Below are 901,045 nucleotides of genomic sequence, written 5' to 3'. Positions count from 1 at the left end.
ATGCCGAACGGCTAACCAACGCTCGGCGCCGGGACACTGGCGCCGAGCTCCCCATCCACCACCAGCACGACCTTGCCGATCTGCCGGTTGGCATCGAGGATTTCGTGCGCCTCGCGTACCTGCTCGAACGGCAGCGCGGCGTGAAGGCGGGTCCGGATCCGTCCGTCCTCGAGCACTGGCCAGACCCGCTCCACCAGCTCCCGCGCCAGGCGGCTCTTGTAGGCCGTCGAGCGGGGCCGCAATGTCGAGCCCGCAACCACGAGATGCCGCCGCACCAACTGGCGGATGTTCACCTCGGCGGTCTCGCCCTGATGGCTGGCGATGAAAACCAGCCGGCCGCCGCGCTTCAGCAGATCGAGTTGAACCTGTGTGTTCGGCCCCGCCTGCCCATCGAGGATGACATCGACGCCTGCACCACCGGTCAACCCGCGGAGTTCCTCCGCCCAGGCACCTCGATAATCGAGTGCCGCCGCTGCGCCTGCCTCCAGGCAGACCTGCCGCTTCTCGTCGCTGCCGGCGGTGGCAAAGACCTTGGCGCTGCAGATGTGACGGGCGATCTGGATTGCCGCCAGTCCAACGCCGCTCGATCCGCCCTGCACCAGCAGCGTCTCGCCCTGGTCCAGTTGCGCCAGCCAAACGATGTTGCTCCAGGCGGTGCAGAACACTTCCGGCAGGGAGGCCGCCTCGATGAAGCTCAGCCCTCGCGGGACCAGCATGCACTGACCGGCCGGCACCACGGCGAACTCGGCATAACCGCCGCCATTCACCAGCGCGCAGACCGCGTCGCCAGGCGCGAGCCCATTGACCTCCGCTCCGACCGCCTCCACCACCCCGGCAACATCGAGCCCGAGGATCGGTGAGGCTTCTGGTGGTGGCGGATACAGCCCACGCCGCTGCTGTACGTCCGGCCGGTTCACCCCGGCAGCCACCACCCGCACCAGCACTTCGCCCGGCCTAGGCACCGGGCGCGGCGCCTCGCCGACCCTGAGCACTTCAGGGCCGCCGAAGCCATCCGTGGTGATGATGCGCATCTCAGGCGGCCAGGCCCACGAGCTTGGCCGGGTTGTGGGTGACCATGGTGCGCACGTCGTCCTCGCTGAATCCGAGCGCCAGGCACAGCTTGATCGCCTGCCGCATGCCCTCCACCGGCGTCGGATTGTCCACCTGACCGAGGTCGGAGCCGATCGAGGAAGCGGCCACGCCAGCAGCCTCGATGTGCTCCTTCAGCTCCTGCGGCGAATAGACGTTGAACCGGGAGTCCACATACATCGCCGCCGAGCACTCCACGATCACGCCGAGATTGGCGAAGTCGCGGATATCCTCATAGGTGAAGTGAAGCCCGTACATCGGGTGGTTGATGAGCAGCCGCTTGACCCCGCGCGCCCGCGCCTCGTCGAACAGCTTCCAGATCTCCCACACATGCAGGTGCCCCGACGACAGAATGACGTCGAACTCGGCAATCATGTCGAGGATGCGCTTCACCGGGTCGATGATGTTGCCGAGTTCGTCGACCACCGTCAGCAGCGGCGAACTGGCGAGCTTCACGTTGGACGCCAGCCTGGTCTTGCGATGCGAGCTGCGAATGTGGTTGGCCGACTGGGCCGTCGGCATCCAGATGAGCTTGGCGCCCATCTTGAGCTGCGCGTCGACCACATAAGGGTCGAAACCCCCGGTGGAGTTGTTGAGCACAAGGCCGCTGAACATCGAGAACTCGGGCTTCTGCAGCACGCGGTCCATCAACGGAATGAACGGCGCTACCGAATAGTGGTGGTCCTTGAACAGAACAGCGCGCATGCCCGCAGCCGCCGCCTCTTCCGCAGCTTCCAGATGGTCCAGTTGCCGCGGCATGGTCGAGGGACCGGAATGCACGTGGAGGTCGAGCGCTCCGCGCAGCAGGCGCGCAGCCACCGCCTCATCCACCCGGGCCATCAGGCGGCGCACCTCCTCGCGGTTGCGCTGTGACTGCTCTGCCTCGCCCATGGTCGTCTCCTGCTGATCTGCGTTCGGAGGTACGGTTGACGCCCATGCGTCTCAACCTATAGTCCCTCCCGTTTCGCAGCACGGAACCAACCGTGCGGCAGGGAGGACAGCGTGGGGATTCGATCGGTAGAGCGCGCCTTGCAGGTGCTGCTGGAGCTCAACCAGCAGCCGATCAACACGATCGCGCAGCTGCACGCCCGCACCGGACTGCCGAAGCCGACGCTGGTCCGTATCCTGAAGACGCTCGAGGAAGCAGGCTACGCCGAGAACGATGCGCGTCAGGGTGGTTACCAGGTCAGCGCCATGGTCACCTCGCTGAGCTCGGGGTACCACAAAGGGCCGCTGGTGGTCGAAGCCGGCCGCGCCTGGGCCATGGCCATCACCCGCAAGCACAAGTGGCCCATTGCCATTGCCCTGCCCGATTACGACAGCGTCGTGGTGCGCTTCAGCACCGTGCCCGACAGTCCGATTTCGCCCTTCCATAGCACGGTCAACCGGCGGCTGAAGCTGCTCACCCGCGGGCTGGGCCTTGGCTACATCGCATTCGTCGAACCCGAGGAACTGGACCTGATCCTCGACGTGTTGCGCCGCTCGGACGACGCCGAAGACGGTCTGAGCCATCATCCCGACGAGGTGAAGCGGCTGCTGGCGCAGATCCGCAAGGCCGGCTACGCCACCCGCTCGTCCATGGTGGAGCCACGCAATTCCAACACCATTGCCGTGCCGATCATCAGCCAGGAGGGGCGGGTCCTGGCCAGCCTGGGGCTCACCTATTTCACCTCCGCCTTCAGCTCCGAGCAGGAAGCGTGCTCGCGCTTCGCGCCGATCCTCAAGGATGCGGCCGCTGCCATTTCCGACGATCTCGGCAGGCTGTCGCGCGACATGTCGCTGGACGTGACCGAAGTCCAGGGCGAGTAGCGCTACGTTTTCCCTTCGCGAACCACATCCACCGTGAGGCTGCCCCTAGGCAGTGGCTTCAGCAGCTCTGGTTCCGGCCTGGTCAGGAACAACCACGCCGCCCATTCCTCGGGCCGCAGCACGCAGACCTGACGGTCATGGATCGGCGCCACGTCCGGCCCGGGCTCCGTCGTCAGCATGGTGAAGCTCAGCGCTCCGCTCTTGTCTTCGCTCCACAGTCCCGCGATCCCCATCACCGCCGAGTCCACCAGGGCAAAGCGGTGCTTGGTCTTGGGGTATTTGGTGCCGGTAAACTCGAAGAAGCCGGAGAGCACGACCACGCAGCGGCGAGAATCGGCGAAGCTGCGACCGTCGGATTTGAAGTTGAACACCGGCCCGGCTTTCGGGCGGGGCGGCGGAAAGCCGAAACGCATCGGCACCAGCTCGACGCCGTTGCCTCTTGCGCGCAGCACCGGCCCGGTGTCCCCGATGCGGATGTCGTCCGCGACGGTCAACGCTGGCTCGTCCTCCGCCGATCCGGCGAGTTCCAGCGCAGCCAGTGCCCGCAGGTATTCGGCGTATTTTACATGCTGTTCGTAGTCGTTGCACATGCCGGCAGCAAAGCACATTGGCGCATTGGGGCAAATCTTCTGATCACGGGCTCGTGGGAATTGCCTTGTTTCTGTCACGGTATGGTGTCATGTTCCCGGCATACGTTTCAGCCTAAGTCGGCTGGCTGCTGCCGGATGATCCGGTCCTTGGCTACCTGCTTCAATGCGAACGTTGACCCGCCTCATTTGAGGTAACTGCTCGTTCGCTACTGCATCGAGCCAACCAGGATACATCTCATGTCGACCTACAAAGGCGTTGTGAAGTTCTTCAACACCACCAAGGGTTTCGGCTTCATTCAGCCGGAGTCCGGTGGCAAGGACGCTTTCGTCCACATCTCCGCCGTTCAGCGTTCGGGCCTCGATGGCCTCTATGAGAACGACAAGGTCTCTTATGACCTCGAGACCGGCCGCGACGGCAAGGTTTCCGCGACCAACCTCGCGCTGCTCGACTAATCACCTGCAAAAGGTGAGCAATTTGAAAGGCCACCGCCCCGCGGTGGCCTTTCTTGTTTCTGGCTGCTAGTGTGGCTGCATGGAACCGAACAAGACTGCGCTCGAGCGCGCCTTCGAACTTGCCCGGTCGGGCCGTTTCAGCACCACCTATGCGGTCAAGTCCGCAGTTGGCGCCGAGGGATACTCCGTCAGCCAGATCACCGGTCGCACGCTCATGAAGCAGCTGCGCGAGATCATCCAGGCCAATCAGCCCAGCACCAAGCCGAACTGACACAAGCTTCGGTGTGAGTTTCAGGTGGCGGCTTCGCCGTCCGCCACCGCACGCTCATACGCCGCCTGCAGTTCTGACAACACGTCGCGCTGCGGGCGTGGTGCGCCCAGATGCAGGTGCCGCAACTCGTCCATGAACGCCTGCCACATCGCTGGTCCGCCCGCCTCCAGCGCGATGGCACGGGCAGCAAGCTCCTTGCTGACCGGACGGTATTTGACGCCCCACGCGCCGAGATGTGCGAAGATCGGCACCAACTCGATCGCCTGTTCCGTCAGGCTGTAGATGGTCCGCTGCTTGTGGTTGGGGTCAGGTGCGGCCGTCAGAAAACCCGTCTCCACGAGATGCTTTAGCCGCGCCGCCAGGATGTTGGTGGCGATGCCCTCCAGAGAATTGCCGTGCAGCTCTCGGTAGGTGCGGAAGTTGCCGAAAGTGATGTCTCGCAGCACCACCAGGCTCCAGCGATCCCCCAGCACCTCGACCGTCAGGTTGATCGGGCATCCTGATCTTTGCTCCACGTATCCGGCTCTCCTCTAGAGTGCTTGCACTTTACAAGCAGATAGCATCTGGGTAAACCGATTGCGTCACGCAAGCGGTGTGGCAGAAAATTTCTGCCGACTTGTCGATACTGACACAGGCTGTCCGTCGAGAGGGCAGATTGTCCCGGAGGAGTGAGGGAATGGAACGGCACTATGGTTGGGTGATCGTGGCCGCGGGAGCGGTGATCACCTGTGTGGCAATGGGGGCGATGTTCGCCCTCCCCGTCTATCTGCAGCCCATTGCCGATGAGGCCGGCTGGACGCGCGCCGGCATCTCGGGCGCGATGACCGTGGGCTTCATCGTCATGGGCGTGGCAGGTTTCCTGTGGGGCACGCTGACAGACCGGATCGGCGCGAAGCCGGTGATCCTGATCGCTGCGACCATGCTCGGCACCGGCCTGTTCATCGCCAGCCGCGCCACAGATCTGATCGTCTTCCAGTTTGCTTATGGCGGCCTCGTGGGCGCTGCGGGCGGCGCATTCTTCGCGCCGCTGATGGCGACGACGATTGCCTGGTTCGACAAGAACCGCAGCCTCGCCGTATCGCTGGTGTCCCTGGGCGGCGGCGTCGCCCCGATGGTGATCACGCCCCTCGCGACCGTCCTCATCCAGAGCTATGGCTGGCGCGACGCGATGATGATGACCGCCATCGTGGCGACTGCCCTTATCCTGCCGCTGAGCCTCTTGATCCGCCGCGCGCCGGCAGCACTGGCCAACGCCCCCGCGCAGTCCGACGACGTTGCGCCCGCCGATCCGGCGCCGACGGGCGTCGGCTCGGTGCTGCGCAAGCCGCAGTTCTTCATCCTTGCCGGGGTGTTCTTCCTCTGCTGCGGGGCCCATTCCGGCCCCATCTTCCACACCGTCAGCTATGCCATGCTCTGTGGTGCCTCGGCGCTTGCGGCGGCCAGCATCTACAGCGTGGAGGGACTGGCGGGGCTGTTCGGCCGGGTGATCTTCGGCGTGCTCGCCGACAAGGTCGGCGTCAAGCGCGTGATCATCGGCGGGCTCGTCCTGCAGGCGGTCGGCATCTACAGCTACATCTATGTCAGCGAACTGACCCAGTTCTACATGCTCGCCGTGGTGCTGGGCATGGCCTATGGCGGCGTCATGCCCCTCTATGCCGTGCTGGCGCGCGACTATTTCGGCCCGCAGGTGATGGGCACGGTGCTCGGTGGCATCACCATGACCTCGAGCATCGGCATGGCCTTCGGTCCCGTCGGCGGCGGCTGGCTGTTCGACACATTCGGCGACTACCACTGGCTCTATGTGGCTTCCGCAGCCATCGGGCTCGGTGCAGCCGTGCTGGCACTCGCCTTCCCACGGCCAGCCGCACCGCCCGAGGATGCGCGGCTGCAGCCGGCCTGATACAATTACCCTCTGCCGAGGCAGGAGCACCGCGATGCGCCCGTTCCACCAGATCCTGGCCAACAACCTCGTTGCCAACATCACCAATTTCACGGTGTGGTTCGCGATCACCTTCTGGATCTTTATCGAGACCCAGTCGGTGTTCGCGACCGGCATGGTGGCGGGCATCTATCTGGTGTTCACGGCCGGGTTCGGCATCTGGCTCGGCGCCATCGTCGACCATAATCCCAAGCGCCTGGCGATGCTGGGCTCGAGCGTGGTCTCCTTCGCCCTTTATGCGGCGTCGATGACCATGCTGCTGTTTGCGCCTGAGGGCGCCTTCACCGACCCGTACGGCCTCTATCTCTGGGCGTTCGTGCTGCTGGTGATGCTCGGCGTCATTGCCGGCAATATCCGCAGCATCGCCTTGCCCACACTGGTAACCATCCTGATACCCGAAGGCGAGCGCGACAAGGCCAACGGCCTGGTCGGCATGGTGAGCGGCATAGGCTTTCTCACCACCTCGGTGATCAGCGGCTTTCTCGTTGCCTGGGGCGGCATGCACGCCACCCTGCTCCTGGCGTTGGTGGCGACCGCCCTGGTGTTCCTGCACCTCGCCTTCGTCCACATCGACGAAGGCAGGCCGCAACCGGCAGAAGGCGAGAAGGCGGAGCCGAAGCGCGTGGACATCGCCGGCACGGTCCGCGTGATCGGCGCCGTGCCGGGGCTGTTCGCGCTGATCTTCTTTGCCACCTTCAACAACTTCCTCGGCGGCGTGTTCATGGCGCTGCTCGACGCCTACGGGTTGTCGCTGGTGTCGGTGGAAGTCTGGGGCCTGACCTTCGGCGTGCTCTCGACCGCCTTCATCCTCAGCGGCATCATCATCTCGCGCACAGGGCTCGGCAAGAACCCGCTGCGCACGCTGCTGCTGGTGAACGTCATCACCTGGTCGGTATGCTGTGTCTTCACCATCCAGCCCTCATTCTGGCTGCTGGCGGCCGGATGCTTCGTCTGGATGCTGCTCGGCCCCTATGCCGAGGCGGCCGAACACACGACGCTGCAGAAGGTGGTGCCGCTCGAACGCCAGGGCCGGGTGTTCGGCTTCGCCCAGTCAGTGGAGCAGGCCGCCTCGCCGCTTACCGCCTTCCTGATCGGGCCGCTGACCCAGTTCCTGGTGATCCCGTTCATGACCGACGGAGCCGGGGCCGACATGATCGGCGACTGGTTCGGCACCGGTCCGGACCGCGGCATCGCGCTGGTGTTCACCGTCGCCGGCCTGCTCGGGCTGATGGTGACGATCCTCGCCTTCAACTCCCGCTACTATCGCGAGCTCTCCGCCGCCTATGCCGGTGCCCCGGATGACGATGACGACAGCAGCGGCGCCACTGCGGCAGCCACGCCCGCCTGAGGCTCAGCGGGGCCGGACCAGCACCCTGCCCCGCACTTGGCCCGCCAGGATCCGCTCCGCCGCCGCCGGCAGTTCCCCGAGCCCGATCTCCTCGACCAGCGCACCATAGGCATCGAGGTCGAAGATCTCGGCGATCCGCTGCCACGCAGCAATCCGCGCCTCGTAGGGCTGCATGACGCTGTCGATGCCCACCAGCGTCACCGCCCGCAGGATGAACGGCAGCACATTGGTCTCGAGCCCGATGCCACCGGCATTGCCGATGGCGGCGACCACCCCGCCATACTGCATCTGCTTCAGCAGCTTGCCGAGCACGGCACCGCCGACATTGTCGATCGCCGCCGCCCAGCGTGCCGACTCGAGCGGTTTGTCCGGCTGCGCCAGGAAGTCGTCGCGCGACAGGATTTCGCTGGCCCCGAGCCGCCGCAGCGCCTCGCCATGCTCCGGCCGCCCCGACAGGGCCACCACGCGATAGCCGAGCCGCCCCAGCAGGCTGACCGCGATCGATCCCACCCCACCGGACGCACCGGTAACCAGCACGTCACCCTTGTCCGGCGTCACGCCCGCCCCTTCCAGCCGCTGCACCGCCAGCATCGCGGTCAGCCCGGCCGTTCCGACGACCATGGCGTCGCGCGTGGTGAGCCCCTGCGGCAGCGGCACGAGCCAGTCTGCCTTCACCCGCGCCCGCTCGGCGTACCCGCCCCAATGCGTTTCCCCGACGCGCCAGCCGGTCAGCACCACCGCGTCGCCGGCGGCATAGCGCCCGTCCGAGCTCTCCTGCACCGTGCCTGCGAAGTCGATGCCCGCCACATGCGGATAGGTCCGCACCAGCCCACCCTTGCCGGTGAGGCAGAGCCCGTCCTTGTAGTTGAGGCCGGCCCATTCGACATCGACCGTCACCTCCCCCTCTGGCAGGCGATCGTCCTCGATCTGCTCGACGGACGAGGCGACCGTGCCGGCTTCATCCCGGTCGGTGACGAGTGCGCGAAAGCTCATGCGAAATCCTCCTCTGACGAACCTGCCACGGCCACCCGTCGGCTGTCACGGTCCCGCAGACGATCTGGCGCGGCATGATCACGTCGCCACGCCCATTTACCCCGCGTCAACCATACGCGGTCAGCATCGGAGGCGCCGATAGCGGCTCGGAGAGTGAGACATGGAAGACCGGATCAAGGAACGCGCCTATCAGCTCTGGGAGGCCGATGGCCGCCCGGAAGGCACCGATCAGGTGTATTGGTTCAAGGCTGTCGCCGAACTGGCGGCGGACACGGCCAAGAGCCTGAAACCCGCCCGCAAGCGGCCGGCCCGCACCCGCAAGGCTGCCTGACAAAGCGACCCTCCGCCACGGCGGAGGGTGCCGCCTCTATCCCAGGGCGCGCGGCCAGTAGACGTCGCTGTTGAAGTCGCCCGGGATCGGCAGCAGCCGGCTGATCGCCTGTGCTGCAAACTCCACCTGCATTGCATAGTGGCGCACTTCGTCGGGCATCGGGCGCCCGGTGATGAACTCTCGAGTGCGCCATTCGTCGAGACGGACGGCCCTGAGGCGCCGCTGCGCCTCTGCCTCGACATCCTCGACCGACAACGACCTGGACATGTCGCGCAGGGCCGGCCTGGTCGGCTCGGTCCATTCCCTGCTGCCCTCGATCACGGCGAAACGCACTTTCTTCCCCTTGGTCCCATGTACGGCGCCTTCTGGTGCCGCGTGACTCAGATTGTCACCCAGGACTTAACGAAAGCGTAAGCTCTGGCTTTGGCAAGCCGCCGCCGGACTGCTATTCGATCACAAATGAGCATTCTCTATGTCATGGCCGCCGAGCCCGAATACGGCCCAGCGCTTCGCGCCCGCATCAGCCCTCTGATGTGCGGCATCGGCCCGGTGGAATCCGCCGTTGCCGTCACCCGCGAACTTGCCGATCGCCAGGCGCGCGGAGACTTCCCGGCACTGGTGGTCTCGCTCGGCTCCGCCGGATCGCGGACGCTGGTGCAGGCAGAGGTCTATCAGGCCAGCAGTGTCTCCTACCGCGACATGGATGCTTCCGCGCTCGGCTTTCCCAAGGGCGAGACGCCGATGTCGGGGCTGCCGGCGGTGCTGCCGTTGTCGCCGCACCTGCCAGGCGTGCAGCAGGCCCGGCTTTCCACCGGCGCCAATGTCGTGTCCGGCGCCGCCTATGACGCGGTCGATGCGGAGATGGTGGACATGGAAACCTTCGCGATCCTGCGCGCCTGTCAGGTATTCGGGGTGCCGCTGATTGCCCTGCGCGGCATCTCGGATGGCGCCGAGGAGCTGCAGAAGCTGTCCGACTGGACCCAATATCTGGGTGTGATCGACCAGAAGCTCGCAACCGTTGTCGATCAGATCGAGGCCGAGGTCGCCGCGGGGCGCCTGCCCTAGTCGGTGTTGCGGCTGTTGCGGCGGGAGCGCCGCCAGGTGCTCCATTTCCGGGTGCCGCGCAGCACCGAATTGTTCACCGGTCCCTGCAGGAATGGCAGATCCAGTGCCAGCAGGAGCAATCCGAGGGGAAGCATCCAGATTCCCAGCACGGGCAGGAAGCTGAAGATGCCGCCGAAGATCAGCAGAATGCCGAGCGGAATGCGGAACCAGCGGGAGCGGGGACGGCGCAGGTACTGAAGCCAGCGCGCCGCGAAGGGCACGCGCCGCTCGAGGCGGTTGAACAGTCGGTCGAGGCGGGCGCGGCTTTTGTCCACGGCGGTCTCCCTGCGATGAACGATGGACATGGGGGACAATGGCACGAAATCCAAGCCCTCTGCGCTCAATTCTTGTGGCGGAACCGGCGGTGCCGCAGGCGAGTTGACCGGCCATACACGGCATGAGGAGCGTCATCATGGCCCCCACCCACAAGGCCCTCAAGGTCATCGAGCATAGCCGCGAGCAAGCTGCGGACGTGCTGGGCGAACGTATTGCCCGCTTGCGCGAGGATGTCGGCGAACTCGCGCATGCTCTGCAGGACTATGGCAGCCATCGCTACGGAGACCTGCAGCACCATGCGTCGGCCTTGGTGCGCGATCTCGGCCGGCAACTGCCCGCCGCCACCGAAGAACTCGGCCGCCATGCCCGTTCCGCTGGCCGCGCCGTGCAGAGGGACCCGGTGCCGTTCCTGGTGGCGGTTGGCACTGTTGCATTGCTGTCGAGCCTGTTTCGGCGCAGCAGCCGCCGCTAACGGCTCGTTTACCTTCCGAGGCAAGCCGCCCTTAAGCCTGATGGTTCAAATTTGATCCGTATTGCATCACTGCAACGGATCATCCCATGCGCTCCAGCTCCCTCGCTCGCACGCTATGCCGATTCGCCGCCGTCGCTGTTACCACCGTATCACTGGGCGGCTGTAGCCTGTTCGGCATCAATTTCGGCATGGCGCAGCTCTCCGAGAAGGAGTGCATGATGCGCGCCATGTACTTTGAGTCCAATCGCTCTAGTGCCGAAGGCATGCTCGCCGTGGGCACGGTGGTGATGAACCGGGTCAACGACCCGCGCTATCCCAAGAGCGTCTGCGGCGTGGTGGGGCAGAAGAACCAGTTCGCGCAGGGTGTGCTCACCCGCAAAATGACCGACAGTGGCGCCGTTCTGGCGGCACAGGTCGCCGATCAGGTGCTGCGCGGCGCCCGCCATCCAGGCGTGCGTAACGCCCAGCACTTCCACACGGCCGGGCTCCGCTTCCCCTACAACAATATGTACTACGTGCTCGAGGCGGGCGGGAACGAGTTCTACGAAAAGCGCAGACCCGGCACGTTCTGACGATCCGGGCCCGCGCCGCTCAGACTAGAACTCTCCGCCAATATCGAAGTCGCCGCCGCCGAAGTCCATATCGTCACCACCGAAGTCTTCGGCTCCGGTGTCGGCAGGCTCTTCCGGCGGCAGTTCCGCGGCTTCCGCACCCCCGGTGAACATGCCTGCGATGGCGCTGCCGAGCAGCACGCCGCCGGTCACGCCAAGGGCGGTCTGCGCCGCTCCGGCAAGGAAGCCCCCGCCGCCTGTGCCATAGGGGCGGCGTTGTTCTTCGCCACGGTCCCAGGGCCCGCGACGTGCTGGTCGCTGCTCAGGCTCGTCGTCGCCGAACAGGCCGCCGAGAAATCCACCGCCGCGACTGCCGCGAGCCTCGAGCTCCTCGATTCGGCGGCGCGCATGGCGGAGCGCTTCCTCCTGCACGAGGATGGTCTGTGCCATGTAATAGGGCGCGGGCGGATACTGGCGCAGCCGCTCCTGGATCAGGGTCTCGGCGTCGCGATCGCGAGGGCCGCTGCGCCCGGCAACGTCCTCGATGCGGTCGAACAGGCCGTTGATGGCGTCGGAATCCTGCTGGTTGGCCATGTCGCACTCCCTTGCTGCACTAGGGGGAAATGGGCAGGCACGCAGCACGTTGCAACACATCAGCGGCTGGAATTGACCCGCAACACATAGCCGATCACCACCGCCACCGCCTCGTACAACTCGATGGGAATGGAGTCATCGAGCTCTATCCCGCTCAATGCTTCGGCCAACACAGGGTTGGTCTCGACAACCACCCCGTGTTCCTCGGCCAACGCCACGATGCGCTCGGCAAGCAGCCCCCTCCCCTTGGCAACCACGCGCGGTGCCTCGGTTGTGCCCTTCTCGTACTGCAGCGCAACGGCGAGCGCGCGTGGAGCCCGAGCGTCGTTCATCGCAGCGCATCCAGCAGGTGCTGACTTGGAGAGGAGGTCGGCGGCGGCGCGGGTTCGCCATGCCGGACCAGCAACGATCCAGGTTGGAGCCCCGCGGCAACGAGACCGGAACGGAGCAGTTCGATCTCCGCCTGCAGAGCCGCGGCAGTGGCTTCCTCGGTTGCCCACAGCATCACGCCGACATTGCCGGCCCGGAGCGACACCTGCGCCCCGACTTCGCCCATCGCGGGGAGGTTGATGGCGAACCGCATCTGCCATCCGCGCTCGGCCGGGCCGCCCTCCCGGCTCTCCGCCTCCTGGCGGATCTGCAGATGCAGCAGCGCCTGATAGCTCCCGACCATGACCGGCAGGTCGAGTGTCATGGCCGGCGCAGGTCGCCCATCCGCATCGGGAAGCGCAGCATGCTGATGAAGACGCAGTCGTGCTAGTGCCGCCTCGCTGCGATCGAGCGCCTGACGGCCGATCTCTTCGATGGAGGCCGCAGGATCGGGGGCAGCCGCGGGTTGCAGATCCGGCACTCGCGCGCGGGGCGTCATGCCGCGGACCGGTGGCGGCACAGGGGCCGCTGCCGCGATCGGTTGCTGGCTGGTTCCGAGCCATTTGCCGAGCGCGTCCCGCAGCGCCAGCAGGGCCATCTTGCCATCTGCGGCAGGTACGTTGGTCGCACCAGCAAGGCGAGCCTCCGAGAACACACCGGAGTTTGCCACGGCCTGCTTCAGTGCCGCACCGGTCAGGGTGGTGGCGCCACCGAACTCCATGCGGCTCGACAGCACCTGTTGCGCCGCCTTCATCACTGGTTCCGGCAGACCAGTGCGCACAACCAGCGCGGTCAGAGTGGCAGTCAGCGCCGTCGCCGCGCCTTGGCGGGGCAGCGCCGCCTGGACCATCTGGGCCAACGCCTGTTGCGGCGTGGTGGCCGCCGCGTTGACTGCTTGACTTGTGCTTGGCGGCGTCGCGGCAGGTGAGGAAGCAGTGGGGCTTGCAGGGGCGACCAACGATGGTGGCTGTCGGAGAGCCGTCGGCGAGGCTGGCAAGTTCGCAGCTGCCGGGGTCGGAGTGGTTCCGTTCGCGCTTGCAAGCACTGGAGCCTGAACCTGGCTCGTGGTCAGTGCCCTGGCCGCGGCACCTGCTGCGGTTGGCGCGACTGCACTCTGGGCTGCGGCACCCTTCGAGTCGGGGCTGACGGCCGTCGGCAACGGCCCCGCCGGCGCCTGTCCGGTTCCGGCGGGCACGCCCGCCACCTCGACACGCGTCGCCACAGGAGCAGCGACTTGGGGTGATACAGGTGCCGCAGCCGGGGCCAAAACGGCAGGAGCCTGGGTGGCAGGGGGCGGCAAGGGTTGTGAGGTCGGGCCCGAGGCCGGAGCAAGGGATGCGGCAGGCTGTGCGCCGGCGGTCGGTGCCGCCGTCCCAGCCGCGGCCGGCGGTGGTTGCACCGATAGCCGTATCTGCGGAGTAACCGCTTCTACCTTCAGCTTCAGAATGGCCCCGGCTTGGGCCGGTTCGGCGAGCAGAAGGTTCAGCAACTGGCCTTGGAGCTCGACCCGCATGGTGCCGCCGGTCCCCGGACCGACCACCTTGGCGTCGAGCACCTGTCCGGCCTGAAGTGCAAGTGCCAGCGAGGGCGGGTTGCGCAACAGCGTCGCTACCTGCGGCATGACCGGCATCTGCATCGAGATCGACATCCGCGGTCGGCTCCGGGCTTACCCGGTCAGCCTTGCGGTCGAATCGTTAACGATTGGTCACGACACGAACGGCAGCTGCCAGCCGAACACGTTGCTGAGGACGAACAGCGCGCTCCAGGCGAGCGCCAGCACCACGCCCCAGACGATCACCACCGCCACCACGGCAAGGATCATGCCGATGATGATCCACACGCCGTCGCGCTCGAGCACGCCGAGCGCCAGCACGCAGATTGTGAACGCCGGCAGCATGTTGCCGAGCGGGATCGGCAGGAACAGGATCACCGCCAGGATCAGGCATACCAGCCCGACCACATACTCCGCCGGTGGGCGCGCCAGTTGCTGCAGCCGTGGGCGCATCAGGCGCTCTGCCTTGGCGAGCCAGGGAGCGGCGAGGTCCACGACCTTTTCGAATTCGTGGCGCGACAGCGAGCGGTCGGTGATGACCCGCGGCAGCCACGGGCGCTGTCCGAGCATCAACTGAAACGACAGGAAGATCAGCGGCGCTCCGAGAACAGCGGAAACGCCCGGCGGCACCGGAATGGCATTCGGCACCGCGAAAATGAACATCAGCGCGCCGATCGCCCGATGTTCCATGGCGTGGAGCAGGTCTCCGATGGAGATCCGTTCGCGCGTCCCGTCTCTGGCAATCGCCCGCAGAATGGCCGACAGCCGGTCGGCGCCCTCGTCGGGAGCGACATGGTCGATATCGATTGCCGGATCGGTCTGCGCCATGTGCCCCCCATCGTTTCTCCCAAGGCTAGCGTCGGAGAGTTACACGCCCGTTATTGCCGCCGTATGTCGGTGTAGTCCTTGGTTGCCGGCCTGCCGCGGAAGGTCACCCAAAAGAAGTTGAGCGTATAAGTCGCTGCAGTCTTGAATACGCCTTCCTTTTCAAGCCTGCGGCCGGAGGTCTTCATCTTCAGCTTGAAGGTCCATTTGACTCCGCCGACCCTTGACAGCCGGACGGCAACATCGGTGTCTTCGCCGAAGAACTCGATGGAGCGATCGTACCCGCCGACATCGGCCCAAGCCTGACGCTTGAACACGAAATTGCCCCCCTGCACCACCGAGCCGACCCGGAGCACGTAGCGGTTCACCAGGTAGATCAGCTTGGTGAGGACGTAGAACGCCTCGACCAGGAAGCGATTCCAGCCGCTCAAATCATAGTAGATGTAGGGACCGGACAAACACACCAGGCCGCCGTCGCGCTCGAACTCGCTATAGACGGTATCGAGCCAGCCTTCCGGCACCATGGTGTCGGCGTCGATATTGGCGACGAGGTCGTACCCCGCGCTAGCGGCAAAGCCGGCGTCCCGTGCATTCACCAGGCCCTTCTTGGGCTCGTCCACCACCTCGACGCCGGGGAAGCTGCGCGCGATCTCGCCGGTGCGGTCCGAGGAAGCATTGTTGACGACGATGATCCCGGCGGGCCGCCCGCTGCGTGCGACCTCGGCCACGACGCTCTCGAGGCATTTGCCGATCAGGGCCTCCTCGTTATAGGCCGGAATGACGAATGCCAGTTTCATGCTGCCTCTTGGCGCCGGTCTCGATTCCTTCGGACATAGCCGTTGGCAGGATCGCCCGCAACTGCGGCTATGGAACGGGAGATTGACGCCGGGAGCGCTTCAGACGACGATCATGCCGCATTCAGACATCGTTCATGCACGTTCATCCAAGGATCACGTCATGACCACACTGCTGCGACATAGCTGGCCCGCACTCCTAGCCATCCTCTTGGCGCCGCTCGCCTTTTCGGCACACGCCATGGCCACCCAGGGAACTGCCGTCGACGTCGACCCGGACGCCCATGCCCGCGGCACCACCGGCCAACGCACCCTCGTCGTCGGCGCCGATATCACCGTCGGCGAGACGGTGATCACCGGTCCACAAGGCGTCGTGCAGCTGCTTTTCGACGACCAAACCCGCATCGTCGTCGGCCCCGGCAGCGCCCTTACCATCGAATCCTACCTGCTGGCCGGCCCCGGATCGGCAAGCAAATTCGCCGTCGACGCGCTGGGCGGAACCTTCCGGTTCCTCAGTGGAAACAGCCCGAAACCGGCCTATTCCATCACCTCGCCCACCGCCACCATCGCCATCCGCGGCACCAAATTCGACTTCGACGTGGACCGGAGCGAAACCCGCGTGATGCTCTACGAGGGCGCGGTCGAGCTCTGCTCGCGCTCGGGCGGATGCACCGAGCTGGTGAACCGCTGCGACATCGGCGTCGCCGCGTCAGCCGGCGCCGTACGGTTCGGCCCGCGAGATGCCGAGCGCGTGCCGATCAGCCTGAGGTTCCGCTACGCCCGTTTCCAGCAGCCGCTGCTGCCAGAGTTCCGAGTCGGCGGCACCGTCCGCTGCACGGAACCGGTCACGGAAGCCGGCGTTCCCGAAGCGGTCGGCACGGACGGCGTTCCCGGAGGGCGTCCGCCCCCTCCGCCGCCGGTTCGCCCACAAGGGCCGTAGGAGGCTGAATCCTGGACGCAAAGACGAGGGCTGAGGAGGCGGAATCCGGGCGCGTCGCCCGCCTGAGAAGCCAGCTCCGGGTGCTGTACCACGGACAATCGCCGGCGGCCCTGCGCTTCCAGAGCGCCGTGCTGCTGGTGGATCTCGCCATCATCGGCTTCTTCATCGCCAGTCCGTTGCTGCGCGATGCCAAGCACTTCCTGTGGATCGATCTGTCGATCGCAGCGCTGCTGACGCTCGACCTGGTTGCACGGGCCCTTGCGTCCAAGCACGTCTTGCGGTGGCTGCGCCAGCTTCCGGTGATCATCGACATCTTCATCCTGGCGACGCTGCTCGCCCCCGCCTGGTTCTTCAACTTCGGCTTCCTGCGCATCCTCAGGCTCTGGACGCTCACCCGCAGCAGCGTGTTCTGGCGCCCGTTCCTGAAGCGTGGCCTGGCGATCTATCGCGAACCGATTCAGGCCGTGATCAACCTGTTCGTGTTCCTGTTCGTCGTCACCGGCTTCGTCTACACCGCCTTCGCCGGCAACGGCCGAGGCGACATTCACGGCTATGTCGACGCTCTCTATTTCACCGTCACAACCGTGACCACTACGGGGTTCGGTGACATCATCCTGCCGGGCACCTTCGGCAAGCTGACCTCGATCGTCATCATGATCATCGGCATTTCGTTGTTCGTGCGCCTGGCGCAGGCGATCTTCCGCCCGGCGAAGGTCCACTTCCCCTGCCCCGAATGCGGCCTGCAGAAGCACGAGCCTGACGCCGTTCACTGCAAGGCCTGCGGCCATCTGCTCAACATCCCCGACTCGGGGAACCACTGACCGGCGCTACTTCGCCACAGCCAGTTTCACTCGGAAACAGGCGCCTGAAAGGGGGCTGGACACCAGGTCCAGCGAGCCGTTCATGCGCGCGACGATCTGGCGCGAGATCGCGAGCCCAAGCCCGGCCCCGGCCTGTTCCACCATGCCACGCTCGCCGCGGGCGAACTTTTCAAAGATCAGGTTGCGTTCGGTCTTCGGAATGCCGGGCCCGTTATCGGCAATGTCGACGACATAGTGGCCGGTGCGGATGGCGGAGTTCACGCGCATAACCGGCTTGTCTGCGTCATTGTATTTCACCGCGTTGGAGATGACGTTGATGAATACCTGGCAAAGCCTGTCGGCGTCGCCCTCGATGATCGTTGTGCCGGCGCGTTCGCCGAATTCGACGTGCATGCCGCGTTGCCGCAGCAGGGCTTCGCACACCGCCAGGGCCCGGTCCAAGGCCGCCTCCGCATCTACCGGAACGTTCTCCCAGCTACGCTCCCCCCGTTCCAGTGCCGACAGGTCCAGGATCTCGTCCAGCAATCGCGTCAGTCGCACGCTCTCCTGGTGAATGGTGCGGACGAAATGCGTGCGCTGGCGCTCCTCGATCTCCGTTCCATCCAGCAAGATCTCGGAAAACGAGCGGATCGAGGTCATGGGGGTGCGAACCTCGTGGCTCACCTGGCTCAGGAACTCGTCCTTCTGGCTATCGAGCTCCCGCAACTGGGCGTTCACCTCCTCGAGCTGCTGCGCTGTCGAGCGCAGTTCGGCCGAGGTTTTCTCGAGCTGCTGGGAATACTGGATTACCTGCTGGGTTTCGTCCGCCATCTGCATCATCTCTTCGAGCGAGACGGCGGTGCCGGAAACCACCTTGGACAGCATCACGTGGGCGGAAGCCGCGCCGATGGCGCCAGCAAGCTCTCGCTCGAGCCTGTCGATGAAATCCGGGGAGGGCTCGAGCATGTCTGGCTCCACCCCGAGGTCCCGCGCCTCGGCCTCGAAGAGCGCCACGGCCCGTCTTTCCCCGAGCACACGTTCGGCCACGAAATAGAGGTCGTTGGCGGTGGCAGATCCACGGACGAAGCTGCCTCGGGGGCCTCCGCGCCGGAAAACGTCGACAAAGACGCTGGCCTGTACCCGTTCTAGTGCCGACTGGCTGGTCAGCAGCGACATTGTGGTCAAGGTCAGGACATTGATCGTGAGGCTCCAGAACGCCGCGTGCGCCAGCGGGTCGAGGCCATCGAGTCCGAACATGGCTTCCGGGCGGAGCCAGGATATCCCCCAGGGCCCTTCACGCAGCAACGTGGCCACCTGGGGTGAAACCGACTCGAATGACGGCAGGAAGCTGCACCACACCCAGAAGGCAAAGCCGAGAGCAATGGCGCTGGTCGCCGCCTTGAGCGACGCCTCACGCCAAAACAGGGCCGCGATCACCGCCGGGAAAAACTGCGCGATCGCGGTGAAGGAGATAAGGCCGATCTGCGCCAGGCCATCCGAATCTCGAGCGAAGAAGAAGTAGGAGAGCCCAAGCGACAGGATCAGTACGATGGAAAAGCGGCGGGCCGTCAGCAGCACCCGCGTCATTCCCTGCCCCTCGCCTCCATCGCCTGAACCGAACCGCAGGATCAGGGGCATGATGATGTGGTTCGACACCATGATCGACAGGGCGATGGATTCGAGAATGATCATCGAGGTGGCGGATGAAAATCCGCCGATAAAGGCAAGCAGCGCCAGCAGATCCTGATCGAACGCCATGGGCAGGGTCAGGGCGAACATATCGGGATTGGACCCCGGTGGCATCGTCGTCAGCCCGATCACGGCGATGGGCAGGATGAAGATGCTCATCAGCAGCATGTAGGCGGGGAACGCCCAACTCGCGACGCGCAGGTGGCTTTCGTCCGAGTTCTCGACCACCGTTACCTGAAACTGCCGCGGCAGGCAGACGATGGCGGCCACCGACAGCAGCAGCGTCGTAAACCAGCGTGCATCGAAGGTCTGGTCGGAATTCACCTGCACGCCGACGGCGGCGGCCTGGCTGAATATCGCTTCGAAGCCACCGCCGACATAGACCACGAAGGCACCGACCGCGACCAGCGCGGCGAGTTTCACCACCGCCTCGAAGGCGATGGCGGCGACGACGCCGTGATGCTGTTCCTTGGCGTCGAGATGCCGCGTGCCGAACAGGATGGTGAAGAGCGCCATGCCCGCCGCAACACCCAGGGCCAGTGTACCGTCGTCGATGCCGGCAAGACTGCCGTGACCGAATTCCGAGGCGCCGGCTACGGCCTGGATGGACGAGGTCACGGCCTTGAGCTGCAGCGCGATGTAGGGGGCGATGCCGATAACGGCGATGCAGGTGACCAGCACCGCTAGCCGGCTGGACTTGCCGAAGCGGGAGGACAGCAGGTCGGCAACGGAGGTAATGCGCTGCAGGTGACTGATCCGCACGAGCCGCCGCAACAGGAACCACCAGCCGACAAAGACCAGCGTGGGTCCGAGATAGATGGTGAGGAACTCGAGTCCGCTACGCGCGGCATTCCCCACCGCGCCGTAGAAGGTCCAACTGGTGCAGTAGACGGAAATCGACAGCGTATAGACCGCTGGCGAGTGCAGGAACGACTTGGGGTTGGTTCGGGCGCGCCGGTCGCCGAAATAGGCCAACACAAACAACAGGCAGACATAGCCGATCGCGGTGGCAATGACGAAGTCCGCCGAGAGCATCAGCGCTCACTCTCCGGGGCTTCAGGGTCCGAGTCCGGGGGCACTGCGCGTGTCATCACCGCTGTGCCTACGATCAGCAGGAACCAGAGTCCAAAAAGGTAGAATACGATCAACGGCACACCGAAGACCGTCAGCGGCTGATTGAAGACGTACACCAGTGGCGGCAGCATGAGGGCTCCGCCCAGTGCCACCAACAGGAACATACCCCCGACGAGTTTACGTTGCGTCGGCATCGTCGCCCAGCAGGTGCCTGACAGCGCCCACGACCTCGGCATTGGCATAGGGCTTTGTGACGAAGCCATCCGCGCCCAGTTCCTCGGCCGTGCGTCGATCCTGCTGTTGGCCTTTGGCGGTCAGGATAAGAACCGGCAGGCTGCGTGTTGCCGTCTCGCTTCGCAATTGCTTCAGCACGTCGAACCCGCTGCGCCTGGGCAGCATGACGTCGAGCACGAGCATACGCGGCTGCAGCGTCCTGACAGCTTCGAGTGCTGCCTCGCCGTCGCTGACCGAGCTGATGGTCCAGCCGGCGCGCCTCAGAATGAAATCGAGCGATTCCAGGATGCTCGGCTCGTCCTCGGCGATGAGTATGTCGATTGCCAATTTCCCCCCTTGTCGCCCGCGGTCTCCCCTCCGCGAACACTTTTCAGTAAATCGCAATCAGGCAGGCTCGCCAAGTGGCCTCTCCGGCACCACCAGCGGACCGCGGAGCCCCGGGACGGTTCCCGCCGGGGACAACGCCTCTTCCTGTCGTGCCGGGCAGTCATGGCGGGTACAAAGCCGGCAACTCGGCCCCACCAGCACGTCGGCCTCCCGGTCCGCCAGATCGAGTCCGGCTCCGTAGACTGTTCGATCTGCGTGCAACACGTCGCAGGCCAGCATGACGGAGGACCAAACCATAGGTTCCTTGAAGGCGGCGGAACGCCGTTGCGCCGTGCGAGCAATGAACAGGTATCGCGACCCATCGGAAAAGCGCACCGCCTGCCGTACGATCATCTCGGGCTGCCTGAACGCACCGTAAATGGCCCACAACGGACAGGCATGGCCACTATTGGGGAGCAGCAGGCCGGGTAACGGGAAGTGTTTGGTCAATCGGCCGGCCGGGTCGGAGCGCAGAAATCCGAAAGGCACGCCCTCGGCACCGGGCCGTCTCAGCGTCACTAGCCGATGTGCGACCTGTTCGAAGCTCGCGCGATAGTCCTGCCGCAGATGGTCGATGTCATAGCGACACGACTCTGCATCGGACAGGAAGCTCTCATAGGGCAGCACGATTGCGCCGGCGAGATAAGAGCCGAGGGCGCGCGCCGCCAGCCGTCGTGCCGTTGGCGCCTGCAACTGAGAGGCGTCAAGCTCCTGATGGACCGCATCCTGCGCCGCGAGTTCGCCGAACAATCGCGCTAGCTGGAACTGACGGGTCGCAAGTGTCGTGGCGCCATGAAACCACATCGAGCGCGTGGCAGCATGGTAGTGATATTGCCCGGGGTAGCCCGGCACGGGAGCTGCACCGCCGATCCGGATATGAACGCCGAAGCGGGTGCTCAACTGGTCAGAGAGAGTGGCCACTCCGAATGAGCCGAACCGATCCAGTTCAGCACGGAGAATTTCGGCCACTGACTCCAGCCTGGGGAAGTAGTTCTGGCGTTCGATGATCAGATCATCGATCTCTCTGGCCGCCGATACGCCCCGCTGGTTCTGGCTGGACACGTCGAACTGGCCGATGAGGTTGCGCGCGACATCGGTCAGGGCCAGGGCCTCGCGGCCGATGGCGGCCACGAACCGGGCGCGTTCCTCCTCCCCCAGGTCCGGGACGTCGGCCAGGATTTCCGCACTGGAGCGGATTGCCGTGATCCCCGAAAGAACCTGGTGCAACAACTGGCTCAGCAGCGGGTCGGACCGTAGCCTGTCGGCAAAGGCGTCCGCGTTCGTCCGGGCAGCGGCATAGGCGCGGTGCAGCCTCGCCAGCGCTGCCGCGCTCGCCGGATACTGCGCCACCAACTCGCGTCTTTCGTCCGGCTGAAACGGCAGCGACTCAAGCATGGGATCAGCGAATGCTTCTTCGAGATCCTGCAGCAGTTTCTGCTCGGCGCGACCGGCGAGGTCGTCGATATCGATGTCAAGCTGGGCCGCGATGCGGTTGAGCAGGGCTCCGCCGACGTCCCGCTTGTTGTTCTCGATGAGGTTCAGATAGCTCGGGGAAATGCCAACCAGGCGAGCCAGGGCCGCTTGGGAAATCCGCAACGATTTCCGCCGGTTGCTGATGCGGAATCCGATGGGTGCACGCACGTGCCGCCCCTCCCCCTCTGCACCGGGAGTCAATGAGTTGACACTTCTACGGCGCTTTCAGCACAAGTATTTACAGAATTACGCTTGGATTACAACGACGTGTTGCGCCCCTTTGCAGGTCGGACTCATAATCGGCCAGCGGTGAGCCATTGGCTATGTACCAATTGCCCCGCGCCAAAGGAGGAAATCGATGACAGCTTTCAAGCGTGGCTTTAGCCGCCGCCGTGTGCTGCAGACCGGCATGGCCGGCATCCTGAGCACTGGCGTCGCGCCAATGATCTTCACCAAGGGCGCCTGGGCCCAGGAACAGGACTTCTGCAACAACCCCACCGGTGACACCGTCACCATCGGGCTGAACCTGCCCCTCACCGGTGCCTATGCCGAAGAAGGTGCCGACGAGCAAAAGGCCTATGAGCTGGCGATTGCCCACCTCAACGGTGAAGGTGATGGCGGCCTCATCAGCGTGATGACTCCTTCGGCGCTCAAGGGCAACGGCATCCTGGGCAAGCGCGTCACCTACGTGTCCTCGGACAGCCAGACCAAGTCCGACGTGGCCCGCGCCGGTGCTACCCGCATGATCGAGCGCGATGGTGCCATCATGATCACCGGCGGTTCGTCCTCGGGCGAAGCCATCGCCGTGCAGGGTCTGTGCCAGGAGATGGGCGTCATCTTCATGGCCGGCCTCACCCACTCGAACGACACGACCGGCAAGGACAAGCGTCGCTACGGCTTCCGGCACTTCTTCAACGCCTACCAGTCCGGCATCGCGCTCGGCCCGGTGCTTGGCCAGGAATACGGCAACGAACGCCGCGCCTACCACCTGACCGCCGATTACACCTGGGGCTGGACCCAGGAAGAATCGATGATCGCGGCCACCGAGGCTCTCGGCTGGGAAACCGTCGCGGCGGTGCGCACCCCACTCGGCTCCACCGACTATTCGCAGTACCTCACGCCGATCCTCAACTCCGGCGCGGACCTGCTGATCCTCAACCACTACGGCCTCGACATGGTGAACTCGCTGCCACAGGCCGTGCAGTTCGGCCTGCGTGACCGCGAAGCCAATGGCAAGCAGTTCGAGATCGTGACGCCGCTGATCTCGGAACTGATGGCCAAGGGCGCCGGCGAAGCGGTGCGCGGGGTCTTCGGCACCTCCAACTGGCACTGGAACCAGCAGGACGCGGGCTCCATCGCCTTCACCAAGTCGTTCGGTGCTGCCTATGGCTCGCCGCCGTCGCAGGCCGCCCACACCGCCTACGTCCAGATGCTGCTTTACGCGGATGCAGTGGAGCGCGCCGGCACCTTCTATCCGCCGGCGGTGATCGCGGCACTCGAAGGGCACGAGTTCGACGGCATGGGCAACGGCCCGACGCTGTACCGCGCCGAAGACCACCAGTGCATGAAGTCGGTTCTCGTGGTCCAGGGCAATGAGAGCCCGACCAGCGAGTTCGACGTCTTGAACGTGATCCAGGAAGTCGGTCGCGACGTCACGACCTATGACCCGACGATCTTCGGTGGCGAGCTCGGTCCGGCAGAGCCGGTTCCGCTCTGCGCCTGAGACAGCAGTCGGTCTCATCTGCAGTCGTCCTCGTCCGGCCACGCTGGGGCGATCCATGGCCATCAGGTCCGTGGATCACGAGGGGCAAGCGAAGTGCAGGACGAGTGCGAAGAGCCGGCGGCTTGCCGCCGGCTCCCTCTGATCGGAGCACGTCATGTTCGAAGTCATCTTTCTTCAATTCCTCAACGGGCTGGACAAGGGCGCCGCGTACGCGCTGATTGCCCTCGGCCTGACGCTGGTGTTCGGCACGCTCGGCGTCGTCAACTTCGCCCATGGCGCTCTGTTCATGCTCGGCGCCTTCTGCGCCGTGCTGGTGCGCCAGCTTCTCACCTTGGAAACGGTCACGATCGATCCGACCCAATTGTCGCCCTGGGGCGCACCACTCGAGGTGCGTGAACCGCTGGTGCAGGCCTGGCTCGGCGACTTTGGCGCCGTGCTGGTGAACTACTCGGTGCCGGTGGCCATCATCGTGACCATCCCGATCATGCTGGTGATCGGCATCGTGCTCGAGCGCGGCATCATCAAGCACTTCTACAAGCGCTCGCATGCCGAACAGATCCTGGTGACCTTTGGCCTCGCCATCGTGGCGCAGGAAGTGATCAAGGCCTTCTTCGGCCCCAATCCCATTCCGCAGCCAATGCCCACCGACCTGCGCGGTGCCGCCGATATCGGCGCCTGGCTCGGCATGCAGGCCAATGTCATCACCTACCCGATCTGGCGGCTGGTCTACTTCCTGTTCGCCGCCCTCGTGATCGGTGCCGTGTTCGCCTTCCTGCAGTTCACCACCTTCGGCATGGTGGTCCGCGCCGGCATGGCCGATCGCGAGACCGTCGGGCTGCTCGGCATCAACATCGACCGGCGCTTCACCATCGTGTTCGGGCTCGCCGCCGTCGTCGCCGGCATGGCGGGCGTCATGTACACGCCGATCCTGCCGCCCAACTACCACATCGGCATGGACTTCCTGGTCCTCAGCTTCGTGGTGGTCGTGGTCGGCGGCATGGGATCGCTGCCGGGCGCCGTAGCCGCCGGGTTCCTGCTCGGTATTCTGCAGTCCTTCGCCTCAATGAACCAGGTGAAGGCCGTCCTGCCCGGCATCGACCAGATCATCATCTACCTGGTTGCCGTGGTCATTCTACTCGTCCGCCCGCGTGGTCTCATGGGCCGCCGCGGTGTGATGGAGGCCTGATAAATGAACGTGATGCCCCGCAACGACCTCTTTCTCTTCCTCGGCTTCACCATCGTCGTGCTGGCGATGCCGATCTGGCTCGCGCCGTTCGGCGCCGCCTACCCCGACCTGCTGCAGCGCTTCATGATCTTCGGGCTCTTCGCCGTCGGCTTCAACATCCTGTTCGGGCTCACCGGCTATCTCAGCTTCGGCCACGCCGCGTTCTTCGGTGTGGGCTCCTATGCGGCGGTGTGGTCGTTCAAGCTGTTCACGCTCGACGCCCTGCCCGCCATGATCCTCGCGATCCTGGTGTCCGGCGTGTTCGCTCTGGTGATCGGCTATCTCAGCCTGCGGCGCTCCGGGATCTACTTCTCGATCCTCACCCTCGCCTTCGCGCAGATGAGCTACAATCTCGCCTACTCGGTACTGACACCGATCACCAATGGCGAAACGGGTCTTCAGCTCACCATCAGCGATCCGCGCCACTTGGACCGTCTGTTCGGCGAAGCCGCGCCCGGCCAGCCGGTCCCGACCCTGCTCGGGCAGTCGCTCGGCGGCTATGCCGGCTTCTACTTCTGCGCCGGTTTCCTGATCCTGGGCTTCTTCATCGCCCAGAGGATCAGCGGCTCGCCATTCGGCATGATGCTCAAAGGCATCAAGTCCAACCAGACGCGCATGAACTACACCGGCTTCAACACCAAGCCATACACGCTGGCAGCCTTCGTGATCTCGGGGATGTATGCGGGCCTCGCCGGCGCGCTCCTTGCCGTCACCGATCCGCTGGCCGGTGCCGAGCGCATGCAGTGGACCGCCTCGGGCGAGGTAGTGCTGATGACCATCCTGGGCGGCGTGGGAACGCTCGTCGGGCCGGTGATCGGCGCCTGGCTGATCAAGTATTTCGAGAACATCCTGTCGGCGCTCAACGACCAGGTCCTCGCCCGGTTCTACAGCTTCCTGCCGGAGGGATTTGCCGACACCATGGTCACCATCACCTCCAAGTTTGTGGGTGAGGGGTGGTTCCTGACCCTGGGGCTCGTGTTCGTCCTCGTCGTGGTGTTCCTGCCCGGCGGCATCATGGAAGGGGTGCGGCGCCTCTGGCACTGGGTGAACCGTCCCCGCGGGCCAAAGGGCACCGCCGCCGTCCGGACCCAACCCGCTGAGTGATGAGGCAGCCATGACCCAACCCAATATCGTCCTGCACGTCGCTGACGTTCACAAGCGGTTCGGAGGGCTCCACGCCCTCGCCGACATCGACCTCCAGATCGAGGCCGGCAAGACCCACGCCATCATCGGGCCGAACGGGGCCGGCAAGTCGACACTGCTCAACGTCATCATCGGCAAGCTCGCCCCCTCCAGCGGGCAGGTCGTGTTCGATGGGACTGTCCTGACCGGTCGCAAGCCGCACCAGATCAATCAGCTCGGCATTGCCCGAGTGTTCCAGACCCCGGAAATCTTCTCCGACCTGACGGTGCTGCAGAATGTGATGATCCCGGCACTGGCGAAGCGCGATGGCGCCTTCAAGCTCAACATGCTGCGCTCGCTGGAGAGCGAGACGGCCATCCGCCAGGAAGCCGAGGACATGCTCCAGGATGTGGGCCTGACCGGCCGCATAGCCAGCCATGCCGGCAGCCTCAGCCGAGGCGACAAGCGCCGCATGGAACTGGCTATGTGTCTGATCCAGCACCCTCGTCTGCTGCTGCTCGACGAACCGACAGCGGGAATGAGCCGGCACGACACCAACACCACCATCGAACTGCTCAAGAAGATCAAGGCGCGCGGGATGACCAAGGTCATCATCGAGCACGACATGCACGTCGTGTTCTCCCTCGCCGACAAGATTTCCGTGTTGGCCCAGGGCCGCATCATCGCAGATGGCACGCCCGATCAGGTCCGCGGCAATCCCAAGGTGCAGGAAGCGTATCTCGGAGGGGCCCACTGATGAGTGCAATCGCCATGCAGAACGACATCGTCAGCAGCAGCAAGGCCGCAGAGGTCGAGACCACGCGCCCCTTCCTCAGCGTCCGTGATCTGCACGCCTATTACGGCGAGAGCTATATCGTGCAGGGCGTGTCCCTGGACGTCCGCAAGGGCGAGATCCTGGCGCTGCTCGGCCGCAATGGTGCAGGCAAGACCTCGACCCTGCGTACGATCGCCCGCACCGACAACCCGCAGATGCGCCAGGGCGAGATCTGGCTCGACGGCCAAGCCATTCACCGCATGAAGAGCTTCGAGGCGGCGCGGGCGGGCATTCAGCTGGTGCCGGAGGATCGCCGCATCATTCAGGGGCTTACCGTCGAGGAGAACATAACCCTCGCCAAGGTCTCGCCTGGGAACGGCTGGAGCCTCGAGCAGATCTACGAGAGCTTCCCGCGCCTGGCAGAGCGGCGCAAGCAGGAGGGCGTGACTCTTTCGGGCGGCGAGCAGCAGATGCTGGCGATTGCCCGCGCTCTGGCGCGTGATCTCAAGCTGCTGTTGCTGGATGAACCTTACGAAGGTCTCGCCCCCGTGATCGTGCAGGAGATCGAACGCATCCTGCACTCGATCAAGCCGCTCGGCATCACCACGATCATCGTCGAGCAGAACGCCATCGCGGCCCTGAAGCTCGCCGACCGCGCCGTCATCCTCGACACGGGCGAAGTCGCCTTTACCGGCTCGGCCAAGGAAGTCCTCGACAACGCCGATCTGCGGCAAGAGTACCTGGCCATCTGAACCCCTGGACCTCTCGGTCCAAAGGCATTTCCGCCGATCTCACCCTCTCCCCAATGCCGAGAGGTCCAGGGTAATTCTTCCCATCCACAAAGGCATTCTGGCCCCGCCGGGGCCCTTCACCACCCTCGCCCCACCCTCGATGTCACCCCCCCGAAAGCGGGGGCCCATCTCGAGATGCCCCCACGGCCGCCAGGTGGTTGTACAAAACACCTCAGGCTGGATTCCCGCTTTCGCGGGAATGACACCGAGTTGTTTCGGGCTGGCATCCCAGACACCGCTCTCTCCTCCCCCTCCCCCGCGCGCGGGGCAAAGGTGGGGGGCCCCTCGCCCCTTCACCACCCTCTCCCCACCCCGGTGTCACCCCGGCCTCGAGCCGGGGGCCATCCCGAGATGCCCCAACAGCCGCCAGGTGGTTGTGCAAGCATCTCAGGCTGGATTCCCGCTTTCGCGGGAATGACACCGAGTGCGTTGCAAGGTCATGTGCAAGCCCCGCGCCGCCCCACCGTTGTCTTCCCACAAGGCGAGGTGGCGATGAACACAAGCCGGCCGGAGCCAAACCGCTTGGCAAAGTAGGGAGGTAGGGGCACCCTCAACCCTTCACCACCCTCTCCCCACCCCCGGTGTCACCCCGGCCTTGAGCCGGGGCCCATCCCGAGATCCCTCAACGGTCGCCAGGTGGTGGTGCAAGCACCTCAAGCTGGATTCCCGCTTTCGCGGGAATGACACCCGAGTGCTTCCTGGCTCGCACCGCTCTCTCCTCCCCCTCCCCCGCAAGCGGCGGAGGTAAGGTGGGGGGTTTGCGTCCACCACCCCCATCCCATCACCCCGCCATCACCGCTCCGAATCTCTCCGCCAGCGCGGCATAGAACGGCCCAAGGCCTGCATCGACGCCCTCCGCAACCGCGCGACACTCCGCCAGCCGGGCGGTCGCCAGATCCCCCCGGCGCAGGTCATCCAGCAATTGCCCGTGGCACTCCTGCAGCCGGCGGAAGGCCGCTCCCGCCGCCATCTCGGAAGTTCCCACCAGCAGGTATGTCTCCAGCGGCGCGCTGACGCCGCGCAGGGTGACCGGCCCACCGGGCAGCAAGGCGAGATCGCCGACCTCCGCGGCAACGGCAGCGGTCACCAGGATGTCATAGCCGACAACTTTGCTGGCGCCCTCCAGTCGGCTGGCCACGTTCACCGTGTCGCCGATGCAGGAGTAGTTGAACCGCTCTTCGAACCCGACATTGCCCACCAGGGCTGGACCGGTGGCAATGCCGATGCCGATCCCGACCGGGGTCGGCTCCCCCTGATTGTGACGTCGCAACGCCGCACGCATCTCAAGGGCAGCCAGGCAGGCGAGCCTCGGATGATCCGGAACGTCCGCAGGCGCATTCCAGAAGGCCATCACGGCATCACCCATGAACTTGTCGATGGTGCCCTGCCGGGAGAGGATGGCCGACCCCAGAACAGCAAAGAGTCGGTTGAGCGTGTCGACCAATGCTGCCGGCTCGGTGCGCTCGCTGAGGGCAGTGAAGTTCCGGACATCCGAGAACATCACGGTGATGTCCCGCAACTCGCCTCCCAGCCGCAGAAGTCTGCCGTCCGTTTCGATCCGCGACAGCAGCGATGGAGCGACGTAATGGGCGAAGGCCCCGCGGATCCTGCGCTTGTCAGCATCAACCACCGCGAACTGGAACAGGGCCATCGCGGCAAAAGTGATGATCAGTGCGAGCATGGGAAAGGTCGCATCCAGCAGGACCAGGTTGTTGGCAAACGACAGCCAACTGCTGGCGGCGATGGCCACGCCAACAGTCAATGCGAAGGCTGCCCCGGCGATCGCCCCCGCGACGGGCAAAAGCACGATGACCGCACCGCAGGCGGCCACAACCATGAGGATCTCGATTCCGGCAGTCCAGTCGGATCGATGCAGGAATGTGCTGCTCAGCATCTGCTCGATGGCCTGAGCGTGGATCAGCACTCCCGGAACGGCCTCGCCCAAGGCTCCAGCGCGGAGATCACCCAGACCAGCCGCGGTGGCGCCCACGAGGACGATGTGCCCAGCGATCCGCTCCTGCAGACCGGGCGCGCCTGCGAGCACTTGGTGCGTGGGAATCAGCAGGCTCTTGTCCGGCAGCCGATAGTAGAGCCAGAGATCGCCGCTGGGGCCGGTTGGAACATCGAACGCCCCTACCCTCAGCGATCCCAGATGTCCTTGAGAATCGACGTGCAGTACCAAGGTCGGCCCGCCCTGTGCCAGCCTCAGTGCTTCCACTGCCAGCGCCGCAGCGGGCTCCCCGTCGGCATCCCACAGCAGCGGCAGCCGCCGGGCCGTGCTGGCGCCGTCGCGGTCGAGATTGGCCACACCCCGTCCGGCTGCCGCTTCCCCCAGGACCGGTAATGGTGCGGCGACAGCGTCAAGCGGCGGCAGGGCGTCGACTCGGTCGCCTCCCACCATTGCGAACCCGCCCCGTCCCCGGGGCGGCGGATCACCACCCGGCGCGCGAGCCATCGCCAGAACGGTCGGCGCCTCCGCCAGCGCCCGGGCGAATTCGGTATCTCCGCCGCTGGGCTCAGCTTCTGGGAACAGCACGTCGTACACGACGACGGCCGCACCGAGGTCGAACAGAGTATCGGTCAGCTTCGCGAGGAGTTCGCGAGGCCATGGCCACTGGCCGAGTTGCGCCAGTGAAGGCTCGTCGATCGCGACGACGCGCAGGGGTAGTCCTGTGGGTGCGGAGCGTGGCTTGAGCTGCTGGTATAAGTCGAACGTGGCCTCGCGCAGCACCCGAACTGGGGTCGGGTCGGCCAGACGCACCACCAGCAGAGCGCAGACCACTAGGCCACCCATGAGCATGGCCGGTAGATGCCTGCTCCGCATTTACTTCGCGACCATCAGTGCTGCCGGAACCCCCCATGCCATTCCCGCACCCCCATCTGCGCAAAAGCTCTTGCCTTGCCGTGCGGTTAGCTTAGGAACCCACGAGAGGATTGAAAAGGCGCCAGTCGACGCCTCCGGGGGAGTACATGACCAAGAAGATTCGGTGGGGCATCATCGGGCCGGGCAGCATTGCGAAAGCATTCCGCGGCGGCGTTCTGGGTTCCGCGCATTGCGAGCTTGCCGCTGTCGCCACCCGCGACCCAGGCCGCGCCAGCTTGGCCGAGGACTTTCCTGGCGTCCGTGTCGTGCACGGCTACCAGACGCTGCTCGATGATCCGGAGATCGACGCCGTCTATATCGCCGTACCCCACACCGGTCATGCCGAATGGGCCATCAAGGCAGCCAAGGCCGGCAAGCACGTGCTGGTGGAAAAGCCGCTGGCGCTCTCGGCGCATGAGATCGGCGCCGTCTTCCACGCCCACCGCCAGGCCGGCACCTTCGCCGGCGAAGCGTTCATGTATCGCCTCCACCCGCAGACGGGCAAGCTGCTCGAGCTGATCCGCAGCGGCGCCATCGGCGAGGTGCGCATGATCCAGTCGAGCTTCGGCTTCCAGATGCCGCGCTTCATGCCGGAGCACCGCCTGTTCGCCTCGGAATTGGCTGGTGGCGGCATTCTCGATGTCGGTGGGTACCCGGTATCAATGGCGCGCCTGATCGCGGGCGCCGCAACGGGCCAGCCCTTCGCCGACCCGGTGAAGGTCCGGGGTACCGCCAAGCTCAACGCCGAAGGCACCGATGACTGGGCCGCGGCCGTGCTGACCTTCGAGAACGGGATCGTAGCGCAGGTCGCCTGCGCCGTGTTCGTCAATCTCGACAACGTCCTGCGCATCCACGGCTCCGAAGGCCGCATCGAAGTGCCGGACTTCTGGTTCGCCGGTGGCGACCGGACCAAAGGTCTCGGTCGCATCGACATCATCAAGGGCGGCAAGACCGAGACGATCAGCGTCGGCGAAGAGCGCCACGTCTACTCCTTCGAGGCCGACGCAGCGGCCGAGGCGATTCTGGCCGGTCGGCAGGAGTTCGCCGCTCCCGGCATGAGTTGGGCCGACAGCCTCGGCAATGCCCGCGTGCTCGATCTCTGGCGCAAGGATGCGGGCATCGAGTTCGTCGTCGAGACACCGGAACGGCGCACGCACACCATCGACAATCGCCCGCTGGGTGAGAACAAGGGCCCCATCGCCAAGCGGAGCGTGCCGCGGCTCGGCAAGCCGGCCTCCGTCGTCGCCCTCGGTTTCGAGGATTTCCGCACCTTCAGTTCCGGCGCCATCATGCTGGATGCCTTCTGGGAGCGCGGCGGCAATATATTCGACACCGCCTTCGTCTATGGCGCCGGCTACACCGAAACCCTGTTCGGCCACTGGCACCGCAGCCGCGGCACCCGCGACGGCGCCGTCGTGATCGGCAAGGGCGCGCATTCCCCGCTCTGCTACCCGGACGTCATCGGCAAGCAGTTGACCCAGTCACTGGACCGTCTGCAGACCGACTATGTCGACGTCTACTTCATGCACCGCGACAACCTCGACGTCCCGGTCGGCGAGTTCGTCGATGCCATGGATGCGGAGGTGAAAGCCGGCCGGATTCGCGGTCCCTTCGGCGGCAGCAACTGGACCCGCGAGCGCTTCGACGAGGCCATTGCCTATGCCGAGCGCACCGGCAAGACCAAGCCGATGGCGCTCAGCAACAACTTTGCCCTCGCCGAGATGCTGGAGCCGATCTGGGCCGGTTGCGTCACGGCCTCGACGCCGGACTTCAGGCAGTGGCTGATCGACCGGCAGGTGACCAACTTCTCCTGGTCGAGCCAGGGCCGCGGTTTCTTCACCGACCGTGCCGGTCGCGACAAGCGGGACAACGAAGAGCTCGTCCGTTGCTGGTACAACGAGCAGAACTTCGGCCGGCGCGACCGGGCCATTGAGCTGGCGCAGAAATTGGGCAAGAGCCCGATCCATGTCGCGCTCGCTTATGTGCTGGCGCAGCCCTTCCCCAGCATCCCGCTGATCGGGCCGCGCACCCTCGACGAGCTCGACGACAGCCTCAAGGCGCTCGACATCGCGCTCACGCCCGAGCAGCTTGCCTGGTTGGCTGGTTAAACGTCACGGAATCGCTGCGTTCCGTCGCTCACGGGTAACGGAACGCAACATAAAGCGCTGCAAAGCAGAGCCGGAAACTAGACCAGCCGGCTCTGCTCGATGGCCGCGGCGATGAAGCTGGCGAACAGCGGATGCGGCTCGAACGGCTTGGATTTCAGCTCCGGATGGAACTGCACGCCGATAAACCAGGGGTGGTCGGTGCGCTCCACGATCTCCGGCAACTTGCCGTCGGGCGACACGCCCGAGAACAATAAGCCGTTCTTTTCCAAGACCTTACGATAGTCCATGTTGACTTCGTAGCGGTGCCGGTGGCGCTCGGAAATGCGCGTCGAACCATAGATGTCCGCCACCCGCGACCCGCGGGTCAGTTGCGCCGGATAAGCCCCCAGCCGCATGGTGCCGCCCAGATCCCCCTCCGACCCGCGCACTTCCTTCTCGTTACCCTTCACCCACTCGGTCATCATCCCCACGATCGGCTCCTTGGTCGGTCCGAACTCGGTGGATGAGGCATTGCGGATACCGGCGGTGTTGCGGGCAGCCTCGATGCAGGCCATCTGCATGCCGAAGCAGATGCCGAAATAGGGCACGTCCTTGGTGCGGGCGAAGCGGGCCGCCTCGATCTTGCCCTGGGCTCCACGTTCGCCGAATCCGCCGGGCACGAGGATGCCGTGGACATGTTCGAGATAGGGCGCCGGATCGTCGCGCTCGAACACCTCGGAGTCGATCCACTGCAGGTTCACCTTCACCTTGTTGGCAATGCCGCCATGGGTCAGGGCTTCACTGAGGGATTTGTAGGCGTCCTTGAGGCCGGTGTACTTGCCGACGATGGCAATGTTGACCTCGCCCTCCGGATTGTGGAGCCGGCGGGAGACTTCTTCCCAGGCGGTCAGGTCCGGAGCGGGCGCATCGGTGATGCCGAAGGCGGCGAGGATCTCGCGGTCCAGGCCTTCCCGATGGTAGGCCACCGGCACGTCGTAGATGGAGCCGACGTCGAGACCCTGGATAACGGCGCTCTCGCGCACGTTGCAGAAAAGCGCCAGCTTCTTCTTGTCGCTTTCCGGGATCGGACGGTCGCAGCGCACCAGCAGCACGTCCGGCATGATGCCGATGGAGCGGAGTTCGGCCACCGAGTGCTGGGTCGGCTTGGTCTTCAACTCGCCCGCCGAGGGGATGTACGGCATCAGCGTGAGATGAAGATAGGCGGCGTGACCGCGCGGCAGGTCGTTGCCGAGTTGGCGGATGGCCTCGAAGAACGGCAGCCCCTCGATGTCGCCGACGGTGCCGCCGATCTCGACGAGGACGAAGTCGAACTCCTCGTTGCCGTCGAGCACGAAGTTCTTGATGGCGTCGGTGACGTGCGGGATCACCTGCACCGTCGCGCCGAGATACTCGCCCTTGCGTTCCTTGGCGAGGATGTCGGAGTAGATCCGGCCGGTGGTGATGTTGTCTTTCTTGTTGGCGGCGCGGCCGGTGAAGCGCTCGTAGTGACCGAGATCGAGGTCGGTCTCGGCGCCATCGTCGGTGACGAAGACCTCACCGTGCTGGGTGGGCGACATGGTGCCCGGGTCGACGTTGAGATAGGGGTCGAGCTTGCGAAGGCGGACCTTGTAGCCGCGCGCCTGGAGCACCGCGCCGAGTGCTGCCGAGGCGAGCCCCTTGCCCAAAGAAGAAACCACGCCACCGGTGATGAATACGTACCGAGCCATGGGCGCTCACCTTAATCATATCGTCTTCGATTCGGAGAGCCGCGAGCCGGCTTCTCACACAAAAGAAGAAGGGGATGTCGCCATCCCCTCCCCATCCGTCGCATCTCGCGCCGGTTAGTTCGTCGCCGGCGCAGCCGGCTGTTGCTCCGTCGGCGCGGGCGCCGCGGGAACGGGAAGGTCGCTGGCGCTGTCCGCCGCCGGAGCTGCAGCTTCGGGCGCAGCCGGACCCGCCGGAGTAGGTGCAGCCGGGGCCGTCGAGGGTGTCGGCGCGGCAGGGGCCGGAACCGGCAGGTCGGAGCTGCTGTCGCCCTGCAGGGCGTTCAGCGCGTCGAGAACCGTAGCCGGGGCTTCGCCGTCCTGCGTCTGCACTGCCCGATCCAGAATGGTCGAGGTGCTGCGGTCGAGCTCGCTCATGATGGTGAGGCCGATGGCGGTGGCAAAGAACAGGGCCGCCAGAATGGCCGTGGTGCGGGTGAGCAGGTTGGCCGAGCCACGGGCGGTCATGAAGCCGCCGCCACCGCCGCCGATGCCCAGCGCGCCGCCCTCGGAGCGCTGCAGCAGGATCACCGCGATCAGCGCCAGCACGATGAGCAGGTAGGCCACAATCAGGACGTTTGCCATCGGGTCCTTCGTATCGTCGTCAAGAGATGCGGCGTCATACACGCCTCAAGCGGCGAATGCCAGAGGCCGGGCGGAAAAACCGCCGAGCCTCCGGCCCGCTCGTTCAGACCGCCGAGATAATGGTGTAAAAGTCTTTTGCCAAGAGGCTGGCACCACCGACGAGACCACCATTGACGTTTTCCAGCGACAGGATCTCGCGGGCGTTCATCGGCTTCATCGACCCACCGTAGAGAATGCGCGTGGTCTGCCCAGGCTCGCCGAAGCGCTCCACCAGGTGCTGGCGAATGCTGGCATGCATCCTCGCGATTTCTTCATTGGTTGGCGTGCGGCCGGTGCCGATCGCCCAGACCGGCTCATAGGCCACGATCACCTCGTGTTGCCCCCCTGCATCTGGGATCGAGCCGGCAAGCTGCCGTGCAACGACGGATTCGGCTTCGCCGCTGTCCCGTTCGCTCTCTGTCTCGCCAACGCAGATGATGGGCTTGAGCCCTGCTCCCATCGCGGCTTCCGCCTTGGCACGCACGAGTTCATCCGTCTCGCCGTGCTGGGTGCGGCGCTCGGAGTGTCCGACGATGACGAACTGGGCGCCGGCATCGGCCAGCATGCCGGCCGAGATGTCGCCGGTGTGGGCGCCGGAGGCGGCCGGATGACAATCCTGGCCACCGGCGAGAATGCCGCTCGTGGCCCCGCTCGAAGCCACGGCGTGGAGAATGGTGGCAGGGGGACAGACAACGACCAGCGCACGCGGCGCCTCGCCCGTGGTCAGCAGACTCGCCAAGGCGGAGATTTCCTCGAGGGAGGCACGCAACCCGTTCATCTTCCAGTTCCCTGCGATGAGCGGCGAAATCGTGGTGGTCACTGTTTGCTCCTCTATACCTCTTGCACCGGCAACGGCTTTGCCATAACCCCGCAAGTCGACTTTGGCTATGCCGGACGTCCGCTGACGGACGACTGGGCGAAACTGGAACGTTGTCACATGCTCGATGGTTTGCGCGCGTTTGCAAAATCCTGGCCCGGCCGGATTATGGGCGCGTTGCTGCTGATCGGCCTCGCCGGCTTCGGCATCAACAATGTCATTCTGGGCTTCGGCAGCAATACCGTCGCGCGCGTCGGCAGCGAAGACATCACCGCCAACGAGTTCCTGCGCGCCTATCAGAGCCAGGTGAACCGCGTCGCGCAGCAGATCGGCTCGGTTCCTTCGCCTCAGGATGCGGTGAACTTCGGCATTCCGACCCTGACCCTGCAGCAACTGGCGCAGGACGCCGCGCTGGACCAATTGGCGACGCGTTTCGGGCTTGGCGTTTCGGAAGCAAAGCTCGCCGAGATGGTCCGCGAGGACCCCTCCTTCCGCGGCACGCTCGGCACGTTCGACCCGGCCTCGTTCGAACAGGTGCTGCGGGCGAGCGGCATCACCGAGGCGGAATATTTCGAAGACCAGACCGCAGCGGCACGCCGCCAGCAACTGGTATTGAGCCTGTTCGGCGAAGCCGGCCTGCCGGCGGCCGGCACCGAGCTGATCAATGCCTATGTGAACGACCAGCGCACGATCGAATATTTCGTGTTGAACGCCACCAGCCTGCCGAGCCCGCCGGAGCCAACTGAGGAAGAACTCGCTGCCTACCTCGCGGAGCACCAGGCCGAGTTCCGCACCGTCGAAACCCGCCAGACGCAGATGCTGGTGCTGTCGCCAACCACGTTGGCTGCCAGCAAGACCATCTCTGACGAGGCGATCGCCGCCGAGTATGAGCGCACCCGCGACAGCCTGACCCAGCCGGAGCGCCGCACCATCGAGCAGGTGGTGCTGAATGCCGACCAGGCCACTGCCTTCGAGGCTGGCCTGACCGCCGGCACACCGTTCGAGCAGCTTGTTGCCGAGGCAGGCCTGACACCCACCTCGCTGGGCACGCTGGCCCAGAGCCAGGTCACGGACCCTGCCCTGGCCGAGGCAGCCTTGGGCCTGGAACAAGGTCAGTTTACCGTCATCGAGGGCGTCGCCGGCCGCCGCGCCGTGCATGTATCGGCCATCGAGCCGGGCGGTACCCCATCGCTCGAAGAAGCGCGGGCCGAGATCGAGGAGCGGCTCGCGCTTGCCGAGGCGCGCAACGAAATCGCCGATATCCAGGATCAGGTGGAAGAACTGCGTGCCGCATTCCGGCCGCTGACCGAGATCGCCGAGCGCTTTGGGCTCGACCTCTACGAAGCGGGCGTCACCGCCGGCGGCAGCGAGCTGGAGATCATCCCCGGCATCAACCCCGAGGACCGCACCCGTCTGGCGCAGGCCATCTTTGCGGCGGAGCAGGGCGATCTGACGGCGGCCGTGCCGATGGCCGGCAACACCAATGTCTATTTCGAACTGAACGCCATCGAACCCGCGCGGGACCAAACGCTGGACGAAGTCCGCGACGACGTCGCGGCTGCCCTGATGACCGAGCGGACCAACAATGCCCTGCTGGACGCGGCTGAAGAGGCCGTCGCCGAGGTGCAGGGCGGGACGGCGCTGGCCGACGTTGCCGCCAGCTACAACACCTTCCCGCAACTGAGCACGCCGTTCACCCGCTTCGGTTCCTCCGACGGCACCATCGACGGCACGATCGCCTCCGCGGCGTTTGCCGGTGGGCCGGACCTGGTGGACACCGCCGTGGGCGAAGATGGCAGCGTGACCGTGTTCCAGGTCACCAGCGTCATTCCCGCCGATGCAACGCTCGAGCAGGAGGTCGTCGACGGCCTCGACCAGGAGGCCCAGATCGGGCTCTATGGCGAGTTCGTCGCCGGTGTCCGTGACGATGCCGGGCTGCGGATCAACCAGCAGGCGCTGAACGAGGCGCTTGCCATCACCGGCGCCACGCAGTAGCGCCCTCACCTCGAAAGAAGCCACCATGGCCGACGACGTCTTTCCGCGTTTTTCCGAGCAATACGATGCCGGGAAATCGCAGATCGTCTGGCGTCGCGTGGTGGCCGACCTCGAGACGCCGATCGGCACCTATCTCAAGCTCGCCAGCGGACGGAGCAACACCTTCCTGCTCGAATCCGTACAGGACGGAAGCACCCGCGGACGCTATTCGATCATCGGCCTCTTGCCGGACGTGATCCTGAAGGTCGAGCATGGCGAGGCGTCGATCAACCGCTCCGCGCAGATCCACCCGAACGCGTTCGAGCCGCTGGCGGAGAAGCCGCTCGACGCGCTACGGCTGCTGGTGGCCGAAAGCCAGATCGACATGCCCGCCGGCCTGCCGCCGCAATCCGCGGGCGTCTATGGCTTTCTCGGCTACGAAATGGTCCGCTACATGGAGGTGCTGCCCAACAGCAACCCCGACGAGCTCGGCCTTCCCGAAGCAACGCTGATCCGGCCGTCGCTGCTGGCGATCTTCGACACGGTCAAGGACGAACTCTATATCACCGCCCCGGTCTATGTCCGCGCCGGCGTCACCGCTCGGCAGGCCTATGAAGCAGCAGAGGCGCGCATGGACGAGGCCGTGGCGCGACTGAACCAGTCGTTGCCGGCCGCCCCTGCCCTGCCCGACCTCGAGACGCTGGCCGTCACCAGCAATACCAGCCGCGAGGCCTATTTCGGCATGGTGGCGCGGGCCAAGGAGTACATCGCCGCCGGCGACATCTTCCAGGTGGTTCTGAGCCAGCGCTTCGAGGCCGAGTTCAGCCTGCCCCCGACGGCGTTGTACCGCGCCCTGCGCCGGACCAACCCCAGCCCCTACATGTACTTCCTCGACTTCGGCGATTTCGCCGTCGCGGGGTCGAGCCCCGAAATCCTCGTACGGGTGCAGAACGGGCAAGTCACGATTCGACCGATCGCCGGCACCCGGAAACGCGGCTCCACCCCGACGCGCGACCAGGAACTGGCGGCGGAGCTGCTGAGCGACCCGAAGGAACTGGCGGAACATCTGATGCTGCTCGACCTCGGCCGCAATGACGTCGGCCGGGTGGCGAAGATCGGTTCGGTGAAGGTCACCGACAAGTTCTTCCTCGAATACTATTCGCACGTGATGCACATCGTCTCGAACGTGGTGGGCGAACTGGACCCGCAATACGACTTCGTCGATGCGCTGGCAGCAGGCTTTCCCGCGGGCACCGTGTCGGGCGCGCCGAAGGTGCGGGCGATGGAGATCATCGACGAGCTCGAGACCTCCCGCCGCGGCATCTACGGCGGCTGCGTGGGCTATTTCGGCGCAGACGGGACGATGGACACCTGCATCGTCTTGCGCACCGGCATCGTCAAGAACGGCAAGCTCTATGTGCAGGCCGGCGCCGGCATCGTCGCCGACAGCCAGCCCGAGCTCGAGCAGATGGAATGCGAGAACAAGGCGCGGGCCCTGTTCACGGCGGCCGAAGAAGCGCTACGCTATGCCGGCGAAGCGAGGATCGGGCAGTGAGCAGCTTTTCGGCATGGGGAGTGCGTGGGGGCACGCGGTTGGTGGGGCGATGGCGGAGCTGGTTCTGACCAACCGCCAGATCCATTCTGTTTGAGGCAGGCTCCAAATGACCAAGACCCTCGTCATCGATAATTACGACAGCTTCACCTACAATCTCGTCCACTTTCTGGGCGAACTCGGCGCCGACATCACCGTGCGCCGCAACAACAAAATCACGCCGGACGAAATTGCTGAGATGGCCCCTGAGGCCATTGTCCTGTCGCCCGGGCCATGCACGCCCAACGAAGCGGGGGTGTGCCTCGCCGTGATCGACCGGTTCAAAGGCGAGATTCCGATGCTGGGCGTGTGCCTGGGCCACCAGGCCATGGGCCAGGCGCTCGGCGGCGAAGTGATCCGGGCGCCGCACCTGGTGCACGGGAAGACCAGCCGCATCGAGCACACAGCCAAGGGCATCTTCCGCGGGCTGAACGCCGGCTTCGAGGCGACACGCTACCACTCGCTGATCGTCAGGGCAGAGACGCTGCCGGAGACGCTGGAGGTCACCGCTCGCACCGAGGACGGCCTGATCATGGGCATGCAGCACAAGACGCTGCCGGTTCACGGGGTGCAGTTCCACCCGGAGAGCATCGCCAGCGAGAACGGCCATGCGCTCTTGCAGAATTTCCTGAACCTCGCCAAGGAGTTCAACGGCAAGCGGGAGGCGGCGTGATGGACATCAAGCAGGCGCTGCACAAGGTCGCCGATCGGCGCGACCTCACCGGCGAAGAAATGCGCAGCGTGATGCGCAGCATCATGGCCGGCGAGGCAACCCCCGCCCAGATCGGCGCCTTTCTGATGGGCATGCGGATCAAGGGCGAGACGGTGGGCGAGATCGCCGCTGCCGTATCGATCCTGCGCGAGCAGATGGTGCCGGTCACCGCGCCGGAGAATGCCATCGACATCGTCGGCACCGGCGGCGACGGGGTCGGCAGCCTCAACATCTCCACGGCGACGGCGATCGTGGTGGCAGCGACCGGCGTGCCGGTGGCCAAGCACGGCAACAAGGCGCTGTCGTCTCGTTCGGGCTCGTCGCAGGCGCTGGAGGCGCTCGGGGTGAAACTGGACCTCACTCCGGCGGAGATCGGCGACACCATCGCGCAGGCGGGCATCGCCTTCATGTTCGCGCCACACCATCACCCGGCCATGCGGCATGTGGGGCCGGCGCGCACCGAAATGGGCGTGCGCACGCTGTTCAACCTGCTGGGACCGCAGGCAAATCCGGCGGGCGTGCGGCGCTACCTGCTTGGCGTCTATTCGCAGCAATGGGTGGAGCCCGTCGCCGCAGCGCTCCTGGCCAACCGCGCCATCAAGGCGTGGGTGGTCCATTCGAGCGAGGGGCTCGATGAGCTGTCGACCTCCGGCCCCAACTTCGTGGCGCAGATCATGAACGGGGATCTGCGCAGTTTCGAACTGCATCCGGAGCAGGTCGGGCTGAGGCTGACGGACCCCAAGGACCTGCTCGGCGGCGATCCGATGGAGAATGCTGCGGCAATCAATGCCTTGCTCGACGGAGCGCCGGGCGCCTATCGTGACACCGTGCTGCTCAACGCCGGCGCCGCCCTGTTCGTCGCCGACAAGGTGGAGAGCATCGAAGACGGCATTGCCCTGGCGCGCGGGATGATCGACAGCGGCAAAGCCAAGGCCACACTCGCCCGCCTGGTGGCGGTATCCAACGGACGAGCGGAATGACCGATATCCTCAAGCAGATCGAACTCTACAAGCGCGAGGAAATCGCAGCGGCCAAGGCCATGCGGCCCTGGGCCGAAGTCGTCGCCCAGGCGCACGACCAGACGCCCCCGCGTGGCTTCCTCAAGGCACTCAAGGCTAAGCGGGTGAGCGGGAACTATGCCCTGATTGCCGAGGTCAAGAAGGCAAGCCCGTCAAAGGGCTTGATCCGACCGGATTTCGATCCGGCAGCAATCGCCCGCGCCTACGAAATGGCGGGCGCCGCCTGCCTGTCAGTGCTGACCGACCGCCCGAGTTTCCAGGGATCGCCGAGCTATTTGATCGAAGCCCGAGCGGCGACGCAGTTGCCGGTGCTGCGCAAGGACTTCCTGTTCGAGACCTACCAGGTGGCCGAAGCGCGGGCCTGGGGGGCAGACTGCATCCTGATCATCCTCGCTGCGGTTGGCGACGACACTGCGCGATACCTGCTCGATGCGGCCGAGGAATGGGGCATGGACGCGCTGGTGGAAGTGCACGACCAGTTGGAACTGGACCGGGCACTGGCGCTCGACGCGGAGTTCATCGGCATCAACAACCGCAATCTCAGGACCTTCGAAACCACGCTCGATACCTCCATCAAGCTCGCCGTCGGCGTGCCGGAGGGCCGGATGCTGGTCAGCGAGAGCGGCATCGTCGACCACCAGCACCTGGTGAAGCTCGAGCGGGAGGCAGGTATCGGCACCTTCCTCGTCGGCGAGAGCCTGATGCGGCAGCAGGACGTAGTGGCCGCCACCCGGGCATTGCTGATGGGCGCGCCGGTCGCGGCCGACTGATGGCGAGCGGCCTCACCCATCTCGACGCCCGCGGCCAGGCACACATGGTCGACATCGGTGACAAGGCGGTTACGCGTCGCCGGGCGGTGGCCGAAGCCACGGTGCTCGCCACCAGGGAGACCATCACCGCACTGGTGGAAGGCAGCGGTAACAAGGGCGACGCGCTGGCGACGGCCCGCATCGCCGGGATCATGGCCGCCAAGAAGACATCGGAACTGATCCCGCTCTGCCATCCGCTCGCGCTCAGCAAGGTCACGATCGATATCGACCCGCTGGTTGACGGTTCCGGCCTGCATGTGACGGCCGGGGCGGAAACCACCGGCCAGACCGGGGTGGAGATGGAAGCCCTGACTGCGGCAAGCGTCGCCGCGCTGACGCTCTATGACATGGGCAAGGCCATGGACCGTGCCATGACCATCACCGACCTGCGGCTGGCGGAGAAATCCGGTGGCAAGTCGGGCGATTACCGGCGGACGCCGTGAGCCTCAAGCCAGTCGAAGACGCGATGGCGGCTATCCTGGCCCGCGTGCCGCCCGTCACGGCGGAGACGGTGCCGCTGTCCGAGGCGGCCGGTCGGGTGCTGGCGGCTCCGGTGAGTGCAAGCCACGACCAACCGCCATTCGACGCCTCGGCCATGGACGGATATGCCCTCCGCGCCGCTGATGCTGCGAATGGTGCGGCGTTGCGCGTGATCGGCATGTCGCAGGCGGGCGCCGGCTTCGAGGGCACGCTGGGTGCCGGCGAGGCGGTGCGCATCTTTACCGGAGCACCCGTGCCGGCCGGCGCAGATACCGTGATCATGCAGGAAGAGGCCGTCCGCGAGGGTGACCTGGTGCGGTTCACCGCGCCCATACGCCGTGGCCACAGCGTACGCCTACGGGGCAATGACTTCGCGGTCGGTAACGAACTGCTCGCACCGGGCACGCTGCTTGGGCCGCTGCAACTGACGGTTGCGGCTGCGGCGAATGCCGGAACGGTGTCCGTGGCCCGCCGGCCGTCCGTTGCCCTGCTCGCCACCGGGGACGAGCTGGTGCCGCCGGGCAGCCCGCTCGGACCGGACCAGATCGTTGCCTCCAACAGCGCCGGACTGCTGCCGCTGCTCTCGCCCTATGCCGAGCGGGTGATCGACCACGGCATCGCCCCGGACGACCGCCAGGAGCTGACATCGCGACTCGCCGCGATCCTAGCCGACCAGCCGGACCTGCTGGTGACCACCGGCGGCGCCAGCGTCGGCGAGCATGACCTGGTGCAGGATGTGCTGAAGGAGCTAGGCGTTACGCTCGACTTCTGGCGGATCAACATGCGGCCGGGCAAGCCGCTGATGTTCGGCATCCGCGGCAAGACCCTGATATTCGGGCTGCCGGGCAATCCCGTGTCGGCGATGGTGACGGCGCTGGTGTTCATCCGCCCTGCCCTGCGCCGCTGGCTGGGAGCCACCGAACCGGAAACCTGGCGGTTACCCCTCGCAGCTCCCACGCCAGCAAACACGGCACGCCGGCACTTCATGCGGGCGCGCTTGGTCCGGACGGAGGCGGGTTCGCAAGTATTGCCCATCCTTGAGACCGATAGTGGCCACACCTCGTCCATGGTTGCGGCCGACATGTTGATCGTTCAGCCGGAGAACGATCCGGGCCGTGCCGCAGGAGCCTTAGTAGAGGCCATCCCGATCTCAGGTTTCTAGTTCTGCATGCGGCTCTATTGCAGAACATAGGCGGAACACTTATAGTCGTTCCGTCTATGTTCCGATTCTCGCCGAAAGGGCCAGAATGCTCACGCGCAAGCAACACGAACTGCTGATGTTCATCCATGAGCGGATGAAGGAGAGTGGCATCCCGCCCTCCTTCGACGAGATGAAGGACGCGCTCGATCTCGCTTCCAAATCCGGCATTCATCGCCTGATCACGGCCCTCGAAGAGCGTGGCTTCATCCGGCGTCTTCCCAATCGGGCGCGGGCACTGGAAGTGATCAAGCTGCCGGACTCGATGAACCCGACCCTGGGCGGGCGCAAGGCGCGGTTCGAGCCGGCGGTGATCGAAGGCAATCTCGGCAAGGTAGCGGCGCCACCGGCGCGCGGCGAGGACTATGCCCGCCCGGTGTCCGTACCAGTGATGGGCCGTATCGCTGCCGGTACGCCGATCGAAGCCATCCAGACCCACTCGCACACCATCGCCGTGCCGCCCGAGATGTTGGGCGCGGGCGAGCACTTCGCCCTCGAAGTCCGCGGCGACTCGATGATCGACGCGGGCATCTTCGACGGCGACACCGTGCTGATCCGCAAGCAGGAGAGCGCCTCGACCGGCGAGATCGTCGTCGCCCTGGTCGATGACGAGGAAGCCACCCTCAAGCGACTGCGCCGCAAGGGCCAGACCATCGCCCTGGAAGCGGCCAATCCGGCCTACGAAACCCGCATCTTTCCGCCCGATCGGGTGAAGGTGCAGGGTCGTCTCGTCGGACTGATGCGCAAGTATTAGGACCCCGTGGCCTAGCAGCAGACGCAGAAGGTTTGCCAGGTGGTGTTGCGCCTGGCCGGAGCGAAGCGGGAGATCCTGGTCTTCCGTCATGCGCTTGCGGGCATGCAACTGGTCAAGGGGACGCTCGAGCCCGGTGAGACTCCCCTAGCTGGCGCTTTGCGGGAGCTGACCGAAGAAGCCGGGCTACTTGCCGATCCGGGAGCCGGTCCACAGTGGACGAGTGCAGCGCTCGCCGATGGGCAGATCTGGCATTTCGTACCGGTATCCATCAGCGGCGTTCCAGACCGGTTCGACTTCTTCACCGCCGACGATTGCGGCCATTTGTTCCGGTTCGGCTGGTGGACCCTTGGAAAAGAGCCAGGGCCGGAATGGCACGAGATCTTCGTGCGCGCCTTGCGCGAAATCCACCATCGACACGAAGCGGCGTGAAGCCTCTGCCGGTGCCTCCGTTGAGGTTGGCCGCGGAAGTGAAATCGAAATCGTTTGGCAAGCGTCAGCTCGTGTCCTGCTTGCCCCCGGCTCTGTGAGCCGCCCTGAATCTATCCCGTTTATCCCCGCCCCCTCACTCGTGCCCTATGCTCTCGCCGTCGCATCCTGAAGCGCGGTCATGACGAGTGGTCGGGATGCGGTGGCAGGTGGATCGGGGTCGCCCGATCCGAACCTCGCTTGTCTTGCCGTGGAATCCCAAGGGAAAGTCCGGGAACACGGCTGCACTGAATGGTGCTGCACCGCCCATTCAAGCCGCTCCATCAGTGCTGCGGCGCCCTGGCGGATCGGTCAGTCGGCTGAGCGACCAGGAATGGTCTCTGGGCAGGCAAGCGAAACAGGACCCCTGTCGCTCTGGCGAGGCACGATCCTCACTCTGTCTGCGCAACTCTCTCGAGGCAGTGCCTCGCCAGAGCCGCTTCGAATCAAAAAAGCCGGCCCCGATGATCGGGACCGGCCCACAGGTGCTGGCGCGCCGTCAGTGGTTGTCGCGCGGGACGCCGTTGGTCTGGGCGATGCGCTGGTAGTTCACCGCCGGCTTCAGCACGGCGCCGCTGCCGAGCTGGTCGACGAGGCCGCGCTGGATTTCCTGCCACGGGGTCTGGTGCTTCGGGAACTTGTAGCCGCCCTCGGCCTCGAGGTTGGCGCGGCGCTGCTGGATCTCGGCGTCGGAGATCAGGATGTTGGCCTCGCCCTTGTTGAGGTCGATGCGCACCCGGTCGCCGGTCTTGAGGATCGCGAGGTTGCCACCGGCCGCCGCTTCCGGAGAAGCGTTGAGAATGGAGGGTGAGCCGGAGGTGCCCGACTGGCGCCCGTCGCCGATGCACGGCAGCGAGTGGACGCCCTTCTTGATCAGGTAGTCGGGCGGCCGCATGTTCACCACCTCGGCCGCACCGGGATAGCCGATCGGGCCGGCGCCGCGCATGAACAGCATGGTGTATTCGTCGATGTCGAGCGAGGGATCATCGATGCGAGCGTGGTAGTCTTCTGGCCCGTCGAAGACCACCGCCTTGCCCTCGAACATGCCCGGGTGCTGCGGATCGCTGAGGTAGCGCTCGCGGAACTCGGGGGAGATCACGCTGGTCTTCATGATGGCGTTGTCGAACAGATTGCCACGCAGCACGATGAAGCCGGCTTCGGCCTTCAGCGGCTGATCGAACGGCCGGATCACCTTCTCGTCCTGGATCGGAGTATCGCGGCAGTTCTCGCCGATCGACTTGCCATTGACGGTGGGGGCGTTCTCGTGAATCAGCCCCTGCTTCATCAGCTCGTTGACCACCGCCGGCACGCCGCCGGCATGGTAGTAGTCCTCGCCGAGATACTCGCCGGCCGGCTGCAGGTTGACGAGAAGCGGCACGTGGTGCCCGTGCTGCTGCCATTCCTCGATATCGAGCTCGACGCCGATATGGCGGGCAATCGCATTGATGTGGATCGGCGCATTGGTCGAGCCGCCGATGGCCGAGTTCACCACGATGGCGTTGAGGAAGTTCTCCTTGGTCAGGATGTCCGAGGGCTTGAGGTCCTCGTGCACCATTTCCACGGCGCGCTTGCCGGTGCGGTACGCCATCTCCTGGCGGTCGCGATACGGCGCCGGAATGGCAGCCGAGCCCGGAAGCTGCATGCCCAGCGCCTCGGCCAGCGAATTCATCGTGGTTGCGGTGCCCATGGTGTTGCAGTAGCCCGTCGACGGAGCCGAGGAGGCCACGAGCTCGATGAACTTCGGGTAGTCGATCTCGCCGGCGGCGAGCATCTGGCGAGCCTTCCACACGATGGTGCCGGAGCCGGTGCGCTCACCCTTGTGCCAGCCGTTGAGCATCGGACCGACGGACAGGGCGATCGCCGGGATGTTCACGGTGGCCGCACCCATCAGCATCGCTGGAGTTGTCTTGTCGCAGCCGATGGTCAGCACCACGCCATCGAGCGGGTAGCCGTAGAGCACTTCCACCAGGCCGAGATAGGCGAGGTTGCGGTCGAGACCCGCGGTGGGCCGCTTGCCCGTCTCCTGGATCGGGTGGACGGGGAACTCGATGGCGATGCCGCCAGCTTCACGAATGCCCTCGCGCAGGCGCTCGGCCAGAACGATGTGATGACGGTTGCAGGGGCTGAGGTCGGAGCCGGTCTGGGCGATGCCGATGATCGGCTTGTCGGACTGCAACTCCTCGCGGGAGACGCCGAAATTCATGTAGCGCTCGAGATAAAGCGCGGTCATGTCCGGATTATCCGGATTGTCGAACCAAGCGCGCGAGCGCAGCTTCTTGGGGGCGGAGCCGCCGTTTCCAGCCGTCATGTGGTCAGATCCTCAACTGTTCGCCGCCGATCGAAGCGGGCGATTTGTGCCGTTCTAGCATGTCTGTGGGCACACGGAACGCCGTCTCTTGAAAAAATCATACAATTGAGCCAAGTGCGTGCAAGCACTGGTGGAAGCGGCGGCCAAGGGCTAGGCTTCGATGTACTTGGGCCGGTGCAGAGAGGGCGGAACAGTGACAAGTGGCGTCGAGTGGGTGGCCGTCGATTGGGGCACCTCCAATCTGCGGGCCTGGGGCATGGGCGCCGATGGCAACCCAGTGCTGGAGCGCTCCTCCCCCAAGGGCATGGGCAAGCTGCAGCGGCATGAGTTTGCAGGTGCGCTTACGGAACTGCTGGACGGCGTCGCTGCGGGACACGGGATGCCGGTGCTGATCTGCGGTATGGCCGGTGCGCGGCAGGGCTGGCTCGAAGCGCCATATCTCGAGGCGCCTGCGGACCTGCGCGGCCTCGTGCATAGCGCCGTGCGCCCCGAGATGCCGGATATGCGCTTTGCGCCGGCGATCCTCCCGGGAGTGTGCCAGAAGTCGGGTGGCGACAACGTCATGCGAGGCGAGGAAACCCAGCTCCTGGGGTTGGCCGTGCTCAAGCCCGGCTTCAGCGGCATGGTGTGCATGCCGGGCACGCATTCGAAATGGGCGCGGCTGAACGGCACGCGCGTGGAACATTTCTCGACCGCCATGACGGGCGAACTTTACGACGTGCTACGGAACCATTCGGTGCTGCGGCATTCGCTCAACGGAGTTCTGGACGGGCCGGGACGACTTGACGGCTTTCGCGCGGGCGCGGAAGCGGGGCTCGAAAGCCCGGACCAGTTGCTGGGCCGGCTGTTCGAGGTGCGGGCGGTGTCGCTGCTATCGGGCCGCGAACCGGACTGGTGCGCGGGCTTTCTATCCGGGCTGCTTATCGGCACCGAAATCGCCGGCAATCGCGCCCGCATCGGCGACCAGGCGGTGCCGCTGATCGGTTCATCAACGCTGTGCGAGCTCTATGCCAGCGTGCTGGACATGGCCGGCATCGAGTCCGAGATACATGATGCCACGGCAGTGGTGATCGCGGGTCTGGCCGCGGCACGCCGCTTGGGTGGCGAGGAGTAGAGCATGGAACACCGGCATCTGATTGCCATTCTGCGCGGGATCACGCCTGCGGAGACGCTGGACGTATGCGAGGCGCTGATCGAAGCGGGAATCACGCTGATCGAGGTGCCGCTCAACTCCCCGGACGCTGTGACCAGCATCGGCCAGGCCGTCGCGGCCTTCGGTGAGCGCGCGGAGATCGGCGCCGGAACTGTGTTGTCGGCCGAGGATGTCCGCGCGGTGGCGGCTGCGGGCGGGCAATTCATCGTCTCGCCGGACACCAACTCCGAGGTAATCGCGGAGACCCGCCGGCTCGGGCTCGCGTCGTACCCCGGCGTGTTCACGCCGAGCGATGCTTTCACCGCCATCCGCGCCGGAGCAACGGGGCTGAAGTTCTTCCCTGCCGAGGTGCTGGGGCCGAAGGGGATCAAGGCGATGAAGGCGGTACTGCCGCCAGCCGTCCCGCTCTATGCAGTGGGCGGTGCTGCGCCGGACAATTTCGCCGAGTACTTCGCCGCAGGTTGCGCCGGGTTCGGGCTCGGGACATTCCTCTACAAGCCGGGAACATCGGCGGCACAGGTTGCGGAACGGGCGGCAGCGGCGGTGGCCGCGTATGACGGGGGCAAGACGCAATGACTGACACGGCACACCTGCTGATCGACAGCCGGTGCGAACTGGGCGAAGGCCCGCTTTGGCACCCGCAGCGTCAGCAGCTGTTTTATTTCGACATCAACCGCCGGACGCTGTTTGCCGCAAGAGCCGGCGGTTCGGTGGAGGGCCGGTGGCCTTTGGAAGAGATGGCCAGCGCTGCGGCGGTGATCGACGAGCAGACGCTGATGCTCGCTACGGAAACGGGCCTGAAGCGCTTCGATCTCACCTCGCGGATGAGCGAAACCATCGTTGCCATCGAAGCGGACAAGCCTGGCACCAGAAGCAATGACGGCCGCTGCCATCCTTCGGGCGGGTACTGGATCGGGACCATCGGCAGGGACAGCGAAGAAGACCCGCAGGGGACGCTCTACCACTATCGTGCCGGGGAACTGACGGTGCTGAAGACGCCGGTTGCGATACCCAATGCGACCTGCTTCTCCCCGGACGGCGCCATCGCTTACTGGACCGACACGCCGACCAAGCGGATCCTAAAATGCCCGGTGGATCCGGCAACCGGCCTGCCAAATGGCGAGTGGTCGCTGTTTGTCGAAGTGCCAGAGGATGAGGGTTACCCGGACGGAGCGGTCGTCGACAGCGCCGGCTACCTGTGGAGCGCGCGTTGGGGTGGCCACCGCGTCGTACGGCATGCGCCAGACGGATCGGTCGACCGGGTGGTGCACGTGCCGGTGAGCCAAGTGAGTTGTCCGGCACTGGGCGGCCCAGAACTGAAGACGCTGTTCATCACCACGGCTACCAAGAACCTGTCTGCGGAGCAGCTGGCGTCAGAAAAGGTCGCCGGCGGGGTGTTCGCCATCGAGGTTGATGTCCCGGGGCAGCCCGAGCCCGTTTTCCAAGCCTAACGCGCGATGCGCCAAGGGCGATGCCCCGGCGGTATTGCTGTGACGATCTCGAACGCGCCTTGTGTGGCGTCCCAGCGCAGCCAGTGCATGCCGCCGGTGGCGAGATTGTCCGCGTCAATCACGTCGCCCGTGCACCACGAAGGCACCGAAAAGCGGGCGATCAACATGTCATGGCGGCCGCAATCCTCCGGCAGCGCGTCAACGCTGCGGGCAGCGGCGAGGCTAAACGGTCGGTTGCGGCGATGCAGCCGCTTATGTCGCAGTGGACGCCGCCAGCAGTGGCGGCGATCTCTTCCTGGTAGTGCTCGCTCCAGGCATCCACCGCGAAGCTGCCGGTGCGGCCTGTGACCATGCCGAGCCCGTCTTCGGTGCGCACGGCGACTGCCTGGGTGGTGTCGGCCACCAGAATATCGGGCCGGCCGGCGAAGCCGAAGAGCAGGAGCAATGGCAGGGCCGCGACTGGGCCGATCAATCGCCACAGGGTCGGGAAGAAGGCGAACCAGGCGAGCGCGGCCAGCGTGATCGCGAGCGCCCAGCCGGTGAGGAGGGGATTACCGGTCCAGCCTTCGCTCCAGCCGGCCACCAAGGCTGCGATGTCGAGCATCCGCTCGATGCCCCAGCCCATGATCTCGAGCGGCCAATGCTCCAGGGCCAATGGCATGGCAAGCACCGACACCACCGCGAACGGCATGATCACCAGCGACAACACCGGCAGCACCAAGATGTTGCCGACCACACTGAGCGGCGCCGTTTGCTGGAAGTGGTAGGCAGAGAAGACCAGGGTAGCCAGACCGGCGATGAAGCTGGTGATGGCCGCGTCCCGTAACGGCAGAGTTACCATCGACCATCGGCCCGGCGCCTCCGTTCGTGTTCGACGCGGCATCTCGTAGAAACCGATCAGGGCCACCACGGCCGCAAAACTCAACTGGAAGCTCGGGCGGAAAACGCTGGCCGGATCGAGGACGATGATCAGGATGGCGGCGATGGCGACGTTGCGCATGGTGAGCGCCTGACGGCCGGCGAGGACCGCACCAAACACCAGCGCCAGCATGATGGTGGAGCGAAGCGCCGGGACATTGTTGAGGCCGCCCGCGAGCAGCAGGTAGCCGACTGCGGCGAGTATCCCGGCCACAGCTGCGATGCGCTTGATAGGCAGGTGAACCGCTGCAGCCGGAATGGCAGCGAGCAGCAGGCGGATCAGGAAGTAGATGCCGCCGGCAACGATGGCGAGGTGAAGTCCGGAGATGGAGTAGATGTGGGCGAGACCGGCAGCCGCCATGACATCGCGCGTTTCGTCGGTGATGGCGCTCTGATCACCCATGATCATGGCGCGGGCGATCGCGCCGGCGTCGGCATCGAGAACGGCATCAATCCGGGCGCCGATAGCCAGCCGTAAGGACTCGGTGGCGCGCGTGGCATCCCAACCGGTGCCGCTTGCAACACGCTCGAAGAAGCCGCCTGTGACGGTGCCATAGGCACCGATGCCTGCGAAATAGGAGTGGAACTGCCCGTCGTAGGATCCGGGAAGAACAGGTCCGGGTATCGGCGCGAGGCGCAGAGTGGCGCGGATGGTGTCGCCGGGCGCCAGCGGGGGTTCGGGCGGAACCAGCAAGCGAGCCCGGCGGATGTCCACGGACCTGGTGTCGGCCTCCGGCTGAAGCGCGGAGACGACAATGCGGCGCTCTTCGGCGTTGGCGGAGATGACTTCGTCGACATGGGCGGTGAAGGTGCCGAAGGCAGGACGCTCCAGCATGGCGGTGCCGAACAGCGCGCCATGCAGTGGAAGCAGCGCCGCACCGAACCACGCAAAGCAGGCCAACACGGCAATGTGCACCAGGGCGCGATGTCTCAGCAGACCCGCTACCGACAACAGCAACATCATGCCGGCCATCAGTGCAGGCTGCATCGGTTCGCTGGGCAGGCCGGCATAGACAATAAGCCCGGCAACCATGGCAAAGGGAACAAGGACGAAGGTGCGGCGGGCCTCCAGGGCAAAGAGAATGGCACCGGACAAGCCACGGTGTCGGCTGGTGGCACCCGGCAGAACCGGCGCCTTGGCTAGTCGCTGCCACAGCCAAGCCGCTGCAGGAGCCATCAGCCCTGCCCATCCGCCGGCGCTAAGCGAACCCGCCCTCGGCACCAGCCCACCCCCTGCCCTTGCGCTCGTGCCTTCCTATGCTACACACGGCGACCCAAGTGTCCACGTTTTCCGCGGTTTTCATGCCCCAGGTCGTCACCCGTTTCGCCCCCTCGCCCACCGGCTACCTGCATATCGGTGGGGCCCGCACGGCCCTGTTCAGTTGGGCCTTCGCCAAGAACCAGGGCGGCAAGATGCTGCTGCGCATCGAAGACACCGATCGCGAGCGCTCCACGGAAGCCGCGGTCACGGCGCTGGTAGACGGACTCAAATGGTTGGGACTGGATTGGGACGGCGAGCCGATCTCACAGTTCGCGCGTGCCGGCCGGCACGCCGAGGTGGCGCATGAACTGGTGAAGAGCGGCAATGCCTATTATTGCTACTGCTCACCCGAGGAACTGGAGCAGATGCGCGAGGAGGCCCGGGCCGCCGGCAAGCCGCCGCGCTACAACGGGTACTGGCGCGACCGCGATCAGTCGGAGGCGCCTGAGGGCGTCAAGCCGGTGGTGCGGATCAAGGCGCCGCTCTCCGGCGAGATCGTAGTCAAGGATCACGTCCAGGGCGACGTGGTGTTCAAGGCCGAGAACCTCGACGACTTCATCATCCTGCGCTCGGATGGCACCCCGACCTACATGCATGCGGTGGTGGTGGACGACCACGACATGGGTGTGACTCACATCATCCGTGGTGACGACCACCTGACCAATGCCGCCCGCCAGATCGTGATCTACAACGCGATGGGTTGGACCGTGCCGGAGATGGCACACATCCCGCTGATCCATGGCCCTGACGGAGCCAAGCTCTCGAAGCGTCATGGGGCGCTCGGGGTGGAGGCGTACCGCCAAATGGGTTACCTGCCAGCGGCGTTGCGCAATTACCTGGCCCGGCTCGGCTGGAGCCACGGCGACGACGAGATCTTCTCGACCGAGCAGATGGTCGAGTGGTTCAGCCTCGAGGCGCTCAACAAAGGCGCGGCGCGGTTCGACTTCGTCAAGCTCGAGAACATCAACGGCCACTACATTCGCGAAGCCGACCCGGAGTACCTCTACCGCGTGATGATCGACACCGCGCGCGAGATCGGCCGCGAGGATGATACGAACGGCTTGGACGCCAACCACAACACGGTGTTGGCAGCCCTCCCGGAGTTGCAGCCGCGCGCCAAGACCGTGCTCGAGCTCATCGAACTGGCGCAGTTCATCTATGCCGCGCGCCCGATCACCATCGACACCGCTGCACAAGCGCTGCTGACTCCTGAGGCCAAGCAGTTGCTCGCGAGCGTTGCCGATACGCTAAGGGGCCTTGCCGATTGGACAGTACCGGAGATCGATGCGGCGATGCGGCAGTTGGCTGAAGCCAAGGGCCTGAAGCTCGGCAAAGTCGCCCAGCCGTTGCGCGCGGCGCTGACCGGACGCACCGTTTCGCCGGGTATTTTCGAGGTGATGGTGCTGATTGGCCGAGAGGAGAGCATGGCTCGACTCCAGGACCAGATCAGCGCCGGCTGATACTATCGGAGGGTAAGCTGTGCTTACCTATGCGTTTGCGTGGGGACAACAAAAGCTGATACCTCTCCGCCAGCAGAAATGCGCCGCTCGGGCCCTGCCCGCGGCGCCGCCTCCTGCGAAGACGCGGGGCCATCGAGGAGAGCCACATGACTGACAAAGTCGCCAAACTCGTCATCGGGGACCAGACCCACGAGTTCCCGGTGCTGTCCGGGACCGTCGGTCCGGACGTGCTGGACATCCGCTCGCTATACGCGAAGACCGGCATGTTCACCTACGACCCCGGTTTCACCTCAACGGCAGCGTGCGACAGCGCCATCACCTATATCGACGGGGACAAGGGCGAACTGCTGTATCGCGGCTATCCGATCGAGCAACTGGCTGAAAAGTCCAACTATCTCGAGGTCTGCTACCTGCTGCTCTATGGCGAGCTGCCGACCAAGACCCAGTTCGCCGAGTTCGAGAAGCTGGTGACGCGGCACACCATGGTGCATGAGCAGATGCACTATTTCTACCGCGGCTTCCGGCGCGACGCACACCCGATGGCGATCATGACCGGCGTGGTTGGTGCGCTTTCGGCGTTCTACCACGACTCCACCGACATCAATGATCCGCAGCAGCGCGAGATCGCTTCGATCCGCATGATTGCGAAGATGCCGACGATCGCGGCAATGGCCTACAAGTACTCGGTGGGCCAGCCCTTCGTCTATCCGAAGAACGACCTCGATTACGCGTCGAACTTCCTTCACATGTGCTTCTCGGTGCCGGCGGAAGACTACAAGGTCGATCCGCGCATCGCGCGCGCCATGGATCTTATCTTCACGCTGCATGCCGATCACGAGCAGAATGCGTCGACCTCGACGGTGCGCCTGTCCGGTTCGTCGGACGCGAACCCGTTCGCCTGTGTCGCGGCTGGCGTTGCCTGCCTCTGGGGCCCCGCACATGGCGGCGCCAACGAGGCGGCGCTCAACATGCTGCGCGAAATCGGCACGGTGGATCGCATCCCCGAGTTCATCGCCCGCGCGAAGGACAAGAACGATCCGTTCCGCCTCATGGGCTTCGGTCACCGCGTCTACAAGAACTTCGATCCGCGTGCCAAAGTCATGCAGCAGACCGCGAAGGAAGTTCTGTCGATCCTCGGTGTTGAGAACAACCCGACGCTACAGGTGGCGCAGGAACTCGAGCGTATTGCCCTGGAAGACCAGTATTTTATTGATCGCAAGCTTTATCCCAACGTCGACTTTTACTCCGGCGTTATCCTGGATGCGATCGGCTTTCCGACATCTATGTTCACCGTGCTCTTTGCCGTTGCTCGGACAGTTGGATGGATTTCGCAGTGGAAGGAAATGATCGGCGATCCCCAGAAGAAGATCGGTCGGCCGCGCCAGCTGTACAACGGCTCGCCCAACCGGGATTACGCGCCGCTGGAAAGCCGCTGAGATAGAAAAAAAGCCCCGCTTCGGCGGGGCTTTTCGTTAGCGACGGTGGGCGAGGATCCGGTCCGCGGGGTCGACGCGGGGTTCACCGGGAGCGCCCTGTTCCATCAGGGTGCGGATGCGGCGGAAGCCGTCGAGCTGAGCCGAAAGCGCAGCGGAATCGCCAAGGAGGCGTTGCGTTTCGTTACCCAGAGCGGCTGCATCGGGCACTATTTGCAGCACTTCCGGTACCAACGGGGCATCAAGGATGGCATTGGGGAGCGAAGCGTATTTAACCTGGTACTTGAACCAGCGTTTAGCTTGGCCCTTGTCGGCGACATAGGTGGTGACCATTGGCACGCCGGCGAGGGCGAGCTCGAGGGTCACGGTACCGGTGACTGCGACCGCGACGACGGCTTCGGCGAAGGCAGCCGCCTTGTCGGCTTCGCCAGTGACGATCTCGACGGGCACCTTCCACTCCCCGACCTCGTCACGCAGGCGATAGGCAAGACGCTGCGGGGTGGGCAGGCGGAAGCCGCTGACCCTTGGGTGGGCCGCCATGGATTCGGCGACCGCGCGCATCAAAGGCAAGTGGCGGCGCAACTCCCCTTCCCGGCTGCCTGGCAGCAGCAGCAATGGACCGCGCTCGGGAAGCATCTCTCGGAACGGCAGTCGTTCGAGGGCGGGGTGGCCAATATAATGGGTCTCAGGGCCACCGTGCTGGCGCATGACGGCGGGCTCGAAGGGCAGGACCGCCAGCACCTCGCTGATGTGGGGCTTGAGGGCCGCAGCCCGTTCGGGCTTCCAGGCCCAGACCGCGGGGGCCACGCATAGCAGAACCGGGATTTCCGGATTGCGGGCGTGGACCTGTTTTGCGACCAGGGCGGAGAAGACCTGCGCGTCGACCAGCACGACCACGTCGGGGCGCTGGCGGAGGATGGCCTGGGCGACCTGCCGGGTGCGCCAGAGCAGCTTTGGCAAGCGCGGCAGAACATCGGCCCAGCCCATGACCGAAAGCTCGTTCATGTCGAACTGGGTGCGGAGCCCCTGACCTGCCAGCGCGTCGCCGCCGACGCCGCTGATCTCGACTTCGGTGCGCTGGCGCAGGCGGTGCACGAGGTCAGCGGCGATCCGGTCGCCCGAAGGTTCTCCGGCGAGGACGTAGAGACGCAGTGGATCAGTCATGGCGCATGCCCAGTACACTGATGCCGAGCCGACCGGCCGTGGCCGCGACCTTGTCGCGCTCGATGACCAGGGTGGCACCAGCCTCAACGGCAATGGTGCCGATGCGGGCTCGGGCGGCGTTTTCGACCGTGCGGGGACCGATGGCGGGTAGATCGAGGAACATCGGCTGCTGCGGCTTCCGGCACTTCGCAAGAACCAGCGGCGAATTGCCGTCTGCAACAAGGCGGCGGAAGCGGAGCCACCGCACGCGACGGATCAGGGAATCGGTGCCGGCGATGTCTTCGACGGCTACCGTGCGGCGGCCGGCCACCACCACGGCCTGGCCGAGGTCCAGCGCCCCGACGTCACGGGCAAGGCGCAGGGCGTGGCGCGCAGAATCGAGTTGCACGGGGCCAAGCTCCGGACCACCGATGCGGCCCTCCGGCGCCAGCAGGTCGGGCGCGATCTCATGGACGCCCATCGGGGCAGCGCCAGTCATGTTCTCGAGTCGGGCCACGAGATCGGACAGGCTGGTGTCGCCGATGGAGGTGGCCACGGACGTGCCGCTGAAAAATCCGGCGAGGCTCTCGCGGGCGATATCGGACAGGCTAACCCCGCCGGCCATTACGAAGTGGGTCGCGCCGAAGCTACGGATCACCGCCACCGCTTCTTCGGGGCGCGACAGGCTGAAGGGAACGGGTTCGTATTCGGCGAGATCCCGGCGCGGATTGAGGCTCAGGACCTTGATCGGCCCGCGGGCGGCCGCTGCGCGTACCAAAGGCGGGACCAATCCGCCCGCGCCCACGATGAGCGCCAACCGCTCCGACACTTACTCGGTTTCCTGCGTGCTCCGGGGGAGCGTCAACGGCCGGTCACTCGAGGCCGAGATGAAGTTCACAACGTCCTGCACCAGCGGTGCGTCGGCGAACATCTGCGCAGCATCCTCGACCCGCTCGCGCAGGGTGCCTTCGGTGGCGAAGACCATGCGGTAGGCGGCACGAAGGGTGTGGATCGATTCGCGATCAAAACCACGGCGCTTGAGGCCGACGAGGTTGAGCCCGCCGAGACGGGCACGATTGCCGACCGCCACGCCGTAGGGAATGACGTCACCGTCGATCATGCTCTGGGCGCCGATGAAGGCATGCTTGCCGATGCGGACGAACTGGTGGACGGCACAAATGCCGCCGAAGGCGACATAGTCGCCGATGATCGAGTGGCCGGCGAGTCCGACATAGTTGGCGAGCACGACATTGTTGCCGACCTGGCAATCATGCGCCACGTGGGCACAGGCCATGATCAGGCAATCATTGCCGATGCGGGTGACCATGCCACCCCCTTCGGTGCCGGGATTGATGGTCACCGACTCGCGGATGGTGCAGCGCTCGCCGATGAATAGTTGCGAGGGCTCGCCGCGGTATTTCAGGTCCTGAGGCGGATGACCGATAGAGCTGAACGGAAAGATGCGGGTGCCGGCGCCAATCTCGGTAATGCCGGCGACGGTTACGTGCGAGACCAGTTGAACCTTGTCATGCAGGGTAACGTCGTCACCGACGATGCAGTAAGGCCCAATACTGACGTCGTTGCCAATCCGCGCCTTGGGGCTGACGATCGCGGTCGGATGGATGACCGCTCCGCTCACGAATCAGCCCCAACGATCATTGCCGTGATTTCGGCCTCGGCAATGACGGTGCCGTCGACGATCGCCTTCGCCTCGTAGCGGCCGACATTGCGCCGACGGTGGCTCTTGGCAATATGGAATTCGATGGTGTCGCCCGGCCCCGCAGGCTTGCGGAACTTCGCCTTGTCGACGCCGAGCATCAGCACGATGTTCTTCCGGCCACCATTGGAGTCGTGCTTGATGACGATCGCGCCGGCGGTCTGAGCCATGCCTTCGATGATCAGTACACCAGGAAAGATCGGGTTGCCCGGGAAGTGTCCCTGGAAGATCGGCTCGTTGTAGGTGACGTTCTTGATGCCGACGGCGGTTTCATCGCGGTCGATGCGCACGATCTTGTCGATCATCAGGAACGGATAGCGATGCGGGAGGGCCTCGAGAATCTCGGCCAGCGGCATGGCCGACAGTTCGGTTGTGGCTTGGGACTCGTCGGTCATCCCCGCTTCTCTCCCTTGGTCAGTTTTCTCAGCACGGCCAGTTCGCGCCAGAAGTCTCTTATATCCTGCGCCGGAGCACCGGCAAGCTTGGAGCCGGCAGGCCAATCCTTGGTAACGGCCGCGCGGCCATAGACCACGGAGCCGTCACCAATAGTCAGGTGGCCAGAGGTGCCGACGCCGCCGCCCAGCAATACGCCGTCACCCACAATAGTGGATCCGGAGAGACCGGTCATGGCAGCAACCAGGCAATTGCGGCCAAGGCGGCAGTTGTGGCCGATCTGGCAGAGGTTATCTATTTTGGTGCCCTCACCGATACAGGTATCGCCAAGGGCGCCACGGTCGATGGTGGTATTGGCACCGATCTCGACGCGATCCTGGATCAACACCCGGCCAAGCTGTGGCACTTTGCGGTTGGAGTGACCGTGGTCGAGCCAGCCGAAGCCCTCGCTGCCGATGCGAACGCCGGAGTGGACGGTGACGCCATTGCCAAGATGGGCGCACTCGATGGTGCAGTTGGCGGCAATGATGCAATTGCGCCCGATGGTGACACCGGGGCCGATGACGGTGTTGGCGCCGATCACGGTGCCGCGACCGATCTCGACGGCGGCACCCACCACAACATTGCTGCCGAGCGTGACGTCCCGCTCGAGAACAGGGGGACCGAGGTCCTCTCGTGCCGCGCTGATGATGTTGCGGGTGTTGTCCGGATAGAGCTGATCGAGCAGGTCGGCGAAGAGCACGTGCGGCTTGTCGCTGCTCACGGCCACCGTACCGACCGGAACGAGGTCGCGGAGAGCCGGTAGCACGATCACCACGCCGGCGGAAGTCGAACGCAGCTCTTCGACGTAATCCTGGTGCGCGGCCAGAGCCAACTCGGTGGGCCCGGCCAGATCGAGTTCTCCGGCGCCTTCGATCACGAGGTCCGGTTGGGCCACGACCTGGCGGAGGTCGTCGCGTCCCACTGCGGTCAGTAGATCGCCGAGAGCCGCCGGTCCGGCAAAGGAGTGGAATCGGGTGTCGACCATGACGTCCCTTCAACAGATCGGGCCGCGGCGCTACCGCCCCGCGGCCCGACTGAATGTTTCACGCTGACCGGACTAGAACAAGGTCTGCAGGGACAGCTGGAAGACCTGCGTCTGGTCGGCGGTCGACTGGTTCAGCACGTGGGCGAAGTCGCCACGCAGCGGGCCGAACGGGGAGTCCCAGATCAGGGACGCACCCACCGAGGACCGCCAGGGCTGGTCGGTCGAGCCGGTGTCGACGGCGTTGCCCGGACCACCGAGACGCGGCACGTTCACGCCATCCACCCAGCCGGCATCGGCCCAGATCGCGGCGCTGAGGCCGTAGTTCTCGGGAATGCCCGGCAGGGCGAACTCGATCTCGGCGGACAGGCCGGCATAGGCGGTCGCACCCAGATATTCGCCAGTGGTCAGGCGAGGCCCGAAGCGCTGGAAGCCGCGAACGAGCTGGGCACCGGGAGTGAACGCCTCGACACTGTGGACGCCAGCACCATCGAGCGAGTTGATGATGCCAGCCTGGCCGCGAACGCTGGCCACGATGCCGCTGTCTTCGAGCAGAGGCATGAAGTAGCGGGCGCGCGCTTCGGTGCGCAGCAGGTTGTGATCCCAACCGATATACTGCTGGGTGAACGTGGCGTAGAGCCCTTCCGTCGGCGACCGAACGTCATCGACGCCGTTCCAGGTCAGGGTGTAGCCGGCGAATGCCTTGCGGTACTCCTGCGCGTCATCCACAAGGTCGGAGAACGGCGTGTCGACGTCACGGATAACCTTGCGCTCGAGACCGGCAAACACGGTGGCCGCCAGGCTTTCCGTAATCGGAATGCCGGCACGAAGCTGGCCGCCGGTGGCGTCATAGCCGTAGAAGTTCGCCGAGGTCTCGTCATTGATGCGGTGGTACACATCGACGCCAGCGGACACCTTCATGCCCATGAAGCGGGGCTCGGTGAAGGAGAAGTCGAAGGTCCGACCGGACTGCGAGGCACCGATGGCAGCGCGCAGATACTGGCCACGACCGAGGAAGTTACGCTCGGTGAGCGACACTTCACCCAGGATACCGTCGGTGGTCGAGTAACCGGCGGTCGCGCCGTACTCACCCGTCGACTTCTCGGTGACGTTGATGTTGATCACGACCTTGTCGGGCGAAGAGCCGGGCGCGGTGGTGACTTCAACGGCGGAGAAGAAGTCGAGAGCCCGGATGGCGTTGCGGCCACGGACCACGAGCGAACGGTTGAAGGGGTCGCCTTCACCGAACTCCAGCTCGCGCCGGATCACGAAGTCGCGGGTCTTGACGTTGCCGGTGATGTTGATGCGCTCGACATAGATGCGGGCACCCTCGTCCACCAGGTAGGTGACGTTGAAGACACCGGTGGCCACGTCGCGATCGAGACGCGCACGCACATCAGCGAAGGAATAACCCTGCGAGGTGGCTTCGTAGGCCATGTCCTCGATGGTCGACTGCAGGTCGCTCACCGAGTAGCGGCTGCCCTGCCCCGTCTGAACGGTGCTGCGCAGCACGTCGGTATTGAGACCCGGAATGCTGGTCTCGATGGCAACATTGCCGAAGTCGTAGAACTGGCCTTCGTTGATGGTGAAGTTGACGTAGTACGAATTGGTGGCCGCATCGTACTCGGCAACGGACGTCACCTGCGCATCGGGATAGCCGCGGTCGGCATAGTAGAGGCGCACGCGCTCGCGATCGACGGCGAGCTTGCGCTCGTCATAGCTGTCGTCGCGGAACAGCCAGCTCAGAATGCCGGTTTCCTTGGTGAGCAGCACGCCCTTGAGGTTGCCGCTGCCGATGTTGTTGTTGCCGGTGAAATTGATGGCCTTCACGGCCGCGCGGTTGCCTTCGTTGATCTCGAAGACCACGCGGACACGCCCGTCAGCAGTCGCCTCGGTACGCGCAGTGACCGACACGCCCAAGAAGCCCTCGCGGACATAGGCCTGACGGATGCTTTCGACGTCAGCTGCGAGGCGCTGCTGGGTGAAGATGCCGGAGGCGGAAACATCCACCATGGTGAGCAGTTCGGCATCGGGGAAACGGCGGTTGCCCTCGAACAGCACCGAACCCACGAGCTGTTCCTGCGCAGCGACAGCAGAAACACCCAAAACTGGCACGGCCGAGCCGACCAGGGGTGCCGTGCCGAGAAGGGCAAGCGCGAGAACCGCGCTGCGCATCAGCTTGGTGAGATGGATCATATTGTTATTGCCTTCTCGCGACCAGCCGGAGGAATCGCACGCAGACGCTCCCCCAAGCGAACTCCATGGCACCGTTTTACCGCCTTTTTAACCACGGACAAGGCGGAAGCCCGGACGCGGTTAGCGAAAGCTTGGTGCCCTTGTAATCGTGCAACACCTTGCGAACCAAGGTTAACAGGGCGTTAACGCAGGATTCCGAAGTAGTCGAACACGGTGTCGTTGAAGAGCGTGAAGACCATCAGCGCCATGACGAGGGCAAAGCCGAAGCGGAAGCCCATCTCCTGTACGCGCATGCTCAGCGGTCGCCCCCGCAACGCTTCCACCAGATAGTACAGAAGATGGCCGCCGTCGAGCATGGGAACGGGCAGCAGGTTGAATATCCCAATGTTCAGCGACAGCAGCGCCGTGAGGTTGATGAGCGCGACGACGCCCAGAGTTGCCACCTCTCCTGACACACGCGCCACTTTTACGGGCCCGCCCAGCTGCTCCACATCCCCACGGCCAACGAAGAAATCGCCGATAAACTCGGCGGTGCGCTGGATGATGAAGCGAATCTCCTCGAAGGTCATTCCGACCGCTTCAACCGGGCCAGGACGGTAGAGGCTCACGTCGCTCTCGGACACGTCGCGGCTGACGCCGATGCGGCCGACTCGCTGCTCGTTGCCGAAGCGGTCCTCGATCACGGCGGCTTCCGGCGTCAGGGTCAGGGCCTGCTCCCTGCCGTCGCGCTCGAGGAGGATGTGGACCGAACGCTCGGGGGCGGTGGCGACGAGCCGCTGGAAATCCTCGAAGCCGCGGACCTCGTAGCCGTCGACGGCGAGGATGGTGTCGCCGCTTTCGAGGCCCGCCGACTCCGCTACGGAACCGGGCAGCACTTCCCCGATCACCGGGGCGATGGTGTAGCGGCCATAGCCGAGCAGCAGGGCGTAGAGGATGAGGAAGGTGAGGAGGACATTGGCCACGGGGCCGGCGATCACGATGGCGATGCGCTGCCAGACGGACTTGTTCACGAAAAGCCGCGGCGCCAGATCGGGATCGGCTTTGGCGACGAGTTCCTCGTCGACGCCGCCGCTCGCCGCATTCATGTCGCCGACGAAGCGGACATAGCCGCCGAGGGGAATGGCCGAAATTTTCCAGCGGGTGCCTTGTTTGTCGGTCCAGCCGACCAATTCGCGGCCGAAGCCGATGGAGAATGCTTCGATAGCGACGCCATTCCAGCGGGCGACGAGGTAGTGGCCCATCTCGTGCACGAAGACGATGACCGTCAGGACCGCAAGAAACGGCACCACATAGGACAGAAGCCAGAAGAGGAAATCGAACATGTCACCCCGATTCGGCAGCGGCCACGCGGGCGCCGACGCTCACCAGTAGAGCAGGCCCGGGGCGACGGAGTCGATGCCGCCGCGAGTCGCACCGATCAACAAGACGAGCAAAATGCCGAATGTAAGGCTATCGAGCCGATCCATGAGCCCGCCATGGCCGGGAATGATGTCGCCGCTGTCCTTGATGCGGAAGTGGCGCTTCACGGCGCTCTCGCCGAGATCGCCTAGCTGGCCGAGGATGCTGATGGCTGCGGAGAGAACGAGGCCGATCCACCAGGGAGAATCAGTGACGAACGTCCACACCAGCAGCCCCGCCCCGGTGCCGAGGGCGAGGCCACCGAGGGCGCCGGACCAGGTCTTGGAGGGCGAGATGTCGGGCGCGAGTTTCTCGCCGCCGATCTGACGGCCGGTGAAGAAGGCGGCGGAGTCGGTCATCCACACGACAGTGCCGAGATAGACACCGGCCCAGATGCCCTCGGTGGTGGTGCCGCGCATGGCCAGCGCTGCGATGATGATGGCGCCGAAGATGACGAGGCCGAGAACCCGCCACCAGGCGCCCTCCCCGCCGCTGACCAAGGCGACAGCGCAGGCGGCGGCGATCAGCACGATGCTGCCGAGCGGACCGGTTGCAGGATAGATCAGGCCGGAAAGCGCGACCAGCGCCACCAAAATCCAGGCCGGCACCGTCATGGGGGCGCGGGAGACCATGGTCTCCCATTCACGATAAGCACCGGCGAATACGGCGCCCACCACGGCGGCGAACATGTAGTTGCCGATGATCAGGGCGGTGGCGGTCAACGCGATCAGGACGGCGGCGGAAGCGAGTCGCGGCCCCAGGTCGGACCACAGATTGCGCTTGGGCGGCTCAACGGATGGGTTCAAGGCGCGACAGCCTTGATGCCGCCGAAGCGGCGGTCTCGCAGAGCGTAGGTCTCGAGCACGCGGCGGAAGCTCTGCTCGTCGAAATCCGGCCAGTGCTCGTCGACGAAGATCAATTCGGAATAGGCCGCCTGCCAGAGCAGGAAATTGGAAATGCGCTGCTCGCCGCTGGTGCGGATGATCACGTCGGGATCCGGGACACCGACAGTGTAAAGCTCGGCTGCCAGCCGAGCTTCGGTGATGTCATGGGGCGCAAGTTCGCCAGCCGCGACCTTGCGGGCGAGGCGTCGGGCCGCCTCGGCAATCTCTGCCTTGCCGCCATAGTTGAAGGCGACCAAGAGGACGAGGCCGGTGTTGCCGGCGGTCTTGGCTTCGACATCCTCGATCAGGCGGACGAGCGAAGGCTCGAGGCCCTCGCGGCTGCCGATGATCCGAACACAGACATTGTTACGGATCAGGCGCTGAAGGTCCGATGCAATAAATCGCCGCAACAGGGCGAAGATAAAGCTGATTTCTTCCGGCGGCCGGGTCCAGTTCTCCGAGGAGAAGCTAAACACGGTGAGATACTCGACGCCGTAGGTGATGCAGTGCTCGACCAGGCCGCGGAGCGCTTTCACACCCTCGACATGGCCCTCGGTGCGTCGCTTGCCCCGCGCCTGAGCCCAGCGGCCGTTGCCGTCCATGATGACGCCGAGATGCACCGGCACGCGCAACCGGGCAGGCTGCGCGACCGACGTCGAGATGGCGGTGTCGATGGACATGCGCTGCGCTCCCCGGCGCGCCATGCAGGTGGATCAGACCTGCATGATCTCCTGTTCCTTGCCGGCGACGACCTTGTCGATCTCGGCCACGGCTTCGTCGGTTGCCTTCTGCACCAGCTCGCTCTGCTTCTTGGCGTCGTCCTGGCTCAGATCACCGTCCTTTTCCGCCTTCTTCAGCGCATCCATGCCGTCACGGCGGATGTGGCGCACGGCAACGCGGGCCTGCTCGGCATAGTTGTGGGCGACCTTCACCAGTTCCTTGCGGCGCTGCTCGTTCAGCTCCGGTAGCGGAACACGAATGACCTGGCCCTCGCCCATCGGGTTGAGACCGAGGCCGCTATCACGGATGGCCTTTTCGACAGCGTTGGCCATGGAGCGATCCCACACCTGCACACTCAGCATGCGGGGCTCCGGCACGGTGACAGTCGCGACCTGGTTGAGCGGCATGCGCGAGCCATAGGCCTCCACGGTCACCGGCTCCAGCAGGCTGGCGCTGGCGCGCCCGGTCCGAAGGCCCGCCAGTTCGTCGCGTAGCGAGGCGATGGACTTCTGCATGCGGTTCTTGAGATCGGCGAGGTCATAGGTGGCCATTTTCTGGTCCTTCTGGGTCAGAGCGGCTTGCTCTTGCTTACTCGGGTTGAGCGGGCCGTGCCGGAGAGTACACCGGCAAGTCCAGCCGCATCGTTAAGTGCGTAAACGATTATCGGCATGCCGTTGTCGCGGGCAAGCGCAAAAGCCGCAGTATCCATGACCCGGAGGTCCTGGCCGATGACTTCGTCATAGGTGACGTGATCATAGCGGGTCGCGGCGGGATCCTTCATGGGATCGGCAGAATAGACACCATCCACCTTGGTGCCCTTGAGCACCACGTCGCATTCGAGTTCGATGGCGCGCAGGGTCGACGCCGTATCCGTAGTGAAGAACGGATTGCCGGTGCCGCCACCGAGCACCACGACATAGCCCTCTTCAAGCGAGGCCTTGGCCTCCCGGGCTGTGAAGGCGTCGGCCACGGACGGCATGGGAACGGCGCTATAAGGCTTGGATTTCACGCCCTGGCGGGAAATGGCGTTGCTGAGGGCCAGCGCGTTGATCATGGTGCCGAGCATGCCCATGGTGTCGGCAGTAACGCGATCGGTGCCATCGGCGGCGCCCGCCATGCCGCGGAAGATGTTGCCGCCGCCCACGACGATGGCGATCTCGACGCCGGTCTTGGCGACATCGGCGATCTGCTTGGCGACAGCCTGCAGAAATGGCGGCTCAATGCCGAAGGAATTATCACCCGCCAGCGCCTCCCCCGAAACCTTGAGCAGGATGCGTTTGTAGGCAGGCGCCATCGGCGGACCTCTTCGACTCTGGATACTTCAGGCTGAACGCCGACCGCACCGGCGCCAGGACGACATTAGGCGAGCGGCTTCCCGGGGGAAGTGCCAAGCCGGTCGGTTGGTTAGGAGGGGTTTTAGCGGCGATCCCGGCTAAATCAAGGCCCGCCCAAAAGGAAAGGGCGGACCTTTCGGCCCGCCCTTGGACTTACGCCTTGACGCCGGCAGTGGCGGCGACTTCAGCAGCGAAGTCGCTCTCGGCCTTCTCGATACCCTCGCCCAGAGCATAGCGGACGAACTTCGCCAGCTTCACCGGGGCGCCGACATCCTTCTCGGCCTTCTTGAGGGCGTCGCCGACCTTGGTCTCGCCGTCGATGACAAAGGTCTGCGCCAGGAGCGTGACTTCCTCGTAGTACTTGCGGATGCGGCCTTCGACCATCTTCTCGGCGATTTCGGCCGGCTTGCCGGATTCCTTCACCTGCTCGAGAATGATGGAGCGCTCGCGGGCAACCACGTCCTGATCCAGTTCCTCGGGCGTGATCGCCAGCGGGTTGGTGGCCGCGATGTGCATGGCGAGCTGCTTGCCGAGGGCCGAAAGCTGGGCCTTGTCACCGGTCGACTCGAGGGCGACCAGGATGCCGATCTTGCCGAGACCCGGCTTGACGGCATTGTGGACGTAGCTCTCGACGACGCCGTCGGTGACTTCGACCAGGGCCGTGCGGCGCAGGTTCATGTTCTCGCCGATCTTGGCGATAGCTTCGGTCAGCTCAGCGGAGACCGAGTGGCCGGAACCGGGGAACGGCATCTCACCGAGCTTCACCACGTCGCCATCGGCGTCCAGGGCGAGCTTGGCCACGCTACCGACGATATTCTGGAACTGCTCGTTGCGGGCCACGAAGTCGGTCTCGGAGTTGACCTCGACGACGGCGGCCTTGTTGCCAGCGGTGGCAACGCCGATCAGGCCTTCAGCGGCAACGCGGTCGGCCTTCTTGGCAGCCTTGGCAAGGCCACGGGTGCGCAGCCAATCGACCGCAGCATCCATGTCGCCATTGGTTTCGGCCAGGGCCTTCTTGCAGTCCATCATCCCGACGCCGGTCGAGTCGCGGAGCTGCTTGACCATTGCAGCAGTGATTTCCATGGGTTCACCTTTCCGCGGCCCCGCAGTGGGGACCGCCTGGATTCGATTCGATGCGGAAGTCCGTTACCGGACTTAGTTGACGGTTTCGTCGGCCGGCAGGTCTTCGGCCGGAGCTTCGGCAGCGGCGCCGAGATCCTGACCGAGAGCGCTCGAGGAGCGGCTGATGCCATCGAGAGCGGCGCGAGACACCAGCGAGACATAGAGCTCGAGGGCGCGGGACGCGTCGTCGTTGCCCGGGATCGCGTAATCAACGACGTCCGGATCGGAGTTGGTGTCCACAATGGCGACGACCGGAATGCCCAGACGACGGGCCTCCTTGATCGCGTTCGCTTCCTTGTTGGTGTCGATCACGAACAGCAGCGACGGCACGTTGCCCATGTCCTTGATGCCGCCGAGGTCGCGCTCGAGACGCTCCTGCTCGCGGGACATCATCAGGCGCTCCTTCTTGGTGCGGAGGCTACGCTCGTCGTCGCTCATCGACTCGAGCTCGCGCAGGCGGGCGATCGAGTTGGAAATGGTCTGCCAGTTGGTCAGCGTACCGCCGAGCCAGCGGGAGTTGACGTAGTACTGGGCGCACTGCTTGGCAGCATCGGCCACCAGCGGAGCGGCCTGGCGCTTGGTGCCGACGAACAGCACGCGGCCGCCATCGGCCACGGTGTCGGACACGAGCTGGAGGGCGCGGCTCAGGGCCGGCACCGTCTGCGACAGGTCGAGAATGTGAATGTCGTTGCGCACGCCGAAGATGTAGCGTTCCATCTTCGGGTTCCAGCGGTGCTTCTGGTGGCCGAAGTGGACGCCGGCTTCGAGAAGCTGACGCATGGAGAAATCGGGCAGAGCCATGATGGCTGCTCCTTGCTTTACCGGTTGAGACCTCCACGAAGCAGTGCGGCGGTTTCCCGCCACCGGATGGATGCCCTCGCGGGCGCCGGCTTCGTGTGTGAATTGCGCCGACCGCAGCCGGACGCGTGGGCGATATAGGGGATGACCGGGCCAAAAGCAAGAGACCGGCAGGGGTCGGCGGCTCACGGTGGCGCGTGGAGATCCTTCTCGAAGAACAGCAGGAACCCCTCGGACCCTTCCGGGGCATCATAATAGGCGGAGCGGCGCAGAAATCCGAACTTCTCATAGAGCGAGATCGCCGGCGCCTGATGGCGGCTGGTGTCGAGCCGCATGACGTCGTACCCGCTCGCCCGCGCCTCCTTGATCAGCCGTGTGGCCAGAGCCTTGCCAATTCCTCGGCCGTGGCACTCGGGCTCGATGAACATGCGCTTCATCTCGCAGACCCCCGGCTCCAGCGGCCGCATCGCGACGCACCCGACGGCCCTGTCGCCTTCCTTGGCCAGCAGCAGGCGACCGGTGGGAGGTGCATATCGTCCGGGAAGGCCGGCAAGTTCGGCATCGAAGGCGGCCGGATCGAAGTAGCGGTCGATCAGGTGACGGTCCTCCGCGCTCAACTCCCGTCCCCATTCGACAAGGGCCCGCATCAGTCGACGGGCGCTGTCGAAATCGGCGGATGAACTTGCCTCAACAATATTGGCCATTCTGTGCTCCGGGACAGGCTTTGCTTTGGGGCGGCAATCCTTGGATGAGCCCTGAACCGTAACGGCGCCGTGACGGGAACCAAAACGGTGCTGGCCTGTTGGCCTATCATAGACCCGTGCCGAGACACGGGGACAAGGGTGAAAGCCCCTGAGCGGGGGAGGATGGGCTACGGGCTCGCCTCTCCCGCGTTGTTTTGCGCGATTGTTCCGTGGCCGCGACCTCGTGGTTCGACAAGCTCACCATGAGGTCTATGAAAGATCTGCGCCCAGTGGGTCTGCAGTTCTCCCTTTCGATCACGAGAGTTAGTTCAGCCGCACATCCGTCACGCCTTCCAGCGCCTTGATGCCGCCGGCGATTTCGGCCGTGAGGCGGTAGGTGCCGGGGAGTTCGACCTCGTATTCGCGGGCGCCGTTGTCGCGGATGACGATGATGTTGACGACGCCTTCCCCGCCCCGCTTGAGCTGGGCACTGATGGAAGGCAGCGGGCGGGTGTCGCCCGCGAAGATGGTGAGGCGGCGGTCCACCTTTTCGGCGGCGCCGTCGATCGGCTGGGCGGAGTAGAGCCGGAGGCTGATGCCGTCGGGGCGTTCGTCGGCGCCAACCTGCAGGATGACCGACTTGCCCGGCTGCAGGACGGAGCCGAACTGCTCGATCTGTTCGCTGAAGGCCACCACCTCGAAGGTGCCGGACTGATCCGACAGGGTGAGGATCATCATCGGCGTGCCCTTGCGGGTGCGGCGGTCGTTGCGCGAGGCGATGGTGCCGGCAAGACGGCCCGCGGAGGCGCCGTCGCGCACGGCCCGCTCGAAATCGGCCCAACGCTGGACGCGCAGCTTGTCGAACAGGTCGGCATAGGCGTCGAGCGGATGGGCGGAGAGGTGGAAGCCAATGGCCGCGAGTTCGCGGTCGGCCTTTTCGGTCGAGGTCCACGCCGGGACACCGGCCGGCAAGCGCAGCGGCTCCGGTTCGCCGGTGTCGAACATGTTCCACTGGCCTTCATTGCGCTCGGTGGTGAGCGCCTGGGCCATGCTGATCACGGCGTCGATGGCGGCGAAGGCTACCTCGCGCCGTGGCGCCAGCGAGTCGAAGGCACCAGCGTTGACCAGCGTCTCCATGGTGCGCTTGTTGAGGACGCGCGGATCGACGCGGCGGGCGAAGTCGCCGAGATCCTTGAACGGCTGATCGCCGCGCACCTCCACGATGTGCTCGGCCATGGCACGACCGACGCCTTTCACCGCGGAGAGGCCGTAGTAGATCTTCTCGTCGCGGACGGTGAACACCACGCCCGACTTGTTGACGCAGGGAGCGACGACCTCGATGCCCTTCTTGGCAGCCTCGCGGCGGAAGTCGGAGAGCTTGTCGGTCTGCGCCATGTCGAGGGTCATCGAGGCGGCGTAGAATTCGTGCGGGTGGTGCCGCTTGAGATAGGCCGTCTGGTAGGACACCCAGGCATAGGCGGCGGCGTGGCTCTTGTTGAAGCCGTAGTTGGCGAATTTGGCCAGCAGGTCGAAGATCTCGTCGGCCAGCGTCTCCGAGACGTCGTTGCGCAGCGCACCCTCGCGGAAGCGGATGCGCTGGTTGTCCATCTCCGCCTTGATCTTCTTGCCCATGGCGCGGCGCAGCATGTCGGCTTCGCCGAGCGAGTAGCCGGACAGGAGCTGGGCGATCTGCATCACCTGCTCCTGGTAGACGATGATGCCATAGGTCTCGTCGAGCACGGTCGACAGCGCCGGATGGGGGTAGCTGACCTCCTCGGTACCGTGCTTGCGGTTGACGAAGCTCGGGATGTTGTCCATCGGGCCGGGCCGATAGAGCGCGTTCATGGCGATGAGGTCTTCGATACGGTCGGGCTTGAGATCCATCAGCGCCCGGCGCATGCCCGCCGATTCAAACTGGAAGATGCCGTAGGTGTCGCCCTGGGCGTAAAGCTTGTAGGTGTCGGCGTCGTCGATCGGGATGGCGTCGATGTCGAGCAGCGGCCCTTCGCGATTGGCGTTCACCATGTCGACGGCATAGCGGATGGTGGTGAGAGTCTTGAGCCCGAGGAAGTCGAACTTCACCAGGCCCGCCGGCTCGACCCACTTCAGGTTGTACTGCGTCACCGGCATGTCGGAGCGCGGATCGCGGTAGAGCGGGATCAGTTCTTCCAGCGGGCGGTCGCCGATGACGATGCCGGCGGCGTGGGTGGAGGCGTGGCGGAAGAGACCTTCCAATGCCTTGGCGATCTCCACCAACTGGCCGACGGTTTCGTCGTCTTCCGCCATCATGCGGAACTGCGGCACCTCGTTGAGGGTGCGCTCAATGGTCCAGGGGTCGGCAGGATTGGCGGGGACCATCTTGCAGATGCGGTCGACCTGACCGTAGGGCATTTGCAGCACGCGGCCGACGTCGCGCAGCACGGCGCGGGCCTGGAGCGTTCCGAAGGTGATGATCTGGGCGACCTGCTGGGAGCCGTATTTCTGCTGGACGTAGTTGATGACCTCCTCGCGGCGGTCCTGGCAGAAGTCGATGTCGAAGTCCGGCATCGACACGCGTTCCGGATTGAGGAAGCGCTCGAACAGCAGGTTGTAGCGGAGCGGATCGAGGTCGGTGATGGTGGTGGCGTAGGCCACCAGCGAGCCGGCACCGGAGCCGCGGCCCGGGCCGACGGGGATGCCGTGTCCCTTGGCCCACTGGATGAAGTCAGCCACGATCAGGAAGTAGCCCGGGAACTTCATCTTCTGGATGATGTCGAGTTCGAAGGCGAGGCGATCGCGATATTCCTGCTCGGTCTTGCCCGGGGCGATGCCGACGGTGGCAAGGCGCTTGTCGAGCCCCTCCTCCGCCATCCGGCGCAGGGCTGCGGCTTCCGCGGCGACGACTTCGTCCTCGGTGTCGTGGGAACCGGCGGCGAATTTGGGCAGGATGGGGCCGCGGGTGCGCGGCCGGAAGGACATGCGGCGGGCGATCTCGATCGTGTTGTCCAGCGCCTCGGGGAGGTCAGCGAACAGTTCGATCATCTCGGCGCGGGTCTTGAAGTAGTACTGGTCGTTGAGCTTGCGGCGCTCGGTCTGGGCGACGACGCTGCTGCCGGCGATGGCGAGCAGGGCGTCGTGGGCCTCGTACTGCTTGGGCGACTTGAAGTAGGGCTCGTTGGTGGCGACCAGCGGGATGCCCTTCCGGTAGGCATAATCGATCAGGCGCGGTTCGACCGACGCTTCCATCGGGCGACCATGGCGCTGGATCTCGATGTAGAAGCGGTCGCCGAAAAGATCGGCGAGGCGGTCGAGCCGGCGGATGGCGTTGGCGTCCTGCCCCTGGGCCAGCGGCATGTCGATGGCCCCTTCGGGACCACCGCTGAGGCAGACGATGTCGGCGAGCGAGTCGCGGGTCAGCCAGTCCAGGTTGGCACGGGCGAAGCCGTTCTCGCCTTCGAGATAGGCGCGGGAGACGAGGCGCGACAGATTGGCGAAGCCGGTGGCGGTCTGAGCCATGAGGACGACGCTGGACTTGCCGGCCCAGGCGATGTGGCCGCGTTCGCTGACGCGTTCCTCGGCGGCGGCGAAGTCGATCGGCAACTCGACGCCGATCAGCGGCTGAATGCCCTTCTTGGCCGCTTTCTCGGAGAATTCCAGCGCCCCGAACAGATTGCCGGTGTCGGCGATGCCGAGCGCCGGCTGATTGTCCTCCTGCGCCAGCTTGAGGATGGTTTCGAGCTGCAGGGCGCCTTCCAGAAGAGAGAAGGCGGAGTGGACGTGGAGGTGGATGAAGCCGGGGCCGGTGGTCATGAGCGACTCTCTACCACTCCCCTGCCCGGCTCCTCAAACTGTGGCTCCGTGTTCCCACAGCCGATCAGGCTGACAATGCTGCGAGCACGTCCATCCAGCCGATAGAGGCGACGGTGAAGGTGACGAGAGTGACGAAGGCGGCGAAGTCTTTGATGAATGCCAACATGTTGTCTGCTCCTGTGTTTCCGTATTGTTCTTTTACGTTCGCCCTTCGTTCTGGTCCACCGATTCCCCGCTATACTGCCCGCTGTTTGCCCCGAATGGTTAGCATATCGTTAGGGAAGCTTTCGCCTCGTTAATGATTGTGGGTGATGGCTTTCTTGAATGAGCCTTGCCGCTCCGGCGCGACTCGCCCGATTGTCGGACATCATGACCCCCGCTCCTCGCCTCAGTGTTGGCCTGCTGCTTACAGCTGCGGCGGGATTCGCCGATGCCATCGGCTTCATCGTGCTGGGCGGGCACTACGTGTCGTTCATGAGCGGCAACACCACGCAGTTGGGCGATGCGCTGGCCACCGGTGTGTGGCCGACGGTGATGCTGACTGCGGGTCTGGTGGTGCTGTTCTTTGCCGGCAGCTTCACCGGGTCGATGGTGGCGCTGCGAGCCGGGTCGCGCTGGGGTGCGGCAGCGGTGACGGCCATGGTGCTGGCGAGTTTCCTGGGGGCACTGGGGGTGGTGGCACTCGGGGCGCCGCCGCAAATGGGGATGGCTATCCTCGCGGGTGGAGCCGGCGCGCAGAATGCCATCCTGGCCTCGACCGGTTCGGTGCGGCTCGGCACCACTTTCGTCACCGGAACGCTGTTCACCGCCGGTCAGGACCTGGCGCGTGCCCTGCAAGGCGTGGCGCCGCCGTGGCGGTGGCTGCAGCATCTGCTGGTCTGGGCCTCGCTGATGGGCGGCGCGCTGGTGGGAGCGGTTGCCTATGGGCAATGGTCGATCTGGAGCCTGACCGTTCCGGCACTGCTCTATGCCGGGTTCACGATTGCCTTCCTCGTCCGTCCTCCAGCCCAGGTCATCCCGTAAGGTCCAATTGTATGCACGCCACGGACCGCGCGGATAAAGAAAAAGGCCGGGATCACTCCCGGTCTTTTTTTGGTTCAGTTCTTGTCGGCGGTTGCCTTGGGCTTTTTGGGCTTGGGCAGCGCCTTGGGCTTGGCCGGACGCGGCGGCACCGCGATCAGCTCGAGCTTGGCATCGGCACCCTCGCCCACAACGGCCACGGTGACCGTGCCGCCATTGACCAGTTCGCCGAACAGCACCTGATCGGCCAGCGGCTTCTTGACGTGCTCCTGGATCACACGGCCCAGCGGTCGCGCACCCATGCGTTCGTCATAGCCGTGCTCGACCAGCCAATCGGCAGCCTCCGGCGTGAGATTGATCGTGACGCCGCGTTCGGCCAGCTGGCCCTCGAGCTGCAGCACGAACTTCTCGACAACCCTAGCCACGACCTCGCGCGGCAGCGGCGCGAAGGAGATGATGGCATCGAGACGGTTGCGGAACTCGGGCGAGAAGGTGCGGTTGATTGCCTCTTCGTCGTCCCCCTGCTCGCGCTTGCGGCCGAAGCCGATGGGCGAACGGGCGAGTTCAGCCGCGCCGACATTGGACGTCATGATCAGGATCACGTTGCGGAAGTCGACCGACTTGCCGTTGTGGTCCGTGAGCTTGCCGTGATCCATGACCTGCAACAGGATGTTGTAGAGGTCCGGATGGGCCTTCTCGATCTCGTCCAGCAGCACCACGCAATGCGGATGCTGGTCGACACCGTCGGTCAACAGGCCGCCCTGGTCGAAGCCGACATAGCCCGGAGGGGCACCGATCAGCCGCGAGACTGTGTGGCGCTCCATGTATTCGGACATGTCGAACCGCAGCAGTTCCACGCCGAGCGTATCGGCGAGCTGCTTGGCCACCTCTGTCTTGCCGACGCCGGTCGGGCCGGTGAACAGATAGGAGCCGATGGGCTTTTCCGGTTCGCGCAGGCCGGCACGGGCCAGCTTGATCGCCGAGGACAGGGCGGTGATCGCCTGATCCTGGCCGAACACCACGGTCTTAAGGCTCTGCTCGAGGCTCGACAGCAGTTCGGCGTCGGACTTCGACACCGACTTCGGCGGGATGCGGGCGATCGAGGCGATGGTCGTCTCGATGTCCTCGACGTCGATGATCGTCTTGCGCTGATCCTCGGGGACCAGCATCTGCGAAGCGCCGGTTTCGTCGATCACGTCGATCGCCTTGTCGGGGAGCTTGCGATCCGAGATGTAGCGCGCGCTCAGTTCCACGGCCGCGGTCAGCGCCTCGTCGGTGTATTTGAGCTTGTGGAACTCCTCGAAGTACGGGCGCAGGCCCTTCACGATCTCGATGGCATCCGGGACGGTCGGCTCGTTGACGTCGATCTTCTGGAAGCGGCGGACCAGGGCCCGGTCCTTCTCGAAGAACTGGCGGTATTCCTTGTAGGTGGTCGAGCCGATGCAGCGGATCGCGCCGGAAGCCAGAGCCGGCTTCAGCAGGTTCGACGCATCGAGCGCGCCGCCCGAGGTGGCGCCGGCGCCGATCATGGTGTGGATCTCGTCGATGAAGAGCACCGCGTTGGGCATCTTCTCGAGTTCCTTCATGACCGCCTTGAGGCGCTCCTCGAAGTCGCCACGATAGCGCGTGCCGGCCAGCAGCGCGCCCATGTCGAGCGCATAGATGACGGCGTCGCGCAGGACTTCTGGCACCTCGCCCTCGACGATCTTGCGCGCAAGACCCTCGGCGATCGCGGTCTTGCCGACGCCAGCATCACCCACATAGATCGGGTTGTTCTTGGAGCGGCGGCACAGCACCTGGATGGTGCGGCGCAGTTCGGGGTCGCGGCCGATCAGCGGGTCGATCTTGCCCTGGCGCGCCTTGTCGTTGAGGTTGACGCAGAAATCGGCAAGAGCCGAGCTCTTCTTGGCCTCCCCGTTTTCGGCATGACCGCCTTCGCCGTCCTCGCTGCCACGCACCTTGCGCTCCTCGCTCGGGCCCGACTTGGTGATCCCGTGGGAAATGAAGTTGACGGCGTCCAGCCGGCTCATGTCCTGCTGTTCGAGGAAGTAGGCAGCGTGGCTCTCGCGCTCGGCGAAGATGGCCACCAGCACATTGGCGCCGGTAACCTCTTCGCGGCCCGAAGACTGCACGTGGATGACGGCGCGCTGGATAACGCGCTGGAAGGCGGCGGTGGGGCGCGCATCCTGCCCGTTGGGCACGATGAGGCTGTCGAGCTCTTCGTTGATGAAGTCCTCGAGGTCGCTCTTGAGCGCGTCGATGTCGACATCGCAGCCATTGAGTACGGCGATCGTCTCGCGGTCGTCGGTCAGCGCCAGCAGCAGATGCTCAAGGGTCGCGAACTCGTGGTTGCGCTCCCGCGCCAGGTTCATGGCCTGGTGCAGAGCTTTCTCGAGGCCGCGGGAAAATGAGGGCATGGGACGATCCTATTGCTTTTCCATCACGCATTGCAGCGGGTGCTGGTTCTTGCGTGCAGTGTCCATGACGCGGGTGACCTTGGTCTCGGCCACTTCGTATGGATAGACGCCGCACTCACCGACCCCCTTCTGGTGAACGTGCAGCATAATCCTGACGGCGTCCTCACGGGATTTGTTGAAGACGTCCTGCAGGATGAGAATGACGAACTCCATCGGCGTGTAGTCGTCATTGAGGAGCAGCACCCGATAGAGGTTCGGGCGCTTGGTCTTGGGACGGGTCTTGGTGACCGTTCCGCTTTCGGTGCCGCCCTTGCTTCCACCACCGTCGCCGTCATGTTCGGCCGGTCCGCCGCGGAGCGGCTCGCCTGCGAGGCGGGTCGCCGCAGCCTGCCTGATCGGGTCAAAGCGCTGGGCCGTCATCATTTCCGGAAGTCTGTCGCTAGGGGTACGAAACAGCATGGTGGACCCATTATGTAGGCAAAAAGGAAGCGGTGTTAAGGGCCCTTGGTTCCCGAAGGCGTGAGGGGATAGCGCGGGAGCGGGAACACGATCAGGCGACGCCACGGGGGCGGCGTGGTCGTCCACAGATGTGGGCTGCTTCGGCGGGACGTGCAAGGGCACCCGCCGGGTTTCGCCGTCGGTTGAGAGAGGAGCGGAGCCCCGAGGAGGTGGCGCCTCTGATTATTTAATTAGTGAGACGACATCGCCTCGGGGCGCCGGGATTTTAGAACGGGGCGCGACGACTCCATTCCGGACAGGGGGATGGAAGTGTTCCATCCTCGCCGGACCTGAGCGGACCACCCGCGAGCCCAGGGAAAGAGCGACCTCCCCCTGCCCGGCCGTCCTTCCGCCACTGGTCGCTGCAGGCCGCCCCGTGCGGAAGAGATGGGGGGAGTATGCACGAGGTGAAGGGGGTGGGGATTATTTCTGTGGGCGCATCCTTGCGCTGGGTCTTATTGGCGCGAGGATAGCCCGGCGCGGAGCCGCACAGCTCCGGCGCCGGGCGGCGGGCGGGCCTGGTGGGGATTGGCCATAAAGGCCGTAGCTTATCTTGCCCCCCGCTGCAGACCTTTCCGGCCATCCGAACGGTAGAGAGGCCTTTGACGGCCGCAAATAATCCAGGACGAACGGACAGCAAGCATGAGCATGAACTCCAACGATCCACGTTTCAACCACATCGTCGCTTTCGAGGTAAGCAAGGCCCATCTGGTGGTGCATACCCTGCCGGCCGACAGCCAGAAGATCATCCCGAACACCCCTATTCAGGTGCGCCGCCTACTCAGGGCAGAACAGCGCGTCAGCGCCAGGCTTGGCACCGGCCCCTTGCTGGTGGTGTGCGAGGCGACCGGCGGATATGAGCGCCATGTGCTGTCCGAGGCGGTCGCACTGGGTCTAGCCGTTCACCGGGCCCATGGCAGCCGTACTCGGCTCTTCGCTCGCTTCAACGGCAAGCTAGCCAAGACGGATGCGATCGATGCCCGCCTGATCGCCCGCTATGGTCTGACCCCCGGACTAGAACTTTACCAACCGCCCAGTCCCGAGCAAGCCGCCCTGCGTCAACTCCGCCGGCGCCGTGACGAGCTCGCCCAGATGCTGCGAATGGAGGCCAACCAACCCCAGCTTCTCACCGCGCCCCCGAGTGAACAACCTTCATAGCTTCGACACCTAGCCTCCCCCGCAGGCGGGGGAGAGCAATGGATTGCCGGGACAAGCCCGGCAATGACGAAGGACCGATATGGGAGTGACTCTCCGCGTCGTCATCACCGGGCTTGTCCCGGTGGTCCAGCGGGAACTCCCGGGGAGCACATCAGTAGCAGACAGGCACGGCGTCATTCCCGCGAAGGCGGGAATCCACTCTTTTGCCGAGCTCCTGGGAAGAATGGACCCCCGCCTTCGCGGGGATGGCAACGAGGGCGAGCCGAGCGAAACGCGACCCTACTCCGCCGCACGGCGCGAGAGCCAGCCCTGCATCTCGCGGATCTCGACTTCCTGGCTCGCGATGATTTCCTGCGCGAACATCAGGATCCAGGGGTCGGTGCTGTATTGCTGGGCGACGCGGGCCATTTCAACGGCGCCCTGGTGGTGGGGCACCATGGAGCAGACGAAGGCGGTTTCGAAGTCTTCGGCCGTCATGCCCAGCATCATGTCCGAGTGCATGGGCTCCATGGTCTGGATCAGGGCGGCATGGGATTCATCAGCGCCGATCGACATCATGTCCAGCTGCTCCTGCATGGAGCCGCCGCCGCCGTGGCCGGCATGAGCATCTGTCTGCGCGTCGCCGCAAATCTCCGGCAATGGAAAGCTCGCCACTTCACTGGCCGGCTGGTCGCGCACCAACAGGGCTCCACCGAAAGCCACCAGCAGCACCGCTGCGGTTCCCCACCGAATGACATCGACCATTGCACAATCCTTCCTGCTTTCCGTGTGCAGACCATGCCGCAACCGAAGCGGGAACAGCTTGATCTGAATCAAAGATGCACGCCGAATGCATGTTTATGTGGTTCGCAACTGCAGTCGAGCAGCCTTTGATGGAGCTAGAAGTGAGACCTCGGAAAGAGAGCCAGAACCGCAGGCGCAAGTGGGCGGGCCTTGGCATTTCCCTCGGAACCGTCGCGGCGAGCCTGCTCGCCACCACCCCCGCGCATGCACATGTGAAGTGGTTTGCCCCCTATGTGGTCGGCGCCGCGCCAGACCCGGTCAGCGAGACCTTGCTCAACGGCTGGTTCTGGCTCGGCATCGTGCTGGTGCTGGCGTTCTTCGCGGCTACCGTGCTGGTGGAACGGAGCGCCTTCGCTGCGCCCATCAACGGTGTGCTCGATCGCGCCAGTGCCCCGCTGTGGCGGCGTTCGGACGATTTCATGCGGGCGGTGATCGGCGCCTTCTTCGTCGCCATCTTTGCCGTGGGCGGGGTGTACCTCACACCTGACCTGCAGACTCCCAACGAATGGGTGTCGTGGCTGCAACTGCTGATCGGCATGCTGGTGTTCTCGCGCCGGACCATGCCGCTGGCGGCAGCCGGCATCATCGGACTGTGGGTCATCGCGCTTCGCGACTACGACTTCTTCCACCTGCTCGACTACCTGGCGCTGGGTGTTGGCGTCGCCGGCTATCTGGTGCTCGCGGCCGATCCGAACGGCAAGTGGTTCAAGCACCGGTTTGTGGTGCTGCGCTGGGGCGTTGCCATCGCGCTGATGTGGTCGAGCCTCGAAAAGTTCGCCTATGCCGAGTGGTTCTACCCGCTGGTCGAAGAACGCCCGTTCCTGACGTTCGGCATGCCGCGCGACGTGTTTATCCCGATGGCGGGCGTGGCGGAATTCACCATGGGCTTCGGCCTGCTCTGGACCGCGATGATCCGGCGGCTGTCGGCAGTGGCTCTGCTGATCATCTTCACCGCAGCGGTCTACCCGTTCGGCCGCATCGACCTCGTCGGCCACGCACTGATCATGGGCACGCTGTTCCTGATCGCTGCCGATCCGACACCGTCGGGCCCGGCCTTGAAGGGCACCATCCCCGCAGTCCTGGGGGTGCCGGTGGGCCTGCTCGCCGCCATGGTGGTGATCGCCGGCAGCTATTGGGGACTGCACGCGGTGTTCTACGACTACAACGAGCCCTCGATCACGGCTCCGGCCGGAGAACGGCTGACGCACATGCCGAATGCGGAACAGCCGCACGGCGTCGTGCCGGCTGCCCCCCAGCCCTGACCGCAGCGAGGCAGCCTCTCAGGGCTGCCTCCACCCCCGACCCGGCCATGCGCCTCACCCGCTTCAGCGACTATGCCCTGCGCCTCTTGATCTACGTGGCCTCCCGCCCCGATCAGCGCACCACCATCGCCGACGCCGCGGAGGCGTATGGCATCTCTCGCAACCACCTTATGAAAGTAGCGAACCGGCTCTCACAGGCTGGCTTGCTGAAGCCCAGCCGCGGCCGCACCGGTGGCCTGGCACTGGGCCGACCGGCAGCCGCCATCTCGCTCGGCGACGTGCTGCGGGCGACGGAGCCGGATTTCGCGCTGGTGGGCTGCATGGCGGGCGAGGGCTGCGCCGCCGCAGAATTCTGCCGGCTGCCACAAGCCTTCGATGTGGCTCTTGCAGCCTTCCTCGAGGCGGCCGACCGGCAATGCCTTGCGGACTTTCTGCTGCCACCGGAATTTGACCGACAACTCACCCCAACGTGACTTTCGCTCCACACCGTCGCCGAAATCGCTCGCATTTTACGGAATGGTAAGGCGCGGCCCCTAATCTCACCGAAGGTCGCGGAGGCCGGCAGCGGGGGCAGCCACGGACTCCAGCCATGTGTGTGTATCGTACCCCTTCGCAGAAGCGTCGGGCGAGTTGTTGGAGTACCGGGTGGCTTCCCAGGCGAAAACCCCCATGCGCGCTGTCGTTCTACGCGCCCTTGCCGCAATCATGGTCATTCTGGCTGTCGGCGCCCACACAGTGGCCCCGGCCCAGGCCATCGAAAATCTCCGCCGCTATGCCGGCATCGTGGTCGACGCCAAATCGGGCCAGGTGCTGTACGAGGAAAATGCCGACGGCAAACGCTATCCGGCGTCCGTCGCCAAGGTGATGACGCTCTACGTCCTGTTTCAGGAACTGAGCGCCGGCAATATCCGCCTCTCCACCGAAATGACCGTGTCGCGCCATGCGGCTGCGGCGGTGCCGACCAAGCTCGGCCTGCGCGCCGGATCGAAGATCACGGTGGAAGATGCCATCAAGTCGCTGGTGACGCTGTCGGCCAACGACATGGCCCGCGTGATCGCCGAGCATATCTCGGGCACGGAATCGAAGTTCGCCGAGCGGATGACCGCCACGGCGCGGGCGCTCGGCATGCGCAGCACCACTTATCGCAACGCCTCGGGCCTGCCGGATGGTGGCCAGGTGACGACGGTACGCGACCAGGCGATCCTCGGCATCGCCGTGTACCAGCACTTCCCGCAGTACTACGAGTACTTCCAGACCCGCAGCTTCAGCTATGGCCGCAAGACCTATGGCAACCACAACCGGGTGCTGGGCTATATGGGCGCCGTCGACGGCATCAAGACCGGCTACATCAACGCTGCCGGCTCCAACCTCTTGACCGCGGCCCGCAAGGATGGCCGGCACATCGTGGTGGTGGCGTTCGGGTTCAACTCCTCCGCATCGCGCGACGAGAAGGTGCGCCAGCTCGTGGCCTCCTATCTGCCCAAGGGCCGTCGCGGGGACTATCTGCGGACCGCCATGATCCCGGTGCCGGGCCGGCAGGGGAACATCCAGGTTGCGGTGGCGCAGCCGGCCAAACCTGTGCCGGTGGTGCCGATGCCGCTGCCCGGCTGGCGCCTGGCGCAGCTCGTCGCCGCCAACGGGGCACAGCCTCAGGTCGCCGTGGCCGCCGCCGCGCCGGTGCCTGCCCCTGCCCCTGCCCCGCAGCCGATGCCTGCGCCGGTGCAGCAGGCTGCCGTGGACGCCGCCAACACCCTTGCTGCGCCGACCCAGGCACAGCCGCTCTATCCGCAGTCGGACGTTATCGGCGCCTGGCTCAGCGAGTCCTACAATCTCGGTGCCCCGCCGACTGCCCTCGGCCAGACCACACCCTCGGCCCCACTCGACTTCGTGCCGCCGGTCGGGATCGACCCGCAGGTGTCCCATTCCGCCGCTGCTGCCGAGCCGATCACCGGCTGGGTTGTCCAGATCGGCGCCGGCCCGTCCGAAGAGAGCGCCCGCGGCATGCTCGCCGACGCCGCCAGCAAGGTCGGTACCCTTGGCGACTTCCGCTCGCATGTGGAGCGCTTCGAGAAGAACGGTCAGACTTTCTATCGCGCCCGCTTCGTCGGCTTCGGCGACCGCGACGATGCGACCGCGATGTGCAACCAGCTCAAGCAGCAGGATCTCGCCTGCCTGGCCATGCAGAGCTGATCGAAAGACCTTCCGGCCGAGGCCCCTGCCCCGGCCGGCGACTGCAAATTGGTGCGTGTGTCTGGAGTAGCCCAATGAGCGAACGCAGTGCGCTGAGCGACCTGGCCCATTTCGTCGGCCGGTCGGCCCTCGCCTCCGAAGACATGGCGGTGCGCAACCGCGCGCTTGCCGGAATGACCGGCCGCATGCTGCCCAAGCGGCGCAGCGTCGGCGACCTGCTCGGGGTGGTCCTTGCCCTTTCGGCCCGCACCCGGCGGATGGTGCAGGAGCCGGTCAGGATCGATCTCGACGTCTTTGCCCCCGGCGGCCGCCGGGCCATCCGGCTGACGATCGGCGAGCGCTGAGCCTCAGGCGGTCAGCCGCATCGGCTCGCGCGGCGCCAGCGGCAGGTTCAGGGCCGCCAGCAGGTTGCGGTACTCCTGGCGGGCGCTCGCGTGGGAAGCAGATTGGGCCTCGCCGGTCAGCTCTTCTTCCACCGGATCGAACACGGTCAGCCCCATCTGGAACAGCGAGCGGAAGATGACGCGCTCGGCGATGCCATCGGCCTGGCGGGCGCCAAAGCGGGTGGCGATGCTCTCCAGTGTCTGGTGCACCTGCCGCGAATTACGCGAGCCGAGCATCGAAATGCGGTTGCGCACCAGGACCCAGTCGATGGTCTGACCATCCACCGCCATGCGCTCCGAACGGGCCCGCTGCACCAGGCGGGCATAGTGGCTGGTCTCGATGAGATTGCCGGAATCGGCATCGATCCGCGCCAGCACGTTGAGGTCGATCAGGGAATCGTTGACCGGAGTCACCAGCGTATCGGCCAGCGAATGGGCGAGCCGGGTGAGATTGGTATCGAAGCCGGGCGTGTCGATGACGAGGAAATCGACACGGTCCTCCACCTCCCCTACGGCGCGGCGGAAGACGTCGAACTCGGCCCGGTGGTTCTCCTTGATGGAATCACCCCAGGCGGACGGTAGGTGGAAATGCGTCGGATTGGGCAGATTGAGACCGCGCTGCTGGCTGAACGACCGGCGGTTGCGGACATAGTGCGTGAAAGTCTGCTGCCGGCTGTCGACGTCGATGGTGGCAACACGATAGCCCGCGTACAGCAGGTATACGGCCAGGTGGAAGGCCGTGGTCGACTTGCCCGACCCGCCCTTCTCGTTTCCGACGACGATCACATGTGCTCCGTCGCGTGCCATTTCTTGCCCCCAAATCAACGCCCTGCGCGTGGCTGCTAGCAACGACGGCCGTGGTTAACAGCGTCTTAACAGGCGCGCCAGACCTGCACCATTTTGATTCAGATGAGGCCGAGGCGAGCGAGATCGGCGGCGATCTCCATGGAGTTGCCGTTCTCGTTGGCGCCGACGTCGGGCGGCGCATCCTCGGGGCGCAAATAGCGCCAGCCCTGGAAGGGACGTTTCGGATAAGGCACCGTGCGGATCAGGTCCGGCGCCATGATGATGTCGCAGTAGTCCTTGCCCTCGGCATCGGTGTAGGGCGCGAGGCGCAGGATCTGCTGCCGGCACAGGACCTGGCCGGCGATGACCCAGTAGATCGAGGAGACACCCTCCATCTCCTCACGCCGCTTCGGCATCATGCGGGTGCGGTGAACGTGGACGTCCTCACCGTAGTCGGCGCCCCACCAGTGGGCACGCTCGTTCCGGTAACTTTCCAGTTCCTCGAAGCTGGCAACACCAACGCACAGCTTGACCATGTGGATCATGCAAGGCTCCCGCGGGGCACGCGGCCCTGAATGACATCGATCTCGTCGTCGTCGACGATCCAGGGTTCCTTGAGCGCCTCCGCCAGCCACTCCTGGAAGGCAGGCAGGCCATAGATGGCCTCCACGTATTCGGCGAGGCGATCGGTAACCGGTAGGTCATAGGTGCGGATGCGGGTCGCCACGGGGGCGTACATGGCATCGGCGGCGGTGAAGGCGCCGAACAGGAACGGGCCGCCGGAGCGCTCGAGCATGCCGCCCCAGAGCGCTTCCAAGCGTTTCAGGTCGCGGGCGACGCTGTCGAGGTCGACCTTGCCAGGGTGCGAAGCGCGCAGGTTCATGGGGGCGTGGGTGCGCAGACCGCTAAAGCCGGCGTGCATCTCGGCGGCGGCAGCCCTGGCGCGGGCGCGATCGGCGCGGTCGACCGGCCAGATCGGCTTGTCGGGATAACGGTCGGCCAGATATTCGATGATGGCGATGGTTTCGGGAACAACGAGTTCGCCGTCGATCAGCACCGGCACCTTGCCGGTAGGCGACCGTTCCGCCAGGTTTTCGCGCCAACCGGGACCGGAGAGTGGCAGCACCTCATCGGTGAAGGGTATCTCGAAGTGACGCAGCACCAGCCATGGCCGGAGTGACCAGGTGGAGTAGTTGCGATTGCCGATCAACAGCTTCATCGTGAACATCATCCGGAAAGGGAAACACGAAGGGCGCCCAGTGGCTCGGGCGCCCTCCGGAATAGCAAGTTTGTGAAGAACTCTAGCGTCTAGACGCCAGCCACAACGGAAAACACCAGACCCATGGAGAGCAGGCAGACCGCAGTCCACTTGATTGCCTGCCACGGCATGGTTTTCGGTTGACTGCGCATTGATCGCTCCTTGTCAGCCGTTCACACCGGGGATTAAGGCGGTGTTACGCCGGACCCACCCGGTAGACGAAACGTTAACCGCCACGCAGATGTGTTGCAAGCGTCCGACTTGCAACACTCCACAGCGGCAAGAAGCGAAGAATGTGATCGATGGAACTGCCCGAAGCGCTGCGAGCAGCGGTTGACGAAGCGCTCGAGGGCGTGGCGCTGGCAGACCTGCAGCGGGCGGGTGCCGCGCTGTCGACCCGCTATCGGGCGGAAACGCGCGATGGGCGGTTTCACATCGGCGACGACCTGGCGGCGAAGGCGTATCTGGCAGCACGGCTACCGGCAACGTTCGCTGCGATTGCCGCCGCCATGACCCGACTCGCCGAAGTGCATGAGGGCTTCGCGCCGCGCACCCAGATCGACGTGGGCTCAGGACCAGGTTCAGCCCTATGGGCTGCTATGGAGCAGTGGCCATCGCTCGTCGCGGCCGAGCTGGTCGAGGGCAGCGGCGCCATTCGCGCTTGGGGCGAGCGACTGTCCCAACGGCTATCGATCGATGTGCGTTGGCGCGAGGCCGACGTAACAGCAGGGTTACCAGAGCTGAAAGCGGCGGATCTGGTCACACTGGCCTATGTGCTCGACGAACTCGAGCCGGAGCAGCGGACGAGGTTGGTCGACCGGCTGTGGGCTTTGACCCAGGACACGCTGCTGATCGTGGAACCGGGGACGCCGGCAGGCTGGGAGAGGATCCTTGCCGTGCGGCGGCAGTTGCTCGCGGCCGGCGCGAACATGGTGGCGCCCTGCCCTCACCACCTGGCCTGTCCGCTGGTGCCGCCGGACTGGTGCCATTTCGCCCAGCGCGTTGCGCGCTCGCGCATGCACCGGCTGAGCAAGGGCGGCGACGTGCCATGGGAAGACGAGAAATTTATCTATCTCGCGGTGTCGCGAGAGCCAGTGGAGCGTCCGTCGGCGCGGGTGATCGCGCCGCCGCAACAGGCGAGTGGACAGGTGGCGCTGAAGCTCTGCCAGGCGGGCGGCACGGCGGCGGTGACGCGGCTGAGCAAGCGGCACGGAGCGGAGTACAAGCGGGCGCGTCGGGCGGAGTGGGGTGATGCGATGTAGGGGTGGCGGACGCGCCGGTGCGGGCCGCAGGACCCCACCTCACCTCCCCCTGGGAGGGGGAGGTGGTCGAGAGATCGGGGCAGATCGAGAGATCATGCAGGCGGCAGACCACTCTGTCGCTGATTGCCAGGAGAATGGGCCCGACTGCGTCGGGCTTATTTTCGTGCCGGGTGAGTCAGAAAAGCCCGAACCACAGACCGGCGATGCCGAGGAAGGCGAAGAAGCCGACGATGTCGGTGATGGTGGTGACGAACACCGCCGAGGCGATCGCCGGGTCGGCCTTGAACTTGTCGAGCGCGAGCGGGATCAGGATGCCGGCCGTGCCGGCGACAATCATGTTGATGATCATCGCCAGCGCGATGACGATGCCGAGCGAGACGCTGTCGAAGCGGAGCCAGGTAACCACCCCGATCAGAATGGCGAAGATGATGCCGTTGGCGAAGCCGACGATCATTTCGCGGGTGATGAGGCGACGCAGGCGCGAGCCCTGGAGCTCGCGCATGGCGAGGGCCCGGACCGTCACCGTCATGGTCTGGGCCCCGGCATTGCCGCCCATGGAAGCGACGATGGGCATGAGCACGGCCAGGGCCACCATCTGGTCGATGGTCGCGCCGAACAGGCCGATCACATAGGACACGGCAACAGCGGTAACGAGGTTGACCGCCAGCCAGGGGGCGCGGCTGCGGACCGTCGAGATGGTGCTGTTGGAGATGTCCTCGTCGCCAATACCGGCGAGGAAGCGAATATCCTCCTCCGCCTCTTCCTGGATGACGTCGACGATGTCGTCGATGGTGAGAACGCCCACGAGGCGCCCGCTCTCGTCCACCACACCCACTTCCACGAGGTCGTAGCGCTCGAAGTCGCGGGCGGCTTCTTCCTGGTCCTCGGTGGCGTGGACGGTGACGAAATTGGTGTTCATCAGCGCTTCGATACGCGTGACGCGAGGCGAACGGAGGAACTTGTCGAGCGCGATGGTGCCGAGCACCTGGTAGGACGCGTCGACCACGTAGATCTGGTAGAAATCTTCCGGCAGGTCGGCTTCGGAGCGCAGATAGTCGATGGTCTGCCCGACCGTCCAGAAAGGCGGAATGGCGATGAAATCCGTCTGCATCCGCCGGCCGGCGGAGTCTTCGGGGAAATCGAGGCTGCGCTTGAGGCTCAGCCGTTCGAAGGTCGGCAGCTTGGCCAAGACCTCGTCCCGGTCGTGCTGCTCGAGGTCCTCCAGGATGAACACGGCGTCGTCGCTGTCGAGACTGGCAACGCCGCGGGCGATTTCGGCGTTGGGCAGCGCCTCCATGATCTCGGCGCGGATGCTGTCGTCGACTTCGGTGAGCGCCGAATAGTCGAACCGTTCACCGAGGAGCCGCACCAGCGCCAGGCGTTCATCGGAATTGAGTGCCTCGATGACATCGCCGATGTCGGCGAGGTGCAGCGGCTCCATGACCGCGGCGACGTCGTCGGCCCGACCCGCTGCCAGATAGGCACGCAATCGCTCGAGCCAGAACGGACTGATGCGGTCTTCGCTGTCGCGGAACACACTGCTGTCCACCCCGGCGACGGTGCCGGGACCGGTCTCGAAATCTGCACTCATCGGGAGCCCTTTTTGTGTCCTGAGGTTTCAGGGGCAAGGCAAGCTGTAGCCAATCGAATCGCGTTGCGCCAGACTGGCTTTACGCCTTTCGCAGCGGCAGGAGGTGACAATGAACGAAAAGAATGCGGACGCGGCCTTCGAGCGGGTGAAAAGGTTGTGCGCAGAGCGTCAACTGCCAGAGGTGGAGCACGCGACGAGCTACGGCACGCCGGCGCTCAAGGTGCACGATACCACCTTCGCCCGGCTGCTCGACGGATCGACGCTGGTGCTGCAGTGCCCCGAGGAGCAGAAGGCGCTGCTGCTGGAGATATCGCCGGACATCTACTTCGAAACCGACCACTATGTCGGCCATCCGGTGGTGCTGATCCGGCTTGATGCCATCGGCGATGAGGAACTGTCGCTCCGGCTCGAAGACGCCTGGCGCTTCAAGGCGCCGGAACGGCTGCGGGCGCAGCGGCCGACCGCGGGAGAGTAGCCCCGGAAACAACAAAGCCGCCCCGAAGGGCGGCTGTTGCCGTGTCACCGAAGTGACTGGTGCGGTCGAGAAGACTCGAACTTCCACGCCTCGCGGCACAGCGACCTCAACGCTGCGCGTCTACCAATTCCGCCACGACCGCACATGTGTGGTAGAAGCTTTGGCGCCGGGGCGCCGAAGCGAGTGGGGATGTAGCAAAGGTGTCGGCGGACCACAAGCGGGGAAATCGGGTTTCTTGCCAAGCCGTGGAAAACCTTGCGCGACACCAGCGCTCAGCCGCGGCGCAGCACCTTTTCGGTAACCTGCACGCGCAACTGCCCGTCGTCGACGGTGACCTCGCCCAGGGCGATCAGCGTGGAGTTCGCGTAAATGCGCATCGGATCGTGTTCGGTGGCGTCGAGTTCGATGACGGCACCGCGGCCCATGCGCAGCAAATGGTGAATAGGCATGGTCGTCGCGCCGAGCTCGACGGTCAGGTCCACTTCAATATTGTCGAGCGTGCTCATAAATAGGTCACATCAAGGCAGCGGCAGCGCCGCGGAGTCGTTCGGTTCAGGTAACTCTCCGGCAAGCATGGTTATGGAAGCGTTAACAGACAGTCAGAGCTGCGCCGGAGGCAAGCTGATGCGGGCCGATGGGGCGCCGGTCGAGTGGATCATTTCACCGGAGGCCGTGCCCTACCCTACGGCGCTCGCGGGGATGAAGGCGCGAGCAGCGGCGGTGGCCGCCGGCTCCGCGCCGGAGGCTGTGTGGTTGGTGGAGCACCCGCCGCTCTATACCGCCGGCACCTCGGCAGTGGCGGGGGATTTGATCGAGGCGCGGTTCCCCGTCTACGAGGCCGGGCGCGGCGGACAGTACACCTATCACGGCCCAGGTCAGCGGGTGGCCTATGTGATGCTGGACCTGACCCGGCGCGGGCGGGATATACGCTGCCTCGTCAACGGGCTCGAGGGTTGGGTGATCGACACGCTCGCGGCCCACAATATCGTCGGCGAGCGGCGCGAGGGCCGCGTCGGGGTGTGGGTGCGGCGGCCGGACAAGGGCGCCGGTCGCGAGGACAAGATCGCGGCGATCGGCGTGCGGGTTTCCAAATGGGTGACCTTCCACGGCATTTCGCTGAACGTGGCGCCGGATCTCAGCCACTATGCCGGAATCGTGCCCTGCGGCATCACCGATCAGGGGGTGACGAGCTTCGAGGATTTGGGACAGTTGGTGTCTATGGCGGAGGTGGATTCGGTGCTCCGCGCCGCGTTTGAACAGCGGTTCGGCGCCACGGTGGCGGGCAGTGAAGAGAGCCTTGTCAGCCCGGCGCTCGCCAGCCAAGTTGCATAAGACGGAATCGCCGGAGGACGAGATGACGCTGGACGACCTCAAACGCCTCTTCACCCGCCAGACGCTGTTTCGGCTCGATTCGATCCTGTCGCCGCGGCTGGTGCCGATCTTTTATGCGCTGGGGCTCGCCGGCATTCTGCTGTGGGCCGTGAGCCACTTGTTCTGGAGCTTCGGCTTCGGATTCGGCAACGGGCTGTGGGGGCTGCTGGAGATCCTCGTCTTCGGGCTGCTGGCCTTTGTTGGCCTGAGAATCCTCTGCGAGGCGCTGCTGGTGTGGTTCCGGGCGCAGGAGGCAACGGGTAATACCGCCGGCCGCGCGCGCTATTCGGCTTCGCTGCTGGATGAGGTGCGGGATGCGATCCGGGAACTCGCCGAGGAAGGCGAGGACGACACCGACTATGCCGAGGCGGACGAGTACTACACCCCGGCGACGGAGCCGGCGCCCTATGTGCCGCAGACGGACGCCGGCATTGAGCGGGAGCCGGCGACCAGGTCCGGCGAAGTATTCAAGCCGCGCCGGACCGCAAAGCGGACGCCGCCGCCCAAGGGTGTGACCTGAGCGGCGGCAGAATGACGGGTCAGCGGCGGTCGACGCTCCAGGCGCCGGGGCCGGCGAAGACCATGTAGCCGAACACGAAGCAGAACAGGATGGCGGCATCGCCCATATTGGCGACCGGCCAGAAGCCCATGGGCGCGTGACCCATGAAGTAGGCGACGGCCATGAAGCCGCAGAGCACGAAAGCGACCGGACGGGTCAGGAACCCGACCAGGATCAGCACGCCGCCAACCAGCTCGAGAATACCGGCGATCAGCATCAGGCCCTCGGTGGGGCCCATGGCGGGCACGGGCCAGCCGAACAGCTTCTGGGTACCGTGTTCGATGAACAGCAGCGCGGTGATGATGCGGAGAACGGCGAGGGCGTGGGGTGCGTAGGCGGAGAGTCGGTCGAACATGGCGGGCTCCTGAGGTTTGTTGACGCTGCGCCCCTCAACGGCGCACCGGACGCAACTTTTGATAAACCGAGGCCGATCCGCATAGCCGTTTATCGATGGACGCATTGTTCGCGGCTGCGCTCCGTTTCAAGAGTGCGTGTCCAGCGCGTGCAACAGGGCTGATGCGACCGCAATGGGAGGCAGTCACATTGCGGAACCGCCCCAGTATGATGTATGAGGCGGCATCTCTTTCCAGCCCCGGACCTATTTGCGCATGAGCCAGGCGCCCAAAATCGGCCTTGTCAGCCTCGGCTGCCCCAAGGCGCTCGTCGACAGCGAGCGGATCATGACCACGCTTCGGGCGCAGGGCTACTCGTTCAGCCGCAACTACGAGGGCGCGGACATCGTGCTCGTGAACACCTGCGGCTTTCTCGACAGCGCCAAGCAGGAGTCGCTGGAGGCGATCGGCGAGGCGCTGAACGAAAATGGCCGGGTGATCGTCACTGGCTGCCTCGGCATCGAGGAAGGCCTGATCCGCGAAACGCATCCCAGCGTGCTCGCCATCACCGGACCGCATCAGTACGAGAGCGTGGTGAGCGCGGTGCACGAACACCTGCCGCCGGTGCCGAACAAGTTCCTCGACCTGGTGCCGGAGAGCGGGCTGAAGCTGACGCCACGGCACTACGCGTATCTGAAGATTTCCGAGGGCTGCAACAACCGCTGCTCGTTCTGCATCATTCCGCAGATCCGCGGCGACCTGGCGTCTCGACCGGCCGGCGGCATCCTCGCCGAGGCAGAGGGCCTGGTGCGTTCGGGCGCCAAGGAACTGCTGGTGATCTCGCAGGACACCAGCGCCTACGGCCTCGATATCAAGTATGCCGAGTCGAACTACCGCGGCCGGCCGGTGAAGGCGAAGTTCTACGATCTCGCCAAGGAACTGGGGCAGTTCGGCGCCTGGGTGCGCCTGCACTACGTGTACCCCTACCCCCATGTCGACCAGATCATGGAACTGATGGCCGACGGGCTGGTACTGCCATATCTCGACATCCCGTTCCAGCACGCTTCACCCAAGGTGCTGAAGGCCATGCGTCGCCCGGCGCACCAGGAAAAGACGCTTAACCGCATCCTGAACTGGAAGCGTCAGGTGCCGGACCTTACGGTTCGCTCGAACTTCATCGTCGGCTTCCCGGGCGAAACGGAGGAAGACTTCGAGATGATGCTCGACTTCATCGAGGAAGCCGAGATCGACCGCGCCGGTTGCTTCAAGTACGAGCCGGTGACCGGGGCTCCTGCCAATGAACTCGAAGGCATCGTGCCCGACGAGGTGGCGCAGGAGCGTTGGGAGCAGTTGATGGAAGTGGCTCAGAACGTTTCTGCGGGCCAGCTCAGCAAGAAGGTCGGCCGGACCATCGACGTACTGGTCGATGACGTGCAGCCGGACAAGAACGTCGCCATCGCCCGCTCCAAGTGGGATGCGCCGGAGATCGACGGGCAGGTGATCGTCGCCAACGCAGACGGCATCAAGCCGGGCGACATGGTCAGCGTGACGGTGACCGGCAGCGACGAGTACGACCTGTTTGCTGAACCGGTGAAGGCCGTGCAGGCGGCCTGAGCCGCTCGCTGTCAGCGGGCGAATGCCTCGAACGGGTTGATCTCGGTCATCCGAACAATGGTGGATTGCTCCACACCCGCGTGCCGCAATGCCGGCAACAGGCTCGCCACCAGATGGGTGTAGGGCTGCGGCGTTCCCCCGCCTGGGAGCGCCGGGTCGAACCAGCCACGGTCGTGGCTGAGCAGCAGTTGCTCAGCCAGACCGGCTTCGATGGCCCGCCCTATCAGCGGCACCACCTCCGCATCCGGCTCACGCCCGACATGATCGTACTCGATCCAGGCTCCGCGCTGTGCAACTGCCTTGTGCAGTTCGAAATCGGGCTCGGCCTGGGTGTGGATGGAGATGAACCGGTCGGCGCGGTACCCCTCGCCTTCGATGATGTTGAGCTGGTCCATCACGACGCGGCCCCTGATGGTATGTGAGCCGATAACCGTACCTGTTGCCGCCGCCGCGCGCGCCGCAGCCCGCAGGATTCGCGTCTCCAGCGGGGTGATGCCGTCGTCTCCGGCGCTCAGCTTGATCCACCCCGCCACCACACCGGTATTTTCGATGCCTTCGGTGAGTTCGCGCAGCATCCAGCGCTCGAGTTCGGCCTCGCTCGCCTCACGGACCCAATCCGGTATCCAAGGCTCGCGATAGTTACCGGTAGGCACGACGATCGGGAACCCTGTCGCTCGTGATACAGCGAGGTCCAGATCAGCCCGGCGTCCCACGCCGCCGGTCGAGCATTCCACCAGCGCCGTTACCCCTTGCGCCTTGATTGCTTCGATCTCCGGCGCCATCAGCGCTACCACTTCAGCGGGGTTCGCTTCCGCATAACCGGGCTGGTCCGGGGTCCTCAGGTCAACGAACACGTGCTCATGAGGAAGGATGAGGCCCAGCTGATCTTTTCCAAAGGGGCCTAGAGTGGTCATCAACTGCTTCACGTGTTCCTCCTTGACGCGCGGCAAGGCCGCCTCACTAACTGACGCGGAAACGATATCGCGCTGAACTGCGGGCGGAAGCAACGCCTTTGCTGCCGACGCATGCGAGAGAAATTACTCATCCGGCCCGGTCATTTGACGCTTTACCGCGGGCTCGCCGGCGCCGCATGACGCTGGGCAGCGTCATTCTGACCCGGGTCCAACATGAACAAGCTTCTCGCCACTGCCGTCGCCCTTGTCGCGCTGGGCAGCGCCCCTGCCCTGGCGCAGCCGACCGATCTGCTGAATGCCTCCTACGACATTGCCCGTGAGCTGTTCGAGGCCGAGAACGCGGCGTTCGTGCCGGCCTATGCGGCCGCAGGTGGCACCACCGTGACCATCAACCAGTCGCATGCGGGTTCATCGGCCCAGGCTCGCGCCATTCTCGAAGGGCTGCAGGCGGACGTCGTGACCTTCAACCAGGTGCTCGATGTCGAGAGGCTGGTTGAGGGCGGCTTCGTGGGAGCGGACTGGGCGGAACAGTTCCCCAACAACGCCTCGCCGTTCTACTCGCTGCCGGCTTTCCTGGTGCGGGCGGGCAATCCGAAGGGCATCGAGGACTGGGGCGATCTCGCCGAAGACGGCGTGCAGGTGATCTTTCCCAACCCCAAGACGTCCGGTAATGGCCGCTACACCTATCTCGCCGCGCGCGCCTGGGCGAACGAGGAGTTCGCCGGCGACGAGGCACAGGTTGAGGCCTTCCTCACCAAACTGTTCGCGAACGTGCCGGTATTCGAGACGGGCGGTCGTGCGGCGACCACCGCCTTCACGGAGCGACAGCTCGGCGACGTGCTGGTGACGTTCGAGGCGGAAGTGCTGAGCGTGGTGGAGCAGCTTGGAGCCGACAAGTACGAGGCGGTGGTCCCTTCGGTGAGCCTGCTGTCGGAGTTCCCGGTGGCGATCGTCGACAAGGTCGCCGATGCTCGCGGCAGCCGCGAACTCGCCAAGGCCTATCTCGACTTCCTGTTCACCCCCGAAGGGCAGGAAATTGCGGCGCAGCGCTTCCACCGCCCCATCGACGAGGCCGTTGCAGCGGCACATGCCGAGAGCTTCCCTGAGGTGCGGCTGGTGAACGTGGACGAGGAATTCGGCGGCTGGGACGCGGTCAACAGCGAGCACTTCGCTGAAGGCGGCCTGCTCGACAACGTGTTCCTCAACCAGTGACAGACGCTGCGGTGACACGTGCCTCCGGCGCTGCCCAGGCAGCGCCGCGAGTTGCCGACCGGGGAAGGCGGCCGCGCAGCCGGCACCTCCTGCCCGGCTTCGGCGTCACCATGGGCGTGTCACTGTTCTACCTGGGGCTGATCATCATCCTGCCGTTGCTGGCGATGCTGCTCAAGGTCGGCGGCATGGGCTGGGAGGAGTTCTGGAGGATCGTCAGCTCCAACCGGGCGCTGGCGGCCTACCGGGTGACCTTCACGTCGGCGCTGGTCGCCACGGTGCTCAACGGCGTCATCGGGCTGCTGCTAGCCTGGGTGCTGACGCGCTATCGGTTCCCCGGGCGGCGGCTGCTCGACGCGCTGGTGGATCTGCCCTTTGCGTTGCCGACCGCCGTCGCTGGGCTGGTGCTGGTGACGCTGTTCGACGACAGCGGCTGGTATGGCGCTGTACTGACGCCGCTGGGGATCACCGTCAACTACACGCAGCTCGGCGTCATCGCCGCCATGACGTTCACCTCGATCCCCTTCGTGGTGCGGGCGGTGCAGCCGGTGCTGGAAGAGGTGGAGGTGGACCTCGAGAACGCCGCTCGCACGCTGGGCGCTTCACGCTGGCAGGTGTTCTCGCGGGTGATCTGGCCGACGATCCTCCCCGCCTTTCTCGGAGGCTGCGTGCTGTCGTTTTCACGGTCGCTCGGGGAATTCGGAGCGGTGGTGTTCATCGCCGGGAACTTGCCGGGAATGACCGAGATCGTGTCGCTGCTGATCTTCATCCGGCTCGAGGAATACAGCTACGAGGGCGCGGCAGCCCTGGCGTTCGTGCTGCTTTTTGTGGCCTTTCTGACGCTGCTGGCCACCAATGCCCTGGCAGCCTGGCAGGTACGCTATGCTGCACGACGCTGAGCGGCTGCCCCGCTCCGCGGGCGAGATCGCGCTGATCGCCGCCGCCTTCGTGCTGGCGGCGCTGACGCTTGCCGTGCCGCTGGCGGTGATCTTCAGCTTCGCCTTGCGCGAAGGCGTCGCCGCCTATTTCGCCAATATCCTGCAACCGACGACGCTGCATGCGATCATGCTGACGGTGGTGACGGCGCTGGTGGTGGTGCCGATCAACATGGCAGTCGGCGTGTGCCTGGCCTGGCTGGTCACACGCTTCCGCTTCCGCGGCCGTGAGACGCTGATCACCCTGATCGAACTGCCGGCATCGATGAGTCCGATCGTGGCCGGCGTGGTCTATCTCTTCCTTTATGGCGGACAGGGACTGCTCGGCCCCGCTTTGCAATCGTCCGGCATCCAGATCATGTTCACCCCGCTTGCGATCATCCTGGTGAGCCTGTTCGTCACTGCGCCATTCGTCGCGCGCGAGTTGATCCCGTTGATGCAGCAGCAAGGGACCGAGGACGAAGAGGCAGCGCTGTCGCTCGGGGCCAATGGCTGGCAGATGTTCTGGTACGTGACCCTGCCGAATATCCGCTGGGCGCTGGTCTATGGCGCAGTGCTCACCAATGCGCGGGTGATGGGCGAGTTTGGCGCCGTGTCGGTGGTCTCGGGTGCGATCCGCGGCCAGACCAACACCCTGCCGCTGCAAATCACCCAGTTGTTCAACGACTTCAATATCGCCGGCGCCTTCGCCGCAGCTTCGACGCTGGCGCTGATCGCGGTGATCACGCTGCTGGTCAAATCGGCGCTCGAAGCCGGACGGCACGCCTGAGCCCAAGCAAGATCGATGCGGAACCCTGTGACAGCGCGAGAATTGCTCTTGCCGCTGCGGTGTGGATGCGTTGAGTTGCCTCCCGCAGCCACGGGACCAAACTAGACCATGACACTGCAACAAATTCTGGCCTTTGGCGTGATCGGCGGCATGATGGTCGCCTTCATGTGGGGGCGTTGGCGCTACGACGTGGTGGCCGTTTGTGCCCTGCTCGCAGCACTGGCGCTGGGCCTGGTGCCGCCGGAAGCCGCCTTCTCCGGGTTTTCCGATGACATTGTCATCATCGTCGGCAGCGCTCTGGTGGTGAGCGCCGCCGTCTCCCGATCCGGCATCATGGAAATCGCGGTCCGCCGTTTCGCGCCGGGAATCAGCACACCGCGGGCACAGTTGATCCTGCTGGTCACAGTGGTGACGGTGCTGAGCGCGTTCGTGAAGAACATCGGCGCGCTCGCCATCATGATGCCGATCGCCTTCCAGATGGCACGGAAGTCCGGCGTATCGCCTTCGATGTTCCTGATGCCGATGGCCTTCGGGTCGCTGCTGGGTGGATTGATGACCCAGATCGGCACCTCGCCCAACATCATCGTGTCGCGAGTGCGCGAGGAGATGGTCGGCCAGCCCTTCGGCATGTTCGACTACACGCCCGTGGGTGCGGCGCTGTCGATCGTCGGCATTGGTTTTCTCGCGGTGTTCTACTGGCTCCTGCCGGAGCGCCGGCGCGAAGAAACCGGCATGGACAAGGCTATCGAGATCAAGAACTACACCACCGAGGCGCGGGTGGGTTCGGACTCGGCGGCTGTCGGCAAGTCCGTGGCGCAGATTCAGGCGGCCGGCGACGGAGCGGCGATGGTCACCCGGATCATGAGCGCCAACGGCAACACCCGTACGCCGCTGCCGGACGCCACCCTCAAGGCCGGCGACATCCTGCTGATCCAGGGGGAGCCGGATGCACTCGACAAGATGGTGTCGCAGTCGGGGCTGGTGTTCTCCGAGCGGCGCGGTGCGGCCACGCGGGACGCCGCGGACATCGGCATCATTGAGGCGGTGGTGGGCGAAAGCTCCGGGCTGATCGGCGCCAGCGCGCAGGAACTGACGCTGTTCGACCGCACAGGGCTGAACCTGTTGGCAATCAGCCGGCGGGGAGAGCGGCTGACGGAGCGGCTCGGCCAGATCCGATTTCAGAACGGCGACGTGATCCTGCTGCAGGGACACCTGAAGCGGCTGCCCGAACTGCTGCGGGAGTGGGATTGCCTGCCGCTGGTTGAGCGGGGGCTACGACTCGGCAGCGTGCGCAACGGATTGATCCCCCTAGGCATCCTGCTGGTGGCGATGGCAGCCACCGCCTTTGGCATAGTGCCGGTGGCGGCGGCGTTCTTTGCGGCGGCGGTGGCGATGGTGCTGACGCGCTCGGTGCCGCTGCGGGATGTGTATGCGCAGATCGATGCGCCCATCCTGATCATGCTGGCCTGCCTCATTCCGGTTTCCGATACCCTGAGGTCGACCGGGGGAACCGACGTCATTGCCGGCCTGCTGTCGCAGGTGGCGAGCATGATGCCAGCGTGGGGAGCCCTGGCGCTGATCATGATAGCTGCCATGGCGGTGACGCCATTTCTCAACAATGCCGCGACGGTGCTGGTGATGGCGCCGATCGCGGCCAGCTTTGCCTCGAGCCTGGGCTATGCACCGGAGGCGTTCCTTTTGGCGGTGGCGGTGGGGGCCGGCTGCGACTTCCTCACCCCGATCGGGCACCAGTGCAATACGCTGGTGATGGGACCAGGTGGCTACCGATTTGGCGACTACTGGAAACTGGGGGCGCCGCTGTCGCTGTTGGTGGTGCTCGTGGGGGTGCCGATGTTGATGCTCGTTTGGCCGTTCTAGGATGCACAGCCGACATATCATCCCCCTGCCCCGCCGCGACCCGCTGATCCTCGGGGAGCGCGCGCTGATCATGGGCATTCTCAACGTCACGCCAGACAGCTTCTCCGATGGCGGGCGGCATGCGGCGGTGGAGGCGGCCGTAGCGCATGCCCGGCAGATGGTGGCCGAGGGGGCAGACATCATCGATGTGGGCGGGGAGAGCACGCGGCCGGGTGCAGAGCCGGTGCCGGTGCAGGAGGAACTCGACCGGGTGATGCCGGTGATCGATGCACTGATGGCGGAGGGCATCGGGGTGCCGATCTCGATCGACACCATGAAACCGCTGGTGGCGGACCAGGCGATCCAGGCCGGTGCCTCGATCATCAACGATGTCACGGGGCTGCAGGGCGCGCCGGAGATGGCTGAGATTGCTGCGCTTTACGAGGTGCCGGTGGTGGCAATGCACTGGGACAGGGAGCGCGACCGGAGCGTGCCGATCGTCGAGGCGGTGCGGGTCTGGCTCGAGCGGAGCCGAGAGATTGCGGTGGCAGCGGGCGTGGCAGCGGACAGGCTGATCCTTGATCCGGGCTTCGGTTTTGCCAAGAACATGAACGAGAACTACGCGTTACTGAACGGACTGGACGCCTTCGCTGAGCAGCCGCTGCTGGTGGGGACATCGCGCAAATCGATGATCGGACGCCTGCTGAACGTGCCACCCGAGGAACGGGTGGCGGGAACCGTGGCGACCAGCGTGCTCGGCTACACAAAGGGCGGACACATCTTTCGGGTGCATGATGTGCGCGCCAATCGCGAGGCGCTGACAGTGGCGCAGGCGGCGTTGTACGGGCCGCCGCAGCAGGAGGAACTGCAACCATGAGCGATGCTTTCACCGGCGACCGCATCATCCTCAACGATCTTGGGTTTTTCGGCTATCACGGCGTGTTCCCCGAGGAGGAGCGGCTGGGGCAGCGCTTTTATGTCGACCTCGAACTGGGGATCGACCTGGCGCAGGCAGCGGCGACGGACGATCTGGCCGCCAGCGTCAACTACGGCAAGATCTACGAGGCAGTGGAGGCGGCGTTCACCGGCCGGCGGATGAAGCTGATCGAGGCGGTGGCGCATAATGTCGCCACGGCGCTGTTCGAGGCGTTCCCGCCGATCCGCTGGATCAAGGTGCGGGTGCGCAAGCCGGAGGCGCCGATCGCCATGGTGCGCGGCTATGCGGCGGTGGAACTGCACCGCGTGCGGGGCGAGGCGTGACGCATCAGGCTTGGCTCAGCCTCGGAGCCAATCTCGGCGATCCGCGGGCGCAACTGCGCGAGGCGGTGCGCCGGATCGAGGCGCATGAGCAGATCCGGGTGACGGCGCAATCGCAGCTGGTGATGACCACCGCCTGGGGGAAGACCGATCAGCCGGACTTCTGCAACATGGCCGTGGCGGTTGAGACGGAGTTGCAACCGCTGCCGTTGCTGGAGGCTCTGCTCGCCATCGAGCTGGAGATGGGCCGCCAGCGCATCGAGAAGTGGGGCCCGCGCGTCATCGACATCGACATCATCGCCTATGACCGGCTTGTGCTGCAAACCACCCGACTGACGCTGCCGCATCCGTTCGCGCACGAGCGCGCCTTCGTGCTGGAACCACTGGCGGAGATTGCGCCGGATGTGCGGGGCTGGGTGATCGAGATGGGGAAGCGCGGCTAGGATGGCGCCCTCACCCGTCTCGCGCTGACCGCGAACCACCCTCTCCTCATAGGGGCGACGGGAAGAAGGCGGAGGCTCCGCTCCTTAGGCGCGCAGCGCGTCCACCACCGCGACGGCCACGTCAAATTCCTCGCGGCGCTTGGCGCGGCGTTCCATCGCTTCTTCGTCGGCGCCCCATTGGGCGATCTGGTAGTCCTCGTCCAGATGTGCGGCGGTCCACACCTCTTCGGCGGAAAAGAGCTGGTGCAGGAATCCGATAGCGAGAAGGCCTGAGCCGGTGATTCCGGTTATGGAGACAAGTGCAGTGAGGGTCAGCAGATTTTCCTGCTCGATGGCTTGGGCAAGGCGATCCAGGGTGGGCTGCGGCTGCGGCTGGTGCAGGATGCCTACCGTGGGCTGGAAGCTGACGCCGAACTGGCGGGCGAGCTTGACCAGCGCATTGTCCCAGGTGACTTCCTGCTGGCTGACCAGCTCCTGCGGGCTGTCGGCGCGGTAGAGCAGGAGGTCGCCGGCCGCAAACTTCATGACCTCGGCGCGGAGCTCCGACACCAATTCTTCGCCGGATTCAACAGCGGCGTTGATGAGGCGCACCATCGGCATGGTGGCGGGGTCGATATGGGTGCCCTGGGCGGACCATTCGCTGGCCATTGCCTGGGCGATGGATACGGCGGGCACGACGATGGGGATCTTCTTGCCCGGCGTGCGGACCTGGCGGCCATCGAGCGTAACGGCAAAGCCGCCGTCGACCGGAGCGACCCCGACATCCTTGTAGAAGCGCTTGGGCAGCTCGACCTGATTGAGGTGCTGGGCGCGGCCATAGCCGTCGTCGCGATGGCGATGGGCTTCTTCGAGCTGGTCACGCATGGGTGTTCTCCGGTGAAGTCACGCGCCGTCCTCGGGGTCGCGGCTGACGTCGAAGCGATCGGCGTCGAAACCGAGCGCCTCGAAACTCTGCTGCATATGCGGCGGCAGCGGGGCAGAGACGTCGAGGCGGCGGCCGTCGCGCAGCGGCAGAGCGATGCGGCGGGCGTGGAGGTGCAGCCCCTGCCCCAACCCTTCGGCGGCCTGGTAGTTCTCGATGTTGAAGTAGCGCGGATCGTCGAGGATCGGAGTGCCGAGCTGGGCCATATGGACGCGCAACTGATGAGTGCGTCCGGTGACCGGCTTCAGCGTCACCCAGGCGAAGCGGCGGCTGGCCGTGTCGGTGGTGGAATAATAGCTCATCGAGTGGACGGCGCCGGGAGTGCCGTTGGGGACGACCACCATCTGCTCGCCATCGGTGGTGGCCCGCTTGGCGAGAAAGCAACTGATCTCGCCCTGGCGGGGGCTCGGATTGCCGGCGACCACCGCCCAGTAGATCTTGCGCGCGGAACGCGAGCGAAACACGGTGCCGAAGTGCGTGGCGGCCGGTCCGGTCTTGGCGACCACGAGCACGCCGGCGGTATCGCGGTCGAGACGGTGGACGAGGCGCGGGGCTTCCCCCTTCTTGTTGGGCAGGCTCTTCAGCATGCCGTCGATATGTCGCTTGGTGCCACTGCCGCCCTGGACGGCTAGGCCAGCGGGCTTGTTGAAGACGTAGAGCTCGTCGTCCTCGTAGAGGATCAGCGAGCGCAGGAAATCGGCGTCGGCGCTGCTGATGCGCTGCGGCTTGGGTGCGTCGGGATCATCTATCGGCGGGATGCGGACGGTCTGGCCGGCGGCGACGCGCGTGCTGGTTTCCACACGGCCCTTGTCGAGGCGAACCTCGCCGTTGCGGATCAGCTTCTGCAGGCGGCCGAAACCAAGATGGGGAAAATTGCGGGCGAACCAGCGGTCGAGGCGCATGCCATCCTCGTCCCGCTCCACCACTCTGTGCTGTACGCCACTCATAGGCCGCCTCGTGTCACCAGAAGGCCGAGATAGAGGCCAATCAGGCAAACCACAACCGACAAGAACACATAGGTGCCGGCCTCGATCCAGGCACCGCGCTCAATCAGTGTGATCGTATCGAGCGAGAAGCTCGAGAAGGTGGTGAAGCCGCCCAGGACGCCGACGGCAAGAAACAGGCGCAGTTCCTCCTGATGCGGCGGCAGGAGGCGCGCCAGCGTCCCCACGAACATACCCATCAGCAGGGAGCCGAGGACATTGACCAGCAGCGTTGCAAGCGGGAAGCCGCCGGACCACCAGCGGCCAAGGAGAAGCCCCATGCCGTGACGTGACATGGCGCCAAGGGCACCGCCGAGGCCGACAAGGAGAAAGGACTGCATGGCGTCGGTTTAGCGCAGCCGTCACCCGAAAGCCACGGCAGCGCGATGATTTTCGGTACGAGCAGGTGCGGGCGCAACCAAGTGCCGTCGGGGCAGCTTCAACGTTCAGCTTCCCATTTGTGACACCTCCATGCCCATTGCCCTTCGCTCGCTCGCTTTCTTGCCGATGCTCGTGCTCGCACTTGCCGGCTGCACCACAACCGGCGAGACCCGGACGTCGGCGGTGCCAGAACCGATTGCGGAAATCGCGGCGGTGCCGGGCGCAAGCCGGGCACCGATCGGCGCTTCCGAGGCGATGCCGATCCGCTACTGGGGCGATGAGCCGCTAAAGGAGGGGCAAAGCTTCGGCTTCACCGCGGGCGCAGATGGCTCGCTCGACTATCTCAGCCTTTCTGGCGGCGGCATCAACGGCGCCTATGGCGCAGGGTTTCTCGTGGGCTGGACCCAGAGTGGCAACCGGCCGGAATTCGAGGTGGTCACCGGCATCAGCGTCGGCGCCATGATCGCGCCGCTGGCGTTCCTCGGGCCTGCCTATGATGGACACCTGCAGGCGGTGTTCGGCACCCTGGCGGGCAGCAAGTCACCGAACCTCAACTTCGTCGCAGCCCTCTTCGGCAGCAGTTCGATAGCCAGCAACGCGCAGGTGCTGGGCGCCATTCGCAGCATCATCACCCCAGAGACGCTGACCGCTATCGGGCGGGAGCACGCCAAGGGAAGGCGGCTGCTGATCGGCACCACCAATCTCGATGCAGAGCGGCCGGTGATCTGGGACATCGGCGCGATTGCCGCGAGCCAAATTCCGGACCGGCTGGAGCTGGTGCAGAAGATCATTCTCGCCTCGACGGCGGTGCCCGGCGTCTATCCGCCGGTATTGATCGACGTCCGCGCGGCCGGGCTCGAGTTCGATGAACTGCATGTGGACGGTGGGGTAACCCAGCAGATCGTGCTGCTGCCGGATGGGCTACAATCGCTGCCGCGCAATGCCGACCTTTATGTGGTCTATAATGGCGCCATCGAACCCACCGCAAAGCCGGTCAATGTCTCCAGCCTGTCCATCCTGGAACGGGCCATTCCGACGCTGCTGAAGTATCGCGGGCGCAGCGACATCACCATTCTCACCAACGCCGTGGAACGAAGCGGCATCAGCTACCGGCTGACCGCCATTCCCGCCGACTTCCCGCCGCCCAAGGACCAGTTGTTCGGCGGGCAGGAATGGCTGTCGGCGCTGTATCAGTATGGAGTGGAGAGCGGCCAGGTGGGGGCTTGGCACCGGACGAATTGAGATCGGGCGGATCGGCTCCATCGTCCCCTCTCCCCTGAGGGGAGAGGGTGGGGGTGAGGGGTTCACCCTCTCAGCAGGAACCGCAGCACTGAACCCCTCACCCGCCGCTGCGCGGCGACCTCTCCCCTCAGGGGAGAGGTGAAGTCCGTGATCTGCACGCAGGCCCGATGAGACTGCCCTACTCCCCCCGCTTCGCCGCCCTCAGCCTTGAAAAGTACTCGACGCGCTTTTTCAGATCGCGCTCGAAACCGCGTTCCACGGGCTCGTAGAACTTCTGGCGGCCCAGCTTCTCCGGGAAATACTCCTGGCCGGAGAAGGCTTCTGGGGTGTCGTGGTCGTAGATGTAGCCGTCGCCATAGCCCTGCCCCTTCATCAGCTTGGTGGGGGCGTTGAGGATGGCCATTGGCGGCATGGGCGAGCCGGTGGACTTGGCAACGCTCATCGCCGCCTTGAAGGCGGTGTAAACCGCGTTCGACTTGGGGGCGAGCGCCAGGTAGACGACGACCTCGGCCAAAGCCAGCTCGCCTTCGGGAGAACCCAGCATCTGGTAGGCGTCGCGTCCGGCGATGGCGAGCGGCAGCGCCTGCGGGTCGGCCAGGCCGATATCTTCCGAGGCCATGCGGATCAACCGGCGGGCGAGGAACAACGGATCCTCCCCGGCATCGAGCATGCGGGCGAAGTAGTAGAGCGCCGCGTCCGGATCGGAGCCGCGGATGGTCTTGTGCAGCGCAGAGATCAGATTGTAGTGGCCGTCCTGCGCCTTGTCGTAGATCGGAGCACGGCGCTGCACGACAGTGAGCAGGCTCGCGGCATCCAGGGTCTCCTCGGCGCGGGCGGAGGCTAGGATTTCCTCAACAAGGCCGAGCAGCGCGCGACCATCGCCATCGGCGAGGGTCAGCAGGGTACGGCGTGCTTCCTCGTCGAGCGGCAAGGTGGCGCCGAGCAGGGTTTCGGCCCGGACGAGCAGTTGCTCGAGATCGTCCAGCGACAGCGACTCGAAGCGCAGCACCTGCGAGCGCGAGAGCAAAGCGGCGTTGAGCTCGAAGGACGGGTTCTCGGTGGTGGCGCCGACCAGCACGATGGTGCCGTCTTCCATCACCGGCAGGAAGCTGTCCTGCTGAGCACGGTTGAAGCGGTGGATTTCGTCGACGAACAGTAGGGTCCGGTGGCCGGAGAGGCGCTCGAAGCGGGCCTTCTCAAACACCTTCTTGAGGTCGGCGACCCCGGAGAAGATGGCTGATATCTGGACGAACTGGAAGTCGATCTCGTCGGCGAGGAGGCGCGCGACCGTGGTCTTGCCGGTACCGGGCGGACCCCAGAGGACCAGTGAGCCGAGTCGGCCGGAGGCGATCATGCGGCGCAGAGTGCCGTCGGGCCCGAGCAGGTGCTGCTGGCCAATGACCTCGTCGAGCGAGCGCGGCCGCAACTGGTCGGCCAGCGGGCGAGCCTTGTCGGTTTCAGCAGGGTCGGCGGCGAAGAGATCGGACATGAGGGCGGTTGTAGCGCGTCAGCGCGCGCGGATCGAGTGGGGGTGAGATAAGCCTCATCCGCCGTTCGGGCACCCTCGGGTCAAGCCCGAGGACAGGCTCTTCTCCCCGCAAAGGGAGAAGGGAGGTCGCGCGCGGGGAGCCCCGTAGGTCGCAGCCACGGCGTTACCGACCTCGTGGTTCGACAGGCTCACCATGAGGTCTAGGGGAGATTGGCGCTCGTCCTACCCGCTGACGATGCTCCGGGTAACGCGGCCGTCGCGCTGCAGGATGATCTGCCAGGTGCGGACGCGGTGGGAGGCGGTGGCGGCGAAGGTCTGGGCGGTGTCGGTGGCGACGTCGTTGAGCGACAGGATGACGTCTCCGACGCGCAGGCCCATTTGGTCGGCGGGGGAGCCGGGCTCGATGGCGGTGACCAGGACGCCGGTCGCGTCATAGGGGAGGTCCTGAGCCTCGGCCAGTGCCGGATCGAGTTGGCGCACGGTGGTGCCGGCGAAGCGGGTGTTGCCGGCGATGGTGGCGGTGGCGTCAGCCGCCGGGGCGGGCGCGGTTTCGACCGTGAGGTTCACGGTTTCGGTGACACCCTGGCGCTGCCGCTCGATCCGGGCGATCTCGCCGACACGGCGGGTGGCGAGACGGAAATTGAAGGCGTTGGGATCGGCGACCGGCGTGCCGTCGACGGAGAGGATGACGTCGCCCGGCTGGAACCCTGCGCGGGCGGCGGGGCCATCCGGGGCGATGTCGGTCACGAGGGCGCCGGTCGGTGCCGTCATGCCGAGGCTGGCGGCGATATCGGAATTGACCGCCTGCAGCTTGGCGCCGAACCAGGGGCGGACGATCTCGCCGCCGGTGACGCCCGCTTCGGCAACGACGCGCGCCATGTTGGCGGGGATGGCGAAGCCGATGCCGACCGAGCCGCCACTGCTGGAATAGATGGCGGTATTGATGCCGACGAGACGGCCATCGAGATCCACCAGCGCGCCACCGGAGTTGCCCGGATTGATGGCGGCATCGGTCTGGATGAAGAACTCGTAGTCGGACTTTTCGACGCCGGTGCGGGCCAGCGCCGAGACGATGCCGCTGGTGACGGTCTGGCCGACGCCGAAGGGATTGCCGATGGCGAGGACGAGGTCCCCGACGGCGAGGGCATCGGAGTCGGCGAACTGGATGGCGGGGAACGTGGTCTGGCCCGGATTGCGGACGCGGAGCACGGCGAGGTCGGTCTGGGCATCCTCGACCACGATCTCGACGTCGTATTCGCGGCCGTCGCTGAGGGCGATCCGTACTTCGGTGGCGCCTTCGATGACGTGTTGGTTGGTGAGGATCACGCCGGCGCCGTCGACGATCACGCCGGAGCCGAGCGAGCGGCTTTCGCGCGGGCGCGAGCGGAAGGTGTCGGGACCGAAGAAGCGGGAAAAGAACGGATCGTTGGCGAAGGGCGAGACGTATTGCTGCTCGATGCGGGTGGCATAGACGTTTACCACCGAGGGGGCGACTTCCCGCACCACGGGCGCGAAGCTGAGCTTGATCTGCTCCTGGCTGTCCGGCACCACGCGCGGCTCGGCGGGGGCCATGATCTGATCCTGCGCCTGGGCCAAAGGAGCCGGCGCATAGGACGAGATGGCGATGGTGCCGAGGGCGCCCAGAACAAGGATGGCGGCAGCGGCGAAGAACCAGGTACGGAGCGACATCTGAACCCTCCAGGGAACCCGTTGGAAACCCCGGGATTCTGTCATGAAAATGGCGCCTGCCGACGGCAGAGAAATGACGCCAAATATTCGTTTGCGCGAGGGGGGCGTCAGCCCTATATGCAGCGCTTTCCGTGAACCCCCACTCCAGCCCGAAAAGGCCAGTCGTCAATGACCACCGAGCCGAAGCACGTCCATCCGAACACGTCCGCGCTGATCGCGGCCGAGGGGCCGGATTACCCCGCCTTCCTGTTCTCGCAGCGGGAACTGCACAAGGCGGTGAAGGTGTTCAAGAAGGGCTTCGACGGCCTGCTCACCTATGCGGTGAAGTGCAACCCGTCCCCGCACGTGATCAAGCAGTTACACGAAGAGGGGCTGACGGCGTTCGACGTCGCCTCCAACCGCGAGATGGAGCTGGTGCGCGACTACGCTCCCGGCTCGGTCATGCACTACAACAACCCGATCAAGAACAAGCGCGAGATCGAGCGCGCCTATGAAGAGTTCGGGGTCCGCAGCTTCACCATCGACCACCCGCAGCAGCTCGACCAACTGGCCGCGGTGGTGTCGCCCAGCCGCGACATCGAGGTGACCACCCGCTTCAAGGCCGGCAAGGCGCTCAAGTCCTATGACTTCGGCATCAAGTTCGGCGTGATGGAACAGGGTGCGGCCGAGATCGTCACGGCGGTCGAGAAGATGGGTTATACGCCCAGCCTCTGTTTCCATGTCGGATCGCAGTGCGAGGATGCCTATGCCTATGAGCGGCACATCGCGGCGGCCGCACGGATCGTGGAAGAGGCCGGCATCGAGTTGAAGCGCCTCAACATCGGCGGCGGCTATCCGGCGCCCTACCCGACCAGCGAAGCGCCGCCCATGGACTACTATTTCGAGACCATCTCGGCAGCGGTGAAGGAGCATTTCGGCAAGAACCCGCCGGAGCTGATCATTGAGCCCGGCCGGGCGCTGGTGACCTCGTCGACCTCGCTGCTGCTGCGGGTGAAGCACCAGCGCGGCGGGCAATCGGTGTACCTCAACGACGGCGCCTATGGCGCGCTGATGGAGGTGAAGTTCATGCACTTCACTCCGCCGGTGCGGGTGTGGCGTGGACCGCGGCTGCACGACAACAATGGCGAGTTCTCCGAGTTCACCATCTGGGGCCCGACCTGCGACAGCTATGACGTGCTGCCGCAGGTGTTCACCCTGCCGGCCGACATCGATGAGGACGACTGGATCGAGTTCGGGCTGATGGGTGCTTACACCCAGGCATCGCTGACCCCGTTCAACGGCTTCGACCGCCGCGACCAGTACTGGGTGGACGAGATCTACACCGGCAAGGACCAGTCGCCGGCCGAGTGAGGCAGGCGAGATACGATGAGATGGCCGCTCCTCATGGGGCGGCCATTTTCGTTCGCGGCTCCGGTGGCCGCGCCCTCGTGGTTCGACAAGCTCACCATGAGGTCTATGCTACAACCGGTGAGCCGGTGGTCACATGCGACGTCCGGAGTTACACCGGTGTGCCGGCTTGCGGCGGCTTCCGTATACACTAGATAGTAGGTTACCGAACGTAACCTTTGGACATCGCGATGACCGACTATGGGCACGAGCTGCGCTTTGGCACCTTCATCACGCCGCAGGCGCGGCAGGCTGATGACGTGGTGGCGCTGGCGCAGCTGAGCGAGGCGGTGGGGCTGGACCTCGTCACCTTCCAGGACCATCCCTATCAGTCCAACTTTCTCGATACCTGGACGCTGCTGAGCTTCGTCGCCGCGCGCACGGAACGGGTGAAGCTGGCCGGCAATGTGCTGAACTTGCCGCTGAGACCACCGGCCGTGCTGGCTCGAGCCGCGGCAAGTCTCGACCTGCTGTCGCATGGCCGGTTCGAACTCGGGCTCGGCTCCGGCGCCTTCTGGGAAGGTATCGAGGCGATGGGTGGCACCAAGCTGACACCAGGCGAGGCCGTCGAGGCGCTCGAGGAAGCCATCGAGATCATCCGCGAAATCTGGGATGCCGGAGCGCCTGGCGGGGTGCGCGTCGATGGCAAGCACCACAAGGCAGTCGGAGCCCGTCGTGGGCCCCTGCCCCAGCACCGGATCGACATCTGGCTTGGCGCCTACAAGCCGCGCATGCTGCGGCTGGTGGGGCGCAAGGCGGACGGCTGGCTGCCCTCGATGAGCTACATCAAGGAGCCGACTATCGCCGAGTCGAACGCCATCATCGACGAGGCGGCGGAGAAAGCCGGGCGCAGCCCTCGGGAGATCCGGCGGCTCCTGAACCTGCTCGGCAGCCGACTGACCGATGCCGAGGATGCCCGGCTGCTCGCCGAGCAGGTTGCGGCGCTGACGCTGGAGCACGGGTTCTCGACCTTCATCCTGCCGGCGGATGCTCCGGAGCTGATCGAGACCTTCGGCAAGGAGGTCGCTCCCCGGGTGCGGGAGAAGGTGGCCAGTGGCCGCGTTGCGGCGGGCACCAGCACCGGAGCGGTGCGCAGCGCCGCGGCTTTGACGCTGCGGGCGCCCGGGATCGACTATGACCACGTGCCGCCGGCCCTGGCCGAGGTCGCTATCGAGCCGAGCGACCACGCATACCCGCAACACCGCTCCACCTACATCCATCGTGGCCAGCCCGGGCTGGTGCTGCGGCCGCGCAATGCCGCGGAAGTGGCGGAGGCGGTGACCTTCGCCGCCGCCCAGCAGGTGCCCATGGCGGTGCGGAGCGGCGGCCACGGAATTTCTGGCCGGGCCACCAATGACGGCGGCATCGTCATCGACGTCGGCCAGCTCAATTCGGTTGAACTGCTGGATCCGGTAACCGCCCGGTTCCGGGTTGGGCCCGGTGCCCGCTGGGGCGAAGTGGCCGCCGCGCTGGCGCCGCACGGCCTGGGCATGAGTTCGGGCGACTATGGTGATGTCGGCGTAGGGGGGCTGGCGACGGCCGGCGGGATCGGCTGGATCTCGCGCCAGCACGGGCTCACCATCGATCATGTGGTTGCCGCCGAGGTGGTGCTGGCGGATGGCCGACAGCTGCGTGCGGACGCGGAAAACAACTCCGACCTGTTCTGGGCGCTGCGAGGCGCCGGCGGCAATTTCGGCGTGGTCACGGCGCTGGAGCTCGAGGCCTATCCCGTCAGCAATGTGGTGTTCGCGCAGATCACCTACGACCTCAACGATGCCGAGCTGGTGATTCCGCGCTGGGCTGAGACGGTGATCGCGGCGCCACGAGCCCTGACGAGCTTCCTCACCATGGTGCCGGCGCGCAGTGGCAACCCTGCCTTCGGGCAGGCGATGATCGTCATCAACGATCCCGACCCATCGGTGGCCGAGCCGATGCTGCAGCCCTTCCTCGATGTCGGGCCGGTGCTCGGCAGCCGGGCGTATGTGATGCCCTATTCGGGGCTGATCCAGTCGCATTTCAGCGGCCACGACGGCGTCGACGGGCTGGTGTCGCACAGCGGGCTGCTGACAACCGTCACGCCGGAGATCGCCCGCGGCATGAGCGACATCCTCAAGGCCAAGGCGACCGACATGATGCAGCTTCGGGCGGTTGGCGGGGCGGTGAACGACGTAGCGCCGGATGCAACCGCCTATGCCCACCGGCACCAGAACTTCTGCCTCAATGCCGGTGGCTCCGGCTCGACTGCGAAGCGGCTGGAGTCGCTGTGGCCGGCGCTTGAAGCGCATCTGGACGGGCTCTATCTCAACTTCGAGACAGGCACCGAACGGTCACACCTGGAGCGAGCGTTCCCCGGCAAGACGCTGGAGCGGCTGCGGGTGCTGAAGGCGGAGTACGATCCGAAGGGGCTGTTCAACAGCAACTTCCCGATCCCGCCAGCGAAGGCTGTGGCAGCAGCGGAGTAAGGCTACTGCTTAGTTCGGCCTGACGACGCCAAGGGCAATGCTGCTCTCCGCCGCGGCGAGGATGGCTTCCTTGCTGCTGCGGAGGGGGCGGCCGAGCAGGGCTTCGCCTTTGGTGCGGTCGAAGTGCTTTTCGTTGCCGATGTCGTTGATGATCTGGCGGGTGGGCCCGCCAAACCGCGCCAGCACGCGGATGATCCAGTCGGGAACGATCTTCTGGGTGATCGTGCGGGAGGGGTACGCCTGGCGCAGGATCTGCCCCACCTCGGGAAACGGGGTGTAGTCGCCGGCGGCGAGATAGCGCTCGCCGATGCTGGCGTCGTTCTGGAGTGCCGCGACATGCATGGCAGCGACGTCGCGCACGTCGATGATGGAGAAGCCGTTGCTCGGCATGGCAGGAGTCTTGCCGTTGAGCAGGTCGGAGACCATCAGCAGCGAGATGCTGGCATCGTCGTCGAGCGCCGGACCGAGGATGGCGCCAGGGTGGATTGTGGTCAGGGCCATGTCGTTGGCGCGGGCGAAGGTCCAGGCGGCCTGCTCGGCGCGGGTCTTGCCGATGCAGTAGGCCCAGGTGAACCGCATGCGATCGAGCTGGGTGAAGTGCGTCTCGTCATAGACGCGGCGGCCGCGGTCATGACCGTGCCCATAAGCCACGGTGGCGATAGAGGAGGTCATCACCATGCGGCGGACGCCAGCCGCCTGAGCGTGGCGCAGCACCCGCTCGGTCCCTTCCACAGCCGGGCGGATGACCACATCGGCGTTCCGGGGTTCCTCGGCGAGGATCTGCGCCGCCACATGACACACGGCGTCGACGCCCGCCATGGCCTCCGGCCAGCCAAGGTCGTCCATGAGGTCGGTTTCGACGTGGGTGAACCGCGATAGGGCTTCACCGCCGACTTGGACGGCTATGGCAGCGTGGATCGCCGGCACCTTGTCCGGGCGACGCACCGTTCCACGAACCGAAAAACCCGCTCGCAGCAGCTCGATCACTGTCCACTTGCCCACGAAGCCGCTGGCGCCGGTCACGAGAATGGTGCCGCTGTCCATGATGTGCCCCCCTGCCCCGCTACAGATATGCCGCAGGTAGGATCAGTGCGACAAGCGCGACATCGACCCCGCTGACTCCGAACACAAAAAAAGCGGCCCCGGATTGCTCCGGAGCCGCTCGAAATCGGGTCGGACCGAACCGCTTACGCGGCTTCGTACTCGTCGTCCTCGCGGACCTGCACCGGGCCGGAGTCCTGGCCGCGGGCGTCTGGGTCGCGATCGACGAACTCGATCACGGCCATCGGGGCATTGTCGCCATAGCGGAAGCCGGCCTTGAGGATGCGGATGTAGCCGCCGTTGCGTTCCTTGTAGCGCGGGCCGAGCACGGCGAAGAGCTTCTGCACCTGGCCTTCATCGCGGATCTGGGCGATGGCCTGGCGGCGGGCATGCAGATCGCCACGCTTGCCGAGGGTGATCAGCTTTTCGACGATCGGACGCAGGTCCTTCGCCTTGGGCAGCGTGGTGACGATCTGTTCGTGCTTGATCAGCGCAGCGGACATGTTGGCAAACATGGCCTTGCGGTGGGAAGCGGTTCGGCTGAACTTGCGGCCTCGAGAAGCGTGGCGCATGGGTAACTCCTAAATCTTGGCAGCGCCGGGATCAGTAATGATCTTCGTAGCGCTTGGCGAGGTCATCGATGTTCTCGGGCGGCCAGTTCGGCACGTCCATCCCGAGATGAAGCCCCATCTGAGCCAGGACTTCCTTGATTTCGTTGAGCGACTTGCGGCCGAAGTTCGGAGTCCGCAGCATCTCGGCTTCCGTCTTCTGGATGAGGTCGCCGATGTAGACGATGTTGTCGTTCTTGAGGCAGTTGGCCGAGCGGACCGACAGCTCGAGCTCGTCGACCTTCTTGAGCAGCGCCGGGTTGAAGGCGAGTTCCGGAACGGAGTCCTGGGCCTTCTCCTTGGTGGGCTCTTCGAAGTTCACGAACACCGACAGCTGGTCCTGCAGGATGCGGGCGGCATAGGCCACGGCATCCTCCGGGCTGACGGCACCGTTGGTCTCGACCTGCAGGGTCAACTTGTCCTTGTCGAGCGATTCACCCGCGCGGGTGGCGTCGACCTTGTAGCTGACACGGCGAACCGGCGAGAACAGCGAGTCGACGGGGATGTAGCCGATCGGCGCATCCTCGGGACGGTTCTTCTCGGCCGGGACATAGCCCTTGCCGGTGTTGACGGTGAACTCGATGTTGATCTCGGCACCATCGTCGAGGTGGCAGATCACGAGTTCGGGGTTCAGCACTTCGATATCGCCGGTGACCTTGATGTCGCCGGCAGTAACCGCACCCGGCCCCTGCTTGGAGAGAGCAAGGCGCTTCGGGCCCTCGCCGCCCATCTTGAGCGCGATTTCCTTGACGTTGAGCACGAGGTCGGTGATGTCCTCGCGCACGCCGGGAAGCGAGGAGAACTCGTGCAGGATGCCTTCGATCTGGATAGCGGTAACCGCCGCGCCCTGGAGCGACGACAGCAGCACACGACGCAGGGCGTTCCCGAGGGTAAGCCCGTAACCGCGCTCAAGCGGCTCGGCAACCACCGACGCCACGCGCGCGTTATCGCTGTCCGAAACAATCTCCAGCTTGGTCGGCTTGATCAGTTCTTGCCAGTTCCTCTGGATCGTCACGGTTATTGTCCTTTCAAAATCGCGGCTCCAGTCAGAGCCGCACCCGCCGCAAAACGCAAAAGAGGACTCCCGGCAGCTCTGCCGGAAGCCCGTAATTCCGTCCGCTGTTTAGACGCGGCGCCGCTTGCGCGGGCGGCAGCCATTGTGCGGGATGGACGTGACGTCGCGGATCGACGTGACGTTGAAGCCGGCGGCCTGGAGGGCGCGCAGCGCCGATTCACGACCCGAACCGGGACCGCGAACTTCGACCTCGAGGGTCTTCATGCCGTGTTCCTGCGCCTTCTTGGCAGCATCTTCAGCGGCAACCTGGGCGGCATAGGGGGTCGACTTGCGCGAGCCCTTGAAGCCCATAACGCCCGACGAGGACCACGAAATCGTGTTGCCCTGCATGTCGGCGATGGTGATCATGGTGTTGTTGAAGGAGGCGTTGACGTGGGCAACACCGGAGGTGATGTTCTTGCGCTCCTTGCGACGGACGCGCGCGACTTCAGCTTTTGCCATTTAGGTCCTCTGGTCGATATCAACGCTGCCGTCAGCCATGTGGCCCCGGCAGCTACATCGCGGGCGGACCGGGGCACCCTGCCCCGCCGCCCGATCAAATAGGGCTCGCCCCAGGGGCGAACCGGCTCTTACTTCTTCTTGCCGGCGATCGGCTTGGCCGGACCCTTGCGGGTGCGGGCATTGGTGTGGGTGCGCTGACCACGGACCGGCAGGCCACGACGGTGGCGCAGGCCACGGTAGTTGCCGAGATCCATCAGCCGCTTGATGTTCATCGCCACGTTGCGGCGAAGATCACCTTCCACGACATAGTCACGGTCGATCGTCTCACGGATCTGAATGACTTCGGCGTCCGTCAGTTCGTTGACGCGGCGCTCGGCCGGGATGCCAACCTTTTCGCAGATATCCGAGGCGAACTTGTCGCCAATCCCGTGGATATACTGCAGCGCGATGACGACGCGCTTGTTTGTCGGGATATTGACGCCAGCAATACGTGCCACGTCTGCTCTCCTTCATTCACACGAGCCGTCACGGCTGGTGCCTTCAAACAACAAGGGACCGGACTTCGACCCCCAACTTCCTCGGAGAACCGAATCCAGCCCATTCATCCTATGAGACTGACGCGGTTCTTTAGTGGCTGGACTGGGCAGAGTCAACCGCCAAGTCAAGCCCAATTCAACTGGCAATGGCCGCCTTGATGGCAGTCGTCACCTGTTCCACCGGCGCCATGCCGTCGACGGTCTTCACCAACCCCTGGCGGGAGTAGTACTCGACCAGCGGCGCCGTGCTGCTTTCGTAGACTTCAAGGCGCTTGCGGATCACTTCCGGATTGTCGTCGGCGCGGTTGCTTTCGCGCGAACGCTGGATCACGCGGCGAACCAGCTCGTCGGCATCGGCCTTGAGTTCGATCACCGCGTCGAGGCGGATGCCCTTGTCGGCCAGCATCCCATCGAGGGCTTCCGCCTGCGCGATGGTGCGCGGGAAACCATCGAGGATGAAGCCGGGCTTGCAATCCTCGGCGTCGAGACGCTCGGACACGATGCCGTTGACGACAGCGTCGGAGACGAGGTCGCCACGATCCATGATCGCCTTGGCCTCGAGGCCCAGCGGGGTACCCGCCGCGATGGCAGCACGCAGGATGTCACCCGTGGACAGCTGCGGAATGCCGAAGTCTTCGACCAGGACCTTGGCCTGGGTACCCTTCCCCGCCCCCGGGGGTCCGAGCAGAATTAGCCTCATCGACGCTTGCCTCCTCCAAGACGGGACTTCTTGACCAGCCCTTCGTACTGCTGGGCGATCAGATGGCTCTGGATCTGGCTGATGGTGTCAAGCGTCACCGTCACCATGATCAGCAGCGAGGTACCGCCGATGAACTGGCTCACTGCCAACTGGCTGAACATCACTTCCGGGATCAGCGCCACCACCGTGAGGTAGATCGCGCCGACAACGGTGATGCGGGTCAGCACGTAGTCGATGTGCTGCGCTGTCCGCTCGCCGGGCCGGATGCCGGGGATGAAGCCGCCGGAGCGCTTCAGATTGTCGGCCGTCTCCGTCGGATTGAAGACGATGGCGGTGTAGAAGAAGGCGAAGAAGATGATGAAGGCAGCGAAGAGGATCAGATAGAGCGGCTGTCCGCGACCGAGCAGCGCCGTCGTCACCTGCAGCCACTGCGGAGCGTTCCCCTGAGCGGCGAAGGAGGCGATGGTGGCCGGCAGCAGCAGCAGCGACGAGCCGAAGATCACCGGGATAACGCCCGAGGTGTTGAGCTTGAGCGGCAGGTGCGAGGTATCTCCCTGGAACATCTTGTTGCCGACCTGGCGCTTCGGATACTGGATCAGCAGCCGGCGCTGGGCGCGTTCGAAGAACACGATCACCCCGATCACCACCAGGGCGATGACCGGCATGGCAACCGCGGCGATGCCCGGGATGGCTCCGGTACGGCTCAGCTCGAAGGTCTGCACGACGGTCGCCGGCAGGTTGGCGACGATACCGGCAAAGATGATCAGCGAGATACCGTTGCCGACGCCGCGGGCGGTGATCTGCTCGCCGAGCCACATCAGGAACATGGTGCCGCCGACCAGGGTGACGACGGTAGAAATGCGGAAGAACCAGCCCGGGTTGAGCACGACGCCCTGCGAGGCCTCGAGACCAACGGCAATGCCGTAGGCCTGCACGGCGCAGAACACCACGGTGAGGTAGCGGGTGTACTGGTTGATCTTGCGGCGGCCGGCCTCGCCACCTTCCTTGCGCAACGCTTCGAGGCGCGGCGAGGCGGTGGAGATCACCTGAATCACGATCGAGGCCGTGATGTAGGGGATGAGGTTCAGCGCGAAGATCGCCATGCGCTCGACAGCGCCACCAGCGAACATGTTGAACATGCCGATGATGCCCTGCTGCGACTGTTCAAAAGTCGCGCGGAAGGCGTCAGGGTCGATGCCGGGAACCGGAATGAAGGTGCCGAGGCGATAGACGAGCAGCGCGCCCAGCGTGAACAGAAGGCGCTGCTGGAGCACCTTCGCCTTCGAAAAGGTGGAGAAGTTTAGATTGCGGGCCAGCTGTTCGGCTGCGGACGCCATTATTCGCTCCCTGTGGCTACTAGGCCAGGTTGCGCCTGACGCGCGTTTTGGGGCCGGCCAGACTTGGCCCTGCCCCTCGCACGCGCGTCAAAACAGAACCGATGGCACCCGGCCGGCTGGTCGGGCGCCAGGGCCGAGGATTACTCGGCGCGCGCAGGCTTCTTCCACGGCGCCTTGGCCGGGATGATATCGAGCTTGCCACCGGCAGCTTCAATAGCCTCGGTCGCACCCTTGGTCGCATAGTCGACCTTGAAGGTGACCTTCTTGGCGGTGAAGCCGGTCGAACCGATCAGGCGGACGCCATCCCTGGCGCGACGCACGACACCGGCATTGATCAGCGCCTCGGCGTCGATCACGCCCTTGGCGTCGAGCTTGCCCGAGTCGATGTAGGCCTGGATGCGGTCGATACGGACTTCGTTGAAGTCCTTCGGGTTCAGCGCATTGAAGCCGCGCTTCGGCATGCGCATGTGGAGCGGCATCTGGCCGCCCTCGAAACCATTGATGGCGACGCCGGAGCGGGCCGTCTGGCCCTTGCCGCCGCGACCACCGGTCTTGCCGACGCCGGAGCCGATACCACGGCCGATACGGACGCGGGTCTTGTTGGCACCGGGATTGTCGCGAAGTTCGTTCAAACGGGTCATTTGAGGACCTTCCTTACTCGCCGACGACGCGGACGAGGTGCGGGATCTTGTTGATCATGCCGCGAACTTCGGGCGTATCAACCAGCTCACGCTGCTTGTTCATCTTGTTGAGCCCGAGCCCGATCAGGGTCGCGCGCTGGCTCTTCTCGCGGCGGATCGGCGAACCCACCTGCACAACGGTAATGGTCTTGGCGTTTGCCATCGTTCTTCTCCGTCTCCGGATCAGGCCTCGGCAGCCGCAGTCTCGCCACGGCGAGCCTGCAGTTCCGAAACCTTGATGCCGCGGCGAGCGGCGACCGAGCGGGGGCTATCGACGCGCTTGAGCGCATCGAAGGTGGCCCGCACCATGTTGTAGGGGTTCGCAGTGCCCTGCGACTTGGCGACGATGTCGTTGATCCCGAGGGTCTCGAACACGGCGCGCATCGGGCCACCGGCGATGATGCCGGTACCCGGCACGGCGGCACGCAGGATCACCTTGCCGGCACCATGACGGCCGGTCACGTCGTGATGCAGGGTGCGGGCGTCGCGCAGCGGCACGCGGATCATCTGGCGCTTGGCCTGCTCGGTGGCCTTGCGGATGGCTTCCGGCACTTCACGCGCCTTGCCATGACCGAAGCCCACGCGGCCCTTCTGGTCGCCGACCACGACGAGGGCAGCGAAGCCGAAGCGACGGCCACCCTTCACCACCTTGGCCACACGGTTGATGTGGACCAGGCGATCGACGAACTCGCTTTCGCGTTCCTGAACGTCTCTGCTCATAATGTTTCTTCCTCGCCGTGGTTAGAACTGCAGACCGCCTTCACGGGCGGCGTCTGCAAGGGCCTTAACACGGCCATGATAGAGATAGGACCCGCGATCGAAGACCACTTCCGAGACGCCGGCCTTGGTGCCGCGCTCGGCGATCAGCTTGCCGATCTGAGCTGCGGCTTCGGCAGTGGCACCGTTTTTGACGGAGCCCTTGACGTCCTTGTCGAGGGTCGAAGCGGCGGCCAGGGTACGGCCGTTCGCGTCGTCGATGATCTGGGCGTAGATGTTCTTGTCCGAACGGAAGACCGACAGACGCGGGCGACCGAAGGCACGAGCCTTGAGCGCCTTGCGGACACGGGCCTTGCGGCGGGCCGCTCCCTTTGCACTGATTGCCATTGCAAGCGCTCCTTACTTCTTCTTGCCTTCTTTGCGGAACACGAACTCGTTCGCGTACCGCACACCCTTGCCCTTGTAGGGCTCGGGCGGACGCCAGCCACGGATATTGGCGGCGACCTGACCGACCTGCTGCTTGTCGATGCCGGTGACGACGATCTCGGTGGGAGCCGGAACCGCCAGGGTGATGCCCTGGGGAGCCTCATAGACCACGTCATGGCTGAAGCCGAGCGAGAGCTTTACGTCCTTGCCCTGCATCGCGGCGCGGTAACCCACGCCCTGGATGGCCAGCCGCTTCTCGAAACCAGCCGAGACACCGGTGACCATGTTCTGGATCAGTGCACGGGTGGTGCCCCAGGCGGCGCGCGCCTCACGGGTATCGTTGGCCGGCGAGACGACGAGACCTTCCTCGGTCTGTTCAGCCTTCACGATATCCATGAGCTGCAGGCTCAGTTCGCCCTTCGGGCCCTTGGCGGTGACGGTACGACCATTGATCGTAACCGTAACGCCGCTTACCGGTGCAACCGGCTTCTTGCCAGTACGTGACATGTTCTAGTCCTTGAGTAATCGTCTTACCGCGTCCTGCCCTCGGGCTTAGAAGACGCGGCAGAGTACCTCGCCACCAACATTGGCAGCCCGAGCTTCGTGGTCGGCCATCACACCCTTGGGGGTGGAGAGGATCGACACGCCGAGGCCGTTGGCCACCTGCGGAATCGTCTTGACCGATGCATACACGCGACGGCCGGGACGCGATACGCGTTCGATCGTGCGGATGACCGGATCGTTCTCGGAGTACTTGAGTTCGATCTCGTACTCGGAGGCGCCGTTCTCGAACTTCACCTCGGAATAACCGCGGATGAAGCCCTCGGACTGCAGCACGTCCAGAACGCGGCCGCGCAGGGTCGAAGCCGGCGTGGTCACGGAGGTCTTGCGACGCATCTGGGCGTTGCGGATGCGAGTCAGCATATCGCCGATGGGATCAGAAAAGCTCATTCTTTTCGCTCCTTACCAGCTCGACTTGACCAGGCCCGGGATGAGGCCGAGATTGCCCAGCTGACGCAGGGCGATACGGCTCATCTTGAGCTTGCGGTAGTAGCCGCGGGGACGACCCGAGACTTCACAACGGTTGCGCACGCGCACCTTGGCCGAGTTGCGGGGCATCTCGGCGAGCTTGAGCGTGGCGGCGAAGCGCTGGTCGATCGGGATCGACTGATCCTTGATGATCGCCTTCAGCTTGGTGCGCTTGGCAGCGGCCTGAGTGGAGAGCTCAAGGCGCTTCTTGTTCTTTTCGATGGAGCTGGTCTTTGCCATGTCCTGATCCTTTATCCCTTCCCTGCCCGCTTACTGGCGGAACGGGAAGTTGAAAGCCTTGAGCAGCGCACGCGCCTCATCATCGGTGCGGGCAGTCGTCGCGATGACGATGTCCATGCCCCAGACCTGATCAATCTGATCGTAGTTGATCTCGGGGAAGATGATGTGCTCCTTGATGCCCATGGCGTAGTTGCCACGGCCGTCGAAGGCGTTCGGGTTGAGCCCACGGAAATCGCGGACACGCGGCAGCGCAATGTTCACCAGACGGTCGAGGAACTCGTACATCCGGGTCTTGCGCAGGGTCACCTTCACACCGAGCGGCATGTCTTCGCGGACCTTGAAGCCGGCGATGGACTTGCGAGCGTGAGTGATAACCGGCTTCTGGCCCGCGATCTTCTCCAGCTCGGCGGCAGCGGAACGAACCTTCTTGGTGTCGTTCACGGCCTCGCCAACACCCATGTTCAGCACGATCTTGTCGAGCCGCGGGAGTTCCATGACGTTCTTGTAGCCGAACTGCTCGCGCAGAGAGGCCTTGATGGTGTTGTCGTACTCGGCCCGGAGGCGCGGCACGTATGCGGTAGCGGTCTCAGCCATCGATCGCATCTCCGGTAGTCTTGGCGACGCGGGTCTTCACGCCGTCCTTGATCTGGAAACCGACGCGGGTCGGCTTGCCATTGGCATCGGCGACCGCCAGGTTCGACAGATGGATCGGGGCTTCCTTGGTGTAGATGCCGGCGTCGGTCGAAGCGGTCTGCTTGGTGTGACGACGGACCAGGTTGATGCCCTGGACGGTCGCACGGTTCTCGGTCGGGAACACCTGCAGGACCTGGCCAGTCTTGCCCTTGTCCTTGCCGGCGAGGACGACGACCTTGTCGCCCTTCTTGATCTTGGCGGCCATTACAGCACCTCGGGAGCGAGGGAGATGATCTTCATGTGGTTCTTGGCGCGGAGTTCGCGCGGAACCGGTCCGAAGATACGGGTGCCGATCGGTTCCTTCTGATTGTTGATCAGAACCGCGGCGTTCTTGTCGAAGCGGATGACGGTGCCATCGGGGCGACGGATGTCGAACGCGGTGCGAACCACCACGGCCTTCATTACCTGGCCCTTCTTCACGCGACCGCGCGGAATAGCGTCCTTGACCGAAACGACGATGATGTCGCCGACCGAGGCGTATTTGCGGTGCGAGCCGCCCAGCACCTTGATGCACATGACACGACGAGCGCCGGAGTTGTCCGCGACGTCGAGATTGGACTGCATCTGGATCATGACTGGATGCCTTCTCGTTAACCGGCTCCACCGTCACCCGGCGCGCCGACCTATACCTATTGTTCTCTTACGCAGACGTTGCCGTCGCCGCATTGTCCTGAACGAGCGTCCAGCGCTTGTTCTTGGAAATCGGCGCAGTTTCCTGGATCCACACCGTATCCCCGACCTTGGCGACGTTGTTCTCGTCGTGGGCGTGGTACTTCTTGGAACGGCGGACCGTCTTCTTCAGAAGCGGGTGGGTGAAACGGCGCTCGACGCGGACCACGACGGTCTTGTCATTGGCGTCGGAGACGACAGTCCCCTGCAAAACGCGCTTTGGCATGGGTGCGAATCCTTACTTAGCTGCGTTCTTCTCGGCCAGGATCGTCTTGATCCGCGCGATATCGCGGCGGACCTCACGAACCCGGGCGGGCTTTTCCAGCTGCTGGGTAGCGCGCTGGAAACGCAGGTTGAACTGTTCCTTCTTGAGGTCGACGAGCTGAGCTTTCAGTTCGTCTGCGGTCTTGGCCCGCACATCACTGCTTTTCATGCTCGTTGTCCTTAGTCGGCGATGCGGGTGACAACCCGCGTGGTTACCGGAAGCTTCATGGCGCCGAGGCGCAGGGCTTCCTTGGCGACGTCCTCGGGGACGCCGTCGATCTCGAACATGATGCGGCCCGGCTTGACGCGAGCAGCCCACAGTTCGACGGAACCCTTACCCTTACCCATACGGACTTCGGTCGGCTTCTTGGAAACCGGCAGGTCCGGGAAGATACGGATCCAGACGCGACCCTGACGCTTCATCTCACGAGTGATCGCGCGACGGGCGGCTTCGATCTGGCGGGCGGTGACGCGCTCCGGCTCGGTGGCCTTCAGGGCGTACTGGCCGAATGCCAGGGTGGTGCCACCCTTGGCGGTACCATGGATGCGGCCCTTGTGAGCCTTGCGGAACTTTGTTCTCTTCGGTTGCAGCATAGTGAACTGACCTCAGTTATGCGCGTTCGCGGTCACGGTCACCGCGCTCACGGCGCGGCTCGCGATCCCGGTCACCGCGCTGGCCCTGACCATCACCCTCGACGGCACGGCGCTCATGGGCGGTCGGATCATGCTCGAGCACTTCGCCCTTGAAGATCCAGACCTTGATGCCGATCACGCCATAGGTGGTCTCGGCCTCGGCCACGCCGTAGTCGATGTCGGCACGCAGAGTGTGCAGCGGCACGCGGCCTTCGCGGTACCACTCGGTGCGGGCGATGTCGGCACCGCCGAGGCGGCCGCCAACGTTCACGCGGATGCCGCCGGCACCCATGCGGATGGCGGTCTGCACGGCGCGCTTCATCGCACGACGGAAGGCCACGCGGCGTTCCAGCTGCTGGGCGATGCCCTGGGCAACCAGCGTCGCGTCGGTCTCGGGCTTGCGCACTTCAACGATGTTGATGTGCACTTCGCTGTCGGTGAACTTCTTCACCTTGGCGCGGATCTTGTCGATGTCAGCGCCCTTCTTGCCGATCACGATGCCCGGGCGGGCAGTGTGGATCGACACGCGGCACTTGCGGTGCGGACGCTCGATGACGATCTTGGAAACCGCGGCGGCCTTCAGGTCCTCGAGAAGGGTCTCGCGGATCTTCAGGTCTTCCTGCAGCAGCGAGCCGTACTCGCCCTTGTTGGCGAACCAGCGGCTGTCCCAGGTGCGGTTGATGCCGAGGCGGAAGCCGATCGGATTAATCTTCTGGCCCATTATGCGGCCTCCTCAACTTGCCGGACAACGATCGTCAGGTGCGAGAAGGGCTTCTCGATCCGGGACGACCGGCCGCGGCCACGAGCGGTGAAGCGCTTCATGACCAGCGAATTGCCTACATAGGCTTCGGCAACGACGAGGGCGTCGGTGTCGAGACCATGGTTGTTCTCGGCGTTGGCGATGGCGCTCTCGAGCACCTTCTTGACCTGGCCGGAGATGCGCTTGTGGCTGAATTCGAGTTCGGCCAGAGCCTTCTCGACCTTCTTGCCACGGATCAACTGAGCGACGAGGTTCAGCTTCTGAGGGCTGATGCGCAGCATGCGCAGAACAGCCTTGGCCTCGTTGTCCTTGAGAGCGCGCGCAGTTTTTGGCTTGCCCATCTCTTACTTCCTCTTGGCCTTCTTGTCAGCCGCGTGACCGTAGTAGGTCCGGGTCGGCGCGAACTCGCCAAACTTGTGGCCGATCATGTCCTCGGTGACGTTCACCGGGATGTGCTTCTGGCCGTTGTGGACGCCGAAGGTGATGCCCACGAACTGCGGCAGGATGGTCGAGCGGCGGCTCCAGATCTTGACCACATCGTTGCGGCCGGACGACTGGGCCTTCTCGGCCTTCTTCAGCAGATAGCCGTCGACGAACGGCCCCTTCCAAACTGAACGGGTCATGGCTTACCTGCCCTTCTTCACGTGACGGCTGCGAACGATGAACTTGTCCGTCGCCTTGTTGCTGCGAGTCCGCTTGCCCTTGGTCGGCTTGCCCCACGGGGTCACCGGGTGACGGCCACCAGAGGTACGGCCTTCACCACCACCATGCGGGTGATCGACCGGGTTCATGGTCACACCGCGGTTGACCGGCTTCTTGCCGAGCCAGCGGTTGCGACCGGCCTTGCCGATCGAGGTGTTGGCGTGGTCCTGGTTCGAGACCGAGCCGACAGTGGCGAGGCACGAACCATGGACACGGCGCTGCTCGCCCGAGTTGAGGCGCAGGACCGCCCAGCCGGCATCGCGGCCGACATACTGGGCGTAGGCACCGGCAGAACGGGCGACCTGAGCGCCCTTGCGGGGCTTCAGTTCGATGTTGTGCACGATGGTGCCGACCGGCATGCGCTCGAGCGGCATGGTGTTGCCCGGCTTCACGTCGACGGCGGACAGGGACGAAACGACCTTGTCACCGGCGGCGAGACGCTGCGGCGCCACGATGTAGCTCAGCTCACCGTCTTCGTACTTGATCAGCGCGATCCAGGCGGTGCGGTTCGGGTCATACTCGAGCCGCTCGACGGTCGCGACCTGGTCGAACCGGGTGCGCTTGAAGTCGATCATGCGGTAGGTGCGCTTGTGACCACCACCACGATGATAGACGGTGATGCGGCCACGGTTGTTGCGACCGCCGCTCTTGGTGAGGCCTTCGGTCAGGGACTTGACCGGGGCGCCCTTCCACAGCTCGGACCGATCGGTCGTAATCAGGGTACGACGGCCTTCCGAGGTGGGGTTGTAAGTCTTGAGAGCCATTTTCCTGTCTCTATCCCCTTAGAGGCCGGTCGAAATGTCGATCGACTGACCATCGACCAGCGTCACGACTGCCTTCTTGACGTCGTTGCGATTGCCGAGCCGGCCGCGGAACCGCTTCACCTTGCCCTTGCGGACCAGGGTGTTGACGGCCTTGACCTTGACCGAGAACAGCTGCTCGACGGCAGCCTTGATCTCGGGCTTGCTGGCATCGATCGCCACGTCGAAGACAACCTGGTTGGCTTCCGACGCCATCGTCGACTTCTCAGTCACGACGGGGTTGCGGATGATGTCGTAGGCGGCAAGCTTGTTCATGCGAACCTCGCTTCCAGCGCTTCCAGCGCTGCCTTGGTCAGGACGAGCTTGTCGCGCTTGAGGATCGAGACAACGTTGATCCCCTGCACCGGCAGCACGTCGATATGCGGGATGTTGCGAGCCGCCAGAGCAAAGTTCTGGTCGACGGTCGCACCATCGATGATCAGCGCGTTGGCCCATTCGAGCTTGCCGAAGGTGGTGCGCAGAGCCGCAGTCTTGGCTTCGGCCTGGGCGACGCTGTCGACGACGATCAGCGAACCGGCGCGGGCCTTGGACGACAGGGCGTGCTTCAGAGCGAGAGCGCGAACCTTCTTGGGCAGGTCGATGGCGTGCGAGCGCGGGGTCGGACCGAATGCACGGCCACCACCACGGAACTGCGGCGCCTTGCGGTCGCCGTGACGCGCGCCGCCCGAGCCCTTCTGCTTCACGAACTTCTTGCCGGTGCGAGCACCTTCAGAGCGGTTCTTGACGTCGTGGGTGCCGGCCATGGCCTTGAGCTGCTGGTAGCGAACCATGCGGTGCAGGATGTCCGGGCGGACTTCCAGACCGAACACGGCGTCAGCGAGCTCAACCTTGCCAGCGGACTTGCCGTCGAGGGTTGTGACGTTGAGTTCCATTTACTTACCTTCCCCCGCGGCTTCGGCGGCGGCAGCGAACGAGCCCGGGAACTGGGCGTTCTGCGGGGCCGGCTTCTTGACCGCGTCCTTGATCTGGATCCAGGCACCCTTGGCACCCGGAACCGAACCCTGGACCATGATCAGGCCACGCTCCACATCGGTGCGCACGACCTTGAGGTTCTGCGTGGTGATGCGACGGTCACCCATGTGGCCGGGCATCTTCTTGTTCTTGAAGGTCTTGCCGGGGTCCTGACGACCACCGGTCGAACCGATCGAGCGGTGCGACACGGACACGCCGTGCGACGCACGCAAGCCGCCGAAGTTCCAGCGCTTCATGCCGCCGGCAAAGCCCTTACCGATCGAGGTGCCGGTGACGTCCACCAGCTGGCCTTCGACGAAATGGTCGGCACGGAAGGTGGCGCCCACTTCGATAAGGTTGTCGGCGTCGACGCGGAATTCGACCACGTGGCGCTTGGGCTCGACCTTGGCAACGGCGAACTGGCCGCGCTCTGCCTTGGTGACATTCTTGGCCTTAGCCGCGCCGGCACCCAGCTGCACCGCAGTGTAGCCGTCCTTGTCGGCGGTCCGCTGGCCCACCACCTGGCAGTTCTGCAGGCTCAGCACCGTCACGGGGACGTTGGTGCCGTCCTCCATGAAGATGCGGGTCATGCCCAGCTTCTGTGCGATCAATCCAGAACGCATCGGTTGTTACCTTCTATTTGGCGCCGTACCGGGTCATGGTTTCAGAGGACCCTTTGTGCGGTAGGCGCGGAAACTGAATTCCTAGAGCTTGATTTCGACGTCGACGCCGGCGGCGAGATCGAGCTTCATAAGTGCATCGACCGTCTGAGGAGTGGGATCCACGATGTCCAGGAGACGCTTGTGGGTCCGGATCTCGAACTGCTCACGCGACTTCTTGTCGATGTGCGGCGAGCGGTTGACGGTGAATTTGTCGATGCGGGTCGGCAGCGGGATAGGCCCGCGGACCTGTGCACCCGTACGCTTGGCGGTGTTGACGATCTCGCGGGTCGAGTTGTCCAGCACGCGATGGTCAAACGCCTTGAGGCGGATGCGGATGTTCTGACCGTTCATCTTCTCAAATCCTGACGAAAAAGGATCGCGGCGCGCGTTCATCCGCGCGCCGCGAATGTCTCAGAGAGGCTTACTTCAGGATCTTCGCGACGACGCCGGCGCCGACGGTGCGGCCACCTTCACGGATAGCGAAGCGGAGCTTCTCTTCCATGGCGATCGGAACGATGAGCTGAACGTTCATGTTGATGTTGTCGCCCGGCATCACCATTTCCGTGCCTTCCGGCAGGGTCACGATGCCCGTCACGTCAGTCGTACGGAAGTAGAACTGCGGACGGTAGTTGCCGAAGAACGGAGTGTGACGGCCGCCTTCTTCCTTGGTCAGGATGTAGGCTTCAGCCACGAACTCGGTGTGCGGGGTCACGGAACCGGGCTTGCAGAGAACCTGGCCGCGCTCCACGCCGGTACGATCGATACCGCGGATCAGGGCACCGATGTTGTCGCCGGCCTGGCCCTGGTCGAGCAGCTTGCGGAACATCTCGACGCCAGTGACGGTGGTCTTCTGGGTGTCCTTGATACCGACGATCTCGACTTCTTCACCAACCTTGATGATGCCGCGCTCGACACGACCGGTCACCACGGTGCCACGGCCCGAGATCGAGAACACGTCTTCGATCGGCATCAGGAACGGCTGGTCAACCGGACGCTCCGGCTGCGGAATGTAGGAGTCCACAGCTTCCATCAGCTTCAGAACGGCGTCGTGGCCGAGTTCCTTGCTGGAGTCTTCCAGGGCGGCCAGGGCCGAACCACGGATGACCGGGATGTCGTCGCCGGGGAACTCGTACGAGGACAGCAGTTCGCGGACTTCGAGCTCAACCAGCTCGAGCAGTTCCGGATCGTCGACCATGTCGCACTTGTTCAGGAACACCACCAGGGCCGGCACACCGACCTGACGGGCGAGCAGAATGTGCTCGCGGGTCTGCGGCATCGGGCCGTCGGCAGCCGACACGACCAGGATCGCGCCGTCCATCTGGGCGGCACCGGTGATCATGTTCTTCACATAGTCAGCGTGGCCGGGGCAGTCGACGTGAGCGTAGTGACGGTTGGCCGTCTCGTACTCGACGTGCGAGGTGTTGATGGTGATGCCGCGCGCCTTCTCTTCCGGCGCGTTGTCGATCTGCGAGTAATCGCGGAACGCAGCGCCGCCAGTCTCGGCGAGGACCTTGGTGATCGCCGCGGTCAGCGACGTCTTGCCGTGGTCAACGTGACCGATGGTGCCGATGTTGCAGTGAGGCTTGTTGCGGGCAAACTTTTCCTTAGCCATCGCTTGTCTCCGTAATCGTCAGCCCTGAGGCCAACATATCGTTGCAGTTTCTAGTTAGGCGTACTTGGCCTGGACTTCGTCGGCGACCGCCTGCGGAACCTGTTCGTAGTGGTCGAACGTCATCGTGTACTGGGCACGACCCTGGCTCATCGAGCGCAGCGAGTTCACGTAACCGAACATGTTGGCAAGCGGCACAAACGCGTTCACGACCTGGACCACACCACGGCTTTCAGTGCCCTGGATCTGCCCACGACGCGAATTCAGGTCGCCGATGACGTCGCCCATGTAGTCTTCTGGCGTGACAACTTCAACCTTCATGATCGGCTCGAGGATCTTCGGGCCGGCTTCACGCAGGGCTTCACGGAAGCCCGCACGACCGGCGATTTCGAAGGCCAGCACCGAGGAGTCCACGTCGTGGTAGGCACCATCGACGAGGGTCACCTTCACGTCCACGACCGGGAAGCCGATCAGCGGGCCTGCGCCCATGACCGAATCCACGCCCTTCTGGACGCCCGGGATGTATTCCTTCGGCACCGCGCCGCCAACGATGGCGTTGACGAACTCGAGGCCCTTGCCGGGTTCGCCGGGCTCGACCACGATCTTGATGCGGGCGAACTGACCCGAACCACCGGACTGCTTCTTGTGGGTGTAGTCCTTCTCGGTCTTGCGGGTGATCGTCTCGCGATAGGCCACCTGCGGCTGACCGATATTGGCCTCGACCTTGAACTCGCGACGCATGCGGTCGACGATGATGTCGAGGTGAAGTTCACCCATGCCCGAGATGATGGTCTGGCCGGATTCCTCGTCGGTCTTGACGCGGAAGGACGGATCTTCGGCAGCCAGGCGGTTCAGGGCGAGGCCCATCTTTTCCTGGTCGGCCTTGGACTTCGGCTCGACGGAGATGTCGATAACCGGCTCCGGGAAGATCATGCGCTCGAGAATCACCTGCGAGTTGGACGGCGCCAGGGTGTCACCCGTGGTGGTGTCCTTCAGGCCAACGATGGCGACGATGTCGCCGGCGTAGGCTTCGGTGATCTGCTCGCGGCTGTTCGAGTGCATCTGGAACATGCGGCCAACGCGCTCGCGCTTGCCCTTCACGGTGTTTTCCAGCTGCACGCCGGCCTCGAGGTGACCCGAGTAGATGCGGCAGAAGGTCAGCGTGCCCATGTGCGGGTCGTTGGCGATCTTGAAGGCCAGCATCGACAGCGGCTCGTTGTCGTCGGCATGACGCTCGATCGGCTCTTCGGTCTTGGCATCGATGCCCTTGATCGAAGGAATGTCGACCGGGGACGGCAGGAAGTCGATCACACCGTCCAGCAGCGGCTGCACGCCCTTGTTCTTGAAGGCAGAGCCCGCATAGACAAGGAAGAACTTGGTGTCGAGCACGCCACGGCGCAGCAGGCGACGGATGGTGGCGTTGTCCGGCATCTCGCCGTTCAGATACGCTTCCATCGCATCGTCATCGAGTTCGACGGCGGCCTCGATCATGGACTCGCGGTACTTCGCTGCCTTTTCCTTGAGGTCATCCGGGATCTCGACCACATCCCACTGGGCGCCGAGTTCTTCGTTGCGCCAGATCAGAGCATTCATCTCGATCAGGTCGACGACACCGCGGAAGTCGGTCTCGGCACCTACCGGCAGCTGGACCGGGATGCCCTTGGCGCCCAGGCGGGTGCCGATCATCTCGACGCAGCGGTAGAAGTCCGCACCGACCTTGTCCATCTTGTTGACGAAGATGAGACGCGGAACGTGGTACTTGTCGGCCTGACGCCAGACGGTTTCGGTCTGCGGCTCGACACCGGCATTGGCATCGAGCAGAGCCACGGCACCGTCGAGCACGCGCAGCGAACGCTCGACTTCGATGGTGAAGTCCACGTGGCCGGGGGTGTCGATGATGTTGAAGCGGTGCTGCACGCCATCGCGCGACTTCCACGAGGTGGTGGTCGCAGCCGAGGTGATGGTGATGCCGCGTTCCTGCTCCTGCTCCATCCAGTCCATGGTCGAAGCACCATCGTGGGTCTCGCCCATCTTATGGTTCTTGCCGGTGTAGTAGAGGATGCGCTCGGTCGTGGTCGTCTTGCCGGCATCGATGTGGGCCATGATGCCGAAGTTGCGATACAGATGGATCGGGGTCTCGCGTGCCATAGGGCGCTCCTACTACCAGCGGTAGTGCGAGAAGGCACGGTTGGCGTCAGCCATACGGTGCGTATCTTCGCGTTTCTTGACGGCCTGGCCACGGCCATTCAGGGCATCCATGAGCTCGCCCGAAAGGCGCTCACGCATGGTGTTCTCGCCGCGCTTGCGGGCGGCATCGATCAGCCAGCGGACGGCCAGGGCCTGCTGACGGTCAGCACGAACCTCGACCGGCACCTGGTAGGTGGCACCGCCGACGCGGCGCGAGCGCACTTCCACGGCCGGACGGATGTTGTCCAGGGCAGTGTGGAAGACGGTGATCGGGTCCTGCTTGGTCTTGGCTTGGACGATATCGAAGGCGCCGTAGACGATCGACTCGGCGGCCGACTTCTTGCCGTCCTTCATCAGGGAGTTCATGAACTTCGTGACGACGATATCACCGAACTTGGGATCCGGGATGACGTCACGCTTTTCTGCGCGGTGGCGACGGGACATGACTCAATATCTCCTTACTTCGGACGCTTCGCGCCGTAGAGCGAACGGCGCTGCTTGCGGTCCTTCACGCTCTGCGTGTCGAGCACGCCGCGCAGGATGTGGTAGCGAACGCCCGGCAGATCGCGGACACGGCCACCGCGGATGAGCACCACGGAGTGCTCCTGCAGGTTGTGGCCTTCGCCCGGGATGTAGGAGATCACTTCGCGCTGGTTGGTCAGGCGGACCTTGGCAACCTTACGCAGAGCCGAGTTCGGCTTCTTCGGGGTCGTCGTGTATACGCGAGAGCAAACGCCGCGCTTCTGCGGGTTCGCTTCCATGGCCGGAACCTTGTTCCGCTTTGGCTTGCTGGCGCGTGGTTTGCGGATCAGCTGATTAATGGTGGGCATTGCGCTCTTTCCATCGTCCAAATTCAACGGTCAACACACAAGCAAACCAAAACGGCGCTCACCCGATTCCATACCGGAACCGGCAGCGCCCCCGAACGCAGCGGACCACCACCTAAACGGCAGCAGTCATGCCCCATGGATTTGCTTCGTCTTGTTACCCGACAGTGTGTTTGACCGTCCTGTATTCCCGCGCTAGGTGGCAGGGACACTCGTGACGATCACGACCGACCGCTAAGGTAGGCGCTTCCTATAACTGAAGAGTCGCCCCGTCAAGGATTCTTTCGCGGAAAACCGCGGCAACGCTGGGGTGCGAGGCTGCTATGCATTAACGAGGCCTTTATCGTGCCACGGAGCTCATCCGACACGTGCATCGGGCGGGAGAGGCCGCAAGGGCCCCTCCCCCTTGCTGCCGCTACTCGGCTTCAAGGAAGTCGACGACGTCGAGCAGGATAAACTCGTTGTCGTCGGCACGGCCGGCCTCGCGTCCGGTCGAGCCGGGGAAGTTGTTGTCGTTGGCGACCACAATGGTGGCCTCGTCGACTCGATCCACGTCCTCGATGGTGACGAACGGGAAGGTGAAGACGCCGTCTACCGAGCCGCGGGGGCGACGCCATCGGGGTCCTGGATGTTCATCAGGTCGATATAGGCAATCTTGCGCAGAACCCCCTGCCCGTCCGCGTCGGCGAGATCGACGAGGTAGATGCGCTTGAACGCGGCGGCGCCCTCGCGGCCATCATCGCCTTCGCCATTGTCGCGTTCGATGATCAGGGCTCGGGTGCCCTCGATGATGTTGAAGTCACCGATGGCGTGGCTGGCGTCCTCCAGCGGGTAGTAGCGGATGGTGTCGCTCCAGTTGGCGTCGGCGACGTTGAACTCCAAGAGCCGCAGGACCGGCTTGCCGTCGATGGTCTCGAGGGTCGCTGCTTCCTCATCGAAGAACGGCTTTTCCAGTAGCGGGTACAGCGTCGTGCCGTCCTCCGAGACTGCCATGCCCTCGTAGCCGCCGGACCGTCCCGTGTTGATGCCGGTGACCGTAGCCCCTGCTCCAGGCTGGGCGGTGAATTGATTGTCCGGTGATTTGTAGTCGATGCCTCCGGGATTGGTCTTGACCACCTGCTGCACGACACCATCAGCGTTGACCTCGATCAGCCACGGGCCGAACTCATCGCCGATCCAGAAGTGGTCACCGACCGGCTGGATGGACTCCGGGTCGAAGTCGGCGCCGGTAAGGTAGCGGCTCTCCGAATGTTCGGTGACGATGGGGAACGGCACCACCCGATCGGGATCGCTGAGAAAGGTGGTCTTCTCGATGGCGACCGTGCCGGTCTCCCAGTCCATCCTGAGGATATTGAACATCAGCATGGCATCGGCCGAGTTGGCCTTGTTGCCGAAGCCGTTGTCGGTGAGCAGCAGGAAACGATCGCCGCCGAGCGAGCGAATGCCGCTCATGCCCTGTAGCGGCTGCCCGGGAAACGGCATGGCGATGCCCGAAGCCGGGTTCGCCCAACCATAGGGTGTCTCCACCCGCGTGCCGGAAGTGAAACGACCAGCCATCCCAAGGCTGACAGGGGCATCGGCCGGGGCAGGCAGGAAAGTCTGCGCCGGCAGTTGGGCGTGGGCCTTGAGCACGGCGTCGTACTGCTGGGCTTGCTGAGCCTGGGCAACGGTCGACAGGGCCAGCACGCTGGCGGCGGCAAGCAGAACCTCGTTCGGCATGAAAGGACGCTCCGAGTTGTATCTGGAGCTCATGCCTAGCGTCGGGGCGATGTCATTCAGATCACAGGCAGGCAACGGCCCCGTGACAATCCACTGGAGCCGGAAGGCACAGGAAGCCAAAAAGAAAGGGGCCCCGCAGGGCCCCTCTCCAAATTCATGGATCAGATCGATTATTCGGCGGCAGGCGCCGGGATCTGAGCGGTGTTGGCGATACGCCGGCGCTCTTCCAGGATCAGGTCGTCGCGCTTGGCAGCGATCTGCTTGGCCTTGGTGTGACCGGCACCGGTACCCGCCGGGATCAGGCGGCCGACGATGACGTTCTCCTTGAGGCCTTCCAGCAGGTCGGCCTTGCCGGAAACCGCCGCCTCGGTGAGGACGCGGGTGGTTTCCTGGAACGAGGCGGCCGAGATGAAGGACCGGGTCTGCAGCGACGCCTTGGTGATGCCGAGCAGCACCGGGTTGGCCGTTGCAGGCTTCTTGCCATCTGCGACCAGAGCATCGTTGAGCTCATCGAAGTCGAGGCGGTCGAGCTGCTCATCCTTGAGCAGACCGGAGTCACCCGGTTCGACGATCTCGACCTTCTGCAGCATCTGGCGAACGATCACCTCGATGTGCTTGTCGTTGATGAGCACGCCCTGGAGCCGGTAGACTTCCTGGATCTCGTTGACGAGGTAGCGCGCAAGCTCTTCCACGCCCTTGATCGCCAGGATGTCGTGCGGTGCCGGGTTGCCGTCGAGGATGTACTCACCTTTTTCGATGGCATCGCCTTCCTGGAGGTGGAACGGCTTGCCCTTCGGGATCAGGTACTCGACCGGATCAACACCTTCCTGAGCGGGCTCGATGATGACGCGACGCTTGTTCTTGTAGTCCCGGCCGAAGCGGATGGTGCCATCGATCTCGGCGATGATGGCGTGATCCTTCGGACGACGAGCCTCGAACAGCTCGGCCACACGCGGCAGACCACCGGTGATGTCCTTGGTCTTGGCCGATTCCAGCGGAATACGGGCCAGGACGTCACCCGGGGCAACCTTCTCACCCGGCTCCACGGCGATAACCGCGTCCACCGACAGCAGGTAGCGGGCATCGCCACCACGCTCGGCCTTAGCCACCTGGCCGCCGCGAGCAATCGCGAGAGCAGGCTTGAGGCCTTCGCCACGCTGGCTCGAACGCCAGTCGATAACGACGCGCTTGGTGAAGCCGGTCGCCTCGTCGGTGTTCTCGGCAACCGAGGCACCGTCGACGAGATCCTCGAACACCACCTCGCCCTCGACTTCGGCGAGGATCGGACGGGTGTAGGGGTCCCATTCGGCGAGACGCTGGCCACGACGGACCTGGTCGCCTTCCTTGACGAGCAGCTTGGAGCCGTAGGTCACCTTGTGGGTGGCGCGTTCCTTGCCGTCGGCATCGAGAATGGCGAGCGACACGTTGCGGGCCATCACCACCTGGCGGCCGCCCTCGATCGTAGCGAGGCTCGGGTTGCGGACGGCAATGGTGCCTTCCGCGCCGGCCTCGAGGAACGAGGAGTCGACCACCTGCGCCGTGCCACCGATGTGGAACGTACGCATGGTGAGCTGGGTGCCGGGTTCACCGATCGACTGAGCCGCGATGACGCCGACAGCTTCACCGATATTCACCGGCGTACCGCGAGCCAGGTCGCGACCATAGCAGGCGGCGCAACAGCCCTGGCGCATCTCGCAGACCAGCGGCGAGCGGATGCGGACAGTCTGGATGCGGGCCTCCTCGATGACGTCGACGTGACGTTCTTCGAGCAGGGTGCCCTTCGGCGCGACGAGGTCGCCCGTGATCGGGTGGAACACGTCGTCGGCGGTGGTACGGCCAAGGATGCGCTGGCCCAGCGAGGCCACGACCTGGCCGGCATCGACGATGGCTTCCATGGTCAGGCCGCGATCGGTGCCGCAGTCTTCGGCAACGATGATGGCGTCCTGCGCCACGTCCACGAGACGACGGGTGAGGTAACCCGAGTTCGCCGTCTTCAGCGCGGTGTCGGCCAGACCCTTGCGGGCACCGTGGGTGGAGTTGAAGTACTCCAGCACGTTCAGGCCTTCCTTGAAGTTGGCGGTGATCGGGGTCTCGATGATCGAGCCGTCCGGACGCGCCATCAGACCGCGCATACCGGCAAGCTGCTTCATCTGCGCCGGCGAACCGCGCGCACCCGAGTGGCTCATCATGTAGACGGAGTTGATGGGCTTCTGCCGCTTGGTCTCGTCGTCGAACTGAACCGTCGCGATGCCCTTCATCATCTCCTCGGCGACCTTGTCACCGCACTTCGCCCAGGCATCGACAACCTTGTTGTACTTCTCGCCCTGGGTGATGAGGCCGTCGTTGTACTGCTGCTCGAACTCCTCGACCTGCTTACGGGTCGCCTCGACGATGTCGTACTTCGACTGCGGGATGACCATGTCGTCCTTGCCGAACGAGATGCCGGCATCGCAGGCGTTCTTGAAGCCGAGCTGCATGACGCGGTCACAGAAGATGACCGTCTCCTTCTGACCGCAACCGCGATACACGGTGTCGATCATCTTGGAGATCATCTTCTTGGTCATGAGCTGGTTGGCGACCGAGAACGGAACCGCAGGGTTCTGCGGCAGGATCTGGCCGATCAGCATGCGGCCCGGGGTCGTCTCCACGATCTCGGTGGACTTGGTGCCATCGGCGTTCCAGGACGGAACGCGCGCCTTGATCTTGGTGTGGAGGGTGACGACCTTGTTGTCGAGCGCGTGCTCGAGTTCGGCGTAGGAGCCGAACGCCATGCCTTCACCCGGCTCGCCTTCGTTCATCAGCGACAGGTAGTAGAGGCCCAGCACGATGTCCTGCGACGGCACGATAATCGGCTGACCATTGGCCGGGTGCAGGATGTTGTTGGTCGACATCATCAGCACGCGCGCTTCCAGCTGCGCTTCGAGCGACAGCGGGACGTGCACGGCCATCTGGTCGCCGTCGAAGTCGGCGTTGAAGGCCGAGCAGACGAGCGGGTGCAGACGGATGGCCTTGCCTTCGATCAGGATCGGCTCGAACGCCTGGATGCCGAGGCGGTGCAGCGTCGGTGCGCGGTTGAGCAGCACCGGGTGCTCCCGGATAACCTCGTCGAGGATATCCCAGACCTCCGGCTTTTCCTTCTCCACCAGCTTCTTGGCCTGCTTCACGGTGGAAGACAGACCCTTGGCTTCCAGCCGCGAGTAGATGAACGGCTTGAACAGCTCGAGCGCCATCTTCTTGGGCAGGCCGCACTGGTGCAGCTTGAGGTTCGGACCGACGGTGATCACCGAACGACCGGAATAGTCGACGCGCTTGCCGAGCAGGTTCTGGCGGAACCGGCCCTGCTTGCCCTTGAGCATGTCGGACAGCGACTTCAGCGGACGCTTGTTGGCACCGGTGATGGTGCGGCCACGGCGGCCGTTGTCGAACAGCGCGTCGACGGCTTCCTGCAGCATGCGCTTTTCGTTGCGGATGATGATATCCGGCGCACGCAGCTCAATCAGGCGCTTCAGGCGGTTGTTGCGGTTGATGACGCGACGGTAGAGGTCGTTCAGGTCCGAGGTGGCGAAACGGCCGCCATCCAGCGGAACGAGCGGACGCAGCTCCGGCGGGATCACCGGAACGACGGTCATGATCATCCATTCGGGCTTGTTGCCCGAGACGATGAACTGCTCAACGATCTTGAGGCGCTTGGCGAGCTTCTTGGGCTTCAGCTCGGTGGTGGCCTCGGCGATCTCGACGCGCAGGTCGGCCGCGATCTTTTCGAGGTCGAGGCTCATCAGCATGTCGCGGATGGCTTCGGCACCGATCTTGGCGGTGAAGCTGTCAGCGCCGTACTCGTCCTGGGCGTCGAGGTACTGCTCTTCGGTCATCAGCTCGTTCTGGGTGAACGGCGTCAGGCCCGGATCAAGAACGACGTAGTTCTCGAAGTAGAGGATGCGCTCGATATCCTTCAGCGTCATGTCGAGCAGCAGGGCGATGCGGCTCGGCAGCGACTTCAGGAACCAGATGTGGGCGACGGGAGCGGCGAGCTCGATATGGCCCATGCGCTCACGGCGGACGCGCGACAGCGTGACTTCGACGCCGCACTTCTCGCAGATGACGCCCTTGAACTTCATGCGCTTGTACTTGCCGCACAAGCACTCGTAGTCCTTCACCGGGCCAAAGATGCGCGCGCAGAACAGACCATCGCGTTCTGGCTTGAACGTACGATAGTTGATGGTCTCGGGCTTCTTGATCTCACCGTAGGACCAGGAAAGGATCTTCTCCGGCGAGGCGATGGAGATCTTCATCTGGTCGAAGGTCTGCACCGGGACGGCCGGGTTGAACGGGTCCATGACGTGGGAATGATGGTTCATCAATCTCTCCTCGTGCCGTTCAGAATTCGGGGATGAACGAATTCTGAACGGACGTTGAATGGGGTTGGAAGTGCCGGATTATTCCGCCGCTTCCTGAGGAGGCGCGAGCTCCGGAGCCTCGGAGTCCGGCTCGGGGATTTCGCGGTTCTCGAGCTCGACATTGAGCCCGAGCGACCGGATTTCCTTGACCAGGACGTTGAAGCTTTCCGGGATACCCGCTTCGAAGGTGTCGTCGCCGCGGACGATCGCCTCGTAGACCTTGGTACGGCCCGCCACGTCGTCCGACTTGATGGTGAGCATTTCCTGCAGCGTATAGGCAGCGCCATACGCTTCCAGGGCCCACACCTCCATCTCGCCGAAGCGCTGACCGCCGAACTGAGCCTTGCCGCCCAGCGGCTGCTGGGTAACCAGGGAGTACGGACCGATCGAACGGGCGTGGATCTTGTTGTCCACCAGGTGGTCCAGCTTGAGCATGTAGATGTAGCCAACCGTCACCGGACGGTCGAACTGCTCGCCGGTACGGCCGTCATAGACGGTCGACTGGCCCGAGGCATTGAGCCCGGCACGCTCGAGCAGATCCACGATGTCGGCTTCCTTGGCGCCGTCGAAGACCGGAGTCGCGATCGGCACACCCTTGGACAGGTGCTCGCCGAGGCGGATCAGGCCGTCGTCGTCCAGCTCGGTGATCGAGCTGTCGTTGGCATAGAGAGCCTTGACCTCGGTGCGCAGTGGGTTGAGGTCGCCGGACTGGTGGTAGGCACGCACCATCTGGTCGATCTTCTTGCCCATGCCGGCACAGGCCCAACCCAGATGGGTCTCGAGGATCTGGCCGACATTCATGCGCGAGGGCACGCCGAGCGGGTTCAGCACGATGTCAACATGAGTACCGTCTTCGAGGTACGGCATGTCTTCGATCGGCACGATGCGCGACACCACACCCTTGTTGCCGTGACGGCCGGCCATCTTGTCGCCCGGCTGGATCTTGCGCTTGGTGGCGATGAAGACCTTGACCATCTTCATCACGCCCGGGGGCAGTTCATCGCCGCGCTGGAGCTTGTCCACCTTGTCGATGAAGCGCTGTTCGAGGAGCTTGCGGCTTTCCTCGTACTGGGCGTGCAGGGCTTCCATTTCGGCCATGACCTTGTCGTCTTCGACCGCGAACTGCCACCACTTGGAGCGGGGCTGCCCGTCGAACACGGAGTCATTGAGCTTGGTGCCGACGACATAGCCCTTCGGACCTGCGGTTGCGGTCTTGCCGAACAGCATTTCCTTCAGGCGCGCATAGACGTTGCGGTCGAGGATCGACTGCTCGTCGTCACGGTCCTTGGCGAGACGCTCGATTTCCTCGCGCTCGATAGCCATGGCGCGCTCGTCCTTGTCGATGCCGTGGCGGTTGAACACGCGCACTTCAACAACAGTACCAGCATCGCCCGGCGGCACGCGGAGCGAGGTGTCACGAACGTCCGAGGCCTTCTCGCCGAAGATGGCGCGGAGGAGCTTTTCTTCCGGCGTCATCGGCGACTCGCCCTTGGGCGTGATCTTGCCCACGAGGATGTCGCCCGGCTGCACTTCGGCACCGATATGCACGATACCGGCTTCGTCGAGGTTCTTCAGCGCTTCTTCCGAAACGTTCGGAATGTCGCGGGTGATTTCCTCGGGGCCGAGCTTGGTATCGCGGGCCATGACTTCGTATTCCTCGATGTGGATCGAGGTGAAGACGTCCTGCATGGCGATCTTCTCGCTGAGCAGGATGGAGTCTTCGAAGTTGTAGCCGTTCCAGGGCATGAAGGCGACGAGCACGTTGCGGCCGAGGGCGAGATCGCCCAGTTCGGTCGACGGGCCGTCGGCGATGATGTCACCGGCGTTGACGTGGTCGCCGACAACCACCAGCGGGCGCTGGTTGATGCAGGTCGACTGGTTCGAACGCTGGAACTTCATCAGGTTGTAGATGTCCACGCCCGACTTCGACGCGTCGGTCTCTTCCGTCGCGCGAATAACGATACGGGTGGCGTCCACCTGGTCGACGATGCCCTTGCGCTTGGCGACGATTGCGGCGCCGGAGTCACGGGCCACGACCGACTCCATGCCGGTGCCGACATAGGGTGCTTCCGCACGCAGCAGGGGCACGGCCTGGCGCTGCATGTTGGAGCCCATGAGAGCACGGTTGGCGTCGTCGTTCTCGAGGAACGGGATCAGCGAGGCGGCAACCGACACCATCTGCTTGGGGGAAACGTCCATCAGGTCGACGTTTTCCTTGGGCGTCAGGCCGTTGTCGCCGGCATGACGGGCGACAACGAGGTCATCGACCAGTTCGCCGTTCTCGTTGAACTGCACGTTGGCCTGGGCGACGTAGTGCTTCGCCTCTTCCATGGCGGAGAGGTAGACCACCTCGTCAGTCAGCTTGCCGTCCACGATCTTGCGGTACGGAGTCTCGATGAAGCCGTACTTGTTGACGCGGGCGAAGGTCGACAGCGAGTTGATCAGACCGATGTTCGGGCCTTCCGGCGTCTCGATCGGGCAGATACGGCCGTAGTGCGTCGGGTGCACGTCGCGGACTTCGAAGCCGGCTCGCTCGCGGGTGAGACCGCCCGGGCCAAGAGCCGACAGGCGGCGCTTGTGGGTGATCTCGGAGAGCGGGTTGGTCTGGTCCATGAACTGCGACAGCTGGCTGGAACCGAAAAACTCGCGCACGGCGGCGGCCGCCGGCTTGGCGTTGATCAGGTCCTGCGGCATGACCGTGTCGATCTCGACCGAGCTCATGCGCTCCTTGATTGCGCGCTCCATGCGGAGCAGGCCAAGGCGGTAGGAGTTCTCCATGAGTTCACCGACCGAGCGAACGCGGCGGTTGCCCAGATTGTCGATGTCGTCGATCTCGCCGCGGCCGTCGCGCAGATCGACGAGAGTGCGGACCACCTCGACGATGTCTTCCTTGCGCAGGGTGCGGACGGTGTCCGGAGCATCGAGCTCGAGACGCATGTTCATCTTCACGCGACCCACGGCCGACAGGTCGTAGCGCTCGGAGTCGAAGAACAGCGACTGGAACATCGCCTCGGCCGTTTCCACGGTCGGCGGCTCGCCCGGACGCATCACGCGGTAGATGTCGAAGAGCGCGTCCTCGCGGGACTCGTTCTTGTCGACCGCCAGCGTGTTGCGGATGTACGGGCCAATGGTGACGTGGTCGATGTCGAGGATCGGCAGCTCGTCGAAGCCGAGCTCGACCAGCTTGGTCAGCAGCTTCTCGTCGAGTTCGTCGCCAGCCTCGGCATAGATCTCGCCGGTCTTGAGGTTCACCAGGTCCTCGGCGATGTAGGAGCCGTAGAGGTCCTCATCGACCGCGAGCAGGTGGGTCAGGCCGTTCTCGGCCAGCTTCTTGGCCTGGCGGGCCGACAGCTTCTTGCCGCCCTCATGGACGACGTCGCCGGTCGTGGCGTCGACGAGATCGTGGCTCGGCTTGGCGCCCTTCCACTTCTCGGCGTCGTAGGGGACGCGCCAGCCCTTCTCGGTCTTTTCGTACTTAAGGGTGGTGTAATAGGTCGACAGGATCTCCTCGGCATCCATGCCGAGAGCCTTGAGCAGCGAGGTCACCGGGATCTTGCGACGACGGTCGATGCGCGCATAGACGATGTCCTTGGCGTCGAACTCGATGTCGAGCCAGGAGCCGCGGTACGGAATGATACGGCCGGCGAACAGGAGCTTGCCCGAGGAGTGGGTCTTGCCCTTGTCGTGGTCGAAGAACACGCCCGGCGAACGGTGCATCTGGGAGACGATGACGCGCTCGGTGCCGTTGACGATGAAGGTGCCGTTCGACGTCATGAAGGGCATGTCGCCCATGTAGACGTCCTGTTCCTTGATGTCCTTGACGGAACGGGCGCCGGTTTCCTCGTCGACTTCGAACACGATCAGCCGCAGCGTCACCTTGAGCGGGGCAGCGAACGTGATGTCGCGCGCACGGCACTCGTCGATGTCGTACTTGGGCTGCTCGAATTCGTACTTCACAAATTCGAGAGAAGCGGTGTTGGAGAAGTCGGTGATCGGAAATACCGAGCGGAAGACGGACTGCAGACCTTCGTCCGGGCGTCCACCCTTGGGTTCTTCCACCATGAGGAACTGATCGTAGGAGGCCTTTTGCACCTCGATCAGATTGGGCATCTCCGTGACTTCGCGAATGGAACCGAAGGACTTGCGAACCTTGCGGCGGCCGTTGAACGTGGTAGCCATTAGGGCTCCTCTAATTTCAGCGATTGTCTCGGAGGCAGATATCCAAAGACCCGACAATCAGCCGTCGGAGCTCGGGATATATGCCCGGTAGTCTCTAGCTCTGGGATGTTCTTGTGACTTCGCCCGAACTGGGGAGACGAAATCGGCCGGTTCGACCTCAGCGTTCCGGACTCTCCTGGTTCGTCAAGCTCACCATGAGGTCCGCGGGCTTCAGTGCGCCGGCGACATCCTTGTAATCTTCGTGTTTTCCGCAAATTGGCCGCGGACCCATCCAATCGGTCGCGGCGAATCACCCCTGACGGAGTGAAGTAGCGAAATGGCACTTAACGCGCCATTTCGCAAATATTGTGGCAGAGCCAAGCTTACTTGAGCTCGACCTTGGCGCCAGCGGCTTCCAGCTTCTTCTGGATGTCTTCGGCTTCAGCCTTGGACACGCCTTCCTTGACGGCCTTCGGAGCACCTTCGACCAGGGCCTTGGCTTCGCCGAGGCCGAGGCCGGTGATGCCACGGACTTCCTTGATGACGTTGATCTTGTTGTCGCCGAAGGAGGCGAGGATCACGTCGAATTCAGTCTTTTCTTCAGCGGCCGGAGCAGCGGCACCGGCAGCACCGCCAGCAGCGGCAACAGCAACCGGAGCAGCGGCGGAAACGCCCCACTTCTCTTCGAGCATCTTGGAGAGCTCGGAAGCCTCCAGGACGGTCAGGGCGGACAGGTCATCTACGAGCTTGGCGAGATCAGCAGCCATTTTGTTCTCTCTATATAGGGTTGGGTTCGAATAGTTGAAGGGGCCTTACGCCGCTTCGCTCTTTTCTGCGTGAGCCGACAGGACGCGGGCGATACCTGCACCCGGTTCCTTGACGATGCGGGCGATCTGGGCCGCGGGCTGCACGAGCAGGCCGGCCAGCTTGGCACGCAGTTCGTCGAGCGACGGCATCGTGGCCAGCGTCTTGACGCCTTCGGCGTCGAGTGCGGTTGCGCCCATGGCACCGCCGAGAACCACGAACTTCTGGTTCTTCTCGGCGAAGGCGGCTGCGATTTTCGGCGCAACCACTGGATCATCCGCATACGCAATGACCGTCGGACCCCTGAACAGGTCCGCGATGTCGGCGACTTCGGTCTGCTTCAGAGCGAGCTTGGCAAGACGGTTCTTGGCGACCTTGACCTGTCCGCCAGCCTTCTTGACCTGCACGCGCAGGTCGGTGAAGGCAGCGACGGAGAGGCCGGAGTTCTGGGCAACGACGATCGAGCCAGCGCCGCCGAGGGCAGCCTGGAGCGATGAGACGAGCTCAGCCTTTTCCGCTCTTTCCAATCTAGTCTCCTAGAGTAGATTCCTCGGCGAGAGCCTTGGAACCATTGGCAAATGCCTTGTTCCGGAGAACCGGAACGCGGCGGTGATGTGCCTGCCAACCAAGCGCTCGAAAGCAACTGGTCTAGGTTCGAACCTTCCCCTGCCGTTGCCGGCAGAATTGGGTCTTCACCCCGTCTGTGCTGGCGCCCTTGAGGCATTAAGCCAACCCGGATGGTTGGCACCGGCAGTCTCGGACAGGACTTGCGCCACCGGCCGGAGCCGGTGACGACCCGGGAGCCGAGGCCCCCGGAATTCGGTGTTACAGAGCCGTGTTCGGCTCGACGTGCACGCCCGGGCCCATGGTGGAGCTCACGGCAACGCGCTTGACGTAGGTGCCCTTGGCACCAGCCGGCTTGGACTTCTGCACGGCGTCGGTGAACGCCTTGATGTTCTGCAGCAGCGCTTCCTCGGAGAAGGAAACCTTGCCGACACCGGCGTGGATGATGCCGGCCTTCTCGACGCGGTACTCAACGGCGCCGCCCTTGGCAGCCTCGACGGCGCCCTTAACGTCCATAGTCACGGTGCCGACCTTGGGGTTCGGCATCAGGTTGCGCGGGCCGAGGATCTTACCGAGACGGCCGACCAGCGGCATCATGTCCGGAGTGGCGATGCAACGATCGAAGTTGATGTTGCCGCCCTGGATCTGCTCGAGCAGGTCTTCCGCACCCACCACGTCGGCGCCAGCGGCCTTGGCCTCGTCGGCCTTGCCGCCACGGGCGAACACGGCGACGCGAACGGTCTTGCCGGTGCCGTTGGGCAGGTTGACCACGCCGCGGACCATCTGGTCGGCGTGACGCGGGTCGACGCCGAGGTTCATGGCGATCTCGACCGACTCGTCGAACTTGGCCGAGGCGCGGGCCTTGACCATCTTCACGGCTTCTTCGAGCGGATAGAGCTTGTTGCGGTCAATGCCCTCGCGGGAGGAAGCGACGCGCTTTGCGATCTTTGCCATGTTCTATCAGCCCTCGACCTGGATGCCCATGGAACGGGCGGAGCCGGCGATCATCGACACGGCGGCGTCGACGCTGTCGGCGTTGAGATCCTTCATCTTCTTCTCGGCGATATCACGCAGTTGAGCCTGGGTGATGGTGCCGGCCGATTCCTTGCCCGGCAGCTTGGAGCCGGACTTGAGGTTGACGGCCTTCTTGATGAAGTAGGTCACCGGCGGCTGCTTCATCTCGAAGGTGAAGCTCTTGTCGGCATAGGCGGTGATGACGACGGGGATGGGCGAGCCCTTCTCCATCTCCTGCGTGGCCGCGTTGAAGGCCTTGCAGAATTCCATGATGTTCAGACCGCGCTGGCCGAGGGCCGGACCGATCGGGGGCGACGGGGTGGCGGAGCCAGCCGGCACCTGCAGCTTTACGTAGCCAACGATTTTCTTTGCCATTTTTCGTCCTTTCTACGCCTGCCGGAGCAGGCTGTTGACGCCGTGGTGCGGGACTGACGGGTGCCTGGCGAGCGCCCTGCCCTCCCACGGGTTTCCAGCCGAAGCTGGGTGATCAGACCTTTTCGACCTGACCGTATTCGAGCTCCACCGGAGTGGGCCGCCCGAAAATCGAAACCTCGACCTTGAGGCGCGAGCGCTCGTGGTCGACTTCCTCGACGACGCCGCTGAAGCTGGCGAAGGGACCGTCCGACACGCGGACGTTCTCGCCGACCTCGAAGCTGATCGAGGGCTTGGGATGATCCACGCCCTCCTGCACCTGCTGCAGGATGGCCTGGGCCTCACTCTCGCTGATCGGCATGGGCCGATCGCCGGAGCCGAGGAAGCCCGTGACCTTGGGCGTGTTCTTGATGAGGTGGAAGGCCTCGTCGGTCATGTCCATCTTCACCAGCACATAGCCGGGGAAGAACTTGCGCTCGGTGTCGACCTTGCGACCCCGGCGGACCTCGACGACCTTCTCGGTCGGCACGATCACGTCCTCGAACAGATGCTCGAGCTTCTTCTGCGCAACCTTCTGACGGATATCCTCCGCCACCTTGCGCTCGAAATTCGAGTAAGCCTGAACGATGTACCAGCGCTTGGCCATGCCGCCTCGCCGCTCCCAATAAAACGTTGTCTGATCCGGCTAGCGGATCGAAAGCATAAGCTGGACCAGCCAGGAAATGACTTGGTCCGCTACGAGAAAGAAGAGGCTCGCCAGCGCGACGAGGATCAGGACCATCACGGTCGAGACCAGCACCTCGTTGCGCGTCGGCCAGGTGACCTTGGAGACTTCCTGCCGCACCTGCTGCAGGAACGTGACGGGGTTCGTACGGGCCATTGCGACTCAACTCTTCGAATTTTGGTCAAAGACCAAAGGCCGCGCAGGAACCCCGCACGGCCGGAGTTGGCTATCTAGTGAAAAGCGCGAGCGAATGCAACTGCCTCACGTTTCCTTTTTGGGGTGAGGCAGAATCACTCAGGTGCGGAGCAAGTGTTAACGTTTTGCAAACACTTCTTCATTTTGCCCTTGCAAGCGCTCTCGAGATGCACTTTGATCCAATTGCGACCAAAAGGTGGCAGCGGGAGGGCTGCGATCATGGGTATTGGCGAGACGACGTTCGACGTGACGTCCTGCGAACTCCGATATTTCGGGCCGCACAAGACCATAAATGGGCGCATCACCGGAGTTGTCCGTGTCGGCGTCGAGGAGCGCTTCATGGGCAATGTGTCGCGCTACAACCTCGACCTCAAGGTCAAGGCCGATGTGGGCCATAAGCCCTTCAACGAAGTCCGCACGGCGCTGCTCGCCCATGCGGCGCACCAGCTCAACCGGCTCAAGGCACGGCACACTGAGAAATTTGCAATCGCAGCCGAGTAGCGGCGAGTTCATTTGCTTTGTGGAAGAGTTCTGCCATGCTGCAGAGCATGAAGCGCTTTCTCGTTGCCACTGCGATCCTGCTGGCGGGCACCACCATGGTCGCTGCCGCCTGCCCTGCCCCGCTCGCGGGCACGACGCCCGAAGTGCTGGCAGCAAACCAGCAGCGGCCGATCTGCCTGCAGCGCGAACTCGAAGCCGACGCCGCCTATCGCGCGCAGGACGCCCGGTTGCGCGCCCTGCAGCAGCAGTTGGCCACTCAAGACCTTCAGCGCCGCTTCGACCGATTGCCGAGATACGAGCCGCCCAGGTTCTAGGCTCCGCCCTCGCGCAGACACGGTCGATCTGAAAGGGGGAGTTCAGATGCAGGTCAATGTCTTCATCTCGGAGGTCAAGCAGGACGGGCTTGCCCCCACCATCGTGGTGCTGCCATCCGGGCCTCAGGCTGCCATCCCCAAACACCTGCAGCACATGGAGTGGCGCTACTTCGCCACGGTGGAATCCGGCGACAAGATTACCGGCGCACCGGCCGGCGAGGTGGAAGCGGCGCTGGCGCGAGACGGGTATATGGTGGTTGAGGGGAAGAAGTCCTCGCCCGCCAGCTAACGCCTGACCCAAGAGCCCTCCCCATCATCCTGGTTTCGAGCTCGGCACCAAACAGGTCCGGATGCGTTCGAGCGGGATGGAGGTGTCGCCATGACCAACACCAAGATCACGACCGGCAACAACGATCGTCCCAAGAACGAAACCATCGCCCAGACCGGCGACGGCATCCCGGACGACAGCAGTGCGCCCGTGGACGTGGACGATGCAGAGGTGGAGCGTGTCCGCCAAAAGCTCGAAGGCGATGGACGCGAGAAGCTGATGCAGGAGGTTGAGGAGGACATAGAGCTGCCGCAGAAGGGGTCCGCCTAGAGCACGGGCCTCCTGGCACGTCCGCAACGAAACTGCGGACCCGTAGCTATCTCGGTCCTATTGCAGCTTCTCCAGTTGCGCTGCGATGGTTTGGCCGATCAGGTCGAGTTCGTTCAGCGCGATCTCGATGCCGCGGCTGAGGTCGCCGGAGCGGTCCGGCACGGCGGTCGCTGCCTCGATCAATCCATCACGTTCTGCACAAACCGCCTCGAGGGCTTTGTTCGCCCAGGCGATCCGTTCCTCGTCCCGCTCCCCGGTGAGCTGCCGCTGGCTGGCGGCGGCCACGAGGCCAGCGGTTTCGGCGTTCCACGTCGCAATCGCCTGCCGCACCAATTCAAAACGCATCTGCAGCTCATCTTCGGTCATCGGCGCACCTCCGCAACAGGAACGGCGCCGCTCGAAGACGGTTCAGTGCATTCGCATCATGATCGGAGAAGGCGTTGAGGAAGCGAACTCTACGTCAACGCGGACGGCTGGCAGGGGCTGGGGGACTCGAACCCACGACCCTCGGTTTTGGAGACCGATGCTCTACCAACTGAGCTAAACCCCTAGAGCCGTGCCCCGTACGTAATGGGAAAGCGTGGACTGCGCAAGGGGTCACGACCACAGGTGTGGGACAAGCGGAATGACCATGGCGGCGAGGCCGAGGCAGGCCAGTCCGAAGGCGTAGGAGCGCCACGGCGACAGGCCGCGCATATAGCAGAAGATGTGGGCCACACGGCCAAGGAGGAATACCCACGCACCGAGCAGCGACAACCAGCCCTGCTCGCCCAGAATCAGCGACAGCAGCGCCAGGGTGAGGAAGACTGGCAGCGTCTCGTGCAGGTTGGCGAGCGCCCTTTGTGCGCGTCCGAGTTCGCGGCTCGGGGGTGGGAGGTCGTCGCGCGGCCCCATCTGGTTCGCTGAGCCGACCTGCTTTGACAGGTACATGCCCGGAAGCAGCGCCTGCACAAAGGTCAGGAGCAGCATGAGAAAGATCGGCAGGAGCATAAGGAACTTCCGGTTCGAGAACTCGAAGAACGCCGCACCAATCCTGTCGTTGCAGGACCGAGAGGACGATGGACAAACTTCGCTGCCCGGTCGTAAATGATCAGGCGAGATACTGGAAGCTCTGGCGGGCCGTTCAATTGTTCAGTGGGACCCACCGGTCCCCGAAAGGATGACGATGCGCCTGATCCCTGCCCTGCTGTTGCTGGCTGTGACGCCGAGCCTGGCCCTTGCCCATGCCGGCCATGTGCCGGCGGACGGATTCGCCTATGGCTTCGGCCACCCGCTGGGCGGCATCGATCATGTGCTGGCCATGGTGGTGGTCGGCGTCTTCGCCTTCGTGCTGGGCGGCCGGGCGCTCTGGGCGGTGCCACTGGCCTTTGTCGGCATGATGGCCGGCGGATTTCTGCTCGGAGCCGCGCAGATCCAGCTGCCGCTGGTGGAACTTGGCATTGCTGTCTCGAGTATCGTCATCGGCGCCGCCGCAGCCACCGGACGCCCGCTGCCCGTCGCCGCCGCAGCGGCGCTGGTGGGTGTCTTCGCTGTGTTCCACGGTCACGCCCATGGCACCGAGATGCCGGCCGACATGGCAGGCCTAACCTATGCCGCCGGCTTCATGGCCGCGACAGCGCTGCTGCACCTCGCGGGGATTGCCGGCAGCCTGGGTGTGGCACAGGTGCTCGGGCGCCACGGCCGGGTTGCGGCCCGTCTGGCGGGTGGCCTGTTCGCCCTCGGTGGCCTTGGTGTGCTTGCCGGCTGGATGTGATCGGCAGTTCTGAAATTGATTCCGCGGCTTGCCGTAAGCCGCGGACAGCGCTTGTTCTTCCCCTGTCTGGTCGCTGCGGCAGTATGCCGGCTGTCCGTCTCCCTGTTCCGGGCTAGTATCAGCATGACGGAACCTGCAGGAGGGCGGCATGGACTTCGGCATGACGGCGGAGATGCTTGCGCGCATCCAGTTCGCGTTCACCGTTTCCTTCCATTTCATCTTCCCGGCGTTCTCCATCGGCACCGCCAGCTATTTGATGGTGCTGAACGGCTTGTGGCTGTGGAAGCGTGACCCGGCCTATCTGCGCCTGTTCGAATACTGGAAGACCATCTTCGCGGTAACCTTCGGCATGGGCGTCGTGTCGGGCATCGTAATGAGCTACCAGTTCGGCACCAACTGGAGCGTCTTCTCGGATCGTGCCGGGGCGGTGATCGGGCCGCTGATGGGCTACGAAGTGCTGACCGCCTTCTTCCTCGAGGCGGGCTTCCTCGGCATTGCCCTCTTTGGCCGCAAGCGCGTTGGCGACGCACTGCACATGGTGGCGGTGGCCGCGGTGGCGATCGGCACGCTGATCTCGGCGACCTGGATCACCTCGGCGAATAGCTGGATGCACACCCCGGCCGGTTACTCGGTGGACGAGATTGGCCGCTTCATCCCCGAGGACTGGTGGGCGATCATCTTCAACCCGTCCTTCCCGTACCGACTGACCCATACGGTGCTGGCCGCCTTCCTCACCACCGCCTTCGCGGTCGGCGCAGTAGGCGCCTGGCACCTGCTCCAGGACAAGTCCAACCGGCAGGCGCGGATCATGTTCTCGATGGCGATGTGGATGGCGGCGATCGTCACGCCGATCCAGATTTTGGTCGGCGACCAGCACGGGCTCAACACGCTCGAGCACCAGCCCGCCAAGATCGCGGCCATGGAAGGGCACTACGAGAGCCATCCCGATGGCGCCCCGCTGGTGCTGTTCGGTGTGCCCAACGAGGCCGAGCAACGGCTCGACTATGCGGTGGAGATTCCGAAGCTTGGATCGCTGATCCTCATGCATGACCCGAACGCGCCGCTCGACGGGCTCGATGCCTTTCCCGAGGACGAACGGCCACCGGTGGTGATCCCGTTCTACGCCTTCCGGATCATGGTCGGCATAGGCTTTGCCATGCTGGGGCTGGGCCTGTGGTCGCTTTGGGCGCGCTGGCGCGGCAATATCTACAGCAACCCCTGGCTGCATCGGGCTGCGATCGTGATGGGGCCTTCCGGCTTCGTGGCGGTGCTCGCCGGCTGGTACACCACCGAAGTCGGCCGGCAGCCCTACACCGTCTACGGCCTGATGCGAACGGCAGAGAGCCTGTCGCCGGTGGAGGCACCGGCGGTGGGCGCCTCGCTGGTGGCGTTCGTGGTGGTCTACTTCCTCGTGTTCGGCGCGGGCGTGTTCTACCTGTTCCGGCTGTTCCGCCGGCCTCCGATCCTCGAAGAGGATCACGAACTCGACAAGGGACCGCACCGCGCCGCCGGCATCACGCCCGGCCCGGCCCAGGAAGAGCCGATCCGCGAGGGAGGCAGCCATGCCGTTTGACTTGCCGACGATCTGGGCGGCGATCATCGCCTTTGCGGTGCTGGCCTATGTGGTGCTGGACGGGTTCGATCTTGGCGTCGGCATCCTGTTCCCGCTGTTCCCCCACCGGCACGACCGGGATGTGATGACCAACTCGGTGGCGCCGGTATGGGACGGTAACGAGACCTGGCTGGTGCTGGGCGGTGGGGGGCTGATGGCAGTCTTCCCGCTCGCCTATGCCACGGTGCTGCCGGCGCTCTATATCCCCATCATCCTGATGCTGCTGGGCCTGATCTTCCGCGGCGTGGCCTTCGAGTTCCGCTGGCGGACGCAACGCGGTTCCGGCTGGTGGGACCACGGGTTCTGGATCGGGTCCACCATCGCCGCCTTCATGCAGGGTATCGCGCTGGGCGCGCTGGTGCAGGGCATCCAGGTGGCCGATCGCGAATATGCCGGCGGCTGGTGGGACTGGCTGACCCCGTTCTCGATCGTCACCGGCGTTGCCGTGGTGGTGGGCTACGCGCTGCTCGGTGCCACGTGGCTGAACCTCAAGACCACGGGCGACCTGCAGCACCGCGCCCGTCGCATCTCGATGCTCGCCGGTGTCGGCACCATCGTGCTGATCGGCATCGTGTCGCTGTGGAGCCCGTTCATCGACGAGGTGTATTTCGAGCGCTGGTTCGGCTGGCCCACCGCCTTCTTCTCGGCCTTCGTGCCGACGCTGATCGCCCTCTGTGCGCTGGCACTTTGGCACGGGCTGACCACGGACAAGCACTTGCAGCCGTTCCTTGCCGCCCTTGGCCTGTTCGTGCTGAGCTTTGCGGGGCTCGGGATCAGCTTCTATCCCTATATCGTGCCCGGCGCGCTCACCATCCACGAGGCAGCAGCGCCGGAATCGTCACTGATCTTCCTACTGGTGGGCGCGGCGGTGCTGATCCCGATCATCCTCGCCTATACCGGCTACGCCTACTGGGTGTTTCGCGGCAAGATCGACCCGGAAGAGGGCTACCACTGATGCCGGCTGGCCTGCAGCGGCTGATCTGGTTCGTCGCCCTCTGGATCGGCGGCGTCGCTGCCGTCGTGCTGGTTGGGCTGTTCGTGCGGATGTTTCTCGGCCAGTGACCGCGCAGGTCAGACCGCCACGGCGGCAAGGGCGCGGCGCAGGTCATTCTGGCTGAACGGCTTCGACAATCGCGGCAGGCCGGGATCATTGCCCGAGGGCAGCTCGGCGTAGCCGGTCGCCAGCACGATCGGCAGATCGGGCCAGCGGCTGCGGATTTCGCTGGCGAGCTGCGCGCCGGTCATTTGCGGCATGGCGTGGTCCGTGATCACCAGGTCGACTTGCGGGTCGGTCAGGAGCAGGTCCAGCGCCTCGCGGCCGGAATAGGCCTCGCGCACGGTGTGGCCGAGGTCTTCCAGCATGGCCGTGGTGTTCATTAGCACGAGAGCGTCGTCGTCGACGGCAAGGATACGCAAGGGTCTAGCCTCGGCGGAGTCTTCAACAGGTGAGTGTGTGGCGGCAGTAGCCAGCAAAGTCCCGGCGTTTCCGTCGACGGCAGGTAGCCAGATTTCGGCAGTGGTGCCCTCGCCTTTGCGGCTCTTCAGCACCAGCGTGCCGCCCGACTGGGTGGCAAGGCCATGCACCATCGAGAGACCAAGGCCCGTACCCTTGCCGACGCCTTTCGTGGTGTAGAAGGGCTCGGCCGCGCGTCTCAGGGTGATTTCGTCCATGCCCTCGCCGGTATCGGCGATGCTCAGGCGCAGGTAGTTGCCTGCCGCAAGCCCGTGCCGCGGAACCGGCAGCAACTCCGCACGGCCGGTGATGGTGATCCGCCCCTCCCCGTGCATGGCGTCCCGGGCATTCACCGCCAGGTTCAGCAGCGCGGATTCGAGCTGATTGGCGTCGGTCTGGATCAGCGGGAGGTCGGCCGGCAGGTCGACCTCGATGCTGATCATCGGGCCGAGCGAGCGCTCGAGAAGTTCACGCATGCCGGCTACGAGGGCGGTCACGTAGATGCGTTCGGCCTGCAGGTTCTGCCGGCGGGCGAAGGCCAGCATGCGGCGGGTGAGCGAGGCGCCACGGTTGGCCCCTTCCACCGCATTGTCGACGAGCTTCACCAGCGCCGGATCATCGCCGATCCGCTTGCGCAGCAGCTCGAGGCTGCCGAGCACGGCGCTCAGCAGGTTGTTGAAGTCGTGGGCGACGCCGCCGGTGAGATTGCCGATGGCCTCCATCTTCTGGCTCTGCTGCAGCCGTTCGCTGGTTTCCGCCAGGGCCGCCGTGCGCTCGGCCAGCCGGGCTTCGAGCAGAGCTTCAGCGTTTTTCTGGTCGTGGACATCGACATTGGTGCCCACCCAGCGCACGATCTTGCCGAATTCGTCCCTGAGGGGCACGGCGCGGGCGAGATGCCATCGCCACTCGCCATCACGGCGACGCATGCGGGATTCGTTCTGGAAGGGTGCGCCGCTCGCCAGCGACTCCTGCCAGGACAGCACGGCAGCGGCCACATCTTCCGGATGAAGCATGTGGCTCCAAGAATGACCGTCCAATTCACCCGGTCGGGCGCCGCTATAGGCGTAGACCCGGTCGTTGAACCAGTCGAGCAGGCCGTCCGGGCGGGCCGTCCACACATGGCTCGGCAGCACCTGGGCGAGCGTGCGAAACTGGGCGTCGTTCTCGCGGGCTGCCGCCTCGGAGCGCACCCGCTCGATATGGGCCCAGCTGCGTTCTGTGACCTCGCTCAAGATGCCGAGTTCGCGCTCGGTCCATTGGTGCGGGCCCTTGTGGTGAATGGCCATGAGGGCGGTGAGCCGTCCCTCCTTCACCAATGGCATGCAGATGGTGGAGCCGATGCCGATGGACTGGAACGTCGCCGCCTCTTCCGGTGCCAGCTCCTTGAGGTTGTCGTTGATGACCAGCGGCTTGCCGGCCCGGAGATTGACGACCGCAAGCCGACCGAACGCCGCCAGGCTGTAGTAACCACGGATCGATTGCGACCCCGGTACGCTCCAGTCGCCGCGGATGGTGAAGTGATCCTCATCCGGCTCCATATCGGCATAGGCGCAATTCGACACGCCGAGATAGGTGCCCAGCATGCGGGTGGTGGTGGCCAGGATTTCGTCTGCGTCGGCCAGATTGGCGGTCTGCTTGCCGAGCAGGTCGAGGAAGCGCAGGCGTTCCTCGTTCTGGCGCAGCTCGGCCTCGGCCCGGCGGCGCTCAACGGCGGTGCGGGTGCGATCCGCGATCTCGCGGATGAACACCAGCTCGTCCTCGCTCCACCCGCGGGGCTCGGCGTGGTTGAGGTACAGCAGGGCCACGAAGCCCCCCTGCTCCGTCACCGGCATGTTGACGAAAGACTGGGCGCTGATGCCCTTGAGGTTGTCGGCGGTGTCGCGGGTGCGCGGATCCTCGTAGGCGTTCTCGACCACGACCGTCTCGCCGCGCTTGAGTTCGTCGATGTAGCTGCCGTAGTCGCGGAAGTGCAGCAGACCGGCAAGGCTGCGGATGCCCGGGGCGTTCCAGTCCCGATCGATGCTGATGGTTTCGGCGGCCTTGTCGATGGTCCCGTAGCCGACGCGGCTGACCCCCAATTCGCGCCCGAGCAGTTCACTGGCGGCGTAGGCAAGGTCATCCGGATCGGCGATGTCGCGGATGCGGTCGCCGAGCTCCGCCAGGGCGGCCGTGCGGCGCTGGGCGGTATGGGCTGCGGTGACGTCGTAGCCTTCGCAAAACACGCCGGTAACTTGGCCGGCATCGTCGTAGAGCGGCGCGTAGACGAAGGTCAGATAGCGCAACACCGGGCACGCTTCGGGCGAAGTCTGGAACTCCACCGGGGTGGCGTTGAACTCGCGCGTGCGGCCAGTGGTGTAGACCTCGTCCAGCGCCTCGAAGAACCCCTGCCCTGCGATCGAGGGGAAAGCCTCGCGCATCGTGCGTCCGACCCAGTCGCCGGAGTTGAAGACTTCCCGGTGCGCATCGTTGACGAACTCGACGACGTGATCCGGCCCCCGCATGATGACGATGAATCCGGGTGCCTGTTCGAACAGCCTCCGCTGTCGCTGTTGCTGCAGCGCGCGCTGCTCATTGGCACGGTGGCGCTCGGTGACGTCGGCGGCCGAGCCGAACCACTCCACGACCTCACCTTGCGGGCCCAGCAAGGGCACCGCTGTCGATTCCAGCCAGCGGACACCACCAGTGGGGCTGGCAATGCGGTGTTCGCTATGAAAGGGCGTCCGGGCTCGGACCGCTGCCTCTATGGCGGCGCGGACGGGGTTCTGATCTTCCGGCAGCACCAGGGCTTCGATCCAGTTGCGTGCCGGTAGCGCCAGGGGCGGAAGGACTCCGCGGCCCTCGATCTGGAGCAGTTCGCTCCAATCGGCGCTCATGCGATAGGTGATGCTCGAGGTGGCGGTGGTCAGGGCGCGGAAGCGTTCCTCGCTTCGGGCCAGTTGCTGGTGAACGCGGACAAGTTCCGTGGTCTCCACCACCATGGCGATGACGCCGATCGGCTCGCCGGACTCGCCGAGCACCGGCGAATAATCGAGGTCCATGAAGACCTGTTCCGGCTCGCCAGAGCGGTGCAGCGTGAGTTCCTGCCCCTTGTAGGAGAGCCTGCCGCCGGCAAGGCACACCTTCATGAAGTGGTCGCTGAATTCGGCGAGCTCCGGCCAGCCTTCCCGAACGGCGGAACCCAGCAGATGCGGATGACGGCTGCCAGCGATAGCGGCATAGGCATCATTGTAGATCATGATGCCGCCTTCACCCCAGAGGGTGGCGATGGGCAGGTTTGAGCGAAGGATCAGGCCAACGGTGGTGCGGATGGAAATGGGCCAGGAGCCGATCGGCCCCAGCGGTGTGGCCGACCAGTCGAAATCCCGAATAAGCTCGGCCATCTTGCCGCCGTTCGTCAGAAAATCGGCGGTCGCTATCAAGCCGTCTGCCCCTGCATGCAATGCACAACGCCCCTCGACGCGCACCAACGCAGCAACGTTGATTTGGTTGCTCAGCTCATGAAGCTTGGACGATCTTCACGCATTGAGGCGTACCGATGTCGAGGCGGTGGCCGGTGTCCGTCAACTGGCCGCTTTCGCCATCCCGCGACAGGATGGCGACCGAGTTGCTGTGCTGGTTGGCGACCAGCACGTGCTTACCGCCCGGCGTGAGGCAGAAGTCCCGCGGCCAGGCGCCGCCGCAGCCTGCAACCTGGACGCGCTCCAGCCGGCTGCCGTCGGAATTGACCTCGAACACGCTGATGCAGTCTACGCCGCGCGTCGAGGCATAGAGAAAACGGGCGTCCGAGGAGAGCTGGATCGCTGCGCCATAAGCGGCCGCGCCGGGCTCGAGGTTCTCCAGGGTGCCGACATCGGAGTGATGCCGCAGGATACTGCCGTCCCATTCGAGGACGCTGATGAACGGCACCAGCTCGTTGAGAACGTAGATGAAGCGGCCACCGGGGTGGCCGACCACGTGGCGCGGGCCGTGCCCAGCGGGCAACCGCACGCGCTGCACTTCACGCGCAGGATCGGCAGCGTCGTAGGCGAAGACGCAATCAAGCCCGAGGTCGGTCACCAGAACCAGTCTGCCATCAAGCGTCAGCGAAACGCAGTGGGCGTGGCTGCGATCTCGGGGTTCGTGGCCGGCCTCCGGCTTGTGCGGCGCGCTGGCAAACGGAGCATCGATGCTGCCATCCGCACTCAGCGGATAGAAACAGACCGCCTGATCGGGTCCGCCATCCTCGTGGCTGTAGTTGGCAACGCCGAGCCGGTGACCCGGCAGCAGCGCCACATGGCAGCTGGCGCGACCACGGGTGGGCTGCCTGTTGAGGTAGGTCAGAGCACCGGAGGTCCAGTCGATGCCGTACGCGCTGACCGTACACTCGAGCCATGAGCCGACTTCGTTGACGGCGTAGAGAGCGCCACCCGGCTGATCGATGGCAATATAGCTTGGGTTATCGGCACCCGCTTCGGCATGCAGCAGGCGCAGGTCCGCCGTACCCTCGTCGTAGGAGAAGACCTGCAGTCCTCCGCCTTCCCGAATTTCGGTATCGGTGCGGTTCTGTGAGCCGACGAAGACGAACAGGGACATGAGAACTCCGACTGTGGACTGACGCCATAACCTTTTGCGCGAGTCCGGCTCGACGCGCCAGACAAACCACTCTGGCGCAACCTTTTTGGTGGCGGGCGGTTTCGTGATCGGGGAGTTCCACGCGAGGAGGGAGAAGTCCGATGCGTCTTGCCGCCGTTTCCGCCCTTGCCATAGTCAGCGTGTTTGGCGTTGCCGCCATCGCACAGGACAGTGGCGCAGAAGCCGATACCGCCGCCCCGGTAGACGAGCTTCACCAGTTGGCCAACGAACTGTTCGAGCCCATTCCATCCATGGTGCCGGCGGTCGAGGGCAATGCCGTCACCCGCGAGAAAGTGGAACTGGGGCGGATGCTGTGGTTCGATCCGCGGCTGTCCGCCAGTGGCGTTCTCAGCTGCAACTCATGCCACAACCTGGCAATGGGCGGGGACGACAATCTCGAGACCTCTATCGGCCACGGCTGGCAGCGGGGTCCGCGCAACTCGCCGACCGTGTTCAATGCCGTGTTCAACGTTGCGCAGTTCTGGGATGGCCGCGCCGAGGACCTGCGTACCCAGGCGACGGGGCCGATCCAGGCTGCAGTCGAAATGGCAGCGACTCCAGAGCTGGTGCTCTCGGTGCTGAACAGCATGCCCGAATACCAGGAACGCTTCGCCCTCGCCTTCCCCGGGGAAGACGAGCCACTCACCTTCGACAATGTTGCGCGCGCGATCGAGGCCTTCGAAGCGACCTTGATCACGCCGGCCTCCCGCTTCGACCAGTATCTGGAAGGCAATCTCAACATTCTCTCGGACGAGGAGAAGGAGGGCCTGCAACTGTTCATCGACACCGGTTGCGCCGGCTGTCATGCCGGGGTGAACCTCGGCGGGCAGGACTACTTCCCGTTCGGCGTGGTGGAACGCCCGGGTAGCGAAATCCTGCCGCCCAACGACAAGGGTCGCTTCGCGGTGACGCAGACGGCGAGCGACGAATACGTCTTCCGCGCCGTGCCGTTGCGCAATGTCGAACTGACTGCCCCCTACTTCCACAGCGGCAAGGTGTGGGACCTGGAGCAGGCCGTCGCCATTATGGGCGTCAGCCAGCTGGGCGCCGACCTGAGCGAGGAAGAAGTCCAGGCGATTTCCGCTTTCCTGCGGACCCTGACCGGCGAGCAGCCCTCCGTGGAGTTGCCGATCCTGCCGGTCAGCACCCCCGAGACCCCGCAACCATCCCCGCAGGTGAAGAACTCGCTGGAGCCGGAAGACGCGGTTCAGGACCAGACCTCCGTCCGCTAGTTCCCCGCCATTCCGGTCTGCCGCGGAGCGCGAGCATCATGTTCGCGCTCCGCTTTTTCATGCGCCGAAACTGCCTTCGTTCGGCAGCTCCGCTTCGCGGAGTGGCTGCTACGCAGGCTCAGGCAGCAGGCTCGCCCTGCGATGCCGAGTTCGCGAGCGAAGGAAAAGACGACCATGAACATCAGCGCTGATCGCCTGGCTCTGACCCAGGAGCTCCACGCTCTGCTGATCGACTACTGGCATGACGTCGACACCAATTGGGGCCGAGGCGCACCGGAGTACTACACCCCCGACGGCGCTTTCGTCGGCCCGGCCGCCAGCTATATCGGGCGCGAGAAGATCCGCGCCTTCTACAAGTGGCGCGAGGACCGTGGTGACCGCACGGTCGTTCACGGCGTGCAGAACTTCCGCGCCGATTTCGACGGCAGCCCCGACAAGGCCACCGCGCGGTGGTTCATGATGCTTTACGCTGCCGACGGCAAGCCAGTGCTGCCCACGCACCCGCCCATCCAGATTGCGCTGGTGACGGATCGCATGATCAAGACCGCCGAGGGCTGGAAGGTGACGGAGCGCAAGTTCGACATCTGGTTCGAGGGCGGCACCCCAGCGACCAACCCCAAGCTCGACGAGGAGTGAGCGGAAACCGGCCTAGAGGCTGACGTCGTACTCACGCTGGAGACCGGCATCGAGGTGCGGACGGGTGCTGATGAAGGCCAGCGCGTGTTCGATGTTGAGCCGGGTTTCGATCAGAGGCTCGAGCACGGTTTCGCGCACCGCGCTCAGCGGAACCGAGGAGGTGAAGAAGCTCACCGACATCACGGCCGCCACAGAGTCCCCGTCAAGGATGGGCACGCCGAACGTCGTCATGCGCGTCGGTTCTGTCCCCGGATCGCGAGTGGCGAAGCCGCTCTGGCGGATGCGGCCGAGCAGCCCGCGATACTCATCTTCCGCAACCTGGTTGAAGTCGTCGCCGAGCCGTCGGCGCAGCAACGCGATCTGACGATCGCGCTCTTCATCGGGGCAGAAAGCCATGTAGACCCGGCCCATGGCCGAGCGCAAAAGGTCGGGGCGTTTGCCAAGAACGGTGTTGGTGTGCACCACCGGACTGATGGTTCCGGTCCAGTAGCGGATCTCGATCTCGTCGCCGTCGATCTCGCCGAGTCCGATCGGCCACTTGATCTTGCGCGTGAGCCCCACCGCGAGCGGTCGCGCGACCTCGATCACCCGAGAAATGCCGCTGTACCCGGCAGACAGTTCCGCCACCTTGCCGGTGACACGGTAGCCGCCGCACATGTTATCGCGGACCACGTAACCCTCATGCATCAGTGTCTCGAGCATGCGCACGATGGTGGGGCGCGGGATGCCGGTTTCGCGGTGAATGGAATTGATGGTGGCGATCGCCGTGGAATTGACCGCCTTCAGCACGTGCAGCGCCCGAAGCACCGCCATCACGGGCGGGTAGGAGCGGTCGGTCGGGTTGGTGTGGCCCCGGCGGGAGTTGGTGCGCACATGCACGTTGCTGGTGGTCGCGCTGGCGGGTTCGGTGGCCTCGGAAACAGGTGCTCCGCCCCACTCCTCCACCGTGCGTTCCATGGTCTCTCCCCAGCGACCGGCCGAGGCCGGTCTTGTTGCTCTCCCGATAGTGGGCACGAAAGCACACGCCTCCGGCCGCAACAAGCAAAACGGGCAGAGCCCCAACGCAATTTCGTGGTCCGAAATCGGGGTGGGCGGCCGATGCGGGCCTGCGGACCGCCGCGTAGGACCGTGCCCCAGACACACAAATGGGAGAAACCGTCCATGAGCCAACCTGCCTGCCGGCTGGCAACGCGGTCCGTCTTTTCGCAGCAGGAGCCGCAGCTCACGAGCCCGGACGGACTGGCGCGAAGCTGGATCACCCGCGGCGGGAACTTCGCGATATGCTACTCCGAAGTCGAACCCGGAGCCGTGCTGGCGCGGGAGAATGACGCCGAGGAGTACATGCTGATCATCCCGCCGAACTCGGCGGCTGTGACAGTGGAAGCCGGAAGCGAGGTCGTCATGGTGAGGCCCGACTCGCTGACCATCATCCCGCCAGGACAAAGCCGCATCAGGGTCTCGACCGGCGGACGCCTGGTGCGGGTGTTCTCCAAAGCGGCGACGGACATCCTGGACCTTGCGGTGAACAGCGATGTCTATGCAGATGGGGCACCGGAACTCGCTCCACCCACCCTCGGCCCGGAGCCGAAGGGTGGCTACAAGATCCGCTACTACCCACTGGCGCAGTATCTCGACCCGGACGGCGACCGCATCCAGCCGCGCTGCTTCCAATCCACCAACCTGATGGTCAACCTGTTCCGCCACTTCCACACGAGACGCGACACCAAGGGCCTCAGCCCGCACTGGCACGACGATTTCGAGCAGGGCTCGCTCTGCCTCGACGGGAACTGGATCCACCATCTGCGTTACACCTGGGGCGCCGATCTCGGCGAGTGGGTGCCGGACGATCATTCCGTGACCCCGACGCCGTCCATCATGGTGATCCCGGCGCGCGTCATCCACACCAGCCGCGATGTCGGCGAGGATGGGCCGGAGAGTTCGCTCTATGACATCTTCTGCCCGCCCCGGGCCGATTTCGCGGCCAAGCCCGGCTTCGTGCTCAACGCCGATGACTACCCACCGCCAGCCGATATCGCAGCACAGCCGGCCAAGACCGGCGGTACGCTGCTGAACTGGCAGAAGCCCGGCTGAGCCGGGCCTCGCTTCTGCATCAGAACTCCACCCGGTCCTGGCCCTTGAGCTGCAGCAGCTCACGGGCTTCGTCGGGCGTCGCCACATCATAGCCGAGCGACTCGACGAGCTGACGGGCAAGCCGCACCTGCTCGGCGTTGGAGGTGGCGAGCTTTCCCGGCCCGAGCCAGAGCGAGTCTTCGAGACCCACCCGCAGATTACCGCCGAGCAGCACCGACTGCGTGGCAATGTTCATCTGGTTGCGCCCTGCCCCCAGCACCGACCAGTGGTAGCGGTCACCGAACAGGCGGTCGGCGGTGCGCCGCATGTGCATGACGTCTTCCGGGTGGGCGCCGATGCCGCCCAGGATGCCGAACACGCTCTGGATGAAGATCGGCGGCTTCAGCAGGTGGCGCTCGAGGAAATGGGCGCAGGTGTAGAGATGGCCGATGTCGTAGCACTCGATCTCGAACCGCGTGCCGTTCTCGGCACAGCGGGACAGGATGGTTTCGATATCGCCGAAGGTGTTGCGGAAGATGCGGTCGCGCGAGCCTTCAAGATACGGCCGCTCCCACGCATGCCGGAAAGTGTCGAAGCGCGTCAGCATCGGGTAGAGCCCGAAGTTCATCGAGCCCATGTTGAGCGAGGCCAGCTCCGGCTTGAAGGTCGCGACCGGGCGGAGGCGCTCCTCCACCGTCATGGTGGCGGCGCCGCCGGTGGTGAGGTTGAGGACACAATCCGAGCGCTGCTTGATGCGCGGCAGCACCGCCCCGAACAGCTCGGTCGACTGGCTCGGCTCACCCGTTTCAGGGTGGCGCACATGCAGGTGAACAACCGCTGCTCCCGCGTCCGCTGCTCCCACTACCGCCTCCACGATCTCGTCCGGCGTGACCGGCAGATGCGGTGACATGGACGGCGTGTGGATCGAGCCGGTCACGGCGCAGGTGATGATGATCTTCCGCTTGCTGGCCACTGAATTTGCTCCCTTCGGCAAGTCGCTGGTGCGCAGCAGTAGCGGAGCGGCTGGGAGACCCTTCGGAGCCAGCCAAGTGCTTTCGGCGGGTGAAATTCTTGCCGGCAGTGCATCCGAGCCATCGCGGAATCCCTAGCGTAGGTTGAACCAGCGCGGCGCCGCCGCACCAAATCGAGTCTGCCCAGGAGGATCCATGCAGGACGTCGTCATAGTCACCGGCGCAAGCAGCGGCATCGGCGCGGCTACCGCCCGACTGCTGGGTGCAGCGGGCGCCCATGTGGTGGTAAACTACAAGAGCTCCCGCGAGCTGGCGGAAGGAGTGGCCGCCGATGTCGAGGCGGCCGGCGGCAAGGCCATCGTCGTCGGCGCGGACATGGGCACGGAAGCGGATATCCTGCGGCTGTTCGACGAGACCGACCGGGCTTTCGGCCCCATCACCGGGCTTGTCAACAATGCCGGCATCAACGGCCCCTCGCACCGATCGGCGGACAACTACGACTTCGACGAGGCCATGAGCATCTACGCCGTCAACACGGTGGGCGTGCTGATCGCCTGCCGCGAGGGCATCAAGCGGATGTCGACCAAGTTCGGCGGCAAGGGCGGCAGCATCGTCAATGTGTCTTCGATCGGCGCGCTGACGGGATCGCCTGGGCGCTTCATCCACTATGCCGGCTCGAAAGCGGCCGTGGACACGATCAGCAAGGGCCTGGCGGTGGAAGTGGCTCGCGACGGAGTGCGGGTGAACTCCGTCCGCCCCGGCATGATCGACACGCCGATCCACGCCAAGGCCGGCCAGGCCGACCGGGTGAAGGAGTTTGCCGCCAAGAACCCGCTGGGCCGCGCCGGCCAGCCGGAAGAGGTGGCCGAAGCCATCGTCTGGCTGCTGTCCGACAAGGCGTCGCTGGTCACCGGAGCGGTGCTCGACGTGATGGGCGCCCAGCGATAGCGGCTGATCGGGCGGTTTTCATTGACCGAAACTGACAGGCCCCAGCATGGGCCGCGCCGACGAACTCGACTAGCAATTCGGACCGGAGATGCGGCGAAGGGACAGCAGCAGAGCTGCGCCGCAACCGAAAGGGAGGACTGGATGAATACGACCGAACACGGATTACGGCCGAGCGGCCGGAGCAGTGCCTGGCGGCTGGGAGCGGCGGCGATCGTCGCTGCGGGCCTTGGCTTGAGCCCGGCGATCACATTGGCGCAGGATTATCCCGACCGGCCGATCACCGCCATCGTGCCGTTCGGCGCCGGCGGCGGTGCCGACACGCAGACCCGCATCTGGGGCGAGGCGATGGCGGACCTGACCGGCCAGCGGATCATCGTCGAGAACGTCCCCGGCTCCGCCGGCGTGGCCGGAACCAAGCAGGGCATCAATGCCCAGCCAGACGGCTACACCGTGGTGATGGGCGCCGCGTCCACCATCGCCATCAACCCGGTCAGCAACCCGGCGGCCGACTACTATCCCCCTCGGGATCTGCGGCCCGTCGCCGTCATCGGCTACACGCCTTACGTGATGGTTGTCGCCAACAATCTCGGCGTGAAGACGCTGCCGGAGCTGATCGCATACGGTGAGGCGAACGAGGGTGCCCTGACCTATGCCGGCTGGACCGCTGTGGGCGAGTATGCCCGCAGGGGGCTCGAGCTGCGGACCGGTCTTTCCATGACCCCTGTGCCCTATCCCGGCGCGACCGAAGCCATGACGGACGTTATCGCCGGCCGTGTTTCGGCCAGCATTCTCGACATCTCCAGTGCGCTGCCCTTCATCCGCTCGGGCAGCGTGACGCCGATCGTCATGACGGGACCAGACCGGTCGCCGGCCCTGCCGGATGTGGGAACGGTGGTTGATGCCGGAGTCGAGAATTATGTGATCGACTCCTGGATCGCCCTGTTCGTGCCGAGGGAAACGCCCGACGACATCGTCGCGTACCTCAACGAAAAGACGCGGGAAGCGCTGAAGACCCAGCCGGTGGTTGATCGCTACTCCGAGCTCGAGATCGAGATGCGCGACTATGATGTGGACCAGACAGCCGCATTCATGGCGAGCCAGATCGATGCCTGGGCGTCACTGATCCAGGAGACAGGCCCGACGCAGTAGGCTGCGAAGTGATAGCCGGGGCGCAGGTCCCGGCTGTCTGCTGCACGTGCGGCGCAAGACGGGTTCGGGGCAGAAGGGAATCGGTGTGACACACCAAGCGTTGGAGCAAGGGACGCGGACGCTCGTTCCACCCTATGCACGTGTAGAGGTGATTGGCGGTGCGGTCATGATCGCCATCGCTGCCCTCATCTGGTTCGGAGCGATCAGCCTGGCAGTGGGGACGCTGCCGAGCTTTGGGCCAGGAGCCCTGCCGCGGGTCTTGGCGCTGCTGCTGGCGCTGGGTGGCGCTGGCGTTCTGGTGCGAGGACTCACCGCTCCCGAGGCTGCCCTCGAGCGCTTCGACATTGTCCTGCAGCCGACGCTGATCGTTGCCGTCGCCATCGTGATCTTCGCTCTCTTCATCCGGGGCGGGGATTTCGGTCTGCTGACCACGCCTCAGCTCGGGCTCTGCGTGGTGGGACCGGTGACGGTGTTCATCGCCGGGTGCGCCGCCCCACAGGTGAACCTGCGTGAGCTTTTGATCCTCGCCTTCGGGCTGACGGCCCTGATGCTGCTGGTGTTCCCCGATCTGCTGCGGCTCAGCATTCCCCCGTTTCCGGTGGGAGTGCAGCAGGCGCTGCAGCCACTGGGGCGGGATACCGCGGTACGGATTGCATATGGCCTCTATGGTGCCATCGCGGCTGGACTGCTCCTACTGTTCCGGACCCGCGGGAAGGACGGCGCATGACCGATCTGGTGCAGCACCTCCTGCTCGGCTTCTCGGTCGTCCTGTCCGTCGAGAACATCTTTCTCTGCCTCGTCGGGTGCCTCGTGGGCACCCTGATCGGCGTGCTTCCGGGCATCGGGCCACTGGCGACCATCGCCATCCTGATGCCGCTCACCTACGGCGCCGACCCCACTGGTGCCATCATCATGCTGGCGGGCATATACTACGGCGCCCAGTATGGCGGCTCGACTACGGCCATCCTGGTCAACATGCCCGGCGAGTCCTCGTCGGTGGTGACGGCCCTGGACGGCCACGCCATGGCGCGGCAGGGCCGGGCCGGCAAGGCACTCGGCATCGCGGCCATCGCCTCGTTCATCGCCGGCAGCTTTGCGACCCTGGTTGTCGCGGCCCTCGCCATCCCGCTGTCGCGGCTGGCGCTGGGACTGACCGCGGGCAACTACTTCGCGCTGATGGTGTTGGGATTGACGCTTGCGATCGTGCTCGGCAGCGGTTCGCTGCTGAAGTCCTTCTGCATGCTGATGATCGGCGTCACCATGGCGCTCGTGGGGGCCGACCAGATCACCGGAGAAGCGCGCCTGACCTTCGGCAGCGGCGTGCTCTATGACGGCTTCGACATCGCTGTCGTCGCCATGGGCCTGTTCGGCATCGCCGAAATCCTGCGCAACCTCGAGCGGCCCGAACAACGCCCGTTCGTCGACACGGTGGCCGGGGACCTCCTGCCGAACCGTCAGGACATGCGTGAGTCCGGCGGCGCAATCACCCGCGGATCGCTGCTCGGCGCCATTATCGGGATCATCCCCGGCAACGGGGCGACGCTGTCCTCCTTTGCCTCCTATGTGCTGGAGAAGCGGGTGTCCCGACGGCCGGAAACCTTCGGCAAGGGCGCCATCCAGGGTGTGGCCGGGCCGGAGGCCGCCAACAACGCCGCTGCACAGACGACCTTCGTGCCGCTGCTGACGCTGGGGCTGCCCTCGACGGCGACCATGGCTCTGGTGGGTGGGGCGATGACCCTTCATGGGGTCGTGCCGGGCCCGCAGGTGATCCAGATGCACCCGGAGCTGTTCTGGGGCGTGGTCAGTTCGATGTGGATCGGCAATCTGATGCTGGTGATCATCAACTTGCCGCTGATCGGGGTGTGGGTGAAGTTCCTCAAGGTCCCCTACCACCTCCTCTTTCCCACGATCATCCTGCTCTGCTGCGTGGGCATCTACTCCGTGAACTCGCGGCCAACGGACGTGTTGATGGTCGCCGCCTTCGGTGTGGTGGGCTACCTCATCTTCAAGCTGAAGTTCGACCCCACGCCCCTGCTGCTCGGACTGGTGCTCGGGGGCATGCTGGAGGATTCGCTGCGCCGCGGGCTGATCCTGAGCCGCGGCAGCTTCTGGGTGTTCGTCAGTGAACCGCTGACGCTGTTGCTGCTCGGGCTCGCCGCCATCATCGTCGTCTCTTCCCTGATGCCGACGATCCGGCGCAGCCGCGTGGTTCTGGCCGAAGATGTCTAGGAAAGTCGGCCATGGCCCTGATTGACCATGCGACGCTGGAGCGGCTGGCGCTGAGGGCGTTGTGGCGCGCCGGCGTGCCAGAGGCACATGCGAGCACCCAGGCAAGCGTGTTGCTGGAAGCGGATCTGCGCGGCATCCACTCGCACGGATTGATGCGGCTCGAGCGCATCGTTGCCCGCATCGGAAACCGGGTTGCCGACCCCCTCGCCACGGGGCTTCATGATTGGCAGGGCAGTGCGTTCCTGGCCGTTGACGGTCAAGGCGGTCTCGGCCCCGTGGTCGCCCGAGCGGCGCTCGAGGCGCTCACGAGGCGTGTCGAGGCGACTGGCATCGCTCTCGCTGCCATCCGGAACTCCAACCATGTCGGCATGCTCGGCTGGTATGTGGAACACCTGGCTGAGCAGGGCTACTCGACGATCGCGCTGACCATCAGCGAGGCCCTGGTGCATCCCTGGGGCGCGCGGCGAGCGATGATCGGAACCAATCCGATCGCTATCGGCGTCCCGACCGGATCGGGCGTGTTCGTGATGGACACGGCCACCAGCGTTACCTCCATGGGCGAAATCCACGACCACGCCCACCGCAAGGCGCGGCTGCCGGAAGGCTGGGCGCTGGATGCCGATGGAGAGCCAACCACGGACCCTGAAGCGGCGAAGAGTGGTGCCATCGCTCCCTTCGGCGAGGTCAAGGGCTAGGTGCTCGGGCTGGCGCTGGAACTGCTGGTGGGAAGCCTCGCCGGGGCCGCCCTCGGGCGCGAGGTCAGAGGCACACTCGATGACACCGAGATCTGCAACAAGGGCGACGTCTTCATCGTCATCAAAGGCCCCGATCGCGACCTCGAAGGCTATCTCAGCGCCATCCGTGCCATGGAGCCGGCGCCCGGCTTCGAGCGGGTGCTGATCCCCGGAGAACGCGCCCGCGCCTGCCGTGAGTTGCGGCTCCGCGAGGGCGTGCCGATCGCCGACACCGTGTGGCAGACTCTGCAGCGGCTCGCCGGCTAGACCATCAGGAGAAATTTGCGTGTCATTGTTCGGAACATTGCGCCTGCCGCGCAATCTGGTTTTCGGCGCCGGGCAGCGGCATAGCCTGCCGCGTTTCGCCGTTCCGCTTGGGCGGCGGGCTCTGGTGATCACGGACGCGCGGCTCGCCGCCGACACCATGTTCGCCGAACTGGTGGACGGGCTGACCGCGGCCGGGCTGCAGGTCCGTATCTTCGATGGCGTGCTGCCCGAACTTCCGCTCGAGTGTCTGGCCGATGCGGTGGAGACCGGCCGCGCCTTCGGGGCTGACCTGGTGATCGGCATCGGCGGCGGCAGTTGCATGGACGCGGCCAAGGTCGCAGCACTGTTGCTGACCCATGGTGGCAAGGCCGCCGACTACTATGGCGAATTCCGTGTGCCCGGACCGGTGTTGCCGCTGATCCTGGTGCCGACGACCTCCGGCACCGGCTCCGAGGTCACGCCGGTGGCGGTGGTGGCCGATCCGGACCGGGCGCTGAAGGTCGGCATCGCCAGCCCGCACCTGATCAGCCACACTGCCATCTGCGACCCTGAACTGACCTATTCCTGCCCGCCGGGACTGACGGCGGTGTCCGGCGCCGATGCGCTCACCCATGCCATCGAGGCCTTCACCACGGCGCGTCGGCAGCCAAGCGCCGATCTCGTCCACGAGCACGTCTTCCTCGGCAAGAATGCCCTGAGCGACCACCACGCGCTGCTGGCAATCGGCCACATCGCCGGCAACCTCAAGCGGGCGTGCGACAATGGCGATGACATCGAAGCGCGGGCGGCCGTAATGCTTGGCGCCACGACGGCTGGCATCGCCTTCGGCACCGCGGGAACCGCCCTCGCGCATGCGGTGCAATACCCGGTCGGCGCGCTGACGCACACGCCCCATGGTGCGGGCGTCGCAGTGCTGCTGCCCTATGTGATGCGCTTCAACAGCGGCTGGTGCGCGCCCGAACTGGCCGAGATCGGCACGGCCATGGGGCTGGCGCGCAATGGCAACCAGCTGCAACAGGCGGCGGCCGCGATCGAAGCCGTGGAGGCGCTGTTCAGCTCGGTGGGCATTCCCCGCACGCTTGCGGAACTCGGGGTCGAGGAGCGGCAGCTCGAGCAGATCGCCGCGGATTCCATGGGCATCACGCGGCTGGTGAAGAACAATCCCCGACCTGTCGATCCCGCCTCGATGCTCGAGCTGGTTCGAGCCGCCTTCACCGGCGAGCAGATGCCGGTGCTCGGCTAAGCGCCAAGAATCTGCCGCCAGCCTCCGCCGGCACGGGTCTGCAGCCGGGCGGCGGCAAGGCTGGCATCTGCCTCGAGCAGGCGCAGCTCCGGTCCCAAGCTGGCGCGGATGCTGGCGAGAATGGCCGGGTGCAGGCGCAGCACTCCGCCGATGAAGCCGACCGGCCGCTCCCCGACACGGGCGGCCAAGGCCTTGGCCAGCAACGCCAATTCGGTACCCGCCTGCTCCAGGATCGCGATTGCGGCAGCATGCCCCTCCGCGGCCGCCCGCGCCACAGCGGTGGCCAGGGTGCCGATGCGGCCCCGGTCGCCGGCATAGACGAAGCTTCGGACATCCTGCCAATCCGCGCCGCCGATAGCGTCCAGCAGGTGCCGGGCGAGCGGCTCGACGTCGACGAAGGAGCCGGTGTGATCCAGGCAGCGGTAGATGCGGTCGAGGGCGCGGAGGGCGATCCAGCTGCCGGAGCCGGCGTCGTCGATGAGGATGCCGCGGCCGCCGACACGGATAAGGGCGGATTCGGACCAGTGGAGGCCGATGGAGCCGGTGCCGGCGGAGACGAGATGGCCTTCGCCCGGCGCGAAATTCGCCAGGTACGCCAAGGAGATATCGTCGGTGAAGAGAATCGACGCTGCGTCCAGGCGAAGGGTTTCGGCGGCGAGGTGGCGGAGGTCGGCGGCGGCGGGGGTGCCGTAGCCGGTGAGGCCGGCGGTCAGGCTGACAGGCTTCAGGTTGGCGGAAGCGAGTTCGGTAGCAATGTTCTCCAAGACCTTGGCGAATTTGAGCTTTTCTGCCGGATTGAAGACGTGACCGGAGGCGCCGGAGCCGCTGCCGGTGCGCAGGACGGTGCCGTCGGGGGCACAGGCGGTCCAGCGCGAGGCGGTGCCGCCGACATCGAGGCCGAGGTGTATTTCTGCAGTCATTCGGGCACGATCCGCTTGCGTTCCGTTACCATCAGCGGGGGACCTTGAGAACTTTCACGGCGGATTCGCTGCGATGGATGTAATCGTGGGCATCCGACTGCCGACCGAGCAGCAGGAGGAAGAGCATGTCGGTCAGCATGAGCTGAGCGTCGCGCGAGGTGATGGCGGAGGAGCGGACCCGTTCCTCGTCGGCGACGGTGAACAATTCGATGTCGGCGAGTTCGCGCAGCGGGTTAGGCTGCAGGCCGGTGACGGAAATCACCTTCGCACCCCGCTCACGCGCCAGTTCGGCGACGCGCAGTGTTTCGACGCTGCGGCCGGAATGGGAGAGCGCCAGAATCACGTCGGCGGTGCCGAGCGTCGCGGCATTGGAGATCTGGATGTGGGTGTCGCTGTCGAGCAGCACGACCCGGCCAAGCTTCAGCAGCTTGAACGAAAAGTCCTTGGCGACCAGGGACGAAGCCCCTACCCCGGCCAGTTGCACCCGGTGGGCGGCGGTGAGCGCATCGAGGGCGGCATCCATGCGCTCCTGGGAGTTGGCGGCGGCGGTCTCGCGCATGGCGAGGAGCTTGCTGCCGATCAGCTTCTGCACCAGCGTGGGGTAGCTTTCGCCGGTCTCGATGGTGCCGTGGATGACGCCGGCGGGCGAGTGCCCCTCGAGCGTCTTGGCGCGGTTCACCGCCAGCTTGAGCTGCTGATAGCCCGGGAAACCGAGCTTCTGGCTGAACTTGACGACGCTGGACTGGCTGCGGCCGGTGGCCTCGGCGAGCGCGGCGGAGGACAGGGTGAGCATGCGCTCGGGATGCTCGATGATGAACTGGGCGATCTGCTGATCCGCCGCCGTCATCGTCTCCATCTGCGCCGCCAGCAGCTTCAGCACCGACATGGCTCACCTCCCCCGTTCACAGTGGAATACAAAATTCCAAGCTGCGTTGACACTAGGAATATTCACTCCTAGCATCCCGTTCACTCCCGAGTGAAGGCTTATGGCAACCAGCACCCTGATCGCCGAACTGGAACACCTCGTCTCCGAGGCGCGCAATCCCCGCACGGTCGAGATCGACCTGATGTCCACCGCCGAGATCCTGGCGGCCATGAACGCCGAAGATGCAGGCGTTGCCGAGGCGGTGCGGAAGGTGCTGCCCGAGATCGCGCAGGCGGTCGACGGCATTGTCGCGGCGTTCAAGGCGGGGGGGCGGCTGATCTATATCGGCGCGGGCACCAGCGGCCGACTCGGCGTGCTCGACGCATCGGAATGCCCGCCGACCTTCGGGGTGCCCGAAGGCATGGTGGTCGGCCTGATCGCCGGCGGCGACCGGGCGCTCCGGCACCCGATCGAAGGCGCCGAGGACGATCCGTCGCAAGGGCGCGGGGACCTCGAAAAGGTCGGGACCTCGGCCAAGGACGTGGTGGTGGGAATCGCCGTCAGCGGCCGCACCCCTTATGTGATCGGCGCGCTCGAATATGCCCGCGAGATCGGTGCCATGACGGTGGCGCTCTCCTGCAACCCTGGTTCTGCGATCGCCAAGCTGGCGGACGTCGCCATCTCGCCGGTCGTGGGTCCCGAGGCACTCACCGGCTCGACCCGGCTCAAGTCGGGCACGGCACAGAAGCTGGTGCTCAACATGCTGACCACGGCCAGCATGATCCGGATCGGCAAGAGCTACGAGAACCTGATGGTGGACGTTTCCGTCAGCAACCAGAAGCTGATGGCTCGAGCCATTCGCATCCTGGTTGAAGTGACGGGCTGCTCGCCCGAAGGGGCGCGGGAATACCTTGCGGCCAGCAACAACAACGTCAAGCTGGCCATCCTGATGGCGCTGACGGGCATGAATGCAGCCGACGCAGAAGTGGCGCTGGCACAGGCGGACGGGTTCCTCCGCCGGGCCGCGGGGCTGAAACCCCGCGCCGCGGGTTGAGGGCTGAGCCATGGACCTGCTCGTCAATCTCTATAGCCGCAAGCTCGAAGAGCTGCGCCAGCGCGCCGAAGGTGTCGAGGCGGTGATCCGCACGGCGCTGCCGCCCGAGCAGCACATCATCAAGGACTGGGTGCGCACCCATTTCAGTGAATACTGGGTGAGCGAAGTCAGCGCGGCGATGGGGCACCAGCCACCCGGCTGCCTGATCGCCACCGTGGACGGGGCGCTGGTGGGTTTTGCCTGCTGGGACGCGACGGCCCGTGGCTTTTTCGGCCCAACCGGGGTCAGCGAGGACCAGCGCGGCAAGGGCATCGGCGTCGCGCTGTTCTACCATGCGCTCGCCGCGATGAAGGCGCATGGCTATGCCTATGCGATCATCGGTTCGGCCGGGCCGGTGGACTTCTATGCCAAGGCTGCAGGCGCCATGCCGATCCCGTCGGACAATGAAGACATCTATCAGGGCCTGCTGCGCCTGAAGCCGAAGGCGGAGGGCTGACCCATGCCGTCCACCACGCCGCTCGCGCTGTTTGTGGGCATGCCTGGCTACGAACTCTCGGCCGACGAAATCGCCTTTTTCCGCGAGGCGAACCCGTTCGGGCTGTTCCTGTTCAAGCGCAATCTCGACAAGCCCGAGCAGATCCGGCGGCTGTGCGCGCAGTTCCGCGAGGCGGTGGGGCGCGAGGATGCGCCGGTCTATATCGACCAGGAAGGCGGCCGCGTGCAGCGGCTCGACAACGGCAACTGGCCGCTGTTCCGGAGCCTCGGCAGCTTCGGCGCCCTCGCCCGCAAGGATCTCGAGGCCGGCAAGCACGCGCTGCGCCAGTCGACGCTGGCCATGGGCTCGATGATGGCCGAGCTCGGGATCGGCAGCGGCACGACGCCGGTGGTCGACCTGGCGCGCAAGGGCACGCATGACGTGATCGGCCAGCGGGCCTTTGGCGACGACCCCGAACTGGTGGCCGAACTCGGCCGCGTGGTGGTCGAGGCGATGCTGGAGGTCGGCGAGATGCCGATCATCAAGCACATCCCCGGTTATGGACGGGTGACGGTGGACCCCCATTTCGACTGCCCGGTGGTGGATGCAGAGGTGGACGACCTCATGGGCACGGACTTCCGCCCGTTCATCGCGCTCAAGGATGCGCCCTGGGCCATGGTCGCGCACCTGATCTTCACCCGCATCGATACCGAGCGGCCGGCCTCGGTGTCGCCGCTGGTGTGCCAGTTGATTCGACAGCAGCTCGGCTATGATGGCGTGCTGATCACCGACTGCCTCACCATGGAGGCACTCAAGGGAAGCTGGCCGGAGCGCGTGCGTGCCGCGCTCGATGCCGGCTACGACATTGCCCTGCACAGCCAGGGCGATCTTGCCGCCAGCGAGGCGGCGGCGAAGGCGGCGGGACCGCTGACCGACGACAGCCTCGCACGCATCAACCGCGCCCAAACGAGGCTCGGGAACAAGCGCGTGGATGTCCTGGCACTCCACGCCGAGGTGGAACGCATTTTTTCGGAGCACGGCCTCGCCTGAGGCGGCCGCACAGAGGAGACAGAGAACAATGATCAGAACATCGCTGCTGACGGCCGCCGCCGTCGGTCTTCTGGCATCGGTCGCGATGCCGGCCAGCGCACAGGACAGCGGCAACGTGCTGACCCTGGCTTCCGAGCAGGTCACCACCTTCGTGCGCAACTTCAACCCGTTCAGCCAGACCTCGGCCCGCTACACCACGCTCGACTTCATGTACGAGCCGCTGGTGGTGTTCAACCGCCTCAAGGCCAACGAGCCGAACTACCGCCTGGCCGAGAGCTACGAACTGGCCGACGACCTCAAGTCGATCACCTTCACCCTGCGTGAGGGCCTGAAGTGGTCCGACGGCGAGGCGTTCACCGCCAACGACGTGATCTTCACCTACGACTACATCAAGCAGTTCCCGGCCCTGGACTTCATCTCCATCACGCCGCAGCTCGCTTCGGTGGAGAAGCTCGATGAGCGCACGGTGCGCTTCAACCTCAACGAGCCAAACTCGCTGATCGCCAACACCATTGTCGGCATGCCGATCGTGCCGGAGCACATCTGGTCCGAGGTCGAGGATCCGGTGACCTTCGCCAACGAGAACCCGGTCGGCTCCGGCCCGATGACCGAGATCACCCGCTTCACCCCGCAGGTCTATGAGCAGTGCCGCAACCCGCACTACTGGGATGCGGAGAACCTCGAGGTCGACTGCCTGCGCATGCCGCAGCTCGCCGACAACCCGCAGGTGCTCGCCGCGCTGGCCGAAGGAAGCCTCGACTGGGGCACCAGCTTCATCCCCGACATCGACAACACCTTCGTCGCCAAGGACCCGGAGCACCACCACTACTGGTTCACGCCGTCGAGCCTGGTGTCGCTGCAGATGTCGCAGATTTCGCCCGACGAGAACGCCCGCAAGGCCTTCAACGACGTGAATTTCCGCCGCGCCATCAGCATGCTGGTCGACCGGCAGACCATCGTCGACATCGCCGGCTACGGCTATCCGCTGGTCAATGAGGACCCGTCGGGTCTGGGCGAGCTCTATGCCTCGTTCGCCAATCCGGAAGTCGAGACGCAGTTCGGCCAGTATGGCCGCTTCGACCTCGAAGCCGGCATCGCGCTCCTGGAAGAGTCCGGCTATGTCGACGCCGATGGCGATGGCTTCCGCGACAATCCGGACGGCACGCCGATCGAACTCGACTTCAAGGTTCCCAATGGCTGGACCGACTGGATCGATGCGGTCCAGATCGCGATGGAAACCCTGACGGAAGCCGGCATCAACGTCTCGATGTCGACGCCGGAAGCCGCGGTGTGGACCTCGGACCTCATCGCCGGCAATTTCGAGCTGACGCTCAACGCCCTCGCGGCAGCGGCCGACCCGTACCTGCCCTATATCCGCTCGTTCAACCCCGAAGACTTCGGCAAGAGCCGCTTCACTGCCCCGCATTGGGAGAACGCCGAAGTGGTCGAACTGCTGGGCCAGTACACCCAGATCAAGGATCCGGCCGAGCAGAAGGCGATCATGGACCAGGTGCAACTGTTGGTCGCGGAGGCTCTGCCGATCATCCCGCTCTACAACAGCCCGGCCTTCTACCAGTACAACACCACCCGTTGGACCGGCTGGGCCGATGCCGAGAACCCGAAATACTCCCCGGTGGTCTCGGTCACCAACCCGGCACGCCTGTTGCAGTTGCTCGACCTCGAGCCTGTGACGGAGTGACCCAGAGTTTGGCGGGAGCGAGCCCTTGCGCTCCCGCCAGACGCGACTACCGATGACGTAGCTCATTCCGGCGTCAGCCCCGCGCAGGCGGGAATCCACTCTTGGAACGCTCCGGCAAGAATGGATCCCCGCCTGCGCGGGGATGACGCGGGTGGTGATCGCCGCGAAGGAGAAAAAAGCAAAAATGGCCTTTCTGCTCCGGCGGCTGGCGTTCTACCTGGCAGCGTTCCTGGCTGCCGCCACCATCAATTTCTTCCTGCCGCGGCTGATGCCGGGCGATCCGATCCAGATCATGTTCGCCAGCGCCGGTTCGGAGCTGTCGCTCGAGAACCTCAATGCGCTGAAGCTCACCTTCGGCTTCATCGATGCGCCGCTGCATGAGCAATACCTGGCCTATATGCAGAGCGTGTTCACCGGCGACCTCGGCCGCTCGATCAAGTATTTCCCACTGCCGGTCACCGAACTGCTCGCACGCGCGCTGGTGTGGACGCTGGGGCTGGTGGGGATCGCCACGCTGGTCAGCTTCACCCTCGGCACGTTGATGGGCATCATGGCGGCCTGGCGGCGCGGCACGCTGTTCGACTCGATCGTGTCGATGTCGGCGATCTTCTCGAGCTCGGTGCCGGCGGTCGTCGTATCGCTGCTGGTGCTGTTCGTGTTCGGCTACACGCTGCGCTGGTTCCCCAACGGCTATGCCGCCGACCCCATGCTCGATCCGGCGTTTAGCTGGCCGTACATTTCGAGCGTCATCTACCATGGCACCCTGCCGATGCTGACGATGGTGATCGTCCTCACCGGCGGGTTCGCGGTGACCATGCGCAACAACATGATCAACCTGCTTGGCGAGGACTACATCGTCATGGGCCGCGCCAAGGGGCTCTCCGACACGCTGGTGATGCTGTGGTACGCGGCGCGCAATGCGCTGTTGCCGACGATCTCGAGCCTCGCCATCGCCATCGGCACGGTGCTCGGCGGCTCGCTGGTGACCGAGGTGGTGTTCAACTATCCCGGGCTCGGCAACACGCTCTACCAGGCGATCCTGGCGCGTGACTATCCGGTGATCCAGGGGCAGTTGCTGATCATGACCGCTGCGATGCTGGTCTCCAATTTCATTGTCGATCTGAGCTATGTGCTGCTCGATCCGCGGCTGAAGAGGGCCTGACCCATGGCGCTTCTCAAGCAGCTTCTGCACAACCGCAAGGCGGTGGTGGGCCTCGCCATCCTGACGCTGATCGTGCTGGTGGCGATCTTCGCGCCGTTCCTGACCGAATACAGCCCGGTACGCCGGGTCGGCCGGCCACACCAGACCCCCTCGTGGGAGCACTGGCTGGGCACCACGCGGCTCGGGCACGACGTGTTCTCGCGGCTGGTGCATGGCGCGCGGGTGTCGCTGGCGGTCGGCTTCGGCGCCGGGCTGATGATCACGATCATCGGCACGGTGCTGGGCATCATTGCCGGCTACAAGGGCGGCGTCGTCGACGAGGTCATCAACTTCTTCACCAACATGGTGCTGGTGGTGCCGAACCTGCCGCTGCTGCTGGTGCTGGCGGCGTTCATCGGCCAGGCGAGCCCGCTGGTGATCGCCGTGATCCTGGGGCTCACCTCCTGGGCCTGGGGCGTGCGGGTGACGCGCGCCGAGACGCTGTCGATCCGGCAGCGGGATTTCGTCAAATCAGCGGAGATGCTGGGCGAGCCGGGATGGCGGATCATGGCGCTGGAGATCTTCCCGAACCTGATCTCCATTGTCGGCATCAACTTCATCGGCAGCGTCATCTTCGCGGTGATCACCGAGGCGACGCTGGAGTTCCTGGGGCTCGGCGACCCCAACACGGTGTCGTGGGGGATCATGCTCTACAATGCGCAGAACGCCTCGGCGCTGTCGGTCGGCGCGTGGTGGGACCTGTTGGCGCCGTGCTTTGCGCTGGCACTGCTGGGCCTCGGGTTGGCGCTGATCAACTTCGCCATCGACGAGATCGCCAATCCGCGGCTCAGGACCGGCGGCATGCTGAACCGGTGGACGCGGATGGTGCGGCTCGGGGAGGGCAAGCTATGAGCGAACCGGTTCTGTCCGTCCGCAACCTCAGCATCGACTATGTGGGCGCCGAGGGCGACTTCCATGCCGTCAAGGATGTGAGCTTCGACATCGCGCCGGGCGAGTTCTTCGGGCTCGCGGGGGAGTCGGGGTGCGGGAAATCCACCATTGCCTTTGCCGTGAGCCGGCTGCATCGGCCCCCTGCCCTGATCCGCACCGGCAGCCGGATTCTGGTGGGCGGGCGCGACGTGCTGGCGCTCGAGGACGAGGCGCTGCGCCGCTTCCGCTGGAGCGAGGTGGCGATGGTGTTCCAGAGCGCGATGAACTCGCTGAACCCGGTGCTGACCGTGGAGGCGCAGTTCTACGACGTGCTCCATGCTCATACCGGCGCGAGCCGGGCGGAGGCGCGGGAGCGGGCGGCGGAGCTGCTGAAGCTGGTCGATATCTCGCCGGAGCGGCTGAGTGCCTACCCGCACCAGATGTCGGGCGGGATGCGGCAGCGCACGGTGATCGCCATGTGCCTCGCGCTCAACCCGAAGCTGCTGATCATGGACGAGCCGACCACGGCGCTCGATGTGGTGGTGCAGCGCGAAATTTTGCAGCGGATCGACGTGTTGCGGAAGCAGCTCGGCTTCTCGGTGCTGTTCATCACCCACGATCTCGGCCTGATGGTGCAGGTCAGCGACCGCATCGGCATCATGCTCGAAGGCGAGCTGGTGGAGGTAAACGACGCCCAGACCATCTACCGGGCCCCGCAGCACCCCTATACCAAGCGGCTGTGGGCCTCGATGCCGCGGCTGCATGGCGAGCAGATCAGCGCAGGAGCCGAAGCATGAGCGGCGCGTCACCCATTCTCGCGCTCGAACGGGTGTCGAAGGTGTTCGGCCGCGGCGACAGTGCCGTCTATGCGGCGCGATCGGTGTCGTTCGGACTTCATGCCGGGCGGACGCTGGCGCTGGTGGGGGAGTCCGGCTCGGGCAAGACCACGGCGGCGCGGCTGATCATGCGCGAATACACGCCTGACGACGGGCAGATCCTGTTCCGCGGCGAACCGCTGGGCAAGGCGGGTCGCAAGGCACTGAAGGCCTACCGTTCCGCCGTGCAGATGGTGTTCCAGGATCCGTTCTCGTCACTGAACCCGGCCCACACCATCCGCTACCACCTGGAGCGGCCGCTGCGGCTGCACCAGCCGGAGTTGAGCGGGCCGGGGCGAAAGGCGGCGGTGGAGGAGTTGCTGGCGCGGGTGAAGCTCGATCCGAAGCTGGTGATGCCGAAATTCCCGCACGAGTTGTCGGGCGGGCAGCGGCAGCGCATCAGCATCGCGCGGGCGCTGGCCGTCAATCCGCAGGTGATCGTCGCCGACGAGCCGACCTCGATGCTCGACGTGTCGGTGCGGCTCGGCATTCTCAACCTGCTCAACGCAATGAAGGCCGAGGAGCAGTTGGCGCTGCTCTACATCACCCACGACATCGCCACGGCACGCTACGTCGCCGAGGACATCATGGTGATGTATGCCGGCCAGATCGTTGAATGGGGTGCCACCGACAGCGTGCTCGGCAACCCCCAGCACCCCTATACGCGGCTGCTGCTGGCGGCGGTGCCGGACCCCGACCGCCGCTTCGACCAGTCCGCTCCGGACGAGTTGAGCCAGGTGGACGACATTCGCCGCCGCTCGGCGCTGCCGCAGGACGAGACGCGGCAGTTCGGCGACAACCACTTCGTGCGAGTGCTGGCGGAGTAGACTTCCTTTCAGTGAATGGACCACCGGAACAAGCCCGGTGGTGACAGAGGAAGCCAGGATTCTCGGCTTCAGCCCGCCACCCGTCCGCCCGTCAGTGGGTGCGGGGCGCCGGTGGTGGTGGGGAAGCTGATCGGCAGGCAGCGCAGGACGCGGGCGGCGAGGAAGGCGAAGCATTCGGCTTCGATGGCGTCGCCGCGCCAGCCTACGGCCTCCGCCGGAACCGCGTCGACACCGGCACGCTCGTTCAGCATGCGCATGATCGCCGGATTGTGCCGGCCACCACCACAGACGATCAGGCGGTTCGGCCGCTCGGGCAAGAGGTCGAGCCCGCAGCCGACGGCGGCGGCGGTGAAGGCGGTGAGGGTCGCAGCGCCGGTGGTGAGGTCCAGGCCATCGGCCATGGCAGCAGTGAAGTCGAAGCGGTCGAGCGATTTCGGCCAGGGCGCCATGAGATAGCGATGCTCGAGGAGTTCGGTCAGCCGCGCCTCGTCCACCGTGCCGCTTAGTGCCAGGGCGCCGTCGCGATCCATATCGCCGGCCCCCATTGCCTTGACGAAGTCGTTGATGGGCGCGTTGGCCGGGCCGGTGTCAAAGGCGACCAGACGGTCGGCGCCATCCCACCAGGTGACGTTGGCAACGCCGCCGAGATTAAGCACGGCAGTTTCGCCGCGCGCGCCGAGGCCGCGGAGCAGGGCCTGATGGTAGATGGCGGCAAGGGGAGCGCCCTGCCCTCCGGCGCGCACATCGGCGGTGCGGAAGTCATAGGCGACGCGAACGCCGAGCAGTTGGTGCATCAATCCGCCATCGCCGAGCTGGCGGGTGTCGCCCTGGCGCTCGGCGGTCGGAGCGCGGTGGAGCACGGACTGACCGTGGAAACCGACGACGCCAATCTCCGATAGCCGCATGCCGCGGCCCTCGACGAAGCGGCGGACGGCATCGGCCTGGGCGCGGGTGAGCGCCGCTTCGGCCTCGGCGAAGATCGCTGGCTCGGGCCCGTCGAAGTTCCAGGTGCGGGCGGCGGCAAGGGTCGCCTCCAGCACGGAGCGCAGATCCTCGCCATAGGGCATCAGCTCGTAGGGGCCGAACTGCTCCACCGTTTCGCCGTCGGTCTTGAGCAGGGCCACGTCGACAAAGCCGTCAAGGGCGGTGCCGGTCATCAGGCCGACGGCCCAGATCGGTTCCATAGTGAGCCTCAGTGCTGGTTGATGCGGTCGCCGACCGCGCGGCGCAGCGCGAAGATGCCGCTGTCGAAATGTCGGGTGGGATGGACGCGGTTGGTCAGCAGCGTCCAGGCGCGGCCACGGGCGAAGTCGATCCAGAGGCCGGTGCCGGTGAAGCCGGTATGGCCGATGGTCTCGGGTGAGCACAGCTCCCCTCCCGACCAGCCTTCATAGGGCCGCTCCCAGCCATGGGTGCGGCGCGCCGAAAGCGGCGTGCGCATCAGTTCGACGGCGGATGGGGAAACCGTGGTGCCGGCGAGCACGCCATGGGCGAAGCCCAGGACCGAGGAGACGGTGCCGAACAGGCCGGCATGGCCGGAGCCTTCGAGCGCAGCGCAGTTCTCGTCATGTACCTCACCGACAAGAACCCGGCCGCGCCACGGGCAGTGTTCCGTGGCGGCCGAGGAGGACGGATCGGCAGACCAGGCGAAGCCCGCACCCGGGTCGATGGCCCGAATGGTCTGGCCTTCGAGCCGCTCGATGGCGATGCCGAGCAGGATGAAGTTGATGTCGGAATAGACTGCGGGCCCGGCTTCCCAATCGCGCTGCAGCACGAAATGGCGCAGCAGGTTCGGGTCGGTGCCGTAGGTATAGAGCGGAAACACGCCCGGGAACGGCGTCTGGTGGCCAAGGCACTGGCGGAAGGTGATCTTGCGCTGCCAGTTGTCCGGATTGTACTGCACGAAATCGGGGATGGCGCTGGTGAGCGGTGCATCGAGATCGAGCTTGCCCTGTTCGGCCAGCGCCAGGATGCGGGGCATGGTGAACAGCACCTTGGTGAGCGAGGCGAGATCGAACCAGGTGCCCTCCTCCATCGGCCAGCGATGCGGCACCGTCTGCGCCGCGCCGGCCACGCGAACCGCGCGGTTTCCGGCAGCATCGACGACACCCAACACACCACCGGGAATTCGGCCGGCACTGATCGCGGCGTCCACCAGCTCGAAGGCGTAGTCGAGGGCAGTATCGAGACTCATGCCGACTCTCTTTCGGGCACACTGACAGACACCGCCGTCATAGCCCAATCCGGTGCTGGCGCATACGACAAGGGGCCCGAACGGGCCCCTTGTGCAGTTGCTGAAGGACGAAACTAGAAGTCCATGCCACCGCCCGGCATGGCCGGCGCGGCCTCCTTCTTGGGCTTTTCCACCACAATGGCTTCGGTGGTGATCAGCAGCGAGGACACCGAGGCGGCGTCCTCGAGCGCGGTGCGCACCACCTTGGCCGGGTCGATCACGCCGGCCGACACCAGGTCCTGGTACTCGCCGGTGGCGGCGTTGTAGCCCCAGTTGTACTCGTCCTTCTCCAGGAGCTTGCCGGTGATGATCGAGCCATCGGCACCGGCATTGACGGCGATCTGCTTGGCCGGCGCCTGAATGGCGCGGCGGACGATGTCGATACCGGCCTGCTGGTCCTGGTTGGCGCCCTGAAGGCCTTCGAGGGCCTTGAGCGAGCGGAGCAGCGCCACGCCGCCGCCCGGCAGGATGCCCTCTTCAACGGCGGCGCGGGTGGCATGAAGGGCGTCGTCGACGCGGTCCTTCTTCTCCTTCACCTCGATTTCGGTGGCACCACCAACGCGGATCACGGCAACACCGCCGGCGAGCTTGGCCAGGCGCTCCTGCAGCTTCTCGCGATCGTAGTCGGAGGTGGTGTCCTCGATCTGCGCCTTGATCTGGTTGACGCGGCCCTGGATGTCTTCCTTGGAGCCGGCACCGTTGACGATGGTGGTGTTCTCCTTCTCGATCACCACCTTCTTGGCGGTGCCGAGCATGTTGAGCGTCACGTTCTCGAGCTTGATGCCCAACTCTTCGGAGATGACGTTGCCGCCGGTGAGGATGGCGATGTCTTCCAACATGGCCTTGCGGCGGTCGCCGAAGCCCGGCGCCTTGACGGCCGCGACCTTGAGGCCGCCGCGCAGGCGGTTGACGACCAGAGTCGCGAGCGCCTCGCCTTCCACATCTTCGGCCACGATCAGCAGCGGCTTGCCCGACTGAACAACCGATTCAAGAACGGGCAGCAAGGCCTGGAGATTGGAGAGCTTTTTCTCGTGGAGCAGGATGTAGGGGTCTTCGAGTTCGACCCGCATCTTCTCGGAGTTGGTGACGAAATAGGGCGAGAGATAGCCCCGGTCGAACTGCATGCCCTCGACCACTTCGAGTTCGGTCTCGGCCGTCTTGGCTTCTTCGACGGTGATCACGCCGTCATTGCCGACCTTCTCCATCGCCTCGGCGAGGAACCGGCCGATTTCGGCATCGCCGTTGGCCGAAATGGTGCCCACCTGGGCGATCTCGCTGTTGGCGGTGACCTTCTTGGCGTGGCTCTTGAGGTCTTCGACCACCTTGTTCACCGCAAGGTCGATGCCGCGCTTGAGGTCCATCGGGTTCATGCCGGCGGCAACCGCCTTGGCGCCTTCCTTGACGATGGCCTGGGCCAGCACGGTTGCGGTGGTGGTGCCATCGCCGGCCAGATCATTGGTCTTGGAGGCGACTTCGCGCACCAGTTGTGCGCCCATGTTCTCGAACTTGTCTTCGAGTTCGACTTCCTTGGCGACGCTCACGCCATCCTTGGTGATGCGCGGTGCCCCGAAGGATTTTTCGATGACCACGTTGCGGCCCTTGGGACCGAGGGTCACCTTGACCGCATTCGCAAGCGTGTCCACGCCGCGCAGCATCTTTTCGCGCGCATCGGCCGAGAACTTGACTTCCTTGGCAGCCATTTTCTGCTTTCTGCTCCCTAACGAATGACTGTGACTCAGGCGGCCTTTCGGGCCGGTTCGGCAGCCTCGATGATGCCGAGGATGTCGCTTTCCTTCATGATCAGCAGGTCTTCGCCATCGAGGCGCACCTCGGTGCCGCTCCACTTGCCGAAGAGCACGCGGTCACCGACCTTGACGTCCAGGGCGACGATCTCGCCCTTTTCGTTGCGGGCGCCGGCGCCGACGGCGACGACTTCGCCTTCAGACGGCTTTTCCTTGGCAGTGTCGGGGATGATGATGCCGCCGGCGGACTTCTGATCGGCCTCGATACGGCGAACGACCACACGGTCGTGCAGGGGACGAAGTCCCATGGTCCAACCTCCACATAGAGACAATGACGGAGCTTCCCCCGGCATCCCCGGGAGGAAGCGATCATCAACTTAGGAGGGGCAAAAGCCGGTTCAAGAGGTGCAGTGCGAAAATTTTGGCACTCCCTGAATGGGAGTGCTGATTTGTGTCAAGCACCTGTTTGTGCTCGCCTATTCGGGAGTGAACCAGCAAGGGACTCCCTGTCATGACCGATCGTGCCTTTCTCAAGCAGATGGCGGGCTATGGCCTCACCACGGCGCAGATCCACTACCATCTGCCGGACCAGCCGTCGCTGCTGCAACTGTTCGTCTGGCAGGAATACGACCTCGCACCGCAGTTTCCAGAGTTGAAGGCGTTCCTCGATTTCTGGTCGCGCGAGATCGAGGGCAAGCTCCATTCGGTGACGGTGGCCCATGCCGGGCTGATCCGCCCGGCCGAGTTCCGCAACGCCGCGGGTCTGGTAACCCTGCACTAGCCTGCAGCGGCAAGGCGCTTGGCTGCGGTCGCCGAAGCAGGAGCGGGGCCGGAGGATTGCCGCTCGATCAGGTGGCCGCAGAGCATCACGCGAACCGGCACGCTGGGGTTGATGCGCTGGTGGATGCGATCATCGAGCACGCGCGCCAGCCCGGCGCCGATCTCCTGACCCTGTGTTTTCACCGTGGTGAGGTTGGGGGTGATCTGGGTGGCGGCGGAGAAGTCGCCGAAGCCGATCACCGTGGCATCGTGCGGGATCTTGTAGCCCATGCCCATCAGTTCGGACATGGCGGTCAGGGCCAGCCCGTCATGGGCGCAGAAGAAGGCTGTGGGATTGAAGCCTTCGTCCAGCAGCTCGCGGAAGCAGCCCATGAACATCTTCTCGGAATCGAAGGTGAGCTGGCGCAGCTCGACGTCGGGGTGCTGCTCCACCACCTCGCGCAGCCCGTAGAGGCGCTCGACGCGACCGCGGTAATTGGCCGAGCCCTGCACATAGGCGATGCGACGATGGCCGAGCCCGATCAGATAATTGGCGACGGCGGCGCCGGATTCGTGGTCGGTACCGTGCACCATGTCGAAGCGCTCGAGCGGGTCGATCCAGCCATTGAGCGACAGCGGAATACCGAGTTCCTTGATCCGGTACTTGCTCTCCTTGAGGTGCGGCCCCACCATCGACACGCCGGCGCAGGTGCGGGCAAACGCCTCCACCTCGTCCGGCAGGTGTGTCCAGATCATGCGGGCCTGGTAGCCGCGGCGGGCGGCCTCGCTCTGGAAGCCTGACTGTACCAGCACCTGGAGTTCCGAGTTCACGAGGTCGGTATCGTGGAAGACGATGCCGAGCACGTTGGGGGTGCTGTCCTGCACCGGCCGCAGATAGCCGAGATCAGCCGCAACCGACTGCACCAGACGCCGCGTCTCTTCGCTGACCCCGCTCTTGCCGGACAGCGCCCGCGAAACGGCAAATTTCGACAGCCCGGTTTTCTCGGCGATGGTGGCTAGTGTGACGCGCGTCAATTGCAGTCCCCCGTTTAGCGGCTGCTGATAGTGCCTCCGTCAGAATAACACAACCTAACGTTGCTCTCGCGGCTGGTTATGGTTGCTGTCGTTCGATGATGAGAACGTCACGAGGAGCGACGGTGAAGTTGCCGCTGTTAGGTTCGAAGTTGACCGGCCAGTACACAGTACCGGCGGTTACTCGTTCGCCATCGACATCAACTGAGACCGTTGCAGTCTCTCGCGTGGGATTGAGGAGCCACAGCACCTGACGGTTGCCATCTTGGTGTAGGCGGGCCTGCAGGCGGTTGTCGGAGAGCGTCACGCGCGGCTTGCGGCCGGCCCAGTCGAGCACACCGGCAAAGTAGGCAAGGTTGTTGGCTTCGCTCCTGGTGAAATAGCCGACGCCCGGATGCGTGCCGACCAGCAGGGTGCGACCCTGCCCGAACTCGTGTTCCACCACGGCCGTCCTGCCGTCGCTGAAGGCGCCAAGCGCCTTGCCGCCGGCAAGAAGCGTATAGGACTGCAGGAACCCGCCGCCGCGGACCGGCTGGCCGCGGAAGTCGAAGCTGATGCGGTCACCGATGTCCGGCATGAACTCGACCTCGTCCTCCCGCACGCCGAAGACGGCATCGAGGCCATGGTTCGGCTGCACCGTGCCGACCTTGCCGCGATCGCCGAAATAGCCCGGGGTCGCCTCGGAGATCAGTGTGCCCCCCTGCTCCACCCAAGCCCGCAGCGCTGCGGCGGTCTGGCTGGTCATCGAGATCGGGTATGGCGCGTAGAGGACGTCGTAGCCGGCGATATCGTCGATGTGGACCCAGTCGGCCTGCACGCCATTGTCGAAGAAGCCGCGATAGGCACCCCACATCGCTTGCCGGTAGGTTTCGGGAGAGTGCTTGTGGCTAAGGAGGTAATCCCAGGCCTGCGCTTCGGGGATCACGAGGAGGCCGATGTCGCCCTTGACTGGGCGGGCGGAGAACAGTCGTTGCTGCTCGGGGGCATTGGCCCATTTGGCGAGGTCGCTGGCCATGTCGGAGCGCGGGGTGCGGCTGCCGTCCATGCCGTAGGAGCCGAAGGCGCCGAACAGGGGGCCGTCGAGCAGCGGCCGGTAGCGCAGGTTCAGCACACCGGTGGCGCCGGCGGCGAACGACGTCATGGTGAGCAGGCGGATGTCCTCCGGCTCCATGACGCGCGCATCTTCCTTGTCGCGGCCGAGCACCTGCGGCTGCATCCACAGCGGCCCGCCGGGCCGCTCGGCGTGCCACCATTTCTTGCCGCGGGCAGCGGCCCGGGTGAGGTCGGGGCCGAAGAAGTTCTGCCAGGGCTTGAAGCCGCGGCGGCCGGGTACCCAGGTGAGGCCGTAGAGTTCCACCTTGGAGGCGGCGAGCCAGTCGTCGGAGCCGTTGGAGGCCATGTTGGGGATGGCCCCGCCGACGCCGTGGGCGGCGATCAGGCAGTCCTGGTCGACGGCGCGGATGGTGTCGATGCGCCACTGCATCTGGTCGTAGTAATTGGCCTTCTTGAACTCGAGCCAGTCGAGGTTCTGCGGATAGGCGGCGACTTCGCGCGGGGCCTGGATGTCGTCCCACTCGGCGTGGGAATAGCGGTACCAGGCCTCTGCCAGGGCATCGAGCGTGCCGTATTTCCCCTGCAGCCAGCGGCGGAAATCGGCCTGCATCCACTCGGAATAGTCGACATCGGCCGAGTAGTTGACCTCGTTCCAGACGTCGTAGCCGAGGAGCCCCGGATGGCCCTTGTAGCGGGTGGCGAGCGCGGTGAGGAAGGCGCCCGCTGCCTCCTTCACCTCGGGGCAGTTCATGGTCAGCGAGCCGGCGCCACCGCCATTATGGGCAAAGCCGCCCACGGCCGCGCTGACGCCCATGATCGGCTCGAGTTCGCGGCCGTCCGCCCGGATCACGCGGGCATGGCCAAACTTGCGCCACGCCCAGTCGGGCACGGTGTGGGTGAGTTCGGCGATGACGGTCTTGATGCCGTTTTTGGCGGCGAGGTCCATCTGCCTATCATAATCATCCCAATCGTAGACGCCCGGGCGGCGCTCGATGGCCGACCACATGAACCAGTGCCGGAAGACGTTGAGCCCGTCCTGGGAGGCGACGCCATAGTCGCGCTCCCAATCCTCCCGCGGCGGGTTGGACTTGCGGAAATAGACGGCACCGAACGGGGTTTGCGGCAGCTTGTCGAGCGGCATTGCGGGTAGTCTCCGGACAACAGGAAGCCGGGCGGCGCCGAGCCGACGCCGCGGGAGCTCCCTCGATGGGTAATCAGGTCAGTCGGCGCTGGCGCCGGCCATGGTTTCAAGCGTGCGGATCAGGGCGGAATGGTCCTTGTCGCCATCCCCGAGCGCCAGGGCTGCGTTCATCAACTGCGCGGTGGCGGCGGTGTTGGGCAGCGCAACCTCCAGTGCGCGGGCAGCATCGAGCGCCAGCGCCAGATCCTTGCGGTGGAGGCGGATGCGGAAGCCCGGATCGAAGGTGCGCTTGACCATGCGTTCCCCATGCAGCTCGAGGATACGCGAGGAGGCAAAGCCGCCCATCAGCGCCTCGCGCACCTTGGCCGGATCGGCGCCCGCCTGCTTGGCGAACAGCATCGCCTCGGCCACCGCCTCGATGGTGAGGCCCACGATGATCTGGTTGGCGACCTTGGCGGTCTGGCCGTCGCCGACGCCGCCCACGCGGGTGATGTTCTTGCCCATCAACTGGAACAGCGGCAGGGCGCGCTCGAAGGCCGCCTCGCTGCCGCCGACCATGATGGTCAGAGCCGCGTTCTTGGCGCCCACTTCCCCGCCAGACACGGGGGCATCGAGATAGTCGACGCCCTTTTCGGCCAACCGCGCCGCGAAGGTCTTGGTCGCGACCGGAGAGATCGAGCTCATGTCGATCACCAGAGAGCCGGACTTGATGCCCTCGGCAACACCGTCCGGGCCGAACAGCACAGCTTCCACGTCCGGCGTGTCCGGCACCATGAGGATGACGACGTCTGCGGCAGCCGCCGCTTCCCTCGCGCTGTCGACCGGATTGGCGCCAGCATCCACAAGATGTTGGGAGACCGGCTTCACCCGGTGCACGAACAGTTCGTGTCCGCCGGCAATGAGGTGCCCGGCCATGGGGCGACCCATCACGCCCAGTCCGATAAATCCGATCTTCATGGCTCAGGCCCTCCGCAGATAAGGGGCCATCCAGCCGAGCCCCGCAGTCGTTGTGGTCTTCGGCTTGTATTCGCAGCCGACCCAGCCGGCGTAGCCGAGCCGGTCGAGTTCGGCGAAGATGAAGCCGTAGTTGATCTCGCCGGTGCCGGGCTCATTGCGTCCCGGATTGTCGGCGACCTGCACATGCCCGATGCGGTCGAACAGGCGCTCGAAGGTCGGGATCAGATCCCCCTGCGAGATCTGCATGTGGTAGAAATCGTACTGGATCTTGAGGTTGTCGACGCCCGCCATGGCCATGATGCGCTCGGCGTGGTCGGTGGTCGACACGTGGTAGGTCGGCATGTCGCGCCGGTTGATCGGCTCGAACACCAGCGCGATGCCGGCATCCGCCAGCCGCGGCGCGGCGTAGGCGAGGTTGTCGGCCAGCGTCCGGTCGAGCTCGGCCGCATCAGCGCCAGTCGGCGCGAGGCCGGCGAGGCAGTTCACGGTGGGGCACTTCAGCGCCTTGGCGTAGTCGATGGCGGTGTCGATCCCGCGGCGGAACTCCTCCACCCGGTCCGGCAGGCAGCCGATGCCGCGCTCGCCGGCCGCCCAGTCGCCCGGCGGCAGGTTGAACAAAGCCTGCACCACGCCGGTCTCGGTCAGCGCGTCGGCGATCACGTCCTTGTCCAGCTCGTAGGGAGACACGTATTCGACGGCACCGAAGCCGTCGGCCGCTGCCTTGCCGATGCGCTCGATCAGCGGCACCTCCGGGTAGAGAAACGATAGGTTGGCGGCAAATCTCGGCACGAGGCGTCTTCCTCCGGTCAGGCGGTGAATCGGGTGCGGTGAAGCATGCGCTTGTTGCGCGGGTCGGGGTTGGGCACCGCCGAAATGAGGCTCCTGGTGTAGGCCTCCTGCGGGGCGGTGCAGATCTGCTCGGCGGGCCCCAGTTCCACCAGCCTCCCACGGTGCATCACGGCGACGCGGTCGCAGAAATAGCGAACCACCGAGATGTCGTGGGAAATGAAGATGAAGCTGAGATCGAGCCTCTTCTGAATATCGAGCAAGAGGTCGAGGATCTGGGCGCGGATCGACACGTCGAGCGCGGCCGTAGCCTCGTCGGCGATGATGATCTTGGGATCGAGCGCCAGGGCGCGGGCGATGCCGATGCGCTGACGCTGTCCGCCGGAGAAGGCGTGCGGGTAGCGCTCGCGCATGGCCGGATCGAGCCCGACCAGTTCCAGCAGTTCACAGACCCGGTCGTCCATGGCCTTGCGGTTGTGCTGGCCGCCGACCACCAGCGGATCGGCGACGATGTCGCGCACCGTCATGCGCGGGTTCAGCGAGGCGAAGGGATCCTGGAAGATCAGCCGCACCTGGCGATGGAAATCGCGTAGCTGCCGCTTGGACAGCGCGGTGATGTCCACCTGCTCCTGCATGCCGGGGTGAAACAGCACCTGGCCGGAGGTGGGCTCGACGATGCGCAGCAGCATGCGGCCGAGCGTGGTCTTGCCGGAGCCGCTTTCGCCGACGATGCCGAGGTTCTCGCCGGAGTGGAGATCGAAGCTGACGTCGTCCACGGCCTTGATGGCGTGCTTGTTGCCACCCAGCCAGGAGGTGGCAGCGCCATAGACCTTGCTCATGTTGCGGGCCGACAGCACCACCGGCCGCTCCGTGACGTTCTCGGTGCGGGTGGCGGCGCGGCGGTTCTGCTCGAGCTTCACCGTCGAGCTGAGCAGGCGCCGGGTGTAGGCGTGCTGCGGATTGTGGAAGATGTCGTCCACCGACCCGCTCTCGACGATGCGGCCGTAATGCATCACCGCCACCTCGTCGGCGACCTCGGCTACCACGCCCATGTCGTGGGTGATCAGCAGCATGGCCATGCCGCGGCTGACCTGCAGACGCTTGATGAGGTCGAGGATTTCGGCCTGGGTTGTGACGTCGAGGGCGGTGGTCGGCTCGTCGGCGATCAGCACTTCCGGGTTCGCCGCCAGCGCCATGGCGATCATGGCGCGCTGGCGCATGCCGCCCGAGAACTCGAAGGTGTAGCGATCCACCATCTGCTCGGGATTGGGGATTTCCACCTGCCCCAACAGTTCGACGGTGCGTGCCCGCGCCTCGGCCTTGCCGAGGTTGGTGTGCAGGCGCACCGCCTCGATGATCTGCGAGCCGATGGTGTGCACCGGCGACAGCGAACTCATCGGCTCCTGGAAGATCAGACCGATGCGGCCACCGCGGATCGCCAGCAGCTCGCGGCTGCGCTCCTCAAGCCGGGCGATGTCGATCGGCTCGCCCTTGCCGCGAAGGGTGATGCTGCCGTTGGCAATGGAGCCGTTGCGGTCGATGATGCGCATCAGCGCCCGCGCCGTGACGCTCTTGCCGGAGCCGCTTTCGCCCACGAGGCACAATGTCTCGCCGCGCCGCAGCTTGAAGCTGACATTGCGGGCGGCATGCAGCACCTCGTTGCGCAGCCGGAAATCGAGGCTGAGATTGTCGACGCTGAGGACGACGTCTGCGTCGGTCCGGGTCGCGTCGGCGGCGGCTGAAACCTGCGCTATCTGCATTGGATCAGCTTTCATATGGGTCAGCGGCGTCACGCATGCCGTCGCCGAGGAAGTTGTAGGCAAGCACGGTCACCACCACGGTACCGGCCGGCCAGATGAGCTGCCAGGGCGCGTTGGCGATGGTGCGGACGTTCTGGGCCTCCTGCAGCAGCACACCCCAGGAGACGATCGGCGCCTTGAGGCCGATGCCGAGGAAGCTGAGCGCGGTCTCGGCCACGATCATGGTGGGCAGAGCCAGCGTCACCACCGCTAGGATGTGGCTGGTGAGGGACGGCAGAATGTGACGGAAGATCACCCGCCGCTCGGACGAGCCGTCGAGCTTGGCCGCGGTAACGAAGTCCTCTCCGCGCAGGGCAAAGAACCGGCCACGCACCTCGCGCGCCAAGCCGGTCCAGCCGAACAGCGACACGATCAGGGTAATGACGAAGTAGACCGTCAGCGGCGACCAGCTCAGCGGAATGGCGGCGGCGAGGCCGAGCCAGAGCGGGATGGTCGGCATGGAGGAGATCACCTCGATGACGCGCTGAGTCAGGGTATCGACGATCCCGCCATAGAAGCCGGAGATGGCGCCGAGCACCACGCCGAGAAGCAGGCTGATACAGACCCCGACCACGCCGATCGACATGGAAATGCGGGTGCCATAGATCAGCCGCGTCAACAGATCCCGCCCCAGCCGATCGGTGCCGAGCAGATACATGGTGTCGCTCGGGTTGAGAGGCCCGAGCAGGTGGAGATCGGCGTTGAACAGTCCCCACATCTTGTAGGGAGCGCCACGCACGAACAGGCCGACCGGCACGTGCTGCTCCGGGTCCGGCACATAGGTGCGGCGGAGCGAGGCAGGGTCCACTTCCATGGCATAGCCGGTGACGTGGAGCTGGAAGCGGCGCGAGCCATCCTCCTCAGTCACGAAGAAGCCGAGCTGCTGCGGCGGGGCATTGGTGAACTGCGGTCGCGAGGCATCGGGCACGGAGGGGGCCAGGAACTCGGCGAAAATGCCGATGAAGAAGAAGAACAGGATGACCCAGCCGGAGAACACCGCCACCTTGTTGCGCGAGAATTTCTGCCAGATGAGCTGCCACTGCCCAGCAGAGCCGGTATCGGTGGTGCGGCGGCCTTCCACCTTCAGCGGGGTGATGGCCGGCCCGGTCTCGGGCTGTTCGTCGATGAAGGCGTGGACTGTCATCACGTGAACCGGATTCGGGGATCGAGAAGGGCGAGCAGCAGGTCCGAGACCAGCATGCCGATCAGGGTCAGCACGCCCATGAGGAGAATGAAGCTGCCGGCGAGGTACATGTCCTGGCTGATCAGCGCCCGCAGCAGCAGCGGCCCGGCAGTCGGCAGGTTGAGCACGATCGCGGTGATGGTGACGCCGGAGACGAGTTCGGGCAGCACCCAGCCGATCGCGGACACGAAGGGGTTGAGGGCGATCCGCACGGGATACTTCAGCACGACCTTGTATTCGGGCAGACCCTTGGCCTTGGCGGTGATGACGTAGGGCTTGTGCAGCTCGTCGGTGAGATTGGCGCGCAACACACGGATCATCGCGGCAGTCCCTGAGGTACCGATGACGATGATCGGGATCCACAAGTGGTTGAGCAGGTCGAGGAACTTGCCCCAGCTCCACGGTGCGTCGATGTATTCGGGCGAGTAGAGGCCGCCGACGCTCTGGCCGAAGAAGCGGTAGCTCACATACATCAGCGTCAACGCCAGGATGAAGTTGGGCACCGCGAGGCCGATGAAGCCGACGAAGGTGAAGAAGTAGTCGCCCACCGAATGCCGGCGCACGGCCGAGTAGATGCCGATCGGCAGCGCCACGGCCCAGACGAACAGCAGCGAGGCGATCGAGATCGCAAGGGTCGAGCCCATGCGTTCCCAGATCAGGTCGGCCACCGGGCGGTTCCACTCGAAGGAGTAGCCGAAGTCGCCCCGGAACAGGATGCCGGTGATCCACTTGAAGTACTGGATCCAGATCGGATCGTTGAAGCCGTAGACCTCGCGCAGGCGCTCGACCTGGCGCGGATCGACGTTGGCACCCGAATCCTGCATCGAGGCAATCAGCGAGGTGATGTAGTCGCCCGGCGGCAGCTGGATGATCATGAAGGCGATCAGCGACAGCCCGAAGAGCGTCGGGATCATGTAGAATATCCGTTTGATCACGTAGTTCAGCATGCCGATGCCTCCCCTGCCCCCGCTCAGCTCCAGTGGAACTGGATGGCGTCCAGCGTTTCGAGTTGCGCGATGCTGACACGCACGCGGCCGTCGGCAAGGGCAAAGTCGAGGTCTTCCCCGGTGCTGAGCCGTTCCACGGCGCGCAGCTCTCGTCCGGCGGGGACCGCCAGCGACAGCGTGAGTGGGCCGACCGGATAGACCTCGCGGATCGGGCCTTTCATCATCATCGGGTTGGTGATGTTGTTGACCAGAACCACGGTGCTGCCCTCGCCCTCGCGGACCGAGAGGTCGACCACGGCCTGGCCTTCCACCTCGACGTCAGACCGCTTGCCGAGCGCCCAGCGAACGCTGTTGGCGATCAGGCGGGCGTGGTCGCCGGCAAAGACTTCCCAGAAAATCGCGCCGATGTTCCAGGGGATGTAGACGGTGCGACCGCCGCCCGGATGCTGGCGCGCGATCACCGCGGCACCGCGGGGCTCCTCCCGCGGATAGACTTCTTCCATCGGCAGGTCGGGGAAATCCGGCACGAACAGGAAGGGCTGCTCGCTCCCGTCCACCGCCTCGACGCCGATCAGATGGGTACCGCCCATGATGCGGGCGGCGCCGTCGAAACCCTGGTTGATCGGGTGATCGCCATTGAGGGCGACATAGGTGTTCTTCACCGGGCCACGAGCGGGGCGAGTAAGGCGGTAGCCCAGCAGGTCTGCCATCACCGGCGTGTCGCGGGGCTGGTTGTCCGGAGTGCGGTAGCCGGATTCATGCGCCACCACCAGCGAGCCGCCGCGGGCGACATAGGCGGCAAGGCCTTCCGCCTGTGCCTCGGACAGGCAGGTGGAATTGGCAAGGATCAGCACCTTGAACTGGTCCATGCGCTCCGGCGTCATCACCGCGTCCGACAGCATCTCGAACGGCAGCCGGGCCTCGACCAGGGCATGGTAGAAGCCCATGTCGTGCGCTTCGGCCACCCGGCGCGACGCATGGTCGTGGTGGCGCAGGGTGGTGGTGGGGTCGAGAATGGCGATCTCGGCCACGGGCTGGGTGGCGGCCAGCGCCGGCTCCAGCCGGGCATGGAGGTCGAAGCTCTCGGCCACAGGCTCGATCCAGCGCGCATCCGGCACGACGCCGTTGAACTTCGTGAACCAGGGCAACAGTCCCTGCGTGGTGCCGCTGTCCATCCAGGCGCGGATCTCGGGGCCGGTGGTCACCGCATCCTTCCAGCGGTAGGCCTCTTCGGGGCCGATTGAGGTGATCAGGATCGCCGGGCGGTCCTGGAAGGTGGCGCGCATGCGCTTGCCATTGCGGCCGCTCTTCCACACCGGTTCGGTGCCGTGCCGGCCCTGGTCGTCGACGCAGAGGAACGGGCAGTATTTCTCGATCATGTCGAGATCGAATTCCATCAGCGACACCGACCCCATATTGGGGATGAAGCTGGTGTGCGGCTTGATGGCCTTCATCACTTGGTCCCATTCGACCACCAGGCGGCTGAGCTTGGTGCGGCGCCAGGCGCCCCAGGCGAGCCAGGCCGGATCCTCGAGGCTGTTGGTCAGCGGCAGATCGTGGCCGGAGGCGGCCTTGAAGTCGGTGCGGCACGCATCGCAATAGCAGACGCCGTGCCCCTGCCAGCGATTGGCGAAGATCGCGTCGATGTCGTAATTCGTGGTGAGTTCGCGCAGCACCTCGGGCATGAACTTGAAGTTGTAGTCCGAATAGGCGCAGGTGACCCACACATCGGGATACGCCCAGTGGCGCATGCGGTTGCCGTCGCGGTCGACCATCACCCATTCGGGGTGCGCATCGGCGGCATCCGTGTGGATCGCGTGCGGGTCCACACGGGCCATGACGTGCATGTTGAGGCCGCGCGCGCCTTCAACCAGCGTTCCGAACGGATCGCTGTCGCCGATGAACTTGCTGACATAGTGCAGCGGCACCTTGCTCGGATAATAGGCCACATAGCCGCCGGCGCTGATGCAGGTGGCGTTGGACTGCGTGCGCTTGAAGATGTCGATCCACTGCTGCGGGTCGAACTTGACCGGATCATCCTCGGCCAGGGTGAGCTGGGTCCAGCGCGTGGCGGAGCGATACCAGTCCGGGGTGCGCAGGGGGGTGGAGGATGACGGGGCGGCGTCGAGCATCATGGACCTTCAAGGTACGAGTTCGGGGTGACGCCGGCCCGTAGGCCGACGTCTTTGGGAGGCTCAGGAAAAAGGAGGCGGTCAGGCCTTGAAGAACTGCTCCGGACGAGCCGGGCCGGGCGTGGGCCAGCCGAACGAGTTCGGCATGGTGTCCATCAAGTTGACCACGTCGTTCTTGACGATGCCGTAGCCGTCGGGCGGCCAGCTCACACCGAAGGTGAAGAACAGGTCCGCCGCATTCTGCAGGATCTGCGCCATGATCTCGTTCTGCTTGGCCGCGTCACCGGTGCCATTGAGCTCGCGATAGAGATCCTGCTGCGCCTTGACCGCTTCCGGCGGCTCGATCGCCGCTTCGTTCTCCGGCTGGGTATAGTAGAGCGACCAGCCCGGAGCGTAGAAGCAGTTGCTGTTGTACGGCACGTAGAAGCGGGCATCGAGCATGGCGGCGATGCCGGAGTTGGCGCCGAACTGGTGGGCGGTGGCGTCATACTCACGCCCGCGCCGCACCCGTTCCTCCCACAGCGAGCGGTCCATAGTGCGCATCTGCACGTCGAGCCCGACCTGCTGGAACATCGGGATTGCCAGCTCGAACATGTCGAGGAAGGTGGTGCGGGTCTGGTCGATCTCGAAGATGATCGACACCCTCCGGCCCTCGGCGTCGAGGCGATAACCCTCCCCATCGCGCTCCGGGATGATGGCGTCGAGCATCTCGTTGGCGCGCGCCGGATCGTACTCGGTGAAGGCCTTGGCGAGCTGCTCGTTATAGAGCGGGTCGCCCTCGACGATGGACGGCTGGGCCGGCGTACCCTGGCCGATGAACACCGCATCGATCAGCGCCTGCCGGTCCACCGCCAGGGACATGGCGTGGCGGAACTCCAGCGTGTTGAACAGCTCGCGCTTGGTCTCGTCCAGGTGGTTGAGGTTGAGCTGGAACGCCATCACGTTCGCAGCCGTCTCCTTGAGCGTATAGAAGTGGTAGTCGCCCGTTTCCTGGCCGTCGAACAGCGTGGGCCGGTTCGCCGGAGTGGCGATATACTGGTCCATGATGTCGATTTCGCCCTGCAGGGTCTTGAGCAGCAGCACTTCGGGATCGGCCACCATCTGGTAGACGACGCGGTCGAAATAGGGGAGCTGCGTGCCTTCCGTATCCACTTTGAAGTAGTACGGGTTCCGGATGGCGATCGACAGTTCGGTGTTCTGGCCCGGCGCCTCGGTGAAGTACCAGGCGTTGAGGGTCGGCCGGTTGGCGTTCTGGAAGAAGGTGTTGTCGTCCTGGAAGCCGATCTCGCGCTGGAACAGGGCGATCCAGCTCTCGAGCCCGGCCGCCTTGGCGAGCGCATCCGCCTCTGGATTGTAGCGGATGTGGAACTGCTCGAGGTAGTGCTTGGGGCAGCGGGTCAACTGGTCCTGCTGAGCCCAGGCGAGTTGCTGCAGGAAGAAGCCGTTCGGTCCGGCGAAACGAACCTTGAAGGTGGTCTCGTCGATGACTTCGAGTTCGCCCTTCTGGCCGTCCACGGTCCAGAAAGCCTGCTCGCCGAGATTGGTCTCCTCGTCGGTGAAGTAGGCGTCATACCAGAACTGGATGTCTTCCGTGGTGAAGGGGTGGCCGTCCGACCACTTGTGCCCCTCGCGCAGCTTGATGGTGTATTCGGTCGAATCCGGGCTGACCTCGTAGCTCTCGGCAACGTTCTCGACGAGCCCGGTCCATTCGGGATTGAAGCGCAGCAGCGGTTCGTAGCCCTGGTAGCGCACCAGCATGGAGAGCGAACCACCCCCCACAAGGGCGTGGTTCCAGTCGCCACCCTGCTGACCGGCGCGCTCGAGCGGCGTGATCACCAGCGGATTGACCGGCAGGCGCTCCGCAACGGGCGGCAATGCGCCGGAACTGACTTCGGCTTCCAGGAATGCCGACTCGGCAATACCCTGGGCGTGGGCAGAGCCGGACAGCATGACGGCACCCGACAAGGCTGCCGAACCGGCGATGAAAGCTCTGCGACTGATACGATGCATGTGATCCCTCCTCCAGCTAACGTCATTGCGATCTTTTAGCTAACAAGAGGCTAGTGCTGCTTCGTTTGTTAGGTAAAGCGTTATGTGTAGTTAGGCGCAAAATGATTGCGCCGGCGTCCACAGGGTGTGGATACCGGCGCTCAGCGAAGGCCTTCCGGGGCGCGAGTATCAGGTCAACACGACGTGCTGGGTCAGCTCTTCTATGGTGGTGTCGGCCTTGGACACATCGAGCACCTTGGTGCCGTGACTCATGATCACGAAGCGGTCGCACACCTGGTAGGCATGGTAGAGGTTGTGGGTCACGAGCACGCTCGAGACGCCCTCTTCCTTCAGCTTCAGCACCTGCCCCAGCAGAGCCTCGGTCTCGCGCACCGATAGCGCCGAAGTGGGTTCGTCGAGCAGCAGCACCCGCCGCTTGAAGAACACCGCGCGGGCGATGGCGACCGCCTGCTTCTGACCGCCCGAGAGGTCGCCCACCAGCTTATCGGGCGAGTCGATGCCCGAGATGTGCACGGCGCTTTCCAGCACCTGCATGGAAATCTCCCGCATCTGCTTGAGCTGGAGCATGCCGAGGCTGTTGGTGATCTCGCGCCCAAGGAAGATGTTGCGCGAGATCGACAGCGAATCCACCAAGGCGGTGTTCTGGTAGATGGTCTCGATACCCGCTTCGGCGGAATCGCGCCGGCAGGTGAAGTCCTGTCGCTTGCCGTCCACCGAGATGTGGCCGGACGTCGGCCGGTGGATGCCGGAGATCAGGTTCACCGTCGTCGATTTGCCAGCACCGTTGTCGCCGAGCAGCCCCACGACTTCGTTGTGCCCGATCTCGAAGGACAGATCGCTCAGTGCCTTCAGCGGCCCGAAGCTCTTGGTGATGTTGTGAAGCGCCAGCAGGCTCATGACGACACTCCCCGACGGTCGAGGCCGTGGTTGAAGATGGAGGCCACCACGATCAGCGTGGCGATGAACATGTCGAGGTAGAAGCCTGGTGCCCGCATCAGTAGCAGTACGTCGGTGATGGTGAAGATCAGCATCACCCCCAGGAACACGCCGAGGATCGAGCCGCGGCCACCGCGCAGCGACAGCCCGCCAATGACACAGGCAGCAATGGCCTGCAGTTCCAGCCCCGTCCCCTGCCCCGGCTGCACCGAGCCGACCCGGGTGGTCGCGAGAATGCCGGCAAAGGCGGCCATGGTGCCCGCAATGGCGAAGGCCACCAGCTTGATCCGCGCCGTGTTGACCCCGATGGCGGTAGCGGCTGAACGGTTGCCGCCGGTGGCGAAGACGTGGTTGCCGAAGCGGTGGCGATGCATCAGCAGGTGGAAGAACCCGCACAGGCCGACAAACCACAGGAAGGCGGCGTTGATCCCGAACACCGTGCCGCCGAAAAGGGCGCTGAACACCGGGTTCGGATCGAAGCGGACCTGGACCGCGCCGTTGATCAGCAACACCGCGCCGCGCCAGAACAGCAGGCCGCCCAGCGTGACGATGAAGCTCGGCAGGTTGAAGCGGAGGGTCAGCGCGCCGTTGAGCAGGCCGATGGCCGCGCCGATGACGAGGCCAACCGGCGCCGCGATGAAGGCATCGATACCGTTGCCGACCAGCATGGCCATCACCACCGCCGTCAACGTGTAGACGGAGCCGATGGACAGGTCGAACTCGCCGGCAATCATCAGGACGCCGGCGCCCAAGGCGAGGCATCCAAGCACCGGCACCGAGCGCATCATGATGCCCATGTTCTGGGGCGAGAGGTAGCGGAAGTCGTCCGGGAACAAGAGCCCGGCAATGATGCAGCCCAACTGCACGACGATGAACACCAGCAGGATCGCCCCGGCGGGCATGCTGAGCAGGTCGTGCAGCCGATCAGTTGAGGTGCGCCGCGGCACCGCGTGGGAATGGGTGATGTCGGTCACGTTCGTATCCAGTTCGACATTGTGGCTGCCGGCACCCCCACCCTTGATCCCTCCCCACAAGGGGGAGGGAGACGATGAACACCAGCGTCTCGGTTCCAGCGCCTCCCTCCCCTTGATGGGGAGGGAATGAGGGTGGGGTGGAGTCGCGAGAGCAGATCCCGAGACTCCACCTGACGGTCAGCGATACGTGCCGATCAGCGGCTTCACTGCGCCGATGCGGGCCTGGTCGAGGAAGGCGCCCTGCCCCGTGTCCACATCGGTCGGGGTGAGGCCGTAGCGGGCGGCCATGGCGATCTGGGCGATCGGGTAGTAGCCCTGCAGGTAGGGCTGCTGGTCCATGGTGGCGAACATGGCGCCGGATTCCACCGCATCGGCGATCTCGACCGCGAGGTCGAAGCCGGCAAAGGGCACGTCGACGCCCGCATCCCGGATGGCGCCGGCGCCGACCGTGGAGGTCACCGAACCGGTGCCGAACACCGCCTTGATGCCCGGGTTGGCGATCAGCGCCTGCGCCATGATGTTCTGCGCCTCCGCCGGATCGAGACCGGCGCGCACCGTTTCCACGGTGATACCGTGCTCGCTCATCGCCTTCTCGATGCCGCCGCCCCGCGCAACGGCGAAACTCGCCTCGGGGATTTCGCGTGGGTTGAACACCACGTCGCCTTCCTTGAGGTCGAAGGCCTCGATCATGCGCAGGCCCAACTCGTAACCGGAAGCGAACTCGTTCATGCCGACATAGGCCTGGCGGCAATTGCCGTCCTCACCTTCGAGGTCGTCATTGTTGAAGCCGATGACGATGATGCCGGCGTCCACGGCGGCGCAGATGCTGTCGTCGAACGCGTCCGAACTGGAGATCGCCACGGCGATGCCGTCGACCCCTGTCGCCACGGCGCTTTCGATCAGGTCGTTCTGCCGGACCGGATCGTTGTTGGCATACTGCACGTCGAGATCGACGTTGAAGGCGGCCGCGGCGTCCTGCGCGCCCCTCACCACCGGATTGAAGAACTGCACGCTCGGGTCGAGATAGATGATCATGGTGGCCGAGACCGGCTCCTGATCCTGCGCCATCACTGCCCCTGAGGCAAAGATGGCGCAGCCGGCCAGCAAGGCTGCGGTAGTCTTGGTCAAGCGCATGGTGTAATCCTCCCTCGGATCGTTGCGGGCCTCCTCAGGCCCCGCTCCGGGCGGTGCTTCCGACCAAAGAAGCGCACCGCCCAATCCCCTCCAGTGGTTCCAGCGCTCCACTTTCGTGGTCGCGTTGTCGAACCGGGAAAGTGGCCTCGACTTTCCCTGACAGCGCTCCTAGTGCTGGAACCATGGCTGTGGCCGCCCAAGGGTCATGTGCAGACCCTTGAACTGCGAATATTCGTCGAAGCCGTAGCGGCCGAGTTCGCGCCCGACGCCGCTTTTCTTGTAGCCACCGATCGGCATTTCCGGCGTGCCGTCGATCACCGAGTTGATCCAGAACCGCCCTGCCCGAATGCGGCGCGTCGCCTGGATGGCGGTTTCGAGATCGCGCGACCAGACGCTGGCCGAAAGCCCGTATGGCGTGGTGTTGGCAAGCGCCACCGCCTCCTCAGGCGTATCGAAGCCGATGGTCGACAGCACCGGCCCGAAGATCTCCTCCTGGGCGATGGTCATGTTGGGCGTGACGCGGTCGAAAACGGTGGGGGCAATGAAGTTGCCCTTGGAGGCGGCCACCCGGTCGCCGCCGAGCAGCAGTTCAGCGCCCTCCGAGACACCCTTGGCGATGTAGCTTGCAACCTTCTCGGCATGCTGGTCGGTGACCATGGCGCCGAACTTGCTGTCGCCGAGCGGATCGCCGAACGGCAGCCGCCGGGACAGCTCGAGCAGCCGCTCCAGCAGCGCCGGACGAATGGCGTTGTGGACGATCAGCCGGCTACCGGAAATGCAGCACTGGCCGGCATTATGGTAGACGCCATAGGCAATGCCGTCGGCCGCCGCTTCGAGGTCGGCATCGGCAAACACCACCTGCGGTCCCTTGCCGCCGAGCTCGAGGCCCACCCGCTTCACCGTCGGCGCGGCGAGTGCCGCCAGGTGCGTACCGACCCGCACCGAGCCGGTGAAGGCCAGCACGTCGACGCGCGGATCCTCCGCCAGCAATTGACCGGCGGCCGGGCCGGTGCCGGTCACGACGTTGAACACGCCGGGCGGCACACCGGCTTCAAGCGCTATATCGGCCAGCCGGATGGTGGTGCCGGAGGTGAATTCGCTGGGCTTGACCACCACGGTGCAGCCGGCGCCCAGCGCCCACGGCACGCGCTCGGACACGATGATGAACGGGAAGTTCCATGGCGTGATGATGCCGACCACGCCGGCCGGTTCGCGCAGAACGAGGCCGAGGCGGTTGTCGCCGATGGCGTTGTGCGAGTCACCCTCGAGGCCGCGCGCCATGCCGGCGGCATAGGTCCACAGGTCGGCGCAATAACCTATCTCGCCCGTTGCCTGGGTCAGCGGCTTGCCGGTCTCCAGACATTCGATCAGCCCAAGCTCTTCCTGGTGCTGGAGAATGCCGGCGGCAACGCGATGGAGGATCGTCGAACGCTCGGCGCCACTCATGCGCGCCCAGGGGCCCTCGTCGAAGGCACGACGGGCGACGCCGATGGCGCGACTGACGTCCTGGCTGGAAGCCGCCGGCCATTCACCGACCACCTTCCCCCGGTGGCCGGGGCTCTCGCGCGAGATGGTTTCGCCGGATTGCGCGTCGACCGACTTGCCGTCCACCAGCATCCGATAGCTGCGTTTACTCGCCAGCCGCGGGTCACTAAGGTTCGGGGCAAGGAAATTGTCCTGGAATCGCGGCTGGATGTTCATCGTCATGGCAGGCTCGGGCCCACCCTCCCGGTGTCTTCGGATGTCTTGAACACATCCTGTATGGAATTGTATGGTACCGTATGGCGCATTGGCAGAAGCTGTCAATGCAGGGGACGAGTTGTAGGATGACTGTGGATATTCAGGTCGCCGAGAGCGGCGAAAGTGCTGCGGCGGCCATCGAAAAGGACCTCCGCCGCTCCATCGTCGAACTGGAGTTGCTGCCCGGCACACGTCTGTCGGAGCAGGAGATCGCCACGCGGCTCGGCGTCTCGCGCCAGCCGGTACGCGAGGCCATGATCCGTCTCGCCAACTCGCGCCTGATCGAGATCAGGCCGCATCGCGGCACCGTGGTCGCCCGCATCTCGGCCCGCGAGATGACCGAGGCGCTGTTCGTTCGCCAGTCGGTGGAACTGTCAGTGGTGGCGCGCGCGGCGCAGAACTTCGATCCGTGGCAGCGCAAGCGCATCGACACGCTGATGGCCGAACAGGAGAACGACGCCGCCCGGCTCGACCATGCCGGCTTCCGCGAGCACGACGAGGCGTTCCACATCGCCATCGCCAAGGGCGCCGGTGTGGGCATCGCCTGGATCGCCATTGCAGACATGAAGTCGCACATGGACCGGGTCTGCAATCTCACCCTGCGCGACGAGGCCGACATGCTGCGCCGCGTCCGCGAACATCGTGCCATCATGGCCGCCATCGACGCCCACGATGTCGAGGGCGCTCAGAAAGCGATGGGAGAGCATTTAGGGAGCATTCTGGATGACCTCCCCGAGCTCGAAAGCAAGCACGGGGCACTGTTCATCTAGCGTCAGTCGCCGTTCATGCTGGTTCAGGCTCGGAAGTGACGCGCCACGTCCTGGAACAGCAGCAGGTCCTGCAGCGAATCCTCCAGCGTCGTCTTGTTCGGGGCGCCCGTGGTGACGGAATCGTGGAAGGCGCTGAGCTCGATCCGGAACGGATCCTCGTAGACCGGGCCGATGATCTCGGTGCCGGTATCGCTGGCCGTCGAGCTGGTGATTTCGAGGCGTGTGGGCAGGTTACGAATATACGGCGTGTCGTAGTTCATCCGGAAGTGCTGCGTCTGGGTCAGCACTTCGATGCCCGCATCGAACCGGGAGACGTCGTCGATGACGGCCTCGTAAAGGGCGGTGAAGTGACCATAGTCGAATAGCGCCACCACGGTCTCGCCGGCATGCTGAACGGCATATGAACAACTTCTGGGGCTCCCCAGCAGGTCCCGCATGGCCGAGAAGCTGTGGGATGAAAGCCCGGTGAGCACCTGATAAGCGCGCAGGGCCTCGGGCGGGCAATCCTCGCCCATCACCGAACGCAGCATGGCCTGGGTCCGGCTGCGGCCGTCGGCGATCCGTTCGGCCGGCACATCGGTGGGCTTGAACACGTTACGCGTCTGCGCGACGAAGAACGGCGCTTCGCGGATGATGTCGCGGATGCGCACATGACGAATGTCGCTCAGTGGCGGCAGCCTGCGCTTCAGCTCGAGGAACGGCCGTGAGAACCGGCGCATATAGCCGACGAACACCACCTGCCCCGGCCGTCGCTCGATGGCAAGGATCGGGCGCAACTGGTCGGCAGTGAGGCACGCCGGCTTCTCGATAAAGCCGTGCTTGCCGGACCTTATTGCCTTTTCCAGCAGTTCTGCATGAAGATGGTCCGGCGTCAGGATGAACACCGCATCCAGCGCCGGATCGGCGATCAGCGCATCGGCATCGGCATGACGCTTGGGCACACCGTAACGGGTGGCGACATAGTCGACCAGGCTCGGGGATACGTCGGTCACCGCGGCGATGGCAAAACGGCTGTCGTCTGCCAGCAGCGGCAGGTGCATGAGTTGGGCGACCTCGCCGAGGCCGATCAGGCCGACCTTGATGGGATTGGTCACGAGGCGATTTCCTTCACATAGGCGAGGTTGCGGGCGGCGAGTTGGAGCGGGGTCTCGCGCGCATCGGCAGCGACGTCCTGCTCCACCACTACCGGACCATCGAAGCCGCGATCGGCGAGGAGTCGCATCACCGCCTTGATGTCGACGGCACCATCCGGAAGGGGGCACATCACCCCTGCCCCGTAGGAATCGGCGATCGTGAGTTCCCCGCGCAGCACCCGGGCGCGCACTGCCGGATCGACGTTCTTGAGGTGCATATAGGCGATGCGCGGCATCACCCTGTCCATGTAGGCGAGCACGTCCTGGTCCCAGAAGGCGTGATGGCCGGTGTCGAAGCAAAGGTCGATCTGGGTGTCGGCCAACAGCCGGTCGATCTGCGTTTCGCGCTCGACGGCCGTTCCGATATGCGGGTGAAAGCTGAGCTTCAGCCCGTATTCGTCCTGCACCAGGTGCAACGCGTCGCGGATCATGTCGGTGAGACCCTGCCAGCCGGCCTCGTCCAGCACGCCCTCCTGTCCCGCTGGGTACCAGTTGCTCTCGTCCATGATGACGAGGTGGCGGGCACCGAGATCGCGCAGCAGCGCCGACAGGTCCCGCAGCGTCGCCAGGAATCGCGGCTTGCTTCCGGTGTCGCCGAAGGTGTGGACATGCGTAGCGCCGATCAGCGTCAGCTTGCGCCGGGCGAGTTCATCGCGCAGCAGCCCCGCGTCCTTGGGCAGGAAGCCGAAGGGGCCTAGTTCGGTCCCCTCATAGCCGGCCGCCGCCACCTCATCGAGATATTGCTGCCAGGTGTAGCGGTTGCCGGTCGGATAGTTGATGCCCCAGGAACAGGGGGCGTTGCCGATGAGCATGGGTCAGGACTCGCGGTAGATCGGATTGCTGAGGGCGCGGCGGATGGGCTGCTCGGCGAGATCGGCGCCCTTGAGCTGCCAGGGCATTTCCCGCCCATCGAGCGTGGCGGTGAACTCGGCCACCAGCCGCTCACGGCTGCGCAGGGATATGATCTCGGCGCGCACGAACAACCGCGGATCACCGACCGGGATGGTCGCCCGCCAGTCGTCCGAAGCGATCTCGACCTCGGCAACAACACCATCGGCGTCGATCAGCACGAGCCGGTCGCCAGCAGCCCCGCGGACGGTCACGTCCACCGCGCCGAGTTCGCGCGCCGTCCCGCCCATCACCGCGTCACCATTGCGGATTTCGAGATGCGGCCCACTCGGGCTTTCGGTGATGTAGCCATGGCCCGACTTCATCGCCGCCAGGATGGCGTCCTCGCTGAGTTCGGGCAGCCACAACACCGTGGTCGGCCGCGCCAGCACCAGCGGCCCTTCCGGCAGCAGCCGGTCCGGCTGGTGAAAGTCGGAGCCGCCGATGGCCGACAGCCGCATCCCGCTCGCCAGTCGCCGCTGGTACCGCTCGAGCGACACCCAGTTCCACGCCATCCAGGTCGATTGCCACACCTCCTGGCAGTCGGCGGCGGGGAAGTCGTAGTCCCAGGGAATGGTCGGCTTGTCGTGGTTGATCGACAGGAGCCCGCCCTTCTCATGCACCAGCCGCTCCAGCACATGCGCATCCGAAGGCTGCGTCATGCGGAAGTCGATCCACTCGTCGACGCCGTAGACATTGGCGTGCCCCACCGCCGTCGTCACCTCCATCGCCCGCACGAACACCAGTTCCGGCGAGGACTGCGGGTGGAAATAGCCGCGCTGGGTGATGGTGTTGTGGTCGGCGACCGCGAGAAAATCGAGCCCCGCCTGCCGCGCCGCCTGGTGCAGCAGTTCCGGCGCACCCCGCGCGTCGGAGTGGAAGGTGTGGCAGTGGAGGTCACCGCGATACCACCCGGCCCCCTGCCGCACCGGAAAGGTCCGCGCCGGCTGCGGCTCCAGCCGCCGCGGTGCATTGTCGAGCGCCACCGTGACGGTCACATCCGCCCCCGCCTCCCGCACCTTGTAGAGCCCGAGGATGACGTTCCACGTCCCCGGCTGGATCTCGCCATGCACATAGCCGGGCGTGGCATCGTCAGTGGCGATGAAGAAGCAGTCGCGCGCCCCCCCGCTCCAGCCGCGGAATCCCTCGGCCGTCGGATAGCCGGTGTCGCGCGGGTCAAAGGCCCCGAGGTCGATGATGCAGTCCTCGGCCTTGGGATAGGCGAGCGTCACATCGATGCGGGTGGTGCCGGCGGGCACATCGAAGGGAATGTAGAAATACGGATTCCGGGCTTGGTCGTCGCGGGTGACGTGGTGGGTGATGGTGGTCATGTCGTGCCGAGGGCTTCAATGCGGTGAGAAGGCGTACCCCCACCCAGCCTCCCCCTGGGAGGGGGAGGAGCGGACCGGTGGTAGGTAGACATTGCGGCACACTCGATAGGTCCCTCCCCCTTCAGGGGGAGGTTAGGTGGGGGTGTCACCGCAGTCGCACCGGCGCCCATCATTCCCCCACCGCCGGAATACGCTTGCCTGCCCCGTCGAACAGATGCAGGTGCTCGGCCGCGAAGGCTAGCGTCACCGTCTCGCCGAGATCGAGGTGATCATCGGTGAAGATGCGGGCCGTCAGCCGCGTCGCATCCGCCCGCTCGATGGTCACGAGGCTCTCCGGCCCCATGTTTTCATTGGCGAACAGCGTGCCGGTGATGGTGTTGGCCGCGCCGGGTTCGGCGATGGAGAGGTGTTCGGGCCGGATGCCGAGCGTGAGCTTCTCGCCCGCCGCCAACGCCGCTCCGATGGTGTCGCTCATCGGCAGTCCGCCGAGCGTCAGACCACCGGCCACTAGCCGCAACTGCCCGTCGCCCTGGGTTCCCGTCACCTCCACCAGGTTCATCGGCGGATTGCCGACGAAGTTGGCAACGAAAGTGGTGGCTGGCCGGCGATAGATCTCGATCGGCGAGGCGTATTGCACGATGCGCCCCTGGTCCATCACGGCGATGCGGGTGGCGAGCGCCATCGCCTCGGCCTGGTCGTGGGTCACATAGACCGCCGTCATGCCCATGTCGCGCTGCAGGTGGTTGAGAAAGCCCCGCGCCTCGAGCCGCAGCTTGGCGTCGAGGTTGGAGAGCGGTTCGTCGAACAGATACACCTTGGACGGATAGACCAGCGCCCGCGCCAGCGAGGTGCGCTGCTGCTGCCCGCCGGAAATCTGGCTCGGCAGCCGGTCCATCAGGTGCCCGATCTTGAGCACGTCCGCCACTTCCTTGGCCCGCGCGTGGCGCCTGGCGACCGCCTCCCCGCGCACCTTCAGCGGATAGGCTATGTTGTCGGCCAGGTTCATGTGCGGATAGAGCGCATAATCCTGGAACACCATCGAGATCTGCCGGTCCTTTGGGTGCAGATGCGTCACGTCCTCGCCGCCGATCTGAATCTGCCCGGAGGTGGGCGTTTCGAGCCCGGCGATCATGCGGAGGCTGGTGGTCTTGCCGCAGCCCGAAGGACCGAGCAGGCAGACGAACTCGCCGTCCCCGATGGAGAAGCTGACGTCGGACACGGCGGTGAAATTGCCGAAGGACTTGGTGACGTTGCGGAAGTCGACAGATGCCATTGGAACTCAGGCCTTGATGCCGCCAAAGAACCGGAAGCCGAACTTCCAGCTGACGAAGAGATAAAGGACGATCACGGGGAGTGAGTAGATCAGCGAATAGGCCGCCAGCAGTGTGACGATGGGCGTGCCCGCCTCGGAATAGAACGAGTAGATGGCCACCGATGCCGGCATCTGGTCGTCGCTGCGCAGGAGGATGAAGGGGATCAGGAACGAGCCCCAGATGTTGACGAACCCCCAAACCACCACGACCACGATGCCGGGCCGGATCACCGGCAGCGCCACGTCGAAGAAGGCCTGCACCGGCGAGGCGCCGGCGACCATGGCGCTTTCTTCATAGGATTTCGGGATGGAGTCGATGAAGTCGCGGAGGATGAACATGGCCGTGGGCAGCAACCCGCCGGCAAAGGTCAGGATCACCGCCAGGTGGGTGTCGATGAGTCCCGCCGCCGAGACGATCAGGAAGATCGGCACCATGGCGGCCGAACCGGACACCACCGACGAAAACAGCAGCAGCACATAGGTCACCGCCCCCTTGCCCGGGATCGAGGATCGGCTGAGGGCATAGGCGGCGAGCGTCGCCGCCGCACCGACCAGGATGACGCCGCCGACCGACTGGATCAGGCTGTTCCACAGCGCCCGCACGGCAAAGTTGTTGCCGAAGACGGTCACGAAATTGCTCAGCGTCCACGGCTCGGGAATGGCAAGGCCAAGCTCGGCTCGCGCATTGAAGGGCGCGAACAGGAACCACAGCAGCGGCAGCGCGAAGGCAGCGCCGATCAGCGCCGCGAGGGCGGAGAAGGCGATACGGCCAACGAAGGCGGGAATGGTGAGTTTCATGCCGGTCACGCCCGCTTCTTGCGGCCAAGCCACAGATAGACCAGGGCAAAGGCCAGGTTGATCAGCATCATGATCACGCCAACCGCCGCACCCTTGCCGAACTGGAAGTCATGGAAGGCCACGCGGTAGTTGTAGATGGACACCAACTCCGTCCGATAACTCGGCCCGCCATTGGTCAGGAGGAACGGCGTGAAGGTATTGAACGTCCACATGGTGATCAGGATCAGGTCGGTGACGATGTGGCCGCGGATCAGCGGCAGGCCGATGTCGCGGAATTTCTGCCACGATGAGGCACCGGCCACGTCCGCCGCCTGGAAGTAGCTCGGCGGGATCGACGAAAAGGCCGAGTTGAACAGCATCATCGAGAAGGCAGCGCCGCGCCAGGTGTTGAACACCACGATCACCCAGAAGGGTTGCTCGAGCAGGAAGTCACCGCGCGGCAGGCCCACGCTGGTGAGCAGCATGTTGAGCGTGCCCTGGTCGCGATCGAGGAAGGCGAACCAGGCAAAGCCGATCACCACCTCGGGCAGGATCCAGGCGGCGATGACGAAGGTCTCGGTGATGCGCTTGACCGCCGGCGGCACTGTCTGGATCAGCCAGGCCAGCAGCAGGCCGAGCAGCGCCTGTCCGATCAGCGCCGACGCGATGACGAATTGCGTGGTGAGGATCAGCGAGAAGCCGAATTGGCCGCGCTGGAAGAAGGTCGCCGGATCGAACAGCGTCAGGTAGTTCGCGAGCCCGACGAATTCGGGGTTCAGCGCCGTGCGCCCGAGCAGCGTCCGGTTGGTGAACGAGACGAAGATGATCCAGAAGAAGGGCACGATCACGAAGACCGAGACCAGGATGCCCGCCGGCGTCATGAAGGCGGCGCCCGCCGGTGTCGACAGCAGGGCGAAATTGCGGACCTTGCGCTTGGGCTGGTCGGGATGCGGTTCGGTGGTCATTGCGTGATCTCGCGCCGGCCTGGTTGCGGCGCTTCAGTAGACCTCATCCTGAGCTTGTCGAAGGACGAGGTCGTGCGCGCCGGTTCAGTGGCCGCGACCCCCTGGTTCGACAGGCTCACCATGAGGTCTATGAAAATTAGTGGCTCCGCTTCCGTAGCCCGGCACGCCGAGGCGCGCCGGGCCAGGGAGGAGACTAGAGCAGGCTGACGGTGTTCTCTTCTCCGACGATGGAGATGACGGCCTGGCCGTACTGGGCCATCGCTTCCTCGGGCGAGAGTTCGCCGGACACCACCGCTTCCGTCATGCGCTGGATTTCCGCCGAGACCGAGTTGTAGTCCGGATCGTTCGGGCGGGCCGTGGTGAGCGGCAGCAGCGTCTGGCTCGTTTCGGTCAGGAACGGGCTGTTCGGGATCTCGATGTCCGTCCGGGCGGTGATGCGTGGCTGGATCGCCTGGAAGGCGTTCTGCATCTCGGGCTCGTTCATGAACGACAGCAGCGCCCAGGCTTCCTTCGGCGTATCGGTTGCCGGATTCAGCACGAAGCCGGTACCGCCCGAAATGGTGACGAAGTCCTGGCCGCGGATGCCGGCGCCCGGCTCCTTGGCGGGGATCTTGGCCCAGCCCATCACCTCGTCACGGTTCTCCACCGCGAATTCCGAGCCTTCCGGCGTAACCGAGCGGTAGAAATAGTCGCCCTCGAGCAGGATGGCGGTCACCCCGTCGCGGAAGTTGGCGAAGGAGCGGTTGCGGCCGTCGGCCAGGAGCTGCGCGCGCTGGTCGCCCAGCTCTTCGTCGACATAGATGGTCTTGTAGAGGTTGAGGGTATCGAGAATGCCCTGGCTGGCAATGATGTACTTGCCGTCCTCGTCGACGACGCTCTCGCCGGTGCCGAGCAGCGCCAGCCAGTAGCCCTGCATGGTGGTGGCTTCGCCCATGGCGACACCGGCATTGAGCTGGATCGGGAAGCTGTCGGGCTTGGCTTCCTTGATCGCGCGGGCAGCGTCGAGAATCTCTTCCCAGGACGTCGGCTGCCAGTTCTCGCCGTCGAGCCCAGCCTCCTCGAAAATGTCCTTGCGGATGTAGATCATGCGCACGTCGGTGCCGAGCGGAATGCCGTAATACTTGCCCTCATACTCCATCAGGGCGCGCGAGCCTTCCGACAGGGCATCCCAGCCGGACCACTCGTTGACCTCAGCGCCAGCCACTTCCTCGAGCGGCTTCAACAGCCCACCCTCGACGAAGCTGGGGATCAAGAAGCCGTCGAACGCGGTGACGTCCGGTCCGGCGCCGGTGGAGAAGTCGAGCGCCAACTGCTGGGTGAGCTGAGCGTCTTCGCCGCCGAACTGGTTGAGGGTGACATTGATGTCGGGATTGGCGGCTTCGAAGGCCGGGATCACCGAATTCTCGATCCACTCGGCCGTGCCGCTGTTGACGCCGCCGATCACGCAGCGGCAGGTGATTTCCAGGTCAACGGCGAAAGCCTGACCGGCCAGCGCAGTGGCACCGGCGAGCCCGAGCGCCAGAGCGCGCAGACGATTGCTCATTGCAAAACCTCCCATGTGGTGGCTCCGGTTCCCGGTAGCCGCTTGGACCGCTGCAGGCTGAAACCTGCAGCAGACCCACTCAGAATGAACACGTTTTCAAGTTTGTCAATCTGCCGCCCGAGGAGAATCCTCGCGACCTGACACTGGCTCGCTAGCAATTCAGTACGAACATTGCGTGACACTGGCGCTTCCCCTTCTCGTTGCCCTTGACAGAGGCAGTGCGAACGCCGCAGGAAAATGAACACGCTTTCAATGCGAAAGGGGTGAGGGCTTGACCGGCACGCGTCAACGGGCAACCGCCGAAATGGTCGCGCGCCGGGCCAATGTGTCCCGCGTGGCGGTGTCGCGCGCCTTCAACCCGCACACCTCGCTCAAGCCCGAAAAGCGCGCGCTGATCCTCAAGATCGCCGAGGAACTGAACTACACGCCCGACCGGGCGGCACGGGCGCTGGTCAGTGGCCGCTCGCATCTGGTCGGCGTCATCGTGCCGGATGTGTGCAGCCACTGGGAAAGCCAGGAGATCGACGCGCTGACCACGGCCCTGCAGAACGAGGGTTTTGCAACGCTCCTGTTCAAGACGCGGACCGACTACAGCATGGACGAGCGGCTGCTCGCCTATATGCGTGGCTTCAACCCCGACTCGGTGATCGCCTTCGTCGAGAACGTCAAGCCGACCACTCTGGCGCGGGTCCTCGGGCGCGCCGTGCCGATCTATGTGCACTATCCCCACCCCGGCTCGCATGGCGGGCCGGTCGATAGCGGCGGTCCGCTCTACGACCGGCTCAACGTGCTGCAGCATGACGGCATCGAGCAGGCCGTGGCGCTGCTGCAGGGATATGGCGCGCAGCGCATCGCCTATGTGTCGGGCGTCGCCCGCTCGCGCGCCAACGAGTCTCGCGAGGCGATGCTGCGCTCGGTAATGGCCGAGCGGGGGCTGCCGCCGCCGATCGTTGCCCCGGGCGATTTCAGCTATGACGCCGCCTTCAACGCCACCATCGACCTGTTCCGCATCGGCAAGGGCGCCGACGCCATCTTCGCCGCCAACGACGTCGGCGCCTTCGGCGTCATGGATGCGCTGCGGCACGAACTCGGCCTGCGCGTGCCCGAGGACGTCAAGGTGGTCGGCTTCGACGACATCGCCCAGTCGCACTGGAAAAGCTACAATCTCACCACGGTGAAGTTCGACCTCGACGAACGCGTGCGCGCCCTGGTGCGCCTGATCCTGCGCCGGCTGGCCGAGCCCTCCGCCCCTCCCCTCGAAGAAACCCTGCAGACGCGGCTCGTGGTGCGCGGCACGGTTGGCTGATTTCATGACCTCCAAGCATATCCACCTGATCTTCAAGACCCATCTCGACATCGGCTTCACCGATCATGCCGCCAGGGTCCGCCGGCAGTACCACGAGCAGTTCATCCCCCAGGCGATCCGCACCGGGGAGCACTTCTTCAACGAGAACCCGGAGCGGCCCGCCTTCATCTGGACCACCGGTGCCTGGCTGATCTGGGATCACCTCAACTCGCAGGAGCCCGAGCAGGTGCGGCGGCTGGAGCGCGCCATCGAGCGGGGCCTGATCACCTGGCACGCCCTGCCCTTCACCACCCATACCGAACTGATGTCCCCTGCCCTCTTCCGCGCCGCCCTCAGCTTCGGGCAGGAACTGGACCAGCGCTTCGGCCGCAAGACCATCGCCGCCAAGATGACCGACGTGCCCGGCCACACTCTCGGCATGGTGCCGCTCATGGCCGAGGCCGGCATTCGCTTCCTCCACCTCGGCGTCAACACTGCCAGCCCCGTGCCGGCCGTGCCGCCGATCTTCCGCTGGCGCGCGACCGATGGCAGCGAGCTGGTGGTGATGTACCAGAATTCCTATGGCGGCACCGACTTCCCCGCCGGCGGCGACATCGGCATCAGCTTCGCCCACACGGCCGACAATATCGGCCCACAAAGCGTCGCCCAGACCGTGGAGGTCCTGCGCCACCTCCATCATGCCAATCCCGAGGCCGAGATCACCGCCTCTACCCTGGACGCCTTCGGCGCCTTGATGTGGGAGCGTCGCGACACCTTTCCGGTGGTGACCGAAGAGATCGGCGACAGTTGGATCCATGGCGCCGCCAGCGACCCGATCAAGCTCGCCCAGTTCCGGGCGCTGCAGCGGCTCTATGACGGCTTCGCCGAAAACCTGACCCCGGAGCGGCGCGCCTTCGGCCGCGGGCTGACCATGGTCGCCGAGCACACCTGGGGCGTCGACATCAAGACCTATCTCCGGGACACCACCGCCTGGGACCGGACGGATTTCGAGCAGGCACGGGCTTCGGACTACCGCTTCGCCTACACGGAACAGTCCTGGCAGGAGCAGCGTGACTATTTGACAGCCGCTTTGTCGCATCTTGCTGCCGATGACGCCGCTACGGGTAACGGAAAGCTGTCCGAATTGCTGCCGCCAGTTGCTGTCGAGCCGGTTACCGGCACCACCATCGAGCATGGCGGCTGGCGTGCCGAACTCTCTGCCGAGACCGGCGACATCCTCTCCCTGACCTCCCCCGCCGGCTGGCAAATCCACGGGGCAAACGGGTCACTCGCCGGTTACCGGCACGAAAGCTACGACCACAAATCCTTGCAGGAGCATCTAGATTCCTACCTGCAGCACCGCGAGGAATGGGCCATCCTCGACCACGACAAGCCGGGCCTCGACCGGGCCCGCACCGCCCGTACCGACCGGTTCACCCCCCAACACCTCGGCGTCGCCGGCAACACCGCCATCGCCCGCCTCCCCGACCCCGCCACCACCCTCCTCGGCGCCCCGGAAACCCTGGAGATCCGCCTCCGCGGCCTCGATTCCAGCACCGCCGACTTAACCCTGATCCTGCGGGACAAGCCCGCTAACCGTACGCCGGAGGCGGGTTTTTTCCACTTCACTCCGGCCGGTGCAACAGACTGGCGTCTGCAAAAGCTCGGGCTCTGGAACGACGCCGGCAACATCGTCGAGCAGGCCGGCGGGCAGTTGCAGGCCGTGGAAGCGGTGCGCACCAGTGCCGCCGCACACTCGATTGCCGTCGTCCCACTTGATGCCGCTCTGGTCGCGCCGGCCGCCTCGCCCTTCCTGCCTTATCAGCGGCAACGGCCGGTCTTCGACGGCGTACGGTTCAACCTCTACAACAACAAGTGGGGCACCAACTTCCCAATGTGGTGGGAGGGTACGGTCCAGTTCCGTTTCACATTGACGATGAGTCCGGCCTAGACGTTCGCCGGGAATCTTACAGCGCTACTTGAACGGCGGCAGGCGGTGAAATGCCGCCTTGAGCGCCTCGGACCAGCCCTCCGAGATGGCGAGGTAATAAGGGTCGTCGCGCTCGAAGCGCCGGCTGGGGCCGAGCCGCAGGCTGCCGCTCTCGTAGATCTGCATGTCGAGTGGCAGGCCAACGGAGAGGTTGGATTTCAGGGTCGAGTCGAAGGACACCAGCAACAGCTTGATCGCATCTTCGAAACTCATCGACGGATCGTAGGCGCGGATCAGGATCGGCTTGCCGTATTTGTGCTCGCCCACCTGGAAGAACGGCGTATCCGCCGAGGATTCGATAAAGTTACCCTCGGGGTAGATGTAGAAGAGGCGCGGCTCGCCACCCTTGATCTGGCCGCCCAGGATGAACGAGGCGGCGAAGGCATCCGCAGTCTGCCCTGCGGGCGCGGCATCGCGGATCACCTCCTTGACCACACTGCCGATCAGGCGCGCGGTTTGGAACATGGAAGGTGTATCCAGCAGGCTTGGATTGCGCTCGTCGGGTGCCTTGGAGCGCTCGTCGAGAATGCTCGTGACCGCCTGGGTCGTCGCGAGATTTCCTGCCGATAGAAGCACCATCACCCGCTCCCCCGGCACCTCCCAGGTCCGCATCTTGGAGAACGTGGAAATGTTGTCGAGGCCGGCATTGGTCCGGGTGTCGGACATGAACACCAGGCCTTGGTCCGTCTTCAATCCAACGCAGTAGGTCATGCTGTTCCGAGTGTCTGAGCGCCGTGCTTACTGCTCTACATTGAGCGCTACCGCAAGCGACTCCGCGGACGATCCGCTGCGCAGACCCGTGATTGGCGCGGACTGGCTGTAGTCCAGCCCGCAGGCGATCCGCACATATTTCTCATCCGGCGCCACGCCATTCGCCGCATCGAAGCCGACCCAACCCAGGTCTTCCACATAGGCCTCGGCCCAGGCATGGGTGGCGGTCTGCTCCGACTGCCCCTCCATCAGCAGGTACCCAGAAACATAGCGTGCCGGCACGCCCAGCAGACGCGCGGCTGCGATGAAGATGTGAGCGTGGTCCTGGCAGACGCCGCTGCCGTTCACCAGGGCTGCTTCGGCTGGGGTGGCAACGTCCGTACTCCCCGGAACATAGGCCACGCGCTCGCCGGTATCGCGGCTCAGCCGATGCAACTGGTCGAGGGTGTCGGACATGCCGGCCAAAGGCTGAACCAAGGCCTTCACAGCTTCGCCGGCGGCTGTCAGAGGCGTCTGCCGAAGGAAGACCCACAGGGGCGCAACGCCTATTCCCCGGCCGAACACGCCTGCGGTGTCCTTGGTGGTAACCTGGCCGCTGGCATGGATCACGATCTCGGAGGTGTCCGGCTCTGAGCGCAACAACTCGGTCCGGTTGGCGAAGGCATCATCATAGAAGAGTTCCGAGGTGGCGCCCACCACCTCAACCTTCCAGTCCTCTACAGTCTGAACACTCGAGCTGCGTGGCCAAAGGCGCAGCCTCTGGACCGCATAGTTGACCGGGCGGTCGTAGCGGTAGGTCGAGGTATGGCTGATGGAGAGCAGCACGGCCGGTCAATCGAAGTTGTAGGCGCGGCCGATGTCGGCCGCGAGCCTGTTGTTCTGGAAAATGAAGTCGGTGAGAAACTCGTGCAGGCCGAAATCGAAGATGGCCTGAATCTGCTTGCCGCCGATCGAGGCGAGGGTTCGCGAGGATATGTCGTGGCACGACAACCGCGTACCGTACTCCTGGGCCAAAAACTCCAGATTTTCGGCGATGTTGCGGTAGCAGAAGTGCAGCGAGCGGGGCATCCGGCTGTCGAGGATGAGGTATTCGGCGATCTGCGCGGGCGTATACTGGGTGTCGTAGACCCAGCGATAGGAGCGGTGCGCAGACACCGACCGCAGGATCGACTCCCACTGATGGTTGTCCATCGCGCCCCCCACATATGAGGCGGCCGGCAATAGCACGTAATATTTGACGTCGAGGATGCGCGAGGTGTTGTCGGCTCGCTCGATGAACGTGCCGATCCGGGAAAAATTGAAGATCTCGTTGCGCAGCATGGTGCCGTGGAAAGCACCGCGGATCAGGGATGCCTCGCGCTTGATATGGTCGAGCAGGGGCGGCAGTTCGCTTTCCGGCACTGGAGCACTCAGGGCACTCTTGAGCGCCATCCAGGCCTCGTTGACGGCCTCCCAGGCGTCCCGGGTGAGGGCCGTGCGGACCATTCGGGCATTGAAGCGGGTGGCTTCGAGGCAGGAGATGACGCTTGAGGGGTTATCGCGATCTCGCAGCAGGAAATCGGAGACGTTCGCCGCCGTGAACCGGTCGTGCTTGGCTCTGAAGGCCTCCATGGCTCCGGCCGAGAGGACGACAGAGGACCACTCTTCCGGCGCAGTCGAGCTTCGTGTGAGGGCCATGCGCAAGCCGGCGTCGACGATGCGCGCCATGTTCTCGGCCCGCTCGACATAGCGGTGCATCCAGAACAGGCCGCTTGCGGTTCTTCCCAAGAGCATCTGCTAACGCTCCCCTGCCCTAGTCATCGAGCACCCAGGTGTCCTTGGTGCCGCCGCCCTGGCTGGAGTTGACCACCAGCGAACCCTCCGTCAGGGCCACCCGCGTCAGCCCACCAGGGGTGATGTGAATGCGGTCGGAAACCAGCACGAAGGGCCGCAGATCGACATGCCGGGGAGCGAGACCGGCATCGGTCAGGATCGGCGACGTCGAGAGCGCCAGCGTGGGCTGGGCGATGTAGTTTGCCGGCCTTGCTCTCAACTTCTCGGTGAACGCCTCGAGTTCCTTGCGCGAGGCGGCAGGGCCAACAAGCATGCCGTAGCCGCCGGAGCCATGAACCTCCTTAACAACCAGTTCGGAGAGGTGCTCCAGGACGTAATCGAGGCTATCCGGCTCGGCGCACCGGTAGGTGGGTACGTTCTCGAGCATCGCCTTGCGACCGGTATAGAACTCGATGATCTCGGGCATGTAGGAATAGATCGCCTTGTCATCCGCAATGCCGGTGCCCGGCGCATTGGCGATGGTGATGCGGCCCGCGCGATAGACATCCATGATGCCGGCGACGCCGAGGGCGGAGTCCGGCCGGAAGGTCAGCGGATCGAGGAAGGTATCGTCGACGCGCCGGTACAGAACGTCGATCGGGCGGTAGCCGCGGGTGGTGCGCATGGCGATACGGCCATCGACCACCTTGAGGTCACTTCCTTCCACCAGTTCGACGCCCATCTGGTCGGCAAGGAAAGCGTGCTCGAAATAGGCGGAGTTGTGCACGCCTGGCGTCAGGACGGCGATGGTCGGCCTCTCACTGGCTCGATCGGCTGGGGCGACGGCGGCCAGCGACTGGCGTAGAAGTTGCGGGTAGTTCTCGACCGGGCGAACCTTGACCTGCTGAAACAGCTCGGGAAAGAGCTGCAGCATGGTCTCGCGGTTCTCGAGCATATAGGACACGCCCGAAGGCGTGCGGGCGTTGTCTTCCAGTACATAGAACTGGTTCTCGGCCGTCCGCACGAGGTCAACGCCGATGATGTGCGTGTAGACGTTGCCGGGCGGGCGGAAGCCGATCATCTCGGGCAGAAAAGCTTCGTTCTGCGCGATCAACTGCTTCGGAATGCGCCCGGCGCGAACGATCTCCTGCCGGTGGTAGATGTCGTCAAGGAAGGCGTTGATCGCCATCACCCGCTGTTCGACGCCCTGGGACAGGTAGCGCCACTCGCGGCTGGTGATGATGCGGGGGACGATGTCGAATGGGATCAGCCGCTCGGATGCGGCTTCTTCGCCATAGACGGCAAAGGTGATGCCGGTGCGCCGGAATACGCCTTCGGCGTCACGGGCCTTCTTTTCCAGCGCTGCAGGGGTCTTGAGATCGAGCCAGGCCTTCACCGTTTCATACGGCGCGCGCACCTGCCCATCAGCGCTCAGCATCTCGTCAAACGGCGGCACGCCGGCCTCCAGCACTTCCATGATGAGAGCGGCAAGCCGCCCGGTTGGGCTCGGCCCTACAGACCCGGGCACGGCATGCGGCTTTCATCGGAACGCTCGCATCTGCGTCCGCACCTTCGACAGGAAGTCCGTCAGCCGCTCGGGCGTGGGATTGTTCATGTCGTACAGGGCCAAATAGCTGGGGCGCGAGCGGAATGTCGCCCAGCCCCACCGCATTGCCACGCGACGCGGCGGGTCGCCCATCAGCCAGGTCCTGAACTGATTGCCGCCATAGGTGGTGACGAAGGCGACCCTGCGAATGTTGGACAAGCCGGGCTTTATCCGTCCGCGGTCGCCACTCTCGAGCGTGAAGGATACGCCCGGCAGGAATATGCGGTCGAAATAGCCCTTGAGAATGGCGGGATAGCCATAGTTCCAGACGGGGTGAACCACGACAAGGCCGTCCGCCGCCCGTAACCGTTCGACATAGGGTCGCGTCAGGGGCGTGAGGTTGCCCGGCACCTCGTGATAGTCAAGGCGCTCCTGGCGCGTCATCACCGCGGGGAAATCTTCCTCATAGAGGTTCAGCGCATCCACCTCGTGGCCGGCCCCTTCGAGCTCCTCTACGACGGCCTCAAACAAGGTGCGGTTGAAGCTGGTCTCGACGGGGTGGGCATGAACGACGTGGACGCGCATCAGGCGGCGTGCACCGGGTTGAGCCCGTCGAACAGCCATGCCTTGCCGGCGGAGAAGTCGAAGTCCGGGTTTTCCCACGCGACCATCTTGCCGGGGTTGAGCACGCCCTTGGGATCGGCCTCGCGCTTGAAGGCGAGCTGGCGCTGATCGGTGCGTTTCATGCCGCCTTCCTCAAGGGTGTAGCGATGCGGGTTGAAGACGTCGCAGCCGTTGTCCTCGTGGATGCGGATGATCTCTTCCAGTCGCTCCTCGGTGGTGTAGCGCACCAGCGGCAGGCCGGCGAAGGTCACCTTGCCATCCTGGCGAGTGATCTCGATGTGCATCGGCAGCTCGTCCCCGAGCAGATCCACGATGCGGCGGACGTGTTCAACCGTGGGATAGCGCGTCTGCAGATAGGTGACGGTCGGGTCGACCTTGAGCGCGCGAAGGGTGGTGTGGTTCCAGGCAAGCTCATAGACCGGCGGGAGGCGTCGCAGTTCGTCCTCGGTGGCGTTGTCAGAGCGGAACCGCAGATCGCCAGCATGATGGCTGATGAACAACTCCAATGCCGGAACCGCCACCGGCGCGACCATCAGGAGTACCACCGACTGGTCCTGCTTCAGGTAGGGCTGGTGTCGGTTGAAATAGCCCGGGATGGGCGCGGCGCAGGGGGAGACTTCCTTGACGAGGAGCCCGTCCTGCAAGGCGACGCCTTCAGCGAAACGGCAGGCTTCAATGAAGTCGTCGAAGCCAACGATCATGTCCACCCAGTCATGCGCCGGTGCCAGCGGCATTTCGGCTTCGACGATGATGCCGTTGGTGCCATAGGCGTGGGCGACCTTGAGGATGTCCTCGCCGGTCAGGTCGAGTTCGCGCGGTTCAGCCTCGCAGGTGATGATCTTCAGGCCGAGAATGCTGCCGAGATTGCGCAGACCACCCCAGCGCACCGAGCCGACGCCGCCCGAGCCGCCGGCAATGAACCCGCCCAGCGAGGCCATGCGGTAGGTGGAGGGATGAAAGCGCAGCTCGCCGCGCACAGCTTGGCGGGTCTCGTGGTCGATCTTTTCGAGCACGGCGCCGGCCTGAGCGCGGACGCGGTCAGGCTCAATGGAGAGCACCTTGTCCATGTTCATCAGGTTGAGCATGGCGCCGCCAGCGAGGGGCATGGCCTGGCCATAGTTGCCCGTCCCTGCGCCTCGCGGCGTGATCGCCACGTCGTGCCGAAAGGCGGCGCGGAGCACGGTTTTCACTTCATCGATGGTGCGCGGGGAGACCACCACTTCGGCCGTGACATGGTCGAGCTTGGCCTTGAGCACCGGCGAGTACCAGTAGTGGTCGCGGCTGCGCTGCTGCACGATGCGGGGATTGTCTTCCTGCGGAATGTCGCCCAGCTCGGCGCGGAAAGCCTCGATGCTCATGCTGCCCCCATCAGGTCGTCGAGTTCGGAGTAGTCGGGAAGCGTCGTGTCGATCGGAGCGCCATGTCGCAGCACCATGCGATCGCTGTGCGGACGCGACATCAGTTCGGTCCAGTTGCGGGCGCGGAAGAGAACGAGATTGGCCGGCGCGCCTGGGGCGATGGTAGCCGTGTAGTTGAAGCCGGCGATCGCTGCAGCGTCCGCGCCGACGGCACGGGCCCAAGTGAAAGCGGCATCCTGCGGGTGATCGAAGTGGAGGATGCGGGCGCCTTCGCGCAGCACCTCGAAGGCGTCGAGATCGCCATAGGCGTAGAAGGGATCGCGGGTGTTGTCGGAGGCAATTGCGACCGATACGCCGGCGGCCTTCAGCTCGTTGAGCAGGGTGACACCGCGCCAACGGGGGGTGCGAACGCCGTCGCGATTGTCGCGATCCTGCAGGTACAGGTTGCACATCGGCAGAGAAATGACTGCTATTCGTGCCCGCCGAACCTTGTCGATGACGCGATTTGCAGTTTCTGCGTCCTGGACGGACAAAGAGCAGCAGTGACCGGCGATGACCCTGCCCGTGAATCCGGTTTCGAGCACCGCATCGGCGAGGCACTCAAGGGCATTGGCGGCCGGGTCGGGCGACTCGTCGGCGTGAAGGTCGATGTCGAGCCCGAACTCACCTGCCACCTCGATGAGGTTGCGCATGATGGTGGGGTTCTCGGCGTGAGCGGCGCTCGAGCCACCCAAGACGCCACCCGCGGCTTTGGTGCGCTCGGCAATGGCGCGAAGGGTTGGCTTGTCGAGGATGGTATCGGGCCCCATGAGCCCCACGCCCTGCAGCTCGATGCGGCCCGACCAGCGCTCCCGCATGGTCTGGAAAACATCCCAGGTGATGGTGTGTTGGGGCGGCGCCATGTCGAGATGGGTGCGGATGGCGGCGGTGCCATGGGCGTAGGCGCAGCGCAGGGCGAAGTCCATCCGCCGCTCGACATCATGTGCCGCCCAGTTCGCCTGGCGGTCGGCGAGGACCGCCAGGAGGGCGCCCATCCAGGTGCCGTCGGGGTTTTGACGGCGCGGCCAGATGTGACCCTTGTCGAGGTGGGTGTGGATGTCCACGAAGGTCGGGAGGACGATGCTCCCCTGGAGGTCTACGCGGTGAGGGCCGATCGCTGTTCCGGCAGGCGCAATGGCGGTCACAAGGCCATCGGAGACCGTGAGATCGACCAGTGCGAGGGCGCCGGAACTGGCGTCGCCCATTACCGCTTCCGGTATCGCTGCGTTGGTGAGCACGTAGTGGCCGTCGGCGGGGATGGTGAACCGCATCCTAGTTCTCCCGCCGCAGGGCACTCTCGTGCCAGCGGTGCAGCAACAGCCAGGAGATGAGAGAGGTGATGGCGAAGATGGTCACGCCGGTCAGCATCAGCAGGACCAAGGCTGCGTAGAGCCGCGGGTAGTTGAGGCGGTAGCCGGATTCCAGCAAGCGGAAGGCGAGGCCTGACCCCTTGCCTGCAGAGCCGGCGGCAAACTCGGCCACCACCGCTGCGATGAGGGAGAGGCCGCCACCGATCCGAAGGCCGGCGGCGAAATATGGAAGCGAAGACGGCAGCTTGAGCTGGATCAGCGTTTGCCAGCGGCTGGCGCCATAGAGCTCGAACAGGTTGAGCAGGTTGTGGTCGACGCTCTTTAACCCCGCGACCATGTTGGAGAGGATCGGGAAGAAGGCAACGACGAAGGCGCAGGTCAGCAGTGCCGACTGCGTGTCGGGCATATAGATCAGCAAGAGCGGCGCGATGGCGATCATCGGCGTGACCTGCAGGATCACCGCGAAGGGAAAGACCGCGAGTTCGATCCAGCGGCTCTGGACCAGGATGATGGCAAGGCCCACCCCGCCCACCAGCGCGATCAGGAGGGCAAGAAGCGTGATGCGGATCGTGACCAGCAGGGACGGCAGCAGGGTCGGCCAGTCGGTGACCAGCGCCATGGCTACGTCCATCGGCGCCGGCATGATGTAGCGGGGCACCTGGTTGACCACGATGTGCACCTGCCAAAGAGCGATGGCGAGCAACACCATGGCGACCGGCACGACGATGCTCAGCACCCGCTCGCTGAGCCTGGCGCGCCGTACCGGGATTGTAACTGCACTGTCGGTGCCGGCTTCAGCGGCGTTCGTGACGAGCTCGGTCATTGCGCCTTCGCTCCCATCATGATGGCTTCCTGAAGAGCGCGTGAGACACGATCGGTGGTGGCGCGGTATTCCTCCGAGGTGCGGTAGTTCTCGTCGCGGACGCTGCCGTTATCGATCGACAGGTCAGCATGTACCTGGCCGGGACGGGCACGCATCACAACGATCCGATTGCTGAGAAACGCGCTCTCGAACACCGAATGGGTAACGAAAATCACGGTGATGCCGGTCTCGCGCCACAGCCGGAGTACGTCGTCGTTGAGCTTCTGCCGGGTGATCTCGTCGAGGGCCGCGAAGGGCTCGTCCATCAGCAGCAGCCTGGGGCGGGTGACGAGCGCGCGAGCGATGGAGACTCGCATCTTCATGCCGCCGGAGAGTTCACGGGGATAGGAGTCGGCAAAGTCGGCCAGTCCGACGCTTGCCAGCCCCGCCATCACCGCATCGCGGGCCTCGCGCTTGCCTTGCCCGCGCAGCTTCAAGGGCAGATGGACATTCCCGAACACCGTTGCCCACGGCATCAGCGTCGGCTCCTGAAAGACGAAGCCGATGTCGCCTTCCGGCAGTCCCTTCGCGTTCACCGGAGAACTGGGCCAGTCGATCGTTCCCGATGACGGAGATCCAAGCCCCGCAATGATGCGCAGCGCGGTGGACTTACCACAGCCGGAAGGACCAAGCAGCGAGATGAACTCGCCCGGTCGCACGTCGAGCGACATGCCCTTGAGGGCCAAAGTGCCGTTGGAGAACAGCTTGGTCACGTCCCGCATGGAAACCACGGGGCGACTTGGCTTGGTCGGTGGCACCACGGGCGCCGGGGCATAGGTTGTGTCGGTCAATGGGAGCGCAGTCTGGTTGGCCAGTGGCCGGCGCGGCAATCGAGCTGCGCCGGTGGGAAGATCAGTTGGCGAGGTCGACGCCGAGGCCGTGGCACACATATTCGGTGGTGTAGGCCTGAGTGACGTCGATGCCTGCCTCGAACACGCCAACCTCTACCATGCTGTCGTAGAAGCCCTTCCAGTGCTCGTCGGTCATGCAGCCGATACCGCCGGTTTCGGCTTCGCCGGAGACGACAATGCCATACTCTTTCATCTTGGCGATGCCGTAGGCGATCTGGTCGTCGGTCATCTCGGGATTGTCGGCCTTGATCAGTTCATTGGCGGCAGCGTTGTCGCCGTAGAGATAATTGTACCAGCCGATGATCGTGGCCTCGACGAAGCGCTTGGCGACGTCGGGATTCTCCTCGACCCACGGCCGCATGGCCTCGATGGTGGTCGAATAGGGCGTGTAGCCCTGATCGGCGATCAGCCAGACATCCGGAGCAAAGCCCGCCTCCCGTTCGATGGCGAGGGGTTCAGAGGTGAGATAGCCCTGCTGAATGGCCTCCTCGTCGGCCAGGAACGATGCGGGATTGAACTGATACGGCTCGTACTTCTCGTCCACGAACTCCGGCCATTGCGACTTCATCCAGGTGAAGTAGGAGGAGAAACCGTCGGCTCCCAAAATGTACTTGGACGCCCCCGCAAGCTCCGGAAAGCTCGCGAACTGCCCGGGGTGGGACATCAGTATCTGCGGATCCTTCTGGAAGATCGCCGCCAGGGTGATGGTCGGGATGCCTTCCTTGACAGCGTTGATCGCGCCCGTTGCGCCGCCCATGTAGAACTGCACCTGGCCGGATACGAGCAGCGGCCTGCCGGGAGATTGCGGGCCGCCCTGCATGATCGTCACGTCCAAACCGTACTCGGCATAGGTGCCGTCAGCTACGGCCTGGTAGTAGCCGCCATGCTCGGCCTGAGCGAGCCAGTTGCTGGCGAAGGTCACCTTGTCCTGGGCCATGGTACCTGCCGCAGCCAGGCTGCTGGCGATCAGGACGGTCGTGAATGCAGTCACGTCTCTCATGCTTGCGTTCCCCTGACGTTGGCCGTCGGTTGCTGTGCGGCGCAATCGTCGAGCAACTGTTGAACGTCGCATCCTCAATGTGAAGCCAAAAAATAGGCACCTCGAGCGAATGCCTGCTATGCGTGCAGAAGGGGCTAGGCGACGGCAAAGCTTGTCGCTAGCATCCGCGACGAAATGGCCAGCCCTCTCACACCCAGCAGCATTCACCCACCATTCGCCCCCTATAGCCATGGGATCGTGGTGCCCGCCGGCCAGAAGCTGATCTTCTGTTCCGGGCAACTCGGCATTACTGCTGACGGCGGCATACCGGCCGATTGCGGTGGGCAGACTCGAATCTGCTTCGACAACATCGCGGCGATCCTGGCTGAGGCGGGGCTTGGCCTGGCCGACATCGTGCGCATCAACGCCTATGTCACCGCGCGCGAGCACCTGGCGCCATACATGGACGTGCGGAATGCCTTGTTTTCTGCACCCTACCCGGCATCGACCCTGATGATCGTTTCGGGCTTCGCCCGACCGGAGTTCCTCGTCGAAATCGAGGCAATCGCGGCGGGTCCCGATAGAGAGGCAAACCCGTGACCCGCAAGATCTGGTGGACCGACTTCACGGCCGGCGATTTCGACAGCATCGACGCGACGAAGACGATTGCCGTCCTGCCCGTTGCTGCCGTGGAACAGCACGGCCCTCACTTGCCGGTGGGTACCGACACAATCATCAACACGTCGATGATGGAGCTGTTGGCGGAGCGCGCACCGGCGGAACTCGACATCCGCATCCTGCCGGTTCAGGCGATCGGCAAGTCCAACGAGCACATCTGGGCGAAAGGCACCATCACCCATACTGCCACGAACCTGATAGACGCCTGGACGCAGATCGGCTTCGAAGTAGCGCGTGCCGGGGTGCGGAAGATCGTGTTCGTGAACTCCCATGGCGGCAATGAGGAGATCATGGGCATCGTTGCTCGCGAATTGCGCGTGCGCGCCGACATGCTGGCGGTGAAAAGCGGATGGCGGTTCACTCCTCCGGAGGTCCTGACGGACCTGGAGCGCCGACACGGCATCCATGGCGGTGACGCAGAGACGTCCTTGATCCTCCATTTCAAGCCGCATCTGGTGGACATGGCGCGGGCGGAGAACTTCGCTTCCATCGCGGCGCGCGACGAACAGCAGTTCAGGTACCTGCGGCCGACCGGCGCCTTCGGGCACGTCTATGCGTGGATCGCTTCGGACATCAACCCGTCCGGGGCCGTCGGCGATGCCGCCTCGGCCACTGCCGAGAAGGGCAGGATGATCGCGGAAGCCAATGTTGCAGGCATGATCGAGGTGCTGGAGGAAGTGGAGCGGATGCCCCTGCCCTCAGTTGCTCAGGGAGCCTGAAGAGACTCAGCGCTTCACCGCCAGAGGACTCTGGAGGTAGGCGACCACCAAACGTGCAAGCGCCAGCAGCGACTTCTCGTGGGTGCGCTCCCAACCGTGCGAGCTGTCGAGGGAGAAGCAGGCGAGGCCGACACGGAGATCCCAGCCGGCTTCCACCGCGGCGGCACTGTCGGAGCGGTAGTGGCGGAACGTGTCGCGGACATGCGGGATGCCGTGCTCTTCGCAAAGCGACAGCAGGTGGCGGGTCACGGCGGCGTCAAACGGCCCCTGGCGGTCACGCATGGCAATGGTCGCCGAATCATCGCGCGAGGCCTGGTTGGGCGCGCTGACGGCATTGTCGATCGCCACCAGTTCCTCGACTTCGGGGCCGAAGCCGTGGGTGCCGCCGATGCCGATCTCTTCGGCAATGGTGAACATCACCTGGCACGGGATTTCCGGAAGCTGTCCGCCCTCGACGATGGACTTGAGCGCGGCGAGGATCACGGCGCAGCCGGCCTTGTCATCGAGATGGCGGGAGACGACGAAGCCCCCTACCCGCTCAGGCTGCGCGTCCACCGCGACCATGTCGCCGACATTGAAGCCGGCAGCGACGAGATCCTCGCGGCTGTGCAGTTCGGCGTCGATGCGGATTTCGAGATTGTCCCAGTCGGCGGGCTGAGTGTCGACGTCGGTGTTGAAGCGATGCCCGGAGGCCTTGAGCGGCAGGATGGTGCCGCGGTGGGTGATGGCGTCGGAGAAGATAGTAACCCGCGCGCCCTCGGCGAAGCGAGCGGCCCAGGTGCCGGTGTTGCGCAGCGACAAGCGGCCGTTGTCCTTGAGCTCGGTGACCATGGCGCCGAGCGTATCGAGATGGGCCGCCACCGCGCGCCGAGGCGCTCCCTCGCCGAGCTCGACATAGAGGACGCCGCGGCGGGTGTAGCGGGGCTCCAGCCCCAGCTCGCGCAGCCATCCATCGACGAGCGCAACAGCACGATCGGTCATGCCGACAGGGCTCGGGGTGCGAAGCAGTTCCCTCAGGCGATTGTGCAGGTAGTCGAGGTCGATCATGCGGTCCGTCGGCGTCTGGTGCGTATGGGTTCTTCGGTATCTGCAAGGAAGCGGTCGTGGAGTTTGGCCTGCAGGCCAAGCATGTGCTGCTCCGCCTCCGCCATGTGTTCGGCGAGGATTGCCTGTGCCGCAGCGGCGTTGCGCCGGCGCATGGCGGCGATCAGGTCGCGCTGATGCTGGATGCCGCTCTGGCGCTGCACCGGCTCGGGCTGGACATAGATGTCCTGTGCGACTGTCAGGTCCTTGAGCAAACGCTGGAGGAAACGGCAGGTGAAGGCGAGAATGGGGTTATCGGAATACTCGGCCACGACGCCGTGGAAATCGAGCTCGGCCATGCGCTGGTTCCAGCGCTCCTGGGCGTCGGCCGGCTCATGGTCGTAAATGGCGATGATGGCTTCGAGCCGAGCCAAGCCTGCGGCATCGATGTGGGCGGTGGCGCTGGCAGCGACCAAGGGTTCGAGCGCCTTGCGCATCTCGTAGATGTTGGCGATCGTCAGGTTCTTGGCGAACAGGAAGTTGGAGAGCAGGCTCATCGCCCGTCCCTCCCCCATCCGCTCGATGAAGGCGCCGCCGCCAGGGCCGGTGCGGACGCTGATGAGGCCCTGCACTTCCAGCGCCTTGAGAGCCTCGCGCACAGTGCCCTTGCTGGCGGCGAACTGGGCCATCAACTCGCGCTCCTGCGGCAGGCGATCGCCCGGACCAAGACCATGCTCGACGATCATGCGCTTGAGCGCGTCGACGATTTCGTCGGTGCGTTTGCGGCGAGGGCGGCCGGCGGGGTGCGCGGAGGGAACGGCAACGGTCATAAGCTTATCCGGAGGTCGCGAGGCGCGGCGCGGCCGCGATCAGGTCGCGTGTATAGTCGTGCCGAGGACTGGCGAAAAGCTGCGCGGCCGCTCCCTCCTCGACCACCTCGCCCAGATACATGACCGCCACGCGATCGGAGACGGCTTCGACCACCGCCAGGTCGTGGCTGATGAACAGGTAGGAGAGCCCAAGCTCGCGCTTCAGTTCGTCGAGCAGCAGCAGTACCTGCGCCTGCACCGACACGTCGAGGGCGCTGACCGGCTCGTCGAGTACGAGGATCCGCGCTTCGGCGGCAAGGCTGCGGGCGATGGCGATGCGCTGCGCCTGGCCACCGGAGAACTCGTGCGGGAAGCGCTCGAGCGTGCCCGCGGGCATTTGCACGGCGTCGAGCAGTTCGCGCTTGCGCGCCTGACGGCGCGATAAGTCATAGCCGCGGAGCTGCTTCAGCGGCACGTCGAGGATGTCGCTGATGGTCTTGCGGGGGTTGAGCGAGGCGACCGGGTCCTGGAACACGTATTGAATGGTGCGGCCGAAGGCGCGGTTGCCGGCGCGGGCGAGGTCCGACCAATCCTGACCGTCGATGACCATGGTGCCTTCGGTGGGACGCTCGAGGCCCACCAGCATGCGCGCCAGGGTGGACTTGCCGGAGCCGCTTTCACCGACGATGCCAAGGGTTTCGCCGCGCCGAAGGTTCAGGGTTACGCCCCTGACGGCGTGGACTACGGCGGCCTCGCGGCCGAACAGGTTGCGGCCGCCGCCGAAGCGCTTGACGAGACCACGCATCTCGATCGCTGCGTCGCTCATGCGCGGCCCTCCGCCATGAGTGGGCGCACGCGGTCGAGGAAGGTGCGGCCTTCCCCCAGCTCCGGAACGCAGGCGATCAGCCGCCGGGTATAGTCGTGCTGCGGGTTGCGCAGCACGCCGGCGGTGGCGCCCTGCTCGACGATGACGCCATTCTTCATCACCGCGACACGGTCGCAGACATCGGCGACGACGCCGAAGTCGTGGGTGATCAGCAGAATGGCGAGGCCGCGGTCACGGCGGAGGCCCTGCAGCAGGTCGAGGATGCGCTTCTGCACGGTGACGTCGAGGGCGGTGGTCGGCTCGTCGGCGACGATGATGTCCGGGTCGTTGGCGAGCGCCATGGCGATGCCGATGCGCTGGCGCTGGCCGCCGGAGAGTTCGTGCGGGAAGGCGCGGGAGCGGGCGCGCGCATCGCGGATGCCGACCTGCTCCATCAACTCGACGGCACGTTCTCCGGCTTCGCGGCGGCCGATGGGACGGTGGGCGAGGATGGCCTCGGCGACCTGCTCACCGACGCGGTAGAGCGGGTGCAGCGTGGTCAGCGGATCCTGGAAGACGTAGGACACGCGGACGCCACGGAGGGCGATGATCTGGTTCTCGTCCATGGCGAGCACGTCGCGGCCGTCCACATAGACGGCGCCGCCGGTGATCACGCCCGGTGGGGAGGCGACCAGGCCCATCAGGGACAGGGCGGTCACCGATTTGCCCGAGCCGCTTTCGCCGATCAGGCCGAGGCATTCGCCACGGTTGAGGCTGAAACTGATGCCGCTGATGGCAGGCGTGATGCGGCCGGAATCGTCGAACCCGGCGGACAATTGCTCGACGACAAGAGCGGGAGCATTTTCACGATTAGAGGGCGGCGGGTTCTCGCGGCGAATCTGGGTCACCGCCATTGGCCGGGCCAGTGAGCCAGAACGCAGGCGTGGGTCGAGCACGTCGCGGATGCCGTCGCCGAGGAGGTTGATGCTCATCACCAGGATGAAGATCATCACGCCCGGGATGATGGAGGCGTGCGGCGCGGTGAAGATCTGCGCCCGGGCCTGCCCCAGCATGGAGCCGAGGTCGGAGGTCGGCGGCTGGGCGCCAAGGCCGAGGAAGGACAGCCCGGCGGTCTCGAGGATCATCCAGCCGACGGTGGTGGACATGGTGATGACGATCACCGGCAGGACGTTGGGCAGCACTTCGGTGAACAGGATCGCCACATCGCCCTTGCCCGACAGACGCGCCGCGTCGACGAATTCACGATTGCGGATGGAGACGGTGACGCCGCGGATGTTGCGGGCGAAGAACGGGATGTTGACGATGGCAATTGCGTAGAGGGCATTGAGCAGCCCCGGACCGAGTGCCGCGACGATGGCGATGGCCAACAGGATGTAGGGGAACGCCATCAGCATATCGACGAAGCGCATCAGCAGCGTGTCGGTCGCCCCGCGCGCATAGCCGGCGACGAGCCCAATCACCGAGCCGACCAGAGCGGCAATTGCCGTAGCGCTGATGCCGACGATCAGCGACACCTGCGTACCCCAGATCAGGCGCGAGAGGATGTCACGGCCGAGATGGTCGGTGCCGAGCAGGTGCCCCGGGCTCAGCGGCGGCAGCAAGCGGTTCGGCTGATCGGTGATATCGGGGTTGGGGAGCGGCAGCACGGGGGCTAGCACCGCCAGCAGCACCACGAAGCCAAGGATGAACAGACCGGCGGCCGCGAGGCGGTTGGCCATCAGCAGTTGCCAATTGCTGCGGCGGCGCGGCGGGGCGGCGGGAAGTGCGGCGTTGGTCATCCCTTGAGCCTCGGGTCGAGCATGGCCTGGGCGACGTCGGCCAGGAGGTTGACGAGGACGTAGACGGTGGCGGCAACCAGCACACCGCCCTGCACCAGCAGCAGGTCGCGGGTGGATACGGCCTTTACCAGCATCTGGCCGAGGCCTGGCCACTGGAAGACCGTTTCGATGTAGACGGCACCGCCAAGGACAAAACCGGCCTGAATGCCGAGCACCGGGATCACCGACACCAGGGCCGCGCGGAAGGCGTGCCGCCAGATCACGGCACCTTCCTTCAGGCCCTTGGCGCGGGCGGTGCGCACGAAATCCTGCCGGAGCACCTCGAGCATTGCGGCTCGAGTGAGGCGGGCGACGACGCCGGTGGCGACAATGGCGAGGGTGGTGGCTGGCAGGACCAGGTGCAGCAGCAGGTCCGGCAGGTCCCCACCACCATAAACGGCATACATGCCGGAGGCCGGCAGCAGCCGCCACTGGACGGCGAACAGGAGGATGAAGATCAGGCCGAGCCAGAAGGCTGGCATGGAGATGCCGATGAGCACGAAGAAGGTGACGATGCGATCGGTCCAGCCGAACTGGCGAACCGCAGAGGCGACCCCGGCGAGGATGCCGAGGACGGAGCAGATTATCAGCGCCGCTCCGGCCAGCACCAGCGTGGCGCTGAAACGCTCCAAAACTTCATCCAGCACCGGGCGGTTGAGGATGTAGGAGCGGCCGAAGTCACCCTGCAGCAGATTGCCGATCCAGATGAAGTATTGCTCCGGCCAGGAGCGGTCGAGGCCAAGCGCGCGGTTGATCCGCTCCACGTTGTCGGGAGTGGCATAGGAGCCGAGCAGCGCCTGCGCCGGATCGCCGGGGATGAGCTTCATCACCAAGAAGACGATTACCGACAATCCCAGGATCACCGGGATCGCCGCCAGCAGGCGCTTGCCGATATAGCTGCCCATCGCCGCCTCCGAGCCGGGGAGCGGGACCGGCCATGGCCGGCCCCGAACCAATGCTACTGCTTGGTGACGTCGCGGAGCACCAGACTGAAGTCGGGCTGCAACTCGAACTCACCGACTGCGGCAGTCACGACGGCGTTCTGCTTCCAATTGGCGACGAACAACCAGGGTGCATCCTCATGAACGAGGGCCTGGACCTGCCGGTAGAGTTCGCCGCGTTCTTCCGGATCGGTCGAGACCCGAGCCTGGTCGAGCAGAGCATCGACCTCAGGGTTCGAGTAGTAGCTGGAGTTGAAGCCACCCTGGTCCGGGAAGGCAGCAGTGCGCAGGGTGAGGAAGGGCAGTGTGTCGGGATCGGTGGTCATCCAGGCCATCTGGGCCATGTCCGCCTTGCCTTCGAGACCTGGGTTCACCTCGGAGAGGAAGGTGTTCCACTCATAGGTCTGTATCTCGACGTCGAGCCCGACGGCCGCAAGATCGGCCTGGATGGCGGTGCCCATCGGTACTGGATCGAGCATGCCCGAGCCGCCTTCAGTGACGAGGAAGGTCAGGCTCGCACCCTCGGCACCCGCCTCGGCCAGCAGTTCCCTGGCCTTCTCGGGATCATAGGGATAGGGCTCGACCTCTTCGTTATAGGCCCAGTTGAAGGCCGGCGGGATGGGACCGGCGGACACGTCGGCGGTACCCTGCAGCACGTCGTTGACGAGGCTTTCCTTGTTCACCGCGTAGTTGACTGCCTGGCGCACCAGCTTGTCGGCGAACGGGCCTTCCTTGGCGTTGAGCATCACGTACCAGACATGGGGGCCGACGGCCTCCTTGAGCTGGAAGTTCGGATCATCGCGGAACTGGGCGACGTTGTCGGGCGGAGTTTCGAGCAGAACGTCGATGCCGCCGGAGAGCATTTCGGCGACACGCGTATTGGCGTCCACGATCGGGCGGAAAATCACCGCTTCAAGTGGTGCCGGGCCATCCCAGTAGTCCTCGTTGCGGGAGACCACCACGCGCGTGTTGGACTGCCACTCCTCGAACTTGAACGGTCCGGTGCCGACCGGATTGCGCCCGTAGTCGGCGCCGTGCTGCTCGACCGCAGCGGGCGACACGATCAGCCCCGAGGGGGAGGCCAGGTTCGACATCAGCGGCGCGAAAGCTTCGTTGAGAGTGAACTTGACGGTCAGGTCATCGACGACTTCGACGGTCTCGATCGAGGAGAAGAAGAAGGCGAGCGGGAACGGGCCGGTGGAGGCGAAGGGATGGTTCTCGTCCAGCATGCGGTCGAAGTTGAACTTCACCGCCTCGGCATTGAACGGCGTGCCGTCGTGGAAGGTGACGCCCTCGCGCAGGTTGAAGGTATATTCCAGCCCATCGTCGGAGATGGTCCAATCGGTGGCCAGTGCCGGCTCGATCTCGAGGGTGCCGGGCGTGTTGCGCACCAGCCCGTCATAGACGTTCACGGCGATACGGAAGTCGTTGGACGCAGTCGACACGTGCGGGTCGAGCGATGCCGGTTCGGCAATCTGGCCGACCACCAGCACGTTGGGCGGCGTCTGGCCGATCGCCGGCGAGACAAGCGCCAGTGCGGTGGCCAGCATCAGCGGGGCCAAGCCCGTCCACTTCAGCTTCATGAGTTCCTCCTGTTCCCTGCCCGTTGCCGATCGGCTCCAACCGTGACAAAAGGCTTGCAGCGAATTTATCAGCATAAATGACACTGGCAATCCCAATTGATGCGGATGAATTCTGGCCAAGAGGAACGCTGATGACCTTTTCGATCGTGGGACGCGACCCCGACACCGGCGATCTTGGCGTGGCGACGGCAACGGCCGGGCCATTCGTGGGCTGGCTGGTGCCGCATGGTCTGCCGGGTATGGGAGTGGTGGCGACGCAGGCCATGACCAACCCTTATCTGGCCGTAGACCTGCTGCAGGGTCTGGGCGAAACGCCCATCGAGCAGGCGCTGGAAGCTGCACTCGAACGGGATGCGGAGCGGGAGCGTCGGCAGATCATCGCCGTGGACCGCATGGGGCGGACTGTCGGCTGGACGGGTTCGAAATGCGAAGGCTTCGCCGGGCATTTGCCAGGAGACGGTGTTGCGGTAGCCGGGAACATTCTTGCCGGTGAGGCCGTGCTGCACTCCATGCTGGCGGCCTACTCCCGTCCTGCCGATCTGGGCACCCGTCTGCTTGCGGCGCTGACCGCGGGGGCAGAAGCGGGGGGAGACCGCCGGGGAACGGGCTCGGCGGCACTGAAGGTCTATGGACGGGAGGCCTATCCGCTCCTCGACCTGCGGGTGGACGACTCCGAGGCGCCCCTGGCGGAGCTGGAAACCCTGCTGACTCGCGCCACCAGTGGCTCCTATGCCGAGTTCCTGGCGGCGGTGACCCGCCGCGCCCGATAAGGCGTCGCTATCCTCCAGCGCCTTGATAGTTGCGCAGGCACCAGCGCCAGTGGGCCATCGCCAGTAGGCCGAAGACCGGACCGGCAACAAGCGAGGCGACCGGCGCCCAGTCTGCAAGGATCGGAACCGGCTTGCCCAAGATGACGGCGACCGGCACGAAGGCGAGAAATCCGAGCGGTGCGAATGTCACCATCAGCAGCTGCAAGGGGGCTGGAAAGATGTTCAGGGGATAGCGGGCCAGTTCCCAAAAGCCGAAGAAGATCGAGAACAAGTGGCGGGACCGCACCCAGACCAGCGCCGTTGTGCCGATCATGGTCATCAGGGCCGCCGTGAGCATGGCGGCACTGACCAGCGAAGCCAAGAAGTAGACGACGACCACAGGCGACCACGCGACCTCCACCTGGGTGAGAGACCAGGTCATCAGCGCAGTGGCCAGGATGATGTGGCCGCCGTAGCCAATGTTGATGCCGGAGAACACCAGGAAGGTCCAAGGACCAACCGGCTTGATCAGCACGGCGTCAAAGGTGCCGAGGCGAACCTTCTCCTCGATGTCGCGGAACTGAGTGAAGCTCAGCGACGCACCCAATGAATACGCCAGCAAGTGGAATGCGAGGAGCAGAGCCATGTCGGCCCATACCCAACCCCCGAGATTGTCGAAACGGGCGATGATCAGCGCGATGGTTGCGTACATGGCCGCATAGCTGAAGCCCTGCGACAACCAGGCCAGGAACATGGCACCGCGATATTCCATGCGGGTGCGCACATACATTCGCACAAGGTGAGGGATCAGCGTGATGTCGTGCAGTACGCTCAGCCTCCCTGCACAGTGAGGCGCTGGCGGGCCTGGGACCACAGCCATAGCAGGAAGCTCAGCAGCGCCGCCAACCAAGCGGCGCCGATGCCGAAGTGAAGAAAAGCCGACGAGGGATCGAGTTTGCCGAGGTAGATGGCTGACGGATAGTAGCTCACCCAGGCAAACGGGAGATAACCGAGAATGCCGGCGAGCCAGCCTGGCATGAACCAGAGCGGCACGATCGCCCCCGAGGCCAGTGCCATGATTCCCTTGAGGAACCACTCGAGCGCAAAAACGGTGAGCAACCAGAAGGCCAGCAGGCCGCAAAGTGCAGCGAGCGTAAAGAGCATCAACCAGGACAGCGCCCAGTACGGGATGAACACCAGGGCGTGAAACATGCTTGCGGGCGGCAGCAGGCCGACCGTCAGGCCGATGATGACGAAAACCGGCAGCGTCACCACAAGCTGGTCGAAGACGTAGTGACCGAAATGGGTGGCGAGCAGGCTCGCCGGATAGTTGAGCGGCTTGAGCAGGAAGATGGTGATGTCGCCGGTCCGCACCGCATCACCCACGTCATTGATGAGCCGGTCGGTGTTCCAGTAGAGGAGCCCGGCAACCATCACATAGGTGATCATCTGCGGCAGGGTCGCACCGTCGGCAACCACGCGACCGGCGAAGGCCGCACTCCAGATGGCGATGAAGGCATAGCTGACCACAAGCTCGCCGAAGGCACTGGCCCAGACCTGGTTGCGATAGGCAAGGCGCGACTGGAAGGCTGTCAAGGCGAAGGCGGGATAGGCGCCGCCTTTCACGCCACCGCTCCCTGCCTGGTAGCCTTGTTCTGGTAGAAGGTGCGAATGACCTCCTCGATGTCAGGCTCTTCCAGCTTCACGTCCTTGAGGCTGCGGCCGCGCCCGACCTCGTTGAGGACATCGATGAGCGATGTAGTCTCGTCCTCGAGCAGATAGTACTTGGCCGCGCCTTCATCCAGAGCAAGCGTCGCGGTGGAGAGGGCGATGGGTCCGGGATCGGTTGCAAACTCGAGCTTGAGACGCCTGCGTGAGCCGAGGGTGGCCCGTAGACGTTTCAATTCGCCGTCGAAGAGCAGCTTGCCATCGTCCACCATGATCAGGCGCGGGCAGATCTCCTCGATGTCCACCAGGTCATGGGTGGTGAGGATGATGGTGGTGCCGCGCTGGCGATTGACCTCCGCCAGGAACTTGCGGACGGCATCCTTGGCGACGACGTCGAGCCCGATCGTCGGTTCATCGAGGAAAAGGATCCTGGGATCGTGCAGCAGGGAGAGCGCGATCTCTGCCCGCATGCGCTGGCCGAGACTGAGCTGGCGCACCGGGCGATCAAGATACGCGCCCATGTCCAGCATGTCCGTCAGCAGCCGCAGGTTCTCAGCGAAACGGAGCGCCGGGATATCGTAAATGTGGCGATTGAGCGCGAAGCTGTCCCGGACCGGCAAGTCCCACCACAACTGGCTGCGCTGACCGAAGACCACGCCGATCTCCCGCGCGTTGACCATCCGGTTGGCGTGCGGCTCGCGACCGAGGACGCGCAAGGTGCCCTCGCTGGGCACCAGGATACCGGTCATCATCTTGATCGTCGTCGACTTTCCGGCCCCATTGGGGCCGAGATAGCCCACGGCTTCGCCCGACTCGATAACAAAGGAGACGCCGTCGACGGCGCGGATAGAGTTGTAGGTACGAGAAAAGAGGCTGCCCAGAGCCCCGCGAAGACCAGACTCGCGTTTGAGCTGGCGGAAGGTCTTGCCCACGCCGGCGGCAGAGATGATCGCTGTCATCGAATGGCCCTCGGCGGCACGCTAGCCGATTCTTGCCGGGCAATGAACGTCGCAGTGTCGAAGACTGTCCCGCCTTAAGGCGTTGTTAACCATGAAATCCGTTGATGCGGGGGAGGATTCAACCTCCAGCATGGAGTCGATACATGGTCAGCGGCGGCGCGCACATCATTGCTGTCGGGAACGAAAAGGGCGGCTCGGGCAAGTCGACGACCGCCCTGCACCTGGCCGTCTACCTGCTCCATCAAGGCCATCGCGTTGCCACCATCGATGTGGATAGCCGCCAGCAGACACTCACCCGCTATGTCCGCAATCGCCGGGCTACGGCGGAAACGAGCGGGCGCAATGTGCTCATGCCCAAGCATGTTCATCTGCCCACCGCCTGGGGCGATTCCATCCGCGAAAACCAGCGCATCGAACTCGACCTGTTCAACCGCGCCATGGATGGATTGCGGAACGAAGTGGATTTCATCGTCATCGACACGCCCGGCTTCGACGGCAATCTGGCGCGTCTCAGTCATGGCGCTGCCGATACGCTGATCACCCCGATCAATGACAGCATGATCGATCTCGACGTGCTGGCCCGCATCGACCCTCGCACCGGCGAGCCGCTCGAGGCCAGCCCCTACTCTCGCAACGTCCAGAAGGCGCGGGCCGAGCGGCAGGAGCAATCGGGGCGCAACATCGACTGGGTGCTGGTGCGCAACCGCATCTCCAATCTCGGCTCGCACAATGCCAGCCGCGTGCAGCAAACGGTGGAGCGCCTGGCGGGCGCGCTCGGGTGCCGCGTGGCCGAGGGTATTGCCGAGCGCGTCATCTTCCGGTCGCTCTTCTTGACCGGGATGACGGTGTTCGATCCTCTGGACGCCGACCTGCTTGGTGGCGCTCCGTCCATGTCGCACATCAATGCCCGGCACGAGTACCGTTCGCTGGTGGAGGTGCTGAACCTGCCGCAGAGAGCGCCACTGCAGCTTTCCGCGTGATCGCTGGAGTTGCAGGATAGGCCAGGAGTCAGGTCTGGCAGCCGGTCAGAAGGTCGGGCTGTCCTGGCGCCCTACATGCCGGCGGGCTGGCATTCCGGTGAACCGTTGTGCTAGCGCACACACTCTTGGCTAGGTGGCGCGGCACTCCAAGCCCTGCGTTCACCAAGTAGGCCTCTCTCACTCAACCAGAAGCAGCGCTGCATGATGATCCAACTTCCCGGGCTGACGGCAGACTTCGACTTGAGCCCTCACAACACGTTCGGTCTACCGGCACACGCCAGCTTCGGGACGTTTCTGGAGGACGAGGCCCAGATCCCGGAGTTGCTCGACACCGCTGCGTCGTCTGCCCTCCCCGTTCGAGTTTTTGGGGGCGGCAGCAACCTGGTCATGCGCCCCCGCTTCGAAGGCATCGCGGTGCTGATGGCGCTCAGGGGGCGGAAGATCGTCGGGGAAGAGAGCGGCGGGACCCTGGTCGAGATCGCGGCAGGCGAGAACTGGGACGAAATCGTGGGCTGGACGGTGAACCAGGGCCTGTGGGGACTGGAGAACCTTTCCCTGATTCCAGGAACGGTGGGCGCGGCGCCGGTCCAGAACATCGGCGCTTACGGCATCGAGTTGGCGGACCGGTTCAACTCGCTTCGGGCTTATGACACCGTCGAACGGCGCTTTGTCACCTTCTCTGCGGCCGAGTGCCGCTTCGCCTATCGGCAGAGCCTCTTCAAGCAGGTGCCCGGCCGATACCTGATCACGTCAGTTTGCCTGCGTCTGCCGCAGCCCTGGGCGCCGGTTCTTACCTATTCGGGTATCGATCACCTGCCTTCAAGCGCTGGGGCGCCGGAGATCCGGGCGCAGGTTATTGCGGTGCGGCAAGCCAAGCTGCCCGACTGGCGGGTGCAGGGCAATGTCGGTTCGTTCTTCCACAATCCGATCGTTCCGGCTGGCATCGCCGATGCCATCGAGGGGGTGCCGCACTACCCGCAGGCGGATGGGTCGGTGAAGCTCTCTGCGGCGTGGCTGATCGAACGCGCCGGTTTCAAGGGGCATCGCCTGGGGGGCGCCGGGGTGTCGGAGCGACATGCCCTGGTTCTCGTCAACCATGGTGGTGCCACCTTCGAGGATGTGCAGCAGCTCAGCGGGCTGATCCGCTCCGGTGTGCATGCTCAGTTCGGCGTCACATTGGTGCAAGAGCCGGAAACTATGTGACTACGGGGGGCGGAGCCGTCCTGACCGCGACACGGCAGCAAGTCCGCGCCGTTTCCTCGGTCAAACTCGTTCCAAGGCGAGCGAGATCCCCTGCCCCACCCCGATGCACATCGTGGCCAAGGCGCGCTTCTTGCCACTCAAGGAGAGCTCCAGAGCAGCGGTTCCGGCGATACGCGCACCGCTCATGCCCAGAGGATGCCCGAGCGCGATGGCGCCACCGTTGGGATTGACCCTCGGATCGTCTTCAGAAACCCCGAGCTCGCGCAACACGGCAATGCCTTGGCTGGCAAAGGCCTCGTTGAGTTCGATGAGGTCGAAATCCGCGACTGAAAGACCAAGACGGTCAAATAGCTTCTGGCTGGCAGGCGCCGGTCCCACGCCCATGATGCGCGGTGGGACGCCGGCGGTCGCGCCCCCGAGGATGCGCGCGCGAGGGGTCAAGCCGAACTTTCTGGCAGCCGCCTCCGAGGCGATGATCAGTGCCGCCGCGCCGTCGTTGACACCCGATGCATTGCCGGCGGTCACGGTGCCGTTGGGGAAGAGAGGCTTGAGCCTGGCCAGGGTTTCCGTCGTCGTCCCAGCGCGCGGGTGCTCGTCCGTATCAACCGCGACGGGTTCGTTCTTGCGCTGCGGGACCAGCACCGGTGCGATCTCGCGAGCCAGGCGGCCGTTGCTCTGCGCCGCTGCCGCCTTGTCCTGGCTGGCGGCCGCAAAGCGATCCTGTGCTTCGCGACTGACATTGTACTCGCGAGCCACGTTTTCCCCGGTCTGCGGCATGGAGTCTGTGCCATGCAGCGCTTCCATCAGCGGGTTGATGAAGCGCCACCCTATGGTGGTGTCGTGGATCTCTGCCTGTCGAGAGAATGCCGATTCCGCCTTCGGCATGACGAAGGGCGCCCGCGACATCGATTCCACGCCGCCTGCAATCATCAATTCCGCCTCTCCGGCGCGGATCGCTCTCGCGGCCGTCGACACCGCATCCATTCCGGACCCGCAGAGCCGATTGATGGTGGTACCGGTCACCGTCACCGGCAGTCCCGCCAGCAGCAGGCTCATGCGCGCCACGTTGCGGTTGTCCTCACCGGCCTGATTGGCGTTCCCGAAGATCACATCGTCAACCGCGTCCCAGTCGATGCCCGCATTGCGCTCCATCAGTGTCTTGAGGGGCACGGCCCCAAGATCGTCAGGACGCACGGAGGCCAAGGCACCGCCGAAGCGTCCGATGGGCGTGCGGACGTAATCACAGATGTAGACTTCGCTCATTCAGTGTCTCCGACAGGCGGGCATTCCGATCAAACTGGCTTTCGCCTGCATAGATCATTTGCATGGGCGGAGACCACTGCGAAGGCGGTAGCAATGCCTCATGAGAGACTCCCCGGGGCGCTTGCCGCCCATCGTGCCTACCGCCATAGCCCGCGACGAGTTGTATCTGCCATGACAGTGCCCCAAAGATTGTGCTCGATCAAAGTTCGGGCAAGCGTCTCGCTTTTGCCCGGCGGACCGGTAGATTACGCTCGATGAATCGCTTCCTGCTCGTCATCGCTGTCTTGTTTGCGCTCGCCAGTTCAGGCGGCGCGACTATGGCGCATGCGGCGAGTTCCGGTGAGTTCTGGAGCGTGAGCAGCAGCGGGCAGTGCATCGAGCCGACTGCAGAATTCGAACCGGCGCCGGCGTTCAAGCGGTGTGGCAAGAAGGTCAACGGTCAGGCCGTTCCCTGCCAGCCTTCCCCGGCGGTGATGCCCGTGGCCGTTGGCTTCATGGCTGCCCGCGGCCAGCCGCAATACGCAGTCGCGAGCGAGGCCACACCTGCGCTTTTCGTCTTCCGAGGATGGTTCCGTCCACCGAGAGGGTGATGGGCTGCACGGGCTTGTCAGGCCCGGCTTCATCCACCTTGCCCTTCTCGAAAAGCGGCAGCCGCGGCTGCCGAAGGAACCCTCATGCAAACTTTGCTTCTCAACCGCCGACAGGTGATGCTCGGCGCTTCCAGCCTTACAGCCCTTGCCCTTGCCGGCTGCGCAACCACCACTCCGCCGACGCCGGTAACTCCTCCAGCACCGCCCGTTCCACCCGAGATCCTGTCGATGTATGCGGCGGTGCCCGGTGAACGCTTCCCGATTCCGGCGGCCCGGATCGACCTCGTGGACCCCATTTACTGGCGGCAGGAGGTCGCCAACATCACCGGCGAGCCGCCTGGCACAGTGGTGGTCGATACACCCAACCGGTTTCTCTACTGGACCATGGAGAATGGCCGAGCCATGCGTTACGGCGTGGGCATCGGCCGGGAGGGTTTCGCCTGGGAGGGTCGCGGCCACATCGCCTATGGGCGAGAATGGCCGACCTGGACGCCGCCGTCAGAGATGATCGCTCGCCAGCCTGAACTGGAGCCGTATCGCCACGGCATGGAACCTGGGCTCGACAATCCCCTGGGGCCGAGGGCGCTCTATATCCACCAGGGGAACCGTGACACCTTGTACCGGGTGCATGGGAGCATGGATGCCCTTACCATCGGCAAGGCAGTGTCGAGCGGTTGCGTGCGGCTGCTCTTCCAGGACGTGATCGACCTCTACGAGCGGGTGCGCTGGGGCGCGCCGATCGTGGTCGTGCAGTGATCGGAAGGGACGGCCGGCAGCTGCACCGGCCGTCCAACCCCACGGCGGCGGCACCCCTGCTCGACCCTTTGGGCCAGAAATTTCCCATCCCACCAATCACAGCGCACGATCACGCGTCTTACCTGCGACGACAATGAAGGAGACCGATCATGCGCCTTGCTGCCGCCGCTGCCCTGTTGTTGACGGCCAGCTTCCCTGTCCTTGCACAGGGCCTGGATCCGCTGGAGGACGCCATGGCAAAGATGCCGGAAACGGTCCTGAGCAACCCGGCGGCGGTCCAGTTCAACTTCGTGGACGTGGCCGCGCTCCATACGCTGGCGGGCGCCGAAGGGCTCAACCCGACGGTGCTGACGCGGGCGATGATCGGCGGCATGCTGCCGCCCTACAATGCGCTGCAATTGCGCGGCCCCGAGGCGTGGAACGAGAAGTCCTTCGTTGACGTCGAAGACCTCCGCTATCTCGCCGGCTTCGGCGATGCCCCGACGACCATCACCATCTGGGGCCTTGAGAACGAGGACGCTGCCGCGTCCCTGATCTCGGCTCTCGACGCCGCCGACTTCGATTCCGTCTCGCCGGAGGGCGTGATCGGCAATGGTGAGCCGTTGGCCATGGACCCCACGAAGATGGATCCAGCCGATCCATGGCGCAGTCGGGTCGGGGCCGCCACCTTCGCGGCAGCGAAGGGCAATGCAGTCATCCAGGCGACGGTACCGGCGCCGTTCGGAGTGCTGCTCGAGGAACGGCCAAGTATGGCCGAAAGCGCAGTTGTCACCGCAGCGCTGGGCGGGCTCGAGGCGGCACTCGGCGACGACCTGCTCGTCCAGGCCATGCTGATCACGCCGGTCTTCGGCCTCGGCGCGGCCGACCTCGACATCGCGCTCATTGGCCTCGACCTCGACATGATGCGCGAGAAGCTCGAAGCCGAGCTGGAGGCCGGAACGGAGGGCATCCCCGTCTATCTCGGCGGCTTCATTGCCGATGCGCAGGGCGAGCAGCCGGCGGTTCTGATCTCGCTGACCTATGCCGACTGCGCCACCGCAGAGCGCGCTGCCGAACAGATGGCCCAACGCTGGAGCGATACCATGCCAACCCAGGCGCAGGGCGACATGGAAACCGCCACCATCCAATCTCCAGATGGCCTCTGCGCCGCAACTCTGAAAGTGGCCGGCACCAGCGACGCCGGGCTCCGCAATCCCGTTTTCCAGGCCTTGTTCGATGCTTATCTGCGCCGCGACTTCACTGTCGTGCAGATCGGAAAGGCGTCGTGACGGCGGAAACGCGATTGGCGCAATCCGGAGGAGCTGCCCCGGCCGCGGGGCGGCAAGGCCACTCCAAGTGGACGCAGTTCCTGCTCGCCCTGCCGCCGTTGCTGGCCGCCATGGCCTCGATGCCGTTGCTCCTGGTCTGGATCATGGGCGCGTCGGCCTTCGCCGGCACGGCCGACGAAGACGTCTTCAGCCTCGGCTTCTATGGGCTCATCCTCTATCCGGCCGCCTATCTCACCCTCGTCACGCTGCAGGTGCTGAGCGCCTGGCTGAAATGGCCATTGGTGAACCTGTTCCACTCCCTCATCTGGCTCTGCCTCGCAGCCTTTGCCGGCACCATGAGCTACGTCCTGATGGGGCTCGACCCCTTCTGGGCCTGAGAGCCCCCGTCCCCTTCGCATACCCAAGGAGAAATCGATGCTGAACCCGCTGCCCCTTACCGCTGCTGCCTTGGCGTTGCTGTCGATCCCGGGAGCCGCTGCTTCCGAACGCATTGCCGAGCAGATCGACAGGATCGCTCCGCTCGTCGCGACCGGCGAATTGCAGCAGTTGGGCGGCCCCGAGGCTGCATCCGAAATCGTCGCCGACCTCGCTGGCCGCTGGTTCACGCTGAACAACACTGTCCGGAACTGGGAGCCGGAAGACCGCTCGTCCAGGGACCGCCTGGCGCGCAGCATCGAGCGGCTGTGCGCCGACGACTGGGAGAACATCGTCACCTACTCCGTGACCGGCCCCGACCGCGTCCATGTCGACCAGCGCTCACCGACAGGCGAGGACCACGGTTCGTTCGACATGGTGGCCGTCGACGTCGGACGCACGTTCAGCACCGTTCTCGAGGACGACTATATTCTCTCCATCTATGGACTGGAGGATGCTCCTCAGAGTCAGCAGCAGAAAGTGCTGGCCGAGATGAAAGCCGTAATCGAGGGCGGTCAGGAGATCTGGGTTCCTGGGCCGGATGTCATGGTCGCCCGAACTGCGGCCGAGACCGAGGTTTGGGGGCGTTGTCCAGAGTAGCGGCGCTCCCGCTTGTTTACTCCACCCCCGGCGTGGCGCAGGAGACGCTGTAGCGCGCGACTTCCGGAGTCGCCGACGGCGCCCCTTCCCCCACCGTGACCACCGACAATTCGGAAAACTGGCCGCTATAGCGGAAGCTGCAAAAGCCGAAGCCAGTTGGCGAGCACGACTGCACTTCGTAGATACCTGCCGCCTTCAGCGCCTCGGCGCGCGAGTCAGCGGGCTCGCCGGGAAGGATGCCCAGAAGGGGCCCCCAACCGGCCGAAGCCAGTTCCTCGCGCGCTGCCGCGATCGGCATGCCGTAGATGTTGGGCACCGTAGCCTCGCCATCGCAAAACTGCTCCTCATCGGCCAGCGCCGCCAGGGATATCGCCCCGCTTGCATCGACATGCAGGTCGGCAACTGGCTGCGGGAGAAAGTCGCCACCCCAGATCCGGATTGCCCTATCCTCGAACGGCTGGATGCTCCCGATGCGTCCGCTCGCGCCCTTTTCGCCATAGACCAGCCAGCGCAACTGGTCGCTCTCGAAAAGCGCCACATTGCCGTCGTTCGAGCGGCATGAGCCGCTGGTGCCGGGTTCGAACCCGCCGACGAAGCTCACCACCTCAAACCCACCCAGCGACACCTCGCCGGTGACGGCCCAGCCGAGCGCCGCCACCTCGACGCCGCCGGCGGTACCGGGCTCCACCAGCAGATGGTCGCAAAAACCTGCCTCGACCGGCTCCGGAGGCGGCGGCAGCCGCCTCAGCTCGACCACGACAAGCCCGTCCATCCCCTGGGGCAAGCTGTCGGCGGCAGGCCCGCTTACAAGGGCCGCGCTCACCAACGCTGATGCCGCAACCACCCTCGCCAGTTTCGCCCGACGAGACAGCCGAATGGCTGGCAAGACCTCGGAACGCAATGGGGACATGGCTTCGTCTCCTCGGAAGCGTCCATAATGAGACGCAATGGCGCCCTGCGCTATTGGTCCTCCCGGAAAACAAAAAAACTCGGGCGGGGCCAATACTACAGTGCCGGATCGCGTCCTATTCACGAAACCAGCTTGGAGGCTATCTTGCGACCGATCCAGACAATCACCGGGGCTGCGGCCATTGCGGTCATGACGCTGATGCCCAGCGCCGCGCAGTCCGACCTGCTCGGTGTGCCGGGCCCGATCTCCTTCCAGGGCGAGGACTACGCTCTGGCCTGGACGTCGCAACCGTCCGAAAACTACGTCAAGCAGGAATATGTGCCGGCGGGCCAGCAGGTCGAGACCTACCAGGACATGATCCTGGTTGAGGCCGTTATCGGCGCCCTCACCCCCATGGATGCAGCCGCATCGCAGATCCAGTCACTCGAAGCCCGCAAGGGCGTGGACCCGGTGCTCAACTACGACCTGATGCGGAACGACGCTACGGGAGAGGTACTCCTCGACTTCCTTGTCAGCGATCTCGAGGCTGATCCGGTGATCGTCGAATGGAATGCCTACCGCTATCAGGCGCTCGGGGATGGTGAAGGTGTCGCGCTCGTGGCCATCAGCCGTCGCGGTTATGGCGAGGATGGTGCCACCAGCTTCATGACCGGCCTCGGTGCCATGCGCAGCGAGGCGATCAACGCCTTGGCGAACCTGTCCTTTCCCGCGGTGAGTATCGCTCCATGACTTCAGCCTCCCCTCTTTCAGCCCTCTTTCAGGCCTCAAGACCCCGCTTGTCGCGCTCGCTCTCGTGTTGACCATCCTGCGCGACGGTTATCTGGAGTTGATCCGCTAGGGTTCGGCGGCCAGCTCCAGTTCACCGGGATCATCCGCCAGGTCGAAGAAGCTCTGGCGGAAGTTCTCGCATCGGCCGAGCATGTTCCGGTGGCGCTCGCCGTCGAAGGCGGATCCGAGGACATCGATGATCTCGCCGTCCTCGGTCCGGTAGCTGTAGAATTGAAACCCGCGGCAATAGCCGGTGCCTTCGATGGGGCGGTCGCAGGTCAGATAGCTGCTACCCTCCACATTCGCCGGGCGGATGCCGCAGCGAAAGCCATTGGCGATCAGCACGGCCGCCTGCTGGTCGAAACCGGCCTCGACCGGCACGAAGCGGGCAAAGACCTCGGTCAGCTTGTTCTCGTCGGCTTCCTCGAGCAGCGCTTCCACCAGTTCGCCCCTGGCGAGGGGCTCCTCGCCCCAAACGAAGCCATAGAGCCCGGCACCGGCGAGCCCGACTGCTGCAACGATCCCTATGGCCAATGCCGTCCTTCGCATCGCGACTGCTCCATCGGTGATTCTCGTCTGTTGGACGACGGCCGAAGCTCAGGATTGGCTCCAACGCCAAGATATTTGCGTGACGGCCGCCAAACGTCTTCCCTGCCCTATCGTCCTATTGGGCAACAAACCACGCCAGACTGCCGCGAGGAAGGGATCGGACCAGCATGACCGCATCATCTCACAGCCGCCGGACCGGCTTTCGAGCCCGGCTCACCGCCCTCTGCATCGCACTTTGCCTGCCCGCAACCCCAACTGCCGCCCAGTCGGACATCGAACAGCGGGACAGCGTCCAGACTGCCGCTGCCTTTGCCGAAAAGATCGAAGCCTTCATCGCCGGCCTGCCGGTCACGCGCGAGCGCTTCGAGGTCCGCATCAACCGCTGCGAAGGCGCTCGCGGCGAACTGCGTGACGACATCTATGCCGTCTGGGTCGGCACTCGGCTGGCGGCTGAAAACGACGATGCCGGTCGCGTGCTCGCCGCGGTGGCCGACGACTGGCGGGAGCGAAATAGGGAGGTCTTCCGGGATCGCGTGCTGGACAATGGCGGCGTCAACATCGCGGCCTTCGATCCTGCAAGCGGAGAGAGCCACAGCCTCGACTCCGGCTTCGAGCCCAATCCCCACCGCGACATCGTCGGCTACTTCAGCACGCCCTGCTTCCAGGACTTCTCCGGCGCCGCCCCCTTCGGCCCCGTGGCCGCGGAGTGAACACGCCAGCACCGAGCAAGCCTAGCAACGCCCCAGAACCTCGGCCACCTCAAGCACGCCGTCCCGGAATCCGCCCGCTATCAGCGTGCAGTGTTCGCTGTAGTTCTCACGCAGGTAGAGGCGATCCTCTTCCGAGCCGCGCATGGGCGGGGGCAAGTCGCCGCTCCACAGCAGGGCATGCGGGGCGGCGGGCTGGTCGGCGCGCCAAACCCCGTTCCAGGGACACGGTTCCTGGTAACAAAGGATCTGGGTGCGGCCGACCTGAAGCTCGGTGAAGCCGCCGGCCTCGCCGTCCGCCACGGCCACCGAGGGAGTCATGAGGCAGTAGCCTGCCGCAATCAGGGCGCGGAGCTGATGTTTCATGGCAGAAGTCCTTGCTGGTTCCGATGCAGGTAAGACGGCTCGGCTCCGCCCGGTCTTGGGGGAATGGGCCATGATATCTTTTCGCCCGCGCCGCCAAGAGTGCGAAACCGGGCGGCGTCCTATGGTCATCCAGGCCCGACAGGGGAACCCCATGAAAACACTGCTGAGCTCTGTTCTGGTTGCCTTTGCGCTGCTCGCCACGGCGCCTGCCCACGCCCAGACTCCCCTAGGGGACATGAGCATCGCCGAGCTGCAGGCGCAGGCGACGGAGTTGCACCCCGCAGCCCTCTATGTGCTGGCCGCGCGCCTTCTGGCTGAGGGCGACGGCCAGGCCGCCGCAGGCTGGATGTATGCCGGCCAGATCCGCTACCGCTTCCTGATCGAGGCCGAGGACAACGAGGACGAGCGGATCCTGTTCGGTGCCCTCACGGAGCAGGTCGGCCGGCCGGTCAACGAATATATCGGCGGCAATGTCGACGAATGGCTCGCTGCCATCGATTGGGCGCTGGCCTGGGACGCGGCCAACCCCAACACCATGACCTCGAAGACCGAGCACGCCACCGCGCTGACCGAGGTTCGCGCCGGTCTCGAGCGGCTGCGGGTCCAGATCGAGGAACAGCGCGAGATCATCCCCAAGCAGCGCGCAAAGAACGGCCTCGAAAATCGCTAGGAGACTTCCCGTGCAACGCACCACCGCCGCTGCAGTCGCCATCCTCCTCCTCGCCCCGCCCACCCTTGCGGACGAGGCCGCCGAATACGCCGAGCTGTTGAGCGAAACGGTCACCGCCGTCACCGCCGCCCGGGCCTATGCCGAGGTCTGCGACCAGCGTTTCCCGGACGGTCAGGTGGAGCGCCGCGATGCGATGGCCGGCTGGGCGCATGTGGTCGACCTCGCAGCCTATGACCGGCTCCTGGCCGGTGCCGCAGCCGCCCATCCCGACGTCGGCGCAGAACTCGAAGCCTATGTCGCCGGTGCCCGCGACGAAGCCGCCGCTGCAATCGAGACCGATGCCGCACCCTGCCACGATCTGCGCCAGGGGCTCGAGAAGGACATGCTCGGCCTCGCCAGCTCCATCCGCAGCCTGGTGCGCGACGCGGAGTATTTCGGCATCGACGTCGCCGACGCCCCTGCGCCCGCCTTCGACACACCGGACTTCGGTGTCATGCCGCCGGCCGAGCTATGGACCCGCGCTCTCGCGGTGATGGAGGAGGTGGGCAGCAAAGCCGGCGCCGAGGACAACCGGCACCTCAGGGAAGCCCGCGAGGACTACCTCCTCGCCTGGCTGGAAGCGCAGGGCGAACTGCACCTGGGCGGCCGCATCGTCTCGGAGGACGAATTGCGCGAGTGGCGCGGCGACTGGCAGTCGAGCCTCGAGGTGAGCTGCAGCGACTTCGCCACCGAACGGGACAAGGACCTGTTCGCCGCTGCCTTCGGCACCGATGTTGTGGTCAGCGGCTCGCCCACCTGGGTTCTGGAACAGCGCGTCGGCGGCGTCATCAATCTCCGCGATTGCCGCGTCTCCAAGGCCAAGGCCACTGACGCCGTCCCCGCCATCGACGACAGCGCCGGCCTTATGCTTCGCCCGCTGGATTTCGCTGAAGCCTTCGCCGGTCCCAATGCCGGCATCACCATGAACCAGGTCGACCGCGTGCTCTACGCCGCCGACTTCGCCAACCGGATCGACGGCTTCGGCAATGGCTATATCGACCGCCAGGAGGACATCTACGTGCTGCTGCGGGACGGCACGGCCTATCGCCACGAATGGGATTTCGCCTTCACGGACCTGAACGTGGACCTGTCGCGTCAGCGCGAACCGGAGCGCTGGTTCACCTGGTCCGATCACTGGGGCAAGGTCACGCTGGTCCAGTCCGGCGGTCTCGACGAGGGCGAGGAGATCGACCTGTCGGCCGCACAGCGCCTGGTACCCATGCCCGCCGATCAGCGCCTGCAAGGTGCCTTCTACTACCTGCACGTCGGCAGCGGCGGCGCGCGCAGTGACCGCGAATATGTCTTCAGCGCCCATGGCACCGTCACCTATACCCGTGGCGGCTTCATCGCCGGCAATTTCGCCGACTCCTTCATCACCGTGGTGCCCGGCGATGACGAGCCCCAGCGCCTGACCTACCGTTTCGAGGACTTCACCATGATCGTCGACGGACCGGACGGAGAGGAGCGGCACTTCTTCGCCCTGCTGGACGGCGCCGATCCAGCCGCGCCCGAGGAGCTGCTGATCCGCGGTCAGGTCTATTGGGATCGGGAGGAGGAATAGGCCAGCAACGGCCCAGGGAGAGACCATTGTCCAGCCGCTTCACCGACCTCTTCGTCAGCCGGCAGCATCAGTTCAGCCTGGGCGTCGATACCCGGACCGGCGCGCAATACCTGTCGACGCCCATCACCCAGGACGGGCTGCACCACCTTGCCGAATACGAGGCCTACTTTCGCATCGGCCCCGACGAATTCGCGCGCTTCCGTGACGAACCGGCCTCGGCGGCGGAGTTCGTCGAGACCTGTCGTCGGAACGGACACCGCGATCGCCTGATCGGCTAGCCTCTAGCCACCAGACGCCACTGCGAGGCGCTGTTCGACCTCCGCCGCATCGGCCGCGTCCCAGATCTGGTGGCTGAGCGCTGCCGACAGTTCGAATCCGAAACCCTCCTCGACGAAGGCGTCCCAACGCTGCAAGTCCCCGAAGCCGGAGCGCACCGCCAGCACCTGCTGGCCGTTCCATTGCGTCAACACGGCATCGGAGATGCTGACCGTCTCGGCCGCCGCCTTGCGCCCTTCCAGCAGTTGCAACTCGAGCCCCTGCTCATCGACATGGTAGAGTGCGAAGCGCTCATCGGCATTGCGTACGCCCAGCCGCAACGCGCCAAACGTGTAGGGCTCGAGGTCGGCGATCATGTCGAGATCGACCGGCCGCAAGCCCTGGGCCGGCACCATCATGTCGGTGCGGATCGGTCCGGTCTGAACCGGCTCCCGCTCCAGCACCGGCGGCGTCACCATGAAGGCCGGGGACAGCACGAACGCCAGCACGCAGGCGGTGGAAACCAGTCCCGCCCCAAGGATCGCCTCCATCCAGGTGCGCCCGAAAAAGACGCGCCGCCCTGCCCTCTGCTTGCCGGGCGTCTGCACCGGCTGGCGGGCAAAAAGCTGCTGGGCTGCCGCAATGGTCTCCTGCATGCGGCTGGGCGATGGCTCCGGAATGCGTTCGGGCGGCAGCCGGCTGAGCGGATCGTGTGACACGGGGCGGCTCATAGCAGATCCCTCAGTGCCTTGCGCGCATTGTGCAGGTGCCAGGCCACCGTGACCTTCTTGCAGGACATGATGCGGGCGGCCTCTTCCTGGCTGAGCTCTTCCCCGTGCACGAGGATGACTGCATCGCGCTGCTTCTCCGGGAGGGAGCGCACGACGGCCCAGATGTCCTCGACGGGTCGTTGCGCATCCTGCTCGGCATCCACATGCTCGGATGCCAGGACCGCAGCGCCGTCGACCAGCCTCTTGCGGCGCATCTGCGCGCGAAGGAAATCGCGCGCCACGTTCATGGTGACCCGGTAGAGCCAACTGGTGAAACTGGCCCGCCGATCGAAGCTGGAGAGGCTGGTCGCGAGGCGCAGGCAGACGGTTTGCGTGACGTCCTCGGCATCGCTCTTGTGGCCCAGCACGCGGAAGGCGACGCGGAAGATGAAATGGTATTGCGAGGCGATGAGTCGGTTAAACGCCTGCTGGTCGCCGCGCTGCGCCCGGACCACCAACGCCTCCACATCCTGGCCGTCGGCCGCCGCCGCCTCCTTCAGCAAGGTCGCCTCATCGGTCACCCGAACAACTCGTCCACACCGGGTGCATGATAACGGAAGTGACGGGCATGCAAACCCATATCATCGCCCCACACATGAAGAACCCCGCCCGACCAGCGCCCTTGCCGAGGGGAAAAGGTGGGCGCCCCCTCGGCACCACCGCTTCAGCGGGAATAGTTCTTTCTGGCTCGCACCACTCTCTCCTCCCCTCCCCCGCTCGCGGGGGAGGTAAGGTGGGGGCCCGGCACCCTCGACCCCTTCAACACCCTTGCCCCCACCTCGATGTCACCCCCGCGAAAGCGGGGGCCCATCCCTAGATGTCTCCACGCGCCGCCAGGTGGTAGTGCAAACCACCTCAGGCCGGATCGCCGCTTTCGCCGGAACGACCACCGAGTGCTTTGCGAGCTCATGTGCAAGCCCGCCTCAAATTCCCTGCCCGCACCAAGAACGGTGCTGCCCCGTTCGTCCTGCATGTACCAACCCGCTCCGAGCACTCGCCGCAAAGGACATCATCGATGAAAGCACTTGTCTGTGCTGCCATGCTGGTTCTGTTTGCCACGACGGAAGCCCACCCCTCGGATGCAGTGGAACACGAAACGTGCATCGCCGAGAGTGGCGGCGTCACGGTCGCCATGCTCGCCTGCATCGGCAACGCCATCGACCGTAGCCAAGCCATGCTTGACGCCCTGCTCGACCAGCATCGCCCGCAACTGACGCCCGATCAGGCGAGTGCCCTGACTGCGGCACAACGCGACTGGCGCGCCTATCGGCAGTCGACCTGCGACGCCGCAGCAACGCTGTGGGGCGACGGTAGCTTCACTTCGGTGGTGCATGCCGAGTGCTGGCTGGAACTTACCCGCACCCGGCTCGACTGGCTCCAGTCCGTCTTGGCCAAGCCCACATAGGCGCCCCCTTTCCCCTCGGATCTGCAGGCTATCATGATCAGAATTACTCTCGCTGTTTGTCTCTTGGCGGCCAATCTTGCGGGCGGGAGCGCCGCCGTGGCCGCATCGGAGTGGGAGGGCAGCACCAATACCCTGTGCCGCAGTCTGATCGAGCAACGCGATTATGCCGTATTCGAGGAGGGCAGGAAGGCGGCAGTCGCAATCATCAGCGCCGCTGTGCGGTCTGGGAATCTCCCCGAAGCCGCTGAGCGGCCTCAACTCGTGGATGTCCTTCAGCGTCAGCGCGACGACATGGCGGCGTCCCATGCAGCCCTGGCGGCCAGGTCTGTGCAGGAGCCGGAACTGGCCGCAGAGTGGCACCTGTTTCTCGGCACGGGCGCCCAGGAGATCGATCTGCTCGATCGGCGGATCGAGGCACTAGCCTCGGGGCGTTTCGAGCCTCACCTGCTCAAGCGCGATGCAGGACCCGACACCCGCGCGCTGGAGGAGTCCCTGGCCGCATTGGGCCTCCTGGGCCGGGATTGCGAGCTGGTCTTCTCGAGCCCCGGTGTTCCACCTGCTCAGGCCGGGTTCATCAACGCCGCGGCACGCATTTGCGCCGAGGCCGTCCACCGCCGCGCCGCGACTTACGCCGATGCCTTGAGGATCATCATTCCGGCCGTCGTCGCGGGGGGCGAAGTCGATGGTGATCGCACGCCTCTGTTGACCGCTGCGCAAGCACTGCATGCCGAGTGGCAGCAAACGGCTGAAGACTTCGGGACCATCGATGCCGAAGCCGTGCCGGATGCAGCGCTATGGGGAGAGTTCCTGCAGCACATCGAAGCCATGGCCGAAGCGTACGCCGCTCGCGTCGCAGCGCTCGATAGCGGCGACCCGGAACAACTCGCAGCCGCATTCCGCCCCACGCCTATAATCGCTGTCACGCCGGAGATGCTCGGGCTGAACCAGACGGACTGCCGAACCCTGACATTCTGATGCCGGCGGCATGTAACGGTACTGAGTCCCACTTTTCCATCTTCGAGCTGTGCTCGATTATGGTGCTGTCGAGGAGAGCAAGGATGGCTGGTTCATGAAAGGTCTCAGGCCACTGGTCGCCGTGATCCTCCTGTTGGTCATTGCAGGCATGGTCAGCGAGCTGCTGCCTAGGGCGCCCGCCACCAGTGCGCCTCTTCCGACGACGCAAGAAGGGCTCGACGCCGAGTTACCAAAGGCGGTCCTCAGGGAGAATCTGGCGGAAGTCGAAGCCTTGCTGGCTGCCGGCGCGGATCCGCACTGGATCGACCCCAGCGGCAAGACTGCCGTGCACCGCGCCGCCTTTGCCGACAACCTGAAGCTGCTCGAGATCATGCTCGCACATGGCGCCGATCCCAATGTGCGTGACCTGACCAAATCGACCCCGCTGGATGATGCCCTGCTGGCGAGATCCCACCCACTAGAAAAACTGGAGATGTTGTTGGCGGCCGGTGCGGACCCGAACGCCATATGGGCCAATGGCGACAGACCGCTGTTCACTGCTGCTCGCACCAACAACGGTCGGGCCATCCTGATCCTCCTCGAGGCTGGAGCCTCACCTCACGCCCAGACGACAACGGGTGGGACCTTCCAGGGCTTCTATTTCGGCTACAACACCGCCATCCTGAGCGAGAGCGGCCTGGCAACGCGCCGCGAGGTGGCGGAGTGGCTGCGGCAACACGGCATTCCGCTCGAACCGGGCGTAGAAGTGGAATAGTCGCGTTTCATCGACCGCTGAAGATCGTCATGGCAGGAGGCGATCTTCAGCAGCGGGGTGCCTTACCGCACCTTCAGGAAACGGGCTGTGTCAGGATCGATGGAGATACCGTTCGCTGCTCGGCGTTCGGCCTCAGCCCACTCGCGATCCCCGGGAGCCATGACCGAGCGACCTGGGCGGGCCGGTGCGCCTCGTAGCGAGGCCAGATAGCCGTGCATCGCCTGGCCGAACAGTTCTGCACCGACGAACTTGGCAGGGTCGATGACGATCACGTAGTGCCCCATATTTCGGGGATCATGATCGTTGTCGGTGCCGTACATCGGGATGAAATCCGGATCCAGGGTGGTGCCCGTCAACAGCGCGGAGAAGAGCGTGGCGACCCCGGCAAGGCCCGCGCCCTTGTAGCCGTATTCTTCGCCACCCAGCGGCAGCAGCATTTCCGCCGCGTCTGGATCGCGGGTTGGGTTGCCCTCAGCATCGGCGGCTACGCCGGCGGGCAGCTCCTTTCCCAGAGATCGGTGCAGCAGCACCCGATTCATGGGAATCGAGGACGTTGCCATGTCGAGCAGCCAAGGGCGGCTGTTGGGCACAGGCGCGGCAAAGGCTAGCGGATTGGTGCCGTGAAACCGCTCCGCCCCGTCAAACAGCGCTACCATGGAGTCGGTGTTGGTCGTGACAAAGGTCACAAACCCCCGCTCGGCCCCGGCAACAGCGTAGGCGCCGGCGGCGCCCAGATGAGACGAGTGCTCTATCCCCACTCCTGCAATGCCGTGTTCACCGGCGATCTCCATCCCGAGGTCGACGGCCTTATAGGCCGCATAGTGACCCAGGCCGTCATCGCCGTTCAGCATCGCACTGCCGGCGGCGGTGCGGCGCACCGTAATTTGCGGGTTCCTGTTGATGCGGCCACCGGCCATCATCCTGCAATAATGCTCGGTAAGCCGCACGCCATGGCTGTCGACGCCCAACAAGGACGCATGCATCAGCGCGCGTACGGCAGCATTGGCCGAAGCCTGGCTTGCGCCCGCGCGGGTCAGTTCGCCCAGCACCCGCTGTTCGAGTTCGGCCGCGGGGACCAGGATCTGATTGTCGCTCTGCATGGTCTACTCACATGGTTACCCCACCATCGGCCACGTACACGGCACCGGTGGTGTAGGCTGATTCATCGGAGGCAAGGTGGACGGCCAGGGCCGCAATCTCTTCGGGCCGACCAAGCCGACCCAAGGGCTGGCGGGCAATGAACGCGGCGCGGGCTGCCTCGTAGTCTCCAGTGTCCCGCGCGCGTTGATCGAGTGAAGGGCTGTCGGTGGTGCCCGGCGCAATGAGGTTGGCGCGAATGCCTTGTCCGACGAAGTCCGCGGCAATGCCCTTGGTCAATCCCACCAAAGCCGCTTTGCTTGCGCCGTAGGCCAGACGATTGGGAGTGCCTTTCAGCGCACCGGCAATGGAGCCGACATTGATGATATTGCCGTAGCCGCGCGCCAGCATTCCGGGCAGCAAGGCTTTGGTGAGCCGATAGCTCGCGGTGACGTTCACCTCGAACGACTTTGCCCAATCCGTCTCATCACAGTCGAGGATGGTGCCGGCGTGCACAAATCCAGCCACATTGACCAAGATATCGACGTCTCCAGCCTCGTCGGCGAAGGCTGCTATGGCCTCACGGTCACTGACATCAAGGATGCGGGCCTCTATGGGCTTGGGGACTTCAAAGGGGGAACGACTGGTCGCGATCACCCGCGCGCCTTCCGCAGCGAAGGCCAACGCGATGGCGTGACCGATTCCAGCTCCGGCACCGGTAATCACCGCGGTCTTTGCTTCCAGGCGTAGTTTCGTCATGCGGTTTCCGTCTCATCCATGGATCGAGTTGTCATGACTGCGAGATAGGAAACCCTGGTTTCCTCGATGTGCTTCTGCAGTTGGGACAACAGCGCGGGAGTGTCGTTTTTCGTCACTGCGTCCAGCATCTTCTGGTGCTGCACCACCGAACGGGAGTTGAGCTCGGACAGACCCGACAACCGGGAGCGCAGCGCCTGGATGCGGAAGCTGAGTTGCCCATAGGCATCCCGCAGGTAGCGGTTGCCGCACAGGTCGATGAAGGCCTGGTGGAACTGCGCGTCGAGCTTGCGATAAGCCTTCATGTCGGTCCGATCATAAGCCTCCTGCATCGGAGCCATGATCCCGGACATGAGGGAGATCAGTTCGTCCCGGCTGCGTTCCATCGCCAACCGCGCAGCCGCAAGTTCGAGAACCTGGCGCAACTCGCTGATCTGCACGACATCTTCGGCCTCGATGCGCAGCACGAAGGTGCCCTTCTGCGCCATCACTTCCACGAGACCTTCGACCTGCAATTGCTGCAACGCTTCGCGCACCGGGGTCTTGGAAAGACCGAGGTCGGCCGCAAGGGCATTCTCGGACAGCGATGCGCCAAGCTTCAGCCTGTTGTCGATGATGCGCTCGCGCAGTTCATCGACAACCATCTCCTTGAGTGACTTCGGTCGAGCCAGTTTCATCTTATCCCCCCAAGCGCTGAGATCTCGGCCACGAGTACTGGGCCGTGCCACTAAAGCGGCGGCGCAACACAGATGCAGGAGTGACCCGTTACCCGAAAATCAGATTGGGAACAAAAAGAACCACCTGGGGAACGAAGATCAGAAGCAACGTCACAAGGACAATTGCCAGCAGCAATGGCCAACCTTCGCGCACATAGTTCTTCACCGACACCTTGAGGATCGAGCAGACGGTGTACATTGCGGCGCCAACCGGGGGCGTGAAGTTGCCCAAGGTGGCCGCGATGATGAAGACCACGCCGAAGTGGACCGGATCGCCGCCGAGCTTCGTTATGACGGGCAGCACGATCGGCGTCATCATGATGATGAGCACCGTGGCGTCAATGAAGAAGCCGAAGAAGATCACCAGCAGCACGATGAGTACCGTCACGATTTGAACATTGTCGGTGACGCTGGACAGACCGCTGGCCATCAATTCGGGCAGCCGGTCGAAGACGATGCCGTAGCCGAAGATTGCCGAAAGGCTGATCAGGAACATCACGGCACCGACGTCGCCGAGGCTGGTCTCCAGTGCCTCGAGGAAGCTCTTCGTTGTCAGCTGCCGATAGACCAGATAGCCGATGAACAAGGCATAGACGACGGCGAAGGCGCCGATCTCGGACGGTGTGAAGACGCCCATCCGCAGGCCCAGCAGCAGGATGACCGGGAATAGCAGCGCCCAGATGCCGCCACGGAAAGCCTTGACCGTCTCGGATATCGTGGGGGCCGTCGTGCGCTCGGGGGGATAGCCACGCCTGGTAGCGGTGATCCACACCGCCACACTCATGGCCAGGCCAAGGATCACCGCTGGCACGATCCCGGCCGCGAAGAGGCGCCCGATCGAGACGGAGCTGATGGTGCCGAACAGGATCAGGCCGATGCCGGGCGGGATGATCGGCGTCAGCAGGGAGCTGAAGGATAGGACGGCGGCGGCAAAGCCCTTGGTCATGCCGCGCTTGATCATCTGGTCGCCAAGGATGCGCGACTGCATGGCGGCGTCGGCAATGGCCGAGCCGGACACGCCGCCCATCAACGCGGAGAGCGCAATGGACACTTGTGCGAGCCCGCCCCGGAGGCGACCGGTCAGCACCGACGCCAGGGTGAGCAGCCCCTCGGTGATGCCGGAGCGGTTCATCAGATTGCCCGCCACGATGAAGAGCGGCACGGCCAGCAGCGAGAAGTTCTGCGTGGACGAGACGGTTACCTGCAGCGGGGTAGAGATCGGGAGTTCGGGATGCTGGAAGAAGAACAACATGCCGGAGATGCCAATCGGGCCGATGCTGGTGAGCCGCTACTCCTCGGCAGGAGCCCGGCGGAAGCGCAGGGTGCCGGAGTCGATCGGCGCCTCAAGGAAGAAGTCGCCGTCCTGTTCAAAGAACAGCCGGACCTGCTCGAGGCTCTGCAGGAACTGATCGGCCCGGGAGGGCTCGTCGCACAGCATCATGGTGACGCCGAGACGCCTCGGGCATGTGGCCGCCGATCGGGGCGATGGAGCGTCTTTGCAGCACCTTGCCCTCGCGCAGATCGCGCTGGTGGCCGTGGCGGTGGCCCTGACGGTGGCGGCGACCACTTCGGCCAATTATCGGCCACCGGCGGCTCCCGATGATAATGATGGTCAAGCTGCTCGAGATGATGCAGTAGCTCATGGATCGGATCAACCGCATCTCCTCGCCCCGCCTTCCCCTGCTGGTCTCGCCTCGTCTGGTCCCGCTGATCGGCCTGTTTGGAGTACTGATGGGCACCGCGATGCTGGTCCCCATACCTTTCACCAATACCCTGCCCGCCATCGGGGTCGCGCTCGTCAGCATAGGGGTGCTCAATCGCGACGGTGTCCTGGTGCTGGCCGGCTTCGTTGTCGGCGTTCTCGGACTGCTCGTGCTCGCCGCTGCGGTGTGGGCACTCGTCGCATTGATCCTCGTCGTCGAAGAGGCGATCGACGGTGAGTAGCGACCGGGCTGCTCCCAATTGGTGCACCGATCACAAGGCGAGCATCCCGACACCATAGCTGATCACGACCGTACCCACGCCGATCACCAGTGTGGGTTTGCCGGCGACCAATAGCGGCCGATGCCGGCTGCTGAGGTTCAGCCGCCAGGCCACGACTGACCTGGCGGCATGACCTACCGCAGTACGACGACGGCCTCGACCTCGAACAGCATGGTGTCGATGGCAAGCTTCGGAACGGGGACGAGGGTCTGTGCCGGCAGCCTGTCGCCGAACATGGCGATGACATTCTGGGTCAGTACCCCGAGCTTGGCCATGTCATGGTCCACCACATAGACGGTGAGTTTGGCCACCTGCTCCGGCGTTGCTCCGATGCCTTCGAGCGCCGCGGCTAGGTTGCCATAGGCCTGCGTCACCTGCGTCCCGAAATCGGGCGACAGGGCGCCGGTGGGGTCCTGGCCGCCCTGCCCCGAGATATAGGCGATGCGTGCGTTTGCTGGAGCCAGGACCGCTGTGCTGTACCCGTTAGGGGTCGGATCGCCCAGCGGTGCCGGATTGATGATGGTCAGGTCTTGCGCGGAGGCGGCAGCCGTAAGTTGCATGATGATTAATCCTCTGATGAGCAGCGTGTTGATCGCCGGTGACATGAATGGTGGTCCTTTTCGGATCGCCGAGCCGGCCGAGGCGGTTCGGGTTGCAGACAAGGGCAGGTTTAGGCGACCATACCTGTCACCTGATGTCAGGTTGGCTGGAGGATGTGTGTTTCATGCGGGCAAGCAGACTGCTGGCGATCCTCACCACACTCCAGGCGAAGGGCCAGGTCACTGCCCAAGCGCTCGCGGATGAATGCGAAGTCTCGGTACGGACAATCTATCGCGACGTGGATGCACTCAGTGCCGCCGGGGTGCCAGTCTACAGCATGCAGGGCAGCAGTGGCGGATACCGACTTCTCGATGGTTATCGTGTGCGCCTCAACGGCGTGTCATCGACGGAAGCGCAGGCGCTGTTCCTGGCCGGGCTGACACAGCAAGCCGCAGACCTGGGCATGGGAACTGCCGCGGCCAGCGCTCGCAGCAAGGTGCTGGCAGCCCTGCCGGAACAGATGCGATCGGGAGCCGCGAAATCGCGCTTCCATTTCGATGCGCCGGCCTGGTTCGCCGAACCGGAGACACTTGCACAGCTTCCCGCCGTCGCCGCGGCCGTCTGGAGCGAGCGCGTTCTTCGCTTTCACTACGCGAGCCGGACCGGCACGCGTGAACGCCAGGTCAACCCGCTCGGCATCGTACTGAAAGGCGGGAGTTGGTATCTGGTTGCGGGCGTGCAGACCGAGACGAGAACCTTCCGGATCGGCCGCATGAGCGAGGTGAGTGTGCTGGAGGAGCCTTTCGAATACCCAAAGGCCTTCGATCTTGCTGGCTATTGGGCCGAGAGTATTCGCCGGTATGAGGTCGACCTGCATCCGAACAAGGCAACGATCCGCCTGTCTCCGGCGGGTCTCGCCATGATGGAGGAACTGCTGCCGCCTTATGTCCGCACCGGCGCGGTGATCTCGCCAGAGACGGACCGGAATGGCTGGAGGCAGGTCACTATGTCGGTCGGTTCGCTCGACCACGCCGCGGCTGAAATTCTCCGCTTCGGCACTGACGCCGAAGTGCTTGCCCCTGCGGAGCTGCGGGTCAGGATGACCCAGATCGTTTCGACTCTGTCGGAGACTTACCGCTAGTCAGCAGACCGCCTTCGCAGATGGCTGACTACTTGCCTTGACCGATGGGCTTGGCGTGCCGCTATTGTGCTTCATAGACCTAGCAGGGCTCCAACCCGTCTCATGAGCAATCCCAATTGCGAACTGGCCTTTACGCTCAACTGGTAAATGTAGCCCGTCGTGAATACCGCGATGCATTGGCATGCACATAGCTTTTCAGGGCACGGCTCAATTGCTGTTAAATGCCGAACGGGCGCATTTCGCGGTAGACGGGGTATTCTGGCTGCAGGTCCTCGTCCTGGGAGCCTTGCCTTTCGGGCTAGCTCCAACCCTCGCGCAATCCTTCTACCGGCAAAAGATCGACTGGAGGGCCACCACCTTGTTGGGGCCCAAGTAAATGGTTGGTCAGCAGACGTGCGCTTTTCCGTCTCCTTCATCAAAATCAGTCCGACTGGAACGGACTTGTCGGCTTGCCCTGTAACGGGAGTTCATCATGATCCTGACCCGGTTTGCTCGCTCCCGAATCTTCAAGCCAGATTCCATACCTGCTCGGCCCGCGGTGCTGGCGGGGGTGCAGTTTTCGGTCGCACGGGTGAGGACTGAAGATGGGCTGTTACTGGATGGGCTTGTTTCAGATCTTCGCCTCGCGTCGCGAGCCACCCTTCTGTTTCTTCACGGCAATGGTGGGTGCGCTGCCAACCGGGCGCCTCTGATTGCGCCCTTGGCAGAGCAGGGCTATTTGGTAGTCGTGGCGGATTACAGGGGCTATGGCGCCAATCCTGGAGTACCCGAAAAAGTTGGGCTCCATCTCGATGCTGCCGCCTGGCTGACCCATGCGCTCGCTGCGGCTCACGGTCCGTTGCTCGTGCTGGGCCATTCGCTTGGCGGAGCAGTTGCGATCGAACTCCTTGCCGATAGACCACGGGGGGTGGCAGGGCTGCTGACGCTGGGTTCATTCGCGGCTTTGGAGATGGTCTTGCCGGCTGCGCTAGCGCGCCTGACAGTGGACAATATCGATGCCAGAAGCGCCGCGGCCAAACTGCAACTTCCCTGGTTGATCGTTCACCAGAAGAACGATGAGGTCGTGCCGGTTCGGCATTCCAGGGAGCTCTTCAGGCGGGCGAGTGGAAATCCTGCGGCTCGGTTCGTTGAACTTACCGGCGGAACGCACGCGCTTGAATGGCAGCTCCTTGTGCCACTGCTCGAGCAGTTGCGGATCGGGTCCGTGAATGGCCCGCCTAAGCTTTCCTGAATTCAGACATCGCGAGGCGGCGCATTCGTCGGCTACATAGCAGGTCTGATGAGCAGGTGCGCTCGCAGCATCACTGCGACTGCAGGATGCCGGCGGCCTCGCGGCCCAAACGGCCGGCTTCCCTCTTGAGCCAGGCCTGGGCGGCCTCCGGGCCGTCCCGACGGACGCGCATTTCGTATTCGGGCTGCAACTGTTTCATGTAGCGGGTGCGCAACGAGTCGTAGGTCTCGGCGCCAACGCCAGCGCCAGCACCATCGGATTCCTCGGAATTGTTGGGAGCGGTCTGCTGCTGCAGCAATTGATGCTGGTGCTGCTGCAAGGCAAACCCGCCGGCATCGAAGGCGACTGCCGGCAGGGAGACCGCGGCCCAGGTGATGGCAATGGCTATCGATTTCCGCATGGCTTTGCTCCCGTGGGGGTGAGGCAGCGTGCCCGATCGGGCAGGTTCGGCAGATAGGACGCCAGAGGGGCGGTCGTTCTTGGCCGATTTGTGATGGTGCAAGGAGATACGCCGCGGCAGAGACATCGTCGCCGCCCTGTTACGGGCCCTACCGGTCTGAGCGGCGAGGGAAACGAATGCGCGCGCAGTGGCGCGTCGCCGCAGCGACAGGCGACAGATCTGCTTTCGCAGCCCGGCGCCCAGAAGCCGCCACTCGGCTCAGGGTCATTCCGCGCAAAGCGGATTCCGCGTGGGGCCGACCGTGTTACAAATCCGCGTCGATAGGACAGCGCCACGCCCGCTAGCTTCGTAGTTTGCTAGTAGCCTCTGGTCCTCGGTCCCCCTTGATGACCTCGCTTGTTGAGGTCGCGCTGTTGGTTTATTCCATGCAAGGAGGAGGCAACATTCCGGCACTTGGTAGACAGTTGCAGCAGAGGTCGTCCGGCGCCTTGGGTGAAGTTCTACCTGGGTCGGCGCCGACGTGGTTCTAGATACCGAGCGTATTGCAATCATCTCCGATGTGCATGGGAACCTCACCGCCCTGCAAGCGGTGCTTGACCACGTTCGCACCTCCGGCATTACCCGCATATTCAACTTGGGTGATTTGGTCGGTAAGGGCCCTCGCTCAGCCGCAGTCGTGGATCGGTGCCGCGAAGCCTGCGAAGTCACTGTTCAGGGCAACTGGGATGCAGAGATTGCCGGCGGGTTCGAGCCAGCTTGGGCAGAGGGCGAATGGCACCGGGAGCAACTCGGCACCGAGCGGCTGTCGTACCTCGCCACACTGCCCGGCAGCTTCGACTTCTGGTTGAGTGGTCAATTGGTGCGCCTCTTCCATGCAAGCTCGGTGAGCGTACATCATCGGGTCTATGAGACTGCGGCTCGGGCTGAACACGAGAAGATGTTCCACAACACCAGTTTCACCGGCGGTGACCACCCGCCCACCATCGTCGGGTATGGTGATATCCACACGGCCTATGCCTTGAGCTTCGCCGGGAAAACTCTCTTCAACGCAGGAAGCGTAGGAAACGCGCTCGATCTGCCTCTTGCCTGCTACGTTGTGCTGGAAGGCGAGTACGGAGGAAGGAATCCGGCCAGTTGGTCCTTGAAAATCGTACGTCTGACCTACAACGTCGAGGTTGAAATCGCGATTGCCCGTGCCAGCGGTATGCCGAAGGCGGAAGAATATGCGGTTGGGCTCCGTACCGCGGTCTATCGCGGGCGGCAACCTGCACGATAGCTGGCCCGCCCTAACGCCCTTTCGAACGCCGCTCATCAGTCGGGGATCGCGGGGCTCTGGGGAACTGCCGTAAACCAGTCTAGGTGAGAATTGCTTCCGAGCGGATGAGCGAAGCGATCTCCGTCCGGCATGCGCCGCAATTGGTGCCTGCCTTAGTTGCTGCGCCCACGGCATCGACATCCGGGCATCCCCGCCGGATCGCCTCGCGAATGACGTTGCGGCCGACGGCATGGCAGGCGCAGACGATCGGACCGCTATCGGGCATGTCGGCGCCCGGCCGCCCGGCGAGGATCTTGAGGCCATCCACTTTCTCGACCGAAAGCTGCCCAACGATCCACTCGCGTGCGACGGGGACCGGATCGGGAGAGACGAAGAGCGCAAAAACCAGCTGTCCATGCCGGATGCCGGCGAAGCTGCGGCGCCCCGAGCGCGGGTCGCCGACGCTCGACATCTTTGTCTTCGCGTCCAGGTGGAAACGCTCACCTATCCAGGCCGACCAATCTGCCGGCTCCGCTCTCCAGGCGAGTTCGCCGCGCGTTCCCCGCGGTGCTGGAGCCCAGGCCCAGTAGTCGGTGTCGAGCCTGGGCCGCTCGAGCGCGACGAAGAAACCGTAGAGGCTGGTGCGCCAGGGCTCGACCGTGACCTCGCTCATCTTGAGCGCCGGTTGGGCGGACACCGGATCGACCTTGGCCGCTACCAGCGCATCGATCCGCCCTTTGGACGCGAACTGGCCGGTCCAGTGCATGGGCGCAAACACGCTGCCCTTTCTCTGCCGCTCGCTCAGCAGCGCCCGCACCACTGTCTCGCTGTCGCCACGCGCCAGCCTGACGAGGCTGGCCTTGCGGATATTCAGCCGCCGCGCGTCCTCCGGATGGATTTCGACGAAGGGCTCGGCATAGTGGGCGGAAAGCCGCGCCGTCTTGCCGGTGCGGGTCATGGTGTGCCAGTGGTCCCTTACCCGGCCGGTGTTGAGCACCATCCGCCCCGGCGCCGGGTTCAGCACCGGTGGTGGCTCTATGGGCAGCATCCTGGCCTTGCCATCCGGCGTGTAGAACCCGCCATCGGCGAACAGCCGTTCGACCGACTTCTCCCGCACCGGCCATTGCACCGGCTCCAGCAGGTCGTAATTCTCCCCAAGCAGGCCCGAAATGTCGAAGTCGCGCCGCCCTTCGTTTTCGAAACCTGAAAGCCGCGCGTGTTCGGCAAAGATCTCCGCTGGAGTTTCATAGGGAAAGGCTGCCCCAAATCCCATCCGCCGCGCCACCTGCGTGATGATCCACCAATCCGGCTTTGCCTGCCCGGCAGGGGCGAGGAAGGCACGCTGGCGCGAAATCCGGCGCTCGGAATTGGTCACCGTGCCATCCTTCTCGCCCCAAGGTGCGGCCGGCAGCAGGACATGGGCAAGTTGGGCGCTATCGGTGCGCTCGGTCATGTCCGAGACGACGACGAAGGGGCAGGCCTTCAGGGCATCGCGCACCGCATCGGCATCGGGCATCGAAACCACCGGATTGGTGCCCATGATCCACACAGCCTTGATCCTGCCCGCGGCCATGGCCGCAAAGAGATCAACGGCCCCGAGGCCGGGGGTTTCGGCCATGCGCTCCGCCTTCCAGAACCGACCGACGCGCTCGATCGTCTCGGGCGAGAAATCCATATGCGCGGCGAGCATGTTGGCCAGCCCGCCCACTTCGCGTCCGCCCATGGCATTGGGCTGACCGGTGACCGAGAAAGGGCCCATGCCCGGCCGGCCGATGCGCCCGGTGAGCAGATGGCAATTGATGATGGCATTGACCTTGTCGGTTCCCGTGGCCGACTGGTTCACCCCTTGCGAATAGACGGTCACTACGCGCTCGGTCTCGGCGAACCAGCGATAAAAGGTCTCAAGATCGGTGGGCGCGAGCCCGGTGGCCTCGGTCACACGCGCGATGTCCCACGCCGCGGCGGCCGCGACGGCCCCATCGGTGCCCACCACGTATTTGCTCGCAAAGTCCGTGGCCGCGCCGGCTGCCGCGAGATGCCGCAGCAGCCCAACGAACAGCGCTATGTCGCCGTCAGGCTGGATCGGCAGATGCAGGTCCGTCAGCTCGGCAGAGACCGTGCGCCGCGGGTCGATCAGCATGATGCGCATTTGCGGGCGCCGCGCCTTGGCAGCCAGGAGCCGCTGATGCAGCACCGGATGACACCAGGCGAGATTGCTGCCCACCAGCACGACGAGGTCGGCCGCCTCCAAGTCTTCGTAGTTGCCGGGCACCGTGTCCGACCCGAAGGCGCGTTTGTGGCCGGCTACCGAGGAGGCCATGCAGAGCCGCGAATTGGTGTCGATGTTGGCGCTGCCGACGAAGCCTTTCATCAGCTTGTTGGCGACGTAATAGTCTTCGGTCAGCAACTGCCCCGAGCCATAGATGGCGACGCTGTCGGGACCGAACGCCTGGATGGCCTCGCGAAAACGACCGGCGACGAGGTCGAGCGCCTCGTCCCAATGCGCCTCCCGCCCTTCGATGCGGGGACGGAGCAACCGGTCCGTCAGCGACAGCGTCTCGCCCAGGGCCGTGCCCTTGGAACAGAGGCGGCCGAAATTGGCGGGATGACCGGGGTCTCCGGCAATGGCCACGCTGCCATCGGCCTGCGGGGTTGCGAGGATGCCGCAGCCGACCCCGCAATAGGGGCAGGTGGTTCGGACAGTGATTGCTGCGGCAGCCTGGGTCATGGTGTTCTCGTCTTTGGATTTCAGCCCGGCAGACTGCAGCGGCCGCCATAGGCATCGAGTGCTTCGCTCTCGGCGAAGCCACGTCCGAAAATCAGGAGGTCGCGCATGGGGGCGGTGTCGGTGCCGTCGCGGACGAGGTCGAAGAACCACGCTCCATCGCTAACATCGCCATAAAGCACAGCACCGAGGAGACGCCCGTCCTTGATGACGAGCCGGCGATAGGAGCCGGCATCCTCGTTGTGGAGCACGATCTCCTCACGATCTTCGGCGGCGGCGAAATCGCCGGCCGAATAGACGGAGACGCCGGAAACCTTGAGCTGCGTCGCCGTGCGCACCGGCCTGAATGTGCTCTCGCGGCCCAGCAGGGCCTCGGCCGCCACCCTCGCCATCTCATAGAGTGGGGCGACGAGGCCATAGCACACGCCGTCATGTTCGACGCATTCGCCGATGGAGAGAATATCGGGGTCGGAGGTGACCAGCCGGTCATCGACGACAATGCCGCGCTCGACATGCAGGCCGGCATCGATGGCAAGGCGGGTCTCGGGACGAATGCCGATGGCCACGACCACAAGATTGGCTCCGATCACGGTGCCGTCCTCGAGCACCACGGCCTCCACCTGCTTGTTGCCCAGTATCGCCTTGGTCGCCGCATCGGTATGGATGGCGATGCCGCGCCGCTCGAATTCGAGTCCCAGGAGAGAGGCCGATGCGGCATCGAGTTGCCGGTCCATCAAATGGCTCTTGAGATGCAGCACCGAAACGTCCATGCCGCGCAACCGCAGCGCCGCTGCCGCCTCGAGACCAAGGACCCCGCCGCCCAGCACCACGGCCCGTCCCGCCCGTTGTCCGGCCGCCGCCAGCATGCGCCCGACATCGTCGAAATCGCGAAAGGCCGTCACGCCCCGCAGGGTGCTGCCGGGGAGGGACGGCATGACCGGTGCCGACCCCGTGGCGATGACCAGCTTGTCATAGGGTGTTGCGCCCCGCCGTGAGATCACCTGCCTGTTCTTGCGGTCGATGGCGGTGACCGTCTCGCCGAAATGCACGGTGATTCCGTGCTCGCGATACCACTCAGGGCTGTGGGTGATGGTTTCGTCGAACGTCATCTCCCCCGCCAGAACGGGAGAGAGCATGATGCGGTTATAGGTGCCACGCGGCTCGGCACCGAAAAGGGTGACCGCATACCGCCCGGCCCCGTCGCGGACCAGATGGTCCAACAGGCGCCCAGCGGCCATGCCTGCTCCCACCACGACCAGCTTTTCCATCGTGCGCTCAGGCCGCTTGCGGCAGGCTGGCGCTGCGCTCGGCCTGACGCACGCTCACATGCATCCAGACAAGGAGCGCGACTACGAGCACGAACATGGCCATGAAGCAGCTGGTCCAGATGCCGGTTAGTTCGTTGAGGAGGCCGAAGAGCAGCGGCAGGACGAAACCGCCTAGGCCCCCGATCATGCCGACGAGCCCGCCTACGGTGCCGACATTGCCGGGATAGTAGGTGGGAATGTGCTTGAACACGGCCGCCTTGCCCAGGCTCATGGCAAAGCCGAGGACAAAGATGATGACGATGAACAGCCAGGGCGCGAGGGCGAAGCTGACCGACATGGGTCCGTCGATCCCCTGCACCAGATAGCGTCCGGCCGGCAAAGCGAGAATGAACGTCGCTGCGACTGAAATTCCGAAGGTCCAGTAGAGCACGGTGCGCGCGCCCACTTTGTCGGACAGCACACCGCCATAGGCCCGGAAGATGCTAGCAGGGATGGAGTAGAGGGCCGCGACCACGCCCGCGGTCGCGATGTCGAAGCCATAGACGCCGATCAGGTAGCGCGGCAGCCACAGGGTGAGGGCTACGAAGGCGCCGAAGGCGAAGAAGTAGTAGAGGGCGAAGCGCCAGACGCGCATATCCCTGAGTGGGCCGAACTCCTCGGCCCAGGAACGCTCCCTGGCTTGTTTCTTCGCCTCGGCCGGATCATCGGGCGTCGTGAACCAGAAGATCACTGCCACCAAAGCCAGAGCGCCCGCCCAGATCAGCGCCACGCTCTGCCAGCCCCAGGCCAACATCACGAAGGGTGCCAGCATCTTGGTGGCCGAGGAGCCGACATTGCCGACCCCGAAAATCCCCAGGGCCGTGCCCTGCCGCTCGCGGGGATAAAAGCGCGAGACATAAGCGACCCCGACGGCAAAGGAGCCGCCAGCGATGCCCACCCCAAGCGCCGCCAGCAGCAATTGCTCGTAGGTCTGGGCGAAGGCCAGGAAGGTCGTCGACACCGCTGCCGCCAGCATGGTCAAGCTATAGACAACGCGCCCGCCATAGCGATCAGTCCAGGCCCCGAGAACCACGCGCACGAGGGAACCGGCCAGAACCGGCGTGCCGACCAGAAGGCCGAACTGCATTTCGCTGAGGCCAAGCTGCTCCTTAAGCGCTACGCCGATGATGGAAAATATAGTCCATACGGCGAAGCAAACCGTGAAGGCGATGGTCGACGTGGTAAGAGCCAGGTTGGCAACCGCCTTCGGTGCGCCTTGGTTGTTCAAGTCCTTGTGCATCGCAAAACTCCCTTTGCGAAACCGGAAACAAAAAGCCGCCATTGATCAGCCGGGCCGTTCCGGCCGGAGATCAATGGCGGCTGTGCCTGTGGCGCCCGTCATTGGACGCCGTGATTGTATCGCTTATCCGTGTCGTTGCAGGTTTCGTGCCAGTTCGAAAAGGCTCGGAACTGCTGGGGCCGTCGTGACCTAAATCGGGGTCTCTCAGGCCTGGTCGTGCCTAAAAATTGCGACGCGCCTAAAGAGTCGGCATAAATGTCTGTGCCGTTCAAGCGACGTGGGTCAGCCAGCCTTGTTCTCGGCACCGTTGGCTTCGCGGCGGATGAAGCTCGCGCAACGGTCGCCAAGCATCATCGCGGGCGCCGCGGTGTTGCCGGCGTTGATGGTGGGGCAGGCCGACATGTCGGCCACCCGCAGATTGTCGATGCCGCGCACCTTCATCTCGGCATCCAGCACCGCCAATGGGTCTCCGTCTGCTCCCATGCGGCAGGTGCCCGCCGGATGGTAGTTTGTCTTGACCATTCGCTTGCAGTGGGTGGCGAGCGCTGCATCGCTCAGATCGGCAGTGTCAGGGCGCAGGATCTTGTCGACGCGCCGCCCGAGCGGCCCCTCCTGGAAGGCACGAAGGAAGAAGCGCTGGCCAGCGATCATGCTCGCCATGTCGTCCGGATGTTTGAGCAGATGCGGAGACACGATCGGCATGTCGGCCGGATCGCTGGAGCGCAGCTTCACGAAGCCACGGGACTTGGGCTTGGTCACCACCGTGGTGATGGTGACGCCGTGGGTCGGAGCGATCAGCTTCAGCAGGTCCCGGTCCAAATAGACGAACGGGACGCAGAAAGCCTGGATGCTCGGCTCGGCTTCGGGATCGAGCGGATTGACGAAGGCGCCCGCCTCGACCCCGGCGGAGGTGATCACGCCGGTGCCGAACACCTTGAACTGCAGGCCGTGCATGATCATGCGCCAGCCGTCGGTGTGCCCGAAATAACCATAGGGCCCATCGAAGTGCGCCAGGATCGGCACCTCTGGATGGTCCATGAGGTTCTGACCTACGCCGGGGGCATCAAGGACCACATCTACGCCGTGCTGGCGCAGCTCATCGGCCGGACCGATGCCGGACAGCATGAGAACCTTGGGAGTGACCAGAGCGCCAGAGCAGACAACGACGTCGGCGGCGGAACGAGCCGCGTGGGAACCGGATTTGTCGCTAAAGATCACACTGGTCGCACGCTCGTTTTCGATGAGGATACGCTGAACCGCGGCGTTGAGCTTCACCGTCAACAGAGGGTTGTTCATAAGGGGCTCGATGAAGGCGTAGGCGGCGCTCGAGCGCTTCCCTCGCCTATTCATGAACTGGTAGAAGCCGACGCCGGTCTGGCGCGGCCCGTTGAAGTCCGGATTGAAGGGGACGCCGAGCCCCTGAACCGTCTGCACGAACCACCGCGACACGTCGTCGATGTGACCAGGATCGGAGACGAGCAACGGACCGCTGTCGTTGTGACGCTCGTCGAGAAATCGGTTATTTCCCTCCATCCCCCGGAAGTGCGGCAGCACGCTCTCCCAGTTCCAGCGGACACCGGCATTGTTGCCGCGGAGCAGCTCGTCCCAGGAATCGTAGTCGGACGGCCGTCCGCGCATATAAACCTGGGCGTTCACCGAGGTGCCGCCGCCGAGCACATTGCCTTGGCTGATTTCGTGGACACGCCCGTCGAGGTGTTCCTGCGGAGTGGTCGCGTGATAGCGCATGAACTTGCTGCCATTGATCATCTTGAAGATGCCCGGCGGCATGTCGAGGAGCGGGTGGTGGTGCGAATGGCCGGCTTCGAGCAGCAGCACCTTGCGTCCTGCTTCGACCAAGCGAGCGGCGACGACGCAGCCGGACGCCCCACCACCCACAACGATATGATCGTATTCTTCAGCCACGCTTCAACTCCTCCGGTCGGCTAGCTTTGCTGCGGTTCAGGTGGGCTCGAAGGTCCCCCTCACATACTCCCACGCTGCCGCCAGATGGCCGTTGAGCGCGCGCTCGGCTCCTTCGGGATCGCGATCGACGATCGCTTGATAGATTTCACGGTGACTGAGGAAATTGACGCGATTCCGCTCGGGCGAGCGGGGCATCCGCGCCCAGTGCGGCTGCAACCAGGCGGTGAAGGCCCGGTGAATAGCCGGCATGACGGGGTTGCGCGCGAGCTCGTAGAACATGGCGTGGAAGGCCATGTCCGTGCGGTAGAATTCTGCAGAGTCCTCGATAGTCGCTTCGTTTGCATCGAGCGCCCGGCGCAGCGCGGCGATGTCGTCCTTGCGCGCGTGCAGGGCGGCGTGGCGAACCAGTGCCGCTTCAAGGAACACCCGGGTATTGTAGAGGTCGCGCACACCACCGGACTGTTCCAGCAGGTGCGTGACTACCCCACTCACCGCCAGCAGCGCCGCATCATAGCCGGGGCGCCGCACGACCGGCCGGAACCGGTGGCGCGTTTCCACGAGGCCCCGGCCCGCCAGCCTTGCGACTGCTTCGCGCGCGACGGTCCGGCTGATGCCGAATTCGGCCATCAGTTCACGCTCGGCCGGAAGGTAGCTGCCATCCTGCAGCTCCCCCGAGCCGATACGGGCCGCCAGCCGCGCAACAACGGCATCGGCGGCCCGACTGACGGCCCCCGGTTTGTTGCCATCGACTTTGTCCGCCGCTTCAAGCACCGCGATCCTCCGAGCTTCCACCTCAATCGAGATCAGACGACATTGCAACAGATATCATATTTGGTCGGACAAAAATTGTGCAAACGATACCGTATCTTGACTCTGAGGCGGAGTTCACTCTCACTGACCGCGTGTTTGGTCCGAGCAAAGCGAGCACGTATGCTGCAGCAGATGTTGTCGGAGTTGACCGGTTCGGAGCGATACCGCGGACAGATGTTCATCGGCGGGCGCTGGATCGATGACGACGCTGCTGACATGCTCGAGGTCGAGAATCCGGCCAATCAGCGGGTAATTGGGACCATTCCTCAAGGCACGGCCGAGCATGCCGCTGAAGCGATCGAGGCTGCTCGGCGGGCGCAGCCCGCTTGGGCCGCACTGCCCGCCTACGAACGAGCCAAGCTGCTGTTCGCCCTTGCCGATGCGGTGAGGGCGAATGATGGCGTACTCGCGCGGATCGTGGTTGCCGAGCAGGGTAAGCCGCTGAACCAGGCCATGGGCGAGATCGGTGCAACGGAGACGTTCCTGCGCTACGCGGCCGAAAGCGCGCGACGCATCGAGGGCGACATCATCCCCTCCGACGCTCCGGATGAGGAGGTGTGGATCCGCCGGGCGCCACACGGTGTGGTGGTCGGGCTCACTGCATGGAACTTTCCGGCGGCGCTAGCCGCCCGCAAACTCGGACCAGCACTGATTGCCGGCAACACCTTCGTGCTCAAGGCGCATGAATTCACTCCCTTTTCGGGGATCGCGCTGGCGATACTGGCGGAGTCGGTTGGATTGCCTCCAGGCGTGTTCAACGTGGTCACTGGCGCGGGCCGGACGGTAGGCGAAGCGCTGGTCACCCATCCACATTCCGACCTGATCACCATGACCGGCAGTACCAGGGCAGGCAAAGAGATCTACCGGGCCGGTGCCGACCGCATCAAGGTGCTGCGGCTCGAACTTGGGGGCAAGGCGCCGTTCATCGTCATGGACGATGCTGATGTCGATGCGGCGGTGGAGAGCGCGGTCGCGGCGCGATTCAGCAATTGCGGTCAGATCTGCACCTGCAACGAGCGCATGTACCTGCACGAGCGGATCGCCGAGGAGTTCCTCGACAAGTTCACCGCCCGCACCAGACGGCTCAGCATCGGTGATCCGCTGACCAATCCCCACATCGGGCCGAAGATCAGCGGGCCGGAGAGGGACAAGGTAGCGGACATCGTCCGCGACACGATTGCCGCCGGGGCCGAGGTGCTGCTCGAAGGTGGGCCGATGCGTGAGGGTGAGTATGCACGCGGGTACTGGTATGCGCCGACGGTGCTGAAGGTGCGCAACAATTCGGCGCCAGCGATGCGCCAGGAGATCTTCGGACCGGTGGTTCCGGTGATGACCGTGAGCGATTTCGAAGAGGCTTTGGCGCTGGCGAATGACAGCGAATATGGCCTGTCCGCATATGTTTATTCGCAGAGCTTCAGGCGGCTGATGAGATCGGCGGCGGCACTGCACTTTGGAGAGATCTACTTCAACCGCAGCAGCGGCGAACTGGTGCAGGGGTTCCACACCGGCTGGGGACAGTCGGGGCTGGGCGGGGAGGACGGCAAGTACGGACTCGACGGCTATTTCCGCAAAAAGACCATGTATGTGAACTGGTCATGAGCGGAAGATGAACGAGACCCGCATCGAAGCTGTCACAACCCATCTGTTCCAGGTTCCCCTGCCCCAGGTGATGGTCGATGCCAAGCACGGGGCTCACACGCATTTCGAGCTGGTGACGGTGACGGTCCGCACTGCCAGTGGGCTTGAGGGCACGGGCTATACTTATACCGGCGGCAAGGGCGGGCACGCGATCCGGGCGGTGGTGGAGCACGATCTTGCCCCCTTCCTCACCGGCAAGGACGCCGCCGAGATCGACGCGATCTACGAAGGGATGTGGTGGCACATCCACTATGTGGGCCGCGGGGGCATCACCAGCTTCGCGATGTCGGCGGTGGACATTGCGCTGTGGGACCTGAGGGGCAAGCGCGAAGGGCGTGCGCTTTGGCAGATGGCCGGCGGCGCCGGGTCGATGGCCAAGATCTATCGCGGCGGGATCGATCTCAACTACTCATTGGACGAACTGCTGGCGAGCATCGAGGGGTATCTGGCCGCGGGCTTCACCGCGATCAAGATCAAGATCGGCAAGGACGACCTCGAGGAGGACGTGGAGCGGATCCGGGCCGTGCGCCACCTGATCGGGCCTGACACTCCGTTCATGGTGGACGCGAACTACGCCCTAGCTGTGCCGAGTGCGATTGCTGCGGCCAAGGCCTTCAAGCCATTCGACCTCCTGTGGTTCGAAGAACCCACCATCCCCGACGACTATGCAGGCTACGCCGAAATCGCCGAAGCGACGGGCGTGCCGCTGGCGATGGGCGAGAACCTCCACACCATCCACGAATTCGAATACGCCCTGGCGCAGTCGAAACTATCCTTCATCCAGCCCGATGCGTCGAACTGTGGTGGGGTCACCGGGTTCCTGCGAGTCGCGGAGCTGTCACGGCGGGCGAACATCCCGGTCTGCAGCCATGGGATGCAAGAGCTCCATGTCAGTCTGATTGCTGCCCAGGCCAATGCCGGATGGGTGGAGGCGCACAGCTTCGACATCGATCAATATACCACCCGCCCCCTGCAACTGCGCCAAGGGTTCGCCGTCGCGCCGGACGCCCCCGGCACGGGCGTCGAGTTCGACTGGGCCAAGCTGGAGGCTCACCGTGTTGCCTGAGGAGCGCTCAATCGCAAGAGGCAGACGCGACCGCCTACCCTGGCGCGGACCGAATGCCTCTTCCTTGACCGGCCAATCCGGCTTCGACGCTACCGATAAGAAGATCACTTGCACCGGCATTAAGACAACAAACAGCCGGGCCCGGAGGACATAATGAACGTTGCGGCTCAACACGCTGGCGACGGAGTGCGCGAGACCATTTCGCTGGACGGGGACTGGGATTTCCGCCACGAGAGCGACGGAGTTGCACGGACGGCCAAGGTTCCCAACCCCTGGCAAGCGGAGTTCGAGGACCTCCGCTACGTGTCCGGGCGTGGCGTGTATGCGCGCAGCTTCAGCGTACCCGAGGGGTGGGACGACGGCGTCGTGGTGATCCGCTTCGGCGCGGTAAACTACCTCGCCGAAGTGCGCCTCAACGGCGAGTTGCTAGGCACCCATGAGGGCGGATACCTGCCGTTCGAATTCGTGCTGCCCCAGGGGATCAGCGGCGAAAACCAGCTGGAAGTCACCGCCACCCTGCCCACAGGGGATCGGCATCAGTACCCAGAGTATCCGTTCGGCGAGATCCCGCACGGCAAGCAGAGCTGGTATGGCCCACTCGGGGGCATCTGGCAGTCGGTGACGCTGGAGCGGCGTGGCGCCGCGCACCTCAGCCACTGCGCCATCTCGGCCGACCCCGATACGGGCGAGGTTCGGGTGACGATCCGGGTATCTGGCGGCACCCGGGCCGAGTTGTCGGTGCTTGCTGGGGACGAACTGGTCGCCACTGGCAAGGGCGATGTTGCCGATGGAGCGGCAGAACTCGTGCTGAAGGTGCGGGAGCCACAGCTCTGGTCACCGGAGCGGCCGCAGCTTTATTCGCTGCAGGTGGATGTGTTCGACGGACAGACACTTGGCGACCGGACCAGCCACAACTTCGGCTTTCGAAAGATCGAAACGCGAGGTGGCAAGCTCTATCTCAACGGCCAGCCGCTCTACATGCGCGGCGCCCTGGACCAGGACTACTACCCCGAGGGCGTGTGCACGCCGCCCTCGCTCGAGTTCATCGAGGATCACTTCCGCAAGGCCAAGGAGTTGGGGCTCAACCTGCTGCGGTGCCACATCAAGGTTCCCGACCCGCGCTACTACGACGTGGCGGACCGGATGGGCATGCTGATCTGGACGGAAATCCCGAACGTCGCGACCTTCACCAAGGCGTCGGCCCGGCGCCTGCGCGACACAATGAAGGGCATCCTGGAACGCGACGGCAATCACCCCTCGATCATCTGCTGGACCATCATCAACGAGGATTGGGGCACCCGGCTCATGGAGAATGCCGACCATCGCCTCTGGTTGAAGGAGACATATGACTGGCTGAAGGCGGAGGATCCGGGCCGACTGGTGGTCGACAACTCCCCTTGCATTCCCAACTTCCACGTCAAGACCGACCTCAACGACTACCACTACTACCGTTCGGTGCCGGAGCGGCGGGCGGAGTGGGAGAAGCTCACCGAGGAATTCGCGGCGGGTGCGGACTGGACGTTCTCACAGCATGGCGATGCAGAGCGGCGCGGCGACGAGCCGCTGATCGTCTCTGAGTTCGGCGTCTGGGGGCTGCCGAACCCGAAGGAGGTGGCCAATCCGGATGGATCGGAACCGTGGTGGATGGAAACCGGGTTCGGCTGGGGCGACAACGCGGCCTACCCGCACGGGGTGCAGCGGCGTTTCGCCGGCTACCACATGAACGACGTGTTCGGCAGCTTCGACGCCTTCATCGAGCAGGTGCAATGGTACCAGTTCGGCAATCTCAAATACCAGATCGAGTCCATGCGGGCGCGTGAGCCGATCCAAGGCTATGTGATCACCGAGATCACCGATGTCCATTGGGAAGCCAACGGCCTGCTGGACATCCGGCGCAACCCGCGGGTGTTTCACAAGCGCTTTGCCGAGATCAATGCCGACGTCGTCATCGTGCCCCTGCTGGACCGGTATTCCGGCTGGGCTGGTGGTTCGTTCACCTTCGGGCTCTTGGTGGCGACTGGCGGCAGCCCGTTGCCGGCTGGCGCCGTGCTGGACTGGTCACTGGAGGGCGGCCGGTCCGGTTCCGCCGACGTACCGCAAGCGGGTGCGCTGGCGGTTGTGGACCTGGGACAGGTCACCACCGAACTGCCGGATGTAGGCAGCAATTGCATGGTGAAGCTTTCGCTCACACTTCAGGGGCCGACCGGCACAGTGGCGCAAAACAGCGTCGACCTTTCTGTCTTCGCGGCCCGCCCTGCCCCGTCGAGTATTCGGGTCCACACGACGGAGGGCAGTCATGCCGCCTTCGTGCACGCCCTGGGCTACACCATCGTTCCGGCCGCCGAAGCTGACGTGATCATCGCGCCGGAACTGGACGCCGACGACATCAAGGCCATGCGCTTCGGTGCGCGGTACCTCGTGCTCTCCGATCCACGGCTGCAGAAGAAGAAGAACCTCCGGTCGGACGGCCCGCTCATCGAGCCGCCATCCATGCCCGTCGATGACGAGCAGCCCGGCCATCACATGGGCCATGAGAGCCAGTTGCCGAACATCGCCTTGACGGCACGCCAAGGTACGATGTGGCGTGGGGATTGGATCGCGAGTTTTGGCTGGATCAAGCGGAGCGGCCCCTTCGCTTCCTTGCCCGGCGGGCCGTTGCTCGACCTCGCCTATGACCGGGTAGTGCCCCGTCATGTGCTGGGAAGCCTTCGGCACTGGGAATATGGCGGCCTCGTTCACGCCGGCGTCGTGGTCGGGTGGGTGCACAAGCTCGCAGCCACCATACTGGAGCGGCGGATCGGTCGCGGCGGCATGGTGGCAACCACGTTCCGCCTGATGCAGGACGAACCCGGCGCAGATCCAGTGGCGGCGACCCTGCTCGATGGACTTATCGCAACTGCAGCAAGTATGGAGACAGAATAGAGCCAGACACATCTTCTGAGATTGAGCGCTCCGAAACCAGTTTCGGAGATGAAGACCTTTGCGCGCGCTCATTGCAATGATGTTGTCAAATAAAGCGACCAATGTGTGTTGACAGAGTAAGCTGCGGATATAGCATTCTGGATGGCGGAAGACTGGAGAACCAGCACCGCTACATGGAGGAGGAGGCAGCATGGCCGACATTCGGCTGACCAAGGTAAGCAAGCGCTACGGGTCTGCCTTGGTGATCGAGGACCTGTCGCTCGACATCAGATCGCGGGAGTTCGTGGTCTTTCTCGGGCCCTCGGGATGCGGGAAGTCGACGCTGCTGCGCATGATCGCCGGCCTCGAGGACATTTCCGGCGGCGACATCTCCATCGCCGGCGAGGTAGTCAATGAGGTGCCTGCCCGACACCGGGGCGTGTCGATGGTGTTCCAGAACTATGCGCTCTACCCGCATATGTCGGTTTACGAGAACATCAGCTTCGGGCTTCGCAATACCGGCGTACCGAAGGACGAGATCAAGCGGCGGGTTACCGACGCCGCTCGTATCCTTCGGATCGAGGAACTGCTGGACCGCAAGCCGAGGGACATGTCGGGCGGCCAGCGCCAACGCGTCGCCATCGGGCGCGCCATCGTCCGCCAGCCGCGAGCCTTCCTGTTCGACGAGCCGCTTTCCAATCTCGATGCGGAACTGCGGGTGCAGATGCGGGCGGAGATCGCGCGGCTGCACCACTCGCTCGATGCCACCATGATCTTCGTCACCCACGATCAGGTGGAGGCCATGACCATGGCGGATCGGATCGTGGTGATGCGCAGCGGGCACATCGAGCAGGTGGGCACGCCGATCGAACTCTACCGCGAACCACGCAACCTCTTCGTGGCCGGCTTCCTTGGCAGCCCGAAGATGAACTTTCTCGAGGGCAAAGTCAGTGCCACCAGTGCTGGCCGACAGACTCTGGATATCGGCGCCAGCCGCCCGATCGATCTCGCCGTCGACTCCCATCCCGGCGAAATCGGTGCTGCAGCAACGCTTGGTTTGCGTCCCGAGCACCTGCAATTGACCGGCCCTGAGGACGGGGCACTCAGGGGCAAGGTCGAGCTCGTCGAAAAGCTCGGCAATACCACGCACCTGCACGTGGCCCTGACCGACGGGCGGCTGGTGATCGTGGAAGATTCCGGGGAGTCCCAGGCGAGAGTGGATGATCTCGTCGGCCTCGACTTTCAGCCTGACCGGGCGCACCTCTTCGACGCCGCCGGCAATGCTCTGCCGAGACTCGCGCCATGACCACCCAGGAGTTGAGCGAGAGCCTCCCCAAAACGGCGATCAACAGGCGCCCCGCCTTCTTCGGCAGGAGCGACGCCTGGCAGGGCTACCTGTTTCTCGCGCCGTTCCTGCTGATCTATTGCGTGTTCCTGGTCTACCCGCTGTTCAAGGGATTCTGGATCAGCCTGCATGACTGGGAGCTCGTCGGCACCTATCGGGAGTTCATCGGCTTCCTCAATTACGAGGACCTCTGGTACGATTCCCTGTTCTGGAAATCGCTCTGGAACACCATCCGCTTTGTCGCCATGACGGTGCCGTCGATGACGATCCTGGCGCTGCTGCTGGCGCTGGCCGTCAGCAAGCGCACCCGCACTCACGCGGTGCTGCGCGCCGTGTTTTTCGGCTCCAGCGTTTTTTCGGTCAGCGTCGTCACCTTCATCTGGCAAATGATGCTGAACGGCGAGCGCGGCATGCTCGCCCACATCGCCGAGGCGATGGGCTTCGTGCCGATCGATTTCCTCCGTGACAGCTTCTGGGCCATGCCCTCGCTGGTGGTCACCACCCTGTGGTGGGGCGTCGGCCTGCCGCTCGCTTTGTTCGTCGCGGCGCTGCAGCAGATCCCAGAGGAACTGTACGAAGCGGCAGAGCTGGACCATGCCTCGCGCTGGACGGTGCTGTGGCGGATCACCCTGCCCTCGATCCGGCGCACCATCGTGTTGGTGCTGGTGCTGCAGATCGTGGCGCACTTCCAGATCTTCGGTCAGCCGCTACTGCTCACCCGTGGCGGGCCGGCCGACGGCACGCGCTCGCTGGTGCAACTGATCTACGACACCGGGTTCCGCGACTGGCAGATCGGCTACGCCGCCTCCATGGCCATGGTGCTGTTCGCGATCATGTTCGTCGTCTCGATGATCCAGCTTTTCCTGGGACGGGAGGAACGGTCATGAGCCGCTTCGCTCGCGCCATCCGGGTGCAGAATCCGTGGGTGGACCGATTGATCCTCGGCGCGACCATCGTGCTGGCGATCCTGTGGGTGATCCCGGCGCTGTGGATCGTGTCCCTGTCGTTCCGGCCCAACTTCCTGTTGATGCGGTCGACGGCGAGCATCCTGCCGATTCCGTTCACCACCGAGAACTACGAGCTGATCCTGCGGCTGTCGCGGGTGCCGGGGTGGTTCATCAACAGCGCCATGACTGCACTGCTGATGACGGCGATGGTACTGATCGTCTCATCACTGGCCGGTTACGCGTTTGCGCGCATCAAATTTCCCGGCCGTCGCATCCTGTTCATCTTCGTGCTGACGGGGCTGATGGTGCCCGAACAGGCAGTGTTCATCCCGCTGCACACGATGTTCGCCGATCTGGGGCTCCATAACACCTATATCGCCCTGGCGACGCCCCGGGTGGCGGTGCCGATCGGGGTGTTCCTGATGACGCAGTTCTTCCGGGCGGTACCCCGGGAGATCGAGGAGGCGGCCGAACTCGACAACGCCAGCCGCTTCACGATCTTCTGGAAGATCATGCTGCCGCTGGCCATTCCGGCGCTGACGACGCTGGGGCTGTTCACCTTTCTCCATGCCTGGAACGACTTTCTGTGGCCGCTGGTGTCGGCGACCGACGACGACTCCTACACGGTGACCGTGGGGCTCGCCTCCATCCAGAGCAACTACGCCCAGACCGAAGGGCTCGGCATGGTCATGGCCTCGGCGGTGCTGGCCAGCCTGCCCGTCTTCATCCTCTACCTGATTTTCCAGCGCTACATCGTCAGCGGGGTTTCCATGGGGAGCGGCCGCTGATTTCTCGCGCCACCGGCGCCACCAGACACGGCACCAATGCCGTCAACGCGCATCGAGCACGCAAGAACCTGCCGATGTTCAAAGGGAGTGAGAATGAAATGAAGCTTGTTCATGGAGTAGCCGGCCTGTTGCTGGCAAGCACGACCCTCGGCATCGCAGCGCCGGCCGGCGCCGTCGACGTCGACTTCTTCCGCTTCTTCGGCGACTGCGCCGACGAATACAATGGCAAGACCGACGTCTCCGCCGCCATCGGCGAGTGCGGCATCATCCAGGCCATCACCAACAAGTTCAACGCCGAGAACGGCCAGGACATCACCGTCGACACCCAGTCGGTGGAATGGGGCCCGTACTACGATCTCCTTTCGGCGACCTATTCCACCGGCAACATCCCGGACATCGCCGTAATGCACCGCTCAGTGCTGCCGAACTTCGTATCCCGTGACCTGGTGGAGCCGCTCGGGGAAGACCTCGAGGCGGCGGGCGTCGACCTGGCCGATTTCCTGCCGGCGGCCAGCGAAGCAGTGACGATCGACGGCACCGTCTATGGCATGCCGATGGACCTCCACACCAAGCTGCTCCACGTCAACATGGACATAATGGAAGAGGCGGGCCTGGTCGAGGATGGCAAGCCGGTCCTGCCGACCAGCCCCGAAGAGTTCCTCGCCCATGCGCAGCAGGTGAAGGACCGCACCGGCAAGCTCTACTTCGCCATGGAGTCCCAGGCGGACTCCCCCTACCCCGTCCGTCTGTTCCTCTCCTGGATCTGGCAGCAGGGCGGGGACGTGTTCAGCGGCGACGGCACCGAGGTGACCATCGATACGCCGGAGGCCCATGCGGCAGCCGAGTTGTTGCAGTCGATCTATACCGGCGGCTTCAACAACTCCGCCTTCGACGGAGCCGGTGCCGAGCAGGCCTTCATCAATGGCGAGGCAGCCATCCTGTTCAATGGCACCTGGGTGGTGAACGCTTATGACGACCACGCCGCCAACCCGGAGTCCGCGCTGGAGAACTACTATGTGGCGCCTCTGCCGAGCCTTTTCGGCGAAGACGCCGTGTGGTCCGACACCCATATGTGGGTGATTCCGACCGACCCGAACCGCAGCGAGGAAGAGAAGCAGGCCGCGCTCGAATTCCTGAAGTTCATCAACGACCATAACTTCGATTGGTCGCGCACGGGTCACATCACCGTGCGTCAGTCCGTGCTCGACTCCGAGGAATTCCAGACCCTGCCGCATCGAGACGAGTATGGATCAACCGCCGACATGGCGCGCGCCGTGCCGATGATCCAGAACCAGCGTGGCATCCAGGAAGACATGGCGACGGAACTCAGCGCCATCTGGCTTGCCAACGGTTCGGTCGACGATGCTCTGAGCAATATGCAGCGGCGCGTCGAGCAGGCGGTCCGCCGCGGCAACCGCTGATCCTCACCGAGCGGCCGGAGGCGCAATTGTGCCTCCGGCCTTTTCACGTCCAAATTTCGAGAGCGCCATGAGCCAGACAGCAGATATGCCCCTTCACCCGCGCCCACGCCTTCGGCGCCCCCGCTGGAGCGATCTTTGTGGCACCTGGCAGTTCGCCTATGACGACGCCGATGCCGGTTTGGGTGAGCGCTGGCACACTCGGCCGGAGCGCTTCGATCGGGCGATCACAGTGCCTTTCCCGCCCGAGTCGGAATTGTCCGGGGTCGACGAGAAGGGTTTCCATCCGGTCGTGTGGTATCGGCGGGAGATCGAGGCCGAAGCTGCGCCCGGTGAACGCCTGCTGCTGCATTTCGGTGCGGTGGACTACCTGGCGATGGTCTGGGTCAATGGCGATCTGGTCGCTACCCACGAGGGCGGCCACACCCCGTTTTCGGCAGACATCACCAACAGCCTGGTGCCGGGCGCCAAACAGGTCATTGTCGTACGGGCGGAGGACCAGCCGCTCGATGCAACACAACCGCGTGGCAAGCAGGACTGGCGGGAACAGCCACACTCGATCTGGTATCACCGCACCACCGGCATCTGGCAGCCGGTGTGGCTGGAGCCGGTTCCGGCTGAGTACGTGGCCAATGTCCAACTGACGCCGGACCTTACACGGGGCATGGTCGGCGTGGAAATCCAGCTCGGCCGGCGGCCGGTGGAGCCGGTCGACTGCCGCATAGAGCTGAGCCTGAAGGGGGAGACGCTGGCCACGCAGCGGCTAACCCTTCGGAGTGCCCAGGCGCTGACCGGAATTCACGTGTCCGGCTTCGAGCACGGGCAGGACCGGGGCAAGCTGCTGTGGACCCCGGAGACGCCCAACCTCATCGACGTTACCGTGACGCTGCTCGATGGCAGTGGCCAGTCTCTGGACGAGGTCGAGAGCTATTTCGGCATGCGCAGCAGCGCGGCGCAGGAGCGCCGTTTCCTGCTCAACGACAAGCCGTACTTCATGCGCTCCGTGCTCGAACAGGGTTATTGGCCGCAGTCGCACCTGGCGGCACCGAGCCCCGAAGCACTGAGGCGCGAAGTCGAACTGATCAAATCGCTTGGTTTCAACGCTGTGCGCATCCACCAGAAAGTGGAGGACCCGCGGTTTCTCTACTGGTGCGACGTGATCGGGCTGATGGTGTGGGGCGAGATGGCCAACGCCTACGAGTTCTCACCCAAAGCGGTAGACCGCTTCACCCGCGAGTGGCTGGAAGCTGTCGAGCGCGACCGCAGCCATCCCTGCGTCGTTGCCTGGGTGCCACTCAACGAAAGCTGGGGCGTACCCGACATCGCGCTGCGTCCCGACCAGCAGGCTTTCGCCACCTCGCTCTATCACCTCACCAAGGCGCTCGATCCCACTCGGCCAGTGATCTCCAATGATGGTTGGGAGCACACTGTGTCGGACATCCTCGGCATCCACGACTACGCCCTGCGCGGGGAACATCTGGTCGAGCGGTATCACACCACCCACGGCGTCGATCGTGTGCAGATCGGACATGGGCCGCAGCGGCGCCGCTTGCTGCTGAACCCAGAGGACCAGCGCGGCCAGCCGATCATGCTCACCGAGTTCGGCGGCGTCAGCTTCCAGCCGGAAAAAGGTCAGCGCTGGTATGGCTATGCGACGGTCGCGAACGAGGAGGAGTATCTCGACCTGTTGCGCCAGCTGTTCGATGCCATTCACGACAGCCCGGAACTGGCCGGCTATTGCTACACCCAGCTCACCGACACACTGCAGGAGCGGAACGGGCTTCTCGACGAGAACCGCGAGCCCAAGCTGCCGGTGGAGGTGCTGCGCGAGATCATCTGGCGGCCATCCGCGGCGATCCTGACCGAGCACCTCGACATCGCCCGGCAGAAGGCGTTTCTCGCCAGCGGCTTTGGCCCACCGTGATTTATTCGGCGGCGCAGCCCGTCACCACTTCCGGCACTCCATTGGTCCAGCGCAGTTCGTCAACGTTGAGGCCACGGAGCTTCATGTCGTCGGACCAGCTGTGATAGACAACCACAGTGGAGCCGTCCTCGAGGCGCACCAGGTCCTGGCCACCCGGCCCGATCAGGCCCTCACCAGTCGAGCTGCTGAGCAGCGGCGTTTCGGACTTGGTGTAGGGCCCCCGGACGTCGTCCGCTACGGCATAGCCCATGGCGTAATTCTCGTTGAAGGCGTTGGCCGAATAGAACAGGTAGTACTTGCCGTTCTCGAGCCACAGCGTCGGCGCCTCGACCACCTTGCCCTCCCACGGCAGGTCCTGCTGGATGAGCCGGGTCGGCTCGCCGACAAGCTGCATCCCGTCCTCGGACAGCTCCTGGATGGAGATCCAGGTGTCGATACCGCAGCAATTGCCGTCGTTCTTCCACAACAGGTACCTGCGGCCGTCCACATCCTCGAACGTGCTCGCATCGATAGCGCCGCCCTCGGCAATGGGGCAGATCAGCGGACCGTCCTGGACAGGATCGAAAGGTCCCTCGGGCGCCGCTGATGTCGCAACTCCGATGCACTGCATCGAGCCGTGCCGGGCCGTGAAGTAGAGAACGTAGCTGTTCGAAGCCTTGAAGTGCGTGACTTCCGGAGCCCAGGTGAAGTGCCTCCTCGCCCAGTCTGGCAACCTCGGCAAGGCGTCGCCAACGTGCTCGAAGGCGGTGAGATCGTCGGAGCGCAACACCGGCACGTTCCCCAGCTCGCTGTTGGTGACGTAAACATAATGATCATCGCCAACCAGCAAAGTGTCCGGGTCGGGCAAGTTCTGCTCCACCCGCGCGAGGTGGCACGAGGCCGCGTGAGCTGGCGATACCGCAGTCCAACACAGCAGGCCGGTCAGAAACAGTGATCTAGCCTTTGCGAACTTCACGAGCTACGCCTCGGCGCCTAGTTCAGGACGCTATCCTATAATTTTCCATGTGAACTGGCCAGCTTCCAGAGCTTGGGCCACAACTCGCTGTCAGTTGGACGCGGAACTCCCGCTCCGAAGCGGTGTCAGGCTTGCGGCCTGGAGCGGGTAGCGGGAATCGAACCCGCGTATTCAGCTTGGAAGGCTGCTGCTCTACCATTGAGCTATACCCGCATCACCGGCGTGCCGGGGCAGTTTCACCTAGCGTGGTTGGCGCCAGGTGACAAGGGCCAGGCGGGTGCACACACGCCGGCGGCTGCAGGAAGATGTCCGGTTTTCCCCAAGCGACAGCAAGGGTGTTGACACCTTGGCTCGGGACCACCATAAACCGGCCGTCGCCGCCCAATGGGCGCCGGCTTCCTACCCGCGATGATGTAGTGGAGGGGTGGGAGAGTGGTTAAATCCATCAGACTGTAAATCTGACGCCTCAGGCTACACTGGTTCGAATCCAGTCCCCTCCACCAGCGGCTTTCCTACACGCAACAGGCTCCCGACGCCCGGCCCCGCAGTAGCGCCCGGGCCCTGCACTATCTGGCGCCGGCCTCATGTTCGGGTGCACCCTGCAGCAGGCGAGCTTCAGGTGATTGTACCAGGCGCAGATAGCGCTCGAACTGAACCAGCACATCTGCAATCAACTGCTCGCGTGTCATTCCGGTGATGTCATAGCCCCGGCCTCCGCTCGAGAAGTAGGTGTGTGCCTCGAATCGCATCTCCGGTTTTCCGACGGCCATGGGCGTGAATGACGGCAAGGGCTGCTCCACAAGGCTGACGCCGTAGATGAAATCGCGGACACCTTCTGCTGGTGAACGAAGTGCAATGCTGCCGTCCTCCTGATCCGACAGCGATGCAGCGCGCCCACGGGCGGTGAGTTCGCCGGCGACCTGCTGCAGGGCCTGTCGGACTTCGTTGTCGATGAAGCGCTCTACTTCGGCTTTGCCGGGCGGCTTCAACATCAAAGCCAGTCGCCGCTGCCATGTGTGTCCTGCGGCGGGGTGAGCGGGCGGGACCGCCGTCCTGTGAACCTGCTGAGCAAGGTCGGCCCGCATACCGACAAAGAGCGACCACACCAGAGCCAGCATGACGAAAGTGAACGGCAGTGCGCTGGCGACCGTGGCGGACTGCAGTGCCCCAAGCCCGCCGGCAAGCAGCAGGCTCGCGGCGACGACCCCCTCCATCGCGCACCAGAATATCCTCTGGCCGGTAGTGGTTTGCGTTTCTCCACCAGCCGCGATGGAGTCGACGACGAGCGAGCCGGAGTCGGACGAGGTAATGAAGAATATCGATACAAGAAGCACGGCCAGCGTCGAAGTAAGCCCCGTCAGTGGCAGGTACTCAAAGAAGCGAAACAGCCCCACCGAGACATCGTCCACAATGGCCTGCCCGAGTGCACCCGCAGCCACTCCAGTATCGATGAAAATACCAGTGTTCCCGAACACCGTCATCCAGAAGAAGGTGAAGCCGGCGGGAATGAACAGTACCGCCGTGACAAACTCCCGCACGGTGCGCCCCCGCGAAATGCGGGCGATGAACATGCCGACGAATGGCGACCACGAGATCCACCAAGCCCAGTAGAACAACGTCCATGCGTCGATCCACGGCGTCGGCTCATAGGCGTAGATGTTGAACGTCCGCAGCACCAGCGTATCGAGGTAAAGCCCAAGGTTCTGAACGAAGTCCCGGAGCAGATCGCCAGTGGGCCCCACCACCAGCACGAAGACCATCAGCAGTATGGCGATGACCAGGTTCGTCTCCGAAAGAATGCGAACACCCTTCTCCAGGCCGCTGACCACGGAAATCGTCGCGAGCAGAGTGATACCGGCGATCAAGGGGAGTTGTACCATCGGATCGATGGGGATCCCGAGCAGGTAGTTCAGCCCCGCATTGATCTGGGAGACGCCCAGGCCAAGCGAAGTCGCGATACCGAACACGGTGCCGACGATGGCGAAAATGTCTACAGCATGGCCAATCGGGCCGTTGATCCGCTCCTTGAGGAGCGGGTAGAGCCCCGAGCGGATCGTGAGAGGCAAGTTATAGCGGTAGCCGAAGTAGGCCAGCGACAAGCCCACCACCGCATAGATTGCCCAGGCATGGATACCCCAGTGGAAGAAGGTCACGCTCATGGCCTCGCGCGTCGCCTGGATGGACCGGGGCTCGGCGGTGGGCGGCAGCATGAAGTGGGTCATGGGTTCGCCCACGGCATAGAACATCAGGCCGATGCCCATGCCGGCGGCGAACAGCATGGCGATCCAGGAGACAAAGCGGAAATCGGGGGTGGATTCGTCCGGGCCGAGTTTCAGCCGGCCGAAGCGGCCGAAGCAGAACAGGATCACGCTGACCAGGAAGATGCCCACCGCGAGCAGGTAGAGCCAGCCGAACGCGTTCAGTATGCCAGCCTGCAAGCCTCCGAAGATGGCACCGGCGTCGGCGGGAAAGAGCACGCCGATTGCAAGGAACATGGCGATGACCCCCACCGCGCCGAAAAACACAGGAGGATTGATGATGAAAGGCTTCAACATGCCCTTACTCCACCTTCCGGGGTTCCGAGACACAAACCCAGCGGAACCGGATGGTTCCTGGTGGCAGTCCAAGGGCGAGGCTCTAGTGCAGGCTCAGCCACCGGGCGTCGTAGCCGCGCAGGGTGAGCGACACGGTGCCATCCGCACTGACGTCAACGTCGCCATCACCTAGGCGATCCAGCAGCGTCCGCCGACCATGCCCGGCCTGCAGCTGGAACGAGATCTTCTTCTCCTCGGGGGCAAGGTTGTGCAGCGCGAACGTCTTTCGCTCTCCCCATTCATAGCTGAGGGCAAGCACCGCAGCCTCCGGGATGGGCAAGAAGCTCCATTCTCCGAAGGCTATTTCCGGCAGCTCGCGCCTCTGCCGGATGAGGCGCTTCATCCAGCTCAGCAATGAAGCATTGTCTCGTTCCTGATCCCTGACATTGACCGCCTTCGCATCCCACTTGCGGCCCTTCAAGAGAGGCCGGCAAAGAGCCTCGGGCGACGCTTCCGAGAAACCGCCGTTTCGGTCCGGCGACCATTGCATGAGCGCACGCACGCTCATGCGGCCGTCGATTTCGAGATTCTCCGCCATGCCGATTTCCTCGCCATAGAAGAGCACCGGCGCCCCAGGCAGCGAGAACATCAGGCTGTAAGCCATTCGTAGGCGCGCCTGATCGCCATCGAGCATGGTCGGGAGGCGGCGGCGCAGGCCGCGCCCGAAGAGCTGCATGTCCGGCTTCGGCCCGAAGGCTCCAAAGACCTCCTGACGTTCTGCCTCGGTCAGCTTGTCGAGCGACCATTCGTCGTGGTTGCGAATGAAGTTCGCCCAGGCGGCCTCATCCGGCAGAGAGGGCATGGCTCGCAGGTTGTGGACCAGCGTCCCGGCGTCCTGCCGAACCAGCGACAGCGCCATAGCCTGGTTGAGGTTGAAGTTGAGGCACATGTGGAGTTCATCGCCGCCATCGTCGCCGTAGAACTTCCGCACTTCCTCATAGTCGAGATTGACCTCGCCCATGAGCAGCGCATCCCCTCTCCGGCGCCCAAGGAAGCTGCGGAGGTTCCGCAGCCAGTCGTGCGGCGCAACGTCCATAGTGTGCACTACCCCCTCGGTCTCCAGCAGGAAGGGAACGGCATCGACACGGAATCCGGACAGCCCGAGCTCCAACCAGAAACCGATGATCCTGCGGATCTCCTCCCGGACGGCAGGATTGGCAACGTTCAAGTCCGGCTGATGCTTGTAGAAGCGGTGGAGGTAGTACTCGCCCGTTGCTTCATCCAGTTCCCAATTGCTGTCTTCCTCATCCGGGAAGACCAGGCTCTCCGACGCACCCTCGGGTATGGTGTCGCGCCAGACATACCAGTCCCGAAACGGGGAGGACTTGTCGGAACGAGACGCCTTGAACCAGGGGTGCTCGGCGGAGGTGTGGTTGACCACTAAGTCGGCGATGACCCTGATGCCGCGATCGCGTGCTGTGCGCAAGAATTCGACGAAATCGCCAAGGGAGCCGTAACGTGGATCCACGGCGTAATAGTCGATGACGTCATAGCCATCGTCGCGATTGGCCGTTGGATAGAAGGGCATCAGCCAGATGCAGGTAACGCCCAGCCCCGCAAGGTAGTCGACCCGCTCGGTCAAGCCGTGAAAGTCACCCACCCCGTCGCCGTTGCCGTCCTGAAAAGTCTCTACGTCGAGGCAGTAGAAGACGGCGTTCTTCCACCAGAGATCGCTGGTCCGGCTTATATCCATGGTCACTTGCCTTCGCGGAGTTTGGGTAGAACCTGCGCGCCGAAAACGTCGATGAACTCCTGCTGCTCCTGGCCGACATGGTGCAGGTAGAGACCGGCAAAACCGAGCTCCAGGAATTCGCCCAATAGGTCGACGAAGCGGGCGGGTTCGTTGGAGATGAGGACGGAGTCGTGCAGGTCCTCCCTGCGCACGAAGCGGGATGCCTCGTCGAAATGCTGCGGTAGTTCGAGATCCCAGCACACAGGCGCGGAGAACACGTTGGACCGCCACTGGTCGAAGGCGATTTCGAGGGCAGCGTCTGCGTCCGGCGCGTAGGAGAGGTGGATCTGGAGGTAGACCGGCTTGCCCTCCCCGCCCCCGGCGTGGAAAGCGTCGATCATTTCACGCAGCTTGTCGTGCGGCTGGTTGATGGTGATGAGCCCATCGGCCCAGCCGCCCACCCATGCCGCAGTCTCCGGGCTGACGGCCGCGCCGATCAGCTTCGGGGCAGCCGTCGGTAGGGTCCACAAACGGGCGCGATCAACGGTGACGAGGCCCTGGTGCGTCACCGTCTCGCCAGCGAAGAGCCGGCGCATGACGTCGACGCATTCGCCGAGCCGTGCATTGCGCGTTGCCTTTTCGGGCCAACGGTCGCCGGTAATGTGTTCGTTCGCCGCCTCACCTGACCCCAGCGCCATCCAGAAGCGCCCAGGGAACATCTGGGCAAGCGTGGCACCAGCCTGAGCAATGATCGCCGGATGGTACCGCTGCCCGGGAGCGTTCACGACGCCAAAGGGCAGCTTGGTCGCCTGCAGGGCCGCTCCCAGCCAGGACCACGCAAAGCCTGATTGTCCCTGCCGTTCGCTCCAGGGCGCGAAATGATCCGAACACATGGCTGCGTCGAATCCGGCTTGTTCGGCTTGCACGACAGCCTTGAGAAGAGAGGCTGGGTCGATCTGTTCGTGGGAGGCATGATATCCGATGATCGCCATTATCCATCCTGTTCCCGGACGTTGTCGGGGCGAAACGGGAGCACCCCGCATGTGTTCCGAAATCGGGTGGAGCGGGCCGGCTCGCCTGTCCGCCGCGCCGGGTGAGCGCCGGTGAAGCCAGGCCAAGGCATCTCCCGGTTCGGTATGGCGTTTCGTGGTGACACTGCAGCTCATGCGGAATGAACAGGAGGTCTGGTTGACGGACACCACACCTGTCGCGCCAGCGGCCCTGCCGGCTACCTCGGCAGAGGCGACCAACGCGATGATCCACTACTATCGCGCCGAGATGGGACGCATGAACTCCTGGCGGTCCCGTCTCGATCTCACCAGCAACTGGGCCATCACCGTCGTTGCCGCCCTGCTCTCCGTGTCGCTGTCCACACCGACCGCGCATCACGGCCTTTTTCTGTTCGCCATGCTGCTGGTGTCTCTCCTGCTTGGCGTCGAGGCCCGGCGGTACCGGTTCTATGATGTCTACCGCATGCGGGTCCGCCAGTTCGAAAAACACTATTTCGGACAGTTGTTTGGCCCGGCTCCCGAAGGCGGACCGGAACCATGGCTGGTGATGCTGGCGCAGGATCTGCGCCACCCCAAGTTCCGGATCACCTTCAGGCGTGCTGTGGGTCGACGGTTGCGTCGAAACTACGTCTGGATGTTTCTGATCCTGCTCCTGGCCTGGATGCTGAAGATCGCATCGCCTGACCTGCAGTCCGGCGTCCATTTGGACCCGCAACGTCCTATCGGCGTGCTTGTCGAGCAGGCGGCTACCGGTCCCCTGCCCGGATGGCTCGTTGTCGGCGCCGTTGCCCTCTTCTACGCCGGCGTCGCCTATCTGGCGCTGACGACCAAAGAGCGCGGGGGTGACCAGGTGCACGTGTGACGCTTGGGTCGCGCCTACCACCACTCGTCAGGATGGGTCACCGCTCGCGCAGGAAGGAATCGAATCGCCGTCGCGGCCTGGCACGAACGGGCATTCTCGGCACGATCCGACGTGCAGTCCGATGGGCTTTCAGGTCATGGTGACTGGAAACTCGCTGGCCGCCCCGGACGTCATGGCCGGAGCAATTTTGGCCGAAAAATCAGTTGTCGAGCTGTGCTCCAATGATCTTCCAGAGCGGATGGGAAGGTCGACGTAGACCCAAAATAGCCACAATGGGTTGAAGTGCAGCCCTGTACGTAATAAGGTTCGCTTCATCAAAACGATCAACACGCGTCTGGCGCGAATGTGCTTCCAAGCTGTCGCGGCAATTCTACTTGCGTGCCAAATCCAATGAAGAAGAACTGATCGGCCCCTCCCAGTTTACAGCGAGGAGTCGTCTTTGAGAGTACATGGCAGCCAAGTTAAAGATAGAGAACCTTACCAAAGTTTTCGGCACCGACCCTGAAGAGGGGCTACGCCGCCTGCGGAGTGGTGAGAGCAAGGCGGCGATCTTCGAGGCCACGGGGAATACCGTCGGCGTCCGCGACGCGAGCTTCGAAGTGGAGCAAGGGCAGATATTTGTCGTGATGGGCCTTTCCGGCTCCGGCAAGTCCACTCTGGTTCGCATGCTCAATGGGCTCATCGAGCCTACTGGCGGCAGCATCCTGATCGACGGGCAGGATATCGCCCGTTGCTCTACGGCGACCCTTCGCCAAGTGCGGCGCGAAAAGGTCGCTATGGTGTTCCAGCACTTCGCCTTGTTCCCGCATATGACCGTGGCGGACAACGTTGCCTACGGGCTCAAGATCAAGGGGGTTGCACCGGCCGAACGCCGCAGGCGCGCCGAAGCAGCCCTGGAGCAGGTCGGGCTTGCCGCCTATGCGGACAGCATGCCTTCCGAGCTGTCCGGCGGCATGCAACAGCGGGTTGGCCTGGCTCGCGGACTGGCCACCGATCCTGAAATCCTGCTGATGGACGAGCCCTTCGGCGCTCTCGACCCGCTGATCCGGCGCGAGGTTCAGGACGAGTTGTTGCGGCTGCAGAAGGCGCTGCGGAAGACCATCGTCTTCATCACGCACGACCTCAACGAGGCCCTGCTGCTCGGTGATCGCATCGCGATCATGAAGGATGGAGAGATCGTTCAAATCGGCAGCGCTCAGGAGATCGTGGACCATCCGGCCGACGATTATGTCCGCGCCTTTGTCGCTGATATCGACCGTGGCCGCGTGTTCACCGCTGAGACGGTGGCAGACGAGCCGGTGCTGCTCCAATTGGGCACCGATACCGCCGAGACAGCCGTTCAGAACATGGAAGACGCCAATCGGGCAGCCCTCTATGTTCTGGATGGCGAAGAGATTGCCGGCGTCGTCACCTACCAGGACGCCGTTGCCGCTGTCCGCGACGAAGCGGCTACTCTGGCAGACGCCATTCAGCCGGATTACCCCACGGCCGAACCCGGTGCGGTGCTGAACGAGCTCTATGGTGCCGCCAGCAGCGGTCTGCCTATCGCCCTTACCGATGACAACAACCGCCTGATCGGCGTCGTGGAACCTCAAGCGGTTCTGGCGCAGCTGTCGGGTGAAGCTGGTGCGCCGAATGGCGTGCCGGACAAGGACTAGGGAACGCCATGTTCAGCCCATCCGAATTTCTGCTGATCCCGTTCGACGACTGGGTCAATGTGCTCGTGCGTGAGTGGATCGTGCCGAACTTCCGGCCGCTGTTTCGCGCTATGCAGGTGCCGGTGAGCACACTGCTTTCCTGGCTCGACACCCTCTTCAACGCGATGCCGATGCTTGTTTTCACGGCCTTGCTGGCCTTGGCCGCCTGGCGCACCGCCGGGCGCGGCATCGCGATCTTCACGGTTGCATCCCTGGTCTTCATCGACCTGATCGGGTTGTGGCCCGAGACGATGACGACGCTTTCGATGATCGTCACATCGGTCTTGTTCTGTGTCGTGCTGGGTGTGCCGCTGGGCATCCTTGCGGCGCGCAGCAATCGTGTGCTGGCCGTTGTCCGGCCCGTGCTCGACATCATGCAGACAGTGCCGTCCTTCGTGTACCTGGTTCCGATCGTGATGCTGTTCGGCGTAGGCATGGCGCCGGGCATCATCGCCACCATCGTCTTCGCCCTGCCGCCGATCGTGCGCCTGACCAATCTCGGCATCCGCAATGTCCGCGGCGACCTCATCGAGGCGGCCGAAGCATTCGGCTCCACCGGATGGCAGATGCTGTGGAACGTGCAACTGCCGCTCGCCATGCGCACCATCATGGCCGGGCTCAATCAGACCCTGATGCTGGCACTGTCGATGGTGGTCATCACTTCCATGATCGGTGCCGGTGGGCTGGGGCTCACCGTCTACACCGGCCTTGGTCGCCTCGATGTCGGCGGGGCAACCGCTGGCGGGGTCGGCATCGTGTTGCTGGCGATCATCCTCGACCGCATCACCCAGGGCCTTGGCGAGTCGACCGGTGTCCGCACCGTCAGCCTACGCCAAACGCTGGTCACCTTCTTCCACCGGGGGGCGCAAGTGTCCACCGGGGAGGTCCAGAGAGCCTCCTGAGGCTCTCCTGGCGCCGTGTTGCGCCACTTCGAGCGGGCGTTGGCGCGCCCGCATATCTTCTCACGCCAAGAAAAAGGGAGCTGATCTCATGTTCAGACTCACCGAGACGCTGACTGCCGTCGCTTTATCCACTCTTCTCGTCGCCGCTCCGGCCCTGGCCCAGGATAATCCTGGCGAGGGCAAGACGGTGCATATGGCGCAGGCCACCTGGGACACCGGCTGGTTCCATGCCGAGATCTACAAGCAGCTTCTGCAGGAGCTGGGTTACACCGTCGAGGGTCCGACCACGCTCGACAATCCCCCGTTCTATCAGGCCGTTGCCCAGGGTGACGTCGACCTTTGGGTCAACGGCTGGTTCCCGCTGCACAACACCTACCAGCCGACCTTCGAAGGCCAGGCTGAAATCATCGGTGCGGTAGCCAAGGGCGGCGCGCTAGAAGGCTACCTCGTCGACAAGGCCTCCGTCGAGGAGTTCGGGATCAAGAGCCTCGAAGACTTCAAGCGCCCCGAGGTCAAGGAAGCTTTCGACCGAGACGGTGACGGCAAGGCAGACCTCGTGGCCTGCCCGCCGGGCTGGGGCTGCGAGATCAACATCGAGCACCACCTGGATGCGTATGATCTGCGCGACCACGTGAACCCGATCAAGGCGGCCTACTCCGCCTCCATGGCCGATGCCGTTGCCGCATACGGGGCCGGCGAGCCGATCCTGTTCTACACCTGGACGCCGAACTGGACTGTCAACGCTCTGAAGCCGGGCGAGGACGTGATGTGGATCGAGGTGCCGGAAGTGAACCTGCCGGAAGATCTCGCCGACCTGGCCGATGCTGCGGTGCTCGAGGGCGTGGAGGGTTGCGTGGCCGATCCGTGCACACTCGGCTTCCCGGCCAACGACATCGTGCCGGTCGCGAACTCGGCCTTCCTCGAAGACAACCCTGCCGTGGGCGCGCTGCTTGAAGCAGCATCGATCCCGCTGCCAGCCATCTTCGAGCAGAACGCGTTGATGAACGACGGCGCCGGTAGCGCCGAGGACATCCAGCAGCAGGCTGCCGACTGGATCGAAGCCAATCGCGATCTGGTCGACGGCTGGCTCGAGACCGCCCGTTCGGCGCAGTCGTAACAAACCTCGGGGGAGCCGACCACGTCGGCTCCCCCACTGCTTTCGGCACCGTGATCGCAAGCGCTGAACCGGTGCGGGGTGGAAACGTTGATCGAGACCGATACACGAGGATCGATCATGCCCGACAAGCCCATACCCATCGTCGACCGGTCACCGGTGATGGATCGCGAGCGCCGCGAACAGCTTGGTATCAGCGTGGACGACCTGGCCGCTCGAGCGGGAATCTCCACCCAAGAGCTCATGGCCCACGAACAAGCAAAGAGTGAGGCCGATGTGAATCCCAGCACCGCGATGAAGATCGCCGATGCTCTTGATTCATTCGAACGCACTACATCGGGCGACGATGTCTGAGGTGGAATGTGGCGGAAATCTGCACATTCACTTGAGTTGAGGACAGAAGGGTAACGCAACAGCCCTGGACACTTCTCGTTCTGTTGCCGGGCAGCATGCCCGTGCAAGAGGAGAACACAATGTCCAAGATGATCCTGCCGGCTTCGATCGCCGTGCTTGCCCTCGGCCTTTCCGCGCCGAGCTTCGCCCAGCAATACACCATCGACGGGCAGTCGCTGCCCGAAGACCAGGTCCAGCGCTTCCAGGAGCACTGCGATACCCTGTTCGGAGCCGAAGGTGCAGGTGCTGCAGAAAGCACCACAAATGGCGGTGACGGCGGCTCGTCTGGGTCCACCGATGCCTCTGCCACCGCAGGCGGTAGCGCTACGGGCACCGCGGGCAGCACGAGCGGCAGCAACTCCAGCGATACCTCGGGCTCCGGCACCACCGATTGGTCGACCTTTGACCTGTCGACCCTCGACGCCGAGGCATGCCGCTCTGCGGGCTTCCAGGCAAGCGGCGGTGCAGCGGGCGCCGTAGAGGGCAGCAACGGCACTGGCACCGATGGCTCCGTCGATATCACTACCGACCCCACCACTGGCGGCGCGACGAGCGGCACCAGCAGCGGTAGCGACGGGACCAGCAATTAAGCTGATCAAGGGCGCCCACAGTGGGCGCCCTCTCCACATACACTCCGCCCATAGCACGCCGGCACTCGCTTGCCCCCTCTCGTCAAAGGCGCTACGCCGAAGCGATGAGCATCAACAAATTTCCGCCCAAGCCGAAATACGATCCCGATACGGGACCGGTATACCTTTACGGGCTTCACACCGTTCGAGCGGCGCTGGACAATCCGCAGCGTGTCAAGAAGGCGCTGCTGGCCACCCCAAACGCGCTGAACCGGTTGAAAGAGACCGGCGCTGTCGCCGATGTTCGCGTGGAGGAAACAACCCCGAAAGAGCTCGACCGCCTGCTCGGCGCCGATGCCGTGCACCAGGGCGTGGCATTGGAAGTCGATCCGGTGAGCCGCTTTCGGCTCGACGACCTGAAGCAACCGAAGCTCATCGTGGTGCTGGACCAGATCACCGACCCTCACAATGTGGGCGCCATCCTGCGCACGGCCTGTGCCTTCGGCGCACAAGCGGTGGTAACGACCTCCCGTCATTCTCCTCGCGAGACCGGGGTGATGGCTAAGGCCGCCTCGGGTGCTCTCGATCTCGTGCCGATGGTCGAGGTGCGCAATCTCGGCGACGCGCTGGAGACCTTGAAGGCGCGTGGGGTTACCGTTCTGGGCTTCGATTCTGAAGCCCCCGCCCCTTTGCGGCCGCGTGTGGGGAGCGGCCCGCTGGCGATCGTGCTCGGTGCCGAAGGGAAGGGCCTGCGGCAACGTACACGCGAACTCTGCGATGAGATGGTGCGGCTCGATATGCCGGGGCCGATCAAATCGCTCAACGTGTCGAACGCGGCAGCCATAGCCCTGTTCGCGGCAACGGCGGGAAATGCGGGATGAGCCAGTTCGAACCCTTTGCCATGGCCCTTAGGCTATCAGGCGTAACCGTCTCTCAACAGGAGCTCGAGATTGCGCTGAAGCAGCTCACGGTCCGATACGAGGCGGAAGATGCGGAGGGCAGCTTCTATGCCCAGGTGGACGTGCCGGTCACCAATCCGGTAAGGGCCATTCTCGACTTGGCGGATCGCTCGGGCGCGACGCTGGCTGCGATGTTGCGAGATCGGCGGATCGGACGGGCAGTCCTCGATATCGCCTTCGACTACCCCGCGGAGGGAGAGTCGATGTCAGCGCGGCTGCCCGCGCATGCTGCCGCAGCGATAGCGGCGCAAGGCATCGATATCGAGTTTTCCGTTTACCTCACCGATGTGGAAGAGGACGAGGAGGACTGACCTCCCTGCCCTACATCAGCTCGGCCGTGATCAGGTCCCTGCCGAAGATGCTGTTGTCGCGCGGCACCAAGCGCACCACGGAGTAGCCTCGGGCGTTCAATTCCGCCAGGAAGCCGGGCAGCATGTCGACGGTGCGCTGGTGAATGTCGTGGAAGAGAATAATGCCGCTGCCACGGGCTTCCAGGCGCTGGAGAGTTCGGGCAGCGACCACATCGGCGGTGTCGCTGTAGTAGTCCTTGCTGTCGATGCCGACGTCGAGCACCACAGCGCCGCTGTGAGTCAGGCTGGTGCGGAGAAACCCGGTCTGGGACAAATAAGGGAAGCGGAAGAAGGGGGAGGCCGTCTCGCCTCCGGACGAGAGAGCTGTGGCGACCGCATCCTCACCCCGCGCGATTTCGTCTATGGCCGCTTGGCGGGTGAGCGTCGAAAGGTCCGCATGGCTGTAGGTGTGGCTGCCGACGGTATGACCGCGCGCGGCTACCTTGCGCGCCAGCACCGGGTGTCGCGCCGCGGCTTCGCCCAGCATGAGGAATGTCGCCTTCACTCCGAACCGATCCAGCGTCGCCAGGATCGCTTCGGTCTTGCCGGGGCGTGGACCGTCGTCGAACGTCAGTACCACTTCACCGGGCTCAAGCACGATGTCGTCGGCTGAGGCGACGGCCAGAGTGCGGCCGGCGAGCGTGCCGGGGTCAAAGGCTGGATGAGTCACGATTGCGGCGGGAACGACGCTGGCGGTGCTGAGACTGCGCTCCGCCTGATAAGCGGAAACAAGCTGTGGCTGTGAGCTTGGGGGCTTTGCACATCCAGCAAGCATGAGGGCCGTGACGGCCAGCGGCAAGAACAATCCGATACGCGACACTGCTGGCCCCGAAGCAGCTGAAAACAATGGAGCCAGAATTTGCGATTATGGTTAATAAAGCGCTCGCAAGAGGTTAAGCAGAACTTAGCGCGAGTTTCCGCTCAGGTATCACGCGCCCGCTCGAGGATGCGCTTGCATTCCAGCAATTCGCGCAGGACGTCGGCCAGCTTTTCCCGCGAGTCCGCATCGAGCGCTGGGCTCGCGAGCATCTGCGCTTCTTCGACCTCGGCCTCGTCGCCGACAGCTTCGGCTTGCTCGATCAGCGGCAAGATCTCTTCAAGCGGCCTGCCCTCGCCCACGGCGATGACATAACGGGGACCTTGGTCCTTGAGGATCCGCTGGACGCCCTTGATGGTGAAGCCCTGATCGTACAGCAGGTGCCGGATGCCGCGAAGCAGCATCACGTCCTCAGGGCGGTAGTAGCGGCGCCCACCGCCGCGCTTCAGCGGCTTGATGACGGAAAAACGGGTCTCCCAGAAGCGCAGGACATGCTGTGGCAGGTCCAGTTCTTCGGCGGCTTCGGAGATAGTCCGAAAGGCGTCTGGAGACTTGTCCACGGAACGTTGAGACTCGCTGGAGGCTTATTTTCCAGCACGAACCATAGATTTGTTGATCTTGGACTTCAACACGTTGGACGGTTTGAACACAAGAACCTGCCGGGGCAGGATCGGCACTTCCTCGCCAGTCTTGGGATTGCGGCCGATGCGCTCGTTCTTGGAGCGCACCTGGAACGAGCCGAAGGACGACAGCTTGACGTTGGACCCGGTCACCAGCGCATCGGTGATGAGTTCCAGAACCCGCTCAACCAGCTCCGCGGATTCGGTTCTGGACAGCCCCACCGTCGAGTAGACGGCCTCCGCCAGATCGGCCCGCGTTACGGTCTTCTGCGTCATTCGAACCCCCGTTCTTGCCGAAAGGAGCACTGTCCCGGAGGGACTATGCCGATGTTTCGTCCTTGAGTTGAACGTGCCGCTGTCAGGCCGCGACCTGGCCTGACAATGGGCAAGAACCTTCCCCAGCTCGTGCCGATCCATGCTGCGAGCTTGCACGCCCGCGAGCCTCTCGGCGCCTCCTCAGTTTGTTAACAAAGACACTAACGCCTTGATAGCACTAAGGTCAATCGGCTCAAACCACCTACCAGCGGATGAGCGAGGCGCCCCAGGTGAAGCCGCCGCCCATGGCCTCAAGCATGACCAGATCGCCCCTCTTGATGCGCCCGTCGGCCACGGCGGCACTCAGCGCCAACGGCACGGAGGCGGCCGATGTGTTGGCGTGCCGATCCACGGTGATCACGACCTTTTCCGGCGGCAGCCCGAGCTTGGCACCAGCGCCGTCGATGATGCGACGGTTGGCCTGATGGGGTACGAACCAGTCGAGATCATCGGTGGTGTAGCCCGCCTGCTCGAGAGCGGCGTAGACCACGTCGGTGATCTTGCCTACGGCGTGGCGGAACACTTCGGGGCCCTGCATATGGACGTGCCCAGTGGTGCCGGTGGAGGACGGTCCGCCATCGACATAGAGCTTGTCCCAATGGTGCCCGTCAGAGCGCAAGGCGTTGGAGAGCACGCCGCGGTCGGGCTCATCGTCGCCAAGTTCGACCTTTTCCATCACCACGGCGCCGGCCCCGTCACCGAAGAGCACGCAGGTCGAACGGTCAGTCCAGTCGAGCAGGCGGGAGAAGGTCTCCGCGCCGATTACCAGTGCGCGGTTGCCGAGGCCGTTCTTCATATAGCTGTCGGCAGTCGCCACGGCGTAGACGAAACCGGAGCAGACGGCCTGAATATCGAACGCCATGCCGTGGTGCATGCCCAGCTTCATCTGCACCAGCGTGGCCGCAGCGGGGAAGGTATAGTCGGGAGTGGTGGTGGCGACCACGATCAGGTCGATGTCGTCCGGCGTCAGACCCGCATCATCGAGCGCCTGCCGCGCCGCTCCGACTGCGAGGTCGGAGGTGAACTGCCCTTCGGCGGCGATGTAGCGCTGCTTGATGCCGACGCGCTGCTGGATCCACTCGTCCGAGGTGTCGACGATCTTTTCGAGATCCGCATTGGTCAGCACTTTTTCTGGCAGATAGCTGCCTACGCCGCGGATGATGCTACGCGTCCTGGTCACGCCGGTCTCGCTTCGGATTGAGTGTCTGATACAGGCTCCTCCGGCTGTGCGGGGATGCGCTTCATGGTGTCGGCAATCTTGTCCATAAGTCGGCTACGGCCCATCTCGTAGGCCAGCCCAAGCGCGCTCTTGTAGCCGATTTCGTCGCTGCCCCCGTGGGACTTGATGACGATGCCGTTGAGCCCGAGAAACACGCCGCCATTAACGGTGCGTGGGTCCATCTTGCGGCGGAGGGCATTCAGGGCCGAGGTGGCGAACAGCGCACCGATGCGGCTCAGCAGCGTCGACTTCAAGGCACTGCGCAGATAGGTCGCCACCTGGCGCGCCGTACCTTCGGCAGTCTTAAGCGCGATGTTGCCGACGAAGCCTTCAGTCACCACCACATCGACTGTACCCTTGCCGATGTCATCGCCCTCGACGAAACCATGATAGGTGAAGCCTTTGCCGCTCGCTTCGGCGAGCATTCGCCCGGCCTCCTTGATGGACTCAAGGCCCTTGACCTCTTCGGTGCCGACGTTGAGCAGGCCCACGCTCGGATTGGCGTCGTCGAACAGGGACCGCGCCAGGGCAGAGCCCAGAATCGCATAATCCACCAGCTGCTTGGCATCGGCGCCGATAGTTGCTCCCATATCGAGAACGATGATGTCGCTACGCAGCGTCGGCCAGATGGCAGCAATACCCGGACGGGAGATGCCTTCCATCGGGCGCAGGCAAAAGGTGGCCATGGCCATCAGCGCGCCGGTGTTGCCGCCGGAAATGGCCACGTCGGCTTCACCGTCCCGCACCGCTTGAATAGCCATCCACATCGAGGAGTTGCCCTTGCCCTTGCGCAGGGCCTGACTCGGCTTTTCGTCCATGGCGATGACGTTTTCGCAATGGCGGACCGTGCTCGCCGGCTTCAGGGCCGGGAACTCGTCAAGCAGCGGCTGAATCTGCTCCTCGCGACCGTGGAAGATGAACCGGATGTTGCGGCGTTCCTTGAGAGCGATGTGCGCGCCGTGAATCACCGCTCGGGGGGCGTGGTCGCCACCCATGGCGTCCACGGATATTGTTATTGCGTCGGTCATTTGCGCCCGTTCTGCCGCCTCTCTCGAAGGCGGCGCCAAGATAGCCCATAGCTGAGTCGGCGCAACCCCCGCGGCTGTCGCCCTACCCTACCTTAGGGTTCCTTGAGCTTGGAAAGCGCCGCGAACGGCCCGCTTTCACCGGCCTGGTCTCCCAGACCAATATCCTCGATGCTCTCTCCGTCAAGGCGCGGATAGGGGTCGATCGCGAGGGCTAGCGTCTCTATCAGCAACGCACTGAGGTCCACCTCGGGTCCATCGATGTGGTCGGGGAAGTCGTCGTCTTCAAGATCAACGAAGATTTCGGCACCCGGAGTAGGCGTCGGTCCTCTTTCCGCCGGCAGGAACACGCGGTCGACTTCCTCCTCGATCACTTGGGTGACCGGTTCGAAACTGACGACGGAGGGTTGCACGATTGTCGCGTCGAGCTTGCCGCGAGCTCGCAGACCACCACGCAGTGGCACTACGGTGAGCGCGGCTGCAAAATGCTCCACGGAGGTCAGCTTGAGGGTTGCCGCGAGTTGCTCGCGCTGCCCTGCATCGAGTTCGACGTCGACACTGCGCCCGCCAGCTGGCAGGCGATCGATGCGCACGACAGCATCGAACAGCGGTTCGTTCTGCGGGCTCATGTGTTTGCTCCGAAACGGATCGCGCCAGCCATGATTTGGTCCGGCGACTGAGTCGCGAGAACCTCGTCTTCGGCAAGCAGATACTCGGCAAGGGCGCGGACGTGCGGGCCGGTCCCCTCATCGAAGACGTTGCGCGACAGCACCTGCTCCACGGCTGCGACATCCCTGGCGTCCATGGCCGCGTTGAGGGCTGCCAACAGCCCGAAGAATATGTTGCCCATCTTCTGGATCTTCTTCGGAACGCCCAGATCCGTGACACCCATTTCGCGAAGTGAGCGGTCCATGTCCTTGAAGAACAGGTCGAACACGGCCTGACTGAACTGCTTCTGCGGCCCGGACTCAGCTTTGAGGCGCCGGAACAGCAGCGCCATGTGCAGGCTGATCATATCGAAGCGGCCGGTAACGGTGTCGGGCACCTGCCAGTCGGCATAGAAGCGCGGCTGCCGGGATTGCGCCACAATGGCGCTATAGACGGCGTAAACCGGTTGAGTGGCAGTATTCCTGCGGAACAGGGACAGGATCATGGGACGGCGCCGGGCCTTTCATCGATCCGCCAGCGGGGCATAAACCACGCCACGGACCATTGCCAGCTTGCCAGAACGACAGGTTGGCAGCTACACATTCCGGCGACTGCCAAGGCCGCCGCCTCGTCGTCGAGCCTATAGTCGAGTGCCATCGGGAAAGTCAATTTCACATGCTCCTGCGTACAGTTTCAGCACCGATCGCCGCTGCCCTTGTGGCGCTGACCCTTGCCGCCTGCACCAGCAGCACGTCGTTGGTCAGTACTCGCACACAGGGCTACGAGATCCCCGATACGGCGCTGCAGCAGATTCGCCCGGGTCAGAGCCAACAGCTCGTGACGCTGGTGCTCGGCTCGCCGCAGTCGACCAACACCTTCGGTGACCAGACTGCATGGTACTATGTCGAAACCAAGGTCCGGCAGACCTCGTTCGGCATGACCATGATCGACTCGCGGACCGTGGTGGCGGTGTATTTCGACAAGAACGGCAAGGTCATAGACAAGGCCGTCTACGGCCTAGAAGACGGCAAGACCGTCACCATCGAGACGCGCCGGACGCCGTCATTCGGTGAAGATCGCACCTTCATCGATCAGATCCTGCAGTCGTTCTAAGCTGCAACAAACCTGATTTTGCAAGCCCCGGCCCTTGCGCCGGGGTTTTGCTATGCGGCCAGGGTGCGCGAGCGCACTGCCGACCAGGCCAACATCAGGATCGTGAGCGTGGCCACGGGAATGGCGAGCATGTTGATCGCCTCCCAACCGATTGTCTGCAACAGCAGCCCGGACCCGAGCGACGCCAAGGCGCTGCTGCCGAACACCACCTGCTCGTTGATGGCCTGAACACGGCTCGCTTCAGCCGGACGATAGGCCGTGCTGAGCATGGTGGTCGAACCGATAAAACCGAAGTTCCAGCCCAGACCCAGCAGAACCAGCGCCACGGTGAAGTGCGCAACGGTGATGCCGCTGAGGGCCGCCGCCGCGCAGGCAACGATCAGCAACAGGCCAATAGCCGTCACCAGGGGCGCACCAATCCGGCGGATAACGGCGCCGGTGATGAAGCTCGGCGCGAACATCGCGACGACGTGCCACTGGATCGCTCCGCTCGCTTCCGTGGGGGAGTGGCCGCAGAGATGCACCATCGCCAAGGGAGCTGCGACCATGATCAGGGTCATCAGCGCGTAGGTCAGGGCTGCGCTGATCATCGGCAGCACGATTTCCGGACGGCGCAGCAGCTCGGCCGTAGGTCGGTCCGCTTCTGCATGGCCGCCTGGCTGGATCGTCGGGGCCAGACGCGTGGGAGCCAGTGCAAGGATCGACAATATCGACAGGCAACCGATGACAAGGAAGCTGGCAGCGTATTCAGCGCCGGGAATCCAGTTGCGAGTGAGCGAGCCAAGCTGCGGACCGAAGAAGCCTGCCGCGACCCCACCAAACATGACCCACGAAATTGCGCGGCTCTTCAGTTCGGGCCCGACGCTGTCCGCGACCGCGAACCGCACTTGCTGCAGGAAGGCCCCCGACATGCCCACAAGCACAAGTGCTGCGGCGAAGAGGTAGAAATTGCCGATGACCAGCGACAGCGCCGCAAGGAGAGAGGCAGGAATCCCCAAGGCCGCGCCCAATTGTAGCCCGCGCCTGCGGCCAAGCCGATAGATCAGCATGGTCGCTACGGAGGTGGTCAGGGCCAGGCCGACGATCATCGCGGTGACCGGCACGGTCGCCAGCGAAGGGTCGGGGGCGAGCCGAACGGCGGCGAGTGCCGCGACAGTCATCACGATCGAGGAGTTGGAACCGCCGAGGGCCTGAACAACGGCCAGCAAACCGATGTTACGCGCAGAATCACGGGAGGATGGCTGGCTCATTGGCGGCGCTCCGGGGCAGCCACTCTGATAGACCTACCCTGCCCTTGCCGCAATCAGGCGCGGCTAGACGTCGGTGCCGGCGTGACGCGCCATGGCGTCGAGTGTGGCGTTGACGATTCCCGTAGCGTCATCGTCGTAGAAGGCCTTTGCCACATCGACATACTCCGTGATGACGACGCGCGCCGGGATGTCCTTGCGGCGCAGGAGCTCGAAGGCAGCCGCCCGCAGAATCGCGCGGAGGGTTGCATCGATGCGGTCCACCGGCCAATTATCGGCCAGCGCCTTGTCGACGGAGGGGTCGATCTCGAGCTGATGGCGGGCGACGCCGTTGACGATCTGACGGAAAAAGTCGGGGTCGGCCGGCAGGTACTGCTCGCCCTCGATCTCCCGACCCAGGTGGAACGCGCCGAACTGGGCCAGTGTGTCTTCGAGGGTCTGGCGGCCGACATCCATCTGGTAGAGGGCCTGAACTGCAGCCAGCCGGGCGGCACCACGCTGGTTGGCGGGGCGATTGATGTCGGGGTCGCGTCGGGGAGCTTGCGCCATTAGTCGTTCAACTTCGCTTTGATGGCCGCGAGGGCCAAGGCTGCGCGGGCGGCGTCACCACCGCGATCCTGATCTTCCGGCCGGGCGCGCGCCAGCGCCTGCCCTTCGTTCTCGACGGCAAGCAGTCCAACCCCCAGTGGTACGGCATCGCCGACCGACAGGTCGATGAGAGCTCGCACACTCTGGGTGACAACGGCATCGTAGTGCCCGGAATGGCCGCGGATGACGCAGCCGAGGGCGATGTAGCCGTCGAAATCGCGCGCGTCCAGAGCCATCGCAACGGCGGCAGGCAATTCCAGGGCACTGGGCACCAGGATCGTTTCGTGCGTGGCGCCTGCGGCCTCGAGCGCCGCAACCGCACCCCGGTGCAAGGCATCGGCAATTTCGGGGTAGGACCGACCTTCTACGATCAGGAAGTGGTAGCCGTCGGCCGAGCCGGGTTCGATCTCGAAACGGGCGCCGTAGGAATCCATATGCGGGACCTCTGCTGGAGCGGACTGGTATCGCCACAACGCTCCAGCGTTCCATTAGTCGCCACCGGCATCGGCTGCAACAGCCGGCCCGTCAGCGGTCCTCGTCGATGACCGTCTGGTCCTCGGCTAACTCGGCGAGAAAGCTGCGGAAATCGTCGGCAGCCGAGAAGTTGCGATAGACCGAGGCGAAGCGGACGAAGGCGACGTCGTCGAGGCCCTTGAGCCCGTCCATGACATACTGGCCGATCTGCTCGGAGGTGACTTCCACATCCCCGAGGCTTTCGAGTTGGCGGACGACGCCGGAGATCATCCGCTCGACCCGTTCCGGCTCAACCTGGCGTTTGCGCAGCGCGGTATAGACGGAGCGGGCCAGTTTCTCGCGGTCGAACGGGACCTTACGGCCCGACTTCTTGACCACGGTGAGGTCGCGCAACTGCACGCGTTCGAAGGTGGTGAAGCGGCCGCCGCAGGCGTTGCATACGCGGCGGCGGCGGATCGCGCCCGAGTCTTCCGTCGGGCGCGAGTCCTTCACCTGGGTGTCGTCATTGCCGCAATATGGGCAGCGCATCGTTACCGTTGACCTCGGATCAGCTGTAGATCGGGAACTTCGCGGTGAGATTCTTCACCTTTTCGCGGACCGCCGCTTCAACCGCGGCATTGCCCTCGTCCGAATTGGCTTCCCGCAAGCCATCGAGCACCTCGACGATGAGGCCACCGATCTCCTGGAACTCGGCGACGCCGAAGCCGCGGGTGGTGCCGGCCGGCGTGCCGAGGCGGATGCCGGAGGTCACGAACGGCTTTTCCGGGTCGAACGGGATGCCGTTCTTGTTGGTGGTGATGAAGGCCCGGCCCAGCGCCTGCTCGGCGCGCTTGCCGGTGGCGTTCTTGGGTCGGAGATCGACCAGCATCAGGTGGTTGTCGGTGCCGCCCGAAACGATGTCGAGGCCACGGGACTTGAGCGTCTCGGCGAGGGCGCGGGCATTGTCCACCACCTGGCGGGCATAGACCTTGAACTCGGGCTGCAAGGCTTCCTTGAAGGCGACGGCCTTGGCGGCGATGACGTGCATCAGCGGCCCGCCCTGGAGGCCGGGGAACACGGCGGAGTTGACCTTCTTGGCAATGTCCTCGTCATTGGTGAGGATCATGCCGCCGCGCGGGCCGCGCAGGGATTTGTGGGTCGTGGTGGTGACGACATGGGCGTGCGGGACCGGGGACGGATGCACGCCGCCAGCCACGAGGCCGGCGATGTGAGCCATGTCCACCATCAGGTAAGCACCAATGGAATCAGCGATCTCGCGGAATCGCTTCCAGTCCCAGATGCGCGAATAGGCGGTGCCGCCGGCGAGGATCAGCTTGGGCTTGTGCTCGTGCGCCTTGCGCTCGACCTCGTCCATGTCGAGCAGGTGGTCGTCCTTGCGGACGCCATAGGACACGACATTGAACCACTTGCCGCTCATGTTGACCGGCGAACCGTGAGTGAGGTGACCACCGGAGTTGAGATCGAGGCCCATGAAGGTGTCGCCGGGCTGCAGCAACGCCAGGAACACGGCCTGGTTCATCTGCGAGCCGGAGTTCGGCTGGACGTTGGCGAACCCGGCGCCGAAGAGCTGCTTGGCGCGCTCGATGGCCAGGGTTTCGGCGACGTCGACGAACTGGCAGCCGCCATAGTAGCGCTTGCCCGGATACCCTTCGGCATACTTGTTGGTCATGATCGAGCCCTGCGCCTCGAGCACGGCGCGGGAAACGATGTTCTCCGAAGCGATCAGTTCGATCTCGTGCTGCTGGCGGCCGAGTTCGTCGCGAATGGCGCCGGCGATCTCGGGGTCGGTCTCAGCCAGAGTGTTGGTGAAGAAGTTCGGGAACAGCGGAGAGGACGTGGCAGCGCTCATCGGGCGATTACCTCGCGGGAAACGGGACGGAAGGGCTCGGCGGTGGCTGTATCATGCCGGCGCGGGCATGGCCACGGGCGAGGTGACGGTGGAGGAATCATGGGGCTCCCCTGAGTTGCGGATGGGTGCCCAGGCGAGCGGCAGTACACGGTTCGCGTTCCCCGATGGTGTCCCATCTCTTCTCGCCAGTCGCGCGAACGGTGGGACTATGCCGCAGAACTGCCGGTAGGGGAAGAGGGGCCCCCGCCCTTCACCCCGGTTGCTCCACCGGAACCGAGCCCCAGGCCGGTCCATTTGAGTGCCACAAAGCACAATGGCGGCGATCGGCCGCCCGGAGGAACCTATGCACAAGATTGCCACCCTCGCTGCCGCCGTGATGGCCATGGCCGCGACCAGCGTCGTGCCGACACAGGCGCAGAACGTCACCGTCACCTTCGGCAACCACTACCGCGTGGTGGAAACCTATTGCGACCGCAACCCGTGGGATCGGGATTGCCGCGGCTTCTACAATGGGAACTGGCGCCAGCGCGACTATGATCGCTTCTACCGCAGCCGCCGCGGCGACCTCGACACCATCGCCGCCGGCCTGTTCGGCCTGACGTTCGGCGCCATCATCGGCGGCGCCATCGCCAACAGCAACAACGGCGCCAATGACCGCCTGGTCGGCCCCGTCGGCGGCGGCGGCAACTACCGCGTCAATGTCGAAGCCTGCAAGGCGCGCTATCGCTCCTACGACGTCGCGACCAACACCTTCCTTGGCTATGACGGGGTGCGGCATCCCTGCCGGCTCTAGTCGGCCGGTGCTGGAGCGGGGGTAAGCCCCTGCTCCATCATCGCGGCGGCACACTGCGAGCACTCAGGCGAACTTGCCTGATGGCGGGCGCGGCTGTGACGGCGCGTCGGCAGCTCCGGAATCCGCCAGCTTGCGCTTGAGCTTGGCGAGAGCGAGTTGCTGCATCTGAGTGCGGGTGGCCACCAGCGGGGTCACCACCACGACTTCAGTCCCGGTGTCGGCATCAATTGCCGACACACGCATCTGCTGGCCGACCTGGATGAACTCGAAATAGACCTCGCCGCCCGCCATGCTGCCTCCGGCCGCGATGATAGCGGAGAAAGAGCTGCGATCACAGCCCCCCCTAACCTCCCCCGCGAGCGGGGGAGGGACTGGCCGGTGGGTGTGGAGGGGCTGCAGCGGGCGCCGATGCGCCCCTCCCCCTTCAGGGGGAGGCTGGGTGGGGGTGGGATGCTGCGGCAATGGCTGCCGGATCAGGCCTCGAACGTCACCTTGCCTTGGGCGTCGAAATCATAGACGTCGTCGCGGAAGCTGACGGTGCCCTGACGGTTGGCCCAGGCCGTGATGTAGGTGGTGTGGATCGGCACGCGCGCCTTGCACTCGACATCGAGGCGCTGCAGCGAGGCGAAGGTGGAATCCACCCGCGTCTGGTCCCAATCGCCATTGTCGCGCAGGAGCCAGGCAACGAGCTGGTTCACACCCTCGACGCGCACGCAACCGGAGGAGTGGAAGCGGGAGTTCTCGCCGAACAGGGCCTTGGTCGGCGTGTCGTGCAGGTAGCAGTCGTAGGGGTTGTAGAAGTTGATCTTGCAGTGCCCCATCGAGTTCGCCGCACCCGGCTCCTGGCGATACATGTAGTTCACCTGCTGATCGGTGATGTTCGCCCAGTCGATCGACTGCGGATCGACCTTGTTGCCGGCACCGTCATAGATGAAGATGTTCTGCTCGGTTAGGTAGTTGGGGTTCTCGAGCATGTACTTGGTCAGGTCCTGGCGGACCAGCGACTTCGGCACGTGCCAGTAGGGGTTGAAGTTGATCTGGCTGATGTTGCTGGCCATGATCGGGGTGGCGCGGTCGACGCGGCCCACGACCGCGGTGTGGCGCTGCTCGACCATGCCGTCGTTCACGGCCTCGATGGTCGCTGCCGGGATATTCACCACCACATAGCGCGGGTTGATCTTGGACGCGATGTTCTGGACGCGCGTGTAGTTGAGATAGAGCTGCTGCAGGCGCTGCTGGGCCGGCACGTTCATGGCGTACCAGGTGGCCTCGTCGACCTGACCGTTCATCACGAGGCCGTGGCGGGCCTGGAAGGTGCGCACGCCGCGGTCGGTCTCGGCGTCGAACAGGTCGTTGATGCGCTCTGCCCAGGGCATGTCGCCCGAGGATATGAGGCGGCGCTTGAGCTGAACCACGGCCGGCTTCGAATTACCGAGGACCAGCCCATAGGCTTCCTGCGGGATCTCTTCCCAGCCGCCGCGGGCCACGAAGGGCTCGTACTGCGAGATGGCGAGCTGAAGATTGTTCAGGGTGTCGTAGGACAGGATCGGTTCGTTGGTGGCGACAAGCGCCTCGGCGGCCGAGATGTTGCCAGCCTTGTCGGCGTCGCGCAGCACCGAGTTGCGCGAGAACATGTCGAACATCGACTCCTGGCCGCGCGACACACCGGCCAAAGCGGTAGAGGCGCCCAAGACAGCCATGGAGCGGAGAAGGGAACGTCGATTAAGCCGCATCAAGTCACCCGAAAACGAAGCCTGCCGAAGCAGAAAGCACTTACCACCACTCACCGCCCTGCCCCAGCGCACTCAAGCGCATGTGAAGCCTGGCAGGGGTTCGTCAACCATCAGATAAGCGGGAATGGTTTCTACCACGTAAGCAAGGCGGATGCTGCCCGTTTGCGGCAGAAATGCGGAGGGTGGCGGAAGAGGCGGACGGTGACGCGGCTAGTGTTGTCACGTGGCAACAATCCCGGCGGCGGGCGGCGCGATGCTCACCGCTCCATCAGCGGTGACCGTGATCTGGAGCTTGATCTCGAGCGTGATGACCTGAGGTCGGGCCGGCGCCTGACGGTGATAAGTCTGCGTCAGGGCAGCTCTTGTCAGGGCGAGGTCCAACTGAACCTCCTCAGGCAAGCTGTCGGCCTTTTTCTGATTGCAGCTCTTGTGAGCCCAGCGAAGGTTTCCGGCAGCGTTCGAGCCGCCCTTCGATCGTGGAATATGGTGGTCGATCGTTCCGGTGGCGGGGCTACAGACCTTGCCGCAGATCGAACATATCCAACCGCTCTTGTGCCCTAGCGCCAGACGCTGGTTCGCCGCTTGCGACAGGTATGGGAAGAGAGGCGGCGGCTGATCGAGGGGAAGCTTGTGCTTCCGAAGCAGCTTATAGGCCGCGAGGGGTGAATGGCCATCTGGCAGCTTGCCAATGGCGGCCAGCAACGCTGGGGAATGGCTCATGTCGCCCCCAAATAGCAGAAGGCGGGAGCTGGGCCCCCGCCTTGGTGCAAATCAGAGCTTGTAGAGGATCTGGTCGACCCAGAACCGTTCGAGGCGGGCGAGGGCCTTGTTGAGGCCTTCGAACTCGTCGTCGCCCAAGCCGCCGACCTTTTCGATCGAGCGCAGGTGACGGTCGTAGAGTTCGTCGATCACCTCGGCCACTTCCTCGCCCTTGGGAGTGAGGCGGATGCGCACCGAGCGGCGGTCGGAGCGGGAGCGCTCCTGGAAGATGTAGCCGGTCTCGACGAGCTTCTTGAGGTTGTAGGAGACGTTGCTGCCGAGATAATAGCCGCGGGAGCGCAGTTCGCCGGCGGTCAGCTCGGCATCGCCGATGTTGAACATGAGCAGCGCCTGGACGGGATTGATATCGTCCCATCCCATCCGGTCGAACTCATCCTTGATGAGGTCGAGCAGGCGCCGGTGCAGGCGCTCCACACGGGAAACCGCTTCGAGATAGAGCGGCTTCAGGCCCTTGGTGCTTTCCGGCGCCAGCGCCTCGGCGGCGTTCGACTTGGTTGCCATTTGTGCCTCACTGTCAATTCGTGTGCGATTTTTCGCATCTCATGGGGCCACACTAGGGCGGGGCTTCTAAGATCGCCCTAAGCCATGTGCTTAAAAGCATATTACTGAAATGCAATGAGAATTTGGCTTTACAGGTCGTTACACCTGTTGCGAAAATTGTAACCTTACGAGCCCGTCAACGGCTCAGTCGGCGGCGCGGGCGCGGGTCTGGCGGAAGCTGAAGACGAAGATCACCAGGATCGAGGCGAGCAGCACCAGCCGCACGGCGAAGCCCAAGGCGGACATGCGCACGTCGGGGCTGCCGGAGAGATAGAGCACGAGCTCGGTAGCGGTGGCGCCGACCAGAAGCACGGCGCCCCAACTCGCCTTGATCCAGAGACCAACGGCGGCAAACAAGCGGGCCAGTGCGAACAGTGACAGATAGGCGAAGCCGGTGGCCCCGAAAGTCTCAAGCGGGCTCATCGGGCCCATGTTCACGCCCAGGACGCGAGCAGCGTCGCTCAGCCCCAGCGCGAGGCTGATGAGGGCGACAACGCGGACATAAATGCCGAGGGCCTGGGCGGAGGGTTCCATCGGCGGCTGTTCTAGCCGTGCCGGCCGACTGCGACAAGCGGGGAGCTTGGTGGGGACCGACCGGGCTGGTATCAAGCGGCAGCTTACTCGGGAGACAGCCATGGCGGATACCTGGCCCAAACACGACATGCAGTTCCTGGCCGGCCGGCGACTGCGGCGGGCCCGGCGGACCGTCTGGAGCCGGGCAATGGTGCGCGAGACGGTGCTGACGCCATCGGACCTGATCTGGCCGCTGTTTGTCATCGAAGGGCACAACGAGCGCACCCAGATCCGGACCATGCCGGGGGTGGAGCGTCTGAGCGTCGATCTGTGCGTGGATGCCGCCAAGGCGGCGCGGGATGCGGGCATTCCGGCGCTGGCGCTGTTTCCCAATACGCCGGATCACCTGCGCAACGAGAATGCGACGGAAGCCTACAACCCTGACAATCTGATGTGCCGGGCGTTGAGCGCCATCAAGTCGGCGGTGCCGGAAGTCGGGCTGATCGCCGACGTGGCGCTGGACGAGTATTCGAGCGATGGCCAGGACGGCCTAGTGCGGGACGGCGAGATTCTCAACGACGAGACGGTGGCGGTGATGGTGCGCTCGGCGCTGGTGCAGGCCAGGGCCGGCGCCGACATCATCGCGCCGTCGGACATGATGGATGGCCGCGTCGCGGCGATCCGGGCGGCGCTCGATGGCGACGGCTTCGATGCGACGCAGATCATGTCCTATGCCGCCAAGTATGCGTCCTACTATTACGGACCGTTCCGCGAGGCCGTGGGTTCGGGCAGCCGGCTGGTGGGTGACAAACGCACCTACCAGATGGACTACGGCAACTCAGACGAGGCGCTGCGCGAAGTGGAGCAGGACATTGCCGAGGGCGCCGACAGCGTGATGGTGAAGCCCGGTCTGCCCTATCTCGACATCGTCCGGCGGGTGAAAGACAACTTCAACGTGCCGGTCTACGCCTACCAGGTGAGCGGGGAGTTCGCGATGATCGAGATGGCGGCCGCCGCCGGCGCCATCGACCGCAAGGGGGCGATCCTCGAGAGCCTGATCGCCTTCAAGCGGGCGGGTGCCAACGGGGTGCTGACCTATTTCGCTCTCGAAGTGGCGCGCGAACTCGGGCGCTAGGTTCCCATTCGAATGGGAGTTGCCTTTTCCGCCGTCCATAATACCAAGCGTCCTCTTGGATAATCGGCGGAGATGGACATGTCGGACACTGTAGAGGGGCGCTGGGCCGAGATCTTCGGGCCGCGCTATCTGCCGGCAACCACCATCCTCTGCCTGGGGGTGGCGCTGTTCGCCTTCAACGCCTTCCTGTCGAGCACGGCGCTGCCGTCGGCAGTCAATGAACTGCAGGGCGTGGAACTGATCGCCTGGGCGACGACGCTCTATCTGGTGTTCGCCATTGTCGGCGGGGCTGGGGCGGTGATCGCCAAGGAGCGGCTCGGCTCCCGCTGGGCCCTGCTCAGCATGGCGCTGGTGTTTCTGGCCGGTTCGGTGATCGCCGCCACCGCCTCCGGCATGCCGCAGGTGCTGGTGGGCCGCGCGGTGCAGGGGCTCGGCGAAGGCGTCGTGGCGGCGCTGTGCTTCGCGCTGATCCCCGAGTTGTATCCCAATCGGCTGGTGCCCAAGGTGTTCGGCATGCAGGCGGTGATCTGGGCCATTGCCGGCTTCGGCGGTCCGGCCGGTGCGGGGGCGCTGACCGAGTTTGTGTCGTGGCGCGCGACTTTTCTCGTCAACGTGCCGCTGGTGCTGCTGTTCTCCTTGATGGTGCTGCGGGTTGTGCCGGCGGGGACAACCGGCGTGGTGCGGGCCGGGTTTCCGGGTGTGCGGCTGACCGCGATCGGCGGCGGCATCCTGATGATCGCGCTGGCCTCCATCCTGCCGTTCGCACCGGCCATGGCGCTGACGGTGGTGGCGGCGCTAGTGCTTGCTTGGGCCATACGCCGCGACAGGCGCAGCGCGGCGCCGCTGACGCCCTCGGGCGCGTTCTGGTCGAACACGGCGCTGGGACCCGGCTTCTGGGTGGTGCTGCTGATGCCGGTCGCCGGGGCAGTGACGGCGGTTTATCTGGTGATGCTGCTGCAGCAATTGTGGGGCTATGGGCCGACGCTGGCCGGTGCGGTGGGTGCGATCATGGCGATCGGCTGGAGCTTCTCGTCGGTGACGGTTGCCAATGTTCGCAAGCGCTCGACGCGCAAGGTGCTGATCCGCACCGGCCCGGTGCTGCTGGCGGTCGGGCTGTTCGGCGTGCTGATGGGGTTGCAGCTACACCTACCGCCGCTACTGATGGTGGCGCAGGCGCTGATCGGCATGGGGTTCGGCATCTCCAACGGCTACACCATGCTGGCGCTGATCGAGTCTTCGAGCGCGGCGGATCGCGACCGCACCTCGGCGCTGATCCCCACCACCCAGTCCGCCGGCAATGCCATCGGAGCGGCGATCGCCGGACTGGCGGCGAATGCGGCGGGCTATGCCACGGCCCGCACGGAGCCGGAGGTTCTCGCCTCGATCGTGCCGCTGTTCGCGACGGGCATCGTCATCGCCGTGCTCGCCGGGATCGCTGCCTTCGCCATGGTGCGGCGGGTGCAGGTGCAGCGGGAAGCCTTCGTGGAGCAGCCGCTGCCGGCTGCTCACTAGGCCGGTCACATTTGTGTGCCTCCGCCTCTTGCACAGGGGCGGAGGTGTGACGATTTGTTGGGCATGAACCAGTACCAGACCGCCCTGCCCGATCCTGCCACCGCGCCCGAACTGTTCGATGGCGTGCTGACCCGGCGCGTGTTCGCCTTCGTCATCGACCTCGTGATCCTCGGGGCGATGGTGCTGGCGTTCAGCCTTGTCGGGCTGGTGGCGGGCTTCCTGACCTTCGGCCTCGCCTGGGTGGCGCTGGTCGTGGTGGTCCCGGCCTCCATCGTCCTCTACTACGCGGCAACGCTGGGATCTCCGAAGCGCGCCACCGTCGGAATGCAGTTGATGGACATCGTGCTGACCCCAACGCGCGGCCAGCCGCTCGACGGCTGGATGGCCGTGATCCACGCGGCCATTTTCTGGGTGACGGTGTGGATCAGTTGGCCGCTGTCGCTGCTGATCGCCCTGTTCACGCCACGGCGCCAGATGCTGCATGACCTGCTTGTCGGCGGGCTGATGGTGCGGCGCTCGCCGATGGTCCGGCACTGGCAGGCGATGAATGCACGGAGCCAGGGCGCCTATTGAGGCGTTGCTACCGGTAAGGGCGCGGAGTAGTGTCTCCGGGTATGCCTGTATGTGGACCGGATGACCGAGCACACCCCGGAAACAACGCAGCTGTTCCTGACCGCTTCGATGCCGTGCCCCTACCTGCCTGGGCGGCAAGAACGCAAGCTGTTCACGCACCTGACCGGACGGCGCGCTTCCAACCTTCATCATCTGCTGAGCGAGAACGGGTTCCGGCGCAGCCAGAACCTGATCTATCGTCCGGCCTGTGAAGGTTGCTGCGCCTGCCAGTCCGTCCGGATCGTGGCAGGCGAGTTCGAGCCGTCGCGGCGCTTTCGGCGCGTGCTCAAGGCCAATGCCGAACTCAGCGTCACCGTGCGGCCGACGCAGGTGACCAGCGAGCAGTACGAGCTGTTCCACCGCTATGTCGAAAGCCGCCATGCCGGCGGCGGCATGACGCAGATGAGTTTCCTCGACTATGAATACATGGTCGAGGACACGCCGGTGCAGTCGGTGCTGGTGGAGTACCGGATGGGCGAGGACGGGCCGCTGGTGGCGGTGGCGCTGACGGATGTGATGCCGGACGGGCTGTCCATGGTCTACAGCTTCTACGAGCCGTCCCTGGCCCATCTCAGCCTCGGCACCTTCCTGATCCTCGACCATATCAGCCAGGTGAAGCAGGCGGGGCTCCGTTACGTCTATCTCGGCTATTGGGTGAAGGACTCGCCCAAGATGGCCTACAAGGCCCAATACCAGCCGCTCGAAGTGCAGCGCGGGCCTCTCGGCTGGGTGCGGCTTGATCCGGTCGTCGGCGGGGCCTGAGTCCGGCATGATTAACAGTTTCGCTGACTTGCCTGGCGCATGAGGCTGATCCTTGCGCTGGTTCGCGCGGTGCTGATGCTCGGCGCGTTGGGCGCGGCCGCGCTAGCGATCGCCGGCCTATTCGGCAGCATGGTGCCGGAGCTCGACCTGATCAACCACTTCCAGATCTTGCTGCTACCAGCGACCGCGGTGGGACTGGTCTTTCTAGCAGTAATGCTGCGCGGACCAGTGCGTGGCGCGGCGCTGGTGTTCGGGCTGGCCGGGTTTGCGGCGTCGGCAAGCATGGTGTTGCCGGAGGCGCTGGCGGCGCGAAGGAACCTGCCGCCGGCACCTGCCGAAGGAACGGTGCGGCTGATGACGCACAATCTGTTCGGGATGAACTACGACATGGAGCGGGTCGTCGCTGCTATCTTGGCGGAAGATCCGGACATCATCGTCTTTCAGGAATATTTCGGGGAGCAGGCCACCGATCTCCACCCGCTGTTGCTGGCCAAGTACCCCTTCTTCGTTCGCTGCCGCGGGGGCAAGCGAGCCAATCTCGGCCTTTACTCTCGGCTGTCGTTCAGCCAACTGGATGAGGACGCCTGCCCGAACGACGCCTACGGCGACCAGCGGACAGCCCACATCCTCGCCCAGTTCACGCTCGACGGGGATAAGTTGTTTTCGGTGCTGACCAGCCATATGGACTGGCCATACCCGGTAGCTCGGCAGCGCGAGCAGCTCGGGCAGTTGACGGAGGTGGTCGCGGGTATCGAGGGGCCGCTGGTGGTGGCGGGCGATTTCAATTCGACCCCATGGTCCTACACGCTGCGGCGGTTCGTGGCGGAGAGCGGTCTCGAGCGGCAGACGCTGAACCTCTTCACCTTTCCGATGCGGTTCTACTATTTCGGGGCGTGGCGGGACACCCTGCCCTTTCTGCCGCTGGACCAGGTGCTGACGCGTGGGGTGAGCGTCCACAGCGTGGAGACAGGCGGGCAGACGGCAAGCGACCATCTGCCGGTGGTGGTGGAGTTTTCGGTGGAGTGAGGCTGTAGTGGCGAGGGTACCGACCTCGTGGTTCGACAGGCTGACCATGAGGTCTATGAGAGCGCTGCGCTCGCGTAGACCTCGTCCGGAGCTTTTCGGAGGACGAGGTAGCGGCCAGCAGCGCTAATTCGCCACTTCCATATCGAACACCATCAGCCCGTCGCGACCGCCTTCCAGCGCGGCGACGAGTTTGGCGCCGGCGGCCTTGTGGTCAGGATCTTCCAGGTAACGGTCGAGGGCGGCGCGGTCGCGCAAATCCATGATGAAGCCGTCATCATAGCCGCGGCTCTTGCCTTCAGGGGAGACGTTCGGGCCTGCACTGAAGGTGAGAAGGCCTTCGATCCGGCCGACCAGGGCAGCGAGGCCGGCGTAGATGTCGGCCTTCTGGGTGTCAGTGACTTCGGAGCGGAATTTCAGGAAGACGCAATGGCGGATCAATTCTGGCATCCTTCAGGTGGCAGCCCCTCACCCTAACCCTCTCCCCCTGAGGGAGAGGGGATCAGACCGGGTTTGTGGACGAGATCAGCCAACGAACTTGTTGTTGCGGGGGAAACCGGTGGGGGGCTGGCGGCCGGCGGCGGCGCGGTCGCCGAGCCAGTCGGTGAGTTCTTCTGTCCGCTTGGTGTAGGTGCGGCCGGACGAGTCGGTCCAGCTCAGGCCATCGGCGGCATAGAAGCTCTTGATGTCGGAGATGCCGCCATCCTTGTAGCGCTGGAGGCGCACGCCCTTGCCGCGGCCCATCTCGACCAGTTGCGAGGCCGGGAAGACCAGCAGCTTGCGGTTCTGTCCGATGACGGCGATGCGGTCGCCATCGAAGGGCACGATCAGCTTGGCCTCGTCGGGAGCGCCGACATTGAGGATCTGCTTGCCCTTGCGGGTGTTGGCGATCAGTTCGTCTTCCTTGACGATGAAGCCGTAGCCAGCGGAGGAGGCGACGATACGCCTAGTGCCCGGGCGGTAGACGAACAGGTCGACGATGTCCTGGCCTTCCTCGATGTCGACCATGATGCGAACCGGCTCGCCCTGCCCGCGGCCGCCCGGCAGCTTGTCGCCGGCGAGGGTATAGACCTTACCGCCGGTGGTGAGCATCAGCAGCTTGTCGGTGGTCTCACACTTGATGGCGAGCTTCAGCCGGTCGCCGGCCTTGAACGCCTTGTCGTCGTTGACCTCGATGTTGTGGCCCTTGGGCGCGCGGATCCAGCCCTTTTCGGAGAGGATCACGGTGATCGGCTCGCGCTCGATGAAGGCTTCGGTGACCTCGGCATGGTCGGCCGTCGGGGCTTCGCCGATGAGGGTGCGGCGGGCACCGAGCGGCGTGTCGAGGCCGTAAGTCTTCTTCAGTGCCTCGACTTCCTTGCTGATGGCGCCCCACTGGCGCTTGTCGGAAGCGAGCAGCGCATTGAGGTGCCCCTGCTCGTCGGTCAGGTTCTTGTGCTCGGTGCGGAGCTCGATTTCCTCGAGCTTGCGCAGGGAGCGCAGGCGCATGTTGAGGATGGCTTCCGCCTGGACATCCGACAGGTTGAAGGTCGCGATCAGCGACGCCTTGGCATCATCCTCCTCGCGGATGATGCGGATCACCTCGTCGAGGTTGAGATAGGCAATGATGTAGCCGTCGAGGACTTCGAGACGGTGCGCAATCTGGTCCAGCCGGTGGGTCGTACGGCGGACCAGCACTTCCTTGCGGTGCTCGAGCCAGGCCTTCAGCGCCTGGGCAAGGCTCATGACCTTGGGGACAGTACCACGGTCGAGGACGTTGAGGTTGAGCGGGAAGCGGACCTCGAGGTCGGTGGTCTTGAACAACTGCTCCATCAGAATGACGGCGTCGACGGTGCGGGCGCGCGGCTCGAGCACCAGGCGGATGTCGTCGGAGCTTTCGTCGCGGACATCCTTGAGCAGCGGCAGCTTCTTGGCCAGCAGCAGTTCGGCGATCTTTTCCACGAGGCGCGACTTCTGCACGCCGTAGGGGATCTCCTTGACGACGATCAGGTAAACGCCGCGGCCGGTCTCCTCGACTTCCCAGCGAGCGCGCAGGCGGAACGAACCGCGGCCGGTGGTGTAGCTGTGGGCGATCGAGGACGGAGACTCGACGAGGATGCCGCCGGTGGGGAAGTCCGGACCCTTGACGAACTGAGTCAGGTCTTCGGCGGAAGCCTCTGGATTGACGTTGATAAGGTGCAGCGCGGCGTCGCAGAGCTCGGCCACGTTGTGGGGCGGGATCGAGGTCGCCATGCCGACGGCGATGCCGGTGGAGCCATTGGCAAGCAGGTTCGGGAAGTTGGACGGGAGCACCACCGGCTCATCGTCCTCGCCGTCATAGGTCGGCTTGAAGTCGATGGCGTTCTCGGTGATGCCCTCGAGCAGCCGCATGGCCACGTCGGTCATGCGCGACTCGGTGTAGCGCATGGCCGCGGCGCCATCGCCGTCGATGTTGCCGAAATTGCCCTGGCCGTCGACGAGCGGATAGCGAAGGGCGAAATCCTGCGCCAGGCGTACCAGGGCGTCGTAGATCGACTGGTCGCCATGCGGGTGGAACTTACCGATCACGTCGCCGACGATGCGGGCGGACTTCTTGTAGCCCTGGTTCGGCTCGAGATGCAGCAGCCGCATCGCATGGATGATGCGACGGTGCACCGGCTTCAGCCCGTCGCGCGCATCCGGCAGCGCGCGCTGGGTGATGGTGGAGAGGGCATAGCTCAGATACCGCTCCTCCAGCGCCTCCTTGAGGTCGACGACGCGCTGGTCGTCAGGTGGCGGCAGGGTATCGGTGTCGTCGGACATAAGGCGGCTTTCCCGAGGGAACGAATCAGGAAAGCAGTATAGCGGTTAGGTCGGGATTGGCACCGAAACACGCGGTTTTGCACGGTTTTAGGGCCGCGGTGTGGGGAGAAGGTGAATGCGGGAGAGCCCCCACCTAACCTCCCCCTGAAGGGGGAGGAACCCATCGAGTCTGTGGCGGGTGCCGGCGCGCACTCGGTCTGCCCCTCCCCCGCTTGCGGGGGAGGTTGGGTGGGGGGGCCTCCACGCCCTCGGCGCCTCACTCTTCTCGCAACAGGCGATCCAGCAGGAGCTCGCGGGTCGCGGGAGGGTCGATGTTGCGGGGGACCCAGAGGTGAGCGGCCAGGAAATGGCCCGTGAGGCGGAAGGCGGCGCGGAGGTCGTCGGGGGAGGCGTTGCCGCGGGCGGTGAGGAAGCTTGGCAGCGGCAGCAAGCGGTCGAGATAGGGCTGGGCCGCTTCGCGGGAGACGGCGCGACCGGTGCGCGGCGAGACGTGGGTGAGATCGTCCACCGCGCCGGTGGCAGCGCAGGAGGAAAGGTCGAGGCCGAAGCCGAGTTCGTCGAGCAACGCCAGTTCGAAGCGGGCGAGTTCGACAGCGTCGGGGGTGGAGTCGATGAGGCGGAGGGCCATGCCGAGCAGCCGGTCGTGGGGATCGCGCTCAGGCAGCAGATGCAGGTGTTCGCAGACGAGTTGCGCGAGGTAGAGGCGAGTCGGCTCAGCGATCAGGGCAGCGGCGCGCGAGGTCAACGGCTCGATGGTGAAGGTGCCGAGGTGATCCTCGATGCGGGCGCGCCAGGTGAGATGGACAGTGTTGCCCGGCTGGAGGGTGGCGGCGAGCTTGCTGGAACGGCCGCCGCGGACGAGCCCGAGCGTGCGGCCCCGGCCGGCGACCATGGCTTCGGCGATGACGCTGGTTTCGCCGTGGCGGCGGATGCCGATCAGCAGGCCTTCGGCGGTCCATTCCACTAGAGGGCATGGAGTGCGCGGAGACACACCCCCCTCCTGGCCTCCCCCGCAAGGGGGGAAGTGACTGCAGTGGGCGTGGTGGGATCACGCCACGGAGTTGCGGCCACTGGCGCACGTGCACGGAAGGTCAGAGAGGTACCGGGAACGTGGTTACTTCTTCCCACTCGGGTACTCCAGACCCATCTCGCGGTAGCGCTCGGGGTCGTCGCCCCATTTCTCGCGAACCTTGACGAAGATGAAGAGGTGCACCGGCACCTCGTACATCTCCATCAGTTCCTTGCGGGCTTCGGCGCCGATGGTCTTGATAGTCTGCCCGCCGGCCCCGAGGATGATCTTCTTGTGGGTGTCGCGGGTGACGTAGATCACCTGGTCGATCTTGTAGGAGCCGTCCTTCTGCACCTTGAACGCCTCGGTCTCTACCGTGGCGTTGTAGGGGATCTCGTCGTGGATGCGGAGGAACAGCTTTTCGCGGGTGATCTCCGCGGCGGTGAGCGCCAAAGTGAGGTCGGTGAGGTGATCCTCGGGGAAGTGCCACGGGCCCGGCGGAACGTGCTTGGCGCACCAGTCGATGAAGTCCTGGACGCCATCGCCCTTGAGGGCGGAGATCATGAAGGTGCTCTCGAAGCGAAGGCGCGAGTTCAGCTCTTCGGAGAGCTTGAGCAGGTTCTCGCGGCGGATGGTGTCGATCTTGTTGAGGACCAGGACCTTGGGGTGGCGGACATTGGCCAGCCCCTCAACCAGAGATTCCAGTTCCGGCGTCAAACCCTTTTCGGCATCAACGATAAAGGCGACGAGGTCTGCGTCCCCTGCCCCGCTCCAGGCGCTCTCGACCATGGCGCGATCGAGCCGGCGCCTGGGGGCGAAAATGCCGGGGGTATCGACGAAGACGAGTTGCGTGGTGTCGAGGGTAACGACGCCACGGATCTGCGAGCGCGTGGTCTGCGCCTTGTGGGTCACGATCGACACCTTGGTGCCGACCAGGGAATTGAGCAGAGTCGACTTTCCGGCATTGGGGGCGCCGACCAGGGCGATGAAGCCGCAGGAGGTGTCGGTGGGGGTGAGCTCGGTCATGCGGGTTGCTTCCACACGTTCTGGCGGACCAGGAAGAGCTCGGCAGCCTTGTGCTCTGCGATCTTCTTGGAGGGGCCTGTTGCGGTCAGCGGCTCGAACTCGCCGAGGGTGACGCGGATGGTGAATTCCGGGGCGTGGTCGGGGCCGGTGCGCTCGGCGAGGGTGTAGGTCGGCGGCTCGAGGCCGCGGGCCTGGGCCCATTCCTGCAAGGTGGTCTTGGCGTCGGCGCGGTTGGTCTGGCCCTCGACCAGAAGGTCCCCGAACATGCGCTCGACGAACTCGTAGGCGCGGCCGAGGCCGCCATCGAGATAGAGGGCGCCGATCACCGCCTCGGTTACGTCGCCGAGGATGGCTTCCTTCTCCGCACCGCCGGTGCGGGCCTCACTGTCGCCGAGGATCATCTCGGCGCCGAGATCGAGCTGGCGGGCAATGACGGCGCAGGTTTCCTTGCGGACGAGGGTATTGAGGGTGCGGCTGAGCTCGCCTTCATTACCCTTGGGGAAGCGGCGGTAGAGCATGTCGGCAACGACGAGCCCGAGCACGCGATCGCCGAGGAATTCGAGGCGCTGGTAGGAGCGCTCAATGCGACGGGTGGGCGAAACGGCGCTGGAGTGGGTCAGCGCCCGCTCCAGCAGGTCCAGATCGGCGAAGCGATGGCCGATCCGGGACTGCAGCTTCTCGTATGAGCGGTCGCGTCGGCTCACGGGACGGGAGTCGTGTCGTAGGGTTCGCCGGTGTCGACGCCCTGGAACATGCGGTCCCAGCGGACATTGGCGGGCCACTGCCAGATCTGCCACGGCGGAATGTTGTCGCGGATGGAGAAGAAGCGCGCTTCGGCCTTGGCGATCAGGTTCACGTCGGGGACATAGCCGACCTGGGACAGCACGCGGCTGTCGGCGGAGCGGTCGCGGTTGTCGCCCATCATGAAGTAGTGCCCGGCGGGGACGACGTATTCTGGCGTGTTGTCGAGCGGTCCGTTGTCGGAGATTTCCTGGATGATGTGGCTGGTGCCTTCCGGGAAGGTCTCGCGGTAGACGCTGACCTCGCGGGTCACGCCTTCGCTGTCGGTGTCCTGACGGGTACCGACGAGTTCGCGCTCCACCACCGTGCCGTTGATGTAGAGGCGCCCTTCGCGGACCTGAATGCGGTCGCCCGGCAGGCCGACCACGCGCTTGATGTATTCGATGTCCTGCGGGACCGGGCGGAACACAGCGATGTCGCCCCGATTGGGTGAGCGGCCGAAGATGCGTTCGGTGATCGGCAGCTCGAAATCGAGCAGCGTGAAGTTGCCGTAGCGGCCGAGCGAGAACGAATGCTTGCCGTAGCCCCAGACGAATTTGTTGGCGACGAAATAGTCGCCGATCATCAGCGTCTGCTGCATGGACGCGGTGGGGATGGAGAACGGCTGGTAGAGGAACGAGCGCAGGACGATGGCGATCAGCAGCGCCTCGACGATGACCACGAAGGTCTCCCACCACTCGCTGGCGGCGGATTTCTTGGCGATCTTGTCGGCAGACTGGCTCATGTGTGTTCCCGGGTTCAGGGTGCCGAAGGGTTAGGCCTTTGCCATTCCCGGGTCAATCTCGGGGGCGGCCGGTCCGATACCTCTACGAGGCTTCGGGTCTGGCTTGCGGCAGCGCTTCGATGATGACGAAGGCCTGGGCGAGACCAGCGTCGTCGGTGATGGTCAGGTGGATATGGGGCTCGTGCCCCGGCGGCACAAGGCGGGCAAGGGCACGGGCAGCGCCGTTGGTGAGGTGCATGGTGGGCTTGCCGGAAGGCAGGTTCACCACGCCCATGTCGCGCCAATAGACCCCTTGGCTGAGGCCGGTCCCGAGCGCCTTGGAGCAGGCCTCCTTGGCGGCGAAGCGCTTGGCGTAGGAGGCGGCGCGCTGGGCCCGCCGATCGGACTTCTTCTGCTCGATCTCGGTGAAGCAGCGATTGACGAAGCGCTGGCCGAACCGTGCCAGGGTCTGCTCGACACGGTGGATCTGGATCAGGTCGGAGCCGAGGCCGATGATCATTTCACGCCCTGGATGCCGCGGCTACCCGGTTTGACCGGCGGGATGGCGGCGAGGTCGGGGGGGAGTTGGTCGGCGGGATAGGCCGGAACCTTGTACTCGATCAGCGAGATCAGCGGTACGCCGACATCGGCTTCACCGCCGGAGCGATCGATGAGGCACGCGGCTGCGACCACATTGGCCCCGATCTTGCGGAGGGCGTCGACGCATTCGCGGATGGAGAGGCCGGTGGAAACGATGTCTTCCACCACCACCACCCGGTCGTCGGCAGCGATCTCGAAGCCGCGGCGGAGTTCGAACTGCCCTTCGACCCGCTCGGTGTAGAGGGCCGGAACGTCGAGGTGGCGGGCAGTTTCGTAGCCGGGGATGATGCCGCCGATGGCGGGGGACACGACCTTGGTGACGCCTGGGATCTCTGCTCGGATGCGCTCGGCGAGGGCGCGGCAGAGCTTTTCGGTCTGGGCGGGATACTGGAAGACGCGGGCCTTCTGGAGAAAGACCGGCGACCGCAACCCGGAGGAGAGGATGAAGTGCCCCTCGAGCATGGCGCCGCATTCGCGGAAAACGTCCAGGACTTCATCTTTCGTCATCGGCAAACCTCTTGTCCACGCGCCCGTCCCATTCCAGCGTCGAGATCATGGAAGCCTCGCGTGGGCCAGCACGCTGGACGGCGCTGAGGCCGGGACTGCGCTTGAGCGTTGCCAGAACATCGGTGAGTTGCGCAAGGTCGCGCACCTCGATCTCGAAGATCATGTGGTGGAAATCGGGCGAGATCATCCGCATGACGAGATTGTTGATGTTGGCGTCGCAGGCGGCGATGGCGGAGGATATCTGCGCCAGCGAACCGGGCTTGTTGACCGATTCCATGCTGATGACGGTCGGGTAGAGCCGATCGATGCGCTCGTCGAGGTTCCAGCGAACATCGATCCAGGCGACGTCGCTGTCATGCAGATTGATCAGCGCGTCGGAGTGGATGGGGTAGACCATCAGCGGAGCGTCAGGCTGGAGGATACCAACAAGGCGATCGCCGGGGACCACCCCCTCCCCCGAGACGGTGACGGGGGTGTGAAAGTCGAGCTGCGCCAGCGCGGCCTTGGCACGGGCGCCAGGCTTCTGGCCGCCTGGAGCGCGGAAGCGGAACAGATCGGTGGCGCGTAGCGCGAACCAGCCGTGAGCGGTGTCTGCGACCGGCAGGTCGAGCTTGCGGCGGCGCTTGCGCAGGCCCTTGACCCGCACCAGCTCGTTGGCGAGCGGCTCGGAGCCGACCTTGCCCTCGCCGACCGCGATCAGCAGTTCGCGGCGGCCGGGATACCCCAGCGCATCGGACAGCGCCTTGGCCTCGGTATCGTCGAGCATGACGCCTTCGCGGTCGAGCATCATGTTGAGCACGTGCTCACCCAGGGCGAAGGCGCGCTGGGAGGCGGCGTTGCGGACGGCACGGCGGATGGCGGCGCGGGCCTTGCCGGTGGCGGCGATGCCGATCCAGTTGGCGGGCGGGGAATGGTTCTGGTCGCGGATGATCTCGACCTCGTCGCCCGAGCGGAGCTGGGTGACGAGCGGCAGGATGGCGCCGTTGATCTTGGCACCGACGCAGGTGTCGCCGATGTCGGTATGGAGCGCATAGGCGAAGTCGATGGGCGTCGCCCCGCGCGGCAGGGCGATCAGCCGGCCGCGGGGGGTGAAGCAGAACACCTGGTCCTGGAACAGCTCCAGCTTGGTGTATTCGAGGAAATCCTCGGTGGAGATGCCGGAGGTAAGGTGGCCGATGGTCTGCCGCAGCGAGCCATAGGCCTGCGACTCCGCCTCGATACGCCCGAGGTTGGCGGAGGCACCATCCTTGTAAAGCGCGTGGGCAGCGATACCGAACTCGGCGACGCGGTCCATGTCCTCGGTACGGATCTGCAGTTCGACGCGCTGGCGACCGGGGCCGACGATGGTGGTGTGGATCGACTGGTAGTCGTTGTGCTTGGGGACCGAGATATAGTCCTTGAAGCGGCCGGGCACGACCTTCCACTTGGTGTGGACCAGACCGACGGTCTGATAGCACTCGTCGACCGAACCGACGATGACGCGGAAGCCGATGATGTCGGAGAGCTGCTCGAGGGCGATCGACTTGCGCTCGATCTTGTTGAAGATCGAATAGGGCGACTTCACCCGCGCCTTGACCCGGGCCGTGATGCCTTCCGCGGCGAGCCGCTCGGTCAGTTCCGCGGAGATGGTGTCGATGGTTTCGCGGTTCTCATCCTCGAGCTGCTGAAGGCGTGCCGTGATGGCCTTGTAGTGCTCGGGCTGGAGGATGCGGAAGGAGATGTCCTCGAGCTCGTTGCGCATGTCCTGCATACCCATGCGACCCGCAAGCGGGGCATAGATATCCATGGTCTCCTGCGCGATGCGCCGCTGCTTGTCCGCCGGCATGAACTGCAGCGTGCGCATGTTGTGCAGGCGATCGGCGAGCTTGACCAGGAGGACACGAACGTCCTGGCTGATGGCGAGCAGGAGCTTGCGCAGGTTTTCGGCCTGCGCTTCCTCGCGCGAGACCAGGTTCAGGCGTTCGATCTTGGTCAGACCGTCGACGATGGTCCCGATCTCGCCGCCGAACATCTGGTCGATCTCGGAACGGGTAGCGTCGGTGTCCTCGATGGTGTCGTGCAACAAGCCGACGGCGATGGAGGCATCGTCGAGCTTGAGCTCGGTGAGAATGGCAGCGACTTCGAGCGGATGGTTGAAGTAGGGGTCGCCAGAGGCGCGCTTCTGCGAGCCATGCTTCTGCATGGCGTAGACATAGGCCTTGTTCAACAACTGCTCGTCGGCGTTCGGGTTGTAGGCCTGAACGCGCTCGACAAGCTCATACTGACGCATCATGGGAAGATAGTGCCGCTCGCTCGCGCACTTAACTTAGCGCGCTGAAGGCAAATGGAAAGAGAGGGATTTCCAGATCGGTGGTGCTGACGGCGAAAATGCGGCGTATGGCGCAAAAAAGAACCCCCGGACTTGCGGCCGGGGGCTCTCGAATGGATGGTGCCGACGATCAGTCGTCGCGGCGCTCGGGTGGAGCGAGGCTTTCGATGCCGCGAAGCAGCTCTTCTTCGCTGATGGTGTCGAAATTGATCGAGTCGTCGTCCGAGCCGCTCTCGATCATCGGAGCAGCCTGGCTCTCGGGCTCGTCGACCTCGACATACTTCTGCAGCGAATGGATCAGGTCTTCGTGCAGATCTTCCGGCGAGATGGTGCCATCGCCGATCTCGCGCAGAGCGACCACCGGGTTCTTGTCGTTGTCACGCGGAACGGTGATCTGGGCGCCGGACGAAATCATGCGGGCGCGATGTGCGGCCATCAGGACGAGGTCGAAACGGTTCTCGACCTTTTCAATGCAGTCTTCAACGGTGACGCGGGCCACAGACGTCTCCAAACTTTTGGATGGGGATAAAGGCGTGCCTTACACGAGGCCGCTGGCCAAAGCAAGGTTTACGGCCCCGAGTTGCGGGTCAAACCCAAGTGTGTCACACAATACGGATACTTAGCTCATATTTCGGCACTTCGATATGGCCATTGATCCAAGGGAAAAGATCGTCCTGTTCATCGATGGGGCGAACCTCTACGCCACCTCCAAGGCGATCGGCATCGACATCGATTACCGCAGGCTCCTGGCCGAGTTCAGTGCCAAGGCATATCTGCTGCGCGCCAACTATTACACGGCGCTGGTGGAAGAGCAGGAATATTCCTCCATTCGGCCGCTGATCGACTGGCTCGACTATAACGGCTTCACCGTGGTCACCAAGCCGGCCAAGGAATTCACCGACGCGACTGGCCGGCGCAAGGTGAAGGGCAACATGGACATCGAGCTCACTGTCGATGCGCTGGAACTCGCCCCCTACTACGATCACATGGTGCTGTTTTCGGGCGATGGCGACTTTACCGCGCTGGTAGCGGCGCTGCAGCGGCGGGGCAAGCGCGTGACCGTTGTCTCGACGCTGACCACCAGCACGCCGATGATCTCCGACGAGTTGCGCCGGCAGGCCGACTTCTTCCTGGATGTCGCAGATCTCGCCAAGACAGTGGGGCGGCCACCGAGTTCGAGGCCTGCGGCGGCGCCGGCGCCCGGCGAGTAGAGGTGGCAACAGGCCGAGGTCAGTTGCCAATGGCAAGCGGCGGGACCATATTCACGATATGACCAAGCTGCTGGAACAGGCCATTGCCCGCGTGCGTGCCCTCCCCTCGGAGATGCAGGATGACTTTGCGCTTGTGCTGCTGGAATTGACCACTGACGCCGAGGCGTATGTGCTCACTGCTGACGAACAGGCCGACCTCGATCAGGCTGACGCCGAGATTGGCCGCGGCGAGCTTGCTTCCGATACGGAAGTCCGTTCAGTCTGGCGCAAGCACGGACTTTGACTCTCCGCTTCACCAAGACGGCGCTTCGCCAGATCGACGCAGCGCTGTCCTATATCGCCGATCGGTCACCCCAAGGCTACGACAGCGTGCGGAAGCAACTATCGATCAGCCTCGCTCTGGTGCAGCAGCAGCCTAATATCGGCGCGCCGACAAACCGGCCCGGCACACGCCGGCTGGCCCTGTCACGGTACCCGTACGTCATCTTCTACAGGGTTATCGGTGAGGATGTGGTGATCACACGCGTGCGGCACACCGCACGTCTACCTTGGCCTGGTTAACCGACCACAGGTTCGGCGGAGCTTTACCCGATGGGCCGGGGCCCTGACGCGGTGCTACGGGCCGACCTCGCCCTGAAGGGAGGGCATGAAGGAGCCTACCCCCGCCCGCCTTCCTTCATGATGCGGGACTTGTCGCGATTCCAGTCGCGATTGCGGGCGGTTTCGCGCTTGTCGTAGTTCTTCTTGCCCTTGCCGAGGCCGATCAGCACCTTCGCCCGGCCCTGATCGTTGAAGTAGATCTTGAGCGGAACGATGGTGTTACCGGCACGGGACACTTCCGCATCGAGGCGGGCGAGTTGCTTCTTGGACACCAGCAGTTTGCGCGGGCGCCGCTCGGCGTGGTTGAAGCGATTGGCTTCGAGATATTCGGGTATGTGGGCGTTGATCAGCCAAAGCTCGCCCTTTTCGGGTGAGGCATAAGACTCAGCGATCTGGGCCTTGCCAAGGCGCAGCGACTTCACCTCGGTGCCGGTCAGCACCAGGCCAGCCTCGAGAGTGTCGCTGATTTCGTAGTCGAAACGGGCACGACGGTTCTCAGCCACGAGACCGTGGCTGATCATGCCGTTCTTCGATTTATCCCTGTCATTCTTGCTAGCCATGACCTGCTAGATAAGTCCTGCATGGCGCATCGCAAAGTCCATGGCCTCTTCGGCAGCCTTCGAGGCCGGCACAAGCGGCAGACGCAGCTCGTTGGCGCAGAGGCCAAGGCGGCTCGCGCCGTACTTCACTGGCGCCGGGCTCGGCTCGACGAACACCGCCTTGTGGAGGTGGACGAGTTTGTCCTGGATGGCGAGGGCCCCTGCGAAATCGCCGCTGAGCGACTTCCGCTGCATTTCGGAGCAGAGGCGAGGCGCGATGTTGGAGGTGACCGAAATGCACCCATGGCCGCCATGGGCGTTGAAGCCCAGGGCGGTGACATCTTCGCCGGACAGGAGGATGAAGTCATTGCCGAGCTTGGCGCGCTGCAGGCTGGCCCGCCCGAGATCGGCGGTAGCGTCCTTCACGCCGACAATGTTGGCATGTGCATCGCGCAGGCGGCCGATGGTGTCGACGGTCAGATCGACCACCGTCCGACCAGGAACAGAATAGAGGATGACCGGAATGCCAACCGCCTTGGCCACGGCGGAGAAGTGCTGGAACAGGCCCTCCTGACTGGGCTTGTTGTAGTACGGCACCACCGTGAGCACAGCGTCGGCACCGGACTTCTCCGCGTGCTGCGCCAGGGAAACGGCTTCGGCCGTGGAGTTGGAACCGGCGCCGGCAATGACCGGTACACGGCCATTGGCCACCTCCACGCAGATTTCGACGACGCGGTGATGCTCCTGGTGACTGACCGTGGGGCTCTCGCCGGTGGTTCCTACGGGAACCAGACCATTGGTTCCCTCGGCAATCTGCCAATCGACGAAGCTGGCGAAGGCTTTCTCATCCACCGCCCCATCGCGCATGGGGGTGATGAGCGCCGTGATCGATCCTCGCAGCATTGTCGAATTTGTCCTTGATATGGGACCGCGGGACATCCGCGGCGGTTGGCGTGCGCTCGCATGTGCGGGCGAGACGCGGCGCACCATAGTTTTTCTCTGAACGCTGGACAACGCTTTGTTGCGGGCAGATGACGGTTCGACCGCGCACTTGTGGGGTGGCTGCCACTCCGCCTAAATGGCGGCTGGAGTTTGCTTATGCCTCGCCGCCGTACTATTCCCGACGCCCACCTGGCCTTCGGCCCTCTGCCTGTGCAGCATGTGACGCTGGCGGCTGGAAGGCGTATCGCGGTGCATGTTGCGGGGGCGCTCGGCGGACGCCGGCTCCCGATGGTGTGCCTGGCTGGCTACCACCGGAACATGACGGACTTCACCGATCTGGCGCAGCAGTTTCGGCGCATGGGCGGTGGTGGCTGGCCGCTCGTGCTGGTGGACCTGGCCGGGCGCGGCCGTTCGGACGATCGGGCAAGAGGCGACACATACAGTTCCGTCGCCGACGCGCATGACGTTGCCAATGTCCTGGCAGCGCTGGGGATCGGCCGTGCGGTGATCCTGGGGCAAGGGCATGGTGGGCAGGTCGCGATGCTGCTGGCTGCGGCACATCCGCTGCTTGTTGGCGGGACGGTGCTGATCGATTCCGGGCCGGTGACGGATTCGCGCGGGATTGTGCGGCTGCGCAACAATATCGCGCACCTCCACTCGTTGCGCGGTAAAGCGGTGGCGGCCGGATTCCGGCGCGTTCTTGGGGGCGACTATCCCGGGCTTGCGGATGACCAACTGGACCGGCTGAGCCTGCGGACCCACTATCTCGACCGGCGAGGACGGGCACGACCATTGTTCGACCACCGCCTTATCGAGGCTCTGAGCGCATTCAGCTTCGATGACGTGCTGGTGGCGCAGTGGCCGCTGTTCGATGCCTTGCGCTGCGCGCCGCTGATGATGATGCGCACACAGCTGACGGATCAACTGAGGCGCGAGACCTTCGAGGAAATGATGCGGCGCCGCCCGGATTCGGTAGCGCTGACCATGGAGGGACAGGGCTCCCCTGCCCTCCTCGAGGAGGCGGAGGAAGCCGAAGCTATCGCGGGCTTCGTGCAGCAAGCGAGTGCCACAGCAAGGGCCGCATGAGCTGCGCCACGCAGTGGCCGCCTCTCCATCAAGCCTCCACCGCCACTCAGCTGTCGCTCCCGGCAAGTTTCACCACGATGCGCCGGTTCTGGCGCTTGCCATCGGCCGTGTCGTTCGGCGCGATCGGCATGGCCTCGCCGAAGCCGAGGGCATAAAGGCGCTGCGGCGCCACGCCGCGTTCAATCAATCCGGCGACGACCGCTTCGGCGCGCGCGACGGAGAGCGCCAGGTTCAGCGTTTCCTTGCCATCCGCATCGGTATGTCCTTCCACGTGCACCAGCGCCTCAGGGCAGTCAGCCAGGTGCTCGGCCAGTTCATCGAGGGCAGCGTCGGAGTCGGCCGAGATAAGGGCAGCACCGGACTGAAACAGAATGGCGTTCCTGGCCGAGAAGTCGGCCAGCGCGGACTCGCAGAGCGCGGCACCGGAGGACGGCTCCGGCGTGACCGGTTCTGCGAGAGCCGACTGGATCGCTGACTGTGCCGGAGCCACGATCTCGATATCCCAAGGACCCGGATCGGCCCCCAGAAGGGCAGCCGCAGCGCGCTCATTCTCGAGCGTCGTGGCGGTGCCGCTCAGCTGCCAACGACCTTCGGAAAAATCCAGGCTACCTTCCGACAATAGAACGAGGGCACGCAGGCCGGTCTGCAGGCTAGCACCGAACGTGGCAGGAGCGCCCGGAGCGATGGATACCGCGTCCGTGTTCGCACCAGCAAGCGCGCTCGACACAAACTGCAAAGTGGCGGGGGACGGGACCTGACCCGCCAAGACCGCCGTGCGGTCAGCCGCGAGAGTGGCGGAGAAGGCGTAGTTGGTGTCGATCTCGGTGACAGGAGCAGTGGCTTGGGTTGGCGTCTCCACTGTGGCCTGGGCTTGGGGGGCAGCCGGTTCAATCGCCGACTCGTTGGCGATGGTGGAGGCGGGCGCAGTCACGTGCTCCGGCAACTGCGCGAGCGCCATTGACCAACCGGAGGCGGCGAGTTGGCGCGCGGTGAAATCCCTCTCCAGCGCGGCCCGATCGGCGATGGACTTCGGCGTGCCTGTCAGGGTCCAGCCGCGGCCGGCGAACTCGACCCTGCCCTCCGTCAGTCGATCCAGCAAGGCAAGTGCGGTCTCCGCCATCGCCGCGAAGTTGGCCGGCGCGCCGGAGGCATAGCCAACGCCGGAGAGGCCGGTGATGCCGGCACGAGCGGAAAGGAATGCTTCGACGTCCGGGCTGGGGAGAAGCCCACTGAAACTGATCTGGCCAGACGAGGACTTTGACGCCTGCCAGCGATACTCCCCAGAAAGGGGCGCCTTCACGTCGAACATGGCCAGCACCATTCCCTGTGGAGGGCCCTCTTCGCGCAAGGCCCGAAGCGCCAGATAGTCAGTCGCGGTTGCAGCGGTGCCGGTGATCACGGCCACGTTCTCCCGCAGGGAAAAGCGGCCTTCGTCCAGCCGGTCGAGCACCGAGAGGCCGAAGTCGACATGCGCGGCATAACGCTCCGGCTCGCCACGACCCAGCTTGAGCCAGGTGACGTCCGCGCCAGGTACGGCGGCAAAGCGCTCGCGGGTGCCAGAATCGGGAGCATAGCCGTCGAACACCAGCGTGCCGCCCGGCTGGAGACTGGCACTGACCCAATAGTCATCGACCTGCGGCGGATCGAGAACGACGATGCTACCGGTTTGGGCGAGACGAGTGATCACGTCTTCGGCCGCTTCGCTGGGCGGTGCGCCGGTGACACTGACTTCAGAACCTATGATGGCCGCGCCGTGGTCGAGGTACGACAACTGTTCGAACGGCAACATGGAGGTTCCGGAAAAGCCTTCGCGCTCTCCCGATCTTGGCCCGACGTCGGCGGCCACGGCGACAGTCGGAGGGGGGAAGCGGCCGCTGGCCCAGGAATGACCGTGTTGGTCAAACGTCCCCTGCTCTACCAGCAAGGTCCGCTCGATCGATGCGGTGTTCATCGCTACTGCAATCGGGGTGCCACAGAGCACGGTGATCGCCCCGGGAGCGATCCACCTCAGCATGTCCTTGATCATTCCTGGTCCGAATAGGGAATCCGCAAATCACCAGAGACTAGTGCATTTGCGAAGTGGTTGGAACGCAGAGCCGGCAACAAGGCGGCTTTCAGCGGCAGGTCCAGCCATCAGACAAAAAGAAAGGCCCGGCATGAGCCGGGCCTTTCCGAAGTCCAGTGAAATCCGAGGATTACTGGAATTCCTTGGCAGCCTTGAAGGTGACCTTGTAGGCACCGTTCTGCTGAGCCTGAGCGGCGACAGACGAGGTGAAACCACCGCCCGGAGCCCACTGCAGTTCGGCCTTGCCGTAGAAGTCGGAGTAGGCAGCAGCAGCAGCGACGGGACCATCGACCGCAGTCGCTGCGGTGGCAACGTCTTCGGCATGACCATAGACACCGATTTCGCCAACCAGCTTGATCGACTCGGTGAGGGACGCCACGAGCTGCGCGGCAACCTGGTAACCGTCGCCAACACCAACGGTGCCGTCGTTGAAGTAACGACCACCAATGTTGATCTCGATGCCTTCAGCAACCTGAGCACCGATGGAGCCGCCGATACCGTAGTCAGTCGGGAGGGCAGCGCCGCCAACGGCGTTGCCGCCGGAGAACTCACCCGAGAGAGCGACCTTGAACATGTCGAAGGTAGCTTCGCCCGAAACCAGGCCGTTCCAGTAGGACCAGTTGCCAGCCGGAGCATAGCCGCCGCCAGCAGCCAGAGCCGCACGGAGCTTGAAGGCGTCGAAGGTACCCGTCACGCCGGCGTGGACAGCGTAGGTATCACCCACGGTCTGGACGCCGTCGAGCAGACCACCAACGGAGCCGCTGATGTGGGCGGTAACGCCATTGCCGGAGTAGTCGAGAACACCGATGAGCGAACCAGCCTGGTTGTCGGTGCGATCGAGAGCTTCGAGACCGAGCTTGCCGACAAATCCTTCGCCGAAGCTGGACTCGATCTGGATCACGTGACCGCCCTTGCGGACCGGGCCTTCCCACACGCCCTTGTCAGCCGAGTCGGAGATGAACAGGCCGGTGAAGTTGAACGGCTCGTCGTCGCCTTCGTTGAAGATCGAACCCTTCTTACCGGCGCTGATGATGGTGGTGTCACCAACCTGGACGTAAGCATCCTGAGCGCGCAGCGGGTGAGCGTCAGGGTGAACGCCGGTTGCAAGACCGGTAACCGGATCAATCACGCCGCCGGCGACACCGTTACGTGCACGGGTGTAGTCGCGCTGACGCAGGTTGATCACGACGCGAGCCGGACCGAAGTCGCTCGAGGAGGTCGCCACAAACTTCAGCAGCGTCTCAACCTTGGAGTCCCAGTCGTTGGAGATACCAGCAACCGTGTCGGGCACATCGATGTTGCGCACGCCATCGGCGTTGATGTTCGTCCCAACGGCGCCGGCGCCAAACTGGAAGCCCGGCTGGGTGGAGGCGATGGTCCGGCCTGCGCCGTAGTTACCCCACACGAATTCATAGGAGACCTTGCCCGAGATCTGCAGGCAGTTGGTGTCCGACGAAATGGTCAGGCCGGAGAGACCGAGAGAGTCGCAGACGTCCAGCGACGTCAGCACGCCCAGGTCGGCAGCGTAGCCAGCGGTCGAGAGACCAGCAGCGGCGACAGAACCGAGGATAAGGCTCTTGAGTTTCATTAAGTGACCTCCAAAGTCAGTCATTTTGGTGCCGGTTACCCAGCGGTTTGTCGAAACGCGACCACACTATTCGTGGTGCAGTGTGTTGCCGTCGCGCTGCGACCGACAAACGATCCCATGCATGGATTCGCAGGACCCACTCTACGCAGGGCGAAAAAGGACGCAATCACGCAAAGGCCGTTTTTGGGGACGAGCAATATGGTTGCAAACCGGATGTTGCAGATTCAGCACACAACCGGAAACCTCCTGTTAAGATGGCTGAATGAGCCGTTAAGAGCCCCAGATTTCCTGGGGTCCGGCGAGGCAAAATAGACTGCGAATTGTTGCGAGTGCATGGAACACCCGCGATTCTGCTTGGCCGTATGTCTGGCGGAATTGTGCCCGAAAGGTGAGATCGACTCTGTCGAGGAGACTGGTGCCTAGACGCCGGACCAGACCCGGCGGCCTGCGATCCAGGTCGATGCAACGCTGAGTTCTTCGTCCAAATGAACGAAATTGGCCAGCGTGCCCTGAGCCAAGTGCCCGTGCTCGGCGTCGGCACCTATGGCCTCGGCCGGATAAAGCGCTGCCATTCGCAAGGCTTCATCGAGGGGCAGTCCGATGCGTTGATGCATGAAGCGCATAGCATCGATCATGTCGAGGTCAGCACCGGCGAGAGTGCCGTCGGCGAGCCGGAGCGCACCATCGGCACGGGTGATGGTGCGGCCATTGAGGGTCAGGCTGGTGAGATCCGTACCCGTTTGCGACATGGCATCGGTCACCAGGAAGACGCGGCCCGGCCCAGCCTTGGCGCGGAGGGCCACCGCCACACTCGCCGGATGCACGTGAATGCCATCGGCGATCAAGCCAGCGAACACCCCCGGCGTATTCAGCACGGCGCCCACCACCCCCGGTTCGCGGTTTCCGAGCTGGCTCATTGCGTTGAACAGATGAGTAGCCATTCGGGCACCAGCCTGGAAAGCGGCGACGGTCGTGTCATAGCCGGCATCGGAGTGGCCAATGCTGACAATGATGCCGGATTCCGCCAGAGCCTTGATCTGCGAGGGGGGGACCGTCTCGGCCGCCACCGTGCAAAGGAGATTCGGCAAGCGCTGCCCCGCCCTGACAAGGCGGTCGAGATCTGACTCGTCCATAGGGCGGATCAAGTCCGGATCATGCGTTCCCTTGCGGGCAAGGGAGAGGTGCGGCCCTTCCAGGTGAAGCCCCAAAAAGCCGGGTACCCGTGCGTGGGCCGCCGCCTCGCCTGCCGCTATGGCTGCCTCGTTCACGGAAACAGTGTCGGTAATCAGCGTCGGTAGCAGAGCGGTGGTACCGAATTGCGCATGAGCCGCACAAATGGTGCGAATGGCTTCGAGAGACGGATCGTTGTTGAAGAGAACGCCACCGCCCCCATTCACCTGAAGGTCGACGAAACCGGGGACGACCATTCCCGCAGCGAATTCGACGCGCTGAGCCGAGGCAGGTACCTCGTCCGCCGCCACCACCGCCGAGACATGGCCGAACTCGACCAGCAAGGCAGCATCCTGGTGCCAGCGGTGGCCGTCGAAAACCCGTGGGGCGATGACCGCGGTCAGGTCGCTCATACTGTCTCCGTTACCTTCTTGAGCAGGCGCGGCTCGTCTGGATTGAGGCCGCGATGGCGGGCCAGAGCCTCGACGAAGGCGTAGAACGACACCACCAGCGCCAACGGATCGGTCAAGGGGTGGCCGGTGGAAGCAAACGGCAACCGGCTCGCTGGGCCGGAACGATCACTGGTGAGGAAGGCCAGTGCCCCCTGCCCGGCAAGCTTGTGCGCCATGTCAGCCACGGAGGCCTCCGCCGCGTCGCGCGCCGCAAGGCCCAGAACGGGATAGCCCTGGGTGACAATGGCCACGGGCCCGTGCATCACCTCGGCGGAACTGTAGGATTCCGCCTGAATACCGCAGGTTTCCTTGAACTTGAGCGCTGCCTCGTTGGCGATCGCCCAACCAGGGCCACGCCCAAGCACGTAAAGCGCATCCTGCCCATCGAGCGCTCCGATCAACGGCGACCAGTCACAGTGAACGGCTTGTTCCAAGGCTGCAGGAAGTTCCCGGACGGCGCGATCGAGCGCGGCATCACCGCTCCAACGGGAGAGCAAAGCAAGGCCCGCAACCACCGAAGCGACAAAGGTCTTGGTGGCGGCCACGCTTTGCTCGACACCGGAATGCAACTCGATGGTGAAATCGGCAGCCTCGGTCAAAGGCGAGCCGGCGGTGTTGGTGATAGCGATGGTCTTGGCGCCCGAGTGACGCGCGGACAGGGCCATACCTACAATGTCGGGGCTCTTGCCGGACTGCGAGATGGCGATTGCGGCGCCGTGATCGAGGCGGAGCGAGCGACCATAGATTGAGGCAATGGACGGACCGACAGAGGCGACCGGCACGCCAACCGCCAATTCGATAGCGTACTTCAAATAGGTTGCGGCGTGATCGGACGAGCCCCGGGCGATGGTGGCGACGACGTGGGGGTCGGTCTCCCGCAACGCGGCGGCAGCGGCATCCACGACGCCATGACTGCGGTCGAGGAACGTGGCGATGGCGGCGGGAATCTCCCGCACTTCCGAATACATATGGGTGTGGGGGAGCGTCATGCTCTGGCGCCTCCAGGCGTGGGCGCGCCGATACGGAGTTCGGCGACGAAGTCGTAGGTATCGCCCCGGTACACGGAGCGGGTGAACTCGATGACACGTCCCGATGCGAGATAGGACAGTCGTTCGATGTGGAGGCCAGCCGATCCAGCAGGGACCTGCAACAGCCTGGCGTCGGCCTCACCGAGGTTGGCCGCGCGTATCCGCTGCAGTGCCCTCACGGGGCGATTGCCGGACCGGTCGAGGTGCCGGTACAGGGAATCGACAACAGCTTCCGGCTCGGGAAGCACGGAAACGGAGAGGCTTGCGCGTTCGATAGCCAGCGGGGTGTCCCCCGTGAGGCGGAGGCGGGCGATGCGCGCGACCAGTTCGCCTGCCGACAAACCGAGCGCCACCGTTTCTTCCGGCGAGGGCTCGTAGCGGCCCCGATCAAGCCACTCGGCCCGAACCGACATGCCGCGTCTCGCCATATCCTCGGTGAACGAAGTGAGATGCGACAGGGATTGCTCGACGCGCTGGGTGCGAGGCGCCACGAAGGTTCCGGAGCCGTGCTTTTGAATCAACACGCCCTCCTGCACCAGCTGCAGGACGGCCTTGCGGACGGTCACCCGCGACACGTCGACCTTGGTGGCAAGGTCACGCTCGGACGGCAGCGCATCCCCCGGGTTTATGTCCCCGCGATGTACGGCATCCTCGATCCAGCGCTTGAGCTGCAGATACAGTGGCCCACCTGGCGGCAGGGCCACCGGCCCATCACCAAAGAACCCGCTGGACGAATTCGACACTGGTTTCCCCACTCGACTAGGCCGCCATCACCATACCGGCGCAGGGCACATGCACGATATGATACCAATAAAATACCATTCACCAAGTCCCTCAGCATTCATGTCTTGTGGACACCCGGCTGGCCGAACGTGCCAGGTTCAGCCACTCCTCTGGCCCGAAGCCGCATCGCTGGACAAGTGGTATTTTTTTGGCATTAGAGTTCTTCGGCAGGAGGGACCGACATGGACGCCAGAAAAACAGAGATGCGTCACCCGCGGGCGGAGGGCTTCGACACGCTGCCGGCCCACGAGGCGCTCAGGGTGCTGGCACGGGCGCAGGTCGATGCCGCAGCGGCTGCGGAAGCGGCCGTTCCCGAGATTGCGCGCGCTGCCGAGGTAGCTGCCCGTGCATTGGCGGGCGGCGGCCGGCTCGTTTATGCGGCGGCAGGAAGCTCCGGCCTTATGGCCCTTGCCGATGCGTTGGAACTACCCGGCACCTACGGGATCTCCCGCGACCGGATCGTCGTGCTGCTGGCCGGCGGAACTGAGGCGCTGATGGCGATGACCGGCTCCCCCGAGGATGACGATGCGGCCGCCGAGGCCGAGGTGCGACGCTTGGGTGTCGGCCCGGCGGACGCACTGATCGCCGTCACCGCAAGCGGCAGCACCCCTTACCCGCTTGCGGCCGCGAAGGCAGCAGCAGCGGCGGGGGCGAAGACGATCGGTGTCGCCAATAATCGCGGCGCGCCGTTGCTTGAGCAGGTCGATGTCGGCATCTGCCTCGAAACCCCGCCGGAAGTGGTGGCGGGATCGACCCGCATGGGTGCAGGGACGGCACAGAAAATCGCCCTCAACATGCTGTCGACGATGATGGCCGTCCATCTTGGGCACGTCCATGACGGCTATATGGTCAATCTGGTAGCGGACAACATCAAGCTGCGCGACCGAGCCCGGCGGATGGTGATGGAAATCGCGTCCGTGTCGGAAGCCGAGGCCGAGAACGCACTGGTGCGGACAAATGGAGCAGTCAAAGCGGCCGTGCTCGCCGCAAGGGGCGTCGAGACACCCGAGGCATTGCTGGGCGCAAGCGGCGACCGGCTGCGGGTTGCACTCGCTTCCATGACTGAAGGCGGCGCACGGTAGCGGAGCATTGTCGAAAACCGCCGCGGTGGCTCGTCGCAAGAGCAGAAGATCTGCCGGAGAGCCAATCATGACCTACCCCACAGAAGACACCGAGCGCGACCTAGTGCTGACCCGCGTCATCAACGCCCCACGCGACAAGGTCTATCGCTGCTGGACCGAGCCAGACCTGTTGAAGCAATGGTTCGCGCCGAACCCCTGGAGCACACCGTCTGTAGAAGCGGACGTTCGTCCGGGCGGGGCGAGCCGCATCACCATGGCCGACGAGAGCGGCACCGAATACCCCAATCCGGGGCAGTATCTCGAAGTGGTGCCGAACCAGAAGCTGGTGTTTACCGATGCCTATGTGGGTGACTGGCAGCCTTCGGAGAAGCCGTTCTTTACCACCATCCTGCTGTTCGAGGACGCCGGCGACGGGCGGACGCGCTACACCGCCATCGCCCGGCATTGGAACGCCGACGACGCAACGGCCCACAAGCAAATGGGCTTTCATGAGGGCTGGGGCATTTGCGCAGCCCAACTCGAGGAAGTTGCCCAGCGTCTATAGCCGAACCAGCGATTGGCTCCTGCGTTGAGACGGTGCGGCGGCTCGCCGCTCGGAGGAGGAGATCATGGATCCGCACCAGGACGACAGGATACGGGACCGCGCCTATGCGCTTTGGGAGGCAGCCGGTTCACCGGAGGGCGACGACCAGCGCTTCTGGCACCAGGCAGAACGGGAACTCGCTGAAGAGGGCGATCTCGACATTTCAGAGGAGCAGAGCAAGGGCGGAAAGCCTGTGGTGCAGGCAGGCTTCGCCGCCCACTGAGATCGCGCTCAGCCGCTTGGATGGCCGGAAACCTCCAGCGCCAGTTCGGCCTCGAAGATGGTGCCGTTCTCGGTGCGGAAGCTGTAAGTGCCGGCCATTTGGGCAACGACGCCCTTGATCAGCCGCATGCCCATGCTTGAGCCAGGGATGTCATCGCCCATGCCCTTGCCGTTGTCGCGCACGATGAGCCTTGCGCGCCCGGTGGCGCCCACTGGCAGCAACGAGACGTCGATCTGTCCCTCGCCGGTGGGGAAAGCGTATTTCAGCGAATTGGTGATGAGTTCGCTGAGCAGCAGCGCCAGCGGTGTGGCGTGGTCCCTGTCCACGATCAGGTGGGCAACGTCGTAGCGGAGTTCGACCGGCGAGCCGTAGGCGCGCACAACCTCTCCCGCAACGGCGGGCACGAAGTCATGCGCGTCGATGTTGGAGTAGTTGTCGTGCTGATAGATGTGCTGGTGCATCGCCGCCATCGCAGCGAGCCGACTCTGCAGGTCCCGCTTGGCCGGATCGGGCATGTTCTGCATGCGCACCAGCGCCTGCACGGACTGCAGATTGTTCTTCACACGGTGGTGGATTTCGCGAAACAGGAGGGTATTGGCTTCGAGTGCCGCCTCCAGATCCCGGCCCCGGCGGGCATCGCGCATGAGCAAGCGGATGATCCAGATGGAGCCGATCACCAGCCCCAGGATGATCGGCGAAACGATCACGAGGACGGCGACAACGGCCCCGTTCAGCTCCGACCAGGCGTGCGCCGACGCGACGGAGGCTAGAGCGACGATATTCGTCCCCTCCACCCGCCAGTAGCTGACAACGCGCGGGACTCCGTCAACGGGCGAGGCGGCGGAGTAGTAGGTTCCGGTGGGCGACGCCGGAAGGTACTCGGTGAAAAGCGGCAGCTCGCTCAGATCCACCAGGCCGTCGGTCGGCGGCAGTCGCGCCATCAGCATGCCGTCGTCGCGGACGAGGCTGATGGTGGATGGCTCCTCCACGCCGAGCGAGCGCCAGACGCTTTCCAGCACTGATACCGGGAAGGAGACCATAATGGCCCCGGCGAAAGCGCCGCCTCGTTCCACACGCTTGCTGAAGACAAAGAGTTGGTCGCCGGTGATGCGGCTCTGAAGCAGGCTTGAGGTGTAGTAGGGCGCTCCCTCTCGAACAGCGATGAAATATTGCCGGTCGGCGATCGATACCGCATCGGCGCCCGGGACGGTCGCGTAAATAGTGCTCCCTGCATCGTCCACTACGTAAACTTCAGCGTTCTCGGGCAGACCTTCCAACGCCAGGGGCAGATTGGCAATGCCGGTGAGATCAGCCTCGAGGGCGACATCGACGCGCAGCAAGGTCTGTTGCGCCACCTGCGCGATCCAGTAGGCGTTGGTGGCCACGATCTGCGCGGCGGCGGCGGAGCGCTGCTCGATGTTGCGACTGGTCTGGCCAACGCCCTGGACCAGAAAATAGCTGAAAATGCCGGCGAATGCGGCCAGAAACAACAGCAGCAGCGTAAGCGCCGCCGGGATCGCCGGCACCTTACCCCAACTCAGCCTTGATCGGTCTGCCAGCCCCGCCTCCCGCTTTTGCGGCACTATAGAGTCGACTCCGGACGACCGCCAGAGGCGGGGGCGTCATGCGCTGCATGCGTTACGGACCGCCGGCTACGGACCCGATCACCGCCATCACCAGTTCATCGAGGCGGATTTCGCCGGACACCCTCAGGTCGTCTTCCGTGCGCTCGACCTTCAGCTTGTTTGGTTTTGCAGCCGCCTGCCTCTCGAGTTCGGCGACAATGGCTTCGCGGACCTGTTGCTCGATCATCACAACCTCCTGTTGCTCATCGAACACCTTGCTGGCGCCGCAGTTCCCGCCGCTCACCATGGCACAGGTCAAAGATTTGGTTCAGCGGGCACCCTCTGGCCCGTCAAGCGTTTCGCTCTCGCAAGACGGAGAATGCAGATGCAAGACAGCCAAAATCAAAGCGGCAAGCCCGAACAACAGGACCGCAGCCCCGCCCGCAACAAGGATCAGCAGCGGCCAAAACAGACCCAAAGCAAAGACGACCTCCCCGGCGCCGACGGCGAACGCTCTGCGGGGGCGAACGAGGATACGTACGACTAGCGGCGGGGAAATGGCGGAGAGGATGGGACAGTCCCGAATCCGAAACTGTGTGAGCGAAATCAGTGACTTAGCAGGCCGTGTTTACGCCGGTGTGTACCACCCATCCGCACTTCAGTCCAGCTGGCATTCTGAGCCTATGGACGAGCTCAGACGGCACGGCGCTCAACGCGATTAGCGACCATGTCGTATTGTGGCGAGAAGATCCGTTCGCTGATGGTTTGCATCTGGCGCAGCGACCAAACCGCTGCGAAGTGACCATCTTGCTCGGAACTGACTAACGACAAGTCAACCAAAGCCGGCCCTCACAAAGGAAAGCCCGTTCTCGAACTCGTTCAAAAACTGCTTCGGCGTTGGTGCCAGGAGGTAGGGATTTGCCCAGCCCACCGCTGCGTAGCTTGGATCGTCGTGTACAGCCCCTTAGACCGATGCGAATCTGGACAGCTTGGGTCAGCCCCTCAAAGCCTTGTGGCAGCTCATCATCGGTGAATTGGCGAGCGTGTGCCGACGCGCACGCACTTCCCGGTCATCGTGCCAATCGGCGGAAAATATCCAGGTCAAATTCGCGGCAGTCATAGGTCTCGGCCAGCACGCGCTAGCCTCGGTAGGACGTCATTCATCTGCTTGCGGGATATTTTCGCATGGCCCACGTCCTTGGCACTGGACCCGAGAACCGCCCCGACACGCCCGTTGATCGTTCAGGGCGTCAGTTCGCCGACGCGGCGTCCAGCCACGGTCCATCCTCCAGCACTCCGAAGACTGGGAGGTCAGCGTTCCAACCAATCGGGGTGAAATCCGATAGCCAATCTGATGCGCGATCGAGGCCCTGAAAGGAAATCTTACTCGGCGCTGATCGCAACAGGTGAGCGGCTCCAAGAGTGCCCGCTGAAGCGCCCACCCATTGGCCCAACTCAAGCGCATCACTGTTCGGTGTCACACCAGCCAGGGCATAGCCCTCTGTCAGAACGAATGTACCGCCCCACGCTCCAGCCGAACTACAGACCGCTGCAGAAGCGGCCATCACGACAGGACCCGCCGGCGATGCAGCCGCAGTACAACCCGCCGTCGCACCGAAGGTGCTTACCCCCACAACCGTTGTGCTCACGGTTACATCACGCCACCAGTCTGGATCGCGCGGAATAGCCGCCAGACTTGCCGCGATCGCTATCCGAGCCGCATCGTACCGTTCGTCCACCTGTAGACTTCGTGCGAATTGATTGAGTTCCTGCAAATGCAACCAAGCAGCGAAATCGTTCCCTGAGAACGCTGCAACATCCAGGGTCAAGGGCACATGCTTCTTGGCCGTACTCCATGCCCCTGTTGCTACGCCGGTCACTTGACCTGCAAACTCCCTGGCCGGAGCCGACATGCCCCGTGCAAGCTCCGCCGCTTCCGCCCCCTTGTTTCTGCTAAACTCGACAGCCGGGCCGATCGCTGCCTCATTCACCTTGCCTGCTGCGTCATTTGCCCATTCGCCAAGGTCGAAGGCCCGCGCTTGCTCTACCTGCCAACCAAGGAAGGCTATGACTATCGCGATAGATCTCAGCACGTTCCCCCCGTAAACGCCCGGCCACCGCCTCGACGAGCATTGCCGCGAAAGATCGTGACTCTTCCCGGAACTGCTGGCAAGCACTTGTGAACAAGCGAAAAAACTGCATCAACTCGCTACATCGCATCCGGTTCAGGCATATGGCAGATGAGGACGTCACGACTCAATTCAGTGGCATTGGGTGTTGGCGCTGCTGCGGTCGCAGGCTTCGGCGCATCCTTTGGCCGTGATCTCTACAAGTCCAGCAAGAGAGCGGCCGGGACTTTGATGCTGTTGGGTGCCTTCTTGGCGTCAATCAGCCTGCCCTATATTGGCGCTCGTAATCTTGCCCGGGGGCGTGCACCTGGCGAGTGGTGGAAGCTGATCATCGATGTTCTCATCATTCCCATTGGCTTTGCTGTAGCCGTTGCCCTTGCATTCATCGCCGGCGTGCTTTTCGGCGACGAAGGGCTAGGTGTCTCAGTGCTGCTCCTACTGGCAGCCAGTGCTGCAGCCACTCTCACTGGTTTGCTCGTGGGCCTCATACAACGTCCCTCGACCAAGAGACGGCATGCCATCGCTGCAAGGAACGAGATGTTCCTCTCCCGGCAAGGCATTCGAGAAACCGGCCAATCCGAGATCACCCATGTGGACGGGGAAGGAAACGCATTGCGCCTCATCGAGCGCAGCAAGGACGCTCTGGTGTTCATGGCCGTCGGCAAGAAGAACAGGCGAGCCTATATTGAGCTATCGTCGGACGGGGAGATGCTGGGCTACACAGGAGTCGTTCCACTTGGCGCATATCGCAGCCTAGGAAGAGCAGCATGAGCTTGCTTAAGGCTGATGTGGTGAGGCCGGTGCTGCTTGCCCTGCTGGGCATAACCCTGTTCTTCTATAACCCCATCGCGAACCAAGCCGTTTCCTACAACACAGCCATCTTCAAGGACGGTGGCGCGCTGTACGCGAGCTTGCGCGCACTGACTTCGGTGATGAGCATCGTTCGAGACGCTGACATCCAAGTGTCGGTGCCAATCACGTCTCTTACCACGTCCCCAGGGCAAGCCCTTGAGCCTGTGATCAACACGCTTGATCGAATGACAAACCTTCTCTTTGCGGTGGTCATCTCATCAGGTGTCTTGACTTACGCCCTCCCGATTGTCGCCGCACTTGGAGGCCTGATACTTGCTGCTGGAGCCATATTGAGATCGATCGTCCTGGTTCTGGGCGATCTCAGGTCGTCCGTCCTAGCGCAAAGCTCGCGCGGCCTCATCATTGTGGGCCTTCTTGCGGCCGTGTGCCTTCCAAGTGTCTACGCCGTAGCCTTCGTGGTTGGCGACTATTACACTGCCCAGGCTTGGGCGGAAGCGAGGGCGATCTTCGAAGAACAGGAAGCTGCCATAGCCGAGCTTGATGTCGGCGGAATCGCTACTCCAGAAATGGGAGCCAGCACAGGCCCTGCCGCAACGGAGGAGATTGCGCCAAGCAGTGGCAATGCGCTTGACTGGGCCAGGGACACCCTCGGAGGAGCAATGGAGAGCTCTGCCGATGCCATTCGGGGAACGATTGAGGCGACAACTGGTCTTGCCAGCGCAATGCGGGAAAAGGTGGCGGCAAGCACATCCGTGGTTACCAACGGCATCGGAATGGCAGGCAGCCTCTTCGATGCCTCAATCAGCATTGCCGTCGCTTATCTCGTGAAGCTGTTTGTGCTCCCTCTCCTCTTGCTCGCAGGTATTTTGATCTTCATCCGCCAGATGCGGCACGACCTAGCAGTTCCGGTGCGGCAGTTCAGTGATGAACATATTCCGCTGCGGGATGCACGCTCTGCGTCAGCAGAAATCTCCCCGGATAACGCGTAATGATCGCGCAGACAAAAAGGCTACTCCCAGCAATTGCCCTCGCCCTCGGCTACTTTGCTTTGATACCGGCCACCAGTGCGCAAGCCGTCCAACTAGAGATGTGCGGCGCTCGACCAAATACAGCCGACAAGACATGCGTTGTGGATGGCGATACCCTTTGGCTCAGAGGCGAGAACATCCGTCTTAGAGACTTCGACACCCCTGAGCCGCAGACGCAGATATGTGGTGGCGCAGCAGAGATTGCATTGGCGCACCAGGCCAGCGCCCGGTTGCTGGAGCTACTGAACAATCATCAATGGACTATCGAGCGTTTTGGGTACGACGGCACTTCCAGCAGACGCCGTCTTGCCACCATCCGCATCGATGGTCGGGACGTGGGCGACATCTTGATCGAAGAAGGACTCGCTCGAGCATGGCCGGACGGCGAGGAGTGGTGGTGCCACTGAGCCGACGCCAATTTACCACCTAAGCTACTACCGCTAGCGGAAATCGCTCCCTGCCACTAGAATTCTGGTGGGGGCAACACATGGCAGACATCGTCAATCAGAAGCTCGCCACCTATGGCGCGTGGACATATCGTGGAGCGTGGCTACTTGAGGTCACGGCCGCACTCATCGGTTTGGCGACGGGGCTGACGCTCGGATACCAGGCATTTTCGGCCAGCGACTCCACCTCAATGGAGCTGATCCTGGCGAGCGCCCCATTCTTCATGGTGGCCTTGGCCGAGCTGACCAAGATTCCAATAGCCACCCTGCTGTTCTCGGTCAGCTGGTGGTGGAAGCCAATCGTGTTGATGTTCCTGGTAGCCCTGGCTGCCATCACCTTCGAAACATCCCGCTGCGGCCGCTCAGACCCGGGCCGCTCTGGCTGCGTTGGTCAATCCACGTACCCGACTCGAGGCCGAGCACCGGGCGGCGTTGGCCGAATTCGACGTCGAATTAGATCAGCTTCAGCGGCAGTTTGATGAACTGGCAGCCGAGGCATCCCCGATGACTGCCGAACAGACCGTTCTGCTGCAGCAGCGCCGGGCCAATCTAGTTTCGCAGCTGGACAGCATCTCCACCAGTTGGTCCGAGCGGCTGGCAGCCGCCCAAGCCCGCCTATCAGAGGCACAGGTGAGTGAGGCAAATGAGGCCAACCTGCTGGCCGGATATCAAACACGTCTTGAAGCAATCAACTCAGAGCTATCGGCATTAGAAGCCGAGCGTATCCCCATGGCGCGGAATGACCAGGTGCGGCGCATCGCCGGTCGCTTCTTCGGACAAAATCCCGAAGATGTCACCGAGGATCAGGCCGGCCTCGTAGCCAATGTATGGTTTGGTTCGTTGGCTATGCTGGCCGCGCTGGCTGGGCCAATGACCGCTATCGTGGCGCTGGCGCTCCAGCGGATTTCTAGCCGTGCCGAAGAGCGCCGCGAGAACAAGCTTAGCCGACTTCTACGTCGTCTGTTGATCACCTGGCGCTGGAAGCGGGTAAGGACAGTCAGTGTCACTGTGCCTGTCGAGGTCATGGTGGAGCGACAGGTGGAGAAACGCGTCGAAGTCCCCGTTGAAACAGTGGTCAAGGAAATCCTCTACGTTCCTCTGCTCACCGATGATCCCGAACTCGTCCAGGCAGCACTGAAGGCAAACCTGCCCCAGGAAGTGACCGACGTCCTTGCCAAGGCAAGCGTTCCCAAAGGAAGGACACGTGCAAGTAAGGCACAACACGTCGCTTCTTGAGGAGGCGATCGCGCACGTACAACGGGTGGCAGCACTTCCTGCTGCCGAAGCCGAAGCCGCCATTCGCGACCGGTCAATGCGTGCCTCAGCGCATCGACGGCTTGCGACTGGAGCAGCTGTGGCTATTGCTGCACTTGGAATCGGCCTGGGTCTCCACTTCGGCCTGATGCGCAACGAAGCGCCTGCGGCCCGTCCAGCAGCAGAAAGCTCGAGCCAGGCTGCTGCAAAGGCGCCGGAACCGCTAAACCGTCCTACACCACCGACGCCACAGGCCACACCGGCCCCCACTACCCCAGCACCTTCCACGCCAGAGCGTAGCAGCTTGTCGCCAGGCTCTGCGGCAACACAGACTCCTCCGGAGCCGCGAACCCCAGTCACTACGAATTTCTCAAAATTCGCCGAACGCGACGTTTCGTTCTTGGGTACAGAATGGACGATCAGCGCTGGACACCATTACAGTACGGAGCTGCAGCAGAATTGGGACAGCGCCTGGTGCTACACCACCAGGCTAATCGAAGGGGTCAATGTCCAGGTTGATCTGGCGACGCGCGGGTCGCAGTACCAGTCGCCTACCGCTCCGGTGGCAACACGCCAGACGCTGACACAGGCGGGGCTCTCGCCTGCTTCGGCACTCGCCCTTGCGAGGCACTGTCCTTGGCTCGACGACAGGGTCTTCGGCGTCGATGAATACGTCTCGCCCACAGGCTTTGAGAACCCCTTCACCAGGGCTCAACAAAGCTTCTCGCCCGATGGGGCAACACTGCGCTTTTCTGGAACGATACAAGCCGATTTTCTGTCGACACTTCAGAACCATCAGTTCGATACCCTGTACGTCGACAGCATCGGTGGCTCCGTTCCCGCAGCGCTAGCTGCCGGCTACTGGCTCCGTCGCGAAGGCAAGACGGTAGTTGCGGAGGGAGAGTGCCTATCTGCCTGCGTCTTCGTTCTCGCCGGAGGAGCAGTGCGTGACAGTCTTCCAGCAGCCCAGATTGGTGTGCATCGGTTCTCATCGGACGGCGCGATGTCGAGCCAGACCGCTCTCGCGGTGGCCCAGGAAACCGCGTCCAGTATTCTGATGTATCTTGAGCGGATGGGCATCGACAGCGAGCTCTTCCACGTAATGTCGCAGACGCCGGCAGAGAGCATGCAGTATCTCGACCGCGCTCGCCTGGAGGCGTGGCGCCTCATCTCCATCACGCCCAGCGATGCTCCCATGGAACCTGCCAGCGCAAATGTGCAGGACTGGTTTGACGGCCTACCCGAAGATCTGCGTGTACAAGTGCAAACCGACCTGCTGCTGCTGGGCTACTATGACGGTTTCGTTGATGGGCGCTTTGGCGATGGTACGCGACGGGCGCTCGAGCGCTATCAACAGGATCAGGGCGCGGGAGCTATTCCAACCCAAGGGGAACTTGAACAACTCGGCGTCTCTGCGGCTACCCGGTTCGAAGAATTTGGGTTTGAACTGGTCTCAGATGATCGAGGACGCAGCGACCTTATGGTCCCACTGAAGCTCCTGCCCCATTCAACAGAGACGCTGCGCGGTCACGCTTACGCAGCGGGCGATCGATCGATGGTACTCGAGACAGTAGCCAAGCCTGTCGCAGAGCAGTCCTTCGAAGACCTGTTTCAAGCCCTGAAGGGGGCCTCTTCTGACCGACGGATTACTTATCAGACCCTCAGGGCTGACAGGTTTGTTCTGGCGGGCCGGGACGCGGAGAAGAGCTTCTACCTGCTGTTTTACAAGACACAGACAGCGAGTGTCGGCTTCTCTTTTTCCTGGGACACCGAACGCTCCAATGTTGGACCCGTACTGGCGACCTACATCGCGTCGCACTTCGCCCCGAATTAGGGCTTAGGCGGGAGCTTGCAGGACATGATCCCTCCACAATCCCACCTGTTCGGCAATCGTCAGTCTCGCTAGTCGTGCCTGCAGTCGATCGCGGCTGCTCTCCGCTGCTGCCAAAAGCTCGTTCGGTCGGAAGCAGAAGCTCGCTGGCAACGCAATGTATTCGGGGTCCAAGGCACAAGCCAAAGACGACGCGGCCCAGACCCTGCGTTCGACGGGCAAATCTAGTAGTGTTCGGCGTTGGGGCATCCATTCTCTAGTCCAGCACAACTTCGCAAATGATCTTTGTGCTACAGCAGTTTGGGTTGTTCAGAAAAGCGCCTCCATCGCTAAATCATGCAAAAATCAGTTCCGGTACGATCGTTTCCCAGGATTCATGATGAAGGTGAGCCCGGTACTCTTCCTTGTTATCGGACCTGCGCCACCGCACGATGGCGCCGATTTCGCCGCGAAGAAAGCTGCGGCCTTCCGGAGGGGACCAACTTTTAGCCATGCGCCCGATCGTTTGCCCCTGCTGATTTCGCAGCATCCACGCGGACCCCTCCCGTAGGACGTAAGCTGCATCCCCCACCCTTGCCTCAGCGATCGCTGCAAGTGAGGGATGACCCGCGGTTAGCCGCCCCGCCCAAGAAAGATCAACGGCCTTAAGATCCGGAACTTGATAAAGCGCGGTCGGAAAAGCGACCTCGTTGCCGGCAACAACAGGCGCAGTTCGGCACAGCACATGCTCGTCGTCAGGCTGGAGAAAGCGGCGCTGCCCATCGGAGATGATTGCCAGGCTGCGTCTCGCTCGCGTCATGGCGACATAGAAAAGCCGCCTCGGTGCGTCTGCGTCCTCACCCTTAGAAGGTTTGTCCCAGCCGCCACTCAAGATGACAACATCATCAAACTCCAGTCCCTTCGCCCGATGCGCCGTCAACAAGAGCAGTGCGCGCTGCTCGCTTCTTGCATCAAGAGCCCATTCGGCGAACCACTCAACGAGGTCCGGCACGGGCATGGTCTTACTTGCAAGCTCTTTCGCCAGCGCCGCGATGCCTTCGGCGACCAGATCCGTCCAGCGGTTGGTCGGTATGGCATTGAGGACATCCACCAGTTCACGGACGCCAAGTAGCCGCGCTGGATCACGACGGATGCCTTCGATGAACTGCTGCATCTCGCGGAGGCGCCATATGTTGGGGAGGCTCTCATTGGCCATCTCAACCGGGATGCCAAGCTCTTCAGCATACGCGCGCACGGAAGTCAGGCGCCGCCAATCTCGCGCAATGATCGCGGCGCGTGACCAACTCCACTCTGGAACTATGTGCGACAGCCGGACGAGTTCATCCACCGCCGCCTTCGCCTGCGCCACGTCGTCGCCTCGGCAGTCCAGCACTTGAACACGTCCTTGGGCGATTGCGTCGAGCGCCACCATCTCGCCACCAGCCAATGTCTTGCGGCGCTTGCGATCGATGGCAATGTCGTGACCCGCCTTCATGCGAGCAGCGGCCGGTGCAATCACCGCATTGGCCGCAGCGATGATATGACCGGTTGAGCGGTAGTTTTCGATCAGGAATTCGGGACGTGCGCGGTAATCGGCCTCGAACCGTCGGATAAAGCTGACCGACGCCCCCGCGAAGGCGTAGATATTCTGGTCGTCGTCGCCGACCGCGAAGAGGCTCAACCGCAGCTCTGGATCGTCCAGGGAACGCCCTGCGACGGCCGAAATCAATGCATATTCCTCAGGACCTATGTCCTGATACTCATCAACCAAAATCCACCGATACCCTTGGGTGAGAGTGTCCCGCTGCGCTTCCGCCTCGTGTCTGCTGAGGCCTTCGCCGTTCAGTTGGCGTACGGCCTCCATGACGATGCCGTCAAAGTCGTGCGCCTCGCTTTCGGCTCCTGCGAAGCTGGCGCCGACCAGTCGCATCGCCAAGGCGTGGCACGTCGATACGGTGACGAAATTTGCATCATCGCCAATGAGGTGTCGCAGCCGAATTCGGATCTCTGCGGCGGCGTGACGGTTGTAGGTCAGAACAAGGATACCGCGCGGATCCTCGCGTCGGACACGGATCAGATAGGCAATGCGATGAACCAGAACCCGCGTTTTGCCGGAACCGGGTCCTGCCAACACAAGAACATTCGTTCTCTCCCGGTCGTCAGCGACTATTCTTTGCTGAACGGGATTATCTAGCGCCTCTACGATGGCTTTCCAGGACGCACCCGTCGTTTGGCGTCCAATCTCATCGCTTCTGCCTGGCATCCAACGGCGCAGGAAAGCGTCGCGTTCCAACACGAAGTAATCTTCCGAAAGCCGCAGCGCGTCCTCCAACTTGGCGATGCCCTTCTCAGCATACTCTGCCATCACATGGGTCTGCAGCGTCTGTTCTCGGTAATGCTCCTCCAAGGGCCCGAAATCCTTGACGGTGAACTGACCACCCGAAGGATTCAGGTGAACCGTCATCGCCTGCCGGAAGACCGTCAGCCCTTTACCCAGCGTAAGCACCTCCTGCTCGTGCAGCCAGAGAAGCGCCCGATCCATCAGCTTAGTCATGTCCTGAATGCCGCTAGCCCGGAGCAAGGCGTCTCCCGTCAAACTGGAGAGCAGATCGCCCATCGTGGTGTCCACCTGAACATCCTTGCCGCGAACGCCTTTGGGCGCCCGATCAAGAAGATGTAGCAACAGGAGCTCGGCGCCCTGCCGCCGCAGATTCGCCGTTTGCTCCAGCGCATTCCAGGATCGCTGCAGCGTTACGATCAAGGTGTTGCGGGATGCTTTGCGCAGCCGCAGATTGCCCTTGCCACCATCTTGGTCGCGCCCGTCTCGCCCCATACTGCGCAGCAGCTTCTCGACTATGTCTGGCCGAACCGTGGTGTGTCCTTTGTTCCGGAGGGACTGACAGACTTCGGCCAGATGCAGCGGAATGCCGCCGGCTCCCTCGGCGTCGGGGGCGGCCTCTCGCATGACCGTAATCAGTGCAGTCTCCAGCTGTGCAGCTTGGGTGAGCCGCTGCTGGGAGTGTCCTTCGACGCCAACGTGGACAAAAGCCGTGACGGCAACGTCGTTCCGGGCGATGCCGAGTGCCTCAAGATCCGCCAGCGCTTTGACCAGCTTGCCGCCAGTCAGTCCGCTAACACCGGCCAACTCATCAGTCGAGACGCCCTGATCCACAGGCGCGTTCATCAAGTGCCGAACAATGCTGAGAAGCTCCTTGCGACTGGTGCTGGTGACCTCGGCTTTAGCCAGGATCAACTCGGCTTCTTGTGTGGTTCGAATTCTCAGCGATGAGGGGAAGACCTGAACGCGGTTTTCTTCGCGGCTCAGTAGCGTGGCCTCCTCCAGCCACGACACTGCCGTTTTTACTCTTGTGTCGTCCGTGGCGCTATCTCGCTCGAATTCATGGTCCCGCTCAGCTCGAATGATCTCGCCTGGCGTGGCCACCACACTGCCAGCCTTCTTCAGGCGGTCATCGAGACGCCGCAAGGCCTTCAGAACAGCGCCAATCTCGTGGCGCGCTAGGCGCGAGCGAGCAGTCAGTGAGAACTGCCTTTCAACGTCCTCCGCAGAGAAGAGCAAGACGCAGCTCGCATCTGCCCGATCGCGGCCCGCGCGGCCCGCCTCCTGCAGGTAGTTCTCCAAAGATCCGGGGATATCGCTATGCACCACGAGCCGAATATCGGGCTTGTCGATCCCCATGCCGAAAGCATTGGTCGCCGCGATGATCCGCAGCTCGCCAATCCGGAAACGCTCCTGGATGTCCCGCTTTTCCTCCGGTGTTAACCCAGCATGGAATCGTTCTGCCGAGAGCCCATGTTGCTTCAGGAAATCGGCGACGCGTTCCGTTTCGCTGCGAGTGGAACAATAGACCACCGCACCCGAAGCGTCGTCACTTGGAAGCTTAGCGTTTATGGCCTCGAGTATGTCGGCGAGCTTGGTGCTTCGCTGGGTAGGCCGAACTTCAAAACTAAGATTGGTTCGTGCCGCACCGCCATTCAGCAGCAGCAGTTCGCTCCCCAAGCGTGACTGAAAATGGTCGCGAATGTCACGAACGACCTCGGGCTTGGCGGTAGCCGTCAGGCAGAGCACTGGGGGCGGCGCCTCATCCCCAGAGGACTCCTTGATGAAGCGACTGATGTAGCGGTAGTCCGGGCGGAAGTCGTGGCCCCACTTGGACACGCAATGCGCCTCGTCCAGGACCCAAAGTCCGATTTCTCGCTGTGCCAGGACCGATCGGACCGAGGTGCTACGCAGTTGCTCGGGAGATATCAGCAGCATCGCCGCTTCGCCCATTCGCACCCGGTCCAGCGCGTCCTGACGCTCCGGCAGAGCGAGCATTCCATTGATCGTTACAGCGGACGATATACCAGCGCGCGCCAAGCCTTGGACCTGATCGGACATCAAAGCTACAAGCGGCGAAATCACCACCGTAAGCGAGCCTGTCTTGTCATACTTAGACAGCGCGGGAATTTGGTAGCACACCGACTTGCCAGTTCCGGTCGGCAGAATCCCGAGGACGCTGGCTCCACGCATCGCCTCATCAACGATCCGTTCTTGCAGTGGTCGCCCCATATCGTCCGCGGGGTGCGCCCGAAAGGCATCGAACCCGAACCAGCGAGTCAGCGCCCGGACCGGGTCATTTTTCTCGACGCACCAGCTACAATCGGGGCGCCGGCAATTAGTGTCGCGCAATTTCCGGACAATTTGGGCTGCCTCACGGAACTGCGCACGCACCCATGGCGGCATAACCGAGTCACCGCCGGCAACTAGGATCCAAGCGAGTGCATAGGACATCGGCCAGCCAAAGCGCGGGCTCTCCACCTGTTCCAGGAGCTCATGCAGCATGTTCCCGCAGGCGCGATCCTGTAGCAGTCTGCGTAGCGATGCTCTGGCTGTAAACGCATCGGGTACAGCGCTCCCCCGGACCGATCGAAACACCGCATCGAAGCCGCCTGAGTTTTCTGCTCTTGTCGTGAGAAAATGGAAGGCTGTGACGGCGTCGGGCTGGTCGATGTACTGCTGTCGCAGCGCGATCAATTGATTGCGCAGCACCTGTATCACCAGGCGTGCATCCATCTCCGGATCGTTGACGTGGCCCGCTTGGAGACGGCCGTCGTGATAGTGCTTGACCAGGTGGTGGTATGGATTGCGAGGGAATGCGAGGGGATTGAGCCACAAAGTGTCGATGGCGAAACGTGAGATTCCCCGCATCTGTGGCCGCAACGCGGTCAGGTGAGGCAAGTCATGCCGAAGGATGTTATGGCCGAGCAGAAACCGAGCTCCTACCAGCTCTGTCTCCAATCGATCCAGAGCCGAGGCGAGGTCACCCTTTCTTGCAACTATCGGCGGACGGCCATCGGCATGCACCGCTGCAAACGCAAATACCGTGGCAGTGGCAGGATCCACTTCAAGATCGACTGAAAGGCAGCGCTGCAGAAGAGCTTCAAGAGGCTCCGTCGTACTGCCCCCCGGGCTCCAGAAAGATTGGGTATCAATGCTCATCTTGAACAGCCAGGGCCAGGAGCGGCGCTCTGATCAGGCTAGGCATAGCGTCACTGTTCCTTTGCTTGGTTCTCAGCCAGCCGGCGCAACTTCTCGGCGGCGTCCTGATGTCTGCGCAGCGGCAAGTCCACCAACATCCTGACGGTCGCGATCTCTTGGAGCAGCGCGGTTATCGCGGCAGTCGAGCTGTCCTGAACAAGGAGTGCGGACACTTCGGCGATGTAGCTGTCATATTCGTCTGTGACTCCGAAACGCCGCACGTTCAGCGGATCCCAGTCTTCCGTGAGGATGGCGCGAACTGCCTCTTGGGAAACCATCTTCAACTGTCCCATGGCTTCACCCCCATAGCTTCCTGAGCATTCGCCGCGGAGCACTTATAGCCGCTGAACTTTTCATCCGTTCACGCTCGTTATGCGCTCCTGAGCTCAACCAGTACTCCGACATGATCCGTGAGACGATCTCCGGCGGCGTTCTCAGGAGACAAGGCTTCCACGGCAGCATGCATCAGTTCAGCGCTATGAAGCACATGATCGATGACCAGCTTGTTCAGCGGAGCGATTGGCCCGCTGCTGGCGAAAGAAAGCTTGGAGCCGGCGGATTTCAGCAGGAGCTCGTGAACCGCGCGTGGTGCACGGGACCGGGGCATTGTCTGATTGAAGTCGCCAACCACGACCCTCGGACCACAGGTAGTTTGGAGCAACACGCTAAGCTCGTTGAGATAGAGCGAGTGGTCCTCCCATACCCTGCGGTCTTTTCGACCAGTGCTAACGTGTGCGGCGCTCCAGGGCACACAAACACCAAAGATTGCCAGAGCGCCGAGTGGAGTATTCGTCTTCCCTGAGACGAACCGGCCAGGCGGAAGCGAACTTGCGGAGGCGGTGTCTACATCGGTCCAGGGTTGCCGACTCCAAAGCAGAACCTTTCTCCTCCCCTCCTTGAGAGGGTATCCATAGTCGGGTTCCGATGAAATCCAATAGCCTCCATCAAGCGCGAAGTCGGTATGCGCTTCCGTAAGACAAACGATATCAGGCTGGTAGGTGAGGATCTTCTCGCGAAGTTGCCTGCCGGCGTCGGAGCCCACCCTCTTCCATTGCAAGTTCCAGTTCAGCAAGCGAAGCGATGGTTGGTCCTCCATTACCGCCCCACTCACAGGTGCGAGGTCTCGGAGAGGTCCATGTGGTTGAGCGACATCTCGGGCCCGTCACCCCGGAAAAACTGCCATAGTCGCACCATGGCAAAGGTGTCGAGCTCACAGTACCGATCCAGTTGTGCCTCGATCTGCTTTTTCCGCTGATCCCCTGTATCCGGGTCGATAGCTTCCAGGTACGCATCCATCGCCATTCCACCGTCTTTGACACCCTCAAGATCGTCATAGCGCAGCGTAGGGGCAACAGCAGTGAGCACCTTCTTGATGCTCCAGCTCCCCTGCTGGCTTGGGTGGTAGCAGCGGGCGCGAGCAATCGGCAGCAGATCTGCAAGCCGTCCGGCCAAGGCTAAGAGCCGTGAGCTCAGATCAGGGAATGTACGGGCCAGATCCACGATGACGCTGCGCTCGAACCCAGCGTTGTAGGCAAAAACAGGACCGCTAGTTCCACATGTCTCGAGCAGTGCTTCCGCTAGCCTTCGAGAGGGATTGGCACCTGACACACAGAGGAAGCCGGTGCGGCGCAATTCACCACTGGCACTCACCACGTGCAGGCTGAACTGAAACGGGATCTTCTGGTAAGGCCGCGTTCCCAACCAGATGGGTACCGGAAAGGCGATGGTCTCAAAGTCGAGGAAGTATGCAGGAAAGCCATACGCCGCGAGGTCAGCGCGCGCGCCTGCAGCATCGAAATACTCGAGCCCCTCAATCGTGCAGCGTTTCACGCGCGCCTGTATTTCGTTCAGCAACTCGTCGGGAACGTCGGCCAGCTCAGGCGCCTCGCCAGAGTCTATAGCCGCCTTCAGGTCCTTGTTTCTGACGCTTGGCAGCCAATCTGCAGGCCTCTCGAGCTTGGGCTCGCCCGCTCTGCAGTGCGCGGCGAAGCCACAATCAAAAGGATCACTACAGTGTCGGCCGGTGGTTTGCGCTGGGGCCTCCTCTTGTGAAAGGATTTCCTCAGCTTGCTTTATCCAATCAGCGACCTCAACCTTTCGGCTCTTTGCTGTGGAGGTGACATCGGTCTCCCGAAAGAGCCCGCGATAGTCGCCCTCCCTTTCATATGTCCAGCTGGAATCAATAGTGGCAATGGAGATCGAGGTTAGTGGAAGACGAGCGGAGTCCGCGACATAAGCCTGAATAGCCGCATCATCCTCATGGTAGGGTTTGACGCTCGTCGCCGACTTGACCTCGACAATCCGCCAGCCAGACGCACCCTCCCCCGAGTCCCGGATCATCACATCCGCAAAGAACATCGCCCCGCCAGCGGCCACTCCAGCTTCAAACAGCGGCACCTCGCTGTCTAGGAGTGACTTGCTTTGGGAGAGCGCCACGTCGATGCCCCCCTCTGCGATGTCTACCAGAATGCCATCGGCACCGGGGTCGTAGACCCGGCGTGCGATTGTTCCCACGGAAGTGCCATTCACTTGGCGCTGCGCTGTGCCGTTGTTCACCTCAGCCAGATGAGGCTGATGCACTTCGAGCCAAAGTCTTTTGGCGCACTGACGGTAAGAGAGAAGCTTGGACTTGGATAGCGCACGCACGTTTCGCCTCGTCAGGGGGCCAATGGAGCTGGCGGGATCATTCCAAACTAACCTTCCGATTTAGTAGCAGTTCGCATCTGCATACCAAAGGCCACCACAGTTTCCACGGCCCCAATGCCCAAGCGAGAGGGGTAAGGTGAGCATTTGCCAGTTGCCTTGCGACTGCACCAACGAAAGCGAGGAACTGGGCTGCGAGCCCCGAACCATATGGAGTGGACCCCGTTTCACCGGACAGGCGGCGGTTGGGTTTAGGCACTGAGGCGCAGGAACTCGCGTGGTGAGCGGTACTTGAGGCCGGAGTGCGGGTGGACCTCACAGTAGTCGTCGATCCATTCAGGCAGCAAGGCCAGGATGGTGTCGGCGTCTGGGAGGATGACGGTTGAGGCGTAGTCCCTCTTCAGGGTTTTGACAAAAGCCTCGGACATGCCATTGCTCTGTGGGCTTCGAACCGGGGTGAAGAGCAGGTCAACGCCCAGTGCCGCGGCCACTTGTGCTGTCTGCCTGGCGACATAGGCGCTGCCGTTGTCGGAGAGCCATTCGAGCCGGTGTGGGACCTTGAGTGTGCGGAAGCGGCGCTCGACAGCCGCGATCATCAGGTCACACACCATCTCGCCAGAGATGCCGGCATTGGCAACGGCCGACCAGGCGATGATCTCGCGATCGCAGGCATCGATGACGAAGACGATGCGAACCACCTCGCCATTGCGGGCATGGATCTCCAGATGATCGGAGCACCACCGGATATTGGAGCGCAGGGCAACAACAACACCATCGTGGGTGCGGGCAGGCCGCAGAGCCGTATGCTTTTGAAGGGTGAGGCCGTTCTGCTGCATGATCCTGAGAACGCGCTTGGCGTTGACCACGGGCTTGCCGTCTTTGCGCCGCTGCCGGTTGAGCAATGCTGTCACGCGGCGATAGCCATAGGTGGGGCGCTGGTCGATGATACGCCTCAGTTCAGCAAGAACGACCACATCATCGGCCTTGCGGTAAGGTCCTCGTGGCTTGGCAGGCTTGCTGGCACGCTCGACCAGGTTGGACCTGCAGACGCCCAGCGTACGGGCAATGGCACTCACTGGGTATCGTCCTCTGGATTGCTCCACGACAGCAAGGGCGAGGTCCGTTTTTTTGGGCGCGCGAGATCAAGGGCTTCCTTGAGGATCTCGGCTTCCATCGTCTTCTTGCCCAGCATGCGCTCGAGATCGCGCACACGCTTCTCCAACTCGCGGACCTGGGAGGCGCCAACAACATCCTCGTCGGCCTGAACCGCCGCGTGGCCGCCTTCGAGCATGCGGCGCTTCCAGGCGAACAGCTGGGACGGGGAAATGCCGGCGCCAACTCGCGAGGAATTTTGTCAGCGACGAAAACCATCCGAATGCGCCCAGAACGCAAGTTCGAATCCACCTGACGCCAAAACTGCTCTTGTTCGAGGTCAGCGAGGAAGGCGGCGAGGCGGCCGGTGAAGGTTTCATCGCGGTCCTGCAATGATGTCACGAGAGCTTCGACCGGCCAGTACGAAACCCCATTGGCTGCGTAGTCGAGCATCTGGGCCACGACTTCGCGGCGCGCCCTAGTGTCTGTTGCCCTTTTCACCTCCACCAGAACTGGAACGCCATCGCCGTCTACAAACAGATGGTCTAGAGACCAGCGCCCTCCGCCCTGCTCCTGGTCCGGGACCGGCGCTTCGCGCTGGAGCAAAAACAACCTTCCCGATGAACCGGCTACGATCGAGAGCAAGCCAGGATGCGTCGCCAGAAGCCGCTGGAAAAGCTCTTCAGAGTCGTACTCTGTCGGACTGAGCTCGGTGGCTTGCCCCCCGTCGGCGGGAATTAAGAAGATAGATCGAGTTTCCACCTGGTTCCCGTTCTTAGGCCGGAGGGGCGAAGTTCACTGCTGCGTCACCACTATGTAGGTCGAACCAACTCCCCGCCTGACAACAGGCTGACGCCACCGCAGAAGAGAGCTCACCTGCCGCTCTGGAGTATCCCGAAACTGATGCTCTACGCGGCTGCTAAAGTTCCAAGCACCAAAGCCCTGGTCCAGCACCACTTGCGCCTTTTTCCCGTCTGCGAAGCTTACTGTCAGGTAACGTCCGTGGGGCACTTCAGCCAGTGTCAGCGTCACGTCGATGTTCAGCTGCGTTCCGAGCTGCTGTAGCACTGCCGCACGCGTACGCTCCTCCTCCCAATCGTGGTTTGCAAAGCGAGGAGGCAGGTCATTTCTGCGAGAGAGCGGCGGCGTCTTGATCAGAAGCTTCGCCGCCTCACCACCAGAACGCTTAGCGAGAGCAGCAGCAGTAGACACCAAAAGCCATGCGGTAAGGGGGGACCGAACGTAACCGTCCTGATAAGTTAGCCCAACGATAGGGCTATCGTGCCAAGACCCGGCCTTCTTGAGAGATGCCTCGATTGTTCTCGCAGCCCTCATACCGAAGTCATGGGCAGAGCCGTCGAGATCCCGCGTAATTTCTCTGTATTGGGCTCCGGGGGGTGGTTCCAACATCTCCCTGGGGAGACTGGTGGTCTCCAAGGTGATGTTCAGAGGGGCGCGTACGATTGGATGCTTATCAGAACGTCCCCAATTCTCATCCAGGACTGCCGCCTTTTCGTCGCGGGAGGCCAGCACGTGTGATTGGGCGCCTTCGACAATGGCTAAGGCCAACCCACCGTTGGGGAAACCGGGGGCCTGGCCGGTGAAGAGCTCAAGTTTGTACCTGGCGGCGACATCCCGCAATGCAAGCACCGCCGCGGGAGCAATCCCGCGACGCACGCTCGCGGGCAGAACTAGCCGAAGTGTGCGCCCTCGGAAGGCCCAATTCTCTAGTGCTGGCCCGAGCTTGAGTTGGCTCAGACCCACAGGATCTGGAATTTCGCTCGTGAAGAGGGTCAGACTGGCCGTGCCATCCGCGGTCAACAACCGGTCTAGATCCTCGATAGGCGCGGCCGACAACTTCGTGTCTGGGCCGATTTGATCGTACTCAGGAACCGTCTCATTCAACAGCAGGTGCGCTTGGAGAAAAGCCTTCGCAGCGGTTCGGTCGAGACTATCAGGTTCATCGGGAGCATCTGAGACCAATACGCATGCAGGGCACCCGGTTTCGCACCCAGGAGTCGCGCAATTCAGGATACTCCAGGCGCGCTGCATCATCTCCGAGAAATGGTGCTCGGCACTTGCAGCAAACCCCGCGCCGCCCGAGGCCTTGTCAAAGAGAAACAGCGAGCGGGTCTTGCCCTCGAAGGCGTTCGATGTAACTCGGACGCTGAAGCCAATGTCGGACGGTTCGACACCCAGTACCAGTGCCAGTCCCTCCCGCATGGCAATCGCCAGCGCGTTCGCCGCAGCTTTACCAGGATCTTGGCTTGGCTGCAGCTCAAAGACGTCGGTCGTGAACTCGTAGCCCAGGGCCAAATGTCTCTGGATCGAGAATGGCTGAGTATTGCCAGCGCAAGTCGACTTACCTCCTCTCACCGGCCTAAGCGTTTTATGGCCGAGAAGCTCCCCGGGGAGCGGCGGATTGACGTCTGCCGCAGCGTGTTCTGCCGCTGCCTTCCCACATTGAAGACAGATGGCATATCCGTTCTTCAAAGCTCCCTGGCTGGCGTGGAACACATGCCCTTCGCGGGAAGAGCGCATACGTCCTGCTTCCGGAAGGGGTAAGGGTGTCCAACGTGCCAGTCCCGTCGACACGTGCGCTTCTTCGGGCGGAACATAGGTCACCGCCTCGACTTCGGCATGAGCCTTCTCGCTTGTATCGACGCTGAACCCTGCCGGCCGCAAATAGCGTGTCGCCTGGTAGATGGGTTCCCCACAGGCGGGGCAGCGCTCCGGCCGATCACCTGCAGCGCTACCTGCGGATCCGCAGTTCGTGCAGGTCCAGTGATGCCGCAGGCTCTGTACCGCCCTCACGCCCTCCTCTCCGGCAGGCCGCTGCCAATTCAATGTGACCCCAGCAGACTTATGGACTAAGCCGTCCAGAACGACCTCGCAGCCGGGAGCGTAGTCACGGATGGCGATCTCCAGCTGACGCTGCGGCCCACCACGACGAGAATATGGATTCTCGCCCTGCGTCCCAACATCAGTGGTCTTTGGCTGCTGATGTGGCAAGAAACTCACCACATCCGTTGGGAAACCATGCCCGGGTAAGAAGCCGCGGTCGGCCAGCGCACTGGGTAGGAATTCTTTGCACAGCCGATGTAGCTGCAGCCGGGCACCGGTCCTAGCGCCCTGCCTTCTGTCCTCCCCTGTCGCCTGCTGCCGCAGCAGTTCCCACTCGGTTTGAAATGCGTGCAGGAGGGCTTCCATCGCTTCTGCACTTGCATCGACCACAGTTCGATCATTCGCCAGCGCCGATCCCCTCGTTAAGGTGAGCAGTGATGGACCATGTTCATCCCAAGTGCCTGCGCGGCGGACCCAGTCAAGAAACCCCGCCACAGGCCAAGTGTCCTTGGACGGGCGTTCAACCTCTGGATCAGACGGACATCCCAGGAAAGAGCCGATTTCAAGAGCTAGCAAGTTGCCTCCGGTCATCCGCAGGAACGCCGCCAATAGATATGCATTGGCATGCCGCTGCACGATCGGGCGACTGGTCAAAGTCACCCGAGGGGCGGCGATACTGCGCTGAAGGAACTTGGCCGGATCTCTGTAGGCAGCACGGTCAAGAGGGCGGTCCTTGGCGAACGTAAACGCAAGAGAAACTGGCTGCCCTCGTCGTCCCGCTCGCCCGACCCGCTGTTTGTAGTTGGCAATCGAGGGCGGCACATTTGTCATCATCACCGTGGAGACAGACCCGATGTCGACGCCCATCTCCATAGTAGTGGAGCAATTGAGAACATTGATCCTGCCGGCCTTGAAGTCCTTTTCGTAGGCTCTGAGCCTGGCGGTGTCCTGCTGCGCTGAATGCTCGGCAGAGCGAGCGTAGTTCGCGAAAAGAGCAACGCGATCGTTGATGTCTCGCCAAATGCCCCTTCCCCGAAGCTCGCTCACCGAGGCGTCGGTGGAAAGCCACTCTTGGATTGAGGCCCTCGCTACCGGCTGCTCCTCCGCATCCAGAACACTTACCGGCAGCTTGGGGAGCACTATCGGCTGCGCTTGATCGGGAGAACGTTGCGAGCGGCCAAGCCCGTAGACAGTCAAACCAAACGGCGCAACGTCAAGAATGCGCTGAGTAACGGGGCAATAGAAGGCGTTCACAAGCGGTGCGACTCGGAACTTACCGAAGTCAAAGGCGCGCTCGGCTGACCCAGACCAGACCATAGGCGTTCCAAGTCTATCCCAGGCCGACCTCAGGCAATCATCCAGGTCATCCCGGTCACCGCGGTCATCAAGGTTCAGCTGCAATCCTTCCTTCAGAAGGAGGACGGCTCGGCCGCGGGCAAAGGGCCCAGCAGACGGCCACGCGAGCGCTCGAGGTAGTCCTTTGACGTCACTTCCCGCCGGTCGATAGAACCTGGGGAAAGTCTTTGGCATGATCCAATTCTGCATCCAGTCATGCACGTGAATGGCGCTGTTGGCTCGAACCATATGCGTTAGGACCGCGTAGAGATAACTCCTCCAGTCCTCTATTGATTTGGATCGACGCCTAAACGGCTCGGGAAGCGCTGTTTCGCCAAGTTGTTCGATGGGATCACAACGCAGGGCCGCCAGTCCCAGCGTTTCTACTGAGTTGGCTCGCGTGGGCCGGCGGGCGAACTCTCGTAGCAAGAGGAACTCCGCTAACTTAGCGGGATCAGCAAACCGTTCGTCGCGCTCCTCCCAGACTTCTCTGATCCAACTGGTTACCTCCAACCGCTCAGCAAGTCGGCTACGCAAGTGATCCCACGCAATACCCTTTTCGTGACCGCCTCTTGCGCCCTTTAGCTTCTCCTTCTGCTCGGTTATGAGCGCTTCAAGCACGTCGTTCGGGCCTGCTGACAAAGCTTGCTCAAGAGCTGCAATCCGTCTGAGAACGTCGTCCTCATTGGTCGGCTGGGTGCCAGTATCTCGTTCCGACTGAACGCTGTGATAGACAAATGAGCGAATAAAATTCCGTTCTGCTTCGCTCTGTAGTTTAGCCGAGAGGCGGGCGGTGCCCTGCCGGCTATCGGTGAACGACAGCAGACGCCGGCCCTGTGAGGGCAACGGCTCATCAGTCTTGCTCTCCGGTGCCACGGCCTCGAGCAGTATGGGGGTGGCGTTACTAAGAAAGAAGGGAGCGCCAAAGCGTAGAGGCCGAAGGGCACTGCCTTGCCGCGCCTTTCCCCCGCAGCATGGGCAATCCGCTCCCGGTGCTGGGTCTTGGTATGCCAGCTGCACCGTATCAGCGGTCTGCTGCGCCCGGATCTGCCCAGATTTGGCTTCAACGAACATGGGCCGCCCTGCGGCCGAGTTTGCAGGGAAATAGCGGTCTATACTCAACAAGGGCCTTGGGATCGCTGCCGCATCGCCTGCCTCTTGCTCGCCAGAGGACTCGTCAAGCTCACTTCCTTGTTCGCGATCAAGTTCTTCCCTGAACTCATCATCCGGAGGCAGCGTATGGCGTAGGCCAAGACGATCGCCTCGCTCTAGCCCATGCAAGATCGCCTCGCCACACAACGAGCAGGATTGAATCTCCAACACCACCGATCGGCAAGAAGGGCACTGCTCCACCATCTCAGTGAGAACTCGTCCAAACGGCCAGTCACCTGGTGAGCCGGAGCACTGAGGGTTGATGCAGGACCAGAGCCCCGGCATCGCGCGTTGGAAAGAATGCACCCGCAGTGGGGCCAAACGATCGCCGGCTGTTCCGTTCGGCCCTCTGGCCGCCGCCCGCGACAAGCATTCCACTAGTTCCGACGGGGAAATGGAAAGGTCATCAGCCACAGCGCGGAAACGGTGCGCTGTCACAGGACCTCGAAAAAGGTCCTGAACCAGGCCACGAACAGAAGTGTTCGCCGCAAGTTCGTCAAACAGCTCGTAGTCATCGAGACTTGCTAGCTGCTTGAGGCCTGGCTTAGGCCGTGCAGCGGTCAGTTCTGGAGCACGGCGATGTCCCTCGACAACGACCACTTGGCTATTTCTTAGCCCCGCTACGTCGGCGAGGAACTTTTGAAGCGCCAGCTTGACCTTTTCGCCTTCACCAATAGTGGCGGAGGTCGCAACGAACCGCACGTCCTCGGGCTTGACACCGAAAGCCATCAAGACTCGCCGTAACAGCAGAGCGATCTCGGCGGCTGCAGCGCCCACCAATGTATGAGCTTCGTCGAGAATTACCCACTTCAGCTTGCCTTGCGACTTTGCGAGGATCGGCTGGTCGGCCGGGCGTACAAGAAGGTACTCCAACATCGTCACGTTGGTAACCAACAGCGGCGGCGGTGAACTGCGTAAGGTCTTGCGATCGTGCACCTCCCATGGCTCAGCTCGTCCTTTGGCGTCCCGATCGTCCTCGGGCAAATTGCCGTTGTATAGGCAATAGCGAATCTTGCCGTTGAACGGTGCTGTCCATTCAGAGAGCCGGTCCTTTTGGCTCTCAATCAGCGCGTTGAGCGGATAGAGCATGATAGCTTCCACCCCTTCGATCGCGCCCCTTCCCGCTCGCCTGGCCAGGGTCTCAAGAATGGGAACAAGGAAGCATTCCGTCTTCCCTGAGCCGGTGCCAGAGGTGACCACCAGGGAGGTCGGCTTCTCGGCCAACAGCGTCTCCCAGGATGCCAGCTGGTGTTTGTAAGGGTGAATTGCTCGCGGAAAGGTATAGTCCCGCTTGCGTACGTCAGTGCGCCCATCCAGCACGTCGACAAGTTCTGGACTTAAGAGCCGCCCAGCCAGCTCCCCAAAGGTCACTGGCGCCGCTTGAAAGGGATAGGCGCCTTCCAAGACCGGCTCTTGCACGATCGCTTCCACGGAAGGCTCCCCCTCCACAAGTAAGCGTCGGATCTCCCGAATGAGCCCTTCATGGTTCAGGCCCGACTGAGCAATCGCGGCTTCGGCTGACCTGCGGCGAATATCGTCAACAACGGCAAAAGGCTTCATGAGGGTCTATGCAATCAAGGGGAGGAAATGAGCGTAGCCAGCGGTTACATAGTCGGGGTCAAGGTGCGTCGCCCTACGGATCAACCACAGGTCTTCCGGTTCCAGAGTCAGGGTCTTGCGAGCAGCAACAGCCATCAAGAATGGAGCGATCAAAGTGCTGCGGAAGAAGTCGTGCACGCGAGATGAAGCGAACTCCACCGGAGGAACAACTCCGGCCTGGCTGCACAAGCGGAACGCTCGTTCGACACCTGACTGGGCAAAGTCGAATCTTCCCTCTCCGTCGATGCCGGCCATTCGACGCATGTGCGCCTGCATCAACTCACCCAGAGGCAACTGGCCTTCGGCGTTGTACCCAGGCAGTGGCATACCGCATTGCTTGAGGATGCACTGAAGAGTCATATCCAATCCGCAGAGTTTCTCCCCCTTGGTCTGGACGGTCTCCAGTGCCACTTGCATTGCTTCGTTTGCCGGAAATACCGAGGACAGCTCAGATTCCAGCCTTCTGAAGTATCCCTCTATTGCGTGTTGCCAATCGGCAATTGGTAAGCATGCCCACGAAAAAGGAAGCTCTCGTTCCAAATTCCAGACGGCCTCCAGCTCACGCTCGTCACGGCTTTCAACGAGAAGGCGCGTCAATGCTCTTGGTATGAACGGTAGTGCTGCAAGCGCATCAAACGCGCTGGGGGTTAGGCCATTGAGTCCCGTCACCGCAGCGCGGAGCCAAGGCGTGTCTGCCCCGGCTCCTCCATCTCCGAAAGCTTTCAGCGCCGCGAAGACTTTCTGTTGTCGGAGCGAGTAGCTGGTCTCGGACAGGGCCGAGACCAGCGTTCCATCGTCTACCAAGCTGCCGCTTTTGTTAGGCAGCAAGGCGGGTCGGCTGATGACCTGCCCCCCTTCTCTCAAATACACCAAGGCGGGTAACTGAAGATCCGCGGGGATCCGGCATATTGAGTCAGAGCCCGGGTGCAGCTGGAACTCTTCGCCCGGCTTGATGATCGACTGGGCCAATACCTGAGTGTCGTCACCTACGGCTGCAAAGACACCATCTTCGCCAAAAGTCAGTCGCTCGAGCCGCGTGTGATTAACGATCCAAGGCCGCCCCGATTGCCCGCGTATTGTGAGTTCAATCACCGCATCTTGGTCGGGAACCAGGGAGAGCAACTGCTGAAACAATGGGCCGAGCTGGGTGAGGGCTAGTTCGCCTTCGAACGCCAGATCTAGTGCAGTATTTGGTGGAGTCTTGTGCCCCCGCAATTGGGCGTCCAACCGGACCCGGTGGGGAGCGACAAAGTAGGCGCCTCGGAGGTCGTGAAGGGCCAGCCTTGTTCCCTGCTCAGCGAGCGAACCATCTGCCAACACGAGCAATGCATTGCGCGTAGCAAGCGGCACCTCAACAATGAAACTGGAACCTTTAGGTGGCGTGAGTTGGACCTTCTGAAAATATGGAGGCGCCCCGGGATATTCGATCTCAAAAGTGTTCTCGATCGACCGCCACGAATTGCCAGGCACTTCGACTGGCTTTGCCCGCCAAGCGTCAAGCCCCTCGAGTAGGACAGTTGCCCGCGAGCCCTCCAGCCGTCCCGTGATCCTTGTCTCCGCGGGAAGGACACCGACCTGGAACCGGTCCCGTTGAATCCCTGAATCGGGGTCACGCCAAAGAACATCGACGAACCCCTCTGGAATCCTAACCTTGGTGACGTCGTGAAGACTGCTCCCCGGCTGGCGCCGCCAGAATACTTCTCCGGCTTTCGGCTGCCGGAGCCGACGGCTTTCGGCGATGTTGAACGCGGGGGCACCACAAAAGAGAAGCGTCTTAAGATCTTGGGGGCGGAAGGTGCTGATGAACTTTCCTGAGGGTTCGAGTGCCCGTTCATCCGGACTTGCACCGGGTTCGACTAAATAGACGTCTCCGGTCGTCGCGTCCCTTATCCGTACAGCGCGGTCGATATGGACCAGGTCGAGGCCAAGCTCAGGCACCGAACCAGCTAGATCGAGTGACCGGCCCTCTAGATCTGTGGCGAGCCAGCCCCGAGGCATGGCAGCGATGAGCTGCTTCTGGTGCGACTGCACTGACCCGGTGCCGGCTAGCCTCAACTGCCGGCGCCCATCTGCGCCGGCTTCTTCCTCAGCAAACACCAGGAGCTCAGAGCGCACAGCACCGCCCCCGGGCCAGATTATCCCGGTGCGGGTCCCATCCTGCACCACTTCGGCAGCAACGGGACTCGTGAACGGGAAGTTCTCGATGGGTCTGCCGAGACGTACTAGCGGCCGAACCCGCCAGGTTCGGTCTTCCTCCGATGGCGGTTCCAGAAGCGCGAAGGCACCCGATATTTGCCGCGCCAGCTCTCCAACTGGAACCACCCTGCCCCGCCCGAGGTCTGCACTTACCTCCTTGAGACGTGATAGGGGAATGGTTCCATCGCTCCGAAGCTGAAGGGCAGGCTTCCAATCGCCGGCCGCCGTCTCCAACAAGAGCCGCCTTGTCCCGATCTCACCCTTGAACTGTCCTGCCCCCGTATCCCGCACCAGCCCATTGATGAGGTTTGTTACGATTTCCGCGCCGTCCGCGGGAACATGGATCGGGATATCGTTCCTCCAATTTGGCTCTGCGTGATCGAGCAGAGTGACAGGGTCGACGGCAATGCCGGTGAGCATTTTTGTGCGCTCCTCGGCGATCCTCTTCCAATGCAGGACCGAACAAACGAGCCGACTGCAGAGGACAAGGAAATCTTCATCCCGGTAGCTGTCTACGAGGCGATGCTGTTCATCCTCAGCCAAAGCGACAATCTCGGGTTCTTCATAGGCCTGCTCGAGCAAGGCTCGGCGCATGAGATTCGAGAGGAATTCCCGAAGCCAACCATGCCCACCTTGCAAGACAGCGTGGAGCGGTATTCCTCCCTCCAAGGCGATGCTTAAGAGCAGTTCTCGTCCGCTATCGGTGCGGCGAAGCGGCCGTTTCCAAAAGCTCAGGCCCCGTTCGGTGAGCTCTGCGCGCTGCGTTTGGTTCAACTGCCCCACTACGTCAGGCGCCAGATCTACCCACCGCAGCATGCCCCCAATGGATCGGCGTCGGAACCACTCTGCCCCATACAACACAAAGAGCGCCGACGATCGTAGATCTGGGTCATGTAGCCGCCCACCTCTACAAAGCTCTCGGAGAAGCATTGTAACCCTGTCGAACTCCGCATCCGTTAGGCGGTAGAGGCACAGCGGCCTTTCGTCTGGACCTGGGATGCTGTGTCGCTGAAAGAGTGAGGCAAAGAAGTCTCTCACAGGGGTAGGCTTGCTGCCTGTGCGCACCTCAGGCGGGAGATCCGGCCTTCTTGCTCTGTTTGTGCTAAGCCGGACCTCTGGAGAGACGCCCTCCGTCCCCGGAAATGCTCCCAATCCGTTCAGCTTCCGCAGTTGACCTAACCTGCGCACCACATCCATTTGCAGGTCAATCGCTGCGTCTGAATTGCGGGACTTCAGTGCCTCATTGATCTCTGCGAGCCGAACAAAATCGTCTTTGCTCTGCCTGAAGATTTCAGCAAGCAAATCTAGCGGCAGCCCTTGCAAAGAGCTCATCTTCCCCCCAGCGCATTCCCCAGCACCTTGGTCCTAACCAAAAAGGCGCCCCAGCAGCGTTTTGAGTCTGCTGACCAGAACCCTAACGGCCTTCTGCGGAAAATCTACCACTTTGGTTGGACGGAACTGCTGCACTGCGCTCTGTTAGGAATCTACCTAGCAGGGTGTTGAAGAAGTCGCTCGTCGGATCGGTTGTTGCGTGATTCAATGGACTCCGCTGATTTGCGGAGGCGGGATGCGGGGAGCGGACGAGAGGACTGGTGCCTTGTTCAGCTATGTGGATCTGGAGTCACGGGTGCGGAAGGACCACCCGCTGCGCACGATCCGGCGGCTGGTGAACGAGGCGCTGTTGGCGCTGGAAGGTGAGTTTTCTTCGCTCTACTCGGGTTTGGGTAGGCCCTCGATCGCGCCCGAGAAGCTGCTGCGGGCGATGCTGCTGCAGGCATTCTACTCAATCCGTTCGGAGCGCCAGTTGATGGAGCGGCTGGAGTTCGACCTGCTGTTTCGCTGGTTCGTGGGTCTGGGGATCGACGATGCGGTTTGGGACCATTCGAGCTTCTCGAAGAACCGCGACAGGCTGCTCGAGGGCGATATCGCCGCGAAGTTCCTGGCGGCGGTCTTGGCGCAGCCGCCGGTCAAGAGGCTGCTATCCACGGAACACTTCTCGGTCGACGGCACGCTGATCGAGGCGTGGGCGTCGATGAAGAGTATCCGGCCCAACAGCCCGGAGGACAACACGGATGAGCCGCCAAGCAGTGGTGGTGGGCGCAACCCGGATGCCAGCTTTCACGGCCAGAAGCGGTCGAACGCCACTCATGCTTCGAGCACCGATCCGCAAGCCCGGCTCTACAAGAAGGGTGCGGGCAAGGAGGCCAAGCTCTGCTTCATGGGGCACGGGCTGATGGAGAACCGCCACGGGCTTCTGGTCGATGCCTGCCTGACGCATGCGGATGGCCATGCCGAGCGGGTGGCGGCGCTGCATATGATCGAGCCTCATGCCGACCGGCCGCGGGCCATCACACTGGGCGCCGACAAAGGCTATGATGCCGAGGATTTCATCAATGAACTGCGCTCCATGCGGGTAACGCCGCATGTGGCTCGCAACCTCAGCGGCCGCCGCTCTGCAATTGATGGACGCACAGCGCGCCATTCCGGCTACGCCGTGAGCCTGCGCACCGGCGGCAAGGTGGCGGTCAAGGTCATCAACCATCTTGGGGACGAGGTGATGAAGGTAGTGGGGGTGTGACGTCTCTACCGCCTCATGGCCGCGTTGCCTGCAGCATGTGTCACGCCGGTCACTGCAAAGGGTTTGATCAGACTGTCACCTCAGAGGGCGACTGGCGCATAACCCACAATCCGCTGGCTTGGGGAAATCCGCAGGCAGAGGTAGCAGTGCTCGGCTTTTCGAAGGGTCCTACACAACGGGGTGCTCTTGCGAGATCCCAGCATGACGAGATCGCCTTCAAGGGCGGGCGAACGGCTCTCGCAAAGATCCTCCACCATCTCGGCTTAGTTGACCGCCCTGAGGCGCGGGTGGTTGATCGCGCCATATCCGACAGAAATGGTCGCTTCCACTTTGGCTCACTCATTCGCTGTACGGTTGAGAGGTACGATCAAAAGTCGACTGAGTGGATGGGGACGGGCGGTGGCATGCTCGACAAGTTCACCAAGACGCCCTTCGGCCAGCGGGTGCTGTCCAACTGCATAGGGGCGCACCTGACGGAGTTGTCTCCCAAGACAAAGCTCGTGATCATGCTCGGGATGGGAGCAGGTGGAAACTACGTCGAGGAATGCCGACGCTCATTCATAGCTTCGAGGGCGCAAGCGACATGGCGCCAGATCAATGAGGTTGCCTATTGGGACGGGCGGCTGGCAGTGGTTCACACTGAACACTTCAAGTCTCAAGGGGCACTGCTACCGAACTGGCTTTCAGGAGATAGTCATCCCAGGGGTAAGCTTGGGTTGATGGCACGCGAGGCCGTCGAGGGCGCACTAGGGACCACATTGTGACTCTCCTCTACGCATCGACTTTCACAAGGGCGCTCGACCGGCTGTCGGCGCCCGAGCAGAAGCAGGTGAAGATCACCGCCTTCGACCTCGCGCAGGACGAGAGCGGCAACGGTATGCAGTTGCATCGGGTGGAGGCGTCGCCCGGGTTCTGGACCGCCCGAGTTAGTCAGGACATCCGAATCGTTCTGCACAAGAATGGCGAACACACGCTGCTGGCCTTTGTCGGCCATCACGACGATGCCTATCGTTGGGCCGAGAGGCGCAAGCTCGTCCCGCATGAGCGCACGGGTGCCATGCAGCTGGTGGAAATCGTCGAGCGGGTTGAAGAGCGGTCGGCGCATGTCGAGGCGCTCGCCGAAGAAGTGCCGCCGCCGGTGGCCTTGAAACGACCGTTCGCTGAACTTCCTGATGACGCGCTGCTGGACGTGGGCGTGCCACGCGAATGGCTCGAAGCCGTGCGTGACACAGATGTGGCCCGCGTGGACGACCTCTTCTCGTCCCTGCCCGACGAGGCGGCCGAAGCGCTGCTCGATTTTGCCACCGGCGGTCGTCTGGCGGATCATGCCGCCTTGAAGGCTATGCCCGGCGCCGATCCCTTCGCCCACCCCGACGCACAGCGCCGGTTCCGGGCCGTCGAGGGGCTGGAAGAGCTCAGGGCCGCACTCGACGCACCATTCGCACAATGGGCCGTTTTCCTTCATCCTGCCCAACGCGCACCGATAACCCGAGACTGGAACGGGCCCGCCCGTGTTTCCGGATCGGCCGGCACCGGCAAGACGATCGTGGCGCTGCACCGCGCCGTGCATCTGGCATCACGTCCAGATGCACGGGTGCTCCTCACTACCTTCTCGAAGACGTTGGCCAAAAGCCTTGCCGGCAAGGTCAACCTGATGACCGAAGCCCTGCCAGACGCGCGACAGCGCCTCTCGGTCCGTGCCATCGATCAGGCAGCGCATGAACTTTACACGGGCGCTTTCGGACAGCCCAATCTGGCAACGACCGCCCAAATCCGTGCGCTCATCGACGCGGCGGTAAAAGCCGGGCTGGGCGCCGGGCACACACCGGAATTCCTGCTCGAGGAGTGGGATGAACTGGTCGATGCCTGGGGACTTCACGACCTCGAGGCTTATACACGAGTCCCCCGGATCGGACGGCGAACACGTCTCGGGCCGAAGCAGCGGGAAAGCACCTGGGAAGTCTTCGCCTTCGTTCGCGAGCGGCTTGCAGCACGAAGCGTCGTGACTATGGCGGATGTCTATGGCCGACTGTCCCGCTGGGTCGAGGATGGTGGCCAAGTGCCATTCACCCATGTCGTCGTCGACGAAGCGCAGGACCTATCTGTAGCACAGGCCAAGTTTCTCGCGGCGGTCGGCAGCGCAGGTGCGGCGGATGCGCTGTTCTTTACTGGCGACCTCGGCCAACGCATATTCCACCTGCCATTCTCGTGGGCCCGTTTGGGCCTCGACGTCCGTGGCCGGGCACAAGTTCTCAAAGTCTGCTATCGCACGTCCCATCAGATACGGAGCATGGCCGATCGCCTGCTCGAGCCAGAGATCGTCGATCTTGATGGCGAAGAGGAGAGCAGGCGCGGCACCGTGTCTGTGTTCGACGGCCCTGAGCCTTCTGTGCAGCTCTTCCAAGATGACAATGCTGAAATCGCCGGGGTATCGGAGTGGCTGCGTAAAAGACTCGGAGAAGGGATGAGCGAGCGTGAACTCGCAGTCCTCGTTCGCGGTCAGCCGCAACTTGGACGAGGCCGTGCTGCTGTAAAAGCCGCTGGCGCCGAGATACCGGTAATCACAATGCACGATGCCAAGGGACTTGAGTTTCGGGCAGTCGCCGTCATGGCGCTCGATGAGGATGTGCTGCCTGACCGGGAACGGCTGACAGCGTTGGGCGATATTGCGGACATTGTCGCCATCCAAGATACCGAGCGCCACCTGCTCTATGTGGCGGCGACGCGCGCACGCGATAGGCTTATGCTCTCTGGTGTGGCGCCTGGATCTGAGTTCTTGGATGACATTCACTGATGTCGCTGGACATCCCATTCCGTCTGGCTGGAGGGATTGTTCCTGAAGGCCGCTAGATAGCTCTCATAAAAGGGTTGAGCCAGCTCATTGCCTTCCCGCTCCGAAATCGTGCGTGACGCAGATCGCAAGTTGCTCCAGCGCACTTCCAGATCGGCAAGCGCAACTGCGAAGCGCTTCTTGGCCTCTGCGGGATCTTTGGTTCCAAGGGTATGCTTCTCTTCCGTCCGCCCGACCAGCGCCTGCAAATCAGCTGGCACTCGCCGTCTTAGCCAGTAGACGCCGGTCTTCGGGTGTTTCCAGGGGCGTGACATCATCAGGACCATCTGTGTACCACCTTTGTGTACCACCAGAACGGCTCTAAGTCACTGAACTGCCAGAATTCTCAAGATTTCAAGGCCTCTTGAGAGGGGCTGGCGGAGAGGATGGGATTCGAACCCACGAGGACCTTTAGAGCCCTGCGCCCTTAGCAGGGGCGTGCCTTCGACCACTCGGCCACCTCTCCGGCAGGGGTGGTGGTAGCCGGGAGGACCGTTTGTGGCAAGCGGTTTTTGCCCGCTGGCGTGATCCGGCGGCTCCGGCGCGGCCCGCTGCATTTGGCTTCGTGTTGTCGCAAATCGGCTGTAAACCAGTGCCACGGAGCGAATCGCGCTTTGCGGCGGAGGGCGAGAATGATGGGTGGTGGCCGGCTTAGGGCAGCGCTGTCGGTTTCGGCCCTGCTGATGATGATCGCGACAAGCCCTGGCCAAGAGCAGTTAGTGTCGGTCGCGCCGGTGGGCCCGTATCCGCCGTCACCGATCGAGGGCACCTGGCGGACGCAGCTTGCATCCGAGGTCACCATCGCCCCCTGCCCACAGGGTTGGTGCGGCACGCTGAGCAAGATCATCGTGCCGTCAGAGGGGCTGACGCCGGAAGAATTCGCGGCGGCGCAGCAGATGCCGGTGGAAGCCTTCACCGACATGCGCAACCCCGACCCCGCTCTGCGCGGTCGGCCGATGCTGGGGCTGCAGATGCTGACCCTTTGGCCGGGCAAGGAACCGCACATCTTCGACGGCGAGATCTACAATCCGCAGGATGGCAACACCTATTCCGGGTATATCGAGATGCTCGGGCCCGATCTGGTGCGGCTGCGCGGTTGCGTGCTCTTCAACGTCATCTGCCAGGGCGAGGACTGGGTCCGGGTGATCCCCGAACCCGAGCTCGACGCTCAACAATAGCCTAGCGCTGGTTGAACAGCACCTTCTGAGCCTCCTTGTCGTCGGCGAGGCTCTTTTCCGGCACATCCTTGCCCACGTTCAGGCCGCGCTCGACGGCGGGGCGGGCGTTCAGGCGCTCGATCCATGCAAGGACGTTTGGGTATTCCTCGCGGGTGATGCCGTAGCGCTCCCAGGATTGCGCCCAGCCGATCGAGGCGATGTCGGCGATGGAATAGGTGCCGGTGATGTATTCCTTGCCTTTGAGCTGGGTGTTCAGCACGCGGAACAGGCGGTGGGTCTCGTCGGTATAGCGCTTCTGGGCATAGGGAATCTTTTCCGGCGCGTAGACGTTGAAGTGGTTGTTCTGGCCGAGCATGGGGCCGAAGCCGCCGACTTGCCAGAACAGCCATTCGTCGACCTTGACCTGCTGGCGCAGGTCGGTGGGGTAGAGGCGGCCGAATTTGAGGCCGAGATATTTGAGAATGGCGCCCGACTCGAAGATCGAGATCGGCTGGCCGTCCGGCCCCTCCGGATCAACGATCGCAGGAATCTTGTTGTTGGGCGAAATGGCCAGGAACTCGGGCTTGAACTGATCCCCCTTGCCGATGTCGATGCGGTGATAGGTCCACGGCACGCCCAGCTCTTCGAGCATGATGTGGACCTTCTGCCCGTTGGGAGTTGCGAGCGAGTAGGCTTCGATCGGCTTGGTCTGGATGGTCATGGGCCCGTTCCGTTGTGGACGATACGCCAGTTATATCGGCGCTTAACGATGAAGGGCAAGGCGGCATGTGCCCCCTGCCCTTCGATCAGGCGCGTTCGACCACCAGTTGCGGGGTGCCGTCGCCCCGTACCGCGGGAGAGACGCCGCGGATATCGACAGTGCCGATAACCCGCTGCCGGTGGGCGGCGAACATGAAGTTCGGCGTGACGTTGACCGGCTCGTCGAACAGGATGGTCAGCTGGTAGTGCTGCATGTCGCTCATCACTTGCACGCCGAGAAGCATGCCCTTGTAAGGCTGCGACAGGTAGGTGCCACGGACGCGCTGTCCGACCTGGAAGGGCGGCGAGATGCGCTCCGGCAGAGCTGCGCGGGCAGTATTCCAGTCGCGGTAGCCGTGGGCGTGGGCGACGGCTTCGAGCGCGGCGGAATGCGATAGGGGATGGCCCGAGCGGGCGCGGTCTTCGCGCAGGGCGCGGGCTTCGGCCTTGAGGGTCTGGACGGATGGGGTGTCGAGCGAAAACGACATGACGAAGTCCTCTCATTCGCGATGAGGGCGTCTTGTTCATGGGGCTCGCCTTGCCACGATGCGCCGGTGCGAAGATGAACGAGGTTCGTTGTCTTGGCTCGGGGCTGGACTTCACCATCGGACATATGTCCGGCGAGCGGCGGGTGCCAGCGACCGCGTGGGGATATGGGCGTGATGGGCTTCGGTGTCAATGATCATCACGGGATCTGATCCGGAAGTCAGGCTTTTCCGTTAGCCCACTGGCCGAATCCGGCTTATGCAAGATGGGGACTCCCACCTTCTCGCCTCGCCGGCGAATCTTCCCGACGGACTGACCATGATCGAGACTGTGTTCCTGCTTGTTGCCGGCTTCCTGGGGGGCGCGGTGAATTCACTGGCGGGCGGTGGCTCGTTCATCGTCTTCCCGGCGCTGCTGTTTGTCGGCGTGCCGCCGGTGCTGGCGAATGCCTCGAACACCTATGCCGCCCTGCCCGGCTATGTGAGCGGCGTGGCGGGGTACTGGCAGTCGATGATGAAGTACCGGGACCGGCTGCTGGTCTATGGCATCGTCTCGCTGCTGTTCGGCTATGTCGGGGCCGAGCTGTTGCTGGTGGTGTCGGACGAGCAGTTCGGCCTTGTCGTGCCGTGGCTGATGCTGTTTGCGGTGCTGCTGTTCGTGTTCGGCAACCAGATCAACGCCTGGGTGGCGGCGCGCAACACTGGCGGGCGCGGCATGAAGGCGCTGGGTGCCGTGCTGCTGTTCGGCTTCCTTGCGGCGGTCTGCATCTATGGCGGGTTCTTCAATGCCGGGCTTGGCATCCTGCTGCTGGCGTTCCTTGCGACGGCTGGGCTGACCGATATCCACGCGATGAACGGGCTGAAGCTCTACATCTCGACGCTGGTGGCGCTGGTGGCGGTGGTGCGGTTTGCCATCGGCGGCTCGATCGACTGGTACCATGGCTCGATCGCGCTGGTCGGGGTCACCATCGGCGGCTACGTGGCGGCACGGATGGCCAAGCACATCCCGACGCAGTGGATCCGCATGGGGGTGATCATCTATGGGATCGGCATGACGGGATACTTCTTCGTGCGGGCCTACGCTTAGCGCCCTTCCCTAGTGCAGGTTCGAGTGCCGAACCCATACCGCGATGTCGTGGAAAGGTGCGCCGCCGAAGGGGGGTGCGGGGGTGGCGTTGGTGAGCCGGTTGATGCCTTGGCCGCCGCGATGGGCCTTGTTGGGGTGAAGACCTTCGGCGATCAGCACGCCCAGTGACATGCCGGTGCGGACGCGAGCGGTGAGTTCGACTTGGCCGCGGCGGTTGCCGACAGTGACCGGGTCGCCATCGACGATACCGAGACGCTGGGCGTCGTTGGGGTGGATGAACACCGAGGGAACACCCTCGCGGCGTTGACTGCCCGGCGTTTCGTTGAAAGTCGAGTTGAGAAAGGCCCGGGCCGGGCTGGTGGCGAGGCGGAACGGGTGTTCGCCGTCGGTGCGCTCGATGATGTCCCAATGGTCGGCGAAGCGTGGCAGCTCTGCCGGGTCACAGGTCCACATGTAGCCCTTCTTGTCGGCGACCGCCTGCCAATCCGGGGTGAAGCGGAAACGGCGATCGGGCCAGCCGAAACCCTGGCGAAAATGCTGCTCATCCTCGGCCCGGGTGCGGTCGACGAATCCGGTCTGGGCAACGGTGTCGAGGTCGGGGTAGCCGGAGCGCCGGAAGGTCTCGGCGACGAAATCGCGGTCGGTGCCGGAGAAATCGGTGGGGTCGAGCCCGAGGCGGACGGCGAGTTCGTTGATCACCTCGTGATTGGACCGGGTTTCGCCCGGACGCTCGACCACCGCGGGGCCGTAGAGCACGCGGGTGTGGCCGCCGCGGGTGTAGTAGTCGTTGTGCTCGAGGAACATGGTGGCCGGCAGCACGATATCGGCGAACTCCGCCGTCTCGGTCATGAACTGCTCATGCACAACAAGGAACAGATCCTCGCGCGCAAGGCCGCGGTGAACCAGGGTCTGGTCGGGCGCGACGGCGGCCGGGTTGGTGTTCTGTACCAGCATGGCATGCACGGGACCGCCGCCGACAAGCGCCGCCGGATCACCGGTGAGAATGGGGCCGATGGCCGACATATCGAGCCAGCGTGGATTGCCCTTCTGCAGGCGGTCGCCGGTGATGACGGATTTGTCGAGGCCCCAGGTGCCGGAATTGCTGTGCAGGGCCCCGCCGCCGCGATGCTGCCAGGCGCCGGTCATCGCCGGGATGCAGAGGGCGGCGTGCATGGCCGTGGAGCCGTTGCGCTGGCGGGTAAAGCCATAGCCGAGCCGGAAGTAGCTGCGTGGCGTGTTGCCGACGAGATGGGCAAAGGCGGTGATGGCCTCCACCGTAAGTCCCGTGATTTCCGCCGCCCATTCGGGTGTGCGGGTCTCAAGGTGCGCCTCGAACTCGGGCGAGAAGTCGGTGTGGCGGGCCATGTAGTCGCGGTCGGCGAGGCCGTCGCGCAGCAGGATGTGCATGACGGCCACGGCCAAGGCGCCGTCGGTGCCGGGGCGCAGGATCAGGCCCATATCCGCCTGCGCCATGGTGGCGGTTTCGTAGATGTCGATGACGACGATCTTGGCGCCCCGTTCCTTGCGAGCGCGCATGGCATGAGTCATCACATTGACCTGGGTGTGCACCGCATTGGTGCCCCAGATGACGACGCAGTCGCTCTCGGCCATTTCCTCCGGGCTGACGCCGGCAAGATAGCCGGTGCCGGCGATGTAGCCGGGCCAGGAGGTGCCGATGCAGATGGTTTCGTACTGGCGGGAATAGCCCTTGGCGGCGCGCAAGCGGTGGATGCCGTCGCGCTGCACGTGCCCCATGGTGCCGGCATAGAAATAGGGCCAGATGGCTTCGGGCCCGTGCTCGGCCTCGATAGCGGCAAAGCGCGTGGCAATCTCGGCCATGGCCTCGTCCCAGGAGATGCGCTCGAACTGACCGGAGCCCTTCGGCCCGGTGCGCTTCAGAGGGTATTGGAGGCGATTGGGGTGGTGGATGCGCTCGGCGTAGCGGGCGACTTTCTCGCAGATGACCCCGGCCGTGTAGGGGTCGTCCTTGGCGCCACGCACGCGGCCAATGGTGCAATCGTCCACTAGATCGACGTCGAGCGCGCAGGCCGACGGGCAATCATGCGGGCAGACTGAGCGGACGGTACGGAGCGCGACGGGCTTGTTCATGGGTGTGAGAATAGCGGGCGCCGCTGATGGCGACAAATTGGTTGTGGTGATTGGGGGTATTCCGAGGGGGAATGGCCGAGCGGCAGCACCCGCCGGGGTGACCGTCGGTTCGATTGGAGGCGGAGCCCCGAGGCGATGGCGCCTCTGAGATTTTATTCGTGAGACGACATCGCCTCGGGGCGCCGGGATTTTAGAACGGGGCGCGACGACTCCATTCCGGACATGGGATGGAAGCGTTCCATCCTCGCCGGACCTGAGCGGACCACCCGCGAGCCCAGGGAAAGAGCGACCTCCCCCTGCCCGGCCGTCCTTCCGCCACTGGTCGCTGCAGGCCGCCCCGTGCGGAAGAGATGAGCGGGAGTATGCATGAAGTGGAGGGGGTGGGAATTATTTCTGTGGGCGCATCCTTGCGCTGGGTCTTATTGGCGCGAGGATAGCCCGGCGCGGAGCCGCACAGCTCCGGCGCCGGGCGGCGGGCGGGCCTGGTGGGGATTGGCCATAAAGGCCGTAGCTTATCTTGCCCCCCGCTGCAGACCTTTCCGGCCATCCGAACGGTAGAGAGGCCTTTGACGGCCGCAAATAATCCAGGACGAACGGACAGCAAGCATGAGCATGAACTCCAACGATCCACGTTTCAACCACATCGTCGCTTTCGAGGTAAGCAAGGCCCATCTGGTGGTGCATACCCTGCCGGCCGACAGCCAGAAGATCATCCCGAACACCCCTATTCAGGTGCGCCGCCTACTCAGGGCAGAACAGCGCGTCAGCGCCAGGCTTGGCACCGGCCCCTTGCTGGTGGTGTGCGAGGCGACCGGCGGATATGAGCGCCATGTGCTGTCCGAGGCGGTCGCACTGGGTCTAGCCGTTCACCGGGCCCATGGCAGCCGTACTCGGCTCTTCGCTCGCTTCAACGGCAAGCTAGCCAAGACGGATGCGATCGATGCCCGCCTGATCGCCCGCTATGGTCTGACCCCCGGACTGGAACTTTACCAACCGCCCAGTCCCGAGCAAGCCGCCCTGCGTCAACTCCGCCGGCGCCGTGACGAGCTCGCCCAGATGCTGCGAATGGAGGCCAACCGTAGCGAACACGCCAGTCTCAAGCGCTTGCAAACCTCGATCCAGCGCCACCAGACCTGGCTCAAAGGGGAACTGCAGGCCATTGAGACCGAGATCGAAGCCCTCATCAAGAAAACCCCTGAACTGCAGCGCAAAGCTGGCTTGATGCGATCACTCAAGGGCGTGGGGCCACACACCACGGCCGCTATCCTGGCTTACCTCCCCGAGATCGGCTCCATTTCGAAAGCTACCGCCGCGGCCATTGCCGGCCTAGCCCCTATCGCCAACGACTCCGGCCAACTCACCGGCAGGCGGCGCATCGGCGGAGGACGCGCCGACCTCAGATCCAGCCTCTACATGGCCGCCCTCGTCGCGCGCCAACGCAACCCTGCAATTCGGGCTTTCGCCGACAGCCTCAAGGCAAGAGGAAAGCCAAGCAAGCTCGTCCTCGTCGCCGTCATGCGCAAGCTCATCGTCATCCTCAACGCCATCGTCGCCTCAGGACAGCCCGCACGAACTTGACAAGACAAGACGGTAGATAAGGGGGACAAATTGGAGGGGCTGGTGTTTGCCGGCCCCCACCTAACTTCCCCCTGAAGGGGGAGGGACGGGCCGGTGGGTGCCGAGGTGCCGCGGCAGGCTCGATGCAGCCCCTCCCCCGCGGGGGAGGATGGGTGGAGGCGTGATCACGCCTGACGAGCAATGGATTGCCGGGACAAGCCCGGCAATGACGAAGGACCGATATAAGAGTGACTCTCCGCGTCGTTACCACCGGGCTTGTCCCGGTGGTCCAGACAAGTTCTCGATAGGCACAGCAGCAGCAACAACCCGGCGTCATTCCCGCAAAGGCGGGAATCCACTCTTTGGCTGAACGCCTCGGAAGGATGTATCCCCGCGGGATGACGCGGTGGGTGGGAGAGTTGCGGATGGATTGCCGGGACAAGCCCGGCAATGACGAAGGAGTAGTAGGGCAATGACTCTCCGCGTCTCGACCAAGGATCGACAGGGTCGAGCCTCTCCGCGTCGTCACCACCGGGCTCGTCCCGGTGGTCCAGAGGAGCTCTCGAGAGGCACCAGCGACAACCACGGCGTCATTTCCGCCAAGGCGGCAATCCACGCTTCAGTTGAGCTCAGGGGAAGAATGGATCCGGGGATGAAGTCGTGTTCTCCCGAACACCCTCGGTCCTAGAGCGTGGCGAAGGCCTTGGTGGCGGTTTCGAGGTTGCGGCGGGCGCGGTTGGTGGCGTGCTTGGCGAGTTGAGCGGCGCCAGAGTGAAACTGGGAAAAGGTCACGGCGCGCTGGTCTTCGGTGGCGATGGTGATGCCGCGCCAGTTGGGACGAACGGTGCGGACATCCGACCATTCGATGCGGGTTTCGCGACCGAAGGCACTCTTGTGTTCGAGCACGGAATTGTTCCAGCGCACCTTGGTAAAGAGTCCTCCGATGCCGATCAGGAAGGCACCGCCACCCAGCATCAGCGCTGCAAGGAAGGTCGCTACCAATTGCGTGGTTTCCACGTGGCGGGTGCCCGGGATGACGATCACCGCCGACATGAGAACGACGGCGAGGGCCGCGGCGCCGTAGCAGGCGAAGTATTCCACGATCGAGGGCCGCAGTTCGGACCAGCCGTCGATGGCGACTGCGTCTTCAGGCTGGATCAGGCGCAGGGCCAGGAAGGCGGCATAGCCAAAGGCGACGACGCCGGCCGCGCGGGCGAGCGGCAGACCGTCCGCCAGCGGGACATGCTTGAGGCCGAGAAGGGTGAGAATGATAAGCAGTGGCACAGCCACTTCCTGCCAGCGCAAGGGCACGAACGGTTCTCCAAGGTGCGGGCCGGTGACGCAGTCGGCAACTCGATTTGCAAACAGTAGCAAGCTCGACTCCGAGCGCCACTAACATTTCCGAGAATCCGCACGGGCCGGGGAACCGATGCGGATTTGCCACACCGTCAGCGCCCCGCGGGAGATCCAGCCGCTGCGGCTGCACCAGCTTCTTCGGCCTCGATCTCGGCCTCCGGCTCGTGCCGCAGCGTGGTGGCCAGCGGTAGCTCGCGCAGGAAGAACACGAGGACGAAGGCCAGGAACGCCGCGACAGCGGCCGTATAGAACACCGGGTGGAGCGCCTGCGCGAAGGCTTCGAGCACAGTCTGGCGGCTTTCCTCCGGCAGAGCGGCGAGCATCTGGGCGTTGAAGGCCCCTACCCCGCTGCCTTCGGGCATGAGGCCCCCCAAGCGACTGGCAAGCCCGCTGGCAAAGATGGCGCCGAACACCGACACCCCGATGGAGCCGCCGATCTGGCGGAACAGCGTGTTGCCGGCCGTGGCAACGCCAACCAGGGGCCGCGGCACCGCATTTTGCGTGGCGGTGACGCCGGTGCTGTTGACCGGGCCGATGCCGGCACCGACCAGGAGCATGTAGATCGCGACCTGCCAGTCGGGAGTATCGAGCTGCATGTTGGCGAGCAGCACGAGCCCCACCACCAGCACCGCCGTGGAGATCATCGGCAGGAAACGGTAGCGGCCGGTGCGGCTCATCAGGAAGCCCGACAGGGTGGAGGCGCCAATCAGACCGACCATCATGGGAACGAGTTGCAGCGCCGAGTTGGTGGGAGACACGCCCTTTGCCAGCTGCAGGTACATCGGCAGGAAGGTGATGGAACCAAACATGGCCATGCCGACAAGGAAGCCGACGGCGTTGGTGACGAGGAATGTATTGTTGCGGAACAGCGGCAGCGGCAGCACCGGCTCGGCGGCGCGGGCTTCGACGAAAGCGAAGCCTGCAAGCAGCAGGACGGCGGCAGTGACGAGGCTGATGATTTCCGGCGAGGTCCAGGCAAAGGTGATGCCGCCCAGCGAGGTGGCGAGCACGAAGGCGGAGAGGTCCGCGGTGAGCAGGGCAAAGCCGAGATAATCGACCTTGTGCGAGATGCGGTTGGGATTGGGCTTGAGAACGAGGCCGATCACGACCAGCGCCAGGATGCCGAGCGGCAGATTGATGAGGAATATCCACTGCCAGGAGCTATGCTCGACGATGAACCCGCCCAGCAGCGGTCCGGCTACGGTCGACACGCCGAACACCGCGCCGAAAACGCCCTGGATCTTGCCGCGCTGACGGGGCGGAATGACGTCGGCGACGACGGCCATGGCTACGACCATCAGCCCGCCGCCGCCGAGCCCCTGGATGGCCCTGGCAATGATCAGGAAGGTCATGGAATTGGCGAGCGCGGAGAGTAGCGCACCGCCGAGGAAGACGACGATGGCCACCTGCAGCACGATCTTGCGGCCATAGAGGTCGCCAAGTTTGCCGTAGATCGGAGCAACGACGGTGGAGCTCAGCAGATAGGCGATCACCACCCAAGTCAGGTGCTCCAGACCGCCGAGCTCGCCGACAATGACCGGCAGGGCCGTGGACACGATGGTCTGGCCCAGCGAGGCGAGCAGCAGGGTGACGGCAACGGCGCCGATGATCAGCGGAACGGAAGTCGGGGCAGCTTCGGGTTGTGCGGGGGTGGCCATAGGTGTTTCCGAGCGGCTGCGACATGCCGCTCTCTTGCTTGAAGATGTGAGGCAGCATACACCTGCTCACGGCATTTATGTGTCAATAGCATACAATTAGGAGGCAGGCATGCCGCAGTTCTCGGATGGCGAAGCCAGCGCCCTGCTGCAGAGGGCGGGGATCGATGCAGCAACGGCCGACGCCGTGATGCGGATCGATGCGCTGCTACAGAACTGGCGACGGCGCGCGATGAAGCGGGAATTGGGGCAACGGGCGCTCGTGGAGCTGAAGATCGGGCTCGACATCGCGCAGTTCGACGTGCTGGTGGCGATCGACGGACCGGCCAATGAGTTCGGCGAAGCCGCTGGCGAAACGATGGTGGGCACGGTGGCCGAGCGGCTGGCCATCGACCCGTCGCGGGCGAGCCGGCTGGTGAGCGAGATGGTGGACCAGGGCTATGCAAGGCGGGCGGTGAGCCAGGCCGATGGGCGACGTGCCATCGTGGTGCTGACGGAGCGCGGCAAGGCGGTCGTGGAGGCGGTGCGAGCCTATAAATACCTGATCATGGGTGATTTCCTCGGCAGTTGGCAGAAGGGCGAGCTGGCGCAGTTCGTGCCGCTGCTCGAGCGGTTCGCGACCTGGTCGAACCATCTGGAGACCGGCTCGGAGCGGTTTGCCGCAGAGATCGCGGCGCTGGCTCGGAAGATGGACAGCACCGAGCGCACAGGCTAGGTCTCGCCGCCCCTGGAGGAGGGATGCGATGGCAAGCGAGTCTCGATTGCCGGTGACGGCGCTGCTGGGCGCCAACATGTTCTTTTCCGGCGTCAGCTACGCCGCGACCATCCCCTATGCGTCCCTCGTGGGCGTCGACACGCTCGGCATGTCGCCGGGCTTCTTTGCAACGGTGATGAGCGCGGGGGCGATCTTCGGCACCTTCGTGTCGCTGGGGCTCGGCTATCTGTCGGACAAGCTGCCGGACCGGCGCCTGCTGGTGCTGCTCACGGCGCTCACCGGCATCCTGGCGCACGGGATGATCTATCTGTGGCCGACGCAGGCGAGCTTCACCATCGCCATGGCGCTGATCATGCCCTTTTCGGGGGCCGCCTATGGGCAAAGCTTCGGCTATGTGCGGGTCTACTATCTCAAGCACCGGCCGGAGCGGGCGGACTTCATGGTGCAGGCACTGCGCACCGTGTTCACGCTGGCCTGGATCGTGGTGCCGCCGCTGGCAGGATGGGTGGCAGCGGAGTTCAGCATTTTCGACGTGTTCCTTGCGTCGGCCATTGCCTATGCGGGGATCGCGGCGGTGTTTGCGCTATTGATGGCCGATCCCAAGGCTGCGGTGCAGATGCCGGCACCGGTGCGTGTGAAGGGCGCATCGCTGCTGTCCGCGTTCGAGCTGCGGCCGGGCACGCTGGCGGGGATCACGGGATTGATCGTGATGACCGGAGCGATGCGGCTGATGACGCTGACCATGGCGCTGTTCATCGTCAGCGATCTCGGCGGGACGGTCACCGATGTGGGGCTTTACGCCGGGATCACGGCGGCGACCGAGGCGCCGTTGATGCTGCTGCTGGCCTGGCTCACCACGCGGGTGACCAAGGAAACGCTGCTGGCGGGCGCGGGGCTCGTCATGGCGGTGTTCATCGGGCTCACCAGCCAGCTCGAGAGTGTCCCGGCGCTGTTCTGGCTGCTGGCGCTTAACGGGCTCGGGACGGCGGCGCTGATGAGCGTCAACATCTCCTATGTGCAGGATGCGATCAAAGGCCGGGTGGGGCTATCGACGTCGCTGATGGACGTGGTGGCGATCGCCGCCAACCTGCTCGGGGCCGGTGCCTTCGGGGTGCTGGCGAGCGGCGGGGACTACCGGTTTGCGCTGATCGTTGCCGCCGCCGTGTCGGTGCTCGGGGCAGCGATCATGGCGGCGGGCAATCTCGGCAGGCTGGGTGGGCTGAAGCCGGCGCAGGCCTGAGGGTCACTCTGCGGCGCGGCGCTTCTTGTGATCCTTGGGCTTGGCCTTTTTCGGCGCGCGGCTTTCAGTCGCCCCTGCGGGCTTGGACCATTTCGGCTTGCCCTTGTCCTTGTTCACCGGCTTGGCGGGCTTGCGCGGCTTAGGTGCCGGAGGGGTGTCATCCGTGGACGGAACGAAGTCGGTGGCATCAAGGCCGCCCGACCCGAAGCGCGGCTTGCGCGGCGGGCGCTCGATCATGGATGCCGCCGGGTCGTGGCCGCCCTCCCGAGGCTTGCGGGCGGGGCGTTCTCGTGACGGGGCGGCTGCCGGGTCGTAGGCCTCTTCGCGGCGCTTGGCCGGGGGCCGTTCGCGGGACTGGCGGAGCTGGGCTTCGCCCGGGGCGTCGACGGGCAGGATGCTGACGCCGCGCTCGCCGGTGCCGTTGCGCTCGACGGCGCGCTGGAAGCTGTCGGCCTTGTCGGCAGCGACCTCGAACAGCGTCTCGGTGTCGAAGATGCGGATGGACCCGATGGAACCCTTGGTGACGTTGCCGGCCTTGCACAGCATGGGCAGCACCCAGCGCGGTTCGGCACGCTGCTTGCGGCCGAGCGTCACCTTGAACCAGGTGCCGCCTTCGAAGCGTTCGCGGGTACGCGGATCGCGGTCGCCGGGCGGCGGCAGGACGGCATTGGGCGTGACGTCCTCGGGCACAGGACGGGCGGCGAGCTGCTGGCGCAGATAGGCGGCAGCAATGGCCTCGGGGCTGTGGCGCTTGAGCAGTTGGGTGACGAGCTCGGCTTCGTCCTCGGTGGGCGCTACGAGCGTGTCAGCGGAGAGAATGGCTTCGCGGTAGCGGGCCTCGATCTCCCCGGCTGTGGGCGGCTGCATCAGCTCGACGTCGAGTTTGGCGGCCTTGAGGATGCGCTGGGCGACAGGGCGGCGGTGAAGCGGAGCGAGGATGACGCAGGTGCCCTTGCGCCCTGCCCGGCCGGTGCGGCCGGAGCGATGGAGCAGCGTATCGGGGTTGGTCGGCAGGTCGGCGTGGATGACCAGATCCAGGTTGGGCAGGTCGATGCCGCGGGCGGCGACGTCGGTGGCCACGCAGATGCGGGCGCGGCCGTCGCGCATAGCCTGCAAGGCGTTGGTGCGCTCGGACTGGGTCAGTTCGCCGGAGAGGGTGACGACGTTGAAGCCGCGGTTGTGGAGCCGCGCGGACAGATGCTTCACGCCCTCGCGGGTGGAGGCGAAGACGATGGTGTTGACCGCCTCGAACCACAGCAGGGTGTTGATAATGGCGTTCTCGCGCTCGGCGGCGGGGACGAGCATTAGCTTGTAGTCGATGTCGGCGTGCTGCTCCTCGCTGCTGGTGGCGGCGACCCGAAGCGCATTGCGCTGGAAGGTCTTTGCCAGCTGAGCGATGGGGCGCGGGACGGTGGCCGAAAACAGCAGCGTGCGGCGCTCTTCCGGCGCGGCGGCCAGGATAAACTCGAGATCCTCGCGGAAGCCGAGATCGAGCATCTCGTCGGCTTCGTCGAGCACGACGGCGCGGAGCGCGGACATGTCGAGGGCGCCACGGGTGATGTGGTCACGCAGGCGGCCGGGCGTGCCGACGACGATGTGGGCGCCGCGTTCGAGGGCGCGACGCTCGGTGCGGGCATCCATCCCGCCAACGGCCGAGGCCGTACGGGCACCGGCTTCGGCATAGAGCCAGTCGAGCTCGCGCTGAACCTGGAGCGCCAGTTCACGCGTCGGTGCGATGATCAGGGCCAATGGGGCGGACGGGGTATCGAAGCTTTCGGCGCCACCGAGCAGGGTCGGGGCAATGGCCATGCCGAAGGCGACCGTCTTGCCGGAACCGGTCTGGGCAGAGACGAGCAGGTCACGACCAGCGGTTTCGTCCTCGATGATTGCGGATTGAACCGGCGTGAGGGTCTCGTAGCCCTTGGCGGCAAGGGCGCGGGCGATGGGCGGAAGGATGGTTTCCGGAAGGGACATGAATGATCTTTCTGGCGCCGCCAATCACTGGCGCCATAGCCGCGAACGAGTTGTCGTGTGCGGAATGAATGAGAGAGGGCGGAGTTGCGCCCGGACGGCGCATCCGGCGCCGAAGAAAGCAAAAGGCCGCCCGGCGGGCGGCCTCGATCCTGTAGAGGCGAAAGGTGTCAGTCCTTGGGCTGCTGACGCAGTTCGGCGACGGACTTGCCCTTGTGGCCCCAGTTTTCCAACGGCACTTCGTCGATGACGACGTGCGTGGTCTCAGGGTTCTTGCCGAGAACCCTGACCATTACGTCCGTAATCCCGGCGATCACCTCGGCCTTTTGCTCGGTGGTCGCGCCTTCGATGATGCGGACGTTGACGTAAGGCATCAGCCGACGAGTTCGTCGTCGTTGAAGAAGAAGCGGATTTCCTCGGCGGCGGTTTCCGGAGCGTCGGAGCCGTGGACCGAGTTCTCGCCGACCGAGAGAGCGAACAGCTTGCGGATGGTGCCCTCGGCAGCGTTGGCCGGGTTGGTCGCGCCCATGATCTCGCGGTTCTTCAGGATGGCGTTCTCACCTTCGAGGACCTGCACGACCACCGGCGAGGCGATCATCTGCTCGACCAGTTCACCGAAGAAGGGGCGCTCCTTGTGGACGGCGTAGAAGCCTTCCGCCTGGGCGCGGGTCATGTGGATCTTCTTCAGGGCGATCGGGCGCAGGCCGTTCTCTTCGAAGATGGCGATGATCTTGCCGATCAGGTTACGGCGGACGGCATCGGGCTTGATGATGGAGAAGGTGCGTTCGATCGCCATGGCGGTCTTTGTCCTTGATTGCGGGCTGGAAGGTGGCGCGCTTGTAGCGGCAGACGGGACCGCAGGCAAGACGGCACCGCCCGGTGAACCGGGCAGTGCTCAGGCATGGCTAACATGCAGGATCAGTCGCGTTCGATCTCGTCGGTGCCGGTGGCGAGGACCGAGCCATCGGGGCTCAGAACGGTGACCTCGACAGCCGTGGCGGTTTCGTCGAGGGCGACGATCTGATCGACTTCGATCTCGACCAGTTGCTGCGTGCAGACTTCGGCGGTGCTGGTGGTGGGGAACGTGATGGCAGCGGTGCCGTCGGCGATGTCGCCAAGTTCGGCGGTGCCCACGGTCTCGCAGGCGCTCCCGTCATACTCGAACTCGATGCTGACCTGCTGGGCGTCGATCCGCTCGGCATCAAGGTCGTCGAGAACGGCGGGCTGCTGCTGGGCAGCGGTGGCCGAGGTGACGGCAAGCGCGGCGGCGAGGGCAAGGAAGATGCGGGACATGAATGTTTCCTCGAAAGTGGTCTCGCTCCACAACGTCGACGCCGGACCAAGGGATGCACCCGCGGGCACACCAGCCATTCCCGCGGGCCGGTTGCCATAGCCGCCGCTTAACTCTATCCAGCACCGACCAGTTTCTTTCCGCAGGGATGCTGCCGCGGCGTTTGCCGTTGTGCGCGGGACCCTGCCCTCTTCCGCAGATCGCCTTGCCATGCTCACGATTTCCAACCTCACCTATCGCATCCAGGGTCGCGAACTGTTCGAAGACGCTTCGCTGGTGCTGCCGGCCGGATCCAAGACCGGGTTCGTGGGCAAGAACGGCACCGGCAAGACCACGCTGTTCCACCTGATCCAGGGTCATCTCGGCGCCGACGCCGGCAAGATCGAGCTGGTGAGGAAGGCACGGATCGGAGCGGTAGCGCAGGAAGCGCCGGCCGGCGAGGAGAGCGTGCTCGACGTGGTCATGGCTGCCGACAAGGAGCGCACTGCGCTCATGGCAGAGGCGGAGACCGCGACCGACCCTGACCGGATCGGGGAGATCCATACCCGGCTGGCCGATATCGACGCGCACACGGCGGAGGCGCGGGCCTCGTCCATTCTCAAAGGGCTCGGCTTCGAGCAGGACCGGCAGATGGGGTCGACGCGCGAACTTTCGGGCGGCTGGCGCATGCGCGTGGCGCTGGCGGCGGTGCTGTTCAGCCAGCCGGACCTGCTGCTGCTCGACGAGCCGACCAACTATCTCGACCTCGAGGGCACGCTGTGGCTCGAGAAGTACCTGGCAACCTACCCCTACACCGTATTCATGATCAGCCACGACCGTGACCTCCTGAACAAGGCGGTGACGTCGATCGTGCACCTCGAGCACCGCAAGCTCACCTTCTACAAGGGCAATTACGACACGTTCGAAGCGACGCGTCGCATGCAGATGGAGCTGAACAACAAGACGCGCGAAAAGACGCTCGACCAGATCGCGCACCTGCAGAAGTTCGTCGATCGCTTCAAGGCCAAGGCCACCAAGGCCAAGCAGGCACAAGCGCGCGTGAAGATGATCGAGAAGTTGAAGCCACCTGCGGCGATGTTCGACGAACACTCGGCACCGTTCCGGTTTCAGCAGCCCAAGGCCGAGATGCCGACGCCGATGGTGACGCTGGATGGTGTTTCAACGGGTTACGCCGACAAGGTGATCCTGAGGAACATCACCATGCGCATCGATCCGGAGGATCGCATTGCGCTGGTGGGCGTCAATGGCAACGGCAAGTCGACCTTCGCCAAGCTCCTCGCCGGCGACATCCCCGCTATGGGCGGCACGATGCGGATCGGCAAGAAGCTCGAGATCGCCCATTTCGCACAGCACCAGATGGACAAGCTGAAGCCGGAATGGACGCCCCTGGAGCATGTTGCCGAGTTGATGCCAACCGACAACGAGACCAAGCGGCGAAGCCGGCTCAATCAGATGGGACTGACCACGTCGCGCATGGACACCAAGGCCAAGAACCTGTCCGGTGGCGAGCGGGCCCGCCTGCTCATGGGCCTGATCACCTTCCATGGACCGGGGATGATGATCCTCGACGAACCGACCAACCATCTCGACATCGATTCGCGCGATGCCCTGGTGCATGCGCTCAACGAGTATGAGGGGGCGGTGCTGATCATCTCGCACGATCGGCACCTGATCGAGGCGACCTGCGACACGCTGTGGATCGCCGAGGGCGGCACCATCCGCGAGCTCGACGAGGACCTCGACAGCTACCAGCGCAGCATCACCTCCTCCAAGGAGGGACGAAACGGCGGCGGCAAGGGCGAACGGAAGCTGAGCAAGCAGGAGGCGGCCGCCCGCCGGCAGGAACTCGCGCCGCTCAAAGCTTCCATTAAGGATGCGGAAACCAAGATCGGCCGTTTGAAGGTGGAAATCGAAAAGATCGAAGCCCAGCTTGCCGACCCGAAGGTCTACAACGGCGCTCCCGAGCGGCTGATTGCGCTGGGCAAGGACAAGGCGCGCTACGGCGCCGATCTCGAACAGACCGAAGAACAGTGGCTGGCGCTGAGCGCCGAGCTGGAAGACGCGGAGCGCGCATGAGCAAGCTGGCCGCCAGGGATGTGATATTCACCCTCGGGATGCAGCGTCATCCCGAAGGCGGCTGGTATGCGCGAACGTTTGAAGACACGGCCGGCGCGGACGGACGGGCGCACTCCACCGCGATCTACTACCTGCTGGAAGCTGGAGACCGCTCGCACTGGCATCGTGTGGATTCGGTCGAGGTGTGGCACTGGTATGCGGGAGCTCCATTGCGCCTGAAGATTTCTGACGGGCGCAGCGTCGACGAGCACCGGCTGGGTGGCGATATCGATGCCGGCGAGCGGCCGCAGGTGGTGGTGCCGCGCGACGCCTGGCAGGCGGCCGAGAGCATCGGCGATTGGACCCTGGTGGGCTGCACGGTGGCGCCTGGGTTCCGCTTCTCGGGGTTCCAGTTGGTGGAGCCGGGCTGGGAACCGGGGCGATAAACTCGAGACCTGAACCTTGTTTACCGGCGGCTGAACGGCGTTGACAGGCTCCCAACGCTGACGTTTGCTGGCGGTATTTCGCTCAGCCAGATGTGTCCATGCGCACCACTGCATTGAAGGTTCTTGCTGCCGCAGCCGTGATGCTGACGCTGGTGGGCGCAGCGCAGGCGCAGGCGCTGAGCAAAGTCGAGCGCATGGAGCAGCAGCGCTTTGCCAAGAACAACAGCCTGTTCGTGCTCTACCATGAAGTCGCGCACCTGATCTTCGACCAGTTGGACCTGCCGATCCTGGGGCGTGAGGAGGATGCGGCCGACAACATGGCCAGTTGGATGCTGCTCAATCAGCAGACGCCGCAGGCCGAGGCTGCCCTCACCGATGCGGCGCGCGGCTGGCAGCTCTCGGGGCGGGCGTACAACAGCGGCGGTTATGAATCCGACTTCTATGCCGCGCACAGCCTTGATCGGCAGCGCTCGTTCCAGATCGTATGTCTGATGGTGGGCAGCGATGTCGGCGTATTCCGGCCGATCGCCAACGAATACCATCTCGACCGGGACCGGCAGGACAGCTGCTACTTCGACTGGGAGACGGTGAACCGCAGCTTCAGCGCCTTGCTCGGGGTCGGCCGCAAGGCCAAGCATGTCGGCACCGAGGTGACCGTGAGCTACCACAATGTCAGCGGGCGCCTGAAGGCAGCCGCGGATGCGTTCCGATCGAGCCGCGTGTTCGAGCGGGTGGCCGAGGATCTGCGCACGCGCTTCAGCCTGCCGAAGCCGGTGGCGTTCAATGCCAAGCATTGCGGGGAGGCCAATGCCTTCTACGACCGCGACAATGTGGAAGTGATCTTCTGCTACGAGCTGATGCAGGACTACATGGATCTGTGGCTTACGGATCACCAGGCGGCCGTTGCGGAAAGCTCATCCGGGAAGAAGCGGAAATGATGCGGCGGCTGGTGGCGCTGCTGCGAGGGGTGAATGTGGGCGGCGTCAAGGTGCCCATGGCCGATCTCAAGCGCATCTGCAGCGAGGCCGGGTTCGCGGACGTGGCGACCTACGTCAACAGCGGCAATGCCGTGTTCTCCACCGACCGGAGCGAGGACGAGGTGAAGGCGGAACTGGAGCGGCGGCTGGCGGAGTTCGCAGGACGGGCGATCCCGGTGCTGGTGCGGGATGGCGCGGAGATGGCGGCGGTGCTCGCGGGCAACCCATGGCCGGAGCGGGAGGACAAGTTCGCGGTGGCGATCTTTCTCGACGAGGCGCCCGCGAAGGATGCGCTGGAGACCGTCAAGAACAAGGCGGCTGACGAGGAGGTCGTGCTCGGCAACCGCGAGATCTATGTGTGGTATGGCTCCGGCATGGGGCGGTCGAAGCTGGCGATTCCGGCGGCCAGGAACGGCACGGCGCGCAACATGAACAGCGTCCGCAAGCTGGCCGAGATGGCTAGCTGAAGCCGATATAGCGGCCGGGACGATGGTTTAGGCCGATGATCAGGTTGAGCATCACCGCGCCTAGGATCGAGTAGAGCACGCGGTCGACAGGCAACACGAAGAAGGCGAAGACCAGGATTACCGCGTCGACGCCGAGCTGGAACCAGCCGGCGCGGATGCCGAAATTGTCCTGCAGGTACAGCGCCAGGATGTTGATGCCGCCTACGCTGGCCTTGTGCCGGAACAGCGACAGGATGCCGAGGCCCATCAGCCCGCCGCCGACAAGGGCGGCGAACAGCGGTTCGATGCCGGAGATGTCGAGCCAGAGCGGAAACTGCTCGGTAAACAGCGATACCAGCGCTACGCAGGCGAAGGTCTTGATCGCGAAGGGCCAGCCCATGCGCAGAATGGCCAGAACGTAGAACGGCAGGTTGATCAGGAAGAACAGCCAGCCGAACGGGATGCCGGTGACATATTGCAGCAGCAGCGCCAGGCCGGCGGAGCTGCCGGTGGTCAGCGTCACTTCGGCATAAAAGACGATGCCGAGCGCCACCAGCGTCGTGCCGATCAGCATGGCGAAGAGGTCTTCGTGGAGCTCGTGGCGGCTGGGGGCGGAGAGGTCCGGCGTCATGCCTTCTTGACCCAGCGGCCATCGGGCTCCTGCTGCCAATAGGTGACGGCATTGCCGTCGCGCAGGCGGCGCCAGGCGTCTCGCGCCTCGGCGACGGCGTCGGGATCATGGCCGGAGAACATGTAGACGATGCGCTCATAGCCCTCGGCCGATTGCGGCACGGCGCGGTCGACGAAGAAGCGGACGGCGGCGCCGTTGGGGTTCTCGGCGCCGGTGGTGAGCAGGATGGGCTGGTGCGGATCCGTCTCCTCGCCGGCGAGAGCGTGGGGCAGGAAGCTGTCGTCGCGCCAGGTCCAGAGATGAGAATCGAGCGCCTCGGCTCGCTCGGTGGAGCCGACCTCCACCACGGCGCGCCAGCCGCGTTCCAGCGTCTTCTCCAGCAGTTGCGGAATGACCGCTTCGAGGGGCTTGGCTTCGAGGTGGTAGAAGAGGACGTCGGGCATGACGGGAACGTAGCGGGATTCAAGCGGAGCCGCGAGGGGGCTCGTCGGGGCTGAGCCCCGGAGCGAGCAGGGCCATGCAGTGGACGTCCACCAACTCGTCCTCGAGGCGGGCGCCGAGCCGCTTGGTGCCTTCGTGGCGAAAGCCGAGCTGCTCGTAGAGGCGGATGGCGTTGAGGTTGGTGGCGTAGACTTCGAGTTCCACCCGCTTGAAACCCGCTTGCCAGGCGCCCTCGATGGCACCCGCCATGAGTTGGCGACCGATGCCGCGCCCGCGATGGGAGGCAATGATGCCGATGCCCAGAACGCCGACATGAGCGAAGACGCGCTTTTGCCGGACGATGTCGCACCAGCCGACGAGGTGGTCACCATCGAGAGCGACCACGTGCGGGTTGCCCGATTCGATGTTCTCAGCGACGAACCTTGCCGTTCCAGGAAGCGGCGGCCCCTGCTCCCAGGTGAAGTAGCGGCGTTCGCGCGCCACGGCATCCAGCGCTGTCCAGTAGGCGGGCATGTCGCCGTGCTGGATCGGCCGGATGACGACTGGCGCGCTGTTCATCGCTGCTCCCTGCTACTGCTCGTAGTGATCGCGCACGAGGCGGTCGAGCAGTGCGACGCCGAAGCCCGAGGCCCAGGTGGCGTTGGTTTCGGTGGCGGTGCCGCCAAACGCGGTGCCGGCGATATCAAGGTGAGCCCACGGCACGCCGTTGACGAAACGCTGCAGGAACTGGGCGGCGGTGATGGAGCCGCCGGGGCGACCGCCGGAGTTCTTGATGTCGGCGAAACGGGACTCGATCAGCTTGTCGTAGCCGGGGGAGAGCGGCATCCGCCACAGCTTCTCGTTGCTGGCGAGACCCGATTGGAGCAACTGGCCGGCGAGTTCGTCGCTGTTGCTGAACAGGCCGGCGTGCTCGTGCCCGAGCGCCACCAGGATGGCGCCGGTGAGGGTCGCCAGGTTGATCATGAAGCGGGGCTTGAAGCGATCCTGCGTGTACCAGAGGGCATCGGCCAGCACGAGCCGGCCTTCGGCATCGGTGTTGACCACCTCGATGGTGGTGCCGCTCATTGCCTTGAGGATGTCGCCGGGACGCATGGCGCGGCCGGAGGGCATGTTCTCGACGATGCCGATGACGCCGACGGCGTTGACCGGGGCCTTGCGGGTGGCGAGGGCCAGCATGAGGCCGGTCACAGCGGCGGCGCCACCCATGTCGCCCTTCATGTCTTCCATGTTGGCAGCCGGCTTGATGGAGATGCCGCCGGTATCGAAGACGACGCCCTTGCCGACAAAGGCGAGCGGCGCGGCGCCCGGGTTACCGCCGCGCCACTGCATGACCACAAGGCGAGCGGGACGCTCGGAGCCCTGGGCCACGGCCAGCAGGGCGTTCATGCCCAACTCGGCGAGAGCTTCGGGTTCAAGGATTTCCACATCGACGCCCAGCTGGCGCAGTTCGGCGGCGCGGGCAGCGAACTCCACCGGGCCGAGATGGTTGGGCGGCTCGTGGACGAGTTCGCGAGCCAGCAGGGTCCCGTCAACCGACGCGAAGCGATCGGCGATGGCAGCGCGGACGGCATCAGGATCGGCAACGCGGAGAGTGACCTGCAGCGTTGCCGGAGGATCATCCGGCCGGGCGGAGCGATAGCGGTCGAAGCGGTAGTGCCGGAGGCGGAGGCCGGCGGCGAGTTCGGCGACGGCCGCAGGGCTGGCGCCAGGTTCGTCGATGACGACGTCCACCGACTCAACGCGCGTGCCGACCAGCTTGGACAGGAGCGAACCGCCCCGATCGGTCCAGGCCGATAGGGGGGAATCACCGCCGGCGCGGCCGCTGCCGAGCACCAGCAGGCGCCCTCTGCCCTGCCCCAGGAGATCAAGTACCTGGCCCTGACGGCCGCGGAAGGCGCCGGCTGTGGCGGTGGTCTGCCAATCGAGCCCGGTTGCCTGCCAGATGGCGGCACCGGCACCGGATGGAGCGGCGCCCTCGGCGGCATAGATGACGGTGGCAGCGGCCGCGGCGCTTCCAAGCGCGGCGACCTCGATAACAAGAGTATGGGACATGAAGGGCCTGAAGACGTAAACGGCGGCAGGATTGGCCCTGCGAAGCCGCGCGTCAATCCCGCAACAGGCACGTTGAAAGCCAATCGGTGATGCTGGCAGTGCTTGCCTGCCCCACAAAACTCTCTCATGGTCCGCCCAATCCTGCGGAGTGTGCAACCGACAGCATGAAGCGGCTGACTTCTTATCTGGCACGCCTGTTCGCTGCGGACGCGATCATCCTGTTCGGGATCGTCTGCTTCCTGTTGTGGCTGGTGAACTGCCTCAGGGCTTTCGACGTCGTGTCGGTGAAAGGACAAGGCGTCCAAACCCTCGCCGTGCAGGCGCTGCTCACCATGCCGCCGCTCGCCATCGCGTTCTTCTATGTGTGCGTCGGCATCGGCCTTTCGCGGGCCCTGCTGGCGCTGCAGGCGAGTCATGAACTTCATATCGTGCACACGAGCCACGGGTTGCCGTCGTTATGGCGGGCAGCAGGGGTGATCGGCGCTGCAGGAATCGTGATTGTTCTGCTGCTCGCTAACTTCGTCGAGCCGTACGCCAATCGCCGGCTGAACATATTGAATGCTTCCGTTGCAGCGGACCTGGTGAGTTCAACGCTGAAGCCGAACAGGTTCACCCAGGTGACGCCGGGCGTGGTGCTGCTGATCGGTGGGCGTTCCGGCAACGGCGAGATCCAGGAGTTTTTCGCGGACGATCGCCGCACCCCGGAGACCCGCCGCACCTACATCGCAGAATCAGCGCGTGTCGCGAGTGACGGTGAGCGCTACGTGATCGAACTGCGCAACGGCCGTCTGGAGTACACCGAGGCCGACGGCCGTTTCTCCGAAATCGCCTTCGCTCGCTATGACATCGATGTCGAAAACCTGTCGCAGCCGCTCGCTGCGGTGAACCCGATGATGGAGCGCGACAGCCTGGAGTTGGTGCGCGAAGCACTGGCGACCGGTTGGACGCCTGACGGGGTGCTGCTGCTTGCGAACCGCGCCTCGGAAGGATTGCGCGTGGCCGGCATGGTTCTGGTGGTGTTGGCCATATCGGCATTCCCCAGTGGCCGGCGCCAACGCATTCCGGTGCCGATGGAGGCGCTCGTGCTGCTGATCGCTTTCGGTGAACGGGGTCTCAGCGCCTACAGCCCGGCCGGCACGGCGACGGGCGCGCTGGTGATGCTGGTCGTGGGTGGCGCGGTGCTTCTGTGGCGAGCGCGGCCGCGGCGGGTGCCGATGGCGGTGCCCTCATGAGCCGGATCGACTGGCTGGTGCTGCGGCGGGTGGGGGCCCGCATCGGCGTTACCTTGTTCGTCTTCTATGGGCTGATCGCGCTGGTGGAATCGCTCGACACGTGGCGCTTCAACTATGTGGCGGAGCAGCATGGCCTGGGCGCGGCGCTGCTGATGGTGGCGATGAGCGCGGTGAAGTGGACGATCAAGACCATGCCGGTGACGGTGCTGATGGGCGCCATACTGGGACTGATCGACCTCAAAGCCCGGCACGAACTGACGGTGATCAAGGCCAGCGGTATTTCGATCTGGCGCACGGTGCGCGCGCCGACTGTCGCCCTGTTGCTGATCAGCCTGGTGGTCGGCATCGGCGCCGAAACCGTGAGCACCCAGGTCGGTCGCGACCTCTACCCCACCCCGCCAGGACAGGCGGCACAACTCACGCCGCCCGGCGAAATCTGGCTCGAGCAGCGGGCAGACGGACATCATTACGTGATCATGGCGCGTGGCATGGGCCCTACCGGCGAGGTGCTGCACGACGTGACGCTTTTCCATCTCACCAACCAACCCGAGCGGCGCTTGCTTGCGATCGAGGCACGGCTGGAGAACGGGGAGTGGGTGCTGCCGCAAGCGACAGTGCTGGCGCCCGATCGCCCTGCCCTTCTGGTCACGGACTATCGCCTGCCAACGAGCTCCACTCCGGCCGAGATCGGCCTCAAGCTGGCTTCGACTGAAGACATGACCTTCTTCGAACTGGCGACTCTGTTGCAGCAGGGCGTGGCTGATGCGGGCATACGCAATGCCGCAACCATGCGGCTGATCAAGCTGCTGGCACTGCCGCTTGTGCTAACCGGCTCCCTGTTCATTGCCTTTGCGTTTACTGCGGGTTATCGAAGAGCCTCTAACTATGGACCAGCGGTCCTTTACGGGATCGTGCTGGGCTTCGTTGTGTTCGTGATCACCGAGATGGCCGACCGAGCTGGGTCGACCGGTGTCCTGAACCCCGTTTTCGCGGCGATCGGCCCGGCATTCGTAGCCATCGTCATCGGCGTGACGGTGCTGCTGTACAAGGAAGACGGGCGGGCGTGAGATGAAGTCCCGGGGGATCAAGAGGGCAGCGCTGCTCGGCCCGGCCATCGCCGCCGGGATGCTGCTCGTGGCCGCGCCGGCCCTGGCCCAGGGCATCCTGCCAGCAGATTTCTTCAACGCCCCGCTCGACCAGAACGCCCCGGCGGCGGTGGAAGCCAACCAGCTCACCTTCAACGCCAACACCAATGTCATCACGGCCGTCGGCGACGTGGTGGTGAGTCAGGGCGGCTACACCGCCAGCGGGCAGGACCTGGTGTATGACCGCAGCTCCGGCAGGGTGCGATTCATCGGCGGCGTCACGGTTCGTGATCCATCGGGCAATCTGCTCGAGACCGAAGACCTGGAAGTAACCGGGGGGATGCGGCAGGCCTTCATCGATGCCCTGACGATCACCTCCTATGACGGATCGCGGATCACGGCCGACAGCGCCGACTATGACGAGGCGCTGCAGACCATCCTGGTCAATGCCACCTACGCCCCTTGCGGCGATTGCATCGACGATGAAGGCCGGCGCATCGGATGGTCGATGCGCGCCGCCAAGGTGGTGCACAATTCCGAAGACGGCTCGGTTTACCTGGAACAGCCGTCGCTGGCGGTTCTCGGCATCCCGGTCGCGTGGTTGCCGTATCTGTGGCTGCCCGACACGAGCGACTCGGTTCTGGCAAACCTGCGTATGCCGACTTACGACTATACGGAGGACTACGGGCATCGGGTGGATGTGCCGTACTACGCCTATTCGACGCGCTGGACCGACATCATCCTGACGCCGACGCTGATGAGCCGTCAGGGCTTCCTGATGAGCGCCGAATGGGTGCAGCGTTTCGACAACGGTTCGCTGCAGGTCAAGGCGTCAGGCCTCTACCAGTGGGACCGCGCGGCATTTACCGGCGAGGTCGGCGATCGCGACTGGCGCGGGGCGATCCAGACCTCCGGTGAGTTCCGGCCCATCGAGAACTGGACGGCAGGCTGGAGCTACACGGCGTTCACAGATGCCGCTTATCTGCTCGACTACAAGCTGACCAACGCCAAGTCCTCGGTGGACCAGGTGTATGCGACGCATGTCTCGGACAGCACCTTCATCGACGCGCGGGTGCAGCGCTTCAACGTGCTCGGCGAGAGGGTCACCGAAGTCGAGCAGGGCCGGCAAGGGATGGCTGTTCCGGCCGTCCGCTTCGACCACATCCACGAGCTCGGCGGCGAGATGGGGCGCATCGAGATCACCGGCAAGCTGCTGGGGGTGAGCCGCGGGGGCGATGCGGTCGGGACGCTCAATGGGGTGCCCTACACGTTCGGCTATGCCGGCAACAAGCAACACGCGGCCTTTCAGGCGGCATGGCAGACACAGTGGATTGCGCCCGGCGGGTTCGTGGTGACGCCGTATCTCGGCGGCCGTGCCGATGTGGCCCATTACGACGGCACCAGCGCAATCGGACCGGCGCCGACGACGCTGTGGAGCGCAACGCCGATCGCGGCAATGGACGTGCGGTTCCCGTTGGCAGCCAGCGACGGATCGACGGTGCACCTGATCGAGCCCATCGCGCAGCTGGTTTACCGCGGCAGCAACACCAGCCTGGTCGGCATCACCAACGACGATGCGCAGAGCTTCGTGTTCGACGAGACCAACCTGTTCAGCTTCAACCGGTTCTCCGGCTGGGACCGGCAGGAAACTGGATTGCGCGCCAATATCGGCGGGCGGTACCAGGCGAATTTCATCGACGGCAGCTATCTCGAGCTGGTCGGTGGGCAATCGTTCCAGATCGCCGGCGTAAACGCCTTCACGCAGGCTGACCCGACCAATGTGACGCTGGGCAGCGGCCTTGAAGGTGCGGCCTCCTATGCCGTGCTCGGAGCGTATGGGCACTTCACCAATGGGCTGAGTGTCGGCGGCAAGCTGCAGGTCGATCCTGCCGGGCCGACGATCACCCGCGCTGCGGCCACCGGCAGGCTGACCACCGAACTGTTCACCGCAGGACTTGGCTATCATTACGTGGCCGCTGTGCCCGCGCTCGGCGTGCTCCAGAACCAGCATGAAGTCAGCGGGACGCTGACCATTCCGCTGGCGGATTACTGGAGCGTGACGGCGAATGCCGCCTATGACGTTACCGGCGGCAGCGCGCTTCTGGTTGGTGGTGGCGTCAACTACGACGACGGATACCTGGCCGCGGGCGTCTATGCTTCGCGCACGGGCCCAACCCATGCGAGCCCAAACGATACCCGGGTAACGGCAAGCTTCCGCATCAAGGCACCGGCGGGGCTGAACGTGGGCTATTCGGGTGCCGTAGCGTTGCCGACTCTCAACTGAGCTGCATCGGATTTTGGCCGTATTCGTCGCGCAATTGACAGCGCGGCCAAGACTGCCCCATGGAGGGCGGCGGCGCATTCGATTGGCAGAGGCGAAGGACAATATGGCGAACGGCATGTGGAGGCGCGTGGGCGGCGCCCTGATCGCAGGCGTGCTGCTGATGGCAGCAAGCTTGAGCCCGGCTCTGGCGCAGAATGTGCGGGTGACTGTGAACGGCACCCCGATTACCGACGTCCAGATCGCTCAGCGGGTGAAGCTGTTTGCGCTCGAGGGCAATCAGGGCGGCACGCGTGGCGCCACCGAGCAACTGATCGACGAAGCCATTCAGATGTCGGAAGCCAAGCGGCTCGGCATCACGGTTTCGAACGCGCAGGTGGATGAGGCGCTGCTGCAGGTGGCCCGTAATCTCCGCGTGAGCCAGGACCGGCTGGTGCAGATCATGCAGCAGGCCGGCGTCAACATGGAAACCCTCAAGGACCGGCTGCGTGCTGCAGTGGCGTGGAACGCCGTGACCCAGGTGGCAGTCATGCCCCAGGTGCAGTTGGACGGCGCGGCGCTGGACCAGCAGGCCGCGAACCAGATCAACGATTTCGAGCGCTTCGACTACATCCTCAAGGAGATCATCTTCGTGGGTGCAGGCTCGGGCGCGCGCAGTGGCCAGGCGAACAACTACCGCTCCAAGTTCAACGGTTGCGATGGCGCGGTGAACCTGTCGCTGAACTATACCGACGCCGCAGTGATCGATATCGGCCGTCGCCATGCAACGCAGCTGCCGGAGGCACTGGCGAAGGAACTGGCCGGGCTCAACGTCGGCGGCATCACCAAGCCGCGCGTGGTCGAGCAGGGCGTGTCCATGCTGGCGATCTGCGAGAAGACCCAGGCGGACGACCTCACCTTCGTGAAGGGTGAACTGGAAGCCGAAGCCGGTAACTCCGCACTCGAGACCCGGGCCAAGGAATACATGGCGAACCTGCGGTCGCAGGCGAAGATCATCTACAACTAAGCGTCGGGCGGGCGCAGAGGCCCGCCTCACTCTCCCCCGGGGGCGGAGATGCACAAGCCGCTGGCCATCAGCATGGGAGAGCCCGCAGGAGTGGGTCCCGAACTCATCCTGCAGCTGTTCGAGCAGCGCCGGGAGCTTGAGCTTCCGGCCTTTTGCGTCTTCGGACATGCAGAGCTGTTCCGTACTCGGGCGGCCCGGCTGGGGCTCGAAGTGACCGTAAAGGCGTGCACGGCGGCAGAGGCTCAGGACGTGTTCGAGACGGCCCTGCCGGTGGTCGATGTCGGTGGGCTGGTGCCCGACCACCCAGGGGAGATTTCTGCGGTCTCGGCGCGTGCGGTGATCGAGTCGATCACCGCGGCGGTCTCGGCGACCCTGACGGGTGCCTGCCGCGGGCTGGTGACGGCGCCGATCCACAAGGCGGCGCTCTACAATGCCGGGTTCCGCCATCCGGGGCATACCGAGTTCCTGGCCGAACTCTGCGCGCAGGGCGGCAAGCCACGGCTACCGGTGATGATGCTCGCGCATGGGGGGTTGCGCGCAATCCCCGTGACCATCCACGTGCCCATCCGTGACGTACCGGACCTGCTAACGCGCGAGCTAGTCGCGGAAACGGTGCGGATCGTCGCCCATGATCTCAAGAAGCGGTTCGGGATCGAGGAGCCGCGCATTGCCGTCGCCGGCCTCAACCCGCATGCCGGAGAGGGCGGCGCCATCGGGCGCGAGGACCAGGAGATCGTGATGCCAGCGGTGCTGGATCTGCAGCATGAGGGACTCTCGGTGGAGGGCCCCCTGCCCGCCGATACGCTGTTCTACCCCGCCCATTGGGCGAAGTACGACGCCGTGGTGGCGATGTACCATGACCAGGCGCTGATCCCCATCAAGACGGTGGCGTTCGAGGACGCGGTGAACGTGACGCTGGGGCTGCCGATCGTGCGCACCTCGCCGGACCATGGCACCGCCTTCGACCTGGCCGGCACCGGCAAGGCTTCGCCCAAGAGCTTTCTTGCAGCCATTCGCATGGCCGATGCCATGACGGCGGTGCGATGAGCCAGATCGACGACCTGCCGCCGCTGCGCGAGGTGATCGCCGAGCACGGGCTGCGCGCCAAGAAGGAACTGGGGCAGAATTTCCTGCTTGACCTGAACCTGACGGCCCGGATTGCCCGCGTGGGCGGGTCGCTCGAAGGGGTGCGGGTGATCGAGGTGGGCCCGGGACCAGGCGGGTTGACGCGGGCGCTGCTGGCGGAGGGTGCACGCGAGGTGATCGCGATTGAGCGTGATGCGCGAGCGCTGCCGGCGCTGGCGCAGATCGCCGATGCGTATCCCGGGCGGCTGACGGTGGTGGCGGGCGACGCCATGGAGATGGACTACCGGTTGCTGGCGGACGGCCCGACGCGGATCATCGCCAACCTGCCCTACAATATCGGCACGCCGCTCTTGACCGGCTGGCTCAGCACGGAGCCGTGGCCACCGTTCTTTGAGAGCCTGACGCTGATGTTCCAGCGCGAAGTGGCGGAGCGCATCTGCGCTCGGCCCGGGGAGGAGCACTATGGGCGGCTGGCGGTGTTCGCCGGCTGGCGGACGGATGCGCGGATCGCCTTCAATGTCGGCCGGCAGGCCTTCGTGCCGCCGCCGAATGTGACCTCGGCCGTGGTTCACCTGGTGCCGAAACCGGTGGATCCGAGCGTGACGGTGCATGCGCTGGAGCAGGTGACGCGCGCCGCCTTCGGACAGAGGCGCAAGATGGTGCGCCAGAGCCTCAAGGCGACGGGAGTGCCGGTGGAGGCGCTGCTCGCGGCGGGTGCACTCAAGGGGGACGAGCGGGCGGAAGAACTGCCGGTGGAGACGTTTCTGGCCATGGCAGCGGCGCTGCCGAGACTGAGGGCCGGCGGATAGCGCAGCGACCGCGGCCCGGTTCGGCACGCTCACCATGAGGTCTCTTGGAGTCACGCGCCGACGGGTGGTTCCGGCGGTTGTTCGGGGATCGGCAAGGGCGGCAGGCGTGTCAGGCCGATTGCTATGGCCAAGGCGACGAGAATGGCTCCGCCGCTGACGAGCAGCACGCCTGGCCAGTCCCAGGCGGACCATGCGTAGCCGCCGAGCGTGCCGAGCACGGACGCCCCCAGATAATAGGCGAACATGTAGAGCGCGGAGGCTTGCGCCCTGCCCTGCTGGGCGCGTCGTGTGACCCAGGCGCTGGCGATGCCATGAGCGGCGAAATAGCCGATGGTGGCGATCGCCAGACCGGCGATGACGCCGATCGTAGACGGCAGGGCCGTCAAGCCAATGCCGATTGCCAGCACCAGAACCAGAACCCAATACACGCGCCGGCGGCCGAGGCGCTGCGACAGGCCGCCGGCCCAGGCGGAGCTGACGCTACCGAGCAGATAGACGATGAAGATCGACGAGATGGCGGCGTGGCTGAGTTCAAAGGGCGGCAGCGCCAGGCGGAAACCGGCATAGTTGTAAAGGGTGACGAAACTGCCCATCAGCAGAAAGGCGGAGGCAAACAGCCAGGGCAGACCGCGATCGGTGAACTGGACGGCAATGAGCCGGCCCAGCTGCGTCAAGGCTAGGCGCTGGCGGCTGGAGTTATGGGCCTGCGGCAGCAGCAGTACCACCGCGAGTGCAGCCAGGGCGACGGCGATGCCGAGGACCAGCAGCGCCGGGCGCCAGCCGATCCAGTCCGCCATGACGCCGGAGAGCAACCGGCCGGCCATGCCGCCGATGGCAGTACCGCCGATGTAGAGCCCCATGGAGAAGCCGAGGGCGTCCGGCTCCATCTCCTCGGCCAGATAGACCATCGCCACCGCGGGCAATCCGGAGAGCGTCAGCCCCATCGCCGCGCGGTTGGCGACCAGGCTCACCCAGTTGGGAGAGAACGGCAGGGCGAGGCCAAGCGCTGCCGTCGAGACGATGGACCAAACCATGAGACGGCGGCGGCCGACGCGGTCCGACACCCAGCTGGCGAGGATCAGAGCCGCAGCAAGAACGGCAGTGGTGGCGGACAGGGAAAGCGAACTCTCACCAGCACCAAGGCGAAACTCCGCCGCGAAGATCGGCAGCAGCGGCTGCACCGAATAAAGCGAAGCGAAGGTGACGAAGGCAGAGAGGAAGAAGGCGAGATTGGCTCGTCGATAGGCCGGTGTGCCGCGGCGGATACCGATGCGAGGAGACGGCTCTGCCATGACCAGTCACCTCACACCGCGATTCAGGTCGTTCTCAAAGAGAGTCGATCTGGTTCTGCAAGTCCTTGACGAAATTATCCAATTGCCCGAGGCGCTGCCGGGCAAGCCGGGCGGCGGCGAGGATGGAGCGCACCTTCTGCGTCGATGCCTCCAGATCGTCATTGATGATGATGTAGTCGTACTCGGAATAGTGCGCCATTTCGATCTTGGCGTTGCGCAGCCGCTTTTCGATGGTGCCGACACTGTCCTGCGCACGCCGCTCGAGACGGGCGCGGAGTTCCTTGATTGTCGGCGGCAGGATGAACACCGTGACCATGTCGGAGCGGCTCTTCTCGTAGAGCTGCAGTGTTCCTTGATAGTCGACGTCGAAAAGGATGTCGTGGCCGGCGGCGAGTTGCTCTTCGACCCGGGCGCGGGGCGTGCCGTAGAAATTGTCGTGGACCTGGGCCCACTCCAGCAGTTCGCCGTCGGCGCGCATGCGGTTGAAAGTGGGCACATCGACGAAATAGTAGTGCGTGCCTTCCACTTCATCGGTGCGCCGGGCGCGGGTGGTCACCGAAACCGACAGCCGAATATTGGGATCCTGCGCGAACAGTGCACGGGAGATGGAGGATTTACCGGCGCCCGAGGGTGAAGCGATCACCAACATGACGCCGCGGCGTTGAAACTCCATCTGTCCAGCCTGTTCGATCTGCGGAATGCGGGTAGTTGAGCCAACGCAACCGATCGGTCAAGCGGGGCCACAATCAGTTCCCGCCGGTATCCCCTGCTTCCGACGCTTCGGCTTCCTCGAGGGCCCGGCGTGCCGCCTCGGCTTCGGCCTCAGCCTGGGCAGCGGCTTCCGCTTCGATCTCGCGGTAACGCGCGACGTTCTGCTGGTGCTCGCGATAGGTCTCGGCGAAGACGTGGCCCTCGCTCGGCGTGGCGCCCTTGGCAACGAAGTAGAGATAGTCGTGGCTGTCGGGATTGGCGACCGCCTGCAGCGCCTCGATACCCGGATTGGCAATGGGCGTCGGGGGCAGTCCGTCGATCTGGTAGGTGTTGTACTCGGTCCGCTCCTCGATCTCCGAACGGCGGAGGCCACGATCCAGCGTCTGCTGGCCGCGGGTGATGCCATAGATGATCGTCGGATCGGACTGCAGGCGCATGCCCTCGCGCAGGCGATTGACGAAGACAGCGGCAACCTGCGGACGCTCGCTGGCCACGCCGGTCTCGCGCTCCACGATGGAGGCAAGCACCAGAAGTTCCTCGGGGGACTCGAGCGGCAGGTCGGGCTGGCGGCTCTCCCAGACTTCGGCCAGCGCCTCGGTCATGGCGGTCTGCATCTTGTCGAGCACCGACTGACGGGTATCGCCGGGGACATAGTCGTAGCTGCCGGGAAGGATGGAACCCTCGGCAGGCAGATTGGGGACCTCGCCAGTGAGATCGCCGACGTCGCTCAGCCGCTGGACGACCTGCCAGGAGGTCCAACCCTCCGGCACCACCACGGCATAGCGGACCGGATTGCCGGTGGTGAGTTCGGTCAGGATCTCGGACATGCTGGCGCCAGCAGGTATGCGGAAATCGCCGGCCTTGATGGCGGTGTTGTTCTCCACGCGACGAGCCACCTGCGTGAAGATGAAGGCGTTGGTGATCAGGCCCTGTTCTTCCAGCCGCTGGGCAGCGGTGGTGAGGGAGTTACCGGACTCGACACGGAACACGGTTTCTTCCCGAAGCGGACCATCGCCGTAGAATTGCGCCGCGCCATAGACCAGCACGCCGCCGACGGCGATGAGGCCAATGACAAAGAGGGTGAGAATGCCGTTGAGCACGTCGATAAAGCCGCCGGAGCGGCGCCGCCGCCTGACCTTCCGATCACCCATGTGTGCCTGACCCTCGTCTGCCCGTTTGCACCGTTGTGCCCGGGCCATTGTCACCGATTTGCGTCAGCCTCGTGGCCGCGGCGCATTGTTGGCAACGGCTTAGCGCAAAAACAAGGGGCACACCGTGCCGACGCGCGGTGTGCCCCTTGATTGATCGTGGAAAAGTCAGGCGACGCGGCGCATGACCAGGCTGGCGTTGGTGCCGCCGAAGCCGAAGCTGTTGGACAGTGCCACGTTGATCTCTTTCTTCAGCGGCTGCTTGGGAACGAGATTGATCGGCGTCTCGACGGAAGGATTGTCGAGGTTGATCGTGGGTGGCGCGATGTTGTCGCGGATGGCGAGGAGCGAGAAGATCGCCTCGACCGCGCCGGCTGCACCCAAGAGGTGGCCGATGGCCGACTTGGTGGAGCTCATTGCCGCGCGCGGAGCAGCGTCGCCCAGCATGCGGGTGACGGCGCCGAGTTCGATTTCGTCACCGAGCGGCGTGGAGGTGCCGTGGGCGTTGATGTAGTCGATCTCCGACGGCGAGATGCCGGCCCGCTTGATGGCGGCGTTCATGCAGCGGAAGCCGCCATCGCCATCCTCCGCCGGAGCGGTGATGTGGTACGCGTCGCCAGACAGGCCGTAGCCGATGATTTCGCCATAGATCTTGGCGCCACGAGCCTTGGCCCGCTCGTAGTCCTCGAGCACGACCACGCCGGCCCCTTCACCCATGACGAAGCCATCACGATCCTTGTCATAGGGACGCGAGGCAGCGGTGGGGTTGTCGTTGAAGTTGGTCGACAGGGCCCGGCAGGCGGCGAAGCCTGCCAACGAGAGGCGGTTGACACAGCTCTCGGTGCCGCCGGCCACCATCACATCGGCATCGCCGAGGGCGATCAGACGCGCAGCGTCGCCAATGGCATGGGCACCGGTGGAGCAGGCAGTAACCACGGAGTGGTTCGGGCCCTTGAGACCGAAGCGGATAGACACGTGCCCGCCCGCCAGGTTGATCAGCCGGCCCGGAATGAAGAACGGGCTGATGCGGCGCGGACCCTTTTCGTGCAGGGTGATGGAGGCATCATAGATGCCGCCAATGCCGCCAATGCCGGAGCCGATCAGGACGCCGGAGCGCTCCTGTTCTTCCTGCGTCTTGGGCTCGACCCCTGCGTCTTCGATGGCCTGCGTTGCCGCGGCCATGGCGTAGACGATGAAGGGATCGACCTTGCGCTGCTCCTTCGGCTCCATCCATTCGTCGGGGTTGTACATGCCATCGGCATAATCCCCGAGCGGGATGCGCTGAGCGATCTGGCAGGCGATGTCGTCGACCTGGAAATCGTCGATGCGTTTCGCGCCGCTCTTGCCGGCCAGGATATTGGCCCAGGTGGTTTCAACCCCGCAACCGAGGGGCGTGACGAGGCCCATCCCGGTGACGACGACGCGACGCAGTTCCATGGTCGACTGCCTCGGCCGGCCTTAGCCGACAGCCTTGGTGAGGAAGTTCACGGCGTCGCCGAAGGTCTGGATCGACTCGGCAGCGTCGTCCGGAATCTCGACCGAAAATTCTTCTTCGAACGCCATGACGAGTTCCACCTGATCCAGGGAGTCAGCGCCCAGATCGTCGATGAAGCTGGCCTTCTCGGTGACCTTCTCCGCATCGACATTGAGGTGTTCCACAACGATCTTGCGGACCCGATCAGCGATATCGCTCATAGTTGACTTCCCTTTTCCGAAAGCAGGTTTCGTTCGCTTCTATTGGCGCGATGCCAAATCTTCAAGCTTGGTGTTGGGCCCGCCGTAGCGGGCATGTAGGTGACGGCCTCGCCTGCGGCAAGACTTCCGACGGGCGGACCTAGCACGAGGAAAACTCCCGCGCCAACGGCTGGTTGCCCTTTTCCCAGCCTAGATCATGGCCATCCCGCCGTTGATGTTGAGGGTGTGGCCCGTGATGTAGCCCGCCGCGTCGCTGGCCAGGAATACCGCAGCGGCGGCGATCTCGGTAGCGGTGCCGAGGCGGCCGGCGGGAATGGTGGACAGGATCGAGTCGCGCTGCTTGTCGTTCAACTCGTCGGTCATGGCCGAGGCGATGAAGCCGGGTGCGATGGAATTGACGGTGATGTTGCGGCTCGCGACCTCGTGCGCCAGGGCCTTGTTCATGCCGATGAGGCCGGCCTTGGAGGCGGCGTAGTTCCCCTGCCCCGGATTGCCCATGACGCCGACGACCGAAGAGATGCCGATGATGCGGCCCCAGCGCTGCTTCATCATTCCGCGCAGCACGGCGCGGTTGAGGTGGAAGGCGGCGGTCAGGTTGACGGCGATGACCTCGTCCCACTCCTCGTCCTTCATGCGCATGAAGAGGTTGTCGCGGGTCATACCGGCATTGTTGACGAGAATGTCGAGCCCGCCCATCGCCTGTTCGGCGGCAGGGACGAGCTTGTCGACCTCACCGAGCTTCGAGAGGTTGGCGGGCAGGATCGGGCAGTCCTTACCGATTTCCTTGGCCGTGTCCTCGAGGGCGCCGACGCGGGTGCCCGACAGGGCGACGGTGGCACCGGCAGCAGCAAGCGCCTTGGCAATCTCGCGGCCGATGCCGCCGCTGGCGCCGGTGACCAGTGCGCGTTTGCCAGTCAGATCAAACATTTGGCTTCTCCGGTTGCGGTCGCGGCCGAGGGAATTGAGATTTCGATTCAGGCGCCGACGAAGGCGTCGATGTCGGCAGGCGTGCCGACTGCCGTCGCAGTGACGTCGCCGTTGATGCGTTTTGCGAGTCCAGTCAGGACCTTGCCCGAGCCCAGTTCAACCAGATTGGTGACGCCGCCTTCGCCAGTGAGCCAGGTGATGCTCTCGGTCCAGCGGACGACGCCCGTCACCTGTTCCACGAGGCGCCGGCGAATCTCTTCGGGATCGCTGATCGGTGCAGCGAGTACATTGCTGACCAACGGCACGACCGGAGCCTGCATGGCGACTTCGGACAATGCCGCCTGCATGGCCTCGGCGGCCGGCTGCATCAGGGAGCAGTGGAACGGGGCGCTGACGGGCAGCAGCAAAGCGCGCTTGGCGCCCTTGCCCTTGGCGATGTCGACGGCGCGCTCGACGGCGGCGGTGGTGCCGGAGACGACGACCTGGCCCGGGGCGTTGTCGTTGGCGACTTCGCAGACATCGGAGCCGGCCGCTTCGCTGGCGACGGCGCGGGCCGTGTCGAGATCGAGGCCCAGGAGTGCTGCCATGGCACCATGGCCCACCGGGACTGCCTTCTGCATGGCCTGGCCGCGGGTGCGAAGCAGGCGGGCGGTGTCGGCGAGGGTAAAGGTACCGGCGGCGCAAAGGGCGGAGTATTCGCCGAGCGAGTGGCCGGCCACGTAGGCAGCGCGCGCAGCGAGGTTGATGCCACGGCTGGCGAGGACGCGAACCACGGCGACACTGACAGCCATCAAGGCCGGCTGAGCGTTCTCGGTGAGACGAAGAACGTCCTCCGGCCCCTCGAACATGACGGTGGAGAGCTTCTGGCCGAGAGCCTCGTCTACCTCATCGAAGACGGCGCGAGCCTCGGGAAAGGCCTCGGCAAGATCCTTGCCCATGCCGACGGCCTGGCTGCCCTGGCCGGGAAAGGTGAACGCTGTCTTGGTCATGGACGCCCCTCTGCGTGGGTTTGGGTCTACAATCCGGTAAACGGCGGTGCAGTTGCCGGGCTTTGGATGGAAGCTGTGGCGGAGTCAAGGCGCCGCGCCGGTTTCGTCCAGTTTTGCCTTGTCAGAAGGGGCGGTTTCCCCTATAGCCGCCGCAGCAATTCGTTTGGCCGGGGGCTGAACGGAGGGTTCGGTGTTTTCACCGAACAGGGCCGTGAGTGGTCCGGCCTCCCGTGTTCCCGCTCTTTGCAAGACTGCTTTTGACGCCTTCCCGGCTTCAAAGGGGCTCCGCGCCAGCGATTGCGTAGTGAAACCAAGGAAGGCGCATCAATGGCCCTTTACGAACACATCTTCCTGGCGCGCCAGGACGTGTCCCAGCAGCAGGTCGAAGACCTGACTGCACAGCTGACCGAAATCCTCGCCCAGGGCGGCGGCAAGGTCACCAAGACCGAATACTGGGGGCTCAAGAGCCTCTCTTACCGCATCCGCAAGAACCGCAAGGCGCACTATTCGCTGCTCAACCTCGACGCCCCTGCCCCGGCCGTGGCCGAGATGGAGCGCCAGATGCGCATCAATGAAGACATCCTGCGCTTCATGACCGTGCGCGTGGACGAGCTGGAAGAAGGTCCGTCGGCGATGATGCAGAAGCGCGATCGCGACGACCGCGATGGCCGCTCGGATCGTGGTGGCTTCGGCGACCGTCGTCCGCCCCGTCGCGCCTAACACAAGGATTTTGAACCATGGCCATTCGTGACCTGACCACCTCGCAGGCGCGCCGCCCGTTCCAGCGCCGCCGCAAGACCTGCCCGTTCTCCGGCGAGAACGCGCCGAAGATCGACTACAAGGACGTGCGCCTGCTGTCGCGCTACGTGTCCGAGCGCGGCAAGATCGTGCCGAGCCGCATCACCGCCGTGTCGGCCAAGAAGCAGCGCGAACTCGCCCAGGCGATCAAGCGTGCCCGTTTCATCGGCCTGATGCCGTTCGCCGTTCAGTAAGCTGAACGAAGCTGAACAGCTTTTGAACGTTGGGGTCGCGGAATGGTCCGCGGCTCCTAACCGTCCGAACAGGGCGGGACAGCCACAAGGAACATCTCCATGAAAGTCATTCTGCTCGAGCGCGTCGGCCGCACCGGCTCGATCGGCGACGAAGTCACCGTCAAGGACGGCTTCGCCCGCAACTACCTGCTGCCGCAGGGCAAGGCGCTGCGCGCCAACGAGGCCAACCGCGCCAAGTTCGCCGCCGAGCGCGCCAACATCGAAAAGCGCAACGAAGAGCGCCGCAAGTCGGCTGCCGGTATCGCCGAGGGCCTCGATGGCCGCGCGGTGATCATCATCCGCCAGGCCGGCGAAACCGGCCAGCTCTACGGTTCGGTTGCCGCCCGTGACATCGTCGAGGCCCTGGCCGTCGACGGCTTCACCATCCAGCGCAATCAGGTCGAACTGGCCGAGCCGATCAAGTCGGTGGGCGTGCACACCGTGTCGCTCGCCCTGCACCCGGAAGTGGCCGTGTCGATCACCGTCAACGTCGCCCGCTCGGAAGACGAGGCCCAGCGCCAGGCTGCCGGTGAGGACGTGACCGTCACCCAGTACGACATCGATGAAGACGGCGACTTCGCTGCCGGTCAGGCCGATGCCGCTGCCGAGGACCGTTTCGAGGAGTAGTCCTCGAAGCGTCAGATACGAACATGAAGGCCGGGCTCTGCCCGGCCTTATACATATCGAGGCCGGAACGTCGTTATGATGTTCCGGCCTCAGTTCATTGTGGTGGTTGCAACACCACGATGATGCACGCAGAGCGGTTGGGCATCCGGCCCTGAACGTTACGTTCGTAAAAAAGCATCACCCTCTGCGTGCCTTGAGGCTTCGTCGCACCGTTGAGAGAGCCTTGCGCTCGCGTATAAGGGAGACCAAGCCTATGCCTTATGCTACCCGTTTTGTGGGCATCGACATATCAAAATCCTTCCTGGATGTCTGCCTGCTGCCCGATCAGGAGAAGGCTCGCTTTGCCAATACGGCTGAAGGCGTGGCTGCCCTCATCGCCTTTCTGGCGCCCCTGAAGGGGATCGCGCGGCTGATTTTGGAGCCGACCGGCGGTTACGAGCGCCTGACCGTGGCGGCCCTTCAAGCGGCCCAGTTGCCGGTTGCCAAGGTCAATGCCGGCCAGGTCAGGCAGTTCGCCAGAGCCTGCGGGCAGCTCTCCAAGACCGATACGATCGACGCCTTCGTCCTCGCTGACTGTGGCCGGCGCATGCAGACGCGCATCCTGCCGCAGCGCTCCAGCCGGCAGGCTGCGCTGGAGGAGCTTGTCCTGCGCTACAGGCAGTTGTCTCACATGATCGTGCAAGAAAAGAACCGGCGCGAGAAGCTGAACCACGGGACCCAAGGCAGGACGAAGGAGTGGATCGAACAGACCCTGGGCTTTCTGGTCAAGCAGCGTCAGGCTGTTGTTGACGACATGGCAGAGTGCCTCAGAGCGGACCCCGAACTCGGCAGGAAGGCCGAGGTGCTCATGTCCCTCAAAGGGATCGGCCTACGCACGGCATGCTTCCTGCTGGCAGGCCAGCCCGAACTGGGTCTGCTCAACAAAGCTCAGATCGCCAAGCTGGTCGGGGTTGCCCCCCTCAACCGCGACAGCGGCGCAATGCGCGGAAAGCGCATGATCGCGGGCGGCAGAAGGCCAGTGCGCGACGCACTCTATCTCGCCGCGCTGCCGGCAATCCGCTTCGATCCAGCAATCAAAGCCTTCTACACAAGCCTGCGGGGCAGAGGAAAACCCGGAAAGGTCGCTCTCGTCGCCGTCATCCGAAAAATGCTCATCATCCTCAACGCCAGACTCCGAGACAACAACCCAGCTGTCCTTGACCGCTAACACCGTTGCTTTTTTGTGGCCGGCAGCGGGTGCCTCGGTGGAGAATCGGCGCCGTTCTGGTCTTGTTCTCGTGCAAGGACCGGGATAGACAATCCCCGTTGTGCACGGAATTCACAGGGCGGGTCAGCACAGCATTAACCCTTGGCCACGTAGGCCAAGACTCACGCCAGAGTGGCGTGGTTAAGGAAGGTTAACGTTGTTCCCCCGAGGCACCGATGGCTGAGATTGCGCGGCTCCACCCGGCTGAAGAGAAGTCGTTCCGCATCGCACCCCACAATGTGGAAGCCGAGCAGGCCCTGCTGGGCGCCGTCCTGATCAACAACGAGGCTTTTTACCGGGTCTCCGACTTCCTGATGCCCGAGCACTTCTATGAGCCGGTGCACCGGGAAATCTACGAGGTGATCAGCAAGATCATCCGGGCCGGCAAGTCTGCCGATCCAACCACGATCAAGACCCACCTGCCCGAGCAGTTGCTGCCGGACGTGACCATGGCGCAGTACTTGGCGCGCCTCGCGGCCGAAGCGACCACGGTGCTGAATGCTGCCGACTACGGGCAGATGATCTACGACCTGGCGATCCGGCGGAACCTGATCCTCGTAGGCGAGGAGATGGTCTCGACCGCCTATGACGCCGATGTCGAGATGACGCCGGAACGGCAGATCGAGAAGGTGGAAGGCGAGCTGTTCTCGCTGGCCGAGAAGGGCCGCTATGACGGTGGCTTCCAGGCCTTCGGGAACGCGCTCTCCGCCTCGATCCAGATGGCGGGCGAAGCCTATCAGCGCGACGGCGGGCTCTCCGGCGTCGCCACCGGACTAGACGACCTCGACCGCCAGATGGGCGGGCTGCAGAAGAGTGACTTGATCATCCTTGCGGGGCGTCCCGCCATGGGCAAGACCTCGCTTGCCACCAACATCGCCTTCAACGTCGCCAAAGCCTGGCGCGGCGAGGTGACGCCAGACGGGCACAACAAGACGGTGAACGGCGGTGTGGTCGGCTTCTTCAGCCTGGAAATGAGCTCCGAGCAGCTGGCAACGCGTATCCTGGCGGAGCAGGCGGAGATCTCGTCGTCCGACATCCGCCGTGGCCGCATCCACGATTCGCAGTTTTCCAAGCTCGTCGACGTGTCCAACATGATGAGCAAGCTGCCGCTCTATATCGATGATACGGGCGGTATCTCGGTGGCGCAGCTTGCCGCTCGTGCGCGCCGGCTGAAGCGGCAGAAGGGTCTCGACTTTCTGGTCATCGACTACCTGCAACTGCTGTCGGGCTCGAGCAAGGCTTCGAGCCAGAACCGCGTGCAGGAGCTGACCGAAATCACCACCACGCTCAAGGCCTTGGCCAAGGAACTGGAAGTGCCGATCATTGCGCTATCCCAGCTTTCGCGTCAGGTGGAAGCGCGCGACGACAAGCACCCGCAACTGGCGGACCTGCGCGAATCGGGTTCTATCGAGCAGGACGCCGACGTGGTGCTGTTCGTGTATCGCGAAGAGTACTATCTCAAGAACAAGGAGCCCAAAGAGGGCACGCCGGAACACCTGAGCTGGCAAGGGGAGATGGAAAAGGTGCACGGCAAGGCCGAAGTGATCATCGCCAAGCAGCGTCACGGCCCCACGGGCACCGTGCAGCTCAGCTTCGAGGCGCAGTTCACCCGCTTCGGCAATCTCGCCCGTGCCGATTATCTCCCCGAGCGCATGGAATGACATGGCGCTGACTTCCGGGCTGGGCGGCCAGCTAAGCATCGATCTGGGGGCACTGGCCCGCAACTGGCGCGCACTCGACAAGGTGAGCGCGGGAGCGCTGACGGGCGCCGTGGTGAAGGCGGACGCCTATGGCGTGGGCATCACCATGGCCGCCAAGGCGCTGCATGCAGCGGGCGCCCGCTTCTTTTTCGTGGCGACGCCCGACGAGGGGCTGGCGGTGCGCGCCGCCTTGTCCGATGTCCACATCTTCGTGCTGGACGGGCTCTACCCGGGGGCGGCCAATCTCTACATCCGGCAGAACCTGATGCCGGCGATCTCCTCGATGGCGATGCTGGAGGAGTGGCTGGCCAAGTGCATCGAGCGCAACGAGGCCTATCCCAGCGCCTTCCATTTCGACACCGGCATGAACCGGCTCGGCTTCCGCCTGGGCGAGGTGAACGCCGTACGGGAACGGATCGAGGGACTGGGTTACGCGCCGCAGATGGTGATGAGTCATCTCGCCTGCGCCGACCAGCCCAACCACGAGAAGAACCGGACGCAATTGGCCTTGTTCGGCTCAGTGCTCGCCAAGTTTCCCGGCATTCCCGCTTCGCTGGCCAACTCGGCAGGGCTGATGACCGGGCGGGACTACCACTTCCAAATGGTGCGGCCGGGTATCGCGCTCTATGGCGGGCGGGCCGTCAACGGCCGAAAAAACCCCATGGCGCCGGTAGTCACGTTGCACGTGCCGATCCTGCAGGTGGTGGAGGCGCGCACAGGCGAGTCGGTTGGCTATGGCGCGGCGTACTCGCTATCGCGGAACAGCCGGCTCGCGATCATCGGCCACGGCTACGCCGATGGCTTCATGCGGTCGCTGTCCTCGACCAATATGCGCCCGGGCGGCAAGGTTGCCATCCGCGGCAAGGTCTGCCCGGTGATCGGCCGCATTTCGATGGACCTGTCGATCGTCGATATCACCGAGCTTGGAGCGGATATCCCCAACCCCGGCGAGGGTGCAGAGGTGCTGGGAGCGACCATCGGCGTCGATGACCAGGCGGATGCTGCCGGCACGATTGGCTACGAGATCCTGACGAGCCTGCGGCTGGCGCGGGTGAACCGCAACTATGTCGGCGACGGCAACCTCCCGCCGGAGTGAGTTCCTGTTTTGTTCTTGTCACGGTCGCTGATCTGATCTACTGCTCGTAATCAGGAGTGATCATGGCTGTCTTCGTGGTGCTGCTCAGGGCGATCGGCCCGATGACACACAGGGTGATGTCCATGGCGCAGTGGCGCGAGGGCGTCGCCGCGGCCGGGTTCACGCGGCCGGAGACCTATATCGCCACCGGCAACATGATCGTCGAGGGCGCGGGTACGGCGGCCGAGGTAACGAGACGGATGAACGAGGTGGTGCTGTCCCTGGGGCTGACGATGGCGAATGTTGCCGTGGTGCGAACACCACGGCAGTTGCGGGCACTGGTGAGGGCCAATCCCCTGCCCGAGGCGGCGGCAGAGCGGGCCTCACAGATGGGGGTCTATTTCTTCGTCAAGCCGCGGCCGGATTTCGGCTGGATCGGCGACTATGAGGGACCGGAAGAGATCCGCGTCGAGGGCAACCACCTGATCGTCGACTATCCCGGCGCCACGGCCCAGGGCTCGAGATTGCCGGGGCTCATCGAGAAGCGTTCGGGCACTGCTACCGCCCGCAACTGGAACACACTGACGGCGCTCGCCAACAAGGCGACGGCCCGCGAACGAGAGGCCACCGCATGAGCAAGGTCCGCACCAGCTATGTCTGCCAAGCCTGCGGGGCGGTGTCGTCGCGCTGGCAGGGACGGTGCGATTCCTGCGGGGAATGGAACAGCATCGTCGAGGAGATCGTCGATTCCGGCGTTGGTGCGGGACCCAAGGCGGCGAAAGCCAATGGCCGTCCCACCACGCTGGTGCCGCTCGCCGGGGAGACCGAGAGTGCGGCGCGGGTGGTGACGGGCATCGGCGAACTCGACCGGGTGACCGGCGGCGGGTTCGTGCGCGGCTCGGCGCTGCTGGTTGGTGGCGATCCCGGCATCGGCAAGTCGACACTGTTGCTGCAGTCGGCGGCGGCTCTCGCCGGCAGGGGCAAGCGCGTCGTTTACGTATCGGGCGAAGAGGCCGTGGCCCAGGTGCGGCTCCGGGCACAGCGGCTGGGGCTCGGCGGCGCCGAAGTGCTGCTGGCGGCCGAGACCAATGTCGAGATCATTCTCGCAACGCTCGAGGCGGGTCCGGCGCCGGACCTCGTCATCATCGATTCGATCCAGACGCTTTGGACGGACCGCGTCGACTCCGCGCCGGGGACGGTGACGCAGGTGCGCACCTCGGCGCAGGCGCTGACGCGTTTCGCCAAGAAGAGCGGCGCGGCAGTGGTGCTGGTGGGCCATGTGACCAAGGACGGGCAGATCGCGGGGCCGCGGGTGGTCGAGCACATGGTGGACGCGGTGCTCTACTTCGAGGGTGATTCGAGCCACACCTTCCGCATTCTCCGCGGCGTGAAGAACCGCTATGGCGCAACCGACGAAATCGGCGTGTTCGCCATGACCGAGCGCGGGCTCGAGCAGGTGGCGAACCCCTCGGCGCTGTTCCTCGACCAGCGCGACGAAGGAGCAGCAGGGTCGGCGGTGTTCGCTGGCATGGAGGGCACGCGTCCGCTGCTGATCGAAATCCAGGCGCTGGTGGCCCCCTCCCCGCTCGGCACGCCGCGGCGGGCGGTGGTGGGTTGGGATTCGTCGCGCCTGTCGATGGTGCTGGCGGTGCTGGAAACGCGCTGCGGGGTGCGGATTGGCGCCAACGACATCTATCTCAATGTCGCGGGCGGGCTGAAGATCAACGAGCCGGCGGCGGACCTGGCAGTGGCGGCGGCGCTGATCAGTTCGCTGACCAACTCGCCGCTGCCCTCCGATTCGGTCTATTTCGGCGAAATTTCGCTGGCGGGCGGGGTGCGGCCGGTGGTGCACAGTTCGCTGCGGTTGCGCGAGGCGCAGAAGCTCGGCTTCGGCGCCGTGGCGACGGGGCGAGTCGGAGCTGCAGACCGGACCGAGGGGCTGGCCATCAGCGAATACGCGACGCTGGCGGAACTGGTGGGACGGATCGCCGCCAACGGCACCGCGCGGCAGCCGGAACGGGACGAATGGTGATACGGGCCGTGACAGGTTAACGCTTTTGGGGTCAAAGGTGCGGCGGCGCTTGGCTTGGCGGGGCAAAGTGGTTAAACGAAACCACCTAAGCGGCAGCGGAGCAGACGGAACAATATGCTGACAGCGTTCGACGTTGGGGTTGGGGTGCTGGTGCTGATTTCGGCGATCCTCGCCACAGCGCGGGGCCTGACCCGGGAAGTGCTGTCGCTGGCCACCTGGGCCGGCTCGGCCGCCATCGCCATCTATATGTGGCAGTACCACCCCGAAATTGCCCGCGGCTATATCGCCGAGGAACTGGTCGCCGACATCGCCACGGTGGTGGTGACCTTCATCGTGTCCCTGATCATCCTCCATCTGCTGACCATGCGTATCGCCGACTTCGTGGTCGACAGCCGTATCGGGCCGATCGACCGCACCCTCGGCTTCGTGTTCGGCGTGCTCCGCGGCATCCTGATCGCCATCGTGGTGACGATTTTCGGCGTGTGGCTGCTTGGAAACAACCTTCCGGATTGGGCGGCGCGGTCGCAGTCGCTGCCGCACTTGCAGAACATGGGCAACACGCTGATCTCGATGCTTCCGGAAGGCCTCGAAGAACAGGTGACCGACATCCTGCGCGGTGGCACGGGGCTGACCGAAGACGCCGGTGACGCCAACCCGCTCGAGGGCACCGACGGCACCGAGGACGGCACGGTCGATCCGACCGATCCGGCGCCGGTGACCACCGCTCCAGCGGCTCCCGCGGCACCGCAGGCCTGATCACCCGATGGTGAAGCCCGGCCGCCACAAAGCTGGCGCGCCGAGACGGCATTGGTGCTCCGCCGCGATCTGCGCTATTGCGGCGGCACACAGATTTTCGCTTCGTGCTGACGGAGCGCGCCGCCCGAGCGGCATGGCATGGAGAGCCCGGTGAGCGTTTCCACCAACGATCCCTTCGATCTCGACGGTGACACCCTGCATGAAGAGTGCGGGGTGTTCGGCATTCTGGGGCACCCGGATGCGGCAGCGCTTACGGCCCTGGGCCTGCACGCGCTACAGCATCGGGGCCAGGAGGCAGCCGGCATCGTCAGCTTCGATGGGCGGCAGTTCCATTCCGAGCGGCAGTTGGGCCTGGTGGGCGACCACTTCACCGACCCGGCGACGCTGAAGCGCCTGCCCGGCGAGATGGCCATGGGCCATGTGCGCTACTCCACCACCGGCGAAACGATCCTGCGCAACGTGCAGCCGCTCTTCGCCGAACTGGAAGTGGGCGGCATTGCGATCGCCCATAACGGCAACCTCACCAACGGACTGACGCTGCGGCGGCGGCTGATCGCGCAGGGCGCGATCTGCCAGTCGACCTCGGACACCGAGGTGATCCTCCACCTGATCGCGCGGTCGCAGCGGGCCAGTTCCTCGGACCGGTTCGTGGATGCGATCGGGGCCGTTGAAGGCGCCTACGCCATGGTGGCGATGACACGCACCAAGCTGATCGGCGCCCGCGATCCCAACGGCATCCGGCCGCTGGTGCTGGGTGATCTGGACGGCAAGCCGATCTTTGCTTCGGAGACCTGTGCCCTCGACATCATCGGCGCCAAGTTCGTGCGCGACGTCGAGAACGGCGAGGTGATCGTCTGCGAGATCCAGCCGGACGGCGAGATCACCATCGAATCGCTGAAGCCGTTCCCGGCGCGGCGGGAGCGGGTGTGCCTGTTCGAGTATGTGTATTTCGCCCGCCCCGATTCGGTGGTGGCCGGCCGCAGCGTCTATGCCGCACGCAAGCGCATGGGCATGAACCTCGCCAAGGAAGCGCCGGTGGAAGCCGACGTGGTGGTGCCGGTGCCCGATGGCGGCACGCCGGCGGCGATCGGCTATGCGCAGCAGAGCGGCATTCCATTCGAGCTCGGCATCATCCGCAACCACTATGTGGGCCGCACCTTCATCGAGCCCACGCAGTCGATCCGCGCCTTCGGGGTGAAGCTGAAACACTCCGCCAACCGGGCCGAGATCGCGGGCAAGCGGGTGGTGCTGATCGACGATTCGATCGTGCGCGGCACGACCTCGGTGAAGATCGTGCAGATGATGCGCGACGCGGGGGCGACGGAGGTGCATATTCGCGTCGCGAGCCCGATGATCTTCCACTCGGACTACTATGGCATCGACACGCCTGATCCGGAGAAACTGCTGGCCAACCAGCACCCGGACCTCGCCTCGATGTGCCGGTATATCGGCGCGGACTCGCTGGCCTTCCTGTCGATCGACGGGCTCTATACGGCCGTTGGCGGGGAGAAGCGGGATCCGGCGGCGCCGCAGTTTACCGACCATTATTTCACCGGCGACTATCCGACGCAGCTGACAGACCTCAAGGGCCGCGCCAAGAACGAGCCCAAACAAATCTCGCTGCTGAAGGAAGCCGGCTAATGGAAGAACTCGACGGCAAGGTGGTGCTGGTGACCGGCGCCTCGCGGGGCATCGGCTACGCGGCCAGCATCGAAGCGGCCAAGCGCGGAGCGCATGTGATCGCCGTGGCGCGGACCACCAGCGGGCTGGAAGAGCTCGACGATGCCATCCAGGATTTGGGTGGCTCGTCGACGTTGGTGCCGCTGGACCTGCGGGATGGCGATGCCATCGACCGGTTGGGCGCGGCGATCTTCGAGCGCTGGGGCCACCTCGACGGGCTGATCGGCAATGCCGGGCAACTCGGGGTGCTGAGCCCCCTGCCCCATGTGAAGCCGGACGATTTCGACAAGGTGTTCGCGGTGAACGTCACCGCAAACTACCGGCTGCTGCGGTCGCTGGACGTGCTGCTGCGGCAGGCGGATGCGGGACGGGCGGTGTTCGTGACCTCCGGCGCCTCACGGTCGGCGAAGCCGTTCTGGGGCCTCTACGCGGCCAGCAAGGCAGCGCTGGACGCGATGGTGAAGTCCTATGCCGGCGAGGTTGGGCACTCGCCGCTGAAGGTCAACGTGTTCAACCCGGGGCCGGTGCGCACCGCGATGCGGGCGAAGGCGATGCCGGGGGAAGACCCCAACACGCTGCTGACCCCGGAGGACATTGCGCCGAAACTGGTAGATCTGCTCAGCCCCGCAGTGACGCAGACGGGTTGGCTGTTCGACGCCAACGGTTCCTCGGAAGAGATCTAGTCTCCGGGTCATGTGTCCGCGACCTCGTCCTTCGACAGGCTCAGGATGAGGTCTACGAGGCGTCAAGCGCGCTACTGAAGAGTGGATCCCCGCCCGCGCGGGGATGACGTGCTGGATAGCGCCTGGCTCTAGGCCAGGCGGCTCATGAGCAGCTTGTCAATGCGGCGGCCGTCGAGGTCGACGACTTCGATCTTCCAGCCGTTGTGTTCCACCGTCTCGCCGACGGCAGGCAGGTGGTTGAGGATCGACAGGACGTAGCCGGCAACGGTCTCGTATTTGGCATCGCGCGGAATGGCGATGTTGAGCTTGTCGCTGAATTCGTCCACCGGCATCCAGCCGGCGACGAGCCAGGAGCCATCCTCGCGCTCCACCAGGGCGGGATCGTCGCCTGTCTCTTCCTGGAAGACGCCGGTGATGACCTCGAGGATGTCGCCCGAAGTAACGATCCCTTCGAAATGGCCGTATTCGTCGACCACCAATGCCATGTGGACGGTGGAATTGCGGATGGCCCGGACGACGTCGAGCGCTTCGGCGTGATCCATCACCACCGGCACGGGCTGGACGAACTTACGCAGGTCGAGCGGCTGGTTGCCGGCGAAGACGCCAATGATGTCCTTGATGGCGACCACACCGATGATGGAGTCGGAATCGCCGTCCTGCACCAAGAGGCGCGAGCGATGGCTGCCGAGGATGGTCTCGCGGATTTCCTCGACATCGTCGCTGAGGTCGATGACCTCCACTTCAAGTCGGGGTGTCATCAGGCCGCGGGCGGAGCGGTCCGCAAGGCGCATGACGCCAGCGATCATCGAGTGTTCTTCGGTCTCGATCACGCCGGCGGTAGTCGCCTCGGCGATGATGGTCTTGACCTCCTCCTCGGTCACCTTCTCCTCGGCCTCCCCGCCCTGCCCCAACAGGCGCAGAACCAGCTTGCCGGACACATCAAGGACCCACACGATCGGGGAGCCGACGGTGGCCAGGATCTTCATCGGAATAGCGACACGGATGGCGACGCCCTCGGCATCGCGCAGGGCGATCTGCTTGGGCACAAGTTCGCCAACGATCAGCGACAGATAGGTGATGAGCACCACCACGCCGCCGACACCGACGAAGTTGGCGACCGCGTCGCTGGCACCAATGCTCTGCAGCCAGGATGCCAGGCGTCCACCCAGGGTGGCACCGGAGAAGGCGCCGGAAAGGATGCCGACCAGGGTGATGCCGATCTGGACGGAGGAGAGGAACTTGCCCGGATCCTCGGCGAGTTCGATGGCGGTGGCGGCGCCACGGTTGCCCTGCTCCGCCAAGGGACGAAGGCGGGCGGGGCGGGCGGAAACAACGGCCAGTTCGGACATGGCCAGGGCGCCGTTGATAACGGTCAGAACGACGACGATCAGGATTTCAGCGAACAATGGAGTGTCATGTCTTGCGGCCCCGCAATCAGCATCGGGTCGCTTATGGCGCGATCAATATAGGGGCAAGCCGGTGGGTTGCACCATGGGTGTGGATAATATGCCGCGCGTAGCTACTTGCGGTCCGGATCGTAGGGGTTCTCGGAATTGCCCCGCACCCAGAGGCGGATCGGCGTGCCCTTGATGTCGAAGGCTTCGCGGATGCCGTTGATCAGGTAGCGCTGATAGGCCATGGGCAGCGCCTCGGGACGGGAGGCGAAGACAATGAAGCTCGGCGGCCGGGTCTTGGCCTGGGTCATGTAGCGCAGCTTGAGGCGGCGGCCCGAGACGGCAGGGGGCGGATGGCTCTGCACCATGCCGGCAAGCCAGCGGTTGAGGCGGGCCGTGGAGACATGGGAATTCCACGACCGCTCGATATCGAAGATGGCCTCCATCAACCGGTCGATATTGCGGCCGGTAAGGCCGGAGATCGGCACCAACGGAATGCCCCGAAGCTGCGGCAGCAGGCGCTCGCACGCCTCGCGCAGTTCGCTCAGCGCCTTGTTCTTGTCCTCGATCAGATCCCACTTGTTGAGGGCGATGACCATGGCGCGCCCTTCGCGCTCGACGAGGTCAGCCAGGGCGAGATCCTGCTTCTCGAACGGGATGGTGGCGTCGAGCATGAGCACCACGATCTCGGCGTACTGGATGGACCGCAGGGAATCGCCGACGGCGAGCTTCTCGAGCTTGCCGGTGACGCGCGAGCGGCGGCGGATGCCGGCGGTATCGACCAGATTGATGGTGCGGCCTTCCCACTCCCACGGAACGAGGATGGAATCGCGGGTGATGCCCGCCTCGGGGCCGACGAGGACCCGGTCTTCTCCGACCATGCGGTTGATCAGCGTCGACTTGCCTGCATTGGGACGGCCAACGATGGCGATGTTGAGATAGCGGCGCGGGTTCCAGCGAAGGGTGGCTTCTTCACCCTCGCCTTCGAGCATGTCGCCGGTGATGGTCACATCGACTTCCGGCAGTTGCTCGTCTTCGCTGCCTTCGCCCTCACCGGCTTTTTCGGCCGCTTCGTCGATGGCGGCGGAGACGATGGAGTAGAGCTCGGACAGGCCGAGGCCGTGTTCGGCGGAGAGCGGAATGGCCTCACCGAAACCGAGCTTGAAGGCTTCTACCAATCCTGCCTCAGCGGAGCCGCTCTCGGCCTTGTTGCCGACGAGGTGGACCTGCTTGCCGGCTTTGCGCAGGACGCGCGCGAAGCGCTCGTCGAGTGGGGTCACGCCGGCACGGGCGTCGATCATGAACAGGATGACGTCGGCATCGCGGATAGCGATCTCGGTCTGCTGGCGCATGCGCGACTCGAGGCTGTCACCGGTGACGTCCTCGTAACCGGCGGTATCGAGCACCTTGAAGGTGAGGTCGGCAATGCGACCCTCGGCCTCGCGGCGATCGCGGGTGACGCCCGGCGTGTCATCGACCAGAGCGATCTTGCGCCCGACAAGGCGGTTGAACAGCGTCGACTTGCCGACATTTGGGCGACCGACAATGGCAACGGTGACGGTCATGGCAGCAAATCCGTTCTGCGCCGTAGCGGCTAGTTGGCCGCAGGTTCGGCGGGTGTGACTTCAGCGCCAGTGAGGGCTTCGTCTATGGCTTCAGCAGCGGCTTCGGCCTCAGGAGATTCCGTGATCACACCGGCGGCCAGCATCTGGGCCAGGTAGTAGCCCATGCGGTTGCGCACGGTGGACTGCGCCAGCGGATCATTGAGGACTGCCTCGAAGCTTGCCTGGGCCGCAGCATAGTTGGCGGCCTTGTACTGGGCGAGGCCGAGGGTTTCGCGGGCGGCATTGCGCAGCGGGTTGCCCTCGACGGCAATGGTGCCGACACGGGCCTCAACATCGGCCAGGGTGCCGGTATCCACCAGCAGACTGCCCGCCAGAACCAGTGCCAGTTCGCGCAGGCGAACGTCGGACTGGGTGTTGGCGAGGGAATCGTAGAGGGCGACCGCCTCGGCGGCGTTGCCCTCGCTGGCGAGGAGGCCTGCCTTGGCGAACTGGGCCAACACCGGGTAGCTGCCGGAGCCGTCAGCGGCGAGTTGATCGAGCTGCGCCTGAGCGGCAGCAACATCGCCGCCATCAGCGAGATCAAGGGCGGTGTAGAATTCGTCGGAGGATTGGGCGGCGTTGTTGGCGTGATACCACTGCCAGCCTTCGTTGATGGCGACGATGGCCACCACGCCCACCGCAGCACCGATCACATAGGGCATGACGCGGCGCCACAGCGCCCGCATGCGGTCGCTGCGCAGTTCCTCGTCGACTTCGTGAAAGATGTTGTCCTGCGACATGACCGTCCGGCGCTCGATTGCTGAAGTTGCCGGCACGTCTAGCATGGTGGCAACCAGATGCAAACGCGCGGTTCGCCCCACGATGGGTCAAGCGTCCGGGAGGCGGGACGCGTCAAGATAGGCGAGGCACATCCGCGTCAGTTCGCTGCGGATCTCCAACTGCCGTTCGGGCGGCAGGTTGCGCTCGAACACATTGCGGACGGTGCCGAAGACCACCGAGAGGATCGTGAGGTTCACCAGCGGAAGGTCGGCGTAGCGTCGATCGGGAGCCGAAGTGAACATGGCCAGGGTCGCTGCATCGGTCCGGCGGGCAAAGGCAGTGACCAGCGCCTCGTTGTCGAGTTCGGCAACGGAGCGGTAAAGCGCGCGGGTGACGTCGCTGCGCTCGGTCTTGGCATCCCAATAGGCATCGACCAACGCTCTGACCATCTGAGCGGTCGGAGCGCCGTGGTTGCCGCGGCACGCCTGTTCGACCTGCTCAGCCACCCTCTCCAGGTAGTACTCGTTGAGGGCATAGATCAGCGCCAGCTTGTTGGGGAAGTACTGATACATGGTGCCGACGGACACGCCTGCCCGTTCGGCGACGCGGGTGGTGGTCAGCCGGTGCAATCCCTCGGCCAGCAAAACCTGAATGGTGGCTTCGAAAATCACCTCCAGCGTCACCGCAGCGCGCGCCTGACGCGGGCGTTTCCGGGGACTTAGGTGCGGCGGAGAGGCGCCATCCATATGCGAATCCTCAATGCGAAGGATCCTTCATATAATGGCGGAGGATGAAAAACGAAGACTGAAGGAGAGCCAGAATGGCTCACACCAATCGCATCGCCCTCGTGACCGGCGCCAACAAGGGCATCGGTTTCGAGATCGCCCGGCAACTGGCGGAAGCGGGCGCGACCGTGTTGCTCGGCGCACGTGACGCGGATCGCGGCCGACAGGCAGCGGAAGACCTGACTGCAGAAGGGCTATCGGTCAGCAGCGTCGCTATCGACCTCAATGATGAGGCGAGCATAGCCGCCGCAGCGAAACACATCGAGGCCGAGCACGGGCGGCTGGACATCCTCGTGAACAATGCCGGCATCGTCGACGCCGAAGACGGACCACCGAGCGGCGCGTCCACGGCGGCGGTGCGGCGGCTGATGGAGACCAACTTTATCGGCACGCTGGCGGTGACGCAGAGCATGCTGCCGCTGCTGCGGCGATCGGAGGCCGGGCGGATCGTCAACCTGGCGACGACTCTGGGGTCGCTGGCGATCAATGGCGATCCGTCGTCGCCCTACTACTCGGCACGGCTGATTGGCTACAATGCCTCGAAGGCGGCGCTAAACATGCTGACGGTGCAGCTTGCAGCGGAACTGAAGGACACTCGGATCGCCGTGAACTCGGTCTGCCCCGGTTATGTGAAGACGGACCTGACCGGGAACAACGGCTTCATGACGCCGGCAGAGGGCGCGCGGCTGCCGGTACAGTATGCGCTGATGGAGGACAGCACCGTTACCGGCAGGTTCGTGGAGCCGGATGGCGTCACCCCCTGGTGACGCCTATTCCCACTCGATGGTGCCCGGCGGCTTGCTGGTCACGTCGTAGACGACGCGGTTGATGCCGCGGACTTCGTTGATGATGCGGGTGGCGGCGCGGCCGAGGAAGTTCATGTCGAACTGGTAGAAGTCCGCCGTCATCCCGTCGACCGAGGTCACGGCACGCAGGGCGCAGACGAACTCGTAGGTGCGCCCATCGCCCATGACGCCGACGGTCTGCACCGGCAGCAGCACGGCGAAGGCCTGCCAGATCTGATCGTAAAGGCCGGCCTTGCGAATCTCGTCGAGATAGATGGCGTCGGCCTGGCGGAGGATGTCGAGCTTCTCGCGGGTGATGCCGCCGGGGCAACGAATGGCGAGGCCGGGGCCCGGGAAAGGATGGCGGCCGATGAAGCTCTCGGGAATGCCGAGCTCGCGGCCGAGGGCGCGGACCTCGTCCTTGAACAGCTCGCGCAGAGGTTCGACGAGCTGCATGTTCATGCGCTCGGGCAGGCCACCGACATTGTGGTGGGACTTGATGGTGACCGATGGACCGCCGGTGAAGGAAACGGACTCGATCACGTCGGGATAAAGCGTGCCTTGCGCGAGGAATTCGGCGCCGCCGAGCTTCCTGGCCTCTTCCTCGAAGACCTCGATGAACAGCCGGCCGATGATCTTGCGCTTGGTCTCGGGGTCGGACTGACCCTCGAGTTCGCCGATGAACTTGTCGGACGCGTCGACATGAACGAGCGGGATGTTGAACTGGTCGCGGAACATGCCGACGACCTGCTCGGATTCGTTGAGGCGCATCAGGCCGTGATCGACATAGATGCAGGTGAGCTGGTCGCCGATGGCTTCGTGGATCAGGACGGCGGCCACGGAGGAATCGACACCGCCGGAGAGGCCGCAGATGACCCGACCGGTGCCGACCTGCTCGCGAATCTTCTCGATCATGCGCGAGCGGTAGGCGGCCATGGTCCAGTTGGACTGGATGCCGCAGATCTTGTGGACGAAGTTGGCGTAGAGCTTCGCCCCGTCGGGGGTGTGGACCACTTCGGGATGGAACTGGACGCCCCAGATGCGGCGCTGTTCGTTGGCGATCATGGCGAACGGGGCGCCCGGAGAGGTGCCGACGACCTCGAAACCTTCCGGGATATCCACCACGCGGTCGCCATGGCTCATCCAGACCTGATGGGCGGAGCCCGTGTCCCAGACGCCGTCGTAAAGAGCAGAGGGCTTGTGGGCGGTGACTTCGGCGCGGCCGAACTCGCGGTGGTGACCGGCCTCGACGCGGCCACCGAGCGCCATGCACAGCGCCTGTTGGCCGTAGCAGATGCCGAGGATCGGCACTTTGGCGGCGAACACTGCCGGATCGATAGTGGGCGCGTTCTCGTCGAGCGTGGAGGCGGGGCTGCCCGAGAGCACGATGCCTGCCGGCTTCAAGGCGGCAACGGCAGCACCGGCGTGCTGGAAGGGGTGGATCTCGCAGTACACCCCGGTTTCGCGGATGCGGCGGGCGATCAACTGAGTGACCTGCGAGCCGAAATCGATGATGAGGATGGACTCGGTGGGGGCGGCGCTGGCGGGGGTTTGCATGGCGAGCCCTTATCGCCAACGCGCCCTTTTCGCAAGCACATCGGATGCAAGCCGGCCTTGCGCGGTGCGGGCGAAACGGGCAGTGCGCTGGCGCGTTGCCGTGCCGGCAAGATGTGGGGGATGTGGGTGACAGGGAATCGACTGAGCGGCGCCGACTGCCTGCGGGCACTGGCGTGCCTTGCGGTGCTGATGCATCACCTGGCGTTTCGCATGGATCTGGGCTCGGTGCCGGAGCTGTTCCAGCCGCTGATCCGCTGGCTGACCCTGGGCAGCTTCGGGGTGTCGGTGTTCTTCGTGCTGAGCGGGTTCTTGTTGGCGCGGCCGTTCTGGCTGGCGCTCGACGCGGGACAGCCGATGCCGTCGCTGAAGGTCTATGCGCTGCGGCGTATGGCGCGCATCCTGCCGGGATTCTGGCTCGCGCTGGTGGTGAGCCTGCTGCTCGACCTGTGGCTCGGCGGCAAGGTGCTGGATGCGGAGCGGGTGACGCGCTTCGTGGCCGGGGCGCTACTGGTCGGCGACTGGCACTGGGTGACGCTGTTTCCGGTCGACAACAATGGGCCACTCTGGTCCATCGGGTTCGAGGTCACGTCGTACCTGCTGCTGCCGATGGCGCTGACGGTGCTGTTTGCACTCGGCGCCAGGGGAGCCACGGCGCGGCTGCTTTGGGTGGGCGTGATCGGCATCGTTCTGGTGGGGCACGTGCTGGTGGTGCAGTGGGCGCCGATCGATGAGGTCGAGCGCGGCTGGCAGTTCGGGCTGGTGGGCGGCGCCAAGGCGTGGATGCCGCGGTTCAATCCGGTGGGGTTCTTCGCAATCTTTGCCATAGGGGCGCTAGCGGCAGGGGTGCAGGTACGGCTGGCGGGGCTGCGGCACGGAGGTTTCGATGCGGCCGGTGTGCTGGCCATCTTCGGGCTTGGGGTGCTGATGGCGATGGGCGTAGGCGGGCAGACCGAAGGCTTCGGCTGGCTGGGCGTGCCCTATGCCTTTCCGTGGATGCCGCTGCTGGTTGCCGTGGCGCTGGTGGCGCTGCCGAGCTCGGTTGTGGCTGGGCGGATGCTGGATGCGCGGCCAGTGCGGTTCATCGCCGAGATTTCGTTCGGCATCTATATCTGGCACTTCCTGCTCATGTGGCTGATCGAGCGGGTGGTGCCGGGATCGTTCGACACATCGGGGCCGCAGGGGTGGAGCAACTGGCTGATCACCAGCGCCGTCGTCATTGGGGTGACGCTGGTGGTGGCGACGCTGAGTTTCAGGCTGCTCGAGCGGCCGGTGGTCGAGTGGGCGCGTGGGCTCGAACCGCGGCTCAGGCGCGAGCCGCGGAACGATGCGGTGCCGGCGACGAGTTCATAGCACCGACTCTCAGGCCAAGCGGCGCAGGACGATGCAGTAGAAGCCATCCGTATTGGTGCGATGGGGCGTCAGGGCGACGCCGCCGAGTTCGGTGGCGAGACCGGATGGGATGGTGGTGCCGAAAGCTGCCTGCCAGGCCTCGACGGCAGGCACGACTGCCAGGTTGGTGTGGGTAGCAAGCAGCGCCTGCACCTGATCGTCGTTCTCCTGCGGCAGGATCGAGCAGGTGATGTAGACGAGGTGACCACCGGGCTTGAGGAAACCCGTGGCCTGGTTCAGCACCGCGGACTGATCGGCGAGGCGCTGGGCGAGAAGTTCGGGGGTGAGCTTCCACTTGATGTCGGGGCGACGCCGCCAGGTGCCGGTGCCGGTGCAGGGCGCGTCGACGACGACGCGGTCCATCTTGCCGGCGAGATCATCAAGGGCGCCGGATTCGGGGGCGCGGACCTGGACGTTGCGGGCGCCGTTGCGCTTCAACCGGTCGTAGATCGGAGCCAGGCGGGCGCGGTCGCTATCAAAGGCGAAGATCTGGCCGCGGTTGTCCATGGCGGCGGCAAGGGCGAGGGTCTTGCCCCCTGCCCCGGCGCAAAGATCGAGCACCTGATCGCCCGGTCGGGCGTTGGCGAGGGTCGCGACGATCTGGCTGCCCTGGTCCTGCACCTCGAACCAGCCCTTGAGATAGCCCTCGTCGGTGGTGACGTTGGGCGTGCGGGCGTCGCGCGCTCCGGCGGGCATGGTGACGCCAAGGGGAGCGACGGCTGTGGGCTGGGGATTGAAGCGGGCAAGCGATTTCAGGACCCGCTCGCGGCTCGACTTCAGGGTGTTGACGCGCAGATCGAGCGAAGGCCGGCCGGCGAAACCGCGGCCCTCGTCCACCCAGCTATCGCCGAAGGCGCGCTCCAGCGATTGGGCGAGCCATTCCGGCACGTCGGCGGCGGCATGGGCGGGCATCTCGGGTGCCGGGGCGGAGAGGCGGGCGATTTCGGCTTCGGTGAGGGGCTCGGGGGCATGCGCGTCCCCGGCGAAGCTCTGCGACAAGGCCTTGGGGTTCTCGCCCCAATCGCGAACGGCAACGGCCAGCACGAGGCTGCGAGGGCTATCGTCGCCCATGAGCGCAGCGTGGGAGGCGCGGCGACGAAGCGCGTCGTAGACGAGATTGCCAATGGCCGCACGGTCCCCTGCCCCGGCGAAGCGATTGGCCTGACCCCAAGACTTCAAGGCTTCCGACACGGGGCGGCGGCGGGTTTCCACTTCGGTCAGAACGTCGATGGCGGCGGAGAGGCGACCGGGGAGGCGCATGGCAACTCGGCATGGGGGAATGGCTGAGGACCATTAGCCAGAGCCAGCGCAGCACTGCAAGGCCGAAGGGGCAGTGTCCAAGCTCCGGAGGAGAGTCCGGAAGTGGTCACAAGTGGTTCCGGCAGAATCAATTTTGGCGGGCAAGCGGCGATGGCCGTGGGGGAGAGGGAGCGAGCCCCCACCTAGCCTCCCCCGCGAGCGGGGGAGGGACGGGCCGGTGGGTGCCGGAGCAGCGAAGCAAACTCGATGCGCCCCTCCCCCGCGTTGCGGGGGAGGTTGGGTGGGGGGCGAGGTCGCGACGAACGCGGTTTCATTCCCGCGTAGGCGGGAATCCATCTCGAGGTGCCTGCACCACCATCTGCCGGCCGTTGAGGCATCGCGGGACGCCCCCCGCTCTCAGCGTTTTTTTGGTGCGTTGGGGGCGGCGGAGGAGTAAGTAGTCGCGATTGCTTGGGGGATATTCAGGAGGCGTGGCGGTGTCATTGTTGATGTGGACGTCTGAACTGAAGAGAGCGCGCGGATTTTTTGCGGCGGCGGCGGTGTTGCTGTTGCCGACGATAGTGGCGGCGGCGGAGCCGTTGCCGGCACCGGAAGGGCCGGTGATCCTGGTGGTGAGCGGCAATATCGAAGTCACCAACACCGATGGAGGAGCCGCCTTCGACCGCGAAATGCTGCATGGACTGGGGCTCACCGAGATAGAGACCTCGACACCGTGGACCGACGGCGTCCAGGTGTTCTCCGGCGTACTGGCCCGTACCGTGCTGGAGCGGGTGGGGGCGGATGGTGCCGCGGTGATGGCGTCGGCGCTGAATGACTACACCGTGGAAGTGCCGATGGAGGACTTCCAGAACTTCGATGTGCTGCTGGCCACCACCATGGGCGGCGAGGAGATGAAGGTCAGCGACAAGGGGCCGATCTGGATCGTCTACCCCCGCGACAACCACCCTGAACTGCAGGACCGGCGGCTGCATGACCGTTGGGTGTGGCAACTCAAGGCCCTGCGGGTGCAATGACCGGGCGGCCGTGGATCTCGCGGCCCTTTCTTGCCGCGGCCCTGGCCGTGACCGTGCTATTCGTGTTGCTGCTGACGGCGGTGACACGACTGGCGGTCAACGAGAACCGGCTGAGCGGTGAACCGGCCGAAGGGGTGATCTGGTTTTCGAGCCAGGGGCAGTACGAGGCGATGCGCCTGGCCGACACCGTGCTGCAGTTCGAAGCGGAACGGGTGCCGCTCGAGGAAGTGGTGCTGCGCTATGACCTGCTCGACAGCCGCATAAGGCTGTTCGAGGAGGGACCGATGACGGCCCGGGTCGCCGCCATGGGCTATGACGACGACGTCGCCGCCATGCGGGCGATGCTGGAGGAGCACCGCGCCGCACTGCCTAGGCTTGAGCCGACGGATACGGCTGCAACAGTGGCACTGCACGACACGGCCCAGACACTGGCGCTGAGCATGCGCGATTTTGCCAATGCCGGCATGCTGGACGGCCGTGAGCGGCAGGCGGCCGTGCGCGAGAGCCGGCGGCAGATCCTGTTCGAAGTGATCGGCTACCTGCTGGCCACGATCGCGGCGGGCGTGCTGGTCGCGATCGTTCTGGTGCGGGGGCTGCGAACGGCGGTGCGCGCGGAAGCAGCACTTCAACACGAGCGGGAGGTGTCACGCCTGCATCGTGCGTTCACCTCAGTGGTGTCGCACCAGTTCCGCACGCCGCTGTCGATCATCGACGCGAGCGCCCAGCGCATGCTGCGGCGCGCCGGTGCAATGTCGGCAGACGAGGTGGTCAGCCGCGTCACCAAGATCCGTAACGCGTGCCAGCGGCTGACGCGGCTGATGGAGAGCACGCTCAACGCCGCGCGGCTCGAGCAGGGCGAGATCAGCTTCAATCCGCGCCCCTGCGACCTTCACCAGTTGATCGCGTTGGTGTGCGAGTATCAGCCCGAAGAGGACCAGAACCGCATCGAGCGGGCGCTGGAGCGGTTGCCGCAAGTGGCGCTGGCGGACAGTACCTTGTTGGAGCAGGCGATCCAGAACCTGATTTCCAATGCCCTGAAGTACTCGCCGGCCAGTACGCTGGTGGTGGTCCGCGGCGAGCGGCAGGGCAGCGACGTGGTGATCAGCGTCGACGACTCGGGGGTGGGCATCCCCGCCGACGAGATGGAGTTCATCAGCGAGCGGTTCTACCGGGCACGGACGGCCGAGGGCGTCCCGGGCACCGGGATTGGCCTCAACTTCGTGGCGCAGATCATGAAGCTGCATGGAGGCCAGGTGGAGGTGCGCAGCGTCGAGGGCGAAGGCTCGACCTTCACCCTGCGCTTCCCCTACCGCCCCGTGGAGCAGCCCGGGGCGACCGCGTCGCTCGCCCCGGAAGCGGCGAAGTAACTCAGCGCCCGCTGCGGTAGTTCGGAGCCTCGCGGGTGATGGTCACGTCGTGGACGTGGCTTTCGTTGAGGGCGGCGCCGGAGATCTTCACGAAGGTGGAATTCTCGCGGAAATCCTTGAGTGTGTGGGCGCCGGTATAGCCCATGGCGGCGCGCAGGCCGCCGGCGAGCTGGTGGATCACGGCGTTCACCGGACCCTTGTAGGCCACCTGCCCTTCGATGCCTTCCGGCACCAGCTTCATCTGGTCGCGCACATCCTGCTGGAAGTAGCGGTCGGCGGAGCCGGCGCCCATGGCACCGACCGAGCCCATGCCGCGGTAGGACTTGTAGGAGCGGCCCTGGTAGAGGAAGACCTCGCCGGGCGCTTCGTCGGTGCCGGCCAGGAGCGAGCCGACCATGACGCAACTGGCGCCGCCGGCCAGAGCCTTGGCCAGATCGCCCGAGAACTTGATGCCGCCATCGGCGATGACGGGAATGCCCTGGCGGTCGGCCTCTTCGGCGCAGGACATGACGGCGGCGAGCTGAGGCACGCCGACGCCTGCGACGATGCGGGTGGTGCAGATCGAGCCGGGGCCGATGCCGACCTTGACGCAGTCGGCACCGGCATCGATCAGCGCCTTGGTGGCTTCGGCGGTGGCGACGTTGCCGGCAACGATGCGGGTGGAGTTGGACTCGCGCTTGACCCGCTCGACGGCCTCGGCGACGCGGACGGAGTGGCCGTGGGCGGTGTCGATCACGAGCAGGTCGACGCCGGCGTCGATCAGGGCCAGCGAGCGCTCGAAGCCGTTATCGCCGACGGTGGAGGCGGCAGCGACGCGGAGGCGCCCCTGCGCATCCTTGACGGCGTTGGGGTGGAGCTGGGCCTTCTCGATATCCTTGACGGTGATCAGGCCGATGCAGCGATAGTCCTCGTCGACGACGAGCAGCTTCTCGATGCGGTGGCGGTGCAGGAGCACCTTGGCTTCGTCCTTGGACACACCTTCCCGCACGGTGATCAGGTTGGTGTGGGTCATCAGCTCGGAGACCGGCTGATGGGGATTGGAGGCGAAGCGAACGTCGCGATTAGTGAGGATGCCGACCAGCTTGCCGGTGACGCGGCCGCCACGGCCGCCGTTCTCGACCACCGGAATGCCGGAAATGCGGCTCTGCTGCATCAGGGTCAGCGCATCCGACAGCGTCGCCTCGGGGCCGATGGTGATGGGGTTCACCACCATGCCGGACTCGAAGCTCTTCACGATCCGGACCTGCTCGGCCTGTTCGGCGGCGGTCAGGTTCTTGTGGATCACGCCCATGCCGCCAGCCTGAGCCATGGCGATGGCCATGGCGCTCTCGGTGACGGTATCCATGGCCGAAGACAGGATGGGAAGATTGAGCGCTATGTCCTTGGTGACATAGGTGGAAATGTCTGTCTCGGTGGGCAGGATGTCGGAGCGCGCCGGCTGCAGCAGCACGTCGTCGAAGGTGAGAGCCGCATCGCCAGTGATGGTGGTAATGATCTTCGCCAAGGCCAGACCTTTCCTGCCTTCCGGTGTGAACCAGGGATAATGGAAAAGAACCCGCGGGGGAGACTCGGCGGGTTCAGGTTGGCGAGGGTCAATAGCATCGGCGAAGAAACTTGCATAGGTGCGCAGAACGCGTGCCACCTATGTCGGCTTGCGCATCCGGTGGTGTCCCTCGATAGTTGAGCCGGTTACCTGTTCTGGTATCCCGATTCTCCCGGCTCGACGTGGTCCGCATTACACCCCTCATCCTGGCGGTCGCCCTGTTCATGGAACAGATGGACTCGACCGTCATCGCTACGTCCCTGCCGGCGATCGCGACAGATATCGGCAGCGAGCCGATTGCGCTGAAGCTGGCGCTCACCGCGTATTTCGTGGCGCTCGCCATCTTCATCCCGATCAGTGGCTGGATGGCGGATCGCTACGGGGCCAAGAACATCTTCCGGCTGGCGATCTTCGTGTTCATGCTGGGCTCGCTCGCCTGCTCGTTTTCGTACTCGCTCGAGAGCTTCGTGGCGTCGCGGTTCTTCCAGGGCATCGGCAGCTCGATGATGACGCCGGTGGGGCGCCTGCTGCTGGTGCGCTCGACGCCGCGCAGCGAACTGGTCTCGGCGATGGCGTGGCTGACGATTCCAGCGCTGATCGGTCCGATCACCGGGCCGCTGGTAGGCGGGTTTCTCACCACCTATCTCAGTTGGCACTGGATCTTCTGGATCAACATCCCGATCGGGATCGCGGGTATCATCCTGTCCAGCATCTTCCTCAAGGTGCCGGATGAGCGCAATCCGCGCCCGATCGATACGGTCGGGTTCGTGCTGGCGGGGATTGCCTTTGCCGGGCTGGTGTTCGGGCTCTCGGTGGTCAGCCTGCCGGCGCTGCCGCTGATCTATGGCTACCTGACGCTCGCGGTCGGCGTCACGGCGGCCCTGCTCTACCTGCTGCATGCCAGGCGCGCCAAATTCCCGCTGCTCGACCCGCAACTGTTCAGGCATCCGTTGTTCCGCAGTGCCATCACCGGTGGGTCGCTGTTTCGCATCGGCATCGGGGCCACGCCGTTCCTTTTGCCGCTGATGCTGCAACTGGGCTTTGGGCTGACGCCGTTCGAGTCGGGGGCGGTCACCTTCGTGTCCGCCTTCGGGGCACTGCTCAGCAAGTTCGCCGCCGAGCGGGTGTTCGCGCGCTTCGGCTTCCCGCGGATGCTGGGGTTCGCGGCGGCGATGGGCGGGCTTTTGGTGGCGGTGCACGGGCTGTTCACCGAGGCGACGCCGGTGCCGGTGATGATGGCGGTTCTGGTGGCGAGCGGCGTCTTGCGCTCGATCTTCTTCACCGGCACCAATGCCATCGGCTACGCCGATGTGAGCGACGAGGAAGCGAGCCAGGCCACTGCGATCGTCGCCGTGGCGCAGCAGTTGAGCATCGCCTTCGGCGTGGCGGTGGCCGGGGCGATCCTCGAGGTCAGCACCCGCATCAGCGGGAGCGAACTCGCGGTGTTCGACTTCCAGATCGCGTTCTTTGTCGTGGGCGGACTGAGCATGCTCAGCGCGCTGGTCTATCTGCGCCTGCCGGCGGATGCGGGCAGCAATGTTTCCGGCCACAGGCCCGTCGCCAAGGAGTAGCCGGCGGAGCCGGAAGCAGTGTCCCGTACCATCCCGCTCATCCTCGCCACGGCGCTGTTCATGGAAAACATGGACGCGACGGTGATCGCCACCTCGCTGGTTGCCATCGCCAGCGACATCGGCACGGACCCGATCTCGCTGAAGCTGGCGCTGACCGCCTATCTGGTGGCGCTGGCGATCTTCATCCCAATCTCGTCGTGGATGGCGGACCGGTTCGGGGCCCGGCGGGTGTTTCGGGTGGCGATGCTGGTGTTCATGTGCGGCTCGGTAGCCTGTGCCCTCTCCTCCTCGCTGGCGCAGTTCGTCGGCGCGCGGTTCGTGCAGGGCATGGGCGGCGCCATGATGGGGCCGGTGGCGCGCCTCGTGCTGGTGCGGTCGACACCGCGGCACCAATTGGTGAACGCGATGGCGTGGCTGACCATTCCGGCGCTGATCGGGCCCATCGTGGGACCGCCTTTCGGGGGTTTTCTCACCACATTCTTTTCCTGGCACTGGATCTTCATTATCAATGTGCCGATCGGCATTCTGGGCATGGTGCTGGTCGGCTTCGTGCTGCCGAACGAGACGCGCAACGCGCCGCGGGCGATCGACCGCAAGGGCTTCGTGCTCGCGGGCAGTGCCTTCGCCCTGTTCGCCTTCGGCTGCTCGGTGATGAGCCTGCCGGCACTGCCGCCGGCGGTGGGCGCGGTCTCGGCAGCGGCGGGGGTGGGGATCGGCCTGATCTATGTGCGCCACGCGCTGGGGACGAGCAATCCGCTGCTCGACCTGAGGCTTCTGCGGTTTCCGATCTTTCGCACCTCGGTGGTGGCCGGGACCTTCTTCCGGCTCGGCCAGGGCGCCACGCCGTTCCTGTTTCCGCTGATGCTGCAGATCAGGTTCGGCATGACGCCGTTCGAATCCGGCATGGTCACCTTTGCCAGCGCTATCGGGGCGCTGGTGGCCAAGTTCATGGCCAACTGGATGTTCCGCCGCTTCGGGTTCAAGTACCCGCTGGTGATCTCGACGCTCGTCGCAGCCTTGGGCATCGTCGCCATGGGGACTTATGTGCCCGAGACACCGCTGGTGCTGATCCTCGGCGTGCTGGTGTTCACCGGCTTCTGGCAGTCGATGTACTGGACCGGCTCCAACGCCTTCACCTTCGCCGACATCGAGGACAAGGACGCCGGCCAGGCCAACACAATCAGCCAGGTGTGGGGGCAGTTGATGTTTGCCATGGGCGTGGCGCTGGGTGGCGGTTTGCTCGAACTCGCTCATACACTGCGCGGCGGGGAGATGCTGGCGCTCGTGGACTTCCACATCGCCTTCCTTATGGTCGCGGCGGTCGGATTTTTGGCAACAATCCTGTTCCTGCGGCTCCCCAACAATGCCGGGCACCAGCTAACGGGCAGCGGCGAAGCGCACTAGGAGCCGAGATGAGAGCCGAGACCGAGCGACTGACCCTGCGGCCCCTGGAGCAACGCGACCGCGCTGACCTCGAACGGATCATGGGCGACGAGCAGGTGCGGCGGTTCTTCCCGACCCGCGCCAGTTCCGAAGACGTCGACCGGTTCCTGAACCGCGTCTGGCAGGAGGAGGCGGACTACGGCTTCTGTTTCGGCGCGGCGGAGTGGAAAGCCAACGGGCGGCTGGCCGGGATCATCGGCATGGCCCGGTTCGACGAGCCGTTGCGGGCGGCGACCGGAGCCGAGGTCGAGATCGGCTGGCAGCTCGATCCGGCCTTCTGGGGGCAAGGCGTGGCGCCGGAGGGGGCGCAGGCCTGGCTCGACTATGGCTGGCGTGAGCTTGGCCTCCGCGAAGTGGTGGCGATCACTGCGGTGCCCAACCGGCCGAGCCAGCGGGTGATGGAGAAGCTCGGAATGGTGCGCGACGAAGCGCGCGATTTCGACCACCCGCGGGTGCCGGAGGGGCACGCGCTGCGGCGGCACGTGCTCTACCGGATCGGCAATCCGCTAGTCTGAGTCGTCTTCGCTGTCCTCGGGGCGTCCCTTGAAGCCCTTGGCGATCAGATAGGCCTCGGCGGAATCGGAGCGGCTGGACGGCGGCTTGGCGTGGAAGGTGCTCCGGAAGTGGCGCTTGAGCATGTGCAGCAGCTCATGCTCGGTGCCACCCTGGAACACCTTGGCAACGAAGGCGCCGCCCGGCGCCAGCACGTCGAGCGCAAAATCGGCGGCGATCTCCACCAGTTGGACGATGCGCAGGTGGTCGGTTGGCCGGTGGCCGGTGGTGGGCCAGGCCATGTCGCTCATCACCAGGTCGGCCTTCTTGCCGCCCATGGCATCGATCAGCATCTGTGGCGCGTCGTCTTCGGTGAAATCCTTCTTGAGCAGGATGACGCCGGGAATCGGGTCCATGTCGAGATAGTCGATGCCGACCACCAGGGGATTGGCATCGGTGGAGCCCACCGCCTTGGCCGCAACCTGCGACCAGCCGCCGGGCGCCGCCCCGAGATCGACGACGCGCGTGCCCTTGTGAAAGAGCTTATGCTTTTCGTCCATCTCCTTGATCTTGAAGGCAGCGCGCGAGCGATAGCCCTCGGCGCGGGCGCGCGCCACGTAAGGGTCGTTGAGCTGCCGCTCGAGCCATTTGGTGGAGGAGACGGTGCGCTTCTTGGCCGTCTTCACCCGGATCTTGAGATCCTTGTCGGATTTGCGACCGCCCTGCCCCAGTGCCTTATCGACCATGGCCATACCTCCGCGCAGTTGCGTTCCTGCCGCGGCCGCGATCGGCATCGATCAGCGAGATCAGGATGCCCTCGCGCAGGCCACGGTCGGCGACGCGCACCCGCTCGGTGGGCCATTCGCGGCGGATGGCTTCGAAGATGGCGCAGCCGGGCAGCACCAGATCGGCGCGGTCGCGGCCAATGCAGGCGTGGGCGACGCGGCGCTCATAGGGCATGTTGAGCAGCACGCGCATGGTCTCGTCGACCTCGCGGCGGTGCATCCACAGCCCGTCGACCTTCTGGCGCTCATAGCGCTCGAGGCCGAGATGGAGGCCCGCCAGGGTGGTCACGGTGCCGGAGGTGCCGATCAGGTGGACCGGGTGGTCGGCGATCATCTGGCGCAGCTTGTCGCGGCCGCGGAACTGCTTGAGGTGCTCGGCGACGTAGGCCACCATTGCCTCGAACACCTCCGGAGTGACATCGACGCCACCGAAACGCTCGGCGATCGAGACGACGCCGACCGGCAGCGACTGCCAAGAGCGAATCGAGGCCGACATGCGGCCCTGCGCCCGCGGGCGCCCGCCGCGGAAATCGAGCCAGGCGAGTTCGGAGGAACCGCCGCCGATATCGAACATCAGCGCGCCCTGTGCAGTACCTTCGATCAGGTCGGCGCAGCCGGTGACGGCGAGTTCGGCCTCGGTGCGGCGGTCGACGATCTCGAGCTCGAGCCCGAGTTCCTCGCGCACCCGGGCCAGGAAGGCGACGCCGTTCTCGGCGCTCCGGCAGGCTTCGGTGGCGATCAGGCGCATGCGGGCGGGCTGGTGCTCCACCAGCTTGTTGCGGCACTGGCGGAGTGCTTCCATGGTGCGCTCCATCGCCGCGTCGGAGAGCCGCCCGGTGACGGACACGCCCTCCCCCAGCCGCACGATGCGGGTGAAGCCGTCCATGACGCGGAAGCCGTGATCATGCGGGCGGGCGATCAAGAGGCGACAGTTGTTGGTGCCAAGGTCGAGCGCGGCATAGAGCGGCCCGCGCGCACGGCGCGAATTGGCTGGGGGTGGCGGCGTCCGCTTGCCCGCCGGTCCGGGCCGTCCCTGCCCGTCCCTTGCCGAAGGGACAGGCCCCTGCGGCATATTGGCCGCACCGACCTCGAGGGGCAGCGCGGCCGCGGACCGATCCAAGTCGGCCACGATGGTCTCCTAGCGTGCGCGGTCGCCGGACCCAGAGGGCGCGCCCGACGCACAGTCGTTCGTTGTCGCCGCTGACGGTAGAGCATGGGGGGCTGCGGCGCAATGTTCCCGAACAAGGTGTCAAAGCGTGTCGAGGGCGCTTGCAATCTGATTTCGCTTTGTCTAAGTGAAACCCGCGCCGGCCACGCCGCGCCCGCCCGCTTCGCCCGGGCACCCCTGCTGGGGAATAGTTCAATGGTAGAACAGCGGACTCTGACTCCGTCGATCTTGGTTCGAATCCAGGTTCCCCAGCCAGCTTCTTCCTTCCTATGACGGGGCTGAAAGAGTGCCACGATTCCGCTGTAAGAATGCAGCGATCCGGCTGTAAGAATGCAGCGTCTGTAGGATCTCGATGAGGGCCTAAGCACAGTCTTGGCTGTCGCCGATCCTCTCAACTTCGCCAGTCACACTTCGTTGTGTGCGGAAAGGGCGTGGCGTTTCCAGTACCGCTCTTCCACCGCGTCAGGTTGCAAGGCGGGGTCAGCGTAACGCTGCTCCCGCACGGAAATGTCCAGATGGCGGTGGAAAAGGGAGACGTAGTCGAGGTCTTTTTCCAGATCCGGGTCCTTGATCGCACTGATCCTGCCCACTTCGATCGCCGCACCTCCCGTCGATACGACCGGTACGACCGCGGCATCGGGGTGGAGCTTGTTGAAAAGCTCGTACTCGTCGACGATGCCTTTCATGCCGCCGATGAACACCGCCGCCGAGAACTCGTGCTCGGTGAGCATCCTTTGCCTCATCGCCTCTACGCTCTTGTCAACGTCGACACCGACCGCCTCCACGTAGGTCACGTTCCGAAATCGCTTGTTGTCCTCCGGGAACTCATCCTCCCAAAGGTTAGACTGGTAGAGATTGACCCACTGCCCGTACTCCACGCCAAGCTCCTCCGCCATGGCCCACACGATTGGCGTGATCGCCGGGTGTCCGCCCCACACCAAGCGCCGACGACCGAGAACCACGTGTACCAGCGAGGACACCGCCGCGGCGATCGCCACCGTATCCGCTGTGGCTGCGTATTCCGGCCCTCGCTTAGGGTCGGGAATGCCTGCTGAGAGAAATATAGCCTCCATCATGGTCACTCCTCCATCCCGCTAAGGGTCCAAGCAGCTTCGGAGAGCTTCATGGATCGCACCACCTTGATATTATCGTCGAGCCACTTGAGGTGAGCACCCCAAGTGTCGCGAATGCCGATGCTGTCGTAGACTAGGATTGGGGTGCAGCGCTGGTTGGCTTGCCTTGCTTTCTCGGCGACCTCGTTCAACGTTTCCGCAGTTGGCACTCCGACGACTGGATATGCCCAGACCCTGTTTTCATTCATGAGGGTGATGGAGATCGCCCGGTGTGCCCCGACACCCTCCACCCGTGCCCCCACCCTCTCCGCATCGGCCCTCAGCCTCCCGGTGAAGGACATGTACCGGGACGCTATGCTCCGACTGCGTATGTCCTCGACGGCCAAAGCGATCTGTTGCGCCGCTCCCTCGACCAATGGACCGTCCGCCCCCTGGAGTTCCGCGGAGTCGAGGTAGATGGTCTCGGCGAGGTCCATCATCTTGGTCGGTTTGTGCTCGGGCCAGATCACCCTAAGCACATGGATCTCCTTCGCCAGAGCCCTCCCGAGTTCCTGCCTCGTCCATTTGCTGTCGAAGTATGAAGGGGTGTCCAGCATCACCATCACGTCGGAGTCGCATAGCCGATGCCACAGGACATCCTGGAAGGGATCGCCTGGCCGGATGTCGTGCGTGTCGAGGAATACGTCGAAGCCCTTGCTGCTCAGGAGATCATGCAACTGCAGCGCGGCTGCCCGTGCTTCCGGGCGTCGATAGCTTACGAACACCCTCCGCTGACGCCGGAGCAGTCCGACACACTCGAGCATGGCCGATGCGAGCACGTGCAGTCGGGGGTCACCGTCATCGAGGCGGACGCCGTTCGCGGCTTGCAGGAACTCGGGGATGTCGCGGACGAAGTCACCGTTGCTTGCAATGACGGGTATTACCGGCTGACTTGCAGCCACGATCCGCCTGGCGTGCATCTCGTCGTCGTATTTTGCGCTCCGCCGAAGTAAACAGCGGCGAAGGCCGCACGTGGGTTACGTGCATCCACTGTTCGCCCGTCGTGGACGACCACATCATCGCCTAAGCCGAGCCCGAAATCGCCGACGTGGTCCGCGAGCGCGGCCTCCAGGGCCAGACGCTGCGCCTCGGGCATCGACCCAAGTATAGCGAGTTCGTATACGCTCACTGCAAACCCTCTCCGATAGCCTCACTTACGAGGCCACAATATCCGCGGCGTCCGCAAGTTTCCACGCGGACAATGACCTGTAGTGCCTGCGCAAAATGACTACAATGAATACAAGCCGGGGATTCGCGGGACAGCATGCCGAGAGAAACAATCTTCATCAGCCACGCCAAGCCGGAGGACAACGACTTCGTCCGGTGGCTCGGAAGCCGTCTAGTAGGAGAGGGTTACCGGCCTTGGGCGGAACTAACCGATCTCGAGGGCGGCTCCCCTTTCTGGGCCAACATCGAACGCATCCTCCACGCTGACACCGTGCGCTTCGTCAGCGTGGTTTCCCGTCATAGCGTTTCAACGGACCGGCGCGGCTTTCGCAGCGAGTTGTCGATCGCTGACGGAGTCGGCCGACAGCTGGAAGACGACAAGTTCATTATCCCTGTCAGGCTCGACGACACGCCCAACGCCCGCCTTCCTGCACAGTTGAACCAACTGCACGCTTTGGACTTCTCCCGAAGTTGGGGCGAAGGTTACCTTGAGCTCCTGGCGACTCTCGAGCGGTCGAAGATCCCTCGGGGCGCGGGGTCAACAACGTTCGACCAATGGCGGGCCCACCACGCCGCGGCCAGTTCACTGGTCGCCGCGGCGCCGGAAGCGGCAGTCACGAACCTCTTAGAAATATCCAAGCTTCCGGAACGCGTATCTCTCTATTCCTATGAAGGCAGCAGGGAGACTTTCCCGAAGGCCATCAAGAAAACCGGGGTGCCACATGCCCATTTCCACCGGTTGTGCATTGCTTTCGCCGACAAGGACCACATCCAGGAACTCATGGGTGAGAGCCACCTTCTCAAGACAGAGGGCGTTTTCGGCTTTATCGATTTCATGGACGGTCCGAAGGCTGGCGAGACTCGCCCCCTCAGGTCAGATGCCAAGAACAAGCTCACCGCCCTTCTCAGGGAGCATGTTGAACGCCATCTGCGGTTACGGGGCCTTGTCAGCTACGACGCCGCCGGCCAACAGGCATTCTACTTCCCCAAAGGGCTGATGCAAAATGACAAGGTGAACTACAGAACCGCCTGGAACACGACGACGTGGAAGAACGTGGTCGGGAGGAGCGAGAAGCTGGGTGTCTATTGGCACCTCGCCATGAAGGTGAATGTATCCTTGGGTGAACAGCCCATGGTGCGCTTCAAGCCATACCTGTGCTGGTCCGAGGACGGGCAAAAGGCCATCACCGACACAAAGCGGACATCGTCGTTGAGAAAGCGCTTCTGCCGCAATTGGTGGAATCCACAATGGCGGACGCTGCAGGAGGCATTTATCGCCTTTTTGGCTGGAGGCGATGAGGAGATCGTCATTGATCTCGGAGGCGCCAACAGCATGGCGCTCGCCGCCCGGTTGTCCGGTGTTCAGCTCGCCCGCAGCATGCCCGCCGATCTTCTCCTGCAAGACCAGGCCGAGGATCCGGACGAGCCCGATCAACTGGACGACGATTTCCAGGATGGCGACGAGCTGGAGGAAGAGGCATGAAGGGCTGGCGCGTGATCCACGTCGACGAGCCGCAACTGAGCTTCGGTTTCGGCCAAAGATGCGAGCACCCGAAGGACGGCCTGTTCCTATACGGACCGCCCGAATCGAACCTCAACCCGGCCCGCATGGATGTCGGAGTGATCGGCACCCCCCAGGGGATACAACATTTCGAAGCGTGGGTCTCCTCTATCCGTGGCGTCATCGCCGCTCCAGAAACGGGCAAGGCCGAGAACCGCATGATCTGGCCGGGCTTTCAGTCGGTGTTCAACATAGAATGGCCTACGACCCCGATGGCTAAATGCGTCATCGATGGAACGGAACTCAGCAGCCGTATTCGGTCCAGCGACCGCAGCGACGCTATCTACACTGCGGTTGACATCTACGACGAAGCCTTGCGCACGCACCGGACCGACGAGGGGAGCAAACCGCTGCTCTGGTTCGTCGTCGTGCCGGAAGAAGTTTACAAGTACGGACGTCCGAACTCCCGAGTGCCAAAGGCCGAACAGGTTCCGTCCAAGGCCGTAGGCAGGCGCAACGCAAACAAGATGCTACGTGACGGTTGGCTGTTCCAGGAGGACGTGGATGGCCTAGAGATGTACAGGTACGAGGAGAATTTCCACAACCAGCTGAAGGCACGGCTCCTCGATACAGGTGAGATCCTGCAGGTGGTGCGGGAAACCACGCTGCTCGCAGGATATATAGACGAGAACCGCCGGAGGGCACTGCAGGATCCCGCTTCCGTCGCCTGGAACCTGTGCACGACGTCGTTCTACAAGGCAGGCGGCACGCCATGGCGCATCGCCGACGTCCGCCCGGGGGTGTGCTATGTCGGGCTCATCTTCAAGCGAGTAGAAAGCACCACCGGCACCGATAATGCCTGCTGCGGTGCCCAGATGTTCTTGTCGTCCGGTGAGGGTGTCGTCTTCAAGGGTGCGGTGGGCCCCTGGTTCTCGGAGGCCGACGGCACGTTCCACCTCGGGCGCGCCAAGGCGGCGGAACTCATGGGGCTAATCGTCAAGGCCTATACGAACATGCATGGAGCCCCGCCCGCCGAACTCTTCATCCACGGGCAGACGTTTTTCGGCGACGAGGAATGGGCCGGGTTCATGGAGTCGGTACCAGAGACGACCAAGCTCACGGGCATACGCATCCGCCGGCAAGCCGAGGTGAAGCTGTTCCGATACGGGAAGAACACGGTTCTCCGCGGAACAGCTATCATCACTGGCGAGCGGAGCGCCTACTTATGGACTGTAGGGTTCGTCCCCCGGCTAAACACTTATCCCGGACGAGAGGTGCCCAACCCTGTCACGGTGGAGATCGTGCGGGGCACCGGGGATATCGAAACCGTGCTCGGCGATTTGATGTCGCTGACAAAGCTGAACTTCAACAGCGCTGGCTTCGCGGATGGCCTGCCCGTCACCCTGAGGTTCGCCGACCTGGTAGGGGAGATACTCACAGCGGCCCCGGTAGGCGACCGCCCTCCCCTGCCGTTTAAGGCTTACATCTAAGGTAGACGCCGTTCAGGCCGTGACCTTCGCTATCACCGCAAGGATGACGACCACCGTGGCAAACGGCAACGCGACCACGAACTCCAGGGCGGTCCGCCACGGTGGGGCAGAGTGTAGGCACGAACGCCAGTCCATCGTGAACGGCTCGATAATTCGTCCGTGGCGGACTTCGTCGTAGAGGTTGCGGTAGGATCGCTCAACATGCAACGCGAAGGCGTTTTGCCACCAGAACAGAAGGGTCGGTGCGATGCCCAAGCCGGCCAGCCAAGGAGTCGCGTTACTACCAGTCTGCGCGATAGCTATCATCGCCGCAGCCAAGGTTATGGCCAAGGTCCTGCTGTTCTGAGCATCGGAGGCGACCCGGGAGATGACCCCTTGGACCATCCCCAAATGGGCGATCCTGGCTTCCTCACTGCTTGTTGGTGCTGTAGTCATCGCTGCCCTCCGTCAAACCAGCTCCGAAAACTACTCTCTTAGCCAGTCCGCAAGTTCGGAGGCGGTGTTCCGGACATGGTCCAGAACCAACCATCGGTTTCCTGAACGTTGCTTGGTTTCGCCCCATACGATGCGGCGGTATAGCCCCAGGTACTCCCATTCCGCCCAGGTCATGTCGTGGGCAGTCTCCGATGACGGGAACAATGCAATGTGATCCATGGTCTTGTATCCATCGGCTACGCCGAGTTCCCATGGCACCCACCTGCTGTCCTTGCTGTTCTTGCTCGTGAGGAGAACGAACTTCTTCGATTGCCGGATGCGCGTCTTGAGGATGCGGGCGGTCTCGGCGCTGGTATAGGGAGGCATTTGCGGGTCCACCTCGTCCACGTACACACGCGCACCGTGGTTCTCGAGCACAATGGTCGCGCCGACAACAAGATCATCGTCCTTGCTCGAGTGGGAGAGAAAGGTCGCCCCCTCCGGGGACCGGCTTTCCGCATTCTTCCTTATCGATGCCTGTTCATTAACAGGGCGAGACGCTGCGAACGACCGGAGCTCTGCCGAGGTGACGAACTGGACCATGCTTCCTCTCCAGAGCTACCTTTAGCGGTTCGCGGCCCGAGCGGCTGCCTCGATCCAAAAACCGATGTTGTTGTAGCCGTCGTCCAATACCCAGTCGTACTCGCTGTACAGCCGGTTCATTGGTGTCGCCTCTCGACCGACCGTGAATGTAGAAAGCGGGTTCACTCCGGGAAGATCGGCGCCTCTCTGAGGGTGCCTCACGTTGTGGATGTCGATGGCAAGTAACCCCTTCCCGAGTTCGAAGCTGCGCTTGATCTCGTGGCGTACCCATGGGCGGGATGAGGTTTCCCTGCCGAAGAGGACGACGGTGACGGAGGTGCCGGCCAGCTGTTGCTCGATCCAACGCTCGATACCACCGGCTCTTCGCTTTACCTCTTCGAACTCCGCCTTGTCATAGAACGGTGAGGCTTCTCCTCCGGGCCGCAACACCCAAGAGTTCCTCACCTGCATCACCCGGTGGACATCGCGCTTGTAATGGAAACTGAAGAAGACTTTCCTAGGCATGGCTTTCCCACGTGAACTCGATGCACCTGTCCAAGCAGAAACATCTACTCCAGGGTTGCACAATGCTCGAGCAGCGAAGTTCACGGTTTATTAGCCGTATCAGCCGATTATCTATCTGAGCCGAAGCAGTCGCGGTGAACGAGCGTATCCCGTTAGCTTTACTTAAGCCTCCGAACGCTCCGATTACCTGATGTCCGATTCCGCCTTTTTGAGAAATGGGTGAACACTCAGCGGCATGTGCGCCGCGTGCTGAGATCCCATCATTGCCCCATCCGGTTTCTAAACCGCCTTCCTGATCGTAGGAGAGGCAAAGCTGCCCTACCTCTGCAGCCAATCTGACCGGTTCCATGCCGGTGGTGATCGTCCACAGAGGCCGAAGCAAAACACCATCTTTAGAACCTCGGAGGCGCGGACGATTTCCTGAATGTGCCGTGCTTGTACTGGTAATCGACGTGGTCGAGAAGCTGCCGGATCTCATGATGAAGGCGATCCTGATCGGTGGCATCATCACGGGCGATTTCAATCAAGAGGTTCGCAAGAACGGCTGCACCGCCAATGTTCCGACCCTTGGCGTTGGGGCGTTGGGTCCGGCGCTTCTTGCCTTCGACCTCAACGGGGCCGAGCGCTTCGGCGATACGAAGCATGGCGTTTCTGATCCGGGTGTTACTGGCTCCGGTCTGCTGCTTGAGCTCAGCCGTCGCGAAGACCCTCTCGTTGCCGTGGGCCAGTGCCCCGAGGCGCGCCAGCACCAAGAGATCTCCCAAGGTGACATCGGGCTCGAACGCTGGTCGACGGGGCATGGCAGAACTCCAAGGCTGAAGCGCATTGTGGCCTTGCCCGTATTTCGAAACCGTTAGCCTCAGGTCGCCAACACTCGACCGCAAGAGATGGCGAACCGCCATGAGATGACTGTCGACTTGCCCTCTTTGCCGTTTTGGTAGCGTCAGCACACCATCTTCATTCCTCATTTGGTGGCGACTAAAAGGTTTTCCAGCTTAGACACCCGTGACTGCAGTGACGTGGCAAATGACGTCGACATGCCATCATCGATCCATTGGAGGTGACTTTGCGCCAGCAATGCCTGATGGATGATGGCGGCAACCCCGCATCTGGTTGTGGTGTCACGGCGAAGCTCGCCGGCCTGCAGCACCTGTGCTTCGGCCATATCCGACAGTCCTCAAAGCACTTCCGGCAAGTGCATCAAGCCCTGGAAGGGCTGGGAACTTACCAGGGCACCCTAGGCCGAGGGTTCGCCGGGCCGAACCAGTGTCTGGGTGGCGCCCTGAGCCAATAGCTTAGCCGCGATGGGAGACGTGATCATCTATATCACCGCAAAAAACGCCGCCGGCACAGCCACCTCGCTCGGCAGCCCCGAGGCGACAACGAATGCTGCCGCGATGCTGAATTCCTTCTTGCTGACGGTGAACAGGAAGGCGATCAGCTCTTCCCGGTCGTTGGTAAACAACCTCGCGGTCCAACCGACCAGATAACCCGCAAGGTTCAGGCAAAGCGCCGCCGCAGCGATGACGATGGCGTACCATCCGTAGCCGAGTATCGTCCCGGCATTGGGCTCGACCGCGGCGAGCAGCAGGAGCAGGTATGGATCACGAGGTGGACCAGCCACATTCCGACCTGATGGCGGGAATGGACGAGAACAACCGCTGATGATGCAGACAGGCATGGTCGGGGACATCGATGTCGCTTTCGTCTTCGCCATGATCCCGCACCACCAGAGCCCCATCAACATGGCCGAGGCCGAGCTTGAACATGGCGACAATGCTTGGGCCAGAGAGATGGCACAGAAGATCATCGACGCGCAGGAGGCCGAGATCGCCGAAATGCTGGGATGGCTTTCGACCGAAGGCGCCTCCGAGAACGCAGGAAACGAACGTCACTCGTGGTCCGTTATCGACCAAGGCTGTTGTGCGTGGATTGGTAGCGGTCACCGGGTTCCCTCTTCTTCACCCGGGGCAGGTCTTCAAGGCCGGAGTTCATCGCGAGGAACCCGCCGTCGTCCAGGCGATCGAGGGTCAGGAGCCCAGCCCGTTCGAAGATGATCCAGATCCGGCGTTCCGCCCGGGCGAGCCGAAGCTGTATGGACAGCAAACGCCTGCTCATGAATCGGCAGTCTTCCCCGTCCAAGTCGCCGGGCCACACCCCTTCATGGAACAGGCGGTGTACGAAGTAGTCACGCTTGTCCTTGATCCACTTCAGGTACCTGATGTCCTCCGCCGCGATGCCGTGTTTTTCCAGAACCTTGATGAGTGATCCCAGTGTAGAACCTTGAAGCGTGGCCCGTTTTGCCACGAACCGGTCCCACCGGTCGGCGTCTTCACCGAGCCTGTGCTGCACCTTGAGTCGGTCGCACATCTGCATGGCGCTGATCAGCATGTCCTCGAACTTGCCGACTGCCAAATAAGTACCGGCCATCTCCTGGCAATAAAGAAATCGAGCCACGTCGTCCTCTGACATGGCGCCGATGATCTCGAGGAGCTGTTCCTTTGACAGTTCGGGACGAAACACCGCTGCTACTCCTCCGCGCGTCGGTCCCGCGTATGATCGCGCGAGTGACCCTTAGGCAATACCGGGTCGAGCCAACGCCTACTTGGCATGCTAACAGGTTTGATCCTGCGCGGGGTCATGTCTCATCACACCGGCTGTTAGTTGTGGCAGTGCTGACGCTTCCACGCCCTGCACAAGACGCTGCGAAAACCTCATCTTGACAGCGAATGATAAATCCATAATCTTCGATATATGGAATCAACACATGCGATCGAAGTCTTCGCTGCACTGTCGCAGTCGACCCGTCTGTATACCTTCCGCTTGCTCATGGAACACGAGCCTGAAGGACTGCCGGCAGGGGAAATCGCGCGCCGCCTAGAGGTGCCACAGAACACGATGTCGTCGCACCTGGGCGTACTAACCCGTGCCGGCCTGATCGAGTCCGAGCGTCACAGTCGTTCGATCGTTTATCGTGCCGTCGTTGATCGTGTTCGGGAGATTGCGAGCTTTCTGGTGCAAGACTGCTGCGGTGGTCGACCGGAGCTGTGCGAGCCGCTCGTCGCCGAGTTCACCCCTTGTTGCCCACCGAAGGAGTCGAGCCATGCCTGACCGCGTCTACAATGTCCTGTTCCTCTGCACCGGCAATTCCGCCCGCTCGATCTTAGGCGAGGCGATCCTCAACCATGTCGGCCAAGGCCGTTTTCAGGCATACTCCGCGGGCTCGACGCCCAGGGGGTCGGTTCATCCAATGACGCTGGAGACGTTGACCAAGGTCGGCATTCCCACTCATGGCCTTCGCTCGAAGGCTTGGGATGAGTTCGCCGCCCCAAATGCACCCAAGATGGATTTCATCTTCACGGTCTGCGACAACGCTGCCGGCGAAGTTTGTCCGATCTGGCCCGGTCAGCCGATGACCGCCCACTGGGGCATCGAAGACCCCGCCGCGGTTGACGGACCGGAGTTCAAGCAACGTGCCGCCTTCGATGATGCCATGCGCTATCTGCGCAACCGGATCGGCGCCTTCATCAACCTGCCGATCGCCAGCATCGACCGCATGGCGCTGAACTCGAAGCTTGAAGGCATTGGCGCCATGGACGGAACGACCACCAAGTCGTCCAAGGTCGCATGATCAGCCCGACTCCCATACCGGGGAACGATCCGAAGTTCCTCGCCGCTCTCACCGAAGCAAAGCTTCCTACCGACGATGTTGGTGAACCTGACCGGTCGTTCTTCAGATTCGAGCAGGACGGTCGACTCCTCGGTTTCGGCGGCTTCGAGCTCTACCGCGAGGACGCCCTTCTTCGATCCGTTGTCGTGCCGCAGGAAAGCCGGGGCACTGGCGCCGTGCGTACAGTAGCCGAGGGCATGCTTCGTGAGATCTCCAATGCCGGCGGCACGCGAGCGTACCTGCTGACCACCACGGCAGCCGACTTCTTCAAGCATCTTGGCTTCGAGGTCATCGACCGTGAGGACGCACCTTCCGCGATCCTCAGGACACGTCAGGCCTCTTCCATCTGCTCATCCGCGTTGATGCTGTTCCGCGCCATCTAGGTTTCCCATGTCCATCTTCGAACGCTACCTGACCATTTGGGTCGCCATCTGCATCGTCGTTGGCATCGCCGCCGGCCACTTCTTCCCTGCCGTCTTCCAGGGTCTGGGATCCTTTGAGTACGCTCAGGTCAACATCCCTATGGCAGTGCTCATCTGGCTGATGGTCGTGCCCATGCTGGTCCGCATCGACTTCATGAGCCTGCGGCAGGTCGGTTCCTACTGGCGCGGCATCGGCGTCACCGTCTTCATCAACTGGGCGATCAAGCCCTTCTCGATGGCGCTGCTGGGGTGGCTCTTCATCGGTTGGCTGTTTCGCCCGATGCTGCCGGAGATGCAGATCGACAGCTACATCGCCGGCCTGATCATCCTGGCCGCGGCACCGTGCACCGCCATGGTGTTTGTCTGGTCGAACCTGGTCAGGGGCGAACCGCACTTCACCCTTTCTCAAGTCGCCCTGAACGACGCCATCATGGTCGTCGCCTTTGCCCCAATCGTCGGCCTACTGCTAGGGCTATCGGCGATAACCGTTCCCTGGGACACGCTGCTGCTGTCGGTCGGCCTCTATATCGTCGTGCCCGTCATCGCCGCCCAGCTCTATCGTCGTTGGCTGCTTGCCAATGGCGGCATCGACGCCATTAACCGGGTGCTGGCCGTCCTGCAGCCGATTTCGATCGCGGCGCTGCTGTTAACACTTGTCATGCTCTTCGGCTTCCAGGGCGAGCAGATCATCGCTCAGCCCACAGTAATTCTCCTTCTGGCTGTGCCGATCCTGATCCAAGTTTACCTGAACTCCGGACTGGCCTACTTCCTGAACAGGGTCTCCGGGGAGCAACACTGCGTCGCCGGGCCCTCCGCCCTGATCGGCGCCTCGAACTTCTTCGAGCTCGCCGTTGCCGCCGCAATCGCCCTGTTTGGCTTCAACTCGGGAGCAGCGTTGGCCACCGTCGTCGGCGTGCTGGTCGAAGTGCCGGTCATGCTGTCGGTGGTCTGGATCGTGAACCGCAGCAAGGGCTGGTACGAACGTAGCGCAGCCGTCCGTCACAACACTGAAACGAGGGCCGCCGAATGAGCATCACTATCTACCACAATCCCGACTGCGGCACGTCTCGCAACACGCTTGCGATGATCCGGCAGTCTGGTGTCGAGCCCACCGTCATCGAATACCTCAAGACCCCGCCCAGCCGCGAACGGATCGTCGAGCTGGTCTCCGCTGCCGGCATTTCCCTGCGCGATGCGATCCGCAAGAAGGATACGCCTTTCGACAAACTCGGCCTTGCCGATCCGGCCAAGACCGACGACGACCTGCTCGATGCCATAGAAGCGCACCCGATCCTGCTCAACCGTCCGCTCGTGGAGACCCCGGTGGGCACCCGGCTCTGCCGGCCATCCGAAGTCGTGCTCGACATTCTGGAGAACCCCGATATCGGGCCGTTCATCAAGGAAGACGGCGAAGTCATCATCAATGCCGAAGGAAAGCGGCTTGTCTGATTTGCCCAACGTCCTGTCTGCAGCCTTCCAGGTTCCCGATTTCGGCCAGCTCGTCGCTCCTGCCCTCGACCACAAACCACGCATTCTGATGCTCTACGGCTCGCTCCGAGAGCGCTCCTATTCCCGGTTACTGACCTTCGAGGCGCAACGGCTGCTTGAGGCCTTCGGCGCCGAGGTCCGCATCTTCCATGCCAATGGGCTGCCGTTGCCGAACGACGCCCCCGACACCCACCCGAAGGTTCAGGAGCTGCGCGAGGCCATGCTGTGGTCGGAAGGCCAAGTGTGGACATCGCCGGAACGCCATGGTGCGATGAGCGCGGTGTTGAAGTCGCAGATCGACTGGATACCGCTTCCTGGCGGCGCCATTCGGCCCACGCAGGGTCGGACTCTGGCGGTCATGCAGGTGTCGGGTGGGTCCCAGTCCTTCAACGCCGTCAACCAGATGCGCATTCTCGGACGCTGGATGCGGATGGTGACCATCCCCAACCAGTCCTCGGTGGCGAAGGCCTTCCAGGAGTTTGACGAAGACGGTCGCATGAAACCGTCATCCTACTACGATAGGGTCGTCGACGTAATGGAAGAGCTGGTGAAGTTCACGCTGATCAACCGCGGCGTATCCGGCTACCTGACCTCCCGCTACAGCGAGCGCAAGGAAGCGGCAGCCAAACTCGAGGAGCGGGTCGGCCTCAAGTCGATCTAGGATACGATGGCCGATACCCACTCCAATGCCGACGCCATCTGGCTCGGCGTCACCCAGATCATCGGGTACGGCACCCTCTATTACAGCTTCAGCATCCTTGCCCCGAACGTCGCCGGCGACCTGCAAGCACCGGTGGAGTGGATCTTCGGCTGCATCTCCCTCGCACTGCTCGCCGGCGGGCTCGTCTCGCCCTGGGCAGGCGGGCTAGCAGATCGGGTCGGTGCAGGCAGGGTTATGTCGATAGGCTCGATTGGTGCTGCCGCAGCGCTTGCGGCGGGCTGGCGGGGAACGCCATGGCCTTCCTGACTAGCGTGATCCTTGTCGAATTGGCGTAGGCCTTCGTGCACTATTCCACGGCGTTCGGGTTCCTCGCCCAGACAACGGGCTCCGCGCGCAGCGCAGCATTACTCACCTCACGCTGATCGCAGGCTTTGCGTCGACGATCTTCTGGCCGCTAACCACCTGGCTGCTGCTAGCCATGGACTGGCACCGCATTGGCGCCATTCGCCTTGTCGGTCTCCCTCGGCACTATCGGACCGGAGCCATCGCTCTGGGTCTTGGCTGGCGCCGGCACCTGCTGCGTCGCGGTGTTCGCTGAAGTGTGGCGTCGCTGCTGTCCGTCAAGATCAGTAATGCCAGCTCGTTAGTGCACAAAGATCACGTTCTGCAATTTACCTATCTCGCAACCGCTCTATAGATCTGGTCACGTCATTAGGCTCTGGCGCGTGCTCGACAGGAGCATTCCGTCGGGATGCCGGGAAATTCTTTCCCGACTTCCGACACTTCGTAGCCGAGCGCTTTCACGCAACCAAACAAGTCGGCGAGGTCGAACCCCTGGCCACTGCGGACGGTCATGCTTGCGCCGCTCAGCGAAACTCCGACATAGGCAATGCCCGGGAGCCGATTGACCGCGTTCTCCAGCACCTGGACGCAGCCGTCGCAGGCCATCCCGGCGATCCCGATCGTCAGCTTCTCCCCGACCCCCAGGACGTCATGCATCGAAGCTGACCTTGCCGGCCATGTCGAACTCGTAGACATCGTCCCGGAAACTGACGACCCCGTTCCGGTTCGCCCACGCCGAGATGTAGGTCGTGTGGATCTCCGGAGGGTTGGTTACCTCGACGTCCTTCCGCTCGCCGGTGGCGAATACATTGGTGACCTCGCCCGGGCCCCAGTCCCCGTTGTCGCGCAGCACCCAGCCGACGAAATCCTGGACTTGGTCGACGCGGACGCAGCCTGACGAATAGAACCGGGCGTTCTCCCCGAACAGACCCTTGGTCGGCGTGTCGTGCAGATAAACGGCATGGGGATTGTGGAAGTTGATCTTGACGTTCCCCATCGAGTTCTGCGGTCCCGGATCCTGGCGGAACCGGTAGTTCACCGCTTCCTCGGTCTGCCAGTTGATCTGGCTGGGTTGGAGCTCCTGGCCGTTGCCGTCGAGAATGCGGATTTTCTGCTCGGTAAGGTAGTTCGGGTTTTCGTTCATGTACTTGATCAGGTCACGCCGGATGATCGAGACCGGCACGTTCCAGTACGGGTTGAAGTTGATCTGGTGAATGCGGCTCTTGAGGATGGGCGTCTGCCGGTCGATGCGTCCGACCACGGCGGTGTGCCGGCGCTGCACCATCCCGCCTTCGACAACCTCGATGAAGGCGGCGGGAATGTTCACCACGACGTAGCGGTCCGCCAACGCCGACGCCATGTTCTGCACCCGCAGCAGGTTGAGACGAAGCTGGTGCAGTCGGGTCTCGGCCGGTACATTGAGGGCATACCAGGTAGCTTCGTCGACCTGTCCGCTTACCTGAAGGCCATGACGGGCCTGGAAGCGTCGCAGGGCGGCGTCGGTCTGAGCGTCCATGGCCTCATCGACCCGCTCCACCATGGCCATGTCTGCCGACGAGATCAGGCGACGCTTGAGCTGCACCACCCCATCACGGTTGACGCCCATGGTAACGCCATATGTCTCCTGCGGCACCTGTTCCCAGCCGCCTCGAGCCACAAAGGGCTCATACTGGGCGATGGCCATCTGCAAGTTGTTGGCAGTGTCGTAGCTGAGAATGGGCTCCACAGTGTCGATCGCCTGAATAGCTGCAGCGCTATTGGCCTGCTGTTCGGCATCGCTCAAGGTGCGGGTTTGGTTCATCATGTCCCAGAGCGACTGCGCGCGCGCGGGTTGCATGATGGGAAGGGTGGCGGCCATGCCGAGCGGGAGCAGCCGCATGAAGTCTCGTCTCTTCATCTCTCGATTCCAGTTCGAAAATGCAAAAATGTGGCGCTGGCATTGCGCCGAAGCTGGAGATCAGGAGGCGCGGGGTGGACGGAAGTGCTTGGAAGGATGGTAGGTCGCCACGCCAGCGAAACTGGATTGCAGCACGAAATCTGCTTTCCTGCGATGGTCCAACGCCCACGACGCGCCGCAGGGCTCCACGACCGTCACCAGAGAACAGCAGCTCGTTGCATGAGGCGCATGCTGGCCAGTGCAATCAGCGTGCTGATCCCCATGGACCTGAACTGCCGCCGAGACGCCGTCTTCGATGGCAGCGCTCACCGGTGGTGCGACCACCACCAGCGCGAAGAACGAGAGCAGGATGGGCAATAGTTTTCGAGTGAACCAAGCCATTCCAACCAAGGATCCGGCGACAAGTCTGTTAGGGCGTCCATTCTACCGCACAGTTCGGCGACAATGAGATCGCCGGCCCTCAGGGGTCGCGTAGATTCAACCACGCAATTGTTCAAAAGTTGATAACCCGCGCCATGCTCGGTCGTCCGTCTACGACCAGCCCCTGGTAGTCTGCTACAGACGGGCGCCGATCGCTTCCATCTGCTCGATCTCGCGACGTTGCGCCTCAATGATCTCGCCGCACAGAGCGATCAGTTCGGCATCTTCCAGGTCAGCCTCACGGCACATGAGGATAGCGCCGGAATGGTGCGGGATCATGCTGTCTACGAACTGCCGGTCGTCTATAAAGGCTTGCGCCCGGGTACCGAAGAACGACAACACCGTCAGCACACCGAAGGCGGCGTATAGGACGATGTTCGTCCGGCGCTTCGGGAACATGCCGGGCATGGTCGCAAGCATGAAAATGCCCATGGGCGCCCACATGGTCACGGCCATGTAGAACATGTTGAGGTTGTTCCGGAAGTCCCGCCACCCGTCGATCATGGAGAACATGACGACGTACATGACGATCAGCCCCAGGATCATGTTGATCCAGAACATCAGGTAAGGACGCCCGTGAGCCCCATGGGAGCTTTGGTCCGAGTGGGGAGCCGTGTGATGCGCGTGATCCGTCATGCTTCAATCCTCCATGTCAGGGCCGCTATGGCGACTTCTTTGCTCGGGCGCACGCACAAGAAGCACTGTGCTTCTCGCCGGCATCGTGTTCTTTCAGTAGCCGTCCTGCGGACGGGAATGTGGTCTGGTTCCCAATGATCGACTGAAGGGGGCCTTGCCACGGCGTGAAGGTCAAGCCCCAAGTAAGGGAAGATCGATGCACCGGCGCCGCATTCCGGCGCACTGCATAGGAGGCTTTCCTTCACATGACTTCACGCCCCTTGAACCGCATGAAGACCTCGTCACCCGCGCCGCTCGGCGACCAAGGGCATTCCGGGAACAGCCAAGCCCCGCACGGTGGGGCGCAGATGCAGCAGCCGTCGTGCGGCCATGGCTGGATCGTGCCCCTCCAGGACGTACCCCGCCATTTCGCCGGTTCCACACCTGCAAGGCGGTGGGCACTGCTGCGAAGGACCGAGATATCGGCATCGCGACACCGACACCGACAGCAAGACTATCTCGGATGAAACCGCGCCTTTGCATCTCGGCAATCTCTCCTGCTTGATTGCTCTTCATCAAGAGCCCGATCAATACGCACAACGGCCTCTTCACTGCGACATTATCATTTTCTCGGCTAATGCGAGCATTGAGTGGTCCTCCGCCGCACCTCGTGAATATACGGTACTCCGATGTCATATCTCGTACCGTCAATCACCGTGCAAAGCTCCCTGCCGTCGCCCCATCGCCCATAGGGTGGATCGAAACCATCGCCTCCGGCTTGATCAACACCACCTATCAGGTCGGATCCGCGGCGGGTCTGGCCGTGATGGTGGCCTTGGCGGCCTGGGTCGCACCTCATGGCGGCACCGGAACGGCGGACCTGCTGCCTGGCTTCCAGACAGCCTTCTTCGGTGCAGCTGTGGCGGCCTTTCTGGGCACAGCGGCAACCGTGGTCCTCGTTCAACGGCCTCCGCCGGCATCAGTCCACAACAAGGCGTTGCTCGCCTGGTCGCTGACATTCCAGTGCACTGCAGCCATCGACCAGGTTCCAAACGTGTTTCCCGTCAAACAGGCAGAGCCCCATCCCGCCGCGTTGGAGTGCTCCACTTCGACCATGACCGCGAAGACGCTCGACGCGATCCGGAGCCCTGGCCCATTTTGACCCCAGTGAATGGCGCGGCATCATAGCGATTCCGCGGTCAGCTTCCTGTAAGTATCTTTAAGGTATTGTCCTGCAGCATGAATGATGCACGCCAGTCTATCCTACTGCTACTGCTTCTGGGTGCCGCAGTCGTGCCTATTTTGTTCGCGGCGAACTGGGTCGGTCATATCCTCTTCGATGCGCTGCGCGGTCACGGCGCCCATGAGCACGCCGTCTCCTCCCCCAACGCTTCCAGGGCGACGGAGTCTGGTGCCAGCGTAGCCGGCGCGCCATCCCCCTACGACCATACTCCGTGAACCCTGGTGTCGGGCTCAAGAATAGCCAACGAGCGCAAAGAAGAAAAAGCAACATTGGCGCCGAGGAGCAGAACCTCTGGTGGGCGGCGGGCTACAATATCATCGCTATTCCGCTCGCGGCGGGGTGCTTTTTTTTGGGCCGGTATCGTGCTTGCGCCGGCGGTTGGTGCAGTGTTGATGTCTGTCAGTACCGTAATCGTCGCGATCAACGCACAGTTGCTGCGCCGGCTGGACCTCAGTCGCTAAACTCGGTTTGTGCCACCGATCTTGAGGATATGGAAACACTGAAAGATCAGAAGGTATTCCTGCAAACCTCCGCTCCTGCCACACGGCAGAGATCGCCAGGCTACCTGATTGAAGGTCATGTGGCTGCCGCGGCGACAAGGGTATTGTTGGACGCTGCCCCTTTGAGCATCCGCGGATGCGTGACCGATGCCCCCCCCTCCGACAGCTATGACGTGATCGCATTGGATCCGGGCAGCAGTCTGCGTTCATGCGATTCCCGCGCGCAGCAGCTGTAGGGACCGTTCTGGTCGTGGGCGGAAGAAGGGGCGCCGATGGCACCCCTTCCCGGTTTCTAGTTTTGTGTCTCGGCTCCGGCTTGCTCCTCAAGCCAGGAAATCATTTCGGCGATCTCCTGCTCCTGGGAGTCGATGATCTTTTGGGCCATCGCCTTGGCGTCTTCGTTGTCGCCGTGCTCAAGCTCGGCCTTGGCCATGTTCACCGCACTCTGATGGTGAGGAATCATGCCGCATACGAACGCCACGTCGACGTCATCTGCCATCATGCCCATCATCATCAGTCGGTTCATCTCGTCCATCCCTGCCATGAGGGCCATGTGAGCTTCGTCCATCTGCCCAGGCTCCATGGACATTTCCTCCATGGGATGCTCGCCGCCGGTCATGCAGATTTCCGGAAGCTGGATTTGACCCGAGGTCATGCCGGACATGTCATGACCTTGATGGTCCTGGGCGAAAATGGCTCCCGTCGAGACGGCTAGCAGGAGGCTTGCGGCAGTGGTTGCTTGTAAGAAGTTCATCTTGATCATTCCTGTGGTTTCGAGAAAAGTTCCGAAATTCAGGAATTCCTTGGTGGACGATCCAGACGGTGAATCGGCCAACGCACGTCCACGTGCAGCGGCATCAATTGGTGGGACCCTCCGCTCCACCCGGGAGTTTCGGCGACGGCGGGCACCGGCAAGGCTGCCAAACACAGACCCAGGCCGCAGCACTCCGGCAAGGTGTGATGCTGCTGCCCGCAAAGGGGCGAGATACATGCGTCACCGGAATGAACGTGGTTCTGCTGCACGTGATGCCCAGCGGCAGGTTGGCTTGCCATTGCGCCGTGATGAAGCGTCAAACTCGCCAACACGGCGAGCATGATTACAATCATCAGCGGCAGGCGCCATCCGCGCCTTCTTTCGACATACCGATGCATCCTGATTGAACTGGCCTTACCTAGCTTGGTTCCCCATTGCTTGACCAGGAATCGCGGCGCACAGCGCACTTCTCAGTGTCCGCCGCGGTCGCGCGGTAGAGCATCACTTCGCGCCCGTCCGGCAGCGCCAACGCCGAGCCAAGAACCGTCATACACGGCCATCTCCTGGTTTCACCCGAAGGGCTCGCGACGCCCGGATAAGCCGCATTGGATAACCGAGATCCATACCCGCTGGGCAAGGTACTGAAAGTCGGCGCCCCGGCCATGCTTCACCGGCATGGTGCCGGATACCACCGGAACCGAAACGTCCTCCACCGGCGCACCCGCCGTGTCATTGTGGAGATACAGCTAGCGCAATCCTGCCCTCGGCACGAAAGCGTGTCGTATCAATCCTTGCGTCCGCGGCGCCGAATCCTTGCAATCTCTGCGCCAGACCTACATGCTCTAGCGACTATAGGAGCAGCGTTGATGGATCACGGCATCGCGATTGGCAAAGTTTCGGAAGCAACCGGAGTGAAGGTGCCCACTATCCGGTACTACGAGCAGATCGGCTTGCTGCCGCCACCGCCCCGGACCGGGGGTAACCGGCGGACTTATAACCGCAAAGACGCGCACCGTTTGACGTTCATCCGGCATTCCCGGGAACTCGGCTTCGAAATAGATCAGATCCGAACCTTGCTCTCGCTGCAGGACCGCCGGGACCAGTCATGCGGCGAAGCCGACGTTAACGCCAGGGCCAGGCTGGTCGAGGTCAAGGAGAAGATCGCCAGCCTCAAGGCGCTTGAGGCCGAACTGGAGCGTATTGTCGAAGGTTGCTCCCATGGGCGGGTCGAGAGCTGCCAGGTCATCGACATCCTTGCCGACCACGGCAAGTGCAAGCACCAAGTCATGCCAGCTCGTGAACTGCGTCGCCGCTCGGTGAAATCATGAAAAATGATATCCATTTCTGAATTTGAATACCCTACGCCACATTCTTATGAAAAACGCTATCCACAGCCGAGCGGAGCGACCAGGAAGGTGAGGCAGGCCTGACTGGAAACTAACCCTGCCGACCGTCGCCGGTCTCACCAGAGAACCCCTCGATCTTGACGCCCAATGGCATCACCGATGGTGGATCGTTGTTCTCGATGACGTAGATTTGGCCGAGCTCGCCGAGGCCGGCGAGGTGCTTGTAGAACGCCTCGTCGAGCGCGGTGCCGGCGATGACCTTCTCATCGGCTTCGAGTTCGCCATGCCGCTTGTAGTGAAGCGGTTTTCGGTAGGTGACCAGGGAGCCCAACACCACGAAGACCGGATGGGGCATGGGACAGGCCGGGTCTTCCCCTGTCACGCTACAGGGCAACCTCGATGAGTCGATCACCCCGGGCACGCGCCTTCGGGGTCGAGAGGCGGTCCCCCGGTGCCATAGCGGTTGAAGACGTAGCGCTTCTCGCAAACGTCGGCCGCCGGCAGCTGTAGTGTCTGGTCGAACAAGTCGGTGCCCTCATTGAGGATCGGTGGCTAGATGCCCCTTCACCGCCGTTCGACCCTCGTTGACCTGCCAGACGTGGGGACTGGAATAGGGGGCCAGTGTTGGACCCGTCCCCCGCCTCAAGGTTTGGAAAACTCGGTGGCAACTCGGCCAGGAATGGGGCCGGCGTCCTGCCCTGTTCAATGCCGAGGGGGAGCCGGCATTCGCGTGTCCCCCCAGATTGTTTTTGGGCCGGAGCTGCCCGCTCCGGCCCAAATTGCTTACTGGTTTGATCCGCCGTAGACGATGCCGTTCGGGCGATCACCGACCGGGACAGTCTTGACGACGTCCTGGCTCGCCACGTCGATGATCGACACAGTGTCGTCGGCAATGTTGGTCACGAACACGAATGCCCCGTCAGCCGATGCCGAGACGCCGTGTGCCCCGTCTCCCGTGGTGATCGTCTTGAGCACCTGTCCAGTTGCGGTCTCGATTACGGAAACCGTGTCGTTCGGCTCCGCCTCGGAGCCCTGGTTGGCCACATAGACGTAGGCTCCATCGGCGGTGGCGAACATCTGGATCGGGTTCGGCCCGACGTCGATCCTGTTCGTCACCTCGTGCGATGCAGTGTCGATGACGGCTACCCGGTTCTCGTCTCGAAGAGAGACGTAGACTTGATCGCCCGAGGGCGTGAACCCGACCTGAACGGGCGCTGTGCCCACCTTGATGCGGGCGAGCTCCGTCAGGTCCTGGGTGTCGATGACGGACACTGAGCCGTCCTCGACATTGGCCACATAGAGCTCGCTCTCATCCGGGCTAAGGCGCAGCCCGTGCGGATAGGCTCCGGTCGCTATGCGCTCGATCACCGAAGCCGCTGCGAGATCAACGACCGCAATCTCGTTCCCGCCGGACAGGGAAACATAGGCACGCCCCTGGCGATCGGCGACGACATGCGCCGGATGCGCCCCGACTTCTACGGTGGCGACAGGTTGCGATAGTCGCTGTGGATCGAGCACCACCAGAACTCCTCGGCCAGCTTCGGCCTCGGCGTGTGCGTCGTCAGCCGATCCGTGAGCGTGATCGGAGGCAGGGCTCCCGACCGCGAGCAGCAGGTTCCCGCCCGGCGTCAGATCGACATTATGCGGCGACACCCCGATCTGAACGGTTTCCACCGAACCGGTGCCGAGGTCGATGGCGGTGATCGAATTGCCGCCCTCGTTGGCAGAGTAGACGGTTCCGCCTGTCTGGAGGAAACCGGCAAGATCCGGGCTGGCATTCGCCTGCAGCCATGCCTGCATTTCGGCGATCTCACGCTCCTGTGCTTCGATGATCTGCGCCGCCCACTCTCCCGTTTGCGGGTCATCGCCGTATTGCTGCACGATCTTCGCCATGTCGATCGCACCCTGATGGTGCGGAATCATGCCCCGCACGAAAGCGACGTCCGGGTCTTCGGCCATGACGCCCTCCATCATCGGCCCGTGCATTTCGTCCATCGCATCCACATAGGCTTTGGTGAAATTTGTCGCGTCGGGGTCGGAAGGAGACATGGGAGCAGGAGCCCGATCCTCCTGCGCCTGCAGCGGTCCGGGTCGGTGGGCGTCATGCTCTGCCTGCTGGGCCAGAGCCGCGCCGGAGACGCCCATCAGGAGAGTGGCGGAGAGGGCAATTACTGTTCGGTACATCATTGTGCATCCTTTGGCGCCGGAGAAACCACGTCACATCCTCGGACGTGCGGTTTCCGGCTTCGTCTGATTGTCGGTTGCTGGAGCAGCCGGGAACGAACGGCTCCCGGCCGTGCTTCACTATGCAATCGACGTCAGACGCGGTGGCCTCAGGATGCCTGAAGGATTTCGGCCCAGGTCGCTGGGCTGAATGCGAAGGAGCGGCTCCCCGTCCAGTGTTGGCAATGCCGGCAGCGGATCGGGAAGCAGGGCAAGAAAGGTGCAGACCTGTCCGCAATCGCGATCCGGCGCCGCTTCAGGGTGACAGCATGGTTCGTCCGCAACCTCGCTGCGGTCGTCGGAATGCGAATAGGCGTCCTGCTGCGCACTGGCAACGGCCTGATCCTGGTGCGTGGCATGCGTGCTTGAGCTGGCATGTGCCGTTCCCAGGACAGCGAAAGCGCTGAAGACGAGCAGCAGCAGTCCGGTCATGAACTGGCGCAGCCAGTCATTTCTCGACCAGAACGTTGCAGTCGAGCTCCTGCTCATGGCGTGGCTTTCTTCACGCACCCGATGACATCCATGTGCCCGCCAGCATCCGGCGGCCTCAGGCAGCCTGAGCTACTGACAGGGGCAGGTTCTGCCCCGCAGTCCCCGCTCCGGATCAAACTGGTGTCAAACGGGTGAATCATGAACAGCTTCAGATCTCCTGCGCGCTGCGGAAACGCCCGAAGACCTTCTGGTCGGCGGGAGCGAACAGAAATACCTCGTAGGGCTCGGCAGTCACGCCCGGGAAGTCCATGCCGGGCGACCCGGCTGGCATTCCAGGAACCGCGAGGCCCGTGGCCGCCGGACGCTCGGTCAGGAGACGCTGGATTGCCGCGGCTGGAACGTGGCCTTCGACGACATAGCCGTCCACTTCGGCCGTGTGGCACGAGTAGAGGGCCGGGGGCACGCGGAGCTGCTGTTTGATGGCGTCGATGTTCTGCGATTCAACGATCCGCACCGGAAAGCCCGCGGCCTCGATATGCTCGGCCCACCCCGTGCAGCAGCCGCAGCTCGGATCCTTGGTAACGGTGACGAGCGGCAGACTTGCGGCATACCCTGTCACCGGCACTGAAAGCAGAACAGATATCGAGCCAAGACCTGCCACGAAGGCTCTCCGGCTGATGGCATGGTCATTTCGCATCTTTTGTCCTCACAGCCACGGCCGACGATCTCAGCGGAAGAATGCGCAGCTGATCAGGGCCGTGCATGGCGGGCTTCCTGTTGGCACCGACTGGCAGATACTACCACAGCCGCCGCCGCAGAACTTGATGCAGCGCAAGGAAGAGATACGTTGCTCGAGGTTCCAGCCTCCTGAAGCGTATCGGTCAACTCGGTCTCCTACAATTTGGTGGCGCGTAGCCGCGACGCGTTGGCAATGACGCTCACCGATGACAACGCCATCGCTGCCGCGGCGATGATCGGCGAGAGAAGAATGCCGAAGAACGGGTAGAGGACCCCAGCGGCCACCGGTACGCCCAAGGCATTGTAGATGAAGGCGAAGAACAGGTTCTGCCGGATGTTGCCCATCACCGCCTGCGACAACCGCCGCGCCCGCACGATGCCAACAAGATCGCCCTTCAGCAGGGTGACGCCCGCGCTCTCCATCGCCACATCGGTGCCGGTGCCCATGGCAATGCCGACATCCGCCGCTGCGAGTGCCGGCGCATCATTGACCCCGTCGCCGGCCATCGCCACCACCTCGCCGGCCGCCTTGTGCCGCTGCACGACCTCGCTCTTCTGATCGGGCAGGACCTCGGCCTCCACTTCGTCGATGCCGAGCTGACGCGCGACGGCCTTCGCTGTCGTCCAGTTGTCTCCGGTGAGCATGACCACCCGGATGCCTCGTGCTTTCAGCGCCGCGAGCGCCTCCGGCGTCGATGCCTTTACCGGATCGGCGATGGCGAAGATCGCCGCCACCTGTCCATTGATGCCCATGAAGATCGCGGTTGCCCCATCCTCGCGCAACCTGTCTGCCTGCTCGGCCAGCGGGGCGACATCGACCCCTTGTTCGGCAAGGAATTTTGCATTGCCAAGCGGGATTGTCTTGCCTTCGACCACGCCAAGCGCGCCCTTGCCAGTGGGCGAGTCGAAATCTGCAACTGGTGCGATCACCAGTCCTCTCTCTTCGGCTGCGCGCACGATGGCGAGCGCCAGCGGATGCTCGCTCGCCCGCTCCACGCTGGCGGCAAGGCGCAGCACCTCCTCCTCGGTGAAGCCGGCTGCCGGAATGATGGCAGTCACCGCCGGCCGGCCCTCGGTGAGTGTGCCGGTCTTGTCGACGATGATCGTGTTCACCTTCTCCATATGTTCTAGCGCCTCGGCGTTCTTGATCAGAACGCCATTCTGAGCGCCGCGCCCGACGCCGACCATGATGGACATCGGCGTTGCAAGGCCGAGCGCACAAGGACAAGCGATGATGAGGACGGAAACGGCTGCGATAAGGCCGAAGGAGAAGCTCGGCTCGGGGCCCCAGATCGACCAGGCGATGAAGGCGAGGACAGCGACGAAGATCACTGCAGGCACGAACCAGCCCGATACCTGGTCGGCGAGGCGCTGGATGGGTGCACGGCTGCGCTGCGCCTCTGCGACGAGCTGGACGATCTGCGACAGCATGGTGTCCCGGCCCACCTTGCGTGCCTCGATCACCAGCGCGCCGGACTGGTTCATGGTGCCGCCAATCGCCCTCGAACCCACCTCCTTGGTCACCGGCATGGACTCGCCGGTCACCATCGACTCGTCGACGGCGCTGCGGCCTTCCAGGACTTCGCCGTCCACCGGCACCTTCTCGCCGGGCCGGACCCGTAGGCGGTCGCCGACATGAACGCCGTCGAGTTGAACCTCTTCCTCGGTGCCATCATCACCAATTAGCCGCGCGGTCTTGGGCGCAAGGTCGAGCAGCGCCCGGATCGCGCCACTGGTGCTCTCGCGGGCACGCAGCTCCAGTACCTGCCCGAGGAGCACCAGCACCGTAATAACCGCAGCCGCTTCAAAGTAGACCGCGACCGAGCCATCCGGCTGTCGGAAGGCATCCGGGAAGATGCTCGGCGCCAGCGTCGCTACGATGCTGTATACCCACGCCGCACCCGTCCCCATCGCAATCAGGGTGAACATGTTGAGGTTGCGCGTAACCAGCGATTGCCAGCCGCGCTGGAAGAAGGGCCACCCTGCCCAGAGCACGACCGGCGTGGCGAAGAGCAGCTGGACCCAGTTCGAGTTGCGTTGGCTGATGAGGTGGTCGAGGCCGATCAGGTGGCCGCCCATCTCGAGCATGAACACTGGAATCGTCAGCGCCAGCCCAATCCAGAAGCGCCGCCGCATGTCGATCAGTTCCAGATTGGGCTCAGCTTCAAGGCTGACCAGCACCGGCTCCAACCCCATCCCGCAGATGGGGCACGAACCCGGGCCGATCTGCCGGATCTCCGGATGCATGGGGCAAGTGTAGACCGTCCCCTCGGGAACGGGCTCCGCCTTGGGCGCAGCGACGGCCGGGTCGAGGTAACGTTCCGGGTCGGCCGTGAACTTCGAGCGGCATCCCGCCGAGCAGAAGTAATATGGCCGGCCAGCGTGCTCGACCTTGTGCTCCGTCGTATGTGGATCGACCATCATGCCGCAGACTGGGTCCTCGACACGATGGGCGCTGTCGGACGGGGCCGCCTCCGTACCGTTTGGGTGCTGCGGTCCGTGATGGTGCCCCGAGTGGTCGGGGCCGTGTTCGTGATGATGTCCCGATCGGTGATGCTCGCCGCCGCCCTTACCTGAGCCATTCTCCTTCGAGGCACCCGGGGAGAGTTGGTGTTGGTCTTTGCTCGTTCTGGCCATCATGTACCTCGTCCGGGAAGTGCTCGAGAATCGTCATTATCCAGCGTGCGCCTTCCCACTGTTGGAAGGTCAAGAGACAATCGCCAGTCGCGTGTCCGCGACTATGGGCTGGGATCGACACAAATGCCACCGAGCGAAGGCACGAGCTGCTGTGACAAGGAGACGAAGATGCTCCTGGTCGAGAGGGCCTTCACTCCTGAGTATGCCACCTCTCCGCACCTCGAGATGGCAGTCTTTGACATGAGCTATCCGCGGATCGGCCTGACGTCGCATCCCTCCAAGGATGCACAATCACATCGGGCGTATCGTGCCCTATCGGAACCAACTGCGACCGCATCGATCCCGTGCTCGGCCACATGAACGGCAGCACCTGCCTGATGCATGGACAGCATCAGTGCGAGCAGCGCGAACACAACGGGCAATAGCCAACGATGGATTGAGATGTTCATTCCTCACCACACCGTCCGGATCATCCAGCCCATCATCCTTAGCCTAAGGTTAAGTCGGGCAAGACTACGTCATCGATGGCAGCGACACTCGGGCAAGACCCCGCACTAGACCGGGCAGCGAAGCTGCACACTATAATCTCGTTTATTATAACTCGATTTATAAAAGCAGCTCCGGGCCGCCTGCGGACGAGCAGTCGGGATGCGGCGAAATTGCCCTTGCTCCTCTAGCGGCTATAGATCGTAAGGATCTTTCCCAACCAAGGAGTTTGCATGCCGCGCGAAACGCATCAGTGGACCCTGCTCATCGCCGGCTGGTTTATCGCGTTGGTCGCCACGCTCGGCACCCTGTTCATCGGTGAGGTCATGGGGCAGATGCCATGCACCCTGTGCTGGTATCAGCGCATCGCCATGTTCCCGCTGGTCGTGATCCTAGGTGTCGGCGCCTTCCGCGGCGATATGGACACTTGGCGATATGCCCTGCCGCTTTCCTCGGTCGGCCTCGTCATCGCCGCTTACCATTCCCTCCAGTATGCCGGACTCCTGCCTGCGCCGATTGTCCCGTGCTCGGCAACGGGGCCTTCCTGTTCCGGAGCCGGCATGCTGATCATGGGCATTCCCATCCCTTATCTCTCCACCGCCGCCTTTGCCGGCATCACCCTCCTGCTCTTGCCCCTCGCGAGGAAACAATCATGAACAAGCGCCTTGCCGTCGTGGCGGTCGCAATCATCGCCGTCGCCGCATTCGGCCTCGCAGCCTGGTTCTACCGGCCCATCCCGACGCCAAGCGCATCGCCCGTCCTCCCCACCGTCGAAGACGCAGGATTCGCACGGCCCCACTCACCGGTGATCGGCCCTGCAGACGCTCCAGTCACCATCACCGAATTCTTCGACCCCAGCTGCGAAGCCTGCCGGGCATTCTACCCGATCGTGAAGCAGATCATGGATCGTCATCCCAACCAGGTGAAGCTGGTGCTGCGCTATGCAGCTTTCCACGAAGGTTCAGACACCGCGGTGAAGATCATCGAGGCTTCCCGTCTCCAGGACCTCTTCATCCCGGTGCTCGAAGCGCTCCTTGCCCGCCAGCCGGAATGGGCGGTGCATGGTGCACCCAACCTCGATCTGGCATGGCAGATTGCAGGCGAGGCTGGTCTCGATGTGGAACAGGCCGGGCAGGACGTTTTGCGGCCCGGCATGACTGGCGTTCTCAACGCCGACATGGCCGATGTGGAGCGCCTCGGCGTGCAGCAGACGCCCACCTTCTTCGTCAACGGTAAGGCGCCAGCGAGCGCTGATCCGCAAGCCCTTGCCGATCTGGTCGCGAGCGAGGTCGCCGCCTCCAATGCTCTCTAGCGAGAACCCTGCGCCTTGTCGGTGGAGTTCACATCACATATATATGTGAGCGAGGTGAGCCATGAAACGAAACACCACGTTCAATCTGCCCGACGATCTGGTGCAGCATGCCAAAGCCTATGCTGCCCGTGAGGGCACGACCGTGACCGCGATCATCCGGGAGCACCTTGAACGTGTCACTGGCTATAAGGGGGAGAACGTTCGCATGTCCGATCCTCTGGTTGATTTCTCCGAAGGGCGTATTTCGAAGGAGACTGCCATCAAGGCCCTGGGCTTGCGCGACTACGCTCAGTTGCTGGTTTCGCTGGGCGACCGGGATCTGCCCTTGCCGAAGTTGCCCGCCCATGTGCTGGAAGCGATGACCGACACGTTCGTGGGAATACTGCAGCAGCCGCGTCAGGAGGAGGATCGATGAAGACTCGCTGCGTGCTCCTTATTCCTGACTCCGGGCCGTTGAACAGCTTGTGGACGGCAGGTCGACTCGAACTCCTGACCACCCTGGACATGCCCATTGTCATGGTCGATGAGATCTATGCCGAAGTCACGGGCGACCTATCCTACCCCAAGGACCGGGAGGTGAAGGCTTTCTTGGACGGGCTTAAGGGCAAAGGCTTGACTGTCGAGGAAACGTTCGTCGGCAACGCTGCCAGAGCTGCGCGCGAGGCCGGCACGTTCGAGAGCGGTCGAGGGCTAGGTGACGCAGCGGTCGCCGAGTTCATGGCCAACGGCGTGCAGAAGTACACGACGAACGGAGCGCCTGTTCTTCTGCTCTTCGAGGATGCCGATTTCCGCAATGTCAGGTTTCTTCGAAAGCCCGACAACCTCCACCTGCTGTCAACGGTGGCCATGCTCCGCGGGCTGGAGCGTTACGGCATCATCGCTTCCGCAGACGATGTCATCAAGGCCATGACCAATCCCGAGCCGCCGAAGAGGGCGCGAGTCTTCAACGATCTGCCTGATGGGTACGAGGAAGAGGCCTTCGGCGGAAGCCATTGGGAGCCCGCCGGGCCGTGATCTGCTGACCGATGGAAAAGAATGTTGACGTCCTGATCGTCGGGGGCGGCCAAGCCGGTTTGGCCGCTTCCTACCGTCTCGCACAGGCTGGCGTGTCGCACCTGGTGGTCGATGCATCTGCCAAAGTCGGCGACAGCTGGCGACACCGCTATCACAGCCTAACCCTGTTCACGCCGCGGCGCCTGAGCTCGCTCCCAGGCGTGCCGCTCGACGGCGACCCCGAAGGCTATGCCGGACGACTCGAGTTCGCCGACTACCTTGAGCGCTACTGCGCGACGAACGGACTGCCGGTGATGAGCGGGACCCGGGTGGTGCGACTGCAGGGTGACGATACCGGCTGCTTTGTCGCCGAGCTGGACAACGGCGCCACCGTGCGCAGCCAAGCCGTCCTGGTGTGCACTGGCGGTTTCCAGCAGGCGATCGTACCGGGAATTGCATCGCGGTTCGGGTCCAGCGTCGCCCAGCTCACAGTATCCACCTATCGATCGCCGCAGAGCATCGGAACGGGCCCAGTGTTGGTGGTCGGCGACGGCGCGTCGGGCCGGGACATCGCTGTCGAACTGGCGGCTACCTATGAGGTACTCCTCGCTACCGGCAAGCCCCGTCGCCTGTTCCCGCAGCGTGTGCTCGGTATCAGCACCTGGACGCTGATGGATCGGGCGGGGCTGCTCTCTGTCTCACCTAGATCGCCCATCGGCAGGATAATGCAAGCCACCGATCCCTTTCCGGACCGCGGGCGCAGCTTGGCTGCGCTGCGCGGTCAAGGCGTGAGCATCCGATCGAGGCTGGTGCACGCATCCGGTGGCACCGCAACCTTCGTGGACGGCAGCCATGCCGTTGTCGCGTCGGTTATCTGGGCGGTCGGTTATCGGAACGACGACAGCTGGCTAGAAGTGCCAGCGGGCACATCGGGGCTGCACTTCCTTGGCCGCCCATGGCAGCGGAATAGAGCATCCGCCCTGATCCTCGGTGCTGACAGGGACTCAAAGGTCGTGGTGGACAATCTCCTTCAACATCTCGATCAGCCGTGATCGTAATCGTGGTGATCAGGTGGAAGCTCATCGGCTCCTAAGACCCGGGCATCCACCGTCACCTCAGAATCGTCAATAGAAACGGTGACGGGCACGGACGCATCCACAAAGGGTCCCACGACTTCGATGCGCACGCCGCCGGGCTGCATGTACAGTTCCGCATGCGGTGGCAAGGTTGGCTCGAAGGCCTCCCCGTCCGACCTGACGACGCTCGTAATCGATGCCCCCGGCACTTCGATGCCTATGGGCCAGACGCCGCGGGTGTTGCGATTGTTGATGACGAGGTAGATCTCGACGCCGTTCGGCTGCGTGGTTGCCCAGGCTTCCTCGACCACTACGCCGTCGATCACGGCTAGGGGCAATTCGGCAGCGACCGAAATGGACGCCCATCCGCTTACAAGAGCTGCAACGATAATATTCTTCATGACCGCAGCCTGACACTCGCAAGGGACCGGAGCAACGCTCAACGCGCATCTGCGACAATGCGCTTGCTCCTCTAGTCACTGGAGGAGTTAGGTTGACCTCGACGCAAGGAGGTTTGCATGTCCCATTCGCACGGATCCGCTGCCAACCGTAGCCCAGGACAAGGCCGCCGGCTGCTCATCGCCTTGGCGCTCAACCTCGGCATTGCTGTCGCCGAGGTGGTGGGCGGCGCCATCTCCGGCTCGCTCGCCCTGATCGCGGACGCAGCGCACAACCTGTCGGACGCCGGCTCGGTTCTGGTGTCCTATATTGCCTGGCGGATCGCCCAGCGGGCCGCAAACGAGAGGCGAACCTTCGGCTATGCCCGGGCAGAAACCGTTGGCGCGCTCATCAATCTCACGACGTTGATCATGATCGGCCTCTATCTGCTGTGGGAAGCCGGCACCCGTTTCCTGGAACCGGTTGAAGTCGTCCCCACCACGGTCCTGATCGTAGGCGTCATCGCCTTGGTCGAGGACCTGCTCGCAGCGTGGGTGCTGCGCAAGGATCTCGGCAGCCTCAACGTTCGCAGCACCTTCCTTCATATGATCGCCGATGCGCTGGGCACCGTCGCGGTGATCGCCAGCGGCATCGCCATCATGATCTGGGGACCATCGGCGTCCTGGGTCGATCCTGCCGTAACCGCCCTGATCGCCGTCTACGTCTTGGTCCACGGTTCGACGGAGATCCGGGAATCGATAGCGGTCCTGATGGACAGTGCGCCGAAAGGCTTCGACCATGACGGCCTGCTTCGGCACCTCCGATCGGCGGACGGCGTCGTCGACGTCCACCATCTCCATGTCTGGGAGATCAGCGAAGGCCGGACGGCGATAGAGGTGCATCTTGCGACCGATCGCAACGACCTCGCCGCCGCCACGAGCCTCAAGGAGGCGCTCAAGAAGAGCCTGCATGACCAGTTCGAGATCGAGCACGCAACGATCGAGATGGAGTTGGCCGGCATGGTCGAACACGATCGCGACATCGTTCCCAAGGCCGAAGGGTGAGGCTCACGAAGAGGTAACCCTCAGGGGATATGGTTGCCAGGAACTGAACTGGACCCAGATGCTCGCTCGCCTCATCCAAGCCGCCGCACTCGTCATCGCCGCTGTCGTGCTGACCGGCTGCAGCCAATTCGTCGGCGACAATCGTCACAACGTCCCATTGCCGAAGGGATTGGTGGACCAGATGGCGGCGATCGGCTCCTCACCGACCGAACCGATGATGATCCGGGTCTTCAAGGAGAGTTCGGAGCTCGAGGTCTGGAAGCGGACCAGCAGCGGCCAATACGCACTGCTTAAGACCTATCCGATCTGCAAGTGGTCCGGAGCACTCGGTCCAAAGATCCAGGAGGGCGACTACCAATCTCCGGAAGGCTTCTACGACGTCACCCCGGCCTTGATGAATCCGAAATCCAGCTACTTCCTGTCGTTCAACGTGGGCTTCCCGAACAAGTTCGACCAGGCTTGGGGACGCACCGGCAGCTACCTGATGATCCACGGCGACTGCAAGTCGGTGGGTTGCTACGCCATGACCGACGACGGCATCAAGGAACTCTACGCCATGGTTCGCGAGAGCTTCCGGGGCGGCAACCAGTCCGTGCAGCTGCAGCTGCTGCCGTTCCGCATGACGGAGGCAAACCTCGCACGGCACGCCGCCAGCCCCCATGCCCCCTTCTGGCGCAACCTCAAGGAGGGCACGGACATCTTCGACCGCACGCTGCAGTTGCCGGCGGTTGACGTGTGCGAGAAGCGTTACGTGTTCAACCGCACGGGCGCCGCTCTGCTCGATCCCAACGGAACCTGCCACGTCGCGCCGCTCTCGACCATGGCCGCCCTTTGATGGGCTAAGGGCGCCCGGAACCGGATGCGGTACGGCCCGCGAAGGCGCCGGTAATGGTCGCCATCAGAAGCATGACGACGCCGGCGGTGATGCCGACGTCGGCCAGGTTGAAGGTGGGAAAGTGCCAGCCGCCCGCGTGCAGGTCGATGAAGTCGGTGACCGCGCCATCGGGAATGCGGTCGACGAGATTGCCCAGTGCCCCGCCCAGGATGGCGGCGTAGCCAAAGCGCTCGAGTCGTCCACGGCTCCTGTGCCACAGCCAGGCGACCACCGCGGACACCACGAGGGTCACGAGGACGATGGCCCACCAGCCCCCGGGCCCGTCCGCGGCGAACATGCCAAAGCTCACGCCGGTATTGAATCCCAGGGTAAGGTTCAACACCGGCAGCACCGGCACGCCAGCCCCGTCGAGGTACATCAGGGCGGCCTCCTTGGTGGAGGCGTCCACGCCGATGACGCCAAGAACGAGAAAGAGCGAGGAGTCGCGATTGCTCATCGGCCAGCCTGCCGTAGGTCAGACCTCGCATCACGGATGATCGACCAAGCGGACTGCAGGAACAGGCCGGCCACCGCGAAGGCGACGATCAGGTCCGGCCACTGCGACCCGGTCCACCAGACCGCACCCGCGGCAGCGACCACGGCGAGGTTGCCGATGGCGTCGTTGCGGGAGAACAGCCAAACCGCTCGCATGTTGGCGTCGCCCTTGCGGTGCGGGATAAGCACCACTGCGGCCAGCACGTTGACCACGAACGCAATCAGCGCGAAGACGCCCATCACCAGGCTCTCGGGCTGGTGCTCGATGAAGACTCGGTAGACGGTGGACGCGACCACGCCCAGTCCCAGAAGGCCGAGAAAGATGCCCTGCAGCAAGGCCGCCTTCGCCCGGGCGGCAAGCCCCCAGCCAACGGCGATCAGGCCCAGGAACGAAATGAGCCCGTCGCCGAGGAAGTCGAGCGAGTCGGCCTGCAGCGCCTGGGAGCCGGCGATGAAGCTGCCGGCGATCTCGACGATGCCGTAGCCGACGTTGAGCAGCACGACGATCCAGAGAGCCCGCTTGTAGGCCGGCGTGACGTGCGAGAGGTCCGGAATGTGGTCGTCGTCGCCCTCCTCGTCGTGGTCGTGCTCGGAGTTCGCCCCCTTCTGCCCGCCGATCCGGTCGAGCTGGTAACCGAGGTCCGTCACCGCGGTCTCGAGGATTGGCAAGCGCCGACCAGGATCGTCCACCTCGAGCGTCATGATCTGGGAGGCGATGGAGACCTTGACGTCCTGGATGCCGTCCACCTTGCGGGCGGCCCCTTCGATCTTGGCGGCGCAGGACGAGCAGTCCATGCCGGTGACTTGGTAGCGTACGGTTTCGGCAGCAGCGCTCATGCCCTTGCTCCTTCTTGAGACGATTTGGTGCAGAGGCTACAACCTGTAGTCACTACAGGAGCAAGCAGGAAATGCAGATAGGGGATTTGTCCCGCAACGCGGGGGTCAATGTCGAGACCATCCGCTACTACGAACGGGCGGGCGTGCTGCCCGTCCCGGCCAGACAGGGCAACGGGCGCCGCATCTATGGCGAAGCCGACGTCCGCCGCCTCGGTTTCATTCGCCACGCCCGGGACCTGGGCTTCGACCTGCAGTCCATTCGCACCTTGCTGGCCTTGCAGGAACAGCCCGAGGCCTCCTGCACCGATGCCAGTCGAATCGCACAGGCTCAACTGGACGAGGTCGAACGTCGCCTGGCGCAGTTGCAGAGCCTGCGAGCAGAATTGTCGCGGATGGTCGCCGAATGCCGGAAAGGGGTCGTCGCTGAATGTCGTGTCATCGAAGCGCTCAACACCTCGCCGTTCTGATCGCGGTCGCCTTGGCGGGAGCGGCGGGGGCGGCCCTTGCCGAGGACGTTTCCGGCAGGCAGGTCTATGTCGAACATTGCGCAAGCTGCCATGGCGCGAACCTCGAAGGTCAGCCGAACTGGAAGCAGCGGCTGCCGACCGGGCGCCTGCCGGCACCGCCCCACGACGCGACCGGCCACACCTGGCATCATTCCGACCGGCAACTGTTCCGGATCGTCAAGGAAGGGCCGGCGGCCATGATGTCCGGCTACGAGACCGACATGCCGGGCTTCGGTGCGGTGCTCGACGACGCCGAGATCGCAGCCGTGCTCTACTACATCAAGAGCACCTGGCCCGAACGCCAGCGCGACGTGCAGGCCGCCAAGTCCGCTTCGGACCCGCTCCAACCATAGACGAAGCCGTCAGGCCGCGGCGTTGGCGGCGACCGGAAGGGCTCGCTTGTGGGCGGTCGCGCGATAGGCGTTCACGATCCGATCGCGGGCGAAATCGGGAACCGCCCTGCCTTCGAGGAAATCGTCGATCTGGTCGTAGGTCACCCCATAGGCGTCCTCGTCTGGCCGCAAAGGGGCATCGTCCTCGAGATCCGCCGTAGGCACCTTGAACACCAGCTCCGACGGTACACCGAGGTGGGCTGCTATGGCGCGGACCCTCCGCTTGGTCAGGCCGGCGAGCGGCAGGATGTCGGCGGCGCCGTCGCCGAACTTGGTGAAGAAGCCCATGACCGCCTCGGCGGCATGGTCGGTCCCGATGACGAGGCCCTTTAGACCTCCCGCCAGGGCGAACTGGGCGATCATCCGCTGCCTCGCCTTGACGTTGCCGAGCAGGAAGTCCTCCTGTCCCTCATTCTCGGGCTCGAAGCCGGCTGCCCGGATCTGCCGCCACATGGCGTCAGCGGCAGGCTTGATGTTTACGGTGAAGGTCTGATCCGGTTCGATCGCCGACAATGCCGCCTGGGCGTCCTTCTCGTCGGCCTGAACTCCATAGGGCAGCCGTACCGCGATGAAACGCGCTTCGCGGCCCTCGGCCCGCAGGTCCCTCACGGCTCGCTGTGCCAGCATGGCCGCTGTGGTCGAATCGACGCCGCCGCTGATGCCCAAGACATAGGTCGTCAGGCCGGAGCGCACCAAGTAGTCCCTGAGGAACGAGACCCGCCGGTCCACCTCGACGGAGGCTTCGAACGATGGCGCGACACCGAGCTCGGCGATGATTTGGACTTGAGAGGTCATTGGTGTTCCAATCTCGCTGACTGACCGGTTTCCGAACGTGATCCACATCGAAGGTAGTGGTCGATCCATCTGGCTTCGGATCAAGCGTCGTGCAGATGGTGCTTGCACTTGCCGTGATCGGCGAGGATCTCGATCACCCGACAGCTCTCGACCCGACCATGGCTGCAGCCATCGACCATCCGCTCGAGTTCGGCCTGCAACGCCGTCAAGCTCGCGATCTTCGCTTTCACCTCCACCAGGCGAGCCTTGGCGATCGTGTCGGCATCTGCGCAAGACTGGTCGGGACGGTCTTGGAGTTCGAGCAGCGTTCGAATCTGGTCGATTTCGAAGCCGAGCTCTCGCGAGTGCCGGATAAAGGTTAGCCGCTCGATGTCCTTGCGATCATATGTGCGGCGCCCGCCATCCGTGCGCGGCGGCGCGGCCAGCAGCCCGATCTGCTCATAGAAGCGAACAGTGGTGACCTTGACCCCGCTCGCTTGCGAGACTTTTCCAATCGCGATGCCGTGACTCATTTCCGCTTGCTCCTATAGTGACTGGAGGATGTACGGCAATGATGGAGAATTCAAGGAGTCGCTGCCGATGGACGCAAGGATCGAAACTACCCGCTTCAAGGTGGAAGGCATGGATTGCGCCAGCTGTGCTTCGAAGGTGGACACCGCGGCACGTCGCGTCCAAGGAGTCGAGGACGTATCCGTCTCAGTCGTGTCGGGCACCATGTCGGTGAAGCACTCGGACGGCGCCGATCTCGCCGACCTTGCCAAGCGTGTCTCAAACCTGGGCTACCCCACCCGCCGCCTGCAGGGCGCATACAATGCCCGGCCCGTGGACCAGCATGGCGAAGGTCATGGCGAGCATGACGATCAGGCAGGTGGCGGTCATCTTCATCTGCATGGTGACGATGGTGTCGACGAGGGCGTACCGTGGTGGCGCACCCGAAAGGCGGTCTTGACGGCGTCCTGCGGCATCGCACTGCTGCTGGCCTACCTCGTGGGCAGGGTCGTCCCGGATGTCGGGCACTGGGCATTCCTGGTCGCGCTACTGGTGGGCTTGGTCCCGATCGGTCGCCGTGCCGTCGCCGGCGCCATGGCCGGCAGCCCGTTCTCCATCGAAACGCTGATGTCGATCGCCGCCGTAGGCGCCGTGATCATCGGCGCCACCGAAGAAGCGGCCACGGTTGTCCTGCTCTTCCTCGTCGGGGAAATGCTGGAAGGCTTCGCCGCTGGCCGTGCCCGTGCCAGCATCAAGGGTCTGGCGGATCTGGTGCCAAAAACGGCACTACTGGTCGATGGCGACGCAGTGCGTGAAGTCCAGGCATCCAGTCTTGCCCTGAAGCAGGTGGTGCTGGTGCGCCCCGGCGACCGCATCCCGGCGGATGGAGAGATCGTAGAGGGCCGCGGTGCCATCGACGAGGCTCCGGTCACCGGTGAAAGCATCCCCAAGAGCAAGGGTGTTGGCGATATGGTGTTCGCCGGTACCATCAACACCGACACCGCCATCAGGGTGCGCGTCACCGCTGCCGCTGCCGACAACACCATTTCCAGGGTCATCGCCCTGGTGGAGGAGGCACAGGAATCCAAGGCACCGACCGAGCGCTTCATCGATCGGTTCTCCAAGATCTACACGCCCGGCGTTCTGCTGGTCGGCGCCTTGGTCGCCACCGTGCCGCCGCTGCTGATGGGCGCATCCTGGGGCGAGTGGGTCTACAAGGGCCTCGCCATCCTTCTGATCGGCTGCCCCTGCGCACTGGTGATCTCCACCCCTGCCGCCATCGCTGCGGCCCTGTCTGCCGGTGCTCGTCGCGGGTTGCTGCTCAAGGGCGGGGCGGTACTCGAGCAGCTCCGCACCATCACCATGGTCGCCATGGACAAGACCGGTACGCTGACCGAAGGGAAGCCGAAGGTCACCGATACCTTGGCCATCGGCCGCAGCGAGACCCAGGTGCTTTCGATGGCTGCGGCGCTCGAGACGGGATCGAGCCATCCGCTCGCCCTCGCCATTCTCGCCAGGGCCAAGGCGGACAAGGCACCCGTGCCTCCCGGTTTTGATCTTGCCGCGGTTCCCGGTAAGGGCGTCACCGGCAGCATCGGCACCGACCAGGCATTTCTCGGCTCTGTCGAGGCAGCCGCCGAACGCGCCACGATCCCCGATGAGCTGCGGGCACGCATCGTCGCCTTCAACGACGAGGGCAAGACCGTCTCGGTGCTGCTTGCCAACGGCACGCTTGCCGGCATCTTCGCCATCCGCGACGAGCCCCGGGCCGATGCCAGGGCCGGTCTGCAGGCGTTGCGAAATGCGGGCGTCGGAGCAGTGATGCTCACTGGCGACAACCAGCGCACCGCCAGCGCCATCGGCGCCTCGCTGGGTATGGATGTTCGGGCCGGCCTGCTTCCCGAGGACAAGCAGCGCATCGTTCGAGAGCTTCAATCGCAAGGCAAGGTCGTGGCCAAGGTGGGCGATGGCATCAACGACGCACCGGCACTGGCTGCCGCCGATGTCGGCATCGCTATGGGCGGCGGCACCGACGTGGCGCTCGAGACTGCCGATGCCGCAGTGCTGCATGGCCGCGTCACCGACATCGCCGACATGATCGGCCTGTCGAGGGCCACGATGGCGAACATCGGTCAGAACATCACCTTGGCCCTCGGGCTCAAGGCCGTGTTCCTCGTGACGACCGTCATCGGCGTGACCGGCCTGTGGCCTGCCATCCTTGCGGACACGGGTGCAACCGTGCTGGTGACCGCGAACGCCATGCGCCTCCTGGCCTGGCGGGGCAGCCGGTCGCATTCCGTCTGACCCGTCGAGGCGGTATTGCTCCAGAAAAATGGATCGGACCACATGAAGATATTTATCACCGTCGCCTTGTTCGGCATTCTTGCGACCGGGAATGGGTTCGCCCATGACTTCACGCAGGGTTCGATCTACCTCGACCATCCGATGATCGAGGAGGCCCCGCCGAACGCGCCGGTACTCGGCGGATACCTCTCCATCCAGAACATGGGCGACACCGATGACCGCCTCGTAGCCATCGAGAGCAGCGCTGCCGAGAAGGTGGAGATTCATCGGTCGACCGTGACCGATGGCATCGCGCGCATGCAGCCCATGAAGGAGGGCCTCGTCATCCCCGCCGGTGAGACCGTGTGGTTGGACAACGGCATGCATGCCATGTTCGTCCAACCTGCCGAGCGGTACCGCGCCGGCGACGAGGTGCCCGCTACACTGGTGTTCGAGAGGGCTGGTCGCATCGACGTCACGTTCAAGGTGGAGGAGCGGTCCACCGGATCCGGGGCTTCTCATGAAGGTCACGGCCAGTGACCGGCTGGCGCAGGCTTCGAGGCATCCTTTGGGTTCTGGTGGCGATCGCAGCTGCCGGCGCTGCCTTCCTCGCTTTTGGTCCCCGGCTCGAACCAGCGAACGCTGGGGAAGCAATTTATGCCAAGCCCTTTTCACTGGTGAACCAGGACGGCGCTCCGGTCACGCAGGTGGATTTCCTCGGCACGCCTTCGGCATGGTTCTATGGCTTCACTCATTGCCCCGACGTCTGCCCCACGGCCCTGGCCGAGATGTCGGCCATCCTGGAGGCGCTTGGTCAGGATGCCGACAAGCTGCAGGTCGTCTTCGTCTCCGTCGATCCGGAGCGGGACACGCCGGAGATCATGAAGGGTTATGTCGACTACTTCGATCCCCGGATCACCGGCCTTACCGGTGACCTTGCGCAAGTCGCCACCATGGCCAAGGACCGCTACATCTTCTTCGAGAAAGTGCCCATGGAAGGCGGCGACTACCAGATGGAGCACCAGGCATCGATCCAACTCGTCGACGCCGATGGACGGTTCTTCGGAACCCTTGCTGCCGAGGAAGGCTTCGACGTCAGGCTGGCCAAGGTTCGCCGCCTCATCGGCGAGGGATAATACCTTTCCCGGCGTCACCTCACGTCACGATCGGGAATCTCACGGCTAGGAAGGACCCGATGCACGCCTTCGGGTTCGTCTTCGCCACTGAACCTGACGCCGGCACGTTCCAAGGCCTCTTTCATGGCCACGACGCTGGTCGGCAGCACCCTGTCGCCACCGTTCTCGTAGGCCGCTACGGTCCGGCGACCGATGCCGCAATGTCCCGCAAGCTCCTGCTGGCTCCAGTCGAGGAGGGCGCGTCCCGCCCGGATCTGGGCGGGAGTTGGCCGGTGCTGATGTTCGCTCAAGACGCTGTTCCGAATCGATCTGATGACAACCGAAACTTAACCGAACTGGCAGTCGTTGCACAAAATGTACATTGGGCCTTGACTTCTGCCGCGAACAGCTATAGTGACTAGAGCATTGGAAGCAGCAGGTGCCCATCGGTCAGGCACCGCAACAAGACCTTCCCCCGCGTGCATAGCCCGCACGACGTCCTGAATATTCATCGTGTTCGGCCTGTTCGTTGCATGCAGGGAGAGAACCTGTGTCTTTGTTCGTGCGTCCCCAAGACCTTAAACCGAAATCCCGTACCCTGCGCCACCGGGATACCCGGCGGAAACTTTCCTCCATCCTGTTCGACTCGCTCTCCCGGCTGGACGAAGTGGCCGTGATCGGCTCGGATCCCCTCGTCACCCATTTCGCCGCGTCCTTGGGGTTGGAGGCTGCCTCGTTGGCCACCTGCCAGGCCATGCTCGACGAGCGACCGGTGACCTTGGTCGGCGTTCCCTCACGTCACTGGTTCCGTCCTGAAGCCATGAAGCTCCTTCTGGCGCTGAAGGGGTCCATGGAGAAATGCGGTCGGCCCTGCGTGCTCCTTCCACAACGGGCGATAGCCATGCTCGAACGTGGCGACACTCGAGAAGAACGGGCCAATATCCTGATCGAGCTGATCCGTGATCCAGTGAGAATGGGCGTCGGCCAGGCGTGCTGCACCCGAGAAAGGGGCGATCCCATCGGATGCCGCGCCATGCAGCTGCTGACCGGCAACGACTGCTTGCCCTGATCCACCCGGCATTACCGCCCTGTTGATGGTCTCGGGAACTCCCGAGCCGGAGGATACCCATGCCCGGAAACACCAGACACCCTCGTCCCGTTGGCAACACTCTTCTGCCCCAGTTGATCTATCGAGCCGGTTTTGCCCGTGACGAGCTAGAGGTCATGGAAGGCGACTTCGGGGGCGGGAGCATCCGCCTGCCTTCAGGCCTCGACCCAATGACTTTCCGCGTCAGGGACCTGGGATACATGCTCGAAGCCTACGGGCTTCCCTACGAGATCATCTCCGATCCCAAGACATAGCGAAGGCACTCCCCTTCGATCCCACAAACCCGCTGTTTTCCTGCCCAGGAGTAGTCGCATGCTCGATGCCGATGCCGCTCGCCCTAGTTCCGCTTCCACCAAACCGGTCCCCGAACAACGCCGCCGCCGCTCCCTGCGCCAAGCCGCCGAAACCCTGGTTCTGGTCCACCCCTCCGTAAAGCGCCTTCTCGATGATGGTGCCGTCGAGGACATGGCCGACGACCTGATGATCGGCGCGGACGACTTCACGACGTTCAACGTCGCCGTGTCGGGACGCGAGGTGACCTTGGTTTGCATCTGTCACGCCGCCTGGCGCAGCGAGGAGCGACACGCCTTCTTCGAGCTCAAGGCCGTAGCAGCGACCAGCGGGCGGACCGTCGTGCTGGTGCCGGAAGGATTTATCCGGCGCGAGCCAAGGCTCGCCAATGCGACGATGATCGCCGGCGCCGCAGGTGCCGAGATCGGGTTGACGGACCGCATGAAGATACTGACCCACCTGATCGACAACGGTGGAAGCGCTCCCTTGCTCGACCTGGCAGGTATGGTGCGGGGAGAGGAACCGGTATCAGCCGTCATGGCGCTGGTCGTCGAAGGCGGCCTCTACATCGACCTCGACAGTCCGATCCTGCCCGGCACCGAAGTGCATCTGGTGCAGCCGTTATGAGCCGGCGCGGCAATCCCGTGAATTTCCTGGGGGCCGACCCTCTTGGCACAGCCGACCGCCTGGAAGAACTGGCGGCGGACCTGCGCCGACTCGCGAAGGGTTGCTTGCCCACTACGTCGGAATTGGCGGAAGCACCGATCCTGCTGGGGTGGGTACCGCTGTCGCGCCCCTGCACGGCATTGGCCGGGCCGGTCGAGGGGCACCCCCGGATAACCGACCATCGCCCTGCGGTGACGTCCGAACTGTTCGCCATCGACAGCAACGAACGGTGGGCCAGGACCATGAGCCGCTACTACAGGCTCACGCCTCGGAGCACCGAGAGGAAGCGCGATGAGTGAGTTCGAGAATATTTTCTTCTTCGAGGAGCCGCATGAAATGAAGAAAGCCAGGAACACCAAGGACGAGCGTACGGTTCAGGAACGGCTGGCCGACCTGATGGTCGAGCGGGCCTTGCCGAAATCTATTCGCAATGCGTTGAACAAGGGCACCAGCGGCCACATGGTGGTCATCGTCCCGTCCACGGAGTGGCAGGAGCCCATCGGCGAGGCTCTCGGGGAATTCGAAGGCGACATCCACCCGGTCTATCCTGGCACTGCCAAATCGGCGAAGGATGACCGCAAGGCCGTAAAGTATCATCTCGAAGCCGGTCATGTGGTCGTTGGGGTTGCGGTCACACCGACCTCGCTTCCGGCATTGCTGCGCACCGTGGCCTCGATGACGGTGACGGTGCCGACGCCGGACGGGGCCTTGATCCGGGCCCTGATGCGGAGCATCTGCACCGGTCCAATCCCCCGCGCCTTAAGCATGCTCAACATCGGGATTCTCGACTTTGACGAGATCTGCTCCGTCGTCACCGCCGGCGCCGAAGCCGCCGCCGTGGTCGACAAGTTGAGCCATGCCATTGCCAACAAGACCGGAATGGCACGAGTCGGCGAGGTCTTGCCGGATATGGACCAAGCGGTCGAATTCGGGGCCGCGCGCTTGTGGGCACAGGACCTCAAGATCGATCTGGCCGATGTCGCAGCTCAAAAAATCAGCTGGGCCGACGTGGATCGCGGTATTGTCCTGCATGGTCCGCCGGGCACCGGAAAAACCACATACGCCCGTGCGCTCGGTGAATATCTCGGCATTCCCGTCGTGATCGGCAGCATCGCGGAGTTGTTCGCCAGCACTACGGGCTATCTCGATACGGTGATCCGCGCGCAACGCGAGCTGTTCGAACGGGCACGCTCGTCAGCGCCATGTCTTCTGTTCCTGGACGAGCTGGACCAGGTGCCGAATCTGGACGCAACCGACAGCAAGAACCGGGATTACTGGGCGCCGGTGGTGGCCGATTTTTTGGTCGCGCTCGATGGTGCAGTGGCCGAGCGCAATGGCGTGATCGTGGTCGGCGCCACAAACAGGCTGCACGCCATCGCGCCGGCAATTCTCAGGAACGGGCGATTGGAAAGATCGGTGTTCCTCGGTCCCCCCGGGCCCGACGGGGCCTTGCGCATTCTGCGGCATCACCTCGGAACAGCACTGCAGAACGTCGAACTTGGCGAAGTGGCCGCGATCTGCGCCAGCCGGTCGATGACCGGGGCGGATATCATGGATGTCGCCCGCACCGCCCGTCGGCGAGCTCGCCGCGCCAACCGGGATCTTGCCCCCGACGACATCATGGCGGTTCTGGTTCCGGAATCGGACCTGCCCCCCGAACTCGTGCGGCGGATTGCAGTGCATGAGTCCGGGCACGCTATCCTTGCGGCCCTGCACATGCCGGACAGCCTGGTGAAGGTGACCATCGAGCCCGGTGCCGCAAACAGCGACAGTGGCGGACACACTCAATTGCTCAAGCCGGATTACCAGCTGGAAACGGCAGTCGAAATCGAGCACCGCGTCGAGATGCTTCTCGGCGGGCGGGCGGCAGAAATTCTGATGTTCGACGCCCCCAGCACAGGGGCAGGAGGTTCGGCCTCGAGCGACCTGGCGCTGGCTGTCCGGACCTTGGCAACCTCCTATCTGACTTTCGGGTTGCTTGATGCGGCGCCGAGGTGGCGGTGCCCGCCCGATGAAGCGATGGCTAATATGCTGCGTGACCCGTTCGCCTGCCATGCCATCGAGACCAAGCTCTCCGCCCTCGCCGATCGGGCGCTGCAAACGCTCACTGCTCACCGGGAAGCACTCTACCGACTTTCCGAATCGCTGGTTCGGCAAAGAACCATCCACCGGGACGAGATCTTGGGGATCGTCTTGGATAACGGAGGCGTCGATAGCCCCGACAGGTCGCACTCGGCCCGTTCCGAACGCACCTTGAGTACAGTCCTTCGATAACATAATCGTGATCGGGCGGGCGCGCCGTGTTTCATTTTCCGCGCTGTCAACATTGGCAAACCCGAATCATGTCATCGGCGTCAAAACGGGTGTCGAACACCTCCTGCGGCCCGTTCCGGTCGGTCGAGTCTCTCTGCCCGGCATGCCTTCTCGAGCACCTCCGGCGAGTTAATGTGTTACGTTAACAAATGGCGATAAGTGGAGTCAGGATTCCACAATCTGCGATCGTGAACGCCAAAAAAGAATCACGAGAGGGCTTTTCAAACCCTGACTTTTCCGCAGATGATGATGGCGAATTCGAACGGAGCTTAGTCCGAAGAGAATACCAGAAAATAAAAACGCCCCGGATTGCTCCAGGGCGTTTGAATAACCGACGACCCCCAAAAGCCTGCAAGCACCGGGGTACGTCTCAATCTAGGCATTGGACCTCGCGGCCCGTTGCCAAATGACCGGCCTCACAGCCGATCCACACAAACCGGTTTCGCAACCGACTCATGCATCGCAAAGGACCATCAGGCCCGTTGCACACAGCCCCGGCTTCACAGCCGACCCATGCATCACAGTGGACCGTAGGGCCCGCTGCCACGAAATCGGCCTCACGGCCCGAAATCACGTTCAGGAGTATCTGCTGGTCGCCTCGCCGCGTCAAGCATTCTCCGGGCGTGAGTAGGAGAACTCATGCCTGACTTTATCCCGAACGCACTTTTGTTGAGCGGACAGGCGGTTACTTCGGCGACGCCACCGGCCTTGGGCGGTACCCCGGAGGATACTGAACGCACCCTGCTCGTTGACTGTTGCCGAATCGACCAGTCGGCAAAAGGTCCGCGCCCCTTCATGATTGTCGTGATGGACACGGCGACGCGGCTGGTGCTGTCCACCGCCATCGCCACCGACAGCGCGCTGGCTGATTCTGTCGTCAAGACCATCAAGGATGCGATCGCGACAGATCCCGGAACCCTGGGGGACCTGCCGGTCGCATGCGACTTCTGTGATCGCGCTGATCTGGATGCTGGCCTCGCCGATGTCGCTCCGCACACCCGGGTCGTAATCGGTCATGGCGGGCCTCGTACCCGCGGCTGGGCGGAGCGTCAGGTCCGGGCGGCTGCCTTTAAGGCCGAGAGTCGCGACTAGGTCCCCGGCACAACCAGCCCTTCGCTCAACCAGAGGCGCCGATCGACCGGCGGAGAACACCCATGTACCTGGACACCGAATCCGCCTTCCAGCACTCGATCCGCCTGTCGCAAACGTCGGCCCGCATCGTGATGGCACCCTCGGGGGGCGCCTTCCGCACCATCGTCGGCCATGGCTCCATTCGCGCCACCAGTGTCTTCCCCTCGGTCAAGGCCGGGTACAGCATGCCCTGCGAAGCGCAGCACGAACGCATGCATGTCCGCATCTGCGAAGCCGATCCCCGCATCGTCGACTATCAGCACCAGCCCCACCGGCTGGAGATCATGCTGAGCAACCGCTCGAAGCCGCTCGTCTATTTCCCGGACGCGATCAGGCAGCGCGACGACGGCTCGATCGAGGTGGTCGAGACCAAGCAGACGCAAGATCAGTTCGAACGCTCTTCCCGCTACGTCGACAAGCTCGACTATGCCGAGCAGGTGTATGCCACGCTCGGCTGGCGTTTCCTTCGTCTGTCTCAGGACAAGGACCTCGAGGTCCAGCCCCTCTGGCCCAATGCCCGCATGATCAGCCGCCGCAACAAGCGCCGTGCCACGACCGCCGATCGCCTGCGCTTCCAGGAGGCCGCCGATCGTGAAGGGGGCACGTTGCCCTTCGGTAAGGCCGCAGAGGTCCTTGCTGCCGATGGTTCGTACGAGCCTTGCGATGCCGTGACCCTGCTGCACCGGCTGATCGTCGGTCGCACCGCCTTCATCGACCTGACCCGCCGTATCGAGATAGATTCGCCGGTCAAGCTCATCACCGACCCCGGGCCTCCCTCCATGCTCCGCAGCCTGCCGGAACTGTTCGGCTCGGATATCGGGTTCGACGAGCTCGAGATGGAGTTGTCGTGATGGGAAAGGGTATCACTCTCAAGATCAGGACCGAGGAGGTATTCGCATTCTCGGACGGCATGTATCGCTTCGTTCGCGAGCTCGCCGACAGCGTCCTGCTCCTGCAGCGCCAGGGCACCGGCAAGGAGATCCAGGTCACCGAGTCCGACCTGATCGACCAGCTCGGTCGCGGCGAAGTCATTCGCCTGCGCGACCGTCGGGACCGCAAGGGTCGCCCGATCGTCGATCCTGACCAGGTATCTCCGGACGAAAAGCCCGAGGAGGTGATGCGTGCAAAGACCCTGCTGTTCTTCGTCCGCGCATTCGATGCCGACACGTCCGTGGGTCTGGGTGATGTTGGCCTGCGCAAGCTGATCAAACGCAAACGCGATGATGCTAACCGCAAGGGCCTCACCTTCGAGTTCTCCCCCGATACCCTCCGCCGGGCGATCAAGGAAAAGGGAGCGCCAGGGGCTCGACACCTGAAGGACTTCATTTCCAGGCGTGGGCGCACGAGGCGTGTCCGCCTGGATCTGACGATCGAGGACATGCTGACCGATGCAGTGGACTTCTACTGGGGCCTGCGCTCACGTGACAAAAAGGATGCGTGGGCCTTCCTGATCAGCGAGCTCAAGAAGGTCAATGCGGAACGCAAGACGGCTGGACTGTCGAAGCTTCATCCCCCGAAGGATGCAAGCACGCTCTACCGCCGCATCAACGCCACCAACTGCAAGGAGAACCACGCGCGGAAGTACTCCCCGCATGAGGCGAACCAGGCGTGGCAGGGTGTCTCCACCCATCTCGATGCCACGGCACCCGGCGAGTTGGTCATCATCGACCATACAGTGGTCGATGCATGGGTACTGCTGGACGATAACGGCATTCCTCTTGGCAGGCCGACCCTGACGGTGGCGATCGACGTCTACAGCCGGTGCATCTTGGGTTTTCTGCTCAGCGCGGAACCGCCTTCGGTCTATTCCATGGCCACTGTCATCAAGCACGTCCTGATGCCCAAGACGTACGTCAAGACGGCATACCCCGATATCGAGCGGCCATACGACTGCTGGATCCTGCCGAACACCATCCTCATCGACAATGCGTTCGAACACGTGTCGGCCAGTCTCAGGGACGCAGGTGACGATATCGGCTTTGAGGTCCATTACTCTCCGATCCACTCTCCCGGGCATAAGGCCATCGGGGAGAAGATCTTCGACACGCTGAACGACTTCTTTCACAAGCTGCCTGCCGCCGTGCCATACGACGTAACGACGATGAGGAAAGCTAGGCTGGACCCCCGGAGCGAAAAACCGGTCTACCACCGTGACCTCGAGTATTTCCTCCATCGCTTCATCATCGACCAATACCATTACCGCCTGCATGAAGGCATTGGCGCCGTGCCCGCCCGGCGCTGGGACGAGGGTATCCAACGACATGGGCGCGAGTTCGTCGATGACTTCAATGCCCTCGACCAGCTGCTCGGAAAGGTCGATGAGGCCTCGATCAGCCGTGCCGGTGTCAAGTTCCGCAACATGCGGTTCCATGACGCGGACCTCACCACCGAGATCCTGAACGACATGGTCCGCCTCCAGCCGATCAAGTCGCTGACAACCAAGACTTACGGGCAGGTCCGTGCCCGGATCAAGGTGAAGTATAACCCCGCGGATTGTAGCAAGATCGAGGTTTGGAACGAAGGGGCCGAGCCGAAGCGCTACGTCACGCTGCCCAACGTGGATCAGACCATGACGCGGGGCCTGAGCTTCTGGGCTGCCGATCGCGTGCGTGAACATGCCAAGGAACTGGACCTCGAGTATTCCTCCGAGGAAGAGCGTCTCCTCGCGCGTGATAGCCTGCGACGGGCTTGGGAGGAGTTGGCGCAGGTCACTCCGCGTCGCACCGGAGCCGATGCACGTCGCGGCATTGCCCAGGAAACGCCCACCGTGATCGAAGGGGTGGTGAGGTTCACCCAGGCCGAGCCTTCGGTCTATGGCAACGCCCAGCCCATCGACCTGCCGGCACTCACCCGTGCCAACTCCTCCGAGAAGCCGGTCAGCACCCTGCGTGGAGGCGAGAAGACCAAGGCCAAGATGCGCAAGGCTGCCCAAGCGCGTGCCGCTGCCTCCGGGGAGACGGAAACCGCCCCGGTAAAGCCGGTCGCCAAGCCTGAGAAAGAATTCTTCCTGCCGCCGGCGGCCAAGGCTCCCAAGCGTAATCCCTACGACCTGGATGGAGAGTGGAAGTAAGATGTGGACCCCAGCCCAAGACCGCAAGATGGACGCCTTCGAGTCCATCCTGGTCGACCATCCGCGAAAGACCCAGTTGCACTCGGCGCTTGGCAACCTGATGCACGAGACCACTCGTGCGTCCCGTCGCTACCAGGAGCGTGCCGCTGCCGCCGGGGGGCGCCCGTTGAAGGCCGAGGAACTATACCTCCTGCCGGTGATCGGGCCCTCTGGCGCCACCAAGACCAAGTCGCTGAGCACCTACGTCGACCGTGTCCTCGCCGACCCTGATCTGGATCCCGACGAGATCCCGGTTCTGGTGGTGACGGTCCGCAGTTCGGTCAAATCGGCGCGCCACCTGCAATCCGCAATCCTGCTTGCGTTTGGCGACTTGACCGCCTCGACGGAAGTGCTCAGCCAGCGGGACTACTCGGAAGCCCGCGTGAACATGGACCTGCTCGAGAAAGCCCGGGCCAAGAAAACCCGCATCGTCATCCTCGATGAATGCCACAGCATGATCCAGAACGCAGGTCCGGTCCTTCTCGACTCCCTTGCAACGGCAATGAAGAGCTTCGTCAACGACGGGCTCTTCAGCCTGGTCCTGGTCGGCACCGACAAGGTGAAGCGGCTCTTGCAGTTCAGCGAGAACCATTCTCGCCAGAAGCGCATCGTCGACTTCGGACCGGCGTCGCTGGATGACCCCGAGGATGTGGCGTACTTCATGCAGTTCGTGGGGCGTTTCGAGAAGGAGATGCTCGGCAAAAAGGTTATCTCCAAGCCCCTGAACATGATCGGCGACGTGGCGACGCGTGCCATTGTCTACGACATGGCCCGCGGCGTGGTGGGGACGGTCGTCCGTATCCTCCGCATCGCTTTGGAACAATCCTTCGAGGACGACCAGCCGCTGGATTGGACGCATATCGCCAAGGCATTCCGCGCCTGGAACCGCGCTCTCGAGAAGCCCGGCCCGGATCCCTTTGCCAGCAAGAATGCGTCCAAGGCGACGGAGACCAAGCTGGAGGCAGTCGAGGGGCTGAGTATGGAGGCCGCCGAATGACCTGGCGGTACAGCAAGGACAAGCTTGTGGAGCCGGGTAAGGTCGTTCCCGCCTTCATCACCATGCGGCCGGAACCTGACGAAAGTCTTGCCGGATTGTTCAACCGTACGTTTGGGCGAACGGTGTTTTCCAACTTCAGCGCTGCCGCCGCTCGCGCCGGCGTAGCCCGGAACCGGCCCGATTTCTTGGCCAGCTCGGAGCTCACCGACGCGGAGGTCGAGGGTCTCGCCGTCCGGCTCGGCACCAGCAGGAACGAGATCCGGTTTCGCTTGCATCCCCCGGCAAGAATTGGAGCCAGCGGGGTTCGTGGCGTCGACTTCCACGGGCAATTCCTGCGGTTGACCTTCCTGGAGCGCGAACGGAGGCGTGTTTCGCCCATGGCGTTGGAGCTGAGCCGCCATCATCGTGCTCTTTGGGACGTGCGCCCTCTGTCCTTCGATGCTTCTACCATGGAACTGTTGCTGGACACCTGCCCGGTGTGCGGAAACAATCTGCGTTGGCGCAACCTGTTCGGCCCGGAGAAGTGTGACCACTGTCGCGACGAACGGGGGCTGCCGTGCACCGACCTTCGCGACCACCGGCAACCGATGGTGCCGGAGGAACAGCATGAAGTTCTTCGTGCCGTGGCCGGACTGATGGATCCTAGGGCAGAGGTGCGGGAGCGGTCCGTCCGCTTCTTTCCCGATCCTTGGCGCGAATTGGCGCCGAGCGAGATATTCCATATCCTTGTTGAGATGGGGCTGGCGACCTCGGGGCTTTCCGGAACATTGTTGCCCTCGTCGCTGCCGCTCCGTGCGGAAGCAATCTATGAAGCAGGTCGGGTATTGGCGGGTGGCGTGGACGCCTTCCACACCTGGTCGGACACCACGCTGACCAGGAAGGATGCTCCTCACTGGACTGTCGATCGCCCTATCGCCAGCACGGGTTACGATCGTCTGGTGAAATGCCCGCACGTTTCTCCATCCGCGAAAGCCTTGCTGCAGGGCATGAGGCTGGACATCCGCAAGGTTACGGGCCAGCGCCGAGCCGGATCCTTTGCGTGGCTGGTGGCGTGGGACTTGACGCGTGAGTTTCAGGTTGACCACGCCCGGACCCGCACCTTCGTTAAACACGTGAAATCCCTGATCCGAGCCGGCGGAGATCCTGCTTCTGAGGGAATTCCGACCGGGAAGGAGGAGTTCGCCTCGTTGATTCCCGTGGTGAAAGATGCGGTTTCAGTCGGAAACGCAGCATCCATGCTCAGGACGGGCAAGGACGTGGTGGCCGGCCTCCAGGAGATTGGTATTCTCCAACCCATACCATCACCGGCATCTTTGCTACTCAGGGCGACCACCTGCTATTCAGGGTCGGCTGCCCGCCTGCTGAGGGATCAGTTCCAGTCCAGGCTCGGCATGATGACCGAAGCCGATTGCTTCCCCTCCGTCGCGACCGTGATCAGGAACAGTGGCATTCGTCCGCTGCCCCGTGCTGCGGCCTGGCACCTGATCTGGTCCGGAGCCGCCAGAGTTCTATGCAGTCGGCCTGATCCCGTCGATTGGCTGCGTGAAGTTCATGTTCCCGATCCAGCATCTTTTATGGCGCTTCTTCGTGAACACCCTTCCGTTCGGACCGCTGTTGAACTTCCTGACGAGGTGACGACGCAAGTGGCGGCACAGATGTTGGACTCCGACATTGTCGTCATTGCCCAGCTGGTCACGAACGAAATTCTGGTGCCCCGTGCCAAAACAAGGCCATTGATGTTCTTGCGCAAGGACATTGAACAGTTCGCCGAGAAGTACGTCTCGACGCCGGAACTGAAGCGGGCATTGGGGTGGGATAAGGGCGGACCTCTCTCAGCTTCGTGCCCGGATCTTCCGCCAAGCGCGTTCGAGTTTACCGACCAGAGAAGTCGCTTTTATCTGCGCTCAGATTGTCTCGGAATCCTCCGGGCCTGAGCTGTTCACGTTCATTGCTGTGCTGTCGCCAACGCCGTCGTAGGGCAACCTCGACGGCGTTTTCGTTTACAACCGATGTGCACCGTTGCATTCTTACAGCCGAAACCTCAGTATTGCTGCATTCTTACAGCCGGAGCAGCTGCAATCTTAGATCGCAGGTTCGAGGCCTATCAATGACTTAGCCGGGGCACTCTTACAGCCCCGTCATACTTCCAATAAATCGACTTCCTAGCCCTTGGCAGTAGAGGGCGATCATGGCACCGAGGTAGAGCGCTGGGGCGGCGCTGGCCAATGGCCCACGATAAGACCCGTGCGAGGTCAGAGTCACTTTGAGGGTCGCTTGTTCGCGCCTTGACCGCTATCTCAAGGCTGCGCATTTCGTCCGAAGTCGTCTATGCGGACAGGCGCTGCCGCTCAGCATGCCCCTCTGAAGAACCGGTTCCTGCTCGTCAGCCCCGCAACTCCGCTCGCCTCGGCACGTTGATCGTGTCGACGCGAACACCAGCCGGAGCGGTGAGATGGGCGAAATGCCAGGCGAGGACGGAATCCGTTGGCAACAGCTCCCGTTGGGCGAGCGGATGCTTTTGCTCAGCATCGCCGTGCACCCGAAGAGGGAATACGAGTGGCTCACGGCCAGGAAGCTGTGCTTTTACGGACTCGCGCAGATCACGCCGAAGGGGCTCTGGCTCACCTGGCGTGGCCGCCACGTCGTGGCGGCGCGCCATGGCCTACCGGTCGTGGTCGGCCGCTCAGCGGCGCATGAATCGTCGGAAATCCGCACGAACTCGCTCAGCTAGCCGGCTCCGCACTAACACGAGAGTTACCTCTCGCCCTCGCTGCGGCAGATGTTGCCGGACGAGTGGGGGCGATTCACCGCCGGCGGTTTTTGCCAACTCTCCGGAGCGCTGCCAGCAACGCCAGGCCGCCGAAGGCCACCAATGCCGGGGCGAGCAGTGGCGTCTTGGCCGGGCTTCGCCAGCCGCCGCTGACCTTCCATTGGTCGTGGATCGGTTGGAAGGCGTTGCCCTGGGTGGGCGCGCCGCCGGGCCTGGCCAATTCGATGGTGTGGATAGCGGCACGAACAACGGCATCGCTCGAGCGCGGCAGCAGCCCCTTGGCCCAGGCGGCGAGCGCGCCAACCTTTCCGACGTAAACCTCGCGGCGCGGGTGCCTGGTGAGGCGAACCACGGCATCTGCAACGGTCTGTGGCGAATAGCGGGGCACTACCGGCTGCGGCAGCCGGCCTGAATAGTTGGCCGCGCGTTGATAGATCGGTGTGTCGATCGCATAGGGCAGCACCGTGCTGACGTGAATACGTGGCATGTCGGCCACCTCCTGCCGGACCGCTTCGCTCATGGCACGTATGGCGGCCTTGCTGGCGACATAGGCCGCGGCATAGGGCTGAGCGGTCACTGCCAGCACGGATGAGATGTTTATCAGGGTGCCGGCGCGCCGTTCCCTGAAGTGCTCGATGGCGACTTGGGCGCCGTTGAAGTAGCCGAGCACGTTGGTCCGCAGCACCTGCTCGATAATCTCGGGCGGAGTATCGTCTATGCGGCCGAAATGGAGGATGGCGGCACAATTGACCCAAACGTCGATGCGCCCGAAGCGCTCGACTGCTTCGCTGCCGACCCGAGCCACGGCCGCATGGTCGCCCATGTCGGCGACGACTGGCAACGCAGTGCCGCCGAGTTCAACGCATTCCTGCGCCGTTTCATCGAGTGCGGCCCTGTCCCGCGCCACCAGCACGACGGCAGCGCCATCTCTGGCGAATCTGCGAGCTATTGCCCTGCCATTGCCGCTAGAGGCACCTGTGATGACGACCACCAGCTTTGGCATGAGCACCTTCACACACGACCATTCGCGGGGATAATCGCCGTGGATGACGGCAGTTCCCATGTGTGGGGGCGGCTCAGATGTGGATGCCGCATATGGGTCGGCGTGGCCTTGACGATGCAGAAGCACTCGCAGAGGGCGGCGCCTTCTCCGCGTCAGCCTTGGTGCAGTGTCCTTAGGGTGGTCCGTCGCCACCCCCGGCTTGCCCCGCCGTAGTCACAGCGCTTCCGAACTCGGATGCGTGGCGCAAGCCGTAGTGAATGGTCTGAAGGACGATCTTGCCGTCGCGGATCACGAAGGTATCTGCGCCTTCCACCGCCTGAAAGCGCGGTGAGGTGGCGGACCAGATGAGCAGCGCATAAGGGCCACTGACCTGCTTGGCGGCGATGCTGAACTCTGCCCCCGGCAGTTGCCTGCTCAGGCGTTCCGCGGACATGCGCAGGGCCTCGTGACCCGTCGCGTTCGAGTTCACCGTGAGCAGGACGACGTCTTCGGCATAGTTCCGGCGCAGATCCTCCTCGAGATTGCCCTCGAGGCGAAGCCCCAGGTGATCCTCGAAGACCTCCATTGGTGACCGATGTTGACCCCGGCCCATCCAGTGACTCCTGTTCAAGGCCGACGCAGCGCTCCCTGCTCTTCGGCGATGCACGCATGACGTTAGCGTGACTCGAGGCGGATGGTTCCCGAGGCGCGGTTGTTGGCCGGTGGAGAGGTGTGCGCGAGCTGATCCATTCAGGCAGAAGAGAGGACCTGCTGCCCCTCTTCCGCCCAGGCGTATCTGCGATCCGCCGAGGAACCGCAACATCAGCTTATGTTGCGCTGCCTTCAGTAGTCGAACTGGCGAGCCAGGCTGATCTTGAAGGTGCGGCCGAGCGAGCGGTCGAGGGACAGGTTCTCGCGGTAGTCAGCATTGAACAGATTGTCGATGCCGAGCTGGATCTCTGTACCCTCCAGCGCGCCATAGTCCGGCTTCCAGGAGGCGAAGAGGTCGACGGTGGTGAAGCCCTCGGCCGTGCCGTCGGCGCCCTGCGCAGCGCTGACGATGTACTCGCCGGTGGCGGCGACGGTCAGGCGAGCGCCATAGTCCAGGTTCCACTCCGGGTGTCGGCCGCCCAGCGTCGCCACCAGCTTCGACTGCGGCACGGTGGTGAGCGGGGTGTCGGTGACAAGATTCCTGCCCACGGTCAGGGAGTAGGCCAGGTTGGCGAACACCCAGTCGGCGTCATAGGCCGCTTCCACCTCGACGCCGTAGAGTTCGGCTTCGGCGATGTTGCCGTAGTAAGGCAGACCGCGGACGCTGGGGTTGGAGGCGATCATGTCCTCGATGCGGTTGTAGAACACCGTGGTCTTGAGCGCACCGGAGTCGCCGCTGCTGAACAGGTCAGTGCCAGACAGGGCGAAGCCGCCTTCCACCGTGTTCGCCCGTTCCTTCAAGAGGTCAAGGCTGGTGGTCTTGACGGAGCTCGAGGAGTAGAGCTCGTCGATGGTCGGAAGCCGTTCGGTATGAGCAACGGAGCCGAAGACGCTCAGATTGTCGCTGAAGGCGTAAAGTGCGGCGAGCTTCGGCGAGAAGGCCGAATCCGAGCGTCCGGGCACACCCGGGGTTTTTGCATTGATGTCATGGAAATCCCCGCGAACGCCGGCGATCAGGGTCAGCCGGTCGTCCCAGATGAACTCGTTCTGAACGAACAATCCGAGTTTATTCTCGGTCCCCTCCGGGTGCGTGGTGACGGGGATGTGGCCGACCGGCGGGAAGTTCACTAGGCGGTCCTGCGTGCTCGCCTGGAAGCCGACCGTAGCGTAGTTCTCGAAGCCGTCGCCGATCCATTCCACCGTGTTGTCACCCGTCAGTTGCCAGGTGCGGTACTGGTAGTCGGTGTCGGCGAAGGTGCTCGGCGGGGCGGCGTTGGTGAGCGGACCACCCGGTACCCGGCGGTGATTGCGCTGCATGTTCACCGTGTCGGAATAGCTCAGCGCCAGATTGACATCGAGCCACGGATTGTCGGCGGCCGGGTTCGACCACTTGATCACGGCGGTGTGGTCGATGACGTCGCGGTCGATATAGCCGAAGGGGTCGCCCGTCATGACGCCGGTCTGCGAGTAGCGGCTCTGGTCCGTCTGGCTGTCGAAGCGCTGGTAGGAAGCGGCCAGGGTCTGCTCGTCATTGTCGCCGAAGTGCGCGGTGCCCTTGATCAGCCCAGACAGGCTGTTGAACGCCGAGCCGGCCAGCGGAGTGCCGTCTGCCTGAGCCATTTCGTCCGAGCGGCGCCAGTTACCGGCGGCCAGCACTTCGAAGGTGTCGTTGAGTTGCTGAGCGAGCACCGCCGAGGTGAGGGTGCCCGAGCCATTGCTGTTGAAGGTCTGCTTGAGCCGGAGCGCGCCGGAATAGCCCTCATTGATGAAGTCGGAGGCGTCCTTGGTGGTGAAGTTGATGACGCCGCCGATGGCCCCTGCCCCGTAAAGAGTGGATGAGGCGGGGCCGCGCAACACTTCCACCTGCTTGAACAGCTCAGGATCGGCAAAGAACGATCCCATGCGGTATTGTTCGAAGAATTTGGGCTGCCCATCGATGTTGACGACGATGCGCGCTGCGTCCGAGGCGTTCTCGGTGGTGCCGATACCGCGGATATTGAAGGCTTCGCCCAACTGGCGCTGCGAACCGACGACGGTCACCCCCGGCACGGTGGCGAACAGGTCGCCCGTCGTGGTCGGCTGCGCCCGTTCGATGTCCTCCTGATTGACGACGGTAACCGCCTGAGGCGTGTCGATGGCCACCTTGGGGGCACCGCCCAGGCCAATGACCAGTCGCTCCAGCAGCGTCACGTTCGATGCGTTCAAATTGGATTGCGCAACAGCTCCCTGTAGCGCGATCGCCCCCAGCGCGACGCCGCCCAGCAACGCTGCGGCGCGGCCCTTAACCAGCCCCATTCGATAACTCCAGAATTCTTGTGTGTGGGTGCTGGCTGGCGGCGGCTGGCTGGCTTCGGTTCGGCGAAGAAAAATTATGACTCCGCCGATCACCTATTGCGCTGTGTAGATAAGCTGGTTATGGGAGTCAAGTTTTCTTGAAGGGGCCAGGGGTCGGCCGAACACCGACCTAAGCTCCTGACAGTACCGGATTATCCATGCCTACGCCGCCGAACCCGATTGCCGACGACGCCATCACTCACGTGCTGAATAGCGACGAGCTGTTCGAGGGAGCGCACGAGATCGTCATCGTCCACAAGGGGGTCTCGTACCGGCTTCGGATCACCCGCCAAGACAAGCTCATTCTGACTAAATAGGCCAAGAAGTTGACCCAACCAGCCGCAAAAACACCCGAGGAAATCCGCCGCCTGCGCGCCCTTCATCCGCAGATGCGGGAGCGGGACTTTGCCCGCATCCATTCCATCTCCGAGGCCGAACTGGTCGCGGCGGAAACCGGCCGTTCGGTCATCCGGCTCGAGCCGAATGTCGGTACCCTGCTTAACGGCCTCGTGGCCTGCGGCGAGATCATGACGCTGACGCGCAATGAGTCGGCGGTGCACGAAAAGATCGGGCCGGTGGAGAAGGTCGTCGTGGGGCCCATGGCCTCGATGACGCTCGGCGAACAGATCGACCTCCGAATCTTCCCCACTCGCTGGAAGTTCGGCTTCGCAGTGGAAAAGCCGACCGATGAGGGCGGTTTGCGGCGCTCACTACAGTTCTTCGATGGCGAGGGCGTTGCCGTCTTCAAAGTGCACGCCCGTCCCGCGACCAATCTCGAGGCCTGGGCGCTGCTGGTGGAGAACCTGCGCCACGAGGACCAGAGCGACAGCATCGGGCTCGAACCGGCTCCGGCAACCGACACCACCGGTGCTCCGGCTGACGTGACGGCGCTGCGCGAGCAGTGGTCGGCGATGACGGACACCCATCAGTTCTTCCCGATGCTGAAGAAACTGAACCTGCCGCGCCTCGAAGCGCTGGAGATGGTGGGCGAGGACTATGCCTGGCAGCTCGACCACAGCGCCGTAAAGGGTCTGTTCGATGCCGTGGCCGGCACCGATCTGCCGGTGATGGCCTTTGTCGGCAATTCCGGCTGCATCCAGATTCACTCGGGACCGATCACCAATGTCAAGCTGATGGGCCCCTGGCTCAACGTGATGGACGAGACCTTCCACCTGCACCTCAGGCTCGATCAGATCGCTTCGGTGTGGGCGGTCCGCAAGCCCACCAGCGACGGACATGTCACCTCGGTCGAAGTCTATGACGCCAGCCGCGAACTCATCATCCAGTTCTTCGGCAAGCGCCAGGAGGGCACCGATGAACGCGCCGCCTGGCGCACCGTGGTCGAACAGCTCCCCGTTTTCACCCGCACCGATGCGGCCTGAGGTCCTCATGCGCACGTCCCTGATTTCCCTCCTCGTCGGTGCCGCCCTTGCCGCAGCGCCGCACGCTGCGGCCGAGGAGTTGCACGCATTTGCCGACTCCTCCCGGCTCGTCGCCATCGGCGGTTCGCTCACGGAGATCGTCTACGCCCTGGGTGAAGAAGGCCGCCTGGTCGGACGTGACCAGACGGCGACCTACCCGGAAGCCGCGGCAGCGCTCCCGGACGTTGGCTATGCGCGCCAACTCGCGCCGGAAGGCGTGCTGTCAGTGAGCCCGACGGCGCTGCTGGTTCTTGAGGGCAGTGGTCCCCCGGAAGCGCTAGAGGTGCTGTCGCAGGCCGGCGTGGAGTACCAGACGGTGCCGGAGAGCTATTCGGCCGAAGGGGTGATCGCCAAGATCAATGCCGTCGGTGAGGCGCTCGGGATCGAGGAGAAGGCAGAGGCTTACGCGGCCGAGGTGCAGGCGCAGTTCGCTGCACTCGCGGGGGGCACGGCTTCCATCGAAGAACCGAAGCGCGTGCTGTTCGTCTTGTCCGCCGAGGGCGGCAAGATCCAGGCATCGGGCACCGACACTGCCGCTGACGGCATGATCGCGCTGGCCGGGGCGGAGAACGCCATCACCGATTACTCCGGGTACAAGGCGCTTACCGAGGAGGCGATCATCTCGGCGGCGCCAGACGCGATCGTGATGATGGACCGCGGCGGCGACCATGCCGCCACTGATGCCGAACTGCTCGCTCACCCGGCCATCGCGCTCACCCCGGTCGCTGAGAACAAGGCCATCTACCGCCTGGACGGCTCGTACCTGCTCGGTTTCGGTCCGCGCACGGCGGCCGCGGCTACCGAGCTGGCGGGTCTGCTCTATGGCGAGCACGCGCAGGCGGAGTAGGCGGCATGAGCAGCGTCATGACCATGGCGGGAGTCATTCGGCAGCGCCGCGAAGCCGGTGACCGGAGCCATCTCGGCCGGGCTGCCGTGCTGGTGCTCGCCGTGGTGCTGGTGCTGGCCATGGTGCTTTCGATGACCACCGGCGCTTCGGGGGCTTCGGCCTGGACCATCCTCAAGGGGTGGCTGGGCATGGCACCCGCAAGCGAACTCGACGCGGTGCGCGACTACGCCGTCATCTACAACATCCGCCTGCCCCGCATGATCCTGGGCGTGTTGATCGGCGCGGGGCTGGCGGTGTCGGGATTGCTGATGCAGGGCCTGTTCCGCAATCCCCTGGCCGACCCCGGCCTCGTCGGCGTGTCGGCCGGCGCCAGCCTCGGCGCGGTGGGCATCATCGTGCTCGGCACGACCGTGCTGGCGCCACTGACGGCGCTGCTCGGCATCTACTCCCTGCAGCTCGCCTCGTTCTTCGGTGGGCTCGTCACCACCTTCATTCTCTATCGCGTCGCCACGCGCAGCGGCCAAACCGCCATCGCGACCATGCTGCTAGCGGGTATCGCTATCGGTGCGCTCGCCGGGGCGGTGACGGGTGTGCTGGTCTATGTGGCGACGGATGTGCAGCTGCGCGACCTCACCTTCTGGGGTCTCGGCTCGCTGTCCGGCGCCAACTGGGTCAAGGTTGCAGCCTCCGGCCCGATCATTCTTGCGGCGCTGGCAGTTTCGCCTTTTCTTGCCAAGGGCCTCAACGCCATGACGCTGGGCGAAGCCACGGCGGCGCATCTCGGCATTCCCGTGCAGCGCTTCAAGCTGGTGACAATCGTTGCGGTGGCTGCCGCCACCGGCGCATCGGTGGCTGTCAGCGGTGGCATCGGCTTCGTCGGCATCGTGGTGCCGCACCTGCTCCGCCTCGTCATCGGTCCGGACCACCGCTATCTGCTGCCGGCCACAGCGTTGCTTGGTGCCTCGTTCCTGCTGTTCGCCGATGCCATCAGCCGGCTGATCGTCGCACCGGCGGAGATGCCGATCGGCATCATCACCGCCGCCTTCGGCGGGCCGTTCTTCCTGTGGATCCTGTTGCGCCGTCGCTCGGCCTTTGCGTGGTAGCCCGATGATCAAGGTGCGTGACCTTTCCGTCGACATCGGCGGCAGAACCATCCTGCAGGGTGTCGACTTGTCGGCGCCGGCCGGACAGCTCACGGCGGTGATCGGGCCCAACGGGTCGGGCAAGTCGACCCTGCTCAAGGCGCTCTGTCGCGACCATCGCTACAGCGGCGACGTGCTGATCAACGGGCGCAACCTGGCCGCGCTGTCACCGGCGGAAGCGGCTACGCAGCGGGCCGTGTTGCCTCAGTCCAGCAACCTGCCCTTCCCTTTCACCGTGCGCGAAGTGGTCGCCATGGGTCTTGCCGCCGGGCGCCCGGGGCCGACCGGCGAAGCCTTGCTGCGCCTGCCCGAACAGGCGCTGACGGCAGTCGACCTGCCGGGCTTCGGCGGGCGCTACTATGGCGAGTTGTCGGGCGGTGAGCAGCAGCGCGTGCAACTGGCGCGCGTGCTCTGCCAGGTTTGGCAGCCGGTGCTCGAGGGTGTGCCGCGCTACCTGTTGCTGGACGAACCGGTGTCGAGCCTCGACGTGCGCCACCAGCTGATGATCATGGACGTTGCGCGCCGTTTCGCCGACAGCGGAGGTGGCGTGATCGCCGTGCTCCACGACCTCAACCTGGCGGCCATGTACGCCGACCAGGTCGTCGCCCTGCGTCGCGGTGAAGTCGTCGCTGCCGGCCCTGCCGAGCAGGTCATCACCGACCAGATCGTCGCCGAAGTGTTCGAGTGCCCGCTTCGGGTCGGCCTCGCTCCGTCCGGCGGCGCGCCCTTCGTCCTGCCCCAATCCATCCGGCGCGATGCGCCAGTTCACTCCAGGGTTGCCTGATGTCCCGTAGCCTTCTCGCTCTCGCCTCCACTCTCTTGCTCTGCGCCGCACCGCTGGCGCAGGACGCCGCCGCCCCCGAGTTCGCGCTCGAGCTCAACGCGCTCCAGCCAGCCGATGCGGGATGCCGGCTTACGTTTCTCGCCACCAATAAGCTCGGCGGATCGCTGGATCGTGCCGCGGTGGAGGTGGCGCTGTTCAGCACCAGCGGTGCCATCGACCGCATCGTCACGCTCGACTTCAAGAACCTGAGCGAAGGCAAGACCAAGGTGCTGCAGTTCGAACTGGCAGGGCTCGACTGCGAGGACGTCGGCCGCGTGCTCGTCAACGACATCGGCGCCTGCGAGGGCGAAGGGCTGGCTCCGGAGAGCTGCCTCGCCGGGCTGGTGCCGACCGCACGCCCCGACATCACCTTCGGAGTCTGACCGTCATGACGTCCGAGGCGCATGACTTTTCCATGTTCGCCCTGTTCATGCAGGCGGACTGGGTGGTGAAATCGGTGATGCTGGGGCTGCTGCTGGCCTCGGTGTGGTGCTGGGCCATCATCGCCAACCGCGTTTCCGCCTATGCGCGGGCGCGGCGTGACATGGCGGCGTTCGATCGCGCCTTTGCGCAGAACGCCTCTCTGTCCGACCTGCGCCAGGCTTATGGCGGGCGGACGGCCAGCGGCCTTGCCGCCGTGTTCCTTGCTGCGATGGACGAGTGGGACAAGAGCCATGCGGCCGATGCCGCCAATGCGGCAGGGCTGCAAAGCCGGCTGGAGATCGCGCTCGATCTCGCCGTGACCGAGCAAAGCGCCGAACTCGAAAAGCGGCTGGGGTTCCTGGCCACCATCGGCAGCGCCGGTCCGTTCGTCGGGCTGTTCGGTACGGTCTGGGGCATCATGAACGCCTTCACCGCCATTGCCTCGGCGGAAAACACCTCGCTGGCGGTGGTTGCGCCGGGCATTGCCGAGGCCTTGCTGGCCACCGCGCTCGGGCTGCTCGCCGCCATTCCGGCGGTGATCGCCTACAACAAGCTCTCGGCCGATGCCGGCAAGCTGGTGGCGCGGCTCGAGGCCTTTGCCGACCGCATGGCGGCGATGCTCTCGCGCCAGCTCGACTCCGCCAGGGCCGGCTGATCGGCATCGCGCTGGGTAGCAACAAGGGACGCAAGGGCCGGCGCAGCCGGGGCGCGGCGGCACCGATCGGGGACATCAACGTCACGCCGCTCGTCGACGTCATGCTGGTGCTCCTGATCGTGTTCATGGTCGCAGCCCCGCTGATGACCATGGGGGTGCCCGTCGACTTGCCCAAGACGGCCGCCGCGTCCATGCCGCTCGAGAAGAAGCCGATCACCGTGACCGTGACCAATGCTGGAGAACTCTCCATCGACGGCGATCCGGTGACCATGGAAGCGCTGGTCGCGACCGTGGATGCCCTCGCGGCGGAGGGCACCGATGAGCGCCTCTATGTGCGCGGCGACGCGACGGTTGCCTATGGCCGCATCATGGAGGTGATGGGCGAACTCTCGGCCGCGGGGTATGGCCAGATCGGGCTCATCACGGAACGCAAGGCGACTGACTGATGCGGTATGCGCTGCCCGGCTCGGCCCTGGTGCATGCGGGCATCCTGGGCGTCGCTCTCGTGGGCTTCGCCTGGCCCGAAGCGGAGGATGCGCCGGCACCTGCGCCGGTGAGTGTCAGCATCGTGGCGCTGTCCACGGTCGCCAGCAACAGCACCGAGGTGGTCGAGAGCGACTCCACCGTCTCGGCGGTGTCGGCTGGCGCTGCGATCGAAACAGTGGAGCCGTTGACGTCGGAGTCCATCGAGCCAGTCGAGGCCACCAGCGATCCGATAGCGCCACAAGAGGTGGAGCCGATGGAGCCGGAAAGGGTGGACGCGGCGGAACCGCCGCCCCCCGAACAGGCCGTCGCCGAGGTGACGGAGCCTGTCGACGCGCCAGAGGTATTGGAACTGACGGCTGACAGCGTCGAGGCGCTGGAGAGCACGTCTCAACCGGTGGAGGCGCTGCGGACTGCGTCGGTCGAGCCGGTTAGCGTGGAAGAGATGAAGGTCGCGCCAGTGCCGCATACGCTGAGTTTTCAGCGTCCGAGCGCGCCGACACCGCGTCCCGAAGCCCCACCGCGTCAGCAGCCGCAACCTCGACGTGAGGCTCCGCCGAGCCAGGCGGGCAATGGCGGCCGGAACCAGGCCGACGCCGTAGCGTCGGCCGGGGCAGCGGCAGCAGCGTCGGGACAGGGCAGCGGAGGACAGGCGGAGGTCGCACGCTATCCGAGCATCGTAATCGGCGAACTCCGGCGTGCCCTTCGTCGCACCGGCTCCAGCCGCGGCGAGGTTGTCGTCCGCTTCACGGTATCCGCGAGCGGACAACTGGCGGGGGTGGCCGTTGCCAGTTCCTCCGGCAACAACGCCGTGGATGCCGCCGGCATAGCGACGGTGCAGCGGGCGGCGCCATTCCCGCCCATCCCGCCGGCCGCCGGACGGGGAAGCTGGACCTTCGACGTACCACTCGCATTCGGCGGGTAGGACCGATGTGTTCCGCCCGGCGTTCAGCCGCGGTTCAGACGTGAGGTCGTTGTATCGCCGCCGAACATGGAGGCGATGATGATGCTGAGAACTCTCCTATTGGCTTGTGCGGCGGCCCTGTCGTTGTTGGCTGGGGCCGAGGCGGCCTTTGCGCAGGTGGTGGAAGGCGAGGAGCATTGCGTGGTCAATGTTGCGGCCACCGACGCGCTGAACCTGCGGGAGGGACCCAGTGCCCGGAGCCGTATCTGGACGGCGCTTCCCTATGGCCGGTGCGGGATCATCGTCACCGGAGAGTGCAAGGGCGCGTGGTGTCCGGTGGAGGACGGGCACCATTCGGGCTGGGTGAACAGCCGCTATATATCGATGGTGTCCCCGGCCCGCTACTGCGTGGCGAACGTGCCTGCGGGGGATCGGCTGAACCTGCGTGCCTTCCCTTCGGCGAACTCGCGCATTCTGACGTCGCTGGCCCGCAACCAATGCGAGATCGCCTTCCTGCCCTACGCCACCGGCAATTGGCAGAAGGTTCGTGTGACGGGCTACGAGGGCTGGGTAAACCGGAGATACCTGTCGGGCCAGTGAACCGCCCTGCCCGCTCGAGGCTTGGGATCAGGCTCGCACGGCAAGCGACCGGTGCGCGGAATTCTCGGTATCGACCGAAGCTGCCCTTAAGCTTTTCCGCCTAGTGACGGAGGGTGCACAACGCCTGTCCGAGAAGATCATGCTCCGCTCTATCGCCGCCGTTTCCGTCTGTACGCTGTTGATCGCCGCAGGACCGGCGCTGGCGCAACCGACGGGTGAGGAGCCGCGGTGGCTCCGCTTCGCCAGGATCTCGCCGGACGGCGAGGCGATCAGCTTCACCCATCGCGGGCAGGTCTTCGTGGTGGCGGCGGAAGGTGGCGTCGCCATCCCGATCAGCAGCCAGCAGGCCTACAGCCATCATGCCGTGTGGTCGCCGGACTCGGAGCGGCTAGCCTTCGCCTCCGACATCGGCGGCGACGACGACGTTTATGTCAGCGACTTCTCCGGAACGCTGCAGCGCATGACCTGGTCCTCGGCCAGCGAAGTGCCGACGAGCTTTTCGGCCGATGGCCAATCGGTGCTGTACGAGGCGTTGCGCCTCGGAGACGCCGAGCAGAGCGTGCAAGGCGCACTCAGCGGCCTACCGCAGTTGTATGCGGTCGATACGGGTACCGGGCGGGACCGGCTGGTGCTGCCGAACCTTGCGGGCGAGGCGAGCTGGAACCAGGACCAGACGGCACTGGTCTATACCTACAACCCTTCGTTCGATCCGCCGGAACGGCAGTATCGCGTTGCGGCCAATGCCCGGCAGATCTGGATCTATCGGGCTGCCACGGGCAACCACGAACGGCTGTTTCCGGTCGACGGGGTGGATCGGCTCAACCCGGTCTGGAGTGCTGACGGACAGTCTCTCTTCTACCTTTCGGAAGCGTCCGGACGTCTGAACGTCTGGCGGGTCGACTTGTCGACCATGGAGGAGACGCAACTGACCCGCTACTCTGACGAGGCGGTGCGTTATCTCTCGGTGGCCAACGACGGCACCATCGCCTTTACCCATGGCGGCCGCATCTACACCATGGCGCCCGGGGCGGAAGAGGCGACGGCGATCGAGATCCTGACGCTCGACCAGCGCACCAACAATCGGGCCAACTACTACGCCCAGCGATCCCAGGGATTCGCGAGTTCACCCGATGGAACGCTGTTCGCGCACATCGCCAACACGGATGTGTTCCTGTCGGACACCGAGGGCGACTATCGGCGCATCACCGACACGCCCGGCGAAGAGCGGGACATCACCTTCTCGCCCGATGGCTCGCTGCTGGTTTATGCGGCGCAGCGGGACCACCAGTGGGGACTCTATGCCGTCGACCTGAGCGCCGAGGACGGGGCGGCCGGGCTGGCGCTCAATTACGAGGAACAGGCGCTGCTCGTGCCGGAGAACGGCAACTTCATGGGGCCGGAGTTCTCGCCGGACGGCGGCAAGATCGCCTTTATCGCCGACCGGCGCGAAGTCCAGGTGCTCGATCTCGAGACCGGCGAGGTGACGGTGCTGTTCGGCGCGGGGGACTACAACTCCACCTATTTCGACGGCAATCTGCACTTCTCCTGGTCGCCCAACTCGACGGAACTGGCGGTCGACTGGAACACCATCGATGCGTCCGAGCTCCGCCGCGTCGCGATCGTGCCGGCGGACGGCAGTGCAGCGCCCCGTCCGATCGGCACCGTCACCGACCTGTCGGGCTATACCTGGTCGGCGGACGGCACCCAGATCATCGGCTCGACAACGCTTTATGGTGCGCGTGACGCGCAGTTGCATGCCGAAGACAGCGATCTTTACCGCATCTTCGTCTCCGAGGCGGCACGGCAGGACTTTCTTGACCGGATCGACGGCACCACCGCCGACGCGGATCAGGAGGACGAAGGCGTCGGCGCCAGGAGCTATCCGGCGGACAGCTTCCGTTCGCGGCGGCTCGAAGGGCGCTTGACGTCCGACTTGCCCGGCCCTGTCGGCCTGCTGGCGCTGGAGGATCCTCAGTATCTGCTAGCGCCGACCTTCGATGGCGAAACGCTGGACCTCAACGTGGTCGATCTGGCGACAGGTGAGCAGGAAAGCCTTGCCAGCCTGTCAGTGCCGAACCTGCAGGATATCTCGTTCGTACCCGGCGCGGGGCTGGTGGACCTCAAGATTCCGGGCCAAATCCTGAGGGTACCGCTGGCGCAGCCGGACCAAAGGGTGGCTATCGCGACCGACATCTTCTTCACGCGCGACGAGCAGGCTGCTCGCCATGCGGCGTTCGGACAGGCTTGGGCGGACATCAAGTACCGCTTCTACGATGGGGGTCTGGAGGGGCGGAACTGGGACACTATTGGCGAAAAATATCGCGCTTTCGTTCCCTCCGTGGCCACCAACCGTGAATTGGTGAGCCTGATTGCAGCAATGCTGGGTGAACTCTCGGCATCGCACCTGTTCGTCTCATTCCACGGGGTGGAAGGTGCGATCGACGGTATCGGGACGCACAACGACGCGCTCGGTGTTTACCTGGATCATGGCTATACCGGAGAAGGACGGCGGATCGCAGCCGTGCTGCCCGGCGGCCCGCTCGATCGGCAGTCACTGGGCATCGAAGCGGGGGACATCATCTCCTCTATCAATGGTCAGCCGGTACCCGAGGCAGGTGGGCTCGACCGGCTGCTCGACCTCAATGTCGGCCGGCAGGCGCTGGTGGGGATCATCGATCTCGACGGCGACGGCACCGAGCGGATCGTGCAGGTCAAGCCCATCAGCCTGGCGGAGGAGCAGATGCTCGCCAAGCGCCGCCTGCTGGATGCCCGGGCGGAAATGGTGCAGCGCTTGTCCAAAGCCTGCATCGCCTACCAGTATCTGCCGGCGATGGAGACCGGCCCCTATCTCGATCTGCTCGGCACGCTCAGCGCGGCGCGCAACATGGCCAAGGCCGCCATCATCGATGTTCGCTCAAATGGCGGCGGCAATCTCACGCGCGAACTGATTACCCTGTTGTCCGGCACGGCCTATTCCACGTTGGGTCGCGACGACGGCGCCCTGGACTACGAGCCCAACAACCGCTGGCTGTGGCCGAGCGCGGTGGTGGTGGACAGCTTCGGCTATTCGGACGGCTCGGTGTTCCCGCAGGCCTACCAGGACAACGAACTCGGCAAGCTGGTCGGGGACACGGTGCTCAACACCGGTACCGCCGTGAACTATGTGGAGAGCCGGATCGTGCCGGGTCTGGTCTATGGCATTCCGGTGCTGCCGAACCGGCGCCTGGACGGCTCGTACTACGAGAACCACGTCATCCATCCCGAAATACATGTGCCCTTCGATCCGAACACCCTGGGCCTCAACACCGATCCGCAGCTCGAAGCGGCTGTCGCATCGCTGATGGAGGAGATCGGGGTGGAGGCGGATTGCCGCCGCTGATCGAAGCGTGAGAATGCACTTGCGGCCCAGGGCGAACTCCGCCCTCGGCACCATCCGGACTGCTCCGGCATCCCTCATTCGGGTGGGGACCCGGGCGGCGGCATGTGGAAATCCACCGGCTGACGAAGATTTGCGGGAACTGGTGCTACCGCAAACATTTGCATTTGACGTAGCACATACTTATCGAATCTCAGCCACAATGGGTGTGTCGGTGTGCGGCCGCAGTGGCCGACATACCGAGAAGGGGAGCCACCGATGTCAAGAACCGCCTCATGGGCCGGCATTATCCTGATGACTGCTGCCATGGCGCTGCCTGTGCAAGCCAACGAGACAGACCGCCTCTACGATTTCGCCGGCAATTGGAGCGGCTCGGGACAACTGGTAGGCGGCGATAAACCCGAAGAGTTTCGCTGCCGGTTGATGGTGGATCGTGGCAGCATGTCCAAGATCAACTATTCCGGGCGCTGCAGCCTTGTGAACATGAACCTGTCCGTGGCTGGCACGATCGCCTACAACGCAGCGGCGGGCCAGTACGAGGCGGTGATGAGCTCGAATGCCGGGTTCACCGGCGATGCGGTCGGACGGGTGCGGGGAGACCGCATCGTGTTCGACCTCCAGGAGCGGCAGGCCGACAAGCGCGGCAATGACGTTCAGATCGGTGCGATGATCGAGTTGATCGGCCAATCGATCACAGTGCACTTCCAGGTCGAGTTCAACGACTCCGGTGAACTCATGACGGCGGAGGTGCCGTTCTCACGCAGGTGAGGCGGCTGACGGTCTGATCTCGATGGATATGCAAGCATCGCCAAGTGCCACGCCCGCGGGTTCTGCGGCCGTTGGCGCGCCCCTGGTCGCCGCGCAGGACCTCTGCTACTCGCTCGAACTCTCCGGCGAGACGCTCCACATCCTTCGGAACGTATCGCTTCGGGTGGAGCCGGCAGAAGTCGTCGCCGTGGTCGGGCCATCCGGTAGCGGCAAGACCTCACTGCTGATGCAACTGGCCGGTCTCGAGCGGCCGACCAGCGGTAGGGTGACGGTGGCCGGAACCGAACTGACGAAGTTGAGCGAGGACCAGCTCGCAGAATTCCGCCGCGACAATGTCGGCATCATCTTCCAGAGCTTTCACCTGATCCCGTCGCTGACGGCGCTCGACAATGTGGCGCTGGCGCTGGAGATCGCCTCGCCGCAACTGCCGCTCGCCGAGGTGCGCAACGAAGCGGCTGCGGCCCTGGCGGCTGTGGGGCTCGGGGAGCGGCTGACGCACCGGCCAAGCGCCATGTCGGGCGGCGAACAGCAGCGCGTCGGCATCGCCCGGGCGCTGGTGACCAAACCCCGCCTGCTGCTTGCAGACGAGCCGACCGGCAACCTCGACCAGACCACGGGTCTGATGGTGATCGAGCTGATTTTCGAGCTGGCGCGCCGGCAAGACACCGCCGTAGTGCTGATCACCCATGATCCGGCGCTCGCCAAGCGCGCCGACCGCATGGTGACCATGAGCAAGGGCGTGCTGAGCGAAACGCCGGCTGCACCTGCCGTCCAATGAACCGACTTCTCGCAACGATCCGCGTCGGGCTCCTCGATATGCGCGGGGACTGGCGGCGTTTTGCGCTGCTGATCGTGTGCCTGGCCATCGGGACGGCGCTGGTGGCCGGCGTGAGCCTAGTCGGCGCCAGCCTGCGCCAGGCAATCGAGCGCGATGCCGCGCTGCTGATGGGCGGCAGCCTGGAGCTGACCCGGTCCGACCGGCTGGCGACACCCGAAGAACTGAGCTTGATCAACGGCTATGGCCAGGTCGCCATGGTCGTCGACAGCAATGTTCGTGCAGAGACTTTCGAGGCCACGGCCTTTGTCGACTTGATCGCGGTGGGTGAAGGCTACCCGCTGCTGGGCCGGGTCGACAGTCCGCAACTGCCGGAGAACAGCAAGCCGCTGAAGTTCCTGGAAGAGCGGGATGGACAGTTCGGCGCCCTGGTCGACCCGCTTATGCTGGATAGCCTCGGGGCGGCAGTCGGCGACACGATCAGCATTGGGGGCACCGATTTCGAGGTACGCGGCATCTTGCGCGCCGTTCCGGATGCGCCGGTGCGTGGCTTGCGGCTCGGCTCCCCTGCCCTGATCTCGCTGCCGGCGTTGGCGGAACTCGCCGATCGCACCTCGCCGCTGCCGGGGCTCGGCAACGTGTTTCGCTACAAGCTGTTGCTGGCCGATGGCGACCCTGAGGTGGTGAAGGACGAGATCGCAGCAGCCCTTGGCGATACGGCCTGGCAGGTGCGTTCGGCCCGCGACGGGCTCGGCGACATGGTGCGCTACTATGACCTGTTCATGCGCTTCCTGGTGGTGGTTGGGCTGGTGTCGCTGTTCGTTGGTGGCGTCAGTGTCTGGACGGTGATCTCGACCTATATCGGGGAACGCACGATCACCATCGCCACCATGCGCAGCCTTGGGGCGAGCCGCCGCCGTGTGATGGGGCATTTCCTGGCGCAGGTGGGCACGCTGGCGCTGATCGGGGTCGGCATCGGGCTCATGATCGGGGCCATCGGGGCGCTCGTCGCCATGCCGATCGTGGGTTCTGCAGCCGGTGTGCCGCTGTCGGGGGCGCTCGAACCGGTGCCGCTGCTGGTTGCGGGCGCCGCGGGGCTGGTGGTGGCGTTCGCCTTCTCCTACCTGCCGCTGACCCAGGGGCAGATGATCAGCCCGGCCACGCTGTTCCGCTCGAAGGGCGTGGGCGCCGACCCGGTGCCGTGGCGGGAATGGCTTTCGGTGAGCCGCCTTGGGCCGCTGGTGGTGGCACTGGCGCTGTTTTTCTGGCTCGCCTCGATCATGACCAATGATCCGGTGCTGGTCGCCGGCTTCGGTATTGCGTGTGCCGCTTCCGTGGTGTTGCTGCGGCTGGTGCTGGCCGGTGTGCGGGCGCTGGTTCGTCGGCTGCCGGAGGCTCGCTGGGCGGTGCTGCGGCGGGCGCTGAAGCAGATCGATGCACCGGGCTCGAGCGCGCCGGCGGTGGTGGTGTCGGTGGGGCTGGCTCTGACGATGCTCACCATGGTGCTGTCGTTCGAGCTCAACCTGCGCAACGAATATCTCGGCGCTTCGGCGTTCGATGCGCCGAGCTTCGTGGCGCCGGATCTGTTCGACGACGAGGTGGAACTGCTGCAGGCACTCGGCGATCGCGACCCCGAGATCGAGGAAGTGACGGCCGTGCCGATGCTGCGCGGCACGGTGGCGGCGGTGAATGGCGACGCAGCCGCAACACTGCGCCCGCGCGGAGCCGCGGCCTCGTTCCTGCTCTCGGGCGAGATTCCACTGGCCTATCGGCAGGACCTGCCTTCAGCTTCGCGTATCGTTGCCGGCTCTTGGTGGCCGGCGGACTATAGCGGGGATGCCTTGGTATCGCTGCATCAGGATCTCCGATCGGGACTCGGCGTCTCGCTGGGCGACCAGGTGACATTCTCGATTTTCGGCGACGAAGTGACGGCAACGGTTGCCAGCTTCCGCGACTATTCCTGGCAGGGCGGCATCGACGTGCTGGTGACCTTCTCTCCAGGCGTGATCGAGGACTATCCGCTGACGCTTCTTGGGGCGGTGACGGCGGTATCCGGGCGCGAAGACGCGGTGGAACTGCGGCTGGCCGATGAGTTGCCAGACGTGCGGTTCATCCCGATCGGGGAGACGCTGCAGAAGATCACGCTTGCCTTGCAGCAGTTGTCGCTCGCAGCCTCGATCGTCGGAGGGGTCGCCGTTGCCAATGGCCTGCTGGTGCTGATTGGCAGCCTGCTGACGGGCCGCAAGCAGCGACAGGCAGATGCGGTGGTGATGCGCGTCATCGGCGTGCGGGTGCCGACGCTGGTCGGCACGGCGCTGCTGGAGCACGTGTTGCTGGCGCTGGTCGCCGCCGTTGTGGCGGTGCCGCTCGGGATCGGGCTCGCGTGGTTCCTGACGGCGCTGCTGCTTCAGGTGGAGTTTGCGCTACCGGTCATGTCGCTGGCGATCTTCGCCCTGGTGGCGCTGCTGCTCAGCGGCGTGCTGGGAGCAACGACGATCTTGCCGGCGACGCGCCCCCGCCCTGCCCTGTTCCTCCGGCAACTGACGGCCGAGTAGCCTAGGCTTCGCTCACAGACGCGATGACGACACCGAACTCGCGTTGCGAGTAGGGGTGAACGTGCAGTGCCAGCACCCAGAGGCTGGATACGGCCACCGCGGCGAAGATGACCAGGGCTCGCGCGGCGCCGCGCGGGCGGTCCAGATGCACGAAGACCATGGCGATCATCGTCATCAGCGTCAGCACGGCGACCAGGTACCACTTGGATTCGTCCACGAGGCTTTGGCCGATGGCCAAGCGGGCGTTGCGGGCGTCCTGCAGTTCATCGAAGTCCTGCACCAGCTTGCCGCCGATGGCGTCGGGGACGTTCGAGGCGGCGGCGGCGATCAGGTCGATGCGGATATCCTGCAAGGCGGCGTCGACCTCCGGGTGCGGCGCGTGGTTGAGGTTCTCGCCCCATTCGGTGCGCGCGACGGCTTCGGCGTAGCGGCGGATGGCCTCGCTCATGTCCGGCAGATCAAGGGCTTCCGGGGCGGAGGCGCCGGCAAGGCGGGCGATGGAGGAGCGTTCGGCGGACGCGGCGCGATCGGCCTGCCCGCCAAGCGTCCAGATGTCGGCGGCGGCGAAACCGAGGGCCAGGGCCCAAGCTGCAGCGATCACTCCAATGAAGGGCGGCACCGGCATGGCCGTGGCTGGCTGGGCACCGTGGCGGGTCAGCATGAACAGGGTGGCGAGGCCAACCATCAGGCACAACAGCACAAAACCGAAGATGGCCAGCATCAGCAAAGGGGTCGGCAGGGCGAGGATAGCGTTCACGTAGGGCACCGGTGAGATCAGGGTTTCCGTGATGTTCCTGAACGAAGATGAACGCGGGCTTACGCAGCATGAACGGAATCTAGCGGCGGGCGCTGAACGGATTGTCCTTGAACAACACTTCCCGGTCCTGCGTGAAGTTGGCGAGCAGCGGGATGGCGGCGCCGCCGAGCGCGCGGGCGCTGGTGCCGAGTGAGCCTTCGACCAGGGTGAAGGGGGAGAGGCCCTGCCGGTTGACCTCGGACAGGGCGGCGTTGGTTGCCTCGAGAATGCGGGTGCGGACGGAGGGTGGGAAGGCGCCGTCGATGACCACGGTTTCCACATCGACCACGGCGACGGCGGCCGTGACGGCGTGGGCGAGGTGGATCGCCACCTGCTCGATCCACTGATCGAGAGTTGGGCCGAGGTCGTCGCCCCAATCGTCGGGGGATTGCCAGAGCACTTCGGCGCGGCGCCCCTGGCGGATGAGTTCGCGCTCGAGCACGTAGATGGAGGCGACGTTCATCAGTTGCGGCACGCGGATGCCGGGAGCGGCCGGACTGGCGGGCATGGAGCCCAGCGCCCCGGCATTGTTGGTGCGGCCGGGGAAGAGGTGGCCGCCGAAGACGAGGCCGCCGCCGATGAACGAGCCGATGAAGACATAGAGATAGTCGACATGGTCGGCGCCGCGGCCGAACATCAGTTCGGCGGCGCAGGCGGCGGTGATGTCGTTGTAGAAATAGACCGGCCAGGGGCAGATGGCGGCGAGTTCGGCGCGGATGTCTATGTCGCGCCAGGCGTCGATGTCCTCGCGCGGCGCGCCGATCTCCTCGGGCCAGGTCCACATCTCATAGGGCGAGGCGATGCCGAGACCCGCGATGCGGCGGAGGGCTTCGGGGGCGAGGCCGGACTGGAGTTCGGCGAGGCCCCTCTCGGTGAAGGCGCGGATGGCGGCAGGCGTGGGATAGGCATAGGTCTCGTGCAGGAAGTGCTGCACTTCGCCGGTGAAGTTGATCAGCGACAGGTCGGCGCTGCGGCGGCCGATCTTGAGCCCGACGGAGTAGGCGCCCTGCGGGTTCAGCGAATAGGGCACGGAGGGCTGCCCTACCCTGCCCCGCACCACGGCTTCGCGACGGAGCAGGCCATCGGCTTCGAGCTGGTTGGCGATGATGGAGATGGTCTGCGGGGACAGGCCGGTCATGCGGGCGATGTCGGCCTTGGGCAGGCTGCCGTGGCGGCGGACGAGCGAAAGCACCAGGCGTTCGTTGTAGAGCCGCACCCCGCTCTGGTTGGTGCCGCGGCTGAGATCGTTCGACCGCCCCCGTATCGTCGTGCCGGCTTCTGCCAATGGCGCCTCCGCTTGCTGCCGCACCCGCCTATCGCAGCTTTCAGCGGATCGCCAGCAGCACTGCCGTGGCAGAAAGACGCCGCCAATCCTTGCCTGTCAATTAATAAATCATGCGGATTAACTTATTGACACGTTCGGGGGGCCGTGGTGATCATCGGGGCGATCGGACGGCGCGAGGAGGAGACTGGCGACCGTTCGGCACCGACCGCGACCGGTAAACTCCGGCGCCGTCCCCTCGGGAGGAGAGTACATGAACGGGTTTATGAAAGCTGCGGCGGGTGCCGCCGTGCTGCTCGGGCTTGCGTCCGGATCAGCTGCCTACGCCCAGGAGATCGTGGGCCTCATCACCAAGACGGAAGGCAACCCCTTCTTCGTCAAGATGCGCGAGGGTGCGCAGGCCAAGGCGCAGGAGCTGGGGCTGGACCTCAGGACCTATGCCGGCGATTTCGACGGCGACAACGAGAGCCAGATCGCGGCGATCGAGAGCCTGATCGCGGCGGGAGCCAAGGGTTTCGCCATCGTGCCGTCCGACTCCTCGGCCATCGTGCCCACCATCCAGCAGGCGCGGGATGCGGGGCTACTGGTGATCGTGCTCGATACGCCGCTGGAGCCGATGGATGCGGCGGACGCGACGTTTGCGACCGACAACCGCAAGGCGGGCCTGCTGATCGGGCAATGGGCGGCGGCGACGCTGGGTGACGAGGCGGCCAATGCCAAGATCGGCTTCCTCGATCTCGCTACCAACCAGCCGACGGTGGACTACCTGCGCGACCAGGGCTTCATGGAAGGCTTCGGCATCGATGTGAAGGACCCGAACCGCTATGGCGACGAGGACGATCCGCGCATCTGCGGCCATGAAGTGACGGCCGGCTCCGAAGAGGGCGGCGTGACCGCCATGGAAACGCTGCTGCAGCGGTGCCCGGACATCAATGTGGTTTACGCGATCAACGAGCCGGCGGCGGCGGGCGGCTACCAGGCCCTGCAGGCGGCGGGCAAGGATGACGTGCTGATCGTTGCCGTCGATGGCGGCTGCCCGGGCGTGCAGAACGTCAAGGACGGCATTATCGGCGCGACCTCGCAGCAGTATCCGCTCGACATGGCGGCGCTCGCCATGGAGGCGATCGCCAAGTTCGCCGAGGACGGGACAAAGCCGGAAGTCGACCCCGAGCTGGGCTTCTATGACACCGGCGTGCGCTTGGTGACCGACCAGCCGGCCGAAGGAGTCGAGTCCATCGACACCGATGAAGGCATGGAGCTCTGCTGGGGCTGACATCGCAGCGGCCCTTCCGGTCGCCGGAGGGGCCTTCACCTGATTTCGTGCCGAAGCGGAGGGGCATGGCATGAGTGACGACGCCACCGGCACGGCGACGGCGGAGCAAGGATTGGCGGGCGCGCATCACGGCGTCGCCAGCTTCGAGGACGAGGCACCGAGCCCGCTGCGGCGGGTACAGCACTTCTTTCACCAGAACCCGACGGCCATTCCGGCGATCATCCTGCTGATCGCAGTGGTGGTGTTCGCCTTCGTCACCGGGGGGCGGTTCTTCGGAACGCTCAACCTGTCGCTGATCCTGGCGCAGGTGACGCTGATCGCGCTGCTTGGGACGGCGCAGACGCTGGTGATCATCACCGCCGGCATCGACCTGTCGGTCGGCGCCATCATGGTGCTGAGCTCGATCATCATGGGCAAACTGGCGGTGGACTACCAGGTCCCCGTCGTCATCGCGTTCCCGCTGGGCCTGCTGACCGGGCTGGTTTGCGGACTTTTCAACGGCCTTCTGGTCACGCTGCTGAAGCTGCCCCCGTTCATAGTCACGCTTGGCACCTGGAGCATCTATGGGGCGCTGATCACGCTGGTTTCCAATGCGGCGACCATCCGCTCGCAGGCGCTGGACCAGTTCGCGCCATTTCTCAAGTCGATGGGCGCGCGCATCCCGCTCGGGGGCGGCGCATTCCTGATGTATGGCTCGATCCTGATGATCCTGGTGGCGGCATTGGTCTGGTACATGCTGAGCCGCACCGCCTTCGGGCGACATGTCTACGCCATCGGCGACGACCCCAATGCAGCGCGGCTATCGGGCATTCAGGTCAACAAGACGCTGATCGGGGTCTATGCGCTGGCCGGGCTGATCTGCGGGGTTGCCGGCTGGGTGCTGATCGGACGCGTCGGGGCGGTGTCGCCGCTGGGCAACCAGACCGCCAACCTCGATGCCATCACCGCCGTGGTGATCGGCGGCACCTCGCTGTTCGGCGGGCGCGGATCGATCCTCGGCACGCTGTTCGGCGCGTTGATCGTGGGCGTGTTCGACTCGGGGCTGTCGCTGACGGGCGTCGATCCGCTGTGGCGCCAGCTCACCGTGGGTGCGCTGATTATCGTGGCCGTTGCCATCGACCAGTGGATCCGGAGGATTTCGTCATGACGACGCCGGTGCTGGAGGCCCGCGGGCTCACCAAACGCTATGGGCGGGTGGTGGCGCTCGACGAGGCGGACTTCGACCTGCAGGAAAACGAAATCCTCGGGGTGATCGGCGACAACGGCGCCGGCAAGTCGACGCTGATCAAGGCGCTGTGCGGTGCGGTGATCCCGGATGGCGGGGAGATCCGGCTCGGCGGCAAGCCGGTGCATTTCCGCTCACCCATGGAAGCGCGGATGGCGGGGATCGAGACGGTGTACCAGGACCTGGCGCTCTCCCCTGCCCTGTCGATCGCCGACAACATGTTTCTCGGACGGGAACTGCGGAAGCCGGGGCTTTCCGGCAAGCTGTTCCGGCGTCTTGATCGCGCGCGCATGCAGAAGATCGCCCGCGAGAAGCTGTCGGACCTGGGCTTGATGACCATCCAGAACATCAACCAGGCGGTGGAGACGCTGTCGGGCGGACAGCGCCAGGGCGTGGCGGTGGCGCGGGCGGCGGCCTTCGGCAGCCGGGTGGTGATCATGGACGAGCCGACGGCGGCGCTCGGCGTCAAGGAGAGCCGCAAGGTGCTCGACCTGATGCAGGACGTAAAGCGGCGCGGCCTGCCGATCGTGCTGATCTCGCACAACATGCCGCACGTGTTCGAGGTGGCGGACCGCATCCACATCCACCGGCTGGGCAAGCGCATCGCGGTGATCCGGCCGAAGGATTTTTCCATGTCGGACGCGGTGGCGATCATGACCGGGGCGATGCCGCCGCCGGTGACTTGAGAGGAACAAGATGGATCTGGGTTTGCGGGGCAAGGTTGCCGTCATCACCGGCGGCACCGTGGGTATCGGACTCGCGGTGGCGGAGGGATTGGCCGCCGAGGGCGTCGATCTGGTGCTGGTGGGGCGGGACGGTGGCCGGGCCGAGCGCGAGGCGGTGCGCGTGGCCGAGGCGCATGGGGTGACGGCGATCGGGGTGGCGGCGGATGTCGCGACGGCGGCCGGTTGCGAGGCGGTGGTGGACGCGACGAAGCGGAAGTTCGGTGGCGCCGATATCCTGATCAACAATGCCGGGACCGGATCGAACGAGACGATCCAGGACGCCGACGACGCCAAGTGGCAGTATTACTGGGACCTGCACGTGATGGCGGCGGTGCGACTGGGGCGCGACCTGGTGCCCACGATGCGGGAACGCGGCGGCGGGGTGGTGCTGCACAACGCCTCGATCTGTGCGGTGCAGCCGCTGTGGTACGAGCCGATCTACAACACCACCAAGGCGGCGCTGATGATGTTCTCCAAGACCCTCGCCAACGAGGTGGTGAAGGACAATATCCGGGTGAACACCATTAATCCCGGGCTGGTGCTGACGCCGGACTGGGTCAAGACCGCCAAGCAGATAGCCGGGGAGGATGGGTACCAGGCGCACCTGCAGGGTGTGGCCGACGAGGCCGGCGGCATGCAGCGCTTCGCCACCCCCGAGGAGCTGGCGCATTTCTTCGTGTTCCTGTGCTCGAACAAGGCGAGCTATTCGACAGGGTCGACGTATTTCGTGGATGGCGGGTGGTTGAGGACGGTGTGAGGGGGTGGCGCTGGTTCACCGCTCATTGCAGCAGCCCCCACCTTTGCCATTCGGGCACAGCCCTCATGGCCTTCTCACCTGAAATCGCTCCACTGGAGCGATTTCGCCTTCGGCCGGCTCGAAGCCCCCGCGAGCGGGGGAGGGACGGGCCGGTGGGTGCGTAGTGGCTGCGGCAGGCGCCGATGCGCCCCTCCCCCGCCTGCGGGGGAGGCTGGGTGGGGGTGAGTTCCACAAAAGCTCCGTGTCATTCCTGCGAAAGCGGGAATCCAGCCTGAGGTGGTTTCACCACTATCTGGCGGCGGTGGAGAGATCTCGGGATGGGCCCCGGCTCAAGGCCGGGGTGACACCGAGCGTGTGGATAGGGTGGTGAAGCGGTCGGGGCGCCGGCCCCCACCTAACCTCCCCCGCGAGCGGGGGAGGGATCGGGCCTGTGGGGGTGGAGGGGCTGCGGCAGGTGCCGATGCGGCCCCTCCCCCTTGAGGGGGAGGTTGGGTGGGGGTGGCTCCACAAATGTCGCGGTGTCATTCCCGCGAAAGCGGGGGTCCAGCCTGAGGTGGCTTCACCACCATCTGGCGGCCGTGGAGAGATCTCGGGATGGACCCCGGTTCAAGGCCGGGGTGACATCGAGTGGGTGGGAGAGGCCGCTGGGTATTCAGGGCCTCAGTCTTCCTCGACGAACACCTCTTCACGCTTCTTGCGGATGCTGGGGAGGACGGCGATCACTACGGCGGTGACGGCGAGGAGCAGCAGGGCGGCGGAGATGGGGCGGGTGATGAAGATGGAGGGGTCGCCGCGCGAGATGATCATGGCGCGGCGCAGGTGTTCTTCGAGGAGCGGGCCGAGGACGAAGCCGAGCAGGAGCGGCGCCGGTTCGCAGCCGAAGCGGATCAGCAGGTAGCCGACGATGCCGAAGAAGGCGATGGCGTAGATATCGTAGATGTTCTGGTTGATCGAGAAGGTGCCGATGCAGGCAAAGAGCACGATCGCCGGGAACAGCACGCGATAGGGGATGGACAGCATCTTCACCCACAGGCCCACCAGCGGCAGGTTGAGGATGACGAGCAGCAGATTGCCGATCCACATCGAGGCGATGATGCCCCAGAACAGCGCCGGCTGGTCGTTGATGACGTTGGGGCCCGGGGTGATGCCCTGGAGGATGAAGGCACCGACCATGAGCGCCATCACCGGGTGCGCCGGGATGCCGAGGGTCATCAGCGGAATGAAGGAGGTCTGCGCCGCGGCATTGTTGGCGGATTCGGGTCCGGCGACGCCCTCGATGGCGCCCTTGCCGAATTCGCCCGGCGTCTTGCTGAGGCGCTTTTCGGCGGAATAGGAGGCGAAGGAGGAGAGGATATGTCCGCCGCCCGGTAGCACGCCCAGCAGGGAGCCGAGGCCGGTGCCGCGCAGGATGGGCATGGTGATGCGGCGGATGTCCTCGCGGGTGAGCCAGAGGTTGGAGACCTTCTTGACCCCGACTTCGCGCTCGGTCTCGCGCTCGAGATTGCGCAGGATCTCGGCGACACCGAAGACGCCCACGGCAACGGCGACGAAGTTGAGGCCGCCGAACAGTTCGCGCACGCCGAAGGTGAAGCGGGGCTGGCCGGTATAGATGTCCTGCCCGACCATGCCGAGCAGGAGGCCGAGGACGATCATGCCGAGCGCCTTGAGGATGGAGCCGTGGGCCAGGGCGATGGAGACCAGGAGACCGAGGACGATCAGGGAGAAGTATTCCGGCGCGCCGAAATTGAGCGCGGCGCGGGCGAGCGGCGGCGCGAAGAAGGCGAGCAGGAGCGTCGCCACCGAGCCGGCGAAGAAGGAGCCGATGGCGGCGGAAGCGAGCGCCGGACCCGCTCTGCCCTGCCGGGCCATCTGATAGCCGTCGATGGCGGTGACGGCGGCGGAGGACTCGCCGGGCAGGTTGATCAGGATGGCGGTGGTGGAGCCACCATACTGGGCGCCGTAGTAGATACCGGCCAGCATGATCAGCGCCGTTTCGGCATTGAGGGTGAACGTGATCGGCAGCAGCATGGCGATGGTGGCGGTGGGCCCGATGCCAGGCAGCACGCCGACCAGTGTGCCGAGCAGCACGCCGAGGAAGCAGTAGAGGATGTTGACCGGGTCGAGCGCGACGGTGAAGCCCAGCGCGAGGGAAGAGAGAAGGTCCATCACGCGTCTCCTAGAACCGCAGCCAGGGGCCGAACCACGGCACCAACAGGCCGAGGCCGACAACGAAGATCAGCACGCACAGCACGCAGAGGCCGACGCTGATCACGAGCGCCGAGAGAATGGTGTTGCGGCGGCTGGACAGGGCGGTGGCGAAGCCGGAGATCAGCACCACGGGAATGAAGCCGAGGCCGCGAATGGTCGCGGCAAAGAAGATGATGGTGCCGAGCACCAGCGCCATACCGCGCCATGGCCAGGGGGGAGCCGCTTCCTCGTCGGGATTGTTGAGCCCCTTGATGGCCACGGCGACGCCGAGCAGCACCAGAATGCCGCCGAGAACGACAGGCATGAAGCCGGGGCCCATGCGGAAGGGCGTGCCGAAGTCGTAGCGCAGCGCTTCGAGCGCAAAATACGAGCCGAAGGCGATGAACATGGCCGCCGAGGCCAGATCGTTCCGGGAAGCGTTGAGCACCATTGTCCCCCTGATGCAGCAGGTCTCCGGCCCCGCAGGGTCGGAGACCTCGTTCGGTTTCGGACGCTTACTGCGCGGCGACGCCGGCGGCGGCGATCACCTCACCCCAGAGGGCGATCTGCTCTTCGAGGCGCTGCGCCAGGGCATCGGGCGTCGCCTCTTCGGCCGTGACCGGGGCGGTGCCGAGATCGGCGAAGCTGGTGGCGACGGTCTCGTTGGCGAGGGCCACCTGCAGCGACTGGGTCAGGCGCTCGACGATAGCGGGATCGGTGCCGGCGGGGGCATAGAGGCCGTGCCAGATGGCCAGCTCAAAGTCCTCGATGCCGCCCTCGGCCATGGTCGGCACGTCGGGAAGGACGTCGATGCGCTCGGGCGTGGTCACGGCGTAGGCCTTGATCTCGCCGGCCTGGATCTGGGAGGTGGTGTTGGTGGTCTGATCGCACATCATGTCGATCTGGCCGCCCAGCAGGTCGGTCATGGCCGGGCCGGTGCCCTGGTAGGGGACTTCGGTCATCCTGGTGTCGAGCGCGTCCATGAACAGCAGGCCGCAGAGCTGGCTGGCGGCGCCGATGCCGGCATTGGCGTAGGTGACGTTCTCGCCGTTCTCCTTGACGTGGGCGATGAGGTCCTCGAGCGTTTCGGGCTCGAAATCCTTGCGCGCCACGATGGTCATCGGCACTTCGGTGACGAGGCCGATCGGCTCGAAGTCGGTGATGGGGTCGTAAGGCAGGCTGGCGTAGAGCGCCGGGGCCGTCGACATGCCGATGTGGTGCAGCAGCAGGGTGTAGCCGTCATTGGTGGCGGCGGCGACCTGACCGGCGCCCAGCGTGCCGCCGGCGCCGCCGACATTCTGCACCACCACCTGCTGGCCGAGATCCTCGCTCATGGCTGCAGCAACGAGACGGGTGACGGTGTCGGTGGGACCACCGGCCGAGAAGGGCACGACGATGGTGATGGGCTGGGTCGGATAGTCCTGCGCCATGACGGACGGGGCCGCCAGGGCAGTTCCGGCCACCAGCGCGGCTGCAAGAATGGTGGAGACAGTCTTCATTGTTTTTCCTCCCGAGTGATTTGGGCGGCCCGAATTCCTCCCCGGGCCTGCAGTGGACGTAGCAAGGCACGTGCCACGCGGCAGCTGCAAGGCAGCCATGCGTACTTGTGCGAATTGTGCTGGCACCCCAGGCAGAAAGTTGCTCAAGTGCGACGGCAGCGCGGGCAACTTCTTGCCTAGCTGCCGGGAGGAGCCATGGTGGGGTGGAGGGGAGTACAGGGTTTGCGCCTCGAGCGCCGCCACCTGCTCCCATTCGGCATTGGTCTCGCAGCCATGCTGCTGGTCGGCTGGGGCACTTATGAAGCGACGCTCTCCAGCGCCATCGATGAGGCCGGCAATGGCGCGCAGCGGCGGCTGGCGCTGTTCGATCGTACGCTGGAGGCGATCATCGAGCGCTTCCACTACCTGCCGGTCGCGATCTCGCAGGCGCGTGAAACCCGCGCTGCACTCGAGGACCCGAGCGATGCGGCGGCGACGGAGGCAGCGAACGGCTTTCTGAGCCGGCTGAACGAGACTGCCGGGGCGAGCGAACTGTTCCTGATGGACCGCAGCGGCGCGGTGGTGGCGGCCAGCAACTGGTGGACGCTGACCAGCCTCGTCGGCACCAATTACGAGTTCCGGCCGTATTTTGCCGAGGCGATGGAGCATGGCAGCGCCGAATACTACGCCTTCGGCATCTCGACCAATGTGCCGGGCCATTTCCTGTCGCAGCGGGTGGATGGGCCGGATGGGCCGCTCGGGGTGGCGGTAACCAAGATCAACCTTGGCGAGATCGAAGCGACGTGGTGGCGGTCGGGAGAGCTGATTGCCATTCTGGACGTCAACGACGTCGCCATTCTGTCGACACGGCCCGACTGGCGCTACCGGCCGCTCAAGACCATTCCGGATAATCGGGTGGAGGCGGTCGCGACGCAGCAGCGCTATGGCGAGGCGGGCATCGACAATGCCGGGATCATCAGCGACCGCTGGCCGTCACGGGGCGCCGAGTTCGCGCATATTGCCGGGAGCGATCCGGAGACGTCGGGCTATTTCCTGCTGCGCGAATTGCGGCTGCCCAAGCATGGCTGGCGGCTGGTGTCGTTCACGCCGCTGGCGCCGCTGCATGCCACGGCGCTGACCACGGCGGGGGCAGCGGCACTCGGAACGGCCGCGCTGTTGCTGCTGATCGTGTTGCTGGTGTTGCGGCGGCGTCAGATCGCCCAGCGGCTGGCCGAACGGGAGCGGCTGGAGCAGCGCGTGGCCGAGCGCACCGAGGACCTGCATATCGCCAACGAGGCACTGCGGGCGGAAATCGCCGAGCGCGTGGCCGCAGAGAAGGCATAGGCGGAGGCCCAGGCGAGCCTGGTGCAGGCGGCGAAGCTCGCAAGCCTGGGGCAGGCGCTGGCCGGGGTGGCGCATGAGGTGAGCCAGCCGGTGGCGGCGCTGACGACGCACCTTGCCAGCGCCAAGCTGCTCGCGGCGCAGCGCCAGGATGCCGAGATCGGCGGGATCCTGGCCACCATGGACAAGGTGGTGGATCGGCTGGCGGCGCTGACCGGACACCTCAAGACCTTTGCCCGCAAGCAAAGCGAGGCACCGATGGAGGCGGAGCTGGCGAGCGTGATCAGCAACGCGCTGGAACTGGTGGACCACAGGCTGAAGGCTTTCGGGGTCGATACGGAGTATCGCCGGCCCAACCGAGCCCTGCGGGTGCGCGGCAACCCGGTGCATCTGGAGCAGGTGCTGATCAACCTGATCACCAACGCGGCGGATGCGATGGAGCACTCGCCGGTGCGGGTGCTGTCGATCGGCACGGCAGAAGCCGAGGGGCAGGTCGAGATCGCCGTGACCGACACCGGAGCGGGTGTGGCTGCGGGCGACCTGCCGAACCTGTTCGACCCATTCTATTCCACCAAGGAGGCTGGGCGGGGGCTCGGGCTCGGGCTGTCGATATCCTACGGTCTCGTACGGGACCTCGGAGGATCGATTTCCGTCGAGAGCCGTCCCGGGCATGGGGCGGCCTTCACCGTGCGGCTGCCGCTGGTGGCCACCGCAAGAAGCGAGAGTCTGACCGTATGAGTGAACCCGTCGTGCTGATCGTTGATGACGAGGAGATGGTCCGCACCGCATTGGCGCAATGGCTACGGTTGTCGGGGTTCCGGACGGAGGCGGCGAGCAACAGCGCCGAGGCCTTGGCGGTGCTGGATGATGTGCGGCCGGACGTGGTGCTGACGGATGTGCGCATGCCGGGGATGTCCGGCCTCGACCTCTTGCGCCTAGTGCGGGACCGGGCCTTGCCCTCGGAGGTGATCCTGATCACGGGGCATGGCGACGTGCCAATGGCGGTGGAGGCGATGCGGGCGGGCGCGTTCGATTTCCTGCAGAAGCCCTATGTGCCGGACCAGTTGGTGGCGAGCATTCGCCGAGCGGCGAGCCAGGCGGCGCTGAAGCGGGAGGTCGCCGACCTGAGGCGGCGGCTCGATGGCGGCGAAAACGAGCTGGCGGCGCGGCTGATCGGGTCGTCACCGGTGATGGAGGACTTGCGGCACGCTGTTCGCGAGCTGGCGCCGATCCCCACCGATGTCATCGTCCTCGGGGAGACCGGGACCGGAAAAGAGGTGGTGGCGCGGTGCCTCCATGACTTCTCCCCACGCGCCAAGGGGCCGTTCGTGGCGGTGAACTGCGCGGCCATTCCGGCGGAGCTAATCGAGTCGGAGCTGTTCGGGCACGAGGCCGGAGCATTCACCGGCGCGCGGGGGCAGAGGCTGGGCAAGTTCGAGTTCGCCAATGGCGGCACGCTGTTGCTGGACGAGATCGAGTCGATGCCGCTTCTGGCGCAGGCCAAGGTGTTGCGCGTGATCCAGGAGCGGACGGTGGAACGGCTCGGCTCGAACCGACAGATCCCGCTCGACCTGCGGATCATTGCAGCGTCAAAGGTGGACCTTGGGGCGGAGGCACAGGCGGGGCGGTTCCGGGCCGACCTGTTCTACCGGCTCAACATGGCGACGCTCCGGCTACCGCCTTTGCGCGAGCGTGGCGAAGACTGCATCTTGCTGTTCCACCACTTTGCCGAGCAGGCGGCACAGCGTTTCGGGCGCGCGGTGCCACAGTTGCATCCGGCGGACGTGAACGCTCTGATGACGCATGGATGGCCCGGCAATGTGCGTGAGTTGCGGGCGGCGGCGGACCGGTTCGCATTGGGTATCGAGGCGGCGGGACGGTCACTGGCGGGAATGCTGAACCCGCAGGATCAGGCGCTCCCCTCGTCGGGGCAGAGCTTGGCGGACCGGGTGGCGGCATATGAACGCCACATCATCGAGGCGGAGCTCGCACGCAGCAATGGCTCGGTGGCGGCGGCGGCCGAGGTGCTACAGGTGCCGCGTCGGACACTCACCGAGAAGATGGGGCGACTGGGGGTGCGCCGGAGGGCGCCCGAGCAGGTTTAGCGGCCGGAGCGCATCAGGCCGGTGATGACTTTGGCGAGACGTTCCTGAACGCCTTGCGGGCCCACTTCCGCCGGTGGCACGACGGAGGGACAGGACAGCGGCTGCGCTGGCCGGTCATGGGCTGCATCGTGCACCAGAGCGATCAGGTGCCCAAGGTCGAGGGGCTTGCGAAGCCATGGCGATGACTGGAAGCGGCTGGGCGCGTCCTTCTGGTCCTGATCCGTCGCAAAGATGATGGGCGTGGTTCGGCGCGCCAGTTCGTCTGCCAGCGAATAGACGGTGGTGCCGTATAACAGGACATCCAGGATGGCGACGTCGACGCCACGCCGGCCAAGCAGGCTTTGCGCGTAAAACGGCGTTGGCGCTGGCCCGAGGACGGTGGCCCCGAGTTCGCGCAGGTGGCGGCAAATGTCCGAGGCGACGGAGTAGTCGTCTCCTACAACGAGGATGCGCTTACCCTGGAGACTGTCGGCTGTATCGAAGTGGCTCACTTGCGATCCCCGTCCGTTCAGGTCAAGCGAGGGCGGCGGTGGGCTCGAGAAGTGCTCTGGCAATGCGGCCGACATCATAGGGCTTGCCGAACCGTTCGATGTCTCTGTGCGCGCTCGGGATCATCGTTGCGTCGTACGCGGTGGCAAACACGTATGGGATGCCACGAGAGCGCAGTTCGTCGGCAAAGGGGAAGACCGGCCTGCCCGACAGGTTCACGTCGAGGATTGCCACATCGATGGGACGACCAGACTGAAGATGCCGCCGGGCTTGCTCAAGGGTGGCGCAGGGACCGATGACGTCGGCACCCATGCTTTGCAGCGACTCAACGAGTTCGGCGACAATCAGGTAGTCGTCCTCGAGGATCAGGACGCGCCTGCCCCCAAGGATATTTCGGTACTGCATTTTCCGCTCCGCACTAACCTGGGTGAAACGCAGATGACAGGCGATTGGTTCGCGCAGAGACCGATCACGTCCGTTTTGTCCAAGTGTTCTGCGGGTTTACGGAGCCCGGTTCAGGCCTCGACGTAAGCGACGCCGGCCAGGGTGCCACTCTGCCAGCAGAGGCGGCAGGGCTGGATATTGTGCCCCGGCAACAGCAGGTAGAACTCGCGCGAGACGTGAGCCCGTTCGGCGAATTCCAGCATGGCGCCCGCCGCAGAAACGTTGCGAACGGTCACTTCATAGCGCGTGAGCCCATCGTCATCCACGAGGGTGGCGGGAAGGTGTACGGGCTGGCGAGGATGGCGGCGGCGGTCGGCACTGCTGGTGCTCATGGCACCGAGATAGTGCTGGCCACCTCCGAAGTCGACGCCGCGAACGTCTACAAGTTTATCGATCGTCCACAGGCGTGGATAACCCTGACAGAGGCCGGTGAACGGCACCAATATCGCCGCTTTCGTCGGCGCGCAGGCTCCCGCAGTGCGGGGTGTCAAGAAGCCGGAGGGCCGGCGTCACCGACTGGGGAAAGCCGATGGCGCCCTAGCCGATCAGGACACCGCGACCGCGGTGCGCGGCATCTCGGAAAAGAGCTCGGCGCGGCCGCCGCGGATGATGACGATTTCCTCGAGGCGCAGCCCGAAACGGCCGGCGAGATAGATGCCGGGTTCGATCGAGAACACCATGCCCTCGTCGAGTACGGTCTCGCTGGTGGCGGTGATGTAGGGCGGCTCGTGGATATCGAGACCGAGGCCATGGCCGGTGCGGTGGAGGAAGTTGTCGCCGTACCCGGCGGCGGTGATCACATCGCGGGCGGCACGGTCGACATCGCGTGCGAGGGCGCCGGGACGCGCCGCAGCAATGGCAGCCTCGACAGCACGATCAAGGATGGCGTGAATGTCGGCGAGGCCTTCCGGCTCGCTACCGAACCAGCCGACGCGGGTCATGTCCGAGGGATAGCCGTCGATGCGGCCGCCGGTGTCGATCAGCACCGCATCGCCGCGCTTAAGACGGGTGCTGCCGGTGTGGTGGTGGGGGAAGGCGCCGTTGGGACCGAAGCAGACGCTGCAGAACTCGGTGGTGGCGCCATTATCGCGGTAGAATTCGCGGATGGCGGCGGCGACCTCGAGCTCGGTGACGCCTTCGCGCAGGGCGGCGAAGCCCGCTTCCATGGCCCGGTCGTTGAGCAGTGCCGACTGCTTGAGGCGGGCGTACTCGCCGTCGTCCTTGCGGGCGCGGAGCCAGCCAACGGTGTCGCCGGTGAAGCGGCGCGTCGCACCCGGGAGGGCATCGAGCAACAGCAGGGCGAAATCGGCGCGCATGGTTTCATCGAGCACGACAGAGGGCGCGTCGGGAATGCCGGTGGCGGCAAGGAGATCGGAGAGAGCCTGGTTCGGGCCGTCGGCGTCGGTCCAGGGGAAGAACGGCAGGTCGGTGTGCTGGCGGGCGCTGTCGACGTTGAGCGCCGGCATCAGGAAGCCCGCGAAACCCTGGCTGACCAACAACATCACCGGCCGCTCGTCGCCATGAGGCGACAGGTCGGCGAGCCAGAGCATGTGGCTCGAGGGGCCGAGGGCGACGAGATCGGTGCCGGTCTCGGCCATGCGGGTGCGCAGGTTGGCGAGGCGGGCGGCGAGAAGAGGATTGGTCATGGCTACGAGTCCCGGTGGGTATTGAGAGCTACGCCTCTCCTGCCCTGCCCCGCAAGGGGGCTCCGGACTATTCCGCGGGCGGAGTCCAAACGGGCGGAGCCTCGCGCTCCAGCGGGCCCATGGCGGTGATGTCCTTGCCGCGGCGCATGGCGATGTTCATGCGGAAGCTGTTGCCGATGCGCTCGGAGCGCTCGATGAACACCGCGGCGATCTCGGGCGGGCAGACCCGCTCCACGGTGACGCGGAAGAGCGAGAGCCAGCGCTGGAAATGGGCGTCCTCGAGTTCGGGAATGGCCAGGTGCTTGGGCATGGGGCGGCCGGTGTAGCGGCCGGTGCCGAGCAGCATGGAGCTCCAGAAGTCGGCGATGAGGGCGAGATGGCGTGGCCACTGCTCATCGGGGATGATGCGATTGAACACGGGGCCGATCACGGGATCGCGGCGCGCCGCGGCGTAGAACTGGTCGACGACCTTGCGGATCAGCTCTTCGGTGAGGCCGTCGGGGGTTTCCCAGCCGATGCGGTGGAGGCGAGTGCCGGGCGTGGTCATGGGGATACCGGACGGATGGAATAGGTGCAGCGGCGGCCACCGGAGACGATGTGCTCCTCGCGGTTGACCTCGGCGCCGGGGCCGAGCACGGCACGGAAGACGTCGAGTTCGGCGCGGCAGAAGTTCTGGCAGGCGGTGGCGGCGGCGCAGATGGGGCAGTGGTTTTCGATCAGCACCAGGGTGCCGTCTTCTTCCTCGTGCCAGCCCGCCATGTAGCCTTCGGCGCTGCGCAAGGCGACGAGGGCGGCGACCTTGTCGCGGAGGGTCGGGGCAGTATCGAGAGCCGCGGCATAGGTGGCGCGGGTTTCGGTTTCGCGGGTGGCGATGATGGTGTCGAGCGCGCCGTCACCGAGGGCCGAGCGGACGATGTCGAGAAGCTGAACGGTGAGCGCGGCGTGGGTGTCGGGAAAGCGGGCTTGGGCCGCGGGGGTGAGGCTCCAGCGCTGGGTGGGGCGACCGACGGTGCCGGGGGTGCTGGTGGCGGCGACGAGCCCCTCCCCCGCAAGGCGCAGCAATTGCTGGCGGGCGGCTTCGCCTGTGGTGCCGAGGCGCTCGCCCAGCGCGGCGGCGGTGAGCGAGCCGTGCATCTTCAGCGCCATCAGGATCCGCTCCGATGCGCTGCGCGGCGACCAGGCCGGTGTCGCCAGATTGGAGCTTGACTTGTCCACGGCGGAGGTTTTCAAAGGCATGGCTTGGAAATTACCCGGTGAATGCACCGGATGCAAGCGCCAGTCCATCCGAGGAGAACAGAAATGGCCTTTGAACTGCCCGCCCTCCCCTATGCCCACTCCGCCCTTGCCGAGCGCGGCATGAGCCAGGAAACGCTGGAACTGCACCACGACAAGCACCACCAGGCGTATGTGACGGCCCTGAACGGGTTTGTGGAAAAGAACCCCGAGCTGCAGGGCAAGAGCCTCGAGGAAATCATCACCTTCGCCAATGGCAAGGCCGACATGCAGCCGGTGTTCAACAATGCCGGCCAGCACTGGAACCACATCCACTTCTGGAACGCCCTGTCGCCGAATGGCGGCCGTATCCCGGGCAAGCTCGAGCAGAAGATCGTCGAGGACTTCGGTTCGGTCGACGCCTTCAAGGAGCAGTTCAAGACCGCTGCGACCACCCAGTTCGGGTCGGGCTGGGCCTGGCTGGTGCTCGGCACCGACGGCAAGCTCAAGACCACCAAGTCCCCCAACGGCTCCAACCCGATCGCCACCGGCGAGGGCAAGGTGCTGCTCGGCCTCGATGTGTGGGAGCACAGCTACTATGTCGACTTCCGCAACCGTCGCCCGGACTATGTGACCAACTTCCTCGACAAGCTCGCGAACTACGAATTCGCTGAAGCCAATCTGGGCTGAGGACGTTGCCCCGGGGGTGGCGGCTTGCCCGCCGCCCTCGAGCTCCGTGGAACGGAGAGGACTTTGACTGACATGGCGGATTTCGAGCTGCCGGATACCATGCGCCTTGCGCCAGCCCGGCGGCCGCCGGTGGGCAGCGCCGAGTTTCGGGCCGCGATGTCCGCAATGGCGTCGACGGTGAGCGTGGTCACGGCGCGACGCGGCGACGAGCGGGTGGGCCGGACGGTGACCTCGATGCTGTCGCTGTCGATCGCCCCGCCGACGATTCTCGTGTCCATCGACATCGTCAGCCGGCTGGCGGACATGATCGCCAAGAGCGGCGGGTTCTCGCTGGCACTGCTGGCCGATGATCAGCGCGAGATCGCCGATGCGTTTGCCGGCGGGATCGATCCGGAAGGGCGGTTCGACGTCGGCTCGTGGACGGAATGGCCTTCGGGGCATCCGATGCTGATCGGTGCTTCCGCGGCGCTCGATTGCGAGGTCACCGGCTCGATCGAGACGGGCACGCATGTGCTGTTCGCCGGCACTGTGGTGGAGGCGGAAACCACCACCAGCCGCTCGCCGCTGTTGTGGCAGCGCCACCGCTACCACGGGCTAAGCGGGCTCGACTGATCCGGCGCAAGGTGCCAAGCTTGTCGGGCGCGCCGGCGCAACCCAGCGTCACCCCCGGCATTCTTCCCGCAAGGGAGAGACCGTATGCCCCGATATTTTTTCCACTACCGCACCGATGACGAACTGATCCGCGACCCGGAGGGCCAGGAGTTCGAGGACCTCGATGCGGCAGAGCAAAATGCCGCCGAAATCGGACGAGCGATCGTGGACCGGGCGCTGAGCCGGGGCGAGGACCCTCGCCTGCCCCGCTCGATCGAGATCACCGATGCCAAGGGGCATGACCTGCTCTATGTGGTGTTCTGGGCGGCGCCTGGCAAAGCGCGGCGCGGGCAGGAGTGGACGCCTTCGACGCTGCACTGAGGGCCAATGGCTGAGCCGATCATCTATGTCGATGCCGACGCCTGTCCGGTGAAGGCCGAGGCCATGCGCGTGGCCGAACGGCTGGGGCTGGTGATCACGCTGGTCAGCAATGGCGGCGTGCGGCCATCGCGGGATCCGATGGTGCAGGTCGTGGTGGTTGCGGCGGGTGCCGATGCGGCCGATGACTGGATCGTCGAGCACGCGCAGGCCAACGACATCGTGCTGACAGCCGACATTCCGCTGGCGAGCCGCGCCATCGACAAGGGCTGCCATGTGCTGGGCTTTACCGGCAAGCCGTTCACTACCGCGTCGATCGGCATGGCGCTGGCCATGCGCGACCTGAAGCAGCATCTGCGCGAGACCGGCGAGATCAAGGGCTATAATCCCGGTTACCGACCGGCCGACCGGTCGGCCTTTCTCAGCGCGCTCGACACGCTGGGACGCAAGGCCAAGGCGCTCGCGGCGCAATAGGCCGCAGAGGTAGGGCAGCCACGCTGTCATTTTCATCTTGGACAGGTGCGTTATGGTCCGAGAGCGAGTGACAAGGAGGCCATAGTGACGGATCAGGCGGCGGTAACCAGCCGGGTAGAGCAGCTTGCGGACAAGGAGGCGGGGCTGGCCCTGCTGCTGGAGCAGGCGCAACGGACGGCCGATCCGGAGGATCTCTCCAAGATCCCGCTTGAGGAATTCGAAGCGCATATCCGGCAGGCGATGGAGCACCTGCTGGCGCATCGCGGCGAAAGCAGCGAGATCCACCTGACGCCGCCGGCGACAGCAGGGGCACCGCTGGTCATCGACGTCATCTCCCCCGACATGCCGTTCATCGTCGACAGCGCGCTGGCGGCCGTGCGCGCGGCGGGTGGAACGATCCGGCTGGTGGTGCATCCGGTGGTGTCGATGGAAGCAGGCCGCATCAGCCAGAACGGCGGCCTGCAGCTCAGCATGCTGCACATCCACAGCGACCCCGTCGCCGATCCGGAAACGCTGCGCGAGGAAATTGCGCGAACCATGCGGGACGTGGCCTGGGCCGTGGGCGACTGGCAGCCGATGCTGACGCGGGTTCGGCAGGCGATGGGTGACCTCGAAACGGCCCCTGCCCCCAAGGGCGACGAGCCCCTGCGGTTCCTCGACTGGCTGACGGAGCACAATTTCACCTTCCTCGGCATGCGCAGCTACGAGTTGACCGGCGACAGGCTGGAGCCGGTGGCGGGTAGCGGCCTCGGCATCCTGCGCGACCCGGACGTGCGGGTGCTGCGCAGCGGCGCGGAGTTCGTGGAGTCAACGCCGGAGCTGGTGGAGTTCGTCGCGTCCGGCGAGACGGTGCTGGTGACCAAGGCGAATGTGCGCTCGCGCGTGCACCGGCGGCAGCATCTCGACTATGTCGGCGTGAAGCTGCGGGGGCCGGACGGCAGCGCGACCGGCGAATTGCGCATTGTCGGGCTGTTCACGGCGCAGGCGCTGGCGGCGCCGCATACGGACGTACCGCTGGTACGGCGAAAGATCGCCGAGGTGATGCGACGGTCCGGCTTCGATCCGCGTGCACATGACGGGCGGGCACTGATGAGCGCGCTCGACAGCTATCCAAGGGACGAACTGTTCCAGGTTTCCACCAGTGAACTGGCGGAATACGCCGCCACTATCGCTTCGCTGTACGATCGGCCGCGGGTGCGGGTGTTGCCGCGCATCGACCGGTTCGACAATTTCGTCTCGGTCCTCGTGTTCGTGCCGCGCGACCGCTACGACGTGCAGGCACGGGTGCGGATCACGCAGTATCTCGCCAAGGCCTATGACGGGCGCGTGTCGGCCTATTACCCGCACTTCCCCGAGGGGGAACTGGTGCGGCTGCACGTGATCATCGGGCGCGTGGGTGGGGAAACGCCGCGACCGAGCCGGAGCGAACTGGAAGCGCGGGTGGCGGCGCTGACCAGCAATTTCGGCGACCTGCTCGTGGCGGAAGCCGGCGACGCCGGCAGCGTCAGCGACTATCGCGATGCGTTCTCGGATGCGTATCGCTCGCGCCACGATGCCGCGACGGCGCTGGCCGATATCGCCATCCTGCGGGGTCTTGGCGACGAGGGGGATGTCGCGATGCGGCTGCGTCAGCGGCAGGCGGGTGACGGCACGCTGGCGCTGAAATTCTACCACCGCGGCACGCCCCTGCCGCTCAGCCAGCGCGTACCGATGCTGGAAGCGTTCGGGTTCACCGTGATCGCGGAGCGCACCTATACGGTGATCCCACGTGACGGGGTGGAGCGCTTCATCCATGACATGCTGCTGGAAGTGCCCGGGGGTCTGCCGGACTTCGGCGAGCGTGCCGGCAGGATCGAGGCCGGCCTCCATGCCGTGTGGTCCGGAGAAGCCGAAAGCGACCAGATCAACACGCTGGTGACCACCGTAGGTCTCGACTGGACGGAAGCGGCATGGCTCAGGGCCCTGTCGCGCTACCTGCGGCAGGTCGGGACCTCGTTCTCGCAGCGCTATATCGCCGCCGTGCTGGTGCGGCATGCCGGAGCTGCGGCGGGATTGGTGAGTCTCATCAAGGGGTTGCACGATCCGGCTGTCGTGGATCGGGAAGCTGCCGCAGAGGCGGCACGGGCACAGATCCGTGCTGCTCTCGAGGCCACCACCTCACTCGACGAGGACACCATCATCCGGAGGTTTCTCAACCTGATCGAGGCATCGCTGCGCACCAATGCCTTTCAGCGCGACGAGCATGGGGCGCCACGCCCGGCGCTGGCGATCAAGTTCGACAGCCGGCAGGTGGACGGGATGCCGGAACCGCGGCCTTATCGCGAGATCTCGGTGTACTCGCCACGCGTGGAAGGCATCCATCTGCGGTTCGGCGCCATTGCCCGCGGCGGCATCCGCTGGTCGGACCGGCCGGAGGATTTCCGCACCGAGGTGCTGGGGCTAGTGAAGGCGCAGCAGGTGAAGAACTCGGTGATCGTGCCGGTGGGGGCCAAGGGCGGATTCGTGCCGAAGCGGCTCGTGGCCGGGATGCCGCGCGAGGCAATGCAGGCCGAAGGCGTCGCCGCCTACTCGACCTATGTCGAGGCGATGCTGGACGTGACCGACAACCTCGTGGCCGGTGCGGTCGAGCCGCCACGGCAGGTGGTGCGGCGGGACGGGGATGATCCCTACCTCGTGGTCGCCGCCGACAAGGGCACCGCGAGCTTCTCCGACACGGCCAATGCGATCGCGGTGCGCCGCGGCTTCTGGCTCGGCGATGCCTTCGCCTCGGGTGGATCGGCCGGATACGACCACAAGAAGATGGGCATCACTGCCCGGGGTGCCTGGGAGGCGGTGAAGCGGCACTTCCGCGAGATGGACCGCGACATCCAGCGCGAGCCGTTCACCGTCGCCGGCGTCGGGGACATGAGCGGTGACGTGTTCGGCAACGGCATGCTGCTGAGCCGGCATATCCGGCTGGTGGCAGCGTTCGACCACCGCGACATCTTCATCGACCCCGATCCCGATGCGGAGACCAGCTACGCGGAGCGGGAGAGGCTGTTCCGGCTGCCACGATCGAGCTGGCAGGACTACGACCGGAACCTGATCTCGGCCGGTGGCGGCGTGTTCCCACGCAACGCCAAGTCCATTCCGCTTTCGTCACAGATGCAGTCGCTCCTCGGGATCAGCACCGACCACGCCGCACCGGCGGCGGTGATCTCCGCGATCCTTCAGGCCGAAGTGGACCTGCTCTGGTTCGGCGGTATCGGCACCTATGTGCGGTCGAGCCAGGAGACCGATGCGGATGTCGGCGACCGCGCCAATGACGCGATCCGCGTCTCGGCGGATACTCTGCGCGCCAAGGTGGTCGGTGAAGGCGCCAATCTGGGGGTGACGCAGCGCGCCCGCGTCGAGTTCGCACTGGCAGGTGGCCGGATCAACACCGATGCCATCGACAATTCCGCCGGGGTGAATTCCTCGGACCTCGAGGTCAACATCAAGATCGCGCTGCAGCCGCTGGTCGCATCGGGGACGATGGGCCTCGAGGCACGCAACGACCTGCTGGTGCGGATGACCGACGAGGTGGCGGCGCTCTGCCTCGAGAACAACTACCTGCAGACGCTCGCGCTTTCGCTGGCGGAGCGAACCGGGGCGGCAGAATTGCCGGATCATCGCGAGTTGATGGAGGCCCTGGTCGCTCGCGGGGAACTGGACCGCGCGGTCGAGTTCCTGCCCACCGACTCCGTGCTCGATACGCGAGCAGCGACGGGGCGAGGCCTGACTCGGTCGGAACTGGCCGTGCTGATGGCCTATGCCAAGCTGACGCTCAACGAGGACCTGCTGGAAAGCCCGCTGGTCGAGGATGGGGCGCTCGCCGGCGAACTGTTCCGCTACTTCCCCGAGACCCTGCATCGGGAATTTCCCGAAGCGATCGAGGGGCATCGGCTGCGGCGGGAGGTGATCGCCACGGTGCTGGCCAACGCCATGATCAACCGGGGCGGGCCGGCCTTCGTTACCGAGCTGACCTCGGCCACCAGCGCCGGACCCGGCGAGATCGCCCTGGCCTATGTCGCAGCACGAGAGGTGTTCGGACTCGAGGCCCTCAATGCGCAGATCGAGTCGCTGGACGGCATCATCGCCGGGGCAGTGCAACTGGAGCTGCAGGCGGCGGTGATGGCGCTGTTGCGGCAGGAAACGCTGTGGTTCCTCCGACATGCCAACCTGGCGGGCGGGCTGGTGCAGCTGGTGGAGATCCACCGCGCCGGTGCGGCGACACTGGCCCGCATGATGCCGCATGGCCTGCCATCGGCGTTGCGCGATGCCGTGACCGCTCGCGCGGCACGGATGGAAGAGCAAGGGGTGCCCTCGCCGCTTGCGCAGCGGCTCGCCAGCCTGCCGGTCATGGGCTTTGCCAGCGACGTGGTGCTGGTGGCGGAGCGCGCCGGCGTCACGGTGGAGGAGGCTGCCGAGGCGTTCTTCGGCCTGTTCGGCGATTTCGGGCTTGGCCCGGTGCTGGAGCAGGCGCGGGCGCTGCAATTGCCGGACCGGTACGACCGGATGGCGCTGGACCGGGCGCTCGCCAACCTGCTCCGGGCGCAGCGCGACCTTGCGGGGGATGTGCTGCGCAGCGGCGATGGCCCGGTGCCGGATCGGCTCGAAGCATGGCGACAGCGGCATGAGCGGGGCGTGTCACGCACCGCAGGCGCAATGGCCGCATTGGCCGAGGGGACGCTGACGGTGTCGCGGTTGTCGGTAACGGCGGGGTTGTTGTCGGACCTGGCACAGGAGGGGTGAGAACGCTCCACTGAGGGAGCGTACTCCCCTGGCTCCACCCCACCCTCGATCCCTCCCAACATGGGGAGGGGGGCCATGAACAGGATGCTGGTGGTTGCGTCGAAAGTCGTGTTGCGCGCGTTGCCGGGTTCGGGAGACTGACCGGACAAGGAGACAAGCATGACCGAACTTGCGCAGTGGCTTTCCCAGCAACCCGTCGACAGCGAACTCGGCTCCGTGATCGCCAGCATGGCTGCCGCGGGCGCGGAGATCGTCGACATGCTGGAGCAGGCGCCAATCGAAGGATTGGTCGGGCTGGTGGGTTCGGTCAACGTGCAGGGCGAAGAGCAGAAGCAGCTCGACGTCATCAGCAACGACATCGTTCTCAAGCACTTGCGCCAAAATCCCGCGGTTTCGATTCTGGTGTCGGAAGAGCTGGATGAAGCGGTTCACATGGAGAATCAGGGCGCCTACATGGTGGCGACCGACCCCCTGGACGGCTCCTCGAACCTCGATGTGAACGTCACCGTCGGCACGATCTTCTCGGTGCTGCGCGCCAATGGTGGGCTGACGCAGCCGGGGACGGCGCAACTGGCGGCGGGCTACATCGCCTATGGCCCGGCGACAACGCTGGTGGTGACGGTGGGCAGCGGCGTGGCGGTGTTCACGCTCGACAAGAACGGCGCCTTCCAGATGACGCATGAGAATGTGCGGGTGCCGGAAGCCTCGGCGGAATATGCCATCAACACGGCACGGGAACGGTTCTGGGACGCGGCCACCAAGGGCTATGTGGCCGAGAATGTTGCCGGCGAGAGCGGGGCGGCGGGCAAGCGCTACAACATGCGCTGGATCGGCTCGATGGTGGCGGATGTGCACCGCATCCTGATGCGGGGCGGGATTTTCCTTTATCCGCTCGACAGCGAAACGGCGAGCAAGGGCGGGCGGCTGCGGCTGCTGTATGAGGCAAACCCGATGGCGATGGTGATGGAGCAGGCGGGCGCAGCGGCCATCACCGGGCGCGAGCGCATACTCGATATCGTGCCGAGCGGGATTCACCAGCGGGTGCCGGTGATCCTGGGCTCGAGCGAAGAGGTGCGGCGGGTGGAGGCGTGGTACGCCAAGGGGTAATCGCCGCGGCCGAAATCGGCGCCATGTGGCAAATTGCAACGTTGCCGGGATCACGCTAGGAAGACGCGCGAAGTGGCGGCAGCAGCCGCGGGAGAGAGCATGCGCGACGTCCAGACCACCCTGCCCCGGACCAATTCCAGCCCCTGGCAGAGCCGGCCGTTTCACCGGCAGTACCTGATGCGGCAGGCCAACAACCTGTTCGACTTCTTCGAGGCGCCGTCGATCAATCCCAAGGGCGGGTTCTTCGAGCTGAGCGACGACGGAAGGCCGGTTACGCCGGATAATGCCACCCGGCAGATCCATGTGACGACGCGCATGATCCACTGCGCCACGATCGGCAGCCTGATCGGGCGGCCGGGATCGGACGAGATCGTCGACCATGGCATGCAGTATCTGTGGAACAGGCACCGCGACCAGCGCCATGGCGGCTATGTCTGGTCGCTGGACGACGAGGGGCATGTCGATCCGACCAAGCAGGCCTATGGCCATGCCTTCGTGCTGCTGGCGGCGTCGAGCGCCACGCTGGTGGGGCATCCACTGGCGCCGCAGGTGTTGGCCGACGCCACCGAGGTGATCAACACGCGGTTCTGGGACGACAAGGCCGGGGCGGTGCGCGAGGAGTTCGCCAACGACTGGTCGAACATCACCAGGTATCGCGGCCAGAACTCGAACATGCACCTCACCGAGGCGCTGATGGCGGCGTTCGAGGCGACCGGGGACAAGAGCTATCTCAACAAGGCCGAGCGGATTGCCGAGCTGATCATCGCCCGCAATGCCGTGCCGCTGGGGCACCGGGTGGCCGAGCACTTCCACGAGGACTGGTCGCTCGACAAGACCTACAAGCACGAGAGCGAAATGTTCCGGCCCTCCGGCACGACGCCCGGCCACTGGCTGGAATGGGCGCGGCTGCTATACCAGTTGTGGGTGCTCGGCGCGAAGCGGCATTCATGGATGCCGGAGGCGGCGCGCAACCTGTTCCGCAGCGCCGTCGATCTCGGCTGGGACAAGGCTCATGGCGGCTTTTTCTATACGCTGGACTGGGACAACAAGCCGGCGATGCGCGAGAAGCTGTGGTGGCCGGTGGCGGAGGCCATTGGCGCTGCGGCGTTCATTTCGGCGCATGATGTCACCGAGGATTATTTCCAGGCCTGGTACCGGTGCCTGTGGGACTATGCCGAGAACCACGTGATCGACCATGCGCGCGGCGGCTGGCTGAGCGAGCTGAGCGAAGATCTGCGTCCGGGGTCGCGGCTGTTCGTGGGCAAGCCGGATATCTATCACGCGCTGCAGGCCTGCCTGATCCCGCTTTATCCGGCCACGGGCAGCCTGACCCGGGCCATCATCGAGGCCGACCACACGATCAAGCGCGGCCACTGAGCCGACAACCGAACGGCGCCACATGCGTTCTGCCCCCGTAACAGGAGGCAGAACATGCAGGATCTCAACGGCAAGGTCGCTCTGGTCACGGGTGCCGGATCGGGTATCGGCAAGGCAGCGGCCCTGAAGCTGGCCGCAGCCGGCGCCAAGGTGGTGGTGATGAGCCGCACCGCCGAGGAAATCGAGGCTACCGCTCGCGAGATCGAGGCGGCCGGCGGCACGGCCAAGGCGATCACAGCCGACACCAGCGACGATGCCAAGATGAAGGCGCTGGTGGACGAGACGATTCAAGCTTTCGGCCGACTGGACATCGTGGTCGCCAACGCCGGCATCAACGGCGTCTGGGCCCCGATCGACGACCTAAAACCCGAGGAGTGGGACAAGACCATCGCGGTGAACCTGCGCGGCACCTACCTCACGATCCATCATGCCGTGCCGCATCTGAAGCGTGGCGGCGGGGGCTCGATCGTGGTGATCGCCTCGATCAACGGGACCCGCACCTTCACCAATCCCGGCGCAACGGCCTATTCGGTGACCAAGGCCGGCCAGGTGGCGATGACGCAGCAGCTTGCCGTGGAACTGGGCGAACATCGCATCCGCATCAACGTGATCTGCCCCGGCGCCATCGAGTCCGAGATCTCCGACAACACCAAGCAGCGCAATACCGAGGAAGCGGAGGTGCCGGCGGAATTCCCCGAGGGCGACATTCCGCTGACCGGTGGCAAGCCGGGCAAGGCCGAGGATGTGGCGGATGCAGTGCTGTTTCTGGCATCGGACGCGTCGCGGCACATCACCGGCACGCCCATCTGGCTCGATGGCGGGCAGAGCCTGCTGCGCTAAGGGGCGGCAGTCACGTTGCTTTGAGGCGTGGAGGGCGGTACAGGAGCGGCGTACCGCACCAGAGCCCTCTCCATGTCCAGCGCCCCTGCCCGTTCCGAGCCGACCGCGGATTTGACCGAACTGGCGCTGGAGGCTGCCGTCGCGGCTTCAGCGGTGATCATGGAAGTCTATGGGCGGCCGATCACTGCGGTGGCGAAATCGGACGGATCGCCGGTGACGGAGGCGGATGCCGCAGCGGAAGCCGTTATTCTTCAGCATCTTAGCCGCACCGGCATTCCGGTGCTGGGGGAAGAAAGCGTCGCCGCGGGGATCGTGCCGGAGCTGGGCGAGCGCTATTTCGTGGTCGATCCGCTGGATGGGACCAAGGAATTCATCAAGCGCAACGGCGAGTTCACGGTGAACATCGCGCTGGTGGAACATGGCGTTCCAACCCTGGGCGTAGTGCTGGCGCCAGTCACCGGAGAGGCGTTCATCGGCAGCAAAGCGGGTGCTTTCCGTTACCATCTCGACGGCAAGCGCAGCGAAATCGGGGTTATTCACGCCGAAAAGCTGCGCATCGTCGCCAGCCGCTCACATGGGCACGTGGCGCTGGCGGAACTGTGCCGCATCCTCAACGTCGAAGCCGACGTGTCGGTGGGCTCGTCCGTCAAGTTCTGCCTGGTGGCGGATGGGCGGGCGCAGCTTTACCCACGCTTTACCCCGACCTGCGAGTGGGACACCGCTGCCGGGCAAGCCGTGCTAGAGGCGGCCGGCGGGGCCGTGGTGACGCTCGATGGTCAGCCGATGCGCTATGGCAAGCACGCGGCGGGCTTTCTCAACCCCTACTTCGTGGCGGCATCGAGCCTGGAACTGGCGCAGCGCGCGGCGAAGGAAATGGCGCGCCTGGTGGGCTGATCCCGACAGCCATGCAACCAGTGCTTAACTGCTCTGACAGGAGCGTGAGCAGCATTCCCTTGCCGGGGTCAGGCGGTGCATATATAGCGCCAGCATATATCAGACCAGTATATGCTCGGGATCTGGCGCGCCATGAACGTCCGTACGCTCTGCCTATCCATCCTCTATGACGGGGAAGCGACCGGATATGAAATCCGGCGGCTGTGCGTCGAAGGCGAGTGCGCCTACTTCGTCGACGCCAGCTTCGGCTCGATCTACCCGGCGCTGGCGCGGCTCGAAACCGAGGGGCTGGTGACGAGCCGGACCGAGCAGCAAGACGGCAAGCCGGCGAAAAAAGTTTATTCCATCACCGACACCGGCCGGGAAGCTTTCGTGGCCGAACTGGGCGAGCCGTTGGGCGAGGACGTGTTCCGCAGCCCGTTCCTGCTGTTCGCGCGGTTCGCCCATATCCTCCCGTCGGAACTCGTGGAAAGCCGCATCCGCGAACAGGCGGACAAGATCGCCGAAAGCATCAAGACGATCGAGAGCGCGGCAAACCAGGGACAACTGACACCGGCTGACAAGTGGGTGGTGGATTACGGACGCACCGTGCTGGGTGTTGCGGAGCAATACATGCGTTCCCATATGCACGAACTCATCACGATGGCGAGAGCAGAGCCGAAGAAGGCCGCAGCGGAATAAGGGGCGAACAACAACAAATGCGTGCACTGTTTTCTTATGGATTGGCCTTCGGCATCCTGCTGCTTGCGGCCGCCTGGTTTGCAACCGGAACCCTGGTCCAGGGCGGCCAGGGACCGGGAAATGGCGAGAAGCCGATCATTTCGGTGATCGAAGGCGAAGAGCATGGTCCGCTGGCCACGCAGCTAGAGAATGCCGGGCTGCTGGCGCAGCATGAGGCTCCTACCAGCGACCCCAACCTGACCATCGCTCAGCGCAATCAGTCGGCACAGGCGGAAGAGCCGCTGCAGGACGTGCGCACGGTAGTCTACACGGCGCAGGCCATGCCGATCGAAGTGCCGTTGCGTGGCCGCACTCAGGCCAAGTCGGTGGTGACGGCGGTGGCCGAGACCGGCGGCACCGTCGAGACGGTGCATGTGAGCAAGGGCGAGCGCGTTGCAGCCGGTGACCTGCTGTGCACACTCGACCAGGGTACGCGCGCCGCGGCCGTGGCTCAGGCGGAAGCCGGGCTTGCCCAGGCCCAGGTGGCGCTGCAGCAGGCGCAGACGGACGTGGAAACCAATGCCAGCCTGCGGGACCGGGGCCTGGCTCCTGCCAATACTGCTTCGCAGCTGCAGGTGGCGCTGAGCGGTGCCCAGGCCCAGGTTCGTGCGGCGGAAGCAGGGCTCGACAATGCCCGCGCCGAACTCCAACGCACCGAGATCAAGGCAAAGGTCAATGGGCTGGTGCAGGACCCGGTGGCCGTTGCCGGCTCGATGCTGGCCGCGGGGGCACCCTGCGCCACCATCATCCAGCTCGACCCGATCGTGTTCACCGGCATGGTGCCGGAAGTTCATATCGGGCTGGCCAAGCTCGGCCTCGAGGCCACGATCCGGACCGTCACCGGTCAGCAGGTCAGCGGCAAGGTGACGTACATCGCCTCGCAGGCGGACAACGCCACCCGCGCTTTTCCGGTCGAGATCGAGATCCCCAACAGCGATTTCTCGATCCGTGACGGCGTGACCGCCGAAGCTACGGTCAACATCGGCAGCGCGCCGGGCCACCTGTTGCCGCAGTCGGTGCTGACGCTCGATGACGACGGCGTGCTCGGGGTGCGGACGGTCGAGGACGGCAAGGTCGCCTTCCATGAAGTGACCATCGTCAGCGACACCCGCCAAGGCGTCTGGGTGACCGGCCTGCCCGCGATCGCCCAGGTGATCACCGTGGGCCAGGAAAACGTGACGGCCGGACAGGCCGTGAATGCAATCGCGGCCAGCGCCGCGGAGGCAACAGAGTCCGAGACGACTACCGAAACCTCCGCCAGCTAGGACACGCGCCATGCTCGATTTCATCGAAAAGATCCTGCGGATGCCCAGGGTCGTCCTGACGATCATGGTCATCATGCTCGGCGCGGGCACCGCGGCCTATCTGTCGCTGCCGAAGGAAAGCTTCCCGGCGATCGACGTGCCGTATCTCTACGTCTCGATCACCCAGACGGGCGTGTCGCCCAAGGACGCCGAGAACCTGCTGGCCAAGCCGGCTGAGGAGGAACTCGCCAACCTGCCGAACCTGGTCAACATCAGTTCGACCTCGACCACCGGGCATGCCTCGGTGTTCCTCGAGTTCGACATCAATGCCGACAAGGACCAGGCCCTGCAGGACACGCGCGCCCGTATGGACGCGATCAAGGCGAAGCTCCCGACCGATGCCGACGACCCGAGCGTGCACGAAGTCGATCTCGTCGGCATGCCGATCATCTCGGTGGCGGTCTATGGTTCGGCGCCGGAAAAGGAACTGGTGCGCCGGGCCGAGCAGTTGCAGGACCGGCTGGAAGCCATTCCGGAAGTGCGCGAAGCGGTACTGTCGGGCGCCCGTGAGGAGCAGCTCGAAGTCCGCATCGACCTCTTGCGGCTCGAAGCCTATGGGCTGACCGCCGGCCAGTTGTTCGACGCCCTGGCGCGCAACAACATGGTGGTGCCGGGCGGAACGCTGAACACCGGCAACGGCTCGTTCAACATCGAAGTGCCGGGCCTGATCACCACGGCCGAGGACGTCTACAGCCTGCCGCTGAAGACCGATGGCAACACCGTGGTGACCTTCGGCGACGTGGCGACCATCACCCGTACGCTGGCGGACGCCACCGAATACACGCAGGTGAACGGATCACCAGCGCTGATCCTGGGCGTTTCCAAGAAGCTCGGCACCAACATCATCGACGTGTCGGAAAAGGTCCGCGCCGCGACGGAAGAAGCGGCCAAGGACTGGCCGAACGGCGTTTCCTACTCGTATTTCCTCGACCAGGCCGACACCACCACCCACCTGTTCCGCTCGCTGGAAGCGGCGGTGTTGACCGCGGTGGCGCTGGTGCTGATCACCTGCGTGGCGACGCTCGGCGTGCGCCCGGCGCTGATGATCGGGCTGTCCATCCCGCTGTCGTTCATGATGGCGTTCCTGGTGGCGCAGATTCTAGGCATGAGCATCAACATGATGGTCATGTTCGGGCTGGTCATTGCCGTCGGCGTGCTGGTGGACGACCCCGTGGTGGTGGTGGAATACGCCGAGCGAAAGCTGCAGGAAGGCGTCTCCAAGAAGGAGGCATTCATCCTCGCCGTGCGCAAGATGTTCGTGCCGGTGGTGGGCGCTACGGCAACGACGCTGGGCGCCTTCGTACCCCTGCTGTTCTGGCCGGGCATCATCGGCAAGTTCATGAGCTACCTGCCGATCATCGTGATCATCGTCATGGTGGCCTCGCTGATCTCGGCGCTGATCTTCATGCCGGTGATCGGTGCCGCCATCGCCTCGACCCATGTGGACGAGAAGGCGAAGGCCAAGGCCGACATCGTGATGTATCCCGACAAGTTCGACTCCAAGAAGGTGGGCGGACTGACGGGCATCTATGTGCGGACGCTGGAGCACCTGCTGCGCTGGCCGCTGCCGACGCTGGCGGTGGGCTTCGGCATCATCGGGGCGATCTTCTTCACCTATGCCACCAACCCGACCGGCACCGAGGCCTTCCCTGCCTCCGAGCCGGAATATGCGACGGTGGCCGTGGTCGGACGCGGCAACTACTCGCCGGAAGAAATCCGCGACATGCTGATCGAGGTGGAGCAGGAACTGCTCGAAGTCCAGGGTATCCAGGACGTGATCATGCAGTTCGGCTCGACCGGTGCCTTCGGTTCGACGCCGCCCGACACGATCGGCAACTTCCAGCTGCAGCTCGTCAACTGGAACCACCGCGTGCCGGCGGAGCAGATCTTCGCCGACATCCGGGAGCGGGTGGCTGGCGTCGCGGGTCTCGACGTGCAGGTGCTGGCGGCCGAGAACGGCCCGCCGGCTGGCAAGGACATCAATATCCGCGTCGAATCCAGCAACTACGAGGATCTGGTGCCGACGGTCACCGCCATCCGCAATCATCTGGCAAGCTGGCCGGAGACCGTGGACCTCGAGGACGGACGCCCCTCCCCCGGCATCGACTGGCAGATCACCATCGACCGGGTGGAAGCGGCCAAATACGGGATCGGCGTGCGTGAGCTCGCGCCCTATGTGCAGCTCATCACCTCGGGTGTGAACCTGGGCACCTATCGCGATGCCGAGACCGGCGACGAGCTCGACATCAAGGTCCGGCTGCCGCAGGAAGAGCGCACGTTCGACGCACTCGACTCCATGCGGATCGCCACGGCGCAGGGCATGATCCCGGTGGCGAACTTCATCGACCGCACGCCGGTTCCGAAGGTGGCCAATATCGAGCGGCGCAACCAGGTCTATGTGATGGCTGTGGCTGCCGGGCTGACCGGGCTGCCGGAAGGCGTCTATGCCGCCGACAAGGTGCGCGAGCTGCAGGCCTGGATCGCGGAACAGCCATTCCCCGAGACCGTCAACGTGGCGTTCTCCGGTGCGGAAGAGCAGATGGGCGATGCCAATGCCTTCATCATGCAGGCCTTCGGCATGGCCATGTTCCTGATCTTCTTCATCCTCTTGCTGGAGTACAACAGCTTCTACCAGGTGATGGTGACGCTCACGACGGTGATCATGAGCGTGGCGGGCGTGCTGCTCGGCATGCTGATCACGGGGATGAGTTTCTCGGCGATCATGACCGGCCTCGGCATCGTGGCGCTGGCGGGTATCGTGGTGAAGAACGGCATCGTGCTGATCGACACCTATAACGACTACAACCGCCACCAGGGGGTGGAGCCGATCAAGGCGATGCTGCTGACCGCGGCGCAGCGCGTGCGGCCGGTGCTGCTCACCGCTTTCCTGACGGCGCTGGGCGTGATCCCGATGTGGGCGAACGTGGAGTTCGACTTCATCCGCCGCGAGATCGTGGTCGGCGGGCTCGCGGGCTCGTGGTTCATCCACCTGTCGGCGGCGCTGGTGTCGGGCCTGTTCTTCTCGACGGCGCTGACGCTGGTGATGGTGCCGGTGATGATCACCGCCCCGAGCGTGATGTGGCGGCAGCTTCAGGGCGTGGGCTCGGCCTTCGCCCGACTCGGGCGCTGGGTCAGCGGGCGGGGCCGCCAGCCGGCGGCTGCCGCGGTGCCGGCCGGGTTCGACGGCATGGCGGTGGCAATCCCCGCCGATGCGGATGGATCACGGCGCTACATCGTCAGCAAGGATGTGCCCGGAGGCGAGAACGATCGCGGCGGACGGCCGGAGGCGGCGGAGTAGGATCTGCTACCGCGGTGAGAGAATGAGCAAGGCCCGCAGTGATGCGGGCCTTGTTGCTTTCATGGCACCTGGAAGGTGTGAAGGCGCCAGTGGTCACCGTCATGCTGTAGGTCCGACACAGTCGGACCTTGGGCCTTCAGCGCGTTGCTCCAGAACGCCAGAGCTGCTCGGTTGGCGTGGGGTACGCCAAGATGCCACTGCCCGGGATGGCGGCTGATTGCCAATCGCACGGCCTCACGTCCGACGCCCCGTTGTCGGTACGCCCGCATGACGAAGAACTCGGCCATGAACCAGCACGGGCTGGTGCCTGTGAGGGGGCACTCGTCGATCACGAGGGCAAAGCCGGCGATCTCATCGCCGGACATGATCAGGTAGGGATACCGCCAGAAGCGGTCCAGGAACCCATATTCAAAATGGCCATCCGCGCCCACCGGGAACGGCATGAACTCCGTCATGTCGTAGAGGTAGAGCTGGATGAGATTGGCAATGACGGGTTTTTGGTCGGGAGCCGCGGGACGGAGCTCGATCTGTTCCATCGCCGGACCTAATCCAGGAACTTGCCGGTGTTGGCGCCATCGCGGTGGCGGAGGCGGGCGGCGGCGAGGATTTCGGGCTCGAGCAGACGGGCGTTGATGCCGCGGCGGGTGCGGCTGTCACGCGGGGTCCACTGCACCACGCAGCCACAGGTCTGGCAGCGGTGGAAATCGACGTGGCGGCCGTTCCAGACGTAGGTATCGGTCAGGAGCGGCTCGGTGAGCGGGGTGACGTCCGTGGACTCGTAATAGGCCCAGAGCACGCCATAGCGGCGACAGAGGGAGCAGTTGCACTCGACCACGGTTTCGGGCGCAGCGGCGAGCTGGAGCCGGACGGCGCCGCAGTGGCAGGAGGCTTCGACGGGGGTGGGCATGCGGCAGGTCTCCGTGTGCAGCCAAGGATGCCACAGGAACCTTGAGCTTGTTAGCTGATTTAGCTATATGATCTTTAGCTAATTTAGCCAGAGGAAGTGCCATGGCCGTCGTAAGTGCAACTGATGCCAAGAACAGGTTCGGGCAGGTGCTGGAGATGGCGCAGGCTGGGCCGGTTCATATCCAGAAGAGCGGGCGTGATGTGGCGGTGGTGCTGTCGGCGGAGGAGTATGCTCAACTCGTCACCCAAGGCAATGCGCCGCGGGTCAATCCGCTGATCGTGAAACTTCATCAGGAGAGTGTTGGCCGCTGGGGCAAGGTCTATGAAGCCCTGGCGAAATAGCTATGCCGCAGCGCATATATCTGAGCCTCGATGATGTGCTCTGGATTCACTCCGAGCAGTTGCGCCTCTATGGCGGCGCACAGGGTGTGCGCGACCAAGGGCTTATCCTCTCAGCATTGCTGAGGCCGCAGACCGGATACTATGCCGATCTAATCGAGGAAGCGGCAGCGCTTTGGGAAAGCCTTGCCATGAATCACGGCTTCATCGACGGCAATAAGCGCGTGGCGTTCGCCAGCACGATCCTGTTCCTTCAGGCCAACCGAGCCATCCCGACAGGGACCGAGGAGGAGTGGATAGAATTCATCTACTCCCACCTCGAGGCGGGCACCTTCCGCAAGGAAGTGCTCGAAGAATGGCTGCATGGACATACCGCCCCGGTGGACGAGCAGGGCTGACGCCCTGCCCTACTCCGCGGCGTCGGGGCGTTTGACGAAGCCGTCGGGGTCGTTGCGGGTGCGCAGCAGGGTTTCCTCGGCTTCGGTGGCTTCGCGCTGGCGGTTCCACATCTGGGCATAGAGGCCGTCCTGAGCGAGGAGCGCCGCATGGCTGCCGCGCTCGGCGATGCGGCCTTCGCGCAGAACCAGGATTTCGTCGGCGTTGATCACCGTCGACAGGCGGTGGGCGATGACGACGGTGGTGCGGTCGCGCGATACGTCGTCGAGGGCCGACTGGATGTCGCGCTCGGTCTTGGTGTCGAGGGCGGAGGTGGCCTCGTCGAGGATCAGGATCGAGGGCGCCTTGAGGATGGTGCGGGCGATGGCGACACGCTGCTTCTCGCCGCCCGATAGCTTGAGGCCGCGCTCGCCGACGGGGGTGTCGTAGCCCTTGGGCAGGGATTCGATGAAGCCGGCGACCTGGGCCATGCGGGCGGCGTCGCGCACTTCGTCCATGCTGGCGTCGGGGCGGCCATACTGGATGTTGTAGCCGATGGTGTCGTTGAACAGCACGGTGTCCTGCGGGACCATGCCGATGGTGGCGCGCAGGGACTCCTGTGTGACGTCGCGCAGGTCCTGCCCGTCGATGGTGATGCGGCCGCCGGTGACGTCGTAGAAGCGATAGAGCAGGCGCGAGATGGTGGACTTGCCGGCGCCGGTGGGGCCGACAATGGCGACGGTCTTGCCGGCGGGCACCTCGAAGCTGACATCCCTGAGGATGGCGCGGTCGGGGTCGTAGTGGAAGCTGACGTTCTCGAAGCGGATCACCGGGCCGGTGATGGCGAGCGGCCTGGCACCTGGCTTGTCGGTGATCTCGGGATCGCGATCGAGGAGCTTGAACATCTCCTCGATGTCGGTGAGGCCCTGGCGCAACTCGCGGTAGACGAAGCCGATCATATTCAAGGGCCGGTAGATCTGCAGCAGGAAGGTGTTGAGCAGCACGAAATCACCCAGGGTGATGGTGCGGTTCATGACGCCGAGCACGGCCATGATGCTGATGATCAGGAAGCCGCCATAGAAGATGACGGCCTGGCCGAAGTTCAGCACGCCGAGAGAGGACCAGATGCGAATGGCGGAGCGCTCGTAGCCGGCCATGGACTGGTCGAAGCGCTCGGCTTCCATGCGCTCGTTGGCGAAGTACTTCACCGTCTCGTAGTTGAGCAGCGAGTCGACGGCCTTGCCGTTGGCGTCGGTGTCGGACTCGTTCATGGCGCGACGGATGGAGATGCGCCAGTTGGAAGCCTTGATGGTGAAGTAGAGATAGCCCCAGATCATCACCAGCAGCACGCCGAGATAGCTGACGCCGAACATCCACACGAAGATGATGGCGACGACCACGAACTCGACGATGGTGGGGGCGATGTTGAGCACGGCGAAACGGACCACCGTTTCGATGCCCTTGGTGCCGCGCTCAATCACGCGGCTGAGGCCGCCAGTACGCCGCTGCAGATGGAAGCGCAGCGACAGGCGGTGGAGGTGGTGGAAGGTCTCGAGGGCGAGCTTGCGCACCGCATGCTGGCCAACGCGAGCGAAGAGGACGTCGCGCAATTGCTGGAAGCCGGCGTCGATGACGTTGCCGAGCGCATAGGCGATGACGAGCACGATCGGCACGGCAAGGCCGAGGATCAGGGTGCTGTCGGGAGTGGTGCCGTCGAGGCTGTCGATGATGCCCTTGTAGGCGAAGGGGACGAGCGTGGTCGCCACCTTGCTCAACAGCAGGGCGCCGAAGGCCAGCATGACCCGCACCTTCAGGTCCGGGCGATCTGCGGGCCACATATAGCCCCACAGATTGCGGACGGTGGAAAGCAGTGATCCTTCGTCCGCGCTGACGGACGGCTTCTTTTCCGGTGCTTCAGTGGTCATCAGGCCGGTTCCGCTTCCCGCACGGCGGGCGCCAGGCCCGAGATCATGCCGGTGAAGGCGGAGCCGAGCTCGGCAAGGCGAGCGTGCTGGACGATGTAGCAGTTGCGGGTGCCGCGCGGCTTACGCTCGATCAGGCCGGCGTCGAGCAGCACCTTGATGTGCTGCGATACGGTCGACTGGGCCAGCGGCAGGGATTCGGTGACGTCGGCGCAGCAGCATTCGCGGCCCTGTTGCGCGGCGAGGATGCGCAGGATGCTGAGCCGCACCGGATGGCCAAGGGCCCGCATGATGGTGGCAATGTCGTCGTCGTGCATGGCTAGCCCAATTAAATCGGCGAATTGCGATGGAACATGGGGTGGATCGGCCGAGGAATCAATGGCCCGCCGGAAAGGCGGGCCATTTTGGTGTCAGTTTTCACCAGTGGGCAGGTCGAAGACCTGGCCCGGATAGATGCGATCGGGATCGCGGATCTGGCCGGTATTGGCCTCGTAGATGGTGGTGTACTTGATGCCCTCGCCATAAACGCGGCGAGCGATGGTCCATAGATTGTCGCCGCGGCGGATGATGGCCTTGCCGGCGGCGAAGCGTTCGGCATCCGGACCACCCACGGAGATCGCGACCAGGGTTGGCACCTCGGCCTCTGGCGCTTCGGCTTCCGCCGTGGCGGTGGGCTCGGCGGGTGCTGCCGGCTCCGCCGGTGCTGGCGGCTCGGCCGGTGCCGCGGCATCATCGGTGGCGGCCGGCTCGGCCGGAGGGGCCGGCTGGGTGGACGCAGCGAGCCCTCCCGTCGCTGCCGTCTCGGGCTCCGCCGGTGACGCTGGGGCGGGTGCCGGTTCCGCCTCGGGCTGAGGGGCAGTGTCGGCCGGCGTGGGCGCCGATGCGGGCTGGGCGGGAGCGTCTGCCGGCTGTTCGGAAGCATCCGCGGTAGGCGCGACTGGTTCCGGCTCCGCAGTCGGGGGCGGCGGCACGTCGGCTGCGGCGATGGCAGTGGGTGTCCCCTCCTCCGGCAGATCGATCACGAAATCGACCTCGGCGCGGGCAGCGACGTCGGCACTGCCGGCCTCGAGCAGATCGGCGCGGACCCGCTGCGATGGCCGGGTGAGGACGTTGCCGGCCTCGACCAGCCAGCGGCCACCTTCGACGATGGCGTCGGCGATGAAGGTATCGTCCACATAGAGGCGCACGGTGGCGCCGTCCGGACCGCTGCCGGCGAAGAAGGTGCGCCCCTCTTCCACCTCGATGGCATCGATCGTCGGCGGCACGGCGGGAGCCGCCGCGGGAGCCGCGGGAGAGGCGGCCGGCTCGCCGGCGGGTTCCTCCGGCACGGCGGCCGGTTCTTCCGACGTGGCGGCCGGCTCGTCCTCGGTCGCCGGGGCGGGCTCCAGTGGGACCGCCGGCGGTTCTTGCGAGTCTGTGGCGGCAGCTTCCGGAGCCGTGGACGGCCGTTCCTGAGGAGCGGTATCGTCCGTCGCAGTGCTGGCCGGATCGGCAGCCGGCGCGGGCTGGTCGGTCGTGGACGCCGCTTCGGTCGAGGCTGCCGGCTCGGCAGTATCGACCGGCTCTGACGTTGGCGTCTCAGCGGGTTCCTCAACAGGAGCCGGATCGGCAGCGGGCGGCGTAGCGGGCTCCGCTGTCTGTTCGTCGGTGGCCGGTTCGGCCGGAGGCGCCGAGGAGGTTGCGGCGCTCGGCTCTGCGGGCGCGGACGGGGTCACGGCAGTGTCAGCGTATGGAGCGGCCGCTTCCGGGACCGGTGTTGCAGCCGCGGGCTGTGCGGCGGCGACATCCATGCGCTCGGCAGGCTCGAGACCCTGGAGGATTTCACTGGCCTCGCCGGGCGTGCTGGCAACGACCAGCGGTTCGCTGCTGCGATCCTCGTCGATGACGACGACGAAGGATTCGGCAGCACGGGCATCCTTGCCGGCTTCGGCCAGCGTGATCTCCACACCGCCGGCGGGGACCGGCTCGTCGGGGACAAGCACCCAATCACCGCTGCTTTCCACGGTGGTGCGACCAAGCAGGGTGTCGTCGGCATAGACTTCCACCTCGGTTCCCGGCTCGCCGCTACCGGCGATGACCACGGAGCCATCCGGTTCGGCGCGCAGCAGGCCGAAGGTGGCGGCTACCAGCTCCTCGGTTTCCGCGGCATCGTCAGCAGGAGGGTCGACGTCGAGGGCAGGCTCGCCGACGGCGACTTCCGTCTCCGGCTCGGACTCGGCATCCGCCTCGGCAACAGCCGCGGCGTCGGTGCCGGTCGCAGGCGGTTCGGCCGGCGCCGCGGGGTCGACCACGGCCGTCGCAGGCTGCGGGAACAGGCCGGCGTCGGCCATCTTGCCGCGCAGGCAGACGCCGAGGTTTTCATCGCTGTTGAAGCAGGTGACGACGGTTGGGCCGACCAGGACACCCACGATCACGAGAAGGGTTGCCGCCGCTGCCCCGATGGTCAGGGCGAGAGGCTGTTTTGGAGCGGTATCGGCCAGTTGTCCCTCCCGGACGAAAATAGTCGGCCGCGCGGCGGCCGCAAGATCAGGCTACGCGTTCTGTTGTCCGCTGTGCCGCTTCAGTTTTCAACAGCTTGTATGCAATCGACTCATACAGAGCTTCAAAAGACGCATCAATGATGTTGGGCGAGACGCCGATGGTGAACCAACGCTCGCCGCTTCCGTCACGGCTTTCGACCAGTACACGGGTGACCGCGCCCGTGCCGCCGTCGAGGATACGCACCTTGAAGTCGACCAGCTCGAGATCCTCAATGCGCGAGGAATACTTGCCGAGGTCCTTGCGCATGGCGAGGTCCAGAGCGTTCACCGGACCATTGCCTTCGGCAACCGACATCAGCAATTCGCCATCCACCCGGATCTTGACCACCGCTTCGGTGACGGTGACCTCTTCGCCAAGGGCATTGTGACGGCGCTCGACGCTGGCCCGGTAGTTCTCGACGGTGAACCAGGTCGGCAGGGTGCCGAGCACCTCATGGGCGAGGACGCAGAAGGAAGCGTCGGCACCGTCGTAGGAGTAGCCGCGGGCCTCGCGCTCCTTGACCGTCGCCAGCAGGCGTTCGAGGCGGCGATCATCCTTGGCGAGGTGAATGCCGTGGCGGGCGAGTGCGGTCAGCAGGTTGGACTTGCCGGCCTGCTGGCTCACCATGATGTTGCGCTCGTTGCCGACGCTTTCGGGCGGGACGTGCTCGTAGGACGAGAAATCCTTGAGCAGGGCCGAGGCATGGATGCCGGCCTTGGTGGCGAAGGCGGAGGCGCCGACATAGGGCGCCTGGCGGCTGGGAGCGCGGTTGAGGCGATCGTCGAAGGCGCGCGAGATTCGGGTCAGGCGCTCCAGGCGCGCCTTGTCGATGCCGGTCTCGAAACGATCGGCGAACCAGGGCTTCAGCACCAGCGTGGGGATGATGGTGATCAAATTGGCGTTGCCGCAGCGTTCACCGAGGCCATTGAGGGCCCCCTGGATCTGGCGCACACCGGCATCGACGGCCGCAAGGGTGTTGGCGACGGCCTGGCCGGTATCGTCATGGGCGTGGATGCCGAGGCGGGAGCCGGGAGCGACTGCCAGGACCTTGCCGACGATCTCGGAGATCTCCGCCGGCATGGTGCCGCCATTGGTGTCGCAGAGCACCACCCAGCGGGCGCCAGCCTCGGTGGCGGTGCGGACGCAAGACAGCGCGTAGTCGGGATTGCTCTTGAAGCCATCAAAGAAGTGCTCGCAATCGACCATCGCTTCCTTGTCGGCGTCGACGGCGGCGGCGACGGTCTCGCGGATGGTCTCAAGGTTCTCCTCGGGGGTGATGCCGAGCGCGAGTTCGACCTGACGGTCCCAGGTCTTGGCGACGAAACAGGTGGCCGGCGCCGCCGACTGGAGCAGCGCCTGCACGCCCGGATCGTTGCCGGCGGAGCGCCCTGCCCGCTTGGTCATGCCGAAGGCGGTGAAGGTGGCGCGGCGGGTGCGCGGCTCACGGAAGAACTCGGTGTCGACTGGGTTGGCGCCAGGATAGCCGCCTTCGACGTAGTCGACGCCCAACTCTTCGAGCAGCGCGGTAATGGCGATCTTGTCCTCGAGCGAGAACTCGATGCCGGCGGTCTGGGCGCCGTCGCGCAGAGTGGTGTCGAAGATGTAGAGGCGTTCGCGGGTCATGGGCTACTCGGGACTATGCGGGCCAGCGGTCGGTGTCGTGATCCGGATGCTGATGGTTGGTGGCGCGGATGAAGGCGGCCGCTTCGGGATTCTCGCCTTCGGTGGGGCCGCGATCCGGCAGGTGGCCGAGATCGTTGACCCAGGAGATGCGGCTTTCGGTACCGTGCTGGTCGAGCGGGGGAAACTCTTCCGGATGGTCGAGCGAGCCGATGGACACGCTGATCCAGTCGCTGTCGAGATAGCGGAAGCTCAGGGGCGTGCCGCATTGCGGACAGAAGCCGCGCTCGGTCTTGTCGGAGGAGCGGAAGGTGCCCAGCGTCCCGCGGGTGAGTTCGAACGCGCTGAGCGGGACGCCGACCAGCGGGGCGTAGAAGGCGCCGAAGGCCTTCTGGCACATGCGGCAGTGGCAGATGTGGGCGTGGCTCGGCTGTTCGCTTAGGCGATAGCGAATGGCGCCGCACTGGCAGCCGCCGCTCCAGGTTTCGGTCATGACTTGGGCTCCCTGGGTGGCCAATCCTCGGTGTCGTGGTCGGGATGCTGGTTGGAGTGGATGCCGGCGAGGAAATCGCGCCACTCGTCACTTTCCACCTCGCGCAGAGGCAGGGTGGTGAGCCCGTCGAAGAAGGGCAGCTTGTCGTTGGGGTTCACCTGGATCTCGGGCGCGGCGACGGTGGGGTCGTCGAAGGCGCCGATGGCGAGTTCGAGGCCGAAGCGGGTCTCGTAGGCGAGCGGGGTGCCGCACTCGCCGCAAAAGGCGCGGCGGGCGGCGTTGGAGCTCTGGAACCACTTCGGTTCACCGCGGGTCCAGGTGGCGTTGTGGGCGGTGACCAGCGGGCCGAAGAAGCCGCCAAAGGCCTTCTGGCACATGCGGCAGTGGCAGATGGAGGGGCGGCCGAGCCGTGTGACGCGGAATCGCACCGCGCCACACTGGCAGCCACCGGTATGCGCCTCACTCGGGGGCATGACACACGGCCTCTATGTTGTTTCCGTCCGGATCATAGACGAAAGCGGCGTAGTAGTTGGGGCTGTATTCGGTGCGCAGGCCCGGGCCGCCATTGTCCTTGCCGCCATTGGCCATGGCGGCGGCATAGAAGGCGTCGACCTCGGCGCGAGTGCGGGCGGCGAAGGCGGTGTGGCGGCCGGGGCCGGCATCGGGGCCTTCGCTGAGCCACCACACGGGCTGGTCACGGCCATAACCGCCGACGTGAAAGCCACCGGTATATTCGGTGGGCACTTCCATGAGGAAGCTGCCGCCGAGAGCGGCGAAGACAGCGTCGTAGAAGGCGCGGGCCTTGGCCCAGTCGGTGACGATGACGCCGGTGTGGTCGATCATGATGCGTACTCCTGTTTGAGGGAGTGCCAGATGGAGGCCGCCGCCGTGTCAGGATCGGTCAGGAGGATCACCGCTTGATCTCCCATTTGGTTTGCCGGCGGCCTTCTTCGTCCTTGTAGTCCATCAGGGCGATGCCCTGCTCGGCGAGGTCGGCGCGGATGCGGTCGGCTTCGGGGAAATTGCGGGATTCGAGGGCGGCGAGGCGGGCGGCGATGGCGGCGGCGATGTGGGGCGGCTCCTCCCAGGTGTCGTCTGTGGTGAGCAGGGAATCGGGGCTGAAGCCGAGGAAGCCGAGGGTGGCGGCGAGATTCTCCCTTGCGCCTGGCCCGCCGCGATTGGCGCTGCGGACCAGGGCGTCGATGGCGACGCTGGCGCGGTGGAAGTTGAGGTCGTCAAACAGGGCTTCGACGACGGCGGCGTCGGGGGCAGTGTCCGGCGCCGGGTCAGCGTCGCGGGCGGCGCGCTGCCAGTCGCGGAGCTTGGCTTCGGCTTCCTCGAGGCGAGCGACCGAGAAGTCGATGGGCTCGCGATAGTGGGTCATCAGCATGGCAAGGCGCAGCACCTCGCCGGGCCAGGCGTGCCCCCCCATGGCGCCGGATTCGAGCAGGTCGCGGATGGTGACGAAGTTGCCGAGCGACTTCGACATCTTCTGCCCCTCGACCTGGAGGAAGCCGTTGTGCATCCAGACCTGCGCCATCACCGGGGTGCCGTGGGCGCAGCGGGACTGGGCGATCTCGTTCTCGTGGTGCGGAAAGATCAGATCGAGGCCGCCGCCATGGATGTCGAAGGTGGTGCCGAGATAGCGCTCGCTCATGGCCGAGCACTCGATGTGCCAGCCGGGGCGGCCGCGGCCCCAAGGGCTGTCCCAGCCGGGCTCGTGGTCGGCGGAGAGCTTCCAGAGGACGAAATCGGCCGGGTCTTCCTTGTGGGCGTCGACGGCGATGCGGGCGCCGGCGAGGTTGTTCTCGAGGTTGCGGCCGGAGAGATGGCCGTAATCCGGCATGGAGCGGGTGCGGAACAGCACTTCGCCGCCGGCCTGGTAGGCGTGGCCGCGCTTCAGCAGCGCGGCGATCAGCGCCTGCATCTCGGCGATGTTGTCGGTGGCGCGGGGCTGGACGGTGGGCTCCAGGGTGCCGAGGGCGCGGACGTCGTTGCGGAACTGGGTCTCGGTCTTTTCGGTGACGCGGCGGATGGCCTCGTTCAGCGGCAGATCGGGATAGTCGCGCAGGGCGCGGGCGTTGATCTTGTCATCGACGTCGGTGATGTTGCGGACATAGGTGACGTGCTCGGCGCCGTAGACGTGGCGCAGCAGCCGGAACAGCAGGTCGAAAACGATCACCGGGCGGGCGTTGCCGATATGGGCGAAGTCGTAGACCGTGGGCCCGCAGACATACATGCGCACATTGGCCGGATCGATGGGCTCGAAAGCCTGCTTGCGGCGGGTGAGCGTGTTGTAGAGCTGGAGCGGGGCAATTCCCGTGGTCATCAAAGCGTCCTCAAGGCCAAGGCACAGCGGCACCGGCGGGAGGCTCTTCTGCTTTCAGGGATCGGGATGAAGAAGACCGCGCCGCCAACGAGTGGTTAGCAGGTAATAATGCAGCCGGTAATAGCGATGCGCCGGGTCTTCATGCGGGCATGATGGTCGGGAGTGGGGCGCGCGGTCAAGAAGATTTCGCGGAGAGGGCTCTCCGCGGCTTTGGCGTGTGTGCCTCCACCCCACCCTCAGTCCCTCCCCCATCATGGGGGAGGGAGGCGAAGGAGCCGGATGGCGGTGTCTTTGCCGCTTACTCGGTGCGGAACTGCTGGTGGCACTCGCCGCAGGTGCCGCCGATGGTGCGGAGGGAGGCGGTGTAGGTGGCGGTGTCGCCGGCCTCGGCGGCAGCGCGACCCTGGGCGGCGGCTTCGCGGCCCTTGTCGACGATGGCGACGAACGCGTCCCAGTTCTCCCAGATGGCCGGCAACGCCTTGCTGTCGCCGACGATGGAGTTTTCCGGGAAGAGATCCGGGATGTGCGAGTAGTTGGTCTCGAGCGTCTGCATGGCGGCGACGGCATCGACGCCGGTGAGATTGCCGGCGGAGCGAAGGATGCCGCCATCCTCGCGCATCAGCGCCTGGCGCATCTCAACGGCTTCCTCCGGGGTCGCAGGCGGCGTGAAGGCTTCCTGGGCAAAGGCAGTCAGGGCGCCGAGGGTAAGCAGCCCGGCAAGGGCGGCGGCGCTGGCATTGCGGATAGGCATGGGAGTCATCCTCAACGTCTTGGGGGGGAGATCGACGCCGGCGAGAGTGTCATGCCGGCATGACAGCTCCTATGCGGGACACGGAAATGTTATCAATGATTGCAACAGGTTGCGGAGGCAAATTTACCTGCAGCAACCACCCGCTCTAGCGGCTGAACAGTTCCACAGTCTGCTGCATGTCGCCGAAGACGGAGCGGCCATCGTCCATGGCGGCGATGCGGATGGCGTCGCCGGGCTTGAGGAAGGGCGTACGGGCCCGACCGAATTTCAGCTTCTCGACGGTGCGCGCCTCGGCGATGCAGCCGAAGCCGATGCCGTCCGGCTTGATGGGCAGGCTCTCGTCGTGGCGGTTGGAGACGGTGCCGCCGCCGATGATGGTGCCGGCCGCCAAGGGTCGCGTGCGGGTGGCTTCGACGATCAGGTCGGCGAAGTCGAAGTGCATGTCGGTGCCGGCGTTGGGCTGACCGTAGAGCGTGCCGTTGACCTCGACCCGCACCGGCAGATGAAGGCGATTGTCGCGCCATTTGTCGCCCAGTGCGGATGGCGTGACCACGAGCGGCGCGAAGACCGTGGAGGGCTTGGCGTGGAAGAAGCCGAAGCCGTTCTGAAGGTCATCGACCACCAGGCGGCGCAGGGACACATCGTTGCAGATGGTGACGAGACGGATGGCGGACGCCGCCTCGTCGCGGCTGGCGCGCATCGGCACCGGTCCGGTGATCACGGCCACCTCGGCTTCGAAATCGAGCGCGAGATCGGCTTCGGGGATGCGGATCGGCGCGGTGGGGGCAAGGAAGGAATCGGAACCGCCCTGGTAGAGCAGCGGCCGGGTGGACTGCAGCTCGGCATCCTTGCTGCCCTTGAGGCTGCGGACGCGCTCGAGGTGGCTCAGATAGCCCGAGCCATCGATCCACTGATAGGCGCGCGGGAGCGGCGCCATGGCCCGAGCTGGATCGAAGATCTGTTCGGCGATGTCGAAGCTTTCGAGGCGCGAGGCCAGTTCGGCGAGGGCCGGAGCGGCACGATCCCAGTCGTCGAGCGCGGCTTGCAGGGACGGGGCAATGCGGCCGGCGGAAACGCAGCGCCTGCCGTCGGCCGATACCACCACGAGTTGCCCGTCGGGGCGGCCATTGTCCAAGCTCGCAAGTCTCATGTAGGCACAATCTCCGGCGGTGTGACCGCGGCGCGCTACCGGGCCGGGGGTGGGCAGTATAATGTTGCCTTGTGCCCTAGCGATCCCTTAAGCCGACCACCGGCGGATTGGAACAGGACGATTTGGTGACCGACTGCAAACGGGGCGTCCGGGCCCTTCTCCTCATCGTCGTGGCGGCGGTGTGCCTGGTGATGGACGTCGACATGGCGCACGCCCAGGCCGCGCAGTGCGCCAACCTTTCGGCCATGCTGCAGCAGTTCGACCGCAACTCCGAGTTCCAGCAATTCGGCGGTGGATCGCAGGCAGCACGGCAGTTGCAGCAGGCCGTGCAGGCCGCCGAGAGCCGCTACATCCGCGACGGATGCAACGACGATGCGCGGGCCGGCCGGGTGCTGACGCCGCATTGCCAGCAGGTGGCGCAAGAGGTGCTGCGGCTGCGTGACGACTACTCGCAAGTGGCCGAGCAGGTGGAAACGGCGAACGCCGTGGCCGGTCAGCGCGAGGCGATCCTGCAGGAGATGGCGCGATTCGGTTGCGGCGCGGGCGGCTCCAGCGCGACCTTTACCACCGAGCGCCAGGGCGTGTTCGACCGCATCTTCGGCACCACTTCGGAGACCGATTTCAGCGGCGGCCAGATGATCGATGGCAGCGGCTACTGGGGTGCCCAGGGGTTCAACACCGTGCGCACCGTCTGCGTGCGGCTCAGCGATGGCTATTTCTGGCCGATCAGCTACGCGACGCTACCGGACTATGTGCAGAACGACGCCATGACCTGCCAGCAGATGTGCCCCAACACGCAGGTGGAGCTCTATTTCTACGACAATCCCGGCCAGGAGCCGGAGCAGATGCGGAACATCTACGGCCAGCCCTACACGTCGCTGCCGAATGCCTTTCGCTATCGCGAAGAGGTCGACATGAGCTCGACCTGCGATGCGGCTCCGCAGGTGCAGGGCAAGATCGCCATGGCTGAGGACGGCAGCCGCGCGGTGGTGGAAGTCGGCGAGGCGCGCTTCCCTCTGCCGATGCGCGACCCCCGCGGCCAACAGCCGGTGCAGGCGCCGATCCAGGCGCCGTTGGAGACCGTCGCCAGCGTAGATGTGCCGCTGCCACGCCCACGTCCGGCCGGGCCGGGAGAAACACCGGTGACGCGAGCCATCCCGAGGGTTCGGACCGACAACGAACTGCGGTTGGTGCAGTTCGGCAACAAGGTGGTCAGGGTAGTCGGTCCAGACACGCCTTACGCCCAACCAGTGGAAGCAGGGACTTAAGCTCCGGGCCATCGTGGCGGCCGGTAATCGCGAGGCGCAGAGGCATGAACAGCGCCCTGCCCTTGCGCCCCGTCGAGCTCTTTAGAGCCTCGGTCCAGTGCGACCAGGTGGTGTCATCCCAGGGCTCCGGCGGAAGCAGGGCCTTGGCGAGGGATAGGAAGTCGCGGTCCTCGTCGGCGATCACGGGCGTGACGGGCCCAGTAACGAGCTTCGACCACTCGGTGATGTCCCCGAACCGCGCGAGGTTCTCGCGCAGCAGCAGCCAGAGCGCTTCGCCTTCGAGGCCGAGAGCGGAGAGCCGGTCACGAACGGCCTCGTAGGGCAGGCTGTGAAGAATGCGGGCGTTGAGCGAGTCCAGTTCGGCGGTGTCGAAGCGCGCCGAGCTGTGTGAGATGGCGGAGAAGTCGAGCTTAAGGGCGATCTCGTCCAGGGTTTCGTATGGCTCGACCGGCAGGCTGGTGCCGGTGAGGCTGGACATGATGGCCACGGCCATGGGCTCGTAGCCCAGGTCGCGAAAGCCGGCGATCGACTGCGAGCCGGCGCGCTTCGAGAAGGGCTCGCCATTGCCGTCGAGCAGCAGGTTGTGGTGAGCGAAGGTCGGCACCGTGCCACCCAGGGCCTCGAAGATCTCGATCTGCGTGCCGGTGTTGCTGGTGTGGTCCTCGCCGCGGATCACGTGAGTGATGCCGAGGTCGATGTCGTCCACTACGGACGGCAGTGTGTAGAGATAAGTGCCGTCCTCGCGGATCAGCACCGGGTCGGACATCGAGCTGGTGTTGACCGTTTGCGGGCCTTTGATGAGGTCGTCGAACTGGACCGGGCGGCCATCGAGCTTGAAGCGCCAGTGCGGGCGGCGGCCTTCGGACTCGAGCCGCGCGCGGTCGGCATCGCTCAGGTTCAGGGCGGCGCGATCGTAGATCGGCGGCTTGCCGAGAAGGCGCGCGCGGGCGCGCTTGCGGTCGAGCTCTTCCTCGGTCTCGTAGCAGGGGTAGAGCCGGCCATCGGCGATCAACCGGTCGCGGGCGGCATCATAGAGCGCGGTGCGCTCGGACTGGCGCACCAATTGGTCCGGTTCGATGCCGAGCCAGGCAAGATCTTCCTCGATGCCGTCGGCGAACTCGCGGGTGGAACGGGCCTGGTCGGTGTCGTCCATCCTGAGGATGTAGCGACCGCCGTGGCGGCGGGCGAAGTACCAGTTGAGCAGGGCCGGCCGGGCATTGCCGGGATGGATGCGGCCGGTTGGGGACGGCGCCCAGCGGACGGTGACAGTCATCCGATCGTGCGATCCCTGTAGCCGTTGGTGATGGGGTAGCGGCGGCCGAGGCCGAACGCCTTGGCGGTGATCTTCGGGCCGGGTGCAGACTGGCGGCGCTTGTATTCGGCGATATTGACCAGGCGTTCGATACGTTCGACCAGAGGCCGGTCGAAACCCTGAGCGACGATCTCGTCGATGGAGCGCTCCTGCTCGACCATCGCGGTGATGATGGCGTCGAGCACGGGATAGGGCGGCAGGGAATCCTGGTCGGTCTGATCCGGACGCAGTTCAGCGCTCGGCGCCTTGTCGATGATGTTCTGCGGAATGACTTCGCCGGAAGGGCCGAGGCAATCGCCGGGGACGTGCGTGTTTCGCCAAGCGGCGAGGCGGTAGACATCCATCTTCAGCATGTCCTTGAGCGGATTGTAGCCGCCGTTCATGTCGCCATAGATGGTGGCGTAGCCCACCGCCATTTCGGACTTGTTGCCGGTGGTCAGCAGCATGCCGCCAAGCTTGTTGCTGACGGCCATCAGCACCACGCCGCGCATGCGGGACTGGATGTTTTCTTCAGTGAGGTCCGGCGGGCGATTGCCGAGGACCGGCGCGAGCTCGGTCAGGGCATGATCGACCGGATCGCCGATGGCCACGACATCATAGCGGACGCCGAGGCGCTCGGCGCAGTCCCGGGCGTCGTGGAGGCTGGCCTCGGAGGTGTAGTGGTAGGGCAGCATGATGCAGTGGACCTTTTCGGGCCCGAAGGCGTCCACTGCCATGGCGGCGACGACGGCGCTGTCGATGCCGCCGGATAGGCCGAGCACCACATGGCTGAAGCCGTTCTTGTGCACATAGTCGCGAAGGCCGAGCACGCAGGCGCGCCACGGCGCCTCTTCCACCGAAGGGAGGTCGTGGATGGTACCCTCGACGCAGGTCCAGCCGTTCTCCCGGCGCTCCCAGTCGGAGACGATGAAGTCTGTCTCGAAGGACTTGCCCTGGAACACGAGCTTGTCGCCCGGCTCCATGCCGAAGGACGCGCCGTCGTAGACCAGCTCGTCCTGACCGCCGACCTGGTTGAGGTAGAGCATCGGAACCAGGTCTTCGCTGGTGCGGGCGCGGACCAGGTTCTTGCGGACGTGCTGCTTGTTGCGCCAATAGGGCGAGCCATTGGGGCAGAGCAGGATCTCGGCGCCCTGCTGGCGCAGGTGATCGCAGACGGACTGGTGCCAGATGTCCTCGCAGATGGGGATGCCGACGGGCACGCCCTTGATGGTCACCGGCTCGGCCAGAGGACCGGGGGTGAAGTAGCGCTTTTCGAAGAAGACGTCGTTGTTGGGCAGTTCGCGCTTGAGCTGAACCGCGCAGATCTTGCCGTTCTCGGCGACGATGACGGCGTTGTGGAGCCCATTGCTGTCCTGCCAGATGGTGGGCAGGACGAGCACCACATCGGTGCGGTCGGTGGCGGCCACCAGTTGTTCGGCGGCATTGAAGGCGTCGCTGAGAAAGCGCGGCTTGAACAGCAGGTCGTCGGGGAAATAGCCGGTCAGGAACAGTTCCGACAGCATCAGGATATCGGCCTTGGCGGCGACGGCATCAGCCAGCGCCTGCTTCGCCAATGCCAGATTGCCGACGAGGTCCCCCACCTTGGGATTGAGCTGGGCGAGCGCAATGCGAAGGCGGTCGGTCACTTGTGTCCTGCCGTTGCTGTGGTGGGGCGTGGCGGCACCGGCGGAGCGCCGGGCGCGCGAGCCTTACCCCCTCCCCCAGTGATGGGCAAGCGGCAAGGCCACGGGCAGAACGCTAGAACTTGCCGGTAAGCTCCAGCATGGCGCCGTAGCGGAACAGCGAGGCATAGGTGGAGGGGATGGTCATCGCCGGTTGGGCAGTGCCGCCAACCGTTCCATTGAACACGGCATCCAGTTCACCCTGAAGATACCAGGCGCGGCCACCGGCGCGGATCGTCAGGTTCTCGGTGGGATGAAAGCCGATCATGGCCTCGGTCATCACGCCGTAGCCACGACCGGTGAGGGTCGTCGGGGCGTTTTCGAACACGGGAATACCGCCGAGCGCGGGGAACACGAAACCACTGGGCGAACTGCCGCCAACCTGGCCGGAGACGTGAGCATAGGGAATGGCGGCGACTTCGGCCTGGATGTCAAACATGTCGAACTCGGCCGTGCCGCGAACGCCCAAACGCAGGGCGTGGATATCGAAGTTGTCGCGCGCCTCGGTGAAGGTTGCCGGCAGCCCAGTGATCGGGTTGAAGCTGGCGGCCACTTGGCCGGTACCGATGTCGGGCGCGTCTTTCCAGTAGGTGTAGCCAACGAAGGCGCCGCCTGCGACACCGTCGTCCATCTGGCCGAACGGCATCCAGCCATAGTCGATGCCGGCGTAGCCGATGTGCGACTGATTGCCGATCGAACCGCTGCTGGCGGGGGAAATGGAGTAGGTGCCGGTGGTGCCGACACCGTAGCCGGCCCAGCCCTTCAGATAGGTGTCGGTGTAGAGGTCGTCGATGCGGCCGTGGAGTTCGAGCAGATGGGTCTGGTCGCGAACCGTGAGGTCCACCGGGCCGTACGGGGAGCTGAACCCGGCGTTCTGGCCACCCCAAGCGTACCAGTAGCGGGCGCCGACCTCGAACCGGACCAGGCTTTCGTCAGTGAAGCCGAACTCCTGCGGGTAGGCCGGACGCAGGAGGTAGTCGGCGGCAAGCGCCGGGCTCGCGGCGAGCAGCGCCAGCAGGGCTGAGGCACAGGTGACTTGGCGCTTCATGGCATCCCTCCGGCATGGTCCCGTGATAGGGTTATTGCTGATTAGGGTTAATGTTGTGCTAAGTCGCTTGCGTCCGGCTGATATTGGGGATTTGGTAACGCGCCTCGCGCAGTGTTCCGGGTCACAAGGGCGAGAAACGCCTTTTCATCGGCAACCTGCCTTCGCGTGAGGAGTTGGGGCCGAACAGCCAGAAGGCATGGGAATGAGTTTAGTATGGCCTGCCGGATACTAGTGGTCGAAGACGAGATCTTCGTGGCGACCGAGATCGAGCACGTGGTCAAGGAAATGGGCCACGAGCCGGTGGGCATTGCCGCCGACATGGCGTCGGCCATGGTGCTCGCGCCGCGCACGGACATCGCACTGGTCGATCTCAACCTGCAGGACGGCCCGACCGGCAAGGTGATCGGCGAGGCCCTGGCGCGGGATTTCAACGTCACCGTGCTGTTCATGACTGCCAACCCGGCACAGCTGGGTGAAGGTGTTGCGGGCACGCTTGGCGTGTTGCCGAAGCCGGTGACCGAAACCGACCTGCAAGCCGCCGTGAACTATGCCGTCTCCCGTCACCATCGGACCGAACATCACGAGCCGCCGCGGCGCATGCGGCTGTTCGGCGGGTTTGAGGGCTCGCTGGCCTAACGCCTCCGCCTATGCCTCCCCCGGCCTGCTGCGCAGCCGAGCGGACCGGCGCAGCATGTCGAGCGGCAGGTCGATTTCCACCCGCAGACCATCGGGCTCCCAGATGCGCTCGATCCGCCCGCGCAACTGCCCTTCCACACTGAGCGTGACCAAGCGGGTGCCGAAGCCTTCGGTTTCCGGCGGCTCCTGAACCGCACGGCTGCCGATCTCTTTCCACGACAGGTGATAGCGCTCGGTGCCGACGTGACCGCTCACCACCACCCTGCCCTCGCTGGCTGTTCCGAGAGGGCCGTATTTGGCGGCGTTGGTGCCGAGTTCGTGGAACAGCAGCGCCAGCGGCGTCGCCACGCCGTCATCGATCGGCAGGTCGTCACCCAGGAACTCGAATGGCAAGCCGTTGTCGTGGCCGTAGGGGCGCAGCAAGCGGACGATCAACCCGCGCATGGTCGCTTCGGGTGTCGGACCGTCCGTGGTCGGACGCGGCCGGATGAAATCGTGGGCCTCGCCCAGGGCAAAGATGCGCTCGCGCAACTCGTCGGCGAACGGCTTCACATCCGGGCGGCCGCGGGCCGACAGGCTGATGATGCCGACGAGCACGGCGAAGATGTTCTTGATCCGGTGGCTCAGTTCCTGGGCCACCAGTTCCCGCTCCTCGGCAATGAGCTTGGAGTCGTGAATATCGGTGCAGGTGCCGAACCAACGCACGATGCGGCCGTCCGGATCGCGGATCGGCATGGCGAGGCCGAGCGTCCAGCGATAGATGCCGGTGTGATGCCGGAGCCGGTACTCAATCTGATAGGGCTCGCCGGTCTCGAGGGAATGACGCCAGGCTGTCCAGGCGCGCTCCTGATCGTCGGGATGGAACATGTTGCTCCAGCCCTCGCCCTCGGTGGAGCCTTCCGAGGCACCGGTGAACTCGTACCAGCGGGCGTTGTAATAGTCGTGATAGCCGTCGGCGCGCGTAGACCACACCATCTGCGGCATGGCGTTGGTGAGGGTGCGGAAGCGCAATTCGCTTTCGGCAAGGGCTTCGGCGGCGCGGCGTTGCTCGGTGACGTCAACCAGGAGCCCGGGGAAGCGCTCGGCCTGCCCGCTGGGCCCGAGACGGGGCCGGCCGGAGGCAACGATCCAGCGCAGGACGCCGTCGGCGCCGGTGACCCGGTACTCGGACCGGAAGTCTCCGCCGTTCTGCAGGACAGTCTGGATTTCCGCCTGCACCCGACCGAGATCTTCGGGGTGAATGGCATTGAGGAACTGCTCGACCGGCACGCCAAGGCCGGCGCGTAGCGGGTCGACATTGTAGATGCGGGCGGTACGGTCGTCCGCAGCCACCAGATCGTTGAGGACGTCCCAGTCCCAGGTGCCGACCAGATCGGAACCGGACAGGGCCAGCGAAAGACGCTCTTCGCTGCGGGCCAGCGCCTGCTCGGTCAGAATGCGGTCGGTGATCTCGTGGACGATGCACAGGGTGCCGAGCGAGGTGCCGGATTCATCGAGGACGGGGCTATAGTGGAGGTCCATCCAGCCGGACTCGAGCTGACCGTGCCGATCGAGGACGAGTTCCTGATTGCGCAGCAACAGGGACTCTCCGGCAAGGCCCAGCTCGATCTTGTGGCGGTTGAAATCGGCAATCTCGGGCCATGCTTCCGCTGCCGGCTTGCCGAAGATCGCGGGGTGGCGGTTACCGGCAAACACGGCATAGGCATGGTTGTAGACAAGAACGCCCTGCGCGCCGACCATCATCGCCATGGGCGTGGACGCGACCATCATCAGGCGCACCGCGCCCTTGAGGCTCTCCGGCCAGTCGCGGATCGGGCCCAGCGGGTTGCCGGGCCAATCATAATCGTTGAGGAGCTTGACTGTTGGGTCGGCTTCGAGCCGTAGCCGCTGCTCGGGAGTGGCAGAAGGAAACAAGGAGGTGGGCATCTAGGCCTTTTCTCAGGAGCACGCCTTGGGCGGAGTGCGCCCTAACCGCCGCATCAAACGGCCGAACGCCCCCTTGGTTCCATCAAGGAGCAACTATTCTCCGGCTGCCGCCACGCGCTGGTATGGCCGCTGCGCGTGCACCTGCTCGGCCACGAGGAAGGCCAGTTCCAGTGCCTGCGAGGCATTGAGGCGCGGATCGCAATAGGTGTTGTAGCGGTCCGACAGCGTTGCCTCGGTCACGGCAGAGAGCCCCCCGACGCATTCGGTCACGTCGTCGCCGGTCATCTCGATATGCACGCCGCCGGCATAGGTGCCCATCTCGCGGTGGATGTCGAAGAAGGACTTCACCTCAGAAAGGACGCGCTCGAAGGGGCGGGTCTTGAACCCGGTAGATGCCTTGATGGTGTTGCCGTGCATCGGATCGGAGCACCACACGACAGTGCGGCCCGCCCGCTGCACGGTCTCGATCAGCCGCGGCAGGTGATCGTGAATCTTGTCGGAGCCGAAGCGGCTGATCAGGGTGATGCGGCCGGCCTCGTCGGTGGGATTGAGCCGGTCCAGCAGACGGAGCAGATCGTCGTTGCTCAGCGTGGGACCGCACTTGATGCCGATGGGATTGTTGATGCCGGCAAAGTACTCGACATGCGCGCCATCTGGTTGGCGGGTGCGGTCACCGATCCACAGCATGTGCCCGGAGGTGGCGTACCAGTCGTTGGTGATCGAGTCGCGCCGGGTTAGCGCTTCCTCGTAGCCGAGCAGCAGGGCTTCGTGGCTGGTGAAGAAGCTGGTCTGCTTAAGTGCCGGGGTGTTTTCGGGGTTGATGCCGAGGGCCGACATGAAGGTGATGGCGTCGTCGATCTTGCGCGCCACTTCCTCGAAGCGAACGTTCCAGTTGGACCCCTTCATGAAGCCCATGGTCCATTCATGGATGCGGGTCAGCTCGGCATAGCCACCCACCGCGAAGGCACGCAGCAGGTTCAGGGTCGCGGCCGACTGGCGATAGGCCTGGAGCATCCGATCCGGATCGGGCTGGCGCGCAGCCTCGCTGAACTCGATGGCATTGATGATGTCGCCGCGATAGCTCGGCAGTTCCACCCCATCGATGGTCTCGGTATCGGCCGAGCGCGGCTTGGCGAACTGGCCGGCCACACGGCCGACCTTGACCACAGGCTTGGACGCGCCATGGGTGAGAACCACGGCCATCTGCAGGAAGACGCGGAAGAAGTCGCGGATGTGATCGGCGCCGTGCTCGGCAAAGCTTTCGGCGCAATCGCCGCCCTGCAGCAGAAAGGCGTCACCACGCGCAACGGCGGCGAGACGGGTCTTCAGGTCACGCGCTTCGCCGGCGAACACCAGGGGCGGGAAGGTGGACAGAACCCGCTCCGCCTCGGCCAGCGCGACCGGATCGGGATAGGCCGGCACCTGCGAAATCGGCTTGCTGCGCCAGCTGCTGGGGGTCCACGTGGTCATGGTGGGAGCGTCCTTCCGTATGCCCGGCCGGAATAGCAAAGGGGATGGGGTTGGAACAAGCACAATCCCCGTCGGGGATATCTACCGTCGGTTGGTGGTGCGGTGTTTGCCAGCCCCACCTAGCCTCCCGCTGAAGGGGGAGGGACCGATCGGGGCGTGGAGGGGGCGGGGCAAGCTTGATGCGGCCCCTCCCCCGCTGGCGGGGGAGGTTGGGTGGGGGCGCGATGCCGGAGCTTGCCGTGAACCCGACACCCCAACTTCCTCTAGCGAGGGCGGAACAGGACATTGAGGTCGCCTTGGGCACGACACCCCCACCCTCACGCTCCCCTCAAGGGTGAGGGAGGAGGAGAGATCGGGATGGAAGGGACAGAGAGCGTGTTCATCGTCTCCCTCCCCTTGTGGGGAGGGACCAAGGGTGGGGGTGTCGGCGGTGCGGCTCGCTTGGACGTCGGAGTTGAACCGCTACTCCGACATCCCAATCTCACCAGCTATTCGGGCGGCAGGCCGTGACGGGGACTACATCAGGACGTCCGGCGCCCGGTTTACCAGTTGGTCTCGAGCGCTTCGCGAGCCTGATCGTCGGTCCAGGAGGCGGGTACCCAGACGCCCACTCGCTCGCCGTGCTGATTGAGGACCAGGTGGCGCATGGGCGTCGTGCCGCCGGGCTCGGCGTGATCGTAATCGGCCTCGTGGTGACTGAACGGCTCGCCCCGGCCGCTGCCGGGGTAGAGCCAAATGCCGCTGTACTCGCCCTGGGACATGCTCATTGCAAACCTCCTTGCGAAGGCTAAACGCGAGGAAGCCGATGTCGCTCCCGAGTTCAGCCGCCGACCTTGTCGCCATTCCGGTAGGTGTAGGTAGGGGCCTTGAATGTCACCAGTTCTTCGGCGGCGGTGGGGTGGAGGGCAATGGTGCGGTCGAAGTCGGCCTTGGTGGCGCCCATGCCGTAGGCAATGGCGACCAACTGGATCATCTCGGCGGCGCCGGGCCCGAGGATGTGGCAGCCGAGGACGCGGCCGCCATCCTTTTCGGTGATGAGCTTGAGGATCATCCGCTCGGTACGGGTCGACAGCGTGGTCATCATCGGCCGGAAGCGGGCGACGTAGACGTCGATGTCGCCATGGGTGGCGGCTTCGGCTTCGGTGAGGCCCAAGACGCCGATTTCCGGCTCGGAGAACACAGCGGTCGGGATCTGCGAGTGGTCGACGGCGAGCGGATTGTCGTTGAACACGGTCTCGGCGAAGTACCAGCCTTCGCGGATCGCGACCGGGGTCAACTGGGCGCGGCCGGTGACGTCGCCGACGGCGTAGATCGAGGGCACGTTGGTGCGAGAATAGGCGTCGACGGCGATCTCGCCGCGATCGTTGAGGTGGACGCCGGCCTTGTCGAGGCCGAGGCCGCGGACATTGGCGCGGCGGCCGGTGGCGAACATCACGGCGCCATAAGGGGCGGTGACGCCATCGCTGAAGGTGGCGGCGACATCATCGCCGTGGCGGGCGAGCGAGCGGATGCTGGTCTGGTAGATGATGCGGATGCCGCGGTCGATCAGCCCGGCTTCGAGGCCGCGGCGCATGTCGAGATCGAATCCGCGGAGGAGACATTCGCCGCGATAGACTATGGTGGTGTCGACCCCGAGCCCGGCGAAGACGGTGGCGAACTCGACCGCGACATAACCGCCGCCCTCGATCAGAATCGAATGCGGCAGCTTCGGCAGGTCGAAGGCCTCGTTGGAGGTGATGCCGAATTCCTTGCCCGGAATGTCGGGGATGTAGGGGTGGGCGCCGGTGGCAACCAGCAGGTATTTCGCGGTCAGCGCGCGGCCGCCCTGGACCAGCTCGATGCTGTTGGGGCCTGTGACAACGGCGCGATCCTTGACGATCTCGACGCCGGGCTTTTCGAGATTGGCGGTATAGGCCGCTTCGAGCCGGGTGATCTCCTTCTCCTTGTTGGCGACCAGGGTCGGCCAGTCGAAGCTCGAATCCACCTGCCAGCCGAAGCTGGGGGCGAGATCGAAGAGGTCGCGATAGCGGGCGGCGTAGACATAGAGCTTTTTGGGCACGCAGCCGCGGATGACGCAGGTGCCGCCGACGCGGAACTCCTCGACCACAGCCACGCGCGCGCCGTAGGTGGCGGCCATGCGGGCGGCGCGCACGCCACCGGAGCCGGCGCCGATGACGATGAGGTCGTAGTCGTGGCTCATGATGCCCCTGCTCTATCGGTGTTTCACGATGATATGTCGGTATGGGCTTGGCATAAACAAAGGCCCCGCACAAGGCGGGGCCGGTCTGCGTCGTCTGCCGATCCGGCTGCCGCCTAGACCTCGACTCCCTGGGCGCGCAGTTCGGCGCGGACCTGGGCGAAGAACTCGCGCTTGACGTTTTCGGTGAAGACCTGAAGCACGCGCTGCAGGTCCGAATTCACCTCGAGGTTGGAGGCGGAGAGCTTCTTGCCGACCTCGGATTCGTAGAAGGCGACGATCTGCTGCAGTTCCTCGACGGTGAAGCGCAGCGCATAGACGCGGGCGAACTGGTTCATCAGTTCGTCCTTCCGGGCGCGGTAGTCCTCGAGGACCTTGGCCACGGCGCCGTCGACTGCATCCATGATCTCGGGGTTCTGGGTGACGAGCTGGCGCATGGTCTCGATGCCGGTCTCGACCATAGTGACCTCGAAGACCGAGGCGTTGTCGGTGAGGTCGACATACTGGCGAGCCAGAGCGAGCTGCTCCGGGGAGACTTCCTGCGCCATCACCGGCGCCGAGAACGCCAGCACCGCGGCGCTCGCCATCACTGCCATCAGGGCCTTTGCCCGCCCCAGCACCTGCATCATCGTCACGAACCCGTCCTTGTTTCGTTGGCTACCAGCGTTCTTACGCCATCTGGTCCCGCCACATAAGCCTTGTTGCACATATTCAGAAACAGCCCGTGCTGGACTACGCCGGGGATGTCGAGAAGTGCGGTCGAAAGCGCTTCTGGCTGCGAAATGCGGCCAAAAAAAGCATCGAGAATGAGGTGTCCACCGTCGGTGACGAAGGGTTCGCCGGCTGCAGTGCGACGCAGCTTGAGCTGGCCCTCGGCGCCGTGAACGGAGAGCACGACCTGCACGGCGCGCTCGGTGGCGCCGAGACCGAAGCGGTTGACCTCCACCGGCAGCGGAAAGCGGCCGAGCGTATCGACGAGCTTGCTCGCGTCGGCGATGACGATCATCCGGTCGGAAGCGGCGGCGACGATCTTTTCGCGCAGCAGTGCGCCACCGCCGCCCTTGATGAGGTTCATGCGGGCGTCGATCTCGTCGGCGCCGTCGACGGTGAGGTCGAGGCGGTCGAGGGTGTCGAGATCGGAAAGGGGGATGCCGAGGTCACGCGCCTGCCGGTCGGTGGCCTCGGAGGTGGGGACGCAGAGGACATCGAGGCCGTCACGGACGCGCTCGCCGAGCAGGTCCACGAAGTGGCGGGCAGTGGAGCCGGTGCCGAGGCCGAGACGCATGCCGGAGCGGACGTCGCTCAGCGCCATCGCGGCGGCCTCACGCTTCATTTCCTCGCTCATGCTGCGCCCCTCCGTATGGGTGGGGCGTAGTGCCACCATCGGTGCCAAGTCAAGCGCGCCGCCAGGGGGTGTTCACGGATTGGTGAACAGGATGGACTGTAACCGTCTAGCAACACTGTGTGTTCATCCTGCGGCAACTGTGGCGACATGGAGGCAGCCGCCTCTATTCGCGCATCTGCTAAGTGAATATGCAACCGCCATTACGGGGACGGCGAATCGAGCCAGTGTTCCCCTGCCAGAGGCCAAGTCGTCAGATGATGAAGTTGAAGTCAGCGATCGCGATCGTCCTGTCCGTTCTTCTTGCCGCAAGCCTCGCGCAGCCGGCGACGGCGGCGCGTGTCTATAGCCCGGAGCTGAATGCCTGGGTAGAAGAGGGGTCGATCCCCGCTCACACGCCGCGCGGCGGCAGCCCCATCCGCAAGCAGATCGTCGACTATGAAACCAACTACAAGCCCGGCACCATCGTGGTCGAGACCGGCGAGCGCCGCCTCTATCTGGTGATGGAAGACGGCAAGGCCCTGCGCTACGGCATCGGCGTCGGCCGCGAGGGCTTCACCTGGTCCGGCAGCCACCGCATTACCCGCAAGGCCGAGTGGCCGGGCTGGACGCCGCCGCCAGCCATGCGCAAGCGCGTCCCCGACCTGCCGGCCTATATGCCGGGCGGCCCCGACAATCCGCTCGGTGCGCGCGCGCTCTATATCGGCTCGACCCTTTATCGCGTGCATGGCACCTCCGAGCCGTGGTCGATAGGGCAGGCCGTTTCCTCCGGCTGCATCCGCCTCACCAATGACGACGTGATCGACCTCTACGAACGCGTGCAGGTCGGGGCGCTGGTGGTGGTGAACCACTAAGCCGCCGAGATACCGGATCTGACGAAGGGCTGCCGACAGGCGGCCCTTATACATATCGAGGCCGGAACGTCGTTATGATGTTCCGGCCTCAGTTCATTGTGGTGGTTGCAACACCACGATGATGCACGCAGAGCGGTTGGGCATCCGGCCCTGAACGTTACGTTCGTAAAAAAGCATCACCCTCTGCGTGCCTTGAGGCTTCGTCGCACCGTTGAGAGAGCCTTGCGCTCGCGTATAAGGGAGACCAAGCCTATGCCTTATGCTACCCGTTTTGTGGGCATCGACATATCAAAATCCTTCCTGGATGTCTGCCTGCTGCCCGATCAGGAGAAGGCTCGCTTTGCCAATACGGCTGAAGGCGTGGCTGCCCTCATCGCCTTTCTGGCGCCCCTGAAGGGGATCGCGCGGCTGATTTTGGAGCCGACCGGCGGTTACGAGCGCCTGACCGTGGCGGCCCTTCAAGCGGCCCAGTTGCCGGTTGCCAAGGTCAATGCCGGCCAGGTCAGGCAGTTCGCCAGAGCCTGCGGGCAGCTCTCCAAGACCGATACGATCGACGCCTTCGTCCTCGCTGACTATGGCCGGCGCATGCAGACGCGCATCCTGCCGCAGCGCTCCAGCCGGCAGGCTGCGCTGGAGGAGCTTGTCCTGCGCTACAGGCAGTTGTCTCACATGATCGTGCAAGAAAAGAACCGGCGCGAGAAGCTGAACCACGGGACCCAAGGCAGGACGAAGGAGTGGATCGAACAGACCCTGGGCTTTCTGGTCAAGCAGCGTCAGGCTGTTGTTGACGACATGGCAGAGTGCCTCAGAGCGGACCCCGAACTCGGCAAGAAGGCCGAGGTGCTCATGTCCCTCAAAGGGATCGGCCTACGCACGGCATGCTTCCTGCTGGCAGGCCTGCCCGAACTGGGTCTGCTCAACAAAGCTCAGATCGCCAAGCTGGTCGGGGTTGCCCCCCTCAACCGCGACAGCGGCGCAATGCGCGGAAAGCGCATGATCGCGGGCGGCAGAAGGCCAGTGCGCGACGCACTCTATCTCGCCGCGCTGCCGGCAATCCGCTTCGATCCAGCAATCAAAGCCTTCTACACAAGCCTGCGGGGCAGAGGAAAACCCGGAAAGGTCGCTCTCGTCGCCGTCATCCGAAAAATGCTCATCATCCTCAACGCCAGACTCCGAGACAACAACCCAGCTGTCCTTGACCGCTAACACCGTTGCTTTTTCGTTGTGCCTCGCCAATGCCATCTGCCGGCACTACAGTGAGCCCATGACCGCCCCTGCCCCGCACCGCCCGCTGATCGACGGCTTCGGCCGGCGCATCTCGTATCTGCGCATCTCGGTGACCGACCGCTGCGACTTCCGCTGCGTCTATTGCATGGCGGAAGACATGACCTTCCTGCCCAAGAAGGAGGTGCTGGACTTCGAGGAGATCGAAGCCATCGCCGGCGCCTTCATCGCCCGCGGCACCACCCGCATCCGGCTCACCGGCGGCGAGCCGCTGGTGCGGCGTGACATCATGCGGCTGGTGGAGACCCTCGGGCAGCGCCTTAGCAACGGACTGGAAGAACTGACGCTCACCACCAATGGCAGCCAGTTGGCAAAGCACGCCACGGGCTTGGCTGCCGCTGGGGTGCGGCGGATCAATGTGTCGCTCGATACGCTGGATGCGGACCGGTTCACGGCCATCACCCGGCGCGGGCGGTTGGCGGATGTGCTGGCGGGGATCGAGGCGGCGCAGGCGGCCGGGCTCGCCGTCAAGATCAACATGGTGGCGATGCGCGGCGTCAACGACGACGAGATCGAGCCGATGCTGCACTGGGCCCATGGCCGCGGCATGGGGCTGACGCTGATCGAGGGCATGCCGCTGGGCGAAGTCGGTATCGACCGCGTCGACAGCTACCTGCCGTTGCGGGAGCTGCACCAAAACCTGTCGCGCCGCTTCACGCTGACCCCCACCACCAAGCGGACGGGCGGGCCGGCGCGCTATGTGCATGTGGCGGAAACTGGCGGCACGCTCGGCTTCATCACCCCGATGAGCCACAATTTCTGCGAGAGCTGCAACCGCGTGCGCCTGACGGCCACAGGGCAGCTCTATCTGTGCCTTGGGCAGGACGACCAGGTGAACCTGCGCGATGCCTGGCGCGAGGGTGGGCCGGAAGGGCTGGATGCGGCGCTGGACCACGCGATGCGGATCAAGCCAAAGGGTCATGATTTCGTACTGGACCGCACCCGCCCCGCGCCGGCCGTGGCGCGGCATATGAGTGTGACGGGCGGCTAGAGGAGAGCACCATGGGAGAGCGGATCACGCTGACGGCGGAGGATGGCTTCACGCTCAATGCCTATCGGGCGCGACCGGAAGGGCAGCCCAAGGGCGGCGTGGTGGTGATCCAGGAGGTGTGGGGGCTCAACAACTGGATCCGCAGCGTCGTTGATCGCTGGGCACGGCACGGCTACCTGGCGGTGGCGCCGGCCATGTTCGACCGGGTGGAGTTCGGCTACGAGAGCGAGGACTACGGACCCGAGCAGTTCAAGGTCATCGGCGAGATGCTGAAGCGCTTCAGCCACGACACCGCCCTGCTCGACGTCAAGGCGGCCGTGGCTGCAGCGGCCGAGGGCGGCAAGGTCGGAATCACGGGCTACTGCTTCGGCGGAGCGGTGAGCTGGCGGGCGGCGCACCATGGTCTCGGCCTCAGTGCGGCCTCGGGCTACTATGGCGGCGGCGTTCCGAACTACATGGAGCTCGAGCCCAGCATCCCGCTCGAAATGCACTTTGGCGGGCAGGACACCGGCATTCCGCTCGAGCAGATCGAAGCGCTGAAGGCCCGGCACCCCGATGTGCCGATCCACGTCTATCCAGCGGGTCACGGCTTCTGCAACAGCGACCGCTCCGACAAGTTCGACGAAGCGGCCTGCACCAAGGCATCGGCGCGCACCCTCGAGTTCTTCCGCAAGCACCTTGCCTGACCTCGCCCGGCACCGCGCCTATCTGGAGGACGCGTGGCGACAGGCGCAGGCCGCACCGCTCTCCAGGCGCAAGGTGATGCTGGTGGCGGCGCTGATCGATGCGTTCGTCGATCATCAGTTCGACGCCGACGGTGCCGCCGACGACATTCTCGAATACCGCGCAGCGCGGGCGGCTTCCTCCCCTGCCCTCGCCCTGATCATGAACCTGTGCAGCCAGCGCGGCGTGCAGTTGGTGCTCGACACGATGCAAGTGCCGCTGGGCGAGTATGACCGGCTGGGCATCGAGGACTTCATGGTCAGCCTCTACAACGACCACAGCGTCCAGCGGCTCAGGCTAGCGCTGCCGGATGGTGGCCGACTAGACATGCTGGAGACGCTGAAGGCAGCGATAGCGGCGTTGCAGTAGATTGCAAAGACATATTTGCAAAGCAATGTTTGTGGATATAGGCTGGTACTCGATGAGGAGAGCCTGCCGTGCCCAGACACATCCGCAGCATCGTGCCCGACACCACCGCCCTGAAAGCACTGGCGCATCCGGTGCGCGTCAGAATGCTCGGGCTGCTGCGGATCGAGGGGCCCGCCACCGCGACCGGTTTGGCAACGCGGCTAAAGCTCAACAGCGGGGCGACCAGCTACCATCTGCGGCAGTTGGCGGAGCATGGCTTCATCGAGGAGGCAGAGGATCTCGGCAACCGGCGGGAGCGCTGGTGGCGGGCGGCGCATGAGTCGACCAATGTTGACATCCGCGGGTCGGAAGATGAGGCGGCGGAGGCCGGGCTTGCGTTTCTGCAGGCCGCACTGAGTTGGCAGGTCAGCCAGATGCAACGCGCGCTGGAGCTCACCCCACAACAGCCCAAAGAGTGGCGCGAGGCCTCGACGGTCAGCGACTGGACCATCCCCCTCACTGCGGCAGAAGCGAAGGCGTTGACCGAACGGGTGCAGGCGATCCTTTGGGAGGTGAAATCCACCGCGCCACCGCTCGGGGAAGCACCGGACGGCACCCGCCCGTTTACAGTTGTGTTTCACAGCTTCCCCCTGCCCCAGGAGCCGGAGGGATGAAGCGCCCGCTGCTGGCGCTGATCCTGGCACAGGCGCTGTCGCTGACCGGCACGCGGCTGTCCACCGTGGCCATTCCGTGGCTGGTACTGACCACAACCGGTGATCCGGTGCTGACCGGGCTCGTGGGCCTCGCCGAGATGCTCCCTTATGTCCTCGCCAAGGCACTGGGCGGCCCCTGGGTCGACCGGCTGGGCGCGCGCACGATCTCGCTGTGGTGCGACCTCGTCTCACTTGCAGCCATCGGGATTATTCCGGTGCTGGAGGGTTTCGACTTGCTGAGCTTGCCGGTGCTGCTGCCGCTGGTGGCAGTGCTGGGCATGCTGCGCGGCCCTTCGGATGTGGCCAAGTACTCTCTGGTGCCCGAAGTGGCGCGCCGTGCCGGCCTGCGGCTGGAACGGGTAACGGGCACGATGGGCGCCGTCGAGCGGTTGGCTTCCACGGTAGGGGCGGCAGCGGCCGGGGCGCTGATCGCGCTGATCGGGGCGGGGCCGGCGCTGATCGTCAATGCGGTGACGCTGGCGCTCTCGGCCCTGGTCGTTGCCTGGGGCTTGCCACGGGCTGCATCGGCGGGCGCTGCCGCCCTGCCCTACCGCCAACAGTTGCGCGAAGGCTGGAACTTCCTGCGGCACGATCCAGTGCTGATGGGCATCGTCATCATGGTGATGATCACCAATCTGTTCGATCAGGCGCATGCGGCTGTGATGCTGCCGGTGTGGGTGCAGACGCATGGGCATGATGCCGCGCTGCTGGGGCTGCTGCTGGCGATTATGTCCGGCGCATCCATCGCCGGTTCGCTTCTGGCAGGCGCAACCGGGGAAAGGCTGCCGCGGCTACTGGTCTATACCGCCGCCTACCTGATCGTCGGGTTTCCCCGTTTCGCCGTCTTCGCCTTCGAAGCACCACTGGCGCTCATCGCGACGGTGCTGGTGATTGGCGGCTTCGCCTCGGGATTCCTCAACCCGATCCTGTCAGCCATCAGCTTTGAGCGCACCCCGGCCGCGCTGGTGGGGCGGGTCATGGCGCTGATCGGAGCCATCAGTTGGGGGTTGATCCCGTTCGGTGGCCTTGTGGGCGGCGCGCTGATCGCCGGACTCGGCCTCGATGCTGCCCTACTGATTGCCGGTGGCTGCTATCTTGTGGTGACGCTGATGCCGCTGGCGCTACCCAGCTTCCGGCAGTTCGACCGGCCGCCGCTCAATGCCGCGGGGGAAATAGCGAAGGAATAAGGGCACCAGCAGCGCGGGGCGGAGTTGCCGCTGGTGCCCTCTTCAGCCGACGCTCCAAAGCACTTGCGAAGCATGGGACGTTTGGAAGTCAACGGAGCCATACTAGCAGCCCCGTGCTGAGCGACCGGTGAGGGATAGTGTCAGTGTCCTGTCAGCTTCAAAGCCGTAGATTTGCAGCATGGTGAAAGCGTTCCGCCTCTTGCTGGTCCTGCTGTTCCTGGCCGCCAGCGCCCAGGCCGCGTTCGCGCAGGGTAACGGCAACGGTCAGGGCAACGGCAATGGGAATGGAAATGGCGGCAATGGCGGCGGCCCGCCGGGCCATTCCAACGCCGGTGGCAACGGAAACGGGAACGGCAGCGGGAGCGGGAACGGGAACGGGAACGGACCATCGGAGCCGGGCGGCAATTCGGGCAATAGCGGCAACGGCGGTCAGGGGAATGGCGGCAACGGGAGCGGCGCTGGCCCAGGCGGTGGCGGCCCCGGGAACAGTGGTAACGGCGGCAACGGAAACGGAAACGGTGGTGGCCCCGGTAATAGCGTCCCTGGCAACGGCGGGCCCGGCAACAGCGGGAATGGCAACGGCGGCCCGGGCAACGGCGGCACGCCCTCCGGCGGGAATCCCGGTGGTGGTCCGGCAGGCCTGCCCCCGCCGGTGAGCGCCGGACCTGGCGGGAATATCCCGGCCCCGGCAGCGGTGGGGGCTTCGGAGCGGGCCGCCCTCGAAGCGGTGCAGTCCGGTCAGGCGGTCCCACTCGAATCGATCCTGCCCGACCTCGAAGCGAGCACCGGTGGGCAGATGATCGATGCTGAACTGGTGACGATACAGGGCTTCCTGCTCTACGAAATCAAGGTGCTGACACCCGGCGGCCGGGTGGCAGTGAGGTATTACTATGCCCGGAGCGGGCTGCCGGTGCGGGGACAATAATGCGGGTGCTGGTGGCCGAGGACGATGACCGGATCGCCGAAACGCTGGTGACCGCGCTGACGCGTGCGGGCTTCGCGGTGGAACGTGAAAGCGAAGGCGACACCATCTGGTTTCGCGGGGACACGGAGAGCTTCGACGCGGTGATCCTCGACCTGGGGCTGCCGCAGGTGGATGGGCTGACCATTCTGAAGCGCTGGCGCAATGCCGGCCGCACCATGCCGGTGCTGATCCTGACCGCCCGCGGCCAGTGGGAGGAGCGGGTGGATGGTATCGAAGCCGGCGCCGACGACTATGTCGTGAAGCCCTTCCACGTCATGGAGATCGTGGCGCGGATCCGCTCGCTGGTGCGGCGGGCAAGCGGACTGGCCTCGGCCCGGATACCGTTTGGGCGCTACCTGCTCGATACCGCCAAGATGCAGGTGTTCCTGGATGGGGCGCCGATCGACCTTACGCCGCAGGAATACAAGCTGATCGCCTATCTGGTGCACCAGCGGGGCCGAGTGGTGTCCCAACTCGAGATCACCGAGCACATCTACGCGCAGGATTTCGAACGGGAGTCCAACGCGGTGGAAGTGCTGGTGGGTCGCGTGCGCAAGCGTCTCGGGGCCGACGTGATCAAGACCCGCCGCGGCTTCGGCTACACCCTGGGCGAGGAGGCATGAACCTGTCCTCGCTGCGCCTGAGGCTGATGGGGCTGGCGCTGGTCTGGGTGGTGCTGTCGCTGGTAGCGGCGGCAGTGGTGCTGCAATACCTGTTTGCCATCAATATCGAACGCACCATGCGCTCGGACATGGAGGCAACGCTGGGGCGCCTTGCCGCCGTGATCATGCCGGAGATGGAGACGCCGGCAATCAGCGCTCCGCTGCCCGACCCGCTCTATTCGGTGCCGTTGAGCGGCAAATACTGGCAGATCGAGGACGCCGAAACCGGCGAAACCACCCGCTCGCGCTCGCTCTGGGATCTCGAGCTGGCCGTGCCCGACGCGGGGGGCGGACAGGCGGTCATGAGCCACGTCGAGGGGCCAAGCGGTGGACACCTGCTGCTGTTGACGCAAATGCTGGAAATGTCCGGACCAGAGCGCACGCGCCTTTTCCGCGTCACCGTGGGCGAGGATCACGCACCGATTGACGCGGCGATCAGCAGCTTCAACAGCGACGCCGCGGCGGTGCTGGCCCTGCTCGGCTCGCTGCTGATCCTGGCGGCGTGGCTGCAGATCGTGCTGGGGCTGTCGCCGGTGACGGCGCTGCGCCGTGGCGTTGAGGAGGTGCGGCAGGGATCGGCCGACCGGCTGAGGGGCAAGTTCCCCACCGAACTGGCGCCGCTGGTGGAGGAGGTCAACGCCTTGCTCGAAAGCCGCGAGACCTCTGTGACCAAGGCGCGGGAACGGGCGGCCGATCTGGCGCATGGCCTTAAGACGCCGCTGGCGGCGCTGCATGGGGTGGCGGAGCGGCTGCGGGCGCAGGGGGAAGAGCGCGAGGCACACCTGATCGACGATCTCGCCTTTGAGATGTCGGAGCGGGTCGACCATCAGTTGCGGCTGGCGGTGCTGCACCAGCGCACCAGCGCTCACACGGCCAGTACGTCGTTGAACACGGCGGTGCTGCGAACGCTGACCGTGCTGAAGAAGACAGCCCGGGGCGAGACGCTGCACTGGGTGGCGCAATTGGGCGACGACTGCCAGGTCGACATGCACCGGCAGGACTTGCTGGAGCTGGTGGGCATCGTGCTCGAGAATGCCGCCAAATGGGCCGAGGGCCGGGTGACGATCCGGGGTTGGCGGGCCGGAGAGCACGCGTCGGTGTCCGTCGAGGACGATGGGCCGGGGATCGCAGAGGATCAGCTGGAGCAACTGGGGCGGCGGGGCGTACGGCTCGACGAGAGCAAGCCGGGTTCGGGACTAGGGTTGGCGATGGCAGCCGAGATCCTGGAGATAAACCGCGGTGCCATCGCCTATGATCGCGCGGAGAGCGGCGGGCTCAAAGTGACGCTAACCCTGCCGCTCGCCGCGCGGGGTTGAGCTCAGGCGGTGCGGGCGCCCGGCTCGTTTTGCTGCGGTGCCGGCGCCTGCGCGCTGGCGATGAGACCGGCGGTGGCGGCACAGGCAAGACCAATGCAGGCGAGAATGACGACGACGGTGACCATGGCACGCTTCCTTCTGGAAAGGGCGGGTCCGGCGAGAGGAGCGCGCCGGACCCGCGGCTGTTACGCTGTGATGACCAGAACGATCTCGAGCGTATCGGGTTCGACGATGACGATGCGGCCATCGGCAAGCAGGAAGAACAGGTAGCCTTCATACTCCGGCACGATCTCGACGATGCGCGTGGGCAGCGGCTGCAGCACCACGGTGTCGGGGATCACGGTGCCGATGGAGATGTCGAAATCGACCTCGGCAACCGGCTCCACCTCGACCTCGGTGATGATGGTGCGCAGTTCGGCCTGCTGCTCGACCGACAGGTCGACCCCGGCGCTGGTAGAGGTCGAGGTGGTCGCGCCGGTGGTGGCCGTGGTGTCAGTCGTCGCCCCGGCCTCGGTGTCAGTACCAGCCGAAGCACCCGCCCCCGTCCCGGTGTCAACCGTCGTCTCGACGGAGGTGCCGGTCTGGGTGGTGTCGGTCCCAGTGGTCTCGCTGCCAGCGCCGGATGCGGGTGCATCCTGAGCGATAGCCGGGGCGGCGCCCAGGGCCAGGACGAGGGCAAGAGCGGTTGAGAGCCTGGTGTTCATGGGTCTGTTTCCTTGTGCTTGAAACATGCCCCAGCAACGGCTGCGACCCGCGCGCAGTTCCAGAAAAAATTCTATTGTTTCAATGACATAGAGCTGACATTTGGCTGACAGCAGTCGTCAGCGACGGCTCACCGGCCGGGGGTGCGCTCGACCAGTTCGACGAGGATGCCGTCGGGATCGCGGACAAAGGCGACGCGGCGGACCATTTCGCGGTTGTGGGCGTCGCGGGGGCACTCCACCACAGGCACGCCGGCGGCCTCGAGGCGGCTCACCATGGCATCGACGTCGGTGACAGCGAAGGTCAGGTGGCGGACACCGGCTTCGCCCAGCGGGACATCCCGGGCCGTGGTGACCGGCTCGTCGGGGGCGAAGATCTCGAGCATGCCTCCGCCGGCATCGAGAAACGCCAGTTCGCCGGTGGCCTGGCGCTTGCGCAGTGCCAGGCGGAGACCGAGCAGGTCGCAGTAGAAGTGGATGGTGCGGTCGAGGTCGGCCGCGGTCATGCCCGCATGTTCGAAGCCGACCAGCATCTACTTGTCGTCGTCGACCACGATGGCGAAATCGAGCGGCAGGGCCGTGGTGTACTTGATCTGCCCCATGGCAAAGGCGGAGCTGACGTCGGTCAGATTTATCTTGCTGATCAGCCGCTTGTAGAAGGCATCGTAGGCCGCGATGTCCGGCACCACCACGCGCATCAGATAGTCGACATCGCCGCTCATGCGATAGAACTCGACGACCTCGGGGAAGTCCTCGATGACGCCCGAGAACTTGCGCATCCACGCCTCGTTGTGCTCGTTGGTCTTCACCGAGACGAAGACGGTGACCCCGACATTGACCTTGTTGGGGTCGAGCACGGCGACGCGGCGCTGGATGACCCCGTCCTCCTCCATCTTCTGGATGCGGCGCCAGCATGGGGTGGTCGACAGCCCGACCTTGCGGCCGATTTCCGCCACCGGCATGGTGGCATCCTTCTGCAGCAGGGTGAGGATTTTCCGGTCTATCTTGTCCAACGCCATTTTGCCCCCTGACGAAACCAGATTTTGCCGAACCCGGCATTTCAGCCGAGATTTTGCTGACTAACTGCCACAGGACCCGCAGATTGGCAATAATGTTGCGCCGCAATGCGTGAGCGACGGCCGCAAGCTTTTGTTAACCAACATCTTTCACCGGCAGTTAACCACGCGATGCGTAACGTGCGCACGCCACGGCAGCGAACGCGTTTCTGTTCGCAAAGAGTAGTTGAGTACGAGTTTCATGGCGTCCCCGCAGATGACAGCCATTGCCGATGTGCGGGCCCAGATGGGCCGCGACGGCAGGCGAGCCGCTCAGAAGACGGTGTCGGACGCGCGCCAGCGGCTGACGTCGACCTCGGGCACCCGCGCCTCCTTCGATTTCGAGCTCATGCACGACTATGCCGGCGCGCGCATGATCGCCGCCGTGCCGATGGCGGTGATCGTCATCATTCTCGCCACTGTCGCCTGCTTCTGGGTGCCGATCAGCATTTCGGCGCTGTGGGCAACCACGGTGCTGATCAGCCTGCTTGCCGTGGTGATGATGGCGCGGCGCTTCAAGCGCAGCGATCCGTCGCGGTTCAACGCGGAGAAGTGGACCGCGAGCTTCGTCGCGGTCGAGGTCGTCCATGGCCTCGCCTGGTCGCTGCTGGCGCTGTTCACCCTTGTGGCCGACGCGCAGACGCTGGCCTCGGTGATGTTTGCCATGGTGGTGGTGAGCGTCGCGGCCAATGCCGTCGCCACCCATTCGCTCCCCGCCGCCACGCTGATGAGCACCCTGCCGGTGACCCTGACCGTCTCGGCGACGCTGCTGCGGCTCGGCGGCACGCTGAACTACACGCTCGCCGCGGTCGCCATTTTCGGCGAGATCTTCTTCGTCTACCTCGCCCGCCAGCTCCACCGCTCCGAACTCGAGACCATCTCGCACCAGGCCGAGAAGGACCAGTTGATCTCCGAGCTCGAGGAAGCCCGGCAGATGTCGGACGAGGCTCGCCGCCACGCCGAGCAGGCCAATATCGCCAAATCGCAGTTCCTCGCCACCATGAGCCACGAGTTGCGCACGCCGCTCAACGCCATCATCGGCTTTTCGGAAGTCCTGAAATCCGAACTGCTGGGGCCGCACGGAGTGCCGCAGTACAAGGAATATGCCGGCGACATCCACGCCAGCGGCCAGCACCTGCTCACCCTGATCAACGAGCTGCTCGATCTCAGCCGTATCGAGGCCGGCAAGTACGAGCTGCACGAAGAGGCCGTGTCGCTCGTCGACATCGCGGCCGACTGCAAGCGGATGATGGATCTGCGCGCCAAGTCGAAGGGCATCGAGCTGGTGTTCAATGCCTCCGACAACCTCCCCCGCATCTGGGGCGACGAGCGCGCCATCCGCCAGGTGATCCTCAACCTGCTCAGCAATGCGGTGAAGTTCACGCCGCAGCACGGCAAGGTGGTGCTGGTGGTGACCCGGAGCGCCGATGGCGGCCAACTGGTGTCGGTCAAGGACAATGGCCCCGGCATTCCCGACAGCGAGATCGAGACCGTGCTCTCCTCGTTCGGGCAGGGCTCGCTGGCGCAGAAGACGGCCGAACAGGGCGCCGGGCTCGGCCTGCCGATCGTGCAGAAGATCATGGACCTCCATCAGGGCCGGTTCGACCTATTCTCCAAGCTCCGCTTCGGCACCGAGGTGATCGCCACCTTCCCGCGCGCCCGGGTGATGGATGCGCTGGCTCCGGTCACCGCCCGCCGCAACAAGCTCGAAATCTACTCCGAAGCCGGCTGAGGCATCGCGTTCGGCGCCCTTGCCTCGCGGGGCCAGTTCTGCTCCGCTGCGCCTATGCGTGCGATCCTACTCACCCTGCTGCTTGCCCTCGCCCCCGCCGCCATGGCGCAGGAGGCTTCGCCAGCCCCAACCGAAGTCGAGGCTGAGACTGAGTTCGACACCAGCTACACGCCCTCGGCGGCGGTCACCTACCGGGTGAAACGCAGCTTTCTGGACGGCGTTTATCGCAGTGCCGGTGCGGATGCCCGCGCCGCCTTCCGGGAGCGGTTTGACGAGAAGTCGCACGAGCTGATCTGGCAGGATCTGGTCGAGCCCTATGGCATGAGGATCGGCAATGTCGCCGATGCCCTGGCAGCCTATTGGATGCTGAACTGGATGGTGGCCAACGCCGCCTTCACCGTGGACGTACCGCCGGGCCCGGTCCGGCGACAGCTCCATCAGGCGCTCTCCGTCGACCGCTCGTTCCGCGCTCTCAATGACGACCAGCGACAGGTCATGGCGGAGCGGCTGATGCTGGACTTTCTGGTGCTGCATGCGGCCATGAGCACAGCCCTGCGCAACCAGGACGTCGCCACGCTGCAGGGCCTGGCTCGGGAGGCCGTGGTGACCTTCAGACGGCAATATGGCGTGGACCTGCTGGCGCTGGAGCCGGGAGCCGATGGCCTCGCCCCGCGCAGCAACGTGCCGCCCGCCAGCGAGCCTGAAGCCCAGCCGGAGCCGGAAGCGTCGCCGGCGGAGTAGTTCAGCCGTCGGAGCGGTTGCTGACCGCGGCGCTCTCGAAAGTCGCCATGTTGAGATGCAGGTGCAGGGCCGTCTTGGCGAGCACCGCGGCCAAGGCCGCGCCGCTCCCCTCCCCCAGCCGCATGCCGAGATCGAGCAGGCCGGGCTGCCCCATGGCCTCGAGCGCCTTGGCGTGCCCGGTCTCGGCGGAGACGTGCGCGAACAGGCAGTGCTCGATGGCGGCGGGATTGACGGCGTGGGCGACCGCCGCTGCGGCGGTCGCGACGAAGCCGTCGACGATCACAGGCACCTTCTGGTGGCGGGCAGCGATGATGGCCCCCAGCATGGCGGCGATTTCGCGGCCGCCAAGGCGGGCGAGAACATCGAGCGGGTGATCGATTCTGTCGCGATGCAGCGCCAGCGCCCGGTCGACGGCGGATGCCTTGCGGGCGAGACCGGCATCGTCGACGCCGGTGCCGCGGCCGACCCAGTCGGCGCCGGTGCCGCCATAGAGACCGGCATAGATGGCAGCCGCTACGGTGGTGTTGCCGATGCCCATCTCGCCGAGGCAGACCAGGTCCGGCTTGCCGGCGACAGCTTCCATGCCGTAGGCGATGGTGGCAGCGCACATCTTGTCATCGAGCGCCGGCTCCAGCGTGATGTCGCCGGTGGGCAGTTCCAGCGCCAGCTCGAACACGCGCAGGTTGAGTTCGTGCAGAGCGCAGATCTGCGACACCGCCGCGCCGCCATTGGTGAAGTTGGCGACCATCTGCGCCGTCACTTCGCGCGGAAAGGCGGAGACGCCCTGGTCGGTGACGCCATGGTTGGCGGCAAACACCGTCACCATGGGATTGTCGAGCCGCGGCGTCGCCCTACCCTGCCAGCGGGCGAGAAATTCGACCAGCTCTTCCATCCGGCCCAGCGAACCGGCCGGCTTGGTGAGCTGCCGGTCGCGGCCACGCACCGCTTCCACGGCCTTGTCGTCCCCATCGGGCACGGTCAGCAGCAACTCGACGATATCGGCATAGGCAGGGTTGAGCGCGGGCATGGCGAGTCGTCACCGGTGTGCTAGGAAGGTCGCGACTTGTTGGCCCAGAAGCCGAGCGAATGCAACCGAAGCCGGACATCGACACCACAACAGCGCCGGACCGGGACGAGCGCGCCGACACTGCCGTGTCCGGCCAGTTGGGACTCGGCACCGACCTCGTCATGGCCTTGCGCTTCTTCTCCCGGCTGCCGACCGGCGACTCGCCGCACCAGGTGCCGGACATGAACCGCATGGCCATGGCCCTGCCGCTGGCGAGCCTGATCATCGGGGCCGGTCCGGCCCTGCTGCTGGCGCTCGGCGCTGCCATCGGCTGGCCGCCGCTCTTCGCCGCAACCCTCGCGGTAGCGCTGATGGTGATCGTCGGCGGCGGCATGACCGAAGACGCGCTGGCCGACAGTGCCGATGGCCTGTTCGGCGGCAACACGGCCGAACGCCGGCTCGAGATCATGAAGGACAGCCGCCACGGCACCTATGGCGTGTCGGCACTGGCACTGCTGCTGATTGCCCGCGTCACCGGCCTTGCGGCGCTAGTCGCAGCACACCCCATTCTGGGCGGGCTGGCGCTACTGGCGCTGGGCGTTGCCTGCCGCTCCGCCTCGCTGGCGCTGCCGATGCTGCTGCCCCCTGCCCGCTCGACCGGCGCCTCTTCCGCCGCCGGGCGCCTCAAGCCCACCGGCTTCTGGATCGGCGCTGCCATGGCCGGCGTGCTGGTGTTCATGCTGGCAGGCCCGGTGGCCGGCGTGGTCGGCGTTGTCGCCGCAGTGATTGCCGCGGCACTGGTGGTGGCGGGTTGGATGCAACTCTGCCGCAGCAAGGTGGGCGGGCAGACCGGCGATCTGATTGGCGGGCTGGGCGCTCTGGTCGAGGTGGCGGTGCTCGCCGTGATGCTGGCGTTTGCGTGACCGGGGTTGAACCTAAGCACGCCGCTGCCTTTATCCTGTCTATGGCGCGGTATCGGAAAGGGCGGCAGGCATGATCTTCATCGGCATCGCCCTTCTCGTCGCTGCCGGCCTGGCGCTGCTGATCAGCGCTGATGCCGGCAGCATGATCGGGCTGACGCAGGCGCAGACGGCCCAGCTCATCCCCTTGCTGGTGATCCTGATCGTCATAGCCGGCGGGGTGTTCACCCGCCGGCGGCGCCTGTCGGAGCTTCTCAGTGCCGTCATGCTGTGGGTCGGCGTGTTCGCCGTCGCGGTGGTCGGCTATGCCTATCGCGACGAACTGTCCGGCGTTGCCGGGCGCGTCATGGGCGAACTGCAACCGGGCGTAGCGCTGGTCGACGCCGAACGCGGCACCGCCACCTTCCGGCGCGGGGTCGGCGGCCATTTCGAAGTGATTGCCGAAGTCAACGGACACCGGACGCCGATGATCTTCGACACCGGCGCCAGCGCCGTGGTGCTGACCGTGGACGACGCCGAGGCCGCAGGGATCGACACCGGCGGCTTGCGCTATGGCATTCCGGTCGCCACCGCCAACGGCACCGGCCGCGCTGCGCGGGTGCGGCTCGACCGAATGGAAGTCGGCGGCATCGTCCGCGAGAACGTGCCGGCCTTCATCGTCGAGGCGGGCGCCCTCGACATGAGCCTGCTCGGCATGACCTTCCTCGAAACCCTCAGCCGCTATAGCGTGACGCAAAACGCGCTGGAGCTGACGGACTGACGATGAGCCTTGTCACAACTCACTCGAGGGAGGCATGACATGGAAAACATCATCCTGTGGCTTTGGGGTCCGGTCGGTCTGATGTTGACGGTGGGTGCGGTGCTTTTTCTGACCCGGCATAACCGCACACCGGGCAAGTCCAACCGGCACTAGCCGGCAGAACGCAGCGGACGAACCGCAGCCATCGCCCGATCCAGCACCTCCACGCCGGCACCACGCCGGGCGGCGTCGACGCTGAGAATCTGGCGGAACTGGCGGGCACCGGGCAGGCCGTTGGCGAGCCCGAGCATGTGGCGGGTGATGGTGTTGAGCCTGCCACCTTCCGCCAGATGGCGCTCGGCGTAGTCCGACATTTCGCCCATGACCGTCTCGAGTGTCGGCGCCGGGCGGGTATCGCCGAAGAAGCGGGTGTCGACCTCGGCCAGCAGCATCGGATTGTGATAAGCGGCGCGGCCCAGCATCACGCCATCCATGTGCGCCATCTCGGCTTCGGCCAGTTCCAGCGTATCGATGCCGCCATTGATCATCACCGGCAGCGGCGTGAGCCGGGCGCGCAGACGATGCACACGCGGGTAGTCGAGCGGCGGGATGGTGCGGTTTTCCTTGGGGCTCAAACCCTTCAGCCAAGCTTTGCGGGCATGGACATAGAGTGCATCCACCCCGGCGGCGACCATGGCATCGGCGAAACGGTCGAGGCTCTCTTCGGTGTCCTGGTCGTCGATGCCGATGCGGCACTTCACCGTCACCGGCCGGTCGGTGGCATCGCGCATGGCGCGGACACACTCGGCAACGAGGTCGGGCTCAGCCATCAGGCAGGCGCCGAAGCGGCCCGACTGCACACGATCCGACGGGCAGCCGACATTGAGGTTGATCTCGGCGTAGCCATAGGGCTCGGCCAGGCGAACGGCTTTAGCGAGTTCGGCAGGATCGGAGCCGCCGAGTTGCAGCGCGACGGGCTGCTCGAAGGCGTCGAACGCCAGGTGCCGCTCGACGTCGCCATGAACGATGGCCGCACTGGTCACCATCTCGGTGAACAGCAGCGCGTTGCGGGTCAGCAGCCGGTGGAGGTAGCGGCAGTGACGATCGGTCCAGTCCATCATGGGCGCAACGGAGAAGCGGCGCGCCTGATCGAGGCTGATGGTCGCGGGAATGTCGATCGAGCTGGTCACGGTGGCTGGTGCTTCTGCGTCGGAGGTGCGGCCCAGGGGCGTACCGGCAGGACATAGTCGTTCAACCGGCGTCAGTCCATTGCCAGCCACGGAGCTTTGACCATACTCGGGAACCACAGGAGGTTATGCTTCTTCCTGGGCTGGGGCAGACTCCGACGCATCGAGGTGAGGACGTGCAGTTCCGGATCGTCGCCGCGCGATACGACAGCGTGACGCAGTTCCTTTGGTTCACAGCCAGCGGCACCAGCGGTGACGCGCGTTTCACCGTCTCGTCAAAGGTCAAGTGCCTCAAGGATCCGAGCACGCCGGAGCGCCTCCATATGGCGGTGTTGCTGGCCCTGCACGACATCTTCCGGCGTCCGAGCGCCTCGGGCCACAGATGGACGTGACGGCGGGGGCCGTAGCGGCTGCCAACTGACATGTCAGCACTGGCGCCGCGGCAGCGGATCGGTTAAGCGGCTTGCAGAAGTCCAGGAGCCACCATGACCCTCCCGCACCGCATCGCCGTTATCGACATCGGCAAGACCAACGCCAAGGTTGTGCTGATCCAGGACGGTGAGCAGGTGGCGGTGCGTTCGACGCCGAACACGGTGCGGACCGACGGGCTCTACCCCCATGCCGATGTCGAGCGGCTATGGGGCTTCATCCGCGACAGCCTCGCTTCGCTCGGGGCCGAGCACGGCATCGACGGCATCTCCATCACCACCCATGGCGCCACGGCGGCACTGCTGAGCGGCGACGCGTTGGCGATGCCGGTGCTCGATTATGAACATGCCGGTTCCGAGGAGACGGCGGCGGAGTATGGTGCGGCGCGTCCGGATTTTGCCGAGACCTTGTCGCCGCGGTTGCCGAACGGACTCAATCTGGGGGCACAGATCTACTGGCAGTCACGCCGCTTCCCGGACGCCTTCGCGACGGTGACCGACATCCTGCCCTACCCGCAATACTGGGCATGGCGCCTGACGGGGGTGAAGGCGAGCGAGGTCACCTCGCTCGGCTGCCATGCCGACCTGTGGGCGCCCAATGAGGGGCGGCTGTCGAGCCTGGTGGAGAGCCAGGGGTGGAGCCGGTTGTTCCCGCCGGTGGTGCCTGCGGCCTCGGTGCTGGGCACGCTACGGCCGGAACTGGCGGCGGAGCTCGGCCTCGAGGCGGCAACACCCGTCACCTGCGGCATCCACGATTCCAACGCCTCGCTGATCCCGCATCTGGGGGCACACGAGACGCCGTTCACCATCGTGTCGAGCGGCACCTGGACCATCACCATGACCGTCGGCGGTCCCACCGACCGGCTCGACCCGGCGCGCGACAGCCTCGCCAATGTCGATGCCTTCGGCCGGCCGGTGCCGACGGCGCGCTTCATGGGCGGGCGCGAATTCGACCTGCTGGCCCCCGGCGCGGTGGAGCCCACGGCGGACGAGATCGCGAAGGTCATCGCCGGCGATGTGCAGGTGCTCCCAGGCTTCGTTCCCGGCGTCGGCCCCTTCCCCAGCCGCGCCGGAGCCTGGACGGTTGCTATCGAAACCCTGTCCGCTGGCGAGCGCACGGCGGCGACCTCGCTCTATCTCGCCCTGGTCACCGAGGCGGCGATCGGGCTTTGCGGCAAGGGCCGCTCGGTCACCATCGAAGGGCCGCTCGCCCGCAATCGCCTCTATGCCTCGGCGCTGGCACGGTTGCTCGAGGTGCCGGTCTTCGCCTCGGGCGATGCCACCGGGACCAGCCTCGGCGCCGCCATGCTGTTCGACCCCAAGGCCGGTGCCGCGCATCCGGGGGCGCCGGTGGAACCGTTGGCGGTGGACGGCTTTGCGTCCTATGCCGCCCGCTGGCGCGACAGGGTCCACTGACCCTAGCTTGCGCCCCGGCGGCGAAGCGGGCAGCTTCAACCGAAGACGGGGGCGCGGATGGCACATCGGGTGGTAATCGTCGGCGGCGGCTTCGGCGGCCTGAGGGCCGCCCAGGCGCTGGAGGGCGCTCCGGTCGAGATCACGCTGATCGACCGCCGCAACCATCACCTGTTTCAACCGCTGCTCTACCAGGTGGCGACCGCCGCCTTGGCGACGTCCGAAATCGCCTGGCCGATCCGCCACATCCTGCGCCGGCGGCGCGATGTCACCACCATTCTTGCAACTGTTACCGGAATCGACGCGAAACGTCGCGAAGTGTTGCTCGAAGACGGTTCAACGGTAACGTATGACAACCTGATCATCGCCACCGGAGCCCGCCACGCCTATTTCGGGCAGGATGCCTGGGAAGCCCACGCACCGGGCCTCAAGACGCTCGAAGACGCCACCACAATCCGCCGCAAGCTGCTGCTGGCCTTCGAAGCCGCCGAGCGCGAACCCGACCCCGAAAAGCGCCAGGCGCTGCTGACTTTCGCGATTATCGGCGCCGGTCCCACCGGCGTCGAAATGGCCGGCGCGATCATGGAACTGGCGCAGGAAGCGCTGAAAGGCCAGTTCCGCCGCGCCAATCCCGACCGGGCGCGGGTGGTGCTGATCGAGGCTGGTCCGAAGGTGCTCGGCAATTTTCGCGAGGAGCTGTCGGAGTATGCCCTCGGAGCGCTGCGCCGTCGTGGCGTGGAAGTGGTGCTGAGCCGGCCGGTGACCGGGATCGACGCCGACGGGCTGACCTATGGCGACACGCGCCTCGATACCGAGACCATCATCTGGGCGGCGGGCGTGCAGGCCTCACCCGCGGCGCAGTGGCTGGGCGTCGAGGCGGACAAGGCCGGCCGCGTCAAGGTCAATCCGGACCTGACGGTGCCGGGACACCCCGAAATCTTCGTGGTCGGGGACACAGCCGCCATGACCCGGCCGGACGGCAAGCCCGTTCCCGGCATCGGCGACGCCGCCAAGCAGGCCGGCAAGCACGCCGCCAAGGTGATCCGCGCCCGTCTCGCGGGCAACACCGAGCCCCTGCCCTTCCGCTACGGGCACAAGGGCGATCTCGCCACAATAGGCCGACGCGCGGCAGTGATCGACTTCGGGTGGATCCGCCTCACGGGCTGGCTCGCCTGGTGGGTGTGGGGCATTGCCCACATCTACTTCCTGATCGACCTCAAGAACCGGCTCTATGTGGCGATGAGCTGGCTGTGGATCTACCTCTCGGGCCAGCGCAGTTCGCGCCTGATCACCCAGGGCGATGCGGACAAGCGGGAGCCGATCAAGGAAGTCACCGAGGGCGTAGATTGAATGCGCATAACTATGCGCGTAAGCTGGTCGAGTTCGGCAGTAGGAACGACCATGACCGTTAATGCTCGGAAGCCTGCAAACCTCACCATCGACCAGAATCTGCTGACGGAGGCCAGGGCATTGAAGCTCAATGTTTCGCGCGCCGCCGAAGCTGGTATTGCTGAGGCCGTCCGCCAGGAGAAGAGCCGCCGGTGGCAGGAGGAAAATGCCGAAGCGATCCGTAGTTCCAATGAGTGGGTGGAGCGGAACGGGCTGCCGTTGGCCAAGCACCGGCCATTCTGAATGGCTCAGTATGATGTTCATGATGGGTCCGACGGTTATCTCTACGTCGACATCCAGTCGGATGCCTTGTCGCTACTGAACACCAGGGTAGTGGTCCCTCTGATGCGCCCTGAAGATGCGCCAGCGCCTGGGCGTCAGTTGAACCCGATCATACCGGTGAATGGTGAGACCTACCTGTTGGTCACCCAGTACATGGCCGCCGCGCCCCTTGCATCACTCGGTCCCGTGGTCGGATCGTTGAGGCATATGGATCACCGGATCAGCCTCGCACTGGACCTCATCTTGCGCGGGGTCTAGCGCACCTCCGCCACGGGCGTCACGGGCTTGGCCAGCTTGCGTTCGCGTAGCCAGATGTAGAGGCCGCTGGCGATGACAATGGGAGCGCCGAGATAGAGCCAGATGTCGGGTGGCTGGCCGAAGACCAGCCAGCTCGAGGCTGCCATGAACAGGATCTGAACATAGGAAAACGGTGCCAGCACCGAGGCTGGGGCGTAGCCGAGCGCCACGGTCGAAAGCTGGTGGCCGATGAAGCCGAATAGACCGACGGTGAAGAAGGCGACCCAGGTGGCCGGGTCGGAGGGCCAGGTCCAACCCGGCAGCGCCAGCGGCGCCAGCACGACCGTGGCGCAGATGCCGACATAGAACTGTTGCGTCGCGGCGGAGTCGCGGGCGGCCATGCGGCGGGTAAGCAGGAAATAAAAGGCGGAGAACACCGCTGCCGCAAGGCAAAGCAGCGCCGCCGGGTGAAACGCCTCGGTACCGGGCCGCACGATTATCAGCACGCCGACGAAGCCGACAGCGATGGCGACCCAGCGGCGCCAGCCCACCGTCTCGCCGAGCATCGGCACCGAAAGCGCGCATATGAACAGGGGCATGGTGAAGGCAATGGCGCCGGTGACCGTCAGCGGCAGGTAGCGCACCGCAACGAAGTTGCAGGTGGTAGCGCCGAGCAGCATGGCGGCGCGCAGCACCTGTACCTTGAGGCTGGCGGTGCGGAACAGCGATGTACCCATGGCCGGCAGGTTGATGCCCGCAGTTATGCCGAGATGGAGGACATAGCGGAGGAATACCACCTGCACGGCGGGAATACCGGCCAGCCCCAGCCATTTGGCCGAACTGTCGATGCCGGTGAACATGAGGTAAGAGGCGAGCGCGAGCCCGATACCGAGAAGACGGCGCTCCTCGGGAGGCGCGAAGGCAGGTGGCATGACAAGTCCGAATGCCGGCGGAGGTGAAAAGGGCAGGCACTCGTAGGGTTGGAGGATGCCGCCGCTGGTGTCAATCGCAGCGGCGGCATCTTGTATGGAAAGGCTAGAAGGTCTCGGCGAGATTGCGGATGCGCAGGCTCGGCGCCAGATCCGCAGCCGTCACCGTAGCGCCGTGGCGCGGCACGAAGGTGAGTTCGGCGACTTTCCCGGGTAGCAGGGTGATGGAGTTGTCCGAGAAGTAGCCGGGCATATCCACCGTAGCGGTGGTGAAGAATGCCGGCTTGTCGGTCTCCAGCGTCAGCACCACTTCCCCATTGCGGTCTGCGAGCGACCCTGTGATCACCGGGCGAGACAACTCGTATGCCTTGTAGGGCTTGGGGAAGTAGTCGTTGCTGCCCAGAACCTTGCCGTTGGCATCGGACCAGACGAAGTAGAGGAACTCGTCGGCAGCGATGTCGGCATAGGGCAACAAGGTGACGGCAATGGCCGCATCGGGGCTCACCGCCGCGTTGCCGGTGAAGACCACCCGCTCGCCGCCGCCCACCTCTACCGCGCGGACCTCCAGCTTAATCGACACGGGAGCACCGGTGTCGTTGATGGCGCGCAGTTCGATGAAGTCGGGCGGAGAGCCTTCCACCGGCGTGCCGCGGGTGTTGGTGGGCACCTCGTTCTGGCGCGGCACGGCGACGACGTTGACCGGATAATAGAACCGGCGCGCCATGTAGTGCATCAGCTTCCACTGCCCGCCATAGTCGAGGCTCGACCACGAGGCCACCGGCCAGATGTCGTTGATCTGCCAGTAGAGCGTGCCCATGCAGCGCGGCTTGGTGGAGCGCCAGTATTCGATCGCTGTCTTGATGGCGAGCCCCTGCTGGATCTGGGACAGGAACACCATCTGGTCGAAGTCGCGCGGGAAGCGGAAGTAGCGCGTCATCGTCTCGAGGATGCGGGCATTGCCGCCGGCATTGCGCTGGTGGTTCTCCATCACCGGCGAAGACGGATTGAGGTCTTCCTCGTCGGCGAAGGTCTTCGCCACGTTCATCGAGGTGAAGCTCTGAAAGCCGAACTCGGAGGCGAAGCGCGGATTGACGGTGCGGTAGGCCTCGAAGCTCTTGGCCGAGTGCCAGACGTCCCAGTAGTGGAGGTCACCGCGGGTGTCGGAGTGCCACCCGTCGGAGAAGTCCATGTAGCCGAGGGAGGGCGATGACGGCCAGAAGCGGCGGGCCGAGTCTTCGTCCTCGACGATCCGGTGCAGCATGGAGTTCAGGCGGTCATAATTGGCGATGTAGCGCTCCTTGTCGGCGCGCGTCTCGGGGTACCAGTCGAGCGAGCCGATGACCTCGTTGTCGCCGCACCAGAGCGCAATCGAGGCATGGTGCGACAGGCGGCGCACCTGCTGGGTAACCTCCAGTTCGACGCTCTTGAGGAACTCGCGGTTGGACGGGTAACTCATGCAGGCAAACATGAAGTCGTGCCAGATGAGGATGCCGAGTTCGTCGCAGAGCTCGTAGAAATAGTCGGGCTCGTACTGGCCGCCGCCCCAGATGCGGAGCATGTTCATGTTGGCGGCCTTGGCGCTGTCGAGCAGGTCACGGATGACCGCCGGCGTGATGCGCGAGGGGATGGCATCCGCCGGGATCCAGTTGGCGCCCATCATGGTGATGTCGCGGCCGTTGATGCGGCACTTGAAGGTGTGGTCGATCTCGTCGGGCTCGACGACCCACTCCAGATTGCGCAGCCCAAGCTTGCGGGTGGTCACCTCCCCTTCGAGGTTGGTGGTCAGTTCGTAGAGCGGCTGCTCGCCCTGCCCGGCCGGCCACCAGAGCTTTGGATTGCGGATGGTGACGGTGTGGACGACGAGGTTCTCGCCCTGCTGAACCGCGACCGTGTCGGTGATCACCTGGCCGTCGATCGCGTGCTGAAGTTCCACTTCACCAGCGGCAAAGGCGAACAGGCGGGTTTTGATCGAGAGTTCGACCGAGTTCTGGTCGTGGACCTGGTCGACCTGCACGCTCTCCTGCCTGGCCAGGCGCGACTTCCTGAGGCTCATGGTGCCGTAGACACCGATCGGCATCAGGCAGATGCCCCAATCCCATCCCGCATGGCACGCGGCCTTGCGGATGAAGTTCATGTGGATGCCCTTGAGCCCGTTGGTCTGGTAGTTCTTGGTGAACGGGATCGGGAACGGATGCGCATCGGCACGAGCCTTGGCAACGTCCGGTGCGACGGCAAAGTCGATGCGGAGGGTGTTCTCGCCGGCACGAACCTTGCCGGTCACGTCGATGTCGTGGCGGACGAAGCTGTTGTCCGTCTCGGCCACGATTTCGCCGTTGAGCCGGATGGTGGCGATGCAGTCCACCTCCGACAGGGTCAGCGTCAGGTAGCCACCGAGGTCCGCCTCGGTGGCTGAGAACCGACGCTCAACCGACCAGGGGGTCTCGTTGACCCACATCACCGTCTTCTCGTTCTCGCCCCAATAGGGGTCCGGAATCTCACCTGCGGCGAGCAGAGCGGCATGAACGTCGCCCGGCAAGGTGATCGGCAGCGCCAGTTCGGGGCGTGCGGGTGAGGTCAGGTCGAAAGCGCCGGTGAGGTCCAGGGCGCTGTAGGTCGAGGCTATGGTCATGAGGGCTCCGAGACGAGGCGACGGGCACTGCCGAAATCGTTACCGGCAGCGTGTAGCCGAGACCACCTGGTGGCTCCAACGGTAAAATCATGCCCATCAGCATGATTGTGCCGCTTGACCAGAGCCCCGGATGGAACGTTGCAACGGTGCAAATCGCGGCATCGCTTTACCTCTGGATTAGGATTTGGCCCGCTAGACTGCGAGACTGACCCCTCGGCCGGACATAGATGGTGCTTGACAGACTTTCGCGGCTGCTCGCCGTGCCTGACGATACCGACCTGGTGCAGGCACAGGCCCGTGCGCTCAGCCGGCAGGTGCCGCTGATGTATGGCATGCTGCTGGCGAATACGCTGATCCTGGCGTCGACGCATCTGCATGCCGCCCCGGCGTGGCTCACCGCCTATATTCCGGCAGCACTGGCGCTGGTTTGCCTGGTGCGGATCGTGTACTGGTGGCGACAGCGCGGCGGACAGCCCAAGGCGGCCGCGGACGCGCGGAAGACGCTGCAGCGCATGATCTGGATCGCGATCGTGCTCGGGGTCGGGTTCGCGTGGTGGTCCATCTCGCTGTTCCCCTATGGCGACACCTACCAGCGCTCCCACGTCGCATTCTACATGGGCATCACCACCATCGGCTGCATGTTCTGCCTGATGCATGTACGCACCGCGGCGTTTTCCGTCGGTGCGGTGGTGCTGATCCCGTTCTCGGTGTTTTTCGCCACCTCGGGCGTGCCGGTCTTCGCGGCGATCTCCGTCAACATGGTGCTGGTGATCGCGGCGTTGGTTGTGATCCTGCTGGGGAACTATCGCGACTTCGCGGCGCTCGTGGCCTCGCGGAGCGAGATGGTGCAGCGCCAGGCCGAGACACAGCGGTTGTCGGACGAGAACTTCCGACTCGCCAATGTGGATGCGGTCACCGGCCTGCCGAACCGTCGCTCGTTCATGCAGACGCTGGACGAGGCCATGGCCGATGCAGCGATGACCGCGCGCGGGCTCACCGTTGCCTGGCTCGACATCGACAGCTTCAAGGCCATCAACGATACCTTCGGCCACACCACCGGCAACCGGGTGCTGGTGGAGGTTGCGCGCCGTATCGCGCAGTTGCGCCTGCCGGTGACGACGGTGGCGCGGCTGGAGGCGGATGTTTTCGCCCTGATCCTCGACGGGATCACCGATCCGGCGGACCTGCAGCATCTCGGCAATCGCCTGTGCGACGCCATGCGGGAGGTGTTCGAGCTGCCGGGCGCCAGCATCCACGTCACCGTTTCGGCGGGACTCGCTGCGTCGCGCCCGGGCGACAGCGCCGAGACGATCTTCGACCGCGCCGACTATGTGACCAGCGTCGCCAAGCGTGAGACGCGCGGCGGCGCGGTGGTGTTCGGCGAGCGGCACGAGCAGGAGATCAGCAAGGTGCGGGCGCTGGAGCATGCGCTCCACACCGCCGAGCTCGACCGGGAAATCTATGTGCTGCTGCAGCCGCAGTTCGACGTGCTGCTGGACCGCACCATCGGCTTCGAGGTGCTGGCGCGGTGGCGAAGCCCCGTAGTGGGCGAAGTCTCGCCAGCAGAGTTCATCCCCTTGGCCGAGCGGCTCGGGCTGATCTCTCGCATCACGCGCACTGTCTTGCGCAAGGCGCTGACCCTTTCGGCGCAGATGCCAAAGTCCATTCGCTTGTCGGTGAACCTCTCCGCGCATGACCTGAACTCGGCGCAGGCGATCGAGGACATCGTCGCCATCGTCACCGAGGCCGGCAAGCCATGCCGGATCGATTTCGAGATCACCGAGACCGCCGTAATGCGGGATATCGGCCAGGCCAACGAGGCTCTGGTGGCGCTGCTGGCACTTGGTTCGCGCATTTCGCTCGATGATTTCGGCACGGGCCATTCGAGCCTGACGCATGTGCAGAAGCTGCCGCTCGACCGCATCAAGATCGACCGAAGCTTCGTCTCCGATGCGCCGCACGATCCGACCAGCCGGGCGATCGTCAAGACCATGCTCGACCTGTGCCGCAACCTCGGCATCGGCTGCGTCTTCGAGGGCATCGAGACCGAACAGCAGCTCGACACCTTGCTCGGACTCGGCGGGTCGGTGATGCAGGGCTATCTGTTCGGACGGCCGATGCCGCCGGACGCCGCCATCAGATCCCTGCAGGCGGAACATGCCCGCCGCCTGGGGGCGGCGGGCTAGGCTGGTCTACTGCGCCGCTTGCTCGGTCTGGTCGGCGTCGATGAAGCCGCCGGACTGGCGATGCCAGAGCTGGGAGTAGATGCCGCCGGTGTCGACCAGTTCGGCATGGGTGCCCTGCTCGACGATGCGGCCCTTATCCAGCACCACCAGCCTGTCCATCATGGCGATGGTCGACAGGCGGTGGGCGATGGCGATCACGGTCTTGCCCTGCATCAGCAACTGGAGCTGCGACTGGATCGCCGCCTCGACCTCGGAATCGAGCGCGGACGTGGCTTCGTCGAGCACCAGGATCGGGGCGTTCTTGAGCAGCACGCGGGCGATGGCGATCCGCTGGCGCTGGCCGCCGGAGAGTTTCACGCCACGTTCGCCGACATGGGCATCATAGCCCTTGCGGCCTTTGAGATCGCTCAAGCCGCTGATGAACTCGTGAGCCTCCGCCAGTTCGGCGGCGCGCAGCATGTCCTCTTCAGTCGCGTCGGGGCGGCCATAGATGATGTTGTCGCGAACGGAGCGGTGGAGGAGCGAGGTGTCCTGGGTGACAACGCCGATATTGGCGCGCAGCGAGTCCTGCGTGACCTGGGAGATGTCCTGTCCGTCGACCAGGATGCGGCCCTCGGCGCGGTCGTAGAAGCGCAAGAGCAGGTTGACGATTGTCGACTTGCCGGCGCCGGAGCGGCCGACGAGACCGATCTTCTCCCCTGCCCTGATCTCGAGGTTCAGGTGGTCGATGACGCCGCCTGTCTTGCCATAGTGGAAGGAGACGTTGTCGAACTTGATGTCGCCCTTCACCGTGCCGATCGGCTTGGCATCGGGCGCATCCTTGACCACCGACGGCAGCGACAGCGAATTGATACCGTCGCGGACCACGCCGATGTTCTCGAACAGGGCCGACATTTCCCACATCACCCACTGGCTCATGCCCTGGAAGCGCAGCACCAGCGCGGCAGCCACGGCGACAGCACCGGGCGTCATGTTGCCATTGAGCCATTGGCCGATGCCGACGGCAAAGACGGCGAACAGCAGCGTGCAGTTCATCAGCGTGATGGCCGACTGCAGCAGGGTCACCATCCGCATCTGCTTGTGCACGGTGCCGAGGAACTCCTCCATCGCCTCATGGGCATAACCCTCCTCCCGCCGCGAATGGGAGAAGAGTTTGACCGTGGCGATGTTGGTGTAACTGTCGACGATGCGGCCGGTCATCAGCGACCGGGCGTCGGCCTGCGCCTCGGAGATCTTGCCGAGCCGCGGGATGAAGTAGCGCAGCAGCGCGACGTAGCAGCCGAGCCAGACCAGGAACGGCACGGCGAGCCAGATGTCGCTCATGGCCGCCAGCACCACGGCGCCGGTGAAATAGATGACGACATAGACGGTGACGTCGAGAACCTTCATCACCACTTCGCGCACGGCGAGCGCGGTCTGCATCAGCTTGGCACCGATACGGCCGGCGAACTCGTCCTGGAAGTAGCTCATCGACTGCCGGATCAGGTAGCGGTGCGCCATCCAGCGGATGCGCTGCGGGAAGTTACCCAGCAGCGTCTGGTGGATGAACAGCGAGTCGATGATCTGCAGGCCCGGAATGGCGATCAGCAGCACGAAGGCCATACCGGCAAGCTTCCATCCTTCCTCGGCGAGGAAGGTGCGCGGATCGGCAGCGCTGAGCCAATCCACGATCGAACCCATGAAGCCGAACAGAGTGATCTCGAGGATCGAGATCGCCGCACCCAGCAGCGACATGGCGATGAGGTAGCGCTTGGCGCCCTTGGAATAATGGAGGCAGAAGGCCAGCAGACCCTTGGGCGGCTGCTCCGGCTCGCTCAGGGGATAGGGATTGAGGCGCTGCTCGAACCAGCGGAACATGATCATCACCACTCATTGGCCCGGACGGGCGAAGGGACAGTGCCGGCGCGCCTACGGTCTCAACATTGTTGAGGTGGAGGCCGGCTGGCCGGGAAAACGTCGTCGAACTCGGCAGGCAGCGGACAACAAGGCTTCCGCGCGCCGGGCCGGCAATGCCCCTCCCCAATGCCGTCTCATTTGGCGTAGAAGAGGGGCCGCTGTAGCGGGGCCCGGCAGAATACACAAGCATGCCGAGTCTGCTGTAGCGGCCGGGCCACAGCCCGCATCCAGAACCGATCCAGAGCGGACCAGCTTTTCATGCGTACCGAGACCGAACAGACGATCTATCTCAAGGACTATGCGCCGAGCCCATACCGGATCGTGTCAGTAGAGCTCGACTTCCGCATTCTCGAGGAGAACACGCGGGTGCGGGCCCAGTTGACGGTGGAGCCCGCGCCGGACACTGCAGCCGGGACACCGCTGGTGCTGGACGGTGACGATCTGAAGCTGACCTCGGTCGCCATCGACGGATTGCCGCTGATGCTGTCGGCGTATCTCGCGGACGAGAAGGGACTCACCGTGTTCGAGCCGCCGCTACGGCGCTTCGTGCTCGAAACGGAAGTGGTGATCGAGCCTGAGAAGAACACAAGGCTGATGGGACTCTACCGCTCGAGCGGCACCTGGTGCACGCAGTGCGAGCCCGAAGGATTCCGCCGCATCACCTACTATCTCGACCGGCCGGACGTGCTGGCGACATTCCGTGTTCGCATCACCGCACCCCTGGCCGCGGCGCCGGTGCTGCTCGCCAACGGCAACCTGGTCGACCGCGGCGATGCCGGCGATGGGCTGCACTATGCCGTATGGGAAGACCCGTTCCCGAAGCCTGCCTACCTGTTCGCCCTGGTCGCCGGCGACCTCGGCTCCATCACCGACAGCTACACCACTGGCTCCGGCCGCAAGATCGCGCTCGCCATCTACTGCGCGCATGGCAAGGAGGAGCAGTGCGGCTGGGCCATGGATTCGCTGAAGCGGTCGATGGCCTGGGACGAGCGCCGCTTCGGGCGCGAATACGACCTCGACATGTTCAACATCGTTGCCGTGAACGACTTCAATTTCGGCGCGATGGAGAACAAGGGCCTCAACATCTTCAACGACAAGCTGGTGTTCGCCGAGCCGCAGAGCGCCACCGATGCCGACTACGAGAACATCGAGCGGGTTATCGCCCACGAGTACTTCCACAACTGGACGGGCAATCGCATCACCTGCCGCGACTGGTTCCAGCTGTGCCTTAAGGAAGGGCTGACGGTCTATCGCGACCAGGAGTTCACCAGCGACGAGCGCTCGCGCGCGGTGAAGCGGATCTCGGACGTGGTAACGCTGCGCTCGGCGCAGTTCCCGGAAGATGGCGGGCCCCTCGCCCACCCGGCCCGGCCGGATCAGTACCGGGAGATCAACAACTTCTACACGGCGACGGTCTACGAGAAGGGCGCCGAGATCGTGCGCATGCTGGCGACGCTGCTCGGTGAGGCCGGCTTCCGCAAGGGCATGGATCTCTATTTCGAGCGCCATGATGGGGAGGCGACCACCATCGAGGCCTTCCTCAACGTATTCGAGGATGCCTGCAGCGTCGATCTCGAGCAGTTCAAGACCTGGTACCTGCAGGCCGGCACGCCCCGCCTCTCCGTCAGCGAAAGCTACAACGCTGCGGCGCAGACCTATACGCTGAAGCTCAGGCAGGAGATACCGCCGACGCCGGGTCAGCCGACCAAGGAGCCGCTGGCCATGCCGATCCGCTTCGGCCTGATCGGCCCCAATGGGAGCCCGATGAGCTGGACCGGGGTCAGCGGCGGCGCCAAGGTGGAGGACGACCTGATCGTGCTCGAGAGTGCCGAAGCCGAGGTGACCTTCACCGGCGTGGCCAACAAGCCGGTGCCGTCGCTCCTGCGCGAGTTCTCCGCCCCCGTGATCCTCGACCTGCCGCTCTCGCAGGAGGACCGGCTGTTCCTGGCCCGGCACGACAGCGATCCCTTCAACCGCTGGCAGGCGCTGCAGGATGTGAGCCTCGCCCTCGCCACCGCCGCCGTGGGCGGGCAAGCGTGGAGCGATGGCGATGTGGCGGCTCTCAGCGAGGCCATGGGCGATACGCTCGCCAGCCCCGACCTCGACGACGCCTTCAAGGCGCTGGCCCTGAGCGTGCCGGCGGAGGCGCAGATCGCCCGTGCCATCGGCAAGGATGTGGACCCCGACCGTGTTCACACCGTGCGGAATGAACTGATTGCCGCGGTGTTCGGGCCGCTCGCGGGCAAACTGCGGACCGCGCATGAAGGGCTGCAGTCGGATGCGCCCTACGCGCCGGATCCGGCCGGCAATGGGCGGCGCGCGCTCCGCAACCGCTTACTGGCACTGCTGGTGGGCAGCGGGGCCGAAGGCGCGGCCACGATGGCGACCGCATGCTACCATGAGGCTCGCAACATGACGGACCGACTGGCGGCGCTGGCCACTGCGGCAAGCCACTGGACTGCCGACGCACCGGCACTGCTGGCCGACTTCCGCACCCGCTTCGCCACCGATCCGCTGGTGTTTGACAAGTGGCTGAGCGTCAATGCCGGGGTGCCCGAAGCCGGGGTGATGGAGCGCCTGCGCGGCATCCTCGCCGACCCGGGATTCCCGCGCACCAACCCCAACCGCCTGCGGGCGCTGATGGGTACGTTCGCGCTCAACAACCCCACCCAATTCGCGCGTGCCGATGGCGCGGGCTTCCGTTTCGTGACCGAGTTCGTGGCCGAAGTGGACAAGGTCAATCCGCAGGTGGCGGCGCGCGTACTCACCGGTTTCCGTATCTGGCCGATACTGGAGGCCGGCCGCCGCGAGGAGGCGCGGGCGGCGCTCACGGCGCTGCAGAACGGCGGTGAATTGAGCCGCAACACGGCGGACATCCTCGGGCGAATGCTGGCTGGCTGAGGCGTAGAAGAGCGCGGTTCCTCCAGGCCTCAGAGAGACCGGGAAAAGCACGCGCGACGCGCAACCACGCCGACCTGTGGAGAAGAATTTTTCTCTGCCCGTAAGTGATTCCGCCGACTCGCCTTTTCCGGATCGGGGCCAGCACCCCGCCGGAGAGGGTCTGGACACGATTCACGGGCTGATTCATTGTTCGTTAAGGGCAAATCGGCGGGGTCCAGACCTCAATCATGGTGGAGAGTTTCATGCGGTCGACGGAGCAATCCGGCGCCGGCGCTACCGGATTCGGCGCGGGCAAAGATAGCACAGGCAACACCTCCGAAGGGGGGCCGTCCCGACCTCCGTTCCACGTTCCACCAATCGCTGCCGCCGTGGCTGCGACAGCCTTCCTGGCAGCGGCACTGTTCACCGCCTATGACGCCTACCGCACCTTCGACGACCAGCGGCGCCATCTGGAGCTGATCGGCTCCGCTCTGGCGCAGGAAATCATCGAACTCGATCCGCAGTCCGCGCTCACGCGGCTGGACCACTCTGCCGGCAGGTTCGCGCCGATCATTCAGGCCAGTCTCGTCTCGGATAGCACTTCGGCTGCTTCTCCCTTCGGGCAGATGTTGCCCGTAGGCGGGCTCGGAGCGATCAAGCTCGAGCCGGCACAAAACGATGCCGCCGCCGGGGTGATGCAGCGAGGCGCGGGCGCTTTCGCCATTGCAGCGCTGATGTCCTTTGCCGCCTTGCGCCGACGCCCGAACGATGATCCTGATCCGGCACTGAAGCAAAGCTACCGCACGCTCGCTGCCGCCATTCCCATGGGCGTCGCCTGCTGGACGCGCACCGGCGAACTCATCGTCTGCAACCAGCAATATCGCGACAGCATCGACATGGAAGACCGCGAGGTCACCTATCATCAGGCGGTAAAGCGGCTGATCGCCGGCGGCTACATGAAGCTCTTGCGCGAAGGCGACAATGGGCGCCTGCTCGAACTGCACCGCGAGGACGGCTCCTGCCTGCTCATTGATGAGCGACCGCTCGGCAGCGACGGCTTCATGACCCTGGTCAGCGACATCACCGAGGCCAAGAAGACCGATACGCTCTTGCATGCCATTCGCGAGGAGCAGCGGCACCTCGCCCGGCGCTACCATGAGGAAAAGCTCAAGGCCGAGGCAGCCAGCCGGGCCAAGACGAACTTCCTCGCCCATCTCAGCCACGATATTCGTACGCCGCTCAATCACATCATCGGATTTGCCGACCTGATGCGGCACGAGACCTATGGTGCGCTGGGCGACAAGCGATATCTCGAATACGTGCAGTCGATTAAGTCCTCGGGGGAGCACCTGCTTGCCTCGTTCGCCTCGATCCTCGAACTCGCCGAGTTGGAAAGCGGCCAGAAGGGGCTGCGCAGCGATCCGCTGCTGGTCGACGATCTGATCGAGGGTGTGGCGCAGCGCTTCCGCACTCAGGCGCAGAGGGCGGGCGTCGGCATCGTGATCGGTGCACCCACCCAGGCCATCGTCGAAGGCGACAAGCTCGGCCTCACCCGCATGCTCGGCAATTTGGTGGAGAACGCCATCCGCTTCACACCCGCTGGCGGACGCATCACCCTGGCGGCCTTCGCGGCTCCGGATGGCGTTGTGCTGGAAATCACCGATACCGGCATCGGCATGAGCGAGGAACGGCTCCAGAGCCTGAGCCAGCCCTTCGCGCTGGGTGACGCGACGTTCACCCGCGAGGGCGGCGGACCCGGGCTCGGCATCTCCATCGCCCGCGCCATCGCCGAACTGAGCGGCGGGCACCTCGCCATCGACTCGAGCCCTGCGCTCGGCACCACCGTGGCCATCTCGCTGCCGCTGGCAGCGATGGATGGGCGGATGGCCGCCTGATGCTGACACGGCGTGGCACAAGGCACACTACGCCGCGGCATCGAGCCGCCGGAGCGTAAACGCTAACGCTGTCCGAGGGTGCGCGCCCGGGCGTACCAGGCCTCCGCAGCAGCCTGCACTTCGTGCTGCATGGCGGCTATATCCAGCTCCAGCCGCGAGTAATCGGGATAGTGCGTCAACCCGGCGATCAGGTCGCGGAAGGCGCCGGTCCAGGCTTCGGTCTTAAAGGGCGAGACCAACGCCGCGCTCATGACCTGGAGAATGGTGGAGTAGGTTCTGTGGATCTCGGCCAGGCGCTGGCCGGTCGGCACCAGTCCCACCTGATCCAGCCGCGACAGCACTGCGGCAGTGGGTGCTTGTGGTCGGGCGATGGTGGCGCCGGCGACCAGTTGCGCCGACTGGGCGATGAATTCGAGATCGACAAGGCCGCCGGTCGCCAGCTTCAGGTCGAAGGGGTGGCGTGGTGGCCGCTCCTTCGCCATCAGGGCACGCATGGACACAACGTCGTCAACGGTCTTCGTAATGTCGCGGGGCTGAGCCATCACTTCGGCGACCGCAGCTTCGACCTCCTGGCGGAAGGCGCCATCGGCGGCAACGACCCGGGCGCGGCTCAGCGCCAGGTGCTCCCAGGTCCAGGCGTTGTCCCGGTGGTAGGATCGGAAGCCGCTGAGGCTGGTCGCCAGCGGCCCAGCATTGCCGGAGGGCCTGAGGCGCAGATCGGTCTCGTAAAGCACGCCCTCCGCCGTGGGTGACGACAGCGCTGCCACCAGCCGCTGTGTCAGCCGGGCGTAATAGTGGCTGATGTTGAGCGACTTCTCGCCATCGGAGTCTGCATCAGGCCCGTCATAGAGCAGGATGAAGTCGAGGTCGGAGGTGGCCGTCATCTCGCGGCTGGCCATCTTGCCGAAGGCCAGCAGTGCCACGCGCGCGCCGGCGATGCGGCCGTGGCGACGCTCGAACTCCCGGCGGACCGACGCAAACAGGCGGTTGACCAGGGTCTCGGCAAGAGCCGTGAACTGCTCCCCTGCCCCGGTGGCGTCGACGGTGCCGGATAGAAGGCCCGCGGCGATCAGGAACTTCTGCTCCTGACCGATGATGCGGGCGCGATCGATGATCTCCTCATAGGAGCGGGCCTCGGCAAGGAAGGCGTCGACCTTGGCGATCAGCACCTCGCGGTGAGTGACGTCGTTGGCAAAGGCCGGATCGATCAGCCCGTCCATCACATGGGCGCGGTGGATCACCTGCTCGGCCATGCGCGGCGCCGAGGCCATGAGCTGCACCAGAAGGGTGCGCAGATTGGCGTGGTTGCGCAGCAGCGAGAACAGCTGCACGCCGGCGGGCAGGCGCGAGAGGAAATTGTCGAAGCGCAGCAGCGCCTCATCAGCATTGCCGGCATGGCCGAGCGTTGCCAGCAGCAGCGGCAGCAGTTCGGTCAGGTGGGCGCGGGCAGCGCTGGTGCGGGTGGCGGCATAGCTGCCATAGTGCCAGCGGCGCACGGTCTCGATGGCCTTGGAGGGATCGGCGAAGCCGAGGCTCGACAGGGTCTCGACCGTTCCTGGATCGTCGTCGGAGCCGGTGAAGACCAGGTTGCCGCCTTCGACGCCAAGGCTCTCACCTTCGGTGAACAGTTCGCCATAGTAGCGCACCACCCGCTCCAGCGCGGCGCGGTAACTGCGCTCGAAGGCGAGGCGGTCGGGCTCGCCCATCAAGCGGCCGACCACCGCCACGCCTTCAGGGGTGGACGGCATCACGTGGGTCTGCTCGTCGCGTAGCATCTGCAGCCGGTTCTCGACCGCGCGCAGATACCAGTAGGTCTGCGTCAGCTCAGTTGCCGCCTTCGGCGTGATCCAGTTGGCGTCCGCGAGAGCCGCCAGAGCATGAGCGGTCGGCTTTACGCGGAGGCTGCGGTCACGTCCGCCGGCGATCAGTTGCTGGGTCTGGGTGAAGAACTCGATCTCGCGGATGCCGCCGCGGCCAAGCTTGACGTTGTGGCCCTCGACGCGGATGTCGCCGACATTCTTGGCGATGTTGATCTGGCGCTTCATCGCCTGGATGTCGGCGATGGTGGCGAAGTCCAGATGCCGGCGCCAGACATAGGGCGCCAGTTCCTTGAGGAAGGCTTCGCCGACGCCGCGATCACCGGCGCAGGGCCGTGCCTTGATCCACGCCGCGCGCTCCCAGTTCTGCCCGCGAGCCTCGTAATAGGTCATCGCGGCATCCACCGAAATCGCGACCGGCGTGGAGCCGGGATCGGGGCGCAGGCGGAGGTCGGTGCGGAACACGTAGCCGTGGGCGCGGCGGTCCTCCATCAGGCCCACCAGCTTCTGCACCATGCGCGAATAGATCTTGGTCGCCTCGGCCGGTTCGGCAAGCACGCCGCGCTGCGGGTCGTAGAACGCGACGATGTCGATGTCGGAGGAGTAGTTGAGCTCCTGCCCGCCATGCTTGCCGAGGGCAAAGAGGGCGAGACCGGAATTGGCCGCGGTCGCCTCTTCGGCGGGAATGGCCAGCTTGCCCCGGTCGGCTGCCTCGCGCATCAGCAGGTTGAGGCAGGCGTCCAGTGCCGCATCGGCGAGGTCGGACAGTGCCGCGGTCGACTGTGCGGTGGTCCAGGCTCCGCCCGCCTCTGCAATGGCGGCCAGCAATGCGGTCCGCCCTTTGGCGATGCGCAGCGCCGGACCGAGAGCATCTTCGTCGCCGGCATCGCGACCCGCCACCTGAACGGCATCGAGAATGTCGGCGAGAGTGCCGTCGGCATCCTGGGCAAGCGCTCCCGCCAGCCACTCCGCATTGGCCTGCGCGAGTTCGAGAAGATACGGCGCCTGCTCCAGCAAGGGCCCAATGCAGGGACCGGCTGCCGCTATGGGTTCGCGCTGCTCTGGCGGGAGCGCGGTGAGCCAGGCCTGAACGGCCGGTGTGTCGACGGGCGGCAGGGGCGCGAGGTGCATGCGAATGGCTTAGCAAGCGGCGTGGGTGGAGAGAACCCCTCAGACCGGCAGATCGATCACCGCCCGCACACCGGGGGCATTGTCCTCGATGCGGAAGCTGCCGCCATGGAGGCGCGTTACGGCATCGACCAGCGACAGGCCCAGGCCCGAGCCCGGTTCGGAACGGCTGGCCTCGAGGCGAACGAACCGGTCGAGCACACGCTTGCGATCCGGCTCGGGAATGCCGGGACCGTTGTCGCCCACCTCGACCAACACCCGACCATCGATGCGGCGCAGGCCCACCGTGATGCGGCCGCCGCTGCCGTCGGGAGGGCTGGCGTATTTCACCGCGTTCTCGAGGAGGTTCACCATCGCCTGCCCGATCAGTTCGCGATTGGCACGCAGATGGACGCCCGGCTCCACATGCGTTTCGAGCGTGATGCCTTCATCCTCGGCAACGGGGCCATAGAGCTCGGCCATGTCCGCCACCACGGCACTGATGTCGACATCGGTAAGGGCGCCGGACGGCGCACCGGCCTCGGCGCGGGCAATCATCAGCAGGGCATTGAAGGTGCGGATCAGGCGATCGCTTTCGGCGATGGTGGTTTCCAGCGCCTCCCGCCGTGCCTCGTCGCTGGCGCCGTCCCGCAGCGCCGATTCCGCCTGGTTGCGCAGGCGCGTCAGTGGCGTCTTGAGGTCGTGGGCGACATTGTCGGTGACCTCCTTCAGTCCCTGGAGCAATTGCTCGATGCGGTCGAGCATGGCGTTGAGGTTGGTGGCGAGACCATCGAACTCGTCGTTGCGACGGGTGACGGGCACGCGCTCGGAGAGATTGCCCGACATGATCTTGGTGGAAGTATCGCGAATGGTGTCGATCCGCTTCAGCACCCGCCGGGCGGTGACGCCCCCGGCCACCAGCGAGAACAGGATGATGCCGATCGCCCCAACGAAAAAGCTCTGGACAATGATGGCGCTGAATCCCCGCCGCTCCACCACGTCCCGGCCCACCACCAGCCGCATGCCGTTGGGCAGTTCCACGGATCGCACCACCGCATAGCCACTGCGGGGCGGCCTGCCGTCCGTGCCCATCGGCAGCCCGTTGGCGCGTTCATAGTCGAAACTGTAGATGCCCGGCTCGATCAGCACTTCGGGCGGCACGTCGGTGACGTTGCCGATCAGGTACTGCCCCGTCGCGTCGCCGAGATAGTAGACGCCTGGCCCCGGCGAGCGCGAGATGCGGTCGAGCGCGAACGCCATGGCGCGGATGCCCTGGTTGGCAACGATCCGCTGCAGCACACGCACCTCGCCGTCGATGTCGTTGGCCTGCTGCCGCTGCAGCTGCAGGCTCGATTGCCAGCCGATGAAGGCCAGCAGCAGGATGGCGAAGATCGAAAAGATCAGGATGAAGGTCGCGGTCAGGCGGACCGTCGACGTGCGCCAGAGCTGAACGAAGCGGTTCACGCGCTCACTCGCGGATCATGTAGCCGGCGCCGCGCACGGTGTGGAGCAACGGGCTGGCGTAGCCCTTGTCGATCTTGCTCCTGAGGCGCGACATGTGCACGTCGATGACATTGGTCTGGGGGTCGAAGTGGTAGTCCCAGACATTCTCGAGCAGCATGGTGCGGGTCACCACCTTGCCGGCGTGCTTCATCAGATATTCGAGCAGGCGGAACTCGCGCGGCTGCAGCAGGATGGTTTCGCCATCCCGCTCGACCTTGCGCGACAGCCGGTCGAGCGTCAGCCCGCCGACGCTGTAGCTGGTCGCCGCCTCGGAGGGGCTGGAACGCCGCGCCAGCACCTCGATGCGGGCCAGGAGTTCGGTGAAAGCGTAGGGCTTGGTGAGGTAGTCGTCGCCCCCTGCCCTGAGCCCGGTCACGCGATCGTCCACTTCGCCCAGCGCCGACAGGATCAGCACCGGGGTGTTGTCACCCTCGGCGCGCAGCGACTCGACGATGGAGAGACCATCGCGTCGCGGCAGCATGCGATCAACGATCAGCACGTCGTAGTCCATGCCCGACGCCATGGCGTAGCCGGTCTCACCGTCGCTGGCGTGGTGCGTGACGTGTCCGGCCTCGTCGAGAGCCTGGATCAAATAGCTTGCCGCCTCGCGGTCGTCTTCGATCAGGAGGATTTTCACCGGGACGCTCTCCAGTGGTCGGCAGCTACAGTTAGCCCCGGGAGGTGAGTCCCGGGGCCATGTTTGTAGGCTTATTCCTCGCCGAGCGGCAGGCCGATGAAGCGAGCATTGCCGTCGCGTTCGACCATGACCAGGGCGGTGTTGAGGCCGCGGTCACGGACGCCGTCGAGGGCGGCCTCGAACTCGTCGAGGCTGTTCACCGGCTTGTTGTCGACCTGCACGATGGCATCACCGACAGTGAGGCCCTTCTCGGCAGCAGCCGATTCCGGATCGACGTCCTGGATCAGCAGGCCCCCGTTACCATCCGCATTCGGCACCAGGCTAAGGCCGACACTCGACTCGGACGGCAGCGGAGCCGGCGGGGTCAGCGATTCGGGCTCTTCGGCCTGTGCTGCCTGCTCTTCGTTGAGCGTGCCCAGCGTCACCGAGACGGTGGTCTCGGCGCCATCGCGCCAGATGGTCAGCTCGACGGTCGAGTCCGGGGCCTTGCTGGCGATGGTGCGGCTGAGGTCGAGTGCATCATCGATCTCATCACCGTCGACGGCGGTGATGATGTCACCGGACTGGACGCCAGCCGGACCGGCAGGGCCGTCCTCGGCGACGTTGCTGACGATGGCACCACGGGCATCTTCGAGACCCACGCCGTCGGCGATGTCACGGGTGACATCCTGGATGCCGACGCCGAGATAGCCGCGGGTGACTTCACCGTTGTTGATCAGCTGATCCACGACCGACTGCACGGTGGAAGCTGGAATGGCGAAGGCGATGCCGACATTGCCGCCGTTGGGCGAATAGATGGCGGTATTGACGCCAACCACTTCACCGCGGGTGTTGAAGGTCGGCCCGCCGGAGTTACCCGTGTTGACCGCCGCGTCGATCTGCAGGAAGTCGCCATAGTTGTTGCCGCCGATGTCACGGCCGGAAGCCGAGATCACGCCGACGGTCACCGAACCGCCGAGGCCGAACGGGTTGCCGACCGCCACCACCCAATCGCCGACACGGCTGGGTTCGGATTCGAAGGTGACGAACGGCAGGTCATCGCCTTCGATCTTGATGACGGCAAGGTCGGTGCGCTCGTCGGTGCCGACGACTTCGGCCTGCTGCTCGCTGCCATCCTCGAACACAACCGTGACCTTGGTGGCGTCGGAGACGACGTGGTTGTTGGTCACCACATACCCGTCAGCGGAAACGATGAAGCCGGAGCCGGCTGCCATGAACCGGCGCGGCGCGCGCTCGGGCGTACCACCACCGCGCGGACCGAACTGATCACCGAACTGGTCGAAGAAATCCTGGAACGGATGACCTTCCGGCAGATCGGGGAAGTTGAACTCGAACTGGTCGCCACCGCGGCGAACGGAGCGCCCGCTCTCCTCGGCTTCGACGAGAATGGACACCACGGCGGGCTTTACCGCCTCGACCAGGTCCGCGAAGCCCGGGTGGGCATTGACTTCCGGCACGCTGATCTGGGCGGCGGGCTGGAATTGCGCGTTGGCGGCGGTACCGGTCATGACATAGGCGGTGCTGACACCCCCGACGCCGACCATCAGCGCCAGGGCCGAAGCCCCGAGCCAACGGCTGGTCCGCTTGAGAATGGACGATCCCATGAAACTCTTCTCCTTCGGCAAGCCCTCAACAGCTTGTGCCGTAGATATGGAATGTCCGGGCTTTCAGAGAAGTTGCCCCAAGATTAAACCTTGGCAATGTAGCGGGCGGGATTAGGGCGGAGGGCTCGAGCGAGCGTCTCAATTCTCGCAGACCTCATGGTGAGCCTGTCGAACCACGAGGTCGGTAGCACCGTGCCCGCGACCTCGTCCTTCGACAAGCTCAGGATGAGGTCTATGACAGCGCAGGGTGGCTATTTCAGCTCGTCCAGCGCCGCGCGCTCTTCCGCGGTCAGCCCGTCGGAACCGACCTCCGCAGCACTGCGGCGCCGTCCCGCCAGCCACAGCGCCACCAGGCCCACAACCAGCAATGCCGGTGCCGCGCCCCAGAGCAGCAGGGTCTGGGCCGACACTCTTGGGTTAAGCAGCACGTATTCGCCATAACGGTCCACCACGAACTGGCGGACATCCTCGTCGCTGTCGCCGGCGACCAGCCGCTCGCGCACCAGCAGCCGCAGGTCCCGCGCGAGGTCGGCGTCGCTGTCGTCGATGGACTGGTTCTGGCAGACGAGGCAGCGCAGTTCCGCCGAGATGTTGCGGGCCCGCTGTTCCAGCACCGGGTCGGCCAGCATCTCGTCGGGGCTCACTGCAACCGCGACGCCGGACAGCAGCAGCGCGCAGGCGAGGACGAGCGAGCGGAGCCAGGTCATTGGGCGGGCTCCGCAAGGGGCCGCGCCGTCCGGTTCGGCACCCCGATTCTGAGGCGCCGATCCGTCAGCGACAGAGCCCCTGCCCCCGCCATCAACAGGGCGCCGATCCAGATCAGGGTGATGTAGGGCTTGTACCAGATGCGCACGACATGGGTGTCGGCCAGCGGTTCACCCAATTGCAGGTAAAGCTGAGAGAGGCCATAGGTCTGGATGGCCGCTTCGGTGGTCGGCATCCCGCTCGCGGCATAGATGCGGCGTTCGGCAATTGCGGTGCGGGTGCCGCCATTCGGCGCAGTAATATTGAAGTGCCCCTGCTCTGCCGTGTAGTTCGGCCCACGGACAGTGTCGAAATCCTCGAAGGAGACCGCATAGCCGGAAAGCTCGGCCGTTTCGCCGGGGTTGAGCCGGGTCACCAGCTCGGTTTCCCAGGCCGTCACCGAGACGATGCCCAGCACCGTCACGCCCAGGCCGAAATGAGCGATGGCGGTCGACCAGGCGGGTCGCGGCAGGCCCTTGAGCCGGCGCCAGCTCTCGCCGAAAGGAATACGGCCGAGGCGGCTGCGCTCGACGAGTTCCGCGATAGCCCCGAAGGCGACCCAGAAGCCGAGCAGCAGGCCGATCGGCGCCAGCGAGATCGATACGCCACCAAGGGCCGAGACCAGGATGGTGACGAACAGCGCCAGGGCCGCCGCACCGATCAACCTCTGCGCTGCTGCGAGCACGTCGGCCCGCTTCCACGCCAGGAACGGCCCGAACGGCAGCACCAGCAGCAGCGGCGCCATCAAGGCCGTGAAGGTGAGGTCGAAGAACGGGGCGCCGACCGAAATCGTGGTTCCGGTCAGGGCATCGAGCAGCAGCGGATAAAGCGTGCCCACCAGGATGGCGCCGACGGCTGTTGCGAGGAAGAGGTTGTTGAGGATCAGCGCCCCCTCGCGGCTGACCGGCGCGAACAACCCGCCCTGCCGCAAAGTGGCCGCGCGGAAGGCAAACAGCGCGAAGGCGCCGCCGATCAGCACGGCCAGCATCGACAGGATCACCAGCCCACGGGTGGGATCACTGGCAAAGGTGTGGACTGAGGTCAGGATGCCGGAGCGAACCAGGAAGGTGCCGAGCAGCGAAAGGGAGAAGGTGATGATGGCGAGCAGCACCGTCCAGATCTTCAGGGCGTTGCGTTTCTCCATGACCAGCGCCGAATGCAGCAGCGCCGTACCCGCGAGCCAGGGCATAAAGCTGGCGTTCTCGACCGGATCCCAGAACCACCAGCCGCCCCAGCCGAGCTCGTAATATGCCCAGTACGAGCCCATGGCGATGCCGAGGGTCAGAAAGGTCCAGCTCAGCAAGGTCCATGGGCGCACCCAGCGCGCCCAGGCCTGGTCGATCCGCCGGGAAATCAGCGCCGCCACAGCGAAGCTGAAGCAGATGGAGAAGCCGACATAGCCGGCATAGAGCAGCGGCGGATGGATGGCGAGGCCGATATCCTGCAGCACCGGATTGAGGTCGTTGCCCTCGAGTGGCGCGGGAAGCAGGCGCGTAAACGGGTTTGACGTGAACAGGGTGAAGCCGGTGAACGCCGCCGTCAGCAGCGACTGCGTCGCGAGCACCAGGCTCAGCAGATCGTGTGGAAGATTGCGCCCGAACACGGCCACCAGGGCGCCGAACAGCACGAGGATCACGATCCAGAGGACCATCGATCCTTCGTGATTGCCCCAGACGCCGCTGATCTTGAAGATCAATGGCTTGAGCGAATGAGAGTGCTCCACCGCCAGCAGCAGGCTGAAGTCGGACACGACGAACGCCTGGATCAGAGCGCCGAACGCTACCGCCACCAGCACGAACTGCAGCACCGCGCCCTGCCGCAGGACCATCGCCAGCCGCGTGCCGGAGCGATGATAGAGGTAGCCCCCCACCGCCGAGATAGTCGCAATGGCAAAGGCGAGGACGAGCGCAAAGTGGCCGAGTTCAATGCTCATGCGGCGACGCTTTCGGCTTGCCGCAGGCGTTGAAGGGTGTCGCTCCACCCCACCCTCAATCCCTCCCTATCATGGGGAGGGAGACGCAGAGCCGAGATATCGGAGTTCATCGTCTCCAACCTCCTTGTGGGGAGGGATCAAGGGTGGGGGTCAGCAGACGGACAACCGCTTTCACTGCGCTGCCTCCGGCCGCCATTCCCCCTGCGCCTTCAGCGCGTCCACGACTTCCTTGGGCACGTAGTTCTCGTCGTGCTTGGCCAGCACGTTCGTGGCCTCGAAGCTGCCGTCGCTGCCGAGCCGCCCTTCCGCAACCACGCCCTGCCCCTCGCGGAACAGGTCCGGCAGGATGCCGGAATAGTGCGCCGCGACTTCGGCGCCACCATCGGTGATGACGAAGAAATTGCTCTCGCCGGAGCGGGTCCAGCTCCCGTCCTTGACGAGCCCACCGAGCCGGATCGGGGTGCCGGGTTCTACCGCGCGGGCGGCGACTTCACTGGGCGAATAGAAGAACACGATCTGGTCGCGCAGGGCAGTCAGCACCAGCGCTGCCGCCAGCGCCACCACCAGCAGCAGGCCGGCGATCACCGCCAGCCGCTTCTGCTTGCGGCTCCAGCCGCGGGATCGGGGTGTGGCGGGTGCGGTCATTGGCCATTTTCCCTCAGTTCAAGGCCGGCACCAAGGGCCAGCGTGTCGAGTTCGCCGCGGTCGAAGGCCTGCGGATACGCGGCAACCGCGTCGTCATAGGCAGCCTGCGCGGCCGCGGTGTCACCGAGCACGATGTAGGACTGCACCAGTTGCGTCCACTCCTCCACCGTGCCGCCATCGCGAGCGAGGCGCTCCGCCAGGCCGGACACCATGGCGCCGATATCCGGCGCCCCTTCGGCCGGCGCGCCGCGGTTTTCGGCCACAGCCAGCCCCTGCCGGGCGCCGGCGATCCACGGCTCGGTGCCCTCGGCCAGCGCCAGAACTTCGCGCCAGAGGGCCTCTGCCTCTTCAAAGGCGCCGGTGCGGGTCAGTTCCGCGGCGAGGTAGAGCCGGGACGGCACGTGCTGCGGATCGGTCGCGGCGGCGCGCAGGAGGTCCATAGCCTCGGCGGAGCCGGTGCCGTTGCTCTCGAGCAGCAGCGCTTCGGCGAGGCGCGTCTGAGCGTCCGGATTGGTGCCGCCGAGCGCCAGCACACGCCGCCAGGCGTTCACCGCGTCGGCATAGCGGCCCATCTGGGTGTAGGCGGGCGCGATCACCGTCCAGCCGCGCAGGTCGTCGGGATTGGCCGCCAGCGCCGCCTCGATCCGGGCCACCGCCTCGGCGAGATCAAGGGTTTGAGCCGTCAGTTCCGGCCGCTCCGCCAGGGGCTGGGCCGGCTGCTGGGGTGAGCCGAGCCAGCCATAGACGGCAAAGCTCACAGCGGCGATGAGGGCAAGCCCCACCACAAGCTGTAGGCGACCGAAGGGAGGGCCACCGGTGACCTCGCCCCGCTCCGTGCGGCTCCTGAGCATCTCGCGGGCCAGTTCACCGCGCGCCGCCTCGGCCTCGCGCTGCCCCAGCCGGCCAGAGGCGACATCCGCCTCGATGCCGGCAAGGACCAGACGAAAATGACTGTTGGGATCGGCCGTTACGCCGGCGCTTGCGTTGACCGCGCGGGGACCGGCTGCGTAAAACAACGCAGCGCAGGCGATGGCGGTAACAGCAATGGCGACGAACCAGAACAGCATGGGCCTCGAACGCTGGGCGCGGACGGACGGGCGACTGGCGCCATCTATAAGCCGGCCACGGCAAAAAACCACACCATTACGGACTCTTGAGGCGGACGCATTGCCACAGGGCAGAGCCGGGGCATGAGCGACATCGAGGCCCACTTCGCCATCCTGGGTTCAACGCCCCAGGCTCGACTTCTCGCGGGACTGCTGGCCTCCGAGCATGGCAAACGGGTGGCGATCGCCGCCGAAACGGATGCTGCCTACCGGCTGCCGCGAGGGCTCGATCTGTCTGCCGGCGCCATCACCAGGCCCGAGAGCTGGTCGCTGCTCACCACTCTCGTGCCCGAAACGGTGAAACTCCTGTCCCGCATCGGCGGCCGCTCGGCCTGGGCCCGGATAGACCCGATCCTGTTTGCCGACCTCGCCGCCCCGGCCGAAGCGATATCGCACATCCGGCACATGGCCAGCGCCTTCGGCATCGCCGCCGAGCGGGTGCCGCCGGATCTGATCGGCCCGGGGCGGAACGCCATCTACCTGCGCGACTGCGTCGTGTTCCACCGAGCCACGCTCGAAGCCGCCCTTGATGCCTGGCTGGACCGCCTCGGCGTGGTGCGCCTCACCGGTGCCGTCAACATCCATGCGGATGGCAGCGGCTCCGCGCCCAGCGGAGACGCCTATTGCCGCATTGCCCGGGTGGTCCTCGCCGACGACACCGCCCTGCTGCGTCACCTACCCACCGATAGCTGGCCTTCCCTGCTGGTGCGCGAGGTCGGCAATACTTTGCTCCTCGAGCCGACCGCACCCATGGCTGGGGCCGTCATGCATCAGCTGGACTTCGGCCTGACGCTGCACCGGCAGCCGCATGGTGGCCTCGTGGCCCTCGGCCCCGGAGCGGCGGACGACTTTGCGGCCCGGCTTGTGGCCCTGCTGGGCCGCGAGCGGGCGCCTCGCCTCGCCGGCCGCTCGCAATATGTGTCGATCACCACCGCCGATGGCGCCCCTGCAGTCGGACGGGTCGGGGATGTCGGCCCCGACATCCTGGCGGGCTTCGGGTTCACCGGCGCCTTCTTCGCGCCGGCCATCGCCCGCTGGCTCTGCGACCGCGCCTCGGGGGCCGAAAGGTCCTGGTTCGAGGCGCGCCTGGTCGGACGCAGCATCTCGGCCTCCCCTGCCGCCGAATTCCGGGGCGCAGCGTGAAGCGCCAGCCTTTCCGCCTCCCCGCCGAGACTGCCGGGCCGTTCCTCGGCGCCGCCATCGATCGCAGCAAGCCGATCCGCTTCCGGCTGGATGGCCGCAGCATCGAGGGCTTCACTGGTGACACGGTGCTCAGCGCCGCCCTCGCGGCCGGCATCGACACGCTCGGCACCATCCACGGCGCACCTCTGGCTCTGAGTTACGCCGTCGCTCCGGCCGTGCAACTGGCCGGCTCCACCATCCCGCTGCCCATGGAGCGCACGCCGGCGACCGACGGAGCCGAGTACTTCACCGGCGCCCGCAACTCGCTGCTGCACCGCCTGTTGGGCGGCAACAGCCTCCATCTCGATCAGCATCCGTCCAGCGCCACCGTCAGCGGCGAACACCTGCAGCGCCAGTATGGCCGGGCGGACCTGGTCGTTGTGGGCGCAGGCATTGCTGGTCTGACCGCAGCGCTCGCCGCTGCCAGGTCCGGCCTGTCGGTGATGGTTCTCGAAGCTCGGCTCCAGCCCGGCGGCTATTCGGTGCTGTTCGGGCGCCAGGAGGGCGAAGACCAGCCCGAGACCGCCATCGCCACGCTGCTGGCGGCCGTTGCCGCCAATGACGCGATCACCCTTGTCACCAGCGCCGAAGTTGTCTCCGCCCGCTCCGGCCTCGTGCAGGCCCATGTCGTCCACCTCGTCGGCGGCAAGCCGCAGGCGCAGCTGCTTGAGATCGAGAGCCCACGCATCATCCTCGCCACTGGCAGCCTCGAGCGCCTGCCGATCTTCGCCGGAAACCGCCTCCCCCGCGCCCGCGGTGCGCTGGAAGCCTTCGAACTCGGCTGGCACTATGGCATCTGGCCGGGCCGCGATGCTGTCATCGCGACCGTCAGCAGCGTCGCCTATCGCCTTGCCATGCTCGCCGCCGATGCCAGGGTGCGGATCAATCGGGTCATCGACACCCGGGCGGGGCCGGAGTCCCGGTTCATCGCTTTTTCGCGCGCCTATGGGATCACCCAAGCACCGGGGTCACGCCTTGCTGCGGCAGTGCAATCCCGGGGCCGCCTGCAGCTCCGCACCGAGTCTGCCATGGGCGGAGCCGCAACAGGTGGCGCTGATCTGACCACCGACAGCCTCGTCGCCTGCGGCGGCTGGCAGCCGGACCTGACGCTGTGGAACGGCGCCGGCGGCTTCAGCCGCTGGCAGTCTTCACGCCACCGCCTTGAAGCCACCGGCACCCTGGACGGCATCGCGCTTGCCGGCAGCGCTGCCGGTTGGCTCAGCCGCACGGCCTGCGCCGCCAGTGGCCCCGACGCGGTTGCCGCGCTGTTGGGGCGCCCTCGCCAGGGCGTCCAGGAACTCAGCATCGATCCGGTCTACGACACGCCGGACGATCCGACCTCCATCGCAAGCGTCGCGGGCGAAGCGAGCTTTCTTGCTGCAGGCCGCCACCTGTTCAGGCGCCCCGCAGCAGCGCCGGGCTCCTGGCCATGGCAGCGGCAGCCTGCCACGGAGTCGATCGCGGATACGCCGCAGCCGCTGGATGTCGGCATTGTCGCGGCCAGCGTCCAACTCGGCTTGGTTCCGGCGGCCAGCGCCGGGGCCGTCGCGCAGGAGCGGACGGGCCTTGCCCTTGCGCACACCCGCCCCGCGGAAGCACCGCCCCCGCGCGCACCGACGCTGCTGCCGGATTATCTGGTGGGTCGCTTCGGTGGCCGTGGTCAGCTCTGGCTGATCCGACCGACCGAGGGGCGCACCCTCGATCCCGGCGGGCTGATACAGCCCGACGCCGACACGGCCGACCCGCTCGCCGCGATCGGCGTGGTGGTTCGGCCGGTGCAGGATGGGGCTTTGGCGCTGCTGGATGGCGCCGCCATCGGCAGTGCCGGAAGCAAGGTGATGCTGCGCGAAAGCACGCGCGTGGTCCCGCTGACGCTGGTGGCACCCTATGCCGAGGGGATGGATCTAGCTGCGGCGCTCAGCCGAGGCGCGGGCACGCCTTAGCGTGTCGGCGTAATCCGCGTTGAACCGGACCTCGGCCATCTTGATGGCCGCATCCAGCCTGCCACCGACCACCGGATCTCCCGGCTGGCGGCGCAGCAGGTCGAGATTGCGCTCGAGATGGGTTTCGAGCGCCTGGCCGGTCTGGCTCCAGGCTTGGTCGAAGGTTGCGTTCACGGCCAGGGAATCGCGGCATTCGCGCACCGCCGCCAGCAGGTACACGCCGCCGATTGCTGCGAGGACAGCGCTGTTGTCGAGCCGGTCGCTGCCATCGCGACCGCGCCGCATGGCCATATTGAGGTCAGTCACCACGGTCTTGAGCCGCGGCTCGATCCGCTCCGACACCTGGCGGGTCATTGCCGAGAGCGCAGCCGTCCAGCGGCCGCCCCGCGTCAGTTCCACATAGCCGGTCACCGCGCGCACCAGCCGGTGAAAGCGGTCGAGGCCCCGGCAGGTGAGATCGATGTCGGCAAACGGCCCCATCGGTTTCATCAGGTGCAACTGGTTCTGCGCCTGAGTCAAAAGCCCGTCGATCAGGGGCGCGAATCCCGAGCGAATAATGGTTGCCTCGCTTGGATTGCCGCAGATCTTGATCACGGCGAGCACCAGACGACTGGGGTTGGCGACCTGCCCGGCAGCCGCCAGGAACAGCAAGCCGGCGAGGGCTGGATCCTGTACGGGCATGGACTGCAGCGCTGCCACCAATCCGGCCTCTTCGGATATGGCGTTGACTGCCCGTCCGAAGCCCTGCGCCTTCGTGAGCAGGGCGCGGTGGCGGAGTGCTGCCACCACGGCCGGAAGCGCCGCCCGAGCCTCGTCGCTGCCGAGCATGGCGCGCAGCCGGCGACCGGTGTCGAAATCAGCCTCGGCGCGGGCCAACTGATCCTTCATGCGGGCCAGCAGTTCGGTTGCCACGTCTTCGAGTTCTGCCGCAGTCAGGCTGCCATTGGCGGCGCGCTCGGCCGAAAGCAGGTCCGGCGCAAGGTCGCGCAGCACCCAGGTCCAGGCCGCCTCGACATGCTGGCGCGCCAGGGCACCCGGCAGCGGGCTCGCGGGCAGTTCTTCGACGATCACCGGCTCGAGCAGGCCGGCGAATGGCCGCGCCACCGGCGCGACCCTGTGCAGGGGAGCAGGCTGTGGTGCAGCAGCAGTGGCAGGCTGTGGTTTGGCTGCGGAAGGCATCAACACGCGCGGGGTGAGGCAGACTGTCCAGCAACCCTATAGGTGGCTGGTAAACAATCCTTATCTCCCGCGCGCGGACCTGATCAGGCGGTGCCGGGCACCACTGCCCAGTTGCCGTTCTGCTCGCGGCAGGCGGTGCCCTTTTTCACATAGTCCTGGCCGTTGATCTTCACCGTGTGGGTGAAGTCGCGGCAATCGAGGTTGTTGACGCGGACATAGGGTCCGACAGCGACCGAGCCGGTGGTGCCGCGATCGCCCGTCCACTGCCGCGGGGCGCCGGGACGGCCGAACTGCAACGCATAGAACTGTGCCGTGTTGGCTTCGCTCGAGTCCTTCGCCGTCATCAGGTTCAGCGCAGCGGTGTCGACGAAGCCCTGCGACACGCTGGTGGTCAGCAGTGCCTGCTGGGTGGTCTGCGCCGGGGTCGGCACCACCGGGGCGGTCACGACCGGTGCGGTGACCACCGGCGCCGTGGCGACCTGGGTCGGCGCCGTGCTCGCACAGGCGGAGAGTGCAAGGGCAAACAACGGAGTAGCAAACAAGGCAATGCGATTCATGAAAAGCGTCTCGTGTTCGGTCAAATCGTGATCGGTGCGATTTACGGCGAAAGTGCGTCAGGCTGCGGCAGGACGGGAGAGGCCGCCGAGCCGCGCCGTAGGAAGCCGCAATTCCACCAGCAGACCGCCCAGAGCCGAGCGTTTCAAGGCCAGACTGCCGCCGTAAACATCCACCAATTCCTTGACGATATCGAGCCCTAGTCCCGTCCCGGGCGTTTTCTCGTCCAGCCTGACGCCGCGGCGCAACACTTTCTGCGCGTCCTCCTCGGTCAGCCCCGGACCGTTGTCGTCGATGCGGATCAGCAGCATCGTCCCGGTGTCGCTGCGTTCCGCCGAAAGGCGCACCCCCACCTGCCCCTTCGACCACTTGCAGGCGTTGTCGAGCAGATTGCCCGCCATCTCCTCGAGATCGGCCTCATCACCGCGGAACCAGGGCAGCGAAGCGTCCGGCCGCTGAAAGGCGATGGTGACGTCCGGGTGGATCTTCCGCATCACCCGCGTCAGCCGCAGCATGATCATGGTGGCGTCGGCCTTCTTGCCGACCACCGAGGTGCGGGCGGCGAGCCGCGCCCGCTCGAGATAGGTCGAGACCATGGTGCTCATTTTCTCGGTCTCGGCCTGTACCACGTTGGCAAGGGCGCCCTTGCTGTTGCGCGCCTCGTTGCGCAGCACCGCGATCGGTGTCTTCAGGCCATGCGCCAGGTTGCCCACCTGGTTCCGGGCGCGTTCAATGATCTGGGTGTTGGAGCGCAGCAGCTCGTTCACCTCCTCGGCCAGGGGCGCGATCTCGCGTGGATAGGTGCCGGTGACCGCGGTGCTCTCGCCTTCGCGCACGCGCTCGATAGCGCGACTCAGCCGGTCCACCGGTCGCATGGCGAAGCGAGCGACGATAGCGCTCATGACCGCCAGCATCACCCCTACCGCACCGAGCACGATGAAGGCTTGGCCGCGGAAGTTCTCGACCAGGTTCAGGATTTCGCTGAGATTGCCGCTGACCACGATCCGATAGGTGAGGTCCGGACCTATGGTCACGGTGCGCTCGACGACGCGGATGCGTGTGCCGAACGCGTCATCAACGATCGCCGTACGCCGCCCGGCGCTGTCGACCGGTCCCATCATCACCGGCAGGTCGATGCCCACCATAGAGGTTGAGAAGTTGAACAGCCGGCCGTCATTGCCGCGGATGGCCCAGTACCAGCCGGAGCGCGGCCGTTCGAAACGCGGGTCGGCAAGCACCACCGCCTCATCGAGCGGATTGCCGGTCTCGAGCAGTTGCCCCGTCAGGGTCTCGACGTGAAAATCCAGGGTCTGCGACAGCGATGAGTCGAGCGCCCGGGAGTAGAGATCGGTCAGCAGAAAGCCGGTCGCAACCAGCGCCAACACCAGCCAGGTGGCGGAAAGCCAGAACAGCCTGGCCGCAATCGAGCCACTGCGCTTCGCCGGCGCTTCCAGTGCCGATGTCGTCGGCTCGGCCTTGCCGCTACCGGGGGCCGGCTCCTGCTGGACAGCGCTGTCGCTCACCAGCCGGCTCAGTCTTCAGCGATCTGGTAGCCCAGTCCGCGCACCGTCTGGATGCAGTCCTCCGGCAGCTTCTTGCGCAACCGACCGACGAACACTTCGATGGTGTTGCTGTCGCGGTCGAAGTCCTGGTCGTAGAGGTGCTCGGTCAGTTCGGTCCGCGACACCACTTTGCCCTTGTGGTGCATCAGGTAGCTCAGCAGGCGCAGTTCGTGGCTCGTCAGCTTCACCGACTGCCCGTCCACCGTCACCTTGCCCGAGCGGGCATCGAGCCGCACCGATCCGGCGACGATCTCGTTGCTCGCAAGGCCTGCGGCCCGCCGCACGAGAGCCCTGAGCCGGGCCAGTACTTCTTCCATGTGAAAGGGCTTGGCGACATAGTCGTCGGCGCCGGCATCGATGCCCTGCACCTTGTCGCTCCAGCGGTCGCGCGCCGTCAGCAGCAGCACCGGCGTCGTCTTGCCGGCGCGGCGCCACTCTTCCAGCACCGACAGCCCGTCCATCTGCGGCAGGCCGATGTCGAGCACGATGGCGTCGTAGGGCTCGGTATCGCCGAGGAAGTGCCCCTCTTCGCCGTCAAAGGCCACGTCCACCACATAGCCAGCTTCGGTCAGCGCTTCTTTGAGCTGCCGGTTGAGATTCACATCGTCTTCGACAACCAGAATACGCATGGCCCCACGCCCCCACTGATGGCTTACTGTGCGTCCAATACCAGGTTCAGTGCCGATCCATCCGGGTTCAGCACACCCACAATATAGACCAGCCGCCCGCCTTCGTCACATACCTCGACATTGAGCACCGTGGTGCTGCCGTCGACGCCGGCGGAAGCGAGCACCGCATCAAGCGAGCGAATTTGGCCCGAGGTGACCGCCTCCTGAATCTGGTAGCGATCGAGGCAGGCCTGCGCCAGGGCTGCGGGCACCGTGCAGGTAAAGCCGAACCCCAGCACCGACAGGCCGATCGCGATGGTTTTGAGAATTCTGTTCATGCCTCGACCCTACGGGGACGTTGCTGAATGGGACATGAATGCGGCAATGACCGCCGCACCCATTCCCGTCAAGCGCCGCCGCTACACCTTTGCGACATCGCCCTTGAGGCCCTTGCGCAGGAAAATGACTGCCAATGCCTCGAGGATCAACTGCCCGGCCGAGCCGGAATCGAGACTCGGCATGTCGATGCCGAGCATCTGGGCAATGCCGGCGACCAGCATCATGCCGCCACGATATAGGTGCGGTAGCCGTTGAGAATATCCATGAGCGTTCTCCCTGTCGGTTTTGTGATGGGTTGGATGGCGTTCAGAGCCGCGGCGCGCATGGTGGCAACCCGGCGGGTCCAGCCGCGCCCGAACACTGCGAAAGTCGCCAACGCCTGGAGGAAGGCGAGCCGCCGGTCGCAATAGACCTCGATCAGCAGCCGCAACCCGCCACGCCGCGCTCGCTCCTCGATCGCACGATCGAGATCTCGTAGAGCTCGATCTGCCATAGCTTGCGGTGCCCGCCCTCACGGGTCGCCCGCACGGTACGAAAGCCGATCGACAGCCCGTCGAGCGCCCCGCGCTCGATCAGGCGCTTCAGCGCGTCCGCCCGCGGCACCCCCGGCACCAGTCGGCCGCTGACGAAGAGGCCGTGCCCGTCCTTGCGCAGCTCGTCCCAGGTGCCGACCGGCTCCTTCAGGTCATGCTGGAACAGCATGCGGATGCGCTCGCCCCTTTGGGCGAGGCTCGCCCGGAACGCCCCCGGCATCACCATGCCGCCGCCGGCATCCACCCGTCTGAACACGCTGGCATAGCCCGCGAACCGCCCTTCGGCGTCGATCGGAATCCGCGCCATCAGCGGCTCCCGGCTGGCTTCGGCGGCGGCTTCAACGCGCCCTTGGTGCTGGCGATCACCCCCGCCAGGTTCCAGGCGAATTGCCGGAAGGTCTGCTGCACGCCCTCACGTTTTCCCTTGTGCCCCATGCATTTAGTCCTTGTCCCTGAACAGCCGATTCAACGAGGCGATCTCCCGCACGAAGTCGTTGAAGTATCGATTCACCCGCGCCATCTCCTTGAGGCTCCACACCAGGAGCGCACTCGCCCCGCTCGCCCACAGAAACAGCGCCAGATGCGCCAGGTCGCCGCGCTCGACGACGGTGCGTGTCAGGTCGTCCATCCTCGATCTCCGCGTGTAAGTGCCGACAACTGTCTGGCGCTAAAGGTTGGGCAGATGCAGATTGCCCGGAGGGAGCAGCCCAATGCCCACCATCCTTCGCCTCGACGGCTATCGGTTCTTCTTCTACAGCGGCGAAGGCAACGAGCCGCCGCATGTGCATGTTGAATTCGGAGACCGCCTGGCCAAGTATCGGCTTGAGCCGGTTGAACTGGCATCATCCTAACGGTTCCGCTCTCATGAGCTTGGACCGCTTCGGCAGATGGTGGCAGAGCATCGAGACGAATTCCTCAGGGCCTGGCATGAGCACTTTGACGTTTGAGACCGAACCGCTGGCCGTAGACGTAACCGTCAGCGACGAAACGCTGCGCGTGACGCTCGACGATGGCCGCGAGATCGGTGCGCCCACGGCGTGGTTTCCACGTCTGCGCGATGCCCCTGCCGCCGCTCGCAGCAAGTGGCGCCTGATCGGCATTGGCGAGGGCATTCACTGGCCGGACATCGACGAAGATATCTCGGTGCTCGGCCTGCTCGCCGGCAATCGACGTCATTCCCGCGCCGCCTGAACCCCAAGCATCTCGCGCTTCTCCGCGTCGCTCAAAAACTCGGCCGCCCCGACGCGCGCCCACAGTGCCGCGCGGTCCTCGGCCAGTGCCTCGACCCCGTCGAAATCGGGCTCGATCCCAGCCCCGCCGAACGCGGGCCTCAGCCAGGCGCCGAGATCGTCGGCCACACGGCGCACGAGCGGCACCAGCGTGTGCCGCCATAGCGCCCGGTTGCCCTCCTGGTAGTTGGCATAGGTGTTGTCGCCGGGGATGCCGAGCAGCATCGGCGGCACGCCGAAGGCGAGCGCGATGTCCCTCGCTGCGGCGTTGCGCGCCTCGATGAAGTCCATGTCGCGCGGGCTCATCGCCAGTGGCTTCCAGTCGAGCCCGCCTTCCAGCAGCATCGGCCGGCCGGCATTGGCGGCGCCCGAAAACTCCGTTTCCAGTTCCTCCTTCAGCCGCTGGAACTGGTCCTGCGTCAACTGCCCGGCGCCGGCCTGGTAGACCAGCGCCCCGATCGGCCGCGCCGCATTGTCAAGCAGCGCCTTGTTCCAGCCCGCCGAGGCATTGTGAATGTCGAGGCTCACCTGCGCCGCCTCGAGCGGCGCCATGCCGTAGTGGTCGTCCATCGGATGAAACAGCGACAGATGCAGCACGCCCGGCACCGGCTCCCCATCCTGCCTTATGTGCAGCGTCCGCCCGCCGGCGGTATAGTCATAGGCCACGGGCCAGCCATCGCTGCCGGCCACCACCTTCATCCGGTCCGGCCGTAGCACGAACAGCCCGCGCACTGCGCCGTCGACGATGCCGGCCTGCAGATAGGCATTCCCCGCCGTCTGCAGAAAGGCATAGACCGCCTCCAGCAGTTCGCCGCCGCCCTGGCGGCCATTCGGCCTTGCGAGCAGCACCGCCAGCGGATGCTCGTCCACCCGACGGCCGTTCTCGGTCACCCTCAGCGGCACCCGGTTCGCTGCCTCGGCAATCAGCCGCACGCAGCGATAGACCACCGGATTGCGGGCAAAGCCCTGGTTGCGAGGCTGGCAAAGCCGCGCCCGCTCCAGTTCGGCGCCCCCAACTGACTGAGCGTCAGCAGCGTGTGCCCGCCGAAGCTCTTCTGTTCACCGGCCGGGCCGGCACCGCCGCCGAACAGGCGATTGATCCACTCAGGCATGGAGCCTCCAGGGGCAGGAAAAGCAAAAGCCCCGGCGCATGGCGCTCGGGGCTCGAAAACTCGACGATATTCGGGTCGGCTATTCCGCCGGATGCTGGCGGTGCCGCCTCAGGTCACGCAGGTGCAGCCATGCTCCCGCCCAACCCACGGCCACCACGGCCGCCGGCATAACGATAAAGGCAAAGACCTCGATGAAACTCATGATCGCAGTCCTCCAAGGACCCTTCGCGCTACCAAATGTAGTGCGACTGCGGCGAAAAGCCAAATCCCACCGCCTAGGGCAAACGTCCAGGTCTCCAGCGCCGTTCCCCCGGCGCCATAGAACACTGCCGCAACCGGCGCGAGCAGTCCCACGGTGAGGCAGGCCGTCGACGCCCTGTCGAGCGCATTGGCCAGCAGTTTGGTCCGTTCGTTCTCGATCAGGCTCATATCCGGTCCATCCGGGTCCGCCCTCCTTAGCACACCGGGAACGAAGAGTGAATCTGCTCCGTTTCCCTGCCAACATAAGCCGGAGGCACAGGCCATGAGCCAGCGCGAACTGATCGAACCTCACAAGGGCGACAAACGCTATGTCCGCCGCGACGAGAACGGCCGCTTCACGGAAAGCGACGACGTCTCGCGCTCCCTCAGCCAGGACGTTCGCAAGCACGCCAGCAGCAAGAAACCACGCAACCAGGGCGACAAGGGCGACTGAGCTCTTGCCACTCTTCCCGAAAGGGCGCCGCCCGTTCGGCCTCGTTGCCTGACACCACGTCATCCCCACGTGACACCAGGTCATCCCCGCCTAACACCACGTCATCCCCACCTGACACCACGTCATCCCCACCTGACACCACGTCGCCCCCGCACCACGTCATCCCCGCGAAGGCGGGGATCCATTCTTCCCCGGAGCTCAGCAAAAAGAATGGATTCCCGCCTGCGCGGGAATGACGCCGCATTACCCCGATCTCTCCTCCCCCTCCCCCTTCAGGGGGAGGTAAGGTGGGGGTACCGCAAGCGCGACCTGCACCGATTTGGTAATCGGCCACCCGTCACCCCCCGAAGGGAGCCTCATCGCCCTGGATGCTTGTTCTCTTCACCCGCTCGCTGCCGGTTGCCGGACCCGATCTCTCCTCCACCCTCCCCCTTGCGGGGAGGGTAAGGGTGGGGGTACCGCAGCCCTTACAGCCGCCGCACCCGCGGCCGCACCTCGTTCAAAATCAACTCCGTCACCGCCCACACCAGCGCATCCACCCGGTCCGGGGAATGCCCATCGGCCCGCCCGTCCGGCCCAAAGGCGCAGAGTTCATCCTCCAAAGCCGTCAGCCCTCCCAAATGGCGCACCAGCCCGCGGCCATAGAGTGCCGCCACCGGCTCCGCCCGCAGCCACTTGCCGCGATTGGCGCGCACGCCGCGCACCGGCACCGTCGGGTCCACCTGGGCGATCACCTGCTGGACGAGGTCGCCACCCTGGTTCACCTCGGCAATGATGCAGTCGGCATCATGCGCCCGGAACGCCGCCACTGCCCGCCGCGCCCAGCCAGGGGCGGCGCCGGCTTCAGCGTTGCATCCTCCAGCACCACCGCACCCTCGCCCTGCCCGCCGGCAACGACGATGCCGCAGGCGTCCGAGCGGTCGGTGCCGGTCACCGGCGGATCCACCGCCACCACGATGCGGCCGCAGCCTTCAGCCACTCCAGCGCGGAACATGGAGCGCTGCCACAGGGCACCCGGCAAATCCTCGATCAGTTCGCCCTCGAGCTCCTGCCGGCCCAGCACCGAGCCCGCATAGCGGGCGACCACTGCATCGAGAAAGCGCGGCGACAGATGCGCGTGGTTCTCGTCGGTGCGCATGTGCGTCACCACCGTGTGCGCCTCGCCGAGCAGACGCTTCAGCAGTTTCGTCGGCCGCGGCGTGGTCGTCGCCAACTGGCGCGGCCGCATGCCCACGCGCAGTCCGAACTGCAGTTGGTCCCATGCCTCCTCGGCATTCGGCCACTTGCCCACCTCGTCGCACCAGGCCGCGGCAAATTGCGGGCCACGAAACCGTTCGGGGTCGGACGCCGGCAGGATCATCGCCTCGACGCCATTCGGCCAGTGCAGAAAATGTCCTTTGAGCCGCGGCCGCTCCACGTCCGGATGAACATTCAGGATGCCGCTTTCGCCGCGCACCATGATGTCGATGGCCTCGGTGATCGTCTCCCCCACCAAGGCAATGGGTGAGACCCTGGCTTTCGCCAGTTGGCGCACCCATTCGGCGCCGGCGCGGGTTTTTCCCGATCCGCGTCCACCCAGCAGCAGCCAGGTGGTCCAGTCGCCCGCCGGTGGCCTCTGCTTGGGGTAGGCGTAGTGGCTCCAGTCATAGAGGCGGCGCTCCACCTCTTCGTCGGTCAGGGCGCTGATCTGCTCCGGGCTGAGCCCCTCGTCATCAGCGCGGTTCGAATCGGGCGTTGAATTGTCGCTCACGCTCCACCAGCTTGGCTCGCATTTCCGCCATGTCCGTGAGCGAGGCCGGGGCCACGTTCGGCTTGGCGGCGCCGAACTCGATCAGCTTGTCGAGCGACTTCACGCTCACGGCCAGGGCATTCACCTGTTTGTCGACGGGTTCATCCATGCTCTTTTCCAGTTGCCAGACCTGCCGTTCGAGCACCTTCATCATGCGGGTGACCAGTTCGGCCGTGGTCGGCGCCCGGGCCCGGCTGTTGAACCAGCCTTCCTTCTGCCGCCGGTAGCGCAACTGGTTCTCGCTGACGCCGTGCCGCTTGCAGATGGTTGCCGGGTGGAACAGCCGGTTCTCGTATTCGTCCCGGATCGTCGCCCAGTCGGGCTGGCGCCCTGCTGTTGCGGGAGTGGTGTCGTCCACGGCGATGTCCTGTTGATTTCTGCGCCATCGGCGCCGTCGACCCGATTTGTCGACCATGCCTGAACCCTACCACATCACCGTCACGCAGGGATAAGCGGCACAAGCGGGATAAGCGGGATAAGTCCGCATGCAAAAGGCCCCGCCGGAACCGGCAGGACCTTGATTGCGACCGGGCGGAAAGCCCTAGACGCGCACGAATTCGAGCTTCTTGCAGGCAATGAACTGGCAACCCGTCACCTGCAGCCGGTCCGGGGCCTTCAGCGTCACCGAGCCGGAGACGGTGTGGCCGTCATAGGTCACCGTACCGCGCCACTTGTTCTCGGCGGTGGGCTGAGCGCCCTTGACCACCAAGGTGTTGAGCAGGGCGACATTCTCGGGGGTCCGCGCATCCTCGCGCAGCCAGGTCAGCTTGGCGCAGAGCTGTTCGCCGTCGCCGCAATAGCTCACCGAAAAGCGCGACTCACCGGAAACGGTCTGCCAGGTGCCAACAGGGGTGGGGTCCTGGGCAACGGCAGGAAGGGCGAGAGAAAGGGCCAGCGCACAGCCGGCGAAGATCTTGGTCAGGGTCATGGTGTCCTCGGGATCTGGGGTAGGCGCCGCGAGGCGTCCGTGTTGATCCCGCTTCTGCCCTGGTCAGCCTGAACTCGCGGCGAATCCGCTGTTCATCTTCGGTTCAGCTAGGCGGCCTGCCGTTCCTGCCGCGGCCTGAGGTCCACCACTTCGAGCCGGCCGATGCCGCGCCGCTGCGCCCGCCGCAGTGCTTGCTGCGCCGAATCCACCAGCCGCCCATCCAGAGTGCCTTCCGGCATCACGACAGCCAGTCCCATGCTCACGGTCACCGTACCGGCATGGCTGGCCTTGTGCGGACGCCCGAGCCGACGCACTGCTTGCGCCATCGCCGCTGCCACCGGCTGCGCCACGTGCGGCGGCAGTTCCGGCAGCACCACGCCGAACCGGCCGGGGCTTACCGCCACGCAGGCGTCGTCGGTACGCGGCAGCACCGTCGCCAGCGTCTCCTGCACCTCGGCAAAGCACGCGTCCGCCGCCTCGGCGCCATAGGCGGTGAAATAGTCGGCAAGTTCGTCGATCTCGATCAGCATCAGCGTCAAGGGCGCGCTCGCCTTCGCCGCCCTGTACCAGCCGCGGCTGAGTGCAGCCTCGAAACCGCCGCTGTGTGGCAGGGGGGCCACCGGTGCGGCCGTGCGACCACGCAGCGCCAGGCGCACGCGGGTCCAGAAGCCGTCTTTGCTAAGTGTGTTGCTCGTGGCGTTGGTCATTCCGCTGCCTGTCCTGGGCTGGCAAGTGCTCCCCCCGCACGCCTGAAATCAGGCCACATCAGGGTTAACGCGCCGTAAACCGGCCGATCACACATGCTCGGGCGGCTCGTATTCGGGCCAGTCGACCGCGTGCTCTTCCCAGCGTTCCGGGTCGACCTCGTTCTCGGCGAAGGTGCGCCCCTTTACCGACACGCCGACATCCACCACGGTCTGCGGATCGCCCGAAACCAGCGGGTGCCACCAGGCGAGGCCCTTGCCTTCCGCCATCCGGCGATAGGCACAGGTGGTCGGAATCCAGGGGATCTCGCGCACATTCTCGAGCGTCAGCTTGATGCAGTCCGGCACCTTGGCCTGCCGGCGCGGATAGTCGGTGCAGGCGCAGGTGTCGCCGTCGAGCAGTTGGCAGCGCACGTCCGAGGTGATCAGTTCACCGGTGTCCTCGTCCTCGAGCTTGATCAGGCAGCAGCGCCCGCAGCCGTCGCAGAGCGCCTCCCACTCCGCCGGCGTCATCTGTTCGAGCGTCTTTTCTTCCCAAAAAGCCATGGTCTTCCGGTTTGTTGTTGCCGGTTTGCTCTTGCCGGTAACGGAACGCAATCATATTCCAGCGATTGTGTTGCGGGTCGGGTCGCGCGGGGACACCATTGCGTGACCGATATCGAGGGCAGCCGGTGCAGGATCCGTTCTATACCAGGGAAAAGCGCAAGCGCGCGTCCGGCATGCTGGCCGCCGACGCCTGGCTCGACTCGTCCCTCTACGAATTCTGGCATGCCCTGGGCCGAGGATACACGCGTTTTCAGGACTTTATGAGCAAGTTCCACGTCGCCGGTATCCGCCGGTTCTTCGTGGAAATCCTCTCCGACGGCTTCAGCTTTCTCGCTATCGGCTGCGTGCTGATGGTCGCTTTGGCTATGCCCGCCTTCGACCTCACCGCCTCCGGCCACATCAACAAGGCCGAGGACTATTCCATCATTTTCATCGACCGCTTCGGCGCCGAAATCGGCCGCCGCGGCATCCGCTCCGACGACTCCGTCGCCCTCGAGGACATGCCGGACTACCTGATCAAGGCCACCCTCGCCACCGAGGACCGGCGTTTCTACGAGCATTTCGGTATCGACATCGTCGGCACGCTGCGCGCCCTCGCCAGCAACGCCCAGGGCGATTCCGGCATGCAGGGCGGCTCCTCGATCACCCAGCAGCTGGCCAAGAACCTCTTCCTCAGCTCCGAGCGCACGCTCGAGCGCAAGATCATCGAGGCCTTCCTCGCCGTCTGGCTCGAGTGGCACTACTCGAAAGACGACATCCTCAAGCTCTATTTCGACCGCGCCTATATGGGCGGCGGCAATTTCGGCGTGGTGGCGGCGGCCGAGTACTACTTCGGCAAGAAGGTGCAGGACATCAATCTCGCCGAGGCCGCAATGCTGTCGGGCCTGTTCAAGGCCCCCACCCGCTATGCCCCGCATGTCGACCTCGCCGCGGCCCGCGGCCGCGCCAACCTCGTCCTCTCCAACATGGTGGCCTCGGGCTTCCTGACCGAAGGCCAGGTCACCGCCGCCCGCCGTCACCCGGCGACCCCGATCGACCGTGCCGAAGACGCCAACTCGCCCAACTACTTCCTCGACTGGGCCTTCGAGCAGGCGAAGGAGCTGATCGCTGAGAACGGCTTCCCCGGCAACAACTTCATCGTCCGCACCACCATCGACACCACCCTGCAGAAATATGCCGAAGAGGCGGTGATCTCGACCGTCCGCGAGTCCGGCGAGCAGTATGATGTCGAGCAGGCTGCCATGGTGGTCACCGACACCCAGGGCGCCATCCGCGCCATGGTCGGCGGCATGGACTACGGCAAGTCCCAGTTCAACCGCGCCATCGTCTCCACCCGCCAGCCCGGCTCGGCCTACAAGATCTTCGTCTATGCCGAGGCGCTGGAGCAGCTCGGCCTGACCCCTTCCGACACCATCACCGACCAGCCCGTTTGTATCGCCGGCTGGTGCCCGCAGAACTATGGCCGTAACTACAAGGGCAATGTGACGCTCGCCAGCGCCTTTGCGCAGTCGCTGAACACCGTGCCGGTGACTCTCTCGATCAAGACTGGCCGCGACAGCATCGCGGCGCTCAGCCATCGCATGGGCCTCACCGCCGACTATCCGGTCACGCGCTCGCTGGCGCTCGGCGTGGCTTCGGTGTCGGTGCTCGACATGACCTCCTCCTATGCCGTGCTCGCCAATCGCGGCCTGAAGACGCCCGCCTATGGCATCACCCGCATGAGCACCCTCAGCGGCGAGGTGCTCTACGAGATGGACCCCGATGCCGAACGCGAGCGCGTCCTCAGCGAGCAGACCGTCGCCTACATGAACTCGATGCTGCGTGGCGTCATCACCGGCGGCACCGGTCGTCGGGCCGGCGTGCCCGGGGTTCCCGCGGTGGGAAAATCGGGCACCACCTCGTCCTACCGCGATGCCTGGTTCTGCGGCTTCACCGGCAACTACGTCGCCGCCGTCTGGTTCGGGAATGACGACTATCACCCCACCAACGACCTGACCGGCGGCACCTTGCCCGCCATCGCCTGGCAGAAGTTCATGGCCTATGCCCACACCAATGTGGACGTCCTGCCCGTCTTCGGCGTCGACTTCACCCCGCCGGCTCCGATTGTCGCCGAAACGGACCCCACCGTCGAGGAACTGGAACTGGCGCAGCGCCCGCCGAGCCTGACCCCGGAAGCAGCGGAGAAGCTGGTCAGCCTGTCCGAGCTGTTCGACCAGACCCTCAAGGCCGCAACGCCCATCAGCGACACGGCCAGTGTCGGCGCATGGTCGAGTGGCGGCACCTGACCTGCCGTCCTCCTCGCAACAGTGTGCAGCACCGCATCAATTCGGCCGGCTGCCTTCCCCCCGGCCCCGTGAGCTTGCTATAGGCTTCATGTCGTTCCCCGCAGGTCGCTTCGCCTGATGCCGTTCCCCTCCGCGAGACGCTGACCCGTGCGCTACGTGCTCTACCTCGTCATGATGTGCGTGGTTGCCCTCGGTGTCGGCTTCGGGCTGAGCTGGGTGGCGCTGAACGAGGGCCGCCTGTTCGGCGCCACACAGGTGGGACCCTGGGTTGCCTGGACAGATGTCGGCTCGAACTCGCCCAACCCCTATACGCGCGCTCATATTGCCAGGGCCGCCGCCCTCCCCCTCGGCCAGTCCGAGGGGCTGCAGTTCACCGCCACCACCGACAGCGCCGGTGAGCCACTGACCCGCGCCTGCACCTACCGCATCTCCGGCCGCACGCCCGTCGCGAGCTTCTGGACCCTGGCGGCCGTCGATGCCGACGGCATCAACGTCGCGGCGCTCGATGCCGACGCGGCCTTGCGCTCCAATCGCCTCGCCCGCAGCGGCGATGGCGCCATCGCCGTCACCGTCGGCACCACGCTGATGCCGCTCAACTGGCTGGAGATCACTGGCGAGGGGCCCTTCCAGCTGGTACTGACCCTCTACGACATGCCCGCCTTCGCCGGTTTCTCCAGCCCGGCCGACATGCCGGAGATCACCACGGAGCGCTGCCGATGATCCGCGTGCTGCTCTGGCTGATCGCTGGGTTCGTCCTCGGCGGCATCATCCACATCGTGGTCATCCTCACCCTGCCGAGCCTCGCCGAGGAAACCTTGTGGACGCGGCTCGAAACCATCGACACCTCGCGTGGCATCGCCATCCTTTCGCCCATAGAGGCAGGTCAGCCCAATCCGCTCGGGCTCGATCCGGAACTGAGCTATGGCGTCTGCCGCATCGACCTGCGCGCTGGCCCGGCCTATCTGCGCGGCCTGCTGCCCGACGCCTTCTGGTCCGTGGCGTTGATCAATCAGGCCGGCATCGTCACCTATTCGACCACCAACCGCGACGGCATCGGCCGCACGCTCGACCTCGGCATCTTCAACGCCGCCCAGACCCGCCAACTGGCCCAGCAGCAGCTCGACGTTGCCGAGGGCGTGCTCGTGGTCGAATCCGCCTCCGATGACCTGTACGCCGTGCTGCGCCTGGCGCCGCCATACGAGGCCGTCCGCAGTCGCTTCGAGCAAGCGCTGGCGAATGTACGCTGCGAGAACGAGACCTAGGCCAAAGCGCCAAGCAGCGCTCCGATGGCGGCAAGCGCCACCACCACCACGCCCGGAGCCGCACGAAACACCGTAAGGGCCACAAATCCGCTGGCGGCAAGCGCCGCATCCAGCGGGGACATCACCGCGCTGGTCCAAACCGGGTCGTAAAGAGCCGCGCCAAGCACGCCGACGACGGCAGCATTGGCTCCGGCCATCCCCGCCCGAGCCATCGGCTGCGAGCGCAGCGTCGCCCAGAACGGCAGCGCGGCGAGCACCAGCAGCAATCCCGGCAGGAACACGGCAACCAGCGCGATCGCCGCCCCGACCACACCGTTCGGCTCGAACCCGCTCACCGCGCCCAGATAGGCGCCAAAGGTGAATAATGGCCCCGGCACCGCCTGTGCCGCGCCATAGCCGGCAAGGAAAGTGTCGGCACTCAGCCAGCCGCGCGCCACCGTCTCCGCTTCCAGTAGCGGCAGCACCACATGGCCGCCCCCGAACACCAGTGCGCCGGCCCGGTAGAAGCTGTCGGCCAGGGCCACAGCATGACTGCCGCTCGCCGCCGCCGAAAGCGGCAAGCCGAGCAAGAGCCCGATACACGCAGCGAAAGCGATAGCGCCGAGGCGCCGCCCGATCCGCACCGGCATCGCCGCCCCAGAGGTTCCAACCACTCCGCGGCACAACCACAAACCCAACAGCCCACCGGCTCCAATCGCGCCCACCTGCCCTGCCCAGGTGGGCAACACCACCACGGCGAACAGCGCCAGCAGGCCAATTGCTACCCTTGGGCGGTCCGGGGTCAGGGTCCGCGCCATGCCCCACACCGCCTGCGCCACCACGGCCACCGCCACCAGCTTCAGACCGTGCAACGCTCCCGTGGCGGCCGGCCCGTCCAGGCTTGCCGCTCCGGCCGCGAACAGCACCATCAACAGGGCCGATGGCAGGGTAAATGCCGCCCATGCCGCGAGCCCGCCCAGGGCGCCAGCGCGCATCAGACCCAACGCGAACCCGGTCTGGCTGGACGCCGGGCCTGGCAGGAACTGGCACAGCGCCACGAGATCGGCATAGGCCTGATCGTCGAGCCAGCGGCGACGCGTCACCAGTTCATCGCGAAAGTAGCCGAGATGAGCAATGGGGCCACCGAAGGAGGTCAGCCCCAGCTTCAGGAAGGCCCAGAACACCTCACCGGCGCTGCCCTTTGTGCCGGTGCGGCCGTCCTCACGCATCGCGGTTCCCCTGCGGCTGCTACTTGGGCAGCACCACTTCGGTGTCGCCGCTATGCTGATAGCGTGACGGTATCACGACACCGCCTATGCCGGGGCGGTGCCCGCCACCCTGCACGCAGAACTCGCCACGCTGGGCGCGGACCACATCCACCCGCAACCGCCGGAGCGCGTCGTCCACGGCGATAGACTGCTCGTGCGGCGTTTCCACCAAGAGATTGTCCAGCGCGTGGTCGTAGCTGTCGTACCGGTAGGTCAGCGCCCGCACGAACCACGCGATAAAGGCGTCGTTCTCGTATTTGCGCGCGGCAACATTGGCGGCCGCGTCCGGGGCCAGATTGCCCAACCCGCTCAGCGCAACGGCACGCTGCCGGTCGATCTCCTGCACCGCGCAGATCGCGGCAAAGGTCGCGGGCAAGGTGTCGAGATCGGCAACAATATGTCGGCCGACGGTGGAATAGCGTGTCGGGGACGAATTGTAGGGCGTCCGCGTCAGCCACGCATAATAGCGGTCCGTCCTGAACTGCAGGTCGCGACCGGGCGCAGCGATGCGGGTGCGCTGCAGTTCGGCTTGCGAGTCGTACACCCAGTCCTTGGCGCGCGCGGCGACCAGAAAGCGCCAGACGCGATCATGCATCAGCCGTTCCTGGTCGGTCTGGTTGAAGCGCGACACCGGTTCGCCCCGCTCGGCGGCACGCACCCGGCCGTTCGCCGGCATGGCAACGTCGTGGGTCCAACTCGGCGCGGCGCGACCGAAATCACCCACCGGCCGCGCCGTGCAGGCGGCCAGGTTGAGGGTCAGCAGGGCGATGACACCAAGGCGCAATGGCAAGGCGCGACTAGACGCGCTTGCGCTTGCCGCGGGACGGATCGGCATTCGTGGTCGGCGGCTGCGGCGGCGTCCCGCGTTCATAACGCACCCCGGTGAAAATCAGGATCTTGGCGGCACCCGCCGGTCTCTCCTCGACGGGAGCGGTTCTGGGCCGCTGCAGGAATGTGACGAGCTTTCCCAAGCTGTCCTCCATCTAGGCTCGCTCCCTGTCCCACCAGGGCCGCGGGTTGAAAGGCAATGTCACCGGCGCGCGACGCCCCCACGCCCGTTGTCGCCATTAAGAGATCGTCAAGGTTAACAGTCCGCTAACGAATTGCAGACAACAGTGCAGCAACGCATCGATGGGATGCGATTCCGAAGTCACGGTTGCCGCAGAATGCTTGGTTTTCAGCCTTACGAGACGTTCCAGTTGCTCATCGAAACCGGTGGCGTTGATCGGACGAATACTCTGCTGATCGCCGCCTGTGACGCTTATGCGCGGCGGGGCAAGCCGACCGCTCCCGAAATGGAACAGTTCGAGGCTCTGGCCGGTCGACTGTTCCCCATCGCCTCCGCCAATGCCCGGGCAAAAGGCGCTGCCATCCTCGGCCGCGCCGAAGTGCTCTCGCCTGCCCTCGAGCGACTGGTCGTCGACAATATCGGGGAAGACCTCAATACCTTCCTGTCCGGCGCCCGTGAGCTGTCTGAGACCACCCTGATCGACATCATCGCCCGCTACGAGGTTTCCTCCGCGGCCCTGATCGCCGCCCGGCCCGACCTCAGCAATGTGGTGCTCGCCAAGCTCTTCCAGATGAATTCGCGCAAGGTCTATCGCGCGCTGGCCGCCAACACTGCCATCGCGCCGCGGGGTGCCTATCTCAGCGCCCTCGCCCGCTCCGCGCAGATGGACCACCTCGTGGCCGAAGCGCTGGCCAGGCGCGACGATTTCGACACCGCCCTGCTCGCCCCAGCCTTCTTCGATCTGTCGGACGATCACCGGATCAAGGTCATCCAGGCCTTCGCCAACCGCGAGACTCCGGCCGCACCGATCAAGAAGACCATCGAACAGCTCACCGTCGCCAATGCCGAGCTGACCAAGGCGCTGATGAAGCTGTTCTCCGAGAACCGGCGGCCCGAAGTCACCCGGCTGCTGAGCCAGATCACCGGCCTCGACGAGGTCCGCTGCGGTCAGATCGCCCACGACGTGACCGGCGCATCGTTGTTCGTGATCCTGCGGGCCTTCGGCTGTTCGGCCTATGACGGGCTCAAGGTGCTCATCCACGCCACCAGTCACGACAGCGAGCGCTCCAAGGCACTCGCAGATTTCGCGACTCTGTTCGGCAATGTTTCGCCGGACGCGATGGCCTATTTGATGAGTGCCTGGCGCGGCGAAGTGAACCTGCTCGAACTGGCCAAACCCCAGCACAAGCCCTTCAGCGAGCAGCCCGTTCGCCGCCCAGCGCGCACGCTCGCCCCGGCTCACAACCCCGTCGTCGATCAGGCGATCGAGGCACTCGCCCGCATCGGCGTCCGGCGCGCCAGCTAAACAGCCGAACTACAGGGGATCCCGGGCCAACTCGATACCGGGATCGTCCCCCCGCAGGTCGAGGCTCAAGACCCACAGATCGGGATCGAAATCGGCTTCACGGGCGATACGGTCGCGCACCAAACCCGGCTCCACATGGCTGAACCGGCGCTGAAAGATCATGTCCACCGAGTCGCCGCGGCTGATCGTCGGGGCAGGCGTGAACAGCGAGGCCGTCCCATCGAGGTGGTCGATCTCGATGAACACCTGGCCGGCGATGGGGTCCCCGCGCCGGGCCACGACGCACATATTGCCGAGATCATTGTGGCGCCGCACGAAGGCGGCGCACCACAGGTCGGTCCGTACCCCGCCCGCGGCCATGTCAGACCGGGGCGCCGGCCTGGCGCAGCAGCTCGATCAGGTCGGGCTTGATCTCGCCGGTCACCCGATAGCGGTGGAAGTTCTCGAACTCGCGGATCGCCCGGGCAGTCGCCTCACCCGGATGCCCATCGATGGAGCCACGGTAGAAGCCGAGGCTGGCAAGGCCACGCTGAATCTCGCTCACCAGGTGAGTGTCGTTGGCGGGAGCCACGGCAGCCGGCGGCTTCGGCGCTGCGGCCGGAGCGGCGCTGGTTGCAAGCGCCACTTGCTGCTGCGGCTGTGGCTGGGCAGCGGGCTGCGCCGCCGGTTGCGCGGCGGCGACGTTACCCACCGGAACCGCGGGGACCGGCGTCACTGCCGCCGCCGGAGTCGGCGCACCGGCCACTGCGGCAACGATGGTATCGATGGTCTGGGCAGCGGCACTGCCCACCGTATCCACCGCGGCATCAACCGGCGACAGGCTCGGCAGGCGCTGGACCACGCGGTCCTGCTGCACCGGAGCCGGCTGCGGGGCAACCGCCGCCTGCTGCACGGGCGCCGGCTGCACGACCGGTGCGGGTTGCGGCGCGGGAGCCGGCTGCGTCACCTGCGCCTGCGGCTGTGACACTGGCTGCGCTGTCGGCACCCGCCCCGCCGAGTCGGCGCGCTTGATCGCGTCGATGATGTCGGGCGTCAGCGCTCCGGTCGGCTCCAGGCCGTTCCGTTCTTCGAAGGTGCGGATCGCGCGGGCGGTCATGGGACCATAGAACCCGTCGACCTTGCCTTCGAACAAGCCGAGTTCGGCAAGCTTCTTCTGCACCGCGAATGCGTCGGCATTGCCCACCGGCTGATCGGGAATTGCAGGCGCAACGGGTGCCGGTACGCTGCCGGTGGTCTGCGGGGCAGCTTCCAATGCCGGCATCGCTACCGGCTGGACCGGCTCAACCGCTGCGACCGGACGCTCCGGTGCCGCCAGCGGCACCGGCGCGACCTCCTGGGTCAGCGCCACGCTGGTTTGCGGCTGGAAGAACGGTGAGGGATGGCGCGCCGTCTGCCAATACAGAGCGTTGCTGGAGGCAAGCGCGGTCAGCCCCACCAGCCCGAGCAAGGCAGTGGAGGCCAGGGGCGCCCGCATGTATTGCGACCAGGTCCACAGGCCGGCGCGGCCAAGGGAAGCCGCAACGGCGCTGCCTGCCGCGAGGGGCAGGCGGGAAAGCGTCGAAGCCGTCATTGCGCTTGTCTTTTTTCGTTTTCGTCTTGCCATTGATGACCGGAAGGAACCGTCTCCCGGCGAAAGGGAGTCACCACGGCAGTGTCCTCGGTCTTTATTGCCGGACCGTTTATGGGCAGCAACACGGTCACGGTTGTCCCCGCCCCGATCTCGGACAGCGCCCGCAAGGTACCACCATGCAGCTCGGCCAGGCCCTTGACGATGGAGAGCCCCAGCCCGGTACCCTCATGCTTGCGGTTGAGGCCGCTGTCGGCCTGAAAGAACGGCTCGCCGATTCGCTTGAGCGATTCCGGCGCCATGCCGATGCCGGTGTCGGTGACCGACAGGTTCAGCGACTGCCCCTGCCGCTTGAGCGACACCGTGACGCGCCCACCTTCGTGGCTGAATTTCACCGCGTTGGACAGAAGGTTGAGCAGGATCTGCCGGCAGGCGCGCTCGTCGCCGTTCAGCAGCGGCAGGTCGGGCGCAATGTCGGCCACCAGCCGGACCGAACGCTCGCGCGCCGCGGCCTCGACCATGCCGAAGCAGGGCTCGACGATCTCGTCCATCTGGAACGCTTCGGTGTGCAGTTCGAACTTGCCCGCCTCGATCCGCGACATATCGAGCAGCATCCGCACCACCTCGAGCAGGTGCTTGCCGCTCTGGTGGATCAGCCCGGCATACTCCCGGTGCGTCTCGGACAGTTCACCGCCGATGCCGCTGGTCATCATCTCCGAAAAGCCGACCACCGCGTTGAGCGGCGTGCGCAGTTCGTGCCCGATGGTGGCAAGAAACCGCGATTTCGCGTCCGATGCAGCCTCGGCTTCCCGGCGCGCCGCCGCCATGGCGGCTTCGGCATCCTTGCGCTCGGTGACATCGCGCATCACCGCGATCACCTCGCGCCGGAGACCCGGCGCCTCGGGGTCGGCGACAGGCGACAGGTTGATTTCGACCCAGATGAAGCGCGGCACGGCGCCAGCGGCATGCGGGTCGTCCTGGCGCATCCGCACCTCGATGCGGCGCGGCCGCCCATCGAGATTGGCGTCTGCAAACGCGGTCAGATAGGTGGGCCGGTCCAGCACATGCAGCCGTTCGCCCAGCGCCGCGCCGTCGAGCTGGTAGCGCGGGCAGCCGAACAGCCGCTCGGAGCTGCGCGAGGCCATCAACACCTCGCCATCACTCGAGAAGCGGATCACGGCATCCTCGACATGCTCGATCAGGTGCCGGTAGGCAGTGACCTGCGCCTTGTCGTAGACCTCGTAGGCCGACCCGATCCGGTTGGCGGTATGGGCGACCACCGCGACGGCCACGACGAAGCCGGTGAGGTTCAGCCCGAACAGCACGCTCTGCGGCATCAGCGGGGTGGGCATTCCCGGCACCGCCGCGAGGGCCGCAGCAGCAAAGCCCACCAGAATCGCCCGCCAGCTCTGACGGCGCAGTTGCGCCGAGCCCGCCAGCGAGGCGAGGACTGGCCCCATCAGCATCACCGCCATGCCGGCATCGCCCAGGCGCGGATCGGCGAAGGTCATCACCACCCCGCACAGCATCAGACCATACACCTCGGCGGCGGCGGCGTGTTCATAGTCGCGGCGATTGTGGAACGACATCGCCACCATGCCGGTGGCCAGCACCACCACGGCGGCGGCAAAGGGCAGGCCGGTGCCCATCATGGCGGCAGCGATGGCGAACGGCAGACAGATGGCGGCGAACGCCACCAGCATCCGGGCATTGTTGGCGAGGGTCTTGCGGCGCAGAACTTCGGAGCGATGGCCGATGCCGGTGACGGCCTCGGTCCACTTGTCGCCAATGCCCATGGTAAACAGGCTGCGCATACGCTCTACTCACACTCAAGACGCCCGCCCGGCTGCGTGCCGGGTCTTTGTTGCGGCCACCCTGCGCGGAAGACCTGAAGGCCCGCTTAAATCCGGTCCGCGACGGTCGCTCGGCGCCGCTCTTTTGCGCTTACCGTAAACAACCCCTTGCCGGCGTCGCAGATCGCAAAGCCCGCATTTGCTTCAAATTTTAGATAAACCTGCCAGCGTCGTTTAAGCGGGCGCCGCTAGCGTCGGGATCACGGCCATTTCTGGTCCACGTGATTTCGAGGAGACGCAGCGCGATGATGATGATCCTGCGCTCAGCCTTCTGGCTTACCGCCGCCTATCTGGTGATCCGCCCCGACGTGCAACTGCCCGATGCCGGCGCACTGTCCGCGCAGGCCGTGACCGCCGGTAGCCGAATCGTTGCCACTCAGGTTCAGCAGATCGAGTGCGATTCCCTCCAGTGTTTCGGTGGCAAGGCTGCCATCGCCGCGGTGCTGCCCCCTCTCCCGCCGGCCGGCACGGCCATGCATGCCGATCCGGCCAACGTTCCGGTGCCTTATCCCAGGCCACGACCGGATCGCGCGAGTTAGCCGGAACACCCGCCCCGGGTGGTTCGGCTTTCTACCCAGGAACGGCGTCTCGACCTCGGACGCACTTCCCGCAGTTCCTGGCCCTTGCCGCAGGCACATCGTGTCTGCGGCCTTTCTTTTCCCGCGGTGTTGGCAATGCGCCCCCGGCTCGCCTAGATAGTTGGAATGAGCCAGCCCGCTGCATTTCAGGAAATCGCCGACAACCTCTCCTTTCTCGACGACTGGGAGGAGCGGCTGAACTACGTCATCGAGCTCGGACAGGCCCTGCCGCCGATGCCCGACGCCGAAAAAACCGACCAGAACCGGGTCAAGGGCTGCGTGTCCAATGTGTGGCTGGTGTCCAGCCGCGACCAATTGGGCGGCCAGCCGGTGATGACCTTCCGCGGCCAGTCCGATGCCATCATCACCAAGGGCCTGGTGGCGGTCCTCATCGCCCTTTATTCGGGGCGGCCGGCGTCCGAGATTGCGGACACCGATGCGGTCGAGTGGTTCAGGAAGGTCGGCCTCAGCGAGCATCTGGGGATGCAGCGCTCCAACGGCCTTGTCGCCATGGTGAACCGGATCCGCAGCGAGGCCAGGGCCGCAAGCGGCTAGTCCTGCGTCTCCGGTACGGTCAGCGGCAGGCGTTCGCCGAGCCAGCCGCTCACCAGAGCCCGCTCGCGCCCCTCTCCGGCAGCCTCAAGGCCGTATTGCGCCGCCAGTTGGTCGAGTCCGATGCGCAACACCAGCTTGGCCGCACGCCGCGGCCACTGCCGTTCCGTCTCGATCTCGCCGAATCCCTTGCCGAACACCAGCACATCCAGCAGCACGCCCCAGCAGTCGCGGGGCATGGCCTCGGCGAGCCGCCGCAGGCTCCGCCGGCCAGCCATGGCACCATCCGGCAGGTCGCTCGGCGCGCCACCGCCCGCGCCCCGGCCGCCCACGCGCGCGGGATCGTAGGACATCGTCACCCGCTGCCCCATGGCGGCCCGCCGGGCCAGCGCCTCGAACCGGCGGGCTGCCTCAAGATGATGCGGACCAAGAAAAGGATCTGCGCCCGCCGCCAGGCGCGCCAGCACCGGATCGTGATGCTCAGCGCTCATGGCCGGTCTCCGTCAGCAGCAACTGCTCCAGCCGCTCCAGTTCGGCATCGAAGGCCGGGTCATCACGCATGTCCTCGATCAACGCGCACGCATGCGAGACGGTGGTCCTGTCGCGCCCGAACGCCTCCCCCACCTCCTTGAGGGTTCGTCCGAGCACCACATGCGACAGATACATCGCCAGTTGCCGCGCCCGCGCCGTGCCGGCGCGGCAGCGTGCCGGGTGAGTGAGCATGCGGTGCGACACCCGTTTTTCCTGCGCGACCAGGCGAATGACCGCGGCGCAGCCACCGCTGTCGGCCTGCGCAGTGCCGCGAATGGTCCGCGGCACGGATCGGTGATAAGAGTCGGCATTCATCTCCTGCCCCTGCAGATATAGGACTATATTCCTATACTCTGCACCCGGCAAGGCGAGCGGGGGATAAGTTCCTCTCCAGCTTTGATTTCACAACGCAATCGGCCGCCCCGAAGGGCGGCCGATTGAAGAGTCAGGATTGATCAGGCGGAGTGCCGAAGCGGGCTTCAGGCGGCCTTGCGGCCGAGCCCGTTGTCCTTGGCCAGCTTGCTGCGCGTGGCCGAGTAGTTCGGGGCAACCATCGGATAGTCGGCGGGCAGGCCCCACTTCTCGCGGTATTCTTCCGGCGAGAGGTTGTAGTGCGTACGCAGGTGCCGCTTGAGCGACTTGAACTTCTTTCCGTCCTCGAGGCAGATGATGTAGTCCGGAGCCACCGACTTGCGGACCGGCACGGCGGGCTTCAATTCTTCCACGGGGGCAGGGACTTCACCGGCCTTCAGTCCACGCAGGGCACCGTGGACGTCCGCGATCAACCGCGGCAGGTCGGCGGGATTCACCGAGTTGTGACTGACATAAGCCGCGACGATTTCCGTGCACAGTTCGACAAGTTCGGTGTCGTGACCATTCGACGAAACGGCGGTTTCGTTCATTGCTCAACCTTTCTTGATTGTTATTGAGTCGACGGTAAGGGCTTCCGCGACGTGGATATACGTAGTGCCGATAACTGGTCAAAGCAACCCATATCGGCCTTATTTACATGTAACGATTTAAGTGTTCCGGTTCAGAACTTATCGGCGTTTTGAACTTAATTCGTCTACTACCATCGTCGTAGTTGGCTGCCGCCCGGAGTTGTAGGCTACGCGTGCCAGCAGATGGGCCGAGATCGGCGTGGTCAACAGCACGAAGATCACACCGATAACCGCGCGCAGAGCCACGGCGCCATCGAAACTCACCAGCGCCACCGCCAGGAGGATCAGGCCGCCGCCCACAGCCCCGGCCTTCGATGCGGCATGCATGCGGGTCAGCAGATCCGGCAGGCGCACCACACCCACTGCTGCCAGAAGCGAGAACGCCGCACCAAGCAGCAGCAGTACACAACCAGTATAGATCACCAGGTCTGCAATCATTGGCGGTCCTCCTGCGTCATGCGGCCGCGGCTGAGGATGTATCGAGCAAAGGCCAGGGTAGCGAGGAAACCGAGCAGCGCCAGAGCTATGGCGATGTCGAGATAGAGCGTCAGCCCGGTTCTCACGGCTATGGCGCCCACAAAGCCCATGGCAATCACCGTCATCAGGTCCAGCGCGAGCACCCGGTCCGACAGCGTGGGGCCGATGACGATGCGCACCAGCGAGACCAGCAGCGCCAGCCCCAGCAGGACCAGGGCGATCAACGTCGCCCAGTCGAGCGCAAGTGCGGCCGTCATGCGAACACCTCAAGGATACGCCGCTCGAATCCACCCGCGATATCGGCAATCAGCGCCTCGCGGCTATCGAGGCTCAGCACGTGGATATAGAGCAGCTTGCGGTTCTTGCTGACGTCGACACTCAGGGTACCTGGCGTCAGCGTGATGAGATTGGCCAGCAGCGTGATCTCGGCATCCGATTTCACGGTCAGCGGAAAAGCCACGATCGCCGGCCGGACCACCTCGTCGAGGCGCGGTGACATCACCACCATTGCGACCTTCACGGCGCTGATCATCAGCTCTCGCACGAACAGCACCAGCAGGGCGAGGATGCGCCCGAACCGCCGGAACTCCAGCGGGCGGGTCAACTGCAGCCGCAAGAGCGCCACTGCAATCATGGCGAAAACCACCCCGAGCAGCAGGTTCGCGCCCGAAAAGGCGCCCGTCATGCCCGCCCACAGCAGCGCCAGCAGCAGGATCAGCAGCGCAAGGTTCATGGCGCACCCCCGGCAAGGCCCACCGCGGTGACATAGCGTGACGGATCGAGGAAATCAGCGGCGCCGATACGCACCGCCTCGACCACCGGATTGGGCCATAGACCCGCGGCCACCACCACCGCCACCAGGATGCCGCTGGCCGCCACGCGCCCGGTACCAGCGCGCTTCTCGGCCGATTGCGGCACCAGGTCCGGTGGCGACCGCCAGAACATGAAAGCCCAGAGGCGGGCGCCGGCGATCAGAGTCAGCACCGCATTGACCAGCAGAGCCGCCGTCATGGCAAAGCCTGCCCAGTCTCCCGCGCCGATGCTGGCCTGCAGCAACATCAGCTTCGGCCAGAAGCCGAGGAAGGGCGGCACCCCGGCTGCGGCCAGCACCAGCACGAAGAACAGGATGGAAAGCGGTGCATCGGCAGCATAGAGCCCGCCCATCCGGCGCGTGTCGGTGGTGCCGGTGGCCCGTTCGATCAGGCCGGCGACGAGATAGAGCGCGGTCATGGTCAGGATGGCATGGAACACGTAGAAGCCGGCCCCGCCGACGCCCTGTTCGGTAGGCACCACCAGCCCGACGAGCACCACGCCGATACCGCCGATGACGACGAAGCCGATGGCCCGGCGCAGATTGGTCTCGGCAATAGCCCCGAGCGGCGCGATCACCAGCGTTGCCGCCGCCACCACGGCGAGCACCGGTTCCAGCACGTCCCGGCTCGCCGGCAGCAAGACGATCATCACCCGCAGCAGCACGAACACGCCGACCTTGGTCAGCAGGCCCGCAAACAGCGCCGAAATTGCCGCCGGCGGCGTGTGGTAGGACGCGGGGAGCCAGGCGTTGACGGGAAACGCCGCTGCCTTCATGCCGAACGCCAGCAACAGCAGCCCGGCCACCGCGGTCATTGCTGCCGGGTTCGCCTCGGGCGCAGCCTGCCGGATGTCCGCCATGTTCAGCGTGCCGAGCAGTCCGTAGAGCAGCCCCAGCGAGAGGAGGAAGAACGCCGTTGCGAGGAAGTTGAGGAAGCCGTACTTCACCGCACCGTCGAGCTGGACCGGCTTGCCGCCGATCACGATCAACCCGAACGAGGAGATCAGCATCACCTCGAACCAGACGTAGAGGTTGAACAGGTCGCCGGTCAGGAACGAGCCGGTGACGCCCGCCAGCAGCAACAGCGTCAGCGGATGGAACCCCTTGGATGCATCGCCGTCACGCTCGTTCTCGGCATAGACCAGCACCAGCAGCGTCACCACGGCCGCCGCGAGGGCAAAGCCTGCCCCGAAGGCATCGGCGGCGAAGCTGATGCCAAACGGCGGCAACCACTTGCCCATGGTCATGCTGACCGGCCCCACTTCGGCAATGCGAGCCAGAAGCGCGACCTCGCAGGTGATCACCGCCAGCACCACCGCGACGCTGAGCACGAAGGTCCAGCGCTGCCGGTTGGCCAGCATCAGCGCCAGTGCCGCCCCGAGCAGGTTCAGCACCAGCGGCAGCACGATCACCCAGTCGGCGGGCGACGTCACGAAATCGATCATCGGCTGGGAAACGGTTCCGGCCATCTCAATAACCCAATGGCGGCTGTGGCGCCTGTTCCGGCTCGGCCACCCGCATGGTGTCGGTGTTATCGGCATCCAGCGTCTGGTAGGCGCGGAAGGCCAGCACCAGCAGGAAGCTGAACATGGCAAAGCCGATGACGATGGCGGTGAGGATCAGCGCCTGCGGCAGGGGATTGGCGATCGGCCCCGCCGGCTGGTCCAGTCCGGCCGGCACGATCGGCGCCAGCTCTCGCGTCAGCCGCCCGGCGGTGAAGATGAGCAGATTGATGCCGTTGCCGAGGATCACCATGCCCAGGAGCATGCGGATGACCGATCGCGACAGGAGCAGATAAACGCCAAGGGCGATGAAAAGGCCGACAAGGGCCGCGAGCACGAAGTCCATCAGTCGGCCCCTCCCTCGTCTCCCTCGAGCGCCAGCGCCACAGCCGACAGCGTGCCGAACACCACGAGGTAGACACCGATGTCGAAGATCATCGGCGTCGACAGTGGCACGGTGGTGTCGCCGAGTTCGAGATAGAGCCAGATACTGGTCATGAACGGCGCCTCGATGAACAGGGAGGCCACGCCCGACAGCGCGGCAATGAACACCCCGAATCCGGCGATCGACAGCGGGTCGAACTTGAGCGCCTCACGAGCCTTCTGGGCGCCCGAGGCCATGCCCAGGATGGCGATCGAAGACGCGGCGATCAGCCCGCCAATGAAGCCGCCGCCAGGCTCATTGTGCCCCCTCAGGCAGACATAGACCGAAAAGACCAGCATGGTGGCCACCAGCAGCGGCGCCGCGGTGCGAAAGATGATCGTGTTCATGCGTCTGCCACCTTTCGCCGGCGGCGCGGTGCCTTGGCCGGCTTTGGTTCCGGGTCCGGTGTAGGAGCCGGCATCGGTGGCGCCTTGCGGCTCTTGAGCAGCACCATGATGGCGATTCCGGCTGCCATGACCACCGAGATCTCGCCCAGGGTGTCAAAGCCGCGATAGTCCACGAGGATGACGTTGACGATGTTGGCGCCATGCGCCACCGGCACGCTGGTCGCGGTGAAGAAGTCCGACAGGCGCGTGTCGAGCGGCCCGGTCAGGATGACCATCAGCGTCAGGCTCACGCCGATGCCGCAAGCGAGCGCGATGGCACCATCCCGCACCCAGTCCTCGAACGGGCGCTTGTCGAGCTCATCCAGCCGCAGCCGGGTCATCACCAGCGTCAGGATCACCACGCTCAGGATTTCTACCATGAACTGGGTAAAGGCGAGGTCCGGCGCGCCGAACAGCAGGAAGATCAGCGCGAGGGATGTCCCCTGCACCCCGAGCGCGGCAATGGCCACCAGCCGGTTGTGTGCGGTCAGCACCGCCACCAGCCCCGCAACCGCCATGGCCACCACGCCCCATTCATAGGGCATCAGGTCGGGCCAGCGCAGCACAGCGCCCCAGTTGCCGAGCTCCGCCGTCGGCATCAGCGCGTCGAGCCCACCCATGGTCAGCAGCGGCACCAGCACGGCGAGGGCAAAGCCGATGAACACCACCACCAGATAAAGCTCGAGCCGCCCATGATGCAGGGTCCGCGTCACCGCGCCCGAGAAGCGCACCAGCCCAAAGAACACCGCATCGAACGCCCGGTCCGCATTCCAGTTCGCCGGCCAGCGGCGCAACAGGGTACGCAGCGAATCCGCCTGCCGGTAGATCAGGACCGCCAAGAGCCAGGTCACGACCGAAGCCCACAGCGCCGGGCTGGCGAAGTTGATGTTCCAGCTGAGGTGGCTTTCCACCCCCTGCCCCGACACCGCCGTTGCCGCCGGCGCCATCAGATCGTGTCCGAACCAGTCGATCAGCAACGCCGTCACCACGCCCGCAGCGCCGAGCAGGATCGGCCCCACCAGCATCGCCACCGGCGCCTCGTGCGCTGCCTTGGGCGTCGCGACGGCCGGGCCCAGGAACGGCCGGATCATCACGATCAAGCCCACACCCCCGAGCAGGGCATTGCCCAGCACCAGCGCCAGCAGCACCGCGATGGCGGTTGGCTCCATCACCACGAGGTCGAGATACATCTCTTCTTTGGCAAAGAACCCCAGCGTCGCCGGCACGCTGAACATCGACAATCCCGCCAGCGCCGCGCCGATAAAGGTCACCGGCATGCGGTCGGCGAGCCCTCCGAGCGCCGTCAGGTCGCGCGTCCCCGCCTCGTGGTCCACCGCGCCGGCCACCATGAACAGCGCTGCCTTGTAGAGCGCGTGGGCGGCGAAATAGAGCACGAAGGCACTGAGCGCGACCGGTGTCCCAAGCCCGATCAGCGCCACCAAGAGGCCCAGCGAGGCGATGGTGGTCTGCGCCAGCATCTGCTTGAGATCGGTCTGCCGCAGCGCTCCGAGCGCACCCCAGATCAGCGTGGCGCAGCCGAAAACCACCAAAACCGTGGTCCAGACGGCGGTTCCGCCGAGCACCGGCGTCATGCGCGCTAGGAGGTAGACGCCGGCCTGCACCATGGTCGCGGAGTGGAGGAAGGCCGAGACCGGGGTCGGTGCCTCCATGGCGTTGGGCAGCCAGAAATGAAACGGCAACTGCGCGGATTTGGTGAAGGCAGCGAGAAGGATCGCCAGCAAAACGTTACCGTAGAGCCCGCTGTTGCGGAGAATATCGCCACTGCCGAGAAGTTCGGCGAAGGTCCAGCTGCCGGTGATCGAGTTGATCAGGATCACGCCAACGAGCAGCCCCATGCCACCGATATTGGTGATCACCAGCGCCTGGATCGCACCACGCCGCGCCGCCTGCCGGTCGGCATCGAAGCCGATCAGCAGGAACGAGCTGATCGAGGTCAGCTCCCAGAACAGGAACAGCGCCAGGAGATTGTCGGACAGCACCAGCCCCAGCATCGCGCCCATGAAGGCGAGGAGGAACATCAGGAAGCGCCCGAGATGCCGATGGCCGTGCAGGTAGGCGCCGGCATAGAGCACGATCAGCGCGCCGATTCCGGAAATGGTCAGCGCAAAGGCCAGGCTCAGCCCGTCGAGCAGAAAGGTCAGGCGCAGCCCCAGCGCCGGCACCCAGTCGATGCCCGCGACCACCACCTCGCCGCTGGCGACCGGCCCGACATAGCCGCACAGAAACGCAAAGATCGCCGCCGGCACCAGCGCCAGCAGCCAGTGACTGAAGCCGCGTAGCAGGCGGTGAAGCAACGGCGCCAAGGCCGCGACCACGAAGGGGCCGATCGCCATCAGCGCCAGACTTGCCCCCTGATCCAGCTCCACGCTGCCTCCCGCTTCCGACTCCAACAAATGCGGCTGCGACCTTAGCGATTGAGTCGCCCGTCACAAGCCAAATCGGACCGTGGGGACAGGTTGTCGCGCACGAATCCACACCTCGCGCCTGCCCTTCCCAAGGGCGGGAGCGAGGCCTATGTCAGGAAGCACGCAATCGAGGAGCCTCCATGAACCAGCCCACCCCGCCCGTCGCCGCGCAGAAGCCGCTTCGCCTCGAACAGCACGGCATCGTCCGCGACGATCCGTGGGCCTGGCTGCGCGCCGCCAATTGGCAGGAGGTGATGCAGAAACCGGAGACGCTTGAGCCCGAAATCCGGGCCTATCTCGAGGCCGAGAACGCCTACGCCACTGCCGCTTTCGGCGAACCCACCAAGGCCCTGCAGGAGCAGATCTACAAGGAGATCCGCGGGCGCATGAAGGAGGATGATTCCGGCGTCCCCTCCCCCGACGGCCCCTGGGCCTACAATTCGCGCATGCTCGAGGGCAAGCAGTACCCGCTGATCGTGCGCACCCCGCGCGATGGCGGCGCCGAGACCGTGCTGCTCGACTGCAACGCCGAAGCCGGGGACGGCTATTTCGGCTTCGCCGGCGCCCAGCACGATCCGTCCCACCGCCTGCTCACCTGGGCCGCCGATCGCGCCGGCTCGGAATATTACGACATCGTCATCCGCGACCTCGAGACCGGCACCGACAGCCCCGACGTCATCCGCGACACCGCCGGCGCTCATGTCTGGAGCAACGATTCCTCGGCCATCTACTACACCGAGTATGACGACAATCACCGTCCGTTCCGGGTGCGCCTCCACGTGCTCGGCACCGACCAAGCCGACGACCCGATCATCTACGAGGAAGCCGACCCCGGCTTCTTCGTCGGCGTCGGCAAGACGCTCAGCAACCGCTTCATCATCATCGACGCCCATGACCACCAGACATCGGAAGTCCGCCTGATCGACGCCGAAAGGGGCGGCGAGCCGCGCCTCGTCTCGGCCCGCGAGCCGGAACGCGAATACGAGGTCGATGAGCGCGAGGGCCTGCTCTATATCCGCACCAATGTCGATGGCGCCGAGGACTTCAAGATCGTCACCGCCCCCGCCGATGCGCCCGGTGCCGAGAACTGGGTGGACCTCGTGCCGCACCGGCCCGGCGTGCTGATCCTCGACACAGCCGTGATCCGCAACCATCTCCTGCGCCTCGAGCGGGCCGATGGCCTGCCGCGCATCGTCGTCCGCGACCTGAGGACGGGCGTCGAGGAAACGGTCCGCTTCGAGGAAGAGGCGTATGCGCTCGGGCTCTCGGTCGGCTACGAGTTCGACACAACCACCTTCCGCTTCAGCTATTCCTCCCCCACCACGCCTTCGCGGGTCTATGACCTCGATCTCTCGACCGGCGAACGGGTGCTGCGCAAGGAGCAGGAGATCCCCTCCGGGCACGATCCCGCCGCCTACGAAACCCGCCGGCTCTTCGCTACAGCGCCGGACGGAGAGACGGTGCCGGTGACGCTGCTCTACCGCAAGGGTATCGCCCTCGACGGCAGCAATCCGGTGCTGCTCTATGGCTATGGCGCCTATGGCATGGCCATGCCCTCGGGCTTCTCGATCTCGGCGCTGTCGCTGGTCGACCGAGGCTTCGTTTATGCCACGGCGCATATCCGCGGCGGCATGGAGAAGGGCTACCGCTGGTACAAACTCGGCCGCCGCGAGCACAAGCCTAACACGTTCACCGACTTCATCGCCGCCGCCGAAATGCTGGTCGAGCACGGCTACACCCGTTCGGGCCGCATCGTCGCCCAGGGCGGCTCCGCCGGCGGCATGCTGATGGGCGCTATCGCCAATCTGCGGCCGGAGCTGTGGGCCGGCATCATCGCCCAGGTGCCGTTCGTCGACGTTCTCAACACCATGCTGGACGCCACCCTGCCGCTCACCCCGCCGGAATGGCCGGAATGGGGCAACCCGCTTGCCAGTGCCGAGGACTACCGGCGCATCGCTGCCTATGCCCCCTATGAGCAGGTCAGCGCCCAGCCCTATCCCCCGATCTTCGTCCAGGCCGGGCTGACCGACCCGCGCGTCACCTATTGGGAGCCGGCCAAGTGGGTCGCCAAGCTCCGCGCCACCGCCACCGGTGACAAGCGGTTCTTTCTCAAGACCAACATGGACGCCGGACATGGCGGCGCCTCCGGCCGCTTCGACCGCATCAAGGAGACCGCCGAGGTCTATGCCTTTGCGCTCGACTGCGTCGGAGCCCCGGGCGCCGCGGCCTGATCGCAGACCGGGGCCCCGCCCCGGCCGTCAGGTCTTGGGCTTGGTGGCGATGCCATCGAGCCAGAGCATGTTGCTGTCGTCGCGATGGACGCCGGTGGTGCCGACATGCTTCATGTCGATCTCGGGTCCCTTCTGGATGACGTGGACAAGCGCCATGCCGTGCCCGCGCCCCAGGCCGAAATCGGCCTTGAGCCAGTCCAGGATCGGCCCGGCCTTCACCTTCGGATCGTCGAACCCCTTCGTCTTGGCGAGGTCCACGATCTCGCGGGGCGTCTTGCCGGTCTTTGCCTCCACGGCGTCGAGATAGGCCTGGAACGACATCTTTATCTCCTCGAGGTTCGTCATCAGCAGCAGGACGGACGAGTGCGGCCGCATTCGACACGGTAGCGCCGGCGACTGTGCTTTCCCCAGCGAATTAACATTGCCGGGAACCCGCCTCTTCTCGCATTCGTTCGAGCATGGTAACGAACCGTTTACTATTTGCGGGAGCTGCATTTTTCGTGCCCGAAACGGCCAAAGTCGTCGCCATCATCGCTGCCACTCCCGCACTCACCGCCCTGCTCGGCATGGTGGTGGCCGGCGACACGCGCCTCAAGGTCCGTCAGTTCCACAGCGAAGCCGAGCTGTTCGCCTATATGCGCATCGCGCCGGTGCACGCGCTGGTCGTCGACTTCGACCGCGAAGGCCGCCCTGCGCACGAGATGGTGGAAGCCATCCGCCTCGATTCTGGCCTCGTCTCCCAGGACGTGCCGGTGATCGCGCTCACCCGCACCATCACCCCACCCATGCGCCATCAGGCCATCAGCGCCGGCATCGACGAAGTCATCATCAAGCCGATGTCGCCCCGTCACCTGTTGCAGCGCATCCAGGCCCGCCTGCGCAACCGCAGCGTCGTCGGCGCCTTGGGCGGCTATCGCGGCCCCGACCGCCGCAACCGCGTCCCCTTCCCCGCTCCGCAACCCGCCCCCGCCCGGCGCTTCACCGACAACGTGGTGCCGCTCTTCCCCAACAAGCTCCGGCCGGAGGCGTAGGCTTCGGGCTGAGGTGAAGAATACCCTCCTTCGTCACCACCGGGCTCGTCCCGGTGGTCCATGCCGCCGCGCACTGGATTGCCGGGACAAGCCCGGCAATGACGACGGGCCGGAAGCGCGTAGCAGCCCGCCCCCGCTTCACCGACAACGCGGATGCCGCTGTTGCCAACAAGCCACGGCCGAGGCGTAGACTTCGACCTGAGGCGGAGAATCCCCCCTTCGTCACCACCGGGCTCGTCCCGGTGGTCCATGCCGCCGCGCACTGGATTGCCGGGACAAGCCCGGCAATGACGGCGGGGAGCGCAACAGGTCACCCGCCCGCGACCGCGTGGTTCGACAGGCTCACCATGAGGTCTACGCGACTGCGGTGTGCGCCGTCACCTCACCCTGCCCATAAAGGGAGGAGGCGCAGGGCCTTGGCAACGGGAGTTTCACTGTTTGGTTTGTGTCTAGCTCGGAGCCTCCCCTCTCCCTTGCGGGAGAGGGTGGATCGGCAGGGGACGGGTGAGGGGTTTCTTTCTCTCCACACCGTTGGCGCCCAAGACAAGCCCCTACCGCCCCTGTACCAGCCGCTGCGTCCGGCTCCACAGATCCTCAACCGTGTCGGCAAACTGCACCGCCCGCTCATGGCCCTTCAGCGAATGCGACAGCACGTCGGCGCTGAAGCCGCGCACGACTTCGAAGGCGCGGTGACGGTTCAGCAGCACCACCGGCAACACACGACCCTGCTGGCGGGCAGCCGACCAGGTGGCAAACAGCGCGGTGGCCGAGGCCAGCGAACCCGGCAGCCCCACCAGCGCCTGTGTGCGTGAGGCGATGAGCGCTTGCCGCTCTGCGCCCTCGCCCGCAACATGGACAGGCACATCGGCCAGCACCGGCGGCAAGTGGATGCTCGCATCCGCCACCACCTCGACAGCACCGCCGGCTGTACGAGCAGCGGTGATCAGCGCCACCGGCGGCGCCCCATCCTCTGCGAGGGTCAGGATGCGGGCGCCGCGGCGGGCGAAATAATTGCCGGTCTGGGTCATCAGCGAGGCCCGCTCGGCATCGCCGGGGCCGCGGTCGGAGGCGAACACCGCAACGGTGATCTGGTTGGTAGCGGGCTCGATCATCTCAGCGCCTCCGCGACAGGCTGCCGAGCAAGCCGCGCACCAGCGACCGGCCCAGCTGGTTGGCAACGCTGCGGGCGAAGGAATTGATCGCCGCCTCGGCCGGTGTCTGCCGGGTGGAGCGCCGCACCGGCGCGTCCGCCTTCATCCGTTGCTCGTCCAGTTGCCGCTCCTCGGCGCGGCGGGCCAGAACCTCGAAGGCCGATTCGCGGTCCAGCACGGCGTCGTAGAGCCCGACGACGGGCGAGCGTCCCATGATTTCGCGCCGCTGCTCCGGCGACAGCGGCCCGAGCTGGCCGGAGGGCGGACGGATCATGGTACGACCGACCACCGAGGGGATGCCCTTGTCTTCCAGCACCGACACCAGCGCCTCGCCGGTGCCGAGCGCGGTGATCGCCTGCTCGGTATCGAAAGCCGGGTTGGGCCGGAAGCTCTCGGCCGCGGCCTTCACCGCCTTCTGTTCCCGCGGGGTATAGGCGCGGAGCGCATGCTGGACGCGGTTGCCGAGCTGGGCCAGCACGGGCTCGGGTATGTCGGCCGGGTTCTGGGTGACGAAATAGACGCCGACACCCTTGGAGCGAACCAGCTTGACCACCTGCTCCACCTTGTCGACCAGCGCCTTGGGGGCATCGTCGAACAACAGGTGCGCCTCGTCGAAGAAGAACACCAGCTTCGGGCGGTCGAGATCGCCCGCCTCGGGCAGCGCCTCGAACAGTTCAGACAGGAGCCAGAGGAGAAAAGTGGAGTAGAGCCGCGGCGCCCGCATCAACTCGTCGGCGGCCAGCACCGAGACGAAGCCGCGCCCGTCCCGGTCGCGGCGCATCAGGTCTTCCACTTCGAGCGCGCGTTCACCGAAGAAATGCTCGCCGCCCTGCTCTTCCAGCACCAGCAGCGCCCGCTGGATGGCGCCGATCGTGGCCGTCGCGACATTGCCGTAGCGCAGCGACACCTCCTTGCTGCGCTGGCCGATATCGGTCAGCAGCGCCCGCAGGTCCTTGAGGTCGAGCAGCAGCAGGCCTTCCTCGTCGGCCAGGCGGAAGGCGATGTTGAGCACGCCTTCCTGAGTATCGTTGAGCTCGAGCATGCGGCTCAGGAGCAGCGGGCCCATCTCGGAAATGGTGGTGCGGATCGGGTGGCCCTGCGTGCCGAACAGGTCCCAGAACACGGTCGGGGAACTGGTGAAGCGGTATTCGTCACCGAGCCCGATGTCGTTGGCGCGCTTGACCAGCGCCTCCTTGGGCTCCCCCGCCGCCGCAATGCCCGACAGGTCGCCCTTGATGTCGGCGCAGAACACGGGCACGCCGGCCGCGGAGAAGCCTTCCGCCAGCACCTGCAGCGTCACCGTCTTGCCGGTGCCGGTGGCGCCGGTGATGAGGCCGTGGCGGTTAGCCAGTTTCAGCCAGAGATATTCGGGGCGGTCGCTGGTGCCCAGATAGATCTTGTCGTCGACGAGCATCGGCGGCCCTCTGTTGCGCTGACCTTATAGCCAGCGCGAGGGCGGGGGAACAACCCGCGAGCGGGGGTCCGAGCGGGAGCGGCGCTCATCGCAGGGCACCACGCGGCGTTTACACGTGGTTAACCATGTTGCTTAACGTTTTGCGTCAAACTCGTGCAGCACCGCGTGAAGTTCACCAACCGCGGTGCTGCGCACATTCTTCAGCGTCTGGCGGGCGAAAGCCTCGAGCACCTGCCGCTGCTGGGCGTCCGGCCCGGCGAACTCCAGCAGCAGCGCCGCCGCCATGGCTTGGGAAGCCGCCATGTTGCCGTCGTCGCATTTGAGCGCATAGCCCCAGCCCTTGTCGCGGATGGCGCCGCACTGCACCCCTTCGGCCCCGCCCTTGTGCATGACGCGGCCGCCGAAGGCCTCCATCACCAGCGTGTCGAAGTGACCGGTGCCGGCGACGAGGTGCGGGTGGGCGGTGGCGACGTCGAACAGGGTTCGGGCGGCGGTGGCGTGTCCGGCGGACAGCCCCTGCCCCGTCGCCATGCGGGCAAAGCCGAGCGCGAAGGCGCGGATCGGGGCCGCCCAGGTGGGGATGGAGCAGCCATCGGTGCCGCAGCGGTCTTCGGTCAGCGGCTCGCCGATCACCGCTTCCACGGCCCGGCGCACTGCGCGCTGCACCGCGTGCTGGCGACTCACATAGCCGGCGGTCGGCACGCCCATGGCGAGGGCGACGCTGAGCATGCCCGAATGCTTGCCCGAGCAGTTGTTGTGGAGCGGGCTCGGCTGCCGGCCCGTGGCGCGCAGGGCGTCGCGGGCGGCCGGGTTGGTGGGGGGATGGGCGCCGCATTCGAGATCGGCTTCGCTCAGGCCCAACCGCTCGAGCAAGGCGCTGACGCGGGTCACGTGGACGTCCTCGCCATGATGGGAGGCGCAGGCCAGCGCCAGTTCCTCGGGCGTGTGGTGGAAGCGGTCATCCGCGTGGTGGTCGAAGATGGCCAGCGCCTGCATGGACTTGATGGCCGAGCGGGGGAAGATCGCCCGCTCGATGTCGCCGGCCGCAGCCACAATCCGGCCCTCGGCATCCAGGATCGCGAAGGCGCCACGGTGGCGGTTCTCGACCCAGTTGCCGCGCATGGCCTCGGCAAGCACGGGATTGGCGTCCATGGAAAAACTCCGGTCCGGTTGGTTCGCTGGACGAACCGCGCCGGACCGGAAAAGTCAACATCGTCGGGAAGTGGCTCCGGGGTCGTCGGCGCCGGTGGAGGTCCGGTGGCGGACACATGCGGTGCGGCGGTTGTGTGCCGCAGCTGCCGGGCCTCCGCCGTCGCCGACGACCGGGTCAGATGTCCCAGTCGTGGCGCAGGGTGAGGTAGCGCGAGTTGACCCAGCCGCTGAGGCCCTGACCGTCGACCAGGCACCAGTCCGAGCCGCGCTCGGCCTCGATGCAGCGATCAACCCACACATGCGAGCCGACGGTGTAGCCGCCGACCTTCTGCGAATAGTGCGCCGGCCACTTGCGGACGTTGAGCTCGTCGGACGGATGAACACCGGTGACCTGGGCCAGCCGGTCGACATTGTAGCCCGCAGCCATGGCCGGCTGCACGGCGAAGGCGCCGGCGGCGGTGATGACGAGGCCGCACAGGGTGGCGACCAGCAGTTTTTCCTGTTGCTTGTTCATTTCGCGTACCCCTTTCCGATGCTGGAACGCAGGTTGGCTCCGCCGGCTTGAACTCGCCCTGAGGGCGCTGTTCAGCCGGCGTTCATGTTGGTTCATCGGTTCAGCGGATATCGCGCTGGTGGACGAACAGGTTGACGGTCTCGTCGCGGCCGAAGCGCAGGGCGACCACATCGAAATGGTCGTAGCCGCGGGCAGCGAGCGCGCTCATCAGCGCCGGGTGGCGGGCGATAACATTGCGCAGCGTCTCGACATTTCCGTCGCGGAACAGAGTGCCGTAGTCGTTGCGGGCCAGGGTGTCCTCGCACACGGGAGTCACCCACACATGCTCGTCGCGGCGGATGGCATTGATGTCGCGCGCCACCAGATGCGGCTCCATATGGGCGTTGAAGGCACACTCGCTGCTGACCATCGGCGAACGGGACGGATAGTTGCTGCCCGGCACAGCAGCCTGGGCGTTGGCCCCGATGGTGGTGAAGGCGGTCACGAGGCCGGCGGCGATGAAGGCGATGGTGGAACGGTTCATGATAATCTCCTGAGGTTGGCTCGGAGCGTCGTTGCTCCTTGGCCCGCCTTATGACCGGCTGCGATTGAACCGGCCCTGAGAGCGATATTCATGTGCCGTTTACCCAAGCATCCGGCGCCCGCCCCCGCTCGTACGGGTGGGCCGGCGGTGCGCTTGGCAGGTCTGCGTGCCGCGTGGCACGGTGCCCCGACTCAACAAGGAGAGCAGAAATGGCCCGTGTTCTGGTGACCGGCGGCAGTGGCAAACTCGGTCGTGCCGTGCTTCGCGACCTCGTCGCCCACGGCTACGACGTGCTCAATGTCGATCAGCAGCCGCTGGACGATCCAATCTGCCCGAGCGTGCGTATCGACCTCACCGATTTCGGCCAGGTGGCCGCGGCCATTCTGGGCGGCATCGACGAAAAGGGCGGCCGGTTCGACGCCGTGGTGCATCTCGCCGCCATCCCGGCTCCGGGCATGATCGCGAATGCAGCGACCTTCGCCAACAACGTGCCGACCAGCTACAACGTCTTCGAGGCGTGCCGCCTTGCGGGCATCAAGAACGTCGTCTTCGCTTCCAGCGAAACCGTGCTCGGCCTGCCCTTCAACAACCCGCCGCCCTATGCGCCGGTGGATGAAGAATACTATCCGCGTCCGGAGTCCGCCTATTCGCTCGGCAAGCTGCTGGACGAGACCATGGCTGCCCAGTTCTGCCGCTGGAATCCGGAGCTGCGCATGGTCGGTCTGCGCTTCTCCAACGTCATGTACCCCGAAGACTACCGGCAGTTCCCCGGCTTCGACGCCGACGCGAAGAGCCGCAAATGGAACCTCTGGGGCTATATCGACGCCCGCGACGGCGCCCAGGCCGTCCGCCGTGCCATTGAAGCCGAGTTCAAGGGCTTTGAAGCCTTCATCATCGCCAATGCCGACACGGTGATGAGCCGCCCCAACGCCTCCCTGCTTTCCGAAGTGTTCCCCGACGTGCCGCATCGCGGCGTGCTCGGCGAACACGACACACTGCTGTCTATCGACAAGGCGCGCCGCATGCTCGGCTACGAGCCGCAGTATAGCTGGCGCAACGAGATCAGCGGCGGCAACTGACCTCAACCCGTCCTGGTCAACTGCCCGGTGCGCCGCATCAGCCAGCGTTCTAGGGCCGCCAGCGCGTCATAGATCAGCACTGCGAGCATCCCCACGATCAGGCCACCCTGCAACACGAAGGCGGTATTGCTGGACAGGAGCCCGGCGATGATCACCTCGCCCAAGGTTCGCGCTGCGACCGTCGAACCAATCGTGGCGGTGGAGAGCGAGATCACCGTAGCCAGCCGCACCCCAGCCAGGATCACCGGTAGCGCGAGCGGCAGTTCAACCTGGAGGAGCCGCTGCGTGCCGGTCATGCCGGCTCCTCGTGCGGCCTCCGTCACGGCTGGCGGCAGGCCGGTGAGGCCGGTCAAGGCATTCTCGAAGATGGGCAAGAGGCCATAGAGAAACAGCGCCAGCAATGTCGGCGCAGTGCCGAAGCTGTTCATCGCCGGCACCGCCAGCGCCAGCACTGCGACCGGTGGAAACGTCTGTCCGACATTGGCGATGGCGCGCGAGACCGGGAGGAATTCCGCCCCCGCCGAGCGGGTCACAAGGATGGCCAGGCCGACCGCCACAAGCGTCGCGCCGGCCATGGCCACAGCGACGATCCAGAGGTGGCTCAAGGTGATATCGAGCAGGTTGCCCTGGTTGTAGATCGCCGGCTGGTTGGGCCGGGCGAACTGAGCGAAGAAGGGCTCGAACCAGTCCGGCTGCAGCAGCAGCGCAAGCAGCACAAGCAGCGCCAGCAGGCGGACAAGATTGCCCACCGTCATTGCGGCCGCGCCGCCAGCCGCGCCAACTGCTCCAGCGAGATCTTGCCGACTATCTCGCCATCCCGCCGCACCGGTGCGGCCGTCCGTCCCGACCACAAGAGTTCGGAGTAGGCATCCCGCAGCGAGGCGGTCGCCTCCACCGGCTGGCCATCAGCGGTGCCGGGCTCGAGGTGATCGGCGACACGCGCGAGTCCCAACAAACGGAACGGCCGGTCGCCGCTGCCAATCAGTTCCTCGACGAAGGGTGTCGCCGGCCGGGCAATGATCTCGGCCGGCGTGGCGGCCTGCAGCAGCCTGCCCTTGTCCATCACAGCGATGATGTCGCCGAGATGAATGGCCTCCTCCATGTCGTGGGTGACCAGCACGATGGTGGTGCCGAAGCGCTTGTGGATGGCGAGAAGATCCTCCTGCGCCTTGGCGCGGATCACCGGATCGAGGGCGCCGAAGGGTTCGTCCATCAGGAGGATGTTGGGCTCTGCCGCCAGCGCCCGTGCCACGCCGACGCGCTGCTGCTGCCCACCGGAGAGCCGATGCGGCAGCCGGTCGCGATATTCCGCCGGATTGAGCTGGAACAGCGTCAGCAGTTCGTCGACGCGCGCCGCAGTCCTCCGCCGGTCCCAGCCGAGCAGCTTCGGCACGGTGGCGATATTCTGGGCCACGGTGCGATGCGGAAACAAGCCGTGGCCCTGGATCACATAGCCGATGCGCCGCCTGAGTTGGTAGGCGGGGACAGAGGAGACGTCCTCGCCGTCGATGCGGATCTGCCCCGCACTCGGCTCCACCAGCCGATTGATCATCCGCATTAGTGTGGTCTTGCCGGAGCCGGACGTGCCGACCACGGCGCAGATGCTGTGAGCGGGAACGGTCAGGGTCACCTCGTCCACCACGACGGTGCCGTCATAGGCCTTGGTGATACCGTCGATTTCTATCATGCGGCGCGCTCCCCGCGCGAACTCATGTCCACGATCGCATCGAGCACCACCGCGGCAGCGAAGGCCAGCACCACCGTAGGAACCGCGCCGAGCAGCACGAGGTCCATGGCGGTCTGGCCGATCCCCTGGAACACGAAGACCCCGAAGCCGCCGCCGCCGATCAGCGCAGCAATGGTGGCGAGGCCGATATTCTGCACGAGGACGATGCGGATGCCGGTCAGGATCACCGGAAAGGCGAGCGGCAGCTCGACGCCGGTGAGCCGCTGCCAGCCCGTCATGCCCATGCCCTTGGCAGCCTCCACGGCCGGTGGTGAGACGCCAAGCAATCCGACCACAGTGTTGGAAACCACCGGCAGCAGCGAATAGGCAAACAGCGCGACGAAAGCGGGCGCAGCGCCGATGCCGGAGATGCCGATCGCGCTCGCCCCCGGCACAGTGGCAGCCACCCAGGCCAGCGGCGCGATCAGGAGGCCGAACAGGGCAATGGAGGGAATGGTCTGGATGATGTTGAGCAGGTTCAGCACCACAGCGCGTAGCGGCGCGACCCTGTAGCAGAGGATGCCCAGGGGAATGCCGGCAACCGCCGCTGCCATCACCGACCCGAAGGCGAGCCAAAGATGCGTCCGCCCCTCCTGCCAGAAGGCCTGCGCACGGTTGCCGTATTCCTTCAGGATCGAGAGATCCTGCCACACGCCGCTGACCAGCAGCAGCCCCAAGCCGGCGCCAACCAGCACCAGCATGCCGATCCGCAGCCAGGGCCTGAGCTTCATGCGCGCCAGGGCATCGGTGACCAGCAGCGCAAAGGCGAAGAGCCAGGTCCAGAAGCCCCCGCCAGGCCCCACCCGAGCGAAGGTGTTGTCCGGCGGCGTTAGCCAGCTTGCTGACCAGCCGATCGCGACCAGCAGCAGCGCGAGCACAGTGAGACCCACCACCAGGCGCAAGAGCGCCGTCAGCCGCAGCAGCGCGACGATGGTGGCCGCCAGCAGGGCGCCAGCAAGCATCCAACCGGCCAGCCCCGGCAGCGCCTCAAAGAGATTTCTGGCCTCCCCAGCCGCAATCCGCGTCGGTCGGAACATGGCAAAGGGCAGAAAAGCGCCGGCCAGCGCCAGCACGGCTACGAGAACGCCGAGCTTATCGAGGGCGAAGCGACGTGTGCGGTTCGAAGTGGCTGCGATGCTGGAGATACTCATGCTGGCTTCATACTCTCCGCGCCAACCAGCAGAGACCGACCAACGGCCGTTCCCGCACCAGCCGTCACTCTCGGGTGACCCGAGAACCCTTCCCTTCACGGCATCAGACAAGTGCCGCACCCTCGGGTCAAGCCCGAGGGTGACGCGCGGGGGAAGTTCACGGTCCTTGCGGCTTCTCCTCGCGAAAGGAGAGGTGAGGTCGACGGCGACCGCAGACGTCAGTCCAGGAACCCGTTCTGTGTCAGGAAGTCGGTGGCGACGGCGGCAGCAGCTTCGCCGCCGACCTGCACGCGGCCGTTGAGCTCCTGCAGCACTTCCAGGGTGAGGCCTTCGAACACCGGCTTCAGCAGTTCCTCGATCTGGGGAAACTCGGTGAGCACTTCCTCGCGGATGATCGGGGCGGGCTGATAGACCGGCTGCACGCCCTTGTCGTCTTCGAGTACCGTCAGGCCCGAGGGCGCGATACCGCCATCGGTGCCATAGACCATGGCTGCGTTGACGCCATCGGTCTGCTGGGCGGCAGCGGCAATCGTGGCAGCAGTGTCGCCACCCGACAGCGTCACCAACTGGTCCGGCTGGAGAGTAAAGCCGTACACCTCCTGAAATTTCGGCAGCGCCGCCGGCGAGTTCACGAATTCGGCGGAAGCGGCGAGCTTGACCTCGCCACCACTGGATACCCACTCGCCGAACTCGGTGAGGGTCGACAGATCATTGGACTCGGCCACGTCGTTGCGCAGGGCGATCGCCCAGGTGTTGTTGGCCGGCGACGGGGTCAGCCAGACGATCTTGTTGGCGTCGTAGTCGAGTTCGGCGGCTTCGGCATAGGCGCTGGCTGCATCGTTCCAGATCGGCTCGTCGGCGCGCTCGAAGAAGAAGGCGGCATTGCCGGTATATTCGGGATAGATGTCGATCTCGCCCGCGATGATCGCCTCGCGCACGATCGGCGTGCCACCAAGCTGGATGCGGCTCTCGACCGGAATGTCGTTGGCTTCCAGCACCTGCTTGATGATGTTGCCGAGCACGCCGCCCTCGGTATCGATCTTGGAGGAGACGACGACCTGAGCATTGGCGGTGCTGGCGAGCAGAGCAAACGCCGCGGCGCTCGCGAGGAGGGTAGAAAGACGCATTGGGTTCTCCGAGTTACGGCGGACCGGCCTTGCACGACCTGAGCTGGGGCGACCGGGCAGGACGGTCTTTGCAGGATGAACGATAGGGCGCTTGCCCCTGATCGACAGCTTCAAAGACCGCGCCAGTTGAATCAAGCCGGAAATGAGCGCCGTCGATCGGAACCGTCGGGCTCGACCGTGAAGACGCCTTGCGTCAGAACGCGTCAGGAGCTTCCGAGTGCCGCTCCGTGGAGAGTAATTTTGCTCGGCCGATCGTCTGACCGATCCGCAGCGTCGGAGTTCCCGCGCGCTACTTCATCCAGAACATCGGCTTGAGATCGACCGAAACCGGCTCGTTCTTGCTGTTGGTTGCCATGATGTCGGCCATGTGCGCCCACCAGCGCTGCATCACTGCCGTGTTCGGCAGGTCGTCCATGGTGTGGTCCACCCGGCGCCACAGCACGCCGAACAGGGTGTTGGTCTCTTCGTCGAGATGGATCGAGTAGTCCTTCACCCCCGCTGCGTGCAGCAGGTCCACGAGTTCGGGGAATATCTCGTCATGGCGCTTCTTGTACTCGGCGGCCATGCCGGGATTGAGGTGCATCTTGAAGGCGTGCTTTTCGTAGCCGTCGTCGGTGATCATGCGCGGGGCCTCAAGAGCTGGAACAGTCTCGGCAGGCCGATGACGAAGATCAGCAGCGCACCGATGAAGATCGACATGACGATGCCCGGCACGTTGAGGAGACCGAGGCCGAAGGTGACGAGGCCCATGATCAGCGCCGCCAGTACCACGCCGACGATCGAGCCGGAGCCGCCGAGAATCGACACGCCACCGAGCACCACCATGGTGATGGCCTCGAGTTCGAAACCCTCGGCAATGGAGGGACGGGTGGAGCCCAGCCGGGCGGTCAGCAGCACTGCGGCGACGCCGCTCATCAGCCCGGTCAGGCAGAACAGCACGAACTTGATGCGGTCGACACGCACCCCGGAGAACTGGGCCGCGACATCGTTGTTGCCGATGGCGAAAACGCGCCGGCCGAAATTGGTGCGGTGCAGCACCACCCAGTAGATCACGGCGCAGACAAGGAACAGCGCTAGCTCGAACGAGATCACCCAGAACACATAGCCTTGGCCCAGCCAGGCGAAATCGCGCGGATAGCCGCCATAGCTCTGGTCGCCGAGGATGATGTAGCTGATGCCGCGGAACAGGCTCATCGTGCCGATGGTGACGACGATCGACGGCAGCTTCAGCCCGGTGACGAGGAAGCCGTTGAAGGCGCCGCAGGCGACGCCGGTCAACAGCCCCACCAGTACCAGAACCGGTGTGGGGGCGCCGAACTGCAGGGCAAAGCCCATCAGCGTCGAGGCGAGCGCAATGATCGCCGCCACCGAGATGTCGATCTCGCCCGAGATGATCAGCAACGCCATCGCGAGGGCAATCAGCGCCTTCTCGGTGAAGTTGAAGGTCATGTCCGAGAGGCTCCACTCGTTCAGGAAGTACGGTGAAGCGAAGCTGTTCATGATGAAGATGGCCACGGCGACGAGGACCAGCAGGCCCTCCCAGCTCACCAGGGCGGACTTCAGCGGGTGGTCGAGACGGTCCGGCAGCTGTCGGCCGGTCGCGGGAATATCGGTCATGCGGCTGCAGCCTTCCTGAGAATGATACGGCCCTTGCGGCGCTCGCCCCGGGCGTTCAGCACCACCGCGAGAAGGATCGCGGCGCCCGAAATGGCCATCTGCCAGAACGGGGAGACGCCGATCACCGGCAGGGCGTTGTTGACGACGCCGAGGAAGATCGCCCCCAGCAGCACACCCGGCACGGTGCCGATTCCGCCAGCGATCGAGACGCCTCCGATCACGCAGGCGGCGATGATCGACATCTCATAGCCGCTCGCCACTTCCACCGAGGCGATCACGTAGCGCGACACCCACAGGAAACCGGCAAGACCCGACACCGCCCCGGCGATGACGAAGGCGAAGAACTTGGTCCGCCCGACATTGATGCCGGTATAGACCGAGGCCGTGGGATTGACGCCGATGGCGTAGATGGCGCGGCCGAGCGGGGTGCGCGTCATCAGAATGAAGAATAGCACCGCCACCAGGATGCCGATCCAGCTCAGCATCGGCAGCCCCAGGATCACCGTGCGCTGCAGGCCGATGAACTCAGGGCTCATCTGCGCGGCGTTCACCCAGGCACCGCCCGAGGCGACAAACACCAGGCCGCGAAAGATCGTCAGCGTACCGAGCGTCACCACGATGGGCGGAATGTCGAGCTTCCACACCAGGATGCCGTTGAAGGCGCCGAGCCCGGCCCCGATCACCACCGCCATGGCGATCAGCAGCGGCACCGGGACCATCGGGAAGGCGGCATTGGTCATCGCCACCAGCATGCCGCTCAGCGCCAGGTTGGAGGCCATGGACAGGTCGATCGAGCGGGTCAGGATCACCGCCATCTGGCCGAGCGCCAGCATCATCAGGATCGAGGTATCGTTGAAGATGGTCAGCAGGTTGCCCGGCTGGGCGAAGCGCGGGAAGCGCATCGTCACCAGCACCAGCACCAGCAGGATAGCGAGAAACAGGAGGATCTCGCGGTGTTTCAGCAGCCGGTTCATGCCGCCACCTCGTCAGCAATGCCGGCGGCGAGCCGCACCAGCGTTTCGGGCATCAGCCCCTTGTTCTCGAGCGTATCGATGATGTGGCCCTCGCGCATGACGACGATGCGGTCGCTCATGCCCATGACTTCGGGGAGTTCGGAGGAGACCATGATCACGCTCAGCCCCTGCGCGACGAGTTCCGCCATGAAGTCGTGCACGGCTGCCTTGGAGCCGATGTCGATGCCCTTGGTCGGCTCGTCGAGAATGATGACCTTGGGGAGCGTTGCCAGCCATTTGGCGATCACCACCTTCTGCTGGTTGCCACCCGACAGCGTCGAGACGTTCTGCGACAGGGAAGAGGCGCGCAGGTCGAGCCGCTCGGTATAGGTGCGGGCCAATGCGAACTCCTCGGCCATGCGCAGGAAGCCGGCACGGCTGGTCTTGCCGAGCGAGGGCAGCGACACGTTCTTGACGATCGGCTCGCCGGTGATCACGCCCTGCTTGCCGCGCTCTTCCGGCACATAGACGATGCCGGCTTCCACGGCGTCGGCGGGGGAACGCGGCGCGACGGGACGGCCCTCCAGCACCATGGTGCCGCTCGAGGGGCGGGTCATACCGAACACAGCCTGCATCACCTCGGAGCGCCCTGCCCCGACCAGGCCGTAAAAACCGAGAATCTCGCCTTGTCTCACCGAGAAGCTGATGTTCTCGAATTCGGTAGGATGGCTCAGCCCGCTCACTTCCAGCACCACATCGCCGATCACGGCGCTGCGCTCCGGGAATATCTGATCCACCGACCGGCCCACCATCATGCGGACGATCTCGCCCTGCGGCGTGTCCTTGATCAGGCCCTTGCCCACCATCTCGCCGTCGCGGAAGACGGTGTAGCGGTCGGCGATGCGATAGATTTCGTCGAACTTGTGCGAGATGAACAGGATCGCTTTGCCGTCCTGTTTCAGCAGTTCGATCAGCACATAGAGATCCTCGATCTCCTTCTGCGAGAGCGCCGCAGTGGGCTCGTCCATGATCACCACCTGCGCGTCCACCGAGAGCGCCCGCGCCACCGCGACCAGGTGCTTCTTGGCAATGCCGAGCTCCTTGAGCAGGATACCCCCGTCGATGCCGGCGCCCATGGAGTCGAGGGTCTTCTGCGCCTCGGCGCGCATCCGGCGCCAGTCGATCAGGCCGAAGCGGTTGGTGGGTGTGTGTCCCAGATAGATGTTCTCGGCCACGGTCAGTTCATCGAACAGCACCGTCTCCTGGTGGATCGCGGTGATCCCGAGTTCCGAGGCTGAATGCGCCGTCGGCAGGGTAATCTCGCCACCCCCGAGCGTGATCTTGCCTTCATCGGGCTGGTAGATGCCGGTCAGAATCTTCACCAGCGTCGACTTGCCGGCGCCGTTCTCCCCGATCAGCGCGGTCACTTGCCCGGGATAAAGCTCCAGCGACACATCATGGAGCGCCCTGACGCCAGGAAAGCTCTTCGAGATGCCCGCGAGGGTAAGAATGGGGTCTGTCATGGGCCGCGCGATCTGTGAACACCGTCAATGCCCGTAAACCGGGCGATCCGGGTCGTGCCAGGATCAAAAAAGGGACCATCCGCCGAAGCGGATGGCAGTCAGTCGGAATGCTGGCCCGGCGCCTGGGCGCCGAGCCGCTGCACCAAGTCGCTTAGAAGTACGTGGCGAACTCGGCAATGTTGCTGCTGTCGAAAGTGAACGGCACGGCCATCGGGCCGGCGCTGGTTTCGTCCAGCGTCACCTGGCCCATGCGGCCGAGCGACATGGTCACGCCCGGACCGGGCTCGGCGCCCTGCACCAGCGCGTGCGCCAGCACGACAGCGGAGTAGCCGAGGTCGATCGGGTTCCACAGCGCAACGCCCTTGGAGGCGCCGTTATCGATGAACTGCTTGAACTCGCTCGGCAGAGCCAGGCCGGTCACGTTGATCTGGCCGATCAGGTCCTGGTCGGTGATCACCTGGGCAGCCGAAACCACGCCAACCGTGGTCGGAGCGATGATGGCGTCGAGATCCGGGTAGGCCGAGATCAGACCGCGGGTTTCCTCGGTCGACTTCACCGAGTCATCGTCCCCATACACAACCGCCACGAGGTTGATGTTCGGGAACTTCTCAGGAATGGCGGCCTTGGCAGCCTCGATCCAGGCGTTCTGGTTGGTCGCGGTGGAGGCGGCCGACAGAATGGCGACATCGCCGCCCTCGGGCAGGTGGTCGGCAGCCAGCTTGATGATGGTCTCACCGATCAGGTTGGTGTCCGACGGGTTGAGGTGCAGCTGACGACCTTCCGGCGCAACGGCGGAGTCCCAGCTCAGCACCTTGATGCCGCGCTGCATGGCGCGCTGGAGCACCGGCACCAGGGCATCCGGATCGTTGGCGGAGATGGCGATGGCGTCGACCTGCTGAGCGATCAGCGAGTTGACGACTTCGATCTGCGCTTCGGCCGTCGCGGCGGTCGGGCCGGTATAGATCAGCTCGACATTGCCGAGTTCGGCGGCAGCTTCCTCGGCGCCCTTGGCAGCGGCGTCGAAGAAGCCGTTGCCGAGCGACTTCACGACCAGCGCGATGCGGGTCTGGTCCTGGGCAAGAACCGGGCTGGCGAGCAGCACGGCGGCGGCCGAAGTGGCGGCCAGCAGTTTCAGAAGCTTCATAGGTTTCTCCCTCCCTGGGATGAGGTGGTCTTCATGATGCTCAGGCAACCGTTGCTTCCCGGTTGGCCTGGGCTGTTGTATCCGCCACGATGAGCCGCACCCCAGCCGTTTCCAGCATCTGGCGGTCTTCGTCGCGGATGCCGGCGTCGCTGATGACGGCGGCGATGCGGTCGAGCCCGCACAGGATGAGGCTCGAGCGTCCGGAAAACTTGGAAGAGTCGGCAAGCACGATGAGCTCGTCCGCCTGCCCGATCAGGGCGAGTTCGGACTGTACCACCATCGGGTCGGCCTCCATCAGGCCATGCGCCCCGATCCCCTGGCAGCCGATGAACATGCGCTTGGCGTAGAAGTGCGACGCTACCACCCCGCCGAAGGGCGACAGAATGACGTTCTGCTCGCGGTAGATCGTGCCACCTGGGATAACGACGCTGTTGCGCGAGTTGTGGATCAGGAACTCGGCAATGGCGAAGCTGTTGGTGAACACGCTGAGCCGCTTGCCGGTCAGGTGATGCACCATCTGGTAGGTGGTGGTGCCGCCATTGATGATGATGGGCTCACCGTCGCGGCACATATCGGCCGCCGCGCGCGCGATTGCCCGCTTCTGCGCGATGTTGATGGTTTCGCTCACCGCGAAGGGCCGCCCGACCAGGGCCGACTGTTCCGGCGGGTTCACCGCCTCCGCCCCACCCCGGACTCGCCGAAGCAGGCCCTTCATGTGGAGAGCTGCGATGTCGCGGCGAATGGTCGCCTCGGACGAACCCGTGACGTCGCACAGCTCGGCAACGGTCACGAATGACCGCGCCTGAACGGCGGCAAGGATCACGCGGTGGCGTTCCGTTTCGTGCAAGGCTGCTATCTCCCTGACGCATTCCTACGAGGCTGCTCCGATCATTGTCAATCATGAACTGATTGCTTCTGGCCGTTTCACGCACGTCGTGCGCGAACATGATTGTTTGTGATTGACAGTGTTTGAAGATCGTGGCCATGTCCCGCCACGCCCAATAGCCTGTCCGGAGGAATTCATGTCCACTGCTGCGCCGAAGCGCCTTGCAAATCTGTGGGACGATGCGAAGGCTGCCGCCATGAGCGAGCCCGAGCGCCTCGTCTATCGTTCCAATCTGCTCGGCTCCGACAAGCGCGTCACCAATTATGGTGGCGGCAACACCTCCTCCAAGATCTGGCAGAAGGACCCGCTGACCGGTCAGGATGTGGAAGTGCTGTGGGTCAAGGGCTCGGGTGGCGACAACGCCTCCATCAAGCTCGACGGCTTCGCCACCCTTTATATGGACAAGCTGCGCGCCCTGAAGGGTCTCTACCGCGGTGTCGAGTTCGAAGACGAGATGGTGGGTTATCTCCCCCACGCCACCTTCAACCTCAACCCACGCGCCGCCTCCATCGACACCCCGCTCCATGCCTATGTGAACCGGCCCTATGTCGATCACATGCACCCGGATGCGATCATCGCCATCGCCGCCTCGAAGAATTCGCGCGAACTGACGCAGCAGATCTTCGGCGACACCATCGGCTGGCTGCCGTGGAAGAAGCCGGGCTTTGAGCTCGGCCTCTGGCTCGAAAAGTTCTGCCTCGAGAACCCCGAGGCCAAGGGCGTGATCCTTGAGTCTCATGGCCTGTTCACCTGGGGCGACACACCCAAGGAGTGCTACGAAACCACCATCGCCATCATCAACCAGGCGATCGAGTGGTTCGAGCAGCAGACTGAAGGCAAGACCATCTTTGGTGGCGCTGCCGTCACCTCCCTGCCTGCCGATCAGCGCCGCACCATCGCCGCACGCCTGATGCCGAAGATCCGTGGCTTCATCTCCGAGGACAGCCACAAGCTCGGCCACTTCGACGACAGCGATGCCGTGCTCGAATTCGTCAACTCGAAGAACCTGCGTCCGCTCGCAGCGCTCGGCACCTCCTGCCCCGACCACTTCCTGCGCACCAAGATCCGGCCGCTGGTGATCGACTTCGATCCGGCCAATCCGGACGTCGATGCCGTGATCGCCGGCCTTGCCGACCAGATCGCCGCCTATCGCGCCGACTACACCGCCTATTACGAGCGGTCGAAGCACGACAATTCCCCGGCGATCCGTGACCCGAACGCCGTCGTCTACCTGATCCCGGGCGTCGGCATGATCACCTTCGCCAAGGACAAGGCGACCGCCCGCATCTCCGGCGAGTTCTACGTCAACGCCATCAATGTGATGCGCGGAGCCTCGACCGTCAGCGAATACCAGGGTCTGCCCGAGCAGGAAGCTTTCGACATCGAGTATTGGCTGCTCGAGGAAGCCAAGCTCCAGCGCATGCCGAAGCCGAAGTCTCTCGCCGGCAAGATTGCCCTGGTTACCGGCGGTGCCGGCGGCATCGGCAAGGCTACTGCCGCTCGCCTCCTGCGCGAAGGCGCCTGCGTCGTCCTCGCCGACATCGACCAGGCCGCGCTCGACAGCGCCACCGAGGAACTCGCCGGCGTCTTCGGCAAGGACTTCGTTCGTCCGGTGAACATCAACGTCACAAGGGAAGAGCAGGTCATCGCCGGCTTTGCCCATGCGGTGGTGGAATTCGGCGGGCTCGACATCCTCGTCTCCAACGCCGGCCTTGCCTCCTCGGCGCCGATCGAAGAGACCTCGCTTGAGCTATGGAACAAGAACATGGACATCCTGTCCACGGGCTACTTCCTGGTCTCGCGTGAAGCCTTCAAGCTGTTCCGGCAGCAGAAGATCGGCGGCAATGTCGTCTTCGTTGCCTCCAAGAACGGCCTTGCCGCTTCCCCCAACGCTGCCGCCTACTGCACCGCCAAGGCCGCCGAGATCCACCTCGCCCGCTGCCTGGCGCTTGAAGGCGCCGAAGCGCAGATCCGCGTCAACGTCGTCAACCCCGACGCCGTCCTGCGCGGCTCCAAGATCTGGGCCGGCGAGTGGCTCGAGCAGCGTGCCTCGACCTACAAGACTGACAAGGACGGCCTTGAGGAAATGTATCGCCAGCGCTCGATGCTGAAGCGGAGCGTGTTCCCCGAGGACATCGCCGAGGCCATCTACTTCTTCGCCTCGGAAGCCTCGGCCAAGTCCACCGGCAACATCCTCAACGTCGACGCCGGCAACGCCCAGTCGTTCCCGCGGTAAGTTCTACGAAGGGGTCTAAGGACCCCCTCCCCGGCCCTCCCCTCAGGGGAGAGGGTGGGCCTACACAAGCACAGAGTTTGCGGCTCCTTTTCTTCCCTCCCCCTTGAGGGGAGGGATCGAGGGAGGGGGTCGCCGAGGGAGGCACAAACCCATGACCGAACACATCATCGACCCCACCATCGTCGAAGCCGAAAACAGCAAGCGCGAGGCCGACCTCCGCCGCGATTACGAGTCGCTCGGCGAGCGGCTCGACCGCCGCGGGGTCAGCATCGACGCGATCAAGGCCAAGGTCGCCGACTTCAACGTCGCCGTCCCTTCCTGGGGCGTCGGCACCGGCGGCACCCGCTTCGCCCGTTTCCCCGGCGCCGGCGAGCCGCGCGACATCTTCGACAAGATCGAAGATTGCGCCGTCATCAGCCAGCTCACGCAGGCGACGCACACCGTCTCGCTCCACATCCCGTGGGACAAGGCCGATCCGAACCGGTTGAAGCAGGCCGCCAGCCGCTTCAACCTCGGCTTCGATGCTATGAACTCCAACACCTTCGCCGACGCCAAGGGGCAGCTCCAGAGCTACAAGTTCGGCTCGCTCTCCGCCTCCGACGCGGCCACGCGCCAGCAGGCAATAGAGCACAATCTCGAATGTATCGAGATCGGCAAGACGGTCGGCTCCAAGGCGCTGACCGTGTGGATCGGCGACGGCTCGAACTTCCCGGGCCAGACCAATTTCGCCACCCAGTTCGAGCACTATCTCGACGCGATGAAGGCGATCTACGCCGAACTCCCCGACGACTGGCGCATCTATACCGAACACAAGATGTACGAGCCGGCCTTCTATTCGACCGTCGTGCAGGACTGGGGCACCAACTACATCATCGCCAAGGAACTGGGCGAGAAGGCCTTCTGCCTCGTCGATCTCGGCCACCATGCTCCCAACGTCAACATCGAGATGATCGTCTCCCGCCTTGCCCAGTTCGGCAAGCTCGGCGGCTTCCATTTCAATGATTCCAAGTACGGCGACGACGATCTCGACGCCGGCTCAATCGACCCCTACCGGCTGTTCCTCGTCTTCAACGAACTGGTCGATGCCGAGGAGCGCTACAGCGACTTCCACCCGGCCCACATGCTCGACCAGTCGCACAACGTCACCGACCCGATCGAATCGCTGATGCTGTCGGCTGCCGACGTGCAGCGCGCCTACGCGCAGGCGCTGCTGGTCGACCGTGCCGGACTCAAGGCGGCGCAGGAAGGCAATGACGCGCTCGGCGCCACCCAGGCGCTGCGCCTTGCCTACCGCACCGATGTTGAGCCGATCCTGGCCATGGCGCGCCTCGAAAACGGCGGCGCCATCGACCTGCTCGCCACCTACCGCGCTGCCGGTTATCGGCAGAAGGTCGCGGAGATCCGCCCGGCCGTCGAAGCCGGCTCGAGCGGCATCGTCTGAGTTCTCCTCGCTCCTCCCGAGACGACGAGACCGAAGGCCCGGCAGCACTGCCGGGCCTTCGTGTTTGTGCAGGCGCCCTCAGGTCTGCTCCAGCGCCCTGAGCGGCGCCGTCGCCGCAACGATCCACTCGCGGAAAGCTTTGATCTTGGGCCAGTTCCGCCGGCTCTCCGGGTAGGCGAAGTAATAGTAGTGCCCTTCCCAGCCGACGGTCGCGAAAGGCTGCACCAGCCGCCCGGCGGCGATCTCGTCCTGATAGAAGGGCGGGGTCAGCATGGCGACGCCGCGGCCGGCCATCGCTGCCGCCGCCTCCAACTGCTGCGTGCCGAGGCGGACGAAGGCCTTCTGCCGCAGTTCCACATCGGGAACTCCCGCCAGGTGCAGCCACGCCGGCAGCCACGGATCATCGAGCGAGATCTGCGGCACCCGCAGCAGGTCGGCCGGCTCGCGCACCTCGTACTCCTCGACGAGGCGGGGGTGCAGCATGGGCGTGAACTCGACCTTGAGCAGCTTCTCGCCCATCAGGCCGGCTGCCAGTTTGTGAGTGGCGCGAATTCCGGCGTCGAACTCCTCGCGGGTGAAATCGACGATATGTGCGGCGGTGTCGATGCGCACCGCCAGGTCCGGACGCTGTAGCTGGAACAAGCCGATGTGCGCCGCGAGCCATCGGCTGGCGAAGGTCGGCACCACCGTCAGCGACAGCGTCCCCTCCGCACGGTCGCGCGACTCGGCGAAGGCCTCGCGCAGCGTGTCGAAGGCGCGCGACACCTCCGGTGCCAGTCGGGCGCCGAGCTCGGTCAGCGCAACCTGCCGCGGCCGGCGCAGGAACAACGGCGCGCCCAGCCGCTCCTCCAGCAGCTTGATCTGGTAGCTCACTGCCGCCTGCGTCATGCCCAGTTCGTCGGCGGCGCGGGTGAAGCTCAGATGCCGCGCCACGGCCTCGAATGCCCGCACGGCGGTCAGCGGCGGCAGACTGCTCACATCAAATCTCCTTATGCGTGCTTATCGACGCTTGGTTGGAGTGCCTCGACAAACAGGCGCATTCTGCAGAGCATGTCAACGACGCGAGGACGCCAGGTCATAAGCCTGGCGGATGCGAACATGATGACCTTTCCGAGCCTCCTGGGGTTTGTGCTGACCCTGCCTGCCGCGGCCGTGGGCACGCCCCCTGAAGCGGCACGCCGCCGGCGCGCCATCCAGTCCCTCAGCCTGTCGCCGCACGTGCTGCGCGACATCGGCATGGACGAATACCAAAGCCCCGCCGATGATCCCCGCTGGGCGCTGAAACCGCATCTCGAGCGCTGACGCTTGCGCTCCGCCGGCTTTGTCCTAGAAGGGTGGCATGTCCAAGACGACACCCGCCACCCAGGCTCTGGCCAAAGCCGGCATTTCGTTCGAACTCGCCAGCTACGACTACGACCCCAATGCCGAGCGCGTCGGGCTGCAGGCGGCCGAGGCCATGGGCGTCTCGCCGGGCGTCGTGTTCAAGACGCTGATGGCCGAGCTCGACGGCAAGCCGGTCTGCGCCATCGTCCCCTCCGACGAGGAGGTGAACATGAAAAAGCTCGCAGCGGCGCTGGGCGGCAAGTCGGCGCATATGATGAAGCCCGCCGACGCCGAACGTCTGACGGGCTACAAGGTGGGCGGCATCAGCCCGCTCGGGCAGCGCAAGGTGGTGCCCACCGCAATCGACGAACTCGCCACCCTCTATGACGAGATCTACCTCAACGGCGGCCAGCGCGGCCTGCAGATCCGTATGAAGCCGGACGACCTCGTCCGCTTCCTCGGCGCCAGGACCGCCGACCTCGTCCGCTGAATCCCGAAAAAGCAAAAGGCGCCCGGATGGACGCCTTTTCAGTTCAGCCTTTAGGGCCGAGGCTTAGTTGCCGACGTAGGTGCCGCTGGCAATGGCCTTGATGTCGCCGCGGGTGATACCCAGGTCCTGCAGCTGACGCTGATCGAGCGCGCTGAGCTCGCGCATGGTGCGCTGGTACTGGGCAAACTTGGCGATACGCTGACGGATGTTCATTTCTCAATTCCCCTTCGCTTGATGACCCCTATGTAGAGTCGGCCGGTCGTGATTAGTAGTTGGCTCAACTGCACATCCGTTATGCAGTCCGTGCACAGCGAAGAGGCATGTTTGTATCCGGTGTTAAGCCCGTCCCGCGGCCAGACCCGGTCGTCTCACTCGGCATGTTGCTGAAAACATGAAAGTTTCTGCGCGCCTCACCTGAATGGGTTGGTGGCGAGAGTGATGCGGCAACTCCAGCCTGCCATGCGCGGATGAGGGTACCGATGCGTACGATTTGGGCAATGCGTGTTGGCCCTTGACCTTCCCATCATGGGAAGCTCTATATGCTTGGGGACGAGGTAAGAGCCATGAACCAGCACGTCCACAACAACACTGTTTCCATCGACATTTCCGGCATGACCTGCGCCTCCTGCGTGGCGCGGGTGGAGCGAGCCCTGCTCAAGGTTCCGGAGGTCAAGTCGGCTTCGGTCAACCTGGCGACGGAGCGCGCTACCGTCGAGCTCGCCGGCACCACCGATGCGGCGCCCCTGCTCGCCGCTGTCGGCAAGGTCGGCTACACGGCCACCGTCGCGCCCGCTCCGGAACACCGGCACGACCATGCCGGCCATCACCATCACGACGAGGATGCCGCCGTGCTGCGGCGCGACGTCCTGATCGCCGCAATCCCCACCGTTCCGCTCTTTGCCGCCGAGATGCTCGGCCACTTCTACATGCCCTTTCACATGTGGCTGATGGATCTGGTCGGCATGGACGCTCTCTATGTCATCTACTTCGCGCTCGCGACCTTCGTGCTGTTCGTGCCGGGCTGGCGCTTCTTCCGCATCGGCGTCCCTGCCCTCTTGCGCGGCGCTCCGGAAATGAACTCGCTGGTGGCGCTCGGCGCCGGCGCCGCCTGGCTCTATTCGACAGTGGTCACCTTTGCGCCGCAGCTGCTGCCACCGGGCACACGCAACGTCTATTTCGAATCGGCCGCGGTGATCGTCACGCTGATCCTGGTCGGCCGTCTGCTCGAGACCCTCGCCAAGGGGCGTACCGGCGAAGCCATCCAGCGGCTGGTGCGCCAGCAGCCGCGCACCGCGCGTGTCGAGCGCAACGGCGCCACCGCCGACATCGATGTTTCGGACGTTCGCGTCGGCGACATCATCGTCGTCCGCCCCGGCGAGAAGATTGCCGTCGACGGCACCGTCATCGATGGTGAGGCGCATATCGACGAGTCGATGCTCTCGGGCGAGCCGCTTCCGGTCACCAAGGCCGCAGGCGCCAGCGTCACGGGCGGCACCATCAACACCAGTGGCAGCATCCGCTTCCGCGCCACCCGCGTCGGTAGCGACACGGTGCTGGCCCAGATCATCCGCATGGTGGAAGACGCCCAGGCGGGCAAGCTGCCGATCCAGCAGGTGGTCGACCGCGTCACCTTCTGGTTCGTGCCGGCCGTCATCCTCGTGGCGCTGGTCACCTTCGCAGCCTGGACTATCTGGGGCGGCTCGCTGAGCTATGGCCTCGTCAACGCGGTGGCGGTGCTGATCATCGCCTGTCCCTGTGCCATGGGTCTGGCTACCCCGACCGCCATCATGGTCGGCACCGGCCGGGCGGCCGAACTGGGCGTCCTCTTCCGCCGCGGCGAAGCCCTGCAGCAGTTGCAGCAGGCCGACATGGTCGCTTTCGACAAGACCGGCACGCTGACCGTCGGCAAGCCCGTCCTCACCGACATCATCCTCGATGGTGATTTCGAGCACGACGAGGTGCTGGCGCTGGTTGCCGCCGCCGAGTCCCGCTCGGAGCACCCGATCGCCACCGCCATCGTCACGGCAGCCGAACAGGCTGGGCTTGCCATCCCGCCCGTCGAACGGTTCGAGTCCCTGCCCGGCCGCGGCATTGCCGCGACCATCGCCGGCCGGCTCGTCCAGGTTGGTTCCACGCGCCTGCTCGACGGCCTCGATCTCGGTGACTTCCGCAGCACGGCCGAACAGGTCACCCAGGCCGGCCGCACTGCCGTGTTCGTCGCTATCGACGGCAAGCCCGCCGCCGCCATCGTCGTCGCCGACGTGGTCAAGCCACGCAGCGCCGAGGCCATCGCCGCGCTGCACCGGCTGGGCGTGAAGACGGCCATGATCTCCGGTGACGACCGCCGCACCGCTGCCGCCATCGCCCGCGAACTCGGCATCGACGAGGTCCGCGCCGAAGTGCTGCCGGCGGACAAGGCCGAAGTCGTTCGTGGCCTCCGCAACAATGGCCGCACGGTCGCCTATGTGGGTGACGGCATCAACGACGCCCCGGCTCTCGCCGAAGCCGATGTCGGCATCGCCGTCGGCAACGGCACGGACGTGGCCATCGAGAGTGCCGACGTGGTGCTGGTCGGCGGCGATCCGCGCGGCGTGCTCGACGCCATCACCGTCAGCCGCGCCACAATGCGCAACATCCAAGAAAACCTGTTCTGGGCGTTCGGCTACAACGTCCTGCTGATCCCGGTGGCGGCCGGCCTGCTTTACCCCGCCTTCGGCCTGCTGCTGTCGCCCATGCTGGCAGCCGGGGCCATGGCGGCGTCGAGCGTGCTGGTCGTCGGCAACGCCCAGCGCCTCCGCCTGGTGAAAGGAGCCCGCACATGAATATCGGACAAGCGGCCAGCGCTTCCGGCGTCTCCGCCAAGATGATCCGTTACTACGAGGGTATCGGACTCGTGCCGAAGCCGGCGCGCACCGACAGCAACTACCGGGTCTATGGCGAGGACGAGGTTCACATCCTCCGCTTCGTCAAGCGGGCCCGCACTCTCGGCTTCTCCATCGAGGAGACCGGCACCCTGCTCGGCCTTTGGCGCGACAAGAGCCGCGCCAGCGCCGAGGTTCGCGACATCGCCCAGGCCCATATCGCCGAACTCGAAACCCGCATTGCCGAACTCGAAGGCATGCGCCGCACCCTGCAGCACCTCGTTCACTGCTGCAGCGGCGACAACCGCCCCGACTGCCCCATTCTCGACGACCTCGCCGGCGAGACCCAGACCACGAAAGGACACTGAGCCATGAACGAAAAGACAGTTCTCACCGTCAACGACATGACCTGCAATCACTGCGTCGGCACCGTCCGCAAGGCGCTGGAAGAAGCCCTGCCCGGCGCCGAGATCAACGTCGACCTCGAAACCCACAAGGTGAGCTTCACCGGCGACCGCGCCAAGGGCGAAGAGGCCATCCGCGAAGCCGGCTACACGCCCGAAGCGGCGTGAGCGGAGGCGCGGACACGCGTCTCCTTCTCTACTCCGCCCCCCCCCGATCTGCCCTCGGGCTAGACCCGAGGGCCGCTCACAACGCCCGCCGAACTGCAGAAAAACCCTCGGATCAAGTTCGAGGGCAGCACCGTGAGGTGGCGGGTAATGCCTGAACACCGAAACAGCAGCAGGTTCGCGCCCCGACCTCGTTGAGACCTCCACCCACAAAGCACAAAGGGCGCCTCTCGGCGCCCTTTGCTTTTCCGTCCTGCGTTGGGATCAGAACGGCGAGTCGGGGAAGTAGAACTGCTCGGCGTTTTCCTGGGTGATCAGCGGCGAGCCGAGGATGTATTCGCCGAGAACCGGGCCGTTCGAGGTGAAGTGGGCGACGGTCACGTCCATGGCGGTCGCGATCTGGGCCGGCGGATAGAGCACGTCGACGGGGACCAGCGGGTCGCCATCCATCACGCCCTTGACGATTTCCTTCATGCCGGCGCCGCCGACCACGAACATCTCGTCTTCACGACCGGCCTGGCGGATGGCTTCCACCACGCCCAGGGTGATGTCGTCGTCCTGGGCCCACACGCCATCGATGTCGGGGAAGCGCGACAGGAAGTCCTGCATCACTTCGAAGCCGTCATCGCGGTTCCAGTTGGCGAACTCGTCGTCGAGCACGTTGATGCCCGAGCCTTCGATGGTCGACATGAAGGCGTCGAAGCGCTCGGTGTCGAGCACGGTCGGGATGCCGCGCAGGATGACGATGTTGTCGCCCTCGCCGAGCCGGCTCATCATGTACTCGGCGGAGTTGACGCCCATCTCGGTGTTGTTGCCCGAGACATAGACGTCCTGGATCGACGGGTCGGTTAGCCCGCGGTCCACCACCGTGATGAACACGCCGGCGTCCTTCACGGCGCGCACGGGCTCGGTCAGGGGCTCGGATTCGAACGGCAGCACCACGAGGGCATCGATCTGCTGCACCGACACCAGGTCCTCGAGGTCCGAGGCCTGATCTTCCGGACCATCGGCGGTGACGATCACCAGGTCGATATTGGGATGCAGGGCCTCGAGGCGCTTCTCGGCTTCCTGGGCGTGCCAGTTGAGGCCGCCCATGAAGCCGTGCGTCGCGGCTGGAATGGAGACGCCGATCTTGATCTGCTCGTCCTGCGCCATGGCGCCGCCGACCAGGGCGCTGGTGGCCAGCAGGCCCAGCGCGATTGTCTTCAGAGACATTTCAGTCCTCCCATAGTTGGCGCCTTGCACGGCGCCGGTTTTACCCCGCCCTAGCGGGCGAAGATGCTTATTCGGCTGCCTTCTTGCGCCGGCCGAGCGAGCCGCGCTGCAGATAGACCGCCGCCACGATGATCACGCCCTGCACTGCCCCGTTGAGGTAGTTGGAGATGATCTCGGTGAGGTTCAGGATATTGCCGATGGCCGTCAGGATCAGCGCGCCGATGACGGTGCCGCCGACGCGGCCGAAGCCGCCCTTCAGCATGGTGCCGCCGATGATCACCGCGGCGATCGCCTCCAGTTCCCACAGCACGCCGGTGGCCGCCGAGGCCGAGCCGAGGCGCGGCACGTAGATGATGGTGGCGAGCGACACGCAGAGGCCCTGGATGATGTAGGTCCAGGTCTTCACGCGATCGACCTTGATTGCCGAATACTGCGCCACGTGCTCGTTGGAACCGATCGCCATGCAGTAGCGTCCGAAGGCGGTGCGGTTCATCAGCACCCAGCCGACAATGGCGACGAGGATGAACACCCACACCGGGATCGGCACGCCGAGGATCGAGTCGTAGTAGATCGGCCGGTAGATATTGCGCGCATCGGAGTCGAGCGACAGCGTGCCGCCATTGGCGAAATAGGTCACCAGCGAGCGGTAGATGCCCATGGTGCCGAGCGTGACGATGAACGCCTCGATCTTGGCCTTGGTGGTAAGGAAGCCGTTGATGAAGCCGGCGCCGATGCCGAGGATCAGCGAACAACCGATGCCGAGCACCACCGTCCAGACCGACACCCCCATCGCGTCCACGGCCCAGTTCATGACGATGATCATCACCCCGGCGATGAAGGCCGCCATGGAGCCGACCGACAGGTCGATGCCGCCGGCGGTGATCACGAACGTCGCGCCCACCGCGATGATGCCGATGAACGCCGAGCGGGTGAGCAGGTTGGAGACATTGCCTTCCGCCAGGAACAGCGGGTTCAGCGAATAGCCCAGGATCACCAGCAGGATCAGCGCCAGCAGCGGCCCTGCGGTCTTGAGGTCGAGCCGGAAGCCCTTGCCCGGCGATGCTGTTGCCTCAGGCGCTGATGCGCTCATTATCCCCATCCTGCTTGATGCCGGCGGCGTACCGCATGATTTCCGCTTCCGTGATCTCGGCGCCCTCGAGGCGACCAGCGAGGCGACCCTCGCGCATCACCACCACCCGGTGGCTGAGCCCGATCACTTCCTGCAGTTCCGAGGAGATGACGATGATCGACTTCCCCTCGGCCGCGAGTGCCGCGATGATGTGATAGATCTGCTGCTTGGTGCCGACATCGATGCCGCGCGTCGGCTCATCCATGATGATGATGTCCGGCTCGCTTTCCATGGTCTTGCCCAGGAGCAGCTTCTGCTGGTTGCCGCCCGAGAGCTTGCCAGCCGGCACCGAGGCGTCGCGGGCGCGGATGTCGAAGCGGCGCACCGCCTTTTCCAGCGCCTGCTCTTCGCTGCGCCCGTCGACGAACGCGCCCTTGATGTGCTTTTTCAGCGTCAGCAGCGTCAGGTTCGGCTGCAGCCCGACATTGAGCAGCAGCCCCCGGCCCTTGCGGTCCTTGGTCATGTAGGCCAGCCCCGCCGCGACCGACTTTCCCACATCGGTGAAGTTGACCGGCTTGCCGTGGACCTCGATCTCCCCGGCTGTCCGGCGGGTCAGCCCGACGATCGCTTCGGCCACAGCGGTCCGGCCGGAGCCGATCAGCCCGGCAAAGCCGAGGATCTCGCCCCGCCGAAGGTCGAACGAGACGTCCTTCACCCCCGGCGCGCGCAGACCGCGCACGCTCAGAACCACCGGCGCATCGACGTCCGGCTCGTGCTTGGGCGGATAAAGGTTGGAGAGTTCGCGGCCCACCATCATCTGCGCGATGGAGTCCGGCGTCAGTGCCTCGGTGCCGACGGTGGCGATCAGCTGGCCGTCGCGCAGCACGGTGACCCGCTGGGCCAGTTGCATGATCTCATCGAGCTTGTGCGAGATGAACACGATGGCGACGCCGCGCGCCTGCAGCCGGCGGATCTGCTCGAACAGCGTCTCGGTCTCGCCCACCGACAGCACCGCCGTCGGCTCGTCCATGATCAGCACGCGCGCGTCGCGGCTGATGGCCTTGGCGATCTCGACCATCTGCTTGTCGGCGACCGACAGCGTGTTGATGCGGGCATCGGGATCGATGCGCACATGCAGCGTGTCGAGAATGGCGCGCGACTTCTCGCGCATCTGCTTGAGATCGAGAAACCCGCCCCAGCCCGTGATCTCGCGACCGAGAAAGATCGAATCGGCCACGGTCAGGTGTTCAGCGAGGTTCAGTTCCTGGTGGATGAGCACGATGCCCATTGCCTCGGCTTCGCCATTGGGCGGCAGCGTCACCTGGCGGCCGTCATAATGGATGGTGCCGGAGGTCGGCTGTTCGAAGCCGGACAGAATCTTGATCAGGGTGGATTTGCCGGCCCCGTTCTCGCCGATGATGGCGTGAACCTCGCCGGGCTTCACGTCGAAATCGATGCTGAACAGCACCGGAATCTCGCCGAACGACTTCGAGATCCTGCTCGCCGACAGGATGGGCGATCCCGATGCGCTTGCCGCATCCACCATGTCGATGTGCCTCCCCGAGAGACGCGGCTTTGCCGTTCGTCTGCTGAACTGTGTAAAGGTTTTCACGTTCAGTGTAAAGGTTTACACGGAGGCGAAAAGGTACAATCCTGTCGGCGAGGCTGGCGCTCTCCGGCGGGTCTGCTACACCGCAGACGGCGTGCGGATTCCAGCAGGGTCGCGCGGGGCGGAGCGCCAAGTGCAGCAGCAAAAGCTGGCTACCATCGAGGACGTTGCGGCGATCGCCGGCGTATCCATCGCCACGGTGAGCCGCGCCATCAACGAGCCGACCAAGGTCGCCGACGAGACTCGCCGCCGCGTCAACGAGGCCATCGCCCGCACCGGCTATACCACCAACGCCATGGCCCGGTCGCTCAGGATGCGCCGGTCCAACATGATCCTGATCCTCGCCCCCGATGTGGGCGATCCGAACTTCTCCAACATCCTCGTGGGGCTCGAGACCGAAGCCAGCAAGCGCGGTTATGGCGTCTTGATCGGCAACACCCAGAACGACCCCACCCGCGAAACCGATTACCTGCGCTTCATCAGTTCCAACCAGGCCGATGGGCTGATCCTGTTCACCGGCCACCTGCCCTTCGGCTACGGCCAGGAGGGCACCGAAACGCGGCTGCCGCCGATGGTGGCGGTCAACGAGCCCGTCACCGGTGCCAACGTGCCCTTTGTCGGCGTCGACAATTTTGAGGGCGCCCGTATCGCGGCCGAGCACCTGATTTCCCAGGGTCACCGCCGCATCGCCTTTATCGGGCAGTCGATCGGCAGGGCCGTGAACCAGTTGCGCGAGCAGGGCTATCGCGCCGCCCTCACCGGCGCGGGCATCCCCATCGACCCGCGGCTGATCCTGCCGGGCGACGGCACCACCGAAAGCGGCCGGCAGGCCGCCGAGCACATGTTCGTCCGCGACGTGCTGCCCACCGCTTTCCTCTGCGTCAACGACGCCACCGCCCTCGGCGTCATCATCGCCCTCAACGCCCGCCGCTACGACCTGCCGCGGCAGTTCTCGGTCATGGGCTTCGACGACATTTCCTTCGCCAGTTTCGTGTCGCCGTCGCTCACCACCATGAAGCAGCCGCGCCTCAAGATCGGCGAGGAGGCGATGGACCTGCTCCTGGCCTTGCTCGAGGGCAAGCCCGCACCGAAGCAGGAGGTGCTGCTCCGCAGCGAACTCATCCTGCGCAACTCGGTTGCCCGGATCGGCTCCGGCGGTTAGCCGCCGTTCTTCAGCCGCTCCAGCACCTCGTCGAACTTGGCCATGGAAACATTGGCGCCCCATTCCATGCCGGTATCCACCGTGGCATTCCGCATGTCGAAGTCCGGAAAGTTCGACACCGAGCGGTAGAAGGTCTTGCCGTCCCGCTGCCAGGATCGTGTTCTTCGGCACCTACCTAGCCGTCGAGCCCAAGAGCTTGATCCGCAACACCTTCGTGATTCTTGTCAACGCCCGCGGTCGGTGGCATGCCGCTATCATGCGAACCCTGCTCCTGGTCGGCATCGGCACCGGCAATCCCGAACACCTCACGGTCGAGGCCATCAACGCTCTTAATCAGGCCGACCGGCTGTTCATCCCCGACAAGGGCGCCGGCAAGGCAGACCTGGCTGACCTCCGCCGCGAGATCATCGCGCGCTACGTCACCAACCCCTCGGTCCGGCAGGTCACCTACGCCATGCCGGTGCGCGACGCAGCCAATCCGGACTACGCCGCGGGCGTCGACGCCTGGCACGATGCCATCGCCGAGCGCTTCGGCGCGCTGATCGCCGATATTCCCGAGGGCGGCACCGGCGCCTTCCTGGTCTGGGGCGATCCCGGCCTCTACGACTCGACCCTGCGCATCCTGGAGCGCCTGCCGCAGCGCGAAGAACTCACCGTCCGCGTCGTTCCCGGCATCACCGCCATCCAGGCGCTCACCGCCGCCCATGCCATCCCGCTCAACCGCATCGGCGAGCCAGTCCACGTCACCACCGGCCGCCGTCTCGGTCCGGTAACCGAGGACACAGTGGTCATGCTCGACGGCCGCACCGCCTTCACCGATGCGGACCCCGACCTCCACATCTTCTGGGGCGCCTATCTCGGCACCCCCGACCAGATCACCATCGCCGGCCGCCTGGGCGACGTCGCCCAGCAGATCATCGAGACCCGCAAAGCCGCCCGCGAGCAGCACGGCTGGATCATGGACACGTACCTGCTGCGGAAGCGGGACTAGGCCGAAGATCCTCCAACCATCTCGGTGTGCCCTCGGGCTTGACCCGAGGGCCATTCTCCACCTCTGCTGGAGTTACGCGAGGCCCTCGGGTCGAGCCCGAGGGCGGGGCCCGCGTTTGCGTTAGCTACGAGCGCAATTGCAACGCATCACTCGCCCCCACCCCCGCAATCGGCTAAACCTCACCTCATGGCCATCGCCCTGCCCATTGCCGAGCCTCGCCGCCGCGGCGCCTGCCCCACGCTGGACACGCCGATGCCGACCGGCGACGGCCTGCTGGCGCGCATCCGGGTGCAGGAGGCGCGCCTCACGCCAGCGCAACTGGCCGCCATCGCCGATCTCGCCGCCACCCATGGCAACGGCCTCGTGGAGATCACCGCGCGCGGCAATCTACAGGTCCGCGGCCTCACCGCGGTGTCGGCCGCCCCTTTTGCGCGTGCCATCGAGGCCCTGGTGCCGGTTGAGCGCGGGCTTGTCGTCGAGACGCCACCCCTCGCCGGCGAGGATCCCGCCGAAGTCGCCGACCCACGCCCCCTCGCAAGCGCCATCCGGCACCTCTCCGGACCTTTCGAGCCGCGCCTCGGTCCCAAAGTCACCGTCATCGTCGACGGGCGTGGGCAGATCTCGCTGGGCGCGCTCAAGGCCGACATTCGCCTCACGGCGGTCACCTCGGATCGCTGGCACCTCATCTTCGGCGACGGTTCCGCCCAGGCAGTCACCACGGCCGAGGCCCCTGTCCGGGTAGCGACGCTGCTCGGCCGTCTCGCCGCCCTCGGCCCCGAGGCTCGCGCCAGCGACCTCCAGCCCGGCGCACCTCGGGCCCCTGCTCCATCCGCGCCGCCAATCGGCAGCCATCGCCGCCTCGGCGGCACCGCCACCGGCATCGCCCTCCCCTTCGGCAGCAGCGACGCGGCCGCACTTTCGGACCTGGCCCGCGAAGCCGAGGCCTTGAGCGTCCCCGAATTCCGCCTCGCACCGCATCACGCCCTGCTCGCGCTCGACGCCCCACCATCCTTCTCTGCCGTCGCCGCAGCCCTTGGTTTCATCACCGACCCGAGCGACCCGCGCCTGCGCATTTCCGCCTGCGCCGGCAGTGCCGGCTGCGCCTCCGGCTACATCCCCGCCCGTGCCATTGCCGCCCGCCTTGCGCCGCATCTGCCGCCCGGCCAGCACCTTCACGTGTCCGGCTGCAGCAAGGGCTGCGCCCATCCGCGTCCAGCCGGTCTGACGCTTGTCGGCAACGCCACCGGCTATGGCCTTGTGTTCGACGGGCGGGCGGGCGATACGCCACGCATGCAGTTGAGCGACGACCAGATCGAGTCCGCCATCGCCGCTGCCCCGTCGCTGGGGTGAGCATGGCGGAGTACGACTACATCAAGGATGGCGAAGCCATCTACCGGCAGTCCTTTGCCATCATCCGGGCCGAGGCGGACCTGTCGCGTTTCACCCCCGACGAGGCCGAGATCGCCATCCGCATGATCCACGCCGCCGGCATGGTAGAAGCGGCAGCGCACTTCGCCTTCTCGCCCGATTTCGTCACCGCCGCTCGTGCGGCGCTCGCCGCCGGCGCCCCGATCTTCTGCGATGCAGAGATGGTCGCTCGCGGCGTCACTGCTGCGCGCCTGCCGGCCAACAACGAGGTCGTCTGCACCCTGCGCGACCCGGCCACCCCTGCCCTGGCCGCCGAAATCGGCAACACGCGCTCCGCCGCCGCGCTCCAGCTCTGGCTGCCGCGGCTGGAAGGCGCCGTGGTCGCCATCGGCAATGCACCCACCGCCCTGTTCCACCTGCTCGAGCTGCTGCGTGACGGCGCCCCGCGCCCGGCCGCCATCCTGGGCATGCCGGTCGGCTTTGTGGGCGCAGCCGAGTCCAAGGACGCCCTTGCATCCGGTGACCACGGCATCCCCTGGGCTATCGTGCGCGGCCGTCTCGGCGGCTCCGCCATGACCGCAGCCGCCCTCAACGCTCTGGCGAGGCCGGGCATATGAGCGGCCGTCTCGTCGGCGTCGGCACCGGGCCGGGTGATCCGGACCTGCTTACCGTCAAGGCGGTGCGCGCCATCGAGAGCGCCGACGTTGTCGCCGCCTTTGCCAAGCGCGGCCGGGTCAGTAACGCCCGCACCACGATCGCGCACCTGCTTCGCCCCGATCAGGTGGAAGAGGCGCTGGACTACCCGGTCACCACCGAGATCGACCGCCACCACCCTGACTACCAGTCGCAGACCAGTGCCTTTTACGACGAGGGCGCGGCACGCCTGGCCCGCCACCTCGACTCCGGCCGCACCGTCGCCGTGTTGAGCGAAGGCGACCCGCTGTTCTATGGCAGCTACATGCACCTGCATGTCCGCCTCGCTCCGCGCTATCCCACCGAAGTCATCCCCGGCATCACCGCCATGTCGGGCTGCTGGTCGATGGCCGGCCTGCCGCTGGTGCAGGGGGACGATGTCCTTTCGGTGCTGCCGGGCACGCTCGAGGAGGCCGAACTCGCGACCCGGCTCGCTGGCACCGATGGCGCCGTAATCATGAAGGTTGGCCGGAACCTCCCCAAGATCCGCAGCGCCCTCGCACGGGCCGGCAAGCTGGCCGACGCCGTCTATGTCGAGCGCGGCACCATGGCGTCCGGCCGTTCGCTCCGCCTCTCAGACAAGCCGGATGATGAAGCGCCCTACTTCGCCCTGATCCTCGTTCCCGGCTGGAGCACAAGGCCATGAGCGGGCGCCTCGTCGTCCTCGGCACCGGCCCCGGCAACCCGGCGCAAACCACGCCAGAGGCAACAGCGGCAATCGCCGCCGCCACCGTGTTTTTCGGCTATGGGCCCTATCTCGACCGGCTGTCTCTCCGCCCCGACCAGCGCCGCGTCGCCTCCGACAATCGCGAGGAACTCGCCCGCGCCCGCGCCGCTCTCAGTGCGGCCCATGCCGGCGAGAATGTCTGCATCGTCTCGGGCGGCGATCCCGGTGTCTTCGCCATGGCGGCCGCCGTCTGCGAAGCCATCGAGCACGGCGCACCCGCCTGGCGCGAACTCGACCTCGAGATCATCCCCGGCGTCACCGCCATGCTCGCCGTCGCCGCCCGCGCCGGTGCTCCGCTCGGCCATGACTTCTGCGCCATCTCGCTGTCCGACAACCTCAAACCCTGGCCGCTGATCGAGCAGCGCCTCCACGCCGTCGCAGCGGCCGGACTGGTCATCGCCCTCTACAACCCCATCAGTCGGGCCCGCCCCTGGCAGCTCGGCACGGCCTTCGCCATCCTGCGCGAAGTGCTGCCCTGGACCACACCGGTGATCTTCGGCCGCGCTGCCGGCCGCCCCGACGAGGCGATCAAGGTCGTCACCCTCGCCGAGGCCGATCCGCTCCATGCCGACATGGCCACCTGCGTCATCATCGGCTCGCCCGAAACCCGCATCATCGAGCGTCCCGGCCTGCCGCCGCTGGTCTACTCCCCCCGCTCAGCCGAGGCGAAGTCATGAGCTGGCTCACCGTGGTCGGCATCGGCGAAGATGGCCTCGGAGGCATTGGCGCCAATGCCCGCGCCGCCATCGCCGAAGCCGAGCTGGTGTTCGGCGGCACCCGCCACCTCGATCTCGCCGCCGCCGCTATCACCGGCGAGCCCCGGCCATGGCGCACGCCCTTCTCGGACTCGATCGACGACATTCTCGCGGCTCGCGATCGCCGGGTCTGCGTGTTAGGATCCGGTGATCCATTCTATTTCGGCGTTGGGGCAACCCTGGCGAAGCATGTCGATCCCGCTCAGATGCGGGTCATTCCCCATTCATCTTCGTTCAGCCTGGCAGCAGCAAAGCTCGGCTGGCCCTTGCAGGACGTGGTCGCCTTGTCGCTCCACGGCCGCCCGATCGAGCTCATCCAGCCTCATCTGCACCCCGGCGCCCGCATCCTCGCGCTGACCTCGGACGAGCACGGCCCGGCCGCCATTGCCCGCCTGCTGACCGAAGCCGGTTTCGGCATTTCCATCGTCAGCGTCCTCGAAGCCCTTGGCGGATCACGCGAAAAACTCCGCAACCAGCTAGCGATGCAGTTCGATCTCGCCGACATCGATCCGCTCAACCTCTGCGCCATCAGCGTCGTCGCCCTGCCCGGCGCCCGCATCCTGCCGCTCACCCCGGGCCTCGCCGACGACCTGTTCGAGCACGACGGCCAGATCACCAAGCGCGACATCCGCGCCGTCACCGTCGCCGCCCTCGCCCCCCGCCGCGGCGAGCTGCTTTGGGACATCGGTGCCGGCGCAGGCTCCATCGCCATCGAGTGGATGCTGGCCGACCCGAGCTGCCGGGCCATCGCAATCGAATCCGATCCTGAGAGGGCCGCGCGTATAGGCCGAAACGCCCGGAGTCTGGGTGTTTCGCCGCTGCAGGTGGTCAGGGGAACGGCGCCCGAAGCGCTTGCCGGACTTGAGCCGCCCCATGTCATTTTCATTGGCGGTGGGGGTTCGGATGAGGGTGTTCTGGACGCAGCCATGACCGCATTGCGTCCGGGTGGGCGGCTGGTGGCCAACGCCGTTACGCTCGAACTCGAAGCTATGTTGTTGGCACGACACGCAGAATTGGGCGGGCGGCTGACCCGCATCGCCGTGTCGCATGCCGACAGCATTGGCAGCATGACCGGCTGGCGACCCGCGATGCCGGTGACGCAGTGGAGCTGGAGCAAGCCATGACGGTGCATTTCATCGGCGCCGGACCGGGTGCTGCGGACCTGATTACCGTGCGCGGACGGGACCTTATCGCCCGTTGCCCGGTCTGCCTCTATGCCGGCTCGATCATCCCGGCGGAGCTGCTGCAATACTGCCCGCCGGGGGCGCGGATCGTCGATACGGCGCCGATGTCGCTCGACGAAATCGCGCAAGAATATGTGCAGGCTCAAGAACTTAGACAGGATGTAGCACGGCTGCATTCGGGGGATCTGTCGATCTGGAGTGCGGTGGCCGAGCAGATGCGGCGGCTGGATCGGCTGGGGATTCCCTACACGCTGACGCCGGGCGTGCCGGCCTTTGCGGCGGCGGCGGCGGCGCTTGGCCGGGAGCTGACTGTTCCGGGGGTGGCGCAAAGCCTTGTTCTGACGCGGGTTTCCGGTCGCGCTTCGCCGATGCCGGCGGGGGAAAACCTCAAGGCTTTCGGGGCGACGGGCGCCACTCTGGCGATTCATCTCGCCATCCACAGCATCGACCAAATCGTCGCGGAGCTGACCCCGCTTTATGGCGAAGACTGCCCGGTTGCAGTGGTTGCGCATGCTTCCTGGCAACAGCAGCGCATCATTCGCAGCACATTGGGTTGCGTTTCGTTAACGTTGAAAGCCGACCCCGTGGAAAGAACGGCAATCGTCTTCGTCGGCCGCTCGCTCGGTGCAGAAGACTTCCGCGAAAGCGCCCTCTACGACCCCGATTACCAGCGTCGCTTCCGCGGCCGCGACTAACCGTTGGCGGCGACCGGCAGCTCCAGGAGGTCATCCCAGTCGATGGCGCCGGGTCGCCCAAGGAGGAACCCCTGCGCCTCGTTGCAGCCCTCGGCCCGCAGCACTTCCAGTTGCGCCATGGTCTCGACGCCTTCGGCCAGCACCGGCACGCTGAGGCTGCGGCCGAGCGCCAGAATGGCCCGCACGATCGCCTTGGATTGCTCATTCTGCTCCACCTCCTGCATGAAGGAGCGGTCGAGCTTGATCTTGTCGAAGGGGAAGCTGCGCAGGGTGTCGAGCGAGGAATAGCCGGTGCCGAAATCGTCGATGGCGATGGAGACGCCCATGGCCTTGATCTGGCGCAGGATGTGCAGGGCGCGGTTCTTGTCGGTGATGATCGAGGTCTCAGTGACTTCCAGTTCCAGCCGCTTGGGGCTGAGGCCCGATTCCAGCAGCGCGCTGCGGACGGTGTCGACCAGCTCCACCTGACCGAGCTGGAGCGCCGAGATGTTCACCGCGATCTTGTACGGCTCCGGCCAGCGCGCGGCCTCCCGGCACGCGGTGCGCAACACCCAGTCGCCGATGCTGGTGATGGCGCCACACTCTTCGGCCACCGGAATGAAATCGGCCGGTGAGACCGGGCCGTGGAGCGGACGGTCCCAGCGCAGCAACACTTCGTAGCCGGTGACCTCGCCGGTCGCGACGGCCTTCTGCACCTGATAGGCGAGGCGGAAGGCCCCCTGCTCCACGGCGGCCCAGATGTCCCGCGCCATCGCCCGACGTTGGCGGGCATGCTCGTCCATCTCGCTTTCATAATAGGCGATGTGCCGGTCGAACTCGGCCTTGGCCCGGTACATGGCCATATCGGCATTGTTGAGGAGCTTCGAGCGGTCGTCGCCGTCGTCGGGGTAGATGGCGACGCCCAGACTGCCGGCAGTTTCCACCACGGTCGTGCCCGTTTCGATGCGAGTGAACATCGCCGCCTCAAGGCGCTGCAGGAAGTCGCGCAGGGCCTCCATGGAGGTGAAACGCTTCAGCGCCCCGAACTCGTCACCGCCCAGGCGCGCCACCAGTTCGCCATCGCGCAGGCATTCCATCAGGCGTCCGGCGACAGTGCGAAGCGCCAGGTCGCCGACTGCGTGGCCATAGGTGTCATTGATTTCCTTGAAGCGGTCGAGATCGATGGCGACAACCGCCAGATTGCTGTCGGTATGCTCCAGCTCGGCGAGAATGCCGTCGAAGCGTTCGTTGAAATTGGCCCGATTGGGCAGCCCGGTCAGGCTGTCATGCATGGCCAGGTGCTGGATGGCCGCCTGGGAGCGCTGCCGCTCGGTGATGTCGTCGATGGTGGTGAGCCAACCGCCGTCGCTTATCGGACTATGATCGATGCGCAGCGTCCTTTGGTCGACCAGTTCGTGCACGATCTCGCCGCCGGAGCGGACCAGCGGCAGGTGCTGGGCGTGCAGCCGGGAGACCATTTCCTCGAGCTCCTCAGCATCCGCCGTGGCACCGAGCAGAACCTGCCGAAAGGCCTCACGGAAGGAGGTGCCGACCAGATCGATGTCCTGCTCCAGACCGAGCAACAGCGCGAAGCGCCGGTTGTGCAGGCGCAGCACGCCATCGGCATCGAACATGGCGAGCCCCTGGGCCATGTGCGCCATGGCCAGCTCCAGGCGGCCGGAGACTTCGTTGATGCGCTGGGCATCCAGCAACTGCCGCTGCGTCTCGCGCTCGGTGCGGCGCCGGTCAGCCTCGTCGAGCACGACACTGCCGAAAGCGGCGCCGAGGATCAGCAATGAGATACCGGCCAGGGCGGCGGCCAGCCAGGTGGTGTTGATCTGGCTGCCGGCGCTGAGCGGGAAGCAGCGAGCGAAGTCCGCAGCGCCCATGGCGGTGAAGTGCATTGCGCAAATTGCCAGCGTCAGCAACCCGGCCCCGCCGAGGCGGGCCCACTTGCCGGCTGCCGATGCAGCAAGCACGGATGCTGCACCCAGGACAATGCCGGCGAGGATGGAGGTGCCGACCAGCGCCCCATTCCAGCCAATGGTGCCGCCCATCACCAGGGCTGCAATGCCGGTGTAGTGCATGGCGGAGATGCCGACGCCCACAACGGCCCCACCCAGCAGGTGGTCCCACCGATGCTCGGCACGGATGGCGAGCGCCAGGCCAAGGCCGCACACCAGCACGGCGATGCCGAGGGAGGCGGCGGTCAGCCCCAGGTCATAGCCCCAGACGAAGCCAGGCCGATAGGCCACCACAGCGATGAAATGCGTGACCCAGATGCCAAATCCCACCGCCAGGGCCGCGACGCCATTCCACACTAGCCGCATGCGACCGGTTGCCCGCCGCGCATGGTGCAGCAGGCTCATGCAGGCATAGGCGGATACAAGGCAAACGCCGGCAGCGAGAGCGACGAGACGAACGTCGTGCCCGGACGTGAAGAAGTCGAACAGAACCGACACTGCGGCCTCCAATGGGAGGCTCACACTAGGGCCACAGGCTTAAGTGTTTGTTGAAGCTCTAGAGCTGAGCGCCCGGGGCGAACCCCGGGCGCTGGTTTGGGTTAGCGGCCGGCAGCGACCTTGATCGCGTTGCCCTGGGGCAGCGGGTCGAAGGTCAGTTCGCGGTCGCCATCGGCGTCGCGGATGCGGCTGGGCAGGCCCATGGTGTCGAGCAGCGACAGGAAGGGCTGCGGCGGCAGTTCTTCCACGTTGACCATGCGCTTGGCATCCCACTCGCCGGTCGCGATCAGGATCGCGGCGGCCACCGGCGGAACGCCGGCGGTGTAGGAGATGGCCTGGCTGCCGACCTCGGCATAGTTCTCGGCGTGGTCGCAGATGTTGTAGATGAACACCTCTCGCTCCACCCCGTCCTTGGTGCCCTTCACCAGGTCGCCGATGCAGGTCTTGCCGGTATAGGTCGGGGCCAGCGATGCTGGATCGGGCAACACGGCCTTGACCACCTTGAGCGGCACCACTTCCACGCCTTCGGCCGTCATCACGGGCTTCTCGGAGAGAAGGCCGAGATTGTTCAGCACGGTGAAGACGTTGATGTAGTGCTCGCCGAACCCCATCCAGAAGCGGATGTCGGGCACGTCGAGATTGGCCGAGAGCGAGTGGATCTCGTCGTGGCCGGTGAGGTAGGTGGTCTGCGACCCCACGACCGGCAGGTCGTCGGTGCGCTTGACCTCGAACATCTTGTTCTCGGTCCACTGGCTGTCCTGCCAGCTCCAGACCTTGCCGGTGAACTCGCGGAAGTTGATCTCCGGATCGAAGTTCGTGGCAAAGTAGCGGCCGTGGGAGCCCGCATTCACATCGATGATGTCGATGGAATCGATGCGGTCGAAGTAGCTCTCCGCCGCCAGCGCCGCATAGGCGTTGACGACCCCCGGGTCGAACCCGGCACCGAGAATGGCGGTGATGCCCCGGCGCTCGCATTCCGCCCGGTGCGTCCACTCGTAGTTGCCGTACCAGGGTGGCGTTTCGCAGATCTTGGCGGGATCTTCGTGGATGGCCGTGTCGATATAGGCCGCCCCCGTCTCCATGCAGGCGCGCAGCACCGACATGTTGAGGAAAGCAGAGCCGACATTGATCACGATCCTGGCGCGCGTCTTCTCGATGAGCGCCTTGGTCGCTTCCACGTCAAGGGCATCGAGCTGATGCGCCTGGAGCACGCCGGGCATCTTGAGCGAGCGTTTTTCGAGCACGCTCTGCACGATGGCGTGGCACTTGGAAACGGTGCGGGAAGCGATATGGATGTCGCCGAGCACGTCGTTGGCTTGGGCGGCCTTATGCGCGACGACCTGCGCCACACCTCCCGCCCCGATGATGAGGATGTTCTTTTTCAATTGTCACGAAACACCTTTGTACTGCGTGATCGGCTCGGCTCCTGACCGGCCCTCTGATCACGCCCCAATCGGCACCGGCGCCTGAGCGGCCTCCGGCAGTGGCTACGCTGGACGATGCGGCCTCAAGAGAGGCTTTGTGCATAGTCCATGTAGGTGAAGCTCCTGACGAGCCGCACCCGACCGTCCAGTTCCCGCACAGCGATCGCGGGCATCTGGACGCCGTTGAACCAGTTCTTCTTGACCATGGTGTAGCCGCCCGCATCCTGAATGGAGATGCGATCGCCTACGGTGAGTGGTCCTTCGAACCGGAACTCTCCGAAGATGTCTCCGGCAAGACATGACTTGCCGGCCACCATATAGACGTGGTCACCGGCATCAGGCTTCACCTTCGCCTCCAGCCGGTAGATCAAGAGGTCCAGCATATGGGCCTCGATGGATGCGTCAACCACGGCGATGTCCTTGCCGTTGTTGAGGGTATCGAGGACGCTGACCTCGAGGGTCGTGGATTGTGTCACCGCCGCCTCGCCGGGCTCCAGGTACACCTGGATGCGGTAGCGCTCGGCGAAAGTCTTGAGGCGATCGGCCAGCGCGTCGAGCGGATAGCCTTCGCCGGTGAAATGGATGCCACCGCCGAGGCTGACCCAGTCGAGGCGCTCCAGCACGGCCCCGAATCGATCCTCGATCTTGCCGAGGATGGTGTTGAAGCTGTCGAAGCTGTCGTTCTCGCAGTGGCAGTGAATCATTACGCCGCTGATGCGATCGACGACCGGCAGGATACGCTCGAGGTCCCACTCGCCGAGGCGGCTGAACGGGCGCGCCGGATCCGCAAGCGCAAAGCCCGAATGGCTGACCTGCGGGTTGAGCCGCAGCCCGACCGGCAGGTCACCGGTGCGATGGGCGAAGCGCTTGAGCTGGCCGATGGTGTTGAAGATCACCTTGTCGGCGTTGCTGATCACCTCGTCGATCTCGCGATCGGAATAGGCGACCGAATAGGCGTGCGTCTCGCCGCCGAACTTCTCGCGGCCGAGCTTGACCTCGTAGAGCGAGGACGAAGTGGTGCCGTCCATGTATTGCGACATGAGATCGAACACCGACCAGGTGGCGAAGCACTTGAGCGCGAGCAGGCACTTGGCGCCGGAACGGCGGCGCAGGTGGTCGATCTTTTCCAGATTGGCGAGCAACGCCGCCTTGTCGACAAGGTAATAGGGCGTTTCGATCGTCAATCCGGCAACCCACCTCACATCGGCGCCAAGCGCCGGAAACAAACGATGCCCTCACATAGTGGCCATGCCCCCCCGATGCAAGCGGATGGGTCGCCGCAGGGGATAACATGCCGTGAACCGCCGCAACTCTTGCGGCGCCGGCGTGGTTACCCTGGTGAGGTGCACCATGACAGCAACGACCAAAGACGCTTATCGCGACCGTATCGATGCCGGCGAGACCGGGGACAAGGTCGCTTTCCCGGACCCCGCGACGGCCCTGCTCGGCACCGACGAAGAAGCGGCGGGCACCACGCCCCAAATGCCGCCCGACGCGGACCGCACCAGCGCACAGGCAGAATCGCGCCGGCCGAAGGCCCCTGCCCCGTTGATGTATGGCGCGATAGCCGCCGTGCTTGGCGCGGCCCTGGTGATCGTGGCTGGCCTGGCGCTGGCCTGAACCCAACAGGAGACATGACGATGGCTGGCAAGGCCAACGACACCGACAGCAAGAACGTGGAATTTCTGTCCGAGGAGTTCGGCGTGCCGCCCGAGAAGGCCGCCGACCTCGTAACTGAAGACTCGGAGAAGGCGGAGAAGCTCGCCACCGAGCAACTGGAGCGCGAGCACGAGAGCGATGCGCTCGAGGACCTGCCCGTGCCGGAGGATCCCGACCACGAATGGCTGGGCCAATCCGACAGCCACATGCAGAAGCCGGTCCTGCGCGAGGACCGCAAGCCCCGCGACCGCTAGCTGTTGAGGAAGTAGAACACCGTCCCGGCGGCGACGATGAACAGCACCACAAGAGCCACGACCCGGATCATCGATCCGGTCGGGCTCTTGCCGAGCGCCGCCCGCTCCGCCGGACCGCGGGCGCGGTCCGAGAGCACCTTGTCGGTTTCGGAGCGGGTTTCCGGTTCCTCGTGAGCCATGACGGTTACCCCACGTGCCGGCGCGGCGGCTCGAGGAAGCGGTTGGTCGGCGTCGCCACAGTAATGACGTGGCCGTCGAGGTCGCGCAGGACGGCGCGCGCATTGGGACCGTGCTCGATGGGGTGCTCGATGATCTCGACAGCGAAGCGCTCGACCGCGGCGATTGCGGCATGCACATCGTCCACCACCACCTCGAGATAGTGCGCCTGGGCGTCGCCGCGGGCGGCGCGGGGCACGAACTCGCTGACCCAATCCACCAGCCCGATCTGCAGTGCCGCATCCGAGGACGGAGCGATCAGGGTGAACCAGTCGCCGCGATAGACGGGCAGATAGCCACAGAGCGCGCCGTAGAAGTCGATGCTGGCGGCGATGTCGCGGGTGAGAAGGTAAGTGGTGACGCTGTGGGCAGCCGGCATGAGTGGACCTCAGGCTTTCTTGTCGTTGTCGGATTTTTCGGGCGTGGCGCCATGTGGCTTGGGCGCGTTCACCCCGTTTTCGGCGAGGCTCTGCTGCTTCTCGCCCTGGGTGGCGCCGGCAGAATCCTGCCGGCGTCCGTGTTGCTGCTGGTTCCGGCCCGGCCGGTCCATGGCTATTTCTTCGCCTGTTCGCCGCTCTGGCGCAGGGCAGCGTATTTGAGGGTCACCGCCTCGATATTGCTGTCGAGCCAGCTCGCCATGGCGAGTTCCTCATCGAGGTTCTGGCGCAGCACCGAGCTGGCATTGCTGTTGCCGGCTTCGGTCGCCAGGGTGATCAGCGACTTGTAGGCGGCGATCTCGAAGTTCTCGAAGGCGAAGTTGGCGAAGCTGTTCTTGACGATCTCGTCAGGCGCAAAGGTGTGGCCCATGGCAGCCATCATGCCGCTGAAGCTGAGCGCGGCATCCTTGAGGGCCGAGCGATCGGCGCCGGCAGCGTCGAGCAGCGCGTCGAGACGCTCGAGCTGAATCTCGGTCTCACGAATATGCTGCTCCAGCCGGGCCAGCACATCGGGATAGCTCTCGATGCGGGCAACCTGTGGGCGCATGATCGACAGCGCCTGGTTCTCCATGGCGTGGGCGTTCTTGAGGCCGGTGACGTAAAGGTCGGTAATCGATTCCATTGAAATGTCCTCTCGCAATCATTGAGCGAATGAGACGCAGCGCCACGGCGCTGCCCGGCTTAACCTGGGTTAAGGCGTCATGACGACCTTGATCCACTCGTTCTGGTTGTCGTGGAACTGCTTATAGCCCTCCGGCGCCTGCTCCAGAGGGATGCGGTGGCTGATCAGGAAGGTGGTGTCGATCTCGCCTTCCTGAATGCGGCGGAGCAGGTCGTGGGTGTAACGCTGCATGTGGGTCTGGCCGGTCTTGATGGTCAGGCCCTTCTCCATCATGGCGCCGAGCGGCCATTTGTCGATGATGCCGCCATAGACCCCAGGGACGGAGACGCGGCCGCCCTTGCGGCAGGCGAGCAGGGCCTGGCGGAGCGCATGGGCGCGGTCAGCACCGGGGGCGATCTTCTGCTTCACCACGTCGACGACGTTGTCGGGCGAGAAGCCGTGCGCCTCCATGCCGACCGCATCGATCACGGCGTCGGGGCCGATGCCGGCGGTCATTTCCATCAGCGCCTCGCGGACGTGGGTTTCCTCGAAGTTGATGATCCTGGCGCCGAACTTCTCAGCGAGCTTGAGGCGATTGGGGTGGTGGTCGATGGCGATCACCTGGGCGGCGCCCATCAGCACGGCCGATTGCACCGTGAACAGCCCGACCGGGCCGGCGCCCCACACGGCGACGGTGTCGCCCGGCTGGATCTCGGCATTCTCCGCCGCCATCCAGCCGGTAGGCAGGATGTCGGACAGGAACAGCACCGTCTCGTCGTCCATGCCGTCGGGGATGACGATGGGGCCGACATCGGAGAAGGGGACGCGGACATATTCGGCCTGGCCGCCGGCATAGCCGCCGGTCATGTGCGAGTAGCCGAAAATGCCGCTCATTGCGTGGCCATAGAGCTTTTCCGATACGTCCTGCTTCTCGGCCGGGTTGGTGTTGTCGCAGGCCGAGAATTGCTGCTGCTGGCAGAAGAAGCACTGCCCGCAGGAGATAGTGAAGGGCACCACCACGCGCTGGCCCTTCTTGAGGGTGCTACGGGCGCCGACCTCGACGACTTCGCCCATGAACTCATGACCGAGAATGTCGCCCGACTTCATGCCGGGGATCACGCCGTCATAGAGATGCAAGTCCGAGCCGCAGATGGCGGTGGAGGTGACGCGGATGATGGCGTCGCGCGGGTTGATGATTTCGGGGTCGGGGTGGGTATCCACCCGCACATCGTTGGTTCCATGCCAGGTCAGGGCGCGCATCAGTCGTTGTTCTCCTGGTCGTGGTGGTTGATGGCGGTGGCGATCTCGCCGGTCTCGAGCAGCATCTTGAAGCGCTTGAGTTCGTGGCGGGCCTGGATATTCGGTTCGGCGCCGAACAGCTTGGCGGCAAGGCGGCCAATATTGCCGCCGGGGGGCTCGTAGCGGATGTCGGCGGTGACGGCGGTGCCGCGGTCCCCGATGGCGTCAGTGAAGCTGACGCGGCCCTCGGTCTTGATCTGGGACTCCTCGGTCGAGCGCCAGGCGATGACGCTGCCGGGCACGTCCTCGGTGATCTCGGTCACCAAGGTCACGGTCTGGCCGAGCGGCGCCTTGACCGTCCAGCGGGTCTGTTGGCCGTTGACCTCGATCGTATCTACCGAACGCATGAAGCGCGGCAGGTTCGAGAAGTCGCGCCAGAAGGCATAGACCTCCTGTCGCGGCTTGCTGATCAGCACGGTGCGGCCGACGATGGCGAGATCGCCATCCTTGTCGTCGCGGCGGGCGCGGTGGGGTGCGTCGTCGTGTTCTTGCATGTAGGGGCCCTTCTCAGTGGCGTTTGCCGTCGTCGAGCGGCTCGGCGAGCTTGCGGTGCATGCCGGCCAGCCGCTTGTCGGAGAGGAAGCGCGACATCAGGGCCTGCAGCTTGTTGGGGAAGCCGCTGACTTCGTGGCCATCGCCGCGCAGCATCGCCTCGAAGCCCGCCTTGGCGACGGCGACCGGATCATCCTTCTTGCCGCGGCCGACGCGGGTGTCCTCCATATCGGCCTCCTCGAAGAAGTCGGTGTCGGTGGGGCCGGGCATCAGCACCGTCACGGTGATCCCACTGTCCTCGAGTTCGTTGCGCAGCGCGTAGGCGAAGGAGTCCACATAGGCCTTGGTGGCGTTGTAAACGGCCTGGAAGCTGCCCGGCATCAGGCCGGCGATGGAACCGGTCAGCAGCACGCGGCCAAAGCCCTGCCGGCGCATGTCATTGACCAGCTGGTGCAGCAGGTAGGTGGTGCCGAAGACGTTCGTGTCGATGACCCGCTGAATGTCCTCGAAATCCTGGTCGAGGAAACCGTTGCCCAGCCCCCTGCCGGCATTGGCAAAGAGCGCGTCGATGGGCCGGCCAGTAGCCCGGACCCGCTCCACCAGCGTGTTCACCCCCTCACGGGTGGCAAGGTCGGCCTGCACGGGCTCCACGCTCACGCCCAGCGCGGCAAGCTCGGTCGCCGTTGAAAAGATATCGTCGCCATCAGCGACAATCACGAGGTCCGATCCATGCTGGGCCGCCATTCTGGCGAGCTCCAGCCCGATGCCGGACGAGGCGCCGGTCACCACCGAAAAAGATAGTTGTTTGTCGCTAGCCATTGCGAGCGCTCCTTGGGCAGAGGTCTCGCAGCAAACCGGAACTGTCGCGGCATCGTTGCTGGCTTCACTCAGGTTTAGCCAGGCCCAGCCGCAGCTTAACGCAGGTTAGTTCTTCCCCGCGGGGAAACAACAGCAGCTTCCGTGCGTTATGTGGGCCTGCGGGGAGAACAAAGTGACCGAACTCAACGGCAAGCGCGTCCTGGTCGTCGACGACGACATCGCCTTTGGCAAGTCACTGGTTGAAGCGTTGAGAGAGGCGGGGGCAGTCGCCTTCGGCCCGGCGCTCACTACTTTTCATGCCGATTGCCTGCTGGGGCGCCGCCGCGTGGATCTGGCGCTGCTTGACACACGTCTCTACGGCAAGGGTTCGGACGAGTTCGCGATGGAACTTCGGGCCCGCGCCATCCCGGTGATGTTCATGAGCGAGCCGGAAACGTCTCGGCCCGCCGGCGTGCTGGCGCAGTTGCCCCTGCTGTCGAAGCCGCTCGATGCGGCGACCGTGCTGGCCGAGGTGGACTCCTACCTGAGCCAGACACGCGGCAGCGAAGCCCTGCGGTTGGTCCATACGGAACCGTCACCCCGCACCGAGAACCAGCAAAGCCCCTTGCACCGGCTGGCCCGGTGCGTCGCCGTCAGCCTTGAGCGGAACGCTGCTCTGTAGCGCCGGCCCTGGACGCAGGCCTCAGATAGGCCGGATCGAACCCGCAGAATTTAGCCAGCGCTTCCGGATCGGGCAGCAGCACGAGGCGCCCCCGCGTTTCCACCAGTCGTTCGCGCCGCAGAACCTGCAGCGTGCGATTGACGTGGACTGTGGATAGGCCCAGCGCTTCCCCCAGTTCCGACTGGGTCAGCGGCAGCTCGAACTCGTTTTCGGCCCTCAGGCCGCCGACCACGCCGAGGCGGAAATGCAGCTCGCACAAAAGGTGGCCGATGCGCTGAACGGCGCTGCGGGACCCGAGACTGGCCACCAGCTCGCGTGACACATTCTGGTCCACCGCTGCGGCACGCAACAGCGCCACCATGACGTCGGGATACTGCTCCGTCACGCCCGCAAGGTCAGCGGAGGCGATCTCACCCAGAGTGCATGGCGCGGTAGCCGTCACCGCCTGCACCGCCGGCGTTGCGGAGAGAAAGCCGAAATCGCACAATTCCCCCGGCAGCACGAAGCCGGTGATCTGCCGCCTGCCCTCGACGTCATCGCGGTAGCGGCAGGCAAAGCCACTCAGCAGCACCCGTGCCCCAGGTACGGCTCCGTTCACCGAGATGATCTCGCCCCTGGGACGGACGTCGCGCGTGCGCGAGATCAGCGTCCGGGCGGCGGCTAGGGCCGCCGGTGAGAGCAGGCACAGATCGGCCAACCGACGGGTGAAGACCTCGTGCGGAACCAGGGCGTCGGTGAAGATGGTCATGAATGGTCCTCTGCCACGACTTGGCAAGGACCGAAGACCTCGTCTGCAAGGTAGGCGACCGGGGTCGTCCAGTCCGCGGCAATCACATGCACTCGCGAATCCACGTCAATCTGGAAGGTTCGCGCACCTTAGCCACCCCGGTGGGCGGGCGAATTAACAAATGACAACGAAGGGCGCTGTGTCCCCGCCGAACGCTCCCATGGGTCACCGCCATCACTTAACAGAGGCTAAGTAGGTCTTGCTCAGCACCGGCGGCGGAACTCCGCGCCCTACGAGGTTGTTGGGCGAAGACCTGGATGCGCGGTGGCGTGCCGCCCGAGGGAGCGTTATGGCCGCTTTTGATATCGCGAACCCTGCAACCAACGGAGCGCCGCAGCAGCAGCTTGGCGGTCCGATCGTGTTCGGTCGATTGCAGAGCCTGGGGCGGTTACCGGCTGAAGACATTGCAGCGCTCGCCTCAGCCAAGTGGCGCCGCCGCATTCTAGACCCACGCGAGGAATTCGACCCCTCCGGTCATTTGTGCCTTGTGGGCTCCGGCTGGGCCTGCCGCTATCGCAAGCAGCAAAGCCAGCGCCAGTTGGTCAGCCTGGTCCTGCCCGGCGATATCTGCGATTTCGGTTTCCTGACCGGCTCGCGTCAGCGGGCGCGGTTTGCCGCAGTGTCCCGGACCACCATCATTCAGATCGACCCCGATGGGCTTGCCGGCCTGTCGGAGACCCACCCCCGAATCCTCGCCAGCATCCTCGCCAACATCGCCATCGAGGGCGCCATCGCCGAGGAATTGCTGGTGTCGCTCGGGCGGCGGACGGCGCTGGAAAGAGTCGCGCACCTCCTATGCGAGCTGCATGTCCGGCTCGACCGGCTGGGGCTTGCCCGCAACGGCCAGTTCGAGTTTCCGCTCACTCAGGCGGAGGTGGGCGAATATCTCGGCCTTTCCACCGTGCATGTGAACCGGACGCTGCAGGTGCTGCGCCACCGCGAACTGATCCGCAGCTCCGCGGGACGCATACAGATCCTGAAGCTGGACGAATTGCGCGAAGTGGCCGGCTTCGACCCCTCCTATCTTGAGACTACGCCGCCGCGCGAGACGATCGCCTTCGACGCCTGAGTGTCCCGCGCGAACAGCGGAACTCACGCTCATTCCGGTCATTGGCCCAGAAGCGGCTCACGCCGACTTCTGAACCAACAGCCGGAGACACGAGATGAGCAGCAAGCAACCGGAATCCGACAAGCCCGACTACCGCGACCGCCACTATGGGCAGGCCGGCGGCAACCAGACCGGCCCCAGCCTCGAAGGCAGCGATGAAGCCCCGCCGCGGGTCCCACCTTCGCGCGACGGGGGCGGCGGGCATCTTGGTGCCTATGAAGCCGAGAACTGGAGCGGCCGCAGCGAGCACGAGCCCACCGAGGAACTGAGGGGCGAGAACCAGCGCTTCTCGGACGCGGCCGTCTCCACCGAAAACAGCGCACATGGCGGCTCGGATCGGGCCCCGCTCGCCAACGCCGTCCTGCGCCGGCTCGCCGAGGACGACAGCCTCGATGCCACCGCCATCAGCGTGGAAGCGAATGGGGACGGCATCCTGCTCACCGGCGGCGTGGACAGCCCGGAGGCAAGACAAAGGGCCGAGATGCTGGCCGGCGCAGTTGAAGGCGTGGGACCAGTCACCAACGAGCTGCAGGTGGTTCGCTCCGAAAATCTCGGCGAGCTTCCGCGGCAGACAACCGACCGGATCTGACCATCGCCCCGCCCTGCGGCGCCTCCTGGCTTAACCCAGATTGGCGCCGGAACGGGCGCGTACCGGAGGCACTTACCGATATCCAACGAGGAGACATCGAATGAAGCTTCGTGCCTTATTGATCACCACCGCCCTGCTTGCGGCCCCCGTCGCCATGGTGCAGGCCCAGACCGAAACCGCCCCGGCGGCCACTTCGGCTCCCGCAGCCACCGCTCCCATGCAGGTGACGGACCCAGCCCAGTTCGCGGCCATGGCTGCCAGCAGCAACCAGTTCGAGATCGCCTCGAGCACCCTCGCCGTCGAGCGCTCCACCAACCAGGATGTCGTCGCCTTCGCCGAGCAGATGATCGCCGACCACACCAATGCCGCCCAGCAGATGATGCCGGCCGCAGAGGAGGAGGGCATTACCCCGCCCACCGATATGGAGGATCGCCACCAGCAGATGGTTGACGAACTCGAGGGCTTGGAAGGCGAGGAATTCGACGCCGCCTATATCGCAGCTCAGGTCCAGGCTCACGACGAAGCCGTGGCGCTGTTCCAGTCCTACTCTTCCGAGGGGCCGGAGGGCGCACTCAAGGAGTTCGCCACGGCGACCCTGCCGGTGCTGGAGCAGCACCAGGAGCACGTGCACGGACTCAGCGGCAACCACTAAGGCAAGCAACAGGCCGCCCCCACGAGGGCGGCCTTCTTCTATGGGAACAAGTCGTGAGAACGATCATCATCGCGGTCATCATCATTGTCGTGATCGGCGCTATCGCTGCCGGGGTGAGCTTCATGCAGGGCTCGGGCGTGCAGCGCGACATGGCGCCTGAGGACCTCAACGAAAGCCAGCAGGTCGGCAGCTAAGTTGAGAGCTGCGAAACTTTATCGCTCAAGGGGACGTTACTTCCACATCGCATCCTGGAGGTAAAACAATGCGTGTATTGAACATCATTACCCTGTTGCTGATCATCATCGGCGGCATCAACTGGCTGCTCGTCGGGGTTGCCCAGTTCGATCTGGTTGCTGCCCTGTTCGGCGGCCAGGACGCGGCTCTTGCCCGCATCGTCTATATTCTTGTTGGTCTGTCGGCGCTGTACCAGCTGGTGCCGTTCTTCCGCTCGCTGTCGCGCGGCGAAGTCTCCGCAGAACGCGGTTATTAAGACGATTTGCGGCGGCCGTTCAGACGGCCGCCGCTTCTCTCTGCGGTGCCGTGGAGGGGTCGGCCTCGGTCAAGCCAAGCGCCACGAGCAGTTCGCGGGCACGGGCGAGCCCGGTATGGTCCGCCAGCACCAGCTTCTGTGCCGCCGCAGCAATGGTGCGGCGCTCCGCGTCGGACGTCCCCTCCAGAATCTGGACGACCTCATCGGCATCCCGCGCCACCATCAGCGCCTCGCCGAGCGGGAACAGTTCTCCCAATCCATCCCAATAGTCGCTGATCACCGGGGTCGCACAGGCGCCGGCCTCGAACAGCCGCACGCTGGGCGACCAGCCGGCGACGATCATGTCGGCACGCGTGACGTTCAGGGTGAAACGTTGGCGGCTGTAGAAGCTTGGGTGTTCCGCCGGTGGCAGGTGCTCGATCCGCTCCACATTGGCCGGCCAGTCGATGTCGGCCGGGTATTGCGGGCCCGCCACGACGAAGCGCTTGTGCGGCAGGCGCCGGGCCGGCTCCAGCAAGAGGCGCTCGAGCGTGGGCTGGCGGTCGGGGCTGTAGGTGCCGAGATAGCCGAGATCCCATTGGGGGCTCTCGCCCATTGGCCGGTAGCGCGCGTCGTCCACCGAGCAGTAGAGCGCGACGGCGTTCTGGGCGCCGAACTCCTGCTCGAGCCGGGTCAGAGTCGGCCCGCCGGAGAAAGAGAAGTAGATATCGAAGAGCGGGATTTGCGGACGTTCGAGATATTCCTCGTGGCCGCGGGCGAGCTTGGCCAGCGTCACCGGCGTATCGATGTCGTAAAAGCTCAGATGCGCCGGCTGCAATTCGGCGACCGCGTCTATGACCGCCGGCCCCTCGGGCACATAGGAGCCGATCATGACCGCGCCGGCCGAACGCAGTTCGGGCGCGAACCTGTCGATCAGGTCCGGGACGCCGCTGTAGTATTCCAGCGTGCAGAAATCCGGCTCCGGGAGGTCGCGGTTGCTGGCGTACCAGGGCACGTCGCGCTCGAGGAACAGCACGCGCTTGCCCTCAGCGGCGACGCCGCGCAGCAGGGCACGGAAGGTGGTGGCGTGGCCATTGCCCCAGGACGACGACAGCGACAGGCCGAGAACGACGAGATCGTAGCGCTCGCTCATTCCGCAGCCTCCGTCCGGCGCATCTCGACATGGCGGCGGAAGATGGCGTCGGCCAGTTCCGCCCGGTCGGCATAGGTGTGCTCGGACAAGACCCGACGCAGGGCGGCTTCGCCGATTGCGTCGGCCTTCTCCGGCGTCAGCGCGGCGAGGATGTCGACCACGTCGTTGCCATCGCGGGCGACCAGCACCTCGCGATCGGGGGCGAGGAACATCTCGATGCCCTCCCAATAGTCGGTGATGAGGCACGCCCCTGCCCCGGCGGCTTCGAAGACGCGCGTCGCCGGCGAGAAGCCGTTGCGGGCCATGCTCTCGCGCGAGATGTTGAGCACCGCCTTGGGGGTGACGTTGAAGCTGTTGTGGTCGGCAGTGCCGACATGGCCGATATAGTGGACGTTGGGGCTCATCGACTTGTCGCCCCAGCCGGAACCGCCGAGGACGAAGCGCTGCAGCGGCAGCCGTGCCGCGGGCGCAAGGAAGAACTCCTCCACCCGCCGCTCGCGATCCGGCAGGCGGTTGCCGAGAAAGCCGAGGTCGCCTTCGAAGCGGGCCTGTGGCGGCGCCGGATGGTGGGTCGAGGGATCGAGCGCGTTGTAGATGGGGATGCACTCATGCGCGCCGAGCTGGCGGTAGGCGTCCACCACAGGGTCACCGCCGCCATAGGTCAGCACGAGGTCGATGCTGGCGAGGGCGCGACGCAGCGGATGATCCGGGGCGGCCTGCAGTTCGGCGAGGGTTGCCGGCGCGTCCACGTCCCAGAAGATGCGCAGGGCGCCGGGCGCAGCAGCGGCAAGCACCGCCTCGAGGATGCGGTCGTCCTCGAAGCCGACGCCGCTGGCCTTGACGACGATATCGGCATCGGCAGCCTCGGCCGCCACGCGCTGCAGGGCCTCGACGGTGCCGTCATAGACCACGACCCGGCACCAGTCGGGCGGATCGATGTCGCGGTTCTTCTGCCGGTCATAGACGTCGGGCTCGTAGAAGGTGACCTCGTAGCCGAGCCCGGCCAGGGCGCGGATGATGCCGCGGTAATAGGTGGCGGCGCCGTTCCAGTAGGCGGAGAGCAGGCTCGAGCCGTAGAATGCGATCTTCATTGTGCAGCCTCCTTTGCCGCCAGGTTCTCGAGCACGCGCTCGCTGCCATGGGTGGCAAGCACCGCCAGCAGTTCATCGACGCGGTGGGTGCAGGTGTGGCGTGCGAGGATGGTCTCGAGCCCGTGCCGCTCCAGGTCCTTGGCCATGCTGCGGTCGGTCAGCACGTCGGTCAGCAGGTGCCGCATCTCCTCCCCGTCCTTGGCGAAGAGGAAGTCGGTGCCGGGGCGGAACAGGCCTTCGGCGTCATCCCACGGCGCCGAAATCAGCGGAATGCCGCAGGCGAGCGCCTCGAACATACGGATTGTCGGAATACCCGGCAGCGCCTCGATGTAAGGCCGGCGCGGGATGTGCATGGTGACGCGATGGCGAGCGAAAGCCCGCGGCGCATCGGCATTGGCGATCCAGCCGCCATGTTCCAGCCCTGCAGCGCGTACCGCAGCGATGGCTTCATCGGGGTAGCGTACGCCGCGTACGGTGCCGGTCAGTTGCAGGTCGCGGGCCGGCTCGATCAGGAACTCGCGGATTTCGGCCGAGCGCTCGTCGTCGCCCCAATTGCCGATCCAGATCAGGTCGCGCTCGCGATCGACCTCCGGCATGGGATGGAACAGTGCATGGTCGGCTGCCTCGTGCCAGGTGACCACCTGCCTGCCCCACCCAGCCTTCAGGTAGCGCTGGCGCAGGGTTTCGCCGAAGGCGAGGATGACGTCGTAGTCCTGCAGGGTGAGGGCCGCGATGTCCTGTTCGGCCGAGACGGCGCGGTGATGCGTGTCGTGGAACAGCAGCGTGAACCGGCCGCCATCGCGGCGGGCGCGGCCGATGCGGGCCACCAGCTCCGGATCGGTCCATTCGTGCACCACCACCACATCGGCGTCGTCGATGGCAGCCTCATGGTCGAACTCGGCGTCGTACTGGCGCGCCGCCAGGCCGGGGAAATCCCGCCGGAACCGTTCGATGGCGGCCGGCCCTTGCGTCTTCAGCAAGTTCTGCCGGCTCCAGGAGTCGGCCGGCTCCAGCGCCAGCACCGAGTGGCCGCGGCTCCTGAGATCGCGCATCACCCCGCGGAGAAAGTGGGCATTGCCGTGGTTCCAGTCGGACACCAGGGAGTGGGTATAGAATACGAAGTGCATCGAGGCCCTCAGGCAGTGCGGCTCAAACTGGGCATCAGCAGGCTCTCGTAGGCCTGCTGCATGGCGCGGCCCTGGGCGGCCAGGGTGAAGCGTCCGGCGCGCTCGCGTGCGGCAGCGCCGAGCTGGCGGCGCCGCTCTGGATCACGCGCCAGGCTGTTGATCGCTTCGGCGAAAGCCTTGGCATCATGCTTGTCGGCGAACAGCGCGACGCCATCCCAGAGTTCGCGGTAGGTCGGTATGTCGGAAAGCACCATCGCCGCGCCGCTGCCGGCAGCCTCGAGCGGCGCCAGTCCGAAGGGCTCGTAAACCGAAGGCGACACAAAGATGCCGGCCCGGCGCATTCGCGCCATCACGTCCGCATGGCCGAGTTCCCCGAGCCACTGGGCGTGGGCAATCTCGCGATAGGCCCCGTTGGGTCCGTGATTGGATCCGGCCATCACCACCGGCCACTCGGTCATGGCTGCGGCGGCATCGAGCACGCCGCCATTCTTGCCATCGTCCCACCAGCGGCCGGCGGCGAAGACGTAATCGTCTCGCCCTGTGTCGACGGTGACCGCGTCCGAGCCATTATAGACCACGCGTGGGCACCCAAGAGACCCATAGCTCTGGCGCAGCATGGAGGCGTGCGCCTGGCTCGGGGCCACCACCATGTCGGCAGCCTCGAAGCCGAGGCGGTTCAGCCGCTCCTGCCAGAGCCAATCCGGCGGCACGCTGGTGCCACGCACCGCGGCGAACCAGGTCACCGTGCAGGAGTGCGACACGGTCAGCACCGGCACCCCAAGTTCCAGTCCCGCTGCCTGCGACGGCAGGTTGAGGTGCACGAGGTCGATCTCGCGGTCGTCGACCAGTTGCCCAATCAGCACCGGAACGTCCCGCAGGCTGTCTTCGTCCGGCGCTGTCCAGTCGAGCGGTGCATCGAGCCAGACCACCTCACCATGCGCCTCCGCTTCGGCGCGCTGACGCTCGTTGGGCGGCGGACCGAAGCCGGCGAAGGTGAAGGTGAAGCCGGCGGCCTTCAGCGTTGCCGCCAGATCCATGGCGTAGCGCCAAACGCCGCCGACGGCGTCGACGGTCATCAGCACATGGCGCGGACGGTGCAGCGAGACGGCGGAGCCGTGATGGGCACTGAAGACAGGCTCCGGCGAGGCAATCATGCGCTGACCCGTTCGCGGTTGGCGGTCGCAGTGCCGCTGCGCAGCCAATCGGCGAGGTCGCGCAGCCCGGCGCGCCACCCCATCTGCGCCTTCCAGCCCAGTTCCGTCGTCAGCCGCGACGTGTCGGCAACGAAATAGCGCTGGTCACCCTCGCGCCACTCATCGTGGGTGATGTCGACCTCCGTCCCCATCACCCGCCCGATCTCTTCGAGCACGGCGTTGAGACTGACGGCATTCCGCGGCCCGCCGCCGAGATTGAAGGCATGGCCGCTCACCTTGTCTATGGAGGCAAGAACGGCACGATAGGCGGCGACGGCGTCGCTGACATGGAGCACGTCGCGCACCTGCTGGCCGTCGCCATAGATGGTGATCGGCTTGCCCTGGAGAGCACGGATCAGGAAATGGGCGACCCAGCCCTGATCCTCGGTGCCGAACTGGCGCGGGCCATAGATGCAGCTCATGCGCAGCACGGCCGTCGGGATGCCGAACGAGCCGGCGTAGTCCAGCACATATTGGTCGGCGACGCCCTTGGAGCAGCCATAGGGGGTGCAGAAGGCGAGCTTGCGATCCTCACCCACGCCGCGTGCGCGCAGCAACTCATCGGCGGGGGTGTAGCCGGCCGCTTCCTGCTTCAGCGTGATGTCCTCGAGGCTACCATAGACCTTGTTGGTGCTGGCGAAGATCACCGGCGCCTTGTGCCCAGCGGCGCGCACCGCCTCGAGCACGTTGAGCGTGCCTCGGGCATTGACCTCGAAATCGTCGACGGGATCGACGAGACTGGTCGTCACGGCCGTCTGGGCAGCGAAATGGAACACGGCGCCAGCGCGGGCAATGGCCGGGGCAATGGCGTCACGGTCGCGGACGTCGGCCACCACCACTTCCACGCGCCCGCCATGGCGCTCCTTGAGCCAGGCGGCGTTCTGCTCCACCCCGGCTCGGCTCAGATTATCGATTGCGATCACCCGCTCGCCTGCGGCAAGCAAGGTGTCCGCAAGGTTGGAGCCGATGAATCCGGCTCCTCCCGTTATGGCGATCGGGCGTTTGGTCATGAAACAAGACCCCGCTCTTCCAACTGGCGGCGCATCTCGGAACCGCGGTCGACCACGGCGCCCGCTTCGCGGACCCAGTCGGCCAGTTCTTCCAGGGAATCCTCGAGCCGGTACTGCGGCTCGAAGCCCAGCAACTCCCGCGCCTTGGAAATGTCGGCGAAGCAGTTGCGGATGTCGCCCGAGCGCGCCTTGTTCATGATCTCGGGCTCGATCTCCGGCACGCCCATCGCCGAGGCGAGAAGCGTTGCGACCTGCTTGATCGAATAGGCGTTGCCGCTGCCAATATTGATGACGTGCCCGGCTGCAGGACGCTGTTCCAGCGCCAGCCGGAAGGCCCGGGCAATGTCGCGCACATGCACGAAATCGCGCTGCTGCTCGCCATCCTCGAAGATCATCGGGGCCTGGCGGTTGGCGAGGCGCGAGGCGAAGTTGGCCAGCACGCCGGTATAGGGATTGGACAGCGCCTGGCCGGGGCCGAAGACGTTGAACAGGCGCAGCGCCACCGCATCGACGTTGTAGGCCTCGCCGAAGATCAGCACTTCCTTTTCCTGCGCGTACTTGGTCAGCGCATAGATGGAGGCGAGATCGACCGGCTTCTGCTCATCGGTGGCGACCGGGCGCAGCGCACCGCCATTCGGGTCGGTCGGGTTCCACTGGCCGGCCTTGATCGCGGCGGGGCGGCGGCGGATCGAGGCCTGTCGCGTGCCGTCTTCGGAGAGATAGAGGCCCTCGCCATAAACGCTCATCGACGACGCAACCACGATGCGCTTGATTGGAGTGTCGATCATGTTCTCGAGCAGCACGGCGGTGGCGAGATCATTGCCGCCGACGTAGCGGGAGATCTCGTACATGGACTGGCCGACACCGACTTCGGCAGCGAGATGGATGACGCCCTCGACGCCCTCGAGCGCCTGTTTCACCAGAGCCGCGTCCCTCACATCGCCGCGGAGCACTTCGACCTCCGCCGGCATGGCCGGCACGTTGCCGCCATGAACCTGTTCGACGAAGCTGTCGAGCACGCGCACCTGGTAGTTCTGCGCCAGCAGCTCATCGACGACATATCGCCCGATAAAGCCGCATCCACCCGTGACGAGTACCTGTTTCATGTATGCCGACCCCTGAGGTAAGTACCTTCACAGGAAGACCCCAGCATCGCGGCAGTTCCGGACGGCTCCCGGAGGGCTCGTCCTCCTGAGGTACATCGCCAGGAGCAACAGGCAGAAAACCGCGGAATTCGTCTGTTGCAGCAACCTGGCGAGATGGCTGCAACCGATCCGGGTTTTTATCATAGGTTAAGCGAGACACTGGCCAGATCGATCGTTTTGCCAAGCGCCGTGCCGAGATGGACTGCGCTCCAGCCCCGGCAGGAACCCCGGCCCTCACCTGCTTGTTGCTGCATCGTGCCGCGGAGACACGCGGAAGCGGGCAAAGGAGCAAACGATGAGCGAATCCAAGACCACCACGGATCACGACGAAATCCGCAAGTGGGCAGAGGGTCGTGACGGCCACCCGGCCATGGTGGACACCAAGGGCCAGGGCGGCATCCTGCGCATCGATTTCGGTGAACCTGAGGACTCCCTGAAGCAGATTTCCTGGGAGGAGTTCTTCGAGATCTTCGACAAGAACAAGCTGGCCTTCCTTTATCAGGACAAGACCAAGGATGGCGGCAAGAGCCGCTTCAACAAGTTCGTCGAACGCTGATCGGGGGCGGTCATGAACTATGTTGTGGCGCCGACCGGCGTAATGTCCGCGGCTGTGGTCACCGGACCCGGCGAGATGGTGGTGGAGTCGCACCCGGTGCCGGAACCCGGTCCGGGTCAGGTGCGGGTGAAGCTCGAAGGCTGCGGCGTCTGCGCCTCGAACCTGACACCTTGGGCCGGCCCCGAGTGGATGAAGTTCCCGACCGAACCCGGCGGCCTCGGCCATGAAGGCTGGGGTGTCGTCGATGCGGTCGGCGAAGGGGTGACCGACCTGGCCGTGGGCGATCGCGTCGCCGCCCTCTCCTACCACAGCTACGCCACCCATGACGTGGCGGATGGCGCCGCTGTGGTGAAGCTGCCGCCGGAGCTCGATGGCGTCCCCTTCCCCGGTGAACCGCTCGGCTGCGCCATGAACATTTTCAAGCGCTCCGCCATCAAGGCCGGCGACACCGTCGCGATTGTCGGGATCGGCTTTCTCGGCGCGCTGCTGATCCAGCTCGCGCGCGGCGCCGGTGCGCGGGTCATCGCCATCGCCCGCCGCCAGACGGCGCTCGACCTGGCTGCCGAACTCGGCGCCGAGACCATCGCCATGGACGACCATTGGCGGATCATCGAGGAGGTCAAGCAGAGGACCGGCGGAGTGTTCTGCGACGTGGTCATCGAGGCCGTCGGCAAGCAGTGGCCGCTGGACCTCGCCGCCGAACTCACCAGGGAGCGCGGGCGGCTGGTGATCGCCGGCTACCATCAGGACGGTCCCCGCCAGGTCAACATGCAGATGTGGAACTGGCGCGGCCTCGACGTCATCAACGCCCATGAGCGCGAGCAGGCCGTCTATGTCCAGGGTATCCGCGATGCGGTGGAAGCGGTGAAGGACGGCCGCCTCGATCCGTCGCGGCTCTACACCCACACCTATCCACTCGAACAGCTCGACGAGGCTCTGAACGCCACGCGCGACCGGCCCGAGGGCTTCATGAAGGCACTGGTTACCTACGCATGAACGGAGCAGCACAGCAGAGGCCTGCGGCCGTATCCCGGCCGCGGATCGGTTTTCTTGGAACCGGGCGCATCGGCCTGTTCCGCATGCAGTCGCTGGCCGATAGCGGCCTCGTCGAGGCCGCCATGGTTGCCGATCCATCGCCGGAGATGCGGGAGGCGGCGCTGAAGATCGCGCCGGAGGCGGAGGTCGCCAGTTCGCTCGACGACCTGCTGTCGGCCGGGCTCGACGCCATCGTCATCGCGACGCCGAGCGCCCTTCATGCCGAGCAGTCGATTGCCGCCTTCGAGGCGGGCCTTGCCGTCTTCTGCCAGAAGCCGCTGGGGCGCACCGAGGCGGAAGTGCGGGCGGTGGTCGACGCTGCCCGCAAGGCCGACCGCCTGCTCGGGGTCGACTTTTCCTATCGCCACACCGCCGGCATGCAGCGTATCCGCGAACTGGTCACCGCCGGCACGCTCGGGCATGTCTTCGCCGCCGATCTGGTGTTCCACAACGCCTATGGACCGGACAAGCCGTGGTTCTTCGACAAGGCGCTCTCCGGAGGCGGCGCGGCCATGGACCTCGGCTGCCATCTGGTGGATCTGGCGCTCTGGACCCTGGGCTGTCCCGAGGTCACCGACGTCTCCGGGCGGCTGGTGCGCAATGGCCAGCCCATCCGCAACGACAGCGACGACGTGGAGGACTACGCTTCGGCCACCTTCATGCTGGACAGCGGCACCCAGGTGCGTATCGCCTGCTCCTGGCACCTGCATGCGGGACGCGATGCGGTGATCGGCGCCGAATTCTACGGCACCGATGGCGGCGCCAGCTTCAGCAATGTTGGCGGCTCGTTCCTAGACTTCCGGGCCGACCACCATACCGGCACCGGCACCCGGCAGATCGCAGAGCCGCCGGAGGACTGGATGCGCGGAGCTATCACGCAATGGGCCGAGCAACTGGTGGCCGGTCAGGGCTTTGATCCGGCAGCGGAGGAGTTCGTCACGGTGGCGAACGTCCTCGACCGCATCTACGCCCGGTAACCGCGTTCATGGCAGAGATCGGCATCCTCACCTTTCACCGCTGCATCAACTACGGCTCCTACTGGCAGGCGCGCTGCCTCACCGAAGGATTGCGGCGGCGCGGCTTCGATGCCGTACTGCTCGACCACCAGTCCGACGCCATCAACTGGCAGGAGTGGCGCTGCGCCCTGCGCCCGGTCCCCGGCGCGTGGGGCGAGCGGGAGGATCGCAAACTCTATGCCCGCAAGGCCCGCAAGTTCTTTGCCGCCTTCGAGCAACTGCCGCTGTCGCGCCCGTTCGGCCTCGACACGCCGGAATCCGCGGACGCTGTCGATCTGGTGCTGGTGGGCAGCGACGAAGTGTGGAACCTGCGTCATCCCTGGTATGGCGGGCAGCCGATCTTCTATGGCGACGGGCTCAAGGCCGGCAGCCGCGCCTCCTATGCGGCGAGCTTCGGCAACCATTCCGCGACCAGCGGACTCGAGGCCGCCTGGATCGAGAAGCTCAAGGCCTTCCACCACATCTCCGTGCGCGACGCCAATTCGCGCCGGATCGTTGCCGATGCGCTCGAATTCAACCCCGCGCTGGTGCTCGATCCGGTGCTGCAGTTCGCCGACGCGATCGATTACCAGCCGGTCGATGACGGCGCCCCCTACATCGCCGTCTATGGCCACGACTTCCCGGAATGGTTCCAGCAGCGCGTGCGCGTGTGGGCGGCCGACACCGGGCGCCGCGTCATCAGCATCGGCTATCGCAACTGGTGGGCGGACGAACACTGGATCGAGGCCGGTCCGGAGGAGTTCGCGGCCTTCATCGCTGCCTCCGATGCGGTGGTGACGAATTTCTTCCATGGCTGCGTATTCGCGCTGGTGAACGGCAAGCCGCTCGCCACTACTCCTTCCGACTACCGCTTCAACAAGGTGCGCGACCTCACCGCGGCTCTGGGTGCCGAACGGCATCTGGTCAGTGAGGACACGCCGCTGGACCTCTTCCACGATGCCCTCGGCAGGGCGCCTGACACCGCAGTCTCGCAACGGATCGCGCAGTTGCGTCAACACTCCGATGCCTATCTCGACCATGTCCTCGGCTGAGTTCACGCGCCCCGCCGAGGTCGTCCGCGCCGGCCTCTGCATCGGCTGCGGCGCCTGCGCGGCGCAGAGCGGCGGCACGATGGGGTTCGACCGGTTCGCCCAACTTAAGCCGCAGGGCGAGTGGGCCGAACGCCCGAATCCGCTGCTGGCGCGCACCTGCCCGTTCTCGGCCAGCATCCCCAACGAGGACCAGATCGCCGCTGACCTGTTTCCAGTGCCGGAAGCCGCCGACGCCCGCATCGGCCGTTTCCAGGCTGCCTATGTCGGCGCCGTGGCCGAGGGCGAATATCGTGCCAATGGCAGTTCGGGCGGGCTGGTGTCCTGGGTTGCGGCGGAGCTGCTGCGGCGTGGCCTCGTCGACGGTGTTGCCCATGTCGCGCCGGGCGCGGATGGGCGGTTCTTCCGCTACCGCATCTCGCGCACCGTCGAGCAGGTCAGCGAAGGCGCCAAGTCCCGCTACTACCCGGTCGAGATGTCCGAGGTGCTGGCGGAGATCGCCGCTACGCCGGGCCGCTATGCAGTGGTTGGGGTGCCCTGCTTCATCAAGGCGGTGAACCTCCTGCGCCGCAACGACCCCGTCCTCCGCGAGCGCATCGGCTACACGCTCGGCCTGTTCTGCGGCCACATGAAGAGCGCGCGGCTGGTGGAGAGCTTCGCCTGGCAGCTCGGTGCTCCGCTCGAGGACGTCGCCCGGCCAGAATATCGGCTGAAGAACCCGGACCGGCCCGCGAGCTGGTACACGGCGCACCTCACCCTAAAGGACGGCACCACCCGTCAACAGGACTGGTGGCACCTCTGCGACGGCGACTGGGGCGCCGGCTTTTTCATGAACGCGCCGTGCAATCTCTGCGACGACGTGATGGCGGAGACCGCCGACATCGCTTTCGGCGATGCCTGGGTCGAGCCCTATTCCTCCGATGGCCGCGGCACCAATGTGGTGGTCGTGCGCGCGCCCGAGCTGCATGAGATCGTCCGCGCCGCTATCGGGCAGAGTCGCCTCGAGCTGTCGCCCGTCGATGCCGACTTCATCGCCAACACCCAGGCCGCGGGCCTGCGGCAACGCCGCGAAGGCCTCGCCTATCGCCTGAGCTGGCGCCGTTACCGGCATGCTCCGCCCAAGCGGGTCGCCGCCACCACGGACCTGCCCCTCAAGCGCAAGCTGATCTATCGCCTCCGCCACCACATCTCCGCCGGCAGCCACCGCATGGCCTGGCTCGCCCACCGCACCGGCCGACCCGCGATCTATGTGCGCTGGGCACGCGCCATGCTGGGCCTCTACGGCGCCGTCACCTATGGCCGTGGCCGGCTCGGGGCGATGCTGGCGCGGGTGGGGCTTGGGTCGAACTGAGGCTGCTGTCGCCCAGACAGGGTCATTCCCGCGCAGGCGGGAATCCACTCTTCCGCTGAACTTTGCAAAGAATGGATCCCCGCCTGCGCGGGGATGACGCGGAGTGTGGTGCGGCTACACCGCCAGCGCCGCCCGGGCCTGGTCCAGCGACACCACGTTCGAGGTCTGCTGCGCCGGCGCATACCGGGCGATCATGTCGGCGCAGAATTGCGCATATTCCTCCGGCACCAGCGGGGCGCTGGTGTGGTGCGGAGCGATGCCGCGGTGTTCGGGCGTGAAGCAGAAGGTGACGGTGACGTCGAAATCCTCCAGCGCCTTCATCTGCCGGTCGAACCAGTCGAGCGCGTTCGGGCGGAAGCTGTCGGCCCAAGAGAGGCCGGTGCGCAGATAGGTGACGCCCAGCCGCTTCATCCACTCCACTGCGTCATCGAGCCGGTGATCCTCGTAGTGGAACCACTGCACCACCCCCATTTCCGGAGTGTGCTTGGCGAATTCCTCGAGCGATGGCTTGGGCGTGCCGTCCTCGCGCAGCAGGCCCATGTAGAAGTGCCGGTAGTAGGACGACCCCTCCGCCTCGCGGTGACGCGTCGTCGCCTCCCAGGAGCGCGGCAGGTCGTAGAGGCTATACCACTGAATGCGCTCGACCTTGCCCTTGAGCAGTTCCGCCGAACGCTTCAGCCCCCAGGCCGCCACTTCCTCGGCGCCGAAGGACGACACCCCGACCTCGCTGACCCAGATCGGCAGGTCGGTGACGCCGCGGATCTCGTCGATCTTGTTGGGCCATTCGTGGATCTGCCACAAATTCCAGTCGAGCGGGAAACCATGCACGGCGACCGCATCGAGCTTGTCGAGCACGCCATAATCCTTCATGCGCTGCATGAAGCCTGGATCGATGGGCGAGATGCCGCCGAGCACCTTGGTCAGCCCCGGGTTCGCCCCGGCAATGGCGTCGGCCGCCAGCTTCACCATCTCGCCGAAGCGGACCCAATCGGGGTCGATCTCAGGGTCCCAGTGCGACTTGTTGTTGGGCTCGTTCCAGAGCATCGCTGCTTCGATCATTGACGGGCTCCCTTGTGTGGATAGACGGGTTCGGCGCCATAGGGGCGCTCGGCCACCCGGCAGAGATAGACCTCCGCCTCGGGGTGGCTGACGATGGCAAAGCCGCTCGAGCGCAGCATGGCCTCCGCCGCTGCCGAATTCGGCGCCCACCAATTGGTGGGGTCATCGGCGTAGCGATGTTCGATGAAGTGGAGCTTGGGATAGCCCGGCTCGTCGAACATGTGCGTGTCGGTGAACGGGTAGTTGCCTTCGAGCGGCAGGATCTCGGTGCTGCCGCGCTGCATCGACTGGAACAGCATCAGGTCGCCGGCAACGTGCTCGCGGATCAGGTCCAGCGCCAGGAGCGGATGGCGCAGGTGGTAGAGCACGCCCATGAAGATCACGAGGTCGAACTTTTCGCCGAGCGCGCCCACGTCATAGACGCTGAGCTTGGCGAACTCGATGTCGGCCTCGGCCACTTCGGCGGCAAAGCGGGCCTGGTTGAGGTATTTGTCATCGAAGTCGATGCCGAGCACCCGTTCCGCGCCGCGCCGCTTCATCTCGATCGAGTAGAAGCCGGCATTGCAGCCGATATCGAGCACTGACTTGCCGGAGAGGTCGGCCGGAATGGCGTCGGCGAACTTGCGGAATTTCTGGTGCGGATAGTCGCCGAGGAAGTGGTTGGGCGCAGTGCGCACCCCGCCGATCTCGATGTTGTGGAACCAGGGGCCGAGCGCCTCGATGCGGCTCTGTATCTCGGCAGTCGATAGACCCATTTGCGTTCTCCTAATCGATGACCTCGTTGAGGGTGATGAGCTTGCCGCCCCAGTCGCCGAGCACGACGGTAGTGATCGAGGCGGGACTGACTTCGAGCCTCGGCCAGGCATCGATCGGCAGCCCCAGCACGTAGCTCACTGCCGACTTGATGATGTCGGCGTGGCTGACCAGCACCACCCGGCCCTCCGGGTGCTCGGCCAGCAGCCGCTCCATCAGCCCGAGCACCCGCCACTGCACGTCGAGCATGGATTCACCGCCCGGTGTCCGGGCCAACGAACGCACGCTGTTCCAGTTGCGCCAGCGCTGGTCCTGGTTCAGCACCTCCCAGGTGCCGCCGGACCATTCGCCGAAGTCGACCTCGTCGAGTTCGGGGGCGGTGTGGACCGGCATCGGTTCGCGCGCGGCAACGATGGCCTGAGCGGTTTCCTGCGTCCGCTCGCGCGGGCTGGCGTGGATGGCGTCGAACTGCTCGCGCCGCATGCGCTGTCCGAGGCGCTCCGCCTGCGCGCGCCCATCCACGCCCAGCCGTATCCCGGGCGTACGCCCGGCCAGAAACCCGCCGACATTGTCGTGCGCGGCATGGCGCACGAGGTAGAACGTGGTCGTCACTCGGCCGCGGCTCCGAGCACCGCCTCGTCGACGCCGGCAATGAAGTCCTCGGTGCGGCGGCGCGCCACGTCATCGGTGAACTGCTGCGGCGGCGACTTCATGAAATAGCTGGACGGGCCGGTCAGGGCGCCACCGATGCCGCGATCCAGCGCCAGCTTGGCGCAGCGCACCGCATCGATCACAACGCCCGCCGAGTTCGGCGAGTCCCACACTTCGAGCTTCAGTTCGGCATTGAGCGGCACGCCCCCGAAGGTGGTGCCCTCGACGCGGATATAGGCCCACTTTCTGTCGGTCAGCCACGGCACATGGTCGCTCGGCCCGACATGGACGTCGTCGGCCGCCAGCGGCACGTCGAACTGGCTGGTTACGGCCTGGGTCTTGGAGATCTTCTTGGACTCGAGCCGCTCGCGCTCCAGCATGTTGAGGAAGTCGGTGTTGCCACCGAAGTTCAGCTGGTAGGTGCGGTCGATCTTGACGCCGCGGTCGCGGAACAGGTTGGCCAGCATGCGGTGGACGATCGTGGCGCCGACCTGGCTCTTGATATCGTCGCCGACGATCGGCACGCCGGCATCGGCGAAGCGTTTCTCCCATTCGGGCTTGGAGGCGATGAAGGACGGAATGCAGTTGACGAAGCCGACACCGGCCTTCAGTGCCTGCTCGGCATAGAACTGGGTCGCCTCTTCCGAGCCCACCGGCAGGTAAGACACCAGCACGTCGGTGCCGCTGCGGCGCAGCTCTTCGGCCACATCCACTTCCGGCTCGTCGGACTCGTCGACCACCGCCCGCAGATAGCGGCCAACTCCGTCCAGGGTGCGCCCACGCTTCACCGTCACGCCGGTCGGTGCAACGTCGGCGAAGCGATGGGTGTTGTTGGGGGCGGCATAGATCGCTTCGGCGACGTCCCGGCCCACCTTGGTGTCGGCGACGTCGAAGGCGCTGGCGATCTCGATATCGCCGACGTGGTAGCCGCCGAGATTAACATGCATTAATCCCGGCACCGGTTCATTGCCGTCGGCATCCCGATAATAGGTGATGCCCTGGACCAAGGAAGACGCGCAATTTCCCACCCCGACGATGCCGACCCTGACCTTCTTGGCGCCCATACGTCCTGCTCCCTCCGATTAACATCGGTAAAGCAACGACCCCCTCCCAGCTTTGTTCCTAACAAAGGTTGCTCTTGGAGGCCGGATGATCGTCTATGGGGACAGCGAACGTGTCGCGCGGCCGGTTGAGGTCGTAGCGAAAATCCGGCATGAGCTCGAAACCTACCTTGCCCATCCCGATGGATTACCGGCCCATTCAGGCCTTGTCGGCGCGTTCATCGCCACCGCTGAACTGGTGCAGGCCATAGCGGACGACGAGATGGCGGCGGCCGGCGGCATCGACATCGCCGGCTTCGGACAGAATGCGGGCAAGCACCTGCTGATGATGCTGGCAGGCCAGATCGCAGCATCGTGGCGCAACCATTTCCAACCCGAGCACCGGCTGCCCCCAGCCTGGCAGGATTTGCTCGCCCGGCTCGCCATCGACACGCCGATGCGGCTCCGCCAAGGCGAGGGCTATCTCCACTATGCGCTCTACCCGGAGGGCTATGTCGATGCCGCCCTTCGCTCGGGACTGGGGCCGGACACCTGCGTCATCGGGCTCAGGAGCATCGGCACCGGTCTTGCCGCACTGGTGGCGGCTGGTCTGGGTGCCGACAATTTCTTCACCCTGCGGCCCGTCGGCCATCCATTCGATCGCCGCATTGCGCCGGCGGAACCGCTGGCCCGAGACATCCTCGCCGCGGCTGGCCCATACGCCATCGTCGATGAGGGGCCGGGCAAATCCGGCAGTTCCTTTGGCGGCGTTGCCGATTGGCTGGAGGCAAACGGCGTCGCGCGCGACCGCATCCACTTCTTCCCCAGCCACGGCGGGGAGCCTGGCGACCAGGCCAGTGCCGAACAACTGACGCGCTGGCGCAGCGCCTCGCGGCATGTCTCGGGCCTTTCGAGCCAACACTTGGCGGAACACCTGTCGCGCTGGCTGCCGGACCTGATCGGCCCGCTCGACACCCCGCTTCAGGAGATTTCGGGCGGCGGCTGGCGACAGAGTTCGGGTGGTGCCCCGCCGGCCGACCGGCAGATGGAGAAACTGAAATTCCGCGCCGACGCCGGCGGGCAGCTTTACCTGGTGAAATTTGCCGGCGTGGGCCCGAGCGGCAGCCGCAAGCTGGAGCAGGCGCAGGCCCTCTTTGAAGACGGCCATGTTCCGGAGCCGATCGGTCTGGCGCACGGATTTCTGGTCGAACGCTGGATCGACGGACGGACCTTGTGGACCGCCGAATTCGACCGCGGCCGCTTCCTCGATCACGCCGGCGCCTATCTCGGCACCCGCGCGCGCCTGCTGCCGGCAACCACTGCCGGCGCTTCGCTCGCGCAACTCGCTGATATGGCCGCCATCAATCTCGGCGAGCGCCTGGGCACGCCAGCGGAGCAGGCCGTCCGCACCCACATGAACTCCGCTGCCGACCACAAGGTTAGCCCGGTCTTCACGGACAACCGCCTGCAGCTCTGGGAATGGCTGGTCCGCCGTGACGGCAGCTTCGTCAAGACCGACGCCCTCGACCACGCCACCGGCCACGATCTCATCGGACCACAGGATATCGCCTGGGACGTAGCGGGCTTCGTTGCCGAGTTCGACCTGACGGCGGACGAGCTTCCCCGGTTGCTGCGCGTCGTCAGCGCCACCGCCGACCGCAAGGTCGACCCGCACCTCGTCGATCTCCTGCTCCCCTGCTACCTCGCCTTCCAGATCGGCCTGTGGACCGATGCCTTGACGCGCGCCGACGGCGAAGACCCCCAGCGCATCGCCGCGCTACTCGACCGCTATGCCAACAAGGCGGCACGGCTGCTGGCGGTTAACGTCGACTAGGCGCGGAACGCCACGGCAACACCCGAGTTTGGCGGTCACCACCACTGCCACGAGGACTTCGATGCTGCGCTCCCCCGCCTACGCACTGCTCTCCCTCGCCGCCCTCGTTGCTGCTGCCCCTGCCCTGGGCCAGCCGCAAGGAACCGTGGGCCAGTATTCCGATGTCACAATCGAGGGGACCATCCTCGAGCCGGAACCGATCACCGTTTCCGATGACGCCGAACTCGCCGGGCTGATCAGCGTCCCCGAAGGCTTCACCGTGGAGGTGGTCGGGCGCGATCTCGGCAATACCCGGATGCTCGCAACCCATGGCGGACACGTCTACGCCACCCGCCGCACCGAGGCCGACGTGATCCGGCTCGATGACGACGATGGCGACGGCAAGTATGACGGCTTTACCGTGGTCGCGGCGCGCCCCGGCATGCACGGCATCGCCTTCCACGAGGACAGCGCCTATCTCGTCACCGTCAACGAGGTCTATACGGCCCCGGTCGCCGAGGACGGCAGCTTCGGCGATCTGACCATGATTATCGACGACCTGCCCGATGGCGGCCAGCATCCCAACCGCACCCTCGCCATCGGGCCGGACGGCAAGCTCTACATAACCGTCGGTTCCACCTGCAACGCCTGCGCCGAGACCAACCCCGAGAACGCCACCATCGTGCGCGCCAATCTCGACGGCACCGGCCGCACCATCTTTGCGAGCGGGTTGCGCAACACCATCGGCTTCGGCTGGGAGCCGACCAGCGGCCGCCTCTATGGTGCGGACCATGGCACCGACTGGCTCGGCGACGAGGAGCAGCAGGAAGAGTTCAATCTCGTCGAGCAGGGCAAGAAGTATGGCTGGCCCTATGTCTACGACTTCTCCAACTTCAACCCGCAGGACAACCCGCCCGAGGGCATGACGCTGGAGCAATGGGCGGAGCAGAGCGAGGAGCCGGTCCTCGGCTACACCGCCCACGCCGCGCCCATGCAGATGACTTTCTACACCGGCACCGCCTTTCCCGAGGAATATCGCGGCGACGCCTTCATCGCCATGCGCGGCTCCTGGAACCGCCGGCCGCCGAGCGGCTATGAGGTGACCCGCGTCGATTTCGAGGATGGCGAGGCGGTGAGCTGGGACCACTTCGCCGAGGGCTTCCTGATCGAGAACGAAGGCGGCGGCTACGGCTTCCTCGCCCGTCTCGCCGGCATTACCCAGACCGACGACGGTGCCCTGCTCGTTGCCGACGACTTCAACGGCATCCTCTATCGCATCAGCCATGAGCAGGCCGCCGGCGACGAAGCGAGCATGCCAGCCTCGCCGCCCGACGTGACCGAGACGCCCGCACCCTCCGACATCGCCATCGAGCTGGTGGAAGCCGAGGGCAGCCTCGACGTCAGCTCCGCCAGCTTCGAGCAGGACGGCATGATCCCCCTCGAGCATGCCGCCGAAGGCCACAACGCTTCGCCGCCGCTCGAATGGGGCGACGCGCCGGAAGGCACCCAGTCCTTTGTCGTCATCGTCGATGATCCGGATGCTGCCGAGCCCAAGCCGTTCGTCCATTGGGTGCTGTTCGACGTGCCCGGCACCGCCACCGGTATTCGCGAGGGCCTCGGCACCGATCCGGTGCTGCAGGAGCCGGAAGGCGCCAAGCAGGGCGTCAACAGCCGCGGCCAGATCGGCTATATGGGCCCGCGCCCGCCGCTCGGCGATCCGGCCCACCACTACCACTTCCAGGTCTTCGCCCTGGACATCGCCGAACTGCCGGTGGAGCCGGGTGCCAAGCGCGAGGACGCGCTCGCCGCCATGGAAGGTCACGTCCTCGCAAAAGGCGAGGTGGTCGGCCTTTACGAGCGCCCCGGACCCGAGCAGCCGGTGAACTGACCGCAAGATTTCTGAACAGGGCGCGGAACGAAACGCGCCCTGTCGCGCTTTCGGCAACAATAGGCCGGAGGTGGGGCTTTGCCGGAGAGTTGGGGACATCTCAGCAGCCATATGCTGCAGCACATCGTGCTGATGAACGTGGCCGTGCCCATTCTGGTCTTCTTCGTCCTGCCGAATTTCCGCAGCACCGCCCGGCTGACCCCCGCCGGCCTCTGGCGGAGCTGGCCGGCCGCAACCGCGGTGCAGATCATCCTCCTTTGGGGCTGGCACAGCCCCGGCGTGCTGCCCGGCGCCATGTCCAGCCCGCTGCTGATGGCGTTGATGCACCTCAGCCTCGTCGCCAGCGCCGCCTGGTTCTGGCTGTCGATCGCCACCATGCCGCGCGATGCAAGCTGGCGAGCGATCTTTGCGCTGCTGATCACCGGCAAGCTGTTTTGCCTCCTGGGCGCGCTGCTCGTCTTCGCGCCGGACACGGTCTACGACTTCACCGGCATGCACCACGCCATGCACGGCTCGGCGCTGGCCGACCAGCATCTTGCCGGCCTGATGATGCTGATCGCCTGTCCGGCAAGCTATGTGCTGGCGGGCGTCGCCCTGGCTTCGCGCTGGTTCCTCGGCATAGAGGCCGAAACGGAGCGCCATGCCTGAGCCCAAGCTGGGTGTCGACCATCCGCTGAGCCGGGCACAGCGACTTGGCATCGCTGCCCTGTTCGTGCTGGGCGCCATGGCCATCAGCGGCGGCGCCTTCATCCTCTCGGGCATCTACAATATCGGCGCTTCGCGCGACCACTGGTCGGTCACCAACTTCCTGATCACCATCCTACGCGACCGGTCGATCTCCTTTGCCGCCGGCAGCATCCCGGTCCCCGATCTCGATGATCCGGACCTCTACCTGCTCGGGCAGGAACACTTCCGCGGCGCCTGCACCGGCTGCCACGGCCTGCCCGGCGGGCAGATCAATCCCGTCTACCAGAACATGCTGCCGCAACCGCCGGACCTCACCGGCGCCTTCCACGACTACAGCGCCAACGAGATCTTCTGGATCGTTTACAACGGCCTAAAATACACCGGCATGCCGGCCTGGCCGGCGGACGGGCGCACCGACGAGGTCTGGTCCGTGGTGGCCTTCCTCCAGCGCCTCCACATCGAAGGCCCGGGCAGCTACGCCCAGGGCGGCGAAGCAACCGCCCTCACCAACTGCGCCCGCTGCCATGGCGACGAGCAGACCGGCCCGATCAGCAATCTGGTGCCCGATCTCGACGGGCTTTCCGAACCCTATCTCGCCCGCGCTCTCGACGAGTACCGCTCCGAGCTGCGCGCCAGCGGCATCATGGAGCCATTGGCGCACCAGATGAGCGATGAGGAACTGCAGCGCCTCGCCGGCTACTATGCCGCCCTGCCCCCGCCACAGCCGCAAACCGGCTTCCCTGCCGAAGACATCGAGCTCGGCCGGCGGATTGCGACCGAAGGCGTGCCTGAGCAGCGCGTGCCCGCCTGCGACAGTTGCCACAGCGGCGCCAATCCGCAGACGCCGCGGCTGGAAGCACAGTCGACCCGCTACATGGCGACCCAGCTCGATCTCTGGCGTCACGAAGGCTACCGCGACGTTTCCGCACAAGGCTCGCTGATGGCGCAGGCGGTGCGCGGCTTGAATGAAAGCCAGGCTCTCGCCGTCAGCCGGTACTATGCCAGCCAGCCGGTACCGGAGGCGGCGCCATGAGGCCTCTGCTCCGCCTGGCATTGCCGCTGCTGGTCCCCGCCCTTGCCGCATGCTCGCCGGTACAATCGGCACTGCACCCCACCGGTGCCGAGGCCGAGCGCATCAACACCCTGTTCTGGGTGATGACGATCGGCGGCGGCGTGATCCTGCTGCTGGTCTGCGTGCTCACCGCCATCGCCCTGCTTGGCTCCCCGGCCCTCAGGCAGCGGCTCGCCGGCGAGACCATCGTCAAGGGCCTCGGCATCGTCTTTCCGGTGATCGTCCTCTCGGTGCTGCTGCTCTACGGTTTCCTCGTGCTGCGAGCCGGCGCGGCTCCAGAGGAAGAGGAAGGTGGACTACGCGTCGCAATCACCGGCGAGATGTGGTGGTGGCGTGTCAGCTACACCGATGCCGAGGGGAATGCGGTCGAAAGCGCCAACGAGTTCCACCTGCCGGTCGGCGTGCCGGTGACGCTGGAACTGCGCAGCGCCGACGTGGTCCACAGCTTCTGGGCACCGAACCTGGCCGGCAAGCTCGACATGATCCCCGGCCGCACCAACACCATGACCGTGATCGCCAACGAGCCGGGCATCACCCGCGGCCAGTGCGCTGAGTTCTGCGGCGGCGCCCATGCCTTCATGAGCTTCCACGTCGTTGCGCACCCCCCGGAAGAGTTCGACGCCTGGCTGGCTGCCGAAGCAGGTCCCGCTGTCGAACCGACCGGCGAGAACCTCGCCCGGGGTCAGCAACTGTTCCTCGCCAATGGCTGTGGTGGCTGCCACGCGGTCCGTGGCACCGAAGCCGATGGCGTGATCGGTCCCGACCTCACCCATGTCGGCGCCCGCCACTCGCTCGCCGCAGCGACACTGCCCAACACGGCGGAAGCCTTCGCCCAGTTCATCGTCAACAACCAGCACATCAAGCCGGAGAACCGGATGCCCGCCTATGGCATCTTCAGCGAGGCCGAACTCGCCGACCTTGCCGCCTATCTCGAGAGCCTCGTCTGATGAGCACCACCGGGTTCGAGCTGCCCAATCCGGAACCGCGCCCGCCGGGCGAGGTGGAAGAGCTCAAGCGCATCTGGTCCAACCCCAAGGGCATCGGCATCGTCACCGCGGTCAACAACACCGTGGTCGGCATCCTCTATCTCGGCGCCGCGCTGCTGTTCTTCGTCCTTGCCGGCATCCTGGCGCTGATCATGCGCACGCAACTGGCAGTCGGCGGCAACGAGATCGTCAGCCAGGATCTCTACAACCAGCTCTTCACCACCCACGGCACGACAATGATGTTCCTGTTCGCCGTGCCGGCGGTGGAGGCGCTCGGCGTCATGCTGCTGCCGCAGATGTTAGCGGCGCGCGACCTGCCGTTCCCGCGCCTGTCGGCCTTCGCCATCTGGGCCTATATCATCGGCGGGTTGGTGTTCTTCTCCACCATCTTTTACGACCTGGCGCCCAAGGGCGGCTGGTTCATGTACCCGCCGCTGACACTCAAGGAATTCTCCCCCGGCGACAATGCCGATTTCTGGCTCCTCGGCATCGGCTTCATCGAGATTTCCGCCATCGCCGGGGCCATCGAGATCATCGTCGGCGTGCTGCGCACCCGCCCGCCCGGCATGACCCTTGCCAAGATGCCGATCTTCGCCTGGGCCATGCTCTTGTTTGCCGGCATGATCGTCTTCGCCTTCCCCGCCGTGATCCTTGCCACCATGCTGCTCGAGATGGAGCGCGCCTTCGGCTGGCATTTCTTTAACACCGAGTTCGGCGGCGACCCGCTCTTGTGGCAGCACCTGTTCTGGTTCTTCGGCCACCCAGAGGTCTACATCATCTTCCTGCCCGCCGCGGGCTTGGTGTCGATGATGATCCCGACCATGGCGCAGACGCCGCTGGTCGGCTACCGGCTGATTGTCGTCGCCCTGATCGCCACCGGCTTCTTCAGCTTCGGGCTGTGGGTGCACCACATGTTCACCACCGGCATTCCGGGACTGAGCCTGGCCTTCTTCTCGGCGGCCAGCATGGCGGTCGCCATTCCCTCGGGCATCCAGGTGTTCTCCTGGATCGCCACCATTGCCTCGGGAAAACAGCGCTTCCGCATCACCGTGCCGTCGCTGTTCATTCTCGGCTTCCTGTTCATCTTCACGCTGGGCGGGCTGACCGGGGTGATGGTCGCTGTGGTGCCCTTCGATTTCCAGGCCCATGACAGCTACTTCGTCGTGGCGCACCTGCATTACGTGCTGATCGGCGGCATGGTGTTCCCGCTGTTTGCCACCTTCTACTACTGGGTGCCGATGGTGAGCCGAAACTTGCTCTCCGAGCGCCTCGGCCGCTGGGCCTTCTGGCTGATGTTCATCGGCTTCAACACCGCCTTCTTCCCCATGCACATCACCGGCCTCGCCGGCATGCCCCGCCGCGTCTGGACCTACCCGTCAAATCTCGGCTGGGACACGCTCAACTTCGTCTCCACCGTTGGGGCCTTCATCATGGCCGCGGGCGTGTTGGTGTTCCTGATCGATCTGTTCCGCAACTTCCGCCCCGGCAGTGGTGCCGGCAATCCCTGGAATGCCGGCACTCTCGAATTCCTGCCCAACGACGACTATTCGACCCGCTCGATCCCCCACGTCACCAGCCGCGACCCGCTCTGGGACCGCCCGAGCCTGCCCGCGGAAGTCGAGGCGGGGCACCACTACCTCCCTAACGCCCCCACCGGCGGACGCGAGACCCTGGTGACCTCCGCCGTGGAAGCCAAGCCGCAATACGTGCTGCAGATGCCCGGCAATAGCTGGACGCACCTGTTCGCCGCGGCGGGAACGGCCGGCTTCTTCCTCCTGCTGACCGTCAAGCAGGTGCCGCTCGCCATTGCCTGCGCCCTGATCGCGATCGGCGGATGCCTGTGGTGGTGCTGGCAGCTCGACAAGCCGGACCAAGGCGAGGTGAAGGTCGCCAAGGGCCTCTACCTGCCCAGCTACATCACCGGCCCCCTCTCCCACAGTTGGTGGGCCATGGTGGTGCTGATGCTGGTGTCGGCCTCGCTCTACGTCTCCTACGCCTTCTCCTATCTTTACCTCTGGACGGTCTCGCCCGAGATCTGGGCCCCGGAAGGCTCGCCCGCGCCGCCCATGCCGCTCTACCCGCTTGTCTCTGCCCTGCTGATGATCGGGGGCTCTGCCGCCATGTTCATCGCCGGCCGCATACTGCCAGAACCGCGGCGCACCAACTGGATCGCCCCTGCCCTGCTGGTGATGGCGCCCGCCGCCATGGTCGCCGCCATCGCGCTCGAGATCTGGGGACACTGGGACACCGGGCTCGATCCCACCGTCAACGGCTACGGCGCGGTGGTCTACATGAACGCCGTGCTGCAGGGGCAGATCGGCTTTGCCGTGGTGATGATGGCGCTGTTCGCCGCCGTTCGCCTGCTTGCCCGCAAGCTCGATCGCCACCGTCGCGTCATGTTCGACAATGCCGCGCTGCTTTACTACTACGCCACCGCGCAGGGCCTGTTCGGCCTGCTGCTGGTCCACGGCTTTCCGCGGCTGTTGGGGTGATCGCCATGGATGACCGGCACTCCGTTCGCCAGATGATGGGCACCTTCCTCTTCCTGCTGACCGGCCCCATTCTGTGGGCCGCGCAACTCACCGCCATTTATGGCGCGCAGTCGTCCCTCTGCGCCTTCGCCGCCCTGCCGCAGCACGTGATTGGCGGCGTCGTGCTAGGCATCTCGGTTTTGGTGATCATCGCCAGCGCCCTCACCCTGCTCTGGCCGGGAGCGGTGTTCCGCCTGCTGACTGGGACCAGGCCCCCCGAGGACCAAAGCCGCTTCCTGTTCGCCGTCATGCGGCTGCTCGGTGCCCTCTCGACGCTGGCAATGGTCTATTTCGCCCTGGCCGTGGCCATCCTGCCGGGCTGTGCTGATCTTCGCTGAGTGTCCAGCGCGGAACCGCATGGAACGATCACGGGCACGCTCCCGTTGCGGATCATTATCGGGAGGGTAGATGGCAGGCGGGGGAATCCGCTCGGCGCGATGCTGAGCGTCATCTTCAAGATGATCCATGTGACCGGCATCTCCATCTGGATTGCCGGCCTTGTCGCCTTGCCCACGCTCTACCTGCAGCGCAAGGGACGCGAGGGCAATGACCTCTACCGCCTCCACGCCTTCGTCCGCGCCCTTTATGTTCGCCTGCTCTCGCCCGCCGCCTTCGTGGCGGTGGCCAGCGGCACGGCACTGATCTTCATCGAAGCCACCTTCGAAGCCTGGTTCTCGCTCAAGCTGTTGCTGGTGGCCGGCCTCGTCGCCGTGCACATCGGCTCGGGGCTCGTGATCCTCAGGCTCTTCGAAGTGAACGGCCGGTACCGGCCGCACCGGGCCGTGATCTCCACCACGCTGTCGCTCACCCTCGCCACCGGCATCCTGTTCCTGGTGCTCGGCGAGCCACGTATCGGCAGTGCCTTCGACGACCTGTTCACCCCCGGCGCGTTGGGCGAGATGCTTCAGCCGCTAGTCCCGTTCTGAGATGACGATGCCCACGCCGTGATCGAAAATCAGTTTGCCGCCGTGCCAGCCCGCAAAGCCAGTGATCGCCGAAGCCAGGATGCTCAACATCAGGCCATGCGGCAGCACGGCATCGGGCACGGTGACGCGCAGCCCCCAATTGGCGCCGGCCACCGCCAGCAGGGTCATGGCGGCAACGGCATGGTTCCAGCTCGCAACCCGGCCGCGGATACCGGCAGCGGCCAGCAACTCGGCGGTGCCGACCAGCGCTGCAGCCACCCCGAAGCCAAAGGCGGCACCGGCGGACCACACCCCTGCCCGCGGGAAGAACGGATCGCCCGTCCACCAGTAGAAGATATCGATGCCCAGGGTCACGAACACCAGCGCGATCGGGAAGTGCACGGTCATGGCGTGGAGCGGATGCCCGGCCAGGGCTATGGCGGAACTGGCATCCTTTTCCGCAACCTTCTGGATCACCGGGTTGGGATGGCTGGGAAAGGCCTCGCGATGATCCTGGGCGGCTTCGACTTCCGGGCTCGAGCTTTCGTCCGACATTGGCGCTCCCTGCTGTTGACCGGAACAATGGTCCTGCCGCTCGCCGGTTGCGCCGGTCACCTGAGCGCGCTCGAGCCGGCGGGTCCCGCCGCCGGCTCCATCGCCACGCTGTGGTGGATCATGTTCTGGGCCTCGGTCGGCTTGTTCGCACTGGTGTTGACCCTGCTGGCCCTCGCCTATTGGCGCCCCTCTGTGATCACCCGCTTCCGGCCGCGCCACTGGATCATCGGCCTCGGGCTGGTGATGCCCGGCATCCTGCTGACGCTGCTGGTCTATGGCGTCCTGATCCAAGGCGAGATGCTGCTGCCGCGGCCCACCGAGCCGCAGCCCATGCGCATCACCGCCACGGCCCAGCAATGGCAGTGGACCTTCGACTATCCCGACATTGCCGGTGCGCCCTCCACCACCAACGAGCTACACCTGCCCGCGGGCGAGCCGGTCGACGTAGTCATTACCTCGCTCGACGTGATCCACAGCTTCTGGGTGCCCCGCCTCGGCGGCAAGATGGACGCCATTCCGGGCCACCAGAACGTCATCCGCCTCCAGGCCGACGAGCCCGGCCGCTTCGGCGGCGTCTGTGCCGAGTTCTGCGGCCGCGACCACGCCGGCATGCACTTCCAGGTCCTTGCCCACCCCGCAGCCGACTTCATGGCAGCAGTCGGAGCCGCGCCATGAACGAGCCCATCTCCGCCATCCGGCTCCACAAGCAGCTGATGCGCATCTGGGGCAACGGCCCGGGCATCGAGCGGCTCACCGCGCTCAACCACAACATCCTCGGCAAGCGCTTCATGCTCGCCGCCTTCGTGTTCTTCGCCATCGGCGGTGCCTTGTCGATGGTAATCCGAGCCCAGCTCGCCACCCCCGACAGCGCCTTCCTCGGGCCGGACATCTACAACCAGGTCTTCACCATGCACGGCACGGTGATGATGTTCCTGTTCGCCATTCCGATGTTCGAGGGGGTGGCAATCTACTTCCTGCCCAAGCTGCTGGGCACCCGCGACATGGCCTATCCGCGCCTCGCCGCCTACGGCCTGTGGTGCTACCTGTTCGGCGGCACCATCCTGATCATCGCCCTGCTGGTCGGAGCAGCGCCAGCGAGCGGCTGGTTCATGTATACCCCGCTCTCCTCCCAGCCCTACTCCCCCGGCATCAACTCCGATGTCTGGCTGCTCGGCGTCACCTTTGTCGAAATCTCGGCGATGCTCGCCGCCGTCGAGTTCATCGTCTCGATCCTCAAGATCCGCGCCCCCGGCATGTCGCTCGACCGCATGCCTATCTTCGGCTGGTACGTTCTGATCACCGCCGGGATGATGCTGATCGGCTTCCCGCCGCTGATCCTCGGCTCTATCCTGCTCGAACTCGAGCGCGCCTTCGACCTGCCCTTCTTCGATCCCGAGCGCGGCGGCGATCCGCTCCTGTGGCAGCACCTGTTCTGGCTGTTCGGCCACCCCGAGGTCTACATCATCTTCCTGCCCGCGGCCGGTGTGCTGTCGACCATCATCCCCGTCTTTGCCGGGCGACCACTGCTGGGCTATCGCGCTATCGTCGTCGCCATCATCGCCATGGCCTTCCTCAGCTTCGGGCTGTGGGTCCACCACATGTTCACCGTCGGCATCCCGCACATGGCGCTCGCCTTCTTCTCCGCCGCCAGCGGCCTCGTCGCCATTCCCACCGCGGTGCAGATCTTCACCTGGATCGCCACCCTCGCCCACGGCAAGCCGCGCTTCGACGTTCCCATGCTCTATGTCGCCGGCTTCTTCATCGTCTTCGTCATCGGCGGCCTGACCGGCGTCATGCTCGCCATGGTGCCGTTCGACACTCAGGCGCACGACTCCCACTTCGTCGTGGCGCACCTCCATTACGTGCTGGTCGGCGGCTTCGTGTTCCCGATGCTGGCGGCGCTCTACTACTGGCTGCCGCACGTGACCGGGCGCATGCCCGAGTTCCGCCTGTCGGTCCCGGCCTTCTGGCTGATCCTGGTCGGCTTCAACCTGACCTTTTTCCTCATGCACCTCACCGGCCTGATGGGCATGCCGCGGCGCGTCTACACCTATCCCGCCGGCCTCGGCTGGGATTGGCTGAACCTGCTGTCCTCAATCGGCGGCTTCATCACCGCGGCCGGCTTCGCGCTGGTCCTCGTCGACGTGGTGCTGCAGTTCCGCTTCGGTCCCCGCTTCCGGCGCAATCCGTGGAAGGCCGGCACGCTGGACTGGGCCACCCCCACCCCGTCCCCGCTCTACAACTTTGCCTCCCTGCCAGAGATCGATCATCGGGGCGACGACTATGATCCCGCAGTGCTCGGCCCGGTGCTGGCGCGTGGCCAAGGCTATCTCGGCTTTGCCCGCAACATGGACATGGAGCTCCTGGGCGTCGATCCGGTCACTGGCCGGCCGACCGAGCTCATTGTCCTGCCGCGCCCGAGCTACCTGCCCATCATCACCGCCGCTCTGACCGGGCTGGTGGTGCTCGGGCTCCTGTTCAAGCTCTACTGGTTCGCCGCCATTGCCGCTGCGGTCACGATCGGCGCCTTCACCCTCTGGCCGCGAGGCCTCGGCCGGCGGGAGGATGCCGTGGCGCGCGATGTCGGTCGCGGCCTGTCGCTGCCACCGGAGGATGAGGTCCCCGGCTCGCTCGCCTGGTGGGGCATGCTGATCTGGCTGGGTGGGGACGCAACGCTATTTCTGTCGCTCGGCTTCGGTGGCCTGTTCCTCGTCACCGTGGCGCCCGACTGGCCGCCCGCCCAGGTGCTGCAGAATGGCTGGCTGCTCATCCTGCTGCCGAGCCTGGGCTTGCTCGGCGCGGCGATAGCCGGCCACCTCGCCCGCAGCCGTGCCGCCGAGCCGCAGGGCCGCCGCATCGCCCTCGCCGCCGTCGCCGCGCTTCATCTGGTCGGCATCGCCGGCCTGGTGTGGCTGGCTTTCAGTCTGCCCGATCCGCGGGGCCACGCTTATGCGGCCACCAGCTTCGCGCTGGTGCTCTACCTTCTGATCCATACCGGTGTGGGCGCCTTGATGAGCCTTTACGGGCTCTACCGAGACCTCGCGGGCTACGTTTCCGCCCGCCGCAGCGCCGATCTCCGCATCGGCGTGCTCTGGAACGACTTCAGCGCCGGCGCCGGCGTCGTCGGCCTGCTGCTGATCGCTCTGCTGCCGGAACTTGCGGGGATGCGGCAATGACCACCCGGCCCGGTATCCTGCTGCTGCTTACCATCGGCTTCGTCGTTTGGAGCGGCGTCTTCGTCGGCCTTTATGCCGGCCTGTCCGTGGGCTGTGCAGCGGGCTGGCACCTGATCTCGGTCGGCCCGGTGAGCCTGCTCCGCGTGCTGCTGATCATCGGGCTCGTCGTCGGCATGGCGGCCTTGGCTCTCACCGCGATTATCCTCGCCCGCCTCAGACCGGCGGATCGGTCGCCGGTTGGCTTCGTCAACCGCACCAGCACCTATGCGGCCATTGTCGCCGTGGTCGCCGGGGCCTTCACCTTCGCCCCGGTGCTGTTCACCTCGACCTGCCTCTAGCCTCGTCTCACCGCATGAGCTCCACGCCGAGGCCGTGGCAGACAAATTCCGTGGTGTAGGCTTGGCTCACATCCAGCCCTGCTTCGTACACGCCGGCCGCCACCATCGCCTCGTAGAACGAGGTCCAGCCCTCATCCGTCATGCAGCCGATGCCGTGGGTCTCGGCATCGCCCGACACGACGATCCCATATTCCTTCATCTTCTCGATGCTGTGGGCGATCTGCTCCTCCGTCATCTCGGGATTGTCGGCCCTGATCAGTGCGTTGGCGGCCTGGTTGTCGCCATAGAGGTAGTTGTACCAGCCGATGATCGAGGCCTCGACGAAGCGGCGCGCAACATCCCTATTCTCCTCCAGCCAGGGCTTCATCACCTCGATGGTGGTCGAGTACGGCCGATAGCCCTGGTCCGCCAGCAGCCACACATCCGGCGTGAACCCCGCCGCCCGCTCGATCGCCAGCGGCTCGGAGGTCACGTAGCCCTGCTGGATGGCGTTCTCGTCGGCGAGGAACGCGGCTGGATTGAACTGGTAGGGCTCGTACTTTTCTTCCGAGAATTCGGGCCACTCCGACTGCATCCAGGCGAAGTACGACGCCAGCCCGGTGGCGCTGAGGATGTATTTCGACGCCCCCGCCAGCTCCTCGAAGCTGTCGAACCGGCCGGGATGCGCCATCAGCACCTGCGGGTCCTTCTGGAACAGCGAAGCCAACGTAACGGTGGGAATGCCCTGTTCGAGCGCATTGATGGCCCCGGTGGCGACACCCATGTAGAACTCGACCTGTCCGGCGGCGAGCAGCGCCCGCCCCTGCGTCTGCGGCCCACCCTGCAGAATGGTGACGTCGAGCCCGTACTCCGCATAGGTGCCATCAGCGACCGCCTGATAGAAGCCGCCATGCTCGGCCTGCGCCAGCCAATTGGTGGCAAAGGTCACGTTGTCCTGCGCCGCGGCCCCCGTGGCGATACTCGCCGCCAGAAACGCGGCCACTGCGACCACCGAAATCCTGCCCATTGCGCACCCTCCGTGGCCCTGCCGGCCTGGAGCGATGCTTTCGCCGATCCTGCGAAAAAGGTGAAGCCGGATTCCGGCTGGCAGCGGCAAAGACCGTCGTCAGGCGCCGCTGCGCCAATGCGGCACCGGCTCGGCGAGCGTCTGCAGGTCTTCAGCCGGCTCCCCCTCGATCCGCCGCAACAGCAACCGGGTCAGTTCCACGCCCGCCGCAAACACATCCTCGCGCACGCTGTCCACGTGCGGGAACAGCGTCGGCAGGATATCGGAGGTCTGCTTGTAGATCAGCTCGATCCCCTGGCCCGGCTTGATGCCGCCCTCTTCCAGCCCGCCGACCATGGCAATGGTGCGCATCTCGCTGTCGCAGATGATACCGTCGGGCCGGTCGCTCTGCCCGGCAAGTTCCACCCCGAACTGGCGCATCGTCGCCGGTGTCCTCGACCGCGCGCCCTCCAGCACCGCGCTGTCCAGCCCCGCTCGCTTCGCCGCCTGGTGAAAGGCCGTGACGATGTTGTGGTAGTTCGTGGTGCTGTCGTCGCCGATCACCAGCAGCAGCCTGCGGCAGCCTTTCGCCGCCAACCGTTCGACGGCGAGGCTGGCGAAACGCTCGGAGTGAAAGTCGTGGTAGGGGTGCGGCGTCGGGAACTCCGTCCGCCCATGGCTGACGAACGGAAAGCCCGCGTCGATCAGCATCTGTACCCGGTGATCACGAGGCCCGGTGTGGGTGATGATGACGCCGTCGGCGGTCCGGTTCTGAAGGATATAGCGCACTGTGTCGGCCGACAGCATGCGTTCGAATTCGGGCATCACCGTCAGATGGTAGCGGCTGCCCTTGATGGCGCTGCCGATGCCCTGGATCATCTGACGGGCGAAGTCGATCGAATCCTCCGACCCGTCCAGCACCAGCGCCACCACATTGGTCTTGCCGGTCCTGAGGCGCACCCCCGCGCGGTCCGGCACATAGCCGAGCGCCCGCGCTGCCTCGTTCACCTTGTCGCGCGTTTCCTGCTTCAGCGTCGTGCCGCCGCGCAGCGAGAGCGAAACTGTGGACAGACTCAGCCCGGTCATCTCCGCAATGGTGCGAAGCGTCACGCGCTGACCGGGCAAGGCAGGGCTGGTTGGGTCTGTTTTGGTCTTGTCGGTCATGGGCGCGAATATGGGTCCTGGTCGATCCTACACACCGGGACACCGAAGCTGAACGCAAAATGCTCGCCAATGGACCGGACGACGCGCCGGGGTTGCGGGCTGCGAACAGGGGCAGCCCACTGCTCCGTCTCCATTCACCGCTTTGCAACGTTGCATTGGCCGTGCTTACCTGTGACCCGCCGGTGGTGGGCCGGCGAAGCGAGGAGGAGCGTTGTATGGACATAGGAAATACCGGTTTTGGAGCCGTTGGATGACCTATTCCAATCCCCTCACATCCAAGCTCGCCCTTGGCGATGACGACCTCAAGATGGAGGGCAAGCTGCTGCGCCTGTGCGCGGACCTCCACGCCAAAATCCTGACGCCGATCGCCGGCATGCCCTGGCAGTGGTTTGTTCAGCGCGCCGACATCTCGGCTGCCGACGCCCTTGCTGCTGACTGGCGCCAGTGGGAGGAGTTCGGCCCGCATTCCGTCTGGGCCAGGAAGCAGGGCCACACCTGGTTCGCCGCGGAGGTCGAGGTGCCGGAAGCGGCACGCGGCAAGACGTTCGTCTTGCGCTTCGTCTCGCAATGGCAGGACCGGCCCGGCACCACCGACCCGCAATGCCTTGCTTATCTCGACGGTAAAATCGCACAGGCGCTCGACGGCAACCACACCGAACTGGTGATCGAACGCGATGCCAGGCCCGGCAACCGCCACACCCTGCTCGTCAACGCCTTCACCTTCTTCGACCGACCGCTGGTCGGCTTCACCGTCGAGCCGTTCATTCGCAGCGAGCGCGCCGAGAAGCTCTATTACGACCTGCAGACGCCGCTGGATGTTGCGATGCGCTTGCACCAATCGGACCCGCGCCGCCACGCCATCCTCAACATCGTCGACCGGGCGCTGCGCGCCCTCGACCGCCGCGGCGGTTACACCGAGGCCTTCGAGGCGAGCCTCGGGGGCGCCGAGAAGATCGCCCGCGAAATCTACGACCTCGTCGACACCGAGGTGCAGCCGCAGATCACCGCTGTCGGCTCGACCCATCTCGATGTCGGCTGGCTCTGGCGGGTCCTGCACACCCGCGACAAGACCGGCCGCTCCTTCGCCACGGTGCTCAACCTGATGGAGGAGTATCCCGAGTTCGTCTTCATGTATAACCAGTCGGTGCTCTTCGACTTCCTGAAGCAGGACTATCCCGAGCTCTGGGACCGGCTGGTCCAGCGGGTAAAGTTCGGTCAGTTCGAGATCGAGGGCGCCATGTGGGTGGAGCCGGACGTCAACATCGTCTCCGGCGAGTCCCTCGTCCGTCAGATCATGCGCGGCCGCCGCTTCCATCTCGAACATTTCGGCGTCGATCCCAAGACCGTCTGGCTCCCCGACACCTTCGGCTACTCGGCCAACCTGCCGCAAATCATGGAGAAATCCGGCCTCAGATACTTCGTCACCAGCAAGCTGAGCTGGAACGACACCGATCGGCATCCCTACGACACCTTCTTCTGGCGCGGCATCGACGGCACCGTCACCAAGGCGCAGCTCATCACCGCCCAGCGCTACGAGAGCGAGGCGATCTACACCACCTATAATGGCGATCTGTCGGTCAGCGAGACGATGGGCGCCTGGAAGCGCTACGAGCCGAAGGCCGCCCACAACGAAGTCGTCATGTCCTATGGCTACGGCGATGGCGGCGGCGGCCCCACCCGCGCCATGATCGAGCGCGGCATTCGCCTCGAGCGCGGCATTCCCGGCGCCCCGCGGGTGAAGCTCGAGGGCATCGTCCCCTTCCTCGACCGGCTCGGCCGGAAGATGGACGCCAACCCGTCCCGCTTCCCGGTGTGGAACGGCGAACTCTACCTCCAATACCACCGCGGCACCCTGACCTCAGTGGCCAAGAACAAGGCCAACAACCGCCGCGCCGAGCGCCTGCTGCGCGAACTTGAGTTCCTCGGCGTCATGGCGATGCAAGAGGCCGGAGCTCCCTACCCGGCCGAGACGCTCGCCGAGTTCTGGGAGCTGGTACTGATCAACCAGTTCCACGACATCCTGCCCGGCACCTCCATTCCCGAAGTCTATGTCGACAGCGACGCGGACTATGCGCGTATCTTCTCCACGCTCGCTTCCGGCAACGGTCCATGGCACGCCGCCGTTCAGGCATTCGCCGGTCCAGGCGGGGATCAGTTGCGGCTCATCAACTTCACCTCGCAGACCCGTTCGGATCTCGTCCATTTTCCGTTCATCTCCGTTCAGGAAGGCGCTTCATTGGCGGTAGGCGGGGCCATCCACCCGCTGCAGCGCATCACCCGTGCCGACGGCTCGACCGAGCTCGTCACCCCCGTCTCCGACATCGTTCCCCTGGGCTGGACCGCGGGCCAGATCGTCACCGGCGGCGCTGCCAACTCCACCTCGCCACTGTCGGTCTCGCAGACCCATCTCGAGAACGAGCTGCTCCGCATAACCCTCGACAGCAACGGAGAAATCACCTCCGTTGTCGACAAGATCCGCAACCGCGAAATCCTTGACGCCGGCCAGACCGCCAACCGTCTCGTCGCCTATGAAGACAAGCCAATGGAGTGGGACGCCTGGGACATCGACCGCTATTTCGAGGAGCAGTTCTGGCCGCTCGCGGATGAACAGCCGGAGATCTCCGTGGTCGAGACCGGCCCCCACCGCGCCGCCATCCGCATCGAGCGCCGCTACCAGAACTCCTTGTTTGTGCAGGTGATTTCCCTCGCCGCCGGGCAGCGGCAGGTCGAGTTCGACACCTTCATCGACTGGCAGGAGCGCTCCACCGTCATCAAGGCGCTGTTCCCCTTCGACCTCAACACTTCGGAGGTTCGCTCCGAGATCCAGTTCGGTCATGTCCGGCGCCCGACCCACCGCAACACCAGCTGGGACAAGGCCCGCTTCGAGGCGTCGATGCACCGCTGGGTCGACATGAGCGAAGCCGATTTCGGCGTCGCCCTGCTCAACGACTGCAAATACGCCTATGATGCGCTGGAGCAGACGGTACGGCTGACGCTGGTGCGCGGCACCAATTTCCCCAGTCCCGATGCGGACTTGGGCGAGCACCGCATCCGCTATGCCCTCTTCGTCCACGACGGCATTGCCGATCTCGCCGACGTCCACCGCGCCGCCGAACGCTTCAACAATCCGGTTGCCGTGGTCGGCTCGTTTGCGCCGGCGCGGGAGGCCGCGACCGATCTCGGCAGCTTCAGCTTCGCCCAGGTCGACCAGCCCAACGTCACCATCGAGACGGTGAAGAAGGCCGAGAAGTCGGACGGCATCGTCGTGCGCATCTTCGAGCACGCCAATATCCGCGCCGATGCCACCGTCACCTTCGGCCTGCCGGTCAAATCAGTGCGCACCGTCAACCTGATGGAAGAGGGCGAGAGCCCGCCGCTCGAACTCATCGGCAACGGCGTCCGGCTGCAGCTCCGCCCCTTCGAGATCGTCACGCTCCTGGTCGAAACCTAGGCCGCGAGGTGATGACACCTGACGGTATGACCCGGTCCGACTGCCGTCGGCTCGGGCATGGTCTCGCGGCAGATGGAAGTCGCCCGCGGGCAGCGCGATACGAATGGACAGCCGCGGCTTTGCGGCGTCCACATGGGTATATCGGTCGCCCGCCGGGTACGCACCGCCGCGATCTTGCGGTTGGGATTCGGCACCGCTTCGATCAGCAGTTGCGTATAGGGGTGGCGCGGGTTGCCGGTGATGGCTTCGCTCGGCCCCTGCTCCACGAGGTGCCCGGCATAGAGCACGGCCGTATCCTCGGCGAAGTAGCGGGCCGTCGCGATGTCGTGGGTGATGTAGAGCGCCGCAAGCTGCCGCTGCTGCTTGAGGTCTTCGAGCAGGTTCAGGATGCCCAGCCGCACCGACACATCCAGCATCGAGGTCGGCTCGTCCGCCAGCAGCACTTCGGGCTGCACTGCCAGCGCGCGGGCGATGGCCACGCGCTGGCGCTGCCCGCCTGACAGTTCATGCGGGCGCCTGTTCAGGTAGTCGCCAGCCGGGCGCAGGCCAACGCTTTCGAGCAGGCCGAGCATCTCGGCCTCGACTGCCTTGCCCCGGAGCTCAGGGCGATGCAGCCGCAGCGGCCGCTCCAGATGATAGCGGATGCTCTGCGTGGGGTTCAGCGACCCGAAAGGGTCCTGGAACACCATCTGCACATCCGACCGGTATTGCTGCAGGCGCGAGCCTCGGAAGCCGGCGATGTCCTCGCCCCGAAAGCGGATGCTGCCGCGCGTGGGTTCATACACCCGCGCCAGCATGCGGGCACAGGTCGACTTGCCGGAGCCGGACTCTCCCACCAGCGCCAGCGCCCGTCCCCGCGTCAGCTTCAGCGACACACCCGACAGGGCCTTGAGCACCGTCTGGTTGAGGAAGGCGCCGCCCAGGACGAACTCCTTGTCCACGCCGTCCATCTCGATCACCGGCTCGGCGGTGTCGGCGATCGTGTTCATGTCTAGTTCAGCAAGTGACATGCGGCCTCGCTGCTGTGTTCAGGTGAGTAGCGCTTAAGCGGCGCCGTTGTGCGGCAGATGTCGGTTGCATGCGCGCAGCGCGGCGCGAACCGGCATCCCTCCGGCAGTGAGCGCAAATCCGGCGGCGAGCCCGCGATCCCTTCGAGTCGCATGCGCGGCCCTGTCAGTGGCGGAAAACTGCTGCCGAGCGCTCGCGTATAGGGGTGGCGCGGATTGGTGAGGATCGAAGTCGCTGGCGCGACCTCCGATGGTCACCATGCCATCGTCTCCTCTCCGTCAGCCCTCTATGTGGGACCGATCCCACATAGACAATGGTCGTATAGGGAGAATGTCAACCCCGCTCCCATGGAACTGTGGAGAGCCGAGGCTCTGAAAAAGAAAAGGGCGGCTCCGAAGAGCCGCCCAGATGCTTGATCTGAAAACAGGATCAGCTCTGCACTTCCAGGATCACGACGCGCGCGCCGGCCTTGTTGTTGTTGGTAGACAGAGCGATCTGCGAGCCATCAGGGGACACGGCCGCACCGAAGAACTGCGCACCGACGGTGTCATTCGGCAGTTCGATGATGCCGTCCTCGCTCACCGAGGTGTCCAACTGGCCGTCGGCATCGAGTACCACCGCGGAGGGGATGCCGCCCACATATCCGACATGGAGCGTGCGGTCGTCCGGCAGGGCAACCAGCAAGCGGCCGCGATCCTCGGCGCTGGTCAGCCCCAGGCCTTCCGACTGCACCGCGACCTGTCCGTCGCTGCCATAGCTGGTGTCGAGCCCGTCTGCCGTGACCTTGAAGGAGACGATATCGGGCGCTTCGGTAGTCTTGAAGCCGAGGGAAGAGGCCACCCCCTCACCCGTTGCTCCACCATAGCCGGTGGTCACATAGCTGCCGTCCGACAGGCGGACCGCCGCATAGCACTCGGCGAAGCCCTGGTCGGTCACGAAGGGATTGAAGACGGCCACGCCCGGCGTGACGGCGAGGCCGATCGCTTCGGCCGAAGACTCGGGGGTGACGAAACCACCAAAGCCTTCGTCCAGGGTACCATCAGGGTTGAGCCGGATCAGAATGACGTGGTTACGCAGCGCGTCACCCAGATTGGTATAGCCGGCGCTCAGGATTGCTCCGTCCGGCTCGACGGTAACCCGGCGGCCACCATCGCTCAGCGCCTGAGCCGAATGGTAGGTGAAGGGCTGCCCGCCGTTGAAGTCCGGATCGACGCTGCCGTCCTCGGCAAGCAACCGCACCACATAGCGGTCGTTGTCGGTGCGACCCGAGCCATTGGCGGCGGAGCCGTGGCCGGCGACGACAAGCTTCTCCACGCCACTGGAATTATCGACCTTCAGGTCCCAGGCGGTATCCTGCGGTGGGTTCTCCACGCCGGGGAAGGAGTCGTTATCGGCATTGGCCCAACCAAACACGACCTCGACCGCACCGGTGTCGCCGCCCCAAGTGCCGGTGACCTGCTGGCCATTCGAGTCAAAGCGCACGAGATAGACAGACGTGCCCCCGTCCTCTTCATTGGCGTTGACCACGGCCACGACATCGCCATTGGCAAGAGGTGCGACGGCGAGGGCCTGCTCCACCAGACCCTCCCCAAGATCGAGTTCGGCGAAGCCGTCTTCGCTGAAGCTGGTGTCGGGGGTGCCGTCCGCATTCAGGCGACCGACCACGACCACGCTTTCCGGGTTCGTCTCGGCGGGCGGATCGCCGCGGTGACCGGAGACATAGATCTTTCCGTCAGTGCCATAGGCCAGACCGCGCAGGTCGTTGGCCTGGTCGAAAACGGTGTCGGCGACGGACGTGATGTCCTGCGCCAGTGCGGTGCTGGTCAACAGCACTGCACCCAGAGTGACGAGACTACGGGTCAGCATGATTGCCTCCTTGAGATCCGGGGCCGCGATCCCTCTCGCGTACCGGGACTGATGCTGATGTTGCCGCCGGACCGGATGCCCGCGCGGCAGAAGTTCGTCGCCTGCCGGCTACATGCCGGGTACGACGACGAGAATGCCGAGCCGATTGCCGGCCTGGCGAAGATCGCGCGCGAGGTTGGTGAGCGCCTTGACCGCCCCCTCGGCGGTCCGGCGTTCCGGACTGCCACTCGGCGGTGCGAGGAAGCGGTCATAGGGCGCCGTCATCTGTCCGATCGCCTCTTCCGCGGTGGCGAAACCAGCTTCGATCTGGCTCGCCAATTCGGTGTCGGTATCCCGGACCAGTTCGGCGATACCGGTATCGAAATAGACCGCCCGGGCCCCGGCAAAGCTGGCTGCCAGATCTTCTTCGGAGCTGTCACTGAAAGGCGAAGGCTGGAAATTCTCGTTGGCCGGGAACAGCCCTGCCCCGATGCGGCGCAGCGGCAGTTCATAGCCGATCAGCACGGCCATGCCGTTGAAGGCGCGACCAAGCGCGTTGCGCTGGTCCATCGCCTCCACCGCTGCACGGTAGTTGTTGCTGCCGGGCGCCCAGGCTGCAGCCAGAACCGTAAGGTCGTAGACGAGCAGCTGTGCCAGGGCGTTGGCAAACTCACCGCGTCGCGCGGCACTCGCAAACGTGTCGTGCGTAAGCGCACCGTCGCTGCCCCAGAGCAGATACTCGATCACGTGCAGCCCGGTCGTGATCTTCGGGGACGGTTCGACGGTGTTGAGTCTGGCCAACACACGGAAGTTCAGGGACTGCTCCTCATCGGCGATCAGCGAGTCGATGACAGCCGGATCGATGGGCCAGAGATTGAGCCGCGGGAAAGGACCACCGGGGCCGTCCACCGGTCCGGCATAAAACAGAAATGCTTCGGTCTTCAGATAGGCCGAACGAGCCTCGCTCCAGGCGGCGCGCGCATCGGCTAGCGACTGTTCGGAAGGAGAGTTTCCCAGCGCCGCTATTGCGGTCCGCAAGGTCGTGGCCTGTTCGAGAGCCGCCGCGTAAGTAGCCGAAACCAGCTCGGCGTAACCGCTCACCTGGGCTGAGCCGTCGAAGGTGAACGCGTTCGGATCGCTGCTCGACAGCCGGAACTCGGTGATTGTGCCAAGAACCGGGCCGCCGCCTTCGTTGGGGCCACCCTCCCCCGCCGCTCCGGCTTGAGCCACGTGGACCCGCGGTGACACGGGGGTAGAGGTGGCGTCGGCAGCCTTGTCCCGCTGGCCTGCGGGGTGTTCCTTAGCGATCGCAACGCGCTCCACACCGGCAGTTCCAACCAGCAGAGCGGTGCCGAGCCCGAGCCAGATACGCGTCTGTCGTTGCACCCGATCCCCCTTGCGCCAAGGCGCTTGCCAGCCACGGCGGTAAGCTTTAATGAAAGCTGATCTTGAAAGTCAACTATCGATTTCGATGGCCGGCAGGGGCGTGACGGATGATCATCTGCATCGGGGATGTGCTCGACAGCAGCGGGGTGGCGCAGCTGCGGGAAACGATTGCATCCGGGGTTTTCATCGACGGCGTGCTCAGCTCGGGCTGGGCCTCGCGGCTGGTCAAGAACAACGAGCAACTCGGGGCGGGTCCGGCGCTGGAAGGGGCACAGCAGCAGGTGATCGGTGCGCTTCGGGGGAATCCGGTGTTCGCTGCCGCGGTGATGCCGCGCCATTTCGCGCCGCCGCTCTTTGCGCGCTACCAGCCGGGCATGGCGTTCGGCTCGCACATGGATAACCCGCTGATGGGTCCAGACCACATGCGGGCGGACGTGTCGGTGACGATCTTCCTGTCCGATCCGGACAGCTATGACGGCGGCGAGCTGGTGATGGAAACCACTGGTGGCGAAGCAGTTTACAAGCTGCCGGCCGGTTCGGCAGTGACCTATCCGACCACCATGCTGCACCGGGTGGAGCCAGTGACGCGAGGCGTGCGGGAGGTGGCGGTGACCTGGGTGCAGAGCCTGTTCCGGCGGCCGGATCACCGGGAAATCCTGTTCGATCTCGAGCGGACTGCGCGCGCGATTTTCGAGCGCGAGGGCAAGTCCGAGCACTACGACCTGATCAACAAATCAAGCTCCAACCTGCGCCGCATGTGGGTGGATTGAGGACAAAATGATTGCCTTCCGTTCCCTGTTCGCCGCCATCTGCATCGGTTCCGTCTGCTTTCCGGCAACGGGACAGGAGGCAGGCATCACCGTCTACACATCGCAGCATCAGGCACTGACCCAGGAGTGGGCTGACGCCTTCACTGAGGAGACCGGCATCCCCGTCGCCATCCGCAAGGGTACCGACATTCTCATGGCCAATCAGATCGTGCAGGAGGGGTTGAACTCGCCGGCCGATGTGTTCCTGACCGAGAACTCTCCGGCCATGGTCATGGTCGAACAAGCCGGGCTGTTCTCGCCCGTGGCCGAGCAGACCCTGGCGGCGGTGCCCGAAGAGTTCCGGCCGTCGAGCGGCATGTGGACCGGGATTGCGGCGCGCACAACGCTGTTCGTCTACAACAAGGAGATGCTCAGCGAGGACGACCTGCCCGAGTCCATGCTCGATCTGGCGGCACCGGAGTGGCAGGGGCGCTGGGGCGCGGCGCCGGCTGGGGCGGACTTCCAGGCGATCGTGTCGGCATTGCTGGAACTGCGCGGCAGCGAGAAGACCGGCAACTGGCTGGCGGGCCTCAAGCGGAACGCGGTGTTCTACCGGGGAAATTTCGAAGCCATGCGCGGCGCCAATGTGGGCGAAGTCGCCGGCGCGCTGATCTACAACTACTACTACTACGGCGACCAAGGGGCGACCGGGGAGAGCTCGGACAAGCTCGGACTCCACTTCTTCGGCAATGAGGACCCTGGCGCGTTCGTCTCCATCTCGGGCGGCGGCGTGCTGAAGGCCTCGGATAATCCCGAAGCGGCGCAGGCGTTTCTTGCCTTTGTAACCGGCCCCGAGGGACAGGCGATCCTCAGGGACGGAAACAGCTACGAGTACGCGATCGCCAGTGACATCGAAGCCAATCCTGCCCTGCCCCCGCTGTCGACGCTCGACTACCCCCAAGTCGACCCCTCGCTGCTGAACGCGCAGGAAGTCGTGCAACTGATGACTGCAGCCGGCGTGATGTAAGTGACGCTAGCGCTGCCGGGTACCGCTGAGACCTCCGTTCCTCTCCCGCTGGAACGGCACCGCCGCTCCGGCGGCCACCCGGCCGTGTTGGCAGCCGCGCTCGTCGTCGCAGCCCTGGCCCTGGTTCCGGCCGGATTTGTCGTCTGGGTACTGGTCCAGTCCGGCTGGGAGACGGCGGCCTCGCTGCTGTTCCGGCCGAGGGTCGGCGAGATCCTGCTGGCAACCCTGCTGCTTCAGGCCCTCGCCGTTCCACTGAGCGTAGGGCTCGCCCTGGTCCTGGCCTGGCTTACCGAGCGCAGTGACCTGCCAGCCCGGGCGCTGTGGCGTTGGCTCGCGGTCGCACCCCTCGCGATTCCGGCCTTCGTCATGGCCTATGCCTGGGACAGCACCTTCCCGATGTTGCGTGGACTCTGGCCGGCCGTCGGTATCTCGGTGCTGGCGTATTTTCCCCTGGTTTACCTGCCGATCATCGCACAGCTGCGCCGCCTCGACCCGGCGGTCGAAGACGTGGCAGCGACGCTCGGATATTCCCCAGCCAAGGTGTTCGTGCTGGTGGTGCTGCCGCAGCTTCGACTGGCGATCCTGGGCGGCAGCCTGCTGATCGGCCTGCACCTCCTTGCCGAATACGGGCTCTATGTTCTTATCCGCTACGACACGCTGACGGTCGCCATCGTGAACCAGTTCCAGGCGGTCTATGATGGCCCCGCCGCGAACCTGATGGGCATCGTTCTCGTCGCCTGTGCTCTTGGCCTGCTCGGGCTGGAGTCGGCGCTGCGCGGAAACCGACGCTACGCCCGGGTCGGGGGTGGCGCGGCACGGCAGGCTCCGGTTGCCGGCCTCGGCCGCAGCAAGGTGCTGTGGATGCTGGTTCCGATCACGACCGCACTGCTCGCCATCGGATTGCCCTTGGTGACGCTCCTGCGCTGGATGCTGATCGGCGGAACCGACGCCTGGCATGTCGCGGAACTCACCGCCGCCCTCGGGCAGTCGAGCTTCTATGCCGTCGCCGGCGCGGTACTGGTGACGCTTGCCGCCTTGCCCATCGCCTGGTTGTCGGCCCGCGCACCCGGCCCCGTGCAACGAGCGCTCGAAAGCGTGCACCTGCAGGTCGGCGCCCTGCCCGGCGTCATCGTTGCCCTGGCGCTGGTCGCCATCACCGTGCGCGTGGCGCTGCCGCTCTACCAAACTGCGGCGACGGTGCTGCTTGCCTATGTGCTGCTATTCCTGCCGCGAGCGATCGTAGCGGTTCGCGCCAGCCTGGCCCAGGTGCCGGTCGAACTGCAGAACGGCGCCATCGCGCTCGGGCGCAGCCCGTTCGCCGCGGCATTAGGCGTGACCCTGCGGCTTGCCATGCCCGGCATCGCCGCCGGAATGGCGCTGGTTGCGATGGGCATCGTCACCGAACTGACGGCCACCCTGATGCTGTCGCCCATCGGCACCGAAACGCTTGCCACACAGTTCTGGGCTCGCACCGGCGAGTTCGATCATATGGGCGCCGCCCCCTTCGCACTCGCCATGGTTGTGCTATCGATCCCGCTCTGCATCATTCTGCACCGGCAGGCGACGGGAGCCCGATGAGCGTTCTTTCCATCCGCGGCCTCGGCAAGCGCTTCGGCACTACATGGGCCCTGCGCGACCTCGACCTCGATGTCGCGCAAGGCTCACGCACCGCAGTGGTAGGTCCATCCGGCTCCGGCAAGACCACGTTGTTGCGTCTGATCGCCGGCTTCGAAGCCCCGGACAGCGGGGAGATCAATCTGGACGGCCAGCCGATCGCCAATGCTGACGCAGGCGTGCCTGCGCACCGGCGCAATATTGGTCTGGTGATGCAGGAGGGTGCTCTGTTCCCCCACCTGAGCGTGGCCGAGAACATCCGCTTCGGCATCCGAGACCAGCGTGATGGCGCGAGGCGAGTTCTCGAGCTTCTCGATCTGGTGGAACTCGACCGTGGCATGGCGGACCGGCAGCCGCATCAGCTTTCCGGCGGGCAACAGCAGCGTGTCGCCCTTGCCCGTGCCCTCGCCCGCCAGCCTCGGCTGATGCTTCTCGACGAGCCCTTTTCGGCGTTGGACACCGGGCTTCGCGACCAGTTACGGGCGGCAACGGCAGCGATCCTGGCCAGCACCGGTGTCGCAACCATGCTGGTCACCCATGACCGCGAGGAAGCCATGGGTTTTGCCGATCAGCTGGTGGTGTTGCGCGAGGGCCGGCTTGCCCAGGCGGGCGAGCCGCGGGACCTTTATCTCGCGCCGGTGGATGCGCTTGTCGCCGAGTTTCTCGGGCCTTCGATCATCCTCGCGGCGACTGTAAGCGACGGCCGGGCGCACTGTGATCTGGGGAGCCTGCCGGTGGCTGGCGGCGGGTCACGTGGCCCGTGCCGCATCCTGCTCCGGCCGGAGCAGATTCACCTGGAAGCTGCCGCCACCGAACCAACTTCGTGGCGGGTGGACACCGTCAACTGGATCGGGGGCATGGCCCATGTCAGCCTCACCCATCCGGATCGTCAAGCCGCGCTGCAATTCCCGAGCGGACAGTACGACCTGCCTGCCGCGGGGGCATCCTGCGCCGTCCGTCTCAGCGGCACGGCGTGGATACTTGGAAATTGACCGGCGATGCTAAGCAAAAAATCACCGACGCATTAACCCGATTGAACCAAGGTGCAGCTTTGACGCTTGGCTTTGGCGATGACCGAAAGCGATCTATTCGAGACCCTGGCCCGCACCATACCCGGCATCGTCTGGGTCAGTGACGCATACGGGCGCACCGAATTCAACAACGCGCAATGGCGGCAGTTCACCGGCATGTCTCTGGAGGACAGCCGCGGCCATGGCTGGCTCGGTGCCATCCACCCGGCCGATGCCGCTGCCTTCAGGGCTCATCTGCCGCTTTCCCCGATGCACGAGACGGTTCAGGCCGAGATCCGGGTGCGGCGGCACGATGGCGTCTATCACCGCCACCTGCTCAATGTGCGGCACGTGGGCGAGGGCAAATGGGTCGGTTGCGCCATCGACGCCCATGGATGGCTGAGCGCCGAATTGCGCGACAACACCCAGGCCAGCGTACTCGAGTTGGTCTCAGCCGGAGCCGAGCTGAACGAGGTCCTGCGCCATCTGTGCCTTGCCGCAGAACAGCAGATACCGGGCGCGACCTGCACCATTCTGCCGGTTGATCTCAAAAGCGAGTGTTTCCTGCCGGGGATTGGCCCGGGGATGCCACAGGATGTGTTGGCAGCACTCCACCAGTTGAAGGTCGGGCCCGGAGTGGGCTCCTGTGGCACCGCGGCCTACTACAGGCGCAACGTCATCAGCAGGGATATCGCCGTTGATCCGCTCTGGGATGACTGGCGCGGCCTCTTCATGCCGCACGGCTTCCGGGCCTGCTGGTCCATTCCCGTCTTCGCCAGCGATGGCGGCGTGATGGCCTGTTTCGGCTTCTACTTCGCCGAACCGCGCTCCCCCACTCAGGACGAGGACCAGGAGTTGGGCCGGCTGAGGGGGCTTGCCTCCCTGGCCATTGAACGGGCCCGCATTCTCGAAGCACTTCGGGAAAGCGAGGAGCATTACCGCCACACGGTCGAGCAGAACCCCCTGATCCCGTGGACGGCCGATCCTGACGGCAAGATCCTCAGCGTGTCCAGCCGGTGGATGGAAGCCACCGGCATCAGTAAAGCCGATGCACTCGGAGCAGGCTGGTTGAAGGCCATCCATCCAGAGGACGTCGCCAGTACCAACGAAGCGTGGCAGCTCGCCGTGGCGACCGGTGTGCCGCTCGACACCTCTTACCGCCTGCGCATGAAAGACGGCCAGTATCGCTGGTCGCGCGGCCGCGCCTCGCCCCGCCGCAACCAGAACGGAGAGATCCTGCGGTGGTACGGCACGGTCGAGGATGTGCACGAGCATCATCTGGCCAATGAGCGCCTGCGCAGACAGGCTTATCAGGACGAACTCACCAGCCTGCCGAACCGGCGCCACTTCATCGAGGAACTGCGCCGCAGCCTCGATGTGGCGGAGCAGCCCATTGGCCTGATGGTCATCGACATCGACGACTTCAAGACGGTGAACGACCGCTTCGGCCATTTGACCGGAGACGCGGTGCTGCGGTTGTTCGGCCGGCAGTTGCAACGGCAGATGGCGCCGGGCGAGTTCGTCGCCCGCCTCGCCGGAGACGAATTCGCGATCATCTGCAGCCAAGTGTCCGACGAGCAGGCGCTCATGGACCGCGCCCGAGCCATGGAGGCGGTGCTCGACGCGGGCATGAAGGCCAACCTGAAATCCCGCTCCTGCCGGCCGAGCATCGGCTGCACTATCGGCCGGGCTGGCGAGGAGCCGGACGAAGTGTTCAAGCGTGCGGACCTGGCCCTTTACGCCGCGAAAACCTCCGGCAAGGGAACGGTGCGACTGTTCGACAACACCATCCAAAGCGCCGCCTCGCGTCGGTCCGCCGAGATGGATTTGGCCAGAACCGCGCTCAAGGAGGGCTGGATCGAGGCCTATTACCAGCCGGTGGTGTCGCTGAAGACACGGATGCCGCGCGGTTTCGAGGCCCTGCTGCGCATTCGCCACCCAGAACAGGGCGTGCTGTCGCCTCATGCAGTGCTCGCGGCTCTCGATGATCCCCGACTGTCCGACGCGGTCGGCATACGCATGGCGCAACTGGTGCTCAAGGACATGGCGCGTTGGGAAGCGGACGGGATCCAGCACGGCCAGGTCTCCATCAATCTTGCGACCGAAAACCTGGTGGGGCACGCCTTCTTCGACACGCTCGCCTTCCGGATCGACGAACGGAACATTCCGCCCGAGTTGATCAAGCTCGAGATCACCGAGCGCGTGCTGCTCGACGATCAGGAAGCCAGAGTTCGCACCACGCTGACGCGGCTGCAGCAGCGCGGGATCAGCATCTCCCTCGACGATTTCGGCACCGGCTATGCGTCGCTGGTGCACCTGCAGACCATGCCGGTCGACGAAATCAAGATAGACCGCTCCTTCGTGTCCGGACTCGGCACCCCCAGCAATGGCGGCGAGATCGTACGCGCCATGATCGGGCTGGCCGAAGCGATGGGGATGACCACGGTGGCCGAAGGGATCGAGGATTCCCGGGAGGCGCTGATGCTGGCTTCGTTGGGATGCGAGTATGGCCAGGGATTTCTTTTTGGGCGGCCCATGCCGGCTGCAGCAGTTCCCGCCTACCTCCAGAGCGTCGCCGCCACCGAGATTGCGGCGGCGAACTGAGCTCTGCCGATTCTCAGGCGGTGAACAGGTCGGGATGCTTCTCCGCGAGCAGCGGCAATGAGGTGAGAATCTCTCGCAGGTGCGCCTTCATGGCGTCTTCGGCGGCCTCGGCGTCGCCGGCAAAGATGCCGTCGGCGATGCTGGCATGCTGCTCGATCAGCACGTCCACCGGGGTTGCCTCGTCGAGCGACAGGTAACGCACCCGGTCCATCTGGGCCTTGAGGTTCTCGAGCAGGCGCCAGGCCTTCTCGCAATCGGCCGCCTGGGCAATGGCCTGGTGGAAGGCCTCGTCCTGGCGCAGGAACTCGGCGAGATCGCCGCGGGTGTTCGCGGCCCTTTGCGCATCGAGAATGGCCTCGATGCGCTTCCTGTGCTCGTCGGTGATCACCTCACTTGCCCGGTGCACCACCGCCACTTCGAGTGCTTCGCGGATGAAGCGGGCATTCTCGACGTCGCGGAGCGAGATCATGACCACCGAAGTGCCGCGCTGCGGGCGGATTTCGACGAGCCCAACCTCAGCCAGCTTGATGAAGGCTTCGCGAACCGGCTGGCGAGAGACACCCAACTGGCGCGCCATCTCGGCTTCCGACAGCGGATCACCCGGCTTGAGCTGCAGTTGCACGATCGCTTGGCGGATAATGCCGAAGACGCGGTTGCCCACGGTGGCGGGCTTTTCGATCAGCGATGGCTTGGCCAGCAAAGGTCCGGTCGAGGTCATTGTTGACTCCAGTATACTACCATACTACCATTTTTGCAGACGTTGCCTAGAAGCTTCGTCCACAGCGGCACATGCCGCAGGGAGGAACCATGAAAATGCATCCGCTTGCCGCAGCGCTCGCTGCCGGCATCGTTGTCTCTTTGTCTGTACCCGGGCTTGCGGCCGATTACACGCTCAGCGTGAACACGGCGCTGGCCACGTCCGACCCGCTCTACAAGGGCCTCGAAGCCTTCCGCGACAATGTCGCGACCGCTTCCGACGGCGCCATCGAGGTCAAGCTGTTCCCCAACTCGCAATTGGGCTCGGACGAGGACGTGCTGGAGCAAGCGCGTGCCGGCGCACCGGTGGCCGTGGTCGTCGACGGCGGGCGCCTCGCTGCCTTCGTCAACGAGTTCGGCGTGCTCGGGGCACCTTATCTCGCCTCCGGATATGAGGGCATCCGCAAGGTGGTGGTGTCGGACCAGTTCGAGGAATGGATCCAGAAGCTGCACGATGCCTCGGGCCATCAGGTGCTCTCGTTCAACTGGTGGCAGGGCGAACGGCACCTGTGGACCAAGAACGAGGTCAACACGCCGGCCGATCTCGCCGGCAACCGCATGCGCACGCCGGGTGCTCCGGTGTGGGTGGAGACGGTGACCGCCATGGGTGCGGTGCCGACGCCGTTGCCGTTCGCGGAAGTCTATGCCGCGCTCGAGCAGAACGTGATCGACTCGGTGGAAGCCCAGCTCCCCGCCGGCGAAGGCGCCAAGCTCTATGAAGTGACCTCGGTGCTGACCAAGACCGGGCACATCAACCTGATCACCGGCCTCGTGACCTCCGGTCCGTGGTTCGACAGCCTGCCGGAGGAGCTGCAGCAGGTGCTGCGCGACGAAGCGCTCAAGGCCGGCGATATCGCTTCCTATGGCACGCAGGATGCGCTGGCCGAGATCGAGGCGACATTGGTTGAGGCCGGGATGACGGTCAACGAGATCGACGTCACGCCTTTCCAGGAAGCCACCGCCGGCGTCTACGAGAAGCTGGGCTATGGCGAGCTGCGCGACACGCTGCAGGCCATCGCCGCCGAATAGCGGCTACTGGCGGGCCCCACTGGGCCCGCCGAACTCCCCTTTCTGGAAACGATCATGCTCAAGCGTTTGGCTCAACTCGAGCTGGCGATCTGCTTTGCGCTGCTCGCCGGCATTACCGGGCTGGTTTTCACCGCCTCCATCATGCGCTTCTTCGGCCATCCGCTGATCTGGTCCGTGGACATGGCGCAGCTCTTGTTCGTGTGGCTCTGCTTCTTCGGCGCCAACAAGGCCATGCGCGAAAAGGGGCATCTCGGCATGGAAGTGCTGGTGTCTCGGCTGGGCTACCAGCGCCGGTTCTGGCTCGAGGTCGCCTGCACGGTGCTGATTTTCGCCTTCCTGATGGTGCTGGTGGTCGAGGGCTGGAAGCTGACCATGCTCAATCGCGAACGCACCTTCGGGGACAGCACGCTCAGCTATGCCTGGGTGACGGTGTCGGTGCCGGTCGGCTGTCTGCTGCTCGCGTCGACGCTGATCTACAACATGGTCAACGCCTTCCGGGGCCGCGATCGGGAGCTGCTCATCTACAACCGCACGCGCGCCGAGATGGACGCAGCGGCGCCGACCGTGGATCTCTGACCATGCTGCTGATCACCCTGGTCTTTGCCGTCCTGATGATCCTCGGCATGCCGGTCGCCTTTGCGACCGGGATCGCGGGTTTCATCTTCTTCATGACGACCTCCGGCATGCCGATGTCGATCGGGGTGCAGAAGGTCGCCTCGATGAGCCAGAGCTTCCCGCTCCTTGCTGTCCCCTTCTTCGTGCTCGCCGGGCACCTTATGAACGAAAGCGGTATTACCGCGCGCCTGCTCAAGGTGGCGATGATCTCCGTGGGCTGGATGTCCGGTGGCCTCGCGCAGGTCGCCATCGTCCTGTCGACGCTGATGGGCGGCGTGTCCGGCTCGGCCGTTGCGGACGCCGCCATGGAAGCGCGCATCCTCGGGCCGACCATGGTCGCCAAGGGTTATGGCAAGGGCTATTCGGCGGCGGCGATCGCCGTCGGCTCGCTGATCACCGCAACCATCCCGCCCTCCATCGGCCTCATCCTCTATGGCTTTGTCGGCAACGTCTCGATCGGCCGGCTCTTTCTGGCGGGCATCATTCCCGGCATCCTGATGATGGTGGTTTTGATGGTCACCGCCTACCTCATCGCCAAGAAGCGCAAATATGTGGTCGCGGATGTCGAGCGGCCAACATTCAAGGCACTGGCGCTGGCCTGCTGGGACGCCAAGTGGGCGCTGCTGTTTCCGGTGGCACTGGTCCTTGCCATTCGTGGCGGCCTGTTCACGCCCTCCGAGGTTGGCTCCGCCGCAGTGGTTTATGCGCTGGTGATCGGTTTCCTAGCCCATCGCGAGTTGACCATCGAAAAGGTCTGGCGTTGCTTCGGCCAGGCAACTTCGGACGTCGGCCTCATCATGCTAATCATTCTGATGAGCGGCATGGTCGGCTATGCGGTGATCTACCTGCAGGCGCCGCAGCAGTTGGCGAGCTGGATGTTGGCCGGCATCACCGACCCGAATATCATCGTGCTCGTGATCCTGCTGTTCCTGCTGCTCGCGGGTCTGGCGCTCGAAAGCACTGTGATGGTGCTGCTGCTGACGCCGATCTTCGTGCCGATCATCACCCAGATCGGCATGGATCCGATCCACTTCGGCATCCTGATGATGTCGATCGTGACCCTGGGCGGCATGACGTGGCCAAGCGGGTCCGCGATGTTTGCAGTGTGCTCGCTGATGAACGTGTCGATCGAGGAATATTCCATCGAGTCGATCCCCTTCATCGCCGCCATTGTCGGGCTGATCGCGGTGCTGCTGTTCGTGCCGGACCTGGTGCTCTGGCTGCCGCGCGTGGCCTTCGGCTGACGCCCTTCGGGTGCGCGACGGACGCGCACCCCCTTCCCTTTCGGAGTTTGCGATGAGACAGACCTGGCGCTGGTTCGGGCCACACGATCTCACCAGCATTGACGACATCCTGCAGAGCGGCGCCGAAGGGGTGGTTTCCGCACTCCATCACATTCCCTATGGCGCCGTGTGGACGCCCGAGGAGATCGCCCGGCGCCACCGCGAGGTTGGCACGCGCAGGGACGGATCGCCCTCAGGTCTCGCCTGGGAGGTGGTCGAGAGCCTGCCGGTCAGCGAAGACATCAAGAAGCAGACCGGGGACTGGCGCACGCACATCGCCAACTACCAGACCAGCCTGCGCCATCTCGCCGAGGCCGGCATCGAGGTCATCTGCTACAACTTCATGCCGGTGCTGGACTGGACACGCACCGACCTCCACTGGCGGCTGCCACATGGCGGCACCTGCATGCGCTTTGACCTGAACGACTTCGCCGCCTACGACATCCACATCCTGGCGCGACCAGGCGCCGCCGATGACTACCCAGCCACGGTGGTGGAAGAGGCGGCGCGCCGCTTTGCCCGCATGGATGATGCCGCTCAGAAGAGGATCGCCGGCAACGTCACCATGGGCCTGCCGGGCTCGACAGAATCCATGTCGCTCGAAGATGTGCGCACGCATCTGGCGCAGTATGGCGCCATATCGCCGGACCAGTTGCGCAGCCATTTCATCGCGTTCCTGGAACAGGTGGTGCCGGTGGCCGAAAAGCTGGGGCTGCGCCTCTGCTGCCACCCGGACGACCCGCCCTTTCCGCTGCTGGGGCTGCCGCGCATCATGTCGACCGGCGACGATCTCCGGCAGATCCTCCAAGCGGTGGATAGCCCCTCGAACGGCATGACCCTGTGTTCGGGCTCCCTCGGTGCCCGTCCTGACAACGACCTGCCGGCGATCATGCGTGCATTGGGCGACCGGGTGCATTTCCTCCATCTGCGCAATACGCGTCGCGAGGGGGAAGCGGTGATGGCCTCATTCTACGAGGCCGAGCACCTTGGGGGCGACACCGACATGGTGGCGCTGATCGCCGCAATCTTCGAGGAGGAACGCCGCCGCAAAGCCGCCGGCCGCGCCGACTGGCAGATCCCGATGCGTCCGGACCACGGCCAGGACATCCTCGACGATCTCGGGCGCAAGGCCCAGCCGGGCTATCCGACCATCGGCCGCATGAAGGGTCTGGCCGAGTTGCGCGGCATCATGACCGCGCTCGACCACGCCAGCGTCCGGTATTCGACTGGGACCTAGCAGCGTCTCACGGCTCGTGCGGAGCGATGCGCGACTTCAGAAGTTCGCCGGACCGCTCCAGCACGGGGTAAGCCGCAGCAGCGACGATGTGGCTGTTGATCAGCTTCAGGTCGCGCACCAGGTCGACATGGAGCGCGTCGCCCTGCACCTCAGCGCGGCTGAGCCCGTGCATGCGGCGGAAATGGTCGGCGGTCGCCTCCTCCTCGGCCTTGCGGAAGGCGAGCTTCTCGGCGGCGAGCGCCCGCGCGGCAGGCGTATCCTCGGTCATGAACAGCGACGCGGCGAGGCGGATGTTCGCGATCAACCGGTCGATCAGTGACTCGAGCGTCTGCTCCTGCCGTTCCTCCACCGGCAGTCCGCGCTTGAAGCGCTTGCTGGCGTGCGGAAGCAGGTTGCCGCTGACGAAGTCGCCCGCCTGCTCCATGTTGGCGGCGAATACCAGGATCTGATTCAACCGGCTGCGGTCGGTCTCGCTCAGAAGGTCCGGATCGAGCTTGGCGAGATACGCCTTGATCGCAGAGTTGAGCGCATCGAGGATGTCATCGCGCTGGCGGGTGGCAGAGATGCGGTAGCGGTTGCCGCTGGAGACGGCTTCGCGCGCCTCCTGCAGCATGGCTTCGAGCGCATCGGCGAGCCGGAGCGCTTCACGGGCGGCGTTGCCAAGTGCCACGACCGGGAATTCCAGCACCGAGGTGTCGAGGTGCCGCGGCTTGGTAGGATCGTCCTCGTCGGTCCGGTCGGGCACCAACCGGTTGAGCAGGCGCGCGATGGGTCCGAGCAGCGGCAACGTGGCTACGGCCAGAATGACGTTGAAGCCGAGATGCATGACGGCCGTGGCGGTGCCGCGGCCGAACCCCGCCCACAGCAGCCCCTCGACGATCCACGGCATCAGCGGCCACGCGATGGCGATACCCACCACGCGATTGCCAAGATTGGCCAGTGGCACCCGGCGGCTCATCGGGTTGTCGGCCGAAGCCTCGAACAACGGATTCAGTGCGGTGCCGAGGTTGGCACCGAGGACCAGCATACCCGCGGTTTCGAGCGAGATGGTGCCGAAGGTCGCGAAAGAGGCGACGAGCAGCACCACGGCAACGCTGGCGTGAACGGCCCAGGCGGCAATTGCGCCCAGCAGAATGGCAACGGCCGGAAGGTGCTCGAGCACACCAAGAATGGTGCGCATGTCGGCGGAGTGCTCGAGCGGCTCCAGCACCGCCAGCATCTGGTGCAAGGCCAACAGCATCAGGCCCAGGCCGATGAATACCCGACCGAGGTCATGTGCGGTGGGATTCCGGTCGGACCGGAACAGGATCACGCCGAGCAGGATCAGGGGCGCGGAAAGCACCGAGACATTGAAAGACAGAATGGCGACGATGAGGGCGGTACCGATATTGGCGCCGAGCATGATGGCCATGGCCGGCACGAACTCGATGAGCCCGTTGGCCGCCAGGTTGGTCACCAACAGGCCCGTGGCGGTGCTCGACTGCAGCAGCAGGGTGATGCCGGCACCGGACACGAGAGCGGACAGGCGTCGCCGCAACGTCTGCGCCAACACGGCGCGCAGCTTCGGCCCGAAGGCACGCTGCACCCCGGTCTGGACCATGTGCATACCCCACAGCAGCAGCGCGACGGCGCCGGCAAGACTGAGCAGCTGAAGGGTTGTGTCCAAGGTTCTTTCCAGGGTTGGTCTGCCGGGGCTGCTGCCGCCAGCAGGTTCTATGAGCTCTCGACCAGATCGTTACAGGCGACGACCCTCACGCCGCTTCGGTCGAGGCTTTCCCGCGCTTCGCGTGCGGCCGGGAGCTGATCGGTGACGAAGGTCGTGAAGGACGACAGCGGAGCAACGCGAACCGCGGCATCCCGGGTCCACTTGCTTTTGTCCGCAGCAAGGTAGCAGGTCCTCGCATTTGCAAGGATCGCATTCGTCACCTGGGCATCGCCATGGCTGAAGTCAAGCGCACCGCTGACCGGGTCCAGGCCGCCCGCGCCAACAACGGCATGGGTCGCGTGAAAGCGTTCGAAATAGCGCGCGGTTTCCATGCCGGCGAGATCGCGATCATTGCTGCGCCAGATACCGCCAGTCAGGTGCAACTCGACCCCTTCTGCCTCGCCGAGGATCAGCGCCACGTCGACGCTGTTGGTCACGACCGTCAGGTTGCGGTGCCGGCGAAGAGCCTCGGCGGCGTAGCGCACGGTGGTGCCGATGCCAAGAAAGACCGTGGCCCCATGCGGTATGTCCCGGGCGATCCAGTCGGCGATGAGCCGCTTGGCCGCACTGTTGAGACCAGCCCGGGCATGCACCGGAGTGTTCCGGGGCACGACCGGCAGGTCCACGCCACCGTGGAGCCGGCGAGCCAGGCCCATGGCGCAGAGGGCATTTATGTCCCGCCTGATGCTCTGCGTGGTCAGGCCATAGTCGCGAGCCAGCTGGTCGATCTGCTGGGCACCGCGCGCGCCGATCCTGGCGAGAATGTCCTGCTGCCGTGCGGAGAGCTTGTGGTGGGGCATCTCACGACAGGAACAGGCTTGGATTGTCGGTGATCACTCCCGCGAGCCCTTCCTTCCAGAACGGGGCCATCTGGCTCGGATCGTTACAGGTCCAGGTACGTACGGCGATGCCGCGCTCCCCTGCCCGATCGAGGACGCCGAAGCAGAGCGCACGGTAGTGAAGGTGAATGGCCGTCGCGGGGATCGCAGCCACCTGGTCGAGCCAATCCGGCGGCAACTCACCCCACAGCATCGCCAGCTCATAGCTGGAGTCGAGGCGATGCATGGCCTTGAGGCATTCCGGATCGAAGCTCGAGATCATCACCTGGGTGTGCGGTGCCCGCTCGCCGAGGCAGGCGTGGACGGTTTCGGTCAGCTGCTCGAGCGAGCGGTGATGCTCGTGCTGCTTGATTTCGACGTTGAGGTTGAGCCCGAGCTCACCGAGGGCGGTGATCGCCTCCGGCAGGGTCGGCAGCGGCTCGCCGGCGAAACCGGCGCCGAACCACGTGCCCGCGTCGATCCCCGCGAGATCCGCCTTGCTGAGCGCTGCCAGCGAACCGGTGCGGTTGGTGGTGCGGTCCAGCGTCACGTCATGGATCACGACCGGAGTGCCGTCTCCCAGAAGCGCAACGTCCAGTTCCACCCAGCGGGCGCCCTGGTCCCGAGCCGCCCGGAACGCTGCTACGGTGTTTTCCGGGGCCACGGCCGAGGCGCCGCGATGGGCCTGAATGGTGTCCGGGGTAATCGAAACAGGGGCGGCCATGATCAGTCCGTGCGCCTTCCGGTCTGGCTGTTGAAGGGGTGGAGGTCGGCTGCAGCGACGTGCAGCGCTATGGTGGAGCCTTCGGGTGCGGCGGTGCGCGCCGGCACGGCCGCGACGATGAGCTGGCCGCTGCCGTCGAGGCGGAGATGCAGGTGGGTTTCGCCGCCCACCGGCTCATAGAGTTCCACCGCAGCATTGAGCGTGACGTACGGCCCATCGGGGGCGGTGAGGTGCAGCGTGTCCGGGCGAATGCCGACAAGGTCGGTTCCGCTCGGCAGCGCGGGCAACTGCCCCGTGCCGCCGAAATAGGCGACGTCGATCAGATTCATCGGCGGCGAGCCGATGAAGCCGGCAACGAACAGGGACTCCGGCCGGTCGTACAGCTCCATGGGTGCACCGACCTGTTCGATGCGGCCGGCATTCATCACCACCAGTCGATCGGCGAGGGTCATCGCCTCGAGCTGGTCGTGGGTCACATAGACGCTGGTGGTGCCGAGATTGCGCTGCAGGCGCTTGATCTCGATGCGCATCTGCCCGCGCAGCTTGGCATCGAGGTTCGACAACGGCTCGTCGAACAGGAACGCCTTGGGCTGACGCACGATGGCCCGGCCCATGGCGACACGCTGCCGCTGGCCACCGGAGAGTTGCCGCGGCTTGCGGTCCAGGAACTGCTCGATCTCAAGGATGCGGGCGGCATCGGCGACGCGGCGGTTGATCTCGTCGCGCGGGGTGCCGCGGTTCTTGAGGCCGTATTCGAGGTTGCCCCGCACCGTCATGTGCGGATAGAGCGCATAATTCTGGAACACCATGGCGATGTCCCGTTCGGCCGGCTCCTTCTGGTTCACCACCTGGCCGTCGATGGCGATGGTGCCATCGGTGATGGTCTCGAGGCCGGCAATCATACGAAGCAAGGTGGACTTGCCGCAGCCGGAGGGGCCGACGAGGACGACGAGTTCGCCATCCTTGATGTCGAGATCGAGGTTGTGGATGGCGGTGACGTTGCCCGCATAGACCTTCTTGACGCTCGAAAGCTGGATCGTTGCCATTTCTTACTTCTCGGTTTCGACCAGGCCTTTGACGAACAGGCGCTGCATCAGGATGACCACCAGCACGGGTGGCAGCATGGCGAGGATCACGGCGGCCATCACCAGCTGCCATTGCGGCTCGCTATCGGCTCGGGCGGCCATGCGTTTGATACCCATGACGATGGTGTAGTAGCGGCTGTCGGTGGTGACGAGCAGCGGCCAGAGGTACTGCACCCAGCCATAGATGAAGAGGATCACCGACAGGGCCGCGATATTGGTGCGGCTGAGCGGGAGCAGGATGTCGCGGAAGAACTTCATCGCCCCTGCCCCGTCGACTCTTGCCGCTTCCATCAGCTCATCCGGGATGGTCAGGAAGAATTGGCGGAACAGGAAGGTCGCCGTCGCCGAGGCGATCAGCGGCAGGGTGAGACCGGCATAGGAGTTGAGCAGGCCCAGATTGGCGACCACCGCGAAGGTGGGGATGATGCGCACCTCGACCGGCAGCATCAGCGTCACGAAGATCAGCCAGAAGGCCAGCGTCCGCAGCGGAAAGCGGAAGTAGACGATGGCGAAGGCGGAGGTGATCGAGATGACGATCTTGCCGACGGTGATGATGATCGCCATCAGCGTCGAGTTGGCGAGCATCAGCCCCAGCGGCGGGGCGCCGGAGGTCGACATGCCGGTGGTCAGCATCTCGGTGTAGTTGGCGACCATGTTGTCGCCGGGCAGCAACGGCATCACGCCGCGCAGGAAGGTGTTGGGTGCCTGAGTGGAAGCGATGAAGGCGACGTAGACCGGGAAGGCCACGATCGCGACGCCGATGATCAGCACCAGATGGGTGAGGACGTTCAGCCAGGGACGGTTTTCAACCATGTCAGTAGGCCACCCGCCGCTCGACGAACCGGAACTGCACGAAGACCAGCGCCAGCACGATCACCATCAGGATCACCGACTGCGCCGAGGAGGAGCCGATGTTGAGACCCAGGAAGCCGTCGGCGTAGACCTTGTAGACCAGGATGTTGGTCGCCTGGCTCGGGCCGCCCTGGGTGGTGGCATCGATAATGCCGAAGGTATCGAACATGGCGTAGTTGATGTTGATGATGAGCAGGAAAAAGGTCGTCGGGGACAGTAGTGGGAACACGATGGTCCAGAAGCGCTTGAACGGACCGGCGCCGTCGATGGCGGCGGCTTCGTTGAGCGATTGTGGAATGGACTGCAGACCGGCGACGAAGAACAGGAAGTTGTAGGAAATCTGCTTCCAGGCAGCGGCGATGACTACGAGGATCATGGCATCGGTGCCGTCGACCCGGTGGTTCCAGTCGATGCCCATCTGACGCAGCGCGTAGGCCAGGATGCCGATGGAGGGGTTGAAGATGAACCACCACAGGATACCGGCGACGACCGGCGCCACGGCATAGGGCCAGACCAGCAGCGTGGTGTAGACCCTTCCCGAGCGGATCAGCCGGTTGACCGCCACTGCCATCAGAAGCGACAGCCCCATGGACAGGGCCGTAACGCTGACGGCGAAGATCAGGGTGACCTGGAAGGAGTTGAGGTAGTTCGGATCGGCAAACAGCCGCTGGTAGTTCTGGAACCACACGAAACTGGTGCGCATGCCGAACGGGTCTTCCCGCTCGAAGCTCGACTTGATCGCCTGGGCCGCGGGCCACAGGAAGAACACGAAGGTGATGATGAGCTGCGGCGCGACCAGCAGGTACGGCAGTACCTTGTTGGGAAAAGTCGTTCGCTTGGATTGCATGAAGAGCCCCGGCAGGCAGGAACGGGGGCACCGAAGCGCCCCCGATGAAGGTCAATCAGCCGTTGGCGGCTTCGAACTCACGCAGCAGGTCGTTGCCACGCTGCACCAGGGAGTCGAGCGCTTCCTGGCCAGTCTTGGCACCCGACAGCACCTGCTCGAACTCTTCGTCGATGATGGCGCGGATCTGGGTGTAGTTGCCGAAGCGGATGCCCTTGGAGTTCTCGTTCGGCTCGACGCGAGTCAGCTGCTCGATCGAGACGTCAGAACCGGGGTTCTCGGCGTAGTAGCCCTGCTCCTGGCCAAGTTCATAGGCCGCGTTGGTGATCGGCAGGTAGCCGGTGTCCTGGTGCCAGTCGGCCTGGACCTCGGGCTGGCTCAGATACTCGAAGAACGCGGCGACGCCCGGGTATTCAGCATCGGGACGGCCCTGGAGCACCCAGAGAGTTGCGCCACCGATGATGGAGTTCATCGGCGGGTCGATCACGTCGCTGTAGTAGGGGAGCGGTGCGAAGCCGACGTCGAAATCGGCATTGGCGACCACCGCGGCACGGCCGGCCGAGGAGTTCATGAAGATCGCGCATTCACCCGACAGGAATGCCGGCTGCGCATCGGGGCCACCCTCCGGACCGCCGTAACGGAACAGGCCTTCGTCCTGCCAGCGCTTCAGATTGTCCCAGTGACGAGCCAGATGCTCGTTGTTCATTGTGAACTCGGTGCCGAGACCGCCGAAGCCGTTCTCGAGCGTGGCGTACTGCAGGTCGTGCAGAGCCGAGAAGTTCTCGGTGTGAATCCAGGAGATCCAGGCCGTGGTGAAGGCGCAGTCCGAAGCGCCCGATTCCTTGATCTGGTTGAAGGCCGCTTCCATCTCCTCCCAGGTGGCCGGCGGGTCTTCCGGATCAAGCCCGGCTTCCTCGAAGATGTCCTTGTTGTAGTACATGATCGGGGTCGAGGAGTTGAAGGGCAGCGACAGGATGTTGCCCTGGGGGTCCGAGTAGTAACCCACAACCGGCGCGATGAAGATCGACGGATCCCAGGTCTTGCCCTGGTCGGTCATCAACTGGTGGACCGGATAGACGGCGCCCTGGGCGGCCATCATGGTGCCGGTGCCGACTTCATAGACCTGCACGATGGCGGGCTGCTCGTTGGCGCGGAAGGCAGCGATGGCAGCGGTCAGCGTCTCGCCATAGTTGCCTTTGTAGACCGGAGTGATCCGGTACTCGTCCTGGGTATCGTTGAAGCCCTGGGCAACCGCTTCGAGCTTGGCGCCAAGTTCCCCCGACATGGCGTGCCACCAGGCGATTTCGGTCTGGGCATGGGCCGCAGTCGACAGGCCGAGCGTGGCGGCAGTCGACAGCAGCAGGGCTAGCTTGTTCATTTCATTCCTCCGGGTGTGGCAGGGATCTTGGTGCCCCCGCTCGTCTCAGTGGTAGCAATGCTTTGTTCGAACGCAAAGCTAAAATGTTCAAGTGAACAGGCGAGCGAGCGGACGGCGTTGAGGTGAGCGCGCCATGGAAGCCCCCAGCGCGATCGGCTGCTGCATAGGTGCTGCATATGAAAGTGATGTGACGGGAATGCCCGCGGGCGAGACCCATCCACAATTGCCGCCACAGGCCGCGCCGCCAAGTCATCACATTGGCCTGCCATGCTGGGGCGCTGATCCAACAGCAGGAGACGTAGCCATGCGAGGCAAGACCAAGATCGCCATCGGCATTGCCGTAGGCCTCTCTGTCGGAGTGGCCCTCAACGGTATCATGGATGGCGGTGGTATCTGGATTGGGGTCGGGCTCGCGCTCGGCCTTGCCGCAGGAAGTGCCTGGAAAGCTCTCAGCGAACGGTGAGCGCCAAGATGTACTCGGCTCTTTCCGCCTGAACGGCGCCGAACCCGGCCGTGCATCTATAGGCGCGCGCGGGCGTTGGTTTGCCGGAGGTGTTGCCATGTCGAACGAATCCGCAATCCTGATCTGGCTACCGGCGGGAGAAGTGCCGCATGCGCCGTCATTCGAGGTGGCGAGCGCCATGACATGCCCATCCCTGAAGGACGCGTTGATCGCCGCTCGAACCGACGCGGCGAGTCGCAGCGATCATCCGTGGATTTCGACGTCAGGCGCGATCTTCACCCCCGAGCAGATCCGCGTTCTTCTCGAGACCCTGCTCGACGACGAAGCCCAGTAGGGTTGCCCTGCTAGAGCTGCATGCCCGTGTGCATCGTTGCCCGGCCGGCAACCATGCCCCGGTTTGCCTCTACAATCGCAGCCGCGATCGCCTCGCTGCCCGATTCGGACGGCTCGATAGCGTTGGCGAACTGGTCCTGGCGGGTGAAGATCACCCTCAGATCGATTAGCGGCAGTCCCCGCCTCGCGGCCTCGCGGGTGATCACATCGTTGAGGACGCCAAGCGCCAGGTTCGCCAGCTTGCGTTGCACCGGGTCCGGCAGCAGGACGTCGTAGATGGTGCATATCGCAGCGGGCGGGTCGAAGCGGTCGGCCTCGTCGAGGAGGGTGCGGTACTGCTCGGCGAACCGATCCCGGATCACCAGCACCTTGCCAAGCGCGTCGGCTACCGTGCCGACCCGCTCGCTCAGAACGCTCACCGACCTCAGCGCGTCGTTGCCACCGGCGCTGATCACAAGAAAGGTCGCGTCGTTCGGGATGGCACTCAACTGGTGCCGCGCACCTTCGATCACCGCCCCGTCACGCGCCAGCAGCGTCACGCGGTCACCCACCAGCCGCGCTCTCAGCCGGGAAGTGACGTCGCCGCCCTCGGCCACATAGGCGCCGTTGTCGAGGATCGAGTCTCCGATCAGAACCACATGCGCCATAGGCCACTCCTTGACGGAGCAATCCCCTGGCAACGACGTTGTTCCCCGCGAATGCGGTCCATGCCGACTAGTCAGGTGGTCTCAACTGCGTGACCGGACGGACCGGCACTTGCGACACTTGTCGGGTACCCACATATTCGGAACATGGCTGCAAGAGATCCAATGACGCGCCACGCCCCCGGCACCTCCGTTCAGGCCGGGGTCAGCGGTGAAGTTGCCGCGTTCGTCAAGAAGGTGGGCGAAGTGGCGCGGCCTAATGCAGCGCAGGACGGGCGCCTGCTGTTCGCGCTTGATGCCACCATGAGCCGTCAGCCCACATGGGATCTCGCCTGCTCGCTGCAGGCCGAGATGTTCAAGGCAATCCCGAAGTCCAGCGCCCTGCAGGTGCAACTGCTTTATTTCCGCGGCTTCGGCGAGTGCAGGGCCAGCAAGTGGGTGCTCAGCGGCGACAGCCTGGCCAAGCTCATGAGCGGCATCCAGTGTCAGGGTGGCCGCACGCAGATTTCCAAGGTCTTCGCTCACGCTCGATCCGAACACGCCAGGCGGCGCATCAATGCCGTAATCTACGTTGGCGACGCCATCGAGGAGAACCCGGACCTGCTGGCCGAGAAGGCCGGCCAACTCGGCCTGCTCGGCCTGCCCCTGTTCATCTTCCAGGAGGGGCATGATCCACAGGTGGAGGCAGCCTTCAAGGAGTTCGCCCGGCTCAGCAAGGGGGCTTATGCCCGCTTCGATGCATCAGCACCGCAGGAACTCGCGGCCTTGCTGAAGGCGGTGGCGGCGTTCGCCACCGGTGGACGGGATATGTTGAGGCTCCAGAGCGGTCCCCAGGCGCAGGCGCTGCTGTCCCAGTTGCAGTCATGACCTATGTGCTCCTGGGCGCCCTGGCGCTGCTGTTCGCTCTCGCCATCTACAATCAAGCCCGCAAGCTCGACCCGCGCCTGGTGAGACGCGGCTTGCGCTGGCTGGTCGGCGGCCTCGGCCTCGCGATTGCAGCGCTGCTGCTGCTCGCCCGCCGCTTCGATCTCGCTCTGTTTGCCGGCGCCGCTGGTGTTGCGGTGCTACGCACCGGCCGGCTCGGGCCGATTTCGCTCGATGGGCCACTCGGTGAGGCCGGCAACATTTCCAAAGTGCGCAGTTACCGCTTCGCGATGGAGCTGGACCACGACACCGGCGCCGTTTCCGGCCGCGTCCTCAACGGGCAGTTTGCGGGCATGGACCTGCTCGATCTCGGCGAGGCCGAGACACGCATCCTTCTTGCCGAAGTCGAGGGTGATCCCGACAGTCTCAGCCTGCTGGAAAGCTGGCTCGACGCCAACCGGAGCGGCTGGCGCGAGTACTTTGCGGAGCAGGATGCCGGGGAGAGCCCAGGTCAGGCCACCGGATCTCGCGATCCACTCGAGGAGGCGTATGCGGTTCTCGGGCTCGAACCCGGGGCGACCGAAGAACAGATCCGAACGGCGCATCGTGACCTGATGAAGGCGGTGCATCCGGATCAGGGCGGGTCGAGCTACCTGGCCGCCAGGATCAACCAGGCGCGCGACCTCTTGCTCAAGCAAACCAAATAGGTCGGGCACGACTCGCAAAAACTGCGCGTAGTAGGGTCATCGGCCCCGTGTGCTTTGGCGAGGCACCAGTTCGAAGCCGATGTCGGTCACCGGGGGCTCCGTTCGTTGGCCCGCATTCGCCGCGATGATCCGCTGCACCGCCTGAAGGCCCATCGCGTAGCGGTGAGTTCGGACCGTGGACAGAGCGGGCGCAATCGAGCCGGCATATTCGAGATCGTTGAACCCCATGATGCCGAACTGGTCCGGCACTCGAATGCCGCGCCGCAGGCACTCGAACATCGCCCCCATCGCGATGTCGTCATTATTGCAGAACACCGCATCGGCGTCGGAGATCTTGTCGAGGAACTCTGCCAGCATGCGCCCGCCAAGCGCCACCGATGATGGTTGCTGCGTGGTCATCACCAGGCGACCGTCGTCGAGGCCGGCGCCTCGCAGCACGTCGGCATAGCCTTCGAGCCGGCGCTGCGCCCGAGGATCCATACGGGCGCCCATGAAGCCGATGCGCCTGTAGCCGCTATCCAGAAGGTGCCGCGTTGCCGCTTGCCCTGCCCGACGATGGTCGAAGCCGATCATCATGTCGACGGGGTCTGAAGCGACATCCATGATCTGCACCACCGGGCAGCCGAGGTGCTGCAGGATCGCGCGGGAGGCTGGCGACTGGTCCGCTCCCGCAACAATCAGACCAGCCGGGCGCTGCGCGGCGAACACGCGCAGCAATCGTTCTTCCTTTTGCGCCGTATAGCGCGAGTTGCCCAGTTGCACCTGGAGATCGGTGCCTTCGATCGCGTCGTAGACGCCGCGAAGAACATCGGTGAAGACCAGATTGGTGACGGAGGGGACGATAATTCCGATGATCGAACTTCTTGCGGAGGCCAGTGCCCGCGCCGCCTGATTGGGTGCGTAGCCGAGTGCCTCCACCGCTTCTGCTACACGGGCGCGGACCTTTTCCGAAACGATCTCCGGCGTGCGCAGCGCTCGGGAGGCCGTGATCAGGCTGATGTCTGCCGCCCTGGCCACGTCCTTGAGTGTTACAGCCTTGTAGGGACTGACTTTTTTGTCCATGCCCTCCTCCTCACCCGCCGAATACCACGGCCGGTGCGATTGACAATGACATACGCTACCATCTAGAAATTCGTCCAGTTCGGGAACTTAAAAGTCTCCCGAATGTGGAGGATGCGGCAGGATCGGGCGGGAACTGGCGACGCCGCGGTGGAGGAATCAGACGTGTCAACCGTAGCCTTGCCGGTCGCGGCCTGGATGGTCAGGTCGTGAAGGTATTTACGTCAGCGATCGGCAAGATCATCGAAGTGTCCATCGTCCTGCTGCTGGTGGGCATGACGGGCATGGTCTTCGTCAATGTCGTGCTGCGCTACGGTTTCAATTCCGGCCTGGTGATCTCGGAAGAGATGAGCCGGTTTTTCTTCGTCTGGCTGACCTTCATCGGCGCGGTCCTGGCCTTTGCCGAGAACGGCCATCTCGGGGTCGAGACGCTGGTGCGGATGTTCGGGCGGCGGGGACGCATCATCTGCATGGCGCTGACCAATATCCTGATCCTGTTCTGCGTGGCCGTGCTGTTCTGGGGCAATTGGCAACAGTGGCCGATCAACGCGACCATGCGCTCGCCGGTCGCGGGCATGCCGCTCGCCTATGTCTATGGCGTCACCTTCTTCACCGCCGTGGGGGTGGGCGTCATCGCGATCTGGCGGCTGTTCAAAATCGTCACCGGCCGCACCACCGAAGCCGAGATCGCTCAGTTCGTGGGTGATTACGACACCATCGATGCCCTAGTGGAGCGTGGCGAGTGACCCTGGTCGTCTTTCTCTCGTCGCTTCTTGGCTCCATGGCGATCGGCGCACCGATCGCCTTTGCCCTGATGTTCTGCGGCATCGTACTGATGGCCTATATGGGCATGTTCATGCCGCAGATCGTGGCCCAGAACATGGTCGACGGCGCCAACAGCTTCGTGCTTCTGGCCATCCCGTTCTTCATCCTCGCCGGCGAGCTGATGAATGCCGGGGGCCTCTCCAAGCGTATCATCGATTTCGCCATCACCTTTGTCGGTCACCTGCGGGGCGGCCTTGGCTTTGTCGCCATCATCGCCGCGCTGATCATGGCGGCGCTGTCGGGTTCAGCGGCGGCGGACACCGCGGCACTGGCCGCGATCCTGATCCCGATGATGAGCAAAGCGGGCTACAACGTGCCGCGCTCGGCAGGCCTTATCGCCGCCGGTGGCATCATCGCGCCTGTTATTCCGCCCTCCATCGCCTTCATCATCTTTGGCGTTGCCGCGAACGTCTCCATAACCCAACTGTTCCTCGCCGGCATCGTGCCGGGATTGATGATGGCCGTAGCGCTGCTCGCCACGTGGGCGTTCGTTTCGCGCCGGGACGGCGTCGAGATCCTGCCGCGAGTGAGCTGGGCCGAACGCGGCCGTGCAACCTTGCGGGCCGGCTGGGCCTTGATGATGCCGGTGATCATCCTTGGCGGTATCCGCTTCGGCGTCTTCACGCCGACAGAGGCTGGTGTGGTCGCCGCAGTTTACGCGATGTTCGTTGGTCTCTTCGTCTATCGCGAACTCAAGTTCTCCGAGCTCTACGGCGTTTTCCTGCGCGCCGCCAAGACCACGTCCGTCGTGCTGTTTCTGGTCGCAGCAGCCCTGGTCTCGGCCTGGCTGATCACCAGCGCGAACATCCCCGCCGAGATCGCGCGCATCCTCGAGCCGGTGCTCGACAACCAGTTGCTGCTGATGGTTCTGATCATGGTGCTGGTTTTCGTGGTCGGCACAGCACTGGACCTGACGCCGACGATCCTGATCCTGACCCCCGTGCTGATGCCCCTAGTCCGCCAGGCGGGCATCGATCCGGTCTATTTCGGGGTGCTGTTCATCATGAACAACTGCATCGGGCTTCTGACGCCGCCGGTCGGCGTGGTGCTCAACGTGGTCAGCGGCGTGGCGCGGGTGCCGTTGGGGCGGGTCATCACCGGGGTGACACCGTTCCTGCTCGCACACCTGTTCGTGCTGTTGCTGCTGCTGCTGTTCCCCCAGCTCGTCATGACGCCGTTGAGCTGGATGCGTCACTGAAGGCGTCCTGTGCCTGAACAACAAATATCGTCCAAGGAGGAGGACTAACATGAAGAAGTCACTCGTTACCGCCGGCCTTACCGCAGCTTTGCTGGCGACCGTCGCCAGCCCCGCGCATGCGCAGATCTCCGAGCGTACGCTCCGGATCGCCAACGGCATTGCCGAGGACCATCCGGTCGGCGACGGTGTCGATGCCATGACCCAGTGCGTCGATGAGCGCACCAACGGCGCCTGGACCATCAACGCTTTCTGGAGCTCGGCACTCGGCGATGACCTGCAGTCGGCTCAGGCCCTGCGCTCGGGCACCCTCGAAATGGTGATCTCCTCGAGCTCACCACTGGTCGCGATCGAGCCCGCGCTCGGCGTGTTCGACCTGCCCTTCCTCATCTCCAACGAGGAAGAAGCCGACGCGCTGCTCGATGGCGAGTTCGGCCAGTACATTTCCGACATGATGCCGCAGCACAACCTGGTCAATCTGGCCTTCTGGGAGAACGGCTTCCGTAACCTGTCGAACTCCTTGCGTCCGGTGGACGAGCTCGAAGACTTCGAGGGCATGCGCGTTCGCGTCATGCAGAACAACATCTTCCTCGACACCTTCCAGACCCTGGGCGCCAATGCCCAGCCGATGGCCTTCGGCGAGGTGTTCACGGCGCTCGAGACCGGCGCTATCGACGCACAGGAAAACCCCTATGTGACGATCGACACCTCACGCTTCTTCGAAGTGCAGGACTATGTGTCCAACACCCGTCACGCCTACACCCCGTTCATGGTGCTGATCTCCAAGCCGATATTCGACACCTTCTCGGCCGAAGAGCAGCAGATCCTGCAGGAGTGCTCGATCGTTGGCCGCGACGTGCAGCGTGAAGCCAGCCGTGCGCTCTCCGACGAGTCGCTGCAGCGCATCAAGGATGCAGGGCTCGAGGTGAACGACATCTCGGAAGAGAACATGGCCAAGATCCGTGAGGCCGTCGCCGGCGTCTACGACCGGGCCGCGGAATCGATCGGTGCGGACGTCATCGAACGGGTGAATGCCGAACTGGCTGCCATCCGCGGTCAGTAAAAACCGGGATCTGGAGGGCGGGGCACTCCTCGCCTTGGTTCGTTACCGGGGGTCGCCGCTGAGGCGGCCCCGAACAAATCGGGCGGCCAGCTTGCGCCCACATCTTCTTGCGCCACGGTTTGCCGATGCAACAAACCGCTACGCTGTTCGGTGATCCGCTCCGCTGTTGCTGACGATGAACACAGTCAGCGTCGCGGCGGCGTAGAACACGGTCAGGTTGAGAATGCCGAACATGGCATTCGTCAGCCCCATAACGAAATAGCCCGCTACCAGGGCAGCACTGACGACAACCAGGCCTTTGCGGGTCTCAGGGTCGGGGGTGCGCAGCGCCTCAGCCAGCGGCGCGAGGAGAAACAAGAAATAGGCAATCAAGCCAAGAACGCCGCCACTTGCGGCGAAGTCGGCGAGATCGCTGTGCAGGTGCGGGGCGCCCTCGAAACGCACTGTGGCGCGGCTGGCTGCTGCCTCGACAAATTCAAAGGGTCCATGACCCACGACAGGTGAGGCCAGGAAAGCCTTCAGCCCCCCCTCGTACATCTGCAGGCGCTCCGACGTGGATTCGTCCGTTGGCAGACCGGTGCGGAGAACGTCGCCGATATCGGTCATGACGCGCTGCACACCAGAGGTCTGCCCCGCCCCTGCGAGCCACGCTCCGATCAGAACAACGACCAGCAGCAGCGCACCTATGGCCAGATGCCGTAGCGAGATCAGGCGCACAACAACCCCGGCCAGAACAGCGGCGCCGCTCATCGCGACCAGCGCCACAACTGCGCCCCTTGTTCCGGACAGCAACACCGCGACGGTCGCAAGCAGAGGGGCCAGCAGGAAGAGCCAGCGCCCCCGACCGCGACCCAAGGCAGTTCCCAGCAGTGCAAGAAATCCCACGGCGAGCGCCAGATCGGCGAAATGGATCGGATTGGCGACAGTTCCACCGGCCCTTGTCGACCCAGTGCTCGCGAATTCTACAATGGCTATCGCGGCTGCCCCCGCGCTGCCGCACAGCGCCAGCACCGCGATCATGGCGGGTGACGGGGCGGTGTGTCCTGCCCCGGCTCCAATCAGGGGTATCATGGCCACCAGTGGTACAACGAAGAGCAGACCGGCCAGCCCGCCCGGCCCGCGGGCCGCAACGGAATAGGCCACAGCAAGGAGGAACAGCCCTGCCAAAGGCATCCAGATGGCGGGTCGACCGATCAGGTCCAGTGCCGCCGGGCGCAACAGAAGGAGCGCCACGCCGCCGGCCGCCAGAAACAGGATATTGCCTGCCTCCGGCGCTACCGGAGCCATGGCAAGGGCAGCAACCAGCGCTGCGAGGAGGATCAAGGGGCTGGTTTTTTCAAGCGTCATGGGTGTCCTGGTCGTCTATGGCTGGTGCCAGCCGCCCGTCCGAACGGATGTGCCGCCGACACTCACCAGCGGCCAACCACATCCTTCCGAAATACCCTAGCGCACCGCCTCAGCCGCTGTCCGCATCGCCCAATCCAGCAGTTCGGAGGCGATCTCGGGCGTGCTGCCCTCAACGTAGCAGCGGAGCTCCGGAGCATTCCCCGAGGCTCGGAAGTGCACCATGTGGCCCGAGCGAGTGCGGAACTGCAGGCCGTCTATGGTGCTCAGCCCGGATATCCCGTGGGGCTGAAAAACGGCCGCGGCATAGTCGGGCTCGTCTTCCAGCCGCCGCAGGAACTCCCCGCTGCGATCGGAGGGCACATCCGTCAGCCGGTCGGCGAGCGCATGCTGCAACGGCAACGCCGCGACCAGACGGCCGACGGTCGTTCCCTGTTGCCGCGCCAGGCCCAGGACGGCAATCAGCGGCGTCAGTGCGTCGCGTGTCGGCAGCGGTGAAAGGCCAGCGACGCCATCGCCGACAAAGGTGCCTCCGTTCGCTTCGAAACCTACCGCGCCTGCAAGTCCGGCCATGCCCGCGACGACATAAGGGGAGCCTACCCGTGTGCGGACGACTTGCCTGAAATAGCCCGTGCGCTCGATACCCGAGTTCGACGTCACCGGCGTCACTACCGCCTGCGCATCCAGGAAGCGTGCGGTGAGGAGCCCAAGCACGTCACCGCGCACGAAAGCTCCAGTGTCGTCCATCATGAGCGGCCGGTCGCCGTCGCCGTCGGCCGATACGATCACGTCGAGCCCGTGTTCCTTCAGCCAGGGGGCCATCGGCGCGAAGACGGCATCCCCGAAGGCTTCGGTGTCGACAGGTACGAATTCTTGTGTCCGGCCGAGGCGGACGATCTCCGCCCCCAGACCACTCAACACCTCGCCCATCAGATCGCGGGACACGGTGGAGTGCTCAAAGACCCCGATGCGCATGCCCGCGAGGCTGCCCGGCTTCAACAGCGATATGCACCGCTGACGGTAGCGGTCCAGCGCTGCAGCGTTGGCGTTCGCCACAGACCCGTGATGATCCGACACCGCGGCAATGTCGAGTGCGGCCGCGATGCCGGTTTCGTCTTGCTTGGTGATCTCGCCCGCCGGCGTGTAGAACTTGAGCCCATTGCGGTCAGCCGGGATGTGGCTGCCGGTCACCATGACGGCCGCGGCACCTGGCGCAAGCGCCTCCAGCGCCAACGCCGGAGTGGGCACGGCACCGCAATCCACCGGCTCGAAACCTTCCGCAGCGATGGCGGCGATGCAGTCCTCCGCTATAGCCGGGCTCGATGGCCTCAGGTCGCGGCCGACCAGGACCTTGCCCTGTTCCAGTTGCCCGGTCTCGCGCAGGTGTCGCAGGAACGCCGCCATATAGCGGCGGGCCGGCTGTCCCTGGAGATCACTGACCAGGCCACGCAGGCCGCTGGTTCCGAACTTGAGGCTAGTCATGCCCTTGCGACCCACTTGAGCGGCAGAGGAGTTGCGCTGGCGAGACTCATTGGCGGCCGAACTCGTCTTCTATGCGGATGATATCGTCTTGCGTGCAGACGGTTCGAGCAGGATCGTTTCTACCGCGACGCCCCGCTCCTGCGTCTGGTCGGCGACGAGGAAAAGATATTAGGGGGTTGGTCACAACGATCGGGATTTTGTAGCGGAACGTGTCACTCACGCGCGACCACGTCTGCTGAAACAAGCCCGAACCGGCGCCAATCAGATATTTCAACTGCTTTGGGCGGGCGCTGCGCAACATGGGCGACAGTCGCGTTCCCTGCCCACCGGCGAGAATTACTGGAATAGTCACCGTCACAGCCGTCCATTTTCGCGTGCCCAAGGCAGTATCTCATGGCCCTGATTGCACGCAAGTGCCAGGCTGCCCGCGAAGGCTGGACTGAACGTGTCCACAAGGGTGGTGCGAACAGGCGGTTCGTGTCCGGGTTTCGCGGCCACCCTCCTGTGAGATGCTAGGATAATCCCCTCGCGGTCGCTCTTGCTCGCCCCGCTGGCCTCGTCGTCAACGTCGAAACCCTCGTCCTGTCCTGCTTCCGTCCGTGTTCGGGCTGTCCGTGGGTGCCATCCAGAACGATCTTGGCCAGAGCGCTGCGGTTGCCGGGGACCTCCAGGTAGTTCCATTCAGGCCATCGCCGCCATCGTGCACCGCCATGGCACCGCCGGCGGTCTGCCCGGCACGCTGCTGCGCTACTAGAGTCCAGCGCGCTGGGGCGGCCTTCCGTGTATCACACAGGCAATGCGGCACTGGTTCATGACCCTGACAAGGTTGCCTCACCGCCAGCAACAATAATTGGCGTTATCGCGCATCCGCCCAGAATCTGCGCCTCCTGGCCGCCGCTTTGCGCGCATGGGTTGTGCGATCAGGCAGCCGTCAGCTCACCTCAACCCCTGCCCTGGCACCGGGCCCCGCCGGGGGCGGACCATGCTAGGGCGCAAGGGCGGCGCCCGGGCGGCCGCGCCTCGGCACCATGTCGGTCAGGTCATCCTCGTCATAACCCGAGATCTGAAAGAGGTCGGCGCGCCTCAGGACATTGAACCTTGCGGGGTCAACGATCTCGATGGTGCCGCGGCGGCCAAGCGCCTGCAGGTTGCGGCTCACCGTTTCAACCGTGGTGCCGAGCCAGGCGGCAAGGTCGCGCCGGGTGAGCGCGAGGCAGATATCGGGCTCGCCCGGTGACCTTGCGTCATCGGCTTCACCGGCGAGCAGTTGCAGGACCAGATAGGCCGCCGTGCGCTGCATGGTGCCGGAGCAGGCCAGCACCAGGGCCCGGGCATAGGCGCTTTCGAGCTGCCGGAGGGCATGGACATGAACAAGGTGTTCGAGCCCGGGATCGACCAGCAACTGCGCCTCGAAGCTGTCGCGCCGGAACAGCCGCACGCTGGCGTCGGTCGCAGCCTCGACGCCATAGTCGCCGGAAATGCCGAACATGGACCCAAAAAACCCCGGCGCATCGACGAGCCCGATAATGCTGGTGTGCCCGTCGGGCAGGAGCTTCACGAGCTTGACCGATCCGGTCACCACATAGCCGACATAGTCGGAGCGGCCGATCTCCCTGATGGTCTGGCCCTGCTCATAGCGGCGCAGCGGCGAGGCGGTGCCAAGCGCCTGCGAGAGGCTCACAGATCTTGGTGGCTGCACATTATCGACGAGAAGCGGATACGTCATCCAGAGCTCTCATTCTTGGGGTTCTGAGCCCGCCCGGCCCGGGGACACAGCACAACAGCGATGTCCATGAGCCTACGAAAAACAAAGCAACGGTCGCCACTTGCAATGGTCCGACGATTGATTGGACCATGGCACCAGCCTTTTTCTACCTTTGTCGGACAGGGCATCGGACCAAGGTCCGAATGGGTGGTCACTGGTCACGACACTGCGTCCGAAGCTGGTCGCATTTTTCCGCCCCAGCCGGAACATGATGCCAGATCAACTTGCCTTTGCTACGAACGACAAAGCAGAATCGCCAAGCAAGACTTTCGGACCCGCTCTGTTGTTTTGCTGGAAAGTTGATATACTGTGATTACCGCAGGAAAACCGAGACCAGGCAGTTGAGTACTGCCTTTGGGTCGGGTGCAGCAGGAGGATGGCGTGGATGCGTTTCTGCTTTTGCTGTCTGTGTTGCTCACGGCCCTCGGAGCGCCACTGCTGACCTTCTCCTGGCTCCGTCCCGGGCCAGAGGGCATGCCGGCGCGCTGGGCGGAACTGGTGCTGGCCGGCACTACGCTGCTGGTTGCCGGAATGATCCTTGCAGCAGCCTACGACATCGGATCGATGCCGGTTCCCGTCTGAGCGCCAGAACCGAGGCGGTGCTCACGAACGGGTTGCCTGAACTTCGGCGCAGAGCTGCTACTGGAGCTGCAGTTGCGCTTCCTGATTGAGACGGGCAGCAATAACGACTTCGACGCGGTTCCTCGCCTTGAGCTTCATCATCAGCCCGGTCATGTAGTGCTTGACCGTCTTTTCGCTGATATGAAGTTCGGCGGCGATTTCCTTGTTGGTGCGGGCCTGCAGCAGATGTCCGATGATCTGCTTTTCACGCACGTTGAGCTTGATCGCTTCCTGGAGGGCCTGGCGACGATTGCGATCCCTGAGCCCGTTCATGACCTGACTGGCATATTGCCTTGTCACGAACATCTGCCCGGAAGCGACCGTGTCGACCGCTTCGATCAGCTCCGCGCTGGGGCTGCCCTTCAGCACGAAGCCGGTGGCACCGGCGTCCAACGCCTTGAGCGCGGATTCGACACTGCAGAAGGCGGTGAACACCAGGATATGGGTGTCGGGGTGGCTGGCAGCGATCTGGCCGATGGTGCGGAAGACATCTCCCGGCATGGACAGATCCATGATCATCACGTCGGGCCGCGTCAGCCGCGCCAGTTCGAGGCTGGCCTCGGCGCTGTCGGCTTCGCCCAGAATCCGGAACCTGTCATTGGTCTTCAGCAGGGCAGTTATACCGGCGAGCAAGACTGGATGATCGTCGGCTATAGCGATGGTGACGACGTTTTTCATCTTCCTGTCAGCTAGAATGTGCTGCCCCCAATCTCCCTGTTATTAGAAGTCTATGGCGCAGTTAACGGTGTGTAAACTCACTTTTGCTCCGAATCGGCTTATCGTTAATATCCGTCACAAACGCGCAACTACTCTTCCTTGAAAGCGCGGCTGATCTGGTCGGTGAAGGGTTTGAGCAGGTAAGCAATGGCGATTTGTTCGTCGGTCTGAACGAACACTTCAACCGGCATTCCGGGGACGAGACCGCGCTCGCCGAGGGCCGAAAGATCACCCGTCACCTCGGCGGTGGCGAGATAGTAACTCTGGCCAGACTGCGCATCGTTGATCGCGGCGGCCGCGACGTGGGAGACGGTTGCGTCGATCTCAGGGGTGACGCGCTGGTTGAAGGCGGAGAAGCGAAGCTTGGCCGGCTGACCGGGCTCGATCTGGTCGATGTCGCTGGTGGCGACACGGAACTCGATGGTGAGATCGGCGTCCTCGGGCACGATGGTCAAGAGCTTCTCGGCGGGGGTGATGACACCGCCCAGCGTGGTCACCGACAATTCGTTCACACTGCCAGCCACCGGGGCCCGGATCACAGTTCGTTCGAGCCGGCTGTTGACCTCGTTGAGGCGGTCGGCCAGTTCGGCCATGCGCGCTTCGATGGTTCTGAGTTCGCGCTGGGCTTCGGTACGGGCGAGTTCGTCGATCGAGAGGATCTGCAGTTCGATCTCGCTGATGCGGGCCCGGGCGCGGGCGATGCTGGCCGCGAGCTCGCCCTGGCTGCCGACCATGCGTGCCAGTTCACGATCGCTGGCATTGATCTTGTTGGTTTCGATCAGCCCCTTTTCGGCCAGGAGGCCCATGCGCTCGCGCTCCTCGCGCATCAGCGCCAGCTCCTCGGCCATGGCGGTGTGCTGGAGCTCGAGCCCGGCGATCTCCTCGCGCGACTGGGTGATCTGCAGCTCGAGCTGGCTCCGTTGCGATTGCCGGTTCTGCAGCGTGCTCTCAAAGAGCGTGCGTTCACCGTCCATGATCACGCCGGCGCCCGGATTGTTGGCGAGATAGACGGCTGGAAAGGCAATGGCCTTGGCACCGTCGCGCTCGGCCAGCAGGCGGGCCTGGCGGGCACTGAGCTCGGCCAGCTGTCCCATGAGGATGGACTGCTCTGTTCGGATACCAATATCGTCAAGCGTGAACAGGATCTGTCCCTGTGCCACCCGGTCGCCCTTGCGGACCGCAATGGAGCGAACCACGCCGCCGTCGAGGTGCTGAACCACCTTGACATTCTGGTCGACCAGCACCGAGCCGGTGGAAATCACGGCGCCGGACAGCTTTGCCGTCGCCGACCAGCCGCCGATGCCACCGACCAGCAGGAGGGCCAGTATCGACCCGGCAACGACGCGGCCGCGCAGCGAGAAGGCCGAGGATCCGGCCTTGGTGCGACCCCGCTGGGCCAGGGTTGTGCTTGTGCCGTAGGGCGAGGAAAGATCCAAAGTGGTCATTTACGCAAGAACTCCGAAAGGCATGCGCCCTAGGCGATGTGTGACTGGATGTGGAAGGGCAGGTTGGCGCCTTCCACGACGATTGCGAGTTCATAGGTGCTGTCGCGGTCAAGGTCGGCTTCGATGATCGAGTGATCGATGTCGTCATAGCGCTCGTGCCGGATGCGGATGATGCTGTCCGAAAGCGCTTCCTCCAGATCCTCGTACAGATCTTCGAAGCGCTCCTCGGCGCTGCGGTCGGTGCGGCGTGAGAACTCGTAGTTTGCGACCTGGATACGGTCGCCGACCATGAAATCGAGAATTTCGTGCACCAGCCTCTGGCTCAGCACCGACTCCGTCGTGGGACGTTCGGTGGCCTTGAAGATGAACAGGTCATCCCCCTGCCCTCCGGTGAGCACCACCCCATTGGCTCCCACGATGAAGGTGTCGTTGCCGGTGCCGCCGATCACCGCCTCGATGTTGTCAAAACGGTCAGTGTCTATGCTGCCGCCGGTTGCGGTGCCTGTCGCCATGTCGATGATCAGGGCGTCGGCGCTTGCCGAATAGTCGAGCGTGTCAAAGCCGGCGCCACCATCGATAAGATCCCAGCCGGCATCGCCATGGACCGTGTCGTCGCCACCCTCGCCGTGGATCTCGTCGTGACCGGTGCCACCGGCGAGGTCGTCATCGCCAGCACCGCCCCAGAGTTCGTCGTCACCGCTGCCGCCTTCCAGCAGGTCATCGCCAGCATCGCCCCAGAGCGTATCGTCGTCGCCTTCACCCAGCAGCTGATCGTCGCCGGCGCCGCCGATCAGGCTGTCCTCGCCATCCCCGCCGCGCAGCGTGTCCTCGCCGGCGCCGCCATCAAGAACATCACTGCCCTCGTCACCTTCCAGCAGGTCACTGCCCAGGCCACCCAGGAGGACGTCGTCGCCGCATTCGCCGCTGAGAACGTCGTCCCCTGAGCCGCCGTCGAGCTCGTCATCACCGGCACCTCCGTGGAGCGTGTCGTTGTCGGCGCCCCCATCAAGGCGGTCATCACCGGAGCCACCGTCCAGGATATCGTCACCGGTGCCGCCGGCAAGCTCATCGTCACCGAGGCCAGCGATGAGGACATCGTTGCCCTCGCCCCCATCGAGCGCGTCGTCGCCGGCGCCAGCATCGAGAGTGTCGTTGCCGGTGCCACCGGCAAGTTCATCGCAGCCCTCCCCGCCCTCGAGCAGGTCTGCCCCGGCGCCGCCGGCGAGCACGTCATTGCCAAGAGCGCCGATCAGGACATCATCGCCTTCGCCGCCATCGAGGCTGTCGTCACCGTCACCGCCGTTCAGCGTGTCATTGCCGGCCTCGCCTTCAAGAATGTCGTCGCCATTGCCACCATCGAGGATGTCGTTGCCGTCGCCCCCCATCAGCAGATCGTCGCCGTCGTCCCCCTGGAGAATGTCGTCGCCGGCTTCGCCGAACAGCCGGTCATGTCCGGCGCCGCCGCCGAGCAGATCATTGCCGTTGCCACCAAAGAGGATGTCGTTGCCCCGGCCGCCAAACAGCTGGTCGTCGCCGTCGCCGCCGACGATGTGGTCATGCCCCAGCCCGCCCACCACCACATCATTGCCCCCGCGGGCATCGATCAGGTCGTCGCCGGCAAGCCCATCGATGTCGTCGTCATAGGGGGTGCCCACGAACACATCGTCATGCGGGGTGAGCCGCTGCACATTGCGCACGATCTCCAGAATGGCGGTCTGGACGATGTCGTGCAGCCCGTCGCTGATCTGGTAGGTGAAGGTGATGGTGCCCAACATCCCCGGGATGGTCGCAAAGGACCAGGCACTGCCCAGGCTCACCAGCGTGCCGCCCGACACCGTCAGCCCGCTGATCGTCAGCGCGTCGCCATCGGGATCGGACGCTCCATGCAGCAGTTGCGACAGCCCGATCAGCACCGCCTGGCCGGCAAACACATCATGGAGCCGCACCGGCCCCAACACCACGGGAGCGCGATTGGTCGAGCCCGGGCCACCCTCGTCTTCGTCTTCGTCTTCGTCCTCGTCTTCGTTGTCGTTGTCACCGCCGCCGAGGTCGGGCTGGTTGTCATTGTCACCGGGAGGCGGATTGGAGGCCCCACCACCGGTGTCACCGACGTCATCGTCGTCGGTGTCATCCTGGTCGGTTTCGCCCGGGTCGGTTTCCCCATCGCCCGGCCCTGGATGGGGCGCAGGAGAGCTGCCGCCACCTCCCGGCAGGTCAACCGCCGGGCTGCGACCATTGTCATTGAGCGGCGTATAGGTGAACGCCACCGGGAAGAAGGGGGCAATGTCGGGATTGAACGGGGCGAACGGCCGCGTGTAGACGAAATTGACGGGGTCGGGCAGGTTGAAGTCGCTCGGCCAGGGAAGGCCGAGCCCGGTGATCGGACTGCGGGGCGGCTCCGGCGCCTCCTCACCAATGCTGCCTGTGGTGGTCTCGTCGATCGCAGCGACCTCCAACCTGCCATCGTCAGGAGCGGTCTTGGCTGCCTCGCCGGATCCCCTTGGGGCTTCATTGTCCTGTGCCCCGGCGCCGACGATGCTCTTGAGATAGGCCGCGACACTCACCAGCAGCAGCGCCACCGCGTAGGGGACAGCCGAGCGCTTCTCGGGCTTGTTGAAGTTGAGCTTCTCTTTGGGGTCGGCAGGCGCGTTTCCCTGCCGGGTCGCCTTGGCTTCGATGATCATGCCAGCTCTCCTTCGCGCAGCGGGACCACCCTGGTGTTGGCATTGGCCTGACGCTGGCCGGCCACGATCTCTTCCTTGGGACCGAAGGCGCTCAGTCTGCCGTTCTGGATCACCGCCACCATGTCGACCTCGGCAAGGATGCTGGGCCGGTGGGCAACCACGATGGCGATGCCGCCACGGGCCCGGATCGAGCGGATGGCCAGGTTCAGAGCCTGCTCGCCTTCGGCATCCAGAAACGCGTTCGGCTCATCCATGATCACCACGAACGGCTCGCCATAGAGCGCCCGCGCCAGACCAATGCGCTGGCGCTGGCCGGCCGACAGAGCCGTGCCCATTGGCCCAAGCTGGGTGTCATAGCCATCGGGCAGCCTGACGATCATCTCGTGGACGCCCGCGGCCTGGGTCGCCGCCACCACCTTGCGGCCATCCCGTTGCGGGGCCAGCCGCGAGATGTTCTCGAGAATGGTGCCATCAAGCAGCGCCACATCCTGCGGCAGGTAGCCGACATAGTCGCCGAGCTTGTCCTCGTCCCATTGGGCGAGGTCGGCCTCGTCCAGCCGCACCGAGCCGCGCAGTGCCGGCCAGATTCCGGTCAGCGCCCGCACCAGCGTGGTCTTGCCACCACCACTGGGCCCGATCACCGCCAGCGCCTGGCCGGCCTTGAGCTCGAAGGCCACCTCGGTCAGGAGGATGCGGCCATTGCCGGGGGCTGCCACGGTGATCTTGTCGACCTTGAGCGAGCGGGTGGGCGCGGGCAGTTCAACCGGCTTTTCCATTCCCGACAGCGCCACCATGGTGTCGCGCAGGCGCTTGAGCGCCTGACGCGCCGCAACCACGCCCTTCCAGTTGGCAATCGCCAGATCGATCGGGGCCAGCGCGCGCGAGGAAGCCACAGAGACCGCAATGATCGCCCCCGCCGACATCTGTCCGTTGATCGCTAGGTATGCCCCCGTCCCCAGGAGTGCTGACTGCAGCAGCATCCGGAGTACCCGCGAGATGGCGCCAAACGTGCCCACCACATCGCTGGCGCGGGTCTGCAGGTTCAGGTGATCCTGGTTAGCCTGGTTGAACCGCTCCACAGCCCGATGGGCAAACCCCATGGCCTTGAGGATGTCGGCATTGCGGGCATTGGAATCCGCCACCGCATTGCGCGCGAGAAAGGCCTGCTGGCTGGCGGTCGACAGCTTGCGGGAGCGTAGCTCCGTCACCACGGTGAGCAAAGTGAGCACCACCGCGCCACCAAGGGTCAGAGCGCCCAGCACCGGGTGAAGGAAATAGACAAACAGGATGTAGAGCGGCACCCAGGGCAGGTCGAACAATGCCATCGGCCCCTGGCTGCCCATAAAGGAGCGCACCGTATCGACGTCGCGCCCGCGCTCGAGCGCCTCACCGGTCGAGAACCCGAACCGGGGCATGTCGACGCTGACCCGATGCGCGATCGGGGCCAGCATGCGGTCGAACCGGCCGCCAATGCGCACCAGAAGCTGGCTGCGGATGATGTCGAACAGGCCCTGGAACAGATAAAGCCCTATTGCCAGCACCGACAGCGCCGCCAGCGTCGGAACGCTCCCCGAGGTCAGGGCCCGATCGTAGATCTGCAGCATGTAAAACGAGCCGGTCAGGGCCAGCACGTTGATGATGCCGGAGATCCAGAACAGGAACACTCCGACGCCTTTGAATTCGCGTTTGAGCATCTCGTCGCCGCGATGCTCGGCCAGTGCCTTGCTGGTGAAAGCCATCTTCAAGCCCCTCAAGATTGTGGTGAGTGAAAAGCCCGGCCGGTGATTTCACCGGCCGGGCCCGCAATCGTCAGAGATTGAAGTCGGTGCTGGTCAGCTGCTGGTTGCCAGCGATGCTGATGCGGAATTCGGGCGCCCCGTCCCCAGCCGTATTGCCCGAGACGATGGTGTATTCCCCATCCTCCCGCGTCTCGTGGGTGACCACGATCTGGCCGGGCGCGGTCGCACTGGAGCCGCTTACCAGTTCGAAGGCCTGGTTGCCGTCCGTGCCAGCGTCAGCGTCGATCCCGGACAGGTCGATCCTGTCGCCCGGCTGGAAGCCCCTTATGGTGTCACCATGGGCCGCGGCGCTCGAGCCGAAGACAAACACGTCCTCACCCTGCCCGCCATCCATCACGTTGACCGCATTGCTGGCTGTGATCCGGTCGTCACCCGAGCCCGTCACCACGTTCTCGACACCCCACAGGGCGTCGATCCCGCTCTGGCTCGACACAGCGCTGCCGCGGCCACCGACGCCAGTGCCCAGGTCAACCACGGCATCCTCGGTCAGGAAGCCAAGGTCGAGTGTGTCGACACCTTCGTCGCCAGAGATGTCGCCGCCATAGTAGAGGTCGTCGCCATCGTTGAGGCTGCCGGCGAAGAGGTCATTGCCTGCCCCGCCGAACACCGAGTCATTGCCGGCACCGCCCGTCAGCAGATCATTTCCGGCCTGGCCGAACACCCGGTCGGCTCCGGCATCGCCATAGACCATGTCGTCGCCGGCACCGCCGAAGAGGTCGTCATCCCCGTCCTCGCCGAAGACAATGTCGCGACCACCCTCGGCATCGACGAAGTCGTTGCCCGAGCCAGCCCGCACCACATCGGCACCGCCGCCGCTGACGATGTAATCGGTTCCGGCCATGCCAAACACCAGGTCGCCAGCCGAGGTGCCGAGCAGCACGTCGTCAGCAGCGGTGCCTACGGAGCGGCCCTGGCCGGACGACGGCACGGGAGCCTCGGCGTCGTCATCGTCATGCTCCTCGCTGTCGCAGTCATCCGCACCGGAATGGCCGTGCTCCTCGTCGTCCTCCTCCTCGTCGTCCTCCTCGTCATCATCATCATCATCATCATCATCATCAGGATGACCGTGATCATCCTCGTCATCGTCGGTGGGATCGACAGGCGAAGGCGTAACAGGCGCTTCGTCGTCATCATCCTCGTCCGAGGAACCTTCACCCGGCTCGAACTGCGGCAGACCGCCCTGGCTGAAGAAGGTCACAGAGTGGCCGCCACTGGTCACGGAGGTCGAGCCGTCGGCGTTCGTGACGATCTGGTAGTCAGCGAAGGTCTTGCCGGCGGGAAGTTCCACCACGTCCTGGGGGCGCAGGGTGCCGATGATCACGTCATTGCCGCCACCCGTCTTGAAGACGACGCGGTGCGCCGACAGCAGGGACGAGATATCGACCGTATCGTCTCCGGCACTGCCGATGACGGTGATCGTGTTGGGCCGCAGGCTGGTCAGGCTGAAGTCGCCGAACATCTGTACGCTGTTGATGCCGTCGCCTGCGTTGATGATGATCTCTTCGATGTCAGTCATTGCTGTAATGACTGTCTCATCGCCGGCACCAACCTGACGGGTGATCACGATCTCGGCTTCGAAATCACCGCCGATGTCGCCATCTTCATAGGCGATGCGGGCGATCGCCTCGTCCACCGTGTAGATGCGGAAGATCTCGGATTGGTCGTTGCCGTTGACGACAAGGGTGTCGCCACCAGCGCCTTCGAACCCACCATTGATCACGTCGCTGCCGTCGCCGACATTCCAGATGAAGGTGTCGTTGTCGGTTGCGCCCGTCGTGGCATTATCGCCCTCGGGCAGGTCGCTGCCGAACAGCACATCGTCCCCGGCGCCGCCGATGATGATGTCGTCGCCTTCGCTACCCCTGAGCTCATCATTTCCGCCCAGACCAAAGATAATCTGGCCGATGGCACCAGGCGCGGTGATGGTATCGGCACCCGCCGTACCGGTGTTTACCACGACGGTACGATCAGCGAACTGAATCCGCTCGATGCCGGTCAGTGTGTCATCACCCTCGTTCCCTGCGATGGAGGTGAGCGAGATGCTGTTGCCGGAGGAGCTGATGACGAAGTTGCTGGATGCTCCGGAATAGACTGCCGTGTCCGTGCCGCTACCGCCTGTCAGGGTATCGTTCCCGCTGCCGCCGGTCAGGACGTCGTCTCCGCTGCCGCCGTCCAGGCTATCGTCTCCGCTGCCGCCGACCAGAGTGTCGGCGCCACCATTGCCGGAAAGCGCGTCGTTGCCGGCGCCACCAGTCAGCACGTTGGCAGCGTTATTGCCGGTCAGCGTGTCGTTGAAACCCGAACCGATGACGTTCTCGATACCATTGAGAGTATCACCCTGGGCATGCCCTCCCGATGCGGTGTCGCTGGCCCGGTTCACGATCACGCCGGCGTTGGACTGGCTGTAGTCGGCAGTGTCGGTGCCGCCCTGACCATCAAGCGTGTCGCTTCCTGCTCCACCGATGAGGATGTCGTCGCCATCGCCCGCAGCGATGTTGTCGTTGCCATCACCGCCGATCAGGATGTCGTTGCTGCTGCCGGCACCAAGGAAGTCGTTGCCGCCGAAACCCACAACAAAGTCCGCTCCGGATCCGCCGGTAAATCGGGACCCAGCCGTGCCATTGGCTGCGTTCGTGCCCAGGGCCAGATTGTAGTCGAGCCCGCCTATACGCACTCTCTCGATGCTAATCAGTGAACTGGCATTGGTGATCGACCCATTGTTGAAATCGCCAACCGTCGGATTGGTGCCGTTGTGAGCAAAGCCATAGCTCGAAAGGGCACCAGTCAGGACCAGCGTATCAGAGCCGACGCCCCCATCCAGCCTGTCCGTTCCTGCGGACTTGACCAAAATGTCGTCGCCGCCCAACCCCGAAATATTATCGTCGCCCTCGCCTCCAGTGATGACGTTTCCAAGCTCATTGCCATTAAGGGTGGTCGTGCCGGACGCGTCGCCGAGCGCTGTCAGGTTCTCGACGTTCGCGCCGAGCGTGTAGTTTGGAACGGCGGAAGTGACGATGACGGTATCGATGCCCTCGTCGAAGTTCTCAATAACGGTGTCTGTTCCAGGCTCGCCGCTGCCCGACACATTGTTGACGATGTAGGTGTCATCGCCGGCTCCACCGCTCATCGTGTCAGCACCGCTGCCACCATCGATGACGTTGTTGCCCGCGTTTCCGGTCAAAGTGTCGTTGAACGCGCTGCCAGTGAGATTCTCGATGCTTACGAGCAGATCCTCGGCGCCTTCGGCCATGGCCGCGGCCAGCGTCGTGGCAGTGCTGGCGAGTGTCACGGTGACCCCTGCAGCAGCAGAGGCATAGGTCACGGTGTCGTTGTCATCCCCGCCATCGATGCGGTCGTTGCCGGCACCGCCATCCAGCAGGTCGTCACCCTTCTCACCATAGAGAAGGTCATTGCCGTCGCCACCTTCGAGGTCATCATTGCCGAAGCCACCTCGGAGGACGTCGGCGCCGCCGTCCCCGAACAGCCGGTTGGCTTCATTGTTGCCGATCAGGGTGTCGTCGTGGTTGGCACCTTCGACGTTTTCGATGTTGCGGATCCAGGAGAAGCCTGAAGCTTCACCAGTCAGCAGGTTGACCTGGACACCGACACTTGTCGCCGACTGGTAATTGAGGGTGTCGCCGCCCACCTCGCTGGCATGATCCAGCATGTCGGCCTCGAAGTGCTCGACGCTGTCAATTGCAGTTGAGCTTTCGAGCCTTGTGATGGTGGTACCGTTGAAGGTGACGTCCAGCGTATCGTCGTCATTGTCGCCGATAAAGCTCAGCGTGTCGTTGCCGGCGCCCCCCTGGAAGGACTCATCGCCCTCGCCATTGCGATAGATGAAAGTGTCGTCCCCGTTGCCACCATTGTAGGTGTCATTGCCTTCACCGCCATCCAGCGTGTCGTTGCCGTCCTCACCGTTGAGACTGTCATTGCCACTGCCGCCAATGAGGATGTCATTGCCGGCTCCACCGTTTAGAGTTTCGGGGCTGTTGTCGCCGATAAAGCGGTCGTCCCCCACCGTCCCGATCAAGGTGGTCGGTTCGCCAGTCGTAAGATTAGCGTCGAAGCGCTCGCCGACAACGCCGGTCACTTCCGAGTGGACGATCTTTTCGTTTCCGAGATCGTCGGTATAGGTCACCTCCGCTCGGATATAGCGTCCGGCGAAGTCGGTGCCGTTGCTGGTGCTTCCATTGTCGCTAGGAATGGTCCAGGACAAGCCGGTTGCTCCAACAACGTCGTTCCAGGGGCCGGTAGGCGAGTCAGCCCACTGCCACTGATAGGCAATCAGCCCTTCCTCAAATGCGTCGGTAATGCCGTCCGCGTCCGTGAAAGCCACGGTCATGGTGAGCGTCTGGCCCTCCGTCGGCGACATGTCGCTGATCAGGAGGGGGCCAACCGGTTCGTCATTGGTCCCGACGACCACGTCTGTGGTCAGCGACATCACGGTCTCGGTCACCCCGCCGGCATCCAGATAGGTGCCCACCACACGGATACGGAGCCCGGTGTGCTCATCGCTGGGCGTGAAGGTGGTCCCGAAGGCGCCCGGGATGTTGATATAGTCACCGGTGCCATCGTTGCGTTCGATCTGCCAGCGGTAGGTCATGTTGGGTACGTTGCCGCTGCCGACCGGTCCCGGGTTGTTCGCGTCGTAAACATTGTCGGCGTGAACTGAGAGTTCCCGCCCTTCTGTGGCGGGCAGGCCATCGATGACCAAGCGCCCGATGGGCTCATGATTGCCGGACTGCTGGAGGACCACAGTCTGATCGGAGAACTGAATCCGCTCAATACCGACGAGCGTATCCACCCCCTCGTCGATCTGCGGGTCCACCTCTTCCATCTCGCGGCGCGCCACGCGAACCTTGCCGTCTTCGAACTCGGTAATCTCGTACCAGTCCCGGTTACCGGCAAAGACCGCGGTGTCCACGTTGTCCGAGGGATCCTTGTCATAAAGGATCTCGCGCTGGATATGCATCTGGCTCGGCACGATGATCCGCGCCATCATCAGGTCGTAGAGCGACTTACCGACCCAGCTTGGGTCAGCCGCATCCGCTTCTGTGAAGACGTGCTTCAGTGTATCGACCGTCGCGATCTCGTTCTCGGCACTGTTGGACTGGCCGACAACCCGGCCGTTCACGGTTTCCTGGCCGGTGATGCGAATACGAACGTTCAGCCAGGCATCCCCATGGATGAAGTCGTCGCCGCCACGACCTTCGAAGGTGTCATTGCCGTCACCGCCGATCAGAATGTTGCCAGCCTTGAAGGCAACCGCCTTTTCGAGATCGACCCCTGCTTCGGTGGGACGGGGGTGAAGCAGCTCGCCGAGGAGTTCTTCCAGCCCATCGATACGATCCACGCCGGCCCAGCTCAGCTCGTGGTTGGTCATATCGAGTTCGGTCTCGATTTCCTCCTTGCTGCCTCGATCGTCACCCCTCAGCACATCGTTGTGGATCCAACCCGAGAGCGCCTCGGTCTGGTCGAAGCGATCCCGCAGGATGTCGTCGGCAACCGTGGTGAAGATTGGGATCCGCATATCGGAGTCCGCGGCGATACGGTTGCCCTTGTGGATGGCCCAGTCAAACCCGTACATTCCTTCATTGCGCATGACGCTTTCGCCCTGCACCATGATGTCGTCGCCGGATTCTGCGTCGAAATCGTTCTCGTTTTCGCCGGCGAACAGCACGTCGTGACCGAGAATGGTGGAGTTAAAGAAGAGCTCGGAGTTGTCGCCGTTGAGAACGTCGAAGCCGTCGCCACCCTCCATCCAGTCGCTTCCTTCGTTGCCGAGCAGAAAGTCATGATCGGCGCCGCCGAGCACAAAATCATCGCCTTCGCCGGCAAACACCTCGGTGCCGTCCACACCGACGAAGAACACGTCCTTGCCATCTCCACCCATCAGCACGTCGAGGCCGTTGGAATTGGCAATGATGTCGTCGCCATCTTCACCCTTGATGAAGTCGCCGGTGTCGCCGCTGTCCGTGATGATGTCATCACCCGCACCGCCGATGATCAGGTCGACGCCCGCCCCGCCCTCGATCCGATCGTCGCCGCCACCGCCCCAGATCGCGTCATCGCCGTAGTCAGCAATGATGGTGTCGTTGCCCTCGGAGCCGCCGATGACGACGTGCTCACCACCAATGAAGCGGATGTAGTTCTTGAGCCCCGTCTCGTCTTCTGCCGTTAGCAGGTTATCGCGCTGAACCTTGGTCATGCCCATGGCATTCAGGGCAGCATCATCATGCTCGGGGTCTGCTTCGATCTGCTTGGCCGGATCGATATTGAGCACATGGTCGTGCTTTGCGAAGGGATCTACACCGGTGCGGATACCGCTCTCGATGTCGTCGTCGGTGCCACGGATACCGTCGAGACCCGGATCGACCATGTCGGAGTTGATAGCCACCAGTTTGGAGAAGGCGTTGTTCTCCAGCTCATTGAGCAGGTTCAGGCCCTGCGTACGGGTCAGGTAGTAGAACCGGTCGAGATCCTGCAGCATCTCCATCTGTGCTTCGAATACGGCATTGAAGGTCGAGCCAAGCATGCCGCCGAATGGCATCTGCTTTTCAGCGAGGCCGCCGATCCATAGGTCAATGTCATTCAATCCGCTGTTTTCAGCACTCCAGTTGCCCAGGCTGTTGAGGAAGTCCAGGCGATCGGTGTACGTCTCCCCGTTGATGGTCACATCCCCAGCGGGGTCGCCGTCTCCGAGAACGAGCAGCGTAGCAGCAGCCCGTTTCTCTTCCAGGGTCGCATGTTCAAGCAGAACAAGAGAGGCATGCCTGCCGTAAGCGGCAATGAAGTTGATCACGGATGCCGGATTCTTCAGATTGGCCGCCAGTTCCGACCAGCTTTGATACGGCTTGACGAAAGTCGAGGTGGTCGCGGCGTAGAGTTGCTGGCGAGCCTCGTTCAGGGTGGGCATGCCGGTGTCACGACCGCGTGCAATGTTGACCGCCGCCAGGTCGAGGGGCAGACCAAGCAGATTGGTGCGCAGCGCATCGACGACGAATTCGTCGATCTCATTGCCACGGACCTGGGACATGCCGCGGAAAATCGCGCCCGCGGCCTGGTCATGTGAGATCGTGCCATTCTGGTCAAACTCGACCGGGTTGAGGAACGCCTCGATGAGGCCGATGTCCTGGTTCCAGTTCTGCACATCGACTGGAACGGCATCGATGTACTGGTTTCCGTCAGGATCGAGTACCGGATCGCCGTTGGTGTCGGTACGCGGCACGTAGTGGACTGGCACCCCGTCTTCGAGGAAGAGCCGCGAGATGTCCTCGGTCAGCATCGAGTGCCCGAAGCGGTACACGACGTGAGCGAACTCCGCGAAGATCGCCGGGTCGATGTCGGTCTGCGTGTTGAATACGAAGAGGTCGATCATCGGCTGAACCTTGCGGCCGAACTCTTCGAAGACGAGGTGCTGGTACTGCATCTCGGTCGCAAAGCGCGCCGTCTGGAACAGACGCTCACCGTTCCACGAAAGAGCAGGACCAAGATCTGCGGGATTCACCCCTGCAGCTGTCAGGGCGGCCTGCTGTGCGCTGGTCAGGTCGGCGGCCTTGATGACGCCAGCCAGCACCGCCAGGGCGACGCCACCGGCGTTGATAGCTGCCAACTGCGCCGGCGTGAGCGTCTCAAGGCCCTCGGTCAGCCATTCATTGATGAACTCGACGTCCTTTGATTTCAGAATCTCCAGCTTCTGCACGTCCACTTGGCGGTTGTGCTCGGAGTGGAAGACGTGGTGGACGGCGGTCAGGCCGATATTTTCGTTGCCGCGGCCGTCACCGGTGACGAAATGGCGATCGAGCAGCTCGTTGTCGTACTCGGTGTTCTTTCCAGTCAGAGGGTTGAACTGGACCGCATTGCCGGCGGGATCGGCCGGAGTGTTAACCCCGTCCGGCCGCAAGAAGCCCTGAGTGTCCAGCACCGGCACGGCATTGTGCGCAATGTCGTCAAGGAAGGAATGCGAGGTGCGTACCGGCTCGGTGCCGCCCTCGGCCGGGTTTAGCTTCACCGGAGCGCCCGGCGTTCCGCTGACGGTGATATCATCTTCCGTGTTCGGAATGCCGTCATAGCCGATGTCGAGGATCACCTGCGGGAAGCCATTCTCTCCCGGGATGAACTTGCCGTAGAGATCAGTCCGGATCAGCGGGATATTGAAGACGTCACGGTCCGTGAGTTCAATCCCGAGCATCTCCCTCGCCTGATCCTTCACATCCTTCCAAGTCGGGAGCCCACCATTGGCGCCGTCAAGCATATGGCCAGTAGCCACCGGCTCGCCATTTGCATTCAGCTTGTACTCGCGCAGAAAGACCTGGTGCGAGGGATGGGACGTGTAGGTCTGGTTCTGATCGACGAAGGGGGTCGTGACGTTGATACTTTCACGGACATCGTCCGCCGCCTCGTTGACGTCTGGAGTGCCAGGGTCATCGCCGAGGATGCCATCCGCGCCCGGCCCTACGTTGAACTGGGTCGCGCGTGTCAGCACCATGAAATTGGTGAAACCACCGGGGACGTAGAGCGGATCGTCGGGCTGGAGCGGGACGTAGATGGTGCCCTCACCGCCTTTCGAGATCAGGTCCAGGCCATGGTCGAAGAACTGACCGAAGAAGGTCATCCACCCGTTGAACGGGGCTGACAGCCCTTCGTCCGGCGCGACATTCGGGATTTTGAGCGATGTGCCGTCCAATTCAAACTCGATACCGAGTTCGGCAGCCACATGGTTCAGAACGTTCTGCGCGCCAATGACGACATCGGGCTCGGTACCTGCGTCGTCGCCGTCCGGAACGGTCACTTGATAGGCATTGGCGGCGGCCGTCGCTTCGGACGCCAGGCCAATCGCCGCTGGCAAACGGAAATTCGCAATCAGATTCAACAGGTCTGAAATCTGGTCTGCCACTTCGGCGGCGGGCGGAGGATCGGCGTCCAGGGCTGCCTGCAGGTCGAGCTGCATCTTCTGCCAACTTTCCACTCTCGCGTTCGCGATCTTGACAGCGTGCAGAACGGCAAATGGCTCCTGGATTTGCGCGATCTTGGCAGTCAGGTCACCCTCGTGGCCCGCATAACGGAGAGCGGCGGTCAGCGCCGCCGGGTTGTTGGGCGACTGATCGGCGATAAGATTGGAAATAAGACGTGGGTCTGCGTCGACAACGTTGCCGCCGGTGCCCACAGTTTCGCCGCCGCTGCTGTAGTTTCCGTCAATCTGAGTCGGCGACTGGCCGGTAGGACCATCCGGATCGAACTGGTCGCCATCGGTTTCCTTGCGCCAGCTTGGCTCGAACATGCGCGGCATGGTCTGATCGGCGGCGCCCCAGAGCTCGCGCCCCGGGATGATGTTGTTGTAACTGCCGTCAACGGTGCGCAAGCCGTAAGGGAGGTGCGGCTGGCTGATCGCGAGCATGCCCTCGGTGCCGTACTCGCCGGCCGCGTTGACGCGGATCTCGTTGAGGGGGATGCCGCTCGCATGCGCCTCGGCGATCTTGATCTGCTTGAGGATGAATTCGAGATCGTGCTGGTTCAACTTAACGGCCATTTGTCCCTCCACATGCGAGCCGTTCTGGTGCCCGCTTACCCCGCCCTGGCGGGAAACTTCGATGACGCAGTGTCGATCAAGTCTGCGGGGATCGTCAGGTGCGATGGTCTGGCGATTGATTGCCCGAAGGTCGGGGGCAGGAGGGGGGACTTTGGTCTACATCGGATCAGACCTAGGTCTGACGCTTGTGCTCACGGAGGAGATCAACGCCAGGCCGACGCCAGTGAGGCTTTCAGCACTTCCTGGCTGCCGCGGGGGCAGCTCCCAGGCTGCGACACTGGGCACGCCGAACAAACCTAATATTCGGAAACCTTGAAGCGCCATGAAGCGACTCTGGCTCCTTTATTTGACCGCTTCGCCGGATGTGCTAGGCTCATGCCCCAATAGAGAGCCAAATAACTTGTTCGAACGCCTCCATACGTTCCGAAAGCGTTGGGCAAATCTCACTCTGGCGCAGAAGTTTGCTGTCTCTGGCGCCCTCTATACCTTGCCGGCCCTACTGCTGTGCGGCGTGCTCACGACAACAATAGTCACCAATGCAATGGTGGAGCGGCACGCCGGCGCCATAGCTGCAGTGATATCGAATGCCCTGACGGGCTTCGGTGGTCGCGAGGGAGATAGATCGGATTACCTCGCCATCTTCCAACATTTGACGGCTGAGCCCGATTTTCTGGCGCAATTTCCCTACGTGACGATCTGGGGACTAGATGGAGATGTGGAGTTTTCCAACCTGCACGAGGTTGGCCCGGTCCCGTACGACCTCCCCATCGATGTAGCCCAGGCGCTGGCAGGCAGCGCGCTTGCTGACTTCACCGACATGAATTCCGCCGAGTTTCGTCATAGTGGACTGACAGCAGACTATCTCGAAATCTACGTGCCCATTACCGACCCCGTGACGGGGGCCGTCGTGGCGGCGATGCAACTGCGCGAATCCACTGCCCCGCTGGAACGGGTGCTGATGTGGGTCACACTCACCACGTGGGCTGCGATCGGATCGAGTTCCGCCATTGTCATCACGGGTCTGTACGGCATCGTAAGAAGCGGGAGTCGAACCATCCAGCGCCAGCACAGGGCCCTGCAAAGAAGACTTAGTCAGAGCCAGTATCTTGCCAAGCGCTATCGACAGCTCAAGGAGGAAGCGCAAGTCCTCTCACGCAACGTCACCCGGTTCACCGATGAGCATCTTCGCACCATCGGCACCGACCTGCATGACGGCCCGGCGCAGAACATCGCCCTGGCAGTCCTCAATATCGAACAGGTACGGCGGGCTGCGAACAAGAAGGAGCGAGCACAGGTCCTCGATCAAATGGAGGCGGCCCTCGGTGAAGCGCTGCGGGACATGCGGGATATCGCGGCGGGGCTGGTGCTGCCGGAACTGGAGCATCTTGACCTTCACAAGGTCATCCAGAATGCCGTGGACCTTCACATTCGCCACACCGGATGCGTCGTCACCACAACCATCGACATCCCGAACATCCATGCTTCCCAGACAGTGAGTGTCTGCGTCTTCCGGTTTGTACAGGAAGGCCTGAACAACGGCTTTCACCACGGCTTGGCTGAAGGCATAGCCGTCACAGCCGCATGCAGGGGGAGCACACTAACACTCTCGGTAGAGAACCGTTATGTGGAGGGCGAACGGTCAACCCATGCCAGTGAATCACATGGGCTCGGTCTGCACGGCCTCCGGGCCCGCGTCCAGAGCATCGGCGGCAAGTTCACCTTCATCCAGGAGCATGGGCTTGCCCGGATGCAGATGTGGCTCAACCTGCGCAGGCTAGATCCCTCTGGGCAGCGGCAGACCATGGTTGCGCCCATAACATTGCGGCCGGATTCGCCTCCCCGCACTGCCGACTGAGCTTCTGCGCTCAGTTGGCGGGCTTCGGCAGCGCCGGCCGCCGCCGTGTGCCCACTTCGGACAGCCGTATTTCATCGTCCCCCGAGCTCGCCTCATCGGCATCATCTGTCCCGAGCCCCGCGAGTGTGCGCTCGAGCTTTCTGTTGCGTTCAGCGAGGAACTCGAACTGGCTGGCGATAAGACCTTCGGCTGCTCGCGACCGCGCCAGCTGATCCGTTTTTTCCCGCAGCAGGCGCGTGCGGCTTGAGGTCACGATCCCCACGAGCAGCCCTGCGGAGAGCCAGGTGAGTGGCTGCAGCCACAGTGTCATGAAAAAGTCCTGATACCCGACGCCCAGCGGGCGCTCTGGCCAACCGGAAAGCCAGCTCAGAAGGGTGCCGCCCAGCACTGCCAGAACGGCGCCTTCTATCCCGTATTGTGCTGCCAGCAGGATGGTGACGTAGAGAAATGGGTGCAGGGGCCACTGACCGAAATCCACTAGATTCAGCCACTCCAAGAGAGCCGGCGCGCCCAGGAGGATCATCGCTTCTGCGAGCAGCAGCAGGCGGGAGTGATCATCCCTGGTAGCTGGCGCCACATGCGCTGAAGACAGGGGCGTTGAGGTGATGGTCATCTTGCCACTGATGGGTTGTTGGTGATGAAGGTCAGCCGGTGCAGGCCGCTCAGTGTTCTCCGCATGGCTGCGTAAGCGGCGATTCCGCCGGCCACGGACGCGAGCAGATAACCCATCCCGAGATGGTCAGGGCTGGCCAACATCAGCGCAGTTATGGCTCCGTTCAACCCCAGAAACAGCACCTGTAGGATCAGGAACACGCGCCCATACTGAACAAACAGAATGACGCTGCAGCTGGCCTGGAAGAGCAGGTGGAAGGAGGCGCCGAGGAAGGCAAGACGAAGCACCGTCGCCGCGTCATGTGGCAGTCCTATCCAGGAGGCAATTACCGGCGCCAGGATCGCCAGGGCTGCACTGATGGCCAGTTGAACAAGAAAGGCGGTGAACAGCGCATCAACGGTGTCCCGGGCCAGTATGCGACGCTGCTCCTCGAGCTGGCGCAACGTCCCTCCCGACTGCACGATGTCCCTGTAGTGCCGGTAACTGTCGAAAAAGGTGGTTTCAAGCCAGACCACGTAGACAGACATGACCGGAACAATCGACAGATAGGCGATGAACATCGGGCTGTCGTAGCGAGGCGCATAGAGCAGTCCCTGCTGCACCGAAGCAGCCTCGGCGGAGTGCCAGACGACGATCTTGTCGATCCAGACTGCCAGCGCCCCCGCAAGGCTGGCAGCGAAGAAAGTGGCTGATAGTGGCCGCTGCGAGAGCAGGGATGCCGCCGTATCGCGCAAGGGACGCCGTTCTGCGGGAAAGGTGCGAAGGATCAGGAAATTCAGGACGCAGAAGGCCACCGCAAGCCCGATGCTGAAGCCGACCAGCATGCCTGCCGGCCCATAGCCTAGTCGTGCCGCAGCCACGCCGAAAACAACTGAACAGCTCAGACCGATTGCAAAGGCCGAGGTGACGGCGGCGTATTGCTTGATCGCGGCGACGAACGCCATTGCGAGCCACAGGTGGCTCACCTGTACGATGCAGACGATGGCAGCGGCCGTGATGCCAGGTTCAAGGTCCAGCAAGACGAAGACAAAGAACATTCCAATCGCGAGCGCGGCAAGTGTCGCCACAACAAGGGCGCCGAGATACACATCCTGCACCCTTTCGAACCTGCGCCTGTACAGCAAGGCCGAGACCCTGAGGGTGGCCTCCATGGAAATCGGTGCCGTAATCACCAGTGAAAGGGCAAAACTATAGATTACCAGGATGCTGAAAGTCGTGAGTTCGGAGCCTTCGAGAACCGGCCTGCTAAGAAAGTACAGGATGGCGAGACCGCTCATGATGACAATCCAGGGGCCGGACGCGATCAGGACCGCGTGGGCGCCGGCCATCGACCTCGAGGCCAGGCTGTTTCGACTGCTGAGTTTTTGGAGCGCAAAGCCAATGCCAGCCATTTCAAGCCACCGCGCGATCGTTTTGGTTGAGGCAGTCGCTGTAGAGTGTCTGGTAAGCGGCAGCGACTGCGGTGTCCCGGTAAGCGGCATGCACCCTGAGACGCATGTTCTCGCCGCAACGGGCAAGCAGTGATCTGTTGCACAGCAGGGTCGCAACCGCAGATGCGACTTCGTCAGCCGCCCCTACCGCCGCAATCATCCCCCCTGCGCCGATCCCGGCAAGCGGGCCAGCTTGCCCCTCGATCATTTCCCGGCAAGCACCCACATCGGTTGCAACCGTAGGGATTCCGGCAGCACCGGCCTCGAGGACAACAAGGGGCAGTGCCTCGCTGATGCTGGTGAGCACAAGCAGATCCACTTCGCCCAGATGGTCCCGGACGTTCACTGGTCCGGTGAACTCAACCGTATCCTCAAGCCCGCGTCGTTGAACTTCCCGGCGGCACCCTTCGGCATAGTCGGGGTCCTCGTCCATGGGCCCCATGACCAGGGCGCGCAGAAAGGGGATCTCCTCATACAGCAGTTCAGCGACGTCGATGAAAGTCTGAACGTCCTTGATGGGAGCAACACGACCGATGAAGGCAATGGTCGGTCGATCATGAGCGCGCCGGGCGATGCTGCCGAACCGGTCGATGTCCACGCCGTTGGGAATAATCGCCAGCTTCTGCGGCGGGGCGCCAAGCCCGTACTGAAAGGCCTGATTGGCCTCGTAAAGAGAGACAATCCTAGTCGCCTGCGCGTAGGCCACGCGTGCGAAACTCTCGAACCCCCGAGCCCAGAAGTCGCGGATGTCGCGCCGGTCGTCCGAGAGGTCAAGTCCGCGGTCGACACTGTTGGCGATCCAGTCGGCCATCAGGATCTCGATACGCCGCTCGTTGGAATAGATCCCATGCTCGGTGATCAGCAACGGGCGCGCTGTTTCGATCGTGGCCCTTGCACCAAGCAGCCCAGCGTAACCGGTCGAGAGTGCGTGATAGACCTTTGCAGCGGGGAGGCTGCAGGTCATCATCCGATAGAGGCCACCGACCAGGGCTCGCCAGGCCCAGAAGAAGCCCAGAAAATCGGCATGTGGCATGGTCACATAGTGTGCACAGATGGTTTGCCAGGCGTTCTCCGAATTGAGCAGCACCTCTAGGGCCACTTTCCGGTTGATCGGTCCGGTGAGACGCAGCACTTCGGCAAAGGCGCTCTCGTCTCCCTCCGACAGCAACCGATCGAGCAGGAGAGCGAGATGTCCGGGGGAGGCATCCGGCCATTGCCGCTCCCGTCCCAGCCGGTCGGTATCAAGAAGGACGTGATCTATTCCGACGAGGTTGGGAGGCGCCGGGTACAGCGCTCCCCCAGCCGGTGGGGCCGGCAGCACTGCCAGCACGCGAAAGTTCAGTTGCGGTTGAGAGCGGATGAGCCAGTCCGTCCAGGTCGACACGCCGCCCGCGACGTAAGGGTAACATCCCTCCGCAATCAGGCACACATCAGCGACAGGCTGTGCCCTGCCCAGGTGACGCGGAACAAGACCCAACACTACGACCTCCCACTGGCATTGCGGGACGTCCGGGCGTTCTGGCGCTGGCGCTGGCGGGTATGTGCCGCGACGGCGGCAGCCTGCACCCGCAGTCGATGGTCAGGGCTCTTCAGCGCCTGCGAGAGAGCGGCGTGCACAACCGCCGGTTCTTCACTGGCTGCCAGGTAGGCGAGCAGGGCCTGCTTTTCTTCCATCGAGCCGTTGGTTAGCAGCGCCTGGTATGGACGGGGCAAGGCGGCTTCCCCCCGGACCAGACGGCCATCGCGTATCCGGTCCACCAGCGTTACTGCCGCAGCGCTGCGCGGGGCGATCACGTCGTACCATTGCTCCAGCTCTCTTCGATCCGCTCTCAGCTCCTTCTGGTCTGCCAGGAGCCCGGCAATGCCGCCCATGGGGCCAAAGACCGCAAACAGCAGCGTGAAAGTCTGCAGTTCTGCGGAGGAGCGGTGGAAGAGCTCCAGCAGCCAAATGAGGGCGGCGAGCAGCGACACCAGCGTGAGATGCCCCAGCACCAGATAGCGCCAGTCCGACCCGGCAAGGGTCAGTGCAACCAAAACGATGCTGCAGCACAACACTGCGGCCTTGACGGCGTGGAGCGTGGACAACTGACCCGCAGGGGGTCGGCCGAGATCGGAAGCAAGAGTCATCTTGAGCACCTCCCGGAGCAGATGAGCCAGGAGCCCGACGGCTGGGTCCATGGTGCTGGAACTGCTAGGACCAGCAGGCTGCGGCGACATTGACGACCATCAATGCCGTTTCAGTGATGTCGCACCAGCATGGCATGGCGCTGAGAAGGCATGCCAACGGTCCTAACGACAGATGATGATGCCGTCCCACCGTCCTGTTCTGCCTGGTTTGGTGCGGGTGTTCGCCATGATGCTGGCCGTGTTCAGTCCGACGGAAGCGATCGCCGAAGAACCGATGCGAGTTCGGGAGCTTTCAGCCGCCACGTCCTGGATTTACCAGTTGCAGGATCTTGTGCCGTCGCGGATCGCTCGCAGCGCCGCAGACGTCGCCGTTGTAGACTTCGCCCAGAATGGGTCCACGCTGCCTCTGGACCGGAACGACGTTGCCAGAATGCGCCTCAAGCCTGACGGAACACGCCGAATCGTGCTGGCCTATCTCAGCATCGGGGAAGCAGAGGATTACCGCTTCTACTGGCATCGCGACTGGCGCTACGCCCCGCCTGATTGGCTTGGGGAGGAAAACCCCGAATGGCCGGGCAACTACCACGTGGATTTCTGGCACCCACAATGGCAGGCCATCCTGTTCGGCGGTCCCAATTCCTACCTGGACCAGATCCAGTCCGCCGGCTTTGACGGTGTCTATCTCGACAGGGTGGACGCTTTCGCTGAGGGGGGCGCGCAGGAAAGTGGCAAAGACCGCATGCGCGAACTCGTCGGCCGCCTTTCAGCCTACGCTCGCATGCGGAACCCCGCCTTTCTGGTCGTGGCACAGAACGGGGAAGAGCTTCTCGCGGACCCGGAGTACCGCCGTGTTCTCGATGGTTTCGCCAAGGAGGACCTGTTCTACGGCGTCGATGGGGACGGCGTGCCGAACAGCAAGTCGGAAATCCGCGCCAGCCTGCGGCACATCATGACGCTGCTGAATGAGGGCAAGCCCGTCTTCCTGGTTGAGTATCTCCGGGATCCGACGGCCATGGCGACTGCCACCGGTTACGCGAAGCAATTGGGCGTGCCGATCTATTTCGCACAAAGAGAGCTCGACGATGTCTATGCCCTTTCCAGATAGCTTGCCGGACCGCAACTCCAGCCGGGACTACTCCTTGCTGCTGGCAATCGCACTTGGGGTACTCACCATCGCCGGTGCCTTCGCCATGTTGCCAGGTACTGAGGAGAAGGCTGTCGCAATGATCTCGGAAGGGCGGACGAACGAGGCGCTGAAGCTGCTGGAAGCGAGCCGGGCCGACGGCGAATTCACCAGCCACGAACGTTCGCTCCTTGCCGAGCTGTACCTGGACAGGGGCGAACTTGCTCACGCCGCCGCCCTGCTTGAACATCTCGCAAATGACCCCGTGCATGCCGGATCAGCTCTGCCGCGACTGACGGCCCTCTACGGGCAGGTCCATGACCAGCGGCGTCAGCTGGAAGCGGCGCGGCGGCTTTATGACCTGCGCCCGACCCAGGCGCTCTATGACGAGCTTCGCCTGCTTTACCGGCTCATGGGGGAGTGGCAGGGGGAGCTCAGCTTGCTCGATCGCGCCATCAAGGCGGGGCATGCGAGCTCCGATGATATCCTGCGCTGGCAGCACCTGCGAAACGTCAAGCCGGATGTGATGGCCGCCGCAGCGACCTGGCATGCTCCCTGGTTCACCTTTCCCAGTATCAACCTGCCCTGAGCACAGTTGCAACACAACCGACGACTTCGCCTGTTTCCTGCCACACTTGCAGCCCTCACTGCGCTTCGCAATGGCGGGGAAGGTAGAGTGGATACCGCAAGGGAAGTCGAACTGCGCGCGCTCATGGAAAAGCTTGCACCAGAGGAGTTGCCCGAGGTGGCCGCCATGTTGCTCGAGGCCTGGTGGCAGTCGCAGGGTGAGTCGGCTTCAAGCGTTTACGAATTCTACCGTCGCATCACGCAGTACCATTCCGGTGAACTGCGCGAACAGCTCGAATATATGAGCACGACCTATCGCTCCGGCCAGCTGCTCACCCCGCCTCCTCGCCCTCCAGACTGACCCACTGTTGCCTGACAAGGCCGCACAGCTTGACGTTCGTCAATGTAGCCTGCTGACGGTCGCGCTCTGCTGATCCGAGCATTGCTGGGAGAAGGCAGATGTGTGGAATCGTAGGGATCGCGGGCGCACACCCTGTTGCAGAGCGCCTGCTAACCGGACTGAAGCGGCTCGAATATCGTGGCTATGACAGTGCCGGTGTTGCAACGCTCGCTGAAGGCCGCATCGACCGGCGTCGCGCATCAGGCAAGCTGTCGGCCCTCGCGGCGCGCGTGGCCGAGACTCCTCTTTCGGGAACGACTGGCATAGGGCACACGCGCTGGGCCACCCATGGGGCGCCGACGGAACTCAACGCCCATCCACACGCGACCGAACGCGTGGCAGTCGTACACAACGGAATCATCGAGAACTACCGTACGCTGCTGGCGGACCTTGCGGGCGACGGCTACTTGCCGGCAAGTCAGACCGACAGCGAGGTCGTGGCGCTGCTGGTTACCCGCGCAATGGACCTCGGCCTGTCGGCGGAAGAGGCGGTCGAATCCACGCTGGGCAAGCTGAAGGGCGCCTATGCACTGGTGTTTCTGTTCGAGGCTCAGGACAAACTCCTGATTGCCGCACGGCATGGCTCACCCCTGGCGATTGGTCACGGCGATGGTGAGATGTTTGTTGGCTCCGATGCTTTGGCTCTGTCACCCTTCACTGAGCGGGTCACCTATCTCGAGGATGGCGACTGGGCAGTGCTGGGGCCGGAAGGGGCAAGGCTTCATGCCAAGAGCGGTCCAGTGACAAGACCCTTGCACCAGATCGTCTCCACCCAGACTACGGCGGACAAGGGGCCGTTCCGGCACTTCATGCTCAAGGAGATTCATGAGCAGCCCGAGGGGCTGTCGCGGGTTATCGGCACCATCCTGGACCGCCCGAGCATGTCCCTGCTCCCGCCCCCAGCCCTGCCCTTCCGGTTCAGCGATCTCAAGCAGGTGTCCATTGTCGGCTGCGGCACGGCTTATCTTGCGGGAGCGACCGCCAAATACTGGTTTGAACGGTTTGCCAGACTACCGGTGCAGGTCGAGATCGCGTCTGAAATGCGCTACCGGGAGCCGCCCCTTGATCCTGGCGAGCTCGCCTTGTTCATTTCCCAGTCGGGTGAGACGGCAGACACGCTGGCGGCATTGCGATATTGCCGCGCAGCGGACCAGCACGTCATCGCTGTCGTGAATGTCCCCCAATCAAGCATAGCCCGCGAGGCCGACGTTGCCCTGCCGCTGATGTGCGGACCCGAGATCGGTGTTGCATCGACCAAGGCGTTCACCGCCCAGCTTACTGTTCTTCTGGGCCTCGCGCTGCAGGCGGCCCGTGACCGAGGAACGATCGAGCAAGAGCGGTTGGACAGCTTGCTCGAGGCCCTTTGCCGGTTGCCCGCGGCGATATCGGCAACCCTTGAGCTCGACGACGAGCTCAAGGGTGTATCGCGGGTGCTCGCCAGAGCCCGCAACGTGCTGTTCCTTGGTCGTGGCCTCCATTATCCCATCGCGCTCGAGGGCGCGCTGAAGCTCAAGGAGATCTCCTACATCCACGCTGAGGGCTATGCGGCAGGCGAGCTCAAGCACGGCCCCATAGCACTGGTTGAGGAGGCTGTCCCGGTAGTGGTCCTCGCGCCGTCGGACGAGCTGAGCGAGAAGACCTTCTCGAACATGCAGGAGGTCGCCGCGCGGGGCGCTCCGGTCATCCTCGTGACCGACGAGGCGGGCAGGAGTGCCGGTACCGCGCTCGGGGCCCACATCCTGACGCTGCCCACAACCGATCCGGCGCTGAGCCCCATCATCAGCGCGGTGGCGGTGCAGCTCCTTGCCTATCACACGGCGACGCAGCTGGGCGCTGATGTCGACCAGCCGCGCAATCTTGCTAAGTCGGTTACCGTTGAGTGATGAGGTGCCGTTCCGCCCAGGCGGAGGGCCCGGGGCTCGCCGCCTGCGGCTTCTGGTCGAGGCGCGGTGGAGCGAAATGCTCCTGAAACTTGAGCTCCCATGGGTCGAAGCTGGGAACCTGCCGAAGCGTCTCGGGGCCTTGGCTGTCCTGGGCGGATAGTTTGGTCATTTCAAATCCTCGCCGTTCATTATCCTGCGAGGCTGCCAGCTGCCGCGTCTGGCGGCATTGACGGTGGGCAATGAACGGGAAATCGGGGGCATCCGGGCGCTGGCTGCGGCAACAGCCCTGGTGTGTTTGGTGCAGGCGCCTCAGGGCTCGCCGAAGTTGTGCCACAGCTCGGAGTGGCACCGGCCGATGACCTTGACCCATGTGGCCATGGCAAGCGGCTCATCCTGGCTGTAGCCAAGCTCGACGATCTGGGTCCTCACGGCCACGGAGCCGAGTTCGGTGATCTCCTCATAAACCCATGGCGCGATCCGGGGCAGTTCGTCGAGGCGGAAGCGGCCGGATATCGGGTCCAAAGGGCTAGCCATCACGTGTTCCGACATGATCGGGTCTCCGGCAGACAATACCCGGCATCAGGCGCCGGCGCTGGGTCGAGTTCATTGACCCCCATCAATGTCCCGGGCGCAGTTACCGGTCACGCTGGTGACTGGATGCGCGGCCGGCGGGTGTAGCGGAGTTTTGGCTGAACGTTAGGGTTTGCTCAAACAGAACCGTCTATATCCTGCAGCGGATAGGAAGAAACATGGCCGCATACAGGATCACGCTCCATTCGGGGCAGGCAATCATTGTCGAGGACGCCCGCGAGTTGCGCCGGCTGTCAGCTGACCTGTGCAGCGACGGCTTTGTGGTCGTGCGCCGGCGCGCCGCCGCCTATTCCGAAGAGACCACAGACTATTCCGTCCTCGAGCGGGCGGTGGCGAGCATCGAACCCGCCGACCAGGTTTGACCGGCGGCAAGCTTTCGGTCGTTCGACTTTGACGAGCTGCTGCCGGCTTGTTCACTCGGTTCCTGCCGGATGCGCCAGGCAAGAAGGGTCAGGGCAGATCGTTCAGGGGTGTCAGTAGTTCAGCCGCCTCGCCTTCGAAGCTGGCAAGGGTTCAAGGATGGTGTTCGAGGTAATCGACCTGCTGAGCGACGGCATTGTCCCCGGGATAAATGTCGAGGCAGTAACGCCGGAAGAGGCGGTGCTGAGGGCTCTGGGTGTCGAGGTGAAGCGAAACGGCACGCGTCGGGATCTGGTGGCGCGTGTCTACTGGCACACGCCGGGAAACACCAACATGGTCAGGCTCTATCGGGCCCATTCTGTCTCCCCGCAGCAGCCGGCTGATGCCATAAGGATTAATCGAGATCATCAGACCTAGGTCCATTGCCGGCAAGCCTCGAGGAGCCCATGGTGGCGAGGCAGACCACGACCCAGTCTGTGACGCTCCAAAGCCTTCGCCCGGCCAACCTGTTTGACCGGGTTTTTCTTGTCCCGCGGCTGAATGCAAGAGCGCGCGCTCCGGCCAATTGATCGATGAGGGCTAACACCAAGACAGGGGTGTGCCAGCTCCGCGACCAACATAGCTCGTGCTTGGCCGTGCCGTTTCCAGCTGGGCACTTGCTGCCCTTATCGCAATTGCGGTGATGCGGGGTTGATCGGCCGAATCGCCCACCTTCGTTCGGGGAAGTGACAGGGGCAAATGCGTGGTCAGCGAGCCAGGAGGTGATCGAGATGGAGGCGCACTTCGCCGTCCTGCTCCGCGGTGACCGCGCCGAGAAAGTCGCGGACCGCATCATGCGTCGCATCCCCCCTGCTCTCGCACCACTTCCGGAACAGCCTTGCTGCAGCGGAGGGCAGCTCGTCAGTGGAGAGCTTCTCCACCAGTGCTGCCAGCTCCACCTCGTTTCCAGTTCCCATCCGATGACGCCCCCCAGCGGTTTTCCGCTGGTTGTGGGCTAATCACGTAAGGTCGTCAACGTCCTCGCGACCGTGGATCCACAGCTGTGTGCAAGCAGAAGAAATGTATCGCCATCGCGCACCTGCCAATCCGGCTGCTATGACGAGCGGATGACGCAAAGGATCCTCCGCATCAGCTCGCGATTGTCGCTGCAACGCTGTCGCCCACGCTCGGCCCTGCCAGTGGGCATCGAGCGAGCCGGCGCCTTTGCTGCCGCCCGCCTCCTCTTTGCGCTCGCCTACCCGTCGCCGGATCTGGTGGGCGGCCGCCGTTCTGCTCCTCGGCCTGCGAGCTTGAGATTCTCCAGCAGGTCAGTACCGACCGTCACGACCGCCTCGACGACGCTTCGGGCAAGGCCGCGGGCGCCACTCTCGGACTAGCGCGGGGTTGGCTCATCGCAAGGCTCATCGCGAGGCAGAGGGGAGTCTGAAGGCAACTACAGCTGAGACCAGTCTTCCACGGAGCCTGCCGAAGGGCAAATGGCCTAGAGGGAAGCAGCTTCTTCTGTCAGAGTACCACTCGTGATCACGCGCCTCACCCGGTTGCTGTTCGGCAAAGACAGGAAGGCCCCCCGACGCCCCAGGGTCGATCTCGGGGCCATGCCGTCCGCGCTTTATGTCATCGGCGACGTTCATGGCTGCCTCGATCAGTTGGTACGGCTCGAGAAGCGCATCGTAGAGGATGCAGCGGGCATACCGAATGGCAAGGTCATCATCATGCTCGGGGACTATGTCGACCGGGGCCCCTCCTCCGCCGCCGTGCTCGATCACCTGCTCCAACCCCCGCCCGGGAGATTCCGGCGTCTTTGCCTTGCCGGCAATCATGAAGTGATGATGCTAGCGCATGCCGAAAAACCGTCCCTGCCCAGCGACTGGCTCGTCAATGGCGGCGATGAGACCCTGACGAGCTACGGCATTTCGCCCGATCGCTACGTCGCAGCCTCGATGAGGCTTAGGGGTCAGATCCTGGCGAGCCATATCCCGTCAGCCCATATCGACTTCCTTGCCACCCTGCCGGTGATCATCACCATGCCGGGCTATGTGTTCGCCCATGCCGGCATCCAACCGGGCGTGCCGGTTGAGCGGCAAGAAGAAGAGGACCTGTTATGGATGCGCCATGACCCCGCAGCGGTTTGGAGCGGAGAGGGTCCTACCCTGGTGCATGGTCATACCTTGGTGCCGGAGCCGCTGGTGCTGCCGGGACGGATCGCGGTGGACACCGGGTGCTTCGCCACCGGCGTGCTGACGGCGCTGCGGCTTGTCGCCGGAGAGGAGCCGCGCTTCCTGTCGGTGGGACCACGCTAGCCAACGTGGCGGCGCCCTGTTCCGAGCCGATCGGTCTTTGCGGGTGCGTGCAACGTCACCCCGTCAGAAACACCACACAGGTGCGCTGGTGGCTGGCCCCTAAAACGCGAAGCCAAGCAGGTAGGGTTAATAGAGAGTTGCGTTTGATTGGCTCGCTGCTGCCGCTTAGCTCTGCTCTATGGTCTGGCAAGCACTCATATTCGCGTTGCTTGTACCCGCCGGCTTGCTCCTGCTGGTGGGGGCAGTTCTCGCACGTCACTGTTCCACCCCCCGAACCTCGCGTCAGGCCAAGGCTGCGTTGTCACCTGGCACGGGGCTCGTGGATCCTGTGACCTTCACGCGCCAGCTCATCGCAGCCCGTCTCAAACGGCGTCCGTGGAGTTTGTAGCCTGCCTGAACTAACGTCTTGCAGCCCTATGGGCGGGCGATACTCGCGCTGACACGATGAAGTTGGCCTGCTGCAGGCACCGCAGGGATATGCCAGCCATCGAGGATCTCCAGCGGGAGTGCTCCAGCAGCCCCGATTCAGATTCACTGCTGGCCCAAGCCAGCCTCCAAGCCGCCCCGCCTCGTTGAAGATGTGCGATAACGTCTCTTATCGATCATCCGCGATCAACTGCGACCTGCCGCCCCTCCTGACCCAGCGACCAGGGACCCAGCGCAAGCGTTGCTCGCGCTAGGCCGGGAGACGACCAGCAATTTCTAGCCAAGGACCTCATCGCCCGCCGGCGGAGGCGGCGCAGAAGGAGGCGCGGCGGCGGGTGCCGGTGCCGCTGCTGGCGCAGGAGCCGGTGCCGGCGCGGGAACAGACGCCGGGATAAGCGGACGCTCATACGGCCGTGTGGGCGTCACTGCGGCTGCGTTCGGGGTCGCTGGCGGCACCACCTGCACGGCTTCGACCGGAATTACGTCGCCATACTTCTCGCTGCGATAGGCATCGATCATCCGCTGCCCAGCACTGCGATCCTTGAAAGTCCAAACTCCAAGCTCGGCGCCTTCAACGATGAGCGAATATACAGCCTTCTCGATCGCCTGCTGCACCGCAACCTGCCGCGGCTCGTTCTGCGTCATGCCAGCTTCAACTTCGAGAATGCGGTCGAGGGCCACATACTGGAAGATGCCGCCCTGCATGGCGATGGAGGCGACCGACTTGTGGATGGTGACGCTGGCGAGCACTTCACTGGTATTGGTGGAGACCGCTCGCAGGCTGATAGTCACCGTGTCCTGCTGCCACTTGGTATCGGCACCGATGCCGAGGTAGCGCGCACCCAGACCGCCGGTCTTGGTATAAGTATCATAGCCCGTGATGCCGCCCTGAATGATAATGCTGGCGTGCTGCAACGGCGGTAGTACGCTAGCCGGCACCTCCGCCTCATCCCGGTAAATCCGGCGCATCTCAGTGACGATCTGGCGCTCCTTGAGCGTGTCGTCGAGCCGCGAGCGATCCAGCACGGTGAACCAACGGCGTTCGCCGGCGTCCTGGAGCGCCTTGATCAGTAGCGATACACCGCCTTGCGTAACCGCATGAGACAGCGTCTGGCCGCCGGTCGAACTCTCTCCGTACTGACCCGTAAGATCGGGAAAATCGTAGACAGCTACCGAGACCCGTGCCGTCGGCGCCGGCATAGCGCGGAGGTCTGCATTCTGGGCAGTGATGGGCGCAACGATAGGGGCCGCTACCAAGGCCTTGGGAATGGTGGTGGCACACCCGCTCAGCAGGAGGGCAGCGCCCGCCATCAAAGCTGCACGGATTGTGGAAGTGCGTGCAAGCCTGGACATAGAATTCACTTTTCCGCCCACCCGCACCATCAGTTCACAACCAGCTGGGGAACGACAATCTCGGTGGTTCCCGTCGCATCCACGATTGTTAGCCGTATTGAATCCAGCGTTCGTACGAATGTAACGGTGGTGTCTCCGAACTGCACAGTGCCGTTGTCCTGCGGGTTCTCGCCAAAGATGGCCTCGGTCACTTGGCTGGCGAGCGCAGAGAGAAGTCTGCCTTGCAACTGCCGGACGAACAGGTCGGCATCAGTACTGCCAGGCGTTTGCCCCAATCCGCCTCCACCGCCACCTAGTCCCCCAGTATCTGGATTACCGGCAGTGGCAGTGCGCTGTGCGCTAGCGGTACCGAGAAGGTGCGAAGAGTTGAGCGGGTTACCGCCAAAGGAGGGGTTCACTGGAGTGTAGATTAATGGTGCAGCACTCGCGCACATTACGGAGCCCGCCGCTAAGACAGTCACTCCAAGCACCGTTACAATCCAAGGTCTCACGAATTCCCCCACCCGAGTTGCCCATCTTCCGGATGACACTGTTGGTGTTTCCAAGTCAATGCGGAAATAACACGGCGCCTTGGTGCAGCCCCGACACGACAGCATTGTTGAATGCCACCGCGACCCACGCTTCTCCTTGCAAAAACAAAGTCCTACCCCGCCCTCCCGTGCGGTCCAATACAGGCTCGGGTGTGAAGGAGAGGAAGACTGCATCGTCCTGATGTCGACGAAATGTGGCGCAGACGCCACATTTTCCGTGCCATCACGGGTCAGTTCGGCACACGTAAACAAGGTGTGGATGGCGACGTTTTCAGTTCAGCTTGCCGCCCGACTATGGCCGAGCAGTATATCGAAACCGCCATCAGGAACAGACATCTTAACGATGTGTTAAAAACTGCTTTGTCTAAAAAATATTGTTTGCTACGGTCTGACTGTCAGCGAGGGGCCACTCAGCGCTTAGGCGCCGAGAATTAGCTGACAGCCTGTTGCGGGACAGGCCGGGGGGGGGAACCGCAAAATCCCAGAGCTTTATCGCCAGCGCCGGCGGCGCGGGTGAACCGGTGCGTCTGTGCGTGTCGCGATGACGGCACACGCACGTCAATATCAACGGGAGAGGCGGAGACCTCCCCACACCTTGGAGAAGACGAATGAAGTTGAAGTTTGCAACCGCCACGGCCATCGCGCTAGCAATGACCACCGGCGCTTTCGCGCAAAGCAACCAGGCTCCCATCAATCAGGACGGTGACCTCAACGAGGCAATCGTCACCCAGACCGGCAGCAGCAATCAGGCGGGTAGTCTGTCCAGCGCCGGTTGGTGGATGAATCAGGTTGGCGACTCGAACAAGCTTGTTGTTCTGCAGGATGGGAACAACAACAATATCGGCACCACCAACAACATGGGTGGCGTGGGAACCACCAACAGCTACAACGGGGTTCCGGCCGCACAACGACCAGCCGGTCCGGTTTGGACTCGCAACAACGGCATTGATCAGGCTGGAAACTTCAATGAACTGATCATCACCCAGTCTGGGGACCGGAACGGCATTGGCGCCGTGAACCAGAGGTCCTCCAACAATGCAACAGCTCTGACCAATCGTCTGACGATCACCCAGGCCGGTGTTGCAGGAACAAGCCATCAGGGTGTAGCCGACGTCTTCCAGAACAACACGGGTGGAGCGGCTAACATTGCATCGATTACCCAGACGGGCGGTGCAAACCAGGCCGGTAGCAAGGTCTACGTTCTGACCCAGGACGGCACTGGTAACAACGTCGATCTGACTCAGAACGGGCTGAGGAACGTTGTCACCTACGCTACCCAGATCGGCACAGACAATGGGTTGACGGTTCTGCAGACTGGTGGATCGTCCAACTGGGTGGGTGATGCCTCTCAGGATGGCACCAAGAACAGTGCTTCTGTGACACAGACCGGCACTGGCAATGCTGTGGCTTCGCTGGTGCAGAACAATGCGGCGGGTGGTATCGCTGGTAACAGCGCTACGTTGAGCTTTAGCGGCGACTACAATGGCGTAGGCACCTTCACCGGAAATGCGGCCATCCTGAATCTGGGCCTCGCCACCGTTAATCAACTCGGCGACAGCAATCTGGTAACTTACAGCGTAGCTGGCGACAGCAATCTGTTCGCATTTTCCCAAACGGGCGACGGCAACAAGGCCACGGGCACAGTAACTGGCGACAGCAACCAGGTTGCCGTCCTGCAGACTGGCAACAACAACAATGCGCCTTTCATTCAGAACGGCAGCAACAACAACCTGTCAGTCAGCCAGTAAAGAATCAGGAAGGGGCGTCGATTCGCCCCTTCCCTTCTTTCCCAGATCGCTCCGGGGTCTTCGATGTCACTGCGCCTACTTACGCCACTGGCTGCCACTGCGGTTCTCTCGCTCCTCAGCCCCGCATTCGGGGCAGCGAATTTTTCCAACCTCGAGCAGTCCGGCGACGCGAACAGCGGTGTGGTCACACAGTCGGGCAACGTCAGTAAGGTGGGATCCCAGGCAGACCCAGCCCTTCAAAGTGGCGATCTCAACGTCCTCATCTTTACTCAGACTGGCGACAACAACCGTATCGGTACACTCGGCACCGGTTTCGAACAGACCTCCAGTCGCAACTCCGCCACGATCACCCAGACCGGCAACGGGCATTCCGTGGAGCAGGTGACGCAGACCGGCATTTCCAGCACAGTCGGCGGGACGGCGCTGCGACGGAACATTCTGACGGTGACCCAGGACAGTTCAGCCGCCCAGAGCGTCGGCAATAGCATCGGTTCGGTGCTGCAGACGCGCACCAACGAGTGGCGCTCTTCTGCCGCCAATTCAGCCGCCCTGAGTCAGTCGGGTGGCGGCAACCATATGGCGGTGCTGGTGCAGACGGGCTACGCTAACGCAGCAGCTCTCACCCAGACTGGCCTGAACAATGTCATCAACCGAGTTGAGCAGACGGGCTCCGGCAACAAAGTCACTATCAGCTTCAATGGCGGGGGCAACGGTGCCGGAGTCTTTACCTCTAGTCTGCTAGCGAGCGCAGCGCGACTGGTCCAGGGCCAGATGCTACAGGACAACGACTTCTTCGGAGCGTCCTTCCTCCCAGCCAACACCCTCTCCTTTACAGTCGACGGTGATCGCAACGGCTTCGGCTTCTGGCAGCGCGGTACCGGCAACGACGTGCGCGGCCTCATCGCCGATGGGAACGACAACGAAGTGGGGGTGGTGCAGGACGGCGGCGCGAATGAAGCGGACTTAAACGTCACAAGTCACAGGAATGTTTTGCTGATTGACCAGTCGATATTCGGAGCATCGCTGAACGTCGATAGCTACGCGAAAGTGGTGATCGGAGGAGGCGACGAAAACATCATCGCAGCGGCGCAAGGCGGCTCCAACAATTCAGCGTTTATTACAGTCGGCGGCGGCCAAAATGAAGTTGACCTCTCCCAGGCGAGCCTGCTGCTCGGTAATCTGGCGGAGATCGGCATCGCCGGCAGCAATAACTACCTCCTTGCCCACCAATCTGGCGGCCGCAATCAGTTAAGCGTAGATATCTGGGGCAACGGCAACAATCGGGGGAGTTTCGCAGGCACAGCTTCTTCAGCGCTTGCCAGCTCCGGGTCGGTAGGTCCTGGGACGGTGTTGCAGTCGGGTGTTGGCAATGTGGTTAGCCTGACCATTGGTACGCTCGGCCAGCAGAACAACAGTGGCAACAAGCTTGCCGTGGCGCAGTCCGGAAGTGGCAACACTGTTACCGGACTGGTGAGCGGCCACAACAACGAAGCAGTAGTGGCGCAGACTGGCAACTACAATTCCGCCTACTTCAGCCAGGTTGGCGCGGGTAATGTCATCGCAGTGATGCAATAGCGGAGGGTGCGATGATCAGATCCTTCCGCCGTATCGTCTCAGGCCTGTTTGCCATCTCAATTGCGGCCCCTGCCCTAGCGCAAAACGTCGGCAACGAAGTTTGGATCGGGCAGCTCGGCAGCGGCAACACGCTTGATGTGGTGCAGGAGGGTCGCGCGAACTCCGCCGGCGCTGACAACGTTTATCTCTTGTTGGGCCAGTGGGGCGTTGGAAACGTGCTGACACTGTCGCAGTACGGATACGCCAATAAGGTGGGAACGCTATTTGCTGACGAGGCTGCGTACGCCCGCGGAATCTGGCAGCAAGGCGACATCAACCGCCTGTCGATTAACCAGCACAATACCCAAGATGGCGGCTCCAATATCGTTGGGGCGGTTCAGCAGCTGAGCGTGGCCAACATCCTCGAGGGGAGCGCTAATGAGCTAGACGTCACCCAAACAGAAGCCGATGGCTTGGATGGAACGGCTGGGCACTTTATCGGTCGGATAGTGCAGTGGAACACCATCGGTACCGGTGGAAACAACCGGGCGGTCATCATCCAAACGAAGGGCGGTACCGGGCGAGGCAATACCCTTGCGGGGCTCTATCAGCAAGGTGGAGAAAACCAGTTTTCGCTAGAGCAAATCGGGCAGTCCAACCTTTTCGGCGAGGCTTCGGATCGCGGAGGTGCTTGGCAGTATGGCTCCGGCAATGCCGCATCCGTTGTTCAGGATGGTGAGTTCCATCGCCTGGAATATATTGAGCAAAGGGGTGACAACAACGCGGCCCGGCTACGCCTGTCGGGCGACGGCAACGCAATCGCACATGTAGACCAGAACAGCGAAGGCTATGGCGCTGACGGCAACAAGCTGGAAGTGGCAATTTCAGGCACCGCTAACGGCAGCTCTGGATCTGGCCAGGTAGGCGAGTTCCTCACTCTAGCCGCGCTCGGGCAGACTGGGGTGTTACAGGGCAGCCTCCGTCAGTACGGCGGCGCCAACAATGTACGGCTTACCATCACCGCAGGCGTCGAAAGCAAGTTCGGGCTCTCGCAAACTGGCGACGCACACCAGGCCTTTATAACTATCGCGCACTCGGTCCCACAGCAGCAAGCGTTTGGCAACGAGAGCGCTGTCTTTCAGACAGGATCGCTCAACTACGCGCGACACGACATGCTTGGCGATAGTAATGCCGGTGCAATCCTTGAGAGTGGCAAACGTAATGTGGTGGTGCTGAAGCAGACTGGGGACGGCAATATCGCAAGCGCCGATGTCAACGGCGACGACAACAACCATGATCAGTCGTTGTTCGGGGCGGCCCTCGACATCGCGGGACTGGTAGTGGGCCTTCAGCCTGGAACTTTGTCCCAGACCGGCGCCGACAATGCTGCAGCGCTAGTCATCGGCGGTTCCTCGAACGGCTTTACGACAAGCCAGAGCGGCACGAGCCACCTGATAAGCGCAACCATGATCGGCAGCGGCAATGCCGTTGCAGTAGTTCAACAGTCTTCGTCGAACCAGTCCATATCGGTGCAAACGGGTAGTGGCAACGCGCTCGGGATCAGCCAATTTTGAGTGACTTGTTCACCATGGCAGGGCTTAGGACCAAACCAGGACGCGGATCGATAAAATTGTATCTTTCTGTCCAATCCTGCCTTAGCGCGCGCGGCGCATCTTCCTCCCAAAGGGAAGGTGACCGTCATGAAACTCAAGTGCCTGGCTATAGCGCTTATCCTCACAGCCGTGCCGCTGCATGCAGCGCACGCCAGCAACCCCATGCTCCTGCTCAACCAGAGCGACCTGAACCAACTGGCGGTGATCGAAACTACCGGCAACGCCAACCTACTCGTCATTGTTCAGCAGAGTGCGGCGGCGGAAGCAGGCAACAGGATCAACGTCTCGATAGTCGGCGACGGCAATGGTGGCCCGGAGGGAAGGAACTTCTCGGGACAGCCGGCAGAACTAGGGCTCACGCCCGGCAACCTGACCCAGATCGGGTTTGGCAACGCCATCGAGGTTACAGTGACCGGCGAACGCAACCTTTTTGCGGTTGCGCAACTGGGCAACAGCAATACTGTACGCGCGGCGATCACTGGATCGCACAATCAAGCGGCGGTGATGCAAACCGGAGTTGGCAATTTTACTTCGATAGCGCAAAGTGGCGTCGGCAACAGCATCAGCGTGCAGCAGACCACCTGGTAATCTGCGCGCCTCACCAGACGAGGTTCGCATGAACAGGTTGATACCGATCGCACTCGCTGTCGCCCTCTGCGGCACAGTCGCCAGCCATGCCGGCGACAACAACACGATCATGCTTATCCAGCAGAGTCCGTTTGGAAGCAGCCAGGGCAACACGCTCATGGTTGATCAATCGCAGGCGAGCAACAGCACTGTCACCGGCGTAGGAAGCCGCAACCGATTACTGCGGGGCGCAATGTCGGCATTGGGTCTTGAGGGGGAATACGCCCTGCAACGCGGCGAAAACAACCAGGCGACGCTCACCCTTACAGGCGACGGCGGGAAACTGCAGTTGTTGCAGACATCCAATCCTCTTCGTCCCCTCGGTTTAGGCATCAGCGCCGGTGACAACACAGCCACCGTTGTAGCCCGTGACTTCGCCAACGGGACAGTAGCGCAGGTGGGTTCTGGCAATACTGCCGAAATGTCGCTTGGTGATAGCGCAACTGGCTTCGTGACGCAGTTGGGCAGCCGCCTCTCCACCAGCTTGGAAGTGGGCGATGGGGGCACTGCGGTTATCACCCAAATCGGCAACAACAGCCGCACACCCACCCTGCTAGTGGAGCCTGGAGCTGCCGTTAACTACACGCAGATTGGCAACAACATCGCCCCCGCTAGCTCAACGGAAGTCCAGGTCATCAGCGCGTCCAATCCCGGTGCCATATCCATCACCCAAACGGCTTGGTAGCCTTCTAGCAGCGACGCTGCCATTGGTCATGCTCACGGGCACTGCTGTTGCCGCCGTTGCAGCCGAGCTGCTGGTTGCCTTTCAGCCCACCACGGACGGCGTCACCGTAGTGGCAGAAGCCGAGGCCGCGAAGGCGATCGATGTCACCGCAGAGGTGCTGATCCAAAGGAGCGGCTCCACTGGGTCGACGACCTCTAGGCAGACCGTCGAGGTCTCACTCAGCCCTCACCATAAGCAGGTGCTGGCGCGGTTCTCGACCAATCTCCCCGCAGGTCACACCATCGAAGTTTCTGCTACGCTCCGAAGCGATGGCAGGTTGTTGCAAGAGGTCACGGCTACCTATCCGTAGCCAGACCAGTAAGGGGGGATCATGAAGAAGGTGGTTTGGGCGACCGCTGCGGTGTTGTCACTGACGTTAAACGGGGGCGCATTGGCGCAAGCCGAGGCCGATTTCGTTGCAGCCTTTGCAGGCGACTGGCAGGTGGTCGATGACCTTTACGGAGTCGACGGCAAGACTTGCTCCATCACCTTGTCCGACGAAGGTACCGATGGGGTCTACGGCCTCACCTCGAGCAACTGCAATTTGGAGCTCTCTGGGTTGACAGGTTGGCGCATCACCGAAGGGCAGATGGTGCTGCTCGCGGGCGAGCAGGAGGTCGCCGCTCTTGGCGGCAATCAAGGGCGCATGAGTGGCAACAGTGCTATCGGGGCGCCGATTATCCTCGACAGAGCAGGCGACAACCAGCTCGCCAGCGAAGTGACTGCTGCTCTCGAGAGTAGCGGCTGCTACTATCTGGGTTTCACGTCGGTCTGCGCTGATGACGCGCAGCTATCCAAACCCAAGATCAGCAACGACGGATCTCCGGCCAACATCAGTGTCCTAGTCAACCTTAATGCACGCGTAGAAGCGCGGGACGATGCAGATGTGCTCGGTGTGGTGCCCGCAGGCAGTTGCATTGTCACGGATATCTGCATGGACGCAGCAGATGGAGCATGGTGCCGCGCCAGCTTTGGCGACCAGCAGGGCTGGCTAAAGAAGGTTGCTTTACGCCAACAAACTTGGCCCGTGATTACCTTCGTCAACCAGTGTACGACCGCGTCCGAGTAGGTCGAGCAGGGTGTTGAAGTAGTCAGTCGGGATCACAAGCGTAGCCTTGGTGATCCGCCATGGCCGACGAGGCGACGGCGTACCGGATCATGACCCATTTGCGGCCACAGGCTGATGGTTGTCGTCGTAGCCCTGCTATGAGAACTCGGCGCAGGGCGGCGGCGCTTTCACGGGTACTATAGCGAACGGGAAAGAAACCCTGAGCGCGCCAAAAAAGCGATTTCGCGATCAGCCGGGCCCTCGATGGTGAGGTGTGCTGGTTCGAGGAGATCGAGGACATCGTTGTTCCAAACTTCCATTCCGACGATGCGCCCGCGCATGGCGAAGGCCTTCGCGTAGGCGGGGACCTTTGCCATCCATTGGTCCCCGCAAACAGCTTTGGCGAGCGGAACGTCTCTTCAGTAAGCGCGTAGACGGTAAGCGCGTAGACGAGGCCGTTACTGGCTGAAGTTCCACGGCATGAGGTCGGCGATCCGGGTGTTTAGCCAGCCGCCGGCGATGCGCTGCAGGGTCAGGGTGAGCCATGCATGAGGATCGACGCCGTTCATCTTCGCTGTGGTGAGCAGCGTGGCTATCGTTGCCCAAGCGCGGCCACCGCCATCGGATCCGGCAAAAAGCGCATTCTTGCGGGTGATGGTCTGCGGCCTGATTGCGCGTTCGACGATATTGGAGTCGATCTCGATGCGGCCATCGGCAAGGAAGCGCTCGAGGGCGGCGCGGCGGCTCAGGGTATATCGAATAGCCTCAGCCAGTTTGGATTTGCCCGACAGGCGCGGCTCCCGATCGAGCATGGCGAACAGCTCGGCGACGATGGGCCTGGAGCGTTCCGCACGGATGCTGGCGCGCAGTTCGGCTCCATGGCCGCGGATGTCATCCTCGATGGCCCAGAGCGGCGCCATGGTTTTGACTACGGCGCTGGCGAAGGGGGAGCCGTCACTGGCATGCAGGTCGAAGAACTTGCGCCGTGCGTGTGCCCAGCACCCGGCCAGGGTCATGGCGTCGTTGACGCCACGATCCTTACCTAGCTCGGCGGGTCCAACCAGGCCTCGATCAGCATCGGGTGGGGCAACAGCGGTGGAACCAGCCTGGCAAGTGACAACAACCTGGTCGATATCTCGCAGAACGGCGGGTCCAACGGCGCACACGTCTATGTGGACGGCAGCCGCAACGTCGGCAACGTCGTACAATTGGGCGGGGCAGGCAATTCGCTCCAGCTCCACATCAACGGCGATGACAATAACAGCGCAGCTTCGTTCACCTCCGGCAGTGATGCAGCCTCGGTAAGCGGACTGACAGTGGGTCTGTTCACTCAGAATGGGGCCGGCAACCTCTTCAACGTTGCCGTCGTCGGCAACAGCAATCAGCTTGCGACGCTGCAGAGCGGCAATACAAACTCGATCACGGGTGCTGTAAACGGCAGTTTCAACCAGGTGGCCGTCTCCCAGTCGGGCAATGGCAATTACTCCTTCTCGTCTCAGACCGGCAGCTTTAACAATATCGGCGTGACGCAGTAACATACGAGGGTTGGGCGCTAAGCAGCGCCCAACCTTTCCTAACACCAGAAGCCGCTGTTCCTTGCGGCTTGCGCCGTTTCTCCAAACACCGGTGGAGTAAGTCAGGGAGGCAGGGCTCGTGGGCCATGGTCCCTGTCATGAGAGCTATGGCCGCTGGTCGGCGCAACGTTCCTTGGCGGCGCAACAACGACAGCCTAGGCAGTCAGCGTGGCAAAGCGGCGGCAACAGCGTGGACGGTAGCGAGCACAGCGGCGGCAGCACTTGGGAATGCTACCGCAGGGCGGAACGGGCAATACGGCAAACCTGACCTAGTAATGCCCTAGTCAGCGCGGGCGATACCAAGTCGCCCGCGCTGACTGCTCCATCGCAGACGCGAGTGAACGCGGTCTCTCCCGGAGCGATGCCACCCGGCGTCGTTAAGGTGCGATAAGCCACGTTATCGCGCCTTTCCAACGCCGATGGCCTCCGGCGAAGCGCGCCGTTGCCCACCGGATCGGGCTCCAAGCGGGCCGCAGGTCGGAGCAGTCGGAGCAGTCGGAGCAGTATTGGTGACCTGTTGCGTCGCCGTCGACACTCAGATCCCGGCTCGGGCGCACCTTAACCGAACGTTGCCATCCCACTTGCAAAGCCGGCTTCTTTCTGGCGCAAGAGAGCCAGACAGTTGTGAGGTGCTCTCGTGAGCCTGATAGTTCCTGTGATCCTGGCTGGTGGCCAGGGAACCCGCCTGTGGCCGAAGTCGCGGTCGGCGCGGCCCAAGCAGTTCATCAGCCTCATCGGCGAGACCAGCCTCTTCCAGCAGACCCTGGAGCGGGTGAGCGATGGATCGCGCTACGCGCCACCGATCGTTGTCACCAATAGCGAGTATCGGTTTCTTGTTGCCGAACAGGCGCAGGAAAGCGGCATTGTTCTTGGCGCCATCCTGCTTGAACCGGTGGCACGGAACACTGCGGCGGCCATCACTGCCGCCGCCCAAGTGGCCGTTGGTCAGGACGACGACGCCATCCTGCATGTATTGCCTTCCGATCACCTGATCCCCGTGGATTCCGAGTATCTTGATGCAACCGGAAGGGCGGTCGAGGCAGCGCAGGACGGACATCTCGTTACCTTCGGCATTACGCCCGACCGCCCGGAAACAGGGTATGGCTATATCGCTATTGGCGAGGCGCTATGCAACGGTGCGCACAAGGTTGCGGCCTTTGTTGAAAAGCCGACGCCGGACAAGGCTGAGGCCATGCTAGCGCAGGGCGGCTTTGTCTGGAACTCGGGCATGTTCATGCTGGGCGCCAGGACGTTCCTCAGCGAGTGCAAGACGCTTGCCCCGGAGGTCTACGCAGCGGCTACCGGCGCCGCCAGCCGTGCGCAGCATGATCTCGATTTCATGCGGCTCGATGAAACCGCGTTCTCGGCAGCACCGAACATTTCTGTCGACTACGCGATTTTTGAGCGCACGGCCAAGGCGGCGGTTCTGCCGGTTTCGTTCAGCTGGTCCGATCTCGGCGCCTGGGATGCAGTCTGGAAGAGCCAGCCGCGTGACACAGCTGGCAACGCCGTCTCAGGACCGGTATCGCTGTCGAATACCACCAATTCGCTCGTGACCAGCGATGCGGCGCATGTCGTCGTCAATGGGCTTGACGATGTTGCGGTCATCGCAACGGATGACGCGGTGTTCGTGGGGCGCCTGAGCCAGGCCCAGAATGTAGGGGCGATTGCCAATGGGCTCAAGGCTGACCCGGCGACCCGGCCGTTGACCGAGTTGCACAAGACCTCCTATCGCCCTTGGGGGGGCTATTCCTCGGTTCTGATCGGCGACCGCTTTCAGGTGAAGAAGCTCTTTGTCAGGCCGGGCAAGAAACTAAGCCTGCAAAAGCACCATCATCGGTCCGAGCACTGGGTCGTTGTGCGCGGGACGGCCGAGGTCACCGTCGACGGCGAGGTTACTGTCCTCTCAGAGAACCAATCCATCTACCTGCCCCTTGGCTGCACTCATCGCCTCGCCAATCCGGGCAAGATCGAGCTCGAATTGATCGAGGTTCAGACTGGCTCCTATCTCGGCGAAGACGACATCATCCGGATCGAGGACGAGTTCGGCAGGCTGTAGCTTGAAGGTTGTTTCCCGCCGTGCAGACCGGCGGGTGCAGCGTGTCACCGCCGTCACATTTCTCAGGCCCGGTGAATACTGATGGGTGTATGGTGGCGGGCGGTCCCATTTCGCGTGAGCTAACATGCCGACGATCAACCATGCCGCTGCAATCCTGCGCTGGTGGGAGCAGGTGGAGGCAAACGGCGGCGTGGACAGCGTCGATCAGATCGCGACGGTCTCGACCATGCTGTTCGGGTGCCATCGGTGGCTCGAGGTCTACGCCGAAGAAGCTTCCCCATCCGAGACGTCGAGGATCATCCAGATTCGCGATGAGCTTGAAGGCTGGCTGAGCAAGCGAGGCGCTGTGTTCCGGGGATGAGCAGGCGCCCTTCTCCTCTCCAAGGGATGTGGTCGCCCTAGGCCGTCACGCCTCGGCGACCTTCGCGGTCAGCCGAGTAGCCGAATTTCCGCTCTCGGCTGGATGCTGCGCGCGCCCAAGAGGTGGTATCGGGAAAGTATCATTGAGCTGAATTTCCACCCGGTTCCTTCCGCGCGCTTTGGCCCTGTAGAGTTGCCTGTCGGCGTCGCCGGCAAGGATTGTCAGACCAGCACGCCCGTCATGGTGGGTTGCAACGCCTATGCTGGCCGTTACCCGCAACGCCTTGCCGCTGATGTGGAATGGAACTTCGATCGCTGAAAGAATGGCCCTCGCGCATGCCTCCGCCTGATCGAGGGTCGTGCCTTGATCGAACAGGAGGGAGAACTCGTCACCTCCGAGCCGCGCCAGCAGGTGATGCTCTCCCAGGGCAGCACGCATCCTCCCGGCACATTCCTGCAGCAACAGGTCGCCGGCCTCATGTCCGAACAAGTCGTTGACCTGCTTGAAGCCGTCGAGATCAATAGCAGCCAGGACGACCAGCCCCCGACCATTGCCAGCTGCACAGCGTGCATCGGCGACATCGTGAAAGTGTGCCCGGTTCGGCAGCCCTGTAAGATGGTCGTAGAGGGCCAGCTTTGCATAGGACCGCTCTGCCTCCAGTCGGCTGATTATGGTTGCATGCATGTGCTGGATCAGCTGCAGCCCGCCGACGCAGAACATGGACGTCAGCAGACCAAGTACCACATAGGCGGTTCCACCGTGCCAAAATGCAATCCCGGCAATTGGCAGGAACAATGCAAGGAGCTGGAGGCGAGCCACGTGCGGGACTACGGCAACCCGGATGATCATTCCGACTGTGTAGGACATGGAGACGGTGATGCACAGCAACGCCATCTCCACCTGCGCTATGTACAGGGAAATTCCGGTCAGCCAGGCGAGGGATAGAGAATAGGCTACGCCACCTACCCCATAGAGACGGGTCCACCGGTTCAGTTCACCGATGCTGTCGGAGTCGGTGGAACGCCGATTGAAGAGCACACAGAGCAGCACCCGGTATGCACCGATGCCAAGCCCGACGAGGGTGGCAGCAAGGATCGTCGGCTCATCGGACAGTGTCCAGGCCGTAAAGCCAGCAAGGCCATGTCCGAGAACGATCAGTACAATCGACGGCAAGGCCGAAAACATCAACTCGACAAGCTGCCTTCTGATGCCCAAAGGCGTCAGATCCACTGGCCCCATTATTTGTTCCCCAAGCGAGTCCCCTGTCGGCAAGGTGCCGCTGAACTGTTGAAGAACTGTAATCGGCTCCGGCGCCGAACCTGCCGCGTGGATATTGTGCGGCATACAAGATTCACCGAGGCGGGGCGACTATCCGTCAGGACGGAGCTGTTTGATCCGCCGCCAGATGGCCTCCGCTGCCGCTTCCTCCTTACGGAAGCGCTCCAGCATCTCGTCTTGGGGCGCATCCCAGTTACCACTGAGCCTCAAGGCCGCGGCGGCGCGGCCGCAGGCAAGGTGCAACTCCGAGTAGAGTTCGAAAAGCTCCTCTGAAACTGCAGGGTCTACGGGCATGCTCATCGCAAGGAAACGTCTGGCGAGTTCGGGTGGCTGCAATCTACTCGGTTAGCAGCTAGGAATCCTTGGCTGGTGCATCAATCACTGCAGATCGATCGAACCAAGAGCCACCGAACCAAGAGCCACACTCCGCGTCGGCGCCTTCGCCGACAACGAATTAGCGGTGGCCGATGCCTTGGCCTGCACCAAGCGCCCCAACGCCGGCGGCCTCGCGCAGGACGAAGCTGACGTATGTTGGCGACCCGCCGATGGTTGATGCCGCGCGCGCACCTTCATCTCGCATCCAGCACCGCCAACGGGTCTCCGTCTGCTCCCATGCGGCAGGTGCCCGCCGGATGGTAGTTTGTCTTGACCATTCGCTTGCAGTGCGTGGCGAGCGCTTCATCGCTCAGAACGGCAGTGTCAGACGCAGGTTCCTGTCGACGTGCTGGCCGAGCGGCCCTCCTGGACAGTAAGAAGCGCTGGCCAGCGATCATGCTCGCCATGTCCGCCGGATGTTTGAGCAGATGCGGAGACACGATCGGCATGTCGGCGGGGATTGCTGGAGCGCAGCTTCACGAAGCCAAGGGACTTGGGCCTGGCACCGGTCACCGGACATACATGGGAGGCGCCGCTCGGAGCCATGTGCCCGTTTCTTAATGCATGGCATCGTGGAAAGCCTTGGGGGTGACCAAAGACAAGCCTGGCCGATCGGCATGGCGCTTCGAGCGCTCTGACGTGGCGTAATCTGATGCCACCGCTGCTGCTTAATCTATCCCGCTTATCCCCGTCGCCTCGCACACCCCTAAACTGGTGGCAACAAGGAGGTCGAGCGATGTCGAAGCGAACCGAGAAAATGCGGCTGGTGAGCCAGCTGCTCAATGGTGTGGCACTGGCGGCGATCTCCGGGACGGTCATTCTTCCCGCTGCCGATGGCCGGCTCGAGCCAGGGATTGCCTTCCCGGTGTTGGCGCGGCGGCGCTTTTCCATTTGGTGGCCCTGCTGGTGTGGCAGCGGGCCGATTGAGGCGCAAGCCGAAGTGGGAGGGGCTGTTGCGGGTGCCGGCGCCACCACCGGCGGCAGGCAAACGAAGTTACACGGCGCGCGGGAACACCGCCACACGACCCCTCCCTTCGGCCCTGGCCACATAGCACTGCATCGGTCTCGTGGTAAGGTCGGCCGCGGAAGGCTGATGGTAGGCGATGGCGCTTGTGCCGTGCTGCCGCCAACTCGGTAGGTCTTGCCGCCGATACGAAGCGCTCCCTTGCGTTCCGCTCGATCAGGCGCGGTCAGATCCCCTGGCCTGCTCGAGCCGGCAGTCGCCGAACAGCAGGATGAACGCGGCGCCGATGCGGCCATGTCCCGAGGACCCGCAGGAGCCGCGCACGAGTTCAGCGGCCCGCACCAGCACCTCATCTCCGTTGGCATGGTCGGCGCGTTCGTTGACCACCTCCGTATGATCGAGATCGAGATCGAGATAGCACATCGCATGCTGCTGGCGGCCAGTGCGCTTGCCGCACCCGCTGTAATGGCCGCGGCCGAAGGCGACGCTGGCGGCTGCACATTGGGTGGAGCGATGGTTATCGGAGAGCGGCTATCCTGCTGTGCAAGCCGCTTGACGATGTGACAGCGGGCTTGCGGCGCGAGCCCCGGCAGCACTTCCGGAATAGCGCGACTTGGACGGTTTTCGATCGGCGAGATTGACGATCATCAATGCCGTACGCGCCGGGCAATTCACTCTGCTGGTCTGCTCTGCCCGGAGATAGCTATGCGTCACCTGCAGTTTCTCTTTGCCCTGTGTGTCATCAACCCAGCAATGGCGGCCACGGGAGGGGCGGTCTGCGAGGTGACCTCGCCCGACTGCGTCCTACAGACGTTGGAGACCGCCTCGGCGCAGGGGGATCCCGCGGCGAAGGTGGAGCTGGCACGGGAGTTGCTGAAGGCAGGTACGCCAGAAAGTGCGGATCGCGCGGTGCGCCTGTTGTCCGGCGTGGCTGCGCGCGGAAATGCATGGGCGACGATACTGCTTGCCAACCTGTACCGAGAGGGCAAGGTGGTAGAGCAGGATGGTGCCAAGGTGTTGGCGCTGTTGGCACCGTTGGCCGAGGTGAACGATGCGGGCGCGCTGACACGACTGGGGGAGCTTTATCTGGCGGGAGCCCGAAATACTCCACAGGATGTGTCCTTGGCTGCCAAGTATTTTCAGCGCGCCGCGGACATGGGCGATCACTGGGCCATGTTCCAGTTGGCCTTGCTGCTGATCAACGGAGAGGGCGTCGATCGCGACATCGATCGCGCCGTCGCGCTGCTTGAAGTCGTCGGCCAGAAGGGTGACCCTTGGGTGCTCATTACCTTGGGCGATCTCTATGCCGGGGGCCTGGCGAAGCCGGCGGAAAAGGCGATCCCCTACTTCGAGCAGGCGGCAGCGTCCGGCCACGCCGCGGCGCTGACCCGGCTCGCCCAAGTGTATCAGACCGGGCTTGGTACAGAGGTGGCCGATCCTGGCAAGTCGCGGGAGTTTTGGGAAACGGCAGTGAAAAAGGGCGACAGCTTTGCCGGTGTCAATCTGGCGCTGCAGCTATTGGAGGATGGCGACGAGGCTTCGGTCGAGCGAGCCGTGGCGCTGCTGGGTGACAGCGCCTCGCGCGGCGAAGCTTGGCCTGCCACGATCCTGGCGGACCTGCTGGTCAGGGGGGATGTGATCCCGCAGGATGCGCAGCGGGCGGTGGCTTTGCTGATGCCGTTGGCCGAACAAGGCAATCCGGCGGCGCAGGTGGCGTTGAGCGACATCTATGCCCAAGGGGCGGGTGATGTTGCCGCGGACCCCGTGCGTGCCTTTGCACTGATCGATGCTGCCTACCAGCAGGGGGAGGCGCAGGCCGTTAGCCGGCTCGGCTTCATGCTGGTGCGCGGGCTGGGCTGCGAGCAGGATGTCCCGCGTGGTATGCAACTTCTTGAGAATGCGGTGTCGGACACCACCGATCCGTGGCTCGCGATTGATGTGGGGATGCTGTTGGCCAATGGCGAGGCGCGCCCGGTTGACGGGAACAAAGCGATCGCCATGTTCAAGAAGGCGGCTGATCTCGGGAGCGCCGCGGGTCTGTTCCGGCTGGGGGTCAGCTATCGAGACGGCGTGGGCGCGGTGAAGCCGGACCGTGCGGCAGCACGGTTTTATCTCGGGCGCGCGGCGGTGATGGGGGACAACGCTTCGCGTGTGATGCTGGCGCAGATGCTGCTCGACTCCGACGTGCAGGCGGACGTGGACGAAGGCATTCTCCTGCTCGAGGCCGCTGCACGGGACGGCGACGTATGGGGGGCCACCAGCTTGGCTGCACTCTATCTCGGTGGAGTCGTCTTGCCGGGCGATGGCGCGAAGGTCGAGTTGTTGCTGGAGCCGCTAGTGCAGAAGGACAACGCGGCTGCGCTTGCGCTGCTCGGGGATCTCTATGTGAAGGGGGCTGATCCTGTTGCAGCTGACCCACGGCTGGCGCGGAGCTATTATGAGCGCGCGGCGGCGCTGGACGAGGTCGGGGCCAAGAACAAGCTGGGATTGATGCTGCTTGCCGGCAGTGGCGGGCCCGCAGAGCCTGAGCGAGGAGTCGAACTGCTGCGCGAGGTTGCGGAGACGGGCGACGGCTGGGCAAAAATCCAGCTTGGCGATGCGCTGACGCGGGGCGGGGCGATCGCGGTCGATGCCATGGCGGCCCGGGATTATTACCAGGAAGCGCTCGACCAAGGGATTTGGGCGGGCGCGATAAAGCTCGGAATGCTCTACCTCCACGGAGCGGGGACGTTGCAGGCGGACCCGGTCAGGGCTGCCGGGTTCTTCGAGATGGCGGCGGCGGCCGGGGACGACCTCGCCCGAATTCAACTGGCGCTGATGCATTTGGACGGGAACGGCGTGGCCAGAGATCTGGGCCGCTCGCTGGAACTACTGGGCAATGCGGCACAGGAAAGCGCATGGGCCAATGGCATTCTGGGGACCTACTATGCGGATGGCCGCTACGGCCAACCTGACTACCAGAAGGCTCGCGACTATTTCGATCGGGCAGCCAGTCTGGGCGACGCCAGCGCCAGCTTCCGGCTCGGAGGGGTGCTGGCTTCCGGGCCATTGGCCGCGGAATATCGCGACGAAGGGCTGACGCTGGTGCGCAGGGCGGTCGATGAGGATGTGCTCGGGGCAGCCGTGGAATTGGCGCGGCTCGAGATGATGGGGGTGGCCGGGCCCGATGGGGGCAAGGCGGCGGAAGCACGGCTGCTTGACGAAGTGGAGCGCGACAACCCGGACGCGTTGAGACTACTGTTGCAGCTTTATCGTACTGGTGGGGGAGGACTGCCTGCCTCGACCGCCAAGGTTCGGGCATCGCTCGATCGGTATGGCGGTATGCTGACGCCCGAGGCGTTGGCGTTTGAAAGCATGGCGCTCTACGCGGCGGGGCCGACCACACTCGATGCGATGCGGGCGGTGGGCGAGCATTTCGACAAGCTCAGGGCGGGGGATGTCAGCCAGGCGGTGCAGACGCTCTTCTGGAGCAACAAGAATGCCTATGTCTACGTGCTGCAACAGCAGTTGAAGAAGGCGGAGCGCTATGGGGGGCCGCTCGATGGCAGGCTGACGCGCAGTACCATCGGCGCGCTGAATGCCGCATGCCGCGAGAGCAGCACGGACACGAGCGTCTGTTCGATGGGGCCACTGACGCCCGATTATGCCATCTTGATGTCTAGGCAGATCGACAAGTTCGACACCAGCGTTAGCATGTAAAGTGCAGGCAACGGGAGCGCGGCGGGGGTGCTGTATATTGAGGCGTAGACCACGGCTCGGTAGGGCCTTTCACGTCGGCGGAGGCTTCGCCAGTCAGGTGTCGAGGCGGTACTTGTCAGAAACTCAAGGTGGCCGGTTTCGTCTGCCTGTGGCAACTCGATTGGGCTTAATGCTGGGCACTCAATCGTTGCGCATCTTGCCCCGTGCGCCGGATAGATCGGCGCGCCAACTCAAGCCACCTTGTTACCCCTGAGGCGTCGCTCGGCCCAAGGGGACGGCGCGGGAATTTCGGCTTGTGGCTTGCGATCAAGGCGCGGCGGCGCGAAATGCTGCCGGAACTTGAGCTCCCAAGGATCGAAGCTGGTTACAGCCTCAGGGGCGTCACCGCTGTCATCGGTGTGTGCATTTGGGTCTAGCCTGGTCATTCAAACTCGCAATCGGTTTTAGCCAGTGTCCTGCTCTCTGCCGGCCATTCACAGCAGGGGAATGGTGGACGCACCGCATCGGGGACGTACGAGGGCCGAGGCGTGCGGCGTTGTTTCAGATTTGCGAGGATAAGGTCAAGCGCATCCGGGACACACACCTCCGCCAATCGCACCCGAGCTGGAAATCCACATCAAAACTGGTTCTTGCTACGGCGGCCGTAAGCGGGCGCAACGGGGTACTCCTTCATTCCACCGTCACTGATTTCGCGAGGTTGCGCGGCTGGTCGACGTCCGTGCCCATGAACACGGCCGTGTGGTAGGCGAGGAGCTGCACCGGGATGGTGGCGAGAATCGGGGCGACGAAGCTCGACACCTCCGGGATGAGGATGATGTCGGCGACGTCCTGGCCGACGGTTTCGGCGCCCTTCTTGTCCGTGATCAGGATGATGTTGCCGCCACGGGCTGCCACCTCCTGCATGTTGCTGAGGGTCTTGTCGACCAGTTCGTCCGACGGGGCGATGACGATCACCGGCATGTCCTCGTCGACGAGCGCGATGGGACCGTGCTTCAGTTCCCCTGCCGCGTAGCCCTCGGCGTGGATGTAGCTGATTTCCTTGAGCTTCAGCGCGCCTTCGAGGGCGATCGGATACATCGGGCCGCGGCCGAGATAGAGCACGTCCTTGGCCTTGGACAGGCGCTTGGCGATGTCCATGATCTGCGCTTCGGTGCCGAGCGCCTGGGAGACGGCAGTCGGCAGGCGCACCAGCTCGCGGACCAGTTCGGCTTCCTGTTCTTCCGACAGGGCGCCGCGGGCGCGGCCGGCGGCGATGGCGAGGCTGGCGAGCGCCGTCAGTTGCGCCGTCAGCGCCTTGGTGGAGGCGACGCCGATTTCCGGTCCGCACAGGATCGGGAACACCACGCCCGACTCGCGGGCGATCGTTGATTCCAGCGTATTAACGAGGCTCGCGACATGCTGGCCCTGCCCCGCGCAGTAGCGCAGGGCCGCCAGCGTGTCGGCGGTCTCGCCCGACTGCGAGATGAACAGCGACAGCCCACCGGGCGCCAGCGGCGGTTCGCGGTAGCGGAACTCGGAGGCAACGTCGATATCGACGGGTAGCCGCGCGTAACGCTCGAACCAGTATTTTGCGACGGCGCCGGCATAGTAGGCCGTGCCGCAGGCGCTCATGGTGAGGCGGGTCAGCTCGGCGAAGTCGAACGGCAGCGCCTCACGGATGGCGACGCGCTCGGCGCCCATATCCACATAATGGCTGAGCGTGTGCGAGATGGTCTCGGGCTGCTCGTAGATCTCCTTGGCCATGAAGTGGCGGTGGTTGCCCTTGTCGACCAGCAGCGCCGAGGCCTGCGAGACCTGCTGCTCGCGCTGGACGATGGCGTCGCGCCCGTCGCGGATGGTGACACCATCCCGGGTGATCACGGCCCAGTCGCCGTCCTCGAGATAGGTCAGCCGCGACGTGAACGGCGCCAGCGCCATGGCGTCGGAGCCGAGATACATCTCGGTCGTGCCGTAGCCGATGGCGAGTGGCGCGCCGTGCCGGGCCGCAATCAGCAGACCGTCATGATCACGGAACAGGAAGGCCAGAGCGAAGGCGCCCTTGAGTTGCTTCAGGGTGCGGGCGACGGCGAGTTCCGGATCGGCGCCGCGGGCGAGTTCGCGCGTCACCCACAGGGCGACGGATTCGGTGTCGGTCTGGGTCTGCGGCAGGTAGCCGTCCTTGGCGAGATCGGCGAGCAGGTCGCGAAAGTTCTCGATGATGCCGTTGTGGACGATGGCAACGCGGTCGGTGGCGTGCGGATGGGCATTGCGCTCGGTGGGGGCGCCGTGGGTGGCCCAGCGGGTGTGGCCGATGCCGATCCGGCCCTCGAGCGGCTCGAAGGCCAGCTTCTGCGCCAGATTGCCGAGCTTGCCCTCGGCGCGGCGGCGGCTGATGGCGCCATGCTCCAGCGTGGCGACACCGGCGCTGTCATAGCCGCGATATTCGAGCCGCTTCAGCGCGTCCACCAGGCGACCCGCCACCGGCTCGGAGCCGACGATACCGACAATGCCGCACATCTGTTATTTCCCCTTCGCCGCTTTCTTGGCGAGTGCCTTCTCGCGCAGTTTCGGCGCATAGCCTGGCTTGTTCTCCTGGCGGGCACGACCGAATGCCACCGCATCGGCCGGCACGTCGTCGGTGATGACGCTGCCGGACGCCGTATAGGCGCCATCGCCGATCGTTACCGGTGCCACCAGCGAGGCGTTGGAGCCAATGAAGACGTTGCTGCCGATCACCGTCTTGTCCTTGTTCACGCCGTCATAATTGCAGGTAATGGTGCCGGCCCCGATATTGGTCTTCTCGCCGATCTCCGCATCGCCCAGATAGCTGAGGTGGCCCGCCTTTGTGCCGGCGCCGATCTTCGACTTCTTGACCTCGACGAAATTGCCGAGATGGACGTTGGGCCCAAGCTCGGCCCCACCCCGAATGCGGGCGAATGGGCCGATGCTCGCGCCCTCCCCGATCACCACATCCTCGATGTCGCAGAAGGCGCGGATTTCGACATTGTCGGCGACCTTCACGCCGGGGCCGAAGACGACGTTGGGAAAGATGGTGACGTCCCGGCCGATCTCGGTGTCCCAGGAGAACCAGACGCTGTTCGGGTCCTTGAGGGAAACGCCGTTCTGCATGAACTCGGCGCGCCGAAACCGCTGGAACGTCGCTTCGGCCTGCGCCAGCTTGGTGCGGTCATCGACGCCGATCAGCTCGTCGGCATCGGCTTCGACATAGTCGATGCGCCGGCCGTCGGCGGACGCGAGTTCCACCGCATCAGTGAGATAGTATTCGCCCTTGGCGTTGCTGTTGCCGATCCGGTCGATCACTGCGCGCAGGGTGTCGCCACGAAAGCCGATGATGCCGGAGTTGCAGAGGCCGATACGGCGCTCGTCCTCGCTTGCATCGCGATGCTCGCGAATGGCGCGAACTTGGCCGTCTCGGGTGATCAGGCGGCCATAGCCGGTGGGATCAGCCGGCCGGAAGCCGACCACCACCATGTCGGCACCCTCATCGAGCCTGGACACGATGCCTGCGACAGTGGCGGTCGTGACGAGCGGCGTATCGGCGTAGAGCACCAGTACGTGTCCGGCCGCAGTCTCGAACGCGGTCCGCGCCTGCTGTACGGCATGCGCAGTTCCAAGCCGCTCCACCTGCCTGGAGATGTGGACATCTGGTGCCCAGCGGGACACTGCGGCCTCGACCGCCTCATGCTTCGGTCCCACGACGACCGCTAACCGGGAGCCCGCAGCCTGCGCCGTTCGCAGCACATGGCTGACGACCGGCAATCCACCAACCGGGTGCAGCACCTTGGGTGTTGCCGATTTCATGCGCGTGCCCTCGCCCGCCGCAAGAATAATCGACAACAGTTCGGTCATGATCGCCTCCGAGCGCTCCGTGTCCGCGTGCAAATACACATTCCCGGGCGATGCTCGCCAACATTGTCTCTTCGGGTCTGAAGCGGTCCAGCGGAAAAACAGCGCTCTGCTAATCCATTCAGACTGGCGGGGCAACAATGTTGTTCCTGCCAATGCCAGAAGTAGTCCTGGCATCAACACCGTCATCCTGCCCGCTGCCTGCTGCCAGCCCATGCATGGCCGCCACGTATTCATCCTGTTGTGCGCCGCATTGTCATCGAAAGGCAAAGCAGACCTCGCTTGCGCAATCGGTGCGTTGGGGCGAGGAGCGGCGATTGACCGCGTTATCGCGCGTTTGCCGGGGGTACGCGCCCGAGCCAGGGTCGATCAGCAACGGAACCGAAAGCAGGAATAGCAGTGAGCACAAGGGTCACCGAGAGGATTGGCTGGGAGCGCCTCACGATTCAACTGCCCTGCCTAACCGCGCTCAGCCTGGAACTCCGCGGCAGGTCCAGCCCTGCGCCAACCAGATCTGCCAGACGAACCTGGAGTTCATCGTCGTCGTCCAGTCCGCTGAAAGCAATCCTTCGCCCGTCGATGGGGCACAGAGCGTCTGCGGCCTTATCGGTATTGTCGAAGATGATGACCTGGTCGGCCAACCGTATTGCTGCCGGAAGGTTGTTGAGCGCGCGGTCATAGCGCCGCAGTATCGTCTCTGCGGGGATATCGTCGCCCGCGGATGCCACCCTGGTCCGGACGCGAGCGAGATGCATTTCCGGCGAGCCCAACACGACGAACGCCATGTTGATCCGATAGCCTTCCGCACCGGCGCTCGCCATGAGCTCGACCGGCTGGCTGCCGCTCAGGGTAGTTTCAAAGTTGAAGCTCTGCCGATCCCGTATCAGCTCGTATAGGCGGCGCAGGACTTCACGCCCCGAAGGAAGCGGGTGCCCTGAAAGGCGCGGGATTTCCTGCGGGGACAGGCGAGCTTTGAGGTCATGGGATGACTTTTGCGATAACGGTCACGCCAGGTAGTCCCTCGAAATGGGCATCACAGGTAATCAGTGTAGCACCATGAGTTCTGGCGCTGGCAAAGACGACAGCATCGGCCGTCGCCAGCTTGTGCTTTCGGCAGCAGTCGGCCGCAAGAAGCGCGGTTTCCGTGTCGAGTTCAGCGATCCGGCAAAGCTGTGTGAAGGCTATGATCTGATCGGACTTTTCTTCACCCACCTCTCGCAAACTCCATTTGGCGAGTTCGAGCTGTACCATTGTGGGCACCAACCACTCTTCCTGTTCAGGAAGATGCACTGCCACAAGGTCCCCGGTCGGCGAGCCGACCAGCCATTCGATCCAGGCCGAGGTGTCGATCAGTCGCATCAGGTCCTGTCCGCGCGGTCGCGGTATTCAGTGGTTGCCGCGTTTCGCGCAATTCCCGCCAGCGCCTCACGCTGTGGCACCGGAACAAGAAGCACGCCGGTTCCTTTGGGGATGAACGCAAACGTGGTGCCCGCTTTCCACTGCTGCGCGGATCGGACAGCCTTGGGTATTGAAATCTGGAATTTGGAGGACAGCGTTGCTGTGTCAGCCATCTCTACTACCTTTTGTCCATCGATCAGCATTATGTAAGATCGAAATCCGCAGCTTGCAACAGGCTCTCGCGGGACAGCGGTAAGATGAAGATCACAGCCTCCCTGTCAGTACAGGCCGGCATTAAACTACACTTGAAGCCAGCTTCACTCTCGCGGATGGCTGCCGCTCGCTGCGTTATCGCTCGGCTGGGCCGCCCACTGTTCCAGTGACGGCTCCCTCCTGCTGTGGTTCCCACCGGCATTGCCCACAACGAAGACTACCAGGGTCGCAGCCGCGTAGAACACTGTAAGGTTGAGAATGCCGAACATGGCGTTAGTGAGCCCCATCACGAAATAGCCCAAGACCAGGGCAGCACTGACAACAACCAGACCTTTGCGGGTTTCCGGATGGGGCGTGCGCATCGCTTCGGCCAGCGGCGCGAAGAGAAACAGGAAATAGGCAATCAGCCCCATGATGCCGCCACTCGCTGCGAAGTCAGCAAGGTCATTGTGAAGGTGTGGGGCGCCTTCGAAGCGCACGCTGGCGCGGCTTGCTGCGGCCTCGACAAAGTTTATTGGCCCGTGGCCTACGATGGGTGATGCCAGGAAAGCATTCAGCCCGCCTTCGTACATCTGCAGGCGCAGTGTGGTCGATTCATCAGTCGGCAGCCCGGTGCGAAGCACGTCGGCTATGTCGGTCATGACGCGCTGCACACCGGAGGTCTGCCCCGCGCCGGCAGCCCAGGCGCCGATCGCAACAACGGCCAGTACCAGCGCCCCGATGGCAAACTGGCGAAGCGAGATCAGGCGCACCATAACCCCAGCCAGGACTGCGGTGCCGCTCATCGCCACCAGCGCGACCACGGCCCCCCTGGTTCCGGATAGCAACACCGCGACGGTCGCCAGCAGAGGGGCGAGCAGGAAGAACCACCGGCCATGGCCGCGGCCCAGAGCCGTGCCCAGCAGAGCGAGGAATCCCACCGAGAGGGCGAGATCGGCGAAGTGGATCGGGTTCGCAACAGTTTCACCGACTCGGCTCGAGCCAGTGCTTGAGAACTCTGCAATGGCAACCGCTGCCGCGCCAGCGCTACCGCACAGTGCGAGCACGGGGATCAGGCGCGGTGACGGCGCGTCCCTTCCCGTCCCTGCGGCGACGATCAGGGGGAGCATGGCCACCAGCGGCGCCACGAACATCAGGCCGACGAGGCCATTCGGCCCACCGGCTGCAATAGAATAGGCCACAGCGAGGATGAGCAGGCCCGTCAACGGCATCCAGACAGCGGGACGGCCAACTAGTTCCAGATCGGCCGGGCGCACCAAGAGCAGCGCCAATCCTCCGGCGGCAAGAAAAAGGATATTGCCTGCCTCTGGGGCAACCGGAGCCATGGCGAGCGCGGCGATCAGGGCTGCGAAGAGGATCGATGGCCTCAGCGTTTCGGACGTCATGTTTATCCTGCTCAGATCGTTGCCGTGGATGCCGAACGGCTGGTGCGTTCTGTCAGGCAGGGTTCCATGAAGCAACCCTTCGCCTAAGGATGTCTCCGACTAGCACCACGCGTGGTGGATACCTATCAACGCCACTAGCTGCCGAGCTCGCTGTTCCCAAGCCAGCACGTACCGGTATGGGGCGCATTGGAGTCCGGGGGCCAACCGGTCACGTCCGGCTCTCAAGGCCATGCTCATGTGCTCCACCGGCATGCCAACCAGGACAGGACATCAGGCTCAAGGACGGTGCTGACCTGCGCCCCCATGCTGCTGTATCGCTGTATCGCTGTGTAGCTCCGTCCCTCTTCCACTTGATGGCCAGCAGGCATTGTAGCCCTCATCGGCCTTGTTGGAGTGCTTGTGCAGTACCTCGCCCTCCGCGACCTCGAACTCAGCGCCGGTGATCACGAAGAAGGAGCCGACGCGGCGAAGGCTTGGTCGTTCCTCGGAGCGAGGTGTGTATGCACTCCACGCCTGAGCGTCAGGCCCGGGCCAACGGTGCTCTTCAAGTCTGGTGCAGGCCGGACCTGAACGCGCCTGGACCTAGAACTCGTTTCAATCGATGTTTGCGCGAGAGCCACATCGCGGGGAGTTGACGCACCTGTCACAGCACCAGCCCCTTCGTTCAAGCGAAGTCCTGCCACGGTAATTATGGACTTCGGCCAAAAGGGACATGGAGAGCGTGGTTGCCGTCGCATGATCTTGCTCACGCCGCACTTCGTCAGAGACTGTTTGACGTTGCTGACGTCTCGCTTGGTCACATGCTGGCTGCCGATCCCAGGCTCCGTTCGATCTCTCCGCGACTGGACCGCATGCTTGCCATGGGGGCCGCGCGGGAGGCGCTTTCCCGACAGGACTGGTGGGTGCGTTTAATCTCATCCGGAATGGTCCGTTACCTGACTGAGCAGTTTCAGTACGTAGATTTGAGGGGCCAGATCTCACCGCTTGAGCAGATATATCGAACCTTCCTCGCCCACCTGGCCCATGGCGAGCCTGCCAAAGCAATTGAGCAGCACCACACCCGCCTTCTTGATTGGGTAGAGACGCAACTTACTGCTGTGGGTGCTCTTGATCTTGTGCGAGAAACAGGGTTTCAGCCCGTCTGCTCGCAATACTCACCAGAGCTACAACTACAGGTTCTGGGTGCTAGAGCTGAGAAGTTGGCGAGTCCGATCCTTGACCTTGGATGCGGCGACGGCAGGTTGGTCCAGCACCTCCGCGCGCTTGGTCACGCCGCGACTGGAATTGATCGCAATGCCCCAGATGGTCTGTTGCGAGGCGAGTGGTTTGAGGCACCCCTCGGGATCGAACAATGGGGCACGATCATAGCCCACCAGTCGATCTCGCTGCATTTTCGGAGCGCACACTACCAGTCCGAGTTGAGAGCCAGTGAGTACGCCATGCTCTACAAACGGATCCTGCGTGCTTTACGACCGGGCGGGCAGTTTCTTTACGCGCCCAGCCTGCCATTCTTCGAGCACATGCTTAAGGGCGGGTTCGTGGTTAGCCACGGCAGTGCTTTCCCCGGCGCGGAGAACACCACGGTGACGAAAATCTGAGCAGGTCAGTCGGTCATGACTTCCAGCTTGAGACCATCCGGATCCAGGAAAAAGACGGCGTAGTAGTCCCCGGGGTACTCAGGGTAGGGCCGAGGCGGCTCGAGAACAGGATGCCCACCTTCGCACATCCAGGAGTGGATCTGGTCAACCGCGACACTGTTCCGGACACGGAACGCCAGATGATGGAAGCCGGGTTGGTAGAGACTGTGGCTCCTTGATGCTGCTTCGCCCTTGGCTTGGTAGAGCAATATCTCCGGCTGTCCTATGAGTTCCCAGGCTGCAAGAGACGCGGAAGTCGACACCTTTCGGTAGCCTAGACACGACAACAAAGGGTCATAGAACCTGACCGCCGTCTCAAGATCACTGGTGGTGAGTGCCAGGTGATGTACCCGCGTCTCTGTTGCCATCATGCTCATTTCCCTAAACAGCTGCTGCCGCACGAGGTCTCGCACGGGATTTACCCCTATTCGCGGTGAGGTCTCGTCAACCGAACTAGCTGCAGTGGACGTCCTTGGTCGTCGCTATTGCGTATCCCAGTCTGGATGAAACCAAGACGCTGGTAGAACTCGAGAGCTCCAACGTTTAGTGCATAGACCTCCACTTCGAGTTGCCCCTTCACCTCGGCGGCGTGCTCGATGAGGGCGCGACCGACACCCCTTCCATGTGCTGAAGGGTGAACAAAGAGCCCGCCGACAAAGCAGTCGAGTAGCCCTATGAAGCCCACGGCCTCCCCGGCGTCGGTCGCTACCCAATTTTCGGCCTTGGGTAGATAGATGTCGCGCACAAGGACCTTCTGCTCGGACAGATCTTGCGCGCTGAGGAACGGGTGACCGACACGCGAAGCCTGGTGCCAGATCTCGACCAGCCGGTCTCGGTCTTCTGGAGTGTACGGGCGGATCTTTGGCATTGCTGAGCCTTGGAGTTACATTGGCAATGAGGCTTCCGGCCGGAAACGGCCGCGGCGACTCCGAGTCATTCTATGGAGTCGATCAAGATGGGACCGTCATCGGTGCATGAAGCAGGGCAGCCAGTTCTGCGACAGTGTTCACCACGAATGTAGGCGAGCATTGCCTAAGTGCGTCCTCCGTTGCATAGCCCCAGGTGACGGCAGCCGAGGCGAAACCTGCCTGATGCGCCGCCTCCACATCTCGGCCTTCGTCGCCCACCGCGAGAATCGCGCCGGGCTTGAGCCTCAGTTGCCTCCCCACGCTCCGGAACTTGGCCGCCTTGCCGAACAGGGACGCTCCGCAGGCATAGTGATCCACGAGTGAGGCTGTGTTCCCCAGGACCCGTCGTACCGTGTCCTCTCCGTTCGAGCTTACGATCGCCGTTCGAAGCCCGTTCGCCTTGAGGCTATTGAGCAGTTCCGGGACTCCATCGAACAGGCGGATGCTGTTGGCGGCCTCTGCGCTTCGCTTCCGCATCTCACGGGCAATGGCCGGCATCTGCCAGAAGCGTACGCCCAGGTAACGGATGATCTCGCGGTTCGACTTGCCGCGAAGCATTTCGATCTCCTGGTCGCTGACCTTCCTGAACCCATGTCGATCCGCAAGCTGGTTGAGCGTCTGCATGAACCACGGAGCACTGTCGGCTAATGTGCCGTCGAAGTCGCAGATGACCATCTTGTAGGAGGTCATTGCAGCACCTTCAGCTCATTTGCGTCCGCCACGAAGGGAGCCAGGTTCCGTTCCAGCAAGGCGGCAACCTCGGGGCGTGCCGTCTCAAGCGTGCCACCAACGATCGGCGGTTCTGGAGCATATTCGGAGATCAGGACGCCAGCTTCGGCAAACAGGCGCCCTCGAAGTTCTTCTGCAAGGGTGATGCCGAAGTCGATCCCCGCGGACACCCCCGCTCCAGTGATCACATTGCCGTCCCGGACAACCCGCTCCCTGACCGGGATGGCTCCAAACCGCTCCAGTGTTGGCACGGTTGCCCAGTGGGAGGTAGCCCGCTTGCCCTCCAACACACCTGCTGCGCCGAGGACAAGAGAGCCGGTGCACACGCTGGTAACGTACCGGGCCCTGGAGGCACGGTCAGCAATGAATTCGAGAACCTGCTCGTCCCGTGCCGCTGCAATGGTTCCTGCTGTGCCTCCTGGCACAAAGAGCACCGTCAGCTCCGCTGGGCAGTCGGCCATAGTGGTGGTCGGCTGGACAATCAGGCCCAGGTCCGAGGCAACCGGGCTCAGCTCAGGTTGGGTTGTCACGACATGCACCTGGGCTCCAGGCAGATTTCCCAGGAAATGGTGAGGGCCGACGAAGTCCAGAGCAGTGAAACCAGGGTAAACCAGCATGCCAATGTGGTCCAACCCGGCCTCATGTGAAACGGGAGTAGCCGCACGAGATGCGGCGGAGACGAGGGGGAGTGCCAAGGCGGAAAGAAGAAGCGTGCGGCGATCCAGCGCCATGTTTGTTCGTCCTGTGCGAATGAGTGTGAAGCTCCGCATCCCCTAGGCCAAGACCTGCGCCCTCGCTTGAACAAAGAGGCTACGCGCACAGCCCCTTTGTTCAATCGGATTGAGCACGGCAGTTGCTAGTCCGCCGGTCACCCGAAACGGAGACCTGCCATGCTCTTTTCCACACTGTTCAATCGGTTGGCCAACCTGCAGCAAAGGCGCCGAACCACCATTCAACTGAGCGCGCTCTCGGATCGCCAGCTCCAAGAACTCGGGATATCTCGCCAGGACATCCTTGAGGCCTCGCGCCGCCGCTAATCCGCTCGAACACGCGACTTGCCGCTGGATTTTTACCGAGCGGAGAGAGATCATCCTGCTCATGAAAGTGAGCGGTATCGGTCGTGTGATATTCTGGGGTGGCGGCAATCTCTGGATAGGGCTCGCGGTCGATGCGATCGAGCTGCACGCCCACCATGCCATCCAGATCGCCATCGGCTTCGACGGCCCCGTCCAGTTCAGGCCGAACTCAGGTGTGGACTGGACTCAGTACCACAAGGGGGCCCTTGTACGCCCCGGCGCACTGCACGAGTTCCGTGCGCCCGGTCAGCGCATCGTCAACATACTGTTCGAGCCCGAGACGCCGCTTGGACGCGCATTGCTGGAGCGCCACGGCGGGGCGCCCATAGTTCCACTTGATGAGGAGGTCAGCGACCTCTCGGCAGCCTTCCACCGTGGCGCAGATGATGAGGATCTGGCCCAGCTGAGCGTTTCGCTGATCGCTCGACTGGCCGGAAAGAGGCAACCACAGAAAACAACCGACCGGAGAATCCTCAAGACCATCAACTGGATCTCAGATCACATCGATCGGCCGCTATCGCTCACCGATGCCGCCGCGGTGGCGGGACTCAGCGAAGGTCGCTTTCGGCATCTGTTCGTCCAGGAGGCCGGCGTAGGGTTCCGCCCCTATGTACTTTGGACGCGCCTCAACCGGGCACTTGAGATGGGTTTCGGCGGCAGTTCCTGGACAGAGGCAGCACACGTAACCAATTTCGCCGACTCGGCGCACCTGACACGCACCTGCCGGCGCATGTATGGACTGGTGCCTACTTCGATACGCATCGATGCAGCTGCCGAGCGTCCCCTCGCAACAGTATAACAGCCGCTACGTTCAAGCGCTGCGTCGAGAACCTTGTCTAAACGAGCAGACCAATCGCTCTATAGGACAAGTTCCATGCAGATCAACAAACTCTGGCTCATACCCGCTGCCCTGCTAATCGCCGGTGGCATCGCGTTCGCCGCCACCCGATCCACTCCTCCTGCCGACCTGGACTACAGCCTTTCGCATCGTTCCGATGGAGGCCTCTATCAGGTGACCCTGGTCCCCAGCATCGATCCGGTGCCAGTCGGAAAGATGCACGCCTGGCTCGTTGAAGTGGCCGACTCCAATGGACAGCCGGTCGAGGCCGAAATCGTCATGGACGGCGGCATGCCCCAACATGGCCATGGCCTGCCCACCGTCCCCCAAGTCACCGGCAAGGACCACCACGGTCGGCACATCGTCGGCGGCATGCGCTTCAATATGCCTGGATGGTGGGTGCTGAACGTCGACATCGACGGCAGCGCTGGCGCGGACACAGCCACGTTCAACCTGGCCCTATAACCATGAGCCGGACCCTGGCACTCGTCAGCACCGCGGCCATCCTGCTGTTGGCGACGGGAGGCATTCTTACCTCGCGTGGCGGCACCGATGGCTGGACCGAGCAGGAACGACAGCGGATCGCCTCGCTGTCACTCTCTAGCCTGCCTTCGCTGCCACCTGATCCGTCGAATGCCGTGGCAGACGATCCGGCAGCGGCAGCGCTCGGCCGTGACTTGTTTTTCGATATCCGTCTCAGCGCCAACGGCGAAGTCGCATGTGCAAGTTGCCACCTGCCGGATCGACAGTTTCAGGACGGCACCCCGTTAGGACACGGTGTTGGAGAGACCACTCGCAGGACCATGCCCATCGCGGGCACGGCATACAGCCCGTGGCTCTTCTGGGATGGTCGCGCCGACAGTCAATGGGCGCAGGCTCTTGGCCCCCTGGAGAACCCGGTGGAGCATGGCAGCAATCGGAAAGACGTGGTTGAGGTGGTTTCTGGCAACTATCGAGACGAGTTCACGCAGGTGTTCGGGCAAGCCCCAGATGAGATGCCGCTCGACCTGGCCTTCGCCAGCGTCGGCAAAGCCATTGCCGCCTTCGAGCGCACCATCTTACCCGAGCGCTCTCGATTTGACGCCTATGCGGATGCGGTTGCGGTGGGGGGCCGTTCCGATGCCTTAACCGAGCAGGAAGTCGAAGGGCTAAGGCTATTTATCGGTAAGGCCGAGTGCCTCAACTGCCACAACGGGCCACTGTTCACTGATAACGACTTCCACAACACCGGAGTGCCCGAGCTGACTTCACTTCCGCCCGACCTCGGAAGAGCTGAAGGCGCTCGACTGGTTCAGAAGGATCCGTTCAACTGCCTTGGCGAGTACAGCGACGCCGAGCCGGCGGACTGCATGGAGTTGACGTTCATGAAGGGCTCTGGCGAAGAGCTGCTGCGAGCTTTCAAGACACCGTCTCTCCGTGACGTGGCTCAGCGGGCGCCGTTTATGCACGCCGGCCAAATGGTTTCCCTGGCTGAGGTGGTCGCCCACTACAACAGCGCTCCCCCCGCCCCAGCCGGACACAGCGAACTCGTCCCCCTGAACCTCACGTCAGAAGAACAGGATGCATTGATCGCGTTCCTGCAGGCTCTTGACAGCGATCGGCACCAACAAGTTGAGGACTAGCTCGGCTCCGCTCGCCAGTGGCTGTTGCCCTCCATCCTCGCTCAACTCAGAAAGGAATACCCAATTGCTGCTCCAGAATGATTCAGACTACGCCAATGCGTTGATCCAGGCGCGCCGGCAGGCGCGGGTCCTTCGCGCCTTCTACACTCATCTCATTGCCTACCTGGGCGTGATGGTTCTGCTGGTGTTCATCAATGTCAGCACAGGTGACGCCATGAACGGCAACTGGTGGATTCAATGGCCAGCTCTGGGATGGGGCGTAGGCGTAGCTCTCCATGCCCTCACAACGCTGAGTGGCGGAGCCCTTTTCGGTGCCGAGTGGGAGGAACGCAAGGTCACCGAGCTGCTCACGCGCAGGCACCTCCAGAAGTAACTTGAGAGGGCGCCCTATGCCCCGCGTCATCGGCAGCAATATCGCCCCTTCGATGCCAAGGGGCCTGGGTCAGGGACGATATTGAACCTCGATCTGTCCACGTTGCGCATGCGTCGGTGCAAAGCCAAACATCCTCTGGCACGTGCGGGTTAGGTGCGCTGCATCCGAGAAGTTGGCGGCGTGGGCCGCCTCGGTCCAGGTACAGCCCGAGAACCCGAGTTGCAGGGCGCGGTTCAGCCGTGCCCACAACAAATATCCCCGAAAATGCAGGCCAGTTTCGCTAACGAACAGGTGCCGGAAGCGGCTTTCCGACAGCCGCACCGCGTTTGCGACCTCGCCCAATGTCAGCGGCTCATCGACCCTTCGGTGGATTTCGGCGACGGCCTGCGCGATGCGCGGATCGGTAGGGGTCGCGAAGTTCGCGCCATCAACAAGGTTCGTGAAACAACGTTGTGCAGCGACGATAAGGCGGTCAGGGTCGGCTCGCGTGAAGAAGGCTTGCTTCAGCTCGCTGGCGAGTTCACCCGCGGTGGCAGCATCCAGTGGCGTCAGGGCCCTCGGATTTAAGCGTTCTGCGATCCCGCGACCTACCGCAGATTCCGGGTCGCAGAAGAGGTTGGCCACCAAATCCCCGGGAGCCTGGAACGTGTGCACAAGGTTGGGCGGAATGAGTACACCCGAATAGTGGACCCAGTCCGGGTCGCCCTTGGTCTTGAACTGAGCGGTTCCGGTTAGGGCCAATCCGAGTTGAATGGCGTGATGGGAATGATAGTCGCTGCGCACATTTGTGAGCCCTATCCAGATACTACCCCCCTCCCAGAACAAGGCCTTACCAGCTGGACCGCTCGACACCGGTGATATCCCCCACCTTTGTAGAAGAAGCTAACCTTACAGATGCCCCTACTCAAGTGTGGCGCAACTGCCCACTGGGAGTGCGGACCGCCATGAAATGCCCACTGGCGGTTCCTCGGAATGCCCCCGTGCTTCCCGTCGTTATTTAGCGTTTCCTCTAATTAGAAAATCTTCTATCATGGCTTGGGAACCAACTAGGACCGGCCATGGGTATCAACGCCGTTTTCGAAGCGCTCTCCCATCCGGCTCGCCGGAAGGTGCTCGCACTGCTCAAGCGAGGGCCTATGACGGCCGGCGAGTTGGCGGAGCATTTCGAGTTCAGCAAGCCGACCCTGTCGGTACACTTCAACAAGCTCAAGGAAGCCGAACTCGTGGTTGTCGAACGACGCGGCACCAGCATCATCTATCATCTCAACACTTCAATTCTGGAGGGGGCTCTTGCAAACCTCCTCAGTCTCAAGGAACACGACGAATGAACCGAGCCATCCTGTCTCGTATCAATCTCGGGTTGTGGGTCGCACTGGTGGCGGTGACACTCGGGGGCTACCTGTTGATCCCTTCGGAAACTTGGCTGCCGGTGCACTGGGGGCCCTCAGGTGAGCCTGACGCGTTCTGGCCACGCGACATGGCCCTGCTCATGCCACCTTTGATCGGCTTGGCGGTTACCCTGGTGTTCTGGGCCGTGGGCCGCTTTGCTCCGCCAGCGCAACTAGAAGCCAGCCGGCACGCATGGCGGACCGTTGTCCCCGCACTCTCGGGACTCTTCCTAACTATTCAAACTGGGGTCGTACTTGTTGGGCTCGGATATCCAGACCTGATGGTCCGCATGATCTGCTTTGCAATCGGAGTCATGCTGGTAGTGCTCGGCAATATCATGCCCAAGATGCAGCCTAACGGATTGGCAGGAATCCGGTTGCCATGGCTTGGGGATGCTCTCGTCTGGCAGAAGACGCAGCGGCTGGGAGGGCTCTTGTTTATGGTCGGCGGGCTCGTGCTTCTTGCCTGCGCTGCGTTCTTGGGAGAGCCGATGTACATGTTCGCGGCGTTGTTGATTGCCCTGCTTTTGCCCCTCGTGGGCACCGCCTTCTATAGTTACCGCATAGCGCATCGGCGTTGACACACTCACTCTGATCTCGTCCGAGATGACGAGGGCAGCCTCTTCTATGCACGTCTGCTACCCGGATCTTGAAAAGGAGACCCACCCAGACGGCGCCCAAGCGGACTCAAAGCTTCTGTGGCTGCAGATCTTGTACATCAACCGGACGTAGCGAACTTTGTTCTTGATCTTGCGGTGGCCGAGCAGGATCTGCACCGCCCAAGACTACCGTGGCTTGTAGATCATCGAAGCCATTCGTTCTCCGCAGCGAGTGCATGCCGTATACCCAAGGTGGCCAACGGAGAAGCTGATCATCCCTCAAGCGGCCCCTCGCGAGAGGAGCCGCTCCGGGTTAAGTGGAAATTGCCGCTACTTCGTGTCGTCGACTACGATGGTGAGGTTCCCCTCACCACTCGAGGTCACTGCAACGATCTGGTCGGAAGTGAACCCCTGTGCCGAAAGTGCCGCCTGCACGTCGGCATTGGCTTCAATGGCAGCAGTGAGTTCGGTGAGGGATGTCGCCTGAGCACTGACCGCCTCGCCGAGTGCCGCGCTGTTCTCGGCAGCGTTGCCCTGCAGTTCGGCCAAGGTCACGATCTCGATCTGAGCGTCGGCTCCGAGGGCCTCGATGTCGGCGCCGGTCACGTTGGACGTGCGCAGGCTCGATATGATCGAACCATAGTTCACTTCCGCATTGCCGGCGGCGTTCGCCCCGACATTGGAATTGGCGCTGTTGTTAGCTCCGGCCTGGGCATTGGCGTTCGCGTTGGTGCCGGCGTTGCTATTGCCGTTGTTGCCGCCCGCGTTCGCGTTCGCGTCAACACCTGTTCCCACAGATGCACCACCGGCGTCGACACCGACATTGGCACCTGCGCCCGCCCCAACATTGGCCTGCGCCATGGCCCAGGAGGAGGTGGAGGCAAGGATAGCAGCAATAGCGGTGAGCTTCGTTACCGTGTTCATAGAAGACATCCTGTCAGTGTGCGCCCCCGCGCCAGCAGACAACGATGTCCCTCCGACAATGTTGCCGCCCCGGCAATGAGTTGATCTTGCTGACAATTTCCTGACCGCCTGCTTACTCGACACTGTCGTGGGCAGAACAGGCGGCAGTGGCTGCGGTCCGTACGTTAGCAGACAAACGGCGATGTCATTGAACCGTCCTTGTGACGCTCCATTACCCTGCTGCCATCTCAAGCTGCGAGAAGGGTCAGATCGTCGGTGGTATCGCTAGAGCTAATTCGGGCCGTGGGCGATGCGATCGCAGACGCGGTTTCCGGCGGACCAGATGGACATCCCGTGGTGCCTGTGCTCGCTGTCAGCAAACTGGTCATGGTCCGACAGGGCGTTCGGGCGACAGCGGAGATCGTGGAGTTGGTTTGCAGGAGAAGTCTGGGGAAGCAATACGTCCTGTACTTCATCGACCTATGAGGCACTGGCGCATTGCGGGGGCCAACGCGGAGACGCCTGGCCTGCTCGACCAGAACCGACCGACGACAGCAGGCCGGCAAGCGCCGGGCTCCAGGATCACGGGATGGGCAAACCCGTTTTTGCAAGGAAGCGGTACACTTCGACGCGGCCATCCAGCGTGAGCACCTTGGCGAGGTAGACGAGATGTCCCTGCCACCGCACCAGCTGCGCGTCGATCAACTCACCGCCTGTCGACCGTTCAACATCGCTCTTGATTTGCTTAAGCGGCACAGCTTCGCCAGCGTGTACCGCCTCCATCGCTGAGCCTTGCGACATCGGGGCTGAACCGGTTTGGATTGACGGAACGCCGCCAGACTGGGCAGGTGATGATGAACTCCCTTGTCCAAGTGCACCATCGTTCCCGGGTCCGCTGCCGCTTACTTCCGCGCCGATACCCTCCCCACCACCAGACGATCCACTGTTCCCTTCGTTCGCATGGGAGGGTGGGGCATTCTCGGATCGTGCCTCGCCTCCTCGGCCTTGCGCAAGGGCGTCGGGCGATCCACACATCAGGATCAGCACGGAAAGCGGTACGCGGAGTCGTCGCATAATTGCGTAGCTTAATCGGTTGGTTCTGAAAGCTCGCTGACGAGCTGCATAGGCTCGACGACACCTTCCAATCGCCGGCAGTCGGAGCCGTCTCCCGGAGTTGCGAGGGCAAATGCGTCGCGAGTGATTTTCGCGACAGTGCAGCACTTCCGGCACTATGGCCGCCGCACATCCGCACTCTGTCACTTGGTACGGACGCCCCGAAGCGGTCAGATGCCAACTAGCCACGTGCGCGAATGCTGGTCGAGGTCTACATATCCGAGCCGCGGCACGAGTACGACGATGAGTTCTGGCGCCGGCTGCCCGCCGAGCGGTTTGCAGCCATCCGCTGCACCTGCAAGATCTGGAATGGCGGGTGGTCGGTGAACGCGAGCTGAATCAACTGGCTCTGGATCTATCCCCAGAAAACGCAGCTGGCCCGCTAGGCCAGGACAGGCACGCACTCACGAGGGCAAGGGCCACTCCCGACCGATCCAGGACAGGGAGTGGTTGGCGCCGCGGCACCACCATCCAGCCAACTCCCGCGAACCAGGAGAGCTGTTCCGCAGCACCGGCTGTCACCAGCATGCCGAATCTGTTTGCGGCGAATACCATGTGATCAACACTCGGACTGACCAGATCAACCCGCTGGTCACCGTAGATGCAACCTCGCCAGAGGAGGCGGTGAGCCTTGCACTAGGCGTTCAGGCCTTCCCGTCGGGACGGCGCTACGATCTCGTGGCGCGGGTCTACTGGAGTACACCAGGCAATCGCAACATGATCAGGCTCTACAGCTTCCCTAAAGAAAAGCGGGTGCCGGCGCTATCCGTTTGCATTAGGAGGCTGGAAACGAGCACCTGCACAGCGTGCTGGCAGGTGCTTGAGCGTTCGCGGGTCGATCAGAAGTGCCAGTTAAGCCCAGCCGTGATCTGGTGAGTGCCGAACTCCCAGTCGGTCACGCCATACGCGGCTGCAGCATAGTCGGAGTACCGGTAAGATAGATCAAGCGAGATGCTGTCGCTCGCCTTTACCTCAACGCCGGCGCCGGCGGTCCACCCGAAGTGGGTGTTGCTGGCGACGGTCGCACCAGTGGTCGCGGTCAGGGTGCCTCTGGCAACCGCCAGACCGGCGGTCAGGTATGGCATGACTGCACCCGCGTCGTAGCCCACGCGCCCCCTGATGCTCCCTGTCCAGTTCACGTCGAAAGCGCTCGGGGGTGCGAAGACTTCGGCGTCGGTCAGATTGGACCAGGCGAGGTCGCCTACAACGCCAGCTACAATGCCGTTCGACAGGGTGAAGTTGACGCCTGCATTCACACCGAGCAGCTGACCGGTGAGATCGAAACTCACAGGCGAACTGGCAGCGCCCCAGACATGTCCGCCGAAGACGCCGACGAAGGCACCATCCCAGTGATTTGTCGCCGAGCCGGGAATCTCTATCAGCCCCGGGTAATCCTCCACGATCAGGTCGGCAGCTTGCGCGCCCGATGCAAGAACAACCAGGGCGAGACTTGCAAGCCCACAAACTCTAGAACGATTCATCTACGGCGATCCCCCAACGTTACGTCGGGCACCTTCGGCTATTATGGTTAACGCTGCCTTACAGCGACTTGCTGGCAACAACCCCGCGCGAACCTGCCACCGGCAAGTCGCCCCGCGGAGGCACCAAAAAGACCGATGTAGCTAGCCGCGGCATCCTACCTGGGGATCTACACATTGCCTCAAATTGCGAAGGACACCTCCTCGATCCAGGGCGTTCACAAAACACGGGCGGGAAATCCAACGAGGCCAATATGAAACGCTCACACGTCGCCGCTATTGTTCTTGCAGCATTCTCGTCTGTGCCGGGTCTGGCACACGAGCCTCCGCCCGTCATTGCTGCGGGTGACGCTACGGTCGTATACGTCTTTGCCACCTCGCCACAGGCGTTCGTCCCCGTCGCTGGCCTGCCTTCCTTCCTGTTGATGCCGGGTGCCGCCACGGGTCGCCACACAAGTGGTCTACACGGTCTCGCAACCAGTGGCGCCCCCGCACCTTACGACCAAGATCGATGTGGACTGCAGCAACTTCAGCGGCCCTGTCACCATCTCGGGACCCGATAGGTTCGGGCTGGACAGGAACGGCAACGGCATCGGCTGCGAACCGGAAGAACGTTGAGGCTGCGGGGGCGAGGCTGCGCTTGGTGGCTCACTCCGTTGTTGTGACAAGCGGTCGTTGTCCGCGTATGGCAATCCCTACCGGGAACTCCAAAGACCTCAACCCCGGCCTTTGAAGGCTGGGGCTTTTTCTTGGTCCAGGCGGTTGCGCGCTTGGAAGTGAGCCGCGACCGTCTTGCCCCGTGATATTGTGCCAGCAGGTCCTTTCAAACAGCTCTGCGCCATCTCGGTCGTCGGCCGTAGGATCAGCGGCTGGTGCACTGGTTGGTGCTGGCCGATGATGTTGGTTCAGGATTCGGTCCTGTCGATCTGTACCGACGACATCACCGCGCGGTGGTCAGGGCCGAAGCAACCACCTGAAGGCCCGTCGTAGCTCAGCAGTACCGTCGTGCTGGTACCAGCGACCGTGCGCCAAGATCACCCGCTCTGGTGCCCACATGATCATCTGCTCGACCGCTTTCCTGAGATCGGCTTGTTGGTTCCTGAACGTCAATCGCATGTCGCGGGGCATCTGCCCGTCAGGATCGGAAACTCCACCAAGCTTAGTGAGAAGCCGGCCCAGCAATCCGAGCTTTTGCGGCTCGAAGTTCTCTATCAGATCGGTCAGGGCGAGGATACGGCTTGGCCGATGGAAGAACACGACCTCCGTCATGAAGCCACCCTCAACTGGCAGAGTGTCGATGCTGTCGTCCCAAGGATATCCTAGTCTCTCATCCAGAGGCAGGTGGTCGAAATCGATGCGGTCACCTGCTCGCTCCGGGATACCCCGCGCCAGATAGACCTGAGCCGAGGGAAAGGCGTCTCGCCATTCTGGTATCCACCAATAGTGGATCTTGTTCGGCCCGATGATCCATGTCGGCGTGCCAATGCCCTCGACTTCCGCTTTCAAGTCAGGAGCCAGAGGCGTTGGGGAATGGATGAACAGCTTCTCACCGGGCAATCTGATGATGGTCATCCGGGTCGGGAACTTCATCTTGGCTAGTGCGGGACCAAACTCGATCACCGGTCCATCGACGATCCAGATGTTCTCGCACACCGGCTTAAGGGTATTCAGGGGCGGATAGGTGTGGTTCGCGTGGGCCATGCTGGAAGCCTACCCAGGCCCCCAAGAGGAAGTCCACCCTCACCCTGGCGTGGCTGGCCTTCTCACGCAGCTCACGTCACCTAATCTCCGTATAGCTGGGTGATCGAGGCCTCGATCTATTGCTTGACGTTCCGCCCCTGCTTGGTGCGATGGCACACGAGCCTATATTGCCACACTGGTCCAGCGGACAGACGACCATCCGTTGCTCGAGGGGCCCCGCTTCGGTGTGGGCCGGCGCCAAACTTCAGTTCCAGCTACGCCTTCGATCACAATTGCAGCATTCACCAGGCAAGCAGGAACTCGCCACCAACACCTTTCGTTGGCGTCGTGCAGCAAACTGGACCGCTAATATGCCCAGGTTCTTCTTCAATCACCGAGCCGAGAGTGGCGACCAGGAAGTCGATGTCGAAGGCATGAAACTCGACTCCCTCAATGCCGCCTTGGAGGAAGCATCGTTCGCCGCACAGGCTGCGCTTGCGCTAGCTGACGAACCGATCTCAGGCGAGTTCGAGATCGAGGATGAAGGAAGGGTCGTTGTAGCAAGGGTTCCGTACACAGCTGCCGGCAGCGGCGAAAATGGCCCAGAGCAGCAGTGATCCCTGGGGTGACCAGGACTTCGAACTGCTCGTCCGTGAGGTCGCCTACGCGCTTTGGGAACGCGATGGCCGGCCAGAAGGGCAAGAGAAGCATTACTGGTTCAGAGCGATCGACAAGTGCATGCAGCAACGAGCCGAGGAAGATCGTCTTCGCCGGGGAATCGTCGACCCAATGTAATCCAACCTTGGCCTGCTCCTTTCACGCCGTGCATGGTATCCCCGTTACTGCGGGGTAGCTGGCGGCGCCGGGGTCGATGCACCCGTCCCTTGGACGGACGGGTTGCTGGCAGGGGCGTCAGGGTTGAAGTTCTCCAGCAGGTACACCGCCAGCAACACCACCGCCGCTACGGCGGCGAGCACGATTATTGTCCTGCGTTTCATCGGGATCTCCTGCTCATGCGTGACCTCAACTCGGATCTCAGCGCTTAGGGTGCAGGAAGACCCAATGGTCGTCATGGGTTAGCGGTGGTTGATCAGATCAGGCACGTCATAATGAGGCGGCGGCGTAGGCTTTAGGTTCATTCCCCCTGCACATCAGCCAGATTGGCCCTGATCGGTACTGGACTCCCCGGTTAGGCGAAATCCATCTCAATCGAGAACTTGGCACCTGTTATGCGGCCCTTCACCAGCGGGCCAGAACCGACACGGGTGTGGGAGCCTGGGACTGGCGGAGGATCCCTGCACTGCCGCGATCATGTTCTTGATCCGGTGTCCCAACTCCTGAATGAGGATATGCTGCTGCTCTTGGGTGCCGCTGCGACGTGCGGCCCCTGAGAGGCTGAGAGGTCGTGCGTGTTATCTGATAGTCAGCGGTCATCGACGCTTCGGCCATGGGTCAGAGCGTGCGAGTCGATCGCCACACGTTCTTGGCGCGATCCTCCGAGTGACTCCGATCAGATGCCCGATGACCTCGCCGGCCGCCGAGCGGTGTCGGCCCAGGGATCCGCTAGACGATCGCGGTCACATCGATCGCAATGGCGTAATCGGTGACGCTTTCTCAGCTCGGCGATGCGCTTCACGAGACCTTGCCCAGCAGGCCTAATCAACCATCAAGTCCGCGCCGCTAGGGGAAACAACGCCCTCTGAGGAGCAGCACCAGCCGGAAATCCGCACCGCACAAACCGACATCACGAAGGCCGGGTCAATAACGAGGCACCACCTGAAACCTGCCGTTCCGCAAGTCACTGCAAACTGGGGGCCTGCATGTGCCCCAATGCGGAGCCGATGGTGCAAGCACAACTTGATTACGTCGCTGTGAACTATTCGAAAGTGGCGGACACCGGCTCGAAACCCTCGGCTTCGACCACGACAGTCCTGCCTTCGAGCGGCAGGGCCCCGATCCGGGCACCGGTGATGATCACGTCGCCTTGCTTGAGGGGCAGCCCCCGCGCCGCCGCATGATCGGCGAGCCAGGCCAGTGAGCGCAGCACCGTCCGGGTCGTCGCCCCTCCCGCCACCCGGCCGATCTCCGTGCCATCGACGGCCATGATCATGGGCTGTTCGCCAAGCTTCGGCAGAGCGGCGGCGGAACGGGCCGGGCCCACGATCACCGCGGCATTGTTCTGCAGATCGGCGAGGCTCACCAGGAATGGCAGTGCCGACGGCGCGGCAAAGCGCGAGGACAGCACCTCGATGGCCAGGTGGAGGCTGCCGATGGCTTCGGCGAGTTCCTCCGCGCTGTAGCTTTCCGCACGCTGTGGCAGGTCGCGGTTGAGCGTGACGGCGACTTCTGCCTCGATGGCAGGAGCGGGGAAAGTCGACGCCGCGAGTTCCGCCTTGCCGCCGAACACGGTGCTGCGCGGTATGGGGGCGGCGAAAGGTTCGCCGGTTTCCGGATAAGGCTGGACCTTCCAGGCGCCCACCGGACCCAGTGTTAGTACCGTTTCGGTCTGGACGCGGTAGGCGGTTGCAGCGTCGGCCGGCACCAGTTCGGGCGGCAGGCTGTCGATCTGAACTCCGCGGGCTCGCTGGGCCACGAGCAGCTCGGTCAGTGGAAGGGTCACGGAAATCATCCTTGAAGGCGTGGGAAGGGCGCGGCGGACCTATGGCGCGGACTTGACGCGAAGCATGCGCAACAGAGGTTCGTAATGGTCGATCACCGCACGCCGATAGGCTTCGGCGTCGCCCTGCTGGGCGGAGCGGTAGAGGTCGCCATGCGCCTTGGCCGTTTGACGGAGGTCGGAGGGCAGAGCGAGGTCGAGCTTGGGCAGCACCGCGGTGTGGATGTCCCAGAACGCGGCTACCTGCCGATCTGGATGGGCAAATTCAATCGCTCGCTTTCTGCCCGGAATGGCTGCTGACTGATCTGCGCCATATTGGGGGTGGGCTCGAGAGCATGGTCCGACCGGGGATTAAAAAAGAGAGGGACAGTGGAACACCGGATGGGACCTATTTGATAAGTGGTCATGCCGAGTCCCAGGCGCCCCTCACGCTTGCGGCGGACCCGTAGCCGACCCTTCAGCTGTAGATCGCGCAGGGCTGGCACAACACCCTCTGCCACTGCACCGACTCGCTGAGGAGGATTGATACTCTCCGTTCGAAGGACGCTACCCTCGCAGGGTTTCGGGTGCGCGCGGAAAGATTACCGAATGAACCCTATGGATCAAGATCGCCTTCCGATTGTGGACACGGCGGTCGTCAACCCCCGGCAGGTGTTGCAGCCGGATGCCCTGTTTGAGGTCTACATCAACGAACGATCGTAGTTCGACTAGATGATTGCCGGTCTGCCCGGCCGAGTGGATGGCCAACACGACATCGTTTGCATTGACATGTGCCAACGGCGTAAGCACCACGACCGAACCAGAGCGCCAGCCAACCGCGAGATCTCTGTTTAGCCGTACTGCGTAAGCATCCGGTACACCGATCAGATCGTGGGGCCTTGGCGTCCAATCGAGCATCTTGATGTTGAGGATATCGCCGACGCTGCCCGGCTGCAGTTGAAATACTGGCAGGGCGGTGCGCATCGGCCGGGAGGGAATGGGCGCATCACCTCTCGCCCTCTCGCGCACCAATGCCGTGATCTTCGGCAGCGGTCTGAGCCTGGCTTTCCAGAAGTTTGAAGGCAGCGGCCGACCCTCGCTTAGCGATTGGGACGCGGCATCGCACGCTTGGTCAACACTGTCTGCGACCAGCGCCTGGGAGGTGATGGCGAGGGGCTGCTCTGCCGCAGTCGAGCCCTGATCCCTCATCTGCCGATATCCAGGTGGAACGCCGGGCCGAAAGAACGAAAATTTAGTGGAGCCAGATGCTGGCGGTTCCGGATCCTCCTCTCCGGTGGCTAAATATCTGACTGTAGTCTCAAGCGCCTTCGCCAGTGCCTGAAGGTTCTTGTCGGTTACGCTATTTTTCTCTTGGCGCAGCAGTTGCCCGACAAAGTCTCGCTTTCCAATTCGTTTGCTGACTTGGGTCGGACTTAGTTCGAGCGCGTCAAGGCGCAACCGCACCCGTTGCCTCAAGGTCAGCCCATCACCGCTTCTTGACGACCTCTCAAGCATGATCTTCCCCTTTTGGTTCGGGCCAAGTGGCACCCGCTTCCATGCTGTAACGTGGCGCTGGTCCACCCTATGCTGGCGGTGGACCTGCAATTCCATGCTGGTTCAGCGGCGACTATCAGCAGCTCAGAGCGGTTCGGCATCAGGATCAGCAGAGTCATCAGCTGGCAACACCGTTAAATCGGGACGGCGGTCGAAGCGGATATCCATGCTCGCCGCGAGGGCCGTGATGGCTTCCGGCTTCAGTTCTCCCTCTGCGATAAGGGCGGGTGAACGGCTGCTGAACTTAATCTTGACGACGAGGCCGGCTGCTTCAATCTTGTCGGCCTCCTCTTTGGTAGCATTCCGCAGCAGCCGCGCAATGACCGGAATGGGTTCCACCGAGCGCATATCGATCGCCGGATCGATCGAGTGGGCCACGGACGGGCCCTGACTGGTGAGTTGGGCGTTGAACTTATCGCGGAAAGTAACTGCACGATCGATCGCCGCTTTCTTGAAAGCTGCATCGTTGATCTTGGCTCGCAACTGGACGAGGTGGCCGAGAAGGACCTCGTAACCGCAGCTAGTCAGATCAAGTTCCACCGCGCGAAAGGCCGAAACCACGATCGCATCGCACCGGCGATCAAGCGCAGCACGTTCCGCGTCCAGTTCGCGCTGCATTTGAAGCAGGCGCTCTCGCTTTTCCCGCGCCGCAAGATCGAGGTTCAGTGTTTCAGAAAGAAAGGAAGCCATTTGGTGTAGCCCATGGTTGCAGATTTTTGCGATCAAACCCACGAAGCGGCGTGCGTAAACACCCCATCTGAGATTTCGCCGATCAACCGGGATTGCAATTTCGCTAAATTGCTCCGCATCTGCGCCAGACGAGAAATGGGGCAAATCTGACTCAGCTTACCACCTCGAAATCTGACTCTAGGGGAACAAGTGTGCCGACCGGCTTCGTAAGTGTTGAAACTGTCATGGCGGGGACCGGACGAATCGTGCGACGCGCGGCATACAACGCCCGTCGGCCGGTCACCGTAGCGAGAAACTCAAAGAGATACCGTCCTCGCTCTGCAGACGACCGTCTTGCCGGCGACCTCCTGATACCAAAGGCAAGCAGCGAGTTGGGCGCTCAGGTCGACACGTTCTGGAACGCGCTCGACATGGCAGTGAACAGTACGGGGCCGATCGGGCTGGATCTCATTTTGGGCCTGCCGACCCAAGACGAGCTCGAGCTTTCAGAGGCGGTGCGTCTCGTTCATGAATTCGCCGATCCTATAGTGGCGGACGGTCATGCTGTGCAATTTGATCTGCATGCTTTGCCCCGCCCCGCCCCTCTGGGGGACTACAGACATGCTCATGTACTCATCAGCCTCTTCGGCCTAGACGAGCTGAAGAGGATGAGGCGTCTGGAGACCCAATGGACGCCGATATTCCGCGCCTCCCCCGGTGGTTACCACAGCGAGAATTTGACGAACTGGCGAGGATATTGGGGAGAAGTTCAGTCTACCTTCTTTCGAAGCCAAGGCCTAAACCTGCTTCGTGTTCCTGCCGACGTTGGTCTGCCAGAAGTGCGGCTCGGACCACGGCGACTGAGGACGGACGCTTCAGCACGCCTCGAGCTAGCCAATCATCGCGCGAACCACCGAGAACGTTTCAGCGATGACATGGTGTTCCTCACAACATTGGCGTCCCACTCGCTCCTGCTTGAATATGGAGACATCCACAGCTCAGTGCGCTCCATCTTTCCCACTATTTCACCACGTGAATTGAAAGCGCGAACGGAACGCCTGATTGGCAAGGCCACATCGGTGCGCACGCCCGTGGGCAATCTTTATGGAACGACAGCGAGCATCGGCAAATGGGCAAAGGCATCTTCCGATGCAAATCGGCTCGCGAATACCCTTTGCACGTATGATACAATCGGGGTTCGGCCCGTTGAGCAAGCTCACGACATTTCCGCGGAACCGCTGTCGTATTGCGGGAAACGCCTTACCGTTCTTGTTGGTAGTGCAGCGACCGCATTGGTGGGTTCCGGGCCATTCGTGGATGATAGTACTCCACTCGCCAACCTGATCGAGTACTTCCAAGATCAAGAAATTTCTCTGACACTCGCCGTCCCTGACCTTCGAAGCCGATACCAGGTCAGACACCTCATCGATAAATTCAAGCTGCGCTGTGTTACGGTTGCAGGTCTCCTGACTTGGAAGAAGGCCGCGGGTGAAAAGCCGGCGGGGGATGTACTGCTGGTTTTCGACACCCAAGCAGTTCCTGATTCCTCCTTCGCTAACCTGCTCGAGAACGCCGCCACGCGGTTCGACAGGCTGATACTGACCTTTGACCAATCAAAGGTGGAACAACACCCCACCCATTTCCTAGCGATGTCGGTCATGGACCGGTTCGCGGAGCCCGTGTTTGTGCCTGTGCCGAGGCCAAATGTTCCACCGAGCAGATTTTCATGGGCTAAACTCGGTAGTGAGTTCCAGCACCATCACCCTTTGACGATCACGGGAATGTTCGAGAGATCGGGCATGCTATCGTTTGGTAGCGTTGTCGATGTTCTCGCTGACGCCGGTTCAGGAGATCAGATTATTGTGCCGGATGCTCGAACCGCGCAGACGTTCCGCGAGGCATTGCTAAGCCGAGATCAGCACCGAGCCGAAAGGTTAGCTCAGGAACATAAGCTGACGCTGGCTGGTGGACTGGACCTACTACACGGCGATATCGTTTGCTTGACTAAAGATCGGTATGACCTTCCGGCCGGAACCTTGGGTCGGGTAGATTTCAAAGGGGGCCGAGAGAAACGCTGGTCGGTCCAGTGGGCCGGCTCTCGCGCTCAGGTCGAGGCCAACTCTGACGATCCGATTGTTCACGCCTGTGTCTTGTCGCTGCGTCTGGGGATCAATAGGGCATTCGGAGGCGCGGACTCCATGAGCCGAGTATGGGAACCCCACTCCAGGTTGGTTTACGTCACGCGCTTAGCCTCTGCAGAGAGACTGATGCGGTTCGCAGCGACAGAAGGCGGACTGCCGGTCGTCATCAATCCGGCCGTGGCCACAAGCGCCCGAGGGCTGGCAGAGGCACTATCGAGTTGCCGCGCCGTCGGGCTCGGTGCCGCGATAGCGCACACAATTCTGGAGAGGGAGGGAGGCGTCGGTGACCTCCTCCCTGTGCCGAGTGAACACGCCGCGGGGTTCGTGCACCGCCTCGCAGACTTCGCTCCCCATATTGATCCTGAACCTGGTCCCGATCTTGATATCGATCCGGCTTCGGTGTCCCCAATGCCGAGCTCGCTCGGAACGGAAGAACTGTTTGATGCGACCGACGCGGAGCAGTCGATGGCCGCAGAGCAAATCGAAGACGACATCGACCTTGTGGATACACTTGAGGCTGCCCCGCAAGATTCTGAGGACAACCTTTCTGAGTACGACGCCGATTCTGCATCAATCGAAAATGACGATGACCCCAGACCAGACGAACAAGACGACGAGTATCTGGAGCCAGACGATGAGGAAAATGAACCTACCGACGATGCAGATCTGGGCTTGAATGAAGATCCAGAGATCTGATCGAGAGGTGGATGGACGACGTTTGGAGACCGCTTATTGCATAATCGAGGCTTATGGCGTCCCCATCTTCCTGCAGAACATGGCTCCAGCGGAGCTCCGCTCCCGCTGTCGATCGTCAACGCGGGTCAGTGTTTACGCTCCATCCGGCACTGACCTGATGGTGGCGGCTGGGCTAGGCTGCAATGGCTCGCATCGCTCGTTTGGAGAGTCCACCGGAGTGTTCCTGCTTGTCGCGGCCGGGCAGCCGCCGAGCGCGAAGCCGGAACGTTTTGCCGGTCCGCACCCAGAGTACTGTCCGGAATACGGGGCTCGAAGCATCCGCGCCATGGAGCTGCCGCTCGATATTGCAAGACCGGTGAGAACCTCGAGCGTGAATACATGACTGCGATATCATCGCCTTCCGCTGCCGGGCGGACAAAGCTCAAGAACTGCGCCACACAGAGCCCCCAACACGCCAGCCCCTTAGTCATGGTAAACCAACCCTTAACCGGTCCGGCGCCAGTCTGAGCCAAACTGCGGAGGGGCAATTTGATGGACACCAGAGTTCCCGCGGGATTGCTGCTCATTATATTGGCTCCGGCGTCTGCCCCCGCCATGGACCTGCGATACAGCTACCCCCCTGGACTCGCCCCCGCAGTTTCTACGCCGGTGATGGGTGATTTCACCGCAAGTTCGGTGGACGGCACTCTGCGTTTACGGGCAAGCCTTGGAGCCACCTACCTGCAAGCCAACGAACTGGTGTACTCCGGGGAGTATCGGGTGAGCAGATTGATCTGGGAAACCAAGGCTCCACTGTTGCGGGGCAGCGTTTCAGTTGATCTGGGGTATGGAGTGAGCCTGGGCGCTGAAGGCGCCGTGGCCATCAAGGGCGATTCCCATATGGTCGATTACGACTGGCTCTATGGAGACGATACGTTCGAGAACTGGACGCATCGCTCTGAGCACCCCGAGACTGACCTGGCGCATTTCTGGAGCGGAGCAGCGACCATCGGCTACGAGTTGGCCAATGTCGACAACGCCGTGGTGCGTCTGCACGGGGGGCTGCAGTTCACCGATGTGAAGTGGGATGCCTTTGGCGGCTCGTATGTATACAGCTCTGGCGCGGGGTTCCGCGACCTTCAAGGGAGTTTCGGCACTGGTGAGCCCGCCATCTCCTACCGCCAGCAGATGCCAGAGGTGTTCGTGGGCATAGACGGCGACGAATATTACGGTGACCTGCGCGTGGGCGGTCTGATGCGGGCAGGTCTGGTCGTGGGGGGCCTGGCCACCGACGACCATTGGATGCGAGATCTGCGGTTCACTGACGAGATCTATGTGCAGCCTGCCGTGGAATTGGGACTGGATGTCGGCTACGCGGTGGGGAGCAATGCTGAGATAACCCTTGGGGGCCGTTTGAAGCACATGTTCGAGCAGCGTGGCGACGCCACGTCTGTGGACACGAACCTGGGCACAAAACAAAGAAGCATCGACAGTGCAGCAGCCTCCTTCACGCAGGTGGATCTGACCGCTGGGTTGCGAGCTCGCTTCTAGCTCGCAATGGGGGAGCCGCTTGATCGCGTCTGCCCTGTTCTGATCCGTAGCCGTTCTCGTGGACAGCACACGAGACATTGGTACATCGTTGGTATTCGGCGCCCCTGCTGAGCCTTGATCAGAACGGCCGCTTCCCAACGCTTCTTTCCAAACAAGTTCACGACAGGCCGGATGGCGAGGTGCGGCGCCATGCCGATAACAGCGGTTATCGCGCATTCGCCTGTAGACCGCGTGTCGACAGCCGCCGAATTGACAGCAACAGAAATCTGATTTGCACCGGCTCTCCGGCCGATCCGGACACGGTGGCATCCAGCCTCGCCACGTCAAGCGGGACACACTCGAAAGGACGGGCCCTACGCACCTGATCTGAACGGATTTCACCTTGGGCCAGGTGATGCTACGCGTCAGCTCTGCTCTCGGCCGCTGGAGACGTGATCGCCGTCCTGGAGAGTACGCACATGCTTGAACTCAAAGATGTGCAGACGCCACCGCCCCCGCTAATCCCCCTCGCTCCCCCGCTTTGGGCCGTCTGCATCTCGGCCGAATTTTCACGGGTGAACCTGAGGGCGGGCGTATGTGGCTCATGTGAGGTTGCGGCAGGCTACCGATCATGCCCTATACTGCAGGGGATTCTGACGGGGGCAGCTGTGTTCAGGTTTGTTTTGTATTGCGCTTTGGCAGTGTTCCTGTCCGGTTGTTCCAACCAGAACATGAGCCTGAGCACCATGCAGTTCTCAGGCGCCACGGTGCCGTACCCCGAGAACTATGAGATGGAGGCCGCGCGAGTAATTCAGCAGCGTGGCGGCGATCCTGGATCCTCCAGGGTCTCACAGCCATGGGCGACCGTTGGTGCTGGCCCATTCTCGCCCAAGCGGTGGTACGTCTGTATCCGGGGACTGCCACCTAGCGGTAAGCCGCCCCAGCCGAAAGCCCTGGAGCTTGCAGAGGAACGGCTAGGCCAGCGAAGCCTAGCTGGCGTCTACCACGTTGTCCTGTTCTTCTCCGACAGAACGGGCAGGCCCTCGATAAGGACAGGATATGACTCGCCGCTCTGCAGGAACCTCGAATATCATCCGATCAACGTTGACCCGCCGGTGGTTTAATACGTGCAGGTCAACGTCCTTGTTTCAGAGAATCCCCAGGACGGCGCGGTACCGCAGCTGCTTGTGCTACCGTTTGGCCCGACGGTCTCAATCCCACCTCACTTGCACCACTTTTCGTGGCGCTATTTCGCAACGTGCGAAGCGGACGACAGGATCATCGGCTTGACCAAAGGTGAGGTTGAGGTCGCCCTCGCGCGGGACGGCTACCTGTTAGTGGCACCACGTCAATGAAGGTAACTAGCTCGGTGGTAGATGAGCGGGCCGAACCGAAATGCTTGTTCTCCCCTCGGGTCCTAGTTTGAGTTTCCCTTGCATCGCGGTACCGCGGCCACACGCGCAACGGAGTGGGACAACCACAGTGGATTGCACTTCGATGGAACTCGCGTCGAATGCCGAGCGGCAATCTGGCCGACCTTACGAACACAGCCGAGGGCCGGCCTAGCGATGCGACCTGAGGATGCCCAGAGCCTTTGGGTTCACGTCTTTTTTGCCCATGCGCAGCGGCAAGTATTGGTCCTGCCTGCCGACAGCAGCACTGACCTGCCACCGTCATTACAGCATTTGGAGTGGCGCAAGGTGGCGGAGACAACGCTTGGCGATCGCCTTCTTGCACCGGCATCACCAGTCATCGAGGCGGAGCTTGGCGCCCACGGCTACGCCGTGCTGAACATTGTAACCTACTAGTTGCCGCCCGGCTGAACAGAACCACGACTTTGTACTGGTCAGACTGACGGCGGCGGTTTTCGGCCAAGAGCATGGGGTGCATCCAGGGAGTGGGATGCTGGACGAGCTGCAGGTCGGTCGCCCAGCAGAAGCACCGCTGTTCCGCCAGCGGTAAGCAACGGGATGCTGCCCACTCGGAACAGCCAGCGCATGGTGCCAGTTAGACCGGCGATACCTGACGTTATCGCGCCTTTTCAGCCGCCGTCGGCCCTTGCGGCGCCACCTGGCGCGGAATTCTGCGTCGGACCGTTGGAGCGCTGACGGGATCACCGCGATCCTGCCGGGGACTTGCGGAACCGTTGCTGCTGTTGCGCCGGAACCGCAGGCAGCGAGCATGCCCGCCACCTTCCCCCTGCCCTCGCCGGCGAGACCACAGGATGAGCATGTGCCGCCTGCTCGTGGTGATCGGGCCATCCAGGCGTGGCGGCTGACGACGGCATTTTGCCAGTGTCCTGCGAAGCGTCGCCGAACTCCACTCCCCTGCCCCCCCCTATGTCCTGTGCCGGTGCTCACCCCGAACCTGGCGGGCTCGTGCTCCGCTTCCGGTGGACCGCCGCATCCGCCTCGACCATACCAGTGATCACGGCGACCACGGCTCGCTCCCGATGGTCCGTTGATGGTTGTCAATGTGACTGCCTGCGCCCCACGCCAACACTGCCGGCCAGTGAATACCAATGCGGCATTCGCAGTGATGGTTCGGAGCAAAGCCGGCCGGCATGGGCAATAAGGGCGCATCAAGCATGAGCGCCGGGTCCCTTCCCGCAGGCACAGGGAGACAGGGCAATGGCGATCGTTCTCAATGGCAGCTTGAGCGACTGGACCGCGGCGGACCGGCTGGAAAAGTCCGGCACCACCGTGGCCAACCACGAGGTCTTTGGTCGCTTCGAGGACGGCAAGTTCTACTTCGCCCTCAACTCGGCAGCCCCTGTCGGGCACAACACCACCCTTTGGCTCAATACCGACAGGAACTCGCAAACGGGCGAGCAGGTGTTCGGCGCCGCAACCGGTGCCGACTTTCGGATCGAGTTCGATGCCGACGGCACACCGATGCTCATTAATGCCATCCTCGGCGGCGCAACCCTCCCGCTGACATTCGCCCGCAGCGAAGACGGCAGGATCCTCGAGTTCGAACTCGACCCTGCCCAGATCGGCAACGCCGGAGCGGTCACCTTCGCCCTCGACATCAATGATGGACCGCATCTTCCCGAAAGCTATTTCGTCGGCGGCTATACGGTCGTCGACCCGGCCGCCAACCCGCTTGATGGTAGCCTGGACGAGTGGACCCGGTCCGATCGCATCGATACCCCCCTCACAGCCCGGCAAGGCTACGAAGTTTTTGGTGCGGCAGCCGACGGCATCTTCCAGCTGGCGCTCAAGGCACCTGGCCCTATCGGCAACGGCACAACATTCTGGCTCAATACCGACAACAATACCGCGACTGGCACCCCCATCTTCGACATTGCGGGAGTCGGCGGCGCCGAGTACCGCATCGAAGTCGATGCCGGAGGTATTGCCCGGCTCTATACCGGATCCGGTACAACGCCACTTGCGACCCTCAACTCGATGCTCGGGTCGGACGAAACCACGCTGGAGCTGTCCGTACCGAAGGCCCTGGTCGGCAACACCTCGCGGCTCGACATCTTCATCGATGTCAACAACAACAACGACGGCTTTATCCCTGGCAGTTACTTCGGGCCCGGTCTCACGCTGGTGGACGACCCTGGCGCCCAAGTACCCGAGACCGGTGAGCGCAAGATCGCCATCGTCTATTCGGCGACCACTGCCGCCCAGTTCTTCAGTCCCATGGCCTATTCGCAGCTGTTCATGTCGGCACAGAACCAGGCTATGGCCGCCGGTATTCCCTTCGACGTGATCGATGAGGATGACCTGACCGATCTGGCCAAGCTCAGCCAATATGACGCGCTGGTGTTTCCGTCCTTCCGCAATGTTCCGGCCAACCACGCGGCTATCCAGGAGACCCTCACCCGGCTCGTTTATGACTACGATGTGTCCCTGATCACCGCCGGCGACTTCATGACCAATGACGCGACTGGCGCCGCCCTGCCGGACGCCTATGCTCGCATGCACCTGTTGCTCGGCCTCGAACGCGTAGGAGGCAGCAATGGCAATGTCGAGGTCAAGGTCGTCGCCGGGCCCGATGGGCACCCGGTCACCGAGGGGTATGCCCCTGGAGCCACGATCCACAACTACGCATCGATCGGCACTTCGTATTTTGGCGCGGTCAACGAGGCATATACGCCGACGACGACCATCGCTTCGCAGGTGGTCGACAGTGCCACCCATGACGCGGTGGTCGGCACTGTCACTGGCGGCAAGAATGTGCATTTTGCCACCGAGAGTCTGCTTGGCGACAGCAATCTGCTCGGTAAGGCCCTCGATTGGGTCACCAGCACGGGATCAGGTCCTACGGTGTCCCTGCATATGAGCCGGAACAGCTCGATCGTTGCGTCTCGCAACGATATGGACCAGTCGCAAGAAAGCTACGACGTTGATGGTGAAGGCAATGGGGGCATCGGCATCTATGACGTGCTCCTGCCGATACTGCAGAGCTGGAAAGAGCAGTACAACTTCGTAGGGTCGTATTATGTGAACGTCGGCGCCAACCCGCCCGATCAGGAAACCAATTGGCTGATCTCCAAGTTCTACTACGACCAGCTGCTGGCCATGGGTAACGAGATCGGCTCGCACTCCTATACTCACCCGTCCGATACGAACTTCCTTGCCGGCGTCATCGACACGCAGGAGGAGCTTGACGCCTTTGCCGCCCTCTATGCGCAGCCGGGCAATGTCGATGGTGATCCTGCGATCGCGGCGCAGCTCGCCAGCATGACCCTGGCGGAGTACCAGGCCGCGCTTGGCCGCGGCATCGCCGCCGCGGATCCCGCCGCGCTGGACGCCCTCGACAAGGCGGTTCTTACAACCACCTTTCAGTTCCAGTTCGAGAAGGCCCGCCAGGTTCTGGAGGAGGAGCTGGGCATCAACATCGGCGGAGCGGCGGTCCCAGGCATGCCGGAGAGCCTCGCCACAGCGCGCGAGATCATCCAGTACTATGAGTACCTCTCTGGTGGCGCCTCCCTGGTGGGCGCCGGCTATCCGAGCGCCTTCGGCTACCTGTCGGCGGACGAGAACAACAAGATCTATCTGGCGCCAAACGTCAGCTTCGACTTCACGCTGATGGGCTGGCAGAACCTGACAGTCGAACAGGCGATCGCGGCCTGGACAGCAGAGTGGAACAAGCTCAACGAGAACTCGGACCTGCCGGTCGTGGTGTGGCCCTGGCACGATTACGGCCCCACCGAATGGGTGATCGATCCGCCGCTGCCGTCCGAGTACAGGGAGGAGATGTTCACCCACTTCATCCAGATGGCACATGGATCGGGCGCGGAATTCGTCACCCTTGCCGATCTCGCCGCCCGGATGCAGGCATTCGAGAAGTCTGACTTCAGCTTTTCGGTAGCCGGGAACACGATCACCGCCATGGCGACTCCGACCAGCGGACAGGTAGGAACGTTCGCGCTCAACCTCGATGATCTCGGTGGGCAGACGATCAGGTCTGTGGCGAACTGGTATGCCTATGACGAGGACAGCGTGTTCCTCGATGCAGATGGTGGCGAGTTCCAGATCGAGCTCGGCACCACCACCGAGGACGTGACCCACATCACCAGTCTCGACCAGCGCATGAAGCTCGTCTCGCTCTACGGCGACGGCACCAACCTGACCTTCACCGCCGAAGGCGAGGGGATCGTCAAGGTCGCGCTGAAGGACTACCAAGGCACGCCGTTTGCGGTGACCGGCGCCACTCTCGTGAGCCAGGTCGGCGATGTTCTCACACTGAAGCTGCCAACACTCGGCACCCACAACGTAGGTGTCGCGCTTGTGGACGCCGCACCCACAGGGATTTTGGTGAGTGACCAGATCACGTTGCTCGAGAACACGAGTTCACGCACCAAGGTGGCGACGATTGCTGTTTCTGACCCGGACCTTGATCCGCGTCTCCGTGACAATGCTGTCACAGTTTCCGATGACCGGTTCGTGTTCGATGAAACTGATGGTGGTCTCTACCTACAGTCCGGCAAGAGCGTAGATTTCGAGGCTCAGTCCTTCATCGATCTGTTGCTCTCGACCGGATCGGGAGCCAGCGCGATTACCAAAGCCGTGCAGCTGTCGGTCACGGACGTGAACGAAGCGCCGACTAGCATCGTCGTCTCCAATCAGATCGCTTTGGCCGAGAACACTACCATTCGGACCAAAGTCGCCGATCTATCCGTTCTTGATCCAGACACGAGCGCTGCCTTCCGCAACAACGCAGTGGCGGTGAACGACAGTCGGTTCGAGATCGCTGATGATGCGCTGTACTTAAAGGCGGGACAAACCGTTGACTTCGAGACAAGTTCGGCCGTTGAGTTAGTGCTTTCAACAGGTTCAGGAGACGACACCATCAGCAAGAGCGTAAGGCTCGCGATAGGAGATGTGCCCGAAGATGCCGTTTCACTGGTACTTCGCTCTTTCACGCCAAGCGCTGAGGGGTGGAATAGCAACGACCGCTACCCCCGACACCTGGCTGATGTGAATGGCGACGGAAGTGCAGACATCGTCGGGTTTGGAGATTCAGGCGTCTACGTCGCCGTAGCCAACGGACAAGGAGGCTTCAACAGCCCTTCCATGGTCCTGGAGGGTTTTGCGCCGGCCATCGACGGCTGGGTCAGCAATGACCGTTTCCCTCGGCACCTCGCTGATGTGAATGGCGACGGAAGTGCAGACATCGTCGGGTTTGGGGATTCAGGCGTCTACGTCGCCGTAGCCAACGGACAAGGAGGCTTCAACAGCCCTTCCATGGTCCTGGAGGGCTTTGCGACGATTACTGACGGCTGGGTCAGCAATGACCGCTTCCCCCGGCATCTCGCTGATGTGAATGGCGACGGAAGTGCAGACATCGTCGGGTTTGGGGATTCAGGCGTCTTCGTCGCCGTAGCCAACGGGCAAGGAGGCTTCAACAGCCCTTCCATGGTCCTGGAGGGTTTTGCGCCGGCCATCGACGGCTGGGTCAGCAATGACCGTTTTCCCCGACACCTGGCTGATGTGAATGGCGACGGAAGTGCAGACATCGTCGGGTTTGGAGATTCAGGCGTCTACGTCGCCGTAGCCAACGGACAAGGAGGCTTCAACAGCCCTTCCATGGTTCTGGAGAGTTTTGCGCCGGCCATCGACGGCTGGGTCAGCAATGACCGTTTCCCTCGGCACCTCGCTGATGTGAATGGCGACGGAAGTGCAGACATCGTCGGGTTTGGGAATTCAGGCGTCTACGTCGCCGTAGCCAACGGACAAGGAGGCTTCAACAGCCCTACCATGGTCCTGGAGGGCTTTGCGACGACTACTGACGGCTGGGTCAGCAATGACCGCTTCCCCCGTCACCTCGCTGATGTGAATGGCGACGGAAGTGCAGATATCGTCGGGTTCGGGGATTCGGGCGTCTATGTCGCAGCATCTAATGACTGGTTTGCCTAGTACTAGCTGGCAAGCTGGTACGCTAGCCTCGGGGCGCGGTCACTGAAGTGGACCCCGTTTCACCGGACAGGCGGCGGTTGGGTTTAGGCACTCAGGCGCAGGAACTCGCAAGGTGAGCGGTACTTGAGGCCGGAGTGCGGGTGGACCTCACAGTAGTCGTCGATCCATTCGGGCAACGTCACCAGGATGTGTCGGCGTCTGGGAGGATGACGGTTGAGGCGTAGTCCCTCTTCAGGGGTTTTAACGAAAGCCTCGGACATGCCATTGCTCTGCGGGCTTCGAACCGGGGTGAAGTGCAGGTCAATGCCCAGTGTCGCCGCCACTTGTGCGGTCTGCCTGGCGATATAGGCGCCGCCGTTGTCCGAGAGCCATTTGGAGCGCACCCCATTTTGACCGGACAGGCGGCATAGCCGATAAGGCATAGGCATGCGCCTATGAGTACGACTATGTCCAAGAGTCCCGACGAGCCGTTTCGACGCGTCGAAGCCATCACCTCCGTGCAGCGCCGGCGGCGCTGGTCCGTCGCCGAGAAGGTGCGGCTGGTGGAGGAGGCCATGCAGCCGGGCATGAGCGTGTCCTATGTGGCACGACGCGCCGGCATTTCCCCGTCCCAGCTCTTCGCCTGGAAGCGCCGCATGCTCGAAGGCGGCCACGCGGCGGTTCAGGCCGACGAGGATGTTGTTGGCGCCTCCCAGGTCCGCGAGTTGGAGAAGCGTGTGCGCGATCTCGAGCGCATGCTGGGCAAGAAGACGATGGAAGCCGAGATCCTCAAGGAAGCCCTTGATCTCGCGCGCCCAAAAAAACGGACCTCGCCCTTGCTGTCGTGGAGCAATCCCGAGGACGATACCCAGTGAGCGCCATTGCCCGTACGCTGGGCGTCTCCAGGTCCAACCTGGTCGAGCGTGCCAGCAAGCCTGCCAAGCCGCGCGGGGCTTACCGCAAGGCCGATGATGTGGTCCTTCTTGCCGAACTGCGGCCGATCATTGACCAGCGCCCCACCCATGGCTATTGACGGGTGACAGCATTGCTCAACCGGCAGCGGCGCAAAGACGGCAAGCCCGTGGTCAACGCCAAGCGTGTTCTCAGGATCCTGCAGCAGAACGGCCTCACCCTTCAAAAGCATACGGCTCTGCGGCCTGCCCGCACCCACGATGGTGTTGTTGTTGCCCTGCGCTCCAATATCCGGTGGTGCTCCGATCATCTGGAGATCCATGCCCGCAATGGCGAGGTGGTTCGCATCGTCTTCGTCATCGATGCCTGCGATCGCGAGATCATCGCCTGGTCGGCCGTTGCCAATGCCGGGATCTGTGGCGAGATGGTGTGTGACCTGATGATCGCGGCTGTCGAGCGCCGCTTCCGCACACTCAAGGTCACACACCGGCTCGAATGGCTCTCCGACAACGGCAGCGCCTATGTCGCCAGGCAGACAGCACAGGTGGCCGCGGCCCCGGCATTGACCTGCTCTTCAACCCGGTTCGAAGCCCGCAGAGCAATGGCATGTCCGAGGCTTTCGTAAAACCCTGAAGAGGAACTACGCCTCAACCGTCATCCTCAGAGACGCTGACGTTGCCCCCTGCAGCTAATCCAGTTTGAAGTAGGCTCTGGCCCAATGAGGACCAGAGATGAAACGAACCAGGTTCACCGAAGAACAGATCATCGGTGTTTTGAAAGAGCACGAGGCCGGCATCCCGATCGCCGAGCTGTGCCGCAAGCATGGCGTGAGCAGCGCCAGCATCTACAAGTGGAAGGCCAAGTATGGCGGGATGGACGTCAGCGAGGCCAAGAGGCTGAAGGCGCTCGAGGAGGAGAACACCCGCCTCAAGAAGCTGCTGGCTGACAGCATCGGTGCGAAGCGCCTGGTAGCGCATCGGTCATCCGGCAACACCCCAGAACTCGGCACGCCCGCCGCTCGCTCATCCCATACTTGGTCTGTAGATGAGCAACAGCCTCCCGCTCTACGGCGGGCGTTACCATTTTTTTCCCAGAAGATCCTTCAAGGCGGCGTTGTCGAGCATGTGATGTGGCGTTGCGCGAGCGGATGAAGACTATCGCTCATGAACGCCGCAGGTTCGGATATCGAAGGCTTCACGTGTTGCTCCGCCGGGAGGGTTACGAGGTCAACCACAAGCGGCTCTTTCGCATCTACCGAGAGGAGAAGCTGACCGTGCGTCGTCGAGGCGGCCGCAAACGGGCCATGGGGACCAGATCACCCATACTGGTGCCGGTATCGCCCAATGAACGATGGTCCCTCGACTTCGTCTCCGATCAGCTTACCGATGGCCGGCGTTTCCGGGTGCTGACCGTAGTTGATGATTGCACCCGCGAGTGCCTCGCCTTGGTGGTGGACACGTCGCTATCGGGGCTAAGGGTTGCTCGCGAACTCGAGACGCTCATCACCAGCCGCGGTCGGCCGAAGATGATCGTCAGCGACAATGTCCTAGGTCACAAAGAGACGCGATATCGGGGCAAGCAGGTCTCGATGCGGGAGTTTGCACCCGCGGAGTGATCATCGTCAATCCAGGCGGCTTCCACCGGTCAGGAAGAGCTCTCTGCCATAGCAAACACAGGGTCCATAGGCGTTCTAGCCTTGGCCCTGACCGTCCTTAAAACGAGATGCAGATCCAGGTGGAAGACCCAAGCATTATCTACAGGGTCGCGCTTTGCGCCCTAATGGCTCCACAGAGAGGGGTTCTCCCACCTGGCACCGTCCCCTCGAAAAAGGGGCGGTAGTCGGCACCGCTTTTGATGACGGCGTGGACAACACGCGCCATCTTGGCGGTTATAGCGGTGAGCGCCTTGCGCCGCAGATCGGGGTTGTCCCGGTCACGAGCTATGTAGCGCTCGAACTTGTCGCGAAAGCTATTCTCCTTCTGGCGAATGGCCACCTGCGCGGCTAACCACAGGGTCCGCCGCAAGCGTGCATTGCCATACTTGGACAACTTGGTTCGGCCGCGAAACACACCGGACTGGTGCGTGGACAGGTCCAAACCGCAGAACTTGAGGAACTGGCGGTGATGACCGAAGCGGCTGATGTCGCCAGCTTCGGCGATGATCGACAAGGCGTTGATCGGGCCGATGCCCGGGATCTTGCGCAGCTGCTGGTAATCAGGACTGTGCGCCAGCATGGTATCGGCCATCTTCTCGATGGTATCGCGCTGCCGGATCAGGCTGCGTGCCTCGGCCAGCACCATCCTGAACATGGTGATGGCAGGAGCGTTGAGCGGGATGGGAAGACCTATGGATGTTCTTGCGGTCTGATAAATATCGGCCAGCAGCCTCGCCTTGGATACCTTGCGGCCAACGACGTGCCAGGCTGCCTCAATAAAGGCTGCTTCATCCATGACGGTGATGCTGGCCGGCGTGGGGAACACTTCCAGGAAGGCAAAGAACCAGTCGCTGCGGCTGCTCTGCCGGAAGCGCTCGGCCTCTGGGAAATAGAGCGGCAGGTAGTGGCTCTGGATCCGGTGCAGGATCTCGGTCTTGGATCGGGAGATCGCCTCATGGGTTTTGGATAGTTCCTGCACGTCATTGATCCCGGCCAGCAGCGGGTCATGATAATGCTGAGTGGCGCCAATCCGCAGCATATGCAGGATGACCTGTGCGTCCTTGGGATCGTTCTTGTCCCAGCTGTTGTGCAGTGCCTCTCGGGTGCGCGCCGCAGCCATTGAGGAGACCAGCCGAACTTCGAAGCCGGCCTGGATCAATCGCCAGGCGATGGGCCGGTGGTAGTTGCCGGTCGCCTCGAAACCGCAGATCACCGTCTTGCCGGTGTCGAGCAGCAGGGCGATCAGCCGGTCATGATCCTCGCGGGCATTGCGGATCGTGAGCTTGCGCCGGCGTTGCCGGCCCGGGATCTCGATCAGGACTTCGTTGCGAGCCTTGGCAACATCGATCGCTACCAGTACGGCGTCGGCTGGCGTAGTCTGCTTATTGGTCATGGTCGGTCAGTCTCCAAACGAGGCATTGAACACCTCCAGTTTAGAGACCTGCTGGTCGGCCATGGCCACGCGAAGCGGCGCTGCTCCGCAACCCTGGCCAGTTCCGCTGCGCCGCTTCCCAATGTGCTATGGGACGGAGTTTACCTCGAACGCGATCCTGGGCTTTGCGGATCGCCATCGTATCGACTGGCACTACATCGCACCGGGCAAGCCGATGCAGAACGCCTTCATTGAGAGCTTCAATGGCCGGCTCAGAGACGAGCTGCTGAACGAAACGCTCTTTCCCTCGCTCTCCTACGCCAGAGCTGCGGTCGCAGGCTGGCGCTCGGACTACAACCTCAACCGACCCCACTCCCGGCTCGGCTGGATGACACCGACCGAATACGCCAACACCTTCCACCCGCGCCGTGATCTGCCGCTACGCTCCAGTGAAGGCTCCGCGGCAGCCCTCGCCGGCCAGATCGGCCACAACACTCGCCCGAGTCTACATCACGCTGGATAGAAGTTGGGGGCAACGTCAAAGTTGGGGGCAACGTCAGTTTTCCTCTCTGGTCGTCACTGAACCAGAGTTCAACTGAATTAGCCGCTGGGGCAATTCCTGCCGTCAGAAATACTGGAGCTCTCGAATGAAACCAAAATTCATGTCCTCCCCCCAAGCACCCGTACAGCATAGAATAACTTGCTTTTCTTGTTGTTAAAGATCAATGGATTACTGATCGCGAAACTCAGTCGTCTATACAATGTACTCCCGTGCCAAATATACTTCTGAATAACCGCTCTCTTCTCCGTGGATAGTGCATGGCCGAAAATCTCGTGAAACTCTTCGGCTTGCCTCTTTGCCTTGTCCTTTTGCAAGACCTCAGTTAACCGCCGCGCCCATAACTTGGCCCCTGATGGACGGCCGCCGATTGTATTGGAGCCATGCTGGCGATAAAGGATCCTGCTGTCCCTGTCGAATCTAACTTCGCCCAGGCCGGAGGACAGTAGATAAAGCCAATGATCGTGCAGAGTTGCGCGGCGCGGCCTGTGTGAACGGAACAATTCAAACAAGCTTCTATTCATAACCGCTGTAGCGCCGCCAAGGCCGCCTTGCACAAGTGCATGACCGAACCCTAGTTTTCCCGAGATATCGGGGCTCCAGCCGATGAAGTTCAGTCTTTCGTCAACTAACTTCATCCTTGAGGCGTATAGGGCTGGGCCGTTGCACTGTTCAATCGCCGTCACGCCCCGCAGCAGCTTATCGGTCTCCCAAACATCGTCAGCATCACTAAACGCATAAAAGTCAGAATCTAAAGGTGCGTCAAACGCGACCTGTAGGAAGCTCTCGCAGACACCGAGATTGTCTCCGCATCTCGCCTCGACTAGGTCACCGTAACCCTCGATGATCCTGCGGGTGGCATCCATCGACCCGTCATCACGGATAATAAGGCGAACATCAACACCGTCCTGAGCTAGAATGCTGTCGATCTGCTCTTGTAGGAAGCGCTGACCGTTGTAAACGGACATCATCACCGTAACGGTTCTCAATTGGCAGGTCCCTACTATAAGTCGAATGGTGACGTCAAAGCTGGGGCTGTCCGCAGGCCCAGTTGCCAATCCTTATTTTCGGAACCCGCCGCCCCTCTTGGCTGCTTTCAACCTAGGCGGGGGAGCTACCCGCCGGAGAAGGGCGCCGCCAGACACGGCGGTTGACAAAATCGGTGTAGCTTTGCACGATCCGCACTACCTTGTCAGAGACGTTGTCAGGAGCATAGTCAGCGGGAAGGCGCAACATGCGCGCATTGCCCCGCGGTTGATGCTCTAGGATCGCCAAAGCTTCTACGACGCGAGTAACTTCCAAACCTACCATCATCACCGATGCTTCCTCGAAGCCCTCCGGCCGCTCATGCACCTCCCGCAGGTTCAGTGCAGGAAAATTTAGGATCGCGCTTTCTTCCGTGATGGTCCCACTATCGGAAAGCACCGCACGTGCGTTCTGCTGGAGTTTAACGTAGTCTATGAACCCGAAAGGTTTCTCGAAACGCACGAGCTCGTGGATCTTCCTGCCAAGTGCATCCAGCCGCGCCCGCGTCCGGGGATGAGTGGAGACGATCACAGGAAGCGCGTAGCGGTGAGCCAGCTCATTGAGGATCTCGAGCAGCTTGTCCATCCTGTCAGGCGAATCTACATTCTCCTCGCGATGAGCACTGAGGACAAAGAACTGGTTCTCGGCGAGACCTAGATCCTCCACGATCCTAGACTGCTGAATATCAGGCGCATAGTACTCAATCACTTCTCGCATAGGGCTCCCCGTTACGATCACCTGTTCGGGAGGGAAGCCTTCGCGAAGAAGATACTCGCGCGCAATCTGGCTGTACGTGAGGTTGATATCCGCAACACTATCAACGATACGTCGGTTGATCTCTTCAGGGACGCGAAAATCGAAGCAGCGATTTCCCGCTTCCATGTGAAAGACTGGTATCTTGCGGCGCTTTGCTGAAATGGCGGCAAGACAGCTATTTGTGTCTCCCAAGAGCAAGACTGCGTCAGGGCAATACGTTTGGAGCTCCTTGTCTGCGGCGATAATAACTTTTCCGACCGTATCCATGCTACTAACTCCCGCCGCCTCAAGGAATTTATCCGGTCGCCTAATTCGGAGTTGTTTGAAGAAGATTTCGTTCAGCTCGTAGTCGTAGTTCTGGCCAGTGTGAATCAGGATGTGATCAAAGAATGTATCAAATTTATTGATAACACGCGATAGGCGGATGATCTCGGGTCTAGTGCCCACAATAGTCATGACTCTCATAAATTCTCCGCGTGATCGTGCATGTTAGTGGAAGTCACTCTATTCTGTTACAGTGTGCCAGTAGCTAGGCGCTGCCAGTTGCGCTGGCTTGTTCGGTCCTACGCCCGCGCTCACAATCTCCCTAGTCTTTCCTCGGAGTGACTTTAGGTGGATGAAGCTCTGGCGGTCGCCCTGTCGCCCAAGCCTCGTCCACGTGCTGTGGCTAACGCTATGCGTATGTCCAGAAGGAGAGACTGCAGTCGAACATATGTTTCGTCCCATCTGCTGAGTACTTCCGGCTCGCTCATATCCACGCCATGAACTTGCGCGTATCCGGTGATGCCAGGTTTTACGTCCAAAACACCTCGGCGCGCACGGGCTTGGATTAGCTCCGATTGACTCGGCAGGCAGGGTCGAGGCCCGACCAAGCTAACTTGGTTCAACAGAATATTGAAAACCTGCGGTAGTTCATCAAGCTTAGATGATCTGAGAAAGCGTCCTATCGGTGTGACAGCATTTTCCGGCGCCTCGTGAGTACCGACGTTTGGGGTGCCCAAATGCATCGTGCGAAATTTGAAGCAGGTGAACGTCTTGCCTGCACGCCCGACGCGTTCCTGACAAAATATCGCGGGTCCTTTTGACTGGAGGCGGATTAGGATGCTCAGAGTGATGAGTAGCCACCAAAAACACACAAGAACTGCAACGGCAAACGACAGATCGATGAATCGCTTGACAACGCCGAAATATAGGTTGTCCACTTGCCCTTCACTTACAATACGCCCTTCCGCAGTTCTGTCCTTTAATTCTGCAAACACCTCGTCGGCTACTGTGCAGACGCGAACCGTTGGCTTCAGAGCAGAAAGCGCATGAATGACCTGTGAACGCACATGACGTGGCAGCTTATTGAGGGCTGAGAGTTTGCCGCTCAGCTCGTCTCCAACGACTGCAGGTAGATAAAAGGTAGTTACGGGAAGATCGGGCCGGCAAGCGAGTTCCTCAACGGCCTTGCGTTTGGTTGCAGCGTAATGGCCTAGGTTCGTCTCATCCAGAGCGTGCGTACTGGAGAAGTTTATCATGCGCCTGACGCCAGCTTTCCGGCTAGCTTCGGCCACTCGCATTGTCAGCTTAACATTGACTTCTTCAAATGCAGATCGCGGCGCGAGAACATCGTTATTGAGAACGGCAAGGTGGATAACGAGATCGGCTCCCTTCGCTGTCGAATGCAAATCCTCGTAAGTACATGCCTCCCTACCTGGGAAAGCGATTTCTAACTTCCGCGTGTCGCGACCCGAGACAATGACCCGTGCCCCCCGGGATTCAAGCTCAGGAACAAGTTGTTTGCCCAATCTGCCGGTCGCACCGGTCACAACGACTAACGGGTACGTCGATCCAAGTGACTGTGCCATTCGCACTCTCACCCTTGTGCCAATTTCGTGGTGTCGACGTGGGCCGAGTCGCGTTCAGCTATGAGGCTGAATAGGACCGCTCTCGCAGCCTTCTCGTCGCCGACCGATAAGGCGTTGCGGAGTTCATCAAGGCGAGGCGCGATGCTGACAGACTGCGCAAGTTGGCCTCGGCCGCGGAGAATCTTTGGGTGGCGAGTGGGCGTGGCGCTACTGGAATCATAGAATAGTTCCTCGAACATCTTCTCTCCTGGCCGTTTTCCTATAGCCACAATCTCGATGTCTCCTTCAGGGTTGTCATCGGATCGCACAGTTAGGCCTGCTAAGCGCACCATGTTTTCTGCCAAGTCGGATATCAAGATCGGTTCTCCCATGTCTAGCAGGAAGACATCGCCGCCCTCTGACAGTGCACCTGCTTGGACAATCAGTTCGGCGGCCTCCTGGATAGACATGAAGTAGCGCGTCATTGCGCGATCAGTCAGCGTAACTGGCCCCCCTCTAGCGATCTGTTCCTTAAACAGGGGAACCACTGACCCGTTGGATCCAAGAACGTTGCCGAACCGGACAGCGCAAAACCGCTGACCTGTGTGCTGCTCCAGTGCCTGGGCGGCTTTCTCCCGGACGATCAGTTCCGCCCATCGCTTGGTGGCCCCCATAACATTGGTAGGGCGAACCGCCTTGTCAGTCGAAATTAGGACAAAGTTCTTCACCCCAAACTCGAATGCCGCGTCAGCTATAACTTTGGTCCCAAATACATTGTTGTAAATTCCTTCGAAGGCATTGGCCTCGACTAAAGGAACATGCTTATGTGCCGCAGCGTGAAACACAACCTCAACGCTATTCTCCTTTATAGCACTAATGACTCGCTGCGCGTTAGTTACTGACCCTAGCACTGGAACTACTGCAACGTCCTTTTGCGTATGCAACTCCATCTCGATCTTGTAGAGGGCGAACTCGTTGGATTCAAAGAGAACGAGACGCTGCGGTCGCCACTGCGCAATTTTGCGGCAGAGCTCTGAACCAATCGAACCTCCCGCTCCGGTAACCATGATCGTGCGTCCGACGATCATCTCACGAATCAAATTAGCGTCGGGAGGGACGGAGGATCGACCGAGCAGCTCGTCGACTTCGATTTCGTGAATTTGGCTGACTAGATACTTACCGGTGACAAGGTCGGCGATGCCAGGCAGCGATTGCACCTTCACCCCATGCTGACTTATGTCCCGCACAATTTCCTTTCGACGGGTAGCAGAAAGGGAGGGCATGGATAGGATAACCTGCTTGACGCCGAAATCCCGCACAAGGGACGGGAGGTAGGAAGGGGCGAAGACCTTGATGCCAACGACCTCCCTCCGGTGTAGGGTCGCGTCGTCGTCTAGGAACCCAGCGATGAAGTGGCTCTTACGCAGTGACGTTGCGAGCTGTGTCCCGGCTTCACCTGCACCATAAATAACAACAGCTGGAAGCTTGAGCAGAGCCGAACGGCTTGTTGGCCAGAAAATCCATTTCGCTATGAGTCGGCTACCGGTGAGAGCCAAAGTGCCTAGCGCCCAATAGATTACGGGCACTGATCGAGGTACAATACCGCGCCCCGTCATCTCGGACAGAAATGCCAACAGAACCCATAGGATTGCTGCCAATGCCATAGCCTGCACGATGGTCCAGATCGCACGCTCCGGCAGGTATCGGACCACTGCACGGTACAGCCCCATGCGAACGAAAATGGGAATGCCGATCACGGGTGCAGAGGTGACGATTAGCCACTCGTCAAGATTGCTGGGCAGTTCCCAGCGATCATAACGAAGTGAGAAGCTCGCCCACAACACGAAGGCTAGTGCAATGACGTCGAACCCTACAAGAATCGCACGTTTGCTACTGCGCGGCAGAGACAGGACGCGCTTGCGTAGGGTAGAGAACATTACGAAGAGCCTGGATATGGCAGGGGAGCGATGCAACTGCCGTTTCACGAAACATCCTTAAGGTCAAGTATGGCATGATGAGCATGCCTCCTCCACCTCTATGACGTCCCCACATCTTGATGGTGAGACCGTCACTGCCGCAGGCAACAGTATGATGGAGCCTCGAGCCAAACCAGTCTGATTGAACTGCCTGAGCTCCTCCCGCACTCAGTTGAGCTAGCATAGCTCGCTCCTCGAGGTCGACAGGACTGAGAGCGTCGAGTGTCTTCGCCGCGGCTGTAGAGGCGCTCGATGTCTTGCGGGCGTCCGCTCTGTCCCGAGAGACGAGAAGTAGCTCTCCATCGCGGCATTGTCCCAGACGTTCCCGGACCGGCTCATCCAGCACGTGATGCCGATCGGGCCTGAGGCGCTGGAACTGCTCGGATGGGTATTGGTTGCCTGGTCGCTGTGGTGCAGCAGGCTGTCGGGCTTACCACGGCGCCAGATCGCCATGAGGAGGGCGTCGGTGACGAGTTGCAAGGTCATCTCCGCCTTCATCGACCAGCCGACGAACTGCCGTGAGAACAGATCGACGACGGCGGCAACGCAGAAGCCTTCAGCGATCCAGATGTAGGTAAAATAGGCAAATTCACTTTGGTTCGGCGCCGCGGCCTCGAAGGCACGGTCGAGGAGGTTTTAGGAGATCGTGGCGCGCTCACCGATGTCCTTGGGCAGCCCACGTCGTTGCGGTTGGGCCCGTAGCCCGTTCTCAAGCATCAGCCGCTCGATATGATGCAGGCCGCAGCTCAGGCCTCTCGCCAGCACATCGCGCCGGACATGCCGGGCACCGTAGGTGCGCTAGCTGCTCTTGACGCTACGGGTTATCCTCACCAGCACTTCGTCCTGCCGCGAGTGGGCACTGGCGCTACGGTTAAGGCATGAAAGCCCGACCCGGAGATCCGGAGACACCCGGCGCTGCGTATGCCATGCCACCGGCCAGATGCCCGGTGCTCTGCGATGAAAGCGAACCTCATATCGCTTCCCTCGCGAAGGAAGCTGCGGCCATTTTTGGGGATGTCGCGCTCTGCCTTCAGCTTGCCCGTTTCCTTGCGTAACCGATCAATCTCTAACTGCCCCGGCTTCATCTCCCCATGGCGGAGAAGGCGTGTTGGGGATCAGCGGACGACTCCCTCATCCAGCGCAGCATGTTCTCGTGAAGGTCCAGATCGCGGGCCGACTGCGCGACGCTACCTTCCGATCCTAACCAACCTGAGAGCCAGCAGCTGGAACTCCCGGGTGGACTCCCTTCGCCGCATTACGGCAGCAGCTCAAGTGCACGTCTTAGTCGGAGGCGCGGTGCCGCTATGGTACGGTTTGGCCGAACAACGCCAACGTATGTTTAAGGTCTAGCAGGGTGTTGAAGAAGTCGCTCGTCGGATCGGTTGTTGCGTGATTCAATGGACTCCGCTGATTTGCGGAGGCGGGATGCGGGGATCGGACGAGAGGACTGGTGCCTTGTTCAGCTATGTGGATCTGGAGTCACGGGTGCGGAAGGACCACCCGCTGCGCAGGATCCGGCGGCTGGTGAACGAGGCGCTGTTGGCGCTGGAAGGTGAGTTTTCTTCGCTCTACTCGGGTTTGGGTAGGCCTTCGATCGCGCCCGAGAAGCTGCTGCGGGCGATGCTGCTGCAGGCATTCTACTCGATCCGTTCGGAGCGCCAGTTGATGGAGCGGCTGGAGTTTGACCTGCTGTTTCGCTGGTTCGTGGGCCTGGGGATCGACGATGCGGTCTGGGACCATTCGAGCTTCTCGAAGAACCGTGACAGGCTGCTCGAGGGCGATATCGCCGCCAAGTTCCTGGCGGCGGTCCTGGCGCAGCCGCCGGTCAAGAGGCTGCTAACCACGGAACACTTCTCGGTGGACGGCACGCTGATCGAGGCGTGGGCGTCGATGAAGAGTATCCGGCCCAACAGCCCGGAGGACAACACGGATGAGCCGCCAAGCAGTGGTGGTGGGCGCAACCCGGATGCCAGCTTTCACGGCCAGAAGCGGTCGAATGCCACCCATGCCTCGAGCACCGATCCGCAAGCCCGGCTCTACAAGAAGGGTGCGGGCAAAGAGGCCAAACTCTGCTTCATGGGGCACGGGCTGATGGAGAACCACAACGGGCTTCTGGTCGATGCCTGCCTGACGCAGGCGGATGGCCATGCCGAGCGGGTGGCGGCGCTTCATATGATCGAGCCTCATGCCGACCGGCCGCGGGCCATCACACTGGGCGCCGACAAAGGCTATGATGCCGAGGATTTCATCAATGAGCTGCGCTCCATGCGGGTAACGCCGCATGTGGCTCGCAACCTCAGCGGCCGCCGCTCTGCAATTGATGGACGCACAGCGCGCCATTCCGGCTACACCGTGAGCCTGCGCATCAGAAAACGGATTGAAGAGGCGTTCGGCTGGATCAAGACCGTGGCCGGGCAGCGCAAGACCAGGTTCAAGGGGCTCGAACGGGTTGGCTCGGCCTTCACCTTCGCTGCCGCTGCCTACAATCTTGTGCGGTTGCCAAAGCTGATTGCGGAGACTGGCTGATGGCAAAGGTGCCCGCATACGCGAAGGCCTTCGCCGGCCGCTGGCGCATCGCCGAAATGGATGTCTGGGACAACGATGTCCTCGATCTCGTCGAACCAGCACACCTCACCTTGAGGGCCCGGCCGATGGCGAAATCGCTTTCGGCGCGCTTAAGGGCTTCCTCGACGTTCGCTATGGTTCCCGAGACGGGGCCGCCTGCGCCGAGTTCTCATGGCAAGGCTACGACGACAACGATCCAGCCTGCGGCCGCGGATGGGTCATGATCGGCACTGCCGGTCGCCTCGTCGGCCATTTCTTCATCCACAAGGCCGATCACTCAGGTTTCGTCTGCGAACCCGACTGACTTCTTCAACACCCTGCTAGTCCTAGCTGGATTGGTCAGTGTCGTTCCCACGGCGAAGCAAAAGAGCATGATAATCGGCGCAACCTCTAGCGCCGGTTCTACCAGCGAAAAACCTAGGAGGAGTGTCACCGCCATTTTCAGACTTGGATCGGAAGCGCGAAGATAGAACAGGACAACAATAAGGATCAGAGCCAAAAGGCTGATCATCCCTCCATCTAGCCACATCACCAAGATGGAGTTGTGAACCGCAACTTCGATGCCAGTCCAGCTCCGCTCGATTGCCGTCATAAAGCCGCCTGGGCCTATCCCAAGAAGCGGCTGTGCCTGGATCAAGTCAGCCGCAAAGACCATCAGGTCAGCACGGCGCACCACCGAAAGAGGCACCCCATAGTGCATAGCGGTCGCTGCCAAATGCTGATCGGCCATAAGCGCGGTGCCTGCCAGAACGGCGACTGAGATCAAGGCCACCGCTGAAATTACCAGCCTCGCGTCTCGTGGGCGCCAGTAGTGCCAAGCCGAGGCCACAGTCGCCAAAGAGAAAAAGCCAAGGCCATAGCGAGATTTAGTCGCCCACACTGCCGCAGCGAGGGCGCACCACAGAACAACCCCTAGCCATTTCCGCGTCTGTTTCCATGCGAATGGAACACAGAAGACCATGAACAACGCGAGGAGGTTAGAACCTCCCAATGGGGTAACAAGAGCCTCTTTGAAGTCGTAGAGGAAAGACTGCCCCTCCAGGGTGGCATAATAGTGCAATGTGAAAGCCAGAACGCTCGCCGCGACAACGGCCCCCGCGATAGCAATGGGGAGATTGAGTGTCGGTCGCGGAGCGCCCCACATCGCAAACAGCACGGTGAAACCGCAAGCATAAGGGAGGGAGTAGGCCGCTGCTCGCGACCACTTGACCTCGTCTGCCGTTACTGCTCGCCCTGCTGAAATCGCAACTCCGAGCAGCAGAACGGCAAAAAGCCAGAGCAAAACTGGTGGCATGGTCGCACGCTGACGCACAATGGTATGCCCCGCCAGCGGCAGCGTTAGCGCCAGCGCAAAAGGTACAGACAGGGAACTGCCCCCCACCCAAACAGGCAAGCTTCCGAAGGATATCGCGATGGGGAGGTATGACACCGCTAGGGCTGCTAACCGCCGGTTCGGCGGATGAGCTTCTGGGTAGTCTTGCATGTTCAACATACTGATCTGTGCCTAGAACATGCTGCCTAGTTGAGGCAGACCGCAAAGTCACGCTCAAAGTTACTGAAGTGGACCCCGTTTCACCGGACAGGCGGCGGTTGGGTTTAGGCACTGAGGTGCAGGAACTCGCGTGGTGAGCGGTATGAGCTGCTGCCGGTTTCGTGGACACCGAGATAAGGTGTTTGACGGAACTGGAGAGTTGGTTATGCAACGAAGGAAGTTCAGCCGGGAGTTTAAGCTCGAGGCTGTGAGGTTGGTCAGGGACGTGCCGTAGCTGTTGCGCAGGCGGCCCGCGATCTTGACCTGCACGAGAACGTGCTGCGTAAGTGGATCAGGGAGTTGTCCGCTGATCCGCAGCACGCCTTCTCCGGCCATGGCCAGATGAAGCCCGAGCAACTCGAGATCGAGAAGCTGCGCCGCGAGGTCGCCAAGCTCAAGGCGGAGCGCGATATCCTGAAAAAAGCCGCGGCCTACTTCGCCAGGGACTCGATAGAGGTTCTCGTTTGTGGCGAAGCACCGAAGGATCTGGCCGGTCTCGTGGATTTGTGAGGCGCTCGGTGTGTCTCGCTCGGGCTTTCATGCCTGGCTCAACCAGTACGGCGAGGTGCTGGTCGCCGGAATCCGTTCAAGCTTTGCCGGCAGCATCGAACCTATGGCGCCCGGCGGGTGTGGCACGACGTGCTGGCCGAAGGTCTCGACGCCGGCCTGCATCGCATCGAGCGGCTGATGCGCCAGGAAGGTCACCGGGCTCGGTCGCGCCGGCGTGGGCTGCCCAAGGATGCGGGAAAGCGCCATGCGGTCTCACCCAACATCTTGGATCGGGCGTTCATGGCATCGGCGCCGAACCAGAAGTGGATCGCCGACTTCACCTACATCTGGACGGCACAGGGGTGGCTCTATGTGGCGGCAGTGGTCGACCTCTACTCCCGTCGGGTGGTGGGCTGGTCGATGAGTTCATCGATGGCCGCTCAACTGGTGACCGATGCGCTGATCATGGCGATCTGGCGTCGTAGCAAGCCCGATAGCCTGCTGCACCACTCCGACCAGGGCAGCCAATATACCAGCGCGCAGTTCCAGCGGCTGATGGCTGATCATGGCATCACCTGCTCGATGAGCCGGTCTGGCAATGTCTGGGACAACGCGGCGATGGAGAGCTTCTTCTCATCGCTCAAGACCGAACGCACCGCCCGCAAGGTCTATCGCACCAGGGACGATGCCAAGGCCGATGTGTTCGACTATATCGAGCGCTTCTACAACCGGAGGCGCCGACACTCGACACTGGCTATCTGAGCCCCGTGGATACGAAGAGCAAGCTAAGCCAGCCTAACCTCGTGTCCATCGAACCGGCAGCAGCTCAAACGTCATTGGGCGCTTGAGTTTGGGGCAACGTCGTCAGAGACACTGTACATTCAGCGCCCACTTGCCTACTAGCTTGAGGCACGCTGGGAGGGGCGTAATGACGGTTTTGCAGATTCAGAACGAGGTACCATCAAGGAATAGGCTAATTTTTGTGGCGCTCTTGCTGTCCCTTGTTGGGGACATCTGGATGGGAATTACGCTACCTCTCGCCATCTTCCCTGTCTTGGCATGCTTGTTAGCTAATCGCCTGAGGCTGCCACCGATCAACGCCACCCCTTCTCTGCTGCTCCTCTCTTCTTTGGGTGTGATCGTAGGAATACAGGTGCTGTCGGGTGCCCCTCCTGCTGGACGCTCTGATTTGTTGGTCTATCTTCCCATTGTCTACGCAGTCTTAGCGCTATGGGCCGCGAGCGCTGTGGATCTTGAAGACGCTGCAGTTCGCAACGCTCTGATATATGGAGGGGTGTCAACGGCGGTCGTTATGTTCGGGACTGCCTTCTTTGCGCCTCAAGACTTCTATTTCTTACCTAGTCAGTATATTCCAAGTAATACAGAGATATCACTAGAAACTGGGCCTGATATTGACGCCATAGATGGTGGTCTCGAGCATTCTGTAGCGGGTGCTCCTTTCTACGAGTGGAAGCGGCGTTTAATAACGCCACTCGGCTTCTCGAACTACCTATCAGCCTTTCTAATGTTCTCCTGCATGATCGCTCTGTTCTCTCGCAGCTATGCAGCAGCAATATTCCTGGGATGTAGCGTCGCTGCGACAGGATCGCGGTTCGGGATTGCTTTTCTCGTCGTGGGCTTCATCTGCTGGCTCCTGTATAGGCGAGGGTTGAGGAGTTGGGTTGTGCCCTGCTCTGTCGTTGCAGCCACGTTCGCTGGCGTAGTAACGCTTATAGCGTTCGCCCCTTCACTTCGGTGGATACCAGACGCGGCTTCACTCCAAGTAAGGGTAGATTATTGGCGAGACGCTCTCGTGGCGTGGTCAAATTCTCCGTTTATAGGCATGCCCCGCTCCTACATAATGGAGGCAGTTCGGGCGACCGTCTTTTGGAACCCTCACAATGCGGCGCTGTGGATTGGCACGCTGTTCGGAGCGGCAGGGCTAATTGTCTACGGAGCATATTTAGTAACCGTTTGTCGCCTAGCAGCGCGCTTGTCGCTGCAGTCGGAAGTCTGGGCCGGAGTTCTTGTGGGGCTAAGCCTCCTTATCTCGATGAGCATGGTTGAATCGATCGCCGTCTCTCCTGCATTCGAGATCTTGATGGCACTACTCCTCGGTGTAGCCCTTCGCAGGAGCCGCTCCGAAGTCGTAGAAAATGCGGCATAGTCCGACTTTCCGAGTGCCGAGATATTTCTGCACTTGCGCTTCACGCATCGGCTCGGTGGAACTCAGGCTCGCTATTCAAAATCCGCTGGTGCTCGGATATTCTGGAGATCCACGCCCGCGATGGCGAGGTGGTTCCCATCTTCTCCGTCATTGATGCCTGCGATCGCGAGGTCATCGCCTGGTCGGCCGTCGCCGATGCCGGCATCTCTGGTGAGATGGTGTGTGATCTGATGATCGCTGCCGTCAAACGCCGCTTCCGCACATCAGGTCCCACACCGCTGGAATGGTGGAGTTGACGTTGCCCCCAACTTCTATCCAGCGTGATGTAGACTCGGGCGAGTGTTGTGGCCGATCTGGCCGGCGAGGGCTGCCGCGGAGCCTTCACTGGAGCTGACGTTGCCCCCTGCAGCTAATCCAGTTTGAAGTAGGCTCTGGCCCAATGAGGACCAGAGATGAAACGAACCAGGTTCACCGAAGAACAGATCATCGGTGTTTTGAAAGAGCACGAGGCCGGCATCCCGATCGCCGAGCTGTGCCGCAAGCATGGCGTGAGCAGCGCCAGCATCTACAAGTGGAAGGCCAAGTATGGCGGGATGGACGTCAGCGAGGCCAAGAGGCTGAAGGCGCTCGAGGAGGAGAACACCCGCCTCAAGAAGCTGCTGGCTGACAGCATCGGTGCGAAGCGCCTGGTAGCGCATCGGTCATCCGGCAACACCCCAGAACTCGGCACGCCCGCCGCTCGCTCATCCCATACTTGGTCTGTAGATGAGCAACAGCCTCCCGCTCTACGGCGGGCGTTACCATTTTTTTCCCAGAAGATCCTTCAAGGCGGCGTTGTCGAGCATGTGATGTGGCGTTGCGCGAGCGGATGAAGACTATCGCTCATGAACGCCGCAGGTTCGGATATCGAAGGCTTCACGTGTTGCTCCGCCGGGAGGGTTACGAGGTCAACCACAAGCGGCTCTTTCGCATCTACCGAGAGGAGAAGCTGACCGTGCGTCGTCGAGGCGGCCGCAAACGGGCCATGGGGACCAGATCACCCATACTGGTGCCGGTATCGCCCAATGAACGATGGTCCCTCGACTTCGTCTCCGATCAGCTTACCGATGGCCGGCGTTTCCGGGTGCTGACCGTAGTTGATGATTGCACCCGCGAGTGCCTCGCCTTGGTGGTGGACACGTCGCTATCGGGGCTAAGGGTTGCTCGCGAACTCGAGACGCTCATCACCAGCCGCGGTCGGCCGAAGATGATCGTCAGCGACAACGTCCTAGGTCACAAAGAGACGCGATATCGGGGCAAGCAGGTCTCGATGCGGGAGTTTGCACCCGCGGAGTGATCATCGTCAATCCAGGCGGCTTCCACCGGTCAGGAAGAGCTCTCTGCCATAGCAAACACAGGGTCCATAGGCGTTCTAGCCTTGGCCCTGACCGTCCTTAAAACGAGATGCAGATCCAGGTGGAAGACCCAAGCATTATCTACAGGGTCGCGCTTTGCGCCCTAATGGCTCCACAGAGAGGGGTTCTCCCACCTGGCACCGTCCCCTCGAAAAAGGGGCGGTAGTCGGCACCGCTTTTGATGACGGCGTGGACAACACGCGCCATCTTGGCGGTTATAGCGGTGAGCGCCTTGCGCCGCAGATCGGGGTTGTCCCGGTCACGAGCTATGTAGCGCTCGAACTTGTCGCGAAAGCTATTCTCCTTCTGGCGAATGGCCACCTGCGCGGCTAACCACAGGGTCCGCCGCAAGCGTGCATTGCCATACTTGGACAACTTGGTTCGGCCGCGAAACACACCGGACTGGTGCGTGGACAGGTCCAAACCGCAGAACTTGAGGAACTGGCGGTGATGACCGAAGCGGCTGATGTCGCCAGCTTCGGCGATGATCGACAAGGCGTTGATCGGGCCGATGCCCGGGATCTTGCGCAGCTGCTGGTAATCAGGACTGTGCGCCAGCATGGTATCGGCCATCTTCTCGATGGTATCGCGCTGCCGGATCAGGCTGCGTGCCTCGGCCAGCACCATCCTGAACATGGTGATGGCAGGAGCGTTGAGCGGGATGGGAAGACCTATGGATGTTCTTGCGGTCTGATAAATATCGGCCAGCAGCCTCGCCTTGGATACCTTGCGGCCAACGACGTGCCAGGCTGCCTCAATAAAGGCTGCTTCATCCATGACGGTGATGCTGGCCGGCGTGGGGAACACTTCCAGGAAGGCAAAGAACCAGTCGCTGCGGCTGCTCTGCCGGAAGCGCTCGGCCTCTGGGAAATAGAGCGGCAGGTAGTGGCTCTGGATCCGGTGCAGGATCTCGGTCTTGGATCGGGAGATCGCCTCATGGGTTTTGGATAGTTCCTGCACGTCATTGATCCCGGCCAGCAGCGGGTCATGATAATGCTGAGTGGCGCCAATCCGCAGCATATGCAGGATGACCTGTGCGTCCTTGGGATCGTTCTTGTCCCAGCTGTTGTGCAGTGCCTCTCGGGTGCGCGCCGCAGCCATTGAGGAGACCAGCCGAACTTCGAAGCCGGCCTGGATCAATCGCCAGGCGATGGGCCGGTGGTAGTTGCCGGTCGCCTCGAAACCGCAGATCACCGTCTTGCCGGTGTCGAGCAGCAGGGCGATCAGCCGGTCATGATCCTCGCGGGCATTGCGGATCGTGAGCTTGCGCCGGCGTTGCCGGCCCGGGATCTCGATCAGGACTTCGTTGCGAGCCTTGGCAACATCGATCGCTACCAGTACGGCGTCGGCTGGCGTAGTCTGCTTATTGGTCATGGTCGGTCAGTCTCCAAACGAGGCATTGAACACCTCCAGTTTAGAGACCTGCTGGTCGGCCATGGCCACGCGAAGCGGCGCTGCTCCGCAACCCTGGCCAGCTCCGCTGCGCCGCTTCCCAATGTGCTATGGGACGGAGTTTACCTCGAACGCGATCCTGGGCTTTGCGGATCGCCATCGTATCGACTGGCACTACATCGCACCGGGCAAGCCGATGCAGAACGCCTTCATTGAGAGCTTCAATGGCCGGCTCAGAGACGAGCTGCTGAACGAAACGCTCTTTCCCTCGCTCTCCTACGCCAGAGCTGCGGTCGCAGGCTGGCGCTCGGACTACAACCTCAACCGACCCCACTCCCGGCTCGGCTGGATGACACCGACCGAATACGCCAACACCTTCCACCCGCGCCGTGATCTGCCGCTACGCTCCAGTGAAGGCTCCGCGGCAGCCCTCGCCGGCCAGATCGGCCACAACACTCGCCCGAGTCTACATCACGCTGGATAGAAGTTGGGGGCAACGTCACTTGCCGCACACCTTGAGCGTGCAGCGTGCATCGGTATCCTTCTGGGCCGACGAGGGCGGTTCGTCGGGCCAGATCTCCGCAAACGTCTTCTCGTCCTTGATCGCCTGCGGCAGCTATCATCTCCTTATTGGCGTCGCAACGGACGCGCTCCAGACTATCAACTCGTCGGACGAGATAGCAGTTCGGTCATGGCAACCTGCGCGAGATGGACGTTCTCGAAAGTGCCAACAACAGTCTTCCCTCCACTCGGCGTGGGCCGTATCAGACGCTTCGCCTTAGCTAAGCCGTTCGAGCCAAGAGCGCGTGCGACCTCTCGGCCTATGCGAGACCCGCTCACAGAGAGTTCGGGCCGCATCATCGCACGTTTCATGGCCGTGAATACATGGGTGCGATAGTCACGATGTCTAATTATGCAGAGTGCATAGAGCCTGTTGAGGTTAAAGTGTGCCAAAGAGTCAGGCTTCGCTCGCCGAAGTGTCTCCATGGCGGCATTGGCCCAAACGGTTTCGACGCTGAAAAACTTTGGAACAATCTCGTCCCATTCAACATCCTGAAAAGGTGCCATATGAGGGTCTGTCTTGAAGTCTCCTCTGTGCCTGTTCAGAGCGCTGCGACCTGTGTTACTTCCGCCCGATGCACCTGGGATGGTTACGGGATAGTCCCAAACCAAAAAGCGCTCGATTTCAGTGCACACTGACACAGACGCTGACATATCAGGACTAGTTCCGAAAAACACCCTACCCAACTTCTTTCGGATGCGATCCAAGACAACCCGGCGAACTAAACCATGGTAGAGCTTAGGAAGACCATCAGTACCTTGGAAAGCGCCTTCCAAACCTCGCTCCAATGCTATAGCCGCATCAACGGAATAACTCCTGCCACTGTAGCGATCCAGATACAATTTCCCACCATGCGCAGCTCCGTAGAATTGCGTGCGAAAATCGGGCCATGAATAATTTGCCGACATCACGGGAACGACAACGTCCGAGTTGTTCCTTCGAGCCAACTCGACAGCGTCTAACACCGATTCCAACACCGAATCGTCGTCCCCGATCAGGCATACATATTCACCCTTCGCGTGTTCAAGCGCTGCTTCGTGGTTTGCAGTCATTGAAAGGCGGTCTGGATGGTGGATATAGGTGAGTCTCGGATCAGTTACAGCGGATACAAACTGGCGTAGTTCACACTCGTCGTTTGAGGTATCATGAAAGAGAATCTCAATGTCGCCACGAATGGACAACAGGCTTTGAAGGCAACTAATCGCGTATCGTGACCGGTTGTGAGTAGGCACTACTATCGAAACCGCATAATTGTCGCGCATTTTGTTTTCCTTGGAATATTCCGGCTTTACCTGCTCTATTCAAGTTAACTGCCATGACCGATCAACCGGCACGAGATAACCGCGCTTGAGACATTTACAAAAGATTACACACCCACAGGCCACCTGGTTCACACTTGATCCATGAAGATCTTCGTAACTACCCGTTACTTCCTACCTGCGTATAAAGCCGGGGGGCCTATTGTGTCCCTGGCGAACCTCTTCAAGATACTCGGTCAACAAGCTGACTTTCATGTAGTAACCACGGACCGCGATCTAGGCGACTCTCGTCCTTTCTCTTTCCTAAGCTCTCACGAACCGCCAACCGTTAATGGCGCATCGGTGTATTACCTTGGGTCACACGAGCGATCGCTGGAGCGTATAACCCAGGCAATCCACGACGTCGCGCCGAATACTATTTACCTCAACAGCTTCTTTGACACACGGTTCAGCGCCCGCGTCCTTCTGGCACGGCGGCTTGGGCACCTGCCTGCCGCGCGTCTCCTCTTGGCGCCGCGTGGCGAGTTCTCCGCCGGAGCACTCAACCTTAAGGCCGGACGCAAGCGAGCCTATATCTCCACGCTGAAGGCCGGAGGGTTCTTGCAAGGCGTCGAGTGGCATGCGTCCACCGCGCTTGAGGCGGCGGAGATCGAAGGTGCGCTGGGTCCCTCGCCGGGTAGGCTCATCCACATCGCCCCAGATCTCGGCACGATGCCCGACACGAGTGCGTTCGCAGAGTGGCGGCCACGCGATGCTGGCAAGCCATTGCGCGTGTGCTTCCTGTCACGCATTTCCCCCATGAAGAACCTTGCTGGTGCAGTTCGCGCGCTCGCAAGAATGAAAATGCCCGCGATCTTCACACTATACGGTCCCAAAGAAGACGCGGCGTATTGGGCGGAATGTCAAAGTGCGATACGCGCCCTACCTTCGCATATCACGTTCAAAGACGGAGGGGTTCTAACACGTGACCAGATTTACGGTACACTCGCACAGCACGACGTTTTTTTTCTCCCTACCTTGGGCGAAAATTACGGCCATGTAATCCCAGAGGCGCTTTCCGTTGGCCTACCGGTTATTATAAGCGATCGCACACCTTGGCGGGGGCTTGCAGCGAAAGGGGTAGGATACGATGGGCCGCTTGACGAAGGCTCCTTTGCCGCTGAGCTCGACCGCCTCGCGGCCGCCGACGCTACGGCAATGGCTCGTATGCGGGCATCGTGCCGCGAGTACGCGCGGACTATCCTAACAGACCCAGCAGCCATCGAGGCGAACCGGAAACTCTTCCTCAGCTGAAGATGATGTTCACCCCGGCTCCCTCAGTCTTGAGAGACGGCCGCGCAGCGCCGGTTCGCTCACAAAAAGGGCCGCAGTGGCAAACGACAGGCCGCCGAGGCCAACTGCACGGATCATCATACTGTCAACAAAGCTTAGAGCGATTGCTGAAAGGGTGAGGACTGCTAGACTCCGGAATCGGGCTGGGGCGACACCGGCCCACCCGACCTTTAGGACGAATCGGCTGGCAGCAAACATGGCTAAGGTATCGATGAGTACGCGCGTGAGCCAGGACAGCGCGGCGCCGACCGGCCCAAACATGCTCGTCGCCCACCACAGAATAGCCAGGAACGGCACCACCTCCGCGAGATGTATCATCGCAGTCCATTTCGGCTGTTCTGCGCTCTGAATGAGAGTGAAGGGGATGGTGGCAAGTGCGTTGATCACAACACCCAACGCAAAGATCTGTAGCAGCAGATAGCTGTTTGCTGCGAACTCAGGATCGATCCAGAAACTGAGGATCTCCTGCGCAAAGATCGCGAGCGCTGCGCACACTGGTAGAAGGCACAATGCCAGTGCGGTGACGCTCTGGCGAAACAGCGTTGTTCCGGCCGCCAAGTCCCGCGCCATCTGCGCTGCGAAAGTCGGGAACAATACGGCCGTCAAGGCGCCCGGAACGATCCAGAGTTTCGTTACTATCTCATAGGGCGTAGCGTAGTAGGCAACCGCTGTTGCCGAAACAAGAGCTCCGATGATGAAGCGGTCCGCATAGCTCATCAGCGGACTGATTGTGTTTGATACTGTCAGCCAGCCACCTATCGCGAACAAAGGTACGACATAGTCAACGCGGAAACGGAACTCCCCCCCATCAGTGGGCAGGAGCCGCATTGCTGACCAAGCATGTGCAATAAGACCCGCATAGCGGCCAGCAACAAGAATCCAGGCGATAATCTCAAGACGTGGTTCGGCGAACCACACCGCGAGAAGTGGGCCGACAAACGTATAAATTCCCATCGGCATCCGGATCAAGTTTACGATGCCGAAAGCTTGTCGCGCCTCCAGCATGCCACGAAACCCTGAGGTAAGCGTTATAGCGGGTATGGCAACGCCCATTGCCATCATGGCAGAAATGGCATCGCCGCGCTCGGGTATCGCAACGAGCAGATCCACTATATTCTCGGCTCCAGCGACCAACATTGCACCGACGAGAACACCAAGAAGGGCCATGAATGACAATGCCGTCGCGGCCGCGGGCTTTATGCGCTCTCGCTCTCCGCGGCTTTCCGCGACCGACATCTGCAAGGTGAGCGTCCGGCCCAGACCGAGGTCGAAGAGCCCGAAATAGCTGACCACTGCCCAGATAAGAGTTAGAAGGCCAAACCGCGCTGTCCCCAGCTCCTCGATTAGGACAGGGATTGTAAAGACTGCCACGAGGAGCGGCAGTCCCAGGCCAAGCAGGTTGAAGAGTGTATGACGTAGCAGCATCAGGGATGGCGATAGTGCAGATCCCGAACCTGTGCAGCTCGAACCTCACTCACCGAGTGCGGCCCGTACAACGTCAAGTTTCATCAGCACGTCCTTGACGCCGGCAACATCCAGCCTGTGTGTATTGTGAGAGGTGTAGTCTTCCATCTGCGCAATTTCCTGCTCGCCGTCTACGAAATACTTGTCATAGTTGAGGTCGCGCGCATCTGCGCGAATGCGGTAGTACCCCCCCAGATCCTCTGCTCTCACCATCTCCTCGCGAGAAACAAGGGATTCATAGAGCTTTTCGCCATGACGCGTGCCGATGATCCTTGTCTCACTACTGCTGGCTGTCAGTTCCCGAAGCGCAGTGGCAAGATCGCCAACGGTTGAAGCGGGAGCCTTTTGCACGAAGATGTCGCCGGGGCGTGCATGCTCGAAAGCGTATAGAACTAGATCGACCGATTCCTCGAGCGACATCAAAAAGCGCGTCATTGCCGGATCGGTGATCGTCAGCGGCTTGCCCTGTCGAATTTGCTCGAGAAACAGCGGAATAACCGAGCCGCGAGAAGCCATGACATTGCCGTAGCGTGTGGCGCAAACAACAGTCTGACTCACATGGCTCAGCCGTGACTTGGCAATCATCACTTTTTCCATCAACGCTTTAGAAAGACCCATGGCGTTGACGGGATAAACAGCTTTGTCGGTCGAAAGTACTACGCACCGGGATACGTCGTGCTGGATAGCGGCACGAAGTACGTTCTCCGCGCCGAGCACGTTGGTCTTGATCGCTTCCATAGGATAAAACTCGCAGGACGGTACCTGCTTCAGGGCGGCCGCGTGGAATATATAGTCTACTCCGCGAACTGCGTCCTCAACACTGTCATAGTCACGGACGTCGCCGATGTAGAACTTCACCTTATCACTGCCCAGCGAAAGACGCATGTCCTCCTGCTTCTTCTCGTCACGGCTGAAGATACGAATTTCTCGGAACGCTGAATGGAGGAAGCGGGTGAGAACCGCGTTCCCGAAGGAACCGGTGCCACCGGTGATTAAGAGAGTCTTGTCTTCAAACATCAATGTTCTCTTCAGCCGAATTCGTGCATCTGGGTAATGAGGGTGGGCCAAGCGGGTGGTGAGTAGGCGGTGGCCAGCCTGAAGCGGTCCGAATTCAGCGACCGATCAATCGAAACACTGTCATCGGGGACGATCTCTATCATCTTGCCATAGACGTCCGCGACTAGCTTTAGGAGGTCGTATTTAGCAATCGGCTCGGCCGAGACATGATAAAGGCCGCGCAGGTCGGAGTTGGGGAGCACGTGGTCGCGGATCACACGTGCAAGTTCTACTGTCGGAAGACCCGAGAAGATTGCCTTGCGGAAGCCCTTGACTCGAGCTTCCTGCGCAAGAAACCATCCGATTAGGGCCTGCGAGCGGCCGAGCTCATGGCCGATGATCGAGGTTCGTAGGGTAACTGCGTTGGGATAATCAACCTCGCCAAGCAATTTACTACGCCCATAGAGGTCTTTCGCATCCGGAACATCGGCCTCACGGTACCCGCCCTCTAGGCCGCTGAAGACGCAGTCAGTACTGACATGGACGAGCCTTGCGCCCCGAACGGCACAAAGGCGCTGCAAACGGTGCGGCAGAATGGAGTTGATCGGCAAAGCCGAGAGCGGGTCTTCGGATTCCGAGAGCTGCTTAATCAGGCCTATACAATTGATTACGACGTCCGGCTGCGTACGGGCAAGCGCTCGGGCTAACGAGTCCGGCTGTTCGCCATCAACTCCTGTCAGAACGCGCTCGTGCAGTTCCTTGGGAAGAAGGGAAACCGTTCCCGCTGAACGTGCCGTCCCATAGACTTCGAAACGAGGATCGCCCGAAAGGAAACGTAGGACGGCATTACCAAGCATGCCGGTTGCACCTAGCACAAGGATCGTTCTGGGAAATGCATCGGTCACTGTGTACTATTCCGAATAGTTCTTGACGGCTGCGGCTGCTGATCGTCTCGTGGCAACCGCTTGTTTGAGATGGCGCTCAAGTTGCAAGGCGAGCTTCTTGGGAGCAAGCCTGGCCTCAAAGTACGCGCGACCGGCGTTGCCCATTTCTGTGCGTTCCAATGGTGTCATCCTTATGAGTTTGTCCACCGCTTTTGCAAGCGCTGCCGCATCCTCTGCCGGAACTGTGAAGCCTGCCCCAGCCTCCGCAATGATCTCGCCAGCCTCGCCATCCAGACTGGCCAAAATCGGCCTGCCAGCTGCAAGATACACCGGGACCTTGCTTGGTACGGTCAAAGCCAGGTTTTCAGACCGAGCAAGAGTAACCAATAGGGCCGACGCCTGGTGAAGAATGGCCGGCATCGCACTGGCGGGATAGCGGCCTACCAAACGCACACGACTCTCCAGCCCACGGCTTACAATCTCGCTCTGAAGCCAGGCAGTACGACTGCCCGAACCCACAATCACAAAGCGACATTGCGGCTCGTTTACACGTTCCGCGGCCTCCAGGATAGTCTGCAGGGATTGGGCCTCTCCTAGATTGCCTGCAAAAACTATGTTGAAGCCGGCATCAAGCTGCAACGGCGGCTCTTTGTCGATTTCTCCTAATTCGCGGCCGGGATTGGGGTGGACGAGAACTGGCACCCCGGGCCCGGCAACCTTTTGGATTGGGTTCACGAACCCCTTTGACTGCGCTAGTAACAGGTCGCTTCTGCGATAGATGAAGCGTGCGACTCGGGCCACGGCATTGATCACGCCCTCGGACTTAACCGCACCTGTGGAGCGAAGTGTGTCCGGCCACAGGTCTTGAACCCAGATTACGAGTGCCGCACCCTTGATGCGACTGACCAAAATCGCGGGTAGAGCCTGAAGGATGGGAGAGACCGCGTAGACGAACACTACATCGAAGTTTTGCCTGCGCAGAAGCAACGGTCCCAACAAAGCCGCCCCCAGAATGAACGACGCATAGTTCAAGACGCGTCGCAGCCCTCCCTTCTTCCTTGGGACGACTGGAACCCTTACGATTTCGTAGCCTTGAGGATGTCTCTGTCGGCCGAAGCGCCAAGCGCGGTAGCCTTGAAATGTGTCTCCATCGGGATAGTTTGGCTGACCGGTAAGAACAGTAACCTCGCAGCCATTGGCGCGGAGGTCAGACACGACATCGTTGATGATGAAGTTTTCCGGCCAGTAATACTGCGAGAACAACAACACGCGAAGCGGCTCCGCACCTGGCCCACCCACATGCGAGTCTCTCAGCGCCGGGGACGCGGCAGTACCGTTCTCTGCTGCTTTCATTCAGGGTTGGTCTCCGTTCGGTGAGCTTGCAAGACCTGAACAACAATCCAGCCCCTGAGAGTTGGGGGGCAGAACCCGGCGATGTGTGTCGGTCGATAAAGCCGATGAGCTGACGCGGGCAGAGTCACCTTGCGGAATTGACATCCACTCACGCAACAGTGGTGAGGACGCCGCGGCGATAAGGTAACTCAACCTGTTTCCAGTTCGTTAGCCTTCATAACCCCTGGCGATCCGTTCTGTTGTATTCGGCGGCGCTGACGGCGCCACGAGTGCTTCCCCTCCGCGTTTAGCTTCGCAGTCAAATCGGGGCAACGGTCTACCTAGGAAAATCGTGCCTGGCTGCAACAGGATTGAACATCTCCTCCCGCGGAGACAGGGGCGTTCAACATACTGAAGATACTAAGCATTCCGGGCGACCACGCCCAGTCAAGCTGCTTTTGCGTGTTACTCGGGTGATGACTGACAACGAATCGGCCCAACACACGCTAACCGGAATGCCTGCCACGATCGGGGCCCCAAGCACATCCGCACTCGGCCCTTGTCTATTGAACCAACAGAAGGCGGCGGCTTCATCCCAGATACCGCCGCGCGATGGACTTACGCTCAGGCATACTTGAGCTCAGATCACAGCGCCCGCGAGGCTGCGGATTCGGCTCATAACAGGCGTCGCTTGCACGGCAGTCTAGAATCCCCGCAGACAACCAGCCCCTCGACATCGATCGGGACAACCGTTGGGGCTCCATGCCTAGGCATCTAACGCGCTTTCGCAACCCAGCCCGGTCACTCGCGCCCCCCTTACCAACAAAGGACCCGAGAGCGTCACAGCACCGACAGGGGATCAGACATGACACGGCGGCTGAGGAGCCGTAGTTTTTTCTAATATTTATTTTAGGTTTCCGCTGCTGAAATTGTGTGCACGTCGTCGCATAGGTAGCGGAGAACAGACCATCTTAATACTAGTTCCAAACGTCGGCGTCGATATTCTCCACATACCGCGCCACAACGTTCATCGACCGCCAACCGCCGGCCCGCATAATTTGAAGAATGCCTTTTCCATCGAGGGTGAGCTGTTGTGCGGCGCCAACTCGCAACGAGTGCCCCGACACTTTCTTGCTGACATTGACCTCCACTGCCCTGGCGGTGATGCGTTTGAGAATGCGGGACACCGTCGCCGGCGTAAGGTGAAGAGCAGGCACCCGGCGGCGATACACGGGGCGGAGGAGTGGGCCCCGTTCGGTTCCCAGCTTGTCAAGCCACGAGTCGATCAGCGCCGTAGATTGGGTTGACAGATGGGCAATGCGACCGGTGCCTTCGGGATCATTCTTTGCGCGGCGGACAAGGACCGTGTAGCGCCCCTGTCCAGTCCGTGTCAGATCCTCGATGGAGATCGAGACCAGTTCACCGCGGCGGCAGAGAGTGTCGAAGCCGACACTGACCAGCACCTTGTCGCGCAGGCCCATCAGGTCGTCCGCGCAGGCGGCCAGCAGCTGGTCGCGCAAGGTGGCGGTAATGCCCAAGGCCTGTTTTGGCCGCGTCGGCTGCGCCCGGCGGGCGCGACGCATGGCGAGCTCCACATCCGGATGAGCTGTAGGATCCTTGAGGTCAGACAACTGGTGGATCTTGCGGATGGCACACAGCCGCTGCTTGAGAGTGGCCGGTTTCAGCCGGGCACTCTCCTCGTCGAGATAGGCGGCGACAGTCTCAGGGCTGGCGGGCAAAGCCGGCCGGCGCCGACGGCGGCACCAGCTGGAGAAAGCGACGAATCCGCTCCGGTAAGCCCGGAGCGTGTGGTCGGAATAGGCGCCTTCGAGGCGCTGGAGAGCGTCAGGCCAACTTGGCATCACCGCCCCCATCGCCCACGAGATCCGTATCAGCTGGCAAGTCGACCTTCGCCGCCACGTCAGTGGTCGCGCCGCTTCCCCGAACCAGATGCGGCGCGATGACTGCATCCAGCTGCTCGCCCGTGAGCAGCCGCTGGTCTGCCAGCGCTTTCGCCAGCGACTGGATGGCCACGCGGTTTGCCTTGACGAGGCGGTGCGACCGGCCCAGCAGTCTCTGCAGGTGCGTTTCGACCTGGCCGAGCAGTTCGCCGGCGTTGGTCGAAGCGGGCGCCAGGGTTCCAAAGAGACCCCACTCCGAATGGGCGCGGGTGAGAAGCTGCACCGCGACCGAAAGATCTAGGGCGGCACCGGCATGAGCGCCCTTGTTGCCGAGCACCGTGTCGGCAGCGCGACCGGCAAGCAGCATCGTCACATAGTCTTCCACCTCCTGACGGTTCGGAAAACTGGAGGGAGCAGCTGCGCGGGTGACCCCGCCCTTAACACCCTGCGAGACGATGCTCACGCTATCCACATCGATATCGAGAAGACGCGCCACCAGCGTGTGGCCGGCCTCATGCACGGCCACGGCGTTGATCTCCTCCAGAGTTCTGGTGTCCGGCGGCACCACGGCACCCACAAGGTCACGGAACTCGAGTGCCCTGCCCTCACGCCGGGCCACTGCTCGGGCCGCACGCACCCATCCGGCGATTGCAGCTGGAGTGGATCCCATGGCGAAGGGGGTGATGGTCGCAAGATCAGCGTTGCCGATTTCACTGCCAACATAGTGTTCGAAGATCGCCTGGATCTCGGTTTCAGTCCGAGGCGGCGTAAGCTCGACGCGCTGCTCGATACGGCCGGGGCGGACCAGCGCCGTGTCCAAACGGTCATAGTAGTTCGTCGCGGCCAAAAGCAGCACTTTTTTGCCCGAGGCACGCAGGCGATCTACCTGGGTCAGCATCAGGTTGATGACGGTACTCCACCACTGCAGATCCTCTTGTTTGAGGGCAGCCCGGTTCGGCAGGGCGTCGAGCTCGTCGAGGAAACCCACCGCGCAATCCTGAGACAAAAGGCCGTCGAAGAAGCTGGTGCAGGCCTTCGACACGCCACCCAAATGACCGTCGCTGGTAGTGAACCACTCCCCGATCGTAGCCGGGTGGAACGTCCACCCGGCGGAGCGGGCGACTGCGCCAGCGATCAGGGTCTTGCCGGTGCCAGGCGGTCCGCACAGCACCGCGTGGCGCAACTCACCCGCCGGCATCTCCCCGGCGGCCACTGCTTCCAGCTGGGCGACCAGGTCGTGCGCCCAGTCGTGGACCTCACCGCTGAGCGGCAGCTCTTCGATCGTCGGATGCTTGCTATTGCTCTCGGCCCGCTGGGTCGCCAGGCTGGAGGCGCGGCGCAAACGGTCACGACATTCGCGCGCCGTGCTACCGGAGCGCAGCGCCAACAGCAGAGCCGGGAAGTCGAGACCTGCGAAATCGCTGTCGACGAGTTTCTGGACCCGCCCACCCGTGACGCTCTTGATGGCACGGCGGACAAGCGACGCATCCACAGGCGGCAGTTCGAGGCGGACATCGGCAGCGGACAAAACCGACGGCGGCAGCAGGCTGGTGTCGTGAACGCAGAGCACCACGTGATGACCCGCTTCGATGCGGCTCAGCATGCTGTCACCGACCCACTTGTTGTGGTCCTTCTTCTGCTCGGTGACGGCGGCCGCCCAGCTGCGCTCATAGACCTGGGCGATCTCGCTGACGAGTGCGGTCGACCAGGCGGCGGAGGGGGTGGTGATGACGATCACCTGCGGGGAGGTGCGTGCGAGCGCCTGGCGCACCTGGCGGGTGTTGGTGCCAACCAGGGCAGCCCGGATCAGGGCGCGCTGCGCATCCGGGGCCGTGAGGGACTCGTGCTCGGTAGCGTCGTCGGGATGGAAGTCGAATGAAGACATGACTGCTCCTGGCGTGGTGCAGACACCACGCTGATTTGGGAAGGAATGGGAGAGCTTTGGAGCGGCCGGAGCCGCCCCAGGAGGGAACGGCCTAGTGGGCCGGCGAACCGTCCAGCGGAATCTGAGGCACCGGGCGCCAGACGCGCCCCTTGTGCCCGACGCCGACCACAAAGCGCGCAGCGCTGCTGGGGCCGTCGAAGGCGACATCGCGGGTCAGCACCAGGCATCGTCCGGCTTGGGCAAGGCCACCATCATGCAGAAGTTCCTGGCGCTGACGCAGCGGACCGTTGCCGGCCGAGCGCAGGACTTCGGTCCGGACCAGGCTGCCGCTCTTGACCACGAAACGGCCATTCTCGATGCGCGCCGTCGCATGAACGCCGCAGGCGGCGAGATTGAACAACTGTCCCTCCGCCTTGCTGGTCGTGGCGGTTGCCGCCGGCAGCAGCGGATCCCGGACGGCAACCGCTGCGGGGTGGGGTGTGGGCGTCTCTGCCGCCGCTTCGGTGGGCGGCAGGAAAGCGAGGCCCGCCTTGGCCACAGCCCCGATCACCTCGCGGACGAAGCGGTCGACCTGGCCGAATGCCAGCATGTCGACGTCGTCGCCCACCGGCAATTGCCGGTTCGCCAGCCGGAGCACACCGTGACGCTCGACCTCCTGGGCCATCATCCGCTCGGCCACCCGGAACTGCGCTTCGGTCAGCACATCGTTGCGGTCGACCGCAGCGATTACCATGTCCGGCCAGCCATGCTCGAGCAGGTGATTGCTGGCGACCAACCGGCCGCTGAGACTACCGGAACGGCCGACATAGACCGCGTCCGCAAACATGGCCAGATAGATGCCGGGACGTTCGAGCATGGCTTCGGTGCGGAACACCGCCCGGTCGCTCCATTGGGCACAGAAGATCTCCGCCTGCGGCTTGGCGATCCGCAGCCGGTGGAGCCGCCCCTTGCGCGAGGGGTTGAACGGCCCGTCGCCGCCATCACCACCGCCATCCCCATTGCCGCCGCTGGCAGCAGCGGGCAGGTCGCGACGGCGGATGATGGTGTTGGCGTCGACCACCCCGGGGTCAGCGGTCAGCAGGCCGTGGCGAACCAGCTGCAGCACGGCCTTGACCGGTTTGGGGTAGTCGACGAGGAGCGCGGCTAGATCGCCGAGCGCCGCCGAGCCGGTCTCGTCGACGCGGGAAAGGATCGTCACCTGGGCGTCCTCGTCGACCAGCGGGTCATTGACGAGGCCGGGGAGGTCTGCCCAGTGCTCGGGCAGAACGGGATTGGGGAAGGTTTTGGGATGGACGTTGCGGACGCAAGCGTCCTCGCCCACAATGGCGTCAGCCATAGTAGTCTCCTGTGTACGCAGTGAGACCTGTGGTCAGGCTGGCGGGGTGCTCGTAACACCCTGTCAGCCGCCGGTGCCGGACCGCAGGATCGGTCCCGGGAATCGGGCCGACGGGAACGAAGGTGGTACGGGGTCACAGAAACTTCAACACGCCCCGGCTGATCTGCTTCGGAATGGTTAACGCGGGGCTGCCGCGCTTCGTCGCATTGTACGGGTGGCGCCGTCAGACGCGGGCAGATGTGGCGGCGGAGACGCCCGGTTTTGCTGGGGGTGGGCGATAACGGGCACTATCGCGCCCCAACTGGATGAACTCGGCATTTGCCGCGCTGCGCTCCCCCGACTCTATCCCCGACACCGCTCCTCCCCCACCCACAGCCTCACGGTCTCCCCCGCCGCCTCACCCAGACTCAGGCACTCCTGCCCCTCGCTGCACAGGGTCCAGGGAGTGGCGGTCATCCCAGATGCGGCGAGTGTGAGAGTTTCAAGGGGCGGCAGGTTGGGCCGGTAGCTCCAGCGGCCGTTGGCCAGCACGGCATCATCGGGCAGGTCGATCCCTGCCCCGGCCCCTTCCACGCTGGCCTCGACCAGTTGCAGCCCTGCTTCGGTGACCAGCCAGTTCTCGGACCATTGCGTCCGCTCCACCGAATGGGTCCAGTCCAGCGTGAAGCTGGAGACGGCCAGTGCCGTCACCATCCCCGCCGAGGCGATGCAGAGCATCACGGCACTGCCGCCGCGCTGCGGCGCCTCGAGCGCCACCAGTGCTGGCCAATGAACAGAACCGCAGCGGCGAAGCCGAGTTCGTCGGTGAGGGGCAGGGCCAGCATCAGCAGGACGCCGATCGCAAACGCAGCTGCCCGCTCGAGCAAATTGGCCGGCATGAACAGATAGCCGACCACCGCCACGCCCCACAGCCCGATGGCCAGCACGGTCTTGGCCACGATGTAAATGACCTCGACCGGATAGCCGAACTGCGCGGCAATGGCGCCGCCGTCCTGCAGCATCAGCGACGGGGTGTAGACGGCCATGAAGGGCACGATGAACCCCGCCGCCGCCAGCTTTGTCGCCTGCAGCGAGATCTTGAGCCCCGAGGTCTTCGCCATCGGCGCCGCGGCAAAGCAGGCCAGTGCCACCGGCGGCGTGAGGTCGGCCATGATGCCGAAATAGAACACGAACATGTGGCTGACGAGCAGCGGCACGCCGAGCTCCAGCAGCGCCGGTCCCGCCAGTGAGGAGGTGATGATGTAGTTGGGGATCGTCGGAATGCCCATGCCGAGCACCAGGCAGGTGAGCATGGTCAGCACCAGCGACAGGAACAGATTGCTCTCGCCGATCTGGATGATCGCGCCGATAAAGGTCGACGCAATGCCGGTGAGCGTCAGGGTGCCGATGACGATGCCGACGATGGCACAGGCAATGCCGACCGGCAGCGCGTTGCGGGCGCCCTCGGCCAGAGAATCGCGCACGATCAGCAGAGTTTCGCGGCCGCCACGCACCACGAGGCAAGCTGCGACCAGCGCCCCAATGACGATCACCAGCAGGTTCACCCCGAAACGCAGGAACGCCGCCGCCGCCAGGCCGAGCGCGATCCAGAAGACGTAGCGGAACACACGCGGCCCAATGGCAGCCGCGAGCGGCGTGCCGAGGATCAGCACCACGACCAGCGCCAGGCCCATGGTGCCGGCGAAGATCGGCGTGTAGCCGGCAAACAGCAGATAAACGAGGGCCGCCAGCGGCAGCACCAGCGGCCAGTGGTCGCGTACGGCGTGCCAGGGATTGGGCAGTTCGGCCCGGCTCATGCCGCTCAGCCCGCCCTTGCCAGCCTCGAGATGCACCACCCAGAAGCAGGTGCCAAAATAGAGGATGGCCGGAATGATCGCCGCGGTGACGATGCTGGCATAGGGCACATCCAGCGTCTCCGCCATGATGAAGGCCACGGCGCCCATGATCGGCGGCATGATCTGGCCGCCCATGGACGAGGTCGCCTCGACGCCACCGGCGAAGGCGGAGCGGAAGCCAAACCGCTTCATCAGCGGGATGGTGAACTGGCCGCTGGCAACCACGTTGGCCACACCTGAGCCCGAAATCGTGCCCATCAGCGCCGAGGACAGGGTGCAGACCTGCGCCGGCCCGCCCCTCCAGCCGCCGACAAGCCCGAGCGCGAAATCGTTGAACAGCCGGATCATGCCGGCGCGCTCGAGGAAGGCGGCAAATACCACGAAGATGAAGATGTAGGCCGCCGACACATAGACCGGCGTGCCATAGATGCCCTCGGTGCCGAAGCCGAAATGCTCGATGATCTGGGCGAGGTCATAGCCGCGATGGACGAACGGCCCCGGCATGTACTGACCGAAGAAGCAGTAGGCGAGGAAGATCCCGGAAATGATGGCCAGCGGCCAGCCCATCAGGCGGCGCGCCGCCTCGAACACCAGCGCAATGGTGACCGCACCCACGACCAGATCGAGCGGAGTGAGGAAACTGCTGCGCCGCAGCAGGTCGGCATAGAACACCCAGTTATAGACCCCGGTGAGGAAACCGAGCACGCCAAGCGTCCAGAACAGGACCCGGGTGACGGTGCTCCTGGCCACCAGATTGCCGATCAGTCCGAAGCCCAACAGCAGCAGGAAAGCCACGTGCATGGCGCGCACCACCTGGCTCGGCAGCGTGCCATAGGCCGCAGTCCACAGCTGGAACAGCGCAAAGGCGATGGCGATCGCGAAGGCGACGGTGCCCATGATGCCGGTGCCGAAGCCCGGCGGCAGGCCCTCGACATGTTCTTCGGCGCCGGGCGCGCTTTCCAGCGCCGTCGGTGAAACGGTCATCGAGTTTCCTCCCAGAACTCGTCTTCAACAGGCTCGCAGACGGCCCGGAGCTCCTCCGCCCCGGGCCGATGCGACCGCTCAGAGCAGGCCGGCTTCGCGATAGTAGCGCTCGGCACCCGGATGCAGCGGGATCGACAGGCCTTCCGTGGCCTTGGCTGGATCGATCGCAGCAGCGGCGGCGTGCGAGGCCTGAAGCCGGTCGAGGTTCTCGAACAGGAGCTTGGTCATCTGGTAGGCGACCTCGTCGCTCACCCCGGCATGGCTGACGAGGATATTGCCGATCGCAGCGGTCGGCACGTCCTCGTCCTGGCCGTCATAGGTACCGGCGGGGATGACGCTCGGCACATAGGGCGCGCCGATGCTCTCCACCACCTCGGCGGGGATCGCAACGATGTTGATGTCCATCGTGGCGGTCAGGTCCTTGATGAAGGCAACGCCGAGACCGGAGGACTGCAGGGTGGAATCGAGTTGGCGGTTCTTGATCAACTCCGCGGATTCCGCATAGGGCAGGTATTCGAGCTTGCCGAGGTCGTCATAGCTCATCCCGGCCGCTTCGAAGATCGCGCGGGCATTGAGCTCGGTCCCGGAGGCCGGAGCGCCCACCGACATCGACTTGCCGCGGATGTCTTCCAGCGTTTCGATGCCGGACTCGGCGCTGGCAACGATCTGCACATAGTTCGGATAGATCGCGGCGATGGCGCGCAATTCGGTGAGCGGCTGCGGGAAGCCGGCTTCTTCGAGCCCTTCCCAGCCGGACTGGACCGAGTCGCCGAGGGCGAAGGCAAGTTCGCCCTTGCCCTGCTGCAGCAGGTTCAGGTTCTCGACCGAGGCCTTGGTGGCCTGCACCTGGGTGCGGCTGCCCTCGATGTTCTCGGCGTAGATCTCCGACAGGGCTACGCCCAGCGGGTAGTAGACCCCCGAGGTGCCGCCCGTCAGGATGTTGATGAACTCCTGTGCCTGCACGGCAGCAGTGCCGCTGACGGCCAGCACGGTACCAGCCATCAGGCCGGCAAGACGACGGTTCAACGCAAACGACATGCGGTATCCTCCCTTGCATGTTTCGTGGTCCCGCGCCTCCTCGCGACAGGACGATTGCTGTGTTGCAACCATCGTGCCAAGCCAGAAAGCCCAGCATTCTTGAGCCTTCGGCGCGACGGCTGGCGGATTTCCGCCAGGGCAGCGGCAGTTCGGGCGGAGCCTTGCCACAAACTCAGGCGGGCACCCTCAGTCCATAGCGGGCAATCTTCTCGTTCAGGGTCCGGCGCGGCAGTCCAAGGCGGTCGGCCGCGACCGCGGTGGATCCGTCGGCCTCGCGCAGCGCCTGTTCGATGGCAGCAGCCTCGAACCGCGCCACCCGATCCGGCAGACTGGCCGCCGCTGCATCTTTGACGGCACCGCGCCCGAGACCCAGCACGGCGCGCTCCGCCACCGCCTTCAACTCGCGAACATTGCCGGGAAAGTCGGAGCTATCGACCGTTGCAGGAACCGGCCACGCCTGCCGTTCCGGCAGTCCGAACCGCCGCGCTGCCGCCGCGGCAAAAAGGTTGAACAGCAGCGGAATGTCCTCGCGACGCTCCCGCAGCGGCGGAACGGCGAGCTCCACCGTCGCCAAGCGGAAGTAGAGATCGGCGCGGAACCGTCCAGCGTCGCTCTCGACCTTGAGGTCGACCTTGGTCGCGGCAACGAACCGCACATCGATGTGCCGCGGCTTGTTGGTCCCGAGCGACTCCACCACCCGTTCCTGGATCGCGCGCAGCACCTTGGCCTGCAGTGCCAGCGGCATGGATTCGATCTCGTCGAGAAACACCGTGCCACCGCGGGCGAATTCGAGCTTGCCGACGCGCTCGCCGATCGCGCCGGTGAAGGCTCCGCGGGCGTGGCCGAACATCTCGCTTTCGAACACGCTTTCCGGCACTGCAGCGCAGTTGATGGCCACGAACTGCCCTTTTGAGCGGCTGCCGAAATCATGCAGTGCCCGCGCGATCACCTCCTTGCCGGTGCCCGTCTCGCCGGTGATGAGCACGTCCACATCGACGTCCGCCAGATGCAGGATCGAGCGGCGCAGGGTATCCATCACCGGCGTGATCCCGACCAGCCTGCTCTCCAGCTCCGCTCCGCCGACCGCCTGCCGCAGCCGGAGGATTTCCTGGCCCAGCCGTCGGCGCTCGGTGGCGCGGTTGAGCACCGCCACCAGATGATCGGCTTCATATGGCTTCTCGATGAAATCATAAGCCCCGCCACGCATGGCCTCGACCGCCAGCGGAACGTCGCCATGGCCGGTCAACAGCACCACCGGCAGGTCCGGCGCCGCCTGCTGGAAGTGCTGCAGCACCTCCACCCCGGAGAGCTCCGGCATCCGCACATCGGTGACGACGCAGTCCACATCATGCGGGTCGACCCGCTGCAGTGCCGTCCGCGGATTGGTAAAGGTGGTGACGGAAAAACCGTTCACCCCCAGCCACTCTTCGGCGGCTTCGCAGAGTTCGGCTTCGTCGTCGATGAAAACGATGTTGCCCCTGCTCATGCACTCTCCGTCTGTTTCGCCATCGTGCGCATCGGGTGCAGAGGCAGCGACACGATGGCGATGGTGCCGCCGCCCTCGCGCGGCGCAAAGCGCAACGCACCCCCGAACTCTTCGAGCAGGGTGCGCGAGATCGACAGCCCCAGTCCCAGGCTCTCCCCGGTCTGCTTGGTGGTGAAGAACGGTTCGAACAGACGCTCCATCACCGCTTCCGGAATGCCCCTGCCCTGATCGGCGATCTCCACCGCCAGCCCCGAGTCATCCGCGGTGGCCGCAATCCGCACGCCATTGTTACCTGCACTGGCGGTCGCCTCGATGGCGTTCAACAGCAGGTTGATGAAGACCTGCTCGAGCCGCACGGCATTGCCCGATACCGCCGGCATACCTGCAGGAACAGCCGCTTCGACCACCACCCCGCCGTCCCGAGCCTGCGGCGCGACGATATCGAGGGCGGCTTCTATGACCCCGCCAATATCCACCACTTCCGGTGGGCCCGGCTCCCGCCGGGAGGAAAAGGTCCGCAGGTGCTTCACCGTCCGCTGCATGCGTCGCAACAGCCGCCTGGCATTGGAGAGGTTGCGCTGCACCTCGCCGGTGGCGCTGCGTTCCGCGTGAAGGCCTGCCGCAGCCAGGGTGTTGTCGAGTGCCGAAAGGGGCTGGCTGACCTCGTGGACGATGGCCGCGGACATCCGGCCGAGCGCCGCCAGCTTGGCGGCATGGATCAGGTTTTCCTGGGTCGCGCGCAACTCGGCCTCGGCGCGCCGTCGCTCCTCCACTTCCCGTGCCAGAGCCTCGGTCCGCTCCGCCACTCGACGCTCGAGAGTGGCATGCTGGTCGAGCTTCAGCCGCACATATTGTCGCCGCTGGCGCGCCAGAAGCAGCGCGCCGATGGCGAGGATCGACACAAGACCGGCAAGACCGCCGATCTGCATGGCTTCGCGCCGCACCGGCTCGAGCGGCAGGGCCGACAGAAGCTGCCAGCCGTCCGGTTCGATGCCCCGCAGCCGCAGCCGGTAGGACTCCCCGGACACGTCGACCGTCAGTCCCTCGCGATCGTCCGCCGATCCGCCCGTCAGGGGCGCTGCCGCGGCGATGTCGACACCATCATACCGCCGCTGCGCCTGCAGCAGCGCAACGGTATCGGTATCGAGGTTGTGCATCGGCCGGTAAAGCCAGCGCGGATCGCCGGAGAGGAACACCACGCCCTCCCCGTCGGCGATGGCGCTCATCTCCCCCGCCGCGGCCCAGGTGACACTCAGGGGCGACATATCCACTTTCGCCACCACCACGCCCAAAGGACGTCCGCCGTGATCCAGCCGGCTGGTCAGGAAATAGCCCGGCTTTCCGGTGGTAACGCCCACCGCATAGAAGCGTCCGTTTCCACGCGCCATGGCATCGGTGAAATAGGGCCGGAACGCATAATTGTGCCCGACAAAGCTGCCCGGCTCCTGCCAGTTGCTCGCCGCCAGGGTCTCGCCGGAAAGATCGAGCACATAGAGTTCGTCCGCGCCCGAGACATCGCGCACGGCCTCGAGATAGAGATTGGCCGCGGCGATGGCGTCACGGGATTGCGGCTCGAGCAGCATGTCCGCAATGCGCCGGTCCTGCCCGACAACGTCAGGCAGGTAGCGGAAACGTTCGATCTCGCTTTCGACCGCCCTGAGGTTGAGCGTCAGCCGGTCGCCGACCTGCCGCTCCAGTTCACCAAGCTGCCGCAGATAGGCGAGCCAGCCGGCGCCGAGCGCAACCGCGCACACAAGCACGGTCGCCACAATGGTCAGCAGGACGTGCTGTCGTCGGATCGATCCTCTCACGCCGGACCCCTCCCCCGGGACCATCGTGTCTTCAGGAGACGAAGGTGCGGGAGAACTGCCTCTGTTGCAATGGTGGACCTAGCGCGGCGACAGCGTGTCGGCCAAACGCCGCAGCACCTCGGCCGGAGCGGTGTCGATGATCGTGCCGTGCGACATGATGATCCTTTGGAGTTGCGGCAGGTCCGCCCATTGGCGGAACTGCTGCGCCACGCGACCGGCATCGTCGATCGCGCGTGCCTTGTAGGCGCGCGGCACCTGTGGCCGTCGCCCCGAAAACCCCATCAGCGTCAGGATCAATCGCATCAGCCCGCGCGCATGCTGGACGTTGCCGATCAGGTCATTGACCACCACGGTCGCACCAGTTCTGTGTTGCACCACCAGGGCGGACTCCCCTTTGGTGCCCGCCACGGCGACGAAGCGGACGCTCGGATCGCCAAAATCGCCCATGGTATCGTCAACGGGCACGACCTCTTCCACCGCAGACCGGGCGCCGCCTGGAGCCACCACGCGCATGCCGGGATATCTTGCCTTCCAGACCGGAGCATCCTGGCGATGGAAGCCGTTCGGCACCACCAGGAAAGAGGGGCGCCCGACCTGTTCCACCTCGGCGAAACCGGCTTCGTCGAGAGCGATGGCGCTGAAGACGACGAGTTCCCCATTGGCCAGACGCGCGATCGACATGCGACGCGGCAGCGGCCCCGGAGGCATCCGTATCGTGCCGTCCGCAACCCACAAATTCTCGGCAATCGTCTGAAGGCCCCCCGCCCCACCGTCACTGGACATCCCCCCGCTCCCCCGCTGGTTTGGCGACGAAGGTGACGTCAGCAACGGCGCCTGTCCACTGTCGGCAGCGACCTCGCAGCCGGCCTTAACGGTTCTTTCGCGCGAAGGTGCGAGCGTGTCGCGGGGCCAAAAACGCAAGTCATCAACAACTTGACCGCGCAGTTCTTCTATTCCTTGATCAACCCGGCCATTGCCGGGGTGCTCAGCGCTGCCTTCGCGGCGCTGTGGCTATTCAAGCCGGGCGAGGGCTACCTCGCGCTTCTCGCCGGCTCGTTCCTGTTGTGTGGCTTCGGCTTTGCTGCCAACGACTTCCTGCTGTTCCTCGAAGGGCCGGCGCTGCGCCTGGTGGTGAACGGCGCCTTCTTCGCTGCCGTTCTCGGTGTCTGCATCAGCGCCCTCGATCGGGTCCGGGCGCCCGTTCCCGGCTTGGGTTACGCAGCAATCTGCGCCTTCGCTGCCCTCGTCTTCTGCTGGTTCCTTTTTGTGCAGCCGTCGGTCGAAGCGCGGGTCCATACCATGCACCTGGGCCTGGCGTCGCTCGCCGCGCTCACCGTGCGGCAATTGCTGATTGCCCGCCCCACCTCACTGCTCGACCGGTTCTTCGTGGCGCTCGGGGCATTCAGTGTCGTGCTGGCGGCAGTCCGCAGCGTCGCTGTGCTGGTGAGGGGCCTCGATACTAGCCCCGATGCCACCGCCCGGGTCTCGCCCTACTGGGCCACCGTGCAGGCGATCACCCCGGCGGTGGCCATTGCCGTCGCCATCATCTTCATGGTCGCGCTCGCCGCCCGCCTGATCGGAGAACTCCGCATGCAGGCCGACCGGGACTATCTCACGGGGCTGTTGAACAGGGGCGGATTCGACAAGCGCGTCCTGGCTGTCCTCGATGCTGAGACGGCGTACGAGACCGCCGCGGCCCTGCTGGTGCTCGACATCGACGACTTCAAGCGCATCAACGACAGCTTCGGCCATGCCGTCGGCGACGAGGTCATCACCGCAGTGGGTGGCGTGCTGCAACGGCACGGTCGCACCGATCTCGTCGCCCGCTCCGGGGGTGAGGAATACGCCCTGTTCTACCCTCAGGCCAACCGAAGCGAGCTCGCAGAGATCGCCGACGACATTCGCATCGGTCTGAGGTCGATGCGTATCCCGTCGCTCCCGAGCAGCCATGCGGTCACCGCCAGCATCGGCATCCATCTGCGGCGCCAGGCTGAAACCCTGCGCGACATGAAGATCCAGGCCGACAAGGCTCTCTATCAGGTCAAAGCCCGCGGAAAGGACGCGGCGCTGATCGCATCATGCGAGCGCACGACGGTTCCGATCGGCTAAGCGAGCAAAGAAGAAACTGGCTGGGGCGCCAGGATTCGAACCTGGGAATGGCGGTACCAAAAACCGCTGCCTTACCACTTGGCGACGCCCCATCCGGAGGCGGTTCCTACACGCTTCGGCAGGGTGCCGCAAGACAAGCAATGTATGCTGAAATCGCTGCCGGAAGCGCTTGAACGGTAACACAAGCGCAGCTATAACGCCCCGCATCGCGACGGGAACGACGACGTTCCAACCCGTGTGTCGCGTCCTGGCGGAGTATAGCGCAGCCTGGTAGCGCACCTGCTTCGGGAGCAGGGGGTCGCGTGTTCGAATCACGCTACTCCGACCAACCAACCCCGGCCTTTCCGAGGCCGGGGTTTTTTGCACCGGCAGAGTTACCGACAGGTTGTTACTCGGAACGGCACCGCAGCTGTTTCCCGCGTCAGCGCCGGCGCCCCATCTTCTCCGCTGCGTCCCGCAGGTGATCAGGGTGATGATGGCCATAGACGTTGAGCAGCGTTTCGACGCTCATCCCGAAATAGCCTGATGCTTCAGAGCTCCATCCCGGCCTGCATCCGTCATGTCGCCCCAGTATGACGAAGCGCGTGTGGAATCACATCCTTTCCCCGCCCGCACTCTGCGACGAGGGCGCGGAATGCCTCGTCGATGCTCTGTATCGGTCGCCCGTGAACTCGACGGCGAATGTTTGACCTAGTCGGCGCCAGCGCCGTAGGTGCGCCAAGGGGCCCACAGGCAGCGGTGTAGAGGACTTCGTAGGACGGAGTTCAAGTTGCGCCTCTCAGGAACAAGATGAGAGGGATTTCGGCGTAGAGGCACGGCCATTCTCGTAAGTGTCTGACCCTGCTTGAGGTGCATGGGAGAGTACTGGGGGGATGGGAGAATGCGCCACCTCTGTTCCCGATCGGGAACAAGCTTCCAAAGCTGACGGAACTGTTCCCGAACGGGAGCAATAAGCTTGAGTAGGCAAGCTTACGTGTATATTGTTCCCGTCCGGTAACACGAGCAGACCGATGACCCAAAACAATGCTGACGGGCCTAGATCAGGTGTCACTGCCAAGCTCCACCAGTTGGTGCGCCAGCCTGTGGACATAGGTCTGCTGGTCGTGAAGGTCCGCAAAGCAAGAAGCTATTCCCAGGGAGAGCTTGCCGATCTCGCCGGAGTGGGGCGCCGATTCTTGTCCGAGCTAGAAGGCGGCAAGCCAACAGCGGAAATTGGCAAAGTGCTCCAGGTGCTCACAGCCCTCGGCATCGATGTCGAGCTCAGAGAACGCTGATGGATCTTGATGTGCGTCTCGACGGCTTCGATGAACCAATTGGCCGCCTCGTCTCAAATCAACGCGGAGCAGTGTCATTCGCATATGACGGAGAATACCTCCGTCGGCCGGACGCGCTTGGCATATCGCTATCTCTGCCGCTGCAGGAGGAGCCGTTCGATGACTACTCGACGCGCGCCTATTTCGACAACTTGCTACAGGAGCGCGACACCGCTCGTGCCGACATCATCGCGAAATACCGATTGGCCAATGATGATATTGTCGGCATCCTCTACTATCTAGGGAAGGATTGCGCGGGCGCGATCTCCGTATTGCCACAGGGTGCACCGCCGACAAAGGTCCCCGGCGATCTGGCGCAGGATTACCGCCCCTACAGCGACGTCGAGCTCGAAGCTATCGTTCTAGCCCTTCACCGCCGCGAACCGTTACCAAGTGAGCTTGCAGATCCCTCCCCGCTCGCAGGTGTGCAGAGCAAGATCGCCGTCGCTGTGCTGCCTGACGGACGCATCGCCGAGCCGATAAATGGAGCTCCCACGACACATATACTGAAGGTTCCTCGGGAGCGGTCCGAGCGCGAAGCCGCGCACGAACATGATGCTATGGCGCTGTCCGCCAATTTGGGCTTTGACACCGCCACCACGGAGCTCATGAAGATAGCTGGTGTTCCCGTCCTGCGCGTAGAGCGTTTCGACAGGCGGCTTGAAGCCACTCGAGTTACGCGGCTTCACCAGGAAGATTTCTGTCAGGCACTTGGCCTGCATGCCCGTCAGAAATATCAGCGGCCGGACCGGGGCGATAATGGCTACAGCGCCCAGGCAATACGCGGCATCCTCGACCGAACGGTAGAGCCGGCGGCAGAGCGCTCAAGATTCCTCAGGGTCACGCTGTTCGACATCCTGATCGGCAACGTCGATGGGCATGCCAAGAATTTCGCCCTTTTTCACCTTGCCGGGGGGAGGGTCATGACCACTCCTCGATATGACGTGATACCGACCATGCTCGACCGCGGCACGACAGATGAGTTCGCCTACAGGCTTGGTCCTGCCAGTTCGCTCGATGAGCTTGATGGAGCTGCGCTCGATACTTTCCTGGCCGACCTGGGCTTCTCGTCCGCTGCTGGCCGCAAGCGGATCCTGAGCAAAGCTCTGGATCAGGTTATGGGCTCGTTAGCAGCTCAGATCGATACGCTGGGCCGGACCAACAAGAACTTCGCTGATCTGCTCGCCACGAACATCCGCACCCTCTGCTACAACCTTGGGCGCGACATACCAGTGGAGGCTCGGGACCGGGATACCTATGTACGCTAGGTGGCCAGCCAGACAAATGCGCCGGCGAAGGGGTTGATGACTAGAACCCCACCGACAGGACACCGACAGGGCTAGCGGAACAACACAGGATTTCGGGCAGGATTTCGCCCTGTGAATTGCCCGGTTCTTGGGGTTTCTGATCGAGAAGCTGCTTCGGGAGTAGGGAGTCGCGTGTTCGAGTCACGCTACTCCGACCAACCAAGCCCGGCCTCCCGCGAGGCCGGGCTTTCTGTTGGCTGGCGGGCTAAAGTGGCAGGCTGATCCAGCCAAACAGCGCCAGCAGCACTAAGGTCGCGACAGCCGAGATCAGCAGTGACCCCACGCAACCGAGCCGGTTCGAGAACAGAAAGAACATCTAGGCTCAGGAAGAGCGGTCTGCCGGGTCTGGATTCTTGATGCTGATGTTCGGCGGCTGCCGCGCGGCATCGGTGGTCTGGTCCTCCTTGCTCTCGTTGCGGGGCACGAAGCGGAAGTCGTTGCTGAGGGTGCCGGGCTGATCCTCGTTGACCTTGATAGCGAGGCCCTGCTTGTCGAACTCGGCGAACCATTCGTCCCAGTCGGTCAGATACCAGCCGCCATAGGGGTTTACGTCGGGCCCTTCGTTGCGTTCGGCATTGAGAGCGTGCTGGCCGAAGGTGATCTGCAGCAGCCGCCGCTCCTCGTGGACGTCGGGGGTATCCATCAACATGGGGTTGCCGCCGCGGGCGGTCGCCCACTGGCGGATCTCTTCGGGGGAGGTCAAAATCCTGGACATGCGCCTCATACTCCTGTCGGGAGGATGAAGCGGCAGCGCCGGTTTGGGTTCCCTGTTCCACCGAACGGCAACTACCGCGCTGAGGTACCGGTCGATACCTGCGTTAGCTGTTCCGGCACACGCATCCGCAGCGCTTCCCCGATCCCGATGACGACGGGCCGCAAGACGTCGACGTCACTGCTGCCGAGCGCCGCCAGGGTCAGGTGCTGCACCTGCTGCTGCGGCCGGCTCACATCCGTCGCAACGACCACCGGCGTGCCGGCATCCAGCCCCGCCTCGAGCAATCTGGCGGCCAGCATCGGTGCGGTGCGGCCAGCCATATAGTAGATATGCGTGGTCGCCGGATCGGCGAGTGACCGCCAGTCGAGATTGTCTGGCAGGCGACCGTCGCGGGCGTGACCGGTGACGAACCGCACCGACTGAGCGCAGTCGCGATGGGTCAGCGACAGCTTCAGTTCAGCCGCTAGGGCCAGCGCCGTGGTGATGCCCGGCACGACCTCAACGGGGATACCCTCGCGCTCGAGTTCGGCGAGTTCCTCTCCTGCCCGGCCGAAAATCATCGGATCGCCCGACTTGAGCCGCACCACATGGCGTCCGGCCTTGGCGAGGCTGATCATGGTGCGGTTGATGTCCTCCTGCCGGCAGCTTTCGCGCCCGCCACGCTTGCCGACCAGAATGCGCTTGGCCTCGCGCCGGGCCAGCTCCAGCACCTCGTCAGACACCAGATCATCGAACAGGATCACATCCGCCGCTTGCAGCGCGCGAAGTGCCTTGATCGTCAGGTAGTCAGCCTCGCCTGGCCCGGCACCCACCAGGGTTACCCTGCCCGCCTTGGCTCCCGCAGCTTCGCCAAGCCATGTGGCGACGTCGATATCGGCCTCGCCCTTGCGGAACGCTGCGGCCGCCAGTCGTTCCCAGAAGGCCCGTCGCTCGGCGCCAGGCTTCAGCAGGTCCGTCACCTTGCCCCGCACCTGCCGAGCCAATGCGGCCCACTCTGCCAGTGCTGCAGGCAACACCGTTTCGATCCGCTGCCGCACTGCCTGGCCGAGGATGGGCGCTGCTCCCGTGGTGGAAATCCCCACCACCACCGGCGAGCGGTTCACCACCGAGCCGAACTGAAAGTCGCAGAAGGCGGGTTTGTCGATCACATTGACCGGCACGCCAGCGCGCCGCGCCGCTGCAACGAAATGGGTGGCCTCCTCTTCTTCGCAGTCGCCGACCGCAAGCGCATAGTCGTCCCAACCGAGTGTGGTCCAGTGCCGGTCGTGGTGAACAACCAACCCTGCTTCGGCCAGCGCCGACATCTCGTCTGACAACTCGTCTGAGAGTGCGGCGACGTCCACCGTCGCACCCGTCGCAGCAAGCAGTTCGGCCTTCCACGCGGCGGCTTCGGAGCCGCCAGCCACCAGCACGCGCTTGCCGGCGATGGTGTAGAAGACCGGCAGCGTCGACAGCGCCGCCATCCGGGGCCGCGGGGCAACGGCGGGCATGCGGGACACTATTCTCATCTGCCGGTCTCCTTCTTTCACGCTACTCGGCCGCAACGGTGTTGGCGTCGAGGGCCCGCGCGGCGGTTGCCGGCTGGGGGCGGCTGGGCGCGGTGCGGCTGTGGGTGGCGTAGAGGGTGAGGCCGACGAAGGTCAGGCCGCCGACGAGGTTGCCGATCACCGTCGGGATCTCGTTCCAGACCATGTAATCCCAGAAGGAGAACTGGCCGCCGAGCAGGATGCCGGACGGGAACAGGAACATGTTCACGATCGAATGCTCGAAACCCATGTAGAAGAACAGCATGATCGGCATCCACATGCCGAGCACCTTGCCCGTCACCGAGTTCGACATCATCGCCGCGACCACGCCGGTAGACACCATCCAGTTGCAGAGCACGCCGCGGATGAACAGGGTCAGCATGCCGGCCGCGCCGTGTTCGGCGTAGCCGAGCGTGCGGCCTTCACCGATATGGCCGATCCGCTCGCCGACGGCGTCGGGAGCCTGGGTGAAGCCGAAGGTGACGACCACCGCCATCATCAGCGCCACGGTGATCGCGCCGGCAAAATTGCCGACGAACACCAAGCCCCAGTTGCGCAGCACGCCGGCAAGGGTGACGCCCGGCCGCTTGTCAATCAGTGCCAGCGGCACCAGCGTGAACACGCCGGTGAGCAGGTCGAAGCCCATGAGATAAAGCAGGCAGAAGCCCACGGGAAACAGGATCGCCCCGGCCAATGGCTGGCCGGTCTGCACGGTGATGGTGATGGCGAAGGCGGCCGCAAGCGCCAGAATGGCACCGGCCATATAGGCGCGGATCAGGGTGTCGCGTGTCGACATGAAGACCTTTGCCTCGCCGGCATCGATCATTTTCTTGATGAAGTCCTTGGGCGCTACGTAGTCCATTTTCGTGTCTCCTGAGGAAGGCAGTTGGGGGTCACGCGGCGGTTGCCGCGCGGAAACTTTCGGCATCGATGAGGATGCGATCCTGGTGGAGGCGGAGCGGATAGGTCCGCACTGCCCCTTCATCGGCGCCCTGGGCGAGGCCGGTTTCGAGCGAGAACACCCAGTTGTGCAGCGGACAGGTCACCTGCGCGCCGTGGACGATGCCGTTGCTCAACGGGCCGCCCTTGTGCGGGCACTTGTCGTCGATGGCGAAAACCTGGTCATCGGCGGTGCGGAACACCGCGATCTTGCCCAGTGGGGTGTTGATGCAACGGGCGCCGCGCCGCGGCACGTCGGTCAGGTGGCCGATGTCGATCCAGTCGGTCATGGCGATCACTCCGCTGCCTGCATCATCTGGAAGTCGGCCATAGCGGCGAATTCATGCGCATCCTTGCCGTTGACGCGCTCCTCCCACGGGTCCACCTGGGCGAACTTCTGCGAATAGACGAACCGCTCGAAGAGCTGACGGCGCTTGCCTTGATCCGCGACCACATGGGCCTTGATCGAGTCCGAGCCGACCCGCTTGGCCCATTTGTAGATGCGCTCGAGATAGCGGCCTTGCTCGCGGTAGAGCTGGGTCAGGGCCGCGATGATCTCGACGGCCTCGTCCTCGGTCTTGGCATGGCAGAGGACCTCGGTGCCCTTGATGTCGAGACCGGCGGCGCCGCCGAAATGGATCTCGTAGCCGCTGTCGACGCAGATCACGCCGATGTCCTTGCAGGTGGCCTCGGCGCAGTTGCGCGGGCATCCGGAGACCGCCAGCTTCAGCTTGGCCGGGGTCCAACTGCCCCACATGAACTTCTCGATCCTGACCCCGAGCCCGGTCGAATCCTGGGTGCCGAAGCGGCACCAGTCCGAGCCGACGCAGGTCTTTACGGTCCTCAGGCCCTTGGCATAAGCCGCGCCCGAGACCATGCCGGCCTTGTTGAGGTCGGCCCAGACCGCCGGCAGGTCCTCCTTCTTGACGCCGAGCAGGTCGATGCGCTGGCCGCCGGTTACCTTGATGGTGGGGATTTCGAACTTCTCGGCAACGTCGGCGATGGCGCGCAGCTCGGCGACATTGGTGATGCCGCCGAACATGCGCGGCACCACCGAATAGGTGCCGTCCTTCTGGATGTTGGCGTGGACGCGCTCGTTGATGAAGCGGGACTGCCCATCGTCCCCGTACTCGCCCGGCCAGGTGGCCACGAGATAGTAGTTGAGGGCCGGCCGGCACTTGGCGCAGCCGCAACTGGTCTTCCAGCCGAGCTCCTGCATCACGGCCGGGATCGACTTGAGTTCGCTGGCAACGATCAGCCGGCGCACTTCGTCGTGGCCGAGTTCGGTGCAGGGACACATGGGCTGGATGGCGGCGGGATTGTAGCTGTCGCCGAGCGTCGCCATCAGCAGCTTCTCGACCAGCCCGGTGCAGGAGCCGCATGAGGCGGACGCCTTGGTGTGCGCCCGCACGTCATCGAGCGAGGTCAGGCCCTTGCCGGTGATGGCGCTGGTGATCGCGCCCTTGCACACGCCATTGCAGCCGCAGATTTCGGCCTCGGGCGGCAAAGCCGCCACCGCGGCAACCGGATCGGCCGTTGCGCCACCCGAATAGCTCTGGCCATAGATCAGCGTTTCGCGCATCGGCGCCACGTCGACGCCGCGCTTCAGGAGGTCGAAGAACCAGGATCCGTCGGCCGTATCGCCGTAAAGCACGGCGCCGAGCACGCGATTGTCCTTGAGGATCACCCGCTTGTAGACGCCTGCCGCGGCATCGCGCAGCACGATCTCCTCGCGGTCGTCGCCCTCGGCGAAGTCACCGGCCGAATAGAGGCTGACACCGGTGACCTTGAGCTGGGTCGCCGTCTTCACCGGTGCAAACGCCGCCGCCTCGCCGACCAGCGTCTTCGCGGCCACCTTGGCCATGTCGTAGAGCGGCGCAACGAGGCCATAGACGGTCTGGCGGTGCTCGACGCACTCGCCGATGGCGAGGATCGCCGGATCGGAGGTCTGCATGGTGTCATCGACGACGATGCCGCGCCCGACCTCGATCCCCGCATCGGTAGCGAGGCGCGTCTCCGGGCGGATGCCGGCGGCCATGACCACCAGATCGGCGGGGTAGACGGTACCATCCTCGAGCGCCACCGCTTCCACGTGGCCGTGACCCAGGATGGCTTTGGTCTGCGCCTTGCAGTGCACCTTGATGCCACGACCTTCGAGTTCGCGGCGCAGCAGGTAGCCGGCGGCGGCATCGAGCTGGCGCTCCATCAGATGGCCGGCAAGGTGCAGCACCACCACGTCCATGCCACGCCCGCGCAGGGCCGCGGCGGCTTCGAGGCCGAGGAGCCCCCCGCCGATCACCACCGCCTTGGCGCCGGGATTCGCGGCCACGGCGACCATGGCCTCGACGTCGTCGAGGTCGCGGAAAGCCCGGACGCCGGGGAGATCGCGGCCGGCGATGGGGAGGATGAAGGGGGCAGAACCGGTGGCGATCACCAGCCGGTCGTAGGGGGTTTCGACGCCGTCGGCGAAGACGGTTTTGGCGGCGCGATCGATCTTGGTGACCGTCTGGCCGAAGCGGGTGCGCACGCCGTTGGCGGCATACCAGTCGGCATCGTGGGTGACGATCTGCTCGTAGGTCTTCTCGCCCGCCAAGACGGGTGAGAGCATGATTCTGTTGTAGTTTCCGCGCGGTTCGGCCCCGAACAGGGTAACGTCGAACCGCTGGGGATCGGCTTCGAACAGGTGTTCCAGCATCCGGCCCGAGGCCATGCCGGCACCGATGACGACGAGTTTTTCCCGCATTCGCTCCACTCAAACGAAAACGCCGCCAACCAGCAGGACCACGTCGGGGACGCGGAGCTGAGGTTGGCGGCGTTGCCAAAGCTATCGCGCCCGTCCTTGGACGCTCGGGAAGTTCTTTGCAGATTCCGTGCCAAACGCGTTGCAGAACGTTACCGCCAAGGCTTTCAACGGCTTAGTTCTGCAGTGAATCTGCAAAAGCACGTCACAGCCCTGCCCAATTGCACAGCAGAGGCGCAATTTGCTCAAGGCGTGAGCATCAACGCTGCTGGCTGGCGATATAGCTATCGAGCTGATCGGGATCGAATTTGGCGCCGTCGAAGAAGGCATCGGGGCCGAGCGT

857 protein-coding genes, 8 tRNA genes, 18 pseudogenes and 1 riboswitch (2 of these 884 cut by a window edge) are annotated in these 901,045 nt (G+C 64.3%); of the genes and pseudogenes, 394 read left to right on the top strand and 489 right to left on the bottom strand.

What is annotated here, in order from left to right:
• A protein-coding gene (locus tag ACFSX5_RS17630; protein ID WP_386835184.1) for a hypothetical protein crosses the window boundary here: on the top strand, positions 1-15 show its 3' portion. It extends 897 nt beyond the left edge of the window; 15 of the gene's 912 nt are visible here — the last part of the coding sequence; the start codon falls outside the window, past its left edge; the stop codon is at positions 13-15.
• Here ACFSX5_RS17630 and ACFSX5_RS17625 read toward each other — a convergent pair.
• Positions 12-1,031, bottom strand: coding sequence for an NAD(P)H-quinone oxidoreductase (locus ACFSX5_RS17625; protein WP_386835182.1), 1,020 nt, complete (start codon positions 1,029-1,031; stop codon positions 12-14). The two genes, ACFSX5_RS17630 and ACFSX5_RS17625, sit on opposite strands and share 4 nt — an antisense overlap.
• 1 nt (position 1,032) lies before the next feature.
• Entirely contained in the window at positions 1,033-1,980 is a 948-nt protein-coding gene (locus ACFSX5_RS17620; protein ID WP_386835181.1) for a DUF6282 family protein, read from the bottom strand.
• Between the two features lie 111 nt (positions 1,981-2,091).
• On the opposite strand from ACFSX5_RS17620, the gene ACFSX5_RS17615 reads away from it, so the two are divergent.
• Positions 2,092-2,898 carry a DNA-binding transcriptional regulator gene (locus ACFSX5_RS17615; protein WP_386835180.1) on the top strand — a complete coding sequence of 269 codons (807 nt, stop codon included), beginning with the start codon at positions 2,092-2,094 and terminating at the stop codon, positions 2,896-2,898.
• A 2-nt stretch (positions 2,899-2,900) separates the two neighbouring features.
• Here the strand turns inward: ACFSX5_RS17615 and ACFSX5_RS17610 are convergent, their stop codons facing one another.
• Positions 2,901-3,506: an SOS response-associated peptidase gene (locus ACFSX5_RS17610; RefSeq protein ID WP_386835179.1), complete on the bottom strand. Its 606-nt coding sequence runs from the start codon at positions 3,504-3,506 to the stop codon at positions 2,901-2,903.
• Between the two features lie 219 nt (positions 3,507-3,725).
• On the opposite strand from ACFSX5_RS17610, the gene ACFSX5_RS17605 reads away from it, so the two are divergent.
• Both ACFSX5_RS17605 and ACFSX5_RS17600 read left to right on the top strand, forming a co-directional pair.
• Positions 3,726-3,941 carry a cold-shock protein gene (locus tag ACFSX5_RS17605; protein ID WP_386835178.1) on the top strand — a complete coding sequence of 72 codons (216 nt, stop codon included), beginning with the start codon at positions 3,726-3,728 and terminating at the stop codon, positions 3,939-3,941.
• A 79-nt stretch (positions 3,942-4,020) separates the two neighbouring features.
• Entirely contained in the window at positions 4,021-4,212 is a 192-nt protein-coding gene (locus ACFSX5_RS17600; RefSeq protein ID WP_386835176.1) for a hypothetical protein, read from the top strand.
• 20 nt (positions 4,213-4,232) lie between these two features.
• Here ACFSX5_RS17600 and ACFSX5_RS17595 read toward each other — a convergent pair whose 3' ends face one another.
• Positions 4,233-4,727, bottom strand: a complete 495-nt coding sequence (locus tag ACFSX5_RS17595) for a winged helix-turn-helix transcriptional regulator (RefSeq protein ID WP_386835175.1) — start codon at positions 4,725-4,727, stop codon at positions 4,233-4,235.
• Positions 4,728-4,888: 161 nt separating this feature from the next.
• Here ACFSX5_RS17595 and ACFSX5_RS17590 point away from each other — a divergent pair, with 161 nt between their 5' ends.
• Positions 4,889-6,112, top strand: coding sequence for an MFS transporter (locus tag ACFSX5_RS17590; RefSeq protein WP_386835174.1), 1,224 nt, complete (start codon positions 4,889-4,891; stop codon positions 6,110-6,112).
• Between the two features lie 34 nt (positions 6,113-6,146).
• Entirely contained in the window at positions 6,147-7,499 is a 1,353-nt protein-coding gene (locus ACFSX5_RS17585) for an MFS transporter (RefSeq protein WP_386835173.1), read from the top strand.
• 3 nt (positions 7,500-7,502) lie between these two features.
• On the opposite strand, the gene ACFSX5_RS17580 is transcribed toward ACFSX5_RS17585, so the two are convergent.
• On the bottom strand, positions 7,503-8,492 hold the full coding sequence (locus tag ACFSX5_RS17580) for an oxidoreductase (RefSeq protein ID WP_386835172.1): 990 nt from the start codon (positions 8,490-8,492) through the stop codon (positions 7,503-7,505).
• 160 nt (positions 8,493-8,652) lie between these two features.
• Here ACFSX5_RS17580 and ACFSX5_RS17575 point away from each other — a divergent pair, with 160 nt between their 5' ends.
• The gene (locus tag ACFSX5_RS17575) at positions 8,653-8,823 is read left to right on the top strand and encodes a DUF2934 domain-containing protein (protein ID WP_386835170.1); all 171 of its coding nucleotides are present in this window, start codon (positions 8,653-8,655) and stop codon (positions 8,821-8,823) included.
• A gap of 36 nt (positions 8,824-8,859) precedes the next feature.
• Here ACFSX5_RS17575 and ACFSX5_RS17570 read toward each other — a convergent pair whose 3' ends face one another.
• On the bottom strand, positions 8,860-9,156 hold the full coding sequence (locus tag ACFSX5_RS17570) for a hypothetical protein (protein WP_386835169.1): 297 nt from the start codon (positions 9,154-9,156) through the stop codon (positions 8,860-8,862).
• Positions 9,157-9,282: 126 nt separating this feature from the next.
• Between ACFSX5_RS17570 and ACFSX5_RS17565 the strand changes: the two genes are divergently transcribed.
• On the top strand, positions 9,283-9,888 hold the full coding sequence (locus ACFSX5_RS17565) for a 5'-methylthioadenosine/S-adenosylhomocysteine nucleosidase (RefSeq protein ID WP_386835168.1): 606 nt from the start codon (positions 9,283-9,285) through the stop codon (positions 9,886-9,888).
• Here ACFSX5_RS17565 and ACFSX5_RS17560 read toward each other — a convergent pair.
• Positions 9,885-10,202: a hypothetical protein gene (locus tag ACFSX5_RS17560; RefSeq protein WP_386835166.1), complete on the bottom strand. Its 318-nt coding sequence runs from the start codon at positions 10,200-10,202 to the stop codon at positions 9,885-9,887. The genes ACFSX5_RS17565 and ACFSX5_RS17560 overlap by 4 nt on opposite strands.
• A 137-nt stretch (positions 10,203-10,339) precedes the next feature.
• Here ACFSX5_RS17560 and ACFSX5_RS17555 point away from each other — a divergent pair, with 137 nt between their 5' ends.
• Positions 10,340-10,675, top strand: a complete 336-nt coding sequence (locus tag ACFSX5_RS17555) for a hypothetical protein (protein ID WP_386835165.1) — start codon at positions 10,340-10,342, stop codon at positions 10,673-10,675.
• Positions 10,676-10,761: 86 nt separating this feature from the next.
• Positions 10,762-11,247 (top strand): cell wall hydrolase, encoded by a 486-nt coding sequence (locus ACFSX5_RS17550; RefSeq protein ID WP_386835164.1) that lies wholly within the window; start codon positions 10,762-10,764, stop codon positions 11,245-11,247.
• 24 nt (positions 11,248-11,271) lie between these two features.
• Here the strand turns inward: ACFSX5_RS17550 and ACFSX5_RS17545 are convergent, their stop codons facing one another.
• The 5 genes from ACFSX5_RS17545 to ACFSX5_RS17525 form a co-directional block, all read right to left on the bottom strand.
• Positions 11,272-11,820: a DUF2076 domain-containing protein gene (locus tag ACFSX5_RS17545; RefSeq protein ID WP_386835163.1), complete on the bottom strand. Its 549-nt coding sequence runs from the start codon at positions 11,818-11,820 to the stop codon at positions 11,272-11,274.
• Positions 11,821-11,879: 59 nt separating this feature from the next.
• Positions 11,880-12,152 carry an EscU/YscU/HrcU family type III secretion system export apparatus switch protein gene (locus tag ACFSX5_RS17540; RefSeq protein ID WP_386835162.1) on the bottom strand — a complete coding sequence of 91 codons (273 nt, stop codon included), beginning with the start codon at positions 12,150-12,152 and terminating at the stop codon, positions 11,880-11,882.
• Positions 12,149-13,039: a flagellar hook-length control protein FliK gene (fliK, locus tag ACFSX5_RS17535; RefSeq protein ID WP_386835683.1), complete on the bottom strand. Its 891-nt coding sequence runs from the start codon at positions 13,037-13,039 to the stop codon at positions 12,149-12,151. The genes ACFSX5_RS17540 and fliK overlap by 4 nt, the downstream gene beginning before the upstream one ends.
• Positions 13,040-13,894: 855 nt before the next feature.
• Positions 13,895-14,569 carry an exopolysaccharide biosynthesis protein gene (locus ACFSX5_RS17530; protein ID WP_386835161.1) on the bottom strand — a complete coding sequence of 225 codons (675 nt, stop codon included), beginning with the start codon at positions 14,567-14,569 and terminating at the stop codon, positions 13,895-13,897.
• A 50-nt stretch (positions 14,570-14,619) separates the two neighbouring features.
• On the bottom strand, positions 14,620-15,363 hold the full coding sequence (locus ACFSX5_RS17525) for a glycosyltransferase family 2 protein (RefSeq protein ID WP_386835160.1): 744 nt from the start codon (positions 15,361-15,363) through the stop codon (positions 14,620-14,622).
• A gap of 160 nt (positions 15,364-15,523) precedes the next feature.
• Here ACFSX5_RS17525 and ACFSX5_RS17520 point away from each other — a divergent pair, with 160 nt between their 5' ends.
• The gene (locus ACFSX5_RS17520; RefSeq protein WP_386835159.1) at positions 15,524-16,300 is read left to right on the top strand and encodes a FecR family protein; all 777 of its coding nucleotides are present in this window, start codon (positions 15,524-15,526) and stop codon (positions 16,298-16,300) included.
• Positions 16,301-16,311: 11 nt separating this feature from the next.
• Positions 16,312-17,121, top strand: coding sequence for an ion channel (locus tag ACFSX5_RS17515; RefSeq protein ID WP_386835682.1), 810 nt, complete (start codon positions 16,312-16,314; stop codon positions 17,119-17,121).
• 6 nt (positions 17,122-17,127) lie between these two features.
• Here the strand turns inward: ACFSX5_RS17515 and ACFSX5_RS17510 are convergent, their stop codons facing one another.
• Genes ACFSX5_RS17510 through ACFSX5_RS17495 form a run of 4 tightly spaced genes read right to left on the bottom strand, consistent with a single transcriptional unit; the run spans position 17,128 to position 22,104 of the window.
• Positions 17,128-19,824 (bottom strand): ATP-binding protein, encoded by a 2,697-nt coding sequence (locus ACFSX5_RS17510; RefSeq protein ID WP_386835158.1) that lies wholly within the window; start codon positions 19,822-19,824, stop codon positions 17,128-17,130.
• A complete protein-coding gene (locus tag ACFSX5_RS17505) occupies positions 19,824-19,994 on the bottom strand; it encodes a hypothetical protein (RefSeq protein WP_386835157.1) in 171 nt (56 codons plus the stop codon). Before ACFSX5_RS17505 ends, ACFSX5_RS17510 begins: the two co-directional genes overlap by 1 nt.
• Positions 19,995-20,040: 46 nt before the next feature.
• Positions 20,041-20,424, bottom strand: coding sequence for a response regulator transcription factor (locus tag ACFSX5_RS17500; protein WP_386835156.1), 384 nt, complete (start codon positions 20,422-20,424; stop codon positions 20,041-20,043).
• Positions 20,425-20,481: 57 nt separating this feature from the next.
• On the bottom strand, positions 20,482-22,104 hold the full coding sequence (locus ACFSX5_RS17495) for a helix-turn-helix domain-containing protein (protein WP_386835155.1): 1,623 nt from the start codon (positions 22,102-22,104) through the stop codon (positions 20,482-20,484).
• Between the two features lie 190 nt (positions 22,105-22,294).
• Between ACFSX5_RS17495 and ACFSX5_RS17490 the strand changes: the two genes are divergently transcribed.
• The 5 genes from ACFSX5_RS17490 (at position 22,295) to ACFSX5_RS17470 (ending at position 27,533) form a co-directional block, all read left to right on the top strand.
• Positions 22,295-23,659, top strand: a complete 1,365-nt coding sequence (locus ACFSX5_RS17490) for a substrate-binding protein (protein WP_386835154.1) — start codon at positions 22,295-22,297, stop codon at positions 23,657-23,659.
• A gap of 154 nt (positions 23,660-23,813) precedes the next feature.
• Positions 23,814-24,845, top strand: a complete 1,032-nt coding sequence (locus tag ACFSX5_RS17485; RefSeq protein ID WP_386835153.1) for a branched-chain amino acid ABC transporter permease — start codon at positions 23,814-23,816, stop codon at positions 24,843-24,845.
• Positions 24,846-24,848: 3 nt separating this feature from the next.
• The gene (locus ACFSX5_RS17480; protein ID WP_386835152.1) at positions 24,849-25,988 is read left to right on the top strand and encodes a branched-chain amino acid ABC transporter permease; all 1,140 of its coding nucleotides are present in this window, start codon (positions 24,849-24,851) and stop codon (positions 25,986-25,988) included.
• Between the two features lie 10 nt (positions 25,989-25,998).
• Positions 25,999-26,763: an ABC transporter ATP-binding protein gene (locus ACFSX5_RS17475; protein ID WP_386835151.1), complete on the top strand. Its 765-nt coding sequence runs from the start codon at positions 25,999-26,001 to the stop codon at positions 26,761-26,763.
• A 14-nt stretch (positions 26,764-26,777) separates the two neighbouring features.
• Complete coding sequence (locus ACFSX5_RS17470; RefSeq protein WP_386835680.1) at positions 26,778-27,533, top strand: ABC transporter ATP-binding protein; 756 nt, start codon at positions 26,778-26,780, stop codon at positions 27,531-27,533.
• An 820-nt stretch (positions 27,534-28,353) separates the two neighbouring features.
• Here ACFSX5_RS17470 and ACFSX5_RS17465 read toward each other — a convergent pair.
• On the bottom strand, positions 28,354-30,396 hold the full coding sequence (locus ACFSX5_RS17465; protein ID WP_386835150.1) for a CHASE2 domain-containing protein: 2,043 nt from the start codon (positions 30,394-30,396) through the stop codon (positions 28,354-28,356).
• A 146-nt stretch (positions 30,397-30,542) separates the two neighbouring features.
• On the opposite strand from ACFSX5_RS17465, the gene ACFSX5_RS17460 reads away from it, so the two are divergent.
• The gene (locus ACFSX5_RS17460) at positions 30,543-32,543 is read left to right on the top strand and encodes an aldo/keto reductase (protein WP_386835149.1); all 2,001 of its coding nucleotides are present in this window, start codon (positions 30,543-30,545) and stop codon (positions 32,541-32,543) included.
• 77 nt (positions 32,544-32,620) lie between these two features.
• Here ACFSX5_RS17460 and ACFSX5_RS17455 read toward each other — a convergent pair whose 3' ends face one another.
• The 3 genes from ACFSX5_RS17455 to tpiA form a co-directional block, all read right to left on the bottom strand.
• Complete coding sequence (locus tag ACFSX5_RS17455) at positions 32,621-34,249, bottom strand: CTP synthase (RefSeq protein ID WP_386835148.1); 1,629 nt, start codon at positions 34,247-34,249, stop codon at positions 32,621-32,623.
• Positions 34,250-34,363: 114 nt separating this feature from the next.
• Positions 34,364-34,870: a preprotein translocase subunit SecG gene (gene secG, locus ACFSX5_RS17450; RefSeq protein WP_386835147.1), complete on the bottom strand. Its 507-nt coding sequence runs from the start codon at positions 34,868-34,870 to the stop codon at positions 34,364-34,366.
• Positions 34,871-34,973: 103 nt separating this feature from the next.
• Complete coding sequence (gene tpiA / locus ACFSX5_RS17445; protein ID WP_386835146.1) at positions 34,974-35,729, bottom strand: triose-phosphate isomerase; 756 nt, start codon at positions 35,727-35,729, stop codon at positions 34,974-34,976.
• Between the two features lie 3 nt (positions 35,730-35,732).
• On the opposite strand from tpiA, the gene ACFSX5_RS17440 reads away from it, so the two are divergent.
• The 9 genes from ACFSX5_RS17440 (at position 35,733) to ACFSX5_RS17400 (ending at position 44,692) form a co-directional block, all read left to right on the top strand.
• The gene (locus tag ACFSX5_RS17440) at positions 35,733-37,721 is read left to right on the top strand and encodes a peptidylprolyl isomerase (RefSeq protein WP_386835145.1); all 1,989 of its coding nucleotides are present in this window, start codon (positions 35,733-35,735) and stop codon (positions 37,719-37,721) included.
• Positions 37,722-37,746: 25 nt separating this feature from the next.
• Positions 37,747-39,255: an anthranilate synthase component I gene (gene trpE, locus ACFSX5_RS17435; RefSeq protein ID WP_386835144.1), complete on the top strand. Its 1,509-nt coding sequence runs from the start codon at positions 37,747-37,749 to the stop codon at positions 39,253-39,255.
• Positions 39,256-39,361: 106 nt separating this feature from the next.
• A complete protein-coding gene (locus tag ACFSX5_RS17430) occupies positions 39,362-39,964 on the top strand; it encodes an anthranilate synthase component II (RefSeq protein WP_386835143.1) in 603 nt (200 codons plus the stop codon).
• Positions 39,961-40,983, top strand: coding sequence for an anthranilate phosphoribosyltransferase (gene trpD / locus ACFSX5_RS17425; RefSeq protein ID WP_386835142.1), 1,023 nt, complete (start codon positions 39,961-39,963; stop codon positions 40,981-40,983). Before ACFSX5_RS17430 ends, trpD begins: the two co-directional genes overlap by 4 nt.
• Entirely contained in the window at positions 40,980-41,792 is an 813-nt protein-coding gene (trpC, locus tag ACFSX5_RS17420) for an indole-3-glycerol phosphate synthase TrpC (RefSeq protein ID WP_386835141.1), read from the top strand. The genes trpD and trpC overlap by 4 nt, the downstream gene beginning before the upstream one ends.
• On the top strand, positions 41,792-42,274 hold the full coding sequence (gene moaC / locus ACFSX5_RS17415; RefSeq protein WP_386835140.1) for a cyclic pyranopterin monophosphate synthase MoaC: 483 nt from the start codon (positions 41,792-41,794) through the stop codon (positions 42,272-42,274). The genes trpC and moaC overlap by 1 nt, the downstream gene beginning before the upstream one ends.
• The gene (locus ACFSX5_RS17410; protein WP_386835139.1) at positions 42,271-43,473 is read left to right on the top strand and encodes a molybdopterin molybdotransferase MoeA; all 1,203 of its coding nucleotides are present in this window, start codon (positions 42,271-42,273) and stop codon (positions 43,471-43,473) included. The genes moaC and ACFSX5_RS17410 overlap by 4 nt, the downstream gene beginning before the upstream one ends.
• 85 nt (positions 43,474-43,558) lie before the next feature.
• A complete protein-coding gene (gene lexA / locus ACFSX5_RS17405; RefSeq protein WP_386835138.1) occupies positions 43,559-44,263 on the top strand; it encodes a transcriptional repressor LexA in 705 nt (234 codons plus the stop codon).
• A gap of 39 nt (positions 44,264-44,302) precedes the next feature.
• A complete protein-coding gene (locus tag ACFSX5_RS17400; RefSeq protein ID WP_386835137.1) occupies positions 44,303-44,692 on the top strand; it encodes an NUDIX domain-containing protein in 390 nt (129 codons plus the stop codon).
• A gap of 535 nt (positions 44,693-45,227) precedes the next feature.
• On the opposite strand, the gene ACFSX5_RS17395 is transcribed toward ACFSX5_RS17400, so the two are convergent.
• Entirely contained in the window at positions 45,228-47,036 is a 1,809-nt protein-coding gene (locus tag ACFSX5_RS17395; RefSeq protein ID WP_386835136.1) for an IlvD/Edd family dehydratase, read from the bottom strand.
• A gap of 193 nt (positions 47,037-47,229) precedes the next feature.
• Here ACFSX5_RS17395 and ACFSX5_RS17390 point away from each other — a divergent pair, with 193 nt between their 5' ends.
• From ACFSX5_RS17390 to ACFSX5_RS17380, 3 genes are read left to right on the top strand one after another with little or no spacing between them, the layout of a single operon-like run.
• Complete coding sequence (locus ACFSX5_RS17390) at positions 47,230-48,150, top strand: 2-dehydro-3-deoxygalactonokinase (protein WP_386835135.1); 921 nt, start codon at positions 47,230-47,232, stop codon at positions 48,148-48,150.
• 3 nt (positions 48,151-48,153) lie between these two features.
• Positions 48,154-48,765 carry a 2-dehydro-3-deoxy-6-phosphogalactonate aldolase gene (locus ACFSX5_RS17385; protein WP_386835134.1) on the top strand — a complete coding sequence of 204 codons (612 nt, stop codon included), beginning with the start codon at positions 48,154-48,156 and terminating at the stop codon, positions 48,763-48,765.
• Positions 48,762-49,640: an SMP-30/gluconolactonase/LRE family protein gene (locus ACFSX5_RS17380; protein ID WP_386835133.1), complete on the top strand. Its 879-nt coding sequence runs from the start codon at positions 48,762-48,764 to the stop codon at positions 49,638-49,640. The genes ACFSX5_RS17385 and ACFSX5_RS17380 overlap by 4 nt, the downstream gene beginning before the upstream one ends.
• On the opposite strand, the gene ACFSX5_RS17375 is transcribed toward ACFSX5_RS17380, so the two are convergent.
• Both ACFSX5_RS17375 and ACFSX5_RS17370 read right to left on the bottom strand, forming a co-directional pair.
• On the bottom strand, positions 49,637-49,807 hold the full coding sequence (locus ACFSX5_RS17375; RefSeq protein ID WP_386835132.1) for a hypothetical protein: 171 nt from the start codon (positions 49,805-49,807) through the stop codon (positions 49,637-49,639). The genes ACFSX5_RS17380 and ACFSX5_RS17375 overlap by 4 nt on opposite strands.
• Complete coding sequence (locus tag ACFSX5_RS17370) at positions 49,801-51,735, bottom strand: ComEC/Rec2 family competence protein (RefSeq protein WP_386835131.1); 1,935 nt, start codon at positions 51,733-51,735, stop codon at positions 49,801-49,803. The genes ACFSX5_RS17375 and ACFSX5_RS17370 overlap by 7 nt, the downstream gene beginning before the upstream one ends.
• 125 nt (positions 51,736-51,860) lie before the next feature.
• Between ACFSX5_RS17370 and gltX (ACFSX5_RS17365) the strand changes: the two genes are divergently transcribed.
• Together gltX (ACFSX5_RS17365) and gltA are read left to right on the top strand one after the other, a co-directional pair.
• On the top strand, positions 51,861-53,279 hold the full coding sequence (gltX, locus tag ACFSX5_RS17365; protein ID WP_386835679.1) for a glutamate--tRNA ligase: 1,419 nt from the start codon (positions 51,861-51,863) through the stop codon (positions 53,277-53,279).
• Between the two features lie 146 nt (positions 53,280-53,425).
• The gene (gene gltA / locus ACFSX5_RS17360; protein WP_386835130.1) at positions 53,426-54,715 is read left to right on the top strand and encodes a citrate synthase; all 1,290 of its coding nucleotides are present in this window, start codon (positions 53,426-53,428) and stop codon (positions 54,713-54,715) included.
• A gap of 36 nt (positions 54,716-54,751) precedes the next feature.
• Here the strand turns inward: gltA and ACFSX5_RS17355 are convergent, their stop codons facing one another.
• From ACFSX5_RS17355 to dnaE, 15 genes are all read right to left on the bottom strand, one after another.
• The gene (locus ACFSX5_RS17355; RefSeq protein WP_386835129.1) at positions 54,752-55,876 is read right to left on the bottom strand and encodes a lipid-A-disaccharide synthase; all 1,125 of its coding nucleotides are present in this window, start codon (positions 55,874-55,876) and stop codon (positions 54,752-54,754) included.
• Positions 55,869-56,684, bottom strand: a complete 816-nt coding sequence (lpxI, locus tag ACFSX5_RS17350; protein WP_386835128.1) for a UDP-2,3-diacylglucosamine diphosphatase LpxI domain-containing protein — start codon at positions 56,682-56,684, stop codon at positions 55,869-55,871. Before lpxI ends, ACFSX5_RS17355 begins: the two co-directional genes overlap by 8 nt.
• Complete coding sequence (gene lpxA / locus ACFSX5_RS17345) at positions 56,685-57,494, bottom strand: acyl-ACP--UDP-N-acetylglucosamine O-acyltransferase (RefSeq protein WP_386835127.1); 810 nt, start codon at positions 57,492-57,494, stop codon at positions 56,685-56,687.
• Positions 57,491-57,967 carry a 3-hydroxyacyl-ACP dehydratase FabZ gene (gene fabZ / locus ACFSX5_RS17340; RefSeq protein ID WP_386835126.1) on the bottom strand — a complete coding sequence of 159 codons (477 nt, stop codon included), beginning with the start codon at positions 57,965-57,967 and terminating at the stop codon, positions 57,491-57,493. Before fabZ ends, lpxA begins: the two co-directional genes overlap by 4 nt.
• Positions 57,964-58,992 (bottom strand): UDP-3-O-(3-hydroxymyristoyl)glucosamine N-acyltransferase, encoded by a 1,029-nt coding sequence (gene lpxD / locus ACFSX5_RS17335; RefSeq protein ID WP_386835125.1) that lies wholly within the window; start codon positions 58,990-58,992, stop codon positions 57,964-57,966. The genes fabZ and lpxD overlap by 4 nt, the downstream gene beginning before the upstream one ends.
• Positions 58,993-59,064: 72 nt before the next feature.
• Positions 59,065-61,185: an outer membrane protein assembly factor BamA gene (bamA, locus tag ACFSX5_RS17330; protein ID WP_386835124.1), complete on the bottom strand. Its 2,121-nt coding sequence runs from the start codon at positions 61,183-61,185 to the stop codon at positions 59,065-59,067.
• A gap of 182 nt (positions 61,186-61,367) precedes the next feature.
• Positions 61,368-62,507 carry an RIP metalloprotease RseP gene (gene rseP, locus ACFSX5_RS17325; RefSeq protein WP_386835123.1) on the bottom strand — a complete coding sequence of 380 codons (1,140 nt, stop codon included), beginning with the start codon at positions 62,505-62,507 and terminating at the stop codon, positions 61,368-61,370.
• A 39-nt stretch (positions 62,508-62,546) separates the two neighbouring features.
• Complete coding sequence (locus ACFSX5_RS17320) at positions 62,547-63,389, bottom strand: phosphatidate cytidylyltransferase (RefSeq protein WP_386835122.1); 843 nt, start codon at positions 63,387-63,389, stop codon at positions 62,547-62,549.
• Complete coding sequence (gene uppS, locus ACFSX5_RS17315) at positions 63,386-64,147, bottom strand: polyprenyl diphosphate synthase (protein WP_386835121.1); 762 nt, start codon at positions 64,145-64,147, stop codon at positions 63,386-63,388. The genes ACFSX5_RS17320 and uppS overlap by 4 nt, the downstream gene beginning before the upstream one ends.
• A gap of 33 nt (positions 64,148-64,180) precedes the next feature.
• Positions 64,181-64,738 (bottom strand): ribosome recycling factor, encoded by a 558-nt coding sequence (gene frr, locus ACFSX5_RS17310; RefSeq protein ID WP_386835120.1) that lies wholly within the window; start codon positions 64,736-64,738, stop codon positions 64,181-64,183.
• Between the two features lie 17 nt (positions 64,739-64,755).
• Positions 64,756-65,481, bottom strand: coding sequence for a UMP kinase (gene pyrH, locus ACFSX5_RS17305; RefSeq protein WP_386835119.1), 726 nt, complete (start codon positions 65,479-65,481; stop codon positions 64,756-64,758).
• A gap of 193 nt (positions 65,482-65,674) precedes the next feature.
• Complete coding sequence (gene tsf, locus ACFSX5_RS17300; RefSeq protein WP_386835118.1) at positions 65,675-66,604, bottom strand: translation elongation factor Ts; 930 nt, start codon at positions 66,602-66,604, stop codon at positions 65,675-65,677.
• A gap of 72 nt (positions 66,605-66,676) precedes the next feature.
• Positions 66,677-67,444 (bottom strand): 30S ribosomal protein S2, encoded by a 768-nt coding sequence (rpsB, locus tag ACFSX5_RS17295; protein ID WP_386835117.1) that lies wholly within the window; start codon positions 67,442-67,444, stop codon positions 66,677-66,679.
• Between the two features lie 182 nt (positions 67,445-67,626).
• The gene (locus ACFSX5_RS17290) at positions 67,627-68,145 is read right to left on the bottom strand and encodes a GNAT family N-acetyltransferase (RefSeq protein ID WP_386835116.1); all 519 of its coding nucleotides are present in this window, start codon (positions 68,143-68,145) and stop codon (positions 67,627-67,629) included.
• Between the two features lie 303 nt (positions 68,146-68,448).
• Positions 68,449-71,913 carry a DNA polymerase III subunit alpha gene (gene dnaE, locus ACFSX5_RS17285; protein WP_386835115.1) on the bottom strand — a complete coding sequence of 1,155 codons (3,465 nt, stop codon included), beginning with the start codon at positions 71,911-71,913 and terminating at the stop codon, positions 68,449-68,451.
• Between the two features lie 324 nt (positions 71,914-72,237).
• Between dnaE and ACFSX5_RS17280 the strand changes: the two genes are divergently transcribed.
• On the top strand, positions 72,238-72,936 hold the full coding sequence (locus ACFSX5_RS17280) for a YoaK family protein (protein WP_386835114.1): 699 nt from the start codon (positions 72,238-72,240) through the stop codon (positions 72,934-72,936).
• A 74-nt stretch (positions 72,937-73,010) separates the two neighbouring features.
• Here the strand turns inward: ACFSX5_RS17280 and clpA are convergent, their stop codons facing one another.
• A complete protein-coding gene (gene clpA, locus ACFSX5_RS17275) occupies positions 73,011-75,350 on the bottom strand; it encodes an ATP-dependent Clp protease ATP-binding subunit ClpA (RefSeq protein WP_386835113.1) in 2,340 nt (779 codons plus the stop codon).
• 9 nt (positions 75,351-75,359) lie between these two features.
• Entirely contained in the window at positions 75,360-75,809 is a 450-nt protein-coding gene (clpS, locus tag ACFSX5_RS17270) for an ATP-dependent Clp protease adapter ClpS (protein WP_386835111.1), read from the bottom strand.
• Between the two features lie 681 nt (positions 75,810-76,490).
• On the opposite strand from clpS, the gene ACFSX5_RS17265 reads away from it, so the two are divergent.
• Entirely contained in the window at positions 76,491-77,006 is a 516-nt protein-coding gene (locus ACFSX5_RS17265; RefSeq protein ID WP_386835110.1) for an IS110 family transposase, read from the top strand.
• Between the two features lie 279 nt (positions 77,007-77,285).
• Here ACFSX5_RS17265 and ACFSX5_RS17260 read toward each other — a convergent pair whose 3' ends face one another.
• Entirely contained in the window at positions 77,286-77,750 is a 465-nt protein-coding gene (locus ACFSX5_RS17260; protein WP_386835108.1) for a DUF305 domain-containing protein, read from the bottom strand.
• A gap of 140 nt (positions 77,751-77,890) precedes the next feature.
• On the opposite strand from ACFSX5_RS17260, the gene ACFSX5_RS17255 reads away from it, so the two are divergent.
• The 4 genes from ACFSX5_RS17255 (at position 77,891) to ACFSX5_RS17240 (ending at position 81,585) form a co-directional block, all read left to right on the top strand.
• A complete protein-coding gene (locus tag ACFSX5_RS17255; RefSeq protein ID WP_386835106.1) occupies positions 77,891-79,051 on the top strand; it encodes a hypothetical protein in 1,161 nt (386 codons plus the stop codon).
• A gap of 47 nt (positions 79,052-79,098) precedes the next feature.
• Complete coding sequence (locus tag ACFSX5_RS17250) at positions 79,099-79,524, top strand: Rrf2 family transcriptional regulator (protein ID WP_386835105.1); 426 nt, start codon at positions 79,099-79,101, stop codon at positions 79,522-79,524.
• A gap of 196 nt (positions 79,525-79,720) precedes the next feature.
• Positions 79,721-81,241, top strand: a complete 1,521-nt coding sequence (locus tag ACFSX5_RS17245; protein WP_386835104.1) for a serine hydrolase — start codon at positions 79,721-79,723, stop codon at positions 81,239-81,241.
• A 74-nt stretch (positions 81,242-81,315) separates the two neighbouring features.
• Positions 81,316-81,585 (top strand): hypothetical protein, encoded by a 270-nt coding sequence (locus tag ACFSX5_RS17240; RefSeq protein ID WP_386835103.1) that lies wholly within the window; start codon positions 81,316-81,318, stop codon positions 81,583-81,585.
• Between the two features lie 3 nt (positions 81,586-81,588).
• On the opposite strand, the gene ACFSX5_RS17235 is transcribed toward ACFSX5_RS17240, so the two are convergent.
• The 3 genes from ACFSX5_RS17235 to ACFSX5_RS17225 form a co-directional block, all read right to left on the bottom strand.
• Positions 81,589-82,431, bottom strand: coding sequence for a division plane positioning ATPase MipZ (locus ACFSX5_RS17235; protein ID WP_386835101.1), 843 nt, complete (start codon positions 82,429-82,431; stop codon positions 81,589-81,591).
• Between the two features lie 98 nt (positions 82,432-82,529).
• Positions 82,530-82,955: a DUF1489 family protein gene (locus ACFSX5_RS17230; protein ID WP_386835100.1), complete on the bottom strand. Its 426-nt coding sequence runs from the start codon at positions 82,953-82,955 to the stop codon at positions 82,530-82,532.
• Positions 82,952-83,629: a glutathione S-transferase family protein gene (locus ACFSX5_RS17225; protein ID WP_386835098.1), complete on the bottom strand. Its 678-nt coding sequence runs from the start codon at positions 83,627-83,629 to the stop codon at positions 82,952-82,954. The genes ACFSX5_RS17230 and ACFSX5_RS17225 overlap by 4 nt, the downstream gene beginning before the upstream one ends.
• A 341-nt stretch (positions 83,630-83,970) precedes the next feature.
• On the opposite strand from ACFSX5_RS17225, the gene ACFSX5_RS17220 reads away from it, so the two are divergent.
• Complete coding sequence (locus ACFSX5_RS17220) at positions 83,971-84,930, top strand: small ribosomal subunit Rsm22 family protein (RefSeq protein ID WP_386835096.1); 960 nt, start codon at positions 83,971-83,973, stop codon at positions 84,928-84,930.
• Between the two features lie 175 nt (positions 84,931-85,105).
• Here ACFSX5_RS17220 and mgtE read toward each other — a convergent pair whose 3' ends face one another.
• Positions 85,106-86,521 (bottom strand): magnesium transporter, encoded by a 1,416-nt coding sequence (mgtE, locus tag ACFSX5_RS17215; protein ID WP_386835095.1) that lies wholly within the window; start codon positions 86,519-86,521, stop codon positions 85,106-85,108.
• Between the two features lie 109 nt (positions 86,522-86,630).
• On the opposite strand from mgtE, the gene ACFSX5_RS17210 reads away from it, so the two are divergent.
• Entirely contained in the window at positions 86,631-86,996 is a 366-nt protein-coding gene (locus tag ACFSX5_RS17210; RefSeq protein WP_386835094.1) for an MmcQ/YjbR family DNA-binding protein, read from the top strand.
• A gap of 57 nt (positions 86,997-87,053) precedes the next feature.
• On the opposite strand, the gene ACFSX5_RS17205 is transcribed toward ACFSX5_RS17210, so the two are convergent.
• Together ACFSX5_RS17205 and ACFSX5_RS17200 are read right to left on the bottom strand one after the other, a co-directional pair.
• Positions 87,054-87,138: transfer RNA gene (locus ACFSX5_RS17205), tRNA-Leu, on the bottom strand.
• A 130-nt stretch (positions 87,139-87,268) separates the two neighbouring features.
• The gene (locus ACFSX5_RS17200; protein WP_386835092.1) at positions 87,269-87,502 is read right to left on the bottom strand and encodes a FliM/FliN family flagellar motor switch protein; all 234 of its coding nucleotides are present in this window, start codon (positions 87,500-87,502) and stop codon (positions 87,269-87,271) included.
• A gap of 73 nt (positions 87,503-87,575) precedes the next feature.
• Between ACFSX5_RS17200 and lipB the strand changes: the two genes are divergently transcribed.
• Both lipB and ACFSX5_RS17190 read left to right on the top strand, forming a co-directional pair.
• Positions 87,576-88,328 (top strand): lipoyl(octanoyl) transferase LipB, encoded by a 753-nt coding sequence (lipB, locus tag ACFSX5_RS17195; RefSeq protein ID WP_386835091.1) that lies wholly within the window; start codon positions 87,576-87,578, stop codon positions 88,326-88,328.
• 22 nt (positions 88,329-88,350) lie between these two features.
• Positions 88,351-88,887, top strand: coding sequence for a DUF4282 domain-containing protein (locus ACFSX5_RS17190; protein WP_386835089.1), 537 nt, complete (start codon positions 88,351-88,353; stop codon positions 88,885-88,887).
• A 19-nt stretch (positions 88,888-88,906) separates the two neighbouring features.
• Here the strand turns inward: ACFSX5_RS17190 and ACFSX5_RS17185 are convergent, their stop codons facing one another.
• On the bottom strand, positions 88,907-89,281 hold the full coding sequence (locus tag ACFSX5_RS17185) for a DoxX family protein (protein WP_386835087.1): 375 nt from the start codon (positions 89,279-89,281) through the stop codon (positions 88,907-88,909).
• 253 nt (positions 89,282-89,534) lie between these two features.
• Between ACFSX5_RS17185 and rimO the strand changes: the two genes are divergently transcribed.
• Positions 89,535-90,872: a 30S ribosomal protein S12 methylthiotransferase RimO gene (gene rimO / locus ACFSX5_RS17180; RefSeq protein WP_386835086.1), complete on the top strand. Its 1,338-nt coding sequence runs from the start codon at positions 89,535-89,537 to the stop codon at positions 90,870-90,872.
• Positions 90,873-90,883: 11 nt separating this feature from the next.
• Here the strand turns inward: rimO and ACFSX5_RS17175 are convergent, their stop codons facing one another.
• On the bottom strand, positions 90,884-91,798 hold the full coding sequence (locus ACFSX5_RS17175) for a phosphotriesterase family protein (RefSeq protein WP_386835677.1): 915 nt from the start codon (positions 91,796-91,798) through the stop codon (positions 90,884-90,886).
• 201 nt (positions 91,799-91,999) lie between these two features.
• Here ACFSX5_RS17175 and ACFSX5_RS17170 point away from each other — a divergent pair, with 201 nt between their 5' ends.
• From ACFSX5_RS17170 to folK, 7 genes are all read left to right on the top strand, one after another.
• Entirely contained in the window at positions 92,000-92,998 is a 999-nt protein-coding gene (locus tag ACFSX5_RS17170; protein ID WP_386835085.1) for a sulfate ABC transporter substrate-binding protein, read from the top strand.
• A 110-nt stretch (positions 92,999-93,108) separates the two neighbouring features.
• Positions 93,109-93,894: a sulfate ABC transporter permease subunit CysT gene (gene cysT / locus ACFSX5_RS17165; protein WP_386835676.1), complete on the top strand. Its 786-nt coding sequence runs from the start codon at positions 93,109-93,111 to the stop codon at positions 93,892-93,894.
• Positions 93,878-94,699, top strand: a complete 822-nt coding sequence (gene cysW / locus ACFSX5_RS17160; protein ID WP_386835083.1) for a sulfate ABC transporter permease subunit CysW — start codon at positions 93,878-93,880, stop codon at positions 94,697-94,699. The genes cysT and cysW overlap by 17 nt, the downstream gene beginning before the upstream one ends.
• A gap of 108 nt (positions 94,700-94,807) precedes the next feature.
• Positions 94,808-96,577, top strand: coding sequence for an SLC13 family permease (locus ACFSX5_RS17155; RefSeq protein WP_386835081.1), 1,770 nt, complete (start codon positions 94,808-94,810; stop codon positions 96,575-96,577).
• Between the two features lies 1 nt (position 96,578).
• On the top strand, positions 96,579-97,433 hold the full coding sequence (gene folP, locus ACFSX5_RS17150; protein WP_386835080.1) for a dihydropteroate synthase: 855 nt from the start codon (positions 96,579-96,581) through the stop codon (positions 97,431-97,433).
• Complete coding sequence (gene folB, locus ACFSX5_RS17145) at positions 97,430-97,816, top strand: dihydroneopterin aldolase (RefSeq protein WP_386835078.1); 387 nt, start codon at positions 97,430-97,432, stop codon at positions 97,814-97,816. The genes folP and folB overlap by 4 nt, the downstream gene beginning before the upstream one ends.
• Positions 97,813-98,256, top strand: coding sequence for a 2-amino-4-hydroxy-6-hydroxymethyldihydropteridine diphosphokinase (folK, locus tag ACFSX5_RS17140; protein ID WP_386835076.1), 444 nt, complete (start codon positions 97,813-97,815; stop codon positions 98,254-98,256). The genes folB and folK overlap by 4 nt, the downstream gene beginning before the upstream one ends.
• Positions 98,257-98,340: 84 nt before the next feature.
• On the opposite strand, the gene ACFSX5_RS17135 is transcribed toward folK, so the two are convergent.
• The 3 genes from ACFSX5_RS17135 to crcB are packed head-to-tail and all read right to left on the bottom strand — an operon-like array spanning position 98,341 to position 100,502.
• Positions 98,341-99,120 (bottom strand): ATP12 family chaperone protein, encoded by a 780-nt coding sequence (locus ACFSX5_RS17135; RefSeq protein ID WP_386835075.1) that lies wholly within the window; start codon positions 99,118-99,120, stop codon positions 98,341-98,343.
• A gap of 18 nt (positions 99,121-99,138) precedes the next feature.
• The gene (locus ACFSX5_RS17130) at positions 99,139-100,125 is read right to left on the bottom strand and encodes an RluA family pseudouridine synthase (RefSeq protein ID WP_386835073.1); all 987 of its coding nucleotides are present in this window, start codon (positions 100,123-100,125) and stop codon (positions 99,139-99,141) included.
• A complete protein-coding gene (gene crcB / locus ACFSX5_RS17125; protein WP_386835071.1) occupies positions 100,122-100,502 on the bottom strand; it encodes a fluoride efflux transporter CrcB in 381 nt (126 codons plus the stop codon). Before crcB ends, ACFSX5_RS17130 begins: the two co-directional genes overlap by 4 nt.
• Positions 100,503-100,632: 130 nt before the next feature.
• Here crcB and ACFSX5_RS17120 point away from each other — a divergent pair, with 130 nt between their 5' ends.
• A complete protein-coding gene (locus ACFSX5_RS17120) occupies positions 100,633-101,784 on the top strand; it encodes a patatin-like phospholipase family protein (protein ID WP_386835070.1) in 1,152 nt (383 codons plus the stop codon).
• 178 nt (positions 101,785-101,962) lie between these two features.
• Here the strand turns inward: ACFSX5_RS17120 and ACFSX5_RS17115 are convergent, their stop codons facing one another.
• Positions 101,963-103,273, bottom strand: a complete 1,311-nt coding sequence (locus tag ACFSX5_RS17115; RefSeq protein WP_386835068.1) for a replication-associated recombination protein A — start codon at positions 103,271-103,273, stop codon at positions 101,963-101,965.
• 222 nt (positions 103,274-103,495) lie between these two features.
• A complete protein-coding gene (locus ACFSX5_RS17110) occupies positions 103,496-104,962 on the bottom strand; it encodes a Do family serine endopeptidase (protein ID WP_386835066.1) in 1,467 nt (488 codons plus the stop codon).
• A 168-nt stretch (positions 104,963-105,130) separates the two neighbouring features.
• On the opposite strand from ACFSX5_RS17110, the gene ACFSX5_RS17105 reads away from it, so the two are divergent.
• Positions 105,131-106,312 carry a type III PLP-dependent enzyme gene (locus ACFSX5_RS17105; protein ID WP_386835065.1) on the top strand — a complete coding sequence of 394 codons (1,182 nt, stop codon included), beginning with the start codon at positions 105,131-105,133 and terminating at the stop codon, positions 106,310-106,312.
• A 227-nt stretch (positions 106,313-106,539) separates the two neighbouring features.
• Positions 106,540-108,810: an LLM class flavin-dependent oxidoreductase gene (locus tag ACFSX5_RS17100; protein WP_386835064.1), complete on the top strand. Its 2,271-nt coding sequence runs from the start codon at positions 106,540-106,542 to the stop codon at positions 108,808-108,810.
• Positions 108,811-108,819: 9 nt separating this feature from the next.
• On the opposite strand, the gene ACFSX5_RS17095 is transcribed toward ACFSX5_RS17100, so the two are convergent.
• From ACFSX5_RS17095 to secE, 42 genes are all read right to left on the bottom strand, one after another.
• The gene (locus ACFSX5_RS17095; protein ID WP_386835062.1) at positions 108,820-109,854 is read right to left on the bottom strand and encodes an NAD-dependent epimerase/dehydratase family protein; all 1,035 of its coding nucleotides are present in this window, start codon (positions 109,852-109,854) and stop codon (positions 108,820-108,822) included.
• A 143-nt stretch (positions 109,855-109,997) separates the two neighbouring features.
• A complete protein-coding gene (rplQ, locus tag ACFSX5_RS17090; protein WP_386835060.1) occupies positions 109,998-110,423 on the bottom strand; it encodes a 50S ribosomal protein L17 in 426 nt (141 codons plus the stop codon).
• A 31-nt stretch (positions 110,424-110,454) separates the two neighbouring features.
• Entirely contained in the window at positions 110,455-111,480 is a 1,026-nt protein-coding gene (locus ACFSX5_RS17085) for a DNA-directed RNA polymerase subunit alpha (RefSeq protein WP_386835674.1), read from the bottom strand.
• Positions 111,481-111,582: 102 nt separating this feature from the next.
• The gene (gene rpsK / locus ACFSX5_RS17080; RefSeq protein WP_086469598.1) at positions 111,583-111,975 is read right to left on the bottom strand and encodes a 30S ribosomal protein S11; all 393 of its coding nucleotides are present in this window, start codon (positions 111,973-111,975) and stop codon (positions 111,583-111,585) included.
• A gap of 128 nt (positions 111,976-112,103) precedes the next feature.
• Positions 112,104-112,472, bottom strand: coding sequence for a 30S ribosomal protein S13 (rpsM, locus tag ACFSX5_RS17075; RefSeq protein WP_386835058.1), 369 nt, complete (start codon positions 112,470-112,472; stop codon positions 112,104-112,106).
• 175 nt (positions 112,473-112,647) lie between these two features.
• The gene (locus ACFSX5_RS17070; RefSeq protein WP_386835057.1) at positions 112,648-113,211 is read right to left on the bottom strand and encodes an adenylate kinase; all 564 of its coding nucleotides are present in this window, start codon (positions 113,209-113,211) and stop codon (positions 112,648-112,650) included.
• Positions 113,208-114,548 carry a preprotein translocase subunit SecY gene (gene secY / locus ACFSX5_RS17065; protein WP_386835056.1) on the bottom strand — a complete coding sequence of 447 codons (1,341 nt, stop codon included), beginning with the start codon at positions 114,546-114,548 and terminating at the stop codon, positions 113,208-113,210. Before secY ends, ACFSX5_RS17070 begins: the two co-directional genes overlap by 4 nt.
• 140 nt (positions 114,549-114,688) lie before the next feature.
• Positions 114,689-115,189, bottom strand: a complete 501-nt coding sequence (gene rplO, locus ACFSX5_RS17060) for a 50S ribosomal protein L15 (RefSeq protein ID WP_386835055.1) — start codon at positions 115,187-115,189, stop codon at positions 114,689-114,691.
• Between the two features lie 13 nt (positions 115,190-115,202).
• Entirely contained in the window at positions 115,203-115,391 is a 189-nt protein-coding gene (gene rpmD, locus ACFSX5_RS17055; RefSeq protein WP_386835053.1) for a 50S ribosomal protein L30, read from the bottom strand.
• A 20-nt stretch (positions 115,392-115,411) separates the two neighbouring features.
• Positions 115,412-115,948, bottom strand: a complete 537-nt coding sequence (rpsE, locus tag ACFSX5_RS17050; RefSeq protein WP_386835051.1) for a 30S ribosomal protein S5 — start codon at positions 115,946-115,948, stop codon at positions 115,412-115,414.
• Positions 115,949-115,969: 21 nt separating this feature from the next.
• Complete coding sequence (gene rplR, locus ACFSX5_RS17045; RefSeq protein ID WP_386835049.1) at positions 115,970-116,332, bottom strand: 50S ribosomal protein L18; 363 nt, start codon at positions 116,330-116,332, stop codon at positions 115,970-115,972.
• 12 nt (positions 116,333-116,344) lie between these two features.
• On the bottom strand, positions 116,345-116,878 hold the full coding sequence (gene rplF / locus ACFSX5_RS17040; protein WP_386835048.1) for a 50S ribosomal protein L6: 534 nt from the start codon (positions 116,876-116,878) through the stop codon (positions 116,345-116,347).
• Positions 116,879-116,923: 45 nt separating this feature from the next.
• Positions 116,924-117,322, bottom strand: coding sequence for a 30S ribosomal protein S8 (rpsH, locus tag ACFSX5_RS17035; protein WP_386835047.1), 399 nt, complete (start codon positions 117,320-117,322; stop codon positions 116,924-116,926).
• A gap of 12 nt (positions 117,323-117,334) precedes the next feature.
• Entirely contained in the window at positions 117,335-117,640 is a 306-nt protein-coding gene (gene rpsN, locus ACFSX5_RS17030) for a 30S ribosomal protein S14 (protein WP_386835045.1), read from the bottom strand.
• 30 nt (positions 117,641-117,670) lie between these two features.
• The gene (gene rplE / locus ACFSX5_RS17025; RefSeq protein ID WP_386835044.1) at positions 117,671-118,234 is read right to left on the bottom strand and encodes a 50S ribosomal protein L5; all 564 of its coding nucleotides are present in this window, start codon (positions 118,232-118,234) and stop codon (positions 117,671-117,673) included.
• A complete protein-coding gene (gene rplX / locus ACFSX5_RS17020; RefSeq protein ID WP_386835043.1) occupies positions 118,227-118,538 on the bottom strand; it encodes a 50S ribosomal protein L24 in 312 nt (103 codons plus the stop codon). Before rplX ends, rplE begins: the two co-directional genes overlap by 8 nt.
• Positions 118,538-118,906, bottom strand: a complete 369-nt coding sequence (rplN, locus tag ACFSX5_RS17015) for a 50S ribosomal protein L14 (protein ID WP_035102635.1) — start codon at positions 118,904-118,906, stop codon at positions 118,538-118,540. Before rplN ends, rplX begins: the two co-directional genes overlap by 1 nt.
• Positions 118,907-118,973: 67 nt before the next feature.
• A complete protein-coding gene (gene rpsQ, locus ACFSX5_RS17010) occupies positions 118,974-119,228 on the bottom strand; it encodes a 30S ribosomal protein S17 (protein ID WP_386835042.1) in 255 nt (84 codons plus the stop codon).
• Between the two features lie 12 nt (positions 119,229-119,240).
• Positions 119,241-119,435: a 50S ribosomal protein L29 gene (gene rpmC / locus ACFSX5_RS17005; protein ID WP_386835040.1), complete on the bottom strand. Its 195-nt coding sequence runs from the start codon at positions 119,433-119,435 to the stop codon at positions 119,241-119,243.
• An 11-nt stretch (positions 119,436-119,446) separates the two neighbouring features.
• Positions 119,447-119,860 carry a 50S ribosomal protein L16 gene (gene rplP, locus ACFSX5_RS17000; protein ID WP_386835039.1) on the bottom strand — a complete coding sequence of 138 codons (414 nt, stop codon included), beginning with the start codon at positions 119,858-119,860 and terminating at the stop codon, positions 119,447-119,449.
• A gap of 16 nt (positions 119,861-119,876) precedes the next feature.
• Complete coding sequence (rpsC, locus tag ACFSX5_RS16995; protein ID WP_386835038.1) at positions 119,877-120,620, bottom strand: 30S ribosomal protein S3; 744 nt, start codon at positions 120,618-120,620, stop codon at positions 119,877-119,879.
• Complete coding sequence (gene rplV, locus ACFSX5_RS16990) at positions 120,620-121,000, bottom strand: 50S ribosomal protein L22 (RefSeq protein WP_386835036.1); 381 nt, start codon at positions 120,998-121,000, stop codon at positions 120,620-120,622. Before rplV ends, rpsC begins: the two co-directional genes overlap by 1 nt.
• A gap of 3 nt (positions 121,001-121,003) precedes the next feature.
• Positions 121,004-121,282: a 30S ribosomal protein S19 gene (gene rpsS / locus ACFSX5_RS16985; RefSeq protein ID WP_386835035.1), complete on the bottom strand. Its 279-nt coding sequence runs from the start codon at positions 121,280-121,282 to the stop codon at positions 121,004-121,006.
• Between the two features lie 3 nt (positions 121,283-121,285).
• The gene (gene rplB, locus ACFSX5_RS16980) at positions 121,286-122,125 is read right to left on the bottom strand and encodes a 50S ribosomal protein L2 (RefSeq protein ID WP_386835034.1); all 840 of its coding nucleotides are present in this window, start codon (positions 122,123-122,125) and stop codon (positions 121,286-121,288) included.
• Between the two features lie 18 nt (positions 122,126-122,143).
• Positions 122,144-122,437 (bottom strand): 50S ribosomal protein L23, encoded by a 294-nt coding sequence (locus ACFSX5_RS16975; RefSeq protein ID WP_386835033.1) that lies wholly within the window; start codon positions 122,435-122,437, stop codon positions 122,144-122,146.
• The gene (rplD, locus tag ACFSX5_RS16970; protein ID WP_386835032.1) at positions 122,434-123,054 is read right to left on the bottom strand and encodes a 50S ribosomal protein L4; all 621 of its coding nucleotides are present in this window, start codon (positions 123,052-123,054) and stop codon (positions 122,434-122,436) included. The genes ACFSX5_RS16975 and rplD overlap by 4 nt, the downstream gene beginning before the upstream one ends.
• Entirely contained in the window at positions 123,055-123,756 is a 702-nt protein-coding gene (gene rplC / locus ACFSX5_RS16965; RefSeq protein ID WP_386835031.1) for a 50S ribosomal protein L3, read from the bottom strand.
• Between the two features lie 81 nt (positions 123,757-123,837).
• Positions 123,838-124,146 (bottom strand): 30S ribosomal protein S10, encoded by a 309-nt coding sequence (gene rpsJ / locus ACFSX5_RS16960; protein WP_386835030.1) that lies wholly within the window; start codon positions 124,144-124,146, stop codon positions 123,838-123,840.
• Positions 124,147-124,216: 70 nt separating this feature from the next.
• Positions 124,217-125,407 carry an elongation factor Tu gene (gene tuf / locus ACFSX5_RS16955; protein WP_386835029.1) on the bottom strand — a complete coding sequence of 397 codons (1,191 nt, stop codon included), beginning with the start codon at positions 125,405-125,407 and terminating at the stop codon, positions 124,217-124,219.
• A 54-nt stretch (positions 125,408-125,461) separates the two neighbouring features.
• Positions 125,462-127,552, bottom strand: a complete 2,091-nt coding sequence (fusA, locus tag ACFSX5_RS16950) for an elongation factor G (RefSeq protein ID WP_386835028.1) — start codon at positions 127,550-127,552, stop codon at positions 125,462-125,464.
• A 12-nt stretch (positions 127,553-127,564) separates the two neighbouring features.
• Positions 127,565-128,035: a 30S ribosomal protein S7 gene (gene rpsG / locus ACFSX5_RS16945; protein ID WP_386835026.1), complete on the bottom strand. Its 471-nt coding sequence runs from the start codon at positions 128,033-128,035 to the stop codon at positions 127,565-127,567.
• A gap of 14 nt (positions 128,036-128,049) precedes the next feature.
• Positions 128,050-128,421: a 30S ribosomal protein S12 gene (gene rpsL, locus ACFSX5_RS16940; protein WP_386835025.1), complete on the bottom strand. Its 372-nt coding sequence runs from the start codon at positions 128,419-128,421 to the stop codon at positions 128,050-128,052.
• 412 nt (positions 128,422-128,833) lie between these two features.
• Positions 128,834-128,971, bottom strand: a complete 138-nt coding sequence (locus ACFSX5_RS16935) for a hypothetical protein (protein ID WP_386835023.1) — start codon at positions 128,969-128,971, stop codon at positions 128,834-128,836.
• Between the two features lie 38 nt (positions 128,972-129,009).
• Entirely contained in the window at positions 129,010-130,137 is a 1,128-nt protein-coding gene (locus tag ACFSX5_RS16930) for an esterase-like activity of phytase family protein (protein WP_386835022.1), read from the bottom strand.
• 170 nt (positions 130,138-130,307) lie between these two features.
• Positions 130,308-134,492 (bottom strand): DNA-directed RNA polymerase subunit beta', encoded by a 4,185-nt coding sequence (rpoC, locus tag ACFSX5_RS16925; RefSeq protein WP_386835021.1) that lies wholly within the window; start codon positions 134,490-134,492, stop codon positions 130,308-130,310.
• Positions 134,493-134,570: 78 nt separating this feature from the next.
• Complete coding sequence (gene rpoB / locus ACFSX5_RS16920) at positions 134,571-138,710, bottom strand: DNA-directed RNA polymerase subunit beta (protein WP_386835020.1); 4,140 nt, start codon at positions 138,708-138,710, stop codon at positions 134,571-134,573.
• 362 nt (positions 138,711-139,072) lie between these two features.
• A complete protein-coding gene (gene rplL / locus ACFSX5_RS16915) occupies positions 139,073-139,456 on the bottom strand; it encodes a 50S ribosomal protein L7/L12 (RefSeq protein WP_386835018.1) in 384 nt (127 codons plus the stop codon).
• Positions 139,457-139,501: 45 nt separating this feature from the next.
• Positions 139,502-140,020 carry a 50S ribosomal protein L10 gene (gene rplJ / locus ACFSX5_RS16910; protein ID WP_386835017.1) on the bottom strand — a complete coding sequence of 173 codons (519 nt, stop codon included), beginning with the start codon at positions 140,018-140,020 and terminating at the stop codon, positions 139,502-139,504.
• A gap of 298 nt (positions 140,021-140,318) precedes the next feature.
• Positions 140,319-141,011 (bottom strand): 50S ribosomal protein L1, encoded by a 693-nt coding sequence (gene rplA / locus ACFSX5_RS16905; protein ID WP_386835016.1) that lies wholly within the window; start codon positions 141,009-141,011, stop codon positions 140,319-140,321.
• 6 nt (positions 141,012-141,017) lie between these two features.
• Positions 141,018-141,446: a 50S ribosomal protein L11 gene (rplK, locus tag ACFSX5_RS16900; RefSeq protein ID WP_386835014.1), complete on the bottom strand. Its 429-nt coding sequence runs from the start codon at positions 141,444-141,446 to the stop codon at positions 141,018-141,020.
• A 112-nt stretch (positions 141,447-141,558) separates the two neighbouring features.
• Positions 141,559-142,089: a transcription termination/antitermination protein NusG gene (gene nusG, locus ACFSX5_RS16895; RefSeq protein ID WP_386835013.1), complete on the bottom strand. Its 531-nt coding sequence runs from the start codon at positions 142,087-142,089 to the stop codon at positions 141,559-141,561.
• A gap of 39 nt (positions 142,090-142,128) precedes the next feature.
• Positions 142,129-142,323 (bottom strand): preprotein translocase subunit SecE, encoded by a 195-nt coding sequence (gene secE / locus ACFSX5_RS16890; RefSeq protein ID WP_386835012.1) that lies wholly within the window; start codon positions 142,321-142,323, stop codon positions 142,129-142,131.
• A gap of 258 nt (positions 142,324-142,581) precedes the next feature.
• On the opposite strand from secE, the gene ACFSX5_RS16885 reads away from it, so the two are divergent.
• From ACFSX5_RS16885 to ACFSX5_RS16870, 4 genes are all read left to right on the top strand, one after another.
• Positions 142,582-142,863: a hypothetical protein gene (locus ACFSX5_RS16885; protein ID WP_386835010.1), complete on the top strand. Its 282-nt coding sequence runs from the start codon at positions 142,582-142,584 to the stop codon at positions 142,861-142,863.
• Positions 142,864-142,898: 35 nt separating this feature from the next.
• Complete coding sequence (locus ACFSX5_RS16880) at positions 142,899-143,177, top strand: hypothetical protein (RefSeq protein WP_386835009.1); 279 nt, start codon at positions 142,899-142,901, stop codon at positions 143,175-143,177.
• Between the two features lie 46 nt (positions 143,178-143,223).
• Entirely contained in the window at positions 143,224-143,466 is a 243-nt protein-coding gene (locus tag ACFSX5_RS16875) for a hypothetical protein (protein WP_386835008.1), read from the top strand.
• A 90-nt stretch (positions 143,467-143,556) separates the two neighbouring features.
• Positions 143,557-143,775: a hypothetical protein gene (locus ACFSX5_RS16870; protein ID WP_386835007.1), complete on the top strand. Its 219-nt coding sequence runs from the start codon at positions 143,557-143,559 to the stop codon at positions 143,773-143,775.
• Positions 143,776-143,832: 57 nt separating this feature from the next.
• Here ACFSX5_RS16870 and ACFSX5_RS16865 read toward each other — a convergent pair whose 3' ends face one another.
• The 3 genes from ACFSX5_RS16865 to ACFSX5_RS16855 form a co-directional block, all read right to left on the bottom strand.
• Positions 143,833-144,141, bottom strand: a complete 309-nt coding sequence (locus ACFSX5_RS16865) for a hypothetical protein (protein WP_386835005.1) — start codon at positions 144,139-144,141, stop codon at positions 143,833-143,835.
• 108 nt (positions 144,142-144,249) lie between these two features.
• Positions 144,250-144,325: transfer RNA gene (locus ACFSX5_RS16860), tRNA-Trp, on the bottom strand.
• A gap of 47 nt (positions 144,326-144,372) precedes the next feature.
• Positions 144,373-144,765, bottom strand: a complete 393-nt coding sequence (locus ACFSX5_RS16855) for an MAPEG family protein (protein ID WP_386835004.1) — start codon at positions 144,763-144,765, stop codon at positions 144,373-144,375.
• A gap of 175 nt (positions 144,766-144,940) precedes the next feature.
• Here ACFSX5_RS16855 and ACFSX5_RS16850 point away from each other — a divergent pair, with 175 nt between their 5' ends.
• From ACFSX5_RS16850 to cydB, 3 genes are all read left to right on the top strand, one after another.
• Positions 144,941-145,528, top strand: coding sequence for a HupE/UreJ family protein (locus ACFSX5_RS16850; protein WP_386835003.1), 588 nt, complete (start codon positions 144,941-144,943; stop codon positions 145,526-145,528).
• A 148-nt stretch (positions 145,529-145,676) separates the two neighbouring features.
• On the top strand, positions 145,677-147,101 hold the full coding sequence (locus ACFSX5_RS16845; protein ID WP_386835001.1) for a cytochrome ubiquinol oxidase subunit I: 1,425 nt from the start codon (positions 145,677-145,679) through the stop codon (positions 147,099-147,101).
• On the top strand, positions 147,091-148,095 hold the full coding sequence (gene cydB, locus ACFSX5_RS16840) for a cytochrome d ubiquinol oxidase subunit II (RefSeq protein WP_386834999.1): 1,005 nt from the start codon (positions 147,091-147,093) through the stop codon (positions 148,093-148,095). Before ACFSX5_RS16845 ends, cydB begins: the two co-directional genes overlap by 11 nt.
• 116 nt (positions 148,096-148,211) lie before the next feature.
• On the opposite strand, the gene ACFSX5_RS16835 is transcribed toward cydB, so the two are convergent.
• Both ACFSX5_RS16835 and ACFSX5_RS16830 read right to left on the bottom strand, forming a co-directional pair.
• Positions 148,212-151,973 (bottom strand): PAS domain-containing protein, encoded by a 3,762-nt coding sequence (locus tag ACFSX5_RS16835; protein ID WP_386834998.1) that lies wholly within the window; start codon positions 151,971-151,973, stop codon positions 148,212-148,214.
• A 115-nt stretch (positions 151,974-152,088) separates the two neighbouring features.
• Positions 152,089-153,165: a lactonase family protein gene (locus tag ACFSX5_RS16830; RefSeq protein WP_386834997.1), complete on the bottom strand. Its 1,077-nt coding sequence runs from the start codon at positions 153,163-153,165 to the stop codon at positions 152,089-152,091.
• 140 nt (positions 153,166-153,305) lie between these two features.
• Here ACFSX5_RS16830 and ACFSX5_RS16825 point away from each other — a divergent pair, with 140 nt between their 5' ends.
• The gene (locus ACFSX5_RS16825; protein WP_386834996.1) at positions 153,306-154,436 is read left to right on the top strand and encodes a cytochrome-c peroxidase; all 1,131 of its coding nucleotides are present in this window, start codon (positions 153,306-153,308) and stop codon (positions 154,434-154,436) included.
• 174 nt (positions 154,437-154,610) lie between these two features.
• On the top strand, positions 154,611-155,072 hold the full coding sequence (locus tag ACFSX5_RS16820; protein ID WP_386834995.1) for a nuclear transport factor 2 family protein: 462 nt from the start codon (positions 154,611-154,613) through the stop codon (positions 155,070-155,072).
• Positions 155,073-155,084: 12 nt separating this feature from the next.
• Here the strand turns inward: ACFSX5_RS16820 and ACFSX5_RS16815 are convergent, their stop codons facing one another.
• On the bottom strand, positions 155,085-156,029 hold the full coding sequence (locus ACFSX5_RS16815; RefSeq protein WP_386834994.1) for a helix-turn-helix domain-containing protein: 945 nt from the start codon (positions 156,027-156,029) through the stop codon (positions 155,085-155,087).
• Between the two features lie 204 nt (positions 156,030-156,233).
• Between ACFSX5_RS16815 and ACFSX5_RS16810 the strand changes: the two genes are divergently transcribed.
• Positions 156,234-157,163 (top strand): hypothetical protein, encoded by a 930-nt coding sequence (locus ACFSX5_RS16810; RefSeq protein WP_386834992.1) that lies wholly within the window; start codon positions 156,234-156,236, stop codon positions 157,161-157,163.
• A gap of 19 nt (positions 157,164-157,182) precedes the next feature.
• Here ACFSX5_RS16810 and ACFSX5_RS16805 read toward each other — a convergent pair whose 3' ends face one another.
• Complete coding sequence (locus ACFSX5_RS16805) at positions 157,183-158,115, bottom strand: BKACE family enzyme (protein ID WP_386834991.1); 933 nt, start codon at positions 158,113-158,115, stop codon at positions 157,183-157,185.
• Positions 158,116-158,308: 193 nt separating this feature from the next.
• Here ACFSX5_RS16805 and ACFSX5_RS16800 point away from each other — a divergent pair, with 193 nt between their 5' ends.
• The 6 genes and pseudogenes from ACFSX5_RS16800 to ACFSX5_RS16775 all read left to right on the top strand — a co-directional run bounded on the left by ACFSX5_RS16800 (position 158,309) and on the right by ACFSX5_RS16775 (position 164,683).
• The gene (locus ACFSX5_RS16800) at positions 158,309-159,061 is read left to right on the top strand and encodes an SDR family oxidoreductase (RefSeq protein ID WP_386834990.1); all 753 of its coding nucleotides are present in this window, start codon (positions 158,309-158,311) and stop codon (positions 159,059-159,061) included.
• A 141-nt stretch (positions 159,062-159,202) separates the two neighbouring features.
• Positions 159,203-160,210 (top strand): Bug family tripartite tricarboxylate transporter substrate binding protein, encoded by a 1,008-nt coding sequence (locus tag ACFSX5_RS16795; RefSeq protein WP_386834988.1) that lies wholly within the window; start codon positions 159,203-159,205, stop codon positions 160,208-160,210.
• A 46-nt stretch (positions 160,211-160,256) separates the two neighbouring features.
• The gene (locus ACFSX5_RS16790; protein WP_386834987.1) at positions 160,257-160,937 is read left to right on the top strand and encodes a tripartite tricarboxylate transporter TctB family protein; all 681 of its coding nucleotides are present in this window, start codon (positions 160,257-160,259) and stop codon (positions 160,935-160,937) included.
• On the top strand, positions 160,934-162,439 hold the full coding sequence (locus ACFSX5_RS16785; protein WP_386834986.1) for a tripartite tricarboxylate transporter permease: 1,506 nt from the start codon (positions 160,934-160,936) through the stop codon (positions 162,437-162,439). Before ACFSX5_RS16790 ends, ACFSX5_RS16785 begins: the two co-directional genes overlap by 4 nt.
• Positions 162,440-162,450: 11 nt before the next feature.
• Positions 162,451-163,440: pseudogene (locus ACFSX5_RS16780) on the top strand (Ldh family oxidoreductase).
• Between the two features lie 19 nt (positions 163,441-163,459).
• Entirely contained in the window at positions 163,460-164,683 is a 1,224-nt protein-coding gene (locus ACFSX5_RS16775) for an iron-containing alcohol dehydrogenase (protein WP_386834985.1), read from the top strand.
• On the opposite strand, the gene ACFSX5_RS16770 is transcribed toward ACFSX5_RS16775, so the two are convergent.
• Together ACFSX5_RS16770 and ACFSX5_RS16765 are read right to left on the bottom strand one after the other, a co-directional pair.
• Complete coding sequence (locus ACFSX5_RS16770; protein ID WP_386834984.1) at positions 164,680-165,603, bottom strand: BadF/BadG/BcrA/BcrD ATPase family protein; 924 nt, start codon at positions 165,601-165,603, stop codon at positions 164,680-164,682. The two genes, ACFSX5_RS16775 and ACFSX5_RS16770, sit on opposite strands and share 4 nt — an antisense overlap.
• A 31-nt stretch (positions 165,604-165,634) precedes the next feature.
• Positions 165,635-166,489 (bottom strand): MurR/RpiR family transcriptional regulator, encoded by an 855-nt coding sequence (locus tag ACFSX5_RS16765; RefSeq protein WP_386834982.1) that lies wholly within the window; start codon positions 166,487-166,489, stop codon positions 165,635-165,637.
• Positions 166,490-166,589: 100 nt separating this feature from the next.
• Here ACFSX5_RS16765 and murQ point away from each other — a divergent pair, with 100 nt between their 5' ends.
• The 8 genes from murQ to ACFSX5_RS16725 all read left to right on the top strand — a co-directional run bounded on the left by murQ (position 166,590) and on the right by ACFSX5_RS16725 (position 174,519).
• Positions 166,590-167,522 (top strand): N-acetylmuramic acid 6-phosphate etherase, encoded by a 933-nt coding sequence (gene murQ / locus ACFSX5_RS16760; protein ID WP_386834981.1) that lies wholly within the window; start codon positions 166,590-166,592, stop codon positions 167,520-167,522.
• A gap of 10 nt (positions 167,523-167,532) precedes the next feature.
• A complete protein-coding gene (locus tag ACFSX5_RS16755; protein ID WP_386834979.1) occupies positions 167,533-168,018 on the top strand; it encodes a GNAT family N-acetyltransferase in 486 nt (161 codons plus the stop codon).
• A gap of 3 nt (positions 168,019-168,021) precedes the next feature.
• A complete protein-coding gene (locus tag ACFSX5_RS16750) occupies positions 168,022-169,047 on the top strand; it encodes a glycoside hydrolase family 3 N-terminal domain-containing protein (protein WP_386834977.1) in 1,026 nt (341 codons plus the stop codon).
• Between the two features lie 31 nt (positions 169,048-169,078).
• Positions 169,079-170,746, top strand: coding sequence for an ABC transporter substrate-binding protein (locus ACFSX5_RS16745; protein WP_386835673.1), 1,668 nt, complete (start codon positions 169,079-169,081; stop codon positions 170,744-170,746).
• Between the two features lie 184 nt (positions 170,747-170,930).
• Positions 170,931-171,908, top strand: a complete 978-nt coding sequence (locus tag ACFSX5_RS16740) for an ABC transporter permease (protein WP_386834975.1) — start codon at positions 170,931-170,933, stop codon at positions 171,906-171,908.
• Between the two features lie 3 nt (positions 171,909-171,911).
• Positions 171,912-172,799 (top strand): ABC transporter permease, encoded by an 888-nt coding sequence (locus ACFSX5_RS16735; RefSeq protein WP_386834974.1) that lies wholly within the window; start codon positions 171,912-171,914, stop codon positions 172,797-172,799.
• Positions 172,796-173,614, top strand: coding sequence for an ABC transporter ATP-binding protein (locus tag ACFSX5_RS16730; RefSeq protein WP_386834972.1), 819 nt, complete (start codon positions 172,796-172,798; stop codon positions 173,612-173,614). The genes ACFSX5_RS16735 and ACFSX5_RS16730 overlap by 4 nt, the downstream gene beginning before the upstream one ends.
• Complete coding sequence (locus tag ACFSX5_RS16725) at positions 173,611-174,519, top strand: ABC transporter ATP-binding protein (RefSeq protein WP_386834971.1); 909 nt, start codon at positions 173,611-173,613, stop codon at positions 174,517-174,519. Before ACFSX5_RS16730 ends, ACFSX5_RS16725 begins: the two co-directional genes overlap by 4 nt.
• A 68-nt stretch (positions 174,520-174,587) precedes the next feature.
• Here ACFSX5_RS16725 and ACFSX5_RS16720 read toward each other — a convergent pair whose 3' ends face one another.
• The 4 genes from ACFSX5_RS16720 to groES all read right to left on the bottom strand — a co-directional run bounded on the left by ACFSX5_RS16720 (position 174,588) and on the right by groES (position 178,802).
• Positions 174,588-175,703 carry an anhydro-N-acetylmuramic acid kinase gene (locus ACFSX5_RS16720; RefSeq protein WP_386834970.1) on the bottom strand — a complete coding sequence of 372 codons (1,116 nt, stop codon included), beginning with the start codon at positions 175,701-175,703 and terminating at the stop codon, positions 174,588-174,590.
• An 8-nt stretch (positions 175,704-175,711) separates the two neighbouring features.
• Positions 175,712-176,713, bottom strand: coding sequence for a serine hydrolase domain-containing protein (locus ACFSX5_RS16715; RefSeq protein ID WP_386834968.1), 1,002 nt, complete (start codon positions 176,711-176,713; stop codon positions 175,712-175,714).
• 113 nt (positions 176,714-176,826) lie between these two features.
• Positions 176,827-178,452, bottom strand: coding sequence for a chaperonin GroEL (gene groL / locus ACFSX5_RS16710; protein WP_386834967.1), 1,626 nt, complete (start codon positions 178,450-178,452; stop codon positions 176,827-176,829).
• 35 nt (positions 178,453-178,487) lie between these two features.
• A complete protein-coding gene (gene groES, locus ACFSX5_RS16705) occupies positions 178,488-178,802 on the bottom strand; it encodes a co-chaperone GroES (RefSeq protein WP_386834966.1) in 315 nt (104 codons plus the stop codon).
• Between the two features lie 203 nt (positions 178,803-179,005).
• Between groES and ACFSX5_RS16700 the strand changes: the two genes are divergently transcribed.
• Positions 179,006-179,275 (top strand): usg protein, encoded by a 270-nt coding sequence (locus ACFSX5_RS16700; protein WP_386834964.1) that lies wholly within the window; start codon positions 179,006-179,008, stop codon positions 179,273-179,275.
• Here ACFSX5_RS16700 and ACFSX5_RS16695 read toward each other — a convergent pair.
• The 13 genes from ACFSX5_RS16695 to ACFSX5_RS16635 all read right to left on the bottom strand — a co-directional run bounded on the left by ACFSX5_RS16695 (position 179,272) and on the right by ACFSX5_RS16635 (position 197,044).
• Positions 179,272-180,288: a LacI family DNA-binding transcriptional regulator gene (locus tag ACFSX5_RS16695; protein ID WP_386834963.1), complete on the bottom strand. Its 1,017-nt coding sequence runs from the start codon at positions 180,286-180,288 to the stop codon at positions 179,272-179,274. The genes ACFSX5_RS16700 and ACFSX5_RS16695 overlap by 4 nt on opposite strands.
• A 76-nt stretch (positions 180,289-180,364) precedes the next feature.
• Positions 180,365-182,479 (bottom strand): beta-galactosidase, encoded by a 2,115-nt coding sequence (locus tag ACFSX5_RS16690; protein ID WP_386834962.1) that lies wholly within the window; start codon positions 182,477-182,479, stop codon positions 180,365-180,367.
• Positions 182,480-182,557: 78 nt separating this feature from the next.
• Entirely contained in the window at positions 182,558-183,436 is an 879-nt protein-coding gene (locus tag ACFSX5_RS16685; RefSeq protein ID WP_386834961.1) for a 2-hydroxy-3-oxopropionate reductase, read from the bottom strand.
• Positions 183,437-183,439: 3 nt separating this feature from the next.
• Complete coding sequence (gene hyi / locus ACFSX5_RS16680; RefSeq protein WP_386834959.1) at positions 183,440-184,225, bottom strand: hydroxypyruvate isomerase; 786 nt, start codon at positions 184,223-184,225, stop codon at positions 183,440-183,442.
• A 17-nt stretch (positions 184,226-184,242) separates the two neighbouring features.
• A complete protein-coding gene (locus ACFSX5_RS16675) occupies positions 184,243-185,982 on the bottom strand; it encodes an ABC transporter ATP-binding protein (RefSeq protein WP_386834957.1) in 1,740 nt (579 codons plus the stop codon).
• 4 nt (positions 185,983-185,986) lie between these two features.
• Complete coding sequence (locus tag ACFSX5_RS16670; RefSeq protein ID WP_386834956.1) at positions 185,987-187,165, bottom strand: ABC transporter permease; 1,179 nt, start codon at positions 187,163-187,165, stop codon at positions 185,987-185,989.
• Positions 187,165-188,151, bottom strand: a complete 987-nt coding sequence (locus ACFSX5_RS16665; protein WP_386834954.1) for an ABC transporter permease — start codon at positions 188,149-188,151, stop codon at positions 187,165-187,167. Before ACFSX5_RS16665 ends, ACFSX5_RS16670 begins: the two co-directional genes overlap by 1 nt.
• A 23-nt stretch (positions 188,152-188,174) precedes the next feature.
• Positions 188,175-190,283: a family 10 glycosylhydrolase gene (locus ACFSX5_RS16660; protein ID WP_386834953.1), complete on the bottom strand. Its 2,109-nt coding sequence runs from the start codon at positions 190,281-190,283 to the stop codon at positions 188,175-188,177.
• Positions 190,284-190,364: 81 nt separating this feature from the next.
• Entirely contained in the window at positions 190,365-192,293 is a 1,929-nt protein-coding gene (locus ACFSX5_RS16655) for an ABC transporter substrate-binding protein (RefSeq protein ID WP_386834952.1), read from the bottom strand.
• 168 nt (positions 192,294-192,461) lie between these two features.
• Entirely contained in the window at positions 192,462-193,190 is a 729-nt protein-coding gene (locus ACFSX5_RS16650) for an ATP-binding cassette domain-containing protein (protein ID WP_386834951.1), read from the bottom strand.
• A complete protein-coding gene (locus ACFSX5_RS16645) occupies positions 193,187-194,131 on the bottom strand; it encodes an ABC transporter permease (RefSeq protein ID WP_386835672.1) in 945 nt (314 codons plus the stop codon). The genes ACFSX5_RS16650 and ACFSX5_RS16645 overlap by 4 nt, the downstream gene beginning before the upstream one ends.
• A gap of 249 nt (positions 194,132-194,380) precedes the next feature.
• A complete protein-coding gene (locus ACFSX5_RS16640; RefSeq protein WP_386834949.1) occupies positions 194,381-195,337 on the bottom strand; it encodes a sugar ABC transporter substrate-binding protein in 957 nt (318 codons plus the stop codon).
• Positions 195,338-195,505: 168 nt separating this feature from the next.
• Positions 195,506-197,044: an aldehyde dehydrogenase family protein gene (locus tag ACFSX5_RS16635; protein ID WP_386834948.1), complete on the bottom strand. Its 1,539-nt coding sequence runs from the start codon at positions 197,042-197,044 to the stop codon at positions 195,506-195,508.
• A gap of 119 nt (positions 197,045-197,163) precedes the next feature.
• Between ACFSX5_RS16635 and ACFSX5_RS16630 the strand changes: the two genes are divergently transcribed.
• Positions 197,164-197,847, top strand: a complete 684-nt coding sequence (locus ACFSX5_RS16630) for a GntR family transcriptional regulator (protein ID WP_386834947.1) — start codon at positions 197,164-197,166, stop codon at positions 197,845-197,847.
• A gap of 23 nt (positions 197,848-197,870) precedes the next feature.
• Here the strand turns inward: ACFSX5_RS16630 and ACFSX5_RS16625 are convergent, their stop codons facing one another.
• The 7 genes from ACFSX5_RS16625 to ACFSX5_RS16595 all read right to left on the bottom strand — a co-directional run bounded on the left by ACFSX5_RS16625 (position 197,871) and on the right by ACFSX5_RS16595 (position 205,796).
• Positions 197,871-198,941 carry a Gfo/Idh/MocA family protein gene (locus tag ACFSX5_RS16625; protein ID WP_386834946.1) on the bottom strand — a complete coding sequence of 357 codons (1,071 nt, stop codon included), beginning with the start codon at positions 198,939-198,941 and terminating at the stop codon, positions 197,871-197,873.
• Positions 198,938-199,792, bottom strand: a complete 855-nt coding sequence (locus tag ACFSX5_RS16620; protein ID WP_386834945.1) for a sugar phosphate isomerase/epimerase family protein — start codon at positions 199,790-199,792, stop codon at positions 198,938-198,940. Before ACFSX5_RS16620 ends, ACFSX5_RS16625 begins: the two co-directional genes overlap by 4 nt.
• A 3-nt stretch (positions 199,793-199,795) precedes the next feature.
• Positions 199,796-201,199, bottom strand: coding sequence for a CehA/McbA family metallohydrolase (locus ACFSX5_RS16615; protein WP_386834944.1), 1,404 nt, complete (start codon positions 201,197-201,199; stop codon positions 199,796-199,798).
• Positions 201,200-201,368: 169 nt separating this feature from the next.
• The gene (locus tag ACFSX5_RS16610) at positions 201,369-202,472 is read right to left on the bottom strand and encodes an ABC transporter ATP-binding protein (RefSeq protein WP_386834943.1); all 1,104 of its coding nucleotides are present in this window, start codon (positions 202,470-202,472) and stop codon (positions 201,369-201,371) included.
• A 6-nt stretch (positions 202,473-202,478) separates the two neighbouring features.
• Entirely contained in the window at positions 202,479-203,309 is an 831-nt protein-coding gene (locus ACFSX5_RS16605) for a carbohydrate ABC transporter permease (RefSeq protein WP_386835670.1), read from the bottom strand.
• A gap of 5 nt (positions 203,310-203,314) precedes the next feature.
• On the bottom strand, positions 203,315-204,253 hold the full coding sequence (locus tag ACFSX5_RS16600) for a carbohydrate ABC transporter permease (RefSeq protein ID WP_386834942.1): 939 nt from the start codon (positions 204,251-204,253) through the stop codon (positions 203,315-203,317).
• A gap of 193 nt (positions 204,254-204,446) precedes the next feature.
• Entirely contained in the window at positions 204,447-205,796 is a 1,350-nt protein-coding gene (locus tag ACFSX5_RS16595) for an extracellular solute-binding protein (protein WP_386834940.1), read from the bottom strand.
• 271 nt (positions 205,797-206,067) lie between these two features.
• On the opposite strand from ACFSX5_RS16595, the gene ACFSX5_RS16590 reads away from it, so the two are divergent.
• Both ACFSX5_RS16590 and ACFSX5_RS16585 read left to right on the top strand, forming a co-directional pair.
• Positions 206,068-207,102, top strand: a complete 1,035-nt coding sequence (locus ACFSX5_RS16590; RefSeq protein ID WP_386834939.1) for a LacI family DNA-binding transcriptional regulator — start codon at positions 206,068-206,070, stop codon at positions 207,100-207,102.
• Between the two features lie 4 nt (positions 207,103-207,106).
• Positions 207,107-209,032 (top strand): DUF5054 domain-containing protein, encoded by a 1,926-nt coding sequence (locus tag ACFSX5_RS16585; RefSeq protein ID WP_386834938.1) that lies wholly within the window; start codon positions 207,107-207,109, stop codon positions 209,030-209,032.
• A 24-nt stretch (positions 209,033-209,056) separates the two neighbouring features.
• Here ACFSX5_RS16585 and ACFSX5_RS16580 read toward each other — a convergent pair whose 3' ends face one another.
• The 10 genes from ACFSX5_RS16580 to ACFSX5_RS16535 all read right to left on the bottom strand — a co-directional run bounded on the left by ACFSX5_RS16580 (position 209,057) and on the right by ACFSX5_RS16535 (position 219,124).
• Entirely contained in the window at positions 209,057-209,782 is a 726-nt protein-coding gene (locus tag ACFSX5_RS16580) for a peptidase (RefSeq protein ID WP_386834937.1), read from the bottom strand.
• Between the two features lie 27 nt (positions 209,783-209,809).
• On the bottom strand, positions 209,810-210,607 hold the full coding sequence (locus ACFSX5_RS16575) for a transglutaminase family protein (RefSeq protein WP_386834936.1): 798 nt from the start codon (positions 210,605-210,607) through the stop codon (positions 209,810-209,812).
• Positions 210,608-210,613: 6 nt separating this feature from the next.
• The gene (locus ACFSX5_RS16570) at positions 210,614-211,555 is read right to left on the bottom strand and encodes an alpha-E domain-containing protein (protein ID WP_386834934.1); all 942 of its coding nucleotides are present in this window, start codon (positions 211,553-211,555) and stop codon (positions 210,614-210,616) included.
• 19 nt (positions 211,556-211,574) lie between these two features.
• Positions 211,575-212,990: a circularly permuted type 2 ATP-grasp protein gene (locus ACFSX5_RS16565; protein WP_386835669.1), complete on the bottom strand. Its 1,416-nt coding sequence runs from the start codon at positions 212,988-212,990 to the stop codon at positions 211,575-211,577.
• 84 nt (positions 212,991-213,074) lie between these two features.
• Positions 213,075-213,665: an NAD(P)H-dependent oxidoreductase gene (locus ACFSX5_RS16560; protein ID WP_386834932.1), complete on the bottom strand. Its 591-nt coding sequence runs from the start codon at positions 213,663-213,665 to the stop codon at positions 213,075-213,077.
• Positions 213,665-215,062: an FAD-binding oxidoreductase gene (locus tag ACFSX5_RS16555; RefSeq protein WP_386834931.1), complete on the bottom strand. Its 1,398-nt coding sequence runs from the start codon at positions 215,060-215,062 to the stop codon at positions 213,665-213,667. Before ACFSX5_RS16555 ends, ACFSX5_RS16560 begins: the two co-directional genes overlap by 1 nt.
• The gene (locus tag ACFSX5_RS16550; RefSeq protein WP_386834930.1) at positions 215,059-216,372 is read right to left on the bottom strand and encodes a cytosine deaminase; all 1,314 of its coding nucleotides are present in this window, start codon (positions 216,370-216,372) and stop codon (positions 215,059-215,061) included. The genes ACFSX5_RS16555 and ACFSX5_RS16550 overlap by 4 nt, the downstream gene beginning before the upstream one ends.
• A 1-nt stretch (position 216,373) precedes the next feature.
• Complete coding sequence (locus ACFSX5_RS16545; protein ID WP_386834929.1) at positions 216,374-217,234, bottom strand: ABC transporter permease; 861 nt, start codon at positions 217,232-217,234, stop codon at positions 216,374-216,376.
• On the bottom strand, positions 217,231-218,064 hold the full coding sequence (locus ACFSX5_RS16540) for an ABC transporter ATP-binding protein (RefSeq protein WP_386834927.1): 834 nt from the start codon (positions 218,062-218,064) through the stop codon (positions 217,231-217,233). Before ACFSX5_RS16540 ends, ACFSX5_RS16545 begins: the two co-directional genes overlap by 4 nt.
• A 61-nt stretch (positions 218,065-218,125) precedes the next feature.
• Positions 218,126-219,124, bottom strand: coding sequence for an ABC transporter substrate-binding protein (locus tag ACFSX5_RS16535; protein ID WP_386834926.1), 999 nt, complete (start codon positions 219,122-219,124; stop codon positions 218,126-218,128).
• 174 nt (positions 219,125-219,298) lie between these two features.
• On the opposite strand from ACFSX5_RS16535, the gene ACFSX5_RS16530 reads away from it, so the two are divergent.
• On the top strand, positions 219,299-219,703 hold the full coding sequence (locus ACFSX5_RS16530; protein WP_386834924.1) for a RidA family protein: 405 nt from the start codon (positions 219,299-219,301) through the stop codon (positions 219,701-219,703).
• Positions 219,700-220,500 carry a creatininase family protein gene (locus ACFSX5_RS16525; RefSeq protein WP_386834923.1) on the top strand — a complete coding sequence of 267 codons (801 nt, stop codon included), beginning with the start codon at positions 219,700-219,702 and terminating at the stop codon, positions 220,498-220,500. The genes ACFSX5_RS16530 and ACFSX5_RS16525 overlap by 4 nt, the downstream gene beginning before the upstream one ends.
• A gap of 6 nt (positions 220,501-220,506) precedes the next feature.
• On the opposite strand, the gene ACFSX5_RS16520 is transcribed toward ACFSX5_RS16525, so the two are convergent.
• The 6 genes from ACFSX5_RS16520 to ACFSX5_RS16495 are packed head-to-tail and all read right to left on the bottom strand — an operon-like array spanning position 220,507 to position 227,466.
• Positions 220,507-221,547, bottom strand: a complete 1,041-nt coding sequence (locus ACFSX5_RS16520; protein ID WP_386834922.1) for an osmoprotectant NAGGN system M42 family peptidase — start codon at positions 221,545-221,547, stop codon at positions 220,507-220,509.
• On the bottom strand, positions 221,544-222,353 hold the full coding sequence (locus ACFSX5_RS16515) for a FadR/GntR family transcriptional regulator (RefSeq protein WP_386834921.1): 810 nt from the start codon (positions 222,351-222,353) through the stop codon (positions 221,544-221,546). Before ACFSX5_RS16515 ends, ACFSX5_RS16520 begins: the two co-directional genes overlap by 4 nt.
• Positions 222,354-222,357: 4 nt before the next feature.
• A complete protein-coding gene (locus ACFSX5_RS16510) occupies positions 222,358-223,158 on the bottom strand; it encodes an ATP-binding cassette domain-containing protein (protein WP_386834919.1) in 801 nt (266 codons plus the stop codon).
• Entirely contained in the window at positions 223,155-224,936 is a 1,782-nt protein-coding gene (locus ACFSX5_RS16505) for a dipeptide/oligopeptide/nickel ABC transporter permease/ATP-binding protein (RefSeq protein ID WP_386834918.1), read from the bottom strand. Before ACFSX5_RS16505 ends, ACFSX5_RS16510 begins: the two co-directional genes overlap by 4 nt.
• Positions 224,933-225,880 (bottom strand): ABC transporter permease, encoded by a 948-nt coding sequence (locus ACFSX5_RS16500; protein ID WP_386834917.1) that lies wholly within the window; start codon positions 225,878-225,880, stop codon positions 224,933-224,935. The genes ACFSX5_RS16505 and ACFSX5_RS16500 overlap by 4 nt, the downstream gene beginning before the upstream one ends.
• Positions 225,881-225,933: 53 nt before the next feature.
• Positions 225,934-227,466, bottom strand: a complete 1,533-nt coding sequence (locus tag ACFSX5_RS16495; protein WP_386835668.1) for an ABC transporter substrate-binding protein — start codon at positions 227,464-227,466, stop codon at positions 225,934-225,936.
• Positions 227,467-227,630: 164 nt separating this feature from the next.
• On the opposite strand from ACFSX5_RS16495, the gene ACFSX5_RS16490 reads away from it, so the two are divergent.
• Positions 227,631-228,269 carry a DUF1028 domain-containing protein gene (locus ACFSX5_RS16490; RefSeq protein WP_386834915.1) on the top strand — a complete coding sequence of 213 codons (639 nt, stop codon included), beginning with the start codon at positions 227,631-227,633 and terminating at the stop codon, positions 228,267-228,269.
• A gap of 7 nt (positions 228,270-228,276) precedes the next feature.
• Here the strand turns inward: ACFSX5_RS16490 and ACFSX5_RS16485 are convergent, their stop codons facing one another.
• The 3 genes from ACFSX5_RS16485 to ACFSX5_RS16475 are packed head-to-tail and all read right to left on the bottom strand — an operon-like array spanning position 228,277 to position 230,875.
• Complete coding sequence (locus ACFSX5_RS16485; RefSeq protein WP_386834914.1) at positions 228,277-229,128, bottom strand: ABC transporter permease; 852 nt, start codon at positions 229,126-229,128, stop codon at positions 228,277-228,279.
• Positions 229,080-229,874 (bottom strand): ABC transporter permease, encoded by a 795-nt coding sequence (locus ACFSX5_RS16480; RefSeq protein ID WP_386834913.1) that lies wholly within the window; start codon positions 229,872-229,874, stop codon positions 229,080-229,082. Before ACFSX5_RS16480 ends, ACFSX5_RS16485 begins: the two co-directional genes overlap by 49 nt.
• Positions 229,871-230,875 (bottom strand): ABC transporter ATP-binding protein, encoded by a 1,005-nt coding sequence (locus ACFSX5_RS16475; RefSeq protein ID WP_386834911.1) that lies wholly within the window; start codon positions 230,873-230,875, stop codon positions 229,871-229,873. The genes ACFSX5_RS16480 and ACFSX5_RS16475 overlap by 4 nt, the downstream gene beginning before the upstream one ends.
• A gap of 143 nt (positions 230,876-231,018) precedes the next feature.
• Between ACFSX5_RS16475 and ACFSX5_RS16470 the strand changes: the two genes are divergently transcribed.
• Complete coding sequence (locus tag ACFSX5_RS16470) at positions 231,019-231,855, top strand: division plane positioning ATPase MipZ (protein WP_386834910.1); 837 nt, start codon at positions 231,019-231,021, stop codon at positions 231,853-231,855.
• Between the two features lie 201 nt (positions 231,856-232,056).
• The gene (murB, locus tag ACFSX5_RS16465) at positions 232,057-233,058 is read left to right on the top strand and encodes a UDP-N-acetylmuramate dehydrogenase (RefSeq protein ID WP_386834909.1); all 1,002 of its coding nucleotides are present in this window, start codon (positions 232,057-232,059) and stop codon (positions 233,056-233,058) included.
• 60 nt (positions 233,059-233,118) lie between these two features.
• Here murB and pcaF read toward each other — a convergent pair whose 3' ends face one another.
• Positions 233,119-234,321 (bottom strand): 3-oxoadipyl-CoA thiolase, encoded by a 1,203-nt coding sequence (gene pcaF, locus ACFSX5_RS16460; protein ID WP_386834908.1) that lies wholly within the window; start codon positions 234,319-234,321, stop codon positions 233,119-233,121.
• 254 nt (positions 234,322-234,575) lie between these two features.
• Here pcaF and ACFSX5_RS16455 point away from each other — a divergent pair, with 254 nt between their 5' ends.
• The 5 genes from ACFSX5_RS16455 (at position 234,576) to ACFSX5_RS16435 (ending at position 237,949) form a co-directional block, all read left to right on the top strand.
• Positions 234,576-234,911, top strand: coding sequence for a hypothetical protein (locus ACFSX5_RS16455; RefSeq protein ID WP_386834907.1), 336 nt, complete (start codon positions 234,576-234,578; stop codon positions 234,909-234,911).
• A gap of 84 nt (positions 234,912-234,995) precedes the next feature.
• Positions 234,996-235,667 (top strand): L,D-transpeptidase, encoded by a 672-nt coding sequence (locus ACFSX5_RS16450; RefSeq protein WP_386834906.1) that lies wholly within the window; start codon positions 234,996-234,998, stop codon positions 235,665-235,667.
• 149 nt (positions 235,668-235,816) lie between these two features.
• Positions 235,817-236,935: a hypothetical protein gene (locus tag ACFSX5_RS16445; RefSeq protein WP_386834905.1), complete on the top strand. Its 1,119-nt coding sequence runs from the start codon at positions 235,817-235,819 to the stop codon at positions 236,933-236,935.
• Between the two features lie 14 nt (positions 236,936-236,949).
• Positions 236,950-237,312, top strand: a complete 363-nt coding sequence (locus tag ACFSX5_RS16440; protein WP_386834904.1) for a hypothetical protein — start codon at positions 236,950-236,952, stop codon at positions 237,310-237,312.
• A gap of 37 nt (positions 237,313-237,349) precedes the next feature.
• Positions 237,350-237,949, top strand: coding sequence for a hypothetical protein (locus ACFSX5_RS16435; RefSeq protein ID WP_386834902.1), 600 nt, complete (start codon positions 237,350-237,352; stop codon positions 237,947-237,949).
• Between the two features lie 16 nt (positions 237,950-237,965).
• On the opposite strand, the gene ACFSX5_RS16430 is transcribed toward ACFSX5_RS16435, so the two are convergent.
• On the bottom strand, positions 237,966-238,859 hold the full coding sequence (locus ACFSX5_RS16430; protein ID WP_386834900.1) for a hypothetical protein: 894 nt from the start codon (positions 238,857-238,859) through the stop codon (positions 237,966-237,968).
• Positions 238,860-239,003: 144 nt separating this feature from the next.
• Here ACFSX5_RS16430 and ACFSX5_RS16425 point away from each other — a divergent pair, with 144 nt between their 5' ends.
• The gene (locus tag ACFSX5_RS16425; protein ID WP_386834899.1) at positions 239,004-239,588 is read left to right on the top strand and encodes a hypothetical protein; all 585 of its coding nucleotides are present in this window, start codon (positions 239,004-239,006) and stop codon (positions 239,586-239,588) included.
• Positions 239,589-239,693: 105 nt separating this feature from the next.
• On the opposite strand, the gene ACFSX5_RS16420 is transcribed toward ACFSX5_RS16425, so the two are convergent.
• Complete coding sequence (locus ACFSX5_RS16420; RefSeq protein ID WP_386834898.1) at positions 239,694-240,161, bottom strand: hypothetical protein; 468 nt, start codon at positions 240,159-240,161, stop codon at positions 239,694-239,696.
• Positions 240,162-240,343: 182 nt separating this feature from the next.
• Here ACFSX5_RS16420 and ACFSX5_RS16415 point away from each other — a divergent pair, with 182 nt between their 5' ends.
• Positions 240,344-240,886 (top strand): hypothetical protein, encoded by a 543-nt coding sequence (locus ACFSX5_RS16415; RefSeq protein WP_386834896.1) that lies wholly within the window; start codon positions 240,344-240,346, stop codon positions 240,884-240,886.
• Between the two features lie 21 nt (positions 240,887-240,907).
• On the opposite strand, the gene ACFSX5_RS16410 is transcribed toward ACFSX5_RS16415, so the two are convergent.
• Entirely contained in the window at positions 240,908-241,249 is a 342-nt protein-coding gene (locus ACFSX5_RS16410) for a hypothetical protein (RefSeq protein ID WP_386834895.1), read from the bottom strand.
• A 151-nt stretch (positions 241,250-241,400) separates the two neighbouring features.
• Between ACFSX5_RS16410 and ACFSX5_RS16405 the strand changes: the two genes are divergently transcribed.
• Genes ACFSX5_RS16405 through ACFSX5_RS16395 form a run of 3 tightly spaced genes read left to right on the top strand, consistent with a single transcriptional unit; the run spans position 241,401 to position 243,797 of the window.
• Positions 241,401-241,919: a hypothetical protein gene (locus ACFSX5_RS16405; RefSeq protein ID WP_386834894.1), complete on the top strand. Its 519-nt coding sequence runs from the start codon at positions 241,401-241,403 to the stop codon at positions 241,917-241,919.
• Positions 241,920-241,929: 10 nt separating this feature from the next.
• Positions 241,930-243,519, top strand: coding sequence for a hypothetical protein (locus tag ACFSX5_RS16400; protein ID WP_386834892.1), 1,590 nt, complete (start codon positions 241,930-241,932; stop codon positions 243,517-243,519).
• A 26-nt stretch (positions 243,520-243,545) separates the two neighbouring features.
• Positions 243,546-243,797, top strand: coding sequence for a hypothetical protein (locus tag ACFSX5_RS16395; RefSeq protein ID WP_386834891.1), 252 nt, complete (start codon positions 243,546-243,548; stop codon positions 243,795-243,797).
• Positions 243,798-243,800: 3 nt separating this feature from the next.
• Here the strand turns inward: ACFSX5_RS16395 and ACFSX5_RS16390 are convergent, their stop codons facing one another.
• Complete coding sequence (locus ACFSX5_RS16390) at positions 243,801-244,493, bottom strand: hypothetical protein (RefSeq protein WP_386834889.1); 693 nt, start codon at positions 244,491-244,493, stop codon at positions 243,801-243,803.
• An 8-nt stretch (positions 244,494-244,501) separates the two neighbouring features.
• The gene (locus ACFSX5_RS16385) at positions 244,502-245,065 is read right to left on the bottom strand and encodes an RNA polymerase sigma factor (RefSeq protein WP_386834887.1); all 564 of its coding nucleotides are present in this window, start codon (positions 245,063-245,065) and stop codon (positions 244,502-244,504) included.
• A gap of 494 nt (positions 245,066-245,559) precedes the next feature.
• Here ACFSX5_RS16385 and ACFSX5_RS16380 point away from each other — a divergent pair, with 494 nt between their 5' ends.
• The 3 genes from ACFSX5_RS16380 (at position 245,560) to ACFSX5_RS16370 (ending at position 247,678) form a co-directional block, all read left to right on the top strand.
• Positions 245,560-245,949, top strand: a complete 390-nt coding sequence (locus tag ACFSX5_RS16380; protein ID WP_386834886.1) for a lysozyme inhibitor LprI family protein — start codon at positions 245,560-245,562, stop codon at positions 245,947-245,949.
• Positions 245,950-246,012: 63 nt separating this feature from the next.
• A complete protein-coding gene (locus ACFSX5_RS16375) occupies positions 246,013-246,924 on the top strand; it encodes a hypothetical protein (protein ID WP_386834885.1) in 912 nt (303 codons plus the stop codon).
• A gap of 94 nt (positions 246,925-247,018) precedes the next feature.
• Positions 247,019-247,678, top strand: a complete 660-nt coding sequence (locus ACFSX5_RS16370; protein WP_386834883.1) for an ankyrin repeat domain-containing protein — start codon at positions 247,019-247,021, stop codon at positions 247,676-247,678.
• 62 nt (positions 247,679-247,740) lie between these two features.
• On the opposite strand, the gene ACFSX5_RS16365 is transcribed toward ACFSX5_RS16370, so the two are convergent.
• The 5 genes from ACFSX5_RS16365 to ACFSX5_RS16345 all read right to left on the bottom strand — a co-directional run bounded on the left by ACFSX5_RS16365 (position 247,741) and on the right by ACFSX5_RS16345 (position 251,668).
• Positions 247,741-248,778, bottom strand: coding sequence for an Ldh family oxidoreductase (locus ACFSX5_RS16365; protein WP_386834882.1), 1,038 nt, complete (start codon positions 248,776-248,778; stop codon positions 247,741-247,743).
• A gap of 7 nt (positions 248,779-248,785) precedes the next feature.
• A complete protein-coding gene (locus tag ACFSX5_RS16360; RefSeq protein ID WP_386834881.1) occupies positions 248,786-249,514 on the bottom strand; it encodes an SDR family oxidoreductase in 729 nt (242 codons plus the stop codon).
• Positions 249,511-250,188 carry a GntR family transcriptional regulator gene (locus ACFSX5_RS16355; RefSeq protein ID WP_386834880.1) on the bottom strand — a complete coding sequence of 226 codons (678 nt, stop codon included), beginning with the start codon at positions 250,186-250,188 and terminating at the stop codon, positions 249,511-249,513. Before ACFSX5_RS16355 ends, ACFSX5_RS16360 begins: the two co-directional genes overlap by 4 nt.
• Positions 250,189-250,276: 88 nt before the next feature.
• Entirely contained in the window at positions 250,277-251,479 is a 1,203-nt protein-coding gene (locus ACFSX5_RS16350; protein ID WP_386834879.1) for a TRAP transporter large permease, read from the bottom strand.
• Positions 251,480-251,515: 36 nt separating this feature from the next.
• Positions 251,516-251,668, bottom strand: coding sequence for a hypothetical protein (locus tag ACFSX5_RS16345; protein WP_386834878.1), 153 nt, complete (start codon positions 251,666-251,668; stop codon positions 251,516-251,518).
• A gap of 200 nt (positions 251,669-251,868) precedes the next feature.
• Here ACFSX5_RS16345 and ACFSX5_RS16340 point away from each other — a divergent pair, with 200 nt between their 5' ends.
• Positions 251,869-252,171, top strand: coding sequence for an exopolysaccharide biosynthesis protein (locus tag ACFSX5_RS16340; RefSeq protein ID WP_386834876.1), 303 nt, complete (start codon positions 251,869-251,871; stop codon positions 252,169-252,171).
• 173 nt (positions 252,172-252,344) lie between these two features.
• Here the strand turns inward: ACFSX5_RS16340 and ACFSX5_RS16335 are convergent, their stop codons facing one another.
• Positions 252,345-252,815, bottom strand: a complete 471-nt coding sequence (locus ACFSX5_RS16335; protein WP_386834874.1) for a RidA family protein — start codon at positions 252,813-252,815, stop codon at positions 252,345-252,347.
• Between the two features lie 2 nt (positions 252,816-252,817).
• Here ACFSX5_RS16335 and ACFSX5_RS16330 point away from each other — a divergent pair, with 2 nt between their 5' ends.
• Both ACFSX5_RS16330 and ACFSX5_RS16325 read left to right on the top strand, forming a co-directional pair.
• Positions 252,818-253,891 (top strand): helix-turn-helix transcriptional regulator, encoded by a 1,074-nt coding sequence (locus ACFSX5_RS16330; protein ID WP_386834872.1) that lies wholly within the window; start codon positions 252,818-252,820, stop codon positions 253,889-253,891.
• 472 nt (positions 253,892-254,363) lie between these two features.
• Positions 254,364-255,122 (top strand): alpha/beta hydrolase, encoded by a 759-nt coding sequence (locus ACFSX5_RS16325; protein ID WP_386834870.1) that lies wholly within the window; start codon positions 254,364-254,366, stop codon positions 255,120-255,122.
• 70 nt (positions 255,123-255,192) lie between these two features.
• Here the strand turns inward: ACFSX5_RS16325 and ACFSX5_RS16320 are convergent, their stop codons facing one another.
• On the bottom strand, positions 255,193-255,522 hold the full coding sequence (locus ACFSX5_RS16320; protein WP_386834869.1) for a hypothetical protein: 330 nt from the start codon (positions 255,520-255,522) through the stop codon (positions 255,193-255,195).
• A gap of 520 nt (positions 255,523-256,042) precedes the next feature.
• Here ACFSX5_RS16320 and ACFSX5_RS16315 point away from each other — a divergent pair.
• Complete coding sequence (locus tag ACFSX5_RS16315) at positions 256,043-256,798, top strand: metallophosphoesterase family protein (RefSeq protein WP_386834867.1); 756 nt, start codon at positions 256,043-256,045, stop codon at positions 256,796-256,798.
• Positions 256,799-256,877: 79 nt separating this feature from the next.
• On the opposite strand, the gene ACFSX5_RS16310 is transcribed toward ACFSX5_RS16315, so the two are convergent.
• The 5 genes from ACFSX5_RS16310 to ACFSX5_RS16290 form a co-directional block, all read right to left on the bottom strand.
• Positions 256,878-259,505, bottom strand: a complete 2,628-nt coding sequence (locus ACFSX5_RS16310) for a nitrate reductase (protein ID WP_386834866.1) — start codon at positions 259,503-259,505, stop codon at positions 256,878-256,880.
• Between the two features lie 20 nt (positions 259,506-259,525).
• Positions 259,526-260,770, bottom strand: coding sequence for an NAD(P)/FAD-dependent oxidoreductase (locus ACFSX5_RS16305; protein WP_386834865.1), 1,245 nt, complete (start codon positions 260,768-260,770; stop codon positions 259,526-259,528).
• 7 nt (positions 260,771-260,777) lie between these two features.
• Complete coding sequence (locus tag ACFSX5_RS16300; RefSeq protein ID WP_386834864.1) at positions 260,778-262,049, bottom strand: MFS transporter; 1,272 nt, start codon at positions 262,047-262,049, stop codon at positions 260,778-260,780.
• Between the two features lie 282 nt (positions 262,050-262,331).
• Positions 262,332-263,972: a GMC family oxidoreductase gene (locus ACFSX5_RS16295; RefSeq protein WP_386834863.1), complete on the bottom strand. Its 1,641-nt coding sequence runs from the start codon at positions 263,970-263,972 to the stop codon at positions 262,332-262,334.
• Between the two features lie 36 nt (positions 263,973-264,008).
• Positions 264,009-264,743, bottom strand: a complete 735-nt coding sequence (locus tag ACFSX5_RS16290) for an FCD domain-containing protein (protein WP_386834862.1) — start codon at positions 264,741-264,743, stop codon at positions 264,009-264,011.
• 60 nt (positions 264,744-264,803) lie between these two features.
• Between ACFSX5_RS16290 and ACFSX5_RS16285 the strand changes: the two genes are divergently transcribed.
• From ACFSX5_RS16285 to ACFSX5_RS16250, 8 genes are all read left to right on the top strand, one after another.
• Positions 264,804-266,381 carry an aldehyde dehydrogenase family protein gene (locus ACFSX5_RS16285; RefSeq protein WP_386834861.1) on the top strand — a complete coding sequence of 526 codons (1,578 nt, stop codon included), beginning with the start codon at positions 264,804-264,806 and terminating at the stop codon, positions 266,379-266,381.
• A 7-nt stretch (positions 266,382-266,388) separates the two neighbouring features.
• The gene (locus ACFSX5_RS16280) at positions 266,389-267,486 is read left to right on the top strand and encodes a mandelate racemase/muconate lactonizing enzyme family protein (RefSeq protein ID WP_386834860.1); all 1,098 of its coding nucleotides are present in this window, start codon (positions 266,389-266,391) and stop codon (positions 267,484-267,486) included.
• A gap of 153 nt (positions 267,487-267,639) precedes the next feature.
• Positions 267,640-270,408 carry a glycoside hydrolase family 2 protein gene (locus ACFSX5_RS16275; protein ID WP_386834859.1) on the top strand — a complete coding sequence of 923 codons (2,769 nt, stop codon included), beginning with the start codon at positions 267,640-267,642 and terminating at the stop codon, positions 270,406-270,408.
• A 190-nt stretch (positions 270,409-270,598) separates the two neighbouring features.
• Positions 270,599-271,693 carry an ABC transporter ATP-binding protein gene (locus ACFSX5_RS16270; protein ID WP_386834858.1) on the top strand — a complete coding sequence of 365 codons (1,095 nt, stop codon included), beginning with the start codon at positions 270,599-270,601 and terminating at the stop codon, positions 271,691-271,693.
• The gene (locus ACFSX5_RS16265) at positions 271,690-272,619 is read left to right on the top strand and encodes a carbohydrate ABC transporter permease (RefSeq protein WP_386834857.1); all 930 of its coding nucleotides are present in this window, start codon (positions 271,690-271,692) and stop codon (positions 272,617-272,619) included. The genes ACFSX5_RS16270 and ACFSX5_RS16265 overlap by 4 nt, the downstream gene beginning before the upstream one ends.
• The gene (locus ACFSX5_RS16260) at positions 272,616-273,467 is read left to right on the top strand and encodes a carbohydrate ABC transporter permease (protein ID WP_386834856.1); all 852 of its coding nucleotides are present in this window, start codon (positions 272,616-272,618) and stop codon (positions 273,465-273,467) included. Before ACFSX5_RS16265 ends, ACFSX5_RS16260 begins: the two co-directional genes overlap by 4 nt.
• A 98-nt stretch (positions 273,468-273,565) precedes the next feature.
• Positions 273,566-274,888 carry an ABC transporter substrate-binding protein gene (locus tag ACFSX5_RS16255; RefSeq protein ID WP_386834855.1) on the top strand — a complete coding sequence of 441 codons (1,323 nt, stop codon included), beginning with the start codon at positions 273,566-273,568 and terminating at the stop codon, positions 274,886-274,888.
• A 67-nt stretch (positions 274,889-274,955) separates the two neighbouring features.
• Positions 274,956-276,809, top strand: a complete 1,854-nt coding sequence (locus tag ACFSX5_RS16250; protein ID WP_386834854.1) for a glycoside hydrolase family 2 protein — start codon at positions 274,956-274,958, stop codon at positions 276,807-276,809.
• Between the two features lies 1 nt (position 276,810).
• Here ACFSX5_RS16250 and ACFSX5_RS16245 read toward each other — a convergent pair whose 3' ends face one another.
• Both ACFSX5_RS16245 and ACFSX5_RS16240 read right to left on the bottom strand, forming a co-directional pair.
• Positions 276,811-277,656, bottom strand: a complete 846-nt coding sequence (locus tag ACFSX5_RS16245) for a glycoside hydrolase family 43 protein (protein ID WP_386834853.1) — start codon at positions 277,654-277,656, stop codon at positions 276,811-276,813.
• 247 nt (positions 277,657-277,903) lie between these two features.
• Positions 277,904-277,977 (bottom strand) — tRNA-Gly (locus ACFSX5_RS16240).
• A gap of 205 nt (positions 277,978-278,182) precedes the next feature.
• Here ACFSX5_RS16240 and ACFSX5_RS16235 point away from each other — a divergent pair.
• A tRNA-Tyr gene (locus tag ACFSX5_RS16235) sits at positions 278,183-278,267 on the top strand.
• 63 nt (positions 278,268-278,330) lie between these two features.
• Here ACFSX5_RS16235 and ACFSX5_RS16230 read toward each other — a convergent pair.
• From ACFSX5_RS16230 to ACFSX5_RS16220, 3 genes are all read right to left on the bottom strand, one after another.
• Positions 278,331-280,319 (bottom strand): BCCT family transporter, encoded by a 1,989-nt coding sequence (locus tag ACFSX5_RS16230; protein WP_386834852.1) that lies wholly within the window; start codon positions 280,317-280,319, stop codon positions 278,331-278,333.
• A gap of 82 nt (positions 280,320-280,401) precedes the next feature.
• The gene (locus ACFSX5_RS16225; protein WP_386834851.1) at positions 280,402-282,051 is read right to left on the bottom strand and encodes an alpha-amylase family protein; all 1,650 of its coding nucleotides are present in this window, start codon (positions 282,049-282,051) and stop codon (positions 280,402-280,404) included.
• 2 nt (positions 282,052-282,053) lie between these two features.
• Positions 282,054-283,022, bottom strand: a complete 969-nt coding sequence (locus ACFSX5_RS16220) for a TIGR03885 family FMN-dependent LLM class oxidoreductase (protein ID WP_386834850.1) — start codon at positions 283,020-283,022, stop codon at positions 282,054-282,056.
• Positions 283,023-283,194: 172 nt separating this feature from the next.
• On the opposite strand from ACFSX5_RS16220, the gene ACFSX5_RS16215 reads away from it, so the two are divergent.
• The 8 genes from ACFSX5_RS16215 (at position 283,195) to ACFSX5_RS16180 (ending at position 289,847) form a co-directional block, all read left to right on the top strand.
• Positions 283,195-283,902, top strand: a complete 708-nt coding sequence (locus ACFSX5_RS16215; RefSeq protein WP_386834849.1) for a DUF2270 domain-containing protein — start codon at positions 283,195-283,197, stop codon at positions 283,900-283,902.
• A 449-nt stretch (positions 283,903-284,351) separates the two neighbouring features.
• Positions 284,352-285,560: a quaternary amine ABC transporter ATP-binding protein gene (locus ACFSX5_RS16210; RefSeq protein ID WP_386834848.1), complete on the top strand. Its 1,209-nt coding sequence runs from the start codon at positions 284,352-284,354 to the stop codon at positions 285,558-285,560.
• A gap of 8 nt (positions 285,561-285,568) precedes the next feature.
• Entirely contained in the window at positions 285,569-286,501 is a 933-nt protein-coding gene (locus ACFSX5_RS16205; RefSeq protein WP_386834847.1) for an ABC transporter permease, read from the top strand.
• 88 nt (positions 286,502-286,589) lie between these two features.
• Positions 286,590-287,618 (top strand): glycine betaine/L-proline ABC transporter substrate-binding protein ProX, encoded by a 1,029-nt coding sequence (proX, locus tag ACFSX5_RS16200; protein WP_386834846.1) that lies wholly within the window; start codon positions 286,590-286,592, stop codon positions 287,616-287,618.
• Between the two features lie 117 nt (positions 287,619-287,735).
• Positions 287,736-287,969, top strand: coding sequence for a helix-turn-helix domain-containing protein (locus ACFSX5_RS16195; RefSeq protein ID WP_386834844.1), 234 nt, complete (start codon positions 287,736-287,738; stop codon positions 287,967-287,969).
• Positions 287,970-288,088: 119 nt separating this feature from the next.
• Positions 288,089-288,598 (top strand): hypothetical protein, encoded by a 510-nt coding sequence (locus ACFSX5_RS16190; RefSeq protein ID WP_386834843.1) that lies wholly within the window; start codon positions 288,089-288,091, stop codon positions 288,596-288,598.
• 104 nt (positions 288,599-288,702) lie between these two features.
• Entirely contained in the window at positions 288,703-289,458 is a 756-nt protein-coding gene (rlmB, locus tag ACFSX5_RS16185; RefSeq protein ID WP_386834842.1) for a 23S rRNA (guanosine(2251)-2'-O)-methyltransferase RlmB, read from the top strand.
• Positions 289,455-289,847 carry a hypothetical protein gene (locus ACFSX5_RS16180; RefSeq protein ID WP_386834841.1) on the top strand — a complete coding sequence of 131 codons (393 nt, stop codon included), beginning with the start codon at positions 289,455-289,457 and terminating at the stop codon, positions 289,845-289,847. Before rlmB ends, ACFSX5_RS16180 begins: the two co-directional genes overlap by 4 nt.
• A gap of 10 nt (positions 289,848-289,857) precedes the next feature.
• Here the strand turns inward: ACFSX5_RS16180 and ACFSX5_RS16175 are convergent, their stop codons facing one another.
• The 7 genes from ACFSX5_RS16175 to ACFSX5_RS16145 all read right to left on the bottom strand — a co-directional run bounded on the left by ACFSX5_RS16175 (position 289,858) and on the right by ACFSX5_RS16145 (position 295,035).
• Positions 289,858-290,685, bottom strand: a complete 828-nt coding sequence (locus tag ACFSX5_RS16175; RefSeq protein WP_386834839.1) for a polysaccharide deacetylase family protein — start codon at positions 290,683-290,685, stop codon at positions 289,858-289,860.
• 122 nt (positions 290,686-290,807) lie between these two features.
• Positions 290,808-291,263: a MerR family transcriptional regulator gene (locus ACFSX5_RS16170; RefSeq protein WP_386834838.1), complete on the bottom strand. Its 456-nt coding sequence runs from the start codon at positions 291,261-291,263 to the stop codon at positions 290,808-290,810.
• A gap of 24 nt (positions 291,264-291,287) precedes the next feature.
• A complete protein-coding gene (locus tag ACFSX5_RS16165; RefSeq protein WP_386834837.1) occupies positions 291,288-291,599 on the bottom strand; it encodes an integration host factor subunit alpha in 312 nt (103 codons plus the stop codon).
• Between the two features lie 241 nt (positions 291,600-291,840).
• The gene (locus tag ACFSX5_RS16160; protein WP_386834835.1) at positions 291,841-292,818 is read right to left on the bottom strand and encodes a beta-ketoacyl-ACP synthase III; all 978 of its coding nucleotides are present in this window, start codon (positions 292,816-292,818) and stop codon (positions 291,841-291,843) included.
• Positions 292,815-293,885: a phosphate acyltransferase PlsX gene (gene plsX, locus ACFSX5_RS16155; RefSeq protein WP_386834834.1), complete on the bottom strand. Its 1,071-nt coding sequence runs from the start codon at positions 293,883-293,885 to the stop codon at positions 292,815-292,817. The genes ACFSX5_RS16160 and plsX overlap by 4 nt, the downstream gene beginning before the upstream one ends.
• 92 nt (positions 293,886-293,977) lie before the next feature.
• A complete protein-coding gene (locus ACFSX5_RS16150; RefSeq protein WP_386834833.1) occupies positions 293,978-294,511 on the bottom strand; it encodes a YceD family protein in 534 nt (177 codons plus the stop codon).
• Positions 294,508-295,035, bottom strand: coding sequence for a ubiquinol-cytochrome C chaperone family protein (locus tag ACFSX5_RS16145; protein ID WP_386834832.1), 528 nt, complete (start codon positions 295,033-295,035; stop codon positions 294,508-294,510). Before ACFSX5_RS16145 ends, ACFSX5_RS16150 begins: the two co-directional genes overlap by 4 nt.
• A 170-nt stretch (positions 295,036-295,205) precedes the next feature.
• On the opposite strand from ACFSX5_RS16145, the gene ACFSX5_RS16140 reads away from it, so the two are divergent.
• Positions 295,206-295,643, top strand: coding sequence for an outer membrane protein assembly factor BamE (locus ACFSX5_RS16140; protein ID WP_386834831.1), 438 nt, complete (start codon positions 295,206-295,208; stop codon positions 295,641-295,643).
• Between the two features lie 50 nt (positions 295,644-295,693).
• On the opposite strand, the gene ACFSX5_RS16135 is transcribed toward ACFSX5_RS16140, so the two are convergent.
• The 5 genes from ACFSX5_RS16135 to glyA form a co-directional block, all read right to left on the bottom strand.
• Positions 295,694-296,893, bottom strand: coding sequence for an MFS transporter (locus ACFSX5_RS16135; protein WP_386834829.1), 1,200 nt, complete (start codon positions 296,891-296,893; stop codon positions 295,694-295,696).
• Between the two features lie 63 nt (positions 296,894-296,956).
• Entirely contained in the window at positions 296,957-297,439 is a 483-nt protein-coding gene (gene nusB, locus ACFSX5_RS16130) for a transcription antitermination factor NusB (protein WP_386834827.1), read from the bottom strand.
• A complete protein-coding gene (locus ACFSX5_RS16125; RefSeq protein ID WP_386834826.1) occupies positions 297,439-297,912 on the bottom strand; it encodes a 6,7-dimethyl-8-ribityllumazine synthase in 474 nt (157 codons plus the stop codon). Before ACFSX5_RS16125 ends, nusB begins: the two co-directional genes overlap by 1 nt.
• A 91-nt stretch (positions 297,913-298,003) precedes the next feature.
• Positions 298,004-298,480, bottom strand: coding sequence for a transcriptional regulator NrdR (nrdR, locus tag ACFSX5_RS16120; protein ID WP_386834824.1), 477 nt, complete (start codon positions 298,478-298,480; stop codon positions 298,004-298,006).
• 19 nt (positions 298,481-298,499) lie between these two features.
• Positions 298,500-299,801 carry a serine hydroxymethyltransferase gene (glyA, locus tag ACFSX5_RS16115; protein ID WP_386834823.1) on the bottom strand — a complete coding sequence of 434 codons (1,302 nt, stop codon included), beginning with the start codon at positions 299,799-299,801 and terminating at the stop codon, positions 298,500-298,502.
• Positions 299,802-299,921: 120 nt separating this feature from the next.
• Positions 299,922-300,004, bottom strand: a riboswitch (ZMP/ZTP riboswitch).
• A gap of 140 nt (positions 300,005-300,144) precedes the next feature.
• Here glyA and ACFSX5_RS16110 point away from each other — a divergent pair.
• Positions 300,145-300,594 carry a BA14K family protein gene (locus ACFSX5_RS16110; protein WP_386834821.1) on the top strand — a complete coding sequence of 150 codons (450 nt, stop codon included), beginning with the start codon at positions 300,145-300,147 and terminating at the stop codon, positions 300,592-300,594.
• A gap of 63 nt (positions 300,595-300,657) precedes the next feature.
• On the opposite strand, the gene ACFSX5_RS16105 is transcribed toward ACFSX5_RS16110, so the two are convergent.
• The 5 genes from ACFSX5_RS16105 to ACFSX5_RS16085 form a co-directional block, all read right to left on the bottom strand.
• The gene (locus ACFSX5_RS16105; RefSeq protein WP_386834820.1) at positions 300,658-300,885 is read right to left on the bottom strand and encodes a DUF6898 family protein; all 228 of its coding nucleotides are present in this window, start codon (positions 300,883-300,885) and stop codon (positions 300,658-300,660) included.
• Positions 300,886-301,067: 182 nt separating this feature from the next.
• Complete coding sequence (locus ACFSX5_RS16100; protein ID WP_386834819.1) at positions 301,068-302,237, bottom strand: L,D-transpeptidase family protein; 1,170 nt, start codon at positions 302,235-302,237, stop codon at positions 301,068-301,070.
• Positions 302,238-302,546: 309 nt separating this feature from the next.
• Positions 302,547-303,047 carry an HNH endonuclease gene (locus ACFSX5_RS16095; protein ID WP_386834818.1) on the bottom strand — a complete coding sequence of 167 codons (501 nt, stop codon included), beginning with the start codon at positions 303,045-303,047 and terminating at the stop codon, positions 302,547-302,549.
• A 51-nt stretch (positions 303,048-303,098) separates the two neighbouring features.
• A complete protein-coding gene (ldtR, locus tag ACFSX5_RS16090; RefSeq protein ID WP_386834817.1) occupies positions 303,099-303,608 on the bottom strand; it encodes a transcriptional regulator LdtR in 510 nt (169 codons plus the stop codon).
• Positions 303,609-303,791: 183 nt separating this feature from the next.
• Positions 303,792-304,181 (bottom strand): hypothetical protein, encoded by a 390-nt coding sequence (locus ACFSX5_RS16085; RefSeq protein ID WP_386834816.1) that lies wholly within the window; start codon positions 304,179-304,181, stop codon positions 303,792-303,794.
• A gap of 100 nt (positions 304,182-304,281) precedes the next feature.
• Between ACFSX5_RS16085 and hemB the strand changes: the two genes are divergently transcribed.
• From hemB to ACFSX5_RS16060, 5 genes are all read left to right on the top strand, one after another.
• Complete coding sequence (gene hemB / locus ACFSX5_RS16080; protein ID WP_386834814.1) at positions 304,282-305,295, top strand: porphobilinogen synthase; 1,014 nt, start codon at positions 304,282-304,284, stop codon at positions 305,293-305,295.
• Between the two features lie 78 nt (positions 305,296-305,373).
• Positions 305,374-306,807, top strand: a complete 1,434-nt coding sequence (locus tag ACFSX5_RS16075) for an MFS transporter (RefSeq protein ID WP_386834813.1) — start codon at positions 305,374-305,376, stop codon at positions 306,805-306,807.
• Positions 306,808-306,870: 63 nt separating this feature from the next.
• A complete protein-coding gene (locus ACFSX5_RS16070) occupies positions 306,871-307,380 on the top strand; it encodes an RDD family protein (RefSeq protein ID WP_386834811.1) in 510 nt (169 codons plus the stop codon).
• Positions 307,381-307,440: 60 nt separating this feature from the next.
• Positions 307,441-308,181, top strand: coding sequence for an arginyltransferase (locus ACFSX5_RS16065; RefSeq protein ID WP_386834809.1), 741 nt, complete (start codon positions 307,441-307,443; stop codon positions 308,179-308,181).
• Positions 308,182-308,220: 39 nt separating this feature from the next.
• Complete coding sequence (locus ACFSX5_RS16060; protein ID WP_386834808.1) at positions 308,221-309,207, top strand: endonuclease/exonuclease/phosphatase family protein; 987 nt, start codon at positions 308,221-308,223, stop codon at positions 309,205-309,207.
• 123 nt (positions 309,208-309,330) lie between these two features.
• On the opposite strand, the gene ACFSX5_RS16055 is transcribed toward ACFSX5_RS16060, so the two are convergent.
• The 10 genes from ACFSX5_RS16055 to rpoZ form a co-directional block, all read right to left on the bottom strand.
• Entirely contained in the window at positions 309,331-309,645 is a 315-nt protein-coding gene (locus tag ACFSX5_RS16055; protein ID WP_386834807.1) for a Dabb family protein, read from the bottom strand.
• Positions 309,646-309,729: 84 nt separating this feature from the next.
• On the bottom strand, positions 309,730-311,985 hold the full coding sequence (parC, locus tag ACFSX5_RS16050; protein ID WP_386834806.1) for a DNA topoisomerase IV subunit A: 2,256 nt from the start codon (positions 311,983-311,985) through the stop codon (positions 309,730-309,732).
• 256 nt (positions 311,986-312,241) lie between these two features.
• Positions 312,242-312,949, bottom strand: a complete 708-nt coding sequence (recO, locus tag ACFSX5_RS16045) for a DNA repair protein RecO (protein ID WP_386835667.1) — start codon at positions 312,947-312,949, stop codon at positions 312,242-312,244.
• 150 nt (positions 312,950-313,099) lie between these two features.
• On the bottom strand, positions 313,100-314,020 hold the full coding sequence (era, locus tag ACFSX5_RS16040; protein ID WP_386834805.1) for a GTPase Era: 921 nt from the start codon (positions 314,018-314,020) through the stop codon (positions 313,100-313,102).
• On the bottom strand, positions 314,017-314,724 hold the full coding sequence (rnc, locus tag ACFSX5_RS16035) for a ribonuclease III (RefSeq protein ID WP_386834804.1): 708 nt from the start codon (positions 314,722-314,724) through the stop codon (positions 314,017-314,019). The genes era and rnc overlap by 4 nt, the downstream gene beginning before the upstream one ends.
• Entirely contained in the window at positions 314,721-315,545 is an 825-nt protein-coding gene (gene lepB / locus ACFSX5_RS16030) for a signal peptidase I (protein WP_386834803.1), read from the bottom strand. The genes rnc and lepB overlap by 4 nt, the downstream gene beginning before the upstream one ends.
• A gap of 82 nt (positions 315,546-315,627) precedes the next feature.
• Complete coding sequence (acpS, locus tag ACFSX5_RS16025) at positions 315,628-316,044, bottom strand: holo-ACP synthase (protein ID WP_386834802.1); 417 nt, start codon at positions 316,042-316,044, stop codon at positions 315,628-315,630.
• Entirely contained in the window at positions 316,041-316,631 is a 591-nt protein-coding gene (gene pyrE, locus ACFSX5_RS16020; RefSeq protein ID WP_386834801.1) for an orotate phosphoribosyltransferase, read from the bottom strand. The genes acpS and pyrE overlap by 4 nt, the downstream gene beginning before the upstream one ends.
• Positions 316,618-318,903, bottom strand: a complete 2,286-nt coding sequence (locus ACFSX5_RS16015) for a RelA/SpoT family protein (protein WP_386834800.1) — start codon at positions 318,901-318,903, stop codon at positions 316,618-316,620. Before ACFSX5_RS16015 ends, pyrE begins: the two co-directional genes overlap by 14 nt.
• Positions 318,904-319,069: 166 nt before the next feature.
• Complete coding sequence (rpoZ, locus tag ACFSX5_RS16010; RefSeq protein WP_386834799.1) at positions 319,070-319,438, bottom strand: DNA-directed RNA polymerase subunit omega; 369 nt, start codon at positions 319,436-319,438, stop codon at positions 319,070-319,072.
• 145 nt (positions 319,439-319,583) lie between these two features.
• On the opposite strand from rpoZ, the gene ACFSX5_RS16005 reads away from it, so the two are divergent.
• From ACFSX5_RS16005 to ACFSX5_RS15995, 3 genes are read left to right on the top strand one after another with little or no spacing between them, the layout of a single operon-like run.
• Positions 319,584-320,150: a LabA-like NYN domain-containing protein gene (locus ACFSX5_RS16005; RefSeq protein ID WP_386834798.1), complete on the top strand. Its 567-nt coding sequence runs from the start codon at positions 319,584-319,586 to the stop codon at positions 320,148-320,150.
• A 58-nt stretch (positions 320,151-320,208) separates the two neighbouring features.
• Complete coding sequence (locus tag ACFSX5_RS16000) at positions 320,209-320,433, top strand: hypothetical protein (protein WP_386834797.1); 225 nt, start codon at positions 320,209-320,211, stop codon at positions 320,431-320,433.
• Positions 320,430-320,711, top strand: a complete 282-nt coding sequence (locus ACFSX5_RS15995) for a type II toxin-antitoxin system RelE/ParE family toxin (protein WP_386834795.1) — start codon at positions 320,430-320,432, stop codon at positions 320,709-320,711. Before ACFSX5_RS16000 ends, ACFSX5_RS15995 begins: the two co-directional genes overlap by 4 nt.
• A 95-nt stretch (positions 320,712-320,806) precedes the next feature.
• Here ACFSX5_RS15995 and smpB read toward each other — a convergent pair whose 3' ends face one another.
• Positions 320,807-321,271 (bottom strand): SsrA-binding protein SmpB, encoded by a 465-nt coding sequence (gene smpB / locus ACFSX5_RS15990; protein WP_386835666.1) that lies wholly within the window; start codon positions 321,269-321,271, stop codon positions 320,807-320,809.
• 45 nt (positions 321,272-321,316) lie between these two features.
• Complete coding sequence (gene dapA / locus ACFSX5_RS15985; RefSeq protein WP_386834794.1) at positions 321,317-322,192, bottom strand: 4-hydroxy-tetrahydrodipicolinate synthase; 876 nt, start codon at positions 322,190-322,192, stop codon at positions 321,317-321,319.
• A gap of 195 nt (positions 322,193-322,387) precedes the next feature.
• Here dapA and ACFSX5_RS15980 point away from each other — a divergent pair, with 195 nt between their 5' ends.
• The gene (locus tag ACFSX5_RS15980) at positions 322,388-323,317 is read left to right on the top strand and encodes an alpha/beta fold hydrolase (RefSeq protein WP_386834792.1); all 930 of its coding nucleotides are present in this window, start codon (positions 322,388-322,390) and stop codon (positions 323,315-323,317) included.
• 46 nt (positions 323,318-323,363) lie between these two features.
• On the opposite strand, the gene ACFSX5_RS15975 is transcribed toward ACFSX5_RS15980, so the two are convergent.
• The 5 genes from ACFSX5_RS15975 to ACFSX5_RS15955 all read right to left on the bottom strand — a co-directional run bounded on the left by ACFSX5_RS15975 (position 323,364) and on the right by ACFSX5_RS15955 (position 330,363).
• Positions 323,364-325,343, bottom strand: coding sequence for an OmpA family protein (locus ACFSX5_RS15975; RefSeq protein ID WP_386834790.1), 1,980 nt, complete (start codon positions 325,341-325,343; stop codon positions 323,364-323,366).
• 169 nt (positions 325,344-325,512) lie between these two features.
• Positions 325,513-326,970 carry a hypothetical protein gene (locus tag ACFSX5_RS15970; protein WP_386834789.1) on the bottom strand — a complete coding sequence of 486 codons (1,458 nt, stop codon included), beginning with the start codon at positions 326,968-326,970 and terminating at the stop codon, positions 325,513-325,515.
• Positions 326,971-327,389: 419 nt separating this feature from the next.
• Positions 327,390-328,553, bottom strand: coding sequence for an N-acetylglucosamine-6-phosphate deacetylase (gene nagA / locus ACFSX5_RS15965; protein WP_386834787.1), 1,164 nt, complete (start codon positions 328,551-328,553; stop codon positions 327,390-327,392).
• Positions 328,550-329,581: an SIS domain-containing protein gene (locus ACFSX5_RS15960; protein ID WP_386834785.1), complete on the bottom strand. Its 1,032-nt coding sequence runs from the start codon at positions 329,579-329,581 to the stop codon at positions 328,550-328,552. The genes nagA and ACFSX5_RS15960 overlap by 4 nt, the downstream gene beginning before the upstream one ends.
• Positions 329,578-330,363, bottom strand: coding sequence for a GntR family transcriptional regulator (locus ACFSX5_RS15955; protein WP_386834783.1), 786 nt, complete (start codon positions 330,361-330,363; stop codon positions 329,578-329,580). The genes ACFSX5_RS15960 and ACFSX5_RS15955 overlap by 4 nt, the downstream gene beginning before the upstream one ends.
• A gap of 222 nt (positions 330,364-330,585) precedes the next feature.
• On the opposite strand from ACFSX5_RS15955, the gene ACFSX5_RS15950 reads away from it, so the two are divergent.
• The 3 genes from ACFSX5_RS15950 to ACFSX5_RS15940 all read left to right on the top strand — a co-directional run bounded on the left by ACFSX5_RS15950 (position 330,586) and on the right by ACFSX5_RS15940 (position 332,291).
• On the top strand, positions 330,586-331,485 hold the full coding sequence (locus ACFSX5_RS15950) for an N-acetylmuramic acid 6-phosphate etherase (RefSeq protein WP_386834781.1): 900 nt from the start codon (positions 330,586-330,588) through the stop codon (positions 331,483-331,485).
• Positions 331,486-331,552: 67 nt separating this feature from the next.
• The gene (locus ACFSX5_RS15945) at positions 331,553-332,029 is read left to right on the top strand and encodes an SRPBCC family protein (RefSeq protein ID WP_386834779.1); all 477 of its coding nucleotides are present in this window, start codon (positions 331,553-331,555) and stop codon (positions 332,027-332,029) included.
• Positions 332,030-332,093: 64 nt separating this feature from the next.
• A complete protein-coding gene (locus ACFSX5_RS15940) occupies positions 332,094-332,291 on the top strand; it encodes a DUF2934 domain-containing protein (protein WP_386834777.1) in 198 nt (65 codons plus the stop codon).
• 8 nt (positions 332,292-332,299) lie between these two features.
• On the opposite strand, the gene ACFSX5_RS15935 is transcribed toward ACFSX5_RS15940, so the two are convergent.
• Positions 332,300-333,874 (bottom strand): sensor histidine kinase, encoded by a 1,575-nt coding sequence (locus ACFSX5_RS15935; protein ID WP_386834775.1) that lies wholly within the window; start codon positions 333,872-333,874, stop codon positions 332,300-332,302.
• Positions 333,875-333,929: 55 nt separating this feature from the next.
• The gene (locus ACFSX5_RS15930) at positions 333,930-334,103 is read right to left on the bottom strand and encodes a hypothetical protein (RefSeq protein WP_386834773.1); all 174 of its coding nucleotides are present in this window, start codon (positions 334,101-334,103) and stop codon (positions 333,930-333,932) included.
• Between the two features lie 138 nt (positions 334,104-334,241).
• Between ACFSX5_RS15930 and ACFSX5_RS15925 the strand changes: the two genes are divergently transcribed.
• Positions 334,242-334,403 carry a hypothetical protein gene (locus ACFSX5_RS15925; RefSeq protein WP_386834771.1) on the top strand — a complete coding sequence of 54 codons (162 nt, stop codon included), beginning with the start codon at positions 334,242-334,244 and terminating at the stop codon, positions 334,401-334,403.
• A gap of 703 nt (positions 334,404-335,106) precedes the next feature.
• On the opposite strand, the gene ACFSX5_RS15920 is transcribed toward ACFSX5_RS15925, so the two are convergent.
• Positions 335,107-335,949, bottom strand: coding sequence for a hypothetical protein (locus tag ACFSX5_RS15920; RefSeq protein ID WP_386834769.1), 843 nt, complete (start codon positions 335,947-335,949; stop codon positions 335,107-335,109).
• A 171-nt stretch (positions 335,950-336,120) separates the two neighbouring features.
• On the opposite strand from ACFSX5_RS15920, the gene ACFSX5_RS15915 reads away from it, so the two are divergent.
• From ACFSX5_RS15915 to ACFSX5_RS15890, 6 genes are all read left to right on the top strand, one after another.
• Positions 336,121-336,756, top strand: a complete 636-nt coding sequence (locus ACFSX5_RS15915) for a hypothetical protein (protein ID WP_386834767.1) — start codon at positions 336,121-336,123, stop codon at positions 336,754-336,756.
• On the top strand, positions 336,753-337,787 hold the full coding sequence (locus ACFSX5_RS15910) for a hypothetical protein (protein WP_386834765.1): 1,035 nt from the start codon (positions 336,753-336,755) through the stop codon (positions 337,785-337,787). The genes ACFSX5_RS15915 and ACFSX5_RS15910 overlap by 4 nt, the downstream gene beginning before the upstream one ends.
• Positions 337,787-338,233, top strand: a complete 447-nt coding sequence (locus ACFSX5_RS15905; RefSeq protein WP_386834763.1) for a thermonuclease family protein — start codon at positions 337,787-337,789, stop codon at positions 338,231-338,233. The genes ACFSX5_RS15910 and ACFSX5_RS15905 overlap by 1 nt, the downstream gene beginning before the upstream one ends.
• Before the next feature lie 80 nt (positions 338,234-338,313).
• Positions 338,314-338,751 (top strand): hypothetical protein, encoded by a 438-nt coding sequence (locus tag ACFSX5_RS15900; protein WP_386834761.1) that lies wholly within the window; start codon positions 338,314-338,316, stop codon positions 338,749-338,751.
• A complete protein-coding gene (locus ACFSX5_RS15895) occupies positions 338,705-339,508 on the top strand; it encodes a hypothetical protein (RefSeq protein ID WP_386834759.1) in 804 nt (267 codons plus the stop codon). Before ACFSX5_RS15900 ends, ACFSX5_RS15895 begins: the two co-directional genes overlap by 47 nt.
• Positions 339,509-339,926: 418 nt before the next feature.
• Positions 339,927-341,360: a peptidoglycan-binding protein gene (locus tag ACFSX5_RS15890; protein ID WP_386834757.1), complete on the top strand. Its 1,434-nt coding sequence runs from the start codon at positions 339,927-339,929 to the stop codon at positions 341,358-341,360.
• 331 nt (positions 341,361-341,691) lie between these two features.
• On the opposite strand, the gene ACFSX5_RS15885 is transcribed toward ACFSX5_RS15890, so the two are convergent.
• The 7 genes and pseudogenes from ACFSX5_RS15885 to ACFSX5_RS15855 form a co-directional block, all read right to left on the bottom strand.
• A complete protein-coding gene (locus tag ACFSX5_RS15885; RefSeq protein WP_386834755.1) occupies positions 341,692-346,836 on the bottom strand; it encodes a RecQ family ATP-dependent DNA helicase in 5,145 nt (1,714 codons plus the stop codon).
• Between the two features lie 50 nt (positions 346,837-346,886).
• A complete protein-coding gene (locus tag ACFSX5_RS15880; RefSeq protein ID WP_386834753.1) occupies positions 346,887-347,168 on the bottom strand; it encodes a hypothetical protein in 282 nt (93 codons plus the stop codon).
• A gap of 77 nt (positions 347,169-347,245) precedes the next feature.
• A complete protein-coding gene (locus ACFSX5_RS15875) occupies positions 347,246-347,971 on the bottom strand; it encodes an endonuclease/exonuclease/phosphatase family protein (protein ID WP_386834751.1) in 726 nt (241 codons plus the stop codon).
• 11 nt (positions 347,972-347,982) lie between these two features.
• Entirely contained in the window at positions 347,983-349,521 is a 1,539-nt protein-coding gene (locus tag ACFSX5_RS15870; protein WP_386834750.1) for a DUF2779 domain-containing protein, read from the bottom strand.
• A 248-nt stretch (positions 349,522-349,769) separates the two neighbouring features.
• Positions 349,770-350,848 (bottom strand): annotated as a pseudogene (locus ACFSX5_RS15865) (IS3 family transposase); the annotation flags it as partial.
• A 557-nt stretch (positions 350,849-351,405) separates the two neighbouring features.
• The gene (locus ACFSX5_RS15860; protein ID WP_386834748.1) at positions 351,406-357,501 is read right to left on the bottom strand and encodes a DEAD/DEAH box helicase; all 6,096 of its coding nucleotides are present in this window, start codon (positions 357,499-357,501) and stop codon (positions 351,406-351,408) included.
• A gap of 6 nt (positions 357,502-357,507) precedes the next feature.
• Positions 357,508-360,933: an STY4851/ECs_5259 family protein gene (locus ACFSX5_RS15855; protein WP_386835665.1), complete on the bottom strand. Its 3,426-nt coding sequence runs from the start codon at positions 360,931-360,933 to the stop codon at positions 357,508-357,510.
• Positions 360,934-361,303: 370 nt separating this feature from the next.
• Here ACFSX5_RS15855 and ACFSX5_RS15850 point away from each other — a divergent pair.
• The 3 genes and pseudogenes from ACFSX5_RS15850 to ACFSX5_RS15840 form a co-directional block, all read left to right on the top strand.
• Positions 361,304-362,242 (top strand): annotated as a pseudogene (locus ACFSX5_RS15850) (IS5 family transposase); the annotation flags it as partial.
• Positions 362,243-362,718: 476 nt separating this feature from the next.
• Positions 362,719-363,078: a hypothetical protein gene (locus ACFSX5_RS15845; RefSeq protein WP_386834746.1), complete on the top strand. Its 360-nt coding sequence runs from the start codon at positions 362,719-362,721 to the stop codon at positions 363,076-363,078.
• Positions 363,075-365,108 (top strand): 3'-5' exonuclease, encoded by a 2,034-nt coding sequence (locus ACFSX5_RS15840; RefSeq protein WP_386834744.1) that lies wholly within the window; start codon positions 363,075-363,077, stop codon positions 365,106-365,108. The genes ACFSX5_RS15845 and ACFSX5_RS15840 overlap by 4 nt, the downstream gene beginning before the upstream one ends.
• On the opposite strand, the gene ACFSX5_RS15835 is transcribed toward ACFSX5_RS15840, so the two are convergent.
• Complete coding sequence (locus tag ACFSX5_RS15835; protein ID WP_386834742.1) at positions 365,102-365,431, bottom strand: DUF6538 domain-containing protein; 330 nt, start codon at positions 365,429-365,431, stop codon at positions 365,102-365,104. The genes ACFSX5_RS15840 and ACFSX5_RS15835 overlap by 7 nt on opposite strands.
• 88 nt (positions 365,432-365,519) lie before the next feature.
• Positions 365,520-365,610: transfer RNA gene (locus ACFSX5_RS15830), tRNA-Ser, on the bottom strand.
• A gap of 166 nt (positions 365,611-365,776) precedes the next feature.
• On the opposite strand from ACFSX5_RS15830, the gene ACFSX5_RS15825 reads away from it, so the two are divergent.
• Complete coding sequence (locus ACFSX5_RS15825; protein WP_386834740.1) at positions 365,777-366,322, top strand: DUF2147 domain-containing protein; 546 nt, start codon at positions 365,777-365,779, stop codon at positions 366,320-366,322.
• Position 366,323: 1 nt separating this feature from the next.
• Here ACFSX5_RS15825 and ACFSX5_RS15820 read toward each other — a convergent pair whose 3' ends face one another.
• Together ACFSX5_RS15820 and ACFSX5_RS15815 are read right to left on the bottom strand one after the other, a co-directional pair.
• Positions 366,324-367,022 carry a glutathione S-transferase N-terminal domain-containing protein gene (locus tag ACFSX5_RS15820; RefSeq protein WP_386834738.1) on the bottom strand — a complete coding sequence of 233 codons (699 nt, stop codon included), beginning with the start codon at positions 367,020-367,022 and terminating at the stop codon, positions 366,324-366,326.
• A gap of 85 nt (positions 367,023-367,107) precedes the next feature.
• The gene (locus tag ACFSX5_RS15815; RefSeq protein ID WP_386834736.1) at positions 367,108-367,548 is read right to left on the bottom strand and encodes a glyoxalase superfamily protein; all 441 of its coding nucleotides are present in this window, start codon (positions 367,546-367,548) and stop codon (positions 367,108-367,110) included.
• A 316-nt stretch (positions 367,549-367,864) separates the two neighbouring features.
• Between ACFSX5_RS15815 and ACFSX5_RS15810 the strand changes: the two genes are divergently transcribed.
• Positions 367,865-368,632 (top strand): sulfite exporter TauE/SafE family protein, encoded by a 768-nt coding sequence (locus ACFSX5_RS15810; protein WP_386834734.1) that lies wholly within the window; start codon positions 367,865-367,867, stop codon positions 368,630-368,632.
• A 9-nt stretch (positions 368,633-368,641) separates the two neighbouring features.
• On the opposite strand, the gene ACFSX5_RS15805 is transcribed toward ACFSX5_RS15810, so the two are convergent.
• Positions 368,642-370,741 carry a molybdopterin-containing oxidoreductase family protein gene (locus ACFSX5_RS15805; protein ID WP_386834732.1) on the bottom strand — a complete coding sequence of 700 codons (2,100 nt, stop codon included), beginning with the start codon at positions 370,739-370,741 and terminating at the stop codon, positions 368,642-368,644.
• A gap of 606 nt (positions 370,742-371,347) precedes the next feature.
• Between ACFSX5_RS15805 and ACFSX5_RS15800 the strand changes: the two genes are divergently transcribed.
• Positions 371,348-372,319, top strand: coding sequence for an IS110 family transposase (locus ACFSX5_RS15800; protein WP_386832653.1), 972 nt, complete (start codon positions 371,348-371,350; stop codon positions 372,317-372,319).
• Between the two features lie 663 nt (positions 372,320-372,982).
• Here the strand turns inward: ACFSX5_RS15800 and ACFSX5_RS15795 are convergent.
• Positions 372,983-373,582: a hypothetical protein gene (locus tag ACFSX5_RS15795; RefSeq protein ID WP_386834730.1), complete on the bottom strand. Its 600-nt coding sequence runs from the start codon at positions 373,580-373,582 to the stop codon at positions 372,983-372,985.
• 164 nt (positions 373,583-373,746) lie between these two features.
• Positions 373,747-375,312, bottom strand: a complete 1,566-nt coding sequence (locus ACFSX5_RS15790) for an MDR family MFS transporter (RefSeq protein ID WP_386834728.1) — start codon at positions 375,310-375,312, stop codon at positions 373,747-373,749.
• A gap of 109 nt (positions 375,313-375,421) precedes the next feature.
• Here ACFSX5_RS15790 and ACFSX5_RS15785 point away from each other — a divergent pair, with 109 nt between their 5' ends.
• The gene (locus tag ACFSX5_RS15785; protein WP_386834726.1) at positions 375,422-376,024 is read left to right on the top strand and encodes a MarR family winged helix-turn-helix transcriptional regulator; all 603 of its coding nucleotides are present in this window, start codon (positions 375,422-375,424) and stop codon (positions 376,022-376,024) included.
• Positions 375,966-377,264 (top strand): MFS transporter, encoded by a 1,299-nt coding sequence (locus ACFSX5_RS15780; RefSeq protein ID WP_386834724.1) that lies wholly within the window; start codon positions 375,966-375,968, stop codon positions 377,262-377,264. Before ACFSX5_RS15785 ends, ACFSX5_RS15780 begins: the two co-directional genes overlap by 59 nt.
• A gap of 3 nt (positions 377,265-377,267) precedes the next feature.
• On the opposite strand, the gene ACFSX5_RS15775 is transcribed toward ACFSX5_RS15780, so the two are convergent.
• From ACFSX5_RS15775 to ACFSX5_RS15760, 4 genes are all read right to left on the bottom strand, one after another.
• The gene (locus ACFSX5_RS15775) at positions 377,268-379,238 is read right to left on the bottom strand and encodes a DEAD/DEAH box helicase (RefSeq protein ID WP_386834722.1); all 1,971 of its coding nucleotides are present in this window, start codon (positions 379,236-379,238) and stop codon (positions 377,268-377,270) included.
• A 167-nt stretch (positions 379,239-379,405) separates the two neighbouring features.
• Positions 379,406-379,609, bottom strand: a complete 204-nt coding sequence (locus ACFSX5_RS15770; RefSeq protein ID WP_386834721.1) for a tautomerase family protein — start codon at positions 379,607-379,609, stop codon at positions 379,406-379,408.
• Positions 379,609-380,031, bottom strand: a complete 423-nt coding sequence (ndk, locus tag ACFSX5_RS15765; protein WP_386834719.1) for a nucleoside-diphosphate kinase — start codon at positions 380,029-380,031, stop codon at positions 379,609-379,611. Before ndk ends, ACFSX5_RS15770 begins: the two co-directional genes overlap by 1 nt.
• A gap of 122 nt (positions 380,032-380,153) precedes the next feature.
• On the bottom strand, positions 380,154-380,528 hold the full coding sequence (locus ACFSX5_RS15760) for a hypothetical protein (protein ID WP_386834717.1): 375 nt from the start codon (positions 380,526-380,528) through the stop codon (positions 380,154-380,156).
• A 208-nt stretch (positions 380,529-380,736) separates the two neighbouring features.
• Between ACFSX5_RS15760 and ACFSX5_RS15755 the strand changes: the two genes are divergently transcribed.
• From ACFSX5_RS15755 to ACFSX5_RS15740, 4 genes are all read left to right on the top strand, one after another.
• Positions 380,737-382,602 carry an ABC-F family ATP-binding cassette domain-containing protein gene (locus ACFSX5_RS15755; protein ID WP_386834715.1) on the top strand — a complete coding sequence of 622 codons (1,866 nt, stop codon included), beginning with the start codon at positions 380,737-380,739 and terminating at the stop codon, positions 382,600-382,602.
• On the top strand, positions 382,599-383,027 hold the full coding sequence (locus tag ACFSX5_RS15750) for a cupin domain-containing protein (RefSeq protein ID WP_386834713.1): 429 nt from the start codon (positions 382,599-382,601) through the stop codon (positions 383,025-383,027). Before ACFSX5_RS15755 ends, ACFSX5_RS15750 begins: the two co-directional genes overlap by 4 nt.
• Before the next feature lie 98 nt (positions 383,028-383,125).
• A complete protein-coding gene (locus ACFSX5_RS15745; RefSeq protein ID WP_386834712.1) occupies positions 383,126-383,965 on the top strand; it encodes a DUF4344 domain-containing metallopeptidase in 840 nt (279 codons plus the stop codon).
• A complete protein-coding gene (locus ACFSX5_RS15740) occupies positions 383,962-384,471 on the top strand; it encodes a DUF1697 domain-containing protein (RefSeq protein ID WP_386834710.1) in 510 nt (169 codons plus the stop codon). Before ACFSX5_RS15745 ends, ACFSX5_RS15740 begins: the two co-directional genes overlap by 4 nt.
• Here the strand turns inward: ACFSX5_RS15740 and ACFSX5_RS15735 are convergent.
• The 4 genes from ACFSX5_RS15735 to ACFSX5_RS15720 are packed head-to-tail and all read right to left on the bottom strand — an operon-like array spanning position 384,464 to position 387,574.
• A complete protein-coding gene (locus ACFSX5_RS15735) occupies positions 384,464-385,081 on the bottom strand; it encodes a YitT family protein (protein ID WP_386834708.1) in 618 nt (205 codons plus the stop codon). The genes ACFSX5_RS15740 and ACFSX5_RS15735 overlap by 8 nt on opposite strands.
• On the bottom strand, positions 385,078-385,524 hold the full coding sequence (locus tag ACFSX5_RS15730; RefSeq protein ID WP_386834706.1) for a DNA polymerase III subunit chi: 447 nt from the start codon (positions 385,522-385,524) through the stop codon (positions 385,078-385,080). Before ACFSX5_RS15730 ends, ACFSX5_RS15735 begins: the two co-directional genes overlap by 4 nt.
• Positions 385,525-385,543: 19 nt before the next feature.
• Positions 385,544-386,080, bottom strand: coding sequence for a GNAT family N-acetyltransferase (locus ACFSX5_RS15725; protein ID WP_386834704.1), 537 nt, complete (start codon positions 386,078-386,080; stop codon positions 385,544-385,546).
• Between the two features lie 12 nt (positions 386,081-386,092).
• A complete protein-coding gene (locus ACFSX5_RS15720) occupies positions 386,093-387,574 on the bottom strand; it encodes a leucyl aminopeptidase (protein ID WP_386834702.1) in 1,482 nt (493 codons plus the stop codon).
• Positions 387,575-387,738: 164 nt separating this feature from the next.
• Between ACFSX5_RS15720 and ACFSX5_RS15715 the strand changes: the two genes are divergently transcribed.
• The 6 genes from ACFSX5_RS15715 to rsmA all read left to right on the top strand — a co-directional run bounded on the left by ACFSX5_RS15715 (position 387,739) and on the right by rsmA (position 395,073).
• Positions 387,739-388,806, top strand: a complete 1,068-nt coding sequence (locus ACFSX5_RS15715; protein WP_386834700.1) for an LptF/LptG family permease — start codon at positions 387,739-387,741, stop codon at positions 388,804-388,806.
• Positions 388,803-389,873, top strand: a complete 1,071-nt coding sequence (locus ACFSX5_RS15710) for an LptF/LptG family permease (RefSeq protein WP_386834698.1) — start codon at positions 388,803-388,805, stop codon at positions 389,871-389,873. The genes ACFSX5_RS15715 and ACFSX5_RS15710 overlap by 4 nt, the downstream gene beginning before the upstream one ends.
• A 1-nt stretch (position 389,874) precedes the next feature.
• Positions 389,875-392,175: an LPS-assembly protein LptD gene (locus ACFSX5_RS15705; RefSeq protein WP_386834696.1), complete on the top strand. Its 2,301-nt coding sequence runs from the start codon at positions 389,875-389,877 to the stop codon at positions 392,173-392,175.
• Positions 392,176-392,290: 115 nt separating this feature from the next.
• Positions 392,291-393,178: a peptidylprolyl isomerase gene (locus ACFSX5_RS15700; protein ID WP_386834694.1), complete on the top strand. Its 888-nt coding sequence runs from the start codon at positions 392,291-392,293 to the stop codon at positions 393,176-393,178.
• Between the two features lie 48 nt (positions 393,179-393,226).
• A complete protein-coding gene (pdxA, locus tag ACFSX5_RS15695; protein ID WP_386834692.1) occupies positions 393,227-394,225 on the top strand; it encodes a 4-hydroxythreonine-4-phosphate dehydrogenase PdxA in 999 nt (332 codons plus the stop codon).
• A complete protein-coding gene (gene rsmA / locus ACFSX5_RS15690; RefSeq protein ID WP_386834691.1) occupies positions 394,222-395,073 on the top strand; it encodes a 16S rRNA (adenine(1518)-N(6)/adenine(1519)-N(6))-dimethyltransferase RsmA in 852 nt (283 codons plus the stop codon). Before pdxA ends, rsmA begins: the two co-directional genes overlap by 4 nt.
• Positions 395,074-395,123: 50 nt before the next feature.
• On the opposite strand, the gene ACFSX5_RS15685 is transcribed toward rsmA, so the two are convergent.
• The 7 genes from ACFSX5_RS15685 to fabD form a co-directional block, all read right to left on the bottom strand.
• Positions 395,124-396,365, bottom strand: coding sequence for an MFS transporter (locus tag ACFSX5_RS15685; RefSeq protein ID WP_386834689.1), 1,242 nt, complete (start codon positions 396,363-396,365; stop codon positions 395,124-395,126).
• Positions 396,366-396,399: 34 nt separating this feature from the next.
• A complete protein-coding gene (gene gmk / locus ACFSX5_RS15680; protein WP_386834687.1) occupies positions 396,400-397,038 on the bottom strand; it encodes a guanylate kinase in 639 nt (212 codons plus the stop codon).
• Between the two features lie 73 nt (positions 397,039-397,111).
• Positions 397,112-398,227, bottom strand: a complete 1,116-nt coding sequence (gene mltG / locus ACFSX5_RS15675; RefSeq protein WP_386834685.1) for an endolytic transglycosylase MltG — start codon at positions 398,225-398,227, stop codon at positions 397,112-397,114.
• Positions 398,228-398,392: 165 nt separating this feature from the next.
• Complete coding sequence (gene fabF, locus ACFSX5_RS15670; RefSeq protein ID WP_386835664.1) at positions 398,393-399,655, bottom strand: beta-ketoacyl-ACP synthase II; 1,263 nt, start codon at positions 399,653-399,655, stop codon at positions 398,393-398,395.
• Between the two features lie 27 nt (positions 399,656-399,682).
• A complete protein-coding gene (locus ACFSX5_RS15665; RefSeq protein ID WP_386834683.1) occupies positions 399,683-399,919 on the bottom strand; it encodes an acyl carrier protein in 237 nt (78 codons plus the stop codon).
• A gap of 189 nt (positions 399,920-400,108) precedes the next feature.
• Positions 400,109-400,846, bottom strand: a complete 738-nt coding sequence (gene fabG / locus ACFSX5_RS15660; protein ID WP_386834681.1) for a 3-oxoacyl-[acyl-carrier-protein] reductase — start codon at positions 400,844-400,846, stop codon at positions 400,109-400,111.
• A 47-nt stretch (positions 400,847-400,893) separates the two neighbouring features.
• Positions 400,894-401,835, bottom strand: coding sequence for an ACP S-malonyltransferase (gene fabD, locus ACFSX5_RS15655; RefSeq protein ID WP_386834679.1), 942 nt, complete (start codon positions 401,833-401,835; stop codon positions 400,894-400,896).
• A 327-nt stretch (positions 401,836-402,162) separates the two neighbouring features.
• On the opposite strand from fabD, the gene rpsF reads away from it, so the two are divergent.
• The 11 genes from rpsF (at position 402,163) to ACFSX5_RS15600 (ending at position 412,665) form a co-directional block, all read left to right on the top strand.
• Complete coding sequence (rpsF, locus tag ACFSX5_RS15650; protein WP_386834677.1) at positions 402,163-402,555, top strand: 30S ribosomal protein S6; 393 nt, start codon at positions 402,163-402,165, stop codon at positions 402,553-402,555.
• 17 nt (positions 402,556-402,572) lie between these two features.
• Positions 402,573-402,827, top strand: a complete 255-nt coding sequence (gene rpsR, locus ACFSX5_RS15645) for a 30S ribosomal protein S18 (protein WP_386834675.1) — start codon at positions 402,573-402,575, stop codon at positions 402,825-402,827.
• Positions 402,828-402,926: 99 nt separating this feature from the next.
• Entirely contained in the window at positions 402,927-403,493 is a 567-nt protein-coding gene (gene rplI, locus ACFSX5_RS15640; RefSeq protein ID WP_386834673.1) for a 50S ribosomal protein L9, read from the top strand.
• A gap of 253 nt (positions 403,494-403,746) precedes the next feature.
• Positions 403,747-404,700 (top strand): IS110 family transposase, encoded by a 954-nt coding sequence (locus ACFSX5_RS15635; RefSeq protein ID WP_386834672.1) that lies wholly within the window; start codon positions 403,747-403,749, stop codon positions 404,698-404,700.
• 215 nt (positions 404,701-404,915) lie between these two features.
• Positions 404,916-406,400 (top strand): replicative DNA helicase, encoded by a 1,485-nt coding sequence (locus tag ACFSX5_RS15630; protein WP_386834670.1) that lies wholly within the window; start codon positions 404,916-404,918, stop codon positions 406,398-406,400.
• A 1-nt stretch (position 406,401) separates the two neighbouring features.
• Positions 406,402-407,535: an alanine racemase gene (alr, locus tag ACFSX5_RS15625; RefSeq protein ID WP_386834668.1), complete on the top strand. Its 1,134-nt coding sequence runs from the start codon at positions 406,402-406,404 to the stop codon at positions 407,533-407,535.
• Between the two features lie 62 nt (positions 407,536-407,597).
• On the top strand, positions 407,598-408,149 hold the full coding sequence (locus ACFSX5_RS15620; RefSeq protein WP_386834667.1) for a DUF1697 domain-containing protein: 552 nt from the start codon (positions 407,598-407,600) through the stop codon (positions 408,147-408,149).
• Complete coding sequence (gene radA, locus ACFSX5_RS15615; protein WP_386834666.1) at positions 408,146-409,546, top strand: DNA repair protein RadA; 1,401 nt, start codon at positions 408,146-408,148, stop codon at positions 409,544-409,546. The genes ACFSX5_RS15620 and radA overlap by 4 nt, the downstream gene beginning before the upstream one ends.
• Positions 409,547-409,660: 114 nt before the next feature.
• Positions 409,661-410,302 carry a CvpA family protein gene (locus tag ACFSX5_RS15610; protein WP_386834665.1) on the top strand — a complete coding sequence of 214 codons (642 nt, stop codon included), beginning with the start codon at positions 409,661-409,663 and terminating at the stop codon, positions 410,300-410,302.
• 138 nt (positions 410,303-410,440) lie between these two features.
• Positions 410,441-411,943, top strand: coding sequence for an amidophosphoribosyltransferase (gene purF / locus ACFSX5_RS15605; protein ID WP_386834664.1), 1,503 nt, complete (start codon positions 410,441-410,443; stop codon positions 411,941-411,943).
• Positions 411,943-412,665, top strand: a complete 723-nt coding sequence (locus ACFSX5_RS15600; protein WP_386834663.1) for an SDR family NAD(P)-dependent oxidoreductase — start codon at positions 411,943-411,945, stop codon at positions 412,663-412,665. The genes purF and ACFSX5_RS15600 overlap by 1 nt, the downstream gene beginning before the upstream one ends.
• 128 nt (positions 412,666-412,793) lie before the next feature.
• On the opposite strand, the gene ACFSX5_RS15595 is transcribed toward ACFSX5_RS15600, so the two are convergent.
• The 4 genes from ACFSX5_RS15595 to ACFSX5_RS15580 all read right to left on the bottom strand — a co-directional run bounded on the left by ACFSX5_RS15595 (position 412,794) and on the right by ACFSX5_RS15580 (position 417,129).
• On the bottom strand, positions 412,794-414,056 hold the full coding sequence (locus ACFSX5_RS15595) for a hemolysin family protein (protein WP_386835663.1): 1,263 nt from the start codon (positions 414,054-414,056) through the stop codon (positions 412,794-412,796).
• A gap of 128 nt (positions 414,057-414,184) precedes the next feature.
• Positions 414,185-415,624, bottom strand: a complete 1,440-nt coding sequence (gene der / locus ACFSX5_RS15590) for a ribosome biogenesis GTPase Der (RefSeq protein ID WP_386834662.1) — start codon at positions 415,622-415,624, stop codon at positions 414,185-414,187.
• 29 nt (positions 415,625-415,653) lie between these two features.
• Positions 415,654-416,403, bottom strand: a complete 750-nt coding sequence (locus ACFSX5_RS15585) for a tetratricopeptide repeat protein (RefSeq protein WP_386834661.1) — start codon at positions 416,401-416,403, stop codon at positions 415,654-415,656.
• Positions 416,404-416,490: 87 nt separating this feature from the next.
• Entirely contained in the window at positions 416,491-417,129 is a 639-nt protein-coding gene (locus ACFSX5_RS15580; RefSeq protein ID WP_386834659.1) for a TetR/AcrR family transcriptional regulator, read from the bottom strand.
• A gap of 74 nt (positions 417,130-417,203) precedes the next feature.
• On the opposite strand from ACFSX5_RS15580, the gene ACFSX5_RS15575 reads away from it, so the two are divergent.
• The gene (locus ACFSX5_RS15575; protein WP_386834657.1) at positions 417,204-417,935 is read left to right on the top strand and encodes an SDR family oxidoreductase; all 732 of its coding nucleotides are present in this window, start codon (positions 417,204-417,206) and stop codon (positions 417,933-417,935) included.
• Between the two features lie 3 nt (positions 417,936-417,938).
• Here ACFSX5_RS15575 and guaA read toward each other — a convergent pair whose 3' ends face one another.
• Positions 417,939-419,510: a glutamine-hydrolyzing GMP synthase gene (gene guaA / locus ACFSX5_RS15570; RefSeq protein ID WP_386834656.1), complete on the bottom strand. Its 1,572-nt coding sequence runs from the start codon at positions 419,508-419,510 to the stop codon at positions 417,939-417,941.
• A gap of 120 nt (positions 419,511-419,630) precedes the next feature.
• Between guaA and ACFSX5_RS15565 the strand changes: the two genes are divergently transcribed.
• Positions 419,631-420,860, top strand: coding sequence for an acyltransferase family protein (locus ACFSX5_RS15565; RefSeq protein ID WP_386834654.1), 1,230 nt, complete (start codon positions 419,631-419,633; stop codon positions 420,858-420,860).
• A 9-nt stretch (positions 420,861-420,869) separates the two neighbouring features.
• Here the strand turns inward: ACFSX5_RS15565 and ACFSX5_RS15560 are convergent, their stop codons facing one another.
• The gene (locus tag ACFSX5_RS15560; protein ID WP_386834653.1) at positions 420,870-422,159 is read right to left on the bottom strand and encodes an RsmB/NOP family class I SAM-dependent RNA methyltransferase; all 1,290 of its coding nucleotides are present in this window, start codon (positions 422,157-422,159) and stop codon (positions 420,870-420,872) included.
• A 476-nt stretch (positions 422,160-422,635) separates the two neighbouring features.
• Here ACFSX5_RS15560 and ACFSX5_RS15555 point away from each other — a divergent pair, with 476 nt between their 5' ends.
• Together ACFSX5_RS15555 and ACFSX5_RS15550 are read left to right on the top strand one after the other, a co-directional pair.
• Positions 422,636-423,172, top strand: coding sequence for a molybdopterin-dependent oxidoreductase (locus ACFSX5_RS15555; RefSeq protein ID WP_386834651.1), 537 nt, complete (start codon positions 422,636-422,638; stop codon positions 423,170-423,172).
• Positions 423,169-424,539 (top strand): sensor histidine kinase, encoded by a 1,371-nt coding sequence (locus ACFSX5_RS15550; RefSeq protein WP_386834650.1) that lies wholly within the window; start codon positions 423,169-423,171, stop codon positions 424,537-424,539. The genes ACFSX5_RS15555 and ACFSX5_RS15550 overlap by 4 nt, the downstream gene beginning before the upstream one ends.
• A gap of 1 nt (position 424,540) precedes the next feature.
• Here the strand turns inward: ACFSX5_RS15550 and guaB are convergent, their stop codons facing one another.
• Positions 424,541-426,043: an IMP dehydrogenase gene (gene guaB / locus ACFSX5_RS15545; RefSeq protein ID WP_386834649.1), complete on the bottom strand. Its 1,503-nt coding sequence runs from the start codon at positions 426,041-426,043 to the stop codon at positions 424,541-424,543.
• A 221-nt stretch (positions 426,044-426,264) separates the two neighbouring features.
• Between guaB and ACFSX5_RS15540 the strand changes: the two genes are divergently transcribed.
• Genes ACFSX5_RS15540 through ACFSX5_RS15530 form a run of 3 tightly spaced genes read left to right on the top strand, consistent with a single transcriptional unit; the run spans position 426,265 to position 429,611 of the window.
• Positions 426,265-427,653, top strand: a complete 1,389-nt coding sequence (locus ACFSX5_RS15540) for an MFS transporter (protein WP_386835662.1) — start codon at positions 426,265-426,267, stop codon at positions 427,651-427,653.
• An 18-nt stretch (positions 427,654-427,671) separates the two neighbouring features.
• On the top strand, positions 427,672-429,057 hold the full coding sequence (locus ACFSX5_RS15535) for an MFS transporter (RefSeq protein ID WP_386834647.1): 1,386 nt from the start codon (positions 427,672-427,674) through the stop codon (positions 429,055-429,057).
• An 8-nt stretch (positions 429,058-429,065) separates the two neighbouring features.
• Positions 429,066-429,611 carry a GNAT family N-acetyltransferase gene (locus ACFSX5_RS15530; protein ID WP_386834645.1) on the top strand — a complete coding sequence of 182 codons (546 nt, stop codon included), beginning with the start codon at positions 429,066-429,068 and terminating at the stop codon, positions 429,609-429,611.
• On the opposite strand, the gene ACFSX5_RS15525 is transcribed toward ACFSX5_RS15530, so the two are convergent.
• Both ACFSX5_RS15525 and ACFSX5_RS15520 read right to left on the bottom strand, forming a co-directional pair.
• The gene (locus ACFSX5_RS15525; protein WP_386834644.1) at positions 429,603-430,382 is read right to left on the bottom strand and encodes an RlmE family RNA methyltransferase; all 780 of its coding nucleotides are present in this window, start codon (positions 430,380-430,382) and stop codon (positions 429,603-429,605) included. The two genes, ACFSX5_RS15530 and ACFSX5_RS15525, sit on opposite strands and share 9 nt — an antisense overlap.
• Entirely contained in the window at positions 430,324-431,502 is a 1,179-nt protein-coding gene (locus tag ACFSX5_RS15520; RefSeq protein WP_386834642.1) for a Ppx/GppA phosphatase family protein, read from the bottom strand. The genes ACFSX5_RS15525 and ACFSX5_RS15520 overlap by 59 nt, the downstream gene beginning before the upstream one ends.
• A gap of 220 nt (positions 431,503-431,722) precedes the next feature.
• On the opposite strand from ACFSX5_RS15520, the gene ACFSX5_RS15515 reads away from it, so the two are divergent.
• Positions 431,723-431,796 (top strand) — tRNA-Gln (locus ACFSX5_RS15515).
• A 149-nt stretch (positions 431,797-431,945) separates the two neighbouring features.
• Here the strand turns inward: ACFSX5_RS15515 and ACFSX5_RS15510 are convergent.
• Both ACFSX5_RS15510 and ACFSX5_RS15505 read right to left on the bottom strand, forming a co-directional pair.
• Positions 431,946-432,617, bottom strand: a complete 672-nt coding sequence (locus ACFSX5_RS15510; RefSeq protein WP_386834640.1) for an SLOG domain-containing protein — start codon at positions 432,615-432,617, stop codon at positions 431,946-431,948.
• A 2-nt stretch (positions 432,618-432,619) separates the two neighbouring features.
• The gene (locus ACFSX5_RS15505; RefSeq protein ID WP_386835661.1) at positions 432,620-433,330 is read right to left on the bottom strand and encodes a toll/interleukin-1 receptor domain-containing protein; all 711 of its coding nucleotides are present in this window, start codon (positions 433,328-433,330) and stop codon (positions 432,620-432,622) included.
• On the opposite strand from ACFSX5_RS15505, the gene ACFSX5_RS15500 reads away from it, so the two are divergent.
• The 3 genes from ACFSX5_RS15500 (at position 433,238) to ACFSX5_RS15490 (ending at position 436,811) form a co-directional block, all read left to right on the top strand.
• Positions 433,238-433,606: a hypothetical protein gene (locus tag ACFSX5_RS15500; protein WP_386835697.1), complete on the top strand. Its 369-nt coding sequence runs from the start codon at positions 433,238-433,240 to the stop codon at positions 433,604-433,606. The genes ACFSX5_RS15505 and ACFSX5_RS15500 overlap by 93 nt on opposite strands.
• Positions 433,607-433,917: 311 nt before the next feature.
• On the top strand, positions 433,918-435,303 hold the full coding sequence (locus ACFSX5_RS15495) for a toll/interleukin-1 receptor domain-containing protein (RefSeq protein WP_386834639.1): 1,386 nt from the start codon (positions 433,918-433,920) through the stop codon (positions 435,301-435,303).
• Complete coding sequence (locus ACFSX5_RS15490; RefSeq protein ID WP_386834638.1) at positions 435,300-436,811, top strand: argonaute/piwi family protein; 1,512 nt, start codon at positions 435,300-435,302, stop codon at positions 436,809-436,811. Before ACFSX5_RS15495 ends, ACFSX5_RS15490 begins: the two co-directional genes overlap by 4 nt.
• 12 nt (positions 436,812-436,823) lie before the next feature.
• On the opposite strand, the gene ACFSX5_RS15485 is transcribed toward ACFSX5_RS15490, so the two are convergent.
• The 3 genes from ACFSX5_RS15485 to ACFSX5_RS15475 are packed head-to-tail and all read right to left on the bottom strand — an operon-like array spanning position 436,824 to position 438,332.
• Positions 436,824-437,246, bottom strand: coding sequence for a hypothetical protein (locus ACFSX5_RS15485; protein ID WP_386834636.1), 423 nt, complete (start codon positions 437,244-437,246; stop codon positions 436,824-436,826).
• 30 nt (positions 437,247-437,276) lie between these two features.
• Positions 437,277-437,828 (bottom strand): toll/interleukin-1 receptor domain-containing protein, encoded by a 552-nt coding sequence (locus ACFSX5_RS15480; protein ID WP_386834635.1) that lies wholly within the window; start codon positions 437,826-437,828, stop codon positions 437,277-437,279.
• 21 nt (positions 437,829-437,849) lie between these two features.
• Entirely contained in the window at positions 437,850-438,332 is a 483-nt protein-coding gene (locus ACFSX5_RS15475; protein WP_386834633.1) for a TIR domain-containing protein, read from the bottom strand.
• A gap of 431 nt (positions 438,333-438,763) precedes the next feature.
• Between ACFSX5_RS15475 and ACFSX5_RS15470 the strand changes: the two genes are divergently transcribed.
• The gene (locus ACFSX5_RS15470; protein ID WP_386834632.1) at positions 438,764-439,189 is read left to right on the top strand and encodes a hypothetical protein; all 426 of its coding nucleotides are present in this window, start codon (positions 438,764-438,766) and stop codon (positions 439,187-439,189) included.
• Between the two features lie 107 nt (positions 439,190-439,296).
• Here ACFSX5_RS15470 and ACFSX5_RS15465 read toward each other — a convergent pair whose 3' ends face one another.
• Both ACFSX5_RS15465 and ACFSX5_RS15460 read right to left on the bottom strand, forming a co-directional pair.
• Entirely contained in the window at positions 439,297-439,497 is a 201-nt protein-coding gene (locus ACFSX5_RS15465) for a hypothetical protein (RefSeq protein ID WP_386834630.1), read from the bottom strand.
• Positions 439,498-439,653: 156 nt separating this feature from the next.
• Positions 439,654-440,049: a hypothetical protein gene (locus ACFSX5_RS15460; RefSeq protein WP_386835696.1), complete on the bottom strand. Its 396-nt coding sequence runs from the start codon at positions 440,047-440,049 to the stop codon at positions 439,654-439,656.
• Here ACFSX5_RS15460 and ACFSX5_RS15455 point away from each other — a divergent pair.
• Positions 439,997-440,125 (top strand): annotated as a pseudogene (locus tag ACFSX5_RS15455) (DUF305 domain-containing protein); the annotation flags it as partial. The gene ACFSX5_RS15460 and the pseudogene ACFSX5_RS15455 sit on opposite strands and share 53 nt — an antisense overlap.
• A gap of 112 nt (positions 440,126-440,237) precedes the next feature.
• Here ACFSX5_RS15455 and ACFSX5_RS15450 read toward each other — a convergent pair.
• Positions 440,238-440,855: a hypothetical protein gene (locus tag ACFSX5_RS15450; protein ID WP_386835695.1), complete on the bottom strand. Its 618-nt coding sequence runs from the start codon at positions 440,853-440,855 to the stop codon at positions 440,238-440,240.
• A gap of 231 nt (positions 440,856-441,086) precedes the next feature.
• Between ACFSX5_RS15450 and ACFSX5_RS15445 the strand changes: the two genes are divergently transcribed.
• From ACFSX5_RS15445 to ACFSX5_RS15415, 7 genes are read left to right on the top strand one after another with little or no spacing between them, the layout of a single operon-like run.
• Positions 441,087-441,443, top strand: a complete 357-nt coding sequence (locus ACFSX5_RS15445; RefSeq protein WP_386834629.1) for an ArsR/SmtB family transcription factor — start codon at positions 441,087-441,089, stop codon at positions 441,441-441,443.
• Entirely contained in the window at positions 441,436-441,963 is a 528-nt protein-coding gene (locus ACFSX5_RS15440; RefSeq protein ID WP_386834628.1) for an arsenate reductase ArsC, read from the top strand. Before ACFSX5_RS15445 ends, ACFSX5_RS15440 begins: the two co-directional genes overlap by 8 nt.
• Positions 441,960-442,385, top strand: a complete 426-nt coding sequence (gene arsN2, locus ACFSX5_RS15435) for an arsenic resistance N-acetyltransferase ArsN2 (protein ID WP_386834627.1) — start codon at positions 441,960-441,962, stop codon at positions 442,383-442,385. Before ACFSX5_RS15440 ends, arsN2 begins: the two co-directional genes overlap by 4 nt.
• Before the next feature lie 7 nt (positions 442,386-442,392).
• Positions 442,393-443,454 (top strand): ACR3 family arsenite efflux transporter, encoded by a 1,062-nt coding sequence (arsB, locus tag ACFSX5_RS15430; RefSeq protein ID WP_386834626.1) that lies wholly within the window; start codon positions 442,393-442,395, stop codon positions 443,452-443,454.
• Positions 443,451-443,873 (top strand): arsenate reductase (glutaredoxin), encoded by a 423-nt coding sequence (arsC, locus tag ACFSX5_RS15425; RefSeq protein ID WP_386834624.1) that lies wholly within the window; start codon positions 443,451-443,453, stop codon positions 443,871-443,873. Before arsB ends, arsC begins: the two co-directional genes overlap by 4 nt.
• Complete coding sequence (gene arsH / locus ACFSX5_RS15420; protein ID WP_386834622.1) at positions 443,848-444,573, top strand: arsenical resistance protein ArsH; 726 nt, start codon at positions 443,848-443,850, stop codon at positions 444,571-444,573. The genes arsC and arsH overlap by 26 nt, the downstream gene beginning before the upstream one ends.
• 6 nt (positions 444,574-444,579) lie before the next feature.
• Complete coding sequence (locus ACFSX5_RS15415) at positions 444,580-444,879, top strand: hypothetical protein (RefSeq protein ID WP_386834621.1); 300 nt, start codon at positions 444,580-444,582, stop codon at positions 444,877-444,879.
• A gap of 405 nt (positions 444,880-445,284) precedes the next feature.
• On the opposite strand, the gene ACFSX5_RS15410 is transcribed toward ACFSX5_RS15415, so the two are convergent.
• The 5 genes from ACFSX5_RS15410 to ACFSX5_RS15390 all read right to left on the bottom strand — a co-directional run bounded on the left by ACFSX5_RS15410 (position 445,285) and on the right by ACFSX5_RS15390 (position 448,344).
• Positions 445,285-445,572 (bottom strand): heavy-metal-associated domain-containing protein, encoded by a 288-nt coding sequence (locus ACFSX5_RS15410; protein ID WP_386834620.1) that lies wholly within the window; start codon positions 445,570-445,572, stop codon positions 445,285-445,287.
• Complete coding sequence (locus tag ACFSX5_RS15405; protein WP_386834619.1) at positions 445,565-446,794, bottom strand: L,D-transpeptidase family protein; 1,230 nt, start codon at positions 446,792-446,794, stop codon at positions 445,565-445,567. The genes ACFSX5_RS15410 and ACFSX5_RS15405 overlap by 8 nt, the downstream gene beginning before the upstream one ends.
• Before the next feature lie 78 nt (positions 446,795-446,872).
• Complete coding sequence (locus tag ACFSX5_RS15400) at positions 446,873-447,193, bottom strand: hypothetical protein (RefSeq protein ID WP_386834618.1); 321 nt, start codon at positions 447,191-447,193, stop codon at positions 446,873-446,875.
• A gap of 174 nt (positions 447,194-447,367) precedes the next feature.
• A complete protein-coding gene (locus tag ACFSX5_RS15395) occupies positions 447,368-447,793 on the bottom strand; it encodes a DUF305 domain-containing protein (RefSeq protein ID WP_449240236.1) in 426 nt (141 codons plus the stop codon).
• Positions 447,794-448,149: 356 nt separating this feature from the next.
• Positions 448,150-448,344, bottom strand: a complete 195-nt coding sequence (locus tag ACFSX5_RS15390; RefSeq protein ID WP_386835660.1) for a DUF411 domain-containing protein — start codon at positions 448,342-448,344, stop codon at positions 448,150-448,152.
• Positions 448,345-448,625: 281 nt separating this feature from the next.
• On the opposite strand from ACFSX5_RS15390, the gene ACFSX5_RS15385 reads away from it, so the two are divergent.
• Together ACFSX5_RS15385 and ACFSX5_RS15380 are read left to right on the top strand one after the other, a co-directional pair.
• Positions 448,626-449,009 carry a hypothetical protein gene (locus tag ACFSX5_RS15385; protein WP_386834615.1) on the top strand — a complete coding sequence of 128 codons (384 nt, stop codon included), beginning with the start codon at positions 448,626-448,628 and terminating at the stop codon, positions 449,007-449,009.
• Between the two features lie 292 nt (positions 449,010-449,301).
• The gene (locus ACFSX5_RS15380; RefSeq protein ID WP_386835693.1) at positions 449,302-449,826 is read left to right on the top strand and encodes a hypothetical protein; all 525 of its coding nucleotides are present in this window, start codon (positions 449,302-449,304) and stop codon (positions 449,824-449,826) included.
• Positions 449,827-449,882: 56 nt separating this feature from the next.
• On the opposite strand, the gene ACFSX5_RS15375 is transcribed toward ACFSX5_RS15380, so the two are convergent.
• On the bottom strand, positions 449,883-450,425 hold the full coding sequence (locus ACFSX5_RS15375) for a DUF305 domain-containing protein (protein ID WP_386834614.1): 543 nt from the start codon (positions 450,423-450,425) through the stop codon (positions 449,883-449,885).
• Between the two features lie 785 nt (positions 450,426-451,210).
• On the opposite strand from ACFSX5_RS15375, the gene ACFSX5_RS15370 reads away from it, so the two are divergent.
• Complete coding sequence (locus ACFSX5_RS15370; RefSeq protein ID WP_386834612.1) at positions 451,211-451,672, top strand: MerR family transcriptional regulator; 462 nt, start codon at positions 451,211-451,213, stop codon at positions 451,670-451,672.
• A gap of 109 nt (positions 451,673-451,781) precedes the next feature.
• On the opposite strand, the gene ACFSX5_RS15365 is transcribed toward ACFSX5_RS15370, so the two are convergent.
• The 5 genes from ACFSX5_RS15365 to ACFSX5_RS15345 form a co-directional block, all read right to left on the bottom strand.
• Positions 451,782-452,045: a hypothetical protein gene (locus ACFSX5_RS15365; protein WP_035083822.1), complete on the bottom strand. Its 264-nt coding sequence runs from the start codon at positions 452,043-452,045 to the stop codon at positions 451,782-451,784.
• Positions 452,046-452,473: 428 nt separating this feature from the next.
• The gene (gene copM, locus ACFSX5_RS15360) at positions 452,474-453,874 is read right to left on the bottom strand and encodes a CopM family metallochaperone (protein WP_386834611.1); all 1,401 of its coding nucleotides are present in this window, start codon (positions 453,872-453,874) and stop codon (positions 452,474-452,476) included.
• A gap of 120 nt (positions 453,875-453,994) precedes the next feature.
• Positions 453,995-454,423, bottom strand: coding sequence for a hypothetical protein (locus ACFSX5_RS15355; RefSeq protein WP_386834610.1), 429 nt, complete (start codon positions 454,421-454,423; stop codon positions 453,995-453,997).
• 130 nt (positions 454,424-454,553) lie between these two features.
• A complete protein-coding gene (locus ACFSX5_RS15350) occupies positions 454,554-455,042 on the bottom strand; it encodes a DUF411 domain-containing protein (protein WP_386834609.1) in 489 nt (162 codons plus the stop codon).
• 197 nt (positions 455,043-455,239) lie between these two features.
• Entirely contained in the window at positions 455,240-457,720 is a 2,481-nt protein-coding gene (locus ACFSX5_RS15345) for a heavy metal translocating P-type ATPase (RefSeq protein WP_386834607.1), read from the bottom strand.
• A gap of 719 nt (positions 457,721-458,439) precedes the next feature.
• On the opposite strand from ACFSX5_RS15345, the gene ACFSX5_RS15340 reads away from it, so the two are divergent.
• From ACFSX5_RS15340 to ACFSX5_RS15320, 5 genes are all read left to right on the top strand, one after another.
• Positions 458,440-458,862, top strand: coding sequence for a disulfide bond formation protein B (locus ACFSX5_RS15340; RefSeq protein WP_386834606.1), 423 nt, complete (start codon positions 458,440-458,442; stop codon positions 458,860-458,862).
• Positions 458,859-459,518: a DsbA family protein gene (locus ACFSX5_RS15335; protein WP_386834605.1), complete on the top strand. Its 660-nt coding sequence runs from the start codon at positions 458,859-458,861 to the stop codon at positions 459,516-459,518. The genes ACFSX5_RS15340 and ACFSX5_RS15335 overlap by 4 nt, the downstream gene beginning before the upstream one ends.
• A 61-nt stretch (positions 459,519-459,579) precedes the next feature.
• Positions 459,580-459,933: a DUF6364 family protein gene (locus ACFSX5_RS15330; RefSeq protein ID WP_386834604.1), complete on the top strand. Its 354-nt coding sequence runs from the start codon at positions 459,580-459,582 to the stop codon at positions 459,931-459,933.
• Complete coding sequence (locus ACFSX5_RS15325; RefSeq protein WP_386834603.1) at positions 459,930-460,532, top strand: hypothetical protein; 603 nt, start codon at positions 459,930-459,932, stop codon at positions 460,530-460,532. The genes ACFSX5_RS15330 and ACFSX5_RS15325 overlap by 4 nt, the downstream gene beginning before the upstream one ends.
• Positions 460,533-460,543: 11 nt before the next feature.
• Positions 460,544-461,563, top strand: a complete 1,020-nt coding sequence (locus tag ACFSX5_RS15320; RefSeq protein WP_386834602.1) for a flavin-containing monooxygenase — start codon at positions 460,544-460,546, stop codon at positions 461,561-461,563.
• Here the strand turns inward: ACFSX5_RS15320 and ACFSX5_RS15315 are convergent.
• Positions 461,554-461,988: a hypothetical protein gene (locus ACFSX5_RS15315; protein WP_386834601.1), complete on the bottom strand. Its 435-nt coding sequence runs from the start codon at positions 461,986-461,988 to the stop codon at positions 461,554-461,556. The genes ACFSX5_RS15320 and ACFSX5_RS15315 overlap by 10 nt on opposite strands.
• 117 nt (positions 461,989-462,105) lie before the next feature.
• On the opposite strand from ACFSX5_RS15315, the gene ACFSX5_RS15310 reads away from it, so the two are divergent.
• A complete protein-coding gene (locus tag ACFSX5_RS15310) occupies positions 462,106-463,029 on the top strand; it encodes a cation diffusion facilitator family transporter (protein WP_386834600.1) in 924 nt (307 codons plus the stop codon).
• Between the two features lie 58 nt (positions 463,030-463,087).
• Positions 463,088-463,864, top strand: coding sequence for a L,D-transpeptidase family protein (locus ACFSX5_RS15305; protein ID WP_386834599.1), 777 nt, complete (start codon positions 463,088-463,090; stop codon positions 463,862-463,864).
• Positions 463,865-463,868: 4 nt separating this feature from the next.
• On the opposite strand, the gene lspA is transcribed toward ACFSX5_RS15305, so the two are convergent.
• A complete protein-coding gene (lspA, locus tag ACFSX5_RS15300) occupies positions 463,869-464,360 on the bottom strand; it encodes a signal peptidase II (RefSeq protein ID WP_386834598.1) in 492 nt (163 codons plus the stop codon).
• On the bottom strand, positions 464,357-465,235 hold the full coding sequence (locus ACFSX5_RS15295; protein ID WP_248306140.1) for a cation transporter: 879 nt from the start codon (positions 465,233-465,235) through the stop codon (positions 464,357-464,359). The genes lspA and ACFSX5_RS15295 overlap by 4 nt, the downstream gene beginning before the upstream one ends.
• Before the next feature lie 71 nt (positions 465,236-465,306).
• Between ACFSX5_RS15295 and ACFSX5_RS15290 the strand changes: the two genes are divergently transcribed.
• Both ACFSX5_RS15290 and ACFSX5_RS15285 read left to right on the top strand, forming a co-directional pair.
• Entirely contained in the window at positions 465,307-465,702 is a 396-nt protein-coding gene (locus tag ACFSX5_RS15290; RefSeq protein WP_386834596.1) for a MerR family transcriptional regulator, read from the top strand.
• Positions 465,663-466,094 carry a c-type cytochrome gene (locus ACFSX5_RS15285; RefSeq protein WP_386834595.1) on the top strand — a complete coding sequence of 144 codons (432 nt, stop codon included), beginning with the start codon at positions 465,663-465,665 and terminating at the stop codon, positions 466,092-466,094. The genes ACFSX5_RS15290 and ACFSX5_RS15285 overlap by 40 nt, the downstream gene beginning before the upstream one ends.
• 9 nt (positions 466,095-466,103) lie before the next feature.
• Here the strand turns inward: ACFSX5_RS15285 and nadE are convergent, their stop codons facing one another.
• Together nadE and ACFSX5_RS15275 are read right to left on the bottom strand one after the other, a co-directional pair.
• Complete coding sequence (gene nadE / locus ACFSX5_RS15280; RefSeq protein ID WP_386834594.1) at positions 466,104-466,928, bottom strand: ammonia-dependent NAD(+) synthetase; 825 nt, start codon at positions 466,926-466,928, stop codon at positions 466,104-466,106.
• A gap of 80 nt (positions 466,929-467,008) precedes the next feature.
• Complete coding sequence (locus ACFSX5_RS15275; RefSeq protein WP_386834593.1) at positions 467,009-467,440, bottom strand: MerR family transcriptional regulator; 432 nt, start codon at positions 467,438-467,440, stop codon at positions 467,009-467,011.
• A 67-nt stretch (positions 467,441-467,507) separates the two neighbouring features.
• On the opposite strand from ACFSX5_RS15275, the gene ACFSX5_RS15270 reads away from it, so the two are divergent.
• Genes ACFSX5_RS15270 through ACFSX5_RS15260 form a run of 3 tightly spaced genes read left to right on the top strand, consistent with a single transcriptional unit; the run spans position 467,508 to position 470,836 of the window.
• Positions 467,508-469,721, top strand: coding sequence for a heavy metal translocating P-type ATPase (locus tag ACFSX5_RS15270; RefSeq protein WP_386834592.1), 2,214 nt, complete (start codon positions 467,508-467,510; stop codon positions 469,719-469,721).
• A gap of 42 nt (positions 469,722-469,763) precedes the next feature.
• Positions 469,764-470,240 carry a copper chaperone PCu(A)C gene (locus ACFSX5_RS15265; RefSeq protein ID WP_386834591.1) on the top strand — a complete coding sequence of 159 codons (477 nt, stop codon included), beginning with the start codon at positions 469,764-469,766 and terminating at the stop codon, positions 470,238-470,240.
• 38 nt (positions 470,241-470,278) lie between these two features.
• The gene (locus tag ACFSX5_RS15260; RefSeq protein WP_386834590.1) at positions 470,279-470,836 is read left to right on the top strand and encodes an SCO family protein; all 558 of its coding nucleotides are present in this window, start codon (positions 470,279-470,281) and stop codon (positions 470,834-470,836) included.
• 14 nt (positions 470,837-470,850) lie between these two features.
• On the opposite strand, the gene ACFSX5_RS15255 is transcribed toward ACFSX5_RS15260, so the two are convergent.
• Positions 470,851-471,126 carry a helix-turn-helix transcriptional regulator gene (locus ACFSX5_RS15255; protein ID WP_386834589.1) on the bottom strand — a complete coding sequence of 92 codons (276 nt, stop codon included), beginning with the start codon at positions 471,124-471,126 and terminating at the stop codon, positions 470,851-470,853.
• Positions 471,127-471,365: 239 nt separating this feature from the next.
• Between ACFSX5_RS15255 and ACFSX5_RS15250 the strand changes: the two genes are divergently transcribed.
• The 11 genes from ACFSX5_RS15250 (at position 471,366) to ACFSX5_RS15200 (ending at position 483,161) form a co-directional block, all read left to right on the top strand.
• On the top strand, positions 471,366-471,884 hold the full coding sequence (locus ACFSX5_RS15250; protein WP_386834588.1) for a hypothetical protein: 519 nt from the start codon (positions 471,366-471,368) through the stop codon (positions 471,882-471,884).
• 59 nt (positions 471,885-471,943) lie between these two features.
• A complete protein-coding gene (locus ACFSX5_RS15245; protein ID WP_386834586.1) occupies positions 471,944-472,177 on the top strand; it encodes a hypothetical protein in 234 nt (77 codons plus the stop codon).
• A 58-nt stretch (positions 472,178-472,235) separates the two neighbouring features.
• Complete coding sequence (locus tag ACFSX5_RS15240; protein WP_386834585.1) at positions 472,236-472,841, top strand: hypothetical protein; 606 nt, start codon at positions 472,236-472,238, stop codon at positions 472,839-472,841.
• Positions 472,838-473,179 carry a DUF6634 family protein gene (locus ACFSX5_RS15235; protein WP_386834583.1) on the top strand — a complete coding sequence of 114 codons (342 nt, stop codon included), beginning with the start codon at positions 472,838-472,840 and terminating at the stop codon, positions 473,177-473,179. Before ACFSX5_RS15240 ends, ACFSX5_RS15235 begins: the two co-directional genes overlap by 4 nt.
• On the top strand, positions 473,172-475,154 hold the full coding sequence (locus ACFSX5_RS15230; RefSeq protein ID WP_386834582.1) for an AAA family ATPase: 1,983 nt from the start codon (positions 473,172-473,174) through the stop codon (positions 475,152-475,154). The genes ACFSX5_RS15235 and ACFSX5_RS15230 overlap by 8 nt, the downstream gene beginning before the upstream one ends.
• Before the next feature lie 678 nt (positions 475,155-475,832).
• Positions 475,833-476,285, top strand: coding sequence for a hypothetical protein (locus ACFSX5_RS15225; protein ID WP_386834581.1), 453 nt, complete (start codon positions 475,833-475,835; stop codon positions 476,283-476,285).
• Positions 476,286-476,347: 62 nt separating this feature from the next.
• Positions 476,348-477,175, top strand: coding sequence for a Tn7 transposase TnsA N-terminal domain-containing protein (locus tag ACFSX5_RS15220; protein ID WP_386834579.1), 828 nt, complete (start codon positions 476,348-476,350; stop codon positions 477,173-477,175).
• Positions 477,175-479,394, top strand: coding sequence for an integrase catalytic domain-containing protein (locus tag ACFSX5_RS15215; protein ID WP_386834578.1), 2,220 nt, complete (start codon positions 477,175-477,177; stop codon positions 479,392-479,394). Before ACFSX5_RS15220 ends, ACFSX5_RS15215 begins: the two co-directional genes overlap by 1 nt.
• A gap of 1 nt (position 479,395) precedes the next feature.
• Entirely contained in the window at positions 479,396-480,430 is a 1,035-nt protein-coding gene (locus tag ACFSX5_RS15210) for an AAA family ATPase (protein ID WP_386834576.1), read from the top strand.
• Positions 480,427-482,364 carry a hypothetical protein gene (locus ACFSX5_RS15205; RefSeq protein WP_386834574.1) on the top strand — a complete coding sequence of 646 codons (1,938 nt, stop codon included), beginning with the start codon at positions 480,427-480,429 and terminating at the stop codon, positions 482,362-482,364. Before ACFSX5_RS15210 ends, ACFSX5_RS15205 begins: the two co-directional genes overlap by 4 nt.
• Positions 482,365-482,882: 518 nt before the next feature.
• Positions 482,883-483,161 (top strand): hypothetical protein, encoded by a 279-nt coding sequence (locus tag ACFSX5_RS15200; protein WP_386834572.1) that lies wholly within the window; start codon positions 482,883-482,885, stop codon positions 483,159-483,161.
• A gap of 73 nt (positions 483,162-483,234) precedes the next feature.
• On the opposite strand, the gene ACFSX5_RS15195 is transcribed toward ACFSX5_RS15200, so the two are convergent.
• From ACFSX5_RS15195 to ACFSX5_RS15185, 3 genes are all read right to left on the bottom strand, one after another.
• Positions 483,235-484,203: an SDR family NAD(P)-dependent oxidoreductase gene (locus ACFSX5_RS15195; protein ID WP_386834570.1), complete on the bottom strand. Its 969-nt coding sequence runs from the start codon at positions 484,201-484,203 to the stop codon at positions 483,235-483,237.
• A 172-nt stretch (positions 484,204-484,375) separates the two neighbouring features.
• Positions 484,376-484,795 (bottom strand): nuclear transport factor 2 family protein, encoded by a 420-nt coding sequence (locus ACFSX5_RS15190; RefSeq protein ID WP_386834569.1) that lies wholly within the window; start codon positions 484,793-484,795, stop codon positions 484,376-484,378.
• Positions 484,796-485,025: 230 nt separating this feature from the next.
• Positions 485,026-487,128: a TonB-dependent receptor domain-containing protein gene (locus tag ACFSX5_RS15185; protein WP_386834567.1), complete on the bottom strand. Its 2,103-nt coding sequence runs from the start codon at positions 487,126-487,128 to the stop codon at positions 485,026-485,028.
• Positions 487,129-487,325: 197 nt separating this feature from the next.
• On the opposite strand from ACFSX5_RS15185, the gene ACFSX5_RS15180 reads away from it, so the two are divergent.
• The 14 genes from ACFSX5_RS15180 to ACFSX5_RS15115 all read left to right on the top strand — a co-directional run bounded on the left by ACFSX5_RS15180 (position 487,326) and on the right by ACFSX5_RS15115 (position 501,939).
• Positions 487,326-487,484, top strand: a complete 159-nt coding sequence (locus ACFSX5_RS15180) for a hemin uptake protein HemP (protein WP_386834566.1) — start codon at positions 487,326-487,328, stop codon at positions 487,482-487,484.
• 9 nt (positions 487,485-487,493) lie between these two features.
• The gene (locus ACFSX5_RS15175) at positions 487,494-488,549 is read left to right on the top strand and encodes a hemin-degrading factor (RefSeq protein WP_386834564.1); all 1,056 of its coding nucleotides are present in this window, start codon (positions 487,494-487,496) and stop codon (positions 488,547-488,549) included.
• Between the two features lie 7 nt (positions 488,550-488,556).
• Positions 488,557-489,435 carry a heme/hemin ABC transporter substrate-binding protein gene (locus ACFSX5_RS15170; RefSeq protein ID WP_386834561.1) on the top strand — a complete coding sequence of 293 codons (879 nt, stop codon included), beginning with the start codon at positions 488,557-488,559 and terminating at the stop codon, positions 489,433-489,435.
• Positions 489,436-489,440: 5 nt separating this feature from the next.
• Positions 489,441-490,538: a FecCD family ABC transporter permease gene (locus tag ACFSX5_RS15165; RefSeq protein ID WP_386834559.1), complete on the top strand. Its 1,098-nt coding sequence runs from the start codon at positions 489,441-489,443 to the stop codon at positions 490,536-490,538.
• Between the two features lie 4 nt (positions 490,539-490,542).
• Positions 490,543-491,361: a heme ABC transporter ATP-binding protein gene (locus tag ACFSX5_RS15160; RefSeq protein WP_386834557.1), complete on the top strand. Its 819-nt coding sequence runs from the start codon at positions 490,543-490,545 to the stop codon at positions 491,359-491,361.
• Positions 491,361-491,783, top strand: a complete 423-nt coding sequence (locus tag ACFSX5_RS15155; protein ID WP_386834555.1) for a hypothetical protein — start codon at positions 491,361-491,363, stop codon at positions 491,781-491,783. The genes ACFSX5_RS15160 and ACFSX5_RS15155 overlap by 1 nt, the downstream gene beginning before the upstream one ends.
• Before the next feature lie 5 nt (positions 491,784-491,788).
• Positions 491,789-492,478 carry a protein TolQ gene (gene tolQ / locus ACFSX5_RS15150; RefSeq protein ID WP_386834553.1) on the top strand — a complete coding sequence of 230 codons (690 nt, stop codon included), beginning with the start codon at positions 491,789-491,791 and terminating at the stop codon, positions 492,476-492,478.
• Complete coding sequence (locus ACFSX5_RS15145) at positions 492,478-492,924, top strand: ExbD/TolR family protein (RefSeq protein ID WP_386835658.1); 447 nt, start codon at positions 492,478-492,480, stop codon at positions 492,922-492,924. Before tolQ ends, ACFSX5_RS15145 begins: the two co-directional genes overlap by 1 nt.
• On the top strand, positions 492,924-493,886 hold the full coding sequence (locus ACFSX5_RS15140; RefSeq protein WP_386834552.1) for an energy transducer TonB family protein: 963 nt from the start codon (positions 492,924-492,926) through the stop codon (positions 493,884-493,886). The genes ACFSX5_RS15145 and ACFSX5_RS15140 overlap by 1 nt, the downstream gene beginning before the upstream one ends.
• An 81-nt stretch (positions 493,887-493,967) precedes the next feature.
• Complete coding sequence (locus tag ACFSX5_RS15135) at positions 493,968-494,465, top strand: SH3 domain-containing protein (protein WP_386834550.1); 498 nt, start codon at positions 493,968-493,970, stop codon at positions 494,463-494,465.
• A gap of 139 nt (positions 494,466-494,604) precedes the next feature.
• The gene (locus ACFSX5_RS15130) at positions 494,605-497,844 is read left to right on the top strand and encodes a S41 family peptidase (protein ID WP_386834548.1); all 3,240 of its coding nucleotides are present in this window, start codon (positions 494,605-494,607) and stop codon (positions 497,842-497,844) included.
• A gap of 255 nt (positions 497,845-498,099) precedes the next feature.
• On the top strand, positions 498,100-498,609 hold the full coding sequence (locus ACFSX5_RS15125; protein WP_386834546.1) for a hypothetical protein: 510 nt from the start codon (positions 498,100-498,102) through the stop codon (positions 498,607-498,609).
• A gap of 22 nt (positions 498,610-498,631) precedes the next feature.
• Complete coding sequence (locus ACFSX5_RS15120; RefSeq protein ID WP_386834545.1) at positions 498,632-499,387, top strand: ABC transporter ATP-binding protein; 756 nt, start codon at positions 498,632-498,634, stop codon at positions 499,385-499,387.
• The gene (locus tag ACFSX5_RS15115; RefSeq protein ID WP_386834543.1) at positions 499,384-501,939 is read left to right on the top strand and encodes an ABC transporter permease; all 2,556 of its coding nucleotides are present in this window, start codon (positions 499,384-499,386) and stop codon (positions 501,937-501,939) included. Before ACFSX5_RS15120 ends, ACFSX5_RS15115 begins: the two co-directional genes overlap by 4 nt.
• Before the next feature lies 1 nt (position 501,940).
• Here ACFSX5_RS15115 and ACFSX5_RS15110 read toward each other — a convergent pair whose 3' ends face one another.
• Positions 501,941-502,696 (bottom strand): bestrophin-like domain, encoded by a 756-nt coding sequence (locus ACFSX5_RS15110; RefSeq protein ID WP_386834541.1) that lies wholly within the window; start codon positions 502,694-502,696, stop codon positions 501,941-501,943.
• A gap of 79 nt (positions 502,697-502,775) precedes the next feature.
• Positions 502,776-504,020, bottom strand: a complete 1,245-nt coding sequence (locus ACFSX5_RS15105) for an ROK family transcriptional regulator (protein ID WP_386834539.1) — start codon at positions 504,018-504,020, stop codon at positions 502,776-502,778.
• A gap of 250 nt (positions 504,021-504,270) precedes the next feature.
• Here ACFSX5_RS15105 and ACFSX5_RS15100 point away from each other — a divergent pair, with 250 nt between their 5' ends.
• The 4 genes from ACFSX5_RS15100 (at position 504,271) to ACFSX5_RS15085 (ending at position 507,997) form a co-directional block, all read left to right on the top strand.
• Positions 504,271-505,290 carry a sugar ABC transporter substrate-binding protein gene (locus ACFSX5_RS15100; RefSeq protein ID WP_386834537.1) on the top strand — a complete coding sequence of 340 codons (1,020 nt, stop codon included), beginning with the start codon at positions 504,271-504,273 and terminating at the stop codon, positions 505,288-505,290.
• A 70-nt stretch (positions 505,291-505,360) separates the two neighbouring features.
• Positions 505,361-506,437: an ABC transporter permease gene (locus ACFSX5_RS15095; RefSeq protein WP_386834536.1), complete on the top strand. Its 1,077-nt coding sequence runs from the start codon at positions 505,361-505,363 to the stop codon at positions 506,435-506,437.
• Positions 506,434-507,201: an ATP-binding cassette domain-containing protein gene (locus ACFSX5_RS15090; protein ID WP_386834535.1), complete on the top strand. Its 768-nt coding sequence runs from the start codon at positions 506,434-506,436 to the stop codon at positions 507,199-507,201. Before ACFSX5_RS15095 ends, ACFSX5_RS15090 begins: the two co-directional genes overlap by 4 nt.
• 10 nt (positions 507,202-507,211) lie before the next feature.
• Positions 507,212-507,997: an SDR family NAD(P)-dependent oxidoreductase gene (locus ACFSX5_RS15085; RefSeq protein ID WP_386834534.1), complete on the top strand. Its 786-nt coding sequence runs from the start codon at positions 507,212-507,214 to the stop codon at positions 507,995-507,997.
• A gap of 660 nt (positions 507,998-508,657) precedes the next feature.
• On the opposite strand, the gene ACFSX5_RS15080 is transcribed toward ACFSX5_RS15085, so the two are convergent.
• From ACFSX5_RS15080 to ACFSX5_RS15070, 3 genes are all read right to left on the bottom strand, one after another.
• Positions 508,658-510,163: a tripartite tricarboxylate transporter permease gene (locus ACFSX5_RS15080; RefSeq protein WP_386834533.1), complete on the bottom strand. Its 1,506-nt coding sequence runs from the start codon at positions 510,161-510,163 to the stop codon at positions 508,658-508,660.
• A gap of 10 nt (positions 510,164-510,173) precedes the next feature.
• Positions 510,174-510,632 carry a tripartite tricarboxylate transporter TctB family protein gene (locus tag ACFSX5_RS15075; protein WP_386834532.1) on the bottom strand — a complete coding sequence of 153 codons (459 nt, stop codon included), beginning with the start codon at positions 510,630-510,632 and terminating at the stop codon, positions 510,174-510,176.
• 67 nt (positions 510,633-510,699) lie between these two features.
• Complete coding sequence (locus tag ACFSX5_RS15070; protein ID WP_386834531.1) at positions 510,700-511,683, bottom strand: tripartite tricarboxylate transporter substrate-binding protein; 984 nt, start codon at positions 511,681-511,683, stop codon at positions 510,700-510,702.
• 222 nt (positions 511,684-511,905) lie between these two features.
• On the opposite strand from ACFSX5_RS15070, the gene ACFSX5_RS15065 reads away from it, so the two are divergent.
• From ACFSX5_RS15065 to ACFSX5_RS15055, 3 genes are read left to right on the top strand one after another with little or no spacing between them, the layout of a single operon-like run.
• A complete protein-coding gene (locus ACFSX5_RS15065; protein WP_386834529.1) occupies positions 511,906-513,006 on the top strand; it encodes a hypothetical protein in 1,101 nt (366 codons plus the stop codon).
• A gap of 21 nt (positions 513,007-513,027) precedes the next feature.
• Positions 513,028-513,741, top strand: a complete 714-nt coding sequence (locus tag ACFSX5_RS15060) for a sensor histidine kinase (RefSeq protein ID WP_386834528.1) — start codon at positions 513,028-513,030, stop codon at positions 513,739-513,741.
• Complete coding sequence (locus tag ACFSX5_RS15055) at positions 513,738-515,108, top strand: sigma-54-dependent transcriptional regulator (RefSeq protein WP_386834527.1); 1,371 nt, start codon at positions 513,738-513,740, stop codon at positions 515,106-515,108. Before ACFSX5_RS15060 ends, ACFSX5_RS15055 begins: the two co-directional genes overlap by 4 nt.
• Here ACFSX5_RS15055 and ACFSX5_RS15050 read toward each other — a convergent pair.
• The 6 genes from ACFSX5_RS15050 to ACFSX5_RS15025 all read right to left on the bottom strand — a co-directional run bounded on the left by ACFSX5_RS15050 (position 515,105) and on the right by ACFSX5_RS15025 (position 518,833).
• A complete protein-coding gene (locus tag ACFSX5_RS15050) occupies positions 515,105-515,599 on the bottom strand; it encodes a response regulator (RefSeq protein WP_386834526.1) in 495 nt (164 codons plus the stop codon). The two genes, ACFSX5_RS15055 and ACFSX5_RS15050, sit on opposite strands and share 4 nt — an antisense overlap.
• 22 nt (positions 515,600-515,621) lie before the next feature.
• Entirely contained in the window at positions 515,622-516,002 is a 381-nt protein-coding gene (locus tag ACFSX5_RS15045; RefSeq protein ID WP_386834525.1) for a response regulator, read from the bottom strand.
• A 110-nt stretch (positions 516,003-516,112) separates the two neighbouring features.
• On the bottom strand, positions 516,113-516,481 hold the full coding sequence (locus ACFSX5_RS15040) for a PilZ domain-containing protein (RefSeq protein ID WP_386834524.1): 369 nt from the start codon (positions 516,479-516,481) through the stop codon (positions 516,113-516,115).
• A gap of 105 nt (positions 516,482-516,586) precedes the next feature.
• Positions 516,587-517,687: a M24 family metallopeptidase gene (locus ACFSX5_RS15035; protein ID WP_386834523.1), complete on the bottom strand. Its 1,101-nt coding sequence runs from the start codon at positions 517,685-517,687 to the stop codon at positions 516,587-516,589.
• Positions 517,688-517,754: 67 nt separating this feature from the next.
• Positions 517,755-518,234, bottom strand: coding sequence for a group III truncated hemoglobin (locus tag ACFSX5_RS15030; RefSeq protein WP_386834521.1), 480 nt, complete (start codon positions 518,232-518,234; stop codon positions 517,755-517,757).
• Positions 518,231-518,833 (bottom strand): helix-turn-helix transcriptional regulator, encoded by a 603-nt coding sequence (locus ACFSX5_RS15025; protein WP_386835657.1) that lies wholly within the window; start codon positions 518,831-518,833, stop codon positions 518,231-518,233. The genes ACFSX5_RS15030 and ACFSX5_RS15025 overlap by 4 nt, the downstream gene beginning before the upstream one ends.
• 153 nt (positions 518,834-518,986) lie before the next feature.
• On the opposite strand from ACFSX5_RS15025, the gene ACFSX5_RS15020 reads away from it, so the two are divergent.
• From ACFSX5_RS15020 to ACFSX5_RS14965, 12 genes are all read left to right on the top strand, one after another.
• Entirely contained in the window at positions 518,987-519,589 is a 603-nt protein-coding gene (locus tag ACFSX5_RS15020; RefSeq protein WP_386834520.1) for a superoxide dismutase, read from the top strand.
• Positions 519,590-519,661: 72 nt separating this feature from the next.
• Positions 519,662-520,201 (top strand): flavin reductase family protein, encoded by a 540-nt coding sequence (locus ACFSX5_RS15015; protein ID WP_386835656.1) that lies wholly within the window; start codon positions 519,662-519,664, stop codon positions 520,199-520,201.
• 84 nt (positions 520,202-520,285) lie between these two features.
• Positions 520,286-520,561 carry a DUF6894 family protein gene (locus ACFSX5_RS15010; protein WP_386834519.1) on the top strand — a complete coding sequence of 92 codons (276 nt, stop codon included), beginning with the start codon at positions 520,286-520,288 and terminating at the stop codon, positions 520,559-520,561.
• 6 nt (positions 520,562-520,567) lie between these two features.
• A complete protein-coding gene (locus tag ACFSX5_RS15005; RefSeq protein ID WP_386834518.1) occupies positions 520,568-521,032 on the top strand; it encodes a YaiI/YqxD family protein in 465 nt (154 codons plus the stop codon).
• A gap of 84 nt (positions 521,033-521,116) precedes the next feature.
• A complete protein-coding gene (locus tag ACFSX5_RS15000) occupies positions 521,117-525,805 on the top strand; it encodes an NAD-glutamate dehydrogenase (protein WP_386834517.1) in 4,689 nt (1,562 codons plus the stop codon).
• A 159-nt stretch (positions 525,806-525,964) separates the two neighbouring features.
• The gene (locus tag ACFSX5_RS14995) at positions 525,965-526,912 is read left to right on the top strand and encodes a class 1 fructose-bisphosphatase (protein WP_386834516.1); all 948 of its coding nucleotides are present in this window, start codon (positions 525,965-525,967) and stop codon (positions 526,910-526,912) included.
• 99 nt (positions 526,913-527,011) lie between these two features.
• A complete protein-coding gene (locus ACFSX5_RS14990) occupies positions 527,012-528,289 on the top strand; it encodes an AGE family epimerase/isomerase (RefSeq protein WP_386834515.1) in 1,278 nt (425 codons plus the stop codon).
• A gap of 54 nt (positions 528,290-528,343) precedes the next feature.
• Positions 528,344-529,129 carry an SDR family oxidoreductase gene (locus ACFSX5_RS14985; protein ID WP_386834514.1) on the top strand — a complete coding sequence of 262 codons (786 nt, stop codon included), beginning with the start codon at positions 528,344-528,346 and terminating at the stop codon, positions 529,127-529,129.
• Positions 529,130-529,201: 72 nt separating this feature from the next.
• Complete coding sequence (gene cysQ, locus ACFSX5_RS14980; RefSeq protein ID WP_386834513.1) at positions 529,202-530,023, top strand: 3'(2'),5'-bisphosphate nucleotidase CysQ; 822 nt, start codon at positions 529,202-529,204, stop codon at positions 530,021-530,023.
• 132 nt (positions 530,024-530,155) lie between these two features.
• The gene (locus ACFSX5_RS14975; protein ID WP_386834512.1) at positions 530,156-530,704 is read left to right on the top strand and encodes a helix-turn-helix transcriptional regulator; all 549 of its coding nucleotides are present in this window, start codon (positions 530,156-530,158) and stop codon (positions 530,702-530,704) included.
• A gap of 17 nt (positions 530,705-530,721) precedes the next feature.
• Positions 530,722-532,008: an efflux RND transporter periplasmic adaptor subunit gene (locus ACFSX5_RS14970; protein ID WP_386834511.1), complete on the top strand. Its 1,287-nt coding sequence runs from the start codon at positions 530,722-530,724 to the stop codon at positions 532,006-532,008.
• Between the two features lie 10 nt (positions 532,009-532,018).
• Positions 532,019-535,345 carry an efflux RND transporter permease subunit gene (locus tag ACFSX5_RS14965; RefSeq protein ID WP_386834509.1) on the top strand — a complete coding sequence of 1,109 codons (3,327 nt, stop codon included), beginning with the start codon at positions 532,019-532,021 and terminating at the stop codon, positions 535,343-535,345.
• 59 nt (positions 535,346-535,404) lie between these two features.
• On the opposite strand, the gene ACFSX5_RS14960 is transcribed toward ACFSX5_RS14965, so the two are convergent.
• Both ACFSX5_RS14960 and ACFSX5_RS14955 read right to left on the bottom strand, forming a co-directional pair.
• Positions 535,405-535,881, bottom strand: a complete 477-nt coding sequence (locus ACFSX5_RS14960) for a GNAT family N-acetyltransferase (protein WP_386834508.1) — start codon at positions 535,879-535,881, stop codon at positions 535,405-535,407.
• An 8-nt stretch (positions 535,882-535,889) separates the two neighbouring features.
• Complete coding sequence (locus ACFSX5_RS14955; RefSeq protein WP_386834507.1) at positions 535,890-536,252, bottom strand: GFA family protein; 363 nt, start codon at positions 536,250-536,252, stop codon at positions 535,890-535,892.
• A gap of 101 nt (positions 536,253-536,353) precedes the next feature.
• On the opposite strand from ACFSX5_RS14955, the gene ACFSX5_RS14950 reads away from it, so the two are divergent.
• Together ACFSX5_RS14950 and ACFSX5_RS14945 are read left to right on the top strand one after the other, a co-directional pair.
• On the top strand, positions 536,354-536,593 hold the full coding sequence (locus ACFSX5_RS14950; protein WP_386834505.1) for a type II toxin-antitoxin system Phd/YefM family antitoxin: 240 nt from the start codon (positions 536,354-536,356) through the stop codon (positions 536,591-536,593).
• Between the two features lie 2 nt (positions 536,594-536,595).
• Positions 536,596-536,988: a type II toxin-antitoxin system death-on-curing family toxin gene (locus tag ACFSX5_RS14945; RefSeq protein WP_386834504.1), complete on the top strand. Its 393-nt coding sequence runs from the start codon at positions 536,596-536,598 to the stop codon at positions 536,986-536,988.
• A gap of 9 nt (positions 536,989-536,997) precedes the next feature.
• Here ACFSX5_RS14945 and ACFSX5_RS14940 read toward each other — a convergent pair whose 3' ends face one another.
• The 10 genes from ACFSX5_RS14940 to ACFSX5_RS14895 all read right to left on the bottom strand — a co-directional run bounded on the left by ACFSX5_RS14940 (position 536,998) and on the right by ACFSX5_RS14895 (position 547,750).
• Positions 536,998-538,890: an ABCB family ABC transporter ATP-binding protein/permease gene (locus tag ACFSX5_RS14940; RefSeq protein ID WP_386834503.1), complete on the bottom strand. Its 1,893-nt coding sequence runs from the start codon at positions 538,888-538,890 to the stop codon at positions 536,998-537,000.
• The gene (locus tag ACFSX5_RS14935) at positions 538,890-539,204 is read right to left on the bottom strand and encodes an ArsR/SmtB family transcription factor (protein WP_386834502.1); all 315 of its coding nucleotides are present in this window, start codon (positions 539,202-539,204) and stop codon (positions 538,890-538,892) included. The genes ACFSX5_RS14940 and ACFSX5_RS14935 overlap by 1 nt, the downstream gene beginning before the upstream one ends.
• Positions 539,205-539,297: 93 nt before the next feature.
• Positions 539,298-541,301 (bottom strand): LysM peptidoglycan-binding domain-containing protein, encoded by a 2,004-nt coding sequence (locus tag ACFSX5_RS14930; RefSeq protein WP_386834501.1) that lies wholly within the window; start codon positions 541,299-541,301, stop codon positions 539,298-539,300.
• 112 nt (positions 541,302-541,413) lie between these two features.
• On the bottom strand, positions 541,414-543,030 hold the full coding sequence (gene cimA, locus ACFSX5_RS14925; protein ID WP_386834499.1) for a citramalate synthase: 1,617 nt from the start codon (positions 543,028-543,030) through the stop codon (positions 541,414-541,416).
• 13 nt (positions 543,031-543,043) lie between these two features.
• On the bottom strand, positions 543,044-543,520 hold the full coding sequence (locus ACFSX5_RS14920; RefSeq protein ID WP_386834497.1) for a GFA family protein: 477 nt from the start codon (positions 543,518-543,520) through the stop codon (positions 543,044-543,046).
• Entirely contained in the window at positions 543,517-543,993 is a 477-nt protein-coding gene (locus ACFSX5_RS14915) for a GFA family protein (RefSeq protein ID WP_386834495.1), read from the bottom strand. Before ACFSX5_RS14915 ends, ACFSX5_RS14920 begins: the two co-directional genes overlap by 4 nt.
• Positions 543,980-544,363: a VOC family protein gene (locus ACFSX5_RS14910; RefSeq protein WP_386834493.1), complete on the bottom strand. Its 384-nt coding sequence runs from the start codon at positions 544,361-544,363 to the stop codon at positions 543,980-543,982. The genes ACFSX5_RS14915 and ACFSX5_RS14910 overlap by 14 nt, the downstream gene beginning before the upstream one ends.
• Positions 544,364-544,430: 67 nt before the next feature.
• Positions 544,431-545,849, bottom strand: a complete 1,419-nt coding sequence (gene cysS, locus ACFSX5_RS14905; protein ID WP_386834491.1) for a cysteine--tRNA ligase — start codon at positions 545,847-545,849, stop codon at positions 544,431-544,433.
• Between the two features lie 298 nt (positions 545,850-546,147).
• Positions 546,148-546,600 carry a c-type cytochrome gene (locus ACFSX5_RS14900; protein ID WP_386834490.1) on the bottom strand — a complete coding sequence of 151 codons (453 nt, stop codon included), beginning with the start codon at positions 546,598-546,600 and terminating at the stop codon, positions 546,148-546,150.
• A gap of 145 nt (positions 546,601-546,745) precedes the next feature.
• Complete coding sequence (locus ACFSX5_RS14895; protein ID WP_386834489.1) at positions 546,746-547,750, bottom strand: fumarylacetoacetate hydrolase family protein; 1,005 nt, start codon at positions 547,748-547,750, stop codon at positions 546,746-546,748.
• A gap of 125 nt (positions 547,751-547,875) precedes the next feature.
• Here ACFSX5_RS14895 and ACFSX5_RS14890 point away from each other — a divergent pair, with 125 nt between their 5' ends.
• Positions 547,876-549,018, top strand: coding sequence for a DUF2865 domain-containing protein (locus tag ACFSX5_RS14890; RefSeq protein WP_386834488.1), 1,143 nt, complete (start codon positions 547,876-547,878; stop codon positions 549,016-549,018).
• On the opposite strand, the gene gltX (ACFSX5_RS14885) is transcribed toward ACFSX5_RS14890, so the two are convergent.
• The 3 genes from gltX (ACFSX5_RS14885) to ACFSX5_RS14875 form a co-directional block, all read right to left on the bottom strand.
• Positions 548,963-550,291, bottom strand: a complete 1,329-nt coding sequence (gene gltX / locus ACFSX5_RS14885) for a glutamate--tRNA ligase (protein WP_386834487.1) — start codon at positions 550,289-550,291, stop codon at positions 548,963-548,965. The genes ACFSX5_RS14890 and gltX (ACFSX5_RS14885) overlap by 56 nt on opposite strands.
• Positions 550,288-551,955 carry an NAD+ synthase gene (locus ACFSX5_RS14880; protein WP_386834485.1) on the bottom strand — a complete coding sequence of 556 codons (1,668 nt, stop codon included), beginning with the start codon at positions 551,953-551,955 and terminating at the stop codon, positions 550,288-550,290. Before ACFSX5_RS14880 ends, gltX (ACFSX5_RS14885) begins: the two co-directional genes overlap by 4 nt.
• 112 nt (positions 551,956-552,067) lie before the next feature.
• Positions 552,068-553,039 (bottom strand): hypothetical protein, encoded by a 972-nt coding sequence (locus ACFSX5_RS14875; protein ID WP_386834483.1) that lies wholly within the window; start codon positions 553,037-553,039, stop codon positions 552,068-552,070.
• Between the two features lie 111 nt (positions 553,040-553,150).
• Here ACFSX5_RS14875 and ACFSX5_RS14870 point away from each other — a divergent pair, with 111 nt between their 5' ends.
• Positions 553,151-553,675, top strand: a complete 525-nt coding sequence (locus ACFSX5_RS14870; RefSeq protein WP_386834481.1) for a response regulator — start codon at positions 553,151-553,153, stop codon at positions 553,673-553,675.
• Between the two features lie 9 nt (positions 553,676-553,684).
• On the opposite strand, the gene ACFSX5_RS14865 is transcribed toward ACFSX5_RS14870, so the two are convergent.
• The 6 genes from ACFSX5_RS14865 to rpiA form a co-directional block, all read right to left on the bottom strand.
• Positions 553,685-555,601 (bottom strand): PAS domain-containing protein, encoded by a 1,917-nt coding sequence (locus ACFSX5_RS14865; RefSeq protein ID WP_386834480.1) that lies wholly within the window; start codon positions 555,599-555,601, stop codon positions 553,685-553,687.
• 93 nt (positions 555,602-555,694) lie between these two features.
• On the bottom strand, positions 555,695-557,071 hold the full coding sequence (locus ACFSX5_RS14860) for a class II 3-deoxy-7-phosphoheptulonate synthase (protein WP_386834478.1): 1,377 nt from the start codon (positions 557,069-557,071) through the stop codon (positions 555,695-555,697).
• 542 nt (positions 557,072-557,613) lie between these two features.
• Complete coding sequence (locus tag ACFSX5_RS14855; RefSeq protein WP_386834476.1) at positions 557,614-557,838, bottom strand: hypothetical protein; 225 nt, start codon at positions 557,836-557,838, stop codon at positions 557,614-557,616.
• Positions 557,839-557,891: 53 nt separating this feature from the next.
• Positions 557,892-559,274 carry a glutathione-disulfide reductase gene (gor, locus tag ACFSX5_RS14850; RefSeq protein WP_386835655.1) on the bottom strand — a complete coding sequence of 461 codons (1,383 nt, stop codon included), beginning with the start codon at positions 559,272-559,274 and terminating at the stop codon, positions 557,892-557,894.
• A gap of 110 nt (positions 559,275-559,384) precedes the next feature.
• A complete protein-coding gene (locus tag ACFSX5_RS14845; protein ID WP_386835654.1) occupies positions 559,385-559,897 on the bottom strand; it encodes a DUF2059 domain-containing protein in 513 nt (170 codons plus the stop codon).
• A 2-nt stretch (positions 559,898-559,899) separates the two neighbouring features.
• The gene (gene rpiA, locus ACFSX5_RS14840) at positions 559,900-560,613 is read right to left on the bottom strand and encodes a ribose-5-phosphate isomerase RpiA (protein ID WP_386834475.1); all 714 of its coding nucleotides are present in this window, start codon (positions 560,611-560,613) and stop codon (positions 559,900-559,902) included.
• Positions 560,614-560,867: 254 nt separating this feature from the next.
• On the opposite strand from rpiA, the gene ACFSX5_RS14835 reads away from it, so the two are divergent.
• The 10 genes from ACFSX5_RS14835 to ACFSX5_RS14790 all read left to right on the top strand — a co-directional run bounded on the left by ACFSX5_RS14835 (position 560,868) and on the right by ACFSX5_RS14790 (position 569,652).
• Positions 560,868-561,464: a L,D-transpeptidase gene (locus ACFSX5_RS14835; RefSeq protein WP_386834473.1), complete on the top strand. Its 597-nt coding sequence runs from the start codon at positions 560,868-560,870 to the stop codon at positions 561,462-561,464.
• 252 nt (positions 561,465-561,716) lie between these two features.
• The gene (locus ACFSX5_RS14830; protein WP_386835569.1) at positions 561,717-562,670 is read left to right on the top strand and encodes an IS110 family transposase; all 954 of its coding nucleotides are present in this window, start codon (positions 561,717-561,719) and stop codon (positions 562,668-562,670) included.
• A 58-nt stretch (positions 562,671-562,728) separates the two neighbouring features.
• Positions 562,729-563,739 (top strand): GTP 3',8-cyclase MoaA, encoded by a 1,011-nt coding sequence (gene moaA / locus ACFSX5_RS14825; RefSeq protein WP_386834472.1) that lies wholly within the window; start codon positions 562,729-562,731, stop codon positions 563,737-563,739.
• An 11-nt stretch (positions 563,740-563,750) separates the two neighbouring features.
• Positions 563,751-564,425, top strand: coding sequence for a dienelactone hydrolase family protein (locus tag ACFSX5_RS14820; RefSeq protein ID WP_386834471.1), 675 nt, complete (start codon positions 563,751-563,753; stop codon positions 564,423-564,425).
• Positions 564,418-564,831 carry a hypothetical protein gene (locus tag ACFSX5_RS14815; RefSeq protein ID WP_386834469.1) on the top strand — a complete coding sequence of 138 codons (414 nt, stop codon included), beginning with the start codon at positions 564,418-564,420 and terminating at the stop codon, positions 564,829-564,831. The genes ACFSX5_RS14820 and ACFSX5_RS14815 overlap by 8 nt, the downstream gene beginning before the upstream one ends.
• A 68-nt stretch (positions 564,832-564,899) precedes the next feature.
• A complete protein-coding gene (locus ACFSX5_RS14810) occupies positions 564,900-565,484 on the top strand; it encodes an ArsR/SmtB family transcription factor (RefSeq protein ID WP_386834468.1) in 585 nt (194 codons plus the stop codon).
• Positions 565,481-566,710: an MFS transporter gene (locus ACFSX5_RS14805; RefSeq protein ID WP_386834466.1), complete on the top strand. Its 1,230-nt coding sequence runs from the start codon at positions 565,481-565,483 to the stop codon at positions 566,708-566,710. Before ACFSX5_RS14810 ends, ACFSX5_RS14805 begins: the two co-directional genes overlap by 4 nt.
• A gap of 178 nt (positions 566,711-566,888) precedes the next feature.
• Entirely contained in the window at positions 566,889-567,635 is a 747-nt protein-coding gene (locus ACFSX5_RS14800; protein WP_386834465.1) for a PepSY domain-containing protein, read from the top strand.
• Positions 567,635-568,297 (top strand): response regulator transcription factor, encoded by a 663-nt coding sequence (locus ACFSX5_RS14795; protein ID WP_386834463.1) that lies wholly within the window; start codon positions 567,635-567,637, stop codon positions 568,295-568,297. The genes ACFSX5_RS14800 and ACFSX5_RS14795 overlap by 1 nt, the downstream gene beginning before the upstream one ends.
• Positions 568,294-569,652, top strand: a complete 1,359-nt coding sequence (locus ACFSX5_RS14790) for a sensor histidine kinase (RefSeq protein WP_386834462.1) — start codon at positions 568,294-568,296, stop codon at positions 569,650-569,652. Before ACFSX5_RS14795 ends, ACFSX5_RS14790 begins: the two co-directional genes overlap by 4 nt.
• Positions 569,653-569,654: 2 nt before the next feature.
• Here the strand turns inward: ACFSX5_RS14790 and ACFSX5_RS14785 are convergent, their stop codons facing one another.
• The 4 genes from ACFSX5_RS14785 to ACFSX5_RS14770 all read right to left on the bottom strand — a co-directional run bounded on the left by ACFSX5_RS14785 (position 569,655) and on the right by ACFSX5_RS14770 (position 571,366).
• The gene (locus tag ACFSX5_RS14785) at positions 569,655-569,777 is read right to left on the bottom strand and encodes a hypothetical protein (RefSeq protein WP_386834461.1); all 123 of its coding nucleotides are present in this window, start codon (positions 569,775-569,777) and stop codon (positions 569,655-569,657) included.
• Positions 569,778-569,837: 60 nt separating this feature from the next.
• Entirely contained in the window at positions 569,838-570,356 is a 519-nt protein-coding gene (locus tag ACFSX5_RS14780) for a DUF1236 domain-containing protein (RefSeq protein ID WP_386834459.1), read from the bottom strand.
• Between the two features lie 128 nt (positions 570,357-570,484).
• Complete coding sequence (locus ACFSX5_RS14775; protein WP_386834457.1) at positions 570,485-570,886, bottom strand: VOC family protein; 402 nt, start codon at positions 570,884-570,886, stop codon at positions 570,485-570,487.
• The gene (locus ACFSX5_RS14770; protein ID WP_386835653.1) at positions 570,887-571,366 is read right to left on the bottom strand and encodes an Lrp/AsnC family transcriptional regulator; all 480 of its coding nucleotides are present in this window, start codon (positions 571,364-571,366) and stop codon (positions 570,887-570,889) included. It lies immediately after the preceding gene.
• A 244-nt stretch (positions 571,367-571,610) separates the two neighbouring features.
• Here ACFSX5_RS14770 and ACFSX5_RS14765 point away from each other — a divergent pair, with 244 nt between their 5' ends.
• On the top strand, positions 571,611-573,140 hold the full coding sequence (locus tag ACFSX5_RS14765; RefSeq protein WP_386834456.1) for a sensor histidine kinase: 1,530 nt from the start codon (positions 571,611-571,613) through the stop codon (positions 573,138-573,140).
• Positions 573,141-573,194: 54 nt separating this feature from the next.
• Complete coding sequence (locus tag ACFSX5_RS14760; RefSeq protein ID WP_386834455.1) at positions 573,195-573,881, top strand: DUF6683 family protein; 687 nt, start codon at positions 573,195-573,197, stop codon at positions 573,879-573,881.
• 1 nt (position 573,882) lies between these two features.
• On the opposite strand, the gene cobT is transcribed toward ACFSX5_RS14760, so the two are convergent.
• Entirely contained in the window at positions 573,883-574,908 is a 1,026-nt protein-coding gene (cobT, locus tag ACFSX5_RS14755; protein ID WP_386834454.1) for a nicotinate-nucleotide--dimethylbenzimidazole phosphoribosyltransferase, read from the bottom strand.
• A 59-nt stretch (positions 574,909-574,967) separates the two neighbouring features.
• On the opposite strand from cobT, the gene ACFSX5_RS14750 reads away from it, so the two are divergent.
• Positions 574,968-575,810 carry an adenosylcobinamide-GDP ribazoletransferase gene (locus ACFSX5_RS14750; protein WP_386834453.1) on the top strand — a complete coding sequence of 281 codons (843 nt, stop codon included), beginning with the start codon at positions 574,968-574,970 and terminating at the stop codon, positions 575,808-575,810.
• Positions 575,811-575,880: 70 nt separating this feature from the next.
• Entirely contained in the window at positions 575,881-576,567 is a 687-nt protein-coding gene (locus ACFSX5_RS14745; protein ID WP_386834452.1) for a retropepsin-like aspartic protease family protein, read from the top strand.
• A gap of 149 nt (positions 576,568-576,716) precedes the next feature.
• Here the strand turns inward: ACFSX5_RS14745 and dusA are convergent, their stop codons facing one another.
• Positions 576,717-577,736 carry a tRNA dihydrouridine(20/20a) synthase DusA gene (gene dusA / locus ACFSX5_RS14740; RefSeq protein ID WP_386834451.1) on the bottom strand — a complete coding sequence of 340 codons (1,020 nt, stop codon included), beginning with the start codon at positions 577,734-577,736 and terminating at the stop codon, positions 576,717-576,719.
• Between the two features lie 125 nt (positions 577,737-577,861).
• Between dusA and ACFSX5_RS14735 the strand changes: the two genes are divergently transcribed.
• The 5 genes from ACFSX5_RS14735 (at position 577,862) to ACFSX5_RS14715 (ending at position 581,503) form a co-directional block, all read left to right on the top strand.
• Positions 577,862-578,125, top strand: coding sequence for a hypothetical protein (locus ACFSX5_RS14735; protein ID WP_386834450.1), 264 nt, complete (start codon positions 577,862-577,864; stop codon positions 578,123-578,125).
• 93 nt (positions 578,126-578,218) lie between these two features.
• A complete protein-coding gene (locus ACFSX5_RS14730; protein ID WP_386834449.1) occupies positions 578,219-579,577 on the top strand; it encodes an FGGY-family carbohydrate kinase in 1,359 nt (452 codons plus the stop codon).
• Positions 579,578-579,634: 57 nt separating this feature from the next.
• The gene (locus ACFSX5_RS14725) at positions 579,635-580,924 is read left to right on the top strand and encodes an NAD(P)/FAD-dependent oxidoreductase (protein ID WP_386834448.1); all 1,290 of its coding nucleotides are present in this window, start codon (positions 579,635-579,637) and stop codon (positions 580,922-580,924) included.
• A gap of 51 nt (positions 580,925-580,975) precedes the next feature.
• The gene (locus tag ACFSX5_RS14720; RefSeq protein ID WP_386834447.1) at positions 580,976-581,206 is read left to right on the top strand and encodes a type II toxin-antitoxin system CcdA family antitoxin; all 231 of its coding nucleotides are present in this window, start codon (positions 580,976-580,978) and stop codon (positions 581,204-581,206) included.
• The gene (locus ACFSX5_RS14715; protein ID WP_386834446.1) at positions 581,207-581,503 is read left to right on the top strand and encodes a CcdB family protein; all 297 of its coding nucleotides are present in this window, start codon (positions 581,207-581,209) and stop codon (positions 581,501-581,503) included. It abuts the gene before it with no gap.
• Here ACFSX5_RS14715 and ACFSX5_RS14710 read toward each other — a convergent pair.
• Together ACFSX5_RS14710 and ACFSX5_RS14705 are read right to left on the bottom strand one after the other, a co-directional pair.
• The gene (locus ACFSX5_RS14710; protein WP_386834445.1) at positions 581,500-582,414 is read right to left on the bottom strand and encodes a DMT family transporter; all 915 of its coding nucleotides are present in this window, start codon (positions 582,412-582,414) and stop codon (positions 581,500-581,502) included. The genes ACFSX5_RS14715 and ACFSX5_RS14710 overlap by 4 nt on opposite strands.
• Before the next feature lie 103 nt (positions 582,415-582,517).
• On the bottom strand, positions 582,518-585,040 hold the full coding sequence (locus ACFSX5_RS14705; protein WP_386834443.1) for a beta-mannosidase: 2,523 nt from the start codon (positions 585,038-585,040) through the stop codon (positions 582,518-582,520).
• Between the two features lie 230 nt (positions 585,041-585,270).
• Between ACFSX5_RS14705 and ACFSX5_RS14700 the strand changes: the two genes are divergently transcribed.
• On the top strand, positions 585,271-587,226 hold the full coding sequence (locus tag ACFSX5_RS14700) for a putative bifunctional diguanylate cyclase/phosphodiesterase (protein WP_386834442.1): 1,956 nt from the start codon (positions 585,271-585,273) through the stop codon (positions 587,224-587,226).
• Positions 587,227-587,232: 6 nt separating this feature from the next.
• Here ACFSX5_RS14700 and ACFSX5_RS14695 read toward each other — a convergent pair whose 3' ends face one another.
• Positions 587,233-589,083 carry an ABC transporter ATP-binding protein gene (locus ACFSX5_RS14695; RefSeq protein WP_386835652.1) on the bottom strand — a complete coding sequence of 617 codons (1,851 nt, stop codon included), beginning with the start codon at positions 589,081-589,083 and terminating at the stop codon, positions 587,233-587,235.
• A 297-nt stretch (positions 589,084-589,380) separates the two neighbouring features.
• Between ACFSX5_RS14695 and pepN the strand changes: the two genes are divergently transcribed.
• Both pepN and ACFSX5_RS14685 read left to right on the top strand, forming a co-directional pair.
• Positions 589,381-592,023: an aminopeptidase N gene (pepN, locus tag ACFSX5_RS14690; protein ID WP_386834440.1), complete on the top strand. Its 2,643-nt coding sequence runs from the start codon at positions 589,381-589,383 to the stop codon at positions 592,021-592,023.
• A 368-nt stretch (positions 592,024-592,391) separates the two neighbouring features.
• On the top strand, positions 592,392-593,897 hold the full coding sequence (locus ACFSX5_RS14685) for a sensor histidine kinase (RefSeq protein ID WP_386834438.1): 1,506 nt from the start codon (positions 592,392-592,394) through the stop codon (positions 593,895-593,897).
• A 62-nt stretch (positions 593,898-593,959) separates the two neighbouring features.
• Here ACFSX5_RS14685 and ACFSX5_RS14680 read toward each other — a convergent pair whose 3' ends face one another.
• The 8 genes from ACFSX5_RS14680 to ccmI all read right to left on the bottom strand — a co-directional run bounded on the left by ACFSX5_RS14680 (position 593,960) and on the right by ccmI (position 604,954).
• Positions 593,960-596,845, bottom strand: coding sequence for a bifunctional [glutamine synthetase] adenylyltransferase/[glutamine synthetase]-adenylyl-L-tyrosine phosphorylase (locus ACFSX5_RS14680; RefSeq protein ID WP_386834436.1), 2,886 nt, complete (start codon positions 596,843-596,845; stop codon positions 593,960-593,962).
• 39 nt (positions 596,846-596,884) lie between these two features.
• Positions 596,885-598,285, bottom strand: coding sequence for a sensor histidine kinase (locus ACFSX5_RS14675; protein ID WP_386834434.1), 1,401 nt, complete (start codon positions 598,283-598,285; stop codon positions 596,885-596,887).
• A gap of 4 nt (positions 598,286-598,289) precedes the next feature.
• Complete coding sequence (locus tag ACFSX5_RS14670; protein ID WP_386834432.1) at positions 598,290-598,961, bottom strand: winged helix-turn-helix domain-containing protein; 672 nt, start codon at positions 598,959-598,961, stop codon at positions 598,290-598,292.
• Positions 598,962-599,032: 71 nt separating this feature from the next.
• The gene (locus ACFSX5_RS14665; protein WP_386834430.1) at positions 599,033-600,565 is read right to left on the bottom strand and encodes a Do family serine endopeptidase; all 1,533 of its coding nucleotides are present in this window, start codon (positions 600,563-600,565) and stop codon (positions 599,033-599,035) included.
• Between the two features lie 251 nt (positions 600,566-600,816).
• Complete coding sequence (locus ACFSX5_RS14660) at positions 600,817-601,272, bottom strand: cytochrome c-type biogenesis protein (RefSeq protein WP_386834428.1); 456 nt, start codon at positions 601,270-601,272, stop codon at positions 600,817-600,819.
• Positions 601,269-603,242 (bottom strand): heme lyase CcmF/NrfE family subunit, encoded by a 1,974-nt coding sequence (locus tag ACFSX5_RS14655; protein ID WP_386834427.1) that lies wholly within the window; start codon positions 603,240-603,242, stop codon positions 601,269-601,271. Before ACFSX5_RS14655 ends, ACFSX5_RS14660 begins: the two co-directional genes overlap by 4 nt.
• 171 nt (positions 603,243-603,413) lie before the next feature.
• Positions 603,414-603,887 (bottom strand): cytochrome c maturation protein CcmE, encoded by a 474-nt coding sequence (ccmE, locus tag ACFSX5_RS14650; protein WP_386834426.1) that lies wholly within the window; start codon positions 603,885-603,887, stop codon positions 603,414-603,416.
• Entirely contained in the window at positions 603,884-604,954 is a 1,071-nt protein-coding gene (gene ccmI, locus ACFSX5_RS14645) for a c-type cytochrome biogenesis protein CcmI (protein ID WP_386834425.1), read from the bottom strand. The genes ccmE and ccmI overlap by 4 nt, the downstream gene beginning before the upstream one ends.
• 123 nt (positions 604,955-605,077) lie before the next feature.
• Here ccmI and ACFSX5_RS14640 point away from each other — a divergent pair, with 123 nt between their 5' ends.
• Both ACFSX5_RS14640 and ACFSX5_RS14635 read left to right on the top strand, forming a co-directional pair.
• A complete protein-coding gene (locus tag ACFSX5_RS14640; RefSeq protein ID WP_386834423.1) occupies positions 605,078-606,136 on the top strand; it encodes a hypothetical protein in 1,059 nt (352 codons plus the stop codon).
• Complete coding sequence (locus ACFSX5_RS14635; RefSeq protein ID WP_386834422.1) at positions 606,133-608,118, top strand: FAD-dependent oxidoreductase; 1,986 nt, start codon at positions 606,133-606,135, stop codon at positions 608,116-608,118. The genes ACFSX5_RS14640 and ACFSX5_RS14635 overlap by 4 nt, the downstream gene beginning before the upstream one ends.
• Here the strand turns inward: ACFSX5_RS14635 and ACFSX5_RS14630 are convergent.
• The 10 genes from ACFSX5_RS14630 to ACFSX5_RS14585 form a co-directional block, all read right to left on the bottom strand.
• Positions 608,080-609,222, bottom strand: a complete 1,143-nt coding sequence (locus tag ACFSX5_RS14630) for a hypothetical protein (RefSeq protein ID WP_386834421.1) — start codon at positions 609,220-609,222, stop codon at positions 608,080-608,082. The two genes, ACFSX5_RS14635 and ACFSX5_RS14630, sit on opposite strands and share 39 nt — an antisense overlap.
• A gap of 158 nt (positions 609,223-609,380) precedes the next feature.
• A complete protein-coding gene (locus tag ACFSX5_RS14625; RefSeq protein WP_386834420.1) occupies positions 609,381-609,854 on the bottom strand; it encodes a hypothetical protein in 474 nt (157 codons plus the stop codon).
• 57 nt (positions 609,855-609,911) lie between these two features.
• The gene (locus tag ACFSX5_RS14620; protein WP_386834419.1) at positions 609,912-611,375 is read right to left on the bottom strand and encodes a sensor histidine kinase; all 1,464 of its coding nucleotides are present in this window, start codon (positions 611,373-611,375) and stop codon (positions 609,912-609,914) included.
• A gap of 8 nt (positions 611,376-611,383) precedes the next feature.
• Positions 611,384-612,043, bottom strand: a complete 660-nt coding sequence (locus ACFSX5_RS14615; protein ID WP_386834418.1) for a response regulator transcription factor — start codon at positions 612,041-612,043, stop codon at positions 611,384-611,386.
• 23 nt (positions 612,044-612,066) lie between these two features.
• Complete coding sequence (locus ACFSX5_RS14610) at positions 612,067-612,360, bottom strand: PepSY domain-containing protein (RefSeq protein WP_386834417.1); 294 nt, start codon at positions 612,358-612,360, stop codon at positions 612,067-612,069.
• A gap of 81 nt (positions 612,361-612,441) precedes the next feature.
• The gene (locus ACFSX5_RS14605; RefSeq protein ID WP_386834416.1) at positions 612,442-612,585 is read right to left on the bottom strand and encodes a hypothetical protein; all 144 of its coding nucleotides are present in this window, start codon (positions 612,583-612,585) and stop codon (positions 612,442-612,444) included.
• Positions 612,582-612,791, bottom strand: a complete 210-nt coding sequence (locus ACFSX5_RS14600; protein WP_386834415.1) for a hypothetical protein — start codon at positions 612,789-612,791, stop codon at positions 612,582-612,584. The genes ACFSX5_RS14605 and ACFSX5_RS14600 overlap by 4 nt, the downstream gene beginning before the upstream one ends.
• On the bottom strand, positions 612,779-613,201 hold the full coding sequence (locus ACFSX5_RS14595) for an HK97 family phage prohead protease (protein ID WP_386834414.1): 423 nt from the start codon (positions 613,199-613,201) through the stop codon (positions 612,779-612,781). Before ACFSX5_RS14595 ends, ACFSX5_RS14600 begins: the two co-directional genes overlap by 13 nt.
• Entirely contained in the window at positions 613,201-613,329 is a 129-nt protein-coding gene (locus ACFSX5_RS14590) for a hypothetical protein (RefSeq protein ID WP_386834412.1), read from the bottom strand. The genes ACFSX5_RS14595 and ACFSX5_RS14590 overlap by 1 nt, the downstream gene beginning before the upstream one ends.
• Positions 613,330-613,333: 4 nt before the next feature.
• Positions 613,334-613,522, bottom strand: coding sequence for a hypothetical protein (locus tag ACFSX5_RS14585; protein ID WP_386834411.1), 189 nt, complete (start codon positions 613,520-613,522; stop codon positions 613,334-613,336).
• 82 nt (positions 613,523-613,604) lie between these two features.
• Here ACFSX5_RS14585 and ACFSX5_RS14580 point away from each other — a divergent pair, with 82 nt between their 5' ends.
• On the top strand, positions 613,605-613,745 hold the full coding sequence (locus ACFSX5_RS14580; protein ID WP_386834409.1) for a DUF4160 domain-containing protein: 141 nt from the start codon (positions 613,605-613,607) through the stop codon (positions 613,743-613,745).
• Between the two features lie 76 nt (positions 613,746-613,821).
• Positions 613,822-614,085: a DUF2442 domain-containing protein gene (locus tag ACFSX5_RS14575; RefSeq protein WP_386834407.1), complete on the top strand. Its 264-nt coding sequence runs from the start codon at positions 613,822-613,824 to the stop codon at positions 614,083-614,085.
• Here ACFSX5_RS14575 and ACFSX5_RS14570 read toward each other — a convergent pair.
• The 3 genes and pseudogenes from ACFSX5_RS14570 to ACFSX5_RS14560 all read right to left on the bottom strand — a co-directional run bounded on the left by ACFSX5_RS14570 (position 614,067) and on the right by ACFSX5_RS14560 (position 615,664).
• A pseudogene (locus ACFSX5_RS14570) lies at positions 614,067-615,235 on the bottom strand (phage portal protein). The gene ACFSX5_RS14575 and the pseudogene ACFSX5_RS14570 overlap by 19 nt on opposite strands.
• 79 nt (positions 615,236-615,314) lie before the next feature.
• Complete coding sequence (locus tag ACFSX5_RS14565) at positions 615,315-615,437, bottom strand: hypothetical protein (protein WP_386834405.1); 123 nt, start codon at positions 615,435-615,437, stop codon at positions 615,315-615,317.
• A complete protein-coding gene (locus ACFSX5_RS14560) occupies positions 615,434-615,664 on the bottom strand; it encodes a hypothetical protein (RefSeq protein WP_386834404.1) in 231 nt (76 codons plus the stop codon). Before ACFSX5_RS14560 ends, ACFSX5_RS14565 begins: the two co-directional genes overlap by 4 nt.
• Positions 615,665-615,758: 94 nt before the next feature.
• Here ACFSX5_RS14560 and ACFSX5_RS14555 point away from each other — a divergent pair, with 94 nt between their 5' ends.
• Positions 615,759-615,929, top strand: a complete 171-nt coding sequence (locus ACFSX5_RS14555) for a hypothetical protein (RefSeq protein ID WP_386834402.1) — start codon at positions 615,759-615,761, stop codon at positions 615,927-615,929.
• 467 nt (positions 615,930-616,396) lie between these two features.
• Here ACFSX5_RS14555 and ACFSX5_RS14550 read toward each other — a convergent pair.
• The 5 genes and pseudogenes from ACFSX5_RS14550 to ACFSX5_RS14530 all read right to left on the bottom strand — a co-directional run bounded on the left by ACFSX5_RS14550 (position 616,397) and on the right by ACFSX5_RS14530 (position 619,896).
• Positions 616,397-617,616 (bottom strand): annotated as a pseudogene (locus ACFSX5_RS14550) (DNA-packaging protein).
• A gap of 25 nt (positions 617,617-617,641) precedes the next feature.
• Positions 617,642-618,076, bottom strand: a complete 435-nt coding sequence (locus ACFSX5_RS14545; protein ID WP_386834400.1) for a hypothetical protein — start codon at positions 618,074-618,076, stop codon at positions 617,642-617,644.
• 183 nt (positions 618,077-618,259) lie between these two features.
• On the bottom strand, positions 618,260-618,646 hold the full coding sequence (locus ACFSX5_RS14540; RefSeq protein WP_386834399.1) for a DUF2147 domain-containing protein: 387 nt from the start codon (positions 618,644-618,646) through the stop codon (positions 618,260-618,262).
• Between the two features lie 107 nt (positions 618,647-618,753).
• Positions 618,754-619,353 carry a diguanylate cyclase domain-containing protein gene (locus ACFSX5_RS14535; RefSeq protein WP_386834397.1) on the bottom strand — a complete coding sequence of 200 codons (600 nt, stop codon included), beginning with the start codon at positions 619,351-619,353 and terminating at the stop codon, positions 618,754-618,756.
• An 87-nt stretch (positions 619,354-619,440) separates the two neighbouring features.
• Positions 619,441-619,896 (bottom strand): YcgN family cysteine cluster protein, encoded by a 456-nt coding sequence (locus tag ACFSX5_RS14530; protein WP_386834395.1) that lies wholly within the window; start codon positions 619,894-619,896, stop codon positions 619,441-619,443.
• Positions 619,897-619,994: 98 nt separating this feature from the next.
• Here ACFSX5_RS14530 and ACFSX5_RS14525 point away from each other — a divergent pair, with 98 nt between their 5' ends.
• From ACFSX5_RS14525 to ACFSX5_RS14515, 3 genes are all read left to right on the top strand, one after another.
• Complete coding sequence (locus ACFSX5_RS14525; RefSeq protein WP_386834394.1) at positions 619,995-622,181, top strand: transglycosylase domain-containing protein; 2,187 nt, start codon at positions 619,995-619,997, stop codon at positions 622,179-622,181.
• Positions 622,182-622,328: 147 nt separating this feature from the next.
• Positions 622,329-622,901, top strand: coding sequence for a DUF1214 domain-containing protein (locus tag ACFSX5_RS14520; RefSeq protein WP_386834393.1), 573 nt, complete (start codon positions 622,329-622,331; stop codon positions 622,899-622,901).
• A complete protein-coding gene (locus ACFSX5_RS14515) occupies positions 622,898-623,443 on the top strand; it encodes a DUF1254 domain-containing protein (protein ID WP_386834391.1) in 546 nt (181 codons plus the stop codon). The genes ACFSX5_RS14520 and ACFSX5_RS14515 overlap by 4 nt, the downstream gene beginning before the upstream one ends.
• Here the strand turns inward: ACFSX5_RS14515 and chrA are convergent.
• Genes chrA through ACFSX5_RS14500 form a run of 3 tightly spaced genes read right to left on the bottom strand, consistent with a single transcriptional unit; the run spans position 623,440 to position 625,661 of the window.
• Complete coding sequence (gene chrA / locus ACFSX5_RS14510) at positions 623,440-624,651, bottom strand: chromate efflux transporter (RefSeq protein WP_386834390.1); 1,212 nt, start codon at positions 624,649-624,651, stop codon at positions 623,440-623,442. The genes ACFSX5_RS14515 and chrA overlap by 4 nt on opposite strands.
• 19 nt (positions 624,652-624,670) lie before the next feature.
• The gene (locus ACFSX5_RS14505) at positions 624,671-625,474 is read right to left on the bottom strand and encodes a hypothetical protein (RefSeq protein WP_386834388.1); all 804 of its coding nucleotides are present in this window, start codon (positions 625,472-625,474) and stop codon (positions 624,671-624,673) included.
• A gap of 13 nt (positions 625,475-625,487) precedes the next feature.
• Positions 625,488-625,661, bottom strand: coding sequence for a hypothetical protein (locus tag ACFSX5_RS14500; RefSeq protein WP_386834387.1), 174 nt, complete (start codon positions 625,659-625,661; stop codon positions 625,488-625,490).
• Positions 625,662-625,856: 195 nt separating this feature from the next.
• Here ACFSX5_RS14500 and ACFSX5_RS14495 point away from each other — a divergent pair, with 195 nt between their 5' ends.
• On the top strand, positions 625,857-627,005 hold the full coding sequence (locus tag ACFSX5_RS14495; RefSeq protein ID WP_386834386.1) for a DUF2336 domain-containing protein: 1,149 nt from the start codon (positions 625,857-625,859) through the stop codon (positions 627,003-627,005).
• 9 nt (positions 627,006-627,014) lie between these two features.
• Here the strand turns inward: ACFSX5_RS14495 and ACFSX5_RS14490 are convergent, their stop codons facing one another.
• From ACFSX5_RS14490 to ACFSX5_RS14480, 3 genes are read right to left on the bottom strand one after another with little or no spacing between them, the layout of a single operon-like run.
• Positions 627,015-627,365, bottom strand: a complete 351-nt coding sequence (locus ACFSX5_RS14490; RefSeq protein ID WP_386834384.1) for a DUF1491 family protein — start codon at positions 627,363-627,365, stop codon at positions 627,015-627,017.
• A gap of 1 nt (position 627,366) precedes the next feature.
• Positions 627,367-628,575: a peptidoglycan-binding domain-containing protein gene (locus tag ACFSX5_RS14485; protein WP_386834383.1), complete on the bottom strand. Its 1,209-nt coding sequence runs from the start codon at positions 628,573-628,575 to the stop codon at positions 627,367-627,369.
• Positions 628,572-630,386: a PAS domain-containing sensor histidine kinase gene (locus ACFSX5_RS14480; RefSeq protein ID WP_386834382.1), complete on the bottom strand. Its 1,815-nt coding sequence runs from the start codon at positions 630,384-630,386 to the stop codon at positions 628,572-628,574. The genes ACFSX5_RS14485 and ACFSX5_RS14480 overlap by 4 nt, the downstream gene beginning before the upstream one ends.
• A gap of 284 nt (positions 630,387-630,670) precedes the next feature.
• Here ACFSX5_RS14480 and ACFSX5_RS14475 point away from each other — a divergent pair, with 284 nt between their 5' ends.
• Positions 630,671-630,964 carry a hypothetical protein gene (locus ACFSX5_RS14475; protein WP_386834381.1) on the top strand — a complete coding sequence of 98 codons (294 nt, stop codon included), beginning with the start codon at positions 630,671-630,673 and terminating at the stop codon, positions 630,962-630,964.
• A gap of 165 nt (positions 630,965-631,129) precedes the next feature.
• Positions 631,130-631,558, top strand: a complete 429-nt coding sequence (locus ACFSX5_RS14470) for a SufE family protein (RefSeq protein ID WP_386834380.1) — start codon at positions 631,130-631,132, stop codon at positions 631,556-631,558.
• On the opposite strand, the gene ACFSX5_RS14465 is transcribed toward ACFSX5_RS14470, so the two are convergent.
• The 10 genes from ACFSX5_RS14465 to mbhE form a co-directional block, all read right to left on the bottom strand.
• Positions 631,555-632,046, bottom strand: a complete 492-nt coding sequence (locus ACFSX5_RS14465; protein WP_386834379.1) for a DUF6456 domain-containing protein — start codon at positions 632,044-632,046, stop codon at positions 631,555-631,557. The two genes, ACFSX5_RS14470 and ACFSX5_RS14465, sit on opposite strands and share 4 nt — an antisense overlap.
• Positions 632,036-632,401, bottom strand: coding sequence for a helix-turn-helix domain-containing protein (locus tag ACFSX5_RS14460; protein ID WP_386834377.1), 366 nt, complete (start codon positions 632,399-632,401; stop codon positions 632,036-632,038). The genes ACFSX5_RS14465 and ACFSX5_RS14460 overlap by 11 nt, the downstream gene beginning before the upstream one ends.
• A gap of 164 nt (positions 632,402-632,565) precedes the next feature.
• Positions 632,566-632,988, bottom strand: coding sequence for a MucR family transcriptional regulator (locus tag ACFSX5_RS14455; RefSeq protein WP_386834376.1), 423 nt, complete (start codon positions 632,986-632,988; stop codon positions 632,566-632,568).
• A 138-nt stretch (positions 632,989-633,126) separates the two neighbouring features.
• Positions 633,127-633,465, bottom strand: coding sequence for a monovalent cation/H(+) antiporter subunit G (gene mnhG, locus ACFSX5_RS14450; RefSeq protein WP_386834375.1), 339 nt, complete (start codon positions 633,463-633,465; stop codon positions 633,127-633,129).
• Positions 633,462-633,761 carry a cation:proton antiporter gene (locus tag ACFSX5_RS14445; RefSeq protein ID WP_386834373.1) on the bottom strand — a complete coding sequence of 100 codons (300 nt, stop codon included), beginning with the start codon at positions 633,759-633,761 and terminating at the stop codon, positions 633,462-633,464. The genes mnhG and ACFSX5_RS14445 overlap by 4 nt, the downstream gene beginning before the upstream one ends.
• Positions 633,758-634,237, bottom strand: coding sequence for a Na+/H+ antiporter subunit E (locus ACFSX5_RS14440; protein WP_386834371.1), 480 nt, complete (start codon positions 634,235-634,237; stop codon positions 633,758-633,760). Before ACFSX5_RS14440 ends, ACFSX5_RS14445 begins: the two co-directional genes overlap by 4 nt.
• On the bottom strand, positions 634,234-635,784 hold the full coding sequence (locus ACFSX5_RS14435; protein WP_386834370.1) for a proton-conducting transporter transmembrane domain-containing protein: 1,551 nt from the start codon (positions 635,782-635,784) through the stop codon (positions 634,234-634,236). The genes ACFSX5_RS14440 and ACFSX5_RS14435 overlap by 4 nt, the downstream gene beginning before the upstream one ends.
• A 1-nt stretch (position 635,785) precedes the next feature.
• Complete coding sequence (locus tag ACFSX5_RS14430; protein WP_386834368.1) at positions 635,786-636,163, bottom strand: Na+/H+ antiporter subunit C; 378 nt, start codon at positions 636,161-636,163, stop codon at positions 635,786-635,788.
• On the bottom strand, positions 636,163-636,588 hold the full coding sequence (locus tag ACFSX5_RS14425; RefSeq protein ID WP_386834367.1) for an MnhB domain-containing protein: 426 nt from the start codon (positions 636,586-636,588) through the stop codon (positions 636,163-636,165). The genes ACFSX5_RS14430 and ACFSX5_RS14425 overlap by 1 nt, the downstream gene beginning before the upstream one ends.
• Positions 636,585-639,014 (bottom strand): hydrogen gas-evolving membrane-bound hydrogenase subunit E, encoded by a 2,430-nt coding sequence (mbhE, locus tag ACFSX5_RS14420; RefSeq protein ID WP_386834366.1) that lies wholly within the window; start codon positions 639,012-639,014, stop codon positions 636,585-636,587. The genes ACFSX5_RS14425 and mbhE overlap by 4 nt, the downstream gene beginning before the upstream one ends.
• A 179-nt stretch (positions 639,015-639,193) precedes the next feature.
• Here mbhE and ACFSX5_RS14415 point away from each other — a divergent pair, with 179 nt between their 5' ends.
• Positions 639,194-641,284 carry a S9 family peptidase gene (locus ACFSX5_RS14415; RefSeq protein ID WP_386834365.1) on the top strand — a complete coding sequence of 697 codons (2,091 nt, stop codon included), beginning with the start codon at positions 639,194-639,196 and terminating at the stop codon, positions 641,282-641,284.
• Between the two features lie 27 nt (positions 641,285-641,311).
• Here the strand turns inward: ACFSX5_RS14415 and ACFSX5_RS14410 are convergent, their stop codons facing one another.
• A complete protein-coding gene (locus ACFSX5_RS14410; RefSeq protein WP_386834364.1) occupies positions 641,312-641,605 on the bottom strand; it encodes a DUF4287 domain-containing protein in 294 nt (97 codons plus the stop codon).
• Between the two features lie 179 nt (positions 641,606-641,784).
• On the opposite strand from ACFSX5_RS14410, the gene ACFSX5_RS14405 reads away from it, so the two are divergent.
• On the top strand, positions 641,785-642,315 hold the full coding sequence (locus tag ACFSX5_RS14405; RefSeq protein WP_386834362.1) for a response regulator: 531 nt from the start codon (positions 641,785-641,787) through the stop codon (positions 642,313-642,315).
• A 551-nt stretch (positions 642,316-642,866) separates the two neighbouring features.
• Here ACFSX5_RS14405 and ACFSX5_RS14400 read toward each other — a convergent pair.
• The 5 genes from ACFSX5_RS14400 to ACFSX5_RS14380 all read right to left on the bottom strand — a co-directional run bounded on the left by ACFSX5_RS14400 (position 642,867) and on the right by ACFSX5_RS14380 (position 647,069).
• On the bottom strand, positions 642,867-643,427 hold the full coding sequence (locus ACFSX5_RS14400; protein ID WP_386834361.1) for a hypothetical protein: 561 nt from the start codon (positions 643,425-643,427) through the stop codon (positions 642,867-642,869).
• A 1-nt stretch (position 643,428) separates the two neighbouring features.
• Positions 643,429-644,880 (bottom strand): helicase HerA-like domain-containing protein, encoded by a 1,452-nt coding sequence (locus tag ACFSX5_RS14395; RefSeq protein WP_386834359.1) that lies wholly within the window; start codon positions 644,878-644,880, stop codon positions 643,429-643,431.
• A gap of 132 nt (positions 644,881-645,012) precedes the next feature.
• Positions 645,013-646,032: an asparaginase gene (locus tag ACFSX5_RS14390; RefSeq protein WP_386834358.1), complete on the bottom strand. Its 1,020-nt coding sequence runs from the start codon at positions 646,030-646,032 to the stop codon at positions 645,013-645,015.
• Between the two features lie 175 nt (positions 646,033-646,207).
• Entirely contained in the window at positions 646,208-646,546 is a 339-nt protein-coding gene (locus ACFSX5_RS14385) for an SH3 domain-containing protein (protein WP_386834356.1), read from the bottom strand.
• 100 nt (positions 646,547-646,646) lie between these two features.
• Positions 646,647-647,069, bottom strand: coding sequence for a hypothetical protein (locus ACFSX5_RS14380; RefSeq protein ID WP_386834355.1), 423 nt, complete (start codon positions 647,067-647,069; stop codon positions 646,647-646,649).
• A gap of 209 nt (positions 647,070-647,278) precedes the next feature.
• Here ACFSX5_RS14380 and ACFSX5_RS14375 point away from each other — a divergent pair, with 209 nt between their 5' ends.
• On the top strand, positions 647,279-648,148 hold the full coding sequence (locus tag ACFSX5_RS14375) for an NAD-dependent epimerase/dehydratase family protein (RefSeq protein ID WP_386834354.1): 870 nt from the start codon (positions 647,279-647,281) through the stop codon (positions 648,146-648,148).
• A 2-nt stretch (positions 648,149-648,150) separates the two neighbouring features.
• Here the strand turns inward: ACFSX5_RS14375 and ACFSX5_RS14370 are convergent, their stop codons facing one another.
• The 10 genes from ACFSX5_RS14370 to ACFSX5_RS14325 form a co-directional block, all read right to left on the bottom strand.
• On the bottom strand, positions 648,151-648,903 hold the full coding sequence (locus ACFSX5_RS14370) for an ABC transporter permease (RefSeq protein ID WP_386834353.1): 753 nt from the start codon (positions 648,901-648,903) through the stop codon (positions 648,151-648,153).
• Complete coding sequence (locus ACFSX5_RS14365) at positions 648,900-649,835, bottom strand: ABC transporter ATP-binding protein (RefSeq protein ID WP_386834352.1); 936 nt, start codon at positions 649,833-649,835, stop codon at positions 648,900-648,902. The genes ACFSX5_RS14370 and ACFSX5_RS14365 overlap by 4 nt, the downstream gene beginning before the upstream one ends.
• Positions 649,832-651,025, bottom strand: coding sequence for an ABC transporter permease (locus ACFSX5_RS14360; RefSeq protein ID WP_386834351.1), 1,194 nt, complete (start codon positions 651,023-651,025; stop codon positions 649,832-649,834). Before ACFSX5_RS14360 ends, ACFSX5_RS14365 begins: the two co-directional genes overlap by 4 nt.
• Positions 651,026-651,243: 218 nt before the next feature.
• Positions 651,244-652,152 (bottom strand): glycine betaine ABC transporter substrate-binding protein OsmF, encoded by a 909-nt coding sequence (gene osmF / locus ACFSX5_RS14355; protein ID WP_386834349.1) that lies wholly within the window; start codon positions 652,150-652,152, stop codon positions 651,244-651,246.
• A 289-nt stretch (positions 652,153-652,441) separates the two neighbouring features.
• Positions 652,442-652,774: an L-rhamnose mutarotase gene (rhaM, locus tag ACFSX5_RS14350; RefSeq protein ID WP_386834347.1), complete on the bottom strand. Its 333-nt coding sequence runs from the start codon at positions 652,772-652,774 to the stop codon at positions 652,442-652,444.
• Positions 652,771-653,769, bottom strand: a complete 999-nt coding sequence (locus ACFSX5_RS14345) for an ABC transporter permease (RefSeq protein WP_386834345.1) — start codon at positions 653,767-653,769, stop codon at positions 652,771-652,773. The genes rhaM and ACFSX5_RS14345 overlap by 4 nt, the downstream gene beginning before the upstream one ends.
• A complete protein-coding gene (locus ACFSX5_RS14340; protein ID WP_386834344.1) occupies positions 653,766-654,743 on the bottom strand; it encodes an ABC transporter permease in 978 nt (325 codons plus the stop codon). The genes ACFSX5_RS14345 and ACFSX5_RS14340 overlap by 4 nt, the downstream gene beginning before the upstream one ends.
• Complete coding sequence (locus tag ACFSX5_RS14335) at positions 654,740-656,245, bottom strand: sugar ABC transporter ATP-binding protein (RefSeq protein WP_386834343.1); 1,506 nt, start codon at positions 656,243-656,245, stop codon at positions 654,740-654,742. Before ACFSX5_RS14335 ends, ACFSX5_RS14340 begins: the two co-directional genes overlap by 4 nt.
• 151 nt (positions 656,246-656,396) lie before the next feature.
• Positions 656,397-657,389 (bottom strand): rhamnose ABC transporter substrate-binding protein, encoded by a 993-nt coding sequence (gene rhaS, locus ACFSX5_RS14330; RefSeq protein WP_386834341.1) that lies wholly within the window; start codon positions 657,387-657,389, stop codon positions 656,397-656,399.
• A 40-nt stretch (positions 657,390-657,429) separates the two neighbouring features.
• The gene (locus tag ACFSX5_RS14325; protein WP_386834340.1) at positions 657,430-658,236 is read right to left on the bottom strand and encodes a DeoR/GlpR family DNA-binding transcription regulator; all 807 of its coding nucleotides are present in this window, start codon (positions 658,234-658,236) and stop codon (positions 657,430-657,432) included.
• 175 nt (positions 658,237-658,411) lie between these two features.
• Between ACFSX5_RS14325 and ACFSX5_RS14320 the strand changes: the two genes are divergently transcribed.
• Both ACFSX5_RS14320 and rhaI read left to right on the top strand, forming a co-directional pair.
• Positions 658,412-660,511: a bifunctional rhamnulose-1-phosphate aldolase/short-chain dehydrogenase gene (locus ACFSX5_RS14320; RefSeq protein ID WP_386834338.1), complete on the top strand. Its 2,100-nt coding sequence runs from the start codon at positions 658,412-658,414 to the stop codon at positions 660,509-660,511.
• A gap of 151 nt (positions 660,512-660,662) precedes the next feature.
• Positions 660,663-661,952, top strand: a complete 1,290-nt coding sequence (gene rhaI, locus ACFSX5_RS14315; RefSeq protein WP_386834337.1) for an L-rhamnose catabolism isomerase — start codon at positions 660,663-660,665, stop codon at positions 661,950-661,952.
• A 78-nt stretch (positions 661,953-662,030) separates the two neighbouring features.
• On the opposite strand, the gene ACFSX5_RS14310 is transcribed toward rhaI, so the two are convergent.
• On the bottom strand, positions 662,031-662,930 hold the full coding sequence (locus ACFSX5_RS14310; RefSeq protein WP_386834336.1) for a LysR substrate-binding domain-containing protein: 900 nt from the start codon (positions 662,928-662,930) through the stop codon (positions 662,031-662,033).
• 120 nt (positions 662,931-663,050) lie between these two features.
• Here ACFSX5_RS14310 and ACFSX5_RS14305 point away from each other — a divergent pair, with 120 nt between their 5' ends.
• Together ACFSX5_RS14305 and ybaK are read left to right on the top strand one after the other, a co-directional pair.
• Entirely contained in the window at positions 663,051-663,254 is a 204-nt protein-coding gene (locus ACFSX5_RS14305; RefSeq protein WP_386834334.1) for a hypothetical protein, read from the top strand.
• A gap of 37 nt (positions 663,255-663,291) precedes the next feature.
• On the top strand, positions 663,292-663,765 hold the full coding sequence (gene ybaK / locus ACFSX5_RS14300) for a Cys-tRNA(Pro) deacylase (RefSeq protein WP_386834332.1): 474 nt from the start codon (positions 663,292-663,294) through the stop codon (positions 663,763-663,765).
• 63 nt (positions 663,766-663,828) lie between these two features.
• Here ybaK and ACFSX5_RS14295 read toward each other — a convergent pair whose 3' ends face one another.
• Positions 663,829-663,978: a DUF1127 domain-containing protein gene (locus tag ACFSX5_RS14295; protein WP_386834331.1), complete on the bottom strand. Its 150-nt coding sequence runs from the start codon at positions 663,976-663,978 to the stop codon at positions 663,829-663,831.
• 350 nt (positions 663,979-664,328) lie between these two features.
• Here ACFSX5_RS14295 and ACFSX5_RS14290 point away from each other — a divergent pair, with 350 nt between their 5' ends.
• Genes ACFSX5_RS14290 through ACFSX5_RS14280 form a run of 3 tightly spaced genes read left to right on the top strand, consistent with a single transcriptional unit; the run spans position 664,329 to position 667,198 of the window.
• Positions 664,329-666,587, top strand: a complete 2,259-nt coding sequence (locus tag ACFSX5_RS14290) for a heavy metal translocating P-type ATPase (RefSeq protein ID WP_386834329.1) — start codon at positions 664,329-664,331, stop codon at positions 666,585-666,587.
• On the top strand, positions 666,584-666,994 hold the full coding sequence (gene cueR, locus ACFSX5_RS14285; RefSeq protein ID WP_386834327.1) for a Cu(I)-responsive transcriptional regulator: 411 nt from the start codon (positions 666,584-666,586) through the stop codon (positions 666,992-666,994). Before ACFSX5_RS14290 ends, cueR begins: the two co-directional genes overlap by 4 nt.
• 3 nt (positions 666,995-666,997) lie before the next feature.
• Positions 666,998-667,198, top strand: coding sequence for a heavy-metal-associated domain-containing protein (locus ACFSX5_RS14280; protein WP_386834326.1), 201 nt, complete (start codon positions 666,998-667,000; stop codon positions 667,196-667,198).
• 261 nt (positions 667,199-667,459) lie between these two features.
• Here ACFSX5_RS14280 and ACFSX5_RS14275 read toward each other — a convergent pair whose 3' ends face one another.
• The 3 genes from ACFSX5_RS14275 to ACFSX5_RS14265 form a co-directional block, all read right to left on the bottom strand.
• Positions 667,460-668,410, bottom strand: coding sequence for a substrate-binding domain-containing protein (locus ACFSX5_RS14275; protein ID WP_386834324.1), 951 nt, complete (start codon positions 668,408-668,410; stop codon positions 667,460-667,462).
• A gap of 67 nt (positions 668,411-668,477) precedes the next feature.
• The gene (locus ACFSX5_RS14270; protein WP_386834323.1) at positions 668,478-669,500 is read right to left on the bottom strand and encodes an ABC transporter permease; all 1,023 of its coding nucleotides are present in this window, start codon (positions 669,498-669,500) and stop codon (positions 668,478-668,480) included.
• Entirely contained in the window at positions 669,481-671,025 is a 1,545-nt protein-coding gene (locus ACFSX5_RS14265; protein WP_386834322.1) for a sugar ABC transporter ATP-binding protein, read from the bottom strand. Before ACFSX5_RS14265 ends, ACFSX5_RS14270 begins: the two co-directional genes overlap by 20 nt.
• 196 nt (positions 671,026-671,221) lie before the next feature.
• Here ACFSX5_RS14265 and ACFSX5_RS14260 point away from each other — a divergent pair, with 196 nt between their 5' ends.
• The 8 genes from ACFSX5_RS14260 to cobM all read left to right on the top strand — a co-directional run bounded on the left by ACFSX5_RS14260 (position 671,222) and on the right by cobM (position 678,663).
• A complete protein-coding gene (locus ACFSX5_RS14260) occupies positions 671,222-672,250 on the top strand; it encodes a LacI family DNA-binding transcriptional regulator (RefSeq protein ID WP_386834321.1) in 1,029 nt (342 codons plus the stop codon).
• Positions 672,251-672,506: 256 nt separating this feature from the next.
• Complete coding sequence (cobF, locus tag ACFSX5_RS14255) at positions 672,507-673,241, top strand: precorrin-6A synthase (deacetylating) (protein ID WP_386834320.1); 735 nt, start codon at positions 672,507-672,509, stop codon at positions 673,239-673,241.
• A 186-nt stretch (positions 673,242-673,427) separates the two neighbouring features.
• Entirely contained in the window at positions 673,428-674,591 is a 1,164-nt protein-coding gene (locus ACFSX5_RS14250; RefSeq protein ID WP_386834318.1) for a precorrin-3B synthase, read from the top strand.
• Between the two features lie 2 nt (positions 674,592-674,593).
• On the top strand, positions 674,594-675,226 hold the full coding sequence (locus ACFSX5_RS14245) for a precorrin-8X methylmutase (RefSeq protein WP_386834317.1): 633 nt from the start codon (positions 674,594-674,596) through the stop codon (positions 675,224-675,226).
• Positions 675,223-675,948, top strand: a complete 726-nt coding sequence (locus tag ACFSX5_RS14240; RefSeq protein WP_386834316.1) for a precorrin-2 C(20)-methyltransferase — start codon at positions 675,223-675,225, stop codon at positions 675,946-675,948. The genes ACFSX5_RS14245 and ACFSX5_RS14240 overlap by 4 nt, the downstream gene beginning before the upstream one ends.
• Positions 675,945-676,706: a precorrin-3B C(17)-methyltransferase gene (locus ACFSX5_RS14235; protein WP_386834314.1), complete on the top strand. Its 762-nt coding sequence runs from the start codon at positions 675,945-675,947 to the stop codon at positions 676,704-676,706. The genes ACFSX5_RS14240 and ACFSX5_RS14235 overlap by 4 nt, the downstream gene beginning before the upstream one ends.
• On the top strand, positions 676,703-677,908 hold the full coding sequence (cbiE, locus tag ACFSX5_RS14230) for a precorrin-6y C5,15-methyltransferase (decarboxylating) subunit CbiE (RefSeq protein WP_386834313.1): 1,206 nt from the start codon (positions 676,703-676,705) through the stop codon (positions 677,906-677,908). The genes ACFSX5_RS14235 and cbiE overlap by 4 nt, the downstream gene beginning before the upstream one ends.
• On the top strand, positions 677,905-678,663 hold the full coding sequence (cobM, locus tag ACFSX5_RS14225) for a precorrin-4 C(11)-methyltransferase (RefSeq protein WP_386834312.1): 759 nt from the start codon (positions 677,905-677,907) through the stop codon (positions 678,661-678,663). The genes cbiE and cobM overlap by 4 nt, the downstream gene beginning before the upstream one ends.
• On the opposite strand, the gene ACFSX5_RS14220 is transcribed toward cobM, so the two are convergent.
• From ACFSX5_RS14220 to ACFSX5_RS14210, 3 genes are all read right to left on the bottom strand, one after another.
• On the bottom strand, positions 678,660-681,104 hold the full coding sequence (locus ACFSX5_RS14220; RefSeq protein ID WP_386834310.1) for an EAL domain-containing protein: 2,445 nt from the start codon (positions 681,102-681,104) through the stop codon (positions 678,660-678,662). The genes cobM and ACFSX5_RS14220 overlap by 4 nt on opposite strands.
• A gap of 101 nt (positions 681,105-681,205) precedes the next feature.
• Positions 681,206-682,489: a saccharopine dehydrogenase C-terminal domain-containing protein gene (locus tag ACFSX5_RS14215; protein WP_386834309.1), complete on the bottom strand. Its 1,284-nt coding sequence runs from the start codon at positions 682,487-682,489 to the stop codon at positions 681,206-681,208.
• A 122-nt stretch (positions 682,490-682,611) separates the two neighbouring features.
• Positions 682,612-683,712, bottom strand: a complete 1,101-nt coding sequence (locus tag ACFSX5_RS14210; protein ID WP_386834307.1) for a carboxynorspermidine decarboxylase — start codon at positions 683,710-683,712, stop codon at positions 682,612-682,614.
• 166 nt (positions 683,713-683,878) lie between these two features.
• Between ACFSX5_RS14210 and ACFSX5_RS14205 the strand changes: the two genes are divergently transcribed.
• Both ACFSX5_RS14205 and ACFSX5_RS14200 read left to right on the top strand, forming a co-directional pair.
• A complete protein-coding gene (locus ACFSX5_RS14205) occupies positions 683,879-684,148 on the top strand; it encodes a hypothetical protein (protein WP_386834306.1) in 270 nt (89 codons plus the stop codon).
• Between the two features lie 20 nt (positions 684,149-684,168).
• The gene (locus ACFSX5_RS14200; RefSeq protein WP_386834305.1) at positions 684,169-684,441 is read left to right on the top strand and encodes a hypothetical protein; all 273 of its coding nucleotides are present in this window, start codon (positions 684,169-684,171) and stop codon (positions 684,439-684,441) included.
• Here ACFSX5_RS14200 and ACFSX5_RS14195 read toward each other — a convergent pair.
• The 7 genes from ACFSX5_RS14195 to ACFSX5_RS14165 form a co-directional block, all read right to left on the bottom strand.
• Positions 684,438-684,620, bottom strand: a complete 183-nt coding sequence (locus ACFSX5_RS14195; protein WP_386834304.1) for a hypothetical protein — start codon at positions 684,618-684,620, stop codon at positions 684,438-684,440. The genes ACFSX5_RS14200 and ACFSX5_RS14195 overlap by 4 nt on opposite strands.
• A gap of 5 nt (positions 684,621-684,625) precedes the next feature.
• Positions 684,626-685,036 (bottom strand): VOC family protein, encoded by a 411-nt coding sequence (locus tag ACFSX5_RS14190; protein WP_386834303.1) that lies wholly within the window; start codon positions 685,034-685,036, stop codon positions 684,626-684,628.
• Between the two features lie 9 nt (positions 685,037-685,045).
• Positions 685,046-685,207, bottom strand: coding sequence for a hypothetical protein (locus ACFSX5_RS14185; protein WP_386834302.1), 162 nt, complete (start codon positions 685,205-685,207; stop codon positions 685,046-685,048).
• Between the two features lie 2 nt (positions 685,208-685,209).
• The gene (locus ACFSX5_RS14180) at positions 685,210-685,716 is read right to left on the bottom strand and encodes a ferritin-like domain-containing protein (RefSeq protein ID WP_386834301.1); all 507 of its coding nucleotides are present in this window, start codon (positions 685,714-685,716) and stop codon (positions 685,210-685,212) included.
• A 69-nt stretch (positions 685,717-685,785) separates the two neighbouring features.
• Positions 685,786-686,955 (bottom strand): zinc-dependent alcohol dehydrogenase, encoded by a 1,170-nt coding sequence (locus ACFSX5_RS14175; RefSeq protein ID WP_386834299.1) that lies wholly within the window; start codon positions 686,953-686,955, stop codon positions 685,786-685,788.
• Entirely contained in the window at positions 686,955-687,488 is a 534-nt protein-coding gene (locus tag ACFSX5_RS14170) for an SRPBCC family protein (RefSeq protein ID WP_386834298.1), read from the bottom strand. The genes ACFSX5_RS14175 and ACFSX5_RS14170 overlap by 1 nt, the downstream gene beginning before the upstream one ends.
• Positions 687,489-687,501: 13 nt before the next feature.
• On the bottom strand, positions 687,502-688,305 hold the full coding sequence (locus ACFSX5_RS14165) for an SDR family NAD(P)-dependent oxidoreductase (RefSeq protein ID WP_386834297.1): 804 nt from the start codon (positions 688,303-688,305) through the stop codon (positions 687,502-687,504).
• Between the two features lie 172 nt (positions 688,306-688,477).
• Between ACFSX5_RS14165 and ACFSX5_RS14160 the strand changes: the two genes are divergently transcribed.
• Positions 688,478-688,966, top strand: a complete 489-nt coding sequence (locus ACFSX5_RS14160; protein ID WP_386834295.1) for a hypothetical protein — start codon at positions 688,478-688,480, stop codon at positions 688,964-688,966.
• Here the strand turns inward: ACFSX5_RS14160 and ACFSX5_RS14155 are convergent.
• The gene (locus tag ACFSX5_RS14155; RefSeq protein ID WP_386834293.1) at positions 688,938-689,714 is read right to left on the bottom strand and encodes a Crp/Fnr family transcriptional regulator; all 777 of its coding nucleotides are present in this window, start codon (positions 689,712-689,714) and stop codon (positions 688,938-688,940) included. The two genes, ACFSX5_RS14160 and ACFSX5_RS14155, sit on opposite strands and share 29 nt — an antisense overlap.
• 328 nt (positions 689,715-690,042) lie before the next feature.
• On the opposite strand from ACFSX5_RS14155, the gene ACFSX5_RS14150 reads away from it, so the two are divergent.
• From ACFSX5_RS14150 to ACFSX5_RS14130, 5 genes are all read left to right on the top strand, one after another.
• Positions 690,043-690,822: a Crp/Fnr family transcriptional regulator gene (locus ACFSX5_RS14150; protein WP_386834292.1), complete on the top strand. Its 780-nt coding sequence runs from the start codon at positions 690,043-690,045 to the stop codon at positions 690,820-690,822.
• A 94-nt stretch (positions 690,823-690,916) separates the two neighbouring features.
• The gene (locus tag ACFSX5_RS14145) at positions 690,917-691,450 is read left to right on the top strand and encodes a BON domain-containing protein (protein WP_386834291.1); all 534 of its coding nucleotides are present in this window, start codon (positions 690,917-690,919) and stop codon (positions 691,448-691,450) included.
• A gap of 100 nt (positions 691,451-691,550) precedes the next feature.
• Positions 691,551-692,102 carry a DUF4142 domain-containing protein gene (locus ACFSX5_RS14140; RefSeq protein WP_386834289.1) on the top strand — a complete coding sequence of 184 codons (552 nt, stop codon included), beginning with the start codon at positions 691,551-691,553 and terminating at the stop codon, positions 692,100-692,102.
• 53 nt (positions 692,103-692,155) lie between these two features.
• Positions 692,156-692,296 carry a hypothetical protein gene (locus tag ACFSX5_RS14135; RefSeq protein ID WP_386834288.1) on the top strand — a complete coding sequence of 47 codons (141 nt, stop codon included), beginning with the start codon at positions 692,156-692,158 and terminating at the stop codon, positions 692,294-692,296.
• 68 nt (positions 692,297-692,364) lie between these two features.
• Positions 692,365-692,592 (top strand): DUF378 domain-containing protein, encoded by a 228-nt coding sequence (locus ACFSX5_RS14130; protein WP_386834286.1) that lies wholly within the window; start codon positions 692,365-692,367, stop codon positions 692,590-692,592.
• Between the two features lie 19 nt (positions 692,593-692,611).
• On the opposite strand, the gene ACFSX5_RS14125 is transcribed toward ACFSX5_RS14130, so the two are convergent.
• The 6 genes and pseudogenes from ACFSX5_RS14125 to ACFSX5_RS14100 all read right to left on the bottom strand — a co-directional run bounded on the left by ACFSX5_RS14125 (position 692,612) and on the right by ACFSX5_RS14100 (position 699,251).
• Positions 692,612-693,724 carry a CgeB family protein gene (locus ACFSX5_RS14125; protein ID WP_386834285.1) on the bottom strand — a complete coding sequence of 371 codons (1,113 nt, stop codon included), beginning with the start codon at positions 693,722-693,724 and terminating at the stop codon, positions 692,612-692,614.
• Positions 693,721-694,815 carry a CgeB family protein gene (locus tag ACFSX5_RS14120; RefSeq protein WP_386834283.1) on the bottom strand — a complete coding sequence of 365 codons (1,095 nt, stop codon included), beginning with the start codon at positions 694,813-694,815 and terminating at the stop codon, positions 693,721-693,723. Before ACFSX5_RS14120 ends, ACFSX5_RS14125 begins: the two co-directional genes overlap by 4 nt.
• The gene (locus ACFSX5_RS14115; RefSeq protein ID WP_386834282.1) at positions 694,812-695,942 is read right to left on the bottom strand and encodes a CgeB family protein; all 1,131 of its coding nucleotides are present in this window, start codon (positions 695,940-695,942) and stop codon (positions 694,812-694,814) included. The genes ACFSX5_RS14120 and ACFSX5_RS14115 overlap by 4 nt, the downstream gene beginning before the upstream one ends.
• Before the next feature lie 8 nt (positions 695,943-695,950).
• Positions 695,951-697,096 carry a glycosyltransferase family 4 protein gene (locus ACFSX5_RS14110; RefSeq protein WP_386834280.1) on the bottom strand — a complete coding sequence of 382 codons (1,146 nt, stop codon included), beginning with the start codon at positions 697,094-697,096 and terminating at the stop codon, positions 695,951-695,953.
• Positions 697,093-698,133: pseudogene (locus ACFSX5_RS14105) on the bottom strand (SDR family NAD(P)-dependent oxidoreductase); the annotation flags it as partial. The pseudogene ACFSX5_RS14105 and the gene ACFSX5_RS14110, both read right to left, overlap by 4 nt.
• Positions 698,134-698,141: 8 nt before the next feature.
• Positions 698,142-699,251 carry an NAD-dependent epimerase/dehydratase family protein gene (locus tag ACFSX5_RS14100; protein ID WP_386834278.1) on the bottom strand — a complete coding sequence of 370 codons (1,110 nt, stop codon included), beginning with the start codon at positions 699,249-699,251 and terminating at the stop codon, positions 698,142-698,144.
• A gap of 334 nt (positions 699,252-699,585) precedes the next feature.
• Between ACFSX5_RS14100 and ACFSX5_RS14095 the strand changes: the two genes are divergently transcribed.
• The 5 genes from ACFSX5_RS14095 to ACFSX5_RS14075 are packed head-to-tail and all read left to right on the top strand — an operon-like array spanning position 699,586 to position 704,276.
• Entirely contained in the window at positions 699,586-699,846 is a 261-nt protein-coding gene (locus ACFSX5_RS14095) for a hypothetical protein (RefSeq protein ID WP_386834277.1), read from the top strand.
• Positions 699,847-699,858: 12 nt separating this feature from the next.
• Positions 699,859-700,842 carry an MDR/zinc-dependent alcohol dehydrogenase-like family protein gene (locus ACFSX5_RS14090; protein ID WP_386834275.1) on the top strand — a complete coding sequence of 328 codons (984 nt, stop codon included), beginning with the start codon at positions 699,859-699,861 and terminating at the stop codon, positions 700,840-700,842.
• Complete coding sequence (locus tag ACFSX5_RS14085) at positions 700,839-701,858, top strand: Gfo/Idh/MocA family protein (RefSeq protein ID WP_386834273.1); 1,020 nt, start codon at positions 700,839-700,841, stop codon at positions 701,856-701,858. The genes ACFSX5_RS14090 and ACFSX5_RS14085 overlap by 4 nt, the downstream gene beginning before the upstream one ends.
• Positions 701,859-701,866: 8 nt before the next feature.
• Positions 701,867-702,928 carry a polysaccharide pyruvyl transferase family protein gene (locus ACFSX5_RS14080; protein ID WP_386834272.1) on the top strand — a complete coding sequence of 354 codons (1,062 nt, stop codon included), beginning with the start codon at positions 701,867-701,869 and terminating at the stop codon, positions 702,926-702,928.
• Positions 702,900-704,276, top strand: coding sequence for a Coenzyme F420 hydrogenase/dehydrogenase, beta subunit C-terminal domain (locus tag ACFSX5_RS14075; RefSeq protein ID WP_386834271.1), 1,377 nt, complete (start codon positions 702,900-702,902; stop codon positions 704,274-704,276). Before ACFSX5_RS14080 ends, ACFSX5_RS14075 begins: the two co-directional genes overlap by 29 nt.
• 114 nt (positions 704,277-704,390) lie before the next feature.
• Here the strand turns inward: ACFSX5_RS14075 and ACFSX5_RS14070 are convergent, their stop codons facing one another.
• The 4 genes from ACFSX5_RS14070 to ACFSX5_RS14055 are packed head-to-tail and all read right to left on the bottom strand — an operon-like array spanning position 704,391 to position 707,803.
• Positions 704,391-705,335: a beta-xylosidase gene (locus ACFSX5_RS14070; protein ID WP_386834270.1), complete on the bottom strand. Its 945-nt coding sequence runs from the start codon at positions 705,333-705,335 to the stop codon at positions 704,391-704,393.
• Positions 705,332-706,090 carry a TIGR04290 family methyltransferase gene (locus ACFSX5_RS14065; RefSeq protein WP_386834268.1) on the bottom strand — a complete coding sequence of 253 codons (759 nt, stop codon included), beginning with the start codon at positions 706,088-706,090 and terminating at the stop codon, positions 705,332-705,334. Before ACFSX5_RS14065 ends, ACFSX5_RS14070 begins: the two co-directional genes overlap by 4 nt.
• 10 nt (positions 706,091-706,100) lie before the next feature.
• Positions 706,101-706,700 (bottom strand): histidine phosphatase family protein, encoded by a 600-nt coding sequence (locus ACFSX5_RS14060; protein WP_386834266.1) that lies wholly within the window; start codon positions 706,698-706,700, stop codon positions 706,101-706,103.
• Complete coding sequence (locus ACFSX5_RS14055) at positions 706,697-707,803, bottom strand: inositol-3-phosphate synthase (RefSeq protein ID WP_386834264.1); 1,107 nt, start codon at positions 707,801-707,803, stop codon at positions 706,697-706,699. Before ACFSX5_RS14055 ends, ACFSX5_RS14060 begins: the two co-directional genes overlap by 4 nt.
• 85 nt (positions 707,804-707,888) lie before the next feature.
• On the opposite strand from ACFSX5_RS14055, the gene ACFSX5_RS14050 reads away from it, so the two are divergent.
• From ACFSX5_RS14050 to ACFSX5_RS14015, 8 genes are all read left to right on the top strand, one after another.
• Positions 707,889-709,613: a hypothetical protein gene (locus ACFSX5_RS14050; protein WP_386834262.1), complete on the top strand. Its 1,725-nt coding sequence runs from the start codon at positions 707,889-707,891 to the stop codon at positions 709,611-709,613.
• A 61-nt stretch (positions 709,614-709,674) separates the two neighbouring features.
• Complete coding sequence (locus tag ACFSX5_RS14045) at positions 709,675-711,480, top strand: YbhB/YbcL family Raf kinase inhibitor-like protein (RefSeq protein WP_386834260.1); 1,806 nt, start codon at positions 709,675-709,677, stop codon at positions 711,478-711,480.
• Positions 711,481-711,591: 111 nt separating this feature from the next.
• The gene (locus ACFSX5_RS14040; protein WP_386834259.1) at positions 711,592-712,128 is read left to right on the top strand and encodes a cytochrome c oxidase assembly protein; all 537 of its coding nucleotides are present in this window, start codon (positions 711,592-711,594) and stop codon (positions 712,126-712,128) included.
• A complete protein-coding gene (locus tag ACFSX5_RS14035) occupies positions 712,121-713,200 on the top strand; it encodes a c-type cytochrome (RefSeq protein WP_386834257.1) in 1,080 nt (359 codons plus the stop codon). The genes ACFSX5_RS14040 and ACFSX5_RS14035 overlap by 8 nt, the downstream gene beginning before the upstream one ends.
• Entirely contained in the window at positions 713,197-714,186 is a 990-nt protein-coding gene (gene coxB / locus ACFSX5_RS14030) for a cytochrome c oxidase subunit II (RefSeq protein WP_386834256.1), read from the top strand. The genes ACFSX5_RS14035 and coxB (ACFSX5_RS14030) overlap by 4 nt, the downstream gene beginning before the upstream one ends.
• Positions 714,186-716,717: a cytochrome c oxidase subunit I gene (ctaD, locus tag ACFSX5_RS14025; protein ID WP_386834254.1), complete on the top strand. Its 2,532-nt coding sequence runs from the start codon at positions 714,186-714,188 to the stop codon at positions 716,715-716,717. Before coxB (ACFSX5_RS14030) ends, ctaD (ACFSX5_RS14025) begins: the two co-directional genes overlap by 1 nt.
• 5 nt (positions 716,718-716,722) lie before the next feature.
• Positions 716,723-717,094 carry a hypothetical protein gene (locus ACFSX5_RS14020; RefSeq protein WP_386834252.1) on the top strand — a complete coding sequence of 124 codons (372 nt, stop codon included), beginning with the start codon at positions 716,723-716,725 and terminating at the stop codon, positions 717,092-717,094.
• A 99-nt stretch (positions 717,095-717,193) separates the two neighbouring features.
• Positions 717,194-717,682 carry a CopD family protein gene (locus tag ACFSX5_RS14015; RefSeq protein WP_386834250.1) on the top strand — a complete coding sequence of 163 codons (489 nt, stop codon included), beginning with the start codon at positions 717,194-717,196 and terminating at the stop codon, positions 717,680-717,682.
• Here ACFSX5_RS14015 and ACFSX5_RS14010 read toward each other — a convergent pair.
• On the bottom strand, positions 717,668-718,216 hold the full coding sequence (locus ACFSX5_RS14010; protein WP_386834248.1) for a DUF2231 domain-containing protein: 549 nt from the start codon (positions 718,214-718,216) through the stop codon (positions 717,668-717,670). The genes ACFSX5_RS14015 and ACFSX5_RS14010 overlap by 15 nt on opposite strands.
• Before the next feature lie 27 nt (positions 718,217-718,243).
• Between ACFSX5_RS14010 and coxB (ACFSX5_RS14005) the strand changes: the two genes are divergently transcribed.
• From coxB (ACFSX5_RS14005) to ACFSX5_RS13995, 3 genes are read left to right on the top strand one after another with little or no spacing between them, the layout of a single operon-like run.
• Positions 718,244-718,891 carry a cytochrome c oxidase subunit II gene (gene coxB, locus ACFSX5_RS14005; protein WP_386834247.1) on the top strand — a complete coding sequence of 216 codons (648 nt, stop codon included), beginning with the start codon at positions 718,244-718,246 and terminating at the stop codon, positions 718,889-718,891.
• A complete protein-coding gene (gene ctaD / locus ACFSX5_RS14000) occupies positions 718,888-721,392 on the top strand; it encodes a cytochrome c oxidase subunit I (protein ID WP_386834246.1) in 2,505 nt (834 codons plus the stop codon). Before coxB (ACFSX5_RS14005) ends, ctaD (ACFSX5_RS14000) begins: the two co-directional genes overlap by 4 nt.
• Positions 721,389-721,730: a hypothetical protein gene (locus tag ACFSX5_RS13995; protein ID WP_386834245.1), complete on the top strand. Its 342-nt coding sequence runs from the start codon at positions 721,389-721,391 to the stop codon at positions 721,728-721,730. Before ctaD (ACFSX5_RS14000) ends, ACFSX5_RS13995 begins: the two co-directional genes overlap by 4 nt.
• A gap of 7 nt (positions 721,731-721,737) precedes the next feature.
• Here the strand turns inward: ACFSX5_RS13995 and ACFSX5_RS13990 are convergent, their stop codons facing one another.
• A complete protein-coding gene (locus tag ACFSX5_RS13990; protein ID WP_386834243.1) occupies positions 721,738-722,736 on the bottom strand; it encodes an ABC transporter substrate-binding protein in 999 nt (332 codons plus the stop codon).
• A 99-nt stretch (positions 722,737-722,835) separates the two neighbouring features.
• The gene (locus tag ACFSX5_RS13985; RefSeq protein WP_386834241.1) at positions 722,836-723,879 is read right to left on the bottom strand and encodes a LacI family transcriptional regulator; all 1,044 of its coding nucleotides are present in this window, start codon (positions 723,877-723,879) and stop codon (positions 722,836-722,838) included.
• 250 nt (positions 723,880-724,129) lie between these two features.
• On the opposite strand from ACFSX5_RS13985, the gene ACFSX5_RS13980 reads away from it, so the two are divergent.
• Positions 724,130-727,330 (top strand): alpha-mannosidase, encoded by a 3,201-nt coding sequence (locus tag ACFSX5_RS13980; RefSeq protein ID WP_386834240.1) that lies wholly within the window; start codon positions 724,130-724,132, stop codon positions 727,328-727,330.
• Here ACFSX5_RS13980 and ACFSX5_RS13975 read toward each other — a convergent pair.
• The 4 genes and pseudogenes from ACFSX5_RS13975 to ACFSX5_RS13960 all read right to left on the bottom strand — a co-directional run bounded on the left by ACFSX5_RS13975 (position 727,327) and on the right by ACFSX5_RS13960 (position 731,569).
• Positions 727,327-728,319 (bottom strand): ABC transporter ATP-binding protein, encoded by a 993-nt coding sequence (locus ACFSX5_RS13975; RefSeq protein ID WP_386834239.1) that lies wholly within the window; start codon positions 728,317-728,319, stop codon positions 727,327-727,329. The genes ACFSX5_RS13980 and ACFSX5_RS13975 overlap by 4 nt on opposite strands.
• Before the next feature lie 2 nt (positions 728,320-728,321).
• Positions 728,322-728,573: pseudogene (locus ACFSX5_RS13970) on the bottom strand (oligopeptide/dipeptide ABC transporter ATP-binding protein); the annotation flags it as partial.
• Between the two features lie 194 nt (positions 728,574-728,767).
• The gene (locus ACFSX5_RS13965) at positions 728,768-730,204 is read right to left on the bottom strand and encodes a hypothetical protein (RefSeq protein ID WP_386834237.1); all 1,437 of its coding nucleotides are present in this window, start codon (positions 730,202-730,204) and stop codon (positions 728,768-728,770) included.
• 108 nt (positions 730,205-730,312) lie between these two features.
• Complete coding sequence (locus ACFSX5_RS13960; protein ID WP_386834236.1) at positions 730,313-731,569, bottom strand: imelysin family protein; 1,257 nt, start codon at positions 731,567-731,569, stop codon at positions 730,313-730,315.
• 107 nt (positions 731,570-731,676) lie between these two features.
• Between ACFSX5_RS13960 and ACFSX5_RS13955 the strand changes: the two genes are divergently transcribed.
• The 5 genes from ACFSX5_RS13955 (at position 731,677) to ACFSX5_RS13935 (ending at position 738,573) form a co-directional block, all read left to right on the top strand.
• Entirely contained in the window at positions 731,677-732,339 is a 663-nt protein-coding gene (locus tag ACFSX5_RS13955) for a Fe2+-dependent dioxygenase (protein WP_386834235.1), read from the top strand.
• Positions 732,340-732,346: 7 nt separating this feature from the next.
• A complete protein-coding gene (locus tag ACFSX5_RS13950; RefSeq protein WP_386834233.1) occupies positions 732,347-733,345 on the top strand; it encodes an iron ABC transporter substrate-binding protein in 999 nt (332 codons plus the stop codon).
• On the top strand, positions 733,346-734,923 hold the full coding sequence (locus ACFSX5_RS13945; RefSeq protein ID WP_386834232.1) for an ABC transporter permease: 1,578 nt from the start codon (positions 733,346-733,348) through the stop codon (positions 734,921-734,923).
• Positions 734,920-735,951, top strand: coding sequence for an ABC transporter ATP-binding protein (locus ACFSX5_RS13940; RefSeq protein WP_386834231.1), 1,032 nt, complete (start codon positions 734,920-734,922; stop codon positions 735,949-735,951). The genes ACFSX5_RS13945 and ACFSX5_RS13940 overlap by 4 nt, the downstream gene beginning before the upstream one ends.
• 78 nt (positions 735,952-736,029) lie before the next feature.
• The gene (locus tag ACFSX5_RS13935; RefSeq protein WP_386834230.1) at positions 736,030-738,573 is read left to right on the top strand and encodes a sensor domain-containing protein; all 2,544 of its coding nucleotides are present in this window, start codon (positions 736,030-736,032) and stop codon (positions 738,571-738,573) included.
• A 13-nt stretch (positions 738,574-738,586) separates the two neighbouring features.
• Here the strand turns inward: ACFSX5_RS13935 and ACFSX5_RS13930 are convergent, their stop codons facing one another.
• Positions 738,587-739,291 carry a GntR family transcriptional regulator gene (locus ACFSX5_RS13930; RefSeq protein WP_386834228.1) on the bottom strand — a complete coding sequence of 235 codons (705 nt, stop codon included), beginning with the start codon at positions 739,289-739,291 and terminating at the stop codon, positions 738,587-738,589.
• Positions 739,292-739,380: 89 nt separating this feature from the next.
• Here ACFSX5_RS13930 and ACFSX5_RS13925 point away from each other — a divergent pair, with 89 nt between their 5' ends.
• From ACFSX5_RS13925 to uxuA, 4 genes are read left to right on the top strand one after another with little or no spacing between them, the layout of a single operon-like run.
• Positions 739,381-740,358 carry a C4-dicarboxylate TRAP transporter substrate-binding protein gene (locus ACFSX5_RS13925; protein WP_386834227.1) on the top strand — a complete coding sequence of 326 codons (978 nt, stop codon included), beginning with the start codon at positions 739,381-739,383 and terminating at the stop codon, positions 740,356-740,358.
• Positions 740,359-740,412: 54 nt separating this feature from the next.
• A complete protein-coding gene (locus ACFSX5_RS13920; protein WP_386834225.1) occupies positions 740,413-740,934 on the top strand; it encodes a TRAP transporter small permease in 522 nt (173 codons plus the stop codon).
• A gap of 2 nt (positions 740,935-740,936) precedes the next feature.
• Entirely contained in the window at positions 740,937-742,217 is a 1,281-nt protein-coding gene (locus ACFSX5_RS13915; RefSeq protein WP_386834224.1) for a TRAP transporter large permease, read from the top strand.
• A 52-nt stretch (positions 742,218-742,269) separates the two neighbouring features.
• Complete coding sequence (uxuA, locus tag ACFSX5_RS13910) at positions 742,270-743,493, top strand: mannonate dehydratase (RefSeq protein ID WP_386834222.1); 1,224 nt, start codon at positions 742,270-742,272, stop codon at positions 743,491-743,493.
• A 7-nt stretch (positions 743,494-743,500) separates the two neighbouring features.
• Here uxuA and ACFSX5_RS13905 read toward each other — a convergent pair whose 3' ends face one another.
• The 7 genes from ACFSX5_RS13905 to ugpB are packed head-to-tail and all read right to left on the bottom strand — an operon-like array spanning position 743,501 to position 750,899.
• The gene (locus ACFSX5_RS13905) at positions 743,501-745,159 is read right to left on the bottom strand and encodes a Na/Pi cotransporter family protein (RefSeq protein ID WP_386834220.1); all 1,659 of its coding nucleotides are present in this window, start codon (positions 745,157-745,159) and stop codon (positions 743,501-743,503) included.
• A 47-nt stretch (positions 745,160-745,206) separates the two neighbouring features.
• Positions 745,207-745,998, bottom strand: a complete 792-nt coding sequence (locus ACFSX5_RS13900) for a DeoR/GlpR family DNA-binding transcription regulator (protein ID WP_386834218.1) — start codon at positions 745,996-745,998, stop codon at positions 745,207-745,209.
• 1 nt (position 745,999) lies between these two features.
• Complete coding sequence (locus ACFSX5_RS13895) at positions 746,000-746,740, bottom strand: glycerophosphoryl diester phosphodiesterase (protein WP_386834216.1); 741 nt, start codon at positions 746,738-746,740, stop codon at positions 746,000-746,002.
• A 2-nt stretch (positions 746,741-746,742) separates the two neighbouring features.
• Complete coding sequence (locus ACFSX5_RS13890; protein WP_386834215.1) at positions 746,743-747,786, bottom strand: sn-glycerol-3-phosphate import ATP-binding protein UgpC; 1,044 nt, start codon at positions 747,784-747,786, stop codon at positions 746,743-746,745.
• A 3-nt stretch (positions 747,787-747,789) separates the two neighbouring features.
• Positions 747,790-748,638, bottom strand: a complete 849-nt coding sequence (gene ugpE / locus ACFSX5_RS13885; protein WP_386834214.1) for a sn-glycerol-3-phosphate ABC transporter permease UgpE — start codon at positions 748,636-748,638, stop codon at positions 747,790-747,792.
• Position 748,639: 1 nt separating this feature from the next.
• On the bottom strand, positions 748,640-749,524 hold the full coding sequence (gene ugpA, locus ACFSX5_RS13880) for a sn-glycerol-3-phosphate ABC transporter permease UgpA (protein ID WP_386834212.1): 885 nt from the start codon (positions 749,522-749,524) through the stop codon (positions 748,640-748,642).
• Between the two features lie 55 nt (positions 749,525-749,579).
• Positions 749,580-750,899, bottom strand: a complete 1,320-nt coding sequence (gene ugpB, locus ACFSX5_RS13875) for a sn-glycerol-3-phosphate ABC transporter substrate-binding protein UgpB (protein WP_386834211.1) — start codon at positions 750,897-750,899, stop codon at positions 749,580-749,582.
• 304 nt (positions 750,900-751,203) lie between these two features.
• On the opposite strand from ugpB, the gene ACFSX5_RS13870 reads away from it, so the two are divergent.
• Both ACFSX5_RS13870 and ACFSX5_RS13865 read left to right on the top strand, forming a co-directional pair.
• Positions 751,204-751,362 carry a hypothetical protein gene (locus tag ACFSX5_RS13870; protein ID WP_386834209.1) on the top strand — a complete coding sequence of 53 codons (159 nt, stop codon included), beginning with the start codon at positions 751,204-751,206 and terminating at the stop codon, positions 751,360-751,362.
• Between the two features lie 97 nt (positions 751,363-751,459).
• A complete protein-coding gene (locus ACFSX5_RS13865; protein ID WP_386834208.1) occupies positions 751,460-751,696 on the top strand; it encodes a hypothetical protein in 237 nt (78 codons plus the stop codon).
• A gap of 10 nt (positions 751,697-751,706) precedes the next feature.
• Here the strand turns inward: ACFSX5_RS13865 and ACFSX5_RS13860 are convergent, their stop codons facing one another.
• Positions 751,707-752,342, bottom strand: coding sequence for an SGNH/GDSL hydrolase family protein (locus ACFSX5_RS13860; protein ID WP_386834206.1), 636 nt, complete (start codon positions 752,340-752,342; stop codon positions 751,707-751,709).
• A gap of 162 nt (positions 752,343-752,504) precedes the next feature.
• Between ACFSX5_RS13860 and ACFSX5_RS13855 the strand changes: the two genes are divergently transcribed.
• Both ACFSX5_RS13855 and ACFSX5_RS13850 read left to right on the top strand, forming a co-directional pair.
• The gene (locus tag ACFSX5_RS13855) at positions 752,505-753,206 is read left to right on the top strand and encodes a VWA domain-containing protein (RefSeq protein ID WP_386834204.1); all 702 of its coding nucleotides are present in this window, start codon (positions 752,505-752,507) and stop codon (positions 753,204-753,206) included.
• Complete coding sequence (locus tag ACFSX5_RS13850) at positions 753,203-753,910, top strand: DnaJ domain-containing protein (RefSeq protein WP_386834202.1); 708 nt, start codon at positions 753,203-753,205, stop codon at positions 753,908-753,910. Before ACFSX5_RS13855 ends, ACFSX5_RS13850 begins: the two co-directional genes overlap by 4 nt.
• Positions 753,911-753,946: 36 nt before the next feature.
• Here the strand turns inward: ACFSX5_RS13850 and ACFSX5_RS13845 are convergent, their stop codons facing one another.
• Complete coding sequence (locus ACFSX5_RS13845; RefSeq protein ID WP_386834200.1) at positions 753,947-754,972, bottom strand: HTH-type transcriptional regulator GntR; 1,026 nt, start codon at positions 754,970-754,972, stop codon at positions 753,947-753,949.
• Positions 754,973-755,244: 272 nt separating this feature from the next.
• On the opposite strand from ACFSX5_RS13845, the gene ACFSX5_RS13840 reads away from it, so the two are divergent.
• The 3 genes from ACFSX5_RS13840 to ACFSX5_RS13830 are packed head-to-tail and all read left to right on the top strand — an operon-like array spanning position 755,245 to position 758,052.
• Positions 755,245-755,715 (top strand): TRAP transporter small permease, encoded by a 471-nt coding sequence (locus ACFSX5_RS13840; protein ID WP_386835651.1) that lies wholly within the window; start codon positions 755,245-755,247, stop codon positions 755,713-755,715.
• Positions 755,712-756,992: a TRAP transporter large permease gene (locus tag ACFSX5_RS13835; RefSeq protein ID WP_386834199.1), complete on the top strand. Its 1,281-nt coding sequence runs from the start codon at positions 755,712-755,714 to the stop codon at positions 756,990-756,992. The genes ACFSX5_RS13840 and ACFSX5_RS13835 overlap by 4 nt, the downstream gene beginning before the upstream one ends.
• A 49-nt stretch (positions 756,993-757,041) precedes the next feature.
• Positions 757,042-758,052 carry a TRAP transporter substrate-binding protein gene (locus tag ACFSX5_RS13830; protein ID WP_386834197.1) on the top strand — a complete coding sequence of 337 codons (1,011 nt, stop codon included), beginning with the start codon at positions 757,042-757,044 and terminating at the stop codon, positions 758,050-758,052.
• Positions 758,053-758,190: 138 nt separating this feature from the next.
• Here the strand turns inward: ACFSX5_RS13830 and ACFSX5_RS13825 are convergent, their stop codons facing one another.
• From ACFSX5_RS13825 to ACFSX5_RS13810, 4 genes are all read right to left on the bottom strand, one after another.
• On the bottom strand, positions 758,191-759,399 hold the full coding sequence (locus ACFSX5_RS13825; protein WP_386834195.1) for an O-antigen ligase family protein: 1,209 nt from the start codon (positions 759,397-759,399) through the stop codon (positions 758,191-758,193).
• Positions 759,400-759,495: 96 nt separating this feature from the next.
• The gene (locus ACFSX5_RS13820) at positions 759,496-760,878 is read right to left on the bottom strand and encodes a phosphomannomutase (protein WP_386834194.1); all 1,383 of its coding nucleotides are present in this window, start codon (positions 760,876-760,878) and stop codon (positions 759,496-759,498) included.
• A gap of 46 nt (positions 760,879-760,924) precedes the next feature.
• A complete protein-coding gene (locus ACFSX5_RS13815) occupies positions 760,925-761,230 on the bottom strand; it encodes a sugar phosphate nucleotidyltransferase (protein WP_386835650.1) in 306 nt (101 codons plus the stop codon).
• 633 nt (positions 761,231-761,863) lie between these two features.
• Positions 761,864-762,604, bottom strand: coding sequence for a Crp/Fnr family transcriptional regulator (locus ACFSX5_RS13810; protein WP_386834193.1), 741 nt, complete (start codon positions 762,602-762,604; stop codon positions 761,864-761,866).
• A 420-nt stretch (positions 762,605-763,024) separates the two neighbouring features.
• Between ACFSX5_RS13810 and ACFSX5_RS13805 the strand changes: the two genes are divergently transcribed.
• Entirely contained in the window at positions 763,025-763,225 is a 201-nt protein-coding gene (locus tag ACFSX5_RS13805; RefSeq protein WP_386834191.1) for a hypothetical protein, read from the top strand.
• 57 nt (positions 763,226-763,282) lie between these two features.
• On the opposite strand, the gene ACFSX5_RS13800 is transcribed toward ACFSX5_RS13805, so the two are convergent.
• From ACFSX5_RS13800 to ACFSX5_RS13780, 5 genes are all read right to left on the bottom strand, one after another.
• A complete protein-coding gene (locus ACFSX5_RS13800) occupies positions 763,283-763,942 on the bottom strand; it encodes a response regulator (RefSeq protein ID WP_386834190.1) in 660 nt (219 codons plus the stop codon).
• 128 nt (positions 763,943-764,070) lie between these two features.
• Positions 764,071-765,426 carry an HlyD family type I secretion periplasmic adaptor subunit gene (locus ACFSX5_RS13795; RefSeq protein ID WP_386834188.1) on the bottom strand — a complete coding sequence of 452 codons (1,356 nt, stop codon included), beginning with the start codon at positions 765,424-765,426 and terminating at the stop codon, positions 764,071-764,073.
• 29 nt (positions 765,427-765,455) lie between these two features.
• Positions 765,456-768,110, bottom strand: a complete 2,655-nt coding sequence (locus ACFSX5_RS13790; RefSeq protein WP_386834187.1) for a calcium-binding protein — start codon at positions 768,108-768,110, stop codon at positions 765,456-765,458.
• Entirely contained in the window at positions 768,107-769,849 is a 1,743-nt protein-coding gene (locus ACFSX5_RS13785) for a type I secretion system permease/ATPase (protein ID WP_386834186.1), read from the bottom strand. The genes ACFSX5_RS13790 and ACFSX5_RS13785 overlap by 4 nt, the downstream gene beginning before the upstream one ends.
• A 70-nt stretch (positions 769,850-769,919) precedes the next feature.
• The gene (locus tag ACFSX5_RS13780; protein WP_386834185.1) at positions 769,920-779,441 is read right to left on the bottom strand and encodes a peroxidase family protein; all 9,522 of its coding nucleotides are present in this window, start codon (positions 779,439-779,441) and stop codon (positions 769,920-769,922) included.
• 400 nt (positions 779,442-779,841) lie between these two features.
• On the opposite strand from ACFSX5_RS13780, the gene ACFSX5_RS13775 reads away from it, so the two are divergent.
• Positions 779,842-781,296: a sensor histidine kinase gene (locus ACFSX5_RS13775; protein ID WP_386834183.1), complete on the top strand. Its 1,455-nt coding sequence runs from the start codon at positions 779,842-779,844 to the stop codon at positions 781,294-781,296.
• A gap of 10 nt (positions 781,297-781,306) precedes the next feature.
• On the opposite strand, the gene ACFSX5_RS13770 is transcribed toward ACFSX5_RS13775, so the two are convergent.
• Genes ACFSX5_RS13770 through ACFSX5_RS13755 form a run of 4 tightly spaced genes read right to left on the bottom strand, consistent with a single transcriptional unit; the run spans position 781,307 to position 785,466 of the window.
• On the bottom strand, positions 781,307-781,909 hold the full coding sequence (locus tag ACFSX5_RS13770) for a hypothetical protein (protein WP_386834182.1): 603 nt from the start codon (positions 781,907-781,909) through the stop codon (positions 781,307-781,309).
• Positions 781,906-783,300, bottom strand: a complete 1,395-nt coding sequence (gene pelG / locus ACFSX5_RS13765) for an exopolysaccharide Pel transporter PelG (protein ID WP_386834181.1) — start codon at positions 783,298-783,300, stop codon at positions 781,906-781,908. The genes ACFSX5_RS13770 and pelG overlap by 4 nt, the downstream gene beginning before the upstream one ends.
• Position 783,301: 1 nt before the next feature.
• Positions 783,302-784,768: a GT4 family glycosyltransferase PelF gene (gene pelF / locus ACFSX5_RS13760; protein ID WP_386835649.1), complete on the bottom strand. Its 1,467-nt coding sequence runs from the start codon at positions 784,766-784,768 to the stop codon at positions 783,302-783,304.
• Between the two features lie 50 nt (positions 784,769-784,818).
• Positions 784,819-785,466 carry a hypothetical protein gene (locus ACFSX5_RS13755; RefSeq protein WP_386834179.1) on the bottom strand — a complete coding sequence of 216 codons (648 nt, stop codon included), beginning with the start codon at positions 785,464-785,466 and terminating at the stop codon, positions 784,819-784,821.
• A gap of 226 nt (positions 785,467-785,692) precedes the next feature.
• Here ACFSX5_RS13755 and ACFSX5_RS13750 point away from each other — a divergent pair, with 226 nt between their 5' ends.
• The 4 genes from ACFSX5_RS13750 to glmS (ACFSX5_RS13735) all read left to right on the top strand — a co-directional run bounded on the left by ACFSX5_RS13750 (position 785,693) and on the right by glmS (ACFSX5_RS13735) (position 789,439).
• A complete protein-coding gene (locus ACFSX5_RS13750) occupies positions 785,693-786,571 on the top strand; it encodes an MJ1477/TM1410 family putative glycoside hydrolase (protein ID WP_386834177.1) in 879 nt (292 codons plus the stop codon).
• Between the two features lie 34 nt (positions 786,572-786,605).
• The gene (locus ACFSX5_RS13745; protein WP_386834176.1) at positions 786,606-787,178 is read left to right on the top strand and encodes a tetratricopeptide repeat protein; all 573 of its coding nucleotides are present in this window, start codon (positions 786,606-786,608) and stop codon (positions 787,176-787,178) included.
• Between the two features lie 87 nt (positions 787,179-787,265).
• The gene (locus ACFSX5_RS13740) at positions 787,266-787,517 is read left to right on the top strand and encodes a hypothetical protein (RefSeq protein WP_386834175.1); all 252 of its coding nucleotides are present in this window, start codon (positions 787,266-787,268) and stop codon (positions 787,515-787,517) included.
• Between the two features lie 98 nt (positions 787,518-787,615).
• The gene (glmS, locus tag ACFSX5_RS13735) at positions 787,616-789,439 is read left to right on the top strand and encodes a glutamine--fructose-6-phosphate transaminase (isomerizing) (protein WP_386834173.1); all 1,824 of its coding nucleotides are present in this window, start codon (positions 787,616-787,618) and stop codon (positions 789,437-789,439) included.
• On the opposite strand, the gene ACFSX5_RS13730 is transcribed toward glmS (ACFSX5_RS13735), so the two are convergent.
• Both ACFSX5_RS13730 and ACFSX5_RS13725 read right to left on the bottom strand, forming a co-directional pair.
• Entirely contained in the window at positions 789,426-789,608 is a 183-nt protein-coding gene (locus ACFSX5_RS13730) for a hypothetical protein (protein WP_386834172.1), read from the bottom strand. The genes glmS (ACFSX5_RS13735) and ACFSX5_RS13730 overlap by 14 nt on opposite strands.
• Positions 789,609-789,748: 140 nt before the next feature.
• Positions 789,749-789,973 carry a hypothetical protein gene (locus ACFSX5_RS13725; protein ID WP_386834171.1) on the bottom strand — a complete coding sequence of 75 codons (225 nt, stop codon included), beginning with the start codon at positions 789,971-789,973 and terminating at the stop codon, positions 789,749-789,751.
• A 215-nt stretch (positions 789,974-790,188) separates the two neighbouring features.
• Here ACFSX5_RS13725 and ACFSX5_RS13720 point away from each other — a divergent pair, with 215 nt between their 5' ends.
• Both ACFSX5_RS13720 and ACFSX5_RS13715 read left to right on the top strand, forming a co-directional pair.
• On the top strand, positions 790,189-790,392 hold the full coding sequence (locus tag ACFSX5_RS13720; RefSeq protein ID WP_386834170.1) for a hypothetical protein: 204 nt from the start codon (positions 790,189-790,191) through the stop codon (positions 790,390-790,392).
• 157 nt (positions 790,393-790,549) lie between these two features.
• Entirely contained in the window at positions 790,550-790,807 is a 258-nt protein-coding gene (locus ACFSX5_RS13715) for a hypothetical protein (protein ID WP_386834168.1), read from the top strand.
• 329 nt (positions 790,808-791,136) lie between these two features.
• On the opposite strand, the gene ACFSX5_RS13710 is transcribed toward ACFSX5_RS13715, so the two are convergent.
• On the bottom strand, positions 791,137-791,346 hold the full coding sequence (locus ACFSX5_RS13710) for a hypothetical protein (protein WP_386834167.1): 210 nt from the start codon (positions 791,344-791,346) through the stop codon (positions 791,137-791,139).
• Between the two features lie 561 nt (positions 791,347-791,907).
• Here ACFSX5_RS13710 and ACFSX5_RS13705 point away from each other — a divergent pair.
• Positions 791,908-792,690: a metallophosphoesterase family protein gene (locus ACFSX5_RS13705; protein WP_386834166.1), complete on the top strand. Its 783-nt coding sequence runs from the start codon at positions 791,908-791,910 to the stop codon at positions 792,688-792,690.
• A 702-nt stretch (positions 792,691-793,392) separates the two neighbouring features.
• Here the strand turns inward: ACFSX5_RS13705 and ACFSX5_RS13700 are convergent.
• Together ACFSX5_RS13700 and ACFSX5_RS13695 are read right to left on the bottom strand one after the other, a co-directional pair.
• A complete protein-coding gene (locus tag ACFSX5_RS13700) occupies positions 793,393-794,427 on the bottom strand; it encodes a CsgG/HfaB family protein (RefSeq protein ID WP_386834165.1) in 1,035 nt (344 codons plus the stop codon).
• 71 nt (positions 794,428-794,498) lie between these two features.
• Entirely contained in the window at positions 794,499-795,065 is a 567-nt protein-coding gene (locus tag ACFSX5_RS13695; protein ID WP_386834164.1) for a curli assembly protein CsgF, read from the bottom strand.
• A gap of 542 nt (positions 795,066-795,607) precedes the next feature.
• Here ACFSX5_RS13695 and ACFSX5_RS13690 point away from each other — a divergent pair.
• The 7 genes from ACFSX5_RS13690 to ACFSX5_RS13660 all read left to right on the top strand — a co-directional run bounded on the left by ACFSX5_RS13690 (position 795,608) and on the right by ACFSX5_RS13660 (position 802,334).
• Positions 795,608-796,747 (top strand): hypothetical protein, encoded by a 1,140-nt coding sequence (locus ACFSX5_RS13690; RefSeq protein WP_386834163.1) that lies wholly within the window; start codon positions 795,608-795,610, stop codon positions 796,745-796,747.
• Positions 796,748-796,810: 63 nt separating this feature from the next.
• Positions 796,811-798,322, top strand: coding sequence for a hypothetical protein (locus tag ACFSX5_RS13685; protein WP_386834162.1), 1,512 nt, complete (start codon positions 796,811-796,813; stop codon positions 798,320-798,322).
• 11 nt (positions 798,323-798,333) lie between these two features.
• A complete protein-coding gene (locus ACFSX5_RS13680) occupies positions 798,334-799,875 on the top strand; it encodes a hypothetical protein (protein WP_386834161.1) in 1,542 nt (513 codons plus the stop codon).
• Between the two features lie 126 nt (positions 799,876-800,001).
• Positions 800,002-800,502, top strand: a complete 501-nt coding sequence (locus ACFSX5_RS13675) for a hypothetical protein (protein ID WP_386834160.1) — start codon at positions 800,002-800,004, stop codon at positions 800,500-800,502.
• 28 nt (positions 800,503-800,530) lie between these two features.
• Entirely contained in the window at positions 800,531-801,226 is a 696-nt protein-coding gene (locus ACFSX5_RS13670) for a hypothetical protein (protein ID WP_386834158.1), read from the top strand.
• 28 nt (positions 801,227-801,254) lie between these two features.
• On the top strand, positions 801,255-801,575 hold the full coding sequence (gene csgH / locus ACFSX5_RS13665; RefSeq protein ID WP_386835648.1) for a curli-like amyloid fiber formation chaperone CsgH: 321 nt from the start codon (positions 801,255-801,257) through the stop codon (positions 801,573-801,575).
• Positions 801,576-801,596: 21 nt separating this feature from the next.
• Positions 801,597-802,334: a hypothetical protein gene (locus ACFSX5_RS13660; RefSeq protein ID WP_386834157.1), complete on the top strand. Its 738-nt coding sequence runs from the start codon at positions 801,597-801,599 to the stop codon at positions 802,332-802,334.
• A gap of 176 nt (positions 802,335-802,510) precedes the next feature.
• Here ACFSX5_RS13660 and ACFSX5_RS13655 read toward each other — a convergent pair whose 3' ends face one another.
• Together ACFSX5_RS13655 and tnpC are read right to left on the bottom strand one after the other, a co-directional pair.
• Complete coding sequence (locus tag ACFSX5_RS13655; RefSeq protein WP_386834155.1) at positions 802,511-802,690, bottom strand: hypothetical protein; 180 nt, start codon at positions 802,688-802,690, stop codon at positions 802,511-802,513.
• An 81-nt stretch (positions 802,691-802,771) separates the two neighbouring features.
• A pseudogene (gene tnpC, locus ACFSX5_RS13650) lies at positions 802,772-803,353 on the bottom strand (IS66 family transposase); the annotation flags it as partial.
• Positions 803,354-803,383: 30 nt separating this feature from the next.
• Here tnpC and ACFSX5_RS13645 point away from each other — a divergent pair.
• From ACFSX5_RS13645 to ACFSX5_RS13635, 3 genes are all read left to right on the top strand, one after another.
• On the top strand, positions 803,384-803,848 hold the full coding sequence (locus ACFSX5_RS13645; RefSeq protein WP_386835647.1) for a hypothetical protein: 465 nt from the start codon (positions 803,384-803,386) through the stop codon (positions 803,846-803,848).
• A gap of 676 nt (positions 803,849-804,524) precedes the next feature.
• Complete coding sequence (locus ACFSX5_RS13640; protein ID WP_386834153.1) at positions 804,525-805,946, top strand: mannose-1-phosphate guanylyltransferase/mannose-6-phosphate isomerase; 1,422 nt, start codon at positions 804,525-804,527, stop codon at positions 805,944-805,946.
• A 124-nt stretch (positions 805,947-806,070) separates the two neighbouring features.
• Entirely contained in the window at positions 806,071-806,307 is a 237-nt protein-coding gene (locus tag ACFSX5_RS13635) for a hypothetical protein (RefSeq protein ID WP_386834152.1), read from the top strand.
• Between the two features lie 45 nt (positions 806,308-806,352).
• On the opposite strand, the gene ACFSX5_RS13630 is transcribed toward ACFSX5_RS13635, so the two are convergent.
• The 3 genes and pseudogenes from ACFSX5_RS13630 to ACFSX5_RS13620 all read right to left on the bottom strand — a co-directional run bounded on the left by ACFSX5_RS13630 (position 806,353) and on the right by ACFSX5_RS13620 (position 809,347).
• Positions 806,353-807,651 carry a diguanylate cyclase domain-containing protein gene (locus ACFSX5_RS13630; protein ID WP_386834150.1) on the bottom strand — a complete coding sequence of 433 codons (1,299 nt, stop codon included), beginning with the start codon at positions 807,649-807,651 and terminating at the stop codon, positions 806,353-806,355.
• A gap of 506 nt (positions 807,652-808,157) precedes the next feature.
• Positions 808,158-808,461: pseudogene (locus ACFSX5_RS13625) on the bottom strand (GMC oxidoreductase); the annotation flags it as partial.
• A gap of 679 nt (positions 808,462-809,140) precedes the next feature.
• Positions 809,141-809,347, bottom strand: coding sequence for a hypothetical protein (locus ACFSX5_RS13620; protein WP_386834148.1), 207 nt, complete (start codon positions 809,345-809,347; stop codon positions 809,141-809,143).
• A 282-nt stretch (positions 809,348-809,629) separates the two neighbouring features.
• On the opposite strand from ACFSX5_RS13620, the gene ACFSX5_RS13615 reads away from it, so the two are divergent.
• Positions 809,630-812,623: a tetratricopeptide repeat protein gene (locus ACFSX5_RS13615; protein ID WP_386834147.1), complete on the top strand. Its 2,994-nt coding sequence runs from the start codon at positions 809,630-809,632 to the stop codon at positions 812,621-812,623.
• 669 nt (positions 812,624-813,292) lie between these two features.
• Here the strand turns inward: ACFSX5_RS13615 and glmS (ACFSX5_RS13610) are convergent.
• The 6 genes from glmS (ACFSX5_RS13610) to ACFSX5_RS13585 all read right to left on the bottom strand — a co-directional run bounded on the left by glmS (ACFSX5_RS13610) (position 813,293) and on the right by ACFSX5_RS13585 (position 819,465).
• Positions 813,293-815,119 carry a glutamine--fructose-6-phosphate transaminase (isomerizing) gene (gene glmS / locus ACFSX5_RS13610; protein WP_386834145.1) on the bottom strand — a complete coding sequence of 609 codons (1,827 nt, stop codon included), beginning with the start codon at positions 815,117-815,119 and terminating at the stop codon, positions 813,293-813,295.
• Positions 815,120-815,122: 3 nt separating this feature from the next.
• A complete protein-coding gene (gene glmU / locus ACFSX5_RS13605; protein WP_386834143.1) occupies positions 815,123-816,472 on the bottom strand; it encodes a bifunctional UDP-N-acetylglucosamine diphosphorylase/glucosamine-1-phosphate N-acetyltransferase GlmU in 1,350 nt (449 codons plus the stop codon).
• Between the two features lie 443 nt (positions 816,473-816,915).
• The gene (locus tag ACFSX5_RS13600) at positions 816,916-817,290 is read right to left on the bottom strand and encodes a hypothetical protein (protein WP_386834141.1); all 375 of its coding nucleotides are present in this window, start codon (positions 817,288-817,290) and stop codon (positions 816,916-816,918) included.
• A 157-nt stretch (positions 817,291-817,447) separates the two neighbouring features.
• On the bottom strand, positions 817,448-817,828 hold the full coding sequence (locus tag ACFSX5_RS13595) for a type II toxin-antitoxin system VapC family toxin (protein ID WP_386834139.1): 381 nt from the start codon (positions 817,826-817,828) through the stop codon (positions 817,448-817,450).
• The gene (locus ACFSX5_RS13590; protein WP_386834137.1) at positions 817,828-818,040 is read right to left on the bottom strand and encodes an AbrB/MazE/SpoVT family DNA-binding domain-containing protein; all 213 of its coding nucleotides are present in this window, start codon (positions 818,038-818,040) and stop codon (positions 817,828-817,830) included. Before ACFSX5_RS13590 ends, ACFSX5_RS13595 begins: the two co-directional genes overlap by 1 nt.
• A gap of 144 nt (positions 818,041-818,184) precedes the next feature.
• Entirely contained in the window at positions 818,185-819,465 is a 1,281-nt protein-coding gene (locus ACFSX5_RS13585; protein WP_386834135.1) for an O-antigen ligase family protein, read from the bottom strand.
• A gap of 725 nt (positions 819,466-820,190) precedes the next feature.
• On the opposite strand from ACFSX5_RS13585, the gene ACFSX5_RS13580 reads away from it, so the two are divergent.
• Positions 820,191-821,063 (top strand): class I SAM-dependent methyltransferase, encoded by an 873-nt coding sequence (locus ACFSX5_RS13580; RefSeq protein WP_386834134.1) that lies wholly within the window; start codon positions 820,191-820,193, stop codon positions 821,061-821,063.
• A 5-nt stretch (positions 821,064-821,068) separates the two neighbouring features.
• Here ACFSX5_RS13580 and ACFSX5_RS13575 read toward each other — a convergent pair whose 3' ends face one another.
• The 4 genes from ACFSX5_RS13575 to ACFSX5_RS13560 all read right to left on the bottom strand — a co-directional run bounded on the left by ACFSX5_RS13575 (position 821,069) and on the right by ACFSX5_RS13560 (position 823,470).
• Positions 821,069-821,503 carry a VOC family protein gene (locus ACFSX5_RS13575; protein WP_386834132.1) on the bottom strand — a complete coding sequence of 145 codons (435 nt, stop codon included), beginning with the start codon at positions 821,501-821,503 and terminating at the stop codon, positions 821,069-821,071.
• 23 nt (positions 821,504-821,526) lie between these two features.
• A complete protein-coding gene (locus ACFSX5_RS13570; protein WP_386834130.1) occupies positions 821,527-821,970 on the bottom strand; it encodes a GNAT family N-acetyltransferase in 444 nt (147 codons plus the stop codon).
• A gap of 82 nt (positions 821,971-822,052) precedes the next feature.
• Positions 822,053-822,700 carry an HAD hydrolase-like protein gene (locus ACFSX5_RS13565; RefSeq protein ID WP_386834129.1) on the bottom strand — a complete coding sequence of 216 codons (648 nt, stop codon included), beginning with the start codon at positions 822,698-822,700 and terminating at the stop codon, positions 822,053-822,055.
• Entirely contained in the window at positions 822,697-823,470 is a 774-nt protein-coding gene (locus tag ACFSX5_RS13560) for a DJ-1/PfpI family protein (protein ID WP_386834127.1), read from the bottom strand. Before ACFSX5_RS13560 ends, ACFSX5_RS13565 begins: the two co-directional genes overlap by 4 nt.
• Before the next feature lie 159 nt (positions 823,471-823,629).
• Between ACFSX5_RS13560 and ACFSX5_RS13555 the strand changes: the two genes are divergently transcribed.
• The 5 genes from ACFSX5_RS13555 to ACFSX5_RS13535 all read left to right on the top strand — a co-directional run bounded on the left by ACFSX5_RS13555 (position 823,630) and on the right by ACFSX5_RS13535 (position 826,648).
• Positions 823,630-823,776: a DUF1127 domain-containing protein gene (locus tag ACFSX5_RS13555; RefSeq protein ID WP_386834125.1), complete on the top strand. Its 147-nt coding sequence runs from the start codon at positions 823,630-823,632 to the stop codon at positions 823,774-823,776.
• On the top strand, positions 823,754-824,614 hold the full coding sequence (locus tag ACFSX5_RS13550) for a helix-turn-helix domain-containing protein (RefSeq protein WP_386834124.1): 861 nt from the start codon (positions 823,754-823,756) through the stop codon (positions 824,612-824,614). Before ACFSX5_RS13555 ends, ACFSX5_RS13550 begins: the two co-directional genes overlap by 23 nt.
• Before the next feature lie 75 nt (positions 824,615-824,689).
• Entirely contained in the window at positions 824,690-825,118 is a 429-nt protein-coding gene (locus ACFSX5_RS13545) for a FixH family protein (protein WP_386834122.1), read from the top strand.
• Between the two features lie 2 nt (positions 825,119-825,120).
• Complete coding sequence (locus ACFSX5_RS13540) at positions 825,121-826,275, top strand: cytochrome-c peroxidase (protein ID WP_386834120.1); 1,155 nt, start codon at positions 825,121-825,123, stop codon at positions 826,273-826,275.
• A 64-nt stretch (positions 826,276-826,339) separates the two neighbouring features.
• Complete coding sequence (locus tag ACFSX5_RS13535) at positions 826,340-826,648, top strand: 2TM domain-containing protein (protein WP_386834118.1); 309 nt, start codon at positions 826,340-826,342, stop codon at positions 826,646-826,648.
• Between the two features lie 69 nt (positions 826,649-826,717).
• Here ACFSX5_RS13535 and ACFSX5_RS13530 read toward each other — a convergent pair whose 3' ends face one another.
• Entirely contained in the window at positions 826,718-827,431 is a 714-nt protein-coding gene (locus ACFSX5_RS13530; protein ID WP_386834117.1) for an AraC family transcriptional regulator, read from the bottom strand.
• A gap of 275 nt (positions 827,432-827,706) precedes the next feature.
• Between ACFSX5_RS13530 and ACFSX5_RS13525 the strand changes: the two genes are divergently transcribed.
• Both ACFSX5_RS13525 and ACFSX5_RS13520 read left to right on the top strand, forming a co-directional pair.
• Positions 827,707-827,976: an autorepressor SdpR family transcription factor gene (locus ACFSX5_RS13525; protein ID WP_386834116.1), complete on the top strand. Its 270-nt coding sequence runs from the start codon at positions 827,707-827,709 to the stop codon at positions 827,974-827,976.
• Positions 827,973-828,617, top strand: a complete 645-nt coding sequence (locus tag ACFSX5_RS13520; RefSeq protein ID WP_386834114.1) for an SdpI family protein — start codon at positions 827,973-827,975, stop codon at positions 828,615-828,617. Before ACFSX5_RS13525 ends, ACFSX5_RS13520 begins: the two co-directional genes overlap by 4 nt.
• 348 nt (positions 828,618-828,965) lie before the next feature.
• Here ACFSX5_RS13520 and ACFSX5_RS13515 read toward each other — a convergent pair whose 3' ends face one another.
• Together ACFSX5_RS13515 and ACFSX5_RS13510 are read right to left on the bottom strand one after the other, a co-directional pair.
• Positions 828,966-829,559, bottom strand: coding sequence for a hypothetical protein (locus ACFSX5_RS13515; RefSeq protein ID WP_386834113.1), 594 nt, complete (start codon positions 829,557-829,559; stop codon positions 828,966-828,968).
• Between the two features lie 561 nt (positions 829,560-830,120).
• Positions 830,121-830,321: a PepSY domain-containing protein gene (locus ACFSX5_RS13510; protein WP_386834112.1), complete on the bottom strand. Its 201-nt coding sequence runs from the start codon at positions 830,319-830,321 to the stop codon at positions 830,121-830,123.
• A 527-nt stretch (positions 830,322-830,848) separates the two neighbouring features.
• Here ACFSX5_RS13510 and ACFSX5_RS13505 point away from each other — a divergent pair.
• Positions 830,849-830,989 (top strand): hypothetical protein, encoded by a 141-nt coding sequence (locus tag ACFSX5_RS13505; protein WP_386834110.1) that lies wholly within the window; start codon positions 830,849-830,851, stop codon positions 830,987-830,989.
• Positions 830,990-831,490: 501 nt separating this feature from the next.
• On the opposite strand, the gene ACFSX5_RS13500 is transcribed toward ACFSX5_RS13505, so the two are convergent.
• Both ACFSX5_RS13500 and ACFSX5_RS13495 read right to left on the bottom strand, forming a co-directional pair.
• A complete protein-coding gene (locus tag ACFSX5_RS13500; protein WP_386834108.1) occupies positions 831,491-832,132 on the bottom strand; it encodes an outer membrane protein in 642 nt (213 codons plus the stop codon).
• Positions 832,133-833,083: 951 nt separating this feature from the next.
• Entirely contained in the window at positions 833,084-833,830 is a 747-nt protein-coding gene (locus ACFSX5_RS13495; RefSeq protein ID WP_386834107.1) for a DUF4336 domain-containing protein, read from the bottom strand.
• A gap of 224 nt (positions 833,831-834,054) precedes the next feature.
• Between ACFSX5_RS13495 and ACFSX5_RS13490 the strand changes: the two genes are divergently transcribed.
• Both ACFSX5_RS13490 and ACFSX5_RS13485 read left to right on the top strand, forming a co-directional pair.
• The gene (locus ACFSX5_RS13490; RefSeq protein ID WP_386834106.1) at positions 834,055-834,426 is read left to right on the top strand and encodes a DUF6894 family protein; all 372 of its coding nucleotides are present in this window, start codon (positions 834,055-834,057) and stop codon (positions 834,424-834,426) included.
• Complete coding sequence (locus ACFSX5_RS13485) at positions 834,407-834,604, top strand: DUF2934 domain-containing protein (protein ID WP_386834105.1); 198 nt, start codon at positions 834,407-834,409, stop codon at positions 834,602-834,604. Before ACFSX5_RS13490 ends, ACFSX5_RS13485 begins: the two co-directional genes overlap by 20 nt.
• 44 nt (positions 834,605-834,648) lie before the next feature.
• On the opposite strand, the gene ACFSX5_RS13480 is transcribed toward ACFSX5_RS13485, so the two are convergent.
• The 5 genes from ACFSX5_RS13480 to ACFSX5_RS13460 all read right to left on the bottom strand — a co-directional run bounded on the left by ACFSX5_RS13480 (position 834,649) and on the right by ACFSX5_RS13460 (position 838,649).
• Positions 834,649-834,807: a hypothetical protein gene (locus ACFSX5_RS13480; RefSeq protein WP_386834104.1), complete on the bottom strand. Its 159-nt coding sequence runs from the start codon at positions 834,805-834,807 to the stop codon at positions 834,649-834,651.
• Positions 834,808-835,685: 878 nt separating this feature from the next.
• The gene (locus ACFSX5_RS13475; protein ID WP_386834103.1) at positions 835,686-836,429 is read right to left on the bottom strand and encodes a 2-keto-4-pentenoate hydratase; all 744 of its coding nucleotides are present in this window, start codon (positions 836,427-836,429) and stop codon (positions 835,686-835,688) included.
• 39 nt (positions 836,430-836,468) lie between these two features.
• Positions 836,469-836,639 carry a hypothetical protein gene (locus ACFSX5_RS13470; protein ID WP_386834102.1) on the bottom strand — a complete coding sequence of 57 codons (171 nt, stop codon included), beginning with the start codon at positions 836,637-836,639 and terminating at the stop codon, positions 836,469-836,471.
• A 333-nt stretch (positions 836,640-836,972) separates the two neighbouring features.
• Positions 836,973-837,920, bottom strand: a complete 948-nt coding sequence (locus ACFSX5_RS13465) for a helix-turn-helix domain-containing protein (protein ID WP_386834101.1) — start codon at positions 837,918-837,920, stop codon at positions 836,973-836,975.
• Positions 837,921-838,043: 123 nt separating this feature from the next.
• Positions 838,044-838,649 carry a hypothetical protein gene (locus tag ACFSX5_RS13460; protein WP_386834100.1) on the bottom strand — a complete coding sequence of 202 codons (606 nt, stop codon included), beginning with the start codon at positions 838,647-838,649 and terminating at the stop codon, positions 838,044-838,046.
• 191 nt (positions 838,650-838,840) lie between these two features.
• On the opposite strand from ACFSX5_RS13460, the gene ACFSX5_RS13455 reads away from it, so the two are divergent.
• From ACFSX5_RS13455 to ACFSX5_RS13445, 3 genes are all read left to right on the top strand, one after another.
• A complete protein-coding gene (locus ACFSX5_RS13455; RefSeq protein WP_386834098.1) occupies positions 838,841-841,465 on the top strand; it encodes a hypothetical protein in 2,625 nt (874 codons plus the stop codon).
• Positions 841,466-841,996: 531 nt separating this feature from the next.
• A complete protein-coding gene (locus ACFSX5_RS13450) occupies positions 841,997-842,995 on the top strand; it encodes an omptin family outer membrane protease (protein WP_386834096.1) in 999 nt (332 codons plus the stop codon).
• A 2,609-nt stretch (positions 842,996-845,604) separates the two neighbouring features.
• Entirely contained in the window at positions 845,605-850,347 is a 4,743-nt protein-coding gene (locus tag ACFSX5_RS13445; RefSeq protein WP_386834095.1) for an FG-GAP-like repeat-containing protein, read from the top strand.
• Between the two features lie 83 nt (positions 850,348-850,430).
• Here ACFSX5_RS13445 and ACFSX5_RS13440 read toward each other — a convergent pair whose 3' ends face one another.
• Positions 850,431-850,769: an integrase core domain-containing protein gene (locus ACFSX5_RS13440; protein WP_386834093.1), complete on the bottom strand. Its 339-nt coding sequence runs from the start codon at positions 850,767-850,769 to the stop codon at positions 850,431-850,433.
• Positions 850,770-850,781: 12 nt separating this feature from the next.
• Here ACFSX5_RS13440 and ACFSX5_RS13435 point away from each other — a divergent pair.
• Positions 850,782-851,912, top strand: a pseudogene (locus tag ACFSX5_RS13435) (IS3 family transposase); the annotation flags it as partial.
• Positions 851,913-851,969: 57 nt separating this feature from the next.
• Positions 851,970-852,781: pseudogene (locus tag ACFSX5_RS13430) on the top strand (IS3 family transposase); the annotation flags it as partial.
• A gap of 211 nt (positions 852,782-852,992) precedes the next feature.
• On the opposite strand, the gene ACFSX5_RS13425 reads toward ACFSX5_RS13430, so the two are convergent.
• On the bottom strand, positions 852,993-854,285 hold the full coding sequence (locus ACFSX5_RS13425) for an IS110 family transposase (protein ID WP_386832819.1): 1,293 nt from the start codon (positions 854,283-854,285) through the stop codon (positions 852,993-852,995).
• A 130-nt stretch (positions 854,286-854,415) separates the two neighbouring features.
• Here ACFSX5_RS13425 and ACFSX5_RS13420 point away from each other — a divergent pair.
• A pseudogene (locus ACFSX5_RS13420) lies at positions 854,416-854,787 on the top strand (integrase core domain-containing protein); the annotation flags it as partial.
• 137 nt (positions 854,788-854,924) lie between these two features.
• Here the strand turns inward: ACFSX5_RS13420 and ACFSX5_RS13415 are convergent.
• The 5 genes and pseudogenes from ACFSX5_RS13415 to ACFSX5_RS13395 all read right to left on the bottom strand — a co-directional run bounded on the left by ACFSX5_RS13415 (position 854,925) and on the right by ACFSX5_RS13395 (position 861,666).
• The gene (locus ACFSX5_RS13415; protein WP_386834091.1) at positions 854,925-855,812 is read right to left on the bottom strand and encodes a glycosyltransferase family 2 protein; all 888 of its coding nucleotides are present in this window, start codon (positions 855,810-855,812) and stop codon (positions 854,925-854,927) included.
• 112 nt (positions 855,813-855,924) lie between these two features.
• Complete coding sequence (gene wecB / locus ACFSX5_RS13410) at positions 855,925-857,070, bottom strand: non-hydrolyzing UDP-N-acetylglucosamine 2-epimerase (RefSeq protein WP_386834089.1); 1,146 nt, start codon at positions 857,068-857,070, stop codon at positions 855,925-855,927.
• 143 nt (positions 857,071-857,213) lie between these two features.
• Positions 857,214-858,455, bottom strand: coding sequence for a sugar transferase (locus ACFSX5_RS13405; RefSeq protein WP_386834087.1), 1,242 nt, complete (start codon positions 858,453-858,455; stop codon positions 857,214-857,216).
• A gap of 8 nt (positions 858,456-858,463) precedes the next feature.
• Positions 858,464-860,419, bottom strand: coding sequence for a polysaccharide biosynthesis protein (locus ACFSX5_RS13400; RefSeq protein WP_386834086.1), 1,956 nt, complete (start codon positions 860,417-860,419; stop codon positions 858,464-858,466).
• A gap of 168 nt (positions 860,420-860,587) precedes the next feature.
• Positions 860,588-861,666: pseudogene (locus ACFSX5_RS13395) on the bottom strand (IS3 family transposase).
• Positions 861,667-861,835: 169 nt separating this feature from the next.
• Here ACFSX5_RS13395 and ACFSX5_RS13390 point away from each other — a divergent pair.
• Together ACFSX5_RS13390 and ACFSX5_RS13385 are read left to right on the top strand one after the other, a co-directional pair.
• Entirely contained in the window at positions 861,836-862,936 is a 1,101-nt protein-coding gene (locus tag ACFSX5_RS13390; RefSeq protein ID WP_386834084.1) for an IS5 family transposase, read from the top strand.
• Positions 862,936-863,279 (top strand): annotated as a pseudogene (locus ACFSX5_RS13385) (hypothetical protein). Before ACFSX5_RS13390 ends, ACFSX5_RS13385 begins: the two are co-directional and overlap by 1 nt.
• Here the strand turns inward: ACFSX5_RS13385 and ACFSX5_RS13380 are convergent.
• Positions 863,253-864,458, bottom strand: coding sequence for an O-antigen ligase family protein (locus tag ACFSX5_RS13380; protein WP_386835645.1), 1,206 nt, complete (start codon positions 864,456-864,458; stop codon positions 863,253-863,255). The pseudogene ACFSX5_RS13385 and the gene ACFSX5_RS13380 sit on opposite strands and share 27 nt — an antisense overlap.
• Positions 864,459-864,672: 214 nt before the next feature.
• Here ACFSX5_RS13380 and ACFSX5_RS13375 point away from each other — a divergent pair.
• The 4 genes and pseudogenes from ACFSX5_RS13375 to ACFSX5_RS13360 all read left to right on the top strand — a co-directional run.
• Positions 864,673-865,843 (top strand): annotated as a pseudogene (locus ACFSX5_RS13375) (IS3 family transposase).
• An 80-nt stretch (positions 865,844-865,923) separates the two neighbouring features.
• Positions 865,924-867,162 (top strand): O-antigen ligase family protein, encoded by a 1,239-nt coding sequence (locus ACFSX5_RS13370; protein WP_386834082.1) that lies wholly within the window; start codon positions 865,924-865,926, stop codon positions 867,160-867,162.
• Between the two features lie 128 nt (positions 867,163-867,290).
• The gene (locus ACFSX5_RS13365; protein WP_386834080.1) at positions 867,291-867,458 is read left to right on the top strand and encodes a hypothetical protein; all 168 of its coding nucleotides are present in this window, start codon (positions 867,291-867,293) and stop codon (positions 867,456-867,458) included.
• 156 nt (positions 867,459-867,614) lie between these two features.
• Positions 867,615-868,426, top strand: a pseudogene (locus ACFSX5_RS13360) (IS3 family transposase); the annotation flags it as partial.
• A gap of 211 nt (positions 868,427-868,637) precedes the next feature.
• On the opposite strand, the gene ACFSX5_RS13355 reads toward ACFSX5_RS13360, so the two are convergent.
• Complete coding sequence (locus ACFSX5_RS13355; protein ID WP_386832819.1) at positions 868,638-869,930, bottom strand: IS110 family transposase; 1,293 nt, start codon at positions 869,928-869,930, stop codon at positions 868,638-868,640.
• A gap of 130 nt (positions 869,931-870,060) precedes the next feature.
• Here ACFSX5_RS13355 and ACFSX5_RS13350 point away from each other — a divergent pair.
• Positions 870,061-870,432 (top strand): annotated as a pseudogene (locus tag ACFSX5_RS13350) (integrase core domain-containing protein); the annotation flags it as partial.
• A gap of 176 nt (positions 870,433-870,608) precedes the next feature.
• On the opposite strand, the gene ACFSX5_RS13345 reads toward ACFSX5_RS13350, so the two are convergent.
• The gene (locus ACFSX5_RS13345; RefSeq protein WP_386834079.1) at positions 870,609-871,772 is read right to left on the bottom strand and encodes a glycosyltransferase family 2 protein; all 1,164 of its coding nucleotides are present in this window, start codon (positions 871,770-871,772) and stop codon (positions 870,609-870,611) included.
• Between the two features lie 201 nt (positions 871,773-871,973).
• Between ACFSX5_RS13345 and ACFSX5_RS13340 the strand changes: the two genes are divergently transcribed.
• Positions 871,974-873,062, top strand: a complete 1,089-nt coding sequence (locus ACFSX5_RS13340; RefSeq protein ID WP_386834078.1) for a glycosyltransferase family 4 protein — start codon at positions 871,974-871,976, stop codon at positions 873,060-873,062.
• Between the two features lie 9 nt (positions 873,063-873,071).
• On the opposite strand, the gene ACFSX5_RS13335 is transcribed toward ACFSX5_RS13340, so the two are convergent.
• The 13 genes from ACFSX5_RS13335 to ACFSX5_RS13275 all read right to left on the bottom strand — a co-directional run bounded on the left by ACFSX5_RS13335 (position 873,072) and on the right by ACFSX5_RS13275 (position 890,734).
• Positions 873,072-874,526: a flippase gene (locus tag ACFSX5_RS13335; RefSeq protein WP_386834077.1), complete on the bottom strand. Its 1,455-nt coding sequence runs from the start codon at positions 874,524-874,526 to the stop codon at positions 873,072-873,074.
• Between the two features lie 45 nt (positions 874,527-874,571).
• The gene (locus tag ACFSX5_RS13330) at positions 874,572-875,582 is read right to left on the bottom strand and encodes a polysaccharide biosynthesis protein (RefSeq protein WP_386834075.1); all 1,011 of its coding nucleotides are present in this window, start codon (positions 875,580-875,582) and stop codon (positions 874,572-874,574) included.
• 11 nt (positions 875,583-875,593) lie between these two features.
• The gene (locus ACFSX5_RS13325; protein WP_386834073.1) at positions 875,594-876,466 is read right to left on the bottom strand and encodes a dTDP-4-dehydrorhamnose reductase family protein; all 873 of its coding nucleotides are present in this window, start codon (positions 876,464-876,466) and stop codon (positions 875,594-875,596) included.
• A gap of 6 nt (positions 876,467-876,472) precedes the next feature.
• On the bottom strand, positions 876,473-877,798 hold the full coding sequence (locus ACFSX5_RS13320; RefSeq protein ID WP_386834071.1) for a glycosyltransferase family 4 protein: 1,326 nt from the start codon (positions 877,796-877,798) through the stop codon (positions 876,473-876,475).
• 956 nt (positions 877,799-878,754) lie between these two features.
• Positions 878,755-879,639, bottom strand: coding sequence for a tyrosine-type recombinase/integrase (locus ACFSX5_RS13315; protein WP_386834069.1), 885 nt, complete (start codon positions 879,637-879,639; stop codon positions 878,755-878,757).
• Positions 879,623-881,563: an AAA family ATPase gene (locus tag ACFSX5_RS13310; RefSeq protein ID WP_386834067.1), complete on the bottom strand. Its 1,941-nt coding sequence runs from the start codon at positions 881,561-881,563 to the stop codon at positions 879,623-879,625. Before ACFSX5_RS13310 ends, ACFSX5_RS13315 begins: the two co-directional genes overlap by 17 nt.
• Positions 881,564-881,654: 91 nt before the next feature.
• A complete protein-coding gene (locus ACFSX5_RS13305; RefSeq protein ID WP_386834066.1) occupies positions 881,655-882,899 on the bottom strand; it encodes a DUF4357 domain-containing protein in 1,245 nt (414 codons plus the stop codon).
• A gap of 342 nt (positions 882,900-883,241) precedes the next feature.
• Positions 883,242-883,655, bottom strand: coding sequence for a DUF1850 domain-containing protein (locus ACFSX5_RS13300; protein WP_386834064.1), 414 nt, complete (start codon positions 883,653-883,655; stop codon positions 883,242-883,244).
• The gene (locus ACFSX5_RS13295; protein WP_386834062.1) at positions 883,616-885,718 is read right to left on the bottom strand and encodes a TRAP transporter permease; all 2,103 of its coding nucleotides are present in this window, start codon (positions 885,716-885,718) and stop codon (positions 883,616-883,618) included. The genes ACFSX5_RS13300 and ACFSX5_RS13295 overlap by 40 nt, the downstream gene beginning before the upstream one ends.
• Before the next feature lie 78 nt (positions 885,719-885,796).
• Complete coding sequence (locus tag ACFSX5_RS13290; RefSeq protein ID WP_386834061.1) at positions 885,797-886,756, bottom strand: TAXI family TRAP transporter solute-binding subunit; 960 nt, start codon at positions 886,754-886,756, stop codon at positions 885,797-885,799.
• Between the two features lie 172 nt (positions 886,757-886,928).
• Positions 886,929-888,242: a sigma-54-dependent transcriptional regulator gene (locus ACFSX5_RS13285; RefSeq protein ID WP_386834060.1), complete on the bottom strand. Its 1,314-nt coding sequence runs from the start codon at positions 888,240-888,242 to the stop codon at positions 886,929-886,931.
• Positions 888,239-890,053, bottom strand: a complete 1,815-nt coding sequence (locus ACFSX5_RS13280; protein WP_386834059.1) for a sensor histidine kinase — start codon at positions 890,051-890,053, stop codon at positions 888,239-888,241. The genes ACFSX5_RS13285 and ACFSX5_RS13280 overlap by 4 nt, the downstream gene beginning before the upstream one ends.
• A 78-nt stretch (positions 890,054-890,131) precedes the next feature.
• Positions 890,132-890,734 carry a hypothetical protein gene (locus tag ACFSX5_RS13275; RefSeq protein WP_386834058.1) on the bottom strand — a complete coding sequence of 201 codons (603 nt, stop codon included), beginning with the start codon at positions 890,732-890,734 and terminating at the stop codon, positions 890,132-890,134.
• Positions 890,735-890,986: 252 nt separating this feature from the next.
• Between ACFSX5_RS13275 and ACFSX5_RS13270 the strand changes: the two genes are divergently transcribed.
• Positions 890,987-892,162, top strand: a complete 1,176-nt coding sequence (locus ACFSX5_RS13270; protein ID WP_386834056.1) for a GGDEF domain-containing protein — start codon at positions 890,987-890,989, stop codon at positions 892,160-892,162.
• 17 nt (positions 892,163-892,179) lie between these two features.
• On the opposite strand, the gene ACFSX5_RS13265 is transcribed toward ACFSX5_RS13270, so the two are convergent.
• Positions 892,180-892,254 (bottom strand) — tRNA-Gln (locus ACFSX5_RS13265).
• A gap of 159 nt (positions 892,255-892,413) precedes the next feature.
• On the opposite strand from ACFSX5_RS13265, the gene ACFSX5_RS13260 reads away from it, so the two are divergent.
• The 3 genes from ACFSX5_RS13260 to ACFSX5_RS13250 all read left to right on the top strand — a co-directional run bounded on the left by ACFSX5_RS13260 (position 892,414) and on the right by ACFSX5_RS13250 (position 894,743).
• Positions 892,414-892,490 (top strand) — tRNA-Pro (locus ACFSX5_RS13260).
• 682 nt (positions 892,491-893,172) lie between these two features.
• The gene (locus ACFSX5_RS13255) at positions 893,173-893,436 is read left to right on the top strand and encodes a helix-turn-helix transcriptional regulator (protein ID WP_386834054.1); all 264 of its coding nucleotides are present in this window, start codon (positions 893,173-893,175) and stop codon (positions 893,434-893,436) included.
• The gene (locus tag ACFSX5_RS13250; protein WP_386834053.1) at positions 893,436-894,743 is read left to right on the top strand and encodes a HipA domain-containing protein; all 1,308 of its coding nucleotides are present in this window, start codon (positions 893,436-893,438) and stop codon (positions 894,741-894,743) included. The genes ACFSX5_RS13255 and ACFSX5_RS13250 overlap by 1 nt, the downstream gene beginning before the upstream one ends.
• 361 nt (positions 894,744-895,104) lie before the next feature.
• Here ACFSX5_RS13250 and ACFSX5_RS13245 read toward each other — a convergent pair whose 3' ends face one another.
• The 6 genes from ACFSX5_RS13245 to ACFSX5_RS13220 form a co-directional block, all read right to left on the bottom strand.
• Positions 895,105-895,497, bottom strand: a complete 393-nt coding sequence (locus ACFSX5_RS13245) for a hypothetical protein (protein WP_386834051.1) — start codon at positions 895,495-895,497, stop codon at positions 895,105-895,107.
• 71 nt (positions 895,498-895,568) lie between these two features.
• Entirely contained in the window at positions 895,569-897,005 is a 1,437-nt protein-coding gene (cysG, locus tag ACFSX5_RS13240; RefSeq protein ID WP_386834050.1) for a siroheme synthase CysG, read from the bottom strand.
• A gap of 22 nt (positions 897,006-897,027) precedes the next feature.
• Positions 897,028-897,885, bottom strand: a complete 858-nt coding sequence (locus ACFSX5_RS13235) for a formate/nitrite transporter family protein (RefSeq protein WP_386834048.1) — start codon at positions 897,883-897,885, stop codon at positions 897,028-897,030.
• 31 nt (positions 897,886-897,916) lie between these two features.
• Entirely contained in the window at positions 897,917-898,252 is a 336-nt protein-coding gene (gene nirD, locus ACFSX5_RS13230; protein WP_386834046.1) for a nitrite reductase small subunit NirD, read from the bottom strand.
• Between the two features lie 5 nt (positions 898,253-898,257).
• A complete protein-coding gene (gene nirB, locus ACFSX5_RS13225) occupies positions 898,258-900,705 on the bottom strand; it encodes a nitrite reductase large subunit NirB (protein ID WP_386834045.1) in 2,448 nt (815 codons plus the stop codon).
• 256 nt (positions 900,706-900,961) lie between these two features.
• Positions 900,962-901,045, bottom strand: the 3' portion of a protein-coding gene (locus ACFSX5_RS13220; protein ID WP_386834044.1) for a CmpA/NrtA family ABC transporter substrate-binding protein. The gene runs 1,137 nt beyond the window's last position; only the last 84 of its 1,221 coding nucleotides appear in the window; its start codon lies beyond the right edge, outside the window; the stop codon is at positions 900,962-900,964.

Origin of the sequence: Devosia albogilva (assembly GCF_042685625.1) — a bacterium.
GTDB classification, from domain to species: Bacteria; Pseudomonadota; Alphaproteobacteria; order Rhizobiales; family Devosiaceae; genus Devosia; species Devosia albogilva.
Note: the sequence above shows the minus strand (reverse complement) of the source record. Positions and strands in the feature narration are given on the sequence as shown.

What these genes read in the sequence shown, in the direction of transcription:
- ACFSX5_RS16005 (WP_386834798.1), top strand. Translation starts at nt 319,584, where the DNA reads ATGGCCATTGATCCAAGGGAAAAGATCGTCCTGTTCATCGATGGGGCG.
- ACFSX5_RS14345 (WP_386834345.1), bottom strand. Translation starts at nt 653,769, where the DNA reads ATGACCGATATTCCCGCGACCGGCCGACAGCTGCCGGACCGTCTCGAC.
- ACFSX5_RS13955 (WP_386834235.1), top strand. Translation starts at nt 731,677, where the DNA reads ATGATCATCTGCATCGGGGATGTGCTCGACAGCAGCGGGGTGGCGCAG.
- ACFSX5_RS14070 (WP_386834270.1), bottom strand. Translation starts at nt 705,335, where the DNA reads ATGATCGAAGCAGCGATGCTCTGGAACGAGCCCAACAACAAGTCGCAC.
- ACFSX5_RS14085 (WP_386834273.1), top strand. Translation starts at nt 700,839, where the DNA reads ATGAACGGAGCAGCACAGCAGAGGCCTGCGGCCGTATCCCGGCCGCGG.
- ACFSX5_RS14425 (WP_386834367.1), bottom strand. Translation starts at nt 636,588, where the DNA reads ATGAACACGATCATCTTTCGCACCGCGGCGCCGCTGCTGGTGGCCACC.
- ACFSX5_RS16060 (WP_386834808.1), top strand. Translation starts at nt 308,221, where the DNA reads ATGAGGCTGATCCTTGCGCTGGTTCGCGCGGTGCTGATGCTCGGCGCG.
- ACFSX5_RS16650 (WP_386834951.1), bottom strand. Translation starts at nt 193,190, where the DNA reads ATGAGCCTGCTGGCGCTTCACAACATCACCAAGAGCTTCGGGCCGCTG.
- ACFSX5_RS15120 (WP_386834545.1), top strand. Translation starts at nt 498,632, where the DNA reads ATGGATATGCAAGCATCGCCAAGTGCCACGCCCGCGGGTTCTGCGGCC.
- uppS (WP_386835121.1), bottom strand. Translation starts at nt 64,147, where the DNA reads ATGTCCATCGACACCGCCATCTCGACGTCGGTCGCGCAGCCTGCCCGG.
- ACFSX5_RS14875 (WP_386834483.1), bottom strand. Translation starts at nt 553,039, where the DNA reads ATGAAGCGCCAAGTCACCTGTGCCTCAGCCCTGCTGGCGCTGCTCGCC.
- coxB (WP_386834256.1), top strand. Translation starts at nt 713,197, where the DNA reads ATGAGGCCTCTGCTCCGCCTGGCATTGCCGCTGCTGGTCCCCGCCCTT.
- ACFSX5_RS16435 (WP_386834902.1), top strand. Translation starts at nt 237,350, where the DNA reads ATGCTGAACCCGCTGCCCCTTACCGCTGCTGCCTTGGCGTTGCTGTCG.
- ACFSX5_RS14145 (WP_386834291.1), top strand. Translation starts at nt 690,917, where the DNA reads ATGAGCAGCAAGCAACCGGAATCCGACAAGCCCGACTACCGCGACCGC.
- ACFSX5_RS13370 (WP_386834082.1), top strand. Translation starts at nt 865,924, where the DNA reads ATGACGGTTTTGCAGATTCAGAACGAGGTACCATCAAGGAATAGGCTA.
- ACFSX5_RS14140 (WP_386834289.1), top strand. Translation starts at nt 691,551, where the DNA reads ATGAAGCTTCGTGCCTTATTGATCACCACCGCCCTGCTTGCGGCCCCC.
- ACFSX5_RS15635 (WP_386834672.1), top strand. Translation starts at nt 403,747, where the DNA reads ATGCCTTATGCTACCCGTTTTGTGGGCATCGACATATCAAAATCCTTC.
- ACFSX5_RS17230 (WP_386835100.1), bottom strand. Translation starts at nt 82,955, where the DNA reads ATGATCCACATGGTCAAGCTGTGCGTTGGTGTTGCCAGCTTCGAGGAA.
- ugpB (WP_386834211.1), bottom strand. Translation starts at nt 750,899, where the DNA reads ATGAACAAGCTAGCCCTGCTGCTGTCGACTGCCGCCACGCTCGGCCTG.
- ACFSX5_RS15265 (WP_386834591.1), top strand. Translation starts at nt 469,764, where the DNA reads ATGAAGATATTTATCACCGTCGCCTTGTTCGGCATTCTTGCGACCGGG.
- smpB (WP_386835666.1), bottom strand. Translation starts at nt 321,271, where the DNA reads ATGATCAGCCACGGTCTCGTGGCTGAGAACCGTCGTGCCCGTTTCGAC.
- ACFSX5_RS14895 (WP_386834489.1), bottom strand. Translation starts at nt 547,750, where the DNA reads ATGAGACTTGCGAGCTTGGACAATGGCCGCCCCGACGGGCAACTCGTG.
- ACFSX5_RS17220 (WP_386835096.1), top strand. Translation starts at nt 83,971, where the DNA reads ATGGAACTGCCCGAAGCGCTGCGAGCAGCGGTTGACGAAGCGCTCGAG.
- ctaD (WP_386834254.1), top strand. Translation starts at nt 714,186, where the DNA reads ATGAGCACCACCGGGTTCGAGCTGCCCAATCCGGAACCGCGCCCGCCG.
- ACFSX5_RS13785 (WP_386834186.1), bottom strand. Translation starts at nt 769,849, where the DNA reads ATGGCTTTCACCAGCAAGGCACTGGCCGAGCATCGCGGCGACGAGATG.
- plsX (WP_386834834.1), bottom strand. Translation starts at nt 293,885, where the DNA reads ATGACCGACGCAATAACAATATCCGTGGACGCCATGGGTGGCGACCAC.
- ACFSX5_RS15030 (WP_386834521.1), bottom strand. Translation starts at nt 518,234, where the DNA reads ATGACCACGCCCGGCACTCGCCTCCACCGCATCGGCTGGGAAACCCCC.
- nusB (WP_386834827.1), bottom strand. Translation starts at nt 297,439, where the DNA reads ATGGCGCAAGCTCCCCGACGCGACCCCGACATCAATCGCCCCGCCAAC.
- ACFSX5_RS15220 (WP_386834579.1), top strand. Translation starts at nt 476,348, where the DNA reads ATGTACCTGGACACCGAATCCGCCTTCCAGCACTCGATCCGCCTGTCG.
- ACFSX5_RS16785 (WP_386834986.1), top strand. Translation starts at nt 160,934, where the DNA reads ATGACCGATCTGGTGCAGCACCTCCTGCTCGGCTTCTCGGTCGTCCTG.
- gmk (WP_386834687.1), bottom strand. Translation starts at nt 397,038, where the DNA reads ATGGAGTTTCAACGCCGCGGCGTCATGTTGGTGATCGCTTCACCCTCG.
- ACFSX5_RS16675 (WP_386834957.1), bottom strand. Translation starts at nt 185,982, where the DNA reads ATGCAGATAGCGCAGGTTTCAGCCGCCGCCGACGCGACCCGGACCGAC.
- ACFSX5_RS17290 (WP_386835116.1), bottom strand. Translation starts at nt 68,145, where the DNA reads ATGGCCAATATTGTTGAGGCAAGTTCATCCGCCGATTTCGACAGCGCC.
- ACFSX5_RS16125 (WP_386834826.1), bottom strand. Translation starts at nt 297,912, where the DNA reads ATGGATTCCTACGGCGCCCGTTTCGAGATCGAACCCGGCTCGGCCGAC.
- ACFSX5_RS15480 (WP_386834635.1), bottom strand. Translation starts at nt 437,828, where the DNA reads ATGGTCCAGTTCGTCACCTCGGCAGAGCTCCGGTCGTTCGCAGCGTCT.
- ACFSX5_RS16220 (WP_386834850.1), bottom strand. Translation starts at nt 283,022, where the DNA reads ATGGCGATCATCGGATATCATGCCTCCCACGAACAGATCGACCCAGCC.
- ACFSX5_RS15910 (WP_386834765.1), top strand. Translation starts at nt 336,753, where the DNA reads ATGAGCTTGCTTAAGGCTGATGTGGTGAGGCCGGTGCTGCTTGCCCTG.
- hemB (WP_386834814.1), top strand. Translation starts at nt 304,282, where the DNA reads ATGGCGGATACCTGGCCCAAACACGACATGCAGTTCCTGGCCGGCCGG.
- ACFSX5_RS13770 (WP_386834182.1), bottom strand. Translation starts at nt 781,909, where the DNA reads ATGACCATCACCTCAACGCCCCTGTCTTCAGCGCATGTGGCGCCAGCT.
- ndk (WP_386834719.1), bottom strand. Translation starts at nt 380,031, where the DNA reads ATGGCGATCGAACGCACCTTCTCCATCATCAAGCCCGATGCCGTCCGC.
- ACFSX5_RS14830 (WP_386835569.1), top strand. Translation starts at nt 561,717, where the DNA reads ATGCCTTATGCTACCCGTTTTGTGGGCATCGACATATCAAAATCCTTC.
- ACFSX5_RS13990 (WP_386834243.1), bottom strand. Translation starts at nt 722,736, where the DNA reads ATGGGCAGGATTTCGGTGGTCGCAGTGGCCGCGTTTCTGGCGGCGAGT.
- ACFSX5_RS15095 (WP_386834536.1), top strand. Translation starts at nt 505,361, where the DNA reads ATGAGTGACGACGCCACCGGCACGGCGACGGCGGAGCAAGGATTGGCG.
- ACFSX5_RS13555 (WP_386834125.1), top strand. Translation starts at nt 823,630, where the DNA reads ATGCTCTTTTCCACACTGTTCAATCGGTTGGCCAACCTGCAGCAAAGG.
- ACFSX5_RS15485 (WP_386834636.1), bottom strand. Translation starts at nt 437,246, where the DNA reads ATGACTACAGCACCAACAAGCAGTGAGGAAGCCAGGATCGCCCATTTG.
- rsmA (WP_386834691.1), top strand. Translation starts at nt 394,222, where the DNA reads ATGAGCCAGATCGACGACCTGCCGCCGCTGCGCGAGGTGATCGCCGAG.
- ACFSX5_RS16270 (WP_386834858.1), top strand. Translation starts at nt 270,599, where the DNA reads ATGGCCGACATTCGGCTGACCAAGGTAAGCAAGCGCTACGGGTCTGCC.
- ACFSX5_RS15100 (WP_386834537.1), top strand. Translation starts at nt 504,271, where the DNA reads ATGAACGGGTTTATGAAAGCTGCGGCGGGTGCCGCCGTGCTGCTCGGG.
- ACFSX5_RS13690 (WP_386834163.1), top strand. Translation starts at nt 795,608, where the DNA reads ATGAAGTTGAAGTTTGCAACCGCCACGGCCATCGCGCTAGCAATGACC.
- ACFSX5_RS13330 (WP_386834075.1), bottom strand. Translation starts at nt 875,582, where the DNA reads ATGTTTGAAGACAAGACTCTCTTAATCACCGGTGGCACCGGTTCCTTC.
- ACFSX5_RS15860 (WP_386834748.1), bottom strand. Translation starts at nt 357,501, where the DNA reads ATGAAGCCTTTTGCCGTTGTTGACGATATTCGCCGCAGGTCAGCCGAA.
- ACFSX5_RS13930 (WP_386834228.1), bottom strand. Translation starts at nt 739,291, where the DNA reads ATGACCTCGACCGGACCTTTGCTGGCCAAGCCATCGCTGATCGAAAAG.
- ACFSX5_RS14065 (WP_386834268.1), bottom strand. Translation starts at nt 706,090, where the DNA reads ATGGGTCTATCGACTGCCGAGATACAGAGCCGCATCGAGGCGCTCGGC.
- ACFSX5_RS15445 (WP_386834629.1), top strand. Translation starts at nt 441,087, where the DNA reads ATGGAATCAACACATGCGATCGAAGTCTTCGCTGCACTGTCGCAGTCG.
- ACFSX5_RS13895 (WP_386834216.1), bottom strand. Translation starts at nt 746,740, where the DNA reads ATGGCCGCCCCTGTTTCGATTACCCCGGACACCATTCAGGCCCATCGC.
- ACFSX5_RS14935 (WP_386834502.1), bottom strand. Translation starts at nt 539,204, where the DNA reads ATGCACGACGACGACATTGCCACCATCATGCGGGCCCTTGGCCATCCG.
- ACFSX5_RS14375 (WP_386834354.1), top strand. Translation starts at nt 647,279, where the DNA reads ATGGCCCGTGTTCTGGTGACCGGCGGCAGTGGCAAACTCGGTCGTGCC.
- ACFSX5_RS13390 (WP_386834084.1), top strand. Translation starts at nt 861,836, where the DNA reads ATGCGGGGATCGGACGAGAGGACTGGTGCCTTGTTCAGCTATGTGGAT.
- ACFSX5_RS17225 (WP_386835098.1), bottom strand. Translation starts at nt 83,629, where the DNA reads ATGAAGCTGTTGATCGGCAATCGCAACTACTCCACCTGGTCACTCCGG.
- ACFSX5_RS14865 (WP_386834480.1), bottom strand. Translation starts at nt 555,601, where the DNA reads ATGCCCACCTCCTTGTTTCCTTCTGCCACTCCCGAGCAGCGGCTACGG.
- ACFSX5_RS16335 (WP_386834874.1), bottom strand. Translation starts at nt 252,815, where the DNA reads ATGTCACCGGCGATCAACACGCTGCTCATCAGAGGATTAATCATCATG.
- ACFSX5_RS14960 (WP_386834508.1), bottom strand. Translation starts at nt 535,881, where the DNA reads ATGGAACAGATCGAGCTCCGTCCCGCGGCTCCCGACCAAAAACCCGTC.
- ACFSX5_RS13505 (WP_386834110.1), top strand. Translation starts at nt 830,849, where the DNA reads ATGCTGGTCGAGGTCTACATATCCGAGCCGCGGCACGAGTACGACGAT.
- ACFSX5_RS15495 (WP_386834639.1), top strand. Translation starts at nt 433,918, where the DNA reads ATGCCGAGAGAAACAATCTTCATCAGCCACGCCAAGCCGGAGGACAAC.
- ACFSX5_RS14460 (WP_386834377.1), bottom strand. Translation starts at nt 632,401, where the DNA reads ATGAATGCCGACTCTTATCACCGATCCGTGCCGCGGACCATTCGCGGC.
- bamA (WP_386835124.1), bottom strand. Translation starts at nt 61,185, where the DNA reads ATGATCCATCTCACCAAGCTGATGCGCAGCGCGGTTCTCGCGCTTGCC.
- ACFSX5_RS15195 (WP_386834570.1), bottom strand. Translation starts at nt 484,203, where the DNA reads ATGCCAAAGCTGGTGGTCGTCATCACAGGTGCCTCTAGCGGCAATGGC.
- ACFSX5_RS16930 (WP_386835022.1), bottom strand. Translation starts at nt 130,137, where the DNA reads ATGCCGAACGAGGTTCTGCTTGCCGCCGCCAGCGTGCTGGCCCTGTCG.
- ACFSX5_RS16370 (WP_386834883.1), top strand. Translation starts at nt 247,019, where the DNA reads ATGAAAGGTCTCAGGCCACTGGTCGCCGTGATCCTCCTGTTGGTCATT.
- ACFSX5_RS13700 (WP_386834165.1), bottom strand. Translation starts at nt 794,427, where the DNA reads ATGGCGGGCGCTGCCCTCCTGCTGAGCGGGTGTGCCACCACCATTCCC.
- trpC (WP_386835141.1), top strand. Translation starts at nt 40,980, where the DNA reads ATGACCGATATCCTCAAGCAGATCGAACTCTACAAGCGCGAGGAAATC.
- ACFSX5_RS17070 (WP_386835057.1), bottom strand. Translation starts at nt 113,211, where the DNA reads ATGAGGCTAATTCTGCTCGGACCCCCGGGGGCGGGGAAGGGTACCCAG.
- ACFSX5_RS14610 (WP_386834417.1), bottom strand. Translation starts at nt 612,360, where the DNA reads ATGAACAGAATTCTCAAAACCATCGCGATCGGCCTGTCGGTGCTGGGG.
- ACFSX5_RS14920 (WP_386834497.1), bottom strand. Translation starts at nt 543,520, where the DNA reads ATGACCGAAACCTGGAGCGGCGGCTGCCAGTGCGGCGCCATTCGCTAT.
- ACFSX5_RS13670 (WP_386834158.1), top strand. Translation starts at nt 800,531, where the DNA reads ATGAACAGGTTGATACCGATCGCACTCGCTGTCGCCCTCTGCGGCACA.
- ACFSX5_RS15340 (WP_386834606.1), top strand. Translation starts at nt 458,440, where the DNA reads ATGCCGCGCGAAACGCATCAGTGGACCCTGCTCATCGCCGGCTGGTTT.
- rpsF (WP_386834677.1), top strand. Translation starts at nt 402,163, where the DNA reads ATGGCCCTTTACGAACACATCTTCCTGGCGCGCCAGGACGTGTCCCAG.
- ACFSX5_RS16135 (WP_386834829.1), bottom strand. Translation starts at nt 296,893, where the DNA reads ATGAGCCAGCCATCCTCCCGTGATTCTGCGCGTAACATCGGTTTGCTG.
- ACFSX5_RS14975 (WP_386834512.1), top strand. Translation starts at nt 530,156, where the DNA reads ATGAACGTCCGTACGCTCTGCCTATCCATCCTCTATGACGGGGAAGCG.
- ACFSX5_RS15465 (WP_386834630.1), bottom strand. Translation starts at nt 439,497, where the DNA reads ATGGCCGAAGCACAGGTGCTGCAGGCCGGCGAGCTTCGCCGTGACACC.
- ACFSX5_RS16645 (WP_386835672.1), bottom strand. Translation starts at nt 194,131, where the DNA reads ATGCCCGCCGGGGCGATCCTGCTGGTGTTCATCGTCGTGCAGTTGGGC.
- rplO (WP_386835055.1), bottom strand. Translation starts at nt 115,189, where the DNA reads ATGACCCGTTTGAACGAACTTCGCGACAATCCCGGTGCCAACAAGACC.
- ACFSX5_RS16225 (WP_386834851.1), bottom strand. Translation starts at nt 282,051, where the DNA reads ATGGATATAAGCCGGACCAGCGATCTCTGGTGGAAGAACGCCGTCTTC.
- ACFSX5_RS13780 (WP_386834185.1), bottom strand. Translation starts at nt 779,441, where the DNA reads ATGGCCGTTAAGTTGAACCAGCACGATCTCGAATTCATCCTCAAGCAG.
- ACFSX5_RS16875 (WP_386835008.1), top strand. Translation starts at nt 143,224, where the DNA reads ATGCAGGTCAATGTCTTCATCTCGGAGGTCAAGCAGGACGGGCTTGCC.
- ACFSX5_RS16555 (WP_386834931.1), bottom strand. Translation starts at nt 215,062, where the DNA reads ATGAGCATCGAGGCTTTCCGCGCCGAGCTGGGCGACATTCCGCAGGAA.
- ACFSX5_RS14075 (WP_386834271.1), top strand. Translation starts at nt 702,900, where the DNA reads ATGCCTATCTCGACCATGTCCTCGGCTGAGTTCACGCGCCCCGCCGAG.
- ACFSX5_RS16975 (WP_386835033.1), bottom strand. Translation starts at nt 122,437, where the DNA reads ATGAACAAGCTTGCCGCCTACGACATCATCCGCAACCCCGTCGTGACT.
- gltX (WP_386834487.1), bottom strand. Translation starts at nt 550,291, where the DNA reads ATGACTGTCACCGTCCGCTGGGCGCCGTCCCCAACCGGCCGCATCCAT.
- ctaD (WP_386834246.1), top strand. Translation starts at nt 718,888, where the DNA reads ATGAACGAGCCCATCTCCGCCATCCGGCTCCACAAGCAGCTGATGCGC.
- ACFSX5_RS13585 (WP_386834135.1), bottom strand. Translation starts at nt 819,465, where the DNA reads ATGACGTCCGAAACGCTGAGGCCATCGATCCTCTTCGCAGCCCTGATC.
- ACFSX5_RS16865 (WP_386835005.1), bottom strand. Translation starts at nt 144,141, where the DNA reads ATGACCGAAGATGAGCTGCAGATGCGTTTTGAATTGGTGCGGCAGGCG.
- ACFSX5_RS13725 (WP_386834171.1), bottom strand. Translation starts at nt 789,973, where the DNA reads ATGGCTAGCCCTTTGGACCCGATATCCGGCCGCTTCCGCCTCGACGAA.
- ACFSX5_RS14715 (WP_386834446.1), top strand. Translation starts at nt 581,207, where the DNA reads ATGGCTCAGTATGATGTTCATGATGGGTCCGACGGTTATCTCTACGTC.
- ACFSX5_RS15945 (WP_386834779.1), top strand. Translation starts at nt 331,553, where the DNA reads ATGACCTACCCCACAGAAGACACCGAGCGCGACCTAGTGCTGACCCGC.
- guaA (WP_386834656.1), bottom strand. Translation starts at nt 419,510, where the DNA reads ATGCAAACCCCCGCCAGCGCCGCCCCCACCGAGTCCATCCTCATCATC.
- nirD (WP_386834046.1), bottom strand. Translation starts at nt 898,252, where the DNA reads ATGACCGACTGGATCGACATCGGCCACCTGACCGACGTGCCGCGGCGC.
- ACFSX5_RS13980 (WP_386834240.1), top strand. Translation starts at nt 724,130, where the DNA reads ATGACCTATTCCAATCCCCTCACATCCAAGCTCGCCCTTGGCGATGAC.
- ACFSX5_RS16100 (WP_386834819.1), bottom strand. Translation starts at nt 302,237, where the DNA reads ATGTTCGACATGTTCTCGCGCAACTCGGTGCTGCGCGACGCCGACAAG.
- ACFSX5_RS13275 (WP_386834058.1), bottom strand. Translation starts at nt 890,734, where the DNA reads ATGTCGATCGCGCGTCTGGCCAATGGGGAACTCGTCGTCTTCAGCGCC.
- ACFSX5_RS13315 (WP_386834069.1), bottom strand. Translation starts at nt 879,639, where the DNA reads ATGCCAAGTTGGCCTGACGCTCTCCAGCGCCTCGAAGGCGCCTATTCC.
- ccmI (WP_386834425.1), bottom strand. Translation starts at nt 604,954, where the DNA reads ATGCTGTTCTGGTTCGTCGCCATTGCTGTTACCGCCATCGCCTGCGCT.
- ACFSX5_RS15035 (WP_386834523.1), bottom strand. Translation starts at nt 517,687, where the DNA reads ATGACCAATCCTCTTCTCGCCGCCCGCCTCGCCAACCTGCGCACCCGC.
- lipB (WP_386835091.1), top strand. Translation starts at nt 87,576, where the DNA reads ATGGAAGCGTTAACAGACAGTCAGAGCTGCGCCGGAGGCAAGCTGATG.
- ACFSX5_RS13235 (WP_386834048.1), bottom strand. Translation starts at nt 897,885, where the DNA reads ATGGACTACGTAGCGCCCAAGGACTTCATCAAGAAAATGATCGATGCC.
- ACFSX5_RS15400 (WP_386834618.1), bottom strand. Translation starts at nt 447,193, where the DNA reads ATGGCTTGGTTCACTCGAAAACTATTGCCCATCCTGCTCTCGTTCTTC.
- ACFSX5_RS16165 (WP_386834837.1), bottom strand. Translation starts at nt 291,599, where the DNA reads ATGACGCAGAAGACCGTAACGCGGGCCGATCTGGCGGAGGCCGTCTAC.
- ACFSX5_RS17095 (WP_386835062.1), bottom strand. Translation starts at nt 109,854, where the DNA reads ATGGACAGCGGCACCATTCTCGTGACCGGCGCCAGCGGCTTCGTGGGC.
- ACFSX5_RS16450 (WP_386834906.1), top strand. Translation starts at nt 234,996, where the DNA reads ATGCAAACTTTGCTTCTCAACCGCCGACAGGTGATGCTCGGCGCTTCC.
- ACFSX5_RS14605 (WP_386834416.1), bottom strand. Translation starts at nt 612,585, where the DNA reads ATGATGCTGGTCGCCGGCATTGCCCAGATGCTCGGCATCGACATGCCG.
- ACFSX5_RS15200 (WP_386834572.1), top strand. Translation starts at nt 482,883, where the DNA reads ATGGGCGAAATGCCAGGCGAGGACGGAATCCGTTGGCAACAGCTCCCG.
- rplK (WP_386835014.1), bottom strand. Translation starts at nt 141,446, where the DNA reads ATGGCAAAGAAAATCGTTGGCTACGTAAAGCTGCAGGTGCCGGCTGGC.
- ACFSX5_RS15900 (WP_386834761.1), top strand. Translation starts at nt 338,314, where the DNA reads ATGGCAGACATCGTCAATCAGAAGCTCGCCACCTATGGCGCGTGGACA.
- ACFSX5_RS17540 (WP_386835162.1), bottom strand. Translation starts at nt 12,152, where the DNA reads ATGAACGACGCTCGGGCTCCACGCGCGCTCGCCGTTGCGCTGCAGTAC.
- ACFSX5_RS14190 (WP_386834303.1), bottom strand. Translation starts at nt 685,036, where the DNA reads ATGCCGGCTGCCCACAGCGTCACCACTTACCTTCTCACCCGCGACATC.
- ACFSX5_RS13425 (WP_386832819.1), bottom strand. Translation starts at nt 854,285, where the DNA reads ATGACCAATAAGCAGACTACGCCAGCCGACGCCGTACTGGTAGCGATC.
- ACFSX5_RS16515 (WP_386834921.1), bottom strand. Translation starts at nt 222,353, where the DNA reads ATGACCGTTGCCGTTCCCTCCGCGCACCCCGCCGGCCGCCCTCGCCGC.
- ACFSX5_RS15940 (WP_386834777.1), top strand. Translation starts at nt 332,094, where the DNA reads ATGGATCCGCACCAGGACGACAGGATACGGGACCGCGCCTATGCGCTT.
- ACFSX5_RS17235 (WP_386835101.1), bottom strand. Translation starts at nt 82,431, where the DNA reads ATGGCACGCGACGGAGCACATGTGATCGTCGTCGGAAACGAGAAGGGC.
- ACFSX5_RS14235 (WP_386834314.1), top strand. Translation starts at nt 675,945, where the DNA reads ATGAGCGGGCGCCTCGTCGTCCTCGGCACCGGCCCCGGCAACCCGGCG.
- ACFSX5_RS13685 (WP_386834162.1), top strand. Translation starts at nt 796,811, where the DNA reads ATGTCACTGCGCCTACTTACGCCACTGGCTGCCACTGCGGTTCTCTCG.
- ACFSX5_RS14665 (WP_386834430.1), bottom strand. Translation starts at nt 600,565, where the DNA reads ATGGGATCGTCCATTCTCAAGCGGACCAGCCGTTGGCTCGGGGCTTCG.
- ACFSX5_RS16605 (WP_386835670.1), bottom strand. Translation starts at nt 203,309, where the DNA reads ATGAAACTCACCATTCCCGCCTTCGTTGGCCGTATCGCCTTCTCCGCC.
- rhaI (WP_386834337.1), top strand. Translation starts at nt 660,663, where the DNA reads ATGACCGAACACATCATCGACCCCACCATCGTCGAAGCCGAAAACAGC.
- cydB (WP_386834999.1), top strand. Translation starts at nt 147,091, where the DNA reads ATGCCGTTTGACTTGCCGACGATCTGGGCGGCGATCATCGCCTTTGCG.
- ACFSX5_RS15610 (WP_386834665.1), top strand. Translation starts at nt 409,661, where the DNA reads ATGCTGACAGCGTTCGACGTTGGGGTTGGGGTGCTGGTGCTGATTTCG.
- ACFSX5_RS16085 (WP_386834816.1), bottom strand. Translation starts at nt 304,181, where the DNA reads ATGGAACCCTCCGCCCAGGCCCTCGGCATTTATGTCCGCGTTGTCGCC.
- ACFSX5_RS14270 (WP_386834323.1), bottom strand. Translation starts at nt 669,500, where the DNA reads ATGAGCGCATCAGCGCCTGAGGCAACAGCATCGCCGGGCAAGGGCTTC.
- ACFSX5_RS15115 (WP_386834543.1), top strand. Translation starts at nt 499,384, where the DNA reads ATGAACCGACTTCTCGCAACGATCCGCGTCGGGCTCCTCGATATGCGC.
- ACFSX5_RS16660 (WP_386834953.1), bottom strand. Translation starts at nt 190,283, where the DNA reads ATGCTCGACGCCGCCCCGTCATCCTCCACCCCCCTGCGCACCCCGGAC.
- ACFSX5_RS16210 (WP_386834848.1), top strand. Translation starts at nt 284,352, where the DNA reads ATGGCAGCCAAGTTAAAGATAGAGAACCTTACCAAAGTTTTCGGCACC.
- moaA (WP_386834472.1), top strand. Translation starts at nt 562,729, where the DNA reads ATGACCGCCCCTGCCCCGCACCGCCCGCTGATCGACGGCTTCGGCCGG.
- ACFSX5_RS13820 (WP_386834194.1), bottom strand. Translation starts at nt 760,878, where the DNA reads ATGACTAGCCTCAAGTTCGGAACCAGCGGCCTGCGTGGCCTGGTCAGT.
- ACFSX5_RS17385 (WP_386835134.1), top strand. Translation starts at nt 48,154, where the DNA reads ATGGAACACCGGCATCTGATTGCCATTCTGCGCGGGATCACGCCTGCG.
- ACFSX5_RS14410 (WP_386834364.1), bottom strand. Translation starts at nt 641,605, where the DNA reads ATGTCGTTCCAGGCCTATCTCGACGCCGTGGAGGCAAAGACCGGCAAG.
- ACFSX5_RS17100 (WP_386835064.1), top strand. Translation starts at nt 106,540, where the DNA reads ATGACCGACTATGGGCACGAGCTGCGCTTTGGCACCTTCATCACGCCG.
- ACFSX5_RS15705 (WP_386834696.1), top strand. Translation starts at nt 389,875, where the DNA reads ATGAAGTCCCGGGGGATCAAGAGGGCAGCGCTGCTCGGCCCGGCCATC.
- ACFSX5_RS14965 (WP_386834509.1), top strand. Translation starts at nt 532,019, where the DNA reads ATGCTCGATTTCATCGAAAAGATCCTGCGGATGCCCAGGGTCGTCCTG.
- rplV (WP_386835036.1), bottom strand. Translation starts at nt 121,000, where the DNA reads ATGGGCAAGCCAAAAACTGCGCGCGCTCTCAAGGACAACGAGGCCAAG.
- nagA (WP_386834787.1), bottom strand. Translation starts at nt 328,553, where the DNA reads ATGAGCGACCTGACCGCGGTCATCGCCCCACGGGTTTTCGACGGCCAC.
- fabD (WP_386834679.1), bottom strand. Translation starts at nt 401,835, where the DNA reads ATGACCAAGACAGCGTTCACCTTTCCCGGCCAGGGCAGCCAGGCCGTC.
- rimO (WP_386835086.1), top strand. Translation starts at nt 89,535, where the DNA reads ATGAGCCAGGCGCCCAAAATCGGCCTTGTCAGCCTCGGCTGCCCCAAG.
- ACFSX5_RS14335 (WP_386834343.1), bottom strand. Translation starts at nt 656,245, where the DNA reads ATGACAGACCCCATTCTTACCCTCGCGGGCATCTCGAAGAGCTTTCCT.
- crcB (WP_386835071.1), bottom strand. Translation starts at nt 100,502, where the DNA reads ATGCAGTCCTTTCTCCTTGTCGGCCTCGGCGGTGCCCTTGGCGCCATG.
- ACFSX5_RS14200 (WP_386834305.1), top strand. Translation starts at nt 684,169, where the DNA reads ATGGCTGGCAAGGCCAACGACACCGACAGCAAGAACGTGGAATTTCTG.
- ACFSX5_RS13380 (WP_386835645.1), bottom strand. Translation starts at nt 864,458, where the DNA reads ATGCAAGACTACCCAGAAGCTCATCCGCCGAACCGGCGGTTAGCAGCC.
- ACFSX5_RS13310 (WP_386834067.1), bottom strand. Translation starts at nt 881,563, where the DNA reads ATGTCTTCATTCGACTTCCATCCCGACGACGCTACCGAGCACGAGTCC.
- ACFSX5_RS17475 (WP_386835151.1), top strand. Translation starts at nt 25,999, where the DNA reads ATGACCCAACCCAATATCGTCCTGCACGTCGCTGACGTTCACAAGCGG.
- ACFSX5_RS17520 (WP_386835159.1), top strand. Translation starts at nt 15,524, where the DNA reads ATGACCACACTGCTGCGACATAGCTGGCCCGCACTCCTAGCCATCCTC.
- ACFSX5_RS17370 (WP_386835131.1), bottom strand. Translation starts at nt 51,735, where the DNA reads ATGGCTCCTGCAGCGGCTTGGCTGTGGCAGCGACTAGCCAAGGCGCCG.
- ACFSX5_RS16735 (WP_386834974.1), top strand. Translation starts at nt 171,912, where the DNA reads ATGGCGCTTCTCAAGCAGCTTCTGCACAACCGCAAGGCGGTGGTGGGC.
- ACFSX5_RS14900 (WP_386834490.1), bottom strand. Translation starts at nt 546,600, where the DNA reads ATGCCTATCCGCAATGCCAGCGCCGCCGCCCTTGCCGGGCTGCTTACC.
- ACFSX5_RS15775 (WP_386834722.1), bottom strand. Translation starts at nt 379,238, where the DNA reads ATGTCCCTTCCGGAAACCATCCTTCCGCCCATCGCCCGCGCCCTTGCC.
- ACFSX5_RS16535 (WP_386834926.1), bottom strand. Translation starts at nt 219,124, where the DNA reads ATGAGAGACGTGACTGCATTCACGACCGTCCTGATCGCCAGCAGCCTG.
- ACFSX5_RS13850 (WP_386834202.1), top strand. Translation starts at nt 753,203, where the DNA reads ATGACCTATGTGCTCCTGGGCGCCCTGGCGCTGCTGTTCGCTCTCGCC.
- ACFSX5_RS14465 (WP_386834379.1), bottom strand. Translation starts at nt 632,046, where the DNA reads ATGAGCGCTGAGCATCACGATCCGGTGCTGGCGCGCCTGGCGGCGGGC.
- ACFSX5_RS16560 (WP_386834932.1), bottom strand. Translation starts at nt 213,665, where the DNA reads ATGCGCGTCCACGTCGTTCATGCCCACCCCGTCGAGACCAGCTTCAAC.
- ACFSX5_RS17460 (WP_386835149.1), top strand. Translation starts at nt 30,543, where the DNA reads ATGACCAAGAAGATTCGGTGGGGCATCATCGGGCCGGGCAGCATTGCG.
- copM (WP_386834611.1), bottom strand. Translation starts at nt 453,874, where the DNA reads ATGTACCGAACAGTAATTGCCCTCTCCGCCACTCTCCTGATGGGCGTC.
- ACFSX5_RS15560 (WP_386834653.1), bottom strand. Translation starts at nt 422,159, where the DNA reads ATGCGCCTCCCCGGTCGCCTCTCCGCCGCCATCGACGTTCTGACCGAA.
- ACFSX5_RS15770 (WP_386834721.1), bottom strand. Translation starts at nt 379,609, where the DNA reads ATGCCTTACGTCAACGTCCGCATCATCGAAGGCGCGACCACCGAGCAA.
- ACFSX5_RS14530 (WP_386834395.1), bottom strand. Translation starts at nt 619,896, where the DNA reads ATGGCTTTTTGGGAAGAAAAGACGCTCGAACAGATGACGCCGGCGGAG.
- ACFSX5_RS16880 (WP_386835009.1), top strand. Translation starts at nt 142,899, where the DNA reads ATGCTGCAGAGCATGAAGCGCTTTCTCGTTGCCACTGCGATCCTGCTG.
- ACFSX5_RS15335 (WP_386834605.1), top strand. Translation starts at nt 458,859, where the DNA reads ATGAACAAGCGCCTTGCCGTCGTGGCGGTCGCAATCATCGCCGTCGCC.
- ACFSX5_RS15970 (WP_386834789.1), bottom strand. Translation starts at nt 326,970, where the DNA reads ATGAAACTCAAGAGCCTTATCCTCGGTTCTGTCGCCGCTGCTGGTCTC.
- ACFSX5_RS13250 (WP_386834053.1), top strand. Translation starts at nt 893,436, where the DNA reads ATGGATCTTGATGTGCGTCTCGACGGCTTCGATGAACCAATTGGCCGC.
- ACFSX5_RS14365 (WP_386834352.1), bottom strand. Translation starts at nt 649,835, where the DNA reads ATGATAGAAATCGACGGTATCACCAAGGCCTATGACGGCACCGTCGTG.
- parC (WP_386834806.1), bottom strand. Translation starts at nt 311,985, where the DNA reads ATGTCCGACGACACCGATACCCTGCCGCCACCTGACGACCAGCGCGTC.
- ACFSX5_RS13630 (WP_386834150.1), bottom strand. Translation starts at nt 807,651, where the DNA reads ATGCCGCACAATATCCACGCGGCAGGTTCGGCGCCGGAGCCGATTACA.
- ACFSX5_RS15525 (WP_386834644.1), bottom strand. Translation starts at nt 430,382, where the DNA reads ATGCCGATCGCGGCCGCGGCAGGAACGCAACTGCGCGGAGGTATGGCC.
- ACFSX5_RS15760 (WP_386834717.1), bottom strand. Translation starts at nt 380,528, where the DNA reads ATGTCCCGCATCTTCCTTGCCCTCGCCGCCGCGCTTGCCGTCACCTCG.
- ACFSX5_RS14395 (WP_386834359.1), bottom strand. Translation starts at nt 644,880, where the DNA reads ATGCTCGTCGACGACAAGATCTATCTGGGCACCAGCGACCGCCCCGAA.
- ACFSX5_RS15225 (WP_386834581.1), top strand. Translation starts at nt 475,833, where the DNA reads ATGCCTGACTTTATCCCGAACGCACTTTTGTTGAGCGGACAGGCGGTT.
- lexA (WP_386835138.1), top strand. Translation starts at nt 43,559, where the DNA reads ATGCTCACGCGCAAGCAACACGAACTGCTGATGTTCATCCATGAGCGG.
- rlmB (WP_386834842.1), top strand. Translation starts at nt 288,703, where the DNA reads ATGAGCATCAACAAATTTCCGCCCAAGCCGAAATACGATCCCGATACG.
- ACFSX5_RS16520 (WP_386834922.1), bottom strand. Translation starts at nt 221,547, where the DNA reads ATGATCGACCTCGACTACCTGCACAATCGCCTGAGGGAACTGCTTCGC.
- rplA (WP_386835016.1), bottom strand. Translation starts at nt 141,011, where the DNA reads ATGGCAAAGATCGCAAAGCGCGTCGCTTCCTCCCGCGAGGGCATTGAC.
- ACFSX5_RS17190 (WP_386835089.1), top strand. Translation starts at nt 88,351, where the DNA reads ATGACGCTGGACGACCTCAAACGCCTCTTCACCCGCCAGACGCTGTTT.
- ACFSX5_RS14035 (WP_386834257.1), top strand. Translation starts at nt 712,121, where the DNA reads ATGCCTGAGCCCAAGCTGGGTGTCGACCATCCGCTGAGCCGGGCACAG.
- ACFSX5_RS14110 (WP_386834280.1), bottom strand. Translation starts at nt 697,096, where the DNA reads ATGATTGCCTCGCCGGAGCCTGTCTTCAGTGCCCATCACGGCTCCGCC.
- ACFSX5_RS16640 (WP_386834949.1), bottom strand. Translation starts at nt 195,337, where the DNA reads ATGCGCTTGACCAAGACTACCGCAGCCTTGCTGGCCGGCTGCGCCATC.
- ACFSX5_RS14940 (WP_386834503.1), bottom strand. Translation starts at nt 538,890, where the DNA reads ATGACCACTGAAGCACCGGAAAAGAAGCCGTCCGTCAGCGCGGACGAA.
- glmS (WP_386834173.1), top strand. Translation starts at nt 787,616, where the DNA reads ATGTGTGGAATCGTAGGGATCGCGGGCGCACACCCTGTTGCAGAGCGC.
- ACFSX5_RS15125 (WP_386834546.1), top strand. Translation starts at nt 498,100, where the DNA reads ATGTCAAGAACCGCCTCATGGGCCGGCATTATCCTGATGACTGCTGCC.
- ACFSX5_RS16870 (WP_386835007.1), top strand. Translation starts at nt 143,557, where the DNA reads ATGACCAACACCAAGATCACGACCGGCAACAACGATCGTCCCAAGAAC.
- ACFSX5_RS13840 (WP_386835651.1), top strand. Translation starts at nt 755,245, where the DNA reads ATGACGGGCATGGTCTTCGTCAATGTCGTGCTGCGCTACGGTTTCAAT.
- cobM (WP_386834312.1), top strand. Translation starts at nt 677,905, where the DNA reads ATGACGGTGCATTTCATCGGCGCCGGACCGGGTGCTGCGGACCTGATT.
- ACFSX5_RS16260 (WP_386834856.1), top strand. Translation starts at nt 272,616, where the DNA reads ATGAGCCGCTTCGCTCGCGCCATCCGGGTGCAGAATCCGTGGGTGGAC.
- ACFSX5_RS15135 (WP_386834550.1), top strand. Translation starts at nt 493,968, where the DNA reads ATGCTGAGAACTCTCCTATTGGCTTGTGCGGCGGCCCTGTCGTTGTTG.
- ACFSX5_RS14250 (WP_386834318.1), top strand. Translation starts at nt 673,428, where the DNA reads ATGGCCATCGCCCTGCCCATTGCCGAGCCTCGCCGCCGCGGCGCCTGC.
- ACFSX5_RS15725 (WP_386834704.1), bottom strand. Translation starts at nt 386,080, where the DNA reads ATGAACAGCGCGCCAGTCGTCATCCGGCCGATCCAGCACGGCGACATG.
- ACFSX5_RS13440 (WP_386834093.1), bottom strand. Translation starts at nt 850,769, where the DNA reads ATGCCTTATCGGCTATGCCGCCTGTCCGGTCAAAATGGGGTGCGCTCC.
- rpsN (WP_386835045.1), bottom strand. Translation starts at nt 117,640, where the DNA reads ATGGCAAAGACCAGCTCCATCGAAAAGAACAAGAAGCGCCTTGAGCTC.
- ACFSX5_RS13635 (WP_386834152.1), top strand. Translation starts at nt 806,071, where the DNA reads ATGCCGACGATCAACCATGCCGCTGCAATCCTGCGCTGGTGGGAGCAG.
- rseP (WP_386835123.1), bottom strand. Translation starts at nt 62,507, where the DNA reads ATGTTCGATTTCCTCTTCTGGCTTCTGTCCTATGTGGTGCCGTTTCTT.
- ACFSX5_RS13570 (WP_386834130.1), bottom strand. Translation starts at nt 821,970, where the DNA reads ATGCCAAAGATCCGCCCGTACACTCCAGAAGACCGAGACCGGCTGGTC.
- ACFSX5_RS15565 (WP_386834654.1), top strand. Translation starts at nt 419,631, where the DNA reads ATGTGGGTGACAGGGAATCGACTGAGCGGCGCCGACTGCCTGCGGGCA.
- ACFSX5_RS17185 (WP_386835087.1), bottom strand. Translation starts at nt 89,281, where the DNA reads ATGTTCGACCGACTCTCCGCCTACGCACCCCACGCCCTCGCCGTTCTC.
- ACFSX5_RS15440 (WP_386834628.1), top strand. Translation starts at nt 441,436, where the DNA reads ATGCCTGACCGCGTCTACAATGTCCTGTTCCTCTGCACCGGCAATTCC.
- ACFSX5_RS13285 (WP_386834060.1), bottom strand. Translation starts at nt 888,242, where the DNA reads ATGAGCAGGGGCAACATCGTTTTCATCGACGACGAAGCCGAACTCTGC.
- ACFSX5_RS13335 (WP_386834077.1), bottom strand. Translation starts at nt 874,526, where the DNA reads ATGCTGCTACGTCATACACTCTTCAACCTGCTTGGCCTGGGACTGCCG.
- ACFSX5_RS13810 (WP_386834193.1), bottom strand. Translation starts at nt 762,604, where the DNA reads ATGACGTATCCGCTTCTCGTCGATAATGTGCAGCCACCAAGATCTGTG.
- ACFSX5_RS17260 (WP_386835108.1), bottom strand. Translation starts at nt 77,750, where the DNA reads ATGGTCGATGTCATTCGGTGGGGAACCGCAGCGGTGCTGCTGGTGGCT.
- ACFSX5_RS17115 (WP_386835068.1), bottom strand. Translation starts at nt 103,273, where the DNA reads ATGTCCGATCTCTTCGCCGCCGACCCTGCTGAAACCGACAAGGCTCGC.
- ACFSX5_RS15500 (WP_386835697.1), top strand. Translation starts at nt 433,238, where the DNA reads ATGCCACAGGACATCCTGGAAGGGATCGCCTGGCCGGATGTCGTGCGT.
- ACFSX5_RS14090 (WP_386834275.1), top strand. Translation starts at nt 699,859, where the DNA reads ATGAACTATGTTGTGGCGCCGACCGGCGTAATGTCCGCGGCTGTGGTC.
- coxB (WP_386834247.1), top strand. Translation starts at nt 718,244, where the DNA reads ATGGTCCTGCCGCTCGCCGGTTGCGCCGGTCACCTGAGCGCGCTCGAG.
- ACFSX5_RS17470 (WP_386835680.1), top strand. Translation starts at nt 26,778, where the DNA reads ATGCAGAACGACATCGTCAGCAGCAGCAAGGCCGCAGAGGTCGAGACC.
- ACFSX5_RS14175 (WP_386834299.1), bottom strand. Translation starts at nt 686,955, where the DNA reads ATGCGCGCCCTGACCTGGCATGGAACCAACGATGTGCGGGTGGATACC.
- ACFSX5_RS14370 (WP_386834353.1), bottom strand. Translation starts at nt 648,903, where the DNA reads ATGACGGTGGGCAATCTTGTCCGCCTGCTGGCGCTGCTTGTGCTGCTT.
- ACFSX5_RS15245 (WP_386834586.1), top strand. Translation starts at nt 471,944, where the DNA reads ATGCCCGGAAACACCAGACACCCTCGTCCCGTTGGCAACACTCTTCTG.
- ACFSX5_RS13915 (WP_386834224.1), top strand. Translation starts at nt 740,937, where the DNA reads ATGCTGCTGATCACCCTGGTCTTTGCCGTCCTGATGATCCTCGGCATG.
- fusA (WP_386835028.1), bottom strand. Translation starts at nt 127,552, where the DNA reads ATGGCACGCGAGACCCCGATCCATCTGTATCGCAACTTCGGCATCATG.
- ACFSX5_RS15805 (WP_386834732.1), bottom strand. Translation starts at nt 370,741, where the DNA reads ATGAACAAGCCCGTCGCGCTCCGTACCGTCCGCTCAGTCTGCCCGCAT.
- ACFSX5_RS13800 (WP_386834190.1), bottom strand. Translation starts at nt 763,942, where the DNA reads ATGAAAAACGTCGTCACCATCGCTATAGCCGACGATCATCCAGTCTTG.
- ACFSX5_RS15080 (WP_386834533.1), bottom strand. Translation starts at nt 510,163, where the DNA reads ATGGACCTTCTCTCTTCCCTCGCGCTGGGCTTCACCGTCGCGCTCGAC.
- ACFSX5_RS14585 (WP_386834411.1), bottom strand. Translation starts at nt 613,522, where the DNA reads ATGGACGACCTGACACGCACCGTCGTCGAGCGCGGCGACCTGGCGCAT.
- ACFSX5_RS14205 (WP_386834306.1), top strand. Translation starts at nt 683,879, where the DNA reads ATGACAGCAACGACCAAAGACGCTTATCGCGACCGTATCGATGCCGGC.
- ACFSX5_RS14280 (WP_386834326.1), top strand. Translation starts at nt 666,998, where the DNA reads ATGAACGAAAAGACAGTTCTCACCGTCAACGACATGACCTGCAATCAC.
- rhaM (WP_386834347.1), bottom strand. Translation starts at nt 652,774, where the DNA reads ATGATCACCGACGACGGCTACGAAAAGCACGCCTTCAAGATGCACCTC.
- ACFSX5_RS16150 (WP_386834833.1), bottom strand. Translation starts at nt 294,511, where the DNA reads ATGAGCCCGCAGAACGAACCGCTGTTCGATGCTGTCGTGCGCATCGAT.
- ACFSX5_RS15365 (WP_035083822.1), bottom strand. Translation starts at nt 452,045, where the DNA reads ATGCCCCATCCGGTCTTCGTGGTGTTGGGCTCCCTGGTCACCTACCGA.
- ACFSX5_RS15685 (WP_386834689.1), bottom strand. Translation starts at nt 396,365, where the DNA reads ATGGCAGAGCCGTCTCCTCGCATCGGTATCCGCCGCGGCACACCGGCC.
- ACFSX5_RS16845 (WP_386835001.1), top strand. Translation starts at nt 145,677, where the DNA reads ATGGACTTCGGCATGACGGCGGAGATGCTTGCGCGCATCCAGTTCGCG.
- ACFSX5_RS14240 (WP_386834316.1), top strand. Translation starts at nt 675,223, where the DNA reads ATGAGCGGCCGTCTCGTCGGCGTCGGCACCGGGCCGGGTGATCCGGAC.
- ACFSX5_RS16415 (WP_386834896.1), top strand. Translation starts at nt 240,344, where the DNA reads ATGACCGCATCATCTCACAGCCGCCGGACCGGCTTTCGAGCCCGGCTC.
- chrA (WP_386834390.1), bottom strand. Translation starts at nt 624,651, where the DNA reads ATGCGTGAGGACGGCCGCACCGGCACAAAGGGCAGCGCCGGTGAGGTG.
- ACFSX5_RS17105 (WP_386835065.1), top strand. Translation starts at nt 105,131, where the DNA reads ATGACCACCGAGCCGAAGCACGTCCATCCGAACACGTCCGCGCTGATC.
- ACFSX5_RS14945 (WP_386834504.1), top strand. Translation starts at nt 536,596, where the DNA reads ATGCCGCAGCGCATATATCTGAGCCTCGATGATGTGCTCTGGATTCAC.
- ACFSX5_RS15295 (WP_248306140.1), bottom strand. Translation starts at nt 465,235, where the DNA reads ATGAGCGCTGCTGCCGAAACCGTACGCTACCAAGTCACCGGCATGGAC.
- ACFSX5_RS14265 (WP_386834322.1), bottom strand. Translation starts at nt 671,025, where the DNA reads ATGGTGGATGCGGCAAGCGCATCGGGATCGCCCATCCTGTCGGCGAGC.
- csgH (WP_386835648.1), top strand. Translation starts at nt 801,255, where the DNA reads ATGCTCACGGGCACTGCTGTTGCCGCCGTTGCAGCCGAGCTGCTGGTT.
- ACFSX5_RS16500 (WP_386834917.1), bottom strand. Translation starts at nt 225,880, where the DNA reads ATGGGCAGCTATATCGGCAAGCGCCTGCTGGCGGCGATCCCGGTGATC.
- ACFSX5_RS17465 (WP_386835150.1), bottom strand. Translation starts at nt 30,396, where the DNA reads ATGCGGAGCAGGCATCTACCGGCCATGCTCATGGGTGGCCTAGTGGTC.
- ACFSX5_RS15320 (WP_386834602.1), top strand. Translation starts at nt 460,544, where the DNA reads ATGGAAAAGAATGTTGACGTCCTGATCGTCGGGGGCGGCCAAGCCGGT.
- ACFSX5_RS16215 (WP_386834849.1), top strand. Translation starts at nt 283,195, where the DNA reads ATGCGGAATGAACAGGAGGTCTGGTTGACGGACACCACACCTGTCGCG.
- ACFSX5_RS17250 (WP_386835105.1), top strand. Translation starts at nt 79,099, where the DNA reads ATGCGCCTCACCCGCTTCAGCGACTATGCCCTGCGCCTCTTGATCTAC.
- ACFSX5_RS13320 (WP_386834071.1), bottom strand. Translation starts at nt 877,798, where the DNA reads ATGAAAGCAGCAGAGAACGGTACTGCCGCGTCCCCGGCGCTGAGAGAC.
- trpE (WP_386835144.1), top strand. Translation starts at nt 37,747, where the DNA reads ATGGCCGACGACGTCTTTCCGCGTTTTTCCGAGCAATACGATGCCGGG.
- ACFSX5_RS15055 (WP_386834527.1), top strand. Translation starts at nt 513,738, where the DNA reads ATGAGTGAACCCGTCGTGCTGATCGTTGATGACGAGGAGATGGTCCGC.
- ACFSX5_RS16070 (WP_386834811.1), top strand. Translation starts at nt 306,871, where the DNA reads ATGAACCAGTACCAGACCGCCCTGCCCGATCCTGCCACCGCGCCCGAA.
- ACFSX5_RS16810 (WP_386834992.1), top strand. Translation starts at nt 156,234, where the DNA reads ATGAGCCAACCTGCCTGCCGGCTGGCAACGCGGTCCGTCTTTTCGCAG.
- ACFSX5_RS17135 (WP_386835075.1), bottom strand. Translation starts at nt 99,120, where the DNA reads ATGCGTGACCAGCTCGAAGAAGCCCATCGCCATCGCGACGACGGCTAT.
- ACFSX5_RS14660 (WP_386834428.1), bottom strand. Translation starts at nt 601,272, where the DNA reads ATGACCTGGCTCCGCTCGCTCGTCCTCGCCTGCGCGCTGCTGCTGTCC.
- secE (WP_386835012.1), bottom strand. Translation starts at nt 142,323, where the DNA reads ATGGCCCGTACGAACCCCGTCACGTTCCTGCAGCAGGTGCGGCAGGAA.
- ACFSX5_RS14615 (WP_386834418.1), bottom strand. Translation starts at nt 612,043, where the DNA reads ATGCGTATTCTGGTTGTCGAAGACGATGTGAATCTCAACCGGCAGCTC.
- ACFSX5_RS15975 (WP_386834790.1), bottom strand. Translation starts at nt 325,343, where the DNA reads ATGATCAAGGACATGCTGAGGTGGATCGCTCCCGGGGCGATCACCGTG.
- ACFSX5_RS14745 (WP_386834452.1), top strand. Translation starts at nt 575,881, where the DNA reads ATGATCTTCATCGGCATCGCCCTTCTCGTCGCTGCCGGCCTGGCGCTG.
- ACFSX5_RS13900 (WP_386834218.1), bottom strand. Translation starts at nt 745,998, where the DNA reads ATGCCCCACCACAAGCTCTCCGCACGGCAGCAGGACATTCTCGCCAGG.
- rhaS (WP_386834341.1), bottom strand. Translation starts at nt 657,389, where the DNA reads ATGAAGCTTCTGAAACTGCTGGCCGCCACTTCGGCCGCCGCCGTGCTG.
- alr (WP_386834668.1), top strand. Translation starts at nt 406,402, where the DNA reads ATGGCGCTGACTTCCGGGCTGGGCGGCCAGCTAAGCATCGATCTGGGG.
- ACFSX5_RS15815 (WP_386834736.1), bottom strand. Translation starts at nt 367,548, where the DNA reads ATGTCGTTTTCGCTCGACACCCCATCCGTCCAGACCCTCAAGGCCGAA.
- rpsR (WP_386834675.1), top strand. Translation starts at nt 402,573, where the DNA reads ATGGCCATTCGTGACCTGACCACCTCGCAGGCGCGCCGCCCGTTCCAG.
- moaC (WP_386835140.1), top strand. Translation starts at nt 41,792, where the DNA reads ATGGCGAGCGGCCTCACCCATCTCGACGCCCGCGGCCAGGCACACATG.
- ACFSX5_RS14995 (WP_386834516.1), top strand. Translation starts at nt 525,965, where the DNA reads ATGACCGAACTTGCGCAGTGGCTTTCCCAGCAACCCGTCGACAGCGAA.
- ACFSX5_RS16580 (WP_386834937.1), bottom strand. Translation starts at nt 209,782, where the DNA reads ATGACCTACTGCGTTGGATTGAAGACGGACCAAGGCCTGGTGTTCATG.
- ACFSX5_RS15240 (WP_386834585.1), top strand. Translation starts at nt 472,236, where the DNA reads ATGCTCGATGCCGATGCCGCTCGCCCTAGTTCCGCTTCCACCAAACCG.
- ACFSX5_RS13995 (WP_386834245.1), top strand. Translation starts at nt 721,389, where the DNA reads ATGACCACCCGGCCCGGTATCCTGCTGCTGCTTACCATCGGCTTCGTC.
- ACFSX5_RS16380 (WP_386834886.1), top strand. Translation starts at nt 245,560, where the DNA reads ATGAAAGCACTTGTCTGTGCTGCCATGCTGGTTCTGTTTGCCACGACG.
- ACFSX5_RS13615 (WP_386834147.1), top strand. Translation starts at nt 809,630, where the DNA reads ATGCGTCACCTGCAGTTTCTCTTTGCCCTGTGTGTCATCAACCCAGCA.
- ACFSX5_RS15460 (WP_386835696.1), bottom strand. Translation starts at nt 440,049, where the DNA reads ATGGCGAAGACGAAAGCGACATCGATGTCCCCGACCATGCCTGTCTGC.
- ACFSX5_RS16655 (WP_386834952.1), bottom strand. Translation starts at nt 192,293, where the DNA reads ATGCATCGTATCAGTCGCAGAGCTTTCATCGCCGGTTCGGCAGCCTTG.
- ACFSX5_RS14785 (WP_386834461.1), bottom strand. Translation starts at nt 569,777, where the DNA reads ATGGTCACCGTCGTCGTCATTCTCGCCTGCATTGGTCTTGCCTGTGCC.
- tolQ (WP_386834553.1), top strand. Translation starts at nt 491,789, where the DNA reads ATGACGTCCGAGGCGCATGACTTTTCCATGTTCGCCCTGTTCATGCAG.
- ACFSX5_RS14430 (WP_386834368.1), bottom strand. Translation starts at nt 636,163, where the DNA reads ATGGACTTCGTGCTCGCGGCCCTTGTCGGCCTTTTCATCGCCCTTGGC.
- ACFSX5_RS16330 (WP_386834872.1), top strand. Translation starts at nt 252,818, where the DNA reads ATGGTGGTCCTTTTCGGATCGCCGAGCCGGCCGAGGCGGTTCGGGTTG.
- ACFSX5_RS17625 (WP_386835182.1), bottom strand. Translation starts at nt 1,031, where the DNA reads ATGCGCATCATCACCACGGATGGCTTCGGCGGCCCTGAAGTGCTCAGG.
- gltA (WP_386835130.1), top strand. Translation starts at nt 53,426, where the DNA reads ATGACTGACAAAGTCGCCAAACTCGTCATCGGGGACCAGACCCACGAG.
- rpsS (WP_386835035.1), bottom strand. Translation starts at nt 121,282, where the DNA reads ATGACCCGTTCAGTTTGGAAGGGGCCGTTCGTCGACGGCTATCTGCTG.
- ACFSX5_RS14725 (WP_386834448.1), top strand. Translation starts at nt 579,635, where the DNA reads ATGGCACATCGGGTGGTAATCGTCGGCGGCGGCTTCGGCGGCCTGAGG.
- arsC (WP_386834624.1), top strand. Translation starts at nt 443,451, where the DNA reads ATGAGCATCACTATCTACCACAATCCCGACTGCGGCACGTCTCGCAAC.
- ACFSX5_RS13305 (WP_386834066.1), bottom strand. Translation starts at nt 882,899, where the DNA reads ATGGCTGACGCCATTGTGGGCGAGGACGCTTGCGTCCGCAACGTCCAT.
- ACFSX5_RS16320 (WP_386834869.1), bottom strand. Translation starts at nt 255,522, where the DNA reads ATGCGGAAATCGATAGCCATTGCCATCACCTGGGCCGCGGTCTCCCTG.
- ACFSX5_RS16275 (WP_386834859.1), top strand. Translation starts at nt 267,640, where the DNA reads ATGAACGTTGCGGCTCAACACGCTGGCGACGGAGTGCGCGAGACCATT.
- ACFSX5_RS17480 (WP_386835152.1), top strand. Translation starts at nt 24,849, where the DNA reads ATGAACGTGATGCCCCGCAACGACCTCTTTCTCTTCCTCGGCTTCACC.
- rpoC (WP_386835021.1), bottom strand. Translation starts at nt 134,492, where the DNA reads ATGAACCATCATTCCCACGTCATGGACCCGTTCAACCCGGCCGTCCCG.
- ACFSX5_RS15160 (WP_386834557.1), top strand. Translation starts at nt 490,543, where the DNA reads ATGATCAAGGTGCGTGACCTTTCCGTCGACATCGGCGGCAGAACCATC.
- ACFSX5_RS15370 (WP_386834612.1), top strand. Translation starts at nt 451,211, where the DNA reads ATGGATCACGGCATCGCGATTGGCAAAGTTTCGGAAGCAACCGGAGTG.
- clpA (WP_386835113.1), bottom strand. Translation starts at nt 75,350, where the DNA reads ATGCCCTCATTTTCCCGCGGCCTCGAGAAAGCTCTGCACCAGGCCATG.
- ACFSX5_RS16595 (WP_386834940.1), bottom strand. Translation starts at nt 205,796, where the DNA reads ATGAGCAATCGTCTGCGCGCTCTGGCGCTCGGGCTCGCCGGTGCCACT.
- cysS (WP_386834491.1), bottom strand. Translation starts at nt 545,849, where the DNA reads ATGACCACGGGAATTGCCCCGCTCCAGCTCTACAACACGCTCACCCGC.
- tuf (WP_386835029.1), bottom strand. Translation starts at nt 125,407, where the DNA reads ATGGCTAAGGAAAAGTTTGCCCGCAACAAGCCTCACTGCAACATCGGC.
- ACFSX5_RS15230 (WP_386834582.1), top strand. Translation starts at nt 473,172, where the DNA reads ATGAGTGAGTTCGAGAATATTTTCTTCTTCGAGGAGCCGCATGAAATG.
- ACFSX5_RS14730 (WP_386834449.1), top strand. Translation starts at nt 578,219, where the DNA reads ATGACCCTCCCGCACCGCATCGCCGTTATCGACATCGGCAAGACCAAC.
- ACFSX5_RS13830 (WP_386834197.1), top strand. Translation starts at nt 757,042, where the DNA reads ATGAAGAAGTCACTCGTTACCGCCGGCCTTACCGCAGCTTTGCTGGCG.
- ACFSX5_RS16700 (WP_386834964.1), top strand. Translation starts at nt 179,006, where the DNA reads ATGACCGATCGTGCCTTTCTCAAGCAGATGGCGGGCTATGGCCTCACC.
- wecB (WP_386834089.1), bottom strand. Translation starts at nt 857,070, where the DNA reads ATGAGAGTCATGACTATTGTGGGCACTAGACCCGAGATCATCCGCCTA.
- der (WP_386834662.1), bottom strand. Translation starts at nt 415,624, where the DNA reads ATGACCGTCACCGTTGCCATTGTCGGTCGCCCAAATGTCGGCAAGTCG.
- ACFSX5_RS16630 (WP_386834947.1), top strand. Translation starts at nt 197,164, where the DNA reads ATGACTGTGGATATTCAGGTCGCCGAGAGCGGCGAAAGTGCTGCGGCG.
- rpsG (WP_386835026.1), bottom strand. Translation starts at nt 128,035, where the DNA reads ATGTCCCGTCGCCACCGCGCAGAAAAGCGTGACGTCATCCCGGATCCC.
- ACFSX5_RS17510 (WP_386835158.1), bottom strand. Translation starts at nt 19,824, where the DNA reads ATGCTCTCGGCGGACTTCGTCATTGCCACCGCGATCGGCTATGTCTGC.
- ACFSX5_RS13485 (WP_386834105.1), top strand. Translation starts at nt 834,407, where the DNA reads ATGGCCCAGAGCAGCAGTGATCCCTGGGGTGACCAGGACTTCGAACTG.
- ACFSX5_RS14515 (WP_386834391.1), top strand. Translation starts at nt 622,898, where the DNA reads ATGATCCGCGTGCTGCTCTGGCTGATCGCTGGGTTCGTCCTCGGCGGC.
- ACFSX5_RS16490 (WP_386834915.1), top strand. Translation starts at nt 227,631, where the DNA reads ATGACCTTTTCGATCGTGGGACGCGACCCCGACACCGGCGATCTTGGC.
- ACFSX5_RS13655 (WP_386834155.1), bottom strand. Translation starts at nt 802,690, where the DNA reads ATGGCAAAGGTCCCCGCCTACGCGAAGGCCTTCGCCATGCGCGGGCGC.
- ACFSX5_RS16110 (WP_386834821.1), top strand. Translation starts at nt 300,145, where the DNA reads ATGCACAAGATTGCCACCCTCGCTGCCGCCGTGATGGCCATGGCCGCG.
- ACFSX5_RS16835 (WP_386834998.1), bottom strand. Translation starts at nt 151,973, where the DNA reads ATGGCCGAGCTTATTCGGGATTTCGACTGGTCGGCCACACCGCTGGGG.
- ACFSX5_RS13515 (WP_386834113.1), bottom strand. Translation starts at nt 829,559, where the DNA reads ATGAACACGGTAACGAAGCTCACCGCTATTGCTGCTATCCTTGCCTCC.
- nadE (WP_386834594.1), bottom strand. Translation starts at nt 466,928, where the DNA reads ATGACCTCTCAAGTCCAAATCATCGCCGAGCTCGGTGTCGCGCCATCG.
- ACFSX5_RS15755 (WP_386834715.1), top strand. Translation starts at nt 380,737, where the DNA reads ATGCTCACGATTTCCAACCTCACCTATCGCATCCAGGGTCGCGAACTG.
- ACFSX5_RS16550 (WP_386834930.1), bottom strand. Translation starts at nt 216,372, where the DNA reads ATGCGGTTCACCATCCCCGCCGACGGCCACTACGTGCTCACCAACGCA.
- ACFSX5_RS13965 (WP_386834237.1), bottom strand. Translation starts at nt 730,204, where the DNA reads ATGCTGACCCGTAGTCTCGTCACTCTGGGTGCAGTGCTGTTGACCAGC.
- ACFSX5_RS14080 (WP_386834272.1), top strand. Translation starts at nt 701,867, where the DNA reads ATGGCAGAGATCGGCATCCTCACCTTTCACCGCTGCATCAACTACGGC.
- ACFSX5_RS15070 (WP_386834531.1), bottom strand. Translation starts at nt 511,683, where the DNA reads ATGAAGACTGTCTCCACCATTCTTGCAGCCGCGCTGGTGGCCGGAACT.
- ACFSX5_RS14040 (WP_386834259.1), top strand. Translation starts at nt 711,592, where the DNA reads ATGCTGCAGCACATCGTGCTGATGAACGTGGCCGTGCCCATTCTGGTC.
- ACFSX5_RS16750 (WP_386834977.1), top strand. Translation starts at nt 168,022, where the DNA reads ATGCCGTCCACCACGCCGCTCGCGCTGTTTGTGGGCATGCCTGGCTAC.
- cobT (WP_386834454.1), bottom strand. Translation starts at nt 574,908, where the DNA reads ATGCCCGCGCTCAACCCTGCCTATGCCGATATCGTCGAGTTGCTGCTG.
- ACFSX5_RS16455 (WP_386834907.1), top strand. Translation starts at nt 234,576, where the DNA reads ATGAATCGCTTCCTGCTCGTCATCGCTGTCTTGTTTGCGCTCGCCAGT.
- ACFSX5_RS15275 (WP_386834593.1), bottom strand. Translation starts at nt 467,440, where the DNA reads ATGAGTCACGGCATCGCGATTGGAAAAGTCTCGCAAGCGAGCGGGGTC.
- ACFSX5_RS13560 (WP_386834127.1), bottom strand. Translation starts at nt 823,470, where the DNA reads ATGGCGCTGGATCGCCGCACGCTTCTTCTTTCCGCCTTGGCACTCCCC.
- ACFSX5_RS14720 (WP_386834447.1), top strand. Translation starts at nt 580,976, where the DNA reads ATGACCGTTAATGCTCGGAAGCCTGCAAACCTCACCATCGACCAGAAT.
- ACFSX5_RS15045 (WP_386834525.1), bottom strand. Translation starts at nt 516,002, where the DNA reads ATGCAGTACCGAAATATCCTTGGGGGCAGGCGCGTCCTGATCCTCGAG.
- cobF (WP_386834320.1), top strand. Translation starts at nt 672,507, where the DNA reads ATGCGAACCCTGCTCCTGGTCGGCATCGGCACCGGCAATCCCGAACAC.
- ACFSX5_RS14955 (WP_386834507.1), bottom strand. Translation starts at nt 536,252, where the DNA reads ATGCCCACCCCCGTCGAAGCCTCCTGCCACTGCGGCGCCGTCCGGCTC.
- ACFSX5_RS16195 (WP_386834844.1), top strand. Translation starts at nt 287,736, where the DNA reads ATGCCCGACAAGCCCATACCCATCGTCGACCGGTCACCGGTGATGGAT.
- rpsH (WP_386835047.1), bottom strand. Translation starts at nt 117,322, where the DNA reads ATGAGCTTTTCTGATCCCATCGGCGATATGCTGACTCGCATCCGCAAC.
- ACFSX5_RS15950 (WP_386834781.1), top strand. Translation starts at nt 330,586, where the DNA reads ATGGACGCCAGAAAAACAGAGATGCGTCACCCGCGGGCGGAGGGCTTC.
- ACFSX5_RS16485 (WP_386834914.1), bottom strand. Translation starts at nt 229,128, where the DNA reads ATGGCTGTGGTCCCAGGCCCGCCAGCGCCTCACTGTGCAGGGAGGCTG.
- ACFSX5_RS15180 (WP_386834566.1), top strand. Translation starts at nt 487,326, where the DNA reads ATGCCTACGCCGCCGAACCCGATTGCCGACGACGCCATCACTCACGTG.
- rplE (WP_386835044.1), bottom strand. Translation starts at nt 118,234, where the DNA reads ATGGCTGAGACCGCTACCGCATACGTGCCGCGCCTCCGGGCCGAGTAC.
- ACFSX5_RS14590 (WP_386834412.1), bottom strand. Translation starts at nt 613,329, where the DNA reads ATGGGGCACAAGGGAAAACGTGAGGGCGTGCAGCAGACCTTCCGGCAA.
- ACFSX5_RS13495 (WP_386834107.1), bottom strand. Translation starts at nt 833,830, where the DNA reads ATGGCCCACGCGAACCACACCTATCCGCCCCTGAATACCCTTAAGCCG.
- ACFSX5_RS13545 (WP_386834122.1), top strand. Translation starts at nt 824,690, where the DNA reads ATGCAGATCAACAAACTCTGGCTCATACCCGCTGCCCTGCTAATCGCC.
- ACFSX5_RS16355 (WP_386834880.1), bottom strand. Translation starts at nt 250,188, where the DNA reads ATGAAACTGGCTCGACCGAAGTCACTCAAGGAGATGGTTGTCGATGAA.
- ACFSX5_RS15130 (WP_386834548.1), top strand. Translation starts at nt 494,605, where the DNA reads ATGCTCCGCTCTATCGCCGCCGTTTCCGTCTGTACGCTGTTGATCGCC.
- ACFSX5_RS15600 (WP_386834663.1), top strand. Translation starts at nt 411,943, where the DNA reads ATGGAAGAACTCGACGGCAAGGTGGTGCTGGTGACCGGCGCCTCGCGG.
- ACFSX5_RS15005 (WP_386834518.1), top strand. Translation starts at nt 520,568, where the DNA reads ATGGCTGAGCCGATCATCTATGTCGATGCCGACGCCTGTCCGGTGAAG.
- cimA (WP_386834499.1), bottom strand. Translation starts at nt 543,030, where the DNA reads ATGACCCGCGAACGCCTCTACATCTTCGACACCACTCTGCGCGACGGC.
- ACFSX5_RS14245 (WP_386834317.1), top strand. Translation starts at nt 674,594, where the DNA reads ATGGCGGAGTACGACTACATCAAGGATGGCGAAGCCATCTACCGGCAG.
- ACFSX5_RS14580 (WP_386834409.1), top strand. Translation starts at nt 613,605, where the DNA reads ATGCCCACCATCCTTCGCCTCGACGGCTATCGGTTCTTCTTCTACAGC.
- ACFSX5_RS14805 (WP_386834466.1), top strand. Translation starts at nt 565,481, where the DNA reads ATGAAGCGCCCGCTGCTGGCGCTGATCCTGGCACAGGCGCTGTCGCTG.
- ACFSX5_RS13855 (WP_386834204.1), top strand. Translation starts at nt 752,505, where the DNA reads ATGACGCGCCACGCCCCCGGCACCTCCGTTCAGGCCGGGGTCAGCGGT.
- ACFSX5_RS17380 (WP_386835133.1), top strand. Translation starts at nt 48,762, where the DNA reads ATGACTGACACGGCACACCTGCTGATCGACAGCCGGTGCGAACTGGGC.
- nrdR (WP_386834824.1), bottom strand. Translation starts at nt 298,480, where the DNA reads ATGCGCTGCCCATATTGCGGCAATGACGACACCCAGGTGAAGGACTCG.
- ACFSX5_RS13660 (WP_386834157.1), top strand. Translation starts at nt 801,597, where the DNA reads ATGAAGAAGGTGGTTTGGGCGACCGCTGCGGTGTTGTCACTGACGTTA.
- ACFSX5_RS15875 (WP_386834751.1), bottom strand. Translation starts at nt 347,971, where the DNA reads ATGGAGGACCAACCATCGCTTCGCTTGCTGAACTGGAACTTGCAATGG.
- ACFSX5_RS13825 (WP_386834195.1), bottom strand. Translation starts at nt 759,399, where the DNA reads ATGACGCTTGAAAAAACCAGCCCCTTGATCCTCCTCGCAGCGCTGGTT.
- ACFSX5_RS15315 (WP_386834601.1), bottom strand. Translation starts at nt 461,988, where the DNA reads ATGAAGAATATTATCGTTGCAGCTCTTGTAAGCGGATGGGCGTCCATT.
- rpsJ (WP_386835030.1), bottom strand. Translation starts at nt 124,146, where the DNA reads ATGAACGGTCAGAACATCCGCATCCGCCTCAAGGCGTTTGACCATCGC.
- ACFSX5_RS15185 (WP_386834567.1), bottom strand. Translation starts at nt 487,128, where the DNA reads ATGGGGCTGGTTAAGGGCCGCGCCGCAGCGTTGCTGGGCGGCGTCGCG.
- ACFSX5_RS16855 (WP_386835004.1), bottom strand. Translation starts at nt 144,765, where the DNA reads ATGCTCCTGCCGATCTTTCTCATGCTGCTCCTGACCTTTGTGCAGGCG.
- ACFSX5_RS13925 (WP_386834227.1), top strand. Translation starts at nt 739,381, where the DNA reads ATGAAAATGCATCCGCTTGCCGCAGCGCTCGCTGCCGGCATCGTTGTC.
- ACFSX5_RS14445 (WP_386834373.1), bottom strand. Translation starts at nt 633,761, where the DNA reads ATGACGGCCGCACTTGCGCTCGACTGGGCGACGTTGATCGCCCTGGTC.
- ACFSX5_RS17200 (WP_386835092.1), bottom strand. Translation starts at nt 87,502, where the DNA reads ATGAGCACGCTCGACAATATTGAAGTGGACCTGACCGTCGAGCTCGGC.
- ACFSX5_RS13940 (WP_386834231.1), top strand. Translation starts at nt 734,920, where the DNA reads ATGAGCGTTCTTTCCATCCGCGGCCTCGGCAAGCGCTTCGGCACTACA.
- ACFSX5_RS17575 (WP_386835170.1), top strand. Translation starts at nt 8,653, where the DNA reads ATGGAAGACCGGATCAAGGAACGCGCCTATCAGCTCTGGGAGGCCGAT.
- pyrH (WP_386835119.1), bottom strand. Translation starts at nt 65,481, where the DNA reads ATGGCGCCTGCCTACAAACGCATCCTGCTCAAGGTTTCGGGGGAGGCG.
- ACFSX5_RS14735 (WP_386834450.1), top strand. Translation starts at nt 577,862, where the DNA reads ATGCTTCTTCCTGGGCTGGGGCAGACTCCGACGCATCGAGGTGAGGAC.
- ACFSX5_RS17355 (WP_386835129.1), bottom strand. Translation starts at nt 55,876, where the DNA reads ATGACTGATCCACTGCGTCTCTACGTCCTCGCCGGAGAACCTTCGGGC.
- ACFSX5_RS15020 (WP_386834520.1), top strand. Translation starts at nt 518,987, where the DNA reads ATGGCCTTTGAACTGCCCGCCCTCCCCTATGCCCACTCCGCCCTTGCC.
- rplC (WP_386835031.1), bottom strand. Translation starts at nt 123,756, where the DNA reads ATGCGTTCTGGATTGATCGCACAGAAGCTGGGCATGACCCGCATCTTC.
- groL (WP_386834967.1), bottom strand. Translation starts at nt 178,452, where the DNA reads ATGGCTGCCAAGGAAGTCAAGTTCTCGGCCGATGCGCGCGAAAAGATG.
- ACFSX5_RS14050 (WP_386834262.1), top strand. Translation starts at nt 707,889, where the DNA reads ATGATCGTCTATGGGGACAGCGAACGTGTCGCGCGGCCGGTTGAGGTC.
- fabG (WP_386834681.1), bottom strand. Translation starts at nt 400,846, where the DNA reads ATGTTTGATCTGACTGGCAAACGCGCACTGGTCACCGGCGCCAGCGGC.
- ACFSX5_RS16815 (WP_386834994.1), bottom strand. Translation starts at nt 156,029, where the DNA reads ATGGAACGCACGGTGGAGGAGTGGGGCGGAGCACCTGTTTCCGAGGCC.
- ACFSX5_RS16230 (WP_386834852.1), bottom strand. Translation starts at nt 280,319, where the DNA reads ATGTTGAAGCCTTTCATCATCAATCCTCCTGTGTTTTTCGGCGCGGTG.
- ACFSX5_RS14845 (WP_386835654.1), bottom strand. Translation starts at nt 559,897, where the DNA reads ATGATGCAGGTGCTGGGGCGGGCAAAGGCCCTGATGGCAGTGATGGCG.
- rpsQ (WP_386835042.1), bottom strand. Translation starts at nt 119,228, where the DNA reads ATGCCAAAGCGCGTTTTGCAGGGGACTGTCGTCTCCGACGCCAATGAC.
- ACFSX5_RS16265 (WP_386834857.1), top strand. Translation starts at nt 271,690, where the DNA reads ATGACCACCCAGGAGTTGAGCGAGAGCCTCCCCAAAACGGCGATCAAC.
- radA (WP_386834666.1), top strand. Translation starts at nt 408,146, where the DNA reads ATGAGCAAGGTCCGCACCAGCTATGTCTGCCAAGCCTGCGGGGCGGTG.
- ACFSX5_RS13845 (WP_386834200.1), bottom strand. Translation starts at nt 754,972, where the DNA reads ATGGACAAAAAAGTCAGTCCCTACAAGGCTGTAACACTCAAGGACGTG.
- ACFSX5_RS14985 (WP_386834514.1), top strand. Translation starts at nt 528,344, where the DNA reads ATGCAGGATCTCAACGGCAAGGTCGCTCTGGTCACGGGTGCCGGATCG.
- ugpA (WP_386834212.1), bottom strand. Translation starts at nt 749,524, where the DNA reads ATGCAATCCAAGCGAACGACTTTTCCCAACAAGGTACTGCCGTACCTG.
- ACFSX5_RS15415 (WP_386834621.1), top strand. Translation starts at nt 444,580, where the DNA reads ATGGCCGATACCCACTCCAATGCCGACGCCATCTGGCTCGGCGTCACC.
- ACFSX5_RS14020 (WP_386834252.1), top strand. Translation starts at nt 716,723, where the DNA reads ATGGATGACCGGCACTCCGTTCGCCAGATGATGGGCACCTTCCTCTTC.
- lspA (WP_386834598.1), bottom strand. Translation starts at nt 464,360, where the DNA reads ATGAGCAATCGCGACTCCTCGCTCTTTCTCGTTCTTGGCGTCATCGGC.
- murB (WP_386834909.1), top strand. Translation starts at nt 232,057, where the DNA reads ATGATGATCCAACTTCCCGGGCTGACGGCAGACTTCGACTTGAGCCCT.
- pepN (WP_386834440.1), top strand. Translation starts at nt 589,381, where the DNA reads ATGCGTACCGAGACCGAACAGACGATCTATCTCAAGGACTATGCGCCG.
- ACFSX5_RS14915 (WP_386834495.1), bottom strand. Translation starts at nt 543,993, where the DNA reads ATGCCCCCGAGTGAGGCGCATACCGGTGGCTGCCAGTGTGGCGCGGTG.
- ACFSX5_RS17585 (WP_386835173.1), top strand. Translation starts at nt 6,147, where the DNA reads ATGCGCCCGTTCCACCAGATCCTGGCCAACAACCTCGTTGCCAACATC.
- ACFSX5_RS14655 (WP_386834427.1), bottom strand. Translation starts at nt 603,242, where the DNA reads ATGAGCATTGAACTCGGCCACTTTGCGCTCGTCCTCGCCTTTGCCATT.
- cysW (WP_386835083.1), top strand. Translation starts at nt 93,878, where the DNA reads ATGCTGCACGACGCTGAGCGGCTGCCCCGCTCCGCGGGCGAGATCGCG.
- ACFSX5_RS14950 (WP_386834505.1), top strand. Translation starts at nt 536,354, where the DNA reads ATGGCCGTCGTAAGTGCAACTGATGCCAAGAACAGGTTCGGGCAGGTG.
- mltG (WP_386834685.1), bottom strand. Translation starts at nt 398,227, where the DNA reads ATGGGTGATCGGAAGGTCAGGCGGCGGCGCCGCTCCGGCGGCTTTATC.
- ACFSX5_RS15305 (WP_386834599.1), top strand. Translation starts at nt 463,088, where the DNA reads ATGCTCGCTCGCCTCATCCAAGCCGCCGCACTCGTCATCGCCGCTGTC.
- ldtR (WP_386834817.1), bottom strand. Translation starts at nt 303,608, where the DNA reads ATGGCAACCAAGTCGAACGCCGCCGAGGCGCTGGCGCCGGAAAGCACC.
- folP (WP_386835080.1), top strand. Translation starts at nt 96,579, where the DNA reads ATGCACAGCCGACATATCATCCCCCTGCCCCGCCGCGACCCGCTGATC.
- rpsK (WP_086469598.1), bottom strand. Translation starts at nt 111,975, where the DNA reads ATGGCAAAAGCTGAAGTCGCGCGCGTCCGTCGCAAGGAGCGCAAGAAC.
- proX (WP_386834846.1), top strand. Translation starts at nt 286,590, where the DNA reads ATGTTCAGACTCACCGAGACGCTGACTGCCGTCGCTTTATCCACTCTT.
- ACFSX5_RS14290 (WP_386834329.1), top strand. Translation starts at nt 664,329, where the DNA reads ATGAACCAGCACGTCCACAACAACACTGTTTCCATCGACATTTCCGGC.
- ACFSX5_RS14475 (WP_386834381.1), top strand. Translation starts at nt 630,671, where the DNA reads ATGATGATGATCCTGCGCTCAGCCTTCTGGCTTACCGCCGCCTATCTG.
- ACFSX5_RS14800 (WP_386834465.1), top strand. Translation starts at nt 566,889, where the DNA reads ATGGTGAAAGCGTTCCGCCTCTTGCTGGTCCTGCTGTTCCTGGCCGCC.
- ACFSX5_RS14125 (WP_386834285.1), bottom strand. Translation starts at nt 693,724, where the DNA reads ATGAGCGAGCGCTACGATCTCGTCGTTCTCGGCCTGTCGCTGTCGTCG.
- ACFSX5_RS13595 (WP_386834139.1), bottom strand. Translation starts at nt 817,828, where the DNA reads ATGCGACTGATCGACACCTCGGCCTGGATCGAATGGCTGGTCGGCTCG.
- ACFSX5_RS16620 (WP_386834945.1), bottom strand. Translation starts at nt 199,792, where the DNA reads ATGCTCATCGGCAACGCCCCCTGTTCCTGGGGCATCAACTATCCGACC.
- ACFSX5_RS16495 (WP_386835668.1), bottom strand. Translation starts at nt 227,466, where the DNA reads ATGCTGGCCACCGCACTGGCGCTTGTCTCGCCGGCGATCGGCCAGACG.
- ACFSX5_RS17455 (WP_386835148.1), bottom strand. Translation starts at nt 34,249, where the DNA reads ATGGCTCGGTACGTATTCATCACCGGTGGCGTGGTTTCTTCTTTGGGC.
- ACFSX5_RS13465 (WP_386834101.1), bottom strand. Translation starts at nt 837,920, where the DNA reads ATGCTTGAGAGGTCGTCAAGAAGCGGTGATGGGCTGACCTTGAGGCAA.
- ACFSX5_RS14100 (WP_386834278.1), bottom strand. Translation starts at nt 699,251, where the DNA reads ATGAAACAGGTACTCGTCACGGGTGGATGCGGCTTTATCGGGCGATAT.
- ACFSX5_RS15165 (WP_386834559.1), top strand. Translation starts at nt 489,441, where the DNA reads ATGAGCAGCGTCATGACCATGGCGGGAGTCATTCGGCAGCGCCGCGAA.
- ACFSX5_RS16340 (WP_386834876.1), top strand. Translation starts at nt 251,869, where the DNA reads ATGGATCGGATCAACCGCATCTCCTCGCCCCGCCTTCCCCTGCTGGTC.
- arsB (WP_386834626.1), top strand. Translation starts at nt 442,393, where the DNA reads ATGTCCATCTTCGAACGCTACCTGACCATTTGGGTCGCCATCTGCATC.
- ACFSX5_RS13345 (WP_386834079.1), bottom strand. Translation starts at nt 871,772, where the DNA reads ATGCGCGACAATTATGCGGTTTCGATAGTAGTGCCTACTCACAACCGG.
- ACFSX5_RS15740 (WP_386834710.1), top strand. Translation starts at nt 383,962, where the DNA reads ATGATGCGGCGGCTGGTGGCGCTGCTGCGAGGGGTGAATGTGGGCGGC.
- dapA (WP_386834794.1), bottom strand. Translation starts at nt 322,192, where the DNA reads ATGCTGCGAGGATCGATCACGGCGCTCATCACCCCCATGCGCGATGGG.
- ACFSX5_RS17545 (WP_386835163.1), bottom strand. Translation starts at nt 11,820, where the DNA reads ATGGCCAACCAGCAGGATTCCGACGCCATCAACGGCCTGTTCGACCGC.
- ACFSX5_RS15010 (WP_386834519.1), top strand. Translation starts at nt 520,286, where the DNA reads ATGCCCCGATATTTTTTCCACTACCGCACCGATGACGAACTGATCCGC.
- ACFSX5_RS15720 (WP_386834702.1), bottom strand. Translation starts at nt 387,574, where the DNA reads ATGTCCCATACTCTTGTTATCGAGGTCGCCGCGCTTGGAAGCGCCGCG.
- ACFSX5_RS16095 (WP_386834818.1), bottom strand. Translation starts at nt 303,047, where the DNA reads ATGAGCCATTCCCCAGCGTTGCTGGCCGCCATTGGCAAGCTGCCAGAT.
- ACFSX5_RS16825 (WP_386834996.1), top strand. Translation starts at nt 153,306, where the DNA reads ATGCGTCTTGCCGCCGTTTCCGCCCTTGCCATAGTCAGCGTGTTTGGC.
- ACFSX5_RS17600 (WP_386835176.1), top strand. Translation starts at nt 4,021, where the DNA reads ATGGAACCGAACAAGACTGCGCTCGAGCGCGCCTTCGAACTTGCCCGG.
- ACFSX5_RS14155 (WP_386834293.1), bottom strand. Translation starts at nt 689,714, where the DNA reads ATGACCATCTTCACCGACGCCCTGGTTCCGCACGAGGTCTTCACCCGT.
- ACFSX5_RS15620 (WP_386834667.1), top strand. Translation starts at nt 407,598, where the DNA reads ATGGCTGTCTTCGTGGTGCTGCTCAGGGCGATCGGCCCGATGACACAC.
- ACFSX5_RS15750 (WP_386834713.1), top strand. Translation starts at nt 382,599, where the DNA reads ATGAGCAAGCTGGCCGCCAGGGATGTGATATTCACCCTCGGGATGCAG.
- ACFSX5_RS16740 (WP_386834975.1), top strand. Translation starts at nt 170,931, where the DNA reads ATGGCCTTTCTGCTCCGGCGGCTGGCGTTCTACCTGGCAGCGTTCCTG.
- ACFSX5_RS14680 (WP_386834436.1), bottom strand. Translation starts at nt 596,845, where the DNA reads ATGCACCTCGCGCCCCTGCCGCCCGTCGACACACCGGCCGTTCAGGCC.
- ACFSX5_RS16510 (WP_386834919.1), bottom strand. Translation starts at nt 223,158, where the DNA reads ATGAGCGACGCAGCGATCGAGATGCGTGGTCTCGTCAAGCGCTTCGGC.
- ACFSX5_RS14710 (WP_386834445.1), bottom strand. Translation starts at nt 582,414, where the DNA reads ATGCCACCTGCCTTCGCGCCTCCCGAGGAGCGCCGTCTTCTCGGTATC.
- ACFSX5_RS16765 (WP_386834982.1), bottom strand. Translation starts at nt 166,489, where the DNA reads ATGTCGGTGCTGAAGCTGCTGGCGGCGCAGATGGAGACGATGACGGCG.
- ACFSX5_RS15905 (WP_386834763.1), top strand. Translation starts at nt 337,787, where the DNA reads ATGATCGCGCAGACAAAAAGGCTACTCCCAGCAATTGCCCTCGCCCTC.
- ACFSX5_RS15630 (WP_386834670.1), top strand. Translation starts at nt 404,916, where the DNA reads ATGGCTGAGATTGCGCGGCTCCACCCGGCTGAAGAGAAGTCGTTCCGC.
- arsH (WP_386834622.1), top strand. Translation starts at nt 443,848, where the DNA reads ATGCCGAAGGAAAGCGGCTTGTCTGATTTGCCCAACGTCCTGTCTGCA.
- ACFSX5_RS16325 (WP_386834870.1), top strand. Translation starts at nt 254,364, where the DNA reads ATGATCCTGACCCGGTTTGCTCGCTCCCGAATCTTCAAGCCAGATTCC.
- cysT (WP_386835676.1), top strand. Translation starts at nt 93,109, where the DNA reads ATGGGCGTGTCACTGTTCTACCTGGGGCTGATCATCATCCTGCCGTTG.
- ACFSX5_RS13795 (WP_386834188.1), bottom strand. Translation starts at nt 765,426, where the DNA reads ATGACCACTTTGGATCTTTCCTCGCCCTACGGCACAAGCACAACCCTG.
- lpxD (WP_386835125.1), bottom strand. Translation starts at nt 58,992, where the DNA reads ATGGTCGACACCCGATTCCACTCCTTTGCCGGACCGGCGGCTCTCGGC.
- ACFSX5_RS16430 (WP_386834900.1), bottom strand. Translation starts at nt 238,859, where the DNA reads ATGTCCCCATTGCGTTCCGAGGTCTTGCCAGCCATTCGGCTGTCTCGT.
- ACFSX5_RS16670 (WP_386834956.1), bottom strand. Translation starts at nt 187,165, where the DNA reads ATGACAGTCCACGCCTTCATCGACGAACAGCCCGAGACCGGGCCGGCC.
- ACFSX5_RS16755 (WP_386834979.1), top strand. Translation starts at nt 167,533, where the DNA reads ATGGACCTGCTCGTCAATCTCTATAGCCGCAAGCTCGAAGAGCTGCGC.
- ccmE (WP_386834426.1), bottom strand. Translation starts at nt 603,887, where the DNA reads ATGACCGCACCCGCCACACCCCGATCCCGCGGCTGGAGCCGCAAGCAG.
- ACFSX5_RS16850 (WP_386835003.1), top strand. Translation starts at nt 144,941, where the DNA reads ATGCGCCTGATCCCTGCCCTGCTGTTGCTGGCTGTGACGCCGAGCCTG.
- ACFSX5_RS14415 (WP_386834365.1), top strand. Translation starts at nt 639,194, where the DNA reads ATGAACCAGCCCACCCCGCCCGTCGCCGCGCAGAAGCCGCTTCGCCTC.
- ACFSX5_RS14185 (WP_386834302.1), bottom strand. Translation starts at nt 685,207, where the DNA reads ATGGACCGGCCGGGCCGGAACCAGCAGCAACACGGACGCCGGCAGGAT.
- ACFSX5_RS14305 (WP_386834334.1), top strand. Translation starts at nt 663,051, where the DNA reads ATGATGACCTTTCCGAGCCTCCTGGGGTTTGTGCTGACCCTGCCTGCC.
- ACFSX5_RS17265 (WP_386835110.1), top strand. Translation starts at nt 76,491, where the DNA reads ATGAGCATGAACTCCAACGATCCACGTTTCAACCACATCGTCGCTTTC.
- ACFSX5_RS14575 (WP_386834407.1), top strand. Translation starts at nt 613,822, where the DNA reads ATGAGCACTTTGACGTTTGAGACCGAACCGCTGGCCGTAGACGTAACC.
- ACFSX5_RS16250 (WP_386834854.1), top strand. Translation starts at nt 274,956, where the DNA reads ATGAGCCAGACAGCAGATATGCCCCTTCACCCGCGCCCACGCCTTCGG.
- ACFSX5_RS14380 (WP_386834355.1), bottom strand. Translation starts at nt 647,069, where the DNA reads ATGAACCGTTCCACCATCGCCTTCATCGCCGCCGGCCTCGTGACCGCC.
- cysQ (WP_386834513.1), top strand. Translation starts at nt 529,202, where the DNA reads ATGTCCAGCGCCCCTGCCCGTTCCGAGCCGACCGCGGATTTGACCGAA.
- ACFSX5_RS15880 (WP_386834753.1), bottom strand. Translation starts at nt 347,168, where the DNA reads ATGGGACAGTTGAAGATGGTTTCCCAAGAGGCAGTTCGCGCCATCCTC.
- ACFSX5_RS14560 (WP_386834404.1), bottom strand. Translation starts at nt 615,664, where the DNA reads ATGAGCCTGATCGAGAACGAACGGACCAAACTGCTGGCCAATGCGCTC.
- ACFSX5_RS13710 (WP_386834167.1), bottom strand. Translation starts at nt 791,346, where the DNA reads ATGGGAACTGGAAACGAGGTGGAGCTGGCAGCACTGGTGGAGAAGCTC.
- ACFSX5_RS15790 (WP_386834728.1), bottom strand. Translation starts at nt 375,312, where the DNA reads ATGGCCACCCCCGCACAACCCGAAGCTGCCCCGACTTCCGTTCCGCTG.
- secY (WP_386835056.1), bottom strand. Translation starts at nt 114,548, where the DNA reads ATGGCGTCCGCAGCCGAACAGCTGGCCCGCAATCTAAACTTCTCCACC.
- ACFSX5_RS14150 (WP_386834292.1), top strand. Translation starts at nt 690,043, where the DNA reads ATGGCCGCTTTTGATATCGCGAACCCTGCAACCAACGGAGCGCCGCAG.
- ACFSX5_RS15825 (WP_386834740.1), top strand. Translation starts at nt 365,777, where the DNA reads ATGATGGGTGGTGGCCGGCTTAGGGCAGCGCTGTCGGTTTCGGCCCTG.
- ACFSX5_RS17110 (WP_386835066.1), bottom strand. Translation starts at nt 104,962, where the DNA reads ATGTCGCTCCGTACCTGGTTCTTCGCCGCTGCCGCCATCCTTGTTCTG.
- ACFSX5_RS15405 (WP_386834619.1), bottom strand. Translation starts at nt 446,794, where the DNA reads ATGCGGCTGCTCCCGCTCGGCATGGCCGCCACCCTTCCCATCATGCAA.
- ACFSX5_RS14470 (WP_386834380.1), top strand. Translation starts at nt 631,130, where the DNA reads ATGAGCCAGCCCGCTGCATTTCAGGAAATCGCCGACAACCTCTCCTTT.
- ACFSX5_RS17280 (WP_386835114.1), top strand. Translation starts at nt 72,238, where the DNA reads ATGAGCCTTGCCGCTCCGGCGCGACTCGCCCGATTGTCGGACATCATG.
- ACFSX5_RS15700 (WP_386834694.1), top strand. Translation starts at nt 392,291, where the DNA reads ATGTGGAGGCGCGTGGGCGGCGCCCTGATCGCAGGCGTGCTGCTGATG.
- rplR (WP_386835049.1), bottom strand. Translation starts at nt 116,332, where the DNA reads ATGGCAATCAGTGCAAAGGGAGCGGCCCGCCGCAAGGCCCGTGTCCGC.
- ACFSX5_RS14535 (WP_386834397.1), bottom strand. Translation starts at nt 619,353, where the DNA reads ATGACCAACGCCACGAGCAACACACTTAGCAAAGACGGCTTCTGGACC.
- uxuA (WP_386834222.1), top strand. Translation starts at nt 742,270, where the DNA reads ATGAGACAGACCTGGCGCTGGTTCGGGCCACACGATCTCACCAGCATT.
- rpoB (WP_386835020.1), bottom strand. Translation starts at nt 138,710, where the DNA reads ATGGCTACCACGTTCAACGGCCGCCGCAAGGTTCGCAAGTCCTTCGGT.
- ACFSX5_RS13790 (WP_386834187.1), bottom strand. Translation starts at nt 768,110, where the DNA reads ATGATCATCGAAGCCAAGGCGACCCGGCAGGGAAACGCGCCTGCCGAC.
- ACFSX5_RS14400 (WP_386834361.1), bottom strand. Translation starts at nt 643,427, where the DNA reads ATGATCGAGCCCGCTACCAACCAGATCACCGTTGCGGTGTTCGCCTCC.
- ACFSX5_RS13715 (WP_386834168.1), top strand. Translation starts at nt 790,550, where the DNA reads ATGGTGTTCGAGGTAATCGACCTGCTGAGCGACGGCATTGTCCCCGGG.
- rplF (WP_386835048.1), bottom strand. Translation starts at nt 116,878, where the DNA reads ATGTCACGTACTGGCAAGAAGCCGGTTGCACCGGTAAGCGGCGTTACG.
- ACFSX5_RS14130 (WP_386834286.1), top strand. Translation starts at nt 692,365, where the DNA reads ATGCGTGTATTGAACATCATTACCCTGTTGCTGATCATCATCGGCGGC.
- ACFSX5_RS14820 (WP_386834471.1), top strand. Translation starts at nt 563,751, where the DNA reads ATGGGAGAGCGGATCACGCTGACGGCGGAGGATGGCTTCACGCTCAAT.
- ACFSX5_RS13355 (WP_386832819.1), bottom strand. Translation starts at nt 869,930, where the DNA reads ATGACCAATAAGCAGACTACGCCAGCCGACGCCGTACTGGTAGCGATC.
- ACFSX5_RS15210 (WP_386834576.1), top strand. Translation starts at nt 479,396, where the DNA reads ATGTGGACCCCAGCCCAAGACCGCAAGATGGACGCCTTCGAGTCCATC.
- ACFSX5_RS13975 (WP_386834239.1), bottom strand. Translation starts at nt 728,319, where the DNA reads ATGAACACGATCGCCGACACCGCCGAGCCGGTGATCGAGATGGACGGC.
- gltX (WP_386835679.1), top strand. Translation starts at nt 51,861, where the DNA reads ATGCCCCAGGTCGTCACCCGTTTCGCCCCCTCGCCCACCGGCTACCTG.
- ACFSX5_RS16475 (WP_386834911.1), bottom strand. Translation starts at nt 230,875, where the DNA reads ATGACAGCGATCATCTCTGCCGCCGGCGTGGGCAAGACCTTCCGCCAG.
- ACFSX5_RS15345 (WP_386834607.1), bottom strand. Translation starts at nt 457,720, where the DNA reads ATGGCCAGAACGAGCAAAGACCAACACCAACTCTCCCCGGGTGCCTCG.
- ACFSX5_RS16665 (WP_386834954.1), bottom strand. Translation starts at nt 188,151, where the DNA reads ATGCTGAACTACGTGATCAAACGGATATTCTACATGATCCCGACGCTC.
- frr (WP_386835120.1), bottom strand. Translation starts at nt 64,738, where the DNA reads ATGGCCACCTATGACCTCGCCGATCTCAAGAACCGCATGCAGAAGTCC.
- ACFSX5_RS16180 (WP_386834841.1), top strand. Translation starts at nt 289,455, where the DNA reads ATGAGCCAGTTCGAACCCTTTGCCATGGCCCTTAGGCTATCAGGCGTA.
- rplX (WP_386835043.1), bottom strand. Translation starts at nt 118,538, where the DNA reads ATGGCCGCCAAGATCAAGAAGGGCGACAAGGTCGTCGTCCTCGCCGGC.
- ACFSX5_RS14795 (WP_386834463.1), top strand. Translation starts at nt 567,635, where the DNA reads ATGCGGGTGCTGGTGGCCGAGGACGATGACCGGATCGCCGAAACGCTG.
- ACFSX5_RS13920 (WP_386834225.1), top strand. Translation starts at nt 740,413, where the DNA reads ATGCTCAAGCGTTTGGCTCAACTCGAGCTGGCGATCTGCTTTGCGCTG.
- ACFSX5_RS14540 (WP_386834399.1), bottom strand. Translation starts at nt 618,646, where the DNA reads ATGACCCTGACCAAGATCTTCGCCGGCTGTGCGCTGGCCCTTTCTCTC.
- ACFSX5_RS14495 (WP_386834386.1), top strand. Translation starts at nt 625,857, where the DNA reads ATGCTTGGTTTTCAGCCTTACGAGACGTTCCAGTTGCTCATCGAAACC.
- secG (WP_386835147.1), bottom strand. Translation starts at nt 34,870, where the DNA reads ATGGCAAACGTCCTGATTGTGGCCTACCTGCTCATCGTGCTGGCGCTG.
- ACFSX5_RS15785 (WP_386834726.1), top strand. Translation starts at nt 375,422, where the DNA reads ATGCCGCAGTTCTCGGATGGCGAAGCCAGCGCCCTGCTGCAGAGGGCG.
- ACFSX5_RS13245 (WP_386834051.1), bottom strand. Translation starts at nt 895,497, where the DNA reads ATGTCCAGGATTTTGACCTCCCCCGAAGAGATCCGCCAGTGGGCGACC.
- ACFSX5_RS17210 (WP_386835094.1), top strand. Translation starts at nt 86,631, where the DNA reads ATGAACGAAAAGAATGCGGACGCGGCCTTCGAGCGGGTGAAAAGGTTG.
- ACFSX5_RS13750 (WP_386834177.1), top strand. Translation starts at nt 785,693, where the DNA reads ATGATGCTGGCCGTGTTCAGTCCGACGGAAGCGATCGCCGAAGAACCG.
- ACFSX5_RS13445 (WP_386834095.1), top strand. Translation starts at nt 845,605, where the DNA reads ATGGCGATCGTTCTCAATGGCAGCTTGAGCGACTGGACCGCGGCGGAC.
- ACFSX5_RS15285 (WP_386834595.1), top strand. Translation starts at nt 465,663, where the DNA reads ATGTCGTGTCATCGAAGCGCTCAACACCTCGCCGTTCTGATCGCGGTC.
- ACFSX5_RS14695 (WP_386835652.1), bottom strand. Translation starts at nt 589,083, where the DNA reads ATGTTCCGCTGGTTCGAGCAGCGCCTCAATCCCTATCCCCTGAGCGAG.
- ACFSX5_RS15140 (WP_386834552.1), top strand. Translation starts at nt 492,924, where the DNA reads ATGCGGTATGCGCTGCCCGGCTCGGCCCTGGTGCATGCGGGCATCCTG.
- ACFSX5_RS13480 (WP_386834104.1), bottom strand. Translation starts at nt 834,807, where the DNA reads ATGAAACGCAGGACAATAATCGTGCTCGCCGCCGTAGCGGCGGTGGTG.
- ACFSX5_RS15090 (WP_386834535.1), top strand. Translation starts at nt 506,434, where the DNA reads ATGACGACGCCGGTGCTGGAGGCCCGCGGGCTCACCAAACGCTATGGG.
- ACFSX5_RS16410 (WP_386834895.1), bottom strand. Translation starts at nt 241,249, where the DNA reads ATGAAACATCAGCTCCGCGCCCTGATTGCGGCAGGCTACTGCCTCATG.
- ACFSX5_RS15820 (WP_386834738.1), bottom strand. Translation starts at nt 367,022, where the DNA reads ATGACCATCCAGACCAAGCCGATCGAAGCCTACTCGCTCGCAACTCCC.
- ACFSX5_RS16345 (WP_386834878.1), bottom strand. Translation starts at nt 251,668, where the DNA reads ATGATGCTGTGCGACGAGCCCTCCCGGGCCGATCAGTTCCTGCAGAGC.
- ACFSX5_RS16720 (WP_386834970.1), bottom strand. Translation starts at nt 175,703, where the DNA reads ATGGAACCGATCTGGGCCGTCGGCCTGATGACCGGCACCGCCCTTGAC.
- rplP (WP_386835039.1), bottom strand. Translation starts at nt 119,860, where the DNA reads ATGCTGCAACCGAAGAGAACAAAGTTCCGCAAGGCTCACAAGGGCCGC.
- ACFSX5_RS16820 (WP_386834995.1), top strand. Translation starts at nt 154,611, where the DNA reads ATGAACATCAGCGCTGATCGCCTGGCTCTGACCCAGGAGCTCCACGCT.
- ACFSX5_RS15580 (WP_386834659.1), bottom strand. Translation starts at nt 417,129, where the DNA reads ATGGATGGCGCCTCTCCGCCGCACCTAAGTCCCCGGAAACGCCCGCGT.
- ACFSX5_RS17530 (WP_386835161.1), bottom strand. Translation starts at nt 14,569, where the DNA reads ATGGCGCAGACCGATCCGGCAATCGATATCGACCATGTCGCTCCCGAC.
- ACFSX5_RS17565 (WP_386835168.1), top strand. Translation starts at nt 9,283, where the DNA reads ATGAGCATTCTCTATGTCATGGCCGCCGAGCCCGAATACGGCCCAGCG.
- ACFSX5_RS14385 (WP_386834356.1), bottom strand. Translation starts at nt 646,546, where the DNA reads ATGAACAAGCAACAGGAAAAACTGCTGGTCGCCACCCTGTGCGGCCTC.
- ACFSX5_RS15930 (WP_386834773.1), bottom strand. Translation starts at nt 334,103, where the DNA reads ATGATCGAGCAACAGGTCCGCGAAGCCATTGTCGCCGAACTCGAGAGG.
- ACFSX5_RS16690 (WP_386834962.1), bottom strand. Translation starts at nt 182,479, where the DNA reads ATGCCGCTCGACAAGCTGCCGCAAACCCCGTTCGGTGCCGTCTATTTC.
- ACFSX5_RS14490 (WP_386834384.1), bottom strand. Translation starts at nt 627,365, where the DNA reads ATGGCCGCGGGCGGGGTACGGACCGACCTGTGGTGCGCCGCCTTCGTG.
- ybaK (WP_386834332.1), top strand. Translation starts at nt 663,292, where the DNA reads ATGTCCAAGACGACACCCGCCACCCAGGCTCTGGCCAAAGCCGGCATT.
- ACFSX5_RS13675 (WP_386834160.1), top strand. Translation starts at nt 800,002, where the DNA reads ATGAAACTCAAGTGCCTGGCTATAGCGCTTATCCTCACAGCCGTGCCG.
- ACFSX5_RS16310 (WP_386834866.1), bottom strand. Translation starts at nt 259,505, where the DNA reads ATGACCCAGGCTGCCGCAGCAATCACTGTCCGAACCACCTGCCCCTAT.
- murQ (WP_386834981.1), top strand. Translation starts at nt 166,590, where the DNA reads ATGGCAACCAGCACCCTGATCGCCGAACTGGAACACCTCGTCTCCGAG.
- ACFSX5_RS13565 (WP_386834129.1), bottom strand. Translation starts at nt 822,700, where the DNA reads ATGACCTCCTACAAGATGGTCATCTGCGACTTCGACGGCACATTAGCC.
- cysG (WP_386834050.1), bottom strand. Translation starts at nt 897,005, where the DNA reads ATGAGAATAGTGTCCCGCATGCCCGCCGTTGCCCCGCGGCCCCGGATG.
- ACFSX5_RS15170 (WP_386834561.1), top strand. Translation starts at nt 488,557, where the DNA reads ATGCGCACGTCCCTGATTTCCCTCCTCGTCGGTGCCGCCCTTGCCGCA.
- ACFSX5_RS13860 (WP_386834206.1), bottom strand. Translation starts at nt 752,342, where the DNA reads ATGGCGCATGTGGTTCTGATCGGAGACTCGATCCTCGACAACGGCGCC.
- purF (WP_386834664.1), top strand. Translation starts at nt 410,441, where the DNA reads ATGGAGAGCCCGGTGAGCGTTTCCACCAACGATCCCTTCGATCTCGAC.
- pdxA (WP_386834692.1), top strand. Translation starts at nt 393,227, where the DNA reads ATGCACAAGCCGCTGGCCATCAGCATGGGAGAGCCCGCAGGAGTGGGT.
- ACFSX5_RS15015 (WP_386835656.1), top strand. Translation starts at nt 519,662, where the DNA reads ATGGCGGATTTCGAGCTGCCGGATACCATGCGCCTTGCGCCAGCCCGG.
- ACFSX5_RS15085 (WP_386834534.1), top strand. Translation starts at nt 507,212, where the DNA reads ATGGATCTGGGTTTGCGGGGCAAGGTTGCCGTCATCACCGGCGGCACC.
- pyrE (WP_386834801.1), bottom strand. Translation starts at nt 316,631, where the DNA reads ATGACGAAAGATGAAGTCCTGGACGTTTTCCGCGAATGCGGCGCCATG.
- ACFSX5_RS14455 (WP_386834376.1), bottom strand. Translation starts at nt 632,988, where the DNA reads ATGAACGAAACCGCCGTTTCGTCGAATGGTCACGACACCGAACTTGTC.
- ACFSX5_RS16140 (WP_386834831.1), top strand. Translation starts at nt 295,206, where the DNA reads ATGCTCCTGCGTACAGTTTCAGCACCGATCGCCGCTGCCCTTGTGGCG.
- ACFSX5_RS15715 (WP_386834700.1), top strand. Translation starts at nt 387,739, where the DNA reads ATGAAGCGGCTGACTTCTTATCTGGCACGCCTGTTCGCTGCGGACGCG.
- ACFSX5_RS16610 (WP_386834943.1), bottom strand. Translation starts at nt 202,472, where the DNA reads ATGGCATCTGTCGACTTCCGCAACGTCACCAAGTCCTTCGGCAATTTC.
- ACFSX5_RS14180 (WP_386834301.1), bottom strand. Translation starts at nt 685,716, where the DNA reads ATGGAATCGATTACCGACCTTTACGTCACCGGCCTCAAGAACGCCCAC.
- glmS (WP_386834145.1), bottom strand. Translation starts at nt 815,119, where the DNA reads ATGTGCGGCATTGTCGGTATCGTCGGCTCCGAGCCGGTGGCGGGTCGC.
- ACFSX5_RS16530 (WP_386834924.1), top strand. Translation starts at nt 219,299, where the DNA reads ATGGCCAGCCCTCTCACACCCAGCAGCATTCACCCACCATTCGCCCCC.
- ACFSX5_RS14485 (WP_386834383.1), bottom strand. Translation starts at nt 628,575, where the DNA reads ATGACGGCTTCGACGCTTTCCCGCCTGCCCCTCGCGGCAGGCAGCGCC.
- ACFSX5_RS15325 (WP_386834603.1), top strand. Translation starts at nt 459,930, where the DNA reads ATGAAGACTCGCTGCGTGCTCCTTATTCCTGACTCCGGGCCGTTGAAC.
- ACFSX5_RS15925 (WP_386834771.1), top strand. Translation starts at nt 334,242, where the DNA reads ATGCAAGACAGCCAAAATCAAAGCGGCAAGCCCGAACAACAGGACCGC.
- ACFSX5_RS14115 (WP_386834282.1), bottom strand. Translation starts at nt 695,942, where the DNA reads ATGCACTTCGTATTCTATACCCACTCCCTGGTGTCCGACTGGAACCAC.
- ACFSX5_RS17605 (WP_386835178.1), top strand. Translation starts at nt 3,726, where the DNA reads ATGTCGACCTACAAAGGCGTTGTGAAGTTCTTCAACACCACCAAGGGT.
- dnaE (WP_386835115.1), bottom strand. Translation starts at nt 71,913, where the DNA reads ATGACCACCGGCCCCGGCTTCATCCACCTCCACGTCCACTCCGCCTTC.
- ACFSX5_RS16615 (WP_386834944.1), bottom strand. Translation starts at nt 201,199, where the DNA reads ATGACCACCATCACCCACCACGTCACCCGCGACGACCAAGCCCGGAAT.
- ACFSX5_RS13755 (WP_386834179.1), bottom strand. Translation starts at nt 785,466, where the DNA reads ATGACTCTTGCTTCCGATCTCGGCCGACCCCCTGCGGGTCAGTTGTCC.
- ACFSX5_RS13450 (WP_386834096.1), top strand. Translation starts at nt 841,997, where the DNA reads ATGGACACCAGAGTTCCCGCGGGATTGCTGCTCATTATATTGGCTCCG.
- ACFSX5_RS14055 (WP_386834264.1), bottom strand. Translation starts at nt 707,803, where the DNA reads ATGGGCGCCAAGAAGGTCAGGGTCGGCATCGTCGGGGTGGGAAATTGC.
- ACFSX5_RS15810 (WP_386834734.1), top strand. Translation starts at nt 367,865, where the DNA reads ATGATCGAGACTGTGTTCCTGCTTGTTGCCGGCTTCCTGGGGGGCGCG.
- ACFSX5_RS16350 (WP_386834879.1), bottom strand. Translation starts at nt 251,479, where the DNA reads ATGTTGTTCTTCTTCCAGCATCCCGAACTCCCGATCTCTACCCCGCTG.
- rpsE (WP_386835051.1), bottom strand. Translation starts at nt 115,948, where the DNA reads ATGAGCAGAGACGTTCAGGAACGCGAAAGCGAGTTCGTCGATCGCCTG.
- ACFSX5_RS14295 (WP_386834331.1), bottom strand. Translation starts at nt 663,978, where the DNA reads ATGAACATCCGTCAGCGTATCGCCAAGTTTGCCCAGTACCAGCGCACC.
- ACFSX5_RS14775 (WP_386834457.1), bottom strand. Translation starts at nt 570,886, where the DNA reads ATGCTGGTCGGCTTCGAACATGCGGGCATGACCGCGGCCGACCTCGAC.
- nirB (WP_386834045.1), bottom strand. Translation starts at nt 900,705, where the DNA reads ATGCGGGAAAAACTCGTCGTCATCGGTGCCGGCATGGCCTCGGGCCGG.
- ACFSX5_RS14440 (WP_386834371.1), bottom strand. Translation starts at nt 634,237, where the DNA reads ATGAACCTTGCGCTGCTGATCCTGCTGCTGGCGCTGCTGTGGGCGGGC.
- ACFSX5_RS15155 (WP_386834555.1), top strand. Translation starts at nt 491,361, where the DNA reads ATGTCCCGTAGCCTTCTCGCTCTCGCCTCCACTCTCTTGCTCTGCGCC.
- ACFSX5_RS16190 (WP_386834843.1), top strand. Translation starts at nt 288,089, where the DNA reads ATGTCCAAGATGATCCTGCCGGCTTCGATCGCCGTGCTTGCCCTCGGC.
- arsN2 (WP_386834627.1), top strand. Translation starts at nt 441,960, where the DNA reads ATGATCAGCCCGACTCCCATACCGGGGAACGATCCGAAGTTCCTCGCC.
- ACFSX5_RS13600 (WP_386834141.1), bottom strand. Translation starts at nt 817,290, where the DNA reads ATGGCGAGCGCCGGTGCGGAAGGCTATCGGATCAACATGGCGTTCGTC.
- ACFSX5_RS13680 (WP_386834161.1), top strand. Translation starts at nt 798,334, where the DNA reads ATGATCAGATCCTTCCGCCGTATCGTCTCAGGCCTGTTTGCCATCTCA.
- ACFSX5_RS16255 (WP_386834855.1), top strand. Translation starts at nt 273,566, where the DNA reads ATGAAGCTTGTTCATGGAGTAGCCGGCCTGTTGCTGGCAAGCACGACC.
- ACFSX5_RS16685 (WP_386834961.1), bottom strand. Translation starts at nt 183,436, where the DNA reads ATGAAGATCGGATTTATCGGACTGGGCGTGATGGGTCGCCCCATGGCC.
- pelG (WP_386834181.1), bottom strand. Translation starts at nt 783,300, where the DNA reads ATGGCTGGCATTGGCTTTGCGCTCCAAAAACTCAGCAGTCGAAACAGC.
- ACFSX5_RS14760 (WP_386834455.1), top strand. Translation starts at nt 573,195, where the DNA reads ATGCGTGCGATCCTACTCACCCTGCTGCTTGCCCTCGCCCCCGCCGCC.
- nusG (WP_386835013.1), bottom strand. Translation starts at nt 142,089, where the DNA reads ATGGCCAAGCGCTGGTACATCGTTCAGGCTTACTCGAATTTCGAGCGC.
- ACFSX5_RS17395 (WP_386835136.1), bottom strand. Translation starts at nt 47,036, where the DNA reads ATGACGGCTGGAAACGGCGGCTCCGCCCCCAAGAAGCTGCGCTCGCGC.
- ACFSX5_RS17490 (WP_386835154.1), top strand. Translation starts at nt 22,295, where the DNA reads ATGACAGCTTTCAAGCGTGGCTTTAGCCGCCGCCGTGTGCTGCAGACC.
- ACFSX5_RS17245 (WP_386835104.1), top strand. Translation starts at nt 79,721, where the DNA reads ATGCGCGCTGTCGTTCTACGCGCCCTTGCCGCAATCATGGTCATTCTG.
- ACFSX5_RS15215 (WP_386834578.1), top strand. Translation starts at nt 477,175, where the DNA reads ATGGGAAAGGGTATCACTCTCAAGATCAGGACCGAGGAGGTATTCGCA.
- ACFSX5_RS17170 (WP_386835085.1), top strand. Translation starts at nt 92,000, where the DNA reads ATGAACAAGCTTCTCGCCACTGCCGTCGCCCTTGTCGCGCTGGGCAGC.
- ACFSX5_RS14435 (WP_386834370.1), bottom strand. Translation starts at nt 635,784, where the DNA reads ATGGCCGGAACCGTTTCCCAGCCGATGATCGATTTCGTGACGTCGCCC.
- ACFSX5_RS17130 (WP_386835073.1), bottom strand. Translation starts at nt 100,125, where the DNA reads ATGAGTGGCGTACAGCACAGAGTGGTGGAGCGGGACGAGGATGGCATG.
- ACFSX5_RS14790 (WP_386834462.1), top strand. Translation starts at nt 568,294, where the DNA reads ATGAACCTGTCCTCGCTGCGCCTGAGGCTGATGGGGCTGGCGCTGGTC.
- rplL (WP_386835018.1), bottom strand. Translation starts at nt 139,456, where the DNA reads ATGGCTGCTGATCTCGCCAAGCTCGTAGATGACCTGTCCGCCCTGACC.
- ACFSX5_RS16280 (WP_386834860.1), top strand. Translation starts at nt 266,389, where the DNA reads ATGAACGAGACCCGCATCGAAGCTGTCACAACCCATCTGTTCCAGGTT.
- ACFSX5_RS15350 (WP_386834609.1), bottom strand. Translation starts at nt 455,042, where the DNA reads ATGCGAAATGACCATGCCATCAGCCGGAGAGCCTTCGTGGCAGGTCTT.
- ACFSX5_RS14045 (WP_386834260.1), top strand. Translation starts at nt 709,675, where the DNA reads ATGCTGCGCTCCCCCGCCTACGCACTGCTCTCCCTCGCCGCCCTCGTT.
- ACFSX5_RS16065 (WP_386834809.1), top strand. Translation starts at nt 307,441, where the DNA reads ATGACCGAGCACACCCCGGAAACAACGCAGCTGTTCCTGACCGCTTCG.
- ugpE (WP_386834214.1), bottom strand. Translation starts at nt 748,638, where the DNA reads ATGGTTGAAAACCGTCCCTGGCTGAACGTCCTCACCCATCTGGTGCTG.
- era (WP_386834805.1), bottom strand. Translation starts at nt 314,020, where the DNA reads ATGACCGAGCTCACCCCCACCGACACCTCCTGCGGCTTCATCGCCCTG.
- ACFSX5_RS16545 (WP_386834929.1), bottom strand. Translation starts at nt 217,234, where the DNA reads ATGACCGAGCTCGTCACGAACGCCGCTGAAGCCGGCACCGACAGTGCA.
- mgtE (WP_386835095.1), bottom strand. Translation starts at nt 86,521, where the DNA reads ATGAGTGCAGATTTCGAGACCGGTCCCGGCACCGTCGCCGGGGTGGAC.
- ACFSX5_RS14390 (WP_386834358.1), bottom strand. Translation starts at nt 646,032, where the DNA reads ATGGACGCCAATCCCGTGCTTGCCGAGGCCATGCGCGGCAACTGGGTC.
- ACFSX5_RS14170 (WP_386834298.1), bottom strand. Translation starts at nt 687,488, where the DNA reads ATGCAAGAACACGACGACGCACCCCACCGCGCCCGCCGCGACGACAAG.
- ACFSX5_RS15190 (WP_386834569.1), bottom strand. Translation starts at nt 484,795, where the DNA reads ATGGGCCGGGGTCAACATCGGTCACCAATGGAGGTCTTCGAGGATCAC.
- ACFSX5_RS15235 (WP_386834583.1), top strand. Translation starts at nt 472,838, where the DNA reads ATGAGCCGGCGCGGCAATCCCGTGAATTTCCTGGGGGCCGACCCTCTT.
- ACFSX5_RS16885 (WP_386835010.1), top strand. Translation starts at nt 142,582, where the DNA reads ATGGGTATTGGCGAGACGACGTTCGACGTGACGTCCTGCGAACTCCGA.
- ACFSX5_RS17485 (WP_386835153.1), top strand. Translation starts at nt 23,814, where the DNA reads ATGTTCGAAGTCATCTTTCTTCAATTCCTCAACGGGCTGGACAAGGGC.
- ACFSX5_RS14275 (WP_386834324.1), bottom strand. Translation starts at nt 668,410, where the DNA reads ATGTCTCTGAAGACAATCGCGCTGGGCCTGCTGGCCACCAGCGCCCTG.
- ACFSX5_RS14120 (WP_386834283.1), bottom strand. Translation starts at nt 694,815, where the DNA reads ATGAAGATCGCATTCTACGGCTCGAGCCTGCTCTCCGCCTACTGGAAC.
- ACFSX5_RS13500 (WP_386834108.1), bottom strand. Translation starts at nt 832,132, where the DNA reads ATGAATCGTTCTAGAGTTTGTGGGCTTGCAAGTCTCGCCCTGGTTGTT.
- ACFSX5_RS13870 (WP_386834209.1), top strand. Translation starts at nt 751,204, where the DNA reads ATGCGAGGCAAGACCAAGATCGCCATCGGCATTGCCGTAGGCCTCTCT.
- ACFSX5_RS15330 (WP_386834604.1), top strand. Translation starts at nt 459,580, where the DNA reads ATGAAACGAAACACCACGTTCAATCTGCCCGACGATCTGGTGCAGCAT.
- ACFSX5_RS15410 (WP_386834620.1), bottom strand. Translation starts at nt 445,572, where the DNA reads ATGCATGACGTCCTGGGGGTCGGGGAGAAGCTGACGATCGGGATCGCC.
- ACFSX5_RS16075 (WP_386834813.1), top strand. Translation starts at nt 305,374, where the DNA reads ATGTCGGACACTGTAGAGGGGCGCTGGGCCGAGATCTTCGGGCCGCGC.
- acpS (WP_386834802.1), bottom strand. Translation starts at nt 316,044, where the DNA reads ATGATCATCGGCCTCGGCTCCGACCTGATCCAGATCCACCGTGTCGAG.
- ACFSX5_RS17240 (WP_386835103.1), top strand. Translation starts at nt 81,316, where the DNA reads ATGAGCGAACGCAGTGCGCTGAGCGACCTGGCCCATTTCGTCGGCCGG.
- ACFSX5_RS14910 (WP_386834493.1), bottom strand. Translation starts at nt 544,363, where the DNA reads ATGATCGACCACACCGGCGTCATCGTCACCGACTGGGCCAAGGCCCGC.
- ACFSX5_RS15310 (WP_386834600.1), top strand. Translation starts at nt 462,106, where the DNA reads ATGTCCCATTCGCACGGATCCGCTGCCAACCGTAGCCCAGGACAAGGC.
- ACFSX5_RS14555 (WP_386834402.1), top strand. Translation starts at nt 615,759, where the DNA reads ATGAGCCAGCGCGAACTGATCGAACCTCACAAGGGCGACAAACGCTAT.
- ACFSX5_RS14855 (WP_386834476.1), bottom strand. Translation starts at nt 557,838, where the DNA reads ATGAGCATGTCCCAGGGCGAGTACAGCGGCATTTGGCTCTACCCCGGC.
- ACFSX5_RS17525 (WP_386835160.1), bottom strand. Translation starts at nt 15,363, where the DNA reads ATGAAACTGGCATTCGTCATTCCGGCCTATAACGAGGAGGCCCTGATC.
- ACFSX5_RS16305 (WP_386834865.1), bottom strand. Translation starts at nt 260,770, where the DNA reads ATGGAAAAGCTGGTCGTGGTGGGAGCAGGCATGGCCGCTGGGCGCCTG.
- ACFSX5_RS16585 (WP_386834938.1), top strand. Translation starts at nt 207,107, where the DNA reads ATGACCTCCAAGCATATCCACCTGATCTTCAAGACCCATCTCGACATC.
- ACFSX5_RS15730 (WP_386834706.1), bottom strand. Translation starts at nt 385,524, where the DNA reads ATGCCCGACGTCCTCTTCTACCACCTCGAAGCCAAGCCCCTCGAAGCG.
- glmU (WP_386834143.1), bottom strand. Translation starts at nt 816,472, where the DNA reads ATGACCGAACTGTTGTCGATTATTCTTGCGGCGGGCGAGGGCACGCGC.
- cueR (WP_386834327.1), top strand. Translation starts at nt 666,584, where the DNA reads ATGAATATCGGACAAGCGGCCAGCGCTTCCGGCGTCTCCGCCAAGATG.
- ACFSX5_RS15800 (WP_386832653.1), top strand. Translation starts at nt 371,348, where the DNA reads ATGAGCATGAACTCCAACGATCCACGTTTCAACCACATCGTCGCTTTC.
- ACFSX5_RS15855 (WP_386835665.1), bottom strand. Translation starts at nt 360,933, where the DNA reads ATGGATGTGGTGCGCAGGTTAGGTCAACTGCGGAAGCTGAACGGATTG.
- ACFSX5_RS16505 (WP_386834918.1), bottom strand. Translation starts at nt 224,936, where the DNA reads ATGACCAACGCCGCACTTCCCGCCGCCCCGCCGCGCCGCCGCAGCAAT.
- ACFSX5_RS15290 (WP_386834596.1), top strand. Translation starts at nt 465,307, where the DNA reads ATGCAGATAGGGGATTTGTCCCGCAACGCGGGGGTCAATGTCGAGACC.
- rpmC (WP_386835040.1), bottom strand. Translation starts at nt 119,435, where the DNA reads ATGAAAAGCAGTGATGTGCGGGCCAAGACCGCAGACGAACTGAAAGCT.
- ACFSX5_RS15475 (WP_386834633.1), bottom strand. Translation starts at nt 438,332, where the DNA reads ATGCCTAGGAAAGTCTTCTTCAGTTTCCATTACAAGCGCGATGTCCAC.
- ACFSX5_RS16725 (WP_386834971.1), top strand. Translation starts at nt 173,611, where the DNA reads ATGAGCGGCGCGTCACCCATTCTCGCGCTCGAACGGGTGTCGAAGGTG.
- ACFSX5_RS17505 (WP_386835157.1), bottom strand. Translation starts at nt 19,994, where the DNA reads ATGCTGCCGCCACTGGTGTACGTCTTCAATCAGCCGCTGACGGTCTTC.
- ACFSX5_RS13985 (WP_386834241.1), bottom strand. Translation starts at nt 723,879, where the DNA reads ATGACCGACAAGACCAAAACAGACCCAACCAGCCCTGCCTTGCCCGGT.
- rplQ (WP_386835060.1), bottom strand. Translation starts at nt 110,423, where the DNA reads ATGCGCCACGCTTCTCGAGGCCGCAAGTTCAGCCGAACCGCTTCCCAC.
- ACFSX5_RS13405 (WP_386834087.1), bottom strand. Translation starts at nt 858,455, where the DNA reads ATGGCACAGTCACTTGGATCGACGTACCCGTTAGTCGTTGTGACCGGT.
- ACFSX5_RS16800 (WP_386834990.1), top strand. Translation starts at nt 158,309, where the DNA reads ATGCAGGACGTCGTCATAGTCACCGGCGCAAGCAGCGGCATCGGCGCG.
- ACFSX5_RS14990 (WP_386834515.1), top strand. Translation starts at nt 527,012, where the DNA reads ATGCGCGACGTCCAGACCACCCTGCCCCGGACCAATTCCAGCCCCTGG.
- rpiA (WP_386834475.1), bottom strand. Translation starts at nt 560,613, where the DNA reads ATGAGCGAGGAAATGAAGCGTGAGGCCGCCGCGATGGCGCTGAGCGAC.
- ACFSX5_RS13540 (WP_386834120.1), top strand. Translation starts at nt 825,121, where the DNA reads ATGAGCCGGACCCTGGCACTCGTCAGCACCGCGGCCATCCTGCTGTTG.
- ACFSX5_RS13890 (WP_386834215.1), bottom strand. Translation starts at nt 747,786, where the DNA reads ATGGCAACGATCCAGCTTTCGAGCGTCAAGAAGGTCTATGCGGGCAAC.
- mnhG (WP_386834375.1), bottom strand. Translation starts at nt 633,465, where the DNA reads ATGATTGCAGACCTGGTGATCTATACTGGTTGTGTACTGCTGCTGCTT.
- ACFSX5_RS14165 (WP_386834297.1), bottom strand. Translation starts at nt 688,305, where the DNA reads ATGGCTAGCGACAAACAACTATCTTTTTCGGTGGTGACCGGCGCCTCG.
- ACFSX5_RS16715 (WP_386834968.1), bottom strand. Translation starts at nt 176,713, where the DNA reads ATGAGTCTCGATACTGCCCTCGACTACGCCTTCGAGCTGGTGGACGCC.
- rpsL (WP_386835025.1), bottom strand. Translation starts at nt 128,421, where the DNA reads ATGCCCACCATTAATCAGCTGATCCGCAAACCACGCGCCAGCAAGCCA.
- ACFSX5_RS13730 (WP_386834172.1), bottom strand. Translation starts at nt 789,608, where the DNA reads ATGACCAAACTATCCGCCCAGGACAGCCAAGGCCCCGAGACGCTTCGG.
- rplB (WP_386835034.1), bottom strand. Translation starts at nt 122,125, where the DNA reads ATGGCTCTCAAGACTTACAACCCCACCTCGGAAGGCCGTCGTACCCTG.
- ACFSX5_RS17430 (WP_386835143.1), top strand. Translation starts at nt 39,362, where the DNA reads ATGACCAAGACCCTCGTCATCGATAATTACGACAGCTTCACCTACAAT.
- ACFSX5_RS16300 (WP_386834864.1), bottom strand. Translation starts at nt 262,049, where the DNA reads ATGCACAAGGACTTGAACAACCAAGGCGCACCGAAGGCGGTTGCCAAC.
- osmF (WP_386834349.1), bottom strand. Translation starts at nt 652,152, where the DNA reads ATGCGTCTTTCTACCCTCCTCGCGAGCGCCGCGGCGTTTGCTCTGCTC.
- ACFSX5_RS14015 (WP_386834250.1), top strand. Translation starts at nt 717,194, where the DNA reads ATGCTGAGCGTCATCTTCAAGATGATCCATGTGACCGGCATCTCCATC.
- ACFSX5_RS14970 (WP_386834511.1), top strand. Translation starts at nt 530,722, where the DNA reads ATGCGTGCACTGTTTTCTTATGGATTGGCCTTCGGCATCCTGCTGCTT.
- ACFSX5_RS16105 (WP_386834820.1), bottom strand. Translation starts at nt 300,885, where the DNA reads ATGGCGGGCGGCGAGGTCTATTTCGAGTTCATCCAGGTCGGCCAGCAG.
- ACFSX5_RS13865 (WP_386834208.1), top strand. Translation starts at nt 751,460, where the DNA reads ATGTCGAACGAATCCGCAATCCTGATCTGGCTACCGGCGGGAGAAGTG.
- ACFSX5_RS14765 (WP_386834456.1), top strand. Translation starts at nt 571,611, where the DNA reads ATGGCGTCCCCGCAGATGACAGCCATTGCCGATGTGCGGGCCCAGATG.
- rplD (WP_386835032.1), bottom strand. Translation starts at nt 123,054, where the DNA reads ATGGAACTCAACGTCACAACCCTCGACGGCAAGTCCGCTGGCAAGGTT.
- ACFSX5_RS15960 (WP_386834785.1), bottom strand. Translation starts at nt 329,581, where the DNA reads ATGACGCTCCCCCACACCCATATGTATTCGGAAGTGCGGGAGATTCCC.
- rplI (WP_386834673.1), top strand. Translation starts at nt 402,927, where the DNA reads ATGAAAGTCATTCTGCTCGAGCGCGTCGGCCGCACCGGCTCGATCGGC.
- ACFSX5_RS17580 (WP_386835172.1), bottom strand. Translation starts at nt 8,492, where the DNA reads ATGAGCTTTCGCGCACTCGTCACCGACCGGGATGAAGCCGGCACGGTC.
- ACFSX5_RS15550 (WP_386834650.1), top strand. Translation starts at nt 423,169, where the DNA reads ATGACCGGGCGGCCGTGGATCTCGCGGCCCTTTCTTGCCGCGGCCCTG.
- ACFSX5_RS16000 (WP_386834797.1), top strand. Translation starts at nt 320,209, where the DNA reads ATGACCAAGCTGCTGGAACAGGCCATTGCCCGCGTGCGTGCCCTCCCC.
- rpmD (WP_386835053.1), bottom strand. Translation starts at nt 115,391, where the DNA reads ATGGCAAACGCCAAGACCATTACCGTTGTGCAGGTGGGTTCGCCGATC.
- ACFSX5_RS14780 (WP_386834459.1), bottom strand. Translation starts at nt 570,356, where the DNA reads ATGAACACCAGGCTCTCAACCGCTCTTGCCCTCGTCCTGGCCCTGGGC.
- ACFSX5_RS16730 (WP_386834972.1), top strand. Translation starts at nt 172,796, where the DNA reads ATGAGCGAACCGGTTCTGTCCGTCCGCAACCTCAGCATCGACTATGTG.
- ACFSX5_RS14360 (WP_386834351.1), bottom strand. Translation starts at nt 651,025, where the DNA reads ATGAGTATCTCCAGCATCGCAGCCACTTCGAACCGCACACGTCGCTTC.
- ACFSX5_RS16365 (WP_386834882.1), bottom strand. Translation starts at nt 248,778, where the DNA reads ATGCAGAGCGACAATCAGATCCTGGTCCCCGCGGCCGAACTCGAACAG.
- clpS (WP_386835111.1), bottom strand. Translation starts at nt 75,809, where the DNA reads ATGCTGTTTCGTACCCCTAGCGACAGACTTCCGGAAATGATGACGGCC.
- folB (WP_386835078.1), top strand. Translation starts at nt 97,430, where the DNA reads ATGAGCGATGCTTTCACCGGCGACCGCATCATCCTCAACGATCTTGGG.
- ACFSX5_RS14705 (WP_386834443.1), bottom strand. Translation starts at nt 585,040, where the DNA reads ATGACCATAGCCTCGACCTACAGCGCCCTGGACCTCACCGGCGCTTTC.
- ACFSX5_RS14010 (WP_386834248.1), bottom strand. Translation starts at nt 718,216, where the DNA reads ATGTCGGACGAAAGCTCGAGCCCGGAAGTCGAAGCCGCCCAGGATCAT.
- ACFSX5_RS14320 (WP_386834338.1), top strand. Translation starts at nt 658,412, where the DNA reads ATGTCCACTGCTGCGCCGAAGCGCCTTGCAAATCTGTGGGACGATGCG.
- ACFSX5_RS16445 (WP_386834905.1), top strand. Translation starts at nt 235,817, where the DNA reads ATGCGCCTTGCTGCCGCCGCTGCCCTGTTGTTGACGGCCAGCTTCCCT.
- ACFSX5_RS15710 (WP_386834698.1), top strand. Translation starts at nt 388,803, where the DNA reads ATGAGCCGGATCGACTGGCTGGTGCTGCGGCGGGTGGGGGCCCGCATC.
- ACFSX5_RS14340 (WP_386834344.1), bottom strand. Translation starts at nt 654,743, where the DNA reads ATGAACCGGCTGCTGAAACACCGCGAGATCCTCCTGTTTCTCGCTATC.
- ACFSX5_RS14640 (WP_386834423.1), top strand. Translation starts at nt 605,078, where the DNA reads ATGAGCGACATCGAGGCCCACTTCGCCATCCTGGGTTCAACGCCCCAG.
- ACFSX5_RS14625 (WP_386834420.1), bottom strand. Translation starts at nt 609,854, where the DNA reads ATGAATCGCATTGCCTTGTTTGCTACTCCGTTGTTTGCCCTTGCACTC.
- ACFSX5_RS15395 (WP_449240236.1), bottom strand. Translation starts at nt 447,793, where the DNA reads ATGTTCTGGATCAACATGATCCTGGGGCTGATCGTCATGTACGTCGTC.
- ACFSX5_RS15585 (WP_386834661.1), bottom strand. Translation starts at nt 416,403, where the DNA reads ATGTCGCAGGACAACATCTTTCACGAAGTCGACGAGGAACTGCGCAGC.
- ACFSX5_RS14095 (WP_386834277.1), top strand. Translation starts at nt 699,586, where the DNA reads ATGAGCGAATCCAAGACCACCACGGATCACGACGAAATCCGCAAGTGG.
- ACFSX5_RS13255 (WP_386834054.1), top strand. Translation starts at nt 893,173, where the DNA reads ATGACCCAAAACAATGCTGACGGGCCTAGATCAGGTGTCACTGCCAAG.
- ACFSX5_RS15745 (WP_386834712.1), top strand. Translation starts at nt 383,126, where the DNA reads ATGCGCACCACTGCATTGAAGGTTCTTGCTGCCGCAGCCGTGATGCTG.
- pcaF (WP_386834908.1), bottom strand. Translation starts at nt 234,321, where the DNA reads ATGAGCGAAGTCTACATCTGTGATTACGTCCGCACGCCCATCGGACGC.
- ACFSX5_RS15025 (WP_386835657.1), bottom strand. Translation starts at nt 518,833, where the DNA reads ATGGCGCTGAAGATGCACGGCTCGCTCACCGCCGCCGCGCTGGGCGAG.
- ACFSX5_RS16635 (WP_386834948.1), bottom strand. Translation starts at nt 197,044, where the DNA reads ATGACGATGAACATCCAGCCGCGATTCCAGGACAATTTCCTTGCCCCG.
- ACFSX5_RS15510 (WP_386834640.1), bottom strand. Translation starts at nt 432,617, where the DNA reads ATGATGGAGGCTATATTTCTCTCAGCAGGCATTCCCGACCCTAAGCGA.
- ACFSX5_RS16470 (WP_386834910.1), top strand. Translation starts at nt 231,019, where the DNA reads ATGGTCAGCGGCGGCGCGCACATCATTGCTGTCGGGAACGAAAAGGGC.
- cbiE (WP_386834313.1), top strand. Translation starts at nt 676,703, where the DNA reads ATGAGCTGGCTCACCGTGGTCGGCATCGGCGAAGATGGCCTCGGAGGC.
- ACFSX5_RS14480 (WP_386834382.1), bottom strand. Translation starts at nt 630,386, where the DNA reads ATGCGCAGCCTGTTTACCATGGGCATTGGCGACAAGTGGACCGAGGCC.
- ACFSX5_RS14860 (WP_386834478.1), bottom strand. Translation starts at nt 557,071, where the DNA reads ATGACCACGTGGACCCCCAGCAGCTGGCGCAGCAAGCCGATTTCGCAG.
- ACFSX5_RS13950 (WP_386834233.1), top strand. Translation starts at nt 732,347, where the DNA reads ATGATTGCCTTCCGTTCCCTGTTCGCCGCCATCTGCATCGGTTCCGTC.
- ACFSX5_RS16770 (WP_386834984.1), bottom strand. Translation starts at nt 165,603, where the DNA reads ATGACTGCAGAAATACACCTCGGCCTCGATGTCGGCGGCACCGCCTCG.
- ACFSX5_RS15205 (WP_386834574.1), top strand. Translation starts at nt 480,427, where the DNA reads ATGACCTGGCGGTACAGCAAGGACAAGCTTGTGGAGCCGGGTAAGGTC.
- ACFSX5_RS17590 (WP_386835174.1), top strand. Translation starts at nt 4,889, where the DNA reads ATGGAACGGCACTATGGTTGGGTGATCGTGGCCGCGGGAGCGGTGATC.
- ACFSX5_RS17555 (WP_386835165.1), top strand. Translation starts at nt 10,340, where the DNA reads ATGGCCCCCACCCACAAGGCCCTCAAGGTCATCGAGCATAGCCGCGAG.
- ACFSX5_RS15665 (WP_386834683.1), bottom strand. Translation starts at nt 399,919, where the DNA reads ATGAGCGATATCGCTGATCGGGTCCGCAAGATCGTTGTGGAACACCTC.
- ACFSX5_RS15530 (WP_386834645.1), top strand. Translation starts at nt 429,066, where the DNA reads ATGAGAGCCGAGACCGAGCGACTGACCCTGCGGCCCCTGGAGCAACGC.
- ACFSX5_RS16205 (WP_386834847.1), top strand. Translation starts at nt 285,569, where the DNA reads ATGTTCAGCCCATCCGAATTTCTGCTGATCCCGTTCGACGACTGGGTC.
- ACFSX5_RS17375 (WP_386835132.1), bottom strand. Translation starts at nt 49,807, where the DNA reads ATGTTGATCGCCCGCTTTTCGGTGCCTTCGTGGTGCACGGGCGACGTG.
- ACFSX5_RS14835 (WP_386834473.1), top strand. Translation starts at nt 560,868, where the DNA reads ATGATGAAGTTGAAGTCAGCGATCGCGATCGTCCTGTCCGTTCTTCTT.
- ACFSX5_RS13510 (WP_386834112.1), bottom strand. Translation starts at nt 830,321, where the DNA reads ATGGAGGCGGTACACGCTGGCGAAGCTGTGCCGCTTAAGCAAATCAAG.
- ACFSX5_RS13695 (WP_386834164.1), bottom strand. Translation starts at nt 795,065, where the DNA reads ATGCTGTCGTGTCGGGGCTGCACCAAGGCGCCGTGTTATTTCCGCATT.
- ACFSX5_RS13720 (WP_386834170.1), top strand. Translation starts at nt 790,189, where the DNA reads ATGGCCGCATACAGGATCACGCTCCATTCGGGGCAGGCAATCATTGTC.
- ACFSX5_RS17620 (WP_386835181.1), bottom strand. Translation starts at nt 1,980, where the DNA reads ATGGGCGAGGCAGAGCAGTCACAGCGCAACCGCGAGGAGGTGCGCCGC.
- ACFSX5_RS17120 (WP_386835070.1), top strand. Translation starts at nt 100,633, where the DNA reads ATGCCCATTGCCCTTCGCTCGCTCGCTTTCTTGCCGATGCTCGTGCTC.
- ACFSX5_RS15835 (WP_386834742.1), bottom strand. Translation starts at nt 365,431, where the DNA reads ATGGTCCTGATGATGTCACGCCCCTGGAAACACCCGAAGACCGGCGTC.
- ACFSX5_RS14195 (WP_386834304.1), bottom strand. Translation starts at nt 684,620, where the DNA reads ATGGCTCACGAGGAACCGGAAACCCGCTCCGAAACCGACAAGGTGCTC.
- ACFSX5_RS13460 (WP_386834100.1), bottom strand. Translation starts at nt 838,649, where the DNA reads ATGGCTTCCTTTCTTTCTGAAACACTGAACCTCGATCTTGCGGCGCGG.
- ACFSX5_RS13520 (WP_386834114.1), top strand. Translation starts at nt 827,973, where the DNA reads ATGAACCGAGCCATCCTGTCTCGTATCAATCTCGGGTTGTGGGTCGCA.
- ACFSX5_RS15270 (WP_386834592.1), top strand. Translation starts at nt 467,508, where the DNA reads ATGGACGCAAGGATCGAAACTACCCGCTTCAAGGTGGAAGGCATGGAT.
- ACFSX5_RS14565 (WP_386834405.1), bottom strand. Translation starts at nt 615,437, where the DNA reads ATGAGTTTCATCGAGGTCTTTGCCTTTATCGTTATGCCGGCGGCCGTG.
- ACFSX5_RS15845 (WP_386834746.1), top strand. Translation starts at nt 362,719, where the DNA reads ATGCTCGACAAGTTCACCAAGACGCCCTTCGGCCAGCGGGTGCTGTCC.
- ACFSX5_RS16830 (WP_386834997.1), bottom strand. Translation starts at nt 153,165, where the DNA reads ATGTCCCTGTTCGTCTTCGTCGGCTCACAGAACCGCACCGATACCGAA.
- lepB (WP_386834803.1), bottom strand. Translation starts at nt 315,545, where the DNA reads ATGAGCCAGTCTGCCGACAAGATCGCCAAGAAATCCGCCGCCAGCGAG.
- ACFSX5_RS15575 (WP_386834657.1), top strand. Translation starts at nt 417,204, where the DNA reads ATGGCTCACACCAATCGCATCGCCCTCGTGACCGGCGCCAACAAGGGC.
- ACFSX5_RS15735 (WP_386834708.1), bottom strand. Translation starts at nt 385,081, where the DNA reads ATGACGCCGGACCTCTCCGCCCCCAGCCGCCACGAGCTCCACGAAGAC.
- ACFSX5_RS16600 (WP_386834942.1), bottom strand. Translation starts at nt 204,253, where the DNA reads ATGACCACCGAACCGCATCCCGACCAGCCCAAGCGCAAGGTCCGCAAT.
- ACFSX5_RS16145 (WP_386834832.1), bottom strand. Translation starts at nt 295,035, where the DNA reads ATGATCCTGTCCCTGTTCCGCAGGAATACTGCCACTCAACCGGTTTAC.
- ACFSX5_RS13935 (WP_386834230.1), top strand. Translation starts at nt 736,030, where the DNA reads ATGACCGAAAGCGATCTATTCGAGACCCTGGCCCGCACCATACCCGGC.
- groES (WP_386834966.1), bottom strand. Translation starts at nt 178,802, where the DNA reads ATGGGACTTCGTCCCCTGCACGACCGTGTGGTCGTTCGCCGTATCGAG.
- ACFSX5_RS14595 (WP_386834414.1), bottom strand. Translation starts at nt 613,201, where the DNA reads ATGGCGCGGATTCCGATCGACGCCGAAGGGCGGTTCGCGGGCTATGCC.
- ACFSX5_RS13525 (WP_386834116.1), top strand. Translation starts at nt 827,707, where the DNA reads ATGGGTATCAACGCCGTTTTCGAAGCGCTCTCCCATCCGGCTCGCCGG.
- ACFSX5_RS13620 (WP_386834148.1), bottom strand. Translation starts at nt 809,347, where the DNA reads ATGTGCTATCTCGATCTCGATCTCGATCATACGGAGGTGGTCAACGAA.
- ACFSX5_RS15490 (WP_386834638.1), top strand. Translation starts at nt 435,300, where the DNA reads ATGAAGGGCTGGCGCGTGATCCACGTCGACGAGCCGCAACTGAGCTTC.
- ACFSX5_RS16570 (WP_386834934.1), bottom strand. Translation starts at nt 211,555, where the DNA reads ATGCTCTTGGGAAGAACCGCAAGCGGCCTGTTCTGGATGCACCGCTAT.
- ACFSX5_RS16015 (WP_386834800.1), bottom strand. Translation starts at nt 318,903, where the DNA reads ATGATGCGTCAGTATGAGCTTGTCGAGCGCGTTCAGGCCTACAACCCG.
- rpsB (WP_386835117.1), bottom strand. Translation starts at nt 67,444, where the DNA reads ATGGCTCTGCCCGATTTCTCCATGCGTCAGCTTCTCGAAGCCGGCGTC.
- ACFSX5_RS16360 (WP_386834881.1), bottom strand. Translation starts at nt 249,514, where the DNA reads ATGACGAAACTACGCCTGGAAGCAAAGACCGCGGTGATTACCGGTGCC.
- ACFSX5_RS16795 (WP_386834988.1), top strand. Translation starts at nt 159,203, where the DNA reads ATGAATACGACCGAACACGGATTACGGCCGAGCGGCCGGAGCAGTGCC.
- tsf (WP_386835118.1), bottom strand. Translation starts at nt 66,604, where the DNA reads ATGGAAATCACTGCTGCAATGGTCAAGCAGCTCCGCGACTCGACCGGC.
- ACFSX5_RS13590 (WP_386834137.1), bottom strand. Translation starts at nt 818,040, where the DNA reads ATGGCTGACACAGCAACGCTGTCCTCCAAATTCCAGATTTCAATACCC.
- ACFSX5_RS16405 (WP_386834894.1), top strand. Translation starts at nt 241,401, where the DNA reads ATGAAAACACTGCTGAGCTCTGTTCTGGTTGCCTTTGCGCTGCTCGCC.
- ACFSX5_RS15980 (WP_386834792.1), top strand. Translation starts at nt 322,388, where the DNA reads ATGCCTCGCCGCCGTACTATTCCCGACGCCCACCTGGCCTTCGGCCCT.
- rplN (WP_035102635.1), bottom strand. Translation starts at nt 118,906, where the DNA reads ATGATCCAGATGCAGTCCAATCTCGACGTCGCGGACAACTCCGGCGCT.
- ACFSX5_RS13290 (WP_386834061.1), bottom strand. Translation starts at nt 886,756, where the DNA reads ATGTCGTTTGCGTTGAACCGTCGTCTTGCCGGCCTGATGGCTGGTACC.
- ACFSX5_RS14750 (WP_386834453.1), top strand. Translation starts at nt 574,968, where the DNA reads ATGCAACCGAAGCCGGACATCGACACCACAACAGCGCCGGACCGGGAC.
- ACFSX5_RS17550 (WP_386835164.1), top strand. Translation starts at nt 10,762, where the DNA reads ATGCGCTCCAGCTCCCTCGCTCGCACGCTATGCCGATTCGCCGCCGTC.
- fliK (WP_386835683.1), bottom strand. Translation starts at nt 13,039, where the DNA reads ATGGTCCAGGCGGCGCTGCCCCGCCAAGGCGCGGCGACGGCGCTGACT.
- rpsC (WP_386835038.1), bottom strand. Translation starts at nt 120,620, where the DNA reads ATGGGCCAGAAGATTAATCCGATCGGCTTCCGCCTCGGCATCAACCGC.
- ACFSX5_RS17610 (WP_386835179.1), bottom strand. Translation starts at nt 3,506, where the DNA reads ATGTGCTTTGCTGCCGGCATGTGCAACGACTACGAACAGCATGTAAAA.
- ACFSX5_RS17155 (WP_386835081.1), top strand. Translation starts at nt 94,808, where the DNA reads ATGACACTGCAACAAATTCTGGCCTTTGGCGTGATCGGCGGCATGATG.
- ACFSX5_RS15885 (WP_386834755.1), bottom strand. Translation starts at nt 346,836, where the DNA reads ATGAGCATTGATACCCAATCTTTCTGGAGCCCGGGGGGCAGTACGACG.
- fabZ (WP_386835126.1), bottom strand. Translation starts at nt 57,967, where the DNA reads ATGACCGACGAGTCCCAAGCCACAACCGAACTGTCGGCCATGCCGCTG.
- ACFSX5_RS13295 (WP_386834062.1), bottom strand. Translation starts at nt 885,718, where the DNA reads ATGACCGTTTCACCGACGGCGCTGGAAAGCGCGCCCGGCGCCGAAGAA.
- glyA (WP_386834823.1), bottom strand. Translation starts at nt 299,801, where the DNA reads ATGAGCGCTGCCACGTCCTCTCCGCTGTTCCCGAACTTCTTCACCAAC.